Origin of the sequence: Pantoea eucrina, from assembly GCF_020079945.1 — a bacterium.
Taxonomy (GTDB): Bacteria; Pseudomonadota; Gammaproteobacteria; order Enterobacterales; family Enterobacteriaceae; genus Pantoea; species Pantoea eucrina.
Genome location: NZ_CP083448.1, coordinates 1,890,510 through 2,813,255, shown reverse-complemented (window position 1 = coordinate 2,813,255; position 922,746 = coordinate 1,890,510). Strand labels below are relative to the sequence as shown.

The window sequence follows — 922,746 nt, the reverse complement described above, 5'->3', positions numbered from 1 at the left end:
CTGACCTGACGCGCAACGCACCGCTGATGACCACAGGCATCACGCTGCTGCTGTTCCATCTCGCGAATGCGGCCCTGCTGCCGATGCTCAGTATGCGCGTAGCCGCCTCGCCCGGCGGCATGAATCCCGGCGTTTATGCTGCTGCAACCGTTATTATCTCGCAGGCGGTGATGATCCCGGTAGCGCTCTGGACGGCGGCGCGCGCCGAAACGCTGGGGTATCAGCGTCTGATTATGCTGGCGCTGCTGCTGCTGCCGCTGCGCGCCGTACTCGCCGCCAGCTTTACCAACCCCTGGATGATGATCCCGGTTCAGGTGCTGGACGGCATCGCGGCCGGTACGCTGGGCGTCGCCGTGCCTGGTTACATTGTTCAGCTGTTGCGCGGCAGCGGACACGTTAATGCCGGACAGAGTGCGGTGATGCTGATGCAGGGAGCGGGTGCCGCCTTTAGTCCGGCGCTGACCGGCATGATTGTCAGGCACTACTCTTATAGCGTGGCGTTCAGCACGCTAAGCGTGATTGCGCTGACAGCGCTGCTGATCTGGTGGCAGGCGAGGCGGTTCGCGCCGGTAAGTGAGGCATAAAAAAGGCCAGCACAGAAGCAACCTCACTATGCTGGCTGACCAGCTGGCCGATAAATAATATGCAATGTCAAAGTCCGGGGAAGAAAATCAAAGCGCAGCCAGCGCTATTTCTTTGCTTCTACGCCTGGTGTACTGGAGCGGATAAGGAACTGCTTTGTAACGTCGCCCAGATGATTGGCTGTCCAGTCGGCCATCGCCTGTTCCTGCTCGCGAATGCGGGTGAAAATTGACACGCTCTCGCTGTCGTTAAGCTGTTCCGCCGCGGCAATGAGCGCAGTGTAATTCGCGATCTCAAAGTTCTCAAAAACGTTGCCGCTGATGGCGCCTTTCACCACCTCATCTTCGGTCATCATTCCGCCAACTGCCTGGCCAAACGCCGACAGTTTTCCTGCGGCATCTTTGATCACCGAACGGGACGTGTCGTAACGGTCAATGACGCTCTGCACCAGCTGCTGCTGTTCACGTGTTTCATCAATGTGCTGCTCAATACGCGCTTTGAGATCGGGATAGTGTTCGAGCCGGGCTGCCATTTTTTCCAGCATGCTCTCCGCCTGCTTCTCCATAGCGTGTGCATCTCTGACCCAGTCAATAAAATGTTCTTCGTAAGTCATTAGATTCTCCCGTTAATGTTAAGCCTGTGCACCCTGTGCAGCATCTTTATCTGTGCCACGACGACTCTTTTTACCCCCTTTACGGCCCGCTTCAATTGCGCGCTCAGGGTTATTGCGAAAGTTACCGCCGCTGACCTGACCGCCTTTTTTCCCCGCTTCGCGGGCACGTTCAGGATTCAGGGCAAAATTACCGGCACCGCCACGTGGATTGCTCATCATTTACTCCTCAGAGGGTAAAGCATATTAAAGTATTTAGTTTGCAACTTAAGGTTAGCGTTATTTTCCGGATTAACAAGGGCGCCAGCCAGGAATAATCTTAATTGGGGTTTTTATATTTTTTATTTCTTTAAGAGCTAATTTATAAAATCACGATTCGTTTTGTGTACAGAGAAATACTATTTGTACAATAAATTTTATCTCGGTATTTATAGATATTTATCCTTAATTTTTAGTGCTTTAATTCAATTAAAGGTGGTTTTTATAAGTTGTACGATTTTACTGTGTGTTGTACAGATTTATATTGCAAGGTAACAGAGTGTCGTATGAAGTGAATTAAGCGCAGCGGTGGAAAGTATTTCTTAAATTTAACATGTAATTTTTTGTCAGTTGATTTTTTTGACTGAGATCATTTCAGCCAGGGCAATAATATATTCTGGAGTGGTCATTACCTAAATTGAGACTTTCAGGTTATGCAGTGACTTAACGGGGCTCTGCACCTTATGATGGCGGCATCACTTATGCTCAGCCCGGTGAGCAAGCATGCAGGAATCACCCCGTAATGAATTTACTCAACGATCTCGATCTGCGTCAGCTGGAAGCGTTCGCAGCGGTTATTGCAGCGGGCAGCGTGACCGCCGCAGCGAAAGCGCTGAATCGCTCACAGCCTGTGGTTTCACGCCAGCTGCAGGAGCTGGAGCTCTCTCTGGGCTATCCGCTCTTTATCCGCAACGGACCGCGTATTCACCCCTCCGAAGAGGCGCTGCAGCTGCATCAGTATGTGCAGAAAGCGCTGCTCTCTTTACAGCAGATCCGGCTGCGTGCGCAGGAGATCGCGCAGCAGCAGCAGCGGCCACTCAGCATTGCGGCCACGCCGGCGCTGGCTGCAGGGCTGCTGCCACAGGCGCTGGCGGCGATTGGCCTGCACAATAAAGTGCAGATTATCAGTGAGTCTGCTGCGCAAACGGCGCACGCGGTGATCACCGCCGAGGCGGACATCGGCCTTTGCAGCCTGCCGCTGGAGCATGATGCAGTGGTATTGCACTGGATCGGCCACGCGCGCTGCGTGGTGGCGCTGCCGGATAGCGACCCGCTCGCGGCGCAGCCGCAGATATCGCTCAGCCAGCTGGCGGGACGGCGACTTATCGCCCCCTGGAACCCGCAGCGCCTGCGCGGGCGCTATGAAAAAGCGCTGAAGCGTGTCAATACGCCGTTGCCGGAAACCATTGAAACCAACTCTTCGGCAAATATTCTTGGCTGCGTCCGCGCCGGGCTGGGCGTGGCTATTCTGGAGCCGGTATCCGGCTGGGGAATGCCGCTGGCTGGCGTCACTATCTGTACGCTGGAAGAGGATATCCCCTACTACTTTGGCGTGGTCACGCCGCAGGGCCGGCAGATCACCGCGGCAGCACAGGCGCTGGTAGAGGCACTTGCCGCCGCAGCTGCCGCGCTGTTACCTGATTTTCAGCGGCTGGCCTCAAGCGAACACACCCGCGTTATGCGGCTTATCAATCAGCTTTAAGGCGTCTGCAGGGCGCGGCGACCGGCTTATACCCATTCCGGCATAAGATATAAGAAATCCATTGGTTAAATGCTGAGCGCTATTATTGACTCCATCCAGCCGCAGGAGGAGTATGCAAAGCCTTAGCTTTTACTATGCGTATTAACAATCATTAGCCGGTAACTATGCGTTATCAGGATAATAAGGCCGGCGATTGTGGGTATGCGTTTGACAGCGTTTTTTGCGCTGACATCAGGGGATACTTATATGACTTCAGCTGCCGACGGTCTGGCCGCGCTGGAAGCTCAGCTACAGCAGGACCTGGAATACCTTGAACTGCCCGCAAAACCCTGGGTGCCTGCGCACACGGTTGATAATCAGCCGGTGCGCGATGTTGTCGTGATCGGTGCCGGGATGTGCGGCCTGGCGGCGACGGCCCGGCTGCAGCTGGCGGGTATCACCAATAGTATTACTTACGATACCGCACCGGTGGGGCAGGAGGGGCCGTGGGTCACCTTTGCCCGCATGGAGACGCTGCGTTCACCCAAATCACTGCAGGGACCGGCACTCGGTCTGGCCTCGCTGACCTTTCGCGCATGGTATACCGCGCAGTGGGGAAAAGCGGCCTGGCAGGCGCTGGACAAAATCCCGAAAGAGATATGGATGAACTATCTGGTCTGGTACCGGCAGGTGCTGAATCTGCCGGTACAGAACGGCGTCCGCGTTACCGCCATTGAACCTGCCGGGTCGCTGATTGCGCTGACGCTGGAAGGCGCAGCGCCGGCACGCGTCTATACCCGCCGGCTGGTGCTGGCAACCGGCCGTTCCGGCCTGGGCGGCGTTGCCGTTCCCCCCTTTTTGCAGGGCGTCGATCGCCGCTTCTGGGCACACTCCGCCGACAACATCGACTTCCGTGCGCTGCAGGGTAAGCGGGTTGCGGTGATCGGTGCCGGTGCCTCGTCAATGGATAATGCCGCAACCGCGCTGGAGCAGGGCGCTGCCAGGGTGGATCTGCTGATCCGCCGTAAAGCGATGCCGCGCATCAATAAAATGACCGGTATCGGCAGTCAGGGCGTGGTACACGGTATGCACCAGCTGCCGGATATGTGGAAATGGAAGTTTGTTGATTATACCGCTGCCACCCAGACGCCGCCGCCGCGCGCCTCCACCCTGCGTGTTTCGCGTCATGAAAATGCCCGTTTTTTGCTGAACTGCGCTATCAATGCCGTCAGGCCCGAAGGGGATGAGCTGGTCATTGAGACGACGCAGGGGCCGCTGCGCTATGACTACCTGATTGCGGCTACCGGTTTCAGCAACGATTTCAGCGGCCGATCCGAATTCGCCGCCATCGCCCCGCACATCCGCCGCTGGGCAGACGGTCGCTATCAGCCTGCCATGGGGCCGGCGCGCCAGAATATGCTGGAGGCGCCTGACCTGGGACCCGGGTTTGAGTTTCGCGAGCGCTCCCCCGGCGCCTGCCCGATGCTTTCACATATTCACTGTTTCAATGATGCCGCGATGCTGACGCACGGCAAAGTCTCCGGTGATATCCCTGCGGTAAGCGCCGGTGCCGATCGGCTGGTGCGGGCGATTGCGGCCTCGCTGTTTGCCGAGGATGTGGAGCAGCACTATGCCAGCCTGCAGGCGTATGACACGCCTGAATTACAGGGCGATGAATGGGTGGACGCCACCCCCTTACTGAATCAGGAGAACGCGTTATGAGTGACGCTATCGATCGCGCCGCCGGGCTGACCCCTAACGCGGCGCTCTACCAGACGCGGCGCCTGCGGCCGGAGTTTGTTGATGGCGCCGAGGCGTGCCGTCGATCCGTGCTGACACCGGAAGATGACCAGGGCCTCTCTGCAGCCCTGCGGCTGGCGCTGGCACAGCGTATGGCACGGCTGAATCAGGATAGCGCGCTGGAGCAGGCGTATCAGCATGAACTGGCGCAGCTGCAGCCGGCAGATGAGCTGCTGGCGCTGGCAGAAGGTGCGCTGCCGGCAGGTGAACCGCTGGCGACTATTGTGCGTCATACCGATCTGATTACGTGCCAGCCGGTGCAGGCCACAGAACAGCATATCCGGCTGCTGGAGCAGGCGGGACTGAATAATCCGCAGATTGTGGCGCTTTCTGAGCTCATTGCCTTTATTAACTTCCAGACGCGCGTTGCGGCTGGCCTGCGCCTGCTGAGGTCAGCATGATCCCTTCTGTTTCCCTGAAGCCGCTGCACTGGCACCCCTATATTGCGCCGGTAAGCGTAGACGACGCCACGCCTGCCCAGCGCGATGCGATGAAAATCACACCGTCTAACAAGAAGGTGTCGGAGTATGTCCGCACGCTGGTACACGATCCGGAAAGCTACACCGCACGCACCGGGCTGTTCAACGCCATCATGTATGTTGAAGGCGGCCTGAATCGCGCCGATCGTGAGCTGGGTGCGCTGGGCGCGTCAATCGTGAACGGCTGCCGCTACTGCGCGGTGGTGCATGCGCGCCGGCACGTGCAGCTGGCTGATAACGACGCGGTGGTCAGTGCAATCTATTTTGACCGCGCCGATGCGCTGGGCGAGCGCGACGCCGCGATCTATCACTTTGCCCGCCGCCTGTCGGTCACGCCAGCCGAAGCGACGGCAGAAGATATTGCGCCGCTGCGTGCGGCCGGAATGGACGATCGGGAGATTATCGACCTGATCCATGCTATCGCCATCTTTGGCTGGGCCAACCGTCTGATGCATGTGCTGGGCCATGCTGACCTGAATAAATAGGGCAATGCCATGTTAGAACTTAATAATATTACGCTCGCGGTAATGACTCCAACTTACTGATAGTGTTTTATGTTCAGATAATGCCCGATGACCTTGTCATGCAGCTCCACCGATTTTGAGAACGACAGTGACTTCCGTCCCAGCCTTGCCAGATGTTGTCTCAGATTCAGGTTATGCCGCTCAATTCGCTGAGTGTAACGCTTGCTGATTACGTGCAGCTTTCCCTTCAGGCGGGATTCATACAGCGGCCAGCCATCCGTCATCCATACCACGACCTCAAAGGCCGACAGCAGGCTCAGAAGACGCTCCAGTGTGGCCAGAGTGCGTTCACCGAAGACGTGCGCCACAACCGTCCTCCGTATCCTGTCATACGCGTAAAACAGCCAGCGCTGACGTGATTTAGCACCGACGTAGCCCCACTGTTCGTCCATTTCAGCGCAGACAATCACATCACTGCCCGGCTGTATGCGCGAGGTTACCGACTGCGGCCTGAGTTTTTTAAGTGACGTAAAATCGTGTTGAGGCCAACGCCCATAATGCGGGCGGTTGCCCGGCATCCAACACCATTCATGGCCATATCAATGATTTTCTGGTGCGTACCGGGTTGAGAAGCGGTGTAAGTGAACTGCAGTTGCCATGTTTTACGGCAGTGAGAGCAGAGATAGCGCTGATGTCCGGCAGTGCTTTTGCCGTTACGCACCACCCCGTCAGTAGCTGAACAGGAGGGACAGCTGATAGAAACAGAAGCCACGGGAGCACCTCAAAAACACCATCATACACTAAATCAGTAAGTTGGCAGCATCACCTACGCTCGCCTATGGTAACAACCCGATTCTGAAAGGGGTCGATCTGACGGTAAAGCGGGGCGATGTGGTGTCGATTATCGGGCCAAGCGGCACCGGTAAAACCACGCTGCTGCGCTGCATTAATTATCTGGCAAAGCCCACAGCCGGAACGATCGCGCTCGATCAGATCCGCATGGATTATCGCAAACCCGATAAAGCGGCGATCCAGGCGATCCGCCTGCGTACCGCGATGGTATTTCAGCAGTTCAACGTCTTTAAGAACATGACGGTGCTGGAGAATGTGATGGATCCGCTGATCGTGATCCAGCGCAAAAGCCGCCAGGAGGCGCGGACCATCGCGCTTGAGGAGCTGGAGCGGGTCGGACTCGGCGCGAAAGCCGATCACTATCCTTCCCAGCTATCTGGCGGACAGCTGCAGCGCACCGGCATTGCCCGCGCACTGGCGGTGCGGCCGGAGGTCATTCTGTTTGATGAACCGACCTCTTCGCTGGATCCGGAGCTGGTGGGTGAGGTGCTGAAGGTAATCAAAGATGTCACCTCCTCAGGCATCACCTCGCTGCTGGTCACGCATGAGATGCAGTTTGCGAAAAGCGTCTCTAACCGCATTGTGTTTATGGATCAGGGGGTGGTCGCCGCGCAGGGTACGCCGGCAGAGATGTTTGAAAACCCGACCCTGCCGCGCCTTGCCCAGTTTCTCAGCTCAGAACGCATATTCTAATAATCAGAGGAATCAAGATCATGCCTGCACTTAAAACAACATTACGTCGCCTGGCCGCGCCTGGCATCATCGCACTGGCGCTGGTCAGCGGCAGCAGCTTTGCCGATGCGGTTCGCACCATCAAAATCGCTACCGCTGCAGAGTCCAAGCCGCTCTCCTGGGGCGCGATTGGTCATGAGCCGCAGGGCTATGAGCCCGACGTGCTGAAAGCGATTAATGCCAGACTGCCGCAGTACAAATTTGTGATGGAAGGCGCCGCGGATATCGCTCAGGAGACCGGGCTGGCGACCGGCAAATATGATATGGCAACCGGCGGCTACTATAAGGCCCCGGCGCGTAGCAAGCAGTTCCTGATCCCGGATGCACCGATGGGTGCCAGCCTGATGAAGATCTACAGCCGCAGCGACAGCACCATTCAGGGCATGAAAGATCTGGTGGGCAAAAAGGTTGTCCCGGTGACCGCTGGCGGTGGCGTCTACAAATTTGTGACGCAGTGGCAGCAGGATAATCCGAACGACAAGATCGCCATTAAAGCCTCCAGTGCTGGCGTGCCCTATCCGGATCGCCTGAAAGAGGTGCAGAACGGCAAGTATGACGCGCTGATCCTGCCATCAAACCTCGGCGAGCAGACGGTCATTGATAACCAGAAACTGGCTATCAAAGCGAGCGAACCGGTGGCGATCAACAACACCTATGTGCTGCTGCATCGTTCGGCAGAGAATCAGGCGCTGAGTCAGGACATTACAAAGGCGCTGCAGGATCTTAAGGCGGACGGTACGCTGGATAAGCTGGCGCAGAAGTGGTTTGGTGAAGACGTCACGAAATATATGCAGTAACGGATTCACAAGCAGATACCGCGCCGGCTCTCTGGCAGGCGCGGCTCTATAGTAAGCAGGAGTGTTTCACCGTGAATCTATCCGCCATGATCCCCGAGCTGCTGTCAGCGCTGCCGCTGACGCTCGGTATTATGTTTGTTGCGATGCTGGCTGGCTTTGTTCTGGCGCTCATCACGACGCTTTTCCGCATCCGTCGTATTCCGCTGGTCAGCCAGCTGGCCGATCTGTACGTCTCTTATGCGCGCAGCGTGCCGGTGGTTCTGCAGCTGTTTGTCGCTTTCTACGGCCTGCCGCTGATTACGCAGCAGCTCGGCTTTACGGATTTTGTTTCACCTAATCTGGCCGCCATGATTGGCCTGAGCTTCTATCACGGCGGCTATCTCTCCGAAGTGATGCGCCCGGCGTTTCTGGCGGTAGAGCGCGGTCAGCACGATGCGGCGGACAGCCTGGGTTACGGCTTTCGTCACAAGATGCTGCGCGTGGTAGGACCGCAGGCGGTGCACTTTGCGCTGCCGGGCTATGGTAACGCGATAATTTACCTGATCCATAACGTTGCGCTGGTGATGTATATCGGTGCCGCTGATGTCATGGCGACGGCGCATCTGATTATGGAGCGCGATTATAACCAGTATCAGTTTGGTACCTATCTGGTGCTTGCGGTGATCTATTCGCTGCTCTGTCTGGTCGCCTGGCTGATTATTCGTTTCTTTGAACAGCGTCATGCGAAGTACAGCGCCAAAACGGCGCGCGTCAAGCTGACCGCCAGCGTCTGAGCAGGAGAGCGCGCATGTTTGATACTGAAGTACTACTGCCCGATTTCTGGAGCATTCTGGATGCGGTGCCGGTTACGCTGCTGATGGCGGTAACGGTGTTTATCTGTTCCACGCTGCTGGGCGGGCTGTTTGCATATATTGAGCATCAGCGTATTCCGCTACTGCGTCAGCTGGTGATGGTTTACAAAATTGCCTTTAAAGGCGTGCCGATGGTGGTGGTGATTTTTCTCGCCTACTACGGTCTGCCATCCGCGCTGCATTTCTTCGCTACGCTGTTTAACGTTGAGGTGAATGCTCACTCGCTGCCTAACTGGGTGATTATCATCGTCGCGCTGAGCGCATGCGTAGCGGCGTTTCAGGCAGAAGTGTGGAAAGGGGCGCTGAACTCGTTTGACAGCGGCCAGTCCGATGCCGCGCTGTCGCTGGGTTACAGCGGTGGCCAGCTGTTCCGGCGCGTGATGTTCCCGCAAATCATCGTGGCGGCGATCCCGGATCTGGCCAACGCCTTTATGGTGATTATGAAAGCGCTGTCGCTCGCCTTTGCTATCGAAGTAGTGGATATCTTTGCGCAGGCGCAGCTGACGGCGGCGCTGAACTTCTACTATCTCGAAGCGTTCCTGATTGCCGTGGTATTTTATATGGTGATTGCGTGGGTGGTGACCAAGGTCGCCGATATGATTGAAGCGCGGTTGCGCGTCAGGACCTGAGAGAGAGGAGGCTGGCGCCGGTTCTGTTCGCCACGGGGGCGTGGGGCACGGGACTGGTTCCGTTCGCCACAGGGGCACGGGGCCGGTTCCGTTCGCCGTCAGCCGTGGCAGCAGCCTTTGCCCCGGTACGGCGACCGGGCAGAGGGCGCCTGGCCGCGCCCTCTGCACTCCCCGGCCCTGCGCCAGCCCCGTCCGCCGCTGCGCGGTTCCCTCGCTCACGCCCGCTTCCCGGGGACCGGCCGCCATTCGCTCCTGCTCACCGCGCCCTTTCACCGACGTCCTGTCGGCTCATCCCGGAACCGTGCCCTCCCTCGGCGGACCCGAATGGCGCTTCCCCCGCCTTCTGATTTTTTCTCTTTCCTGGGCTTTTTTGATGGCGGTGGGTTCTGGTGGTTTGCGCTTTTTTCCTTTCACATGTGTTTTATGGCTGACGGTCCTGTCGGAAAGCTTCAGCGCACACCAGACCAAATTTAAAAAAAACAAAATGAAGAATTTGCAGGCGGGGAGGGGGGCGCCATCCGCAGCGCCGGGCGCAGAGTGACGGCCAGGGCGAGCCGGCAGGACGCCGGCGAGAGCGCGGGCTGAGCAGGAGCGAATCCGCGCGGTCCGTTAAGGCCGGAGGGATAAGTCCGGGAATTCGCGAGGACGGCGCGGGGCGCGGATTGCTAAGGGGCGCGCCCACCCGCCCCTTAGCCCGTCCGCGTGCGGGAGCGCCGCTGAAACTGCCAGAAGCCTGGCGGGCGGAACCCCCCCGGTGCCGCGCGCTGCTTAGCGCACAGCCGCGTGCTGCTGCCCCGGGGCCGGTTCCGTTCGCCGTCAGCCGTGGCAGCAGCCTTTGCCCCGGCACGGCGACCGGGCAGAGGGCGCCTGGCCACGCCCTCTGCACTCCCCGGCCCTGCGCCAGCCCCGCCCGCCGCTGCGCGGTTCCCTCGCTCACGCCCGCTTCCCTGGGACCGGGCGCTATTCGCTCCTGCTCACCGCGCCCTTTCGCCGACGTCCTGTCGGCTCATCCCGGAACCGTGCCCTCCCTCGGCGGACCCGGATGGCGCTTCCCCCGGCTTCCACTTTTTTCTCTTTCCTGGTTTTTTTTATGGCTGTGGATTTTGTTCGCAGGTTCAGACCCTGCAACCTTTTAAGAATGAAAAAATGAATGTGCAGGCGGGAAGGGGGCGCTATCCGCAGCGCCGGGCGCAGAGTGACGGCCAGGGCGAGCCGGCAGGATGCCGGCGAGAGCGCGGGCTGAGCAGGAGCGAATCCGCGCGGTCCGTTAAGGCCGGAGGGATAAGTCCGGGAATTCGCGAGGACGGCGCGGGGCGCGGATTGCTAAGGGGCGCGCCCACCCGCCCCTTAGCCCGTCCGCGTGCGCAAGCGCCGCTGAAACTGCCAGAAGCCTGGCGGGCGGAACCTCTCAGTGCCGCGCGCTGCCGCACCCAGCCTCGCGCTGCCGCACCCAGCCTCGCGCTGCTCAGCGCAAAGCTCCGCGCTATTTTCTCAGCCCCGCGCTGCTTCGCGCCCAGCCCCAACAGACAAAGCAAACTGAAAACTGGCCGATAATGCGCCATTACTTCTGCGGTTGGGACAATTTTCCGAAACTCGTCGGCTTTTCACCTCGTCTGTTTACAGAAAATTCAGGGCAGGCAAAATAGCGTTTATTTTCTCACCGTAATTGACTATGTCTGAAGAAGCCCTGCGTCAGCAGATCCAGAACCTGAAAAAACACAACGCGCGCCTGAAGCGCATTGCGCATGATGCGCGCAATAAACTCAGCGCTGCGCTGGATGGCACCGGACTCTGCCTGTGGCAGCTGGACATTCCCAGCGGCAAACTGGTGATATTCAACCGGCGCTGGGGGGCGATGCTCGGCTTTCAGCCGAAAGAGACCAAAGCGCGGTTTGATGCCTGGCGGGAGTGCCTGCATCCGGAAGATGCTGATGAGGTGCTGCGGGCGTTTTACGACCATATCGAAGGGCGGGCACCGTGGTATGAGGCGCTGCACCGCATGATTGGCAAAAATGGCAAAATTACCTGGGTGCTGGACCGCGGTCGCGTCAGCGAGTGGGATGCGGCGGGTAATCCGCTGCGTGTGACCGGTACGCATATCGATATGACCAAAGAGAAAAATTATGAGGCTCAGCTTGCGCTGCTGGCGCATCACGATCCGCTGACGGGTCTCGCCAATCGCCATGCGCTCTCCGTTCAGTTTGCGCAGATGCAGGCCGGAGGGCCGCTCTGTGTGGCGTTTATCGATCTGGACAACTTCAAACACGTCAATGATACGCTCGGTCATCGCAGCGGTGATGAAGTGCTGATCCAGCTCAGCCAGCGGATGCTGGACGCTCTGCCGCCTGTGGTGCTGGCAGGCAGACTCGGCGGTGATGAGTTTGTGCTGCTGATGCCATTCCTGATCGACTACCCTAAAGTGCGGATTCTGGCGCAGGCGGTGCTGGAGGCGGCGCTGCAGCCGTTTGATGTCGACAACGGTCTCGCACAGATTGGCGCTTCAATCGGGGTGGCTCAGGTACGGGCAAAAGAGAGCTTTGATGATGCGCTGAAACGGGCGGACGAGGCGATGTATCAGGTGAAGCGTAACGGAAAACAGGGGATAAGGCTTGCTGCCTCCGGGCAGGAGAGACGCGACATTTAATTATTAAACGCATCCGCTGTCACCCCTGTTCGCGTAATGCGCCTAAACTTGTCTGTGATTATTGCTGCAGCGATCTCTGCCGGCAATAAAACTGCCTGTTATCGGCCACACACGGAGAATGAGATGAGCACCTTTCAGACTAAAGATGGCGTTACGCTCTGGTTTAAAGACTGGGGCAGCGGCCAGCCAGTGCTGTTCAGCCACGGCTGGCCGCTGGATGCGGATATGTGGGACAGCCAGCTGACTTTCCTCGCGGAGCGGGGCTATCGGGTTATCGCGTTTGACCGTCGCGGTTTTGGCCGCTCAGAGCAGCCGTGGAAAGGGTATAACTACGATACCTTCGCTGATGATATCCATGACCTGATCGAACATCTCCAGCTGGAAGAGATTACGCTGGTAGGGTTTTCAATGGGCGGAGGCGATGTCACGCGCTACATTGGCCGCTACGGCAGCGCAAAAGTAAAATCGCTGGTGCTGCTGGGTGCCGTGACGCCGGTGTTTGGCCGGAAAGCGGATCATCCGGAAGGCCCGGAACAGGCGGTCTTTGATGATATCAGGGCGGGATTACGTCAGGACCGTGCGCAGTTCATCAGCGATTTTGCCACGCCGTTTTATGGTCTGAATGCCGGACAGCAGGTTTCAGACGGGGTGCTGACCCAGACGCTCAATATCGCGTTGCTCGCTTCGCTGAAAGCGACTATCGACTGCGTTACGGCGTTTGCAGAGACGGACTTCCGGGATGATATCGCTAAAGTCGATGTGCCCACGCTGGTGATCCACGGCAGTAACGATCAGGTCGTACCCTTTGAGGCGACCGGCAAGCTGGCGCATGAGATGATTAAACATTCACAGCTGAAAGTGTATGACAATGCACCGCACGGCTTTGCTGTTACTCATCAGGATCGACTCAACGCCGACCTGCTCGCCTTTTTGCAGCAGCAGAAATAAAAAAAGGTCGCCTGCGGGCGACCTCCTCTGAACTGCAGGGCAGAGTTAATCTGCCAGCAGATGACCATACATCGTCAGCAGACGACGCGTCACGCCGTTGGTCCAGCCAAAACCGTCCTGCAGCGGATATTCGCCGCCGCCGCCCGGACGCGCGCGATCGCCGCTGATATCATATTTCTCAACCAGCTTGTGATGCAGCGAGTAGAAGTTTTTCACCGTCGTCAGCCAGTTCACCGCAATCTCAGTGGCCAGCGTCTCTTCACCGTAATGATTCAGTCCCACTACGGCCATCCACTGCAGCGGTGCCCAGGCGTTAGGCGCGTCCCACTGCTCGCCGCTCTCGACCATCGAGGTCAGCAGTCCGCCCTGCGTCAGCAGCAGCTGGCGCAGCGCAATCGCCTGCAGATGCGCCTGCTCAGGCGAAGCGAGGCCGAGGAACAGCGGTACAACCGCAGCGGCAGTAAAGGCGCCAAACCGCTCGTTGCGCCAGTCGTAGTCACGATAAACGCCTGCGGTGGTATCCCAGAGGTAACGGTTAATCGCCTGCTTGCGCGCATCCGCTTTTTTCTGCCACGCCAGCGCCGTCAGCTCTTCGCCCCGGGCGTGCGATAGCGTGGAGATCATCAGCTCCAGCTTGTAGAGAAACGCATTGAGATCGACCGGGATAAACTGCGTAGTACGGATACTCGCCAGTCGCTGCGGATCGCGTAGCCAGCGTGAAGAGTAATCCCAGCCGGATGCAGCACCGGCGCGCAGATCGCGGTAAACCTCACTGGCCGGACGGCTCGACTTGCTGGCCGTCTCCACATCTTCCACCCAGGATTCATCACGCGGTGTGTCGCGATCGTCCCAGTAGCGGTTGAGCAGAGAGCCGTCGGGCATGCGCACAACGTGACGATAAGCCTGATGCGGCATCAGCTCACCTGCGCCATCCATCCAGAACTGATACTCTTTCATCAGCTGGTCAAGGTAGCGTTTGGCACCGCGAATGCCATCCTCTTCAAACAGCTCCACCATCAGGGCAAATACCGGTGGCTGCGAGCGGCTGAGATAGTAAGTACGGTTTCCGTTAGGAATATGACCGTAGTTATCGATCAGCCAGGCAAAATTGTCCGCCATATGACGCAGCAGATCGTCACGTCCGGCATCAGCCAGCCCCAGCATGCTGAAATAGGAGTCCCAGTAATAGGTTTCGCCAAAGCGGCCGCCGGGTACCACGTAAGGTTTTGGCAGCGGCAGCAGCGAGGAGTGTGGCATATGCTGCTGAGGCATTTTTGTCAGCACCGGCCACAGATCATCGATGTGCTCTTTCAGCGTTTTATCCGGATTTGAGACATAAAAGCTCTCATTTACCTGCGGCAGGTAAAAGTGCTCATGAATAAACTTTTCCAGATCGAGATCGCCCGCCCGTTTGCGGCGACGATAGCGGATAAGAATATCCAGCGGATCGAATTTAGGCGCGCAGTCGGGAAATGTTTTGCTGTCAACAAAAATATGAGAGGTCTGAACGTGTTCAAACATCTCCAGATAGCGATCGGCAGGCGTCAGCGCATCCGGTGCTGGCAGTCCCTGAATCAGCTCAGGTTCTGGCTCCGAATCCTCTGCGCCTTCACGCACGAACTCATGAGGATCGTATTGATACTCCAGATCAGCATGGGCTTCGTGTTCCCCGAACACATGGCGTGGCTGGTGGTTAGTATTAATAACGGCCTCCTGAAATTCCTGGTTGCTCAAAAGACAAATTATAGAGGGTTCGCGGTTGCAGACAACAATGCGAAATATCTATGAACGTAATAAATATTGTCGATGGATCGCCGTTTTTGCCTTTTTTGCAATATTAACAACGGCCTGTATTTAAAGATATTTAAGGTGTTTCTTAAATATACCTTCAGAAAGCGCACCGGATTAATCTGCAAATAAGAAAATCGCCAATTTCAGGCGCCGCTCTCCCTTTTTTCTTGATCAATTTATGCGGTTGTTTTCTGCACCCGGTGCGCGACTTACGCGTTACAGCCATCCGGGTGTCTGTACATCCGGAATCTGCACAGGACCTCGCCGCGGTAAATTTTTTGCCAGATGAGCAGGCGCTAAGCGAAAACGTTATTAATTACCTTTCGCTATAAACAGGTTTTTTTTAATTTTAATTTAACTAAAAAACGGCCGTGCAATAATTTTTACACTGCGCTGGCGCAAACATCAGGCTGCCGTTTTGGTTGTTACCGTAATTAACAATCAAATGAACTGCTTAAAGAAGTAATCTCTTTTACAGCCGCTAAGCTTAATAACAACATTGTCACAATAGAGCAGGATAATTAACCTTAACTCAGTGATTTTAAACAGATAGTTTCTGGCAAAAACAATGATCTTAATCAAGATTTACTGGTATAGTTTTATTCACTCCTACTTTTCCGTTTGTTCCTGCCGGTTTCTCACATTTGGCGGGAATTGATGACGGCGTAGCAGAAATTATTCTGTGCGCCATCTTTGTTAATAATAAGTAAAAATTCCGCGTAATTTTGTGGCAATGAGGTAAGCAATGTTTGGATTAGATGCTTTTCATCTGGCCAGGATACAGTTCGCGTTTACTGTCTCCTTCCATATTATCTTCCCGGCCATCACTATCGGGCTTGCCAGCTTTCTGGCAGTGCTTGAGGGGATGTGGCTGAAAACCCGTAACGAAACCTATCGCGATCTCTATCACTTCTGGTCGAAAGTGTTTGCGGTGAACTTCGGTATGGGGGTGGTCTCAGGTCTGGTTATGGCCTATCAGTTCGGGACCAACTGGAGCGGGTTTTCGCAGTTTGCCGGGAGTATTACCGGTCCGCTGCTGACCTATGAGGTGCTGACTGCCTTCTTCCTTGAGGCGGGCTTCCTCGGCGTCATGCTGTTTGGCTGGAACCGCGTCGGACCAGGCCTGCACTTCTTCGCCACCTGTATGGTCGCGTTAGGTACGCTGATCTCCACGTTCTGGATCCTCGCATCAAACAGCTGGATGCACACGCCGCAGGGCTACATCATCCAGAATGGTATTGTGGTGCCGGAAGACTGGTTCAAAATTGTGTTTAACCCCTCATTCCCTTATCGGCTGTTCCATATGTCGGTGGCGGCATTCCTTGCCAGCGCCTTCTTTGTGGGCGCGTCCGGGGCATGGCATCTGCTGCGCGGCAATGACAACCCGGCGATCCGCAAGATGTTCTCAATGGCGCTGTGGATGGCGCTGATTGTTGCTCCGATTCAGGCGATGATTGGCGATGCGCACGGCCTGAACACGCTGGAGCATCAGCCGGCAAAAATTGCTGCCATTGAAGGACACTGGGAAAACCCGCCGGGTGAAGCCACGCCGCTGATCCTGTTTGGTATTCCGGATATGGAAGAGGAGCGTACGAAGTATGCGCTGGAAATTCCTTATCTCGGCAGCCTGATCCTGACGCACAGTCTTGATAAACAGGTTCCGGCACTGAAAACCTTCCCGAAAGAGGATCGGCCTAATTCGCTGGTGATCTTCTGGTCGTTCCGCGTCATGGTGGCGATGGGGCTGCTGATGATCACGCTCGGCGTGTTCAGCCTGTGGCTGCGTTATAAACAGCGTCTTTACAGCTCACGACCGTTCCTGTGGTTTGCGCTGCTGATGGGACCATCGGGCCTGATCGCTATCCTTGCTGGCTGGTTCACCACTGAAATCGGACGTCAGCCGTGGGTGGTTTACGGCGTGCAGCGCACAATTGATGCGGTTTCAGCGCATGGCGACCTGCATATGAGTATCAGCCTGCTGGCCTTTATCCTGGTCTACTCATCGGTGTTTGGCGTGGGCTATGTCTATATGATGCGCCTGATCAAAAAAGGTCCGCACACCGGTGAAGGGAAAGATGTCCGTCACGGTGGTCCGGGTCAGGATAAGACGCCAGCGCGCCCGCTCTCTGCTGCACATGAGAGCCTGGATGCTTCGCAGGAGGGTAAATAAATGATCGATTTTTCCGTTATCTGGTTCGCCATCATCGTCTTTGCCACGCTGATGTATATCGTGATGGATGGCTTTGACCTGGGCATCGGTATTCTGTTTCCGTTTAACAAAGATGCCGTTGAGCGCGACATGATGGTTAACACCGTGGCGCCGGTCTGGGATGGTAATGAAACCTGGCTGGTCCTGGGCGGAGCAGGGCTGTATGGTGCCTTTCCGCTCGCCTATGCGGTGATCGCTGATGCACTGGCGATCCCGCTGACGGCTATGCTGATCGGCCTGATTTTCCGCGGTGTGGCGTTTGAATTTCGCTTCAAGGCGACCGAAGAGCATCGTGCATTCTGGGATAAATCGTTTATTGCCGGCTCGCTGCTGGCGACCTTCAGCCAGGGCGTGGCGGTCGGTGCGATGATCAACGGTTTCCCGGTTAAAGGACGTGAGTTTGCCGGTTCAGCTCTGGACTGGCTGGCCCCGTTCCCGCTGTTCTGCGGCGTGGGTCTGGTCGTGGCCTATGCGCTACTGGGCTGCACCTGGCTTATCATGAAAACCGAAAACGAACTGCACCGTAAAATGTCTGCGCTGGCTACGCCGCTGGTGATTGCGCTGCTGGTGATAGTCGGCATTATCAGCCTGTGGACGCCGTTTGCTCACGAAGCGATTTCGCAGCGCTGGTTTACCCGGCCAAACCTGTTCTGGTTCCTGCCGGTGCCGGTACTGGTTCTGCTCTGCTCGTGGGGGATCATGCGCGCCATCAAACGTGAGGCGCACTATTCGCCGTTCCTGCTGACGCTGGCGCTGATTTTCCTCGGCTTCTCCGGGCTTGGCATCAGCGTCTGGCCAAACATTATTCCGCCATCCGTAACTATCTGGGAAGCGGCATCGCCGCCGCAGAGCCAGGCCTTTATGCTGGTGGGCAGCCTGCTGATTATCCCGATGATTCTGGGCTATACCTTCTGGAGCTACTATGTGTTCCGCGGAAAAATCAAAGCTGACGCAGGATACCATTGAGATGCAAACGGAGGTCAGCAACATGAAACAGCACACTGAACACAAAGCGCCGCTCTGGAAGCGGGTGATGTGGCTGGTGATCATCTATGGTGCAAGCGTGCTGGCACTCGGCGTGGTGGCATCCCTGTTTCGTATGATGATGACCGCGGCAGGTATGCGTTCGCATTAATATCTGTCTGCAGCAGAGCGGCACAGCACAGCGTGCCGCTCGCCTTGCGTTAAAAAAAGTTAGTAACCTAAGCAATTAGTGCGCCGCCCTGAGCGGATCCTTTACTCTTCCTTACGTTGGTTAGGCGATTTTGTTATATTTATGTGACAAATAACGCATTAACGCGCGCTTTCCTGACTCATTCAATTAGAACCATGCTTAGCCTGAACCTGAAAAAGCAGTATATCTCTGACCTGGTTGACTGGATTGAAGCCAACCTGACCGATGAGCTTAATATCGATCTTATCACCCTGAAATCAGGCTATTCCAAATGGCATATGCAGCGCATGTTCAAGGAGATGACCGGCCAGACGCTGGCCTCCTACACGCGCAAACGCCGCCTGACTTTATCCGCTATGGCGCTTCGCTTAACCAGCATGCCGCTGATCGACATCGCCGTACGTTTTGGCTTCGACAATCAGCAAAATTTTACCCGCGTGTTCAAAAGCCATTTCTCGCTGACGCCTGGCGCCTATCGTCGTATTCCGGAAATGCGCATGAAAGCTTTTCACAGCCGCATCTCTGCGCCGCGCCCGTGGGTTAAAACACGGCTCGCCGAGAAGCCGGAAATTCGTCTGAGTGGAGAGGTGGTGGAGTGGGAGTGCCGCTTTGGCGAATATATTGACCATCACAATCATATTGTGGCGCAGCATACACGCGACTTTATCGCCTTTGCCGGACAGCACGCCACGCGCGGCTGGCTCGGTTTTCAGTTCAGTCCCGGCGTGAGCTCGCTCGATCAGCAGCATATCAGCCTGTTTCAGGCGCTGGAGAGTGAGCACGCTGACGTTCTGCCGCAGCATGTGCAGAACTGGACCGGCGAGAGCGGGCTGTATGCAGAGATCGACTGGCATGGCGCGCCGGAAGAGATCAACGCCTTCACCGCCGAGATTTACTACAACCATCTGCCCGCGCTCGGCGTGGCACGCCGGCCCGGTAAAGATCTGCTCAGGCTCGATTTGAAATACAGTACGCCGCAGCTGCTGCAGGGCACCTTTCATATTCCGGTAGCACTGGAATAATCAGCAAATTGTGCGGCTAAATGTGACAAACCGCACAATTTTATAAACCCTGCGCCGGTAGCGGCGTAAAATTCTGCTCCGAAGCCTGACCTGCCGCGCCATGTGCTGGCAGCGCAGCATCAGGCTGGATGGCTCTCTGCATTCCCGATCCGCTCCGGATCTTTAAATGAAACCCTAAATTATCATGCGACTTTTACCGTTGTTCTTGTCCGCGGCGCTTGCCGTTTTTTCATCGCTGGCCGGTGCGCAAATGGCTGAGCCATTTTCACCCCCCGGTGGCCTGCATCCGCACCAGCAGCGCTGTGCTCAGCAGGAAATTGTGGGTGATAACGCACTGCCTCAGTATGAAAACAGTGAGAACGTTTCTCTCTGCTGCAGCGATCTGCACGCCTGACACTTGCCGCCGCTCTCCGCTAATGCGGCAACCGCATTTTTCGACATTGTTTCCCGGCGCGGTCACCGCTATCGTTTCGCCACGTAATGAGAATTATTTACATTAATTTAGCGTGGCGGCACAGGCGGAGTGCGCTGCTGCCGCTGCCGGGAGAAGTGAATTGTCACAGAAAAAGAGTCGTGCACCGCAGCGAGTGCGTAATGAGCTGCGCTTTCGTCATCTGACGGTAGCCAGCAAAACCCGTGTTGCCGGCGTCTTCTGGCGCATTGTATTTACCGGGGCCGATCTGGCAGGCTTTCATTCCCCCTCGTTTGACGATCACATCAAAGTCTTTTTTCCCTCCGGGCCGGGCTGCGATGTTGCGCTGCCGCAGCTGAGTGAAGAGGGCATCGTCTGGCCTGAGGGCGTGCGTCCCGCCGCGCGTGACTACACGCCGCTGGCGTTTAACGGCGTCGACTCTCTGACGCTCGATTTCTATATGCATGATGACGGAGTGGCGAGCGGCTGGGCAGCTGCGGCTAAGCCTGGCGACCGGATCGCGATGGGCGGGCCGCGCGGCTCCTGCATTATGCCGGTGGATTACGCCTGCCAGGTGTATGTCTGCGATGAAACCGGGCTGCCTGCTTTTAAGCGGCGCTATGCGGAGCTGCAGGCGCAGCACGTTCACCTGCTGGCGTTTACGGATGCCGCTATCGGACACGACTATCTGGAAGAGATGGAGGGCGTTACCGTCCACTGGCTGGGCAGCAACCGTATGGCGACCACTACGCCAGCGCAGCTGACGGCAGAACTGGCTGCCATCGATTTTACCGGCGATGACTATTTTGTCTGGCTGACCGGAGAAGGCAATGCGGTGAAGCAGCTCAGCGACTATTTTACGCAGCAGCGCGGCGCGGATACGGACTTTGTCCGCGCCGTCGCCTACTGGCATCAAAAGTCACCTGAAAAGTAAGCAGCGGCAGATATCCCGCTGCCGGCGAGCGGCGCTAGCGCCGTTTGTCGGCATGACCCAGCGAACGATCCGGCCAGCAGTAGTCGCGCACGCGCTGTTTCAGCGTGACCGCATCCGGAAAACCGCCGTCGCGTTTGCGCTCCCAGATAACCTGACCATCCACGCTGATCTCAAAGACGCCGCCGGTACCAGGCTGCAGCGTGACCGCGCTGAGATCGTCGCTGAACGTCTGCAGCAGCTCCTGAGCCATCCACGCTGAACGCAGCATCCAGTTGCACTGGGTGCAGTAGTGCAGGGTAATCGCGGGCTTAGACATCGTTAACTCCCTGACGGCAATCCACTATCAGCCGGCCGCGCACGTTGCCCGCCAGCAGCTGTTTGGCACCTTCCTGCGCTTCGCTGAGCGGGATGATGCGGGTTATCTGTTGCAGCAGCGCGCTGTCGGCCTGTTCTGCCAGCCGCTGCCACACCTGCTGGCGCAGCGGCTGCGGACACATGACGCTATCGATACCGGTCAGCGTGACGCCGCGCAGAATAAAGGGGGCCACGCTGCCCGGCAGATCCAGTCCCTGCGCCATTCCGCACGCGGCCACCACGCCGTCGCGCCGCATCCCTGCCAGCACGTTGGCCAGCGTATGGCTGCCCACGGTATCAATGGCGGCAGCCCAGCGCTCTTTTGCCAGCGGTTTACCCGGTTCGCTGAGTTCAGCACGATCGATTACCGCTGTGGCGCCCAGCGTATTGCACAGGTAGTCGCGCTCAGCTGTGCGTCCGCTGGCGGCGACCACCTCATATCCCAGGCGAGCCAGCAGTCTCACCGCAAAACTGCCTACGCCGCCGCTGGCTCCCGTTACCAGCACCGGGCCGTGCTGCGGGGTGATGCCCTGTTTTTCCAGCGCCATCACGCAGAGCATCGCGGTAAAGCCGGCGGTGCCTATCGCCATCGTCTGCTGCGGACTGAGCGCATCCGGCACGCTGACCAGCCAGTCGCCGGAGACGCTGGCTTTCTGCGCCAGTCCTCCCCAGTGCTTTTCACCCACGCCCCAGCCGGTCAGCAGCGCCAGATCGTTTTGCTGCCACGCCGGATGGCGGCTGTGGGTCACGCGGCCCACAAAGTCGATGCCTGGCACCATGGGAAACTGGCGTACGATCGGCCCTTTGTTGCAGATGGCGAGCGCATCTTTGTAATTCAGCGTGGAGTAGCTGATATCGAGGATAACATCCCGATCGGGAAGCTGTTGCTCGGAGAGATCCTGCAGGGAGGTGCGATACCCCTGCGCATCATTTTCAATGACTAATGCTTTGAACATGCCGCCTCCGGCGATGGGAAGTGTGCAGCCAATAGTACCCCTGATTGTGAGCGGCAGCAAAAAATGCCATTATCGCGACCGGCGGGTGTCCTGCACCGGTCACGCCGTTCCTTTCTGTGCCACTGGCACCCACTCATCCTGTTATGCCGGGGATTTGAGTTATGAACCCATTGAAAATAGCTGCCAGCGTGGCAATTGCGCCGGGCCTGAGCCTGAATACCACCCGCGATGTCGTGACGCTCGACACGACTGACTTTACCGACGTTGCCGCGGTGGTGCTCTCGCTGGCGGATACGCGCAGCGGCGTACTGATGCTGCTGCGCCAGACCGGATTTAACCTGCCGGTATTTGTGGCTAACGCGTTTGATACCGCAGTGCTGGATCTGCCTGGCGTGACCGGAGAAATCAACGGCGCAGCTGAAGAGTGGCAGGCGCTGGAGCAGGCTGCGCAGCAGTATGAGGCCGCACTGCTGCCGCCTTTCTTTGATACCCTGACGCGCTACGTCGATATGCAGAACAGCACCTTCGCCTGCCCGGGCCATCAGGGCGGGGCGTTTTTCCGCCGCCATCCCGCCGGGCGGCAGTTTTATGAATTTTATGGTGAAAACCTGTTCCGCTCTGATATGTGTAATGCAGATGTCCGGCTGGGCGATCTGCTAATCCATGAAGGCTCGGCGAAAGATGCGCAAAAGTTTGCAGCCCGCGTTTTTAACGCCGACAAAACCTATTTTGTGCTGAACGGAACATCAAGCGCTAATAAAGTCGTCACCAATGCGCTGCTGACGCGCGGCGACCTGGTTCTGTTCGATCGCAATAATCATAAATCCAACCATCACGGCGCGCTGCTGCAGGCGGGCGCCACGCCAGTCTACCTGGAGGCGGCACGTAATCCGTTTGGCCTGATTGGCGGCATCGACGCGCACTGTTTCGATGAAAGCTATCTGCGGGCAGAGATCGCAAAGGTTAATCCTGAACGCGCCAGGCAGGCGCGGCCATTCCGGCTGGCGATTATCCAGCTTGGCACCTATGACGGCACCGTTTACAACGCGCGTCAGGTGGTGGACCGCATCGGTCATCTGTGCGACTACATTCTGTTTGACTCCGCGTGGCTCGGCTATGAACAGTTTATTCCGCTGATGGCGGCGGGTTCACCGCTGACGCTTACCCTGACGGAAGACGATCCGGGGATCTTTGTCACCCAGTCAGTACACAAACAGCTGGCGGGCTTTTCGCAGACCTCACAGATCCATAAAAAGGATAATCATATCCGTGGTCAGCAGCGCTTTTGCCCGCATAAGCGGCTGAACAACGCCTTTATGCTGCACGCCTCAACCAGCCCGTTTTATCCGCTGTTTGCCGCGCTGGATATCAACGCGCGTATGCACCAGGGCGAGGCAGGACGCAGCCTGTGGCACGACTGCGTCATACAGGGCATTGATGCGCGTAAAGCGATCCTGCAGCGCTGCACCATGATTAAACCGTTTCTGCCTGCTCAGGTACACGGCGCGCCGTGGCAGCAGGCAGACAGCGCCGCTATCGCCCGCGATCCGGCTTACTTTAGCTTTGAGCCCGACGCAGAGTGGCACGGCTTCAGCGGCTATGCGCCGGGCCAGTATCAGATTGACCCCTGCAAGCTGCTGCTTACCACGCCGGGCATCGACGCACGCAGCGGCGCGTACAGCGACTTTGGCATTCCGGCCACCATACTGGCGAACTATCTGCGTGAGAACGGCATCGTGCCGGAGAAGTGCGATCTCAACTCCATTCTGTTCCTGCTGACGCCGGCAGAAAGCGCGGAGAAGATGGCGCATCTGGTGGCGATGCTGGAGCAGTTTGAACAGCAGGTGCGCGAAGATGCGCCGCTGGCGGAAGTGCTGCCGAGCCTGTATCGCAAGCATGCGGAGCGCTATCGCGGCTATACGCTGCGCCGCCTCTGTCAGGAGATGCACGATCTCTACGTCAGTTTTGCCGTTAAAGATCTGCAGAAAGCGATGTTCCGCGCTGACTGTTTCCCGCCGGTAGCGGTCAATCCGCAGGATGCGCATCAGGCTTATATCCGCGGTGAAGTGGAGCTGGTGCCGGTCGCAGAAGCGGAAGGGCGCATCGCGGCGGAAGGGGCACTACCTTATCCACCGGGCGTGCTGTGCGTCGTGCCCGGCGAGGTGTGGGGCGGGGCGGTACAGCGCTACTTCCTCGCGCTGGAAGCGGGCATCAACCAGCTGCCGGGCTTTTCACCGGAGCTGCAGGGTGTTTATATCGCGGAACAGAGCAGCGGCTATAAGCAGCTGGTGGCGAATATGCTGACCTGAGCGTATCGCGCCCTGACCCGATCGGGCAGGGCGCGACAATCCGGCGCATTTAATAGCGGTGATAGCTGCGCTGCGCCTGGTTAACTTTATAGAGATAACGACGCGACTCGGCAGAAGGATGGCGGCTGGTCAGCGTCTGGTAGACATCGGCTGGCGACATATCGTTGATCAGCGAAAATGCGCGATCTTTATCGCTGGAGAAGACGCGCAGTACGCTGCCGGCACCGCCGTTATACGCGGTGATCACCGCATAGCGACGCGAAGTGGGATCCTGAATGCCGCCCAGATAGCTTTTCTGCAGCAGCGACAGATAAGCCGTACCGGCATCGATGTTGTTTTCCGGGTCCAGCAGATAACTGCGGCTCGGCTTGCCCCATTTACCTTTCATGCGGAAGACGTCAACGCCGGCAGTATGCTGCACCACCTGCATCAGCCCCAGCGCATCAGCGTGGCTGACCGCATAGGGGTTAAAGCTCGATTCGGTCTGCATAATCGCCAGAATCAGTGAGGCATCGACACCATACTGCTCAGCAGATTTGCGCACCATCGGCAGATACTTATGTGCACGCTTGTCGAGATGGTTCGGCACCATCGGAATGGTTACCGACCAGATCACATGCAGCCCGGCGGTGCGTTTTTGCAGTTTGTTCTGGATCAGGTAGTCCGCAAAGCTGGCGGCGCGCCCCTGCCAGCGGATCGGCTGCCCGGTATTATCCAGCACCTGGCCATACAGCAGCGGCTCTTTACTAATCTTAATATCGTTGGCGTCAGAGTAGAGATCGACATTGCCCGGATCGTCGCCGATCAGCAGGGTGGTGACGATCGCCTGGCGCAGGCTGGCCATGGGATCGGTACCGGAGATGGTCTCAATGGTGATACTACCCTTGTCGAAGTTGATGTGACTGCGGGTGTAGTAGCTGTCACTGTACTTCACATAATCTTTCGGCCCGGCGATAAGGACTTCATTAATGCCCCAGATATTTTCAATATTGGCGGCAAACTGTCCCATCAGAATGTCAAAGCCGTTGGTATCTTTAACCCACTCTTCGTGATACTGCGATTTTTTTTGTCCGGAGCAGGAGATTAATAGCGGCGCGATCGCCAGCAGGGCTATCAGTTTTTTATTCATCGTGAATCTGTGCCTGACTCAAAAAAGCGGGCCTCAAAGGAAGGCCCGGAACGGTTATTTTTCTGGCGGGGTAAAACCTTCGATATGCACATCTTTGCCTTCAAACAGGAAATTGACCATCTCCTTTTCCAGCACTTTGCGATCTTCCGGATTCATCATGTTGAGCTTTTTCTCGTTGATCAACATGGTCTGTTTCGACATCCACTGCTGCCAGGCTTCTTTAGAAATCTCATTATAGATGCGCTTGCCCAGCTCGCCGGGATAGAGCTGAAAGTCCTGGCCTTCAGCGTCACGTTGCAGATAGGTACAAAAAATGGTGCGGCTCATTACTCTTCCTCTTCGATCGCGCGCGATGACAGTGACAGCTGCTGCGGATGGCGTAATTCATGCAGTAAACGCTCTACCGGGGCAGCAAGGCCCACTGACGGTGGTTGCGCTAAGTTATACCAGAGACCGCCCGCTTCATCCATCAGCGACCCGGCGGATGGCTCTGCCAGCCACATCGGCACAATATCCAGATGGAAATGGCTAAAGGTGTGGCGAAATGCCGTCAGCTGCTGCAGATTGCCGCTAATACCGTGCTGTGTCAGCCACTCCCGCAGTGCATCCTCGCTGCTAAACTGCGGAAAGCAGTAAAGGCCGCCCCACAGTCCCGTGGGCGGGCGCTGCGCCAGCCAGACATTATCGCCATTCTGCATCAGTAAAAACCAGCCGCTGCGCACCGGCAGAGTGACTTTGGGCTTTTTGCCCGGATAGTCAGCCCAGCTCTGGCTGGCATACGCCTCGCAGCCGCTATTGAGCGGGCAGATTTCGCACTTTGGCCGTGAACGGGTGCAGACCAGCGCGCCGAGATCCATCATCGCCTGATTAAACTGGCTGACACCCTGCGCTGGCGTCACTGCTTCGCTGATCTGCCACAGCTGCTTTTCAACCTCTTTTTTGCCAGGCCAGCCGCCTATGGCGTAGCAGCGCGCCAGCACGCGTTTGACGTTGCCATCCAGAATCGGAAAATGCAGGCCAAGCGACAGTGAAAGGATCGCCCCGGCGGTCGAGCGACCCACGCCCGGCAGAGCAGCAATTGCCGTGAAGTCCGGCGGGAACTCACCGCCGTGCTGATCCACGACCTGTTTAGCCGCTTTATGCAGGTTGCGCGCCCGCGCATAGTAGCCGAGGCCGGTCCAGAGATGCAGCACTTCATCCAGCGGCGCGGCAGCAAGATCGCGCACGGTGGGGAAGCGCGCCATAAAACGTTCAAAATAGGGAATAACCGTGGCAACCTGCGTCTGCTGCAGCATGACCTCTGAAAGCCACACTTTGTAGGGCGTCTTTTCCAGCTGCCACGGCAGCGTTTTACGGCCAAAGCGGTCATACCACTTCAGCACCTGTTGCGCGAATTGCGACGCCTGCATCATATGAAGGAAATTTTCCGTGTTTACTCTACAATCAGGCAGGAATTGCAGCACAGAGCGTCAGGGGTGTAAACCGGAAGATTGCAAAGGCTTGCTTCTGACCTTTAACTTTGCATAATGCCCGTTTCCCCGAACAGGCTAACCAGCAGGCTTCAACATGATAAATGACGTCATCACTCCGGAATTTGATGAAAACGGGCGGCCGCTGCGCCGTATCCGCAGCTTCGTACGCCGCCAGGGGCGGTTAACGAAAGGCCAACAGCTCGCGCTGGATCAATACTGGCCGGTGATGGGCGTTGAGTATCAGCCCGCGCCGCTGGACATGACCGCGCTGTTCGGGCGCGACGCACCGCTGGTGCTGGAGATCGGTTTTGGTATGGGCGCCTCGCTGGTCACCATGGCGCAAAATAATCCGCAGCAGAACTTCCTGGGCATTGAAGTGCATGCGCCGGGCGTAGGTGCCTGCCTGGCATCTGCGAAGGAAGCGGGCGTAGAGAATCTGCGGGTCATGTGCCATGACGCGGTAGAAGTGCTGGAGCATATGATCCCGGATAACTCTCTGCGCATGGTGCAGCTTTTCTTCCCGGATCCGTGGCACAAAGCGCGTCACAATAAACGCCGTATCGTGCAGGCGCCGTTTGCTGAACTGGTGCATCGTAAGCTGAAGCTTGGCGGCGTGTTTCATATGGCCACCGACTGGGAAGATTACGCGACCCATATGCTGGAGGTGATGAACAGCGTAGCGGGTTACGTTAATCAGTCAGCCACCCAGGATTACGTGCCGCGTCCCGAGACGCGTCCATTGACTAAATTTGAGCAGCGTGGGCAGCGACTGGGCCATGGCGTGTGGGATCTGATGTTTGAGAGGGTAAAATAATGGCCGTACAGCGTAGTCGTCGTTTACGTAAGAAACTGCATATCGATGAGTTTCAGGAGCTGGGTTTTTCCGTAGCATGGCGTTTTGCCGAGGGAACCACTGAAGAGCAGATTGATGCCACGCTGGATCAGTTTATCACTGAGGTGATCGATCCAAACGGTCTGGCTTATGACGGCAGTGGTTATCTGGTATGGGAAGGCCTGGTCTGCATGCAGCAGACCGGAAAGTGCACCGATGAGCATCGTGAACTGGTGTGCAAGTGGCTGGAAGGGCGTGAATTGTCTGATATCCAGATAACGGAACTCTTCGACGTCTGGTGGGACTAAGTTGTAGTGCGACATGCGGGTGCGCATTTCTGCGCGCCCTGTACTGCACTGCGCCCCCTACAATGTAATTTGCCGCAGGGGCGCCATTCATGGCGCCCGCGCCATTGGCCGCACAATACCCACCCCGCACAGCACATTCAGGAGATCTCATGATTCGTAAGGCTCTGTTCGCCGCGCTACTGCTGACGGCAGCGCAGGCACACGCTGACTACCAGTGCAGCGTTAATCCGCAGGATGATGTGGTGATCACCCCACAAAGCGTTCAGGTTGTCGGCAGCAACGGCAATCTCACGATGACCCCACAGGGTGATGTCACCTTTAACGGCAAAACGGTTACCGTTGATAACGCGGCACGTCAGCAGGCGATTGATTACCAGAGCGCGCTGCGTCGCGATTTGCCGTGGGTCAGCAACGGCGCAAAAACGCGCCTTGAACGCGGGCGCGCCGCACTGGATAAAGTGATCGTTGAGAAACTGGGCAGCGACAGCAATGTGCGCAACCGCCTGACCACGCTGGATGGCCAGCTGAAGCAGCAGATGAATCGCATCATTGAGCAGCGCCAGGATGGCCTGACGTTCCACCACCAGGCAATAAACCAGGTGCGCGCTGACGGACAGAAGCTGGTACAGAGCACGCTGGGCGGCGTACTGCAGGATAGCCTGAATGAGATGGGCACGCGGCAGGCGACCAGCGGCAGTAATCCGCTGCAGGCGCTGATGGGCAATCTGGGTGGTCTGCAGCAGTCGATTCAGACTGAATGGAACAACCAGGAGCGCGATTTCCAGAACTTTGGCCATGAGGTCTGCAACCGGGTCATCGCGCTGGAAAACCAGCGTAAAACGCTGGTGAAGAGTATTAACTAGCAAAAAAAGAGCGGCCACCGGGCCGCTCTGATTACATAAACAGTTCCAGCAACGAATTCAGGAACAGTTTGCCTTTCTCGGTGATCTGCCACTCGCTGGCGCTCTCAGTGACATAGCCTGCGGTGATAGCCTGCTCCATCTGCGGGCGGATCGTCTGTTCATCCAGCCCGGTATAACGCTGAAACTCCGCGCGCGGCGCCGCTTCCAGCAGGCGGAACCGGTTCATAAAGAACTCAAACGGCTTATCTTCGTCCGCCACTTCATGTTGCTTATCAAGATAGTTGCCCTTCATAAAGCCGCGCGGATGACGGGTTTTGACCGTCCGCACAATGCGGCCATCCGCCTGCGTCAGCTTACCGTGCGCCCCGCAGCCGATACCGAGATAATCACCGAAGCGCCAGTAGTTGAGATTGTGCTCACAGCGATAGCCCGGCTTCGCGTAGGCTGAGGTTTCATACTGCTGATAGCCGGCAGCCGTCAGCAGCTGGTGCCCCTGCTCGTAGATATCCCACAGCGCATCATCATCCGGCAGCTGCGGTGGTCGTGAGCCAAACAGCGTGTTCGGCTCAATGGTTAGCTGATACCAGGAGAGATGCGGCGGGTTAAGCGCAATTGCCTGACGGAGATCGTCCAGCGCCTCTTCCAGCGACTGGTCAGGCAGGCCATGCATCAGATCCAGATTAAAACTGCGCAGCCCGAGCGCGGCGGCCAGTTCGGCGGCGCGTTTCGCCTCCTGCGGTCCATGAATACGCCCCAGCCGCTCCAGCTTCTGCGGACTGAAACTCTGCACGCCGATGGAAATGCGATTGATCCCCGCAGCCTGGTAGCCGCTGAAGCGATCGGCTTCCACCGTGCCGGGATTTGCTTCCATGGTGATCTCTGCATCAGCCGCCAGCGGCAGGCGCACCCGTACGCCATCCATCAGCGTCTGCATCGCGTGGCTGCTCAGCAGGCTCGGCGTGCCGCCGCCAATAAAGATGGTGCGTACCTCGCGTCCGGCGGTCAGAGGCAGATCCTGCTCAAGATCCTGCAGCAGGTGCTGCACATACTCCAGATGCGGGACTTCCCCTTTCAGCGCGTGTGAGTTGAAGTCGCAGTAGGGGCACTTCTGTACGCACCACGGAATATGGATGTAGAGGCTCAGCGGCGGTAACTCAGCCATTGCGCATCGCGTCCAGCAGCAGCGTTAACGCTTTACCCCGGTGGGAGAGGGCACGCTTATCCTCTTTGCTCAGTTCAGCGGCGGTTTTACCCGCTTCCGGTACAAAGAAGATGGGATCGTAGCCAAAGCCGCCTTCACCGGCCGCCGTACGGGTAATTTCGCCCGCCCAGCTGCCGTGAAACACCAGCGGTACCGGGTCAGCGGCGTGCCGCACATAGACCAGCACACAGTGAAACTGCGCCTGACGCGCGCCATCCGGCACATTTTCCAGCGCCAGCAGCAGCTTATCCAGATTTTGCTGGTCGCTGGCTTCTGCGCCAGCATAGCGCGCGGAGTAGATGCCGGGCGCGCCGCCCAGCGCATCTACCGCCAGACCGGAATCATCTGCGATAGCCGGCAGGCCGGTTATCTGCGCCGCGTGACGCGCTTTAAGCAGCGCATTTTCAATGAAGGTCAGACCGGTCTCTTCGGCTGACTCTACGCCAAGCTCCGTTTGCGCCACGATATCCAGCCCGAAATCAGCGAGCAGATCGGCCAGTTCGCGAACTTTGCCCGGATTACCGGTTGCGAGAACAACTTTTTGCATAACAGTTCCAGATTAACAAATTACAGCAGATACCAGAGACCCGGGAACAGGTCCATGCCAAGGAAATTCAGCGCATAGAGCACCAGAATGACAATCATGGCGGAGAAGTCGATACCGCCCATAGCGGGCAGCATACGGCGAATAGGTGCCATCAGCGGTTCGGTAAGCTGTATCAGCACGTGATCCAGCGGCCCGCGTCCCTGACTGATCCAGCTCATCAGCGAGCGGATAATAATGACCCAGAACACCAGATTACCGGCTGACTTCAGCAGCGACAGCAGTCCTACCAGCAGATTGGTGGGATCAACCGAGAAAGCGCCGACCTGAATCAGCAGCAGAATCGGATACTTCAGCGTGGTCAGCACAAACGCCAGCAGCAGCGAGGCGGTATCGATGGGGCCGATAGCGGGCAGCACGCGACGCAGCGGTTTGATCACCGGCTGCGTAATCTTCACCACAAACTGCGCCAGCGGATTGTAGAAGTCGCAGCGTGACCACTGCATCCAGATACGCAGCAGCAGTACCATGACGTAGAGATCGATCAGCGTTTTGACTAAAAACGTCAGTGTTAACATGGAGTTCCTCAGTTATTGTTGTGAAGGTCGCGCATAATCCCGCGCGCCAAACAGGGCGGTGCCAATTCTTACCATAGTGCTGCCGGCCGCGATTGCCGCTTCCATATCGTCGCTCATGCCCAGTGAAAGCGTATCAATGGCGGGATAGTCGCGCTGCAGCGCATGAAACGCACTGGCCATCTGCTGGCAGACGGCCAGCTGGCGTGCATAATCCTGCTCGGGAGCCGGAATCGCCATCAGGCCGCGCAGGCTCAGGCGGGGCAGGGCGGCGATAGCCGCGGCCAGCGCCGGAACAGCCTCCAGCATGATGCCAGATTTACTGTTTTCGTCACTGATATTTACCTGAATTAACACGTTCAGCGGCGGCAGGTGCGCCGGACGCTGGTCGTTAAGCCGCTGCGCAATACGCAGGCGATCAACGGTATGACACCAGGCAAAATGTTCTGCGACCAGACGGCTTTTATTGGATTGCAGCGGACCGATAAAGTGCCACTGCAGATCGCCTTCCGTCATCAGCGCCGCGATCTTTTCCACCCCTTCCTGCACGTAGTTTTCGCCAAACGCGCGCTGCCCGGCGGCAACCGCTTCTGCGACAGCGCTCGCAGGTTTGGTTTTGCTTACTGCAAGCAACGTAATCTCTTCTGGCGCCCGGCCGCAACGCACGGCAGCGGCAGCGATACGCTCGCGTACCTGATGTAAGTTGTGCTCAATGGAAGTCATAGTCAGGAGAAATAAATGGATTTAGATGAAATTGTGGCCCTTAGTGTAAAGCATAACGCCGCCGATCTGCACCTGTGCAGCGGACATTTACCGCACTGGCGGCGGCAGGGCGTGCTGGAGCCGGTGCCGCAGCAGCTGCCGCTGCCATCTGCATGGCTGGAGAGGTTTACTACGCGGTTTCTCAGCGCTGCGCAGCAGTCGGAGCTTGACGTCACCGGACAGGCGGACTTTGCCCTGACGCTCAGCAGCGGCGTACGGCTGCGTGCCAATCTTTTCACCCAGCGGCACGGATTATCACTGGCGCTGCGGCTGATTGCGCAGACGATCCCGCCGCTGGCGCAGCTGCGCCTGCCGCCTGCCGTGCAGCAGCTCCTGCAGCTGCAGGAGGGGCTGGTTCTGATTAGCGGTGCAACCGGCAGCGGCAAGTCGACGACGCTGGCTGCACTGGTACAGGCGCTGAACCAGCAGCAGGCGCGGCATATCATCACTCTGGAGGATCCGATCGAGTTTGTGCACCGGAGTCAGCGTTCGCTGATTCAGCAGCGTGAAGTGGGGACGCACTGCCTCTCTTTTCAGCACGGGCTGAAAGCGGCGCTGCGTGAAGATCCCGACGTTATTCTGCTGGGTGAACTGCGCGACAGTGAGACGATCCGTTTAGCCCTGACCGCCGCTGAGACCGGGCATCTGGTGCTCGCTACGCTGCATACCCGCAGCGCGGCGCAGGCGGTTGATCGTCTGGTTGATGTCTTTCCGGCCGAAGAGAAAAACCTGGTGCGCACGCAGCTGGCGGGCAGCCTGAAAGCGGTAGTGGCGCAGCGGCTGGTGGCGGCGAAAGCGGGCGGACGTGTTGCGCTGTATGAGGTGCTGATCGCCACGCCTGCGGTAGCCAGCCTGATCCGTGAAGGCAAAGGACATCAGCTGCCGGGCGTGCTGCAGACCGGTGCGCAGCATGGCATGCAGACCTTTGCGCAAAGTGAACAGGCACGCCGCGCGGAGGGCATTATTGACCAGGCAAGCGGATAGCGGAGCTGAAGCAGCACTGATGCTGCAGCTGTGCGCCCGGTCAGCTCCCGGCATCGGCTACACCTGCTGACCGGAGTGCGCTTTATCGCGTTTACGCTGCTTGCAGCGTCAGTGGGTTTCGAACCAGTCCTGCAAAATAATCACGGCCGACTGTGAGTCTACCTGTCCTTTCTGCAGTGCACGAAAGCCGCCGCGCTTAAAGAGATCGGCGCGCGCCTCAACGGTACTCAGGCGCTCATCCTGCAGCTCAACGCGTACGCCAAAACGGCCGTGCAGGCGATTGGCAAATTTGCGTGCGCGGGCAGTCAGCGGCTGTTCGGTGCCGTCCATATTCAGCGGCAGGCCGACCACCACGTAGTCAGGCTGCCACTCCTTCAGCAGTTTCTCAATCAGGTTCCAGTCTGGCGTGCCTTCCTGAGCTTTCAGCGCTGTCAGCGGACGTGCGGTGCCGGTGAGCTGCTGACCCACGGCAACACCGATGCTTTTGGTGCCAAAATCAAAGCCGAGCAGCGTTGCATTCTGCATCAGGCGTGTCCCGCATCGCTGGTCATGTTATGAATATCGACACCCATGCTGCGGGCGGCTTCGCGCCAGCGTCCGGCAATCGGCGTCTGGAACAAAATTTGCGTGTCGGCCGGGGTCGTAAGCCAGGCGTTCTCCAGCAGCTCGTTCTCCAGCTGATCTTTTTCCCAGGCGCAGTAGCCGAGTGCGACCAGCACATTCTCCGGCTGCTGAGCAGTGCCGATCGCTTCCAGCACATCGCGCGAGGTAGTAATCACGGTGTTGTCTGAGATGCGAATACTGGAGGCATAAGTATGCTGCGCAGAGTGCAGAATAAAACCGCGATCTTCCGCCAGCGGACCGCCGGCAAACACCGGTTTATCGAGCTTAATCGCCGGATCGCGCTCTGACGGAGTGATTTTTAGCTTCTTCAGAATACCCTCTACCGTCAGGTTCTCCATCGGTTTATTAATAATCAAACCCATCGCACCCTCTTCATTATGCTCGCAGATATAGACAACAGAGCGTTTGAACAGAGGATCCTGCAGAGAGGGCATCGCTATCAAAAAATGATGCTGTAAATTCATTGTCACTCATTTACCGAAGAGAACCGGCGCCAGTGCGGCAGCGCCGGTATCAAAGGGGTTAGGGAGTTTGCACTCCGGCTGCGTCCTCAGCCCAGACGTTTTTCGATCGCGTCCATCAGCATTCCGGTAACTGAAATCGGGAACGCCGCTTCAATTTCCCGTACGCAGGTTGGGCTGGTGACATTCACTTCAGTAAGTTTATCACCGATGATATCCAGGCCAACAAAAATCAGCCCCTTCGCTTTCAGCGTGGGACCGACACGTCGTGCAATTTCCCAGTCGCTGTCAGAAAGCGGGCGCGCTTCGCCGCGACCACCGGCTGCAAGGTTGCCGCGCGTTTCGCCGCCCTGTGGAATACGCGCCAGGCAGTAAGGTACCGGCTCGCCATCGACGACCAGGACGCGCTTATCGCCCTCTTTAATCGCCGGCAGATAATTTTGCGCCATGCAGAAGAACTGGCCGTGATTGGTCAGGGTTTCTGTGATCACGCCAAAGTTTGCGTCATCCTGCTTAACGCGGAAAATGGATGCGCCACCCATACCGTCAAGCGGCTTCAGAATGACATCACCATGTTCCTGCCAGAAAGCGCGCAGCTGCTCTTTATTACGCGTGACCAGCGTATCCGGCGTCAGATCTGCAAACCATGCAGTATAGAGCTTTTCGTTACAATCGCGCAGGCTCTGCGGTTTGTTCACAATCAGCGTACCCTGCTCCTCAGCCCGCTCCAGCAGATAGGTCGCGTAAATAAACTCGGTGTCAAAAGGTGGATCTTTACGCATCAGCACAACGTTGAGATCGGCCAGCGGGATAGTCTGCTCGCTGCCAAACTCATACCACTGCGAAGCATTCTGCTCCACGCTCAGCAGACGCGTACGGGCGTAGGTCACGCCGCCGCGCAGAGAGAGGTCGCCCATCTCCATGTAATGAATTTCGTAGCCACGACGCTGTGCCTCCAGCAACATGGCGAAGCTGGTGTCTTTTTTAATATTGATAGACGAAATCGGGTCCATCACAATGCCAAGCTTAATCATTATTCTCTCCTCAGAGGGGATATCAGCGACGTCCTTCCATGCGAAAGCGTCGTGCTGTGTAGTAGTCTGCGTCTCTTTTACGGCCCGAATTATCCCTTAACCGAGATCGCCAAACCTCACCTGAAGTGCCGTTATAGCGGTGAGGGCAGTGGTTTCCGTGCGCAGCACGCGCGGCCCCAGTAATATATCCGTAAAGCCCTGCTGCGCCGTCATGGCGATCTCCTCAGCAGATAATCCCCCTTCAGGGCCAATCAGCAGCCGCACCCGCTCAACCGGTTGCGGCAGGGTGTTGATGCTGTGGCTGGCGCGTGGATGAAGATTCAGCCTGATGCCCTCATCAGCTTCGGCACACCAGGCTTCCAGCGTCATCGCGTCACGAATCAGCGGTACGCGGTTGCGGCCACACTGCTCGCAGGCGGCGATAGCAATCTTCTGCCACTGCTGGATCTTCTTTGCCAGCCTTTCTGCATCCAGCTTCACGCCGCAGCGCTCAGAAAACAAGGGCGTAATCACGTTTACGCCCAGCTCTATCGATTTCTGGATGGTGAATTCCATTTTTTCACCACGCGACATCACCTGACCCAGATGTAAATGCAAGGGGGATTCCCGGTCATCAGGCTGACCGCTAAGAACCCTTACTTTTACACGCTTTTTATCCGCCTGGGTGATTTCGGCGTTAAAAGTCAGATTAGTGCCATCAAACAGTTCAAGCATCTGCCCGGCGCCCATGCGCAGCACGCGGCCAACGTGGTTAGCCGCGTCATCTTCAAGAAAGATTTCACTGTCAACAGAGAGCGGTTCGGGGTGATAAATGCGGGGTATACGCATGCGGTTCCTGCCAGCGTTATTGCCGCATCCCGTGATGCGGCGCAAAAATAATAAGCTAGTTTAGGGTAGCGCTTTTAGCGCTGGCAAGCGCGCTGTACATACGGGTTGTGATTTCCCTGCACCTGAGCAATACGGCTGTCGCGCTCGCACTCCCAGACGCTGACCGGATAGAGCTTATCCCAGGCGCTGAACAGCTGAGTCTGCTGGCGGGAGAGGCGCAGCTGATAGCGATCGCGCATGTAAAAGTAGGTGCGTGCAATGGCGCCGCGCGCGCGGGCCGGCGGTTCAGCCAGCTTCTGTTTGAAGTCCACTTTCATCGCGCACTGCCCGTAAGGCTGCTCGCCGCCGTTCCACTGGCTGTACTGGAAATTGTTTCGATCGCCGTTAACCTCGCCGATAGCGGGCTGAAGATTATGCAGATCGCTCTCTATACGGCGATAGACCGGATCTTTGGCGCAGTTTTTTCGCCCTCCCTCCTGCCAGCACTGGCGCTGATGGCCAAATTCCCACGCCGGAACCACATGTTCCCATTCAATGCGCCCGGCGCGGTTGGCATTTTTTCGTACGCTATAGCCGCAGCTTTTAAGATCGGGCACGCCTTTTTTTCCCTGCCAGCTGATCGTGCAGCCGCAGTAGAAATCGGGCGCATCCGCGTTGATTTGCGATGCAACCACTTTTGCCTGGCGAAAATTATTCTGATGAAACGAAGAGAAGCTGAGGCTGTACGCGCTAAGCGGTGCCAGCAGCAGAGGAAGAAGTAACAGCGTTTTGCGAGACATATTCCAGAAATTTACCCGATACCCAAAAAAGGGCGGCAGGGTAGCAGAATGACCGGAGCGGGGAAATGGGATTAGCGCGCTATATGCTGCTGAATTCGCCGGGCTGCAGCAGTGAACCACAGCGAACGCAGCGATATTCACTTTCTCCGCGCAGCACGCGATTATGCCGGCGCACGGTCAGCTGATGCTGCTGACAGCTGCAGCGATAGGTGAAGGTGTTGATGCGCACCGAGTTCAGGGCAAACTGATGAGTACGGCGTGCCGGCACGCCGAGCACCGTCTCCATCATCCACTTCCACTCTTTGCCGTGCGGCGCAACGCGCCCGAAGCGCTTCCACACCAGCAGGTGCGCCAGTTCATGCGGCACCACTTCGTCGGTGAACGCCTGCAGATTCTCCTGCAGCAGCACCGGATTCAGCCGGATCTCCCACTTCTCCAGCCAGGCGGTACCTGCGGCAGTGCCGCGCTGCTGGTAGAGCAGTGCGGGTTCATCAAAGGTGCATTCAAGGCGCTGTGCGGCGAGCTGCAAAAAGTGCCGCAGCGATCGCATGACCGCCTGCTGACAGGCGACAGGTACGCGGGTCGTTTTCATGGCGGGCAGCATACCATACGCTGCGCTGGCGCGGCAGCGGGCAGTCGCGCCCATAAAAAAGGGCCGCCCGCAGGCAGCCCTTGTCACTCAGTAAAACATTACTGCTGACCGATGTCGCGCAGTTTTTTACCTGCCATCAGGTTACGCTCAATGTGCTCCAGCGAGACGTTTTTGGTCTCCGGGATCAGCACCAGCGTCAGCACAATGAAGAACAGGTTCAGGCCGGCATAGACCCAGAAGGTCGGCGCGTTGCCCAGCATGTTCAGCATGGTCAGGAAGGTAGCGCCCACGATCATGTTGGCGATCCAGTTCGTGGTGGTCGAGACGGTAATCCCGAAATCGCGCCCTTTCAGCGGCTGAATTTCAGAGCAAAGCACCCAAATCAGCGGGCCGGCTGACATGGCAAAGCCGATGATAAACATCAGCAGCATCGCCACGGCGAAGTACTGTGCGCCCTGAGAGTGGATGCCCAGGTGCAGCATAGTGCCGAGAACGCCCATACCGGCCGCCATAACCATAAAGCCCAGCACCAGCGTCGGTTTACGGCCCCAGCGATCGACCAGACCGATAGCGATAAAGGTCGCCAGAACGTTGACCAGACCAACAATCACCGTACCCCACATCTGCTGCGTGGTGTTGGCGAAGCCGGCAATTTCAAAAATTTTCGGCGCGTAATACATAATGACGTTCATGCCGGTGAACTGCTGCATCACCTGCAGCAGCACGCCGAGGAACACCGCACGACGGAAGTTGCTGTTGCCCTGGAACAGCTGCCAGCCAGACTGTTTTACTTTCAGGCTCTCACGGATCTCATCCAGCTCACGTTTTGCCTGTTCGCTGGTGTCGCGCAGGCGATCCAGCACGCGCTGCGCATCGCGGAAGTTACCTTTCGCAGCCAGCCAGCGCGGGCTGTTTGGCAGGAAGAAGACGCCAACCAGCAGCAGAATCGCAGGGATAGTGATCACGCCCAGCATCCAGCGCCACTCTCCGGATGCGCTGAACGCGGTATCAGAGAGGTAGGCGCCCAGAATACCGATGGTGATCATCAGCTGATAGAGCGAAATCATACTGCCGCGGATTTTCTCTGGTGCAATTTCAGAGAGATAGAGCGGGGCAGTATAAGAAGCCACGCCAACTGCCAGGCCCAGTACTACGCGGGTAGCAATCAGCATCTCCGGGTTTGGCGCCATAGCTGACCACAGCGAACCGATAACAAACAGCACAGAGCCGGCCATCAGGCTCTTTTTACGACCCAGGTGTGATGACATCCAGCCGCTGCCGATTGCACCGACCGCCGCGCCAAACATCATCGAGCTGACAATCCACTCCTGCTGGTGAGCAGTAACGTTGAAATCTTTAGCGATAAAGGGCAGGGCACCTGCGATGACACCGATATCCAGCCCGAACAGCAGGCCGGCTAACGCCGCCAGAAAGCAGACAAACAGGGTCATCGCCTTGTTTGAGGTTCTGCTTTTGTGAGTATTACCAGGCATAAAGCCTCCGAAAGTTATTTGTCTTGTTTTTTATTAATGCTAAGAGACCTGTACACGATAAAAAGTGAGCGCGATCACACGAATGTAACCGCTTACACACGCCGAAACCCTGTAATCCAGCATTTTTTGCCCGGAACAGTCTCTTCGCCAGTAAGGTATAGCACCCTTCAAGTTTCTGACATCGCTTTAAATATTGCCTATCAGACGACGCTGAAAATAACGCATTTTCAGAGTGATGACTACGCTGAAAAATCTCTAAATTACAGATTAAAAAAGAGTTTTAGAATGTAATCGTTAACACTTTGTTATCACAGCGGTGATAAGAGTGTAGCCAGTGAAAAATTTTATGCCCGGGAAAGCCTGAAGCCAGCTATGCCGCAGGATTTCACCCGGCAGGAAGCACGCAGGGCGATTAACGGCACGGCACCCAGGGGGCGCATTAATGCGCCCCTGGTTCAGATGATGTACGCAGCCAGGGCGGCATAAATGCCGCCCCTGTGGTTACACATGACCCACCCCTGGTCCGGATGAGTTACGAAATCAGAGCGGTGGGGTACGTTCAGGCATAAAAAAGCCCGCACAGAGCGGGCTATTAAACAGAATACTCTGCGCTTACAGGCCAGCGGCTTCGCGCAGCAGGGCGGCTTTATCCGTCTGCTCCCACGGGAAGTGTTCGCGGCCAAAGTGACCGTAGGCGGCGGTCTCTTTATAGATAGGTTTCAGCAGATCCATCATCTGAATCAGACCGTAAGGGCGCAGGTCAAAGAATTCACGAACCAGCAGCGTCAGCTGTTCGGTCGGTACTTTCTCAGTGCCAAAGGTTTCTACCATGATCGACGTTGGCTCTGCCACGCCGATAGCGTAGGAAACCTGAATCTCGCAGCGATCGGCCAGGCCGGCAGCAACAATGTTTTTTGCCACATAGCGCGCGGCGTAGGCTGCAGAGCGGTCAACTTTTGATGGATCTTTACCGGAGAAAGCACCGCCACCGTGACGAGCCATGCCGCCGTAGGTATCAACGATGATTTTACGGCCGGTCAGGCCACAGTCACCCATCGGGCCGCCAATAACAAAGCGACCGGTCGGATTGATATGGTATTTAGTGCTGGCGTTGATCCACTCAGCAGGCAGCACCGGCTTAATGATCTCTTCCATCACCGCTTCACGCAGATCGGTCTGAGAAACCTCTTCTGAATGCTGGGTTGAGAGCACGACAGCGTCGATACCAACAATCTTGCCACCATCATACTGGAAGGTGATCTGGCTTTTGGCGTCCGGGCGCAGCCAGGACAGCGTGCCATTTTTACGCACTTCAGCCTGACGCTGCACCAGACGGTGCGCATAGGTAACCGGCGCAGGCATAAGCACATCTGTTTCGTTAGTTGCGTAACCAAACATCAGACCCTGATCGCCCGCACCCTGCTCCAGCGGGTCGGTACGATCTACGCCCTGATTAATATCAGGTGACTGCTTGCCAATGGCGCTCAGTACGGCGCAGGAGTTGGCATCAAAGCCCATATCAGAATGAACATAGCCGATCTCACGTACGGTATTGCGGGTGATCTCTTCAATATCGACCCAGGCGCTGGTGGTGATTTCACCGCCTACCAGTACCATACCGGTTTTGACGTAAGTTTCGCAGGCCACGCGCGCTTTCGGATCCTGTTCGAGGATGGCATCCAGCACGGCATCGGAAATTTGGTCAGCGATCTTATCAGGATGTCCTTCTGATACGGACTCAGATGTAAAAAGGTGTTTAGCCATTCTGTTCTTTACCTTAGAAATGGGTTGAATTCGACTGCATAGCGCCAGTGAAAAACCTGCTTAGCGCCCCTTCAGGCAAAGCCACGAGCAGCAGGGAGTGTCAGCACGCCAGGCTCACACCGCCTGGAACTTATTCAGTTTAGATGGAAAACCATCTGGACGGCTATTTTAGGTTACCCGATGTGCATTTTACCAGAGCTTTTTCTGATTCGGTTTGTTTCAAAAAGCGGCTTACTGGAAGCTTTTGCTGACAGCGCGCGCAGGGCGGGGACAAAGATTTTGCAATTTTACCCGGCTGGCGGTATAAAACGCCGCTATTGATGCCAGGACGCCGTCAGGCGTTGCACGATCAGATACCGTGTCTGATTTTTTTCCGCTCCGTTTCCGCATGCTGCCCGCAGGCGCTGGAGGTGAGTAAAGTAATGAACCGTTCCCATCTGCTCTCTGGTTCACAGCGCATATTTTGCGCGCTGGCCTCTCTTTCTGCTGTTCACTCTTCCTGTTCTTTCTGTCGATGTTTGCCGCCGCGCAATCATGACGACATGCATAGCCATTAAACTGCGGCTGAAATCAGACACCAGCACACGCGCGTGATTTATACCCGCAGCCGTGCCAAATCCGATTGGATTTCCACTGACTGCAGCACGATGTTTTACACTTACTGGCAGTAACACCCGGGGTAACCTGATGAGGCGGGACACGCAGCATGAATAAGTTTTTAGCCGCAAACGCACCAGCAGTACCTGATAACTCTCTACTATTTCAACAGAAAACTGAGGTTCGCGATGTCTGACGACATGAAGAATATCAAGGGTTCGTCAGCTGGCGAACAGGGTGTCCTCCGCTCAATGCAGGAGGTGGCGATAAGCGATCAGGAAGCGAGCCGTATGCTGCGCACCTATAACATCGCCTGGTGGGGCAATAACTATTACGACGTAAACGAGCTGGGCCATATCAGCGTATGTCCGGATCCCGATCGGCCTGAGGTGCGGGTTGACCTGGCGAAGCTGGTCAAAGAGCGCGAGGCTGACGGTCAGCGTCTGCCGGCGCTGTTCTGTTTTCCGCAGATCCTGCAGCATCGCCTGCGCTCCATCAACGCGGCGTTCAAGCGCGCACGCGAATCCTATGGTTATAAAGGCGACTACTTCCTGGTTTATCCGATCAAGGTTAATCAGCACAAGCGCGTCATTGAATCGCTGGTTAACTCGGGTGAACCGCTGGGCCTTGAAGCGGGCTCAAAAGCAGAGCTGATGGCGGTACTGGCGCACGCGGGCAAAACGCGCACCGTTATCGTCTGTAATGGCTATAAAGATCGTGAATATATCCGGCTGGCGCTGATCGGTGAAAAGCTCGGCCATAAAGTCTACCTGGTGCTGGAAAAAATGACCGAGGTCCGTCTGGTACTGGAAGAGGCGGAGCGTCTGAATGTGGTACCGCGTCTCGGCATCCGCGCGCGCCTGGCCTCGCAGGGCTCGGGTAAGTGGCAGTCGAGCGGTGGTGAGAAATCGAAGTTTGGCCTGGCGGCATCTCAGGTGCTGCAGCTGGTGGATATCATGCGCAAAGCTGGCCGGCTTGACAGCCTGCAGCTGCTGCACTTCCATCTCGGCTCGCAGATGGCGAATATCCGCGATATCGCGACTGGCGTACGCGAATCTGCCCGCTTCTATGTTGAGCTGGCAAAGCTTGGCGTAAATATCAAATGCTTTGACGTCGGCGGCGGCCTGGGGGTGGACTATGAAGGCACCCGCTCCCAGTCTGACTGCTCGGTAAACTATGGCCTGAATGAGTATGCCAATAACGTTATCTGGGCGATTGGCGACGCCTGCGAAGAGCATGGTCTTGAACATCCGACGGTGATCACTGAGTCAGGCCGCGCCGTAACAGCACACCATACCGTGCTGGTCTCTAACATCATCGGCGTAGAGCGTAACGAATTCAGCACGCCGGTCGCACCTGATACGGATGCACCGCGCCCGATTCAGAGCCTGTGGGATACCTGGCAGGAGATGCATGAGCCCAATGTGCGCCGTTCGCTGCGTGAATGGCTGCATGACAGCCAGATGGATCTGTTTGATATCCACACCGGTTACTCATCCGGCACCTACGATCTGGGACAGCGCGCGTGGGCGGAACAGCTCTATCTGAGCATTTGTCACTATATCCAGCAGCATCTGGATCCGAGCAATCGTGCACACCGCCCGATTATCGATGAGCTGCAGGAGCGTATGGCAGATAAAATCTACGTTAACTTCTCTCTGTTTCAGTCGATGCCGGATGCCTGGGGTATCGATCAGCTCTTCCCGGTTATGCCGCTGGAAGGTCTGAACAAGATGCCGCAGCGTCGCGCTGTGCTGCTGGATATTACCTGTGACTCCGACGGGACAATCGACCATTACGTTGACGGTGACGGGATCGCAACCACTATGCCGATGCCTGAATATGATGTGGATAATCCGCCAATGCTGGGCTTCTTTATGGTGGGTGCTTATCAGGAGATCCTCGGCAACATGCATAATCTATTTGGTGACACCGAAGCAGTAGATGTGTTTGCTTTCCAGGATGGCAGCGTGGAAGTGCAGTTATCAGATGAAGGGGATACCGTCGCTGACATGCTGGAATATGTACAGCTGAATCCGGACGATCTGATGACGCTATTCCGCGATCAGGTGAAACAACAGCAGGATATAGATGAAGAGCTGCGATCGCAGTTCCTTGCCGAGTTTGAAAGCGGCCTTTATGGTTATACCTATCTTGAAGATGAATAATCAGTAATAACGTATCGGGCCCTGCGGGGCCCTTTTTTTTTGCTGTAAAATTTTTTCTGGTTTGTGACGTAATTCACTATTTCATACGAGCGCCACTTCCTCGTTTTCTTCTGCCGCTGCTGTCCGATCAATTTGGCTTAAAAATCAATATCCTCTACCGATATCGCTCGCTCTGGCTCTGCATTTTCTTATGTATTGATAAATTTTTTTATGTTTCGCTTATCTTTAAATCATAATTTATTTATGTTTTTAATAAATACGAGATGTTTTTAGCCGTGATGCATCTGGCGCATTTACTGGCGCCAGACTTCCTGAAAAATAGCCGGTTATTGCTAAAGTGAAACGCTAATAACGCTGCGCCTTAACATTAATTTAACTTAAAATCAGCAATATAACGCTAATTGAGGCGCTGATGCTCGTGCAGTGCAAGAGAACAGGCTTATTTACAGGTGCCAGTTATAGAATATTACCGGAACGGTTGTCAGAAAATGATTGGTTTTAGCTATCATTTCAGGGCCATTTTTAGCTGAAAACTATTTTTCAAAATGTAAATTGCAGGCTAATCTCCTGTTGCTATAGTAATTTTTGTCGATGTTTCGATTTCAGATAACATGAATAAATCTGATCTTTAGAGTCTTATCAGCAGCGTCTTCAGGAAGGGTGCCATGACCGAGCGTTTTAATCCGGTTTTCTTGCTGGAACCCGTTCATAGTCTGACCGGAGAGGTGACTTCATGGGAGCTGCTGACACGTTTTAAAGAAAAAAAAGCGACAACTACACAACGCAATCCCGACAGAGAAGAGCATTTTTTCTCTCTGCTTTCTGCCGATGAGAAATGGCAGCTATTCCTTCACCAGGTCGAAAATATTATTCAGCTTAGTCAGCAGGGGTTTAACCAGGTTATCAGCGTAAACGTAGACATAGATATTGTTGCCGGCATATTTGCAGACGAAGTCATTCAGGAAAAACTGGCGTCTGTTGCATTATTGCGGCTGGAAATCTCTGCATTTTTCACCTCGCGTTTTAATAGTGAGGATCTGCTGACCCTTAAAGGGGTAATGACTCCAACTTACTGATAGTGTTTTATGTTCAGATAATGCCCGATGACCTTGTCATGCAGCTCCACCGATTTTGAGAACGACAGTGACTTCCGTCCCAGCCTTGCCAGATGTTGTCTCAGATTCAGGTTATGCCGCTCAATTCGCTGAGTGTAACGCTTGCTGATTACGTGCAGCTTTCCCTTCAGGCGGGATTCATACAGCGGCCAGCCATCCGTCATCCATACCACGACCTCAAAGGCCGACAGCAGGCTCAGAAGACGCTCCAGTGTGGCCAGAGTGCGTTCACCGAAGACGTGCGCCACAACCGTCCTCCGTATCCTGTCATACGCGTAAAACAGCCAGCGCTGACGTGATTTAGCACCGACGTAGCCCCACTGTTCGTCCATTTCAGCGCAGACAATCACATCACTGCCCGGCTGTATGCGCGAGGTTACCGACTGCGGCCTGAGTTTTTTAAGTGACGTAAAATCGTGTTGAGGCCAACGCCCATAATGCGGGCGGTTGCCCGGCATCCAACACCATTCATGGCCATATCAATGATTTTCTGGTGCGTACCGGGTTGAGAAGCGGTGTAAGTGAACTGCAGTTGCCATGTTTTACGGCAGTGAGAGCAGAGATAGCGCTGATGTCCGGCAGTGCTTTTGCCGTTACGCACCACCCCGTCAGTAGCTGAACAGGAGGGACAGCTGATAGAAACAGAAGCCACGGGAGCACCTCAAAAACACCATCATACACTAAATCAGTAAGTTGGCAGCATCACCCTTAAAGGCGTAGCGAAAATTACGCCGGCTCCTCTCTGGCTAGACAATTTTGGTCCGGGTTATTCAAGCCTGACCATGCTTGACAGCGGAATATTTGAGATCGTCAAGATTGATAAAGCGTTTTTCTGGCAATTCAGCGAAGACCGCACCTTTGACATTCTGCTTAATCACCTTAATCAATTATGCCGCGGCGTCATTGTTGAGGGGGTTGAAAATCAGCACTATGTGGATCTGCTTGCGCATAAGCCCGTTTATGGCATGCAGGGTTACCACTGGCAGAGTGTTTATCTTGATGATTTATTTGCGTAATTCAGCACACAGCTTTGCGATTATGGTCTGCGCAGAAAGTCATTTCAGCTGAAAAGGTAAGCGTGCCTGCTGCGCTTATATTCACTTCTGAATCACGCTTCTGTATTCCGCATAACGCCTGATGTCCTTTCTGAATCCGCAATTAAACCTGTTCAGCGCTGTTCTTACTCTTTTACCGGAATAAGAACGGCCGATGAAGGATGTAAGTAATTCACTGAATTACTTGCGATAGCAAGCGGTATCTGATGATACCGGGCGTGCCAGTAACGCTCATAAACTTATATCTGCGCGGGATCCCGATAACATGAACAATATTTCTATCACGCCCAAAGGTGGGACGATTGCTAACGAAGTGAGCGGTACTCAGGTTACGCTGAACGCACCCAGTGTGGTTAAACTTAACCTGAATCAGGCTGACATTAAGGCTTTCACACGCAATGGTAATGATTTAGTCGTAACCACTAAATCAGGTGAAACACTTGTTATTCATGATTTTTACAGCGCCAATGGCGACAGCGATCTGGTCCTGCAGGACGATCGCGGTGCGCTCTGGTGGGTTGAAGATCCCGGCACAGAGGGCTTTCAGTATGTGTCGATCGACAGCACTGAAGGTCTGCTGGCAGAAAACGTAACGGATAACGGCACGATTGCCGCATTCGGTATTGGCGGCGCGGCTCTGGCCGGTATCGGGGCGCTGTTTGCGACCGGCGGCGGTGGCGGCGGTGGCGGTGGCGGTGGCGATGACGATACGGGTAATTCCGGCGGCGGCACTAATCCCGGTAACGGAGGCAACAATCCTGGCGGCGGCGATCCCGGCAACGGTGGCGGCAATCCTGGTAACGGCGACACCACCGCACCCGATCCGGCCGGAAATATCGTGGTCAGCGACAATGTCGGCAGCAGCCAGGGGCCGTTACTCAACGGGCAAACCACCGATGACAATACGCCAACGCTGACCGGTACGGCGGAAGCGGGAGCCGTGGTTAAAGTGTATGACGGTTCCGTTCTGCTTGGCAGCGTCACGGCGGGAGCAGACGGGCGCTGGAGCTTTACCACACCGGCACTGAATAACGGCAGCCACACGCTAAGCGTGACGGTCACCGATGCGGCAGGCAATGTTAGTCCCGCCACCAGCGGATTCGTGATCAATGTCGCCGCCGGCATCGCACCTACCAGCAGCACGCTGGAAATCACCGATGACAGCAGCCCTGCGCTGCGTACGCTGCCGGACGGGTCCAGCACGCGTGACACCACCCCAACCCTGAGCGGGCTGGCGGGCGCCAATGAGCTGGTTACGCTCTATAACGGCACTACCGTACTTGGCAGCACGCTTGCCGACGCAAGCGGGCAGTGGAGTTTTACGCCTGCAGCGCTGCCGGATGGCAGCTACGCCTTCCGCGCGGTAGCCACCGATGCCGCCGGAAATAGCACATCATCCGTTACGCTGACCATTACTATTGATACGGTGCCGCCAGCCGTCGCCAGCGATCTGCTGCTCAGCAGCGACAGCAGCGGCCCGCTCGCGCCAATTGCCACGAATGGCGTGACCCGTGATACCACGCCGGTGTTAAGCGGCAGCGCTGAACCAGGCAGCGTCATCACCGTACGTGACGGCACGACGGTACTGGGCAGCGCTATCGCAGACAGCGACGGGCGCTGGAGTTTTACCACCCCGGTGCTGAGTGAAGGCAGCCATACTCTTACTACTACCGTGACGGATGCGGCAGGCAATACCGGCCCCGCTTCCGCTCCGCTGCAGCTGACGGTTGATACCACGGCTCCGGAGGCGATAACCGATCTGCGGGTCTTTGACGACGCGGGCGACAGCCAGGTTGAGCTGGCGCAAAACGCCACTACTGATGACAATACGCCCGTGCTGAGCGGCAGCGGGGAGCCGGGCGCCTCGGTCAGCATCTACGATGGTGACGTACTGCTTGGTGTGGCCCTGGTTGACGTTAACGGCAGCTGGCAGTTTACCACCCCTGCGCTCAGCAACGGCGCGCACAGCTTCACCGTTATCAGCACTGACGCGGCCGGTAACATTGGTCCGGCCAGCACACCTTTCACGCTTAACGTCCAGGCGGATCTGCCGCCAGCGACCACGCCGCTGGAAGCGGTAAGCACCGGTGATAATACGCTGCAGCCGCTGACCGACGGCGCGACCACGCGCAGCGAGGAGTTAACGCTAAGCGGCGTCAGCACGCCGGGCAACCTGATTACACTCTTTGACGGAAACACTGAAATCGGCAGCGTTGTCGCCGATAGCAACGGCCAGTGGTCGTTTGCCCTGCGCGGTCTGTTCCAGGGGCTGCACAGTTTCTACCTGCGTACTACCGATGGCGCAGGCAACGTCACGCAAAGCGCGCCGCTGAATATCACCGTCGACAGCGTGGCACCGGCAGCGGCTGATGCGCTGACGCTAACCGGCAGTGACGGCAGCACCGTAGTCAATATCGCGCCGGAGAGCACCGTTAACGATGCCCGGCCGGTGCTGAGCGGCACGGCGGAACCGGGTGCGCTGGTGACGATTCGTGATGGCGACACCGTGCTGGGCAGCGTGACCACCAACAGCGACGGCAGCTGGCGCTTTACCACGCCGCAGCTGGGTGAGGGCAGCCACAGCCTGACCACCACCGTGACCGATCTGGCTGGCAACAGCAGCCCCGTCTCTGCGCCGCTGAATTTTACCGTAGATACAGTCGCACCAGCGGCGGTCAGCAATCTGCAGGTCACTGATAACGCAGGCGCTAGTACCGGCCCGCTGACTTCAGGCCAGCTCACCGATGACAACACGCCGACGCTGAGCGGCACGGCCGAAGCGGGCAGCGTGGTGCGCATTTATGACGGCGACGTGCTGCTGGGCAGCGTCGTTGTGGATAGCAACGGCAGCTGGAGCCTGACGCTGCCGGCGCTGAGCAACGGTCAGCATAACATTACCACCACCGTGACCGACGCTGCAGGGAACGTCAGCCCGGCGTCACCGGCGTTTACGCTGGCGATTGATGCCGGCAGCGTGCCGGCAACCAGCTCACTGGAGGTAACAGATGACAGCGGCAGCACGCTGGTTACGCTGGCAGATAATGACAGCACCGGCGATAACACCCCGGTGCTGAGCGGCGTCGCCACCGCTGGCGACGTGGTCAGACTCTATAGCGGTACTACGCTACTGGGCAGCGTCGTCGCAGACGGTGACGGCCAGTGGCGCTTTACGCCTGCCGCGTTAGCCGACGGCCCCTATGCGTTCCGGGCGGTTGCCACCAGCGCAGCGGGGGCGGAGACCTCCTCATCGGTTATCAATATCACCATCGATACCAGCGTGCCCGCCGCGCCGTCCGGCGTTCAGCTCAGCAATGAAAATGGCGATCCGGTTACGCCAGGCAGCAGCACCAATCTCACTACGCCGACGCTGAGCGGCACCGCGGAGCCTGGCTCCACGGTGACCGTCCGCGACGGTGATACGGTGCTTGGCACCGCCACCACGGATGCTCAGGGCAACTGGAGCTATACCACGCCGCCGCTCAGCGATGGCGAACACGCGCTGACCAGCACGGTCACCGATGCGGCCGGCAATACCGGCCCCGCTTCTGCACCGGTGGCGGTAACGGTAGACACGCAGCCACCGGCCGCCGCCAGCGGTCTGCAGCTGAACAACCAGGAGGGTAACGCGCTGCCGGCGGGCGGTGCCACGAATGAAACCACGCCGACCCTCAGCGGCAGCGCCGAGCCGGGCAGCATCATCACCGTTTCTGATAATGGCGACGTTCTGGGCAGTACCGTGGCGGGCGGCGACGGCAGCTGGAGCTTTACGCCGCCGCAGCCGCTGGATGAAGGCGCGCACGCGCTTACCACCACCGTAACCGATACGGCGGGCAACACCGGGCCGGCCAGTGCCCCGGTCAGCGTGGTGATCGACACTACTGCACCCGCGATCGCCAGCGATCTGCTGCTGAGCAACGGGCAAAACGGTAACGAAATCACCGGCATCACTAACAGCACTAAGCCGGTACTCAGCGGAAGCGCTGAGCCAGGCAGTACCGTCACCGTTTCTGATAACGGTAACGTGCTGGGCAGCACCACCGCCGGTAGCGACGGCAGCTGGAGCTTTACCTCACCGGTACTGCAGCCGGGTGAACATAGCCTGACCACGGTTGTCACCGATCCGGCTGGCAACAGCGGGGCAGCGTCCACGGCAGTGGTGTTTACCATCGATACGACTGCGCCAGCGGCACCCGCTGCTCTGCAGGCGGCTAACGATGAAGGTACTGCGCCGGTTCCGGTTAACAACGGTCTGACGAATGACGCCACGCCGCTGCTGAGCGGCAGCGGCGTGGCCGCAGGCAGCGTGGTGACAATTTCAGATGGGGATGAGGTACTGGGCTCCGTTACCGTGGGAGAGGGGGGAAGCTGGAGTTTTGCCCCAGACGAACCGCTGGCAGACGGTGAGCACAGCCTGACGGCCGTCACCACCTCACCGGCAGGGAACAGCAGTGCGCCTTCTGCACCGCTGGTGCTGACCATTGATACTACACCGCCCGTTGCGGCAGGCGGCCTGCAGCTGAGTAACGATCAAAACGGTAACGCCATCAACGCCGGCGGCGTAACTAACGACACCTCGCCGGCGCTGAGCGGCAGCGCTGAGCCAGGCAGCACGGTCAGCGTCTATGATAACGGCACGCTGCTGGGCAGCGTCAGCGCTGACGGCACCGGAGCGTGGCGCTTTACGCCGGAAACGCCGCTGGCAGCCGGACCGCACAGCCTGACCACTACGGTTACGGATGCGGCGGGTAACCGCGGCGATGAGTCTGAACCGCTTAACTTTACGATTGACACCACGCCGCCGCCTGTGGCGGATGACCTGGTGCTGAGCAATGACAGCAGCGGCACGCTGGTGACGGTCACCAACGGGACTACCAGTGATACCACCCCGGTGCTGAGCGGCACGGCGGCTGCGGGCAGCACGGTAACGGTACTTGACGGCACCACGGTGCTGGGCAGCGTGGTCGTGGATGACGGCGGCACGTGGCGCTTTACGCCAGAGTCGCCGCTCAGCGAAGGTCAGCACAGCCTGACGGCTACGGTAACCAGCCCGGCGGGTAACGTCAGCGAGCCTTCTGCTGCGCTGGTGTTTACCGTTGATACTATTCCGCCAGCGGCGGCAGGCGAGCTGCAGCTCAGTAACAACGACGGCGAAACGCCATTGCCGGTTGATAACGGCGTGACCAACACGACGTCGCCGGTGCTGAGCGGCAGCGCCGAACCGGGTGCGCTGATCACCGTTTCTGATGGCGACACGGTACTGGGCAGCGTAACCGCCGGTACAGACGGCAACTGGAGCTTCACGCCAGAGGCACCGCTGCCTGAGGGCGATTACAGCCTGACCACTACCGTTACCGATCCGGCGGGTAACGTCAGCGCGCCATCGGCACCGCTGAATTTCACCATTGATACGACGGCACCCGAAGCTGCAGAGGCTTTGCAGGTCAGCAATGAGGCGGGCGGCGTGGCGCGCCCTGTCGATGAGGCCGGTGCGACTAATACCACCTTGCCGGTGGTAAGCGGCACGGCGGAAGCGGGCAGCATCGTGACCGTGTATAACAACGGCGAAGTACTGGGCAGCGTTACTGCAGGCAGTGACGGCGGCTGGCGCTTTACGCCGGATGCGCCGCTGGCTGAGGGCGATTACAGCCTGACCACGCGAGTGACTGACGCCGCCGGTAACACCGGCGCGGCCTCCTCTGCATATAACTTCACCATCGATACCACAGCCCCTGGCGCCGTAGTCGACCTGACCGCGAGGGATGACAATAACGCACCGATCACCGGCGTCACCAACGACGCCACACCGGTGCTGAGCGGCAGCGCTGAGGCGGGTAGCCTGGTAACGCTCTATGACGGAACAGCCGCTATCGGCTCTGTCCGGGCAGACGCAGACGGGGCCTGGCGCTTTAGCGACACGGTCCTGACCGATGGCGCACATACCTTACGGGCCACCGCGACCGACGCCGCAGGCAACGTCAGCGCTACAGGCAACTCTGTGACCCTGACGGTGGATACCAGCGTGCCGGCTGCACCTGCTTTCTCCGTCACTTCCGGCGAAGGCGTGCCGGTTGCCAGTAACGGCTACACCAGCGACAGTACGCCGCAGCTCAGCGGTACGGCCGCCGCCGGCAGTCTCATCACTATTTATAATGACGGCACGGCTATCGGCAGCGTGGTAGCCGGTGGCGATGGCGGCTGGCAGTATACGCCCGCAGCCCTGGATGATGGCAGCTATGCGCTGAGCATTACGGAGACGACGCCAGCGGGCAACGTCAGTCCGGCCTCGGCCGTAACCACGATTAACGTGGATACGCAGGCACCGGAAGCAGCGCAGAACGTGCTGGTTAACAACAATGAAGGCAGTACGCTGGTGCCGATCAACAGCGGTGACGTGACCAACGACGCGACGCCGCAGCTGATCGGTTCAGCCGAGCCGGGCAGCGTGGTGCTGATCTATGACGGCGCTACGCAAATCGGTTCGGTTACCGTGAACAGCAGCGGCAGCTGGCAGTTCACGACCGGCGCGCTTACGCAGGGCGAGCATAACCTGAGCACCGTTGTCAGCGACGCAGCCGGGAACACCAGCCCCGCTTCGCCCACAATCACCTTTACCGTGGATACGGTCGCACCGGCTGCGGCCACTGAGATCGCGCTGGTGAACAACAATGGCACTACGCCGCAGGCGATTACATCCGGCTCCACCACCGGTGACAACACGCCTGAGTTCTCCGGTCGCGCAGAGCCTGGCAGCACCATCGTCGTGTCTGATGGCAATCTGATCCTCGGTACCACCACGACCGATGCACAGGGTAACTGGAGCTTCTCGCCGATCCTCAGCGACGGCCCGCACAGCCTGAGCGTGACGGTCACCGATGCTGCCGGTAACAGCAGCGCGCCGGGTGCGCCGATCGCCTTTACCGTGGACACCACGGCGCCTTCCGCCGTTACGCAGCTGACGCTGAGTAATGATAACGGCACTGCGCCGGTAGCCGTTCCCAACGGGGGCCTCACTAATGATGGCACGCCGCTGTTCAGCGGTCGCGGGGATGCGGGCAGCATTATTACCCTTACCGATCAGAGCGGTACGCTGCTGGGTTCCACCACGGTAAACGGACAGGGAAGCTGGAGCTTTACGCCTGCCACCGCGCTGGCGGACGGCAGCTACACCTTTACCGCCACGGCATCCGATACGCTTGGTAACGTCAGCGCACCGGTGACTTTCAGTGCGATCGTTGATACCACGCCGCCGGCGGTGGCAGCGAACATCGCGCTGACGAACAACGACGGCACCACGCCGGTGGCTATCGCCAGCGGCAGCATCACCACGGATAATACGCCGTTCCTCAGCGGCACCGCAGAGCCGGGCAGCGTGGTAACGATTCTGGACGGAACCGCAATACTGGCCAGCGTGACCACCGGCAGTAACGGACAGTGGAGCTATCAGCTGCCGCAGCTGGACGATGGCAGCTACAGCCTCACCACCACGGTGACCGATACGGCCGGTAACACCGGTCCGGCTTCTGCTCCTGTCGCCTTTACCGTGGACGCCACGCTGCCGGATGCCACATCGCTGGTGGTCAGTAACGACAACGGTACGACACCGCAGCCTCTGACAAACGGCGCGCTGACCACGGACAATACGCCACTGCTGAGCGGCACCGCGGAACCCGACAGCCTGATTACGCTGTATGACGGCGGAGTGGTGATTGGCTCGGTGACGGCGGACGGCGACGGCAGCTGGAGCTTCAGCTCACCGGTACTGACCGACGGCCAGCACACGCTGAGCGCCACGGTCACCGATGAAGTGGGCAACGTCAGCGCACCGTCCGGTGCGCTGACCATCAATATTGATGCCACTGCGCCGCAGCCGGCAGGCGATCTGCTGCTGCAGAATGATATACAAGCGACGCCGGTAACCATCAATAGCAACAGCGTAACTCCTGATGCGACGCCGCTCATCAGCGGTACCGCAGAGGCAGGAGCGACCATTATTGTGTATGACGGTGCGCAGGAGGTTGGCAGAACCACCGCCGATCCTCAGGGGGCCTGGAGCCTCAACACCAGCGCGCTGGCTGAGGGGGCGCACACCCTGACGGTGACCGCCACCGATGTAGCGGGCAACGTCAGCGAGGTGGCGTCGACGGTCAGCTTTACGGTCGATACCAGTACGCCAGCCGCGGTGCTGAGCTTTGATATCTACAACAACGCCAGCACCACGCCGGTGCTGGTCGCGAACAACGGCTTCGCCAGTGACAGCACGCCGGTGCTGCGCGGAACCGGCGTCGCCGGCACGGTAGTGAATATCATTCAGGATGGAGCCATCGTTGGCACCACAACCGTGGGTGAGAATGGCGTCTGGCGTTATGAATCCGCAGCGCTGGACGATGCAACCTATGCCTTCAGCGTCTCGGTCAGCAACGCGGCGGGCACCGCCGGCCCGGTTACCGGCCCGATTACCATCACTATCGACACGGTGGCACCGGAGGCAATTGACGATCTGCTTGTTACCGACAGCGTCGGCGGCGCTGAAGGTCCGCTGACGTCAGGCGCGATCACTGATGATAATCTCCCGGCCTTCAGCGGCACGGCGGAGGCGGGCAGCACGATAACGGTCTATGACGACAACGTGCTGCTGGGAACGGCCACCGCTGACGAAAACGGCAGCTGGAGCTTTACGCCAGACGCTGCGCTGTCAAACCGCGAGCATAGCTTTACGTTTACCGTGACCGATGCGGCGGGTAACGTCAGCCCGGCTACCGACGCCTTTACGCTGACGATTGAAGCCGATCTGCCACCGGTCGACAGCACGCTGCAGATCACCGATAACAGCGGCAGCACGCTGGTAACGGTAACAGACGGGGCCGCTATCCGTGACAACACGCCGGTCCTGCAGGGAACGGGCCCGGCAAATGGCACTGTAACCATTTCTGATAACGGTACAGTGCTGGCTACTCTGCCGATAGACGCGAACGGACAGTGGAGCTATACGCCAGATCCGGTACTGGATGAGGGCGCACACGCGATTTCTGTAGTCAGCACGGATGAAACCGGCAATCCTGGCGATCCGTCAGCGGTGATTAATTTCATTGTCGATACCGTCGTGCCCGACGTCGTCACCGATCTTGCGGCGGCCAATAACAACGGTGCCACGCCGGTGCCGGTAACGGATAACGGCGTGACTAACGACAGTACGCCACAGCTCAGCGGCACAGCGGAAGCGGGCGGGCTGGTGACCATCTACGATGGCAATACGGTAATCGCTTCGGTCACTGCTGACGGCGACGGCGCATGGAGCACCACGCTGCCGCTGCTGAGCCAGGGCGCGCACGCGCTCAGCGTGACGGTGACCGATGCGGCGGGCAACGTCAGCGCTCGCTCCGGCGCGCTGAACATTACGGTCGATACGGTAGCCCCTGTGGCCGGCACGGTGAACGTCACCGCGGGTGATTCAGCTACGCCGCTCACCAGCGGGGAAACCATTAACGACAGTACGCCAGCGCTGAGCGGCACCACGGAGGCAAACGCCACGGTCAGCGTGTATGACGGCACCACGCTGCTCGGTACCGCTATCGCCAGCGGCGCGGGCGCCTGGAGCTTTACCCCTGCCGCGCTGGGCGAGGGCAGTCACGCCCTGAGCGTGCGCGTCACCGATGTGGCCGGTAATACCGGTATCGCCTCTGCCGTCACCACGGTGGTGGTGGATACCGTGGCGCCAGCGGCCATCTCCGGCCTGACGGCGGTCAATAACAACGGCAGCACGCCGCTGACTATCGCGGCTGGCAGCACCACCAGCGACAACACGCCGCAGCTGAGCGGCACCGCTGAGGCGGGCAGCATCGTTACCGTGCGTGACGGCACCACCGTGCTCGGCTCGGTCACCGCCGGCACCAACGGCGCATGGAGCTTTACCACCGCCGCGCTGGCGGATGGTCCGCATACGCTGAGCGTGAGCGCCGCCGATGCGGCGGGCAACGTCAGCCCGGCGAGCGATATTAGCTTTACGGTGCTGACCGCAGCGGTTGCCCCGGTCACGGCACTGACGGTAACGGATAACGCCGGCGCGATTCAGGGGCCGCTGACCAGCGGTACGCCGACTGACGATACCACGCCAACGCTCTCCGGCAGCGCCGCGGCAAACAGCGTGGTGGTGATCAGTGAAGGCACTACGGTGCTGGGATCGGTGGTGGCAAACGGCGACGGAGCCTGGAGCTTCACCCCTGCCGCGCTGAGCGAAGGTACGCATCCGCTCAGCGTCACGGTACGCGATGCGGCGGGCAGCAGCAGCGATCCGGTGAGCTTTACCGTAGTAGTGGATACCACTGCGCCAGCCACCTCAACGCTGGTGGTGACCAACGATGTGACCAGCGCAACCATCCCGGCGGGTGGCTACAGCAGCGATGCGACGCCGACCTTAAGCGGCGTGGCGGAAGCGAACGCCATTGTCACGGTACGCGACGGTAACGCGGTGCTGGGCTCGGTGACCGCTGATGCGGAAGGACGCTGGAGCTATGTCAGCACTACGCTGAACCAGGGACTGCATACCCTGAGCGTCACCGCCACCGATGTGGCGGGCAACGTCAGCGGCGCGACCAGCACCACGCTGATTGTGGATAGCGTGGCGCCGGTCGCCGTGAGCGGCCTGAACGCGGCTAACAACAACGGCAGCGCGCTGGTGGCAATTGCCGCCGGCGGCACCACCAGCGATGCCACTCCGCTGCTCAGGGGCACGGCAGAGGCGGGCAGCGTGGTGACGATCCGCGACGGCGACACCGTTCTCGGATCGGTAACGGCGGGCAGCGGCGGCGCGTGGAGTTTTGTCACGCCGGCGCTGGCAGAGGGGGCACACACCTTTAACGTTACCGCCAGCGATGCGGCCGGTAACGTCAGCCCGAATGCGACGCTGACGCTGACGGTCGATACCACTCCGCCAGCCGCAGTAAGCAATCTGGTGGTCACCGATGACGCCGCGCCGAACACCGGTCCTCTGACTAACGGCGCCGTGACCAACGACACCACGCCGGTGCTGAGCGGTACGGCAGAGGCAGGGGGCGTGGTCACCGTCTATGACGGCACTGCAGTACTGGGTTCCGCTGTGGCCGACGGCAGCGGCGCGTGGAGCTTTACGTCGCCCGCGCTGAATAATGGTCCGCATGCGCTGAGCGTCACGGTGCGTGATGCGGCAGGCAACGTCAGCGCGGCGTCGCCCACAGTCGCAATCACCGTGGACACCGTAGCGCCGGCTGCGCCAACGCTGGTCGTGACTAACGACGTGGCGAACACCACGGTGGCGAACGGCGCAGCAAGCGGCGACAGCACGCCAACCCTGAGCGGCAGCGCCGAGGCCAATAGCCTGGTGATTATCCGCGACGGCACCACGCTACTCGGTTCAGTCACCGCCAGCGGTACCGGCAGCTGGAGCTTTACCCCTGCTACAGCGCTCGCTGAGGGATCGCATACCTTCAGCATCACCGCCACCGATGCGGCAGGCAACGTCAGCAGCAGCGTTAGCTCAACGGCGATCATTGATACCGTTGCGCCAGGTGCGGTTACCGGTCTGGCTGCCGCCAACAACAACGGCAGTACGGCGATCGCGATTCCCAATAATAGCGTGACCAGTGACAGCACGCCGCTGCTGACCGGATCCGGTGAGGCGGGCGCACGCGTAACTATCCTTGACGGCAATGTTGCGCTGGGCACGGCGATTGTCAGCAGTAACGGCAGCTGGAGCTTTGTCAGCCCGGTGCTGAGTGAAGGCAGCCACACCCTGAACGTGACCCAGACCGACGCCGCCGGAAACGTCAGTCCGCCAGCCAGCATCACGCTGACGGTGGATACGGTGGCGCCGGCAGCGGTCAGTAACCTGACGATCACGGACGATGTGGCGCCGGTGACCGGACCGCTGGCAAATGGCGCGGTCACCAATGACGCGACGCCAACGCTGAGCGGGACGGCGGAGGCGAGCGCGGTCGTCACGGTGTATGACGGCAGCACGGTGCTGGGATCGGTGGTGGCAGGCAGCGACGGCGCATGGAGCTTTACGCCAGCTGCGCTGAGCAACGGCGTGCATTCGCTGAGCACGACGGTACGTGACGCCGCGGGCAACGTCAGCCCGGCGACGCCGGCGGTGTCGATTACCGTTGATACCGTGGCCCCCGCTGCGCCAACGCTGGTGGTCACCAACGACATTAACAACACCACGGTGGTAAATGGCGGCGCGACGCGCGACAGCACGCCAACCCTGAGCGGCACGGCCGAGGCAAACAGTCTGGTGATTGTGCGCGACGGCACCACTGTCCTGGGGTCGGTGACCGCCAGCAGCAGCGGCAGCTGGAGCTTCACGCCGGGAACAGCCCTCTCCGAGGGATCGCACACCTTCAGCATCACCGCCACTGATGCCGCGGGTAACGTCAGCAGCAGCATCAGTTCGACGGCGATTATCGACACCACGGTGCCGGTTGCCGTAACCGGCCTGACCCTGGCTAATAACAATGGCAGTACGGCGATCGCTATCCCCAACAACGGCGTGACCAATGACAGCACGCCGCTGCTGAGCGGATCGGGCGAGGCGGGTGCACGCGTCAGCGTTTACGACGGCACTACGCTACTGGGAACTGCGACCGTCGGCGGCAGCGGCAGCTGGAGCTTCATCACGCCAGCGCTGGGTAATGGCCCCCATACGCTCAACGTGACGCAGACCGACGCGGCGGGTAACGTCAGCCCGCAGGCTTCGGTCACGCTGCGGGTTGACACCGTAGCGCCGGTGGCCAGCACGCTCACCATTACGGATGATGCGGGCAGCGCGCCGGTAACGCTGACCAGCGGTGCCTTTACGCGCGATACCACGCCGACGCTGAGCGGTACGGCAGAAGCGGGCGCGCTGGTGACCATTTTTGACGGCACGACCGCACTGGGTTCCGTCACGGTGGGTACGGGCGGCAGCTGGAGCTTTACCACCGCGGCGCTGAGCAACGGGGCGCATACCCTGAGCACCACGGTGACTGATCCGGCAGGTAACGTCAGCAGCACCAACGTAGCGACCACCATCACCGTTGACACGGTTCCACCGGCGGCGGTATCCGGATTGCTGATCAACAGCGCTGGCACCAGCGTCACCGGCAGCGGCGAGGTCGGCGCAACGGTGACGGTCCGCGACGCCAGCGGCGTCACGCTCGGCACCACCACGGTGGGCAGCGGCGGCAGCTGGTCAGTGGCGCTGAGCACTGCGCAGACTACCGGTGCCACGCTCTCGGTGACGCAGAGCGACAGAGCGGGCAACGTTTCGCCATCGGCGTCGCTGCTGGGAGCCATCCGCGTTGTGGCGACCAACGATGTTAGCGAGGTTGATTACGGCACCACGCAGGCCACCATCAATAACGGCACCGTGAACTCTTCGCACACGGCGCTGCTTACCCTGGGGGTCGGCTCGCTACTGGGCGCCAGCGTGCTCAATAACGGTAACGCCTATATCTTCAATGTGGGTCAGGACGATTTCCGCACGGTAACGCTCTACGGCTCAGTAAACAGTATCGGCGTGGCGGCTAACTACTCGCTAAACCTCTACACGCAGCTGAGTAACGGCTCCTGGCAGCTGGTGAGTTCGCAGAGCAACTACATCAGCTCTCTGCTCTCAATCGGAACGATTCGCGGCGGTAACGTCACCTACAGCAATCTGAGTACCGGTAACTACGCGGTAGTGGTCGGCGCGAATACCAACCTCAGCGTACTGCCCACCACTACCGTGAGCACGGTGTCAGACTACACCACGCTGGCGGTGACCACGGCGGCCACCGTCACCGGTAATCTGCTGGCGAACGACACCAGTTCGATAGCCGGTACGGTACCGGCCGGTGTGGCGGTTACAACGGCGGGCGGCGCAACGGTTGCTGGCACGGGTAATACGGTGATCAACAGCAGCTACGGTACGCTGACCCTGGATGCGCGAGGCAACTATACCTATGCGCTGAAAGCGGGACTGAATATCGACACGCTGCCGGCGACGGATACCTTTACCTATTCAGTGCGGGACGCCAGCGGCACGGTAACCTCCGCCACGCTGACGGTAACGCTGCATAACGGCCCGGCGGCCACGCTGTTTGCCGCCACCAGTCTGCTGGCGGAAAGCAGCAGCGCTGAGCATGACGCGAGCGGCAGCATCTGGGCTGACAGCGCCGGCACGCACAGCGGAACCTTAACTATCACTAATGCTCTGGGGGCAGAAACCACGGTGGGAGCGGCCGGTATGACGCAGGTAGCCGGTGAGTTCGGCGTGCTGCAGGTCAGCGCCAGCGGAAGCTACACCTACTCACTCAATGCGGATGTTAACGTCCAGAACATTACGCATAAGGAAGTATTCAGTTACACCCTGGCGGGCCGGGACGGCACCCTGACCAGCCACAGCTTCACCATTGAGCTGCACCCGACCATTAACGGAACCGGCGGTAACGATACGCTGACCAGCAGCGCCTACGATGACACCATCACCGCTGGCGCCGGCGCAGATACGCTGGTTTACCATCTGCTGGATCGCGCTGACGCCACCGGCGGCAACGGCCACGACACCTGGACCGACTTTAACGTCGCCCAGGGAGACAAGATTGATATCAGTGAACTGCTGATCGGCTGGAATGATTCCACAAGTAATATTAATGATTTCGTGAAAGTGGACCATACTTCTGATGGCAGCACCGTGCTTTCAATCGATCGTGACGGTAGCGGGACGGGCTACAGCACTACGCAGCTGATCACGCTGGAAGGCGTTAACGTGTCACTGGAGGAGCTGCTGCAGCAACCGCACCAAAACCACACGGCATAGTGGTGTGTGACGCAGGGAAGCATCACGGGCACAGGAGGTGCCCTTTCTCTATTCTGACTGGTGGATAATCGATGGATCTGATGCAATCCGGCGCACCTTTTCGCCGTTCCTCTCTGCCCGCCGCAGTAAGCGCGGGCTTTCTGTTGTTTTACAGTGCGCATCTTAGTGCCGCCAGTGAGACGCTGATACGCGCTGGATCTATTACGCAAAGCGAGCTGGTTCAGCAGCAGGAGCTGCCGTCGCTCGCGGGCGAAGTCGCCGAACCGGCGCTGGGCAGCGTGCCGGACACCCTGACAATTGAGCAGGCGGTGCAGCGTGCGGTGCAGTGGCATCCTGATATCGCGCAGGCGATTGGCACCATGCTGGAGCAGGCGAATCAGGTCGATGTGGCAAAAGCAAAATATTATCCGCAAATCAGTGCGGGCATGAACAATGGCTATAGCAACAGTTACAGCGGCAGCGGCTTCAGCCCCTCATTTGTGCTGTCGGTGTCGCAGATGCTTTATGACTTTGGCAAAGTCAGCAGCTCGGTGCGCTCTGCCGAGGCGGGCGTGGCGCAGGAGCAGGCAAACGTGCTGGTGAGTATCGATAGCGTGGCGCACGATACCGCAGCGGCACTGGTTCAGGTGCAGGGCTATCAGCAGCTGGTAAAGATTGCCCGCGATCAGCTCAGCGCCCTGAGCCGGATTGGCGTACTGGCGCGGCAGCGTAATGAGGAGGGCGCGGCCTCGCTCTCCGACGCGACCCAGACCGATGCGCGTATTGAAGGCGCGCGCACCACCCTGACGCAGTATCAGGCGAGCCTTAACCGCTGGCGCGCAACCTTAGCCACCTATCTGGGCTGGCCGCTGGTAAAGCAGGTCAGCGACCAGTTTCCCGCAACGCTGACCCGCGGCTGCGCCAGTGGCAAAGCGGATGACAAAACCAATCCGGCGGTGCTGGCCGCGTGGGCGCAGGCTAATCAGGCGCAGGCCAAACTTGATAACGCCAGCGCGCAGAACCTGCCGACTATCTCGCTGGAACCGCAGGTTACCCACTATCTCAACGATCGCTACGCCGGTAGTCAGTCGCTGGACCGCACGCAGTACTCTGCCTTTGTCAAAGTCGAGATGCCGCTTTATCAGGGCGGCGGGATCACCGCCGCGCGTGACGCCGCCGCCAGCGCGCTACAGGCGGCGAACGCAGCGGTAAATTCGGCACGGCTGAAAGCGCGTCAGCAGCTGAGCGAGTCGCAGAATGAAGCGCTCAGCCTGTCGCAGAGTCTGGCGATCATGGGGCGCCAGCAGGCGCTGGGCGAGAAAACCCGCCAGCTCTATCAGGATCAGTATCTGCAGCTTGGTACGCGCCCGCTGCTGGACGTACTGAATGCCGAACAGGAGGTGTGGCAGACCCGCTTTACGCTACAGCAGACCGTAAGCCAGCTGCGATCGCTGCAGCTCGACTGCCTCTACAGCACCGGACAGATCCGTTCAGCCTTTACGCTTAATAACCAGCGCATCCAGACCGTGGAGATTCAGCCATGACCCAATTACCGATTCCGGACGCACCTGAGGGCCAGTCCGCCAGCGGCGGCGAGCTGCCGCTTAACGGCTGGGCCACGGCCATTATTCAGATCGCCACCCACTACCGGCTGCCCTGTTCGCCGGGCATGATCATGGCGGCAGCGGAGTGGCAGGGCAAACAGACGCGCGATAAAGCGCTGCGCCATCTGGCACGTCAGGCGGGGCTGTCGCTGCAGCTGTTTGCAGAGGAGAGCCGGGAGATCACGCGCTGGCGCCTGCCGCTGGCGGTAGAGCTGGATGATGGCCAGGTCGGCGTGGTGACGGCGTTTGATGGTGATGACCGCGTTCGGGTGCACTTTTCCGGCGATGAACAGCCGACGCCGGTGATGCTCACCGATCTGCTGCCCGCCCTCCGCGTGGTGGCCGCGCTGCGACCGGTGGCGGCGGCGAAAGATAGCCGGGTCGATCGCTATCTCGCCACCGTTCGCCCCGACTGGCTGCGGCGGCTGGTGCTGCACGATCTGCGTCCCTACGGCTATGTGATGCTGGCGTCCTTCTTGATCAATCTGCTGGCGCTGGTAGGGATTGTGTTTTCGATGCAGGTCTATGACCGGGTGATCCCGGCGCAATCTTATCCCACGCTCTATGTCCTCTATGCTGGCGTGATCATTTCGGTGGTATTTACCTATATTCTGCGCGTGGGCCGCGATCACGTCACCGATCTGCTGGGCAAGCGCGCCGATATGCGCGTCTCCGATCGGGTGTTTGGTCATGCGCTGCGGCTGCGCAACAGCGTGGTGCCGCGCTCTACCGGCACTTTTATCTCCCAGCTGCGTGAACTGGAGGCGATCCGGGAAATGGTGACCTCAACCACCGTGACGGCGATTGTCGATATGCCATTTTTCCTGCTGTTTCTGCTGGTTATGGCGATTATCGCGCCACAGCTGGCGTGGATCGCCCCGGTGGCGGTGCTGCTGATGGTGTTGCCGGGCCTGCTCAGCCAGAAAAAACTGGCGAAGCTGGCGCAGCAGGCGCTGAAAGAGTCCACGCTGCGTAACGCAGTGCTGGTGGAGAGCGTACAGGGGCTGGAGGATATCAAGCTGATGCAGGCGGAAGATCGCTTTCTGCAGCAGTGGAACAGCTATATCCGTATCACCGCGCAGTCGGGCGTGGCGATGCGTAAGGTGATGCACTCGCTCATTAGCTGGGGCGTAACGGTGCAGGGGCTGGTTTACGCCAGCGTCATTGTGGTGGGCGCGCCGATGGTGATCAACGGCGATATCACCACCGGGGCGATTGTCGCGGCGTCGCTGCTCTCCTCGCGCATGATTGCGCCGATGGCAACGCTGTGCGGCGTACTGGCGCGCTGGCAGCAGGTCAGGGCGGCGAAAACCAGTCTCGACGGCCTGATGAATCTGCCGGTAGAGAACAGCAGCGATGAGACGCGTATTCACTGTCCGGTGCTGTTTGGCCACTATCAGTTCACCGACGCTATGTTTCGCTACTACAGCGACTCGCTGACCATGGCGCTGCGCATTAAATCCCTGACCATTCAGCCTGGGGAGCGTATTGCGGTGCTGGGCCGCAACGGCTCCGGTAAATCCACGCTGCTGCAGGCGATGGCGGGCGGCATGGATCTGGTGAGCGGTGAGCTGCGGCTTGATAACCTCAGCCTGCCGCACATTGACGTGGCCGACGTGCGGCGCAACGTCGGGCTGCTGACGCAAAACGCGCGCCTGTTTCACGGTACGCTGCGTGAAAACCTGACGCTCGGCGCGGCGCACGCTACCGACGACGCCATCTTCTCTGCGCTGACGGTGAGCGGCGGAGCGGAATTTATTCGCCGCCTGCCGCTGGGGCTGGATCACCCGATCATGGAGGGGGGCACCGGCCTCTCCGGCGGGCAGCGGCAGTCGCTGCTGCTGGCGCGCATGCTGCTGCGCGATCCTAATATCGTGCTGCTGGATGAACCCACCGCCGCGCTCGACGACCATACGGAGAAAGAGTTTATTGAGCGCCTCGGCGCATGGCTGAACGGCCGCACGCTGATCGTGGCGACGCATCGCGCCGCGATTCTGTCGCTGGTGGATCGGATACTGGTGCTGAAAGAGGGGCAGCTGGTTATGGACAGTCCGAAAGAGAAAGCGCTGCCGCCAGCGCGCAGCGGCGGAAATCTGCCGGAGGTGAACGCATGAAGCAGCTGCCGGCAAAACTGCGGCTGGTCACGGCTGCTGAAAAAGACGCGTCAGACGATCTGCTGGGCGAACTGAAATCGGAAACGCACTACAGCGGGGCGGTGCGGCTGATTGTTATCAGCGCCGCGCTGATGCTGGTCGCGCTGATCTGGGCGTGGTTTGGCGTGCTGGATGAAGTCTCAACCGGGACCGGCAAGGTGATCCCCAGCTCGCGCGAGCAGGTGCTGCAGTCGCTGGAGGGCGGTATTCTGACGGAGCTGTACGTGCATGAGGGCGATCAGGTGCTGGCGGGTGAGGTGGTGGCGCGTCTCGATCCGACCCGTTCCCAGTCAAGCGTGGGTGAGAGCGCGGCACGCTATCGCGCCGCGCTGGCGGCGGCGTCACGCCTGCGGGCAGAGGTTAACGACACCCGGCTGACCTTTCCGGATGAGCTCAGCGGCTGGCCCGATCTGATCGCGGCAGAAACCCGTCTCTATAATACTAAACGGGCACAGCTCAACGACGCGACGAAGCAGTTTAACGCGTCGCTGGCGCTGGCTAACCGCGAGCTGGCGATTACGCAGCGGCTGGCAAAGAGCGGGGCTGCCAGCAATGTGGAGGTGCTGCGCCTGCAGCGTGAAAAATCCGATCTGGAGCTGAAGCTGACCGATATGCGTTCGCAATATTATGTCCAGGCGCGTGAAGAGCTGGCCAAAGCGAGCGCGGAAGCGGACAGCCTCGCTGAAGTGATTAAAGGACGCGAAGATACGGTGACGCGACTGACGATCCGCGCCCCGATGCGCGGCATCGTTAAAAATATTAAAGTCTCCACGGTCGGTGGCGTGGTGCCGCCTAACGGCGAGCTGATGAACATTGTCCCGCTCAACGACCGGCTGCTGGTGGAGGCGCGCCTGTCGCCGCGCGATATCGCCTTTATCCATCCGGGGCAGCGCGCGGTGGTGAAGATCTCCGCCTACGATTACGCCATCTATGGCGGCCTCAACGGCGTAGTGGAGAGCATCTCGCCGGATACCATCCAGGATGAGGTGAAACCAGAGATCTACTACTATCGGGTGTTTATCCGCACCGATAACGACTATGTGCAGAACAAAGCGGGCCGGCGCTTTTCTATCACGCCCGGCATGGTCTCCACGGTGGATATCAAAACCGGAGAGAAAACCGTGATGGATTATCTGGTCAAGCCGTTTAATAAAGCTGAAGAGGCGATGCGCGAGCGCTAAGCGGATGAGGATTGCAGGGGAGTATATTCCCGGCGATAATCACGCCATCAATCCCTTCCTCGTCGGGCTTAACGACGCGGAAGGGATTTTTTTATACCTGACCCGTAATCAGGCCGGTGCTGCCTGACGTAAAGAGGATGAATTATGTACAACACCCTGGGCAATCAGTATGACAACTCCCTGGTTTCCAACGCCTTTGGCTTCATGCGTTTTCCGCTCAACTTCCAGCCGTATGACAGCGATGCTGAGTGGGTGATCACCGGTGTGCCGTTTGACGCCGCTACGTCGGGCCGTCCGGGCAGCCGTCTGGGGCCGGGCGCGATTCGTCAGATCTCCACTAACCTGGCGTGGGAAGGGTGCCGCTGGCCGTGGGAGTTTGATCTGCGTCAGCGCCTGAATGTCGTGGACTGCGGTGACCTGGTGTACGCATTTGGCGACTCGCAGGATCTCTCAGACAAACTGCAGGCGCATGCGGAAAAACTGCTGGCCAGCGGCAAGCGCATGCTGACCTTTGGCGGTGACCACTACATTACGCTGCCGCTGCTGCGCGCTCACGCGAAGCATTTCGGCAAAATGGCGCTGGTGCATTTTGATGCGCATACCGACACCTACTCTAACGGCCCGACGTTTGACCACGGCACCATGTTTTTCACTGCGCCAAAAGAGGGGCTGATCGATCCGCAGCACTCGGTGCAGATCGGTATTCGTACTGAATTTGATAAGAGTCTGGGCTTTAACGTGCTGGACGCGGCGCAGGTTAACGATCGCAGCGTGGATGATATTCTGGCCGAGGTGAAGCGCACCGTGGGCGACCTGCCGGTCTACCTGACGTTTGATATCGACTGCCTCGATCCGGCGCACGCGCCAGGCACCGGCACGCCGGTGATTGGCGGCCTGAGCAGCGACAAAGCGACCAAACTGGTGCGCGGCCTGCAGGGAATGAATATTGTCGGCATGGATCTGGTTGAGGTGGCACCGGGCTACGATCACGCCGATCTGACCGCGCTGGCAGCGGCTACGCTGGCGCTGGATATGCTGCACGTGCAGGCAGCGAACAAAGGCTGATAGCGGCAGCCCTTCTCCCGCCGGGAGAAGGGCTGCATCAGGCGCTTATTTGCCGTCTGCGGCGATACGATCGCGGATATGCTGCGCGCGCGCTTCTGAATCAGGATGGGAGTCAAACATCGAACTCTGATGCCCCTGATCCATCTTCGCCAGCTTCTCAAAGCTGGTGGCTAAACCGAGCGGGTTAATGCCGCGCTTTTTCAGCAGATCATATGAGTAGTCATCTGCCTGCGACTCCTGAGTCTGCGAGAACTGCGCGTTAACCAGCTTCTCGCCGATATCGCCCAGCTGCGACTGCGACAGCGAACCAATAATACCGCCGACCGAGGCGGCAGCCCCGCGTGCGGCTTCGGTGGCAAAGGCAACCTGCATCGCTTTACGCGTGTGGCCCAGCGCGACGTGACCCATCTCATGGCCCAGCACGCCTTCCACTTCATTATCGGTCATCATATCCATCAGGCCGCTGTAAACGCGGATGCAGCCGTTAGCCATCGCCCAGGCGTTGACATCTTTGGTGACGTACACCTTGTAGTTCGCCGGCGTGCCGTTGATATTGTCGCCCAGCGCGGCAGCGATCTTATTCAGACGCTGCTGATAGCTGCTGTTTGCCGCCGCGACCTGATTCTCTTTATCCATTTGTGCACAGGACTGGTCACTCAGCTGTTTTACCTGCGCATCGCTGAGCGAATAGGCCTGATAGGCCTGCGCGCCCGACTGCAGCAGCGCGTTATTATCAAACCCCTGACAGCCGCTCAGTAGCGCTGCCACTCCGATTGCCGTAACCGTAGCCCGGATTTTCATATCATCATCCTTTAAGTAACTCGTCGTAAAAACAGACACCTGAAAGCAGGCCAGATGTATAAACCCGATGTTTATAGCGCGCCCGTTTCGCGGTTGCTAGCAGACGCGGCTTAAAATGCAATCGCAGCCATGATAATTAGCACGCGGATGCATGTACTTTTGTGGCGATTTTCATGTACATTGATGGGCGACTTCTTTCACGCTTCGCCTTATAACTGATTAATTACAATACGTTAAGCGCGGCGGAGCCTTAATCCGATCTGGAGTAGAACATGCCCTCTCGTAAAGAGCTTGCCAACGCCATTCGTGCGTTAAGTATGGACGCAGTACAGAAAGCTAAATCGGGACACCCGGGTGCCCCGATGGGCATGGCGGATATCGCTGAAGTGCTGTGGCGCGACTTCCTGAACCACAACCCGGTTAACCCGCAGTGGGCTGACCGCGACCGCTTCGTGCTCTCGAACGGGCATGGCTCTATGCTGATCTACAGCCTGCTGCACCTTGCCGGCTACGATCTGCCAATGAGCGAGCTGCAGAACTTCCGCCAGCTGCACTCTAAAACCCCAGGTCACCCGGAATATGGCTACACGCCAGGCGTGGAAACCACAACCGGCCCGCTGGGTCAGGGCATCGCCAACGCCGTGGGCTTTGCGATCGCCGAGCGCACGCTGGCTGCACAGTTCAACCGTCCGGGTCATGATATCGTAGACCACCATACCTATGTTTTCATGGGCGACGGCTGCATGATGGAAGGGATTTCTCACGAAGTCTGCTCTATTGCCGGTACGCTGAAGCTGGGCAAGCTGGTCGCGTTCTATGACGACAACGGTATCTCCATTGATGGTCACGTTGATGGCTGGTTCTCCGACGACACCGCAGCACGTTTTGAAGCCTACGGCTGGCATGTTGTGCGCGGCGTGGATGGTCACGACGCAGAAGCGATCAAACAGGCGGTGGAAGAGGCGAAGCGCGTCTCTGACAAGCCGTCACTGCTGATGTGTAAAACCGTTATCGGTTTCGGTTCACCTAACAAAGCGGGCACGCACGATTCACACGGCGCGCCGCTGGGCGACGATGAAATTGCGCTGACGCGCAAGCAGCTGGGCTGGAGCCACGCGCCGTTTGAGATCCCGGCCGATATCTATGCGCAGTGGGATGCCAGAGAGGCGGGCCAGGCGAAAGAGTCAGCGTGGAATGAGAAATTTGCAGCTTATAAGGCGGCTTTCCCGGCGCTGGCTGAAGAGTTTACACGTCGCGTTAACAATGAGCTGCCGGCTAACTGGCAGGCGGAGTCGCAGCAGTTTATTGAGCAGCTGCAGGCGAACCCGGCTAAAATCGCCAGCCGTAAAGCCTCGCAGAATGCGATTGAAGCTTTTGGCAAGCTGCTGCCGGAGTTCCTCGGTGGTTCTGCCGATCTGGCACCCAGCAATCTGACTATGTGGTCCGGTTCTAAACCGATCAATGAAGACGCAGCGGGTAACTATATCCATTACGGCGTGCGTGAGTTTGGTATGACCGCGATTGCCAACGGCCTTGCGCTGCACGGCGGTTTCCTGCCTTATACCGCGACCTTCCTGATGTTTGTTGAGTATGCCCGCAACGCAGCGCGTATGGCGGCGCTGATGAAGATCCGTCAGATCATGGTTTATACCCACGACTCTATCGGTCTGGGTGAAGATGGCCCGACGCACCAGCCGGTTGAGCAGATGGCCAGCCTGCGTACGACGCCAAACATGAGCCTGTGGCGTCCCTGTGACCAGGTTGAGTCTGCTGTCGCGTGGAAATATGCCATTGAGCGCGTCGATGGCCCGTCAGCGCTGATCTTCTCCCGCCAGAACCTGGCGCAGCAGGATCGTACCGCTGAGCAGCTGGCAAATGTGGTACGCGGTGGCTATGTGCTGAAAGATTGCAACGGCACGCCGGAACTGATCCTGATCGCTACCGGCTCTGAAGTTGAGCTGGCGGTAGCTGCCGCTGACAAACTCAGCAGCGAAGGCCGCAATGTGCGCGTGGTCTCCATGCCATCAACGGATGCGTTTGATAAGCAGGATGCCGCCTACCGTGAAGCGGTGCTGCCGAAAGCGGTTGGCGCACGCGTTGCCATTGAAGCGGGTATTGCCGATTACTGGTTTAAATATACCGGCCTGCACGGTGCGGTCGTGGGTATGACCTCATTTGGTGAATCTGCACCGGCAGAGCTGCTGTTTAAAGAGTTCGGCTTTACCGTTGAGAATGTGGTTAATACCGCAAAATCTATTCTGTAATCCGGAGTCGCCTTAAAGGGCGGGTTACCAGATCAGATATTGTGAACCACAGGGTGCGCATTGATGCGCGCCCTGTTTTATTTTCTTCGCCTTCTCCACCTGAAACGTTTCAATTATTCCTGCAGTAATCGATTAATCGCTGCATTTTTGTGACGCAGATCCAATAATCATCACCATCCTTGATCGCAATCATTCCGGTTATTCCTCGCATGCTTTATTCTGGCTGAACCGTTTCAGTTAGCAGGATATCTCTCAGCAATGCTCCAGGCGCTGCGTAAGAATTCCCTGTACAAAATGGCATGAAACGCTCAAGGTATCTGGCACATTTCAGAGGTGCAGTTGCAGGAAAAGCGATGACCATTCGTATTGCTATCAATGGCTTTGGTCGTATCGGGCGCAATGTGTTGCGTGCGCTCTATGAAACGGGACGCCGGGCGGAAATTACGGTTGTGGCGATTAACGAGCTGGCAGACGCCGCCGGTATGGCGCATCTGCTGAAGTATGATACCAGCCACGGTCGCTTCGCCTTCGACGTGCGGCAGGAGCGCGATCTGCTGTGGGTAGGGGAAGACACCATCCGCATCCTGCATCAGGCTGAGATCGGCACGCTGCCGTGGCAGCAGCTGGACGTTGATGTGGTGCTGGATTGCACCGGCGTTTACGGCAGCCGCGCCGACGGCGAGGCGCATCTGCAGGCGGGCGCCAGAAAAGTCCTGTTTTCGCATCCGGGCGGCAACGATCTGGATGCAACCGTGGTGTTCGGCGTAAACGAACAGGCTCTTAAACAAACTGACCGCATTGTGTCTAACGCATCCTGTACCACCAACTGCATTATTCCGGTGATCAAGCTGCTGGATGATGCCTTCGGAATCGAGTCCGGCACCGTGACTACGATCCACTCAGCGATGCACGATCAGCAGGTGATCGACGCCTATCACAGCGATCTGCGCCGCACCCGTGCAGCGAGCCAGTCGATCATTCCGGTCGATACGCGGCTGGCTGCCGGCATCACCCGCATTTTTCCGAAATTCAACGATCGCTTCGAAGCGATAGCGGTGCGCGTACCCACTATCAACGTGACGGCGATTGATCTGAGCGTCTCGGTACGGGCGGCGGTAAAGGCGTGTGAGGTCAATGCGCTGCTGCAAAACGCATCAGCAGGGGCATTTCGTGGTATAGTTGACTATACGGAATTACCGTTAGTCTCAGTAGATTTTAACCACGATCCGCACAGTGCCATCGTTGATGGTACGCAGACGCGGGTCAGCAGTCATCACCTGATCAAGACGCTGGTCTGGTGTGACAACGAATGGGGCTTTGCTAACCGGATGATCGATACTACGTTAGCAATGGCCGCAAGCGGTTTCAGGTAAGACGCGGATGGCGTCTGGCAAAACTTACGAGAATCAACGAGAGGATTCACCATGTCTGTAATTAAGATGACCGATCTGGACCTTGCTGGTAAGCGTGTTCTGATCCGTGCCGATCTGAACGTGCCAGTGAAAGAAGGAAAAGTGACATCTGACGCACGTATCCGAGCTTCCCTGCCAACCATCGAAGCGGCACTGAAACAGGGCGCGAAAGTGATGGTTACCTCTCACCTTGGTCGTCCGACCGAAGGTGAATATAACGAAGAGTTCTCGCTGCTGCCGGTTGTTAACTATCTGAAAGAAAAACTGAACGGTACCCAGGTTACGCTGGCGAAAGAGTATCTTGACGGCGTGGAAGTCGGCGCGGGCGAGCTGGTCGTGCTGGAAAACGTGCGCTTCAACAAAGGCGAAAAGAAAGATGACGAGACGCTGGCGAAGAAGTATGCCGCGCTGTGTGACATCTTTGTAATGGATGCGTTTGGTACCGCGCACCGCGCGCAGGCTTCGACTCACGGCGTGGGCAAGTTTGCGCCAGTCGCCTGCGCAGGCCCGCTGCTCTCTGCTGAGCTGGAAGCGCTGGGTAAAGTCATGAGCAACCCGGAGCGTCCGCTGGTTGCCGTAGTCGGCGGTTCAAAAGTATCGACTAAATTTGATGTGCTGCAGTCGCTGGTAAAAATTGCGGATACCGTGATTGTGGGCGGCGGCATCGCTAACACCTTTGTGGCTATCGACAACAAGGTCGGTAAATCACTCTATGAGCCGGACTTCGTTGAAGCGGCTAAAACACTGCGTGACCAGTATGGTATTCCGGTGCCGACCGATTCCCGCGTAGGCACGGAATTCTCTGAAACTGCACCTTCTACCGTGAAAAAGGTTTCAGAAGTGCAGGATAACGAAGAGATTATGGACTTCGGTGATGAAACCGCACAGAACATGGCGAAGATCCTGAAAGAGGCTAAAACCATTCTGTGGAACGGCCCGGTAGGCGTCTTTGAGTTCCCTAACTTCCGTAAAGGCACCGAAATTGTGGCCAATGCAATTGCCGAAAGCGACGCGTTCTCTGTAGCAGGCGGCGGCGACACGCTGGCGGCTATCGATCTGTTCGGTATCGAAGAGAAGATCTCTTACATCTCAACCGGTGGCGGTGCATTCCTGGAGTTCGTGGAAGGCAAAAAGCTGCCTGCGGTGGCGATGCTGGAAGAGCGCGCTAAGCAGTAATTCTGGGGGCAGCGCTCCGGCGCTGCCTTAAAACTGGCCCCGAGCGGGGCAAATAAATCCCATTCCCTTCGGGAATGAACGGTAACGAAACGGGACACAACCATGTCTAAAATTTTTGATTTCGTAAAACCCGGCGTTGTCACTGGTGATGACGTTCAGAAAGTCTTCAAGGTAGCGAAGGAGCACAAATTCGCTCTGCCTGCAGTTAACTGCGTCGGCACGGACTCCATCAACGCGGTACTGGAAGCTGCTGCCAAAGTTAAAGCGCCGGTCATCGTTCAGTTCTCTAACGGCGGTGCTGCATTTATCGCCGGTAAAGGTTTCAAAACCGACAAACCACAGGGCGCGGCAATTTTCGGCGCTATCGCCGGTGCGCACCATGTGCATCTGATGGCTGAGCAGTATGGTGTGCCGGTCATTCTGCACACTGACCACTGTGCGAAAAAACTGCTGCCGTGGATCGACGGTCTGCTGGATGCCGGTGAAGAGCACTTCAAAAAAACCGGTAAGCCGCTGTTCTCTTCACACATGATCGACCTCTCTGAAGAGTCGCTGGAAGAGAATATCGAAATCTCCAGCAAATATCTGGCGCGTATGGCGAAAATCGACATGACGCTGGAAATTGAACTCGGCTGCACCGGCGGTGAAGAAGATGGCGTGGACAACAGTCATATGGACGCTTCAGCCCTCTACACCCAGCCTGAAGATGTGGATTACGCCTACACCGAGCTGAGCAAAATCAGCCCGCGTTTCACTATCGCGGCCTCTTTCGGCAACGTGCACGGCGTGTACAAGCCAGGCAACGTGAAGCTGACCCCAACCATCCTGCGCGACTCACAGAAATATGTGTGTGAGAAGCATGGTCTGGAACATAACGCGCTGGACTTCGTGTTCCACGGCGGTTCCGGCTCTTCCGCAGCAGAGATTGAAGAGTCAATCAGCTACGGTGTGATCAAAATGAACATCGATACCGATACCCAGTGGGCAACCTGGGACGGTATTCTGCAGTACTACAAATCTAACGAAGCGTACCTGCAGTCGCAGCTGGGCAACCCGAACGGCCCGGATAGCCCGAACAAGAAATACTACGATCCACGCGTCTGGCTGCGTGCAGCACAATCTTCAATGGTTGTGCGCTTAGAGCAGGCGTTCAAAGAGCTGAACGCAGTCGACGTACTGTAAGTCCGCTGCAGTAAAAAGGCCCCATTGGGGCCTTTTTTATGTGCTTTTCACGATGCGGCACCGTACTCTCTTCCCGACAAAACCACACGCCAGCCCGCCATACTTTGCCGCATACGTACCAGCAACCTGCAGGTCTGTGCTGCGCTAATCTGCATCAATTCCGGTACGTTTTTCCCTCAATACAATGTTAAATCAGCTTAATTTTGGCGCTTCATGCTGTTTTTGTTTAACCTTGAAGCCTGGAGTGCCGGAGTCAATCTGGCCGTTTTTGTAATTTCCTGCGGGAAACTCAACAACAGGGCTGACAAATGGAAGATTTAAATGTCGTAAATGGCATTAACAGTGCAGGTGGATGGCTGGTGCGTAACCAGGCGCTGATCCTGAGCTATGCGGTCAATATCGTGGCAGCAATCGCGATTATTATCGTGGGTATGATTATCGCGCGTATTGTTTCAAACGGCGTGAATCGTCTGCTGGTGGCACGCCACATCGATGCGACCGTGGCAGATTTTCTCTCAGCCTTAGTCCGCTATGGCGTTATCGCATTTACTATCATCGCAGCACTGGGGCGGGTGGGTGTACAGACCGCATCAGTTATCGCCGTGCTGGGTGCGGCGGGTCTGGCCGTAGGTCTGGCACTGCAGGGCTCGCTCTCTAACCTTGCCGCAGGGGTACTGCTGGTAACGTTCCGTCCATTCCGCACCGGCGAATTTGTTGACCTCGGTGGCGTGATGGGGACCGTGCAGAATGTGCAGATCTTCTCAACCACGCTGAAAAGCGCGGACGGTAAAATGGTGGTGGTACCTAACGGTAAAATCATCGCCAGTAATATCGTTAACTTCTCCCGTGAGCCGATCCGCCGCAACGAATTTATTATCGGCGTGGCGTACGATGCGGATGTCGATCAGGTAATCGATCTGCTGCGTGAGGTGGTGGAAGCGGATGAGCGCGTGCTGAAAGATATGGGTATTCAGATTGGCCTGAACGAGCTGGCGGCTTCATCACTGAACTTTGTCGTGCGCTGCTGGAGCAAAAGCGGCGACCTGCAGAACGTTTACTGGGATCTGATGAAAAACTTTAAGCGTACTCTGGATGCGCACGGCATCGGCATCCCTTATCCGCAGATGGATGTGCATCTGCACCAGGTTAAGGGCGAGGCGCAGGAGCAGCCGGTTAACCTGACAAAATAACCTTAGCGTAAGGCACCTGCGGGTGCCTTTCTTATTAACAGCGCTAATGACCGATTAAATATTTCAATTTCCGCTAATAACTTCCGGCCGATATACTGCGCCCATCCTCTTCTCTTTTCAGGTTATTCAACGTGTTATCAATTTATCTGCAGGGGCTGGCGCTGGGCGCTGCACTGATTTTGCCGCTGGGCCCGCAAAACGCCTTTGTTATGCATCAGGGCATCAGGCGCCACTATCATCTGATGACCGCCACGCTCTGTACCCTGAGCGACATTGCGCTGATCTGCGGCGGCATATTTGGCGGCAGCGCGCTGCTGCATCAGTCACCGCTGCTGCTGACGCTGATCACCTGGGCAGGCGTTGCGTTTCTGCTCTGGTATGGCTGGGGAGCGTTACACAGCGCATGGCGCGGCGGTATTGCGCCGGAGCAGGACAGCGCGCTGAAACAGGGGCGCTGGCGCATCATCGCCACAATGCTGGCGGTGACCTGGCTCAATCCGCATGTCTATCTGGATACGTTTGTGGTGCTGGGCAGCCTCGGCAGTCAGCTGCCCTCCGCCGATGCCCGCCGCTGGTTCGCGCTGGGCACCGTCAGCGCCTCTGTACTCTGGTTTTATGGTCTGGCGCTTCTGGCAGCCTGGCTGTCGCCCCGGCTGCGCACCGCGCGCGCGCAGCGCATCATCAACCTGCTGGTCGGCAGCGTCATGTGGCTTATCGCTTTCCAGCTGGCGCATCAGGCGCTGACGGATTAAAAAGTAAAACGCGCAGGGGGCATTATTGACGCGACGAGGCTGCTAAGATTGAGTTTTTAGCGCCAGGAGGTGACCGATGTCTTCTCAACCTAACCAGAGCCTGATTGACGGTATCCGCTGCCTGCAATATCTGGTCTCCAGCGACAGAGCCATTGGCGGGCGTGAGCTGGCGCGTCAGATGGGTATGAACAGCACGCGCGTTAACCGCCTGCTGATGACGATGGCGTCGATCGGCCTCACCGTCCAGGATGAGCAGCGTCGCTATCTGCCAGGGCCGGGGGTTCACGCGCTGGCGGCGCAGGCGATTCGGGGCTCTTCGCTCTTTGCGCAGGCGCTGCCGCAGCTGGAGCTCTATGCACCGCACGATATCGTGGTGGCGCTGGGCGTGCTGTGGGAAGATCAGGTCATCTATATCTGGCACTCAGAACCCGGTGAACGCACCCGTACCAGTCAGGCGCTGGCGGGATTTCGCATGCTGCCGGCGTGGCAGTCGGTGATTGGCATGGCGCTGCTGGCCGCAGAGCCCGATGTGCAGCTGCAGCCACGTTTTGCTGCGGCGCAGTGGACACAGATGGCGCCTCTGCTGGCGCGCAAACGACAGAGCGATCATCTGATCTGGCAGCGAGATGATGGTGAGATTGGTATGGCGCTGCCGATCAATCATAATCGCGCGGCGCTGGCGTTCGCTAAAATCTGGCAGACGGATGACGAGCATCTGGCGCAGCGGGTGGCGCAGCTGAAAGCGCTGGCGCAGAAGATCACCGGCGAGCAGTAATTTCATCGGGGCGGCCAACGATAAACAGATAGCTGCCGATCCCCACCAGCGCCAGGGCGGCGATAAACATCAGCGCCGGAGCAAAATCACTGCCGTCGATCAGCGCGCCAATCGCAATCGGCACCACAATCGCGGAGAGCGCACCGGTAAAGTTAAACATGCCGCCTGCCAGCCCGACCAGATGACGCGGCGCCAGCGTGGTGACAAAAACCCAGGTAATGGTTGCCAGCCCGTTGCCGAAAAAAGCCAGCGACATAAATAGCACGATCAGCGTGGTGTTATCCGTGTAGCTGGCGCCGAGAATAAACAGCGTCATCGTCAGCCCGAGCAGTACCGGCAGCTTGCGCGCTACGCTCGCTGAAACGCCGCGCCGCATCAGATAATCGGAGATAAACCCCGCCAGCAGCACGCCACAAAACGCCGCCAGATAAGGCAGTGAGGCGACATAGCCGCTTTTGATGAAATCCATATGCCGGTACCGGACCAGATAGGTCGGAAACCACGTCAGAAAGAACCAGAAGGTAGCGGAAATAGAAAACTGGCCCAGACAGATGCCAAGCAGTCTGCGGTTACACAGCATCTGCTGCACGTCGCTCAGGCGTAGCGGTGTGCGTCCCGCCGATGTGCTATCGGGCAGCGCGCCATTCTCCAGCAGCCAGGCGCGCTCTGCGGCTGATACGCGTTTATGTTCGCCAGGCTCGCGATAGAGCGCAAACCAGACGCCCGCCCACAGAATGCCGGTCAGGCCGGTGATAGCGAACAGCCCGCGCCAGCCAAATGCGGCTTCAATATGAAACAGCAGCGGCGTAACGCAGGCGAGACCAGCAAACTGCGCCGAGGAGTAAATGCCAATGGCGCTGGCGCGCTCATGCAGGGGAAACCAGCCGGAAATAATACGGTTGTTCGCCGGCATCACCGGCGCTTCAAGCGCGCCGACGCCAAGCCGCAGCCCGACCAGCGCCGCCACGCTGCTGGCGCAGACGTGCAGCAGGGTGATAAGCGACCAGCCGATCATCGCCACGCCATACACCATACGCGCACCGAGTCGATCAATCAGCCAGCCGCCCGGGATTTGCAGTGCGGCGTAGATCCAGCCAAACGCAGAAAAAATCAGCCCCATCTGCAGCGGCGTGAGCTGTAACTCAGCGCTCAGCGCTGGCGCTGCCACAGCCAGATTAGCGCGATCCATATAGTTGATAATGATGTTCACAAACACCAGTGCCAGCATCAGAAAACGCGTGCGCCCGACGCGCACGCCAGCAGCAGGCGCGCCAGAGCTTAAGGGATCGTGCGCCATGGGCAGGGTTCCTGGAAACAGAGAGTATCCATCTAGCGAAACGCACAATGCTGTTTTTAGCAACCCTGTAGTGATAAGTTTGCAGCCGGCAGCAGGTTAAAACGCAGCGCGAACGAACTTTTCTCTCTGCGCAAACTCAGAGCATCACGCATAGTAAAGCAGTAGCGGTTTCGCCATAGTGGCAGCCGGTAACCCGATTTCCAAGGAGGAGTTTGTGAAACTGAAAGCACTGGCGCTGGTCGCCGCAATGAGCACTGGCGCACTGTCGGGCATGGTACAGGCCGGAGAAGTGCCTGAGGGACCGCACGTGGTCACTTCCGGCCAGGCAAGCGTTGATGCGCGTCCGGATATGGCGACGCTCTCAATTATGGTCAGCGTCGCCTCCAAAGAAGCCGCCGATGCTAAAAAACAGGCTGACGCGCGCGTGGCGCAATATTTTGATTTTCTGCAAAAGAGCGGTATCGAAAAGAAAGATATCGATGCAGCTAACCTGAGCACCCAGCCAGAATATGACTACACCAAAGAGGGTAAGTCGGTACTGAAAGGCTACCGCGCGGTACGCCAGGTGGAAGTGACGCTGCGTCAGCTGGATAAGCTGAACGATCTGCTCGATGGCGCGCTGAAGTCGGGCCTGAACGAAATCCGCACCGTTGAGCTGGGTGTGGCAGACGCAGAAAGCTATAAAGAGCAGGCGCGTAAGGCCGCCATTGCTAACGCGACGCAGCAGGCCAGCGCGCTGGCAGAAGGCTTTAACGCGAAGCTGGGCCCGGTCTACAGCGTTCGCTATCACGTAGCCAACTATCAGCCGATGCCGATGGCGCGCATGTATAAAGCTGCCGCCGCGCCGGCCGATACCACCGCGCAGCAGACGTATGAACAGCAGAGTATTCACTTTGACGATCAGGTCGATGTGGTGTTTGAAATTAAACCGAACGCCGCGACGCCCTGATAGCTGACAGCCGCAGCGGCATCTGCCGCTGCGCTATGCTCAGGCCGTGACCTCATCCTGACGCAGTACCCGATGCCCGTGAGCAATCAGCGCGTCGGTGACGCTGCGCATCAGGCGACTCTCTGGCGCAAAGCGGTGCCAGTAGAGCATCCGGCGCTGATAGAGTCCCGGTGTCAGATCCACCAGTTCTCCCTGCGCCAGTTCGCGCTCAATTTGCAGATGCGGGATCATACAGCAGACCGATCCCTGCCGCGCCAGCTGCACAAACGCCTCTGATGAGTTAACGATATGGCAGGGTACGCTGCCCGGTGACAGATCAAAATTCTGCTGCAAAAACGCCTGATGCATGTCATCCAGATGGTCAAACGCTACCGCCGGCGCCTTCAGCAAAGCAGATCGCGTCACGCCGTTGGGGAAATAGCGGGCGGCAAAATCGGGTGAGGCGCAAAACAGATAGTCGAGCGCTCCCAGCTGATCGACCAGGCAGCTCGGCAGCGGCTGCGGCTGGATACTCACGGCGCCCACCACTTCACCGCGGCGCAGACGTTCCTGCGTACGCGTTTCATCTTCTACCTGCAGATTCAGCCGCACCGGGGAGTCCGCCAGTACATCTTTCAGCGCCGGCAGCAGCCAGGTAGCAAGGCTGTCGGCGTTGACCGCCAGCGAGAGCAGCAGCGGCGTGGTCCCGCTCTGATCGTCACCCAGCCACTCCTCCTCCAGCAGCTCTACCTGATGCAGCAGCGCCAGCAGCTTCTGCCCCTGCTCAGTCGGGCGGGGCGGAACGGTGCGCACCAGCAGCGGCTGACCAAACAGGTTTTCCAGCTGTTTGATACGCTGCGATACGGCTGACTGGGTAATACAAAGCTTCTGTGCGGCGCGTTCAAAGCCGCGCTCGCGAATCACTGCATCCAGCGCCTGAAGCGTACGGTAATCCGGGCGTTTCATTATTGTTCTCTCTCGTTCAGGGTGGAAAGTACTATGCCACAAAATGGCCGCGCTGTGCGGCGGGTGCATTTTTGCGGACTGGCTTCCAAAGGTAAAAATCGGTGGTGCGTGAGTCGCGCACTTTTACAGCGCGTTGTTTTATACTATGCGCACTTTGATGTCGCACAGGTTTTAAACATACCATGACCCAGGATGAACTGAAAAAAGCGGTAGGGTGGGCGGCGCTGCAGTATGTGCAGCCAGGCACCATTGTTGGCGTAGGCACCGGCTCAACGGCCGCGCATTTTATCGACGCGCTGGCCACCATGAAGCACCAGATTGAGGGGGCGGTCTCCAGCTCTGAAGCCTCCACCCTGAAGCTGAAATCGCTGGGCATACCGGTTTTCGATCTTAACGACGTGGATGATATCGCGGTCTATGTCGATGGTGCCGATGAGATCAACCCGCATATGCAGATGATCAAGGGCGGCGGCGCGGCGCTGACGCGCGAGAAGATTGTGGCGGCGGTCGCACGGAAGTTTATCTGTATCGCGGATGCGTCCAAAGAAGTTGATATCCTTGGCCGTTTCCCGCTTCCGGTTGAGGTGATCCCGATGGCGCGTGCCTATGTCGCGCGCGAGCTGGTTAAGCTTGGTGGCCAGCCGGAGTATCGGCAGCAGGTGGTGACCGATAATGGCAATATCATCCTCGACGTGCACAATCTGCAGATCCTCGATCCTGTCGCGATGGAAAAAAACATCAACGCGCTGGCGGGCGTGGTCACGGTCGGCCTGTTTGCCACGCGCGGCGCTGATGTCGCGCTGATTGGCACGCCGGATGGCGTCAAAACCATTCTCAAATGATCTCTCCGGCGCGCCTGACGCGCCGTTTTTCCCCCGGCTAATTCTGCTTTTCTTTATCAGCCTGAATTTGGTGACTTATGTCACAAACAGAGCATGGAGAGCCGATTCCTGCTCTCTGCTCCCGGCATCCTGCGATTTTGTATGGATTTGTGCTGCCTGAAAGCCGGGGCGTGCTGCCGTGGTCGCAATCGTTTGTATTGCCGCATTGCCAGAATTTGTTATTTTGGCAGAAGGTAATCTTATGGCACTCCACGTTGAATTCTGAATAGGGTCGGGAAATGGCAAAGGTATCACTGGATAAAGACAAAATTAAATTTCTGCTGGTGGAGGGCGTGCATCAGAGCGCGCTGGAGAATCTGCGCGCGGCAGGCTATACCAACATTGAGTTTCACAAAGGGGCGCTGGATGCGGAGTCGCTGAAAGCCTCTGTCCGTGATGCGCACTTTATCGGTATCCGCTCCCGCACCCAGCTCACGGAAGAGATCTTCGCCGCAGCGGAAAAACTGGTCGCGGTCGGCTGCTTCTGTATCGGCACCAATCAGGTCGATCTCAACGCCGCCGCCCGGCGCGGTATTCCGGTCTTTAACGCGCCTTTCTCCAACACCCGCTCCGTGGCTGAACTGGTGATTGGCGAGATGCTGCTGATGCTGCGCGGCATTCCGGAAGCGAACGCCAAAGCGCATCGCGGTATCTGGAACAAAGTGGCAACCGGCTCCTATGAAGCGCGCGGCAAAAAGCTGGGTATCATTGGTTATGGTCATATCGGCATGCAGCTCGGCGTGCTGGCTGAAGGCCTGGGGATGCACGTTTTCTTTTACGATATTGAAAACAAGCTGCCGCTGGGGAACGCCACGCAGGTACGTCACCTGTCGGATCTGCTCAATATGAGTGATGTGGTCAGCCTGCATGTGCCGGAGACCGCTTCAACCCAGAACATGATTGGCGCGGAAGAGCTGGCGCTGATGAAGCCGGGCGCGCTGCTGATCAACGCCGCACGCGGCACCGTTATCGATATTCCGGCGCTGTGCCATGCGCTCTCCAGCAAACATCTGGCGGGTGCGGCTATTGACGTCTTCCCGACCGAACCGGCAACCAACAGCGATCCGTTTAATTCACCGCTGTGCGAGTTTGATAACGTTATTCTGACGCCGCACATTGGCGGTTCAACGCAGGAAGCGCAGGAGAATATCGGCCTGGAAGTCTCGGGTAAGCTGGCAAAATACTCCGACAACGGCTCGACGCTCTCTGCGGTTAATTTTCCGGAGGTATCACTGCCGATGCACGGTGCCAGCGCCAGCCGTCTGCTGCACATTCACGAAAACCGTCCGGGCATTCTTACCGCCATCAACCAGATTTTCGCTGAGCAGAATATCAATATCGCGGCGCAGTTCCTGCAGACCTCGCCACAGCTTGGTTACGTGGTGATTGATATCGATGCGGAAAAAGATGTGGCGGATAAAGCGCTGCAGCTCATGCGCGCTATTCCGGGCACTATGCGCGCGCGCCTGCTTTACTGATTGGTGACGGGCATATGCCCGTCAGAACGAAGCATCCCACTGCCACAGCTTTGCCGGCGTCAGCACGGCGGGTAGCGGGATGTCCCATGCGGCTGTCGGCAGCGCCTCAACGCGCTGGCAGTCGTGGGCAATGCCAATCGGCAGACAGCCGTGGCGCTGCCAGTTCTGCAGCGTGCGATCGTAAAAGCCGCCGCCCATCCCCAGCCGTTGTCCACTCTCATCAAACGCCACCAGCGGAACCAGCATGACATCCAGTCGATCCAGCGTCGTCATCTGCGTAATATCCAGTGGCGGCTCCGGAATGCGCAGCTTATTCATGACCAGCTGCGTCTCAGGGGTATAACGCAAAAACAGCAAGTTGCCTGGCGCAAACGGATGCAGTACCGGCAGATAAACCGCTTTTTTTTGCTGCCAGAGACGGGCAATCAGCGGGCGGGTATTGATTTCACCGTCGGTAGAGAGAAACAGCGCAATGCTTTGTGCCGCTGAGACAGGTGCCAGGTTAATCGCGTGCTCAGCCAGCTGTTCGGCCGCTTCACTCTGCTGTTCAGGCGTCAGATGCCGGCGCAGATGGCGGATATGCTGACGCAGCAGCTGGCGTTCGGAATAATCGATAGCGGACACAGGATCCCCCTAAAGAGTGGGTTAGCTTGCGCTGACTATAACATGCAAAAGAAGGGGGAGGGGGACTGGCTTCAGGTAGCAGCCGCAGTCTCGGCTGACGCTACTACCTGAAATGATGCCGGATAAAACAGAAAAGAGATCTCCGAGATGCCGCCGCAGGCTGTAACCCTTGAACCCTTGGTTCAAGGTGAGTATGCCGTCGCAACCATCAGGCTTCTCGGACGAACCGAGCATGCTCACAGGCTACAGAGCGTCACACTCTGTTGGTATGAAATATCGGCTCAGGGGACTGGCCCGCTTGCAAACATCTCAGAGAAACAGGACTTCATCGTTGCTCTGGCATGAGAACCATGAAGTATTATTCGAATTTAGGGCCCTGGCGGTCGGTAATGCGACCCTGCTCAACTAAAGCCTGTTCAATCGTCTGCTGCAGCATGCGGATACGTTGTTCCATGTTTGCTGCGTAGTCTCGCGTTTTACCTTTCTCTTGCGCCAGCTCGTGGCAGATATTTAACGCGGCGATGAACACCAGTTGCTCTGTATTTGTGACTCTAGTGCGAACTTTTAAATCTTGCAACCGTTGATTGAGGTCCTCTGCGGCAAGATTTAGTGCATCCTGCTGTTCAGGCGGACAATTTACTCTCAAAGAACGACCAAAAATTTGTATATCTACCGGTTGTGCAGACATGCCACCATCCTGACTGATTACTTCGTTCGCTCCACCCGGCTCGCCACTGGCCCGGAAGGTGCGCAACTATATAGACGCGGGTAAGAAGATACAACCCCTTTTCTGGAAACCCTGAGGCACCTGGTGGTAGCATATCACGAACTTATTCTGCCAACGACGACCAAAGCTTATGTCTTTACAGAACGCAACACCCACTTACAACGCGCTGGCCGCAGCCCTCTCTCAGCAGGGTGTGGGCATGACGCCTGCCGAAATGCATGGACTGCTGTGTGGCATCCTGTGTGGCGGTAATCAGGACGCCAGCTGGAAGACGCTGGTGCACGATCTGGCTAATGAAGGCATGGCCTTCTCGCAGAGCCTGGCGCAGCCGCTGCAGGCGCTGCATGACAGCCTGACTACGACCCTGGAAGAGGATGGCTTTCTGTTTCAGCTGATGCTGCCGGATGAAGATGATATTACCGTGTTTGACCGGGCTGATGCGCTGGCGGGCTGGGTTAATCACTTCCTGCTTGGCCTGGGCGTTACGCAGCCTAAACTGGATAAAGTCACCGGTGAAACCGGCGAGGCGATTGACGATCTGCGTACCATTGCTCAGCTTGGCTATGAAGAAGATGAAGATCAGGAAGAGCTGGAGCAGTCGCTGGAAGAGGTGATTGAGTATGTGCGCGTCGCGGCGCTGCTGTGTCACGACACCTTCACACGCCCGCATACGCCAACCGCACCGGAAGTGCAGAAACCTACGCTACACTAAGCGCGTCATTGCGGGCAGCGCTGCTGCCCGTTATCAACAGGGAGTGCAACTATGATCACACTGGAACAGTTCCGGCAGCGTCGTCAGGCGCTGATTACGCAGATGGCCCCCGGCAGCGCGGCGCTGATTTTTGCAGCACCTGAAGTCACGCGCAGCAACGACACCGAATATAGCTACCGCCAAAACAGCGACTTCTGGTATTTCACCGGGTTTAACGAGCCGCAGGCGCTGCTGGTGCTGATCAAAAGCGATGAACATCACAATCACAGCGTGCTGTTTAACCGCATACGCGATCTGACTGCCGAGGTGTGGTCTGGCCGTCGCCTCGGGCAGGAGGCTGCGCCGGCGAAGCTGGGTGTTGATCGCGCACTGCCGTGGGATGATATTGGCGAACAGCTGCACTTGCTGCTGAACGGGCTTGACGTGGTGTATCACGCGCAGGGCGAATATGGTTACGCTGACCAGCTGCTGTTTAGCGCACTGGAAAAATTACGTCGCGGTTTCCGGCAGAATCTTAGCGCACCAGCCAGCGTGACCGACTGGCGTCCCTGGGTGCATGAGATGCGGCTGTTTAAAAGCGCAGAAGAGATTGAGATACTGCGTCAGGCGGGAAAAATCAGCGCGCTGGCGCATACCCGCGCCATGCAGCAGTGCCGCCCCGGCATGTATGAGTATCAGCTTGAAGGGGAGATCCACCATGAATTCTCCCGCCACGGCGCGCGCTTTCCTTCCTACAACACCATTGTCGGAAGTGGCGAAAACGGCTGCATTTTGCACTACACCGAAAATGAAAGCGCAATGCGCGACGGCGATCTGGTGCTAATCGACGCCGGCTGTGAGTTTCACGGTTATGCGGGTGATATTACCCGTACCTTTCCGGTAAACGGCAGGTTTACACCGCCGCAGCGGGAAATCTACGACATTGTGCTGGCTTCGCTGCATAAAGCGCTGTCGATGTTCCGGCCCGGCGTCAGCATTCATGAAGTGAATGATGAAGTTGTGCACATCATGATCACCGGCCTCGTTGATCTCGGTATTCTTGACGGCAATATCGACGAACTATTTGAAGCGCAGGCGCATCGCCCTTTCTTCATGCACGGCCTCGGCCACTGGCTGGGCCTGGATGTGCATGACGTCGGCGATTACGGTACGCCGAGCCGCGACCGCGTGCTGGAGCCGGGCATGGTGCTTACGGTAGAGCCGGGCCTCTATATTGCACCTGATGCCAGCGTGCCGCCGCAGTACCGCGGCATAGGCGTGCGCATTGAGGATGATATTGTGATTACGGCGACAGGCCATGAGAATCTTACTGATAGCGTGGTGAAAGATCCGGATGCGATTGAAGCCCTGATGGCAGCGGCGCGCGGCGTATGACCATTCTGATTGCAGGCGGGGGCATGACCGGCGCCACGCTGGCGCTGGCGATATCGCATCTGACGCAGGGCAGGTTACCGGTCACGCTCATTGAGCGCAGCGAGCCGGCCAGCCGTGCGCACCCCGGTTTTGATGGCCGGGCGATTGCGCTGGCCGCCGGCACCTGCCAGCAGCTGGCAGCAATCGACCTCTGGTGTTCGCTGGCGGACTGCGCCACGCCGATCACCCGTATTCACGTCTCCGATCGCGGTCACAGCGGCTTTGTGCAGCTCAGCGCAGAGGCGTATCAGCTGGCTGCGCTGGGGCAGGTGGTGGAGCTATTCGATGTCGGACAGCGCCTGTTTGAGCGTCTCCGGCAGGCGCCCGGCGTAACATTGCGCTGCCCCGATTACGTCACGCAGGTCACGCGTGATAAAGCGCATGCGCAGGTGACGCTTAACAGCGGCGAAACGCTGGAGGGTACGCTGCTGGTGGCTGCAGATGGGTCGCGCTCATCGCTGGCGGCATCATGCGGTATTCAGTGGCAGCGCGAGGATTATCAGCAGCTGGCGGTGATTGCCAACGTGTCCACTCAGCTGCCGCATCAGGGGCAGGCGTTTGAGCGTTTTACGCCGCACGGGCCGCTGGCGCTGCTGCCGATGTCCGGCAATCGTATGTCGCTGGTGTGGTGCCATCCGGCAGCCGCAGAATCCCGGGTGCGGGCGTGGGATGAAGAGACATTCCGGCGCGTACTGCAGCGCGCATTTGGCTGGCGGCTGGGTCGCTTTACCCATGCCGGTCAGCGTGAAATTTACCCGCTGGCGCTGCAAACCGCCGATCGTCAGGTGACGCACCGGCTGGCGCTGGTCGGCAATGCTGCCCAGACGCTGCATCCGATCGCCGGACAGGGCTTTAACCTTGGCCTGCGCGATGTCATGTCGCTGGCGGAAACGCTGGCCGGCGCCTGGCGCCAGCAGCAGGATCCTGGCAGTTATGCGGTGCTGCAGCATTTTGCCGCCCGGCGTCAGGCTGACCGCGCGGCGACAATCGGCGTGACTGACGGCCTGGTGCGCCTGTTCGCTAACCGTTATGCACCGCTGGTTGCAGGACGAAATCTCGGGCTGGTGGCTATGGATCACCTCCCCTGGCTGCAACATCCGCTGGCCGCGCGTACGCTCGGCTGGGTAAAGCGTTAATAAAGAGGCAGCAATGCAAACATTTGATGTGGTGATTGCCGGTGGCGGCATGGTCGGTCTGGCAGTGGCCTGCGGTTTGCAGGGAAGTGGTCTGCGCGTTGCAGTACTGGAGAAAGCGGCGGAACCGCAGTTCGATCCGGCAGCCGCCGCGTCGATTCGGGTATCCGCAATTAATGCAGCCAGTGAACGTCTGCTACAGAAACTCGACGTCTGGTCATCTATTCTCGCCCTGCGCGCCAGCGCGTATCACGGTATGGAAGTGTGGGATCAGGACAGCTTTGGATCTGTCAGCTTTGATGATGAGCAGCAGGGGCTGTCGCATCTTGGTTATATTGTTGAAAATGAAGTGATTCACAGTGCGCTGTGGCAGCGTGCCAGCCAGTGTAAAGATGTTACGCTGTTTGCACCGGCCCGCCTGCAGCAGGTCGCGTTTGGTGATAATGAAGCCTTTATCACGCTGGAAGATGGCACCATGATGAGCGCCCGGCTGATGATAGCCGCCGACGGCGCCGGCTCCTGGCTGCGCGAAAAAGCGGATATCCCGCTGACGTTCTGGGATTATGAGCATCATGCGCTGGTCGCGAACGTGCGTACTGATATGCCGCATGATGCTATCGCGCGTCAGGTATTTCACGGCGAAGGTATTCTCGCTTTTCTGCCGATGCAGGATCCGCACCTGTGCTCAATCGTCTGGTCGCTGGCTCCACAGGAAGCAGCGCGCATGCAGTCGATGCCGGCAGCGCTGTTTAATCAGCAACTCTCTGTAGCCTTTGATATGCGGCTGGGATTATGCAGCGTTGAGAGCGAACGTAAAACGTTCCCGCTAACGGCACGCTATGCGCGCAATTTTGCAGCTCATCGTCTGGCGCTGGTCGGCGATGCGGCGCACACCATTCATCCGCTGGCCGGGCAGGGCGTGAATTTAGGCTTTATGGATGCGGCTGAGCTGATTGGTGAGATCCGCCGCCTGCATCAGGCGGGTCGTGATATCGGTGAGCATCTCTCACTGCGTCGCTACGAACGCAGCCGCAAGCACAGCGCAGCGCTGATGCTGGCCGGCATGCAGGGATTCCGCGAGCTGTTCGCCGGCACGCATCCGGCGAAAAAGCTGCTGCGTGACGTCGGGCTAAAGCTGGCCGATACGCTGCCAGGCGTGAAGCCGCGTCTGCTGAAGCAGGCGATGGGGCTGAACGACCTGCCAGAGTGGATCCGCTAGCTAACCAGGACGTTGTCGTTTCGTACCCGCATCAACCCGGGCGCCATAAATGGCGCCCCTACGGTGGCTCAATACCGGACGTCATCGTTTCGCATCGCCCTGGCGTAGGGGGCGCATTAATGCGCCCCGGCAACCCCATCCCCCGGACGTTACATTTCGCACCCGCCCTATGGTAGGGGGCGCATTTATGCGCCCCGGCAAAAACCTCCTCCTGACTCCCTGTTCGCACTAAAACAGAGCGCTCTGCGCCATAATGATGCCTCGTTTGATTTATTCTAATTTTACCGCCAGATTCGCATTAGTTATTTTCATGCAGGATTAATCGCACAGCCGTGCCATTTAGCTCCTCACCCGCGGTGGCGTGTTTTATTTACTGAGATATCGCCCCGGAGTTGCATAATCTGCGCGTTTAATCACACAAAGGCAGCGGATTATGCTGCATGCTATGGGATGCACTGCAAAGATGAGGCCCGGCTTCGACTTCGTTTTGCTTATGGTTAAATCTGTTTTTCAGTGGTAACGTCAGCTGAAAGAGAACGTTTGCGTCGGCGTTTATTACCGCGCAGGCGAGCCCCGCTTATTGGTTTTCACAGGATGGTTATGACTCAGCAAACGCCTCTGTTTAAGCAGCACCAGCAGGACGGTGCACGCATGGTGGACTTCCACGGCTGGATGATGCCGCTGCACTACGGCTCGCAAATCGATGAGCACCACGCAGTGCGCAGCGACGCCGGCATGTTTGATGTATCGCACATGACTATCGTTGATCTGCACGGCGCACGGACCCGCGAGTTTCTGCGTTATCTGCTGGCAAATGATGTCGCAAAACTGACTCAACCCGGCAAAGCGCTCTACAGCGGCATGCTTAACGCATCGGGCGGCGTGATAGACGATCTGATCGTCTACTTCATGCAGGAGGATTTTTTCCGCCTGGTGGTCAACTCCGCCACGCGAGAGAAAGATCTCGCGTGGATAACGCAGCACGCCGCACCGTTTGGCGTGACGCTGACCGAGCGTCATGACCTGGCGCTGATTGCCGTGCAGGGTCCGAATGCGCAGCAGAAAGCACAGACGCTGTTTGATGAGAGCCAGCGTGCCGCCGTTGCCGGCATGAAGCCTTTTTATGGCGTGCAGTCAGGCGACCTGTTCATTGCCACCACCGGCTACACCGGCGAGGCAGGCTATGAAATTGCGCTGCCCGCTGACCAGGCGGAAATGTTCTGGCAGCAGCTACTGGCCGCGGGCGTAAAACCCGCCGGCTTAGGCGCGCGCGACACGCTGCGTCTGGAAGCCGGTATGAATCTCTATGGCCAGGAGATGGATGAAGGCGTTTCGCCGCTGGCCGCGAATATGGGCTGGACCATCAGCCGGGAACCGGCCGATCGTGATTTTATCGGACGTGAAGCGCTGGAAGCGCAGCGCGAGCAGGGCACTGAAAAACTGGTGGGGCTGGTCATGACGGAAAAAGGCGTACTGCGCGGTGGTCAGACGGTGCGCTTTACCGATGAGCAGGGCGTACCGCAGCAGGGTATGATTACCAGTGGTTCCTTCTCGCCGACGCTGGGCTGCAGCATCGCCCTGGCGCGCGTACCTGCCGGTATTGGCGGGCAGGCCATTGTGGAGATCCGCAATCGCGAAATGCCGGTAAAAGTGACTAAACCCGTTTTTGTACGCGCCGGTAAGCCGGTCGCTCAGTAAATTTTTCAGGAGAAATGGCGATGAGCAATGTGCCAAATACGTTGAAATACCGTGACAGCCACGAGTGGGTGCGTAAAGAAGAAGATGGCTCTTACACCGTGGGGATCACCGAGCATGCGCAGGAGCTGCTCGGTGATATGGTGTTTGTCGATCTGCCAGACGTTGGCGCTACGTTTAGCGCGGGCGACGACTGCGCCGTCGCGGAGTCGGTTAAAGCTGCTTCCGACATCTATGCACCGCTGAGCGGTGAAATTGTAGCGGTGAATGAGGCGCTGACCGACTCACCCGAGCTGGTGAACAGCGCGCCTTATGGCGATGGCTGGTTGTTCCGCCTGCAAGCCAGCGATGAAGCTGAACTCGACAGCATGCTTGATGCTGACGCCTATAAAGCCAGTATCGATGAGTAACCGGTAGCCTCTGAAGGTGTCGCAGTGCGGCACCTCTTCTTTATCTGCCTGTTGTAAGTCCTCTGTGTAACCCAGCCCGATGCAGGATCGACTGTAATGACCCAGACTCTCAGCCAGCTTGAACATAACGGTGCATTTATCGAGCGCCATATTGGTCCCACCGACGCCCAGCAGGCCAGCATGCTGGAAGCGATTGGTGCCGGTTCGCTAAACGAACTCATCAGCACCATCGTACCGGCGGATATTCAGCTGCCCGGGCCGCCGGCCACGGGTGACGCCGCGACCGAGCAGCAGGCGCTGGCAGAGCTGAAAGCGATGGCCAGTCAGAATCAGCGCTACAAATCCTGGATCGGCATGGGCTACAGTGCAGTAATCACTCCGCCGGTGATCCTGCGTAATATGCTGGAAAACCCTGGCTGGTATACCGCCTATACGCCGTATCAGCCTGAGGTGTCACAGGGGCGTCTGGAGGCGCTACTGAATTTCCAGACGCTGACGCTGGATCTGACCGGTATGGATATCGCCTCTGCGTCGCTGCTGGATGAAGCCACCGCGGCGGCTGAAGCGATGGCGATGGCGAAACGCGTCAGCAAGCTGAAGAGCGCCACCCGCTTCTTTATCGCCGATGATATTCATCCGCAGACGCTGGATGTCGTACGCACCCGCGCCGAAACATTTGGCTTTGATCTGATTATCGATCGGGCAGAGAAAGCACGCGATCATGAGGATCTGTTTGGTGTTCTTCTGCAGCAGGTGGGCACCAGTGGGGAAGTACATGACTATCACGATCTGATAGCAGAGCTGAAGAGCCGCAAAGTTGTCGTGAGCGTGGCCGCTGATTTCATGGCGCTGCTGCTGCTGGAGGCGCCCGGCAAACAGGGTGCTGACATTGTGTTTGGTTCCGCTCAGCGCTTTGGCGTGCCAATGGGCTATGGCGGACCGCACGCGGCCTTTTTTGCCAGCCGCGATGAGCACAAACGCTCAATGCCGGGCCGGATTATCGGCGTCTCACGCGATGCGGCGGGCAACACCGCGCTGCGCATGGCGATGCAGACGCGCGAGCAGCATATCCGTCGTGAAAAGGCGAACTCCAATATCTGTACCTCACAGGTTCTGCTGGCCAATATCGCCGGCCTCTATGCGGTCTGGCACGGTCCGCAGGGTTTGCAACGTATCGCCTCGCGCATTCATCGCCTGACCAGCATTCTGGCAACCGGCCTGCAGAAAGGCGGATTGACGCTGCGCCACGGCAGCTGGTTTGACACGCTGACCGTTGAGGTTGCTGACAAGGCCGGCGTGCTGAATCGCGCGCTGAGTTTTGGCGTAAACCTGCGCAGCGATATGCCTGACGCCGTAGGTATCACGCTGGATGAAACCACCAGCCGTGAAGATGTACAGGCGCTGTTTGCCATTTTTCTGGGCGACACGCACGGGCTGGATATCGATAAGCTTGATGCCGCCGTATCGGCGGAGAGTGCGGCTATTCCGGCAGGCCAGCAGCGCCGCAGTGAATATCTGACGCATCCGGTATTTAACCGCTACCACAGCGAAACAGAAATGATGCGCTACATGCACAGCCTGGAGAAAAAAGATCTGGCGCTGAATCAGGCAATGATCCCGCTTGGCTCCTGCACCATGAAGCTGAATGCCGCCGCAGAGATGATCCCGATCACCTGGCCGGAGTTCTCTGAACTGCATCCATTCTGCCCCGCTGAACAGGCTACCGGCTATCTGCAGATGATTGGGCAGCTGTCGCAGTGGCTGGTACAGCTCACCGGCTATGACGCGCTCTGCATGCAGCCTAACTCCGGGGCGCAGGGAGAGTATGCCGGCCTGCTGGCGATCCGCCGCTATCACGAAAGCCGCAATGAAGGCCGGCGCAACATCTGCCTGATCCCCGGGTCGGCACACGGCACCAACCCAGCCTCGGCGCAGATGGCGGGCATGTCGGTGGTTGTGGTTGCCTGCGATAAACAGGGCAATATCGATCTCGGCGATCTGCGTGAGAAAGCGGCTCAGGCGGGCGATGCGCTCTCCTGCATCATGGTGACCTATCCTTCTACCCACGGCGTTTATGAAGAAACCATCCGCGAAGTGTGCCAGATTGTGCATCAGTATGGCGGTCAGGTATATCTGGATGGCGCCAACATGAACGCCCAGGTGGGCATTACTACGCCTGGCTATATCGGTGCTGACGTCTCGCATCTTAACCTGCATAAAACCTTCTGCATTCCGCACGGCGGCGGCGGACCGGGCATGGGACCGATTGGCGTAAAAGCGCATCTGGCTCCGTTTGTGCCGGGGCACAGCGTGGTGCAGATTGATGGCGTACTGACGCAGCAGGGCGCCGTGTCGGCTGCACCGTTTGGCAGCGCCTCGATTTTGCCTATCAGCTGGATGTATATCCGTATGATGGGTGCAGAAGGGCTGAAACAGGCGAGCTCAGTGGCAATCCTTAATGCCAACTACATTGCGCGTCGTCTGCAATCGGCCTATCCGATCCTCTATACCGGACGCGATGGTCGCGTGGCGCACGAATGTATTCTCGATATTCGTCCGCTGAAAGAGCAGACCGGTATCAGCGAGCTGGATATTGCCAAACGCCTGATCGATTACGGTTTTCACGCTCCGACCATGTCCTTCCCGGTAGCGGGCACACTGATGGTGGAGCCGACTGAATCAGAGGGCAAAGCAGAGCTGGATCGCTTTATCGACGCGATGCTGGCGATCCGCATGGAGATTGACCGCGTTACCGCCGGTGAGTGGCCTGCTGATGACAATCCGCTGGTCAACGCACCGCATACGCAAATGGAAATTGTGGGCGAGTGGCAGCATCCCTATACGCGAGAGCTGGCGGTATTCCCGGCTGGCAGTGCGAATAAGTACTGGCCAACGGTAAAACGTCTTGATGACGTCTTCGGCGATCGCAACGTTTTCTGCGCCTGCGTGCCGATGAGCGAATATCAGTAAGCGCGATGAACTGACCCTTTAAGGACCGGCTGCCGGTCCTTTTTCTTTTGGAGGCACATATGGATCTGGCACTGGTTACCGGCGGCAGCCGGGGCATCGGACGCGCTACCTCGCTGCTGCTGGCGCAGGCGGGTTACCGCGTGGTAATCAACTACCGTCAGCGGGCTGCGGACGCAGAGCAGCTGGTCGGGGAGATTATTCGCCGGGGCGGCAGCGCCTGCGCGCTGCAGGCGGATATTGCTGATGAGGCGCAGGTCGTGAGGCTGTTTGCGCAGCTGGATGAGCAGCCGGGCGCACTACGGATAGTGGTGAACAACGCCGGAATTCTGTTTACGCAGTGCCGGGTAGAGGCGCTGAGCGCTGAGCGGATTCAGCGGGTGCTGGCGACGAACGTCACCGGGACTTTTATCTGCTGCCGGGAAGCGGTGAAACGCATGAGCAGGGCGCACGGCGGAGAGGGCGGTGTGATTGTGAATGTTTCATCAGGTGCCGTACACAGCGGCGCGCCGGACGAATATGTGGATTATGCAGCATCAAAAGCGGCGGTGGACACGCTGACCCGCGGGCTGGCGCGCGAAGTGGCCGCCCAGGGGATCCGGGTAACCGGTGTGCGTCCCGGCTCCACGTATACCGACATGCATGCGGATGGCGGCGAGCCGGAGCGGGTTGATCGGGTGGCGCAGCGTATTCCGCTGGGACGCGGCGCGCAGCCGGAAGAGATCGCCCGCGCGATCCTCTGGCTGAGCAGCGATGCCGCCGCGTATGTCACCGGCAGCATGCTGGACGTGACGGGCGGACTCTGACATCCGCCCGCATCGCCGGTCAGAGCGTGGCGCCGTTGCTGGCGATCACCTGCTGATACCAGCTGAAGCTCTTTTTCTTTGAACGCGCAAAGGTGCCGCTGCCGTCGTCGTTTTTGTCGACGTGGATAAAGCCATAGCGCTTGCTGTACTGACCGGTGGTGAACGAGACGCAGTCGATGCAGCCCCACGGCGTGTAGCCCAGCAGCTCGACACCATCCAGCGCCACCGCTTTTTTCATCTCTTCGATATGCGCCCGCAGGTAGTCAATGCGGTAGTCGTCGGCGATAAAGCTCTCCGCATCAGGTTTATCGATCGCGCCGAAGCCATTTTCCACAATAAACAGCGGCTTCTGATAGCGCTCATAGAGTGAATTCAGCACATAGCGCAGGCCCACCGGATCGATCTGCCAGCCCCAGTCTGACGCCTTAACGTGCGGATTGGGTACCACGCCGTCAAAGCCGGTGATCGGATCATCCACGCCGCTGGCGCGGGTATCGACCGCGTTGCTCATGTAATAGCTGAAACCGATGTAGTCGCAGCAGCCCTGCTGCAGGGTTTCGGCATCATCTGCTGCCATCTCGATGTGGTAGCCTTTGCGCGCCCACTCTTTCAGCGTGTAAGCGGGGTAAGCGCCGCGCATCTGCACGTCGCTGAAAACGTAACGCTGATGCATCGCCTCCTGCGCCCGCATGACATCATCCGGATGACAGGAGAAGGGATAGACCGGCACCATGGCGATCATGCAGCCGATCTGAAAACCGGGATTGATCTCATGACCGCGTTTCACCACCTTTGCACTGGCGACAAACTGGTGATGCATAACCTGATACATCGTCTGCTCTGGCTTCTCATGCTCAGTAAACACCACGCCGGAACAGCAGTAGCCAAACAGCGGATATTGCCAGTTGCGCTGGTTGTTGATCTCGTTAAAAGTCATCCAGTACTTCACTTTGTGCTGATAGCGCGTCATCACCACATCGCTGAAGCGCACAAAGAAATCGACCACCCGGCGGTCAGCCCAGCCGCCATACTCTTTTACCAGATGATAAGGCATCTCAAAGTGAGAGAGAGTGATCACCGGTTCGATACCATATTTCAGCAGCTCATCGAACAGGTCATCATAAAACTGCAGGCCCGCCTCGTTGGGCTGCGCTTCATCACCGTTGGGGAAGATGCGCGTCCAGGCAATCGAGGTGCGGAAGCACTTAAAGCCCATCTCAGCAAACAGCGCCACGTCCTGTTTGTAGTGTGAGTAAAACTCTACCGCCTGGTGATTAGGATAGTGTTTGCCCGGCTGTACGCCGTCGGTGATCACGCGGTCAACGCCGTGTGCACCACCGGTCAGCACGTCAGCGATACTGACGCCTTTGCCGTCCTGATCCCAGCCGCCTTCAACCTGATGCGCGGCTACTGCACCGCCCCAGAGAAACCCATGTGGTAACTGCAAATCATCACGCATTGTTCAGCCTCATCATACGTCGGGTGAAAACAGAATTTCCCGCAGTGTAACAAGCAGCCGGTGAATGTCACGCTATAACACCGCGTGCAGAATGTAACCTGTCACAGCTAAAAAACAGGGTGTTTTCAGGGGGATAGCATATGCGCCAGCGTGCGTCCCAGCGTTTCGATAATGTACATTACCGGCACCTGCGTGGTGATGTCGTGCTGCCCGGCCAGCGTGATCTGCGGCACGTGATAGGAGAGGGTAAAATCCGCCATTTTTGCCAGCGAGCTGGTGTCGTGATTGGTGATGGCGATGATTTTGCAGCGGTTAAGGCTGAACTGACTGGCGAAGCGCAGGATCTCTTCGGTCTCGCCGGAAACGGAGAGAATAATCGCCAGCGCGCCTTCACTGACTCCGGGCATAACCGGATAGTAAGGGTCGTCAATATGGTGGCTGAATTTGCCGACGTTGGAAAAGAAGCGTGCGCCATATTTACCGAGGCTGCCCGACGTGCCGGCACCAATAAAGAAAATATGCCCGGCCTGCAGGATCATCTGCGCGGCCTGCGCAATCTGCTGCTCAAACTCGGCATTGTGAATACTTTTGAAAAAACTCAGCATTTCGCCAGCGCCCGATGAGGGGATTGCAGGCGGGGTCTGCTCCTGAGCCAGGCGAAAGCGGATACGAAACTCTGACCAGCCGTCACAGTGCAGCTTGCGGCAAAAGCGCAGTACGGTGGTGGTAGAGACGCCCGCCTGCGCCGCCAGATCGCGAATGGTCATATAGCTGACGCTTTGCGGATGTTTGATGATGAAATGGTAAACCTGCATCTCAAGATCGTTCAGGCTGGAGAGATCGCGGTGTGCAAACATGCGGAACATCGCTCAGGCAGCAAAAGGAGCCTGCAGTGTACCAGATTGCACCGCAGGCCGGGTGACACACCCCGACACAGAAATAATTGAGCGTACATGTGTACACTGAAAATATTTCTGGTTAGGCTGAAGGGGTTAAAAAACACGCTCCTTTATCTTCAGGGATCCCGCATCATGGTAAAACCCGTACTCATTACGCCCGGTTATTCGCTGGCCGAAGAGATAGCCAACAGCGTCAGCCATGGCGTTGGCTGCCTGTTTGGTATTATCGGTCTGGTGCTGCTGCTGACGCAGGCAGTGGAAACGCAGGCGAGCATCACTGCTATCACCAGCTACAGCCTCTATGGCGGCAGCATGATTCTGCTCTATCTCGCCTCTACGCTCTATCACGCCATTACGCATCAGCGCGCCCGGCCATGGCTGAAGAAATTTGATCACTGCGCTATCTATCTGCTGATCGCCGGCACCTATACGCCGTTTTTGCTGGTCGGGCTGAAATCGCCGCTGGCACACGGACTGATGGTGGTGATCTGGAGTCTGGCGCTGGCGGGCATCATTTTTAAGCTGACAATTGCGCACCGTTTTAAGGTGCTGTCGCTGGTGACCTATCTCAGCATGGGGTGGCTGTCGCTGGTGGTGATCTATCAGCTGGCGATGCGGCTTTCCGCCGGAGGCGTCTGGCTGCTGGCGGCGGGAGGCGTGGTCTACTCCCTGGGCGTGATTTTTTACGTGTCGCGCCGGATACCCTTTAACCATGCGATCTGGCACGGCTTTGTACTCGGCGGCAGCGTGCTGCACTTCTGCGCCATCTACTTTTATGTGAAATAAACGGGCTTTATGCGCATTGCAGCGGGACGCCGGACGGCCTCCCGCTCTGTGCCTCTTACGCGTCCAGCGCGTAAGGCAGTGGCTGAATGGTGAGTTCACCACCTTCATCGCCTTCAGCACGCAGGATCGCATCTGGTTCCGGATCGTTATTCATCACCATCTGCACCCAGACGCTGCCATCCTCAAGCTGTACCGCACACAGTACCGTGCCGGTACGCCGCCAGCGATCGCCCATCTGCAGCTCCATTGAACTCCCCGCTTCCGGTACTTTACCGGCGCTACCCGCCAGCCAGAACAGGGCACGCTTGTTGGCACCGCGGAACTTCGCCCGCGCGACCATCTCCTGACCGGTATAGCAACCTTTCTTAAAGCTGATTGCATCCAGCGCCTGCAGGTTGGTGGCCTGCGGGATCAGCTGGGCGCTGGTAGCGCTATCGATAACCGGAATACCCGCTTCGATATCCAGCGCCAGCCACTGCCTGCTGTCGTTGAACTGCGCCTCACCCTCCAGTGCCGCTTTAATCGCTTCCGCTTTGGCGGGGGTAGTAATCACGACAAAACGTTCCGCAGGCTGATCCAGCCACAGCAGCGTGCTCTCATCCTGCTGCACTACCGCATGCGCGGCATCCGGCAGCGTGGCAAACAGATTCGTCAGTGCCGCACGCGCCTGAAAGCCGGCAACGCCCAGTACGACAGCTTCATCGTCAGCTTCGATGGTCACTTTGGCAAACACCGCATATTTTTTCAGTTCAGCAATCTGCTGGTCACGCAGGCTGCGGCGCACCAGATAAGCGTATCCCTCGCCGCGATGAAACAGACGCAGGTTGCTCCACATTTTGCCTTTGGCGTCGCAGTGGGCAGCCTGACGATGCTGCTCACTGGTCAGCGTTGCGACATCCAGCGTCAGCTGTCCCTGCAGATAGCTGGTGCTGTCTTTGCCCTGTACCGCCACCAGCGCCCACTCATCAAGCGACATCAGCGTCAGGGGCAGGCGTGCCGCAGCGACAGGCTGGCGGGGAGGGAGGGTAAAAATCGGCATGTGTCCATCCTGATTAATCAAGTTTGTCCGGAGTTGTTTGTTCAATGTTAAAAGAGCAGCGGGGCAATGCAAACTGTTTACGGAACCGGGCGCACAAATCGCGTGATGATGCGGCAACACAGCCTGCCGCTTTGCGTAATCCTGCGCAGGAAACAGCACTCAGCCTGCAGCAGGTAAAAAAAGCAGGTACACTGACCCCACTGTTTACAGCCGTGGAACACGACACATGGATATTCATGATAAATCACGCGTTAAGTGGGCCTGCCGTCGGGGCATGCTTGAGCTTGATGTCTCCATTATGCCTTTTTTTCACTATGAGTATGATTCGCTGAGTGATGAAGATAAGCGGGTGTTTGTTGCTTTACTGAAGAGTGACGATCCGGATCTGTTTAACTGGATGATGGACCACGGCGAGCCCGCGGATCCCGAGTTTAAGCGCATGGTAAAACTGATCCAGCAGCGCAACCGTGAACGCGGTCCGGTGGCAATGTAGCCTGCGTCCTTCACGCAGCGCCCGGCTGGCAAATCTGGCGGCGGGTTTCAGCTGCGTGACGCTGCTGCTGTTCGTCTGGCCTGCGGAGTGGCATGTGCTGCAGGCGCTGCTTTCCGTCGCGGTGCTGGCGGAAAGCTGGCGCACTGAGCGACGCTTACGGCAACGCTGCGGCGAGCTGACGCGGGATGTTCAGGGAAGCTGGGGCTGGCAGGGAACCCGCTGGTATACCGCCCGGACGGCGCAATGGCAGCCGTGGGGCGTGCTGCTGACCCTGCAGAATGCGCAGGGCCAGCGCTGGCGTTTCTGGCTGATGCAGGACGCCATGACGATGCGCAGCTGGCGGCAGCTGCGCGCGCAGGACGCGCTCAGTGGCGCGGCAGACCAGCGTTAAAGCCGGTCAGCTGTTTCCGTGAGAATCTGCTCGCACCACTGCTCAATACGCTCGTCGCTCTGCTCAAACTGGTTAACATCATCCAGCGCCAGACCTACAAACTGTGTGCCGTCAGCGGTCAGCGGCTTGCGGCTGGTAAAGGTATACCCCTCCAGCGGCCAGTAGCCGACAAACTGTACGCCCATCGGCAGCAGCAGTTCGTGCAGCATGCCCAGCGCATCAAGAAACCACTCGCTGTACTCAATCTGGTCGCCCATACCGTACAGCGCCACAATTTTCCCCTGCAGGTTAAGTCCCGGCAGCTGCGGCCATACCGCTTCCCAGTCCTCCTGCAGCTCGCCAAAATCCCAGGTTGGAATACCGAGGATCAGCAGGTCATACTGCTCCATCAGCGAGGGGTCATCATCTTTGAGGTTGTGCAGCGTCACCAGCTCTTCACCAATAAAGTCGCGGATTTTTTCCGCTGCCATCTCGGTGTAACAGGTACTTGAACCGTAAAAAAGTCCGATATTCATGCGGTTAATGTTCTGTATGAAACTCACTCTGGCGCAATTGTACCAGAACCCCTCTGCTTTAAGGCATAATGAGCACGATTTCACACTGGCGAGAGGATAACGTGCAGGATAGCGATCTGATTGAACAGTTTCTTGATGCGCTCTGGCTGGAGCGTAATCTGGCGCAAAATACGCTGGCCTCTTATCGTCAGGATCTGCAAACCCTCACCGCATGGCTGCAGCATCACAATCTGACGCTGCTGACGCTGCAGGCGCTGGATCTGCAGCAGTTTCTTGCCGAGCGTATTGAAGGTGGCTATAAGGCCACCAGTTCAGCCCGCACGCTGAGCGCCATGCGCCGGCTGTTTCAGTATCTCTACCGTGAAAAGCTGCGCAGTGACGATCCCAGCGCGCTGCTCTCCGCCCCTAAGCTGCCACAGCGGCTGCCGAAAGATCTCAGCGAGAGTCAGGTAGACCGGCTGCTGCAGGCGCCGGCCACAGATATTCCGCTGGAGCTGCGCGATAAAGCGATGCTGGAGGTGCTGTATGCCACCGGTTTGCGCGTCTCAGAGCTGGTCGGGCTGACCATCAGCGATGTCAGCCTGCGGCAGGGAGTGGTGCGCGTTATCGGTAAAGGTAATAAAGAGCGGCTGGTGCCATTAGGTGAAGAAGCGATCCACTGGTTAGAGCACTATATGGAATATGGCCGGCCGTGGCTGCTAAACGGACAGACGCTGGACGTTCTGTTTCCCAGCCAGCGCGCGCAGCAGATGACGCGTCAGACCTTCTGGCACCGCATCAAGCACTACGCGACGCTGGCGGGTATCGACAGCGATAAACTGTCACCGCACGTGCTGCGGCATGCATTTGCCACACATTTACTGAACCACGGCGCTGATTTGCGCGTCGTACAGATGCTACTGGGCCACAGTGACCTGTCGACCACCCAGATTTATACGCATGTTGCCACCGAGCGGCTGCGTCAGTTACATCAACAGCACCATCCGCGCGCCTGAGCAGCGGCAACAAGGATTTATGATGAAAAAACAGTTTACCGTTCTGGCGCTGCTGGTCAGCGCCTTTTCCGCTCTGGCACAGGCTGATGACAGCGCTATTCAGCAGACGCTGAAAAAAGTGGGTCTGCAGCAGGCTGAGATCCAGCCCTCGCCGCTGCCGGGCATGAAAACCGTGCTGACGGAAAGCGGCGTGATTTACATTACTGAAGATGGCAAACATATGATTCAGGGCCCGCTGTATGACGTCAGCGGCGCACAGCCGTTTAATGTCACCAACCAGCTGCTGGACAAAAAAGTCGCCGCGCTGGCGCCGGAAATGATTGTCTATAAAGCGCCGAAAGAGCAGCACGTCATTACGGTGTTTACCGATATCACCTGCGGCTACTGCCGTAAGCTGCATGAGCAGATGGCGGACTACAACGCGCTGGGTATCACGGTGCGCTATCTCGCCTTCCCGCGCGAAGGGCTGAACGGTCAGGTTGAGAAAGCGATGAAGGCGATCTGGTGCAGTGCCGATCGCAACAAAGCGTTCGATCAGGCGATGAAAGGCGATACGCCGCAGATGGATGCGCCAGCGACCTGCAGCCTCAATCTCGATAAGCACTACAAACTCGGCATTTTGTTCGGCATTCAGGGTACGCCCGCCATTCTTACCGACAGCGGTATGATGATCCCGGGCTATCAGGGTCCGCAGGAGCTGAAACAGGTGCTTGATGGTCAGAAGCGGGGCGGTTAATTCACAGTGATGCACACTACAGAACTGCGTCGGCGCACGCTGCCGGCTGATGCCAGCCTGCCTGACGACCTGCCGCCTCTGCTGCGCCGTCTCTATCTGCATCGCGGCGTTAAAACCGCAGCAGAGCTGGAGCGCGGGGCAAAATATCTGCTGCCGTGGCAGAGCCTCGGCGGTATAGAGGCTGCGGTTGCGCTGCTGCACCGGATGCTTACGGGCGGCCAGCGCATTATGGTCGTCGGCGATTTTGACGCCGACGGCGCGACCAGCACCGCACTGACCGTGCTGGCGCTGCGCAGCATGGGCGGCAACGTGGACTACCTGGTGCCTAACCGCTTTGACGATGGCTATGGCCTGAGTCCGGAAGTGGTGGAGCAGGCGCGTGCGCGCGGCGCGGAGATGATCCTCACCGTGGATAACGGCATCTCCTCGCACGCGGGCGTCGAAACGGCGTCAGCGCACGGCATCCCGGTCCTGATCACCGATCACCATCTGCCGGGCGAAACGCTGCCGGCCGCCGACGCTATTGTTAATCCTAACCTCAGCGACAGCGCTTTTCCGTCGCGCGCGCTGGCAGGCGTCGGCGTGGCGTTCTACCTGATGCTGGCGCTGCGCGCGCATCTGCGCGAGCAGGGCTGGTTTACCCCCCAGCGCAGCGAACCCAATCTGGCCGCGTGGCTCGATCTGGTCGCGCTCGGCACCGTAGCGGACGTGGTGCCGCTGGATGCGAACAATCGCATTCTGGTGTGGCAGGGGCTGAGCCGCATTCGCGCCGGTAAATGCCGCGCCGGTATTCGGGCGCTGCTGGAGATCGCAAACCGCGATGCGCGTCAGCTGGCAGCCAGCGATCTCGGCTTTGCCGTTGGCCCGCGTCTTAACGCGGCGGGGCGGCTTGACGATATGTCGGTTGGCGTGGCGCTCTTGCTGACCGAGGATATTGCGCAGGCGCGCATGCTGGCCAGCGAGCTGGATGCGCTGAACCAGACGCGCAAAGAAATTGAACAGGGCATGAAAAGCGAAGCGCTGGCGCTGTGCGATGCGCTGGAGCGTCAGCATAGCGACCTGCCGCTGGGCCTGGCATTTTATCACCCCGAATGGCACCAGGGGGTGGTCGGGATCCTCGCATCGCGCCTGAAAGAGCGTTTTCACCGGCCGGTCATTGCGTTTGCGCCCGCGGGCGATGGCACGCTAAAAGGATCGGGTCGCTCAATCGCCGGACTGCACCTGCGTGACGCGCTGGAGCGGCTGGATACGCTCTATCCGGGGCTGATTATCAAGTTCGGCGGCCATGCGATGGCGGCGGGACTCTCGCTGGAAACGGATAAGTATGACGCGTTTCGCGAGCGCTTTGCCGCGCTGATTGATGAGTGGCTCGATGGAGAAGCGCTGCAGGGCGTGGTCTGGTCTGACGGTGAGCTGCACGCGCAGGAGTTCAGCCTGCATACCGCTGAAATGCTGCGTGAGGCGGGGCCGTGGGGACAGGCATTCCCGGAACCGGTGTTTGACGGCAAATTTAAACTGCTGCAGCAGCGGCTGGTGGGCGAGCGTCACCTGAAGGTGATGGTGGAACCGGTCGGCGGCGGACCGTTGCTGGACGGTATCGCGTTTAATGTTGATACCCGCCTCTGGCCGGACACCAGCGTGCGGCAGGTTGAGCTGGCCTATAAGCTGGATATCAACGAGTATCGCGGTAACCGTTCCGTGCAGCTGATAATCGATCATATCTGGCCGCTCTGACCGCGCGCGCCGCTACAAACCGCGCGCGCTTTCGGGTAAACTCATGCGTTACTTTATCTTTTCTCACCGTATCGCCAAAAAAGACTGAAAAGCCATGTTTGAAATTAATCCGGTCAAAAATCGTATCCAGGACCTTAGCGAGCGCAGCGGCGTTCTTAGGGGGTATCTTTGACTACGATGCCAAGAAAGAACGTCTTGAAGAAGTAAACGCCGAGCTGGAGCAGCCGGACGTCTGGAATGAACCTGAACGCGCGCAGGCGCTCGGCAAAGAGCGCGCGTCGCTCGAAGCCGTCGTTGAAACCCTCGATCAGATGCACCAGGGCCTGGAAGATGTGCAGGGACTGCTGGAGCTGGCGGTTGAAGCGGACGATGAAGAAACCTTCAACGAAGCCGTGGTTGAGCTCGACGCGCTGGAAGTAAAGCTGGGTGAGCTGGAATTTCGCCGCATGTTCTCAGGCGAGTATGACAGCGCCGACTGCTACATGGATATTCAGGCAGGCTCCGGCGGTACGGAAGCGCAGGACTGGGCCAGCATGCTGCTGCGCATGTATCTGCGCTGGGCAGAGGCCAAAGGGTTTAAAACCGAGATCATTGAAGAGTCGGAAGGCGAAGTTGCGGGCACCAAATCCGCCACCATCAAGGTGATTGGTGACTACGCCTACGGCTGGCTGCGTACGGAAACCGGCGTCCATCGCCTGGTGCGCAAGAGTCCGTTTGACTCCGGCGGCCGTCGTCACACCTCGTTCAGTTCGGTGTTTATCTATCCGGAAGTGGATGACAATATCGATATCGATATCAACCCGGCCGATCTGCGCATTGACGTCTACCGCGCATCAGGTGCGGGCGGTCAGCACGTTAACAAAACGGAGTCTGCGGTGCGTATTACCCACCTGCCGACCAACATTGTGGTGCAGTGTCAGAACGACCGTTCACAGCACAAGAACAAAGACCAGGCCTTCAAACAGCTGCGCGCCAAGCTCTATGAATATGAGATGCAGAAGAAAAATGCTGACAAGCAGGCCGCAGAAGAGAACAAATCGGATATCGGCTGGGGCAGCCAGATTCGTTCTTACGTGCTGGATGACTCCCGCATCAAAGATCTGCGCACCAGCGTAGAGACCCGCAATACTCAGGCGGTGCTGGATGGCGATCTGGATCGTTTTATTGAAGCAAGTTTAAAAGCAGGGCTATAAGGAACCGACATGTCTGAACAACAACCGCAGAACGCTGACGCCGCACTTGAGTTAAATAATGAACTGAAAGCGCGTCGCGAAAAACTCAGCGCGCTGCGTGAAAAGGGCGTGGCGTTTCCCAACGATTTCCGTCGTGACACCACCTCCGATCGGCTGCACGCCAGCTATGACGACAAGAGCAACGAAGAGCTGGAAGCGCTGGGCGTGGAAGTGAGCGTTGCCGGTCGTATGATGACGCGCCGCATCATGGGTAAAGCGTCGTTTGCCACGCTGCAGGATGTTGGCGGTCAGATCCAGATCTACGTTTCACGTGACGATCTGCCGGAAGGCGTCTATAACGAGCAGTTCAAGAAGTGGGATCTGGGCGATATTCTGGGTGCACGCGGTAAGCTGTTCAAAACCAAAACCGGCGAGCTTTCAATCCATATCTCAGAACTGCGCCTGCTGACCAAAGCGCTGCGTCCGCTGCCGGACAAGTTTCACGGCCTGGCTGACCAGGAGACGCGCTATCGTCAGCGCTATCTTGATCTCATTTCCAACGATGAATCGCGCCACACCTTCCAGGTACGCTCGAAAATCATGGCGGGTATTCGCCAGTTCATGGTAAACCGCGACTTTATGGAAGTGGAAACGCCAATGATGCAGGTGATCCCGGGCGGCGCTTCTGCGCGTCCTTTCATCACCCATCACAATGCGCTGGATATCGATATGTATCTGCGTATTGCGCCGGAGCTTTATCTGAAGCGTCTGGTTGTAGGCGGCTTCGATCGCGTGTTTGAGATCAACCGTAACTTCCGTAACGAAGGCATCTCGCCGCGCCATAATCCTGAGTTCACCATGATGGAACTCTATATGGCGTATGCAGATTACAAAGATCTGATTGAGCTGACCGAAAGCCTGTTCCGCACGCTGGCGCAGGACGTACTGGGCACCACTGAAGTGGCCTATGGCGAACATACCTTTGACTTCGGTAAGCCTTTTGAGAAGCTCACGATGCGTGAAGCGATCAAAAAATATCGTCCGGAAACGGACCTGGCTGACCTGGAAGACTTTGATAAAGCGGTAGCGATCGCCAGTGCGCTGCATATCAAAGTGGAAAAAAGCTGGGGTCTGGGCCGCGTGGTAACGGAGATCTTTGAAGAGACGGCGGAAGCCCATCTGATTCAGCCAACCTTCATCACCGAATACCCGGCAGAGGTTTCACCGCTGGCGCGCCGTAATGATGAGAACCCGGAAATCACCGATCGCTTTGAGTTCTTTATTGGTGGTCGCGAGATCGGTAACGGCTTCTCAGAGCTGAACGACGCTGAAGATCAGGCAGAGCGTTTCCTGCAGCAGGTGAATGCAAAAGATGCCGGCGATGATGAAGCGATGTTCTACGATGAAGATTACGTAACCGCGCTGGAGCACGGACTGCCGCCAACGGCTGGCCTCGGTATCGGTATCGACCGTATGGTGATGCTGTTTACCAACAGCCACACCATTCGCGATGTGATCCTGTTCCCGGCGCTGCGCCCGACGGCGAAGTAACGGCAGGCGCTGCCCGTCTCTCTCCCGCTGGCGAGAGTCGGGCAGCAGTTATCACGGCGCGATCGCCTCTGCCAGCCACGTCTGAAAGCGCGCATAGGGTATGTAGAGTGCCACATCGCTATACAGCCTTTTTCCGCTTTGGTTATCATCGATCCGCCGGCTGTATCCTGTGATCACCCCAGCCAGCGTGTCATCACTGGCGTTATAGACTGCGCCGCCTGACATACCTTTCACTACGCCAGCACTGGCCGCCACCACCACACAGTTTGCTTTGTTCCAGCTGTTTACCAGCGTGGTATTCACCAGGTTCTCTCCGCTGGAGGCGACCGGCAGGGCAGAGATAAAGCTATAGCCATAAAGATTTACGCGATCGCCAATGTGGCCGTTACGGAACGCCGGCGGCAGGTTGCCCGCCCGGTTTTTATGGTAAACCACGGCGAGATCGCAGTCGGGGTGCCAGGCTTTTACCCGGTAGAGTGAGTATTTCGCCACGTGTGCCGCCGTCAGGCTGTAGTCGGCGGTGAGCGGGATAGTCGTGCCCAGCGTGCCGACCCCAAGAATGGTGGGAATACCGGTAACGGTCATATCCACCCGGCGCGCAGCTTCTTTACTGTATTCATAGTGTCCAACCGAGCAGCCGCTGAGGCAGCACGCCGCCAGCGCAATTATCCAGCGCATCTCTTTTTTCTCCTGTGGGGCGCTCACCTGCGCGCTGCGTTCTGACCGTTACCCGCTTCCGCCGGCTGAAAACCGGGCAACGCTATCACTATCCGCCACCGCGCCACAAGCCGGACCGGCGCTGATTATTGCCGCGCCGGCAACATAGCCTTGCGGCGCACAGGGTGGTTGCGCTGCCAGGGCTGTGTTTTAATGCAGCGTGACGCAGTTCAAATATTAATAAGCGTTCTGTTTTACCGTGCTGTGTTCGCAGTACGGCCCGCCTGCAAAATTATCTTGGGAGAGTGTGTTATGCCTGTTGCATTACTGGCGCTGGCGCTGAGTGCGTTCGCCATTGGCACCACGGAGTTTGTCATCATGGGGTTGCTGCCGGAAGTGGCAGGCGATCTGCAGGTGTCGATTCCTTCAGCCGGCTGGCTGATCAGCGGTTACGCGCTCGGCGTGGCGATTGGCGCGCCGATTATGGCGCTGCTGACCGCCAGCCTGCCGCGCAAACGCACGCTGAGTCTGCTGATGGTGATCTTTATTATCGGTAACGTGCTCTGCGCGCTGGCCTATAGCTATAACCTGCTGATGCTGGCGCGTGTGGTCACCGCACTCTGCCACGGCGCGTTTTTTGGCATTGGATCGGTAGTGGCCGCAAGCCTGGTGGCGCCCGGCCGTCAGGCGTCAGCGGTGGCGCTGATGTTTACCGGGCTGACGCTGGCAAACGTGCTTGGCGTGCCGCTTGGCACCTGGTTTGGTCAGCTGTTTGGCTGGCGTGCCACCTTCTGGGGCGTGGCGATTATCGGCATTCTGGCGTTTATCGCCCTGATTGTCAGCCTGCCGGCAAATAAAGAAGAGAAGCCGGTTCATCTGGCCAGTGAGATTAGTGCGCTGGCCAACGGACGACTCTGGCTGTCGCTGCTGATGACGGTCTGCTTTGCCGCGGCGATGTTTGCGCTGTTCAGCTATATTGCGCCGCTGCTGCTTCAGGTCACCGGCATCAGCGACCGCGGCGTGAGCTGGACGCTGTTCCTGATTGGCGCCGGCCTGACGGCAGGTAATATCATTGGCGGCAAGCTGGCGGACTGGAAAGTCTCTTTCAGCCTGATCCTCAGCTTCTCACTGATTGCGCTGTTCTCACTGCTCTTCAGCTGGACCAGCCATGCGCTCTGGCTGGCTGAAATTACGCTGTTCCTGTGGGCCATGGCGACGTTTGCCACTGTACCCGGCCTGCAGATCAACGTGGTGCGCCACGGCAAAGAGGCACCGAACCTGGTTTCCACGCTCAACATCGCTGCTTTTAACGTGGGTAACGCGCTGGGTTCCTGGGTAGGCGGCGCCGTTATTGCGCGCGGCTACGGCCTGACGGCAGTGCCGGTTGCGGCTGCCGCCATCGCCGCTGTCGGCCTGGTGGTGTGTGTCATCACCTTCCGCAACGCTAACGGTCAGGGCGATACGGTCCGCGTCTGATCAAGCTGCGCGGCGATAAGCCCCGGAAATGCTGCCACCTGCTGCTGCAGGTGGTGGCAGAAGCGGTCAACCAGCGCAGAGGCGGGCCGGTGCTGAGGGCGGATCAGGCTCACGGTAAACGGCACGCTGATACTGAAACGCCGCATCACCACGCCGCTCGCCGCGTAATCCAGCGCGGTGAGCGGATTTACAATCGATAAGCCAACCCCGGCGCGCACCATCGCGCATACCGACGCGGCGCTGTGCGTCTCCAGCACCAGCCGTCGCTCAACCTTCTGTTCCAGAAACAGCGCATCCAGCAGCTGACGATAGCTGTCATGCCGCGACAGGCTGACAAAATTCTGCTGATGGAAATCGGCAGGTGTCAGCACATCACGCTGATAGAGCGGATGCTGCGGCGGCAAAACGCACACTTCATCGCAGGTCAGCAGCGGGAGGCGTTCCGTGCCGGATGGCGCATGCTGTGTCTCAGTCAGGCCAAGATCGTAGCGCTGCGCCGACAGCCACTCCTCCAGCAGCGGCGACTCCTGCGGAATGATGTTCAGATTCACCTGCGGATAGCGCTGCATAAAGGGCTGCAGCAGAGGCGGCAGCAGCGACTGGGAAAATACCGGCAGGCAGGCCACCGACAGCTCGCCATGCCGGAACTGCCGTAATCCTTCCGCCGCATCGAGAATCCGGTCCAGTCCGTACCAGGAGCGCTGCACCTCTTCAAACAGACTCAGCGCCTGCATCGTGGGCTGCAGACGACCGCGCACCCGCTCAAACAGCGTCAGTCCCAGCTGCTGCTCCAGACGCGCCAGCTCACGGCTGACGGTGGGCTGCGAAGTGTGCAGCAGCGCGGCGGCCTGCGTCAGATTGCCACTGGTCATCACCGCATGGAAAATCTCAATATGCCGCCAGTTGATGTTCGCCATCGCTCCTCCATTAAAGGCATATCATATTTGCATAGCTGCCGCTAAAACAGATATTTCTGTGAATTGATGTGGTGTGGCTAAATGAGGGCAACAGTACAGGAGAATTGTTATGCCACGTCCGTTAGACACCACCGAATCTGCGCTTAACGCTACCCATCTGCTGCCGCTGGCGCAGCGCTACAGCGGTCCGTTCTGGGCCTATGACGCCGCCATTATTCAGCAGCGTATTGCGCAGCTCAGCCAGTTTGATGTGGTGCGCTTTGCGCAGAAAGCCTGCTCAAACATTCATATTCTGCGCCTGATGCGTCAGGCCGGGGTAAAAGTCGATTCCGTCTCGCTGGGTGAAATTGAACGCGCGCTGGCGGCGGGATTTGAACCGGGCGGTGAGGACATTGTGTTTACGGCGGACCTGCTGGATCTGCCGACGCTTCAGCGCGTGGCTGAGCTGCAGGTACCGGTAAACGCCGGTTCGGTAGATATGCTGCACCAGCTGGGCGCGCGTTCGCCGGGCCATAAAGTGTGGCTGCGTATCAATCCTGGTTTTGGTCACGGTCATAGCCAGAAAACCAATACCGGCGGCGAAAACAGCAAGCACGGCATCTGGTATGGCGATCTGCCGCTGGCGCTGGCTGCGATTCAGCAGCACGGTCTGCAGCTGGTGGGGCTGCACATGCATATCGGCTCCGGCGTGGATTATGCGCATCTGCAGCAGGTGTGTGACGCCATGGTCGATCAGGTGATTGCGTTTGGTCAGGATCTCAGCGCCATCTCAGCCGGCGGCGGTCTCTCTGTTCCCTATCATTTTGGTGAAGAAGCGATCGATACCGATCACTACTTTGGCCTCTGGAGCCGCGCGCGCGATCGCATTGCCGACCACCTCGGGCATCCGGTAAAGCTGGAAATTGAGCCGGGACGCTTCCTGGTGGCTGAATCGGGCGTACTGGTTTCACAGGTACGGGCGGTTAAAGCGATGGGCAGTCGCCACTTTGTGCTGGTTGATGCAGGCTTCAGCGATCTGATGCGTCCGGCTATGTATGGCAGCTATCACCATATTTCGGTGCTGCCAGCCGATGGCAGCACGCCGGAGGCAGTCACGCAGGAGAGCGTGGTGGCCGGGCCGCTGTGTGAATCAGGCGATGTGTTTACCCAGCAGGAGGGCGGCAAGGTAGAGACCCGCGCGCTGCCTGCGGTGCAGCCTGGCGACTATCTGGTGTTTCACGACACTGGTGCTTACGGCGCGTCCATGTCCTCTAACTACAATAGCCGCCCGCTGATCCCGGAAGTGCTATTTGAAAACGGCAGCGTGCGTGAGATCCGCCGCGCGCAGACGATTCAGGAGCTGCTGGCGCTGGAGCTGAACTGATGCGTATTTTGCCGCTCAGCAGCGTGCCGCATCACGCCAGTCAGATAACTGACTGGCTGTGGCAGGCGTTTGGCGATGGCACAACGCGTGAGTTTTATCACAGTGTCGTGCGCAGCAGCCTGAACGGTGCCGATCTGCCGGTGACGTTTGTCGCACTGGACGCGCACGATATTCCGCTGGGCACTATCGGTTTCTGGCGCTGCGATCTGATCAGCCGCCAGGATCTCTGGCCGTGGGCGGCAGCGCTCTATGTCGATCCCGCCTCACGCGGTCAGGGCGTGAGCGAGGCGCTGCAGCAGCACGTGATCGATTTCGCCCGCGATCGCGGCCACGCGCGTATCTGGCTCTGGTCAACGTTTTCCGGCTACTACGAGCGGCACGGCTGGGAGTATGTCTGCGAAGCGCTGGAGTTTCCCGCCGAGCGGGTGAGGGTGTATAAGCAGGATCTGTGACGGGAGCTGGTTCCGTTCGCCACGGGCGCGAGCGCCGGTTCCGTTCGCTGCGGGGCCCGGGGGCTGGTTCCGTTCGCTACGGGGCCCCGAGGCTGGTTCCGTTCGCCGTCAGCGGCGGCAGCAGCCTGTGCTCCGGCACGGCGACCGGGCAGAGGACGCCTGGCCGCGCCCTCTGCACTCCCCGGCCCTGCGCCAGCCCCGTCCGCCGCTGCGCGGTTCCCTCGCTCACGCCCGCTTCCCTGAGACCGGGCGCCATTCGCTCCTGCTCACCGCGCCCTTTCGCCGACGTCCTGTCGGCTCATCCCGGAACCGTGCCCTCCCTCGGCGGACCCGGCTGGCGCTTCCCGCCGCTGCTGATTTTTTTCTTTCTCTTAGATTTTTTATAGCTGTGAGTCTTGCAGGAGAGCTTCACACCACATCACACCAAATTTAAAAAAGAGAAATGAAGAATTTACAGGCGGGGAGGGGGGCGCTATCCGCAGCGCCGGGCGCGGATTGCTAAGGGGCGCGCCCACCCGCCCCTTAGCCCGTCCGCGTGCGGGAATGCCGCTGAAACTGCCAGAAGCCAGGCGGGCGGAACCCCTCCGGTGCCGCGCGCTGCTTAGCGCAAAGCTCCCGGCGCATCACTTATCCAGGCCCACCCACCGAGTGACGCCGCACCAGCGTCGGACTGAACATATTGGTGACTTCAGGCAGCTCGCTGCCGTGTGCCAGCGCCAGCGCCAGCTGTGCCGCCTGCTGCGCCATAGTGACAATAGGGTAGCGCACGGTAGTAAGGCGCGGACGCACGTAACGTGACACCAGCACATCATCAAACCCGATCAGTGACATCTCCTCTGGTACGCGGATGCCGTTATCACTTAGCACCGCCAGCGCGCCAGCAGCCATCGAGTCGTTATAGCAGGCGACGGCCGTCAGAGACTTGCCGCGGCCCAGCAGCTCCGTCATCGCCTGCTCACCGCCTGTTTCATCAGGCTCACCCCAGGCCACCAGGCGGTCGTTACAGGGCAGGCCGTGTTCCCGCAGCGCATCGTAATAGCCCTGCAGGCGATCCTCTGCATCAGAAATGGTGTGCGTGGAGCAGATAAAAGCGATGTGCGTATGGCCCTGCTGAATAAGATGCCGGGTGGCGAGCCAGGCGCCATAGCGATCGTCAAGCGCAATACAGCGTGACTCAAAGCCCGGGATCAGCCGGTTCAGCAGCACCATACCCGGCACCTGACGCATCAGCATCTCCAGATCGTCTGCCGGGATTTTCTTGGCATGCACCACCAGCGCCGCGCAGCGATGGCGCATCAGCTGCTCAATCGCCTGCCGCTCTTTTTGTTCATTATGGTAACCGTTACCAATCAGCAGAAAGTTGCCGGTCTCGCCTGCCACTTCATCCACCGCTTTTACCATCGCGCCAAAAAAAGGGTCGGATACATCACCCACCACCAGCCCCAGCGTTTCAGTAGATTGCTGTGCCAGCGCGCGCGCATTGGCGTTAGGGTGATACTGCAGCTGCTCCATCGCCTGGGTTACCGCGAGGCGTGAACCTTCGCTGGCTTTGGGAGAGTTATTGATAACACGGGAAACGGTCGCAACCGACACCCCGGCCATACGGGCAACATCCTTTATGGTAGCCATGCAATTATCGACATCCAGGGAAAACGTTTACACATCGCATCAGTGTTACGGAAAAGCCCCTGGGCCGCAAGCGATCAGAATGCCAGCGTTGTCGCAAAAGCGCGGAAAATCAGCCGCTCACAGGCAGGCTTCTGGCGGACTGCAGCCTCATGCTATGCTGCCGCGCATTCTCTGTTTATCTGCCGGACACTCTCATGAAAACACGCGTGCCGCACCTGGCGCACTGGGGCGCTTTTACCGCCGTGACGGAAGATGGTCGCCTGACAGGCTGCGAACCTTTCTTTGCCGATACCGATCCTTCACCTATGATCCACACCATCCCCGAGCTGGTTTACTCCGACAGGCGTATCCGCCAGCCAATGGTGCGCCGCTCGTGGCTGAAATCGCGCGAGAACAGCGATCGCACCCTGCGCGGGCGTGAAGACTTTGTGCCGGTCAGCTGGGATACCGCGCTCGATCTGGTCGCAGAAGAGAACCGCCGCGTACGCGAGCGCTACGGGGCAGCCGGCATCTTTACCGGCTCTTACGGCTGGTCCTCGGCCGGACGGGTGAACCATGCGCGGACGCTGGTGCGGCGTTTCTATTTTCAGGGCGGCGGCGGGGTCGATCAGCAGGGCAACTACAGCTGGGGCGCCGCCCAGTTCTTCCTGCCCTATGTGATTGGCACTTACATGCCGCTGACCGGGCGCGTAACCGACTGGCCGCAGGTGGTGGAGCATGCCGAGATTTTTGTCGCCTTTGGTGGCCTGGCGCTGAAAAATGCGCAGGTCGCGTCCGGCGGAGCGGGGCAGCACAGCCTGAAGCCGGCGCTGGAGCAGCTGCGCGCCAGGGGGACCCCGGTAATCAACATCAGCCCGCAGCGCGATGACTGTCCGGCGTGGCTGAACGCCGAATGGATCCCGATTCGCCCCAATACCGATGTCGCGCTGATGCTGGCGCTGGGCTATGAGATCCTGCGCAACGGCGCCACTGACGATACCTTCCTCGCCACGCACTGCACCGGCTGGCCGCAGCTGCGCGCTTACCTGCTGGGCGAAAGCGACGGCGTGGCAAAAACCGCAGCCTGGGCGAGCGCCATTACCGCTATTCCGGCCGCACGTATCGCACAGCTGGCACAGCAGCTGGCGGGCAGGCGCAGCTTTATGACCAGCGCTTACTCCGTGCAGCGCGCCCACCGCGGTGAGCAGCCCTACTGGATGATGATTGCGCTCTCCTGCATGCTGGGTCAGCCGGGCCTGCCGGGCGCAGGCTTCTCATTCGGGCATGGCTCAATGAACAGCGTAGGCAATCCGCGTCAGGAGGGACCGGCGCCGATGATGAGCACCGGGCCTAATCCGGCCAATCTGGCGATTCCGGTAGCGCGCATCAGCGACATGCTGCTGCAGCCAGGCGAACCTTACGACTTCTGCGGTGAGACGCTGCACTATCCTGATATCCATCTGGTGCACTGGGCGGGCGGTAATCCGTTTCATCATCACCAGCAGCTTAACCGGCTGGTCGCCGGCTGGCAGCGACCCGATACGGTGATTGTGCAGGATATTGTCTGGACGCCTGCGGCGCAGATGGCGGACATTGTGCTGCCGGTGACAACCACGCTGGAGCGCAACGATATTGGCGGATCGTCGCGCGATCGCTTTGTGCTGGCGATGCACCAGGCAGTCAGGCCACAGCATCAGGCACGCAACGACTTCGATATTTTTGCTGACATCGCCGATCGCCTCGGTTATCGCGACCGCTTCACGGAAGGGCGCAACGAGATGCAGTGGATTGAGCATCTTTATCAGCAGTGCGCACAGGCACATGCGCGGCGCGGTATCGCTTTCCCGGCCTTCAGTGAGTTCTGGGAGCGCGGGTTTGTGGAGATCCCCGAGGGCGGGAAACCCTATATCTTTATGGAGGAGTTTCGCGCCGATCCGCAGGCGCATCCCATCGCCACCGCCAGCGGCAAAATTGAGCTCTTTTGCCAGACCATTGCGGACTATCAGCTGGATGACTTCGCGGGTCATCCCACCTGGTGTGAGCCGCAGGAGTGGCTGGGTGCGCCGCTGAGCAGCGACTATCCGCTGCATATGATCTCAGTGCAGCCTGCCGACCGGCTGCACAGCCAGCTGGATGCAACCCCTGCCGTTCAGGCCAATAAAACTGCCGGGCATGAGACGCTGTCGATGCATCCGCAGGATGCCGCGCAGCGCGGCATTGCCGACGGGGAGGTGGTTGAGGTAAGCAATGCGCGCGGCCGTATGCTGGCCGGCGTGCGCCTGACCGACGGCGTCGCGCCGGGCGTACTGATTATCGCGACCGGTGCATGGTTCGATCCCGGCTTTGGCGGCACGTGGCAGCCGTGGGATCGCGCCGGCAACCCGAACGTACTGACGCTGGATATCGGGACCTCTTCCCTGACGCAGGGACCGAACGCCATGAGCTGCCTGGTCGAAGTCAGAAAACATCACGGTTGCACAAACCACTAACAATCTCACCGCTGGTTACATTTTGCGGGCAACTGTTGCGTTTAAGCAGGTGCAGGGCTGTCAGCTGGCTTGCTACAGTCAGGGTCCCAGAGGTATTGATGGGTGAACATCAAAACGTTTTCTTGATTACACCAACCTGCGCAGATGCGCAGGTTTTTTTTGTCCGTCATCTCTGCAAATAACTGAAACACAGTTTTCCTGTCAACTTGCCAGGCCTTTCTTTATAACAGCCGATAACCAGTCTGGATAACGACTCTCACCGCAGCGGAATGCTATGCCTCCGATTAAAAAATTTCTGGGTAAAGACCAGATTAAAGCCCCGTTTAACCCGTTTCGTTTTCGTCTGATCTGTCTGGGCGTGCTGACCTGTATGGGACTGCTGCTCGCCCGCGTCGGCGATCTGCAGCTGATCAACCATCCGATGCTGGAGCATGAAGCGGATCAGCGCTCGCTGCGCACCGTTACGCTGCCCACGAATCGCGGCACGCTGCTGGATCGCGATGGCCAGGCGCTGGCGCTGAGCGTACCGTCGCGCGACATCATCGCCGATCCTAAACGCGTGCTGGAGGCGAATCCCGACTTCAGCAGCGCAAAGTGGGGCTATCTGGCGGCGGCGCTCAGCATGCGCCCGGAAGATCTGCAGGCGCAGATTACGGCTAACCCGAAAAAGCGGTTTCTCTATCTGGGACGCAAAATTGAGCTGGGGATCGCCAAAGATATCGCCGAACTGCACCTGAAAGGGATCAGCTCGGTCTATAACGACAGCCGGTTTTATCCGATGAGTGAAGCGGCTGCGCCGCTGATTGGCATTGTGGGAGCTGACAGCAACGGGCTTAACGGGCTGGAGAAAGGGTTTGATCGGGTGCTGCAGGGCGAGCCAGGCAAAGAGGTCTATCGCCAGGATGGCGAGGGCAATATCATTTCGATGATCGATTATGAGCCGCCGAAGCAGCCGCCCACGGTGCAGCTCAGCATCGACAAGTTTGATCAGTTTACCCTCTACAGCAGGCTGCGCGACGGCGTGCTGCTGAACAAAGCGGACTCCGGCGCCGCGGTGCTGGTGAAGATCGATACCGGTGAAATTCTGGCAATGGCATCGTATCCCTCATTCAACCCGAATAATTTCGACAAGGCGACACCCGCGCAGATGCGTAACGTCGCCATCAATGACAGCTTTGAACCCGGCTCAACGGTCAAACCGCTGGTAGTGATGGAGGGTCTGGAGCGCCATCTGGTGAGGCCTGACTCGGTGATTGATACCACCCCCTACAGCGTCAATGGCCATCTTATCCGCGACGTCGGCCACTGGCCGCGTCTCACCATGACCGGCATTTTGCAAAAATCGAGTGATATCGGCGTATCGCATATTGCGCTGGCGATGCCGGCGGAAGCGCTGGTCAACACCTATCAGGCATTTGGTCTCGGCAAGCCTACCGGACTGGGATTAACCGGTGAGAGCGTGGGCTACTTTCCGCTGCATCGCGAGCGCTGGGCGGACATTGAACGTGCAACCTTCTCCTTTGGTTACGGCCTGCGCGTGACGCCGCTGCAGATTGCGCGCGAATATGCCACGCTGGGCTCGTTTGGCGTTTATCGTCCGCTGTCGATAACCAAAGTCACGCCACCGGTGCTGGGCAAACAGGTAGCCAATCCGCAGATTGTACAGACCGTGGTGCATATGCTGGAGAGTGACGTGCTGCCGGGCGGCACCGGTATCAAGGCTGCGGTACCAGGTTATCGCCTGGCGACCAAAACCGGTACCGCAGAGAAGATGGGCAGCAGCGGCAAATATGATGGCGGTTACGTGAACTATACCGCCGGGATCGCGCCAGCCAGCCATCCGGAGGTGGCGCTGGTAGTGATGATCAACCATCCGACCGCGGGCGATCACTTCGGCGGCTCGGTGGCCGCGCCCATCTTCGGCAATATTATGGGACCGGTGCTGAAGCACATGAACATTGCGCCGGATGCGCTTTACAGCAAGCCACCGTCAGATAAATCCTAGCTAAATCAAAATGTAACCAGCAGGATGTGCTGTTCATACCTGGTTGCATTTCGCTGAATACGGTTGCGTTTAGCCGCTGTTATTTCGCAGGCTGCTGCGCGACGATAGCGATCCCAGAGGTATGATTGGTGTGAAGATCGGCTGCTGCGGCAGCGATACCTGCACTGCAGGTATAACCCTGTTCGGTTGCACCGACCCACGCAGACGCGTGGGTTTTTTTTATCTTTTTTTTGCGGCCCCGCATCGCTGTTTGTCAGGGACTCCGCTTTAATTCTGCTCTGTACTTGTCGCCGCCCGGCAAATCCTGCAAGGTAATTACCATTTTTGACCTTGCTAAGGAGCTGGCATGCTATTTACCCTTTTGCGCACTCTCTGTCGCCTGCTATGGCGCGTGGAGCTGCGCGGCGATCTTACGGCGCTGCATAAAGAGAAAGTGCTGATCGCGCCTAATCATATGTCCTTTCTGGATGGCGTGCTGGTTGCGCTGTTTTTACCGATCAGGCCGGTATTTGCGGTCTATTCTGCTATCAGCACCCGCTGGTATATGCGCCTGCTGAAACCGATTATCGACTTTGTGCCGCTCGATCCCACTAAGCCGATGTCGATCAAACATCTGGTTCGCATGATTAACACCGGCCGCCCGGTGGTGATTTTTCCGGAAGGTCGTATCACCGTGACCGGGTCGCTGATGAAGATCTACAGCGGTGCCGGCTTTGTGGCGGCGAAATCGGGCGCGACGGTGGTGCCGATGCGCATTGAGGGAGCGGAGTATACGCCGTTTGGCCGTCTTGGCGGGGTGTTTAAGCGCCGCCTGTTTCCCCGGATTACGCTGAGCGTGCTGCCAGCGACCCATATTCCGATGCCGGAGGCGAAACGCGCCCGCGACCGGCGCGTGCTGGCAGGTGAACACCTGCACCATATTATGATGGAAGCGCGCATGGCGGTGCGCCCGCGCGAAACGCTCTACGAAGCTTTTCTCAGCGCGCGTACCCGCTACGGACTGACCAAAGCCTGTATTGAAGATGTAAATTTTCAGCCGGACAGCTACACCGGCCTGCTGAAAAAGGCGCTTGGGGTGGGACGTATTCTTGAGCGCTACAGCCGGCAGGGAGAATATATTGGTCTGCTGCTGCCTAATGCTACCGTGACCGCTGCAGCGATCCTCGGTGCATCCATGCGCGGGCGCGTTCCGGCCATGCTCAACTATACGGCTGGCGTCAGCGGCATGCGTGCCGCGCTGACCGCCTCGCAGGTAAAAACCGTGTTTACCTCACGCCAGTTTCTGGAAAAAGGCAACCTGTGGCATCTGCCGCAGGGGCTGACTGAAGTCGAATGGATTTACCTCGAAGATCTTAAAGAGACGGTAACGCTGCAGGATAAGCTGTGGATCCTCGGCCATCTGCTGCTGCCGCGCCGGGCACAGCTGGCGCAGCAGCCGGAAGAGGCGGCGATGGTGCTGTTTACTTCTGGTTCGGAAGGCCATCCTAAAGGGGTGGTGCATTCTCATAAGAGCCTGCTGGCTAACGTCGAGCAGATCCGCACCGTGGCCGACTTTACGCCGCGCGATCGCTTTATGTCAGCGCTGCCGCTGTTTCACGCCTTCGGCCTGACGGTGGGGCTCTTCACGCCGCTGCTCACCGGGGCGCAGGTTTTCCTCTATCCCAGTCCGCTGCACTATCGCATCGTGCCGGAGCTGGTTTATGACCGCAACTGCACCGTTCTGTTCGGTACGTCAACGTTTCTGGGTAACTACGCGCGCTTCGCCAGCCCCTATGATTTTGCCCGTTTGCGCTACGTGGTAGCCGGTGCGGAGAAGCTGCAGGAAGGCACGCGCCAGCTCTATATGGAGAAATACGGTATTCGTATTCTTGAGGGCTATGGCGTCACCGAGTGCGCGCCGGTTGTGGCGATCAACGTGCCGATGGCTGCCCGCACGCATACCGTTGGCCGTCTGCTGCCCGGCATGGATTCCCGTCTGATTTCAGTGCCGGGCATTGAGCAGGGTGGCCGGCTGCAGCTGCGCGGCCCGAATATCATGAATGGCTATCTGCGTGTTGACGCGCCCGGCGTGCTGGAACCGCCCGTGGCGGACAACGGCGAAGGTGTGATGGAGGCGGGCTGGTATGATACCGGTGATATTGTCAGTTTCGATGAAGGCGGTTTTTGTCAGATTCAGGGCCGGGCGAAGCGCTTTGCCAAGATAGCCGGTGAGATGGTGTCGCTGGAGAGCGTTGAACAGATTGCGCTGAAAGCCTCCGGTGAAAAACAGCATGCCGCCTCGCTGCGTCCGGACGGTAATCGCGGCGAAGCGCTGGTGCTGTTTACCACCGACAGCGAGCTAACGCGCGAGCAGCTGCTGCAGGCGGCGCGTGAAACCGGTGCGCCAGAGCTGGCGGTGCCGCGCGATATCCGCGTCATGAAACAGCTGCCGATGCTCGGCAGCGGTAAGCCAGACTACGTCAGCCTGAAGCAGCTGGCGGAAGAGGAGAGAGCATGAGCCAGCATGGGGAGGCCCGCGCTCCGCTGCTGTCGCGCGGTATGATTGCCGTGATCGTGGCGCAGTTTTTTTCCGCTTTTGGTGATAACGCGCTGCTGTTTGCCACGCTGGCAGTGCTGAAAAATCAGTTCTACCCCGACTGGAGCCAGCCGGTCCTGCAGATGCTGTTTGTCGCCACCTATATTCTGCTGGCGCCGTTTGTCGGGCAGATGGCCGACAGCTTCGCCAAAGGACGGGTGATGATGCTGGCGAATAGTCTGAAGCTGCTGGGTGCGCTGACCATCTGTTTCGGCTTTAATCCGTTTCTCGGCTATACGCTGGTGGGCATCGGCGCGGCCGCTTACTCGCCGGCGAAGTATGGCATTCTGACGGAAATCACCAGCGGTGAACGTCTGGTGAAAGCCAACGGGCTGATGGAGGCATCGACCATCGCGGCCATTCTGCTCGGTTCGGTAGCGGGCGGGATACTGGCGGACTGGCATCTGCTGATGGCGCTGGCCGCCTGTGCGCTGACCTACGCGCTGGCGGTCGTCGCCAATCTCTTCATTCCCCGCCTCAGCGCGGCGCGTCCCGGTCAGAGCTGGCATGCGCTCAGGATGCTGCGCAGCTTCAGCGGTGCAGCACGCCAGCTGTGGCATAACGGCGAGACGCGTTTTTCCCTGCTGGGTACCAGTCTGTTCTGGGGAGCAGGGGTCACACTGCGTTTCCTGCTGGTGCTCTGGGTGCCGGTGGCCTTAGGCATTACCGATAACAAAACGCCCACCACCCTCAACGCCATGGTAGCGATAGGAATTGTACTGGGCGCGGCGGCGGCGGCTAAGCTGGTGACGCTGCAGACGGGGCGGCGCTGTATGCCGGCAGGGGTGCTGATAGGAGTGATGGTGGTGCTGTTTTCGCTGCAAACCACGCTGCTGAACGCTTATCTCCTGCTGATGGCGATCGGCGCCCTGGGCGGTTTTTTTGTGGTGCCGCTCAACGCACTGCTGCAGGAGCGCGGTAAGGCGAGCGTGGGTTCAGGTAATGCAATTGCCGTGCAGAACCTCGGCGAGAATAGCGCCATGCTGCTGATGCTGGGTCTCTATACCCTGGCGATTAAGCTCGGTGCCCCGGCGATTGCCACCGGCACAGGCTTTGGCATAGTATTTGCCGCCGCAATCGCGCTGCTGTGGTGGAAAGCGCGTCCCGTATCCCCGTAGGGGCCGCATTTATGCGGCCCTGGTGCATTCAAAGGGCGTCATTAATGACGCCCCTACGAATTCCCATCGCATGATTCAACATTCCCGTAGGGGTCGCATTTATGCGACCCTGGCGTATGTATCGATGCACCTGCGTTTATACGATTTCACCGCAATCAAAAAGGGCGTCATTAATGACGCCCTTGCGTTAATCTCCGCCGTATTCATATAACCCTGAAAAATTACGGTGCGGGATAGGTATACTGCCGGTGGATGGTTTCCAGCGCTTCCAGCACATCGGCGTTCAGCGTCAGATTAAAACTCTCCACATTCATTTTCAGCTGCTCCAGCGTGGTCGCGCCCAGCAGGGTACTGGCAACGAACGGCTGCTGGCGCACATAGGCGAGGGCCATTTGCGATGGATCCAGATTATGCTGCTTTGCCAGGTCGACATAGGCGGCGATCGCCTGTTGCGACTGCTCACTGCTGTAACGGGTAAAGCGGCTGAACAGCGTGTTGCGGGCGCCAGCGGGCTTCGCGCCATTCAGGTACTTGCCGCTCAGAGTACCAAATGCGAGGCTTGAGTAAGCCAGCAGCTCCACGCCTTCATGCTGACTAATCTCGGCCAGCCCAACCTCAAAGCTGCGGTTCAGCAGACTGTAAGGGTTCTGAATCGTCACAATCCGCGGCAGCTCATGTTTTTCAGCCAGCTGCAGATAGCGCATTACGCCCCAGGCGGTCTCATTCGAAACGCCAATGTAGCGGATCTTACCGGCGCGCACCTGTTCGGTCAGCGCTTCCAGCGTCTCCAGCAGGGTCACGGTCGCGGTACTTTCGCTGTACTCGTAGCCGAGCTTGCCAAAGTAGTTAGTCTGGCGCTGCGGCCAGTGCAGCTGATAAAGATCGAGGTAGTCGGTATTCAGACGCTTCAGGCTGGCATCCAGCGCTTCGCGAATGTTTTTGCGATCGAGCGCCTGATGCGGGCGGATCAGCGCGTCGCTGCCGCGAACCGGCCCGGCGACTTTGCTGGCGAGGATCACTTTATCGCGGCTGCCGCGCTTTTTCAGCCAGCTGCCAATGTATTGTTCAGTTAATCCCTGGGTTTCAGGACGCGGCGGAACCGGGTACATCTCTGCGGTATCGATCAGATTGATGCCCTGGCTCACAGCGTAATCGAGTTGTTCGTGGGCGTCGGCTTCGCTGTTTTGCTCACCAAACGTCATCGTGCCTAGCCCCAGTTGACTGACTTCCAGCGTACTATGGGGGATACGGTGATAATGCATTGCCGGCTTCCTTTTTTCATTATGAAACGGAATGTTCTGTCCTTTCGGACTATAGCCTGTCTGACACAGAGGAAGGAAGAGGGGAAACTCCGGGAAATCGCCTGCACGGAGGAAAACGCCGTGCAGGCCGGGTAATCTGGCACTTAACGTTCAATGATGGTGGAAACTTCATCACCGTTGATCTGCATAACGTGACCCTGCCGATCGGTGTACTCAACCAGGCCGGTCTCTTTATCGATCGAGGGCTTGCCCTCGGTCATAATCATCTGGCCATCTTTTGTTGCCATCACATAGTCACTACTGCAACCGCTCAGCACTGACGCTGCCAGCAGTAAACCCGCTACACCCGCTAACCCTTTCATTATCCGCTCCCTGAGCTGCTCCAACTGCAAAAGTGTAGTAATAAATGCTTTTACCTGACGAAGTAATCGCATGATTCTTAAAAAAGCGAGAGATAGCGTGCATTAGCTTGACAAGCAGGCACGTTTCCTGCTGGTTGCTCAGCACCTGAAGAGTGTAACGTTAGCTGGCGGACGCTGGCAAAACCAGACGTCGGAAAATGTGCGGTATAAGAGAGCGTGTAGTGAATTACAGTAAAAAATGGCGCGCCAGCAGCGCAGCCGTAAAGTGCTTTTTAAGATAGAAGCCGCGCGGCAGCGTCATAATGCGTTCACCATGCTCACCTACGGCTTCCGTCAGCGCCCGGTTGTTGGCTGCTTTGGGACGGATTTGCAGCCAGGCGCCGTGGCGGGCGGTAATACGCTCGACCTGCCCCAGCACAATCATATCCATCAGCTCCTCCCAGTCGGCGCGCAGCTGCTGCTCCTCTTCTGCGTCTGGCTGCCAGAGCAGGGGCGTACCCACCCGACGCTCAGCCAGTGGGATCGTGCGCTCGCCCTCAACCGGGATCCACAATACCCGCGCCAGCTTATGGCGCACATGGCTTGACGCCCAGGTCACGCCGCTGTTACCCGTCAGCGGCGCCACACAGACAAAGGTGGTCTCCAGTGGCCTGCCCTGAGCATCAACCGGAATGGTTTTAAGCTCGATACCCAAATGCGCAAAATCCTGCTCTGCTTTACTGCCGGCGCTGGCACCCAGGTGCAGCTCCAGCAGCATGCCGACCCAGCCTTTATCGCGTTTAAGATTATCAGGTACCGGCAGGTTAAGCCGGGCTGCCAGGGTTTCCAGCCGCTCTCCGGCCAGCTGATGCGCACGCTGCAGCAACTCTTCTTCACTTATCGGGGAACCGGGCAAAGGATCGTGAAATGTCATGATCAATATCTGATTTGGTTAAAAAATAATCAGTTTGCGGGCGGGCAGGTTGTCCACATCGCCTCTTTCTGAACGGGCGTCATAATAGCATGATTCACACTGCTTTTTTGAATGACTGCAGCAGCAGGTACGGTTCAGAGAGACAGTTTATCCCGATTTGTCCGCCACAATAAACAGGATATCAGTGTAAGTTATCCACAGATAAATGGGATAAGCCCGTCCTGAGCCGATCCCTGTTTCTATTTACAGGGCCTGCTGAACCGCAATGCGCGATTTTTTTGCATCATCTGACCAGGTTTAGGGCATTCCTTGTGGATAAAAACAACGGCGGTTGTTTTTTAATCACACGTCTCTCTTTGTCTGACCCGCGCTAAAAAAAGCCTTTCGGACTGACACCATTTTTTTAATTAAGCTATTAATTATAATCATATATTTATCAGGATAAGAATCCTCTGTTTTGCGCTGGCGTTAAACTGTCTGCAGTTAATTACCGCGTTCTGCACAAAGCTATCCACAGAAAAAGTGCATAAGATCGCACAACAGGCAGGGTAACTGTTTATAAGTTAAGTCATCTCTGTGGGTTAACTCTTTTTTATTCTGCGGAGGTCCGGCTTATCCAGTGGTTTACCGCCTGTAAGGAGTGTGAAACAATCAGACCATTCAAATTAAGCTTTGAGGTAGTCCAGTGATCGATGATGATGGCTACCGCCCGAATGTTGGTATCGTAATCTGCAACAGGCAGGGGCAAGTGTTATGGGCCAGGCGCTTTGGACAGCACTCCTGGCAGTTTCCTCAGGGAGGCATCAATCCGGGTGAAACCGCAGAGCAGGCGATGTATCGCGAACTGTTCGAAGAAGTGGGTTTACACCGCAAAGATGTTCGAATACTTGCTTCAACCCGTAACTGGTTACGTTACAAGTTGCCTAAACGTTTGGTGCGTTGGGATACAAAGCCGGTCTGTATCGGCCAGAAACAGAAGTGGTTTCTTCTGCAGTTGATGTGTAATGACGCGGATATCAATGTGCAACACAGCAGCACACCCGAGTTTGATGGCTGGCGCTGGGTGAGCTTCTGGTATCCGGTACGTCAGGTGGTCTCCTTCAAGCGCGATGTTTACCGGCGCGTCATGAAAGAGTTTGCTGGCGTGGTAATGTCGATGCAGGAGAGTGTGGGGCAGCGCAATAACCCTGTTGCCCACCGTCGTAAAAGAGGATAGGCCACGCCCCTTATGCTCACTCAGTTGCGCGAAATAGTAGAAAAAGTGGCGGGTGCACCGCGTCTGAATGAAGCACTCGACATTCTGGTTAACGAAATCTGCCTGGCGATGGAGACCGAGGTCTGCTCGGTTTACCTCGCCGATCACGATCGACACTGCTACTACCTGATGGCGACCCGCGGTCTGAAAAAACCGCGCGGCCGTACGATCGCACTGGCGTTTGATGAAGGCATTGTCGGCCTGGTTGGCCGGCTTGCTGAACCCATTAACCTGGCCGATGCGCAGAGTCACCCCAGCTTTAAATATATTCCTGCCGTAAAAGAAGAGCGTTATCGCTCTTTCCTTGGTGTACCTATTATCAGTCGTCGCCAGCTACTGGGCGTGCTGGTGGTGCAGCAGCGCGAACACCGTCAGTTTGATGAGAGTGAAGAGTCATTTCTGGTGACGCTCGCCACGCAAATGGCGGGGCTGCTCTCACAGTCACAGCTCGGCCAGCTATTTGGCCAGTTCCGGCAAACCCGTGTTAAAGCGATTGCCGCCTCTCCGGGCGTGGCGGTGGCGATCGGCTGGGTGGATGAAACACAGCCGCTGCTGGATCAGGTTTCTGCCGCATCAACCCTTGATCCCCAGCGCGAGCGCGAGCGGCTGGTGGTGGCGATGGGGGAAGCGGGCAATGAATTCCGCCGTTTCAGTAAACGCTTTGCGGCCGGCGTGCAGAAAGAGAGCGCGGCAATCTTCGATCTCTACTCGCATCTGCTGACCGATGCGCGGCTGAAAAAAGATCTGTTTGCGGAGATCGAGCGCGGATCGGTGGCTGAGTGGGCGGTGAAAACCGTGATCGAAAAGTTTGCGGCGCAGTTTGCCAGCCTGCAGGATCACTATCTGCGCGAACGGGCCGGCGATCTGCGGGTGCTGGGGCAGCGGCTGCTGTTTCATCTTGATGATACGCTGGTGGGAACCAACGCCTGGCCGGAGCGCTTTGTGCTGGTGGCCGATGAGCTGACGGCCACGACGCTGGCCGAGCTGCCGCATGAGCGGCTGGCAGGCGTGGTCGTGCGCGACGGCGCCGCTAACTCACATGCGGCGATCCTGACGCGGGCGATGGGGATCCCGACCGTGATGGGTGCCGATATCCTGCCGGTGCAGCTCAACAAGCGGCAGCTGATCGTTGATGGCTATCGCGGGGAAGTCCTGATCGATCCTGAGCCGGTGCTGGTACAGGAGTATCAGCGTTTGATCAGCGAAGAGAACGCGCTGAGCAAAATGGCGGAAGGCGTGGTGGATCAGCCCGGTGAGTTGAAAAGCGGGGAGCGGGTGCAGGTCATGCTCAATGCCGGTCTTAGCCCGGAGCATGAGCAGGCGCTGGACAGCTGGGTCGATGGCATCGGCCTTTATCGTACTGAGATCCCGTTTATGCTGCAAAGCGGCTTCCCGTCAGAAGAGGAGCAGGTGGCGCAGTACCAGGGCATGCTGCAGCTGTTTTACGATAAGCCGGTCACGCTGCGCACGCTGGACGTCGGCGCGGACAAACAGCTGCCCTATATGCCAATCAGCGAAGAGAATCCGTGTCTTGGCTGGCGCGGTATTCGCCTGACGCTCGATCAGCCGGAGATCTTCCTGGTCCAGGTGCGGGCCATGCTGCGCGCTAACGTCGCCTCCGGAAACCTCAATATTCTGCTGCCGATGATCAGCCATATTGATGAGATCGATGACGCGCGCCGGCTGATCGATCGCGCCGGACGTGAAGTGGAGGAGGTACTGGGCTATCCCATTCCCCGGCCGCGTATCGGCGTTATGATCGAAGTGCCCTCAATGCTGTTTATGATCCCGCATCTGGCCAGCCGCGTTGATTTTATCTCGGTCGGCACCAACGATCTGACGCAGTATCTGCTGGCGGTGGATCGCAACAACACCCGGGTCGCAAACCTCTACGATCCGCTGCATCCCGCCATGCTGCGCGCGCTGCATACCATTGCGCGTGAAGCCCGGGAAGCCAAACTTGAGCTCTGCCTGTGTGGTGAAATGGCGGGCGATCCTATGTGTGTCGCGCTGCTGGTCGGGCTTGGCTATCATCATCTCAGCATGAACGGCAAAAATATTCCGCGGGTGAAGTACCTGTTGCGACATCTGGATCGGGAGGAAGTACAGAAGCTAAGCCAGCAGGGCATTGCAGCGCATACCGCTTCGGAAGTGCGTCATCTGGTTGCGGCATTTATGGAGCGTCGCGGTCTGGGTGGACTGATTCGCGGCGGTCGTTAACGGTTTACATTTCTGCGGAAACTGTGAAAAGCGGCTGTGCTATGATGCGCAGCCTTTTATTGTCTGGCCCTTTAGCCACGCCCACGTTGGGCAGAAAAATCGATGGTGAATAATGAATAACGGCTACATTTCATTTCCCCAATTCGATCCGGTGATCTTCTCAATCGGACCGATTTCGCTTCACTGGTACGGCCTGATGTATCTGGTGGGCTTTGTTTTTGCCATGTGGCTTGCGGTGCGCCGCGCCAACAAGCCCGGTAGCGGCTGGACGAAAGACGAAGTGGAAAACCTGCTTTATGCCGGATTCCTCGGCGTCTTTCTCGGTGGTCGTATCGGCTATGTGCTGTTTTACAATCTGCCGCTGTTTCTGGAAAACCCGCTCTACCTGTTCAAGGTCTGGGATGGCGGCATGTCCTTCCACGGTGGCCTTATCGGCGTGATTGTGGTCATGCTGATTTTTGCCCGTCGCACGAAACGTACCTTCTTCCAGGTGTCTGACTTCATTGCGCCGCTGATCCCGTTTGGTCTTGGCGCGGGTCGCCTCGGTAACTTTATCAATGGCGAACTGTGGGGCCGCGTGGCGCCCGATTTTAAATTCGCGATGCTCTTTCCGGGATCGCGCAGTGAAGATCTCGCGCTGGCGGTGAATAACCCGCAGTATCAGCAGCTGCTGAATACCTATGGCGTACTGCCCCGTCACGCCTCCCAGCTCTATGAGCTGTGTCTGGAAGGCGTGGTGCTGTTTCTTATTCTCAACCTGTTTATTCGCAAACCGCGTCCAATGGGCAGTGTCTCCGGACTGTTCCTGATTGGTTACGGCGCGTTTCGCATTATTGTCGAGTTTTTCCGTCAGCCGGATGCGCAGCTGGGGCTGTTTGAAGGCGGTATCAGCATGGGGCAGATCCTCTCTGTGCCGATGATTCTGGCGGGCATTATCATGATGGTCTGGGCGTATCGTCGTCGTCCGCAGCAACAAACCCGAGAGGTAAAATGAAACAGTATCTGGAACTGATGCAGCATGTGCTGAATGAAGGCGCAGAAAAGGCCGACCGTACCGGTACCGGCACGCTTTCCATTTTTGGCCACCAGATGCGTTTCAATCTGCAGGAAGGCTTCCCGCTGGTCACCACCAAAAAAGTGCACCTGCGCTCTATCATTCACGAGCTGCTGTGGTTCCTGAAAGGGGAAACCAACATTCAGTATCTGAAAGAGAACAAGGTCACCATCTGGGATGAGTGGGCGGATGAAAACGGAGATTTAGGTCCGGTCTACGGCAAGCAGTGGCGCAGCTGGGGCAGCGCCTCTGGCGCAGAGATCGATCAGATAAGCAGAGTCATTGAGCAGCTGAAACGCGATCCGGACTCACGCCGCATTATTGTCTCAGCCTGGAACGTGGGCGAGCTGGATCAGATGGCGCTGGCTCCGTGCCACGCCTTTTTCCAGTTCTACGTCGCGAACGGCAAACTCTCCTGCCAGCTCTATCAGCGTTCGTGCGATATCTTCCTCGGCCTGCCGTTTAATATCGCCAGCTATGCGCTGCTGGTGCATATGGTCGCGCAGCAGTGCGATCTGGAAGTGGGTGATTTTGTCTGGACCGGTGGCGATACCCACCTTTACAGCAACCATCTGGAGCAGGCTTGCCTGCAGCTGACGCGCGAACCACGTCCGCTGCCGAAGCTGGTGATTAAGCGTAAGCCAGCCTCAATTTTCGACTATCAGTTCGAGGATTTTGAGGTAGAAGGCTACGATCCCCATCCTGCCATCAAGGCCCCTGTGGCAGTCTGATCTGCTCCCGATCGCACCTGAGCCCTGCCGCTGTGCAGGGCTTTTTTTTTGCCTGTCAGGCCACGTTTTTCTGACGCTGCCGCACAAAAAAATGGTTCTCTCTGTAGCGGCTGAAGCACGTCTGTGATCCACTCCTGACCGCACAACTGTCACGCTTGTAGCGCTGCTGCGCTGACGGCAGAGTGACGTCATGAACAGAGATAATCATCACGGATTTACCCTGCCGGAACTGCTAATCGTCATGCTCATCGCAGGCGTACTGGGCGGCGGGGCGATACAGGGGTGGCAGCGGTGGCAGCAGCAGCAGCAGCTGCGCGAAAGTGTGCTGCAGCTGCAGGCGTTTTTGCTGCAGCTGCGTGCGCATGCGGGCTGGCATAATCGCGAGCTAAAGCTCTGGCTGCAGCCGGGTCAGGGTGGCTGTCTCGGTACCGGCCCCGTACCGCCTGCAGGCTGCACGACGCCCTCGCGCTGGTGGTTCACGCCACCGTATGCAGGCATACACCTCAGCGCACTGACGGGCGAACCCGGTTTTTACGGGCGCAGAGACGTAGCGCGCGCCGGTAGCGTGGAAATAACGAGCGCTGCCGGGCGCTGGCGCGCAATCATCTCTGCCCGCGCGCGTGTTCGTCTCTGCCAGCCGGAAGCAGCGACGTGCGGGTAGCTCAGGCCGGGTTCAGCCTGCTGGAAACGCTGATTGCGCTGGCGATAAGCGCCATGCTGATGCTTAGCCTGGGGCGTTTTCTGCCGCTGCTGCTGGAACAGAATCTGCGGCTGCAGCAGCGGGTACAGCTGCAGCAGGAGCTGGAGCAGATAGCCGGCATGCTGGAAAAAGCGCTGCGCCGGGCGGGCTACTGCCGGGGAACCTGCAGCGGTGCGCCACTGACGCTGGCAAACAGCGGCAGCTGTGTGCTGCTGCGCTGGGATGAGAACAGCAACGGTCGCTGGGAGGGAGCGGGGCATAGCGACAGTGATTACTACGGCTATCGTCTGCGTAGCGGGCAGCTGGAGATGCAGCGCGGCGTTGAGGCGTGTCACGGTAGCGGCTGGGAGCGCATCACCGATCCCGCATTTATGCTGCTGGAACGTTTTCAGGTCAGCCGCCAGCAGCGCTACCTGCGGCTGGAGCTGGCGGCACGTGCAGGTCAGCAGCAGGTCACGCTGGTACGCGTTATCGAAGGCATCAATCTGTGAACCAGCGGGGCAACAGTACGCTCGGCATGATCATGATGCTGCTGCTGCTGGGAGGCGTAACGCTGCATGCGACCCGCCAGCAGCTGAGCCGCAGCATGGTGCTGGTTGCCGATACGCAGCACTACTTTCAGCATCACAGCCAGGCGCAGGCGGCGCTGCGCTGGGGAGTGCAGCAGCAGTGGTCGCCGGCTGAAGGCTGGCAGTGTCAGCAGTGGACAACCGCGCAGTGGCAGAGCTGTCTGCTGCGCAGGGAGGAAGGGCATGGCTTGTTATCCGCGCGCCAGGCAGGCAGCGCACTCTGGCTCTACCGCTGGGTTGAACTTCGTGGAACGCGCGTGCTGGCCTTGCCGCACGGCTGGATTGACTTCTGCCCGCTGGCCGCGCCGGAGGCGTGTCCGGGAGAGGCAGTTACAGCGGGGATTTAGCCTCGCCGAGGCGCTGGTGGGCATGCTGCTGCTGGCGCTGAGCATCTCGACGCTGCTGCACTATCAGCGTGCGCTGACGCTGGGGTTCAGCCAGCAGTGGCAGCAGCGACAGGCGTGGCAGGTTGCGCAGCAGGCGTTGCTGGGTCATGACACAGCGGGCTGGCACACGCAGCGCCAGCAGCAGATTCTGCCAGGTAGCTGCACGCTGGAGCGGGTGACCGTGACCGGCCCGCATCAGCGCACAGCGATGCTGGCACGGCTGAAATGTCACGAAGATGACCAGATTAATAGGCATCTCCGCCGTTTAAGGGTAGAGTGACCAGGCTGTAGGGTACTGCTTTGTTAAAGGAGAATTATGTTCCGGGTTTACCACTCCAATCAGCTCGATCTGTTGAAAAATCTGGCAGGCATCCTGATTGAAAACCAGCCTCTCGCCGATCCTTTTGCGGCTGAACAGGTGCTGGTACAGAGCCCGGGAATGGCGCAGTGGCTGCAGATGGAGCTGGCAAACAGCTTTGGCATTGCCGCAAATATCGATTTCCCACTGCCTGCCACCTTTATCTGGAGCATGTTTGTGAAGGTGCTGCCGGGGATCCCGGAAGAGAGCGCCTTTACTAAAGCCAACATGAGCTGGAAGCTGATGCAGCGCCTGCCGGTGCTGCTGGAGCAGGAGACGTTTCAGTCGCTGCGGCTCTATCTGCAGGATGACGACGACAAGCGTAAGCTCTACCAGCTCAGCACCCGCGTCGCCGACCTCTTTGACCAGTATCTGGTCTATCGTGCTGACTGGCTCAACAGCTGGGAGCATGGTGCACTGATTGAGGGACTGGGTGACGCTCAGCAGTGGCAGGCGGCGCTCTGGCGCGATCTGGTCAGCTTTACGGAAAGCCTCGGTCAGCCGATGTGGCACCGTGCCAATCTGTACGCCCGCTTTATTGAAACGCTGGAACGGGCTGAAAGCACGCCGCCTGGCCTGCCGCCGCGCGTATTTATCTGCGGTATCTCCGCGCTGCCGCCAGTCTACCTGCAGGCGCTTGAAGCGCTGGGCCGCCATATCGATATTCATCTGCTGTTTACTAATCCCTGCCGCCACTACTGGGGGGATATTCAGGATTACGCGTTTCTGGCAAAGCTGCAGAGCCGTCAGCGCCGCCGTCTGCATTCAGAGGAGACGCTGCCGCTGTTTCGCGAACCTGAAGCCGCCTCCACGCTGTTTAACAGCAGCGGTGAACAGCAGCTGACAAACCCGCTGCTCGCCTCCTGGGGAAAGCTGGGACGCGATAACCTGTTTCTGCTCAGCCAGATGGAGTCAGCCGCCAACGATATCGATGCATTTGTCGATCTGCCTGATGACACGCTGCTGCACAACCTGCAGGCTGACCTGCTGAATCTTGACGATCGCGCGGTGATTGGTCTGAGTGCCGGAGAGCTGATGAACAGCGCAGAGAAGCGCCCTCTCGATCCGGCCGATCGCTCCATCACGCTGCAGATCTGTCACAGCGCACAGCGTGAAGTGGAGGTGCTGCAGGATCACCTGCTGGCGATGATGGAGGCCGATCCTGAGCTTAAGCCGCGCGATATCATCGTTATGGTGGCAGACATCGATAGCTATGCGCCCTTTATTCAGGCGGCATTTGCCAGCGCACCGCCGGATCGCTATCTGCCATTTGCCATTTCTGACCGTCGTGCCAGTCAGGCTCATCCGGCCATTCTGGCGCTGCTGAGCCTGCTGACGCTGCCGGAGAGTCGCTTCGCCTCAGAGGAGATCCTTGCGCTGCTGGAGGTGCCGGCGCTGGCGCAGCGTTTTTCCGTGGATGAGAGCGGGTTGCGTCTGCTGCGCCGCTGGGTCATGGAGTCCGGTATTCGCTGGGGGCTGGACGATGCCAGCATTGAAGCGCTGTCGCTGCCGGTTACCGGCCAGCACACCTGGCGTTTTGGCCTGCAGCGTATGCTGCTGGGCTATGCGCTTGAGAGCCGCAACGGTGACTGGCAGGGGATCCTGCCTTACGATGAGTCAAGCGGTCTGATCGCAGAGCTGGCGGGACATCTGGCCGAGCTGCTGATGCGGCTTGATACCTGGCGCAGCCGGCTGGCCGGTGAGCGCACGCTGGCGGAGTGGCTGCCGCTGTGCCGTGAGCTGATTGACAGCTTTTTCAGCGGGGATGCCGAAAGCGAGGCGGCGCTGCTGCTGGTAGAGACGCAGTGGAAAGAGATCATTGAACAGGGTATGGGATCTGCTTATCAGCAGCCGGTGCCGGTGACGCTGCTGCGCGATGAGCTGCGCTCACGCCTCGATCAGCAGCGCATCAGCCAGCGTTTTCTGGCAGGTCCGGTAAACTTCTGTACGCTGATGCCGATGCGCTCAATTCCCTTCAAAATCGTCTGCCTGCTGGGTATGAATGATGGCGTCTACCCGCGCACGCTGGCACCGGTAGGGTTTGACCTGATGCAGCAGCAGACGCGCAAAGGCGACCGCAGCCGGCGCGATGACGATCGCTATCTGTTCCTTGAGGCCCTGATTTCAGCCCAGCAGCAGCTCTATATCAGCTATATCGGCCGGGCGATTCAGGATAACACCGAGCGCTATCCCTCAGTGCTGGTCACGGAACTGCTTGATTATCTGGGGCAGAGTTTCTGCCTGCCGGGCGATGAGCAGTGCGAGCCGGACATCAGTGAACAGCATGTACGTGAGCACTTACAAACGTTGCACAGCCGCATGCCATTTGCCGCAGAGAATTTTGCGCCTGACACTCACCGGCAGAGCTTTGCTGCCGAATGGCTGCCGGCGGCTACCGGCCGCGGCGTGGCACAGCCCGACTTCGTGCAGCCGCTGGCGGTGAAAACGCAGGAGATTGTGACGCTGGAACAGCTGCTGCGCTTCTGGCGTCATCCGGTTCGCGCCTGGTTTCAGCAGCGTCTTGGCGTCTCATTCTGGACAGAAGAGAGTGAGTTGCCCGATAGCGAGCCCTTTGCACCTGATAGCCTTGAGCGCTATCAGTTAAACGCGCAGCTGCTCAATGCGCTGGTGAACGGCGAGGATCCGCAGCAGCTCTATGCGCATCATCGCGCAGCAGGTAACCTGCCTTATGGCGCCTTTGGTGAACTTTTCTGGCAGAGCCAGACCGAAGAGATGCAGGAGGTTGCGGCGGAAGTCGCCGGAGAGCGCCTGCCGGCAGAGAGTCAGGAGGTAAATCTGCAGCTCGGTACCGTGCGGCTGACCGGCTGGCTGACGCAGGTGCAGGCTGATGGTCTGCTGCGCTGGCGGCCTGGCGTGCTGAACATGAATGACGGACTGCAGCTGTGGCTGGAGCATCTGGTCTACTGTGCGCTGGGCGGCAGCGGCGTAAGCCGGATGTATGGCCGTAAACAGAGTTGCTGGCGCTTTCATGCCGTAGCCGCCGACCGGGCGCAGTCGCTGCTGGCAGAGTATGCCGCCGCCTGCGAGCAGGGGCTGGCGCAGCCGCTGCTGCTGTTAAACAAAAGCGGCGGCGCCTGGCTGGAGGCGAGCTTCGATCGCAAAAGCGGCCAGCTGCTGGAAGATGACGCCACGCAGAAAAAGGCGCTGAATAAGCTGCTGCAGGCGTGGCAGGGCGGCTATCAGGTGCAGGGGGAGGGCAGCGATCCTTATCTCCAGCGCCTGAATCGCACGCTGAATGAGGAGATGCTGCAGGCGATTATCGCTGCAGCACGGCAGTGGTATCTGCCGGTACGTCTCGCCCATCAGGATGATAAATAGCTGCTAAGCGTCGCGCTTACGCCAGAATAATATGTTGATAAACCTGCGCGGAAAACCAGCCGCAGGGCAGAGTAAGATTAAGGGGTTTACATGCGGATTTACGCACGCTGTATCGGCGCGCTGCTGTCAGGCGCGCTGGCGCTGAATGTTTTTGCCGATACCGGACAGGGCTGGCAGCCGGTTAATGACATTATCCGCAAAAGCGATCGCGATCCGCGCAGCTATCAGGCGATTACCCTGAACAACGGTATGACGGTGCTGCTGGTTTCAGACGCTGAGGCCCCGAAGTCGCTGGCGGCGCTGACGCTGCCGATTGGCTCGCTGGACGATCCCGACCAGCAGCCCGGGCTGGCGCACTATCTGGAGCATATGGTGCTGATGGGCTCAAAACGTTACCCCCAGCCCGATAATCTTGCGGAATTTCTCAAAATGCACGGCGGCAGTCACAACGCCAGCACCGCCTCTTACCGCACCGCATTCTATCTGGAAGTGGAGAACGATGCGCTGCAGCCTGCGGCAGATCGCCTGGCGGATGCGATTGCGGAGCCGCTGCTCGATCCGGTTAACGCCGATCGCGAACGTCACGCCGTCAACGCAGAGCTGACGATGGCGCGCTCGCGGGACGGGCTGCGCATGGCGCAGGTCAGTGCTGAGACGCTGAATCCGCAGCATCCGGGTTCGCGTTTCTCCGGAGGCAACCTGGAGACGCTGAGTGATAAACCGGGCAGCAAACTGCAGCAGGCGCTGCGCGACTTCTACCGTACCCACTATTCTGCCAGCCTGATGAAAGCAGTGATTTACAGCAATAAACCGCTCTCTGAGATGGCGCAGATGGCCGCCGCCACCTTTGGGCGCGTCGCGGCACATCCGGCTAGCGTGCCGGAGATAGATGTACCGGTGGTCACCGGGGCGCAGAAAGGCATCATTATTCACTACGTGCCGGCTCAGCCGCGTAAACAGCTGAAGATTGAGTTTCGGATCGCGAACAACAGCGCCGATTTCCGCAGCAAAACAGATACGCTGATTGGCTATCTGCTGGGTAACCGCAGCGCCAATACGCTGAATGACTGGCTGCAGAAGCAGGGACTGGCCGATGGCGTGACCGCAGGGGCCGATCCGGTCACCGAGCGCAGCAGCGGCGTCTTTGCTATTTCTGTGTCGCTGACGGATAAAGGGCTGACGCAACGCGATGAAGTCGTGGCCGCCATTTTCAGCTACCTCGATATGCTGCGCCGCAACGGCATTGATAAGCGCTATTTTGACGAGGTATCGCATGTGCTGGCGCTTGATTACCGCTATCCGTCAATTACCCGTGATATGGACTACATTCAGTGGCTGGCCGACACCATGCTGCGTGTGCCGGTCGCGCACACGCTGGATGCGCCTTACCTTGCCGATCGCTTCGATCCTGCAGCGGTAGCGGCACGCCTTGGTGAGATGACGCCGCAAAATGCCCGCATCTGGTATATCAGCCCGCAGGAGCCGCACAATCAGCAGGCCTACTTTGTTAATGCGCCGTATCAGGTTGATAAAATCAGCGCCGCGCAGTACAGCGACTGGCAGCAGCGTGCAGCGCATATCACGCTCTCTTTGCCCGCGCTCAATCCCTATATTCCCACTGACTTTTCACTGATTGCACGCGACGGGAAAAACTACACGCATCCGATTGTGCTCAGTAATGACGCGGCAATGCGTATTTTATGGATGCCGAGCCGGTTCTATCCTGACGAGCCAAAAGCGGCGATTACCCTGGCGCTACGCAATAAGGCAACGATCGGCGACGCGCGTCAGCAGGTGCTGTTTGGTCTGAATGATTATCTCTCCAGCCAGGCGCTGGATGAGCTCAACTCGCAGGCGTCGGTGGGTGGCATCAGTTTCTCCGTGGGAGAAGATGATGGCCTGGTGTTTAACGCCAGCGGATTTACCCAGCGTTTGCCGCAGCTGCTGCAGGAGCTGGTCGCCGGTTACAGCAGCTTCCGTCCGGATGAAGCGCAGCTCGCTCAGGCTAAATCCTGGTATCGCGACCGTCTGGATGCGGCTGAAAAAGGCAAAGCGTTTGAACAGGCGATCCAGCCGATGCAGATGCTGTCGCAGCTGCCCTATACCCAGCGCGACGAACGCCGCCGGTTGCTGCCGGAGATCACGCTGCAGGAGGTGATCGCCTGGCGTGACGCGCTGCTGCATCAGTCGACACCAGAGATGCTGGCGGTGGGTAATCTCTCAGCAAAAGAGACGGAAGCGCTTGGCGTGGCCCTGAAAGCGCAGCTGCAGAGCAGCGGAGAGGCACCGTGGCGCAGTGACTATGTTGTGGTGGATAAACCGATCAAGGCGAACCTGCAGCAGGCGGGAAGCAGCAGCGATTCCGCGCTGGCGGCGCTCTATGTGCCTGTCGGGTATGATGAATATCAGAGCATGGCCGCCAGTACGCTGCTGAGTCAGATTATCCAGCCGTGGTTTTATAACCAGCTGCGCACGGAAGAGCAGCTGGGCTATGCCGTCTTTACCTATCAGATGCCGATAGGCCGCCAGTGGGGCATCGGTTTTCTGCTGCAGAGCAACAGCCGGCAGCCTGCGTTCCTGCTGCAGCGCTTCCAGGCATTCTATCCGCAGGCAGAACAGCGGCTGCGCAGCATGAAGCCCGAGACCTTTGCGCAGTACCAGCAGGCGATGATCAATGAGCTGAAACAGCGTCCTCAGACGCTGGAGGAGGAAGCCAATCGCTACAGTCGTGACTTCAGCCGTCAGAACTATGCGTTCGATACGCGAGAGAAAGTGATTGCGCAGGTGCAGCAGCTGACGCCGGCGCAGCTGGCCACTTTCTTCCGGCAGGCGATCCGGCAGCAGGGAATGGCGATGATTTCCCAGATCAGCGGTACGCAGGAGAGCGCACCGCAGGCAGATTACGCAGCGCTACCTGGCTTTACCACCTGGGCGGCGCTGGCGCAGCTGCAGCAGTCGCTGCCGGTTAAGAGTGATACGCCATGAGTCAGCGTGCTGAATCCCTCAATCCGCTGACGCTGCCGCTGCGCGGCGAGCGCCTGATTGAGGCCTCTGCCGGTACGGGTAAAACCTTTACCATCGGCCTGCTTTATCTGCGTCTGCTGCTGGGGCTGGGCGAAGAGAACGCTTATAGTCGCCCGCTCTCGGTAGAAGAGATTCTGGTGGTGACGTTCACCGAAGCGGCGACGGCAGAGCTGCGCGGTCGTATCCGCGCGAATATCCACGCGCTGCGGCTCGCCTGTATTCGCGGCGTCAGCAGCGATGCGATGCTGACCGCACTGCTGCAGGCGATCCCGCAGCGGGAAGAGGCCGCCTCGCTGCTGCTGGCGGCGGAAAGACAGATGGATGAAGCCGCTATTTTCACCATCCACGGCTTCTGCCAGCGTATGCTCAATCTTAACGCGTTTGAGTCCGGCATGCTGTTTGAACAGCAGCTGATTGAAGATGAGCATCCGCTCCTGCGTCAGGCAACGGCTGATTTCTGGCGGCGTCACTGCTATCCGCTGACGCTGGATATCGCGCGCGTGATTGTCACCGAATGGCTGGGGCCGGAACAGCTGCTGGCTACCCTGCGCCCGTGGCTGCAGGGAGAGTCGCCCTCGCTGCGGCTGCCGCCGGATGACCAGGAGACGCTTGCGTCGCGGCATGCACGTAATATGGCGCGCATCGCGGAGATCAAAGCGCAGTGGCGAACGCTGGGTGATGACGTGCAGACGCTGGTTGAGCAGTCGGGCGTGGATAAGCGCAGCTACAGCAGCAAACATCTGCCCGCCTGGGTCAGTAAAGTGAGCCAGTGGGCCCATAGCGACAGCAGTGATTACCAGGTTCCGCCCGAGCTGGCACGCTTCGGGCAGCGGATACTGGATGAGAAAACCAAAAAAGGCGACGCCCCGCGGCACGCGCTGTTCAGCGCAATTGACGCGTTTCTGGCTGAACCGCTGTCGCTGCGTGATGTGGTCATTGCTCGGGCGCTGACCGAAGTGCGTGAGGCGGTGCATAAACAGAAGCGGCTGCAGGCGCTGCTGGGCTTTGACGATCTGCTGAGCCGGCTTGATGATGCGCTGCAGCAGGCGGGCGGCGCGCAGCTGGCGCAGCTGATCCGGCAGCGCTACCCGGTGGCGCTGATCGATGAATTTCAGGATACCGATCCGCAGCAGTACCGGATTTTCCGTACGCTCTATATGCATCAGCCTGAACATGCGCTACTGCTAATAGGCGATCCCAAACAGGCGATCTACGCTTTCCGCGGGGCGGATATTTTTACCTATATCCGGGCGCGTAATGAAATTGCGGCGCACTATACGCTGGACACTAACTGGCGCTCGTCACCCGCGATGGTAGAGAGCGTAAACCAGCTTTTCTCGCGCTTGCCGGCTCCCTTTCTGTTTGCTGAAATTCCGTTTTTGCCGGTGCAGTTTGCGCCGCCTAACCAGGCGCTGTCGCTAAAGGCAGAGGGCAGAGAGCAGCCCGCGCTGCGCTTCTGGCTGCAGCCCGGCAGCGGTGCCAGCGTCAGCGAATATCAGCAGCAAATGGCAAAGCAGTGCGCAATGGATATCAGCCGCTGGCTGCAGGCGGGGCAGCAGGGCGAGGCGATGCTGGGAAAAGGGCCGGCGCTGCGGCCCGTACAGGCATCGGATATCACGGTGCTGGTGCGCAGCCGCAACGAAGCGAATCAGATCCGCGAAGCGCTGGCGCAGCTCGCGATCCCCTCAGTCTATCTCTCTAACCGCGACAGCGTTTACACGACACCGGAAGCGCGCGAGCTGCTCTGGCTGCTGCGCGCTATTCTGGCTCCGGAACAGGAGCGGATGCTGCGTACGGCGCTGGCGACTTCGCTATTTGCGCTGGATGCGGCTCAGCTGGATGCGCTCGATCGCGATGCGCGCGGCTGGGACACGCTGGTAGATACCTTTGCGCGCTGGCAGCGCCTCTGGCATCAGCGCGGTGTGTTGCCAATGCTGCGGGAAATTATGCTGGAGCGCCAGCTGGCCGAAAATATGCTGGCGTCGGAAAATGGCGAGCGCCGCCTGACCGATCTGCTGCATCTGGGGGAGCTGCTGCAGGAAGCGGCATCGCAGCTTGACAGCCCGCATGCGCTGGTACGTTATCTGGCACAGCAGATAGCGCGGCCCGACAGTCAGTCGGCCAGCCAGCAGCTGCGACTGGAGAGCGACCGCCATCTGGTGCAGATCGTCACCATCCATAAATCCAAAGGGCTGCAGTATCCGCTGGTCTGGCTGCCGTTTGCAGCCGGGTTCCGTGAAGCAGATATTGCGCTTTACCACGACCGCGATAATTTCAGCGCGGTGCTGGATTTGCAGGGCGATGAGCAGAGCCTGGCGCTGGCGGAACAGGAGCGACTGGCAGAAGATCTTCGCCTGCTTTATGTTGCGCTGACGCGCTCTGTGTATCACTGCAGCATCGGCGTGGCGCCGCTGTTTCGCGGCGCGCGCAAAAAAGAAGGCGAGAGCGACCTGCATAAAAGTGCGCTGGGCTATCTGCTGCAGCGCGGCGAAGCGGCGACGGCAGAGCAGCTCGGCGCGCTGCTGGAAGCGCTGAACGGCGAAGGGTGCGAGGTGGTGATGGCCGATCGTGCTGAAGCCGCACGCTGGCAGGTGCAGGCTGGCGTACGCGACGATCTGCATGCACGCGCGATATCGCGCCAGCTGGCTGAATCGTGGCGCGTGACCAGCTATTCAGGTCTGCAGCAGCACAGCGCGCATCGCCTGCTGGAGGTGGTGCCCCACTTCGACCTGGAAGCGGCGGGTGAAGAGCAGCAGGCGGCGACCGAAGAGGTTGTGCTGACGCCACATCATTTTCCGCGCGGTGCCGCACCGGGTACGTTTCTGCATGAGCTGTTTGAGTCGATCGACTTTACCCAGCCGCCAGGGACGGAGCTGCTGGAGCAGCATCTGCAGCAGAACGGCTACCCGCTGCACTGGCAGCCGGTGCTGAGCAGCTGGATTGAGCGGGTTGTGACTACGCCGCTTAATGCGCAGCAGATCCGGCTGGCTGACGTGGCCGCACGCGACCGCCTGATTGAGATGGAGTTTTATCTGCCTATCAGCGCTCTGCTTACCGCTCCCGCGCTGGACCGGCTGATGCGCCAGCATGACCCGCTCTCTGCGCAGGCGCCCGCACTTAACTTCAGTCAGGTGCAGGGCATGCTCAAAGGCTTTATCGACCTGGTGTTTCGCCGGGACGGAAAATATTACCTGCTGGATTATAAATCCAACTGGCTGGGGGAGAGTCATGAAGCCTATACCCCGGATGCCATGGCACAGGCGATGATTGACCATCGCTACGATTTGCAGTATCAGCTCTATACGCTGGCGCTGCACCGGTTTCTGCAGCACCGGCTGCCCGATTACGACTATGAGCAGCATATGGGCGGCGTGTTTTATCTGTTTTTGCGCGGTATGGATGGCAGTTCGCCTGATAATGGCGTCTTTTTCACCCGTCCTGCCGCTGAATTTGTCACACAACTTGATAGCCTGTTTCGCGGGCAGGGAGAGGATGCATGAGCGATATCACTACGCTATTAAAGCAGGCAACAGAGCTGCGGCTGCTGCGCCCGCTGGACGTGCAGTTTGCTCAGCTGATAGCCACCAGCGATGAACCCGCCCGCTTACTGGCTGCTGCCTGTCTCAGCGCTGAAGCCGGAGAAGGGCATGTCTGCCTGCCGCTGGCCCAGCTTAACCGCGAGCAGCTGTTTCGCGGCCGTCATCCCGAACTGGCGCAGGCGATCTGGCAGGCAGCAGGCGATCCGCACGACTGGCACAGCCTGCTGGCGGGCTGGGATGCGCTCAGCTCCCGCGATCGCGCGGCCCCTGTTGTACTGAGCGACGACCGGCTCTATCTGCATCGCTTATGGCATCATGAAGGTGACGTGGCGCGCTTTTTCCATCCTCAGGCTGCGCCGCAGCCGTTTGCCCCGGAGCAGGTACGCAGCGTGCTGGATGCGCTGTTTGGCACCGCGCCGGATGACTGGCAGAAGATTGCCGCTGCTGTCGCATTAACGCAGAAGACCGCGGTGATTTCCGGCGGGCCGGGCACCGGCAAAACCACCACCGTGGCAAAACTGCTGGCGGCGCTGATCCGCCTGAGCGACGGCGCGCTGCGCATTCAGCTGGCGGCCCCAACCGGCAAAGCGGCGGCGCGCCTGACGGAGTCACTGGGAAAAGCGCTGCAGCAGCTGGCGGTCAGCGAGCAGGAGCGCCAGCGCTTTCCGGAGGAGGCCACCACGCTGCATCGCCTACTGGGCGCACAGCCTGAAACGCAGCGTTTGCGTTACCATGCCGGTAATCCGCTGCATCTCGATGTGCTGGTGGTGGATGAAGCTTCCATGGTGGATCTCGGCATGATGGCCAGCCTGATTGCCGCGCTGCCATCGCAGGCGCGGGTAATTTTTCTCGGCGACCGCGACCAGCTTGCCTCCGTAGAGGCGGGAGCGGTACTGGGCGATATCTGTCGCTGTGCGGAGGCGGGCTACAGTCCGGTGCGCGCCACGCAGCTGACGCTGATGACCGGCTGTGAGATCGGCGGCAGTAATGAAACCGCAGCACCCGCGGTGCGCGATGCGATCTGCCTGCTGCGTAAAAGCTACCGTTTTGATGCCAGCTCCGGCATCGGCCAGCTGGCAGCAGCCGTTAACGCCGGTGATGCGCAGGCGGTGGAGCGCGCCTTTCAGAGCAATTTCAGTGATATTGCGCGTGCGCCGCTAAACAGCGGTGAAGCGTATCAGCGAATGCTGAATGAGATTGGTGCTGGTTATCGGGACTTTCTGCAGCAGGTAGCTGAGGATGCCGCGCCGGCTGATATCCTCGCCTCTTTCGGCCGCTATCAGCTGCTGTGCGCGCTGCGCGAAGGGCCGTTTGGCGTGGAAGGACTCAATCAGCGTATTGAGCAGAAGCTGATACAGCTGCAGCTGATCCGTCGCCCCGCAGGCGGCAGCCGCTGGTATCCGGGACGGCCGGTAATGGTCACGCGCAATGACAGCGCGCTGGGCCTGTTTAACGGCGATATCGGTATCACGCTGACAGACGAGGAGGGCGTGCTGAAGGTCTTCTTCCCGCTGCCGGACGGGACCATCAAAGCGGTCCAGCCGAGCCGACTGCCGGCACACGATACCGCCTGGGCCATGACGGTGCACAAGTCGCAGGGTTCGGAGTTTGAGCACACCGCGCTGGTGATGCCGGCCCAGTTTTTACCGGTGCTGACGCGGGAGTTAATTTATACCGCGATTACGCGTGCCCGCAGGCAGCTGACGCTCTACAGTGATGAAAACATTTTCCGTCGCGCAGTCCAGCTGCGCACGCAGCGCCGCAGCGGCCTGCTGTCACGGCTTGGCGCGACGTCTGACGCGTAAAGCTTCGTACAGGATAATGTGGCCAGGGCAGGGCGCCATAAATGGCGCCCCTACGAAAAATATCACCGGTCTGTAGGGGCCGCATTAATGCGGCCCTGGGGGAAAATAACGCGGCCCGGAATTTCCCGTGTGGCCAGGGCGCCATAAATGGCGCCCCTACAGGATCACGCAGGGGCCGCATTTATGCGGCCCTGGAATACGTGGCTTATTTTAAATCTGCCATCAGCACCTTTGAACGACGCTGATAGTTATACATCTGCTGCTTGCTCTCTGGCAGCGACTCAATATCTACTGGCGTAAAGCCCCGCTCCTGAAACCAGTGAATGCTGCGGGTGGTGAGCACAAACAGCTTTTTTAACCCCATCTGCCGCGCCTGTAGCGCCACGCGATCCAGCAGCAGCTCGCCGCGTGATGAGCTGCGATAGTCGGGATGTACTGCCACACACGCCATTTCGCCAATCTGCTCATCCGGGAACGGGTAGAGCGCGGCACAGGCGATGGTCATATTATCGCGCTGGATGATGGTAAACTTATCGATCTCCATCTCCAGCTGTTCACGCGAGCGCCGTACCAGAATACCCTGCTGCTCCAGCGGACGGATCAGTTCCAGGATGCCGCCAATATCGTTGATGTTGGCGCGCCGGATCTGCTCAGCAGATTCCATAACAATCTGTGTACCGATACCGTCGCGTGAGAAGAGCTCCTGCAGCAGTGCGCCATCCTCCTGATAGCTGATCAGATGGCTGCGGCGCACGCCGCTGCGACACGCTTTCACCGCGCCGCGCAGAAAGCGCACCGTACCGGACAGAAAATCGCCGTCGCTCTCCATCTCATCAATGCGCGCCTGCGCATCACCGGGAAACAGCTCTGAAATAATTGTGCCAGCGCGATCGGTCACGCCCTGCTCGGAGCAGAAGCCAATCATCTTCTCTGCCTTGAGCTTGATGGCGAGCTGCGTGGCAACCTCTTCTGAGGTGAGATTAAAGCTTTCGCCGGTTACAGAGACGGCGACCGGGCCGAGCAGTACAATCGCGTTATTATCCAGCTGGCGGTGAATCGCCTCTTCATCAATACGGCGAATGCGTCCGCTGTGACAGTAGTCAACGCCATCATCCACGCCCAGCGGCTGGGCAATGATAAAGTTACCGCTGACGACATTAATATGCGCGCCCTGCAGCGGCGTGTTGTTAAGGCTCATCGACAAACGCGCCGTAATATCAAGCTGCAGACGGCCCGCCGCCTGCTTTACCAGCTCCAGCGATTGCGCATCGGTCACGCGGGTGTGTTTGTGATAGAGAGGCTCCAGCTGCTGCTGCGCCATGCTGGCATCAATCTGCGGACGTGCGCCATAGACCACCACCAGACGGATGCCCAGGCTATGCAGCAGGCCAATATCGTTAACGATACTGGAGAAGTTTTCATGCTCAATGGCTTCGCCGCCCAGCATGATGACAAACGTCTTGTTGCGATGGGCATTAATATAGGGAACGGTATGGCGAAAACCCTGAACCAGCTCGGTACTGCGTTCCTTCACGGTGCACCCTCTGTGAATGGTTATTCGTAATTAGTGTATTTTTATTCTGTTTTTCGCCGTATTGCAAGCGTTGCGCCTGACGTTACTTTACGATTTTTCAGATGCATCCGTTGATAACAGCCTGCATTATCTGGCTTTTCCGACGAGACAAGCGTTGCCAGATTGGATAAAGTTTTCGCTTTCTGAGCGTCGGCTGACGCAGATTTATACATAACACAGTAGTTGGAGTGGCATGTCCCAGGCTTTTTCCCGAAGACGGTTATTACAAGGTGCCGGTGCGCTATGGCTACTTAGCGTAACGCGTACCGGGCTGGCAGCGAGTCAGCACATTGTTGCGGTACGCATCTGGCCTTCATCAACGTACTCCCGCGTCACGCTGGAGTCGAATATCCCGCTGCACTACAAGCAGTTTGCGTTGAGCAACCCTGAACGCCTGGTCATTGATATCAAAAATCTGCATATCAATCCGGCGCTGAAAGGCATCAATAAGCTGGTGCGCACAGACGATCCCTTTATCAAAACGGCCCGGGTCGGGCAGTTTGATCCGCACACGGTACGGATTGTGCTGGAGCTGAAGCGTAACGTCGCACCAAAAACCTTTACCCTGGCGCCCGTGGCCGGTATCAAAAACCGGCTGGTGGTGGATCTGTATCCCAGTCAGGCATCGCACGCCGACGATCCGCTGCTGGCGCTGCTCAACGATTACAACAAAGGCGATCTGGAGCGCGATCAGCCTGCGCAGGCACCGTTGCCGGGTAAGGCGGGGCGCGATCGTCCGATCATTATCATGATCGATCCCGGACACGGCGGCGAAGATCCCGGTGCGCACGGCAAATACAAAACGCGTGAAAAGGATATTGTGCTGAAGATTGGTCGCTACCTGCGGGCATTGATCGATAAAGAGCACAATATGAAAGCCTACATGACGCGTAACGAAGATGTGTTTATTCCACTGCGCGTGCGGGTGGCAAAAGCGCGCAAGCAGCGTGCCGATCTGTTTGTTTCGATTCATGCCGATGCGTTTACCAGCCGGGCAGCGCGTGGCTCTTCGGTATTCGCGCTCTCCACGCGCGGCGCGACCTCTGCCGCAGCCCGTTTCCTGGCACAGACGCAGAACGAAGCCGATCTGATTGGCGGCGTCAGCATGAGCGGCGATCGCTATCTCGACCACACGATGTTCGATATGGTGCAGCGTCAGACCATCAGTGACAGCCTGAAATTTGGCAAAGAGGTACTGGCGCGCATGGGGCACATCAATCATCTGCATAAGCGTACGGTTGATCAGGCGGGTTTTGCCGTGCTGAAAGCGCCCGATATCCCGTCAATTCTGGTTGAGACGGCGTTTATCAGTAACGTGGAGGAGGAGCGCAAGCTGCGAACCGCACGCTATCAGCATCAGGTGGCCGAAGCGATTTTTCACGGTATCAAAGCCTATTTTGATAAAGGCGGCGTGCTGGCACGGCGGTAAGGGCAGGGCGGCAGCAATGCCGCTTTTTTCCGGCGGCAGAAACAAAAAAACACCCGTTAAGGTGTTTTATGTTTCTTCATCAGAAGAATTGGTTGCGGGGGCCGGATTCGAACCGACGACCTTCGGGTTATGAGCCCGACGAGCTACCAGGCTGCTCCACCCCGCGTCCGTCTGTCGCACTGAGCGACGTTTCACATTGTATTCTTCTTAAGACAATTGGTTGCGGAGGCCGGATTTGAACCGACGACCTTCGGGTTATGAGCCCGACGAGCTACCAGGCTGCTCCACCCCGCGTCCGTCTGTCGCCTGAGCGACACTTCATATTGTCTCTTCATTAAGAAGAATTGGTTGCGGGGGCCGGATTTGAACCGACGACCTTCGGGTTATGAGCCCGACGAGCTACCAGGCTGCTCCACCCCGCGTCCGTGGATGCGCACTATACACCTGGCGCGTGACGATGCAACCCCTTTTTGCGCTTAACGGGTGAAATCCATAAGCAGTTGCTGAATAATGTCGCATCCGGATGAAAAAACGTACAGATGTGAAGGCGATGGCGGGTGGCAGATTTCATTATGACCAGGGCTTTGCTATCGTCGCCGGGCGAACAACCGACAACAAGAGAGAGTCATGAACGGACACCAGGTAAAGTATGCACTCACTGGCGCATTTCTGGCGCTATTAGCGGGTTGTAGCTCAAAGCCGACCGATCGCGGTCAGCAATATATTGATGGCAAGCTGGAGCAACCGCTCGGGCTGGTTAATGAGCCTAATGCCAAAGGGCGTCCGGTTAACGGGCAGGATTTCGGCCTGCAGGTGCAGCAGATTCAGTCCGCTTCCTCGCGTCTGTTCAGCCGTAATAATGACACCTACAGCGCTATCCAGAACTGGCTGCTTTCGGGTGCAGATACGCGTCAGCTGCGTCAGTTCGGCCTGAATGCGTTTCAGATGGAAGGCACCGACAATTATGGCAACGTGCAGTTTACCGGTTACTACACGCCGGTAGTGGAAGCGCGTTATACCCGGCAGGGCGAGTTTCAGTATCCTATTTACCGCATGCCGCCGCGCCCGCGCGGGGCGAAGCTGCCGAGCCGCGCCGGCATTTATAGCGGCGCGCTCGATGAGCGCTACGTTATCGCCTGGAGCAACTCACTGATCGACAACTTTATGATGGATGTGCAGGGCAGCGGCTACGTCGATTTTGGGGACGGACGTCCGCTGCGCTTCTTTGGCTACGGCGGTAAAAATGGCTGGGCTTATCACAGCATCGGTAAAGAGCTGATCGATCGCGGTGAAGTCAAACGCGAAGATATGTCGATGCAGGCCATCCGGCAGTGGGCTGAGGAGCATTCACCGCAGGAAGTGCGTGATGTGCTGGAGACCAACCAGTCCTTTGTCTTCTTTAAACCTGAAGAGTACGTGCCGGTGCGGGGTGCCAGCGCAGTTCCGCTGATTGCCAAAGCGTCGGTTGCCTCTGACCGCTCTCTGATCCCGGCGGGCACGGCACTGCTGGCGGAAGTGCCGCAGCTGAATGCAAAAGGTAAGTTCAACGGTAAGTATGAAATGCGTCTGATGGTGGCGCTGGACGTCGGTGGCGCAATCAAAGGCCAGCACTTTGATATCTATCAGGGCGTAGGCCCGGACGCCGCACATCTGGCCGGCTTCTATAACCACTACGGCCGCGTCTGGGTACTGAAGACGGCTCCCGGTGCCGGGCAGCCGCTGTTCAGCACTGCGCAAAACGGCAATAACGGTTCACTGCTGACCGGTGCAAATTGATACACTGACAGCCAGCTCTCTGCAGGAGAGTACATTATCGGGTGCGCCACGCGGCGCACCGCATTCCGGAGTAAAGGTCAGATATGAAAGTGGTAAGCGACGCCTGGCGACAGCGCTTTGGCGGAACGGCGCGTCTTTATGGACAGGAGGCGCTGCAGCAGTTTGCAGAGGCGCATTTCTGCGTAATTGGTATTGGCGGCGTAGGCTCCTGGGCCGCTGAAGCGCTGGCGCGTACCGGCATCGGACACATTACGCTGATCGATATGGATGATGTCTGTATTACCAATACAAACCGGCAGATCCATGCGCAGCAGGGCAATGTCGGTCAGGCAAAAACGGAAGTCATGGCCGCCCGTATCCGCGCCATCAATCCGGAGTGCATTGTCACCTGCATTGACGACTTTATCACGCCGCAAAACACCGCCGAATTGCTCTCTGCCGGGTTTGACTATGTGATTGATGCCATCGACAGCGTGCGGCCGAAAGCGGCGCTGATTGCCTGGTGCCGGCGTAATAAAGTCCCGCTTATTACCACCGGCGGGGCAGGCGGACAGATCGATCCCACGCAGATTCAGGTCAGCGATTTGGCGAAAACCATCCAGGATCCGCTGGCGGCTAAACTGCGCGAGCGCCTGAAAAGTGATTTTGGCGTGGTAAAAAACAGTAAGGGCAAACTGGGCATCGACTGCGTGTTTTCCACTGAAGCGCTGGTCTATCCGCAGCCCGACGGCAGCGTATGCGCCTCGCGCAGCACGGCAGAAGGCCCGAAGCGGATGGATTGCGCTGCAGGCTTCGGGGCGGCAACCATGGTGACCGCCACGTTTGGATTTATCGCCGTATCGCACGCGCTGAAGAAGTTTCAGGCGCGCAGGGCGCGTCAGGCTGCCTGACGCGCCGCGCGCATTACCGCCTCTGCCAGCGCCTGCAGGCCGCTGCTGCGTGACGCGCTCAGCTGCGCGCGCAGTCCCAGCGTATCAAACAGCGCCAGCGGATCCTGCGCCAGCAGCTGTGCCGGGGTTTTTCCTTCGGTGGCGGTCAGCAGCACGGCCAGCAGGCCACGCACAATCCGCCCCTCACTGTCGCCATAAAAATGCAGCGTGCCGTCAGGCAGCTGCTGGCTGCTGAGCCAGACGCGGTTTTCGCAGCCGCTCAGCTCGATCTCCGCACACTTCAGTTCTTCCGGCAGCGCCGGCAGCTGACGGCTGAGCTGAATCAGCTGCCGGTAGCGATCCTCCCACTGCTGAAAGCGGGCAAACGTATCGGTCAGCCCCTGGGCGGTGATCGTATGGCCAAAGGGGTGGGGAGCGAGCAGGGTTGTCATGAGATTATTCACCTAAAAGGTTCACGGCGCAGTGCATGGCGCGCACCAGCGCATCCACATCCTGCAGGTTATTATAAGGCGCGAACGAGACGCGCAGCGTACCGCTGACGCCCAGAGCTGCCATCAGCGGCTGCGCGCAGTGCTGCCCGGCACGCAGCGCAATGCCCTGTTCAGCCAGCAGCGTGACGATATCGCTGTGATGGATCCCCGCAATATCAAAGGCAAGCAGGCTGGAAGAGCCGCAGCGGAAGCTGCGAAAGCCGGGCAGCGCGCTTAGCTGCTCTTCGGCCAGGCAGGCGAGCTGCTGACTCCACATCTCCGCTTTTTCCTGATGATGGTGCGACAGCCAGTTCAGCGCCGCGCTGAGGCCCACCACACCTGCCACGTTGGGCGTTCCGGCCTCAAAGCGCCACGGTACCGGCTGCGGCGTAAATCCGCTGAAGTCAACCTGCGTCAGCATTTTGCCGCCGCCCTGCCACGGCTGCATCGACTCCAGCAACCCTGCTTTGCCATACAGCACGCCAATGCCCATCGGACCATAAAGTTTGTGGCCGGAAAACGCATAGAAGTCGATATCCAGCGCCTGCACGTCAGGCGGGCAGTGCACCACGCCCTGCGCGCCATCCACCATGACCTTTGCACCCGCCTCATGCGCCAGCGCGATAGCCTGCGCCAGATCCGGACAGCCGCCGGTGACGTTTGACATCTGGCTCACGGCCAGCAGGCGGGTGCGCGTGTTGATCAGCTCCGGCAGCAGGGCAATGTCGGGTCGGCGATCGGCTCCCAGCGGCCATTTCACTACCGTGGCGCCGCTTGCCTGAGCCACCATCAGCCACGGCACCAGGTTAGCGTGATGCTCCGCCTCGCTGACGATGATTTCATCACCCGGCTGCAGGCACGGTGCCAGCCAGCTGTACGCCACCAGATTGATCGCCTCAGTGGTGCCGCGCGTCCAGACAATCTGCCGATCGTCAGCGGCATTCAGCCACTGTGCGACCACGCCGCGCGCCTGTTCATACTGTGCCGTCAGCGCACGCGCCGCAGCAAACTGGCTGCGGTGCACGGTGCCGGCACTGAGCGAATAGAACTGTGCGGTGGCATCAATGACCGCCTGCGGCTTGAGCGCCGTGGCGGCGCTGTCAAGATAGACGCCGGCATCGTTTAGCGCAGGAAACTGCTGACGAAAAGCGCCAGGAGAGAAGATGGTCATATCGGGCCCACTCCGGTGATTTAGGGCCAGCCGTAACAGCAGGCTGCAGGCTGGCAAAGCTGTAAAAGCGCGTTATGCTCATTATGGCAAGGTTTGAACCGAAACCCGCATAACCCGTTCGCCATTTTCAGCCGTGCTTTCAGGCTGATGGCGCAATGTCGTGGCTGCGGGCGGTTTAATGCAATCAATCTGCAAGGAGATAGAAGATGAACAAACTTACCGCAGTGCTGGCTGTCTGCACCATGGCATTTACCCTGGCGGCCTGTTCCAGCAACTATGTTATGCACACGAACGATGGCCGCACGATTGTCGCTGACGGCAAGCCAAAAGTTGATGATGATACCGGTATGATCAGCTATAAAGATGCCAATGGCAATGAGCAGCAGATTAACCGCTCTGATGTGAAAGAGATGGTTGAGATGGGGCAGTAAAATTACGCAAAAAAAAGCACCGCAATTTGCGGTGCTACATAAAATCACTTTGGACAGACAGGGTAAATCTCAGGAATTAAAAGTTTGATCTGCAAGATTCAGATCAAAAAATGCAAACACAACATCACGACCACAAGCCAAAAGCTCTCCAAAAGTCTGCGATCTCTCGCACGTTTTCAGAAAACTTTTCGTTCCGGCTCTGGAAGTGCGGCAACTATAGGTATTTGCTGGAGCTTCCTCAACGGACAAATTATAATGTCTCGGATTAAAAAATCTAATAGCTGACGACGTTGTATAAGTTGCAGTTTTACACTATGAATCCATCTGTGGAAAACCATGTCTAAACGCCTTCCGCCGCTCAATGCTTTACGTGTTTTTGATGCGGCTGCCCGCTATCTGAGCTTTACCAAAGCCGCTGAAGAGCTGTTTGTGACCCAGGCGGCGGTGAGCCATCAGATCAAGTCGCTTGAGGATTTTCTCGGGCTCAAGCTGTTCCGCCGCCGCAACCGCTCGCTGCTGCTGACGGAAGAGGGGCAGAGTTACTATCTCGATATCAAAGAGATTTTTTCAGCGCTTAACGATGCGACCCGCAAGCTGCAGGCGCGCAGCGCTAAAGGGGCGCTCACGGTCAGCCTGCTGCCGAGCTTTGCGATTCAGTGGCTGGTTCCGCGTCTCTCCAGCTTTAATATGGCTTATCCGGGAATCGACGTGCGTATTCAGGCGGTAGACCGTGAAGAGGAGAAGCTGGCAGACGATGTTGACGTCGCTATCTTCTATGGCCGGGGCAACTGGCCAGGCCTGCGGGTGGATAAGCTCTACGCTGAATATCTGCTGCCGGTCTGCTCACCGCTGCTGCTCTCCGGCGATAATCCGCTGAAATCGCCCGCCGATCTGGCGCACTTTACGCTGCTGCATGATGCGTCGCGTCGTGACTGGCAGGCCTACACCCGCCAGCTGGGACTGCAGCATATCAATGTGCAACAGGGGCCTATTTTCAGCCACAGTGCCATGGTACTGCAGGCAGCGATCCACGGGCAGGGTGTGGCGCTGGCGAACAACGTGATGGCAGAGAGTGAGATCGAAGCAGGGCGCCTGGTCTGCCCGTTCAATGATGTGCTGGTAAGTAAAAACGCTTTTTATCTGGTTTGTCATGACAGTCAGGCAGAACTGGGTAAAATAGCCGCCTTTCGTCAGTGGATTCTGGAAAAAGCCGCTACCGAACAGGAAAAATTCCGTTTTCGCTACGATCACTAAGTTACCGTTCGCTGCACAGTGATGTGCGGCGGGACCATGAGGATAGATCGATGTCCAGTCGTGCCATGTTTATATTTGCAGCCATCAGCGGCTTCGTGCTGGTGGCGTTTGGTGCGTTTGGCGCGCACGTATTAAGTAAATCGCTGGGGCCATCTGAAATGGCGTGGATCCATACCGGCCTGGAGTATCAGGCTTACCACACGCTGGCGGTAATGGGACTGGGTGCCGCGATGCTGCGACGCGCTAATATCTGGTTTTACTGGAGCAGCGCAGCGATGGCGCTGGGTACCGTTCTTTTCAGCGGCAGTCTCTATTGCCTGGCGCTGTCGCACCTGCAGTTCTGGGTGTTTGTTACGCCGGCGGGAGGATTTTGCTTCCTGATCGGCTGGTTTTTGATGTTGATTGGCGCGCTGCGTCTGAAAACAAAGGCAGAACGCCATGAATAAAGTATTACTCTATTGTCGTCCCGGGTTTGAAAAAGAGTGCGCGGCAGAAATCAGCGCTAAAGCAGCAGAGCGGGAAATTTACGGCTTTCCGCGGGTAAAAGAAGAAGCGGGCTACGTGCTGTTTGAGTGCTATCAGCCAGAAGATGCAGAGAAGCTACTGCGCTCGCTACCGTTTGCTGAACTGATTTTTGCCCGGCAGATGCTGGTGGTTGGCGAGCTGCTGCGCGATTTACCTCCCGAAGATCGCATTACTCCCATTACCGGCATGCTGACCGGAGTGGTGGAGAAAGGGGGAGAGCTGCGGGTTGAGGTTCCGGATACCAACGAAGCTAAAGAGCTGACTAAATTTTGCCGCAAGCTGACGGTGCCGCTGCGTGCCAGCCTGCGCGCCAGCAATATCCTGCTCAATTATGAGAGTCCTAAGCGGCCGGTGGTGCACGTGTTTTTTATCGCTCCGGGCACCTGCTATGTAGGTTATTCGCTGCCGGAAAATAATTCGCCATTCTATATGGGGATCCCGCGACTGAAGTTTCCTTCTGACGCCCCCAGCCGCTCAACGCTGAAACTGGAAGAGGCGTTTCATGTGTTTGTGCCGGCCGATGAGTGGGACGAACGCCTGGGAAGCGGCATGTATGCGGTCGATCTGGGCGCCTGCCCGGGCGGCTGGACCTATCAGCTGGTGAAGCGCAGCATGTGGGTCTACGCGGTTGATAACGGCCCGATGGCACCGAGCCTGATGGATACCGGACAGGTTACCCACTGTCGTGAGGATGGTTTTAAGTTTCGCCCGCCGCGCAGCAATATCAGCTGGCTGGTATGCGATATGGTAGAAAAACCGGTGCGCGTGGCCACGTTAATGACTGAGTGGCTGGTAAACGGCTGGTGTCGTGAAGCGATTTTCAACCTCAAGCTGCCGATGAAAAAGCGCTATGAAGAGGTCACGCAGAATCTGGCGATGATGGATGAAGCGTTAAAAGCGCAGGGTATCAACGCCCAGATTCAGGCGCGTCAGTTGTATCACGATCGTGAAGAGGTAACGGTACACGTCCGGCGTATCTGGGCTGCTGCAGGCGGTCGCCGCGACGAACGCTGATCTGTCAGCAAGGGGCGCCATTAATGGCGCCCCTACGATGATTGTAGGGGACGCATTTATGCGTCCCTGACGTATTTATGCGTCCCTGGCGTACCGCGATTTATCCTGCCTGATAGCGCAGCGTATTAAGGTTGCCCTGCAGCACTAAATCGCGTTTCAGCGTGGCAACCTGGCGGCAGATCGTGGCTGTTTCATGCTGGGCGTGTAATTTACTCTGCCACTTTGCCGGCACCTGATCCCACTGCTGATAAATCGCCTCCAGTGAACCAAACTGCGCCAGCAGCTCGCGTGCGCTTTTCGGGCCGATACCGGAGACGCCCGGAATTTTACTGCTGCTGATGCCGCATAAACCCCAGTAATCCGGCAGCTGTTCCGGGGCAACGCCAAATTCCTGTGCGATAAACGGCACATCAAGCCAGCGCTTCTGAAAATAGTCGCGAATGCGGATAGCGGGCGCCAGCAGCTGACAATATCCCTTATCGGTGGAAACGATGGTGGCCTGATGCCCGGCATCCGCCATTTTCACTGCCAGAGTAGCGGCCAGATCGTCTGCTTCATCGTCCCCGGCGATCCAGCAACTGACGCCTGCGGTGCGAAAAGCTTCCTGCAGCAGCGGCAGCTCCTGTTGCAGATCCTCTGGCATTGGCGGTCGCCCCGCTTTGTAATCCGGCAGCAGCGCATGACGCCAGCCGGGCTGGCGCTCCGGACTGTCAAATACCGCCACCGCGTGGGTCGGGCGTGTATGACCAAGCAGCTGATGCAGCGCCGCAACACAGGCGTCACGGCAGGGAGAGCCCTGAACGGCATGCAGGCGCCGGATGAGATTCAGCGCATCAATAATTAATAAATGTAGTGCCATAAAAGCGATAAGCGGCAGCCCGCAGGCTGCCTTCCTGAAGGGTTATTTGATGATTTCGTAGCAGGGGATATAGGCACTGCCCGGTAGTTTCATACGCTGCTGCGCCACAAAGCCCTGCAGCAGCTCATCCATCCGATGCATCAGATCGGCGTCGCCGCGCAGCTGATAAGGGCCGCGTTCACGGATCTCCCGGATACCGATTTCTTTTACGTTTCCGGCCACGATCCCGGAGAAGGCGCGGCGCAAATCAGCCGCCAGTTTTTCCGCCGGCTGATTCGGAAACAGGTTGAGATTTGCCATGTTTTCGTGGGTCGGCAGGAAAGGCACCTGCAGATCCGGCGCAATACGGATAGACCAGTTAAAGCTGTAAGCGTCACCGGTTTCGCGACGATGCTCTTTTACCTGCGGCATCGCTTTTTTCATCTGGCGCGCCACTTCAGCGGCATCATCAATAATGATTGTATAGTGTTTGCGCGCCTGCTCGCCCAGCGTATTGACGATGAAATCATCGAGCACGCGGAAATAGTCAGCGCTCTCTTTAGGGCCGGTGAGGATCAGCGGCAGCACCTGCTCGCTGTTTTGCGGATTCATCAGAATACCAAGCAGGTAAAGGAACTCTTCAGCGGTGCCGACACCACCCGGGAAGATCACGATGCCATGCGCGATGCGGACAAAGGCCTCAAGGCGTTTTTCGATATCGGGCATAATGATGAGTTCGTTAACCAGCGGGTTAGGCGGTTCAGCGGCGATAATGGAAGGCTCAGTCAGGCCGATAAAGCGGCTGTCATGATAGCGCTGCTGCGCATGACCTACCGCCGCGCCTTTCATTGGCGCTTCCATTACGCCAGGGCCACAGCCGGTGCAGATATTCAGCTCGCGCAGCCCCATCTGGGTGCCAACATTACGGCAATACTGGTACTCCACCGCGTTGATAGAGTGTCCGCCCCAGCAAACCACGGTATTAGGATACTCCCCGACGTGCAGCGCGCGCGCGTTACGCAGTATCGAGAAAACCTGATTGGTGATATGCGCAGAGTCGTCAGCCTGACCCGCGAGGCGCTCTGGCAGAGCAAGCTGGCCGTTAACAAACAGAATATCGCGCAGCACGGCAAACAGGTTGGCCTGCAGTGAGCGGATGATACGCCCATCTACAAAGGCCTCTTCCGGCGGATTGATCAGCTCCAGCTTAACGCCGCGCTCGCGGCGCAGGACGTTAATAGCGAAATTTTCAAAACGCGAGAGCAGCTCATGACTGCTGTCTGTCTGGCTGCCGGAGTTAAGCACTGCAAGGGAACAGTTACGAAAAAGCTGGTAGAGATCGCTGCTGGCGGTCTGCTTCAGCATGTCGACTTCCAGCTGTGAGAGCAGATCCATTGAGCCAAGCGGGCTGATATGTGTAATCAAAAGAACTCCTTTACACGCCATAGCGTGACTGATGACACTGCGCTTAACCTGCTGAGCGCAGTGACGAAAATCCCTGGTCGCATACGCTTTACGCTTAACGCCGCAGACAGATTAACGCTCCCGGTTGTGATTGCTCAAGAGGAACCGCGCATCCCTGCTACGGCCTGCGAGGTGCCTCGCACTCTGTTACTGGCGTGCCAGACGCGAAAAGCCGGGCGTGAAGGGAACATTGCTGCGCCACGGGTTGATATCCAGACCGCCGCGGCGAGTGTAGCGCGCATAAACGGTTAACGCCTCTGGCTGGCAGAAACGCTGCACGTCGTTGAAAATGCGCTCCACGCACTGCTCATGAAACTCATTGTGCTGGCGGAAAGAGATCAGATAGCGCAGCAGCGCCTCGCGGTCGATACGCGGGCCTTTATAACGAATCATCACCGATCCCCAGTCGGGCTGATTGGTGATCAGACAGTTGGACTTCAGCAGGTGGCTTACCAGCGTCTCATCTACGATTTCATTGCCCGCGGCGTGCGCAAGGTGTCCGGCATCAAAACCGTAATCGCTGATGCTGATATCCTGTTCATCGATAACGCTGCCGCTGAACTGTCCGATAGGCTGGCTTTCCAGCTCGCTCAGGCGAAACAGCGCCACGCTGACGTTGCCGCTGGCGCAGGCGCGCAGATCGCGTTCCAGCGTCTGACGCACGTCGCCCCAGTCTGCGAAACGGGTCTGATTAAAGCTGTTCAGGTAGAGCTTAAAGCTTTTCGACTCAATCAGATTTACGCTGTCAGCATCCAGCACCACTTCGCCAATCGCGACCTGCGGGACACCTTTGCTGTTTAGCCATGAAAGCTCATACAGGGTCCAGATATCTGCGCCGTGAAACGGCAGATTATCCGGAAAAAGATTGAGCGGTTCCCGGTTCAGACTGCGCGGCACAGATTGCAGCAGCGTGTTATCGTACTCATCTACATAGGCGACAGATTTGCCCAGGGTCAGGCCGCTTAAGGCCGGGTTTGGGTGTTCAGAAGACATAATGGTTACCACAAGGTGAATCAAAGTGGCTAAGTGTAACCGATCACCAGCGAGAAGATGAATGATGCAGCCCACCGCCAGCGCACTGTGTGCGTTTACCACCCGTTATATCAATCTCTGGCAGCAGCAACAGGGACACTATCCTGCCAGTAGCGATCTGGCAGGGATCCCTTCGCCCTGTATCATCAACACCGTTGATGACCGCGTTCTCTGGCAGCCGCAGCCTTTTTCGCCATCGTCAGGGCTGGATGCGGTGGAGCGGGCGCTGGATATTCAGCTCCAGCCTGATATCACTGCGTTTTACACTACCCAGTTTGCCGGCGATATGCATGCCCGCCTGCAGCAGCGCAGGTTAACGCTGCTGCAGGTATGGAGCGAAGAGGACTTTATCCGGCTGCAGGAGAATCTGATTGGTCATCTGATTATGAAACGGCGTCTGAAACAGAGTCCGACGCTGTTTATTGCTACTACTGATTCAGAGCAGGAGATGGTGGCGGTGTGTAATCTTACCGGTGAAGTCATTCTGGAGGAGCCTGGACGTAACAAACGTGAAATTCTTTCACCTTCTGTCCGGACATTTCTCGATGATATACAACCTGTTATCGGTCCGATGGAGTGATAACCGAAGCGCTATGTAAGAGATCTCTTACAAAATCTGTGCGAGATCGACATTTTGTGGGTGAACCTTTCAGAAAAGCTAAATGTAAAGATATTGTGAATCATAGAGTTATGGTATCAGTCTGAAAATTGAGACAATACTTGATCGATTAATGACTCATGCTTACTTGTTATTGTGGCGATTTTTGAGAGAATACCCACCGTTAGCAGGACGCTATGGACAGAGCGACGTTCAGGAGAATGTCAGCCAGGAGGCGGGAACGTAACGGAGTTTACGTCACAGGGAAGGCTTCAGGACGGAGCAGGACACTCAGGAATGAGTAAGGGACACCTCCAGGATGGAGAATGTGAGCCGTGCGGAGCAGGGCGAGCCAGGATGCTAAGGATGCTGTCATGAAGACAGGCAATGGAAAGCGCAGGAAGAGTTGTCACGGATGAGCAGGGAGCACTGCGGTGGCGGGAATGCTGCACAACGAACCGGGAGCACTGTTATTAACAGTGCTCCCTTTTTTTATGCGCTTTTTACGCCACCGGTGACGAGTGATATGCTTGCCGCCCATTATTTCACGGAGGCAACCTATGTCGACGCACACTATTACGCAGCGACTGCAGCAGGTCGAAGCAGTCATGCGCGAACACGATTACTGGCAGCAGAGCGCTCCTGACGCGGCCGCGTTTAACAGCGACCAGCCTTTCTGCCTTGATACTATGGCTCCGCTGGAGTGGCTGCAGTGGGTATTGATCCCGCGTATGTCAGCCCTGATCGCCTCCGGCGCGCCAATGCCTGCCGGTTTCGCCGTCGCGCCCTATTACGAAGTTGCTCTGACTCCGGTCACTCCCGGCTATACCGCTCTGCTAATCGCGCTGCGTGAGCTTGACGCGCTGTTTGCGGAGCCAGCACGCTGATGCTGGAGATTATCTATCAGGATGAGTGGCTGGTAGCAGTAAACAAGCCTGCCGGCTGGCTGGTGCACCGCAGCTGGCTCGATCGCAAAGAGAAAGTGGTGGTGATGCAGACGGTGCGCGATCAGATTGGTCAGCACGTCTTTACCGCGCACCGGCTCGATCGCCCGACCTCTGGCGTACTGCTGATGGGCTTATCGAGCGAGGCGGGCCGTTTACTGGCGCAGCAGTTTGAGCAGCATCAGATACAAAAAACCTATCACGCCGTACTGCGCGGCTGGCTGGATGGCGCGGCTACGCTCGACTATCCGCTGCTGGAAGAGCTGGATAAAATTGCGGATAAATTTTCTGCTGAACCGCGTGCACCGCAGCCTGCGGTCACGGATTATCAGGCGCTGGCGCAGACAGAAATGCCGGTGGCAATCGGTAAATACAGCAGCGCCCGCTACACCCTGGTGGAGATGTCGCCGCGCACCGGGCGTAAGCATCAGCTGCGCCGCCATATGGCGCACCTGCGCCACCCGATTATTGGCGACAGCGCCCACGGCGATCTGCGCCAGAATCGTGGCGCAGCGGCGCATTTCGGGCTCGATCGTTTAATGCTGCACGCCAGCGCACTCTCGCTGACGCATCCCTTTACCGGAGAGCCGCTGGTGATCCGCGCCGGACTGGATCCGATATGGCAGCAGATGCTGCAGCAGTTCGGCTGGCAGGATCGGTTACCGGACGTTCCCAGGGTTGAGTTTGACGCTGAGGCAGTTCAGGATAAGCCAACAGCGTAAAGGAGCAGCAAGATGGCAAAAATTGGCATTTTTACAGGCACGGTTTACGGCAATGCACTGCTGGTGGCCGAAGAGGTGCAGCCGGTGCTGCAGGCGCAGGGACATGAAGTAGAGGTCTTTGAGGATCCGACGCTGGCGGAGTGGCAGGCGTACAGCAGCGACGTCGTGCTGATTGTAACCTCAACCACCGGGCAGGGCGATCTGCCGGATAATATTGCCCGTCTCCATGCGCAAATCCATGATGAGCTCGGCTATCAGCCAGCGCTGCGCTATGGTGTGATTGCGCTGGGTGACAGCAGCTATCAGCACTTCTGCGGCGCAGGAAAAACTTTTGATGCCACGCTCCAGGCGCAGCAGGCGCAGCGTATTGGTGATGTGCTGATGGTGGATGCCGTTGAGCATCCGGAGCCTGAAAGCGTGACGACGCCGTGGGTGGAGAGCTGGGGTAAGCAGCTGTAGTGACCCGGGCCGCCCTGTATGGCGGCCCGGTATTAACGGTGCAGCCCGGTATCAGGTTACCGGTGCCGGATTAAATACCGCCAGCTGGTTGCGGATCCCCCAGCGATCGGACCAGGTCTGCTGACGACCGCTGGCGATCTCCAGAATCAGCTCAAACAGACGCCAGCCTACCTGCTCAATACTCTCTTCACCGGTGGCGATAGTGCCGGCGTTGATATCCATCAGATCATGCCAGCGCCGGGCCAGCGCGCTGCGCGTCGCCATCTTAATCACCGGAATAGCCGCGAGGCCATAGGGCGTGCCGCGCCCGGTGGTAAACACCTGCAGCGTAATGCCGGAAGCCATCTGCTGCGTACCGCAGACAAAGTCACTGGCAGGGGTAGCGGCGTAAATCAGTCCGCGCTGCGTAGGGCGCTGTCCCGGCGACAGCACTTCAGCAATCGGGCTGCGCCCCGATTTTGCAATCGATCCCAGCGCTTTCTCCACCACGTTTGCCAGTCCGCCTTTTTTATTGCCGGGTGAGGGGTTAGCGCTGCGATCGGTCTGTCCCTGATGCAGATAGTCGTCATACCACGCCATCTCTTCCAGCAGCCGTTTACCCACCGCTTCATTAACCACGCGCGGCGTCAGCAGATGAATAGCGTCGCGCACCTCCGTCACTTCAGAAAACATGACTGTGGCGCCGCAGCGCACCAGCAGATCGGAGGCGAAGCCCACCGCCGGGTTAGCCGTTACGCCGGAAAAGGCGTCACTGCCGCCGCACTGGGTGCCTACTACCAGTTCAGACGCCGGGCAGGGTTCCCGGCGGCGCAGATTAAGCTTTTTCAGATGACGTTCAGCGACCTGCAGGATCTCATCCACCATGGCGCCAAAGCCGACGTGACGCTCATCCTGCAGACGCACAATATCGTTATCATCCAGCGAGATCGCCTGTACATCAGGCGTACCGGTCAGCAGCCGCTCCGGCTGGAGCTTTTCACAGCCGAGGCTGACAATCATTACCTCGCCACCAAAATTGGGATTCAGCGCAAGATTATGAATGGTGCGGATCGGCACGACGGCAGCCGGGGCGTTGATCGCCACGCCGCAGCCATACAGATGATTCAGCGCGACCACGCCATCCACGTTGGGATAGCGCGGCAGCAGATCGCGTTCAATAAGCTGCACAACATAGTCCACGACGCCCGCCACACAGTGGACGCTGGTGGTAATGCCAAGCAGGTTGCGGGTTCCCACGCTGCCGTCTGCATTGCGATAACCATCAAAGGTATAGCCTTCCAGCGGCGGCAGTTCAGGCGGTACGTTGGTTGCCAGCGGCAGGCTGCTGAGCGGCGGCGCCTCGGGCAGGGCTACCAGCGACTCATCTATCCAGCTGCCGCGCGCAATAGAGCGCAGCGCCGTGCCGATCACTTCGCCATAGCGCAGAATCGGTGCATCCTGAGCGATATCCTCCAGCGCAACTTTGTGCCCCTGGGGCACATGCTCCGTCAGCTGCAGCCCGTCGGCAAAGCGTGTACCCGCGGGCAGGCCCTGGTCGTTGACGACAATCGCAACGTTATCCGCTTCATGAACTTTTATATAGAGTGGTTTTTCTGTAACGGGTCGGTTCATTGCTCACCTTCCGGGTAGCCGCACTGTGCATAGCAGTGCGATAAATAGTGGTTCTGGTCACGTCATCAAAGTCAGCCAGCTCCAGTATAAGCAGCACGCGCCCGCCAGCGCATTGTGCAACTGTCCGGCTTTTAGCCCCTTTCTCTCCGCACTTTGGTGGTTTTAACCAAAAGCAAGTGAAGGTGCTCACAAAGCGCTCTTTGGCTGTCTGTTTTTTGTACAATTATGGCGCTGCGATCGGCGTTTCGTGAGCCATCACGCAGCAGGATGTGCATATGCCACAAATTCTTTTTTGTTTTGACTGAATTGTCGGGCTTTCTTCCAGTGTTTCAGCCGCGGGCTGTTTTTATACTGATTTCCGTTCTTAGAGGTTTGGTTACCTGTCACGACGCATCAACGTTCGCCATAACAACAATCGCCGTGTTTAACCCGACATCATTCTGATACCCAACGCGATGTGTATGCAGTCAGAGTGAATGTAGCGTTCGCTATATTTCAGGAGTGCATCATGAATAGTTACAGCCAGACGGCAGAGGCGGTGCAGAAACGTACCAATGCCCGCTACTGGATCGTGGTGATGTTATTTATCGTCACCTCATTCAACTACGGCGACCGCGCCACCATTTCCATTGCCGGATCGGCGATGTCCAAAGATATCGGTCTCGATTCTGTCGGGCTGGGCTATATCTTTTCCGCCTTCTCATGGGCCTATGTGATCGGACAGATCCCGGGTGGATGGCTGCTGGATCGCTTTGGATCCAAGCGTGTCTACTTCTGGAGTATTTTCCTCTGGTCGCTGTTTACTCTGCTGCAGGGCTTTGTTGATCTCTTCAGCGGCTTTGGCATTGTGATTTCACTGTTCCTGCTGCGCTTTTTGGTCGGTCTGGCTGAAGCGCCTTCCTTCCCTGGTAACAGCCGTATTGTCGCGGCCTGGTTCCCGGCACAGGAGCGCGGAACGGCGGTCGCCATCTTTAACTCTGCACAATACTTCGCCACGGTGATCTTCGCGCCCATCATGGGCTGGCTGGTCTCTGAAGTTGGCTGGGCGCACGTGTTCTGGTTTATGGGCGGGCTGGGCATCATCCTGAGCTTTATCTGGCTCAAAGTGATGCACGATCCCAACAACCACCCCGGCGTGAATAAGGCGGAGCTGGAGTACATGGAGCAGGGCGGCGCGCTGATCAATATGGATGCGAAAAAAGCCGATCGCAAAGTCAGCCGCGGTGAAAAGTGGGATCAGATCAAACAGCTGCTCTCTACCCGCATGATGTGGGGCATCTATCTTGGCCAGTATTGCGTCAACGCGCTGACCTACTTCTTTATTACCTGGTTTCCGGTCTATCTGGTACAGGCACGCGGCATGTCGATTCTGAAAGCGGGCTTTATCGCCTCCGTTCCAGCGATTTGCGGCTTCCTCGGCGGCGTGCTGGGCGGCGTGATCTCCGACTATTTGATGCGCAAAACCGGCTCACTCAATATTGCCCGTAAAACGCCAATCGTTATCGGCATGCTGCTCTCCATCAGCATGGTGATGTGTAACTACACCGAAACCGAATGGGTTGTGGTGCTGTTCATGGCGCTGGCGTTCTTCGGAAAAGGCATTGGTGCGCTGGGCTGGGCGGTGATGGCCGACACGGCACCGAAAGAGATCAGTGGCCTGAGCGGTGGTCTGTTCAATATGTTCGGCAACTTCTCCGGTATCGTTACGCCTATCGCGATTGGTTACATCATCGCCACCAGCGGATCGTTTGAGGGCGCGCTGGTATATGTCGGGATCCACGCTTTTGTCGCCGCCTTTAGTTTTCTGTTTATTACCGGTGACATTAAACGCGTTGAGCTGAAACCGTATAAGGAGCCGAAATGAGTACGCAAAGTACGCCTGTCATCACTGACATGCAGGTGATCCCGGTTGCCGGTTACGACAGTATGCTGCTTAACATTGGCGGCGCGCATAACGCCTGCTTCACGCGCAATATTGTGGTGCTGACCGACAGCGCCGGCCATACCGGACTGGGTGAGGCGCCGGGCGGCGATACAATTTATCAGACGCTGCTGGCGGCAGTACCCCAGGTCAAAGGGCAGCAGATTGCGCGTATGAACCGGCTGGTGCAGCAGGTGCATAAGGGCAATCAGTCAGCGGATTTTGACACTTTTGGCAATGGCGCCTGGACCTTCGAACTGCGCGTAAACGCAGTAGCCGCGCTGGAGGCGGCGCTGCTGGATCTGCTGGGGCAGCATCTGGGCGTACCGGTGGCAGAGCTGCTCGGACCGGGCCAGCAGCGCGATGAGGTCACCGTGCTCGGCTATCTGTTTTATATCGGCGATCGTCATAAAACCGATCTGCCGTATCGCAGCGGTGATGCCGCCAGCCACGACTGGTACCGGCTGCGGCATGAGGAGGCGCTGACGCCGGAGGCGGTGGTGCGTCTGGCAGAGGCGGCGCAGGATAAATATGGTTTCAAAGATTTCAAACTCAAAGGCGGCGTGCTGCCGGGTGAAGAGGAGATCGCCTCGGCGGTGGCGCTGAAGCAGCGCTTCCCGGAGGCGCGCATTACCGTCGACCCTAATGGCGCCTGGCATCTGGATGAGGCGATCGGACTCTGTAAAGGCCTGCAGGATGTGCTGAGCTATGCAGAAGATCCCTGCGGCGCGGAACAGGGTTACTCCGGCCGTGAAGTGATGGCGGAGTTTCGCCGCGCCACCGGGCTGCCGGTTGCCACCAATATGATCGCAACCAACTGGCGTGAAATGAACCACGCCGTGATGCTCAACGCGGTCGATATTCCGCTGGCCGATCCTCACTTCTGGACCCTGAGCGGCGCAGTGCGCGTGGCGCAGCTCTGCGACGAATGGGGACTCACATGGGGCTGCCACTCCAATAACCATTTCGATATCTCGCTGGCGATGTTCACCCACGTGGGCGCTGCCGCCCCGGGCAAGCCAACCGCGATTGACACGCACTGGATCTGGCAGGAGGGCGATCAGCGCCTGACGCGCGAGCCGCTGCAGATCCGCAACGGCAAAATTGCCGTGCCGGATAAACCGGGGCTGGGTATTGAGCTGGATCGGGACCGCCTGCAGCAGGCGCACGAACTCTATAAGTCACTGCCGGCCGGCGCGCGCAACGACGCCACCGCGATGCAGTATCTGGTACCCGGCTGGTCATTTGATCGCAAGCGTCCGGCATTTGGGCGCCGTCCTACATAAGGAGCAGGAAATGAGTCAGACCCCTAAAATCGTCGCTATGCAGGTTATTCCGGTTGCCGGACACGACAGCATGCTGCTCAACCTGAGCGGGGCGCACGCGCCATTTTTTACCCGCAATATTGTGATCATTAAAGATAACGCCGGGCATACCGGCGTGGGCGAGATACCGGGCGGAGAAAAGATCCGTCAGACGCTGGAGGATGCCGCCGCGCTGGTGATCGAAAAAACCGTCGGCGAATATAAAAATATTCTCAACCTGGTGCGGAGCACCTTTGCTGACCGCGATGCTGGCGGGCGCGGCAGCCAGACGTTTGACCTGCGCACGACTATCCATGTGGTAACCGGTATCGAAGCGGCGCTGCTCGATTTACTCGGGCAGCATCTGGGCGTAAACGTCGCGTCGCTGCTGGGCGATGGCCAGCAGCGCGACCGCGTGGAGATGCTTGGCTACCTCTTCTATATTGGCGATCGCCGCAAGACCTCGCTCGCCTACCAGAGCCAGGAGCGCGATCCGTGCGACTGGTATCGCCTGCGCCATGAAGAGGCGCTTACGCCAGATGCGGTCGTGCGACTGGCAGAGGCCGCGTATGAGAAATATGGCTTCAACGATTTCAAACTCAAAGGCGGCGTGCTGCGCGGCGGCGAAGAGGCTGAGGCGGTTACCGCACTCGCCAGACGCTTTCCGGAGGCGCGCATCACGCTCGATCCAAATGGCGCCTGGTCGCTGAATGAGGCCATCCTGCTGGGCAAACAGCTGAAGGGCGTGCTCGCCTATGCAGAAGATCCCTGTGGCGCGGAGCAGGGCTACTCCGGCCGCGAGGTAATGGCGGAGTTCCGCCGCGCCACCGGGCTGCCGACCGCAACCAATATGATCGCCACCGACTGGCGGCAGATGGGCCACACGCTATCGCTGCAGTCGGTGGATATTCCGCTGGCCGATCCGCACTTCTGGACCATGCAGGGTTCCGTGCGCGTGGCGCAGATGTGCCACGACTTTGGCCTCACCTGGGGTTCGCACTCCAATAACCATTTTGATATTTCGCTGGCGATGTTTACCCACGTTGCCGCCGCCGCGCCGGGCGCGATTACCGCTATCGACACCCACTGGATCTGGCAGGAGGGTAATCAGCGCCTGACCAAAGAGCCGTTTGTCATTAAAGGCGGCATGGTGCAGGTACCGCAGAAGCCGGGGCTTGGCGTGGAGCTGGATATGGACCAGGTGATGCAGGCAAACGCGCTGTATCAGAAACATGGGCTGGGCGCGCGTGACGACGCTCAGGCGATGCAGTTCCTGGTACCGGACTGGACTTTTGATAATAAGCGTCCCTGCCTGGTGCGCTAACGCTTCAGGCTCCCTGAAAGGGGGCCTGCCGTCATATACAGGAGTAAACAGAATGAGTAATGCCTGGCCAAATACATTTCGCCGCCGCCTGCTGGCAGGAGAGACCCTGATAGGCAGCTGGTGCGCCCTTGCCAGTCCGCTGACTACTGAAGTGCTGGGGCTGGCAGGCTTCGACTGGCTGGTGCTGGACGGCGAACATGCGCCCAACGACATCACCACGTTTGTACCGCAGCTGATGGCGCTGAAAGGCAGCAGCAGCGCTGCGGTCGTGCGTCCGCCGTGCAATGAGCCGGTGATCATTAAACGCCTGCTCGATATCGGCTTCTATAACTTCCTGATCCCCTTTGTGGAGACGGAAGAGGAGGCGCGCCGCGCCGTTGCCTCAACCCGCTACCCGCCAGCGGGCATCCGCGGCGTGTCAGTTTCGCACCGCAGCAATATGTACGGCACGCTGCCGGACTATAACGCCACGATTAACGACAACATCACGCTGATGGTGCAGATCGAAACGCAGCAGGCGGTAGATAACATCGATGCGATCGCCGCCGTTGACGGCGTGGACGGGATTTTTGTCGGTCCGGGCGATCTCTCAGCCGCGCTGGGCTACCTGGGCCAGCCTGCGCATCCTGAGGTGCTGAAAGTTATTCAGTACCTGTTTGAACGCGCCAAAGCCGCAGGCAAGCCGTGCGGCATTCTGGCACCGGTAGAAGCGGACGCGCGGCGCTATCTGGAATGGGGCGCCACCTTTGTTGCCGTCGGCAGCGATCTCGGGGTTTTCCGCAACGCCACGCAGGCGCTGTGCAACAAATTTAAACTGTAACGCAGAAAGGGGAAGGCAATGAAAATTGGATTTATCGGCCTCGGTATTATGGGCAAACCGATGAGTAAAAACCTGGTCAGAGCGGGTTACACGCTGGTGGTGCGCGATCACAACGCAGGCAATGAGGCAGAACTGGCCGAACTGGGCGCGACGATAGCAAAAACGCCCAAAGAGGTAGCAGAACAGGTGGATGTGGTGATCACCATGGTACCTAACTCGCCGCAGGTGCAGGAAGTCTGCCTGGGCGCGGGCGGCATCATTGAAGGTGCAAAACCTGGCCTGATTGTGATTGATATGAGTTCTATTGCCCCGCTGGCCAGTCGTGAGATCCACGACGCGCTGGCAGAAAAAGGGATCCGTATGCTTGATGCGCCGGTCAGCGGCGGTGAGCCAAAAGCGATCGAGGGCACACTGTCGGTGATGGTGGGTGGCGATAAAGCGATCTTCGACCAATGCTTTGAGATTATGAAAGCGATGGCAGGCTCGGTGGTGCATACCGGTGATATCGGCGCCGGTAACGTGACCAAGCTGGCAAATCAGGTGATTGTGGCGCTGAACATCGCAGCGATGTCTGAAGCGCTTTCGCTGGCAACCAAGGCGGGCGTGAATCCGGAGCTGGTTTATCAGGCGATCCGCGGCGGCCTGGCGGGCAGCACCGTGCTTGATGCCAAAGCACCCATGGTGCTGGATCGCAACTTCAAACCCGGTTTCCGTATCGACCTGCATATCAAGGATTTAGCCAATGCGCTGGATACGTCACACGGCATTGGCGCGCATCTGCCGCTGACGGCCGCGGTGATGGAGATGATGCAGGCGCTGAAAACCAGCGGTCAGGGCTCCGCCGACCACAGCGCGCTGGCTTGCTATTATGAGAAGTTAGCGCAGGTTGAGATCGCCCGGTAAAGCCGCTCTCCGGCGTCTGCGGAGGCCGGAGAACAGGCTGCGTGAGCAAAGCAGCATACCGTTACGTTACCCATCGCGCCTGGATTGCCTATGAAAATTGTCATCGCACCCGATTCATATAAAGAGAGTCTGTCTGCCCTGAATGTGGCTGCCGCAATTGAAGCGGGTTTCCGCGAGGTTTTCCCGGCCGCCGAGTATGTCAAAATCCCGGTTGCCGACGGCGGTGAGGGCACCGTTGAGGCCATGGTGGCCGCCACCAGCGGTACGCTTGTCCGGCTAACCGCAACCGGCCCGCTGGGCGAGCCCGTGGCGGCGTTTTATGGCCTGTCGGGGGATGAGCGCACCGCGTTTATTGAGATGGCTGCCGCCAGCGGCCTGGAACTTGTGCCGGTGGCGCAGCGCAATGCGCTGATCACCACGTCGTGGGGCACCGGTGAGCTGATCAAAAACGCGCTCGATCGCGGCGTAGAGCACATCATCATTGGCATAGGCGGCAGCGCCACCAACGATGGCGGTGCCGGAATGATACAGGCGCTGGGCGCCCGGCTGCTGGACAGCGCCGGCCGCGATCTGGCGCCTGGCGGCGCGGCGCTGGCGCAGCTGGCGCAGATCGATATCAGCGGAGTGGATGCGCGAATCAAAGCGTGCCGCTTTGAGGTCGCCTGCGATGTCACCAATCCGCTGACCGGGGAAAAAGGCGCTTCGGCGGTGTTTGGCCCGCAGAAGGGCGCCACTCCGGCACAAATCGCGCAGCTGGATCGGGCGCTGGCCCACTACGCTTCGCTTATTCAGCGCGATCTGGATATCGACGTGCTGCATATTGCGGGCGGCGGCGCGGCGGGCGGTATGGGTGCAGCGCTGCACGCATTCTGTCAGGCTGAGCTGCGCAGCGGCATTGAGATTGTGACGGAGGCGCTCGGGCTGGCGGAGCAGGTCAAAGATGCCGATCTGGTGATCACGGGGGAAGGGCGCATCGACAGTCAGTCTGTGAATGGCAAGGTGCCAATCGGCGTGGCGCGGGTTGCCAAACAGTTTAATAAGCCGGTGATTGGTATTGCCGGTAGCCTGACCTCTGACGTGGGGGTTGTACACGCTCACGGCCTTGATGCGGTCTACAGCGTACTGTTCAGTATCTGTTCTCTGGAAGAGGCGCTGGCCAGTGCGGAACAGAATGTGCGCCTGACAGCGCGTAACGTTGCGGCAGCCATCAGGATAGGCAAAGGGCTGTAGGCCGGACCGCGATGCGCGGCGGCCCGGCGGCTAAGGCCGGTATGGGCGTCGCCATAAAGATCGTTCTGACACGCCATTTTACGCCAGCGCCAGCCGCTTACGCGCCTCGCGCGCAACGTTGGCCATCTCATCACTCAGCTCCAGCAGTTCCGGCTCCAGCGCGGCAATATCACTCGCCTGGTGCAGGCTGCCTTCCAGCTGCTGGCAGAGCTGTTTCAGGCGCGGGACACCGCTGTAACTGGCGCTGCCGTGCAGCTTGTGAATAATTTCACGCAGCCCGTTTACGTCACCTTCAGCCATACAGTGCGCCACGCGCGCCTCCACCTCAGGCAGGAAATCGAGCAGCATCTGTAGCAGGTCGCGCGCCAGGGCCGGTTTGCCGGCCGCCTGACGCAGCGCCAGTGACCAGTCAAGCGAGACGGCAACCCCCACCGCGGGCGGCTGAGAGGCGGGCGCAACCGGCAGATAGCGCTGCAGCAGCTGAGCCAGGCGGGTTTCATCAATCGGTTTTGCCAGATAGTCATTCATGCCGGCGGCAATCAGCTGCTCGCGCTCGCCATCCAGTGCGTGCGCCGTTACCGCAACGATTGGCGTGCTGGCGTGCAGCGGCAGGCGCCGGATAATCTCGCTGGCCTGAATACCGTCGATATCGGGCATCTGTATATCCATCAGGATCACATCCAGCCGCTGCTGCTGTGCGGCGTGTATGGCCTGCTCTGCGTTGTCACACAGAATGATATTTTCAACCTGCTCCTCCAGCAGCGCGCCGATAAGCCGGAGGTTAGCCGGGTTGTCATCCACCGCCATCACGGTCAGCGGCTGGCGCGGCAGTGGGGAGATCAGGCGGTGCTGACGGCTGCCGATATCCAGCAGCAGCGGGATAAAGCGCGTCAGCGAAACCGGTTTTGCGATACAGCCGGCAATGCCCCGCGCACGCAGATCGTCGGCAAACAGCATCATCTCGCTCGGCAGCGCCAGCAGTACGGCATCCGCGCGATCGCACAGCTGCTGGATCTCCGTATCGGTCAGCGTTGCCGGGTGCGGCTTAGCGACCGGCATTCCCAGCAGCAGCAGGGGATAGTGGCGTTCCGGCAGCGCAGCCAGGCTGGGATAATATTCTACCCTGAGCGGGGTGATACTCAGCATCTCCTGCACGACGCGCGCTACCGCCGGATGGGGCTCGACATAGGCCAGCGTTGTGGCGTGCAGGTCATCCAGCACGCGCGGAATGGTAGGGGCATTCGGGTTAAGATTGAGCCGGACGCGCACCCGGAAAACCGACCCCCGATCGGGCTGGCTGTGAAAAGCGATTTCGCCGCCCATCTCCTGTACCAGCTTCTGGGTGATCACCAGCCCAAGACCCGTGCCGCCGTGCCGGCGGGTAATACTGGCATCCGCCTGGCGAAACGCCTGAAACAGCTGCGGCTGCTGCATTTCCGGAATGCCGATACCGGTGTCATGCACCTGAATCTCCAGTTCCGCCTGCGTGGCGCTGAGATGCTGCAGCTCAACGCGCAGGTCGATATGCCCCTGCTCGGTAAACTTGATGGCGTTACCAATCAGATTGATCAGGATCTGCTGCAGCCGCAGCGGATCGCCGATAACGTTGTCAGGTACGCTGTTTTGCAGGCAGACGGTGATCTCCAGTCCTTTTTCATGCGCGGAGGGCGCCAGCAGCACCAGCGTCTCATCCAGCGTGGCGCGCAGCGGAAAAGGAATAGATTCCAGCACCAGTTTGCCCGATTCCAGACGCGAGAAATCCAGCACATCGTTGATGATGCTCAGCAGATTATTGGCGGAGCGCTCAATCGTACTCATATAGTCGCGCTGGCTGGTGCTCAGGCTGGTTTTCAGCATCTGGCGGCTGAAGCCGATCACGCCGTTGAGCGGCGTACGCAGCTCGTGAGACATGTTTGCCAGAAACTCAGATTTAATGCGGGCCGCCTCCTGAGCGCGTTTCTTCGCCAGATCCAGCTCGACGTTCTGAATCTCCAGCTGCTCCAGCGTTTCGCGCAGATCCCAGGTGGCCTGGTCAATATTTTGCTGCATCTCTTCATGGTAGGCGGTCAGCGACATCGCCATCGCGTTGATACCGTTTTTAAGCATGCTGAGCTCGCCCAGCATATAGCCTTCCACCCGGCTGTCGAGCTGGCCGCGCCGGATGCGATCCACGGTGGCTACCATATTGCGTATCGGGCCGGTCACATCGCGCATCAGACGATAGGCGAACAGCATGGCGAGGCAGAGGCAGAACAGCAGCAGCAGCGTTGCGACAAATACCTCTTTATACTGCGCCAGCCGTACCGACTGCAGATCCAGCTCAATGGCGACATAGCCCAGGGGATTACCGTCGGGTTTGGTCTGTTCATCCGGCTGCTCATCAGCGGAGTAGCGTTCAGATATAATCGGCGTGCGCAGCACCAACAGGTTACCCTGGCGTTCATGCGTTACGCCCTCGCGCAGCTGCGTCATATCCTCTTTTTGCAGCAGCGCCAGGTTCTGCTTACTGTTGGATGTGGCGTAAACGCGATTCTGGTTGTCGAAAACCGTAATGGCACGGACAATATCGGAATGGCGCCGGTGCAGCAGGCTGACCAGCTCGTGGATCGCAGCGCGATCGTGCCAGCTCATCCCATACTCACTGGATACCGCCAGAGGTTCGATAATATTTGCGCCGGCGTCAAAAACCTGGCGCTGCAGTTCGTTATAGCGGTGGACGACAAAAAAGGTGCTGAGCAGCAGACCAATCAGCAGCGTTGGCGCCAGTATTAAAATCATCATCCGCGCCCGCAGGCTGTATTTGGTCATCACGATGCCTTGGCGATTGCCGTGTTCCTGTGCACGCGTCGTGGCGGGCGGCACAACCTGATTAAAAGAGAATACGATTACTATGGCGCAATTTTACGCCGCAAAACAGCGGCCGACGACAAAGCAGCGGATCGCCGTCACGGTCGATGAGCTCGATCCGTTCGGCCAGGGCGTGGCACGCTATCAGGGGAAAACCCTGTTTATCAGCGGTGCGCTGCCGGGCGAACAGGCAGAGGTTACGCTGCTGGAAGATAAACGGCAGTTTGCCCGCGGTAAAGCGATAAAGATCGCACAGCCCAGTCCGCAGCGGGAAATACCGCGCTGCCGCCATTTTGGCGTCTGCGGTGGCTGCCAGCAGCAGCACGCTGCCGTTGCACTGCAGGAGAGCAGCAAGGCGCACGCGCTGAGCCGTCTGCTGAGCCGCGACGCCGCTTCTCCGGTGGCCGTTGAGGAGATTATCCGCGGCAATAGCTGGGGCTATCGCCGGCGCGCCCGGCTCGGACTGCAGTGGCAGCCGAAGCAGCAGCGGCTGGTGATGGGATTTCGCCAGGCGGCCAGTCATGCGCTGGTGCCCCTGCAGCAGTGCCCTGTTTTGGTGCCCGAACTTGAAGCGTTGCTGCAGCCGCTGCACCACTGCCTGAGCGCGCTGCAGGGGGTAAGGCGGCTGGGGCATGCAGAGCTGGTGCTGGCAGACAACGGCCCGCTGATGGTGCTGCGTCATCTCGACGCGCTTTCTGCGCGCGATCGCGCAGACCTGGAACGCTTTTCGCATCAGCACTCGCTGATGCTGTATCTGGCTGACGGCAGCGATGAGCTGCAGGCGATTAACAGCAGCATGCCTTACTACCGCTCGCAGGATTTAACGCTAACCTTTAGTCCACAGGACTTTATTCAGGTTAACGATCGCGTTAATCAGCAGATGGTGGCAACAGCGCTGGCGTGGCTCGATCTGCAACCCGATGACAGCCTGCTGGATCTTTTCTGCGGCATGGGGAATTTCACCCTGCCGGCAGGGAAATCTGTACAAAATGTTGTAGGTGTGGAGGGGGTTGCAGCATTAGTTAAGCAGGCAGAGTATAATGCCGCGCTTAACAATCTAAGCAATGTGCGCTTTTTCCAGCATAATCTGGAAGAGGATGTTTCGCGTCAGCCGTGGGCGGCGCAGGGATTTAATAAGGTGTTACTGGATCCGGCGCGAGCCGGGGCGGCGGGCGTGATGTCGCATATTGTTAAACTTGCGCCAGAACGCGTGGTCTATGTTTCCTGTAACCCGGTGACACTTGCGCGCGACAGTCAGGTACTGCTGTCCGCGGGCTACCATCTGGAAAGGGTCGCGATGCTGGATATGTTCCCACATACCAGTCATCTCGAATCCATGGTGTTGTTCAGCAAAACATAAGCGACAGTTATGTCGCTGTGGCAGGAGAGGATATGGTTGCGGTCAGAAGTGCGCATTTAAATACGGCAGGGGAGTTTGCCCTCGATCAGTGGATTGCCAGCCTGACGATTAGCAATCCCCAATCCTGTGAGCGACTGGCAGAGACCTGGCGCTACTGTGAAGCCGAAACGCGCGAGCACCCCGATCAGACTCTGCTGCTGTGGCGCGGTATTGAGATGGTGGAAATCCTCACTATGCTCAGTATGGATTGCGATAGCCTGTGCGCAGCGCTGCTGTTTCCGCTGGCCAACGCAGAGGTGGTCAGTGAGGAGAAGCTGGAGCAGGCGTTTGGCAAAGAGATTGTCTCCCTGGTGCACGGCGTACGCGACATGGATGCCATTCGCCAGCTGAAAGCGATTCATAATGACTCTATGGCTTCAGCCCAGGTGGACAATGTCCGCCGTATGCTGCTCGCGATGGTGGAAGATTTCCGCTGCGTGGTCATCAAGCTGGCCGAGCGGATTGCGCATCTGCGTGAGATGAAAGATGCGCCAGAAGATGAACGCGTGCTGGCGGCAAAAGAGAGCACGAACATCTATGCGCCGCTGGCTAACCGGCTCGGTATCGGCCAGCTGAAGTGGGAGCTCGAAGATTACTGCTTCCGCTATCTGCATCCGGATGAATATAAACGCATCGCGAAGCTGCTGCATGAGCGGCGCATCGATCGTGAACAATATATCGATAACTTTGTGACCAATCTGCGTCAGGAGATGCAGAAAGAGGGCGTGCGGGCAGAAGTCTACGGGCGGCCGAAACATATCTACAGCATCTGGCGCAAGATGCAGAAAAAGTCGCTGGCGTTTGATGAACTGTTCGACGTGCGCGCGGTACGCATCGTGGCAGAGCGTTTGCAGGACTGTTATGGCGCACTCGGTACGGTGCACACCCTCTACCGGCATCTGCCGAGCGAATTTGACGATTATGTCGCAAACCCTAAGCCCAATGGCTATCAGTCCATTCATACCGTGGTGCTGGGGCCGCAGGGCAAAACCGTTGAGATTCAGATCCGTACCCGTCAGATGCATGAAGATGCCGAACTTGGCGTGGCGGCGCACTGGAAATATAAAGAGGGCCCGGGCGTCAGCAACTCGCGCGGGGCTGCCGGACACGAAGAGCGTATCGCCTGGCTGCGCAAGCTGATTACCTGGCAGGAAGAGATGGCGGATTCCGGTGAAATGCTGGAGGAGGTTCGCAGTCAGGTCTTCGACGATCGCGTTTACGTCTTTACGCCAAAAGGCGATGTGGTGGATCTGCCCGCCGGCTCCACGCCGCTCGACTTTGCCTATCACATTCACAGCGATATTGGCCATCGCTGTATCGGGGCGAAGATCAGCGGCCGCATTGTGCCTTTTACCTATCAGCTGCAGATGGGCGATCAGATCGAGATCATCACCCAGAAGCAGCCCAATCCAAGCCGCGACTGGCTCAACCCGAATCTGGGCTACATCACGACCAGCCGCGGGCGCTCCAAGGTACACGCCTGGTTCCGTAAGCAGGATCGCGATAAAAATATCGTGGCGGGCCGCCAGATCCTCGATAACGAGCTGAGCCAGCTCGATATCAGCATGCGCGAGGCGGAGAAGATTTTGCTGCCGCGCTACAACGTTGGCTCGCAGGATGAGCTGCTGGCGATGATTGGCGGCGGCGATATTCGTCTCAATCAGATGATCAACTTCCTGCAGGCAAAGCTCAATAAGCCGAGCGCTGAAGAGGAAGATCGTGAAGCGCTGCGTCAGCTGACGCAGAAGTCGCATCACGCCTCAAACGCCCGTAAAGAGAGCGGTCGCGTGGTGGTGGAGGGGGTGGGAAACCTGATGCATCACATTGCCCGCTGCTGCCAGCCTATTCCCGGCGACGATATCACCGGCTTTATTACTCAGGGACGCGGCATCTCGATTCACCGCGCCGACTGCGATCAGCTCAGTGAACTGATCTCTCATGCGCCAGAGCGTATCGTTGATGCCGTCTGGGGGGAGAGCTACTCCAGCGGCTATTCGCTGGTGGTGCGCGTTACCGCCAACGACCGCAGCGGCCTGCTGCGTGATATCACGACCATACTGGCGAATGAAAAGGTCAATGTACTGGGCGTCTCCAGCCGCAGCGATACCAGAAAACAGCTGGCGACCATTGATATGGATATTGAGATCTACAACCAGCAGGTGCTGGGGCGCGTGCTGGCGCGGCTTAATCAGGTGCCAGATATTATCGACGCGCGTCGTTTGAATTAACGCGCAGCCGGCACTGGCCCGCTGCTCTTCAGGGTCGCCTTTTACGGCGGCCCTTTTTATACCGTTGTTTGAGGATTTTTCATGACTGCCCTGAACCGTCTGCTTAGCCTGATGCAAACCCTGCGCGATCCGGCGCGCGGCTGCCCGTGGGATCGCCAGCAGACCTTTGCCACTATTGCTCCCTATACGCTGGAAGAGACATACGAAGTGCTTGACGCTATTCAGCGGGAAGACTTTACCGATCTGCGCGATGAGCTGGGCGATCTGCTGTTTCAGATTGTGTTTTATGCCCGTATGGCAGAGGAGGAGGGGCGTTTTAACTTCGACGATATCTGCAACGCAATAAGCGACAAGCTCGAACGCCGTCATCCGCATATCTTTGGCAGCGCCGAGGCTGAGAGCGCCGCAGAGGTGTTGCAGAACTGGGAAGCGATCAAACAGGATGAACGCGCGGCGAAAGCGCAGCACTCGGCGCTGGATGATATTCCGCGCGCGCTGCCGGCACTGATGCGGGCGCATAAAATCCAGAAGCGCTGCAGCAGCGTGGGCTTTGACTGGGACAGCCTCGGACCGGTGCTGGATAAGGTGCATGAGGAGATTGACGAAGTCATGCATGAAGCGCAGCAGGCCACTGTCGACAGCGACAAGCTGGAGGAGGAGATTGGCGATCTGCTGTTTGCGACGGTAAATCTGTCACGCCACCTCGGCAGCAAAGCGGAAATTGCGCTGCAGAAAGCCAACGACAAATTTGAACGCCGCTTTCGCCACGTAGAGCAGATTATTACCGCGCAGGGATTGAGTATGCCTGCGGCGACGCTGGAGCAGATGGAAGCGGCGTGGCAGCAGGTAAAACTGAGTGAGAACAATCACTAACCTGTTAAGCGTCATACTGCTGTTTATTCCAGCAGTGTGCATAATTCAGCCGCTTGCGCTTACTCGATTCAGCCATCCAGCAACTTTGTGACATGCGTCAACATTTTCTGGCTGGCTATCCGCTATGTTAGCCGCTGCACGGCGCGGGAGGATGGTGTGATTCATCAATTGTGGCTGGGGACGACTTCGGGTATACTGCTTTCCCGTCCTGGTTATTCCATCGTCTTTAAACCTAAACTCTCAGGTTCAGCATGACAACGAATTATATTTTTGTGACCGGCGGGGTCGTTTCCTCTCTGGGCAAAGGCATTGCCGCAGCCTCCCTCGCAGCTATCCTCGAAGCACGTGGTCTGAATGTGACCATCATGAAACTCGATCCGTATATCAACGTTGATCCGGGTACCATGAGCCCGACACAGCATGGTGAAGTGTTTGTCACCGATGACGGGGCCGAAACCGATCTGGATTTAGGTCACTACGAGCGCTTCATTCGTACCAAGATGTCGCGTCGTAACAACTTTACGACCGGTCGTATCTACTCAGAAGTGCTGCGCAAAGAGCGTCGCGGCGACTATCTGGGCGCCACGATCCAGGTGATCCCCCACATTACCAATGCCATCAAAGAGCGCATCATCGAAGGTGGCGAAGGTCATGATGTCGTGCTGGTTGAGATTGGTGGCACCGTAGGCGATATTGAATCCCTGCCGTTCCTGGAAGCGATTCGCCAGATGGCGGTAGACGTGGGCCGTGAACACACCATGTATATGCATCTGACGCTGGTGCCATATATGGCGGCAGCGGGTGAAGTGAAAACCAAGCCTACTCAGCACTCGGTTAAAGAGCTGCTGTCGATTGGTATTCAGCCAGATGTGCTGATCTGCCGCTCCGATCGCGCGGTACCTGCTAACGAGCGGGCGAAAATCGCGCTGTTCTGCAACGTGCCGGAAAAAGCGGTTATCTCGCTGAAAGATGTCGATTCCATCTATAAAATCCCGGGCCTGCTGAAGTCGCAGGGTCTGGATGACTATATCTGTAAGCGTTTCAGTCTGAACGCGCCGGAAGCTAACCTTGCCGAGTGGGAGCAGGTTATCTATGAAGAAGCGAATCCGGGCGGGGAAGTGACTATCGGTATGGTCGGCAAGTATGTTGAGCTGCCCGACGCCTACAAGTCAGTGATTGAAGCCCTTAAGCACGGTGGTCTGAAAAACCGCGTAACCGTCAACATCAAGCTGATCGATTCGCAGGATGTCGAGACGCGCGGCGTGGAGATCCTCAAAGATCTCGATGCAATTCTTATCCCCGGCGGTTTCGGCTACCGCGGCGTGGAAGGCAAGCTGATGACGGCGCAGTACGCGCGTGAAAATAACATCCCGTACCTTGGCATCTGCCTCGGCATGCAGATTGCGCTGATGGAGTTCGCGCGCAATGTGGCCGGGATGGAAAGCGCCAACTCCACCGAATTTGTGCCAGACTGTAAATACCCGGTTGTCGCGCTGATCACTGAATGGCGTGATGAGCATGGCAACGTTGAGCAGCGTACTGAGCAGAGCGATCTGGGCGGCACCATGCGTCTGGGTAGCCAGCAGTGTCAGCTGACGCCGGAAAGTAAAGTGCGCCAGCTCTACGGTTCTGATGTGATTACCGAGCGCCACCGTCACCGTTATGAAGTCAACAATCTGCTGCTGAAGCCGATTGAAGCGGCGGGTCTGCATATTGCGGGCCGTTCCGGCGACGATCAACTGGTTGAGATTATTGAAATCCCGAACCATCCGTGGTTTGTGGCCTGCCAGTTCCATCCGGAGTTCACATCGACACCGCGTGATGGTCATCCGCTGTTTGCCGGCTTTGTGAAAGCCGCGCAGGAGCACCAGAAGCGTTTAGCGAAGTAAGAGTTTACGAACAACGCGCGAACTTTTCGCGCGTTGTTTGTCTTAGGATTGACTAACTTGTACTGAGGAAAATCGAATGTCCAAAATCGTTAAAGTCATTGGTCGCGAAATCATCGACTCCCGTGGCAACCCGACTGTAGAAGCAGAAGTGCATCTGGAAGGCGGTTTCGTTGGTCTGGCGGCGGCTCCATCAGGCGCTTCTACCGGTTCACGTGAAGCACTGGAGCTGCGCGACGGTGATAAGTCTCGCTTCCTGGGCAAAGGCGTAACCAAAGCGGTTGCTGCGGTTAACGGCCCAATCGCTGACGCGGTAAAAGGCAAAGATGCCAAAGACCAGGCGAACATCGATAAGATCATGATCGAGCTGGACGGTACTGATAACAAATCCAACTTCGGTGCAAACGCCATTCTGGCTGTTTCTCTGGCCGCAGCGAAAGCTGCTGCAGCATCAAAAGGCCTGCCGCTCTACGCACACATTGCTGAGCTGAACGGCACCCCAGGCAAATACTCTATGCCACTGCCAATGATGAACATCATCAACGGCGGTGAGCACGCGGATAACAACGTAGATATCCAGGAGTTCATGATCCAGCCTGTGGGCGCGAAAAATATCAAAGAAGCCATCCGTATGGGTTCTGAAGTATTCCACAACCTGGCTAAAGTTCTGAAAGCCAAAGGCATGAGCACTGCAGTCGGTGATGAAGGTGGCTATGCGCCAAACCTCGGCTCTAACGCTGAAGCGCTGGCAGTTATCGCTGAAGCGGTAAAAGCAGCGGGCTATGAGCTGGGTAAAGATATCACCCTGGCGATGGACTGTGCCGCATCTGAATTCTATAAAGATGGCAAATATGTTCTGGCTGGCGAAGGCAACAAAGTGTTCTCTTCCGAAGAGTTCACTCACTTCCTGGAAGATCTGACCAAACAGTACCCAATCGTCTCTATTGAAGATGGTCTGGATGAGTCTGACTGGAACGGCTTTGCTTACCAGACCAAAGTGCTGGGCGACAAAATCCAGCTGGTGGGCGACGATCTGTTTGTCACCAATACCAAAATCCTGAAGGAAGGTATTGATAAAGGCATCGCGAACTCTATCCTGATCAAATTCAACCAGATCGGCTCTCTGACCGAAACGCTGGCTGCAATCAAGATGGCGAAAGATGCGGGCTACACGGCCGTTATTTCTCACCGTTCAGGCGAGACAGAAGATGCAACTATCGCTGACCTGGCGGTAGGTACTGCAGCTGGCCAGATCAAAACCGGTTCTATGAGCCGTTCTGACCGCGTAGCTAAATACAACCAGCTGATCCGTATCGAAGAAGCGCTGGGTGAGAAAGCGCCGTTCAACGGTCTGAAAGAAGTGAAAGGCCAGGCGTAATCGCCCGCCGGTGCTGCTCTGTGCAGCACGGTTTGCCTGAAGCCCCGCCCAGTGCGGGGCTTTTTGTTTTTCAGGGCACAAAGCGGCTGTGAAGCCGCAGTAAAAATCTGCCATAATCTGCGCCCCGAATGAGAGACGTGAGTGAAAAATGTTCTACCCGATTAACGAAATGTTCCAGACGCTGCAGGGCGAAGGGTTTTATACCGGCGTGCCGGCCATCTTTATCCGCTTACAGGGATGTCCGGTGGGATGCAGCTGGTGTGATACCAAACATACCTGGGAGAAGCGCGCGGATCGGGAGACCTCACTGGGTGATATTCTGGTAAAAACCGTGGAGAGCGATGCCTGGGGAAGTGCAGACGCCGCCACGCTGATTGAGACCATCGCCCGGCAGGGCTGGAGCGCGCGCCACGTAGTGATCACCGGCGGCGAACCGGCAATTTTTGACCTGCGTCCGCTAACAGAGGGTTTGGAAGCGCACGGGTTCCAGTGTCAGATCGAGACCAGCGGCACTCATGAGGTGCACTGCTCTGCGGCAACCTGGGTTACAGTCTCACCTAAGGTGAATATGCGCGGAGGCTACGATGTGCTGCTGCAGGCGCTGACGCGCGCGGATGAGATCAAGCATCCGGTGGCGCGCGAGCGTGACGTTGAGGCGCTCGATGAGCTGCTGGCGGAGCTGCATGACGATAAACCGCGTATTGTGGCGCTGCAGCCGATCAGCCGCGGCGATGCCGCAACCCGGCTCTGTATTGAAACCTGCATCGCCCGTAACTGGCGGCTCTCTATGCAGACGCACAAGTATCTGAATATCGCCTGATTCACAGCAGGGGCGCATCAATGCGCCCCCTACGCACATATCCACAGGGGCGCCATTTATGGCGCCCGGATAGAAATCGCACATCGGCCAGGGACGCATTAATGCGTCCACTACGCACATACCGGTAGGGGCGCGCCCGGGTCAGCTACTGCTTCGCTTTATATGCGTCGAATGCCTGCTTAATCTCTGCTCTGGCCTTAGCGGCATCTTCAAAACCGTTGAGCTCGACCTTCTTACGGCCATCCGGTAACTGTTTATACACCCGGAAAAAGGCTTCCAGCCGCTGCTGCTCGATTCGCGGCAGATCGCTTATCTCTTTAATATCATCATAGGTTGGATCAATTTTGCTGGCGGGCACGGCGACAATCTTGTCATCCACCTCACCGCCATCAATCATCTTTAGCACGCCAATCGCGCGCAGCTTAATCAGGGTGCCGGGCTGTAACGGCGCCCGGGCGTAAAAAATCACATCCAGCGGATCGTTATCGCCACTCAGTGACTGAGTCAGCGAACCGTAGTTGGCGGGATAGGCGACCGGCATAGACTGAAAACGGTCAGCCACGATAAACCCGGTTTTAGCATCGGTTTCATATTTGATCGTCCCGCCTGCCGGAATTTCTGTCACCGCATAAAACTCCGCCGGCATACTCTCCGGCTGGGGAAAATCAAGTACGTTTTGCGCCTGAACGGCAGCAGAGGCAGAGATAAAAACAGCAAGCAGAGAAAGGTGTTTCACAAGGTTCATTGTTGATTCTCTTGATCTTTGACAGAGGAGACAACAACGTAGAGGGGGATCGTTACAAAGAGATGAATCAGCAGTAATCGGCTGTTCGAAGATTAATACAGGTATCACAGCGGTTCAGAGACCGGCACCTGTGGTTCCACGTTGCAGGAAGGCGGCAACCGCGTTCATCCTCAGGCGCTTACATGAGTAAGCAACCGGGGGTGGAGAAGGGCAGCCAGCGCACCTGCAGCGTGGAAGAGGCCGCTCTGGTCAGCCGCGGTAAACGCAGCCTGCCGTACAGGTCTCTTTGATCATGACCGCGCTCAGCACCGGCAGCACCGGCTTAAGCTCATCCCAGATCCACTTCGCCAGCACTTCACTGGTGGGATTCTCCAGACCCGGAATATCGTTCAGGTAGTGATGATCCAGTCGCTCATAAAGCGGACTGAAAATCGCTTTCAGTTCAGCAAAATCCATAACCCAGCCGGTATACGCATCCACTTCACCGGTTATTTCCAGTCGCACCAGAAAGGAGTGGCCGTGCAGACGACCGCATTTGTGCCCTTCAGGCACGTGAGGTAAGCGGTGAGCCGCTTCAAACTGGAACTCTTTAAACAGCGTGGTAGACATAATCACTCTCAAACGAAAAAACCGCTGAAGTCTACCTCAAAAGCAGATTTTTCGCACCCGTGGGGGTGTAAAAGCGCATTTAACGCGATCCTGTACCGCGTCTGAAGATAAAAACCATATTTTACAAAGGGATAATTTACCACTTTTGGCGGTTAGCGATACCCGAAAAACCGCTTAGTCGTTTTGGTTATTTATTATGTCGAACCCTTATTTAATCGTTAATATACAGCTCGGTAACCTACCTCCTCTTCCACCGCTTCTCGGTCCGGACTTCTGACACTGGAATTTTTAACGCGATGACGACTCAGGCACCCCCAGGCTCCATGCTGCCGCTCTCTCCGGAGCAACTTGCGCGCTTACAGGCGGCGACCACGGAATTTAATACGACTCAGCTTGCCTGGCTTTCGGGCTACTTCTGGGGCATGGTCAACCAGACTCCTGGCGCGGTGGCGACACCTGCAGCTCCGCCAGCGGAAACCCCGGGCGTCACGCTGATTTCAGCCTCGCAAACCGGCAACGCGCGTCGCCTGGCAGAACAGCTGCGTGATGATCTGCTGGCAGCGAAACTGAACGTGAATCTGGTTAATGCCGGCGACTATAAGTTCAAGCAGATCGGCCAGGAAAAGCTGCTGGTTATCGTCACCTCGACCCAGGGCGAAGGCGAACCACCGGAAGAGGCGGTGGCGCTGCATAAATTCCTGCTGTCGAAGAAGGCACCGAAAATGGATGGCGCGGCGTTTGCCGTGTTTGGTCTTGGCGACACCTCTTACGAATTTTTCAGCCAGGCGGGCAAAGATTTCGATAGCCGTCTGGCCGAGCTGGGCGCAGAGCGCCTGCTGGATCGTGTCGATGCGGACGTTGAATATAGCGAGCTGGCCAGCGCCTGGCGCCTGCAGCTGACCGATCTGCTGAAGGCGCGCGTGCCGGTCGCCCCTGCGGCGCAGATTGCGGCCAGCAGCGCCGGCAGCGTCAACCTGGTTGACAGCAGTCCTTATACGAAAGAGCTGCCGCTTACCGCCAGCTTTGCGCTGAATCAGAAAATCACCGGCCGCCTCTCTGATAAAGATGTGCGCCATATTGAGATCGATCTCAGTGATTCCGGCCTGCGTTACCAGCCGGGTGACGCGCTGGGCGTCTGGTATGAGAATGATGCAGAGCTGGTAGAGGAGCTGCTGCAGCTGGTGTGGCTGAAAGGCGATGAGCAGGTGACGGTGCAGGGCAAAACGCTGCCGCTGGCTGAAGCGCTGCAGACGCAGTTTGAACTCACGGTCAACACGCCGCAGATAGTGGAGCGCTACGCCGCGCTGTCGCGCAATGAGGCGCTGCTGGCGCTGGCAGAAGATAAGCAGAAGCTGCAGAGCTATGCCCAGAGCTTCCCGATTGTGGATATGGTGCGCCAGGCGCCCACTGAACTGAATGCCGAGCAGCTGACGGGCTTACTGCGCCCGCTGACGCCGCGTCTTTACTCTATCGCCTCCTCCCAGGCGGAGAGCGAAAACGAGGTGCATATTACGGTGGGTGCGGTGCGCTATGAAATCGATGGCCGTCAGCGCGGCGGTGGTGCCTCCACCTGGCTTGCCGACCGTCTGGAAGAAGAGGGCGCCATTCGCGTCTTTATCGAGCACAATGATAACTTCCGCCTGCCGGCCAATCCGGATGCACCGGTAATTATGATTGGTCCGGGCACCGGTATTGCGCCGTTCCGCGCGTTTATGCAGCAGCGTGATAATGACGGTGCCGGCGGTAAAAACTGGCTGTTTTTCGGCAACCCGCACTTCACCGAAGATTTTCTCTATCAGGTAGAGTGGCAGAAGTATGTTAAGCAGGGGCTGCTGACGAATATCGATCTCGCCTGGTCACGCGATCAGGCTGAGAAAGTCTATGTACAGGATAAAATCCGGGCGAAAGGCGCAGAGGTCTGGCGCTGGATCGAAGAGGGCGCTCACCTTTACGTTTGTGGCGATGCGAATCGCATGGCGAAAGATGTGGAGCAGGCATTACTGGATGTGGTGGTCGAACACGGCGGCATGGATCGTGAAACGGCTGATGAATTTTTGAGTGAGCTGCGCATTGAGCGCCGTTATCAGCGAGACGTTTACTAATGAGCGAAAAACACCCTGGACCGCTGGTGGTTGAAGGTAAACTTTCTGACGCCGAGCGTCTGAAAAAAGAGAGCAACTATCTGCGTGGCACCATCTTAGACGATCTCGACGATGGCCTGACCGGTGGGTTCACCGGCGATAACTTCCTGCTGATCCGCTTTCACGGCATGTATCAGCAGGACGATCGCGATATTCGCGCCGAGCGAGCTGAGCAGAAGCTGGAGCCGCGTCACGCCATGATGCTGCGCTGCCGTCTGCCGGGCGGCATCATTACCCCGACGCAGTGGCTGGCCATTGATAAGTTTGCGGCTGAAAAAACGCTCTATGGCAGCATCCGCCTGACGAACCGGCAGACGTTTCAGTTTCACGGTATTCTGAAAAAGAATGTGAAACCCACGCATCAGATGCTGCATGAAGTGGGACTCGATGCGCTGGCGACCGCCAATGACGTTAACCGCAACGTACTCTGCACCTCAAATCCGGTTGAGTCTGAGCTGCATCAGGAAGCTTATGAGTGGGCGAAAAAGCTCTCTGAGCACCTGCTGCCGCAGACCCGCGCTTATGCGGAGATCTGGTGGGATAAGGAAAAAGTTGCGACCACAGATAAAGAGCCGATTCTTGGCGAAACCTATCTGCCGCGTAAGTTTAAAACCACCGTGGTGGTGCCGCCGCACAATGATGTCGATCTGCATGCTAACGATCTCAACTTCATTGCGATTGCAGAGCACGGCAAGCTGATAGGTTTCAATGTGCTGGTAGGGGGAGGCCTCTCTATTGAGCATGGCAATAAAGCGACCTACGCCCGTACCGCCAGTGAGTTCGGTTTCCTGCCGGTGGAGAAGATCCTCGATGTGGCCGCCGCGGTAGTGACCACGCAGCGCGACTGGGGTAATCGCACCGATCGCAAAAACGCTAAAACTAAATATACCCTTGAGCGCGTGGGCGTTGAGACGTTTAAAGCGGAAGTGGAAAAGCGTGCCGGTCTGACTTTCGCGCCGGCGCGTCCGTACGAATTCACCACCCGCGGCGATCGTATCGGCTGGGTTAAAGGCATCGACAACAAGTGGCATCTGACGCTGTTTATCGAAAATGGTCGCCTGCTTGATTACCCGGGCCGTCCGCTGAAAAGCGGCATCGCTGAAATCGCCAGAGTACACCAGGGTGATTTCCGCCTCACCGCCAACCAGAACCTGATTGTGGCTGGCGTGCCGGAGGCGCAGAAAGCGCAGATTGAAGCGATCGCCCGCGAGCACGGCCTGATGGAAAGCGTAACGCCGCAGCGTGAAAACTCGATGGCCTGCGTAGCGTTTCCGACCTGTCCGCTGGCGATGGCAGAAGCGGAGCGTTTCCTGCCATCATTTGTTACCAAAGTCGAAGAGATCATGCATCGTCACGGCGTGGGCGAAGAGCATATCGTTCTGCGCGTAACCGGCTGCCCGAACGGCTGCGGTCGTGCGCTGCTGGCGGAGCTGGGGCTGGTTGGCAAAGCGCCGGGTCGCTACAACCTGCATCTCGGCGGGAACCGCGTGGGTACGCGCATTCCGCGTATGTACCGCGAAAATATCACTGAGAGCGAAATTCTGGCCACGATTGATGAACTGGTGGCGCGCTGGGCAAACGAGCGCGAGGCCGGTGAAGGTTTTGGTGACTTCACGATCCGCACCGGTATCGTTAAAGCGGTGACGGATCCGGCTCGTGACTTCTGGGACGCGGAGGCTGTATGACCCTGCCCGATCTCGCCGTACTCAACAGCGGCAGCAAAGTTGACCGAATTATGGCGCTGGCTGAAAGCAACGTGCAGCTGGAGAAACTCTCTGCTGAAGCGCGCGTCAGCTGGGCGCTGGAACAGCTGCCGGGGGCCTTTGTGCTCTCATCCAGTTTTGGGATCCAGGCGGCGGTGCTGCTGCATATGGTGACGCAGCAGCGGCCGGATATTCCGGTGATCCTCACCGACACCGGTTACCTGTTCCCGGAAACCTATCGCTTTATCGATGAGTTAACGGCAAAGCTTAACCTTAACCTGCAGATTTTCCGTGCGGAAACCTCGCCCGCATGGCAGGAAGCGCGCTACGGCAAACTATGGGAGCAGGGCGTGGACGGCATTGAGCAGTATAACCAGCTCAATAAAGTGGAACCGATGAACCGGGCGCTGAGCACGCTGGGCGCACAGACCTGGTTTGCCGGACTGCGGCGCGATCAGTCAGGCAGCCGTGCCAGCCTGCCGGTGCTGGCGGTACAGCGCGGTGTCTTTAAGATCCTGCCCATTATCGACTGGGATAACCGGCAGGTGCATCAGTACCTGAAACAGCACGGCCTGAGCTACCACCCGCTGTGGGATGAGGGCTACCTTTCGGTGGGTGATACCCATACCACGCGAAAATGGGAACCGGGCATGGCAGAAGAAGAGACGCGCTTCTTCGGCCTCAAGCGCGAGTGCGGTTTGCACGAAGGCTAACCACCATCCACAGGGCGAATTTTCGCCCTGTTTTTTGTTTCCCTCTCACGCACCTCTGTTAATTCCTAAAGTCATGCCCGGCTGGCCGCAGCCGAAATCGTGCTGCCTGAAAAAAGCGTTATAAAATCAATTCTTAAGCAGAAAAACGCATCAGCTTTGCCAGCGCTATATTCCATTTGGTAACTACTCATGCGAAATCGTAATTTCATCTGGCGGAATAGCGCGACGTATAGTCGCGATAACTTATTGTAAAACTAGCAAGGTTATCGTGGATTATCTGCCCCTCTTTGCCGATCTCAGACAGCGTCCGGTGCTGGTTGTCGGCGGTGGTGAAATCGCTGCCCGTAAAATTGAACTGCTGCGCCGGGCTGGCGCGCGCATCCTGGTGGCCGCCCGCGAGCTGGGGCATGAACTGCAGGCGCTGGAGGCAGAACAGGCCGTAGAGTGGATAGCCCGCAGTTTTGAGCCGGCTCAGCTCGACGGCGTATTTCTGGTTATTGCTGCCACCAACGATAACGCACTTAATTCACAGGTGTTTGACGCCGCCAACGCGCGGCACAAGCTGGTTAACGTGGTGGATGACCAGCCTAAATGCAGCTTTATCTTCCCTTCTATTGTTGACCGCTCACCGCTGGTGGTGGCGATCTCATCCAGCGGCACCGCGCCGGTACTGGCGCGGCTGCTGCGGGAGAAAATCGAAGCGCTGCTGCCGGCAAACCTGGGTCAGATGGCCGCGCTGGCAGGAGAGTGGCGCGACAAAGTCAAACAGCGCTATCGCAAAATGTCCGATCGCCGCCGCTTCTGGGAGCGCGCCTTTAATGGCCTGTTTGCCAGCCAGATGGCGGCCGGTAACGTCAGCGCCGCGCGCCAGACGCTCGATCGCGAACTGGAACATATCAGCGATAACCAGGGCGAAATTGCGCTGGTCGGCGCGGGTCCTGGCGACAGCGGTCTGCTGACGCTGCGCGGTCTGCAGGTGATGCAGCTGGCTGATGTGGTGCTGTATGACCATCTGGTCAGCGATGAGGTGCTGGATCTGGTGCGGCGCGATGCCGATCGCATCTGCGTCGGAAAACGCGCCGGCGCCCATTCGGTGCCGCAGGAAGAGACGAACCAGCTGCTGGTATCACTGGCGCTGCAGGGCAAGCGCGTCGTGCGTCTGAAAGGCGGCGATCCCTTTATCTTTGGCCGCGGCGGCGAAGAGCTGCAGGCGGCGAAAGCGGCAGGCATTCCGTTCCAGGTGGTGCCGGGTATTACTGCCGCCGCAGGCGCGACCGCCTATGCCGGTATTCCGCTGACGCACCGCGATTATGCGCAGAGCGTGATGTTTATTACCGGCCACTGCCGCGCTGACGGCGATGGCATCGACTGGCCATCCCTCGCGCGTGCGCGCCAGACGCTGGCTATCTATATGGGCACCGTAAAAGCAGCGGAAATTGCCGCCGGTCTGATTGACCACGGCCGCGATCCGCTGACGCCCGTGGCGGTGATTGGCCGCGGCACGCGTCAGGATCAGCAGGTGCTGACCGGAACCCTGAATCAACTTGAGGTGCTGGCAGCCGCCGCGCCGACGCCTGCGCTGTTAGTGATTGGCGAAGTGGTGAACTTGCACGGGCAATTAGCCTGGTTTCAACATTCTGCACAGCAGGGGGCTCGCGAGTCCGCCGTTGTCAATTTGGCTTGAGGAAAAACTATGGACCAAAATCGTCTTACTCATCTGCGTCAGCTGGAAGCAGAGAGTATCCATATCATCCGCGAGGTGGCGGCCGAGTTCAGCAATCCGGTGATGATGTACTCCATCGGCAAAGACTCCTCGGTAATGCTTCATCTGGCGCGTAAAGCATTCTTCCCGGGAACCCTGCCGTTTCCTCTGCTGCACGTGGATACCGGCTGGAAATTCCGCGAAATGTATGAGTTTCGCGACCGTACGGTGAAAAACATGGGTGCCGAGCTGCTGGTGCACCGTAATCCGGAAGGCGTGGCAATGGGGATCAACCCGTTTGTTCACGGCAGCGCCAAACATACCGATATTATGAAGACGGAAGGGCTGAAGCAGGCGCTCAACAAATACGGTTTTGATGCCGCCTTTGGTGGCGCGCGCCGTGATGAAGAGAAATCGCGCGCGAAAGAGCGCATCTACTCTTTCCGCGATCGCTTTCATCGCTGGGATCCCAAAAATCAGCGTCCTGAGCTGTGGCATAACTACAACGGCCAGATCAACAAGGGCGAAAGCATTCGCGTATTTCCGCTCTCTAACTGGACCGAACTCGATATCTGGCAATACATCTTCCTGGAAAACATCGAAATCGTACCGCTCTACCTGGCCGCGCCGCGCCCGGTACTGGAGCGCGACGGCATGCTGATGATGATCGATGACGATCGTATCAACCTGCAGCCAGGTGAAGAGATCACCGAGCGCATGGTGCGTTTCCGTACGCTGGGCTGCTGGCCGCTGACCGGCGCCGTAGAGTCTGAAGCGCAGACGCTGCCGGAGATTATCGAAGAGATGCTGGTCTCCACCACCAGCGAACGCCAGGGACGCATGATTGACCGCGACCAGGCGGGATCGATGGAACTGAAAAAACGCCAGGGTTATTTCTAAGGAGACGCAGATGAATACCGTTATTGCACAACAGATTGCCGAGCAGGGTGGCGTAGAAGCCTGGCTGACGGCGCAACAACATAAGAGCCTGCTGCGTTTCCTGACCTGCGGCAGCGTAGATGACGGCAAGAGCACCCTGATTGGCCGCCTGCTGCACGATACGCGACAGATTTATGAAGATCAGCTCTCCTCTCTGCATAACGACAGCAAACGTCATGGTACCCAGGGTGAAAAACTCGATCTGGCGCTGCTGGTGGATGGCCTGCAGGCGGAGCGCGAGCAGGGCATCACTATCGATGTCGCCTATCGCTACTTCTCGACGGAAAAACGCAAGTTTATTATCGCGGATACCCCGGGGCACGAGCAGTACACCCGCAATATGGCCACCGGCGCCTCAACCTGCGATCTGGCTATTCTGCTGATCGACGCGCGCAAAGGCGTGCTGGATCAGACCCGGCGCCACAGCTTTATCTCAACGCTGCTGGGCATCAAACATCTGGTAGTGGCGATCAACAAAATGGATCTGGTGGAGTATCGCCAGGAGACATTTGAGCAGATCAAACAGGATTACCTCGACTTCGCGGCCCAGCTGCCGGGCGATCTGGATATTCGTTTTGTACCGATGTCCGCGCTGGAAGGGGACAATGTCGCTACCCCGAGCACGACTATGCCGTGGTACAGCGGTCCGACGTTGCTGGACGTACTGGAAACGGTTGAGCTGAAGCGCGTTGTCGATCACCAGCCCATGCGTTTCCCGGTGCAGTATGTTAACCGTCCTAATCTCGATTTCCGCGGCTATGCCGGAACGCTGGCGTCAGGCACCGTACGGCCGGGAGATCGGGTAAAAGTCCTGCCTTCTGGCGTGGAGTCGACTATCGCACGTATCGTGACCTTTGATGGTGATCTGCCGGAAGCTGCGGCGGGTGAAGCGATTACGCTGGTGCTGAACGATGAGATCGATATCAGCCGCGGCGACCTGCTGGTTGCTGCCGATGCTGAACTGCAGGCGGTACAGTGCGCTACGGTTGACGTGGTCTGGATGGCGGAGCAGCCGCTGAAGCCGGGTCAAAGCTATGAAATCAAAATTGCGGGCAAAAAAGCGCGCGGCCGGGTGGAAAAAATCCTGCATCAGGTGGAGATCAATACCCTGGCAACGCACACCGTTGACAGCCTGCCGCTGAACGGTATCGGACTGGTAGAAATCACCTTTGATGAGCCGATGGTGCTGGATCCTTACCAGCAAAACCCGGTAACTGGCGGCATGATCTTCATTGACCGGCTGAGCAACGTCACCGTGGGCGCCGGTATGATTAACCAGCCGCAGAGCGCAGCACCTGCTACAGCGGGTAACTTTAGCGCCTTTGAGCTGGAGCTGAATGCGCTGGTGCGTCGTCACTTCCCGCACTGGAACGCGCGCGATCTGCTGGGCGGTGCGTAATGGCGCAGCATGATGAAAACGTGGTGTGGCACGACCATCCGGTCACCCGGGCGGCGCGTGAGCAGCAGCATGGTCATCAGGGTGTAGTGCTGTGGTTTACCGGGCTCTCCGGCTCGGGTAAATCCACCGTGGCAGGTGCGCTGGAGCAGGCGCTGCATCAGCTTGGCGTCAGCACTTACCTGCTGGACGGTGACAACGTGCGCCACGGTCTGTGCCGCGATCTCGGCTTCAGCGATGACGATCGCCGGGAGAATATCCGGCGCGTGGGTGAGGTGGCCCGGCTGATGGTCGATGCCGGACTGGTGGTGCTCACCGCCTTCATCTCGCCGCACCGGGCTGAGCGGCAGATGGTGCGCGATCTGCTGGGCGAAGGTGAGTTTATTGAGGTCTTTGTCGATACACCGCTGGCGGTGTGTGAAGCGCGCGATCCGAAAGGGTTATATAAAAAAGCGCGCGCCGGTGAACTGCGTAATTTCACCGGTATTGACAGCGCGTATGAGGCGCCCGAAGCCGCTGATATCACGCTGGATGGCGAACAATTGGTTACAAAACTCGCGGCCCAATTGTTAGACCTGCTGCGCCGCCGCGATATCATCAGATCCTGAACCGACGCGGCAAACGCCTTCTCCGGGTTTGCCGCATTTTAGCGTCAACAGGATCTCTATGCAGAACGTCACTCCCATGCTCGCACGCAAAGACGACAGCTTGCCCGAAGAGCCGCGCTCCTCATTACCCGGCGGCGTTATTGGCTTTTTTGCCTACTGGTGCGCGCTGGCCATTCCCTTTCTGCTCTACGGCTCCAATACGCTATTCTTTTTTCTCTATACCTGGCCTTTTTTCCTTGCGCTGCTGCCGGTATCGGTGCTGGCCGGCATCGTGCTGAGCCTGATGATGCGTGGGCACCTCTTCTGGTGCGCCCTGGCGACCGGTCTGCTGGTCATCTGCCTCTTCTGGCTGGTGTTCTCCTATCTGTCCGGCTGGTAAGCGCAGAGATGTGCAAACGCATCCGCTGGTTACAAAAGTTTGCCTGCTGTTTTTCGTGACCGCCTGCTATAAATAATCCGGATAAATCTGCTTACGCGCCATTTTCGCTGCCGCAGTGGAGTCCGGGCTCAAGTTATGGGATGATTGGGCCGTTTTTCAGGGGGCGGGGATGGGAAAACTGACGTTACTGCTGCTCGCGCTACTGGGATGGTTGCAATATTCCCTGTGGCTGGGCAAGAACGGTATCCATGATTACACACGCGTCAGCGAAGACGTGGTGTCACAACAGGCGAATAACGCCAAACTCAAAGCACGAAACGATCAGCTGTTTGCCGAAATTGACGATCTCAATGGCGGTTCAGAGGCGATTGAGGAGCGCGCACGCAGCGAGCTAGGCATGATTAAACCCGGCGAGACTTTCTATCGCCTGGTGGCAGACCAGAACAAACGAAATGCGCAGCAGTCTGCGCAAAATCAGCAACGATAACAACATGACTCACCACTCTCACGCTGCGGATGTGATTGCCGTCGTGCCGGCTGCCGGTGTCGGCAGTCGCATGCAGGCAGCGTTTCCCAAGCAATATCTCACTATTGGTACCATGACGCTGCTGGAACACAGCGTGGCGCGCCTGCTGGCTAACGCCGCAGTGCAGCAGGTGATTGTCGCCGTCAGCGCTGACGACGGCTGGTTCGATTCGCTGCCGCTGGCGCACGATCCGCGCGTGGTGCGGGTCACCGGCGGCGCAACCCGGGCCGAGTCAGTGCTGGCAGGGTTACAGCACATCAGAGAGAGCGCATGGGTGCTGGTGCATGACGCCGCGCGCCCGTGCCTTCATGCTGACGACCTGGCACGGCTGCTGGCCGTGCGGGAGTACAGCAGAACCGGCGCCATTCTGGCAGCACCGGTACGCGATACCATGAAGCGCGCTGAGCCGGGCAAAACGGCGGTGGCACATACGGTGGAGCGTGACGATCTCTGGCACGCGCTGACGCCACAGTTTTTCCCGCATAGGCTGCTGACTGCCTGCCTGAGCCGGGCGCTCAGCGAAGGCGCTACGATCACGGATGAGGCGTCAGCGCTGGAGTATTGCGGCTATCATCCGCAGCTGATTAGCGGGCGCAGCGACAACATCAAGGTCACGCGGCCGGAAGATCTGGCGCTGGCGGCCTTTTACCTTACTCAGATTCAACGACAGGAGAACGCATAATGCGTATCGGTCACGGCTTCGACGTTCACGCTTTTGGCGGTGAAGGTCCACTGGTGATTGGCGGGGTGCGTATCCCGTTTGAGCACGGTTTTATTGCCCACTCCGACGGCGACGTTGCGCTGCATGCGCTGACCGATGCCCTGCTGGGCGCGGTGGCGATGGGCGATATTGGCAAGCTTTTTCCGGATACGGATCCGGCGTTTAAAGGAGCTGACAGCCGCGGCTTGCTGCGCGAAGCGTGGCGTCGTATTCAGGCGAAAGGCTACGCCATTGGCAACGTTGACGTCACGATTATCGCGCAGGCGCCTAAAATGCTGCCGCACGTGCCGCAGATGCGCGTCAATATCGCCGAAGATCTGGGCTGCCACATGGATGCGGTTAACGTGAAGGCCACCACCACCGAAAAGCTCGGCTTTACCGGACGCGGTGAAGGTATTGCCTGCGAGGCAGTGGCTCTGCTGGTAAAGGCTGACGCATGAGTGAGCTGCACTATCTGCACGGCGTGCCTGCTGCCACTGGCATAATTAAAGCGCGTCCGGATGATTTTGTGGTGATCGAAGATCTCGGTTATCCCTATGACGGCGACGGCGAGCAGCTGCTGGTACGCATCCGCAAAACGGGCTGCAACACGCGTTTTGTTGCTGAAGCCCTGGCAAAATATCTGGGCGTGCCGGCGCGCGACCTGAGCTATGCCGGCATGAAAGATCGCCACGCCGTGACTGAACAGACGCTCTGTTTCCGCCTGCCGGGTAACGCAATGCCGGTAATGAGCGGCTTTCAGCTTGAAGGGGTTGAGATCCTGCAGGTGATCCGGCACAGGCGTAAGCTGCGTACCGGCGCGCTGGCGGGAAATGCCTTTCGGCTGGTGATCCGCGACGTGTCTGATCGCGCCGACGTTGACGCGCGCCTGCAGCAGATTCAGGCTCAGGGCGTTCCCAACTATTTTGGCGAGCAGCGCTTTGGCCGCGGCGGGAATAACCTGCAGCAGGCGCAGCGCTGGGCAGAAGAGCAGTTTCATCCGCGCGATCGGAATATGAAAGGCCTGCTGCTGTCAGCCGCGCGTAGCTACCTGTTTAATCAGGTGACCAGCGCGCGTCTGCAGCGCAACGGCTCACTGCAGCTGGCGCAGGCAGGCGATGCGCTGCAGCTCGCCGGACGCGGCAGCTGGTTTGTCGCCGCTGCCGATGAGCTGCCAGCGCTGCAGCAGCGCGTGGCCGCGCATGAGCTGCGCATCACGGCACCGCTGGCGGGACGCGGTGAGGTGGGCACGCAGGGAGAAGTTGCCGCATTCGAGCAGCAGCAGCTGGCGCAGTCGCCGGCACTGCTGACGCTGCTGACGCGTGAACGGGTTGATACCGCCCGCCGCGCGATGCTGGTGGTGCCGGATAATCTGCAGTGGCAGTGGCAGGATGACGCCACGCTGGCCCTGCAGTTCTGGCTGCCCGCCGGCAGCTTCGCCACCAGCCTGGTGCGCGAGCTGCTGAGCAACGGCGCTGCGGCACCGCTCGGCGACGAGTAGCGCTGACGCCCGGCGCGTTAATCCACCCGGCCGCTGGCCGGGTTCTGACCACTGCAGAGACAAACCCTGCCTCTGTCACGATTTACGTCTACCACTTCCCGCGCCTCATCGCTAGAATGCATCTATCCCTGTCTCACCGGCCGCTGGCGTAACTACGCCCGATTTTTCGCACAGCCGGCACCGGCTGGCGGGGACCGGTGAATGAACAAAGGTCAGAAACAGATGCGGATATTGCTGAGTAACGACGATGGAATCCATGCGCCCGGCATTCAGACGCTGGCGCACGCGCTGCGGGAATTTGCTGAGGTACAGGTGGTGGCACCCGACCGCAACCGCAGCGGTGCCTCAAATTCACTGACGCTGGAAACGCCGCTGCGTACCTTCACGCATGCCAGCGGCGATATCGCTGTACAGATGGGGACACCCACCGACTGCGTTTTTCTCGGCGTGAATAAGCTGATGCAACCGCGTCCTGACATTGTGGTCTCAGGCATCAATGCCGGTCCCAATCTGGGCGATGATGTGATCTATTCCGGTACCGTTGCAGCTGCGATGGAGGGGCGCCATCTCGGCCTGCCGGCGCTGGCGGTGTCGCTGAATGGTCATACGCACTATGACAGTGCGGCAGCCGTAACCTGCGTGCTGCTGCGTGCGCTCTCCCGGGCACCGCTGCGTACCGGACGTATCCTCAATATTAATGTGCCCGATTTGCCACTGGCGCAGATTAAAGGTTTTCGCGTCACGCGCTGCGGCAGCCGCCATCCGGCAGATCAGGTGATTTGCACTGAAGATCCACGCGGCCAGCCGCTCTACTGGATAGGCCCGCCAGGCAAACAGCTTGATGCCGGCCCTGATACCGATTTTGCCGCCGTAGACGCCGGCTATGTTTCGCTGACGGCGCTGCATGTCGATCTCACCGCACACGCCGCGCAGAGCGTGCTGCATGACTGGCTGCTGCAGGCAGAGGTCTCACTGGCATGATAAACCGGCGCATCGACACGCTGTTAGCCCAGCTGCGGGCGCAGGGCATTACAGATGAGCGTCTGCTGCAGGCGATTGCGGATGTACCACGTGAGCGCTTTGTAGATGAAGCGTTTGAGCACAAGGCGTGGGACAACATGGCACTCCCTATCGGCAGCGGACAGACCATTTCCCAGCCCTATATGGTGGCGCGTATGACCGCGCTGCTGGAGCTGAACCCGCACTCCCGCGTACTGGAAATCGGCACCGGCTCCGGCTATCAGACCGCTATTCTGGCGCATCTGGTCAATCACGTCTGTTCCGTTGAGCGCATCAAAGGGTTGCAGTGGCAGGCTAAACGCCGTCTGAAGCAGCTCGACCTGCATAATATCTCTACCCGGCACGGTGATGGCTGGCTCGGCTGGCCCGCGCGCGGGCCGTTTGATGCCATCATTGTTACCGCAGCGCCCCCCGAAATTCCGACTGCGCTGATAGCACAGCTGGGTGAGGGTGGCAGAATGGTGCTGCCGGTGGGGGAGGACCATCAGGTGCTTAAGCGTCTGCGCCGCCACAAGGGCGAGCTGACGGAAGAGATTATCGAGCCGGTACGCTTTGTTCCGCTGGTGCAGGGTGACCTGGCGTAAGGGCGATCTTACGTATTTCTTCACAATCACAGCGTGGCATGGCGCAGGTGATATTGTTACTATCCTCTTTTTCGATACCGATGCGCGTTTGAGCCTATTCGCGTAGAGATTTATGCGGTTCAGGCCGCGAGAGAGTTCTGACCAGTATTGCCATCACGGGGGAGCAATGAGCACAGGAAGCACCGCATTTCAATTACGCCGTCTGGCGGCAGTCTCACTGGTAGGTTTCTGGCTGGCTGGCTGTAGCTCTGGCGATAATACGCAGGCGCCTATCAGTCAGGTTGGCAGTAATAATGGCGGCGGTATGCTGACCCCTCAGGGCGGCGGTATGGTCGCTCCACAAGGGGGTGGTATGGTTTCCGGGCAGAGTTCGCCGGTGCCCGCTATGCCACAGGGCGGAATGTTAAGCAGTAATACATCTTCTGCTGCTCCTGCGGGTGGAATGATTAGTGCCAGTAATAATGTAGCGACTGAAAACGGACGCATTGTTTACAACCGCAATTACGGGAATATTCCGAAAGGCAGCTACGGCGGTGAAACCTATACCGTCAAACATGGCGATACCCTGTTTTATATTGCCTGGATCACCGGCAATGACTTCCGCGATCTGGCTCAGCGCAACAATATTCCCGCGCCATACGGCCTGAGCGCAGGGCAAACCCTGCAGGTAGGCAACGGTAACGGTCAGACAATTACCGGTGGAAATGCGATTACAGCAGCCGATGCCAGCCAGAGCGGAGCCACCGGAACAACGGCGCAAACGCAAATAAAATCCCCTGCTGTTGCACAGCAACCTGTTATTACGTATTCTGATGATTCAGGTTCGACAGGTGGGAAAATGCTACCGTCGAAAGGAGCAACTAATGTGGCAACGACCACAGCTCCGGTTACCGCACCGCCTACAGTCAGCAGCACCTCAAATAGCTCAACCCCGGTGGGGAGCTGGCGCTGGCCGACTGATGGCAAGATCATCGATAACTTCTCTGCTGCGGAAGGCGGAAACAAAGGTATCGATATCGCCGGGTCTCGCGGACAATCTGTTGTCGCTACCGCATCGGGAAGGGTGGTGTACGCAGGTAACGCGTTACGCGGGTACGGTAATTTGATCATCATTAAGCATAATGATGATTATCTGAGTGCCTACGCCCACAACGATACAATGCTGGTCCGGGAACAACAGGAAGTTAAGGCGGGGCAAAAGATAGCTACCATGGGTAGCACCGGTACCAGTTCAGTTAGATTGCACTTTGAAATTCGTTACAAGGGGAAATCCGTAAATCCGTTGCGTTATTTACCGCAGCGATAATCCGGCAGAACCTTTGGTGTTCTGCCCTTGGATCACGGGTAGGAGCCGCTTATGAACCAGAATACGCTGAAAGTTAATGAGTTACATGAAGATGCGGAATTCGAGGAGAACGGAGCTGAAGTTTTCGATGAGAAAGCTCTTGTTGAGAACGAACCTGGTGATAGCGAAGTAGCAGAAGAAGAGCTGTTGTCACAGGGTGCGACGCAACGAGTATTGGATGCGACGCAGCTCTACCTCGGAGAGATCGGTTATTCCCCGTTGCTGACGGCAGAAGAAGAAGTCTTCTTTGCGCGTCGTGCTTTACGAGGCGATATTCCTTCTCGCCGCCGCATGATCGAAAGTAACTTACGCCTGGTAGTGAAGATTGCCCGTCGTTACAGCAATCGTGGTCTGGCCCTGCTGGACCTGATTGAAGAGGGTAACCTCGGCCTGATTCGTGCCGTAGAGAAATTTGACCCGGAGCGCGGGTTCCGTTTCTCAACGTACGCTACCTGGTGGATTCGTCAGACTATTGAACGGGCTATCATGAACCAAACCCGTACAATTCGCCTGCCGATTCATATTGTCAAAGAGCTGAACGTTTACCTGCGTACCGCGCGTGAACTTTCACACAAGCTCGATCACGAGCCGAGTGCGGAAGAGATTGCCGAGCAGCTGGACAAGCCGGTTGATGACGTGAGCCGTATGCTGCGTCTCAATGAACGTATTACCTCGGTTGACACCCCGCTGGGTGGTGATTCCGAAAAAGCGCTGCTGGATATCCTGGCCGATGAGAAAGACAACGGCCCGGAAGACACCACGCAGGACGATGACATGAAACAGAGCATCGTTAAGTGGTTGTTTGAACTTAATGCCAAGCAGCGTGAAGTGCTGGCGCGTCGTTTCGGCCTGTTAGGCTATGAAGCGGCAACCCTGGAAGATGTGGGTCGCGAAATCGGGTTAACCCGCGAGCGCGTTCGTCAGATTCAGGTGGAAGGGCTGCGTCGCCTGCGGGAAATCCTGCAGACACAGGGCCTCAATATCGAAGCACTGTTTCGTGAATAAGCCATAATCAGCAGCAAAAACGGTGACCTGTCAGGTCACCGTTTTTTTTTGCCTGCGATCAGACCAGGCTTTTCAGCCGGTAGATCCACTCCAGCGCCTGCTTTGGCGTCAGGCTGTCAGGATCCAGCGCTTCCAGCGCGTCCACCGCCGGCGAGGTCTCTGCCACCAGCAGAGGCAGCTGCGCACCGCCGGCTGCCGAGGCGTTCTGACTGCCGGAAAGCGCCTCCAGCTCTTTCAGCTTCTGCCGCGCGCGCTTGATTACCTCTTTTGGCACGCCCGCCAGCGCCGCAACCGCCAGGCCATAACTCTTGCTGGCGGCACCCTCCTGCACGCTGTGCATGAAAGCGATGGTATCGCCATGTTCAACCGCATCCAGATGCACATTCACAACACCCTCCAGTTTTTCCGGCAGCGTGGTCAGCTCGAAATAGTGGGTGGCAAACAGCGTCATCGCTTTGATGCGACTGGCAAGGCTTTCGGCACAAGCCCAGGCGAGTGACAGGCCATCATAGGTTGAAGTGCCGCGACCTATCTCATCCATCAGTACCAGGCTATTTTCCGTCGCATTGTGCAGAATATTGGCGGTTTCTGTCATCTCAACCATAAACGTTGAGCGGCCGGAGGCAAGGTCGTCTGCCGCACCGACGCGGGTAAAGATGCGATCGACAGGACCAATCACGACCTCTTCAGCCGGTACGAAACTGCCTATCCACGCCATCAGCGCAATCAGCGCGGTCTGACGCATATAGGTGCTTTTACCGCCCATGTTTGGTCCGGTGATGATCAGCATGCGCCGCTGCATCGACAGCGAGAGCGGGTTGGCAATAAAGGGCTCTTTCAGCACCTGTTCCACCACCGGATGCCGGCCTGCGGTAATGCGGATACCCGCTTTCTCCTGCAGCACCGGCCGGCAGTAGTTCAGCGTCCAGGCGCGCTCTGCCAAGCTGGCGAGTACATCCAGCTCGGCCAGCGCGGCCGCGCTCAGCTGCAGCGCTTCAAGATGCGGCAGCAGGCGATCGAACAGCTCCTCATAGAGGCCTTTTTCCAGCGCCAGCGCCTTGCCTTTGGAGGTCAGAACTTTATCTTCATACTCTTTCAGCTCAGGAATGATATAGCGCTCGGCGTTTTTCAGCGTCTGGCGACGCACATAGTGGATGGGCACCAGGTGACTCTGACCGCGGCTGACCTGAATGTAGTAACCATGTACCGCGTTAAAGCCGACTTTCAGCGTATCCAGCCCCAGTTTTTCCCGCTCGCGGATCTCCAGCCGGTCAAGGTAGTCACTGGCACCGTCAGCCAGCGCCCGCCACTCATCGAGTTCAGCGTTATAGCCCGGCGCGATGACGCCGCCGTCACGCACCAGTACCGGCGGTGATTCAATGATTGCCTGCTCCAGCAGCGTATGCAGCTCAGCAAACTCGCCCGTCTGCGTGCGCAGGCTCACCAGCCGTTCCGTCTTTGCTCCGGCCAGCAGCTGATTGATTTCCGGCAGCTGCTGAAACGCATGCCGCATGCGCGCCAGATCGCGCGGGCGCGCGGTGCGCAGCGCCAGGCGTGCCAGTATGCGCTCCAGATCGCCTACCTGACGCAGGACCGGCTGCAGCGCGTCGCTCAGCGACTGCAATTCTGCAATCGCATCCTGACGCCGGACAATTGTCGTAAGGTCACGCAGCGGCATATGCAGCCAGCGCTTCAGCATACGGCTGCCCATCGGCGTGACGGTTTTATCCAGGACCGCTGCCAGCGTGTTATCGATCCCGCCGGCCAGATTCTGGGTGATTTCAAGATTACGGCGCGTGGCCGCATCCATGATCACGCTATCCTGCTGGCGCTCCATGCTCAGGGAACGAATGTGCGGCAGTGTGGTACGCTGAGTATCTTTGGCATACTGCAGCAGACAGCCCGCAGCGCGCAGTCCCAGATGCGCCTGCTCCACGCCAAATCCGCGCAGGTCGCGCGTGCCGAACTGCAGATTCAGCTGCTGGCGCGCGGTGTCGATCTCAAATTCCCACAGCGGACGCCGCCGCAGCCCGCGGCGCTGGTCAATAAGCGACATCGCCTGCAGGTCTTCAGGGTAGAGCAGCTCCGCAGGATTCGTGCGCTGGAGTTCTGCTGCCATCGCTTCAGCGTCGCCCGGTTCGCTCAGGCGGAAACGCCCGGAGCTGATATCCAGCGTGGCGTAGCCAAAGCCGCGCTGGCTCTGGAAGATAGCGGCCAGCAGGTTATCCTGGCGCTCCTGCAGCAGCGCTTCATCGCTGATAGTGCCGGGGGTGACAATCCGCACCACCTTGCGCTCAACCGGGCCTTTGCTCAGCGCCGGATCGCCAATCTGTTCGCAAATCGCTACTGACTCGCCCAGCTGAACCAGCTTTGCCAGATAGCCCTCTACGGCGTGATAGGGCACACCGGCCATCGGAATGGGCTCACCGGCTGAAGCACCCCGTTTGGTCAGCGAGATCTCCAGCAGCTGCGAGGCGCGCTTTGCATCATCAAAGAACAGCTCGTAGAAATCGCCCATGCGGTAGAACAGCAGGATGTCAGGGTGATCGGCTTTCAGGCGCAGATACTGCTGCATCATTGGCGTGTGAGCGCTGATATTCTCTAATGTACTCATAGTATTAGGGTGTCCATGTTTAAACATAAGCAGCGCGATACATGATTCTGATTCTCTTTTATCTGCCCCTCTTAAGGCTCAGCGTGGTTGCCAGAGGCTGGCTGAAGGGCGGGCAGTAACCTGAATGTGTTCACGAGTACGTGCTGATTATGATAACGGAGTCTGTATGGCAGGAAAACCGGCGCGCAGGGCTGTTTCTTCGGGAAGGCTTCAGAATTGCAGAATGAGCCGGTACTGTTTCTGCGCTGAGGGCGCAAAATGTCATCGTCAACATTTCACGAAAGCTGCTACCATCGCGTTACTCCTGCTGACACTGCCGATAGCGAATGTTATGACCCGAAAAAGTACCAAAGCGGCCACCATTAAAGATATTGCGCAGATTGCCGGCGTAACCAATATTACCGTTTCACGCGTGTTTACTGCCCCTGATAAGGTTAAACCCGAAACGCGCGAGCGGATCCTGGCCGCAGCACGCACGCTTAACTATGTGCCTAACGCGTTTGCCCGCAATATCAAAGCCAGCCAGAGCCCTATTATCGGCGTGGTTACCGACGATACCTTTAATATTGTTTATTCCCATATCATCAAAGAGGTGTGCCGCCTGTCAGATGCCAAAGGCTATTCGGTCATGTTCTTTACCACGAACGGCAACCGGCAGATTGAGGCGCGCGCGCTGCAGACGCTGGTCAGCTATAAAGCGGCCGGGATTATTTTGTCGGTAGTGGAGGATTCTGACCGCTACGATAAAAGCCATATCGACGTGGTGCGCCACTCCTCAAGCCAGCTTATCCAGCTGGATCGTCAGTTTGATACGTTGCTGCCGGCGGTCTATATCAACAACAGCCGTGCCGGTGAGCTGGTTGCAGAAGCGATAATGAAAAAAGCGTTTCGCAATGTGCTGGTCATTGGCGGCAGCGAACACTCTCACATTACCCGGCAGCGTATTGACGGGATCCGAAGCGGGATTGACGAGCGCGTTACTCTGCACACGCTTTATACCGACTACCGCTACGAACATGCTAAGGCGATGATTCAGTCATGGTTCTCTACCACCCATGAACGCTACGATGCAATTGTCGGATTAAACGGCATGATTACACTGGCGGCTATTAATCTGGCCAACAAGTGGGGAATGCACGACACCGGCTTTATCTCTGTTGATGAAGTACCCTGCGCCGAAGATTTTAATCAGGTTATTCCTTATGTCGCTCATGATACCGGCCAGTGGGCGCGGGTGGTGTCAGAAAATATCATCTCCGCTATTGAGGGCCGTCCCTACGAAACCCGCGTGATGCTTAATGGCTTCCTGAAAAACCTTTAGTTTCAGACGCCTGCCGGGTTTTTTCTGTAACAACACTGAAAGCGATGTTAATAAGATGTGACATGCCGCAAGGATCTTAAACTTGTCCATCTGAGAATGTTGACGTTGTCATTTCAGGTGTTTAAATTTTGATCTCATGTCTGTGGCGATGAATTTAACAATCCTCAGATAGCGTATTCCTGGCATACAGGACGTTTTTATCTTTATGTTAACGTCAACATTTCAGGTGTGGTTGCGCAGTGTTCCTGTACCGGCTTTATTTCGTAACGACGATAAGCAGTTAACTGAAAAGACCCGGAGAAAATTATGAAAGGCAAACTGAACACCCTGCTGGCGCTCTGTGTAACGACCCCTTTAATGCTGGCATCTGCACTGGCGATAGCAAAGCCGCTGACTATCGGCATGTCCTTCCAGGAGATGAATAACCCCTATTTTGTCACCATGCAGGAAGCGCTCAAGGCTGCAGCCGGCAGCATGGGGGCTACGGTGATTGAGGCAGATGCCCGTCACGATGTCTCAAAGCAGATCAACGACATTGAAGATATGCTGCAGAAAAAAGTCGACATCCTGCTGATTAATCCGGCGGACACCAACGGGGTGGAAAACGCGGTAAACGAGGCAAAAAAAGCGGGCGTAGTGGTAGTGGCGATTGACGCTCAGGCTAAAGGCCCAATCGACTCTTTTGTTGGCTCCAAAAATTATGATGCCGGCCTGCAGGCCGGAGAGTTTCTGGCGAAAGCGCTGGGCGGTAAAGGTAAGGTCGCCATTCTTGATGGTATTCCGGTGGTGCCGATCATCGAACGCGTTAAAGGGTTTGAAGATGCAATGAAGAAATATCCCGGCATCAAAATCGTTAACCGTCAGAACGGCAAACAGGAGCGTGATACTGCGCTAAGCGTTACCGAAAATATGCTGCAGGCAGCGCCGGATCTGGCCGGCATTTTTAGCGTCAACGATACCGGTGCGCTCGGGGCTCTGGCGGCGATTCAGGCGAACGGCGCAGATGTGAAACTGGTCAGCGTCGATGGTCAGCCGGAAGCGGTGAAAGAGATTGAGAAAGCGGGATCGCCGTTTATTGCAACTTCTGCGCAGTTCCCGCGTGACATGGTACGGCTGGGGCTGGGCGTGGCGATGGCGAAGCACTGGGGAAGTCAGGTGCCGGCTGCAGTACCGCTTGACGTAAAACTGATCACGAAAGAGAACGCCAGCGGCTTTAGCTGGTAATCACTCCGGGGAGGCGCTGCCATGCCGTTACTGCAACTCAGCGGAATCAGTAAATCATTTCCGGGCGTACGCGCGTTAAACAACATCAACCTGACGCTGCACGCCGGTGAAATCCATGCGCTGCTCGGTGAAAACGGGGCGGGTAAATCCACGCTGATGAAGATCCTGAGCGGTATTTATCAGCCTGACAGCGGCGAAATCGCTATCGACGACCGGCCGCAGCAGTTTGCTGGCTATCGTCAGGCGATAACAGCTGGCGTGGGAATTGTCTTTCAGGAGTTCTCGCTGATACCGGGACTTAATGCCGTCGAGAATATTTTTCTGAATCGCGAACAGCGTACCCGCTGGGGATGGCTGGATCGCCAGACGATGCGCAGCCGTACGCTGGCGCTGCTGGCGCGGCTGGGGGTTGAACTCGATCCGGACATTGCGGTAACGCACCTCAGCGTGGCGCAGCAGCAGTTTGTTGAAATTGCCAAAGCGCTGGCGCTGGATGCGCGGATCCTGATCCTTGATGAACCTACGGCAACGCTGACGCCGGGTGAAGCTGAGCATCTGTTCCGGGTGATGCGCGACCTGCGACAGCAGGGGGTGGGCATGCTGTTCATCTCGCATCATCTGGAGGAGATCTTTGCGGTATGCGACACCATCACGGTACTGCGCGACGGAGGCTATGTTGGCACCCTCCCGGTGAGCGACTGCAGCAGCGAGCAGCTGGTAAAAATGATGGTGGGCCGTCAGGTGGCACAGCATTTCCCCGATAAGCTGCCGCTGCCGGCGGCAACGCTACCGCTGCTGGAGGTCAATCTGCAGCGCCAGCGCCAGGGACCCGCAGACGCTTTTCAGCTCTGGCCCGGAGAAATTCTCGGCTTTGCCGGGCTGGTGGGATCGGGCCGCACCGAAACCGCCTGCGCGATGCTGGGTGCACAGGCGTGCTGGCAAAAGGAGGTGCGCCTGAATGGCGAGCCGCTGCGGCTGCGTACGCCCGCCGATGCCTTAGAGCAGGGGATCGGACTGCTGCCGGAAAACCGCAAAACCGAAGGGCTGGTACTGCCGTTTAGCGTGGCGCATAACATCACGCTGAACCGGCAGATCACCCACGGCGGATTTCTGCACCATGTGCGCGAGCGTGAAGTGGTCAGCGATCTTATCCGCAGGGTTGGCGTGAAAACGCCGTCAGCGGAGCAGGAGGTGAATACGCTTAGCGGCGGCAATCAGCAAAAGGTGGTCATTGCGCGCTGGCTGAATAATGACTGCAAGGTGCTGATCTTTGACGAACCCACACGCGGTATCGATGTGGGGGCAAAAATGGAAATTTATCAGTTGATGCAGCAGCTGACCCGTAAGGGCATCGCCATCATCGTCATCTCTTCTGAGCTGCCGGAGATTATTGGCCTCTGCCACCGGGTGCTGGTGTTTCGCAACGGACATATTGCGCAGGAGCTTTACGATACGGCAATCAACGCTGAAACCATCATGCTACACGCTACGGGGAACGCATCATGAGTATTCTCTCTAATTCCATGCTGTCACAAACGTCGCGCAGGCGCGGCCGGCTTGACCGCTGTCTGCACCATCCCGCCTTCCTGCCGTTTGTCGGTTTTGTGCTGCTGTTTATTGTGATGATTTTTCTCAACGATAGCTTTCTGACCGCGAACAACCTCAGCAACGTGGCGCGTCAGGTCTCTATCAACGCCATTATTGCCGTGGGAATGACCTGTGCCATCTTAACTGGCGGGATCGACCTGTCAGTGGGATCGGTGATGGCGCTCTCCGGCACCGTGGCCGCCGGTCTGATGGTAGCGGGTATTCCGATGCCGCTGGCGGTGCTGGCCGGATTGCTGATCGGTATGGGCTTTGGTGCCCTGAACGGCGGCTGTATCGCCTGGCTGCGGATGCCGCCCATCATCGTTACGCTCGCCAGCATGGGGATCGCACGGGGACTGGCGCTGATGTATACCGGGGGATATCCCATCTCCGGCCTGCCGGAAAGCTTCATGATGTTTGGCCGTGCCAGCCTGCTGGGTATTCAGGTGCCCATTTTAATCATGCTGGTGGTCTATTTGCTGGCGTGGATCCTGCTGCACCAGAAGCCCTTTGGTCGTCACGTCTACGCTCTGGGCGGCAATGAAGAGGCCGCGCGCCTGAGCGGTATCCGTGTTTCACGCACCAAGCTCTGGGTATATATCATTAGCGGACTCACAGCGGCGGTGGCCGGTATTGTGCTCAGTTCGCGTCTGATGAGCGGACAGCCCAACGCCGGTAACGGATTTGAGCTGGATGCGATCGCTGCTGTCGTGCTGGGCGGGGCGGCAATAGCTGGCGGTAAAGGTGCCATTCTTGGGACGCTGGTGGGCGCGATGATGCTCGGCATTCTCAATAATGGCCTGAATCTGATGGGGGTTTCACCCTATGTGCAGATTGTGATTAAAGGCGGGATCATTCTGGGCGCGATCTGGCTGAGTTCCGTTAAGCGTAAAGCACACCGTTAAGATAGCCTGCGGGCTATCTCTCTGTCATTCAATGTTGACGTTAACATTTATCGAAAAGGATACGCTATGAATATTCTGCCGCAACAGATCAAAAGCCTGGTGAACTATGGCCCGCGCGATTATCGCCTGGAAACCTTACCGCTGCCTGAGCCAAAAGCACGCGAGCTGCTGGTAAAAGTGGGAGCATGTGGTATCTGCGCGTCTGACGTCCACTGCTGGCACGGGGCGCCAATGTACTGGGGAGATGGTAATCCGGAAAAAGCCTGGGTTAAAACGCCAGTAGTGGTGGGGCATGAGTTTTATGGCACGGTCGTCGGATATGGCGAGGGCGCGCTGGAGCATTTTGGCGTGTCGCCTGGCGACCGCGTCATCGCTGAACAGATTATTCCCTGTAATCAGTGCCGCTTCTGCAAAGATGGCAAATACTGGATGTGCGAAAAGCACGACATCTACGGCTTTCAGACGCAGGACTCTGATGGCGGTATGACCGAATATATGCTGTTCAAAGCCAACAGCCGGGTGCATAAAATTCCTGATACGCTGACGCACGAAGAGTGCGCGCTGATTGAGCCCTTCGCCTGTGCGGTCCACGCGGTGAACCGCGCGGCGATTGAATTCAATGATGTGGTGGTGCTGGCAGGGGCTGGCCCGCTCGGCACCGGCATGATTCAGGCTATCCGCCTCAAAAACCCCAAGCTGTTTATTGTACTGGATACCATTCCGGAACGTCTGGCGCTGGCGAAAAAGCTGGGGGCCGATCTGGTTTTCAACCCGCTGGAGCAGGATGTGGATGCGGAGGTGCGCAAACTCACTGACGGCTACGGCTGCGACATCTATATAGAGGCGACCGGCAACCCACTGGCAGTTAATCAGGGACTGCAGATGATCCGGCGCATGGGCCGCTATGTCGAGTTCAGCGTGTTTGGTAAGCCTGCAACGGTAGACTGGTCGATCATTGGCGACCGCAAAGAGCTGGATGTGCGCGGCTCACATCTTGGCCCGCACTGCTATGAAACGGTCATAAGCTTTTTTGAGAAAAAATGGTTCACCGCAGAAGGCATTGTTACGCACAGTTTTCCGCTGGCGGAGTGGGAGCAGGGGTTTGCGATGGCATCAGGTCGCGAATCGATCAAAGTGCTGCTGGTACCCTGAACCGTTACGTGCGCCACCTCGTCCTGAGGGGCGCACACACCGCGTAAAGTTACGACATTACTCTGTCCGTTAATGCGCTGAACGACTACCATATGCGTTCAGGTTTTTTGCTCGCTTATGGATATCTAATGCGTATTAAGGTTGCCCTCATTCCGTTGTTTTTCCTGCTTGCTGCCTGCAGCAGCAAGCCTGCGCCTCATCAGCAAGGCGATGTTGTGCCGGCACCTAAAGGCGGCTTCCTGCTGGATTCGTCGCATGCGGTTCAGCCGATGTTTGGTGACTTTGCCGGCAACCCGGCAGCAGAACAATTTATCGATCGGATGGTAGCGAAACATGGTTTTGATCGCGATCAGCTGCATGCGGTTATCGGCCAGGCAAAGAGGCTTGATTACGTACTGCGCCTGATGGATCAGCAGGCACCGAGCTATACGCCGCCAGCGGGGCCAAACGGCGCCTGGCTGCGCTACCGGAAAAAATTTATCACGCCCGATAACGTACAGAATGGCGTAGCGTTCTGGAATCAGTATGAAGATGCTCTGCAGCGGGCGCAGCAGGTTTATGGCGTACCGCCGGAAATTATCGTCGGCATTATCGGCGTTGAGACGCGCTGGGGCCGGGTGATGGGCAAAACCCGTCTGCTGGATGCGCTGGCGACGCTCTCGTTTAACTATCCGCGCCGCGCCGCCTATTTCAGCAGCGAGCTGGAAACGTTTCTGCTGATGGCGCGCACCGAACAGGACGATCCGCTGGATCTGCGCGGATCCTTTGCCGGGGCAATGGGCTATGGCCAGTTTATGCCCTCATCCTATAAAGAGTACGCGGTGGATTTTAACGGAGATGGTCATACCAATCTCTGGGATCCGGTTGATGCGATTGGCAGCGTCGCAAACTATTTCAAAGCGCACGGCTGGCGCAGCGGTGAGACAGTCGCCGTACCGGCGAGCGGACAGGCACCCGCGCTGGAGAATGGCTTCAAAACGCGTTATCCGATTGCCACGCTGGCGGCGAGCGGTCTGACCCCGCAGGGCTCACTGAATGGCAACAGCGAAGCCAGCCTGCTGCGACTCGATCTGGGCACCAGCTATCAGTACTGGTACGGCCTGCCTAACTTCTATGTGATTACGCGTTATAACCACAGCACCCATTACGCGATGGCCGTATGGCAGCTGGGAGAGGAGGTCGCCAAAGCGCGGCAGGGCAATCTGCTTTAATGCTGTCCTTATAAAGTGTGAGGATATAATATGGCACCCTCTTTGCGGTGCCATTTCACCGCATGCAGATTATCAGGAGCACTTATGGAGCATTTACCCGCCTGTCCGCTGTGTCAGGCTGATTATACCTGGCAGGATGGCGACAACCTTAACTGCCCGTCGTGCGGCCATATCTGGTCTGCCAGCGCGGCAGAAGCGAGCGATACGCTGCTGGTACGCGATGCCAATGGCAATACGCTGGCAGATGGCGACAGCGTCACCGTGGTCAAAGATTTAAAGGTAAAGGGCAGCTCTTCGGTGCTGAAAATTGGTACCAGGGTCAAAAGTATTCGTCTGGTTGAAGGCGATCACAATATTGACTGCAAAATCGAGGGCTTTGGCCCGATGAAACTCAAATCTGAGTTTGTGAAAAAGAGCTGATGGCCGGACGGCGCAGGCCGTCCTGTTTTTTACCCTGAAGGTATTTACGCCTCCCGCTTTCGGTTCCTGCTGCGCCACCCTCTGTACTGAACACCTCCGGTCTCACTCACTGCTGAACGTCAGCGCCTGCCTGGCACAGATCGCGACTATGCTTGATTAAGCGGTACTGACTCCGGCCGATCCGGCACGCGGCAACGGCACGCTGCTGTGCGCTTCCCCGCATCCGGTCAGGATGGCATGAAACCGGACCGGAGGCAGCGGAAGCAGGGGCGCAAATTTCACTGCTGCTGGTTGAAAAGCGCCGTCTGCCGCTCCATTTACTGCTAACGTTGCGCCGCAAAAGGAGAAAGCGATGAATGACGAACAGCTGCAGCAGTTAAGCCGTCAGATTGGCGAAAAGCTCATAGCGCGCCACGCCAGCGTGACGACGGCTGAATCCTGTACCGGCGGCTGGATTGCCAAAGTTTTCACAGATATCAGCGGCAGCTCTGCCTGGTTTGAGCGCGGATTTGTCACCTATAGTAATAGTGCCAAGCAGCAGATGGCAGGCGTGCAGGCGAGCACGCTTGCGCGCTATGGCGCAGTGAGTGAAGAGACAGTACGTGAGATGGTGGCAGGCGCGTGTCAGGCGGCGCAGGCACCTTATGGGATCGCTGTAAGCGGCATTGCAGGACCGGGCGGCGGCAGCGCAGATAAACCCGTGGGCACCGTCTGGTTTGCCCTTGCCGGACCGGAAGGTATCTTTGCGCAACGCTGTGTTTTTGCAGGCGATCGCGAGGCGGTGCGGCGTCAGTCGGTGGCCTGGGCGCTGCAGACGCTGCTTGATCAATTTCTGATAAATTAGGCTTGATACTGTATGATTATACAGTATAATTATTGGCAACAGAACGAGCGGACACAGCCAGTGTTTGCTCACCCGGCATGATTAGGAGTGTAAATGGCGATCGACGAGAACAAACAGAAGGCTTTAGCTGCCGCACTGGGCCAGATTGAAAAACAATTTGGTAAAGGCTCCATCATGCGTCTGGGTGAAGACCGCTCGATGGATGTAGAAACTATTTCTACCGGCTCCCTGTCGCTGGACATCGCACTGGGTGCGGGTGGTCTGCCGATGGGCCGTATCGTAGAGATCTACGGACCGGAAGCTTCTGGTAAAACCACGCTGACGCTGCAGGTTATTGCGGCTGCACAGCGTAAAGGTAAAACCTGCGCCTTTATCGATGCTGAGCATGCGCTGGATCCGGTCTATGCGAAAAAGCTGGGCGTGGATATCGATAATCTGCTCTGTTCACAGCCGGATACCGGTGAGCAGGCGCTGGAAATCTGCGACGCGCTGGCACGTTCAGGTGCCGTTGATGTCATCATCGTTGATTCCGTTGCGGCGCTGACGCCTAAAGCGGAAATCGAAGGTGAGATCGGTGACTCGCATATGGGTCTGGCGGCACGAATGATGAGCCAGGCGATGCGTAAGCTGGCAGGTAACCTGAAACAGTCCAATACGCTGCTGATCTTCATCAACCAGATCCGTATGAAAATTGGTGTGATGTTCGGTAACCCGGAAACCACCACCGGTGGTAACGCGCTGAAGTTCTACGCCTCCGTTCGTCTTGATATCCGCCGTATCGGTGCGATCAAAGAGGGCGACGAAGTGGTAGGTAGCGAAACGCGCGTGAAAGTGGTGAAGAACAAAATCGCTGCACCGTTTAAGCAGGCAGAATTCCAGATCATGTATGGCGAAGGGATCAACACCTTTGGTGAGCTGGTAGACCTGGGCGTGAAACACAAGCTGGTGGAAAAAGCCGGTGCGTGGTACAGCTACAACGGCGATAAGATTGGTCAGGGTAAAGCAAACGCGACCAACTTCCTGAAAGAGAACCCGGCAATTGCGAACGAGATTGACAGCAAACTGCGTGAGGCGCTGCTGACAGGTGCGACAGCAGAGGCAAATACTAAAGAGCCTTCTGACGCTGAGCTTGAAAAAGCAGGCGAAACTAACGAAGACTTTTAATATCAGCGGGAGCAGCAATGCTCCCGTTTTCTTTTTTACTCCTCTGCACGCCTTCCGCTCTCTGCCCCCCATGCTTTACCCTGTTCGTTACCAACAGTAAGGCTAATGTGTATGTCATCAACATCATCACAGGCACCGGTGCCTGACTTCTCCCGTTTACTTGACCGCGCTATGCGCCTGCTTTCACAGCGTGATCACAGCCGCAGCGAGCTGAAGCGCAAACTGCAGCTCTCCGGCCAGCGTGCGGCCTATCTGCAGCAGCAGGAAAATATCCCGATTCCGGATGAGCTGCTGGAAAAAGTGCTCGACTGGTGTCAGGAAAATGGCTGGCTGAACGATAATCGATTTACTGAGCGTTTTATCCAGAGCCGGGCGCGCAAAGGATATGGTCCGCAGCGCGTCAGGATGGAGCTGCAGCAAAAAGGCATCGGACGCGACGAGATCAATCAGGCGCTGGCAGAAAGTGACGTAGACTGGACAGCGTGTGCTGCAGAGCTTGCCAGACGTAAGTTTGGCGAGCCGCTGCCGCAAACCTGGGCAGAAAAAAGCAAAGTACAGCGTTTTCTGATGACAAAAGGCTTTATGATGGAAGATATTCAGGCGGTTTTCAGAAATAGTGACGACTGAAAGGCAATGTGATTTTACTTCCTATTGCAGAAATTTTATCTTATTCCCACTTTTTGTTCCTCAGTCAGCGACGGACCGGATAGACAGGGTTTGTCAGCGAAAGGGAACGTTCGTTAGCGTGATTCCAGGAATTTTATGAGCAAGAGCACTGCTGAGATCCGTCAAGCGTTTCTCGACTTTTTTCATAGCAAGGGACATCAGGTTGTAGCCAGCAGCTCCCTCGTACCGAATAACGATCCAACGCTGCTGTTTACCAATGCCGGCATGGTGCAGTTCAAAGACGTTTTCCTTGGCCAGGACAAGCGTGATTACACGCGTGCGACTACCTCGCAGCGCTGCGTGCGTGCAGGCGGCAAGCATAACGATCTGGAAAATGTGGGTTATACCGCACGCCATCACACCTTCTTTGAAATGCTGGGCAACTTCAGTTTCGGCGACTATTTCAAGCAGGAGGCGATTGCTTATGCCTGGGAACTGCTGACGGGTGAGCAGTGGTTCAGCCTGCCAAAAGAGCGTTTATGGGTAACCGTTTACGAAACCGATGATGAAGCCTTTGATATCTGGGCTGACCAGATCGGTGTGCCGCGCGAACGCATTATTCGTATTGGCGACAACAAGGGCAGCGCATACGCATCTGATAACTTCTGGCAGATGGGCGACACCGGTCCGTGCGGTCCCTGTACTGAAATTTTCTACGATCATGGCGACCATATCTGGGGAGGCCCGCCGGGCAGCCCGGAAGAGGATGGCGATCGCTATATTGAGATCTGGAATATCGTGTTTATGCAGTTCAACCGTCAGGCTGACGGCACCATGCAACCGCTGCCTAAGCCGTCGGTGGATACCGGCATGGGGCTGGAGCGTATCGCGGCAGTCCTGCAGCATGTGAACTCCAACTATGAGATCGATCTCTTTGCGCAGCTGATCAAATCTGTTGCTCAGGTCACTGGCGCAAGCGACCTCAATAACAAATCGCTGCGCGTTATCGCAGATCATATCCGCTCCTGCGCCTTCCTGATTGCCGATGGCGTCATGCCATCGAATGAGAACCGTGGCTATGTGCTGCGTCGCATCATTCGTCGTGCGGTCCGCCACGGCAACATGCTGGGCGCGAAAGAAGCATTCTTCTATAAGCTGGTGGCACCGCTGATTGAGGTCATGGGCGCTGCGGGTGAAGATCTGAAGCGTCAGCAGAAACTGGTAGAAAATGCGCTGAAAGCGGAAGAGGAGCAGTTTGCTAAAACGCTGGAGCGTGGTCTGGCGCTGCTGGATGATGAGCTGGCAAAAGTGAGCGGCGACACGCTGGATGGTGAAACCGTCTTTCGTCTTTATGACACCTTTGGCTTCCCGGCGGATTTAACCGCTGACGTCTGTCGCGAGCGTAATCTGAAGATTGATGAGGCGGGATTTGAAGCCGCCATGGAGCAGCAGCGCCAGCGCGCGCGCGAAGCCAGCGGCTTTGGCGCGGACTACAATAGCGTTATTCGCGTTGATGCCGTAACCGAATTTAAAGGTTATGAAGAGCTGACGCTGAACGCCACGATTGAAGCGCTGTTTGTTGATGGTCAGTCAGTAGAACAGATCACCGCGGGACAGGATGCTGTCGTGATCCTGAACGCTACGCCGTTCTACGGTGAATCAGGCGGGCAGGTGGGGGATACTGGCGTACTGACAGGGCAGAATGCTGAATTTAGCGTGCAGGATACGCAAAAGTATGGCAAAGCACTGGGACATATCGGTAAGCTCACTCATGGTCAGCTGCGTATCGGTGATGCGCTGCAGGCGCAGGTAAACGAAGCACGTCGGGCACGTATTCGCCTGAATCACTCGGCAACGCACCTGATGCATGAAGCACTGCGTGAAGTGCTGGGCGATCACGTCGGGCAGAAAGGCTCGCTGAATAACGATAAATATCTGCGTTTTGACTTCTCGCATTCTGAAGCGATGAAGCCGCAGCAGATCCGTGAAGTTGAAGATATCGTCAATGCACAGATCCGCCGCAACCTGCTGATTCAGACCGATATCATGGATCTGGAAGAGGCTAAAGCGCGTGGGGCGATGGCGCTGTTTGGCGAGAAGTACGATCAGCGGGTGCGCGTGGTCAGCATGGGCGAATATTCAGTGGAGCTGTGTGGCGGTACGCACGCTGCGCGCACGGGTGATATCGGCTTGTTCCGCATTCAGTCTGAGTCGGGCACGGCTGCCGGTATTCGTCGTATCGAAGCGCTGACCGGTGAAGCGGCAATTGCTCAGCTGCATGCACAGAGCGATCAGCTGGCTGACATTGCTCAGGTGGTGAAGGCCAACAGTAGCAACCTCAGTGAGAAGGTGCGCGGTCTGGTGGATAACGTACGCGCGCTGGAGAAAGAGCTGCAGCAGCTACGCGATCAGCAGGCAGCCCAGGAGAGCGCATCGCTGAGCAGCAGCGCCATTGAAATCAGGGGCGCTAAACTGCTGGTAAGTGAGCTGAGTAACACTGAACCGAAAATGCTGCGTACGATTATGGATGACCTTAAAAACCAGCTTGGGTCTGCCGTGATCGTACTGGCAACGGTAGCAGAAGGTAAGGTTTCGCTGATTGCAGGCGTAACTAAAGATCTGACCGACCGCGTGAAAGCAGGTGAGCTGATTAGCGCGCTGGCCGTTCAGGTGGGCGGAAAAGGCGGTGGACGTCCTGACATGGCGCAGGCGGGCGGTACCAATCCGCAGGCGCTGGCAGGCGCGCTGGCAGGCGTACAGGAGTGGGTAAGCAGCCGGCTGTAACAATTAAAATTAAGCGTTGTATAGCGCCAGGAACGTCTGTTCCGGCGCTTTTTAGTGCAATGGACACCAGGTAATGACAAAGTCCGGTCGATGTAGTGTATTTCGGCTAAACTGATTATCAGCAGAATGTATTGGTGTGACAAATCACAATGGTGTATTTGTCATAGGTATTGTTCAGCGGTATATGATGGATATGGCCGGGAGCCCGAACAGGCCCGACTCTTTTAATCTTTCAAGGAGCAAAGAATGCTTATTCTAACTCGTCGAGTTGGTGAAACCCTCATGATTGGCGATGAGGTGACTGTAACGGTGCTGGGCGTTAAAGGTAACCAGGTCCGCATTGGCGTTAATGCGCCAAAAGAAGTATCGGTACATCGTGAAGAGATTTATCAGCGTATTCAGGCTGAAAAAACACAAACCACGGGTTACTAACGTTTTCAGCGTCTCGCTCATGGGCGAGACGCTACCTTTCTGCTCCCTCCATCCGTTTATTTCTGTTTTAGCTTCCTCGCTTTTTTCATTACTGCTCTGGCTTTTGCTGTTGATAAATCACCCTTTTCGCCGTTAAATCAGCCGAATTGTGCGTCATTTGTGCAATCGAACGCGTGAGTGAAAAAAGTCGGGAGAAATTGTTTGACTTATAAGTCCGGGAAAGTAATATGTGCGCCACGCAGTGCCGATGAGCAGAAACAAGTTCAGAAGCACGGTTCGGAAGAACGCGTAAGGTGAGGTGGCCGAGAGGCTGAAGGCGCTCCCCTGCTAAGGGAGTATGCGGTCAAAAGCTGCATCCGGGGTTCGAATCCCCGCCTCACCGCCATTTCCGATGCATCCATAGCTCAGCTGGATAGAGTACTCGGCTACGAACCGAGCGGTCGGAGGTTCGAATCCTCCTGGATGCACCATCTTTTAGATGGTAGCGGATAAAGTTAAAGAGTGAACGAGTAGTTCCTTTCATGGTGAGTTGTTAGCACCCTGCGTAATACAAGAATTACCTCAATGCATCCATAGCTCAGCTGGATAGAGTACTCGGCTACGAACCGAGCGGTCGGAGGTTCGAATCCTCCTGGATGCACCATTCTTTGTATCATTTCAGGCTTGTTGCAGTTAGTCCATCGTAAGAAATACCTCAATGCATCCATAGCTCAGCTGGATAGAGTACTCGGCTACGAACCGAGCGGTCGGAGGTTCGAATCCTCCTGGATGCACCATTCTTCACCCCCTTTCAGTGTTATCAACGTCGCTTCTTTGCAGGCTACGCTTCAGTGCATCCATAGCTCAGCTGGATAGAGTACTCGGCTACGAACCGAGCGGTCGGAGGTTCGAATCCTCCTGGATGCACCATTCTCTGCTTTTTCCCCATATGCTTCAGTTAAACCCGTTACCGACAGCTTCAGCACCCGGGCTGTGCTCTCCAAATCTCCCCGGCAGTACCAGCCGCTTTCGCAATTAACCCGTCTCTGTTCAGCGATTTTAGCGCCGCCAGAGTTCACTGGCGTTAATAGGAATGCTGACTCTCTTTTGTACTCTGTTTTGAAAAATGCTGCATTTACCGCCATTTATGCCCGGTTTTGTTCCCTGACCTTTTTCTGAAAACGAAAATTCCTAATGCTTTCAAAGCATTTGCGGTTAAGCCTGCCTGGCGACAACCTGAGCGCATTAAGCTAAAGTAATGGCTCATTTTGTCGTACGTGCGATATGCCATTACCGTGAATGATTTCCTGATTTATGGCTCGCTGCTGGGCAGCAGCTTTCTGAGCGCCACGCTGCTTCCGGGCAGTTCAGAAGCTGTACTGATAGCGCTGCTGGTTGCTCAGAAAGGATCGGTATATGGCCTGTTGCTGGCTGCATCAGTGGGAAACACGCTGGGTGGCCTGACCAACATTTTTCTTGGTCGCCTTATGCCGCAGAACGGGCAGGGGCGATGGCATGACACAGCATTGACGTGGTTACACCGATGGGGCCCTGCGGCATTGATCTTTAGCTGGCTGCCGGTTGCTGGCGATCTGCTTTGCGTTCTCGCAGGCTGGTTGCGCTTCAGCTGGCTGCCTTGCATGCTGTTTCTCGCTCTCGGCAAAACGCTGCGTTATATCTTTATCGCGATCGCCACAATACAGGGTATGGAGTGGTGGCATTGATTCGCACAGATTCGAGGCTACGGTTAACATTATGCTGAACAAAAATAAATTATTCTCACAGCGGGAGGTTAATGTGATCCCGGACGTATCAAAAGCGCTCTCCTGGCTGGAAGCGCATCCCGACGCGTTAAAGGGTATCGGCCGTGGCATCGAACGCGAAACGTTACGCGTCGGGCCCGATGGTCATCTGGCTACTACCGGCCATCCGGCATCGCTTGGCTCGGCGCTGAAGCATGACTGGATCACCACGGATTTTGCGGAAACGCTGCTGGAGTTCATTACGCCGGTCGATAAAAATATCGATCGCTCGCTGACCTTCCTGCGCGACATCCATCGCCATGTGGCAAAACAGCTGGGTGAAGAGCGCATGTGGCCCTTCAGTATGCCCGGTCACGTTGACGATACCGATAAAATTGAGCTGGCGCAGTATGGCAGTTCAAACGTGGGCCAGATGAAGACCCTCTACCGGCAGGGGCTGAAAAACCGCTACAGCGCGCTGATGCAGATTATCTCTGGCGTGCATTACAACTTCTCGCTGCCGCTCTCTTTCTGGCAGGAGTGGGCGGATGTAAAAGATGCTGAGAGCGGTAAAGAGACCATCTCTGCGGGCTATCTGCGCCTGATCCGCAACTATTATCGTTTCGGCTGGGTGATCCCTTATCTGTTTGGTGCCTCGCCGGCGATCAGCTCCTCATTTCTTCAGGGGCGTGAGAGCCAGCTGCCGTTTGAAACGGATGGTAAAGATACGCTATGGCTGCCGTATGCGACCTCTCTGCGCCTGAGTGACCTGGGTTATACCAATAAGTCACAAAGTAATCTCGGTATTACCTTCAACTCGCTGGAAGGGTATGTGAGCGCGCTGAAGGCCGCAATCAAAACCCCTTCTGAAGAGTACGCAGCCATGGGCGTCAAAGATGCTGAAGGCAACTGGCTGCAGCTTAATACTAATGTACTGCAGATTGAGAACGAGCTGTATGCGCCTATCCGTCCGAAGCGCGTTACCCGTTCGGGAGAAGCCCCTTCTGATGCGCTGCTGCGTGGCGGCATTGAGTATATTGAAGTGCGCTCGCTTGATATCAATCCGTTTTCACCGGTAGGTGTGGATGCCGATCAGGCGCGCTTCCTCGATCTGTTCCTGATTTGGTGTACGCTGGCCGATGCCCCTGAACTGAGCGCCAGCGAGCTGCTCTGCAGTCGCAAAAACTGGAACCGCGTGGTGATGGAAGGACGTAAGCCAGGGCTGGTTATTGGCGTTGGCTGCAGCGACACTGAACATTCGCTGGTTGAAGTAGGCAAAGCGCTCTTTGCCGATCTGCGTCGCGTCGCGGAAGTGCTGGATAGCAACGAGGGCAGCACGCAATATCAGCAGGTATGCGATCAACTGGTAGCTTCTTTTGACGATCCTGAGCTAACCTACTCGGCGCGCATTCTTCACGCTATTAAAGAGAACGGCCTGACCGGAGCAGGTGTTGCACTGGCGGAGCAGTACCGGCAGATGCTCTGCGCGGAGCCACTGGAAATTCTGACCGAAGCGGATTTCACTCAGCAGGCGCAGGAGTCTGTTGCTGCACAGCAGGCGCTGGAAGCGAGTGATAGCATAAGCTTTGAGGATTATCTGGCAGGTCGGGAAGGCTGAAAAAGAAAATGGCCACATCACTGTGGCCAAAATTAACATCTCTGTTGTCAGGGATGATGATAACAAATGCGCGTCTTTCATATATTCAGACGCAGAACGACGAGAAAAGTTTCATCGTTCAGAAAAAATTTTTCAAACAGGAGGTGACGTATGCCACTACTGGACAGTTTTACCGTTGATCACACCATCATGGCCGCGCCGGCAGTACGCGTGGCAAAGACCATGACAACTCCGCATGGCGATACCATCACCGTTTTCGATCTGCGTTTCTGCCGGCCAAACATCGACATTCTGACCGAGCGCGGGATCCATACGCTGGAGCATCTGTTTGCCGGCTTTATGCGCGATCACCTCAACGGTGAGGGCGTGGAGATCGTAGACATCTCTCCAATGGGGTGCCGTACCGGTTTCTACATGAGCCTGATCGGCACGCCAGACGAGCAGCGCGTGGCGCAGGCGTGGAAAGGGGCGATGGAAGATGTTCTGAAAGTCAAAGATCAGAATCAGATCCCGGAGCTTAATGAGTATCAGTGTGGCAGCTACAAGCTGCACTCCCTGGACGAAGCGCAGCAGATTGCGCGTAATGTTCTGTCACACGAGATCGGTATTAATCGCAACGAAGATCTGAAGCTGCCAGCAGAGAAGCTGAAAGAGTTGCATATCTGATTAGCCCTTTCTGTAAAAACGCCGCATATTCTGCGGCGTTTTTTTGTATCACGATCCCACTGAGCTTTTCAGCGGCTGCTGCGGTGTAACCCGTACCTGCTTCACCATGTTGTCCTGCACGTCGAGAATATCGATGTCATAGCTGCCAACCTGTACCCGCGTTTCGGTCTGCGGGATCTCTTCCAGCGCCTCAAGCAGCATGCCGTTAATGGTGCGCGCTTCCTCTTCCGGCAGCGTCCAGTTGAACGCCTTATTGATTTCGCGCACGTTAGCGCTGCCTTCAATCAGCACCGAGCCATCATTCTGCGGCATCACCTCTTCTGCGAGAGAAGGGGACATGGAGGTAGTAAAGTCGCCAACGATCTCTTCCAGAATATCTTCGATGGTGATGAGCCCCTTAATATCGCCATACTCATCCACTACCAGACCCGCTTTTTTCTTATTGCGCTGGAACTTAACCAGCTGCACATTCAGCGGCGTGCCTTCCGGCACATAGTAGATCTCATCAGCCGCGCGCAGCAGACGATCCTTATTGAACTCCTTTTTTTCCGTCATCATGCGCCAGGCTTCGCGCACGCGCAGCATGCCCACGGTATCGTCCAGCGAATCGCGAAACAGCACAATACGCCCATGCGGTGAGTTACTCAGCTGACGCTCAATCGATTTCCAGTCGTCATTGATATTGATACCAACAATTTCATTGCGCGGCACCATGATGTCATCCACGCTGACTTTTTCCAGATCGAGCACGGAGAGAAGCATATCCTGATTACGGCGAGACATCAGCGAGCGCGACTCGTAGACAATGGTGCGCAGCTCCTCTTTGCTCAGCGCGGAGTTTACGGAGCCCTCTGTTTTAATCCCCACCATACGCATCAGCATGCGCGTAATGGTATTAAGCAGCCAGACCAGTGGCAGCATCACATACTGCAGCGGCGCCAGTAAAACGCTGCTGGGGTAGGCCACTTTTTCAGGGTAGAGCGCTGCGATGGTTTTAGGCAGGACTTCAGCAAAAACCAGAACAACAAAGGTCAGCACGCCGGTGGCGATAGCAACCCCGGCATCACCATACAGACGCATCCCTACGATAGTCCCCAGCGCGGAGGCGAGGATATTGACCAGGTTGTTGCCGATTAAGACCAGACTAATCAGGCGATCGGGCCGGCGCAGCAGTTTCTCAACGCGCCGCGCTGCACGATTACCGCTTTTCGCTTTGTGCCGCAGCTTATAGCGGTTGAGCGTCATCATGCCGGTCTCAGAGCCGGAGAAGTACGCTGAGACCAGCACCATGATGACAAGAATGATAATCATCGTGGTGGTTGAAACATGTTCCAACGAAAAATTCCTTAGTGGGAAGTGAGAAGATGCTGCAGTACGCGACTGCCGAAGTAAGCCATGGTCAGCAGCAGCGCACCGCCGCAGTTAAACCAGACCACGCGCCGTCCGCGCCACCCTTCACGGTAGTGCCCCCAGAGCAGCACGATATAGACGAACCACGCAAGAATAGAGAGCACCGCTTTATCGATATTCTCTGCGCTGAACAGGTTGTCCATGAAGAAAAGCCCGGTGCAAAGCACCAGCGTCAGCAGCACCACGCCAATCTGCGTGATATGAAACATTTTGCGCTCAATGCTTAGCAGCGGCGGCATATCCTGCGTAAAGGCGAGCTTTTTGTTTTTCAGCTGATAGTCGATCCACGCCAGCTGCAGCGCATAGAGCGCGGCAATAATCAGCGTGGCATAAGCAAACAGCGACAGACCGATATGCACCATCATGCCCGGCGTGGTCTCGAGGTGCGTAATAAAGGCATTCGGGACAAAGGTGGCAAACGCCAGATTAATTAACGCAAAGCTATAAACCACCGGCAGCAGCAGCCAGCCACGGTTACGTGAAGCCACAATAGTCATAATGGCGCAAATCAGCAGGCTCACCAGCGATCCGATATTAAGTAAGCTGAGATTTTGCCCGCTGTCGATAGCAAATATCCGCTGCTGCAGCGCGACAGCATGCGCAATCAGCGCAACGCAGGCGGACAGGACAGCAAATCGCCGCCAGCCGCTGTTACGTTTCAGTAAGCTGGGGATGATAAGTGCAAGACTGAGGGAGTAGGCGAAGAGCGCCACGATCGCGAAAACGAACATAGATCCTTTCTGAGAGTGATGAGATAAGGAAAAAAGCAGTATAGCGTCAGCGGCAGTATGCTCCAAACGATCTCACGGTCAATTGCAGAGATCGCTCAGGCTTCGTGTTATAATCCGGCGCATTGTGTCGCTCAGGCGGCCTCGCTACGGTATTAAGTGAGAGAGCATGTTTGATAATTTAACCGATCGTTTGTCGCAAACCCTGCGCAACATCAGCGGCCGCGGACGGCTGACCGAAGAGAACATCAAAGATACCCTGCGCGAAGTGCGCATGGCGCTGCTGGAGGCGGACGTTGCGCTGCCGGTAGTACGTGAATTTATTAACCGCGTAAAAGAAGCCGCGGTCGGACACGACGTCAATAAAAGCCTGACGCCGGGTCAGGAGTTTATCAAGATTGTCCGCAACGAGCTGATTGCGGCAATGGGGGCTGAAAATAATACCCTGAACCTGAATGCGCAGCCGCCGGCCGTGGTGCTGATGGCGGGCCTGCAGGGTGCCGGTAAAACCACCAGTGTGGGTAAGCTCGGTAAGTTTCTGCGTGAAAAGCACAAGAAAAAAGTGCTGGTGGTCTCAGCTGACGTTTATCGCCCGGCGGCGATTAAACAGCTGGAGACGCTGGCGCAGCAGGTGGGGGTGGATTTCTGTCCCTCCGATCTCAGCCAGAAGCCGGTTGACATCGTTAAGCATGCGCTGAAAGAGGCGAAGCTGAAGTTCTACGACGTGCTGCTGGTGGATACCGCCGGTCGTTTGCACGTAGACGAAGCGATGATGGACGAAATCAAACAGGTCCACGCCGCCATTAATCCGGTGGAAACGCTGTTTGTTGTCGATGCCATGACCGGTCAGGATGCCGCGAACACGGCTAAAGCATTTAATGAAGCGCTGCCGCTGACCGGGGTGATCCTGACCAAGGTTGATGGTGACGCACGCGGCGGTGCCGCGCTTTCGATTCGTCACATCACCGGTAAACCGATCAAGTTTATGGGGATGGGTGAGAAAACCGAGGCGCTGGAAGCGTTTTATCCCGACCGTATCGCCTCGCGCATTCTGGGCATGGGCGATGTACTGTCGCTGATTGAAGATATTGAAAGCAAGGTTGACCGCGATCAGGCGGAAAAGCTGGCGAAAAAGCTGAAAACCGGTGACGGTTTCGATCTCAATGACTTCCTTGAGCAGCTTAAGCAGATGCGCAATATGGGCGGTATGGCCAGCCTGATGGGCAAACTGCCGGGTATGGGGCAGCTGCCGGACAACGTTAAATCGCAGATGGATGACAAGGTGCTGGTGCGCATGGAGGCCATCATTAACTCCATGACGCGTAAAGAGCGTGAGAAGCCTGAAATCATCAAGGGTTCACGCAAGCGTCGCATCGCGACCGGCGCCGGCATGCAGGTGCAGGATGTCAATCGGCTGCTGAAGCAGTTCGATGATATGCAGCGCATGATGAAAAAGATGAAGAAAGGCGGCATGGCAAAAATGATGCGCGGCATGAAGGGTATGATGCCGCCAGGTTTCCCGGGCCGTTAAGATATCGCTACACAGCCAGAAAAGTATGCTACTGCGGTTGCTTTTTGCGCCAAAATGAGTAAAATTTTCGGGCTTTTTATATTGCACCCGGGCCCCGTTCCTCGATGGGGCCCGGTTGTTTTATTAACTAAAGAGGATGTTATGGTAACAATTCGTTTGGCACGTCACGGCGCAAAAAAGCGTCCGTTCTACCAGGTCGTCGTCACTGACAGCCGCAATGCACGCAACGGCCGCTTCATTGAGCGCGTTGGTTTCTTCAACCCGATCGCATCTGGTCAGGCTGAAGGTCTGCGTCTGGACCTGGACCGTATTGAGCACTGGGTTGGCCAGGGCGCAACGCTTTCCGATCGCGTTAACGCGCTGATCAAAGAAGCAAAAAAAGCAGCTTAATCTGTCACGGTGGTGAGCATGACCAGTAAACCTGCCGCACAGCCTCCTGTTAACCCCATCGTTTTGGGCAAAATGGGTGCCGCTTACGGAATTCGGGGCTGGCTCAAAGTGTTTTCCTCCACTGAAGACGCTGAAAGCATCTTCGACTACCAACCCTGGTTTATCCAGCGCGCCGGTAAATGGCAGCAGGTAGAACTGGAAGGTTGGAAGCACCACAATCAGGACCTGATTATCAAAGTCAACGGCATTGACGATCGGGACGCGGCGGCGCAGTTAACCAATTGTGAAATCACGGTTGACTCCACGCAGCTGCCTGCGCTGGGAGAGGGTGATTACTACTGGAAAGACCTTATGGGTTGTAAAGTAGTTAACCTCGACGGCTATGAGATGGGCAAAGTCATTGATTTGATGGAAACCGGCTCAAACGACGTACTCGTCGTTAAGGCGAACCTGAAAGATGCATTCGGTGTACAGGAGCGGTTAATACCGTTTCTCGATGAACAGGTTATCAAGAAAGTCGATCTCGCTACTGGCACTATTGAAGTAGACTGGGATCCTGGTTTTTGATCTCCGGACAATCCGGTAACGTAACGGCGAACGCGATGTGGATTGGTGTTATCAGCCTGTTTCCAGAGATGTTTCGCGCTATTACCGAGTACGGGGTAACTGGCCGGGCAGTTAAAAATGGCCTGCTCAACATTGAGAGCTGGAGTCCTCGTGACTTCACGCACGACCGGCACCGTACCGTGGACGATCGTCCTTACGGCGGCGGACCGGGAATGTTGATGATGGTGCAACCCTTACGGGATGCGATCCACGCAGCGAAAGCAGCGGCGGGAGAAGGTGCTAAGGTGATTTATCTGTCACCTCAGGGGCGCAAACTTGACCAGCAGGGCGTTTGCGAACTGGCGACTAACCAGAAACTGATTCTGGTCTGTGGTCGCTACGAAGGTATTGATGAGCGCGTTATCCATACAGAGATTGACGAAGAGTGGTCAATCGGTGATTACGTTCTCAGTGGTGGTGAGCTGCCAGCCATGACGCTGATTGACTCCGTCGCCCGGTTTATTCCCGGCGTACTGGGCAAGCAGGCGTCCGCCGATGAAGACTCATTCTCGGATGGTTTGCTGGATTGCCCGCACTATACCCGGCCTGAAGTGTTAGAAGGGATGGAAGTACCGTCAGTTCTGCTGTCGGGCAACCATGCCGATATTCGCCGCTGGCGCCTGAAACAGTCGTTAGGCCGTACCTGGCTAAGAAGACCTGAACTTCTGGAAAACCTGGCTCTGACTGAAGAGCAAGCAAGGTTGCTGAATGAGTTCCAGCGGGAACAGCAGCAGCAACAAAACGATGAAGCGGAAGAGTAATTTTCCCTGACTATCAGTTTACCCAGGATATGAGATTTAATTATGAGCAACATTATCAAGCAAATTGAACAAGAACAGCTGAAACAGGATGTACCTTCATTCCGTCCGGGTGATTCCGTGGAAGTGAAAGTATGGGTCGTTGAAGGTTCTAAAAAACGTCTGCAGGCATTCGAGGGCGTGGTTATCGCTATTCGTAACCGCGGTCTGCACTCTGCATTCACTGTTCGTAAGATTTCCAACGGCGAAGGCGTTGAGCGTGTCTTCCAGACTCACTCTCCGGTAATTGACAGCATTACTGTCAAACGTCGTGGTGCTGTGCGTAAAGCCAAACTGTACTACCTGCGTGAGCGCACCGGTAAGTCAGCTCGTATCAAAGAGCGTCTTGGCGCGTAAGCGACATCTCAAAGTTAATAGCAAACAAGGGGTTGGCATAATGCCAGCCCCTTTTTTTATGGATGCTTTAAGCGATAACCCGCGGCCTCAACCGGCCCGTCCGGCTGCACAATCAGCCCGTGCTGGCAGCCTGTAAGCGTATACCCGCTGCGCATTTCGTTGCTGTGTAAAGTTAGGTTTACATAAACGAAGCATGCTTTTTAGTGCTATTTAAATTTAAGTATATAATAAATATGAATATTTATTATAAATACTGCAATGATAAACATGGGTGGTAAAAATAGTGTACAAGCATGGATTGCTTACAATACAGCCTGTGATAGAGTAAGCATCATCCTCACTGAGGATCTAAACCGCACAGACGAGTAAAAAGGATCGCCACCATGCAGAAAGACGCGCTGAATAACGTACATATCGCTGACGAACAGATTTTAATTACGCCGCAGGAGCTGAAAGCACGCTTTCCACTGACGGCAGAGCAGGAAGCACAGATTGCTGCTTCGCGTAAGACTATTGCGGACATTATTGCCGGGCGCGATCCGCGTCTGCTGGTAGTCTGCGGTCCCTGCTCAATTCACGATCCGGAAGCAGCGTTAGCGTACGCCCGTCAGTTAAAAGATCTCTCTGTGCAGCTGAAGGATCAGCTGTATATCGTCATGCGCGTCTATTTTGAAAAACCCCGCACCACCGTAGGCTGGAAAGGTCTGATCAACGATCCTTACATGAACAACTCATTTGATATGGAAGCCGGACTGCACATTGCGCGTCAGCTGCTGGTAAACCTGGTTGAAATGGGTCTGCCCCTGGCGACAGAAGCGCTGGATCCTAATAGCCCGCAATACCTCGGCGATCTGTTTAGCTGGTCAGCCATTGGTGCGCGCACCACGGAATCACAAACGCACCGTGAAATGGCGTCTGGTCTTTCTATGCCGGTAGGTTTTAAAAACGGCACCGATGGCAGTCTCGGCACGGCGATCAACGCTATGCGTGCGGCAGCGATGCCTCACCGTTTTGTCGGCATTAACCAGGCAGGGCAGGTCTGCCTGCTGCAGACGCAGGGCAACCCGGACGGACACGTGATTCTGCGCGGCGGCAAAGCGCCTAACTACGGCCCGGACGATGTTGCACAGTGTGAAAAAGAGATGCTGAAAGCAGGACTGCACCCGGCCTTAATGATAGATTGCAGCCATGGCAATTCTAACAAAGACTATCGTCGTCAGCCTGGCGTAGCCGAGTCGGCTATTGCGCAGATCAAAGATGGAAACCGCTCTATTATTGGCCTGATGCTCGAAAGCAATATTCACGAAGGCAATCAGCCTTCAGAGCAGCCGCGCAGCGAAATGAAGTATGGTGTCTCGGTGACCGATGCCTGCATTGACTGGAACACCACCGAAACGCTGTTGCGCACTATCCATCAGGATCTGCAGGGATTGCTGTCGGCGCGTCTGTCACACGAGGTATAAAGAGTCATGGTGGCTGAACTGACCGCATTGCGCGATCAAATTGATGAAGTCGATCAGGCGCTGCTTGGGCTGCTGGCAAAACGACTGGAGCTGGTGGCACAGGTTGGCGAAGTAAAAAGCCGTTACGGCCTGCCGATTTATGTACCCGAGCGCGAAGCAAGCATGCTGTCGTCACGCCGGCAGGAAGCAGAAGCGCTCGGCGTATCACCCGATCTGATTGAAGATGTATTGCGTCGTCTGATGCGGGAATCCTATACCCATGAGAATGACAAAGGTTTCAAAACCCTTTGTCCTTCACTGCGTCCGGTGGTGATCGTCGGCGGCAGCGGCAAGATGGGGCGCCTGTTTGAAAAGATGCTGACACTGTCCGGTTATCAGGTGCGCATTCTGGATAAAGAGGACTGGGATCGCGCCGATCGGCTGCTGCAGGATGCAGGCATGGTGATCATCAGCGTCCCGATCCATCTCACCGAGAAGATCATCGCCAGTCTGCCTGCGCTACCGGACGACTGCATCCTGGTCGATCTTGCATCGGTAAAAAACAGGCCGCTGCAGGCCATGCTTACCGCGCACGCCGGGCCGGTACTGGGTCTGCACCCGATGTTTGGGCCCGACAGCGGCAGTCTGGCAAAACAGGTTGTGGTCTGGTGCGACGGTCGTCAGCCGGAAGCGTATCAGTGGTTCCTGGAACAGATTCAGGTCTGGGGAGCACGGCTGCACTGCATCAGCGCCGCAGAGCACGATCAGAACATGGCCTTTATTCAGGCGCTGCGTCACTTTACGACTTTTGCTTACGGCCTTCACCTGGCTGAAGAAAATGTGAATCTGGATCAGCTGCTGGCGCTCTCTTCGCCTATTTACCGGCTGGAGCTGGCCATGGTAGGGCGGCTGTTTGCGCAGGATCCACAGCTCTATGCCGATATCATTATGGCTTCAGAGAGTAATCTGGCACTGATAAAACGTTATCATCAGCGCTTTGGTGAAGCTATTGCACTGCTGGAACAGGGCAATAAGCAGGCGTTTATCGACAGTTTTGAGCGCGTAGAGCAGTGGTTTGGCGATCACGCCCAGCGTTTTCTGGTTGAAAGCCGCAGTCTGTTACGCTCGGCTAACGATAGCCGGCAATAAAAAAAGGCACCCTCAGCGGTGCCTTTTCTGCTTATATACGGGGTTCAACCGGCACCACATTTTCACCGGGATAGCAGCCCAGCACTTTCAGTGAGCGCGTCAGCTGGCGTAATTCTGCCAGCGCCAGCTGCATATTTTCCGACTGCAGATTGCCCTGCACATCAATATAAAACATCTCTTCCCACGGGTTACCGTTAATCGGGCGATTCTCCAGCCGGCTCATAATCAGGTTATGGTTGCGCAGTACCAGCAGAGCCTCTACCAGCGCGCCCGCCTGCTGCCCGGTAGCCATAATCAGGGTGGTTTTGGCCGGGACCTGCACCGAAACGTCAACCGGCTTGCGCGCCAGTACGATAAAACGCGTGTGGTTCTGCTGCTGATTTGCCAGATTACGCTCCAGCACCTGCAGCCCATAGAGTTCACCGCCTGCTTCGCTGCCCAGGGCGGCAACGTCAGGGGAATTAAGCGCGGCGACTTTCTCCATGGCTGCGGCAGTGCTTTCGGTGTACTCAATTTTCCACTGCGGAAAACGGTTAATAAACTGACTGCACTGCTGAAAAGGCTGGGGATGACTGTAGACGGTTTTGATCTGTTTAAGCGTGGAGGTCTCTTTTACCAGTACACAGTGCTCGATAGGGATAATCAGTTCGCCAATGATTGAGAGCGACGTCTGCTGCAGCAGATCGTAAACATCATTGATAGAGCCGGAGCTGGTGTTTTCAATTGGCATAACCGCATAGTCAGCCTGGCCAGCCTCAACCTGCTGGATAATATCCTGAAATTTCAGACAGCCGTTTTCAACATACGAAGCAAAATGGCGTGACGCATATTTACGGGCAGCCAGATGCGAATAGGAGCCCTTAGGACCCAGAAAGGCAATGCGGGGCGCCAGCGCATGCGGATGGTTCAGGTTCTTCTGCAGCAGTGCCTGCTGCGTCAGCACCGAATCTTCAATAATCAGCTGAAACAGACGGGTAATGTAGTGAGCATCGAGCTGCTGCTGCTTACCAAGGGAAATCAGATTTTCCAGCAGGGCACGCTCCCGCTCAATATCGCGTATGGGCCGCAGCGTGGTCAGTTTCGCCTCGGCAACTTCGATTGCCAGCGACCGTCGCTCGGCCAGCAGCGTAAGTAGTTTGCTGTCTACCGCGCTGATTTTATCGCGCAGCGCCAGCAGTGGATTATCGATACTCATTAAGCTCACCTGTAAATACAGTTAAAAAAAAAGCCTCCCGGTGGGGGAGGCTTTGTCATTCGTCTTCGCATTCATTTTCGCATGACGACGCGCCTCCCGTTCAGGGGAAGGTAAAAAAGAATGCGAAGAAAAATGGCTGAGGTTTCATGGTTTATTCCGGCAGGTAAGTGCCCTGAGAGTAATCGTACTGCTTAAAAGCTGTCAATAAAAAACGCGCCGGCTGGCGCGTTTTTTGTAACTGCAGAATTTATCCTGCCGGAATGAAATCTTTAACACTGCTGGCAGCGCGGCGTGCTTCAGGCTTGTGCTGAGCTTTATTTAGCTGGCGCTCCAGCTTCGCGATCAAATCGTTGATGGCGGTATACATATCATCATGTTTAGCACTGGCGACCAGAGTACCGTTGGGCGTGTTAATGGTGGCATCTGCTACGAACTCTTTAGGCTCTTTTGACAACACGATGTGTGGATTGATGAGGTGGGCTTGCCACTTTTCCAGTTTAGCGAGACGGTCTTCGACATGGCTGCGAATGGCTGCAGTGATTTCCATTTGTTTGCTGGTAATGTTCAGAATCATAGTTAAACCTCTCTGTCATTTCCGTCTGGGTAAAGCCAGCATACCGCGCCACACAGGAATTTATGTGATCTGGATCACATACGAGCGTCACATTTTGTCAACGCAGGAGATTTGCGAGAAAGACCGGAGATTATGCAAAAAATGCTTGAAGCGAGCACTACAGCAGGGCAGGATTGACAGGTTAACCGCAACGCAGAGAGCCTTTGCGGACATAAAAAAAGCAGCCCGGAGGCTGCTTTTAGAGGAACGATTAACTCATTTCTGGCTGTTGTTGGCTGCGATAATTTTCGCAACTTTGTCAGCTTCTGCCGTTAACTGCAGCTGGCGATAAGCATTCTCCATCAGCGGCAGCGCATCGCGTGTTGCCTGCGTATCCTGATAATCACGCATCATGCCTTCCACACGATTAACAACAGCGACATAGGCCCCGCGCTTGGTATAGAATTGCGCCACCGAGAGTTCATATTTCGCCAGACGATCTTTCAGATAGGTCAGGCGTTTCTGGGCATCCGCAGCGTACTGGCTATTTGGATAGCTCCGCAGCAGCTGGGAGAAGTCACGGAAGGCATCGCGCGCGTGGGTAGGGTCGCGATCGGAGCGATCGATACCAAAGAAGCCCTGCAGCGCTGAATCATCCAGAGCCATATCCGTCAGGCCTTTCATATAGATGACGTAATCGATATTTGGATGGGTAGGGTTGAGTCGCATAAAGCGCGAAATAGCAGCCTGCGCCAGCGGAAGATCGGCATTTTTGTAATACGCGTAGATTAAATCCAGCTGCACCTGCTGCGAGTAAGGACCAAATGGATAACGATTATCCAGCGCTTCCAGTTGCTTAATTGCCGCTTTGAAGTTACCGTCCTGCAGCTTTTGCTGAGCTGTGGCATAGATTTCAGACGGCGGGCTGTCCGGAACCGGATCAGATGAGCCAGAGCAGCCTACCAGGGCCAGGCTCAATGTGGCGGCAGCCACCAGATGTTTCATACGCGTCATGACGAAATGATTATCCTCAAAATGTTATGGCGGAAGCTGTCCGTATAGCTCCCGGTAATGACCAGTACGATAGCACATTATATTAAACGGCATCGCCGTAAAACCCAACGTTAACGAAGAAGCTGTATATGGCACAACAAGTTCAACTCACCGCAACGGTGTCCGAAGCACAGCTTGGACAACGTTTAGATCAGACTTTGGCGGAATTGTTCCCTGATTATTCACGCTCCCGCATAAAAGAGTGGATCCTCGATCGCCGCGTCAGCGTCAACGGCACTATCATCGACAAACCGAAAGAGAAAGTTCTGGGCGGTGAGCAGGTGGCTATTGATGCTGAGATTGAAGAGGAACAGCGCTGGGAGGCGCAGAACATTCCTCTTAATATCGTTTATGAAGATGACCATATTCTGGTTATCAACAAGCCCCGCGATCTGGTGGTGCACCCCGGAGCAGGTAACCCTGACGGCACCATTCTGAATGCACTGCTCTACCACTTTCCGCCAATCGCTGATGTACCGCGCGCCGGTATCGTACATCGCCTGGATAAAGACACCACAGGATTGATGGTTGTGGCAAAAACGGTTCCGGCACAGACGCACCTGGTAGAAACGCTGCAGCTGCGTGAAATCACACGTGAATATGAAGCGGTTGCTATCGGTACGATGACGGCTGGCGGCACCGTTGATGAACCCATGGCGCGACACTCCACCAAGCGTACCCACATGGCCGTTCATCCAATGGGGAAACCGGCAACCACGCACTATCGCATCATGGAGCATTTCCGGGCACATACGCGTCTGCGCCTGCGCCTGGAGACGGGCCGTACGCATCAGATCCGTGTTCATATGGCGCATATCAACCATCCGCTGGTAGGCGATCCGCTCTACGGTGGCCGGCCGCGTCCGCCAAAAGGGGCGTCAGAGGCGTTCATTAGTACGCTGCGCGGATTTGATCGTCAGGCGCTGCACGCGACGATGCTGCGTCTCTATCATCCGATAACCGGTATTGAAATGGAGTGGCATGCTCCGCTGCCGCAGGACATGATTGATCTGATTGACGCCTTAAAAGCCGATACGGAAGAGTTCCGCGATCGCATGGACTGGCTATGAGCGAATGGATCACCCCGGACTGGCCTGCTCCGCAGCGCGTTCGGGCCTGCTCCACTACCCGGCAGGGCGGTCATAGCCTGGCACCCTGGGATTCGCTTAACCCGGCAGCACACGTTGGTGACACGCCCGCTCACGTGATGCGTAATCGCCAGCACATCGCAGAAACATTAGCGCTTTCTGCGATGCCGCAGTGGCTGGATCAGGTACATGGCAATGCAGTAGTGCGCCTGCCTGCAGCCTGTGCGCTGCCACAGGCTGACGCGGCCATTACCCGGGAGCCGGGCGTGGTGTGCGCCATTATGACGGCTGACTGCCTGCCGGTGGTGTTTTGCAGTAAAGATGGCATTGAAGTCGCAGCAGCCCATGCAGGCTGGCGCGGCCTCTGTAACGGCGTGCTGGAACAGACGCTGGCCCGCTTTCACTGTCCGGCCAGCGAGGTATATGCCTGGCTGGGCCCGGCTATCGGACCCGGTGCGTTTGAAGTAGGAGCGGAAGTACGTCAGGCATTTATGGCCCACGATGCTCGCGCAGAGGCGGCCTTTCGTCCGGCAGGCGCAAAATATTTTGCGGATATCTGGCTACTGGCTGAACAGCGTCTGCTTAGCGCAGGCGTAATCTCTGTCAGCGGTTCACGACGCTGCACGTTCACAGAAGAGCAGGATTTTTTCTCCTTTCGCCGCGACGGCGTTACCGGGCGTATGGCTACATTAATCTGGCTGCAATAACCTTACGCCCTGAGACGATCCGGGGAGCCTGTTTTTTACTCACAATATCAGGTCAGAAACCTTGAAAATTTGAGGCCTGACCTCATCTTAATCTCCAGTAGCATTTTGACCTGTAACGGGAGGAATTATGCGTCTGGATCGTCTTACCAACAAATTCCAGCTAGCCCTTGCTGATGCCCAGTCCCTGGCTCTGGGACAGGATAACCAGTTTATTGAACCGCTTCATGTGATGAGCGCACTGCTCAATCAGGAAGGGGGATCGGTGCGTCCGCTGCTTAGCGCAGCAGGAGCCGATGTCGCTACTCTGCGTAGCAGTATTGAACAGGCAATCAATCGTCTGCCCCAGGTCGAAGGCACCGAGGGGGATGTACAGCCCTCAGCCGATCTGGTGCGGGTGCTGAACCTGTGTGACAAGCTGGCGCAAAAGCGCGGCGATAACTTTATCTCATCTGAATTATTTGTTCTGGCGGCTCTGGATTCACGCGGTTCACTGGCGGATCTGCTTAAAGCTGCCGGCGTGACGTCTGACAAACTCGCGAACGCTATCGAACAATTGCGCGGAGGCGAAAACGTGAACGACCAGGGAGCTGAAGATCAGCGCCAGGCACTGAAGAAATATACCATCGATCTCACCGAGCGCGCCGAACGTGGCAAGCTGGACCCGGTAATCGGACGCGATGAAGAGATCCGCCGTACCATCCAGGTGCTGCAGCGCCGTACCAAGAATAACCCGGTATTGATTGGTGAACCCGGTGTGGGTAAAACCGCCATTGTTGAAGGGCTGGCTCAGCGCATTATCAATGGTGAAGTGCCTGAAGGCCTGAAAGGTCGTCGTGTGCTGGCGCTGGATATGGGGGCGCTGGTGGCGGGAGCCAAATACCGTGGTGAGTTTGAGGAGCGCCTGAAAGGCGTGTTGAACGATCTCGCGAAGCAGGAAGGCAACGTCATTCTGTTTATCGATGAGCTGCACACTATGGTAGGCGCAGGCAAAGCTGATGGCGCGATGGACGCAGGAAACATGCTGAAGCCGGCTCTGGCGCGTGGTGAACTGCACTGCGTTGGCGCAACCACGCTCGATGAGTATCGGCAGTATATAGAAAAGGATGCTGCCCTGGAGCGCCGTTTTCAGAAAGTATTTGTAGCAGAGCCCAGCGTCGAAGATACCATCGCTATTCTGCGCGGTCTGAAAGAGCGTTATGAGCTGCATCACCATGTGCAGATCACCGACCCGGCTATTGTGGCAGCTGCAACGTTGTCACATCGCTATATTGCCGACCGGCAGCTGCCAGATAAAGCGATCGACCTGATTGATGAAGCTGCATCCAGTATTCGTCTGCAGATCGATTCTAAACCTGAGCCGCTCGATCGTCTGGAGCGCCGTATCATCCAGTTGAAACTGGAGCAGCAGGCGCTGAAGAAAGAGTCTGACGATGCCAGCGTCAAACGGCTGGAGATGCTGGAGACGGAGCTGAATCAGAAAGAGCGCGAATATGCAGAACTGGAAGAGGAGTGGAAAGCTGAAAAGGCGTCACTCACCGGTACGCAAAATATTAAAGCGGAGCTGGAGCAGGCAAGACTAACGCTGGAACAGGCGCGGCGCACAGGCGATCTGGCGCAAATGTCAGAGCTGCAGTATGGCAAAATTCCGGCGCTGGAAAAGCAGCTGGCGAGTGCCACTCAGGCTGAAGGCAAAATCATGAAGCTGTTACGCAACCGCGTAACGGAGGTTGAGATTGCCGACGTACTGGCGCGCTGGACCGGTATTCCGGTAGCACGCATGATGGAAGGTGAGCGCGACAAACTGCTGCGTATGGAGCAGGAATTACATGCGCGGGTTATCGGCCAGAACGAAGCGGTAGAGGCGGTTTCAAATGCCATCCGTCGCAGCCGGGCGGGCCTGTCCGATCCTAATCGCCCGATTGGTTCATTCCTGTTCCTCGGTCCAACCGGGGTAGGTAAAACTGAGCTATGTAAAGCGCTGGCAAATTTCCTGTTTGACAGCGACGATGCGATGGTGCGAATTGACATGTCTGAGTTTATGGAAAAACATTCGGTTTCGCGGCTGGTGGGTGCACCTCCGGGATATGTCGGCTATGAAGAGGGCGGTTATCTTACTGAAGCGGTACGCCGCCGGCCTTACTCCGTAATCTTACTGGATGAAGTTGAGAAAGCGCATCCGGATGTATTTAACATCCTGCTGCAGGTCCTGGATGATGGACGGCTGACGGATGGTCAGGGGCGTACCGTAGATTTCCGCAACTCAGTGGTGATCATGACGTCGAACCTGGGATCGGATCTAATTCAGGAGCGCTTCGGTGCGCTTGATTACCCGGCTATGAAAGAAACGGTCATGACGGTAGTCGGACACCACTTCCGTCCTGAGTTCATCAACCGTATCGATGAAGTGGTGGTTTTTCATCCGCTGGGAGAGCAGCACATTGCCTCTATTGCGCAGATACAGCTGCAGCGGCTTTATCAGCGTCTGGAAGATCGCGGCTATCAGCTGCACATCTCTGAAGCAGCACTGAAACTGCTTGGTGAGAATGGCTACGATCCGGTTTACGGTGCGCGTCCGCTCAAACGGGCTATCCAGCAGCATATTGAGAACCCGCTGGCGCAGAAGATACTCTCCGGTGCGTTTGTGCCAGGAAAAACCATCGAGATGGATGTGAGCGAAGGCGAAATTGTCGCTCATCAGTAATTGTTGTGCATAAAAACGGGCCTGCGGGCCCGTTTTTTGTTGCTTTAGTATACATCTAAGCTGCTTTTTACAACATATTGCCTGGAAAGTGAGCGCCTGAGTAAAAAAGTTGAAATTAGCACTTGTCACCCGGCGAGAACTCCCTATAATGCGCCACCACTGAGACGGCAAAGCGGCAACGCAGACGGACTCAGCAGGGCGTGAAGCGATTCACCCCGCCGGAGAAAACGCTGAAAAAAGTGGTTGACTCCGGAGGAGGAAAGCGTAATATACGCCACCTCGCAGCAGACGCCTGAGGCGCTGGCTGCACCGCTCTTTAACAATTTATCAGACAATCTGTGTGGGCACTCGCAGGATTGATATCACAAGCCTACGGGCTTTAAAAAATATCAAGTCTTTGCTGAGTGAACACGTAATTCATTACGAAGTTTAATTCACAGAGCACCGCTTAACTTGTTTAAGCAAATCAAACTTAAATTGAAGAGTTTGATCATGGCTCAGATTGAACGCTGGCGGCAGGCCTAACACATGCAAGTCGGACGGTAGCACAGGGGAGCTTGCTCCCCGGGTGACGAGTGGCGGACGGGTGAGTAATGTCTGGGAAACTGCCCGGTGGAGGGGGATAACTACTGGAAACGGTAGCTAATACCGCATAACGTCTTCGGACCAAAGTGGGGGATCTTCGGACCTCACGCCACCGGATGTGCCCAGATGGGATTAGCTAGTAGGTGGGGTAACGGCTCACCTAGGCGACGATCCCTAGCTGGTCTGAGAGGATGACCAGCCACACTGGAACTGAGACACGGTCCAGACTCCTACGGGAGGCAGCAGTGGGGAATATTGCACAATGGGCGCAAGCCTGATGCAGCCATGCCGCGTGTATGAAGAAGGCCTTCGGGTTGTAAAGTACTTTCAGCGGGGAGGAAGGCGGTGAGGTTAATAACCTCGCCGATTGACGTTACCCGCAGAAGAAGCACCGGCTAACTCCGTGCCAGCAGCCGCGGTAATACGGAGGGTGCAAGCGTTAATCGGAATTACTGGGCGTAAAGCGCACGCAGGCGGTCTGTTAAGTCAGATGTGAAATCCCCGGGCTTAACCTGGGAACTGCATTTGAAACTGGCAGGCTTGAGTCTCGTAGAGGGGGGTAGAATTCCAGGTGTAGCGGTGAAATGCGTAGAGATCTGGAGGAATACCGGTGGCGAAGGCGGCCCCCTGGACGAAGACTGACGCTCAGGTGCGAAAGCGTGGGGAGCAAACAGGATTAGATACCCTGGTAGTCCACGCCGTAAACGATGTCGACTTGGAGGCTGTTCCCCTGAGGAGTGGCTTCCGGAGCTAACGCGTTAAGTCGACCGCCTGGGGAGTACGGCCGCAAGGTTAAAACTCAAATGAATTGACGGGGGCCCGCACAAGCGGTGGAGCATGTGGTTTAATTCGATGCAACGCGAAGAACCTTACCTGGCCTTGACATCCAGAGAACTTAGCAGAGATGCTTCGGTGCCTTCGGGAACTCTGAGACAGGTGCTGCATGGCTGTCGTCAGCTCGTGTTGTGAAATGTTGGGTTAAGTCCCGCAACGAGCGCAACCCTTATCCTTTGTTGCCAGCGGGTGATGCCGGGAACTCAAAGGAGACTGCCGGTGATAAACCGGAGGAAGGTGGGGATGACGTCAAGTCATCATGGCCCTTACGGCCAGGGCTACACACGTGCTACAATGGCGCATACAAAGAGAAGCGACCTCGCGAGAGCAAGCGGACCTCATAAAGTGCGTCGTAGTCCGGATCGGAGTCTGCAACTCGACTCCGTGAAGTCGGAATCGCTAGTAATCGTAGATCAGAATGCTACGGTGAATACGTTCCCGGGCCTTGTACACACCGCCCGTCACACCATGGGAGTGGGTTGCAAAAGAAGTAGGTAGCTTAACCTCCGGGAGGGCGCTTACCACTTTGTGATTCATGACTGGGGTGAAGTCGTAACAAGGTAACCGTAGGGGAACCTGCGGTTGGATCACCTCCTTACCTGAAGATACCTTCCCGCGAAGTGCTCACACAGATTGTCTGATAGAAAGTAATGAGCAAGACGGCTGCGAAGTCGCGACACGATGTGTCCCCTTCGTCTAGCGGTTAGGACTCCGCCCTTTCACGGCGGCAACAGGGGTTCGAATCCCCTAGGGGACGCCACTTGCTTGGTGACAGGTGAAAGGTGTCTCCACAGTATCTCAAAACCGGCTTGCGAGTCGCGTTTGAGATATTTGCTCTTTAACAATCCGGAACAAGCTGAAAATTTGAAACGACCGCGTCGTATTCGTTCTCCGTAATAAGAACGATGCGCGATGCGGCCGGGTCTCAAGATTATCGCGATTCACAGCGTTCAAAACGCCTGTGGGTTGTGAGGTTAAGCGACCAAGCGTACACGGTGGATGCCCTGGCAGTCAGAGGCGATGAAGGACGTGCTAATCTGCGAAAAGCGCCGGCAAGGTGATATGAACCGCTACAGCCGGCGATGTCCGAATGGGGAAACCCGGTGCACCCAGTGCATCATCGCAGCATGAATACATAGTGCTGCGAGGCGAACCGGGGGAACTGAAACATCTAAGTACCCCGAGGAAAAGAAATCAACCGAGATTCCCCCAGTAGCGGCGAGCGAACGGGGAGCAGCCCAGAGCCTGAATCAGCTTGTGCGTTAGTGGAAGCGTCTGGAAAGGCGCGCGATACCGGGTGACAGCCCCGTACACGAAAACGCACTTGCTGTGAGCTCGAAGAGTAGGGCGGGACACGTGGTATCCTGTCTGAATATGGGGGGACCATCCTCCAAGGCTAAATACTCCTGACTGACCGATAGTGAACCAGTACCGTGAGGGAAAGGCGAAAAGAACCCCGGCGAGGGGAGTGAAACAGAACCTGAAACCGTGTACGTACAAGCAGTGGGAGCCTTCTTTATGGGGGTGACTGCGTACCTTTTGTATAATGGGTCAGCGACTTATATTCTGTAGCAAGGTTAACCGCATAGGGGAGCCGTAGGGAAACCGAGTCTTAACCGGGCGCTAAGTTGCAGGGTATAGACCCGAAACCCGGTGATCTAGCCATGGGCAGGTTGAAGGTTGGGTAACACTAACTGGAGGACCGAACCGACTAATGTTGAAAAATTAGCGGATGACCTGTGGCTGGGGGTGAAAGGCCAATCAAACCGGGAGATAGCTGGTTCTCCCCGAAAGCTATTTAGGTAGCGCCTCGTGAACTCATCTCCGGGGGTAGAGCACTGTTTCGGCTAGGGGGCCATCCCGGCTTACCAACCCGATGCAAACTGCGAATACCGGAGAATGTTATCACGGGAGACACACGGCGGGTGCTAACGTCCGTCGTGAAGAGGGAAACAACCCAGACCGCCAGCTAAGGTCCCAAAGTCATGGTTAAGTGGGAAACGATGTGGGAAGGCACAGACAGCCAGGATGTTGGCTTAGAAGCAGCCATCATTTAAAGAAAGCGTAATAGCTCACTGGTCGAGTCGGCCTGCGCGGAAGATGTAACGGGGCTAAACCATGCACCGAAGCTGCGGCAGCGACGCTTGCGTCGCTGGGTAGGGGAGCGTTCTGTAAGCCGCAGAAGGTGGCCTGTGAGGGCTGCTGGAGGTATCAGAAGTGCGAATGCTGACATAAGTAACGATAAAGCGGGTGAAAAGCCCGCTCGCCGGAAGACCAAGGGTTCCTGTCCAACGTTAATCGGGGCAGGGTGAGTCGACCCCTAAGGCGAGGCCGAAAGGCGTAGTCGATGGGAAGCAGGTTAATATTCCTGCACTTGGTGTTGCTGCGAAGGGGGGACGGAGAAGGCTAGGTTATCCGGGCGACGGTTGTCCCGGTTTAAGCGTGCAGGTGTGAAGACCAGGCAAATCCGGTCTTCTTTAACACTGAGGCGTGACGACGAGGCTCTACGGAGCCGAAGTAACTGATGCCCTGCTTCCAGGAAAAGCCTCTAAGCTCCAGGCAACACGAAATCGTACCCCAAACCGACACAGGTGGTCAGGTAGAGAATACCAAGGCGCTTGAGAGAACTCGGGTGAAGGAACTAGGCAAAATGGTGCCGTAACTTCGGGAGAAGGCACGCTGGCGCGTAGGTGGAGGGACTTGCTCCCCGAGCCGAGGCCAGTCGAAGATACCAGCTGGCTGCAACTGTTTATTAAAAACACAGCACTGTGCAAACACGAAAGTGGACGTATACGGTGTGACGCCTGCCCGGTGCCGGAAGGTTAATTGATGGGGTTATCCGCAAGGAGAAGCTCTTGATCGAAGCCCCGGTAAACGGCGGCCGTAACTATAACGGTCCTAAGGTAGCGAAATTCCTTGTCGGGTAAGTTCCGACCTGCACGAATGGCGTAATGATGGCCAGGCTGTCTCCACCCGAGACTCAGTGAAATTGAAATCGCTGTGAAGATGCAGTGTACCCGCGGCAAGACGGAAAGACCCCGTGAACCTTTACTACAGCTTGACACTGAACATTGAGCCTTGATGTGTAGGATAGGTGGGAGGCTTTGAAGCGCGGACGCCAGTCCGCGTGGAGCCATCCTTGAAATACCACCCTTTAACGTTTGATGTTCTAACGTGGGCCCGTTATCCGGGCTGCGGACAGTGTCTGGTGGGTAGTTTGACTGGGGCGGTCTCCTCCCAAAGCGTAACGGAGGAGCACGAAGGTTGGCTAATCCTGGTCGGACATCAGGAGGTTAGTGCAATGGCATAAGCCAGCTTGACTGCGAGAGTGACGGCTCGAGCAGGTGCGAAAGCAGGTCATAGTGATCCGGTGGTTCTGAATGGAAGGGCCATCGCTCAACGGATAAAAGGTACTCCGGGGATAACAGGCTGATACCGCCCAAGAGTTCATATCGACGGCGGTGTTTGGCACCTCGATGTCGGCTCATCACATCCTGGGGCTGAAGTAGGTCCCAAGGGTACGGCTGTTCGCCGTTTAAAGTGGTACGCGAGCTGGGTTTAGAACGTCGTGAGACAGTTCGGTCCCTATCTGCCGTGGGCGCTGGAGAATTGAGGGGGGTTGCTCCTAGTACGAGAGGACCGGAGTGAACGCACCGCTGGTGTTCGGGTTGTCACGCCAGTGGCACTGCCCGGTAGCTAAGTGCGGAAAAGATAAGTGCTGAAAGCATCTAAGCACGAAACTTGCCCCGAGATGAGTTCTCCCTGGCTCCCTGAGAGCCCTGAAGGGACGTTGAAGACGACGACGTTGATAGGCCGGGTGTGTAAGCGCAGCGATGCGTTGAGCTAACCGGTACTAATGACCCGTGAGGCTTAACCTTACAACGCCAGAGGCGTTTTGAGAGACCCGATTTTCAGCTTGTTTTGCCGGATAACAGAATTTGCCTGGCGGCCACAGCGCGGCGGTCCCACCTGACCCCATGCCGAACTCAGAAGTGAAACGCCGTAGCGCCGATGGTAGTGTGGGGCCTCCCCATGCGAGAGTAGGGAACTGCCAGGCATCCATCAAGTAAGAGAGCCCTGAACACGCGTTCAGGGCTTTTTTACGTCCGCAGAAAGCTCAGGAATGCGTAAAAGTTAACCTTTTTTCAGCCAGCTGACGATAAAGTCTGCGACGTGATCAGGCTGATTGATATCCAGTAGCGACAGCTGCTCCCTTCATCCTTTACTACCGCTTCTCATTCCAGAGCAGAGCCAATTCCCTTATCGGGCAAACTAATGTTTTACTACCCGCTTCGCGTTTTTTCTTCGCAAGGAAATGAGGTAAAGCATGACCCATCAGGAACATCAAAACAGCAGACCGCCTGTATCAGCAGCAGAGACGCGGCAACGGATCCGGGCAATTGTCGGGGCGTCGTCCGGTAACCTGGTCGAGTGGTTTGACTTTTACGTTTACTCTTTTTTCTCCCTCTATTTTGCTCATGTCTTTTTTCCGGCAGGTGATACCACCACACAGCTTCTGCAAACTGCCGGGGTATTCGCTGCAGGTTTTCTGATGCGGCCGATCGGCGGCTGGCTGTTTGGCTATATTGCCGATAAGCACGGACGTAAAACGTCTATGCTGATCTCGGTCTGCATGATGTGTCTGGGCTCTTTAGTCATTGCGTGTCTGCCAGACTATGGCGAAATTGGCATAGCCGCGCCGGTTATTCTGCTGCTGGCGCGTATGTTTCAGGGGCTGTCAGTGGGTGGCGAGTATGGCACCAGTGCAACCTATATGAGTGAAGTCGCGCTGGAAGGCCGCAAAGGGTTTTATGCTTCTTTTCAGTATGTGACGCTGATTGGCGGCCAGCTGATGGCGGTGTTAACCGTCGTGGTACTGCAGCAGCTACTGGATGATGAGGCGCTGCGCAGCTGGGGCTGGCGCATCCCGTTTTTCATCGGTGCCGGGCTGGCTATCGTCGCACTCTGGCTGCGACGCTCTCTGAATGAAACCTCTGAAAAGTCACATCGCGCGCATCGTGATGCGGGCAGCGTTATCGGGCTGTTGCGCAATCACTCACGCGCATTCTTTATGGTGCTGGGTTTTACCGCCGGCGGCTCGCTGAGTTTCTACACCTTTACCACCTATATGCAGAAGTATCTGGTCAATAGTGCCGGAATGGACGCGCGCAGTGCCAGCGGTCTGATGACGGGGGCGTTACTGGTTTTTATGGTGATCCAGCCTGTTATCGGTGCGCTATCAGATAAAATCGGACGGCGTGCTTCCATGATGATATTTGGCGCGGGTGCCGCAACCTGTACCGTACCTGTTCTGCTGCTGCTGCAGCATACTGAGAGCCACTGGGTCGCATTCCTGCTGGTTATGCTGGCGCTGATTATCACCAGTTTCTACACCGCCATCAGCGGGATCCTTAAAGCCGAGATGTTTCCGCCGGAGGTGCGTGCGCTGGGCGTAGGACTCTCTTATGCGGTAGCCAACGCGATTTTTGGCGGCTCGGCTGAATATGTCGCCCTGCTGATGAAAAGAGAAGGTATCGAAACCAGCTTCTTCTGGTATGTCTCAGCCATGGGCGCGCTCTCTTTCCTGGTCTCACTTATGCTGCATCGTAAGGGAAAAGGAATTGCGCTGTAGTCAGTGACGGATATTCCAGAGCATGATGCCGCTGGCAGCGCCGGCGGCATCCCATGCCAGGTCTTTCCAGCTCCAGCCGCTTCCTGCTGCACGGCTGTCATAGAGCTCTTTTGCCGCGCCAAAACTGAGTGAAAACATCAGGCCAAAAGCCATATTTTGGGCATTATCCTGCTGCTGATGACGGGAGATTTCGCTGCCGGCGGCGGCAAGCAGCGCTGAGGCAACATAGTGCTGCACTTTATCTTTACCGGTCCAGCGATCCTGCGCCTGATGCGCACATCCGCTACACAGCAATGCTATACAGAGGATGTACGCCCGCATGACTTTACAGCAGCCGGCTGATCAACCGATCGATGCGGATGCGCCGCAGTCGACGGATAAGCTTGCGCACTTTGGCAGGGTAGTCAGAGATACTTTCCAGCTCGCGAAAGTGAGTGACCACCGTCGTATGCTCGCGGATTAGCGTCAGCTCTTTCTCGCGCTGTTCCGCCAGCTGATTAAGCGGGTCGTGAATCAATACCGCGTTTTCCAGATCCAGACGCCACGCGCGCGGGTTGAGATTGTTGCCGGTGATCATCATCCACTCATCATCAACCCAGATGCCTTTCAGGTGATAGCTGTTTTCACCATCTTTCCACAGGCGTACCGTCAGCTGACCGTTATCAACATAGTACTGCAGGCGGCTGAGGAAGCGACGCAGGTTGATCTCATAAAGATAGGGCAGGGCGCCGATCACTTTGAAGGGTTCAGACGGCGGAATATAGAAATCGTTCGCCGTCTTATCACCGACAATAATCTCAACATCCTTGCCCTGACGCAGCAGATGGATCAGGTTACGCACCAGAATGGCAGGCAGATTAAAGTAGGGTGTGCAGAGCGTCAGCTTTTGCTCGGCGCAGGGCATCAGATGGAAAATAGTTTTGTTAAGTAAGCTGCGTTTGCCCAGACCCACCAGCGGCGTCACCGCCAGCGTATCGTTGCCGGCATCACCGGTAAAATGATAATGAAAATTGCGCAGCTCGCTGCGAAACTGACGCGTCTCGTTTTTGATTTCCGGGCTGGAAGGGCGCTCAGCCTGATCGAGGCGGTTGACCGCGTCAGACTGTTTCAGGTTTTCATCGATCCACTCATACATCGCATTCGTTAACTGTGGATTACGAATCAGCTGATAGCGATCGTAGCGGTACCGTTCATGCTGATGCAGATAGACATCATTCAGGCTGGCTCCGCTGTAAAGCAGCGTATCGTCGATGATAAAACCTTTGAGATGCAGGACGCCCAGCGCTTCCCGCGTATTAACCGGAATACCATAAACCGGAATAGCAATATCCGGATGCCGGGTAGCCATCTCGCAGTACCAGTCAGCATTGGTCAGGCCACGCGCTGCACCGATACGTCCACGCTGCGCACGATGCCAGTCTACCAGAATGGCGATATCCAGTTCCGGACGAGCCTGACGCGCCGCATACAGCGCCTCCATAATACTGCGGCCGCCATCATCATTTTCCAGATAGAGCGCAGCAATACAGATGCGTTTTTCTGCCGCTGCAATTTTTGCCAGCAGCGTTTCGCGAAACTCAGCGGGCGAAAAAAGCGTGGTCACATCCGACACAGATTGTGACAGTTTAGGCAGCTGTGCGAGGTGTTGTTGGTGTTTATTGCGTTTAAATTTAGACAACATCACAGTGCACTTCTTCTCTGTTCATTTGTATGGCCTTTTGCCATCAAATCATGATCCTAACGTCAAATAATAACATCAACTCACCTGTTGAGGAGGATTTTTACCGTTCTCTACAGGCGGCGTTACGACGTCAATCAACGGTAAATTAAGCGTGACAATGCCATCATCAAGCTGAATATTCACGCGAAAGTTAAGTTTGCGCGCCAGCGTAATCATGCCGCTATTGTGCGGCATGGTTATACCGTTCAATTGTTGCAGACCGTGATCGCGGGTATAGCGAATCATCTTCTCCAGCAGCCGTCGCCCCATACCCAGCCCTTTGAGATCGGAACGAACCAGCACTGAAAACTCCGCATCGACATTATCAGCGTCAGATATCGCGCGGGTAACGCCGATAATCTCCTCTTCAGCGCCTTCCCGCTGGCGTACCGCCACAATCGCCATTTCGCGGTCGTAATCTATCTGCGTCATATTGGCTAAATCATCGTGGGTGAATTCGCTGATTTCACTGAAATAGCGGTAGTAGAGATCCTCTTTAGTCACCTGCGCAATAAAAGCGCGCAGCTGCGGCTCATCCTCAGGCAGGATTGGGCGAAACAGGCAGTGCTGGCCATCTTTCAACTCAACCTGCTCCTCCAGATGCTGTGGGTAAGGGCGGATAACCAGCCGCGCCTCGCTGTCGCCGCTAAAAGGGGCCAGCTGCAGCGTGACGTCAATAAGGGTAAAGGTTTCTGCCGATGCCAGCAGCGGATGAATATCAAGCCGCTGGATCTCCGGACAATCCACCACCAGGTTTGATACCTGTACCAGCAGCTGGCTCAGCCCGGCGATATCGAGCGGATGCAGCGCGCTGCGGCTGCGGATCTTGCCGCTTTTTATCGCCTGAATCACCAGATAGCGCGCCAGCGTCATATTCAGCGGCGGCAGCGCTACGGCGGCCTGCTTATCAGGCTGCCATTCAGCCCCCCCTTCGCCGAGCAGGATAATCGGGCCAAACAGCGGATCCTGGTCTACCACTACGCGCAGCTCCTGAGCGCCAGCCCGGCTGGCCATACTCTGTACCAGCAGGCCATCGACGCGCGCCTGTGGATGCGTGCTGCGCACGCGCTCAAAAATAGCCTGTGCGGCCTGTTTCACCTCGGCAGCGCTGCGCAGATAGAGCATCACACCCTGTACCTCAGATTTATGGGCGATATCGGGCGAGCGCAGTTTGAGGGCGACCGGATAGCCCGTCTGCTCAGCAATAGTGACCGCTTCCTGACTGTCGCTTGCGATCCAGCCGGGCAGCGTTGTCAGACCATAAGCCTGCATAACAGGCTGCACCTCATGGGTATCCAGCGTGGTCACACCGCGGTCAAGTGCCTGCTGCAGCAGCTGATGCGCTTTAGCGCTGTTTTGCTGCAGCCCCGGTGGCAGCGCCGGCGTTTCCCGCAGCTGCTTCTGGTTACGGCGATACTCGACCTGATGCATAAACGCGGTCACGGTGCCTTCCGGGGTGCGCCAGGTCGGAATGCCGGCCTGGGTAAAGGCGCGCCGCGCCGCCTGGGATGAGGATTCACCGCACCAGTTAGTCAGCAGCGTGATCTGCCTGCCGCGCGGATGATGCGCGAGTGCAGCAATAATCTGCTCCGCCGTCTCGGTCGCTGGCGCAACCGCGCTGGGGGAGTGAATAATCATCAGGGCGTCAAAATCATGACTGTCGAGCAGCAGTTCAATGCAGGCAACGTAGCGGGCAGGTGTGGCGTCATCTTTTAAATCCAGCGGGTTTCCCCGGCCAGCGCCCTCCGGCAGTAGTGAGGCTACTCTCTGTCGCATCGCCTCATCCAGCGAAGCCAGCTTACCGCTGCGCGCATAGAGCGCATCCAGCGCCAGAGCAGCCGGCGCAGCGCCGTTGCTGACGATCATCAGGCGCTCGCCGCGCAGCGGACGCATGTGGCTGAGTGATTCAACCGCAGAGAAAAGTTCATGCGTATCCTGCACGCGCAGCAGGCCGGCGCGTTGTATTGCGGCATCCCAGGCGGCATCCAGGCCGCTCAGGGTGCCAATCATCGCCTGCGCCTCCCGGCTGCGTCCGCTTTTGATGACCAGAATAGGCTTATTGCGTGAGGCGCTGCGCGAGGCGGAGACAAAACGCCGGGCATCGCTCAGGTGTTCCAGGTAGAGCAGGATAGCGCTGGTTTTCGGGTCGCGTGCCAGAAAATCGAGCACGTCATCGACATCGATATCGAGGCTGTCGCCCAGCGCGATAAACCAGGAGAAGCCGAGATTCCGCTGCTGCGCCCAGTCGAGGATGGTATTTGAGACCGCGGCAGACTGTGAAACAAAAGCAATACGCCCTTTAGCGATGGGCACCGGCGAGAAGCTGGCATTCAGCCCCTGCCACGGGGCCAGCAGCCCAAGACTGTTAGGGCCGAGCAGGCGAATCTGCCACTGGCTGGCGCAGGTTTTCAGCGTCTCAAGCTGGCTGGCGGGTGAGGAGAGAATAATGCAGGCTCTGCAGCCTTTTTCGCCCAGCTGCTGCAGCAGCTCTGGATTGCGCTTTGCATGGGTGCAGATAATGGCCAGATCGGGAGCAAAAGGCAGACTGGCGATATCGGGCCATGCCAGCACGCCCTGTACCGCCTTATATTTTGGCGTAACCGGCAGCACCGGGCCGCTGAAGCCGCCCGCCAGCAGGTTGCGCATCAGAAAATAGCCGGCACGCCCCGGCGTTACCGAGGCGCCAATTACCGCAATCGATTTAGGTCTTAACAGCGCTTCCAGTCCACGTTGACTCATCATCCACTCCTGCTGTCGGGATTGGCATGATTGTAAACGCTTTTACGGCGAAAACCGATTTGCTGCTGTCAGGCTGCGAGCCAGCTTCAGTTTTCGCTGCTGTTTAACGCCTGCTGCGTATGAACCGGATGATGCGGTTTGCCTGCAAGGTAGGCGTGACGGAACCGTTCAAAGTGCTGCTGCAGGGCGCTGGCGGCCACGCTGTCACCCGCCTGAGCAAGCAGGGCCGCAGCGACCTCTGCCGTGCAGTGCTGTCCTTCGCCGTGCGCCTCCCGCAGGGTGTAGCGCGACGGGGTGTTCACGCTCAGCGACATCACCGGAAAATGGTCCAGCCACGGACTTTTACGAAACATTTTGCGCGCCTCAGACCAGGTGCCATCCAGCATAATAAACAGTGGCGGTTTACCGCTGACCGGCGGCGCAGTCAGCACCTCACGTCTGGGATCGGCATAAGAGGCGGGGAACACCACCACCGGCTGATAGTCGCTGCTCTGCACTGCTGCCAGCAGCGCCGGGTCAGGCTCTGTTCGCGACCAGCCGAAGGCGAGGGTATCCGGCAGCACATCGGCAATCAGGCGTCCGGTATTGCTGGGCTTCATGGGTTCAGTATCGAACATCACCAGGCAGAAGCGGCTGCGCGACTGCTGCGGCTGCAGCGTGGCACACAGGCAGTGCCTGTGCGGCAACAGACAGCGCTGACAGCGCACAACGCGATTACCGCGCGCGAGAAAGGGCCGCGTAGCGCGGGCCAGACGTTGCGCCCGTAAGCGCAGAACAGCATTTTCAGACATAGACAGGCAGGGCAGGAAAAACGTCAGTGTAATAGAAGGGGGAAAGCAAGGCCAGCAATCTGCTGGCCTTCAGTGACTACAGGGTTTCGTCGAGCCACTCATTAAACGGCGTTTTCGGCATCGCGCCATTCAGCATATCGACCATTTCGCCCCGTTTAAAAATCATGATGGTCGGGATCGTGCGGATACGAAAACGCGTGCTGAGCGCCTGCTCAGCTTCCGTATTGACTTTAATAAAACGCACTTTGCCGCTGCGTTCGGCCGCAACTTCTTTAAATACGGGCGCAAAGTTCACGCAGGGGCCGCACCACGGCGCCCAGAAGTCGATCACGACCGGCAGGTCATCCTGCAGATATTTATCCAGCGTAGCGGCCGTGGCATTAACTACCTCGCCGTTGAAAAGCGCTTCGCCGCAGCGACCGCACTTTGCACCGTCGGCCAGACGCGCTTCGGGAACGCGGTTAACTGCCTGACAGCCGGCGCATACAGTATTCATTGTCATCTCAAACCGGTCCTGTAAATCTGATGATAGAGTCGTATTATGAAAAGGCTGGATGCTATGCTCAATCTGGATTACCCAATAGGTTCAATAGTTGATAGCTAAGCGCTGGCACATCAGGTAATCTTCGCGCTCTCAATGCTGGAGGAACAGATGAACGACGAATTTAAAGGCAAAAGCGGCAAGGTAAAAGTGATGTATGTACGTGAAGAGGAGGGCGGCAGTAAGCCAAATCCGCGTACCGGCAAAGGCGGCCGTCCTGCTGCGCGCCAGGAAGATAATCGTCGCTCTGCTCCCCGCAGCAATCGCAACAATGACGAAAGCGATCGCGCGCGCGCGCCACGCAGCGGTGACGATTCCGGTCGCTCACGCAGCCGTGACGACGCTGGCCGCTCACGCGCGCCGCGCAGCAGCGATGATGCCGGACGCGGCCGCCGCACGGATCGTAATGACCGTAGCGAGCGCAGCAGCCGCCCTGAGCGTAACGACCGCGACGATCGCGGCTTCAGTGATTCGCCGTGGCGCACCGTATCCCGCCCGCCGGTTGCTGCTGCTGGCAGCCCGGCGGATGACGCCGCTGACGCGAAGCCGGTAATCGATTCCGAGCAGATCCGCCGTCAGCGTCAGGAAGAGACGCGCGTCTATGGCGAAAACGCCTGTCAGGCGCTCTTCCTGAGCCGTCCGGAGAGCATCGTGCGCGCCTGGTTTGTCCAGAGCGTTACGCCGCGCTTCCGCGAAACACTGCGCTGGCTGGCCGCAAACCGCAAAGCGTATCACGTGGTTGAGGAGGCTGAGCTGGCGAAAGCGTCCGGTACTGAACATCACGGCGGCGTCTGCTTTATTATCAAAAAGCGCAGCGGCATGGCGGTATCAGAGTGGCTGAAAAAGGCAGAGCACAAAGATTGCGTGCTGGCGCTGGAAGATGTGAGCAACCCACATAACCTGGGCGGCATTATGCGCAGCTGCGCGCATTTTGGTGTGAAGGGGCTGCTGGTGAACGACGCGTCGCAGCTGGAGTCGGGTGCCGCCGTACGTACTGCTGAAGGCGGCGCTGAGCACGTACAGGCGATCAACGGCGAAGATTTCGCTGCAAGCCTTGATGCGTTCCGCAAGGCGGGCTACACCATCGTGACCACGTCGAGCCATGAGGGCACGCCGCTGGCGCGCGCCGAACTGCCGGCGAAAATGGTACTGGTGCTGGGTCAGGAGCGGGAAGGGCTTTCAGACAGCACCTTCCGGCAGGGCGAACTCAACCTGTCGATTGGCGGAACCGGCAACGTCGAGAGCCTGAACGTCTCGGTAGCAACCGGTATTCTGCTGGCCGAATGGTGGCGTCAGAACGCATAAAAAAAACGGGCCATAGCGGCCCGTTTTGCATGGTGGCGGCTAGTGTGCGCCACCCCCTCCGCCGCCTGCACCAAATGGCGGACGGGCAAACCATACCAGCACCAGCAGAATCACAAACACCCCCGCAGACGCCCAGAAAATCTCATTGGCTGAAATAATCAGGCCCTGATTAGTGATCTCCCGCGCAATCCACGCAGACGCCTGCTGGTGGCTCATGCCCATGCCTTCCAGCTGCGCATACATCTCCTGCGAATTCTGGTTGTAAGGATTGACGGATTCGCTCAGATAGCTGTGATGCATCGACTCGCGGTTGGTCCACAGGGTCGTGGTAATAGAGGTTCCGATCGATCCTGCCAGCGTACGCACAAAGTTAGAGAGGCTGGAGGCTGCGGCGAGGCGCTCCGGCGGCAGTCCCGACAGCGTAATGGTGGTCAGCGGCATAAAGAAACAGGCCACGGCAAAGCCCTGAATAAACTGCGGCCAGGCGGATGCGCCGAAGTCCATGCCGGGTTCAAAGGTGTAAGCGCGCCAGTAAAAACAGACGGCGTACATAATAAAGCTAAAGGTCACCAGCCGGCGCATATCGAGCTTGTGGGCGAACCGGCCAATAATGGGTGAGAGGATCACCGGAATAATCCCGACCGGGGCAGATGCCAGTCCGGCCCAGGTAGCGGTATAGCCGTAGACCTCCTGCAGCAGCTGCGGCAACAGCACAATGGAGCCGAAGTAGAGCATGTAGGCCAGGCTTATCGACAGACAGCCAATGGTGAAGTTGCGCATTTTAAACAGCGACAGGTCAACGATCGGATGATCGTCCGTCAGCTCCCACACCAGCAGCACCGCCAGCGCCACCACGGCGACCACCGCCAGCACGATAATCTCTGTCGAGCTGAACCAGTCGAGCTCCTTACCGCGATCCAGCATCACCTGCAGCGCGCCGATGCCCACCACCAGCAGCACCAGACCGACAATATCGATCGGGCGGATCTCGGTTTTGGTTTCACGACCGCGCAGCGTCTGCAGCGTCAGCATCACCACCACGATGCCAATCGGCACGTTGATAAAGAAGATCCAGCCCCAGTGATAGTTATCGCTGATCCAGCCGCCCAGGATCGGGCCGCAGATTGGCGCAACGATCACCGTCATCGCCCACAGCGACAGGGCAATACTGCGTTTAGCCGGGGGATAGTTACTCAGCAGCAGGCTTTGCGATAGCGGGATCAGCGGACCGGCCACAATTCCCTGCAGAATACGGAAAAAGATCAGCATCTCCAGGCTTTCTGACATGCCACACGCCCAGGAGGCGAGCGCAAACAGAATGGTTGCCCAGGTGAAAAGCTTCACTTCACCGATGCGCTTTGCCAGCCAGCCGGTAATTGGGATCGAGATGGCGTTAGCCACCCCGAACGAGGTGATAACCCAGGTGCCCTGTGAATTTGACGCGCCCAGATTACCGGCAATGGTCGGGATCGCCACGTTGGCGATAGTTGAGTCGAGCACCTGCATGAATGTCGCCAGCGACAGGGCGATAGTCATCAGAACAAGTGGCGCGCCCTCAAGCGGTTTTTGTGCCATAACAGTCTCCGGCGGATCAGCCCGCGTTGGCACGAACGATAGCGGTAATCATCTGGTTGACCGGCGCAAGATCAATCGCCAGCGCGTTGCTCTCATAGGCGGCCTGCGGACGAACGGCGCCTGCCAGCACTGCACCCTCTTTGTTCTGCGTATCAACCTTCACCAGAGTCGAGAGTCCGATGCGCAGCGGATGCGCCGCCACTTCATCCGGGTTCAGTTCAATACGCACCGGCAGGCGCTGTACGACTTTGATCCAGTTGCCGGTAGCGTTTTGTGCGGGCAGCAGCGAGAAGGCGCTGCCGGTTCCCATATCGAGCCCCGCGACCTTGCCGTGATAGACCACATCATCACCATAGATATCGCTGACTACAGTTGCAGACTGGCCGATGCGAACGCCGGCAAGCTGCGTCTCTTTAAAATTGGCATCTACCCACAGGTTAGTGGCGGGCACTACGGCCAGCAGCGGGGTGGTGGTGGAGATTTGCGAGCCGACCTGCACGCTGCGGCGTGAAACATAGCCATCAATCGGGCTGCGTATATCGGTACGCTGCAGATTAAGCCAGGCGTCGCGCAGGGCAGCGGCGCTCTGCTGCACCGCAGGCTGATTTTCCAGACCGGTATTCAGGATCATCGCCTGGTTGGCATTATATTGCTGCACAGCCACGTCAAGCTGCGCTTTGGCGGTCGCAACGGCGTCGCGCGCGTGCTGCAGCTCTTCGCGGCCAATCAGATTGGAGGCACCCAGCGGTTCGCGGCGCTTCAGGTCGGCTTCTGCCTGCTCCAGTGCCGTCTGCTGCAGCTTGATCGTGGCCTGATACTGCCTGCCGTTGATCATCAGCTGGTGCGTCTGGCGGACGCTGGTGGCCAGCGCAGTTTGCGCTTTTTCAAAAGCCTGCTGCGCATCGGTTTTGTCCAGTGAGACCAGCACGTCACCTTTTTTGACGCGATCGGTATCATCAAACCATACTTTGTTAACGCTGCCGGAAACCTGCGCCATCACCTGCACCTGATTGCCTGCTACATAGGCATCATCAGTCTCCTGAAAATGACGCAGTACCAGATACCAGTAAGTCAGATAGCCAATACCGGCCACAATAAACACGACAGCCAGCAGGATCAGCGCAATTTTACGCTTCTTCTTCTTGTTTGCAGGCTGTTGCGGGCTTTGAGCTTCCGCTGTCGCACTCATGTCGTTCTCCACGTTTGCCATAAGTCGGGGTGTGCTGATCCATCAACACGGTAACCCGAATCGAAAAAGCCAGCGCAAAAGGCGCTGGCCAGATAAAGGAAAATTAAAATAGCGATTTCGGCAGGGGGTTGTGTCGCACTTCTTGCTATTAGCGAGAGAGTGAGGCGATAACCTGATCTTCGTCCATTTTGTCCAGACGGTTAAGCAGCTTGCGCGTGATGGCTTCCAGCTGCTCCTGCTCGGTGGCGCTCAGTGACGACCAGAGATACTGCAGGCTCTGGTGCTGGGGCGGCAGCAGCTGACGCAGAAACTCGTTGCCTTTTTCCGTCAGATGCAGATGCAGGCAGCGGCGATCGTTGTCGCTTTCACGGCGTTCGATCCAGCCGCGCTTTTCCAGTTCATCCGCGATGCGCGTGGCGTTGGTGCGTGAAGAGCCCAGTGCCGCACTCAGTTCTGATGGCTGAATGCTCTGGTTTTCCTGCGCATCCAGCGTGATCAGCGCCATAAATAAGGTTTCGTTAATTCCCTGTGCCTTGAGCATCTTGTTGCGATTATCCAGCAGCTTGCCCTGCATATGCATACACAGGCGGGTCAGGATAATTTCCTGCAGCGGAAAATCTTTATGACGATTTGCCCGGACGTTCAGCATCTGCTCAATGGGAGTAAACGAACTTTCCATCTAAAAAAACCTCTTGATTGCAACGTAGAATTATCACATTCAGCGCGCTAACCGCTTCGCTGTGGAATAATTTCGAGAGTAAAAATAACTACAGTGAATAAGTACACTGCTAACGATATCAAACTCACCTGTTAATGGACAGCGCCGCTTACCGATTTACGCTGTTTTTCTTGCTCAGGCAGGCTCTGCGCTGGCGTTACGCCACCAGATTATCAGATTAAGCAGCGTCGCCAGGGCACCCGCCGCACAGACGCCATACCAGCCAAACAGATGAAAGGCGTTGGCCGAGATCACCGAGCCGAGCGCCCCACCGGTAAAATAGCTGGTCATATAGCCGGATGTCAGGCGATTACGCGCTTCAGGCATAGTGCGATAGATAACGCTTTGGTTGGTGATATGTACGCCCTGAACCGCCAGATCCAGCAGCACAATGCCGGCAATCAGCGCCAGCAGGCTGCTGCTGCCGAGTGCGGTAACGCCCCAGGAGATCAGCATGATCACCAGTCCGGCGCTGGTGGTGAGTTTTGCTTTGCCCCGGTCTGCCAGTCCGCCCGCCTGACGCGCCGCAAGCGCGCCTGCAGCTCCTGCCAGACCCAGCAGGCCGATCTCGCCCTCGCTGAAATTCCACGGCGGTGCAGCGAGTAGAAAGGCCATTGAAGTCCAGAGCATGCTGAAGTTTGCAAAACTCAGGCAGCCGGTCAGCGCCCGGGTACGTAACACCCGATCGGCGCTGAACAGGGAGAAAATTGAGCGCAGCAGCTGCAGGTAGTTAAGCGGCACGCGCTGCTGGTAGCGCGGCAGATAGCGCCACAGCGCCAGCGCCATCAGGATCATCAGCACGCTGGCGCACCAGTAAACGCTGCGCCATCCGGCAACCTGAGCCAGCGCGCCGGCAACGGTACGCGCCAGTAAAATGCCCAGCAGCAGGCCACTCATGACCGTACCTACCACTTTGCCACGCTTTTCCGGAGCAGCCAGCGTGGCCGCCAGCGGCACCAGAAGCTGTGCCACCACTGAGAAGAGACCGGTCACCACCGTACCCAGCAGCATCAGCGACAGCGAAGAGGAGAGGGCGGTCAGCATCATGCCGCCCGCCGCCAGCAGGCTCATTGAAACAATCAGAGCACGGCGTTCCAGCATATCGCCCAGCGGCACCAGCAGCAGCAATCCGCAGGCGTAGCCAAGCTGCGCAGTGGTGACGATAAAGCCCGCTACGCTGACAGAGAGACCAAACTGATGCGCAATCGTATCGAGCAGCGGCTGCACGTAATAGTTACTGGCCACCGCCAGCCCTGTCGCGACTGACATCAGCGCGACTAATGGGGCACTGAGGCGTGCCGGGGATGAACTCATGAGCGGATACACAGTGAAATAAACATATGTGAATAATAGTAACCGAAAAAATTATTTCACAGTTGTGATAATTAACAGGACGTACCAGTACGTTATAGCGCACGCTGCGCTGACTTTTGCCGTGCGGGAAGAAGATAGCACCACAGAGGCTCTCTTGTGGTGCGTAAAACAGACTGTGCGCCGCTAGAAATCCCAGTCCTCATCTTCCGTTTCCACGGCCTTGCCCATGACATAGGAGGAGCCGGAGCCGGAGAAGAAGTCGTGGTTTTCATCTGCGTTCGGCGACAATGCCGCCAGTATTGCCGGGTTGACTGCTGCTATCTCCGCCGGAAACAGCGCTTCATAGCCCAGATTCATCAGCGCTTTATTAGCGTTGTAGTGCAGAAAGGCTTTTACCTCTTCCGCCCAGCCCGATTCCCCATACAGCGCATCGGTATAAGCCAGTTCGTTTTCATACAGCTCCAGCAGCAGATCGATAGCGAACTGCTGCAGCGCCTCACGCCGCGCGGCATCGGCGTGCTGCAGCGCCTGCTGATATTTATAGCCAATATAGTAACCATGAACCGCCTCATCGCGGATGATCAGGCGGATCAGATCGGCGGTGTTAGTCAGCTTGCCCCGGCTGGACCAGTACATCGGCAACCAGAAGCCGGAATAAAACAGAAACGACTCCAGGAAAACGCTGGCGATCTTTTTCTTCAGCGGATCGTCCGCCTGATAGTGCGCCAGAATGATCTGCGCCTTTTTCTGCAGCGCGGCGTTCTCTTCGCTCCAGCGGTAGGCAGCGTCAACGTCTGCCGTGTTGCATAGCGTGGAGAAAACCGAGCTGTAGGAGCGGGCGTGTACCGCCTCCATAAAGCTGATATTTGACAGCACCGCTTCTTCGTGCGGCGTGGCGGCGTCCGGCATCAGGCCCGGTGCGCCCACGACATTCTGAATCGTATCGAGCAGCGTCAGGCCGGTAAATACGCGGATAGTCAGCTGCTGCTGCGCCGGTGCCAGCGCCTGCCACGCAGGCAGATCGTTGGAAAGCGGCACTTTTTCCGGCAGCCAGAAATTACTGGTGAGACGGTTCCAGACCTCAAGATCTTTATCATCCTGCAGGCGATTCCAGTTAATCGCCTGAATAGCATTAAGTTTCATCATAACTTTACAGGGCGCAGGAGACGCAGCCCTCAACCTCCGTGCCTTGTAGCGCCATCTGACGCAGGCGAATGTAATAGAGCGTTTTAATGCCCTTTTTCCAGGCGTAAATCTGCGCTTTGTTGATATCGCGCGTGGTAACGTCGTCGCGGAAAAACAGCGTCAGCGACAATCCCTGATCGACATGCCGGGTTGCTTCCGCATAGGTATCGATAATCGCCTCAGGGCCAATCTGGTAGGCATCCTGATAAAATGCCTGGTTTTCATTGGTCATAAACGGCGCCGGATAATAGACGCGTCCGGTTTTACCCTCTTTACGGATCTCAATGCGCGATACAATCGGATGAATACTTGAGGTGGCGTGGTTGATGTAGGAGATAGAACCGGTTGGCGGGATCGCCTGCAGGTTCTGGTTAAACAGCCCGTGCTGCATCACCGCCGACCGCAGCGCCTGCCAGTCAGCCTGCGTCGGCAGGACAAGACCGGCATCGTCAAATAGCTGCGCAATGCGCGCGGTGCGCGGCTGCCAGCTGCACGTAATATATTTATCGAAGTACTCTCCGCTGGCGTAGTGCGACTGCTCAAACCCGTCAAAGCTGCGCTGACGCTCCCGGGCCAGCTGGTTTGAGGTACGCAGTGCGTGAAACGTGACGCAGTAAAAGTAGAGGTTGGTGAAATCCAACGCCTCTTCTGAACCGTAGGCGATACCTTCCCGCGCCAGATAGCCGTGCAGATTCATCTGCCCGAGGCCAATGGCGTGTGAACGGCGATTGCCTTCGGCGACGGACGGCACCGAAGCGATCTCGCTCATCTCTGACACGGCGGTAAGCGCCCGCACGGCCACCGCCACGGTGCGGGGGAGATCGCGGGAATCCATCGCGTGCGCGATATTCAGCGAGCCGAGGTTACAGGAGATATCTTTGCCCGTGCGCCGGTAGCTGAGATCCTCATTCAGTTCGCTGGCGCTGTTGACCTGCAAAATCTCTGAGCAGAGGTTGCTCATATTAATGCGCCCGGCAATCGGATTACTGCGGTTAACGCTATCCTCATACATGATATAGGGGTAGCCCGACTCAAACTGGATCTCTGCCAGCGTCTGGAAAAAGTCGCGCGGGTTGATATAGGTTTTGCGGATGCGTTCGTCCGCCAGCATCGCGTCATAGTGCTCGCTGATGCTGATATCGCCGAACGCTTTGCCATAGATGCGCTCAACGTCATACGGCGAAAACAGCGCCATATCCCGGTTCTCTTTTGCCAGCTGAAAAGTGATATCCGGGATCGTTACGCCCAGCGAGAGCGTTTTAATGCGGATTTTTTCATCCGCGTTTTCACGTTTGGTATCGAGGAAGCGCAGAATATCGGGATGATGGGCGTTCAGCCAGACCGCACCGGCCCCCTGACGCGCGCCCAGCTGATTAGCGTAAGAGAACGCATCCTCCAGCATCTTCATGACCGGGATCACGCCCGATGACTGGTTTTCGATACGCTTGATCGGCGCTCCCGCTTCGCGCAGGTTAGAAAGCAGAAACGCCACGCCGCCGCCGCGTTTAGAGAGCTGCAGAGCAGAGTTCACCGCGCGGCCAATCGACTCCATATTATCTTCAATACGCAGCAGGAAGCAGGAGACCAGCTCACCGCGCTGCTGCTTGCCGCAGTTCAGAAACGTAGGTGTGGCGGGCTGGAAACGGCCGCTCAGGATCTCTGTCAGCAGCGCTCGCGCCTGCTGCTCATCGCCACGCGCCAGCGTCAGCGCCACCATGCAGGCGCGCTGGGTGAAGGTCTCCAGGTAACGTTTGCCATCAAAGGTTTTCAGCGTATAGCTGGTGTAAAACTTCCAGGCACCGAGGAAGGTGTGAAAGCGGTGATCCTGCACATCCGCTTCATCATGCAGGGCGCAGAGAAAGCGAAAGTCATACTGATTCAGGACGCTGGCTTCGTAGTAGCCTTCCTCAACCAGATAGCGCAGCCGCTCAGCAGCGGAGCTGAAGGTCAGCGTATTGGGCTGAACGTGCTGCAGGAAAAACTGCCGCGCCGCTTCGCGATCTTTTTCAAACTGAATATGACCCGCTGTGTCATACAGATTCAGCATCGCGTTCAGCGCGTGGTAATCGAGCTGCGTGCTGTTCAGGGTGTCTGCTGTTGCCAAAATTGGGTTACTCCTGCTTTAACCTGCGCAATGTCTTCCGGCGTGCCCATCATTTCAAAGCGATAAAGGCAGGGCACCTGACATTTACGCGCAATGATGTCGCCTGCCAGGCAGAAACCGCTGCCGAAATTGCGGTTGCCGGCGGCAATGACGCCGCGGATGCCGCGACGATTTGCGCTGTCGTTAAGAAACTGAATCACCTGGCGCGGGACGGCACCCTGCACACCGCCGCCGCCATAGCTCGGCACCACCAGAATATAGGGGTGGTCAACCTGCAGCCGCTGGTTAGCCTCTGCAGGAATGCGGTGCGCCGGCAGCGCCAGGCGGGTAATAAACCTGTGGGTGTTTTCTGACCGGCTGGAAAAATAGACCAGCGGATACATGGCGCTATTCACTTACCGCAGCGGAGTGCCGCAGCGCAGCAATTTTATCCGGACGGAAACCGCTCCAGCTGTCGTCCGGCGTCATGACAACCGGCACCTGGCGGTATCCCAGCGCTTTAAGTTCTCCGAGCGCTTCCGGCTCAGTATCAAGGTTGATGAGCTGGTACGTCATACCGCAGCGGTCCAGCGCATTTTTAGTGGTATCACACTGGACACAGTTACTCTTGGTGTAAATAATAATGCTCATGATTCGCATTTCCTTTTCGTGACAGGAAGATAGCTGCTGCTGCCAGGCGCAACCGGGCATAAATCAATATGTAGCGTCTTTTTGATAATTAGATACTAGATGTGGTGCTTATGGCGGTCAACCCGATAACTGAAGGGGTATTGCTCTGGCAGTGAGACAACTCAGGCAGGCTGCGCTTTTGGCAATAGAAAAAATTTTTCTGGTCGCTGAAAGGCAAAAAAAAGCCCTGCATCAGCAGGGCTTTTTCAGAATCATGTGCCGGTTAGCGGCGGGACACCAGCAGTGCACCCAGAACCAGGCCTACGGCGGCACCCAGTCCTACGCCATGCCACGGCTTATCGCGTACGTAGGCGTCAACCTGATAGCCTGCATCGCGCGCCGCCTGGGAAACTGAACTATTGCCGTTCATTTTCGCGCGGGTCTGCTTCAGCAATTTTTGCGCCTTGTCGCGCGCGCTGTCGACTTCATCTTTGGCGTCGCTGCCGTAAGACTTAAGCAACGCTTCCAGCGAATCAGCCAGATCGTTTACATCCTGATTGATATCAATGTCATCGTTTTTAGTGGTTCGATTAAACATTTTTCGCTCCCTTTGATTTAAAACGTAATACTAAGTGTAGACGATACGTGATTAAACGCAGCGCTATGCCAGGCTTTAGGGAAAATCCGAATGTCTGTACCCCAGGTCTGTTGTAAGGTTGCGGGGCTGTGAGAAGAGAGGAGCAAGCATGTATTTACGTCCGGATGAGGTTGCGCGCGTACTGGAAAAAGCAGGATTCGAAATGGATGTTCTGACGCCAAAAACCTATGGTTACCGTCGTGGTGAAAACTACGTCTATGTTAACCGTGAGGCGCGTCTGGGACGCACGGCGCTGGTGATCCATCCTACGCTGAAAGAGAAAAGCCAGCACTTTGCTGAGCCCGCCTCAGAGATGAAAACCTGCGATCACTACACGCAATTCCCTCTCTACCTGATGGGTGATTCACAGGAGCATTACGGTATTCCCCACGGTTTCAGTTCCCGTGTTGCGCTGGAGCGCTATCTGCAGGGCGTGTTTGGCGCCTGATTTTTTGCCCCGTTAACGCGGGGCTCTCCTGGCCTGCACCATCCCCGGTTTCTGCCACGTTGCAAAACGCAGCGCGGATGCGTATAACTCTGTATCCATATAGAAGTTTAGACGTCCATATGGATTATCAGTATGCAAAGCGCGAATACCCCTCCGCAGGAAAGTTTTAAACGCACGATGAAAGTGCGGCACCTGGTGATGCTGTCGCTGGGTGGCGTCATCGGCACCGGCCTGTTTTTCAATACCGGCTATATCATCTCAACCACCGGTGCAGCGGGCACGCTGCTGGCCTATCTGATTGGCGCGCTGGTGGTCTGGCTGGTGATGGCCTGCCTGGGCGAGCTGGCGGTAGCGATGCCGGAAACCGGCGCGTTTCACGTCTATGCCGCACGTTATCTGAGCCCGGCCACGGGCTATACCGTCGCCTGGCTCTACTGGCTCACCTGGACCGTGGCGCTGGGGTCGAGCCTGACCGCGGCCGGTTTCTGTATGCAGTACTGGTTCCCGACGGTGCCGGTCTGGCTCTGGTGCCTGGTGTTCTGCCTGGCTATCTATCTGCTGAATATCATCTCGACGCGCTTTTTTGCCGAAGGTGAGTTCTGGTTCTCAGTCATTAAAGTGGTCACCATCATCGCCTTTATTGTGCTGGGCGGCGCCGCGATGTTTGGCTTTATCCCGCTGAAAGATGGCTCTGCCGCGCCTGGCCTGCATAACCTGACGGCGTCAGGCTGGCTACCGCACGGCACGCTGCCGATTCTGATGACCATGGTGGCGGTAAACTTTGCGTTTTCCGGTACTGAACTGATTGGGATTGCAGCAGGGGAGACCGAGGATCCGCAGAAAGCGCTGCCGCTGGCTATCCGTACTACCGTCGCGCGCCTGATTATCTTTTTTGTCGGCACGGTGTTTGTGCTGGCGGCACTTATCCCGATGGACCAGGCGGGCATCGTCAAAAGCCCGTTTGTTCTGGTGTTTGAAAAAATCGGTATTCCCTGGTCGGCTGACATCTTCAATTTTGTGATTCTCACGGCGATCCTCTCCGCCGCTAACTCCGGCCTCTATGCCTCCGGACGCATGCTCTGGTCGCTGGCGAATGAAAATACGCTGCCGCGCTGTTTTGCGCGCGTGAACCGGCGCGGTATTCCGGTGCTGGCGATCACCATCAGCATGCTGGGGGGCCTGCTGGCGCTCTTCTCCAGCGTGATCGCGCCGGATACGGTATTTGTGGCGCTGTCGGCGATCTCCGGTTTTGCCGTGGTGGCCGTCTGGCTCAGCATCTGCGCCTCGCACTACGTTTTCCGCCGGCGCTACGTGCGTGCAGGCAAAGATATCAGACAGCTCGCCTGGCGCGCGCCATTCTATCCGGTGGTGCCGGTGCTGGGGTTTGTGCTCTGCCTGCTGGCGTGCGTGGGCCTGGCCTTCGATCCGTCGCAGCGCATTGCGCTCTGGTGCGGTATTCCGTTTGTACTGCTCTGTTATGCTGCTTACTATGTTACCCGGCGACGTAAACCCCTTAAGACGCAGGAGAGCAACCATGCCGCGTAACCCGATTGCTGAAGCACTCACCCAGACCCGTCCGCTGATCCTTGATGGCGCACTGGCCACCGAGCTGGAGGCGCGCGGCTGCGATCTGGCAGATTCCCTCTGGTCAGCAAAGGTGCTGATGGAGCAGCCGGAACTGATTTATGCCGTGCACCGCGACTACTTTGCTGCCGGCGCGCAGGTAGCGATCACCGCCAGCTATCAGGCAACGCCGCGCGGTTTTGCCGCGCGCGGTCTGGAAAGCGGCAAGGCGGGCGAGCTGATTCGCCTGAGCGTGACGCTGGCGCAGCGTGCACGCGATGATTATCGCGCCGCTTCCGGCACCACGGCGCCGCTGCTGGTTGCCGGTTCAGTGGGGCCGTGGGGCGCCTATCTGGCAAACGGGGCCGAATATCGCGGCGATTACGCGCTGCCGCCGGAAGAGATGAAAGATTTCCACCGGCCGCGCGTGGCGGCGCTGCTGGAAGCGGGTGTCGACCTGCTGGCGTGTGAAACGCTGCCGTCGTTTGGTGAAGCGCAGGCGCTGATCGCGCTGCTGGCTGAATTTCCGCAAAGCAGCGCGTGGTTTTCGTTTACGCTGCGTGATGCAGAGCATATCAGCGACGGCACGCCGCTTGAGAGCGTGATGAAGGTGATTAACGCGGCACCGCAGGTGGTGGCGGTGGGGATCAACTGTATCGCGCTGGAGAGCGTCACGCCGGCGCTGCGGACGCTGCAGGCGCTGACGCAGAAGCCGCTGCTGGTCTACCCTAACTCGGGCGAGCAGTATGATGCAGAGAGTAAAAGCTGGCACTCGGCACCCTCTGGCTGCACGCTGCAGGAGAAGTTCAGCGAATGGCAGCAGGCGGGTGCGCAGCTGATTGGCGGCTGCTGCCGGACGTCGCCTGAGGATATCCGGGCAATTGCTGCCTGTTGTCAACGCTGAATAAGCACAAAAAAAGCACACTGATAGCGCGATTGTCGTCAGTGAAAAGCCAGAGAGCACGGTTTACACTGTGCTCTCTGACTCTGATGCGGATCTGCTATGAACCTGCGACACACTCTTCCCGCCTGCGCGCTGCTGCTAAGCGGCTGCGCCACTATTGTCGGTACAGACATGCAGCCGGTAAAAATTGACTCCATTCCGCAAGGCGCCCGCTTTACGGTACAGGATGAGACCGGGCGCGCGGTGGCGCAGGGCTACACGCCCCAGACCGTAGACCTGGCAAAATCAAACGGCAGTTACTTCGGCAAAAAACATTATCAGGTCATGCTGGAAAGCCCGGGCTATGTCCCGCTGACGCTGCCCATTGAGGCGAGTGCCAATCTCTGGTACGTGCTGGGAAATATTCCGCTGCTCGGCTTCCCGGGCTGGCTGTTAGTCGATCCGTTCTATGGCGGGATGTATACCCTGAAGCCGGATCATCCGCAGCCGGTACTGAACGTAACAGGCGCGCGCGGCCGCTAGCCCCCGCGGGTTCGTGGGGGGCGCATTCATGCGCTCCTGGCAGATTCCCGGCAACGTCGGCCAGGGCGCCATTAATGGCGTCCCTACGAAGGGTTCAGGTGCCGTAGGGGGCGCATTAATGCGCCCCTGCAAACCTGTAACATTCGCTGCTTACTGGGCGGTGGGCTTGACCATGGCGTTGCCGGGTTTATGCTGGGCGAGATACTGCTGCTGAAAAATACACATGCGGATGGTGTTACGGTATTCACCGTTGATAAAAAATTCATGCTTCAGCACGCCTTCGACTTCGAAGCCCAGCTTACTGTAGATATGAATCGCTTTCTCATTCTCCTGATCAACAATCAGATAGAGCTTGTAGAGATTCAGCACGGAAAAACCGTAATCCATTGCCAGCCGCGCCGCCTTGCTGGCTAAGCCTTTCCCCTGATGCCCCGGCGCGATGATGATCTGAAACTCCGCGCGGCGGTGCACATGGTTAATCTCCACCAGCTCGACCAGTCCCGCTTTTTCCTCTTCATACTCGACCACAAAGCGTCGTTCGGTCTGATCGTGAATATGCTTGTCATAGAGGTCGGAGAGCTCAACAAACGCCTCATAAGGCTCTTCAAACCAGTAGCGCATTACGCTGGCATTATTATCCAGCTGATGAACAAAATGCAGATCTTCCCGTTCCAGAGGACGTAATTTCACCGTCATAACAGTTCCTGAATTTTTAGTGGAGTGCGCCTGAATACGAGGTGCGCATAAATGCGCACCCTGCAGATGTGATGCAGGCATATGCGACCCGGGACCCGTGCGCCGTTAGCCCACGATCCGTCCCTGCGCCATATGCGCCGCGCGGTCGCACATATGATCGATAACGTCCGGATCGTGGCTGACCAGCACCATGGTCAGCCCGTCGTTCTGTTTGAGATCGTTCAGCAGGTTGAGGATCTCCGCCTGGACTGACATATCCAGCGCCGATGTCGGTTCATCCAGCAGCAGGATTTTAGGTTCCAGCAGCAGCGCGCGCACAATCGCCACGCGCTGGCGCTGTCCGCCCGAGAGCTGATGCGGATAGCGGTTCGCCAGCGCCGGATCGAGACCGACGTGACGAAAGCCTGCGTCGATGCGGTCATCGATATTATCGCGCTTTAACAATTTCAGCGGCTCCGCCAGCGTGCGGCGCAGGCGATGGCGCGGATGCAGCGAGGCATACGGATCCTGAAACACCATCTGCACATCGCGTCGCAGCTGGCCGGTAAAGGCTTTGCCCGGCTGGACTGCCGTCTGCGCCAGCGTCATCTCGCCCTGCCAGTGCGGATTCAGACCGGCCAGCACCCACAGCAGCGACGATTTGCCGCAGCCTGAGGGGCCAACCAGACCAAAACACTCACCGGCAGCGACCTGCAGGGAGACGTCGTGCACCACGGTACGCAGCTCATAGCCGTGCTTATGGGCAACGCTCAGGTTTGATAACTCAATCATTCTCTCTCTCCAGCGCGGCGCGATCCAGCACCGGCAGACGTTCGCCGTGCGTCGCCTTACCGGGACGACAGGCCCACAGCGTGCGGGTATAGGGGTGGGTAGCATGAGAGAGCTGTGCGGCAGGCAGCGTATCAAGCAGCCGGCCCTTATACATCACCATCACCCGTTCGCAGTGCTCTGAGACCTGCTGCAGATCGTGACTGATCAGCAGCAGCCCCATATTACGCTGCTCAACCAGCCGGCGGATCAGCGCCAGCACCTGATCGCGCATGGCGTGATCGAGCGCGGAGGTTGGCTCGTCGGCAATCAGCAGTTCCGGATCGGTAATCAGCGCAATCGCCAGCATCACGCGCTGACCCATGCCGCCGGAGAGCTGGTGCGGATAGCGTTTCATCAGCTGACGCGGTTCAGGCAGGCCAACGGCAGCCAGCATCTCACACACTTTCTCGCGTCGTTCAGCGCGGCTCAGCTTGCGATGTAAAATCAGCGGCTCTTCCACCTGCCAGCCGATGGTGCGCGTCGGGTTGAGCGCATATTTCGGGTCCTGCATCACCATCGCTACTTTTCCGCCGCGCAGCGTGATCCAGTCACGCTCCTGCAGACGCTGAGCATCAGCACCGGCAATCTGCAGACGTTCAGCCTGCAGCTGCAGGGAAGGGGAGAGCAGGCCCATCAGCGAGCGTGCGGTAAGCGATTTGCCGGAGCCGGACTCACCGACCAGCGCCACGCGTTCGCGGCCAATCTGAAAGCTGATGTTATCCACCAGCAGCGCGTCGCCGCTGCGGATGCTCAGCCCGCGGGCATCAATCAATAACTCATTTGGCATGGCGGGTATCCAGTCGATCGCGCAGGCCGTCGCCTGTCAGGTTAAACGCCAGGCTGGCGAACAGAATCGCAGCGCCGGGCGCAGCCGCCACCCACCACTGATCGAAAATCACTTTACTCCCTTCGGCAACCATCGAGCCCCACTCGGCAGTAGGGGGCTGTACGCCCATACCGAGGAAGCCGAGACCGGCAGCGGAGAGAATAATACCGCCGAGGCTGAGCGCAGCACGCACGACGGCAGTCGGCAGGCAGAGCGGCAGAATATGGCCGAACATCAGCCGCAGGCCGGTGATACCCTGCATGCGCGCGGCGGCAAGATAGTCGCTGCGGCGCAGCGCCAGCGTCTCTGCACGCGCCTGGCGGGCAAACGGCGGCCAGCTGGTCAGCGCCAGCGCCAGCGCGCCGTTCATCAGGCCCGGACCGAGCATGGCGACCAGCGCCAGCGCAATCACCAGGTTCGGCAGCGACAGGAAAATATCGGTAATGCGCATCAGCACGCGCTCGGTCCAGCCGCCCACGTAACCGGCGGTAATACCAATCAGTAATCCCACCGGGATCGTCAGCACCAGGATCAGCGACACCAGCAGCAGCGTCGGGCGCGCGCCGTAAATCACGCGCGACAGCAGATCGCGGCCAAAGCCGTCGGTGCCAAACCAGTGCAGCGCGGAGGGCGGCAGCAGGCGCTGGTTGATGGTCTGCACATTCGGATCAAACGGAGCCAGCCAGGGTGCCAGCAGCGCCATCACAATCAGAATGACCACCAGCGTCAGGCCGATGGAGAGGGAAGTCACGCGCGCCCGACGACGACGCGGACGCACGCTTTCCAGTTCGTGAAGTTGTTGAGTCATCGGGTTCTCGGATCGGTTAACCAGGTCAGGGCGTCAGCCACGGCGTTAAGCAGAATAAAGCAGCCGCCAATCAGCAGCGTGGCGCCAAGGATAGCCGGCACATCCGCTGAGAACAGGGCGTTGGTCATATAGCGGCCCACGCCCGGCCACGCGAATACGGTCTCTGTCAGCACCGAGCCTTCCAGCAGCGTGGCATAGGAGAGCGCAATGACGGTGATCAGCGTACCGGTGACGTTGGGCAGAATATGACGCAGCAGGATGCGCGTGCGGCCTGCGCCTTTTGCACGTGCCAGCACCACATACTCTTTGCTGCTCTCTTCAAGCAGTGCCGCACGCAGCAGACGGGTAATGCCCGCCATCGCCAGCAGACCGAGGATCACGACCGGCAGCCAGAGGTGCGCAATCGCGTTACGGAACATCTCCGGATCGCCGGAGAGCCAGCTGTCGATCAGCACAAAGCCGGTTTTGGGCTCCAGCGTATAGACCCAGATATCATCCAGCTGACCCGGTCCGGCGGACCAGTGCAGCACCGCGTAGAACAGCAGCAGACCCAGCAGCCCAAGCCAGAACACCGGCACCGAATAGCCCAGCAGCGAAATAAAGCGCGCCACGTTGTCGATAACACTGCCTGGCTTCCACGCGGCCAGCAGCGCCAGCGCCACGCCAGACACGGCGGCAAAGATCATCGCGCAGGTGGCCAGCTCAATCGTAGCCGGAAAGGTACGCAGCAGATCGGCGCTAACCGGCTGATTCGTCAGATGAGAGAGACCCAAATCGCCGCGCGCGAGGTGGCTGATATAGCGCCAGAACTGCACCAGCACCGGCTGGTCAAGTCCGAGATCGTGCCGCACCTGCGCGTAGGTCGCTTCGCTGGCGTGATCGCCGGCAATCTGCTGCACCGGATCGACCGGTGAGAGGTGCGACAGCATAAAGGTAAACGCCAGCAGCCCGAGCAGCGTCACCAGCAGCGAGAGCAGGCTGGTGACAAGGCGGCTGCCGCGCTGCCAGAGTGACCGGGCGAACCCGGTCTGTGAAGCAGATACGGACATTATTTAGAGACCTGCGCGTAATAGACCATATCGGGGTTAATACCCTGCACATAGCCTTTCAGATTGTCGCGCAGCGCAACCAGATTACGCGCCTGCAGGCCAATCACGTACGGAGAGTTTTTCAGCACTTCGCGCTGCATCGCCTGGTACAGCTCTGCGCGTTTGTTGCTGTCCGCTTCCGCTGTGGCAGCCAGCGTCTGCTTGCTCAGCTCCGGAATGTGCCAGTCAGAGCGGTAGGCGATGGTTTTGCTGCCATCTTCCGGGTTATAGGCAAATGAGGCGGCGTTGGTGTTGGGATCGAAATAATCGGCACCCCAGGCGTTCAGCGTCGCCTCAAACTGATGCGCTTTAACACGCGTTGAGACTTCAGAGCTGAGGCCCGGCTGAACCTCAACTTTCACCCCGCCCTTCGCAAAGCTGCCCTGCAGCGCCTGAGCGATATCAAGATAAGGCGGCTGGTTGCTGGTGGAGAGCGTAAAGCTCACATTGGTCAGGCCCGCTTTCTTCAGAATCGCTCTGGCTTTTTCCGGATCGTAGCTGTATGGCGTTTCATTCAGCGCGCCTGAGAAGCCTTTTGGCAGGAAGGTCTGATGCACTTCAAACTGCCCTTTCAGCAGGTTATCGGCAATGCCTTTATAATCAAACAGGTAGCGTGCCGCTTCCCACAGCGCCGGGTTTTTCAGCACCGGATCTTTGCCGACGTTAAACTGAATGTAATAGAGCGAAGCCATCGGAATCGCGTCAGTTTTGACGCCCGCCTTGCCTTTTAGCGCGGCAATCTGGTCAGCGCCCAGGTTACGTGCGATATCCACATCACCCTGTTCCAGCAGCAAGCGGCGCGCCGCAGGCTCCGGTACGTTTTTGATCAGAATGTTCTTCAGCTTCGGCGCGCCGGCGGGAGAAGAGGGGTTTGCCGTCAGCAGAACCGCTTCATGCAGCACGACTTTGCGGATCTGATACGGGCCGCTGCCGGCAGAGTGAGTGCCCAGCCACGCATGACCGAAATCACCGTTTTTCGCATTAGCCTGCGCCGTTTTTTCATCGATGATAGAAGAGACCGGTGCCGAGAGCAGGCTCAGCACATAGGCCGGGCTGACGTTAGCGTTCCAGCTGATCTGTACGTGCTGGTCATCCACCTTTTTCAGGAAGCTATCAACGTTATCTTTATTCCAGCCGAGCTGCGTCAGAATAAAAGAGGGATCAAGATTGAGTTTAACCACGCGACCCAGTGAAAAGATCACATCTTCCGGGCGCAGCGGGTTGCCGCTGGCAAAGGTCGCATCTTTACGCAGCTCAAACGTCAGGCTGCGGTTATCGCTGCCCGGCTGCCATGAGGTCGCCAGCGTCGGTTTCAGGTCGGTCGGGTTTTGCGGATCGGACTGAACCAGGCGCTGATAGATGTTGGTGAATGACTGTACCGTGGTGAGTTCAAAGCCCTGCGCCGGATCGAAGCTGTCAGCATCATCGGTAGACTGTGCAATCACCAGCGTATCTTTGGGTGTGACAGCGTGCGCAGAGAAGGCGGCCACCAGCGACAGCGCCAGCAGTGAGGGAATAATTGTTTTCATGTTGTTTCCTTGCCTTAAAAAAGTAACGCGAGTTTACGAGAGCGTACCAGTGAAGAATAGTCTATTTATGGCTATGCATATGCTTTTAGGTTCTAAGCCCGGCGGTTCTGTTATAAGGGTTATGGCCGCTAATAACCAGCATAGTACGCATCAGATACGCTTTTTCAGAAATGTTTCAGCCCCGGCTTTTCTCCCGATGAATGAAACGACTGTCACAGATTGTGAATAGCTTGCTCAACCAAACGGCAACAACATTTAGATAAAACGCTCATACGCTATATTCATCTTTACTTCATTTAGCGAGTAAATATAATAACGGCAATTAATTATCTGGAGGATCCTGTTGAACAGTCAACCTTATCGATGGCGATATAAGGCAAGCTGACGCACGGATTTTTTCCCTGCTGCTTGCCACTCTGGCGGCGGCACCTTCTGCATTTCTGCAGAATGCTCCCGTACACGCAATGCTGATAAAAAATACAGGCTCACGGGAGTCATTATGTCTATGATATACAACGCGCTATTTCCACCGCCCCGATGCGCACGCTGATCCTCAGCGTGCACCTGTCTGCTGCGCGTTAAACCTGACTTCGCATTTTCAGTCAGACATTACGCCATACAAATTCACTGGCTCACTTTTATCTGGTGCGGGATCGTCACGCTTTTTATTAATTAAAAGCGCGTCATCTTTTTGCCCGATAATTGCGGGTTCAGCGTGCTGATTAATTATCAGGCTCTCTGTTTATTATGCGTCTGGCGCAGGATAGCGCTTGCCTGAATAACACCATCGGGGTGTCACATGAACAATATGAAATATAATCTGCAGCGGAATAACCGGAAAAAGGATCTGCAGTCGCCGCGTTACCGTATTGAACAGGAAGCAGGCTTTACTGCGGATGAAACGCTGGTACGGCTGTGCAGTCAGGCTACCGGCCTGACCGAAGAAGAAGCTGCGGCACGCCTGCGCCGCTATGGCCCTAACGATGCCCGGCATATTGACGCGCCACCGGCGCTGCTGCAGCTGCTGCAGGCGTTCAGCAATCCATTTATCTATGTGCTGATGGCGCTGGCCGCGGTGAGTTTTTTTACTGACTACTGGATCCCGCGGCGGCGGGGTGAAGAGAGCGATCTGACCGGTATCGCAATCATCCTCACCATGGTCACGCTGAGCGGACTGCTGCGCTTCTGGCAGGAGTTTCGCACCAATAAAGCGGCGCAGGCGCTGAAATCGATGGTGCGCACCACCGCAACGGTGGTACGACGCTCCTCGCTGCAGGCGTCGCCGGTACGCAGGGAAGTGGATATCGCGGATCTGGTGCCGGGGGACATCATCTGCCTTTCCGCGGGCGATCTGGTGCCGGCCGATCTCCGCCTGCTGGAGTCGCGCGATCTGTTTATCAGTCAGGCGATCCTGACCGGCGAGTCGCTGCCGGTAGAAAAATATGACGTCACCGGCCATGTCACCAGTAAAGCGGCGGGCGGATGCGAACAGAGCGCGTCGCTGCTTGAGTCAGGCAGCATCTGCCTGATGGGCACCAGCGTGGCCAGCGGCTGCGCAAAAGGGGTGGTGGTCGCCACCGGCAGCGATACCTATTTCGGCACGCTGGCAACATCGCTTACCGGTAAACGCAGCCAGACGGCGTTCGATCGCGGGGTAAACAGCGTCAGCTGGCTGCTGATCCGCTTTATGCTGGTGATGGTGCCGGTGGTATTGCTGCTTAACGGCTTCACTAAAGGCGACTGGCTGGAAGCCTCTCTGTTTGCGCTGGCGGTCGCGGTGGGTCTGACGCCGGAGATGCTGCCGATGATCGTCAGCGCTAATCTGGCAAAAGGGGCTATCGCCATGTCGCGGCGTAAGGTGATTGTGAAACGCCTGAAAGCGATTCAGAACCTGGGCGCGATGGATGTGCTGTGTACGGACAAAACCGGCACGCTGACGCAGGACAACATTACGCTGGCTCAGCACGTCGACTGCGCCGGTGTGGAGAACAGCCGCGTGCTGATGCTGAGCTGGCTGAACAGCCTTTACCAGAGCAGCACCGCTAACCCGATGGATCGCGCCATTCTGCACTATGGCGGCGCGCGCATGGGCAGCGCTGTGCATGACGCGTGGAGCAAAATTGATGAGCTGCCGTTTGATTTTGTCCGGCGGCGCGTATCGGTCGTGGTACACAATCGCCGGCTTAACCAGCAGCTGCTGATCTGCAAAGGGGCCGTCGAAGAGATGCTCAGCGTTGCAGTCGCAGAGCGCGAAGGCAGGCTGATCCAGCCGCTGGATGAGGTCCGGCGTGCGGAACTGCTGGCGCTGGCGCATGAATATAATCAGCAGGGGTTTCGTGTGCTGCTGGTGGCAAGCCGCGAACTGAAAGAGCCGGGTCTGCAGCAGGCGCTGAACGTCGCGGATGAGCAGAACCTTATTATAGAAGGGCTGCTGACGTTTCTCGATCCGCCCAAAGCCAGCGCCGCCCCGGCGGTCAGCGCGCTGCGCGATAACGGCGTCGCGGTAAAAGTCCTGACCGGAGATAACCCGGTGGTGACCGCACGTATCTGTGCAGAGGTGGGCATTGGCAGCGGAGCAATCGTAACCGGTGAACAGCTGGCGCAGATGAGCGACGGGCAGCTGGCCTATACCGTCCGGGAGAGTGCGGTGTTTGCCAGACTCACGCCGCTGCAAAAGTCGCGCATTGTCACGGCGCTGCAGCAGCAGGGGCATACCGTGGGCTTTCTGGGTGACGGCATTAATGATGCTCCGGCGCTGCGCGCGGCCGATGTCGGGATTTCCGTAGACAGCGCAGCGGATATCGCCAAAGAGTCCTCCGATATTATCCTGCTGGAGAAAGATCTGCTGGTGCTGGAGGAGGGGATCATCAAAGGACGCGAAACCTTCGGCAACATCATCAAGTACCTGAACATGACCGCCAGCTCTAACTTTGGCAATGTGTTTTCGGTGCTGGTGGCCAGCGCGTTTATTCCGTTTCTGCCGATGCTGGCGATCCACCTGCTGATTCAGAATCTGATGTATGACATCTCACAGCTGGCGATGCCGTGGGACAAACTGGACAAAGAGTTTCTGCAGAAGCCGCGTAAGTGGGACGCGCGCAATATTAAGCGGTTTATGCTGTGGATCGGGCCGACCTCCTCCCTGTTCGACATCACCACTTTTGCGCTGATGTGGTATGTGTTTGCCGCGAATACGCCAGAGGTGCAGTCGCTGTTTCAGTCGGGCTGGTTCGTTGAGGGACTGCTGTCGCAGACGCTGGTAGTGCATATGCTGCGCACCCGCAAAATTCCGTTTATTCAGAGCCGCGCTGCACTGCCGGTCATGCTGGCCTCCGCCGGCGTCATGATCGCCGGGATGCTGCTGCCGTTCTCGTCGCTGGGGGCCAGCGTCGGACTGTCGCCGCTGCCGTGGTCCTACTTTCCGTGGCTGGTGGCAACCCTGGCCGGCTACTGCCTGGTAGCGCAGGGCATGAAAACCCTCTACATCAGACGTTTTGGTCAGTGGTTCTGACCTGCAGGAGGAGCGATGAAAAAGCCGGAACTGACAAAGGTGGTCTGCCACCTGGTGTTAATGATGACGGTGATTGCCGTGCTAACGTTAGTGTTACGTTAGTTCATCGCGGGCAGCGCACGCTGCCCGTTTCGCTATCTGTCCGGGAGAAAGGTATGAGCCAGTCACAACGCGCGTTGGTTATCGGGGCTTCAAAAGGGATCGGGCTTGCGGTGGTGCAGCAGTTTTTACAGGCGGGCTGGGACGTAACCGCCACCTTCCGCCGTACGGCGGTATCATATCAGCACGATCGGCTGCGCTGGCTGGCGCTGGATATCACCGACGGCGCGGCGCGTGTGGCGCTGCTGCAGCAGTTACAGGGTGAGCAGTTTGATGCGGTGCTGATCAACGCCGGCATTTTTGGCCCGGATGCGCAGCAGCTGCAGCAGGCAGAAGATGCGGAGCTGAGCGAGCTGTTTATCACTAATGCGGTAGCCCCGGTGCGGCTGGCGGAGAGCCTGCTGCCGCTGCTGCGTGATAAGCAGAGCGTGGTAGGGATCACCACGTCACAGCTGGCGAGCCTGAATGAAAACCGCGTCGCCGCGATGCCGCTCTACTCGGCCAGCAAAGCGGCACTCAATATGCTGAGCCGCGCGCTGGCAAAAGAGATGCGGCCGCAGGGGGCGACGCTGCTGTCGCTGCATCCGGGCTGGGTAAAAACCGATATGGGGGGCGAGAACGCCGATATCACGGCGGAAGAGAGCGCCGCAGGGCTGGTTGCACAGCTGCAGCGCTATCGCGGCGAAGGCGGACATCACTACCTTGATTACAAAGGTGATGCGCTCGCCTGGTAATGTTTCGGGCCGGTTTACGCGTCGTCAGGCGCGTAATACTGCACCCCGATCTCAATGCGTTCGCGGCCGCCGGCCACGCGATGACGGTTAGTATCGCGCAGTGAATAGATGCAGCCGCAGTACTCCTGCTGATAGAAGCGCTCGCGCTTGCTAATCTCTATCATGCGCGATGAGCCGCCGCCTTTACGCCAGTTAAACTCCCAGTAGAGCAATATCCGGATAGTGCGCCGCAGCCCGCACGCCGCAGTCGTTAATCTGCTTCATATCTTTCCAGCGTGAAATCCCGAGCGAACTGGTGATCACCGGAAAGCCGTGCTCGTGCGCGTAGAGCGCCGTGCGTTCAAAGCGCATATCAAAACACATGGTGCAGCGTACGCCGCGTTCCGGCTCCCACTCCATGCCGCGCGCGCGCTCAAACCAGTTATCTTTATCGTAGTCAGCATCCACAAACGGCACGCCGAACTGCTCAGCAAAGCGGATATTCTCCTCTTTGCGCAGCTCATACTCTTTCAGCGGATGAATATTCGGGTTGTAAAAGAAAATGGTGTAGTCGATGCCGGACGCCAGCATCGCTTCCATCACTTCGCCGGAGCAGGGCGCACAGCAGGAGTGCAGCAGCACTTTATTGTGTCCGCCGGGCAGCGGCAGCGGCTGACGTGTGAAGGTTTCAGACATAAGTAACCATTAAGCTTGCAGAGAATAGGCGTAGTGTAGGGAGTTACGGCAGCAGATGCAAAATGCGGCCGCGGAAAAACAAAAAGGCCGCGGGGCGGCCTTTTTATCACAGCAGTGCAGCTTACTCGCTGACTTTCTGTTTCAGATCGCTGGCACCTTCTTTGGTTTTGTTCCAGCCTTTCTGTGCGCCTTCTTTGGTCGCATCCCAGCCTTTCTCAGTGCCTTCTTTGGTCTTATTCCAGGTCTTCTGGGTGCCTTCACTGGCTTTGCTGGTCATGCTGTCGCGCTCGCCCTGTGCCGCGTGCTTCGCTTTAAGACGCTGCTCTTCGCCCTGATGCTGCGCCTGATGCAGTTTCTCTTTCGCGGTATTAGCGCCAGCCTGAGCGTTAGCGACCGTATCGTCAGTTGCGTGTGTGGTAGCCGCAAACGCGGAAGAAGCCAGCAGGAAAGCAGATACAGCAATAATGGTCTTTTTCATCATAGTCCCTCATTTAACGTATTTGGTGATATGAGCGTAGTTAAGAGTGGCATACTGAGCAACGTTGCGCTCTAGGATAAAACTGTAAGTGAATGAAAACTCCCTGAGAGGGAAATGTCAGCTGTAAAACAGCGGCAGGGCTTCGCTGAGCAGGAGCCGGTTGGGAGATGTCGAATGCGGGTTTTGGCTTATCTGGTGTTTGAATGGGTGAACTGTATATATGGAGGGAAGTGAGTTAGGAAAGAAGGTGAATGAGCTGTACGGTAAGCCGGTAATGACTCCAACTTACTGATAGTGTTTTATGTTCAGATAATGCCCGATGACCTTGTCATGCAGCTCCACCGATTTTGAGAACGACAGTGACTTCCGTCCCAGCCTTGCCAGATGTTGTCTCAGATTCAGGTTATGCCGCTCAATTCGCTGAGTGTAACGCTTGCTGATTACGTGCAGCTTTCCCTTCAGGCGGGATTCATACAGCGGCCAGCCATCCGTCATCCATACCACGACCTCAAAGGCCGACAGCAGGCTCAGAAGACGCTCCAGTGTGGCCAGAGTGCGTTCACCGAAGACGTGCGCCACAACCGTCCTCCGTATCCTGTCATACGCGTAAAACAGCCAGCGCTGACGTGATTTAGCACCGACGTAGCCCCACTGTTCGTCCATTTCAGCGCAGACAATCACATCACTGCCCGGCTGTATGCGCGAGGTTACCGACTGCGGCCTGAGTTTTTTAAGTGACGTAAAATCGTGTTGAGGCCAACGCCCATAATGCGGGCGGTTGCCCGGCATCCAACACCATTCATGGCCATATCAATGATTTTCTGGTGCGTACCGGGTTGAGAAGCGGTGTAAGTGAACTGCAGTTGCCATGTTTTACGGCAGTGAGAGCAGAGATAGCGCTGATGTCCGGCAGTGCTTTTGCCGTTACGCACCACCCCGTCAGTAGCTGAACAGGAGGGACAGCTGATAGAAACAGAAGCCACGGGAGCACCTCAAAAACACCATCATACACTAAATCAGTAAGTTGGCAGCATCACCCATTAAATCTATTCTTTGAACCAGATAAGTCGAACGATTGTAGGCTTTACGAACTTCGTTTTTATCGCAGTGAGCTAATGCTGCTTCTATAACATCCGAACTTAAACCAGCCTCATTCATCGCTGTGCTGGCAATTGAACGTAATCCATGAGCTACTAATTTTCCTCCAAAGCCAATTCTTTTTAATGCTGCATTAGCCGTTTGGCTATTCATAGATTGTCTTGGATCATTTCTACTGGGGAATACATGCTCACGATGAGCGCTTATAGGCTTCATCACCTCAAGAATGTCTAACGCCTGAGGAGATAGAGGAACGACGTGCTCACGCTTTGCTTTCATGCGTTCCGCTGGAATTGTCCAAAGTTTGGCATCTAGATCGATTTCTTCCCACCGGCTACCAGACGCCTCTGAAGGGCGAACGAGCGTCAGAAGTTGCCATTCAATTAGGCAGCGAGTCGAAACAGAGAGATTTGACATTATTAATGAACGAATTAGCTTTGGCAATTCCTCTGGCCTAAGTGTTGGCATGTGTTGCTTTTTAGGTTTTTCGAAAGCCATACCAACACCAGAAGCTGGGTTTGCATCGATCAAACCGGTATTAACAGCGTAAATCATTATCTCGTTAATGCGTTGCACTAACCGGCGAACTGTTTCAAGTGCCCCGCGAGCTTTTATAGGCTCCAGTGCTTCAACAATCGTTCTGGCTTTGAGTGCCTGAACAGGTATTTCACCAATAGCGGGAAAGACATCCTTTTCTAACGATCGCCAAATATCCTTCGCGTAATCCTCGGTGACGCTTTTGCTTTTGAGCTGGAACCACCTTCCGGCCACAACTGAAAAAATACTATCCAGCTCGATCTGGCGCTGTTCCGATACTTCTTCTTGCTGCTTCTGCGGGTCAATCCCCTGCGCAAGCAGCGAAAGATATTGGTCACGTATTTGGCGTGCGACAGCGAGCGTCAGGGCAGGGTAAGAGCCCAAGCTGAGATTCGTACGGCTACTACTTGCTGGCCGTTGGTAGCGAAAACGCCATAGCTTTTTACCAGACGTTTTGATGAGCAGAAAAAGCCCGTCGCCATCGTGCAGCGTGAAGTCTTTCTCCTGAGACTTGGCCTTAAGGATTTCGTTATTGGTGAGGGGGCGTGTCATCCGCGCCATGACTGGTTTCCGTCCATAATTGGTACACGTTTTTGGTACACATTATAACGTGTACCAATTCGTGTACCAATTATCTCTGGATTCAGGCGGATCGTCCCGGACTGTTACAGACACAAAAAAGCCCGCAGGGCTTGTGCCGTCCGGGCTTTCAGGACTTCTACGGATGGCTCTGGAACCATCTTTGAAGAATTTTGGTGGAGCTGGCGGGAGTTGAACCCGCGTCCGAAATTACTACACCGTCGGTACTACATGCTTAGTCAGTCTTTACATTCGCCTGGCAGCTGCGGACAGACACGCCACTGACAGACTAGCCTGATTAGTTTTAACGCTTCAACCCCAGGCAGGGCATCCACGCGATCTCTTTTGGGTTTGACCTCTCTTGATCCCCGTCCTAAGAGCGGAGGCTAGGGAGAGAGGGCTCTAAGCAGGTTATTAAGCTGCTAGTGCGTAGTTTTCGTCGTTTGCGACTATTTTTTTGCGGCTTTTTACGAGGCAAACCGCCCCTCGGCATGCACCTTGGGTTTCGCGAATCCCGTCGAATCCAGAATCAGCCCCAAGTTTTAAAACTGTAGCGCAAATCTATAAAAAAATCCAGTGCTTAACGGCTGGCGCTCTTCATAATTCGTGCTTTGTCCATCTTCCACTCGCGATCTTTAATGTCAGAACGCTTGTCGTGCTCTTTCTTACCGCGTGCGACGCCGATTTTGAGCTTGGCCCAGGCGTTCTTCCAGTAGAGCGAAAGCGGTATGATGGTGTAACCGTCGCGGTTAACGCTGCCAAACAGTGAAGAGAGCTCACGCTCTTTCAGCAGCAGCTTACGGGTGCGTGTCGGATCGCATACCACATGCGTTGAGGCACCGATCAGCGGCTGGAACGTCGCGCCAAACAGAAACGCCTCGCCGTCGCGCAGCATGATGTAGCTTTCGCTGATATTGGCTTTACCGGCGCGCAGTGCTTTAACTTCCCATCCCTGTAACGACAGACCCGCTTCGAACTCCTCCTCGACGAAGTATTCGTGGCGCGCGCGTTTGTTGAGGGCAATGGTGGCTGAACCGGGTTTGTGAGCTTTTTTCTTTGTCATAGTGCGGCGTAGTCTACATTACTCAGTTTGTGGGCGCATCCCCATGTCCTGCGGGGCGGTAAAAAACATCCTATTTTAGCACAGCTGGCAAAAGCATGAATTTTTGTTTAATGGCCTAAAATGGTATAATTCAACGGTTTTGTGACCAACAGGAACCCTTATGGCTCAGATTAGCCGCTCAGCGCTGGTCCCCTATAGCGCTGCACAGATGTACCAGCTTGTGAATGACGTGGATGCTTATCCTGAATTTCTTCCCGGCTGCACCGGCAGTCGCGTACTGGATAATAGCGGTCATCAGATGACCGCCGCGGTCGATGTCTCTAAAGCGGGCATCAGTAAAACCTTTACCACGCGCAATACGCTGACTGACAACCAGAGCATTCATATGCAGCTGGTTGATGGCCCGTTCCGTAAGCTGACCGGCGGCTGGAAATTTATCTCGCTGGGTGATGACGCCTGCAAGGTTGAGCTGAGCCTCGATTTTGAGTTCACCAATATGCTGGTTGAGATGGCATTCGGGCGCGTGTTTAAAGAGCTGGCAAACAGCATGGTGCAGGCGTTTACCCAGCGTGCCAAAGAGGTCTATCGTGACTAAGATCCGGGTGGAAGTGGTCTATGCGCTGCCGGATAAGCAGTATCTGCGCGAGGTTACGCTGGAGCAGGGCGCCACGGTAGAGCAGGCGATAGAGGCATCAGGTCTGCTGCAGCTGCGCCGGGATATCGATCTGGCGCAGAATAAAACCGGGATCTTCAGCCGGCCGGTTAAGCTTGGTGATACGGTTGAAGAGGGCGATCGGGTTGAGATTTATCGGCCGCTGATTGCCGATCCGAAAGAGCTGCGCCGCCAGCGTGCTGAGCGTGCTGCCACAAAAAAGTAGCTGACGTTAAGCATTAAAAAAGGCGCCCCGGGCGCCTTTTTTACTGTCATCAGCTTAACTGTCTTTCTGGCCAGCGAGCCGTGGCTTGTTATCAATGTTCGTCAGGACACCGCTGCGATCAAACGTCAGCGTCAGCGTCTGCTGCTTCACGCGCTCGTGACCAGGTTCCTGACGGAAAATGTAATACCAGACGTTGCTGCCAAAGGGATCGTGCATCATCGGGGTGCCCAGCGTATAGGCTACCTGCTGCTGCGTCATGCCGGTGTGGATCTTGGCGACATCGTTAGCGGCCAGGTAATTCCCCTGATTAATATCCGGACGATAAACAACGCGCTCCAGCGTGGAACATCCGGCGGTTGTTATCAACATTACCACTGCCGCAGCAGTCAGCGTCTTAAAGCGCATCTGTACATTCCTTTTTTCGGGCCAAACGCCTTTCACCAGGCAGTTTTGTTGCCATTACATTCTGAACTCTGCACGCGGCAGGCTTTTATTATGGCGATATCACTGCCGATGATAATAGACCTTTTCCCGGTTGGGAACCTCTACAGAGCATGCATATGACCATCAGGCCGGAAAAAAGTGCGGTCTCAGGCTGCTAAAAGTTCTTTGGCGTTCGCCAGCGTGTTACGCGTGACTTCGCTGCCGCCCAGCAGACGGGCCAGCTCCTGCAGGCGTGCCCGCTTATCCAGCGGCTGCATATGCGTTTCCGTCATCGCGCCGTCGGTCTCTTTGCTGACAAAGAAGTGCTGATGACCACAGCCTGCAACCTGCGGCAGGTGCGTCACACACATAACCTGTGTAGATTCACCGAGCTGGCGCAGCATTTTGCCTACGACAGCTGCAGTAGGCCCGCTGATACCGACATCCACTTCGTCGAAAATCATGGCCGGGGTTTCCATCTTCTGCGCGGTGATCACCTGAATAGCGAGCGCGATACGCGACAGCTCACCGCCTGAGGCGACTTTACCCAGCGGCTGCAGCGGCTGGCCCGGGTTGGTGGTCACCCGGAAATCGATGCGGCTGGCACCTTCGGCCGTCAGCTGATCGGGGTTAAACTCCAGCACAATCGCAAACTGCCCGTGCGGCATCGCCAGAGTGCGCATGCTTTGCGTAATGAGATCGCACAGCTCCTGAGCAGATTTTTCACGCTGATGATGCAGCGTTTCAGCGCAGGTGATAGCAGCTTTGTGATGCATCACCACGTCGTGCTGCAGGCTCTCCTGATCGCTCTCCTGCTGCGACAGCAGCTCCGCCTCTTCCAGCAGCTGCTGATGCAGGGCCGGCAGCGCTTCAGGCGCAACATGATGTTTGCGCGCCAGCGCAATCTGCCGCGACAGCCGCTGCTCCAGCTCGTAAAGGCGATTGGGGTCAAGATCGAGGCGTTCGCAGTAGTGACGCAGTTCGTCGCTGGCTTCGCTCAGCTGAATGGCCGCTTCTTCCAGCAGGTTAAATACGCCGCTGACTTTATCATCCAGCGAGACCAGCTCGCTGAGCATGTTGCGGGCGCTGTAGAGCAGGCTCTGCAGGTTGGTATCTTCACCGTCGGCAAGGATATGCAGCGCCTGCTGGCTGGTAGAGAGCAGCTGTCCGCTGTTAGCGAGACGCTTATACTCTTCATCAATCTGCTCATACTCTCCCGCCTGCGGCGCAAACTCGTTCAGCTCTTTCAGCTGATACTGCAGCAGCTCGCGACGCGCTTCACGCTCCTGCGACTGCTGCTGATGCTGCGCCAGCACACGGCAGCTGTGATGCCAGCGCTGGTAGTGCTGACGCATCTCTGTCAGCAGCCCGTCATGCGCCGCATAAGCATCGAGCAGATGCTTCTGGTGATCGGTTTTCAGCAGCAGCTGATGCGCGTGCTGACCGTGGATCTGAATCAGCAGCTGGCCCAGCTCGCGCAGCTGAGAGAGCGGTACGGCCGTGCCGTTGATAAAGCCGCGCGAGCGCCCATCCGCGCTGATAACACGGCGCAGCAGGCACTCATTACCGTCATCCAGCTGATTATCAACCAGCCAGCGCTGCGCTGACGGCGATAATTTCAGCTGAAAGCGGGCACAGATATCAGCCCGGCTTGCGCCCTGACGCACCATATCCGCTTCCGCCCGTCCGCCAAGGCAGAGGCCCAGCGCATCAATGGCAATAGATTTACCTGCGCCGGTCTCACCGGTGATCGCTGTCATACCGCGATGAAAGTCGATCTCAAGCTCACGAACGATTGCGAAGTTACTGATGGTCAGTTGTGCCAGCATACAATCACCTGTATAGAAAAACAGATATGGTTTTTCGTACAGTATAAACTGGTTTTTTAACCAGTAAAGTAGCCAGCTCTGATTTCTAGAACAATTTTTTCGACCAGCCGAGTTTTGAGCTTAATGTATTGAAGTAGTTGTAGTTTTTGGGATGAATAAGATTGAGGTGGCTGCTGCTGCGCCGGATCAGCACATCTTCACCCTCCTGAATCGGCAGGGCAATCTGGCTGTCACAGCTAATCTCCAGATCGCTGCGCAGCGAGGAGAAACGCAGGCGAATCGTACTGTTGCTGTTTATGACCAGCGGGCGCGACGACAGCGTGTGCGGGAACATCGGCACCAGCACAATGGCATCAAGTGAAGGGGTAAGGATAGGACCACCCGCGGAGAGCGAGTAGGCGGTGGAGCCGGTAGGGGTAGAGATAATCAGGCCATCGGAACGCTGAGAAAAAGCGAACACTTCGTCGATATAGACCTCAAACTCAATCATATGCGCCACTTTCCCCGGATGGAGCACCACTTCATTAATGGCGCTGCCAATGCGCGGTGAGCAGGTATCGCGGCAGACCTGCGCCTCAAGCAGAAAGCGGCTCTCGACAAAATAGTCGCCCTGCAGGACATCATCCAGCTGCTGCTGCGCATTATCCGGGTCGAGATCGGTCAGAAAGCCCAGATTACCACGGTTAATGCCAATGACTTTAATATCGTAGCGGGCCAGCACTCTGGCTGCGCCCAGCATATTGCCATCACCGCCGACCACCACGGCCAGATCGGCCTGCTGTCCTATTTCCGCCAGCGTGCCGGTTTTGACATCGGTTAAACTCAGCTCGCGCGCAATCTGCTGTTCGACAATCACCTCGTATCCCTTATCGGTCAGCCAGCGCCAGAGCATCTCATGGGTGGTCAACGCGGTTGGATGGCGCGGATGACCCACGATCCCGATGCAGCTAAAGTGTTTGTTCATGTGGCGGGTATTCCTCATAAGCCAAAACGGCCTGGCAATGTGATGGGTTCACTTGAAACCGTCAAACTGATCCCCATAATAAGCCAACCAGCGAAATGAATGTGCAAAACGCGGAGAAATTCATGAGTAGTAAAGAACAGAACCCCCCAAACGAGCAAGTCTCAGACGAAATTCAACAGGATCAACAGCCGGCGGACGCGGAGACAGCAACTGAGGTGGATCCGCGTGATGAGCGCATTGCGCAACTGGAAGCGGAGCTGACCCAGGCGCAGGGTGGCGTACGTGAAGCGCAGCTGCGTGCGCAGGCGGAAATTGAAAACATCCGTCGCCGTGCAGAAATGGACGTCGAAAAAGCGCATAAATTTGCGCTGGAAAAATTTGCCAACGAGCTGCTGCCAGTGATTGATAGCCTGGAGCGCGCGCTGGAAGTGGCTGACAAAGAGAATACCGAATTCGCCTCAATGATTGAAGGTATCGAGCTGACGCTGAAATCCCTGCTTGGCGCCGTACGCAAGTTTGGCGTTGAAGTCGTTGGCGAAACGCGCGTGCCGTTCAACCCGGATCTGCATCAGGCGATGTCGATGATGGAATCGGATGAGGTTGAGCCGAACCATGTACTGATGGTCATGCAGCGTGGCTATACCCTGAATGGTCGCCTGCTGCGTCCGGCGATGGTGGCGGTCTCTAAAGCCAAAGCCTGAGCAGAATAGTACATCACAGCGGCCGCCCTGACGCGGCCGTTGTTGTTTCAGGGCAGTACCGGCGTCCAGTCGATCGGCGTTTCTCCCGCCTTGCTGAGCAGCGCGTTAGTCTGCGAAAAGTGCCGGCAGCCTAAAAAGCCGCGGTGTGCAGAGAGCGGAGAGGGGTGGGGCGCTTTCAGCACATGGTGACGCTGCGCATCAATGATGCTGCCTTTCTTCTGCGCATGCGATCCCCACAGCAGAAAAATCATGCCCTCACGGTGCGTATTGATTGCATCAATCACCCTGTCAGTAAACGTCTCCCAGCCAAGCCGCGCGTGCGAGTGTGCTTTGCCCGCCTCAACGGTCAGTACCGTATTCAGCAGCATCACCCCCTGCGTGGCCCAGCTCTCCAGAAAACCGTGCTGCGGGCGCTGAAAGCCGTCGATATCCTGTTCAAGCTCTTTGTACATATTAAGCAGAGAGGGCGGGATGGCCACGCCGGGCAGCACCGAAAAAGCCAGGCCGTGCGCCTGATTCGGTCCGTGATAGGGATCCTGACCCAAAATCACCACCTTGATATCGCCCAGTTTTGTCAGTTTAAACGCGTTAAACACATCTTTCTGTGGCGGATAAACGGTCACGCCCGCTGCGCGCTGCTGCGCAACCGCCTGCAGCGTCTCTTTAAAATAGGGTTTCTCTTTTTCATCTGCCAGCACATCGTGCCAGGTCAGCTTGTCACTCATGGTTAACTCCTGACGATAGTTTTCCTTAGCTTAGCTGCTTCAGCGCGGGAGCAGAAGGATTAACCCTGCCGTTTCAGCTTGATGCAGGTCAAGGCGCTGGCGACGTCCCGGTGATATACCAGCCTGTCTATCTGTCAACGGCGTTCAGATCAGAACGCCCCTTTCTGGAGATCGCTATGATTACCGGCATTCAAATTACCCAAACCCATAACCCGCTGCTGCTGAACTCATTCTGGCTGCTGGATGAAGAGGCGGGGCAGGCGCGCTGTCTGTGCGCCAGAGGCCTTTATGAGGAGGATCAGGTGGTTGCCCTGAGCGAGCTGGGCGAGATGGCGTACCGTGAAGTTCCCCTGGAGCAGAAACCGCAGGTGCGCGTTGAGGGCGGACAGCACCTTAACGTCAATGTACTGCAGCGGGAAACGCTGGAAGATGCGGTTAAGCATCCCGAAAAGTATCCACAGCTGACTATCCGCGTATCCGGCTATGCCGTGCGGTTTAACGCCCTGACGCCCGAGCAGCAGCGCGATGTCATCACCCGTACTTTTACAGAGAGCCTGTAACTGAAGCAGCGATGAAAAGTTGCTCATGCTGCAGGTCAGAGCGGAAGCGGCCCGGAACGCATGCGTTGATTAAAATGCGACATTTACCGGCGTTCGCGCTGACCCGCCTGTCAGTGGCCCTTAAGGCCAGCTGAACGTAAAAAAAAAGCGCCGGTTCAGGCGCTTTTTTTACTGCAGTGACGTTTTATTCCGCACCTGACTCCGGCGTGGTTGATCCGCTTGGCTTGCGGCGTTTACCCACGTTTTTGGTGTCACGATGGCGTTTTTTCACGCGCGGCTTTTCGTCTTCTTTCTCTTTCTTCTCTTTGCGTTTGGCAAGCGCCTTTTTCGACGGCTTTCCGGTGACTTTAGCACTCGGCGCACGCGACTCAGGACGCAGCTCATCAATCACGCGTGATTTCAGCGGCTCATTAACGTAGCGGCTGATTTTACCCAGCAGAACGTGATCGTGCGCCTCAACCAGCGAGATAGCGATCCCTTTGCGTCCGGCGCGGCCGGTACGGCCAATGCGGTGCAGATAGGTATCTGCCGTACGCGGCAGGTCAAAGTTGATCACGTGAGTCACGTCATCAATATCGATACCGCGCGCCGCAACGTCAGTGGCAACCAGCACATTGACGCGACCATCGTTGATGCGTTTAATCGCTTCATTACGGTTCGCCTGTACCATCTCACCTTCGAGGTAGCTGCTGCGCAGGCCCGCTTCATGCATCCAGGTCACCAGCTCGTGCAGACGTTCACGCTTGCGCACAAACACAATCGCACGCTTCACTTCCGGCTGCTTTAACAGGTGCACCAGCAGTTTGGTCTTGTGCTCAAGGTTATCAGCACGGTAGTACCACTGCTGAATGCGTTTGCGTTCGCTTTTGCTCGGGTCGGCTTCAATCGCGACCGGATCGTTGAGCAGGCGTTCAGCAAAATCTTTGATGTGCTCGCCTTCCAGCGTGGCGGAGAAGAGCAGCGTCTGTTTGCGCCAGCGCGTCTCACCGGCGATGGTCTCGATATCCTGGGCAAAGCCCATATCGACCATGCGGTCCGCCTCATCGAGAATCAGTGTTTCTACCGCGCGGCAGTCAAAGTTCTCTTCTTTGATGTACTGCAGCAGACGGCCGGTGGTCGCCACCACAATATCCTGATTTTCGCTGAAGACTTCAGCGTGGTTCATATAGGCAACGCCGCCGGTGATGGTGGCGATATCCAGATGGGTATGCTTCGCCAGCTCACGCGCCTGATCGGCCACCTGCATCGCCAGTTCGCGGGTAGGGGTGAGGATCAGGATACGCGGCGGACCCGACTTCTTACGCGGGAAGTCCAGCAGATGCTGTAATGCGGGCAGCAGATAGGCGGCGGTTTTCCCCGTTCCGGTGGGTGCCGAACCTAACACGTCACGGCCTTCCAGCGCGGCAGGAATGGCTTCAGCCTGAATGGCCGTCGGGCGCGTGAAGCCTTTTTCCTGCAGGGCATCCAGCAGGCTTTCGTCGAGTTCGAGTTCGGAGAATGTGGTTACTGTCATGTTCTACCTCAGTTTGGGGCGCTGATTATAGACAGATCGGCCGCAATCTTCATCTGTTTGTGTTCATCAGGCGCAGATGAATTCATTGTGCGACCACGTTACACTCTCGCCAGATAACAATTCAATGGCCGAAAGCATGTCTCAGTACCAGCCGCCAGCACGGGCGACATTAAGAAAAGATGGGTTTACGTTTAAACAATTTTTTGTCGCACACGATCGCTGTGCAATGAAGGTTGGCACGGATGGCGTGCTGCTGGGGGCGTGGGCGCCGGTGGCCGGGGCACGGCGTATTCTGGATATTGGCTGCGGCAGCGGGCTTATCGCCCTGATGCTGGCGCAGCGCACGCCGCAACAGGTTACGCTGGATGCGGTCGAGCTTGATAGCGAAGCCGCCGCGCAGGCGCAGGAGAATGTGCAGGCCTCGCCGTGGGGCGCCCGTATCACCGTGCACCAGGCGGATATCCTTAACTGGAGCAGCCGGTGTGAAAAACGCTATTCGCTGATCGTCAGCAATCCACCTTTCTTTGTGCCCGGTATGGCCTCATCCAGCGTCGCGCGAGACACGGCGCGCAGCACCGCCACGCTCGATCACGCCGCGCTGCTGCAGTGCGCGGCACAGCTTATCGAAGAAGAGGGGCTGTTTTGCGTGGTGCTGCCGGTGGAGAGCGGCGAGGCGCTGGTGCAGCTTGCCCGCGCCGATGGCTGGCATCTGCGGCTGCGCTACGACGTTGCGCCTTATGCACAGCGGCCACCCAACCGGCTGGTGCTGGGCTTTTCACCTGCGGCAGGCGAGCTGATACAGGAGCGGCTGGCGATCCGCAATGAAGATAAAAGCTACTCCGCTGACTGGCTGAGCCTGGTGACAGACTTCTATCTTTTCCGCTGAGTATTGGCTGTCACCATACTGCAGCAGCGGTCGCGATCTGTCGTTACGTTCGCAGGATCCCTGCTGCATCGTGTTGCAAAGTGGCGAATTTTGCGCGCTGCCGTCAGCTATGCTGAAAAGAAGAGTAATAAAGATGAAAAAGAGATCGCCTTACGCTACTCTGCCAGCACCGATCGGCACTGCATAAGCTATTGAAAGCGGGTCAGCCGCTACGTCATAACGGGTTGCAATGCCGCGACGAAAAAACAGGTCGTAGTGAACTTCAGGCCAGAACAGAACTCAAAGCGCATGCTTGCTCACGGGTATGAGATGTGCTGGCAGTCCACTTACGCATAAAAGAGTTTTGGGGAGACATTACCTCGGATGAGCGAGCAGTTAACGGATCAGGTTCTCGTTGAGCGGGTTCAGAAAGGAGATCAAAAGTCCTTTAACTTACTGGTAGTCCGATACCAGCATAAAGTGGCGAGCCTGGTTTCACGCTATGTCCCTTCGGGTGACGTGCCCGATGTGGTACAGGAATCATTTATCAAAGCCTATCGCGCGCTGGAGTCGTTCCGCGGGGATAGCGCTTTTTACACGTGGCTTTACCGCATCGCGGTAAACACGGCAAAAAATTATCTGGTGGCTCAGGGCCGTCGTCCGCCTTCCAGCGACGTAGATGCAATTGATGCAGAAAACTTCGAAAGTGCGGGCGCGTTAAAAGAAATATCGAACCCTGAGAACTTAATGTTGTCTGACGAACTGAAACAAATTGTTTTTCGGACAATTGAGTCACTTCCTGAAGATCTCCGTATGGCTATCACGCTCCGGGAGCTGGATGGTCTGAGTTATGAAGAGATCGCTGCCATTATGGATTGCCCGGTTGGTACTGTCCGATCGCGCATATTTCGTGCCCGGGAAGCCATTGATAACAAAGTTCAACCGCTTATCCAACGTTAGTGATAACGGCTACTGAAAGGGTACCAAGGCATGCAGAAAGAAAAACTTTCCGCTTTAATGGATGGTGAAACGTTAGACAGCGAGCTGTTGTCCTCGTTGTCAAAGGATGTCGAACTTCAAAAAAGCTGGGAGAGCTACCATCTTATTCGCGACACCCTTCGCGGGGATGTAGGCGAAGTGCTGCATTTTGATATCTCCGCCCGCGTGGCCGCAGCCATTGAAAATGAACCGCTGCGCCCTGCGGCAACACCGCTGATCCCTGAAGCGCAGCCGGAACCGGCACGCTGGCAAAAAATGCCGTTCTGGCGTCGCGGTGGCAGCTGGGTGGCATCAGTCACGCAAATTGGCGTAGCCGCCTGCGTATCACTGGCGGTCATTGTCGGCGTGCAGCATTACAACGGCTCTTCTGCCGGTGGGGCAGCAGAATCCTCAGATGCTCCGGCGTTCAATACGCTGCCGATGATGGGTAAAGCATCACCGGTAAGCCTGGGCGTACCGTCTGATGCCTTTGAAACCAACAGTTCAAATCAGCAGGTTCAGGATCAGCGGCGTCGCGTTAACGCCATGCTGCAGGATTATGAACTGCAGCGCCGTCTGCATGCCGATCAGGTACAGTTTGAAAACAGCGTACCGCAGCAGGCGCAGGCCACCGTTCCCGGAACGCAGTCGTTAGGAACTCAACAGCAGTAATGAAGCAGCTCTGGTGCGCCGTTAGCCTTATGGCCGGCAGCCTGCTCTGGACATCAACCGCCCCGGCACAGACGTCGTCTTCCGGGGCGTTGTTACAGCAGATGGAGCAGGCGACTCAAAATCTCAATTATGAATTTGCGTATATTAATGTCTCACGACTGGGCATTGAGTCTCTGCGCTATCGTCACGCCATGGTGGATAAGCGCGTCTTTGCGCAGCTGCTGCAGATGGATGGTCCGCGCCGTGAAGTGATCCAGCGCGGTAACGAAATCAGCTATTTTGAACCCGGGCTGGATCCGTTCTCACTGCCGGGCAACCATATTATCGACGCGCTGCCTTCACTGATGTTTGCTGATTTCTCCCGGCTGGGTCAGGCGTATGACTTTGTGCCGGTAGGGCGATCGCGTATGGCTGACCAGATGTGCGAAGTTGTGCGTATTGTCTCCCGTGACGGTACGCGCTACAGCTATGTGGTCTGGCTGGACGTGGATACCAAACTGCCGCTGCGCATCGATTTGCTGGATCGCGATGGTGAAACGCTGGAGCAGTTCCGCGTTATCAGCTTTGCAGTGGATGAGGGCGTGCGCAATCTGATGCAGGGGCTTGAGAAGGCAAATCTGCCGCCGTCGCTCTCCCTGCCGGCGGGAGACAAAGTGGAGCTTAACTGGCAGCCTGGCTGGATACCGGCAGGCATGAAGCTGATTTCGCAGAGTCGTCGCGCAATACCCGCTATGAATAAAACCGTTGAATCGCGTCTCTACAGCGACGGGCTGTTCAGTTTTGCCATTAACATTGCGCCTGCCGATAAAAATAGCGTGCCTCAGCAATTGCGCACGGGACGTCGTACGGTGCAGACCGTTGTGCGCGATAATCAGGAGATCACCGTGGTGGGCGAATTACCGCCCGCAACCGCGAAACGTATCGCCAGCGCTATTGATGCAGGGGCAAAGAAATGATGAGAGAGTGGGCCACCGTGGTGGCATGGCAGGATGGCATTGCCACGCTGCATTCCGAAGCGAAAACTTCCTGCAACAGCTGTTCAGCGCGTAAAGGCTGTGGCAGCCATGCGCTCAACAAGCTGGGGCCGAAGAACGCCCATGTCATGACCATTCCCAGCGCTGAGCCGCTACAGCCGGGTCAGCGCATTGAGTTAGGCATTCGCGAAAGCAGCCTGCTCGGCTCAGCGCTGCTGGTCTATATGACGCCGCTGTTTGGCCTGTTTGCTGTGGCTGGCCTGTTTCAGATGCTGTTTCACAGCGACCTCGCGGCCGCCTGCGGGGCGCTGCTTGGCGGCGTGGGAGGATTTATCATTGCCAAAGGCGTTTCATCGCGCTATGCCGGACGCGAAGCCTTTCAGCCGGTGATCCTCAGCGTGGCGCTTCCGCCTGATGCGCTGCGGGTTGAAGATGTCAGCTGATGCCGCCCGGGCCGCCTGCTGTGCGGCCTTTTCATTTCCGCTTACCCGCTGAATTCTGTTGCAAATCCCACAGGTTCCATTCTTTAACGCGCGGCGTTAACAGTGTAATATGCGACGTCATTAATGAGGCCGACAGGGTTCCGGGTAAAGATCGCTTGCCTGAATGTGTCTGTGCTCACGTTTTCAACTGATTCTCTACGTGAAGATATTCATATAAATGAAGCACATACGAAATTTCTCTATTATTGCTCACATTGACCACGGCAAATCAACGCTCTCCGATCGTCTGATTCAGATTTGTGGTGGCCTGAGCGATCGTGAGATGGCGGCGCAGGTTCTTGATTCCATGGATCTGGAGCGCGAGCGCGGCATTACGATTAAAGCGCAGAGCGTCACGCTCGATTACACAGCGCCAGACGGTGAAACTTACCAGCTCAATTTTATCGACACCCCGGGCCACGTAGACTTCTCGTATGAAGTTTCCCGCTCGCTGGCGGCCTGTGAAGGGGCGCTGCTGGTGGTCGATGCAGGACAGGGCGTTGAAGCACAGACGCTGGCGAACTGCTATACCGCCATGGAAATGGATCTGGAAGTGGTACCGGTACTGAATAAGATCGACCTGCCCGCTGCCGATCCTGAGCGCGTAGCCGAAGAGATTGAAGATATCGTGGGTATCGATGCCGTAGATGCCGTGCGCTGCTCGGCTAAAACCGGCATCGGCGTGCCGGATGTGCTGGAGCGCCTGGTGCGCGATATTCCGGCACCGGAAGGCGATCCGGATGGCCCGCTGCAGGCGCTGATCATCGACTCCTGGTTCGATAACTACCTTGGCGTTGTTTCCCTGATCCGTATTAAAAACGGTACGCTGCGCAAGGGCGAGAAGGTCAAAGTCATGAGTACCGGTCAGGTTTATAACGCTGACCGCCTGGGTATCTTCACACCCAAACAGGTTGACCGCACCGAACTGAAGTGCGGGGAAGTGGGCTGGCTGGTGTGCGCCATCAAAGACATTCTGGGTGCGCCGGTGGGCGATACGCTGACGCTGCAGCGCAACCCGGCAGATAAAGCGCTGCCTGGCTTCAAAAAGGTCAAACCGCAGGTTTATGCCGGTCTTTTCCCGGTGAGTTCAGATGACTATGAGTCATTCCGCGACGCGCTCGGCAAGCTGAGCCTGAACGACGCCTCTCTATTCTATGAGCCAGAGAGTTCAACCGCGCTGGGCTTTGGTTTCCGCTGCGGCTTCCTGGGTCTGCTGCATATGGAGATCATTCAGGAGCGCCTGGAGCGCGAGTACGATCTCGATCTGATCACCACTGCGCCAACGGTTGTGTATGAAGTGCAAACCACCGATGGCGAAGTGGTATATGTTGACAGCCCGGCCAAGCTGCCGCCGCTCAACAATATTGAAGAGCTGCGTGAGCCGATTGCAGAGTGTCACATGTTGCTGCCACAGGAGTATCTGGGTAACGTGATTACCCTGTGCGTGGAGAAGCGCGGCGTGCAGACCAATATGGTTTACCACGGCAACCAGGTCGCGCTCACCTACGATATCCCGATGGCTGAAGTGGTACTCGACTTCTTCGACCGTCTGAAATCGACATCGCGCGGCTATGCGTCGCTGGACTACAACTTCAAGCGTTTCCAGGCGTCAGACATGGTGCGCGTGGACGTATTAATTAACGCAGAGCGCGTTGATGCCCTGGCGCTGATCACCCACCGCGATAACTCGCAGTACCGCGGTCGCGAGCTGGTGGAGAAGATGAAAGATCTGATCCCGCGCCAGCAGTTTGATATCGCGATTCAGGCGGCGATTGGCAACCACATCATTGCGCGTTCCACCGTGAAGCAGCTGCGTAAAAACGTCCTGGCAAAATGCTACGGCGGTGACGTCAGCCGTAAGAAAAAACTGTTGCAGAAACAGAAAGATGGTAAGAAACGCATGAAGCAGGTCGGCAACGTTGAGCTGCCGCAGGAAGCTTTCCTCGCCATTCTGCATGTCGGTAAAGACAGCAAATAAGGAACCACAATGGCTAACATGTTCGCCCTGATTCTGGTTATCGCTACGCTGCTGACCGGCATCATCTGGTGTATCGATCGCGTGAAGTGGGCACCTGAGCGTCGGGCAAAACAGGCCGCTGCACAGGCGCAGGCGGGTAACTCGCTCGACAGCAAAACGCTGGCGAAAGTGGCTGCGCAGCCAGGCTGGATTGAAACGGCGGCATCGGTATTTCCGGTGCTGGCGGTGGTACTGATTGTACGTTCATTTATTTTTGAACCCTTTCAGATCCCCTCCGGCTCAATGATGCCCACGCTGCTGATTGGCGACTTTATTCTGGTGGAGAAGTTTGCCTACGGTATTAAAGATCCCATTACGCAGACCACGCTGATCCCGACCGGACATCCAAAGCGCGGCGATGTCGCCGTGTTTAAATATCCGAAAGATCCCAGCGTTGACTACATCAAGCGCGTGATTGGTCTGCCGGGCGATAAAGTGATGTTTGATCCGTTCAGTAAAACGCTGACCATCAATCCCGGCTGCGGTAACGGCAAATGTGATACGGCGCTGCCGGTCACCTATACCAATATTGAGCCAAGCGACTTTATCCAGACGTTCAGCGGCTTTGACGGCAACGAGACCGGCAACGGCTTCTTCCGGAAACCGCAGGGTGAAACGCTGCGCGGTGGCCTGCGTCTCGGGACGCGCAAAGAGACGCTGGGCGATGTGACGCACAATATTCTGCTGGTGAATGAGGCGCAGAGTCAGGCGAACATGTACTATCAGCAGCCGGGCCAGCCGCAGGCGACCTGGGTGGTACCGAAGGGTCAATATTTCATGATGGGCGACAACCGTGACAACAGTGCCGACAGCCGCTACTGGGGCTTTGTGCCTGAGAAGAATCTGGTCGGTAAAGCGGTCGCTATCTGGATGAGCTTTGAAAAACAGGAAGGTGAGTGGCCGACAGGCGTACGCCTGAGCCGTATCGGCGGCATTCACTAAATACGGGTGGCTTCCTGTCTGACAGGAAGCCACTGCACACGAAACAGAACGCGCTGCTATCAGCCCTGTTTCGTATGCAGAGTTACAGACGCACAGAACAACTGGAATCGCATGAACCCCATTCTCATTACTAAGCTGCAGCGCAAACTGGGCTACACTTTTACTCATCCGGAACTTTTGCAGCAGGCCCTGACACACCGCAGCGCCAGCAGCAAGCATAACGAACGGCTTGAATTTTTAGGCGATTCAATTCTCAGCTATGTGATTGCCAACGCGCTTTATCACCGCTTCCCGCGCGTGGACGAAGGCGATATGAGCCGCATGCGCGCCACGCTGGTGCGCGGCAATACGCTGGCTGAGATGGCGCGTGAGTTTGAACTGGGCGAGTGCCTGCGTCTTGGACCAGGCGAACTGAAAAGCGGCGGCTTCCGTCGCGAGTCGATCCTTGCGGATACGGTAGAGGCGCTGATTGGCGGCATCTTCCTCGACAGTAATATCCAGACCGTTGAGAAGCTGATTCTCGACTGGTATCTGAACCGTCTGGAGCAGATAAGCCCGGGCGATAAACAGAAAGATCCCAAAACGCGCCTGCAGGAGTATCTGCAGGGTCGCCATCTGCCGCTGCCTTCCTATCTGGTGGTGCAGGTGCGGGGCGAAGCGCACGACCAGGAGTTCACCATTCACTGTCAGGTGAGTGGCATGGCCGATCCGGTCGTGGGCGTAGGCTCCAGCCGCCGCAAAGCGGAACAGGCTGCCGCCGAACAGGCTTTAATTAAGCTTGGACTCGAATAAATTGTTTTACGACAGCGCCATCCCGGCGCTGACTAAGTCAGGACCCGAATGAGCGAACACGAAACTTATTGCGGCTTTGTCGCGATTGTAGGCCGGCCCAACGTCGGTAAATCAACCTTACTGAACCAGCTGCTGGGGCAGAAGGTCTCGATCACCTCACGCAAACCGCAAACCACGCGCCACCGTATTATGGGCATCCACACCGAGGGCGCTTATCAGGCGATCTACGTGGATACACCCGGGCTGCATATGGAAGAGAAGCGGGCGATCAACCGCCTGATGAACCGTGCTGCCAGCAGCTCAATTGGCGACGTGGAGCTGGTAATTTTCGTCGTGGAAGGCACGCGCTGGACGCCGGATGATGAGATGGTGCTCAACAAGCTGCGCGACGGCAAAGTCCCGGTGGTGCTGGCGGTGAACAAGGTGGATAACATTCAGGATAAAAGTATCCTGCTGCCGCACCTGCAGTTCCTGAGCCAGCAGATGAATTTCCTCGATATCGTGCCTATCTCTGCTGAGAATGGCAAAAACGTCGATACCATCGCAGCGATTGCCCGTAAGCGTCTGCCGCTGGCGGAGCACCACTTCCCGGAAGATTACATCACCGACCGCTCACAGCGCTTTATGGCTTCGGAGATCATCCGCGAAAAGCTGATGCGTTTCCTCGGTGCCGAACTGCCTTACTCTGTGACCGTTGAGATCGAACAGTTTGTGGCCAATGAGCGCGGCGGCTACGACATCAATGGCCTGATTCTGGTAGAGCGTGAAGGCCAGAAGAAAATGGTAATTGGCAATAAAGGCTCGAAAATCAAAACCATCGGCATTGAAGCGCGGCGTGACATGGAAGAGATGTTTGAAGCCAAAGTGCACCTTGAGCTCTGGGTGAAAGTTAAATCGGGCTGGGCAGACGACGAACGTGCGCTGCGCAGCCTGGGCTACACAGACGATCTGTAACTGATGGAAGGCTGGCAACGCGCGTTTGTGCTGCATAGTCGCCCCTACAGCGAAACCAGCCTGCTGCTCGATCTCTTTACGGAAAGTCAGGGCCGCGTTCGCGTCCTGGCTAAAGGCGCGCGCTCGCGTCGCTCTCAGCTGAAAGGCACCCTGCAGCCTTTTACGCCGCTGCTGGTCCGCTGGGGCGGACGCGGTGAAGTCAAAACGCTGCGTAATGCCGAAGCGGTTTCGCTGGCGCTGCCGCTCAGCGGCATCACGCTCTACTGCGGTCTCTATGTCAATGAACTGCTGTCGCGCGTGCTGGAGCAGGAGATCCCCTTTTCTGAACTCTTCTTCGATTACCTGAACTGTATTCAGGAGCTGGCCGCCGGCACCGCCTCGCCGGAACCGGCGCTGCGCCGTTTTGAGCTGGCGCTGCTCGGGCATCTCGGCTACGGCGTCGATTTTCTGCACTGCGCCGGCAGCGGCGAGGCGATCGATGACGCCATGACCTACAGCTACCGCGAAGAGAAGGGCTTTATCGCCAGCCTGGTGCTGAATCAGCGCAGCTTTACCGGTCACCAGCTGCGCGCCATTGAAGCGCGCAGTTTCCCCGATGCCGATAGCCTGCGGGCCGCCAAGCGCTTTACGCGCATTGCGCTAAAGCCCTATCTCGGCGGCAAACCGCTGAAGAGTCAGGAGCTGTTTCGCCAGTTTATTCCAAAGAAGAAACCCGATGCGCCGCAGGCGTAGCGGCGGTCAGACCACCTGAACGTATCGTCGCGATACACTGCACTGACATTAAATAAAGAGAAGCGTAGTTATGGCTGAGTTGCTGTTAGGCGTCAATATTGATCATATCGCTACCGTACGTAACGCGCGTGGCACCCACTATCCCGATCCGGTACAGGCCGCTTTCGTGGCCGAGCAGGCGGGCGCTGATGGTATTACCGTGCATCTGCGTGAAGACCGCCGGCATATCACCGACCGCGATGTGCGTATTCTGCGCGATACCATTCAGACGCGGATGAACCTGGAGATGGCGGTCACGGATGAGATGATCGCCATCGCCTGTGACATCCGGCCGCACTTTGTCTGCCTGGTGCCGGAGAAGCGTCAGGAGGTCACCACGGAGGGCGGCCTGGACGTGGCGGGCCAGCAGGCGAGCGTCAGCGCAGCGGTACAGCAGCTGTCAGAGGCGGGCATACTGGTGTCACTGTTTATCGATGCCGACCGCCGGCAGATTGACGCAGCGGTTGCCAGCGGCGCGCCTTATATCGAAATTCATACCGGCGCATACGCCGAAGCGCCGGAAGGGCAGGCGCGTGACGCCGAGCTAATGCGTATTCGCGAAGCAGCGCACTACGCTGCCTCTCTCGGGCTGAAGGTCAATGCCGGCCACGGACTGACTTATCACAATGTGCAGCCCATTGCGGCGCTGCCGGAGATGCATGAGCTGAATATCGGCCATGCCCTCATCGGCCGCGCGCTCTTCAGCGGGCTGGCAGATGCGGTAAGCGAAATGAAGCAGCTGATGCGGGAAGCGCGGCGCTGATGGCGATTCTCGGCCTCGGCAGCGATATCGTGGAAATTGAGCGCATCGCCGGCGTTATCGAACGATCCGGCGATCGCCTGGCGCGCCGCGTACTGAGTGACGCGGAGTGGCAGCAGTATCAGGCGCATCAGCAGCCGGTGCGTTTCCTTGCCAAGCGCTTCGCCGTGAAAGAGGCGGCGGCCAAAGCCTTTGGCACCGGGATCCGCGGCGGACTGGCGTTTAATCAGTTTGAGGTGTTCAACGATGCGCTGGGAAAACCGGGTCTGCGCTTTTTTGAGCAGGCGAGCATCATTGCTGAACGGCTGGGCGTGCAGCGCGTGCACGTGACGCTGGCTGATGAGCGCCACTACGCCTGTGCCACGGTGATCATCGAGGACTGAGCGTTACGCGCTCAGTGCGGCCAGAGCTGTACGAATTTCTCCCACAGCGCGTCGCGGCTTTCGGCGCGCTGTGGGTCGCTGACAATCGTATTGTCGATAGGACAGACGCTCTGGCAGGTTGGCGTTTCATAATGTCCCACGCACTCGGTGCAGCGTGCCGGATCGATTTCATATATCGCCTTACCCAGCGCGATAGCCTGATTGGGACACTCCGGCTCACACATGTCGCAGTTAATACATTTCGCCGTAATCAGTAACGCCATTCTTCACGTCCGTTAATCCTCATTAAAAACGCGGTCATTATAAGCTGGTTTAACGCTTATATCAGCTTTTTCACCAGCGCTTCGCTGTGGCGAATGTGGCTCGATGCCCGCTCCGGATCGTGCTGCACCAGCGCCATAAACAGCAAATCTGTCAGGGCCAGCTGGGCGCTGGTTGAGGAGATTGCCGCGCTGCGCGTGCTCTGCTCCTCTGCAACGGTATAGAGGCAGATTGACGCGCACTGCTGCAGCGCATTTGGCGTAAAACCGGTAAAGGCCACCACATCCGCACCGATAGCGGCTGCTTCCTGTGCTGCCAGATTGATTTCGCGTCGTTCGCCGGTGTAGGAGATGGCCAGCAGGACATCGCCCGGCGCCATCGCCTGAACGCTGGCGAGCAGGGCGTGCATATCCTGCTCTGCCACCGCGTTAATACCGATTTTCATCAGTTTCCAGGAGAAATCTTTCGCCACCAGACCGGATGCCCCGATACCCACCAGCAGAATGCGGTTGGCATTCTTCAGCAGATGCAGCGTCTCCATCAGCTTCTCTTCGCTGTTGATATCCAGCGTGGCACGGATTGCGGAGATCTTCTCAGTCAGCAACTTCTCTCCCACGGTCTTCAGCGGATCGTCACTGAGGATATGGTTATGCACGGTGATCGCATCGCGATCCGCCAGCGATTCGCTCAGCGCCAGCTTCAGTGCCGGAAAGCCTTTATAACCCAGCTTCTGCGCAAATTTCACCACGCTCGACTGGCTGACGCCCGCCTCTTCAGCCAGCTTCTGCGAGCTGAGATGGCGCGCCCGATCGGGCTGTGACAGTAAAAAGTCGGCCAGCCGGCGCTCATTCAGCGCCAGCCGGGGATAGAGCTGACGGATTCGCAGCAGTGAACTCATGGTCGATCCTTACTCCCGGTTTTATAGCATGGCGCGGCTAACCTCTCCGCAGCATGCGCAGCAATAGTCAATATTCCATGACACCAAGAATAAACTATTCAGTGGGCTTTGTAGCTAGCGGAATTAAAAATCACAGCTTCGCTAAGCGCGGTTGCTGGCTACACTGTAGAGCAGCAACTGATTTAAAAAAGGAGAGGGGTTTGACACAGGACTCGCAACGTCGCGTCGTATTTTTCGACCTGGACGGCACGCTGCATCAGCAGGATATGTTTGGCACCTTTATGCGCTTTTTACTGCGCCGGCAGCCGCTGAATCTGCTGCTGGTGGTTCCGCTGCTGCCGGTTATTGGCCTCGGGCTGCTGATTAAGGGCCGGGCAGCGCGCTGGCCAATGAGTCTGCTGCTCTGGGCAATCACGTTCGGGCACAGCGAAACGTGCCTGCGTGCGCGTGAAGCGGAGTTTGCGCAGTGGTTCCGCGAGCGGGTAGTAGCGTTTCCGGTGGTGCAGCAGCGCCTGACCGATTACCTGCAGAGCAACGATGCCGATGTGTGGCTGATTACCGGATCACCGCAGTCGCTGGTGGAGCAGGTCTATTTTGACTCCGCTTTTCTGCCGCGTGTGAAACTGATTGCCAGCCAGATGCGGCCAGGACGCGGCGGACGCGTGCTGGCGATGCGCTGCCTGGGCCACGAAAAGGTTGCGCAGCTGGAAGAGCAGATTGGCACGCCGCTGCAGCTCTACAGCGGCTATAGCGACAGCAAGCAGGATAACCCGCTGCTGTTTTTCTGCCAGCATCGCTGGCGCGTAACGCCGCGCGGTGAACTGCAGCAGCTGGAGTGAATCGCGCGGCGTTTTTGTCTATAATGCGCCGCCTTTTGATTCTGCAGGAGTTACCCGGTGAAGCCACAAACTGATGAATACTGGATGCGTTATGCGCTGCAGCTGGCGCAGCGTGCCCGGGAGCAGGGTGAGGTGCCGGTCGGAGCCGTGCTGGTGCAGGGAGATAAAGTCATAGGCGAGGGCTGGAACCGGCCGATTGGCCAGTGCGATCCCACCGCACACGCGGAGATCATGGCGCTGCGCCAGGGCGGCAAAGTGCTGGATAACTATCGCCTGCTGGATACCACGCTCTATGTCACGCTGGAGCCGTGCGTCATGTGCGCCGGCGCCATGGTTCACAGCCGCATTACCCGCCTGGTCTACGGCGCGAAAGATATTAAAACCGGCGCGGCCGGTTCGCTGCTGGATGTGCTGGGGCACCCGGGGATGAATCATCAGATTGAGATCGCCTGCGGCGTGCTGGCGGAGGAGTGCGCCGGCATGCTGAGCGACTTTTTTCGTATGCGACGCGAGCAGAAGCGCGCGCTGCGTCAGGCACAGCGCGCAGATTAGTTCATGGCAATTTTAGGCTCAACCGCCGGATAGCCGGCGCCCAGCTCCGCCTCCAGCGCTGAACGCTGCGCCAGGCGGCGCTCCTGCTCCTGCAGATAGCCCACCAGGCTTAGCTGATATTTGCGGATATTCTCCACGTAGTTATACGCTTCATGCCCGCGCGCATAGCCGTAGGCGGTTTGCGCATAGTAGCGCTTCTGGCTGAGCATCGGCAGACGCAGTTTTACATCCGCCCAGCTGTCAGGGTTACCGCCCTGTTTTGCCGTCAGCCGGCGCACGTCGAGCATGTGCGCATATCCCATATTGTAAGCTGCCAGCGCAAACCAGATGCGCTCGTCATCAGGCACGCTCGCCGGCACTTTATCCATCATGCGCTGCAGATACTCACTGCCGCCGCGAATGCTCTGCTCCGGATCGAGCCGGTCATCAACGTTAAGACTATCCGCCGTGTTGCGCGTCAGCATCATCATGCCGCGCACGCCGGTGGGCGAGGTCGCCTGCGGATTCCAGTGCGACTCCTGATAGGAGATCGCCGCCAGCAGGCGCCAGTCCATGCTCGCCGCATATTTCTCAAACAGCGGTTTGATATCCGGCAGCGTATTGTCAATTGCGCGCAGGAAGGTGCGGGTATCAACATAATCAAACGTGCCAACGTGACCGAGATACTTCTCCTCCAGCCGCGCCATGGTGCCTTCTTCACCCATCTGGCTGTAGAAATCGAGCATGGCCGCGTTGAGGCTGCTGTCAGCATTGCGCGGCAGATACCAGGTCACTGGCTCTTCATCGGTAATATCAAAGGCTACCGCCAGCTGCGGATGAATACGCTGCAGCAGGCCCACGGTCACCGAGTCGCCTACCGTGTAGTCAAGCTTGCCGTCAGCCACCGCCTCCAGCAGCGCTTTCTGTCCCTGATCGGTGGCGATAGCCCAGTCGAGATCGGGATAGCTGTTGGCTTTTTCTGCCCGCAGCGTGGAGAGATAGGCTGAGCCGGACTGCACCACCAGACGGCCTTTCAGGTCGCCCAGCGTGCGCGGACGCGGCTTATCGATACGGTAAACCAGCTGCTGCGACACCGAATAGTAGCTGGGACCGGCCTGATAGTGCGCCAGACGCTCACTGTTATAGATAAGCCCGGCGGCGAGCAGATCGGCTTTTCCGTCATCGAGATCGTCAAACAGATCGCCCAGGCTGGGTCGCACAGTGACTTCCAGCCTGACGCCGAGGTAGTCTGCAAAGCGCTTTGCCAGCTCGTAATCCATGCCAGCCGGTGCCTGATTGACGGTGTAATAGGTCAGTGGCGAATTGACGGTGCTGATGCGCAACACACCGCGTGATTTGATCGCTGTCAGCGCGTCCCGATCGCCCCCGTACCAGGGGATTGCCGGCCACAGCGCCAGCGCCAGCAGCACGGTGATCAGACCGATAAACAGATAATTTAATTTTAGGCGTTTCAAATGGTTGTCTCTTAATGGCTCACAGGCCTCTGTCCTTTAAAGGCAGTATTGGTATTGTTTTTTACTCCCAGAGCGAGGGGCATTTTGCGCAACAAAGCGAAACAGGGCAACTCATATAGCAAGTTTTGCGCAAAATTCAGGCAAATCCCGTATGGCAGTTTTTCTGCGCAAACGGTTTCGTTACCCGCGCGCTTTCTCTATAATACCGCCCGTTTTCCCTGTTGCGCCCAAGGAAGCGTCGCCCGGCGCTTCGAAGACGAGAGATCTTTAATGATGGAAATTCTGCGTGGTTCGCCCGCTCTGTCAGCATTTCGTGTAAACAAACTGCTGACCCGCTTTCAGAACGCTCATCTGCCGGTGAGTGATATTTACGCCGAGTATGTCCATTTTGCTGATGTTGCCGCACCGCTCAGCGCGGATGAACACGCCCGCCTGCAGCGTCTGCTGAAATATGGCCCTTCTCTCGCTGAACATGCGCCTCAAGGGCGTCTGCTGCTGGTCACGCCGCGCCCCGGCACTATCTCTCCCTGGTCATCGAAAGCCACGGACATTGCTCACAACTGCGATCTGCCGCAGGTTAAGCGCCTGGAGCGCGGCCTGGCGTTCTATGTTCAGGCGCCGCAGCTGACAGAAGCGCAGTGGCAGCAGCTGGCTGGCCTGCTGCACGATCGCATGATGGAGTGCGTATTCAGCGATCTGCAGGCGGCAGAGCAGCTGTTTGCTCATCATGCGCCGCAGCCGCTGCAGAGCGTTGACGTGCTGGGAACCGGACGTCAGGCGCTGGAGCAGGCGAATAGCACGCTGGGCCTGGCGCTGGCGGATGACGAAATAGATTACCTGCTGGATGCCTTCACCCATCTGGGTCGCAACCCCAACGACATTGAACTCTATATGTTTGCGCAGGCGAACTCAGAGCACTGTCGCCACAAAATTTTCAACGCTGACTGGATCATCGATGGCGAAAAACAGCCCAAATCGCTGTTTAAGATGATCAAAAATACGTTTGAGCAGCATCCCGATCACGTGCTGTCAGCTTATAAAGATAACGCTGCCGTGATGGAAGGTTCGGAAGTTGGCCGCTTCTACGCTGATGCGCAGCAGGGCGAGTACGCTTTTCATCAGGAAGCCGCGCATATCCTGATGAAGGTAGAGACGCATAACCATCCAACCGCTATCTCTCCCTGGCCGGGTGCCGCTACCGGTTCAGGTGGCGAAATCCGCGATGAAGGCGCAACCGGGCGTGGCGCCAAACCGAAAGCGGGTCTCACCGGCTTTTCCGTTTCCAATCTGCGTATTCCGGGCTTTGAGCAGCCTTGGGAAGAGGATTTCGGCAAGCCGGATCGTATTGTTACCGCACTGGATATCATGACCGAAGGCCCGCTGGGCGGCGCGGCGTTTAACAATGAATTTGGCCGTCCGGCGCTGAACGGTTACTTCCGCACCTATGAAGAGCAGGTTAACAGCCACAACGGCGTTGAACTGCGCGGCTACCATAAGCCGATCATGCTGGCAGGCGGGATTGGCAATATTCATGCCGATCACGTGCAGAAAGGCGAGATCGTCGTGGGCGCCAAACTGATTGTGCTGGGCGGACCGGCGATGAACATCGGCCTCGGCGGCGGTGCTGCGTCATCCATGGCCTCCGGTCAGTCCGATGCCGACCTCGATTTTGCCTCAGTGCAGCGCGACAACCCGGAAATGGAGCGCCGCTGTCAGGAAGTAATTGACCGCTGCTGGCAGCTGGGCGAAGCCAACCCGATTCTGTTTATCCACGACGTCGGCGCGGGCGGTCTCTCTAACGCCATGCCTGAGCTGGTCAGCGATGGCGGACGCGGCGGTAACTTCAACCTGCGCGACATTCTCAGCGATGAGCCGGGCATGAGTCCGCTGGAAGTGTGGTGTAACGAGTCGCAGGAGCGCTATGTGCTGGCCGTTGCGCCAGAGAAGCTGGCGCTGTTTGATGAGCTGTGCCAGCGCGAGCGCGCCCCTTACGCGGTGATTGGCGAGGCGACTGAAGAGCAGCACCTCTCGCTGAGCGACAGCCATTTCGACAACAAGCCTATCGACATGCCGCTGGATGTTCTGCTGGGCAAAACGCCAAAAATGACGCGCGACGTCACGCGGCAGCAGGCAAAAGGCGACGCGCTGCAGCGTAACGGCATCACGGTTGCGGATGCGGTTAACCGCGTGCTGCATCTGCCTGCGGTGGCTGAGAAAACGTTTCTTATCTCCATCGGCGACCGTTCCGTGACCGGCATGGTGGCGCGCGATCAGATGGTGGGACCGTGGCAGATCCCGGTGGCAAACTGCGCCGTGACCACGGCCAGCCTCGACAGCTATCACGGCGAAGCTTTCGCCCTGGGCGAACGCGCGCCGGTCGCGCTGCTTGATTTTGCCGCCTCCGGGCGTCTGGCGGTAGGCGAAGCGCTCACTAACCTGGCCGCTACCGCGATTGGTTCACTGAAGCGCGTGAAGCTTTCTGCGAACTGGATGGCAGCAGCCGGACATCCGGGTGAGGATGCCGGCCTCTACGAAGCGGTAAAAGCCGTTGGCGAAGAGCTCTGCCCGGCGCTGGGGATCACTATCCCGGTCGGCAAAGACTCAATGTCGATGAAAACCCGCTGGCAGCAGGGCAATGAAGAGCGTGAAATGACGTCGCCGCTCTCGCTGGTGATCACCGCGTTTGCGCGCGTGGAAGATGTCCGGCGTACCGTAACGCCGCAGCTGCAGGCGGAGCAGGATAACCTGCTGCTGCTGGTGGACCTCGGCAACGGTGCCAATACGCTGGGCGCAACCGCGCTGTCGCAGGTCTATCGCCAGCTGGGCGATAAGCCGGCTGACGTGCGCGACGCCGCGCAGCTGGCAGGCTTCTTCAACGCTATCCAGACGCTGGTCAGCGAACAGAAGCTGCTGGCTTACCACGACCGTTCCGACGGCGGGCTGCTGGTGACGCTGGCGGAGATGGCCTTTACCGGCCACTGCGGTATTGAGGCGGATATCGCCGCGCTGGGCAGCGATGCGCTGGCGGCGCTGTTCACCGAAGAGCTGGGCGCGGTGCTGCAGATCAACGCGGCCGATCTGGCAGCGGTAGAGAAGGTATTTGCTGACCACGGTCTGCGCAGCGCGCTGCATGTGATTGGCAAGGCGCTGCCGGGCGACCGCTTTGTGATCCGCGCCGGCGAGCATCCGGTCTACAGCGAAAGCCGCACGACGCTGCGTACCTGGTGGGCCGAAACCACCTGGCAGATGCAGCGCCTGCGTGATAATCCGGCCTGTGCCGATCAGGAGCATGAGGCGAAGCAAAACGACAGCGATCCGGGTCTGAACGCTCAGCTGACCTTCCGGCCGGAAGAAGATGTGGCTGCGCCGATGATCGCCACCGGCGTGCGCCCGCGCATCGCCGTGCTGCGTGAGCAGGGCGTTAACTCACACGTTGAGATGGCAGCAGCGTTCCATCGCGCCGGCTTTACCGCCGTGGATGTACACATGAGCGATCTGCTGGCGGGACGTCGCGGCCTGGAGGAGTTCCATGCGCTGGTGGCGTGCGGCGGTTTCTCTTACGGCGACGTACTGGGTGCCGGCGAAGGCTGGGCAAAATCGATTCTGTTTAACGATCGCGTGCGCGACGAGTTTGAAAACTTCTTCCATCGTCCGCAGACGCTGGCGCTGGGTGTCTGCAACGGCTGCCAGATGATGTCAAACCTGCGCGAAGTGATCCCCGGCAGCGAGCTGTGGCCGCGTTTTGTCCGCAATCAGTCTGAGCGCTTTGAAGCGCGTTTCAGCCTGGTGGAAGTGGCGGCCAGTCCGTCGCTGCTGCTGGAGGGGATGGCAGGTTCACGCATGCCGATTGCGGTATCACACGGTGAAGGCTTTGTTGAAGTGCGCGACGGCGCCCATCTGGCGGCGCTGGAAGCAAAAGGCCTGGTGGCACTGCGCTTCACGGATAACTTCGGTAAAGTGACCGAAAGCTATCCGGCTAACCCGAACGGCTCGCCAAACGGTATCACGGCGGTCACCAACGAAAGCGGTCGCGTTACGATCATGATGCCGCATCCGGAGCGCGTCTTCCGTACCGTCAGCAACTCCTGGCATCCGGCAGAGTGGGGCGAAGACAGCCCGTGGATGCGCATTTTCCGTAATGCGCGTAAGCAGCTGGGCTGATCTGCGTTTTACAGCAGGTGCCTGTAAGCAGTAAAAAAAAGCCGCCGCAGTAAAGGGCGGTTTTTTTATCTGACGCAGACGACTGTCGCTCAATTCCGACAAATCGCCTGCCGCACTGTCTCTTTATGGAGACACTTAACTCTTTGATTTATATTAATCAGAAAAATCCGGGCTAAATGCGTCGCTAAGCAGAGACACTTTTATGCGGTCAGCAGCTCAGAGCCACCTGCCGGAGGCAGCGGTACTATGGCGCCACTCTGATAAATAAAGAGTTTTAAAAAGTGGCACGATAGTTGCTATAATCAGACCGTGGCTCATTCGCCTGTCTGTGATTGCCCCGTAATTTACGGCAGAGCTCACAGAACCCTGAATGACGCACCAAACGGAGCCTGCCGTCCACCTGACCGATAATCGTCTGCATTGCAGCGTTATCAAGCACCGGACGTAACGTTGAGTTAGGCTCCACCTTTTCTGAGCGGCAGACCTTCGGGTCTGCCGTTTGCATTTCCGGCTTTCTAAGCGCGCCAGAGTTAGCTAGCATGCCTGCAGCACACTTTTTACGAGAGCGCGGCAGTATGAGATGGCGTCCGTTTCCCCGATCCCTGCGACAACTGGTTCTGATGGCCTTTTTACTGGTGCTGCTGCCGCTGCTGGTGCTGGCGTGGCAGGCGTGGGAAAGCCTCTCTGCGCTCAGTAATCAGGCGGCAGATACCAACCGCAATACCTTTACCGACGTGCGGCGCAGCGAGGCGATGGCCCGCACCGCCCTGGAGCTTGAGCGCAGCTATCGTCAATATTGCGTACTCGGTGATGCTGCGCTGGTCAGACTCTATACCACCCAGTGGACCCGCTACGGGCAGATGCTGAACAGCCATGCGGCCAGCCTGCCGGAACTGCCCACGTTTACCCTGCTGCGCAGCACGCTGCCGCAGCTCGCCACGGCCGCCTGCGAAAACGGTAATCCTTCAGCGTCCGGTGCCGCTGCGCTGGAGCGCTTTTCTGATGCTAACGCGCGTATGGTGCAGGCGACGCGCGACGTGGTGTTTTCCCGCGGGCTGCAGCTGCAGCGCGATATCGCCGAGCGCGGTCAGTTCTTTGGCTGGCAGGCGCTGATCCTGTTCCTGGTTACGCTGATGCTGGTGCTGCTGTTTACCGGCATGATTATCGGGCCGGTAAAGCGCGTGGAGCGGATGATCAACCGGCTGGGGGAAGGGCAGTCGCTGGAAAATAACGTCAGCTTTCGCGGACCGCGTGAGCTGCGCTCGCTGGGACAGCGTATTGCCTGGCTTAGCGAACGGCTAAGCTGGCTGGAGGCACAGCGACATGAATTTTTACGTCATCTTTCACACGAGCTGAAAACGCCGCTCGCCAGCCTGCGCGAAGGCACAGAGCTGCTGGCCGATGGCGTTGCCGGACCGCTTAATGCAGAGCAGCAGGAGATCGTCGCTATTCTCGACAGCAGCAGTCGCCATCTGCAGCGCCTGATTGAGCAGCTGCTGGATTACAACCGCAAGCTGAACGAGATGCCGCTTACTCCGGAGCCGGTCGCGCTGGATGCAATCGTGGCGGCTGTCACCCGCGTGCATTCACTGCCTGCCAGCGCCCGGCGAATAAAAACGCACGTTGATCTGCAGGCCACCCGCTGTCTGGCGGAAGCGACGCTGCTGGAGCGCGTTATCGATAACCTCTACTCGAACGCCGTGAACTATGGTCGTGAATCCGGTAACATCTGGCTGCACAGCCGGCAAAAAGGCGACCGGGTGTGGATTGATGTGGCGAATAGCGGTACTGCGATTCCGCCAGAGGAGCAGGCGATGATCTTCGAACCTTTCTACCAGGGCAGCCAGCAGCGGCAGGGGCCCGTAAAAGGCAGCGGCCTGGGCCTGAGCATTGCAAAAGATTGTCTGCGGCGCATGCAGGGAGACCTGCAGCTGGTCAGTCACAAAGAGGCAGATGTCTGTTTCCGCATTATTTTACCCGCCGGTGCCAGGAAGCCTGAACCATGAAACGCCTTATCAGACAAGCTCTTCTGAGCGTACTTATTTTAAGCGGCGTGAGCGCCTGCCAGCCGCATGCGGTGCCGGTGCCCCAGCGTGAGCATATAAGCGTCACTGAACCCGATACCCGGCTGCCGGACTACCTTACTACCGCCTGTCAGAACGTATGGCCTGCTGAAACCGCAGCGGCGGTAAACAATCCGCTTTACTGGCAGCGAGCGATTGACTGCAGCGAACGGTTTTCGGCGGCTGAAGCCCGCGCAGAGGCCCGCCGCTGGCCGGTGCAGAGCTGGGCGCGCGCCTTCAAGCAGGGCATTCTGCTGGCGAACGGTAACGTCACGCCGGTTGAGCGCCGTCAGTATATCGCCACGCTCGACAGCTACAGCGCAGACTTTCCCGCAACGGTGCGTCCGCTGATCCAGCTGTGGCGCAGTAACCAGGCTGCGCAGCTGGAGCTGAGCGAGGCGCGCAGCCGCTACAGCGCGCTGCAGCAGAGTCACGATAGCGAACTGGATGCCCTGCGCCACCAGCAGGCCCGGCTGCATCAGGCGCTGAACGAAACCCAGCGTAAACTGGAGCGGCTGACTGACATAGAGCGCCAGCTTTCATCGCGTAAAGCGCCGGACAGCAGCGACAGCCCGCACGCCGGGGATGAAATCCGGGAGGAGCAGCCATGAGTGCACGTGCCCGTTTACTGCTGGTGGATGATGACCCGGGCCTGCTCAGGCTGCTCGGTATGCGTCTCAGCAGTGAGGGTTTTCAGGTCGCTACCGCCGCCAGCGGGGCTGAGGCGCTGCGTCAGCTGCAGAAAGAGCCAGCAGATGTGGTCATCAGCGATCTGCGTATGGATGAGATGGACGGGCTGGCGCTGTTTGGCGAAATTCAGCGGCGTCACGCCGGGCTGCCGGTCATTATCCTGACCGCGCACGGCTCCATACCCGATGCGGTTTCTGCCACGCAGCAGGGGGTATTCAGCTTTCTCACCAAACCCGTTGATCGCGATGCGCTGTATAAAGCGATCGATGAGGCGCTGGCGCTGCGTGCACCGATCAGTGACGACCGGTGGCGTGAAGCGATTGTCACCCGGAATCCGCTGATGCAGCGGCTGCTGGAGCAGGCGCACATGGTGGCGCAGTCGGACGTCTCCATACTGATTAACGGTCAGAGCGGCACCGGGAAAGAGGTGCTGGCGCAGGCAATTCATGCTGCCAGTCCGCGCGCGGCGAAACCCTTTATCGCCATTAACTGCGGCGCACTGCCGGAGCAGCTGCTGGAGTCAGAGCTGTTTGGCCACGCGCGGGGCGCATTTACCGGCGCGGTCAGCGCGCGCGAAGGATTATTTCAGGCAGCAGAGGGCGGCACGCTGTTTCTGGATGAGATTGGCGATATGCCTCCGGCGCTGCAGATCAAACTGCTGCGCGTGCTGCAGGAGCGCAAAGTGCGTCCGCTTGGCAGTAACCGGGATGTGGAGATCAACGTACGTATCCTTTCTGCCACCCATCGCGACCTGCCAAAAGCGATGGAGAAAAAGAGTTTTCGGGAAGATCTCTACTACCGGCTCAATGTCGTGAATCTTAAACTTCCGGCGCTGCACGAGCGTGCTGAAGATATTCCGCTGCTGGCTAACCATTTACTGCGTCAGGCCGCCGGGCGCCACAAGCCATTTGTCCGCAGCTTCTCTGCCGGTGCAATGAAGCGGCTGGTCAGCGCCAGCTGGCCGGGTAATGTCCGTCAGCTGGTTAACGTTATTGAGCAGTGCGTTGCGCTGACCGTTGCACCCGTGATTGGTGAAGCGCTGGTGGAGCAGGCGCTGTCGGGCGAGAACACCGCGCTGCCCACCTTTGCGGAGGCGCGCAACCAGTTTGAGCTGAACTATCTGCGCAAGCTGCTGCAGATGACCAAAGGCAACGTTACTCACGCCGCGCGTCTTGCTGGACGTAACCGTACCGAGTTCTATAAGCTGCTGTCTCGTCATGAGCTGGACGCCAGCGACTTTAAAGAGTAGTTAGCCGCGCCACCGGCGCCGTTAGCGATATATACTTTCTGTTATCCGTCCGTCATGGAGGGAGCGAAAAAGGGATCTGCGATGAAAAAGATCGATGCAATTATTAAACCATTCAAACTTGATGACGTGCGTGAAGCGCTGGCGGAAGTCGGCATCACCGGGATGACGGTGAGCGAGGTCAAAGGGTTTGGACGTCAGAAAGGCCACACCGAACTCTATCGTGGTGCCGAATATATGGTCGATTTCCTGCCCAAGGTAAAAATCGAGATGGTGGTCGGGGATGACATTGTCGATACCTGCGTGGAAACCATCATGAAAACGGCGCAGACCGGCAAAATCGGCGACGGTAAAATTTTCGTATTTGACGTGGCGCGCGTGGTGCGTATCCGCACCGGCGAAGAGGATGAAGAGGCAATCTGATCCTCTGTCCGGCGTCACAGTAAAAGCCTGCCTGCCGCAGGCTTTTTTATTGTTGCAATTACAGCACCTTGTGCGGGCCGAAAACCTCATAGTGAATGCGTGCGGTATCGACGCCTGCATCCAGCAGCTGGCGAGCGACAAACTGCATAAACGGCAGCGGCCCGCACAGCCAGAACGTGCGGTCCGGCTGGTTCAGCTCCGCTGACACGCAGGCCAGATCCATTACGCCCTCTGCATCATACCGGCCGGCATCGTCGCTGGCAGGCTGGCGATACCAGACGTGGCTGCGAAAGTGCGGCAGGGTGGCGCCCAGCGCGGCAACTTCCCGCGCAAAGGCGTGCTGCGCGCCATTTTCAGCCGCGTGCAGCCAGGTCACGGCTGCCGGATGCTGCTGCTGCGCCAGCACGGCGAGCATCGCTAACATCGGCGTCTGACCGACGCCCGCTGAGATCAGCGTCGCCGGCGTCGCGGGTGCGATCTGCAGCACGACGTCACCCGCCGGCGCGCTGCACTGCACAATATTTCCTACCCGGGCGCAGTCGTGCAGCCAGCCCGATACGGTGCCGTGCGCTTCACGTTTGACAGCAATACGGTAGGCTTTGCCGTCAGGCGCGTGCGTCAGCGAGTACTGGCGATGCTGCATAAACCCGTTTTCTGTCGGACGCAGGCTGAGCGTCAGATATTGCCCCGGCAGGAAACCGGCCACCGGCTGCCCGTCATTGGGAACCAGCTCCAGACTGGTAATCACGCTGCTTTCCGGCGTGATGCGGCGGATACGGAAGTCACGCAGGCCGCGCCAGCCACCGCTCTTCTGCTCAGATGCCTGATAGATAGCTTCTTCACGCTGAATAAAAACCTGCGCCAGCAGCGCATACGCTTTACCCCAGGCCGCAAGTACCTCATCGCCCGGATTGAGCTGCTCTTCAAGGGTGGCCAGCAGCGTGGCGCCTACCAGATCGTACTGTTCAGGCCGGATATTCAGGCTGGCGTGCTTCTGCGCAATTTTCTCGACCGCCGGCAGCAGCGCTGGCAAATCCTCCAGATGGGTGGCGTAAGCGCAAATCGCATTAAACAGAGCTTCACGCTGATCGCCGCTGCGCTGATTGTTCATGTTAAACACGTTTTTCAGTTCAGGATGATCGTTCAGCAGTTTGTGGTAAAAACAGCCGGTAAGAGCGGGTCCCATTTTGGCTATAGCGGGCACGGAAGATTTAATGGTCGCGATAGTCTGAGCGTCAAGCATGGTGTGTTCCTCAGCGGATAACTTAAAAGATGTATTTTAAATGCATCTTATGCCGTGCACGTCCGGCTGTAAACCGGCAGCAGCAGCTTTTAGCGCGAGCCGGGTACGCATTCCGGGCGGTTTACGCTGATCTTCCGTCAATCCATGCCCTTTTTTTGCGTGCAGCTAAAGCGTAAAAAAGGCGTTCCAGCGGCATGCCAATCGTTTGCGTAAAAAGAGCGCCCTGGCGCTATCGTCCCCTGGCAAAACCGTTTACACTGTTGGCCTTCGCCCCTAAGCGGGGGCTTAAATTGCCGTTAAAGTTGCTGAGTCAGGAGATGCGGATGTTAAAGCGTGATATGAACATTGCCGATTATGATGCCGATTTGTGGCAGGCTATGGAGCAGGAGAAAGTGCGTCAGGAAGAGCACATTGAACTGATCGCTTCAGAAAACTACACCAGCCCGCGCGTTATGCAGGCGCAAGGTTCACAGCTCACCAATAAATACGCGGAAGGCTATCCGGGCAAGCGCTACTACGGCGGTTGTGAATATGTTGATATCGTTGAGCAGCTGGCGATCGACCGCGCAAAAGCCCTGTTTGGTGCAGATTTTGCCAACGTTCAGCCTCACTCTGGTTCGCAGGCAAACTTCGCTGTTTACACCGCGCTGCTGCAGCCGGGTGATACCATTCTTGGTATGAATCTGGCGCACGGTGGTCACCTGACCCACGGTTCACCGGTCAATCTTTCCGGAAAACTCTACAACGTTATCCCGTACGGCATCGATGAAACCGGCAAAATCAACTATGACGAACTGGCCGAGCTGGCGCAGACGCATAAGCCAAAAATGATCATCGGCGGCTTTTCTGCCTACTCCGGCGTCTGCGACTGGGCAAAAATGCGTGAAATCGCTGACAGCATCGGCGCCTGGCTGTTTGTGGATATGGCTCACGTGGCAGGTCTGGTGGCAGCTGATGTCTATCCTAACCCGGTTCCGCATGCGCATATCGTGACCACGACTACGCATAAAACGCTGGCGGGTCCGCGTGGCGGTCTGATTCTGGCGCAGGGCGGAGATGAGGATCTGTATAAGAAGCTTAACTCTGCTGTCTTCCCTGGCGGACAGGGCGGCCCACTGATGCACGTCATCGCCGGTAAAGCCGTGGCTTTCAAAGAGGCGATGGAGCCGGAGTTCAAAACCTATCAGCAGCAGGTGGCTAAAAACGCTAAAGCGATGGTTGAAGTTCTGCTGGAGCGCGGTTACAACATCGTTTCCGGCGGTACGTATAACCATCTGTTCCTGATCGATCTGGTGAGCAAAGGCCTGACCGGTAAAGAAGCGGATGCCGCTCTGGGACGTGCAAATATCACCGTGAATAAAAACAGCGTGCCAAACGATCCGAAAAGCCCGTTTGTGACCTCTGGCGTGCGTATCGGTACACCAGCGGTAACCCGTCGCGGCTTTAAAGAAGCAGACGTGCGTGAACTGGCTGGCTGGATAGCTGACGTGCTGGATAACGTGAATGACGAAGCCACCATCGAGCGCACCAAACAGAAAGTGCTCGATATCTGTGCCCGTCTGCCCGTTTATGCCTGACAGGTTTAACGGATGAAAAAAGGATGGCTCCGGCCATCCTTTTTTATTGGTGTACTTTCCGCTGCTTAGCGCACGATTGATCCGCTCTGCGGGTTTCTTTTTGGCCGGTGCTTTGCCAAAGTAGCGCCCAAACCGCAGGCAGTGGCGCGCGCCACAGGAGAGAACATGACCATCGCATCAGCCAGATGGCTGGGACTGAGCTATTTCACCTACTTTTTTTGCTACGGCATCTATTTACCCTTCTGGAGTGTCTGGCTGCAGGGCAGCGGACTCGATGCGGAAAAAATTGGCCTGCTGCTCGGTTGTGGCATGATCGCGCGCTTCGCCGGCAGCCTGCTTATCGCTTCACAGGTTAAAAATCCGGCTCAGCTGATTGTCGCGCTGCGGCTGCTGGCGCTTCTGACCGCACTGTTCGCTCTCGGCTTCTGGTTCGGCGGTCAGTGGCTCTGGCTGCTGCTGGTCATGGTGGGGTTCAATCTCTTTTTCTCTCCGCTGGTGCCGCTGAGCGACGCGCTGGCGGCAACCTGGACGCGCCAGATTGGGCTGGCCTACGGTCCGGTGCGGCTGTGGGGATCGCTGGCGTTTGTCATCAGCTCGGCGCTCACCGGCATGCTGGTCAGCGCCTGGTCGTATCAGGCGGTTTTGCTGCTACTGAGTCTGGGCGTAGTGGCCATGCTGAGCGGGATGCTGCTGCCACCGCAGACGCGTCCGCAGGGTGAGGCGCGACAGGGTGCCAGCGGCGGCTGGGCGGCGTGGCGCGATCTGCTGCGGGAAAAGCGCGTCTGGCGTTTTATGATCTGCGTTACGCTGCTGCAGGGCGCGCATGCCGCCTACTACAGCTTCAGTGCCATCTGGTGGCAGCAGGCGGGCTACTCTGCTTCCGTGGTAGGGTATCTGTGGTCGCTCGGCGTGGTGGCGGAGATTGTCGTCTTTGCCCTCAGTAACCGGCTGTTCAGACGCTGGAGCGCGCGCGATCTGCTGCTGCTTTCCGGCATCTGCGCGCTGCTACGCTGGACGCTGCTCGGCGCCACGACCGCGCTGCCGCTGCTGGTTGTCGCACAGATTTTGCACTGCGGCAGTTTTACCATCTGTCACCTGGCGGCGATGCGCTTTATCGCTGCCCGCAAAGGCACCGAGGTGATTCGCCTGCAGTCGCTCTACTCGGCGCTGGCGATGGGGGGCGGGATTGCGGTGATGACCATGATCTGCGGCGTCCTGTTTGCCCATCTGCAGGGGCATCTCTTCTGGGTCATGGCGCTGGTGGCGTTGCCGGCGCTGTTCCTGCGCCCTGCGGCTCAGGTGTCCAGCAGCTGAAGAATACGCTGCTGCTGATGATCGCTTAACGGCAGTTCTGCGTGGATCAGCGGCGGCGAAAAGAGCGGCAGCGAAATAGCATAGGGCGTGACCACCAGGGCCACATCGCGCGGTGCGCCCTCGCGCTGGAAGTGCAGCATATCCTGATAGGTTATATTGATCGGCAGCAGCGTCATGTCGCGCAGCTGCTGCTCCAGCAGCTGCTCCAGCGCGGCGTCGACGCCGGTCAGCAGCAGTACCTGCTTCTCCTGCAGCGCGCTCTCCTGCATCATCCAGGCACCAAACAGCACCGCCACCAGGCTGGTCTCTTCCGCGCTGAACTGCGTGCCAAAGTCGCTGCTGAAGTGGTACAGCGCGCGCTCGGTAGTGCGCATCAGCCGCGGATAGAGCCGCGCCACATCCAGCGCTACGCTATTATCGATGCCAATGGAGAAATGGCTGCGGTCCAGCGCCTGCGCCAGATGGGTATAGAGCTGGAGCTTCAGCTCATGCTGGTTGCGGATACGGGTTTTTGCCAGCTGTTCAAAACGCGCAATCAGCGCTTCTGTGGCACTCATCAACCGGTGCGCCTGTGGCGCACTCAGCTGGGTGGCATCAGGCGCATGAATCAGGCTGAAGAGCAGCGTCCAGAAATCGGTTTCGCTGGCATCGGGCATCAGATGACAGCGTTTCTGCCAGTGGTGAATGACATCGTCTGCTGCGGCACGCTCCGCTTTCTCTGCCAGCCAGCTGCGCTGCCGCTCGCTGAACAGCGCCGCCTGGCGCTGACACAGGGCATACTTCATAAAAATAAGCAGAAAAAGCTGGTCGCGGGGAGAGAAATTGCGCATCAGCCGCAGGCTGCAGTGCTGGATCAGCGCCTGCAGGTTGATCTCATCCCACAGCGCTTTTTCAATCTGCAGAACTTTGAGCCGCTGACGCAGTGCGGGAACAAAATGGTCGCAGACAAACGCCTGCGACAGGCGCAGCGCGCGTCGCAGCCAGTGGATCAGGCAGAGTCTTCTGTCCAGTTCCGTGCCGTGAATGCGAAAGCTGCCATCCACCATCTGATGCAGTTCCAGCTGATGAAAGCGCTGTATCTCATCGCCCACATCCGCGATATCCTGACGGGCAACCGCAGGATCAACGCCGTTCAGCTGGCACAGTTTATCAAGCGTCAGGGCGGGGGCGGGCAGAAATAACAGCAGTAACAGATGGCAACGTCGCTGAGAACGGCTGAAGAGCGGTGCTGTAGCAGGCGCAAAACTCATCACGTATTTTATCCGCAGCTCATTTTTCAGCTAAGAATAGCCAATATCGTGCTGAAATTACGCTACCGGTGCAGACTTTTACTCAGAGCTTCAGGGCGGGTCACAGTTTTTTCGGGCCACGCAAACCTTTACCTTATAAATTGTTACTTTATAACATATGAAAATTGCGCTTTTACTGGTTACGCTGTTTTTCTCCGCTGCGGCTGCATGCCATCCGCACAGTTTTATTGCGATGAAAGCTGAGCTGAAAAGCCAGAACGATCGGCTGACCGGCATAAAAATGGTCTGGACGATGGACGAAATCACCTCCGCCGACCTGCTTTATGATGCCGGGCAGGCCAGGCCGGGTGATGTGGTATGGAAAAAGCTGGCGGCTCAGGTGATGGCTAACGTACTGGGTCAGCACTATTTTACCGAGCTGTGGCAGGAGAAAACGCGGATAAAATTTCTTAATTTGCCGCAGGAGTACAATTTGTCGCGTAGCGGACATAAGGCCGTGCTTGAATTTATTGTGCCGCTGGGCGAGCCGCAGCCGCTGGCCGGGAAGCGTTACCGTATGCTGACGTTTGATCCCAGCTATTTTGTTGATATGCAGTATGAGACGTCACAGGATATTGCCATGGATGAGAACTTAAAGGCGCACTGCCAGCTGAAGCTTACGACCCCGCAGCCGGACGCGTCGCTGCAGCAGTATGCGCTGTCGCTGGATAAAGCTGACGCGCCGCCGGAAGATATGGATTTGGGCCGCCAGTTTGCCCAGACGGTGACGCTGATATGTCGCTGAATATCCTGCCCCCCACGCGGCGTCGCTGGCCGCTGCCCGCCGCCGGACTGCTGCTGCTGACCGCAATGCTGCTCTGGCACGCCTGGCCGCACATTCTGTTACAGAGCGTGCTGTGGCAAAAAGCGCTTAACCATTCCCTGACACAGCTGCTGCAGCAGGTCGCAGCACAGCCGCGCCAGGCGGGGATAACGCTGCTGTTACTGAGCCTGGCGTATGGCGTCCTGCACGCGCTGGGACCAGGGCATGGCAAAGTGGTGATCGCCACTTTTTTAGCGACGCATCCTGCGCAGTTGCGTACCAGCATTCGTCTGACTCTGCTGGCTGCGCTGCTGCAGGGCGGGGTAGCCGTTGCCCTGGTCACGCTGATGCTGGTGGTACTGCAGACCTCATCGCGCCAGCTCCATCTCAGCAGCTACTGGCTGGAAAAGGGAAGCTATCTGCTGGTTATTGCGCTGGGCTGCTGGCTGGGCTGGCGCGCCGTGAAATCGCTGCGGGCAGCCCTGCGTCCGGCGGCGGGCTGGCAGATCCGGGCAATACCTGCGCAGCATCAGCATGACGCATCCTGCGCATGTGGCCATACGCATGTACCGGATGCGCATCAGCTGGCGCACGCGGTGAGCTTCAGGACTCAGCTGCTGCTGGTACTCTCCATGGGTCTGCGCCCCTGTTCAGGGGCGCTGATGATGCTGCTGTTCGCTAAAGTGATTGATGTTTATCTGTGGGGCGTGGCTGCCGCGCTGGCGATGGCGCTGGGAACGGCACTGACGGTGTCGCTGCTGGGCCTCGTGGTTCAGCGTTCGCGCGTGCTGGCAGCGAGATTGAGCCGTTCAGCAGCCGATCAAAAACGGACCGCGGTAGTTATGGCGCTGCTCATGCTGCTGGGGGCGGTTGTGCTGATACTGGCCGGAGCGCTTCTGTGGCAGAGTGCACTCCCCGCTGCCAACGGCCTGCGCCCCTTTTAACCGGGCCCCGGGATAAACATCCGGCCGCGCGTAATCTGCCGGATGTTTAATTTTTCGCCATCAGATAAAATATCCTGCTGTGTACCTCTGGTGTAAATAGCATTCTCTGTCTACGCTAAATGACATCAGCTGAGAATTAACTTTTTTAAAATAAACTTTTATCAGTCGTCGTTTTTTGCGAGGAGAATACCATGCCTGAAATCCGGACTCATAATGGCATCACGGAGACCGTGACCGATACACATGCGGGACTACCGTTAAAACGCATTTCATGGAGCGCAATATTTGCAGGTGTTATTGCTGCGCTGATTGTTCATATATTACTGGGAGTATTGGGTACGGCAATTGGTGCTACAACCATTGATCCACAGCAGGAGCAAAATCCTCTGGAGCATCTTGGTACTGGCGCGCTGATCTGGACCGGTGCCAGCATGCTGATTGCGATGGCGGTAGGTAGCTATATCGCCGGCCGTCTGGCACAGCGCGAAGGTGCACTGCACGGTTTACTGATGTTTGGTGTCAGTACGCTTATTACTCTGTGGCTGGCTTTCTCCCTGGCAAGCGGTATTATTGGCGGCGCCTTCAATATTCTGGGTTCAGGTGTAAACGCGCTGGGTAATGGTATTTCTTCTGTTGCGCCTTCGCTGACCAATATGGCGAAAGAGAAACTGCAGGAAAATAATATTAACCTCGACGATCTGCAGAACGAGCTGGAGACCACGCTGCGCCAGACCGGCAAGCCGGAATTGCAGCCAGAAAATCTGCAGCAGGATGCAAATAACGAAGCAAACAACGCTGAGAATCAGGCAAAAAATACGGCACAGAATCCGCAGAACGCGGATGCCGATCTGAGCAACTGGTTTAAAGGCGTGCTGAGCCGTCATTCTGATACGCTGCAGGCTGCTGACCGCGATGCGCTGAAAAATATTATCAAAGCGCGTACCGGTAAGAGCGATCAGGAAGCGGAACAGATTGTTAATCAGGCAGAGCAGAGCTATCAGCAGGCGATGCAGAAGTATCAGCAGCTGAAGCAGGAAGCGGAGCAGAAAGCACGTGAAGCTGCAGAACAGGCTGCCGCTGCTACGGCGAAAGCGAGCTGGTTCACCTTCATCATGCTGATTATCGAAGCCGTACTGGCAGCGATTCTGGGTGGTGTCGGTCGCCGCACTCAGCCGCGTCAGGTGTTAACGCACGAACGTCGTTAATCAGTACTATCAAAAAAGGCGGCCCGCGGGCCGCCTTTTTTTTGCTTAGCGCTTCAGCGCTTCGCTCAGCTCTTCGCGCATGTTAGCCAGCATGGCTTTCACGACGCGCGGGTTGCCGGCTACGATGTTACCTGAGTGCAGATAACCGTGGTTGCCGGTGAAGTCAGTGACCAGACCGCCAGCCTCACGTACCAGCAGCTCACCCGCTGCAAAATCCCACGGCTTCAGGCCAATCTCAAAATAGCCATCCACGCGGCCGGCTGCGACATAAGCCAGATCCAGCGCGGCTGAACCGCTGCGACGGAAGTCGGCGCACTGGGTAAACAGTTTGCCAACAATATTGATATATGGCGTAGCGTGCTGCTTAACCTTGAACGGGAAGCCGGTCGCCAGGATGGTGCCATCCAGATCGCGGGCGTTGCTGCCGCGCAGACGATAGCCATTCAGCTGTGCGCCCTGACCGCGTACGGCGGTGAAGAGTTCATTACGCATTGGATCGTAAACCACAGCAACTTCAGTGCGGCCTTTAATGCGCACGGCAATAGAGACGGAGAAGTGTGGCAGACGTTTGATGAAGTTGGTGGTGCCATCCAGCGGATCGATTACCCATTGAATATCCTGATCTTCACCCGCCAGCTCACCGCTCTCTTCGGTGATGATGGTATGTTGTGGGTAAGATTTACGAATGACTTCGATAATCAGGCTTTCTGCGTCACGGTCAACATTGGTCACGAAGTCGTTGCTGCCTTTCTGGCTGGCTTCGACAGCGTCCGGGGTTTCGTAATTTTTGGCAATTAAATTTCCGGCCTTGCGCGCTGCGCGCACGGCGATGTTGAGCATCGGATGCATCGGTATCTCTCGCTGGATGTTAAAGAACGGGGAAAACGGCGCGGAGTATAGCAGCGTGTTCAGCAAATGTCCTGCATTTATGTTAGGATACGCGCCATCATTTTCTCACCCGCTCATAATTATGCTGCAAAATATCCGAATTGTACTGGTTGAAACGTCCCACACCGGCAACATGGGTTCTGTTGCCCGCGCCATGAAAACCATGGGGTTAAGCAACCTTTATCTGGTGAATCCGCTGGTTAAACCTGACTCGCAGGCGATCTCTCTCGCGGCGGGTGCCAGCGACGTTATCGGCAACGCCCGCATTGTTGATACGCTGGATGAGGCGATTGCCGGCTGCAGCCTGGTGGTCGGCACCAGCGCCCGTTCACGGTCGCTGCCATGGCCGATGCTGAATTCACGCGAGTGCGGCATCAAGAGCGTGGAAGAGGGGCAGCAGGCACCGGTCGCGCTGGTGTTTGGTCGTGAGCGCGTCGGACTGACCAATGACGAGCTGCAGAAGTGCCATTATCACGTAGCCATTCAGGCTAACCCGGAGTACAGCTCGCTGAATCTGGCGATGGCGGTGCAGATCATCGCTTATGAAGTGCGTATGGCGTGGCTGGACGCGCAGGAAAAAGCGGCTCCGCAGCCGGAATATGAAGCCTCACCTTATCCGCTGGTGGACGATCTGGAGCGCTTTTATCAGCATATCGAACAGATGATGCTGGAGAGCGGCTTTATCCGTACCGGCACGCCAAGCCAGGTGATGAGCAAACTGCGCCGCCTTTATACGCGTGCCCGTCCGGAACGCGATGAGCTGAATATTCTGCGCGGCATGCTCTCCTCCTTTGAAAAACCCAAAGGCGACAAGGGTAATAGTTGAGTAAAACGCCAGGTTAAATAGTTGAGTAAATTACTCGGTTAAATAGTTGACCAAAATACTCGGGAATGGCAGACTGCGCTGACTGACATTCCACCGATAACCCGCCTGAGTAAGGGCGGATGCCGACGAGGTTTTACGCTATGAGACTGACATCCAAAGGACGCTATGCCGTTACCGCTATGCTGGACGTAGCCCTGCATTCGCATGAGGGGCCGGTACCGCTGGCGGATATTTCCGAGCGTCAGGGGATTTCACTCTCCTATCTGGAACAGCTGTTCTCGCGTCTGCGTAAGCACGGCCTGGTTGCCAGCGTGCGCGGGCCGGGTGGCGGTTATCTGCTGGGCAAAGATGCCAATGCTATCGCAGTGGGGGCGGTGATCACTGCGGTAGATGAGTCGGTGGATGCGACCAAATGTCAGGGTAAAGAGGGCTGTCAGGGTGGCGAACGCTGCCTGACTCACGTTCTGTGGCGCGATCTCAGCGAGCGCATCAGCGATTTCCTGAACAATATTACGCTGGCTGAGCTGGTAAATAATCAGGAAATCCTGGATGTTGCCGATCGTCAGAACAGCGTGGATAACCGCCGTTTTCAGCAGCACCGCGTGCAGGAAACCATCAACGTTAATCTGCGTGCCTGATCGCAATCGTATTGCCTGACTGAAGACTGACTTTTACAAAGCCCCGGGCGCTTAGCGATTAAGCCCCCGGGGCTTTGTGCTGTTAGCGCTCCCGTCACCGGCCGCATGACCGGTTTACTCTCTGCAGGCTGAATCATGCTATAAAGACCTGTGTTTTATTTTACGGAGTTACAGCGCCATGAAATTACCGATCTATCTGGATTACGCAGCGACCACGCCTGTGGATCCACGGGTCGCCAGCAGAATGATGCAGTGTCTGACGCTGGATGGCACCTTCGGTAATCCCGCATCCCGTTCCCACCGCTTTGGCTGGCAGGCTGAAGAGGCGGTGGATGTTGCCCGCAATCAGATTGCGGCGCTGGTTAACGCCGATCCGCGCGAAATAGTCTTTACTTCCGGCGCGACCGAAGCGGATAACCTCGCCATTAAAGGGGCAGCGCACGCCCGTCAGGCGCGTGGACGCCATATTATTACCAGCCAGACGGAACATAAAGCGGTACTCGACAGCTGCCTGCAGCTGGCGCGCGAAGGTTTTGATGTGACCTGGCTGACGCCCGGCAGCGACGGTATTGTCACACCGGATATGCTGGCGGCCGCGCTGCGCGACGATACCGTGCTGGTGTCGCTGATGCACGTGAACAACGAAACGGGTGTCGTTCAGGATATTGCGGCGCTGGGCGCGCTCTGTCACGCGCGTGACATTGTGTTCCACGTGGACGCCACGCAGAGCGTGGGCAAGCTGCCGCTCGACGTCAGCACGCTGCCGGTGGATCTGATGTCGTTTTCGGCGCATAAGCTCTATGGACCGAAAGGCATTGGTGCGCTCTGGGTACGCCGCAGGCCGCAGGTGAAAATTGACGCACAGATGCACGGCGGCGGGCACGAGCGCGGTATGCGTTCCGGAACGCTACCGGTGCATCAGATTGTCGGTATGGGTGAAGCCTATGCGCTGGCAGGCGAGGTGATGGCAGAAGAGATGACGCGACTCGCCACGCTGCGTCAGCGGCTCTGGCAGGGTATCAGCCAGCTGAGCGGCGTACAGCTCAACGGCTCGCTGACGCACAGCGCGCCAAATATCCTCAACATCAGCTTTGCGCAGGTTGAGGGTGAATCACTGATTATGGCGCTGAAAGATCTGGCGCTTTCATCCGGCTCAGCCTGTACCTCGGCGAGCCTGGAACCCTCCTATGTGCTGCGCGCAATGGGCGTTGAGCCGGAGCTGGCCTACAGTTCGCTGCGCTTTTCGCTGGGGCGTTTCACCACGCAGGAGGAGATTGACTACGCAATTGCGCTGGTCAATAAAGCCGTCAGCCGGATGCGGGCCGTTGCCCCGGCAGCCGCCCGCTGATCCATGCCACTCCGCGCCGGTCTGGCGTGGAATGAGACCAAACGTAAACGGAGCGACGCGATGACAACACAACCGATGAATATTACGCTCAGCACGCAGCCTGCTGATGCGCGCTGGGGCGAAAAAGCCCTGCTGAGCAGCAGCGAGAGTGGTATGACGCTGCACCTTACGGGCAGTGATGCGCTGCTGACGATTCAGCGCGCGGCGCGCAAGCTCGACAGCCAGGGGATCCGTCACGTTGCGCTGTGCGGTGACGACTGGGATCTGGAAAAGTGCTGGGCATTCTGGCAGGGCTATCGCAGCCCGAAAGGCGCGCGCCAGGTGGAATGGCCGGCGCTCAGCGACAGCGATCGCGCTGAATTCGATCGTCGTCTGCAGATTATTGACTGGGTGCGCGATACCATTAACCTGCCCGCGGAAGACCTGAGCCCGGAACAGCTGGCGCACAGCGCTATCGATCTGATCAGAGACGCGGGTGGCGATGCCGTCAGCTATCGCATCACTAAAGGCGAAGATCTGCGCGAGCAGGGGTATAGCGGTATCCATACCGTTGGGCGTGGTTCGTCGCGCGTGCCGGTACTGCTGGCGCTTGACTTCAACCCGACCGGTGACGCAGATGCGCCGGTTTACGCCTGTCTGGTCGGTAAAGGGATCACCTTTGATACCGGCGGCTACAGCCTGAAGCAGAGCGCATTTATGGACTCTATGAAGTCCGATATGGGCGGAGCGGCGACCGTCACCGGCGCGCTGGCGCTGGCGATTGCCCGCGGGCTGACGAAGCGCGTAAAACTCTATCTCTGCTGTGCCGATAACATGGTCAGCGGCAACGCATTCCGTCTTGGCGATATCATCCGCTACCGCAACGGTAAAACCGTTGAGGTGATGAACACCGATGCGGAAGGGCGTCTGGTGCTGGCGGATGGCCTGATTGACGCCAGCGAGCAGAAGCCGGAGCTGCTGATTGATGCTGCCACGCTGACCGGCGCAGCCAAAACGGCGCTCGGCAACGACTATCATGCGCTGTTTACCTTCGACGATGTGCTGGCTGAGTCGCTGCTGGGCAGCGCCACCGGCGAAAATGAAGCGTTCTGGCGTCTGCCGCTGGCGGAGTTCCACCGCAGCCATCTGCCGTCAAATTTTGCCGATCTCAACAACATCGCCAGCCCGGCTCACGCCGCCGGCGCCAGCAGCGCGGCCGCATTCCTCTCGTGGTTTGTTGAAAAATATCAGCAGGGCTGGCTGCATATCGACTGCTCCGCCACCTATCGCAAAAGCGCGGTGGATCAGTGGTCAGCAGGCGCAACCGGACTCGGCGTGCGTACCCTTGCCAACCTGTTACTGAAATAATCCCGCTTCGGGCAGGCTGGCTCCTGCCCGCTTTTTTGGAATGAAACACGCATGAGTAATCGTCTTGAAGAGGTGCTGAAGCTGGCGGCCACCGAGCCGGCGCATCGCCCGGAGTTTTTTCAGCTGTTGCTGGCCGCAGATGTCTGGGTGCCAGGCGAAAGCCCGGCTGAACAGTTTAACGCGACCTCGCCCGTCGAGTTACAGCACTGGGAGAAAGAGGGAGGCGGTAGCGTGATCCCGTTCTTCAGCTCTGAGGCGGCTATGCGCGAAGCGATAACGGATGAACAGCCGTGGCTGCGCCTGCCGGCGCGTACGCTGTTTGAGATGACGCTGGGGGAAGCGCTGTTTCTGAACCCGAAATTACCAGCGGGTAAAGAGTTTACGCCGGGTGAAATCGCGCATCTGCTGGGTGAGGAGGGAAGTGCGCTGAGCCAGCAGACAGTGCTGGAGGGCGGCCACGCGCTGCTGCTGTCGGAGGTAGCTGAGCCGCCGGCACAGATGATCGACTCCCTGACCCAGCTGTTTGCTAAATATAAACAGGTGCGCCGCGCCTACATTGCCAGCCTGCGTGAAAGCGTGAACGAAGCGCCTAATCTGCTGATTGGTATAGAAGCTGACAGTGATATCGATGAAATTATTCAGGCCGCAGGCAGCGTGGCGACCGATACGCTGACCGATGATGCTCCTGTTGATATCTGCGAAGTGGATGCCGGACAGCATGGCGTCAGCCATTTTTTTACCGCGCATATCACGCCATTTTATGAGCGGCGCTGGGGCAGTTTCCTGCGCGATTTTAAAGGCAGCCAGCGCATCATTTAACCATCGTATGTTGATGCGTATGGCCCTGGCACGCGCATAACGCGGGAATTCCCTGTAGGGGCGCCATTCATGGCGCCCTGGTTTCAGGCAGGTGACTATTTTTCAATCGGTAAATCGTCGCGGCTGCCCCATTCGCCCCAGGAGCCGTCATAGAGCGTTGCGTCGCGGACGCCCAGCGCCGTCAGCGCCAGAATCAGCACCACCGCCGTTACGCCCGAGCCGCAGCTGGCAACGATGGGCTTATCCAGCGCCACGCCTGCCTGCGCAAACTGCTGACGCAGCTCGGCGGCGGGTTTCAGCGCGCCATTCTCCACCAGACTGTTCCACGGCAGATTCAGGCTGTACGGAATATGTCCGCGCAGCAGGCCGGGACGCGGCTCATCCACCTCAGCGTTAAAGCGGTTTGCTGCGCGCGCGTCCACAATCTGCGCGCCTCCTTCATGGCTGAGCAGCAGTACATCGTTCAGTCGCTTCACCTGACTGCTGTCGAAGTGTGCCGCGAAGTCACCTTCCGGCAGCGCCACCGGGCCGTCTGCGGTAGTCAAACCTGCGGCTTTCCAGCCCTGCAGACCGCCGGCCAGAATGGAGATGCGCTGACAGCCAAAGGTGCGCAGCATCCACCAGGCGCGCGGGGCAGAGAAGAGATTACCCTCGTCATACACAATCAGATGCTTATCCTGCACCACCCCCAGCTCACGCATTGCGACAGCAAAACTCTCCGGGCGGGGCATCATATGCGGGTAAGGGCTGGTGTGATCGGAAAGCGCTTCAATATTAAAGAAAGCTGCCTGCGGCAGGTGACTGGCCAGATACTCTGCGGTGACATCGCGCACTGCATCCTGACCCGGCGGAACCATGCGCGCATCCAGCACCTGTACTTCTTCATCACCGTAGTGCTCATGCAGCCACTCAGCAGATACAAACAGGGGAACCGTCATTGCCATCTTCTCTCTTCTTGCGGAAAAGGTCAGTCTCCGGGAATGTGCAGGCTATCTCAAGCCCGCAATGGCTAAAGTGAGCGCCGCGGGATGAAAATGCAGCATCTGTTCTGCTGAAGATATCCGGCCTGCAGCACAGGGCGTAAACCCGTGGCGGGTGCGTCACGGTGCAGCCTGCACCGCAAAAAGTAATTATTTTCAATAATTCCACCAATCACTCATAGGCAACACGCGTCGATCTCCCTATAATCGGCGCGTTTTTCTTACCGGGAGAGGGTTCCCGGTTTATTCAGGATGCTAATTCAGAGGTAATCATGGCAATCGAACGTACTTTCTCCATCATTAAACCAAACGCCGTTGCTAAGAACGTTATCGGTGCTATCTACAACCGTTTTGAGAGCGCGGGCTTCAAAATCGTTGGCGCAAAAATGCTGCACCTGACCAAAGAGCAGGCTGAAGGCTTCTACGCTGAGCACAAAGGCCGTCCATTCTTTGATGGTCTGGTTGAGTTCATGACCTCTGGCCCGGTAGTGGTTTCTGTTCTGGAAGGCGAAAATGCCGTTCAGCGTCACCGTGACCTGATGGGTGCTACCAACCCGGACAACGCACTGGCAGGCACCCTGCGTGCAGATTACGCGGACAGCTTCACCGAAAACGCGACCCACGGCTCTGACTCTGCAGAGTCTGCTGCCCGTGAAATCGCTTACTTCTTCGCTGAAAACGAAGTCTGCGCGCGCACCCGCTAAGTGCATTGCGGCTGAAGCGGACAGGGGAGTTTACACCTTTTACGCTGGCGTAAAACGGTTACCCTGGCATCGTGCCGCAGTTATAGTACAATAATGCGCCCCTGTTGAGCCTGGCTCAGCCGGGGCGCTGTTTTTTCTTCTTCCTAACCAGAGCCGTAACGTGTAACAACGAGGCCAGAGATTATTATGTCTGAACAGATTGTGACGCCAGCTGACGCGTCCCCCGCCGTGGTTTCTCCTAAAAACGAAAAAATTAACCTGCTCGATCTCAATCGTCAGCAGATGCGTGAATTTTTTATCGAAATGGGCGAGAAGCCGTTCCGTGCCGATCAGGTCATGAAGTGGATTTACCACTACTGCTGCGACGATTTCGAGCAGATGACGGATATCAACAAAGTGCTGCGCGGCAAGCTGATGCAGCGCGCAGAGATCCGCGCGCCGGAAGTAGCGGAGGAGATGCGCTCCAGCGACGGCACCATCAAATGGGCGATTCGCGTAGGCGATCAGCTGGTGGAGACGGTCTATATTCCGGAGGCGGAGCGCGCCACGCTGTGCGTCTCTTCTCAGGTAGGCTGCGCGCTGGAGTGCAAATTCTGCTCTACGGCGCAGCAGGGTTTTAACCGCAACCTGCGCGTTTCCGAAATTATTGGTCAGGTATGGCGCGCGGCCAAAATTATTGGCGCCGCGAAAGTCACCGGCCAGCGTCCTATTACCAACGTGGTGATGATGGGCATGGGTGAGCCGCTGCTCAACCTGAACAACGTCGTGCCGGCGATGGATATTATGCTGGATGATTTTGGCTTTGGCCTCTCCAAGCGCCGCGTCACGCTCTCCACCTCAGGCGTTGTGCCCGCGCTGGATAAGCTTGGCGATATGATTGACGTAGCGCTGGCGATCTCGCTGCACGCGCCGAACGATACCATTCGCGATGAAATTGTCCCGATCAACAAAAAATATAATATCGAAACCTTCCTGGCGGCGGTGAAGCGCTATATCGGCAAATCCAATGCCAATCAGGGCCGCGTGACCATTGAGTATGTGATGCTGGACCATATCAACGACAGCACCGACAATGCGCATGAGCTGGCAGCGCTGCTGAAGGATACGCCCTGCAAGATCAACCTGATCCCATGGAACCCCTTCCCGGGAGCCCCTTATGGCCGCAGCTCCAACAGCCGTATCGATCGCTTCTCTAAAGTGCTGATGGACTATGGCTTTACCACTATCGTGCGTAAAACCCGCGGCGATGATATCGATGCGGCCTGCGGCCAGCTGGCGGGCGATGTGATCGACCGTACCAAGCGTACGCTGCGTAAAAAGATGGCGGGTGACGCTATCTCTGTGAAGGCGATCTGAAACCGCACGCCCACCGATTCGCTGCGGGCGTAAAGCGTGGCACTCTCCCGGTTTATTCGCAGGGAGAGCGCTATGCTAAAAGGATTAGGTATTGCCGTTGCGGCAGGCTTTGTTGTAACCGGGTGTGTCACCGGCCCGTCATCACATCGTGCGGCGGATATTCGTCTGCAGCTGGGACTGCACTATTTAGCCGCAAATAATTTAGCGGCTGCTGAATGCAATCTGCTGCAGGCGCAGCGCGTGGCTCCTGAAGATTACCGCGTGCCCCTGGCGCTGGCGCGGGTCGCTCAGGCGCAGCAGAATAGTACAGAGACGCGCCGGTACTACCAGCGGGCACAACAGTTAGCGCCCGCTAATGGTTATGTCGCTAACAATTACGGTGCGTTTCTCTGCAGATTAGGGCAGTATGGCGAAGCGCATCAACAGTTTAAGCTGGCAAGTGTGGCGCCGGAGAGCGATGCCCGTCAGGATCGCCTTCTGATTTCAGGCTATTGTTATCTGCAGGCGGGCGACGAGGCCGCCGGGCGCAAACGGCTGCTGCAGGCGCTGGAAGCCGCACCTGAGCAGGGAAACTGGCTGCTGGAGGAGGGTGAACGGCAGCTGATGCAGCCGGCAGGAAAAATGCTTCCCGTGCTTTTAGAACTCTACCATCAGCGTCTGCCCGCAACGGCAGAGAGCCTGTGGTTACAGATACGTTTCGCCGCGCAACAGGGAAACGCTGCTGACGTTACACGTTATGGCGACCGGTTGGCGCGAAGTTTTCCACAATCGATACAGTACCAGCGTTATTTAGCTAATGAATACTGAAGCCACTCAAGAAAAATCTGCAGTACACTCCACAGGTGAACGCCTGCGTCTGGCCCGTGAGCAGATGGGGCTGACACAGCAAAACGTCGCTGAGCGCCTGTGCCTGAAACTTTCCACCGTGCGTGACATTGAAGAGGATAAGTCGCCGGCCGATCTCGCATCGACCTTTCTGCGCGGTTATATTCGCTCCTATGCCCGCCTGGTTCATGTACCGGAAGACGATCTGCTGCCGATGATGGCAAAGCAGGCGCCGGTACGCGCGGCCAAAATTGCGCCGATGCAGAGCTTCTCGCTGGGCAAGCGCCGCAAAAAGCGCGATGGCTGGCTGATGATCTTTACCTGGCTGGTGGCGTTTGTTGTTATCGGCCTGACCGGCGCCTGGTGGTGGCAGAATCATAAGGCTTCGCAGGACGATCTGGTCTCGATGGCCGATCAGAACGGCAGCAGCGACAGCGGTCAGTCTATTCCGCTGGGCGATACCAGTACCGACAGCACCAGTGACAGCGACACCAATGCCGCCGGCACGCCGGTTGATAACGGTGCCGGCGCGGTGACCTCACAGAGCAGCACCGCAGGAAGTGCGGATAACAGCGCCCGCGCGCCGGTGGCCTCTTCGGCCACCTCGGGTGATAACGCGGTCGTTTCTCCTTCGCAGGCGCCGGTTGATAACGCGCCGCCAGCGGCCACCTCGCCGGCACCGGCCAACAGCGTCGCGGCCGGCAGCATGCCAACCGCAAGCGCGGCTGTCAGCCAGCCCGCAGGCGATCCCAACGCTGTGGTCATGAACTTCAAGGCCGACTGCTGGCTGGAAGTCAGTGATGCAACCGGCAAAAAACTGTTCAGCGGGATACAGCGCAGCGGCGGCAAGCTCAGCCTCTCCGGCACGCCTCCGTATCGTCTGAAAATTGGCGCACCGCGTGCGGTTGACGTGCAATATCAGAATCAGCCCGTTGATTTAAGTCGTTTTATCCGTAATAACCAGGTTGCCCGTCTGACGCTGGGTGCGCAATAACGCGCAGCGCGCTTTCCGGGGAATTGTGGAGAGAAAATATGCATAACGAAGCACCCATTATCCGTCGCAAATCAACGCGTATTTACGTCGGCAAGGTGCCAGTCGGCGATGGTGCTCCCATCGCCGTTCAGTCCATGACCAATACCCGCACCACCGACGTGGAAGCCACGGTTAACCAGATCCGCGCGCTGGAGCGTGTGGGTGTGGATATCGTGCGCGTCTCGGTACCGACCATGGACGCGGCGGAAGCCTTTAAACTGATTAAGCAACAGGTCAACGTGCCGCTGGTAGCGGATATTCACTTTGACTACCGTATCGCTCTCAAAGTGGCGGAGTATGGCGTTGACTGCCTGCGTATCAATCCGGGCAACATCGGCAACAACGAACGTATTCGTCAGGTTGTGGACTGCGCCCGCCATTACAACATTCCGATTCGTATCGGGGTGAACGCCGGTTCACTGGAGAAAGATCTGCAGGAGAAGTATGGCGAACCCACGCCGCAGGCGCTGCTGGAATCCGCTATGCGCCATGTCGATCATCTCGATCGTCTGAACTTCGATCAGTTCAAAGTCAGCGTTAAAGCCTCTGATGTGTTTCTTGCCGTAGAGTCTTACCGCCTGCTGGCAAAAGCGATCGATCAGCCGCTGCATCTCGGGATCACCGAAGCGGGCGGCGCGCGCGCGGGTGCGGTGAAGTCGGCAATCGGCCTTGGTCTGCTGCTGGCAGAGGGCATCGGCGATACGCTGCGTATTTCGCTCGCAGCCGATCCGGTAGAAGAGGTAAAAGTTGGCTATGACATCCTGAAATCACTGCGCATCCGTTCGCGCGGGATCAACTTTATCGCCTGTCCGACCTGCTCACGTCAGGAGTTTGATGTGATCGGTACCGTGAATGCGCTGGAAGAACGGCTGGAAGATATTATTACGCCGATGGATGTCTCCATTATCGGCTGCGTAGTCAACGGTCCGGGCGAGGCTACCGTTTCGACGCTCGGCGTTACCGGCGGCAGCAAGAAAAGCGGTTTCTACGAGGATGGCGTTCGTCAACGCGATCGTCTCGACAACGATGACATGATCGATCAGCTGGAAGCGCGCATTCGTGCCAAGGCATCCATGCTGGATGAGAGTCGTCGAATCAGCGTGCAGCAGCTGGAAAAATAACCAGGCGGTGCGCGCCCGGCGCGTACCAGTTTATGAATGAACCTGTGCGGTTTCATCCTCATAAGGTATGATGCCGGACAGGTTTTTTTGTATTAAGAGATTTTAACGTGGCGAAGAATATTCAAGCGATTCGCGGGATGAACGACTTCCTGCCAGCCGACACCGCAATCTGGCAGCGTATCGAGGGCACCCTGAAGCAGGTGCTGGCCAGCTATGGCTACAGTGAAATCCGTCTGCCAATCGTCGAGCATACCCCACTGTTCAGCCGTGCCATTGGTGAAGTGACCGATGTGGTTGAAAAAGAGATGTACACCTTTGAAGATCGTAACGGCGAGAGCCTGACGCTGCGCCCGGAAGGCACGGCGGGCTGCGTACGTGCCGGTATTGAACATGGTCTGCTCTATAACCAGGAGCAGCGCCTCTGGTATGTCGGTCCGATGTTTCGCTACGAGCGTCCGCAGAAAGGGCGCTATCGTCAGTTTCATCAGATGGGCGTCGAAGTGTTTGGCCTGCAGGGGCCGGATGTTGATGCTGAGCTGATTATGATGACCGCGCGCTGGTGGAAAGCGCTGGGCATCGCTGATCACGTTGAACTGGAGCTGAACTCCATCGGCTCTCTGGCGGCGCGCGCGGACTACCGCAGTGCGCTGGTGGCGTTTCTGGAGCAGCATCAGGATGTGCTGGATGAAGATTGCAAACGCCGCATGTACACCAATCCGCTGCGCGTGCTGGACAGCAAAAATCCGGAAATTCAGGCGCTGCTGAATGATGCGCCAACGCTGGGCGAATTCCTGGATGAAGAGTCGCGCGCCCACTTCACCGGACTCTGCGCGCTGCTGGATGATGCCGGTATTCGTTATCGCGTCAACCAGCGTCTGGTGCGCGGCCTCGACTACTACAACCGCACCGTCTTTGAGTGGGTCACCAGCAGCCTCGGCTCGCAGGGCACCGTATGCGGCGGCGGGCGTTACGATGGCCTGGTTGAGCAGCTGGGCGGACGAGCCACGCCAGCGGTAGGATTTGCCATGGGTCTGGAGCGGCTGGTGCTGCTGGTGCAGGCGGTGAATCCTGAATTTGAACCGACGCGGGTTGTTGATGTCTATGTTATCGCTTCAGGGCAGGGCGTTCAGTCTGCGGCTATGCAGCTGGCGGAAACGCTGCGTGATGCCAACCCGGCGCTGAAGCTGATGACCAACTTCGGCGGCGGCAACTTTAAAAAGCAGTTTGCCCGTGCAGATAAATGGGGCGCACGCATTGCGCTGGTGCTCGGCGAAGATGAAGTGAAAGCGGGCCAGGTGGTGATTAAAGATCTGCGCACCGGCGACCAGCAGACGCTGGCTCAGCAGGACGCCGCTGCGACGTTGCAGACGCTGCTGCAGTAAGCAGCACGCGGCAACAGCCATTTTAAGGAGAGGGATTGCGTGGAAGTTTACAGCAACGAGAATGAACAGGTTGATGCGCTGCGCCGCTTTTTCGCCGATAACGGCAAAGCACTGGCGATTGGCGTGGTAGTAGGGATCGCGGCGCTGGGCGGCTGGCGCTACTGGAGTTCGCATCAGGAAAATTCAGGCAAAGCGGCATCTGCGGAGTATCAGCAGCTCACCAGCGCGATGCAGGCGGATAAACCGGAAAGCCTGGAGGCCGTTGCCAGCTTCGCCAGCGAAAACAGCAATACCTACGGTGCACTGGCCGCGCTGGACCTGGCGAAGCAGTACGTTGAGACCAGCCAGCTTGATAAAGCCATTGCGCTGCTGCAGAAAGGACTAAACGACACCAAAGATGCCAATCTGCAGGCGGTTATCAACCTGCGTCTGGCGCGTATTCAGCTGCAGCAGAAGCAGGCTGATGCCGCGCTGGCTACCCTGGATAACGTTAAGGGTGACGGCTGGAGCGCGATTGTGGCAGATATTCGCGGTGAAGCATTGCTGAGCAAAGGCGACAAGCAGGGCGCGCGCGATGCCTGGAGTAAAGGCGCGGGTTCGCAGGCTTCTCCGGCACTGAAGCAGATGCTGCAGATGAAAATAGATAACTTAAGTTAAGCCAGACAAGAGAGCGCACATGGAATTACGTAAATACCTGCTGCCAGGGCTGATTTCCGTCACTCTGCTCAGCGGTTGCTCGCTATTCAGCGGCGAAGAAGATGTAGTGAAGATGGCTCCGCTGCCGAAAGTGGAAAATCAGTTCACGCCGGAAACTGTCTGGAGCACGTCAGTAGGCGACGGCATTGGCGATTTCTACTCCAACCTGCATCCGGAATGGCTGGACGGCACCGTTTACGCTGCCGACCGTTTTGGCGTGGTAAAGGCGCTGGATGCCAGCAACGGTAAAGAGAAGTGGAAAGTCGATCTCTCTGAGAAGACTGGTTTCTTCTCGAAAAACATCTCTGCGCTGCTCTCCGGCGGCGTCACCGCCAGCGGCGATCGGATCTATATTGGCAGCGAGCGCGGGCAGGTATTTGCACTCAACAGCAGCGACGGCTCGCTGACGTGGCAGACCAAAGTCGCCGGTGAAGCGCTCTCCCGTCCGGTGGTCAGCGATGGCCTGGTACTGGTTCACACCAGTAACGGTATGCTGCAGGGACTGGATCAGAGCAGCGGTGCGGTAAAATGGACCGTGAATCTCGATATGCCGGCGCTTTCGCTGCGCGGTGAGTCTGCGCCTGCGGTCGCCTTTGGCGGCGCTATCGTTGGCGGTGATAACGGTCGCGTCAGCGCGGTGATCCTGAACCAGGGTCAGTTGATCTGGCAGCAGCGCATTTCACAGCCGAGCGGCGCGACGGAGATCGATCGTCTGAGTGACGTCGATACCACGCCGGTTATCGTTAATGGCGTGGTCTATGCGCTGGCGTACAACGGTAACCTGACCGCACTCGACCTGCGTTCCGGTCAGATTATGTGGAAGCGTGAAATCGGCGGCGTTAAAGATTTGATTGTCGACGCCGGACGCATCTATCTGGTGGATCAGGACGACCGCGTGATAGCGCTTAACGCCGATGGCGGCGTAGCGCTGTGGCGTCAGAGCGATCTGCTGCACCGTAATCTGACGGCACCGGTGCTGTTTAACGGTTATCTGGTTGTGGCAGACAGCGAAGGTTACGTGCACTGGATCAACACGCTGGATGGCCGCTTTGTGGCGCAGCAGAAACTGGACAGCGACGGCTTCCAGACCGAGCCGGTTGTGGCCGGTGACAGACTGCTGATTCAGGCGAAAGGCGGCGAGGTTTACGCCATCAGCCGTTAAGTCCTGAGCGCGCGGGAATGGATTTCCGTCAGTAATTACGGCTCCTGATTCGTCAGGAGCCGTTCTGTTTTTTGTCAGGCGTGATATTCTAGGCGCCTTAAGCCTGAAGCGGGCGGCAAATGTCGTTATACTCACGCCATTCGGGCGATTCATTTTTAAACTGAGGCAAGTGTTATGGTACCTGTGGTCGCGCTGGTTGGGCGTCCCAATGTGGGGAAATCCACGCTGTTTAACCGCTTAACGCGCACCCGTGATGCGTTAGTGGCCGATTTCCCTGGACTGACTCGCGATCGCAAATATGGTCGCGCCGAAGTGGAAGGGCGCGAATTTATTGTTATCGATACCGGCGGTATTGATGGCACCGAAGAGGGCGTAGAGAACCGCATGGCGGAGCAGTCGCTGCTGGCGATTGAAGAAGCGGATGTGGTGCTGTTCATGGTTGATGCCCGCGCAGGCGTTATGCCGGCGGATCAGCAGATCGCTAACCATCTGCGCTCCCGTGAAAAAGCGACGTTCCTCGTAGCGAACAAAACGGATGGCCTGGACGCCGATGCCGCCGTGCTGGACTTTTACGCGCTAGGTCTGGGTGATATTCATCCGATTGCCGCCTCGCACGGTCGCGGCGTTACCTCGCTGCTGGAAACCGCGCTGCTGCCGTGGATGGACGTGGCAGACCCGCAGGAAGTCAGCGAAGAGGATGAAAACGAAGCCTACTGGGCCGCATTAGCCGCAGAAGAGAGTGGCGAAGAGGCGGAAGAGGAAGAGGAGTTTGATCCGACCGGCCTGCCGATTAAGCTGGCTATCGTGGGTCGTCCTAACGTAGGTAAGTCAACGCTCACTAACCGTATTCTTGGTGAAGATCGCGTGGTAGTCTATGACATGCCAGGCACGACGCGTGACAGCATCTATATCCCGATGGAGCGTGACGAGCGCGAATATGTCCTGATCGACACCGCCGGGGTGCGCAAGCGTGGCAAGATCACCGATACCGTTGAGAAATTTTCGGTGATCAAAACCCTGCAGGCGATCGAAGATGCTAACGTCGTGATGCTGGTGATTGACGCGCGTGCCGGTATCTCCGACCAGGATCTCTCCCTGCTGGGCTTTATCCTCAACAGCGGACGTTCGCTGGTGATTGTGGTCAACAAATGGGATGGCCTGTCGCAGGAAGTAAAAGATGAAGTGAAAGAGACGCTGGATTATCGTCTCGGCTTTATCGATTTTGCCCGCGTACACTTTATTTCGGCGCTGCACGGCAGCGGCGTAGGTAACCTGTTTGAATCCGTAACGGAAGCGTACGACTGCTCAACCAAACGCGTAAACACCTCCATGCTGACGCGGATTATGAATATGGCAGCAGAAGATCATCAGCCGCCGCTGGTGCGGGGCCGTCGCGTTAAGCTGAAATATGCGCACGCCGGTGGATACAACCCGCCTATCGTGGTCATCCATGGTAATCAGGTAAAAGATCTGCCCGATTCCTACAAGCGTTATCTGATGAACTACTTCCGTCGCTCGCTGAACGTTATGGGTACGCCAATCCGTATCCAGTTCAAAGAGGGTGATAACCCGTATGCCGGCAAACGCAATCTGCTGACGCCGACGCAGCAGCGCAAGCGCAAGCGTCTGCTGGCGCACCTGAAAAAGAATAAGCGTTAAGTAAAAAAGAGCCCGCCGGGCTCTTTTTTTTGCCTGTGATTTAACAGCGGCTTAGCCCGGCAGATGTAGCAAAAATGCTATTGGCCGGTAAACCCTGCGTTATGATCGTTCACTTTCAATTGTACCATCTGGTACAATCCTGCCGCCTTATAGTGAGCTCGCCCTGATATGCCGCGTTCTCATGCATGAGTGCGCGGTTGCGGACTGCTTTGCGGTTCGTCATTAAACAGGGTGCTGCTGTGTCCCGCGACGAAGCCGGACAGGCGGCATGCACTATTTTTCAGGAGAGTTTGTGTGAAGGCAGAACATTCCACTCGCCCCGGCAGGGGACTCAGCGTCTGGTCCGTGCTGTTCGGGCTGGTGCTGCTGGCGATCGGCCTGTTTTTCGCTATTGGCGGCGGTAAACTGGCGGCGCTGGATGGCAGTAAATACTTTCTGATTGCCGGTATCGTTATGATAGCGTCGGCGGTCCAGTTTATGCGGCGTAAAGCGTCAGCGGTGACGCTGCTGGTCCTGGCGTTTATCGGAACCCTGATCTGGGCGGTAATGGATGCCGGCTGGCACTTCTGGCCGCTGGTTTCCCGGCTGATGGTGCCGGCGGGGCTGATGCTGTTCGCATTTCTGACCTGGCCTGCGCTGCGCAAAAGCGAAGGCAAAGCGCCGCTGGCAACGCTCTCTTACGCACTGTCAGCGCTGATTGCGGTTGGCATGATCGCCACCGTGGTGCAGATGTTTCAGCCGCATCCTACCGTGGCCTTTACCGGTTCGCAGCTGCCGCTGATCCCGGTGGATAAAAGCAAACCGCAGCAGGACTGGAGCAGCTACGGCCGCACGCCGGAAGGGGATCGTTTTGCGGCGATTGATCAGATCACGCGTGACAACGTTAATGAACTGCAGGTTGCCTGGACCTTCCGTACCGGCGACACACCGCTTAGCCCGACCGGCAATGGCGCTGAAGATCAGCAGACGCCGCTGCAGGTTGGCAACACGCTCTATCTCTGCACGCCGCACAACAATGTGATTGCGGTAGAAGCGGACAGCGGTAAGCAGATCTGGAAGCGTGAAATCAATGCGCAGGCGGAAGTGTGGAACCGCTGCCGCGGTCTGGCCTATTTTGACGCCACCAAACCGGTGACGCAGCCCACGCAGCCAGGCTCCACGCCGGTGCCGGCACCGGTTCTGGCCGCAGGCGACAGCTGCCAGCGCCGTATCCTGATGAACACGATCGATGCGCGTCTTATCGCGATTAACGCCGACAACGGTGAGTTCTGCGCCAGCTTTGGCAACAACGGCGTGGTTGACCTGAAGCAGGGGCTGGGCAAGGCGCCCGATCCGCTCTATCAGCTGACCTCCGCACCGCAGGTTGCCGGTACCACCGTGGTAGTCGGCGGTCGCGTGGCGGACAATGTGCAGACCGATATGCCAGGCGGCGTACTGCGCGGCTTTGATGTGATCAGCGGTAAAATGCGCTGGGCGTTCGATCCGGGCAACGACGATCCGAATGCGGTACTGATGCCGGGTCAGGATTATACCCGCAGCACGCCGAACTCCTGGGCGCCGCTCTCCTACGATCCGGCGATGAACACCGTGTTCCTGCCGATGGGCAGCTCGTCAGTGGATCTGTGGGGCGCGAATCGCACAAAGCTCGATCACACCTACGGTGCATCTATCCTCGCGCTGGATGCCACCACCGGCAAACAGAAGTGGGTCTATCAGACAGTTCATAACGACCTGTGGGACTTTGACCTGCCGATGCAGCCAAGCCTGGTCGACTTCCCGATGAAGGATGGCACCACCAAACCGGCGGTGGTCATCGGGGCAAAAACCGGCATGATCTGGGTGCTGGACCGCCTGACCGGCAAGCCGCTGACCAAAGTGGAAGAGCGGCCGATGCCGCAGGGTCACATCCCGAACGAGCAGTACACCAAAACCCAGCCGCACTCGGTTGAGATGCCCAATATCGGCAACCAGACGCTGACGGAATCCGATATGTGGGGCGCGACGCCGTTTGACCAGCTGGCGTGCCGTATCGCGTTTAAAGGCATGCGCTATGACGGTCTGTTCACCGTACCGGACACGGACAAATCGCTCAGCTTCCCGGGGTCTCTGGGTGGTCTGAACTGGGGCAGTATCTCGTTTGATCCCAACAATCAGTATATGTTCGTCAACGATATGCGCCTTGGCCTGTGGGTACAGATGATCCCGCAGGACACCAGCAAAGTGGCTCGCGGCAGCAACGGCGGTGAATCGGTTAACACCGGCATGGGCGCCGTACCGCTTAAGGGCACGCCATATGCGGTGAACAAAAACCGCTTTATGTCGCCGCTCGGCATTCCGTGCCAGGCCCCGCCGTTTGGTACGCTTTCAGCCATCGACATGAAAACGCGTCAGATTGTCTGGCAGGTGCCGGTGGGTACCGTGCAGGATACCGGCCCGTTTGGTATCAAAATGCACGCGCAGATGCCGGTAGGTATGCCAACGCTGGGCGGTACGCTGGCGACGCAGGGCGGACTGGTGTTTATTGCCGGTACTCAGGACTACTACCTGCGCGCCTTTGACAGCTCAACCGGTAAAGAGGTGTGGAAAGCGCGCCTGCCGGTCGGCAGCCAGGGTGGCCCAATCAGCTATGTCTCACCCAAAAATGGCAAGCAGTACATCCTGATCTCTGCCGGTGGCGCACGCCAGTCGCCGGATCGCGGGGATTATGTGATTGCTTACGCGCTGCCAGACAGCAAGTAAGAGTAGCAGGGCCGGCAGAGGATGCCGGCCTTTTTTTTGCCTACTCTCCGTTCTGCCACAGCGCCTGTAGCGCTGGCGGCGCATCTTTTTCCGCTACGTAAATCACGATAGCACCCGCCTCATGGTGGGTGGCGTAGGTGATCTGGATGCGGAAATAGTGCTGATCGCCACTGCCTGCGGAGGTAGCCTGTTCCGCCTGCTCGCCGAGCGGCAGCGCCTGCTCCAGCACCTGACAGACCCGCTGTTTCTGCGGTTCCGGCAGCTGGGCCAGCGCAAAACGCCGCTCTTTACGCAGTTTGGGAATAAAGGCGAAGCCGCCCTCCCGCGCCAGCTCTACGATCGCGTCATCCGTCAGTTCTATGTTCACTTCACACCCACCTCTTGCCAGGCGGCCTGGATCTGCTCCGCGACCTGCCGATCAAAGCGTTTTGCCGCATGCTCAACGGTAAAGCGGGCAAAGGTGCTGAAATCAGCATCCTGCGGCAGGGTTTTGTCACACAGCGTGTCATACCACGCCTGACCGGCGCGTTCCCATGCAAAACCGCCCAGCGCGGTGGCCGCAAGATAAAACGCGCGGTTAGGAATACCGGAGTTGAGATGCACGCCGCCGTTGTCATCACGCGTTTCGATATAGTGCGCCATATCCGCCGGCTGCGGATCTTTACCCAGCAGCGGGTCATCATAGGCGGTGCCGGGGGCTGACATGGAGCGCAGACCGCTGCCGTTAATGCCTTTAGCCAGCAATCCTTCGCCGATGATCCAGTCCGCTTCCTCCGCGCGCTGCTGCCGCTGATACTGTTTTACCAGTGAGCCAAAGACATCAGACATCGACTCATTCAGCGCGCCCGCCTGCTGAAAGTAGATCAGTCCCGCTTCGCTTTCCGTGACGCCGTGCGTCAGTTCATGGGCGACCACGTCAATCGCGATGGTGAAGCGATTAAAAATCTCGCCGTCACCGTCGCCAAAGACCATCTGCTGGCCGTTCCAGAAAGCGTTCTGATAATTCTGGCCGTAGTGCACGGTACCGTCCAGCTTCAGCCCTTTGTTGTCGAGCGAGTTTCGCTGATAAACGTTCCAGAAAAAATCATAAGTAACGCCCAGATAGTCCCAGGCTTCATCCGCAGCCACGTCGCCGTTGCCAGGCTGACCTTCCTGACGTATCAGCGTGCCGGGCAGCGTCTGACTCTCTCTGGCATCAAAAATGGCGCGCAGCACCTGACCTGGCCGGGCGATATCCGCCGGTGCGATGACGCGGTGCGGCTCCGCCATTAGCTGCTGAACGTGAGTAAGCGTGCGGCGCGCCGACTCCTGTTGCGGCCCTGCACAGTTGTCGATGATGTTACGCAGGATATAGGGGGGAATTACGCTGTATGACATGCCGGACTCCCTGAGTGATGGGTATGCAAAGAGTATAGACCGGGGTCAGGCAGAGCAGGAAACGTGCAGGCAGGGAGGGGATCTCCCTGCGTGCTGGTCAGGATTGGCGGGGTTTACGGCGGCGTTTCAGCGGCGTGAGGGCGGTGACTTCGCTCTCCACCCAGCCATCTTCCAGCCGGGTGCGCAGCCTGTCGCCTGGCTGCAGCGGCGCGATCTGTTTTACAACTTCGCCCTGCGCATCGGTGGTAACGCTGAAGCCGCGCGCCAGCGTCGCCAGCGGACTGACCCCTTCCAGCTGCGCCATCAGCGTACCAAAGCGCTGGCGATCCTGCCCCAGCTGCTGCTGCATGCTCTGCTGCAGACGGTAGTGCCAGTGCGCAAGCTGCTGCTGCGCGCGCAGGATGCGCCCCTGTGGCTGCTGCGCACTGAGCCGCTGCAGCAGCCGATCCTGCTGGCGCTGCGCGCTGCGCAGCTGCCGATCGGCGGCCGCGCCTAAGCGACGCTGCAGCTGAAACAGGGCGGTCTGCTGCCGTGCCAGGCGCAGCTGCGGATGCTGCTGCTGCAGGCGATGCTGAAGCTGCGTGAGGTAACGCTGCTGCCCGGCGAGATAGTAGTCCATCGCCATCTCCATGCGCTGCTGCTGCGACTGCAGCTGCCGCAGCAGCTCGACCTGATTGCGGCTGACAATCTCAGCGGCGGCAGAGGGCGTGGGCGCGCGCAGGTCGGCGACAAAATCGGCGATGGTGACATCCGTTTCATGCCCTACGGCGCTGACCACCGGCAGGCGGCTGGCAAAAATCGCCCGCGCCACGCGCTCATCGTTGAAGCACCAGAGATCTTCCAGCGAACCGCCGCCGCGGCCGACAATCAGCACGTCACATTCATTGCGCTGGTTGGCCAGCCCGATAGCGCGCACGATGGCAGCGGGCGCATCGGCTCCCTGCACCACGGTAGGGTAGATAACCACCGGGAGTGAGGGATCGCGGCGGTGCAGCACGCGCAGCACATCATGCAGCGCGGCGCCGGTTGCGGAGGTGATCACCCCGACCTGACGGGCCGGATCGGGCAGCGGCTGTTTGAACTGCTGATCGAACAACCCTTCTGCGCTGAGCTGCGCTTTCAGCTGCTCAAACTGCTGCTGCAGCAGGCCTTCACCCGCCGGATGCATGCTTTCAATGATTAACTGATAGTCGCCGCGCGGCTCATACAGCGTGACGCTGGCCCGCACCAGCACCTGCTGCCCGTGCTGCGGCCGGAACGTCACGCGCCGGTTGCTGTTGCGGAACATCGCACAGCGCACCTGGGCACCATCATCTTTCAGCGTGAAGTACCAGTGGCCGGACGCGGGCTGCGTGAAATTGGAGATCTCAGCGCTGAGCCACACCAGGCCCATCTCATTTTCCAGCAGCGTGCGCACCGTGGTGTTGAGGCGGCTGACGGTAAAAATATTGGCGGTTGCAGGTAGCGACATGTGATGAAGATCAAATTTTAAATCAGAGGGTTAATTCATCGATACTACAGGGCTGCTGCGCAGGATCAAGACTTTTTCTGAAAAAGCAGTAGAGGCAATCGGTTTCGTCCTGTATAATGCCGCGGCAATATTTTATCTGTTTTCAACGCCCCCAGGTGGAGATATTGCAATGCTAAGAATCGCGAAAGAAGCCCTCACATTTGACGACGTCCTGCTCGTTCCCGCTCACTCCACTGTATTGCCCAACACCGCTGACCTCAGCACTCAACTGACCAAAAACATCCGTCTGAACATTCCTATGCTCTCTGCTGCGATGGATACCGTGACCGAAGCGGGCCTGGCGATCGCGCTGGCACAGGAAGGCGGCCTCGGCTTTATCCATAAAAATATGTCGATTGAGCGTCAGGCTGATGAAGTGCGTAAGGTGAAAAAGCATGAAAGCGGCGTGGTAACAGAGCCGCAGACCGTGCTGCCAACCACAACGCTTGCGGAAGTGAAAGCGCTTACCGATCGCAACGGCTTCGCCGGCTATCCGGTCGTCAACGCCGGTAACGAGCTGGTAGGCATCATCACCGGTCGCGATGTGCGCTTTGTCACCGATTTGACGCTGCCGGTTACCGCAGTCATGACGCCGAAAGAGCGTCTGGTTACGGTAAAAGAGGGTGAGGCGCGCGAAGTGGTGCTGCAGAAGATGCATGAAAAGCGCGTTGAAAAAGCGCTGGTGGTGGATGAGAGCTTCCACCTGCTGGGCATGATTACCGTAAAAGATTTCCAGAAAGCTGAACGTAAACCCAACGCCTGTAAAGATGCGCAGGGTCGTCTGCGCGTGGGCGCGGCGGTAGGTGCCGGTGCCGGTAACGAAGAGCGCGTGGATGCGCTGGTTGCCGCCGGCGTTGACGTGCTGCTGATTGACTCTTCGCACGGCCATTCTGAAGGCGTACTGCAGCGCATTCGTGAAACCCGCGCCAAATACCCCGACCTTGAAATTATTGGCGGCAACGTTGCCACCGGCGCCGGTGCCCTGGCACTGGCGGAAGCGGGCGTCAGCGCGGTGAAAGTGGGCATCGGTCCTGGCTCTATCTGCACCACCCGTATCGTCACCGGCGTGGGCGTACCGCAGATCACCGCTGTTTCTGACGCCGTTGCGGCGCTGGAAGGCACCGGTATTCCGGTCGTGGCAGATGGCGGTATCCGCTTCTCCGGCGATATCGCTAAAGCGATCGCCGCAGGCGCAGCCGCAGTGATGGTGGGCTCTATGCTGGCCGGCACCGAAGAGTCTCCGGGCGAGATCGAACTCTATCAGGGGCGCGCATTCAAATCGTACCGCGGCATGGGCTCGCTCGGCGCTATGTCCAAAGGCTCTTCTGACCGTTACTTCCAGACCGATAACGCCGCAGATAAGCTGGTGCCGGAAGGCATCGAAGGCCGCGTTGCCTATAAAGGCCGCCTGAAAGAGATCGTCCATCAGCAGATGGGTGGCCTGCGCTCCTGCATGGGCCTGACCGGCTGCCCGACCATTGATGACCTGCGCACCAAAGCGGAGTTTGTTCGCATCAGCGGCGCCGGCATCAATGAGAGTCACGTGCACGATGTGACCATCACCAAAGAGTCACCGAACTACCGCATGGGTTCCTGATCCCTGAAGATTTCCCGCCCGGCTCTGGCCGGGCGCTTTTATTGTTAAGTCCATCCCACTGGAAATGCCTCAATGACGACTGAAAATATTCATAAACATCGTATCCTGATCCTCGATTTTGGTTCGCAGTATACGCAGCTGGTTGCGCGCCGCGTGCGTGAGCTGGGCGTCTACTGCGAACTCTGGGCGTGGGATGTCACCGAAGAGCAAATCCGTGCGTTCAACCCGAACGGAATTATCCTGTCAGGTGGCCCTGAGAGCACCACCGAGCTGGACAGCCCGCGCGCGCCTGAGTACGTCTTTAACGCTGGCGTGCCGGTGCTGGGCGTCTGCTACGGGATGCAGACCATGGCGATGCAGCTGGGCGGCAAGGTTGAAGGCTCAAATGAGCGCGAGTTTGGCTATGCGCAGGTGGAAGTCACCACGCAGAGCGCGCTGGTGCGTGATATCGAAGATGCCATCAGCGCCGCCGGCAAGCCGCTGCTGGATGTCTGGATGAGCCACGGCGATAAAGTCACCGCGATCCCGGCTGACTTCGTCACCGTCGCCAGCACTGAAACCTGTCCGTTTGCCATCATGGCGAATGAAGAGAAGAAATTCTACGGCGTGCAGTTCCATCCGGAAGTGACGCACACCCGGCAGGGACTGCGCATGCTGGAGCGCTTTATCCGCGATATCTGCGGCTGTGAAGCGCTCTGGACGCCCGCGAAAATCATTGAAGACGCCGTTGAGCGTATCCGCCAGCAGGTCGGCAGCGACCGCGTGATCCTTGGCCTCTCCGGCGGCGTTGACTCCTCGGTGACCGCCATGCTGCTGCACCGCGCCATCGGCGATCGCCTGACCTGCGTATTTGTTGATAACGGTCTGCTGCGCCTGAATGAAGCGGAGCAGGTGATGGATATGTTTGGCGATCATTTCGGTCTGAACATTGTCCACGTGCCGGCGGAAGCGCGCTTCCTCGATGCGCTGGCGGGTGAAAACGATCCGGAAGCCAAGCGTAAAATCATTGGCCGCGTGTTTGTTGAGGTGTTCGACGAAGAAGCGCTGAGGCTGACCGAAGTGAAGTGGCTGGCGCAGGGCACCATCTATCCGGATGTGATTGAGTCCGCTGCCTCAGCCACCGGTAAAGCGCACGTGATCAAATCGCACCATAACGTGGGCGGTCTGCCGAAAGAGATGAAGATGGGCCTGGTTGAGCCGCTGAAAGAGCTGTTCAAAGATGAAGTGCGCAAGATCGGTCTTGAGCTGGGCCTGCCGTATGACATGCTCTACCGTCACCCGTTCCCGGGACCGGGTCTCGGCGTGCGCGTGCTGGGCGAAGTGAAGAAAGAGTACTGCGATCTGCTGCGTCGCGCCGACGCCATCTTTATTGAGGAGCTGCGCAAAGCGGAGCTCTACAATAAAGTGAGCCAGGCGTTTACCGTGTTCCTGCCGGTGCGTTCCGTCGGCGTAATGGGTGACGGCCGTAAGTATGACTGGGTCGTCTCACTGCGCGCGGTGGAAACCATCGACTTTATGACCGCACACTGGGCGCATCTGCCATACGATTTCCTTGGCCGCGTCTCCAACCGCATCATCAATGAAGTCAGCGGCATCTCCCGCGTGGTGTATGACATCTCCGGTAAGCCACCGGCGACGATTGAGTGGGAATGATTTAAATCATTCTGTATATTTTAATATCACTCAAATGAATCAATAATTTATCGCAATTTTAAGTGTATCCCGCCTTCTACGGCGGGATTTTCAGAGTGTTTCAAGTGAAATTCCACTCTGTAACATACGTCAACATGGCATGCCCACCGTAAAGAACATTTGCAATGAGATGACTTGACTCATCACTCTGTGCGGCTGTTAAAGGTGTCACCTTTAGCTTGATAAAAATATATACAATGATTACATATTTATATCTTCTTTGATTTCAACAGGACAATAAAGGAGCATAAGCCGGTATGCCAGAGTTCATTTCTTTTTAATTAAATGTCAGGTTGTCGAGGTTGAGGTATCCATGACGATTGTTTTTGACAAATTCCTCAAACGTTTTTTCTAAAAACGATTTAGCTGATAAAGGAATATTTGAGGCATGTATAGTGCCATTTTCAATACGAACAAGATATTTATGATTATCAAAAAGGTTACTATCTATTTTTACCTCTGCGATAAACATTTGTCCTTTTTCACACGCCAGTAATTTATCCAATTCCACGTTGAAAATATTAATATAATGCTTTTTTTTGTCATTATGTTCAAGTATTTCTGCAGCCAAGAAAAGCAGAAGCAAGCCATGATAAGTTTTCGTGAAATATAGCGGTTCTATCAGCCGCAATCTAAAACAACTTACATTTAAATCGTTAATTTTTTCAGAAAAAACAATAAAACGGTTGTTCGCTACTGCAGGGAAAGTTACACCATTATCCAAAGCTGTGACTTCTTCCAGGATGACCTCAGAAGGTAAAAACACTCCAAGAGTTTCACCACTTTTTTCAATATCGATGATAAATTTCATTGCCAGGCAGAGACTGCGACGCCAGCTTGTATCAGGTGCGATATCGCGGCTATTATTGTAAATGTGCTCTACATCACCTGCAAGCCACTCATAGCTAACACCAAACTGAGAAGCAAGGTAATCAATTAATTTTGGTTTTATTAGTTCGTTTAACTCATCCATCGCAGAGTAAATTTTCCGAGTTAATCCGAAAGGCGACAGAGCAGTTACTGCGCTTGTCATAGTCACATCATGGATCTCAAATAGGTTACGCAAGTTTTGAGCAGGTTTATTATAATTAACAAGGTATGGTCTGATTTTATTTCCTAACTCCTCTTCAATGCAAATAATAAAATCATGCATTTTTTTTGTGTCGCCTTTATCAACTATAATTCGATAAAGATCGTTTAGATCATAAATGTCTTCTTCTGGATTAAATTTGAAAGCACCATTTTTTTGAGTAATGTTCTGACTAGTATACTCTTTTTGCTTATTGCCTAAAATAATAAATCGAAGTTCTTGATATTTATTTTCAAGGCCGTTGTTTAAATAAGTTTCGATAGTTTTTTCAATTTTTTCCGATTTCCCGTTAATCGTTACTTGGATAGCGTGGCGTTTGGCATTGGACCCAAGGTCGATGGCTGGATAATTTTTAGTGCTTAAATTTAGGTTAATCAGGTCATCATAATCAAACACTATCCCTGCAACTTTACAAGCAAATGACTCCCCAAAAATAGCTACGTCGAAGAGTCGTACTTTGCTCTTAGTCTCAATGTAGTATTTATAAGCAGTTAGGTAAATACTTAGGCGATCGGCTAACATTGCTTTTGAGTCCATTAATGCCCCTTTTGTACTGTTTTGATACGGTTAGTGTAGTTTACGCTAATTATTATTATCTTGCATAACCTTTGTAAAGACAAAAAGTTATATTTGCTTCACAATTTTAATTAATTTACAGAGGGTTTTACAAATGCATTTGCAGTTTATGCTGTATTCATGACAATTGTAGCAATTTTTGATAAATATTTTACAGTTTTAATATTTTAGAGCCTGATTTAATTGAGGGGGAATTAAAATTGCTAACTTCTTAACTGAGAGATACGTTATAATAACTGGTTTATTTAAATTAAAATTAAATATATAATGGATGCAATTTAAGATAAGTTGGTTGCTCATGCATGGCTGCAATTTCAAAATTTAATATCAAATACTTGTTTAAATAATAATATGATTCTGTGTTATATAATGATTTTGTTAACAGTATGATGTCAGGATTGTTAATGAGCAAAAAATATCTGGAAAAGCATCTTTAAATACTTAAACCTGATATTGGCGAGATTCTTTGCGCTTCTGTAAACCACACAATTATCGTTTTCACTAATAATTATTTTATTATGTGCAGAAATATTATAACTCTACCAGCAGCTGCATAAAGCAAGCCTTCACCAGGCTTTTTCCCTGACGCAGCGTTTGAGTTGCAATGATCATCATGACAAGACGTGTCCCGGCGCATAGTTGGTGAAAAAACAGACGCCGTTTCGCTGTACAATAACCCACTCTTTCTCTGCCCGGACATCCTGAATGCTGCCTGTGAAACTTATCCTGCTGACTTTTCTTTGCGCCGTGATCCTGTCGCTGGCGGCGAGCCTGGCACAGGCGACGCGCAGCGGCGACCTGCAGACCGGGCAGGGCGGCTGGGCCACCGCGCGGCGCGACTCCGCCGGACTGGCGCCCGATCCGCAGCGCTACGCCAGCGAAGCGGTGGTGCAGGTCTATGCGGCTCCCACTTACGGCTGGAAAGGCGCGGTGGCGGTGCATCCGTGGATCATCTTTAAGCGCGCCGGCGAGACGCAATATAATCGCTATGAGGTGATCAGCTGGGGCAGCGGTGACAAGGTGCGGCGTAACCGTAACCTGCCGGATGGCTACTGGTATGGCGCCCGTCCGCGTCTGCTGGTGGATCACCGCGGGGCCGCAGCGCAGGCGATGATCCCGCAGATTGAGGCGGCAATCCGCTCTTACCCGTGGCCCGCCACCTATCGCGCCTGGCCGGGGCCAAACAGCAATACCTTTCTGGCGCACATTGGTCGCGAAGTGCCGGCGCTGAAGCTCGACCTGCCGGCAAACGCGGTTGGCAAGGATTACCGCTCGCTGCTGCACCCGATAGGGCTGCCGCCCTCGGGGCGCGGTCTGCAGCTGTCGCTGCTGGGCGTACTGGGCGTGACGGTCGGTGCGGAAGAGGGGGTAGAGATGAACCTGCTGGGGCTTAATCTGGGCGTCGATTTCACGCCGCTGCGGCTGCGGCTGCCGTTTATTGGCGGTATCGGCCGGGATAACGTGCAGAAGGATAATCCCTGACGGGGGCGCCGCGGATTGCGGCGCGCCGGGCACTCAGCAGACGCCGAAGTCGCCCTCTTCATGATAGAGATTGACGCTGTCTGCTTTAATCTCTATCTCTTTTTTCAGCGGGTCGTCGATACGGGCGCACCAGAGCATATCGCCCTCTGCACGCAGCACCTGCATTTTAGGACCACCGGTTTTCGACTGCACAAAATCGCCTGCGTTAAACATGCTGTATCTCCATCGGATAAGGGTATGAGTGAGTGTAGCTGCGCCAGCATAAAGGCGCAGCTGTCGTGACTCAGTGCGGCAGTAAAAACAGCGTGGCCAGACCGAGAAAGATAAAGAAACCGCCGGTGTCGGTGAGCGCGGTGATCAGCACGCTGGACCCCACCGCCGGATCGCGCTTCATTTTGGTCATGATCAGCGGAATAAGCACGCCCATCAGCGCCGCCAGCAGCAGGTTCAGCACCATCGCCAGCATCATCACGCCGCCAAGCTGAATATTGTCATACATCAGCCAGGTGATGCCGCCCATAATGCCGCCCCAGAACAGGCCGTTGATCAGCGCCACGCCCAGCTCGCGACCGATCAGGAAGGAGAAGTTACCAGGCTCCACCTGATGCAGCGCCAGCGCGCGCACAATCATGGTAATGGTCTGGTTGCCGGTATTGCCGCCAATGCCCGCCACAATCGGCATCAGGGTCGCGAGCGCCACCAGCTGTGAAATTGTGGCTTCAAACAGGCCGATGACGCGCGAGGCGATAAATGCGGTGCAGAGGTTAATGGCCAGCCACGTCCAGCGCTTGCTCACCGCTTTACGCACCGGCGCAAACACATCCTCCTCCTGGCTGATCCCGCCCATTTTACGGATGTTGCTCTCATTCTCCTGGTTAACCAGATCGATCACATCCTCAACGGTAATACGGCCAATCAGTTTGCCTTTGGCGTCGGTAACGGCAGCAGAGATCAGGTTGTAGCGCTCAAAGGCGCTGGCGGCATCCTCGGCGTTGTCATTGAGCTGAAACGTAGTGGGGCGGGGATTCATCACATCTGCGACCAGCGTTTTGGGCTTATTGAGCAGAATATCGGTCAGCGGCAGCTCGCCGAGCAGCTGGTTTTGCGCATTGGTGATAAAGATTTTATCGGTGCCGTTGGGCATACTGCTGCGCTTGCGCAGAAAGCGCTGCACCGTGGCAAGGGTGACGTCGGCGCGCACGGTGAGAATATTGAAATCCATGATGCGGCCTACGCGGTCGCGATCGAGCTCAATCACATCGAGCAGGCGCGCGCGCAGCTGCGGCTCCAGCGTGGTCAGCAGGCGGCCGGTGAGATCGCGCGACAGATAGCGCGCCAGATAGACCTGATCGTCGATATCCAGCGGTTCAATCGCGCGCAGGATCTCGCGGTCGCTCATGCCTTCGGTGAGGCTCTCCCAGACGGTCTCTGAGGCTTCAACCAGCACGCGGCCACGCTGTTCGGAGGGGACCAGCTGCCAGAGCGCCCGGCGCTCCTCTTCCGGCAGCGCTTCCAAAATATCAGCGAGGTCGGCGGCGTGCAGCGGCGCCAGCTCCTGCTCCAGCTGCTGGCGCCAGGCGGCCACTTCACGCAGCTCTGCGGCGTTGAGATCGACGGATTTATCCAGCAGGACATCCACTAAGTCCTGTTTGCTCAGCAGCAGTGAAAGAATGCGCTGGCGGGATTCGGTTAGTTGTTGTGCGTGCGAGGCAGACATAACGCGTCCTTTGTGTCTGTAAAGTCAGCACAAAGTGTAGCGTGTTACCGCCAGAACGGGCAGAACAAAGGCGCCAGTCGCAGCGTCAGCGTGTCTCGCTGCTGCTCAGCGTTGCCGGTTCCGGCAGGGTCTTTTTCTGCTGATGATGCTCAATGGCACCGGGAATGATAAAGATCAGGCGACCAGCCAGAATAAAAAAGCTGATCAGCAAAACGATGCGGGTCATGGTGCCGGTTTTGGGACGTCTTCGTGGTGATAGGGCGCTGTTCACGCGGGTGTTCCTGTTGATACCCCTCAGGGCGATAACAATATTTAGTCACAGTTACCGGATGGGGTCAATCGCTGTATGAAAAATAAGCATTGAATGCGTGCGACAGGGGCCGCAGACCGCGGCCCTGCTTCAGTAACTCGCCTTTTGTGCCAGCAGGGTGGCAAACTGACATTTAATACGGTTGCCGTCAGCGTCACGACGGTGCAGCTCGCCGACATCCTCGTTATATTTTACGATGTGCCAGTTGCGGTAGTAGTGGCTCAGCTCGCCCGATTTAAAGGTAAACGGGAACGCCTGCGTATTGGGGTAATCAGCGGTGCTCATCGCCGCCACAATCAGGTTGTAGCCATACTTCTGCGTACTGGCCTGCATATCGGCAATCAGCTGCGGGATCGTCTGCGGCTGCAGAAACATCATCACCACCGTTGAGAGCACAAACTGATAGCTGCCGTTGAAGCGCAGCTGGTTGAGATCGCACAGCGCTGTCTGAATGTTCAGCAGCTGTTCGGTGGCAATAATGGTATTCAGGTAGTCAAGGCTTGCCGGATTAGCGTCCCAGGCGGTGACGTTAAAGCCGTGCTGGCTGAGATAAAGGCTGTTGCGGCCTTTACCGCAGCCGAGATCCAGCGCGTTGCCCGGCGTCAGCTTCGGCAGCGCCGCGCGCACTTCAGAGTGCGGCGGCGATAAATCATACTTTTCTGTAAACCAGTTATCAGGGCGTATCGTCATTGTCAGACAGCGGGCGGACGGCCCGCGTTACTCCTCTTCCAGCAGCAGTTTCCAGCCGGTCACATCGCTCCAGTACGCCTGCTCGCGCTCCAGATCGAGCTGCACCAGCGTATTCTGGCTGAGAAAACCGGCCGGGAAAGTGAGCGTCCAGTGACCATCGTCCGTTGAGAGCTTCAGTGCATCGGGGCGCGTGGTCGCCTGACGCTGGTTATTCAGCAGCGTGCCGAGGCGCAGCAGAAAAATCATCGGCAGCACCTGCTTTTTCTTAAACAGGGTAAAGCGCGGGATCTCATCCTGCTTCACCGCTTTACGATGGAAGCGTACCAGCGTGGCCAGTAGCATCTGTTGATCCTGATTAAAGCCAGGCATATTGGAGTGCTGCAGAATATAGGCGGAGTGCCGCTGCATACCGCTGTGATTAATGGTCAGCCCGACCTCATGCAGCAGCGCCGCCCATTTCAGCAGAGCGGTCAGCTGCGGGTTCGCCTGTTTCGGATTCTGCTCCTGCCACTGCAGATAGAGCTGCTCTGTCGTCTCCAGCACGCGGCGCGCCTGATCGCTGTCGATCACATAGTGGTTCGCCAGACTCTGTGCGGTGCGGCTGCGGATATCCTGATGGCGGAAACGGCCCTCCATCTCATAGAGCACCCCTTCGCGCAGCGCGCCGTCAGAGAGACGCAGTTCACGGATCGCCAGTGCGTCAAAGACGCCGCACAGAATCGCAAGGCCAGGCACAAACACCGCTTTGCGCTCTTCAGATAAGCCCGGCAGGCTCAGCGCATCAAAGGATTTATGCTTCAGCACTTCACCGACCAGCATATCGAGACTGTCAGGCGTTACGCGCTTCTCTTTCTCGCCCATTGCCAGCAGCACTTCACAGGCGGCTTTAATACTGCCGGAGGCGCCCAGTGCATATTGCCAGCCGTGCAGGCGATACTGCCACGCCAGCGTCTCCAGCTTGTGCGTAGCGGCGAGGCGGGCGCGACGGAAATTATCCTGGCTGATTTCGCCTTTCGGGAAATAGAGATTAGCGAAGCTGACGCAGCCCATGCGGCGGCTCTCAACCAGCTGCGGCTCAAAATCCTCACCGATTACCAGCTCGGTTGACCCGCCGCCGATATCGATAACCAGCTTGCGCCCTTTTTCTGGCTGAGTGTGCTCAACGCCCATGAAGATCAGGCGCGCCTCTTCGTTACCGGAGATGACCTCAATCGGATAGGGGATCACTTCCGCGGCGCGCTGCAAAAACTCTTCGGCATTGGTCGCAATGCGCAGCGTGTGCGTGCCGACAATGGTCACGTTGGCGGCGCTAAAGCCCTGCAGTCGCTCAGCGAACAGGGCCAGGCAGCTCAGGCCGCGCACTATCGCCTCTTCGCTCAGCCGGTTTTGCGCGTCAAGCCCGTCAGCCAGATGCACCCGCTGCTTGAGGCGTCCCAGAACCTGCATGGCGCCATCCACCACGCGGGCGATCACCATATGAAAACTGTTTGAGCCGAGATCGATGGCCGCAAATTCCTGCGGCTTCGGCGTACTCTTCGGAGTAATTGGCATAGGCGTTATTCGGGTTGTTCCAGTCTCTTGATGTAATCGTAAATCGCCAGCTGCGAGCGCACTTTCCTGCGATTGCCGCGCGGAACATAACGGTTACTCAGCTCTTTGTCTACGATACGTGCTTTAACCGTATCACTTAACAGAATGGCGATAATATCCAGAATCCGCTGTTTAAGACGCGGATCGAGCACCGCCACGGCGACCTCAATGCGGTAATCGATGTTGCGCGTCATCCAGTCAGCCGAAGAGAGAAACACCTTTTTCTCACCGCCATTTTCAAAAATATACACCCGGTCGTGCTCAAGATAACGATCAACAATGCTGGTGATGCGAATATTTTCGCTGATGCCAGGCAGGTCCGGGATCAGCGAGCACATACCGCGCACCAGCAGATTGATTTTTACCCCGGCTGACGAGGCTGCATAGAGCCTGTCGACCAGGCCATTATCCACCAGGTTATTGATTTTAAGCGTAATTCCGCACGGCTTACTCTGCTGCGCATTGGCAATCTCCGTGTCAATCAACTGATAAAGCACGGCCCGCGAATTTTGCGGTGACACCATCAGATGTTCAAAGGTAACCGGGCGATAGGGGTTCTCAATGAAGTTAAATACGCGGCGGACTTCGTTCGTGATGCGTGCGTCAGCGGTCAGCAGAGAGTAGTCGGTATACAGGCGCGCAGTCTTCTCATTAAAGTTGCCGGTGCCGATATGCGCATAGCGCACCACCTCTTCACCTTCGCGACGGGAAATCAGAAACAGTTTGGCGTGAATTTTCAGACCAGGCGCAGAGAAGATGACGTGCACGCCCGCCTCAGTCAGCCGCTTGGCCCAGTGGATATTCGCCTCTTCATCAAAGCGCGCCTGCAGCTCAACCACCACCGTCACTTTCTTGCCGTTGTGCGCCGCGTGGATCATCGCATCCATAATGCGGGAGTGTTTGGCTACGCGATAGATATTGATTTTGATCGCCAGCACGCTGGGATCGAACGACGCCTGACGCAGCAGCTCCAGCACATGTTCAAAGGTGTGATAGGGGTAGTAGAGCAGCACGTCGCGATCGCGGATAGCGTCAAAGCCATTTCGGAAGCCATCAAAGCCGATATGGCGGATCTGCGGCAGCGGCCGGTTGACCAGGTTACTTTTGCCGACGTTGGGAAAGCCGATAAAATCTTTAAAGTTATGGTAGCGGCCACCCGGCACAATGGAGTCATAGTTAGAGATAGAGAGCTTGTGGCGCAGCATCTCCACCATGGCATCGGGCATATCGCGCTGATAGACAAAGCGCACCGGTTCGGCAGTAAGGCGCTGCTTCAGGCTGGAGGACATCAGCTCCAGCAGGCTCGACTCCATCTCTGTAACCAGATCATATTCGGCATCGCGCGTCATTTTCATGGAGTAGGCGTTCAGCGCATCGTAGTCAAAGAAGCCTTTAAAAATCTCATCCAGGCAGTAGCGCAGAATGTTATCCAGCAGGATCATCGGCTTGCGGCGGCGTGGCGACTCGGCCGGCAGGTTGATAAAGCGCGGCACTTTGTCTGACGGGATCTCCAGCAGCGCATAGCGGATATCCTCGCCGCGAATGATCTCCACCGCCAGATAGGTGTAGTCATCCTTGAGAAACTCAATCAGATCGGTGTCATGGTTGATCAGAATCGGCGTAACGTGCTGACGCAGCTGGTGTTTGAAATAGTGGCGCAGCCACTCCTGCTGATTGGGTGAGAGCTGGCGTTCGTTGATCAGGAAGATCTGGTTACGCGCCATCTCCAGCAGCAGCTCATTGTAGAGCGCGTCAAACTCCTGATCGGACTTCAGTACCCGCTGCTGGATCTTCTTCAGCAGATGCCGCAGGGGAGTGGGTTTACCCTGCTCTTCGCTGATCAGAATGCGCCGCTTCAGATCGGCAAAGCGCACCTTGTAGAACTCTTCAAGGTTGTTGGAATAGATCCCTAAAAACCGCATGCGCTCAATCAGCGGGTTACTTTTATCCGCCGCTTCCTGCAGCACACGTTCATTAAAGGATAACCAGCTTATTTCTTTTTCTATATACAGCTTTTCCTGACCCATTCTGACTCCGTGATGCTGTGGCGGGACGATATGTCCGGCGCAAGGCGCGCAGTGGTGCGGCTCCGCTCAGTCTCCTTCACCATTATTGCTAGAGTATGGCAGGCTTGTCCAACCGCAACAGTTGTCTTATCAATCCGCTACGGGCAACATAGCGACTCTCTAATCTGAATCCCTGACCGGCATGAGCATAAACCATATTCCTGTTGAATCTAATGACCGTCGCCGGCGCGCCATCGATCGCTTTGTGCGGCGCATGGTAACGGCGTGCGGCGCAGGAATATTGCTGCTGATGCTGCTGCTGTTCTTCTGGCTTATCTGGGTGGTCCTGCCCCTGTTCAGCGCGCCACAGCTTCAGCCTGCGCTCAGCCAGCAGCTGTGGGATAAAACGCCGGCGCTGGCGCTGGGCAGCAGCGACACGCTGGGCTGGCGCATCAGTCGTCATGAAGCGCGTTTTATTCCGCTTAACGGCGACCCCGCCGGACCGGCGCTGGCACTTTCGGATGCGCCGCAGGCCGCCGTGACCAGCAGCGCGGCTGATGCCGTGTTACTCAACGTGCAGGGCGCACTGCTATTGATGCAGCCGCGAATAGAGCACGATCGCGGCGAGTGGTATTTTCCGCTGGGCGATCGGCCGCTGCGCCTGCCGCAGGGTGCCGTCAGCCAGATGGCGCTGGCGCACATCGACGACGGGCAGTGGCGTATTGCTGCACAGACGCCGTCGGGGATCAGCGTGCTGACGCTGGCCAGTCAGCAGCCTGTCAGTCAGGTTATGCTGCCGCAGCAGCATGCCGACCAGCTGCTGCTGTCGCCTGACGGCACGCAGCTCTTTACCAGCCGTGAGCGCCAGCTGCAGGTGTGGCAGATTAGCGCTGAGGGCGCACAGCTGCGCGAAACGCAGGCGCTGACGCAGCCGGTTGCGAGCCTGCATATGCTGGCGGGTGGCCGAACGCTGCTGATCAGAGACGATCGCGGTGTCAGCCAGTGGTTTGCCATTACCGGCGAGCACGGTCCGCGCCTGCAAAAAATTAAAACCTGGCACGGCTCGCAGGGGGCGCAGGGCGTGGCAACCGAGTCACAGCGCCGGGTATTTGCCAGCTGGGATGCGCAGGGCGTACTCAGCCTGTTTGCCAGCAAACAGTCAGGCCCGATCCTCACGCGTCAGCTGGCGCTGGGCATTCAGGCGGTCGCCTTTTCGCCGCGCGGTGACGGCGTGATCGTCGAACACGCCGGGCGCTGGCAGCAGCTCCGGATTGATAACCCGTGGCCTGATGTTACCTGGCGTAGCCTGTGGCAGAAAATCTGGTATGAAAATTATCCGCACGCCGACTGGGTGTGGCAATCCACCGCGGCCGGTGACAGCTATCAGGCGAAGTTCAGCCTGGTTCCGCTGGTTATCGGTACCCTCAAGGCCGCCGCGCTGGCGCTGCTGTTTGCCACGCCGCTGGCGCTGGCTGCCGCTATCTATACCGCCTGGTTTATGTCGCCGGGACTGCGGCGCTGGGTTAAACCCGGCATTGAGATGATGGGCGCGCTGCCGAGCGTGGTGATCGGCCTGATTGCCGGTATCTGGATGGCGCCGCATATCAGCCATGTGCTGGCGGGCGTGCTGCTGCTGCCGGTGATACTGGCCGCTACGCTGCTGCTGTGCGGCGTGCTGAGCCCGCGTCTGCCGGCGCGCTGGCGTCGTCCGGGCGTCGAGGTGCTATTACTTCTGCCGCTGCTGCTGCTGGTCACGCTGCTGACGCTATGGCTGGCAGCCCGGCTCTGGCCGGACGCCGGTGAACAGCTTATTCACTACGAACAGCGTAATCTGCTGGTTGCCGCCGTAGCAATGGGATTTGCGCTGGTGCCGCTGATATTTACCCTGGCGGAAGATGCGCTGTTCAGCGTGCCGGGGGCGCTCGGACAGGGATCGCTGGCGCTGGGTGCTACGCCGTGGCAGACCCTGACGCGGGTCGTACTGCCCGGCGCTTCTGCCGGGATTTTTGCCGCACTGATGATCGGTTTTGGCCGGGCGGTGGGCGAGACGATGATTGTGCTGATGGCCACCGGCAACACGCCGGTGAGCGAAGGCGGGCTGTTTGCCGGGCTGCGCGCGCTATCAGCGAATATTGCGATAGAGATGCCGGAGGCGGCAGCGGGCAGCGCGCACTACCGCATCCTGTTTCTCAGCGCGCTGCTGCTGCTGCTGTTTACGCTGGTTATCAACACGGTCGCAGAAGTGATCCGCCAGCGGCTGCGCCGGCGTTATGGCCAGCATGAGGGACAGGGATGAAAAACGCACATCGTCAGAACGATCGCTGGCGCTGGCTGACGGCGGGTGCGGTGGCCGTCTGTTTACTGGCGTTTACGCTGCTGATCGGCCTGCTTGGCTGGCAGGGCGTGCGCGCCTTCTGGCCGCAGCCGGTGGATCGCTATCAGTTTCAGGCTCCCGGCGCGTCGCCGGTTACGCTGCTGGGCGAGACGCTGCAGGCAGAGCGGCAGAGTACCGGATGGCGCTACCTGGTAAAAACCGGCAACCGCGATTTTGCCGCCCCCGATTTCCGCGTCATTTACAGCGCCGGGCCCGCGCGCGCGGAACAGCCGCGTGACGTGCTGGTGCTGCAACGGCGCAACGGCGGTAACGCTTACGGCTGGCTGGTGGCGCTGCGGGAAGACAATGAGACGCTCACCGCACACAACCGTGATGCGCTGCTGCAGCAGCGTCTGCAGCAGGTACAGGAGCAGCTGCGTCAGGCAGAGGATATCCGCCGTATCGATATGGCGCGGCTCAATGCGCAGCTGGAAAATCTGCAGCAGCAGGCGGATGAGCAGCAGCGCGAACAGCGTTTTGGCCTGCAGCAGCAGTCAGAGTTCGACGCCAACAGCGCGGCGCTGCATCGTCGCTTCAGCGCGCTGGCTGAGCAGCTGACGCATCTGCAGCAGGCGAGCCAGCGCGATACGCTGATCCTGCGCGACGCGCAGGGCGCAGAACATACTATCCCGCTGGCGCAGATTGTTGCGGCCTGGTACCCCAATAACATGAGCGTGTCGCAAAAAGCGCAGCACTTTTTGCGGCAGGTGTGGCAGTTTGTCAGCGACTCACCGGCGGCAGGCGGCAGCGAGAGCGGCGCGTTTCCGGCTATCTTTGGCACGGTGCTGATGGTGGTGCTGATGTCGGTCATCGTTATGCCGCTCGGCGTGGTGGCTGCCGTCTGGCTGCATGAGTATGCCGTACGTCACGCCCTGACGCGGCTGGTGCGTATCGCCGTGGTGAATCTCGCCGGCGTCCCCTCTATCGTTTATGGCGTATTTGGTCTCGGTTTTTTTGTCTGGCTGATTGGCGGCACGCTCGATCAGCTCTTCTTTTCCCGTGCGCTGCCGAACCCAACCTTTGGTACGCCAGGCCTGCTGTGGGCGTCGCTAACGCTGGCACTGCTGACGCTGCCGGTGGTGATTGTGGCGACAGAAGAGGGGTTGTCACGGATACCCGATACGCTGCGTCAGGGATCGCTGGCGCTGGGGGCAACGCAGGCAGAAACCCTGTGGCGGGTGGTACTGCCGCTGGCGGTGCCGGCGATGCTCACCGGACTGATTCTGGCAGTGGCGCGAGCGGCGGGAGAGACGGCGCCGCTGATGCTGGTCGGCGTGGTTAAGATGGTACCGGAGCTGCCGGTAGACGCCGTGTTTCCTTATCTGCATCTTGACCGCAAATTTATGCACCTCGGCTTTCAGATTTACGATCTGGCCTTTCAGAGCCCGAACATCGACGCCGACAGGCCGCTGGTTTATGCCACTGCGCTGCTGCTGGTCATGATTATTCTGTCGCTGAATCTGCTGGCGATGGTGCTGCGCCACCGGCTGCGCGAACGCTACCGGCTGATGACGCACTAACAAGGTTGAAATATGACGTCCACTGAGAACATTGCGCTAAGCGTAAACAAGCTATCGCTCTGGTACGGCGAGCGCCAGGCGCTGAACGCTATCGATCTGCAGATCCCGAAAAACCGCATTACGGCGCTGATTGGACCATCCGGCTGCGGAAAGTCCACGCTGCTGCGCTGTTTTAACCGTATGAACGATATGATTAGCGGCTGCCGAACCGAAGGCGAAATCCTGCTTGATCGGCTGCCGGTAATGCAGGCAGGGCAGGATCTGCCTGCCCTGCGGCGGCGCATCGGCATGGTGTTTCAGCGCCCTAATCCGTTTCCCAAATCGATTTATGAGAACGTGGTGTATGGCCTGCGTCTGCAGGGAGTGCGCGACCGCCGGGTTTTAAATGAAGCGTGCGAACGCGCACTGCGCGCGGCGGCGCTCTGGGGGGAGGTGAAAGATCATCTGGCGCAGAACGCGCTGACGCTCTCCAGCGGCCAGCAGCAGCGGCTGGTGATCGCCCGGGCAATTGCCATTGAGCCAGAAGTGCTGCTGCTGGATGAGCCCACCTCCGCGCTCGACCCTATCTCTACGCTGGTGATTGAGGAGCTGATGACCACGCTGAAGGCGCATTTCACGCTGGTACTGGTGACGCATAATATGCAGCAGGCGGCCCGCGTGTCTGATTACACCGCGTTTATGCATCAGGGACAGCTGATTGAGTTCGGCGACACCGATCGGATTTTCACCGCACCCGGCGTGCGCCGCACCGAAGAGTACATCACCGGCCGGTTTGGTTAACGCCGGTTACCGGGGCGTTATTGCGTTCTAACCCAGGGGCGCATAAATGCGCCCCCTACGGGGGCTAGGAGATGGGCGCATTCATGCGCCCCTGACATACCTACGGGGCGTACCCTTCTGCGGGCAGAGGCTGACCATCCAGCCATGCTTTGCCTTTGCGCATCACCAGCCGGCCATCCATAAACCAGCTAATGGCCAGCGGATAGATGGCATGCTCCTGATGCTGCACGCGTGCCGTTATTTCTGCTTCATCATCACCGGGAAAAATCGGTACCCGCGCCTGCAGAACGACCGGGCCACCATCCAGCTCATCGGTGACAAAATGCACCGACGTGCCGTGCTCTTTATCACCGTTCTCCAGCGCCTGGCGATGGGTATGCAGGCCAGGATACTTTGGCAGCAGGGAAGGGTGGATATTCAGCAGGCGATCGTGATAGTGCGCAACAAAGGCGCTGCTGAGGATGCGCATATACCCTGCCAGCACCACCAGATCGGGCTCAAAGGCGTCTATCTCCTGCATCAGCTGGCGATCAAAAGCTTCGCGATCGGGGAAGTCGCCGGGCGACAACGCCAGGCCCGGCACGCTCGCCTGCTGCGCACGCGTCAGGCCGTAAGCGCTCTCTTTATTACTGAAAACGGCAGCAACGCTGCCGTTGATCCGCCCGCTGGCGCAGGCGTCAAGGATGGACTGAAGATTGCTGCCGTTGCCGGAGATCAGTACAACCAGTTTTTTCATGAATTGATAACCACACGCTCTGCGGAATCAGACGCCTTAATAACGCCGATTTTCCACGCCTGCTCACCGGCATCCTGCATCAGCTGTACCGCTTTGTCTGCTTCATCCGGGCTGAGGGCAATCACCATGCCGACGCCGCAGTTAAAGGTGCGATACATCTCATGGCGGCTGACATTCCCCGCCTGCTGCAGCCAGCTGAACACCGCCGGCCACTGCCAGCTCTGCTCATCCAGTACCGCCTGCGTATTGTCAGGCAGCACGCGTGGGATGTTTTCCCAGAAGCCGCCGCCGGTAAGGTGGGCAATGGCGTGCACATCAACCTGCTCAATCAGGCTCAGGATATTTTTTACATAGATGCGGGTCGGGGCCAGCAGGTGATCGGCCAGCGATTTACCTTCCAGCTGCTCGCGTTCCGGATCGGTGGCGCTGACTTCCAGAATCTTGCGTACCAGCGAATAGCCGTTGGAGTGCGGGCCGCTTGCCCCCAGGGCAATCAGAACGTCACCATCCTGAACTTTACTGCCGTCGATGATCTCCGATTTCTCCACCACGCCGACACAGAAGCCAGCGACATCATAATCTTCGCCGTGATACATGCCCGGCATTTCCGCCGTCTCTCCGCCTACCAGCGCACAGCCTGACTGCAGGCAGCCTTCGGCAATACCGGTGATCACCGCAGAGGCGGTATCAACGTCCAGTTTGCCGGTAGCGTAGTAGTCGAGGAAGAACAGCGGCTCGGCGCCCTGTACCACCAGATCGTTCACACACATCGCAACCAGATCGATGCCGATACTGTCGTGACGCTTAAGATCCATCGCCAGGCGCAGTTTAGTACCGACGCCATCCGTTCCCGAAACCAGCACCGGCTCGCGATATTTCTGCGGCAGCGCACACAGCGCGCCAAAGCCGCCCAGTCCACCCATCACTTCCGGGCGGCGGGTTTTCTTTACTACGCCTTTAATACGGTCAACCAGATCGTTACCAGCATCAATATCAACACCGGCGTCTTTGTAGCTGAGAGAGGTTTTGTCGGTCACTGCGGAATCCCCACGCGATTGCGATTGGTGGCAAAAATTAAGCGCGGCAATTCTAACAGCGCAGGCAAACGTTTGCGAGTCTGATCTCACGCCCGATATTCGTTATGTCAGATTTTCGCGATTCCGCTATTCTCAGGACAGGCAGCCATCCCCCTGCGCAATCCGCTGTGGCGCAAAAGCAAAAAGGCGGTATAATCCGGCGATTTTTTTTTAGCTCAACTCAATTCCGGGAGAATAATCATGAAAATCGTGGAAGTCAGACACCCGCTGGTTAAACACAAACTGGGCCTGATGCGTGAGCATGATATCAGCACCAAACGCTTTCGCGAGCTGGCCTCGGAAGTGGGCAGCCTGCTGACCTATGAAGCCACCGCCGATCTTGAAACCGAACGCGTAACGATTGAAGGCTGGAACGGCCCGGTTGATGTTGATCAAATCAAAGGTAAAAAAATTACCGTCGTTCCTATTCTGCGTGCCGGTCTTGGCATGATGGAAGGGGTACTGGAGCACGTGCCGAGCGCGCGTATCAGCGTGGTGGGTGTCTACCGCGATGAAGAGACGCTGGAGCCGGTGCCCTATTTCCAGAAGCTGGTCTCTAACATCGAAGAGCGCATGGCGCTGGTCGTCGATCCGATGCTGGCGACCGGTGGCTCAATGATTGCCACCATCGACCTGCTGAAAAAAGCGGGCTGCAGCAGCATCAAGGTGCTGGTACTGGTAGCGGCCCCGGAAGGTATTGCCGCGCTGGAGAAAGCGCATCCGGACGTTGAGCTGTACACCGCGTCAGTCGATCAGGGGCTGAATGAGAAAGGCTATATCATTCCTGGTCTCGGCGATGCCGGCGATAAGATCTTCGGAACGAAGTAATGTTTACTCCGGGCTGTTTTGCTGGTCGCGTTGCCTTCGGGCAGTGCCCGAAACCGCTGCCTGCGCCGGTACGTTCCGCGCTGGCCGTGAGCCCAATGCCGCCGGCAACGCCCGGCCTGCAGCTGCAGGCAGAATATGCATTAGCATTTTTAAGAAATAGTATTTGAGCAGCCGACCAGAGAGTCGGCTTTTTTTTAACAAAAAAACAGTAATTAACCGCCTGTCATACAGGAAGGGAAGGGGATAAGATGACGAGACGTGCCATTGGGGTGAGCGAACGCCCGCCGCTGCTGCAAACCATTCCACTCAGCCTGCAGCATCTGTTTGCGATGTTTGGTGCCACGGTGCTGGTGCCGATCCTGTTTCATATTAACCCGGCGACCGTGCTGCTGTTCAACGGCGCTGGTACGCTGCTCTATCTGTTTATCTGCAAAGGTAAAATTCCTGCCTATCTCGGCTCCAGCTTCGCCTTTATTTCACCGGTACTGCTGCTGCTGCCGCTGGGTTACGAAGTGGCGCTGGGCGGCTTTATCCTCTGCGGTCTGCTGTTCTGCATTGTGGCGCTGATTGTGAAAAAAGCGGGCACCGGCTGGCTGGACGTGATGTTTCCACCCGCCGCGATGGGCGCTATTGTCGCCGTGATCGGGCTGGAGCTGGCAGGCGTGGCGGCCAATATGGCGGGCCTGCTACCGGCGGAAGGTACGGCACCGAACAGCACCACCGTACTGATCTCCATGGTGACGCTGGCGGTTACGGTGTTTGGCTCCGTGCTGTTTCGCGGTTTTCTTGCCATCATCCCGATTCTGATTGGTGTGCTGGTGGGCTATGCGCTCTCCTCAATGCTGGGCATTGTTGACTGGCGCAGCGTGGAAAACGCGCCCTGGTTTGCGCTGCCAACCTTCTACACGCCGCGCTTTGAGTGGGCGGCTATGCTGACCATTCTGCCTGCCGCGCTGGTGGTGATTGCCGAACACGTCGGGCATCTGGTCGTGACGGCAAATATTGTGAAAAAAGATCTGATCCGCGATCCGGGGCTGCACCGCTCTATGTTCGCCAACGGCCTCTCGACCATGTTCTCCGGCTTTTTTGGATCAACGCCCAATACCACCTATGGCGAAAACATCGGCGTCATGGCGATCACCCGCGTTTACAGCACCTGGGTTATTGGCGGGGCGGCGATTTTTGCCATTCTGCTCTCCTGCGTGGGCAAGCTGGCGGCAGCGATTCAGGCGATCCCGGTGCCGGTGATGGGCGGCGTATCGCTGCTGCTGTATGGCGTGATCGGCGCCTCCGGTATTCGCGTGCTGATTGAATCAAAAGTGGACTACAACAAAGCGCAGAACCTGATCCTGACCTCGGTGATCCTGATCATCGGCGTGAGCGGTGCCAAAGTCCATATCGGTGCGGCAGAGCTGAAAGGCATGGCGCTGGCCACGCTGGTCGGCGTTGCGCTGGCGCTGATTTTCCGCGTTATCAATATTTTACGTCCGGAAGAGGTGGTGCTGGAGGCGCAGGAGCATCAGGATCGCTAAGCGCAGCCGCCGGGCAGGGACGCCTGGTTCATCTCTGCAGAGGATCGTGATAAACTTGCGCCGTTTTCTGCCCGCTCACTTGCTGAGGTACTTCTGAACACGCCGGCACAGCTCTCACTGCCACTCTACTTACCTGATGATGAAACCTTTGCCAGCTTCTGGCCAGGGGACAATCCGTCGCTGCTTGCCGCACTGCGCGGCGCACTGGCGCAGCAACACGGCAGCTATCTCTACTTCTGGTCGCGCGAAGGCGGTGGACGCAGTCACCTGCTGCACGCGGCGTGCGCTGAAATGTCTGCCCGCGATGAAGCGGTAGGCTATGTGCCGCTGGATAAGCGGACCTGGTTTGTGCCGGAGGTGCTGGAAGGCATGGAGAATCTGGCGCTGGTCTGCATCGACAATATTGAGTGTATTGCCGGGGAAGCGGAGTGGGAAATGGCGATATTTGACCTTTATAACCGCATTCTTGAAACCGGTAAAACCCGCCTGCTGATCACCGGCGATCGGCCGCCGCGCCAGCTCAGTCTTGGCCTGCCCGATCTGGCCTCCCGTCTCGACTGGGGACAAATCTATCGTCTGCAGCCGCTCTCAGATGAGGATAAATTACAGGCGCTGCAGCTGCGTGCCGGGCTGCGCGGTTTTGAACTGCCGGAAGATGTCGGGCGTTTTCTGCTGAAGCGTCTCGATCGTGAAATGCGCACGCTGTTTGAAACGCTGGATCGTCTCGATCGCGCCTCTATCAGTGCCCAGCGCAAACTGACGATCCCGTTTGTTAAAGAGACGCTCGGACTCTGACGTTATCCTTTCTGATACTGCCGGAAACGCCGCTGCAGCTCACGCAGTTGATCGATACGCGCGTCATAACGCGCCTGCTTCAGGCTGCCAAGCGGCACCTGTGCGCTGGCGCTGCCCAGCGCGGTAATGGCCTGATCGAGCTGGCCGCTGAGCGCCAGGCTCTCCGCCCGCGCTGACAGCTCTTCATCGCGTAATCCCTGCGCCGCCGACGCCTGCGCCAGCAGATCCCAGGCGTTAAGATCGTCCGGATGGGCAAAGGTATAGCGGTTAAGAATGCGGCTGGCGCTGGCGGGCTGTTTCGCTTCCACATAAGCGTTAGCCAGGTTGAGCTGCAGCACCGGATTAGTGCCGCCGCCGCGGGCGCTGCTCAGCATGGCGATCGCCTGCTGCGGCTGGTTGAGCCCCAAATCGATATCGGTCATCAAATCAAGAAACCAGACGTTGTCCGGCTGTTTCGCCAGCAGCGGCGCCAGCGTACGTTTAGCATTCGCAAAATCTTTGGCCTGCAGAAACTGCACCGCTTTGCCATACTGCGCGGCCTGCTGTTCACGCAGATTGCCTTTCGCATACTCATTCAGCAGATCGTCGGTGAGCTGATTGCGGCCGGTAGGATACATGCCAAGCACACGCACCTTCGCCATATAGAAATCCTGCGACGACTGTACCACCACCGGACGCATCTGGTTTGCGCGGTTGCGCGCGTCAGAGAGACGGCTGTCAGGCAGCGGGTGCGTCAGCAAAATTTCCGGCGGGCGGGAGGAGAAGCGCGTCTGGTCGGCAAGCTTTTCCAGGAAAGCGGGCATCGCCTGCGGATCAAAACCGGCACGCTGCAGCACCTGAATACCGATGCGATCCGCCTCCTGCTCATTACCCTGCGTAAAGCTGATAATGCCCTGCCGGGTGCCCGCCAGCGTACCGGTCAGCGCCGCCATTCCCGCCTGCGGATTTGCCATCGCCAGCAGAATAGAACCCAGCGCGCCAACCCAGGTCAGCGGCGCGCTGCGTTTCTGCTCCTCCATGGCGCGCGCCAGATGGCGCTGCGTCACGTGTGAAATCTCATGCGCCATCACCGAGGCGAGCTGGCTCTCATTATCGGTATAGCGGAACAGTGAAGCGTGCAGCACCACGTTGCCGCCAAAAAAGGCAAAGGCGTTGAGCTCGTCATTCTGGATCAGGAAAAAGTGAAACGGCGTGCGCACTGAACCGGCGTGCGCGACCAGACGCTGCCCCAGCTCATTAATGTACTGGTTCAGCAGCGGATCCTGAATCAGTGGCGCGCTGGCCCGCAGCTGGCGCACGTAAAAATCGCCCATCTGCAGTTCCTGATTAATCGATAGCGTGGAACCCGCCGTCGTGCCGATGTCGGGCAGATTATCACTGAGGTCGGCGCGTGCGCTGAAGGCGGGCGTCAGCAGCAGCGCAGGAATGAGGGTAGCCAGTACGGAGATACGCAGTCGGTTTAACATGCCTCGATCCTGATGATGCTCATCTGTCGCCGGACAGAAGAGAGGGTAAATGTTCGATGTGAATCGGGTTTTCTGCTCTGTCGTTATCTTAACCGCAGGGCGCCGGGTTGCAAAGAGAGCGGTCGCAGAAGCGCAAAACAGAGCGTGGAGAGCGATGAGTCGCTGATTTGCCGCAAAAAACTGAACAGTAATGCAGCGACAGGCATAAGGTTATGCTGCGATAAATTCAAAGTTACGTAAAGTTGCTCAAAAATATTGAATCTGGCATGGATTTTTCCAGGTATTCTCTGAAAAACAGAGCTGGCCCGGCCTTAACTATCACTCTGTTCCATCAGCTTTTTTTATCATCAGCGTTGAATAAAAACGGACCTTAACAGAAATCGATGGTCAGGATTGAGCCGTTCGTCAACCCGGCCAGTAAGCATAAGTAAACCGATTTCCCGGCCATCTTATTCTGCAGCGCTGGCGCGCTGACCATCGAATTCCCTGTTTAATCAGCACCGCTAATTATGCTGCGCGCAACTAAAGCGTGGTTACACCGCGCCGCTCAGCCACGCCGTTCCGCATACGCTGTGGTATAGATAAGGCACTTTTTTCCCTATGGACTGTTAATACACGTGCCGTGTATGCCGGAGAGTATGTATGCGTTCAGCAGTAAGCTATGCCCTGATTGCTGTTCTGGGAGGCGTGGTCGGAGCAGGAATAATTAAAGGAGACGACCTTTACCAGCGTGTAGCGAAACATTTTACCGCTGAGCCTGCCGATCCCGAAGGATTCTGGAGCACGCCCGCCATTGAAGGCTATGGCAAAATTCATTACGAAGCGGATGCCGCATTTAAGCCGGTGGCCGGCCTGAGCAATAAGGTGGTTTTCCAGCTCACCAAAAATGAGGGTGACATCAAACGTCCTAACCTCGGGCTGGAGCGGGTTGCGCGCGTGGTTAACCTCTACGTTGCCTCCGGCGTTCCTGTTGATCAGCTGGAATTTGTTGTCTCCATGACCGGCGATGCGACGCCTGCCACGCTGGATGACAGCCACTTCAGACAGTTTTATGGTGTCGATAACCCTAATCTGCCGCTGATCAATGCGCTGAATAAGCTGGGCGTAAAAGTGTCCGTATGCGATCAGTCTGTTGCCTTTCACCACTATCCCAGTGCCTGGATCGATCGTTCAGTGATCCATGCGCTCTCCAGCCCGACTACGGTCTCCACGCTGGAAAATCAGGGCTATGCCCTTTTGCAGATGTAATCGTTTCGGTTAAGGAGAAACAGAATGCGTGTAGCGTCTTATATTGTTATCGCCGCGCTGGCAGGCTTTGTCGGCGGCAATGTGTTACAGCTTCCTGAGCTGGTGGATAAGGTCAGCGGTAAATTCGCCGATAAAAAAGCGGAGCCTGCTGACTTCTGGAGCACGCCGGCAATCGCCGGCTATGGCAAAATTCACTTCGTGAACACGCCTGACTACAACCCGGCAATGACGCCGGGGCTGAGCAATAAAATTGTGTTTCAGATCAACCGCAGCGAAGGCGATATCCACCAGGCTAACCTGGGCCTTGAGCGCGTGGCGCGCGTGACCAACCTCTATTATGCTGCGGGCGTGCCGCTTAATCAGTTAAACTTTGTGGTCTCTATCAACAGCGATGCCGTACCGGCTGCGCTGAACAACGAGCAGTTTCATAAGGCGTACGGTTTTGATAACCCGAACCTGAAACTGATCGATGAGCTGAAAAAAGCGGGCGTTAAAGTCACTATCTGCGACCAGTCCGTGGCGTTTCACCAGCTGCAGCGTGACTGGATCGATACCCGCGTGACCCATACGCTCTCCAGCGGCACGACGGTCGCCACGCTGCAGAATGAAGGATACGCCTTTTTGATGCTGTAACATGCGCTGACAGCGGTGCAGGCCGCTGTCACTTCTCTGCCTCCCTCCGCAAACCGATCCAGCGTAAAACAGAGTTCTGTTGCCAGAGCAGCAGGATGATCCGTGCTGAAACGACCTGAGCGGTGTACACTTGTCTCTCTTTCATAACAACAAGTGACCCCCTCAATCACCACAGCGTCAGGCACGTAAATCTATGAAGCAACCTATCCGCGCGGCGGCGTTATGCTGACGCGAATCCGGCCCAAAACTGACCTGCGAACGCTGATCGCGCTGCTGGCAATAATCAGTATTGTCATCACGCTGGCGAACACGCTTTATGCGACCTGGCGCGTGCAGCGTATGGTGCTGATTGAAACCACGCTGGAGGCCAACCGCGCCTATGCGACCAAGCTGGCGACCACCACGGAACTTTTCTTTCAGCAGGCACAGTCGCAGCTGCACTTCAGCGCTAATTTGCTGGGCCAGGCGTTTGATGATGAAGCACTTGCGCAGCAGGAAGTGAATCGCCTGCGTGAGCAGACCAGCAGTTTTAACTCCGTCGCGGTGGTGGACAGTAACGGCATCGTTAAAGCGATCTCACCGGAATCCCTGACGCTGAAAGGCATGCAGCTCACCAGTCAGGCGTCACGGGAAGCGCTGTCGCAGCGGCAGCCGCTGGTCAGCCGGGCAGTGATTTCGGCCGCAAACAACCTGATCGTGTTTGTTTCATGGCCGATCTGGAATAGCGAAGGACGCTATCTGGGTTACGTGGGCGGCACGCTCTATCTGAAGAAAAAAAGCATCCTGAATGCGCTGCTGGGCGAGCAATATTATCGCGACGGGACGCAGGTCTTTGTTCTGGACCGCAACAATCAGGTGCTGTATCACCAGAACAGCCAGCTGGTGGGTAAAAGCGTGCCGGCGATTATCAGCGAACGCGAGCGGGCGGAGCGCAGCAGCGGCACCGCGCAGATCACAGAGAACAGCAGCAATAAGCTGATTGGCTACGCTGTGGTGCCCGGTACCGGCTGGATGGTCGTGGCACTTAAGCCTGCGGCGCTCACGCTGGCACCGCTTGCCGGTCTGCTGCTGAACGTGCTGAAAAACTCAGTGCCGTTTGCGCTGCTGACGCTGCTGGTAGCGATCGTGCTGGCGCGGCTGATCGCGCTGCCGCTCTGGCAGCTGTCGCGGAAAGCCAGCCAGATGGATACGCAGGGGGTGTCGGCAGAAATCGGCGGCATCCGTGCGTGGTACTTTGAGGCGGCGCAGGTAAAGCGGGCGCTGCTGACCGGTATCGGACTGGTACAGGATAAAATCGGCCGGCTTAACTCAGAAGTACAAAGCGATCCTCTGACGCAGCTGCTCAACCGGCGAGGATTGCACGCCGTGCTCGACTATTTTGAGGCGATGCAGCAGCCATTTGCCGTGCTGGCGCTGGATATCGACCACTTTAAACGGGTAAATGATAATTTTGGCCACGGCGCGGGTGATAACGTCATTAAGCAGGTCGCGCAGACGCTGCGCAGCAACGCCCGTCAGACGGATGTAGTCTGCCGTAACGGCGGCGAAGAGTTTCTGATGCTGCTGCCGGCTACCACGGTCGAAGAGGCGCGGGTTATCGCCGAGCGGGTGCGCGTCAGCATTGCGGAGAGCTGGATCGATCCGCCCGGCCATATCACGCTCTCGGTGGGCATCGCCTGCTGGCAGCCGCAGCAGGGCACGCAGGAGGAGAGTCTCCGGCAGGCGGATGCGGCGCTCTATCAGGCCAAGCACGCCGGACGAAACTGTGTGATGATTGCCGGCCATAACGCACTGGTCAGCAGCATTATACGCTGATATGCGGATCGATAAGCGGGCGGCAGCGTGCCGTGCCGGGGCAGTAAAAGGATAAGGTTGATGTTGTCTCTGTTGTTTCATTGGTACAAGCGTCGCTTCAGCGATCCGCAGGCGATTGGCCTGCTGGCGATCCTGCTGGCGGCGTTCTGCATTCTGTTTTTCTTTAGCGGGCTGCTGGCGCCGCTGCTGGTGGCGCTGGTGCTGGCTTATCTGCTGGAGTGGCCCGTAGTGCGGCTGCAGCGTATCGGCTGCAGCCGCAGCTGGGCAACCAGCATCGTGTTAATACTCTTCGCCGGCATTCTGCTGGTTATGGTACTGATAGTGGCGCCGGTTGCCTGGCAGCAGGGCATTAACCTGACGCGCGACCTGCCCAACATGCTCAATAAACTCTATATCTCAGCGGCTGCGCTGCCACAGCGTTTTCCGGCGCTGGTGGATGCAGGCATTATCGATATCATCGTAGAAAATCTGCGCAGCCGCCTGACCGGCCTGGGTGAATCCCTGGTGCGCTATTCGCTGGCCTCGCTGGTCGGTCTGATGACGCTGATGATCTATCTGGTGCTGGTCCCGCTGATGGTGTTTTTCCTGCTGAAAGATAAAGAGCAGATGCTGAATGCGGTGCGGCGCGTGCTGCCGCGTAATCGCGGGCTGGCGGGCACGGTATGGAAAGAGATGAATCAGCAAATCACCAACTATATTCGCGGCAAAGTGCTGGAGATGGTGGTGACAGGCGTCGTCAGCTGGATCGCCTTTTTAGTGCTGGGGCTCAATTACGCGCTGCTGCTGGCGGTGCTGGTGGGCGTTTCGGTGCTGATCCCTTACGTGGGCGCGCTGGCCGTTACGCTGCCAGTCATTGGCGTCGGGCTGTTTCAGTGGGGGCTTAGCAGCGATTTCTGGACGCTGATGGTGGTGTATCTGGTGATCCAGGCGCTGGATGGCAACGTACTGGTGCCGGTGCTGTTTTCAGAAGCGGTAAATCTGCATCCGCTGGTGATTATTCTCTCCGTGGTCATTTTTGGCGGACTGTGGGGCTTTTGGGGCGTATTTTTTGCTATTCCGCTGGCCACGCTGGTAAAAGCGGTTGTACGCGCCTGGCCGGAAACCACGCCGGAACGGCAGATCGCAGAGTAAGAAATAGCGGGAAGCGGTGCGTAGCAAAGGCGCACCGCTTTTGATCAGGCAGACTTCACGTAATCAAGCACGATATCGTGATGGTCTGCGGTTTTAAAGCTGTCGAACACCTTTTCCACTTTACCATCCTGACCAATCAGGAAACTGATGCGGTGGATGCCGTCGTAGCTTTTGCCCATAAATGACTTCTCACCCCAGACGCCAAACTGCTCGCACACCCGGTGATCTTCATCAGAAAGCAGCGTGAAATTCAGCAGCTCTTTCTCAACAAAACGGGACAGTTTTTCCGGCTTGTCGGTGCTGATACCCAGTACCTCTACGCCCGCTTTTTTCAGCTCGTCCATGTTGTCACGCAGGCCGCAGGCCTGAGTAGTACAGCCTGGCGTCATCGCTTTCGGGTAGAAATAGACCAGAACACGCTGTCCCTGGAAGTCGGCCAAATTTACTTGTTCGCCATCCTGATCGGGCAAGCTAAATTTCGGTGCGGTATCACCGGCTTTCAGTGGATTCATCACAACTCTCCGTTTTTTGTTCATGCTGCGGGTATGACACCCGGCAGTGCCTGCTGGCTGGCCGGACGTTTACCTCAGGGTTATTTCACAACACGTTATGCTGCTGCAACAGAGTGTGTGGCGAAATAACCCGGAGCCTGATTACAGGACATTGCTGCTGTCGTCGGTGACACTATAGAGGCGAATTGAGCCTTGTGCATGCAGTTCTTCACACAGCTGATTAAACGCCTGCTCTATCGGTGCGCTTACCCGGTTTGCCGGACTGTGTGCTGTCATCTGAATATAGAGTACCGGCTGTTCATTGTCCTGAGCCGGGTTAATACGCGACACCAGCTCAGCGATATTCAGCTGATGTTTATCGAGCAGATCGGTAAAGCGCTCAATGATGCGTGGCGAATCCGGCACTTCTACCTGAATCCGGACCGTCACCGGCATCGGTGGCGTCGCGCGCGCGTTCGTGCGCTTCATTACGATCAGCAGCTCCAGCTCAGCGCCTTTCATGGGCAGCGTGGATTCAATCAGCGTAATGGCGTTCCAGCTGCCGGAAAGCAGCATAATAAAGGTGAACTCATCGCCGAGCATCGCCAGACGGCTATCTTCTATATTGCAGCCGCAACTGCTGACGTGGCGGGTAATGGCGTTAACGATACCCGGACGATCGACGCCAAGAGCAGTGATGACCAGATGATGCGGCTGTGGCTGCGACAAAATGAGTTTTCCTGTACGTTCGCTAATAACTATAAGGTAAACATAAAAAAAACTGCTGACAAGCGCGGGAATGGGCTGGCTCGCTTGCTTTTCTTTGAAGGTAAAACGTAACATGAGGCACTTGTTTGTCGAGGGGATAGCCCATGTTCACCGGAAGTATTGTTGCACTCATTACGCCTATGAATGACCAGGGCCAGGTTTGCCGCCCGAGTCTGAAAAAACTGATTGATTATCATGTCGCCAGCGGAACCGCAGCGATCGTTTCTGTTGGCACCACCGGCGAATCTGCAACGCTCAGCCATGAAGAGCATGGTGACGTGGTGATGCAAACCCTGGAGCTGGCCGATGGCCGTATTCCGGTTATCGCCGGAACGGGCGCTAACGCCACTGCCGAAGGGATCTCTCTGACAAAACGCTTTACCGGCACCGGCGTGGTCGGCTGCCTGACCGTGACGCCTTATTACAATCGTCCGACTCAGGAAGGGCTTTACCAGCACTTCAAAGCGATTGCGGAAAGCACCGATCTGCCGCAGATGCTCTATAACGTTCCGTCGCGTACCGGCTGCGATATGCTGCCGGAGACCGTGGCGCGCCTGGCTGAAATTAAAAATATTACCGGTATTAAAGAAGCGACCGGGAACTTATCGCGGGTTTCACAGATCCAACAGCTGGTTGGTGACGAGTTCATTATTGTCAGCGGCGATGATGCCACTGCGCTGGATTCTATGCAGCTGGGCGGCAAAGGCGTCATTTCTGTCACCGCTAACATTGCGGCGCGTGAAATGGCTGAACTCTGTGCGCTGGCGCAGGAAGGCAAATTTGCCGAAGCGCGTCACCTGAATCAGCGTCTGATGCATCTGCACCAGACGCTTTTCTGTGAGCCCAATCCTATTCCGGTAAAATGGGCCGCAAAACAGCTGGGATTGATCGCGGATGACACGCTGCGCCTGCCAATGACGCCGCTGACCAGCGCGGGCCAGGAAAAAACGGCGCAGGCACTTATCAAAGCGGGTCTGCGTTAATTTAGGGAGAATCAATGAGTTTTTCAGTTAAGCGCTCGACGCTGGTAACGGTAGCAGGTCTCTCCACTCTGATGCTGCTGACAGCCTGTTCCAGCGATCAGCGTTACAAGCGCCAGGTAAGCGGCGATGAGTCCTATCTTCAGACGCCTGAACTGCGCGATCTGAACGCGCCGGCAGGGGCAATACTGCCGATACAGAACGGCGACTATGAGGTTCCGCATCGCGTAGCTAATGGCGCGCTGGGTAAAGCACTCGATATTCGTCCGCCGGCGCAGCCGCTGGCGCTGATGAACGGTACGCGCGCGCAGTTCACCGGTAATACCGGCGTACTGGCGCTGGAAAGCAGTCGCGGTTCTATCTGGTCACAGGTGGTCAACGTGGTGCAATCCTACAAGTTCCCGATTGCCCAGCGTAACGATGCCGGGCAGCAGCTCACCACCGACTGGGTGCAGTGGAACCGCGCAGATGAAGATAATCAGTATCGCGGCCGCTATCAGATCAGCGTGCAGAATCAGGGGTATCAGCAGGTCCTGACGGTGCGTCTGCTTGAGCTGCAGCAGCAGGGTGAGACGGTGACGTCACCGGCACAGGTTCAGCGCTATACCGGCCAGATGCTCAACGATCTCAGTACCGGTCTGGATAAGATCGATACTGCCAGTCAGGATGCTGCCGCCGGACGTGCGACCGGACAGATCGACGTCCAGAGCGGTGCAGATGAAACCGGCCTGCCGCTGCTGATCCTGCGCTCGCCGTTTAACGTCACCTGGCAGCGACTGCCGGCGGCGCTGCAGCGTGCTGGCATGGAAGTGACGGATGACAACCGTTCGCAGGGCAGTCTGAAAGTGACCTATAAGCAGCCGGGCAGCAGCGCGTTTGACGCGATTGGCGCCAAAGATCCGGAGCTGCCGAACGGTGACTATAAGCTGCAGGTAGGCGACCTTGATAACCGCAGTAGTCTGCAGTTTATCGATCCTAAGGGTCACGTGCTGACCCAGGCGCAGAACGATGCGCTGGTGGCCGTCATGCAGGGCGCACTGAATAAATAATTGTGTAAAGGCCGGAGATTCTCCGGCCTTTTTGTTTTGATTTTGGCATAATGGCGCCCGGCGAGGTAAACGATTGCGTCACGCAGTCGTCGCGCGGTGGAACACCGCTGAACACGGGTTATTTCATGTCTGGAGTTAACAAGATGCAAAAGCGAGCTGAGTTGTATCGCGGTAAAGCGAAAACCGTATACAGTACCGACAATCCGGATTTGCTGGTACTTGAGTTCCGCAACGATACATCAGCAGGAGACGGGGCACGAATCGAACAGTTTGATCGTAAAGGCATGGTAAACAACAAGTTTAACCACTTTATTATGACCAGACTGCAGGAAGCGGGCATTCCTACTCAGATGGAAGCGCTGCTGTCTGATAACGAAGCGCTGGTGAAAAAGCTGGAGATGGTGCCGGTAGAGTGCGTGATCCGCAACCGCGCGGCCGGATCGCTGGTCAAACGCCTTGGGGTGGAAGAGGGCATGCTGCTCAGTCCGCCGCTGTTTGATCTCTTCCTGAAAGATGACGCCAAACATGATCCCATGGTCAACGAGTCTTACTGCGAAACCTTTGGCTGGGTCAGTAAAGCGAACCTGGCGCGTATGCAGGAGCTGACGTATAAAGCCAACGAGGTGCTGAGCAAACTGTTTGATGATGCCGGTCTTATCCTGGTCGATTTCAAGCTGGAGTTTGGTCTGTTTAACGGCGAAGTCACGCTGGGCGACGAGTTCTCACCCGATGGCGCGCGTTTGTGGGACAAAGAGACCATGGACAAAATGGATAAAGACCGTTTCCGTCAGAGCCTCGGCGGCGTCGTGGAAGCGTATGAAGCTGTAGCACACCGCCTCGGGGTCAAACTCGACTAAACCGCATTACGCGGCAGGTGCTATCGGGTCGTCTCTGCAGACGGCCCTTTTTTATATCCGTCATCTGCCTGCCTGCAACGCTGGTGATTATGCCTGGCGCCATCTAAAATCATGCCTATCTGAAGATAAATAAACAGGAGCAGGCCATGCGCTGGCAAGGGCGTCGTGAAAGCGACAATGTGGAAGATCGTCGCGGCGAATCATCAGGTTTTGGCGGTGGCGGGCGACAGATCCGGCTGCCGCGCGGGAAAGGCGGCATTATCCTGCTGGTCGTTGTGGCGGTGGCCGGATATTACGGCTATGACCTTACCGGACTGCTGGGCGGCGGTGGCAGCGCACCGGTGCAGCAGCGCCAGGTGGACTCCGCGCAGGATAACGAGGCGGCGAAATTTACCTCGGTGATCCTCGCGACAACCGAAGATACCTGGGACAAGCTGTTTAAGCAGATGAACAAACAGTATGTGCCACCAAAACTGGTGATGTATCGCGGCGTGACGCGCACCCACTGCGGAACCGGCCAGGCGGCGATGGGGCCGTTTTACTGTCCGGCTGACCAGAGCGTCTATATCGACCTCTCTTTCTATGATGAGATGAAAACCAAACTGGGCGCAGGCGGCGACTTTGCGCAGGGCTACGTCATTGCGCATGAGGTAGGTCACCATGTGCAGAAGTTGCTGGGTATTGAGCCGAAAGTACGTGAAATGCAGCAGGGCGCCAGTGAGAAACAGGTGAATCAGCTGTCGGTGAAAATGGAGCTGCAGGCGGACTGCTTTGCCGGCGTCTGGGGCCACTATATGCAGCAGCAGAACATTCTGGAAGTGGGCGATCTGCAGGAAGCGCTTAACGCGGCCGAAGCGATTGGTGACGACCGCCTGCAGCAGCAGAGCCAGGGGCGCGTAGTGCCGGACAGCTTTACGCACGGCACATCTGAACAGCGCTATACCTGGTTTAAACGTGGTTATGACGGCGGCGATCCGGGCCAGTGCAACACCTTCGCCACTAACTGATGTCCTGTGCGGTTATCACGGCGGCGATGCAGCAGGCAGGCATCCGCTGCTTAGCGGTTATAGCAGGTGATGCAGAGTGGGCGCGCGAGCAGGCCGGTCTATGGCAGCAGGCGCTGCCGGGTGACTGGATCACGCTCAGCAGCGCCTGCGACCTGACGCCGCACGTTGCCCCGACAGCGCTGCGAACGCTGCTGGGACGTGAATTTACCCATGCGCTGTTCGATGCGCGGCACGGCTTTCACGCTGAGGCTTTTGCCGCGCTGGCCGGTACGCTGCGCGCCGGCAGCTGGCTGCTGCTGCTGACGCCGCCGTGGGAGAGCTGGGCGACAGCTGCCGATGCGGACAGCCTGCGCTGGGCCGATGTCGCAGAGCCCATCGCCACGCCCCGTTTTATACATCGCCTGCAGCAGCTGATGCTGAAAGATGACGAGGTGCTGCTGCAGCGCCAGCATCTGCCGGTACGTCAGCCGGCCGCAGGTGTCTGGCCGCGCTGGCAATGCCAGGCGCCACAGCAGCAGGCGGCTATTCTTGCTCAGCTGCAGGCGATCGCTTCCGGGGTGGCGGTGGTTACCGCACCGCGCGGGCGCGGCAAGTCGGCGCTGGCCGGCATGCTGGCACGTAATACAACGCACGCGCTGGTCACCGCTCCGGCGAAGGTGTCAACAGAGGTGCTGGCGCAGTTTGCCGGCGAGCAGTTTTCCTTTATGGCCCCTGATGCGATCCTGCAGCAGCCGATCGATCCGCTGCCTGCATGGCTGATCGTTGATGAGGCAGCCGCGATCCCGGCGCCGCTGCTGCAGCAGCTGGTTGCACGCTTTCCGCGTGTGCTGCTGACCACAACCGTGCAGGGGTACGAGGGCACCGGACGCGGTTTTTTGCTGCGCTTCTGCGCCACCCTGCCTGGCGTTCACTATTTCACGCTGGATGAGCCCCTGCGCTGGTGCGCACAGGATCCACTGGAGCAGTGGCTCAACCGCGCGCTGCTGTTTGAAGAAGCGGACCGCGCCGCGCCGGCATCAGAAATCACGTTATACCGAGCGATGCCGGATGCGCACCCCGCCGCGCTGGAGGCGGGCTATCGTCTGCTGGCAAGCGCGCACTATCGCACTTCGCCGCTCGACCTGCGCCGCCTGCTGGACGCGCCGGGGATGCAGCTCTGGCTGGCTGGCGCAGCAGAGAGCGTGGCCGGTGCCCTGTGGCTGGTTGAAGAGGGCGGACTGGATGCAGAACTGGCGCAGGCTGTCTGGGCCGGCACGCGTCGCCCGCGCGGTAATCTGGTCGCGCAGTCACTGGCGGCACACGCCGGTTTCAGCGCGGCGGCTACGCTGCGCTCTCTGCGTATCAGCCGCATTGCGGTGACGGCCGCCCGCCGTCAGCAGGGCATTGGCCGGGCGCTGGTTTCACAGGCGCGTCACCAGGCCGCCGGCTGTGATTTTCTCTCGGTGAGCTTTGGTTACACGGCTGCGCTGTGGCGCTTCTGGCACGCCTGCGGCTTTACGCTGGTGCGGGTCGGATCGCAGCGTGAAGCGAGCAGCGGCTGCTACGCCGCAATGGCCATCTGCGCACTGACGCCGGCCGGGAAACTGCTGCAGACGCAGGCGGCGCAGCGTCTGGCGCGCGATGCCGTCTGGCTGAACGATCTCATCGATTTGCCACTGCCAGAGGAAGCGGGGCTGTCGCAGGATATTAATGAAGAGGATGTGGTGCTGCTGGCAGGTTTTGCCTGGGCACAGCGCCCGTTCGAGGCGAGCTATGCGGTGCTGCAGCGGCTGGTACGCATACAGCCACAGCCGTTAATGCAGGCCATACTGCTTCAGAAACAGACGCTGAGCGAGGCGGGCAGCAGCGCCGGTCTCAGCGGCCGCAGGGCGGTGGTACAGCGGCTGCGTCAGGAGACGGCTGAGGCGCTTGAACGGCTCGATCCGCAGGCAGCGCAGGCCTGGCAACAGCGGCTGACGTTGTTGCAATAAATCAGCGCTCTTGTTCAAATTTTCCCGGTATCACTCTGCTGGCTGCGGCGTATAGTGAATACAGGAGGTCAGTATGGCTTTACGATATGTTGTTGTTCAGCAGCCGGTGCAGGCTGCTCAGCTTTTTTTGCTTTACCACGGCGCTGATGATAACCCTGATGCGATGGCACAAATTGGCACCTGGTTTGCTGAGGCGTTTCCGGACGCGCAGGTGGTGTCAGTAGGTGCGCCTTATACCGGTAGTGTGCCGCAGGGCCGCCAGTGGTTTATGGACTATCCCGCTCAGGATCGCTCGCCGCAGCAGTGTGTCGATGCGGTCATGCCGCTATTTATCGAGTCTGTCCGGCACTGGCAGCGTACTGCTGGCGTCCGGCCCGAAGCGACGGCGCTGGTCGGATTCTCGCAGGGCAGCACCATGGTTCTGGAGGGCGTCAAAGCGCAGCCGGAGCTGGCGGGACGGGTGGTGGCGTTTAGCGGGCGCTATACCACGCTGCCGGAACGCGCCAGCAGGCGTAATACCATTCATCTTATTCACGGCGACGATGACGAACAGGTACCGCTACAGCATGCTGAAGCGGCGAACCAGCGTCTGACCGAGCTGGGTGGCGATGTGACGCTGGATGTGGTGAACGATCTGCCGCATGCGATAGATGAACGCAGCATGGCGCGGGCGCTGCATCATCTGCGCTATACCATACCGCGCCGCTATTTTGATGAAGCATTGAGCGGCGCCAAACCAAACGACGACGATGTTGTGATGTTTCTGTAGGGGCGGGCGGCATAAATGCCGCCCCTGCAACCAATCCGCCCCCTACAATAACCCGTAGGGGGCGCATTTATGCGCCCCTGATGTTTTTACGCGCCCCTGGCCTATTTTTTCTTTGGCCAGTCATCTTCATCATCCCACTTATCGTTGAAATCACGATGCGGAGGTAAATCCGGCCGGTTATCCATATATTTCTTATGATCGATGCGCTTGAGATCTTTATAGACGTTCATCAGTACGCCCACCATCAGCACAATCACCAGGATCCACCAGTACTCTTTTAACCACTCCATGCCCCGTCTCCTTGTTTATGCGGTCAGGCAATCAGCTGCTCCATAATGCGCTGATACATGCGGCTCAGCAGCTGCAGATCTGACGCTTTGACGCACTCATTGATTTTATGAATTGTGGCGTTAACCGGGCCAAGCTCCACCACCTGCGCTCCCATACGGGCAATAAAGCGTCCGTCGGAAGTGCCGCCCGTGGTCAACAGCTGCGGCTTAATTTCATTATAGTGCGTTACGGCGTTTACCACGGCGTCAACCAGCCTGCCGCGTGACGTCAGGAAAGGCTGTCCGGAAACGGTCCACTCCAGCGTATAGCGCAGCTGATGGCGGTCCAGCAGTTCCGTCACGCGATCTTTAATCATCTGATCGGTCAGCTCGGTGCTGAAGCGAAAGTTAAACTGCACAAAAAATTCGCCGGGAATAACGTTATTGCTGCCGGTACCCGCCTGCACATTCGCAATCTGCATGCTGGTTGGCGGAAAGAATGCGTTGCCCTGATCCCACTCGGTGGCCACCAGCTCATTCAGCGCCGGCATGGCACGGTGTACCGGATTATCCGCCAGGTGCGGGTAGGCGACATGTCCCTGCACGCCGTGCAGCGTCAGGTTTGCGGTCATTGAACCGCGCCGGCCGTTTTTCACCACATCCCCGACGATCTCTGTACTGGAGGGCTCACCCACCAGGCAGTAATCCAGCCGTTCATGACGCGCCATCAGGCGCTCCACCACTTTGACCGTGCCGTTGACCGCGCTGGCCTCTTCATCGGAGGTGATCAGAAACGCCAGGCGGCCCTTGTGCTGCGGATGCGCAGCGACAAAACGTTCAGCGGCGACCACCATCGCTGCCAGCGAGCCCTTCATATCGGCGGCACCGCGCCCAAACAGCATGCCGTCGCGGATAGTGGGCTCAAACGGCGGGTTGATCCAGCGGTTTGCATCACCGGGCGGTACGACATCAGTGTGTCCGGCAAACGCTAAGGTTTCACCGTGACCGCGCGTGGCCCAGACGTTCAGCGTGTCATTAATATGCATCTGCTCAATCTGAAAACCGATCGCCTCCAGGCGGGCGATCAGCAAGGCCTGACAGCCCGCATCATCCGGACTTAGCGAAGGGCGACGGATGAGCTGCTGAGCCAGCTCAATAACCGGACAGAACATGTTATGACTTCTCCTGAATAAAAGCGTGGTAAAGATCGGCGCTGTAGCCCGGCAGCAGGCTGCCATCGGGGGCGGCAAGCAGCGGACGTTTAATGATGGCAGGCTGTGCCAGCATCACGGCGCTGGCGGCATCCTTAATCGCGGCACGTTCTGCTTCCGGCAGCCTGCGCCAGGTGGTACCGCGCGTATTCAGCAGGGCTTCATAGCCAAGCCGATCGATAAAGTGCTGCAGCAGCGCGGCATCCAGTCCATCCGCGCGATAATCGTGAAACCGGTAGTCGATGCCGGACGCGGTTAGTGCATTGCGCGCTTTTTTTACGGTGTCGCAATTTTTGATTCCGTACATCACCCACTGCGCTGTCATAGCTGTTTCCCGTTCTGCAAAAAAATCTGCGCGCGAGTTTACCACAGCGGGGTGCGCGCGGTGAGCGTCAGTGGATATTGCCTGCATTTTTCATCATCTGCGGGCTTTAATCGAAAACGCTAATCAGGGCCAGTAAACGCTTTCATTCAGGTCGTGAAATGCGCTCTGTCTGATTATCTGACCAGTAAGGATTATCTTAATCGCAGAATTGTGCTACCAGGGAAATAAAAAATTATTTTCCAGTACGGACAGCAGCTTGCAGAAATGTGCGTCACGGCACAAAAAAGAAAAATTACAGCTTTTCCCTGCGTTTGCCGATAGTGATAAGAGGTGAAAACGTATTCACCTGCAGAAAAAAAGCGGCGTACAATTGCCATCACAATAAGAGAGGTGGTTATGGTTGAATATGAACTGGGGAACTGGAAAGAATTTATCGAAGCGATGTTACGTAAGTAACGCGTGACGAGGAAAGCAGGGCGTTTCCCCCCTTGCTGCGATTCTGACCACACACATCAATAGAGCCGCCGGGAGTTTCTCCCGGCGGCTTTTTTCATGGCGGCTAATCGTGCGGTTTCTCACGCAGCGGAAAGCGACGCCGGACCAGCACAAAGAACAAGGGTACAAAGAAAATAGCCAGCAGCGTGGCGGTCAGCATACCGCCCAGAACGCCGGTTCCTACCGCGTGCTGACTGCCTGAACCCGCGCCGCTGCTGATCGCCATCGGCAGGACGCCAAACATAAAGGCAAGCGAAGTCATGAGTATCGGACGCAGGCGCTGACGCGCGGCTTCCAGGGTGGCCTCCTGTAACTCACGGCCTTTGCTGTTGATCTCATTCGCAAACTCCACGATCAGAATCGCGTTTTTCGCCGAGAGCCCGATCACCGTCAGCAGCCCGACCTGAAAATAGACATCGTTTTCCAGACCGCGCAGCCATGTTGCCAGCAGAGCACCGACAACACCCAGCGGCACAACCAGCATCACCGAAAAGGGAATAGACCAGCTCTCATAGAGCGCAGCGAGACACAAAAACACCACCAGCAGCGAAACAGCATAGAGCGCCGGGGCCTGCGCACCGGATAATCGTTCCTGATAAGATGCGCCGGTCCACTGGAAGCCTACCCCGAGCGGCAGCTGCGCCACCAGCTTCTCCATCTCATCCATAGCGGTTCCGCTGCTGACGCCGCTGGCCGCTTCGCCAACAATTTCCAGCGAGGCGTAGCCGTTGTAGCGTTCCAGGCGCGGTGAGCCGGTCTCCCAGCGGCTGGTGGCAAACGCAGAGAAGGGCACCATGCCGCCGCTGCTGTTGCGTACGTACCATTTATTGATATCGCCGGGCAGCATACGAAACTCCGGCGCCGACTGCACATAGACCTTTTTAACCCGGCCGCGATCGAGAAAATCATTCACATAGGTCGATCCCCAGGCGGTAGAGAGGGTCTGGTTGATGATGTCCAGCGAGACGCCGAGCGCCTGCGCTTTGCGCTGGTCGATATCGATCTGCAGCTGCGGCGTATCGTCCAGGCCATTATGCCGCACGCGCGACAGCGCCGGATCGGCTGACGCCAGCGCCAGCAGCTTATCGCGCATCTCCATCATCTGTGTGTGCCCGATACCGCTGTGATCCTGCAGCTGCAGGTCAAAGCCCGATGAGCTGCCCATACCGCTGATGGCCGGGGGACTGCTGGCGACCACGCGCGCTTCAGCAATCGCGGTAAACGCGCGGGTGGCGCGCTCAATAATGGCAAAAGAGGTGCGGTCGTCACCGGGGCGTTGATCCCAGGGGGTAAGGCGGACAAACAGCCGCGCCACGTTCTGACCATTGCCGCCAGGCCCGGATCCAATGGTGGCAAACACGGACGTGACGTTCTCTTTTTCCGCCGTAAGGTAGTAACGTTCAACTTTCTCAACCACGCGGGAGGTCTGCTGCAGCGTTGAACCCGGCGGCAGCTGAATCTGCGTCATAAATACGCCGCGATCTTCCAGCGGCAGAAAAGAGGTCGGCAGACGTAAAAACAGAAAAGCCATCAGGCCGATCAGCGCGGCATAGAGCAGTATCCAGCGGCCACTCTGGCGCAGCAGTCGCGCAACGCCCCGTTCGTAGCGCTGAGTGCTGGCGTTAAACACGCGGTTAAACCAGCCGAAAAATCCGCGCTGACCGTGATGTTCACCCTGTTTCAGCGGCTTAAGCAGCGTGGCGCAGAGTGCGGGCGTCAGGATCATGGCCACCAGTACCGACAGCACCATAGCGGAGACAATCGTAATGGAGAACTGGCGATAAATGGCGCCCACCGTGCCACCAAAAAAGGCCATCGGGACAAACACCGCGGAGAGAACCAGCGCAATGCCCACCAGCGCGCCCTGTATCTGGCCCATCGATTTGCGCGTGGCGGCCCGTGGCGATAATCCCTCCTCGCTCATGATGCGCTCAACGTTTTCCACGACCACGATCGCATCATCAACCAGCAGACCAATGGCCAGCACAACGGCAAACATGGTCAGGGTATTAATACTGAAGCCGCAGATATAGAGCACGGTAAACGTGCCCAGCAGCACCACCGGCACCGCGATAGTGGGGATCAGCGTGGCACGAAAATTCTGCAGAAAGAGATACATCACCAGAAACACCAGCAGGATCGCTTCCAGCAGCGTTTTGACGACATCTTTTATTGAGGCCTTAACAAAAGGCGTGGTTTCAAATGCGATTTTAGCTTCAAGGCCGGGGGGAAAATAGTGCGCCAGCTCCGCGACGCGGGCGCGGACCAGCCGGTCAGTATTCATCTCATTCGCGCCGGAAGCCAGCTTAACCCCCAGGCCTGATGCGGGCTGACCGTTATAGCGACTCAGGTAATCATATTTCTCCGCGCCCATGGCGATACTGGCAACATCACCCAGCGTGACAACTGCACCGCTGCCGCTGCTTTTTAAGGTAATGGCGCGAAACTGCTCCGGCGTCTGCAGCATGGATTGCGCGTTGACCGTGGCATTCAGCGCCTGCTTCTCTACCGACGGCAATCCGCCGACCTGGCCTACGGCGACCTGGGTATTTTGTGACTCAATCGCCTGTATGATGTCGGCGGTGGTGAGCGCATAGCGCGTCAGTTTGACGGGATCGAGCCAGATGCGCATAGCGTACTGTGACCCATAGGCATCCACCTGACCGACGCCATCGATGCGGCTGAGCGGATCCTGGATGTTACTGGCAACGTAATCAGCAATATCCTGCTTATCCATGCTGCCATCGGTGGAGACAAACGCAATCATCAGAATGTTGCTGTCGCCGGTTTTATTAACGTTAACCCCTTGCGCCTGAACGGCGGCCGGAAGTTTGCGCAGCGCGCTCTGCAGCTGGTTCTGCACCTGCTGACGCGCCTCATCGGGATCGGTACCGGCGAGAAAGGTCAGGGTAATCTGCACCTGGCCGGTATTGCTGCTGTTAGAGGACATATACATCAGGTTATCGATGCCGGTCATATTCTGTTCGATAACCTGCGTGACGGTATTCTCCAGCGTCCGGGCAGAGGCGCCGGGATAATTGGCCGTGATGCGGACATTGGGCGGAGCGAGATCCGGATACTGCTCAACCGGAAGCGAGGTGATAGCCAGCGTGCCGCACAGACAGAGTAAAATCGCCAGAACCCAGGCAAATACCGGGCGGTCGATAAAAAAGTCCGACATAACTCTGTTACTCCTCAGCGGCAGCTTGTCGTTATTATATGAGCAGCGCACGGCTGGCGCGCTGGCAGGCGAGGCGGGCACACTCTGCAGACGCCTGCCCGCTTTACTTTACGCGGTGTAAATCAGAGAAACGTGGAGTAATTATGGAAGAAATGTAAATGTTGCGCGGCCGAACGGCGGAACCGGTGCCGTACTGCTTTACCTTTCCCGGCAATACAGACATTAATCAGGCTAAACATTAAACAGATTTACCGACAGCCAGGCCTGGTTTGCACAGGCTTGCCAATACTTCTCCTGTCACCCGCTATTTTCTGCCACTCAGGAGATCCTTATGAAACGAGCTATTACCCTCTTTGGTGCGGCCCTGCTTGCCACCGCAAGTTTTTCCACGCTGGCTGCTACGCCGCTGAGCGAGGCGGATGCCCAAAACCTGCAGCCTGCAGGCACCGTATCGGTCAGCGGCGTGCGCGGCACGCTGGATGACGCCACCCGCCAGCTGTCGCAAAAAGCTGAAGAGAGGGGCGCCACACACTTTCGCGTTATTGGCGCACAGAATCCTGGCGACTCCAGCCTCTGGAACGGCAGCGCTGAAATCTATCGCTGATGCGTTACCCGGAGGCTGCACAACCGCGCATCTTCCGGCCCGAATTCCTGCTTTTCTGACGCCATCCTGACCGGTCACGCTGCTGACCGGTTTTTTTTGTGCGTCACGACCGATTCTTACAAATCAGATCGTGCGTCCAGCCAGTATATTTTGCTTCGTTCATGCAGAACGGGTAGGATTCATCGCCGTAATTTCCCGGGTCGCCACGCGCATCGTTCCACTGCTCGGGCACCGGTTTTTTACTCCATTTCGCACCGCGGGCGCAAACGATTGGTCAGCCGGTGATTGATGGTCAGGACAAACAGGAAAGCTATGAAACATACTAAAAAAACGCCCGACGAACAGCGTGCTGCGAGAAGGCGCTGGCTGAACTCTCACGATACCGGTTACCACAAAGCGATGGGTAACCGACAGGTACAAATGATCGCCATTGGCGGTGCTATCGGCACCGGTCTGTTCCTCGGCGCAGGCGCACGTCTGCAGCTGGCAGGTCCGGCGCTGGCACTGGTCTATCTGGTGTGCGGCATCTTCTCTTTCTTTATTCTCCGTGCGCTGGGCGAACTGGTACTGCATCGCCCCTCAAGCGGCAGCTTTGTCTCCTATGCGCGTGAATTCCTCGGGGAAAAAGCGTCTTATGTAGCGGGCTGGATGTATTTCGTTAACTGGGCGATGACCGGGATTGTCGATATCACCGCCGTGGCGCTTTATATGCATTACTGGGGCGCGTTTGGCGACGTACCGCAGTGGGTATTTGCACTCGGCGCGCTGGCCATTGTCGGCACTATGAACATGATTGGCGTTAAGTGGTTCGCCGAAATGGAGTTCTGGTTTGCGCTGGTCAAAGTACTGGCAATTGTGATCTTCCTGATTGTTGGCGTGGTGTTTCTCGGCACCGGCAAACCGCTCGACGGCAACGCGACCGGCTTCCATCTGATCACTGATAACGGCGGTCTCTTCCCGCATGGCCTGATGGCCGCGCTGGTGCTGGTGCAGGGGGTGGTGTTTGCCTTTGCCTCGATTGAGCTGGTGGGAACCGCGGCCGGCGAGTGCAAAGATCCTAAAACCATGCTGCCGAAAGCGATCAACAGCGTGATCTGGCGTATTGGCCTGTTCTACGTGGGGTCCGTGGTGCTGCTGGTGCTGCTGCTGCCGTGGAATGCCTATCAGGCGGGACAGAGTCCGTTTGTGACTTTCTTCTCAAAGCTGGGCGTTCCCTATGTCGGCAGTATTATGAACATTGTGGTACTGAGCGCGGCGCTCTCCAGCCTTAATTCCGGTCTCTATTCAACCGGCCGTATTCTGCGATCCATGTCGATGGGCGGCTCAGCGCCGCAGTTTATGTCGAAAATGAGCAAGCAGCAGGTGCCGTATGCCGGTATCCTGGTCACGGTTGCGGTTTACATCGTTGGCGTGGTGCTGAACTACTACGTGCCGTCGCAGGTGTTTGAGATTGTCCTGAACGTTGCCTCGCTGGGGATCATCTCTTCCTGGGGCTTTATCGTGGTCTGCCAGATGCGTCTGCGCAAAGCGATCAAAGAGGGCAAGGCTGAGGACGTCAGCTTTAAGCTGCCGTGGGCGCCGTTTACCTCCTGGCTGACGCTGCTGTTCCTGCTCAGCGTGCTGGTGCTGATGGCGTTCGACTACCCTAACGGTACCTATACCATCGCTTCCATTCCTCTGATCGCCGTGCTGCTGGTGCTTGGCTGGTTTGGCGTGCGCAAGCGCGTCCAGGCAGAAGCGATGAAAGAGCATGAGGTACACGCGGATGAAAGCAGCGATGCGTCACCGCAGCTGGCGGACGAAAGCGGACGCTAAACCTTTCTCTGTAGCGTAACGGGAGCCTGGCTCCCGTTTTTTTTACCCGCCGCTGCGCAGGTAATTCAGATAGTTTTCCCCGCCGCTGCCGCCTATCATTTCAGCCTCTCTCAGCAAAGCAGCGGAGCGCTCATGGCATTCACTATCAACGTCATTAAAAATAAGATCCTGTCTGAAAACTGGTTTGTGCTGCGCAATTACACCTACGAGCTGACGCGCAGCAATGGCGAGGTGGTGCGGCACAAACGTGAAGTCTACGATCGCGGTAACGGCGCAACCATCCTGCTCTACAATCGTGAAAAAAACAGCGTGGTGCTGACCCGGCAGTTTCGCATCGCCACTTACGTTAACGGCAACGAAAGCGGTGAGCTGATTGAAGCCTGCGCCGGGCTGCTGGACGACGACACGCCCGAAGATTGCATCCGTAAAGAGGCGATTGAGGAGACGGGCTATCAGGTAGGGAAGGTTGAGAAACTCTTTGCTGCCTACATGTCACCCGGCGGCGTTACGGAACTGATCCACTTCTTTGCTGCAGAATATAGTGAAGCGATGCGTGCCAGCAGCGGCGGTGGCGTTGAAGATGAAGCGATAACCGTGCTGGAGCTGTCGTTCCCGCAGGCGCTGGCGAGGGTAAAAGATGGGCGCATCTGTGACGGTAAAACTATTATGCTGCTGCAGCATGCGCAGCTTGCCGGATGGCTGAAGCCGTAATCAGGGCGCAGTGATGCGCCCCCGCGGCGGGCCTGCATGGCTGAATAGCTCTGCCTGAATCTCAGTTACGCCACCGCGTTCTCTATCTCCCCGACCACGCACTCCGGATGCGCCTGCAGTCGTGCCAGCGCCTCGGCATAGGAGGGCATTGAGTCGGCTGCGCCAGCGCGCTCAACGCAGAGCGAGGCAAACGCTGCGGCAAACCGCGCCGCCTGCGGCAGATCGTCGCCTGAGGCGAGACGCGCGGCAAGCGCACCGTTAAATGCGTCACCCGCGCCGGTGGTATCGCGCGGCTGCGCCGGAAAGAGCGGAATACGCTGCTGCCGGTCAGGCGTGGAGAGCAGGGCTCCCGCCATGCCCAGCGTAATAATGACCTGGCGCGCGCCTTTGCGGTGCAGCACGTCGGCGGCACGGCGCGCGCTGGCGAAATCGGTTACCGTTACGCCGCTGAGCTGGGTCGCTTCGGTGCTGTTCGGCGTCAGCAGATCGACCTTTGCCAGCAGCGCATCGCCAATCTTCTGCCACGGTGCCGGGTTAAGGATGACAAAGGTGCCGCTGGCGCGGGCGTTGTCGATCATACGCTGGATAGCGCTGAGATTATTCTCCAGCTGCACCAGCAGAATGTCGGCTGCGGCGACCGTAGGCTGGCAGCGCGTCACCTCGGCTGCGGTCACGGTGGTATTAGCGCCCGGATAGACTGAAATCATATTCTCCGCGTCGTCGCCCGCGACGTAAATCAGCGCATTGCCGGTTGGCTTCTCTTTACAGGTAAACAGCGTAATGGCATCGAACCCGGTTTTTTCCAGATGACGGCGGGCAAACAGGCCAAAATCGTCATTGCCTACTTTGCCAATGTAGTGCACCCGCGCACCTGCGCGCAGCGCCGCCGTGGCCTGATTAGCCCCTTTGCCGCCTGCGCCCATCATACTGTGGTGCGCCGTCAGCGACTCACCCGGCAGCGGAAAGCGGCGCATTACCGCCACGATGTCGAGATTAAAGGAACCAAAAACACACACCTTTCCTTTCATCATGCGCTCCTGAACAGGCGTTCGGCGGCCAGACAGGCACCGCGGCAGCCCGTGTAGTCGGTTGAGTGGCTGAAGATAATCTTCAGGTTTTCACGGGTTACCGGTGGCCGCAGATGCTGCTGGATCTGGCTGCGCAGCTGCGCCAGCGGAAAATCAGCCATCGCCAGTACGCCACCCCCGAGGATCAGGTACTCCGGATCGAGAATATTCATTTCGGTCGCGATCAGCTCAGCCAGCCGCCGGACAAACGCCTGCAGTTCCGGCTGTTCGCCGTGGCGGGTAAACAGCGCCGGCATCGGCGTATCGGCGGCGTTCTGTGCGGCCCAGCGGCTCAGCCAGTGGCCCGACGTCAGCGTTTCTGCACAGCCGTGGTTGCCGCACGGGCAGGGCAGGGCGTTGCCCGCCACCGGAATATGCCCCAGCTCGCCGGCACCGCCATGTTCACCGTGATAAAAGCCACCGTTCAGCCACAGGCTGTTGCCCATGCCGGTGCCGGGATAGAGGCCCACGGCGTTGTCCGGCAGCTGCTCCAGCTGCAGCAGATCCCACAGCATCAGATGGTTCACATCTTTGTCCATCGCCACCGGCACGCCAAGCAGCGCGGTGAGGCGCGACGCGACCGGCTGGCCATCCAGCGCCTGAATAAAGGGCAGCGAAATCACCTGCTGCCGGTCGCGGCTGAGAATACCCGGCAGACCCAGCATAATGCCGCTTACCGGCTGCTGCTCCAGCGTGTCGCGGATGAGCTGAGCAAGCGCCAGCAGCGCGTCGGGCTGCTGTGCCCAGCTGGCGGTGGCGACTTTGCGAAAGCTGCTCCAGACGCCACCCTCTTCCATCAGCTGCAGCCGCGTACCGGTGCCGCCGATATCGATACCGAGCCAGCGTGGTTTCATGCGGACACCTGCGTCAGCCCCTGGGCTTCATCAATGCTGTCGCGCATCATCTCCCACGCGGTCGCCAAATCATCATGAATGTTAAACAGGCCGGATGTGCCGACAATCAGCACTTCTGCACCGGCCCCAATCAGCTGGTTATAGGTGCGGGTGTTGCAGGAGCCGTCGATCTCAACCAGATAATGATAACCGTGCTGCTGTTTAAGCGTTTTCAGCTCGCGCACTTTCTCCACCATCTCCGGAATAAAGGGCTGACCGGCGTAGCCGGGATCCACCGTCATCACGGTGATTTTATCCAGCAGGTGAATATAGTGCTGTATAAAGGAGACCGGCGTGGCGGGATTCAGCACAACACCCACTTTTTTACCAAAGCTGCGGATCAGATTGATCACGCGGAAGGCGTCGCGGTTAATGGTTTCTGCATGCGGGCAGATGTAATCAGCGCCCGCTCTGGCGACCGCCTCGATAAAGTCAGTCGGCTCTTCCACCATCAGATGTACATCAATGGTCACGCGGGTATAGGGCCGGATCTGTTCAATAAAGAAAGGGGAGAGCGTGATGTTTTTAACGTAGTGACCATCCATGATATCCACGTGAAGAAAGTCAGCGCGCGAATCGAGAACCTGCAGCTGGTGCTTGATCTCCATCAGGTTCATACACATCAGTGACGGGGAGATTTGAATACGCATCATACTTCCTTCTTTTCAGTCAGAGGATTAAGCACCGCGGCCAGCTTGCTGAGCTTTACCGCACGGTGTTCGTTGAGTCGGGTTTTGAGCTGTTTAAAGGCGAGTACCACAATCAGCACCGCGCCCCACATCGCCAGACTGACGTGCTGGCTGATATTCATCAGGTTGAAGCCGGTTGAGAGCACCTGCAGCGCAATCAGCGCCAGCACGACACCGGTGACGCGACCAAAGCCGCCGTTGGGATCGGTGCCGCCGAGGATAATCGCCAGTACCGTCAGCAGCAGGTAGGCGTCGCCGTAGCCCATGCGCGCGGAGTTAAAGCGCGCCATCATAATCAGGCCCGCCAGCACGCAGAGCAGGCTGGAGATCACGTAAACCAGCATCACCATGCGGTGGGTGTTAATGCCGCTAAACCAGGTTGCGTTGATGTTGCTGCCGCCCATATAGATACATTTGCCGGCCCGGGTTTTACCGAGAAACAGCGCCAGCAGCGCGGCGGCGATGAGGAACACCCAGAGCGGCAGCGGCATCCCCAGCAGCGTATCAGCGCCCAGCGCCTGCACTACCGGCGGCATGCCGCTGACGGCTGCGCCTTTGGTCAGCCAGATACCGATCCCGTTCAGCGTCATCATCGTAGCCAGCGTCACCAGAATCGGATGCGCGCCGATGCGCGTAACCATCAGGCCGGTGATGACGCCGATGGCGGCGGCAATCAGCATGGCGCCGATAATGGCGATAACCAGCCACAGCAGCTGCAGCGCCATCCCGGCACCGGCGGGCAGGGCGCTCATCAGCGTCCAGGCGATAAACAGCGCGGTCAGGTTGGCGGTGGCAATAATGGCGAGATTCAGGCCGCCGCTGAGAATGGCGATAAACATCGCCAGAGTCAGTAATCCCAGTTCCGGCAGCTGAAACGCCATGCTCATAAAGGTGGAGTCGGTCAGGAAGCGACCCGGCAGCATCAGCGTAAAGGTCGCCAGCGCCAGCGCGATCAGCAGCATCAGACCAAGGTTGGTGCCGTCAGGGCGCAGTGCAGTCAGTGATTTCATCATCAATGCCCTCAGTCACACGAAACTGACATCAGTTTCTTTGCGTTTTTTGTAGTGCGTTACGGCGATCGCAATCATGATGACGCCGCCTACCACGATGTTCATGAAGTAGTTCGACACGCCCACCAGGTTAAGACCGTTCTTCAGGATGGCGATCAGAAAGACCCCCATCAGCGTGCCGCTGACCGTGCCTTTACCACCCATCAGACTGGCGCCGCCCAGTACCGTTGCCGCCAGCACATCAAGCTCGCCGCCGACCAGCGCATTAGGCACCACTTCGCCCATGCGATAGACCTGTACCAGGCCGCCAACCGCCGCCATGGCGCCCAGCCAGCCGTAGGCAAAAACGTGGATCAGGCCGACGCGGATGCCGATACGTCGCGCAGACTCTGCGTCGCCACCCACCGCATAAAGCTGGCGCCCGAGGTTGGTTTTATTCAGCAGCAGTGCCGTCGCCGCGGCAATGATCAGCATGGTGGCCAGCGGCAAGCCGACCTGAAAGCTCTCGCCCTGCCAGCTGAATGGCAGTACGTTACGCAGGGTGATCCACCACTCCGGCAGCGAATAGAGGCTGCGGCCGCCGGTCACCCACATCAGCAGGCCGAACAGCAGCGACTGCATGCTGATAGTGATGATGATGGAGACCACCCGCAGCGTGGTGATCAGCAGCGCATTGATCACGCCAAACAGCGTGCCGCACACGATCGCCAGCACAATGCTGAGCAGCGCGTTATCAAACTGAAACTGCACAAACAGGGACGCAAGCAGGTACTGCACCACTGAGGCAACGGCGGCAAAAGAGATATCGATCCCGCCGGTCACCAGCACTACAAACAGGCCCAGCGCAAAGATGCCGGTGACCGCGTAGCTCTCCGCCAGATCCAGCAGGTTCTGTACGGTAAGAAACTGATCGCTGGTCACAGAGAAAAACAGAATGAACGCCAGCAGCACCCAGGCGAGCCAGCCCTGGCTGGAGTGCGGACGTAAACGGGAAAAATCAGGCATTGATCACCTCCGCCAGCTGCTGCTGCTCGACGCTATCGGGTTGATATTCGGCATGAATGGTGCCATCGCGGAAGTGCAGGATACGGTCGCAGTTGTACCAGACCTCCGGCACCTCATCAGAGATCAGGATGATCGACAGGCCCTCTTTCGCCAGCTCATGGATCAGCTGATAGATGCTGGCTTTGGCACCGACGTCTACGCCAACGGTAGGCGAGTCGAGGATCAGAATACGCGGCTGCGTCAGAACCCACTTTGCCAGCACAATTTTTTGCTGATTGCCGCCGGAGAGGGTAGAGATGGCAAGATTCGGGTCGGCAACGCGCACGCCGAGCTGCTGGATCCACTGCAGGATCAGTTTATTTTTACGGTACTCATCGATCAGGTGAAAGCGGTTCTGCAATTTGTCGAGGATCGGCAGCACCATGTTGTCGGCCACCGACTGCTGCTGCACCAGCCCCAGCGTCAGGCGATCTTCTGACACATAGCCAATGCCGGCTTTGATCGCATCTTCATGACCGCGAAAGCGGACCGGTTTGCTGTCGAGCCAGATTTTGCCGCTGTCGGGACGCGTCATGCCAAACAGCGACAGCGCCAGCTCGGTACGTCCGGAGCCAAGCAGACCGCACAGCCCCAGTACTTCGCCCTCATAAAGTTTAAAGCTGACGTCACGGTACTGACCGGCACGGGTAAGATTATCTATCTCCAGGATCACGCGCTCGCTATTACGCGTCGGTGCTTTCAGCTGGTAGTCGAGCTTCAGGCCGGTCATCAGCTCGGTCAGATGATGCGGCGTCATCTCCCGGGCGGGCCAGCAGCCCATTTTGCGGCCGTCGCGGATCACCGTGACGCGGTCGGAGATCTCCAGCACCTCATCAAGCCGGTGGCTGACAAAGACCACGCAGATATTTTTATCTTTCAGATAGCGCACGGTGCGCAGCAGCTGATTGACCTCGGTACGGGTCAGCGAGGCGGTTGGCTCATCCATGATCACCAGGCGCGCATCGGCGACCAGCGCGCGGCAGATCGCGACCTGCTGGCGCTGGGCAATCGAAAGCGCCGCGACTTTCGCATCCAGATCGAGGTCAAATTTCAGCTCGGTTATAATGCTGCGGGCGCTTTCACGCAGGCGCGCGCTGCGGTGCCAGCGCAACAGGCCATTGAGGTTATGCTCAAACGCGATGTTCTCCGCCACGCTCAGGTTGGGGAACAGCGAGAGGTCCTGATAGATGACCTGAATACCGAAATCACGCGCCTGTTGCGTGGTCAGGCGCGGCAGTGCCGGGCCATCGCCCAGCGTAATATGGCTGCCGCTGTCCGGGGCGTGCACCCCGGAAATTACTTTGATCAGGGTGCTCTTGCCACAGCCGTTGGTGCCAGCGAGACAGTGCACTTCGCCTGCCAGTAAGGTCAGGGAGATATCGCTCAGCGCGCGGTTGCCACCAAATGTTTTCGACAGATTCTCGAGCGCAATTAGCGTCTGTGGAATGACCTCTTGCATATCAGAGCCCCATTTTTACCAGTTTTGGCAGGTTGTCTTTATCCAGACTCTCTGTGTTGTTGCCGAGAATGGTATGCGTCGCTTCATCCACTTTGACTTTGCCCAGTCCTTCAATCGTCATACCGTCGGTGATCGGCTCTTTCTTCTGCATCATGTCGGCGATACGCACAAAGACTTCACCTGCGGTTTCCGGATTCCAGATGTAGCCGCCTTTGATGGCGTTACGCTGCACCAGCGAGGCGCCCTGACCCGGACTGAAGGAGCCAATGACGCAAACCTGGTCAATTTTTTTGCGGTTCATGACGGCGCGCCCGGCACCAATCGGCCCCTGTGAACCAAACGCCATAATGCCTTTCAGATCGGGATATTTAGACATCAGCTCGTTGGTGGTACGGATGGAGTCATCCAGCGATTCGCCGACGCCAAATTTGTCGGTGACCAGCTGCATGTTGGGATAGTGCTCTTTCTGATAATTGAGCGCGGCATCGGTCCACTGCTGATGCAGCGGTACGGTGAGGCTGCCCACGTACATGGCGTATTTGCCCTCGTCGTGCATGCACTTCGCCAGCGCTTTCATGTGATTGATTCCGTGGGTTGCGGCGTCAACCAGCTCAAAATCCCAGTTGGCACCCTGCTGGCCGGGTGACTCATGCGTAATCACTTCGATACCGGCGTCCCGCGCCCGTTTCAGTACCGGCTCCAGCACTTTCGGATCGTTGGGTACCACGCCGATGATGTCGACTTTCTGCGCAATCAAATCTTCAATGGCGCGCACCTGCAGCGCCGGATCGGCTGCGGTAGGGCCGACCATCCATGCATCAATGCCGCGCTTCGCCGCCTCGCTTTTAATGCCCGCTTCCATGGCGTTAAACCAGGGAATACCCCCGATTTTAACGACGATACCCATGCGTAATTTATCAGCGGCCTGCGCGCCGGTGGCGGCAAACAGGGCAAGCAGAGAACAGGCGATAAGATGTTTTTTCATACAGACTCCTGGTTAATTTTTAATTAGCTGCATGGACTGATGACGCTGAGAACAGACAATGACGTTAACGCCATTCCACGCCAGTTCCTGCTCCAGCTCTTTATCTTTTAATTGTTCAGTTATCAGAAAATCGACATCACGGTAGTGACAAACACGGGCAAAAGAGGGGCGCATAAATTTACTGCCATCCAGTAACAGATGTTTTCTTTCAGCGGCCAGTAACATTTGTTGTTTTAAATGCGCGTTATTCTCATTGCCTTCACGTAAATATCCGTCATTACCTAGGTAATGACTCCAACTTACTGATAGTGTTTTATGTTCAGATAATGCCCGATGACCTTGTCATGCAGCTCCACCGATTTTGAGAACGACAGTGACTTCCGTCCCAGCCTTGCCAGATGTTGTCTCAGATTCAGGTTATGCCGCTCAATTCGCTGAGTGTAACGCTTGCTGATTACGTGCAGCTTTCCCTTCAGGCGGGATTCATACAGCGGCCAGCCATCCGTCATCCATACCACGACCTCAAAGGCCGACAGCAGGCTCAGAAGACGCTCCAGTGTGGCCAGAGTGCGTTCACCGAAGACGTGCGCCACAACCGTCCTCCGTATCCTGTCATACGCGTAAAACAGCCAGCGCTGACGTGATTTAGCACCGACGTAGCCCCACTGTTCGTCCATTTCAGCGCAGACAATCACATCACTGCCCGGCTGTATGCGCGAGGTTACCGACTGCGGCCTGAGTTTTTTAAGTGACGTAAAATCGTGTTGAGGCCAACGCCCATAATGCGGGCGGTTGCCCGGCATCCAACACCATTCATGGCCATATCAATGATTTTCTGGTGCGTACCGGGTTGAGAAGCGGTGTAAGTGAACTGCAGTTGCCATGTTTTACGGCAGTGAGAGCAGAGATAGCGCTGATGTCCGGCAGTGCTTTTGCCGTTACGCACCACCCCGTCAGTAGCTGAACAGGAGGGACAGCTGATAGAAACAGAAGCCACGGGAGCACCTCAAAAACACCATCATACACTAAATCAGTAAGTTGGCAGCATCACCCAGCAGGTGGTACTGCTATCGAGCAAAATACAGTCACCCGGCGTGATAAAATCGAGCGCGCGCTTGGCAATGCTCATTTTTGCATCGACATGCTCATTAATACGCTGCCGAAAAGATAATTCGTTTTCTCTGACAGCTCTGTTATTTCCCTGAATGCCGGCGTTCTGTTTTTTTACCGGAACAGCACCACCATGACTGCGCTGTAATAATCCTCTTTTTTCCAGCTGGCTTAAATCACGCCGTATGGTTTCCTGCGAAACCTGACATAGCGTGACCAGCTCTGAGACAATTACGCGGCCATTTATATTAAGTTCGTTAATAATTCTTTGCTGTCTCTCAATCGGCAACATACTTATCCTCCGATGGCTATAAATTACTGGAAGCGGGCGCGGGAAAATGTGGACTGGGCAGGAGTCCACGGTGGTAAAAAAAGAGGCCCGTTATTGAGTGATATAAGTTCAGTTATTAATGTAATGCTTAACGCTTATTTGCACGTAATGTTGATGTGGCTCACATAATTAACCCCTGAAGCGTCACAGTTAAAACAGATCCGATCGCCAGCTTATTAATCCATAGCTACCATAGCATGACTGTTTATGACCGTTTATGCGGGATTGACCGTTTCAGACTGCGCCCTGATAGTCAGGGGAATCTGATTGAGCCGCCGTCAGGCGCAGTGGATGATGGGACCGCAGCGTACAACCTGTCCGTACGATGATGAATCGCTGATTTAATAAGCAGTTAATTCTGCTTTTCAGGCCGCTTCACACTTCCAGCCTGCTGATAACGCACGCAGTGCGCTATGATTTTCTTTCCAGAAATTCGGGGACCGGGTTGTTAATGTCGTATTGGATAAAGTCACTGCTCTTGAGCTCTCTGGCAGCCAGCGCCAGCGTGCAGGCTGAACCTCTGCAGAAGTCTTTTTCTGACTGGCAGCTCACCTGTAACAATGCGGCTTTTTGCGTGGCGCGCAGCTTTCCCGGCGACAATGGTCTGGTGATGACGCTGTCGCGCCACGCCGGCGTCGACGATCGTCCGCTGCTGCGTATCGACTACGGCAGCGCCTATACCGGCGCGCTGCCGGGTGGCCCGCTGAAAGATAATCTGCTGCTTGATCAGCGTCGCCTGAAGCCCGACCTTAAACACTGGACGGTTGAGCCGCACCATCTTGCTACCAGCAACGCTATTGCGATTGATGAGTTTCTGGGACAGACGCTGGACGCGAGCACGCTGCAGCTGACGTACCAGGCCAAAGCGGTGGTTCCGCTGCGTGGCCTGAAAGCTGCGCTGCTGCTGATGGATGATGTGCAGGGGCGCGTAAACGGGACCAGCGCATGGGTCAGGCGTGGGGCGCAGTGGGATCTCCCGCCACCGCCGTCGCTGCCATCGCTGCCGTCATCAGCACCGCCGCCCGCGCCGCTGACGCAGGAGGAGACCAGCGGATTGATCGACTATGGAACCTGGCGCATCACCACCGATAGCTGCTCACTGGATCCGCTGCGGCGCGAGGTGAGCGTCGCGCCGCTGACCGACAGCAAAGCGCTGCTGCTGGTCAGCTGTGAAACCGGTGCCTACAACGTTATCGATCTGGCGTTTGAAGTGACGCGCAGCCAGCCCTACGTATCACGCGGGCTGACGCTGAATCTGCCTTTTGTTCCTCCGGCGCGCAGCGACACGCAGCTGGAGCTGGTGAACGCAGAGTTTGATGCCAGTAATGGCCTGCTCTATACCTTCAGTAAAAATCGCGGGCTGGGTGATTGCGGTACGGCAACACGCTGGCAGTTTGATGGCAGCGCGTTTGTTCTGGCGGAATATGCGGAAGAGCAGATCTGCGACGCCTGGCACAGCAGCGACGACTGGCCCACGCTGTGGGTAAGCCAGCCGGCGCGCTGAGCGACTTTCCGGGTGTCAGGGGATCGCGCCGATCATCATCGGCGAACCCGTCTTATTGCCCGCCAGCTCTGTCAGCAGATTATTCACGCCGTCGCTCATGGGCGTAAAGCGGCTGAGCGGTGAGCGGGTGACGACCACAAACACGCCAAGGTTATGCTGCGGAATCATCGCCATATAAGTAATGAAGCCGCCGGCACCGCCGGTTTTCTGAATGATACCGGGCCGGCCCGCTTTGGGGGCCATATAGACCCAGCCCATACCCAGCGCATCGGCACGTCCGGGTACATCCATCCCTTCAACTTTGGTCAGCTGATCGCGCCGGTAGATCAGCGTCTGCAGGCGATCGATCTGCGGCGTGCGGTGGCTTACCGCTGAGTCGAGGAACTGCTGCATCCAGCGCGCCATATCATCAGGGGTAGAGTAGACGCCGCCGCTGCCGATCGCCGCCAGAGTATTATTACAGGGGCTGGCCCCTTTTTCCGGCACCATCAGGCGCTGGCACTGGTCCGGTGAGGGTGTAAAGGTGGTGTCCTTCATCCCCAGCGGGCGCGTGACTAACCGCTGCAGCAGCGCCGGATAGGGCGTGCCGCCCGCTTTCGCCAGCGCGTCAGCCAGCAGGTCAAACCCGAGGTTGGAGTAGGCCGCCTGAGTGCCGGGCGCGGCTTTCAGCGTGGCGTTGCCCAGCCACTGCCAGCGATCGCTTTTAGTTGGCCAGACAAACACCGGACGGTGCGGTTTACCGCCGGGCTGTTCGCGCGGCAGCGAGCCGGTGTGGGTGGCGAGGTTGATCAGGCGAATCGTCTGGCCGTTATAGGCCGGAACGCGCGCCCCCGGCGGGGCGTAGCGGCTGAGCGGGTCATCCAGGCGGATCTGCCCGCGCTCGGCCATTTTCACCATCACTTCGCTGGTCATCAGCTTGCTGAGTGACGCGATGCGGATAACGGAGTCCTGCTGCGGCCGGACATTATTACCGGGGCGGGTTTCACCAAAGCTGGTAAAGACGCGCTGATTGCCGTCGATGGCGACCAGCGCCATGCCGGTTGCACCGCTGGCGTAAAAAATATGTTCGGCATAGCGATCAACAATCTGCGATGCCAGCAGAGGATTAGGTGAGACCTGTGCCATACCGCTGACAGGCAGCACGGAGACCATCAGGGCCAGTAAAAATGAAGTCGGTTTTTTCAACGGGAGTGCGTCCGCTATCAGAATCGGAAGAAAACCTATAGTAATCAGTTTGCGCAGAGCGGGAAGGGGAAAACGCGATTTTTTTTGTATAGAAAGTGCTAAAAAAAACGGCCCTCACCGTTATCGGGTGAGGGCCGCGGGGCTTATGCCGGTTTCAGCAGCGATTCCGCCTGGCTTACCACGTTTTCAACGGTAAAGCCGAAGGCCGGGAACAGCTTGCCGGCCGGCGCGGATTCACCAAAGGTGGTCATGCCGACGATTTTGCCGTCGATGCCGACATATTTGTACCAGTAGTCTGCAATACCTGCCTCAACCGCGACGCGGGCGCGTACGGTAGTGGGCAGCACGGATTCACGGTAGGCGCTATCCTGCTTATCGAACACATCGGTGCTGGGCAGTGACACGACCCGGACCTTGTGGCCATCCGCGCTGAGTTTCGCTTCCGCTCCCAGCGTGATCTCCACTTCTGAACCGGTGGCGATCAGAATCACATCCGGCGTGCCGTCGCAATCCTTCAGGATATAGCCGCCGCGCGCAATGTTTTCGACCTGCGCCTGGCTGCGCTCGGGCTGCAGCAGGTTCTGACGGGAGAGGATCAGCGCGGTCGGGCCGTGATGACGCTCAACGGCTGCTTTCCATGCCACCGCGGTTTCGACCTGATCGCACGGACGCCAGGTGCTGAAGTTAGGCGTCAGACGCAGGCTCGCCAGCTGCTCGACCGGCTGATGCGTCGGACCATCTTCGCCCAGGCCGATAGAGTCATGGGTGTAGACCATGATCTGGCGCGCTTTCATCAGCGCAGCCATACGGGCGGCGTTACGCGCGTACTCAACAAACATCAGGAAGGTTGCGGTGTAAGGAACAAAGCCGCCATGATGCGCGATGCCGTTTGCAATCGCGGTCATACCGAACTCACGCACGCCGTAGTGGATATAGTTCCCGGCCGCATCCTCTTTGATCGATTTTGAACCTGACCAGATGGTGAGGTTACTCGGTGCCAGGTCAGCCGATCCGCCCAGGAATTCCGGCAGCAGTTTGCCAAAGGCTTCCAGTGTATTCTGTGACGCCTTGCGGCTGGCGATCTTCTGCGGATTCGCCTGCAGGTCGCGGATAAAGTCAGCGGTTTGGCTTTCCCACTCCGCCGGCATTTCGCCGTTAAGACGACGGCTAAACTCCTGCGCCAGCTGCGGATGCGCCTGCTGGTAAGCCGCAAATTTCTCATCCCAGGCTTTTTCGTGCGCCGAACCCGCTTCTTTTGCATCCCACTGCTGGTAGATATCCTGCGGGATTTCAAACGGCGCGTAGTTCCAGCCGAGCTGCTTACGCGTCAGCGCAATCTCTTCGTCGCCCAGCGCCGCACCGTGTGACTCCTCTTTGCCCGCCTTGTTTGGCGAACCAAAGCCGATGGTAGTGCGGCAGATAATCAGTGACGGCTTATCGGTGACGCTCTGCGCCTCTTTAATCGCGGCGGCCACGGCGTCGGCGTCGTGACCATCAATGCCTTCAGCGCTGCCGATCACGTGCCAGTTATAGGACTCAAAGCGTTTATGCGTATCATCGGTAAACCAGCCTTCGGTTTCACCATCGATAGAAATGCCGTTGTGATCGTAAAAGCCGATCAGCTTGCCGAGGCCCAGCGTACCCGCCAGCGAACAGACCTCGTGTGAGATGCCTTCCATCAGGCAGCCGTCACCCATGAACACATAGGTGAAGTGGTCGACAATATCGTGTCCTGGCTGGTTGAACTGCGCGGCCAGCGTACGCTCAGCAATTGCCAGACCCACCGCATTCGCCAGACCCTGGCCGAGCGGGCCGGTGGTGGTTTCGACGCCTGGCGTATAGCCAATTTCCGGATGTCCCGGCGTTTTTGAATGCAGCTGACGGAAGTTTTTCAGCTCTTCCATCGGCAGATCGTAACCGCTGAGATGCAGCAGGCTATAGAGCAGCATTGAGCCGTGGCCGTTAGAAAGGATAAAGCGGTCACGATCGGCCCATGCCGGGTTAGTGGGGTTATGTTTCAGGAAGTCGCGCCATAACACTTCCGCGATATCGGCCATGCCCATCGGCATACCTGGGTGACCGGAATTTGCTTTCTGTACCGCATCCATACTCAACGCGCGAATCGCGTTAGCCAACTCTCTGCGTGAAGACATAGGGTTCTCCCTTGTAGTAAAGCATCAGCGGGTTCGCCTCGGCTCGCCCGCACTCAACGGTGGTGCAATCAGAGGCGTGCTGACAGCACATCTTCCAGTTTCTGCTGGTCAACGGCGAACTGGCGGATACCTTCAGAGAGTTTTTCAACCGCCATCGGATCCTGGTTGTGCTCCCAGCGGAACTCCGCTTCTGACAGCGAGGAAGGCTGATGGAAACCTTCGGTAGAAGGTTCCAGCTTGCGCTCAACCGGCGCATCGCTGTTCGCCAGCTCTTCCAGCAGGTTAGGGGAGAGAGTCAGACGATCGCAGCCCGCCAGAGCCAGAATCTGCTCAACTTTGCGGAAGCTGGCGCCCATGATTACCGTGCTGTAGCGATGCTTTTTGTAGTAGTCATAGATGCGACGCACAGATTTCACGCCCGGATCTTCATCCACAACATAGGGGTCCATTGGCTTACGCGTGTTGTACCAGTCATAAATGCGGCCCACAAAAGGTGAGATCAGATAGACGCCCGCTTCTGCACAGGCGCGCGCCTGCGCAAAGGAGAACAGCAGCGTCAGGTTGCACTTAATGCCGTTTTTCTCCAGCTCTTCAGCCGCTTTGATCCCTTCCCAGGTTGAGGCGAGCTTGATAAGAATACGTGAGCGGTCGATACCGTGCTCTTCATACAGGCGTACCAGCTTTTCTGCTTTGGTTACGCACATACCGCGATCGAAAGAGAGGCGGGCGTCAACTTCAGTTGAAACGCGGCCCGGCACGCTTTTCAGGATTTCCATGCCGAGATTGACAGCCACTTTGTCGCTGGCGTTGATAATCTGCGTCTCTTTACTGCCACCCTGCTTTTTCGCATAGTCGATGGCGTCATCAATCAGGTGTTTATAAGCGTCAAGACCGGCAGCTTTCAGGATCAGAGAAGGGTTGGTAGTGGCATCTTCCGGATTGTAATGGCGAATGGATTCGATATCGCCACTGTCCGCCACCACGGTGGTGAACTGTTTTAGTGCGTCTAGCTGGTTCATCGCTTAACTCCTTGATTAGCAATATTGTGGGCAAAAGAATGCCGGGCAACCGTCGCCTTGTCTGCGCCCTTTGCTGGGGATAGTGGTTCCACACAGTGCTACAGACGCCCGCTGATTAAAATGCGTTTTCTCTGATTATGGCGTGGCGGAGAGAGAGGCGGCGTAATCGGTTCAGCCATGTTTTGCCATCTTCAAGCATAGCAGCTTGCGCCGGAGATGCAGGCGAGGCGGTAAGTTCGCCGTCAGCTGCGGCGGTGGCCTGTGCTCCGGCACGGCGATCGGGCAGAGGACGCCTGGCCGCGTCCTCTGTACTCCCCGATTTAGCGCCAGCTGCGTGCTGCTGCGCCGGGGCGCATGTTAAGCGCTGGTTCCGTTCGCCGTCAGCTGCGGCGGCAGCTTTTGCTCCGGCGCGGCGACCGGGCAGAAAACGCCTGGCCGCGCCCTCTGCACTCCCGGGCCCTGCGCCAGCCCCGTCCGCCGCTGCGCGGTTCCCTCGCTCACGCCCGCTTCCCTGGGACCGGCCGCCATTCGCTCCTGCTCACCGCGCCCTTTCGCCGACGTCCTGTCGGCTCATCCCGGAACCGTGCCCTCCCTCGGCGGACCCGGATGGCGCTTCCCGCCGCTGCTGGTTTTTTCTCTTTTCTTACGTTTTTTATGGCTGAAGGTTTCGTGAAGAAGCTTCAGACCACACCGCAACACTTTTAAAAAAAACAAAATGAAAAATTTACAGGCGGGGAGGAGGGGCGCTATCCGCAGCGCCGGGCGCAGAGTGACGGCCAGGGCGAGCCGGCAGGACGCCGGCGAGAGCGCGGGTTGAGCAGGAGCGAATCCGCGCGGTCCGTTAAGGCCGGAGGGATAAGTCCGGGAATTCGCGAGGACGGCGCGGGGCGCGGATTGCTAAGGGGCGCGCCCACCCGCCCCTTAGCCCGTCCGCGTGCGGAAATGCCGCTGAAACTGCCAGAAGCCTGGCGGGCGGAACCCCTCCGGTGCCGCGCGCTGCTTAGCGCCCAGCCCCGCGCTGCTCAGCGCCCAGCCCCCGCGCTGCTCAGCGCACAACTCCCGCGCTGCCCAGCGCACAACTCCCGCGCTGCTAAGCGCCACTCCCGCTAAGCCACTCCCGCACGGGGAGAAAATCCGTATAAAGCTGCGCTTCCGGTGAGCCGGGCTCGGGCTGATAGTCATATTCCCAGCGCACCAGCGGCGGCATCGACATCAGAATTGACTCGGTTCTGCCGCCAGTCTGCAGACCAAACAGCGTGCCGCGGTCCCATACCAGGTTGAACTCAACGTAACGCCCGCGGCGGTAGAGCTGGAACTGGCGCTCGCGATCGCCCCACGGCAGTGCTTTACGGCGTGCAACAATCGGCAGATAGGCCTGCAGATAGCCGCGGCCGACCGCCTGCATAAAGTCAAAGCAGCGGTCAAAGTCTGGCGTGTTCAGATCGTCATAAAACAGACCGCCGATACCGCGCTGCTCATTGCGATGCTTCAGGTGGAAATAGTCATCACACCATTTTTTATAGCGCGGATAGACATCCTCGCCAAACGGCTCGCAAAGATTGGCTGCGGTCTGATGCCAGTGCATGGCATCCTCGGTAAAACCGTAGTAGGGCGTCAGATCAAACCCGCCGCCGAACCACCAGACCGGATCGGCACCGGGTTTTTCAGCGATGAAAAAGCGCACGTTAGCGTGGCTGGTCGGCACATAGGGGTTTTCCGGATGGACTACCAGTGAAACGCCCATCGCCTCAAAACTGCGTCCGGCAAGCTCCGGACGATGCGCGGTGGCTGAAGCGGGCATCTGGTCGCCATGCACATGGGAAAAGTTGACCCCGGCCTGCTCAAATACCGTGCCGTTACGCAGAACCCGGCTGCGTCCGCCACCGCCACCGGGACGCTGCCAGCTATCTTCGGCAAACGTTGCGCCGCCATCCGCTGCGGCCAGTTGATTGCAGATCTCATCCTGCAGCGTCAGCAAAAACGCCTTAACGCGTGAAATATCGGGATTGCTCATGCGTCACTCTCTCTGTAAATGTGCCGTAAGCTTACCACAGCCCGGGATCACGCCTGGCGACGATCGTATGCGGCAAAATAGTTAACAATTCCGCTGGCAATGGCGGTGGCGATCTTATGGCGAAAGGCGGTAGTGCCCAGCAGCTGCTCTTCATGCGGATTGGTAATAAACGAGGTTTCAACCAGCACGGAGGGAATAGAGGGCGACTTCAGCACGGCAAAGGCGGCCTGCTCGGTATGCTGACTGTGCAGATGATGCACCGGGCGGATCTGATCCAGGACGTGCTTGCCCAGCGTCAGGCTGTTGCGAATCGTATCGGTCTGCACCAGATCAAACAGAATCTCATTCAGATAGTGATCTTTCTGCTGTACGGCGGCGCCGCCTGCTTTATCTGCATCGTTTTCACGCTGCGACAGATAGCGTGCCATTGCGCTGCTGGCGCCGCGATTGGAGAGGGCAAATACCGAAGCGCCGTTTGCATCCGGGCTGGTAAAGCCGTCAGCGTGAACCGACATAAACAGGCTCGCGCCGTGCTGATGTGCAATCTCCACCCGCTGATAGAGAGGGATAAAGTGGTCACTGTCGCGCGTCAGTCGCACCTCAATATGCGGATGTGAATGCAGCAGCGTGCGCACGGTATTGGCAATCTCCAGAACAATATGCTTCTCCTCCGCGCCTTCCTGTCCCACCGCGCCGGAGTCGATACCGCCATGACCGGGATCGATCATCACAATTCGCTTACCGCTGGCAGCAGGTTTCGGTGCGGCATGACGCGGCGCCGCTGTGATCTCTGCCCGCGTCTCCTTCGCCTGAATTGCGCGCGGCGAAAGCACTGCCAGCGCCAGTCCCGAAAGGATCAGCTGGCGGCGGTTAGTCAGGCGTGAAAGCAGTGAAATCTTTTTCATTTACAGGTCCCTGGCGGAGAAATAAGCCCAGTGTTATAACGTAACCGCCGCAGCACGGCGACCCCGCAACCATTTCAGCGTATTACTTTGTATTGCACGGTGCTAACCGGGATTTAGCCGCTTTTTTCTGCCATTGCGGAACAGGAGGGTTGCGCCACGCAAAGAATGCGTGATAATCAGCGAATTATGCCGATCAGCAGGATACGTCGATGGAAATTCGCTCTTTCCGCCAGGAAGATTTTGATGAAGTAATCACGCTCTGGGAGCGTTGCGATCTGTTACGCCCGTGGAACGACCCGGAGCTGGATATCGAACGCAAAATGAATCATGACCCGGAACTGTTTCTGGTCGCTGAAGTGGGCGGCGAAGTGGTCGGCACGCTGATGGGCGGCTACGACGGTCATCGCGGCTCAGCCTACTATCTGGCTGTGCATCCGGACTATCAGGGGCGCGGCTTTGCCAATGCGCTGATGAACCGGCTGGAGAAAAAGCTGATTGCCCGCGGCTGCCCGAAAATTCATCTCATGGTGCGGGAAGAGAACGATCAGGTCGTGGCATTTTATGAAAAGCTCGACTATGAACCCGTGGAGGCGCTGCTGCTGGGCAAGCGGCTGATTGAAGATCGCGAATATTGATTGATCCGGCCGGCTAAACTTTTTGCCATCGCGTGACTCCAAGAGGCACGCAATAAAGTTGAAACCATGGAGTTAGCATGAAAGCTGTACGTTTTGCGGCGCTGGCGGCGGCGCTGGCCGTGTCAGGCTGCGCCACTACCGGCCAGGCACCGGCAGAGCATGAGAGCCACTGGTATAATCCACTGACTTACCACTGGGCCGCGCTCAACCCGCTAAGCTGGTTTGGCGGTTCTCTGCAGGTAACTGAGCAGGGTGTGGCGGGTCTCAATGGCAGCACCCTGATGAGTGAATCGGCTATTTCGCAGGCGCTGAATAATGATTACCAGCTGCGGCAGGGTATGCGCAGCGAACAGGGCGAGGTGGCTGAGTTCTGGCAGGCGCTGCAGGATGGCAAGGTGAAGCTGATCATCAGCGGTAAACCCACCGTTGAACGGATCGAGGTGCTGGATGCGACAGCGGAGAGCAGCAGCGGCAGTAAAATCGGTGACCGCTTCAGCGATACGTTCACTAAAGCCTTCAACAACTGCAAAATGGTCGCAGGCCTCGATGCGCACGACGTTGAGTGCCAGGCGCCGGGCAGTCAGCATATCTTCTATGTCTACAGCGGCAAATGGCACGGCCCGGCGGGTCTGATGCCTTCAGATGACACGCTGAAAAGCTGGACGATCAGTAAAATTGTCTGGCAGCGCTAACCCTGCCGGGGGCCGCTTTCAGGCGGCCCACACCCGCCTGCGTATATTTCTGAAAACCTGCTTTTCTCTGCCGATCGCTTATGCCTTTTTCGACTTTTAAATCCCCAAAAGATATATAAAACCGTTACTGCTTTCCGGGAAGTTATAAATACACTGACAGCATCTACTGGCCCAGGCTGGATTTCTATTTATCAGGGTGCTGCATGACACTTCCGGTTTTGAAAACATGGCTCAGCGGCGTGGCGCTGTCACTGTCGCTGGCAGCGGCGGCGCAGGCAACGGAGCTGCTGAACAGCTCGTATGATGTGTCACGCGAACTTTTTGTGGCACTCAACGCACCCTTTGAACAGCAGTGGGATGCGGCACACCCTGGCGATAAACTCACGATTAAGCAGTCTCACGCCGGCTCGTCCAAACAGGCGCTGGCTATCCTGCAGGGGCTGCGGGCAGATGTCGTTACCTACAACCAGGTCACTGATGTGCAGGTGCTGCATGATAAAGGCAACCTGATTGCCGCTGACTGGCAAAGTCGTCTGCCAAATAACAGCTCGCCGTTCTACTCCACCATGGCGTTTCTGGTGCGCAAAGGTAATCCAAAGCAGATCCATGACTGGGCCGATCTGGCGCGCGACAACGTAAAGCTGATTTTCCCGAATCCGAAAACCTCCGGCAACGGCCGCTATACCTATCTTGCCGCCTGGGGCGCAGCGGAAAAAGCTGACGGTCAGGATCGCGCAAAAACTGAAGCCTATATGCAGAAGTTTTTGAAGAACGTTGAGGTGTTTGATACCGGCGGGCGCGGCGCGACCACCACGTTTGCTGAACGCGGTCTGGGTGACGTCCTGATTAGCTTTGAGTCAGAAGTAAACAATATCCGCAATCAGTATGGCAAAGATGATTACGAAGTGATTGTGCCGCGCAACAACATCCTGGCGGAGTTCCCGGTTGCCTGGGTAGATAAGAATGTGGCGCATAACAACACCGCTGACGCAGCTAAAGCGTATCTGAACTATCTCTACACCCCAGCGGCTCAGGCGATTATCACCCGTTACTACTACCGCGTGAATAATCCACAGCTGATGGCAGAGCAGAAGGATCGCTTCCCGCAGACCACACTGTTTAACGTCAATGAGGCGTTTGGCGGCTGGGAGCAGGTAATGAAAACGCATTTCGTCAGCGGCGGTGAGCTGGATAAATTACTGGCAGCGGGGCGCGGCTGATGTTTGCTACAGCACAAAAACGCGTCCTGCCAGGTTTCGGCCTGAGCCTCGGCACCAGCCTGCTGTTTACCTGCCTGATTCTGCTGCTGCCTATCAGCGCGCTGCTGATGCAGCTGTCGCAGATGACGCTGGCGCAGTACTGGGCGGTGATCTCCAGTCCGCAGCTGGTAGCGGCTTATAAAGTAACGCTGCTGTCAGCCGGCGTCGCGTCGCTGTTCAACGCGGTGTTTGGCATGCTGATGGCGTGGATCCTAACCCGTTATCGTTTTCCGGGGCGTACGCTGCTGGATGGCCTGATGGATCTGCCGTTTGCCCTGCCCACAGCGGTAGCGGGGCTAACGCTGGCCGGACTCTTTTCCGTTAACGGCTGGTATGGTCAGTGGCTGGCGCATTTTGATATCAAAGTCTCTTATACCTGGATTGGTATCGCAGTAGCGATGGCCTTTACCAGCATTCCGTTTGTGGTGCGTACCGTTCAGCCGGTACTGGAAGAGCTGGGCCCGGAATATGAGGAAGCGGCGGAAACGCTGGGTGCCACGCCGTGGCAAAGCTTCCGGCGCGTGGTGCTGCCTGAGGTGGCTCCGGCGCTGCTGGCCGGAACGGCGCTCTCGTTTACCCGCAGCCTCGGGGAGTTTGGTGCGGTGATCTTTATCGCCGGCAACATCGCCTGGAAAACGGAAGTGACGTCACTGATGATTTTTGTTCGTCTGCAGGAGTTTGATTATCCGGCCGCCAGCGCTATCGCCTCGGTGATCCTTGCCGCCTCGCTGCTGCTGCTGTTTGCCATTAATACGCTGCAGAGCCGCTTTGGCCGTCGCCTGGGAGGTCACTAATGGCGGAGATTTCACACCTCAATCGCGCTGAGCGTGAGCCTTTTAACTGGGGCAAATGGCTGCTGATTGGCACCGGCGCACTGATATCGATACTGCTGCTGGTAGTGCCAATGATCTCTATCTTCTGGGAGGCGCTGGCGCAGGGCGTAGGCCAGGCGTTCAGCAACCTGCAGGATGGCGACATGCTGCACGCGATCTGGCTGACGGTGCTGGTTGCGCTCATTACCGTTCCGGTAAACCTGGTGTTTGGCACGCTGCTGGCGTGGCTGGTCACCCGCTTTACCTTTCCGGGACGGCAGCTGCTGCTGACGCTGTTTGATATTCCGTTTGCGGTATCACCGGTGGTGGCGGGCCTGATGTATCTGCTGTTCTGGGGCGTTAACGGCCCGGCGGGCGGCTGGCTCGATGCCCACAATATTCAGATTATGTTTGCCTGGCCCGGCATGGTGCTGGCGACCGTATTTGTCACCTGTCCGTTTGTGGTGCGTGAGCTGGTACCGGTAATGCTGAGTCAGGGGAGTAACGAAGATGAAGCTGCGGTGCTGCTTGGCGCATCGGGCTGGCAGATGTTTCGCCGCGTAACGCTGCCCAATATTCGCTGGGCGCTGCTCTACGGCGTGGTATTGACCAACGCGCGGGCCATCGGTGAGTTTGGTGCGGTGTCGGTGGTGTCAGGATCGATTCGCGGTGAGACCTATACGTTACCGCTTCAGGTTGAATTACTGCATCAGGATTACAACACCGTGGGCGCATTCACTGCCGCCGCGCTGCTGACCCTGATGGCAATTGTAACGCTGTTTCTGAAAAGCGTGGTGCAGTGGCGATTAGAGCATCAGCAGAAGCGCCAACAGGAGGAAAATCATGAGCATTGAGATCAAACAAATTAATAAAGCCTTTGGCCGCACCCCGGTGCTGAATGATATCTCTCTGGATATTCCTTCCGGCGAAATGGTGGCGCTGCTGGGCCCTTCCGGCTCGGGCAAAACCACGCTGCTGCGTATTATCGCCGGGCTGGAGCATCAGAACAGCGGACAGATCTACTTTCATGGCAAAGATGTCAGCCGCATTCACGCCCGCGATCGCCAGGTGGGATTTGTTTTCCAGCACTATGCGCTGTTCCGCCATATGACGGTGTTTGACAATATCGCCTTTGGCCTGACGGTGCTGCCGCGCCGCGAGCGCCCTTCAGCCGCTGAGATCAAACAGCGCGTCACGCGCCTGCTGGAGATGGTACAGCTGGCGCACCTGGCAAACCGCTTTCCGGCCCAGCTCTCTGGCGGACAGAAGCAGCGCGTGGCGCTGGCGCGTGCGCTGGCGGTAGAGCCACAGATCCTGCTGCTGGATGAGCCGTTCGGCGCACTCGATGCGCAGGTGCGTAAAGAGCTGCGCCGCTGGCTGCGTCAGCTGCATGAAGAGCTGAAATTTACCAGCGTGTTTGTTACGCACGACCAGGAAGAGGCGATGGAAGTCGCGGACAGCGTGGTCGTAATGAGCCAGGGGAACATTGAACAGACAGGTTCCCCGGATGAAGTATGGCGCGAACCCGCTACCCGCTTTGTGCTGGAGTTCCTGGGCGAGGTCAATCGCTTTGAGGGCGAAGTGCACGGATCGCAATTCCACGTTGCCGCCCATCACTGGCCGCTGGGCTATACGCCAGCGCATCAGGGTCGCGTTGAACTCTTCCTGCGCCCGTGGGAAGTGGATGTCTCACGGCAGAGCAGCCTGGAGACGCCGCTGCCGGTACAGGTGCTGGAAGTGAGTCCGCGCGGACACTTCTGGCAGCTGGTGGTACAGGCCTCAGGCTGGCATGAAGAGCCGTTTACCCTGGTCTTCGAAGGTGAGCAGGCGGCTCCGGTACGCGGTGAGCGTCTGTTTGTGGGGCTGCAGCAGGCCCGTCTCTATCAGGGGAATACCCCGCTGCGCCCGGTTGCCTTTGCCGAGAGCGCCTGATATCTTGACATCTCTTTCGGGCGGGACTTTCCCGCCCGTTTTTATTGCCTCTCTTGCGCCTGGAAAACGATCGTGACCACTCTGGAAAATACCATCGGCAATACGCCGCTGATCAGGCTGCAACGCCTGTCGCCCGATAATGGCAGCGAAGTCTGGCTGAAGCTGGAGGGGAATAACCCGGCCGGCTCAGTGAAAGATCGCGCGGCCTGGTCGATGATTCATCAGGCGGAGCTGCGCGGTGAAATCAGGCCCGGCGACCAGCTGATTGAAGCCACGAGCGGTAACACCGGTATTGCGCTGGCGATGATCGCCGCGCTCAAAGGGTATAAGCTGCGGCTGCTGATGCCGGAGAACATGAGCCAGGAGCGGCAGGATGCGATGCGCGCTTACGGGGCCGAACTGGTGCTGGTTACGCGTGAGCAGGGCATGGAAGGCGCACGCGATCTGGCGCAGGCGATGGCCGATCGCGGCGAAGGCCGGGTGCTGGATCAGTTTAACAATCCCGATAATCCGCTGGGCCACTATCTCACCACTGCACCGGAAATCTGGCAGCAGAGCGGCGGGCGCCTGACGCATTTTGTCTCCAGCATGGGCACCACCGGTACCATCAGCGGCGTGGGCCGCTTTCTGAAAGAGCACGCGCCGGCGGTTAAAGTGATTGGCCTGCAGCCGCAGGAAGGCAGCGCAATACCCGGTATCCGCCGCTGGCCTGAAGCCTATCTGCCCGGCATTTATCGCCCTGAGCTGGTAGACGAGGTGATGGATATGGGGCAGCGGGAAGCGGAAGAGACGATGCGCGCGCTGGCGCAGCGTGAAGGGCTGTTCTGCGGCGTAAGCTCCGGTGGCGCCGTAGCGGGAGCGCTGCGCATCGCCCGGGCGCAACCCGGCAGCGTCATCGTGGCGATCGTCTGCGATCGCGGCGATCGTTATCTCTCCACCGGTGTTTTTCACTGACAGCATCTGCCCGGTCAGCCTGCTGCGCTGACCGGCTTGCCGCTTCTGTATCCGCGCATCTGACTGTAAGGATCGCGTAAATCCTGCTGCGTTTCTCCCGCAATCGGCACAAAATAGCACCACTTTAGCTGAGAGAAACCGATGAAAATCCTGCTTGTTGATGATGACGCTGAGCTGGGCACCATGCTCAGCCAGTACCTGCTTGCTGAAGGCTTTGAAACGCAGCTTGCCCTGACCGGCAGCGCCGGGATTGAGGGGGCACTGTCAGGCAGCTACAGCGCCATGATCCTGGATATCATGCTGCCTGACATGAGCGGCACCGACGTGCTGCGTCAGGTGCGCCAGAACAGCCGCCTGCCGGTGATCATGCTGACGGCAAAAGGCGACAATATTGATCGCGTGATCGGGCTGGAGATGGGCGCGGATGATTATGTCCCGAAACCCTGCTATCCGCGCGAGCTGGTGGCGCGCCTGCGTGCAGTTTTGCGCCGCGTGGAGGAGTTGCCGGCGGTGGCGGATAAAAAGGAGCCGCTCTGCCTGGGTGACCTGACGCTCAACCCGGCGACCCGCGTTACCGCATGGCAGGGCAGGGCGCTGGAGCTGACCGCGTCAGAATTTAACCTGCTGCAGCTGCTGCTGCGGGCGCCTGAGCGGGTGGTAACCAAAGATGAACTCTCTGAGCAGGGGCTGGGACGGTCGCGGGAAGCTTACGATCGCAGCGTTGATGTCCATATCAGCAATATCCGGCAGAAACTGGCGGCGCTGACAGCTGAGAGCGTGACGATTGAAACCGTGCGCAGTATTGGCTATCGCATCCGATGAAGCGCAGCTATCGCGGGCGCATGTTCTGGAAAATTCTGCTGGGTTTCTGGCTGGTATTCCTGATTATCAGCCAGCTGCTCTGGCTCGGCTTTGCGCTGTCGGGTAGCCGGCATGAGCCGCCCGACATTGCCGCGGTACGGCGCATTGTGAATCTGCAGATGGCCTCCGCTGTCTCCGTTCTTGAGCGCGGCGGTCCGGCTGCGCTTGACGACATGATGGCTGATTGGTCTGCAGAAGATCGTCAGTTTTTCTCGGTGCTGCCCCAGCGTGCGACGGCGCCGCGCGCCGCCGGCAGGACGCAGGCAGCGTTTGGCGCGCCGTTTCACGGCCCCATTCCTGACGTGATAGTGCGCCAGGTAACAGACGCAGACGGCAACGGCTGGGAGCTGCGTTATGACGTCAGGGCGTTGCGGCGCGACAGCACCATAGGCGAGCGCCCGCGCCGCATTCTGAATATTCCGCAACCGATGTTTATCTTCGCCGGTGCGCTGGGGCTGCTCTTCAGCCTGCTGCTCGCCTGGAATCTTACGCGCCCGATGCGCCAGCTGCGCGAAGGATTCGCCCGCGTAGCCAGTGGCGATCTCTCGGTGCGGCTCTGGCCGCTGATGCGCCGTCGTCACGATGAACTCTCCAGCGTGGCGCACGATTTTGATGCCATGGTAGAACGGCTCGATACGCTGATTAACGCCCGCGAGGCGCTGCTGCACGATATCTCTCACGAGCTGCGTTCACCGCTGGCACGCCTGCAGCTGGCAACCGGGCTGGCGCGTCAGACGCCGGCAACGGTCGCGGTATCGCTTAACCGCATTGATGAGGAAGCGCGTCGCCTCGACAAGATGATTGGCGAGCTGCTGACGCTGTCACGCGTCAGTCACGAAAGCCTGCCGGGAGAAGATTACTTTGATCTTCTCGGGCTGCTGGAGGTGGTTATAACCGATCTGCGCTATGAAGCGCAGCTGACTGGCGTGCTGGTGGAGTTTACCGCCGATGAGACGGCTGACTATACGGTGCGCGGTAACGCCGAGCTGATCCGGCGTGGCGCAGAGAATGTATTGCGAAATTCGCTGCGTTTTTCGCAGCAGGGGCAGGTGATCCGGGTAGATCTGCACGCGGAAGCAGCCTGGCTGACGATCTGCATTCGCGATAGCGGACCCGGCGTCGATCACAGCAAACTCTCCAGTATCTTCGATCCCTTTGTGCGGGTAAACACGCCGCTGGCCGGAAAAGGTTACGGCCTCGGGCTATCTATCGTCCGTAAGGTGATGCTGGCTCATCATGGCGAAGTTCAGGCGCAGAATATGCCAGAAGATGGTCTTGAGGTGATTCTCAGGCTCCCGCACTGGCGCAAAGCGTAGCGAAAACAAAAACGGCACCCATCGGGTGCCGTTTTCAGAGAGTGCTAACGTCCGTTATTTTTTGATACGAATAACCGGCGTTTCGCCAACAGTTACCTGACCGGAAAGCTTGGTCAGATCTTTGATCTCATCCATATTCGAGATCACAACCGGTGTCAGCGTGGATTTCGCTTTCTCTTCCAGCAGCGGCAGATCGAACTCGATCACAACGTCGCCTTTTTTCACTTTCTGACCTTCTTCGGCGATACGTTTGAAGCCTTCACCTTTCAGCTCTACCGTATCGATACCGAAGTGGACAAACAGCTCAATGCCGTTGTCTGATTCAATGGAAAACGCGTGGTTAGTTTCGAAAATCTTGCCGATAGTACCATCAACCGGTGCAACCATTTTGTTGCCAGTCGGTTTGATTGCGATACCATCGCCCACGATTTTCTCAGCAAACACGACATCAGGTACGTCTTCAATATTGACAATTTCGCCTGACAGAGGCGCAACGATATCGATAGTCCCTGACGCGCTCTCTGATTTTTCGCCAAAAAGTTTAGAAAACAAACCCATGATCTTCTCCTAAGCAGTATTTTGGGGCCAGCATCACGTGGATCAGCAGAGCGTTTTTTCTTTAATGAACTTGTTGACCAGATTCATCAAATCTTCCGCTGTGGGTTGAGCCAGAGCCTGCTCTGCCAGAGCCTTAGCATCTTCGTAATTGGTATTACGAATGATTTTCTTGATGCTCGGGATCGAAATGGCACTCATGCTGAATTCGTCCAGCCCCATTCCCAGTAACAGTAGTGTAGCACGTTCATCACCCGCCAGCTCACCACACATGCCGGTCCATTTCCCTTCGGCATGTGATGCGTCGATCACTTGCTTAATGAGGCCAAGTACAGATGGCGTCATTGGGTTATAGAGGTGTGAAATCAAATCATTACCACGATCGACCGCCAGAGTATACTGCGTCAGGTCATTTGTCCCAATACTAAAGAAGTCGACTTCTTTCGCCAGATGACGGGCGATAACGGCTGAAGCCGGGGTTTCCACCATGATGCCCACTTCAATGGACTCATCAAAGGCTTTGCCCTCTTCACGCAGCTGCGCTTTCAGGGTCTCCAGCTCCGCTTTCAGGAAGCGTACTTCTTCCACCGAAATAATCATCGGGAACATGATACGCAGTTTGCCAAAAGAGGAGGCGCGCAGAATGGCGCGCAGCTGGGCATGCAGGATCTCTTTACGATCCATTGCGATACGAATTGCACGCCAGCCGAGGAACGGGTTCTCTTCTTTCGGCAGGTTCATGTAAGGCAGATCTTTATCGCCGCCGATATCCATCGTGCGCACGATAACCGCCTGAGAACCTACGGCCTCTGCGACGGCTTTATAGGCCTGGAACTGCTCCTCTTCTGAAGGCAGCGAATCACGGTCCATAAACAGGAATTCGGTACGATAGAGGCCCACGCCTTCTGCACCATTACGCTCTGCACCGGCCACGTCGCGAACGGTACCGATGTTGGCGCAGACTTCAACCTGATGACCATCCAGCGTAATGGCAGGCAGATCTTTCAGCTTGGCCAGCTCATGTTTCTCAGAAAGGTACTGAGTCTGAATCGCTTTCAGCTCTTCCTGTTCCGCTTCAGTTGGATTGACATAAATTTTATTGTTTACGCCATCCAGAATCAGAAAATCACCGTTTTTAACGGTGGTAGTCACGCTACCGGTGCCGACAATCGCAGGCAGTTCCAGCGAGCGCGCCATGATTGAGGTGTGCGAGGTGCGTCCACCCAGATCGGTGATAAAGCCCAGCACCTTTTTCAGGTTAAGCTGCGCAGTCTCTGATGGAGTCAGATCTTTTGCGACTAGAATCGCTTCTTCAGCAATAGAGCCGAGATCGACCATATGCAGGCCAAGAATGTTCTGCAGCAGGCGCTTACCGATATCACGTACGTCAGCTGCGCGCTCTTTCAGATACTCATCATCGAGCTCTTCCAGCGCTTTAGCCTGGCCTTCAACCACAGAGTGAGCCGCAGCGTCAGCGGTGACATGATCTTTTTTAATCAGGTCAATGATTTCCTGCTCAAGCTCTTCGTCTTCCAGCAGCATGATGTGACCTTCAAAGATCGCCGCTTTCTCTTCACCGAAGGTTTCACCGGCTTTGACGCAGATCGCCTGAAGCTGTTCTGCTGCTTTGCTACGTCCATCAAGGAAGCGCTGAACTTCCTGATCAACCTGGTCGTCTGTAATCTTTTTACGGTTGATGACGATCTCATCTTCTTTCAGCAGCAGTGCTTTGCCGAAAGCGATACCCGGTGATGCTAAAATGCCTGAAATCATAACCCTACCTTTTTATCACGATGGCTCGTTGACCCGATGCATTGCCATTGTCGTGGAGCAGTACTCTAGTGAAGCGATATCGCGGACAGGTTGTCCGCGATCAAGATAGTTGCACTCAATGGGGCAAAGGAGTCGATTTGGTGGTGACCGCGCGAAGTTACTCGAGCTCGGCCATCAGCTTAACCAGATGTTCAACTGCCTGCTGCTCATCTTCACCTTCAGCAGAGAGCGTGACTACGGTTCCCTGGGTCAGACCCAGCGTCTGCAGCTTAAACAGGCTTTTTGCGCTGGCAGATTTGCCGTTGGAAGTCACAGTGATTTCTGACTGGAACGCCTTAGCTTCTTTGACGAACTGTGCAGCAGGACGCGTGTGCAGACCGTTTGGTGCGGTAATGGTAACTTCTTGCTGGAACATGCTATTTCCCCAACTTTTTCAGGTTTGGTGTTATGGATCTAAAGTCTAGCCTGGAGCCGTAACTTTAGCCTGTGTAGGTACGCTGGTATGGCATCATGCTGACCAGAAAAGGACGCTCTGATGAATAAGCCATTTTTGCAATGACGGATCAACAACTGCGTTTGTTCGTCACCGGGTTAATTATGCCGTGATTCGCCATTTCGCCAAATCAGTAAATCGATTCAGCTTGATCCACTTCAAGGGCAGATTAATTTCAGGCACCGAAATAATTGGCAGCTTAAATACCAGAGCGGCATCACTGAAATCAATCTGCCCGGTGATGAAAGTGAGATCTGCGCCACAAAAAAGCACCCGAAGGGGTGCTTTTTTCGACACTTTAAGACTTTGACGATTACTGCTGCAGCTCTTTTTCCGTGAACAGATCGGCAAAGAGTGCGGTGCTGAGATAGCGTTCGCCGGAAGAGGGCAGGATCACCACAATATTCTTGTTTGCGAAGGCTTCATCTTCCTGCAGCTTCAGCGCAGCAGCCACCGCCGCACCCGATGAGATGCCGGCAAGAATACCTTCTTCTTCCATCAGCTGACGCGCCGTGCTGATCGCTTCATCGTTGGTGATGGCAATAACCCGATCGACCAGCTGCAGATCAAGGTTACCGGGAATGAAGCCTGCGCCGATGCCCTGAATTTTATGCGGACCCGGTTTGATCTCTTCACCCGCCATCGCCTGTGCGATAACCGGCGAGTCGGTAGGTTCTACCGCCACGGTAATTAGCTCTTTTTTGCCTTTGGTATTCTTGATATAGCGACTTACGCCGGTCAGGGTGCCGCCGGTTCCTACACCGGCAATAAAGACATCAACTTCGCCATCGGTGTCTTCCCAGATTTCCGGCCCGGTGGTTTTTTCATGAATCTCCGGGTTAGCCGGGTTGCTGAACTGCTGCAGCAGAACATACTTATCCGGATCGCTGGCAACAATCTCTTCCGCTTTGGCGATGGCGCCTTTCATGCCTTTTGGCCCTTCGGTCAGCACCAGATTGGCACCCAGCGCTTTCAGCAGCTTACGACGCTCAATTGACATCGTCTCTGGCATGGTCAGCGTTAGCTTGTAGCCGCGTGCAGCGGCGACGTATGCCAGGGCGATACCCGTGTTACCGCTGGTCGGCTCAACCAGTTCTACGCCAGGCTTCAGAATTCCGCGTTTTTCTGCATCCCAAATCATATTGGCACCGATACGGCACTTGATGCTGAAGCTCGGGTTACGCGACTCGACCTTCGCCAGAATACGTCCGTTACCGATGCGGTTCAGTCGAACCAGCGGCGTATGACCAATTGTCAGCGAGTTGTCTTCGTAGATCTTACTCATTGCCCGTCCTTAACTGTATGAAATATTGGGAACCCTTTGAGGATACCTGTTCTGTCTCCGCGCGGAAGGAAAGAAATAGTATATCTATATAGCCCCTGACCATAAGCCGTGCGGAAAAATGCATAAGCCTGGATCGCTGCGGTTAATGACGAGCTAAATCAGCACGATAGCGATCGACCCACATCGCGGTCGCCCCGCATACGGCCACCGGCATAATCACCAGATTCAGAATGGGTATCATGGTAAACAGGCTGACCATCGCGCCAAACTGCATATTGGCGACTTTATGCCGCCGCAGGGCAGTGCGCATATGCGGAAAGCTGACCTTATGGTTGTCAAACGGATAGTCGCAGTACTGGACAGAAAGCATCCATGCGCTGAACAGAAACCACAATACCGGCGCCACTATCTGACCAAAGCCAGGGATAAAATAGAGCAGCAGCAGGCCCAGCGCACGCGGCAGGTAGTAACCCAGCTTCTGCAGTTCACGTTTCATAATGCGCGGCAGATCTTTAAGCAGGCCCATCCAGCCACTGTCAGGCAGCGGCCTGCCGGTGAGTTGTCCCTCCAGCTGTTCAGCCAGCAGGCCGCAAAAGGGAGCGGCAATCAGGTTGGCGAGCGTGGAAAAAAAATAGCCAAACACTAGCACGATTGAAATCACTGAGAGCGGCCAGATGAGATAGCTCAGCCACTGCAGCCAGTCGGGCACGTGTGAAAGCAGCTGAGGGATCCACTCTCCCAGCCGCCGGAACAGCCAGTAAAACGCGCCGCCGAGCAGCAGCACATTCACCAGCAGCGGCACAATGACATAGCGGCGGATCCCCCGCATATGCACCAGGTTCCAGCCGCGGGCAAAGTAGTGAAGACCATTAAATGATGAGACTGAATTCTCTGCGGGCATAACAAGCCTTTCTCCTGTAAGTAGCGGCATCAACATCATACCCTGGCTTTTCCCGGTGAGCTGGCCTGCTTTGTGCGAAAAAACAGCGAAAAAGCGTCGGCTGGCTATCTTATTTGTCAGAAAATAGTGCGCAGACTTGCACTTGTGTAGCAGGGCAAATACAGTTAGAGGATAAAGTTTGCCGTGGTGGCAAGGTATTGGAACAACAGAGAATACAATGATGCAGGATTTGCGTCTGATATTAATCGTTGTTGGCGCGATCGCCATAATAGCGCTGCTTCTTCACGGACTGTGGACCAGTCGTAAAGAGCGTTCGTCCGTATTTCGCGATCGCCCGCACAAACGTCTCAAACAGCGCGATGACGCGGATGACGATCTGCTGAGTGATGAAGAGGATGGCGTCGGTGAAGTGCGCGTCCATCGTCAGCATGACGACAGTGATGAACCTGTGTTCACCGCGCCGCCAGCCAAACCGGCCGCGCCGCGAGCGCCGGAGCCGGCACGCCAGCCTTTCACACAGCATGAAACCCCGCTGACGGGCGATCCGCTGCTGGACAGCAAGCCTGCGCCTGCGCACTCCGCGCCGCAGCAGCCTGTTTCTCCGCCGCCTGTGCAGCAGCCTGCTGCGCCGCAGCCGGTTGCGAAACCGCAGCCTGCGCCGGTACAGTCCGATCCGCTGCTGGATAACGAACCTCTTCCAGCGGCACAGCCCGCTCTGGAATTCAGCGCTGCACCTGAGCCTGAAGCCGTACCTGAGCGTGAAGCGACGCCAGCCCCGCAGGAACCGCAGCCTGCAGCGCCTGGCAGTAAAAAAGAGACGGTACTGGTTCTGCACGTTGCCGCTCATGCAGGCGGTGCGCTCAACGGTGAAGCGCTGCTGCAGGGCGTGTTACAGGCGGGTTTCCAGTTTGGCGAGATGAACATTTTTCACCGCCATCTGAGTCCGGCCGGCAGCGGCCCTGTTCTGTTCAGTCTTGCTAACATGGTGAAGCCGGGTTCCTTCAACCCTGACACCATGGGCGACTTCACGACACCTGGCGTCTCGATGTTTATGATGGTGCCATCCTACGGCGACGCGCATCAGAACTTTAAGCTGATGCTGCAGTCAGCCCAGCGTATTGCCGATGACGTCGGCGGCGTGGTGCTGGATGACGAGCGTCGCATGATGACGCCGCAGAAGCTTGAGACTTACAAAGCCCGCATTCGCGAGGTGGTTGGCGGCTAACCGCTACGGCAGTATTACATGTTTACGCCCGCCATTTGCAGCGTGAAACAGAGTCACTCTCAACCCCCGCCAGCCGGGGGTTTTTTATCGGATAAACACTATGAAATCAGTTCAGGAGCAGATCGCAGCGCTCAGTACCACGCTGCGTCATCATGAGTATCTCTACCACGTGATGGATGCGCCGGAAGTCCCGGATGCTGAATATGACCGGCTGATGAATCAGCTGCGCGAGCTGGAGCGTGCGCATCCCGATCTGATTACCCCCGACTCACCTACGCAGCGGGTCGGCGCGGCGCCGCTGACCGCTTTTGAGCAGGTGCGGCATGAAGTGCCGATGCTGTCGCTGGATAACACCTTTGATGAGGCAGGGTTCCGCGCCTTTAACAAACGCGTACAGGATCGGCTTAAGAGCAGCGATGAGCTGACCTACTGCTGTGAACTCAAACTTGATGGTCTGGCGGTCAGCCTGCTGTATGAAAACGGCTTACTGGTGCGGGCCGCTACCCGCGGCGACGGCACAACCGGCGAAAATATCACCGCTAACGTGCGCACCGTCCGGGCGATCCCGCTGCGGCTGCGGGGCGATAATATCCCGGCGCGGCTGGAAGTGCGCGGTGAAGTGTTTATGACTGAAAGCGGGTTTGAAAAGCTCAATGAGGAAGCGCGGCGTACCGGTGGCAAAGTCTTTGCGAATCCGCGCAATGCGGCAGCCGGCTCACTGCGTCAGCTCGATCCCCGCATCACCGCCAGACGCCCGCTAACCTTCTTCTGCTACGGCTTTGGCCTGCTGGAGGGCGGCGAGATCCCGGCCAGCCACTGGGAACGCCTGCAGCAGTTTAAAGCCTGGGGTTTACCGGTCAGTGAGCGGATCAAACGGGTTCATACCGCTGATGAAGCGCTGGCGTTTTATCATCATATTGAGCAGGAGCGGCCTAAACTCGGGTTTGATATCGACGGCGTGGTAATCAAAGTCGATTCACAGGCGCTGCAGGAGCGGCTCGGTTTTGTGGCGCGCGCGCCGCGCTGGGCGATCGCCTTCAAATTCCCGGCACAGGAGCAGCTGACCGTGGTGCGCGACGTTGAGTTTCAGGTCGGACGCACCGGGGCCATTACGCCAGTAGCGCGTCTCGAACCCGTGCAGGTCGCAGGGGTCATGGTAAGTAATGCCACTCTGCATAACGCCGATGAGATCGCCCGTCTCGGCCTGCGCATCGGCGACCGGGTAGCGATTCGCCGCGCTGGTGACGTGATCCCGCAGGTGGTCAGCGTGGTAGAGTCTGACCGGCCGGCTGACGCGCGTGAAATTGTGTTTCCGCAGCACTGCCCGGTGTGTGGCTCTGACGTGGAGCGGGTAGAGGGTGAAGCGGTAACGCGCTGTACCGGAGGGCTGATCTGCGGTGCCCAGCGTAAAGAGGCGCTTAAGCATTTTGTCTCGCGTCGCGCCATGGATGTGGATGGCATGGGAGATAAAATCATCGATCAGCTGGTTGAGAAAGAGTATGTGAAAACGCCAGCCGATCTGTTTCGCCTGACGGCCGGTAAACTGACCGGACTGGATCGCATGGGGCCGAAATCGGCACAAAACGTGGTGGCCGCACTCGAAAAAGCTAAACTGACGACGCTGCCGCGGTTCCTGTATGCGCTGGGGATCCGCGAGGTGGGTGAAGCCACGGCAGCTAACCTCGCCCGTCACTTTGGCGAGCTGGAGCGGGTGATGAATGCCGATCTCGATGCGCTGATTGCCGTGCCGGATGTGGGTAAGGTTGTTGCCGCTCACGTCCGCAATTTTATGGAAGAAGAGAGCAACCGTGAGGTGATCCGCGAGCTGACAGAAGAGATCGGCATTCACTGGCCTGCCGTCGCGGTGATCAAAGCAGAAGAGATCGATAGTCCCTTTGCCGGTAAAACGGTGGTGCTTACCGGCTCTCTGTCGCAGATGAATCGCGATGATGCGAAAGCGCGTCTTGCCGCGCTGGGCGCCAAAGTCAGCGGCAGCGTATCAAAGAAAACCGATCTGCTGATCGCCGGCGAAGCGGCGGGCTCCAAGCTGGCGAAGGCCCAGGAGCTGGGTATTCCGGTTATTGACGAAGCGGAGATGATCCGCCTGCTGGACGCATAATATGGAGAAACAGCAGCTGCTGGCTATCGCCAGCACGGTGATGCCGTTTGGTAAATATCAGGGCCGGCTGCTGATCGATCTGCCGGAAGAGTACCTGCTCTGGTTTGCGCGCAAAAATGCGTTTCCGGCGGGTACACTGGGCGCGTTGATGCAGCTGACGCTGGCGATTAAAATAGAGGGGCTGCAGGGGCTGATCGCACCGCTCAGGCGCCCCCCGCAATAAAAAAGCCCGCTTGCGCGGGCCGGTTTTTATGACTTCTGCACCTCTGGCTGCTGCGCCAGCCGCTTTTCATTACCTGCTTTATAGCGCTGAGCAATGAACGAGCAGATCATCAGCTGTACCTGATGAAAGATCATCAGCGGCAGCACAATAATGCCCACCGCACTGGCCGGGAAAAGAATATTAGCCATCGGCACGCCGTTCGCCAGGCTCTTTTTCGAACCGCAGAACAGCACCACAATCTCATCAGCCCGGCTGAAACCAAACAGCCGTGAGGCACCGATATTGATTGCCAGCGCAATCAGCAGCAGCAGCAGGCTGCCTGCCAGAATCCACAGCAGGGTATCGACGCCCACGCGATGCCAGATGCCATTTACCACCGCTTCACTAAAGGCTGAATAGACAACCAGCAGAATCGAGGTTTGATCGGTTTTGCCAATCAGGCTGCGATGCTTTTCCACCCAGCCGCCGATCCAGCGGCGGGAGAGATGACCGACAACAAACGGCACCAGCAGCTGCATCACAATCTTACCAATCTGCTCCAGGCCGTTACCCGGCGCCGCACTGTGCACGTTCATTACCAGATTGACCAGCAGAGGGGAAATAAACACGCCCAGCAGGCTGGAGGCGGACGCAGCGCAGACCGCCGCCGCAACATTCCCGCCTGCCATAGAGGTAAAGGCGATAGAGGATTGTACGGTGGCAGGCAGAATGCAGAGGTAGAGGAAGCCGGTATAGATTTCAGGCCCGACGTTAACCGGGTGCCACCAGACCAGCAGCAGCCCGAGCGCCGGAAAAATCACAAACGTGCTGCACATAATCCACAGATGCAGACGCCAGTGGCTGCTGCCGGCAATAATCTTCTCGCGCGACAGTTTGGCACCGTGCATAAAGAAGAGCAGGGCGATAGCGGCAGTGGTGAGGTATTCAAAAAAGTCGACAAAACCGCCGCGTGCCGGCAGAAAGCTGGCCAGCAGTACGGTAATGATGAGTTTGATCATCATTGGATCGAGTCGTAAAAAGCCCATTGTTAACGTCCGGTTAAAAGAAAAAGTCTGGCAGAGATTGTGCGCTAAGCGCGTTTAGAAATAAAATTGATTTATTGCATTAATCTATGAGCAGAATCGATGAATTATACGTTACGCCAGCTGCGTACTTTTGTTGCTGTTGCCCGACAGGGAAGCTTTAGCCAGGCGGGGCAGCTGATAGGGTTAAGCCAGTCGGCGGTAAGCCATAGCGTGAAAGAGCTGGAGGCGGAAATAGGCGTGCGCCTGCTGGACCGCACGACGCGTGAAGTATTACTCACCGGGGCAGGGCAGCAGCTGGCAACCCGGCTGACGCGCCTGCTGGAAGAGCTGAATACCACGCTGCTGGATGTGCGCAGTTACGGCGAGCAGCGCAGCGGGACCGTACGGGTTGCGGCCAGTCAGACGCCCTCTGCGCATCTGATGCCGCAATGTCTGGCCAGCACGCAGCAGCACTATCCCGATATCCGCGTGATCCTGCACGACAGGGTGCAGCAGGCAGTGTTGCACAGCGTGCGTAATGCGGAAGTTGATTTCGGGATTGTGATTGGCCCGCTGGGTGACGCAGAGTTTGACGCCGAAGAGATCCTGCAGGAGCCTTTCCTGTTACTGTGTCATCAGAATGATGCGCTGGCGCAAACCGAGAGCGTTACCTGGGCGATGCTGACAGATCGCAATATGGTACTGCAGGACTACGCCTCAGGCAGCCGGATGCTGGTGGACGCGATACTGCAGCAGCTCGCTGTCAGGGTGAATGTGGTACAGGAGATTGGTCATCCGGCGACCCTCTATCCGATGGTGGAAGCGGGCATCGGCATCAGCATTTTACCGGCGCTGGCGCTGCCGCTGCCTTCGGGACGTAAGCTGGTGGTACGCCGGCTTTATCCGGAGATGAACCGCAGTCTGATGCTGATCAAACGTAAAAACCGTTCGCTTACGCCCGCTGCGGAGGCGGTCTGGCAGAAAGTGCGTCAGCAGGCTGAGCTGCTGACGCAGACTCGCTCACTCTATCCGGCGTTTTAGATATAGACGTCGAGCTGGTTGTCTGGCGTTGGCCGGTTAATGCCATCCGCCCGGGCGCTCACCGGCTGTTCAGTCTGCTGCTGCTGTTCTGCCTTTTCCGCTTCGCGCTGCTGAATCTGAGCAATCTGTGCATAGAGCATCTGGATCTGGCTCTCCAGCATCTGCTGCTGTTCTGATTTTTGCTCCTGCGTCAGCGTATGATTGTCCGCCAGAGATTTGAGCTGGCTGGTAATAGCGGCGATCTGTTTATTAATAGCGGCAATCTCAGAGGCTGCCCCGCCTCCGCTGCTGCCCCCGGCCCCGATAGTGCTAATACCTGATATTGTCGTCATCATTTTCTCCTTGCCATAAACTCTGAAGGTTATCGGCAGCAGAAGTAAAGGCTTCAGGCGTGCAACCTGGAATGTTGAGGGCCGCGCTGATTTCAGGGCCGCATAAATGCGGCCCCTGCAGATATGTCTGAGGCTATGTAAGTCGTGGGGCGCCATTAATGCCGCCCGAAAGAAACAAAAAAAGCGCCCATAGGGCGCTTTTTTCTGAATTTGGTGGGTCGTGCAGGATTCGAACCTGCGACCAATTGATTAAAAGTCAACTGCTCTACCAACTGAGCTAACGACCCGAAGTGGTGGGTGATGACGGGTTCGAACCGCCGACCCCCTCCTTGTAAGGGAGATGCTCTACCAACTGAGCTAATCACCCACTTCGGTACTTCTTTAACAGGCTGTCTGGCTAAGATATGGTGGGTGATGACGGGTTCGAACCGCCGACCCCCTCCTTGTAAGGGAGATGCTCTACCAACTGAGCTAATCACCCATATCTTATCTCTTACTACCTGTTCACTGCGGGCCACCTGAAGAGTGGTGGGTGATGACGGGTTCGAACCGCCGACCCCCTCCTTGTAAGGGAGATGCTCTACCAACTGAGCTAATCACCCCCGCTGTGTGGAGTCGCATTATAGGGATCCTTCGAAGTGAGTCAACGCTTTTTAAAATTAAAATGTTTGTTCGCTTTAAAAATAGTCACCCTGAAGGGGTTTTAGCCAATGTGCTGGTTTTATTAGCAGAAAAAGCCGTTTGCGCTGCGGCTGCGGCGGTGAGAGTGATTGAGGAATCATCTCCACCTGCTAGAATGTGCGCACTGTTTTTTCGCGTTAACCCGTTTTTTTGTCATCCAGACAAGAAAACCTGCGCATCTAAGGCAATGCTGAATGAAAATTAAAACCCGCTTCGCCCCGAGCCCGACCGGCTATCTGCACGTTGGAGGCGCCCGCACCGCGCTTTACTCCTGGCTTTTTGCACGTCATTACGAAGGCGAGTTTGTCCTGCGTATTGAGGACACTGACCTGGAGCGCTCCACGCCGGAAGCGATCGAAGCCATTATGGATGGTATGAACTGGCTGAGCCTTGACTGGGATGAAGGTCCTTACTATCAGACCAAACGTTTTGACCGCTACAACGACGTCATTGATGAGATGCTGGAAGCGGGCACCGCCTACAGGTGCTACTGCTCCCGCGAGCGTCTTGATGCACTGCGTGAAGAGCAGATGGCTAACGGTGAAAAGCCACGCTATGACGGTCGCTGCCGCGACAGCCATGAACATCACGCCGCTGATGAGCCTTGCGTAGTCCGTTTCCGTAATCCGCAGGATGGCTCTGTCATCTTTGACGATCAGATCCGCGGCCCGATTGAATTCAGCAATCAGGAGCTGGACGACCTGATCATTCGTCGTACCGATGGTTCACCGACCTACAACTTCTGCGTGGTGGTGGATGACTGGGACATGGGGATCACGCACGTTATCCGTGGTGAAGATCACATCAATAATACACCGCGTCAGATCAACATCCTGAAAGCGATTGGCGCGCAGGTTCCTGTCTATGCGCACGTCTCAATGATCCTCGGTGATGATGGCAAAAAACTCTCCAAGCGTCACGGCGCGGTAGGCGTGATGCAGTATCGTGACGATGGCTATCTGCCGGAGGCGCTGCTTAATTATCTGGTTCGTCTGGGCTGGTCTCATGGCGATCAGGAGATCTTCAGCATTCCTGAGATGAAATCGCTGTTTACGCTGGATGCGGTCAGCAAATCAGCCAGCGCATTCAACACTGAAAAACTTCAGTGGCTGAATCACCACTATATTACTACGCTGCCGCCAGAGTATGTAGCGACGCATCTGCAGTGGCACATTGAACAGCAGCAGATCGATACCCGCACCGGGCCTGAACTGGCAAAACTGGTGACGCTGCTGGGCGACCGCTGCAAAACGCTGGTGGAGATCGCCGCTTCCTGCCGCTACTTCTATGAAGAGTTTGACGCTTTTGATGCGGACGCCGCGAAGAAGCATCTGCGTCCGGTTGCGCGTCAGCCGCTGGAGTTGGTGCGTGACAAGCTGGCTGCACTGAGCGACAGCGACTGGAATGCAGAGCAGATTCACCATGCGATTCAGAGCGCGGCGGATGAACTTGAGCTGGGTATGGGAAAAGTCGGCATGCCGCTGCGTGTTGCCGTTACCGGAGCAGGACAGTCGCCAGCGCTGGATGTGACCGTGGAAGCGATTGGCCGCAGCCGTAGCGTCGCGCGGATTGAGAAAGCGCTGGCATTTATTGCCGAGCGCGAAGCTAACGCCTGATAGCTTATCGCTCTCGCTCGCTGCGGGAGCGTTATCAGGTACAACAAAAAAGCCGGAAGCAATTGCCTCCGGCTTTTTTATGCATCCTGAATACCCAGCCTTTCCAGAACACCGCGGATCCCTTCACGCAGTAACAGGGCGGCGAGCTGGTCCTGTTCTGTCTGCGTCATTTGCTGGACAGAATTTATTAATAACGCAGGTAACGTATTCTGCTGAGCGGCGTAATTCGCTGCCGGTTCACTCGCGTGGCGGGTGGACTGAATAAAGCTTTTCACCCGCTCATCGATATGGATCAAACGCGCTTTGCCGCCCTGTACGCCGGGCTTAGGCGTGGTGGTCCAGTTTTCGCGTTTGATCCATTTGTTCACCGTCTGCCGACTGTAGCCCGTTTCAAGCGCGAGCTCTTCGGGGGTTAGCCATTCCTTTTTCACGATGCTGTCCCTGTTGAATACATTAGCTCTACATATTACAACAAAACGTTACTGGGAAAAGTAATCCGGACAGAAAATGCTTTTTACGACCAATAAAAGACATTAATAGGTTATGAGGCTTCGCGCGTAACTGCCTGTTCCGGGCGGAACGCCAGGAAATAGGTCAGACCGACGAAGATAGCGCCCCCTACGGCGTTGCCAAGGAACACGGCAATAACGTTAGGCGCAAACTCGGCCCAGCTCATCTGACCCGCAAAGATAGCCGCCGGCACAATAAACATGTTCGCCACGACGTGCTGGAAACCAATGGCAACGAACGCCATCACCGGGAACCACATTCCCATGATCTTGCCCACCATATCTTTACTGGCAAACGCCAGCCACACCGCCAGGCAGACCAGCCAGTTACAGCCCACGCCAGAGATAAAGGCATGCAGGAAATCGGCGCTGACTTTAGCGTGCGCAATCGCAACGGTTTTTTTCAGGTAGTCACCTTCCGTCATGCCCAGCATATGCCCAAAGAACCAGGCGACGGCGACGCTACCAATAAAGTTCGCAACCGTAACCCAGAACCAGTTACGCAGGACGCTCAGGGCGCTGATCCGGCGGGCAAACCACGCCACCGGCAGCGTCATCATATTGCCCGTCAGCAGCTCACCGCCGGCCAGTACGGTCAGAATCAGGCCCACCGGGAATACGGCAGCGCCCAGAAAGCTGGAGAATGAGCCCCATTCGGCAGGCAGCTGGTTTATGACGTGCAGATCGAGCAGGAAGCCGGTCGCGATAAAGGCACCGGCCATAAAGCCAAGAATTAATAAGGTTGAAACAGGCAGGCGGCTTTTAGCCACGCCAGCCTGAATCGCCAGCTGGGCGATCTCTTTGGGAGTATGTAGCGACATAATTCTCTTTTTCTTTTGTTAAACAATGGGATGATTTTACCGGTTATTAAGGAGCTAACCCTGGCAGGTCAACCGGTTAATTAGCGTGCGAAGTTTTACACGGACCATTAACGAAAACAAGCCTGGCGCTAACATCTTTAACCTGAATTTAACCCGCTGGCGCGCTGCTTTTTGGCCGCCATCAGCGGGCAGGAGAGCATAAGTGGCGAAAAAAAAAGGTCACTGCAACACGGGTTTGCCGTCTTTTTCAGCGATTGCACACAGAACGAGAATTTGCCGTTGACACACTCTGAGCGGTTTCATATTATGCCGTCCGTCGGGTCTGCCCGGCAGTTTTTTCGGTACGGGGCTATAGCTCAGCTGGGAGAGCGCTTGCATGGCATGCAAGAGGTCAGCGGTTCGATCCCGCTTAGCTCCACCAAACCGCTCCCAACGGTTTGCACCGAAAAAATGATTCCAGATGTGGGGGTATAGCTCAGCTGGGAGAGCGCTTGCATGGCATGCAAGAGGTCAGCGGTTCGATCCCGCTTATCTCCACCAAATCTTCGTTGTTGTTCTGAATAACTTCCCGTTACTGCGATAAATCTCTCCCTGAATGACCTTTTCTGTCAGTTCTGCTCTCTGCAACGCACGCTTTATAGCGGCAGCTATTCCGTTGGTGAAAATCAGTGATGCGCAGAAAGCGCAGAGGGAAGCGTGGTGCTGAAGGCGTAGCGGCTGAGCAGGAGAGCAGGGCGAGCCGAAGCCCGCCCTGATAATCAGAAAGCGAGTACCAGACCGGCAATGGCAGCTGAAAGCACGCTGACCAGCGTTGAACCGTAGAGCAGTTTCAGGCCAAAGCGTGATACCACATTGCCCTGTTCTTCATGCAGTCCTTTAATCGCGCCAGCCACAATCCCGATGGATGAAAAGTTAGCGAACGATACCAGGAACACCGAAAGAATGCCCTCTGCGTTAGGTGACAGCTGGCCGGCAACTTTCTGCAGATCCATCATCGCCACAAATTCGTTAGAGACCAGTTTGGTGGCCATAATACTGCCTACCTGCAGCGCTTCATGAGCCGGAACACCCATCACCCAGGCAAACGGATAGAATACATAGCCCAGCACGCCCTGGAAGCTGATACCAAAAATCAGGTCAAACAGCGCATTCAGACCGGAGATCAGGGCAATAAAGCCAATCAGCATAGCCGCAACGATAATCGCCACTTTAAATCCGGCAAGAATATATTCACCCAGCATCTCAAAGAAGCTCTGACCTTTATGCAGATCCTGCAGCTGCAGATCTTCTTCGTTCTCTACGCGGTAAGGGTTGATCAGCGACAGAACGATAAAGGTACTGAACATATTCAGCACCAGTGCGGCAACCACATACTTTGGCTGCAGCATGGTCATGTAGGCGCCAACAATGGACATCGATACGGTCGACATAGCGGTGGCCGCCATGGTGTACATACGACGCTGCGACATTTTGCCGAGAATATCTTTATATGCGATGAAGTTTTCTGACTGTCCCAGAATCAGAGAACTGACGGCGTTAAAAGACTCCAGCTTGCCCATGCCGTTCACTTTTGACAGCACGGTTCCGATACCGCGGATGATCCACGGCAGAATGCGGAAATGCTGCAAAATACCGATCAGCGCAGAAATAAAGACGATAGGGCATAAAACATTAAGGAAGAAGAAGGCGAGTCCCTTTTCGTTCATGCCGCCAAACACAAAATTGGTGCCTTCACCTGCATATTTCAGCAGGTAATCAAACATGCTGGCAAAGCCCTTAACAAAGCCCAGTCCCGCCTCAGAGGTCAGGAAAAACCACGCCAGCAGGAGTTCAATCACTAAAAGCTGTGCGATATAGCGAAAGCGAATACTTTTACGGTCGTGACTGACCAGCAGGGCCAGCACGCCGACGACCACCAGTGCTAAAAGGAAATGCAAAATATGGGACATATCGGCTCCAAATTTGAGGAGGGTTGTATTTTGCTGCGTATTCTATGTAACACGTTACTTAAAAACGAGATCAAACCCGCATTATAAGTATTCAGTATCGCAATTTTTTGCGGATAACTCTGCCTGCTCACATCACCGTAACAAACCGCTCACACAATTTATCCACACAGAGATTGTTTATAATTTGTTCCGGGCGTAGAGTAAATCCGTTCTATGCTTTGTCAGAGGCCGATCTTTGCGTTGATGTATAGCATTGGCTATACTTTATAGCACTATCTATTACTGCGATAAATATAACCAGATTTCACTTGCCTGTAAGGCCCCTTAAACTCAGCGGGTCTACACGCGTCAGGACAGGATCACACTATGTCAGAAAGCCGCACCGCAGAGCGCGCCGCCCGCGGAGCCAGAAAACTTAAGCTCGCCCTGCTGGGGCCTGCGTTTATCGCCGCTATCGGTTATATCGATCCGGGTAACTTTGCCACCAACATTCAGGCAGGAGCCGCCTATGGCTATAAGCTGCTGTGGGTGGTGGTCTGGGCAAACGTCATGGCGATGCTGATCCAGCTGATGTCAGCCAAGCTGGGGATCGCAACCGGTAAAAACCTGGCGGAGCACATACGCGACCGTTTCCCGCGTCCCGCCGTCTGGTTTTACTGGGTGCAGGCCGAAATCATCGCGATGGCGACCGACCTGGCAGAGTTTATCGGTGCCGCGCTGGGCTTTAAGCTGCTGCTTGGCATCTCACTGCTGCAGGGCGCCGTACTGACCGGCATTGCGACCTTTTTGATCCTGATGCTGCAAAGCCGCGGACAGAAACCGCTGGAGCGGGTGATTGGTGGCCTGCTGCTGTTTGTTGCCGCGGCCTATATCGTTGAGCTCTTTTTCTCCCAGCCCAGCGTCAGCCAGCTCGTTACCGGGATGGCCCTGCCTTCGTTACCGGGGTCTGACGCGGTATTTCTGGCAGCCGGTGTACTGGGTGCCACCATTATGCCGCACGTTATCTATCTGCATTCAGCGCTGACCCAGCACGGTAATAAAGGCACCAAAGCCGAACGCTACTCCTCCACCAAACTGGATGTGGCGATTGCGATGACCATTGCCGGCTTCGTGAACCTGGCAATGATGGCCACGGCGGCGGCGGCGTTTCACTTCAGCGGACACACCTCCATTGTCGATCTTGACCAGGCGTATCTGACGCTGGAGCCGCTGCTCGGGCAGGCCGCAGCGATTGTATTTGGATTGAGCCTGGTGGCGGCCGGACTCTCCTCCACGGTGGTCGGCACCCTGGCAGGGCAGGTGGTGATGCAGGGCTTTATCCGGTTTCATATTCCGCTGTGGGTCCGGCGGGTAATTACTATGCTGCCCTCATTTATTGTTATCTGGGCTGGCTGGGACCCGACGCGCATTCTGGTGATGAGTCAGGTGCTGCTGAGTTTTGGTATTGCGCTGGCGCTGATCCCGCTGCTGGCGTTTACCGGGAATCGTGAGCTGATGGGGGATGAACTGGTCAACTCCCGACTGATGCAGAACACCGGCCGCCTGATTGTGATGCTGGTCGTGGCACTGAACATCTATTTACTGGTGGGAGAAGCGCTCGGCTGGTAGCGTAAAAACCGGCGCGAAGGCGCCGGGAGAAGGTTTAGTGATGGTGGTCATGAGGATGCGGCGGGCCACCGTGTCGCCAGTGCGCGCGACGTTCCCGTTCATGATGACGATCCTGTTCACGCCAGCGCTCCCGCTCATGCCGGCGTCGTTCATGTTCGCGGTCGCGCTCCCACGCTTTATGACGCTTCCACTCTTCATGGCGCCACCAGCGATGTTCATTATACTGGTAGCGGTCGTTCCACCAGCGCGGTTCGCGCCAGTTCCCGCCATCCCAGTAATAGCCGCGACGGTCACGTTCTCCCAGCTGTAAACTGACGCCGGGGGCAAGATCGATGGTAGCGCTGGTAGCATGGGCTGTGTGTGGCACCAGCGGCGATAATGTTGCCAGCAAAACGGCAACGAAAAGTGCAGATTTCATGTTATCTCCTTGCGACAGCTTATCACTGCTATCGTCAGACCAGTGTGCCACATCGGACCAGCTTAGCCTTGAGAGTTAGTCTGAAAAAGTACGACGGCAGCAGAATATGCGGTTAGTTAACCGCCCCTGCTGCCGTAAAAGAGAGCGGTTACATCAGGATCCGATCGATCGCCTGCAGCTCTTCAGGAGTCAGCGCCGGCTGGCTCAGCATCGCTACTGCGTCGTCGATCTGCGCAATTTTGCTGGCGCCAATCAGCACTGAAGTGATGCGCGGATCGCGTAACACCCAGCTCAGCGCCATCTGCGCCAGCTTCTGCCCGCGCTGCTGCGCCAGCACCTGCAGCTGCCGGACTTTTTCCATTTTCTCTGCGGTAAGCTGGTCCTCATTCAGGAATTTACTGCCGCTGGCAGCACGCGAATCCTGCGGGATGCCCGCTAAATAGCGATCGGTCAGTATGCCGCCCGCCAGCGGTGAAAAGGCGATGCAGCCGGTTCCCTGTTCGCCCAGCATATCCAGTAGGCCCTGTTCCGGGCCGCGTTCAAACAGCGAATAGCGCGGCTGATGAATCAGACAGGGCGTACCGAGCTCACGCAGCAGCGCTATAGCGCGTGCGGCCTGCTCAGCCGGATAGTTAGAGAGCGCAACATAGAGCGCTTTGCCCTGACGGACGCAGTGATCGAGCGCGCGCATCGTCTCTTCCAGCGGCGTATGCGGGTCGGGACGATGGTGATAAAAAATATCCACATACTCCAGCCCCATGCGTTTCAGGCTCTGATCGAGGCTGGCGATCAGGTATTTACGCGACCCCCAGTCACCATAAGGGCCGTCCCACATGGTGTATCCCGCTTTGGTAGAGATCACCAGCTCATCGCGCAGGCCGGAGAAATCTTCCCGCAAAATACGACCGAAGTTTCTCTCTGCAGAACCGGGCGGAGGACCATAGTTATTGGCCAGATCGAAATGAGTAATGCCGCAGTTAAAGGCGTGGCGCAGCAGTTCGCGACTGGTATCGACGCGCGTCGCGTCGCCAAAGTTGTGCCAGAGCCCCAGTGAAATAGCGGGCAGTTTCAGCCCGCTCTGGCCACTGCGGCGATAGTGCATCTGCTGATAACGATCGGGATGAGGAAAAAGAGGCATGGCTTAGAGTTATCCTGCAATAGAAATGAGTATTCCGGCCAGTTAGTGTATGCGTTTACACTGCGCTAAAAAGCGTGAAAGATCCCATTCTGCAGAGAGATATCACGCCGTAACGAATGCTTGCCATTCAGCCCGGCGCAATCGCGGTTAAAAAGTCGCTTCCTTTCAAAGCCATCGCTGATACTCCAGAACATTCCCCCTGGAAGGAGCATCTGATGAAGAGATTCACCGTAAGCGACTATCTATTACAGAGGCTGGATGAGGCGGGCATCCGTCACCTGTTTGGCGTGCCGGGCGACTACAATCTGCAGTTTCTCGATAGCGTGATCGCGCATCCGGCGATCGCCTGGGTCGGCTGTGCCAACGAGCTTAACGCCGCCTATGCCGCTGACGGCTATGGCCGCTGTCAGGGCGCGGCAGCGCTGCTGACCACCTTTGGCGTGGGTGAGCTGAGCGCGATTAACGGCATCGCCGGCAGCTATGCCGAGTATGTGCCGGTGATCCAGATTGTCGGTGCGCCGGCGCTGACGGTGCAGCAGCAGGGGGAGTGCGTGCACCATTCGCTGGGCGACGGTGATTTTCACCATTTTCTGCGCATGGCGCAGGAGGTCAACGCCGCGACAGCGGTGCTTACCGCAGAGAACGCCGCGGCAGAAATCGATCGCGTGGTAAGCACCGCACTGCATGAGCACCGGCCGGGCTATCTGCTGCTGGCGGTGGATGTGGCCGCGGCAGCGATAACCCCGCCGTCAGCCCGCGCTGAGCCGCACAGCGAAAACGCAGATGCCGCTGCAGCCTTTGCGGCGGCGGCTGAGCGTCTGCTGGCACCGGCACAGCGCGTGGCGCTGCTGGCTGATTTTCTCGCCGCACGCTGGGGGGCTGCCGCACAGCTGGCCGGACTGCGTGAGCTGCGAGCGATCCCGTCAGCGACGCTGCTGATGGGCAAAGGCGTGCTGAATGAACAGCAGTCTGGTTTTGTCGGCACTTACGCGGCGGCGGGCAGCAGCATGGCTATCCGCAGGGCGATTGAGGAGACGGATGTGACGCTGTGCGCAGGGGTGCGCTTTACCGACACGCTGACCGCGGGCTTTACCCAGCAGCTCTCCCCTGAACGCGTTATCGATATCCAGCCGTTTCACAGCTGTGTGGCGGGCGAGCGCTTTGCGCTGCCAATGAAGGCGGCGCTGGCGGCGCTGCAGCCGGTTTATCAGCGTCACTGCCAGCGCTGGCCGACCGGAGAGAGCATGCAGTGCGAGGAAAATCATCAGATTGCTGCAGGGATAATCACTCAGCAGGCATTCTGGCAGGCAATGCAGCACTTCCTGCTGCCGGGTGATATTATCCTTGCCGATCAGGGTACGGCGGCATTTGGCGCAGCGGACCTGCAGCTGCCGGAGGGGGCGCAGCTGCTGGTACAGCCGCTGTGGGGATCGATTGGCTATACGCTGCCGGCGGCGTTTGGTGCGCAGACGGCGCGGCCCGACAGCCGGGTGATCCTGATCATTGGCGATGGCTCAGCACAGCTGACTATTCAGGAGCTGAGCTCCATGCAGCGTGATGGCCAGCGCCCGGTGATTTTCCTGCTCAATAACGACGGCTATACCGTAGAGCGCGCCATTCACGGTCCGGAACAGCGTTATAATGACATTGCGCGCTGGAACTGGACCGCACTGCCGCAGGCGATGAGCCTGGAAGGGGCGGCGCAGAGCTGGCGGGTCAGCGAAACCGCGCAGCTGGAGGCGGCGATGGCGGTGGTCAGCAAAACCGCGCGTTTGTCGCTGATTGAAGTGGTAATGGAAAAACAGGATCTGCCGCCGCTGCTGCGCAAAGTTACCGCCGCCCTGCATCAGCGTAATAGTGGTGCAGTTTAAGAAAGTTGCCTCTATACAGATGGCCTGACAATCGCCAGGCTGTGCATCACACTGGATTAACAGCGTCCGCCTCACCGGCGGGCGTTGTTGTTTTATTGGCAGGCTTCTATAGTGTTTGCCACTATTTATGACCCAAGCGGAGCAGCAGAAGAATGACAAAATACGCCCTGGTCGGCGATGTGGGCGGTACTAACGCTCGTCTCGCGCTGTGTGAGGTAGAGACCGGCGCCATCTCACACGCCAAAACATTCTCCACATCAGACTACGACAATCTTGAAGCCGTTATCCGTTTCTATCTGGCGGAACAGCAGCAGGCAGTGACTGATGGCTGTATCGCTATCGCCTGTCCGATCACCGAAGACTGGGTCGAGATGACCAACCACGACTGGGCATTCTCAACGCGCCAGATGAAACAGAATCTGGGCTTCAGCACGCTGGAAATTATCAACGACTTCACCGCCGTCTCTATGGCGATCCCGATGCTGACGGAAAACGAAGTGATCCAGTTTGGCGGCAAAGCGCCGGTTAAAGATAAGCCGATCGCTATCTACGGTGCGGGCACCGGACTGGGCGTCAGTCATCTGGTACACGTCAATCAGCGCTGGGTCAGTCTGCCGGGTGAGGGCGGCCACGTCGATTTCGCGCCGAACAGCGAAGAGGAAGATCAGATCCTCGAAGTGCTGCGTGCAGAGATGGGCCACGTTTCTGCCGAGCGCGTGCTGTCAGGAGCCGGACTGGTCAACCTTTACCGCGCGATTGTGAAATCTGACGCGCGCGAGCCGCAAAACCTCAAGCCCAAAGATGTGACCGAGCGGGCACTGCAGGACACCTGTATCGACTGCCGTCGCGCGCTGACGCTGTTCTGCGTGATCATGGGACGCTTTGGCGGCAACCTGGCGCTGAACCTCGGCACCTTTGGTGGCGTTTATATTGCGGGCGGCATCGTGCCGCGCTTCCTCGACTTTTTCAAAGCCTCCGGTTTTCGCGCGGCGTTTGAAGATAAGGGACGTTTCCGCGACTATCTGGTCGATATTCCGGTGTATATGATCACGCACGATCAGCCCGGCCTGCTGGGTGCCGGCGCGCATCTGCGTCAGGCGCTGGGCCGCGTGCTCTGACACAGCGGCGGACGGCGCGGGTCGTCCGCCTTACAGCCGCATCAGCTGCCGGAACGGTCTGGCTTTGCTGCGGCTTACCGGCACCTGCGCTTCCAGATCGCGCAGCTTCACCAGATAGGTATTATTAAACCACGGCTCTATCTCGCGAATTTTACTCAGGTTCACACAGTAAGAGCGATGACAGCGAAAAAACAGCGCCTCCGGCAGCCGGCTGCAGAACTCACTGATGGCCACTGACATCACGTAAGCTTCCCGCCGCGTATACACAAACGTCAGCTTCTCATGCGCTTCCACATAGTAAATATCGTTGATATCGGTAACGATGATGCGCTCATCTTTCTGCAGATTCACCGTCTGCGGCGCAACAGCCGGGCTGTTCTGCGGCGGCGGCGGCTGCGTGGTGGCCTCCAGCTTATTCAGCATGGTGATGATGCGCGCCTCATGATAGGGCTTGAGGATGTAGTCAAACGCGTCGAGTTCAAACGCCTCCACCGCATAATCTTTCCAGGCAGTGATAAAAACAATCAGGGGCTTGTGGGTAAACTGATGAATATTCTGCGCCAGCAGCATGCCATCGAGCGACGGAATATTAATATCGAGGAAAATCACGTCGACCCGGTGCGTCTGCAGATATTTCAGCACATCCAGCCCGTCATCAAAGCTTGCTTCAACCGTGATCTGACTATGCTGCTGAATCATCCAGCTGAGCTCCTGGCGCGCCAGAAATTCATCTTCCACTATTATGGCTTTCATACTGTTATTTCCGGTTGAACGCTGAGCGCGGCAGGAAGAGGCTGGCTGTTTTTCGGCAGGCTAAAGGCGATTTCCGTTCCCGGCTGGTGACGCATGATAATCAGCCCCTGGCCGGTCAGCAGTCTGACACGATGGTGAACGTTCAGCAGGCCAATTTTATTGCCCGGCATCTCATTGCGCGCAACGCGACGGATCACCTCGTCGCTGATCCCCGGTCCGGTGTCGCGTACGGCGATACGCACCCGATCGCCCAGATCTTTCACGCTGAGCGTCACCACGCCTTTGCCCCGGCATGGCTGAATGCCGTGCACAATAGCATTTTCCACCAGCGGCTGAATCAGCAGGCTGGGCAGAGTAAAGTGCAGATCGTCGTCGATATCGTAGATCATTGACAGCTTATCGCCGAAGCGCGCCTGCTCAATGGCAATATAATCTTTTACCTGCCACAGCTCTTTCTTGATATCGATCAGCTCATCCTCATTGAGTTCAAGGTTGTAGCGCAGGTAGCGCGACAGGTTGATAACCAGCTGACGGGCAGTATCGGGATTCATCCGGATTGAGGCAGAGATAGCGTTCAGGGCATTAAACAAAAAGTGAGGGTTAATTTTGCTCTGCAGGGCACGGAGTTCCGCCTTATTGGCCATTTCACGCAGCTGCTCAGCGCGCGATACCTCCAGCTGGGTCGAGATAATCTGCGACAGCCCGATAGCCATCTCTTTCAGCGAGCCGGTAATGCGATGCGCCCGGCGATAGTAAATTTTCAGCGTGCCGGTCACCTGACCCTGCTCCCAGAGCGGGATCACCAGCATCGAGTGAATATCGCGCGTGCGATGCGCTTCGTCGTTGTTTTTGATGATGATTTTTCCGCTGGCAATCGCCTGTGCGGTAGTGGGGCTGATGCCATCATCGCCATTATGGTAGTTCTGTTCACCATAGCCGACATACGCCTGAATCTGCTGCGTATTGGTAATGGCAACCGCATCAGCGTGGATGTCGCGCCGGATAATATCGCACACTTCGCGCAGCGCATCGCTGTTTACCTGCCGAAACAGCGGCAGCGTTTTATTCGCTATCTCCAGCGCAAGTTTGGCCTGCCGGGCGGCAATCGCCTCTTTTTCTCCCTCCACGCTCTGCACCAGCAGCACAATCAATCCGATACTGGAGGCACCCAGAATCATCGGCAGGGCGATTTCCGAGACAATCGTCAGGCCGAGCGCTGCAGGCTTTGCCCATAACAGGATCAGCAGCATAGTCAGCGCCTCGCACAGCATGCCGCCCACTATGCCGGCCCCCCAGCGCTGCTCTTTGCTGACCCGGCGATTAATTACGCCAGAGGCGATACCGGCCACAATGCTGGTGATCAGGCAGGGTACTGACGTGACGCCATCTATGTCGATCAGGAAGCGGTGCAGCCCGGCAATGACGCCGGTCGTCACGCCCACCCAGGGGCCAAACAGAATGCCGCCCGCCATCACCGCAATGACGCGGACATTCAGCAGCGAGCCATCCACCGCCACGCCGGACCAGGTGCTGAACAGCGCAAACAGCGAGAAAATCAGGGTGACGATCGCTTTCTCGCTCAGCGTGTGTTCATCTTTCTGCAGCAGCTGGCGCAATACCCGGGTGCGGGTGAGAAAAAAGAGGCAGATGAGCATCAGCGCTGCGCGATCGAATACCGCCAGCAGCATGTCAAAATGGAAGGGCACAGGCATTTCCGGGACAGAATATCGGTGGCGTCATAATAAAAAATGCGCGCGCAATGCGCCAGCATAGCGCTCCGGGTTTAACGGGCCGCATAAATGCGGCCCGTGCGGAGGCGCGTAGAGGCGCCATTAATGGCGCCCTGGCTGTCGCTGCGGCAGTTTGCTATGTTGCACTATTCCCCGTAGCGGAGCGCCGCCATGCAACTTCAGACCCCGCGATTAACCCTGAGCCGGTTGCAGCCGGAGGACTGGCAGATCTTCAAAGCGGTACATGAAGACGCTGCCACCATGACCTGGGTAAGCGAAATTCCCGATGAAAACGACATTCGTCAGCGTTTCAATGAACGCCTGGCGCCGTGGCAGCCCGCCAGCTTTCATATGCTGTGCCTGGTGGCGCGCCTGCAAACAAATCAGGAACCGATAGGCCTGTTTGGCTGCAGCGCCGAGTGGCACCCTTATCGCCAGGCGGAAGTTGGCTATATGCTGCGCCATAGCCACATCGGGCAGGGCTACGGTAGCGAAGCGCTGGCGGCGCTGGTTCACTTTCTGTTCAGCGCAGAATTTCATAAGCTGAAAGCGCTGGTGATTGAGGGTAACTGGCCATCCCGACGTATTCTGGAAAAGAATAATTTTATGCTGGAGGGGACTCTGCGGGATAATTATCTGCTAAACGGAGAGTGGGTAAACGATTGGGTGTTTGGCTGCCTGAATCCCGAAAAATAAAAAAATTTTCTGCTGCTCTCGACAGCGCAGGTCACAGCGCGTTATGTTCGGGGTGAGGTCACAGCAAGTGATCCGCGTCGCTCGGACGGTCCGGGCGCTCACGTAATCCTGAGGACATCATGGCTGATAACAGCATACCCCGTCGTTTCTCGCGTATAGAACGCCTTCCCCCATACGTATTCAACATCACCGCTGAACTGAAGATGGCTGCGCGTCGGCGCGGCGAAGATATTATCGACTTTTCAATGGGGAATCCGGATGGCGCTACGCCGCCGCATATTGTGGAAAAGCTCTGTCAGGTGGCGCAGCGTGAAGATACGCACGGCTACTCCACCTCAAAAGGTATTCCGCGCCTGCGCCGGGCGATTTCGCGCTGGTACGCTGAGCGCTATCAGGTGGATATCGATCCGGAGTCAGAAGCGATTGTGACTATCGGCTCCAAAGAGGGACTGGCGCACCTGATGCTCGCCACGCTCGATCATGGTGACACCGTGCTGGTGCCCAACCCCAGCTATCCTATCCATATTTATGGCGCGGTGATCGCCGGGGCGCAGGTTCGCTCCGTGCCGCTGGTCGCGGGCGTGGATTTCTTTACTGAGCTGGAGCGTGCAATTCGCGAAAGCTATCCAAAGCCGAAAATGATGATCCTCGGCTTCCCTTCTAATCCCACCGCTCAGTGCGTCGAACTCGACTTTTTTGAACGGGTTATTGCGCTGGCAAAACAGTATAACGTGCTGGTGATCCACGATCTCGCCTACGCTGACATCACCTACGACGGCTGGAAAGCGCCCTCAATCATGCAGGTGCCGGGTGCGCGCGACGTGGCGGTAGAGTTCTTTACGCTCTCCAAAAGCTACAATATGGCGGGATGGCGTATCGGTTTCATGACAGGAAACAAAGAGCTGGTAGCGGCGCTGGCGCGCATCAAAAGCTATCACGATTACGGGACATTCACGCCGCTACAGGTGGCAGCCATTGCCGCGCTGGAGGGCGATCAGCAGTGCGTGCGCGATATCGCTGAGCAGTATAAGCGCCGGCGTGATGTGCTGGTAAAAGGGCTGCATGAAGCGGGCTGGATGGTGGATCTGCCTAAGGCATCGATGTACGTCTGGGCAAAAATCCCGGAACGCTACGCGCATCTTGGCTCGCTGGAGTTTGCCAAACTGCTGCTGCAGGAGGCCAAAGTCTGCGTGTCGCCGGGCATCGGTTTTGGTGAATATGGTGATACACACGTGCGCTTTGCGCTGATTGAAAACAGCGATCGCATTCGTCAGGCGGTGCGGGGAATTAAGGCGATGTTCCGCGCCGACGGTATCTTACCGGGAGCGGTAAAAGAAGCAGAAGAGACGCGTTAAGCGTGCGTCGGGGCGACTGGTATGGTCGCCCCGTCCGGTACTCAGAGCATCAGCACAAAGGTGCCGACCCAAAGCAACACGAAAAAAGAGATGCCCATCAAAGCGTATTTCACAACATAACTCCTCTGTGCGGTTACCGTGATGGCGATCCCAGACCAGCGTAACCCGAACAGAATAAGAGAAAGGTGGAGTTCATTAACGCTACACGCTTTCTACTCAGGTGGTCCCGGCCAGACCGGAACAGGATCGGGCGCTAATTTACGCGGAATCGATCCAGAAATAAATAGGCCGGTTCTGAGATATTGCTCACAATTTATTGGGTCTGAATGTGCGGGATCGCCGACATGCCGACGCGCAGCTGCGCCAGATCGGGCTGACCCGCATCAAGCACAATCTTTACCGGCAGACGCTGAACCACTTTAGTGTAGTTACCCGTTGCATTATCAGGTGAAATTGCCGAGAAGGTTGCCCCTGTTGCCGGCGCAATGCTGTCGATACGCCCGGTAAAGGTTTTATCCGGTAGCGCATCAACAGTAACGCTGACCTTTTGCCCTGGCCGCACGTCGGTCAGCTGGGTTTCCAGATAGTTAGCCGTAATGTAGAGCTGCTGCAGCGGCACCACTGCCAGCAGGCGGCTGCCGGCACTGACATAGGCGCCCGGACGTACGGTACGCTGGCCGACCGTGCCCTCTACCGGCGCAACAATACGGGTATAAGAGAGATTAAGCTGCGCCTGGTCGACATTCGCCTGCGCGACTGCGACATCCGCCTCCGCCTGACGCACGGCCGCCTGCAGGACATTAACCTGCTTAAGCGCCGCGTCCAGCGCCGCCTCACTCTGTCGTACCGTCGCCGAAGCGGAACGCTGGTTAGTATCCGCTTTTTGCTGATCGTCAGCCGCAATGGTGCCACTTTTATAAAGCTGATTATAACGTGCGGCGTTCTGGCCGGCGTAGCGGGCCGCTGCCTCACTGGCCGCCAGCGTCGCTTTTGCCTGATTAATCGTCGCCTGCTGCTGCGCCAGCTGCGCCTGGGTGCTTAGCCGCTTAGCCTCGCTGACCTGCAGCGAAGCGCGCGCGGTTTCCAGCGCCACGCGAAAATCGCGATCGTCAAGCGTTGCCAGCAGATCGCCCGCCCGGACGTGCTGGTTATCCTGCACGCTGACCCGGGCGATATAGCCTGAAACTTTGGGGGCGACCAGCGTGTAATCCGCATTAACCCAGGCATCATCGGTGCGATAATCGTTGGTGGTCATGGCACGCCAGAGGAGAAAGGCGAGCGCGAGCAGCAGCACTAACAGGGCGCTTAGCAGCGCCGTTCTTTTTACAGCAGAGAGTTGCATATCAGTTTTCCCGACGTGGCGTAACAGGTTGAATCAATGTTTGAGGCGGCCAGACGCGGTGCGCCAGACAGAGCGTCAGCAGCAGCAGCAGGGCGCCAAAGGTGGTCAGCATCAGCCAGGCGTCGCTCAGGCTGAGTACCAGCGCCTGATGTTTCAGCAGGGCGGCAAATCCGCTCAGGTTCTGCACGCTACTGGCGCTGCCGTCCGGCAGCAGGGGAGTGCTGCTGCCTGCCTGCGCGCTGCTGGTCGCGGTCATCAGCCAGCTACGGCTGGCCGCCTGATCTACCAGTACATGCGAATGGAACTGTTCGCGATGGCTGATAAACCACTCCACCAGCGTGCTGGCCGCAATGCTGGAAAAACCGCGTACGGTGTTGAACATGGCAGAGGCAAAAGGGCCCTCCGGCGGCGCCACAACGCTGGTGGCACTCATCAGCACCGGCAGGATCACCATCGGCTGTCCGAACGCCTGCAGGATCTGCATCAGCCAGAAATTCTGCCGCGCCCAGTCAGTGGTAATCTGCGTTCCCAGCAGGCAGGCGGTGACCAGCAGCAGCACGCCGCAGCACAACACCCAGCGGCAATCGACCCGGCGAATGTTCAGCAAAGCGGCGATCAGCGGGGCAATCAGCAGCTGCGGCAGGCCCACGGTCAGCGCCAGCGGCGCAAACTGCAGCGTGCGAAATCCCTCTACCTGACCAAAATAGAGCGAAGGCAGCGCTGAACCGGAGAGTGCCAGAATCAGCACCGCCATCAGCGCCAGCAGGCCGTGCGCCAGGTTGGAACGGCGCAGCATCTGCAGCCTGAACAGCGGCAGCGGATGAAACCACTCGTTAATCAGAAACACCGTCAGCAGCGCCAGCGCACCCAGCAGCATGGCGGTAAACAGCGGTGAGCTGAGCCAGTCCAGCCGTTCCCCCTGAGTCAGGGCCAGAATCAGCAGCGCCATGCCGGCGCAGCCGGTAAGCATGCCAAACAGGTCGATCTGCCGAAAGCGCTCCAGGCGCAGCGGATCCTGCGGCAGTCCCCAGGCAATCAGCGTCATTGCCAGCAGCATGGCCGGGACTACCTGCCAGAACACAAACGTCCAGCCCACTTCATCGGTCCAGAACGCCGCCAGCGAGGCCGCCATATTGGGGCCAAAGGTGGCGGTGAGCGCATAGGCGCCCAGGCCATAGAGTTTGATCGGCGGCGGCAGAAAGCGCAGCGCCACTGTCATCAGCAAGGGCGGCAGCGCGCCGCCAAAGATACCCTGCAGCACGCGCAGCGCAATAAACAGCGTCGCATCCTGCGTCAGCGGCAGCACCAGGCCGCACAGCATAAAGCCGGCAGAAACCACCAGGGCAAAGCGGCGCAGAGAAAAGGTGACGGCGAACCAGGGCGCGATCATCATTGCGGCGACTTCAGCCGCCTGATAGCCGGAGACAATCCAGCTGCCGCGATCGTGACTGATACCGATAGCGGCGCGGATATCTGCCAGCGCAATATCCGTGACCCGATCGTTGAATCCTGACGTCAGCGCCGCGATCAGCACGCCCGCCAGCCCGAGAGCCAGGCGCAGTGTAAACGGGTGCGGAGCTGGCGGAGCAGCGGGCGAAGCGGTCATAGCAGAACTCTCATGAAATTATGATGCAGTGTATTACGATGTGATACAGGCCGCGCATCTTACATGCCGGTATGATGTATTGCAATGTGATACGCAGGTACAAAAGTGCGATCATTCGCGCTACAGTAAAGCAGGCTCATAAGGAACGCATTATGGTGGGATCTGCCTCAGGCCGTGAGGATGAAAAAGCGGGTGGCATTCAGGTCATTGCGCGTGCGGCAAAAATTTTACATGCGCTGGGTGAACATCCCGGCGGCATGAGTCTGGGCGAAATTGCGCAGGTGGTGAACCTGCCACGCTCCACGGTACAGCGCATCGTGGCGGCGCTCGACAGCGCTCAACTGGTGCGCAGTAGCGGGGCAGGGGGCCTCAGGCTGGGGCCAGCTCTGCTGAAACTGATCTCCAGCGTCCATACAGATGTGGTGGAGCTGGCGCGTCCGCTGCTGGAACAGCTCTCAGCAACGGTTAATGAAACCGTCTCGCTGGCGCGCGCCAGCGGGACGCAGCTGGCGATCGTTCATTATGTCGTGGCGCCGCGCGAGCTGCGGGTCGTACCGCGGATGGGGCTTAATCTGCCGCTCTACAGTACCTCCGGCGGCCGGGCGCTGCTGGCGCTGGAGAGCGATGAAGATGTACAGCTGCTGGTGGGCGATGCCTGGCAGGAACTCACGGATAAAACGGTAAAAACGCTGCCGCAGCTGATGGCGCTGATTGCTGAAGTACGCAGCAGTGGCCTGGCGATCGATCGCGGTGAAACGCTTGAAGGGATCACCACCCTGGCGGTCGCCATTGACACACTGTTCGGACGTTTCTCTATCTCGCTGCTGGTTCCCGGCGCGCGCTTTGCGCAACATGAAGCGCGCTATCGCAAAGAGATCATCACCTGTAAAGAGGCGCTGCTGCGCGAAATTGGCAAAATAACCGCTGTGGAGAAGAGGTAACGACTCATGAAAATGTTGTTAATGGCTATCGATAACTCACCGGTCGCGGAGAAAGTGATTGCGCTGACCCTTGAACAGGCGCTGGCGCTCAACGCCCCGGTCACGGTGCTGTGCTGTATCGATCCCGCCTATTCAGCCTGCAGCCAGCCTATCGAAATTGACGCCGGTGAAGATCCGGATGATTTTGTCGCGGCAAAAGATGAGCAGAACACCGCCGAGATGGTGGTGCGTCATGCGCTGGCTCCGCTGCTGCGGGCGGGTGTGAATGCCAGAGGCGTCATCCTGGCGGGTGAAGCCGCTGAAACCATTGTGGCGCAGGCTGCGGCACTGCGCGCCAGTATGATTATCATGGGACGCCGGCACCTCTCGCCGCTTAACCGGCTGCTGAAAGGCTCGGTCAGCGCGGCAGTGATCGAACGCGCGACCTGTCCGGTTCTGCTGGACGTGCGTAAGGATTAACGCCGTATTATGACGCTGCTTTTTATTTCGGTGCTGGCCGCTTTTGCACTGCTGGCGCTGGTGATTGTGATGCTGGTACGCACCACGGCGCTGCGAGCCTGGCAGGGGGTGCTGCTGTTTATCCTGCCGCTTGTGGCAGCTAATCTGATCTGGTTTAGCTGGCTGCATCCGCGTCAGGCAGAGAAGATACAGATGGAGGCGGTTGCGCAGCGGCTCAGCGCGGCGCCAGGCTATCACCTGCTTAGGGTTCAGGAGCCGGAGCTGTGGCAATTACTGAATCGTGAACTGCGGCATAAGCTGCAGCAGGGCGTTTCCGCCGAACAGGCGCTGGGCGACCTGCGGGGCTGGCTGACTGATATCGTCAATAAACGTATGACCCGCGCCAGCGATGATGCAGTGATCGCCTATGTTCAGGTGTCGGTGGAAGAGATGCAGGCGCTGCAGCAGCAGAGTCCGCAGCGCTGTTTTCAGTTCCTCTATCCGCAGGTCAGCGGCGGCATCAATCTGCAGGAGGTGCTCACTCCGGCACTCTATCAGCGCGACGGTCATGCGCTTGAAGCCCTGCTGCTGAGCAGCCAGGGGGCAGAGCAGCAGACCGACCAGACGCTGGCCCGCCGCGATCTGCGTGAGATAGTTGACAGGCTTTATGGAAAATGGGGCAATAAACTTCAGCAGCTTAATCAGCCGGCTGATACCGCCGTCGATCGCAGCGCGCTGTGTGCTATGTCTATCGATCTCTACAGCGCCATTCTCGCATTGCCTGCTAAGCGCGCCGCCGGCCTTTTACGTAATATGGTGCACAGCAACGGCTAACCGGTGAAAAAAAGCCCGCTCAGCGCGGGCACAAAGGTCACTTTGTTACATCTTCTTATTATTGATATTACCTGGTGTGGAGCAGACATCGTGTGGTCTGACTGCACTATCGCAGTTGTCATATGATAAGAAAAGCCGTTTGGTTTTATTGATTCAATTGGCAAAAACACTGGTCTTAACACTGTTTCGCGCGTTTTCCTATAGGCGCGCGGTGGCATCGTTGTTTACACTTCGACGCCTGAAGAGGACACCTGAATGAAAAATATCGTTACCGGCGCGTTAGCGCTCATTATGCTGGCGAGCTGCAGCGTTAATCAGCCTGGCGGATTTGAACGTGTAGATGAAGATAATACGTCCAACACCGTTCAATATCGTTACGACCCGCATAGCCTTAATCGGGATGCCATGAATGTTGACCTGGCAAATTACTGCAGCGAGCGGGGTTTTGATAAAGTGGATTCGCTGCCTGCTCAGGACAGTCATCTGCCAGGATTAAAGAAAGCCTGGTATCAGTGTAATTACGCGATTAAAAGCTAAAAAAAGGGCGGGATATATTCCCGCCCTGCTTATTTATTTTTTTATTAGTGCTGTGTGCGCTTTGCCCGATTATCCGTGACGATGCCCGTGGTGGCCATGATGCCAGCCGCGGTCATGACCCCAGCCAGCGCCGCGGCCACGGTCGTGCTCAATAATACATCCGCTGAGCAAACTGACCATAACCGCTATCGACGTTAACGAAATAAGCTTTTTCATGGAAAGACCTCCTCTTTTCCAGTGAGGTCAGATTACGCCGGAATAGTGGAGTGAAGATGCAGCAAATGTAGAGTTATTTAGATAAATATTGCCAGATGTGTCTAAATAAAAGATCGGGAAAGCGGGTTTTTCTATTTGAATCAGAATAAGCTGAATAGCAGGCTATATTAGCGCGATAATTCTGAAAGACAATAATTCGCGCCTGCGGATGAAAAATAAAAATGCGAGCGCTCAGGATAACAGCGCTCGCCTGTAAGTTAATTATGCAGTGCAGGCCTGTTAATTGCCTGACGGCGCGGCTGACGAACGCTCAGTGAAAGCAGCAGCGAAATAACCAGCAGCGTCATGATCAGACTAAAGGTAACGGTAAAGCCACCGAACAGGGAGGCGACCAGCGAGCCGAGCACGCTGCCAATACCAAACCCGAGGTAGATCAGCCCGTAATTTTTTGTCAGGTTGTTCAGGCCAAAGAAGTCGCTGATCAGCGCCGGGAAAACGGTGATTGTGCCACCGAAGCTGAAGGCTACGCAGGCCAGCGAGACAAAAAAAGTGGTTTCGTTCATACGGGTAAACAGCAAAATACTCATGCCCGCGAGCGCAATACATTGCGCCAGTGAGATCACCCGGATACGGGCCATTTTGTCTGACAGTACCCCCAGCGTTAACCGGCCGCTAAGGTTGGCAATGGCGATAACCGTTACGGCACTGGCGGCTATCTGCGGCGTAAGGTGCACCATTCCTTCGCCGATATCTTTCGCTACGCCGATCACATACAGGCCGCTCATACAGGCGGTGAGGAACATCAGCGCCAGCATCCAGTATTGCGGCAGGCGAACCGCCTGTGCCAGCGTAAAGTCGCGTCCGGCATGCTGTGGATTGTTGCTGGCAGCGCGCACCGGCGCATCGCGCATCAGCAGCGCGCCGCAGAACATCATGCTCATCGCCAGCACGCCCCAGATCATGAAGGTGTTCTCCAGGCCAACAGCATCCAGCAGGGTGCCGCAGATAAATTTGAAGCCGAGACTCCCCAGACCGTAGGCGCCGATTGAACAGGCGGAGATAAGGCCTTTGCGCTCAGGAAACCACTTTACACAATTGGATAGCGTCATCAGGTAGCCCGCACCATCTGCCAGGCCCACCAGAATACCGGCGCTCAGATAAAGCATCATCAGGTTATCAGCCTGCGCGGTCAGCCAGAATCCGGCTGCCATCAGGATGCCGGCTCCGATAGTCACATTACGCACGCCAAAACGCTCCTGCAGCTTGCCTGCCAGCGAGGAGGCGATAGCCAGCCCCAGGCTGAGCAACCCAAAGGAGAAAGCAACCTGACTGACTGATTCGTGCAGTTTATGCGCCAGCGCGCCGTTAAAGAGGCTCCAGGTATACACTGACCCCAGCGCAAGCTGGGTAATGACAGTGCCGATCAGAGTCAGTATGCGGGTGCGCTGGTAGTGCGCCGTTGAGGCTGTGGTCATGGTGATTCTCCCGTCCGGGAATATGGAGTCTGCTGGCAGCTTAGCGCGCACGCGCATAGCCGCGGCCGGATCCCGCTTCAGCGGTCAGAGAAACAGAATGAAATGCCGTTTTTCCGGTATGAATGGCAGCAGCGTGACAATTCACGTCCCGGTATGTCCTGCGATAAGCATATGTAACCAGGTATGTTAAGCGAGGCGATTTTGCTGCAGAGTCCGGGATGTTTGCCAGGCTTATATTTCAACCAACGGGAGGAAATATGAAAGACCGAGCATATGAATCCGTATCCAGTGGAGATGAAGTCTGCTGTCTTATCGGTCAGGCGGTGATCGAATTGAGCGATGAACATCAGCCTGTCAACAAAGCCACGCTGTCGTTAAAGCTGCTGGCTATGGCCGATCGTGACAGGGATGATGAGCGGGTAATGCTTTACTGGATCGCCAGAAAAGCCCTTAATCAGCCGCAGCAGCTTCAGTCCGGCGCAGGTGGCTGGCGTTAGAGGATGAGCAGAGCGGGCTGCACGCCCGCTTCTGCTGTCAGGCCAGCCGCAGTGCGCGGCGCACCGGCCAGCGCATAAACATCACCAGGTTGCCCAGCAAAATCAGCGTCAGTCCCGCCACGGCATTAGCGTGCCACTGATAGCCTTCATAAATTGTCGAGAGCGTCAGCGCAACCAGCGGAAAAAGTAGCGTACTGTAGGCCGCCTGACTGGCACCGATGCGACCCACCAGCGTGAAGTAAGCGCCAAATCCAATCACAGAACCAAACAGCGCCAGATAACTCATCGCGCCCAGCCACTGCAGATTGCGCGGCAGCTGCAGCGCATCGCCATTAAGCCATGCCATTACCGCCATGATCAGCGCGCCGTAGAGCATGGCGTAACTGTTAGTGGTGAGAATATCGCGCTGGCGGCGCTGATGCCGGGCTGAAATCATATTACCCAGCGAAAAGCCAAAGGTGCCCAGCGCACTCAGGCCCGCGCCCCATAACAGCTGCGGCGAGGGGTGCGCCGCGCGAATATCGCTCCAGAAGAGCGCGACGATACCGCCCATACCGAGCAGCGCGGCAGGCACCAGGCGCAGCGGCGGACGCTGGCCAAAAAAGAGCCAGCCGTTGAGCGCGTTAAAGATCACCGCCATGGAAAAAATCACCGACTCCAGACCGGTGCTGATCCAGGCTGCTGCATAATAAAAGCAGACAAAGTTGAAGCCAAAAACACAGCCTCCCTGCAGCAGACAAAACAGATGATCGCGCCTGTCCAGCGATCGCAGACGGCGGCACAGCGTCAGCAGCGCCAGCATCAGCAGCGAGGCGAAGAGAAAGCGCCAGAAAACAGCCACATAGACCGGCGTGGTGGCTGCGTCCTGCTGCAGAAAGATCGCCAGCCAGGTGGTGCCCCAGATCAGCACCACGCTCAGATACAGCACTACATTCATCGTTAATACTCCGGCAGAGACAGGACGGCAGTATCCGCGCAGGCGCGGGCGGGCGCTTGCACCCGATTGCGCAGCACTTGCAAAAACTTGCGCTTTTTTCATTCTCACACCGACTGCCGCGCTGTTTTCCATCGTCCGGACGGGTAAACTGCTGGTTAACCGCTGCCGATGTGATGTGCGCAATGTCCGATTACCAGACCTTTACTATGCTAAAAAACCGAAAGGCTCAGCTGCGTGATAGCGTACCGCTTTCAGGCGGGATCCGGCTGGCAGCCTGGTTTAATAGCGGCGACCGCGTAACCAACCACAGCGATCACCATACCCTGAGCCTCTATATCGAAGAGGGGTATGATACCTGGCATAAAACCGCGCACGGGTGGCGCAACGGTGGCGCCCCGGATCGTTTCTGCCTGATGCCGTCCGGTATGGAGTCCACCTGGGATCTGCGGGCCGACCTCGCATTCGTGCACCTCTACTGCACCGATACCCATTTACGCCAGCTTGGCGAACAGATCTGGGATCGCACGCCAGCCAGTCTGAATCTGCAGGAGAAGATTTTTGCTGATGACGATCGCATTACGCAGCTCTATCGCCATTTTTTGCTCAGCGTCAGCTGGCAGCAGCCCGCCAATCAGCTGATGCTGAGCAGCGCATCGACGCTGCTGCTGACGCATCTGCTGCATCGCTACAGCGATGTGCAGTGGCAGCTGCCCGCCGTGCGGGGCGGCCTGGCACCCGCCGTGCTGCGCCGGATCATTGCCCTGATTGATGCGCAGCTCGATCAGCCGCTGACGCTGGCGCGGCTGGCCGCAGAAGCTGCGCTCAGCGAATATCATTTTGCGCGTATGTTTCGCAGCAGCACCGGCAGCGCGCCGCACCAATATGTGATGCAGCGCCGTATGGCGGTGGCGAAAGAGCTACTGATGCACAGCACCCTGCCGCTAACGGAGATTGCACTGCGCTGCGGTTTTCACTCCGCCAGCCATTTCAGTAACCGGTTCCGCCAGCTGCACGGCGTGGCGCCCTCCGCGTGGCGGCAGGACTTTAGCCGGTAAAAAGCGCGTCGTCAGGGAAGCACTTCACCCCGCACGATAACTTTGCCCGGCTTGCTGTCGCTTTCGTTAATACGCCGGAGCGCCAGATTCAGCGCCTGCCAGGCGATGCTCTGCAGATCGTGCGCGATGCAGGGAAAGTGAAAGCCATAAATATCCGCCTGCGTGACCTCATCAATGCTGAACAGCTTTACCTGCTGCTGCAGACTGAGTTTGTGTTCGATACAGGCTTTGATAATGCCGAGTGAGATCTGATTGTTACACCCCACGAAGTAATCAGGGGCGGGGTGCTGTTTCAGCCAGCGCCGGGTCTCCTGCCAGGCCGCATCCATAAAAAAGTCGGCATAGAGCACCTCAAGCGAGGCAGCTTTTCCCTGCAGCGCGGCCTGCAGGCCGAGCACGCGCTCACGCGCAACGTTCGACTTTTCCGGGCCGGAGACCACGACAATACGCTGCGCCCCCTGTTCCGCCAGCCAGCGACCGGTCTGCAGGCCGCAGTCGAGGTTATCAATATAGACGCCGCTGCAGTGGGAAACCTGCAGCTCGCGGTCGACCAGCACCACCGGTATATTCAGCGTCTCCAGCCGTCTCATATAGGCCGGGTGATAGTGGAGATCGTTGGAGATCACCGACAGAATAATGGCATCAACGTTATACCCAATCAGCTTATCGATAATACGGTTCTCATTCTCCTGCGACTCACAGGAGTCAAAAACCAGCGTATCGTAGCCCAGCTTGTTCGCCTCCAGCGTCATCAGACGCGTCAGGCCGCCAAAGAAGGGGTTTGCCATATCGGGGTTGACGATCCCGATGGTTTTACTGCTTTTCGCCCGCAGGCTGCGCGCAGCCGTATTCATCACATAGCCCAACTGCTCTGCGGTAGCGTGAATGCGCTGCAGCGTCTCCGGATGCACTTTCTCCGGCTGTGAAAAAGCGCGCGAGGCGGTAATTTTGCTTACGTTTGCCTGGGCAGCAACGCTTGCCAGCGTTGCCTTGCGTCCCCGTCCTGCTGCCAAGTCTGGCTCCTTAATCAACCCTGTCATTTTGTATCATGAGTCAATCATGGCAGATCGTACCGCGTTAAGCGATCTCGCTGCGCTAGGCGAGTCGCCTGACGCGCGGGTCGGTGAAAATATCCAGATCGTCGCGACTTTCTGACGAAAATTCAGAGATAACGGCCCCGTGTTCGCCCGCCTGAAACCAGTGCCGCGTATCGGGTTTAATGGTGTACTGTTCGCCCGGACGCAGCAGGATATAGCGGCTGCAGGTATAGGCGGTTTCACTGCCGGCAGGCACCTGACAGCGCGGAGTGCCGGTCGCATCGTTTGGCGTAAGCTGTTCATCATCGACAAACAGATAGACCTTGCCCCAGCGGCAGCGAAAGGTTTCCTGCTTGCCTGGCGTGCCGTTAAACGGCGGATGCCGATGTTCAGGACAGGTCTGGCGGGGAAACAGCACCAGTTCTTTAGCGCAATAGCGCGGTTCGTTGATATAGGTTAACAGCTGCAAACCTGAGGCGGGGTAATCGTCCAGGCCGAAAGTAGCAATCTCAATCTTCTTCTGCTCTGCAGGGGTGAGAACAATATTCGCCTGCTCTAAAAAGGTCAGGGTGCGCTGAATCGCCTGCGGATAATCGGTCATACGGTTTCTCCTGTAATGATATCGATACCATTAAAGCGTGTTCCGCTTGTGATCTTCTGTGATCCCGATCCGCAATTCGCTGCAACAGGGCTAAATTGCGCTACTGCAGATCGATATTATTCAGCTTGCATCACAGTTTTCACGTTTTTTTTAGGTCAGTATCGCCGCATTTAAATGATATCGATACCATTAAAATGAATCCGGGGGCGTAAATGAAAGCGTTAGTTCTGACTCAGGCAGGCCACATTGCGATTGAAGATCGGGAATTTGATGAAGTGCTGGGTGATAACGATGTCAAAATTAAAATTCACTCGGTAGGGATTTGCGGCAGCGATGTTCACTACTACAAACATGGCCGGATTGGTCCGTTTGTGGTGGAGGCACCGATGGTGCTGGGTCATGAAGCCGCTGGCATTGTGCTGGAGATCGGTAAAAACGTGACGCACCTGAAGGCGGGCGATCGCGTCTGTATGGAGCCAGGGATCCCGGATATGCACTCCGATCAGTCGCGCGCCGGTCTCTACAATCTCGATCCCGCCGTGCGCTTCTGGGCAACGCCGCCGGTACATGGCTGCCTGCGTGAAACGGTCATTCATCCTGCGGCGTTCACGTTTAAGCTGCCGGAAAATGTCAGCTTCCGCGAAGGGGCCATGGTGGAGCCGCTGGCGGTGGCGATGCAGGCCGCGACCAAAGCCGGCATCAAACCCGGCGATATCGGCCTGGTGCTGGGGGCCGGTCCGATCGGCGTGGTCACGGCGCTGGCGGCGCTGGCAGGCGGCTGTTCCGATGTCATCATCTGCGACATGTTTGATGAAAAGCTTGCCGTGGCGGCAGCGTATGAAGGGCTGCACGCCGTTAACATCAAAACCGGCGATCTGGCCGGTAAAGTTTCTGAACTGACCAGCGGTAACGGCGCAGATGTGGTGTTTGAGTGCAGCGGGGCCAAACCGGCTATTGCCACGCTGGCGGAACACGCGGCGCCGGGTGCGACCGTCATTCTGGTGGGCATGCCGGTGGACGCCGCGCCGATGGATATTGTTGCGGCACAGGCTAAAGAGCTGACCTTCAAAACGATTTTTCGCTACGCCAATATGTATCCCCGCACGCTGCGCCTGTTAAGCAGCGGCAAGCTGCGGGTAGAGCCGCTGATCAGCCACACCTATAAATTCGCCGACAGCGTTGAAGCGTTTGACCGCGCAGCCGCCGGCCATGCGGCGGATATCAAAATCATGCTGGAGATGGAGTGACGCATGGCGCTCTATGCAGGCATTGATTGCGGCACGCAGGGAACGCGTGTGGTTATCGTGGACAGCGAGCGGGGGACGATCGTTGGCGAAGGCAGCGCGCCGCACCGGCTGCAGAGCGGGGCGGATGGAGCCCGTGAACAGCATGCCAGCGACTGGATCGACGCGCTGGTCACGGCATTCCATCAGGCAGCCTCAGACGCCGCTATTGATACACAGCAGATTACTGCGCTCAGCGTCTCCGGCCAGCAGCACGGCTTTGTGGCGCTGGATGAAGCCGGAGCGGTGCTGCATCCGGTAAAGCTGTGGTGCGATACCGCCACCGATGCGCAGAACAGCTGGCTGCTGCAGCAGCTGGGAGGGGTTAGCGGTGCACTGGCACAGCCCGGGATTGTTCCGGCTACCGGCTACACCGCGTCAAAAATTCTCTGGCTGAAGCAGCAGCATCCGGCGCTGTGGGCGCGTTTACATACCGTGCTGTTGCCGCACGATTATCTTAACTTCTGGCTGACCGGCGAACGGGTTATGGAGTATGGCGACGCCTCCGGCACCGGCCTGCTGGATATCCGCAGCCGCAGCTGGGATCGGCATACGGTGGAGCTTATCGATCCCGACGGCCGGCTGTGGCAGGCGCTGCCGCCGCTGGCTGCCGCGCAAAAGTGTATTGGCACCCTGCAGCCGGAAGCGGCGCAGCGCCTGGGACTGCGCCGCACGGTGCGGGTAGCGACAGGCGGCGGCGATAATATGATGGCCGCCATCGGGTCCGGCAATATTGCGCCAGGCACGGTGACGCTCAGCCTGGGAACATCCGGCACGCTGTTTGCCTGTAGCGAGACGCCGGTGACTGACGAAAACGGCCTGATTGCCAGCTTCTGCTCCAGCACCAATCGCTGGCTGCCGCTGATTTGCACCATGAATGTCACCTCGGCGACCACGCTGATCCAGACGCTGCTGGCAGAGGATCTTACCGGCTTTAATCAGCTGCTGAACCAGGCAGAGCCGGGGGCTGAGGGCGTTGAGATGCTGCCGTTTTTTAATGGCGAGCGCACGCCGGCGCTGCCCCACGCGCAGGCGAGTCTGCACAACCTGAACGCCGTGAATTTTACCCGCGCTAACCTCTGCCGCGCCGCCGTGGAGAGTGCCACATACGGATTACGTTACGGACTTGATCTGTTCCGGCAGCAGGGCATCAGCGCGCAGGAGATCCGCCTTACCGGCGGCGGCGCGCGCAGCGCTGTCTGGCGACAAATTGTGGCTGACGTCATGAACTGCCCGGTGGTCTCTTTGCGTATTCCGGAAACCGCCGCGCTGGGTGCGGCAATTCAGGCGATGTGGGCCAGCGCGCTGCTGGATAACCCGGCACAGCAGCCGGATGCGTTACTGCAGTCGCTGTGCCAGCGCTTTGTCACGCCGGATGAAAGTACCCGCGCCGTGCCCGATGCCGCGCGCCATCAGACCTATGAAACGCACTATCAGCGCTATCTGAAGCGTCTCAACACGACTTATCCGGAGGTGGCATTGTGACCAGAAATAACCAGGAGATGCTGCTGGAAGTCACGGGGATCCGCAAAGCGTTTGGTCCGGTTGTGGCGCTGAAAAACGCCGAATTTGCGCTGCGCCCCGGCTCCATTCACGCGCTGTGCGGCGGCAACGGTGCCGGAAAGTCGACCTTTCTCAGCATCTTAATGGGGTTTATCCAGCCCGACGCCGGAGAGATATTTATTCGCGGCAGGCGCTGCAGCTTTGCCCATCCGCGGGACGCGCTGGCCGCCGGTATCGCGATTGTTCAGCAGGAGCTGAGCGCAATTCCGGACCTGACGGTGGCTGAAAATATCTGGCTGGGACGCGAACCGCGCCGCTTTGGTTTTGTTGACTTTGCCACGCTCAATCAGCGTACCCGCGTGCTGCTGGCAGAGCTCGATTTTGACATCTCTGCTACTGAAAAGATGCGTAACCTCAGCGTTGCCGGGCAGCAGCTGGTGGAGATCGCCAAAGCGCTCTCGCACGCGAATGCTGACATCATCATCATGGATGAGCCAACCTCAGCGATTGGCGAGGAGGATGCGCAAAAAATCTTTCAGACCCTGACCCGGCTGGCGCAAAAGGGCAAAGGCATTATTTATGTCTCCCATCGCCTCTCCGAGATTTTCCAGATTGCCGACAGCTATACCATCTTTCGCGATGGCGCCTGGGTGCAGGAGGGCATGCTGGCCGATATCACGCGCGAGCAGCTGATTGAGCAGATTATTGGCGGAGAATATGAGAGTGAATTTGCCAAGTTTAATCAGCCGGGTAATGAGGTGATGATGGAGGTAAAAAACCTGCGCTGGCGCAATAAAATCAACGATATCAGCCTGCACCTGAAGCGGGGCGAAATCCTCGGCATTTACGGGCTGGTTGGCTCCGGGCGCAGCGAGTTTCTCGATTTACTGTTTGGGATTGAACACGCAGACAGCGGAACCATTCGCCTCGGCGAGGTGGTGCTGGGCCGCCACTCACCGAAAGAGTCGATCCGGCACGGCATCGCTTATGTCACAGAAGATCGCAAAGCAACCGGGCTGGTGCTCTGCCGTTCGATTCGCGAAAACATCAACATCGCCTCATTTGGCGCTATCTCCCGCGCCGGTTTTATCAGTGAGAAGCAGGAGCAGCAGCGCAGCCTGGAGATGATCAAACGCTTTAACGTCAGAACGCCGGATGCCGAACAGCTGGTGGCCAACCTCAGCGGCGGTAATCAGCAGAAAGTCGTGCTGGGACGCTGGGCGTTACTGGACCCGGAAGTACTGCTGCTGGATGAGCCTACCCGCGGTATTGATGTCGGCGCGAAAAAAGAGATTTACCGCTTTATGTCTGAGTTTGCGTTGAAAAACAAGGGGATCGTGATGGTCTCCTCAGAGCTGTCAGAGATCATCGGCATGAGCGATCGCATTCTGGTTTTTCGCGACGGACAGCTGGCGGGAGAGCTGAGTGCGGCTCAGGCAACGCAGAGTGAACTGATGAAGCTGGCGGTTTAACAGAGAGATCACGTTATGAACACCACACATTCCATGCCTTCCGGCATCTCATTTTTTACGCGCAACAAAAGACGTATGCACAAATACGGCATCATCATCGCGTTCTTTGTGCTTTGCCTGATTGTGGCTGCCGTCGGCGAGCTGCAGGTCGCTAATGGCGCCTGGAGCAGTAACTATTTTCTCAGTAATGAAAATATGCTGATTGTGCTGCGCCAGGTCTCTATCAACGGCATTTTAGCGATCGGCATGACCTTTGTGATTATCACTGCCGGCGTCGATCTGTCGGTAGGATCGGTGCTGGCGCTGAGCGGCATTGTTGCTGCACGTTTCGCCACGAACAACAGCGGTATGGCAATTGGGGATACGGCACATGCGGTGATGGTGCCAATGATTATCGCGCTGGGAATTGGCATTGTCTGCGGCCTGATCAACGGTACCGTGCTGGCGCGTTACCGGCTGCAGCCGTTTATCGTCACTATGGGCATGCTCTCCGCTGCGCGCGGACTCACGATGCTGACCACCGGCGGCAACCCGGTTTCGCAGCTTAACAGCGATTTTCGCTGGCTCGGCAACGGCTACATAGCCGGCATACCCGTACCGGTCATTATCTTTGTCGTACTGTTTGGTCTCGCGTGGCTGCTGCTCAATAAAACTTTGCTCGGGCGCTACGTCTATGCCGTTGGCGGCAACCCGAAAAGTGCCCGCACGTCAGGGATCAGCGTCGTCGGAATAAAAGTCATGGTCTACACCCTGTGCGCCGCGCTGGCCGGAATCGCCGGGCTGATCCTCACCGCACGCACCGGATCGGCACAGACCAACGCGGGCGCAGGCTATGAACTTGATGCGATTGCTGCGGTAGTGATTGGCGGCACCAGTATGGCTGGCGGTGTCGGTACGCTTGTCGGCACCTTTTTTGGCGTGCTGATCATCGGCGTAATGAATAACGGCCTGGATTTACTGGGGGTGCAGTCTTACTACCAGCAGATCATCAAAGGCGCTCTGATTGTAGTGGCTGTACTGCTCGACCCGTCGCGTAAACAACAGCGCGATTAACCTCTGAATAGATAAACCCTGCCAGGAGAGAACAATGAAAATAAGATCTATCGCTCTGTTAACCTCAGCCCTGACGCTGGGCGCGATTAGCATAGCGCAGGCTGCCCCCGTAAAAATCGCTGTGCTGATGTATGGCAATAAGGCGGAGTTCGTTCAGCTGATGGAGCGCTACGGTAAAGCGCATCCGGCAGTAAAAAGTGGCGAAGCCGTGCTCACCTTTTATGATGGTCGTTATGACGCGTCGGTGCAGAATGACCAGGCGGCGACCGCTATCCAGACGCGTGCCGACGCGATTATCGTGAACCCGATGGATTATGAAGCCAACATCGATATTGTGACCAATGCTAAAGAGGCTAAAATTCCGGTGGTGGTCACCAACGCCCGCCTGAATACGGAAGAGATGACGTCCGAAGTGGTCTCTAATGATGAGCTGGGCGGCTATCTGGAAGCCAAAGCGGTACTGGATAAGCTGCAGTGCAAAACCAAAAAGGTCAATGTCGTCATTATTGAAGGGCCGAAGGGCGGCAGCGGTGAGATCCAGCGCGGCAAAGGCAATGATAAAGCGATAGCGGAGTGTGGTCCGGGCCAGGTTACCGTACTGGAGAGAAAAACGGCCAACTGGTCACGCGCTGAAGCACAGCCGCTGATGGAGAACTGGCTGCAGAAGCATCGCGGCAAAATCAACGGGGTGATTGGGCAAAACGATGAGATGGCGCTGGGAGCCATTGAAGCGATTAAGGGCGCCGGGCTGAACGTGAACGACTTCGCCATTGCGGGTGTGGATGGGGTGTCTGATGCGATTCATGCCGTTCAGGCGGGTGAAATGGTCTCTATTCTGCAGGATGCGAAAGGCCAGATGCAGGGCGCTATTGATGTCGCGCTGCGTGCGGTAAAAGGCGCAGGCTATCAGCCGCAGTCTGACATCTGGCAGCAGTATGCCAAAGATCTCGCCTGGGATGGCGGCACGAAAAAACACTATTACATTCCGTGGACCACGGTTACTGCGGATAATGCGCAGCAGCTGCTGGACGCGCGTAAGTAATCAACGCGACGGCGGGCAGGCTGTCTGCCAGCAGACAGCCTGCCAAAGCCGTTTACTCGTTGCCCCACTCATTCAGAAAGTTCGCCACATCATCAATGCGCGCGTCAGCAATTCCCGCCTCGCGCGCCATCTCATGCTGCGCTTCTTCACTGATCTCCTGATGGTTATTCAGGCGGGTGATCAGCAGCTGGAAGTAGTGCGCCAGCGGGTCGCGCTCGGCTTCGCTCACCGGTTTTTCACACTCTTCAGCGTAGGCGTCAGCGATATCGTAATACTTCAGATCAATCTCATGTTTCATAGTGCGCTCCGGAAACGGGAAGGGGTCAGATGCCAGCGGCATCATTTAACGTAAATCATACCACTCCTGCCAGCTTTTTCCCGCCTGCCGGAAAAGGCAGAGACATCGCGCTATTATTGTCATCATGAACCTGGTACCGGGCCGGTATTATCAGCATGCCGGCAACATAATAAACAGACACAGGGCTAAGTGGCATAACATCGTGTTCTAAAGTTTTAATAGCAATGTTATCGTGGTGTTGCGCTGATGTACTTTATATACGTGGATACTGTTTTATGGCGAAATTAATGACCTCCCTGACGCTCTGTTCAGGGCGAATGACGCACGGGGAACGACGCGTCGCCCAGCGGCTTGAATCGCATCTCGGCGATGATTGTCTTATCTGGTATGACATTCCGGTCGGGCGCCAGTACAGGCATCCCGATTTTGTTATTATCGATCCTGCCAACGGGCTTATTTTCCTTGAGGTCAAAGACTGGAAGCTAAGTACATTTCAGCATGCGGACCCGCAGACGGTAACGCTGAGACATGCTCAGGGCGAAACGCAGGCGCAAAATCCGCTGCTGCAGGTCAGGGAGTATGCCTGTGCGACCGTTGACCTGTTATCTCAGGATCCGAAACTGCAGCAAAAAACAGGCCTGTATAAAGGAAAGCTGAATATCGCCTGGGCTTATGGTGTGGTGTTTACTAATATTACCCGTCAGCAGCTGACATCACTCTCAGCCGATGGCGTGGTTGAATCTATATTTCCACAGGCGCTGACGATTTGTCAGGATGAAATGACCGAGTCTGTCTCTGTTTCTGCGTTTCGCGCTAAAGTTTCCGGACTCTTTACCACCCGTTTCAGGCCTGCAATAACGCCGGCTGTGCGGGATATTCTGCGCCGGCATCTTTTTCCGGAGATCGCCATTACGGTAAAAAATAAGCGCAGTAATATTTACCGGGTAATGGATCTGCAGCAGGAGGTGCTGGCACGCAATCTCGGCGAAGGGCATCGTGTTATTCATGGCGTAGCCGGTTCCGGTAAAACGCTGATTTTACTCTACCGCTGTTTATACCTTTCCGAGACCACCACACGCCCTGTGCTGGTGCTCTGTTTTAATATCATTCTGGCTAACTATATCCGTGAATGCATCGCGGCCAGAGGACTATCGCATAAAGTACACGTCTATCATTTTCATGACTGGTGCGCGACGGCAGCCCGGACCTTTAAGCTGAAGATGAGCGGGGAAGGGCGCTATTATGATAACTGCTTTGCGGCGCTGGAAAATGCGGTTGATAGCGGCACTGTCGGGGATGCGGGGTATGATGCGGTGCTGGTGGATGAAGGACATGACTTCGACCGGCGCTGGCTTTCACTGATAGCCCGGCTGTTTGATAACACCCGCCGCTCGCTGCTGCTGATGTACGACGACGCCCAGTCTCTGTACCGGCGCGAGAAAGCGCTGAACTTTTCGCTGGCGAGCGTGGGTATTCAGGCTCAGGGGCGCACCTCTATTCTTCGGGTGAATTATCGCAATCCGCGGCGCATTCTCAATTTTGCCTACGCTTTTTCACGCGACTACTTTGACCGGCACCATAATCAGGAGCTTCCGCTGGTGCTGCCGGAAGCCTGCGGCGAAGAGAACAGCGACATTCCCGATATCGAACAGTGTCAGTCTGCAACAGATGAAGCGCGTCGCGTTGTGGCGTGGCTGCGAGAGAAGTATGCGGCGGCAGGCCGCTGGGGCGATATGGCTGTGCTCTGTCCTACGCATTTTTCAGCAGACAAACTCATCGACCTGCTGCAGCAGCATGCGATCCCCGCCGCCGTCAGCTTCACCACGGAAGATAAAAAACGCTATTCGCATCGGGAGGATGTGGTTCATCTGCTGACCTTTCAGAGCAGCAAAGGGCTTGAATTCCCTTACGTTGCCGTGATCAATGCATCATTTGTTCATAAAGGGGCTGAAGATGAGTCTGAAGCTATCCCGGCGCTGTATGTGGCGTTTACGCGCGCAACCCAGGCGTTACTGGTCACCTGCTACAAAGAAAATAGCATCAGTCAGCAGCTGTCGAAATTTGCCGGTATGGATCTGCAGGATGAGGGAGAGATGTCTGTGGCGTCCCCTGCAGACGTCTAACGCGTCATTCAAGTTGTTGCACCATATAGCTTTTATGAGATTGGGTTAAATTTTTACCCAGCAATTTACCCATTGCAGCCGGAAATCAGCTTGTTTTTGAATTCGAGGTGGTCACGATATTTCCAGCGGGAACGTCCACTGATTTTGATGGGCTGGCAGAGGGTGCCGTCTTTAATGCGGTCGTAGATGTAGGTCTTGCCGAAACCAGTATCGGCCATGATGAACTTCAGGTCAACGAGCGTATCCTCGCGAATTTCCATGGTTGCCTCCGGGCGATGGTTTACCTGTGACATGACGCTGTCACTTCACAGGTAACTGAAGATAGTTTTGATTACGATGATTGCTGCGATGGTGATGATGAGGCCGAGTGGGGTGATCATGCGGTATCTGCCGACAGTCTATGCCGCCCTCCGGTTCTTCTCTGCCCAGATAACCTTTTCATGATCCTCTCTGCACTCACAGCTGCAGTAACTGCATCCATCGCGAGAAGGTTCCCCGCAATCGCCATTACGGCAGATTGGTGAACGTGGCTCCGGTCGAGGCCGGTTAGCCAAGGCGATTTCTGTATTGAGCATCTCCAGCTCTGCAGCTGCGTCAATTTCGTCACACATTTACGCTCTCCTTAAATGCCTCTTCACACTGCAAAGCCACTCGGCTGATATGCTGCTCCATTGCCTGCAGCGACTGAACATCTGACAGCTGCACATCCAGATGAATCAAGCCGGTAATCGCCTGGCTAAGCTTGGGGTAATAGCCAACGAGAGAAAGATATTCACTGCCGGCGTTCTTTCCCTCTTTGACGGTCTTCTTCTCCTGAACGATGTACTGATACTGGTCAGCGGTCAGGACGTATTTTTCGCCAATGTCGATTTGCATGTTATTTCTCCAGATTTTGGGCAATAAAAAAGGCCGCCTCAGCGACCTTTATCTTGGTAGTGGTATTCATAGCTACTATGCCTACCTCTAAATTTGACTTCCTCTAGTAGATAATGAGCAATTTCTAAATCAGGGCTTGTTTGATTTTGTTCGTCGGAAGACAGTTTTTGTTTCGCGTTTAATCGGTATTGATAGATAAGTGGCGGCCTGCCATCCTCCTGAAATGATACAAATATTTTCTGTCCATCTAATGGGCCACCAAAGAAAGCTACTTTTTTCATGTATTCCTCATTTCAAATGGATTATCAGTTTCCTTATATTCTTTTTTACCTTCTAACTTTAGCGCACTCAAGCACAATGAGCGGCCTGCGCTCATGCAGGCGGGCTTTCACCTGCTCACATGACTGAACATCGGGATATATCCGGTCTGACACCGGAGCGGGAAGGGCAGAGACTATTACGATGACGAAGCCGATAAGCATGGCGCCTCCGGCCAACTTGTCAGTACGGATAGAGTAATGCGCTCTGTTAGAGCCTGCATCAGTGTGCGCTCCACCTCATGCAGTTTCTCACGCTTTCCCGGCTTCATTTTGAGGTATCGCAACACCTGTGCCTGTAGTTCCGGAGAGATGGCCGGCATCTCATATTGCATAAGCCACCCCCGCCCAGAAGATTCCGCACGCTACCCACATAACAGCCCACATCTTGCCGCGAGTGCTCATTGGTCACCTTCCAGTGCTGGGCGGGCGTAGTAAGCTGGGACTGCTTCACCACTGACTACGAACATCTGAGCTGGTTTATTAAGCTCAGCAACATGCACGACAGGGGTTTCTCTACCGCTGACTATGCTGTACTCAGCACTATAACTGTCTTCCTCCTCAGCCCACTCTTGGGCTGCGGATTCGGCATTAATGGCTTTAATTTCACACGCATCTTCACGTTCCGAACCCATCTCAGGGCACCACACCAGAAACGTTTTCATTTGCCACCTGCCAGTGATTCATATTGGGAAGAGGTGGTGTCAGTTTCGGCGCGGAGATGGGCGGCGAAATCCTCAACGCGCTCTCTGAGTTCATCATGAACAATGACTGCTGCTTCTGAAGCGTCCTGGTATGCACCAATCTCTCCCAGCACATGACCGACATCCGCAAGGGAATCATTCCAAAAATCGCGTATTGCCTCCGCCCGGACATCGTTCAGGATGGCGTCAGTGGCTGGGGTTTTGAGCTGATTTATAGCTTCATCAACCATTACTCTTATCGGGTTGGGGTAGATGTTTCGATTTCCCGTGCTTTGCATTAACCCGTCATGAAGTGCGGTATTCCGATAACCGGCGCAATAAACTTCTTTGCAGGTTTCAAGAGCATTCTTGGCTAGAACTTCTCTGCTTTCTTTCAGCACCACATTCTCAGCCAGCACCGCATCCAGCTTTTGCTGCAGGGCTGCTATCTGCATATCACGCCAGCCAAGCTCTGCAGCAATATCTGATTTGCTGTGCAGGCTCTCACGCGTCATGTGATCGACGTGCCGACAGTAGTGGTTACCTGAGATATCCATCGCCATCAAATCGCGGTCACCGTAAATTTTCTCGCTCATATCTTTCCCCTTATGCAATGCCAGCCGGGCACAGGCCAGCATCACTCCATCAGTGTTGCGCCATACCGGCCGCGTCGGGTGTCTCTGAAGTCGCCCCAGCGCTCTACAACAGGCCGGGTGACGATGATTTGTGGCAGAGGAGGGCGCTTAGCCATCTCCTCATGCTCTCTGCGTTTCAGCTCAGCCAGGTAAGCATCCTCTCTGCGCTGAGGTGTCAGCAGCTGCGGATGGTCATGGCCTGCTTCCTGTGCTGCTAAGGCCGCCAGAACGCCATTCAGCACTTCCTGTTTGCGACGCTTAATCTCTTCGTCAGCTCCGCTCAGGCGTGACGAATGCGCCGGATATACCGGTGATGGGTTCATGGTGCGGCCTTATTGGTGGGTTAAATCAGAATGGGGGTTCTTCGTCGAAGTCCATTGGCGGTTCATTACTCACCTGTGGGCTGGAGTTCCCAGTGCGCTGCTGATTTTGCTGCGTACGGTTCCCCTGTCCACTTTCCTGCTTTCCGCCCAACATCTGCAGCGTTCCGCCAACGTTGACGACTATCTCAGTGGTGTACTTTTCTGAGCCGTCCTGCGCCTGCCACTTCCGTGTGCGCAGCTGACCTTCGATGTAAACCTGCGATCCTTTTCGCAGATATTCGCCAGCCACTTCTGCGAGCTTTCCGAAGATGACCACGCGATGCCACTCGGTTGCCTCTTTGTTCTCTCCGGTTGACTTGTCGCGCCACTGCTCTGAAGTGGCTACTGTCAGATTTGCAACTGCTCCACCTGAGGGCTGATAGCGAACCTCCGGATCCTTCCCGAGATTGCCCAATAAAATCATTTTGTTCACACCACGACTTGCCATTATGCTGCCTCGCTTTTCTGCTCAAGTTCCGCTTTGCGGATGTCATAAACCTCTTTGGCCTTAGCCTGATACTCAGTGCCGCGCAGAGTGCGCCATGCCTCTTCGAAAAGCGACTTGAGGCCCTCGAGATTCTTTACACCTGCCGCTGACTCCGTGAATACCTTCAATGACTCTTCCGCAGGGTTTACCGCGCCCGACTCAAGCCAATTCAGGAGCTGCTTGCCGGTCTGCTCACTGAGAACTACCGGATCGGCATTGCTGAACAGCTTCGTCCTGTCCTTGCTGGCGATCGCATGATGTGTTTCGTGCCCGATATCGAGCACGGTAGTGAACTCATATTCGACTCCGTCACGCTGCTCTGACTTCATGCCAAGTTTCGCAACCTTCTTGCGCCCGTTCTCTTCAACCTGCGCCGTTTCAGTCTTGCTGCGCATAGTGGCAATGATGTGCATTGATGAGCGCAGAATCGCATCCAGGAATGAGCGGTGACGCGGGTTAATCTCGCTCCATGCTGACCATGAATTACCGCGGTACTTCGTTTTGGCAATGGTGTCTACCAACTCCAGACAACCGCCAACGCCTCCCCATTCATGGGTGATGCTGTCAATGATGAGACTGTCGTAACCGGCCTGTTCAGCAGCGCTGATAGCCTCAATGAAACGCTCCGGCGTGAATGGCGGATCGAGCTCCAGAACGTCGAACTCTGCGACGTCAGAGTAGAGTGACGCGCTGCCTTTTTCCGTGTCGATGACAGCGATACGTCCGCCGATACCTTTCGCTACCAGCAGGGCGCTGTAAGTCTTTCCTGAACCACTTGGCCCGGTAAGTGCCAGCCGCAGCTTGGCTTTCTTCCTCATGGCTTTTTCAAATTTCATCTCACACCTCAGTGTCAGTTATGGGCGCACCAGTTGATGCGATCCTGTTGTTGCTCCGTGCGGAAATCAGCAATCGCTTCCTGCGCTGCCTGCTCATACGTCATCGGGTCTGCCAGTTCGCCCAGCATGCCCTGCATAAAGTCGCCCCAAACGTCATCGTCATGCTGCATTTGCTTTCACCTTTGCGCTCCAGTCATTGTCCTGGCAGTCGTGCCAACCCAGAGAAATTGTGCTCGCCCACTCATAGGCCGACTTCATGCCGTCTTTGGTGTCAGGGAATGACTCTTCGTACAGCTTGTTAAGCCGCAGGCAGCCCTGCTGTACCAGCAAGGTTCCGTTTACCGGGATAATCGTCATTGTTTGTGTCCTCTTTGGCTCATGGCGTTTAACAGGCTGCGGGCTGCAGCACGCATGCGGCGGGTGATACGTTCTAGCTGTGATTCTGTGATAAAGGGGCAGCCCGATGCCGCCCCAGCAATTGCGAGTTGCATAGGGATACCTTGTTGAAATTGGTTGGTGTTAAAAAAAAGCCCAGCATTGCGCCGGGCATAGGGGTGAAACGTTCTGGTTATGGAAGCCCTCTAAGGCGGTGGTGCGTAGCACCTCAAAGCCGTCTACACAGGCGGCTTTACGGTGTCACTCAGCTCTCAATCCGTTCGACTAGCTGCGTATCGTCTGGAACCAGCATGGTCAGTAGCGTGCTATAGCCATGCTCATAAATTGAATATTTGCAGGGCCATTCAGGCACTGGCACGCCCTCACCAACTGGCGACAGCCCTATGCTCCACAATCCGCTATCAAGATATTGAGCAATGACGAATACCTCTCCATTGGTTGATTTGAGGTGATACTTGCCGACTTCATTAAAACAGCCTATCTCTTCACGAATGGCGCCTTCGCATTCAAACAAATCATCGCTGGCACCATAAAAACGCAGTTCTTTCATCTCTCTCTCCTGTAGTGGTTACTGGCCACGATTGGCTATGCGGACTAACTTTTCGATCAAGTCCTGCACACTAAGCCCGCGTTCTTCACAACTTTCGGCCAGGTATTCAATACCGGTATCGTCGATAAACTGCACGAGCACTTCGGCCTCTTCTGGCTTAATTTTTAAATCTTCACTCATCTCAACCTCCTGCTATAAACCCCAGCACCATCAGCACGATAAACACTAACCAACCGCAGTAGTAATCAGCGTTGCTTATCATGGTGCCTCCAGATATGAAAAAGGCCGCCTAAGCGACCTCATGGTTAACCAATGCCTGCTTTTAACCACATCAGGCGAGGTGGTTCCTCAGCTTTCCACAGTCAAAGGAAGCGGTTAGACTGCAATTTCCACAGTCAAAACAAGGAATTTATATGGCAGCTAATATTTTCAAAGGTGACAGGAAGAAGGAATCAGTCGCTTATGATTTGGCACTTGCACTAGCAGCAAAAGATCCCGCAGCAAATACGCCTGGTGCATTGATTGATCGCATCGCCGAGCTACTACCAGAATGCCGGGAAGTTGTAGACAAAAAATACAGCGATGAAATACCACCTCCTGCCGGCATTTTATTATGATGGGCTGTCTATAACTGATGCTAAGGCGGCCTCTAGTGCCGCCTTTATCAGCTTCTGTCGAATCCAGGAATCTACAGTGACATCATGTAGCTGCTTACTTGCTGCGGCAAGAGCAGCATCAGCGGCCATGATTACAGCGCTACCGCTTTTAAATTCTTTCGTACCTTCTTCCTGCGACCAACTTTGCTCAATGTGAATTGCCATAACTACCTCACTTAATGATGTGTGTTGCGTCCTTCCGGACTTTGCGGTGACCAGCCTGAAATAAGGCTACCTGTGGTAAGCACATCGCTGTGCTCTTATGCTTCTCACGCAGGCTGGGCGCTGATGTGGCGCGGGCTACGTTTAAGCTGCATCCGGCGCTCGCTACGGCAATCTTTCTCGCCAGGCGGGTGTCGGCTTGCTGTTGTTCCTGCTGCGCGGCACGGCGTGCTCTGCGGCGATTTCTGGCGTTATCAGAGGCCAGAATTGTGATGACTACTGTCATGGTGTACCTCCGGTAATTGGCTTAGGTGTTGTGCCAGATTGGTTCAATGCTCCCACTTCCTCGCGGTAAGCTTTTGGGCCATCTACCCGGCACAACCCAAAGCCAACTTCTCTTTGGTTCCCCGCATCTCTGCGGAGACAAACCCCATCAGTGTTAAAGAGCGCCGGCTTCCTGCCGTTTGTTGCTGTGCTTCGTGCTGATGGAGTAAGAATACTTACAGTATTTAAATAAGTAAATACTCTCGGTATTTATTTTAATGGGGGAATATGTAGGATATTGATTCGATGGGTTATTTATTTTTCTAGGCGCATTAAAAAGCCCGCTTGAAGCGGGCCAGAGAAGTCAGGGCTAACTTTCAGTCAGGTACGACGTTTATGAGCTGGCCTGCAGAAACATGATTGTTCTCGGTTACTTCTAAGTAACTGATATTCAAGTATGATTCTTGAGCGACGGCATCGGTGAATACTTTCAATTCATCAGTTGATGTAATATCCGAAGTCGTTTTAATGATGAAGCTTTCACCGTTAGACTCCCTTGTGACAACAATGCTGATGTCCTGATTTGTTGGCCCTGTGCGGCTGACCCCTTTTATCTGAAAGGTGTCTTTTTTTGTTTCTTTTTTCCTATCTACAGGCTGCCTTTGAGTGTAAACATTCAACTGATCTCGTGAAATTACTTCATCACCCATTTTTACCGTTGTCACTTTTGGATCCTGAGCTATGTTCCTTAAGAACTTGTTACGCCCATCTTCACCATGGGCCATAACTTCCCGACTGACATGAGTCTGTCCAGTTTTCAGCACCTCTAAGACGTTCTTTTGTGATTCATTTAATGCCTTGGCCGTTTCCTGAACAAGTGAAATCTGGTCAGTTGAGGACTGTCTTTGCGTCTCCCAATACTCATCAGCCACTTTCCAAGAAACAGTGCCAGTGACTAAAACAATGGCAACGACAGCGCAAAGAGCCTGCCGGCCTGTCATTTTACCAATTGCCTCTTTAAGCACGCTTACTGCTCCGTTTACGATAGCATCTGACTCACCATCCGCCTGACTTGAGCCTTCACTAATGCGGTAAACAATATCTAAAAGATTTTTGTCTGCATTAGTCAGCCTTTGCCTGTTGTGGGTGTCATGCCTGATGACAGTAAAGGCTTTTTGTATCTCATTGGTCAGCTCGGCCATTCCGAACAGCATTGATGCTGTTACAGAGGAATTGTAGCGATTTTTATCGCCTTTTACATTAATGCTGATTGTAGGCCAGCCCTTGAACTCAATCTCTGGAAATGAGAATTCGTCAGAGTCAAGATCTTCTCTCTTAAGCATTTTTGAGATAAATGCGTTGAAATCTTTTTCACTGCTAATTATGAGTGTATCAGCTGTAGTCATGATTGTTCCTTATCGTCCCTGGGAAACGTAAAGCGGCACTGTCTTTTGCAGTTTTCGCGATTTAAATATTTATTAATGAATAAATTCAATGGCTTAATAAAAATTAAGTGACTAAATAAGACTTAGACAAGGCGCATCTTCGTCTCGATCGCCACACCCAGCACCTTACAGTTACCGTTCACTGGAACCATGGGCCACTGTGGGTTTAGCCCTTTCAAATACTTTTGGCTGCCATCAATGATGAGTTTTTTAAAGGTAGCTTCGTTGTCTTCTGTAAGTTTTGCCACAACTAAACTCCCATTCACAGCTTCACGTCCCGTATCGAACAGCACGAATGTTCCTGCTGGTATACTGAGCCCAATAGGGGCTGTCATTGAATCGCCTTCAACCTGCAGCCAGAAAGCTTCTCCTTGCGTATGTGCGTCAGACTCAAGCCACATATCGACATCCTTAATCGTATAGGGTTCACAGGCTTCATCCCATGCTCCAGCCTGAACCTTGCTTAAAACGGGGTAGCGAGCAGTCGGCTTGTGGTCTCTTGGGTTGGAGACATTAGCGTCAACTGTGCTTACGTAGCGGGAAACATCCTTAGCCAAGGTTGGGCTGATTTCAGAAACAGTTACATGCAGCAGCCGTGCTAACTCGGTCACTACTGGTACATTCAGAGCTATGCGTCCATTCATGTAATGGCCGACCGCGCCCTGTGAAATTCCCAGAGAGTCAGCGATCGTGTACTGAGTGATTTTTAATTCTTTTTTCTTCGACTCATACAAAGCCTTCAGGCGCGCAGCGTCTGCAAGCTGTTCTGTCGTCAGTGACTTTTTGTTTTCCATCAACTCATTCTATTACTGCAAGTAATCCCATTCAAAATACCCATGATATTTACTTATATGAATACCTGTAGTATTCTTTACTGTGTATCTTCAAGGAGAGAGCCTATGAACCGAATGACACTTGAGGATTACGCAAAAATTCATGGGCAGGCGAAAGCCGCTAAAGATTTTGGCGTTATCCAATGTGCAATCAGCAAGGCCATTCGGACGGGGCGACAGATTTTTGTAACCGTTCAGTCCGATGGAACTGTTAAGGGTGAGGAGTTAAAGCCTTTCCCCAGCATCAAAAAGTAAGCAACACCGCTCTTTAAAACTTTGACTCCGCTCCCGCCGCAATGCCGGAGCAAAAACCAAGTGACTAGCTCGCTGCAAAGTCACGCAAGTTTTTCAACGAAAGGAATATTACATGATTGAAATTACAAGCTATCGCAAGAAAGCGAGAGAAATTGAAGGCCAGCTTCTGAACAAACTGGCTGAGCTAGGGCAGGGCCCACTGGCAAAAGTCATGGGTCTGGATGAGGCAGCAGTAAGCCGAATGAAACGCCCGTCAGGAAAGCAGCGTCACAGCTTCTTCCAGATGATGAGTCTGGCAATGGCCTATCTGGATGTGGTGTCGCCGGAGTCTGAAGTGGCGAAAAGGCTGCTGAGGATTGAGGAGTTACTGACAAAAGAAAACGCCCCAAAGAACTGCGAATTCTTTGAGGCGTAACATCGAAATGTAAGCAATTTCAACGGAGTAATTATACATGAAAAAGCAGTCTTATCGCCATACTGGCGTGCACAAAAACCTTCTTCGCCTCGACTTCCTGACCAAATGCAACCCGGCCATTGCGCCGAAGCTGCGGGAGATTCTGGAAACGCATAAATCGAAGGAGAAGGGAAATGAGTAATCTCGCAGAAGTTCATGATCTACAGCCTCATATTGAGGCAAGAGAGCGTCGCGTGGCAGAAATTGAAGATGGGTTTACGCGCATCGCCAATGAGCTACTGGAGGCTGTCCTGCTTGCAGGACTAACCCAGCACCAGCTTCTGGTATTCATGGCCGTCATGCGCAAAACATACGGCTTCAACAAGAAGGTTGACTGGATCAGCAATGAGCAGCTGTCAAAGCTGACAGGGATGTTGCCGCATAAATGCTCAGCAGCAAAAAGCGCTCTCGTTAAGCGCAAAATTCTCAGTCAGAACGGTCGTCTTACAGGCATCAACAAGGCGATTGGAGACTGGGAAAAAGCAGGTAACCCGAATCAGGTAAATTTACCCGAATCAGGTAAGGAATGTTTACCCGAATCAGGTAATCGCTCTTACCCGAATCAGGTAACCACAAAAGACAATATTACAAAAGACAAGAAAGACAATAAAAACACTTTGTCCGAACAGGTTCAGACGAAGTGTGAAAAGTCCTCTCAGCCTGCAAATAAAAACCAGGAAACAGACCAAGCCTTCGAGTCAATTTTCTGGTGTGCAGGAATGCGCAAGGGCGGCAAGAAAAGCGCTGCATCAGCTTTCCGGACTCAGTTCAAAGAGTGGCGGTCAGTGACAAAGGGAACCGCAGAGCAATTTGCAGTCATGCTGGCAGAAGACATCGCAGCCCGCATAGCCGGTTGTCAGTTCGGTTTTGATCGCCTGCTTCCGGCTACGTACCTGAACGGTCAGCGCTGGCAGGATGACAAGCCATCAGCAGCACAGCCAGTGTCGGGTGCACACCGTTCACCGGTAACGGCATCCAAATCCGGCTACGTGTTTATCGACAGGTGACTGCATGAAACCACGAATTAAAACGCTGCTGATTGCCGGATATAACCACGGTCTGCTGAGCGATGGTTTTGTGCGGTACTGGTTTGAAACACTGCATCTGAGGGAATCATGACACCATCTGAACTGAGCGACATGCTCTGGAACCATGTTGACAGGGTAGCGAAATACCTGTTGCCGAACGGCAAAAAAGAATCGCACGAGTGGGTAGCCGGATCCCTGCATGGTGAGTCAGGTAAGTCTCTGAAAATAAACCTCGCAGGTAAAAAAGTCTGGTCAGATTTTGCAGAGGGGATCGGGGGTGATTTGCTGGATTTATGGGTCGGCGTGAAGGACTGCAGCCTGCATCAGGCAATGACCGAAGCGAAAGAGTTTCTCGGAATCAAAGATAACGACCATCACTTTGCATCGAAGCAGCAGAAAAAATTTTCCCGCCCCGACCGGAAAAAAGTCAGTAAGTACCTCACCAAAACTGAAAAGCACATAGAGTACCTCGCTACCCGAGGCATCACCGCTGAGACAGCAAAGACATTCGAGGTTGCTGCTGCAAAGGTCTGGAACGGTGAGCGCGAGCTTGACGCGCTGGCGTTCCCTTACAAGCGTGATGGTGAGCTGTTGCAGGTGAAGCGCATCAGTACCGAACGGCCAGGCGGAAAAAAGGCAATTATGGCTGAGGGAGACTGTGAGCCGTGCTTGTTCGGCTGGCAGGCAATGCCAAAAAACATCCGGATTGTTGTGCTTTGCGAAGGTGAGATCGACTGCATGACCTATCACCAGTACGGACTGCCGGCGCTGTCCGTCCCGTTTGGCGGTGGCAAAGGTGCCAAGCAGCAGTGGATAGAGTTTGAGTATCACAACCTTGACCGCTTCGACGAAATCTGGATTTCCATGGACTCAGACGAAGTAGGCCAGGCTGCCGCAAAAGAAATCGCATCCCGGCTTGGGGAGCACCGCTGCCGGCTGGTTAACCTACCTCACAAGGATATCAACGAGTGCCTGCAGGCAGGCATGACCAGCGACCAGGTGATTGATGTTCTTGAACGTGCTGCTTACTTCGATCCGGAGGAGCTTTACAGTGCCCGCGAGTTTTACCAGGACACCATCAACGCTTTCTACGGCAAAGAGCAATGTATGTTTCGCAGCCCGTGGGAAATGCTGAACCACAACTTTGCTTTCAGAGACGCAGAGCTGACCATAGTGAATGGGGTGAACGGGCACGGTAAAACCGAAGTGGTTGGTCACATGGTTCTTGAGGCTATGAGGCAGGGAGTCCGGGCGTGTGTGGCATCTCTGGAGCTTAAACCCGGCGGCTTACTGAAGCGGCTCACCCGGCAGGCAACCTGCCTGAAGCTGCCGCCAGCACTGGAAATAGAAGCAGCTTTCAATTTCTACGACGACCGGCTCTGGCTTTTCGGTCTGACGGGTACGGCGAAAGCAGACAGGCTTCTGGAGATATTTGAGTATGCAAATCGCCGGTACGGTATCCAGCTGTTCATCATCGACAGTTTGATGAAATGCGGCATTGGCGAGGACGATTACAACAGCCAGAAAGCATTTGTTGACGCAATCTGCGACTTCAAAAACCGCACCAACAGCCACGTCATCATGGTTACTCACAGCCGCAAGGCAGAAAGCGAAGAGAAGCCTACCGGAAAGATGGACGTCAAGGGTACCAGTGCCATCACCGACCTGACCGATAACCTGTTCATCATCTGGCGCAATAAGGTCAGGGAGAGGGCCCTGCAGAAGCAGCACGCAGGAGAGCATCTCAGTGACAAAGAGCAGGCCGCGCTGTCATCGCCAGCGTCTGTGCTAATGCTTGAGAAGCAGCGAAACGGAGAGGGCTGGGAAGGTGGGATCCCGCTTTACCTGCACGAACAGTCGCACCAGTTCCTGATGATGGAGGGCGCCACACCTTACAACTACATCGCCAACATGCCCTCAGACGAATATGACCAGGCATGGGCGAGTGAAAACGTTACGGAGTATGCATGAACAAAAAGCAACTGGATATCCTTGAGCGTGCGTGGGGAGCAGAGATAGACCATGCACTGAGAGAGACGCCTTACCCAATAATCCAGACCAGCTCGAAGGTGGCACAGAAACTGGCTGATGATGGCTATCTGGAATACATCGAATTCACAGACAGAGGCATCGCTTTCAAGGGTTATGTCATTACGCACTTCGGCATCATGGCTTACTGCGAAAGCCTGCCACCAGAAGCAAAAGGAGCCACCAAATGAACAAGCTAACCGCTGAAGTAGCACGCCGTGATATCGGTCATCTGCGCGAGCACCAGGCATCGCCAAAAATTGGCCTGAGCCTGCGTGAAGAGCTTTATCTGCAGGCATTAGAGATTGCACTGCCCATGCTGGAAAAGCAGGAGAAGGGCAATGATGGCTGGATTGAGTGGGGTGGGGGAAGGCCGCCAGTGAAACCTGACGTTATGGTATGCGTTCGTTATCGCAAAGGAAAAGAAAAAGAGCCAGATACTGCTGGGCACTATTACTGGAATCACACCAATTCCCCGGTGGACATCATCGCCTATCAGGTGATTGAGAATGATGGGAGGGAAGGATGAGCGTAAAAGGCGACTCATATTACATTTCAGCAGTGCAGGGAGCAGCTGACGAAATCAGTTTTAAGGGAAGCTTCGACTGCCAGATTAGCTCAATGAATGGCAGGTTCGGCATCACGCTCTTTGATGAGCATTACGATGCAGGTGAAGGTGATATATCCGACGCAGCAAATCTCGCCCTTGCCACCCTGCATGAGATTGCCAGTGTGAACGGAAAGCACCTGGCAATGTACCGAATGCAGGCAGACGTGAGCACTATCGACCTTAGCGGCGTTATGTCGATAAGAATGGTCGAGGAGAAGCCATGAACAACGTAATCCCCCTCAGACCAAAGCATCAGCCTGTTAAAGACTCCCGCTCAGCCATCCTAACCGCACTGAAGATGATCCGCGAGGGCGGCCACAACACTCAATCAATCGATCTGCTTCTCAGTGCAGCAGCAGACAACCTCTATGACTACGTGGAGACACTTGAAGGGAGGTAGCAGTGGAAACGCAACGTTATCTACTGAGAGACAACAGCATCAGACAGAACTGCATTACCGCCATCCAGCAACTCCCCACTGATAATAACAAACCAGTCGAAATAGTCATCCAGGAGCGCAAGCGCAGTGCGGACCAAAACCGCCGTATGTGGCCGCTTTTGCACGACCTGTCCCGGCAGGTTGAATGGTACGGGCAGAAGTACAGCCCTGACGACTGGAAAGACCTTATCACCGCACTCGTTGCGAAATCCAAAAACGAACAGCAGCGCACCGCGCCCGGTATCGGCGGCGGCGTCGTCATGTTCGGTTCCCGGACAAGCAAGATGCGGGTAAGCGAAATGGTCGAGGTCATAGAGGCGATTTACTGGTTTGGCACAGAGCAGAACGTGAAATTCAGCGACGAAGCCCGGCGTGAAATCGAATGGGCCCAAATGTACGGGAGTCAATCATGAAACATGGCAGACACTTTTCTCACGCACAGGAATTCTGTAACCGCATCGCCTATCTCCGCAGTCAGGGGCTGGCATGGTCCATTATCAGCAAAAGAACCGGGCTATCTTCCGGAACGTGCCAAAACCTTGCGAAGAGGGCGCGATGAAAACTACCTGGTTTACTCACCCGGAGCCTATGGACTCCATCACGGCAGACAGCCTGCTGTCGCAATATGCCGCCCGGCAGGTTCAGGCCAAAAAGACGCTGGCATTCGACCCGAAGTTCTGGACGGTATCGGCGCTGCTTCCTGAAAGCCGGTACGAACCGAAGCCCAGCCGCCAATATGAGCAACCAATCTGGAGCAGATGATGAATTACAGCGAAATGACCGACTTTGAAATTAACAAGGCGGTAGCAATAGCAGAGGGTCACTCGTGTTATTACGGTGACGGAAGCTTTACCAATGGACTGATGGGAAGAAAAGTAACCGTTAAAGGTAATGGTGTTATCGGTTGCATGGACTTCTGCAACTCATGGGCTGATGCCGGGCCGATTATTGAAGCAAATAAAATCGCAATGATTCCTGAAAGTGACGGCACATGGTTTGCTTTGGGTAACCCTCAAATAAAAAGCAATTGGCGTGTCCAATCGACGGGGGCCTTTCATAACGACACGACACCACTCCGCGCCGCGATGATTGTATTCCTGATGATGCAGGAGGCCAGCAATGTGTGACAACTGCGGCGAACCACTCAAGCCTGATGAGGTGTACTGCTGCGCCATCTGCCTCGATGAGTTCTTCATAGAGTCCGATCCTAACGGAGCAATGGAGGATAGCGATGGCTAACTTACGCAAAGAGGCGCGGGGCAGGGAATGCCAGGTCAGACTGCCGGGCATATGTAACGGCAATCCTGAAACAGTCGTACTCGCGCATTACCGGATGGTAGGGATATGCGGCACAGGAATGAAGCCAGATGACCTTTTTGGCGCATGGGCCTGCTCAGGGTGCCATGACGAGATAGACAGGCGCACAAGACGCTGTGATGTGACTGAAGCGCGTATAGCGCACCTGGAGGGCGTCATTCGCACACAGGATGCTTTGCTCAGAGAGGGGAAGGTGAAACGGTGAATGAATATCGAATAACGCTACCCTGGCCGCCGGGGAACAATCACCTCTTCTCAGTGTTCCGCGGCAGAAAGATAAAAAGCAAAAAAGGAAGAGAATATACCTCAGCAGTAACTCAGCAAATCACCGAAGCAAATCAGCAATACCAACTGGCCGGCAGGCTCAAAGTAAAAATCTTCGCATATCCACCTACACGCGCCCGGCGTGACCTCGACAACCTGTTCAAAGCACCCCTCGACTCACTCACCCATGCAGGCGTCATAGCTGACGACAGCCTGATAGATGACGTGCGCATGGTTCGCTGCGAAGTGGTTAAAGGCGGCAGGCTGGAAGTGGTTATCACAGAGCTGGAGCAACAGCATGACTGAATACCTCAAACAGAAATGGTTACACCTGCGTATGTACCGCACACGCAATACCTTCCCGGTCGATTATCGGATCATCAAGCACACAGCCAAAATCATGGGGGTTAAGCATGCCAGTAGCAGCGTTATCGCCAGTCAATAAAACAGCGGCGTTGGTCGTATCCAAAGGCGTTCACTATGAAATGAACTGCAAAATCCAGACGCCTGAGTTTATTGGGCCGCCGAAGATGATACCCCGGCACCTTTTGCCCAATGCTCCCAGCTTTATCGACCTGACTGGCTGGCAAAAAGGAAGGTTGAAAGTTATAGGCCTCATGGCAGAAGAAAAGGGTAAATGGGTTGTTCGCTGCGTGTGCGGCACATACACCGTCAGGAGCTCCAAAGCCATCAAGAGCATCGAAACGAACCCTAATGCCATGTTTGATGCCTGCAGGGAGTGTATGCACTTTGCACAAATGAAGCGGCATGAAGTTTATCGCCGTACAGGGAAAGATCTGGATATCTCGGAGGTTTGGTAATGAGCTTAGAAGCCACAGTAAAATTTCATTTTCCGAAAGGACAGAACTTCAGCGGCACCGCGCCGCAGACGTCGCCTGACACGCTTACCGGCACTGACTATATCGCTGCTATGGGAATGACGCAGAGTCGTGCTCCACTGGGTTACAGCGCTTTCATGGGAAAGGTGGGAGTAAGTGAGAACGACGCCGCACGCGCCGTATCCCTGTTAACTGAATATGCACTTCAAACCTGCGACAGGGTTCCAGCCTTTCGCAAACTCGACGCTGATATTAAACCAGCCGTTATGCAAACACTCGCAACTTATGCCTACATGGATTACTGCCGCAGCGCCGCCAGCGTGAAGGCCTGCGATTGCTGCGGTGCGAAAGGGTTTATCGAAGCCGAGGTGTTCTCCATGAAATCGCCACTGTCCGGCGGCGAGGTTAGGAACGTCAAAGAGACCGTACGCGTGCTTTGCAAGTCGTGCAAAGGGAAGGGGGTGCTTACATCATCCTGCCGCGACTGCAACGGGCGCTGTAAGGCGATAGACCGCAAGCAGACCGAACTGCAGGGCGTACCAGTATACCGGGACTGTCGGCAATGTAACGGGCGCGGATATGAAAGAATTCCCGCTGCGGAAGCTTTTCGTGCAATCAGTGAGGTCACTGAATCCATCAGTCTTGCTACCTGGGATCGAAGTGGAAAGCCATTCTACGATCAGCTGATTGTGAAAATTGAAGCGGAAGAGTCATGGGCGAATGCATCACTCAATAAAGTGACCGGATAAATGTTCAATCTAATAGCTCATTATTTTATCGTGAGCTATTTACTTTTCAGGAATACAGGGTTATGATTCCCAACAGTTGAAGTTGCGCGCTGTTGTTAAGTGCGATGAAAAATACAAGTTCCATCACTCTGTGATAATTAGAAAGCCCTCCGGACTCACCATCTGCGAGGGCTTTTTGCATTTCTGCACCCAATTAAAAAGCTCAGCCGCAGAGCTGGGTTTTCTCGTTTTCGCCTCTGCCAATCAAAGCGACCTCATGGATTTCCCTATGTGGCAGCAGGCGACTTTTCACAGCAAACGGCCGGATACCTCCGGGCAATGCCGGAGACGGCTATGAACAGCACATCAAAAAGCGCCCGTGAGGTTAAGCATGGGTGAAAACAGCATCATCACTGGCGTTCTCGGCCTCATATTTGGCGGCGGGGCAGTCGCAGTTCTCTGGAAGCCATTAGCAGCAAGCCTCCTTTCGCTGGGCATCAGCAACAGGGCGGGCGGTGAGATCATCTCCAATTACAAGGAGCAGGTTCAGCTGCTGAAGGAGAGCAATAACCTGCTTCGTGAAGAGAACGACGAGCTTCGGGAGAGGCACGATAAGAATCTTCGCCGGATATCCACACTGGAGACGGACCTCAAGCTGATTAAAAACGCACTGGGAATCCTGTTGGCTATGTCAGAGGCCAGTAACGCTGTGGGCAATGAGCGATTCAGAACCGAAGTAAACAGGCTGATCGCCAATCTGGAGACCGACAGCGATGGCACCAACTAAACCGAATCACAAACGAAGCCTGATTATCGGCGGCGTTCTTACCGTACTGACGCTTATCTGCATCGCCATGACCTGCATGTTCGTTTACGTCAGCAACGACGCTAACCAGAAGATTGATGTCATCCGCGATGACTACCGCAGGATTGCCGATCGCCGTGATGCAAAAGTTGTTCGCCTGGCTGAACAGGTCGGCGAGCTGCAGAAGAAAGTGGACAACATACCGGACCGCACAGCAAACAAAACGGCCGATAAGGTTAAGCAGGTCGTGAAAGAGGATGAGAGCAAATGACCGACAGTAAAATCATCCCGATCCTGAATGTAGAGGAGGGGTACAAAGAGACTCCCTACCTCGATACGCGCGGTTATCCGACCGTTGCCGGCGGCATCCGCATCGGGCCAAAGGGCGCCAGCCTGAGCAATTATACCTTTCGCGTACCGCGTACAGTGGGCGATGTATGGAAGCAGGTTATCGTTGACCAGAAGGTTAACGAGATGAACCAGCGCCCGGCCATTGCAGCGGCTCTGGCAGCCTGTAATCCACCGCGCCGCGACATTCTGATTAGCATGGCCTACCAGATGGGTACTGACGGTCTGTCAGGTTTCAAGAACACGCTGAAGCTGATTGCAGACGGTAACTTCAGTGCTGCAGCTGACGGCATGCTCAATAGCCTGTGGGCGAAGCAAACCAGAAATCGAGCACTGCGTCATGCGGACGTCATGAAAACTGGAACGTATGACGTCTATAAGGGGTTGATATGAAGAAGGCTATCGACTTATCAGTTATTGAAGCGGCTCGAAAAAGATTTCACTACGATCAAGAGACTGGGAAGTTCTACCGCCTTCGAGGGCGCACTACAAAGCGTAGGGTTGCAGAAGAGGTGACGTTATCTAACCACGGGTACATCAATTTAAGTTTTCTATCTACAAAGTATATGGCTCACAGAATTGCATGGGCGTTAGTTAATGGACCACTCAGTCCGGATGTTTACATAGACCATATCGACGGCGACAAAATCAACAACCGTGCATCAAACCTCCGTATAGCCACAAAGCAGCAAAACTCATGGAACGTCGGACTGAATAAGCAAAATAAATCGGGCGTTAAAGGTGTTCATTTCGACAGTTATACCAATATGTGGAGAGCATCTTGCCAGGAGAAGAAAATTGGCAGGTTTAAGACGATTGAGGAAGCTGCTGAAGCTGTCAGGAGTTATCGGGAAAAGGCACACGGTGAATTTGCCAACCACGGCGAGGCGAGGTCATGAGCATCCTGATATTCCTGTGCATTGTGGCCGCGGTCATTGTGTTAGCGCTAATCATCCGCAAATACACATCGATTGAGTTCGTCAGCCATGCCCGCCTGCTATTCCGCGCGTGGTCTGTCTGGCTTGGCGGTGCTGGAGCAGCCCTAGGCGTTTATCTAATGTCGGCGCCAGATGCAATTGTCACCGCATGGAACATGCTTCCGGCTGACCTTAAATCGATGCTGCCGGTGAATATAGCGCAGTACTTCAGTTATCTCCTCGTTGTGCTGGGTGTCGTTGCTCAGTTTATCCGACAGAAACGGCTGAATGAGCAGAGGCAGCAGCTGGAGAACAAGCCATGACGACCATCGAAATGATATTCACTGTAATCGGTGTGCTAATCGCTGCAGTGGCTGGCGCATTCGGCATTGGTCACTCTAAAGGTAAGGCCAAAGCAGAGCAGGCAGCGAGCGAGCGGGAAACCAAAGCCGCTATCGATTCACAGCAGGCGGCATCACAGCGCCAGACAGAAACCTCTAAAGGGGCCGCCGATGTTCAGCAAAACGTTTCCCGTATGCCTGGCAGCGCTGTTGACAACGAGCTGCGCTCAGACTGGCTTAACAAAAATTGAAGTCGTGGACACTGCCTGTAACTGGGTAAAGCCTATCCTGGTGACTGAGGCTGACATCATGACAATGGATGAGCGCACCAAGCGGGCCATCCTCACGCACAACAAGACATGGAAAGCTAACTGCCAGCAGGAAGCGAAATGAGCGCCTATCAGATTTACAACATCTTCTCAGGTATCTGCATCGGCGCCCTCATCGCAACGTGGGTCGGATTCTGGATTCACCAGCGGCAGGAGCGCCGGCACCGCGGTGAATTAACCAGGCTGCAAGAGCGAATCGTGGCCGAAGTTAAGCAGAGCATCAGGAAGTAACAGAGCCTCGCAATAGCGGGGCTTTTTTGTACCTGCAGTAATTCCCGCGCCATGCCCGGCGCACTACACACAGAGCCTTTCAGGAATCAGCTTCGGAGATAACCGTTATAAGCGGCGGCTTCTCTGTGGGCGGTTATCTGGGCAACGAGGCTTATTCGCTAAAAGGTAGAACGCAATGAATAATCCGTCAGTTATTCCAGCTTTTGACTTCCGCAATATGGTTCAGGCCGTAGACAACAGAGTAATAACCACTTCGGTAAAGGTGGCGGAGTACTTTGGTAAAAGGCACAAAGACGTACTTCGCGCTATCAGAAACCTGCAGTGCTCAGATGATTTCGCCCGGCGCAATTTTGCGCCCTCTGATTTCATTGACAAAAATGGCGATGTGCAGCCGATGTATAGCATCACCCGTGATGGATGCATGATGCTTGTCATGGGCTTTACTGGTAAAACCGCGATGGCCGTCAAAGAGTGCTATATCAATGCCTTTAACTGGATGGCAGAGCAACTCAACCGGCGGAATGCGATTGGAGAGGAAGCTCAGCATCGATTGGCTCTGAAGGAAACGCGATCAAAGCTGAAAGGTACGATCGGCAGTCGCCTTATGAATGAGCGAAAGAAAGAAAAGCGGGTATTGGCTGTTGAGGAGGAGCACATCAAAGAGATGGTTAATCCGGACATGTTGGTGATTATGCAGGGGGGGTGACAAATGAAAGCATTCACAGCAACACTTATTTCGTTATCCCTGATGGCGGCTCTGGCTGCAGGCACCATGCTGCAAATTGATGGACTGGTTGCCGTATCCGTAGCGGTGACGTGGGTTCTGTGCCTTATCGGCCTCGTGGTTGCCATTATCATGATGGCGTCTGCATCCTCCTACAGCATGGTAGACGGAAAAGCTAAAGAGAAAGTAGGTGCGCTGCTGACTGATGCTGCCAAAACTAAAAGCCTCGCAAGAAAGCTTTTCGGCTGGGCCACCTTCACACTGACCATTGGCCTGCTCGCCTGGTCAGGTTGGGTTGTAACCGCGGTGGTTTACGGCCTTTCCTCTCTGATTGTGCGGTTCGCCAGATCCATGGCGCGCGATGAGGCAGTAAAGCAAGGACTGGCGTAGTCATCACAAGGCGCTTTCTAACCAGAGCGCCTGATGATGAATCTCTCCGACAAGGGATAACGGTTAGCCACGCTGTGAAGCGTCGCGATACCACCCCATCTGATTAAAAGGTTACTGCAAATGGCTATCGGAACACTGACCTATAAGATGACTCTGCGCCCCTTAATGAAACCAGTACTCATTGTTTCGGCATTGCTGAATTGGAATTGGATGATCGATGCTTGCTTCAAAAAGGAAGTGGTGCGTGAAGGGCAAGAGGTTGATCTCAATGGCTGACACATACCGCATCACGGTGACCACCAAATCCGGTGAGACGCATGAAGGGCTGATGAACCGATCTCAGCCTGAAATCGTTAACGGCTTTATCGGCATTGCCCGGGAAGATGGTGGCTGGGTCTATCTGGCGCCTGATGACGTGCTCAAGATGGAGTACGTGCCAGAGAAAGACGCTGAAAAGAAATAACCAAGTCTGGAGACGCATATGGCAAGCGAGAAATTAGACAGCCGGCCATATCCACCTGCTGATTTTGTCGAAGAGTTCGCCCCGTACATAAAGTTAATGCCGGCAGCAGGCATCAGGGAATGGGTAACAGCGAACATTCTCAGTGGCGATGGTCATTTGCACAACCCTGATCACGGACACCTCATGGAGGCTGATATTGCTTTCATGTGGGCTGCAAGCGCATTCACCAAAAAGGGACGCACTGTTCTTGGTCAGGCTGAAGAGGTCATGATGCGCGCGGGTGGGTGGCAGAAGGCAAGGATGGAGCAGCAGCTCTATGAATGGTTCGGTCACAAGCCAGATTTCATCATCACGCTTGCGGCTGACTTCTGCTCGCAATGCACTGATTTGGAGTTCTGCGCTTTGGTAGAGCATGAGCTTTATCATATAGCGCAAGACACAGATGAGTTTGGTGCTCCCAAATTCTATCGCGACAGTGGATTGCCAAAGCTCTGCATGCGCGGTCATGACGTAGAGGAGTTTGTTGGGGTTGTACGCCGCTACGGAGCCAGCTCAGATGTGCAGGACATGATCGACGCTGCGAGCCAACCGGCTGAGGTGGCGAAAATCAACATAGCCAGAGCATGTGGTACGTGTCTCATGAAGCTGGCTTAAATTTTGACTGATTATGACAGGCAGGTAACCAATGGCGGCACTTAATGGTGAGGTCAAAGCCTTCATCGTCCAGTCGCTTGCCTGCTTTGATACTCCATCAACGGTTGTTGAGTCCGTCAAGAAAGAATATGGGCTTACCATCACGCGCCAGCAGGTCGAATCACACGACCCTACAAAGGCGAATGGCAAGGGGCTGGCTGATAAATGGAAAGAGCTATTCAAGGAAACGCGCGCTCGCTTCCAGACCGAAATCACTGACATCCCGATCGCCAACAAGGCTTATCGCCTGCGCACGCTCGACCGGATGATGACGAAGGCTGAGAGCATGCGAAACATGGCGCTGGCGGCCACGTTAATCGAGCAAGCTGCCAAAGAATGCGGTGATGCTTATACCAACCGGCAAAAGGTTGAGCACACCGGGAAGGATGGCGGGCCAATTGAGTCGGCGACCCTGACTAAAGACGAGTACAAAGCTGCGCGGCGGGAGATGCTGGAGGATGACGACTGCTGAGCAGAAGAACTATGCGCGCCGCTTAGAGTGTGAAGAGGATGGCCTGTACTACGCCCGGTACTTCTTCAAGCAGCGTACTGGCGGCAAGATGATTGTCGCACCTCACCACAGGGTTATACAGCAAACGCTTGATCGCGTTATCGCGGGTGAAATCAACCGGCTCATTATCAACGTGCCGCCTGGCTACACCAAAACCGAACTGGCAACCATCAACATGATGGGCCGGGGGCTGGCATTGAATAGCCGCGCCCGCTTCATGCATCTGTCTTACTCGCATAACCTTGCACTGCTGAACTCGTCTACCGCTCGCGGAATGATTAAGTCGAAAGCTTATCAGGGCATGTGGCCTATGGAGCTGCGCGACGATGCTGACAGCAAGGCGATGTGGTGGAACGAGTTTGGCGGTGGTGTTTATGCATCATCTGCTGCCGGTCAGGTAACCGGCTTTCGTGCCGGCCACATGGAGCCAGGCTGGCAGGGCGCTCTGATTATTGATGACCCGGTCAAGCCGGATGATGCCTACAGTGACACCGTGCGCGGCGGCGTAAATAACCGCTTTAACGAAACCATAAAATCGCGTCTGGCTGTCGAAACGACACCGATGATTGTGATTATGCAGCGCATCCACTATCACGACCTGAGCGGCTATCTGCTTCGGGGTGGTAGCGGTGAAGAGTGGCATCACCTGAATCTGCCAGTGCTGATTGATAACAGCCAGAGTTACTCGGAGCAGTATCCGGACAACACTCACGCTATCCCGATTGACCATGGCTTACCTGATGGCTGGCTGTGGCCGTTCAAGCACAACGAGACGCATCGGGTATCGCTTTTCTCGCACCGGCGAACAGCTGAAGCGCAGTACATGCAAAACCCACGCAGGTTTAACGCTGAGGGTGCGCTATGGACCGAAGATATGATTGCCGCTGCGCGGTCACTCAATATCAGCGAAACGCTTTCAAGAACGGTTATTGCAATCGACCCGCAGGCCACTAACAGCGCAGAAAGCGATGAAACCGGCATTGTAGCTGCTAGCGCCTATGGTATGGGCGACCGCAAGCAATACTCAGCTGATGGCGATTACAGTGGCAAATACTCACCCAATGGCTGGGCAACTCGCGCCATGGACGCTTATCAGCAGCATGATGCGGACGCTATCGTAATAGAGACCAACCAGGGCGGAGACATGGCTGAAGAAACGTTGCGTAATGCAGGCTTTCGTGACCGCATTATTCGCGTTCATGCCAGCAAGGGTAAGTTTGCCCGCGCCGAACCAATCTCAGCCCTCTACGCCCAAGGGCGCGTTGCGCATCGTGGAAATCTCTATCAGCTGGAAAATCAGCAGATGGAATATGTGCCAACCACTGCTAAAAAATCGCCTGACCGCCTTGATGCACTTGTCTGGGCAATGACCGAATTAAGCGGGCAGTCGCCTGGCGCAATCTTCTTCTAAGGAGCTCATCAGTGAGTGAACAAAGCAACGAGGTCACATTCCTCGTCAATGCCCTTGCTGATGCTATGGGCCGTCAGCGCATGTTGTACGGCGGTCATCAGGGCAACACCAAGAGAACAAAGCTCTATGAAGAGTTTGGTTACCCTGACGATCTGGATTTTGACCGCTACTACCGTGCCTATGAGCGCAACCCGGTGGCTTACGCCGCCGTGCATAAGCTGCTGGACTCCTGCTGGGTGGACCGTCCTGTCATTATCGACGGTGACGAGAAAAAAGAGTCAACCAGTACAACGGCATGGGAGGCTGCGGCAACAAAGCTGCTCGCGCGGCACTGGCCGAAGATTAAGGACGCTGACCGTCGTAACCTGATTGGCAAATATTCCGCGCTGCTGATTCAGTTCCGTGATGGGCGCGAGTGGAAAGAGCCCGTAGACAGCACTGTTATTAAGCGGCTGGGTGACCGGGCGGTTGTTAAGCTGATCCCGGCTTGGGAGTCGCAAATTAAGCCTGGTAACTTCGACACCGACACTATGTCGGAAACCTACGGTGAACCAGTTAACTATCAGTTCAACGAGCAGCCTGTTGGTGACGATGGCACATACGGGCCCGTTCGCAGCGTTACAGTGCATCCCGATCGGGTCATCATCCTGTGTGAAGGCTCTGAGGATGAAAACATGCTGTCTGGCGTGCCTTATCTGCGCGCCGGCTACAACAAGCTGCTCGACCTTGAGAAGATTTCCGGCGGAAGCGCTGAAGGGTTCCTGAAAAACGCCAGTCGCCAGCTGGGGATCGCTTTCGATGCAAAGACTGAGATGTCATCTCTTGTTTCTCAGGCTAAAGAGGCGGGTTACGCCAATATCGGTGAGGCGATGAACGATAAAATCGCCCGGATGAACCGTGGTACAGATGCGGCACTGGTCATGCAGGCTGGTACGCCTTCTGTGCTGTCTGTAGCGGCAGCCGACCCCTCGCCATCATGGACGGTAACCGCTAATGAATTCTCATCGTCGATCCAGTGTCCTTTCACCATTCTGTTCGGTCAGCAAACCGGCCGCCTGGCATCTGACGAAGATAAAGCAGACTGGGCGAAGCGTTGTAACGGCCGGCGGTGGGGATTCATGACAGCAGCAATTAAATCCGTTCTGGAGCGCTTCTGGACGCTGGGGGTCATCGATGCTCCCCAGTCGGGCGAGGTCACACTGGCATGGTCTGACCTGCTCGCACCAAGCGAGAAGGAAAAAATAGCCAACATGCAGGCTATGGCCTCTGTAGCCAAAGACACGCAGCAGGCATTCGGAACATCAGCTGTTGATGAGAACGAAGTGCGCACTGTGGGAGAGCTCGAACCACGCAAGGCTCCATCCATTCCGGACCCGAACAAAAAGCTAAACGATAAGGACCCGCTGAATGACGACGATGCCAGCGAGAACCCGGATCGGGACGCCAATAATACCCCGCAACAAAGCTGACCCGACGCAATCGGCCCGGCAGGTGGGCCGGATGTATCGCGATATTGATGACCGCTACTACCGGATAAAGCTGGCGCTGAAGCAATTGCTTGATGAGCGGCTAACCGGCACTGAGCACATTGGTAACGCCTCGCATGCTGTATACGGCGATGTGATTTACCAGGTGAATGCCGGCACCTATATCTACGACATGACAGCCGCACAGCTGGCGGACCTGCTGCAACGCGTGCAGTTGATTCTCGACGACCATCTGCTTGACGGTGGCAGCCAGAACCTGTGGGCACTGACCTATGTTGCTGCAGAGTATGAGCGAGGCACCCGGCAGGCATTCACCAATCTGTCAGTGCAATCGGCCGTTTACGAGCAGCAGACCACGCTGGCGCAGCTGCTCAGCAGTCCGGCATATCAGAATCAGATTGCCGCGGCATACGTTTCCACTTACAGCGACTGGAAGGGCATCAGTGATGCAGCCCGTGCTGACCTGGCTAACGTCATATCCGATTCAATAGGTCGAGGCGTTAACCAGCGTGAAACGGCTCGCATCATCAGCAAGCGGCTTGATGTGTCGATGGCACAGGCAAAGAACATAGCTCAGACCGAGCAGGTTGGTGCTTTGCGGAAAGCCCAGTGGCTGGAAACCGACTGGGCACGTGAAAGGCTTGGGCTCAATACGGCCGTGATGTGGCTGTCAGCGCTTAAGCCTACAACCAGAGCATGGCACGCGGCGCGCCATGGCCGGGTTTACACCACTGAAGAGGTTGAGGCTTTCTATTCGGTGAGCGGCAACCGGTACCACTGCTACTGTAGTCAAATCCCCGTGATTCTTGATGAAAAAGGCCAGATCGTTAATCCCGGACTCGCAGAGAGATTAGCCGCAGAGCGCAGAGAGTGGCAGCAGGCCGCTTAACTATCCATCCCATGAGGACACAGCATGAAGCGCAATCGCGTTAACGTGCTGACCGTCGTCAACTCCGCTTCAAACATCACGACTGAAACCATCGACGGAAAGCCACATATCGTGGTTCGCGGCATCACGCCCGTTGTCGACGATATCGTGATGAACCGGAAGTTGTACCCGGCAGCAGAAATTGGCAAGGCGTATAACACGCTGGAGCGTAATCCGATGCCGCTGGGCCACCCGAAGGTGGACGGCAAGCACGTATCGGCGCGCGATGTTAGGGCAGTCAACAACTACCACGTCGGAGCTTGGCTGCAGAACGTGAGTCACGCCGACGGCAAGGTAACAGGCGACATGTATGTTGACCGCCGCTATGCCGAATCCAGCGAAAAGGGTAAGCGCCTGATTAACCGCCTGGATGAAATGGCCGCCGGCACCAATGCCGAGCCGATCCACATTTCAACCGGCCTGTTGTATTCCGGCATCGCTGCCAACGGCGAGTCGAAAGGGAAAAAGTACAACGAGATCGCCACCAACATGATGTTTGACCATGTGGCGGTTCTTCTGGATGAGCCGGGCGCCGGAACACCAGATGAAGGCGTAGGAATCTTTGTTAACTCTGATGGTGAAGACCAGCAAATTGAAGTAGCCAGCCTCTCTGATGCATCTAACTGCACCAAAGAAGGTCTCGTTAACAAAACGAAGTTCTTCTTCACCAACGCCTCCAATTTCAGCTTTGACGACATTCAACGCGCTATCAGCGATCGGCTGCGTGAAGGTCGTGATGGCGATAACTGGCCTTGGCCAGAAACCGTCTGGCCTGACAGTTTTATTTACCGAGATGACACCCGCTATCTCAGACAGAAGTACCTCATCGACGATGACGGCACCGCTCAATTCGTCGGCGAACCTGTAGAAGTCGTGCGCAAACCCACTGAGTACGAAATTAAAACCAACGGAGAAACAGATCCGATGAAAGACCTGATCGTAAATGCGCTGAAAGCAGCTGGTAAGCCGACCGAAGGCAAAACCGACGCAGAGCTGATGGATGCATACAACCAGATGGCTGCTGAAAAAGCAGCTGCTAAGCAAGAGACGCCTGAAGAGAAGGCCGCCCGTGAGAAGAAAGAGGCGGACGACAAGAAGGCCAAAGAGACCGCAACCAATAGTGAAGACATGCCAGCCTGGGCGAAATTGCTTGCTGATGACCTGGCTGCCGTTAAGTCAGGCTTGGCTGTTAACGCTGACAAAGAAAAGTCAGATAAACGCGCGGCCGTTAAAGCCAAGTTTCAGCTCGACGATCTGGCAGTTAACGAACTGGACGGCGCGGCGCTGGATGGCTTGTATGCGCAATGCCAGACATCTGTAGGCCTGAATGGCGGTATGCGTCATCAGGTGAACACTCAATCCCTCAGCGAAATGCCGGAGTAAAGAAATGGCTAAAGATGGAAAGCATGTAATTCACGCGGGCGGCGTATTCCCCAATCCACTGCTTAACCGTGAAGGTGGTGCAGCTGCCGCTACCGCGCCGGGCACTGTGGGCTTTTTCAGCACCGCAGATAAGTTCACTTCTTCGGCAGATGGTGCTGAGAGCGCGATTCTGTATGTCGCCAACAAAGACTATCTCCGCTGCCTGAGTGTTGATGACGCGATTCCAGTGAACGAGCTGGTTATCGGTATTCAGCCGCTGCCTGGCATGTTCCTGAACGTGCGCGCTGCTGCCGGTACGTATTCAAAAGGCCAACCAGTAGCGGTTGCTGGTGGCCGCATCACCGCAGTTGCAGATGACGCCGCTGTATTCGCTTATGTCGAAGAAGATAAACCTGTCACTGCGGTGGCGGGCGATCTGATTCGCGTTGTGTTCAAGTAAGGAGCACTGAATGTTTGTATTCTCTCGTGCTGTCGGTGAGCGAACCGGCAACTTAGAAGTAAACCAGTCTCAGTTCGCTGAGCTTCAGGCCGCTCGTCAGGAAGGTGCTCAGGCAGCAGCTGATTTCATTGGTCGCGCCCGTGGCATCCGTGAAGATGGCGCTCGCCTTGACGCAGTGAACGCTGTAGACGACATTCGCCGCCTGTATCGTGCATTTGATACCACAGTACTTGCACAGTTTGAGCCAACAACTCAGTTCACCCTGCTGAATGATCTGATGCCGCTGTCCCGCTCAGTGCGCATTGAACAGTCACGTTACGATTATGCGCGTACCGGTGGTCGTGGCTGGGCGCACACTTCAATGTCAGGCCAGATTGGCGCGGCACTGGATGCGAAGGGTTACACCTTCGACGGTACGATGGTTCCTATCCATGACTCGGGCTTCAAATTCGAGTGGCGTGACCCGATCTTCAACAGCCCTTCGGCTCTTCAGTCCCAGGCTGATGCTCAGCGCGGATCGGTAGAGGACGTGCAGCGCCAGTACGTTGATTACATGTTCAACGGCTTCCGCGACAAATCCGGAAACTTCGCTCAGTTTGATGGGCTGACCTGGAAGGGCCTGAAGGAAGATGAGCGTGTTGCTCAGGTAACACTGACCATCAACTTCGCGACCAGTACCGATCCGGTTGCACTGCGCACAAACGCCATTGCGCTGCGCGATACGGTCCGCATTACCAACAACCAGTACGCTCCGCAGACCTGGTATGTTTCTGCTGAAATCATGTCGAACCTTGAGCGTTACTTCGATGTGAATGCAACCCGCACCGTGATGGAAGAGTTGCTGAAGCTGTCTGGTATTGCAGCCATCAAAGAGGATGCGCAGCTTTCAGGTAACGAAATCCTGATTGTTCCGCTGACTGCCGGCGTTATCGCTCCGATTGTAGGTCAGGCCATCGGCACAGTTGCCGACCCGCGCCAGTTCTACAACAGCGATTACATCTGGCGCACCTGGGGTGCAATGGGTCTGATGGTCAAGCAGGACATCAACGGAAAATTCTCGGTAGTTCACGCCTCTTAAGGAGCAATCATGGCACTTGTAAAGATCCTGGCTAATAACCTCTTTGCCGGTGCCGGTTTCCAGAAGCTGGAGGCTGGCAAGGCATACAACGTTGATGATGCGGTCGCTGAAAAGTGGATCAAATCAGGTAAGGCTGAGAGCACCAAAGAGAAAGGGGAAGCTCTTCAGTTTGAAGTGTCGACACCTTCCGCGCCCGTCAGCACTGACACGTCGGTTTTGCAGTCGAAACTCGATGATGCGCTGGAGAAGCTGAAAGCCTCGCAGGATGCGGCTGAAGCGAAAGACAAAGAGCACGCTGATGCGCTGGCGGCGGCTAACAAGCGCGCGGATGATGCAGAGGCAGCACTGTCGGCAGCAACTAAAAAGGATAAGTAACCATGGCAGCCCAAATCACGCTGGATGACGTAAAGCCGCTGATGGCTGAGCTGGGCTTCACGGTTCCTGACGCCGTTCTGCAGCTGTTGATTGAACAGGTCAGCGCTGCTTCAGCCTGTATGGACGGGGCGGGCTACTCCGAAAGCCTGCAAAAGCTGTTGCTCATCTATGCAGCCGCGAGATTAGCCGCCCTGTCCGGCGCCCGTAAAATATCATCACAGTCTGCTCCTTCTGGCGCGTCCCGCTCGTTCACCTATGACAGTGCAGGCACAGATCATCTGTATAAGCAGATTCTGGCGTGGGATACCAATGGCTGTCTTGGCGGCCTGCCGATCTCTGGTCTGGCTGTCGGCTTCTTTGACGTCGTGGGAGGCTGCTGATGAACTGGCAATCACCTGAAACCAAGCCAAAAGCATTTGAGCGCGTCTGGCTGAAAACGTCAGATGGCCGGCAGACAACCGGATACGTGAACAGCAGCGGTGAATGGGTATTTAACTGCAAGCGCATAGCGGCTGAGAAGCCTGCTGTAATCGGCTGGAGGGCATAACTATGAAGGTTCCTGATTGCAGTCTAAACAACGTCTCAGGAGTTTATAGGCTAGTAAATATCCTGACCGGCGAGTGTTATGTCGGCTCATCTACCAATCTCGGTAACAGGCTGGCAGTACATCGATATCAGATGACCAATGGCACACACGGCAATCGGAATGTTCAGGCAGCCTTCGATGAGCACGGTATTAGTGCGTTCTCGTTTGAAGTGCTGAAGATTGTTGCTGATAAAAGCCAGTTGATCGCTCATGAGCAGCACTTCATCGACATTCTGAAGCCAAAATATAACCTTGCTCCAATGGCGGGCACGTGCCTTGGCGTGAAGTACTCACCTGAAAGCAGGGCGAGGATCAGTGCGCGGGTGTCTGGAGAGGGTAATTACTGGTTTGGTAAGGTACCGCCATGTGCAACTATGCCAAGAAGTGCTGAGATGCGGAGAAAGTTATCAGAAAGGCATACCGGTAGTGGCAATCCGATGTTTGGAGTAACTCCGACACACGCAAAATTCACTGATGAGCAGGTTAGAGAAATCAGAGTTTCAATCTCCAAAGGTGATTCACTCAATACCATCGCTAAGCGGTATGGGGTATCTAAAGGAACGATTGCTCATATCAGGCAGGGACGTTCTTATCAGGGGGTCGTCTAATGTCGAGCTTAAGCGCGTGGTCATACACCGCGCAGGCGACGGTCTGGAGGCGCTCAGGAGCCAGTAATGATTACGGTGACCCGGTGTTTGATGCGCCTGTCGTTATCGCCTGTGATTATCAGGGCGGGCTGGCAAAACGGCTGGGTGACATTGGTACGGAGCGGGTGGTCAAAAACACGATCTGGACCGAGTATGCGCTGGCGGATGCAGGAGATTACATTCTGATAGGCGTCTCTGCTGAGACTGACCCCATTGGCGCAGGTGCGGATGAGGTGATGCAGGCCATCCGCTACGCAGACACCTTTGAGCGGCTTGCTGACGACTTTGCCATCATAACCGGAGCATAACCATGGGCGTGAAAGTGAAGGGCGTGAGCAAGGTGAGCAGGAGCGTTAATCGGGCTATCGACAGCATTCAGGATCGGCGCGTCATTCGTGCGCTGACAGGGGCGATGATTCATGGGTTAGAAAGCGCTGCTGGCTACACTCCAATCGATACGAGCGTTCTCCTCAATAGTCAGTTTCGAGAGATTATTGTCAACGGAGTCCGGGTAACGGGCAGGGCTGGCTATTCGGCTAACTATGCGGCTTACGTTCATGACCCATCCATTCCTCAGCGCTTCCGTCTTCCAAATGCCCGGAAGGAATTCCTGACCAAGGGATTCGAGGATGCCAGAGACCTTATCGACAAGGCCATCACGGAGGAGATGTCGCTATGAATCCTCCAATGCATACGCGGGTTCGCGATCTTCTTGCTTCGGCAGGCCTCACTGATGGTTTTGTCACCCAGCTACTGGCCTGGAAGGATACGGGAAAGCTGGCAGATAAATTCCTCGTTTTCCGGCCAAATGGCGGGTCTGCCATCCGTAACGACCTGGGCTCTGAGTATTACGTGCTGGTGGACGTGATCGGCGCAAAGGACGGAAACGGGGCGGCCGATGCGGCTGCGCAGGCGATTACTGACTATGTGCAGCAGAACCCGATGCCGAATGACTGTATCGGCCATATCGAAAACGTAGGCGGCATGCCTGCACCCGTTCTCACCACTGAAGGAAGGCTGGTTTACCGGCTGCTATTCGCTTGCCTCTATGGAGAGTAAGCAACACCCACTCAAACAAGGTCGCCCGGTGCGGCCTTTTTTATTATCTGAAATGAGGTAAGCAATTATGCAAGGTTGCCCAACCGAGAACGGCAAGCTGTTTGGCCGTAACGTTGTGCTGGAAGTAGCGCTCGGCTGCCCGGATACGGTGCCAGCCGAGTCGGAATGGAAAGCGCTGGCTGCAGGAACTTCTAAGACGCTGGATTTCTCTCCTAATACCACCAACTCTGATGCCGATGACACCGGCGGCTGGGTAGAAAACCTGACCACCAACGCAGATGGTACCGTGAGCTTTGAGGGTGAGGTGCGTAAACGCGATCGCCTTGACCAGTTTGGTTTCGGTAACTTCGTGAACTATTTCACCACTGGAATCGGCGCTGGCCGTCAGCCAACCATCTGGGTGCGCGTAGAGATTGGCCCGGTTGAGTTTCAGGGCTACATGGTTATCACCGCGCTCAGCACTGACGGTGGTACCAATGACATCGTAACGTTCAGCACTGAGTTCAAGGTTGCCGACGGTACCACTGTTAAGGTGACCAAAGTTGAAGATGAAGATACTGTGGCAGTAACCGGCGTGACCGTTTCTCCGCAGACCACATCCGTTGTCGCTGGCGCAACGCGTCAGCTAAATGCGACTGTCAGCCCGTCAGACGCTACTGATAAATCCGGCGTGTGGGCATCTTCTGATCCGACAAAGTTCACTATCAACAGCAGCGGCCTGATTACCGGCGTAGCCGCCGGGACCGGCACGGCTACGTTCACCACAAACGATGGTGCAAAAACGGCACAAACCGCTGTCACTGTTACCGCTTCCTGATCCATTACAAAGGGCGGTCACCGCTGCCCTTGATAATGAACCAGGAGGATTTATGGCGCCGGCAAAAGAAATAGGCGAATGCCTGATTACAGTGGGCGATGAGGATTTCTTCTTCAGACCCTCATTCGCGAACATGATGAAGATTGGCGAGCCACAGGAAATCGTTCAGGCGTTTTACGACCTGCACCATGATGAAATCACACCACTGCTGCAGCGTGCGCTGGATGCCTACGGAGTAATCCCTGCCTGGCTGAGTGAGCATATTGGCAAAACCAGTTACGGCCGGCGCGCATATCAGGCCGCCATGACGGTGCTGTCTGCCTGCTGCGATAGTGATGCGTCAAGGCTGACGGGCGAGTATGTTCCAGGCAGAAGTGGGCGGCGCGCGATCATGCTCAGGCCCGGTATTATGGATGCTTTCGCACTGCTGGCTGTTGGACAATCGCTAATCACGCACGGCATCATTGGCAAAGCCAAAATCAGGCAGTTGCAGCGCTATGAAACCGGGCAGGCAGTATCTGAATTCCGCGCCTTTGACTACATCAACGCGGCGCGCAATCACTTCAGCATTTCACGCGCTGAAGCAGAATCACTGACCATGACTGAGTTTCAGTTACTTCTGGCAGCCAAATATCCAGACCAGAAAGGCTTCACGCGTGAAGAGTACGATGCGGCCACCGATAAATATCTTGCCCGTCAGGCGAAAAGGCGCGCAAAAGCCGCGTAATTTTGCGAGTAGTTGCGTTTTTCTCTTGCTAGGATTTATCCTATGCTTTTGCATTCATAGGCAGGGAAATCCATGAAATATCTTTTTGCTGTGCTCCTGGCTGCATCATTTTCCACAATGGCTAATGATGAGCTTCAGAATGAGGGTAATTGGTTCTTTAAATCGCAAGTCAATAAAATGACTGATGCAACTGATGTAGTTGCCATTAACGGCTCCAAAGATGTTTATACAAAAAGGGGGCTTGAAAGAAATACATCCCTTGTGCTGAGGTGTAATGAAAACCAAACAGATGCCTATTTGTCTGTTTATGACTATCTTGGCTCCGGCTCGCCACGAATAACAATTCGTTACGATGGTGGGAAGCCTAAAAAATCAATATGGCAAGGCGGAGAGAGAGGAAACTCCGCCTTTGCTCCAAATGCTGTGTCATTTATTAAAGAGTTAATGAAGCACAAGACAGCAGTAATAGGCTTTGAGCCCTATGGCTCTACAATGCAGGCCGTAGAGTTTGATTTGTCAGGTGTTGATGTTATGGCAAAGAAGATAGCTGAAGCCTGTAACTGGAAGCTCTAACCTCACTTGAATTATAAACCTCGCTCAGGCGGGGTTTTTTTATGTCCGGAGATTAGCAATGGCAGGCACCCTTAACGCTGGCAGCATCGTTTATGAAGTAGACATGGACACAGCTAAGCTTCTTGCTGCGCGCCGTGAGGTAGATGCGGCGCTCAATGGCCTGTCAGGCAATATGGGTCGCCTTGAAGCCAGCGTGACACGCACGGAGCGGTCTGTCAGTGCCATGCAGGGCAGCCTTTCCAGCCTGTCGAATATTGCCAAAGGACTGGCTGCTGCGCTTTCTGTACAGCAGGTTGCAGCATGGGGTAATGAGTGGGTTACGGTTAACAACAAACTCGCCAACTCTGTGCGGGCAACTGAACAACTGGCGGACGTCACTCAGCGCGTATTCGATATTTCGCAGAGCACCATGAGTGGCCTGCAGGCAACGGCGACATTATATGGCCGACTGGAGCGCGCCACCCGCAGCGCCGGCACCAGCACAGAAGACCTGATAAAGCTGACGTCCACCATTAATAAAGGCCTGGCGGTTTCCGGCGCGACAACTGAAGAAGCCAGCTCGACTATGGTTCAGCTGTCGCAGGCCCTCGCATCTGGCGTTCTGCGCGGCGAGGAGTTTAACTCTATCTCTGAAAACGGCAGCCGTCTGGCTGTCGCACTGGCTGACTCGCTGGGGGTGACTATCGGTCAGCTGCGAGGGATGGCGGCACAGGGCGCGCTGACTACTGAAGTGGTGGTAAACGGCCTGCTGAAGCAGGGCGACGCAATCGCAAAAGAGTTTGCGAATACCACTATGACAATGGGGCAGGCGTTTACTGTTGCCACCAACAACATTACGAAGTTTGTAGGTGAGTCCTCTTCTGTTCAGTCAACTATCAACGTTTTCAATACCGGCATCGTTTCGCTCAGCCAAAATCTTGATGCTATAGGCGGCGTGCTGGCAACCGTCGCCACGATAATGGGAAGCCGTTTTGTTGGCGCCCTTACTATGGCAACCACTGAGAAAGTCAGAAAGGTCATAGCGACTCGCGAAGAAATTGTTGCTGAAAATCAGGCCGCACAGGCTGCAGCCAACAAGGCTACCGCCGATTTGCGGGCATCAGCAGTTGCTAAAGAAAGAGCCCTTGATGAAGTTCGTATCGCCCAGGTCATGAGAAATTCGTCGATTACAGCTGCGAATCTGGCGGCGGCAGAGGTCAGGTTGTCAGCTGCAAGGACTGAGGCTGCCACCCTGACTGACAATTACAACCGGGCGCTGGTGGCAAATGCAGCAGCACAGGATGCAGCCGCTGCTGCGGCAGCGCGGGCAAGTCTGGGCGTACGGAATCTGGCTCTCAGGGCGCTCGGGCTGATTGGCGGTCCAGCCGGAGCGGCCATGCTTGCCGGTGCTGCAATTTATTATTTTTATCAGAAAGCGCAGCAGGCCAAGCAGGAAGCAGTCGACTTTACGGACAAGCTGACCGGGCTTGTGAGCAAGATGAAAGACATGTCTCAGACGCAGATAGCAGCTGAGATTGCCAAATCAGCTCAGGCAATGCGCATACAGTCAGAGATGATTGATGATCAGCGGCAGAAGGTTGATGGCCTGATTGGTGCTGTCGAAAGCTACAAGCGGTCTCAGCGCATATATGGCGAGTCTACCCGCCAGATGGAGAATATGCGTGATGCACAGGAAAGGCTGGCAATTGAGCAGGGCAAGCTTGAGGAGATGGAAAGTCGGTACAGTAAGACCAAGAATCTCACCAGCATACTCCAGGCGCAATACAACGGCGTTCTGGAGCAGGGTATCGACCTGTTGAAGCGTGATGGGCATGAGGCCGGGGTAGCATCAGGACTGATGAACCAGCTGGGAAATTCAATAAATTTCGCTGCAAAAGCAAAAGAGAAGTTCAACGCTTCAAGCCTGCAGGTACAGCGTCCGGCAAAGGTGCAGGACTACCTAGATAAGCTGCTCGAACAGGTTGAGATTGAAGGTGAGATCGATGCGCGCAAGCGCTCCCAGCTGAAAGCCGAAAAAGAGATTCGGGCTCTGGGTGGCGATGATGCTGCAGTCAATCTGGCACGCCAGCGTGCTGGCGCCGAATATGACGCACAGCAGGCGCAGCGTGATCTGAAAAAGGAAACCAGCGCTGCTGCCAGTGAGCAGAAAAAAGCAGCCAGTCAGGCGGAGAGCATTGCGCAGAAGCTGGCGAATCTGAAGCAGCAGTCAGAGCTTGCCGGAGAAAGTACAAAAGAGCTGAGCCGGGAACAGGCCATCCTGACGGCCCAGCAGTCTCTGGGCAAGGGCGCTACGGAGGCGCAGATCGCTCAGGCAGGCGAATACGCGGCCCGCAAGTGGGATGTGGCTAATGCAATCAAGGCGCAGGCTGCGGCTGAAAAGCTGTTGCCTGAATCGCGTGAGAATGCGAGCAACAAGCAGGACCAGGCAGATTTGAATGCAGCCTTGAGCGCCAAAAAAATCACACAGGAGCAGTACAACGCTACGGCTGAAAAGCTGGAGCAGGATCACCAGGCGAAAATGGCGCAAATACGCGCTGACCAGGCCGTCACCCCGCAACAGCAGTCAGCCGGAACGGTAGACCCGGTACAGGCGCTGGCAAACGAGCATGCGCGCAAGCTAGCCCTGATACAGCAGTTCGAGCAGCAAAAGACGCTGACGGAGCAGCAGGGTCTGGCACTGCGCAATGCGGCCAATACTGAGTACGAGCAGAAGCGAGTAGCGGCTCAGTGGGAAATCTGGCGAAACCAGAGCGCGGGCAATGAGGCGCTGGCGGCCTCTTTCGATGCCCTAGCCGGCAATGCATCTAATGCGCTTACCGGTATCATCACCGGAAGCATGTCTGCTGAAGATGCTATGCGCTCAATAGGCAGTACCGTCCTGAATAGTCTGGTCAACACATTTGTGCAGATGGGCGTTGAATGGGTCAAATCCGCAATCATGGGACAGGCGGCGCAGACAGCGGCAATCGGTACGGTAACTGCAGTGCAGACGGCAGCAACTGCTACCCAAACTGCTACCAGTGTGGCCGCAGCGGCAACTACTACTGCAGCATGGACACCTGCCGCGCTGCTTGCGTCAATTGCTTCGATGGGTACCGCGGCCGCAATCGGCCTTGGTGCCGTCGCCGGCATTGTTGGTATGAGCCTGCTCGGGAAACGGAAGAATGGCGGGCCGGTCACCGCCGGCGGTATGTACCAGGTGGGAGAAAGCGGCCTGCCTGAGATATACCAGGCCAGCACCGGGAAGCAGTACATGATACCGGGCGATAACGGCAAGGTGATCAGCAATAAGGATATGCAGGGTGGTGGCGGGTTACAGGTCATATTTAATGTCCAAAACATGAGCAGCGCCACATTTGATGCCAGGGTCACTGATAATGGTAATGGTACAATCACCGTTGATGCCATTGTTGCCGATCTAAATAATGGCGGTCCGATATCACAGGCTATTACCGGAAACACAACAGCCAAGCGCACACCTCGTGGCCAGATATAAGGGAAAATATGGCAATTATTGAGCCAGGCGGAAATCACAAAATCTCCGTAGAGCAAGGCGTTCCACAAACCTTAACGTTCAACCGCGCAGTTGAGTTTGTTTTCACGTTGACTGATGGATCGATTATTAAGGGTATCGTACCGGCAGGTGAGGATTTAAAATTCACCAACCAAGGTGAAATTGCCGATGTGACAATTAATATTTATGAAACACATTCCGGGCCTCGGCCTGTTGAATAAGCAAACCCGCTTCGGCGGGTTTTTTATTGCCTGGAGTTCAGATGCCGATCATTGATTACCCCGACTGGTTGCCGCTGGCGCAGAAAGCCAGCAAGAATATGACGCTGGATACCGGATTTCAGTCGGATCAACCGGCGGTCGGTCCGGCCATTTTTCAGCAGATGACGGACGACCTCAAAGTTACCTGGTCACTGACGTGGATATTCACGCTGACAGAGGAAAGAGCTTTTCAGCAGTGGCTGCGCAGCCCCAACTACCTCAATCGCGGCCTGAACTGGTTCCGCATGCGGGTGGATATCGGCGGTAGCGGTCCTCAGCTGCAGGAGCTTCACTTCACGCAGATGCCGGTACAGACCAGCATTGATGGCAGCGTGGTCAGATGGACTGGGACGGTAATCGCCAACCGCCTTAACAATCCTGATGACGACTTTGACGACATCATTGTTGAGCTGCCGCCGCCGTGGGATTCATGGCTGGATATTGTTGTGACCGGTTATCCTGATAATCGCGATCCGGAGTCATTACCGAGGGTTCCCTGATGCCATCATTTCGTGAATACCGGCAGCAACGGCCATCGCGGGCGCTGTATGACACACTGACCTTTTATCATCCGTCTTTTGGCTACGTCAGGCTGGTTGATAAACAGTTCTACGATAAGACGCTGGCCGGGGTGACATACCGACCGGCGCGCTTTGAAATAGAGGAAAGTCAGCAGAGCGGAATCCCGGTGATTGACGCAACCGTAAAGCTTGGCCGTGTCTCCACGGACGTGAAAACGCAGATGAAGAAGTGGCGCGGCGCCACCCGCCTGACGCCTATTGTGGCAACGCGGCAGGTATTTGACAGTGGAGACACCTCAGCGCCGATTAAATCGTGGACGCTGTACGTCAAAACGGTGGATATCGATGCGGAAAGTGCCTCCGTTACGTTGTCCGTTACCAACCCACTCAATAACAATGTTGGCCGCCTCTATGACCCGCGAGAATACACCGGACTGCAGTACCTCTGATTTTATTGCGCGCATGATCGGCGTGCCATGGGCGAACCGTGCCTGCACGTCTGATGCCGTGGACTGCTGGGGGCTGGTGGTTCTCTATTACCGGCATGTGCTGGGGGCTGAACTGCACCAGACGCCTGACTACGAATCCGGCGCAGACTTCTTTACCTGCTATCAGGGTGACGTGGTTTTCTGGCAGCAGGTGCCGCATCCTGCAGAGGGCGGGATATTCGTTGGCTACACCGGTGCGCAGCCGGCGCACGTCGGGCTTATCCTTGGACGTCAGGCGCTGCACTCTCGCGGCGAGAACGGCAGCGTCAGACAGGATTCTCTGATGTTGATTCAGCGGGCATTCACCAAAGTGGAGTATTTCGAATACGATCCAGACTGTGGTAAAATTAATCAGTCCGGCTAGGGTCGCTCCCGAAAACGCAGAACACAGACTGCGCGCCGGACACCATCATCTGTGAAACCTACTGTGAGGTTAAAATGAAAGAGTTAAGTCTAACATCCGAATTTCTTAACCAGTGCCTTATCTATTGCCCAGAAACCGGAATATTTAGGTGGAAAAAAAGGCCAGAAAATCATTTCAAAAACCTGCGTTCTGCCAATGCCTGGAACGCTCGTTATGCGGATAAAGTAGCTGGAGCCATTACCCATAGCGGATACATTGCTATAAGTCTGAACAACAAGCTCTTCTTTGCGCATCGCTTGGCTTGGTTCATGCATTATGGCGTTTGGCCTCAGCAACAAATCGACCATAAAAATAGAAATAAACAAGACAATTCGATTTTTAATCTAAGAGATATTTCTTCTTCTCACAATCTCTTTAATCGTGGGTTTCTTTCGAACAATAAGAGCGGTTGTAACGGTGTAAGTTACTGCAACAACACCAAAACATGGTGTTCTTACTTCGGCAAAAAAAGACTGGGAAGGTTTAAAACTGTCGAAGAAGCTATTCAGTCAAGAATCGATTACGAGAACAATACAAGGGTTGATGACTATGGCGCTGGTTGAGCTGCAGCGATTTCCCGGAACGCCGAAAGAGCGTTACAGGGTGCCTAATGGCACCTTTTTTTATGCCTGGCTGACAGATAATGACAGCGCACTGCATCGTGATCTGCTGATCGTCCGCAACGGCGTGAAGCTGGAGGAGGATGATGAGCTTGATTTTGAACTGACTGAACTCGATCACGTCCAGATATTCGACCAGCCTAAAGGCGTCGTAGGCGACATCCTCAGCCCGATATTCAAGGTGGTGGGGCAGGTATTTTCATTTCTGATGCCAAAGCCGTCCATTACCAATACCGGCGGCAATTCGGTTGATTCGCCGAACAACTCCCTCACTGGCCAGACCAACACTGCACGCGTTTATAAGGCCAAGCCGGACATCTACGGGCAGGTACGATCGTTCCCTGACCTGATTCAGGAGTCGGTGTTTGAGTATGTCACGCAGAATGTAAAAAGTGGCGGCCTGAAGTATGTCACCGAGTGGATGTGTATCGGCATCGGGAGCTATGACTACGACTCTGTGCGCTATTCAGAATCCAGTCTCGGATCGCTTGCCGGCGCGGAGTATCAGATTTACCAGCCGGGGCAGGTTATACCTGAGATTGTGGAGGGCTACGGCTTTGATGATGTGGACGGTCAGGAAGTTCCTGGTCAGAATGAGGCCAGTGACTTCCCGATCCAGTCAGCCACCGCAAAGACCATGGTCAGCGGCAGCTATTCCGGCGGCCAGATGGCGATTAAAATCGTCAAACAGGCGGAGTTCGACTACTTCAAAAATCTGGTTCTGCCGCATGCAGTGACATTTACCATCAACGTGACGTACAGCACCGCATCAGGAAACGTCACTACAGACGCGACCTACTCCGGAACGCTGATATCTGCAGTTGAAACAACAGACGGCGCTACAACGAATCCGGTTCGCTGGTACACGTTTACCTTCAGCCAGCTGGAAGGTCCACAGGACATTCCGGCCAGCGCCACAATCAACACGTCTAAATTCGTGCTCAATGACAATGAAGCACTGGTGGTGGGGCCGTTCTTCTCTCCGGTTGCATCAAGCCAGCTGTGGCTGCACACGCAGTCGAGCCTGGGCGGAAAGAAAGAGACCAACTGGAAGGTGGTGATCTGGAAGATTAATGATGACTACTCGCAGGTGCCTGGAACAACCCAGACTTTCACGTACAGGCAGCCCACACCTCACCAGTCAACCAGCGAGGTGTTTTACCGCACAGACAAGCTGACTCCAGCGGCAGGATTTGGAAAGTATGCCGTAAGCCTCCAGCGTACGGACAACTCCAGCGACGCTTCTATCCTGAAGGTGGAAGAGATTCATAGCATCAATGTGCGGCGTAACGTAGTGCATCCTGACGATACGCTGGTGCGGGTTAAAGTCAGGGCTACAGAAAATGCGCTGGGGAGCCGGGAGAGAAAATATAACCTGCTGGCCACGCGCAAAACCATCAGCTACAACCTCGACACACGGTCAGTTGATTACACGCTGCGCGCCTCCCGATCATTTGCTGACGCCGTCGCGCATCAGTGGCTAATTATCGGCGGACAGCCGGTCAGCAGCATTGACCTTTACGGGCTGTATGCCATCTCAGAGGTGTTACCGGATGCGCGCCTGGGATATTTCGATTACACGTTTGACGATGAAAATGACTCGCTTGGGGACCGCGTTCAGGCCATCTGTAATGCCGCAAGTGTCATCGCATTCATGGATGACAACGTACTGACGTTCACACGCGATCAGCGCGTGGCGAACCCGGCAGCCGTATTTAACCGTGCCAACATGAAAACGGATGAGTACAAAATAACGTATGAGGCCACGCTTCCCGGCGGCTATGACGGCGTGCAGGTCTCCTACGTACATCCGACCACGAACAATAAGACGTACATCAACTACCGCATACTGAACGGCGCCATCACTCAGCAAGAGGCAGAAAACCCGAACAAGATGGAAATTGTCGGGTTTCGCAATGAGTTTCAGGCCAGAGAGCGGGCGCTGCGTGAGACAAAGCGCCTGATGTACTCCCGCGCGCGGATGAACGCCAAAGTGTTTGAGGACGGTATTATTCAGGTGGGCAGTGTTATCCAGATGCCTGATATCTACGACAGCAACGAGCAGCAGGGGTATATAACCGGCCGCAGCGGCAATGCGTTCGACACCAGCGAGCCAGTAAATTTTACCGGGGATATGTTTGTGCTGATAACGGACAGTCTGGGGAACCCGACAAGACGCCATGCGGCCACTCCTCGCAGCGATACCCGCTATGGTTTTGTAGCCGCAATACCTGACATTCAGCTCAACATCTGGAACGGCGATACCGTCCAGTTACCGTCGCGATATCTGATAGCTACTGTAGCTGAAATGGACGCACAGCTCTGGACGGTTAATAGCATCAAACCTAATTCCGACAGCACTATATCCCTGACGTTAGCTGAATATAGCGAATCAGTCTACTCCTGACAGCCTCAGCCACCATTACGGCCAGCCTAAGCGCTGGCCTTTTTTCATGGAAAAAATATGACTACACAGCCAACAAAAAACCCAGTGCCAAGCGAGTTGCCTCGCGACCTGAAATATAATGCAGGCAAGATCGACGAATTCACAAACTCTTTGGCAATGCAGTATATCGATAGGTTCGGTCAGGCTCATTATACCATTGAGGGATTAAAGAGCCTTGTTTTGCAACAGATATATGATCTGGGCTGGGTTCCCGTTGGGACGTTCCAGGCTGGTGCTAAAATATTGGCGGCAGGCTCTGTTATTCAGGACTCTTCAACCGGAATCTGGTATAGGTGGGATGATCTGGCAACAATACCAAAAACCGTGCCACCATCATCGACACCGGAATCAACAGGTGGGGTAGGTGAAGGAAAATGGATAGCAGTTGATATAAGTGAAGTATTAAGGAAACAACTGTCAGAAAAAACAGGCGCAAACCTGGTTGGATTTTCACAGCTGGCATCATACCAGGCTGGCACGGTAGGTAATGAATTAAAATCAATCCGTGTCACCTCCAGTTCACTTGGACTTTCAACATCGAATTCGGATGCGGCAAGTAATGCAATTGTTTTGAATAATAAGCTACAACAACTATACACCGCAGGAGTTCGTGAGATATACATGGATGTAAGTTATCCGGTTGATCCCGGATATGACTATGATAATTACATCTATTCCAGAAGAGTTCTCCATCTTCCTGACTTTCGATTTTATGGCCCAGGTAAATTTAGCGGATTGCCAAGCGGCCTATACAATGTATCCGTAGAGGATAAGTTGTGCAGTGAGCCGGTACTGGTGAATGGCTCTAATATCCAGATAAGGAAGCAGCCGAAAACAAATATCAAAGTGGTATTTTTTGGTGACTCTATATCGCTTGATTGGGCAGACTCACTAACTTTAGGCATATGCCAGTCATCTGTTATAAAGGCAGAGCTTCAGGCTCAGAATCCCGGATATACATTTACCTTTGTAAACAGAGCTATTGGTGGCCAGACTTGGATCAATGCTAATACAAAGCCATCAGCTTTCCCGTCTTGGTATGCTGACACCAGCAAAAATTGGGTTGACTATATTAACGATGAATCTCCTGACATCATAGTAATGGCATTCGGCATGAATGATCATATGGGATTCAACATGGGGACTATGGCTTCAACAGTTAATAAGCTGAGAGCAGGATCGCCGTATGCACATTTTGTAATGTGTACCTGCATGGTTCCCTCCAGATCAAGCGCTTACAATAATGGAGTGTCGTTTGATGGCCTGGGGTTTCAGGAAGGAAGAAACTTCGCGGCAGGCGCAGAAAGAACATATGCTCAATTTACTAATATGTCAGTCTGGGACTTCAACCGATACTATGTGCAGTGTCGGGATGGTAAAGACCAGGTTGCGTGCGAGCTGCAAGAGATTTCCGCAACGCCAACCAACGGTGCTTACTCTGCGCCTCAGTGCGTAGACTTCGCATTTGAAGCACTTATATCAGGGTGGAACAAGACAACGCCAATTTATGTTAACTGTGGCGGTGATACTTCGGAGGATTTTATTTATGTCGGGTCTGACGGGTCTGGAAACTTCCAGGTATCAGCAAGAACTGAGTATATTGATACTTACTTCAGCTTAAATACGGGAATTGCCATACCAAATGGAAACTTCTGGCTTGTTATAACAGTGCTGAATAACGAATGCCATGTTTATATCGGCACTAACGCTTCAGCGCCTGTCAGAGACGGCACTCCAAACACATTACTTTCATCATTCAGGATGATAAGACATGGCGGGATTACCAACCCAAAAATAGGTACCGGCGGAACTCTATCTGGGAACGTGTCTCAGATTCGGGTAATGCTTGGATTGCCCACCCAGCGCAAAAAAACTATTACTGACAGAGAGATGTGGGGTGAAGGAGATAGCACACCTAACAGAAAGGCTCCCTATGGTGGTAATGGAATTAACCACCCAAGCGCTCAAGGTTTGGCACGCATTATTACACCGGTAATGCAGGCTCAGAATCTCAAGATAAATTTTTCAGACCTTTCCCTTAACGTACTAATGAAAGCAAATGTTTCTACCTACCTTACAGTGCCGTCAGCGAAATTGGTCAATGGCATTCTCTTCCTGAAAGGCGGAGTTATGGGATCTGGCGTTACCCAGGGGGCAACTATAGCCACGATAGACCGATGGAGTGGTTTCGGGCAAGCAGATTATCTGGTCGGTACGCTTGGGGTTGACTCAGGTTCAGCGTGGGGTGCGAGAGTTCTTAGGATTAAATCGAATGGCGACATAGTTTGCGAGGTAGGAGGAGGCGTGGCAGGCATTCTCTTTAACAATATATCTGTTGTTCTGGCTTAATCTGAACAGGGATGCCTGTTGCGCAAAAAAGCCCCGGCGACGGGGCAACCCTGTACCGCGCCGATCTGAGCGGGCAGCAGGGTGGGAGCCCAAACATTAACCATTCTCGCCGGCCGCACCAAATAAATACCTGTACTAGCCAGCAGGTTCGCAAAAGATATGCCTGAAGCGTCTTGATCAGATCCACCGATCAATACTACTGTATCTATATACAGTTATTATCAGAGGAGGATTTGACCATGCCACGCGAGTACCAGATCAAAGAAGCATTCATCAGCTCTATCAAGCGCACGCCATCAGGCCGCAGCACCGTTACAACCGCCGACTTTGTAGAGGAGCTGGAGCGCGTTAACTGGCACTTCACGCTCAAGCAAGCTAACGACTGGATACGGAGCCACACAACCACGTTCCGCGACGCCTCAACGCAGGAGGGCGAGAATATGACGTGGTTTCGGTTCAACCCTAACGGTGGCCTCTGATGGGATTCCCTTCACCGGCGCAGGACTACATAGAGCCGCGGCTCAGTCTCAACTCAGTATTCATCCCCAACCCGGCCACAACGTTTCGTGTCGATATCCCGGACGGCTTCCTGCTGGTTGATTCAGCTGCGAAGGTAAAGCCCGGCAACAGGATTGCGTATCAGTGGAACGGTTACTCCGGGCTGGGGAAGATGTACCGCAACAGCCTGGTCACGGAAGAGGGCGAGGTGATCGAAGGTGAGCCGCTGAACGATGTCATCGTGCTGGGGAAGGTGACGTGCGAGGTTCGGCACGTTTACGATAATAACTTCGGTTAAGTTAAAGCTAACCCTTAATGAGGTGATCCCAATGCGCATGGAGAACCCATTAAGGTAAAAAAGCACAAAAAACCCGGCTCTCGCCGGGCTTTTTCTTACGCTGCTTTCTGTTCGGTTAGTGCAGAGCGCTCAAGTAAGTTATTGATCAGCTTACGAAGCTGGATGGAATCAGCATGCATTTTAGCAAGATTAGACATGATATTGCTCCTGTTAGTGTGTGATACGAGCACGGGAACCACCCATGCCCCGAAATAAATTGCGCAAAATTCTACCACTGAGTTGGCGGAAGGTCATGATCTTTAATTCTGTTATGCGCCTCTAAGCACATGTCATGATCCAATTTTTCAACCGCAATCAGAAGAGATTCTGCAAAAACCAAACCTTGCTTGATGTTCATCACATTGATGCTTGCGTTAGCTGCATCCATATCTCGAGCGGTAGTAACCATATGCTCAAAATCTTTAGCAATCAGATCAATACCATCTTTCATTTTAGCAAAAATGTCTTTCAGGCCATCAAGGTCCGGGTTAGCTAATGTATACATGCCGTGCATGCCATGAGCTTCGAACAGCTGCTCTAACGATTTGAGAGCAAAACTTACTGATTCGATAATCTGGTCATACTGTTTTTTTTGAATGTCATTCATGTACGTTAGTCCATTGTGTGCAGAATTGTTTAACAAACTATATATCCACAAAATCGGCAAACAATGAACAATCTTTACTAAAAATTTTTCAAACCATCACAAAAGCAGGCATACCCGAGAATTTTTTGTCTACAAAACCATTATAGACGCTTTGATGGAAAATCAATCTACGCTTTTTTCTGATTTCATCAATATGCAAAACGTGCAAAATGTGAAAAAAGGCGGTTACACATACTTTGAGGTTTAAAGAAAAAATTTCAAGGATCACAGAGAAATTCAGTTCCTATAAAAGGAAAGAAACATCTATCAAAAGCCATAAAAAACATAAGCTTATGTTTAAACCTTACCTGTTAGTTTAGTGTTTCTTGCAATCAACATAGTCAGCCCACCACTGCATCATTTCCCGGCGCTTGTCGAGGTACTGGGCGTGGTTGTAGATGCCACGGATGTTGTTCCGGTCAACGTGCGCCAGCTGTCGCTCGATGGCATCATGCGGCCAGCCATGCTCATTAAGCACCGTACTGAACTGGTGGCGGAATCCGTGGCCGCTCGCCAGCCCTTCATAGCCTATCTGGCGGATCACAAGCAGAACAGCCGCGTCGCTGATCGACTTTGATTTATCGTTGCGCCCGGGGAAAACGAAGGAAGACATTGAGGTGATAGGCTTCAGGAACATTAGCAGCTCTTTCACCTGGCGGGACATCGGCACGATGTGGATTTTGCGGTTCTTCATTACCTCAGCCGCGATGGTGATCATGTCGTTTTCAAAATCGATGTCTGCCCATTGCATGCTACGCATTTCCTTTGTACGCATGGCGGTATACTGCAGAACCTGAGTGGCCACACGGGAAATAACACTGCCCGAATACGTGGCAAGCGCCGCGTTGAAAGCCGGTATCTGCTCGGCCGGCAGGAAAGGATAGTTCTGCTTTCTGTATCCCTTCATTGCATCAGCCAGGTCTGGCGCCGGGTTATATTTGGCGCGGCCGGTTACCACGGCGTACCTGAATACCTCACCGCAGCGGCGGCGCGCCTTGTTGGCTCGCTCCATAGCTCCACGCTCTTCAAACCTGCGCAGCACCTTGAGCAGCGTCATCGGCTCAACCTCATCCATCTGCAGCTTTCCCAGATAGGGGAGGATGTCAGCCTCAAACATGCGCTTGAGTTCCGTGGCGTAGCTTTCCGACCATACCTGACGCTTGTGCTTGTACCACTCCTCAAAAATTGTGGCGAACGAGTCCGGCTCTTTCTCTTTATGCTTCTTCTTAATTGCCGGGTTCACTCCGATCGCCAGATCGCGCTTTAGCTCAAACGCCATGTTTCGGGCATCAGCCGGACCAATTTCCGGATACTTGCCGATGGTGTGCACTTTCTCTTTGCCATCGAACTGATAGCGGACCTGCCAGACCTTTTTCCCGGATGCAGGCACATAAAGGAAGAGCCCGTTACCGTCAGCCACGCGATAGGGCTTTTCTTTGGGTTTAGCAGCGTCAATCTGCTTGATGGTGAGCATTGGGTAAAATCCGGATGGGTAAAATTGATTTACCCAGAATTTACCCAGGCAATTAACTGGCTGTCAACGAACTATGGCGAACGACAGCGAACGCATGATTAAGCGGATGCCTGAATATAAGGGAGTTTTGCGAACGGGTAAGGAGGGTGGCGAACTGCTATATGGCGTCCCCTGCAGGAATCGAACCTGCAACTAGCCCTTAGGAGGGGCTCGTTATATCCATTTAACTAAGGAGACATCCGGAAACGCAGTATACCCGTATGTCTCCCGGATGTTAACCGGGCGCGGCGTGATTGCTCATTCTGTCAGCAGCGCCGCGCCCGGAAGAGCGGTTACTCCGTCTGCTCTCCGGCAGCGTTCTTCGCTTCTGCTTTCTCACGGCGTTTGTGATCTGCCCGCGCCTTCGCTTTGGCCTCTTCGCTCATGTCGTTGCGGATCTGCGCATGGCTGATCAGGGCAAAAATCAGCGTGCCGCCGGTGATGTTACCGAGCAGCGTGGGCAGCGCAAACGGCCAGAAAAACTCCTGCCACGGCACCGTTCCCGCAAAGACCAGATAGAGTACTTCGACCGAGCCGACCACGATATGCGCCAGATCGCCCAGCGCCACCAGCCACGTCATCATAATGATGATCAGCAGTTTGGCATTCTCCGCATGCGGGATCATCCAGACCATAGTGGCGATGATCCAGCCGGAGATCACGGCATTAGCGAACATCTCGCCCGGCGAATTTTCCATCACCTTTTCACTGATGGCCGTAAACGCCTGGCGCGTCGCCTCATCAAAAATGGGCATGTAGTTAAAGGCCAGCGCCGCCAGCCCGGTACCAATCAGATTGCCCAGCAGCACCAGCCCCCACAGGCGCAGCAGCAGCATAAAATTGCTGCCGGTGGGCTTATGCATGACCGGCAGGACCGCCGTCACGGTGTTCTCGGTAAACAGCTGCTGCCGCGCGAGGATCACAATCACAAAGCCAAAGGTGTAGCCGAGGTTCTCCAGCAGAAAGGCGCCGGGGACCCCTTCAAGGTGAACCTGAAAAATCCCTTTCGCCATCAGCGAAGCGCCCATTGAGAGGCCTGCGGCGATGGCTGACCACAGCAGCGCCATGCCGTCACGCTCTAGCTCTTTCTCCCCGTCCTGCCGTATCTCTTCATGAATCGCCGCTGCCCGCGAGGGCAGGGCCTCTTCATCAACTTCAATCTCAGTGCCTTGCTCTTTTTCTTCGCTGTCTACGTCATTGTCGTGTTCAGCATTTGATGGCGATGGCTTCATGTTTGCTCCTGGTGATAGTGCCAATGCGTAATAAGCGTAGACGGTTTTAGCAAGCCTGAAATGTTACGAAGAATTTCTTTAAGCGTAACAAAATTTTAACCGCGCGGCTTTTTTATACAGTTTTCGGATCTGAAGGCGTGAAACAGCGGTGCGCAGCGAAATGAGAGCACGGTCACACTCTTCGGCGCACTGCAACAGTGTGGTATTATCGCCGCCTCATTTTTTGCGGTGATGCGCCCCTCTATGTTCGAAGTCATTAATCTCTCATGCGTTCGCGATGAGCGAATGCTGTTCCATGGGCTGAGCTTCCATGTCCGGCCGGGTGACCTCGTGCAGATAGAAGGGCCGAACGGCGCCGGTAAAACTTCACTGCTGCGTCTGCTGGCCGGGCTTAGCCGGGCAGAAGAGGGCGAAGTGCGCTGGCAGGGCGAAACGCTGCAGCGTCAGCGTGAAATATGGCAACAAAACCTGCTTTATCTTGGCCATCAGCCTGGCGTAAAAGCGGTACTCTCTCCGCTGGAAAATCTGCGTTTCTGGCACGGCGACAGCAGCCAGACGGCGCTGTATGCGGCGCTGGAGCAGGTCAGCCTGACCGGCTATGAAGAGGTACCGGTGGCGCAGCTCTCTGCGGGTCAGCAGCGGCGCGTCGCGCTGGCGCGCCTCTGGCTCAGCTCAGCCCGACTGTGGATCCTGGATGAACCGCTGACCGCCATTGATAAAGCCGGTGTGGAAGCACTCATGGCGCGTTTTAACCAGCACGCCAGCCAGGGCGGGGCGGTGATCCTCACCACGCATCAGGAACTGCCCGCCGCCGCGCTGCGTAAAATACGCCTGAGCGGGGAGTGGCAATAATGCTGCTGCGTATTCTCCGGCGTGAACTGAAAATTGCGTTTCGCAGCGGGGCTGAAGTGATCAACCCGCTGTGGTTCTTTCTGATTGTCATTACGCTGTTTCCGCTCGGCATCGGTCCGGAGCCGCAGCAGCTGGCGCGCATTGCGCCCGGCGTGGTCTGGGTCGCCGCTCTGCTGGCTTCGCTGCTGGCGCTGGAGCGCCTGTTCCGTGACGATTTCCTTGATGGATCGCTGGAGCAGCTGCTGCTGTTGCCGGCGCCGCTGCCGGTCACGGTGCTGGGTAAAGTGATTGCTCACTGGCTGGTCACCGGCCTGCCGCTGATCCTGCTGTCGCCGCTGGCGGCACTGCTGCTGTCGCTGGATATGGCCGGCTGGCGCGCGCTGGCGCTGACGCTGCTGCTGGGTACGCCGACGCTGAGCTTTCTTGGTGCTATCGGCACCGGCCTGACAACGGGATTGCGGCGTGGCGGCGTGCTGCTCAGCCTGCTGGTGCTGCCGCTGACCATTCCGGTTCTGATTTTTGCCAGTGCGGCTATCGACGCCGCCGGGCAGGGGCTGCCAGTTGGCGGCTATCTGGCGGTTCTGGGCGCGATGCTGGCGGTAAGTGCGACGCTGTCGCCGTTTGCCACCGCTGCAGCGCTGCGGATCAGCCTGCAGTAGCGCGCTTCCTCAGAGAAGCCGTTCCCTCTTTATTATTAGTGTGAGCAATGCAAATGTGGAAATGGATACATCAGTGGGCAAGGCCGGAACGCCTTTACCAGCTATGCGGGCGACTTATTCCCGGCATGGCGATTGCCGCAGCCGGCGCGCTGCTGCTTGGCTGGGGATGGGGATTTGGCTTCGCCCCGGCTGATTACCAGCAGGGCAATAGCTTCCGGATTATGTACCTGCACGTGCCCGCTGCCATGTGGTCAATGGGGATCTACGCCGCCATGGCGATTGCCGCCTTTACCGGTCTGGTGTGGCAGCTGAAGATGGCTGACCTGGCCGCCGCCGCGATGGCGCCGGTGGGAGCCGCCTTTACCTTTATTGCGCTGATTACCGGCTCCGCATGGGGCAAACCGATGTGGGGAACCTGGTGGATCTGGGATGCGCGCCTCACCTCAGAGCTGGTGCTGCTGTTCCTTTATATGGGCGCGATGGCGCTCTGGCTCGCCTTTGACGATCGCCGCACGGCGGGACGCGCCGCCGGTATCCTGATCCTCGTCGGCGTGGTGAACCTGCCGATTATTCATTTTTCTGTGCAGTGGTGGAACACGCTGCATCAGGGCTCATCCGGTCTGCTGCAGCAGGCAATCGATCCCTCTATGCGCACGCCGCTGCGCTGGTCGATTCTCGGCTATCTGCTGCTGTTTATCACGCTGACGCTGATGCGGCTGCGTAACCTGATTTTACTGACCGAACGGCATCGTCCGTGGGCTATCGCGCTGGCACAGCAGGGAGCAAAAGCATGAGTCCGGCCTTCACCTCATGGAGTGAATTCTTTGCTATGGGCGGCTACGCCTTTTTTGTCTGGCTGTCGGTTGCCTGCACCCTGATCCCGCTACTGGGCCTGGTGCTGCATACGCTGCTGCAGCGGCGGCGTCTGCTGGCGGAGATCCGTCAGCGTCAGGCGCGGGAGCAGCGTGTGCGTGCGGCACAGACTAAACAGCGCGCGCGCGCTGCCGGGGAGGCAGGATGAATCTCCGTCGTCGCAACCGTCTTTTGGTGGTGCTGGCTATTCTTACCGGCCTTGGCCTGGCGACCGCGCTGGTGATGTATGCTCTGCGCTCAAACATCGATCTGTTCTATACGCCGGGCGAGATTATCAACGGCAAAGGCGACGCGCAGCTGAAGCCGGAAGCGGGGCAGCGTCTGCGCGTGGGTGGCATGGTGATGCCAGGCAGCGTGAGGCGCGATCCGCAGTCGCTGGCGGTAACCTTCAGCCTGTATGACGCCAGAGGCGTGGTCAGCGTCAGCTATAACGGCATCCTGCCCGATCTCTTCCGCGAAGGGCAGGGGGTAGTGGCGCAGGGCGTACTGCAGGCGGGTAATGTTATCAGCGCCCGGGAAGTGCTGGCTAAGCACGACGAAAAATACACGCCGCCGGAAATTCAGGATGCAATGAATACCAATCATACCCGCGCCGCAGTGCGCTATCAGCCGGCGGGTAATCAGCCATGATGCCGGAAATCGGAACTTTTCTGCTCTGTCTGGCGCTGGGCCTGGCGCTGCTGCTGAGTATTTACCCGCTATGGGGCGCCGCGCGTCAGGATGCGCGGCTAATGACGCTCGCGCGACCGCTGACCTGGGGCATGTTTTTAGCCATTGCCGCCGCCTTTATGGTGCTGGTGCACGCATTTGTGGTGAACGATTTCACCGTTGCATACGTTGCGACAAATTCAAATACGCTGCTGCCGGTCTATTACCGCGTTGCCGCGACCTGGGGTGCGCATGAAGGATCGCTGCTGCTGTGGGTACTGCTGCTCAGCAGCTGGTCGCTGGCGGTGGCAATTTTCAGCCGCGAGATGCCGCGCGATGCGCTGGCGCGCGTGCTGGCGGTAATGGGGATGATCAACGCCGGCTTTCTGCTGTTTATCCTGCTGACCTCCAACCCGTTTGCCCGCACGCTGCCTGATTTCCCCATCGACGGCGGCGATCTTAACCCGATGCTGCAGGATATCGGCCTGATCTTCCATCCGCCGCTGCTCTATATGGGCTATGTCGGTTTTTCGGTCGCCTTTGCCTTTGCCATCGCCTCGCTGATGACCGGACGGCTGGATACCGCCTGGGCGCGCTGGTCGCGCCCCTGGACCACCGCCGCATGGGTGTTTCTGACCATCGGTATCGTGCTGGGATCGGCGTGGGCCTATTATGAGCTGGGCTGGGGCGGCTGGTGGTTCTGGGACCCGGTGGAAAACGCCTCGTTTATGCCGTGGCTGGCCGGAACCGCGCTGATGCACTCGCTGGCGGTAACGGAAAAGCGCGGCAGCTTCAAAGCCTGGACCGTGCTGCTGGCGATCGCGACGTTTTCGCTCAGCCTGCTCGGCACCTTTCTGGTGCGCTCCGGCGTGCTGGTCTCGGTGCACGCCTTTGCCTCCGATCCGGCGCGCGGGATGTTTATTCTCGCTTTTCTGATCATCGTGATTGGCAGCTCGCTGCTGCTCTATGCGCTGCGCGGCGGGCAGGTACGCAGCCGCGTGCAGAGTGAAATCTGGTCGCGGGAATCGTTTCTGCTGGGCAATAACGTGCTGCTGATTGCGGCAATGCTGGTGGTCCTGCTCGGTACGCTGCTGCCGCTGGTGCACAAGCAGCTGGGGCTGGGCAGTATCTCAGTGGGAGAACCTTTCTTTAATACGCTGTTCAGCTGGCTGATGGCGCCGTTTGCGCTGCTGCTCGGTATTGGTCCGCTGGTGCGCTGGCGGCGTGATGAGCCGCAAAAGCTGTGGAAGCGGCTGAGTGCCGGGCTGGTGGTTACCCTGCTGCTCTCTGTTCTGCTGCCGTGGCTGCTGGAAGATCGCATTGAAGCGATGACGGTAACCGGGCTGCTGATGGCGATCTGGGTCACGCTGCTGACGCTGATGGAGCTGCATGAGCGCGCGACTCACCGGCATAGCCTGCTGAAAGGGCTGTGGCATCTGTCGCGCAGCCACTGGGGCATGGTGCTGGGGCATCTGGGCGTAGCGGTAACGGTAGTAGGCATCGCGTTCAGCACCCAGTACAGCGTTGAGCGCGATGTGCGCATGAAGGCGGGCGACAGCATCGATATTCATCGCTATCACTTTGTGTTCCGCGACGTGCATAACCTGCAGGGGCCTAACTACAGCGGCGGCGTGGCGATCATCGATGTCACCCGCGATGGCAAACCGGAAGCGGTACTGCGGGCGGAAAAACGCTTTTATACCGCTGCCCGCACCATGATGACCGAAGCGGCGATCAGCGGCGGATTTACCCGCGATCTCTATGCCGCACTCGGCGAGGAGCTGGATAACGGCGCCTGGGCCGTACGCCTCTACTACAAACCCTTTGTCCGCTGGATCTGGTTTGGCGGCCTGTTTATGGCGGCAGGCGGCCTGCTCTGCCTGCTGGATCCGCGTTATCGCGCGCGGAAAAAAGTTGCGCGTGAGGAGCGGGCATGAGCAAAAAAATTCTCTTTATTCCCCTGGCGCTGTTTCTGCTGCTGGCGGCAGCGCTGCTGTGGCAGCTGTCGCGTAATGCACAGGGTGACGATCCCTCCCGGCTTGAGTCAGCCCTGACGGGCAAACCGGTGCCACAGTTCAGACTGGAAGCGCTGGATCAGCCAGGCAAAATCTACAGCCAGCAGATCCTTACCGATGGTCAGCCGCTGCTGCTCAACGTCTGGGCAACCTGGTGTCCGACCTGCCGCGCTGAGCATCACTATCTGAACCGGCTGGCGGAGCAGGGCGTGCGTGTGGTTGGCCTCAACTATAAAGATGACCGTACGAAAGCGATAAACTGGCTTAATACGCTGGGCAACCCTTACGCGCTGAGCCTCTACGACGGCAGCGGCATGCTGGGGCTTGACCTCGGTGTCTACGGTGCGCCGGAAACCTTTCTCATTGATGGCCACGGCATCATTCGTTATCGCCACGCCGGTGATATGAACGAGCGCGTCTGGAATGAAGAAGTTAAACCGCTGTGGGAAAAATATAGCCGGGAGGCGGGGGCATGAGCAGGCTGCTTATTGCGCTGACGGCGCTGCTGCTTACGCTCAGCGTCCGGGCCACCACCACAGATAGCCTGCAGTTTACCTCGCTGCAGCAGGAGGATCAGTACCGGGCGATCACCGCCTCACTGCGCTGCCCGAAATGCCAGAACAACAGCATTGCAGATTCAAACGCCATGATTGCCGCTGACATGCGCCTGAAAGTCTATGAGCTGATGCAGCAGGGCAAGAGCCGGCAGCAGATAGTGGATTACATGGTGGCGCGCTACGGTCACTTTGTCACTTACGATCCGCCGCTGACGCCCGCGACGCTGATTTTATGGGCCGGTCCGGCGCTGTTTGTGCTGCTGGGCGGCGGGGTGATCCTGCTGCGTAACCGCCGCGCGCGTGAAACGACTGAACTGAATGACGATGAACAACAGCGCCTGGCGGCGATTCTGGAACGTAACGGGAAGCCGTAATGATTGTATTTTGCATGACTCTGATCGTTTTACTGGCGGCTGCGGTAGCGCTGTTTCTGGCTGCGGGATGGCACCAGCGTGAATACCATGCTGACGAACGCGACCGTCTTAACACCGCCTTTTACCAGCAGCGCCTGCGCGAGCTGCAGCGTGATGAAACGGAAGGCGTGGTAGCCAACCGGGCGGAGATGGAGCGCGATCTGCAGCAGATGCTGCTGACTGACGTCACTGACGGGCAGCACGTCCCGGGGCGGCAGAGCAGCCGCTGGGTACTGCTGCCGGGGGTCGTGCTGCTGCTGCTGGTATCGACCGGGGTCTATCTGCAAACCGGCGGCTACGCTCAGCTGGCCGGCTGGATCGCCGTTCAGCGTGACTATCCGGCGCTGCGCGCCCGCGTAATGGATCCGGATGCGCAGCCGCTGACGATGGAGGAGCTGGCGCGCCTGCAGCTGGGACTGCGCACGGCGCTGCAGCAGACACCCGGCAGCGCCGATGAGTGGGCGATGCTGGGGCGGCTTGGTATGGTGCTGAACAATGCTACCGCTGCCGGACAGGCGTTTGAGCGCGCGCTGCAGCGTGCGCCTGACAGCCTGGAGCTGCAGCAGGATTACGCCGAAGTCCTGACGCGTTCCGGCGATCCACAGGATAACCGGCAGGCGAGCGTGCTGCTGCATGCGCTGCTCAAGCGCGACAGCGCGAATCTGCGTACGCTTAGCCTGCTGGCGTTCAACGCATCCGGACAGCAGAACTATACTGAAGCGCTCGACGCGTGGCGCGCCATGCTGGCGTTGCTGCCTGCCGGCGATCCGCGCATAACGCTGATTCAGCGCAGCATTGAGCAGGCGAAAACCGCTGCCGGGCAGCAGGCGGTTGCGCTGAGCCTGACGGTCAAGCTGTCGCCGCCGGCAGAAAAAATGTTGCCGCCGGACGGAGTGTTGTATATTTCTGTATCTGACGGTGTTTCACCGGTGCCCGTGGCCGTTAAGCGCCTGCCGCTTAGCCACTTTCCGCTATCGCTTACGCTGGATGACAGCGACGCTATGATGCCCGATCGCCTGCTTTCGGCGCAGCATCAGGTTCAGGTCAGAGTGCGTATTGCCCGCGACGGCAGCGCAAATCCTCAGGCCGGGGACTGGTTCGGGCTCAGTGCTATTACCTCGTGGGAGGGTCACCAGCCGCTGACTGTTGAGATCAATCAGCAGCAGCCCTGAAGCGCTACATTTATCATCCGCACAGGGAGAAGAACATGAATAACCGCCTGACCAGTCTGGCACTGGCCAGTTTACTTCTGGTGGGATGCGCCAGCTCAAAACCGGCGGATGACGCCGCCCCGGCGCAGCGCAGCGATCCGCTGGAAGGTTTTAACCGTACGATGTTCAATTTTAATTACAACGTACTTGATCCTTATGTGGTGCGCCCGGTGGCGGTAGCCTGGCGCGACTATGTGCCGGTACCGGCGCGTACCGGCATGAGTAATTTTCTCGGCAACCTGAATGAACCCGCCAGCATGGTTAACTCCATTCTGGTAGGCGAGCCGCGTCAGGCCGGGATCCACTTCACGCGTTTCTTCCTGAATACCGTACTGGGTCTGGGCGGCTTTATCGACGTCGCAGGCAAAGCGAACCCGGCGCTGGCGCGCGAGGTGCCGCATCGCTTTGGCAGTACGCTGGGGCGTTATGGTGTCGGCTACGGTCCGTATGTGGTGCTGCCCGGCTACGGCAGTTTCACCGTGCGGCAGGATGGCGGTGACTATGTGGATACGCTCTATCCGGTACTCAGCTGGCTGACCTGGCCGATGTCGATCGGTAAGTGGGCGCTGGAGGGAGTAGAGACGCGTGCTCAGCTGCTGGACTCTGACGGGCTGCTGAAACAGCAGCAGGATCCTTACTCTTTTATCCGCAATGCCTATTTCCAGCGTAACGATTTTCTGGCTAACGGCGGCAAGCTGAAGCCGGAAGAGAATCCAAACGCCAGCGCGATACAAAACGATTTGCAGGATATCGACGCGCCGTAAAAAAAGGGCAACCCACCGGGTTGCCCTTATTACTTGTGCGGCAGGCGCGATCAGAACTTATAGTTAAAGCTTGCGCCGTAAAGCCAGGCTTTGCCTTCTGAGTTGAAGGTATAAGGGGCTTCATTAACGGTAACGTGCTGACCATGCATATAAGATACGCCGACATCCACTGACGCTTCAGGCGTAAAGGCGTAAGACGCACCGGCGCTCAGCCACAGACGATCCTGATCCGGAATAGAGATAGAGCGTTTATCGGCCGGAACCGGGCTGTCATCGAAGGCGATACCGGTACGGAAGGTCCAGCGATCGTCATAGAAGTAGGTGGTACCCAGCGCAATGCGATAGGCATCTTTAAAGCTCTCATCTTTCTGGAACAGCGTCTGGCCGCGGCTGCCAGTCGCTTTCAGCTCCTGGAACTGGCTCCAGCTGGTATAGGCAAGGCTGTAGTGCACTGCCCACTGCGGCGCAACTTTATGCCAGCCGGACACTTCCCACATTTCCGGCAGGTTCAGGGTCAGGTAGCCGGGCACCGTTGAGCCGCCGGTACCGCCAAACGCCGCCGGGATATCGTTTTTATAATTGCCGTCAAAGTCGACTTTTACTTCAGAGCGGTAGGTAAAGCCGAAACGGTTATTTTTATCCACTTCATACAGCACGCCGGCGTTCCAGCCATAGCCCCACTCATTGCCTTTAAGGTGTGCGACCTGCAGATCGGACGGGAAGCCCACTGCCGGGCCAGCTTCACCGGCATAACGCTCAATTTTGGCGCGGGCATAAACCGCATCAAAGCCAACGCCAACGCTCAGGTGCTCGTTCAGACGATAGGCGGTGCTGAGATTAAGGTTAGCGGTCATCAGATCGGTTTTACCGCCATAGCCCCCTGCGGCATAACCATTATTGAATTCAGTGGCCAGGCCATAGTTTGAGGTTGCGGATGCGCCCACCCACCACCGATCGGTAAGCGGCTGAACATAGTGAATATTTGGTACCCACTGATTAGGCGCAATGTTATTCGCGTTCAGGCTATTGCCGGTGAGCGGACTGCGTCCGCTGATATCCACTTCAGGATCGATATAGACTGCGCCGATCGAGAACATCGGGCTATCCATCAGTGCCATGGTGGCGGGGTTACGACTGGCCGATGCTGCTGTGTCACCCATCGCGCCTTCGCCTGAATAAGCGCGACCTAATCCAATTGCTGAGAATTCGTTAAGTTGAAAGCCTGCGGCGTAAACCTGGGAGGAGACGAGCGCCACTGCAGCTGCCACAGCTGACTTTGCAAACAGGTTCTTATGGTTCATGACCACAACCTCATCAAAATTATTATTAAACGTTGTCACGTCGCGTAACAAAGGACGGCGGATTGTAGGGACTGAGACTAAACAGACATATCAGACCAGTGCGACGAGTATAGGTCTGACCTGTGTGTAAGTTGCAATAATGTTTTTCAAATATTACAGACTTGATCGATAAAATCAGATCTGCTTAACAATTTCTTTATACTGCGCCGTCAGCATACCGGCTCAGGTTTGTTTTGGATCAAATTTTATTGTGATATTCGTCACTTAGCGACGCAATGATAGAGGAAAATGGCCCGCAGGCGTACACTTTATGACAGAACATCCCCTTAGATCGCCCGCTTTTTCAGCCGGAGAAACCTCATGAGTCAGACCATTAATAAATGCAGTGCCCGCGAGACCGCTGCCTGCTGCTGTGTGGATACGGGCATTGTGATTGATAACAGCGACTGCAGTGCCCGCTGGTCAGCGCTGTTTCCCGATCGCGCAGCTGCCGAAGCGATGCTGTTAACGCTGACGGAGAAAGCGCAGCAAACTGCCTCTGAACCCTGTGAGATTACGTCGCAATTTACCTCAGAGCCGGAAGGTATACGCCTGAACGCTGAATTTACCTTTGCCTGTCAGGCTGAAGCGCTGATTTTTCAGCTCGCCCTGCGTTAATTCTGCATCGCCGTCAATCCGCGACGGCGAATCGCTATTTTCGTGTTTTTCCTCGCACTTTTTTCTCTTTGCTATTGGCGAGCCGTCGCCGGATGGTTAACACTGACGATCAGGTCAGACCTCTCTGGCAATGGTGTCAGATCGTCGGTTACAGGGGGAAAAGCATGAGCAGAGCGCAGCCGTTGCTGACGCGTCAGGGCGAACGTATCGCTATTACTCACGGGCTGCGTACGCCTTTTGTCCGGCAGGCGAGCGATTTCCACGGCATTCCGGCGCTGGAGCTGGGGCGTATGGTGGTCAGCGAACTGCTGGTGCGCAGCGAACTGCCGGTTGAGGTAATCGATCAGTTGGTGTTTGGTCAGGTGATACAGATGCCGGAAGCGCCAAATATTGCGCGCGAAATTGTGCTGAGCAGCGGGCTGAGCGTGCACACGGACGCCTACAGCGTCAGTCGCGCCTGTGCAACCAGCTTTCAGGCCGTCGCTAACGTAGCGGAGAGCCTGATGGCGGGCACCATCGATGCCGGAATTGCCGGCGGCGCAGACTCCTCCTCCGTGTTACCGATTGGCGTCAGCAAAACGCTGGCGCGTGCGCTGGTCGATCTTAACCGTGCGCGGACAGTGGGCAAAAAGCTGCAGATCCTGCGGCGTCTGCGCCCGCGCGATCTGCTGCCGGTGCCGCCTGCCGTGGCGGAGTATTCAACCGGACTGCGCATGGGAGATACGGCTGAGCAGATGGCTAAAACCTGGGGTATTACGCGTGAGCAGCAGGATGCGCTTGCCCTGCGCTCACATCAGCGTGCCGCACAGGCCTGGCAGAGCGGCGTACTGCAGCAGGAGGTCATGCCCGCCTTTGTGCCGCCGTGGAAAGCGCCGGTTGAGCAGGACAACACCATCCGCTTTAACGCCAGCGCGGCCGATTATGCCCGACTGCGGCCTGCGTTTGACCGGCGTCACGGCTCGGTAACCGCAGCAAACAGTACGCCGCTGACGGACGGCGCGGCAGCCCTCATCCTGATGCGTGAAGGGCGCGCCCGCGAACTGGGAATAGCGCCGCTGGGCTACCTGCGCAGCTACGCGTTTACCGCCATCGATGTGCAGACCGACATGCTGCTGGGCCCGGCTTACGCCTCGCCGCTGGCGCTGGATCGCGCTGGCGTCACGCTGGGTGATTTAACGCTGATTGACATGCATGAAGCCTTTGCCGCCCAGACGTTAGCCAACCTGAAGCTGTTCAGCGATGCGCGCTTTGCGCGTGAGGTGCTCAACCGGCCGCAGGCGCTGGGCGAGGTTGATGATGACCGCTTTAATGTGCTGGGCGGCTCCATCGCCTACGGGCATCCGTTTGCCGCCACCGGTGCCCGCATGATCGCCCAGACGCTGCATGAACTGCGGCGGCGCGGTGGCGGACTGGGACTGGTAACCGCCTGCGCGGCGGGCGGTTTGGGCACTGCAATGGTTCTGGAGGCTGAATAATGCAGCATACCGCGTTTGAGTTAACCCTGCGCCCGGATCATGTTGGTGTGATCACCATTGATGTGCCGGGTGAAAAAATGAATACGCTGCGCGCTGAGTTTGCCGCGCAGATCCGCGCGGTGATCGCCGCAGCCCGTCAGCATCCGCAGCTGGCGGGTCTGGTACTGATTTCCGGCAAAGCGGACAATTTTATTGCGGGTGCTGATATCAGCATGATCGACCGCTGCCACTCATCAGCTGAAGCGCAGGCGCTGGCGAAGCAGGGGCAGGAGGTGATGGCGGAGATTGCAGCGCTGCCGTTTCCGGTTGTGGCGGCGATACACGGCGCCTGTCTGGGGGGCGGTCTGGAGCTGGCGCTGGCGTGCGACGCCCGCATCTGTTCGCTGGATGAGAAGACCCGGCTTGGTCTGCCTGAAGTTCAGCTGGGCCTGCTGCCCGGTTCCGGCGGCACACAGCGGTTGCCGCAATTGATTGGCGCAGAGCAGGCGCTGTCGCTGATACTCAGCGGTAAAGCCCTGCGCGCCCGGCAGGCGCTTAAGCTGGGCCTGGTCGATGATGCGGTGCCGCCGGCCATTTTACTGGCAACGGCGGTGGCGCGCGTTCATAAAGGAAAGGGCGCGGCGCGGACGTTGCCACAGCGGGCGCGCCTGATGCAGAGCTTTGCGGGGCGCCCGTTACTGTTTGCGCTGGCAAAGCGTCAGACGGATAAAAAAACTCAGGGTAACTATCCGGCGACCGGGCGCATTCTGCAGGTGGTGCGCATCGGGCTGGAGCAGGGTAGCCAGGCGGGACATGAGGCTGAAGCGCAGGCGTTTGGCGAGCTGGCGCTAACGCCGGAATCGGCAGCGCTGCGCAGCCTGTTTTTCGCGTCCACCGCGCTGAAAAAAGCCGCCGCCGCAGAGGGCGAAGTGCGCACGCTGCAGCAGGTGGGCGTACTGGGTGGTGGGCTGATGGGCGGAGGGATTGCCAGCGTGACGGCGCTGAAAGCGGAACTGCCGGTGCGTATCAAAGATATCCAGCTCAGCGGAATCAATCACGCGCTGCGCTACAGCTGGGATCTGCTGACAAAAAAAGTCAGGCGGCGTCAGCTGAAACCCGCAGAGCGTCAGCAGCAGATGGCGCGCATCAGCGGCGGTACCGACTATCAGGGCTTCAGCCGGCGCGATGTGGTCATTGAAGCGGTATTTGAAGATCTGGCACTGAAGCAGCAGATGGTGGCGGAAATGGAGCAGCACTGTCAGCCCGACACCATTTTCGCCTCGAATACATCCTCGCTCGCTATCAGCGCTATCGCCGCGCAGGCGCAGCGGCCGCAAAATATCATCGGGCTGCACTACTTCAGTCCGGTAGATAAAATGCCGCTGGTTGAGGTGATCCCGCATGCGGCAACGTCAGCGGAAACGCTGGCTACCACGCTGCGGCTGGCGCAAAAGCAAGGTAAAACTGCAGTAGTGGTAGCGGATCGCCCAGGCTTCTACGTTAACCGTATTCTCGCCCCCTATATCAACGAAGCGCTGCGCTGTCTGCTGGAGGGGGAACCGGTCGAACATATTGACCAGGCTCTGGTAAAAGCGGGTTTTCCGGTAGGGCCGTTGCAGCTGCTTGATGAAGTCGGTATCGACACTGGCAGTAAAATCAGCCCGCTGCTTGAGCAGGCTTATGGCGCGCGCTTTGCCGCACCGCAGGCCGCGGTTGATGCTATTCTCGCTGACGACCGCAAAGGACGAAAAAACCGGAAAGGGTTTTATCACTATGAGAAGAGACGCTGGCCCGGCGCGCGTAAAGCGGATCGCAGCCTCTATACGCTGCTCGCTCTGAAACCTGAGGCGCGTCAGAGTGAGCAGCAGATTGCTGAACGCTGCATGCTGATGCTGTTAAATGAGGCCGCGCGCTGTCTGGATGAGTCGGTGATCCGTTCGGCACGCGATGGCGACGTTGCTGCGGTATTCGGCATCGGCTTTCCACCTTTTCTTGGCGGACCGTTCCGTTATATGGATCGATACGGCAGCGCTGCGCTTGTGGAGAGACTTACGGCCCTCGCCCAGCAGCATGGCGATCGCTTTGCCCCGTGCGAGGCGCTGCTGAAGCGGGCAGAAAGCGGCGCGCATTTTTACATTTAATCACATTCAGCAAGAGCGGTGCATATTCAGCCGCTTAGCAGAGAAGATGCAGTACAGGTCAGCCGGTACCGATTTAGCGGGCGCTTATTTAATAAGCAACCGGTTGACTATACTGAAGCCATTGGGGTAAAACACAGCCTTCATTCGCAGAATGAAGCGTCTGGTGCCGTGGTACCGGACGATATCGACCAACAACAGCGGTGCTTTATGCAAGTTTTTATCATGCGTCATGGCGATGCAGCTCTGGAAGCCGCGAGCGATTCTGCTCGCCCCCTTACGCTGTGCGGCTGTAACGAATCACGTCAGATGGCGAGCTGGCTCAACAGCCAGACGCCGGATATCGGAAGGGTGCTGGTCAGCCCCTATCTGCGCGCCGGGCAGACGCTCGCCACCGTGCGCGAGGCACTGGATTTGCCGCAAAACCAGGACGTTCTTTCTGAACTGACGCCGGGCGGCGATCCGGGACAGGTCGCATTGCATTTGCAGGCGCTGGCGGTGCAGGGCGTGAAAGCCGTGCTGGTGATTTCGCATCTGCCGCTGGTAGGATACCTGGTTTCTGAGCTGTGCCCGCAGGAAGCGCCGCCCATGTTCGCCACGTCGGCTATCGCCTGTATCGATTTTAATGCCGACGAGTGCGAAGGTAAGCTTTTGTGGCAGGTGAGTCCGGCCAGGCTTGCTAAAGCTATCTGATTCCCCTTCATAATTCAGGCTGCAGCTGCACTGGCTGCGCGCCTTCACCCCGGTCACTTACTGATGTAAGCTCCCGGGGATTCATTTGCTTGCCGCCTTGCTGCAACCTGAATTATTTCGGGGAATACGCGCGTACAGGCTGCAGCTGCGTTGGCTGCGCGCCTTCACCCCGGTCACTTACTGATGTAAGCTCCCGGGGATTCATTTGCTTGCCGCCTTGCTGCAACCTGAATTATTTCGGGGAATACGCGCGTACAGGCTGCAGCCGCACTGGCTGCGCGCCTTCACCCCGGTCACTTACTGATGTAAGCTCCCGGGGATTCATTTACTTGCCGCCTTGCTGCAACCTGCCACCTCATCTGCTAAGGCAGTTCGGGCGGTTGCCACTCTTCTACCTCAATCAGCACCAGCAGTGCGGCGTCGCCGCCGAACATTTTAGGTGCCTGGTGAAACGCCATCACATGCGGGTGCTGCGCCAGCCATAGCGGCGTCTGCTGTTTAAGAATATGTTTTCCGTGGCCGGTCATGACGCTGGCGCAAAAAATATGTTCGCGGCGGCAGGCGGCGATGAGCGCGCCCAGCTCCTGCTTCGCTTGCATCTGCGTCAGCCCGTGCAGGTCGAGAAAAATTTCCGGCGTGTAGTCACCGCGACGCAGCTTCTTCAGTTCATAGTGGCTGACGTCAGCACGGACATAGCGCACCGGCCCGTCGCTGGAGAGCAGCGGCTGAAACTCATCGGAAAAATAGTGGCTGTTGTCAGCCTGTTCGGAAAGCAGACGTTTCAGCGGGACTTCCCGGGTTTTAACCGCAGGTTTATGTACGATAGTGTCCTGTTTCAGCTTACGCGTCCCGATCATTAACTGACGAAACAGCGCCTGATCGTCGTCGTTCAGCGGCGTCTTTTTACTCATGGCGGGAAAATTCTTTCAACGTTGCAGTTTACCGGGCTGTTACCTTACCGCTAAGCGCTGACAAATGTCAGCTTTTTCGCCTCGCTGCGCTGAATTCTGGCCCGCTTCATGGCAAACTATCGGCCGATTGATTTTATGGCCTGCGGAGGGCTACGTGGACAAGATTTTCGTCGATGAGGCAGTAAACGAACTGCACACTATTCAGGATATGTTGCGCTGGGCCGTCAGCCGTTTTTCAGCGGCTGGCATCTGGTACGGTCACGGCACGGATAATCCCTGGGACGAAGCGGTCCAGCTGGTTCTGCCCACTCTGTGGCTGCCGCTCGATATTCCTGAAGATATGCGCAATGCGCGCCTGACCGCCAGTGAACGGCACCGTATCGTTGAGCGGGTGATCCGCCGCGTGAATGAACGTATTCCGGTCGCTTACCTGACCAACAAAGCCTGGTTCTGCGGACATGAGTTCTACGTAGACGAACGGGTGCTGGTTCCGCGCTCACCCATTGGCGAGCTGATTGAAAACCGCTTTGCGGGTCTGATCCCCGGCCAGCCACAGCATATTCTGGATATGTGTACCGGCAGCGGCTGCATCGCTATCGCCTGCGCCTATGCCTTTCCTGAAGCGGAAGTGGATGCGGTCGATATCTCCCACGACGCGCTGGCGGTGGCGGAACAAAACATTGAAGAGCATGGCCTGCTGCATCACGTCACGCCGATTCGCGCCGATCTGTTCCGCAACCTGCCACCGGTAAAATATGACCTGATCGTCACCAACCCGCCGTACGTGGATGCGGAAGATATGGGCGATCTGCCTGGCGAATATCATCATGAACCGGAACTTGGCCTGGCGGCTGGCAGCGATGGCCTGAAGCTGGTACGCCGCATTCTCGCCTGTGCGCCTGACTATCTCAGCGAGCAGGGCGTGCTGATTTGCGAAGTCGGCAACAGCATGGTGCATATGATTGAGCAATATCCTGACGTGCCTTTCACCTGGCTGGAGTTTGATAACGGCGGCGACGGCGTCTTTATGCTGACGCGCGATCAGATCGTGGCGGCGCAGCACCATTTCTCCTTTTTTAAAGATTAATTTGCGGCGCGCCTGAGCGCCCGCACTATGGCAACAAGGAGCCATCATGGCCGGAAACAGCATTGGACAACTTTTTCGCGTTACTACGTTTGGCGAGTCGCACGGTCTTGCGCTGGGCTGCATCGTTGACGGCGTGCCGCCCGGTATTCCGCTGACTGAAGCCGATATCCAGCACGATCTCGATCGCCGCCGTCCCGGCACCTCGCGCTATACCACCCAGCGTCGCGAGCCGGATCAGGTGAAAATTTTGTCTGGTGTGTTTGAAGGGGTCACTACCGGCACCTCTATCGGCCTGTTAATCGAGAACACCGATCAGCGTTCGCAGGATTACGGCGCGATTAAAGATCTGTTCCGGCCCGGCCACGCAGATTACACCTATGAGCAGAAGTATGGTTTGCGCGATTATCGCGGAGGCGGACGCTCCTCAGCACGCGAAACCGCTATGCGCGTGGCCGCCGGTGCCATCGCCAAAAAATATCTGCAGCAGCAGCACGGTATCGTAGTGCGTGGCTATCTGGCGCAGATTGGCGACGTCGCCTGTGAGCTGAAAGACTGGAGCATCGTTGAAGAGAATCCGTTTTTCTGTCCGGACGCCAGCAAGCTGGAGGCGCTGGATACGCTGATGCGCGCCCTGAAGAAAGAGGGCGATTCTATCGGCGCGAAAGTGACCGTGATGGCGGAAAACGTGCCACCGGGCCTCGGTGAGCCGGTGTTCGATCGCCTCGATGCCGATCTGGCGCATGCGCTGATGAGCATCAACGCCGTTAAAGGCGTAGAGATTGGCGATGGCTTTGCCGTCGTTAACCAGCGCGGCAGCGAGCATCGCGACGAAATCCGCGCCAGCGGCTTTCAGAGCAATCACGCCGGCGGCATCCTCGGCGGCATCAGCAGCGGGCAGACCATCAGCGCCAACCTGGCGATGAAACCGACCTCCAGCATTACCGTACCGGGTAACACCATTACCCGCACGGGGGAGGAGGTGGAGATGATCACCAAAGGGCGTCACGATCCCTGCGTCGGCATTCGCGCCGTGCCCATTGCCGAAGCGATGATGGCGATTGTGCTGATGGATCACCTGTTACGCCAGCGCGGGCAAAACGCTGACGTTAACAGCAGCGTACCGCGCTGGTGAGCCTGATGATGCGCCGCGCTCTGCTCACTTTCGCCGCGCTGCTGGGTAGCGCGGCCGCCGTTGCCGCCACGCCGTGGCAGCAGATCCAGCACCCGGTTTCCGGGGCGCCGCAGTCGATTGGCGGCTTCGCCAATGGCTGTATCATTGGCGCACAGGCGCTGCCGCTTGATGCACCGGCCTATCAGGTCATGCGTCAGGACCAGCGCCGCTACTATGGTCATCCCGATCTGATCGCCTTTATTGAGCGCCTCAGCACCCGCACCCGTCAGCTTCATCTGGGGCAGGTGCTGATTGGCGATATGGGAATGGCGGCGGGTGGACGTTTCAGCAGCGGCCACGCCAGTCATCAGACCGGACTGGATGTGGATATCTGGCTACAGCTGCCAAAAACCCGCTGGAGCGCACAGCAGTTGCTGAAGCCGCAGCCGCTGGATCTGGTGGCGCCGGATGATAAACAGGTGATCGCCCGTCACTGGCAGCCGCAGATTGATAGCCTGATCAAGCTGGCCGCGAAAGACAGCGACGTCACGCGAATTTTTGTGAATCCGGCGATCAAAAAACAGCTTTGCGCCGATGCCGGCAGCGATCGCGAGTGGCTGCATAAAGTTCGCCCGTGGTTTGCGCATCGGGCGCATATGCATGTGCGCCTGCGCTGTCCGGCCGGCAGCCTGGAGTGTGAAGATCAGGCGCCACCGCCGCCGGGCGACGGCTGCGGTGCAGAGCTTGAGAGCTGGTTCCTGCCGAAAAAGCCCGGCAGCACGCCACCGGTAAAAAAAGCCCCGCCGCCGCTGCCGCCATCCTGCCAGGCGCTGCTGGATAACCACCGGCTCTGAGTACCTCTCCCGGCGCGCAACGGCTATTGCCCCGCGCCGGGCTTGTCTGCTACCTGCTGCGAGAAGTGAAATGGACCTTTTTATCGTCAGCCCGCTTATCCTTGGCGTACTGTTTTTTGTTGCCATACTGGCCGCTTTTATCGACTCCATTGCCGGCGGCGGTGGACTGCTGACCGTTCCTTCGCTGCTGGCGGCCGGGCTGTCACCGGCACAGGCGCTGGCGACCAACAAGCTGCAGTCGGTTGGCGGCTCTTTCTCCGCCAGCCTCTATTTTGTCCGCCGTGGCGCCGTAAACCTGCGTGACCAGCGGCTGAACATCGCGATGACGTTTCTCGGCGCGGTCGGCGGCACGCTGCTGATCCAGCATATTCAGGCGGATATTCTGCGTCAGATCCTGCCGCTGCTGCTTATCGCCATCGGACTCTGGTTCCTGCTGATGCCGCGTCTGGGAGAGGTGGATCGCGAGCATCGTCTGCAGGGCGTGGCGTTTGCGCTGGTGGGCGGCGGCTGTGTGGGCTTCTATGATGGATTCTTCGGTCCGGGAGCCGGCTCCTTCTATGCGCTCGCCTTTGTCACGCTTTGCGGTTTCAATCTCGCCAAAGCGACGGCGCATGCCAAGGTGCTGAATTTCACCTCCAACTTCGCCAGCCTGCTGTTCTTTATGTTTGGCGGCAAACTGGTGTGGGGAACCGGCGTAGTGATGCTGCTCGGCGCATTTATCGGGGCGCGGCTGGGTGCGCGGCTGGTGCTGAGCCGTGGCCAGCGGCTGATCCGCCCGATGGTTGTGACCGTTTCTGCGGTCATGAGCGCCAAACTGCTGTGGGACAGCCACGGGGCTGAGCTACTGGCCTGGTTTGCCGCAGGATAAACCGACTCGTCAAATCGTGCCGCCGGTGCGACAATGGCGCCAGATGATTAACTGACAGATGACTATGCCGACAGAACACCACTATCAGCAGCTGATCGACATCTTCGACGGCTGCTTTGCTGAGACTTTTAAGACACGTCTAATTAAAGGCGATGATGAACCGATTTATCTTCCGGCAGATGCGGAATCACCCTGGCACCGCGTAGTTTTTGCCCATGGATTTTACGCCAGCGCGCTGCATGAAATTTCGCACTGGTGTATTGCGGGCGACGCGCGTCGGCAGCAGGTTGATTTTGGCTACTGGTACTGCCCCGACGGGCGTGATGCGCAGACGCAGAGCCAGTTTGAAGCGGTTGAAGTAAAACCGCAGGCGCTGGAGTGGCTATTCTGCGTTGCGGCGGACTTCCCCTTTAATGTCAGCTGTGACAATCTCGAAGGCGATTGTGAACCCGATCGCATTGCGTTTCAGCGCCGGGTCCATGCCCAGGTGATGCACTATCTGGAGCAGGGGATCCCGGCTCGCCCGGCACAGTTTATTGCGGCGCTGAACCGCTATTATGGTACGCCAGCGCTCACTGCAGCGCAGTTTCCGTGGCCGGAAACGCTTTAATTCGCCTGCTTAAAATGAAAGGAATGAGAGATGATCGTAGAATTTGAGTCCCGCATTCTGGCGCTGATTGACGATATGGTCGATCACGCCAGTGATGATGAGCTGTTTGCCAGCGGTTATCTGCGCGGCCATCTGACGCTGGCGGTTGCGGAAATTGAGCAGAGCGGCGAACACACGCCGGAAGCGCTGCAGATTGTCGTCTCCCGGAGCCTGCAGAATGCTATCGCCGCCGGTGAACTCTCGCCACGCGATCAGGCGCTGGTGGTCGGCATGTGGGATAACCTGTTTAGTCAGGCACGTCAGACCGCCTGATGCGCGGGGCGACTTTTCGCCCCGGCTCTCAGCGCCCCGCCTTTTTTCCCTTCAGCAATTTACGCACCCAGTAGCGGTTCGGATTCAGCGCCGCCAGCGTTGCGGCATCGAGCGGCTGCGGCTCACCGCTCATTTGTGCCGCCAGCACTTCAGCTGCCAGCGGCGCGCTGCAGAGCCCGCGCGATCCCAGCGCCCCCAGCACGAACAGCCCGTGATAGTGCGGGGCTTCAGCAATCTTCTCCCCGCGGGCGCGCTGTCCCGGCAGGTCAGCATACTGCGCCAGCGTGGCAGCGTAGTCTGGCAGGCCGCCGCTCATGGGCAGATGATCGCGCGTGGCGCAGCGCACGCCAGTCCGCGCCTCGTTATCACTGAGATCAACCTGCTGCGGCCAGGCGGCCTGCGGCAGGCACGCCATCAGACGCTGACGGTTGCTCTGCTGATCATCGGCACGAAAAGCGGTCGCGGTGTCACCGCGATGATAGCTGGCGCCGATGCAGTGGGTGCCAAACGTCGGGCTGACGGGTGTCAGATAACCATCGTAACAGAGCACGCTCTGCAGGTTTGCCAGCGCGGCTGATGAGGGCGCATGGCTTACCTGGCCTGCGACCGGGTAGACCGGCAGATCCTGGCTCTGTTCCAGCGTCCGCAGCGCATGCCCGTTGGCCAGTACGACATTCTGATGCTGCATATCAGCCCGGTCGGAAAAGTGCAGCGTCCAGCCGTTTTCATGCGGCGTCAGCTGCGTAACCCGGTGCAGCCAGTGCTGGTGCAGACCCTGCGTCTGCGCCTGATCCAGCAGGTTGCTGGTAAGCTGGGAAGGGGAGATCCATCCGCCACGCGGATAGCAGATGCCGCCCATACCCAGCGCAACGCCCGCCAGCTGCTCCGCCTCGGCCGGTGAGACGCCGTAAGCGATCTCCGCCGGCAGCGCCAGGGCCAGCATCTGCGCAATCTTATCGGCGCTTTTTTCATCCCACGCCAGCTGCAGCACTCCACACCAGCTCTGTTCAGCACGCTCCGGCAGGCTATCGTAAAGACGACGCGCGAAGCTGAAAGCGGCGGGGAAAAACTGCGCCAGCGCGGGATCGTGCTGGTTCAGTAAGGGGTAGAGCGCTGCCTGACGGTTGCCGGATGCACCCAGTGCCGGGGCCTCATCGGCGCAGTAGAGCGTCACGCGCCAGCCGCGGCGCAGTAATGCCAGCGCCAGCAGCGCACTGGCGACGCCGCCGCCAATGATGGCGACATCCTGGCCCGCTGCTGCAGGCCGCGCATACCACGGCTGCACGGCTGGCAGCGGCACCGCATGCGCCAGCGTGCCGGTCAGCATTTCGCGCTTATGCGCAAAGCCTTTACGTTTACTGATGGTAAATCCCGCTTCCTGCAGGCCACGCCTGACAAAACCCGCAGCGGTAAAGGTCGCCAGCGTTCCTCCGGCACGTGCCAGCCGTGCCAGAGCGCTGAACAGCGCCGGGGTCCACATATCCGGATTTTTAGACGGCGCAAAGCCGTCCAGGAACCAGGCGTCAACCTGACCCTGCAGGCTCTCATCAAACTCTGATATCAGCGTATTAATGTCACCAAACCAGAGATCAAGCGTAACCCGTCCACCGTCAAACAGCAGCCGCTGACAGCCGGGCAGCGCCGATGGCCACTGCTGCTGCAGCTGCGTTGCCCACGGCGCCAGCTCCGGCCAGCGCGCCTGCGCGGCAGCGAGATCGGCCTGCGTTAGCGGATACTTTTCACAGCTGATAAAGTGCAGCCGCTGCAGCGCCGCAGCAGGCTGCTGCGCGCGAAACTGATCGAACGCCTGCCATAACGTGAGAAAGTTCAGACCGGTGCCAAAGCCGCTCTCCGCCACAATAAACAGATCGCGCGTATGCGTGCTGAAACGCTGCGGCAGCTGATTACCGCCGAGAAACACATAGCGGGTCTCTTCCAGTCCATTATCGTTAGAGAAGTAGACATCATCGAACGCTCGGGAAACAGGTGTACCCTGATCGTTCCAGGTTAATTGCGCGTGTTCAACCGGGGATAATTTCACGGGAAAGGCTCATTTTTCAGGCAGTGGCGCGATTTTAGCGAGTGGCGTCACATGACGCAAATTTACAAAAGGAAATGGCTGATCGGACTTGTTCGGCGTACAACTGTACGCTAGAGTGCACGTCAATCCAAAAAGATGTGGAATGAGGACTATTGAATGAAACGTGCAGTGATTACTGGCCTGGGTATCGTTTCCAGCATTGGTAATAACCAGCAGGAAGTGCTGGCTTCTCTGCGTGAAGGCCGTTCCGGTATCACTTTCTCTGAAGAGATGAAAGAAGCCGGTATGCGCAGCCACGTGTGGGGCAACGTCAAACTGGATACCAACGGGCTCATCGATCGCAAAATCGTGCGTTTCATGAGTGATGCCTCTATTTACGCCTATCTTTCTATGGCGGAAGCGGTCAAAGATTCAGGCCTGACTGACGAGCAGTATCAGAACAATCCGCGCGTGGGTCTGATCGCCGGTTCCGGCGGTGGTTCACCGCGCTATCAGGTGTTCGGTGCTGACGCTATGCGCGGTCCGCGCGGCCTGAAAGGCGTGGGTCCTTATGTAGTGACCAAAGCCATGGCCTCAGGTGTATCTGCCTGCCTCGCGACCCCGTTTAAAATTCATGGCGTGAACTACTCCATCAGCTCCGCCTGTGCCACCTCAGCACACTGCATCGGCAACGCCGTTGAGCAGATTCAGCTGGGCAAACAGGATGTGGTCTTTGCCGGTGGCGGTGAAGAGCTGACCTGGGAAATGTCCTGCGAGTTTGACGCGATGGGCGCACTTTCGACCAAATATAACGATGCGCCTGAGAAAGCCTCGCGTACCTATGATGCTAACCGTGACGGTTTTGTTATCGCCGGCGGCGGTGGCATGGTTGTGGTTGAAGAGCTGGAGCATGCGCTGGCACGTGGTGCGCATATCTATGCTGAGATTGTTGGCTATGGCGCAACGTCTGATGGCGCTGACATGGTTGCACCGTCAGGTGAAGGCGCGGTGCGCTGCATGAAGATGGCGATGCAAAGCCTCGATGCACCGATCGACTATCTGAACACGCATGGCACCTCCACGCCGGTTGGCGATGTGAAAGAGCTGGGCGCAATCCGTGAAGTGTTTGGTGACAACACCCCGTACATTTCAGCGACCAAAGCCATGACCGGTCACTCCCTGGGTGCAGCGGGCGTGCAGGAAGCGATCTACACCCTGCTGATGCTGGAGCACAGCTTTATCGCGCCGAGCATCAACATCGACGATCTGGACGAGGCCGCAGCAGGGATGAACATCGTGACGCAGCCAACGGAAAAAGCGCTGACCACGGTCATGTCCAACAGCTTCGGCTTTGGCGGCACCAACGCCACGCTGACCATGCGTAAATATCAGGGCTAAATCTGCCCGCGTCCCGTCGCCCCCTGACGGGATATCACAGGCTGTCGCTATGGCAGCCTTGCTTTCTCTGCTCAGCCTGAGCCGTTTTGACAACCCCGCTTTGACCTGCATACACTCCTGTTTTACCTTCCCGTAATTTCCCTGCGCTATCGTCGCTGACAAGGAGTGCGCAAACATGACCGCTCACGCTAACGCGTCCGTATTGCCGCTCGCCTGTACCTCGTTTGCCGTGTTTCTCAGCTATCTGACCGCCGGACTGGCACTGCCGGTGATCCCGCTGTATGTGCATCAGGAACTGGGCATGAGTAACCTGATGGTGGGCATTGCAACCGGCAGTCAGTTTATTGCCACCCTGCTGACGCGCGGTTTTGCCGGCCGGCGTGCGGATCAGCAGGGAGCACGCGCTACCACCCGCTACGGTATGCTGACGATTGCGCTGACAGGGGCTGCCTATGCCGCCGCCGTGCTGCTGCCGGTCGCACCCGGCGTGCGCTTTATGCTGCTGATAGTGGCGCGTCTGCTGCTGGGGGTAGGGGAAAGCCTGCTGCTGACCGGTAACCTGACCTGGGGGCTGGGGCTGGCGGGGGCCAGGCGCTCTGGTCTGGTCATGTCCTGGAACGGAATGGCGATTTATGGCGCGCTGGCGGCAGGCGCTCCGCTGGGAGTGCTGATGTATCAGCATGGCGGGCTGCTGGCTATCAGCGGTGCGGCGCTGCTGCTGCCGCTGCTGGCTCTGCTGGTTAACGGCTGGATCCGTGCGGTGCCGGTTGCCGGCGGTACGCGGCCGTCGCTGTGGAGCGTTATCAGCGCCATTTTTTCACCGGGGCTGGTGCTGGCGCTGCAGGGCGCCGGTTTCGCCGTAATCGGCACCTTTACCTCGCTCTATTTTGCTGCTCAGGCGTGGGGACACGCCGGCTTTGCGCTCACCGCCTTTGGCTGCGCTTTTACCGGGGTGCGGATCCTCTTTGGTCATCTGCCGGATCGCTATGGCGGGAGCCGGGTCGCGCTGGTGTCACTGCTGGTGGAAGCGCTGGGTCTGCTGCTGCTTGCCGTTGCCACCTCAGGCTGGCTGGCGCTGGCGGGGGCGGCCCTCACCGGCTGTGGCTGCTCGCTGATCTTTCCGGCGCTGGGGGTTGAAGTGGTGCGTCGCGTCGCGCCGCAGATACGCGGTACTGCCCTGGGCGCTTTCTCTGCCTTTCAGGATATCGCCTATGGGATCAGCGGCCCGCTAACCGGACTGCTGGCGACGGCGTCTGGCTATGGCGCCGTCTATCTGGCGGGCGCGCTCTGTGCCGTGGCCGGTTCCGTTATCACCTGGTGCTGCGTGCTTCGCGCGCCAGCAGCATAACCAGCTTATCGCAGGCGCTGGCGATCTCAGCCGGCGTCAGCGCTGCAAAGCCGAGCAGCCAGCCGGGCTGCGGTGCAGCTGTATGGCAGAGCGGTGAGAGAGGCGGTAGCAGCAGACCCGCTGCCGCTGCCCGCTGTGTCAGCGCTTCCTCATTGCCCTGCAGCAGCGAGACGGCCAGTTGCAGACCACCGTTTGCCGGAAGCGGGCGCAGCCACGGCTGCATACGGCTATGAATCTCTTCCAGAAGCCGGTCGCGCCGGTAGTGATAGAGCTGCCGCATCAGCCGCAAATGGCTGGCAAAATGGCCCTGCTGCAGAAATTCAGCGGTGATAGCCTGCGGCAGCAGCGCGCTATGCCCATCCAGCACGCTGCGCGCCCGGCCCAGCGGCTCAGTCAGCTGCGGCGGTACCACCATCCACGCCAGGCGCAGGGAGGGAAACAGGGTTTTGGAAAAGGTCCCCAGCGAGATGACCCTGCTGTCGTGCGTTATGCCCTGCAGCGCCGGAGCAGGCCGATCACCGTAATGAAATTCGCTGTCGTAATCGTCCTCAATCAGCCAGCTGTTATGCTGCTGCGCCCACGCCAGCCACTGCAGCCGCCGTGCCAGACTCATCGCTATACCGGTTGGATAGTGATGCCCGGGCGTCAGGTAAACCAGCCGGGCGCGACCGGAGAGCGGGACCGCGCCGTGCTCATCCAGCGGCATCGCCCGGCAGTGCGCGCCTGCGGCAAGAAAGGCGTTACGCGCCCCCGGATAGCCAGGATCTTCCAGCCACACCTCATCATCCGGATCCAGCAGCAGCAGCGCCAGCAGCTGCAGCGCCTGCTGCGAACTGGTCAGGATGATGACCTGTTCCGGACGACAGCGCATACCGCGCGACAGGCTCAGATACTCTGAGACCGCCTCGCGCAGCGGCAGGTAGCCGAGCGGATCGCCGTAGCCCATCACGCGGCTGCCGAGCCGGCGCTGCACGTTGCTGCTGATGCGCCGCCACTGCGTATGCGGGAAAGCCCGTAAATCGGGCGATCCGGCGGCAAACGCGGCGGGGAAGGGCGGATCCTGACAGCCGCCGGTCGCCAGCAGCTGCAGGCCACGCTGCGAGAAGTGCGGTGCCCGGCGGGTTGACGGCGTATCTGGCGGCGGAGCCAGCGTAATCGCGACAAAAGTACCGCGCCCGGTGTGGCGCTGCAGATAACCTTCGCTTTCCAGCTGCGCGTAGGCCGCTTCCGCGGTTACGCGCGCGACTGACAGCTCTGCGGCCAGCTGACGGCTGGAGGGAAGCTTCTCACCGTGGCGCAGCTGACCGCTGACGATCGCCTGCCGCAGGGTGCGGCAGAGGCGCTCGCGTCGTCCACCCTGCGCCTGCTGCTGAAAAAGCGTGGCCAGTTCCTGATACATAATGGTCTTATTACTCTGACGGAAAGGGTCTCATTGCGGAGACCAATTTGCCGTAAAGTGGGTGCACATCGCAACAGGAGAAGAGTATGTCCGCTGTCTTACACTATCCCGCCGCCCGTGCGGAAGAGAGTTACGCCTATCTGCAGCAGAAGCTGAGTTATTACACCGATGCCTGGGATCTGGCAGAGGATCTGGCACGCGGCGAGGCTGCCATTGTTGTTTTTGATGCCCGCAGCCCTGAACACTATGCTGCAGGACATATCTGCGGCGCGCATTCGTTTCCTCACCGTACCATCAGCGCACACAGCACGGCGGCGCTCGATCGCAGCAAGGTCTATATCACCTACTGTGACGGCATTGGCTGCAATGGCTCAACCAAAGCGGCACTAAAACTGGCAGCGCTGGGATTTCAGGTTAAGGAGCTTATTGGCGGGCTGGATTTCTGGAAGCGCGACGGGCATCCGCTGACGTGGGGAACCGACGCGGGAGAGTGGCCACAGCACGGTGCTGCGGCCGGGTGCGGCTGCTGACTCAGGCCAGCAGCCAGAGCAGAAACAGCACCACCGCTACTGCGATTATCAGCGACAGCGCCGGGCGCTGCGCCAGCGGGCGCGGCAGGATCTCTGTAAACGGTGCCCAGATAGGTTGTGGCTGGCGCACGCTGTCCGTCAGCGGCAGCGTTTCACCGCGCTCAGCCCGGCGGCTGAAAAGCTGATTCAGCAGATCCTGACACTGCGCGGCGGTCAGCACGGTTTGCGGCGTCGCCTGAAAACGCTGCTGGCTGTAATCCTGCAGCAGCAGCTGTTCATCACGATTCAGCGGCTGTTTCAGCGAGCTTTCCAGCAGCTGCAGCGTGGGTGCGCTGTGCTGCCCCAGCGTCTGGCGTACCTGCAGATACTGCGTCAGCAGCGGAAAGTGCCGCGACGGCACCGGATCGCCGCTTTTAAGATTCACCAGCTTCAGCGCGTCGGTCAGCAGTTTTACCGGCGACTCGCCGGTCGTGGCCGCCAGCCGCGTCACCTGCTGGTTCAGCGCCTGCTGCTCCGCCGGCAGCAGCGTGCGATCGGTACTGCGGCTCTGCTGCGGCTGCGGGATCGCCATCTGGCCGTTCTGCAGCATGGTCAGCACCTGACGCAGCTGATCCTGGCTCAGCGCACTCAGCACCGTCTGGTTAAACTGCTGGCGGATAAAGTCGCTTACCGCCTGACGGTTGTTGCCCTGCGGCAGCTTATCCTGCAGCTGCTGGAGCAGCTGGCGCGTGGCGTGACTGTCCTGCACCTGACTCAGGCGACGATTAAGGTGCTGTTCAGCAGCCGGAAAATGGCGCGACTGAAAGTCAGCATCGCTCTTCACGCCCACTTCATGGCGTACGCCCGCCCACAGCTCAGGCGCTTTCAGGGTGCTGAGAGACATAATGCGTACAATGAGCCGTTCCAGCGTGGTGCGCTGCGCCGGAGAGAGAGGCTGTTCGCCAGCCGGACCGCCGGGGCGGGCCGGGCCGGAAACACCGGTAAGCGCAGAACGATCGCCCGCGGGCACACCGGGACCGCTGAGAGGTTGCATGGCGGAATCCTTGAAAAACGAGTCAGATCCGGGTGCGCCGGAAAAAGAGGGGCATATGATAGCAAAAGCCCCCGGGAAATCCACGGGGGCTGGTATCAGAAAAGCGAGAAGATGCGGATTTATTCCGCCTCTGCCGCTCTGAAGCGGCTGCGACGCCAGCGTTTCCAGACGAATGGCACCACCAGGACTGCGACCGCCAGCACCAGCAGCACTTTGCAGATGAGACTCTCCCACAGAATAGGCAGGTTGCCGTTACTGATTGAGAGCGCACGGCGCAGGTTCTGCTCCAGCATTTCCCCCAGCACAAAGCCGAGGATCAGCGGCGACATCGGGAAATCCATCTTGCGCAGGATATAGCCAAAGATGCCTAATCCCACCATCAGCAGCAGGTCGAAGGTTGTGCTGTGCACCGCATACACGCCGACGGCGGAAATGGCGGCGATCGCAGGTACCAGGAACCAGAGCGGGATGGTCAGCATACGGGCAAAGATATTGATCATCGGGATATTCATGATCAGCAGCATCACGTTGCCGATCAGCAGTGCGGCAATCAGGCCCCAGACAATGTCAGGCTGTTCGATAAACATCGCCGGACCCGGCGTAATGTTATAAAGCGTCAGCGCGCCTACCATCACCGCCGTGGTACCGGAACCCGGAATGCCCAGCGTCAGCATCGGAATAAATGAGCCACACGCCGAGGCATTATTTGCTGCTTCCGGTGCTGCCACGCCGCGAATATCCCCCTTGCCGAACTGGTTACTGCCGCTAATCTTCTTCTCCGTCATATAGGCGATAGCGCTGGCGATAGTGGCACCCGCACCCGGCAGCACGCCAACGAAAAAGCCCAGAAAGGAGGAGCGCAGCGTGGCGCCGGTTGCCTGGGCCGCTTCTTTCATATTGAACATCATGCGGCCGCTGGCGCGTGCGACTTTCTTGCCCCCGCTGGTGGACTCCAGCATCAGCAAAATTTCGCTGACCGAGAACAGGCCAATCACCACCACCACAAACTGAATGCCGTCGGAAAGGTGAATGCTGTCGAAGGTAAAACGATAAACACCGGTATTCGCATCGACGCCCACGGTAGCCATGCTCAGACCGATCAGGGCGGCCAGGAACGATTTCAGCGGGTTGTGGCTCATCATGCTGCCGAGGCAGGCGATGGCAAACACCATCAGGGCAAAATATTCCGCCGGACCAAATGCCAGCGACCAGTTCGCCAGAATCGGGGCAAACAGAATGATGCCGATGATGGCGATGGTGGAGCCAACAAACGAGCTAACGGCGGAGATAGAGAGCGCTACGCCCGCTTTACCCTGCTGCGCCATCGGATAGCCATCCAGTGCGGTCATGATAGCACCTGCGTCACCCGGCACATTCAGCAGAATTGAAGAGATACGTCCGCCATATTCACAGCCGATATAGACAGTAGCCAGCAGGATCAGCGCTGATTCAGCTGGCAGGTGCAGAGCAAACGCCAGCGGCATCAGGATCGCCACGCCGTTAATCGGGCCCAGCCCCGGCAGTAAGCCGACAATGGTGCCGATAAAGCAGCCGATCAGGGCGATCATCAGGTTCTCCGGCGTCATAGCGACGGCGAAGCCCTGCATCAGAAAAGACCAGGTATCCATTATTGACTCCTGTTAACTCAGCCAGCTGCCCATCGGCAGCGTTACGTCAAGCAGCCGGTCGAAGGCGTAAAACAGCGCCACGCCCATCACCACGCCAGAGATCGCCGCCGCCCACCAGCGCGCACCAAACAGCAGGCCGATACCAAAGGTCAGCAGGGTCGTGCAGAGCGGAAAGCCCAGATGTTCGAACTGCCAGCCATACGCCATCAGCAGAATGCACAGGACAATCAGTTTTTTAAACGTGGTGGCTGAGGGCCACTGTATGACATCAGGCTTGCGCAGCAGCATCATGACGGCGCAGATCGCCATCAGCCCGAGCAGCAGCAGCGGGAAAGGGCGCGGACCGACCGGCTCATAGCTATATTCACTCTGGATCTGCCAGCCGATAAACAGGCCGGCAATACAGAGCGCCAGCCAGATGGCGGCAAAAATACGATCGCTCATTATCGCCTCCGCTATTTCGCCAGCCCGAACGATTTCGCTTTTTCACGATAGTCAGCGACCTGTTTTTTCACGTAAGCATCCAGCTCGCTGCCAAACATGTTGAATTCAAACAGGCCGCGCGCGTCGCGCTGCTGCTGAAACTCTTTGGTGGCAACCAGTTTTTTAAACGAATCTTCCCACCACTGGTACTCCGCATCGCTGACTTTAGGACCCAGGTAATAACCCCGGATCACCGGCCATTCAACGTTAAAGCCCTGCTCTTTAGCGGTGGGGATATCGGCCAGATTTCCCGGCAGACGTTTGTCGCTCATCACCGCCAGCACGCGCATTTTGCCGCCCTGCAGGTGTGGCACCATTTCACTCATATCACCGGATACCACCTGAATATGGTTGCCAAGCAGCGCGGTCACCGGCTCGCCGCCACCTTCAAAGGCGACATAGCGCATTTTGCGCGGATCGATACCGGCTTCACGCGCCAGCAGCGCGGTTTTCATCCAGTCCTGACTGCCGATGGAGGCGCCGGCGCCTACGACGACTTTATTAGGATCGTTTTTCATCGCCTCCATCAGCTCGCCCAGCGTTTTCCACGGCGCGTCGGCGCGTACCGCCACCATGCCGTAGTCAGTGCCGACGGCGGCCAGCCACTTCACGTCGTCCACGGAATAGCGGCCAAATTTGCCCTGTGACAGATTAAGCAGCGACCCGCCGGAGAAGGCTACCAGCGTACCCGCTTCGGCCGGGCGCTGCGCAATGATGGCGTTATAGGCCACTGCGCCGACGCCGCCTGGCATGTAGGTTACGCGCATGGGCGAGGTGAGCTGGCCGGTCTCCTGCATGGAGACCTGGATCAGCTTACAGGTCAGGTCAAAACCGCCGCCGGGTTTGGCCGGGGCGATACACTCGGTGCGCTGTGGTACCTCTGCCAGCGCAGAGGTTACTGAAAAAGCCAGCAGGGATGAGGCGAGGACGAGAAGGCCTGTTTTTTTCATGGTTCGCTCCAGTCATTCTTCCAGATTGTGATTGCTACCGAACATTTTCGGTTGCTGAATTGTTAAAGGAGCAACCTTTCATTTACCTTTCAGCTATCAGCAAAAATGACAGGATGTGATATGCGTCTCTTACTGGTGGAAGACACCACTGAACTGGCCTCATGGCTGCAAAAGGCGCTCACGCAAAAAGGATTTGCCGTCGACTGGGTCGCCGACGGGCTGGCCGCCGATCATATATTGCAGAGTGAGGACTACGCGCTGGTGGTGCTTGATGTATCGCTGCCGCGGCTGGATGGCCTGACGGTACTGGCGCGGCTGCGCAAACGCGGACAGAACGTGCCGGTGCTGCTGCTGACGGCGCAAAGTACCCTGGCGCAGCGGGTGCAGGGCTTAAACGGCGGCGCCGATGACTATCTGACCAAGCCGTTTGAGCTGGATGAGCTGGATGCGCGACTGCGCGCGCTGCTGCGCCGCAGCCACGGCCAGACGGCGCAGACCCAGCGGCTCGGACAGCTGGAGCGCGACAGCGAAGGCTATTTCCTGCTGAATCATAAGCCGCTGTCGCTGACGCCGCGCGAATCGAGCGTGCTCTCCACGCTGATGCAGCGGCCGGGACGACCGGTATCGCGCCAGCATCTTTATGAGCAGACGTTTACGCTGGCCGACGACGCCAGTCCGGAGAGCATTGAGCTCTATGTGCATCGGGTGCGTAAAAAGCTCTCCGGCAGCGATGTGGCGATTGTGACGCTGCGCGGGCTCGGCTACAGCCTGGAGCAGCAGCCGTGCGGCTGATGCACTCGCTGCGTGGTGAGCTGCTGCTGTGGCTGGGCGCACCGCTGCTGCTGCTGTGGGCGCTGTCGGTTTATACCCATTATCAGAGCGCGCTGCAGGCAGCGAATCAGGCTTATGACCGCTCACTGCTGGCGTCAGCGCGCACCGTGGCGGAAAGGCTGGTGGTACGCCAGCGCCATCTGGAAGTGGATGTGCCCTGGGTAGTGCTGGACAGTTTTGAGCGTAATATGAACGACCAGCTCTTCTATCAGGTTATTTCCCCGCAGGGAAATACGCTCTCCGGCTATCCCGATCTGCCGCTGCTGCCGCGTAACGCGCCGCTCTCTGAGGCTTACCCGGCGCTGGTGCACTTTTATGACGCGCACTACCGCAGGCAGCCGATTCGCGTGGCGGCGCTATGGCAGCCGGTGAATGAAGAGGGGGTAGAAGGCATGGCGCTGGTGCTGGTGGCGGAAACGCTGAACTCCCGGCACGCCTTTGCCGACAGCCTGCTGCGTACGGCGCTGATCAGCCAGAGTTTCCTGGTGCTGATCACGCTGCTGCTGGCGGGGATGCTGCTGCGCCGGGTGCTGCGGCCGCTGCGCCGGCTGTCGCGGATTATGCTGCGCCGTGCGCCAGGAGAGCTGACGCCCTTGCCGTCGCTGGTACCCTGGTCAGAACTGCAGCCGCTGATTGTGGCATTTAACCGGCATCTGGAGCGGCTGCGCGGGCTGCTGGCGCGGCAGGAGCGCTTCAGCGCCGATGTGTCGCACCAGCTGCGTACGCCGCTGACCATTTTGAAAACCCAGGTCAGCGTGGCGCTCAGCAGTGACGATCCGCAGCAGTGGCGTGAGAGCCTGCAGGGCATGCGCCACACGCTGAACGATACCGTAGAGCTGACTGACCGGCTGCTGCAGCTGGCGCAGATCAAGGCGCGCCACGGCGAAGATAAACCCTTTACCCGCGTTGATCTCAGTCAGATTGTGCAGCAGGCGTGCCTGAGCGGCTATACCGCCGCGCGGCACAAGCAGATTGATTTAGGTTTCGAGGGCGAAGAGGCGTGTCGCGTACAGGGAGACGCGCTGCTGCTGGCTGAACTGTGCGCCAACCTGCTGGATAATGCGATTAAATATACGCCGGCGCAGGGAACGGTAACGGCACGGCTGCAGGGGCATCAGCTGGAGATTGAAGACAGCGGCCCCGGTATAGACGCTGCGCAGCAGCAGCAGGCGCTCCAGCCGTTTGCACGTCTCGATCCCAGCGGGCAGCCTGGTGCGGGTATCGGGCTGGCGCTGGTGAAAGATATCTGCGCCTGGCACGGCGCGCGGCTGCGTCTCGATCGCAGCCCGCAGCTGGGCGGACTGCGGGTCACCGTCAGCTTTCCCTGATGGCCGGCTGGCGCAGCGGCGTCTTCAGCCGCTGCGCCAGGATCACGCCGGTAAGCGTAATACCGCCGCCAATCCAGTGATAGCTGTGCAGCTGCTCATGCAGAAACAGCACCGCAATAAGCGCTGTAAATACCGGCACCACGTTCATAAAGATACTGGTGGTGCTGGCACCCAGCCGCTGCACGCCAAGGATCCACAAAAAGGGCGCCACGATCGAGGCAAACAGCCCGGCAAACAGCACCAGCGGCAGGTTCTGCTGCGTCAGCGCGACCTCCGGCGCGAGCAGAAAGCCCGGCAGCAGCAGCACAACACCGAAGAAAATCTGCACATAGAGGCTCTGCCAGGTGGGGAGCGGGATCGCCCAGCGTTTGGTCAGCACGCCATAGAGCGCATAAGAGGTGGAGGCCGCCAGCATCATCACTTCGCCATTGCCGGGACGCTGCGCCAGCAGCTGAGCCGGGTTGCCGCCGCTGACCAGCCAGACCAGACCGATAAACGAGAGAATACCGCCCAGCAGAATACCGCGCGTGGGAGCCAGACGCAGCACCAGCAGGCTGAGCAGAATCGTCAGCAGCGGAATGGTGGCGCCCAGTATGCCCATCATCACCGCCGACACGCTATGCGCCGCATAGTAGGCAAGGCTCTGATAGAGCACCATGCCAAGCAGCCCCAGCAGCAGCAGCTGGCCGAGGTGGCCTTTTATGGTGCGCCGGTGCCGCCATACGCCGGGCAGGCAGAACGGTGTCAGCACCAGCAGCGCCAGCAGCCAGCGATAAAATGAGATAGCGGCGGGATCGATAGCGTCAGCCGAAAGTTTGCTGACGATGGTGTTGACTGACCAGATCAGCACCGCAATGAGCGGGAACAGCAGATTCATAACAGGCTCCGTAAAAAAGTGCCGCCAGCATACGTTTGACCGGTTTAAAACAGATAGTTAAAATCGGACAATATTTGTTAATGACCGGACAGAATGACTATTCAGGTTGCCTATTGCCCGCCCGCTGACGCGCCGCGCATTTTTATGCGTTACGAACAGACGCATGCGCGCACCGAATATCTGCCGCATCAGCATGCGTGGGGCCAGGCGATTTTTGTTACCCGCCACGTGCTGGAGCTGGACATTGAAGGCGAGCGCCTGCTGGCCCCGGCTGAGATGCCGGTATGGATCCCTCCCGGCCAGCGACACAGCAGCTATAACCACTGTCAGGCACAGTTTCGTACCCTGAATCTGGCAGCCGAACTGTGTCACGGCCTGCCGGCGCGCGCCTGCCTGCTGACGGCGGATGCGATAACGCATGCGATTATGAATGAGTTCGCGCAGCGCGCGCTGGCGCAGCCGCAGAGCGAGGCGGAGTGGCGCCTGTGTGATGTGCTGCTGGATCGCCTGCGCCAGGCACCCGCGCATACCAGCTATCTGCCCGCCTCAGATGATAAGTTTCTTGCGCCGGTGCTGCGTGCGCTGGAGGCCAATCCCGGCGATAACACCACGCTGGCGCAGTGGGCGCAGCGCGTGTTTACTACAGAACGTACGCTGGCGCGGCGCTGCCAGCAGCAGCTGAAAATGTCCTTTAGCGAGTGGCGGCAGCGGCTGCGTTTTCTGCGCACGCTTGCGCTGCTGGAGCAGGGCAAGAGCGTGCAGGCTATCGCTCATGAACTCGGCTATAGCTCCGCCTCGGCGCTGATTGTTATGTTTCAGCAGCAGGCGGGCACCTCCCCGGAACGCTATCGCAGCCGGTTAGGCTAACAGCCGCCTTTGTGGCACACTAGCCGGCGTTCATTTCCCGCAGACAGGACCACCGCCGTGAAAATTCTCGTTGATGAAAACATGCCCTATGCCCGTGAACTCTTCAGCCGCACCGGTGAGGTGGTTGCCGTACCGGGCCGTCCGCTGCCTGAAGCGGAGCTGCGCGATGCCAGCGCGCTGATGGTGCGCTCGGTCACCCCGGTCAATGCGGCGCTGCTGGCGGACACGCCGGTAAAATTTGTCGGCACTGCCACCGCGGGCACCGATCACGTGGATCAGGCCTCGCTACAGGCAGCCGGCATCGGCTTCTCTGCCGCACCAGGCTGCAACGCTATCGCCGTGGTGGAATATGTCTTCTCTGCGCTGCTGCTGCTGGCTGAACGTGACGGCTTTGCGCTGCGCGATCGCACCGTGGGCATCGTGGGTGTGGGTAACGTCGGCAGCCGTCTGCAGGCGCGACTGGAAGCCTGGGGCGTTAAAACGCTGCTGTGCGATCCGCCCCGTGCCGATCGTGGCGATACCGGACCGTTTCATACGCTGGAAACGCTGGTGGCACAGGCGGATATCCTGACTTTTCATACGCCGCTCAACAAAGAGGGGCGCTATAAAAGCTGGCACCTGGCGGATGCGGCGCTGCTGATGGCGCTGCGGCCCGATACCATTCTGATTAACGCCTGCCGCGGTCCGGTGGTTGACAACGCTGCGCTGCTGGAAGTGCTGAAAATGCGTGGCGATCTGCGCGTGGTACTGGATGTATGGGAGCCGGAACCCGATCTCAGTCTCGATTTGCTGGCGCGCGTGGATATCGCTACCGCCCATATCGCAGGCTACACGCTGGAGGGTAAAGCGCGTGGCACGACGCAGGTCTTTGAAGCCTGGAGCGCGTTTATCGGCCAGCCGCAGCAGGTGGCGCTGGAGAGTCTGCTGCCGCCGCCGGAGTTCAGCAGCATCACGCTGCACGGTGAACTCGATCAGGCAACGCTGAAACGACTGGCACACCTGGTGTATGATGTGCGCCGCGACGACGCGCCGCTGCGTAAAGCAGCAGACCAGCCGGGCGAGTTTGACCGGCTGCGCCGGCAGTACGAAGAGCGCCGTGAGTGGTCTTCGCTGCAGGTGATCTGCGACAACGCTGCCAGCGCCAGCATGCTGAAGCAGCTGGGCTTTCGCGTCAGCCTGCAGGGGCAGCCATCCTCTCTCCCGGAATGATGCGCCACGGCGCACAGCGGGAACGAATCTGAATTATGAGGCGGTATCATTACCGCCTTCTGTTTTTATGTCATTGTCTGGAGTAAACCAACATGTCTGACGGCTGGAATATTGCGCTACTGGGCGCAACAGGCGCCACAGGAAACGCTGTACTGGAACTGCTGGCGGAACGCCAGTTCCCGGTTGGTGAGATCCATCTGCTGGCAAGCGAAAACAGCACGGGTGAAACACTGCGTTTTGCCGGCCGTTCGGTGCGCGTACAGAATGCGGCTGAGTTCGACTGGACCCAGGCGCAGCTGGCGTTTTTCACTGCCGGTCGCGAGGCGTCAGCCCGCTACGCAGAAGAGGCGGCGAGCCAGGGATGCCTGGTGATCGACAGCAGCGATCTGTTCGCGCTGGAGCCGGATGTGCCGCTGGTGGTACCGGATGTGAACCCGCAGGTACTGGCGGACTACCGTAACCGTAATATCATCAGCGTGGCAGATGCGCTGGTAAGCCAGCTGTTATGCGCCATCAAGCCACTGGTTGAAACCGCCGGGCTGAGCCGCATTCAGGTAACAAACCTGCTGTCAGTATCCAGCCAGGGCAAAGCTGCCGTGGATGGACTGGCAGGCGAGAGTGCGCGCCTGCTGAATGGCATTCCGCCTGACGAACACTATTTTGGCCGTCAGCTGGCATTTAACCTGCTGCCGCAGCAGGCAGACAGCAGCGGCAGCGTGGCAAGTGAACGTCGCGTCGTGGAGCAGGTGCGTAAAGTGCTGCAGGATGAGGGACTGCCGATTGCCGTCAGCAGCGTGCAGGCGCCGGTGTTTTACGGTAATGCGCAAATCGTTTATCTGGAAAATCTGCGTCCGCTCTCTGCCGAAGAGGCACGTGATGAACTGGCGCGTGCGGAAGATATCAGCCTGAGCGAAGAGGGGGATTACCCGACGCAGGTTGGTGATGCCTCCGGTAATGAAGTGCTGAGCATTGGCAGCCTGCGCAACGACTACGGCATTCCGGAGCTGCTGCAGTTCTGGTCGGTGGCGGATAACGTACGCTTTGGCGGCGCGCTGATGGCAGTGAAAACGGCGGAGAAGCTGGTGCAGGAGTATTTCTACTGATGCAGGCGGAGGCGACAACCCTGAAGCTGGCGCTGGGCATTGAGTATGACGGCAGCCGCTACTATGGCTGGCAGCGGCAAAATGAAGTACGCAGCGTGCAGGAGAAGCTGGAGAAAGCGCTGGCGAAAGTAGCGAACCATGACGTCAGCGTGTTTTGCGCCGGGCGGACAGACGCAGGCGTACACGGCACCGGTCAGGTAGTGCATTTTGAAACCACTTCCCGGCGCGCTGACAGCGCCTGGACGCTGGGGGTCAATGCCAATCTGCCGGATGATATCGCCGTACGCTGGGTAAAAGCGGTGCCGGAGAGCTTTCACGCGCGCTTCAGCGCGACCGCGCGACGCTACCGCTATGTGATTTATAATCAGCGGCTGCGCCCGGCTATTCTCGGCAACGGGCTGACGCACTACTACCATCCGCTGGACGCAGAGAAAATGCAGCGTGCCGGTCAGCATCTGCTGGGTGAAAATGACTTCACCTCGTTTCGTGCCGTTCAGTGCCAGTCGCGTACGCCATGGCGTAACGTGATCCATCTGAACGTCATACGGCAGGGGGCATTTGTCATTGTCGATATCAAAGCGAACGCCTTCGTGCACCATATGGTGCGTAACATCGTCGGCAGCCTGATAGAGGTTGGCAATGGCAATCAGCCGGAGAGCTGGATAGCGGATCTGCTGGCGGCAAAAGATCGCACGCTGGCAGCGGCAACCGCGAAAGCGGAAGGGTTATACCTGGTGGCGGTGGATTACCCGTCCCATTTTGCGTTACCACAGCCTGCGCCGGGACCACTGTTCCTCGCAGATTAATTTTTAACCGTAGGGTGTCAGGGAGTTAGCTGGTATGGAGTTTATCCATTTTGTTGTCGATTTTATTCTGCACATTGATGTGCACCTGGCCGAACTGGTGGCGCAGTATGGCATCTGGATCTACGCCATCCTGTTCCTGATCCTGTTTTGCGAGACCGGTCTGGTGGTGACGCCATTCCTGCCGGGTGATTCGCTGCTGTTTGTGGCAGGCGCGCTTGCTGCCTTACCGGGCAACGACTTAAACGTGCACCTGATGGTCACGCTGCTGGTTATCGCTGCTATTCTCGGCGATGCGGTGAACTACACCATTGGCCGCCTGTTTGGTGAGAAGCTATTCAGTAATCCGCAGTCTAAAATCTTCCGCCGCAGCTATCTCGATAAAACCCATGCGTTCTACGATCGCCACGGCGGTAAAACCATTATACTTGCGCGCTTTGTGCCAATCGTGCGAACCTTTGCCCCCTTCGTGGCGGGTATGGGACATATGTCCTATCGCCACTTTGCGCTCTTCAACGTTACGGGCGCGCTGTTGTGGGTACTGCTGTTCTCCTATGCCGGCTATCTGTTTGGCGATCTGCCGGTGGTGCAGGAGAACCTCAAGCTGCTGATTGTCGGCATTATCGTGGTATCGATACTGCCGGGCGTGATTGAAGTATGGCGTCATCGCCGTCAGGCGCGTCAGCAGAAATCGCAGTAAGCCCGTCACCAGATTTTTATCCACAGCGTGAACAGGTTGTGGTTTAATGAGCGACATTTACGGCCTGCTGAAGGTGATTTCAGCAGTAACGAAAAGACTGGACCAGGTCAGCATTAAACAGAAAGGTCATCAATGAGCTGGATTGAACGCATACTGAATAAAAGCACCACGACGCCTACGCGCAAAGCCAGCATCCCGGAAGGGGTGTGGACCAAGTGCGACAGCTGTGGTCAGGTGCTCTACCGCGCCGAGCTGGAGCGCAACCTTGAGGTCTGCCCGAAGTGCGACCACCACATGCGTATGCACGCGCGCGAGCGTCTGCATAGCCTGATGGATGAAGGGTCGATGGTTGAGCTGGGAAGCGAGCTGGAGCCAAAAGATCTGCTCAAGTTCCGCGACTCCAAAAAGTATAAGGATCGTCTGGTAGCGGCCCAGAAAGACACCGGCGAAAAAGATGCGCTGATCGTCATGAAAGGCCAGCTGCACGGCATGCCGGTTGTGGCGGCGGCGTTTGAGTTTGCCTTTATGGGCGGCTCGATGGGCTCAGTCGTGGGCGCGCGCTTTGTGCGTGCCGTAGAGCAGGCGCTGGAAGATAACTGCCCGCTGATCTGCTTCTCGGCCAGCGGCGGTGCACGTATGCAGGAAGCGCTGCAGTCGCTGATGCAGATGGCAAAAACCAGTGCGGCCCTGGCGAAAATGCAGGAGCGCGGTCTGCCTTATATCTCCGTGCTGACTGACCCGACCATGGGTGGCGTTTCTGCCAGCTTTGCGATGCTGGGCGATCTCAACGTGGCGGAGCCAAAAGCGCTGATCGGTTTTGCCGGTCCACGCGTGATTGAGCAGACGGTACGTGAAAAGCTGCCGCCGGGCTTCCAGCGCAGTGAGTTCCTGATTGAAAAAGGCGCGATCGACATGATCATCCGTCGTCCGGAAATGCGCTTTAAGCTGGCCAGCCTGCTGGCAAAAATGATGAACCTGCCGGCTCCGCAGCTGGATGGCGAGCCACCGGTGGTGGTGGAACCAGAAAGCAACGACGCCTGACAGGCAACCGAAAGGCGCAGCGATGCGCCTTTTTACTTTCATTCCGTACATCCCATTATTCAGTGAGCAGCCGTGCCGGTTCCTGCCTGTTGATAGCCATCAGCCGCGCGCAGGCCTCTCTTTCCGCCGCTGCGCTGAACGATGAGCTGTACTACGCAACAGACGGGACTCATGAACACGCATCAGCCTCCTCAGGGCACGTCGCCGCTGGCCACGTGGCTTCACTATCTTGAGCATCTTCACTCACAGGCGATTGAACTGGGTCTGGATCGTATTCAGCGCGTTGCCGCGCAGCTTGACCTGCTGAAACCCGCTCCCTTTATCTTTACCGTCGCCGGCACCAACGGCAAAGGCACCACCTGCCGCACGCTGGAAACGCTACTGATGGCAGCAGGCTACCGTACGGGCGTCTACAGTTCGCCGCATCTGGTGCGCTACACCGAGCGCGTACGCGTGCAGGGTGCGGAGCTGCCGGAGGCGCAGCACAGCGCCAGCTTTGCTGAAATCGAGGCGGGGCGTGGTGATACCTCGCTCACCTATTTTGAATTTGGCACGCTCTCTGCGCTTAATCTGTTCCGCCAGGCGAATCTTGACGTGGTGATCCTCGAAGTCGGACTGGGTGGCCGTCTTGATGCCACCAATATTGTTGCCAGTGATGTGGCGGTGATCACCAGTATCGCACTCGATCACACGGACTGGCTTGGCCCCGACCGCGAGAGTATCGGGCGGGAAAAAGCGGGTATTTTCCGCGCCGGTAAACCTGCCGTAGTGGGCGAAGCGGAGATGCCGGCAAGCATCGCTGCGGTGGCAGCAGAGACCGGTGCCGTGCTGCATCAGGTCAATCGCGACTGGCAGTGGCAGGGCGGTAGTGATAGCTGGATGCTGCAGGATGCGCAGGGTGAGCTGCGCGATCTGCCGCTGCCGCAGGTGCCGCTGCCTAATGCGGCCACGGCGCTGGCTGCGTTACGCGCGTCGGGTCTGCAGGTGCCTGACGCCATTATCCGCGCGCATCTGCCGCAGGCGGTACTGGCAGGGCGTTTCCAGACCATAAGCCATGCGCCGCAGGTGATTCTGGACGTCGCGCACAACCCGCACGCGGCTGCCTGGCTGGCGTCGCGTCTGGCAGCGCTGCCCGCGGGCGGAACGGTTCATGCGGTAGCGGGTATGCTGCACGACAAAGATATTGCCGGTACGCTCGCTGCGCTGGCGCCGCAGGTGACGCACTGGTACTGCGCGCCGCTGGCGGGTCCGCGTGGCGCATCGGCAGAGGAGCTGCTTGCGCATCTGGAGAGCGGTACGGCGTATACCAGCGTTGATGCGGCGTGGCGGGCGGCGCGTGCGCAGGCCAGCCGGCAGGATGTGATTCTGGTGTGTGGGTCATTTCACACCGTAGCACAGGTTATGGAATCGATGGCAGCGGAGAACGGCAGTGGCGAGTAAGTTTCAAAATCGGTTAGTGGGCACGGTGATCCTGGTGGCGATTGGTGTCATTGTGCTGCCGGGCCTGCTGGACGGTAAGAAAAAGCATTATAAGGAAGAGTTTGCAGCGATTCCGCTGGTGCCAAAACCTGACGATCAGCAGGATAGCGAAATGGTGCCGCCGGTCACGCAGCCGCTGCCGTCGCAGCCGCCGGAAGGTGCCGGTGCTGCGCAGCAGTCAGCGACCACTCAGGCCACGCAAAATCCGGCCGTCAGCGGCAGCGCGCAGCCGGTGCAGAACAGCCAGCCGAGCGTAGTCACGCCACCGGCGGTGCATCAGCAGACGCAGCCCAGAACCCAGCAGAAACCGGCTGAGCAGACGAAACCTAAAACCACCGAGCAGAGCAGGCCGAAGCCGGCAGAGCAACCGAAGCCGAAGCCGGTGGAGACGCCAAAACCCGCAGAGCAGCCAAAAGCAGCGGAGCAGAGCAAGCCGGCAGAAACGCAGAAGCCAGCCAGCGCCCCGGCCGGGCAGGCGTATGTGGTACAGCTTGGCGCACTGAAGAACGCTGCGAAAGTGGACGAGATTGTGGCGAAGCTGCGGCTCTCTGGCTACCGCGCCTTTACTGTGCCGTCATCGCCGGTGCAGGGGCAAATCACCCGTATCTACGTCGGACCTGACGCCTCTAAAGCGAAGCTGCAAAGTTCGCTGAGCGAGCTGCAGAGCGTTTCCGGACTGGGCGGCGTGGTGAAACCCTATAGCGTGCGCTGACAGGCTGATAAGCCACGCCGATAGCAGTAACAGGCGTGGCTTATAGCGCGTAAATGCCGGGTTAAAGCAGGTAATTAATTTTAAAATCAGCTAGTTAAATATTGCTGATAGTAACGGGCGAAGGAATTATTTTTCCTCGCCCTTTTTCATCACCGCGAACGGGAAAAGGCTACGCAAACGTTTTCTTTTTCTGTTAGAATGCGCCCCGAACTGGATGCAGGGGTGCGAAGCACTGTACTGGAAGCGTTCATGATCTGGATTGATTACGTCATTATTGCGGTAGTTGGTTTTTCGGCTCTGGTCAGCCTGATTCGCGGGTTTGTCCGGGAAGCCTTATCTCTTGTTACCTGGGGATGCGCGTTTTTTGTCGCCAGTCATTACTACGCCTACCTGGCAGTCTGGTTTACAGGTTTTAACGACGAACTGGTTCGCAACGGCATCGCAATTGCGGTGTTATTCGTTGCCACCCTGATTGTGGGTGCCATCGTGAACTATGTGATCGGCTCGCTGGTTGAGAAAACCGGCTTGTCGGGAACCGACAGGGTGTTGGGGGTCTGTTTCGGGGCGTTGCGTGGCGTGCTGATTGTTTCCGCCATTCTTTTCTTCCTTGATACATTCACCGGCTTTTCAAAAAGCCCGGACTGGCAACAGTCTCAGCTCATTCCCCAGTTCAGTTATATCATCAGGTGGTTTTTTGATTACCTGAAAAGCACGTCAAGTTTTTTACCCCGGTGACACCATCGGGAGTGCGGCTAATGAGGAAATGACAATATGTGCGGTATTGTTGGTATCACCGGTTTTATGCCAGTAAACCAGTCGATCTATGACGCGTTAACGGTGCTGCAGCACCGCGGACAGGATGCCGCCGGCATTTGTACTATTGATGCGCTGAACTGCTTCCGTCTGCGCAAAGCAAATGGTCTGGTCAGCGACGTGTTTGAAGCGCGCCACATGCAGCGTTTGCAGGGCAATATCGGTATCGGCCACGTGCGTTACCCTACCGCCGGCAGCTCCAGCGCCTCTGAAGCGCAGCCATTTTACGTTAACTCTCCTTACGGTATTACGCTGGCGCATAACGGCAATCTCACCAATGCGCATGAGCTGCGCAAACAGCTGTTTGAGACCGGTCGCCGTCACGTTAATACCACCTCCGATTCAGAGATCCTGCTCAACATTTTTGCGCAGGAGCTGGATCGCTTTCAGCACTATCCGCTCGATGCGGAAACCATTTTTGCCGCGGTAGCGGCAGTGCATCAGCAGGTGCGTGGCGCTTATGCCGTGGTGGCGATGATTATCGGACACGGTATGGTGGCGTTTCGCGATCCGAACGGGATTCGTCCACTGGTGCTCGGCAAGCGCGACATGCAGGATGGCCGCACAGAGTATATGGTTGCCTCGGAGAGCGTGGCGCTGGATACGCTGGGATTTGAGTTCATTCGTGACGTTGCGCCGGGTGAAGCGGTCTATATCACTGAACAGGGCCAGCTTTCGACCCGCCAGTGTGCAGAGGACCCGAAAAGTAATCCCTGCCTGTTTGAATATGTCTATTTTGCCCGCCCGGACTCTTTCCTGGATAAGATTTCCGTCTATAGCGCGCGCGTGCGCATGGGCACCAAGCTCGGGGAAAAAATTGCCCGGGAGTGGGAAGATCTCGATATCGACGTGGTGATTCCGATTCCGGAAACCTCGACCGATACCGCGCTGGAGATTGCGCGCATCCTGAACAAGCCCTACCGTCAGGGATTTGTGAAAAACCGCTATGTGGGCCGCACCTTTATCATGCCGGGCCAGCATCTGCGCCGCAGCGCCGTTCGCCGTAAGCTCAACGCCAACCGTGCAGAGTTCCGCGATAAAAATGTGCTGCTGGTGGATGACTCTATCGTGCGCGGTACGACCTCTGAACAGATTATCGAGATGGCGCGCGAGGCGGGTGCTAAACGGGTTTATCTCGCGTCGGCTGCACCGGAGATCCGCTTTCCAAACGTCTATGGCATCGACATGCCAAGTGCTACCGAGCTGATTGCCCATGGCCGTGAGGTGGAGGAGATCCGCAAGCTGATTAAGGCGGATGCGCTGATCTTCCAGGATCTGAACGATCTGATCGAAGCGGTACGCGAAGAGAATCCGGACATTGAGCAGTTTGAGTGCTCCGTCTTCAACGGCGTTTACGTCACTAAGGATGTGGATCAGCAATACCTCGAGTATCTGCAGTCGCTGCGTAACGACGACGCCAAAGCGCTGCAGCGTCAGAACGAAGTGGAAGGGCTGGAGATCCATAACGAAGGCTGATTGAGCTTTTATCCGGCACTCCCGCGGGGCAGGCGAAAGTCTGCCCCGTCTGTTTTGCGCTTTTTCACCGGGCGCCAGCGCATTTTTGCCTGTGGCAGGCTATCATTGCCGATTCTGAACAGAGTAAGGCAGAGTTATGAAACGTCTCATCGTGGGTCTTTCCGGCGCCAGCGGCGCAATTTACGGCGTGCGGCTGCTGCAGGTGCTGCAATCGGTGCCGGAAGTGGAAACCCATCTGGTGATGAGCCCGGCAGCGCGCCAGACGCTGGCGCTGGAAACTGACTACAGCGTGCGGGATGTGCAGGCGCTTGCCAGCGTGGTGCATGACGTGCGGGATATCGGGGCAAGCATCTCTTCCGGCTCATTTAAAACGCTGGGTATGGTGATCCTGCCGTGCTCAATGAAAACGCTCTCCGGCATTGTACACAGCTACAGCGACAGCCTGCTGACGCGCGCCGCTGACGTCGTGCTGAAAGAGCAGCGCCGCCTGGTGCTCTGCGTACGCGAAACCCCGCTGCACGTCGGTCATCTGCGTATGATGACCACGGCGGCTGAACTGGGCGCGATGATCATGCCGCCGGTGCCGGCTTTCTATCACCGGCCGCAGCGTATTGAGGATTTGGTCGACCAGACGGTTAATCGCGTGGTGGATCAGTTTGATATCACGCTACCGGAAGATCTGTTCATGCGCTGGAATGGCGCATAAACGTTGCGCGCTGCACAATGGATGTGCAAATTCGCGGTGTCGATCACTCTTCGTGCATAATCTGCACTAAAAGTTAGCAAACTCGCTTTTTCTTCTGCATCCCGCTGTTATATTCCCTTCATAACGAACTCTCTGCGTCCCGTTACGACGCTCTCGTTAGCGCGCCTGCATGCTGCATCGCCAGCTCTGAGACCTGGCATGAAAACTGCAATCCATTCAGCGCAAAACACACATCACACCACATAACAATAAGCACGTCACTTGAGGGTAAACTATGAAAAAGCGAGTTCTGGCTCTCTCCCTGCTGCTGGCAATGACCGGCACCGCCAGCGTTTTTGCCGCAGTACCGCAGTCGCTGCGTATCGGGACCGATCCAACTTACCCGCCGTTTGAGTCAAAAAATGCCCAGGGCCAGCTGGTGGGGTTTGATATCGACCTTGCCAATGAGATTTGCAAACGCATTCAGGCCAAATGTACCTATGTGGAAAGTGATTTCGATGCGCTTATTCCGTCGCTGAAAGCGAAAAAAATTGATGCCATTATTTCGTCGCTCTCTATCACCGAAAAGCGTCAGGAGGAGATTGGCTTCTCGGAAAAACTCTATGCGGCTAACGCCCGTCTGGTGGCGGCAAAAGGCTCTCCGCTGCAGCCAACGATTGAATCGCTGAAGGGCAAAAATATCGGTCTGCTGCAGGGTACCACGCAGGAAACCTATGCGAATCAATACTGGCGGCCGAAGGGCGTTACCGTGACGCCTTATGCAAATCAGGATCTGGTCTATCAGGACCTGAACGCCGGACGCATTGATGCCGCTTTCCAGGATGAAGTGCAGGCGAGCGAAGGCTTTCTGAAGCAGCCGGTAGGCAAAAACTATGCGTTTGCTGGCCCGGCGGTGAAAGATGACAAAATCTTTGGTGTAGGCACCGGCATGGGCCTGCGCAAAGATGACAGCGATCTTAAAGCCGCCATCGATAAGGCGTTTAATGAGATGCGCAAAGATGGCACCTACGACAAGATTGCGAAAAAATATTTCGATTTCAACGTCTACGGTGACTGATCGACCTGTTTCCTGATACTGCGGGTTGAGTGACAGGAACCGGGGCCATAACTATTCACTCCGGGCGCTTACTTATGTAAACTCCCGGGGTTCATACGCTTGCCGCTATCCTTCCGTGATTCATATCCCTGGTCAGGACTGTCCGCTATTTCCCGGGCAGCGTGTGTTATTTTCCTCTCACGACAGGATCGAAATCATGTTGTACGGCTATTCTGAAGTCATTCTCAAAGGCACGCTGGTGACGCTGGAGCTGGCGCTGAGCGCCGTGCTGCTGGCGGTTATCCTCGGCCTGCTCGGGGCGGGTGCCAAACTGTCGCGCAGCCGGCCGCTGGCCATCATTGCGGAGGGGTACACCACCCTGATCCGCGGCGTGCCCGATCTGGTGCTGATGCTGCTGATCTTTTACGGGCTGCAGATTGCGCTCAACGCGGTAACTGACGCGCTGGGCCTGGCGCAGTTTGATATCGACCCGATGGTGGCCGGTATCATTACCCTCGGGTTTATCTACGGCGCCTATTTTACTGAAACCTTTCGCGGCGCGTTTCTGGCGGTGCCGAAGGGACAGATTGAAGCCGCTACCGCCTTTGGTTTTACCGGCTCGCAGACGTTCCGGCGCATTCTGTTTCCGGCCATGATGCGTTTTGCGCTGCCCGGCATCGGAAACAACTGGCAGGTGATCCTCAAGGCTACCGCACTGGTGTCGCTGCTGGGGCTGGAGGATGTGGTCAAAGCGACGCAGCTGGCGGGCAAGAGTACCTGGCAGCCGTTCTACTTTGCCATTGTGGCAGGGGTGATCTATCTGGTGTTTACCACGCTTTCTAATGGCGTGCTGTGGTGGCTTGAGCGCCGCTACTCGGTCGGGGTAAAAAGGGCAGAATTATGATTGAGATTATTCAGGAGTACTGGAAACAACTGCTCTGGACCGATGGCTATCGCTTCACCGGCGTGGCGATCACGCTGTGGCTGCTTATTCTTTCTGTTGTGCTCGGCGGCTGTCTGGCTGTGATCCTGGCCATCGCCCGCGTATCACCCAACCGGTTTATCTCAACCCCGGTCTGGCTGTTTACCTATGTGTTTCGCGGCACGCCGCTCTACGTCCAGCTGCTGGTGTTCTACTCCGGCATGTATACGCTGGAAGTGGTGAAAGGATCTGAGCTGCTGAACGCCTTTTTTCGCAGCGGTCTGAACTGTACGCTGCTGGCATTTACGCTGAATACCTGCGCCTACACCACTGAAATCTTTGCGGGCGCCATCCGCGCCGTGCCACATGGCGAAATTGAAGCGGCGCGCGCCTACGGTTTTTCAACCGTAAAGCTTTACCGCTGCATCATTTTGCCCTCCGCGCTGCGTACCGCGCTGCCCGCATACAGCAATGAAGTGATCCTGATGCTGCACTCCACCGCGCTGGCGTTTACTGCGACCGTGCCGGATCTGCTGAAAATCGCGCGTGATATTAACTCGGCCACCTATCAGCCGTTTACCGCGTTTGGGCTCGCTGCCGTGCTCTATCTGATTATCTCTTATGTGCTGATTAGCCTGTTCCGCCTTGCGGAGCGCCGCTTTCTGGCACATGTGAAACCCTCTTCGTCGCACTGAGTATCACTATGGCTGAAAATAAATTACAGGTTGCCGAACTGCACAAACGTTACGGTGAACATGAAGTTCTGAAAGGCGTCTCACTGCGCGCCAATGCCGGCGATGTGATTAGCATCATTGGCTCTTCCGGCTCCGGGAAAAGTACGTTTTTACGCTGCATTAACTTCCTCGAAAAGCCGAGCGAAGGGGCTATCGCCGTTAATAACGAACAGATTGCGCTGGTGCGCGATACCGACGGCCAGCTGAAAGTGGCGAACAAGGAGCAGCTGCGCTCGCTGCGCACGCGCCTCACCATGGTGTTTCAGCACTTCAACCTCTGGAGTCATATGACGGTGCTGGATAACGTGACGGAAGCACCCATTCAGGTGCTCGGTCTGAGCAAGGCGGAAGCGCGCGAACGGGCGATCAAATATCTGGATAAAGTCGGGATTGATGCGCGCGCGCGGGCAAAATATCCGGTACATCTCTCTGGCGGCCAGCAGCAGCGCGTCTCCATTGCCCGTGCGCTGGCAATGGAACCGGAAGTGCTGCTGTTTGATGAACCGACCTCAGCGCTCGATCCCGAGCTGGTAGGCGAAGTCCTGCGTATTATGCAGAAGCTGGCGGAAGAGGGAAAAACCATGGTCGTGGTCACGCACGAGATGGAATTTGCCCGCCACGTCTCAAACCATGTGATTTTCCTGCATCAGGGAAAAATTGAGGAAGAGGGGACGCCCGATGAGCTGTTTGGCAATCCAAAGAGTCCGCGCCTGCAGCAGTTCCTGAAAGGCTCGTTAAAATAGGCTGCTGAGCCGTAGCGGCGCAATTCATGGCGCGCTTGTTTGCCATTTTGCGATTAACCCGGCGCGATAAATCGCGCCGCTACGTATTGCAGAAGCGTTTTAATCACTCGCCAAGCAACTTCAGCGCCGTGTCTTCGTCGGTCACTAGCCCGGAGATCCACCCACCCAATAGCGCGGCGCGAATGGCCGGATATTTCCGTGCGCTGCCGGCAAAGCCGATAATCTTCCGCTGCGTCTGGCTCTCCAGCAGCACGCTGGTGAGCAGCGCATCGGTTTCGCCCCACACCCGCTCGCCCTGCTGATTAAAGAAATGGCCAAGCATCTCACCCACCACGCCACGCGTGTTAAGCTCTCTGACCTGCACATCGGTAATAAAGCCTTCGGCATTTAGCGGACAGCCCGGCTGCACTTCACCAATGCCAACAAACGCAACGTCTGCCTGCAGGGCGCGCTGCGTCACGCGCTGATAGACCTGATGCTGCACCCACATGGTTTTGTCTTCTGGCGTGTCGGCATAGAGCGGCGCGGGGATAAAAAAATATTTGCCCTGCATTTTCTCAGCCATCTTTAGCGGCACGTCGTAACGCGTACCGGAATCATCGCGCGCAATCGCACCAATCATCGACACGCACTGATGCTGTGGTCGTTCAATCCACGGCAGCGCGTCGATCATCGAACGCAGCGTTTTGCCGGATCCAATGCCGAACACCTGCGGCTGCTCCTCGCTGATAAACTGGCTCATCACTGAGGCCCCTTCAACGGCCAGCATCTGCTGAATAGCGTCATCCTCCAGACGGGCAGAAGGCACCACCCGACACAGCTCAAGACCAAATTTCGTCTGCACCTCGTGCGCCAGTTGCAGACAGTGGGTAACCGGATGATCGATTTTGACGCTGACCATGCCCATTTCCCGTGCGCTGGACACCAGCCGCTGCGCCACCTGACGCGATAAGCCGAGCGCGCGCGCAATCTCCTGCTGTGTTACGCCAGCGACGTAATACATCCATGCCGCTCGCGCCGCCAGCTCCTGTTTTTTCTCTTCTCTGCTCATCACGCGCTTCCGTCGAAAACTGAAGCGTCAGTTTATCGCGGAATCAGACGCAAGCGCTAATCGGGCAAAAGCCCTAAATGAGAGCAAATGTATTAATTGTGATGCATCTCGCAGAACCAAATGTTAGCCGCCGACTATGCTACGTCGCATCGGGCAAATGCCCTTCGCAGTGGCAAAAGTTTACTTTGAGGCGATTATGACAACGAATTTGGTATGGATGCACATCGGTGCAGGCTCCTTCCACCGTGCCCATCAGGCGTGGTATCTGCACAAGCTACGTGAGCAGGGTGATGAGAGCTGGAGCATTGCGCTGGGCAACATCCGCAATGATGCAGCAGCACTGCTTAATCAGCTGCAGGCGCAGAACGGTGAATATGTGCTGGAGACCGTCACGCCAGAGGGCGAACGCGCGTATGAAACCATCACCTCGCTGCGCAAAATCCTGCCGTGGGACAGTGACATCAGTGCGCTGGTCGCCCAGGGCGCAGAGGCGCATACCCGCGTGATCAGCTTCACCGTGACCGAAGCCGGTTACTACCTGACGCCAGAGCATGAGCTAGACCTGGCGCAGCCGGACGTACAGGCCGATATTCACGGTGAAATCCGCACGCTGTACGGCGCGCTAACGCGGATTCTGCAGCAGCGTATGGCCAGCGGCGGCGCGGCGGTTACGCTGCTGAGCTGCGATAACCTGCGCCACAACGGAGAGCGTTTCCGCCACGGCTTTCTCTCGTTCCTGGCGGCGAAAGGCGATATGGCGCTGGCGGCCTGGGTGCGTGATAACACCACGTCGCCTGACACCATGGTAGACCGCATCACACCGCGCCCGACATCCGATGTGGCGGAACGCGTCAGGGCCGCTACCGGTAAGGAGGATGGCGCGGCCGTGATGGCTGAATCCTTCATTCAATGGGTAATCGAAGACAATTTCATCGCCGGTCGCCCGGCGCTGGAGAGAGTGGGCGTTGAGCTGGTGGACACGGTGTTACCGTGGGAAGAGGCGAAAATACGCATTCTCAACGCCACGCACGCGGCGATTGCCTGGGCGGGCACGCTTACCGGACTGAACTACATTGACGACAGCACGCGCCAGCCGGCGATTTATCAGCTGGCGCACGACTACATCACTCAGGATGTTATTCCGTCGCTCACGCCGAGCCCGCTCGATCTCGCCGATTACCGCGATGTGGTACTGGCGCGCTTCAGTAATCCGTACATTAAAGACACCAACCAGCGCGTCGGCGCGGATGGCCTGTCAAAAATCCCTGGCATGGTAACGCCGACGCTGCGTGAGACCTGGCAGCGCGGCGTGGAGCCCGCCGCCACGGCGGTATTGCCGGCGCTGTTCTTCCTGTTTCTGCAGCGCTGGGCCGCTGACGATCTGCCTTATACCTATCAGGATGGCGCGTTGCAGGCAGAGGCATTGCATCAGCAATTTGCGGCCGCCGATGCGCTGGACGTGTTTATCCGCGACAAAGCGCTGTTTGCTGAACTGGCGGATGATGCGGCATTTCACACGCTAATGCACCGTACGGTGGCGGATCTGCAGCGCTGGCTGAAACAGCCTGAACAGATGCTGGCAGCGGTATAAGGAGCGTGTGATGTATCTCGGCATTGATATTGGCACCTCCGAACTCAAAGCGCTGATCGTCAACGCGCAGGGCGACATTGTGGCTTCCAGCCATGCCACTCTTAGCGTGCAGCGTCCACATTCGCACTGGGCTGAGCAGGATCCGGAAAGCTGGTGGCAGGCGTGCGAACAGGTGCTGGCCGCACTGCGACAACAGGTGCCGGATGCCTGGCACGCCATCCGCGCCATTGGTCTCTCCGGCCAGATGCACGGCGCAGTGCTGCTGGATGCCGACGGCCAGGTATTGCGCCCGTGCATACTGTGGAACGACACGCGCAGCGCCGCCGAGTGCGAGACGCTGCGCACCCGACATCCGCAGATGATGCACATCAGCGGCAACATGATCATGCCGGGCTTTACCGCCCCCAAACTGCACTGGGTGGCTGAGCATGAACCCGCGATCTTCCGGCGCATCGCGAAAGTGCTGCTGCCGAAAGATTATCTGCGCTGGCGGCTCACCGGAGCATTCGTCAGCGAGCCGTCCGATGCGGCGGGCACGCTGTGGCTGGATGTGGCACAGCGCGACTGGTCAGATGAACTGCTGGCGATAAGCGGACTGACGCGCGCGCAACTGCCCACGCTGGTGGAGGGAAGTGCAGTCAGCGGCACGCTGCGTGAAGATGTTGCCCGCGCCTGGGGCTTGTCCGCCACGGTGAGCGTGGCAGGCGGCGGCGGTGATAACGCGGCCTCTGCGGTAGGCGTTGGCGCGGTTAATCCCGGCGATGCGTTTATCTCACTCGGCACATCCGGCGTGATCTTCGTGGTTAACGACCGTCTGCAGGCCGATCCACAATCTGGCGTGCACGCTTTTTGCCACGCGCTGCCGGGGCGCTGGCATCAGATGAGCGTGATGCTAAGTGCTGCCAGCTGTCTGCGCTGGCTGTGCCAGCTGTTATCGGTGAGCGAGAACCAGCTAATGGCAGAGATGGCAGAACTGAGCGCGGAGCAGTGCCGCCGCGCACCGCTGTTTTTGCCCTATCTCTCGGGTGAACGTACACCGCACAACGATCCTGATGCCTCAGGCGCCTTCTTCAATCTGCGCCACGAAACGCCGCGTGCGCTGCTGGGCTATGCGGTGATTGAAGGCGTAGCGTTTGGCCTGGCGGACGGACTGGCGGTGCTGAGCGATGCGCAGCGACAAATTACCCAGTGCAGCCTGACCGGCGGCGGCGCGCGCAGCACGCTGTGGGCACAGCTGATTGCGGATGTGCTGCAGCTGCCGATCGTCACTCATCCAGCCAGCGCCTCGGGCGCTCTTGGGGCCGCGCGTCTGGCCTGGCTCAGTGCCGGCGGCAACGAGCAGCAGGTATGCCTGAAACCGCCGGTTCAGGCGCGTTACCAGCCCGATGCGGCGCGCGGTGCGGTGCTGCAGCAGCGCCTGCGCCTGTTCCGCGAACTCTACGCTCAACAACAGCAGGCACGCGCGCTGCTGCCTGCCTGACGGCTTACTGAACAGAGGAAGATGGTGATGCAAGCGAACGATTACTGGTTTGGCTTACCGAAAAAAATGTTCCGGGGCTTCCTCGCGATTGCCATCTTTATGGCGGGCGACGGCTTCGAAATGGCGTTTCTCTCCCGCCATATTACTGACATGGGCTTCACGCCGGGCCAGTCGGCGCTGGTGTTTACCTTTTACGGACTGGCGGCGGCGCTGGCGGCCTGGGCTTCCGGCGTGGTTGCGGAGTTGATTACCCCGCAACGTGCAATGCTGATTGGCTTTGTGCTGTGGATAGTGATGCACACGCTGTTTATGTCGCTCGGTCTTGGCCTGCGCAATTATCCGCTGATGGTGCTGTTTTACGGCATTCGCGGGCTGGCTTATCCGCTGTTCATCTACTCCTTCATGATGATGCTGGTGCAGGTACTGCCGCGCGAGAAACTGGCTGCCGCCACCGGATGGTTCTGGGCGATGTATTCGGTCGGCATTGGCGTGGTTGGCAGCTATCTGCCCAGCCTGACTATCCCGATGCTGGGTGAAACCGGCACGCTGTGGCTGGCGATTGGCTGGGTAGCGGCGGGCGGCGTACTGGCCTTTTTCAGCCTGCGCAATGTGCCGGTGGACCGTTCGCGCGTGAATCTGCCGCTGCGTGACAAAATGACCGAAATGTCACGCGCAGTGACCATTCTGTTCACCAACCAGCACGTGTTTTACGCCTGTCTGATTCGCATCATCAATACGCTATCGTTGTTTGGTTTTGCGATTATCATGCCGCTGCTGTTTGTTGATCGTCTCGGCTTTACCATCTCTGAATGGTTGCAGATTTGGGCAGTGTTCTTTTTTGTCACCATTTTCACCAACATTTTCTGGGGCATCATCGGCGAGAAAATTGGCTGGATCCGCCAGGTGCGCTGGTATGGCTGCCTCGGTATGGCGATCTCCAGCCTGGCGTTTTACTACCTGCCGCTGTATGCCGGCCACAATTTCTGGGTCGCGCTGATTCCGGCGGTGATGCTGGGGATTTTTGTCGCGGCATTTGTGCCAATGACCGCCGTGTTCCCGACGCTTGAACCGCATCATAAAGGCGCAGCCGTTTCGATTTACAATCTGTCGGCAGGCCTCAGCAACTTTGTGGCACCGGCGATTGCTTCAGTTATGTTGCCGTTCTTCGATATCGTCGGCGTGGTATGGGCGTATACCGGGCTGTATGTGTTTGCCGGCGTGCTGACGTTTATTATTCGCGTGCCGCAACCGGGACACACCCGGGAAGCATCCGCAGTGAAATCGCGTATCGCGCAGCAGCGCAGTTGAGCCTGTACGAAAAAGTGCACTATTTGAATATCCGCAGGTTATTGCCTCAGCTAAGCGGCACGTTAAATCTGCAGGCTTCGCTTGAATTCAGCGTACTGGCTGTCAGGCTTAGCCGTGTCAACCGCGAAATAACCCGGAGGAAAGATGTCGCGCTTTGCAGAGTAAGTGGTGGTGATCACCGGAGCCGGCATGGGTGCCGCAGCGGCAATATGGGCGCGTCGATATGCTGGTTAACAACGCCGTTTGCCCTGGCTTTGCTCTCACCGATCTTACCGAAGAGATAAAAAGAGATGAGGCGCTGCATTAACGCTTCTATGATCGCATTCTGCAGCGCCGCGCCGGTGAGCCGTAAGATACCGCTAGCGCAACTGCTTTTATCGCCAGCGATGACGCGCGTTATATCACCGGCGTTAACCTGCCGGTCGACGGAGGTCTGACGGCGTCGAATAGCCAGCCGAAGCAGGCCTGAGCCGCTTCGATGGTTATGGACGGGGCGGTGATCCCGCCACATCCTGCAGCGCCTGCTGTAAATCGTACCAGCGAAAGGTAAAGCCGGACGCCTCCAGCCGTTTGGGCAGCACATGCTGACCGCCCAGCACCAGCACTGCTGATTCACCCATCATCAGTTTGATGGCGGCCGCCGGCGTGCGCATAAAAGCGGGCCGGTGCATGACCTGTCCCAGCGTCGCGGCAAACTGTTCGTTACGCACCGGATAGGGGGCAACCATGTTGAACGGACCGCGCAGCGACGGGTGATCCATCAGCCAGATGATGGCATCGATCATGTCATCAATATGGATCCATGGCAGATACTGTTTGCCGCTGCCAATCGGCCCGCCCACGCCAAGACGAAAAGGCAGTTTCATCTTTTCCAGCGCACCGCCCTCACGCGCCAGCACAACGCCGGTACGCAGCAGGCAGACCCGGGTTTGCTCGCTCTCGGCCTTGAGCGCCAGCTGTTCCCAGCGCGCGCACAGCGTATGGGTAAATTCATCCTGACCGGGATCCTCTTCGGTCACAATGACCTCGCCGCTGTCGCCATAGAAGCCAGTGGCTGAACCGGAGATTAGAAACGCGGGAGGAGTACTGCTGGCGTGGATCAGTGAAACCAGCTGTTCAGTGATTTGCCAGCGGCTTTCGCACAGCTGCTGCTTCTGGCTGGCGCTCCAGCGCTTATCAGCGATAGGTTCGCCAGCCAGATTTATAATGCCCTCTATGCCATTAAGGTCGGACTGCTGATCGAGTCCGGACCAGAGCCTGACGCGCTCATCGAGTTTTTCCCGCGCGGCTGCCACGTCACGCGTCACTACATTCACCTGATGCCCGAGCTGCAGCAGTCGCGGGATCAGGTGGCGGCCAATCAACCCGGTGCCGCCGGTAATCAGTAATTGCATCGTGAGCCTCCCTGTAAATTATTATCTGCTCAGCATTGAGCATAGAAGAGAAGCGGAGAGTGAGTGTGACAGCGCCTGCAGCGTGAGGGAAAAAGCGGCCCTGAGGCTGCCGGAGAGGCAAAGATCCGACCAGCAGATTATTGCCTTAGGTGAAAAAAGCCGGTAAAGATGTGGCACCCCGGCTGCTTATGCTGAGGCTGGCGGGATCGGGCAAAGCACGCTAAGCGCTTGCGACAGTGATAAGAACGCTTTACCTTACGCGCATTCTGATAAAGCAATAAAAAAACCGACGCGTGCCGCGCACGCTGAAACGTCAAAAGGGTTACGGATGGTGGATCAAACGGCAGATGACGCTATTGAGTGGGTGGATATCGTCAGCGAAGAGAACGAAGTGATTGCGCAGGCCAGCCGGGCACAGATGCGGGCACAGTGTCTGCGCCATCGCGCCACCTATATCGTGGTTCATGATGGTATGGGCAAGATCCTGGTACAGCGTCGCACAGAAACCAAAGATTTCATGCCCGGTATGCTGGATGCCACCGCGGGTGGCGTGGTGCAGAGCGGTGAAGAGATGCTCGAATCTGCACGGCGCGAAGCGGAAGAGGAGCTGGGGATCGCGGCAGTACCCTTCGCTGAACACGGCAAATTCTACTTTGAAGATCAGCACTGCCGCGTCTGGGGCGGGCTGTTCAGCTGTGTTTCTCACGGTCCGTTTGCGATGCAGGAGAGTGAAGTTGATGAGATTTTCTGGATGACGCCAGAAGAGATCACGGCGCGCTGCGATGAGTTTACCGACGATTCACTGAAAGCGCTCTCGCTGTGGCTGAGCCGTAATAGCGATGCAGCACGCAGCAAGCAGAACAGCGAAAGCTGACCGCTGCATCTGCACGACGCGAAAAAAAAGCATGCGCCTGGCGCATGCTTTTTTTATACCTGAGCAGGGGAGGAGAGCTTATCCTTCCGCCTGCTGCGACTGAATGGCCGTCAGGGCGATGGTGTAGACGATATCATCGACCAGCGCGCCGCGTGACAGGTCATTGACCGGTTTACGCATGCCCTGCAGCATCGGGCCGATAGAGATCAGATCGGCAGAGCGCTGCACCGCTTTGTACGTAGTGTTACCGGTATTGAGATCCGGGAAGATAAAGACCGTGGCGCGTCCGGCAACCGCCGAATCAGGCGCTTTGGACCTGGCAACATCTTCCATAATGGCCGCGTCATATTGCAGCGGACCATCAATAACCAGATCGGGGCGCTTCTCCTGCGCAATGCGGGTGGCTTCGCGCACTTTCTCAACGTCGCTGCCCGCACCGGAGTTGCCGGTTGAGTAAGAGATCATCGCTACGCGCGGATCGATACCAAAGGCGCTGGCGGAATCTGCAGACTGAATCGCGATTTCAGCCAGCTGCTCCGGGTTAGGATCGGGGTTGATGGCGCAGTCGCCGTAAACCAGTACCTGTTCCGGCAGCAGCATAAAGAACACGGATGAAACCAGCGAGCTGCCGGGCGCAGTTTTGATCAGCTGCAGCGGCGGACGAATGGTATTGGCAGTGGTGTGCACCGCGCCAGAGACCAGGCCATCCACTTCTCCGCTCTCCAGCATCATGGTACCCAGCACCACATTGTCTTCCAGCTGCTCCTCCGCCACGACTTCCGTCATGCCTTTGCTTTTGCGCAGCTCAACCAGGCGCGGCACATAGTTTCCGCGCACAACTTTCGGATCGACAATCTCAATGCCGGTGCCCAGCTCCACGCCCTGAGCCGCCGCCACGCGCTGGATCTCATCCGGATCCCCCAGCAGGACGCAGGTGGCAATGCCGCGTTCGGCGCAGATTGCCGCCGCTTTAACCGTGCGCGGTTCGTCGCCTTCCGGCAGGACAATGCGTTTGCCCGCTTTACGTGCAAGTTCGGTCAACTGATAGCGGAAAGCAGGAGGCGACAGGCGACGACTGCGTTCGGAAGTGGCGGTCAGCGACTCAACCCAGTCGGCGTTGATAAAGCCGGCAACATACTCCTGCACTTTTTCAATACGCTGCGTATCGTCAGCCGGTACTTCCAGGTTGAAGCTCTGCAGGCTCAGCGACGTCTGCCAGGTGTTGGTTTTCACCATAAACACCGGCAGGCCGGTCTGGAAAGCGCGCTCGCACAGACGGGCAATAGGCGCTTCGATCTGATAGCCGCCGGTCAGCAGAATGGCACCAATTTCAATACCGTTCATCGCTGCCAGACAGGCAGCAACCAGTACGTCAGGGCGATCGGCCGAGGTCACCAGCAGTGAGCCGGGACGGAAATGCTCCAGCATGTGCGGGATGCTGCGTGCGCAGAAGGTCACAGATTTAACGCGGCGCGTCTCGATTTCACCTTCGTTGATGATTTCCGCGTTGAGGTGGCGGCACATATCGATAGCGCGCGTGGCGATCAGGTCAAAGCTCCATGGCACACAGCCCAGCACCGGCAACGGGCTGTTAGCAAACAGCTGTTTCGGATCGATGTTGGCTACGCTGGCTTTAGAGGAGTCATCAAAAATCTCTGACAGATCGGGACGGGTACGACCCTGCTCATCAACCGGGGCATTCAGCTTGTTGATGATAACGCCTGTGATGTTTTTGTTTTTACTGCCGCCAAAGCTGCTCTGGCTTAGCTCAATACGCTCTTTTAACTGAGCCGGCGAGTCATTGCCCAGCGCCATCACAAAAACAATCTCTGCGTTCAGCGTTTTGGCGATCTCGTAGTTGAGCGCCGAAGCGAACTGATGCTTACGTGTCGGCACCAGACCTTCGACCAGCACCACCTCTGCTTCTCTGGCCGTGGCGTGGTAGTTGGCAATGATCTCTTCCATCAGTACATCCTGCTGGTTTGAACCCAGCAGTGACTCAACGCGTGACATCTGCAGCGGTTCAGCGGCAGGAATAGCGGAGTTCTTACGAATAATGGTGGTCGTCTGGTCCGGTCGGTCACCACCGGCGCGCGGCTGAGCAATGGGCTTGAAAACACTCAGGCGCACGCCTTTGCGTTCCATTGCGCGGATCACGCCAAGGCTGACGCTGGTCAGGCCGACGCTGGTGCCGGTGGGGATAAGCATAATTGTACGTGACACGTTAAAAACCTCGCGGTGTTACAGGGTGTCAAAATCGCTCCGTCAGCCTGAGCTGACGGAGAAGAAAGGGATCAGGCCGTCAGACGCGCGGCATCCTGCGCAATCACCAGCTCTTCATTGGTCGGGATGACGAGTGCAGGGCGGGTACCCTCTTTATTGATAAAACCGGATTTGCCAAAGCGGGCAGCCAGATTGCGCTCGTGATCAAGGTCAAAGCCCAGCAGACCCAGTTTGCCCAGGGCCAGTTCGCGTACCAGAGCCGCATTTTCGCCAATACCGCCGGTAAAGATGACTGCATCCAGGCGACCATCCATCAGCGCCGTATAGCTGCCGATATATTTGGCCAGGCGATGGCAGAAAACATCCATCGCACGCTTTGCATCATCTTTAGTCGCATAGTTATCTTCAACGTAGCGGCAGTCGCTGGTTACTTCCGTCAGGCCCAGCAGCCCTGACTCTTTGGTCAGCAGCTTGTTGATCGCATCAACGCTCATACCCAGTGCATCGTGCAGGAAGAAAACAATGGCCGGATCGATGTCACCGCTGCGGGTGCCCATGACTAAACCTTCAAGTGGCGTCAGGCCCATTGAGGTATCAACGCACTGGCCGTTACGAATAGCAGACACGGAGCCGCCGTTACCAAGGTGACAGGTGATAATGTTCAGCTCGCTGACTGGCTTGTTCAGCATTTTTGCCGCTTCCTGCGTCACATAATAGTGGCTGGTGCCGTGAGCGCCGTAGCGGCGTACGCCATGCTCGCGATAGAGATGATAAGGCAGGGCGTAGAGATACGATTCTTCAGGCATTGTTTGATGGAAAGCCGTATCAAAAACCGCCACATTCTTATCAGAGAGATGCGGGAAATTTTTCATCGCCTCATCAATGCCGATTAAATGCGCCGGATTGTGCAGCGGTGCAAAAGAAGAGGCATCTTTAATGCCCTGAATGACCGCCTCATCAATGATGACGGACTGGGTCAGTCGCTCACCGCCATGTACGATACGGTGGCCGATTGCAGCGATTTGTGCCGAAAGCTCTGGTTTTTGTGCCAGAATAGATTTAACGATGAAGTTCAGCGCTTCGCTGTGGGCTGCGCCTGCACCCAATGGTGCTTCCTGCTTGCTGCCTTCCAGCTTCCATTTAATCCGCGCTTCCGGCAGGTGGAAACATTCAGCCAGTCCCGACAGGTACTCATCGCCGGTAGCTGGATTGAGGATAGCAAATTTAAGAGAAGAACTGCCGCAGTTCAGAACCAGTACTAACTTCGTCGACATGGAAGTACCTATTTGTTAAATAGTGGCTAAAAATAACGCAATCAGACTAACAGCGTAGCCCATGAGAGCGGGGCGATTTATGATTAACATCATGCGCCAGCTAAAAAGAAAACGACACGCAAAAAAATTCGGTAATTTTACGCAAATTTTTGAAAGCGCTGTAGCAATACCTGGCTCTGGCTGTGCTTTAATCAGGCGGCAGCTTCCGGTAATGTTACTGAAAACGGCGTCAGAATACGCACTGTCACCTGCAAAAACAAAATGTTTTGAAGGATGTCACGTAAAGTTGTGTAGTTACAAATTTATTTTAAACAATGCAGTATTAGTTGAGGTGCATAATGGCGAATGACGCAGGTAATCCGGGCTGGTTTGGCTTATTCCAGCGCGGACAACACTACATGAAAACCTGGCCTGCGGATAAACGTCTGGCGCCAGTGTTTCCGGAAAACCGGGTCGTTACGGCGACCCGCTTTGCCATCCGTTTTATGCCGCCGCTGGCCGTATTTACCCTGACGTGGCAGATAGCGCTGGGCGGGCAGCTGGGGCCAGCCATCGCCACCGCGCTGTTTGCCTGCAGCCTGCCGATGCAGGGATTGTGGTGGCTGGGTAAACGAGCCGGTACGCCGCTGCCGCCTGCGCTGCTGCAGTGGTTCAACGAAGTCCGCAGCAAACTGGAAGAGGCGGGGCAGGCGATTGCACCGGTAGAGGGAAAGCCCACCTATCAGGCGCTGGCTGATGTACTTAAACGGGCGTTCAGACAGCTGGATCGCACCTTTCTGGACGATCTTTAATTCTGCACAATCGGATAAGGAGCAGCAGGTGAATTTTAAAGGATTTCTGTTTGACCTGGATGGCACGCTGGTGGATTCACTGCCGGCAGTAAACCGCTGCTGGACGCAGTGGGGCGAGCGTCATGCGCTCAGCGCTGAGGTGGTACTCGATTATATTCACGGCAAACCCGCTATCGATTCACTGCGCCATTTCATGCGCGGCGAGAGTGAGGCCGCCATCCAGGCGGAATTTCACTGGCTGGAGCAGCGGGAAGCCCGGGATACGCAGGGCATACGGGAGATAGCCGGCGCGCGCGCGCTGCTGACGCAGCTTAATGAGCAGAACATCCCCTGGGCGATTGTCACCTCCGGTTCGGTGCCGGTAGCCCACGCCCGGCATCGCGCAGCTGAGCTCCCTTTGCCAGCGGTGTTTATTACGGCTAACGATATCCGGCGCGGCAAGCCCGATCCGGAACCCTATTTACTGGGTGCTGAGCGTCTGGGCCTGCATCCGTCTGAATGTGTGGTGGTAGAAGATGCGCCCGCAGGTATTGCGGCAGGCCTTGCGGCCGGCAGCGCAGTGATCGCCATCGATCCAGCGGCAGATACGCCTGGTCTGAACCAGGTTCTGTTTAATCTGCCCGATCTGAGCACGCTGAAAATTACGCAGAACGACACCGGCGCCTTTTCGCTGAGCCTGCGCGCCTGAATGATACCCGCTCGCTCAGAGCGGGGTCTCCTGTGAAATCTCATCAAGCGACAGAGTAAAGCTCGGGACGAACACCTCCATAAAATAATCCATTTCAGGTGAACGCCGCTCGGTCAGGGTCTTCTCCAGCCGTGTTTTAGCCAGTGAAAATTCATGGTTGCCGGCAGAGAGCTCCTCAAGGCATTTCAGATAGGCGCAGAGAGCGTCAGCCTGTTTCACCACAGCCTGTTCGGCCGCGCTATAGTGGTGTTCATCAATCAGCGGCCGATACGCTTCCTGCAATTCGGGCGGCAGCATTTCAATCAGCTTTTGCTGGGCAATTTTCTCAATCTTTTTGTATTCATGCGCAATTTGCGCGTTGTAATACTTAACCGGCGTTGGCAGATCGCCGGTCAGCACTTCACTGGCATCATGATAGAGCGCCAGCATTGCAATACGATCGGGATTGAGTTCACCTGCAAATTTCAGATTTTTGATCACTGCCAGCGCATGCGCCACCATCGCGACCTGCAGGCTGTGTTCAGAGACATTTTCTGTACGCACATTGCGCATCAGCGGCCAGCGATTGATGAGTTTCAGGCGGGAGAGGTGAGCGAAAAAGTGGCTTTGAGTCATTACAGCATCCTGTCAGCACAGCGGGGAGGAAACCCCTCCCCGGAATGCATACAGTATATACCTGACTGCAGCCAGATACATGACAGGTTAAGCGCCTGGCTGGCTGCAGCAGAAGGTGACTTACTGCCGGTAACCCTGCAGAAAACGTCCAAACTTGCCGATCGCCATCTCCAGATCGTCTACCCGCGGCAGAGTAACAATGCGCACGTGATCCGGATGTGGCCAGTTAAAGGCGGAGCCCTGTACCAGCAGCACTTTTTCCTGCAGCAGGAAGTCGAGCACCATCTTCTGATCGTCATAAATATTAAATTTTTTCGGATCGATACGCGGGAACATGTAAAGCGCGCCCTGCGGTTTAACGCAGCTTACGCCGGGAATATCGTTAATCAGCTCCCAGGCGCGCTGGCGCTGCTCGTAGAGCCGTCCGCCAGGGGCGATAAACTCGCTGATGCTCTGGTAGCCTCCCAGCGCGGTCTGAATCGCATGCTGAGCGGGCACGTTGGCACACAGGCGCATAGAGGCGAGCATTTCCAGGCCTTCAATATAGCCTTTGGCGTGCTTTTTCGGCCCGTTTAGCACCATCCAGCCCTGACGAAAACCGGCCACGCGATAGGTTTTAGACAAACCGTTAAAGGTCACCGTCAGAAGATCGGGTGCCAGCGCCGCAATGGAGTGATGCTGCGCATCGTCGTAGAGGATTTTGTCATAGATTTCATCAGCAAAGATGATCAGGTTATGCTGACGCGCTATTTCTACCACCTCCAGCAGCAGCTCTTTACTGTAAACCGCGCCGGTCGGGTTATTGGGGTTGATAATCACAATTCCACGCGTGCGCGGTGTGATTTTGCTACGGATATCATCCAGATCCGGAAACCAGCCGGCTGACTCATCGCATCGGTAATGGACAGCTTTGCCGCTGGAGAGTGAAACGGCTGCCGTCCACAGTGGGTAATCCGGTGCCGGCACCAGCATCTCATCGCCGCTATTGAGCAGCGCCTGCATCGCCTGCACGATCAGCTCTGATACCCCATTGCCGATATAGATATCTTCAACGGTAACGTCGCGCATATCACGCGCCTGATAGTGCTGCATAATGGCTTTACGAGCAGAGTAGAGCCCCTTGGAGTCGCAGTATCCCTGCGCACCAGGCAGATTACGTATAACGTCGACCAGAATTTCATCAGGTGCTTCAAAACCAAACGGCGCTGGGTTGCCAATATTGAGCTTGAGAACCTTGTTGCCTTCTTCTTCAAGTCGCTTTGCTTCTTTTAGTACCGGTCCGCGAATGTCGTAACAGACATTTTCCAGCTTACCGGATTTATCAATTTGGAAATTCATCGTTGCCGCCTTTTCGGGCAGAGTCCTTTAACCCGCCACCCAGTTAAAACCTGCCCAATTTACTCCTCTCCCGATAACAAAAGAAGGGTGGCAGCGGCTTTTGGCGTGATTGAGACAGATTCCCGGTGTGGGTAGCGTAATTATGGTGATATGCCGGTTAAATTGGTTTTTATGACTGCCTGTGGTTAATTTACAAGACTATTATTTTGGTAAATAGCGATGCGATTTGCCTGTAACGGCTACGCCAGCTGCCCCTCTGTCATAAGAAAACCGGGTTATGCTTTCCATACTAATGATTAGCTGCGCAATGAAATAGTTAAGCGTACCTTGCTAAATGATGCTGTTTTATTCAACTGACGTTAACTCATGCATGGCGCAGCGGCAATATCTGCATTCTTATGCGCAGTCTCAGCATAGAAATTGCGCGAATAGCAACGGGTACGATCGCAATACTGGCGGGCAATGAGCGTTTTTCTGTAACTTTATTGCTCCAAATAAGTTTACAAACCAAGTGGTCAAAATTTAACCCTGGCGTTGCCGGAGGGGCTAAACGGGCTTATTAAGCAAAAAATTTGATGTTTTGCACGAAAACATTTCCCTTTAAAGCGTAAAAATGATTAAGTATAATTTATTATTTGAAGCACTTTATGGCTTCGTTTCGACATAACAACGTGTTATCTCTTTTTTTGCTCTGCAACCTTTTATGCAGGCAACCAGGCAACTACACAGCTTCCAGCACCGGTACGACTCTTGTCTTTGGCCCTGAAGTTGTTCTGTCTCTAATGACGCCGCCTCTCTGCTGCCAGAGAACGTACGCTCGTCATTACCCGCCTGAACTCGGTTTTAAGACGATCTCCTCTGGAGATTGTCAGTAAGCACCATTGCCACTTATCTCTTTGATTTTGTGGCAATACACCAGGGTAGTAGTTCTAAAAATCTTATAAAGTGAAGAAAAAAATCATGACTAATGCAAATCGTCCGATACTGAATCTCGACCTCGATCTGCTGCGTACATTTGTTGCTGTTGCAGACCTGAATACGTTTGCAGCGGCGGCGGCGGCCGTGTGCAGAACCCAGTCAGCGGTAAGCCAGCAGATGCAACGTCTGGAGCAACTGGTAGGTAAAGAGCTGTTTGCCCGACATGGACGTAACAAACTTCTGACGGAGCACGGTATCCAGCTGCTTGGCTATGCCAGGAAAATCCTGCGTTTTAACGACGAAGCCTGCACCTCACTCATGTACAGCAATATTCAGGGCGTTCTGACTATCGGAGCCTCTGATGACACGTCAGATACCATTCTGCCTTTCCTGCTGAACCGGGTGACGTCAGTCTATCCAAAGCTCGCCATCGATGTACGTGTAAAACGTAACCCGTTTATGATGGAGATGCTGAACCAGGGAGAAGTCGATCTGGTTGTGACCACGTCCAGCCCGGGTAACTTCACGCATCAGGTACTGCGTACTTCACCAACGCTCTGGTACTGTGCCGCTGACTATATTTTCCAGCGCGGCGAAGCGATTCCTCTGGTACTGCTGGATGAACCAAGCCCGTATCGCGATATGGCGATAGACCATCTGAACGAAGCGGGTATTCCATGGCGTATCTCTTACGTGGCATCAACGCTGGCAGCAGTGCGCGCGGCCGTTAAAGCCGGTCTGGGCGTAACGGCACGTCCGGTTGAAATGATGAGTCCTGAGTTGCGCGTAATGGGCGCAGCCGAAGGTTTGCCAGTGTTACCGGATACGCAATACCTGCTGTGCCGTAACGCTGACAGCGATAATGAACTGGCGCTGGCCATTTTCAACGCCATGCAATCGACGAACGATCCTTACAATCTCAGTGCAAATTCGGATAGCTCACTGCTGCTGGATGATGAAGAGTAAGCCGTAGCGACACTGCAGTAATACGCGCGTTACGCGCTGTATAATTGCTATAAAAAAGCCTTAGTCGGTGTAACTGCGACTAAGGCTTTTTTTTTGCCTGTTATCCGGGGCCAGATACGCATTTTTATGGCCGATAATTATCAGGCTTTCCGAAAAACGAGCAGTTGTTTCAATTCCCGTCATTTTAGAAATTTTTTATCAAAAAATGCCTTCTTTGCACTAACCGATCCTGCCATATGCGCTGCTTTTTAGAGTTAAAAGCGCAGAAGTGTGTTCTGGATCAAAAAAATAACCCTGTCAGGGAGAGGGAAATCTGCGGAAGACCTGTCAAAATGTGAGTGTTAAACGCACGATCCATGCATGTAAAACCCCGCTACACTGAAATTAACCGCACAAACTGAAGCGATTTAGCTGGCGCTGATGAGGGTATATGTTAATAATATGATGCGGGTGTAAAATAATGTTTGGATACTTTTGTCAAAGTTGACAAAAGGTTATAGAAAGGAGTAAAAAACCCCATAAAATTGCTGCCTAATCAGGAAAGACAGCAACGTTTATAAGGTTTTTATCCTTCCCTTGAATCGATGTGGTGTGTTTGCTGCAACAGTGCAGGATGCCATCGCCACTTTTGATGAGTAAGCAAAGCGTATGTCAACAACCACCGAAGTCATCGCTCATCACTGGGCGTTTATTGTATTTATTGTGATCGCATTTGGCCTTTGTGCCTTTATGTTAACCGGCGGCTGGCTGCTTGGTGGACGTGCTAAAGCGCGTTACAAAAACACCCCGTTTGAGTCTGGTATTGAATCGGTTGGCGATACCCACATCCGCCTCTCTGCAAAATTCTATCTGGTTGCCATGTTTTTCGTTATTTTCGACGTGGAAGCCCTCTATTTATACGCCTGGTCGACCTCCATTCGCGAAAGCGGCTGGGTCGGCTTTGTCGAAGCCGCAATTTTCATTTTGGTGCTCCTGGCAGGCCTGGTTTATCTGGTTCGCATCGGCGCGCTGGATTGGGCTCCTGCGCGTCGTCGCGTAGTGGTCAAATCAAGCCCGGTCAGCCACAGTCACACCAACCCTCATAAGCAGTAAAAGCGAGGCAATAAGATGGACTACACGCTGACACGCGTAGACCCGAACGGCGGGGATGGCGATCGCTATCCTCTGCAGAAACAGGAGATTGTTACCGATCCTCTGGAACAGCACGTTCACCGTAGCGTTTATATGGGCAAGCTGGAACACGCTCTGCATGACATGGTGAACTGGGGTCGTAAGAACTCTCTCTGGCCCTATAACTTTGGCCTCTCCTGCTGCTACGTAGAAATGACCACGTCATTTACTGCGGTGCATGACGTGGCACGCTTTGGCGCTGAAGTTATGCGCGCCTCGCCGCGCCAGGCTGACTTTATGGTTATTGCCGGTACGCCTTTTACCAAAATGGCACCCGTTATTCAGCGTTTGTACGATCAGATGCTGGAACCTAAATGGGTGATCTCTATGGGTGCCTGCGCTAACTCAGGCGGGATGTATGACATCTATTCTGTCGTACAGGGTGTGGATAAATTTCTGCCGGTGGATGTTTACATTCCGGGCTGCCCGCCGCGTCCGGAAGCCTATATGCAGGCGCTGCTGCTGCTGCGTGAGTCGATCGGTAAAGAGCGCCGTCCACTCTCATGGGTAGTCGGTGACCAGGGTGTATATCGCGCCAACATGCAGTCTGAACGTGAAAGGAAACGTGGCGAGCGCATTGCCGTCACTAACCTGAGAACCCCGGACGAAGTGTAAGTATCCCGTACACGGATGGAGTAACGGCCACAGCAGAAAATTACAACGTAGTGTGTGCCGCCATCCTGACGCCTTCTTTTGAGTGCCTGATAACAGGCCGGAATGGTGAGTAACGTATGACAGATTTGACCACGCAAGATCTCGCTCAGCCAGCATGGCAAACCCGTGAGCACCTGGATGACCCGGTGATCGGCGAGCTGCGTAATCGTTTTGGGCCGGACGCCTTTACTGTTCAGGCAACCCGCACCGGCATTCCTGTAGTCTGGGTAAAGCGCGAACAGCTGCTGGAAATTGTAACGTTTCTGCGCAAGCTGCCTAAGCCCTATGTCATGCTGTATGACCTGCATGGCTTTGATGAGCGTTTACGTACCCACCGCGCAGGCCTGCCTGCTGCGGATTTTTCCGTTTTCTATCATCTGCTTTCTATTGAACGTAACCGCGACATTATGCTCAAGGTGGCGTTATCTGAAAACGATCTGAATGTGCCAACCATCACCACTATCTTCGCCAACGCCAACTGGTATGAGCGCGAGACCTGGGAGATGTTTGGCATTACGTTCCAGGGGCATCCTCATCTGACGCGCATTATGATGCCGCAGACCTGGGAAGGGCACCCGCTGCGTAAAGATTATCCGGCGCGCGCGACTGAGTTCGATCCCTTTACGCTGACTAAGCAGAAAGAAGATCTGGAAATGGAGTCGCTGACGTTCAAACCAGAAGAGTGGGGCATGAAACGCAGCACGGCCAATGAGGACTTTATGTTCCTTAACCTTGGCCCGAACCACCCCTCTGCGCACGGTGCTTTCCGTATCATCCTGCAGCTCGACGGTGAAGAGATTGTCGACTGCGTACCTGACGTTGGCTATCACCATCGCGGTGCCGAGAAGATGGGCGAGCGGCAGTCCTGGCACAGCTATATCCCCTATACCGATCGTATCGAGTATCTGGGCGGCTGTGTTAATGAAATGCCTTACGTACTCGCCGTAGAGAAACTGGCCGGGATCACGGTACCAGACCGCGTTAACGTCATTCGCGTGATGCTCTCTGAGCTGTTCCGTATCAACAGCCACCTGCTCTACATCTCAACCTTTATTCAGGACGTTGGCGCAATGACACCGGTGTTCTTTGCGTTTACCGATCGTCAGAAAATTTATGATGTCGTGGAAGCGATTACCGGTTTCCGCATGCATCCCGCCTGGTTCCGTATCGGTGGTGTGGCGCACGATCTGCCGAAAGGCTGGGAGCGTCTGCTGCGTGAGTTCCTCGACTGGATGCCAAAACGCCTGAAAGAGTATGACAAAGCGGCACTGCGCAACACCGTGCTGATGGGACGCTCACAGGGCGTAGCCGCTTACAATATGGATGAAGCGCTGGCGTGGGGCACAACCGGTGCGGGTCTGCGTGCAACCGGTCTCGACTTTGACGTGCGTAAGTGGCGTCCTTATTCAGGCTACGAAAACTTCGATTTTGAAATTCCGGTTGGCGCAGGCATCAGCGATGCTTACACCCGCGTACAGCTGAAAATGGAAGAGATGTGGCAGTCGCTGCGTATTCTGGAGCAGTGCCTGAACAACATGCCGGAAGGGCCGTTCAAAGCGGACCATCCGCTGACCACGCCGCCGCCGAAAGAGCGTACGCTGCAGCACATTGAAACCCTGATCACCCACTTCCTGCAGGTCTCCTGGGGACCGGTGATGCCCGCCAATGAATCGTTCCAGATGATTGAGGCGACGAAAGGGATCAACAGCTACTACCTGACCAGCGACGGCAGCACCATGAGCTACCGCACCCGCGTGCGCACGCCAAGCTTCCCGCACCTGCAGCAGATCCCGTCAGTGATCCGCGGCAGCCTGGTATCCGATCTCATCGTCTACCTCGGTAGTATCGATTTTGTTATGTCAGACGTGGACCGCTAATTATGCACGATCAAAAAATTGCCATTCAAACCATCGACCCGAATGAGGTCTTTGTGCTGAGCGAGGCCGAGCACCACGCTATTGAGCATGAAAAACATCACTACGAGGATGCGCGCGCAGCCTCAATTGAAGCGCTGAAGATCGTGCAAAAACAGCGGGGCTGGGTGCCGGATGGCGCTATTCACGCAATTGCTAATGTGCTGGGTATTCCGGCCAGCGATGTCGAAGGCGTGGCAACGTTCTACAGCCAGATTTACCGTACGCCGGTTGGCCGTCACGTGATCCGCTACTGCGACAGCGTGGTGTGCCACATTACCGGTTATCAGGGCATTCAGGCAGCACTGGAACAGAATCTTCATATTAAACCCGGCCAGACAACGGCAGACGGCCGCTTTACGCTGCTGCCTACCTGCTGCCTCGGCAACTGCGATAAGGGGCCGACCATGATGGTGAATGACGATACGCACGTTCACCTGACGCCGGAAGGTATCGCCTCGCTACTGGAGCAGTATCAATGATGAAACCCATTATTCGTGCTGCGGAAACGCATCCGCTGACCTGGCGTCTGCGCGACGACAAACAGCCGGTCTGGCTGGAAGAGTACCGCAGCAAAAATGGCTACGCTGGCGCCGAAAAAGCGCTGAACGGCATGAGCCAGGATGAAATCGTTACGGCGGTCAAAGACTCTGGCCTGAAAGGGCGCGGCGGTGCGGGCTTCAGCACCGGCCTGAAGTGGAGTCTGATGCCAAAAGATGAGTCCATGAATATCCGTTATCTGCTGTGTAACGCGGATGAGATGGAGCCAGGCACCTATAAAGACCGCCTGCTGATGGAGCAGCTGCCACATCAGCTGGTGGAAGGCATGCTGATCAGTGCTTTCGCGCTAAAAGCTTATCGCGGCTACATCTTCCTGCGCGGTGAATATGTTGAAGCAGCAGAGAACCTGCGTCGCGCCATCGCCGAAGCTACAGAAGCGGGCTATCTCGGTAAAAATATTCTCGGCACCGGTTTTGATTTTGAACTGTTTGTTCACACCGGCGCGGGCCGCTATATCTGCGGTGAAGAGACGGCGCTGATCAACTCGCTGGAAGGGCGTCGTGCTAACCCGCGCTCAAAGCCACCGTTCCCGGCCAGCGCCGGCGTCTGGGGCAAGCCAACCTGCGTTAACAACGTTGAGACCCTCTCCAACGTGCCAGCTATCTTCCTGAACGGCGTGGAGTGGTACAAAGGGCTGTCTAAAAGTGAAGATGCCGGCACCAAAATGATGGGCTTCTCCGGCCGCGTTAAAAACCCTGGCGTCTGGGAACTGCCGTTTGGCATCACCGCCCGCGAGATTCTGGAAGATTATGCCGGCGGTATGCGCGATGGCCTGAAGTTTAAGGCGTGGCAGCCAGGCGGTGCCGGAACCGATTTTCTGACCGACCAGCATCTCGATCTGCCAATGGAGTTTGCCAGCATCGGTAAAGCGGGCAGCCGTCTGGGTACGGCGCTGGCGATGGCGGTAGATCACGAGATCAATATGGTGTCGCTGGTGCGTAACCTGGAAGAGTTTTTTGCCCGTGAGTCGTGCGGATGGTGTACGCCGTGCCGCGACGGCCTGCCGTGGAGCGTCAAGATCCTGCGCGCGCTGGAGCAGAAGCAGGGGCAGCCGGGTGATATCGAAACGCTGCTGCAGCTTTGCCGTCAGCTGGGCCCGGGTAAAACCTTCTGTGCGCATGCACCAGGCGCGGTTGAGCCTCTGCAGAGCGCAATTAAATATTTCCGTGAAGAGTTTGAAGCCGGCATTGCGCCGCAGGTGTTTGGCAATACCCGTTCTATCGGCGGTATTCAGCCTAACCTGCTGAAAACGCGCTGGTAAGCAGACCACCGTAGACGGAAGGCGCCAGACGCCAGTCCGGCTGAAAAGCGGGATAACAGAATTTGATGTTTAACGCTCGTCCCCGGACGAGCCTTACGGAAGCATGTTCACTATGGCTACAATCCATGTAGACGGTAAAGAATATGATGTGAACGGAGCGGACAACCTGCTACAGGCGTGTCTCTCTCTGGGCCTTGATATTCCCTATTTTTGCTGGCATCCGGCGCTCGGCAGCGTAGGCGCCTGCCGCCAGTGTGCGGTGAAGCAATTCCAGAATGCCGAAGATACCCGCGGCCGCCTCGTTATGTCCTGCATGACACCGGCATCGGATGGCACTTTTATCTCTATTGATGATGGCGAAGCGAAAGAGTTTCGTGAAAGCGTCGTAGAGTGGCTGATGACGAACCATCCGCACGACTGCCCGGTCTGCGAAGAGGGCGGTAACTGTCATCTGCAGGATATGACGGTAATGACGGGCCACAGCTTCCGTCGTTATCGCTTTACCAAGCGCACGCACCAGAATCAGGATCTTGGTCCGTTTATCTCCCATGAGATGAACCGCTGTATCGCCTGCTATCGCTGCGTTCGCTATTACAAAGATTATGCTGACGGCAAAGATCTGGGCGTCTATGGCGCACACGATAACGTCTACTTTGGTCGTCCGGAAGATGGCACGCTGGAGAGCGAATTTTCAGGTAACCTGGTTGAGATCTGCCCGACTGGCGTGTTTACCGATAAAACGCACTCTGAGCGCTATAACCGTAAATGGGATATGCAGTTTGCGCCCAGCATCTGCCAGCAGTGCAGCGTCGGCTGTAACACCAGTCCCGGCGAGCGCTATGGCGAGCTGCGTCGTATTGAAAACCGTTATAACGGTACGGTAAACCACTACTTCCTCTGCGATCGCGGTCGTTTTGGCTATGGCTATGTCAACCGCAAAGATCGCCCGCGTCACCCGCATCAACTGCGCGGCAGCGATACGATTACGCTGAACGCAGAGCAGGCGGTTAACGCTGCGGCTGACATGCTGCGCCAGGCGAAACGCGTGATCGGTATCGGCTCACCCCGCGCCAGCATCGAGAGCAACTTTGCCCTGCGTGAGCTGGTGGGTGCCGGCAACTTCTCAACCGGCATGCCAGCAGGAGAGCAGGCGCGCGTTGAACTGATGCTGAACGTGCTGCAGAACAGCGGTATCTATACGCCTTCACTGCGCGAAATGGAAAGTTACGATGCCGTGCTGGTGCTGGGCGAAGATCTGACGCAGGTGGGCGCGCGCGTCGCGCTGTCAGTGCGCCAGGCCGTAAAAGGCAAAGCACGCGAGATGGCAGCCGCGCAGAAAGTTGCAGACTGGCAGATCGCCGCCATCCTGAATATCGGTCAGCATGCGAAACATCCGCTGTTTGTCACTAACGTCGATGAAACCCGTCTGGATGATATCGCGGCGTGGAGCTATCGCGCCCCGGTAGAAGATCAGGCGCGCCTCGGGTTTGCCATCGCCAGCGCGCTGGATGAGAGCGCACCCGCGGTGAGTGATATCGACAAGTCACTCAGCAGCAAAATTGATGTGGTAGTGCAGGCGCTGGCAGGGGCGAAAAAGCCGCTGATTATCTCCGGCACCCACTCCGGCACGACCGCGATGATTGAGGCGGCTGCAAACGTGGCGAAAGCGCTGAAAGCCCGCGGTGCCGACGTAGGGATCACCCTGCTGGCCGGCGCGGCTAATAGCATGGGCCTGGGCATGATGGGCGGTCACTCGCTGGATGCGGCGCTGGATCAGCTGACAAACGGCGAAGCGGATGCGCTGGTAGTGCTGGAGAACGATCTTTATCGCCACGCGCCGAAAGCCCGCGTCGACGCTGCGCTACAGAAGGCGTCAGGCGTGATTGTGGTTGACCACCAGCGGACCGCCACGCTGGAGAAAGCCGGTATGGTGCTCTCCGCGGCCAGCTTCGCTGAAAGTGATGGCACCTCAATCAACCATGAAGGTCGCGCGCAGCGCTTCTTCCAGGTTTACGATCCCGCTTACTATGACAACAGCATTGTGATGCTGGAAAGCTGGCGCTGGCTGCATTCGCTGCACAGCGCGCTGGAGAGCCGTCATATCGACTGGACGCAGCTGGATCACGTGATTGATGCGGCGATTATTGCGCTGCCACAGCTGAAAGGCATCAAAGATGCGGCACCGGATGCCAGCTTCCGCATTCGCGGTCAGAAGCTGGCGCGTTCACCGCATCGCGCCAGCGGTCGTACTGCCGCCCGCGCCAATATCAGCGTACATGAGCCACGTCAGCCGCAGGATAAAGACACTATGTTTGCCTTCTCAATGGAAGGGAACAACCAGCCTGAAGCACCGCGCTCGCAGATCCCCTTTGCCTGGGCGCCGGGCTGGAACTCACCGCAGGCGTGGAACAAATTCCAGGATGAAGTTGGCGGCAAACTGCGGAATGGCGATCCGGGTGTCCGGCTGTTTGAAGCGGGCGAAGGCTCACTGCCGTGGTTTAGCAACGTGCCGGAGCGGTTTGCCAGCGGCAGCCATTTCCGCGTTGCGCCTTACTACCGGCTGTTTGGCAGTGAAGAGATGACGCAGCGCTCTCCGACGTTCCAGAAGCGTATGGTGCCGGCTGAGCTGGTGATTAACCCAACGGATGCAGAGAAGCTTGGCGTCAATCACGGCGCTGCCGCAGAGCTGGTTTGCGCCGGCGAAACACTGCGCCTGCCGGTACGCTTCTCCGCTTTCCTGCAGCCGGGTCAGATTGGTCTGCCGCTCGGCATGCCGGGTGTGCCGCCGTTCCTTGCGCATGCGCAAATTGATCAACTGCAGGAGGCTGCGCAATGAGCTGGCTGACATCGGACGTTATCGACATCATTCTGCAGGTGGTTAAGGCGATTGTAATTTTGCTGGTCGTGGTAGCCTGCGGGGCGTTCATGAGCTTTGCCGAGCGTCGTTTGCTCGGCTTATGGCAGAACCGCTACGGACCTAACCGTGTCGGCTGGGGCGGTTCACTCCAGCTGGCGGCGGATATGATCAAAATGTTCTTTAAAGAGGACTGGGTACCGCCGTTTACCGACCGCTTCATCTTTACTCTGGCACCGGTTATTGCTTTTGTATCGCTGCTGCTGGCCTTTGCGATTGTACCCGTTTCACCCACCTGGATGGTCACGGATCTGAACATCGGTCTGCTGTTCTTCCTGATGATGGCGGGTCTGGCCGTCTACGCCGTGCTGTTTGCCGGCTGGTCGAGTAACAACAAATACTCGCTGCTGGGTGCGATGCGTGCCTCTGCGCAGACGCTGAGCTATGAGGTGTTTCTTGGCCTGTCGCTGATGGGCGTAGTGGCGCAGGCGGGATCGTTTAACCTGAATGCGATTGTTGAAAACCAGACGCACCTCTGGAACATCATTCCGCAGTTCTTTGGCTTTGTGACCTTCTGTATTGCCGGGGTAGCAGTGTGTCACCGTCATCCGTTTGACCAGCCGGAAGCGGAACAGGAGCTGGCTGACGGTTACCATATTGAATATGCCGGTATGAAGTTCGGTCTGTTCTTTGTGGGTGAATATGTCGCCATTACCACGGTTTCCGCGCTGATTGTCACGCTGTTCTTTGGCGGCTGGCATGGACCTTTCCTGCCGCCATTCATCTGGTTCGCCCTGAAAACGGCGTTCTTCATGGTGATGTTTATCCTGATCCGTGCTGCGCTGCCGCGTCCACGCTATGACCAGGTGCTGTCGTTCGGCTGGAAAGTTTGTCTGCCGTTGACGCTGTTGAACCTGCTGGCGACCGCCGCAGTGATTCTGTACAACGCGCAGTAAGGGGTATTGAGATGACATTAAAAGATATTGTCGTTGGCTTCGGCACGACAGTGCGCAGTATCTGGATGATCGGCATGCACGCCTTTGCCAAACGCGAAACGCAGATGTATCCGGAAGAGCCGGTCTATCTGCCGCCGCGCTATCGTGGTCGCATTGTGCTGACGCGCGATCCTGACGGTGAAGAGCGCTGCGTTGCCTGTAACCTCTGCGCAGTAGCCTGCCCGGTCGGCTGTATCTCGCTGCAGAAAGCAGAGACGCAGGATGGCCGCTGGTATCCGGAATTCTTTCGCATCAACTTTTCACGCTGCATTTTTTGTGGCCTGTGTGAAGAAGCCTGTCCGACCACTGCGATTCAGCTGACCCCTGATTTTGAGCTGGGTGAGTTTAAGCGTCAGGACCTGGTGTATGAGAAGCAGGATCTGCTGATCTCGGGACCCGGCAAATACCCGGAATACAACTTCTATCGTATGGCGGGTATGGCGATCGACGGAAAAGAGAAGGGCGACGCGGAAAACGAAGCCAAACCGATCGACGTCAAAGGGTTACTACCTTAAGGAGCCAGGTATGGAATTTGCGTTTTATCTTTGCGGACTGGTGGCGGTGCTGACGACGCTGCGCGTTATCACGCATACGAACCCGGTACACGCGCTGCTGTACCTGATTGTTTCGCTGCTGTCGATTGCCGGCGCGTTTTTTGCCATGGGTGCCTACTTTGCAGGCGCGCTGGAAATTATCGTATACGCCGGTGCCATTATGGTGCTGTTTGTGTTTGTGGTGATGATGCTTAATCTCGGCAAGCAGCAGCAGGAGCAGGAACGCGAGTGGCTTAAGCCCTCGCTCTGGGTGGGACCCGGCATCGTTTCAGCGCTGCTGCTGGTGGTGATGGTTTACGCTATTCTCACCGCCACCGATCAGGGTATTGATGGCACGGTTATCGATGCAAAAGCGGTCGGTATCAGCCTGTTTGGCCCGTATGTTCTGGCAGTTGAGCTGGCTTCAATGCTGCTGCTGGCAGGCCTGGTGGTGGCCTTCCATATCGGTCGCGACGATCGTCACGCTGAAGTGATGAGCCATCGCGTCACGGATGCGGCATCCAATAAGGAGGGACAGGCATGATCCCATTACAACATGGCCTGATTCTGGCTGCGGTGCTCTTTGTTCTCGGCCTGACCTCGCTGGTGCTGCGCCGTAATCTGCTCTTTATGCTGATTGGTCTGGAGATCATGATCAATGCCGCAGCGCTGGCGCTGGTGGTAGCGGGCAGCTATTGGGGACAGGCAGATGGTCAGGTGATGTATATCCTGGCAATCAGCCTTGCGGCAGCGGAAGCGAGTATTGGCCTGGCTCTGCTGCTGCAGCTCTATCGTCGTCGTCAGACGCTGAACATTGACACAGTGAGCGAGATGCGCGGATGAATCTTCTCTATTTAACTGTACTGTTTCCGCTAATTGGCTTTTTGCTGTTAGCGTTTTCCCGGGGCCGCTGGTCGGAGAACCTGTCAGCCGCTGTCGGAATGGGGTCGGTCGGTCTTTCAGCCCTGACCACGCTCTATGCGGGCGTGGAGTTTTTCAGTCAGGGGCAACAGCCGTTTACGCAGGCATTGTGGACCTGGATGCAGGTTGGCAACTTTGACATTAAAGTGAACCTGGTGCTGGATGGCCTGTCGCTGACCATGCTCTCTGTCGTCACCGGCGTCGGCTTCTTTATCCATATGTTCGCCTCCTGGTATATGCGTGGTGAAGAGGGCTATTCGCGCTTCTTCGCCTATACCAACCTGTTTATCGCCAGCATGGTAGTACTGGTTCTGGCTGATAACCTGATGCTGATGTACCTCGGCTGGGAAGGGGTAGGGCTCTGCTCCTATCTGCTGATCGGCTTCTACTACAGCAATCCGGACAACGGCAAAGCGGCCATGAAAGCCTTTATCATCACCCGCGTGGGCGATGTGTTCCTGGCCTTTGCGCTGTTTATTCTCTACAACGAACTCGGCACGCTGAACTTCCGCGAGCTGATGGCGCTGGCACCGGCACACTTTGCCGCCGACAACAGCATGCTGCAGTGGGCGACCCTGATGCTGCTGGGTGGCGCGGTAGGTAAATCGGCTCAGCTGCCGCTGCAGACCTGGCTGGCGGATGCGATGGCGGGTCCGACGCCGGTTTCAGCGCTGATCCATGCGGCAACCATGGTAACGGCGGGCGTCTATCTGATCGCCCGTACCCACGGCCTGTTCCTGCTGACGCCTGACGTTCTGCACCTGGTGGGCATTGTCGGGGCTATCACGCTGGTACTGGCGGGCTTTGCTGCGCTGGTTCAGACCGATATCAAGCGCGTCCTGGCTTACTCAACCATGAGTCAGATTGGCTACATGTTTCTGGCGCTGGGCGTGCAGGCGTGGGATGCGGCGATTTTCCATCTGATGACGCACGCATTCTTTAAAGCGCTGCTGTTCCTCTCGTCTGGCTCCGTTATTCTGGCGTGCCATCATGAGCAGAACATCTTCAAAATGGGTGGCCTGCGCAAGAGCATTCCGCTGGTTTATGCCTGCTTCCTGGTGGGCGGTGCCGCGCTGGCTGCGCTGCCGCTTATTACCGCAGGCTTCTACAGTAAAGATGAGATCCTGTTTGGTGCGCTGGCTAATGGTCACATCAATCTGATGGTTGCCGGTCTGGTCGGGGCATTCCTTACCTCTATCTATACCTTCCGCATGATCTTTATCGTGTTCCACGGCGAAGAGAAGATCCACGCGCATGCCGGTAAAGGCATTACCCATCATCTGCCGCTGATTGTGCTGCTGATTCTCTCTACCTTCATTGGCGCGCTGATAACGCCTCCGCTGGCAGGCGTACTGCCGGAAAATGAATTTGGTGAAAACGGCAAAATGGCACTGGAGATCGCCTCAGGCTTGGTCGCTGTCAGCGGTATTCTGATTGCTGCTGCACTCTGGCTGGGCAAGCGTCAGCTGGTGACCCGCGTAGCCAACAGCGCACCGGGCCGCTTCTTCGGCACCTGGTGGTTTGCCGCGTGGGGCTTTGACTGGCTGTATGACAAAGTCTTTGTCAAACCCTATCTCGGTATCGCCTGGCTGCTGCAGCGCGATCCGCTGAACTCACTGATGAACCTGCCTGCGCTGCTGTCGCGTATTGGTAATAAAGGTCTGGTTGTCAGCGAGAACGGGTATCTGCGCTGGTATGTTGCCTCCATGAGTGTGGGTGCCGTTGTGGTGCTTGCCCTGATGCTGGTGATGTAAAGATTGATGGGCTTGGAAGAGAAGATGACAGAAACTGCTTCTCTTCCTGATAGCGAATGTGAAAATTGCCTGAATGACGAAGCGTAATCGGCGCAGCCCGTTTCGTTATCGCCAGCGCACAGCAACCGGAGCGTACTGATGTACGTAAGGATTGCAGGCACTGCCGGAAACGAAACGGGCAAGCAGGATAGCTCGAAACCAGGTTAAAAAAAGGGAAGTATGCCGTGCTATTACCTTGGCTAATAATAATACCTTTCGTCGGGGGCCTGCTCTGCTGGCTGGCTGAACGGCTTGGCGCAAAAGTACCACGCTGGATCGCCCTGATCACCATGGGGCTCACGCTGGCGCTTGGCCTGCAGCTGTGGCTGCAGGGGGGCTATTCGCTGACGCAGGCCAGCGGTCTGCCGCAGTGGCAATCAAGCTTTGATGTTGCGTGGATCCCGCGCTTTGGTATTCGCTTCCACCTGGCAATTGATGGTTTGTCACTGCTGATGGTGGTACTGACCGGTCTGCTGGGCCTGATGGCAGTCCTCTGCTCATGGAACGAGATTGAGAAGTATCAGGGCTTTTTCCACCTCAACCTGATGTGGATCCTGGGCGGCGTTATCGGCGTATTCCTTGCCATCGACATGTTCCTGTTCTTCTTCTTCTGGGAGATGATGCTGGTGCCGATGTATTTCCTCATCGCGCTCTGGGGACATAAAGCGTCGGATGGTAAAACCCGTATCACGGCGGCGACCAAGTTCTTTATTTACACCCAGGCGTCTGGTCTGGTGATGCTGATTGCGATTCTGGCGCTGGTGTTTGTGCACTACAATGCGACCGGCGTCTGGACCTTCAGCTATGAAGAACTGCTGAAAACGCCGATGTCACGCAATGTCGAATGGCTGCTGATGCTGGGCTTCTTCATCGCCTTTGCGGTGAAAATGCCGGTGGTGCCGCTTCATGGCTGGCTGCCCGATGCACACAGTCAGGCGCCGACTGCCGGCTCCGTCGATCTGGCCGGTATTCTGCTGAAAACAGCAGCCTATGGTCTGCTGCGCTTTAGCCTGCCGCTGTTTCCGAACGCTTCAGCTGAATTTGCACCGATTGCGATGTGGCTTGGCATTATCGGCATCTTCTATGGTGCCTGGATGGCGTTCTCGCAGACCGATATTAAACGTCTGATCGCCTATACCTCGATTTCGCACATGGGCTTTGTGCTGATCGCGATCTATACCGGCAGCCAGCTGGCCTTCCAGGGCGCGGTTATCCAGATGATTGCTCACGGTCTTTCAGCCGCGGCACTGTTTATTCTGTGCGGCCAGCTGTATGAACGTCTGCATACCCGCGATATGCGTCAGATGGGCGGTCTGTGGTCGCGAATCAAATGGATCCCGGGTCTGTCACTCTTTTTTGCGGTAGCGAATCTCGGCATGCCGGGGACCGGCAACTTTGTGGGCGAATTCATGATCCTGACCGGCAGCTTCCAGGTCGTGCCTGTGATTATCGTGATTGCCACCTTTGGGCTGGTGTTCGCCTCGGTCTACTCGCTGATCATGATGCAGCGTGCTTACTATGGCGAAGCGAAATCGAAAGAGCCGCTGCCGGGCATGTCAGTACGCGAATTTGCCACCATCGGCGTGCTGGTCGTGCTGCTGGTGCTGCTGGGTGTCTACCCGCAGCCGATTCTCGATACGTCCCATGCTGCGATGAGTAATATTCAGCAGTGGTTTACCGCTTCAATTTCAACTACAAGGCCGTAATTCGCCATGACAATAACTCCTCAACAATTGATCGCGCTACTGCCGCTGTTGATCGTCGGACTGACGGTGGTGGTGGTGATGCTGTCCATTGCGTGGCGACGCAACCACTTCGTTAATGCCACGCTGACCGTTATTGGCCTGAACCTTGCGCTGGTGTCGCTGTGGTTTGTTGGTCAGGCGGGCGCAATGGATGTCACGCCGCTGCTGCGCGTTGACGGCTACTCCATGTTTTATACCGCGCTGGTGATGCTGGCGAGTCTGGCGACCTGTACGTTCGCCTATCCCTGGCTGGCGGGCTTCCCGGATAACAAGGATGAGTTTTACCTGCTGGTGCTGATTGCCGCGCTGGGTGGCGTGGTGCTGGCAAGTGCCAACCATCTCGCCGCGCTGTTTATCGGTATTGAGCTGCTCTCCCTGCCGCTGTTTGGCCTGATTGGCTACGCCTTCCGGCAGAAACGTTCACTGGAAGCGGCGCTGAAATACACCATTCTTTCTGCGGCCGCCTCGTCGTTTCTGCTGTTTGGTATTGCGCTGGTCTACGCCGATTCCGGCAGCCTGAGCTTTGTTCAGCTGGGTAACAGCCTGACCGACAGCATGATCCAGCAGCCGCTGCTGCTGGTGGGACTGGGAATGATGATTATCGGCCTGGGCTTTAAGCTGTCGCTGGTGCCGTTTCACCTCTGGACGCCGGACGTTTACCAGGGCGCGCCTGCACCGGTATCGACCTTCCTGGCAACCGCCAGCAAGATCGCTATCTTTGGTGTCATTATGCGCCTGTTTATGTACGCGCCGCTGACCGACAGCGAAGCGGTACGCACCGTGCTGGGGATTATCGCCTTTGTCTCTATCCTGGTGGGTAACCTGATGGCGATTTCGCAGAGCAACATTAAGCGTCTGCTCGGCTACTCCTCTATCGCTCATCTCGGCTATCTGCTGGTCGCGCTGATTGCGGTGAAAACGCATCAGCTGTCGCTGGAAACGGCTGGCGTCTACCTGGCGGGTTATCTGTTCAGCAGCCTGGGTGCGTTTGGCGTGGTCAGCCTGATGTCCAGCCCGTATCGCGGTCCGGATGCTGACTCGCTCTATTCCTATCGCGGCCTGTTCTGGCATCGTCCGGTACTCTCAGCGGTCATGACGGTGATGATGCTGTCGCTGGCGGGTATTCCGATGACGCTGGGCTTTATCGGTAAGTTTTACGTTATCGCATCCGGTGTGAATGCGCATCTCTGGTGGCTGACTGCTGCAGTCGTTGCCGGCAGCGCCATCGGCCTGTACTACTATCTGCGCGTAACGGTGAGCCTCTATCTCACCCCGCCAGAGCTGCATACGCGTGATACGCCTGCTAACTGGGCGTTTACCGCGGGTGGTGTGGTTGTCCTGATCTCCGCCATTCTGGTGCTGCTGCTGGGTGTTTATCCGCAGCCGCTCATCAGGCTGGTGCAGATGGCGCAACCGCTGATGTAACGATGCATTCTGCTGACGAAAATCAGGCCTCCGGGCCTGATTTTTTTTATCTGTATCGATGGCCGCTACCATCATGGTGTTACTTCGGCCGGCGGAGTAGTCTCAGAATATTGTCATTTGAAGAGGAGGATATCTGTGGAAATAGCATGGCTTGATTGCCACCACCAGGAACTGACGGCACAGCAACTCTATACGCTGCTGGCGCTGCGTAACCGGGTTTTTATTGTGGAGCAGCAGTGCCCCTATCAGGATCTGGATGGCCAGGATCTGGCTGCAGAAAACCGTCATATCCTCGGTTTTCTTGAAGGGAAGCTGCTGGCCTGCGCGCGCATACTGACACCCGCGCAGCCGGATAAGGCAGTCGTTGTGGGGCGGGTGATTGTCTCTGAAGAGGCGCGCGGGCTGAAGCTGGGCTACCGGCTGATGGAACAGGTGCTGAACAGCTGTGAAACGCACTGGCCCGGGCAGGCAATTTATCTGTCGGCGCAGGCGCACCTTGAGGGGTTTTATGGCCGGCTCGGTTTTCAGGCGGTCACTGCTGTTTACCTTGAAGATGAGATTCCGCATATCGGCATGCAGAAAATATAACGGCGAGGGAAGCCTCGCCGTTATCGTTATCAGCCCGGCGTCATCTGCCGGTCATCGGTATATTTACGCTGATCGGGCGGTGGCGGAAAATACTGGTAGAGCCAGGTTTCGCTCAGCGTCTCATCTTTGGTGCGCAGGAACAGGCGCATCTCCACAGGCGTGGTCGCATCGCTGTTCGGATACCAGTCAAACAGAATGCGATAACCGTTAATCGGTTCAACGTAGAGGATCTCTACCTGTTTGAACGTGCCTGATGAAACGGTAATGACCGGCTCAATGCCCCTGGCAGCGGCTGCTTTCAGGTCGCCATCAATGAAATCTACGGCAAAGCGGCGGCACCAGGTCTCCGGGAAATGTTCACCCGGCGCCCAGCCTTCGGGAAAACCGCCAATGCCGGTACGGGTCGCATCCACGCGCGCCAGATCGCTGCGCACCGGCGGCAGCTGGCTCCAGTAGAGCTTATAGCCAAAGTTCAGCTCGCTGCCCGCCTGAATCGGCTCCTCTGGCTGCCAGAAGCAGACCACGTTATCCAGCGTTTCCCCGGTGGTAGGGATCTCCATCAGATTAATCGCGCCTTTACCCCATTTGCCGGTTGGCTCGACCCACAGGCTCGGGCGTTTGTCGTACCAGCCAATCACATCCTGATAATTTTTAAAGTCGTGATCCAGCTGCAGCAGACCAAAGCCGCGCGGGTTTTCATCTTTATAGGCGTTGAACTGCAGGCGCTGCGGGTTATTAAGCGGACGGGCGATCCATTCACCGCTGCCGCTCCACATCGCCAGGCGATCGGAGTCATGGATCTGCGGATGGTAGGTGTTGCACATGCGGCGTTCGTTGGTACCGCAGCTGAACATACTGGTCATCGGCGCAATGCCGAGCTGACGAATCGCTTTACGTGTATAGAGGTGGTTTTCCACTTCCATCACCACGCGTTTCTCTTCACAGTGAATGGTGAATTTGTAGGCACCGGTCAGGCTGGCACCATCCAGCAGGGCATACACGACAAAGGTAGTGTCGTCTGCTTTTGGCGTTTCAAACCAGAACGCGGTGAAATCAGGAAACTCCTCCTGACCGTTGCTGAACGTGTTAACAGCAACGCCGCGGGCGGAGAGGCCATACTGATAGGTTTCATCCACGGCGCGGAAGTAGCTGGCCCCGAGGAAAGAGACGATATCACGCCGCGCCAGCTCCGGCTTTTTAAACGCGCGGAAACCGGCAAAGCCGAGATCGTTTTTACCCGCCAGCTGCTGCGTGTCGACGCCGGCGTCATGATACTTAAACAGCTCCGGGCGAAAGTGGATTTCCCGTGCTTCGCGGCTGGCCGCATCAACAGAGAACATGCGGATACGCCGTTTAAATCCCATGCCGACGTGGAAAAACTGCACGTCCAGCTCGCGATCGGCGACGTTGTTCCACAGCGAGTGCTGAGCGTCATACTGAATTTCGTTGTACGCTTGCGGCGTAAGGGTCGCCAGCGTGTCAGGCAGCGCACCGGGCGCACCGCCCCAGGGCTTTTTCGCCAGCGCGGCGGCCTTCTGTTTCAATACATCAAAATCGAAGCGCACGGCTTTGCCGTCGGCGATGCCGTCATCGGCCCATGCAGATTGCGCAAACAGCGAGGAGAGCCCGGTCATGCCACTCAGGGCTGACAGAGCGACGGACGCTTTCACAAATTTTCTACGATTCATGCCGGAATTCTAATCCTTAGCTGCTCGGGTGTATTGTGTCTGTTTCCAGACGGTTAGCGTCGGGCTACAGGGGGTTACGACAGTGGCGCAATCAAAAAATTCACTCGCCGGAAAATTTATCAGATTAATCAAATAAACGAAGCAGATTCTCTGTCGCTCAGGGGGATCCGGCCTGTTTTTACAAAGCCGTCACGTTTTTACGGAGCGCACAGACGCAATTTCGGCCAGCAAAGTTATGATTTATGGCTATAGTTAATCGACACGTTATGAACACGGAGGAACCGCATAATGTCATCTTCAGACCAATTTGATAACCGTTATGAATCAGGTATTGACGACGATCTGGCGCTGTTAACTGAAACGCTTGAAGAAGTGCTGCGCGCGTCCGGCGATCCGGCCGATCAGAAGTATATTGAACTCAAACAAAAAGCTGAGCAGGCGCTGGAAGATGTGAAGAGCCGCGTCAGTCAGGCTTCGGACAGCTACTACTATCGTGCCAAACAGGCGGCCTATCGTGCCGATGATTACGTGCATGAAAAACCGTGGCAGGGCGTGGGTATTGGCGCCGCTGCAGGCCTGTTTGTAGGTTTACTGCTGGCCCGTCGTTAATACGCTGCCGGGCGCGCGCAACGCTGCGCCCGGCTTCGCCTGCCATACTTTCTTCGCTATTTACGATCTCTTTCCCGATTTCCCTTCCTGATGATTGTGTTTACCTCGCCTGCTTTCTACAGTAAAGCGTAACCAGGACAAGGAGAATGCAACGTGATACGTGTTGAGATGCTCGCCACGGGCGATGAAGTGCTGCATGGACAAATTGTGGATACCAACGCCGCCTGGCTGGCGGACGTGCTGTTTCAGCATGGCCTGCCGATGACCAGCCGCATGACCGTGGGTGATGCGCTGCCGTCGCTGATTGATGCATTACAGAGCCGTAGCCAGGTGGCAGATGTGCTGATTGTTAACGGGGGACTGGGGCCGACCTCTGATGATTTGAGCGCGCAGGCCGCCGCGGCCGCCAGCGGTTGCGAGCTGGTGCTGCAGACAGAATGGCTGGCAAAAATGGAAGCCTGGTTTGCCAGTCGCGGTCGCGTGATGGCCGCCAGCAATCGCAAACAGGCTGAAATCCCGGCTAACGCCACGCTTATCGATAACCCTGTGGGTACCGCCTGTGGTTTCGCACTCCAGCTCAACCGCTGCTTAATTTTCTTTACGCCGGGCGTGCCGTCAGAATTCAAAGTGATGGTGGAGCAAGAGATTATTCCGCGCCTGAAAGCACGTTTTACCCTGCCTGAACCCCCGCTCTGCCTGCGCCTGACGACCTTTGGTCGCGGCGAGAGTGATATTGCGGCTGAGCTGGAGCCGCTGGCGCTGCCCGAAGGGGTCGTAATGGGTTACCGCTCTTCAATGCCGATTATCGAAATCAAGCTTACCGGGCCTGCCAGTGCGCGCGTGGCGATGGAGCAGGTCTGGCAGCAGGTAAAGCTGCTGCTGGCCGAATGTACGATTTTCGAAGGCACCGAAGGGCTGCCCGCGCTGCTGGCGCGTGAGCTGCAGCAGCGTAAGTTTTACCTCGCCACCAGTGAGCAGTATACCGCGGGCTTTCTGCACTGGCAGCTGGCCGCTGCGGACGTGCCGCTAAGCGCTGGCGAGATCCTGGCGCCGCAGGCAGAAACACTTGAAGCACAGGTTGAGCGGACACGCATGCTGGCGGCAGAGCAGGGCAGCGCTCTGGCGCTCTCTGTCAGTGAACTGGCCGAAGGAGAAATTGCGATTGCGCTGCAGACGCCTGAAGCGGGCTGGGGCCAGCGGGTGAAGTTTTCACACGGCCGCCATAATCAGGAAACCCGGCAGAAAGTGGTGGCGATGATGGCAATGAACATGCTGCGTCGCTGGCTGCACGGCAGCGAAGTTTCAACCGGACACGGCTGGATCGACATCCTGGAAACGGTAAAGCACTGATTGCGTCTGTGGGCATACCGGATACGTCAGTGCGTAACCGGTATCGCTTGCAAAGGGAGCCTGGTTGCGGAAGTGACGGTGACTTGCCGCACCGGCATAAACCCCTCCCTGGGGCCTGACGCCGCGCCATCCATGGCGCGGAGGCTGCTGCAAATCACCGTCGCTTCCGCGCCCTGTGACTTCTGCATAGCTGTCAGATAACTCGCTCTTACAGCCGCACAGAAGCACAGGGGAAGAGGGGGCGTTGAATTGAGCCGGACGTCACGCGGCAGGGACGCCGCGTGCCGAGGCCCGCAGGGAGCGGGTGTTGCCGTTCCGGGCGTGTTCAGCGCCCCCTCTGACCAGAGTGGCTTTCTTGTCGCATGAACGATGTGAAAGAAAACAGACGGGGGTGGTTACAGCTCAATCTCAATCTCGCCGCGCGCTTTACAGCAGCAGGGCAGGATTTCACCCTGCTGAATAAAAGCCAGCGGGGTTTCAGCGTAATCGACTTCGCCCCGTACCAGGCGCATACGGCAGGAGCCGCAGTAGCCTTCACGGCACTGAAACTCCACGCAGAGATTATGTGCCTCAAGCGTGGTCAGCAGATTAGGATGTTCATCTGCGCACTCCAGGCGGGAGCCTGAACTGCGCAGGATAACAACAGCGCGGCTCATGCTCAGAGCTGGAAATCGTTGAAGTCGTCTTCGCCTACTTCGGAGTCGATCTGACCCACCAGATAGGAGCTAACTTCTACTTCCTGCGGTGCTACCTGCACGTTATCAGACACCAGCCAGGAGTTGATCCATGGAATCGGGTTGGAGCGGGTCTGGAAGGGCAGATCGAGACCCACCGCCTGCATACGGATATTAGTGATGTACTCAATGTACTGGCACAGAATATCTTTGTTCAGACCAATCATTGAGCCGCCGCTGAACAGATACTCTGCCCACTCTTTCTCCTGCAGTGCCGCCTTCTTAAACAGCTCGAAGCACTCTTCACGGCACTCGGCAGCAATCTCTTTCATCTCCGGATCGTCTTCACCGCTGCGCAGCAGGTTCAGCATATGCTGGGTGCCGGTCAGGTGCAGCGCTTCATCGCGCGCGATCAGCTTGATGATTTTGGCGTTGCCTTCCATCAGTTCACGTTCGGCAAAAGCGAATGAGCAGGCGAAGCTGACGTAAAAGCGAATCGCTTCCAGCGCGTTAACGCTCATCAGACAGATATAGAGCTGCTTTTTCAGCGCACGCAGGCTGACGGTGACTGATTTACCGGCAACCTGATGCGTGCCTTCGCCCAGCAGATGCCAGTAGTTGGTCATCTCAATCAGATCGTCGTAGTACTTTGAGATATCCTGCGCGCGCGCCAGAATCTGCTCGTTGGTGACGATATCATCAAACACCAGCGACGGATCGTTGACGATGTTGCGGATAATATGGGTGTAAGAGCGTGAGTGAATGGTCTCAGAAAACGCCCAGGTTTCAATCCAGGTTTCCAGCTCCGGGATAGAGATCAGCGGCAGCAGCGCGACGTTCGGGCTGCGGCCCTGGATAGAGTCGAGCAGCGTCTGATACTTCAGGTTGCTGATGAAGATATGCTTTTCGTGATCCGGCAGCGCCTGGTAGTCGATACGATCGCGTGAGACGTCGACCTCTTCCGGACGCCAGAAGAAAGAGAGCTGCTTCTCAATCAGCTTTTCAAAAATGTCATATTTCTGCTGATCGAAACGCGCCACGTTCACGGACTGGCCGAAGAACATCGGCTCTTTCAGCTGATCGTTTTTATTCTGTGAAAAAGTAGTATAAGCCATGACTAAGTCCAAAAAGTGAAGCGGGCTGGCAGCGCCAGCCCTGACATAAGTACGCGTCGCCGGTCAGATTTTGCAGGCGCCGCTTTCGCAGCCATCGTCCTGAATTGACGGGGCCAGATCGTCCTGTGCATCTTCTGCGCCATCGCGGGTGTTTTGATAGTAGAGCGTCTTCACACCAAACTTATAGGCGGTAAGCAGATCTTTCAGCAGCTGTTTCATCGGTACTTTACCGTTGGCAAAGCGGCCCGGATCGTAGTTCGTGTTTGAGGAGATCGCCTGATCGATAAACTTCTGCATCACGCCGACCAGCTGCAGATAACCATCATTAGAAGGCATTTCCCACAGCAGCTCATACTGATCTTTCAGACGCTCATACTCCGGTACCACCTGACGCAGGATGCCATCTTTAGACGCTTTAATACTGATGTGGCCGCGCGGCGGTTCAATACCGTTAGTGGCGTTAGAGATCTGCGAAGAGGTCTCTGACGGCATCAGGGCAGAGAGCGTGGAGTTACGCAGGCCGTGCGTGGTGATCGATTCACGCAGCGCTTCCCAGTCGAGATGCAGCGGCTCATTGCAGACGGCGTCCAGATCCTTTTTATAGGTATCAATCGGCAGAATACCCTGTGAATAGGTCGTCTCTTTAAACCACGGGCAGGCGCCTTGCTCTTTTGCCAGCTCATTTGATGCTTTCAGCAGATAGTACTGAATAGCCTCAAAGGTTTTGTGCGTCAGATTGTTGGCGCTGCCGTCAGAGTAGCGTACGCCGTGCTTCGCCAGGTAGTAAGCGTAGTTAATGACGCCAATACCCAGCGTACGGCGACCCATGGCACCACGCTGTGCTGCCGGAATCGGATAGTCCTGATAATCAAGCAGCGCATCGAGCGCGCGAACCGCCAGCACCGCCAGCTCTTCGAGGTCGTCGAGGCTGTTGATGGCACCGAGGTTGAAGGCGGAAAGCGTACAGAGCGCAATTTCGCCGTTCTCATCATTCACATCCTCAAGCGGCTTGGTTGGCAGCGCAATCTCAAGGCAGAGGTTAGACTGACGCACTGGCGCAATCGCCGGGTCAAACGGGCTGTGGGTATTGCAGTGATCGACGTTCTGGATGTAGATACGACCGGTTGAGGCGCGCTCCTGCATCATCAGCGAGAAGAGATCGACCGCTTTTACGCGCTGCTTACGGATGCTCTCATCTTTCTCATATTTGGTGTAGAGACGTTCAAACTCCTCCTGATCGGCGAAGAACGCATCATACAGACCCGGGACATCTGACGGGCTGAACAGGGTGATATCTTCGCCTTTCAGCAGGCGGGTATACATCAGCTTGTTGATCTGAACGCCGTAGTCCATGTGGCGCACGCGGTTACCTTCCACGCCACGGTTGTTTTTCAGCACCAGCAGGCTTTCCACTTCCAGATGCCACATCGGGTAGAACAGCGTCGCTGCACCGCCGCGCACGCCGCCCTGAGAGCACGATTTCACCGCCGTCTGGAAATGCTTATAGAACGGGATACAGCCGGTATGAAACGCTTCGCCGCCGCGGATCGGGCTGCCCAGCGCACGAATACGGCCTGCGTTAATACCGATGCCGGCGCGCTGTGACACATATTTCACGATAGCGCTGGAGGTGGCGTTGATAGAGTCCAGGCTGTCGCCGCACTCAATCAGGACGCAGGAGCTGAACTGACGGGTCGGGGTGCGCACGCCAGACATGATTGGCGTTGGCAGCGAGATCTTGAAGGTGGAGATCGCGTCATAAAAGCGCTTGATGTAGCTCATGCGCGTATCGCGTGGATAGTTTGAGAACAGGCAGGCTGCGACCAGGATATACAGGAACTGCGCGCTCTCATAGATCTCACCGCTGACGCGGTTCTGCACCAGATATTTTCCTTCCAGCTGCTTAACCGCAGCGTAAGAGAAGTTCATATCGCGCCAGTGATCGATGTAGCTGTCCATCAGCTCAAACTCTTCGGTGCTGTAATCTTCCAGCAGGTGGCGGTCATATTTGCCCAGCTCCACCATTTTCACGACCTGATCGTAAAGCTTCGGTGGCTCAAACTGGCCATAGGCTTTTTTACGCAGATGGAAGATAGCCAGACGTGCTGCCAGATACTGGTAATCTGGCGCATCGCGCGAAATCAGATCGGCTGCGGCTTTGATGATGGTTTCATGGATATCAGAGGTTCTGATGCCATCATAAAACTGAATGTGGGAGCGCAGTTCAACCTGAGAAACTGAAACATTGTTCAGTCCTTCAGCCGCCCAGTCGAGTACACGGTGAATTTTATCGAGATCAATGCGTTCCTGACGGCCATCGCGTTTGGTGACGAGCAGACTTTGGTTCATGTCGCGTGTTTACCTGTCCATGAAATAGGAAATTATCCCCTAACTATTCACAAGGTCTATGCACAAGCCGCTCGCTGTGAGTAAGCCTGTGGATAAACACTATATATAGGGGGTTCGGGAAGTTTTACTAACTATATGGTGAGTATTTTAGTCAGCATTCTTTGCTTAACAAGAGTTGATTTTTGGCAAAGAATCAGTCCTGGTAGCCGGGAAAAATCCTGGATCCGCGTGGCATAAGGCCTGGGCTAGCTGTCAACGGCTTCATACTTTTTTTTAATAGTATGACTGAGCGCGTAAATCTCAATCAAAGGCGCGGAACCCGTCATTAAGGCAGAGACGAAACGGAGAAGATCGGCTAGCGGGGATGAAGAAGAGAGGCGCGCTCCGCAGAGCGGGCCTCTGTTATCAGCGTGTTTCGCCTGCGGCATCAGCCTGAGCGTGGGTATGAATCATATAGTTCACGTCCACACCCGGTCCGAGACGGAACTTGTTGGTCAGCGGATTATAGTGCAGGCCAATCATGTGGCGTTCGCGCAGTGTGGTTTCGTCTACCCAGTCCAGTAATTCAGCCGGGCGGATAAACTTTTTGGCGTCATGCGTACCGCGCGGCAGCATGCGCAGCACATATTCGGCGCCGAAGATTGCCAGCAGCCAGGCTTTAGGATTGCGGTTTATCGTGGAGAAAAAGACCTCACCACCTGGTTTTACCAGACGGGCGCAGGCCATAACAACCGAGCGCGGATCGGGTACGTGCTCCAGCATCTCCATGCAGGTCACTACGTCATACTGGCCAGCATGGCTGTTCGCATGATCCTCTACCGTCTGCTGAATATAATCGACGCTGACGCCGTTCTCTTCAGCATGCAGACGCGCGACTGCCAGCGGTTCCGCGCCCATATCCAGCCCGGTTACGTCTGCGCCTTCACGCGCCATGCTCTCTGCCAGAATGCCGCCGCCGCAGCCGACATCGAGCACTTTTTTACCAAACAGGCCGTTGCTGTGCTGCGCAATCCAGCCCAGACGCAGCGGGTTAATACGGTGCAGCGGCTTAAATTCACCCTCCAGATCCCACCAGCGCGAAGCGACCGCTTCAAACTTGGCAATCTCGCTGTGATCGACGTTCTGACGGCTTTCCTGCGGTTGTTCACTCATTGAATAACGACTCCTGGCAAAATATCTTCTGAGTATAAACGCTTAAACGTCAGGTGGCATCTCTCAGCGTGAACGAAAAGCGCCAGAAAACCCCGCTTTACGTTCACCGTACGTAAGCAATGTGATATACTTTCGCACCTTTAAAATCCGGGATTAAGTAGAGGGATAGCGGCTCCATGAGCGACCTTGCGAGAGAAATTACACCGGTCAATATCGAAGAAGAGCTGAAAAACTCCTACCTCGATTACGCCATGTCGGTCATTGTTGGCCGAGCCTTACCCGATGTCCGTGATGGCCTGAAGCCGGTGCATCGCCGCGTGCTTTACGCCATGAGCGAACTGGGTAACGACTGGAATAAAGCCTATAAGAAATCTGCCCGTGTGGTAGGTGACGTTATCGGTAAGTATCACCCGCACGGTGACTCTGCTGTATACGAAAGTATTGTCCGTATGGCCCAGCCGTTCTCCCTGCGCTATATGTTGGTTGACGGTCAGGGTAACTTCGGTTCCGTTGATGGCGACTCCGCCGCAGCGATGCGTTATACCGAAGTCCGTATGGCGAAGATCTCCTCTGAGCTTCTGGCCGATCTGGAAAAAGAGACGGTCGACTTTGTGCCAAACTACGACGGCACCGAGCAGATCCCGGAAGTGCTGCCAACCAAAATTCCTAACCTGCTGGTAAACGGCTCCTCCGGTATCGCCGTGGGAATGGCAACTAACATTCCGCCGCATAACCTGACTGAAGTGATCAACGGCTGCCTCGCCTTTATCGATGATGAAAACATCAGCGTAGAAGGGCTGATGGAGCACATCACCGGTCCGGACTTCCCGACCGCAGCCTTTATCAATGGCCGTCGTGGTATTGAAGAGGCCTATCGTACCGGGCGCGGTAAAATCTACATTCGCGCGCGTGGCGAAATCGAAACCGATGCCAAAACCGGTCGCGAAACCATTATTGTCAATGAGATCCCGTATCAGGTTAACAAAGCGCGCCTGATTGAAAAAATTGCCGAGCTGGTTAAAGAGAAGCGCGTTGAAGGGATCAGCGGGCTGCGCGATGAGTCTGATAAAGACGGTATGCGCATTGTCATTGAAGTCAAACGCGACGCCGTGGGTGAAGTGGTTCTGAACAACCTCTATTCGCTGACGCAGCTGCAGGTCTCTTTCGGCATCAACATGGTGGCTCTGCATCAGGGTCAGCCGAAGATCATGCCGCTGAAAGATATCATCGAAGCCTTTGTGCGCCACCGTCGCGAAGTGGTGACGCGTCGCACCATCTTCGAACTGCGCAAAGCGCGCGATCGTGCCCATATCCTTGAAGGTCTGGCGATTGCGCTGGCGAATATCGATCCGATTATCGAGCAGATCCGTCGCGCGCCGACGCCAGCAGAAGCGAAGGGCGCTCTGCTGGCACAGGCGTGGGATCTCGGCAATGTTGCCGCCATGCTTGAGCGTGCCGGCGATGACGCTGCGCGGCCGGAGTGGCTGGAGCCTGAATTTGGTATTCGCGATGGCCGCTACTATCTTACCGAGCAGCAGGCTCAGGCGATTCTGGATCTGCGTCTGCAGAAACTGACCGGCCTTGAGCATGAGAAACTGCTTGATGAGTACAAAGAGCTGCTGGAGCAGATTGCCGGGCTGATTCACATTCTGCAGAGTGCTGACCGCCTGATGGAAGTGATCCGCGAAGAGCTGGAAGCGATGCGCGATCAGTTTGGCGATGCGCGCCGTACTGAGATCACCGCCAACAGCGCGGATATCAATATCGAAGATCTGATCAACCAGGAAGATGTGGTCGTCACCCTGTCGCATCAGGGCTACGTTAAGTATCAGCCGCTGTCAGATTATGAAGCGCAGCGCCGCGGCGGCAAGGGTAAATCAGCCGCACGTATCAAAGAAGAGGACTTCATTGATCGCCTGCTGGTGGCTAATACCCACGACACGATTCTCTGCTTCTCCAGCCGGGGTCGTCTCTACTGGATGAAGGTTTATCAGCTGCCGGAAGCGAGCCGTGGCGCACGCGGGCGTCCTATCGTCAACCTGCTGCCGCTGGAAGCTAACGAGCGCATTACCGCTATTCTGCCGGTGCGTGAGTATACCGAAGGCTTCAATATTTTTATGGCGACGGCCAGCGGCACGGTGAAGAAAACCGCGCTGCAGGAGTTCAGTCGTCCGCGCAGCGCCGGCATTATCGCCATCAACCTGCGTGAAGATGATGAGCTGATTGGCGTAGCGCTGACCAACGGCAATGATGAAGCGATGCTCTTCTCCGCTGGCGGTAAAGTCGTGCGCTTTGCTGAGAGTGCAGTGCGTGCCATGGGGCGTTCAGCCTCAGGCGTGCGCGGTATCAGGCTGGCAGAGAACGATAAAGTGGTGTCGCTGATTGTGCCGCGCGAAGAGGGCGCGATCCTCACCGTTACGCAGAATGGTTACGGTAAGCGTACGGCTAACAGCGAGTATCCGACGAAATCACGTGCCACTCAGGGCGTTATCTCGATCAAAGTTACCGAGCGTAACGGACCGGTTATCGGTGCGGTACAGGTGGTAGATGGCGATCAGATTATGATGATCACCGATGCCGGCACGCTGGTACGCACCCGCGTATCGGAAGTCAGCGTGGTCGGCCGTAACACGCAGGGCGTGATCCTGATCCGCACCGCGGAAGATGAGAACGTGGTTGGCCTGCAGCGCGTGGCGGAGCCGGTTGAAGAAGAGGAGCTGGATGCCATCGACGGCAGCGTGGCGGAAGGCGAAGAGGATATCGCGCCGGAAGTCGACAGCGATGACGAGGCACCGGACGCAGAAGACGACGCATAATCGTCTGATGCACCTTATCAGCGGCAGGTCAGGGCAACCGACCTGCCGTTTTATTATCTGAGTTTTCGCCCCGCACCTCTGCACCAACTGGCTTTTTCGCAGCGATAAAGCTAGTGTATGTGCACCTTTTTGGGTCCTGTTAACCGTTACCGCCAGTGAGCCTCTCTTGAAATATCTCGTCTCCTTTCGCACCACGCTTCGTATCTCGCGCTATCTTTTCCGGGCGCTGGCGCTGCTGCTCTGGTCGCTGGGTGCATTGCTGACCACCTTCTACATCATCAATGTGCTGCATGAAAAAGAGAACGGAATACGCCAGGAGTTTGCGACGAACTATGGTAAAGCAGAGTGGTACGTCCGGCACTCGGCTGACGTCATGCGGGAACTGAAGTACATCACGGAAAATCGTCTTAGCAGCAGCGCCAACGGGCTGGACATGCTCAACGGCCTGCCCGCCGGTAAAAGCACGCTGCCGCAGTTTACGCCGCTCTTTTCCGACGGTGACTGCACCTCAATGAGCAACACCTGGCGCAACTCGCTCGACTCGCTCAGCTACTATATCAACTACTGGAAAAGCAATTTTGCTGCGGCCTATGAGCTGAATCGCGTGTTTTTTATCGGCGGTGAGAGTCAGTGCCTGGCTGATTTCACCATCGGCAGCAGCAATCCGTTAGACCGGGAACGCAGCATGAAGGCGCTGCGCGAACATGTGCTGCACTATCGCAACAGCAATGAGGAAGATCGGCGCAATCCGATGTACTGGATCACCGACAGCACGCAGCCCGGAAGCGGCAACTTCTATATGGTCGTCCCGGTTTACGTCGCCAACAAACTTCAGGCGCTGCTGGGCGTTGAGCAGAATATCCGGCTGGATGAATTTGTTCAGCCCGGCGGACTGCCGCTGGTGGCGACCATTACCGATGAAAATTACCGCCCGCTGCTGAGCAGCCGCCGCAGCGGACCCGGTTACGCGCTGGACGATCTGCCCGATGAAAGCACCTGGTTTGGCTACCTCGACAACTACCGCCAGCTGGTGCTGAAAAAGCCGCTGCCGCCGTCAGATCTGAATATCATCTGGTCTCTGCCCACGTCGGTAATGGTGGATCAGCTGCGGCTGCTGCTGCTTAACGCGCTGCTGCTTAACATCTTCAGTGCGATTGTGCTTTTTACTCTGGCGTGGATATTTGAGCGCCGCATGTTCCTGCCGGCGGAAGATAACGCGCACCGGCTGGAGGAGCATGAGCAGTTCAACCGGAAAATTGTCGCGTCGGCACCGGTAGGGATTTGCATTCTGCGCACCAGCGATGGCACCAATATTCTGAGCAACGAACTGGCGCACAACTATCTTACGCTGCTGACGCAGGAGGATCGCCAGCGGCTTAATGAAATTATCAGCGGCCAGCAGGTGAATTTTGTTGATGTGCTGACCGGCAGCAATACCAACCTGCAGATCAGCTTTGTGCATTCGCGCTACCGCAATGAAAATGTGGCCATCTGCGTGCTGGTTGATGTCTCATCCCGCGTACGTATGGAGCAGTCGCTGCAGGAGATGGCGCACGCCGCTGAACAGGCGAGCCAGTCGAAATCGATGTTCCTCGCAACCGTCAGTCATGAACTGCGCACGCCACTTTACGGCATCATCGGTAACCTCGATCTGCTGCAGACCAAAAGCCTGCCCAAAGGGGTGGAATCGCTGGTTACCGCCATGAACAACTCCTCCAGCCTGCTGCTGAAAATTATCAGCGATATTCTCGACTTCTCGAAGATAGAGTCAGAGCAGCTGAAAATTGAGCCGCGTCCTTTCTCACCGCGCGAAGTGATTAACCATATCACCAGCAACTATTTATCGCTGGTGGTGCGCAAGCGTCTTACGCTCTATGTCTTTATGGAAAACAACGTGCCGCTGGCGCTGGATGGCGATCCGCTGCGGCTGCAGCAGGTGATCTCCAACCTGCTTAATAACGCCATCAAATTTACCCATACCGGCTGCATTATTCTGCACGCCTACGTTAAAGAGGGCTATCTTGCCTTCCGCGTGCGCGATACCGGGGTCGGCATTCCTGCCAGAGAGGTGACGCGGCTGTTCGATCCTTTCTTCCAGGTTGGCTCCGGCGTGCAGCGCAACTTTCAGGGCACCGGGCTGGGACTCGCAATCTGCGAAAAACTGATCAACATGATGGATGGCGATATTGAGGTTGATTCTGAACCGGGAATGGGCAGCCAGTTTATCGTGCGTATTCCGATCTACGCCGGGCAGCAGCCGGCGCCGCCGCTGCTGGATGGCCTGCAGGAGAAAGCGATCTGGCTTGACCTGCGCAACGACTATCTCGCTGCGTTTCTGCTGCGCCTGCTGCAGCAGCAGGGACTGAAAGCGGCAGCCTGGCAGGGACAGGCAGAAAGCGATGATGTGGTGATAAGCGATCACGACGATTCACTGGCGCAGGCGGTGCGCGCGCGCATTCTGATCTGCGGTGAGCATATCGATATGCCGCAGGAGCGCTCGCCGGGCGTCTGGGTGCAGAGCAGCGCAACGCTGCACGACCTGCCGCTGCTGCTGGGTCGTATCTATCGCATCACGATTGACAGTGATACCACCACGCCGCTGCCGCCGCCTGCAGCAGAGAATGCGAGCAGCAATGAAGATATTATGATTCTGATTGTGGATGATCATCCCATCAACCGTATGCTGCTGTCGGAGCAGCTCGGTACGCTGGGCTATCAGACCAAAACGGCGCAGGATGGCGTTGATGCGCTTAACGTGCTGAGTCGCAATCATATCGACATCGTACTGAGCGACGTAAACATGCCGAATATGGATGGTTATCGCCTGACGCAGCGGCTGCGCCAGCTGGGGCACGTGTTCCCGGTGATTGGCGTAACGGCGAACGCGCTGGCGGAAGAGAAGCAGCGCTGTATGGATGCCGGTATGGATAACTGCCTGTCGAAACCGGTGACGCTGGATGAGCTGAAAGTCACTCTGGCGCGCTACGCTGCCCGCGTGCGTACCGGTCGTCAGGCGTAGGGCAGGGGATTAAACGAACGGGCGGCCTGCGGGCCGCCTGCAAAGATTAATCTTTGTCGATCTGCGTGGCGCTGACCGAGGAGAGGTAGTTCAGCAGTGCGATATCGTTATCCACACCCAGCTTCATCATGGCTGATTTCTTCTGGCTGCTGATGGTTTTGATACTGCGGTTCAGCTTCTTGGCAATCTCAGTGACGAGGAAACCTTCAGCAAAGAGACGCAGTACTTCACTCTCTTTCGGCGACAGACGCTTGTCACCGTAACCACCTGCGCTGATCTTCTCCAGCAGTTTGGCAACGCTTTCCGGCGTATATTTTTTGCCTTTCTGCAGTGCGGCCAGCGCTTTTGGCAGATCGGTCGGAGCGCCCTGTTTCAGCACAATCCCTTCAATATCGAGATCCAGAACGGCACTCAGGATCGCCGGATTGTTATTCATGGTCAGAACAATGATCGAAAGATCGGGATAGTGACGCTTGATGTATTTGATCAGGGTAATGCCGTCGCCATACTTCTCGCCAGGCATTGAGAGATCGGTGATCAGAACATTCGCGTCCAGCTTGGAGAGGCTGTTGATCAGTGCTGTGGAGTCTTCAAACTCACCTACTACGTTAACCCATTCAATCTGTTCCAGAGACTTACGGATACCAAACAGAACAATGGGATGGTCGTCGGCAATAATTACGTTCAGGTTATTCATCTTATTGGTTACCTTGCTGCAGCAGTTGATTGACATAGGCGTCAATTTCACTGGTGGTATTTTTAATGGTTAAATCGTCGCACATTTTAATGTGCTGTTCTAACGCTTCACAAAGCTGTTTACCCGGCAGCAAATTGAGCATGGCAAAAACGCCTTTCAGGCGATGCGCTGTCTGAGCAAGAGAAGGATAGTCGCTATCCGACGCTTCAGTATACAGTCTCCTGACATCAGGCGGTACTGTCTCGGTAAACAGCTGGAAATAGCCGCCGCTTAACAGCGGTGTGCCAGCCTCATTTTCTTCACTCTCCTCCATCAAATCACTGGCCAGCTGCTTTTCAATCAGGGCCAGCAGTGCGTCAAGCAGGGCGTTGCTGAGGTTATAATTCACGCGATACTGTCTGTCGTTCAGGGCGTGATGCCCCAGCTCATCGCCCGCCAGCAGTAATGCCCAGCCGCTGAGACGTTCAGGGTCGTCCGTGATCAGGACGTCATGCTCCTGACCCGAGAGCCGTTCATCTGAGGTCAGGCACTTAGCGCCCCAGTTCTCCAGATGACGACAGACGATTTTCTGTACATCCTCCACTGCTATATCGACCAGAGCGGTCACGCCCTCCAGTAATTTTTCTTCCTGCTCCTCCAGCAGCAGCTGCAGCGTCAGCGGCAGCTGGATGTTATAGCGCGTGCCGATATCGGGTTTAGCGATAATGTCTAACTGGCCGCCCATCTGCTTGCAGAGCTGTTTACAGAGGAAAAAGGCCATTCCGGAGGCCTGACCAAAACGATCCTGCGACGTCTCACCAAGATAGGGGAAATCGGCGTTGGTCAGTTCATCCGCCGTTAGCCCGGAACCGGTATCGACCAGCTGCAGCTGCAGCACATCAGGCTTGTTCGCTGGCGTTTTCACTTCCAGCGTGATTTTTCCCCATTGCGTGGTGGTGAGCGCATAATGCATCAGGGTGGTCAGCACCTTACGCAGCGCGCGGCGATCGCCGCTGCGCATTTCATCATTCGCCAGCTGGTTGTTTACCACCAGCGTCAGGCCCTTGCGTCGCAGCAGCGGCAGGCTCTCCAGCGCAATCTCATCCAGCAGATCCTGCAGATTAAACGGGCTGGTTTCCGGCGACCAGTCATGCGCTTCCAGCCGGTTCAGCAGCACGATATCATCGACCAGGCGGGCCAGCCGCTGGCTCTCATCCAGCAGATCCAGCACGCTCTCATCGTCACTGCGCTGGCTGAGCTGCACCAGCCGCGTCACCATATCCTGCAGCGGGCGGTTCAGCGCATGGCCAAGCTGCTGCATCAGCTGCTGGCGCATCTGGTGATTGCGGTCCAGTACCTGCTGTGCTTTCTGCAGCTTCTTATTAACCAGCAGTTCGCGATCCTGATCGCGCATCATAAACAGCTGCGTGTGCGGCGACAGCACGCTGCGTGCGTGACGGATCTCATAGACTTCGTTATTGATAGTCGCCTGCAGCACGCCCTGATGCTGATCGGACATATTGATAATCTTCTGCAGGTTCAGGTGCGGCAGCAGGTGATCGGCAATCTTATTACTTAGCAGGGTGCGGTTAGTGGCGAAGTCATACACCAGCAGCCCGACCGGCAGGCTGGCGACGATCTCTTCGTTCAGCATACGCAGCGAATCGAGCTCTGCGCTCTGATTCTCATTCGGGCGCAGCGCCTGCTGACGCAGCAGGGTCACGCCGGCAATCGACAGCAGGAAGAGCAACAGGTTGATAAGCAGCGGCCACATCAGGTTATGCAGCATATCAAGCGCAAGGCTAACCAGCGGTACGCGATAAACCAGCTGCAGCGGCGTGCTGGGCAGCGAGGCAGCGATCTCCAGATCCGGGTTAACCAGCGTAACGCTGGTCGTGCCGTCGCTGTCGTCATCAGTGCTGCTGCCCGGGGTCGCATCCTGACGCAGCTGGAAATTCTCCAGCGGCAGGTTCTGCGGCACCAGATCGTTAACCGGCAGATCGAAAGCCACCACCGTTGCCAGATGACCCGGCTGGTTAAAGGTGGTGCGCAGCGTAAAGTAGTGATCGTTCTGCCAGGTAAAATGACGCAGTGGAGAGAAGCTCTCGCGCTCATCCAGGGCGTTAGCCTGCTGCAGCATCTCAGCCCGGCGGCTGTCGACCAGCGTATTTAGCGCGCTCTCTTTGTAGCGCGTTGCCATATCTTTCAGCGGCAGGGTAGAGATCATGATCAGGCTATTATCCTGACCGTTCAGAAAATACATCGACCACGCCGGGTTTTCCGCACCCCATAAAGTATCGAGATAGCCGGACATACGCATAGTCATATCCAGCGTGCTGCCGTCGTGCGAACCGAAAATCAGCGCTTCCGTTTTGCGGCGCGTTTTTTCCAGATAGTAAACATCCGGGCGCAGCCGGGTCTCCTGCAGCGTGCTGTTTGGCGCAGAGCCGGCCGCACTGGTGGCGAGATTTTCGTAAATCTGCCAGGTGGCGAAGCGGTAAGCGTCGATGCGTTTTTGCATATCACGCGCCAGGTCAGCCATGGCATAACGCTTTTCGGCAATCCAGGCGCTGACGCTATTGTGCACCACGGCGCCCAGCGCCAGCAGCAGCACCAGGTTAAACACGACAACAAAACGCGTAACGTTACCGGAAGTCAGTGGAAATTTATAAAGCATAGTGAGTCTCAGGATCCTGCAATCAACGCGTAACCCGGCGTGCGCTGGCGGCGACAGCCAGCAGCATCAGAGCAATCAGCAGGAATGCACCGCTTAGTGTGAGCCACTGGGAAATAAAGCCGATTAACGCCGGGCCTGAGAGAATACCCGCATAGCCTAACGTTGTCATGGCCGATATCGCCAGGTTGACAGGCATGGCCTGCTGGTTACCGGCGGCATTAAACAGCATCGGCACTGTATTCGCCAGCCCGAATCCGACCAGCAGAAACGCCAGCAGTGCGGTTTGCGGCCAGGGGACCAGCACGGCCAGCGTCATACCTGCACTGGCTGCCAGCGCGCCGGTAAGCATGACGTGATAGCGGCCAAAGCGCTGAATGATTTTGTCGCCGGTCAGCCGGCCAATCGTCATGGCAACCGAAAACACCGCATAGCCCAGTCCGGCATAGGCTACGCTGAGGCCCGGGCTCTGCAGCAGGAGCAGGGCGCTCCAGTCGAGCACGGCACCCTCGGCGAGGAACAGAATAAAGCAGAGGCAGCCGAGAAAAGCGACCCAGCCACGCGGGATCACCAGCCAGGGTTCATCAGCCTGACGCAGCCGCTCGCTCATCAGGGTTGGCAGACTGCAGCAGAGCAGCACGGCGATCAGCACCATCATAATCGCGATGGCCTGCAGCGGCGTCAGCCCGGCACCCAGCAGCAGACTCACCGCACCGGCGCCGATAATGCCGCCGAGGCTGAAGAAGCCGTGAAAGCCTGACATCATCGGCTTGCCCGCCGCTTTTTCCACGTGAACCGCCTGCACGTTCATCGCCACATCCAGCATGCCGAGTCCGGCGCCGAATAGCATCAGCGTAAACGCCATCGCCCAGAGATGATCCAGCGTGGCAAGCAGCGGCAACACCGCCAGAATCAGCAGCGCAGAGCAGGTCATAATCCGGCGGCAGCCAAAACGACCAATCAGCGCCCCCGTCACCGGCATAGCGGCCAGCGAACCGATGCCCAGACATAGTAAAAGCCCGCCGAGGGAGGCTCCGCTCAGCTGCAGACGCTGGCTGGCGTAAGGCACAAGCGGCGCCCAGGCAGACATACTCAACCCGGCGATAAGGAAAACAGTGCGCGTGCCGAAATTAACACGCTGATGCAGTTTGGCTGGCTGTGCGGCGTCCAGTGCAGTCATAGTCGTTATTTTGATCCGCTGTTAAAGCGTCGAAGTTTAGCATCAAAGCAGGCGGTGCAGCGGAATTAACGCGCAATTTGCGTTGCCTGCTGCTGCACAGGAATCGGACATCTTACCGATATTTGCCCGGGCCAGAATTTTTTCCAGATATTTCCTGGTACTGCCTGACAGATATTAAGTGACATAACGCAAATTAAGTCAGGTGATTGATGACATATACTGATGCAATAAGCGAGAGATCACTGGCTGACTATGGTTTTCGCTGGTTGCGCGTTTTACAGCCATTTTCCGGATTTTTGCCACCAGACAGCAGCCGGTAAAGCGCGCTAAGATAAAGCAGGCCACCGCTGAAGGGGCCGCTTATAGCAAGATCGCCACGCACGCCAGCCCGGCCGGGAGCGCGCATTTAACGTCATACCTTTAACCTTGTTACCTGCGGGTAACCCGTTTTCATCAGGTGAAACGGGCCATGCTGTTATGGCCTGTATGGCGCACCGATCTGCCTGAAACATTAATACAGGTAATCACTGGTGCAATGCATACTCCGTAACGAGGTTACCTATGTTTTCAGGCCAATCCACTTCATCGTTTGCGTCGTTATTTACCTCTGGCGCTGAACGTGTCAGCCCGATTATGACCAGCCGGCAGCACCGCGATACCACGCCACCGGCCGCGCTACATCCCTATGAACCGCTGGCGCAGGATGGCGTGATCGCCGCCTGGGAGAGCAATCGCGCCATTCACCTGCGCGGACGCGCGGAGCAGGAGCCAGGCGCAACGGTCACGCTCAGCTTTAATGGCGAAAGCTGGCACAGCACGGTCAACCACTGGGGCTACTGGCATGCAACCATGCCGCCTTCGATATTACAGGGTCTTGCGGATGGCAACTACAGCCTGACGCTGACCATCAGCGATAAAGCGGGTAACAGCACCGCCACCGAAGTCGGGTTTGGCGTCTATGTGGATAAAACGCTCCGTCCGGAGATCAGCGTGGCGCCCGTGAGTGGTGATAACGCGATTAGCGTAGCGGAGGGCATTTACGGCGTGGAGGTGAGCGGACTGGTGACGCATATGCCGCTTAACAGCCATGTCACGCTGACGCTGGGAAACAGAAGCACCACTGCTCTCGTTGATGAGCACGGCGCATGGCAGGCAACGTTTACGCCGGAGGATCTGCACGCGCTGCCGGATGGCGTTTATCAGATGCAGGTCAGCGCCCGCGATCCGAATGGCAAAACCAGCACGGTACAGCATGAGCTGACGCTGGTAACCCATCCGGAGAGCCTGCCGCATATCAGCTTTGACAGCGTTACCGCTGACAACGTCATTAACTTTGCTGAGAGCCAGCAGGATCTGATGCTGAGCGGTACGCTCTCGGCGCTGACTCCGGGCCAGAAGCTGGAGCTCTGCGTCGGGGATAACGTTTATCACGCCGCGATTGATGCACAGGGTCACTGGCAGGCGATCGTTCCTGCCGGCGAGGTCAGCAGCTTTATTTCGCTCGGTGAAGTCCGCGTTTACGCGCTCGACGCCGCCGGCAACAGCACCGACACCACGCTGGAGCTGAATGTCGTGACGACGTTGCCGGACATCTACTGTGAAATGAATATTGGCGGCGATACCTTCCTTAACGCACAGGAAGCGCAGCAGCCGCTGAGCTTTTATCTTGAGGGTGTCAACCAGCTTACGCTCAACGGTAAGGCCTATACGCCAGTCAATGGCATGGTAACGCTCAGCGTGGCCGACCTGCAGGCGCTGCCGGATGGACCGGTCAGCGCTATGGCCGAACGCTGGGACAGCTACGGTAATCACGACAGCCAGACGCTCAGCGATCTGTTCACCGTGGCGGTTCACCAGCTGCCATCGCTGACCCTGCAGCAGCCGTTTGGCGATGGCGTCATCGCGCCCGGCGACATGGATCACTGGCACCTTATTCAGGGTAGCTCTGACCATCTGACGCAGGGAAGCCTGGTCACCGTCACGCTGGGCGATCGGCACTACAGCGCCGCAGTGGATGAGAGCGGAGAGTGGTCGCTGACCATTCTGGCGGGTCAGCTGGCGACGCTGGAGCCGGGCAGCTATCAGATGAGCGTCAGCGCGCAGGATAAAGCGGGCAATCTGGCCAGCGCTGTCCGGACGGTAACGGTAGAGGACGCCGGCAGCACAGATTTCAGCGCGACCACTATCGATTCTCTGCTGGCGCACTACGGTGCCGGAGAGGCCATACCGGATGCCGCAGCGGCGGGGAGTGAGCCTGACCACCACTACGGCAGCAGCGATGCTGCCTGGACGCTGGCCGATCATCTGCAGCAGCAGCCGGTAGCGGCACTGATATAAATTATCTGCGCCACACGCAGGACATCACTCTTTTCTAAAAGGCGACCCAGGGATGCGTTCACCCTTGCATACGCGCGACGAAGCGATTGCCGCGCTAAACCGGGCTGCGGCCGCGCTGGGGATCGCCACCGATCGCCGTCGCCTGCAGCTTCAGTGGCTGGCCGCGGCGTCACCGCAGGCGCAGCTGACAGATCTGGCGCAGCATATGGGGCTGACGCTGCAGTTTGTCAGCGCCCGCAGGCTGCGCTGGCGGCAGGCCGTAATGCCGCTGCTGCTGCGCCTTAACGACGGCACGCTGGCGCTTGCAGAAGCGGCAGATGATGAGGGGAGGGTGCATTACTGGCTGAGCGCAGGCGGTGACGGCCTGCGCTCAGCTCCGCTGAGTGACCTGCTGGCACAGGCGCAGCCGGAAGTCGGCGTGATTACGCTGGCGACCCGCGCACGGGATGCGCGCATGGATGAGTTTGTTCGTCCCTGGCAGCCACACTGGTTATGGCAGCATTTTCGGCCAATGAAGCGACGCCTGGTGGAAATCAGTCTCGCCTCGCTGGTCAGCAATATGCTGGCGCTGGCGGGGATCCTGTTCTCAATGCAGGTGTACGATCGGGTGATACCAGCCCGGTCACAACCCACGCTATGGGTGCTGTTTGGCGGAGTGATGCTGGCGGCGCTGATGGAATATCTGATCCGGCTGGCGCGTACCCGGGTTGCTGACGGCATGGGAAAGCGGATCGATCTGGCTCTCTCTGCGCAACTCTTTGCCCGCGCACTGCGCATCCGCAATGAGGCGCGGCCGCGCTCCACCGGGGCTTTTATTGCTCAGCTGCGTGAGGTTGAGCAGGTACGTGAATTACTGACCTCTACGACGGTAAGTGCCGCAGCGGATATCCCTTTTGTGGTGCTGTTTCTGGTGATTTTATCCGCGATTGGCGGCTGGCTGGTGCTGGTGCCGCTTCTGGCGATCCCGCTGATCGTGATCCCGGGGCTGCTGGTACAGATCCCGATGGCGCGGCTGGCTAAAGAGGGCCAGCGCGAAAGTGCTCTGCGGCAGGCGCTGCTGGTGGAGACGCTGGAAGGGGTAGAGGATATCAAGGCGCTGCAGGCTGAGGCCGGGTTTCAGCGGCAGTGGGAACAGACCCACGAAGTCAGCGCCACGCTCGCCAGCCAGCAGCGGCTGTGGGGCGCGCGTCTTACCGGCTGGGCGGGCAGCGTGCAGCAGCTGACCTACGCGGGGATGCTGGTCGCCGGGGTCTATCTGATCCTGAACAATCAGATCACTACCGGTACGCTGGTGGCCAGCAGCCTGCTCTCCGCGCGTACGCTCGCTCCCCTGATGCAGCTGACGCTGGTATTTTCGCGCTGGCAGCATGCGCGCAGCGCCATGACCGGACTTAATGAACTGCTTAAAAAGCCGGTTGATCAGCCGCAGAGCGGCGTGCCGGCTTATGCGGCGGTGCTCCGCGGACACTATGAGCTGCAGCAGGTGCGCTATCACTATGATGAAAGCAGCCTGCGTGCGGTTGCTATCGGGAGCCTGACAATCCGTCCCGGTGAGCGCATCGCGATTGTCGGCGGAGCGGGAGCCGGTAAATCGACCCTGCTGAAAATCCTGGCCGGGCAGGCACTGCCCGACAGCGGGCGCATCATAATCGATGGCGTCAGCATGCAGCAGCTCGATCCGGCAGATTTGCGGCGGCAGCTCGGCTGGCTGTCGCAGGATTCGCGCCTGTTTTTCGGTACGCTGCGGCAGAACCTGCTGCTGGGCAATCCGCACGCCACTGAACAGGAGATGCTGCAGGCGCTGCGCATAAGCGGTGCGTTATCGCTGCTGCAGCAGGATGCTGCCGCGCTTGACCGCCTCATTCATGAAGGAGGGCGCGGGCTGTCTGGCGGCCAGCGACAGATGATTCTGCTCAGCAGAATGGTGCTGCGTCAGCCACAGATCGTGCTGCTGGATGAGCCGACGGCGGCGCTTGATGAACCGCTGGAGGCGCAGGTGATCCGTCAGCTGGCGCAGTGGCTGCCGGGGCGTACCCTGGTGCTGGTCACGCATCGTCCGGCGCTGCTGGGGCTGGTCGATCGCATCATTGTGATGAAGAACGGCGAGATTGTGGCTGATGGCCCGCGCGATGACATTCTGCAGCGCAGCGCTTCACGGACGGAGGTAGCAGATGAATAGAGATAACGAGGCGGCGTCGTCGCGCATTATCTGGCTCTGCGCGCTCACGCTATTGCTGCTGCTGATCTGGGCGCACGTTGCCGTGCTGGATGAGGTGACAACAGGCAGCGGCAAGGTCACGCCCTCCAGCCGGGCGCAGATTATCGATAATCTGGATGGCGGGATCCTCAAACAGCTCAGCGTGCGCGAAGGCGATATTGTCCGTAAGGGGGAGCTGCTGGCCACGCTCGATCCCGCCCGCTACCAGTCCAGCTACGGGGAAGCGAGCGCCAGGGTGCGGACACTGCGGGCGACAGCAGAGCGGCTGGATGCTGAGCTCAGCGATCGTCCCCTGCAGTTCAGCGCGGATATTCGCCGTTACCCGCAGCTGGTCGCCCGTGAAACTCAGCTCTATGAGTCGCGCCGGCAAAACCTGACGACAACGCTGCAAAACCTTCAGCAGTCGCTAAAGCTCGTACAGGCGGAACTCAATCTGACTGAACCGCTGGTGGCGCGCGGTGCGGCAGGTAAAGTTGAAGCGCTGCGGCTGCGGCGCCAGGTCAGCGATCTGCAGGGAAAAATCGACGAGGTGCATAATGACTACACTGTGCGAACGCATGAGGAGCAGGTCAAAAACAGCGCAGAGCTGGATGCGCAGCTGCAGGTTGCGGCAGGCAGAGAAGATCAGCTGACGCGCACCGCGCTGCTGTCACCGGTGTATGGCATCGTCAAAGCTATCGCTATTACCACGCCGGGCGGTGTGGTAGAGCCGGGCGGTAAACTGATGGAGATTGTCCCGCTAGAGGATCGGCTGCTGATCGAGACACGCGTTGCGCCACGCGATATCGCCTGGATCCGGGCCGGGTTGCCCGCAACGGTCAAAATTACCGCGTACGATACCGCGATTTATGGCGATCTGCCTGGCATCGTCGAGAGCGTTTCTCCGGATACGCTGCAGGATAGCGACCTGCGCGAGCCACCCTATTTTCGGGTCTATGTGCGGACACAGACGGCAACGCTTACCAGCCGGCGCGGTCAGCGCTTTCCTGTGCTGCCGGGTATGCTGGCAGATGTGGAGATAAAAACCGGACAAAAATCGGTGCTGGATTATCTGCTCAAGCCGCTGAATAAAGCGGCCGAAGCGCTGCGCGAGCGCTGAATGCATTATTATATTGGCGGGGAAATAGCGCAGATAAAAAAATGCCGGACAAATATGTCCGGCGGGAATCAGGGTAAAACACTCATTCGGGATGAATGAAGATAATAATAAAATAAATGATGATAGCGTGGATAATTGTAGAGGCTGGCAGCAACAAAGTTTTATCATTCAGTGCGGCATAAAATTAATGTAGCTATTTGAATGCCAAGGAATTTAATCCGGTTTGTTTATTCGTGCTTTATTTTTTATCAATATGTGCTGATTATTAGTTCCACGATATTTACATCTGGCAATAAATTTGTAATCAAATGAAACACTTTCGGAAATTTAGTATCATTTTCGTGATAGATTATTGCCTGCTATAAAACAACAATGAATTGCCGGCTGAATTTTTAACATTCAGTTTGCAGTGGCATAACTATAAAGGCACATAACCGAGGGTAAATAAATGAATCGTCGCGTTCTCTCCCTGATGATCCCGGCGCTGCTGGTGGCGGGTTCAGCAAGCGCAGCCGAAATCTATAATAAAGATGGCAACAAACTCGACCTCTACGGCAAAGTAGATGGTCTGCACTACTTCTCTGACAACGATGGCTCAGACGGTGACCAGTCTTACCTGCGCTTTGGTTTTAAAGGTGAAACTCAGGTGACCGATCAGCTGACGGGTTACGGTCAGTGGGAATACCAGGCCGCGCTGAACACGGCTGAAAGCGAAGGCACTAAAGACAGCTATACCCGCGTCGGCTTTGCCGGTCTGCGTTTTGGTGACGCTGGCTCTTTCGATTACGGTCGCAACTACGGCATTGCGTATGATATTGGCGCATGGACTGACGTTCTGCCGGAGTTTGGTGGCGATACCTATGGCGCGGACAACTTTATGTTCCAGCGCGGTAACGGTATGGCAACCTACCGCAATAATAATTTCTTTGGTCTGGTGGATGGCTGGAACGTGGCCGTTCAGTACCAGGGCAAAAATGATAACCCGACTGAATCCACCTCTGGCCGTGATGTGCTGGGCGAAAACGGCGACGGCTGGGGTCTGAGCACCACCTATGATCTGGGTAATGGTCTGGCACTGGGCGGTGCTATGTTCCAGTCCGATCGCACCAATAACCAGAATGCCGCAGGCGTACTGGGCCAGGGCGATAAAGCGGAAGCCTATACCGGCGGCCTGAAATATGACGCAAACAATATCTATCTGGCTGCGATGTATACCCGCTCTTACAACGCGACGCGTTTTGGCTCAGTTGATTCTGACGCTTTCGGTTATGCGAACAAAGCGGACAACTGGGAAGTGGTTGCGCAGTATCAGTTTGACTTCGGTCTGCGTCCGTCGCTGGCTTACGTCAATTCACGCGGTAAAGATATTGAAGGTTATGGCAGCCAGAACCTGAAAAAATATATCGACGTGGGCGCGACCTATTACTTCAATAAAAACATGTCGACCTATGTGGATTACCAGATCAATCTGCTGGATGACAACAACTTTACCAACAATGCCGGTATCAACACCGATGACATTGTGGCGCTGGGCCTGGTTTACCAGTTCTGAGCCTCTGGCGCGCGGCCCGGCGGGCTGCGCGCCACCTTTCCTGCCCGCTTCTTATCTGCAGCACCCGCCTCAGGCAGGCACAGCATCTGAACTACTGCACACTGCGCCAGCGCCGGGCTTTTGCCGCCGGACGCGGTTCAGCCTGCACTGCCGCAGCCGGCTGGCTGCCCTCCAGCGCAATACCTGCCAGGGTGAAAGCAGAAAAGCTCAGCCACCGCTGCCACTTTTCACTCTGCGTTTTTGACATCGCCATGCTGCACCTCGCTGAGAATAAACCTGCTCTCAACAATGCAGCATTTATGCCATGCTGCCGCTCTCAGCGTCACATGCTTCAGGCGGGGTTTGTTACACTGCGTCAGCCCTGAAGCAGTGCAGAGTGGGTAATAATGGTGCAGTACTTAACGTCGACGTGCGCTATAGCTCTCCAGTGAACGCTGACGCGCGTGCTGCCAGCTGCGATAACTGCCGTACAGGAACAGCGCGGCGGAGAGGGCGGCGATTAATACATACATCATCTGTGCTCCTTAAAGGTGGTATGCCTGGGGGTAAAGCCTGCAGCATGACCGGCGTTAATTCAATGAGATTTAGCGTAAATTACCCGCAGTTTATGCTTTGTAATACGCTGTATTTCCGTGTAACAGATGAGGAACCGATGCATTTCCGGAATATTTTGTTGACTGCTCTGATCGTGACCGGGCTGACGGCCTGCGACCGCGCACCGCAACGTGAACCCCTGGTCCTGCAGGGAAAAACCATGGGCACCGTATGGCGGGTTACGCTCGCCGGCGTTGATCCGCAGCGTAAAGAGGCGCTGCAGCAGGCGATTCAGCAGCAGCTCGATCGCGACGACGGTGAAATCTCTACCTGGAAAACCACCTCAGTGCTGTCGCGCTTCAACCAGTATCAGGGGACAGAGCCGCAGCCCGTTAGCGCGGATATGGCGGATATTGTGACTCTCTCACTGCGCATTGGTGCCAAAACCGCAGGTGCCATGGATATCACGGCAGGCAGACTGGTGAACTTATGGGGGTTCGGACCCGTCGGGCAGCCGGCGCATCAGCCTGATGTGGCAGCGATCGCGGCGGCCAGAGCTGAAACCGGCCTCTCGCATCTGCGGGTGATCCAGAACGTAAGCGGGCAGTGGCTGCAGAAAGATCTGCCGGGGCTGTATGTGGATCTCTCAACCGTGGGCGAGGGCTACGCCACCGATCATCTGGCGCGGCTGATGGAGCAGCAGGGAATAACCAACTATCTGGTGTCGGTCGGCGGAGCCGTGCTCAGCCGCGGTCGTAATGCCAGCCAGCAGCCGTGGCGGGTGGCGGTTCAGAAACCCACCGATCGAGAAAACGCGGTCGAGGCGCGCGTTGACCTGCAGGGGCACGGCATCAGCACCTCCGGCAGCTATCGCAACTATTATGAACTGGACGGGAAACGCATTTCACACGTCATCGATCCCGCAACCGGACGGCCCGTTCAGCATAAACTGGTTTCTGCCACGGTGATCGCCACTACGGCGCTGGAAGCGGATGGCTGGGATACCGGCCTGATGGTGCTGGGCACCGCGCGCGCAAAAGCGCTGGCGCTGAAAGAGCATCTGGCCGTTTATCTGATCACCAAAGAGGGCGACGGCTTCAGCCACTGGATGTCGCCCGGCTTTAAAACATTTCTTATCGATAAATCGTAACCGGAGGCCGTGATGCTGGATCTGTTTAGCGATGAAGCGCCGTGGCAGGAGCCACTGGCAGAAGGCGCGGTCATTCTGCGCCGCCGCGCCCGCGATGATGCACCTGCGCTGCTGGCAGCGATTGAAACCGTTGCGGCGCAGCATCCTTTTACGCACCGCATCACGCCGGGAGGCTATCGTATGTCCGTGGCGATGACCAACTGCGGCGATGTTGGCTGGTTCAGCGACGCGCGCGGCTATCGCTACAGCGAACAGGATGTCAGCAATGGCCAGCGCTGGCCCGCAATGCCGCCGCTGTTTCGTCAGCTGGCGCAGCAGTGCGCGCAGGAAGCGGGGTTTAGTCACTTTACGCCAGACGCCTGCCTGATCAACCGCTATACGCCCGGGGCAAAAATGTCGCTGCATCAGGACAAAGATGAGCGCGATCTGCGTCAGCCGATCGTCTCCGTCTCGCTGGGGCTGCCGGCGATATTTCAGTTTGGCGGTTTTGCGCGCGGCGACGCCACCCGGCGCGTGCTGCTGGAGCATGGTGATATCGTGGTGTGGGGCGGGCCGTCGCGGCTGCGCTATCACGGTATTCTGCCGCTTAAACCAGGCGTGCATCCCGCGGCGGGGGCCGTCCGCTATAATCTCACCTTCCGCCGGGCAAACTAACGTAACAGGGAATGAGAATTATTCTTGCTATCATCTGACGGGCCATTAAACTGCAGGCAGCATTTTTTGACCTTTGGAACAGATTGATGGCATTGCTTCAGGTGGTTTTTCGTCAGTATTGCTGGCCGTTTACCGGCGTTCTTTTTCTTACCCTGCTGAGTGCCGCACTCGGTATCGGCCTGATCGCTTATATCAATAATGAGCTGATTGTGGCGATCAATAGCGATGTAACGGTGCTGCCGATGTTTCTCGGTCAGCTGTTTCTGCTGATGGCGGTCACGCTCGCTTCGCAGCTGGCGCTGACGCAGCTGGGGCACCATTTTGTCTGGCGGCTGCGGGGCGAATTCATTAAGCGTATCCTCGATACTAACGTTGAGCGTATCGAACAGCTGGGCAGCGCTCAGCTGCTGGCCGGGCTGACCAGCGATGTGCGGGCCATTACCATCGCTTTTGTCCGGCTGCCGGAGCTGATCCAGGGCATTATTATCACGCTGGGATCGGCGATTTACCTTGCCTGGCTCTCGCCGGAAATGCTGCTGGTCACTATGCTGTGGCTGGCGATCACGCTGGTGGGCGGCTGGCTGCTGGTTTCGCGCGTCTATCAGCATCTGGCAAAGCTGCGCGATATCGAAGATGACCTCTATCGCGATTTCCAGACCATTATTGAGGGGCGCAAAGAGCTGCAGCTTAACCGCGATCGGGCGCGTCTGATCTACGATACGGTTTATCAGACGAATGCGGGTCGCTATCGCCATCATATTGTGCGCGCCGACACCTTCCATCTCAGCGCCGTTAACTGGTCTAACATCATGATGCTGGGCGGCATCGGTATCGTGTTCTTTATGGCAAACGGTCTCGGCTGGGCCAACACGGCCGTAGCGGCCACCTATTCGCTGACGCTGCTGTTCCTGCGCACGCCGCTGATCTCAGCCGTCGGCGCGCTGCCCACGCTGCTCAGCGCGCAGGTCGCGTTTCGCAAACTCAACCGCTTCGATCTGGCGCCTTATGAGCCTGCCTTCAGCGCCCCGGCACCGGCCAGCGCATGGCAGACGCTGGAGCTGCGCGACGTCTGCTTTCACTATGGCGAACAGGGCTTTGCGGTGGGGCCGATCAATCTGACGCTGCGACGCGGCGAACTGCTGTTCCTTATTGGCGGCAACGGCAGCGGGAAATCCACGCTGGCGATGCTGCTGACCGGCCTCTATCAGCCGCACGCCGGCAGCCTGCTGCTGGATGGTAAAGAGATAAGCAGTCAGCAATCCGATCTGTGGCGGCAGCACTTTTCAGCGGTATTTACCGACGTGCACCTGTTTGACCGCCTGATTGGCCGCGGCGGCGAACCGGCCGATCCGGCACTGGTTCAGCGCTGGCTGGAGCGGCTGAAAATGAGCGAGAAACTGCAGCTGGATGGCAACCGGGTGCTGAATCTGCAGCTGTCGAAAGGGCAGAGCAAGCGCCTGGCGCTGCTGCTGGCGGCCGCGGAAGAGCGGGATATTTTGCTGCTGGATGAATGGGCCGCCGACCAGGACCCTCATTTCCGCCGGATTTTCTACCGCGAGCTGCTGCCCTGGCTGCAGGCGTCAGGCAAAACGGTGTTTGCTATCAGCCATGACGATCACTACTTTACCCATGCCGACAGGCTGCTGGAGATGCGCAACGGACAGCTGGTGGAACTCAGCGGCCGCGAGCGCGATCTGGCCACGCTCAATGCGGTGGAGCGAACGGATACCGGTCGTTAACGTCAGCGGGTAACACTCATCATAACCGGCCATCAGGCCGGTCATGGCACACAGGCGGCATGCGGCAGCGTCAGTGATTGGGCGGGATGGCAAAGCTTTTCAGCTGAACAACAAAGTGCTGATGGCCGCGGGTGATGCGGGCGCCACGATCGCACCAGTGAGTCGCCAGACGAAAGAAGTCGTCGCTGCCGATATCATAGGCCAGCTCTACTTTGCTGATGCCTGAATGCAGAAGCTCCTCTGCATCCTGCAGGCTTTTTGCTTTGATGACCATAATCGATTTCCGGTAATGACTCCAACTTACTGATAGTGTTTTATGTTCAGATAATGCCCGATGACCTTGTCATGCAGCTCCACCGATTTTGAGAACGACAGTGACTTCCGTCCCAGCCTTGCCAGATGTTGTCTCAGATTCAGGTTATGCCGCTCAATTCGCTGAGTGTAACGCTTGCTGATTACGTGCAGCTTTCCCTTCAGGCGGGATTCATACAGCGGCCAGCCATCCGTCATCCATACCACGACCTCAAAGGCCGACAGCAGGCTCAGAAGACGCTCCAGTGTGGCCAGAGTGCGTTCACCGAAGACGTGCGCCACAACCGTCCTCCGTATCCTGTCATACGCGTAAAACAGCCAGCGCTGACGTGATTTAGCACCGACGTAGCCCCACTGTTCGTCCATTTCAGCGCAGACAATCACATCACTGCCCGGCTGTATGCGCGAGGTTACCGACTGCGGCCTGAGTTTTTTAAGTGACGTAAAATCGTGTTGAGGCCAACGCCCATAATGCGGGCGGTTGCCCGGCATCCAACACCATTCATGGCCATATCAATGATTTTCTGGTGCGTACCGGGTTGAGAAGCGGTGTAAGTGAACTGCAGTTGCCATGTTTTACGGCAGTGAGAGCAGAGATAGCGCTGATGTCCGGCAGTGCTTTTGCCGTTACGCACCACCCCGTCAGTAGCTGAACAGGAGGGACAGCTGATAGAAACAGAAGCCACGGGAGCACCTCAAAAACACCATCATACACTAAATCAGTAAGTTGGCAGCATCACCCGATTTCCCATCAAATAAATGAGAGCATCAGAGTAGAGGATCTTCATGACACTTTTGTTGCGCTTTGATGAAAGCCTGTTCCTGAAGAGGCAAAGTGTGATCTCGATCGGGTGCAGCAGCAACGCGCTGAAAGCCTGAGAATTTCCGGAATAACGGTATCGGCCGGTACTGCGAGATAAACAGGCATGCCAGCTCTGACAGGCATAAAAAAAGCAGCCATAAAGGCTGCTTTTTTCGGGATTATTTGGTCGGCACGAGAGGATTTGAACCTCCGACCCCTGACACCCCATGACAGTGCGCTACCAGGCTGCGCTACGTGCCGAACGTGGAAAACCATACTACTGATTCCCCAGCCGATTGCAAGATGCGTCAGCGTTAACTGCCTCATATTTAATCAGTTTGCCGTGAAGCGCTTCTCTTCCGTCAGCACCTGCAGCAGCAGCGCCAGCTGCGGCTTATGATCCTTCAGCTCGCGACCGCTGGCGTCCCACGCGGTATAACTGCCGCTGTTATTCAGCATCAGCGTCACCGATGGCGTGGTGATCACCAGTTTGCCATCTTCACTGCTGGCTACCCAGTTATGGCTGCGCTGGGCGGCGAACAGATCTTCACCCTGCGAATAGCTTACCGGGCTGGTGCGCACGTGCAGCAGACGCTGCATGAGCGTTGTCATCACATCCTGTTGATCGGTCAGGCGATCGATAGTCTGTGCTGGCGTATTGGGCCAGTGCACCACCAGCGGGATCTGCAGCATCGCACGGTTGCCCGGATTATCGCTGTTATTAAAGGTCACCGCACGCTGGGCAGTGATCACCACCACCGTATTTTTCAGCAGGTCGCGCTGCTGCAGCGTAGTCAGTACCGCAGCAATCTGCTCATCCACGCTGCCCGCCTGGCGCAGATAGCTGCGCTGACGCGCCTTCGTGCTGTCGCCGCTGGCGCTTATTCCGTTTAGCGCGACCCAGGAGAACCATGGAGAGCGGCTGCTTTTCTGACCATTGAGCCAGTTCTGCCACTGCGTGACGGTCTGGCTGTTAGGCTGCGAGGTCGCTTCCGGCAGCGTATAGTCCGCCAGCAGCGCCTGCCGGTAGAGCGGCTGATTAAACCCATCAGAGGAGAACAGGCCAAACTGGTAGCCCTGCGCGTTCAGCGCGTTCAGCAGCGCCGACGGCGTACGCGATGCCAGCACGCCATCCATATAGCTGGAAGAGATGCCGTAAAACAGGCCAAACACCCCTTTTTCAGGCTGCACCCCGGCGCTGTAGTGCCGGGTAAAGCGCACGTTCTCAGCGGCAAACTGCTTCAGCGACGGCAGTGCGCTGTCCAGCGTTGCGTTATTTACGCCATCGACCGTCAGCACCAGCAGGTTATGACCTGCTCCGCCGTCACGGAAGGTGATATCGCTTAACGGATACTGAACCGATAGCGCCTCAGGATTACCCTGCTGTACCAGACGGCGCTGATACTCCTGCGCATCCAGCAGCCCGTGACGCTCCAGGAAGCGGCGCGCGGTCATCGGATAGGAGAGCGGCAGATTGGCGCGCTGCATGGTGACAGGACGATAGAAATTGGCATCGGCCCAGATATAGAGCAGATGACTGGCAAAAAAGGCGCTGATAAACAGCGCGGCGAGCGGCTTGCCAAATGAGCGTCGGTTAAGACTGCGCAGCTTCTGCCAGCTCCAGGTGGCAAACAGCATCTCCACCAGAAAAATGCCCGGCACGCTGATAAACATCAGCTGCCAGTCACGCGCCATCTCGCTTTGATCGGGGTTAACCACCAGCTCCCAGACCACCGGATTAAGGTGCAGGTGGAAGCGGTTAAACACGGCGCCATCCACCATAATGAGCGTCAGCCCGGCGGTGGCAACAATCGCGGAGAGTACCCGCAGCAGACGCTGCGACATCACCACAAAGGTAAGCGGGAAAATAATCAGCAGATAGGCGGCAAAAACGATAAAGCTGAAATGGCCAATCCAGCTGGTAAAGGCGTAAATCCGGCCCGCCAGTGAGGAGGGCCAGTCAGCGACCAACAGGTAGCGGCTGCCGAGAGCCAGCGCAAACAGAATATTAAACAGCGCGAACCAGTGCCCCCAGCTAATCATCTGGGAGACTTTTTCACGGTAGCGCTGCCGGTTGGTTACCATATATAGGAGTCAGATCTGCAAATTAATGAGCGTTATCATCGCGCACGGAAGACTGCAACGCTTCCGCGAATGACCGGGCCAGGCTACGGCGCTGGGCTGGTGCGATGTCTGTGTTAATCAAATTGGTGACCATGTTTCCCAGAACCATCAGGGAAAGATCGAGAGGCGCTTTATCTTTTTCAAGAATCTGCGCCAGCTGTGCGAGAAGCTGCTCAACGCGCTCGTCGCTATAACGGGATGATTGTGGCATATCGTCGACTAATCAAGTGTGAAAAGGCGGTATAGTACCGTAACCATGCGATTTTTTCCGCACTTTTATCGCAAGCAAAGCGATCGGTTTGCGTACGCAGTTGAAAGCGACGGCGGGCAGTGATTGAATACGCGCCTGAGTTTAAAGGAGAGTCTATCATGAGTCTGGATATTGACCAGATTGCCCTGCATCAGTTAATCAAACGCGACGAGAATCAGCTGGAGCTGGTACTGCGGGATACGCTGCTGCCGGTAACGCAGGCGGTAAGCAGTATGGCCGAAGAGCTGCATCGCGTGTACAGCGCCAAAAGCAAAGCCTATGGCCTGTTCAATGAAGATAGCGAGCTGGCCGACGCGCTGCGCAACTGTCGTCGCGGGCAGGATGACTTCCTGGCGTTCAGCCGGGCTGCCACCGGACGCCTGCGCGATGAGCTGAGCAAATATCCGTTTGCTGACGGTGGCGTGGTGCTGTTTATGCACTACCGCTATCTGGCGGTAGAGTATCTGCTGGTTGCGGTGCTGAACAGCCAGTCGAGCATGCGCGTTAACGAACAGCTGGATATCAGCAGTACGCACTATCTCGATATCAATCACGCTGATATCGTCGCGCGTATCGATCTAACCGAGTGGGAAACCAGCCCGGAGTCAACGCGCTATCTGACTTTTCTGCGGGGTCGCGTCGGACGTAAAGTAGCTGACTTTTTCATGGATTTCCTCGGGGCCAGCGTCGGTCTCGACACCAAAGCGCAGAACCGCGGCCTGCTGCAGGCGGTCGATGATTACTGTGCTGAGTCAAATCTGGATAAGAACGAGCGGCAGAACTACCGTCAGCAGGTCTACAGCTACTGTAACGAACAGCTGCAGGCGGGAGAGGAGATTGCGCTGGACGATCTTTCGCAGGAGCTGCCACCGCTGGGTGAGAAAAGCTTTCAGGCGTTTACGCAGGAGCAGGGCTATGAGCTGGAGGAGCACTTTCCGGCCGACCGCAGCACGCTGCGCCAGCTGACAAAATTCTCCGGCAGCGGTGGCGGATTAACGCTTAATTTTGACGCACTGCTGCTTGGCGAGCGTATCTTCTGGGATCCGGCAACCGATACCCTGACCATCAAAGGCACGCCGCCTAACCTGCGCGATCAGCTACAGCGCCGCACCGGCGGGAAGTAAATTGCAGGCATAAAAAAACGCCGCAGAGGCGGCGTTTTTTCCGATTTCGTCTGCGATTACGCGCGAACGAAGTCGATGTGGTGCAGTTTTGGCTTGAACGGGTGACGCTGAACAGCCTGAACTTTAACTTTCGTTTCTTTACCGTCAACAACCAGCGTCAGCACATCGGTGTAGAACTCAGGCTTAACCTGCATGTTCATCACGGCGTCGTGATCCAGTTCGATAGAAACTGCAGCTTCATTTCCGCCATAGATGATAGCCGGGAACTTGTTAGCTGTGCGCAGGCGGCGGCTCGCACCCTTACCCTGCTCTTTACGTACTTCTGCGTTGATAGTGAACATCATTATTTCTCTTCAATAATTCCTGCTACAGGCGACCCAGCAACAGGACGGTTATTCAAACGCTTGTGCGGATGCAAAAGCGGGCGGGATTATAGCCGGATCGGGGCAGGGGGGCAAATGATTCTGCCATCTAGCGCAGCTCATTGGCGCGGCGGAAGCGCCCCTGGTAATCAAACACTTTCTCCCGCACCTGCCAGAACTGTCCCCGGGCACGCGCCACCACAAAGTCAGGATGCCGCAGCAGCGGCTGCAGCGCGACCACGTCGGCCGCCTGCTGCCAGCCCAGCTCTACGCCAGGCGCGCGCTGGTGCGGGCGCATAAACAGCTGCTCAAATGCTTTTCGCTGCGCGGGCGTCTGCAGCCGGAAGCGTTCGCTGACGTCGCTGCCATCCTCGTCGTAATAGGTCGCTTTCAGCCATTCGCCCTTGTCATCACGGCCATGCGCCAGCGTCATGCCGCTGCAGCGCAGCACCCGCGCATCTTTTAGCTTCAGCGCCGCTTTCAGCATATCATCGGGGTCGACCAAAATTTTGTCGCACTGCTGGCAGCGTCGTGCGGCGATATCATTTTCAGCGCCGCAGTCAGGGCAGCTTTTGAAGCGAAAGCGGAAATCGCACTGCTCACGACCGCCCTCATCATCCTCCAGAATACCCTGACAGCGGCGACCAAAGTGCTCAATCACATGCCCGTCTTCGGTGGCTTTTCCCCAGAAGGTATTCGCAAAGCCGCAGGCAGGGCAGAACACCTGTACCGGCTGGTTGTCACTGGCGCCTTTTGGCGTACCCACTTCCGGCGTAAAGAGATCGTGCGGATTACCGGCGTAGTCGAGGATCAGGCAGTCGCGTTTATCCGGAGCCAGGCGCAGTCCGCGTCCGACTATCTGCTGATAGAGGCTGACGGATTCAGTCGGGCGCAGAATCGCGATTAAATCCACGTGCGGTGCGTCGAAGCCGGTGGTCAGTACCGCCACGTTAACCAGAAACTTCAGCTGCTGCGCTTTGAACTGCTGAATTAGCCGGTCACGCTCTTTCACCGCGGTTTCTGCCGATACCAGCGCGCTGTTCTCCGGCAGCAGCGACAGAATTTCGCGCGCATGTTCAACCGTGGCGGCGAAGATCATTACGCCGCGCCGATCGTCGGCAAACTCAACGATCTGGCGGATAATCTGTGGCGTGACGCGCTGCTGCTGTTTCAGCTCACGGTTAAGATCCGCTTCCCTGAAGAGGCCGCTGTTCTGCGGCACCAGCCGGCTGAAGTCATACTGCACCACCGGCATATCAAGACGTTCCGGCGGCACCAGAAAACCGTGTTTGATCATGTAGCGTAGCGGCAGCTCGTAGATGCAGTCGCGAAACAGCGCTTTTTCATCGCCGCGTACCATGCCGTGATAGTGGAATTGATAGATCCAGCCTTTGCCCAGCCGGAACGGCGTGGCGGTCAGTCCCAGCAGGCGCAGCTGTGGATTATGCTGGCGCAGGTGGCTGAAGAGCTGCTGATACTGGCTCTCCTCATTGTCGCTGATGCGATGACACTCATCGACAATTACCAGTGAAAAGGCGCTGTCGAAGCGGTCAAGGTTGCGCGCCACGGACTGTACGCTGCCAAATACCACTTTGCCTTCGCTCTGCCTGCGCTGCAGCCCGGCCGCAAAAATATCCGCTTCCAGCCCGTAAGCCTGATACTTGCTGTGGTTCTGCTCGACCAGCTCTTTGACGTGCGCCAGCACCAGCACCCGGCCACGCGCCAGCCGCGCCAGTTCAGCAATGACCAGGCTCTTACCGGCACCGGTGGGCAGCACAATCATCGCCGGCGTGGTATGGCGCCGGAAGTGGGCAACGGTTGCATCAACCGCTTCCTGTTGATAGGGACGAAGTGTAAAGGCCATCAGCATAAACTTTTTTCTGGATCAGAGGCGTATTATGCCATGTAAGCGGATGAAACGCAGGATCGGCACTATTAGCAGGCAAAGCTTCAGGCTATACTGCCCGCACTTTTTTAACGGTTATCCTGGCGGACGTATTCTGCGCACTGGCACCGTTTCAGTTTTTCCCCCGCAGTAACAGGCAAAAGCGAATTCATGCGACTCGACAAATTCATATCTCAGCAACTGGAAGTTAGCCGTGCTATCGCTGGCCGCGAAATTCGCGCCAGAAAGATCACCATCAATGGCGAAATTGTGCGCGATACCGCGTACAAAGTGATGCCGGAAGATGATATTGCCTACGATGGCAACCCGCTGGTGGTACAGCAGGGGCCACGCTACTTTATGCTGAACAAGCCGCAGGGCTATGTCTGCTCCACAGACGATCCCGATCATCCCACTATCCTCTATTTTATTGAGGAGCCGTCAGCCTATAAGCTGCACGCCGCCGGCCGACTCGATATCGATACTACCGGTCTGGTGCTGCTGACGGATGATGGCCAGTGGTCGCATCGCATCACTTCACCACGTCACCATTTAGAAAAAACCTATCTGGTTGAGGTGGAAGCGCCGCTCGATCCGGCACTGGTGGAGACGTTTGCTGCCGGTATCCAGCTGCACAATGAGAAGACGCTGACCAGGCCAGCCCGACTGGAGATCCTCGATGAAAAAGCGGCGCGACTGACAATCGGCGAAGGGCGCTATCATCAGGTTAAGCGCATGTTTGCCGCGATGGGGAACCATGTGGTTGCGCTCCATCGTGAAAGTATTGGCTCGATTGTGCTGGATGAGGCGCTGGAAGAGGGGGAATATCGCGAACTGACCCCCGAAGAGGTTGACAGCATCGGTCTGCCAGACGAACTGAAACAGCACAAATAACGGAGTACAAGGTGCGCAAGGAGAAAAACTCCCCGGCAGGATTAGTGGTGATTCTGGGATTGCTGGCGATGCTGATGCCGCTCTCCATTGATATGTATCTGCCCGCCATGCCGCAGATTGCCCGCGAATTTGCCGTCTCCGCAGGCAGCGTGCAGATGACGCTGAACCTCTACATCCTGGGCTTCGCTATCGGGCAGCTGGTGTATGGTCCGCTGGCGGACAGCTATGGCCGCAAGCCGGTCATCGTGCTGGGTACGCTGATTTTCGCCTGTGCCGCCGCCGCCTGCGCACTCTCCGGCTCTATCGATCAGCTGATCCTGATGCGCTTTTTGCACGGTCTCTCTGCCGCTGCCGCCAGCGTGGTGATCAACGCCCTGATGCGCGACAGTTATTCAAAAGAGGACTTCTCGCGCATGATGTCCTTTGTGCTACTGATCACCACAATCGCGCCGCTGGTGGCCCCGGTGCTGGGCGGCTGGCTGCTGCTTATCTGGAGCTGGCACGCTATTTTCTGGGCGCTGGCGATTGCGGCACTGATCACGACCGTGCTGGTGGTGACACAGGTGCGTGAGACCCTGAAGCCGGAGCAGCGTCAGCGCTTTCATCTGCGTACGATGCTGGGCAATTTTGTGGCGCTGGTACGGCATAAGCGGGTGTTCGGCTATATGCTGGCCAGCGGCTTCTCGTTTGCCGGCTTATTTGCGTTTCTCAACGCTGGTCCCTTTGTTTATATCGAGGTCAACCACGTATCGCCGCAGGATTTTGGCTACTACTTCGGCCTGAATATCATCTTTCTTTTTGTGATGACGCTGATTAACAGCCGCGCGGTGCGCCGTTTTGGTCCGCTGAAGATGTTTCGCCTGGGGCTGACCATTCAGTTTGCTATGGGCATCTGGCTGCTGATTGTCAGCGCGCTGCAGCTCGGCTTTCTGCCGCTGGTGCTGGGCGTGGCGATGTTTATCGGCTGCGTTTCTATTGTCTCCTCTAACGCCATGGCAATTGTACTCGATGAGTTTCCGCACATGGCGGGGACCGCCTCGTCGCTGGCAGGCACGCTGCGCTTTGGCGTCGGCGGTCTGGTGGGCGCGCTGCTGTCGCTGGTCAGTATGAACAGCGCATGGCCAATGGTGGCAACAATCGCGCTGTGCGCCACCCTTTCCATTATCCTGTTCAGCTACGCTGCCCGCCCGCGTAAAACCACCTGATTCCCCCAGGGGCCGCAAAAATGCGGCCCTCTGCGTATATGCGGTGCTCAATTTCCCCAGGGCCGCATAAATGCGGCCCCTACGAACATGCGGTGCTTCATTCTCCGTAGGGGCCGCATTCATGCGGTCCCTGGATATATGTGGTGCCCTATCCCCCGTAGGGGCCGCATTTATGCGGCCCTGGCATATTTCCCCCCTCAGGCAAAAAAAGAGAACCATGCTCGCTAAACGCCAGCTATTCGTTATGCTTAATGTTTCCGTGATGTGAAAATTTTTAGACAAAAAAGTAACGCTAATGCGTATAAACTGGTTGTCTGCATCTGGCGATCGCGGTACACATAGGCTTAACTGCGAGAATGATCGCAAATAACGTATTTTTTCTATGATTTTGTATTTAAAACGCGAAGGTCATCACTGACATCCGTTTTTTGATTTGAGGTGGGATTTTCGGCTGCGGGCACAGGGTTCAGGCCGGAAACAGGATCAATATCTTTGGGGAACACCATGCTGCAGCTCTCTGTTGTGCATCGTCTGCCACAGCTCTATCGCTGGTCTGCAGATCAGTTAGGCGAGATTGAACTGCTGGAAACCACCAGCGGCATTAACGATGAAGATTTGGTGGCGTTGAGATTACTGAGCCATGAAGGCGCGCTGGCGCTGGATATTCTGCAGCAGCTGCGTGAAACGCTGGCGCAGATTCAGGTGGAGTGCAAAATCGCCCGTTGTGAAGGGCATCCCTGCCTGCTGATCCAGCGAATTAACGAAAGTGCTGCAAGCTGCTGCCTGAAAAATCAGGGCGTGGCCATTGCAGAAGATTTTAACGGACGCTGATCCCCGCCCCTTATTTGCTCATTTGCGCCGAGGCGAGCAGCTGGCGTGTATAAGCTGTCGCTGGCGCAGTGAACAGCACCGCACTTTCTCCCTGTTCAACGACCTCTCCCTGCTGCAGTACCAACAGCAGTTGCATAGCCCGGAGCAAATTAGCACAGTTATAGCCGCTGCCCCTCGAGTGCTACGGCGTATAGATTTCACTGAAGAGAGCAGGCGGTAGCTGCGCTTTCCACGGCGGCGCCAGCGCCATGCTGCTGCCTTTCGGGGCTGCGGCATCAGCACGCAGCAGAGCAGCAGAGCAGCAGAATTATCAGACGCAGCATAAGTGAAATACTCTCCCGAATAGTCTGTGCTTGAGATCGGCCGATAAGCGTGTTAAGCCACCTTACCCGAAACGCGGAAAGTTTTGATAGTAGCTGATCAACTTTTCCGGTCCCAGCGGCCGGCTGAACAGGTAGCCCTGCAAATGCGTCACGCCGCGGCTGATCAGCCAGCTGGCCTGTTCGCGCGTCTCTACGCCCTCAGCCACCGTTTTGAGATTGAGCTTTCTGGCCAGCAGCAGCACGGCGTCCAGAACCGGCGAGGTCAGCGTCTCGGTGCCGATGCTCTGAACAAATCCCCGATCTATCTTCAGATAATCAAACGGATACTTTTCCAGATAGATCAGCGCGCTGTGTCCGGTGCCGAAATCATCAATGGCAATGCTGAACTGGTTAGCGCGCAGCCAGGCAAACACCTCTCCGGCGTTGGCTTCTTTCACCATGGTACGCTCGGTGATCTCAAACACATAGCTGAAGTGGTCAGCAGGCATTGCGGCAATCCACGTCTGGACGTCGTGACGAAAGCTGTCGGCGGCAAGATGCAGCGGGGAGAGGTTCAGGCTCAGACGCGTACCGCGCGGCAGCTGCTGGCTCAGGCTAGGCGCATCGCGCGCGACCAGGCAAAACAGATGCCGGGTAAGCGGAATAATCAGATTCTGCGCTTCGGCATAGCTGATGAACACATCGGGCGGGATCGTACCCTCTATGGGATGCGCCCAGCGCAGCAGCGCTTCCACGCCGTAGGGTTGACCGTTATGTGCCATGATTAACGGCTGATATTCAACATAGAACTGCCCGCGCCGGATTGCCAGCATGATCTCGCGCGCCGGGCGCTGGTGGCGGTTAAGCAGCACGCCGGTCAGACAGCCGATCATCAGCGCAAACAGGACGCCGGTCAGCAGCGTCATTTGATAGTCGCGCGTTGCCAGCGTGCTGCCATAGAGAACAAAGCGGATATCACTTTGCGGCAGCGTAAGGGCGGTCAGTCCGGCTGGCAGGTCGCGGCGCGGAATAGCGTGGCTGACGTCACTCTTCAGCGCATTGTTGCCAATAACCAGCGCCATGCCGGTGATTTCAGGGTGATAAGAGGCGAGCAGCTGATAGGGCGCAAGAGAGAGATTAACCGTTGTCAGGATGCCGCTCTCTGCGCCGCCGGGATATTTGAGCCACAGCGCCAGCGCCGGACGCGACGGCAGCAGCGGGGTGCCCGGCAGCAGCCGTATATCGCGATCGCTCTCCAGTTCGGTGGCGGGTGAAATCTCACTGACAGGCAGCCTGAAGGCGCCGGTGGCCGATGAGCACCAGGCGAGGCCGTCCCGCACCAGCAGAATCGCGCGGATATTATCTGCAAAGGCGGCACGTGAGGTGAGCTCACGGCTGACGCTGTTGCAATCCAGCAGCGTATACTGCTGCAGCGGACGCAGCGTGTCGGTCAGCGTCGCGAGCATCTGCTGCAGGTCGTCCGCGCTGTGCTGCAGCAGCAGTTCATGCTGCTGCTGGCGTTTATGCCAGGTCAGCGTAAGCAGTATGGTGATAAAAAGAGTAAACGAAACCATGCCTGCCAGCGCACTCTTCCGGAACAGACGGCGCATGTGCGTAGCGTGCGGTTTCAGCGTCCGCGACAGTGGCATGGTGTCAATGTTCCTGATATTGCCATGTGAGTAAACCGTCTGAGGCTGCACCGGAGAGGCAGTGAGAATATAACGAGGATGCCAGAAAAGTCTTGTTATATTTCTGATTACCAACTGGATTTTAACGGAATATATATCCGCAATAAAAAAACGCTGCCGGGGCAGCGTTTCTGTTTTCTCTGGCTGAGAGAATCGTCGGAGAAAGGGATCAGCTTGGATTTTTCGCCAGAACCCGTCGTGCTTCGCGGTAGCGCGTCTTCCAGTAGCTGTCGTTGAGATTTGAAATCATGACGCCGCTGCTGGTAGAAGCGTGGACAAAATTATCATTGCCCAGATAGATGCCGACGTGTCGCCCGGTTGAGCCGACGCGGAACAGCACTAAATCACCCGCACGCAGTTTACCGCGTGAAATGCCTTTGCCCGTATCCTGCTGCTCATAGGTTGAGCGGGGCAGTTCCAGACCAAACTGGTCGCGAAAGGTGCGCTGAACAAAAGCAGAACAGTCAATGCCACGTTTGGTGTCACCGCCTAAGCGATAGCGAACACCTTTCCAGTCGCTGTACTGTTCCATGATGCGGGACTTGATGTCCACATTCTGCACCATTTGTTCAAATTCGTCCTGAGACGCCTGAAGTAAAAAACCATTGTGGTTGTTAACTTCATGATTCTCGTTTTTCGCATTCTGGCCGTTATGGCTGCTGCTACATGCTGATAAAAGTGTGGCTAATGCTACCGCGGGAATGATCCGCCTGAGGTATCTCAGAATTGGTTGAGACTTGACCATTATACGTGTGTTCCTTCGATGTCCTTACGACAGAATGTCGCCAGCCAGATGACAAAACGGGTTGAGATTAATAAGTACAGCGGTGTAAGACAAATCCTTAATTACTAAAATGTGTTAATGCACACATTTTTCGCTCAGTTTGCCACCACATTTTATGCTGCACCAGGGTAATCGAGCTTGAGGTTAACTGATTACAGACCCCGTTGCGAGTGGTTTTATATAAATTTCTATAGGTTTTTTTGATGTAAATTAAAACATTCACTGAACGGCTACTTTATCACCAGCCGGGCGTAATTAATGCGCAAATAAGCGGCGGCTTAAGCAGGTAATTCCGGCGTTAGCGCTGATTTTCAGCGCGTTCTGACTGGACAGGGGATAACAAGAGAAAATGTTAAGGCTTGTTTGCCATCATGTTTTCTTTTGATGGCAAACTGTTAGGTTGCTAATAGTTTTTTTAAACATTTTATAAGCGCAGGCGGGTCACTTTTTGCTCTCCGGTTACCTGCGCTAAACAATTACCCGCGTGGCTTATATTTGCCGGGCAGCGTGCGATATAGCCACGCTACCAGTTTGTCGCTGGCCGGCGTTAATAACCACCAGCTCAGTCCGACGAATATTACCGACAGCGAACCCACGGCAATATCGGTAAACCAGTGGGCGCCGGCCATTATGCGCGGCAGGGCAAACAGCACCGCAATCAGCACGCCGGTTAAAAATGCCCGGAAGCCGAAATAGCGCCACATAAAGCAGGCAAAAATAATCAGCATCATGCCATGGTCGCCAGGAAAACTGTCACGCGAGGCATCCTTCGCCGGAATACCGGTGAGTTCACTGACGCGATGGACGTTATCAAAAAACAGCGTCGGGCTGGCGTGTTTCACCGGCAGCAGATGTCCCAGCTGGTTAAGTAAAACCGCCGTCAGCAGCATAGTTATCCCGATAGCCAGCATACGACGACGGCCTTCGGGTGTTTCGCGTCGCCAGAAGGCGAGATAGAGCAGCCCCATTGTCAGCAGTGAAATCGCATCAAAACCGCGATAGTTGGTTATCGCGACCAGGACGGCAAACGCGTGGTGATCAACCATCAGATCGTTGAAGCTGAAAAAGATCCCCTTATCGATAGTGAACCAGAAACCGTGATTGGCCGGCAGATACCACGAGAGAAATAGCATTACACCCAGCGCGTTAAGCAGCAGGATGGTGACAAGACGTGTTGCGCGCATAAAAAGTAACACCCAAAAAGTGAAATAACGGGCAAACCTATCGCAATTAATTTAAACGAACCTTCAACAGCGAGGTCTGCAGAGCATTCCAGTCGGCTGGCTGATGATGGATCAGTTCAATACGGCTGTCGGGCGGCGCGACCGGACGGGTTTCAATAAACAGATCGTCCCCCTGTCGATTAACGTTCACCAGGCCATCTGGCGTACGCAGCACGCCTTTTACCCGATCGACCGGCGCACATCGCGCCCATTCCAGCAGCGGAATGGTATCAAACTGCGTCTCTTCATCGAAAATCCAGCCACACGAAGCATAGCCCTGACCTTCATTTAACGCACGCCGCCAGCGCGCCTGACCCTCCAGTTTCAGCGCCGCCAGTCCCTGCGGGCGAGTGCTGTGAGCGTGGTGGAGTGCGTCCGGAACCGGGCGATCGTCTCGTGCAGGGTGTGTCAGCAGCGCCGGGTCTATTTTCCCCCAGGCTGTCTCTGTCAGCAGGCGATCGCCCAGATTGTCCCGCTGCCAGTCCGCCAGACGCTGGCGATCTTCCGGCTGCCAGCGATCGCTTTTGCTGGCGACGATAATGTCAGCGGCAGTGAGCTGATCGCGAAAATTTTCGTTTGCGGCCACGCGCACATCGTCAAGCTGACGCGGATCGAGCAGGGTCAGCGTCGCATCCACCGTGATCCACGGCTGATAGACGGCGGCGCGCAGCATATTAAGTAACTGTTTGGGATGGCCAAGGCCGGTAGGTTCGATAATCAGACGATCGGGTCTGGCCTGTTTCAGCAGCATATTAAGTCCGACCTGCAGCGGCAGACCGTTAACGCAGCACATGCAGCCGCCGGGGATCTCTTTTAGCTCAGCGCCACGATTGGCCAGCAGGGCGCCGTCTATACCGACTTCGCCAAACTCATTGACCAGAATGGCCCATTTTTCATCGGCCGGTTTATGCGCAAGCAGATGCAGCAGCGTGGTGGTTTTACCGCTGCCGAGAAAGCCGGTAATGAGGTTGACGCGCGTCATAGTTTCTCCCTGTGGCCTGCTGCTGTCTGGCAGGCAGTGAAGTGAGCGCGCGGCCGGTAACGCAGGCCGCGCCCGATGTTGTTATAGTATAACAACCTGCCGGGCGCGAACAACGCAGCGATCAGTCGGCGCGGCTCATATAACGCCGTTCAGCTACGTGGATGCGAATACGGTCGCCGTTGCTGAGGTATTCAGGCACCTGCACCGAGAGGCCGGTACTCATCACCGCGGGTTTGGTGCGCGCGCTGGCAGATGCGCCTTTGATGCCGGGCGTGGTATCAGCAATCACCATATCTACCGTCTGCGGCAGCTCCAGCGCCAGTACCAGGCCCTCCATTGTCAGCACCTGCATACCGGGAATACCGCCTTCCGGGATAAACAGCAGCTCTTCGGCAATCTGCTCCTGTTTAAAGTTATAGGGTGTGTAATCTTCATCATCCATAAAGACATACTCGTCGCCGTCGATATAAGAGAAGGTTACCGGGCGACGGCTCAGCTGAATGGCATCGATAATATCGTCGCCTTTAAACCGCTCTTCGACCTTGAGGCCGGTACGCACATCGGTAAACCGCATTTTATAGAGCGTGGCTGCCCCGCGTGCGCTGGGACTCTGCACATCAATATCCTTCACCAGCAACAGCTTGCCGTTCCAGGTAACGGCCATTCCTTTTTTGATTTCGTTTGCCTTAGGCATGATGTTATCTACTCAGAAAAGAGAGGTGCGCGTCACGTTACGCGCGCGACCGGAAACAGGCAAGTAAGGCCCTGTAAAATTGTTATCTGCGCATAGCTTTCAGGGGGCGGGGCTGCTATTGTCGCCGCGAAATCTCTGCCGGAGCCCCTCATGTTATGCCGCGACCAGTGCGGTGCCTGCTGCACCGCGCCCTCAATTTCTTCGCCTATTCCGGGTATGCCTCATGGTAAGCCTGCCAATACGCCCTGCGTTCAGCTGGATGCGCAGCAGCGCTGCCAGCTATTTGGTTCGCCACTGCGTCCGGCTGTCTGTACGGGCCTGCAGCCTGAAGCGGAAATGTGTGGCCGCAGCCGGGACGACGCGATGATCTATCTGCTGCATCTTGAGGCAGAGACGGCGCCCTGAAAAGCTGTAAGCCTGCTGAAAATCTGCCCGGCCCGCCGCCTTCACTTTCAGCAAACTCATCAGCTGCGGCGTGCGAAAAATCTTAATTTCCCGGTGAAGTGTGCGTAGCGTCAAAGATCTGTTCTTTGGTTTACGCATTTTCTTGCCTCAGAGAGCCGCCTGTACCATATTCCCTGAAACGTTTCAGCGTTGTAGTTGCGGCTAAGTGGCTGTGATGCAGCGTGTTTTTTCGCCATTAAGCTGAAACGATTCAATTCAGCAAGCGAGGAGAGATATGTTCCAGCTCGAAGTTCAGGCCATCCATACCGGCGCCACGGCACAGACAAAAGAAGACGCTATTCGTCAGGTTGCCGCCGCGCTGACCGCAGCAGGCAACGTTGCTGAAGGCTATGTCAGCGGCATGCTGGCTCGCGAACAGCAGACCAGTACCTTTCTCGGCAACGGCATTGCTATTCCACACGGCACCACTGACACCCGTGACCTGGTGCTGAAAACCGGCGTACAGGTTTTTCAGTTTCCCCAGGGCGTAGAGTGGGGCGAAGGGCAGATTGCCTATGTGACTATCGGCATCGCCGCTAAATCAGATGAGCATCTGGCGCTGCTGCGTCAGTTGACGCATGTATTAAGCGATGACAGCGTGGCAGAGCAGCTGAAAACGGCCTCTGCTGAGGATCTGCGTGCGCTGCTGATGGGTGAGAAGCAGGGAGCTGAATTTACCTTTGATACCTCGCTGATTGCGGTGGATGTGGCGGCGAGCGATCTGATTACGCTACAGGCGCTGAATGCCGGTCGTCTGCAGGCGGCGGGCGCGGTTGACGCCGCATTTATCACCGACGTTATCTCCCGCACGCCGCTGAGTCTGGGGCAGGGGGTCTGGCTGAACGACAGCGCGCAGGGCAACCTGGGCAGCGCAGTCGCGGTAAGCCGCCCGGCGGTGCCGTTTGACCGGCAGGGCGAGCGCGTGGCGCTGCTGCTGACGGTTGCCGCAGTGGATGAGCGTCCGCTGGAGGTGCTGGGCTACCTGAGCAATCTGCTGCAGAACAATAAAGCTGAACGTCTGCTGAAAGCGGATGCCGCCGGCGTCCTGGCGCTGCTCACCAGCGAAGTGGATGAAGCCGCTGAAGTGCTGACCGCAGAATTTACTATTCGCAATGAGCATGGTTTGCATGCGCGTCCGGGAACGGCGCTGGTCAGCGTTATCAAGCAGTTTAACAGTGATGTCACGGTTACCAACCTCGACGGCAGCGGTAAGCCCGCTAACGGCCGCAGCCTGATGAAAGTGGTGGCGCTGGGCGTGAAGAAAGGCCACCGCCTGCGCTTTACCGCCAGCGGTGATGATGCGCCGCAGGCTATGCAGGCTATCGAAGAGGCCATTAATTCCGGTCTGGGCGAGGGGGCAGCATGAGCCGTCGCGTCGCCACCATTACGCTGAACCCGGCGTATGACCTGGTTGGCTTTACGCCGGAGATTGAGCGCGGTGAAGTCAATCTGGTCAAAACCACTGGCCTGCATGCGGCAGGCAAAGGGATCAACGTTGCCAAAGTGCTCAAAGATCTCGGCATCGACGTCACCGTCGGCGGCTTTCTCGGCCGGGAAAATCAGGATGGCTTCCAGCAGCTGTTCAGCGAGCTGGGAATAGCTAACCGCTTTCAGGTCGTACAGGGGCGTACCCGCATCAACGTAAAGCTTACGGAGAAAGATGGCGAGGTGACCGACCTCAACTTCTCCGGCTTTGAGGTAACAGCACAGGACTGGGAACGCTTTACCGCAGATTCACTCACCTGGCTTGGCCAGTTCGATATGGTCTGCGTCAGCGGCAGCCTGCCGGGCGGCGTGACGCCAGAGGCGTTTACCCGCTGGATGAGCGATCTGCGTACCCTCTGTCCGTGCATCATTTTTGACAGTAGCCGTGATGCGCTGGTTGCGGGTCTGAAAGCCGCCCCGTGGCTGGTTAAACCAAACCGGCGCGAGCTGGAGATCTGGGCTAACCGCAAGCTGCCTGAGCTGCAGGATGTGATCAACGCGGCGCATGAGCTGCGCGAGCAGGGCATTGCTCACGTGGTGATCTCGCTCGGCGCAGAAGGTGCACTCTGGGTCAACGCATCTGGCGAATGGCTGGCAAAACCGCCGGTCTGTGAGGTTGTCAGCACCGTCGGTGCCGGTGACTCCATGGTCGGCGGCCTGATTTATGGCCTGCTGATGCGTGAATCCAGCGAACACACGCTGCGACTGGCTACCGCCGTGGCGGCAATGGCTGTCAGCCAGAGCAACGTCGGCGTAGCCGATCGTACCCGGTTGGCCGCGATGATGGCGCGCGTCGACTTACAACCCGTTAACTAACAGCAGGAGAGCGATGATAATGAAAACGCTGCTGATAAAAGATTCTTCACTGGGACTGGCCTCCGCACATCTGGCTATCGAACGTCTGCGTGCTGCAGCAGCACAGGCCGGACTGGAGCTGGTCAGCACTGCCGCTGAAGCCGAACTGATCCTGGTTGCCGGCGATAATATTCCGGAAGATACGCAGCTGACGGGCAAATCCGTGGCGCGCGTTGATGTGCAGCAGGCGCTGCGCGATCCGCAGGCGGCGATAACACAGGCGCAGGCAAACGCGCAGCGCTGGCAGCCCGCAACCGCACCGGCAGCTGGCGCTGCGGCAGCACCGGTTACGGCTGGCGCGCAAAAGCGCATTGTCGCCGTGACCGCCTGTCCGACCGGCGTCGCACACACCTTTATGGCGGCAGAAGCGATTGACGCGGAAGCGAAAAAACGCGGCTGGTGGGTAAAAGTAGAAACCCGTGGTTCCGTCGGGGCGGGAAATCCGATTACTCCGGAAGAGGTGGCCGCCGCCGATCTGGTGATCGTGGCAGCGGATATCGATGTGGATCTGGCGAAATTTGCCGGCAAGCCAATGTACCGCACCTCCACCGGCCTGGCGCTGAAGAAAACGGCGCAGGAGCTGGATAAAGCACAGGCGGAAGCGAAAGTTTATCAGCCCTCCGGCAGTCAGAGCGCCAGCGCACAGGGCGACAGCAAAGAGAAAGCGGGCGCCTATCGTCACCTGCTGACCGGTGTCTCCTACATGCTGCCGATGGTGGTTGCAGGCGGCCTGAGCATTGCGCTGTCGTTTGCGTTCGGGATCACCGCATTTAAAGAGCCGGGCACGCTGGCTGCAGCGCTGATGCAGATCGGCGGCGGCAGCGCATTTGCGCTGATGGTGCCGGTACTGGCAGGCTTTATTGCGTTCTCTATCGCCGATCGTCCCGGCCTGACGCCTGGCCTGATTGGCGGCATGATTGCCACCAGCATTAATGCCGGTTTCCTGGGCGGTATTATCGCCGGCTTTATCGCCGGTTATGCGGCGAAGTTCCTGAGCAGCAAAGTGAAGCTTCCACAGAGTATGGAAGCCCTGAAGCCCATTCTCATAATTCCGCTGGTCGCAAGCCTGATCACCGGCCTGCTGATGATCTACGTTGTGGGTAAACCGGTTGCCGGTATCATGAGCGGCCTGACCAGCTGGCTGGCAAACATGGGCACCGCGAACGCCGTGCTGCTGGGCGCCATTCTTGGCGGTATGATGTGTACCGATATGGGCGGTCCGGTCAACAAAGTGGCCTACGCGTTTGGCGTCGGGCTGCTGAGTTCGCAAACCTATGCGCCAATGGCCGCAATTATGGCGGCGGGCATGGTGCCACCGCTGGCGATGGGTCTGGCGACGCTGGTTGCACGCCGCAAGTTCAATAAAGGGCAGCAGGAAGGCGGCAAAGCGGCGCTGGTGCTGGGTCTCTGCTTTATCTCTGAAGGGGCCATTCCGTTTGCGGCGCGCGATCCGATGCGCGTGCTGCCGTGCTGCATCATTGGCGGAGCCGTGACCGGCGCCATCTCAATGGCGATTGGCGCCAAGCTGATGGCACCTCACGGCGGTCTGTTTGTGCTGCTGATCCCGGGTGCGATTACGCCGGTGCTGGGCTATCTGCTGGCAATTATCATCGGTACCGCGATTGCCGGTCTCGGTTACGCTGTACTGAAGCGTCCGGAAGAGGAGCTGGCGAAAGCCGCGTAACGGGCTGCAGATAAAAAAAGGGAGCTGCGGCTCCCTTTTTTATTGTCTGCTATCCGGCGTGCTGCTCGGATTTAAGCCAGGCGATCTCATCTTTCCAGATATCGGGATTGATGGTTTCCAGGATCAGCGGAATGTTATCGAAGCGTGCATCTTTCATCAGCCAGCTGAACACGGTTTTGCCGATGTTACCTTCACCCAGACTGTGATGGCGATCGACGCGGCTGCCAAGTGCACTTTTGGCATCGTTCAGATGCATACCGCGCAGATAGTTAAAGCCCACCACGCGCTCAAATTCGGCAAAGGTTGCGACGCAGTCGGCTTCGGTGCGCAGATCGTATCCGCCGGCGAAGGTGTGACAGGTATCGATACAGACCCCTACGCGCGATTTATCCTCGACGTGCGCAATAATGGTCGCAAGATGCTCAAAGCGATAGCCGAGGTTACTGCCCTGGCCGGCGGTATTTTCAATCACCGCGACGACATTTTGCGTTTTATCCAGCGTGATGTTAATCGATTCGGCGATGCGCTTCAGACACGTCTCTTCATCAAGCTGCTGCAGATGGCTGCCGGGGTGGAAGTTCAGCAGCGTCAGGCCAAGCTGGTCAGCACGCTGCATCTCATCCAGAAAAGCGGCGCGTGATTTCTCCAGCGCTTCGGCCTCCGGGTGGCCCAGGTTGATCAGAAAGCTGTCGTGCGGCAGGATTTGCGCGGAAGAGTAGTTATACCGCGCGCAGGCGCTTTTGAACGCGTCAATGGTCTGCGCAGAGAGCGGTGCGGCTTTCCACTGACGCTGATTTTTTGTAAAGAGCGCAAAGGCGGTGGCCTCCAGCTCATGGGCGCGGATCACTGCCTGATCCACGCCGCCGGATGCGCTAACGTGTGCACCGATATATTTCATGCCGCTCTCCTGTATGGGCGTTAACTAAAGCAAGGCGCACATGATAGCGGAAGCGGCTATGCCATGAAATGTTGCACCAGCAAATTCAGCGCGCCGCCGCCGACGATGAGCCAGCAGAACATCATCAGCCCCAGCAGCAGCGGTTTCGCGCCCGCCTGTTTCAGCGCGGAGAAGCGCGTGGTCAGACCCAGCGCTGCCATCGCCATCGCCAGCAGCAGGTTGGCCAGCTGGTTCAGCGCGCTAACCACTCCGGCTGGCAGCAGCTGCAGTGAATTGACCAGCGCGACCGCGATAAACAGCAGTGCAAACCACGGAAAGCTGCGTGCAGACGTTGTCGTGCGCGGGCCGCGCTGCCGCAGCCAGCTGCCCAGCAGTAGCAGGAAAGGGGCCAGCATCATGACGCGCAGCATCTTGGTGATCACCGCCATATTCTCTGCTTCAGCGCCTATGGCGTGCCCGGCGGCTACTACCTGCGCCACCTCATGCAGCGTGGAGCCGGTAAAGATGCCAAACTGCGCGGCGCTGACAGCGGGCAGCAGTGCAAACAGCGCGGGATAAAGCAGGATCCCGGCGGTACCAAACAGCACCACGGTTGCCACCGCCACCGCTACTTTCGAGGCGTCAGCTTTGACCACGGGTTCCGTCGCCAGCACCGCTGCCGCCCCGCAGATGCTGCTGCCGGCACCAATCAGCCATACTGTCTCGCGATCCATCTTCAGCAGCCGGATGCCAGCCAGGCAGGTAAGCAGGAACGTTGTGCCGATAATCAGCGTATCGATAATCACGCCGCACAGGCCGACGCCGGCTATCTGCTGAACGGTGATGCGAAAACCAAAAAGAATAATGCCGAGGCGCAGCAGGCGCTGTTTTGCCAGCAGTACACCGCTGTCGCAGTGGCTGGCGATATGCGGGTAAAAAGTATTGCCTGCAATCATGCCGCCAACGATCGCCAGCGTCAGCGCGCCCAGACCGAGGTGAGACAGCCACGGCAGCGTGGTAAGCCAGGCGGCGCAGCCTGCCAGCGCCGCCGTGAGTGCCAGACCCGCTACCACCCGGCAGGGCGGGAGCACCGGTTTTATTATGCTAAATTCAGCCATTAACCACCTCCTGAGTATGGCAATAGCCTGCGCCTCTCTGATATAAAAGTGAAATTGATAATATCTTTATAATCGACCGGAATAAGTGATAAGGAGAAAGGCTATGTTTGTGCGTCTGCGCCGCTGGGCAAAGCTGATTAAGCGGGATGTCCTGACGCTGTGGTTTGCCTGTCGCGACCCGCGTACGGCATGGTGGTTCAAACTGATGGCGTTTGGGCTGGTAGCCTATGCGCTCAGCCCGATCGACCTTATTCCGGACTTCATCCCGATTATTGGTCTGCTGGATGACGCCATCATTGTACCGCTTGGCGTGATTATTTTGCTGCGCCTGCTGCCGCGCGATATTCGTATCAGCAGCGCTGAACGCGCGGAAGTACAGCGCGCGCGCGGAGTAAAAATTGTCAGTCGCGCCGGATTTGGCCTGATCCTGCTGATCTGGATCGGCATTATCGTCTGGCTGATACAGCGCTATATGGCCTGAGGAGCAAGCATGCATATTACGCTACGCCAGATTGAAGTGTTTACTGAGGTGCTGAAGAGCGGTTCCACCACCCAGGCCTCGCAGGTGCTGTCACTGTCGCAGTCGGCGGTGAGCTCGGCGCTGGCGGATCTCGAAAACCAGCTGGGAGTACAGCTGTTCGATCGCGTAGGCAAGCGGCTGGTGCTGAATGAGCATGGGCGGCTGCTCTATCCGCGCGCCGTCGGGCTACTGGAGCAGGCGGGTGAAATTGAGCAGCTCTTCCGGGAAGATAGCGGGGCGATCCGGCTGTTTGCCAGCAGTACCATCGGTAACTATTTGCTGCCGGGCATGATTGCCGCCTACCGGCGCGATTTTCCCGCACTTCCGCTGGAGCTGAGCGTCGGCAACAGCCAGGATGCGATTCAGGCCGTTGCAGATTTTCGCGTGGATATCGGCCTGATCGAGGGACCGTGTCACGAGCCGGATATCATCAGCACGCCGTGGCTGGAAGATGAGCTGGTGGTGTTTGCAGCACCCGACTCGGCGCTGCTGCAGCAGCCGGTGACGCTGGTAAGCCTGGCGGCGGCACCGTGGATCCTGCGTGAACGCGGCTCCGGTACGCGTGAAATTGTTGATTACCAGCTGCTGTCGCATCTGCCGCAGTTTCAGCTGGGTATGGAACTGGGTAACTCCGAAGCGATCAAACATGCGGTACGGCACGGCATGGGCATCAGCTGCCTGTCGCGCCGGGTCATTGCCGACCTGCTGGAAGCGGGCACGCTGGCAGAAGTGGCGGTTCCGCTGCCGCGCCTGACGCGCACGCTCTACCGCATTCACCACCGGCAAAAACATCTCTCAAACGCGCTCAACCGCTTTCTTGCCTACTGCTGTGAATAGCCGGCGGCGGCGGGTGCTGCTAATAATCGCCCGCCGATCATGAAGGTAACTAATAACCCGAGGTGAATGCTATACAGCGCAGGGTTAGCTGCTACAATCGCGCCTTATTTTTATCCGGCATAGCGTTTACACATGCATAATGACTCAAAAACAACACAACAACCTGGGCTGCGCCGTGAATTAAAAGCGCGCCACCTCACTATGATCGCCATCGGCGGCTCCATTGGTACCGGCCTGTTTGTCGCTTCCGGCGCCACCATTTCACAGGCCGGACCCGGCGGCGCGCTGCTCTCCTATGCCCTGATTGGGCTGATGGTCTACTTTCTGATGACCAGCCTCGGCGAACTGGCTGCCTTTATGCCGGTTTCCGGCTCCTTTGCCACCTATGGCGCAAAATATGTTGAAGAGGGCTTTGGCTTCGCGCTGGGCTGGAACTACTGGTACAACTGGGCGGTGACCATTGCTGTTGATCTGGTCGCCTCGCAGCTGGTGATGAACTACTGGTTCCCCGATACGCCAGGCTGGATCTGGAGCGCCACTTTTCTCTGCCTGATGTTCCTGATTAACTTTATCTCGGTTAAAGGTTTTGGCGAAACAGAGTACTGGTTCTCGCTGATTAAAGTCGCCACCGTCATTATTTTTATTGTGATAGGTATTCTGATGATCACCGGCATTATGCGCGGTGCAGAACATGCAGGCTGGCACAACTGGACCGTGGGCGATGCGCCTTTTGCCGGCGGGTTTTCTGCAATGATCGGCGTGGCGATGATTGTCGGTTTCTCCTTTCAGGGCACCGAGCTTATCGGCATCGCCGCCGGTGAATCTGAAGATCCGGCCAAAAATATTCCGCGCGCGGTGCGGCAGGTTTTCTGGCGTATTCTGCTGTTTTATGTGTTTGCGATTCTGATCATCAGCCTGATCCTGCCCTATACCGATCCGCAGTTGCTGCATAATGACGTGACCGATATCAGCGTCAGCCCGTTTACGCTGGTGTTCCAGAATGCCGGTCTGCTCTCAGCGGCGGCGATCATGAACGCAGTCATCCTGACGTCGGTGCTTTCAGCGGGTAACTCCGGTATGTACGCCTCAACGCGCATGCTGTTTAATCTCGCCCGTGAGGGCAAAGCGCCGCGCATCTTTGCAAAACTCTCCAGAGGCGGCGTGCCGCGCAATGCGCTGATTGCGACGACCGTAGTAGCTGGTCTCTGCTTCCTGACGTCAAAGTTTGGTAATCAGGAAGTTTACCTGTGGCTGCTTAATACCTCAGGTATGACCGGTTTTATCGCCTGGCTGGGCATTGCCATCAGCCACTATCGTTTCCGTCGCGGCTATGAAGCGCAGGGGCGCGATCTGGCCGATTTACCTTACCGCTCCGGCTTTTTCCCACTGGGTCCTGTCTTCGCCTTTGTGCTCTGCCTGATTATTACGCTGGGGCAGAACTATCAGGCGTTCCTCGCCGACACCATCGACTGGTACGGCGTGGCGGCAACTTATATCGGTATCCCGCTATTTCTGATTATCTGGATGGGCTACCGGCTGACACGCGGCAGCCGCGTAGTGAAATATAGCGAGATGGAGTTCCCGGTTTTTAAACAGTAAAACCTGGCGTGGCGGCATTCCAATCCAGACGTAGGGGGCGCATTTTTGCGCCCCTGGTTTCAGGCGATTCACCCAACCCAGGGCGGCATTAATGCCGCCCCTGTGATTGCACGATACGCAGGGGACGCATTCATGCGTCCCGGATTTCAAACGATACACCCGGACCAGGGCGGCATCAATGCCGCCCCTACGCATTTATGCGTCCCTGGCATATTGATGCATCCCTGCCGGTTTGAGCTTTGTTACAGAGATATAATTGATAATTATTATCACCTGCTCTATTGTGTCAGCCGTTATGATTACGGCTATACAGGTAGACTCATGCGTACGACGGATTCCGTGCTGATAGCGGAACACCCCCCTGAAGCTGACACCCTGACACGTTATCGTCAGGTGCTGCGTCAGCGACTGCTGCTGACTGGCGTACTGGTTGTTGCTATTCTCGCCTCGGTTATTCTCGATTTCACCCTTGGCCCGGCCGGGCTTACGCTGGAAACGCTCGGGCAGACCTTGCTGCATCCGGCCGCGATGGATGCCGGTACCCGCGTCATCGTCTGGGATATCCGTCTGCCCTATGCGCTGATGGCCGTGGTTGTCGGGCTGGCGCTGGGACTGGCGGGTGCCGAGATGCAAACCATTCTGAACAACCCGCTGGCGAGTCCCTTTACGCTGGGCGTCTCTTCCGCTGCAGCCTTTGGTGCCGCGCTGGCAATTATCCTCGGCGTCGGTTTTCCCGGCCTCTCCGATCAGTGGTTTATCTCCGCTAACGCCTTTGTGTTTGCGCTGTTTGCCGCGCTGATGCTGGATGGCATTACGCGCTGGAGCAAAGTCTCGACCTCCGGCGTGGTGCTGTTTGGTATTGCGCTGGTATTTACCTTCAACGCCCTGGTTTCCATGATGCAGTTTATCGCCAGCGAAGATACGCTGCAGGGACTGGTGTTCTGGACCATGGGTAGCCTGGCGCGCGCATCGTGGGAGAAGCTGGGCGTGCTGAGCGCTGCGTTTGCGCTGCTGGTACCGTTTTCCATGCTCAGCAGCTGGAAGCTGACCGCACTGCGGCTGGGGGAAGATCGCGCCATTAGTTTTGGTATCGACGTGCGCCGTCTGCGACTGGCAACGCTGTTACGCATCAGCATTCTCTCGGCGCTGGCAGTAGCCTTTGTCGGCCCGATTGGCTTTATCGGCCTCGTCGCCCCGCATATCGCCCGCATGATGTTTGGCGAAGATCATCGTTACTATCTGCCCGCCAGCGCGCTGGTGGGCGCATTGGTGCTGTCGCTGGCCTCGGTTGCGTCGAAAAACCTGATCCCGGGCGTGATTATTCCGGTGGGGATCGTGACCTCGCTGGTCGGCGTTCCCTTCTTTCTGAGTATTATTCTGCGTCACCGGGGGAGCGTGTAATGGATTCAGGCTTACGTATTGAGCAGTTCAGCGCCGGTTACCCTAAGCGTCAGGTGATCGACAATCTGGACGTTGCCACGCTGCCGCGCGGCAAAATCACCGTGCTGCTTGGCCCGAACGGCTGCGGTAAATCCACGCTGCTGCGCGCGCTGGCGGGCCTGGGTAAAGGCGAGGGCGCACTCTGGCTGAACGGCGTTGATTTAATGGCGCAGCCCTTCACGCAGCGAGCAAAGCGGGTGGTCTACCTGCCGCAGACGCTGCCGGCCGGGGTTCATCTGCACGTACTGGAATCGATTATCGTGGCGCAGCGCGCCTCGGGCGGCCTCCATAGTGCGGACAGTGAAGCAGAAATTATGGCGCTGCTTGAGCAGCTGGGTATCGCTCATCTGGCGATGCGCTACCTCGATCAGCTCTCAGGCGGGCAGAAACAGCTGGTAGGTCTGGCGCAGTCGCTGATCCGCCGGCCGGAGCTGCTGCTGCTGGATGAACCGCTGAGCGCGCTGGATCTCAACTATCAGTTTCACGTGATGGATCTGGTACGACGCGAAACCCGGCTGCGCAATATGGTCACGGTGGTGGTGGTGCACGATATCAATATTGCGCTGCGGCATGCTGACCACGCGCTAATGCTGAAGCAGGGCCGGCGTCTGGCGGATGGCATACCCGCAGAGGTGATTACGCCGCAGACGCTGGCGCAGGTGTATGGCGTGCGCGGCCGGATTGAGCACTGCTCGCATGGCATGCCGCAGGTAATGATTGACGGGCTGGTGGCAGAGTCGCTGATGTAGCTATATCTGCAATGCCAAATCTATAGTGTGATGGCTTGCCTGCCCACTGCTCGATCGGCCAGCCTGTCTCCTTCACCGGTATCAACACCTGTCAGGCCCCTTCGCCCTTTTAGCCCTGCAGTTAAGCGACAGGTGCACCATGAATGGCTATGAGGCCATGCAGGGGGCATGACCTCTTAAGGCCAGAGATATGCCAGCATGGCGTGAGAGGGACTTAACCTGCACGATTTTTTCATTTCAAAATATCGATGAGAGCTTATCAATATTAAGCTTTTTAAGCGCTGAATGTCGCTGAGAATAAAACGTTTTAATGCTGCAGCTCCAGTCAAGCTTCCTGGTTTTCGTTAGCAGCGTTGTCTTTAATGCTTCAAATTCCCTTGGCGTAATGATTTTTTTATTGCTGCTGCATTTATACAAATTGCCCATAGCGGCAGAGTAAATATTACCATTGTCAAATATAATGATTTTGCTGGAGCGGTAAGCCAGGCTGATAGCTAAAGGCATCATATCTCTGGACACCAGCAGTAAGATGATTTCATCAGCCCGCTCATTCTCTTCGCAAAAGCAGATGAAATCTTTTAGTGATGCTTTGTTAAGCAGGAAAACCGATGCTTTACTAAAATGAAAAAGAAAGCGCTCTTGCAGATAAAGTTCGCTAAATCCCCTCTCCAGAAAGTAGTTTTCTTTTTGAATTAAATTAACATCCATATTACATCCCGTTAACAGTATGGTTGATTTTATTTCCATTCTTTTGCTTTTAGCCGTAGCATATAATTCCCAAGGCCATAGGATCGGGAATTCTTATGAAAACAGGTGTAAAAGCAACTACAGTCAGAGATATCGAAAATTGCTATAGCAAAATAATGCAAAGCGAGAATTTTCATGCGGCTTTGATGACGCATGCAAATATGATCTGTAAAGAGTTCGCATCCAATAAGATGTTCTATAAATACATTTTCAAAAATAACAGGTTTCTTGCATCCGTGATTATCACATGTGTCTTCTTTAAAAAAGAGAAGCCTTGTCTGAATGATATAAAGTATCAGTGCATCAGAACCAATATGATCAGTCCTAATACTGTCTCTTCTCTGCTATTACTGTTAAAAACGGGTAGCTATATATCCACCAGAAAAGACACTATTGATAAGAGAAAAACGCATTTTTCAATTACTGACCGGGGATTAAAGTCAGCGATGTCGTTAACAAAGACGGTGGCTATTCCATTAGATGAAATGGGTATAACGGATTTCAAAGTCAATAACTTCTCAGTAGAGAATATGCAAAGCTTCTTTAAAAGATACTATGACATATTTCATCACGATATCCATCTTATTAATATTGCTGACAAAGCTGATATTTTTATCAACAAAGACTCCGGTCATATGATTATGACTCATCTATATCTTCACGGAACTACCGCACAAGACTGCGGTGAGGCATTAACCATCATCAGCCTGGCGAAGCGCTGCGGCGTATCACGCTCGCATCTTCGTAACATCATATTAGAAGCGAAAGAAAATTCCCTGGTGGACTACGATCCGAAATCAGGCCGCATACACATTCTGGAGTCTTATAATGCGATGTATCATAAATACATGGCGTATTATTTTTCTTTTGTCCTTTATGCCGCTGAGAATTTCAAAGATTAGTTGCTCTTCCTTTCTGCATTGCGGTAACACTGGTAATGCAGAAAGAGTAAGTAATCCTCCTGGCTTTGTAAATGTTAATGATTAGACCCAAAAAAAACACCTGATCTGGACAGGTGACTTCCCCTGAACGCAAAGAGCTGAATGAAAGATCGCATTTAGCAAGCATTCTTTCTTAGCAAGCAAGGCACGATACTAAAAGCGTTGCATTTCGGCGATAATGCCGAACTATGATTATAACTAATTGTTTTTGATCAATAATATGCAATGATAGTTGTCATGATAGACCCATCTGCTTTTGTGATTCAAATTTTTAATTCATAATAGCTAATGTAAATGATCAACGGTGATTATTATTACACAGGTAAACCGATCATTGTTTCTTAACTGAATCATTAAAGAAAACGTATTTTGCTATCCTGGTTAGCTGTTTATTCGAAATGCGAGTTAGGATTTTTCTCAATACCGGTCAGTATGCCTGGATACATATAGGAATATAATAAAATAGGATGATTTAAATAATCTTATTACCTGGTTTTTAATTTTACATAAACGTGCTCTGAACGGGCTGAAGCAGATATAAATTCTGTCTCTGCCGTTATGTCATTTTTTTATTTCAATTTATTCCGCTGCTTTTTTTTCAGGTTTACCGGGTTAGCTCGTAACTCTACTCTCTGGCTTCCCTGGTCAGGGATTGATAGTTAGGGCGATAGCTGTTTTTCGGCAGCATTCGGTTATCTTGAGACGAGGTATAATTATGAAAAAAACGACACTTATTGCTGTGCTGGCGGCTGCCGGCATGTGCCCGGCCGTATTTGCTGCCGATGGCACAATAAATTTCACCGGGAGTATCCGCGATACAGCCTGCACCGTTAATACCAGCTCTGCTACGCAGACCGTCAATCTGGGCACTGTAGCCGCCAGCTCTTTTGGCGCGGCCGGTACGCAGGCCTCGGCAACGCGTTTTACCATTAACCTTACCAGCTGTCCGACAGCGGTGACGTCAGCCAGCATCCGCTTTGACGGTCCGCTGGCGAGCGGCAACTCCAGCCTGCTCGGCCTGACGTCCGGAACCGGCGTGGCTACCGGCGTTGGTATCGGTATCTATGAACAGAACAGCACCACGCTGATTCCTGTCGGGCAGGCATCTGCGCCTGTCACGCTCTCTTCTACCGGCACCAATGCCCTTAATTTCATCGCCAAATATGTGTCAACTGCTGCCACCGTTGGCGCAGGTACGGCGAATGCGGCTGCCACGTTTACCGTTGCCTATAACTGATAATGCGAGCCGCTTGCGGCTCCTTCTCTTCAGGGAAGACTTCATGATTCGTTTTTGTATTCTATTGATAGTGCTGATCAATCCACTGATGAGCCTGGCAGGGGTTGAGATAGGGGGTTCACGGCTCATTTATGAGGGGAATGCGCGGCAGGCTGCGCTGAGCATCAGTAATCCGGATGATTATCCCTACCTGATTCAGGCATGGGTAGATAAAGATCCTACACAACGTCACAGTGACAACACGTTTATTGCCACGCCGCCCCTGTTCCGGCTGGAGCCGCATACGCAAAATTCTGTCCGCATTGTCTATACCGGCGCGGCGCTGCCTGCCGATCGGGAATCTCTGTACTGGCTGAGCATTAAGTCCGTGCCGGGCACGCCGAAAGAGGAGACCAATCGCCTGTTAATCACCGTAAAAAGCGTCTTCAAACTCTTTTACCGGCCGGCAGGGTTACCAGGCGATGCGGCGACAGCGTTTGAAAAAATCACTTTTCGTCGTCAGGGCGACCGTATTTACGCTTCTAATCCCACGCCGTTTTATATCTCCTTTTATGAACTGAAAATGGGCAACGCTAAGCTGAAATCGCTGCCTGTGCTCAGTCCATTATCAGAGCAGGCTATCGATTTTCCGCCGGGAACCGCAGGCACGCTATCCTGGCGGGCGATTAATGATTACGGCGGTATTACCGACGTCAGAACTGCAAAAATCTGATTAAGGCCTGACCATCAATGCGGACGACGCTTTTTACCCGCCAGTCAGGCCGGTCGGCGTCAGCGATGACAGGCTTCATGCTGGCAGCGCTGATGAGCCCTCCCGGATCTGCAACAGATTATTTTGATCCTGCCGCGCTCGAGCTGCGCGGGCAGGTGAGTGCTATCGACCTCTCGGCACTGGAACAGCCCGGCGGTCAGATCCCCGGACGATATCGGACGGAAATCTATCTGAACAGCCGCTATATGGCTGAAAGAATACTAAATTTCACGCTGGGTGAGCGTGGACTTATCCCGGAGATCACTAAAGAAGATCTGCTTTCCTGGGGCGTGCGCAGCCAGGCGACACCGGCATTTTCAGCGATGAGCAAGGGATCACTCCGCCAGCCGATCGATCGCGTCCTGCCCGACGGCCAGCTTAGCTATGACTTTGCTCAGCGGCGTCTGGATATCAGCATTCCTCAGGCGTTTATGCAGCAGAGTGTGCAGGGAGCGGTCTCCCCTGAAGAGTGGGATGACGGGCTGCCTGCTGCCTTTGTGAATTACGCCTACAGCGGTGCCAGCAGCCGCAGCGACGCTCGTCAGGGAACGGTTCAGAATAATTATCTGAATCTGCGCAGTGGCGTAAACCTGGGAGCATGGCGTCTCAGAAACTATTCATCCTGGTCTGATAACGGGCGCTCGCGCCAGTGGAACAGCATCAATACTTACCTGCAGCATGACGTTAAATCACTTAACGCGCAGTTTGTGGCGGGCGACAGCTATAGCCCGGCAGGCGTGTTCGATAGCGTCGCTTTTCGCGGCGTGCAGCTCTACTCTGATGACAATATGCTGCCGGAAAGCCGGCGTGGATTTGCCCCGGTCATTCGCGGCATCGCGCAGAGTAATGCGCGCGTTACCATTCGCCAGGATGGAAACATCATCTATCAGGCTTATGTTCCACCAGGACCTTTTGCAATTACCGATCTCTATCCTGTCTCCTCAGGCGGCGATCTCAGCGTCTCAATTCGCGAAGCAGATGGCACAGTGCGTCAGTTTGTTCAGGCATTCTCAGCAGTGCCGCTGATGCTGCGTGAAGGTCAGGCTAAATATGCACTGACGGCGGGTAAGTATCGGGTGGTTGCCGCTGATAATGCCGCCCGGTACGAACCACTCTTTTTGCAGACAACCGGGAGCTATGGTCTGACGAATGCCAGCACGCTCTACGGCGGAATAATTCTGTCCGGCGATTATATGAGCAGTAGTCTGGGATCGGCTAAAGGGCTGGGTTATCTGGGTTCGGTCTCGATAGACGGAACCTGGGCGCATGCGCAGTCAGGTGAGATCGAAAAACAGGGGGCATCGTTCCGTTTTCAGTATGCCAAAGATTTTACCGCCAGCGGAACCACGTTTAATCTGGCCGGCTATCGCTACTCAACATCCGGCTATATGGATTTTAATGAGGCAAATGGCTATTACAATACGCCCCCGCTTAATGCCAGCAATGATGAGCTGATTGGTTCAAAGCAGGCGCAACGCGTCTGGACGGAGTGGCGCAATCGCCACAATAAACGCAGCCGGGCCGAGCTAAACATCAATCAGAGGCTGGGCGATTTTGGCAGTCTCTATCTGTCTGCTTATCAGCAACAATACTGGGGCATAAGCGGCCGGGAAAATACGTTTAATCTCGGCTACAGCATCAGCCACAATGCGGTGAGCTATACGCTTAACTACATGCGTTCGTCCTCGCCCTGGCTAAGCCAGCAGAATAACGTATTTTCGCTGGCCGTTCAGATTCCGTTTGAACGCTTCATGCCGAAAAGCTGGCTTAACGTCTCAGCCAGCCAGACAAACAGTAGTGGATTGATGGCATCAGCCGGTATTGCGGGCGTGGCGCTGGCGGATAACACGCTTAGCTATAACATTCAGCAGGGTTATGCCAGCCGGGGAACCGGAGGGTCGGGCAGCGCAACCCTCGACTATAAAGGTTCTTCCGGTGAATATCTGGCGGGCTATAACGTAACCCGCCAGACGCGACAGCTTAATTATGGCGTCATGGGGGGGATCCTGGTTCACCCCTGGGGCCTTACTCTATCGCAGCCCTTAGGCGATACGATGGCGTTGGTAAGGGCAGACAAAGCGGCAAATGTGAAGGTAGAAAATAGCACTGGTGTTTATACCGATAGCCGGGGTTATGCCGTGGTGCCCTATCTCTCTCCCTACCAGCGAAACATCATCAAACTAGATTCCGGCACGCTGGCCGACGACATCGATCTTACTGCAGATACCCGTCGTGTTGTGCCAGGACAGGGCGCGCTGGTTCTGGCAGATTTCCCGACAGCGGCGGGGCAGAAAATAATGCTGACGCTGAATTCAGAAAAAACTATTCCTTATGGCGCGTCGGCCACGGTAACCAGCGGCAGCCAGACATCATCAGGTATCGTAGACGATCGTCATCAGGTTTATCTGAGCGGCGTGCCGTCGCGCGGCACGGTAAAGGTGGTCTGGCAGCACGACGGATGTCAGGCCGATTACGTCCTTCCCGGCGACAAGCCGGTTATACAACTTATTAGCCTGCAATGCCGGTAAAGGATTAACCATGCGAAAAATTCTGCTGCTTATTATTCTGGCTCTGCCCGGTGCCTTTACGGTGCAAACGGCTTACGCCTGGAACTGTTCCGTTGCGACAGCGACAAGCGTTATCACGCCGCCAACGCTGGTGGTACAGAGAGATCTACCGGTTGGCGCCATGATCGGAAGCGTGCTGACCTCAGATATGGCAGGAAGATTTAGCTGTTCAGATACGCCTGCGCCGGCGCTGACCTATCAGGAGTTTGGCATCAAGAGTCATGGCAAAAATGTCACGATTATTGACGGACGCAATATCTACAGTACCGGTATTGCAGGCATTGGCTACGCATTCGGCGGGCTGTCCGGGAATAACTGTGCCGGCACGTCAGGGTGGGTGGATAGTGTCTGGGGACCGAATGTTCAGCAGCTCTGCAAAAGCAGTGGCCTGCTGGCCAGTCAGCCGATGACGGGGCAGGCGCTGGTGCAGTTCTATAAGACGGCGCAAACCACCGGCAGCGGTAGCGTCGGCGCGCAGCTGATTGGCTCATTTATCCTGCGCAACAATCAGTCAGCCTGGATGTGGCCGGAGGCATATATCAACCTCGGTGCATTGACGGTAACGACGGTGGCCTGTTCGGTAACCAATAGCGCGCTTTCGGTCACAATGGGTACGGTGCAGAAGCGGGCCTTCAGGGGCGCGGGCACCGGACCGGGCGACAGTTTTACCCGCACGCTGACCATTCCGCTGAACTGCAATGCAGGTACGCGGGTAAACGTGCAGATCGATGGCAGCGTTCAGGATGCGGCAAATGGCGTACTCAATCTGACCGGCGGAACTGGCAGTGCAACAGGAGTGGGCATTCAGCTGCTCTACAACAATGTACCGTTAACGCTGCAAAAGCCAATTAACACCGGCAGTGCGGACACAGCCGGAACGTTCAGTATCCCGCTGCAGGCGCGCTATTATCAGACCGGAAGTGATATTACGCCCGGTACAGCAAATGCCACCGCCACCTTTACAATTACCTATCAGTAATGGTGCGACGCCTGCCGGGAAGGTCTAATCGCAGTGAACCGGTCAGAGATAAGCGGAAGGGGCAGCTGATAGCCAGCGCGGGCTGAGAAGCCCGCGGCTGGCAAAGGACTATACCAGCAGATGTTTCGCGTGAAAGCGCAGGTGATCTTCCACAAAAGTGGCGATAAAGAAGTAGCTGTGGTCGTAACCCGGCTGAATGCGCAGCTCCAGCGGGAATCCCTGTTCGCGCGCAATCGCCTCAAGGCGCTCCGGACGCAGCTGGTCCGCGAGAAACTGATCGCCGTCGCCCTGATCGATCAGCAGCGGCAGACGCTGCTCCGCCTCCTGCATCAGCAGGCAACTGTCCCATTCCCGCCACGCCTGGCGGTCGTCGCCGAGATAGGCAGTAAACGCCTTTTGCCCCCAGGGGACGTCGCAGGGATTCACAATCGGTGCAAAGGCTGAAGCGGAAGCAAAGCGTCCGCCGAGGCGCAGTGCCAGTACCAGCGCACCGTGTCCTCCCATTGAGTGGCCCATAATCGACTGCCGATCGCTCAGCTTGAAGTTATCCGCCAGCAGCGCCGGCAGCTCCTCGCTGAGGTAGTCAAACATACGATAGTGCGCCGCCCACGGCTGCTGCGTTGCGTTGAGATAGAAGCCGGCGCCCTGGCCGAGATCGTAACTCTCATCGTTAGCCACCGCGTCCCCGCGCGGGCTGGTGTCCGGCATAATCAGCACCAGACCCAGCTCTGTGGCCACGCGCTGCGCGCCCGCTTTGGTGGTGAAATTTTCGTCGCTGCAGGTCAGTCCGGCGAGAAACCAGACCGCAGGCGGCGGCGTATCAGCTTTGGGCGGCGGTAAAAAAATGCTGAACGTCATCGGGCAGTTCAGCACCGATGACTGATGTCGCCAGCGTTGTTGCCAGCCGCCAAAGATGCGGTGTTCTTCCAGCAGTTCCAGCGTGGATGCCATAACGCCTCCGGTTATTTGTTGAAGTGCACCACAGAGCGAATCGATTTCCCTTCGTGCATCAGATCAAAGGCGTCGTTGATCTCATCCAGCGCCATGGTATGGGTGATGAAATCGTTCAGCGCAAACTTGCCATCCAGATAATCCTGCACGATACCCGGCAGCTGGCTGCGGCCTTTCACGCCGCCAAACGCGGAACCCCGCCAGACGCGGCCCGTGACCAGCTGGAACGGGCGGGTGGAGATCTCTTCACCGGCACCGGCCACGCCGATGATGACCGACTCACCCCAGCCTTTATGACAGCACTCCAGCGCCGAACGCATGACGTTGACGTTACCGATACACTCAAATGAGAAATCGACGCCGCCATCGGTCAGCTCAACGATGACATCCTGAATAGGCTTATCGTAATCTTTCGGGTTGATCAGGTCGGTGGCACCCAGCTTGCGGGCCAAATCAAATTTGCTGGTATTGATATCGATAGCGATAATGCGGCCCGCTTTTGCCATCTGCGCACCGATGATCGCCGAGAGGCCAATACCGCCGAGACCAAAAATTGCCACGGTGTCGCCCGCTTTAACTTTAGCGGTATTCATCACCGCGCCCATGCCGGTGGTCACGCCGCAGCCCAGCAGGCACACCTCTTCCAGCGGAGCTTCTTTACTGATTTTCGCCAGCGAGATTTCCGGTACAACGGTGTACTCGGAAAAAGTAGAGGTGCCCATATAGTGGAAAATAGGCTGGCCATCTTTAAAGAAGCGCGTAGTGCCATCCGGCATCAGTCCCTTGCCCTGGGTGGCGCGGATCGCCTGGCAGAGGTTGGTTTTGCCGGAGAGACAGAACTTACATTTGCCGCACTCCGGAGTGTAGAGCGGGATAACGTGATCGCCCACGGCGACGCTGGTAACGCCTTCGCCCACCGCTTCCACCACGCCGCCACCTTCATGACCGAGAATGGCCGGGAAAACGCCTTCCGGATCTTTGCCGGAGAGCGTATAGGCGTCGGTATGGCAAACGCCGGTAGCAACGATGCGTACTAACACTTCGCCTTTCTGCGGCGGCATCAAATCCACTTCTTCGATTTTCAGCGGCTCGCCAGGTGCCCAGGCAACGGCGGCACGGGTTTTAATCATGTTCATGCAATCCCTCTTGCGGTAGATGCGGGCCAGTGGCCCTGGTGGTCATTACTTATTTCAGCAGCGTCTGCTCGCTGTCCGGCAGCGGATGCAGCAGGCCGTCGTGCTGTGGCCGGTCATCAAACATATCAATAATCAGGTATTTCAGCGCCTCGACGTTTGGCGTAAACGCATCGCGTCGCCACATCAGCCAGGTAGCGGTATCGCGATAGAGCGGCGGCAGCGCGTGCTCCTGTACCCGCTCGCGCGCCGGCATCTGCGCCAGCACGGAGGCGGGCAGCATTGCCACGCCGCCGCCGCCCGCCACGCAGGCAACCATCGCGTGATAGGACTGGATCTCCATGACGTTGCGCGGTGCGCTCTGGCTGTCGCGGTACCAGCTCTCCAGCCGGGTGCGGTAGGAGCAGCTGTTGCCAAAGGCAAACAGCGTATCCTGCTGGGTATCGCGTGCGCTGAGGATCGGCGGATGTTCAGGGCTGGAGATCAGCACCATCTCTTCGCTGAAGGCGATACAGCCGTTCAGGTCATCATAGGGAGCCGGACCATCAACCAGCGCCGCCGCCAGCGTGCCGGCGCGCACTTTGTCGATGATATCGCCCGATGTGCCGGTCACCAGGGAGAGCGCCACCGCCGGGTAGCGCTGATGATAGGCGGCCAGCAGCGCCGGCAGGCGGGTAGCTGCCGTGCTCTCCATTGAACCAAAAGCAAAATTGCCGCCTGGCTCACCGGCGCGGGCGATATTCAGCGCTTCATCGCTCAGCGCCAGAATACGGCGGGCGTAGTTGAGAAAATTATGCCCCATCGGTGACAGACGCATGCGCTGCTTCTCGCGGATAAACAGGTCAACCCCGATCTCCTCTTCCAGCTGGCGCAGGCGCGTAGTGAGATTAGAGGGCACGCGATGCAGCTGTTCAGCGGCACGCGCCAGAGAACCGGTATCGGCTACACAACAGAACATTCGCAGCTGAACTAAATCCATCTTCTCATCCCGTAAACAACAAGTGCAATGTTATTCATATTTTGTGAGTCTAAACTGCCCGCCGGCGGCTGGCAAGTGCGTTATTGCCGCTTTTGCAGTTTAGCCAGGCGCGCTGCTGATAAGTGTAGTGATAGCGACAGCAACAGCCGCTTTTTTGCGCCTTTTGGTGCCGCGCACGCGCACGTGCTGATTGCCAATCAGATTGATTACTGGATTAAGCCTGCGTTGTGTTTCACAATACGCGCTCAGAATTTCCCCCGCGGGCTATGTTCCGCGGGCGCATCACCTGCCGGAGAATGAGAACGATGAGCACCTTAAGTCAGGAAGCCGCCCTGGTTCATGAAGCGCTGCTGGCGCGCGGTCTGGAAACGCCGTTACGCGCCCCGGTGCGCGAAATGGATAGCGAAACGCGCAAGCGTGAAATTGCCGGTCACATGACGCAAATCATGCAGCTGCTGAATCTGGACCTGGAAGATGACAGCCTGATGGAGACGCCGCATCGCATCGCAAAAATGTATGTGGATGAGATTTTCTCAGGTCTCGATTACGCCAACTTCCCGAAAATCACCGTTATCGAAAACAAAATGAAAGTGGACGAGATGGTGACGGTGCGTGACATCACGCTGACCAGCACCTGCGAACACCATTTTGTGATCATCGATGGCAAGGCGACGGTGGCCTACATTCCCAAAGACAAAGTGATTGGCCTGTCGAAAATCAACCGCATCGTGCAGTTTTTCGCCCAGCGCCCGCAGGTGCAGGAGCGGCTGACGCAGCAGGTGCTGGTCGCGCTGCAGACGCTGCTTGGGACGACTAACGTGGCGGTGTCGATTGATGCAGTTCATTACTGCGTAAAAGCGCGCGGCGTGAAAGATGCGACCAGCGCAACCACGACCACGTCGCTGGGCGGGCTGTTTAAATCGAGCCAGAATACGCGTCAGGAGTTCCTGCGCGCGGTACGTCATATCTGATCCCCAGGCGGCCCCGGTGCCGCCTTTTTTGATGGCTGAGGGCCGCAATGCAACGCTACCAGGCGCTGGATTTTATTCGCGGATGCGCGGTTCTGGGCATTTTGCTGCTCAATATTACCGGCTTTGGCCTGCCGTCAGCCGCCTATCTTAATCCCGCCTGGCAGGGCAGCGTTACGCCGCAGGATGCCTGGACCTGGGCGATACTGGACGGGCTGGCGCAGCTGAAATTCCTCACGCTGTTTGCACTGCTGTTTGGCGCCGGACTGGCGCTGCAGATCCCCCGCGGTAAGCGCTGGATCAGCACGCGCCTGACGCTGCTGGTGCTGCTCGGGTTTATCCACGGCGTCTTCTTCTGGGAAGGGGATATTCTCCTCGACTATGGGCTTATCGGCCTGATTATCTGGCGTCTGCTGCGTGAAGTGCCCTCTGAGCGTGCGCTGTTTCAGACCGGCGTGCTGCTCTATCTGGTCGGCTGTGCGGTGCTGCTTATCTTCGGAGCGATCTCCGGCAATCAGAGCAGCAGCGGCTGGCAGCCGGGTGCCGCTGTGCTGGAGTATGAAAGTTACTGGAAGCTGGTGGGCGGCTGGGAAGCGGTACGCAACCGGCTCGATCTGCTCGCATCGGGCCTGATGGCGCTGGCATCCCAGTATGGCTGGCAGCTGGCGGGGCTGATGCTGATGGGTGCCGCGCTGCTGCGCTGCGGCTGGCTGACCGGTGAGTTCAGCCTGCAGCACTACCGGCGCGCCGCACTGCTGCTGCTGACGACCGGCTGGCTAATCGCGGTGCCGGGTATCGTTGCGCAGTGGCAGCTGCAGTGGGCGCAGCGCTGGACCAGCTTTTATCTGCAGGTGCCGCGCGATCTCGCCTCGCCTTTTATCAGCCTCGGCTATGCGGCGCTCTGTCTCGGCTTCTGGCCTGCGCTCGCGCGTAACCGGCTATGCAACCTGATTCAGGGAGTGGGGCGCATGGCGCTGAGCAACTATCTGTTACAGACGCTAATCTGTACCACGCTTTTCTACCGGTTTGATCTCTTCCTGCACTTTAACCGGTTACAGCTGCTGGCGCTGGTGCCCGTTATCTGGGTAGTCAATCTTCTCTTCTCAGCGCTCTGGCTGCGCTATTTTCGTCAGGGGCCGCTGGAGTGGCTGTGGCGCTGGCTGACGCAGCGTCTCTCTGCAACCGGCACCGCAGTGCCGCCTGTCAGATAATGACCTGCATCACAAAGATCGCATAAAGCAATGTAACCGTTTTCATTGATGTGAGCTGTTTCACGTAGCTGAAGTCTGCGGCCTGACACTATAGCGCTATTACGCGCCCGTCGCGTCTTTCAGCCTTTGTGGAACCGCTGCATGATAACGATTCGTGATGTCGCCCGACTGGCGGGAGTTTCTGTTGCCACCGTGTCGCGCGTGCTCAATAACAGCAGTGCCGTCACCTCTGATACCCGCGACGCCGTGCTGCAGGCGGTGGAATCGCTGGGCTATCGTCCGAACGCCAACGCACAGGCGCTCGCCACCCAGGTCAGCGACACGATTGGTGTCGTTGTCATGGATGTCTCCGATCCCTTTTTTGGCGCGCTGGTGAAAGCGGTGGATACCGTGGCGCAGCGGGTGCATAAGCATGTTCTCATCAGTAATTCCTGGCATCAGGAAGATAAAGAGCGGCACGCCATTGAGGTGCTGATCCGTCAGCGCTGCAATGCGCTGGTGGTACATGCGAAAACGCTTTCAGACGCTGAACTCACGCAGTTTATGGATCAGGTGCCGGGCATGGTGCTGGTTAACCGGGTGATCCGCGGCTACGAGCATCGCTGCGTCTGTCTCGACAATGTAACCGGTGCGCAGGTTGCCACCCGCATGCTGCTGCAGCAGGGGCATCAGCGTATCGGCTATCTCAGCTCCAGCCACCCGATTGAAGATGTGGCTCAGCGCCGCGATGGCTGGCTGCAGGCGCTGTCAGAGCAGGGTATCCAGCCGGCAGAGGCGTGGATCGCCCATGCTGAACCCGATATGCAGGGCGGTGAAGCCGCGATGGTGGAGCTGCTCGGGCGCAATTTGCATCTGACCGCCGTGTTTTCCTATAACGATGGCATGGCGGCTGGCGCCCTGACGGCGCTGAAAGATAACGGCATTCAGGTGCCGCAGCATTTTTCTGTCATCGGTTTTGATGACATTCCTATTTCCCGTTACACCGATCCCCAGCTGACAACCGTACGCTATCCCATTGTTTCTATGGCAAAACTGGCAACAGAGCTGGCGCTGAAAGGCGCAGCCGGTGAGCTGGATCCTCAGGCATCGCACTGCTTCATGCCTACGCTGGTGCGGCGTCACTCAGTGGCCCAGCGACAAATTGTGGAGTCGATCACTAATCCAGGCGATAGCGCCATGTAACCGTTTCCAATATGTGATTACATTCACAGTTAATTACCAGACCGCTCACTATGATGGCAGCGTCTTACCGGACTGAAACATCATGAAACGCCGGGTCACGCCTCTCCGGACAGGTTTCAGTAGCCGATTGAAATGGTTCACAACACTCTTCAGGAAGCGGTTACGTACAGGGAAGTCAGGATAGGGAGAGCGGTCCGGCCAATGCCTGCGCCTGCTCCAGAATGATAGCGTTTCAACCGACTGCGTTCGCTGCCCGCAGGCAGCAGGGCGCAATGAAATACCCTGCATAATTAAAACCGGAGATACCATGAATAAGAAGGTTTTCACGCTCACAGCACTGGTTGCCAGCATGATGTTTGGTGCAACTGCACACGCCGCCGATACCCGCATTGGCGTGACCATTTACAAATATGATGACAACTTCATGTCAATGGTGCGTAAGGATATCGAGAAAGAGGCGAAAACGCTGGGCGGCATTCAGCTGCTGATGAATGACTCGCAGAATGACCAGTCCAAACAGAACGATCAGATTGACGTGCTGATGGCCAAGGGCGTGAAAGCGCTGGCAATTAACCTGGTAGATCCGGCAGCGGCAGCGGTAGTCATCGACAAAGCAAAAGCCAATGACGTACCAATTGTGTTCTTCAACAAAGAGCCGAACGCCAAAGTGCTGGCCAGCTATCCGAAAGCCTATTATGTCGGTACAGACTCAAAAGAGTCAGGTATCAAACAGGGCGAGCTGATTGAGAAGCACTGGAAATCGACGCCAGCCTGGGATCTGAACAAAGATGGACAGATTCAGTTTGTCCTGCTGAAAGGCGAGCCAGGCCACCCGGATGCTGAAGCGCGTACCAAATATGTTATCGACACCCTGAACAAAGATGGCATCAAGACGCAGCAGCTGGCGATGGATACCGCAATGTGGGATACCGCTCAGGCGAAAGATAAAGTCGATGCGTGGCTCTCCGGTCCGAACGCTAACAAAATTGAAGTGATCATTGCCAACAATGATGCAATGGCAATGGGCGCGGTTGAAGCGCTGAAAGCACACAACAAATCAAGCATTCCGGTGTTTGGTGTTGATGCGCTGCCAGAAGCGCTGGCGCTGGTGAAATCGGGTGCGATGGCGGGTACCGTGCTGAACGATGCGGAAAACCAGGCGAAAGCCACGCTGGATATCGCGAAGAACCTGGCAGATGGCAAAGAGCCAACCGCGGGCACTAACTTCAAGATGGAAGATAAAGTGGTTCGCGTGCCTTATGTCGCCGTAGATAAAGAGAACCTCTCTCAGTTTGCGAAGTAATCTATTCCGGGCGCGGCAACTTGCCGCGCCTTATTGCATCTGCATACGCTTTTTTTAGCCAGGTAAATTATGGCCAGTGAGAATCCGACCACACAGCGTGAATATCTGCTGGAGATGACGAATGTCTCGAAATCATTTCCAGGGGTGAAAGCCTTAGATAATGTGAATTTGAAAGTGCGGCCGCACTCCGTCCATGCCTTAATGGGTGAAAACGGCGCCGGAAAATCGACATTGTTAAAGTGCTTATTTGGCATCTATAAAAAAGATACGGGGAGTATTCTTTTTCAGGGCCAGGAGATTGACTATAAAAGCTCTAAAGAAGCGCTGGAAAATGGCGTCTCAATGGTGCATCAGGAATTAAACCTCGTGCTGCAGCGCAGCGTGATGGATAATATGTGGCTGGGTCGCTACCCGCGTAAAGGGCCATTTGTCGATCAGGACAAAATGTATCGCGATACCAAAGCGATCTTTGATGAACTCGATATTGATATCGATCCGCGCGATAAAGTGGCAAATCTTTCTGTATCGCAGATGCAGATGATTGAAATTGCCAAAGCGTTCTCCTATGATGCCAAAATTGTCATTATGGATGAACCGACCTCTTCGCTGACGGAAAAAGAAGTTAACCACCTGTTTACTATTATTCGTAAACTAAAAGATCGCGGCTGCGGGTGATGCTGCCAACTTACTGATTTAGTGTATGATGGTGTTTTTGAGGTGCTCCCGTGGCTTCTGTTTCTATCAGCTGTCCCTCCTGTTCAGCTACTGACGGGGTGGTGCGTAACGGCAAAAGCACTGCCGGACATCAGCGCTATCTCTGCTCTCACTGCCGTAAAACATGGCAACTGCAGTTCACTTACACCGCTTCTCAACCCGGTACGCACCAGAAAATCATTGATATGGCCATGAATGGTGTTGGATGCCGGGCAACCGCCCGCATTATGGGCGTTGGCCTCAACACGATTTTACGTCACTTAAAAAACTCAGGCCGCAGTCGGTAACCTCGCGCATACAGCCGGGCAGTGATGTGATTGTCTGCGCTGAAATGGACGAACAGTGGGGCTACGTCGGTGCTAAATCACGTCAGCGCTGGCTGTTTTACGCGTATGACAGGATACGGAGGACGGTTGTGGCGCACGTCTTCGGTGAACGCACTCTGGCCACACTGGAGCGTCTTCTGAGCCTGCTGTCGGCCTTTGAGGTCGTGGTATGGATGACGGATGGCTGGCCGCTGTATGAATCCCGCCTGAAGGGAAAGCTGCACGTAATCAGCAAGCGTTACACTCAGCGAATTGAGCGGCATAACCTGAATCTGAGACAACATCTGGCAAGGCTGGGACGGAAGTCACTGTCGTTCTCAAAATCGGTGGAGCTGCATGACAAGGTCATCGGGCATTATCTGAACATAAAACACTATCAGTAAGTTGGAGTCATTACCCGGCTGCGGTATTGTCTATATCTCGCATAAGATGGAAGAGATCTTTCAGCTGTGCGACGAGATCACCATTCTGCGCGACGGACAGTGGATCGCCACTCAGTCGCTGGAAGGGCTGGATATGGATAAGATCATCGCCATGATGGTGGGTCGTTCGCTTAATCAGCGCTTCCCGGATAAGAGCAACGTGCCGGGCGAGGTGATTCTGGAAATCCGCAACCTCACTTCACTGCGTCAGCCCTCGATTCGTGATATCTCATTTGACCTGCATAAAGGAGAGATCCTCGGTATCGCCGGACTGGTGGGTGCCAAGCGTACCGATATCGTTGAGACGCTGTTTGGCATTCGTGAGAAGTCGGGCGGAACTATCCGGCTGCACGGCAAAGCGATCAACAACCACAGTGCAAACGAGGCGATCAACCACGGTTTTGCGCTGGTGACAGAAGAGCGTCGCTCCACCGGGATCTACGCCTATCTCGATATCGGCTTTAACTCGCTTATCTCCAATATTAAAAAATATAAATCCAGTATCGGCCTGCTTGATAATAAGCGTATGAAGAGCGATACCCAGTGGGTTATTGACTCGATGCGGGTAAAAACGCCAGGTCACCATACGCAGATTGGCTCGCTTTCAGGCGGTAACCAGCAGAAGGTCATTATTGGCCGCTGGCTGCTGACCCAGCCGGAAATATTAATGCTTGATGAACCTACGCGCGGTATTGACGTAGGGGCTAAATTTGAAATTTATCAGCTGATTTCAGAACTGGCCAAAAAAGAGAAGGGCATTATTATTATCTCCTCAGAAATGCCAGAGCTGCTGGGTATAACCGATCGTATTCTGGTAATGAGTAACGGTCAGGTAGCCGGTATTGTCGATACAAAAACGACCTCGCAGAATGAAATCCTGCGTTTAGCGTCATTACACCTTTAATGAAGCAAGGGCTTTAAAATGAAAGCGACTACTAAAAAGAATGCGCTAACCTGGTTAAAAGAGGGCGGTATTTACGTCGTCCTGTTTGTTCTGCTGGCGATTATTATTTTCCAGGATCCGACGTTTTTAAGTTTAATGAACCTGAGTAACATCCTGACGCAATCGTCGGTGCGTATTATTATCGCGCTGGGCGTGGCCGGGCTGATTGTGACTCAGGGTACTGACCTCTCCGCCGGGCGGCAGGTTGGCCTGGCGGCGGTAGTGGCGGCGACGCTGCTGCAGTCGATGGATAACGCGAACAAGGTTTTCCCGCATCTGGAAACCATGCCGATTCCGCTGGTTATTCTGGTAGTGTGCATTATCGGCGGCGTGATTGGCCTGGTAAACGGCGTGATCATCGCATACCTCAAGGTAACGCCGTTTATTACCACGCTGGGTACGATGATCATCGTGTATGGTATTAACTCCCTCTACTACGATTTTGTCGGTGCCTCGCCGATCGCCGGCTTTGACGCGGGCTTCTCCACCTTTACCCAGGGTTTCCTGCGCTTTGGTGACTTCAAGCTCTCGTTTATCACCTTTTACGCCATTATCGCTATCGTGTTTGTCTGGATCCTGTGGAATAAAACCCGCTTCGGTAAAAACATTTTTGCGATTGGCGGTAACCCGGAAGCGGCAAAAGTTTCAGGCGTTAACGTGCCGTTCAACCTGATTCTGGTCTATGCCCTGTCAGGTGTGTTCTATGCGTTTGGCGGTCTGCTGGAAGCGGGCCGTATTGGTAGCGCCACCAACAACCTCGGCTTTATGTATGAGCTGGATGCGATTGCCGCCTGCGTGGTGGGCGGCGTCTCCTTCGCCGGCGGTGTGGGTACGGTCGCAGGCGTCGTGACCGGGGTAATTATCTTTACCGTAATCAACTACGGCCTGACTTACATCGGCGTGAACCCTTACTGGCAATACATCATCAAGGGCGGCATCATTATCTTCGCCGTGGCGCTGGATTCACTGAAATACTCGCGCAAGAAATAAGCGTGAAGTAACGGAAAAAGGCTGCGCTGGCGCAGCCTTTTTTTATGGCTGCCGGCCGCAGCAAAGGCTACTTACGCAGCTTCTCTTCCAGCTCCAGCAGCTGTTCAGGCGTGACCGCCGGATAGCTCTGCGCATCTTCCGGCACCGTATGCACTGCCGGAATCGGCACCAGCGGTCCGAGAAAACGCGGCTCGCGCTTCATCAGATAGAGATCGGCCATCGCGCCCAGCCGGGCACCGACTTCGCGCGCGCGCACCGACAGCATATTTTTCGGCGAGGGTACGGCATAGCACTGTGCCTGAATGCCAAGGTGCAGCGCAATGTAGAGCGCCCGCTCGCAGTGAAAGCGCTGGGTGATAATAATGAAGTCGTTGGTGTCAAACACCTTGCGCGTGCGCACAATGGAGTCGAGCGTGCGAAAACCGGCATAATCCAGCACGATATCGGCTGGATCGATGCCAGCTTTAATCAGATCGCGTCGCATGGTGGCGGGCTCGTTATAGCTCTGCTGGGCGTTGTCGCCGCTCAACAGCAGGTAGTTAACTTTGCCGCTGTTATAAGCGTTGAGCGCGCCCTGCATGCGATAGAGGTAATACTGATTAATGACGCCGGCACGATAATATTTCGCGGTGCCCAGTACCACGCCAACCTGACGATGCGGCAGCGAGGCGACATCTTCATAGATAAACGGCGCGGTTTTCCAGCTGATCCAGCGATCAAGGCCGAGCGCGGTCGCCACCATCGCTAAGATGATGATGATCAGAGCAAAGAAAACGCGTTTCAGCATGCGCGCGGCAACTCAACAGGCAGGATTCAGGGTGCTTCAAGGCTACTTGAGCCGGGGCGGCTAAGCAAGCTCACCCCGGCTGGCTGATGTTTTTTTTGGCAGTGCCGGATCGAAATCCGGCGCTGAGGCGATCAGATAGAGGTACGGCGGTAGTGGCGATACTGCGGCAGCCAGAAGTTGTTGTGAACCGCTTTAGAGAGCACATCCTCCGACGTTACCACGGCAACGCCAGCCAGCTGTGCCGCTTTGCCCACTTCCATCGCAATCAGTTTAGAGACGCCCTGAATATCTTTGATCTCCGGCAGGACCGGACCTTCACCGTCGTTAACCAGCGGCGAGCAGTCAGCCAGCGCGCGGCTGGCGGTCATCAGCATGGAATCGGTCACGCGCGTTGCGCCCGCGGCAATCACGCCGAGTCCGATGCCCGGGAAGATATAGGAGTTGTTGCACTGGGCAATCGGATAGGTTTTGCCTTTCCAGGTCACCGGTGAGAACGGGCTGCCGGTGGCAACCAGCGCGGCACCGTCGGTCCAGGCGATGATATCCGCCGGCGTCGCTTCCACGCGTGACGTCGGGTTAGAGAGCGGCATCACGATAGGGCGTTTGCAGTGCTTATGCATCTCGCGAATGATCTCTTCGGTAAACAGGCCTGGCTGGCCCGATACGCCGATCAGAATATCGGGCTGCGCGTTGCGCACCACATCCAGCAGCGAAATCGTGTCGCTGGTGACGTCCCAGGCTTTCAGATTGTCACTTTTCTGCACCAGCCTGCTCTGGAAGTCGAGCAGGTTTGGCAGCTTGTCGGTGAGCAGACCAAAGCGGTCAACCATCATGACGCGCGAACGCGCTTCATCATCGCTCAGTCCTTCAGATTTCATCTGCGCAACGATCTGTTCAGCGATACCACAGCCTGCAGAACCGGCGCCGAGGAAGACCACTTTCTGCTCGCACAGGCGGCTGCCTGCGGCGCGGCTGGCGGCAATCAGGGTACCAACGGTAACGGCTGCGGTGCCCTGAATATCGTCGTTGAAGCAGCAGATTTCATCGCGATAGCGCTGCAGCAGCGGCATAGCGTTTTTCTGTGCAAAATCTTCGAACTGCAGCAGGACGTTTGGCCAGCGACGTTTCACCGCCTGAATAAATTCATTCACAAACGACTCATACTCTTCGCCGCTAATGCGCGGATGACGCCAGCCCATATAGAGCGGGTCGTTGAGCAGCTGCGGGTTATTGGTTCCGACATCCAGCACCACCGGCAGGGTATAAGCCGGACTAATGCCGCCGCAGGCGGTATAGAGCGACAGTTTACCAATCGGAATACCCATGCCGCCGATGCCGAGGTCGCCCAGGCCCAGAATGCGCTCGCCATCCGTGACCACAATAACCTTCACATTCTGCTTGGTGGCGTTCTGCAGCATGTCTTCGATGCGATCGCGATTGTTGTAGGAGATAAATACGCCGCGCGCGCGACGGTAAATTTCGGAGAAGTGCTCGCATGCCGCGCCCACGGTCGGGGTGTAGATAATCGGCATCATCTCTTCCAGATGATTATCCAGCAGGCGGTAGAACAGGGTTTCGTTGGTATCCTGGATATTGCGCAGATAGACGTGCTTGTCGTTGTTGTTTTTGAAATCCAGGAACTGACGCCAGGCGCGTTCCGCCTGCTCTTCAATAGTCTCAACCGCATCCGGCAGCAGGCCATTAAGATTAAATTCGTTTCGCTCTTCCAGAGAGAAGGCGCTGCCTTTATTCAGCAGCGGAAATTCCAGCAGAATCGGACCCGCATAGGGGATATAGAGCGGGCGTTTACTTTCGTACTCGAGTTCCATGCAATGTTTGCTCCGGTTGCAGTGTTTGCTGACGTATCGCTACGAAAAGGTCACGCCAGATCTGATTATTGTGAAGGTCTGGCGCCCGATCCTATGAAAATTCCGGCAGATGTACAGCTTTTGTTAACAGCAGGTCACAAAAGCGGTAAAAGGATCACTAAACGGATGTTTTTGAAACTAAAGTAATCGTCAGCTCACGGCAGCCGAGCGCGGCCAGCGTCGCCCGCGTGGCGTCCGCCTGCGTCAGCGTACCCTCTGCAGACTCGGCCAGCGCCGCGCGGCGAATAGTTTCCAGCGGTTCATGATGCATATTCATCAGGATCAGCGCGGCCTGCAGCGGCGGCAGGCTCGGGTTGAAGGCGGCATTCTCCGCATAGCGGCCGCTGTAAATGGCGCCGCTGTGGCTCTCCAGTGCCACGCCGCTGTAGCTGAAGCTATAAGGCGCGTGGCTCTGGCTGGCAGCCCGGATTGCCGCCTGCTGCAGCGCATCGCCGGCAGGAGCAAAGGCATGGTCAACCGGCGTCATCAGCCGTTCGGTAATATTGAGGTCGGCAGGACCAAATGCATCGGGCAGGTAGTGGGCCAGCGTGTTCACGTCACGGCCCGGCAGACTGATACGGATCGCCGTACCGCTGTTCAGCTCATTCATAAACTGACGGCAGTGGCCACACGGCGTGTAGTTTACGGTGATGGCCGCCAGCGCCGTTTCACCGCGCAGCCAGGCGTGGGTAATCGCGCTCTGCTCAGCGTGTACCGTCTGCTGCATCGTGGCGCCGCGAAACTCCATGTTTGCCCCAAAATACCAGTGGCCGCTGACGCCACGCGCGATAGCGCCAACGTTAAAGCGCGAGAGCGGCGCAACCGCACAGCAGGCGGCGAGCGGCAGGAGCGCCAGCGCCAGCGCATCCTCTTCCAGTCCGGTGACCTGCTGCAGCTGTATCAACTCGTCAGGGCGGAGCACGCCGTGAAAATCGGGCGCGTCCAGCAGCGGCTGCAGCGCCTGCTGCAGGGCAGCCGGCAGGTCGGAGAAAGCGGAAGAGAATCGTGGGTGCATGGTGTCAGGCCTCATTAACTCATCAGCGGCGGGGCGCCGCCTGCTGAGTTATATGTGATCCATGTCGCTATGACAATGCAAGCTCATTGAGTTGTTTCAACTTTGCGAGATCTCTCGCAAACTTTCAGCCAAACCACGCCAGCAGCAGCGGAAAGATAAACGGTGCCAGTAAAGAGGTAATGATGCCGCAGATCACCAGCGCCAGTGAACTGAACGCCCCTTCCTGATAGTCGATTTCCGCCGCGCGCGCCGTGCCCAGCGCATGTGACGCGTTGCCAATCGCCAGGCCGCGCGATGCTTTGCTGCGAATGCGCAGCAGGTTCAGCAGCATGTGCCCGAATACGGCACCAAATACGCCCGCGATCAGCACGCAGATAGCGCTGATGGCCGGAATACCGTGCAGCGAGGCAGAGACCGCCATCGCAATCGGGGTGGTGACTGACTTGGGCAGGAGCGTCGCGGCGATCTCCGGTGTGGCGCCCAGCCACAGCGCCATCGCCGTGCCGGATACCATGGCGGTCAGGCTGCCAATAAAGCAGACGCTGATGATGGTTTTCCAGCGTGCGCGGATCTGATGCATCTGCTCATAGAGCGGCAGCGCTAAGGCCACGACTGCCGGTTGCAGCAGCTGATTCAGCAGTGCGCTGCCGGCAAAATAGCGCGTATAGGGGGTATGCGTGAGCAGCAGCAGCGGGATAATGATGGCCATAGCCACCAGCAGCGGATTAATCAGCGAGATTTTGAGCTTTGCCGCCAGCCGGCGCGCCACAAAATAAGCAGCCAGCGTCAGCGGCAGAGACCACCAGGCGTCACTCATGCGGCTGCTCCTGTTTCGGGCGCTGCAGGCGTTCAGCGCTAAAACCCACCACCACCAGCACCATCAGCGTACTGGTGAGGCAGGAGACCACAATCGGCCCAAACTGCGCGGAAAGTACATCGGTATAGCTGATGACGCCGACGCTTATCGGTACAAACAGCAGCGCCATATAGCGGATCAGCAGATGGCAGCCGGGCTTTACCCAGCGGACCGGCAGAATTTGCAGCCCCAGTAGTAAAAACAGCAGCAGCATACCGATAATACTGCCGGGAATAGTAAAGGGAAGCAGGGCGGCGAGCGCGATACCGGCATAGAGCGCGGCATAGATAATCATAAAGGCGCGCAGATAGCGCCAGCAGGCAGTTAACACGTCAGACATCTCCGGCTTCGGTCATCTGTTTTACATCATACGCATTACGCGCTTAGCGTGCCAGAGTCCGGCCTGGCTGCGCTGCAGAACTGGCGCAGAGGGGCGTTCAGGAAAGGGACGGGAGCGGGAAAGCAGCCCTCTCCGGCACGGAGAGGGCTGTAAACAAAGAAAAGCGATTACTTAACCGGCATGCCTGGCTGTGCGCCGCTGTCCACCGAGAGCACGAACAGATCGCTGCCGCCAGAGCCGGCTGAGAGCACCATCCCTTCCGATACGCCAAAGCGCATCTTACGCGGTGCCAGGTTGGCCACGATAATGGTCATCTTGCCCACCAGTACCGAAGGATCGGGGTAGGCAGCACGAATGCCGGAGAAGATCTGACGCTTCTCACCGCCGAGATCGAGCTGCAGGCGCAGCAGCTTGTCTGAACCCTCAACCAGTTCCGCCTGCTCAATCAGCGCCACGCGCATATCGACTTTGGCGAAATCATCAATGGTGATGGTGTCGCCAATCGGCGCGTCAGCGAGCGGGCCGCTTACGGCAGGCTGACTGGCTGCCGCCGCATCCTCTTTCGATGCCTCAATCAGCGCCTCCACTTTTGCCATCTCAATGCGGCCATAGAGCGCTTTGAACGGTGCCACGCTGTGATTCAGCAGCGGCTGCGCGATGCCATCCCAGCTCAGTTCGCTCTGCAGAAACGCCTCAGCACGCTCGCTCAGCGACGGCAGTACCGGCTTCAGCCAGGTCATCAGCACGCGGAACAGGTTGATGCCCATTGAGCAGATCGCCTGCAGATCAGCGTCGCGGCCTTCCTGTTTCGCCACCACCCACGGTGCCTGCTCATCAACATAGCGGTTCGCCAGATCGGCCAGCGTCATGATCTCACGGATAGCGCGGTTATATTCACGGTTCGCCCACGCCTCGCCAATCTTCTCTGATGCGGCCACAAAGGTCTGATACAGCGCCGGATCGGCGAGTTCAGCGGCCAGCTCGCCGTTAAAGCGTTTGGTGATAAAACCAGCGTTGCGCGAAGCCAGGTTAACGACTTTGTTCACTACGTCAGCGTTAACGCGCTGCACGAAATCTTCCAGATTCAGGTCGATATCATCAATGCGCGAAGAGAGCTTGGCCGCGTAGTAGTAGCGCAGGCTGTCGGCATCAAGATGCTTCAGCCAGGTGCTGGCTTTGATAAAGGTGCCGCGCGATTTTGACATCTTCGCGCCGTTTACCGTGACATAGCCATGCACAAACAGGTTGGTCGGCTTGCGGAAACCGCTGCCTTCCAGCATTGCCGGCCAGAACAGGCTGTGGAAATAGACGATATCTTTACCGATAAAGTGATAAAGCTCGGTCGCGGAATCTTTCTGCCAGAATTCGCTGAAGTCGATATCGCCGCGCTTGTCGCACAGGTTCTTGAACGAGCCCATGTAGCCGATTGGCGCATCCAGCCAGACGTAGAAATATTTGCCCGGCGCGTCCGGGATCTCAAAGCCAAAGTAGGGCGCATCGCGGGAGATATCCCACTGCTGCAGTCCCGACTCAAACCACTCCTGCATCTTATTGGCGACCTGCTCCTGCAGCGCGCCGGAACGCGTCCACGCCTGCAGCATCTCGCTGAACGCCGGCAGATCAAAGAAGAAGTGCTCGGAGTCACGCAGTACCGGCGTAGCACCGGATACCACCGACTTTGGCTCAATCAGCTCGGTCGGGCTGTAGGTGGCGCTGCACACTTCGCAGTTATCGCCATACTGATCGGCCGCTTTACATTTCGGGCAGGTGCCTTTCACAAAGCGATCGGGCAGGAACATCCCTTTTTCCGGATCGTAGAGCTGCGAAATGGTGCGCTTCTTAATAAAGCCATTTTCATTCAGGCGCGTGTAGATCACCTCAGCCAGCTGACGATTCTCATCGGCATGCGTTGAGTGATAGTTGTCATAGCTGATATTAAAGCCGGCGAAGTCAGTTTCATGCTCCTGCTTCATATCGGCGATCATCTGCTCCGGCGTAACGCCCAGCTGCTGTGCTTTCAGCATAATCGGCGTGCCGTGCGCATCGTCTGCGCAGATGAAGTAAACCTGGTTGCCACGCATTCGCTGGTAACGGACCCATACATCAGCCTGGATGTGTTCCAGCATGTGACCAAGATGGATAGAGCCGTTTGCGTACGGCAGGGCGCACGTTACCAGTAATTTTTTAGCGACTTGAGTCATGATTTGCGTAGCTTTCCGTTAATGAAAAATCGGGGTTAGATGTTAACCGAAGCACCCTCCGGCGTAAACACAGGAGGCGCGTCGCGCTCTTTTTCGCGCTGCTCTGATATGATTGACCTTATACCGCTACATTCTGGCGTCATGATGAAATAAGGAGAGGGGATGAGCACACAATCCCGGGATTATCATTCACCTGAAGCGTTGCGTGCCGTGGTCAGCGGCGTGCTGAGCGCATTTACGCACCCCACGCTGCAGCAGAATCTCACTACGCTGAAAGCGCTGCGGCACGTGGCGCTGCTGGATGAAAAACTGCATATCGAGCTGGTTATGCCGTTTATCTGGCGCAGCGCGTTTGAGGATCTCAAAGCGCAGGTCAGCGCGGAGCTGCTGCGGCTGACGCAGGCGCGCGCCATCGACTGGCGTCTGCGTCACGATATCGCCACCCTGAAGCGGGTAAAAAATCAGCCGGGCGTGAACGGCGTGAAAAATATCATTGCGGTCAGCTCCGGCAAAGGCGGCGTCGGCAAGTCGAGTACGGCGGTTAACATGGCGCTGGCGCTGGCCGCCGAAGGGGCGCGCGTGGGGCTGCTGGATGCGGATATTTACGGTCCCTCCATTCCGAATATGCTGGGAACGGAAGCGGAGCGTCCGACATCGCCTGACGGCACGCACATGGCACCGATTATGGCGCACGGGCTCGCGACCAACTCAATTGGCTATCTGGTTACGGACGATAATGCGATGGTGTGGCGCGGACCGATGGCGAGCAAGGCGCTGCTGCAGCTGCTCAACGAGACGCTGTGGCCCGACCTCGACTATCTGGTTCTCGATATGCCGCCCGGCACCGGCGATATCCAGCTGACGCTGGCGCAGAGCGTACCCGTCACCGGCGCCGTGGTGGTGACCACCCCGCAGGATATCGCGCTGCTGGACGCGCGCAAAGGCATCGTGATGTTTGAAAAAGTAGCGGTGCCGGTGCTGGGAGTGGTGGAGAACATGAGCATGCATATCTGCAGTGAGTGTGGCCATCATGAGCCTGTTTTCGGCACCGGCGGGGCTGAGCGGCTGGTGCAGGATTACCACACCCGCCTGCTGGCACAGCTGCCGCTGCATATTCACCTGCGGGAGGATCTGGATGACGGGACGCCTACGGTGATCCGCCGGCCAGAGAGCGACTTTACCGCCCTCTATCGCCAGCTGGCGGGGCGCGTAGCCGCTCAGCTTTACTGGCAGGGTGAGGTGATCCCGGGCGATATCGCCTTCCGGGCGGTGTAGCTCACGCCGTTTCGCTGGCGCGCCCCGCCAGCGGATAGTGCATCAGCACATAGGTACCCTGTTCGCCTTCGCCGCTGGCGACGCGCTGCCAGCCGTGATGCTGGTAGAACGCCAGCGCGGCCCGGTTCGCAGCCAGACATTTCAGCGCGCCGGTTGAGGTAAAGCGTGCCGTAACCTGCTGCAGCAGCGCGCTGCCCACACCCTGACCCTGATACGCCGGGTCAACATAGAGGCTGTGCAGAAAATTGTCGTTATCGAGAATGCCGGCAAAACCCGCGCGTTCGCCGCCGATCTCCGCTACCAGCACCGTTTCACCCAGGATCACCGCATCAAAATCCTCCAGCTGCCACGCATCACCGTTAAGCCACGTCCAGCTGTGCCGGCGCGCGGCGAGAAACAGCGTGCGCAGAAACGGGCGATCGCTCTCCTGAAAAGGTCGGATATTCACGTGCGGGGTCTCCTGAATCGCAAGCATCGCTTATGGCACGCGGTCATGCGTGCCAGCCTGTAAAAAAAATAGCAGTTTAGCCGCATTCTGAGAAAGCCTGTTATCGCCGCCGCTTTTCTGTGTAGAATGCCGCGGCAAGCCGCACCGGATCTGGTCTCGCTGCATTGATAGCTTTTGTTTATCTGATTGATAACGTCTGCGTATTAGCACCTGGCCTGAAAAAACTGTAGCCTGCATCACATCTTTTTAACGGAGGTCACTATGTCAATCATTAACACCAAAATTAAACCGTTCAAAAACGCAGCGTTCAAAAACGGCGAATTCATCGACGTAACCGAGAAAGACGTTGAAGGTAAATGGAGTGTTTTCTTCTTCTACCCGGCTGACTTCACCTTCGTATGCCCGACCGAACTGGGTGACGTTGCAGACCACTACGAAGAGTTCCAGAAACTGGGCGTAGATATCTACTCCGTTTCTACTGACACGCACTTTACCCACAAAGCCTGGCACGGTTCTTCCGAGACCATCGGTAAGATTCAGTATGCCATGATCGGCGATCCAACCGGCGCGCTGACCCGCAACTTTGAAATTATGCGTGAGGCAGAAGGTCTGGCCGATCGCGGTACGTTCATCGTTGACCCGGAAGGCATCATCCAGGCGATCGAAATCACTGCTGAAGGTATTGGCCGCGATGCCTCTGACCTGCTGCGCAAAGTGAAAGCTGCACAGTACGTGGCTTCTCACCCAGGCGAAGTTTGCCCGGCTAAATGGAAAGAGGGCGACGCCACGCTGGCTCCGTCACTGGACCTGGTCGGTAAAATCTAAGTTACCTGACGCCATTCGGTCTCTTTTTTATCGGGTGCTGCGGCACCCGATTTTCTTCACAGGAACTCACTATGCTCGACACCAATTTAAAAACCCAGCTTAAGGCTTACCTTGAGAAACTAACGAAACCGGTTGAGTTGATTGCTACCCTGGATGAGGGCACCAAATCTGCTGAGATCCGTACGCTGTTAGCAGATATTGCCGCGCTCTCTGACAAAGTCAGCTTCCGTGAAGAGAACGATCGTCCGGTACGCAAACCGTCGTTTCTGATCACCAACCCAGGCAGCCAGAGCGGTCCGCGCTTTGCCGGCTCGCCGATGGGTCATGAATTTACGTCACTGGTGCTGGCGCTACTCCAGACCGGTGGACACCCCTCTAAAGAGGCGCAGAGTCTGCTGGATCAGGTGATGTCACTTGATACCGATCTGCACTTTGAAACCTACTACTCGCTCTCCTGCCATAACTGCCCGGATGTGGTGCAGGCGCTGAACCTGATGGCGGTACTGAATCCGCGTATCAGCCACACCGCCATTGATGGTGGCGTGTTCCAGAATGAAATTACCGAGCGCAACGTCATGGGCGTGCCGGCCGTCTATCTGAACGGCAAAGAGTTTGGACAGGGCCGCATGAGCCTGGCCGAAATCGTCGGAAAAGTTGATACCAACGCTGACAAGCGTGCGGCAGAAGAGCTGAATAAGCGTGATGCTTATGAAGTCCTGATTATCGGCAGCGGTCCGGCAGGCGCCGCAGCGGCTATCTACTCCGCGCGTAAAGGTATTCGCACCGGCCTGATGGGCGAGCGTTTTGGTGGTCAGGTACTGGATACGGTAGATATTGAAAACTACATCTCTGTATCAAAAACAGAAGGGGCGAAGCTGGCGGGTTCACTGCGCGCGCACGTCGATGATTACGCGGTAGATGTGATTGACACACAGAGCGCGATTAAACTGATTCCCGCCGCGCAGGAAGGGGGATTGCACGCCATTGAAACCGCTTCCGGCGCGGTGCTGAAATCACGCAGCATCATCATCGCCACCGGCGCGCGCTGGCGCAACATGGGCGTACCGGGCGAAGATCAGTATCGCACCAAAGGCGTGACCTATTGCCCGCACTGCGACGGCCCGCTGTTTAAAGGCAAGCGTACCGCGGTTATCGGCGGCGGTAACTCCGGCGTGGAAGCGGCCATCGATCTGGCCGGTATTGTTGAGCACGTTACGCTGCTGGAGTTTGCCGGCGAAATGCGCGCTGACAAAGTGCTGCAGGATAAACTGCGCAGCCTGAAAAACGTCGACGTGATCCTTAACGCCCAGACCACCGAAGTTAAAGGCGACGGCAGCAAAGTCACCGGGCTGGCGTATCTGGATCGCACCACCCAGACCACGCACGAGCTGGCGCTGAGCGGCATCTTTGTTCAGATTGGTCTGCTGCCTAATACCGGCTTCCTTGAAGGCGCAGTAGAGCGCAACCGCATGGGTGAAGTGATTATCGATGCGAAGTGCGAAACCAGCCTGAAAGGCGTATTTGCCGCCGGCGACTGCACCACGGTGCCGTATAAGCAGATTATCATCGCCAGCGGCGAGGGCGCTAAAGCGTCACTCAGCGCCTTTGATTATCTGATCCGCACCCAGCCAGCACAGTAAATCTCGCTGTCCGGCCCGCGCCCCGCACCTTGCTGCGGGGCTTTTTTTGCGCTAAATCAGCCGAGCCAGCGGCGCGCTTCGCTATCGCTGAGGTCGCGGTAGTAGAGCTTATGCAGCTGCACACCACAGCTGCGACAGCGCGCGGTGATAAAGGTAGCCTGACAGTAACGTCCGGCAGGATTCAAGACGCCGTGGCGGCTGATGGTAATCTGATGCCAGCGGTGAGCGTGCGGAATAAGATGGCGCAGCAGGTTAAGCATGGTGATATCCGGCAGGGTGATCCGGCAGCAGATTAAGCATGCTGCCGCGTTGTCGCGGCTTGCGCTGTATCAATAAACCGGTCACTCCAGCGGTCTGTCTGCTTCTGCTACCGCGCAGATCAAGCTTTCTGCTCTCTGCGGCTTGCTTCGTGCGATCGCTTCCCCTAAGCTGCCGGTGTGTCGTAACAGACACCATGACTCGGGGTGCCCTTCTTTGTGAAGGCTGAGAAATACCCGTATTACCTGATCTGGATAATGCCAGCGTAGGGAAGTCAGATGCCTGCGCGCATTCGCCTTCCTGTACGCCTGACAGGAGCGCTATGATGACCCACCCTTCCTCTGTTTTACCGCGCGGCTTGCCCCGTATAAATGCCCTGACCATTGCCGGCACCGATCCCAGCGGCGGCGCGGGCATTCAGGCCGATCTCAAAACCTTTTCTGCGCTCAGCGCCTACGGCACCAGCGTTATTACCGCGCTGGTGGCGCAAAACACCTGTGGCGTACAGTCGGTCTGTTACATTTCACCGGCGTTTGTCGCCGCCCAGCTGGATTCGGTGCTGAGCGATATCCGTATCGATACGGCAAAAATCGGCATGCTGGCAGAGAGCGCTATTGTGGCGGTGGTGGCAGAGAAACTGGCGCGTGCGCGGCTGCCGTTTGTGGTGCTGGATACGGTAATGATTGCCAAAAGCGGCGATGCGCTGCTGGCGCCAGAGGCGGTGGCGGCGATGCGTGAGCGGCTGCTGCCGCAGGTTTCGCTGATCACGCCTAATCTGCCGGAAGCCGCGGCGCTGCTGGAAACAACACCTGCCCGCGATGAGCGCACCATGCAGCAGCAGGGGGAGGGGCTGCTCGATCTCGGCTGTGCCGCGGTGCTGATGAAAGGGGGACATCTGGAGGATGCGGAAAGCCCGGACTGGCTGATTACCCGCAGCGGACGTTTCCGCTTTACGGCCCCGCGCGTAGCGACGCGCCATACTCACGGCACCGGCTGTACCCTCTCGGCGGCGCTGGCAGCGCTGCGGCCGCGTCATGAGAGCTGGGCTGATACGGTGACGGCGGCAAAAGGCTGGCTGCAGCAGGCGCTACTGCAGGCCGATTCGCTGGAGGCAGGAAAGGGCATCGGGCCGGTGCACCACTTTCATCACTGGTGGTAGGGCGGATAACACGCAGGCATAAAAAAAGCAGCCTTACAGGCTGCTTTTTTTAAGAATCTGGCTCCTCTGACTGGACTCGAACCAGTGACATACGGATTAACAGTCCGCCGTTCTACCGACTGAACTACAGAGGAATTGTGTGGAACGGGGCGCATAATATCGGGCAGCCTGCTGCGTGTCAAAGCCCTTTTGCAAAATTTTTACTGACTGCTGAATAAACCGCCACTGCCTGACTTAATGTGAGGAATATCACCAAAGTACTGCAAAATTACAGCGGGATTTGTTGATTTTGTCGTGTGCTCCACATCAATGATCACAGATATTTCATTTCGCCATTGTGGCGCTAAAAAATGAAACATATATTCCGCGAAACCTCCTCCACTTTTCACGGGTGCAGCATGAACAGAGTCAGAATCGGAATGATCGGCAGCGGATATATCGGGCGGTGTCACGCTATCGCCTATGCGCAGGCGCCCACGGTGTTTGCCCTGAAAGGTGAGATCGTGCGGGAGATGCTGGCTGAAGTCGATCCGGCACTGGCGGCAAAGCAGGCGGCCACGTTTGGCTTCGCCCGCTCCACCGGCGACTGGCGCGAGCTGGTCAGCGATCCGCAGATCGACGTTGTCGATATCTGCGCGCCCAACTTCCTGCATAAAGAGATGGCGCTGGAGGCGATCCGCCACGGCAAACATGTCTACTCGGAAAAGCCGCTGTCGCTGAGCGTGGCGGATGCAGAGGAGATGGTGCAGGCGGCAGAGCGGGCGGGTGTAAAAACGCTGGTGGGTTTTAATTACATGAAAAATCCGACCAGCCAGCTGGCGCGGGAGATCATCGCGCGCGGCGAGATTGGTGAAGTGGTGCACTTTTACGGCACGCATAATGAAGATTACCTCGCCAGCCCGCAGACGCCGCTGGACTGGCACTGTCAGAAAAAACTGGCAGGGCTGGGCGCACTCGGCGATCTGGCCGCGCACATCGTCAATATGGCGCACTATCTGGTGGGCGACATTGAGGAGGTCAGTGGCGACATGATGACGGTAATCGCGCAGCGCCCCGACCCTAAAAATCCTGCGCGTCTGCTGCCGGTAGAGAATGAGGATCAGGCCAGCGCGCTGCTGCGCTTCAGCAATGGCGCGCACGGCGTGATTGAGACTTCACGTATTGCCTGTGGCAGCAAGATGGGGCTGACCTATGTGGTCACCGGCACCCGGGGTACGCTGCGCTATACCCAGGAGCGTATGGCCGAGCTGGCGCTCTATATCCACGACGAACCAGCCGGACGGCAGGGCTTTAAAACACTGCTCACCGGACCGGCGCATCCCGACTACGCCAGCTTCTGCGTCTCCGCCGGGCACGGTATCGGGTTTAACGATCAGAAAACCGTGGAGATCCGCGATCTGATCAACGGCATTGCGGCAGGCGATCGCATGTGGCCAGACTTTGCCGAAGGGTTACAGGTACAGAAAGTGCTGGAAGCCATCGCAGTTTCGGCGGCTGAGCGGCGCTGGATGAAGGTGTAACGCGGGAGGTTAAGCCGTTTGCCGGGCAAACCACCGGGTGCGTATCAAAGCGCACCCGGCGATGCCTGCGCCGTCAGGCCAGCAGCGCGCACTGGGGCGGCAGGCGACAGCTGAGCGCGCTTGGCAGCACGTCGATAGTAAACTCGCTGCCGCTCAGCGGCTCACCGTCCAGATTAAACGTCATCTCATGCGGCGAACGAATAGTCAGCGAGTTGAGCTGAGCTGACACAATATTGGGGTTCTCATCATCGCGCGTCAGCGAATGCAGCAGCGTTGGCAGTAGCTCCTGCGCGGTAACGATGCTGAGGTTAAGCTGACCATCGTTGATCAGCGCATCGGGGCAGAGGCGCTGTCCGCCACCCGCCTGGCGACCGTTACCGATACCGATTACCAGCGCATCACCCTGCCAGCTGAAGCCAGGCCCGCTGATTTCACAGCTGTCAGGTTTGAGCGCATCCACGCGCATCAGGCCGTGAATAAAGTAGGAGACGCCACCCAGCGCGGATTTCAGTTTCTCCGGCGTTTCGGTGGTAATACGCGTACCAAAGCCGCCGGTCGCCATATTGATAAAATAGCGGTCGCCATTCACCCGCGCCAGATCGATAGCGGTGGCTTTGCCCACCACGGCAAGGCGCAGCGCCGGCTCCATCTCCGCCGGAATGCCCACGCTGGTGGCAAAATCGTTGGCGGTGCCGAGCGGCAGAATGCCGAGTACCGGACGTGAGGCCTCGGGTATAGCGGCCAGCGCGGTGGCAATCTCATTTATGGTGCCGTCGCCGCCGCCTGCAACAACGGTTTCCGCCTGCAGAGCAACCGCTTCCTGTACATAGCGATCGCCATCACCTTTTTCCCAGGTGACGCGCACGGCCAGATTAAAGCCCTCTTCGCGCAGCCTATTAACGGCCGCGCGCAGATCTTCATTGCCGGCGCCTTTTCCATTCAGGATCAGCAGCGTGAGCGGTGTAGTGTGCATCTTCAGTTCCTTGAAACGTGAGACAGGGATGTGGTTATAGCATAGCTGCGGCGGGAACTTTATCGGCAGGCGCTGAAAAAAGAAAACCCGCGCGGGGGAGCCGGGCGGGTAAATGAGGTGGTTCCTGGTCGTGCACGCTGGATATTGTTACTCATTAGCAGCAGGCGGGATTCTAAAGCGCGGCGCTGTAACCGTCTGTGATCCTGTTCTAACTTCGCCGCCTTTTTTTCATTTTGTGCGATTTTTGCCGTGCGGATCGCTGGTAGTATTGCCTTCAGTGAGGTTGCGCAGCAGCAGCGCAAAGCGGAGATCCACCTCTGCCGGCACCGGGATCCAGACCCGATGACCGTCGCCAGGAGCGACGGTGACCGCCTCGCCGCGATCGTTTTCCATCGCCTCCAGCGTGCAGGTCAGGTTGCCCTGCGGCGTCATGATCTCTGCCACATCGCCCTGCAGGAATTTGTTTTTCACCGCAATCTGCGCCCGGTCGCCGCGCCGCTCGCCAGTAAATTCGCCCACAAACTGCTGACGTTCAGAAACGGAAAAGCCCTGCTCATAGTTCTGGTAGCTGTCGTGGGTGTGACGCCGCAGGAAACCCTCGGTATAGCCACGATGCGCCAGACCTTCCAGCGTGGCGAGCAGTGAGGTATCAAAAGGTTTACCCGCTGCGGCGTCGTCAATCGCGCGGCGATAGACCTGTGCGGTGCGCGCGCAGTAGTAGAACGATTTGGTACGCCCTTCAATTTTCAGCGAATGAATGCCCATTGCGCTCAGCCGTTCCACATGCGCCACCGCACGCAAATCTTTTGAGTTCATGATGTAGGTACCGTGCTCATCTTCAAACGCGCTCATCACCTCGCCCGGTTTCATCTTCTCTTCCAGCAGAAACAACCGGTCGGTTGGCGCGTTGTGGCCGGGCACGGGAGCCTGCTGCTCTGCCGGTTCATGGATACCGGTAATATTGCCGACCTCATCCTGCTGGCCTTCTGAGACCTTATACGACCAGCGGCAGGCGTTGGTACAGGTGCCCTGGTTTGGATCGCGCTTGTTGAGATAGCCGGAGAGCAGGCAGCGACCAGAGTAGGCCATGCAGAGCGCGCCGTGGACAAAAATCTCCAGCTCCATCTCCGGCACCTGCGTGCGGATCTCCGCAATCTCCTCCAGCGACAGCTCGCGTGACAGAATGACGCGCGTCAGCCCCATCTGCTGCCAGAATTTCACCGTGGCCCAGTTGACGGCGTTGGCCTGCACGGAAAGGTGGATCGGCATCGCCGGAAACGCCTCGCGCACCAGCATAATCAGTCCCGGATCGGACATGATCAGCGCGTCGGGCTGCATCGCCACCACCGGTGTAAGGTCGCGAATAAAGGTTTTCAGTTTGGCGTTATGCGGCGCGATATTGACCACCACATAGAACTTTTTACCCAGCGCGTGCGCTTCGGCGATCCCCTGTGCCAGATTGTCATGCGTAAATTCATTATTGCGGACGCGCAGACTATAGCGCGGCTGGCCGGCATAAACGGCGTCAGCGCCGTAGGCAAAGGCGTAGCGCATATTTTTCAGCGTTCCCGCCGGGGAGAGCAGTTCAGGTTTAAACATGGAAGACTCACTGATGTCAGGTCAGCTGACCATCGCGGATGGCCATAGCAGAAGCCGCGGCGTGCGGCTCTGCAAAAGAGGCGGAAATTGTAGGCAGGGTGCGGAGTGAAGTAAATTGATCGGGATCAATAACAGGCTATGCCAGCCGGCACATATCCGCTTCCCAGCGATAGCCAATGCCATATACCGCACGAATAAACGGCTGATCGGCATCCAGCGCCTCAAGCTTGCGGCGCAGATTCTTGATATGGCTGTCTATGGTACGGTCAGTTACCACGCGGTAATCATCATAAAGCTGATTGAGCAGCTGCTCGCGGGAAAAGACTTTGCCTGGCTCCAGCGACAATGTTTTCAGCAGGCGGAACTCCGCCGGCGTCAGCTCCAGCGGCGCAGTACGCCAGCTGGCCTGAAAGCGGCCCTCATCAATCAGCAGCAGCGACGCCTGCTGCGTCTCTTCCGGCGATTTACGCGCGCGGCGCAGAATGGTTTTCACCCGCGCCACCACTTCGCGCGGGCTGAATGGCTTACAGATATAGTCATCCGCGCCGGTTTCCAGCCCCAGCAGGCGATCAATCTCTTCGGTACGGGCGGTGACCATAATAATCGGCAGATCGGAGTGGCGGCGTATCTCGCGGCACAGCGTCATGCCGTCGCAGCCTGGCAGCATCAGATCGAGCAGCATCAGCGCTGGCGTAGTGTGCTGCAGCCAGGCCTGTACCTCGCCGCCATTGGCAATATGGTGCGTGCGGTAGTTTGACGCCTGCAGATAATCGATCATCAGCTGCGCCAGTTTGGGTTCATCTTCAACAACAAGAATTAGTGGATCGCTATTTTCCGGGCTCATACGGGCTTTCTACTGGGGAACATAGGGCAAGTTTAGCCTGATTTGCACGCCACCTAAATCAGAGTGCTCCGCAGAAATCGTGCCGCCGTGCGCCTCGACGATATTTTTACAGATAGCCAGTCCCAGGCCGGACCCTCCGCTGGCACGATTGCGGGAGTTTTCCGCACGGAAAAAACGCTCAAACAGCTGCGCCCGCTGCGCCGCCGCTACGCCGGGCGCGCTGTCATCAATACAGAGCAGCCACTGATTCTCCTGCTGCCGCATGGTGATGCGGACTTCGCCGCCGGGATGGGTATAGCGCAGGCTGTTTTCCAGCAGATTCGTAAACAGCTGCATCAGGCGGTCAGGATCGCCAAAGCTGCTGGCTTCAGCAGGCAGCTGCAGCTGCAGCGTCAGCTGGTGCGTGCGATAGCGTCCGGCAAAGCTGCCAGCGATCACCTCCAGCAGGTTAACCAGATCCAGCGGCTGTTTGCGGTAGGCGAGGGCGCCCGCATCGGAGAGCGAAAGCTGATGCAGGTCATCCACCAGCTTGGTCAGTACCACCACTTCACTCTGCAGCGAACTTATCGCCTCGGGCGTGACCTGCCGGACGCCATCCTGAATCGCTTCCAGCTCACCACGCAGGATCGCCAGCGGCGTGCGCAGCTCATGGGAGATATCCGCCATGAACGCGCGGCGATTACTCTCATTTTTCTCCAGCGACTGCGCCAGCTGATTAAAGTCGCGCGCCAGCTGACCGATTTCATCACCGCTATCCACCTCAACCCGGGTAGCAAATTTTCCCGCAGCCAGCTGATGGGTGCCCTCTACCAGCCGTTTAACCGGCGCCAGCAGGCCGCGTGCCAGCAGCCAGGTGACCAGCGCCGCCAGCAGAGTGGAGAGTGTGACGATCATCCAGTTGGTCTGGCGCTGCTGCCGGTCAAAATTGATGTCGGTGCTGCGCGTCAGGTTTTCCGCCGGAGAGGCAATTACCCAGCCGACAATTTTACCGCTGCTGGTGGTGATGTTACGCCGCGGTCCTTTTGGCGGAATCGGCGCGCGCGGGCCTGACAGCACCTTATATTGCTGATCGATGATCCAGAACTGCGTGCGCCAGCCGTGCGGCGGCAGCGGATTGTGGCTGCCTGGGTTCTGCTCCAGCGAGCGCAGAATGGTGAAGATCAGCCGATCGTTCTGGCGCAGAAAATCCCAGCTGCCGTGCTGCTCATACTGATCTGCCAGCGCATCACTCAGCAGTGTCAGCCGCTGTTCGTTGCCTTTTTTGATGTAGTCAACAAAGCCATGCTCAAAGCTGAGCCGTACGCCCCAGTGCATCGTGATGATGACCAGCATGCAGGTACCAAAAATCGCCATAAAGAGTTTGGCGCCAATGCCGGGCCGGAAACGCGCCATCACTTTTTACTCCTGGTTCTGAGATCAACATTTTTACTGAGTGCTTCCGGTACCCGCCAGAACACCAGCGCCGGCAGGGCGATGACGACCACCATACAGAGCCAGGTCCAGGCAAACGTCTGCTGCGCCATGTCGCTGCCCGCGGCAGCCTGCTGGCCAAAAGCGCCGAGCAGCAGACCCGCCAGCGTGACGCCGATACTCATCGACAATTGCATAATCATCGACAGTAAGCTGTTGCCGCCGGAGGCGAGATCGTCCGGCAGATCTTTCAGCGTCAGGGTATTCATAGCGGAAAAGCGCAGGGCATTGACCATGCCGAGCAGCAGTAATACCAGCGGCAGGAGCCAGATCCAGCCAGCCAGCGCGACCACGGCAAACAGCGCCACCACCAGCGCCAGCGCGAGCGTGCTTCCCACCAGTACGCGGCGATAGCCAAACAGGTTAACAATGCGCACCACCACCCGCTTGATGCCCATATTTCCCAGCACCATCGGGATCATCATTAACCCGGCGTGAAACGGCGTAAAACCCAGACCTACCTGCAGAAATACCGGCGTCATAAACGGCAGCATGCCGCTGCCGATGCGCCCGGTAAAGCTGCCCAGCAGACCAATCGAATAGAGGCGGTTATCAAACAGTCGCAGGCTGAACAGCGCGTTGTCATTGTGGCGGCCGTGCATCAGATAAAACAGCAGCGACAGCACGCCCGCCAGAATCAGGAAGCCGGGCAGCAGCGCGCCATTGCCGCCGCCATCCAGCGCCAGCGTCAGCGCCGCCATGCCGGCCGCCAGCAGCAGAAAACCGGCAAAATCAAACCGGCGCGTCTGCATGGTGTAGTTCGGCATCAGCATCAGCGTGGCGACAGCGCCAATAATGCCGACCGGAATATTGATAAGGAAAATCCAGTGCCAGCTGGCGTACTCAACCAGCACGCCGCCGAGGGCCGGACCGAGCAGCGGGCCAATCTGGCCCGGCAGGGTAACAAAGGTCATGGCGGACATATATTGCTCACGCGGCACAATTTTCATGACCGTTAAGCGGCCCACCGGCACCATCATTGCACCACCGATACCCTGAACCACGCGCGCCACAACCAGCTGATTAAGCGTGGCAGCCAGCGCGCAGAACAGCGATCCGACGCTGAACAGCACAATCGCGCTGAAAAAGATGTTACGCACGCCAAAACGGTCAGCCAGCCAGCCGCTCAGCGGCAGCATCACCGCAACCGTCAGAACGTAAGAGACGATAACGGAATGCATATGCAGCGGGCTGACGCCAAGATCGCGCGCCATGGAAGGCAGCGCGGTATTGACAATGGTGGTATCCAGCGTTTGCATAAAAAAGCCAAACGCCACAATCCACAGCTGCCAGCGTACCGTGGTGGCAGGTTTGTTCATCTTCTCTCCTCCAGCATAAGGCGCGTTTGTTTACCCCGGGGTGCATTAATGCAGCAATCGTCCCCGCAGGGGCGCCATTAATGGTGCCCTGGTTTCGTACGTGTTGATTGCCCGGGGCGCATTAATGCGCCCCCTGTGAAACCGCATGGCGCCCGGGTTTCGTACGCGTTGTTTGCCAGGGGCGCATAAATGCGCCCCCTACGAAACCGGGTGGCATGTTCCCCTGTAGGGGCACCATTAATGGCGCCCGGGTTTCGTGTGCGTTGTTTTCCCGGGGCGCATTAATGCGCCCCCTACGAAATTCGGGTGGTTGCTGGCTCTGTGACGGCTTTGCGGCGGCGTAATTTATCCATCAGCAGATAGACCACCGGCGTGGTGTAGAGCGTCAGCAGCTGGCTTACCACCAGGCCGCCGGCGATGGTGATGCCCAGCGGCTGCCGCAGTTCAGCACCGTCGCCGCTGGTCAGCACCAGTGGCAGGGCGCCAAACAGCGCGGCCAGCGTGGTCATCAGAATCGGGCGAAAACGCAGCTGACACGCCTGGAAAATCGCCTCGCGCGGGCTCAGCTGCTGCTGTCGTTCCGCCTCCAGCGCAAAGTCGACCATCATGATGGCGTTCTTTTTCACAATCCCTATCAGCAGCAAAATGCCAATCAGCGCAATCAGGCTGAACGGCGTATCAAACAATTTAAGCGCCAGCAGCGCGCCGGTTCCGGCCGACGGCAGCGTCGACAGAATCGTGAGCGGATGCACATAGCTCTCATACAGAATGCCCAGCACGATATAGACCGCTGCGATGGCTGCCAGCATCAGCCAGAGCTGGCTGGACTGCGACTGCTGAAACACCTGCGCGGTACCGGCAAAGCTGCCGCGCACGCTGGAGGGCACCCCCAGCACCGTCATGGCGCGATCGATCGCCGCGGAGGCCTGCGACAGAGAGACGCCTTCCGGCAAATTAAACGAAATGGTTGTCGCTGCAGAAAGCCCCTCATGGTTGACGGAGAGCGGTGCGTTAGCGGGCTGCCAGTGGGCAAAACCGCTCAGCGGAATCGCTTTGCCGTCGCTGCTGACCACAAACATCTGGTCGAGCGCGCTGATATCCTGGGTATAGCGCGGATCCACCTCCATCACCACTTTGTACTGATTCAGCGGCTGATAAATGGTTGAGATCTGGCGCTGGCCAAAGGCGTTATTCAGCAGATCGTTGGCGGCTGAAACGTCTATGCCGAGGCGCGCCATGCTTTCACGATCGTAGGTGATGGCCATTTCGCTGCCTTTATCCTGCTGGTCGGAGTTAACGTCAGTGAGCTGCGGCAGGGCAGAGAAGGCCTTACGGATTTTGGGTTCCCACTCACGCAAATCGGCAAGGTTATCCGACAGCAGGCTGTACTGATAGCTGGCGTTCGACTCCCGTCCGCCGACGCGAATATCCTGTACGGCGTTGAGATAGAGGCTGGCCCCCGGCTCCTTAGCCAGTTTGGTGCGCAGGCGGGCGATCACCTGCTGGGCGCTTTCGCTGCGCTCAGAGAGAGGCTTCAGCGCCACAAACATCAGGCCGCTGTTGGTGCCGAGGCCGCCGGTAAAGCCGGTGACATTATCCACCGCCGGATCCATTTTGATGATATTCATAAAATCTTCCAGCTTGCCGCGCATCGCCTGAAACGAGATGCTCTGATCGGCAGACAGAAAACCGCTCAGGCGACCGGTATCCTGTTCCGGCATAAAGGTTTTGGGTATCGTAATAAACAGCCAGACGGTCATCGCTACCGTGCCGCCCAGCAGCAGCAGTACCCAGATGGCGTGGCGTAACACCCAGCGCAGCGAGCGGGCATAGCCATCCTGCGTCCGCTGCAGCAGCCGGCTGAACAGCCCGGGCGCGGCAGGCTGTGCCGGTTGCGGCTTCAGCAGATACGCGCACATCATCGGCGTCAGCGTGACGGAGATAAACAGCGAGATCAGAATCGCCACCGACAGCGTAATGGCAAATTCCGAAAAGAAGCGTCCGATAATGCCGCCAATCATCAGCAGCGGCAGAAACACCGCAATCAGCGACAGGCTCATCGACAGCACGGTAAAGCCCACTTCGCGGACGCCGGTCAGCGCCGCCTGCAGCGGCTTCATGCCAGCCTCAACGTGGCGGGCGATATTCTCCAGCACCACAATCGCATCATCCACCACAAACCCGGTGGCGATGGTTAGCGCCATCAGCGACAGGTTGTTAAGACTGAAGCCGCACAGATACATGGCAGCAAAGGTGCCAATCAGTGAGACCGGCACCGCCGCAGCAGGAATGAGCGTGGCCCGGCCGTCGCGCAGGAACAGAAACACCACCAGAATCACCAGCACCACGGCAATCACCAGCGACTGCTCGACTTCATGCAGCGAAGCGCGGATAGTCGGTGAGCGATCCTGGGCAATCTGCAGATCGATCGCCGCCGGAATGAAATCGTGCAGCACCGGCAGCTCAGCGCGAATGCGATCCACGGTATCGATAATATTGGCGTCCGGCGACTTACGGATCACCAGCAGCACCGCCGGCTTGCCGTTGGTCATCCCGGCGTTACGCACATCCTGCACCGAATCCTGCACGCTGGCGACATCGCTCAGGCGAACCGCCGCACCGTTGTTATAGTGCACCACCAGCGGCTGATAGGCGCTGGCGCTCTGCAGTTCATCATTGGTACGCAGCTGCCAGCGCTGCTGGCGATCGTCGATTGCGCCCTGCGGTCGCCGCTGGTTAGCGTTGCTGATGGCGCTGCGTACCGCATCCAGCGACACGCCCTGATTAAACAGCGCCTGCGGATTGAGATCGACGCGCACGGCGGGCAGCGAACTGCCGCCTACCGTGACGTCGCCGACGCCCTCAATCTGCGACAGTTTTTGCGCCAGCTGCGTCGAAGCGTAATCATAGAGCTGACCCGGATTATAGTCGTCCGAGGTCACCGTAAGGATCATAATCGGCGCATCCGAGGGGTTCGCTTTTCGATAAGAAGGCCGGCTCGGCATGCCCGACGGCAGCAGGCTCTGCGCCGCATTAATCGCGGCCTGCACATCGCGCGCGGCACCGTTAATATCGCGGTCAAAATCAAACACCAGAATGATGCGCGTGCTGCCCAGTGAGTTCGTCGAGGTCATTTCACTGACGCCGGCAATGCGCCCCAGCGAGCGCTCCAGCGGCGTGGCCACCGAGGCGGCCATGGTTTCCGGTGAGGCACCCGGCAGCGAGGCCGAAATCATAATCACCGGAAAGTCGAGCTGCGGTAGCGGGGCGACCGGCAGCAGACGAAAACCAAGCATCCCCGCCAGCGCAATCGCCAGCGTCAGCAGGATGGTGGCGACCGGGCGGTGAATGAAGAGGGCAAAAAACTTCACGACTGCGCCTCCGGACGACCGAAGCGCCTGCGGGTAGCGTGCGCCAGGCGATCAAACAGCAGATAGATGACCGGCGTGGTAAACAGCGTCAGGATCTGGCTGAGGATCAGGCCGCCCACCATGGCGATGCCGAGCGGATGGCGCAGCTCAGCGCCGACGCCGGTGCTGAGCATCAGCGGCAGCGCGCCCAGCAGCGCCGCCAGCGTGGTCATCAGGATCGGGCGAAAGCGCAGCAGGCAGGCCTGATAGATAGCGTCACGCGGCGCCATGCCCTGTTCACGCTCCGCCGCCAGCGCAAAGTCAATCATCATAATGGCGTTTTTCTTTACAATACCGATCAGCAGAATGATGCCGATAATGGCGATGATATCGAGTTCGTTACCGCTCAGCATCAGCGCCAGCAGCGCGCCGACGCCCGCGGTGGGCAGGGTAGAGAGAATGGTAATCGGATGAATAAAACTCTCATACAGCACGCCAAGAACGATATACATTGCGACCACGGCCGCCACAATCAGCCAGACGGTGCTGCTCAGCGCGGCTTCAAACGCCAGCGTACTGCCCTGGAACTGCGTGACGATATCCGCCGGCATACCCAGCGCCCCTTCTGCGGCGGTAATGGCCTGCAGCGCTTCCTCAAGTGAATAGCCATCGGCCACGTCAAAAGAGAAGGTTGCGGACGGGAACTGATCGAGATGATTAATACTGAGAGCGGTATGCCGCTCCTCTGTGCTGGCGATAGCGCTGAGCGGTACGCTGCCGCCGTCGCTGCTTTTAAGCCGGATCCCCTCCAGGCTCGCCAGTCCCGGCGTCTGCGCATTATGCTGCTCCAGCACCACGCGATACTGGTTTGCCTGCGTGTAAATCGTTGAGATCAGCCGCTGACCAAACGCGTTATACAGCGCATTATCGACGTCAGCCATGGTGATCCCGAGCCGGCTGGCGCTGTCGCGGTCGACGCGCACATACGCTTCCAGCCCCTGATCCTGCCAGTCGCTGCTGACGTTGCGCAGCTGCGGTGCCTTTTCCAGCTGGCCGATCAGCGCCGGGACCCAGCTGCTCAGGGCGTCAAGCGAGCCAGACTGCAGCGTAAACTGATAGGGGGTACGGCTGCTCTGCGTCTCAATGGTGAGATCCTGCACCGGCTGCAGCCAGAGCGAGACGCCCGGGATCTGCGCCACCGCCTGCTGCAGCCGCGCCTGCACCACCGGAATGCGGTCGTCGCGCTCATCCAGCGGCTTGAGGTTGATCTGCAGCCGGGCGCTGTTAAGCGCAGGATTGGTGCCATCCACCCCGACAAAAGAGGTCAGACTTTCAACCGCCGGATCCTTCATCACCGCTGAGGCAACATCGCGCGTGCGCTGCGCCATGCTGGCGTAAGAGACCGACTGCGGCGCCTGCAGGGTGCCCTGAATAATGCCGTTATCCTGCTGCGGGAAGAAGCCTTTCGGGATCGCCACCCACAGCAGCACCGTCATCAGCAGCGTGCCGAGCGCCACGCTGAGCGTCAGCCACGGATGCTGCAGCACGCGCGTCAGTCCACGTCCGTAACCGGCAATGACCCGCTCAAACAGCGCCTCGCTGGCGCGTGAGAAGCGGTTCTGCCGGCGCAGCGACTCCGCGCTCAGCATGCGCGCGCACATCATCGGCGTCAGCGTCAGCGACACCACGGCTGAGATCAGAATGGCGATAGCCAGCGTGACGGCGAACTCGCGAAACAGCCGGCCAATCACATCGCCCATAAACAGCAGCGGGATCAGCACCGCAATCAGCGAAAAGGTGAGCGAGATAATGGTAAAACCGATCTCTCCCGCCCCTTTCAGCGCGGCGGTGAGCGGCTTCTCGCCTTTCTCGATATAGCGTGAAATATTCTCGATCACCACAATGGCGTCATCCACCACAAAGCCGGTGGCGATAGTCAGCGCCATCAGCGTGAGGTTGTTGATCGAGAAGCCCATAAAATAGATGGCCGCAAACGTACCAATCAGCGAAAGCGGTACCGCCACGGCAGGAATGATCGTAGCCGGTACGTTGCGCAGAAACAGGTAGATGATCATGACCACGAGCGCCATGGCCAGCATCAGCTCATGCTGCGTATCAGATACCGAGGCGCGAATATTGGTCGTGCGATCGGTCAGCAGTTTCATGTCGACCGATTTGGGCAGCGTGGCGGTAAGCGATGGCAGCAGCGCCCGGATATTATCAGCGGTGTTGATAATATTGGCGCCGGGCTGACGCTGGACGTTCAGCACAATCGCCTGCTGGCGGTTAGCCCAGGCGCCCAGCCAGCTGTTCTCTGCGCCCGATTCAATGGTCGCAACGTCGCCCAGTCGCACCGGCGCGCCGTTGCTGTAGCTGATAATCAGGCGACGGTAATCCTCAGCCGATGTCATCTGATCGTTTGCTGACAGCGTGATAGATCGCGCCGGACCATCAAGGCTGCCTTTCGCTGAGTTGACGTTGGCGTTGCTGATAGCCGTGCGCACATCTTCGCTGGTCAGTCCTAACGCTGCCAGCGCCTGCGCATTCATTTTGACCCGCACCGCCGGACGCTGTCCGCCGGAAAGGGTAACCAGGCCTACGCCGGAGACCTGCGCAATCTTCTGCGCCACGCGCGTTTCCACCATATCCTGCACCTGCGTCAGCGGCAGGCTGGTCGTGGTGACCGCCAGCGTCATGATAGGCGGATCGGCCGGGTTGACTTTGCTGTAGGCGGGCGGATTAGGCAGATCGCCAGGCAGCAGGTTAGTGGCGGAGTTTATCGCCGCCTGAACCTCCTGCTCCGCCACATCCAGCGCCAGCGACAGCTGAAACTGCAGCGTGATCACCGAGGCGCCGCCGGAACTTTGCGATGCCATCTGTTTCAGCCCGGACATCTGGCCAAACTGGCGTTCCAGCGGTGCGGTAATCGACGAGGTGACCACATCCGGACTGGCTCCGGGATAGAGCGTGACAACCTGAATAGTGGGGTAGTCCACTTCCGGCAGGGCGGAGACCGGCAGAAAGCGGTAGCCAAGCAGGCCAGCCAGCAGAATCGCAATCATCAGCAGCGTGGTGGCGACCGGGCGTAAAATGAACTGACGTGACGGACCGCCGCCAGCGTCAGGAGGCAGCACCTGCATTATTGACGCTCTCCCCGGGCTGGCTGCGCGGCACGCGTGGTCTCTGTTGCCGTACTCTGCGGCGCCACGACGTCAACCGTTGCGCCGTCAGTGAGGCGATCGATGCCGTCGGTAATGACCCGCTCGCCCGCCTCCAGTCCGGCACTGATCACCACTTTCTGGCTATCCTGCAGGCCGGCGGTGACGCGTTTCTTGCTGACCTTATTCTCGCTGTTAACCACCCAGACAAAGTGGCCCTCATTGCTCATCTGCAGCGCGGCGGCCGGAATAGTCACGGCGTTCTGCAGCGTATCTGCTTTCAGACGTGCGTTAACAAACTGGTTGGGAAACAGGGTGTCATCTTCATTGCTGAAGCGTGCTTTCAGCTTAATGGTGCCGGTAGTGGTGTCGATCTGGTTGTCCAGGCTCAGCAGCGTGCCCTGCGTCAGCAGCGTGGTGTTGCTGCGATCCCAGGCCTCCACCACCAGCGGCTGACCGCTTTTCTGCGCTTTCAGGATCTGGCTGATATAGCTCTCAGCCACGCTGAATACCACATCAATCGGATGCGTCTGGGTGATCACGACCAGGCCATCGGTGTCGCCGGTGGTAATGTAGTTGCCGATGTCGACCTTGCGTAACCCGATACGTCCGGCAATCGGCGCGGTGATGCGGCTGTAGGTCAGATTCAGCTGCGCGCTCGCGACGTTGCCCTCATCCGCTTTAATGGTGCCCAGCGTTTCGCTCACCAGCGCGCGCTGGGTGTCGAGATCCTGCTGCGATACCAGGGACGTTTTCGACAGCTTCTCATAGCGGCTGAGATCGCGGCGGGCATTCGCCAGCGTGGCCTGATCCCGGGCCAGCTGGCCCTGCGCCTGCGTGAGAGCAACCTGATACGGGCGCGGATCGATCTCAGCCAGCAGCGTGCCGGCAGCCACCTGCTCGCCTTCTGTAAAGTGCAGCGCCATCAGCTGCCCCTCAACACGGCTGCGCACCGTAACCGTATTTGCAGCGGTGACGGTGCCGAGGCCGTTCAGATAGTAGGGCACGCTTTGCAGTTCAGCCGTTGCCGCCTGTACCGGCGCGGCTGGCCGGTTTGCTCCACCGCGCTTCTCTTTAGCCTGCGCCGGCTGTGCTGGCGTGGCGCGCGAGTGCCAGGCGTAATAACCGCCAGCCGCTACCGCCAGCGCGATAAGAATTAACAGACCTGTTTTGGTTCGACTCTTCATTACTCTGCGTGCTCTCCAGCCATGTCGCTTTCCTGATACGCTTGCCCGACATCCGGACAGCGCAAACGAAAATAAGTGTAGCCGCCTGCGCCAGGCGAAAATTGAAGGAATTAAGAATATCTGCTCAGCGCGGCGTAAAGGATTTCCCGGTTCTGACACTATTCTGGCATGAATAGACCCCGGTGCGACTTTTTCATTTGCTACGCTTAAAGACAAACCTATCTCGTTTAACCAGGGAGAGCGCAATGAAACAACCTGCAACCCGTCAGCTGGGCGACAGCGGTATTACCGTTCCGCGCCTGACTTTTGGTGGTAACGTTTTTGGCTGGACAGTCGATGAGAAGACCTCCTTTTCACTGCTGGATGCGCTGGTCGAAAATGGCCTGTTTTTTATCGATACCGCGGATGTCTATTCCCGCTGGGTGCCGGGCAATCAGGGAGGTGAATCGGAAGCGATCATCGGCAAATGGTTAAAGCAGAGCGGCAAACGCGATCGCATCGTGCTGGCGACTAAAGTCGGCATGGAGCTGTCGCCGGAAAAAACCGGGCTGAAGCCTGCGTATATCCGCCAGGCGATAGAGGATTCCCTGCGCCGGCTGCAGACGGATGTGATCGATCTCTATCAGGCGCATCGCGATGATGAGCAGACGCCGCTGGCAGATACCCTGAAAGCGTTTGATTCCCTGATCAAAGAGGGCAAGGTACGCGCTATCGGCGCCTCAAATTACTCCGCAGCGCGTCTGCAGGAGGCGCTGGATGTCAGCAGCAAAGAGGGGCTGGCGCGCTATGAAACGCTGCAGCCGGAATATAACCTTTACGATCGCGAAGGGTATGAGAACGGCCTGGAGCAGGTGGCGGTGAAAAACGGTCTTGGCGTGATCAACTACTACTCGCTGGCGAGCGGCTTTCTCAGCGGCAAATATAAAAAGCCGCAGGATGCGGGTAAAAGCCCGCGCGGTCAGGCGATAGTGGAAAAATATCTCAATGAGCGCGGCAGCCGCATTATTGAGGCGCTGGAGGATATCGCTGCCTCACACGATGCGTCAGCCACGCAGGTGGCGCTGGCGTGGCAGATTGCGCGTCCCAGCATTACCGCGCCGATTGTCAGCGCAACATCGCTGGCGCAGCTGGATGAGCTGGTAAAAGCCACCCAGCTGGAGCTGAGCAAACAGGAAATTGAGGAGCTGGCGCGCGCCAGTCACCTCTGATCCCGCCCGGGGTGCTGCGGCACCCCGTATATTGATACAGAGCAATCAATAGTCACTGTCACACTTTGAATGTTTAAATCTTAGATATTCATCACAAATGCGCTAATCCACTGACTGAGCAGGCGTAAATCCACACGAAATTGCAAAACCCTGCTGCTGCCCGGCACTATCCTCTGCGCGGTTTTCCTTATAACTTTGCAGAAGATAACAACGATGAAAAAAATTTTTGCTTTGCACCCGCTGCCGCAACTGGCTGCGGGCATGCTGATGCTGGCTATGTTCAGTTCTGCCGCCGTCGCGGCAGATGCATTCAGCTACGATTCGCCCTGGATGCTGGGTGACTGGAACGGCAGCCGCACGCAGCTGGAGAGTGCCGGCGTGAAGTTTGACGTAAATTACACCATGGAGAGCGCCGCTAATCTCGGCGGCGGAGCAGACAGCCACACCTCAATGCGCTATAGCGATCAGTGGGCGTTTGGTGCGAATTTCGATCTGCAAAAGCTGCTCGACTGGCAGGATGCGCAGTTCCAGGTCACCGTCACTAATCGCGACGGGCGCAACATCTCCGATCAGGTAGCCGATCGCCGCACCGGCATGCTCTCCTCCGTGCAGGAGGTCTATGGCCGCGGCCAGACGTGGCGTCTGACACAGTTCTGGCTGAGCAAGGGGCTGTTTGACAACCGGGTTAATCTCAAGGCCGGACGGGTCACCGTGGGTGAAGATTTTGACAGCCTCGACAGCAGGTTTCAGAACCTTGCCTTTGGCAGCGGTCAGGCAGGCAACTGGCGCGGCGACCGCTGGTTTAACTGGCCGGTTTCACAGTGGGGCGGACGCCTGAAAGCGAATATCACGCCCGAACTCTTCTTCCAGGTCGGCTTTTACAACCAGAATCGCGCCAACTACGATCGCGGCGACGGTTTCCGCCTGGATACCCGTCATTCAGAAGGCAATCTGGTGCCGGTCGAGCTGGGCTGGAAACCGACCCTGGGCGCAGCGGGGCTGCCGGGCAACTATCGACTCGGCTATTACTACTCATCCGTAAACGGGGATAATTACGGCAGCTGGCGGGATGGGGGCTATCAGCGTCAGGATCACGCTTATGGCGGCTACCTGCTGCTGCAGCAGCAGCTGACCGCGCAGGGCGGAGACGCCAGCCGCGGACTGGGGGTAACGGTGCAGGCGGTCATGAACGATCGTAAGACGTCGAAAACCGATAATTATCAGTCCATCAGTTTTACCTGGAAGGGGCCGCTTGATGCGCGTCCGCAGGATGAAATCGGTATTGGTGCCGCGCGTATTCACGTTAACAGCGCCTACAGCCGCGCCCTGCGCCAGCAGAACGCAGCCAGTGGTGAAACGCGCTTTGACAGCCCGGCTTATCTGCCGCTGCAGGCGGGATCGGAATACAACTATGAGATTTACTACAATGCGCAGCTGGCGAAGTGGCTGCAGCTGCGGCCTAACCTGCAGTATGTCGTGGCGCCGGGCGCGGTCGGAGAGGTGAAAGATGCCTTTGTCGGCGGCATCTCAGCCAATATCAACTTCTGACGGGCAGGGAGGAGGCGCAGGCTGCGCCTCCTGTTACGATCCGCTAGCGGAACATCACCTCTGCCCAGCGCGCCAGTCCGGCGGTCACCGAACCAAAGTCGTCGCCGCCGGCAATCGGGGTATCGGGCAGCGCCTGCTGCAGCGCCGCACGCAGCAGCGGCGAGCGTGCGCTGCCGCCAGTAAGATAGATCACGTCCGGTCGGGTCTCGCTGGTGGTCAGCGCCAGCTGTACCTGCTCCAGCATCCGCTCCAGCGGCTGGCTGATCGCCTCTTCCAGCTGCGCCGCGCTGATCTTCGCCTGCAGCGACTGCGCAATAAACGCCAGCGACGCATCCGTTTCCGCCTGCGCTGAGAGCGCAATTTTGCTCTCTTCAGCCGCGCGCACCAGCCGGTAGCTTAGCTTCTGCTGCCATACTTTGAGCAGATGTGCCACGCGGTTTCCCTCTTCTGCATCGCGCACCAGATCCTGCAGCAGCTTGCCGCAGGCGGCGGAGTAGAACTCGCTCTGTGCCGGAACGTCGTTAATTGCGACGGCGTTCCACCACGGCAGGGCGGGGAGCGCCGTGCCCTTGCGGGTGCTGCCGCCCAGACCCAGCAGCGGCATCAGCGTTTTAAACGCCAGCATGATATCGAGATCGTTACCGCCGACGCGGCAGCCGCTGTGCCCCAGCAGGCTGGCGTGGCGGTCAGCTTTCTGGCGCCACTCCGGCCCCATCAGCAGCATGGAGCAGTCGGTGGTGCCGCCGCCGATATCGACCACCAGCACGCGCGTCTCTTTGTCCAGCGTGGCTTCAAAGTCCAGCCCGGCGGCCACCGGCTCAAACTGAAACTCAACGTCACGAAAGCCGGCGCGCTGTGCCGCACGCAGCAGGATCCCCTGCGCCTGCTGGTTGGCATCGTCACCGCCCAGCCCCTGAAAGTTGACCGGGCGACCGATAACCGCCTGGTTGATCTGCTGCCCGAGCTGCGCTTCACCCTGCTGTCGGATATGCAGCATCATGGCGCACACCAGATCTTCAAAAAATGCGATCTGCTGCGGCTTCAGGCCAGAGGCGCCCAAAAAGGATTTCGGTGATTTGACGAACCAGACATCTTCCGGCTCTGTCATATATTGCTGCAGCGCGGTCAGGCCAAACTGCACGCTGCCAGGGGTTATCTCGATATCTTCTTCGCGGTTGTAGCGCAGCGCGCGCTGCAGCAGGGCGGTGTTTTCGCTCGCGGGCGTGGGCACCTGATGGTGGCGATGCAGCCATTCGCTGATCGCCTCGCGCGCCGGGGCGCAGATCATCGAGGGCAGCAGCGGCTGGTCATTTTCCAGCGCCAGCATCCGCGGCGTGCCGTTATCGCTTACTGCAATAGCGCAGTTCGCTGTGCCGTAGTCAAAACCGATATACATCTTATGCCCCATGCCAGAAAAAAAGGGGGCGACTTTAGCGCAGGCTGGTCATGCTGGCAATATGCAGTGCTTTATCTCTCTGCATCCTGATAAACCTGATACTGACCGCGCCCGGCATGTTTGGCGCTGTAGCAGGCGACATCGGCCTGCGACATCACCACATTGCTGAGGCAGTTGCGCGCATCAATCTGCGTGATGCCGGCGCTGGCACCCACCTGGTAAGGATGCGTTTTCCAGTAAAATGTATAGTTATTGACGACATTCACGATGCCCTGCACCAGATCGCGGATCTGATCGACCTCGCAGTGCGGCAGCAGGATGCCAAACTCATCGCCGCCGAGGCGCGCCAGCATATCGCTGCTGCGCAGCTGCTGCTGCATCAGCACCGCCAGCTCGCGCAGCAGCGCGTCCCCCGCCGCATGGCCGGCGGTATCGTTGACCGCTTTAAATTTATCCAGGTCGATAAACACCAACACATGCGGCGTGCCGGTGACGGCCGCATCATTCACCAGCCGTTTCAGCCGATCTTCAAAGCTGGGCCGGTTAGGCAGCTGCGTCAGCATGTCGTGTGACGCGCTATAGCTCAGACGCTTCATGATCTGGCGCGACTCGCTGACATCCTGAATGACCATCACCACCCCAATGGTGCTGCCGGTCAGGGTTTTCAGCGGCGTAATACTGTAGTGGATCTCTATCTGCGCGCCTGCCAGCGTATGCAGCACCAGCCCCTCATCCAGTGCCGGAGAGATTTTTTCATCCGGCAGCGTGCAGAGCAGCAGATTGTCGATGCGCGGGCCGTCAGCGCCGCGCGTGATGTTCAGCAGCTCACCAAGCGGCGTACCGGCCGCCTGTTCCTGCGGCCAGCCGCTCAGGCTTTCAGCAACCGGGTTCATAAAGGTCACGCACATCTCATCGTCGGTGCTGATCACCGCTTCACCAATCGAATCCAGGGTGATCGCCATACGCTCTTTTTCCTGGAACAGCGCGTCATTAAGGGTACGCAGTGAGGTGATATCCTGGCAGATCCCGAGCATACGTTCGATCTGTCCATCCTGGCTCAGGATACGATTCGCTTCTGAGCGAATGAACTGTACGCCGTGCGGCAGGTTGAGACGATACTCAAGATGAAAGGCCGAACGGCGCTCAATCGCCTGCTGCACAATCAGCGCCAGGCTTTCGCGCTCGGCAGGATCGACCAGATGCAGCCAGAGGTCATACGTGGGTTTCTGCTGCGGATCCAGTGCAAACAGCTCATACATGCGCTTGTCCCAGAGCATCTCCCCGGTTTTCAGGTTCCACTCCCAGACGCCGATGCCGCCCGCTTCATTGGCCAGCGTAATGCGCTCCATCAGCTGGCGGTTGCGCTGCTCGCTCTGCCGCAGCTCGGAGATATCGACAATCTGCGCGATAAAATAGAGCGGCTGCTGCTGCGCGTCGCGCACCATAGAGACGGTCAGACGCGACCAGACTATCTCGCCATCTTTGCGGAAATAGCGCTTTTCAAAGGTATAGGACATCAGGTCGCCCGCCAGCAGACGCTCCATCAGCTGCAGATCGCTGTGCAGATCGTCCGGATGGGTGATCTCCTGAAAGGTCAGCTGCGTCAGTTCATAGGCGCGATAACCCAGCGTACGGCAAAGTGACTGGTTCACCTGCTGCCACTTTCCGTTGGTGCCGACCAGCGCCATACCGATAGCAGAGTACTCCATCGCATTGCGGAAGCGCGCTTCGCTCTCGGTGATATGGTTTTTCTCGCGCCGGAAGGCGTCCATGATCAGCGCCATGACATGGCTGGGCAGCAGCACCAGCAGAAAGGGCAGCCAGGCAGAGACCAGACCGGGCGGAGCGCCACTCTGTACCGGGTTGACCCAGTCCAGCGCCAGCAGCAGCGAAATGAAACTGGCATTAATAAAGCAGAGCAGGAACGCTTCAAATTTTGGCAGCCGGACCGCACACCAGAACAGGATCACCACAATAAAGGTAAACGGCCACGGCAGAAAGCGCAGGGAGAGATAGCTGGCGAGCAGGGTAACCATCAGCGTCAGCAGGGTTTCCAGCTGACGGCCCGGCGCGATCAGTTCACGCAGCGGTTTAGCGGGCCACAGCAGTACCACCGGACCAAAAGCCAGTACGCCGATCACTTCCGAAATCACCCAGGTTGAGAAGAAGGGCAGCAGCGCCTGCTTATCCACCTGCAGCAGCCAGAGCGCAATCAGCCCGCCCAGCAGGGGAGCCAGCAGGCCGGCGCAGAGCGCAAAGCGGATCCAGTCAGGCAGGGCGTTAAGTGGCGCGCGGCGGTTCAGCAGCAGACGCAGCATGCCGCCTGCCAGCAGCGCCTGTATCAGATTCAGAATGGCAAATTTAGCATTGCTGAGTGCGGGACCAATAACCAGCAGATTCGCCAGCGCGGTGCCCGCGACGCAGCCCGCCAGCAGCAGCGGAATATGTTTTAGCGGCGCACGGAAAACGACGCCGGTCATCAGCGCCGTTGAGTACCACAGCGGCGAAATACGACCGCTGACCACAATCAGCTCCAGACAAAACAGCGTAAGCAGAAAAGCCAGTATGCTCAGCGTAACGGCAGTCAGCCAGCGGCCTGGCGATTTATCCTGCGCGGTGACTATCTCAACAATCATGTACCAGTCCAGCAGCGCGCAACCCGGTATGGGGAAAATACGCCAGTCAGTTTCTGCCCTGCATGCTAGCACATTCAGACAGGATCTTTACGCTGAATTGGCTTAAGTCATGGTGCTGTCAGCGAAAAAGGTCGGCACGCTTAAACGGTTTTTCCAGGCCGGCGAGCTTGACCGACAGACGCTCCAGAAACTGCTGCGTGGTGGCGACGCGCCCGTGGCCCATCAGCAGCAGCGGCACCAGGAAGGCGACGCCAACCTGCAGGGCGCTAAAGCCCTTCAATACCGTGCGGCGCTGGCTGATGAGAAACGCGCTGCTCAGGGTAAAGCCGAGCAGCAGGCCCGCCAGCACTTCACTGACGGAGTGCGCATGAATAACCAGGCGGGAGAAACCCACCATCAGCGGGATCGCGTACCCGATGGCAATCGTCACGGCGCGCCAGAAAGTGGACCAGCGCCCGGAGATAAGCCACATCATCACTGGCCAGAGCGTGGAGGACATCGCGCTGTGGCCGCTGAAGCCGGTAAAGTTAAAGCGTGCGCTGCCGATGCCAAAGCCAAGAAACATAATTTTAGACAGGCTGACCAGCAGACCGGCGAGACCAAACGCCAGCAGCCAGTACCAGACGGTACGCTGGCTGCTGCTTTTCCACGGCAGCACCAGGGCGATGATCACCGCGGTGGGGATCAGCAGCATGCTGTCGCCAAAATAGGTCAGTGTTCTCCAGCTCATATTTTTCCTTGCAGGGCTAACGGGCGACCCGCACAAACCGGGCGCGGGCAGCCCGACAGTCTATCGGTTCAGCGGCTGCCTGCCAAAAGGAGATTTTCTGAAAAAGGGCGCCGCCGCATTTACTCTGGCGTCAAACCGGCGAAATACCTATAATTGCCGCCACCAAACCCTCTCATTTGGCCCGTTGCTGCTTCGGCAGAGGCGTGCTCCCAGTTATCAGGTCTTAAAAAAGTATGACTGACAAGTCCCATCAGTGCGTGATCGTTGGCATCGCAGGTGCATCTGCATCCGGAAAAAGCCTTATTGCCAGCACGCTCTTTCGTGAAATCCGTGACCAGGTCGGTGACGAGCATATCGGTGTGATCCCCGAAGATGCCTACTATAAAGATCAAAGCCACCTCACCATGGAAGAGAGGGTAAAAACCAACTATGACCATCCGAGCGCGATGGATCACGATCTGCTGCTGCAGCATCTGCGTGCGATCAAGTCAGGACAGGATATCGATCTGCCGGTTTACAGCTACGTTGAACACACCCGTACCAGCGAAAGTATTCATCTGAAGCCAAAAAAAGTGATTATCCTTGAGGGCATTCTGCTGCTCACTGACGCGCGCCTGCGTCAGGAGATGAACTTCTCTATTTTTGTCGACACCCCGCTGGATATCTGTCTGATGCGCCGCATGAAGCGCGACGTGAATGAACGCGGTCGCTCTATGGATTCCGTCATGAATCAGTATCAGAAAACGGTCCGTCCGATGTTCCTGCAGTTTATCGAGCCTTCCAAACAGTACGCCGACATTATTGTGCCGCGCGGCGGTAAGAACCGTATCGCTATCGATATTCTCAAAGCGAAAATTAATCAGTATCTTTAATACGCTGTTTCGGCATGGATCGAATGCGTCAGGGCTGTCACCGTGCTGGCGGCCTTTCGCTACACTTTAATTAGGGAGTTACTGCGATGAGATTATGCGATCGCGATATTGAAGCCTGGCTTGACAGCGGCAAGCTGGCCATTGAGCCGCGTCCGCCGGTGGAACGCATTAACGGCGCCACGGTAGATGTGCGGCTGGGTAACGGGTTTCGTACCTTCAGCGGCCATACTGCCGCCTTTATCGATCTGAGCGGACCCAAGCAGGCGGTAAGCGCCGCGCTGGATCGGGTGATGAGTGACGAGATTGTATTACCGGATGGCGAAGCGTTTTTCCTGCATCCGGGTGAGCTGGCGCTGGCGGTGACGCTGGAGTCGGTGACCATTCCGGACGATCTGGTTGGCTGGCTGGATGGACGTTCTTCCCTGGCACGACTAGGGTTAATGGTTCACGTTACGGCACACCGCATCGATCCGGGCTGGCAGGGGCGTATCGTGCTGGAGTTTTACAACTCCGGCAAGCTGCCGCTGGCGCTGCGTCCCGGTATGCTGATTGGAGCGCTGAGCTTTGAACCGCTGTCGGGCCCGGCCGCACGTCCCTATAACCGGCGTGAAGATGCAAAATATCGCGGTCAGCAGGGTGCTGACGCCAGCCGTATCGATAAAGATTAATCGCTGTACCCGCGCCCGGGCAGGGCTGACGAGGCGCGGATCATCACATTGAGGATGCAATGAGAAGATTGATAACCACGCTGGCCATCCTGTTAGTGGTAGTGGTGGCAGGGATGGCCGCACTGGTACTACTGGTTAACCCCAATGACTTTCGCGCCTACATGGTAAAACAGGTAGAGCAGCGCAGTGGTTATCAGCTGGTCACGGGCAGCGATTTGCGCTGGCACGTCTGGCCTCAGCTCAGCATTCTTTCCGGACGTATGAGCCTCACCGCACCCGGTGCCAGCCAGCCGCTGGTGACCGCCGAAAATATGCGGCTGGACGTCGACCTCTGGCCGCTGCTCACGCATCAGCTCAGCGTCAGTCAGGTAATGCTGAAAAACGCGATTATCCGCGCCACGCCGGAGAGCGCGCCGCAGAAGCCTGGCGGCGCCCCCATCGGCCCTGGCGACAGCGAGCCGGCATTAGCCGCCTCACAGAGCTGGAGCCTGGCAATTGCGAAACTGCGCGTGGCTGACAGCCTGCTTATCTGGCAGCAGCCGGGCGGGGAAGAGTACAACTTCCGCAATCTTAATCTGAGCCTGGATCAGGACAGCCGCAAACAGAACCACATTGAGCTGAGCACGCGCCTGTCGCGTAACCAGCGCAATCTCAGCGTTAATCTGCAGGGCGAGATGGATGTCTCACGCTATCCGCATCAGGTCAGCGGCGAGCTGGCGCAGCTTGATTATGCGCTGGATGGCGCGAACCTGCCGGTACAGGGCATTAAAGGCGCGCTGAGCGGAAAAGCGATATGGAACGCCGATAAACAGCAGTTCTCGCTGGCCGATTTGCAGCTTACCGCCAATGACAGTACGCTGCAGGGCAGCGCGGAAGGACGCATTGCGATGCCGCAGCAGCTGCGCCTGGCGCTGCATGCAACCTCGCTGAACATCGATAACCTCGCCGTCAGTACCCCGGTCAGCAGCGGCAGCGGGACCGTGCAGGCCGCGCCGGTGCAGCCGCCGGTCATTGCGGAACCGGTACTGCGCAATAACGCCGATTCACCGCTCAATACGCTCAATCTGCAGCTTGCCCTGAAGGCGGACCAGAGCCAGTGGCGCGGGCTGACGCTCAGTAACCTGCAGATCGACGCCAGCAATCAGCAGGGTCTGATGACGCTTAGCCGGTTACAGGGCCGGCTGGGTGACGGTCATTTCTCGCTGCCGGGTCAGATTGATATCCGGCAGCCGGTTACCCGGGCTGCGTTTCAGCCTGAACTGGAGAATATTGCGATTGCCCCTCTGCTGAAAGCGCTGGCGCTGCCCGCTGCGCTTGAGGGGACGCTATCGCTGCAGGGTAAGGTGAGTGGAGCCGGGCTGAGTGTAGAAGAGGCGAAGCAGAACTGGCAGGGCAGTGCCGATCTGGAGGCCACCAATCTGCAGCTTACGCAGCTTAATCTGCAACAGATGGTACGCCGCGCCGTCGCGCGCGCCAGTAGTGAGGTCACCAACGATCAGCCTGATAGCCAGGGCATACAGCAGCTGGCGGGCCATATCAGCCTGCAGCAGGGAAAAGTAGCGTTTACCGATCTGCAGGGCGGCAGCAGCCAGCTGGCACTTCAGACGCGCGGAACCGTTGACGTTGTGCAACAGCAGCTGGATGTCACCATCAATATGATGCTGCGCGGCTGGAAAGGGGACGAGCGTCTGGCAAAAGTCCTGAATCAGCAGCCCATTCCGCTCCGTATGTATGGTCGCTGGGACAAACTGCAATATTCGCTGCCGATAGATGATGTTGTGCGCCAGCAGCTGCAGAGCGAAGCGAAATCGCGTCTTAATCAGTGGCTCGATCGCCACCCGTCAGGGGCGCATTAATACGGCAGGTGCGCGTTAACCACCAGGGGCGCATCAACACGGCTGGGTCGCATAAACACGCCAGGGGCGCCTTAATGCGCCCCCTACGTTTACAGGGACGCTGCTACGGCGCTTCTGATAAAGGATGCGGCATAATTTCCACTTTCTGTACCCGATGATTCTCCACCTGCAGCGCGCGCAGCAGGTAATCTCCTATCCGCAGCTCTTCACCCTCTTCGGGGACATGCTGCAGCGTGTCCATCAGCAGGCCGGCCAGCGTGTGATAATCGCGTTTATCATTTACCGGCAGCGCGACATAGAGCGCCAGATCGTCCAATGGCATATGCCCGTTTGCGATCCAGCCTCCCTGCGGGCCGGGTTCAATATCGTAGCGCGCATCCAGCTCCTCTCCTTCATTAGGCAGATTACCGGCGATAGTCTCCATCACGTCGCTCAGCGTCACCACGCCTTCGACGGAGCCAAACTCATCGACAATAAAGGCAAAATGCGTGCGCGCCTGGCGAAACTGCTCCAGCGCCTGCAGCAGCGTTACCCGTTCCGGAAACACCAGCGGCTGACGGATCAGCGCGCGCAGATCAAGGGAATCACTGTGCAGCGACTGATGCAGCAGATCGATAACGTGCACCACCCCCAGCGGATCGCGGCCATTTTCCGTCACCAGAATACGCGTGTGCTGATTGCGATCGAGCTTCGCCATAATCTCTTCAGGCGCTTCACTTAAATCAACCGATTCCACATCGTGCCGGGAGGTCATAATGGTGTTGATCTGCCGCTGCGCCAGCCCCAGCACCCGGGCGATCATCAGCCGCTCCTGACGATTAAACAGAGCGCCTTCATCGCTATGGCTCAGCAGCGAGGCCGTATCCGCATCCAGTTCAGCACGCTGCGCCTCTCCGCGCAGAATGCGCAGGACCGCTTCGGCCGTGCGCTGGCGTAGCGGACGGCCGGCTGACAAAAAGCGGCGGCGATTAAAGCTCGCCAGCTGATTGAGCATTTCAATCAGAATAGAGAAACCGATAGCGGCGTAGAGATACCCTTTGGGAATAACAAAGCCAAACCCCTCTGCAACCAGGCTGAAGCCAATCATCAGCAGAAAGCTCAGGCAGAGGATCACAATCGTGGGATGACTATTCACAAAACGCGTCAGCGGCTTGCTGGCGAGCAGCATAAGCAGAATAGCGATGGTGACCGCGGCCATCATTACCGGCAGCTCATTGACCATGCCCACTGCTGTGATGACAGCGTCGAGGGAGAAAATAGCATCCAGCACCACGATCTGCGCCACCACCGGCCAGAATTTAGCGCCGTTCTTATTTTGACCACCCTCATCGTCACCCCCTTCGAGTCGCGCATTTAGCTCAGTGGTCGCTTTATAGAGCAGGAAAATACCGCCCAGCAGCAGCAGCAGATCGCGTGCGCTGAAGCTATGCTGCCAGAGGGTGAGCAGAGGCTGTGTCAGCGTGACCAGCCATGAAAGCGAGGCCAGCAGCCCGAGGCGGGTCAGCAGCGCCAGCATCAGGCCAATCACGCGCGCCCGGTCGCGCAGCAGCGGCGGCAGCTTTTCGACCAGAATGGCAATAAACACCAGGTTATCAATGCCCAGCACCAGCTCCAGAATGATTAGCGTTACTAATCCCGCCCAGAGCGACGGATCAACGATCCACTCCCACATACTCATGTCACCGTAATGTCTCAAAATGGGTTTAATCTGATGATAGTGAATGGCCGGAAACAGGGCAAAACCCTGCCGACCCTGCTGGTATAAGGTTATACGCGCTGGTCAGGGAAATGTTCAAAGCGCAGCGGGCAAAATAAGCAAAATGTATGGATTAAGAATGCAGGAGAAGGAGAGCGGCGCACAATTAATTGTTATGCGAGATGGTGAGGTTTGCCGCGTACATTTTACCAATCGTATATCCGAATAATTCTGAATTTTCACTGCTGATTGCACGGCAGATGTGGCGTCATTACTAATGGCTGGTAGTCTTTTTCCTAAAATAGCACAGGGGGCACGGGCCCTACTTGTAAACAAGCCAGTAATAACTAGTATAGCAACGTGTCAGTAAATGTCTGCGCCAATCTGGTTAATAGCGCAGGGTAATGCATTTTAAAGTTGTGAATTGTGAACCTGCACGATCCTGCCAGGAGTTATCCTGGAAAAATGGTTAAAAAAGCGCAAAACAGGATGAGCAGGCGGTATTGGCAGCGACAGCCAGGGGCGGTAGCGTGCCTGAACCGGCTTAAACAGGAAATGAACTGTCTGGTGTAGCGGCAATGGAACTCAGACTAATCCGTTGGTATTTATCACAATTTTCTGGCGAAAAGCAATAGAGAATTGACCTAAATACCGGGGAGTTCGCCGCAGTTTGCTCAACAGGCTCCGACTGAGTATCGCTCATTTATTACACAGGCCTGTAGCGTTAGGGATTAGGGAAATAAAATAAAAGAGTTAAATATGCGCGATAACGAATTTACATATAAAAGTCTTCTGACCAAATTTTTACTGGCGTGCTCAGATTTAATTTGTTTTAACGCGGCGTTGTTTATTGCACTCGCCCTGATTAATTCATTATCTGACTCGCCACTGGCTGATATCTCTGAAAAAGATCTCAATTTAAAAATTGCTACTCACATCTGTCTGTCAATTATCTGTACGGGCTGGTTCTGGGTTCGTCTGCGCCATTACACTTACCGCAAACCTTTCTGGTTTGAGCTGAAAGAGATATTTCGTACCGTGTTTATTTTCTCGGTTATCGATTTGTCTATTTCTGCATTATCGCAGTGGCAGATGTCGCGTTTTGTCTGGGTACTCACCTGGATTCTGGCGCTGATCCTGATCCCGGTGGCGCGTGCCGTTTCCAAACGGGTACTGAACCATTTTGGTATGTGGAAAAAGCAGACCATCATCATTGGCAGCAGCCGTAACGCACAGGAAGCCTGGCAGGCGCTGCAGAGTGAAGAGGTGATGGGCTTTGACGTTATCGCCTTCTTTGATGTCGACGGCAGCTGTCCGCAGGCCAGCATTTCCGGCGTACCTGTGCTGCATAACGAAGCTGAGCTCTGGCAGTTAACCAACAGCGAAACGCAGTTTATCGTTGCGGTTGAGTCTGAGCAGAGTCAGCATCGCGATCTGTGGCTGAAAAACCTGGCTATGCACAATTGCCGTTCAGTCTCCGTTATTCCGACGCTGCGTGGTGTACCGCTCTATGGTACGGATATGGCCTATATCTTCAGCCACGAAGTGATGATTCTGCGTGTAAACAATAACCTGGCGAAGCGTACCTCGCGCTTCCTCAAGCGCGCGTTCGATATCGTTGGTGCGCTCGGTATTATCGTGGCGCTGTCGCCGGCGCTGCTGGTCCTCGGCTTTATGGTTGGCCGCGATGGCGGACCGCCGATTTACGGTCACGAACGCGTCGGTATGAACGGACGTAAGTTTAAATGCCTGAAGTTCCGCTCAATGGTGATTAACTCCAAAGAAGTGCTGGAGGAGGTGCTGCGCACCGATCCGGTTGCGCGAGCGGAGTGGGATAAAGATTTCAAACTGAAAAACGACCCGCGTATTACCAAAGTCGGCCATTTCATCCGTAAAACCAGTCTGGATGAGCTGCCGCAGCTGTGGAACGTGGTGCGTGGTGACATGAGCCTTGTCGGGCCGCGTCCGGTGATTGAAGATGAACTCTGCCGTTATGCCGGGGATGTAGATTACTACCTGATGGCGAAGCCAGGCATGACGGGATTGTGGCAGGTCAGCGGTCGTAACGACGTTGACTACGAAACACGCGTCTATTTCGACTCGTGGTATGTCAAAAACTGGTCGCTGTGGAATGACATCGCGATTCTGTTTAAGACAGTCGGCGTAGTGCTTAAGCGCGACGGCGCATATTGATAGACAGCGAAGGCGGGGGAGGGTATCTCTCTCGCTGAATAACTGCCGGTGCTGGGAGTCTTGTTATCTGAACACTGCCATTATCGAGCCTGATTAAAGCGGAGAGGTTGTTGAGCTGCACTATTCCGCTTTAATTGATGTCGTCCGGGGGCACGGTGACAACATAAAAACCAAGGGAGCAATGATAATGACCCACAGTTTCAGTGTTTAACCCGTTAAATTAAATTTTTGTAAGACGCTTACACAGCGGCGTTTTCGCCTCTATCAATCATTAACTGATAGCGAATAACCAGATGATAATGAAAACTAAATTGATACCTTTACTGGTATCCGCAACTTTTCTCTCCGGGTGCACCATTGAACCAGGTTCGCACCTTACGACCAGCGGAAAAGATGTCATTGAGCAACAGGATAGCAACTTTGACATCGATAAATACGTAAACGTCTTCCCGATGACTCCTCGTCTGGTTGAACAGATGCGTCCTAAGCCACTGGTTGCACAGGCTAACCCACAGCTGCAGAACGAGATTCAGAGCTACGAATACCGCATCGGCGTGGGCGACGTGCTGAATGTCACCGTCTGGGATCACCCGGAGCTGACGACCCCGGCCGGCCAGTATCGCAGCGCCAGCGACACCGGCAACTGGGTACAGGCTGACGGCACGATTTTCTATCCGTACATCGGCAAGGTACGCGTTGCGGGTCGCACCGTAACGGAAGTGCGTGCGGAGATTGCGCGTCGTCTGGCGCAGTACATTGAAAGCCCGCAGGTAGATGTCAACCTGGCGGCTTTCCGCTCGCAGAAAGCGTATATCACCGGGTCGGTGACCACATCTGGTCAGCAGCCGATTACCAACGTGCCGCTTACCGTTCTGGATGCGGTCAACGCCGCGGGCGGCCTGGCCGCTGATGCTGACTGGCGCAACGTCGTGCTGACGCACAACGGCCGCGAGCAGCGTATTTCGCTGCAGGCGCTGATGCAAAATGGCGACCTCAGCCAGAACCATCTGCTCTATCCGGGCGACATTCTTTACGTTCCGCGTAATGACGACCTGAAAGTCTTTGTGATGGGTGAAGTGCGTCAGCAGGCTACGCTGAAGATGGATCGCAGCGGCATGACGCTGGCAGAAGCACTGGGCAACGCGCAGGGTATGGATCAGACCACCTCTGATGCAACCGGCGTGTTCGTTATCCGTCCGATTCGCGGCGCGAACCGCACCAAAATCGCCAACATCTATCAGTTGAATACCAAGGATGCGGCGTCAATGGTGATGGGTACGGAGTTCCAGCTGGAACCGTATGACATCGTCTACGTCACCGCGACACCGATTACCCGCTGGAACCGCGTTATCTCCGGACTGCTGCCGACCATCGTAGGTATCGACGATGCAAGCTCGTCAGCGCTGCGCTTCCGCAACTGGTCGAACTAAGGTTTTACCATGATTAAGTCAGTGTTAGTGGTCTGTGTGGGTAACATCTGCCGTTCGCCAACCGCCGAGCGGCTGCTGAAGCGTGCACTGCCGCAAACGCGCGTGGCCTCGGCGGGCCTGGGTGCCCTGGAAGGGTACCCGGCCGATAAGATGGCCAGTGAGGTTGCCGCTGAACATGGCCTCTCGCTCGACGGACATCAGGCGCAGCAGTTAACGGCAGAGATGTGCCGTGACTTCGACCTGATTCTGGTGATGGAGAAGCGCCACATTGAGCAGGTCAACCGCATCGATCCCGCCGCGCGCGGAAAAACGATGCTGCTGGGGCACTGGCTTAATCAACAGGAAATTGCGGACCCGTACCGAAAGAGCCGTGAGGCCTTCGACGCTGTGTACGGGTTACTGGACAACGCAACCCAGAAATGGGTCAACGTATTAAGCCGATAGTTGGGATTATCCATGAATATTAAAAACAAGGTCATGACCGCGCCAAAAGAAGATTCGAATGGATGGGATCTGGCGCATCTTGTGGGACAGCTGGTTGATCACCGCTGGATCATTGTTGCCGTTACCGCCTTCTTTATGCTGGTGGCAACGCTCTACACACTGTTTGCGACGCCAATCTATAGCGCAGACGCCATGGTTCAGGTTGAGCAGAAGAACACCGCTTCGGTGCTGAACGACCTGACCGACGTTCTGCCAGCCATGCCGGCATCCGATACCGAGATTCAGATCCTTGAATCCCGTATGGTTATCGGTAAAACCGTTCAGGACCTGGGCCTGGACAGCGTGGTGCAGCAGCACTACTTCCCGGTTATCGGTAAAGGCCTGTCGCGCCTGATGGGTAACAAGCCGGGTCAGATCGCTATCTCACGCCTGGAAATCCCGCGCAGCATCGATAAGCGTACCGTTGAGCTGGAAGTAACCGGTGCAGATACCTATACCGTAAGCAGCGACGGCGACGAGCTGTTCAAGGGCCGCGTGGGTCAGCTGGAGCAGCATGGCGAAGTCACTATGCTGGTCAGCGGTATTCAGGCGGATGAAGGCACAACCTTCAGCGTCACGAAACTGACCGACCTGCAGGCGATTAAAACCGTTCTGGGCGCGCTGACCGTAGCCGATAAAGGCAAAAGCACCGGCGTACTGGGCCTTGAGTATCGTGATGAAGATCCGGAGCAGGCGAGTCGTGTCCTGAACCAGATCGTCAACAACTACCTGCTGCAGAACGTTGAGCGTAAATCTGAACAGGCGGAAAAGAGCCTGCAGTTCCTGCGCAATCAGCTGCCTCAGGTGCGCGCCAAGCTGGATGATGCGGAAGATAAGCTGAACACCTTCCGTCGTCAGAACGCGTCAGTGGATATGTCGCTGGAAGCCAAATCCGCTCTGGATACCTCTGTCAGCGTGCAGAGCCAGCTGAACGAGCTGACCTTCCGTGAAGCGGAAGTATCGCAGCTGTTCACCAAAGATCACCCGACCTACCGCGCGCTGCTGGATAAACGCAAAACGCTGGAAGCGGAGCAGGCTCAGCTGAACAAGCGCATCTCCTCGATGCCGCAGACGCAGCAGGAGATCCTGCGACTGACGCGTGACGTACAGTCCGGTCAGGAGATCTACATGCAGCTGCTGAACCGTCAGCAGGAGCTGGGGATCAGCAAGGCGAGCACCGTAGGTGATGTGCGTATCATCGATAACGCTGAAACGGCCGGTAGCCCGGTTGCACCGAAGAAAACGCTGATTGTACTGGCTGGTCTGATTCTCGGTCTGGTGCTCTCGGTTGGTCTGGTGCTGCTGAAAGCGCTGTTCCATCACGGTATCGACAATCCTGAGCAGCTGGAAGAGCTGGGCATGAACGTCTACGCCAGCGTCCCGCTCTCTGAGTGGCAGCGCAAGAAAGATACCGAAGCCCTGGCGCGTCGTGGTCACAAAGAGAAGAGCGATCCGCACAATACGCTGCTGGCGCTGGGTAACCCGACTGACCTCTCCATCGAAGCGATTCGCAGCCTGCGTACCAGCCTGCACTTTGCGATGATGGAAGCGAAGAACAACATCCTGATGATCACCGGCGCCAGCCCGGGCATTGGTAAAACCTTTGTCTGTGCCAACCTGGCAACCCTGGTTGCCAAAGCGGGTCAGCGCGTACTGTTTATCGATGGTGATATGCGTCGCGGCTATACCCATGAGCTGCTGGGTGCGGATAACAAGCAGGGCCTCTCTAACGTCCTTTCCGGCAAGACTGAGTTCTCTCCGGCGATGATTCAGCGCGGCGTCTACGGCTTTGATTTCCTGCCACGCGGTCAGGTGCCACCTAACCCGTCTGAACTGCTGATGCATCGTCGTATGGGTGAGCTGCTGGAGTGGGCGAGCAAGAACTATGATCTGGTGCTGATCGATACCCCACCAATTCTGGCGGTTACCGATGCATCCATCATTGGTAAGCTGGCTGGAACGTCGCTGATGGTTGCGCGCTTTGAGACTAACACCACCAAAGAACTGGATGTCAGCTACAAGCGCTTTGCGCAGAACGGCATCGAGATCAAGGGTGTGATCCTCAACGCCGTGGTACGTAAAGCGTCAAACGCCTACGGTTATGGCTACGACTACTACAACTACGAGTACGGCAAAGAAGCCAAAAGCTAAATAACACCTTCACGGGGCGGTTTATCCGCCCCGTTTTTATGGTGAAGAATAGCGGCTTACCGCAGGGCAGGGGCTTTTCAGCCTCACCCTCTTTTTGGTGCGTTTTGCACCGCAAAACAGACACACAGCACAATCTTTGGTATTTCCGTAATGGTACGCGGCATCCTCAGAAGAAAGAGTAATAACGGTTTGATTTTTCGGAATAAAACCGATTTCTTTCCATGGCCTGCTCGCGCTACCGTTGGATCTGGAACAGCTGTTTAAGAGGTGCTGGCAATGCAGGACATTCGCTTCTCAATCGTTATTCCGGCGTATAACGCGTCGAAATCGATTATCACCACGCTCGACTGCGTTAAAGCGCAAAGCTATCGTAATTTTGAAGTCATCATTGTGGATGACAAATCAGCTGATGCGGCCGAGCTGGCGCAGGTGGTGCAGGGTGAGCGCTATCAGGAGCTGACAATTAAGCTGGAGCTCTCTGAGGTCAAACTCAACGGCGCCGGCGCCCGTAACAAAGGTATTGAACTGGCTGAAGGCGACTTTATCAGCTTCCTCGATGCGGATGATGAGTGGCACCCGAATAAACTTGCAGAGGTACGCGACACCATTGCGCGTCTGGAAGCGCAGGGGCGGTCACGCTACGTCATTTTCAGCCAGGTCAATATCCACCAGGATGGCCACTTTCTGAAAGTGATGCCGATGCAGGCGCCGGGCAAAAATGAGACCGTCGCTGAATATCTGTTTGGCTGCTACGGCTTTATCCAGACCAGTACCATCGTGCTGAAGCGCGAGGATGCGCTGAAAATCCAGTTCGATACGCGCTACATCCGCCATCAGGATTACGATTTCTGTATCCGCGCCGATCGCATGGGCTATGAGTTTGTGATGATTGCCAGACCGCTGGCGACCTATCACCTGGTGACCAAATTTGGCTCCAAGCATAAAGGGGAGTCGGTGAAATACTCCTACTTCTGGCTGGATAGCATGAAGCCTCATCTGACCACGCGAGACGTCCATACCTATAAGGCATTTAAACTGCCGCTGCGCTACAAGATGGACGGTAAATCGCTGCAGGCGAGCCTGAGTTTTGCCCGCTACTTTTTTCTGACCAACCGCGACAACCGCGCCTACTTTATGAATCGCCTGAAGGATAAGGTGAAATCGCGGTTTGGCGGCAGAAAAGCGGTCTCCTGACACACATTCACTTGCTCCCTGCGCGGGAGCAATTTTTTTGGTTCCTGACACTCCGGGCAATAAAAATGACAAATCATGTTGGCACCATCGGTATTGTGATGCCGATGTATAACGCACGTAAAACGGTATTGCGCGCGGTCGAGTCGATTGTTAAACAGACCTACAGCGACTGGCATCTCTATCTGGTTAACGACACCTCCACGGATGACTCTCTGGCCCTGGTGCGTGAGCACTGCCAGGATCCGCGCATTACTATCCTCAGCAATGAGGTTAATCAGGGCGCTGCAGAAACGCGCAACGTCGGACTGCGTGCTGCCAGCGAAGAGATCATCGCGTTTCTCGACAGCGATGATGAGTGGCACGCTGAGAAGCTGGCTGAGCAGGTTGCCGCCATTGCCGCCGGCGATGACTTCGTTATCACCCACTATCACTATAAAACGCAGAGCGCCGAACACGATATCACCTGGGGCAAGCCATATCTGCAGCAGGATAATTTCGTGAAGAAGCAGTATCGCGTCTGCTTTTCATCCGTCTGCTTCCGTCGTCCGCCCCAGGGGATCTTCTTCCAGCGTAAAGGGCATGAAGACTTTCTTTTCCTGTATGAGCTCTTCTCCCGCTACAAACAGGCGCGGGTGATCCGCAAAACGCTGGTGAACTATTACGAGCTGGGAGATTCGCTGTCGCGCAACAAAAACAAGGCGGCGAAATGGCATCTGGAATTATTAAGAATTATCTACAAAAACAACCCATTAAAAGTCTATTACTATTACACCTGGTATATGGTGAATGGCGTCCTTTTCGCCCTGAAGCATCGCTGAAATCCGCATGTTTGCGTGCAGTCATGCAGCCAGTAGGGGTTTTACGTTCACTATTTTTGAGGTGGAAAGCGTTAAATGAAAAAAGTCGTTTTGGTGATCAAAGATGCCTACTCCTATGCGGGCACCGAGAACATCTGTAACTTCATGTCAGAGTGCCTGGGTGAAGAGCACGCCGTCACTGTTTACTCCCTTGAGGGCCATGGCGAAACCTTTTACCCCTTTACGCATGTAAAAGAGATCGTCAGTTTTGAAGGCCACAGCAACCCGATCAAAAGTGCCGTAGCACGTATCCATCAGGAAGGTTTCGACAGCGTTTTCCTCATCAGTATGGGCCGTCTGAGCGTTATGTTTGCGTTCTGGAACCTGATGATGCTGAACAAAAAAACCTTTAAGGCCTACGCCTGCGAGCATATCGCTATCAACTCCTTCAGTAAGCCGATCAAACTCATGAAGTGGCTGCTGCTGCGCTACTACGATCGCGTGATTGTCCTGACGGATAAAGATCAGCAGGTCTTCAGCCGCTGGCATATCCGCAGCCAGCAGATCCCCAATCCGGTGGTGTACAAAGGCTTTGAACGGCGTCAGCGCAGTCGCCAGGCGCTGGCGGTCGGGCGGCTTGATCACCAGAAAGGGTTCGATCTGCTGCTGGATATCTGGGCAGATTTCAGCAAAAAGCATCCGGAGTGGACGCTGGCGATTGCCGGCGATGGCGAGCTGCGCCAGCAGCTGCATGAGCAGGCGGCCGCACTCGGCATTACCAACAGCGTGAACTTTGTCGGTAAGGTCAGCAACATCAATGACTACTACCGCGACAGCGATATGGCGCTGATGACGTCCCGCTATGAAGGGCTGCCGCTGGTGCTGCTGGAGGCGAAATCCTGGTCCCTGCCGGTGGTGGCCTATGACTGCCCGACCGGCCCGCAGGAGATCATCAACCACGGCGCAGATGGTTTCCTGGTGCTGATGAACGATAAAGCCGCTTTTCTGGCGCGGATGGAGCAGCTTGCCAGCGATGACGCCCTGTTCTTTGCCATGAGCGATAAGACAAAAGAGACCGCACTCAAGTTTGACGGTAATCAGATCAAACAGAGCTGGCTGGCGCTGGTATAAGCGTCACGCCTTTTTATGCCTGCCGGGACACACTGACTTTGACCACGGGATTATCAGCATGAAAAGAAGAGAAGTGTTGCAGGCAGCCGCCTCCTCCATTGTCACCGCGCTTTCCGTAAGCGCGTTTTCCAGCTATGCGGCGAAAAGCGGCCAGCCCGCGCTGAAGCCGGTCGATCCGGCCAGCGTGCCGCAGGGCGATGTGCCCATCCTTACGCCGGAAAATGTCTACACCATGCCGCCGCAGTTCTGGCAGAACTTTGAAGGCAGGCTGTGGATCGGTAAAGCGGGCAGCGACGCCAGCCAGAAAGGCAATCAGATACCGGTGTACCTGCGCGACGCCAGCGGTAAAGTCGCGCAAATCACTCAGCCAATCGCGCTGAACAAAGGCAATTTTGCGCAGTTTATTCATGATAACGCTGCGCTGATTGCCAGTCCGGCGCACTCCATGGCGGTGGAAGACAGCGAAGGAAACACGCTCTTCTCCATCACCGATGTCTCACGCCCCGGCCAGAATAATTTCAGCCAGCGTCTGGCCCAGCCAAACGGCTATCAGCTGATTGGCGAGATCCCCTCCGTTGAGGAGCTGCGTAAAACCCGCCCGCTGTTTGCCGGCGCCAAGATCAAGCTCAAGAGCTGGCATGAAGGGCTGGAAGTGGGTGGCGGTGAATTTGTCGGGACGTACGGCGACGCGCGCGATGATGATGGCGTCATCTTCAGCGGCAGCGGTTTTTACTGGCGGCGTGTGGTGGAAGATTTTAACCGCCTGACGCTGTTTGAATTCGGCGCTATCGCCGACGGCAAAACGGATGCGGCGCCGGCCATCAAAGCGATGTATCAGTGGTCGCTCGATAACAGTCAGCCAATCTGCGTGCAGTTTCCGGCCGGTAAGTTCTTTGTCACCGGCTGTGACTTCGGCGAGGAGGAGCAACGCTTTTTCCGCATCTCCGGCGCGATGGTTAACTTCGGCTATTTTCCGGCGACCACGCTGGTCTCTGATGGACGCTCCGACTTTGTGTTTAAAGTCAAAGCGCGCTGGACTGAGATCTCCAACCTCAACTTCAACGGCCAGAATGACAAGCGGCCCAACCGGCAGGGACTGTTCAGCAATACCTGTCCGGGCGGCCAGTTCTTTCGCGGCGCCTGCCTGCGCTTCAACCGCGTGGGAGGCACCTCAATCAGCCTGCTCGATACGCTCGACTGCAAAATTGACCAGTGGTATGCCGATACCTGTACCGGTGATGTTATCAAAGCGGGCTGGTCAGGTCAGAAAGCGGGCGCCTGGGATCACAGCACGGCGATAGAGCTCTCTAACTTCAACGCCCAGCGCTGTACCGGCGGGATGGTGCTGAACCTGCCGCGCTGCAGTCAGTCGATTATTCATAACGGCTGGATTGAGCACAGCGAGCATCCTGGCGATATCTCTAACGGACAGTGGATCATCGACGCGCTGAGCCTGGAAGATTGCAAAAACCCGCTTAATGCGCGCAACTCACGTCTCAATATGCGCCAGACGAATCTGCAGTCAGGCAGCTGGATCGACAACTCGCTGCAGGGTGAGCGCTGGCTGAGCATCTGGGAGATGGGCTCTACCCGCGTGGAGTCTTATGGCGTCGCCATCGACGGCAGCCTTAAATATAACTACATCACCTCGCGCTTCCGCCTGAGTAATAACACCAACCAGGCGACGTGGTTTGAGCTGGGCAACTTCTACTCGCCGGACGTGGGCGATAGCTGGGAGATTGAGCTGTTTGGCCAGTCACAGTTCAGCCCCGGCACCGATAATGCGCCGATGATGGAGGTGACCGGCGGCAAGCAGACCGGCGGACGGGCGGTGATCCAGCTGCAGCGCAAAACGCAGAAAGCGGAGGCGAGCTGGTCAGCCGAAGGCAGCTCCCCGGTGCTGGAGGTGCGGCTGGTGGCACGCTCTGACACCGATACCAAAGTCTGGGTCAGGCTGGCAGGCTGGACGCCGGCCACCGTGGTGCTGATAAAAAGCACCGCCAAAGATCGCTTTATGACCGGACGCTGCGCGCGCGTTGACGCCACGATGGTTAAAGGTACGCCAGGCAACGGCAGCCAGCAGGCGCCGCAGCGCTTTAGTCTGCATAACGGTAAAGCGGGCATCGGCGGCAATGAGCAGGGCGATCTGCTGATGGCGTCACGCGAGCTGAAACCGGAGCAGGTGGATACGCGTCAGCCAAAAGGGTTTGTGTCGGTAGTGATTAACGGCGAGCAGGTTGCGATGCCCTATTTTGCCCTTAAGGGATAAATAAACGCCGCCGGGGGCGCATTAATGCGCCCCTGAAATCACGTAAAAAGCTTTAGGTTAGATAACAGGCAGTTGGCATCACTTTTCGGGCGTTGTCCCATTGCAGTTTTTTTTGCCAGAGTTCACTTTGCTGCTCAGGACAGGAGCAGCGGCTTGTAAGAATTACAAAAAATACATCTGGAGTGTGTATGAGGATTTTATTGGCGGGTAATTATACCTGCGGGAACGGCGGTGATGGCGCAATTTTGCACGGGATGACTGACTCACTGCAGGCAACCCAGGCTGACGACGGCACTGTAAAACTGAACGTAAATATCGCGGTCGCGCAGGCGCGTGAAACAGGCAACCGCATCACCGAAGAACTTCTGACTGTACTGGGGTAAGTGATGAAGTTAACCTTTTTCACCATGCGTTTTCCGGTTGCCTCTGAGACGTTTGTCCTCAACCAGGTAACTCACTTTATTGATGCCGGCTATGACGTTGAAATCATCTCGGTGTTTCCGGGTGACATGATCAACCGTCACGCCGCGTTCGACGACTATAACCTGGCGGCAAAAACACACTATCTGCTGCCGGAAGAGAAGGTATCGAACCTCGACAAGCTCACGCAGCGTATCGGCCTGATGCTGCCGAAGATTGCCAAACCGGCGCTGATCAAATCGCTCAACGTGGGCCGCTACGGTGCACAGGCGAAGAAGCTGCTGCTGCCGGCGATTGTCGCTAATGCGAAACAGACCTTCACCGCCGATGTCTTTCTGGTGCATTTTGGCTACGCCGGCGCGCTGGCTAACAAGCTGCGCGAACTGGGCGTGCTGAAAGGCAAGCAGGCGACCGTATTCCACGGTGCAGATATCTCACGTCGCCATATTCTGGAAGAGCACAAGCAGGATTACGTCAATCTGTTTAAGCAGAGCGAGCTGATGCTGCCTATCAGTCACCTGTGGGAGAACAAGCTGATTGAGATGGGCTGTCCGCGCGAAAAAGTGCACGTGACGCGAATGGGCATCGAACCGGAGAAATTTAACTTCCGGCCGCGCGAAGCGTTTCACCAGCCGCTGCGCATCGTCTCTGTGGCGCGCCTGACCGAGAAAAAAGGGCTGGACGTTGCCGTCAAAGCCAGTGAAATTCTGCGCGACAAAGGCGGCCAGTTTGAATTCACCATTATCGGCAATGGCGAGCAGGAAGGGATGATGCGCGAACATATCGCCCGTGCCGGCCTGAAAGAGATGGTCAGCATGCCGGGCTTTAAGCCGCAGGAGGAGATTCGCCAGGCGCTCAACGACGCTGACATTTTTCTCCTGCCCTCAAAAACGGCCGCCGACGGTGATATGGAAGGGATCCCTGTTGCGCTGATGGAAGCCATGGCGGTAGGGCTGCCGGTGGTATCCACCTACCACAGCGGCATTCCGGAGCTGATCCAGAACAACGTCAGCGGCTGGCTGGTCTCTGAGAACGATGCTGATGAGCTGGCTGCCACGCTGCTGCGTCTGTCGCGCGGGGACATAGATGTGGCACCGGTCGTCGCTGCCGCGCGTCATAAAGTGGAAACAGAGTTTAACCAGCACATTGCCTACGGGGAACTGGCGAAAATTCTGGAGCAGATGGTGTAAGCAGAATGAACGTCCGGGCAGGCTATCGGCAGGGTCATTTGCGTGACAATGCCGGGCACCTGCGCGCTGGCTCAGAATCTAACCGGCAGGGGCGCTCTTCATGACGCCCCTGTTTATTGTCTGACCACCCTATGCGCGTCGTATCATTCTGAAAAACGCCGGTCTCAACCCCATGCCCGAATGTTTTTTACGTCACGCTTTTGACCGGCTTTAGCGCTTGAATTTGCCCGAAAAATTACCGCTGCTCACCGCCTGAAATAACTAATTTTTGATGCTGTGACAGAGAGTTAGTGTCGGCTTTTCAGATAAAGATTATACTTGCCCGAGCGGCCATTCCTGCATAATCGATGCATGTCTACACTTCATAAAATGGAACAAATATGACCAAGCTTAAAGCAGTAATCCCGGTTGCGGGCCTCGGTATGCATATGCTCCCTGCGACTAAAGCCATTCCAAAAGAGATGCTGCCTATCGTCGACAAACCAATGATCCAGTATATCGTTGACGAGTGCGTGGCGGCAGGCATCAAGGAGATTGTGCTGGTCACCCATGCTTCCAAAAATGCGGTGGAAAACCACTTCGATACAACCTACGAACTGGAAGCCCTGCTGGAAGCGCGCGTTAAGCGTCAGCTGCTGAGCGAAGTGCAGTCCATCTGCCCGCCGGGCGTCACCATCATGAACGTCCGTCAGGCCGATCCGCTGGGTCTGGGTCACTCCGTACTCTGCGCGCGTCCGATGATTGGCGACAACCCGTTTGTAGTTGTGCTGCCAGACGTACTGCTGGATGACTCAACTGCCGATCACCTGCGCTATAACCTGGCCGCCATGGTCGCGCGTTTTGAAGAGACCGGCCGCAGCCAGGTTCTGGCAAAACATATGCCGAATGAAGATCTCTCTGAGTATGGCGTGCTGACCACCGAGCAGCCTGTCGACAACCCGGGCGATATCAGTACGATCACCAGCATCGTTGAAAAGCCGGAGCATGCTGCTGAGCTGAACTCTGACCTGACGGCAGTGGGTCGCTATGTTCTTTCTGCGGACATCTGGGCTGAGCTTGAGAAAACCGAGCCAGGCGCATGGGGCCGTATTCAGCTGACTGACGCCATCGCGTCGCTGAGCAAGAGCAAACCGGTTGATGCGCAGCTGCTGACCGGTACCAGCTTCGACTGCGGCCGTAAACTCGGCTACATGCAGGCGTTTGTCTCTTACGGTCTGCGCAACAACGCTCAGGGCCGCGACTTCCGCGAAGCGATTCACAAGATTCTGGATAAGTAAGCATTTCCATACCGCGCAGCCTGCGCGGTTTCCAAGGAGTAGACATGGCTATTTTGGTAACGGGCGGGGCAGGGTATATCGGATCCCATACGGTACTGGCGCTGCTGGAGCGCGGTGACGATGTGGTGGTTCTGGATAACCTTTGCAATGCATCACGCGAAGCGATTAACCGCGTTGAAAAACTGGCCGGTAAAAAAGCAGTGTTCGTCGAAGGCGATATTCGCGACCGCGCCTGCCTGCGCGATCTGTTTGCCAGCCACAGCATCTCTGCGGTGATCCACTTCGCTGCGCTGAAAGCCGTCGGGGAATCCACGCGCAAGCCGCTGGAATACTACGAAAACAACGTAGCCGGCACCGTGGTTCTGCTGGAAGAGATGCGTGACGCGGGCGTCTGGAACTTTATCTTCAGTTCATCAGCCACCGTATATGGCGCTGACGCCCCGGTTCCTTATGTGGAAACCACGCCGATTGGCGGCACCACCAGTCCTTATGGCACTTCCAAGCTGATGACCGAATTCGTGATGCGCGATTTCGCTAAAGCGGAACCCAAATTTAAAGCCATCGCGCTGCGCTACTTTAATCCGGTAGGCGCGCATGAGTCTGGCGAGATTGGCGAAGACCCGACCGGCATCCCGAACAACCTGCTGCCCTACATTGCGCAGGTGGCGATTGGCCGCCTCGACAAGCTCGGCGTGTTTGGTAACGACTACGAAACGCCAGACGGTACTGCGCAGCGCGACTATATTCATGTTGTCGATCTGGCAGAAGGGCACCTGAAAGCGCTGGATCACCTCAGCAAGGTTGAAGGCTATAAAGCCTATAACCTCGGCGGCGGCGTCGGCTTCTCCGTGCTGGAGATGATTAAAGCGTTTGAAGCGGCTTCCGGCAAAGCGATCCCGTTTGAGTTCAAACCGCGCCGCGACGGCGACCTGCCCGCCTTCTGGGCCGACGCAACGCTTGCGAACAATGAACTCGACTGGCGCGTCACGCGCGGCATTGACGCGATGATGCGCGATACGTGGAACTGGCAGTCGAAGAATCCGAATGGATTCAGATAACTCTATAAGCCGATAAGGCATATACAGTTAACAGGGATTTATGAATGGGGTAACTGCGGGTTCAGACTAACTCAGCCGTTATCCCATTTTGCGTTTCAGAGATGTTCAAAGCCTGAACCTGGAATCGGTACATAGTTTTATTCACATGCAGTAAAAAAGCTGTTTAATAAATGGTCTGTTAACGCGTTCTGGCTCAGTTTTTATTCAGCCATCTGTCAAACTAACTCTTTAGCGCTTGTAACTCGTGTATCAACATACGAAAATCGGATCGCTATTTTTGAGCTGCACCTTAACAATCGATATTTGTTGAATATCTTCTGTGTCTTTTGCCAGCTATGTCGAAAGCAAAAGCGTATGAGTATTCTGGTAGCTGTAAGCCAGGGGCGGTAGCGTGGTTTTTTTCAGGATCGGCCAGGAGAGACGACAAGCGTGAAAATATTAGTTACAGGCGGTGCAGGCTTTATTGGTTCTGCCGTAGTGCGTCACATCATTGATGCTACGCAGGATTCTGTCGTCAACGTCGACAAGCTGACCTATGCCGGCAATCTGGAGTCGCTGGTCACCGTGGCAGATTCAGCGCGTTACGCTTTTGAGCAGGCCGATATCTGTGATGCACAGGCAATGGCAGCTATCTTTGCAAAACATCAGCCAGATGCGGTCATGCACCTCGCGGCTGAAAGTCATGTTGACCGCTCAATTACTGGTCCAGCAGCGTTTATCGAAACCAACGTCGTCGGAACTTACACGCTGCTTGAAGCTGCGCGTCAGTACTGGAACGCGCTGAGCGCAGAACGCAAAGCGGCTTTCCGCTTTCACCATATTTCGACTGACGAAGTCTACGGGGACCTGCCGCATCCGGACGAATGGCAACAGGATGCACCGCTGCCGCTGTTTACTGAAACCACTCCGTATACGCCAAGCAGTCCTTACTCTGCGTCTAAAGCCTCCAGTGATCATCTGGTCCGCGCCTGGCAGCGCACCTATGGCCTGCCAGTACTGGTAACCAACTGCTCAAACAATTACGGCCCTTATCACTTCCCGGAAAAGCTTATTCCGCTGGTTATTCTCAATGCGCTGGAAGGTAAAACGCTCCCGGTTTACGGCAAAGGTGACCAGATCCGCGACTGGCTCTATGTAGAAGATCATGCGCGCGCGCTTTACACCGTAGTGACGGCGGGTAAAGTGGGTGAAACCTATAACATCGGTGGTTATAACGAAAAGAAAAATATCGATGTGGTATTAACCATCTGCCAGCTGCTGGATGAGCTGATGCCCAAAAAAGGCTCGTACAGAGACCAGATTAGCTACGTCACCGATCGTCCGGGTCATGACAGGCGCTATGCAATCGATGCCAGTAAGATCACCCGTGAACTCAACTGGAAACCGGCAGAGACGTTTGAGAGTGGCATCAGGAAAACGGTGGCGTGGTATCTGGCGAACAGCGAGTGGGTTGATAATGTTAAAAGCGGGAACCATCGCGAATGGTTGTCAGAGAACTATAAGGATCGCAACTAATGCACATCCTGCTTTTTGGTAAAACCGGACAGGTAGGCTGGGAGCTGCAACGTGCACTTGCGCCACTGGGAAAAATCACAGCATTAAGTACCCGTTCAACAGAGTGGTGCGGTGACTTGACGCAACCGGAAGAAATCCGCAAAAGCATACAAAACCTGCGTCCCGATATCATTGTCAATGCTGCTGCTTATACCGCAGTTGATAAAGCTGAATCTGAACCCGATCTAGCTGAACTCATTAACAGCACCAGTGTTAAAGTCATGGCTGAAGAAGCGAAAAAGCTTAATGCTATTCTGATTCATTACTCTACTGATTATGTCTATTCAGGAGAAGGACACAACCGGTGGCGAGAGAGTGATAAACCAGAACCACGTAATGTGTATGGTAAAACAAAACTATCCGGTGAGCAGGCTATAACCGCAGCAGATATACAATACCTGATTTTTCGCACCAGCTGGGTATATGCGTCACGAAGCAATAACTTTATTAAAACGATGTTGCGACTGGGCAGTGAAAAAGAAGCGCTTAGTATCATCAACGACCAGATTGGTGCGCCTACTGGCGCTGCGCTTATAGCTGACATTACGGCTCATGCATTACGCAAGGTTCAGGCTAATCCGGACCTGAGGGGAATATACAACCTCGCTGCAGCCGGTGAAACGTCCTGGTTTGATTATGCATCATTAATTTTTGCAGAGTCAGAAAAGTATAGCGCCGGGCTGAAAATAAAAAAATTAAGCCCTGTCAAAACTGCTGAATATATGACTCCGGCGAAAAGGCCGCTCAACTCTCGCTTAAACTTAACGAAGATTGAGAGAAGCTTTAATTTGACTTTGCCACATTGGCAAAGTGGCGTTCGCTACGTTATTGAAGAGATTCTTACGTAAGATACGTAATTATTAAATAGATCACATTGATACTCTGAGAAAAAATATGGCTCGTAAAGGTATTATCCTCGCTGGCGGCTCCGGCACGCGTCTGTATCCCGTAACAATGGCCGTGAGTAAACAGCTGTTGCCTATCTATGACAAGCCTATGATTTACTATCCGCTTACCACACTGATGCTGGCCGATATCAGAGAGATATTGATTATCAGCACCCCGCAGGATACACCACGCTTTGAACAGCTACTTGGCGATGGCAGTCAATGGGGATTGAATCTTCAATATAAGGTGCAGGAGAGCCCGGATGGTCTTGCACAGGCATTTATCATCGGTGAAGAGTTCATTGGCGATGACAGTTGTGCGCTGGTCCTGGGCGATAACATATTTTACGGACACGACCTTCCAAAAGAGCTGATGAAAGCAGTTGATCAAACTTCAGGAGCAACCGTATTTGCTTACCATGTCAACGACCCGGAACGTTATGGGGTTGTTGAGTTTGATGAAAACGGCAAAGCCATGTCTCTTGAAGAGAAACCCAAAGCACCAAAAAGCAATTATGCAGTAACAGGTCTCTATTTTTACGACAACGATGTTGTCAGGCTGGCTAAGAGTCTTAAGCCATCATCTCGCGGTGAACTGGAAATTACAGATATCAATAATCTTTACATGCAACAAGGTAAACTTTCAGTTGCGATGATGGGGCGGGGCTTTGCATGGCTGGATACGGGTACGCATCACAGCCTGATAGAAGCGAGTAATTTTATTCAGACGATTGAACAGCGTCAGGGTTTGAAAGTCTCCTGTCCAGAAGAAATTGCCTATCGTAAAGGTTTTATTGATGCGGAACAAGTCAGGAAACTGGCTACTCCTTTATCGAAGAATGAGTATGGGCAGTATCTGCTCAAGATGGTGAAAGGATACTGATATCATGAAAGCAATTAAAACTGATATCCCTGATGTACTGATTTTCGAACCCAAAGTTTTTGGTGATGAGCGCGGCTTTTTCTTTGAAAGCTTTAGTCAAAAAGTGTTTGAAGAAGCGATAGGGCGCAAAGTTGTTTTTGTCCAGGATAACCATTCCAAATCTGCCAAAGGTGTCTTGCGCGGATTACATTATCAGCAGGCTCCTCATGCACAGGGTAAATTAGTTCGCTGCATTGCTGGCGAAGTGTTTGATGTAGCAGTTGACCTTCGTAAGGATTCTACGATGTATGGCAAGTGGGTTGGTGTAAATCTGTCAGCTGAAAACAAACGTCAATTATGGATTCCTGAAGGTTTTGCACATGGATTTCTGGTGTTGAGCGAAAATGCAGAGTTTGTTTATAAGACTACTCATTTTTATGAACCAAAGAGTGAAAGGTCAATCCGATGGAATGACGAATACTTAGCAATTGAATGGCCAATTAAAGATCTAAACTTAACACTTTCTTCAAAAGATCTCGCGGCTCAAAATTTTTTAGATAGTCTTCTTACTGCAGATTAACGTTAAGGATAGCATGACTTAGCTATGTTAGATAAAAAGTTATTTAAAAACATTTTTTCGATGTTTAGTATTCAAGGCTTAAATTATCTAATTCCTCTAGTAACTATACCTTATTTAGTGAGAGTTTTAGGAATTAGTGAATTTGGCACTTATAGTTTGATTCTTGCAGTTATACAGTATTTTGTTATTTTTGCGGATTATGGGTTTAATTTATCTGCAAGCAGGCAAATATCAATAAATATAAAAAACATTCGCGAAGTATCCAAGGTTTTTTTCTCTGTAATTTTTTGCAAGATAGCAATTGCATCATTAGGTTTTATAATTCTTCTTATAAGTTCAATATTTTACGAAGTTGTACATGAGCATATCTTTTTATTTGTCATGGGATATACCATTGTTATTGGCACTACGTTTTATCCAGTATGGCTTTTCCAGGGCTATGAAATGATGCAGTGGATTGCTATAAGTAATTTTATAGCTAAAATAATAGGTGTAATCCTTGTTTTTACTTTGGTGGGATCTAAACAAGATATTTGGATAGCTCTTTTGAGTCAAGGAATTGTCGGAATATTTGCTTCAGTAATTGCTTTGTTTAAAGCTTATCAGGAAAATTTGCTTGTCCGTATTTTCCCTAGTTATATTGATATCAAAGAGCAATTAAGGCTCGGATGGAATATTTTCATTTCTTCCTTTTTTGTTAGCTTGTACACTACAAGTGTGCCAATAATATTAGGGTTTACCTCCGGAGCAGAAAGTGTAGGTATTTATACTGCAGCAGACAAATTAAAACAAGGTTTACAGGGATTAATAGGTCCTGTATCACAAGCAGTATATCCGAGAAGCAATAGGATTATGATCGAGTCACGAGAAAGAGCATTGAGGTTTGTTAAAAATCTTGGCTTTATTCTTGTTACCCCAATTATAATTTTAAGCTTTATTGCGACCATGATGTCTAATAATATTATTGATTTTGCTTTCGGATCTGGGCATTCGAGCTCATCAATCGTTTTCGCAATAATAATATGGATTCCGCCAGTTGTAGCTATTGCTAATTTACTAGGTGTTCAACTACTGTTACCTATGGGATTAAGTAAGAAGTTTAGTTACTGTTATATAATAGTTGGTTTAGTGGGGCTTCCCTGCTTACTAATCTTTTCTAAATTATATTCATATGTCGGAGTGGCATATGTGGCCTTATGTGTCGAAATTGCCATAGCCATTTTATTTGCGATTATTCTCATATTTGAATGTAAGAGATTTAACAAAGGACGATCTGATGACACTGTTATCAATATGCATACCAACAAGAAATAGGATTAACTATCTAAAAGAAACTATTGGGTCCATTATTGATGATGGTGTTGAGCCGAGTCTTTATGAGATTATTATATCTGACAACTCGGATAATGATGAAGTCGAAGAATACGTTAAAAGGCTTAGCATCAAAAAAATAAACATCCGTTACTACAAGAATGAAGTGAAAGGATTTTATAATTCTATTAATTCTTTATCATATGGCAATGGTGATTTTCTAAAGCTGCATAACGATTATAGTAAATTTAAGAAAGGTTCCTTAAAATATCTTGTTAATCTTATTGAAGAAAATAAAAATTCTAAGCCTATGATGTTTTTTTCAAACGGTGAGCTTAAAGCGGAAAAGGTAATAACAACAGCAAGTTCATTCAATGATTTCATAGCATGCACAAGTTATTTAAATACTTGGAGTTCTGCCTTTTCTATTTGGAAAACCGACTTTATTAACACTAAACATGATGTTCAATCAGTAGACTCTATGTTCCCTCATACCTCGTTAATATTCAACTGCGCTAAAAATAACTATCTTATTTGCAATGAAGTAATCATGGAAAATATTTCAGTGGAAAAAAAAGGTGGATATAACATATTTTATAACTTTTGCGTTGTCTATATTGAAATGCTGCAGGAGCAAGTAGATATGAATAATTTATCAACCAAGGTATTTAAAAAACTTAAGGCTGATATGCTTTCAAATTTCATTGCGCCATGGTATTTCAAAACTATAACAACTGACAAGGGATATACATTTGACAATAAAAATGCTGATTTAAATATAAAGAAAAAATATGGAATGTTGGGGGTGGTTAAAGTAAAGGTTTTGGCATACCTCAGGTTATTTAAAGAAAAGCTCCGTGTTTTTTTTTGATAAGCAAATAGATAATGCAGGTATTTATTTTAAAGATGGAAATAATTCCATAACCCTAAATAATCGAGGTTACTTTGAGTAAAAGCTTCTCATTGAGCAATATTGCACGATATGGCGGGATATGGCTGGCTCTAGCAATTGTTTTTGGCGGTGCTTATAAAAGCCCGTTAGGAAATATTAGTACAGCACATATTATTGTAGTATGGGCTATACTATTGCTTGTTTGTTTTTTAATGTCGCCATCTCGACAGTGGGCGAGACTTTATATTTTAAATACAAAAAAATATAGGTTGTATTACCTTATTATGTCGTTAATGTTCATCGTATCTGCATTCAATTATTTAATAATGAACGTAGGGGATGAGTTTTTTTTTAGCATGCAAATCAAACGTCTTCTTTTAGCTTTTATTTCATTTCTTTTATTTCCGCTGATTCTAAATGCATTGATATATAGCTTAACACCAAAGCAAATTTTTTTTAGTGTTTTTACTTTCATGTTTATTTTGGCCATTTTTAGCCTTTTCCAGCTAGGTAATAGCGAATTTAGATTATGGTTTTTAGATAGGACTGCAATTGATGGATATTGGCTTGAATGGGCAAAGCAAAGTAATCGAGCTATAGGTTTAAAAGCAATGTCAATATGGGACACATCTGTCGCATATTCAATTTTCATTTTCATCTGCTTTGGTGTTATTAGATCAAAAAAAGATAATGTTTCTAATTTTTCCCTATACATATTTATCGCGACAATTTTTGTTTTAGTTGCTTTAAGTGGTAGGACTGGTTTGCTGTTCCTCTTTTCCTTTTTATTTCTTTTGTGTATTTTATATGAAAAGAAAAAATTAATTTTATTTTTTTCTTCATCATTGGTTGTAATCATATTGATGATTATAACTTTATCTGAAAATGAAGTGATCGTCAGGGTGATTAATTTTGCGCTTGAACTTTTTGTTAATGCTTTAAGTGGCAATTTCCATACCAATTCTACTGACGACCTTATCAATAATCACTTATTTATACCGGATATGAAAAACATTGTATTTGGTGATAATACCTTTATTGGCGATGGAGAAGAAGTTCAGTCTGAGCTTTCTCGTTCCTCAGACTCATCCTTTGTAATTAATTATGTAGCCTATGGTGTATTTGGCGTTATTTGCACTACGTTGTTAATGCTAATAAATACAACATTGTTTTTCGATTTTTTTATGCTCACCAAAAAAAACATGTTTTACTATATTGTTTTATTGTTCTGTTTTTTATTATGTTTTGGTCTTTATATCAAAGCGTTAGTTTACATAAGCGCTACTCTTTTAAAAGCAATGATGTTCGTTTCAGTTGTTATCAATCGAGTTAAAAGCTTTGATGATGATAATATAAGGTTGTTTCTAGATGAAAAAAATTAAAAGAGAAAGAATGGGAATGATTTGGTTAAGGGTTATTCCATTTTTTTATAATTTGTTGCGGAACCGTATTTATAGCATTATTTTTAGTTCAAAAAACATAAAGGTAGGTAATGGGCTGTCAATATCAGGAAGTAAAAACATATTTATAGGTAATAATGTTTATTTAGGTAACAATTCGTGGATTGACTCTATTGGTGATGGAGTAATATATATAGGTGATGATGTATCTTTTAGTCAAAACGTTCACATTGCTGCACAGTCAAAAGTAAAAATTGGTAATGGTGCGTTGATAGGTAGTGATGTGCTAATTACTGACCATGACCATAAGTTTGGTGAGATATTTAATGACATTTTACCGAAAAATAGAGGGCTCACTGTAAAAGGTAACACTATAATTGGTGATAATGTCTGGCTTGGCGATAACGTCAAGATCTTATCAGGTGTGACTTTAGGTGCGAATGTAGTCGTAGCTGCAAATTCTGTAGTGACTAAAAGTTTTTCTGCAGGCTTAGTGGTAGGTGGTATTCCAGCCCGCATTTTAGAAAAAAAATCTGATCATTTTACGGTTTAATATGAATATTGATGTAATAATAGCTACATATAATGGTAAAAATTATATTGAAGAGCAAATAAACTCTATCCTCAATCAGACCTATAAAGATATAACCGTTTATATTCGAGATGATGGTTCCACTGATGGTACTACAGCTTTACTAAAAAAAATAGCGCTAAAAGATTCTCGCATAAAAATTGTGGAGGATAATATTCCGGCTAAAGGAGTAGGGGAAAATTTCAAACAGTTATTAAAAAATTGTAACTCCGATTTTGTTTTTATTGCAGATCAAGATGATTATTGGCAAAAAGATAAAATTGAAAAGTTGTTATCCTTTATTAAGAGTTGCGATGAAGATCAACCTCTTATTGCATATGCGCCCGGTATAGTTGTGGATTCAACACTGAAGCCAACAGGAAAGTTGACTGATTATAAATTAAAAGTTGAAAAAGTTCAGGATATGTATCTTATGAATGGAGGTGTTCAGGGGTGCGCAATGGTGATCAATAAGCATCTTTATAATTTAGCCTTAAAAACAGACTTTCATTGGCATATGCATGATCAGGTTTTGAGTATTTATGCAGTCTGTTTTGGAAAGATCTATTTTTTTGAATCACCACTTTTCTTGTATAGACAGCATGGAAGTAATGTTCTTGGTTTTAATAGCTCTACGGTTAAAGACAAGTTAAATCGTTATATTAACTATAACAAAAATAGCTTTTTGATTGATAAATCTTCTTGCTTAATGTTTGCTGAATTCAGTAATCTTCTTGGAAATAATTTGAATAGTGAAATAAAAACTAACATCGAGTTTTTTTTGGCTGCAATAAAAAAAGGTAAAATCAGTACTTTTATATTTATTGTAAAAAATAAATTGAAACTGCAGCATAGTCTAATTAAAGCATGTATAAAATCACTGATTGTTAGAAATACAATCGAGCGATAATTGGCTTGATCTTATAAATAAAAAATAATTAGGTGGGTTTAATGAAGATTGCTTATATTATCTCAGGGCTTGGTATGGGAGGCGCAGAAAATCAAGTTTGTAATATGGCAGATATAATGCATGATTATGGCCATGTGGTTGAGGTAATATGTCTGTCTGGCGACATGGTTGTTTCGCCAGCTGCCAAAGACATTAAAATCCATAACCTTGGCATAAAAAAAAATATTTTTGGTTTTATTAAAGCGCTTATAAAAACAAAAATTATTTTGTTTAAAATGAAACCTGATGTCGTGCATAGTCATATGTTCCATGCTAATATTTTCTCAAGAATAATTAGATTTTTTCCTCCATTTAATAACACCGTCTTGATATCCACTGTACATAATAGCTATGAAGGTGGGAAAATGAGGATGTTATGCTATAGGTTTACAGACTTTCTGACAGATATAACTACAAATGTAAGTGAAGAAGCAGTCAATTCGTATTTGGAAAAAAAAGCTGTAAAGCATGGGAAAATTATTCCTTTCAAAAATGCAATCAATACGGATCGATATATTTTCAGTGAGATAGATAGAAAGAATTTAAGATCAAGCTTAAATATCAATAATGAAACTAAAGTAATTCTTTCAATCGGCAGGCTCACTAAACAAAAAGACTATCCAAATTTATTTCATGCCATTGGTGGTATAAATAATGACAAAATAGTAGTAGTCATCATTGGTGACGGAGAACTTTTTGCAGATCTGCAGGCCTTGGCCAAAAATCTGAATATTGATCATAAATTAAGGTGGATAGGAATTCAGCATAATGTTCAAAAATGGCTTAGCACTGCAGATGTATTCGTACTTTCGTCCGAATGGGAAGGATTTGGCTTGGTCGTTGCCGAAGCAATGTCATGCCAACGAGTTGTGGTAGCAACTGATTCAGGAGGTGTAGCTGAAGTGTTAGGCGATTGCGGGTATCTTGTACCTGTAAAAAATCACCATGAGCTAGGTTCAGCTATTGAAAGTTCATTAGCACTTTCAACGGAAGAAGCACACGAGTTGGGAGCTAGGGCTAGAAATCGTGTTAGAAAGCTATTTTCTATTGAAAAAAGAATGCTTGAATGGCTTGAATTATATAAATCTTTGAAGTCAAAAAAATGGAAACCATAGAAAGGATTTCATAATGAAAATTGTCATTTCAGCTAACACTTCTTGGTATATTTATAATTTTAGACGTAACACGATATCGAGTCTTTTAGAAAATGGATATCAAGTTATAGTTGTTGCCCCTAAAGATGAATATTCAGATAAGATAATTGATCTTGGTGCTTGCTTTAAAGATATAAATATTCAACGCGACGGTACAAATCCTATTAAGGACTTATTCACCTGCATTAATTTTTATTTTTTATATAAAGAGATATCACCGAATTTAGTTCTGAATTTCACGCCAAAAAATAACATATATAGTACTATTTCTGCAAAGTTGCTTCGTATCAAAGTTATTAACAATATTGCAGGTCTGGGGACAGTATTTGTAAATGAGACCATTGTTTCTAAGGTTACCAGACTCCTTTACAAAATAAGCCAGCCTCATGCTGATATGATTTTTTTCCAAAATGACGATGATAGAAATATTTTCCTCGAAAATAGAATAACTAGTAAAGATAAAAGTGAACGCCTACGAGGGTCGGGGGTTGATCTGACTAGATTTAAAATTCAAGAAGCCAAAAACGATGGGGTAACTCGTTTTCTGCTTGTGGCTCGAATGCTTTATGAGAAAGGCATCACTTACTACGCAGATGCTGCTAAAATTTTGAAAAAAGAGCATGGAGATTCTGTAGAGTTTTTTCTGCTTGGTTTTATAGACGATCATAATCCAAAAGGTATTTCATCCAAGGTAATCGACGAATGGGTAAAAGGTGGATGGATAATATATCAAGGTATTTCTGATGCTGTAGAAAAAGAAATGGCTTTAGTTGATTGTGTTGTTTTACCTTCATTTTATCGCGAAGGTGTGCCTAAGTCACTTCTTGAAGCTGGTGCAATGGGAAAACCTATCATTACGACAGACAATGTGGGATGCCGTGAAACTGTAGATGATTATGTTAATGGTTTTGTATGCCAACCACGTTCTCTGGAAAGCCTTCTTAAAGCCATGAAACTTATTATTGGTATGACACACGATGAACGTCTTGCTATGGGTGCTAAGAGTCGACAAAAAATGGAAGAAAATTTTGATGAGAAAGTGGTGATCTCGAGATACATGTTAGCTATTGACAAACTGACTTCCTAGATTTCTATGCTTTTTAACTTCGTTTTAAATGTTACCCAAAAGTCCTTTTTCTTTCAGTCTTAGGTTTGTATAATTAGCGATGTATTATTTTATTATCCAAATACAAATACTATAGCACCAATCACTACCATCCCCGCTTAAACCTGAGTTAATATGTTCAGAACATTGGCCGCAGTCATATAACTGCTGGTTTTCTCACCTAGACAGGAGTAGGTATGTCCAAGCAACAGATCGGCGTTGTAGGTATGGCAGTAATGGGCCGTAATCTGGCTCTCAACATCGAAAGCCGTGGTTACACTGTTTCTATCTTCAACCGCTCACGCGAAAAGACCGATGAAGTCATTGCTGAGAATCCGGGTAAGAAACTTGCTCCGTTTTACACCGTAGAAGAGTTTGTTGAGTCACTGGAAAAACCGCGCCGTATTCTGCTGATGGTGCAGGCGGGTGAAGCGACAGATAAAACCATTGCATCGCTGACGCCGCATCTGGATAAAGGCGACATTCTGATTGATGGCGGTAACACCTTCTATAAAGACACAATCCGTCGTAATCAGGAGCTCAGCGAGCAGGGCTTTAACTTCATCGGTACCGGCGTCTCCGGCGGTGAAGAGGGCGCGCTGAAAGGTCCTTCTATCATGCCTGGCGGTCAGAAAGAAGCGTATGAGCTGGTTGCCCCTATCTTCGATAAGATTGCTGCCCGTGCAGAAGATGGCGACGCCTGCGTGGCGTACATCGGCCCGAATGGCGCGGGTCACTATGTGAAGATGGTGCATAACGGTATCGAATATGGCGATATGCAGCTGATTGCTGAAGCTTATGCACTGCTGAAAGGTGCGCTGGGTCTGAGCAATGAAGAGCTGGCTGAAACCTTCACCGACTGGAACAACGGCGAGCTGAGCAGCTACCTGATCGACATCACCAAAGATATCTTCACTAAAAAAGATGAAGAGGGTAACTACCTGGTTGATGTGATCCTGGATGAAGCGGCAAACAAAGGCACCGGTAAGTGGACCAGCCAGAGCTCGCTGGATCTGGGTGAGCCGCTGTCGCTGATCACTGAATCCGTCTTTGCCCGCTACCTCTCTTCACTGAAAACGCAGCGCGTTGCTGCCTCTAAAGTCCTGAGCGGTCCGCAGGCGCAGGCAGTCAGCGGCGATAAAGCGGAGTTCGTCGAGAAAGTGCGTCGCGCGCTCTATCTGGGCAAAATTGTCTCCTATGCGCAGGGCTTCTCACAGCTGCGTGCGGCATCAGAGCAGTACAGCTGGGATCTGCAGTATGGTGAGATCGCGAAGATCTTCCGTGCGGGCTGCATCATTCGTGCCCAGTTCCTGCAGAAAATCACCGACGCCTATGCGGCCGATGCCAATATCGCCAACCTGCTGTTAGCGCCATACTTCAAAGATATCGCTGACCAGTATCAGCAGGCGCTGCGCGATGTGGTGGCTTATGCAGTCCAGAACGGCATCCCGACTCCGACCTTCTCTGCTGCTATCGCGTACTATGACAGCTACCGTTCAGCGGTGCTGCCTGCCAACCTGATCCAGGCGCAGCGTGACTACTTTGGTGCGCATACTTACAAGCGTACCGATAAAGAAGGCGTATTCCACACCGAGTGGTTAGAGTAACTGTTCTTAACACCTCCCGTCCGGGAGGTGTTTTTCTATGCTGACAATGATTGGCGAGTACTGAATTTATGAATGCAAACAATAAGCCCGGACTGAATAACGATCCGGGCGTTCTGGCTTCAAACAATAATGATGAAATAGATTTGCTCGACATAATTGTCCAGCTGTGGAAAGGCAAGTGGATAATTATTGCGACGATGGTAGTGACAATGTTGTTAAGCATTGTCTATTTAAGCGTGGCGAAGGAAAAATGGACGTCTGAGGCCATTGTGACGCAGCCTTCAGCGGGACAGGTTGCCAGCTATAACGCCACGCTGAGCGTGCTGTATGCGCAAAACATTCAGGAAAAGCCGTCAGTTACCGATCTGCAAAACCAGCTGTTTGGCCGCTTTAGCGCCTCAATGAATGCGCTCGCTAGCGCTCTGGCAAATCAGGAAGAGCCTGAAACATTAAAAATCAGCCAGGTAAATAAAGGCAGTAATGATGCGCTGACTATCTCTTTTGTCGCGCAGAGTGCCAAAGAGGCGCAGGCGCAGCTGAAAAAGTATCTTACGACTGTCAATAATGAAGTTGTCAGCGATTATGGTCAGGATATAAAACATAGCCTGGGCGTGAAAGCCAAAGAGCTGAAAGAAATTCTGGATGCGCACAAGCAGATCGCCATTAACAAAAAACAGCATCGTCTTGATGTGATTAATCAGGCGCTGAAGGTGGCGGAAGCGGCCGGCCTCGCAAAATCGCAGCTGAGTCAGGCAGAGTATCTTTCTGATGACACGCTCTATCTGCTGGGCAGTGAACCGTTACGCGCGATGGTGACCAATGAAGCGACCAAGCCGCTCGATTTTGATGATGACTATTACAGTGCTGAGCGCGCGCTGCTCTCTATTACGCACGTCACCATCCAGGCAGACAACCTGCAGTCGTTCCGCTACATCGCTGAAGCTGACCTGCCGATTCGTCGTGACAGTCCGAAAAAGACCCTTACCATATTGTTAGCCCTGATCCTGGGCGGCGTGCTGGGTTCGGCTATCGTGATTGGCCGCAGCATCGTCAGCAACTACCGCAGTCGTCACTAAAATAAAAAAAACCGGCCTCTGAGCCGGTTTTTTTATGCCGTCACATCACCAGCAGCTCACCGCTGCGTCCTGCACTTTCCCCCGCCAGCCGCACCGCCAGCATCCCGGACGTGACAAACTTGGTCAGGTTTCTGGCGTAGAGCACGCCGCCATACTCAGCCACCAGTGGCGTAATGTGGTCGCTGACCGGATCGATCACTTCTGCCACCACTTCCCCCGGTTTAATCCACTCACCCAGCTTACGCCGGTTCAGCAGCAGGCCGGAGTAGGGCGCATGAATATATTCACAGCCCGCCAGCGGCGTGGGCGGATGGCGCAGGGCAGGAGAGACGCCCGGATCGCCGCTGATATAGCCGCTTTCGGTGAGCGCATTAATGATTGCATCGGCATCTTTTTCCGCCTGTTCCGCAGAGACATCGGCGACGCCGCGCAGCTCCAGCGTCACCGGCAGCAGACCGCGCGGCATCGGGTAGTCATCGCCAAAGCGTTTTGCCAGCGTCAGCCAGGGTTCGCAGCACGCTTCGTCGAACGGCTCACCGCCGGAAATCTGCGCCAGCAGCTGCACCTCACTGCCGAGCCAGCGCGCCAGCGGTTCCACTTCAGACCAGGCGTGAGGCGTTGTATAGAGATGCGGCAGCGCATCCCAGTCGCAGTGCAGGTCGATCATCAGATCGGCCTGACTTGCCATACGCATCAGGGTATAGCGCTGCGACTCCAGCTCGGTTCTGGCTATCTGATCGCGGTAGTAAAGGTCGATGGCATCGCGGATCAGGCGTCTGTTTTCATATTCACTCTGCGTCAAAGACCCCGCCAGTTCAGCGGCCAGCTTCTCACCCAGCGCCGGAAAGCGCCGGTTAAAATCCTGGCCAGAGAGAGTATGAAAACGCCCCAGATGCGTGCCGTGCCAGTGCTGACCCAGCGCCAGCGGATTGGCTACCGGGACCAGCGTGATTTTCGCTTTCAGCTTGCCGGCGGACTCCAGCGCCAGCAGCTTCTGTTTAAGATACCAGGCAACCGCCATACCCGGCAGCTCATCGCCATGCAGGGCGGCCTGAATATAGACGCGCTTTTGCGAGTCGGTACCGAAATGAAAGCTGACTATCTCTCGCTGGGTGCCCAGCGAGGCGCTCAGTAATGGATGATGTTGTTGTTGCATAGGGCGGCCGGTGTCCTGTTTCTGAGGCTGCAGTAGCGCGCATGCCTGTTAAGGTGACTGAACAGAGTATAGTTCCGTTAAAAAAGCGGCGGCAAACGCGCCGCCGGAGATTCACGGCTGGACAGAGATATCTGTCGCGAAGTAGCGCTTCTGGATAGTGTCAAATGTGCCGTTTTTCTTCAGCTCATCAAACGCGCCGTTGAGCGCCGCTTTGAGTTCAGTGTCGCCTTTACGCAGGCCGATAGCGGTGCCAGGGCCAATCAGCGGGTCCTGCACAATCGGGCCGGCCAGCGCAAAATCTTTCCCCTGTGGATGTTTCAGAAAACCGATAGCCGCCTGCGCAGCGTCGGTAAACACCGCGTCCAGACGGCCGGAGATGAGGTCGCTTTCTACCTGTGCCTGGTCGCCATACGGCACCACATTGACGCCGTGCGGCTGCCATTTAGCGCGCGCATAACGCTCCTGCACCGTACCCTGTTCCACGCCCACGCTTTTGCCCTTCAGCGACTCTGCGGTCGGCAGCAGGCCGGAGCCTTTACGCGCTATCAGCTGCACGTGCGTGTCATACATCGGTTCGGTAAAGTCGATCTGCTTCAGGCGCTCTTCGGTCACGCCCATATCGGAGAGGATAGCGTCAAACTTGCGCGCCTTCAGCGCCGGGATCATGCCGTCAAACTGGCTTTCCACCCAGACGCATTTGGCCTGCATCTGCGCGCACAGCGCGTTGCCCAGATCGATATCAAACCCCACCAGCTTGCCCTGCGGGGTTTTGGACTCAAACGGCGGATAGGTCGGATCAACCGCGAAACGCACCTGATCAATCTTTGCCTGCGCGCCAAAAGCGCAGCCAGCCAGCAGCGCCAGCGCTGCGGTATTGCGCAGACGCGCGGTAAAACGGGAGTGTGCCATAAACGGGTTCTTCTGTTGTAAAAGCGGGTATTCCGAGAGTACCCCCCGCGGTGGCGGATGGCAATTAGAGGATTATTTTCATCACGTTACCATTATGCAGCCGCTGGTAATCGTTAATATTCAGCACTACGGATCTCTCCAGCACTCCGGCATTAAACGCGATTTCGCCATAGCGTTCAAACAACAGCGGATCGACTACCAGCCGTAAATCTTCATGAAAGCTAAACGGTGGAATCGCCCCAAATACACAGGCGGTCAGGGCATCCACTTCTGCCGGGGAGGCCAGCGAGGCACGACGTCCACCCACCGCAGCCGCCACTTTACTCAGGTCCGCCTGCCGATCGGCTGGCAGCACCGCCAGTACATATTGCTTGATACCGTTACCTTTGACATGGCACACCAGCGCTTTCGCACCCTGGCCCACCTCTGTACCTCGCAAAGCCGCCACTGCTTCACACTTCCCGTTCGCTGCATGCTCCAGCAGGCGATATTGAGCGCCGTGCTGGTCGAGCAGGGCGATAAGTTTTTCATGGGTGGTCATGGGATGCGCCCTGTTGAGCCAGCAGCGCAATCAGCGTTTGCCGCATGTGAGATTGTTGTGGCAACAAACCCATTTCCAGCCCCAGCGGCCTGAAAGCGCGATTCAGCACATTCAGGGTTACGCTCTCTTTATCCTGTTCGATATCTGACAGGGTACGCCGGCTGATGCCAGCCAGCGCCGCATAGCGATCCTGTGAAAATCCCAGCACCTGTTTGCGGAGTTGCATAAGTAACTTGCCGTGGCTGGCTTTTTCTTCAATCGACTGACGTAATAACGCCAGGAATAACGCTTCACGTTCAAACGGCGTCATGGTTTTCATCATAATTTCCACCCTGCGATGCGCTCATCCAGAAAATTGAAGCCAACGCCGGGCATTTCGAGAATTGACGCAGGCACACCGCGTTGCGCCAGGCGCACCTTAAGACCAGTCAGCTTTTTCGCTAGTATACGTAGCGCCTCCAGTAACCTTTTCTCAGAGACCAGATAGTTCAGACGTTGTGCAATCAGATGCCAGTTGTAATGACCGCCTTCTTCATACGGTGAGCCCCATTGTGTAGTACGAACCACACCTTCAGGATCGGCTTTCATGGGCGCAAAGTCGTAAACGGGGGCAAGCCACATACCGCTGGGTTTTTTCAAAATAGCACTGTTACGGCCATGATTATCGGAGTTGCCAAAGGCAATGTTCAGCATGTCGCGTTTAACCCATTCAATAACCAGTAATTCGCGTTCTGCCTCTGCCAAATTCAACTTTTCTATCAGACAGTGAATGATGTCGAAATGGTTGAGATAGCTTCCCGGCGCTTTTTGCATCAGTGAGTAGACGGATTCCAGTCCATACAGGACTTTTCTGTTTTCAACGAACGCTATATCAAATCGTGGTAGCCATAGCGATGGGTAACGTGTGCCTTCGCACAACAGCATTTGCCTGGTATCAATAGTGTCTATGCCCAGTGCCTGAAGTTCATGATAGAAGTGATACTCGGCGCGCAGAATATCGCAATCAATCGGGCTGCGAGCACCACGCGGATATTTAACGAGATAAGAGGTATCCTGATTCAAAGGATCGTCTTGCCAGGTATCTATCCACACTTCCTGTTGTGCATTCCGGCGTAACAATAATTTTGGCGCTTCCCCGCCTGCACCCGTTGCACCGCCGCTGGCCGCGCCCATCTGCTGTGCGTATTCAAGAAAATCACTGTCGCGCTCAATAGCCCATTCTGCGGAAAAACGCCGGGTTGGCAGAGTGCTATTCACAGGAAGCTGTGGCAGAGACTCTTTAATACGCAGATTACCCACGGGGGCGATGGTACCCGCTTTCAGTAGTGCGTAATCCTGCTCACCTGCGGATTTGCCCTGCAGTCCCAGTTGGCTGATCCAATAACGACGGCTGGCACCGGCCGGAATAATATCATCCAGAAACCCAAACCAGGGCTGCGCAAAATGGCTACCGATTAGCATGACAGGATAATTCAGGCTACAACTGGCAATATCATTGCGCTCCAGGTGTTCTGCTGCATAGGTAAAGTCATAAGCCAGTAATGCTTCGCTGCCACGACCAAGCTGGGGGGCTTTAACATTGAGCATGGCAGCATCATGCCAGACTCCGTCAAGGCAAAGTTGTAAGGTCAGCATAACCAGCCCTCTTTGAGCAATATATTGCTCAATATTAGCTGGAGTTGCTTTTTTTGAGAAGAATGCTGCTCAAAATAATTCCTGGTTACTAATTTTGAGCAGCATGTTGCACAATTGGTTACTTATGACGGATGCGCAAATTGTTAACGATCGCGCTTAAATCCAGATCCTGGTCCTGCAACAGTACCATCAGGTGATAGAGCAGGTCGGAGGCTTCGTTGGTCAGTTCATGACGATCGTTCACCGTGGCCGCCAGCGCGGTCTCCACGCCCTCTTCGCCAACCTTCTGCGCAATACGCTTGGTGCCGCTGGCGTAGAGGCTGGCGGTATAGGAGCTGGCGGGATCGGCATCTTTCCGCGACGCCAGCAGCTGCTCCAGTTGATAGAGGAACGTCCACTCCGGGGCGGCAGGCGAGAAGCAGCTGGAGGTGCCAAGATGGCACGTCGGTCCGATGGGGTTCGCCAGCACCAGCAGCGTATCGTTATCACAGTCTGGCGTAATGCTCACCACTTGCAGAAAGTGGCCGGAGGATTCGCCTTTGGTCCAGAGCCGCTCTTTGGTGCGCGAGAAAAAGGTGACGTTGCCTTCCGCCAGCGTTTTTTCCAGCGCCGCCTCATTCATATAACCGTGCATCAGCACTTCGCCGGAGACGTTGTGCTGCACGATAACGGGCATCATGCCCGCGGTTTTGACCCAGTCCAGGCGGGCCAGTTGGTCTGCTGTTAACACGCGCGAATCTCCACACCGTTGTCGATCAGAAAGTTTTTCAGCTCACTGATATTAATAATCTGCTTATGGAACACCGACGCCGCCAGGGCACCATCAACGTTTGCCTGCGTAAAGGCGTCAAGGAAGTGCGGCATGGTGCCGGCACCGCCGGACGCGATTAGCGGCACGCTGCACACTTCGCGGACCTTCTGCAGCTGAACCAGATCGTAGCCGTTACGTACGCCATCCTGATTCATCATATTCAGCACGATCTCGCCCGCGCCGAGCTTCTGCACTTCCCGCACCCAGTCAAGGGTTTCCCACTGCGTTACCCGGGTACGCGCTTCATCACCGGTATACTGGTTAACGTGATATTTACCGCTCGCCTCATCAAACCAAGTATCGATACCCACTACTATGCACTGCACGCCAAAACGGTCGGCGAGACGGGTGATCAGCGTCGGATCGGCCAGCGCCGGGGAGTTGACAGATATTTTGTCAGCGCCAAACTGCAGAATGCGCGCGGCATCCTCCTCGCTTCTGATGCCGCCCGCGACGCAGAACGGAATGTCGATCACTTCCGCTACGCGGGAGACCCAGCTTTTGTCGACCACGCGGCCATCCGATGAGGCGGTGATGTCATAAAACACCAGCTCGTCGGCCCCTTCCTGCGCGTAGCGCTGCGCCAGCGGCACAATGTCGCCGATGATTTCGTGATTGCGGAACTGCACGCCTTTTACAACCTGTCCGTCACGCACGTCCAGACAGGGGATTATCCGTTTTGCCAGCATGAAATCGCCTCCGCTACCGTAAATTTATCTTCCAGCAGGGCACGACCGACGATCACACCCTGCGCACCGCTGCCGCGCAGCGCGGCGATATCCGCCAGCGAGCCGATGCCGCCGGAACTCTGAAAGGCGATGTCCGGAAAAGCAGCAGACACCTCTTTATAGAGCGCTACGTTAGAGCCGCTCAGCGTGCCGTCGCGTGAAATGTCAGTGCAGAGCACATGCTTCAGGCCCACCGGCTGATACCAGCTAATCACCTCTTCCAGCGTAACGCCCGCCGCTTCCTGCCAGCCGCTGATCGCCACTTCTTTACGGTTAGCCGCGTCGATGCGCACATCCAGCGCCAGCACGATGGCGTCGGCACCGAATTCGCTGAACCAGCTTTTCACTTCTTCTGGCTGTTTGACTGCCGTTGAGCCGACCACCACGCGCGTGGCCCCGGCGGCAAGCAGGGCGGCCACATCATCACGCTGGCGAATGCCGCCGCCAACCTGCACCGGTACGCTGACGCCGCGCAGCAGCGTGGTCAGCAGCGGGATCTGGCGCTTAGCCGGATCTTTTGCACCGGTCAAATCCACCAGGTGCAGCACACCGGCGCCCTGGCGTTCATACTCCTGCAGGCGCGGCAGCGGATCGCTGCCGTAGTCGCGCTGCTGACCGTAGTCACCCTGATGCAGGCGCACCACCTTGCCATCAATCAAATCTAACGCGGGGATAATCATTACATCTCCAGAAAGTTTTTCAGCAGCTGCGCGCCCGCTTTGCCGGAGCGCTCGGGGTGAAACTGCACGCCAAAGAAGTTATCTTTCTGCAGTGCGGCGGTAAAAGGCAGGCCGTAGTCACACTGCGCAATCGTGGCGGCGTTAACCGGCATCGCGTAGCTGTGCACAAAGTAGAAGTAGCTGCCATCCGGAATATCGCGGAACAGATGGTGTCCCGCTTTGGCGGTGATCTGATTCCAGCCCATGTGCGGCAGCGGCAGGCCCTGCGTATCCATCAGCGCCACCGGCTCATCAACGATACCCAGCGTGCTGATGCCGCCATTCTCATCGCTGCCGCGTCCCAGCAACTGCATACCGAGGCAGATCCCCAGCACCGGCTGCGTACAGGCTTTGATCAGATCAATCAGCTCGCGTTCTGCCAGCTGGTTCATCGCCGCCTGTGCGGTGCCGACGCCCGGCAGCAGCAGTTTATCGGCGCGCAGTACCACATCGGCATCGCGGCTCACTTCAGGCGTATAGCCGAGGCGCTCAATCGCCCATCTGACCGACGAGAGGTTGGCGCAGCCGGTGTCGAGAATGACCACGTTCATCACAGCACTCCTTTTGAGCTCGGCAGGGTATTCCCCTCGACGCGGATCGCCTGGCGCAGCGTGCGGCCAAAGGCTTTGAACAAACTCTCCACGCGGTGGTGATCGTTACGGCCTTTGGTTTTCAGATGCAGCGTGCTCATCATGGCGTAGGAGAGCGAGCGGAAGAAGTGCTCGACCATCTCAGTGCTGAGATCGCCTACGCGCTGGTAGCTGAACTCCGCTTTGTATTCAAGATGCGGCCGGCCGGAGATATCGAGCGCGCAGCGCGCCAGACACTCATCCATCGGCAGCACAAAGCCGAAACGGCCAATGCCGCGCTTGTCGCCCAGCGCCCTGAGCAGCGCTTCGCCCAGCGCCAGGCCGGTATCCTCCACCGTGTGGTGATCGTCAATATAGAGGTCGCCTTTGACGTCGATATTCATGCGAAAGCCGCCGTGTACCGCGATCTGGTCCAGCATGTGGTCAAAAAAGCCGACGCCGGTGTTGATTTTGCTGCCGCCTTCACGGTCGAGCCACACTTCCACTTTGATCTGCGTCTCTTTGGTGTTGCGGTTGACCAGCGCATAGCGGTCGCGTTTGGTGAGCTGCGCCTGAATGGAGGCCCAGCTCTCGCCTTCGGCGCCGTAGCGCAGGCCCTGAATGCCCATGTTTTCCGCCAGCTGCAGATCGGTCTGACGGTCGCCAATCACATAGCTGCTGGTTTTATCCAGCGCGCCCTCTGCCAGCCACGCCTCAACCAGCCGGGTTTTGGGTTTACGGCAGTCGCAGTTATCGGCGGGCAGGTGAGGGCAGATCAGCACATCGCTGAAGTTGATTCCCTGCGAGGTAAAGATCTGCATCATCAGCGTATGCGGCGCATCGAAATCGGCCTGCGGGAAGCTTTCGGTACCCAGACCATCCTGATTGGTGATCATCACCAGCTGGTAGCCCGCTTCCTGCAGCGCCAGCAGCGCGGGGATCACATCTTTCTCCAGCGCCAGCTTATCCAGGCGATCTACCTGAAAGTCAGACGGCGGCTCGGCAATCAGCGTGCCGTCACGGTCAATAAAAAGGATCTTCTGGCTCATGCTTGCTCCACGGAAAAGGCTTGCAGCGCGGCGATCAGGCGCTCGCACTCGGTTCGGGTACCAATTGAGATGCGCAGGCATCCGGCAAGACCGGGATTTTTGTTCTGGTCACGCAGAATAATGCCCCGATCCCACAGCGATTTAAACACGGCTGGCGAGTCGGTGAAGCGCGCGAGAATGTAGTTGGTCTCGCTCGGAAACACCTGCTCCACCACGGGCAGCTGCGGAAGCTGTTCATACAGCCATGCGCGGTTCGCGTTGAGTTCAGCGACATGCTGACGCATCAGCGCAATGCCCGCCTCGCTCAGCGCCTGCGCCGCAACGTCAGCGACCGGCGTGGCAAGCGGATAAGGTGCGATCACCTTCATCAGCAGATCGATAACCGGCTTGTTAGCCAGGGTGAAACCGCAGCGCAGACCCGCCAGCGCGAACGCCTTTGAGAGCGTGCGCAGGATCACCAGATGCGGATACGCCTGCAGCCACGCCGCAAGCGTTGCGGCCGGGCAGAACTCAATATACGCCTCGTCTGCTACCACCAGCGCTTTACCGGCGGTCATGTCCAGCAGCGCCCGGATATCATCCTGATTGATCAGGTTACCGGTCGGATTGTTCGGGCTGCAGAGGTAAACCACTTTTACGCCATCGAGCTTACCGGCAATGGCCGGCAGGTTAAGCTGCCAGTTGTCCAGCGCCGGCACGGTACGGTACTCAATACCGATGGTTTCGGCGCTGACGCTGTACATACCATATGTCGGCGGACAGAACAGAATGGCATCTTTGCCCGGCTCGCAGAACGCGCGCATCAGCAACTCGATGCCCTCATCAGCGCCGCGGCTGACCAGAACCTGCTCCGGGGTTAAACCGGCGTAGGCGGCATAGCGCTCAATCACCAGCCGCGGCTGGCACTCCGGATAGCGATTCAGCGTCTGCTGTGACAGCTCAAACGGCACCGGCAGCGGAAATTCGTTAGCGTTCAGCCAGACATCCCCGTTGCCACCCAGGCGACGCGCTGACTGGTAGGGCGTCAGGGCGCGGACGTTAGCACGCGCTAACGCTTCAATTTCAGTGCTCATGCTTGCTCCTTCAGGGCGGCAACGCGCAGGGTAACGGCGTTTTTGTGCGCATCAAGCTGCTCGGCGGCGGCCAGGGTTTCAATGGTGGCGGCCAGGTTCATAAAGCCCTGCGGTGTCAGTTCCTGCACCGTCATCCGCTTCTGGAAATCTGCCAGTCCGAGGCTGGAACTGGTGGCGGTATAGCCATAGGTTGGCAGGACGTGGTTAGTGCCCGAGGCGTAGTCACCGGCAGATTCCGGTGACCAGTCGCCGAGAAATACCGAACCGGCACTGGTGATAGCATCGACCAGATCGCGCGGCTGGCGCGTCTGAATGATCAGGTGCTCCGGACCATACTGGTTTGAAATCGCCACGCACTGCGCCAGATCCTGCGCCACGATCAGGCGGCTGCTCGCCAGCGCCTGACGCGCGGTGGCGGCGCGCGGCAGTGCGGCCAGCTGCGCCTCAACGGCCTGTGCCACCTCTTCGGCCAGCCTCTGCGACGGCGTCAGCAGGATCACCTGAGAGTCAGGACCGTGTTCCGCCTGCGACAGCAGGTCAGAGGCGACAAACGCGGGCGTCGCCCCTTCATCTGCGATCACCAGCACTTCAGAGGGGCCGGCAGGCATATCGATAGCCGCGCCGTCGAGCCGCTGGCTGACCTGACGCTTCGCCTCCGTCACCCAGGCGTTGCCCGGGCCAAAGATTTTGTCCACTTTCGGCACCGATTCGGTGCCGAAAGCCAGTGCAGCAATCGCCTGCGCGCCGCCGACCTGAAACACCTCCTGCACGCCGCACAGCTGTGCGGCATAGAGAATTTCATCGGCAACCGGTGGCGGCGAGCAGAGCACTACGCGGCCGCAGCAAGCGATGCGCGCCGGCGTTGCCAGCATCAGCACGGTGGAAAAGAGAGGCGCAGAGCCGCCCGGAATATAGAGGCCTACCGACTGCACCGGCCGCGTAATCTGCTGACAGCGCACGCCGGGCTGCGTTTCGACATCCACCGCGGCCAGAATCTGGGCGTTGTGGAAGGTCTCAATATTGCGCACGGCAACCGCCATCGCCTGTTTAAGCTCGTCGCTCAGGCGTGCGCTGGCGGCCTGCATCTCTGCCGCAGAGACGCGCAGCTGGCTGACCTGCGCCTTATCAAACTGCGCGCTGAAGTCGCGCAGTGCCGCGTCGCCGCGCGATTTCACTTCCGCCAGCACGTTCTGCACGGTGGCGCTGACGGTGGCAGAAGCGGCAATGGCCGGACGCTGCAGCAGCGCCTGCTGCTGTGCGGCGTCGCACTGCTGCCAGCTGATTGGGGTCATCAGGGTGCTCATCGGTTACTCCAGCATTTTTTCAATCGGCAGCACCAGGATCGAGCTGGCGCCCAGCGCTTTCAGTTTTTCCATGGTTTCCCAGAACAGCGTCTCGCTGCTGACCATGTGCATCGCCACGCGGCTCACTTCGCCCGCCAGCGGCAGCACGGTCGGGCGCTCGGCGCCAGGCAGCAGGGCGATAACCTCTTCCAGCCGCTCGCTCGGCGCGTGCAGCATGATATATTTTGATTCGCGCGCTTTGATCACGCCCTGGATGCGCGTCATCATGGTGTCGACCAGCGCCTGCTTGGCAGCCGGCAGCTCGCCGTCGCGCTGGATCAGTACCGCTTTGGAGCGGTAGATCACCTCGACCTCACGCAGGCCGTTGGCCTCCAGCGTGGCGCCGGTAGAGACCAGATCGCAGATCGCATCAGCCAGGCCTGCGCGCGGCGCGACTTCTACTGAACCATTCAGCAGGCAGGATTTAAACGGGATACCCTGTTTGTCGAGATACTGTTTCAGCAGATGTGGATAGGAGGTGGCGATACGGGCGTTGTTCAGGCACTGCGGACCGGTATAGTCGGCATCTACCGGCATCGCCAGCGACAGGCGGCAGCCGCCGAAATCCAGACGACGCAGCGTAAAGTAGCGCGGATCCTCACCCTGCGAGCGGCGGGTCAGCAGCTCCTCTTCCAGCACGTTCTCACCGACAATGCCGAGATCGACCACGCCATCCATCACCAGACCGGGAATATCGTCATCGCGCACGCGCAGGATATCGATAGGCATGTTCTCCGCAAACGCAATCAGACGCTGCTGCTGAAGGTTGATTTTGATGCCGCAGCGCGCCAGCAATTCGCGTGATTCATCACTTAAACGGCCAGATTTCTGCATAGCTATGCGTAAACGGGTGTTATCTAACATGGTTCCTGTCCTCTTATTTGATCCTGTCTGAACGTGTTGCGTTTGCGTTCGCCCATAAAAAAACCCCCGGAAGATGATCTTCCGGGGGCTCTCTTTGCGCTCGCACCACTGGAAGATCCTGAACGTCTCCCAGCACACATCGCCTGAAAGACTAGTCAGGGTGATGGTGGTGATGATGGTTGAACTGAACGCGTGTCATAATAAATTCCGTTGCTGAATGAGTATTCATTTGCGTGCTGATTAACCTAGCGAAGATGGCGCGGCTTGGCAACCCTTTTTTAACGTCAGTTTACGGAACCTTCCGCAACACTTTGCGCTGGTTTGCCGGGCGGCGCCGCTCTAAGATGAGATAACGATGGCGCGCAACAGCAGGAGCAGAGATGAAACGAGTCGCGATTACGGGTCTGGGCTGGCTGGGGATGCCGCTGGCAATGGCGCTGACGGCGCGGGGCTGGGAAGTGACCGGCACAAAAACCACGCCGGATGGCGTTGAAGCCGCGCGGCGCTGCGGCATTGAGGCGTATCAGCTGAAACTGACGCCGGAAATTGAGTGTGATGCTGACGAACTTGAGGCGCTGATGCAGGTGGATGCGCTGGTGGTTACGCTGCCGGCCAGCCGCACCGTGCAGGGGGCTGACGCCTATATGCAGGCGGTACAAAACGTGGTGGACACGGCGCTGGCAAGCCGGGTGCCGCGCATTATTTTCACCAGCTCCACCTCGGTCTACGGCGCAGGTGAGGGGATCATGAAAGAGCAGAGCGCGCTCCAGCCGGAGACAGTCGCCGGCAAAACACTGGTCGAGCTGGAGCACTGGCTGCACGGCCTGCCGGGCACCAGCGTGGATATTCTGCGGCTCGCCGGTCTGGTGGGGCCGGATCGCCATCCTGGTCGCTTTCTGGCCGGGAAAACCGGGCTGGAACAGGGCAGTCACGGCGTGAACCTGGTGCATCTGGATGATGTGGTAGAGGCGATTATGCTGCTGCTGCAGCGGCCAAAAGGCGGGCACACCTACAACCTCTGCGCGCCGCATCATCCGTCGCGGGATACGTTTTACCCTGACGTGACAAAGAAGCTGGGCCTGGTGCCGCCCACGTTCAGTGCGCAGTCCGGCCGCCCGACCGGCAAACTGATTGATGGCACAAAAATCTGCGATGAGCTCGGCTTTGAGTATCGCTACCCCGATCCGGCACGCATGCCGCTGGCATAAACCCGGCGGGAGATCTGCGTCTCCCGCTGCGGCTCAGACGCCCAGCCGATCGCGCAGCGCATACCATACGGCGCCCATTGCCGTCAGAGGAACTTTAAACCGGCGTCCGCCAGGGAATGGCAGATGCGGCAGCCGGGCAAAGGCATCAAACCGCTCCGCCTGACCGCGCAGCACCTCGGCAATCAGCCTGCCGGCGAGATGCGTGCAGGTTACGCCATGGCCGCTGTCGCCCTGCATAAAATAGGCGTTCCGCTCCAGCTGACCAAACTGCGGCATCCGCGACAGCGTCAGCAGAAAATTACCGCTCCAGCGGTGGCTGATTTTGATATTGCGCAGCTGCGGAAATGTGCGCTGCAGCTTGGGCAGGATCAGAGCGTCAATGTCAGCTGGTTCGCGCGCGCCATATACCACGCCTCCGCCATACAGCAGACGGTTATCCGCGGTAAGACGAAAGTAATCGAGCAGATAGTTACAATCTTCCACGCAGTAGTTGTTAGGCAGCAGCCCGAGCGCCTGGTCGCGGCTCAGCGGTTCAGTGGTCACAATCTGCGAGCCGCACGGCATGCTTTTGCGGCTCAGGCGCGGCTCCAGCTGCGCCGGCAGATAGGCGTTGCCGGCAAAGATCACAAAGGTAGCATGCACCTCCCCGTGCGCGGTGGTAATGCGGTGCGGTGCGCCGTAGTGCACGGCGAGGGCGGCGGAGTGTTCATAAATACGCCCGCCGTGGCGGCGGATCGCCTCCGCTTCTCCCAGCGCCAGGTTCAGCGGATGCAGATGCGCACCGCGCTTATCCAGCAGACCGCCGACATAGCGATCGGTAGCGATTTCCCGCCGGATGCCGCGCTCATCCAGCAGCTCCAGGCTCTGATTGCCGTAGCGCGCCCAGCTCGCCTGCTGACGATGCAGGTGGCCCATCTGCCGCGGGTTGAGGGCAGCGAAAATACCGCCCGGCCGGTAGTCGCAGCTGATGGCGTAGCGATCGATACGGTCGCGGATAATATCGGCACCCTCAAACATCATGCTGCCGAGCATCGCGGCGGTTTCTTTACCGTAGCGCTGCTCGATCACATCCACGTCGCGGCTATAGGAATTAACCACCTGACCGCCGTTACGTCCGCTGGCACCAAAGCCGATGGTGGCCGCCTCCAGCACGACCACGTCGTAGCCCGCTTCGGTCAGAAACAGCGCCGAGGAGAGACCGGTAAAGCCGCCGCCGATAATACAGACGTCGCACTGAATACTCTCCTGCAGCGCAGGCCAGGGGGCGTGCGGATTAGCGCTGGCTGCGTAATAGCTCTCCACATGGTGCATCACATTCTCCTCAGGGTCGTGCCCGGTGATAATCGCTGGCGGCCTGAATAAAAGCAGCAAACAGCTGGCGTGAAACCGGGTTCTGCTCAGACTGCCACTCCGGATGCCACTGTACCGCCAGCGCAAAAGGGTGATGACGCAGGCTCACCGCCTCAATCACGCCATCTGCGGCGCGTGCTTCTATGCGCAGCTGCGGACCCGGCGTGCGTACGCCCTGCGCATGCAGTGAGTTAACGGCGAAGGGGGCCTGGCAGTCAGGCAGCTGACTCAGCAGCCCGCCCGGTTCCGGCGTGACCAGATGCGCCGCAGCGTACTGTTGCGACAGCGGCCGGGCGGGGTCTTCACGGTGATCCTGAAACCCGTCAACCTGATGCAGCTGACGATAGAGCGCGCCGCCATTGGCGACCACCAGCTCCTGCAGGCCACGACAGATACCCAGCAGCGGCATCTGCCGGCTGGTGGCCCAGGTAATGGCCGCAAAGGCCAGGCGATCGCGCCCCGGATCGCTGTGCGCTTCACTGCCCGCTTCGCCATAGTGCCAGGGTTCAATATTGCTGGGGCTGCCGGGCAGCAGCAGGCCGTCCAGCAGCGCCATGCTTTGCGCCAGCAGCTTTGGTGCCTGCAGCAGCTGATGCGGCAGCGGCAGCGGTATGCCACCGGCCGCGACCACCGCATCCGGATATTTATTGTGCAGCGTCTGAGCGGGGTGGGGACCGGCCATGTTCTGGCACATCACTATTCCGATCAGCGGTTTTACAGCATCTGTCATCATCGGGTTACCACGCTGAGAGTGCTGACGCTCTGCCGGCAAATTCAGGCAGGCGTTTAAGCGAGCCTGTTATTCTCAATCTAATCTGCCCGCGCCGAACTGCAAACCAGATTGTTACATTTGCACACTATTTGTGTTGGCGCTATGTTAGAGCTGTAGTTCGGAATTAAAGCATCGCGCAAACCTCATTAACGGTAACTGGCGGGTGGTATATGACGAATATCGTGGAAGTAGAAGATTTCACGCGGCACAGTGAAGAGAAGCGAACAAGCGCGTTCCAGCTGGAGGTGAAAACCTGGCTGGAACGCCATCCCGAAACGCAGTATGTTGATATCCTGTTAAATGATTTAAATGGTGTTTTTCGCGGTAAGCGCATTCCGGTTGCCGCGCTGCCAAAGCTGGAAAAAGGGTGTTACTTTCCCGCCTCTGTTTTTGCCATGGATATTCTCGGCAACACCGTTGAGGAAGCCGGTCTCGGACAGGCACTTGGCGAACCCGACAACCTCTGTATTCCTGTTCCTGGCACGCTTATCCCTTCTGCTTCCGATCCGCAACGCATTGCCCAGCTGCTGCTGACGATGTGCAACCAAGATGGCACTCCCTTTGACGTTGAACCCCGAAACGTGCTGAACCGGCTGTGGCAGCAGCTGCGCAATCGCGGGCTGTTTCCGGTGGTAGCGGTAGAGCTGGAGTTCTATCTGGTTGATAAGCAGCGCGATGCCGGCGGCTTTATTCAGCCACCGTGTTCGCCGGGCAGCGCAGAGCGCAACATGCACTGTCAGGTTTACTCCGTGGACAATCTCGACCATTTTGCTGACGTGCTGCGCGATATCGACGCGCTGGCGCAGCGGCAGGGTATCCCGGCAGATGGCGCCTTGGCAGAAGCCTCACCGGGCCAGTTTGAGATCAACCTGCATCACACGCAGGACATCCTTAAAGCGTGCGACGACGCGGTGCTGCTGAAGCGACTGGTGCGGCAGGTAGCGGAAAATCACGGTATGACCGCCACGTTTATGGCGAAGCCCTATGAAGAGTATGCCGGCAGCGGTATGCACGTACATATCAGCATGCTCGACGCGGCGGATCATAACGCTTTCTCTCTCGATGATGGCAGCAACTCGCCGCTGCTGAAGCGCGCGCTGGCGGGCATGATTGACCTGATGCCGGCGTCAATGGCGCTGCTGGCGCCCAACGTCAATGCTTACCGGCGCTTCTCGCCAGAGTCGTTTGTGCCGCTGCAGGCGTCGTGGGGACATAACAATCGCACCGTGGCGCTGCGCATTCCGTGCGGCGACAAAGAGAACCATCGCGTGGAGTATCGCGTAGCGGGTGCGGATGCAAATCCCTATCTGGTCGTGTCAACAATTCTTGCCGGTATTTTGCACGGTCTGGATAATCAGCTACCTTTACCTCATGCGGTGACCGGAAACGGACATGCGGCGGAAGGGCTGGCACTGCCGATTCGCCAGAGCGACGCACTCTATGAGTTTGAGAGCAGCTACCCGCTGCAGAAGCTGCTGGGAGAGCGTTTCAGCCGCGTGTGGCATAGCTGCAAGCAGTGTGAGCTGCGCGAGTTTGAGCGATTGATCACCGCTACAGAGATTGACTGGATGCTAAAGAACGCCTGACGCACAGAAGAATTGCGTTAACGTCTTGTGTCGATGGTATAAGTTGGGGCAAAATATGCCCCCTGCAAAAGACAGAACATAGCCGACGCATTGAGCGTCGGTTATTTTTTTGCATAATGTTTTTAATACATACATAACCGAGGCCGGACACGTATCCGGATAGATAGACACCGAAACACGCTTCTGCGTGAGATTTGAGGAACAAAGATGGGACTGTTTACAATTGCACCAGCACTGGCTGGTTCTCGCTTTCGTGATGATTACGGCGCGGCGACAATCGCAAACACTAATATCACTTCTCACTGCAGCACGTTGCGCAGTATCCCTGTGGTACAACTGACATCAGTTGCTGCTGTAGGGGGTCTGAACAATGGCGCTTAATACCTCTGCCGCACCTCAGCGTGCACATCTGAAAAAAACTCTGACCCTGCTTCCGGTCGTCATGATGGGCCTGGCGTATATGCAGCCAATGACCCTGTTTGATACCTTCGGCATTGTGTCAGGTTTAACCGACGGCCACGTCGCCACCGCCTATGCTTTCGCCCTGATTGCGATTCTGTTTACGGCTGTGAGTTACGGTAAGCTGGTACGCCGCTTCCCATCTGCGGGCTCCGCTTATACCTATGCTCAGAAAGCCATCAGTCCGCACGTCGGCTTTATGGTGGGCTGGTCATCGCTGCTGGACTATCTGTTCATGCCGATGATCAACATCCTACTGGCAAAAAGCTACTTTGAGTCGCTGGTGCCGGGCATTCCGTCGTGGATTTTCGTTGTGCTGCTGGTGGCCTTTATGACCATCTCCAACCTGCGTGGTATCAAAACCGTGGCCAACTTTAACAGCGTCATCGTGGTGCTGCAGGTTGTAGTCATGGCCGTGATCACCGGTATGGTGGTTTACGGTGTGGCGCACGGTATTGGCTCCGGTACGCTGGTGAGCACGAAGCCGTTCTGGTCTGAGCATGCTCAGGTGGTGCCGATGATCACCGGTGCGACGATTCTCTGCTTCTCGTTCCTCGGCTTTGACGGCATCAGCTCGCTGTCGGAAGAGACCAAAGATGCTGAACGCACCATTCCGCGCGCCATTTTCCTGACGGCGCTGATTGGTGGTGTGATCTTTATCGCGGTCTCCTACTTCCTGCAGCTCTACTTCCCGGATATCTCGCGTTTCCAGAATCCGGACTCGTCACAGCCTGAAATCATGCTATTTGTGGCCGGTAAAGCGCTGCAGATCGGGATCCTGATCTTCTCCGTAGTGACCGTGCTGGCGTCAGGCATGGCAGCACACGCAGGCGTTTCACGTCTGATGTACGTGATGGGCCGCGATGGCGTCTTCCCGCAGCGTATCTTTGGCTTCGTGCATCCAAAATATCGCACGCCGTCACTGAACGTACTGCTGGTCGGTGCGGTGGCACTGCTGGCTATCAACTTTGATCTGGTGACCGCTACGGCGCTGATCAACTTTGGTGCGCTGGTCGCGTTTACCTTTGTTAACCTCTCTGTGATCGCGCAGTTCTGGATCCGTGAGAAGCGTAACAAGACGCTGAAAGACCATCTCAACTATCTGGTGCTGCCTGTGATGGGCGCGCTGACGGTGGGTGCACTCTGGATCAATCTCGAAGAGACTTCCATGGTGCTGGGTCTGGTATGGGGCGCAATTGGTATCATCTACCTGGCGTTCGTGACCCGTACTTTCCGTAATCCGGTCCCGCAGTTCAGCGAAGAAGTGTGATGTTCGTGACCGGGTGCGCAGCGATGCGCACCCGGTCTGCTCTCTGCAGTACCTGCCTCCTGATATCCGTTACCTGCGCCTGCCGTTTCCTCTCTGTGCTTCCAACTCTTTGTTCATCATTACTCGTCCCTCAGCAGCAGCATAATGACGCCACTATCCCGGCGGGCCGGGCGATGGTGAAACCTAACGCTCACTGCTACATCATCGATAACACGCCACACAGCTTTATTAAGCCACTGAGCCGCGTAATGAAGTCTGCTAACACCTTTTCGCGAATAAATAACAGTTTTTTATTTTATTCACAACTTAATGAAATAAAAAATATCAATAAGAATATCTGCCCGCGTGCTTCTGCTAATTCATAAACTGACTTATGTAAAGTTGCTTTATTTTTTGACTAAATTGATTGTGCTTTATTTAGCAGGATTGAATAATTATCAATATTACTCTCTGGGTAATGACTCCAACTTACTGATAGTGTTTTATGTTCAGATAATGCCCGATGACCTTGTCATGCAGCTCCACCGATTTTGAGAACGACAGTGACTTCCGTCCCAGCCTTGCCAGATGTTGTCTCAGATTCAGGTTATGCCGCTCAATTCGCTGAGTGTAACGCTTGCTGATTACGTGCAGCTTTCCCTTCAGGCGGGATTCATACAGCGGCCAGCCATCCGTCATCCATACCACGACCTCAAAGGCCGACAGCAGGCTCAGAAGACGCTCCAGTGTGGCCAGAGTGCGTTCACCGAAGACGTGCGCCACAACCGTCCTCCGTATCCTGTCATACGCGTAAAACAGCCAGCGCTGACGTGATTTAGCACCGACGTAGCCCCACTGTTCGTCCATTTCAGCGCAGACAATCACATCACTGCCCGGCTGTATGCGCGAGGTTACCGACTGCGGCCTGAGTTTTTTAAGTGACGTAAAATCGTGTTGAGGCCAACGCCCATAATGCGGGCGGTTGCCCGGCATCCAACACCATTCATGGCCATATCAATGATTTTCTGGTGCGTACCGGGTTGAGAAGCGGTGTAAGTGAACTGCAGTTGCCATGTTTTACGGCAGTGAGAGCAGAGATAGCGCTGATGTCCGGCAGTGCTTTTGCCGTTACGCACCACCCCGTCAGTAGCTGAACAGGAGGGACAGCTGATAGAAACAGAAGCCACGGGAGCACCTCAAAAACACCATCATACACTAAATCAGTAAGTTGGCAGCATCACCTACTCTCTGTGTCCTTTTAAAAGGAATATTAAATGGCGCTTCTCAGGCTCGTTACAGCGAGCAGCTGTCAATTCATCCTCGGGGCTGCTCTCTGCAGCGTGCCTGTCTCCCGGGCTCAGGTTTCTAACTCAGGCGATTCATCTCTCACCTGTCAGCCATCGGGAGGCTGTTCAGGCAATATTGGTATTTCAGCCACGGGAACGGCAACCCTCTCTGATGGATCGTTTTCCAGCCTTTCAGACATTATCAGAGTAGGCCGGTTTGGCACGTTTTTGCTGACTGGCGCGACTACTCATCTCACTTCTTTTGACATGAGCCTCGGTGACAGCAGCGCGCCGGGCGCAGGTTCAGTGCTGGTGAGCAATGGCGGCCGTCTCTATCTACAGCGAAGTGAGATCTATGGCACCGTGACGGCCAGAGGCAGCGGTTCACACTTTAACTTGTATAATTTCGATAATAATTATTCATTAGATAAGGGATCGGTGCTCAATATACTGGATGGTGCAACAGGCAATGTTGCGCAAATAAACGGTTTAATCAGTGACGGCAGCACAATTAACGTTTCTGGTAAAGGTTCATACCTGAGGATGCATTCAAGCATACTCGTGGATGACCAGCGGTTAACAAACAGTACTATTAATATAGACAATGGCGGCCTGCTCGATATACGGGAGGGAACCAGTAGTAATGCCCCTCCAAAAAATATAATAGCGAACGGGAGTTTAATAAGCGTCAACGGCGCGAACTCAACTCTGCAGGTGGCTGACCTGATTGCCACTGGAACCAACCTGCAGGTTCTGAACGGTGGATTAGCCGATCTGACGGGCAATATGGTTCAGACCGGGGGGCGCCTGCTGCTTGCCGGAGGCGGCACTCTGACGGCAAATACCTTCAGCTTAACCGGAGGCTCAGGCTCAGCCCCGGCAACCCTCCAGATTGGTGATGCCACAAATGGAATAAATGGGCCAGGCGTGATCAATACCCGTTTAACCCGTTCAATTGCCCTGGCTTCAACGTCATCATCGCGTGCAGGCGTGGTATTTGATCACACCGGTTCAGATTATGTTTTTACCCATGCTCTCACAGGCAACGGGGATGTCGCCGTGTTATCCGGCACCACTACTTTGGCTAATCAGAACAGCTATTCAGGCACCACCTCTGTAACCGGCGGAGTGCTGCGCGCGGGAGCGGCCAACGCCTTAAGCAGAAACTCCCGCTATCGCCTGTCAGGCACAGGTACGCTGGACCTGAATGGCCTAAGCCAGGATCTGGGGCAGGTAACCAACGACGGCACCGTCATCGTAAGCGGTTCAGCATCACCAACCGTTGTGAATATGAATGCAGGATATACAGGCAGCGGACGGCTGTCAGTGGCTGGCGAGAATACAACGCTTAATATTACCGGACCGTTTACAAATGTGGGCGCTGTTGAGGCGGCATCCGGCGCAAAAATCACTGCAGCTGCGCTGACTAATAATGGCCGGGTCATGCTCAGAGATACCGGGACCACGCTCACGCTCGCAGACGGGCTGACCAGCAATGCTGACTTCAGCGTCACTGGCGGCGCAGCAATTACCACCCGGCGCGTGACGAACGGCGGCACTATGCTGCTGAGTGGCGCAGGCAGCAGCATGCGTCTCTCCGGCCAGTATGACAACGCCGGCATCCTGCAGCTTGAAGAGGGTGCTGGCTTTACGTCAGGCACTTTCGTTAACGACGGCACCGTGCTGATTACCGGCAGCGGTACGCAGCTTCACACTGACACCCTGACAAACAACAGCACCGGTCTTATTGACCTTAACGGCTTTAGCCGGACGCTGGGCGACATCATCAACGCCGGTACCATCAACCTTGCCGGGAGCAGCGCCGGTGCGGTGCTGACCGTAAACGGCAACTACACCGGCTATAACGGCCTGCTGCTGTTTGGTACTGAACTGGGCGACGACAGCGCCACTTCAGATCGGCTGGTCGTGACCGGTGATGTAACCGGCACTACCCGGGTCCGGGTGAATAATCTGGGCGGTAGCGGCGCAGAGACGCTGAACGGTATTACGTTGATTGAGGTAGAGGGCAGCGCGGACAGCAGCGCCTTTACGCAAGAGGGCCGCATCGTGGCGGGCGCCTACGACTACCGTCTGGTGCGCGGGAGCCGGGACTGGTATCTCACCAACCGTACGGATCTTGAAACCGGGCTTCCCATTATTCCGGATGAAGAAGAGGGCAACGGCAGCGGTGGCGATAATGGTGGCGGTGATGGTGATAGCGGCAGCGGTGATAACAGCGGTGGTGATAACGGCAGTGGCAGCGGGGGCAGCAGCGGTAGCGACGGCAGCGGCAAAGGCGTCATGGTGCTGCGTCCGGAGGGGGCGCCTATGCGGCAAACCTGGCCACGGCTTCGACGCTGTTCGACACACGCATGAACGACCGCCAGGGCACCTGGTACCTTGATCCGGTCACGGGGGAAGAGAAGCATACTTCGCTGTGGCTGCGCACATCGGGCGATCATAACCGCCTGAACGCGGGCGGCGGACAGCTTTCAACCCGCGCTAACAGCAGCGTGACGATGCTGGGCGGTGATGTGGCGGCGACGGAAACGGCGCGTTTTGGTCTGATGGCGGGCTACGGCAACAGCAAAAGCAACACCGCATCAACCATCACCGGCTACCGGGCCCGGGGGCAGGTTAACGGGTACACTACCGGCCTTTACGGGACCTGGTTCGCGCAGGGCACGGACGAAAAGGGCCTGTGGGCAGACAGCACGCTGCAGTACAGCTGGTTTAACAATAGCGTGGATGGTGAGGACGAGGCGGGCGAGTCCTACAGATCAAAAGGGCTGAGCGCATCACTCTCCACCGGCTATGTGATCCCGCTGGGCGCAAATGCGCGCACGGCATTCTTTCTGCAGCCGCAGGCGCGGGTGGGCTGGTCAGGAATTAAGGCGAATGATCACACCGAACGTAACGGTACGCTGGTGCAGGGCTCGGGCCAGGACAACGTGAGCAGCGGCTTGGGGGTAAAGGCGTTCATGAAAGGCCATTCGCAGCTGGATGAGAATACCGGCCGGCAGTTTGGCATGTTTACCGAACTGAACTGGATCCATAACACGCGCGAGTACGTGGTGCGGATGGATGGCGTCAGCGTTTCGCAGAACGGCAGCCGCAACATCGCGGAGGCGCGCGTCGGAATCGATGGGGCGCTGGGCGGCGGCTTGGGCGTAAAAGGCACCATCGGACAGCAGGTGGGTGATAAAGGCTGGTCAGATACGGCGGCGGCGATAAGCATCAGTTACCGGTTCTGAGCCTGTGCGGCCTGATACGGGCCTGCGGCGGCAGGCAACACCCTGCCGCCGCAGCGCCTCTCCTCAGGAGACCAGCGCCTGAGCGTAGTGATAGAGCGCTTTCAGCTGCGCCATCTTATCCGCATCCTCTTCGTGCAGGCTGGCGAGCGACTCCAGCTCCAGCAGAAACGCCTGTACCCGCTCTGGATTTAACGCTTCGCGGCGATGCTGCAGCCAGCGCTGCTGCTCGCGATCGTCGAGGGTGCCGGGGAAATTACGCGCCCGGTAGCGGAACAGCAGCGGATTGACGCGCGCGTCGTTAAACGTAAGATCCAGCGCGGGCAGGTTCTGCGGCGCCGTCTGACGCAGAATATTCATGCCGGCGCGATCGGCATCGCTGAAGAAGCCGTCATAGAGCTGCGCATCAACATCCTCCGACGGCGTAAACGGCTCCGCTTCAGCAAACAGCGTCACCACTTTTTCGCGTACGGCGACGTGCTGGCGCAGCAGGGCGAGGTTCGCCAGACAGTGCTGGCGATCGATCCCGAGCCGCTCCGCATCCTCCGGGCGCAGCGTACTGGCCGGGGCCAGCACCGGGCATTTATTGATGTGCACCAGCTTGATCGGCACCGGAGCCGCATCGCCCAGTTCGCTCTGCCGCGTATAGAGGCGCTCGCGCAGCGCATCCGGCTCCAGCTCCAGCAGCGGCGTCATATCGCCCGCCAGGTCCGCCACAATCAGCGCATTTTTATTATCAGGATGCCACGCCAGCGGCACGATCCAGCTGGTATTGCCCCGCGCGGCGCCAAACATACCGGAGACGTGAACCAGCGGCTTCATCTGCGGAATATCAATCAGGGTCATCAGCTTCTGCTTATTACGATGCGCAAACAGAAACGCATACAGCTTTGGCTGCTTCTCTTTGACCAGTTTTGCCATCGCCAGCGTCGCCCATACATCCGACATCGCATCGTGCGCCTGTTCGTGCGCCACGCCGTTGGCTTGCGTGAGATGCTCCAGCTTAAAGCTGGGAAAGCCCTCATCATTTTCCGGCCAGACAATCCCTTCCGGGCGCAGCGCATAGCAGGCGCGCATCACATCCAGCAGATCCCAGCGCGAATTGCCGTTCTGCCAGCTCCAGCCGTAGGGATCAAAAAAGTTGCGGTAGAAGATGTTGCGCGTGACTTCGTCGTCAAAGCGCACGTTGTTATAGCCGATCACGCAGGTATTGGGCTGGGTAAACAGCGCGTGGATACGTGCAGCAAACTCCGCTTCCGTAACGCCGCGCGCGCGCGCAACCTGCGGCGTAATGCCAGTGATCATCACCGCTTCCGGCTGCGGCAGATAGTCATCTGCAGGCTGACAGTAGAACACTTGCGGTTCACCCACCGGGTTAAAGTCGGCATCGGTGCGCAGGCCGGCAAACTGGGCCGGACGATCCAGCGACGGGCTCTTCCCGAAGGTTTCATAATCATGGAACAGAAAGGTGAACTCAGAGGCGGGCACGGCGTTATCCTGGATTGAAAAATCAACCCACAGAATAGTCGGGCGTTTTAGTCAGTACAACCCTCATCCGCTGTACTGCGGGCGGACCTGAGTTTTTTCTGTACGGGACATACTTTTTTTCAATTTATTCAGATATCAAAGCGCTATTTGCCGTACAACGTGCGGCGGTAAATTCATTTTTAAACTGAGGACGATGTGTTGAAAAGGCGTGTGTGGGTAACTCTTTCTGGATTAGTGTTTGTGGCATCAATAGCGCAGGCGGATGACAGCCTGGCGTTTCCCGTGACGGCGCCGGGTATTGATGCCGCATCATGGGTATTAATGGACGCTACCACCGGGCAGATCCTCACTGCCGGCAATCCGGATGCGGAGCGTAATCCCGCCAGCCTGACTAAACTGATGACCGGCTATGTGGTTGATCGCGCCGTCGATCAGGGAAAAATTACCCGGGATGATGTTGTGACCGTAGGCAAAGATGCCTGGGCGGCCGGAAACCCGGTGTTTAAAGGCTCTTCGCTGATGTTCCTCAAGCCAGGCGATAAAGTCACGGTACGCGATCTGATGCGCGGGGTCATTATCGACTCCGGCAACGACGCCTGCGTGGCGCTGGCAGACTATGTCGCCGGCAGCCAGGAAAGTTTCGTCACCATGATGAACCACTATGTACAGAAGCTCGGTCTGACGCATACCCATTTTGAAACCGTGCACGGCCTCGATGCGCCGGGTCAGCACACCACGGCGCGCGATCTGGCGGTGCTGTCGCGCGCCATTATTAATGGCGAGCGGGACTTTTACGCCATGTACAGCGAAAAGACCCTGAGCTACAACGGCATTACGCAGAACAACCGTAACGGCCTGCTGTGGGATCAGCATCTGCATGTCGACGGCATGAAAACCGGGCATACCGAGAGCGCCGGGTTCAATATCGTCGCCTCCAGTGTTGAAGGGCGTCACCGGCTGATTGCGGTGATCATGGGCGGCAAAAGTTCCAAAGGACGCGAAGAGCAGGCGCGCAAGCTGCTGACGTGGGGGCAGAGCAACTTCGATACCGTGCAGCTGTTCCATGCCGGTAAGAAGATCGGCAACGAAAACGTCTGGTACGGCAATCCGCATAAAGTCGAGGTAGGCACCACGCAGGATATCTATCTGTCTCTGCCGCGCAGCGAAGTGGCTAACGTGATGGCGAAATATGTTATCGATCGCAAAGATCTTACCGCGCCGCTGAAAGCGGGCGAGCAGATTGGTGAGATTCAGGTACTGGATAAAGACAAACAGCTGGCGAGCTATCCGCTCTATGCGCTGCAGACGGTTGAAGAGGCGGGCATTCTTACCCGTATCAGCGACTACGTGAAGCGTAAACTCTGACAGGTTTAACCGTGGCGTTATCGCTGCGTTTCTTTATTGAAAGCAGAATGTAACGCCACGGTTACCTGATACGTACGGATAGAAAAAAAGCGGGAAAAAGCGGCGGCAGGGGCTGAAGCCAGCTGCCATGCCAGGGTAACATAGCGCGCAAATTTTTCCCGTTTCCGGATCACCATGTTACGCGCTGACAAGCCTGTCTCGTCGATTGAATTCTGGTTCTACCGCCACTACCGCGCCGTACACGGCGTGCGTATCGCAATCGCCTTTGTGCTCTGCTTTCTGTTTGTCAGGCTGACAAATATTCCCGAAGGTACCTGGCCACTGATTACGCTGGTGGTGGTAATGGGACCTATCTCAACCTGGGGAAACGTGCTGCCACGCGTGATTCAGCGCATCAGCGGAACCTTTGCCGGGCTGATTTCCGGACTGATTGCGCTGAAGCTGGAGCTGATCTCGCTGCCGCTGATGCTGGTCTGGTGCTTTGCGGTAATGATTGTCTGTGGCTATCTGACGCTGGGCAAACATCCCTACATGGCGCTGCTGATTGGCATCACGCTCGGCGTGGTAGTAGGGGCGCCAGCCGGTGATTTCACCGTGGCGCTGTGGCGCGGCGGCGATGTGATTTTAGGCTCGCTGATGGCGCTGCTGTTCAGTGCCATCTGGGCGCAGCGCGCCTATATCCACTGGCGTATACAGCTTTCAGATGCGTTTGTCAGCATGGCAAAGATCCATCACGCCGGCTTTTCCCCTAATCTGGTCGAGAAGCCGCGTCTCAATACGCGCTTTCAGAAGCTGCTCAGCAGCGTGATCAGAATGCGCGCGCTGCTTGAGCCCGCCAGTAAAGAGACGCGTATTCCAAAATCGGTGTTTGAAGCGATCCAGACCATCAACCGTAACATGGTCAATACCATGCAGATGCAGATTGAAGCCTGGTGGGCCTCACGCGAGAGTCATCTGCTGCTGCTCAGTGCACCTGCGCTGCGGCGTACCCAGCAGATGACTGAAGAGACGCTGAACGCGCTGGCGCTGCTGCTGCAAAAAGGCGAGACGGAACAGGTTATCGCAAACAGCCACGCCCTGGAGGAGATAGTGCAGGAGCTGGAGGCGCTGATCGCCAGCGGCAGCGCGCAGCTTGAAACCACGGCGATTTACGGCTACGTCTGGCTGAGCCTGGAGCAGGCGCGGCAGCTGGAGCGCATGACCGATCTGGTCCGGCTGGCGCTGCGTAAATAGTTTTCTCCGGCAACCACTTAGTGCGAATCGCCCTTTCTTTGCGCTAAGATAAGAGCCAGTCTGAAATTTGCTGTGAGAATTGCTAACCCGGCTCAACAGCCGCTAAGCTACAACTCTTGACGTTATATGACTATTCCGCCTGCTGCTGCAGGCCTTAAGAAAGGTGCCAACATGGAAAATGCCAAGCAATCATTTCAGGACGTGCTGGAGTTTGTGCGTATGTTTCGTCGTAAAAACAAACTGCAGCGCGAAATTCACGATAACGAAAAGAAAATCCGTGATAACCAGAAACGTGTGTTGCTGCTGGATAACCTGAGTGAATATATCAAACCCGGCATGAGCGTGGAGGCGATCCAGGAGATTATCGCCTCTATGCGCGTGGACTATGAAGATCGCGTGGATGAGTACATCATTAAAAACGCCGATCTGTCGAAAGAGCGTCGCGACCTGTCGAAAAAACTGAAAAGCATGGGTGAGCCGAAAGGACACTAAGTGCGGCAGTAAGGTTTCACTGTGACGAGGTCGCCATTATGGCGACCTTTTTAATGCCTGCGCCAGGACCTGCAGCTGGCGGGCAATTTCGCTGTTATCCAGGCCATCCTGCTGCGGAGCGGCCGTGGTTTCGCGCAGAATCAGCCCGGTCTCGAGCAACGGCGCAGGCAGCGTCTCTCCGGCCAGCTGCGCCAGGATCCGGTCCACGCTGATACGCCCAAGCTGCTGCAGATCCTGCCGGATAGTGGTCAGCGGTGGCTGATACCAGGCGCTCTCTGCGGTGTCATCGTAACCAATCAGCGAGATATCCGCCGGGATCGCCACGCCGTGTTGGTGTAGCGCGCGCATCGCACCCAGCGCCATCTGATCGTTAGCCACCAACAGCGCCTGCGGCAGCCGATCCGGCAGCAGGGTGAGCAGTGCCTGATAGCCGGACGCCGCGCTCCAGTCACCCTCCAGAACACAATAAGGCTGCAGCTGATGCTGTGCCAGCGCCCGCTGCCAGTCCGCAAAACGTGCGCGGGCAGAGGCTGAGCGCGCCGGACCGTTCAGCACGCCAATTTCACGATGCCCCAGCGCCACCAGATGATCCACAGCCTGCCGCGCCCCGCAGCTACTCTGATACTGACACTGCGGCACCGGCGCGCAGGTTTCGACATCAAGAAACAGGGCGGGTTTACTGCCGCACTGCTGCTGAATCTGCGCCGCCTGTGCGGCATCCAGCGGCAGGTTAATCAGCAGGGCATCAACGCGCTGCGCCAGCAGCTCATTGACCGTATCGGATGCGGCGCTCTGCGCGTTAGCCATGGCGATCACCAGGTGATACCCCGCCGCCGCGGCCCGCTGCTGAATCGCAGAGGCGATCTGCGCCGGCGCCATCAGCGCCAGATCGCTGGTGGCCAGTCCCAGCGTGCGCGTTGCCTTTCCCGCCAGCTGCTGCGCCACCCGGTTGGGTACGTAGCTGAGTTCTGCCATCGCCGCCTCTACCCGGGCGCGCGTGCGTGCCGAGACCTGCGACGAATGGTTCAGTACCCGGGAAACCGTTTGATAAGAGACGCCGGCCAGGCGGGCGACATCATCCAGCGTTACAGAGCGCGCGGTCATTACATTCTCCTGAATTGACTGCGGCGAGTGTAACAAATTTTCCCGTTAGTCACCTGTTCCCGCGTTGTTCAGAGCCGGGTAACGCCCATGGCTGCCGCCTGCTGCTCCCACGCGAGCACCTCATCATAGTAGCTGCGGCGGGGCACGGAGAAACCGGCCAGCAGGTTAGCCTGCATCAGCGGTTTAAAATCCTCAACGTTGGCCAGTTCAAATAAGGCGCTGCGCAGTTTTTCCAGCAGCAGGCTATCGGTGCGGGAAGAGGTAATAAGCGGCAGGGCCGGGCAGAGCGGCGTCTCGCCAATAATTGTCACATCGGCCAGCGCCTGCGGCTGATACTTCTGCAGCAGCGCCCAGGTAATGCAGTCAATGGCGGCGATATCCGCTTCATTGCGGCGCAGCGCCGCCAGCGACTGCTGATGGCTGCCGCTGAAGTGCGTTTCGGCAAAAAATTTACCGTTCTCTGCAAGCGGTGCGATCGCATAGCGCAGGGCGTTGTAACCGGAGTGTGAGTCAGCGCTGTTGCATACGGCACGGCGTCCGCGAAAATCTTCCAGCATGCGGGCGTTCTCCGCCTGGCGCACCACCAGCCAGCTGCGATAACGCAGATCCTGGCAGCCCGCTGCGCACGACTGCATCGTACCAACCAGCTGTACCTCCGGCAGCTGACTGACCAGCGCATAGCCGCAGGTCTGGCTCAGCAGCAGATTGTCGTCGCGCCAGTGGGTAAGCAGATCGTCCGGGGCGACCACCTCTGCTGTCACATCGCGTTTTGCCAGCAGTTTCAGCAGCGCGCTGGTTGTCGCCGCCGTCGTCGCGCTGTCGATGTCATACATAGGTAAAGAGATAAGGTGCATAGGGCATCCCTGAGTGCATCAGCCTGTTCGGCAAATCAGTGTTTAAGGATAGCTGAGATTGATAAGCGAGAGGGTGGCTGCGGTTGTACAAAAAAGTTGAAGATGCGCACGAAAACTATTGGATATCACTGCCTGCCGCGCTGGCGTACCCTCTGTTTATCGATTTATGCACACGTAACGCCAGGCGGTCCTGTCGCCGGCGGGGAGCACTGAAACATGAAAAAAATTGGCTTTCTCTCATTTGGTCACTGGACGCCGTCACCCCATTCTGCCACCCGTTCGGCGCAGGATGTGCTGCTGCAGTCTATCGACCTTGCGGTGGCGGCAGAAGAGCTGGGGGCCGACGGCGCCTACTTCCGCGTCCACCATTTTGCCCGTCAGCTGAGTTCGCCGTTTCCGCTGCTGGCGGCGGTGGGGGCGAAAACCCGCCGCATTGAAATCGGGACTGGCGTTATCGATATGCGTTATGAAAATCCGCTCTATATGGCAGAAGATGCGGGCGCAGCCGATCTGATCTCTAACGGCCGTCTGCAGCTCGGACTGAGCCGCGGTTCACCGGAGCAGGTGATTGAGGGTTATCGCTACTTTGGCTTTGATCCCCGCGCCGGCGAGAGCGATGCAGATATGGGACGCCGGCATACCGAGGCGCTGCTGGACGTGCTGCGCGGTGAGGGGTTTGCAAAGCCAAATCCGCAGCCGATGTTCCCGAACCCGCCAGGGCTGCTGCGCCTGGAGCCGTTCTCTGAAGGGCTGCGCGAGCGTATCTGGTGGGGCTCCGGCTCAAACGCCACTGCCGTCTGGGCCGCAGAGCAGGGGATGAACCTGCAGAGTTCTACCCTGAAAGATGATGAAACCGGCGAACCCTTCCATGTGCAGCAGGCGCAGCAGATCCGTGCCTACCGTGCAGCCTGGGCTGCCGCAGGCCATCAGCGCACGCCGCGCGTGTCGGTGAGCCGCAGTATTTTTGCGCTGATGAATGATACCGATCGCGCCTATTTTGGCCGCGGTGGTCAGGATCAGGATTCAGTAGGTTTTCTGGATGAGAAGACGCGCGCCATCTTCGGCCGCAGCTATGCAGCCGAGCCGGATCGCCTGATAAAGATGCTGGCAGAAGATGAAGGCATCGCAGAGGCAGATACGCTGCTGCTGACAATTCCAAATCAGCTCGGCGTTGATTACTGCGCGCACGTTATCGACAGCATCCTCACCCACGTCGCCCCGGCGCTCGGCTGGCGTTAACCGGCCGTTTGAAACCAGGGCCGCATAAATGCGGCCCCTACGTTGCATTATCATTCATGGCGCCCTGGCCGCCGATGAAAACCGGCGCCGCTATGCGGTACCGCGCTCCCACCACAGCTTGTCCAGCGCATAATAGCGGTCGCGCTCTTCTTCTGGCTGATTGAGATCGCGCTTCCACGGCTTGGCGAGGATATAGTGCAGGTTTTTAACTTTATCCTGCTGCCACATAGCGCTGTGCTGAAATGGCAGCGTCTTCAGCGCGTTATAGATATAAGAGAGCGGCAGCCAGCGTCCGGCAAACACCTCATTCAGCAGATCCTGCTCGGAGAAGGGATAGCGCTTAAGATCGTCAATCTCCTGCACTTTCTGCTGCAGCCAGCTGAACACAGCGTTATCCGGTTTCAGCACCAGGAAACCGCCATTGAGATAAGCATCAAGCGTGGCGGGCGCCGTTTCACCCCGGTCATGCCAGGTATAGTGACAGTTTTCCGGATGCCAGCTGGCCGGATAGCTCGCAATCTGGTTTGGATTACAGCGGCAGGCGTGGCAGGCGGCCAGCGCATACTTACCCATATCCAGCGTAAACAGCTCATCCATATTCTGCAGGACCAGCATATCGGCATCCAGAAAGACCACGCGCTCATAGTCGGTCAGCTCCCACGCGCGTAGTTTACTCCACACCTCGCCAAACTGTGCCGAGGCGTAGTGCTGCTCCAGCGCGCTGTCAGGCATCAGCGGTGCGACCGGATGGATCACGCAGCCCGCAGCCTGCAGCGCAGCGCGCGTGTCAGCATCGATTGCATCCGTTACCATCACAACCAGCGGCCAGCGGGTTTCACTGCGCTGAAGCGAACGGTGCAGCGCTTTCACGCCAATAACATAATCGGGCTGCGTCAGCAGCGTTACCCAGGCGAACATACTCTCTCCCTGTACAAACATCAGTCAAAAAGCGCGGTGGTATAGTCGTTACTGAAACGACGGGCAGGATCCAGCGTCTCACGCACCGCGCGGAACGCATCCCACTGTGGATAGATATCGCGCCACTGATAGCGCTGCGGATCGTAATATTTCCCCCAGTGCGGACGTCCGCCTTCGGCAGCCAGCAGCTTCTCCACCTCCGTCAGAAAATGCAGGCCCTCCTGCGACAGCGAGCCATCATCCGCGTAGTAGACCACAAAGCCAAAGAAGCAGGAGGGCTGCTGATGTGACGGGCTCAGCCAGCCCTCCGAGGCGCCGGTGCAGCGCAGGATAATCGGGTAGTGCATATGCGGCTGATGCTCAGCGTACCAGGCTTTGATTTTGCTGATAACCTGCGGCGTTCTATCGAGCGGCACGGCAATTTCTACGTTGATCTGCGGCACCGCAATACCGCGACAAAAAAGCTGATAAATATCGCCGCTGACATCGGTGAAATCGCGGAACCGGGTGACGGTGCGGAACTGTTTACCGCCTTTACCGTGGATTTGCGTATCGCGGTGCATTTGCGCCAGCGTCTGATCGATCGTATGGTTCAGGCTGCTGTCGGCGTTATCGCCATGCTCAATCACCTGACGTCCGTTGGCGTGCCAGGCCTGCGTATCCTCATCGCTCGCCTGTTCAGCGTTCCAGACGTGCATCAGGTTGTCATCGACAAACCACCAGGCTTTGCTCAGCTCATAGTCGCTATTCCACTTCAGCAGATCCTGCTCCAGTCCATCGGCACTGACGGCAAACTTGTAGCAGGTAAATAAGCGAAACGGCTGGGTGCGCAGCGTAACCGCCGTCACGACGCCAAGCGAACCCAGTGCAACCTGCGCTGCCGGAAACTCGGGCTCACCGCGCGTAAACTCGCGTATGCTGCCATCAGCCAGCACCATACGGATGCGCAGCGCTTCATCGGCCAGTGAACTCTGCTGTAACCCCTGACCGTGGGTGCCGGTGGCCAGCGCGCCTGCCAGCGTCTGAACGGCAATCACACCCGGCGAAGAGGCGAGCATACGATCGCGTGCGGTTAAGGTGTCATAAACTTCCTGCAGCAACGTACCGGCCGCGAAAGTAATGGAATTGTCATCTTCAGCCACGACGCCGGTAAAGGCGCTCAGGTCGAGCAGCAGGTCGTCGGGCTGCACGCAGAGCATCCGGCCTGGCGACAGCCGGCTGCCCACCAGACGCACTTTGCCGCGCGTATCGCGCAGCAGCTGCTGCAGCTCAGCTTCCGTTTGCGGCTGGTGCAGCTGCTGACGCTGGCCTACGACAGAGTTCTGCGCCCAGTTCCACAGGGCCGTATCATGTTCAGTATCCTGGGTGTTGCGTAACGGATAGAGAAGGGCATCTTTGTTCACTTCAGTGTTCCTTAGTCTCAGGTCTGTGACGGTCCCGTTGATGAGATCAAGCGTAGACCATCATAGCGAACCCGCAGACGACGGGGCCTGGCGAATGTAACGCAGCGTTGCCGCCACGGCCAGCTGACGGTTGCGGCGGATGGTTTCCGCTTCGCTGTCGTCAGGCGTGAACAGCGTATGGAAGGTGTAGCGGTTCGACACATGGTGCACGCAGATACTGCTGATCAAGCGGTGCACATCCACGCTATTAAGGTCGCGGTAAAACAGCCCCTGCTGCTGGCCACGCGTCAGTATCGCTTCAAGCAGATCGAGCGCGCTGCGGTTAAGCGTTTTGATCCGCTCAGACTGCATGATATAGCGCCCGCGCAGCAGGTTTTCGCTGCAGACCAGCCGCATAAAGTCCGGGTGCGCCACATGGTAATCAAAGCTCGCCTCAACCAGTTTGATCATCGCCTGCTCCGGTTCGAGCGTGGCAAGCTGCAGGCTGGTTTCATGCTCGCGCATGGCGCGATACACCTGCTCCAGCACGTCAATGTAGAGCGCTTCTTTGCTGGTGAAGTGATAAACCACCATGCGTTTCGTGGTTTGCGCCAGCGCTGCAATCTGCTCCATGCGGGCGCCCGGCAGGCCATATTCAGCGAAAACAGAGAGCGCAGCCGCAATGATTCGGCGTTTTAATCCTTCCGGATCGTTTTTGCGTTTTGCGGTGGTTTCAGACATAGCGTGACAATCAATCCCATTAAAACGGCAGGGTAACATAGCCCGTCAGACAGCAAAAAGCCCGCTCAGGTTTCCCTGAGCGGGCTTTTCTAATTCTGGCTCCTCTGACTGGACTCGAACCAGTGACATACGGATTAACAGTCCGCCGTTCTACCGACTGAACTACAGAGGAATCGTGTGAACGAGGCGAATAGTAGCGAGCCCGATCCCGCTTGTCAAAGCCGTACTGCACACTTTTGGTTTAAGTGCGCGCAAAAGCACCATTCTGCTGCTTTTCTGCCTGATATGGTGGCAAAGCAAACTGCCAACAGGATCTCACTTCAGAGGCATTTCCGCTGAGATGTTAGAGGCGTGTCAAATTTTTGCGGTTTGCTGATTTTAAAACAACTGTTTCAGTGCTTTTATGATGAAAATTTCATATGAAGCAAGTATGAAACAAATGAACTGCTTATCATCACGCCGGAAACTATTTTTTACCCGGCGGCGGTGACAGCAAAATTAACCTGTTGATAAGGAGCGCGTTCTTCAGAACAACATCAGCTGGCTTCAGCGCGAAAAGTGCAACTATCCAAAATCTGTACCCATAAATAACGCCAGCCGCGGTGCGCAAAGGCAAAAAATTTTTTTCATTTACCTGATGCATCATGCTGTGCGTGCGTTAACCAACAATAAGAAGGTAGAAGGTGCCCTATGAAATTTAAAAAAGCGTTAGTCACTTCCCTGTTGGCCTGCATGTTGCCCGCTGCGGTTATGGCGAAAGATCTGCAGGTTGGCGTCTCAATGGCGCTGTTTGACGACAATTTCCTGACCATTCTGCGCACGGCCATGCAGAAAGAGATGCAGAAAGATAACGTAAAAGGCCAGCTGGAAGATGCCAAAGGGGATGTGTCACAGCAGCTGCAGCAGGTACAGAACTTTATCGGACAGGGCGTGGACGCCATCATCGTCAACCCGGTGGATACCAACGCCGTGAAACCGATTATGGACGCGGCGAAAAAAGCCAACATTCCGCTGATCTTCGTTAACCGTAAACCTGCCGGTGAACTCACGGACAAGATGGCGTATGTCGGCTCAGACTCCGAGCTGGCGGGTCGCCTGCAGATGGAAGCGCTGGCTAAAGCGATGAACGGCAAAGGCAATGTGGCGATCCTGATGGGCGATTTAGCGAACGAATCAACGCGCGACCGCACCAAAGGGGTGGAAGCGGTGGTCGCGAAATATCCCGATATCAAAGTGGTGCAGAAACAGACCGCAAAATTCACCCGTAACGACGCGGTGGATGTGGTCAGCAACTGGATGACCGCCGGCGATGACATCCAGGCTATCGCCTCTAACAACGATGAAATGGCGATTGGCGCACTGCAGGCGCTGGGTAAAAACCCGAACCATATCCTGATCGCCGGCGTGGATGGCACCCCGGATGCGCTGCAGATGCTGAAAAACGGCAAAATGGTCGCCACGGTTTTCCAGGATGCCAGCGGGCAGGGTGCAGGCGCAGTGCGGGCTGCGGTGAGCCTCGCAAAAGGGGAGAAAGTTGAGAAAGTGATCAACATCCCTTACCAGCTGATCACCAAAGAGAACATGGCGCAGTTTGAGAATCGTAACCAGAAATAACCGCTCTCCCCTTAAGCCGTATGGAGGTGATGTATGACCGCTTTTGCGCTTGAAGCCGAAGGCATCAGCAAGTTCTTCCCCGGAGTGAAGGCGCTCGATAACGTCTCACTGCGAATCAGGCCGGGGTCGGTACATGCCCTGATGGGCGAGAATGGCGCAGGCAAATCCACGCTGATGAAATGCCTTATCGGGATTTACCGTCCCGATAAGGGCACTATTCGCATCAAAGGGGAACCCGTGCAGTTTCAGGACACCATGGACGCGCTGCGTTCCGGCATCTCGATGATCCATCAGGAGCTGAACCTGGTGCCGCATATGACCGTGGCGGAGAACATCTGGCTCGGGCGTGAACCGATGAAGTTTGGCTTCGTCGATCACGCCCTGCTAAACCGCCAGACGCAGGAGTTGCTCAACAAACTCAATATTCGCCTCAAAGCGGATCGCATGGTGGGCGAGCTGAGCATTGCGGCGCAGCAGATGGTGGAGATTGCCAAAGCGGTATCGTGGAACTCTGACGTGGTGATCATGGATGAACCCACCTCCGCGCTGACCGAAACTGAAGTGGCGCACCTGTTCACTATCATTCGCGACCTGCGGGCGCAGGGCAAGGCGATTATCTATATCAGCCATAAGATGGATGAGATTTTTACCATTACCGATGAGATCAGCATCTTCCGCGACGGCACCTGGGTCGGCAGCAACGATACCAGCGCGTTTACGCGGCAGTCGCTGATCACCCAGATGGTAGGGCGTGAGCTGACCCAGCTGTTCCCTAAATTCAACGGCACCATCGGCGACGATGTGCTGACGGTGCGCGGCCTGAGCAGCAAAGAGCGCTTTAGCGATATCAGCTTCAGCGTGCGCAGGGGAGAAATTCTGGGCGTGGCCGGGCTGGTGGGCGCAGGGCGCAGTGAGGTGATGGAGAGCCTGTTTGGCATGGAGAGCTACGACAGCGGTGAAGTGCTGATTGACGGCGTGCCGGTCAGCATCGATTCGCCCTCCACGGCCATCGAGAAAGGCATGGCGTTTCTGACTGAGGATCGCAAGAAGTCAGGGCTGTTTCTGGTTCTCTCAGTAATGGAGAACATGAGCATCGTTAACATGCCCGGTTACACCGGCAAAAGCGGCTTTGTCAGCCATGTGAAAATGGCGCAGGACTGTATGGAGCAGATCCGCAAGCTCAATATCAAAACCCCGACCATGGATCAGATCATCAATAACCTCAGCGGCGGTAACCAGCAGAAAGTGCTGATTGCGCGCTGGCTGCTGGCACAGCCGAAGATCCTGATTCTGGACGAACCGACCCGCGGCATCGATGTGGGAGCCAAAGCAGAGATCTACCGCCTGATCAGCGAACTCGCTAATCGCGGCGTCGCTATCATCATGGTCTCCTCTGAGCTGCCGGAAATTCTCGGCATGAGTGACCGCATCATGGTGATGCACGGCGGGCGCATAACCGGCATCCTCAGTAAAGAAGAGGCCGATCAGGAAACCATTTTGTCGCTGGCATCTGAGTGAGGCTTGAGATCCCTATGAATAATGTAAAAGCTACGGCCCCGCAGGCCACTGAACAAAGCTCCTTCTTCAGTAATCTGCGCCACAAGCTGCCGAAAGATACCGGCATTTTTGTGGTGATGTTAGGCATTGCGCTGATCTTTGAAATTGCCGGCTGGTACGTACGCGACCAGTCTTTTCTGCTCAACACCAACCGTTTAGTTCTGATTGTGCTGCAGGTCGCCATCATCGGTATTATCGCGGTCGGCGTTACGCAGGTCATTATCACCACCGGTATCGATCTCTCCTCCGGCTCCGTTATCGCCCTGACGGCGGTGGTGGCGGCAAGCCTGGCGCAAACCTCAGAAAGCCTGTCGCCGATGTTTCCCTCGCTGGTTAACCTGCCTGCGGCTATCCCTATCGGCGCCGGTATTGGCGTCGGGCTGCTGTGCGGCGTCATCAACGGCGTGCTGATCACCCGCACCGGTATTCCGCCCTTTATCGCCACGCTGGGGATGATGGTGTCCGCGCGCGGTCTGGCGCAGTACTATACGCAGGGTAATCCGATCAGCTTTCTGTCAGACGGCTTTACCTCGATTGGTCAGGGCGCCATGCCGGTTATCATCTTCCTGGTGGTGGCGTTCCTGTTCCACATCGCGCTGAAACATACCCGCTACGGCAAATATGTCTATGCGATTGGCGGCAACATGACGTCAGCTAAAGTGTCCGGCATCAACGTTAACAAGTATCTGATCATTGTCTACACCATCGCCGGCGCGCTCTCGGGCCTGGCAGGCGTCGTACTGGCAGCACGCGTCAGCAGCGGCCAGTCAAGCATGGGGATGGCGTATGAGCTGGATGCTATCGCCGCAGCGGTTATCGGCGGCAGCAGCCTGATGGGTGGCGTGGGGCGTATCACCGGCACGCTGATCGGCGCCGTGATCCTGGGACTTATCAAAAGCGGCTTTACCTTCGTGGGCGTGGACGCCTATGTACAGGACATCATCAAAGGCATGATCATTGTGGCTGCGGTTTCCATTGATATGCATCGCAACCGCAAAAAACGCTGAGTCACCTCGCTCTGCGACACGGCTGACCCCGGCATAAACGGGGTCAGGCCGGAGGCGGCACGGGACGCTACCACCTCTCCGTCATCACTTTTTTGCACGTCTGCCTTGCAGGTTTTGCACCAGCAGAGTGCATGCCATCCTCCGCTTTACCCGCCCGCTGCGGCATCAGCACGCTCTGTTTCCTTTCAGGTAATCACAAAAGCTTATTTTCCAGTCTCTTAATTACCACTGCCCGCCGTTTTTTTCCGCGATGAAATAACTGGCCTGCTTATTGCAAAACTCTGTTTATCGGCCAGCAGGCTACGCGCCCTTCAGGGGTTAACCGGATTGACGGAGGCAACATGAACTTAAGACGGCTGAAATATTTTGTGAACATCGTCGATATCGGCAGCCTGACCCGCGCCGCCGAAGTGCTGCACATTGCGCAACCGGCGCTCAGTCAGCAGGTGGCGACGCTGGAGAGCGAGCTGGATCAGCAGCTGCTGATCCGCACCAAGCGCGGCGTAACGCCCACCGACGCGGGTAAAATCCTCTATGCGCACGCCCGCACTATATTGCGCCAGTGTGAACAGGCTCAGGCCGCCGTCAGCAAAGCGGGCCAGACGCTGAGCGGACAGGTTTCTATTGGTCTCGCACCCGGCACGGCCGCCTCTTCTCTGACCATGCCGCTGCTGCAGACCGTGCGCGAGCAATATCCGGACGTGCTGGTGTATCTGCATGAAAACAGCGGCAGTTCGCTAAATGATAAAGTGCTGAACGGTCAGCTCGATATGGCCGTGCTCTACGATCGCTCGCCGGCGGCGGGTGTAACCAGTCTGCCGCTGCTGAAAGAGGAGCTCTATCTGGTCGGCGCCACCGCCTGTCCGGGATCGGCTGTGGATCTGGCCGATGTGGCGCAGATGAACCTGTTCCTGCCGCGCGACTACAGCGCGGTGCGCAAGCGGGTAGACGAAGCGTTTTCGCTGCGCCGCCTGAGCGCGCGCATCATCGGCGAAATTGAATCGATCGCCACCCTGACCGCCGCGGTCTCCAGCGGGCTGGGCGTGACCGTGCTGCCTGAATCCGCGGCCCGGGCGCTGGTCAGCTCAACGCACGCCTGGATGGCGCGCATTACCTCACCGTCGCTGACGCTGCCGCTGTCGCTGAATATGTCTGCGCAGCTGCCGCTCTCACCTGCGGCGCAGGCGGTCAAAACCATCCTGCTGTCGCTGCTGAATAAGCCAGCGGTTACCGATCGCGAGCTGATGCTGGTGGGCTGAAAACCACGGGATCTCAGCAACGCTCCTTATTACTAAACCGCATAACAGGCGGTTTTTTATTATTTGTTGTATTGGCGCCTGCTCCCTACCATGGCGAAAACCGTGCCAGAAGGGAGAGAGGGTGTGAATTTCCAGCAGCTTAAAATTATACGGGAAGCCGCCCGCTGCGACTTCAATCTGACTGAAGTCGCCAACACGCTGTTTACCTCGCAGTCCGGGGTCAGCCGGCATATCCGCGATCTGGAAGATGAGCTGGGCGTGGAGATATTTATCCGGCGCGGAAAACGTCTGCTGGGCATGACGGAGCCGGGTAAAGCGCTGCTGACCATAGCCGAACGCATTCTCGATGAGGCGGGCAAGGTGCGGCGTCTGGCCGATGTGTTTACCAACGAGACCAGCGGCGTGCTGACAATTGCCACCACCCATACGCAGGCGCGTTACAGCCTGCCACGCGTCATCAAAGCGTTCCGTCAGCTCTATCCCAACGTGCGGCTGGAGCTGAATCAGGGCTCGCCGCAGGAGATTGTCGCCATGCTGCTGGCCGGGGAAGCGGATGTCGGTATCGCCTCCGAACAGCTGGTTAACCATGCCAGCCTGGTGGCTTTCCCCTGGTTCAGCTGGCATCACTCGCTGCTGGTGCCGCCCGGGCATGAACTGCTGCTGCAGCAGCCGGTGTCGCTTGAAAACCTGAGCGCCTGGCCGTTAATCACCTACCGACAGGGGATCACCGGTCGTTCACGCGTGGATCGGGCGTTTCAGGCGGCCAGCCTGCGGCCCGATATTGTGCTGAGCGCGCAGGATTCTGATGTGGTGAAAACCTATGTTGAGCTGGGGCTGGGTGTTGGCGTACTCGCCGATCAGGCGTGTGATATCTATCAGGGCGAAAACCTGGTCAAGATTGATGCCCGTCACCTGTTTGAAGCTAACACCGTCTGGCTTGGTCTGAAGCGCGGACAGCTGCAGCGCAACTATGTCTGGCAGTTTCTGGAGCTCTGCAACGCTAATTTGTCGCTGGAGGAGATCAAGCGACAGGCGCTCTCCTATGAGAGTGAAGAAGAGCCGGCGCTCGATTTTCAGATCTGAGGCTGTCAGGCTCGGCAGCGGTGTGGCACTCTTCTTCTGCATTCACTAAGGGAGAACCGCATGAGCATGACGTTGCGTGATATTACGGCGGCCGACGCCGCAGCGGGCCATGCCCTGACGCAGCAGGCGGGCTGGCCACACCGTCCTGAGGACTGGCAGCAGCTGATTGCGCTGGGTGAAGGCGTGGTGATGGAGGAGGCGGGACGACTCTCCGGCTGCGCGCTTGGCTGGCGCTGGGGAAGCAGCGCAGCCACCATCGGCCTGGTGGTGGTGGATCAGCAGGCGCGCGGACGCGGTATCGGCCGCAAGTTAATGCAGGCGCTGATTACGCGCTTCGCCGGCTGCACGCTGCGCCTGCATGCAACGGAAATGGGTAAAGGGCTTTATGCACAGCTGGGATTCAGGGAGTGCGGTCAGGTATGGCAGTACCAGACGGCGGCATTAGCCGCGCCTCCCGCTATAGCGCTGCCGCCAGCGGTAAGCCTGGAGCCGGCATGCAGCGCAGCCTGTGCGGAACTCTGCACGCCCGACTGGCAGGCGACCGGCCTGCAGCGTGCGCGTCTGCTGCAGCAGTTGCTGCCCGGCAGCGTGCTGGCACGCGATGCGCAGGGAGTACAGGGCTTTGCCAGCCTGCGTCGCTTTGGCCGCGGCTGGACCATCGGCCCGGTTAACGCCCGTGACGGCACCGTGGCGCAGGCGCTCGTTGCCGCGCTGCTGCAGACGCTGACCGGTCAGTTTGTCCGGCTGGACACGCCAGACGCCGGGCTGGCAGAGTGGCTGGCAACGCTGGGTCTGCAGCAGGTCGATGCGCCGCACATTATGGTGCACGGCACCCCCTGGCGCCCGACAGAGGAGATGCACTGTTTTGCGCTGGTCTCCCCGGCGCTGGGTTAGGCAGCCAGCGGGCGCAGTCAGGCCATAATCCGGCAGATCCTCTGCACGCCCGTTTCTGTCAGCTACCCTTAAAAGCTGACAACAGCCTTTAAGGGAGCAGCGGGATGAGTAAAAAAACCAGCGATTTTTTTGTCGAGCGCCTGCAGGCGTGGGGCGTCACGCGCATTTATGGCTATCCGGGCGATGGCATCAACGGCGTGCTGGGCGCTATCCAGCGCGCCAATAAAGCGGGTGCCGGCATTGAGTTTATCCAGGTGCGGCATGAAGAGATGGCAGCATTTATGGCTGCCGGCCACGCCAAATTTACCGGTGAGCTTGGCGTCTGCCTCTCCACCGGCGGGCCGGGCGCTACCCACCTGCTGACTGGTCTTTACGATGCGAAAATGGATCATGCACCGGTGCTGGCGATCGCCGGACAGGCTGAAGTGACCGCGCGCGGCGCCAGCTATCAGCAGGAGATGAACCTCGATCGTGTGTTTGCTGATGTCGCTAATTTTGTTCAGGAAGCGGCCGCACCGGCGCAGATCCAGCATCTGGTCGATCGCGGCGTGCGCATTGCGAAAGCGCAGAACGGCGTAGCGGTGCTGATCCTGCCGAAAGATATTCAGGATGAAACCTGGCAGCCACCGCAGCACGCGCACGGTTTTACCCACTCCGGTCCTGGCTATCAGCGTCCGAAAATCGTGCCGTATGAAGCAGATCTGCAGCGTGCGGCAGAGGTTCTCAATGCCGGCAGCAAGGTGGCGATCCTGATCGGTGCAGGTGCGCGCGGCGCGGCAGTGGAAGTGGTGCAGGTTGCGAATCTGCTCGGCGCGGGCGTCGCCAAAGCGCTGCTGGGTAAAGATGTGCTGCCGGACGATGCGCCGTTTGTCACCGGATCAATCGGCCTGCTCGGCACTAAACCGTCGTGGGATCTGATGCAGGAGTGCGACACGCTGCTGATGATCGGCACCGGCTTCCCGTGGACCGAGTTTTTACCTGCCGAGGGCAAAGTGCGGGCGGTACAGATTGATATCGATCCGGCGATGCTGGGCCTGCGCTACCCCTGTGAAGTCAACCTGCACGGGGATAGCGCCGAAACGCTGCGGGCGCTGATCCCGCTGCTGCAGCACAAAAGCGATCGCCACTGGCAGGAGCAGATTGCGCTGCAGGTGCGCGACTGGTGGCAGCTGATGGAGGAGCGGGCGCTGGCGCCGGCTAATCCGGTTAATCCACAGCGGGTAGTGTGGGAGATGTCGCCGCAGCTGCCGGATAACGCTATTGTCACCTCAGATTCCGGCTCCTGTGCCAACTGGTTTGCGCGCGACTATCGCGTGAAGCAGGGGCAGCGCGCCACGCTCTCCGGCGGTCTTGCCTGTATGGGTGCCGCCGTACCGTTCGCTATCGCCGCTAAATTTGCTTATCCCGATAAACCGGTTGTGGCGCTGGTCGGAGACGGGGCGATGCAGATGAATAATATGGCTGAGCTGATCACTATTCAGAAATACTGGCAGCAGTGGGACGATCCACGGCTGATCGTCTGCGTGTTTAACAATCAGGATCTTAATCAGGTGACCTGGGAGCAGCGCGTGATGGAAGGCAATCCGCGCTTCGAGGCGTCACAGCAGCTGCCCGATGTGCCCTACGCGCGTTTTGCCGAGAGTCTTGGCCTGCAGGGGATCGTGGTGGATAATCCGGATGAGTTAGCCGCCGCCTGGCAGCAGGCGCTGAGCGCAAACCGCCCGGTGGTGCTGGAGGTGAAAACCGATCCGGAAGTCGCACCGCTGCCGCCGCATATCACCTTTAAGCAGGCGAAATCCTTTATGGCCTCCATGGTTAAAGGCGATCGCGGCGTGGCACAGATTATCGGTGACACCGCCAGTCAGCTTATCCGCCCCAAACGCTGATTCCGTCGTAGGGGACGCATTCATGCGTCCCTGGCGTCATTTATGCGTCCCTGACGTCGTTAATGTACCGTGTCCAATTGTTGCCAGGGCGCCATAAATGGCGCCCCTACGGGGTTTTATCCTGTCGTTTCCTATACCATTTTTTCAATCTCGGTCAGCGGGACGGCGTGGCTGAACAGATAGCCCTGCAGCTGGTTACAGCCGGCGTTGGCGAGGGCGTGCATCTGTCCTTCGGTTTCTACGCCTTCGGCGGTGACGGTCAGGCCCATGGCGTGCCCCAGCCGAACGACGGATTCAATAATCGCGGTTGAGTTATCTGCCACGCCGAGCGACTGGGTAAAAGAACGGTCGATTTTTATCTTATCGACCGGGAAACTGCTCAGATAGTTAAGGCTGGAGTAGCCGGTGCCAAAATCATCCAGCGCGATACGGAAGCCCGCTTCACGCAGCGCAATGATAGAGCTGCGGGCCGCATGCTCATCCTCAATCAGCACGCCTTCGGTGATCTCCAGCTCCAGGCGCTGCGGATCGGCGCCTTCGCTCGCAACAATCTCCAGCAGCCGGGAGACAAAGCCGCTGCTGCGAAACTGCACCGGTGAAACGTTCACCGCCACCACCACCTGCGGCAGCTTCAGCGACGTCTTACACGCTTCGCGCAGCACCCACTCGCCCAGCGGCAGGATCAGCCCGGTCTCTTCGGCGATAGCGATAAAGTCAGCCGGTGAGATATCGCCACGGGTCGGATGGTGCCAGCGCAGCAGCGCCTCAACGCCGACAACGCGCTCACCGTTAATCTCCATCAGCGGCTGATACCAGACGGCCAGCCCGGTAAAATTAACCAGCGCCTGACGCAGCTCTGCCGCCAGCTCCTGCCGGGTACGCAGCGACTCATCCATCGCTTTCTCAAACTGGCGAAACTGACCGCGCCCGTGATTTTTGGCGTCATACAGCGCGATATCCGCCTTACGCATCAGCTCCAGCCGGTCCACGCCATCTTTCGGTGCCAGCGCCAGGCCGATACTGACGCCAACCCACAGCTCATTGCCCAGCAGATGATAAGGAGCGCTGAGCGCGCTGATAATGCGCTGCGCCAGCGTATGCACCTGGCCGATAGTCTCCGTATCCGGCATCACGATAATAAACTCATCGCCGCCGATGCGTCCCACGGTATCGCTGGTGCGCACAATCTCGCTCAGGCGCCGCGCCACTTCGCGGATCAGTTCATCGCCGGCGTGATGGCCCCAGGTGTCATTGATATTTTTAAACCGATCAAGATCGAGCAGCAGCAGCGCCACGCGGCGATCGTGCCGCAGCGCCGCGGCCAGCGCCTGGGTCAGGCGATCTTCCACCAGCGCGCGGTTGGGCAGGCCGGTCAGCACGTCATGAAACGCAAGGTGCTGCGCCTGCGCCTCGCTGGCACCCAGCCGGACCAGCGACTGCGACAGGCTGAGCGAGGAGGTCCAGATGCGCCGTACCATAAACAGGCAGAGCAGGGTGATAATCAGCACCGACAGCAGCGTTGAGGGCACGATCGTGCGCAGCATCTGCGCGCCGGGCTTATCGGGTTGCCAGCTCAGATAGCCTACCCGCTGGCCGCTCTGCGATGAGAGGGGCCAGAAAGCCATCTCCTTATCAGTGGGTGGCGCGTTGCTAAAGTGCAGCTGCGCCAGCTGGCTGCGATCGGAAAGGTGACGCAGATAGCCGTCGTCAAGAAACGCGACGCTCACCAGGCTAAACCGGTTTGTCGTGTCAGGCGTGCTAATTTCACCCACGGCCAGCGCGGCAGCGCGACCGGCGATGCGCACAAAATCGGCCCGATCTTCTGCGCCCGCCGCGCTGGCTACCAGCGGCGTGGCGAGCAGATCGCGCAGCCACGGACCGACTGCCTGCAGGCTGACCGGCTCACCATTGCGCCAGGCGGCAACCGGCTGCTGCCTGCTGTCCAGCAGCAGAATCAGCTGATGGGCAAACATCTCATAAAGCCAGCTGCCGACGTTCTGATCCAGCCACGCCCGGTCGGCGTCACGCAGCGTCAGGTGGCTGGCGAGCGGCGACCAGCGCGTCAGGCTGCGCAGCTGGCGCAAATGCTCGCTGAGGCTCTGGTCGAATGAGGCGGCAATCATCCGCTGCTGCTGCTCACGCGCTTCACTGTTGGTCACGGATGTCCCCCAGTAAAGTCCGCTACCGGCCCCGGCAAACGACAGCACCAGAATTGCGATCAGCGGCGCGACCACCTGACGCAAAAAACTGTGCCGGAATTGACGGGATGTTCTGATTGAATTCATTATTTTTCTTCATATAAACAGGCGGCCGTATTGAATAAGTTAGCAGAAAGACGGGTTTGTGCCTGGCGGAGAGCGGCGCGGCGCGAGATGCACTTATTAATCATCCTGATGCGTTAGCTGCTCATTGGCCGCGGCTGATTCATCGCGCCGTCACGCCATCGTCACCGCACTGTCATCTGCTGCGCGCATCCTGAGCGTTCATTAAAACGGGCGGGGCAGCCGGACACGGCGCTGAAAGCGCCCGGCTATTTATTGTTTATTCCGGTATCCGGAGAGGACCCATGACTTTACTGGCCAGTTTTCATTATTCCGTCGCGGATGCTCAGCAGGCGTCCCGTCGCGTACACAAAGCTATAAGCGAGCCAGGCGTTATCGTGTCGCTGCCGCTGATGCCAGGCCAGCGCGAACTCTCCTCTGCTGCCAGCGCGCTGCTGCTGACGCGGGAAGAGGGGGCAGATACGCTGTGGCTCGATCCGCAGATTGACAGTGCGGCGCTGCGCAGCACGCTGCATTTTTGTACCGGCATGCCGCTTGTCTCCGCCTGCAACGCCTCGCTGGCCCTGAGTCACGCCCGTGCGAATCCTGATCCCGCTACTTTGATGGCCCGGCAGGCTGCCGCCGGGCATAACCGCACGCTGATTATTGAGCTGCCAGGTCTGAACGGCGGCCTGACGCTGCGTCTCAGCGGCGACGGGCTGCGTGAAACGCGCGCGGTTGCACCGCAGCTGCCGCCGGCGGTGCTCGCTTATCTGCGTGAGCATCCGCATCCCGGCCGGCAGCGGTCAGATCTCATTTTTACCTGCGGTGAAACGCTCATGGCGCTGCCGCATACTGTCCGGGTGGCGGTGTGCTGAGCGCAGGCTATCAGCGGGAAAGCGGTGTGGCAGCAGCCTGCCGCGTGCGGTTAAGCCGTGCGCTGCGCTGCCAGGCCCGCTCCAGCGCCTGAACCAGCTGCGCCTGCTGCCACGGCTTCGCCAGCCGTTCACACAGCGGTAACGTCACCTGCGACCGGCGCAGATCCTGCCCGCTGACCAGCAGCGTGGCGAGCTGCGGCCACTGCTGCTGCGCCTGGCGTATCACATCGGCGCCGTTGAGCGCACCGGGCAGCATCAGATCGCTGATCAGCAGATCGATATCGGGTGTCTGCTGCAGCAGCGCCAGCGCGCTGGCACCGTCGGCGCACTCCAGCGTCAGATAGCCAAGCTGATGCAGATGGTCACACAGCGTCTGCCGTACGGCGGGTTCATCATCCAGCACCAGCACCAGCCGATCGCGGCTCGCACCGGGCTGCGCGGGTGGAGGAGCCGCCACCGGCTGTACCGCCTCCGCCGCGCGCGGCAGCAGCAGGCGTACCGTGGTACCCTGGCCCGGTGCGGTCTCCAGCGCAATTTCACCGCCCGACTGCCGCACAAAGCCATACACCATCGATAGCCCCAGACCGCTGCCGCTGCCGGTGGGCTTGGTGGTGAAGAAGGGTTCAAACACCTGCTGACGCACCTCCGCTGACATGCCGCAGCCGCGATCGATCACCTCCACCACGACCCACTCGCGTTTACCCGCCGCGGACGCTTTGCGCTGGTTCCAGACGCGCAGCACTATCTCACCGGGCTGCTGCTGCAGCGCGTCGCGCGCGTTAACCACCAGGTTCATCAGCGCATTTTCAAGCTGACCGGCATCGATCCATGCCGGCCAGCCCGGGCGTGCTGCTTCTGTTACCAGCTGCTGACCGGGCAGCAGGGCGTGCTGCAGCAGCGAATGCAGATCCTCTACCAGATCCACGACCGCGACCGCCCGTGGATAGAGCGCCTGTTTACGGGAAAACGCGAGCAGTCGCTGGGTGAGCTGCGCGGCGCGGTCCGCCGCCTGGCGGGCGCGTTCGATACGGGTTGCCAGCGTGCCAGCCGGCAGCTGATCGGCGGTGAGCGCCAGGCTGCCGATGATCACCGCCAGCAGATTATTAAAATCGTGCGCCAGTCCGCCGGTCAGCTGGCCCACCGCTTTCATTTTCTGGCTGTGCAGCAGCGCCTCCTCCAGCGCTTTTCGCGAGGTGCGCTCCAGCACGGTGTTGACCATGCCGCGACGCGGCACCGGACTGAAGCGCAGCTCCAGCGTCCGCCCGTCCGGCAGCCGCACTTCCTGCGCATCCTGCAGGCTGAGCAGCTGCAGATCCAGCCGTGCCAGCAGCTGCTGATAGTGCAGGCCACGCTGCAGCTCATGCGGCGCAATACCGAGCAGCTGCGCATACTGCGCGTTCCAGACCACCAGCTGACCGCTGTTATCAAACAGCGCAAAGCCGTCGCGCATGGCGAGAAAGGTTGACTCCAGCTGGGTGCTTTTCTCTTTCAGCAGTGAAGAGGTGTGCGCCAGTGAAGCGGTGTTGCGGGCAAAAACGTTAAACGCCCGCGCCAGATCGCCCAGTTCGTCGCGCCGCGTCTGGCCGGGTACGCTGACGCCTTTCTCCCCCTGCGCCAGCTGCGTCATCGCGCGGGCGATAGCGGTAAGGCCGGAGCCAAGATTGCGGTAGATGTAGTAGCCGGCGTAACCGGTGATCAGCAGCGCCAGCAGCATAAACAGCGCGATAAAACCGATGACCGAGTTGAGTTCACGGTGGGTGCTGGCGCTGCGCGCATCGCTCTGCTGCGCCACCTGCTGTACATAGCGGGTGATATCCTCATTGAGCATCGCCACCAGCGCCTTGATACGGTAGGTCGCCCAGGCGATGCCGGTATCGCTCTCCTCAAGCCCGGCGGCGACCGGCTCCAGCGCACGGAGGGCATGGACAAAGCGCGCCCGCTGCAGCGCCAGCACGCCTTCCAGCGGCAGGGCTGACCAGACCGGAAGAATGGATGAGAGCTGCTGCACCGCAGCCTGCGGCGCGGCAGAGCGGATCGCTACCGCCAGCAGGCTCTCGCTCTGCTGGCGCAGCGGCAGAAAAGCGGCGTCGCTCGCAAGCGTTGAGATCCGGTTCAGCAGCAGCTGCGCCTGCCACAGCCCGCTTAGCATGGTGTTGCGCTGCAGGTGGCGCTGATGCCCCCGCTGCAGCAGCAGCGTGATGCTCTGCTCCAGCATCTGGCTGCGCTCACGAATACGGCTGAGCAGGGCGGGCTGCTGCCTGGCCACGGGGGCCGCCGCCAGCTGCGTCAGCGCCTGCTGCAGCGCCTGCTGCGTCTGCTGCAGGCGGGCCGACTCACTCTGATACTCCAGCGCACCCACCACCTGCGACAGGCGTACCGCCGCCGTCGCCACGTTGGCCGTATCACGCGCCAGCGCCAGGCTGCCATTCATATCGGCCAGCGTCTGCGCCTGCGCCTGTTCCTGAATCGTGCCGGCGTGGCGGAATCCGGTAATCGCCACCAGGCTGACCGCCAGCGTCACGCCGACCACCAGCAGATTAAACAGCAGCAGGCGTCCACGGGCACCGGCATACCACGGCAGAGTCTGACTCATGCGCCACCCCTCGCAATGCGGAACGTCAGCCGAGTATAAAAGTGGCGCGCAGAGGCAATATGACAAATATGAACGGGCGCTGACATTTTCCATTTATGTTGCGCGGCGACACTGCTCAGCACTATCCGGCAGCAGGAGCGCGGCAATGACAGCACCGATACTGGAGATGCGCGGTATTACCCGGCGCTTCGGCAGCTTTTACGCCCTGAAGGGCGTGGATCTCACTATCTGGCCGGGCGAAGTACACGCGCTGATGGGCGAAAACGGGGCCGGTAAGAGCACCCTGATGAAAATCCTGGCCGGTGCCTACAGCGCCAGCAGCGGGGAGATCCTGATTGAGGGCAAGCCGTACGCCATCCGCGGCCCTAAAGAGGCGCTGGCGGCGGGCATTACGCTGATCTATCAGGAGATCAATCTGGCACCCAACCTCACGGTGGCAGAGAACATTTTTCTCGGCAGTGAGATTGCGCGCGGCGGGCTGGTGAAACGCCGGCAGATGGCGGAAGAGGCGCAGCAGGTGATTGCGCGGCTTGGCGCGCGCTTCAGCGCCACCGATCTGGTCGGCCGTCTGAGCATCGCCGAACAGCAGCAGGTGGAGATCGCCCGCGCGCTGCACCGCAACAGCCGCATTCTGGTGATGGATGAACCTACCGCCGCGCTCTCCAGCCGGGAAACAGAGCAGCTGTTTGCGCTGATCAAGCGGCTGCGCAGCGAAGGCATGGCGATTATCTACATCAGTCACCGCATGGCTGAAGTGTATGAGCTGTCAGATCGCGTCAGCGTGCTGCGCGACGGTGAGTATGTCGGCAGCCTGACGCGTGAGCAGCTCAACGCCAGCGAACTGGTGCGCATGATGGTCGGGCGTCCGCTCAGCGATCTGTTTAACAAAGCGCGCGACATTCCGTTTGGCGCTATCCGCCTGGCGGTCAATCACCTGACTGACCGCAACAAGGTTCACCCCAGCAGCCTGGCGGGCGCCGGACGCAGCGAGCTGGCGCAGCTGATATTTGGCGTGCAGCAGCCCGCCGGCGGCGAAATCTGGATTGACGGAGAAAAAGTGCACATCCGCTCCCCGCGCGAGGCGATCGCGCGCGGCATCGGCTTTCTCACTGAAAACCGCAAAGAGCAGGGGCTGTTTCTGGAACTGGCCGCCCGGGAAAACATTGTGATGGCGACGCTGGAGCGCGACGCCAGCTACGGCCTGCTGAACCGGCGTAAGGGGCAGAAGATCGCCACTGACGCTATCGCCTCGCTCAATATTCGCGTGCCGCATGCGCAGGTTCGCGCGGGCGGGCTATCGGGCGGCAACCAGCAGAAGCTGCTGATCTCCCGCTGGGTATCTATTGCGCCGCGCATTCTGATTCTGGACGAACCGACGCGCGGTGTGGACGTCGGTGCGAAGAGTGAAATTTACCGCATGATGAATCAGCTGGCGCAGCAGGGCGTGGCGATTCTGATGATCTCCAGCGAACTGCCGGAGGTGGTGGGCATGAGCGATCGCGTCTACGTCATGCGTGAAGGCACCATTGCCGGCGAGCTGAGCGGTGACGCCATCAGCCAGGAAAATATCATGACACTGGCCACCGGCGCTCAGCCGGTTACAGCCTGAGGAGAAAGGAATGACCAGCGAAACCGCACGCGTAACCAGCCCGACGCTGAAACGGGCGTTAATGAGCGATCTGCTGCAGACGATCGGGATCCTGCCGATTCTGATCCTGATTGTGGCGGTGTTTGGCTTTATCGCACCTAACTTCTTCACCGAGGCGAACCTGCTGAACATTACCCGGCAGGCCTCTATCAATATCGTGCTGGCGGCGGGGATGACGTTTGTCATTCTGACCGGCGGTATCGATCTGTCTGTGGGCTCCATGCTCGGCACCACGGCAGTGGTCGCGATGGTGGTGTCGCTCGATCCCGCCTTTGCCGACCTGACGATCCCTGCTGCACTGGGTGCCGGGCTGATCATGGGACTGTTCAACGGCATCCTGGTCGCCTGGGCCGGGCTGCCACCGTTTATCGTCACGCTTGGCACCTATACCGCCCTGCGCGGGGCCGCCTATCTGCTGGCTGACGGCACAACGGTCATTAACTCCAGCATCAATTTTGAGTGGATAGGCAACGGCTATCTCGGGCCGGTGCCGTGGCTGATCATCATCGCCTTTGCGGTTATCGCGCTCTGCTGGTTCATTCTGCGCCGTACCACTTTAGGCATCCATATCTATGCGGTGGGCGGCAATATGCAGGCGGCCCGTCTGACCGGGATCAAAGTCGGCGCGGTGCTGATTTTTGTCTACGCCATGAGCGGCCTGCTCTCCGGGCTGGGGGGGCTGATGAGCGCCTCACGACTCTACAGCGCCAACGGCAACCTTGGCGTGGGCTATGAGCTGGATGCGATTGCTGCGGTGATCCTCGGCGGCACCAGCTTTGTCGGCGGTATCGGCACCATCACCGGCACGCTGATTGGCGCACTGATTATCGCCACGCTCAACAACGGCATGACGCTGATGGGCGTCTCCTACTTCTGGCAACTGGTGATCAAAGGCGGCGTGATCATCGTCGCCGTGTTAATCGATAAATACCGTACCCGTCATCACGTCAGCTGAAGGCCGGCAGAACATTTCCAGGTGGCGATCCCGCGGACCGCTGACAATAAAAAAAGCAGGAGAACATCAACTATGCGTTTTAATCCGATTGTAACCGGACTGCTGGCCGCCACGCTGCTGAGCGCGCCGCTGGTACAGGCAAAAGAGCTGAAATCGATAGGGGTGACCGTAGGCGATCTGGCCAACCCGTTCTTTGTGCAGATCACCAAAGGTGCCGAGCTGAAAGCCCGCGAGCTGGCAGGTGACAAGGTCAACGTGACGCTGGTCTCCAGCGGCTACGATCTCGGTCAGCAGGTGGGACAGATCGATAACTTTATCGCCGCCAAAGTCGATATGATCATTCTCAACGCCGCCGACTCCAAAGGCATTGCGCCAGCGGTGAAGCGGGCGCGCGACGCCGGCATCGTCGTGGTGGCGGTGGACGTGGCCGCAGATGGCGCTAACGCCACCATTACCTCGGATAACACCCAGGCAGGCGCGATGGCGTGTAAATATATCTCTGACCGGCTGAAGGCGAAGGGCAACGTGGTGATCATCAACGGACCGCCGGTTTCGGCGGTGCAGAACCGTGTCGAAGGCTGCATGAGCGAGCTGAAGACGCACCCCGATATTAAGCTGCTCTCTTACAACCAGAACGCTAAAGGCAGCCGCGAAGGCGGGCTGGAGGTGATGACCGGTCTGCTCTCCGCTAATCCGAAAATCGACGCCGTGTTTGCTATCAACGATCCGACCGCAATCGGCGCCGACCTGGCGGCCAAACAGGCGCAGCGCAGCGAATTCTTTATTGTAGGGGTCGATGGTTCACCGGACGGGGAAGAGGCGCTGAAGCGTAAAGGCTCGCTGTTTGTGGCGACCCCGGCGCAGGACCCGCAGGTGATGGCGGAGAAAGCGGTGGAAATTGGTTACAACATACTGCAAGGCAAGTCTGCTCCCGACAAACCGGTGCTGATTCCGGTGACGATGATCGATCGCGACAACGTGAGCAGTTACAAAGGCTGGACAGTGAAATAACGCGGCAGATTTTCCGGTCGTCATCCCTTTCCTGCCTGCAGGAGAGGGCTGCGGCGGCAGGTATGTTGCCTGGCCGCCGCAGCCTCCATTACCCCTCACGTGACGGGAGCACTTCATGGCACTGATATCTCTGGCGCAGGGGCTGGCCCATGCGCAGCAGCACGGCTACGCGCTGGGCGCATTTAACGTCCTCGATACCCACTTTCTGCGCGCGCTGTTTCAGGCAGCGGAGCAGCAGCGTTCACCCTTTATCATCAACCTTGCAGAGGTGCACTTTAAGTATGTCAGCCTCGATCACCTGGTCGCGGCGATTCGCTGCGAGGCGGCGCGGCACGCGATTCCGGTGGTGCTCAATCTCGATCATGGTCTGCATTTCGAGGCGGTGGTGCAGGCGGTGCGCCTGGGCTTTACCTCGGTGATGTTTGACGGCTCCGGGCTGAGCTATGACGAGAATGTGCGTCAGACGCAGGAGGTCGTAAAACTCTGTCATGCGGTGGGCGTCTCGGTCGAAGCGGAGCTAGGCGCGGTGGGAGGCGACGAGGGCGGGGCGCTGACCGGTGAAGCGGACAGCGCAAAATTTACCGATCCGGCGCTGGCGGCTGACTTTGTGCAGAGTACCGGCATCGACTGCCTGGCGGTGGCGATCGGTAACGCACACGGTAAATATAAAGGCGAACCGCGCCTCGATTTTGACCGGCTGGCAGCGATCCGCAGCGCGGCAGATATTCCGCTGGTGCTGCACGGCGGCTCAGGGATTAGCGACGCCGATTTCCGCCGCGCCATTACGCTCGGCATTCATAAAATCAACTTCTACACCGGCATGTCCCAGGCGGCGCTGGACGCAATAGAAACGCAGATGGATCAGCGCGACGCCCGCTATGACAGCTTTGCTGAGCTGCTTATGGCGGTGGAGCGCAATATCAGCCGCGTGGTCGCGCAGCAGATGCAGATTTTCGGCAGCAGCGGACGCGCCTGAGATGACGGCACGCAGCGGCATTCTGGCCGCCGGTACTCTGCTGGTCGATCATGTCCAGCGCATTACGCACTGGCCGGATCAGGGCTGGCTGACCGAAATCGTGGCGCGCGAGCGCTGCAGCGGCGGCGCGGTGCCGAATGTGCTCCTGACGCTGGCGCGCATGCAGTCAGGTTTACCGCTGGCGGCTGCCGGTATCACGGGCGAGGATGCGGACGGTGACTATCTGCTGCAGCGACTGCGCGAGGAGGGGGTGGATTGCCGCGGCGTAACGCGCACCCGCGCGGCGGCCACTGCCATGACGCAGGTAATGACCGCGCCGGATGGTCAGCGCACCTTTTTTCACGCGCGCGGCGCCAGCGCGCTGCTTGATGTGGCGCATTTCCGCGACCTTACTACTCCGCACCGCATTTTTCACCTCGGCTATCTGCTGCTGCTCGACCAGCTTGACCGGCCCGACGCGCAGTTCGGCACGCGCAGCGCGCGGCTGCTGGCGCAGATGCAGCAGCGCGGCTATCTGACCTCGCTCGATCTGGTCTCGCGCGCCGGCGATCACCGCAGCCTGGTGCTGCCGGCGCTGCGCTGGCTCGACTATTTAATCATTAATGAGCTGGAGGCGGCGGCGCTGACCGGTATCCCGCTGCGGCACGGCGCCGGGCTGGCATCGCCGGAGACGTTTGCTGCCGCGGGCGCGTGGCTGCTGCAGCAGGGGGTGCGTCAGCGCGTGGTGATCCACGCGCCGGAAGGGGCGTGGGGGACAGAAAGGGGCGGTGAGGCGTGCTGGCAGCCGGCGTGGCGGCTGAATGCCAGCGACATTGTCGGCAGCGTGGGAGCGGGTGACGCTTTCTGCGCCGGCGTGCTGTACGCCAGCCACGAGGGCTTTACGCTGTCAGCCACGCTGCAGCTGGCGCACACCTGCGCCTGCTTTAACCTGCGCGCGGCGAACGCGCTGGATGGGATCCGGCCGCTGCCGGAGATGCAGCGCTGGATGGATCATGCGATCTGCGATACGCGCGCTGCCGGACGCACCACGTCAGCTGAAAATACATAGCCGAGGCCGCGAATGGTGCGGATAAGGTTTGGCTGATGCGGGTTAGCTTCGATTTTGCGCCGCAGCCGCATGATCAGCACGTCGATAGTACGGTCAAAGACATCCAGCGTTTCGCTGTGCGTCAGCTCCAGCAGCTGGTCGCGGGTTAACACTTTGCGGGCGTGTGCGACCAGCGCGCGCAGCAGCGTATATTCCCCCTGCGTCAGCGGTACGCTTTCACGCTGCGGATTCAGCAGCTGGCAGCGCACCTCATCCAGCTGCCAGCCGTTGAACTGCCAGCCCGCAGGGATAACAGCGTCTGGTTCATCCTGCCTGCCGCTGCGGCGCAGTGCGGCGCGCGCGCGCGCCACGACCACGCGCGGATTAAAGGGTTTAGCGATATAGTCATCGGCACCCATTTCCAGGCCCACCACCATCTCCGCTTCCGAGCCCATTCCGGTCAGCATGATCACCAGCACATCCGGCCGCTCACGCTGGATCTGCTGCAGAACCAGCAGCCCGTTCGTATCCGGCAGCATCATATCGAGCATCACCAGCGAAATATCCGGATGCTGCGTCAGCAGCGCCTGAACATCGCGCCCGAGGTGGCAGCGATACACGGCGGAAACGTGCTCACTTAAGACATCGTGCAGCAGTTCGCAGATGGCACGATCATCGTCAACGATCAGTATCGCGGGCTTCATGGCGCGGCCTCGTTATCATGCAGAGAGTAAAGGCACTATAACCTGCTGTTTTTAGCCTGCTGAATCGTGCAGCAGAAACGTGAGCGATATCGCCAGGCAGAACGCGAAAGCGTGCGGCACCGCAAAATTATCGCGCTTTATAGGGCAGCAAGGAAAACGATTGCGCAGCAGCGGGGCAATGCACCATAATCGCGCCTCTTTCTGGTTCAGACTTTTCTTAACCGGATGCGCAACGGAAAACGTAAACGATTGCGCAGGAGATGGCACAGCAATTGCTATCAGGACAGGGGAAAGCGGAGGGGGCACCTCACGTCCGGCAGGCTCGCTTTCAGCAACAACGATCAGCTGTTAACCACTTTGGCCAGTGAGAACGCGCAGCCGCTGCGTCTCCGCTCATGAGAGAAAATGATGTTAGAGAAACTGTTTAAGCTTAAAGCGCACAACACCACCGTGCGCACGGAGATCGTGGCGGGGATCACCACTTTCCTCGCCATGGCCTATATCCTGTTTGTTAACCCCTCTATTCTGGGCGCGACCGGCATGGATAAAGGGGCGGTGTTTGTGGCGACCTGCCTGGCGGCGGCGATCGGCTCAATTCTGATGGGACTGATTGCTAACTATCCGATTGCGCTGGCACCCGGCATGGGGCTGAACGCGTTCTTTACCTACACCGTGGTGCTGCATATGGGCTACACCTGGCAGATTGCGCTGGGCGCGGTGTTTCTGTCGGCGGTGATCTTCTTTGCGCTCTCGATCTTTAAAATCCGCGAGTGGATTATTGCCAGCATCCCGCTGCCGCTGCGCGCCGGCATCGCCGCCGGTATCGGCCTGTTCCTGGCGCTGATTGCGCTGGAAGGGGCCGGCATTGTGGTGGATAACCCGGCGACGCTGGTCGGGCTGGGCGATCTGACCAAACCAGGGCCGCTGCTGGCGCTGCTCGGCTTTTTTATCATCGTGGTACTGGAAGCGCGCCGCGTGACCGGCGCGGTGCTGATTGGCATTCTGGTGGTGACCTTTATCTCTATGGGCATCGGCCTGACGCCGTTTGGCGGCGTCTTCTCCGCGCCGCCTTCAATCGCGCCTACCTTTATGCAGCTCGATATTGCCGGCGCCTTTAATGTGGGGCTGGTAAGCGTTATTTTTGCCTTTCTGTTTGTTGATGTGTTTGATAATACCGGCACCCTGCTGGGCGTAACCAAACGCGCAGGTCTGGCGGATGAGCAGGGCAACGTGCCAAAAATGGGGCGCGCACTGATTGCTGACAGCGCGGCTGCGCTGTTTGGCTCACTGCTCGGTACCTCAACCACCACCAGCTATGTGGAATCTGCGGCTGGCGTCAGCGCCGGCGGACGCACCGGCCTGACGGCCATTGTGGTGGCCGTGCTGTTTCTGCTGAGCCTGTTCTTCTCGCCGCTGGCGGGTAGCGTACCGGTCTGGGCCACCGCCCCGGCGCTGCTGTTCGTCGCCGTGCTGATGGCATCGGGCCTGGCGGAAATCGACTGGAAAGATGTGACGACGGCGGCACCGGTAACGGTAACGGCGCTGACCATGCCGCTGACCTACTCAATTGCGAACGGCATCGCCTTTGGTTTCATTACCTGGACCGTTGTTAAGCTGCTGAGCGGCCGCGCCCGTGAAGTGAATAGCGCACTGGTGATCCTCTCGCTGCTGTTTGTCATCAAGCTGGGCTGGCTCAGCGCCTGATGAAAAAAGGGAAGCCCGGACGGGCTTCCCTGCTGATAATGGCTGGCCGGTGCGTTAGCGGAACGGCGGCTCATTAAAGGTGCGCAGCTTGCGGGAGTGCAGCTTATCGCCCTCGGCGCGCAGCAGCTCTACCGCACAGATGCCAATCTGCAGATGCTCAGAGATGGCCCCTTCATAAAAGCGATTCGCCTGACCCGGCAGCTTGATCTCACCGTGCAGCGGTTTATCCGATACGCACAGCAGCGTGCCGTAAGGCACGCGGAAGCGGTAGCCCTGCGCCGCGATGGTCGCGCTCTCCATATCCACCGCCACGGCGCGGCTCAGGTTGAAACGCAGCGCGGAAGCGGCGTAGCGCAGCTCCCAGTTACGATCGTCTGTGGTCACCACCGTACCGGTACGCAGCCGCTGTTTAACCTCTTCACCCGGCATGCCGCTCACTGACTTGGTTGCGTCATAGAGCGCACGCTGCACTTCGGCGATGCTGGGTACCGGAATATCCGGCGGCAGCACGCTGTCGAGCACATGGTCATCACGCAGGTAGGCGTGCGCCAGCACATAGTCGCCAATGTTCTGACTTTCGCGCAGGCCGCCGCAGTGGCCAATCATCAGCCAGGCGTGCGGACGCGTTACCGCCAGGTGATCGCAGATCGTTTTGGCATTCGAAGGGCCCACACCAATATTGACCAGCGTAATCCCGCGCCGGTTAGGCGAGGTAAGATGCCAGGCGGGCATCTGGTGCTTTTTCCACGCCAGATCGGACATCATCGCCGCAGGATCGGCCGTTTCCGCCGTGATCACCACATCACCGGCGCAGGCGAGGCTGTCATACGGCGTGGCGGGATCCTGCACCTGTTCTATCGCCCAGCGCACAAACTCATCGACGTACCGGGTGTAGTTGGTAAACAGCACGAAAGGCTGGAAGTGTTCCACTGCCGTACCGGTGTAGTGGCGCAGACGCGCCAGCGAGAAGTCGGTGCGCAGCGCGTCAAAGTGGGAGAGCGGGAAGCGGGCATCGGCGTTGAACAGGCCATCAGCGGTTTCATCGCCAATCTGCGACAGCTCGGTAGTCGGAAAGTGGCGGGCAATACTGGCGCTCATTGAGCGGTCCAGCGACAGATCCGAGCCGTCAATCACGTAAGGGTAGGGGATCTCCTGCTGCGACGGCCCCACTTCAATCAGCACCTCATACTCTTTCTCAATCATCTGCAGCTGCTCGCTGAGATAGTGGCGCAGCAGCGCAGGACGGGTGATGGTGGTGCTGTAGCGGCCGGTATGGGTAAAGCGGCCCCAGGCGCGGGTGCGGTTCTGCTGCGGACCCTCTCCCTGCCAGGTCAGGCGCAGCTCCGGATAGACAAACAGCCCCTGCTGCCGCTGCTCTGCGTCGGGCAGCGTACCCTGTTCAGTGAAGTCGCGGATAGCGTTGCGCAGCGCCTCAACCGCCGCATCGTAGCAGCGCTCCAGTTCATCCAGTGCCTGATGGGCAGTCAATCCGTTCCGTTGTGTTTGCATAGATTCTCCTTCAGGAAAATGGATCAGGTTGAGCAGAGCATAGCGGATAAACCGGCTGATATAATTAAGAATCTGTGACGCTATGCCAGCGTAATTATTGCGTACAGAAATTAACGTGGCTGCGCAAAGCGGGCAGAAATAAAAAGTTTGTAATAATGATTAAATGGCCGCTGCAAAGACTTTGCATAATCGCTGGGCGCCTATCATCATTACCTCTCCTCTCTTATCCAAAGTGATTTGGTACTCTCTTGCAAAATCCCGGTGTGGCAGTAATGCGGGCGGTGCGTAATACGGCGTGGTATCCGCGGCGCCGGATGTACCGCACGCTGTTGTGGCGTGAGATCGCGCCGCTGGCGATCCCTATCTTTATTGAAAACCTCTGCGTAATGCTGATGGGCGTGCTGAGCACGTTTCTGGTCAGCTGGCTGGGCAAAGAGGCGATGGCGGGTGTCGGGCTGGCAGACAGCTTCAACATGGTGATCATCTCCTTTTTTGCCGCTATCGATCTCGGCACCACGGTGGTGGTGGCGTTTAGCCTGGCGCGCCGTAACGGTAAACGCGCCCGCGCCGCCACCCGGCAGTCGCTGGGGCTGATGACCGTGCTGGCGCTGGTACTGGCGCTGGCGATAGAGTTCTGGGGACACCTGATTATCGACGTTATCGCCGGCAGCGCCGATCCGCAGGTCAAACAGCTGGCGCTGAGCTACCTGCAGACCTCCGCCTGGAGCTACCCGGCGGCGGCGATTGCGCTGATCGGCAGCGGCGCCCTGCGCGGGGCGGGCAACACCAAAATCCCGATGCTGATCAACGGCGGCATGAATATCCTGAACATCATGATCAGTAGCGTGCTGATTTATGGCGCGCTGGGCTGGGAAGGGATGGGCTTCGTCGGGGCGGGCCTCGGGCTGACGATTTCGCGCTATATCGGGGCGCTGGCGGTGCTCTATGCGCTCTGGCGCGGTATCAGCCCGGCGCTAAAGCTTACGCTCAGCAGCTACTTCCGCCGCTGGGATCGCGCCATTCTGATGGAGGTGCTGGGCATCGGGGTGCCGGCGAGTATTGAGTCCGTGCTGTTTAACGGCGGTAAGCTGCTGACGCAGATCTTTGTCGCCGGTATGGGCACCAATGAAATCGCCGGCAACTTTATCGCCTTTTCTATCGCCACGCTGATTAACCTGCCGGGCAACGCGCTGGGTTCGGCCTCTACCATTATTACCGGCAAGCGTCTGGGCCGGAATCAGGTGATGCAGGCGGAGCGGCAGATCAGGCATGTGTTCTGGCTGGCGATGATCGGGCTTTGTACGCTGGCGCTGATCACCGTGCCGCTGGCGGGTACGCTGGCGCGCTTCTATACCCGCGACCCGGAAGTGATTGAAGTCACGAAACATCTGATCTGGCTCAACGCCGCGTTTATGCCGATCTGGACCGCCTCCTGGGTGCTGCCTGCCGGACTGAAAGGCGCCCGCGATGCGCGCTATACCATGTTTGTGTCGATGTTCAGCATGTGGGGCGCTCGCGTGGTGGCAGGCTACCTGCTGGGCATCGAACTGGGCATGGGGGTGATCGGCGTGTGGCTTGGCATGTTCCTGGACTGGACGGTGCGCGGTCTCTGCTTCTGGTGGCGGCTTAATAGCGGCAAGTGGCTGCATAACTACCGGCGTATGGTGGCAAAAGCGGCTGGCTCAGCACCATAACTCACGCAAAGGCGTCTGCGGCGGAAAATGGTGGGCACACTGCGCCTGCAGCAGCTCGGCACAGCCCAGCGCATCCGTCAGCGCGTTATGGGCCGGGTAGTGCGGCAGATGATAGCGCGCCCGGCTCTCCGGCAGGCAGAGCGAGGGGCGTGACCTGCCGCGCCAGAGTCTCTTCAGCCGGCTGAGCGGCGCGTGCTGACAGAGCAGCCCCTCCAGCGCCAGCGTGTCGATACAGGGGAAAATAATGCCCTCTCCGATGCGCCGCTGCAGCGCCGCGTTCAGAAAATGCTGCTCAATGCCGCGATGGTGCACCACCATGACGCGACCCGCCATCATCGTCAGCAGCTTCAGCAGCCGCTCGCTCAGGTCGGGCGCCTGCGCGACCGTCGCGTGGGTGATGCCGTGGATCACCACTGATTCATGGCGCAAGTCGGCCCGCGGGTTGAGGATCCAGTGTGCGCTTTCACTCAGCCGGATACGCGTCAGGCTGAAAGGGATAAGGCCGATACTGACAATATCGTCGCGCCGGGTATTCAGCCCGGTGGTTTCAAAATCCATTGCCAGCAGCGGCACCTCGCCGATCGGCGTCGCCGCGTCCGGTACGCCCGCCCGGTAGTAGTGCTGCAGCGCCGGATGGCGTGCCGTCGCGGCCTGCTGCGCCAGCAGCGCGGGCCACGCGGGCGCGACTCCCGCATGCGGCGCGGGCGCGGGGGCGGAACGCAGCAGCTGTTTACTGATGTGCAGCATGTTTACCTCACACTTTCCGGCCTGGCTGATAGCGGTATTTGAGAAATTTTTGTGCGTTGCTCAGGATCTGAAACGCATCTTTGAGATTTTTGCGTTCGAACTCAGAAAGATTAAGCGGTTCAATGCGGTTATCCGGCTCCTGACCGCTCTCCACGTCCTGCGCCTGATGGCGGATACGCACCATTGAGATAAACTCCAGCGCATCGCGCAGATCCTGACCGCGTCCGTGCGGCAGCAGGTCGGTTTGCATAATATCCTGCAGCCGATCAAACGAGTTGCGAGCGGCCGAACCGGCCGCCAGCGCGTGCACGCGGATCAGATCCGCCAGCGGCGCGGTGCCGCGCCGTTTCATATCGATAGACTGCGTATGCTGACCGGAAGGCTCCATGACAAAATTTTTAAAGAACCCCAGCGGCGGTTTGCGCAGCAGCGCGTTGCGCGCCATGCAGGCGAGAAAGCGCGAGTTGTGCCGGACTTTATGCGTAATGCGTTTATTCAGCTGCTCGCCCCACGCCAGCTGGCCCCAGACGGCATCAAGATCGAAGAAGATTGCGCTGTCGAGCAATGTCTGCGGGGAAGGGGTGTCGATCCACTCATCAAAGTATCCTTCCCAGACGGCCAGTGGCTGCCGCCAGCGGCCGTTAGTGGCCATGATGTTGCCGCTGCAGTAGTGATAGCCGCACGCCGCCAGGCCGTCACAGACGCGGCGCGCCAGCGCCATAAAATAGGCTTCATGGCGGGATGCATCATACCGGTTGTCGAGGATCAGTGCGTTATCCTGGTCGGTGACCAGCAGCTGCTCCTGGCGCGCCATCGACCCCAGCGTGATAAAGCAGTAGGGCACCGGCGGCGGCCCCAGCTCCGCTTCAGCCAGCGCCAGCAGCCGCTGCGTAAAACTGCGTCCAATCACCGCCATGGCGCGGCCCGTCATCTGCGAATTGGCGTCTTCACGCACGATGCGGCTAAAGCAGGCGCGTACCTCATTTTTCAGCGTGCTCAGCTCACTGATGCTGTTGCAGTGAAAAATGCGGCTGACGAGAAACAGGCTGTTTTGTGACTCATAGCGGATAATATCTGACTGGGAAATCACTCCTACCGGCAGATCCTGCTTCAGCACCGGCAGATGATGTATGTTGTGCTGCATCATGATGAGCATCGCTTCAAACACCAGCTGGTGGTGACTGACGTGGGTCAGCTGCCCGGTCATAATTGTCGCGACTGGCGTATCGAAGCTCAGGCCGCGGGCAATTACCCGGTCGCGCAGATCTTTATCCGTGACGATCCCAGCCAGCGTTTGGGAACGCTCCCCATCCGCCTCCGGGGTCACAATCAGCAGGGATGAGACGCCCTCTTTACTCATTTTCTGTGCGGCTTCACACACCGTGGCGCGGCTGTCGATGGTCACCGGTGGCCGGCTGATTAGCGCCTCGATGCGCGACGTCATCAGGCCGCTCGCCTCTTCGGTACGCGCCACGGTCTGCCGCAGCCGGGTGCGATCTTCCACCTCTACCAGGTCGGCAAACTCTTCATATTTGCTGAACAGCTCATTAAAAATCGGGGCGGGAATCAGATAGGTCAGCGTATCTTCCAGGGCGGTAACCGGAAAGCGCACGCTGTTCTCGCGCAATAAGCCGAACTCACCAAAATAGCCGCCGGCGCTGAGGCGATTATAGAGGTCGCCGTTGCGGCGATAGATCTCCACTGCGCCGCTGCGGATGAGATACCAGGCGTCAACCTGCTGACCAAAGGTGAGGATCGGCGTGCCGGCTTTGTAATAGCTCACCTCAAGGGTGGCTGCGATCCGCGCCAGCGCCGTCAGCGGCAGGGTGTTAAACGGCGGGTAGCGCTGAATAAAATCGATGATTTCCTGATGTCCGGCCTGCATAGCGATCTCCCTTCCTGCACCTGCAGCGGCGGATAGCCTGGCCGGCTATCCGCCTGCGTGCGTGCTATTGATTGCGCACAGCGGGAGCCGGGCGCGTCGGGCGTGGCTCAGAGAGCAATCCCTTTACAACGGCGACCGATGCGACCAGCAGCACCAGTGCAAAAGGCAATCCGGTGGAGACCACCATTGCCTGCAGGGCATCCAGCCCGCCGCCGAGGATCAGTACGATGGCGACCAGCGCTTCAAACACGCACCAGAATACGCGTTGCGCAGTCGGGGATTCAATTTTACCGCCGGAGGCGATGATATCGATCACCAGCGTGCCGGAGTCAGCTGAGGTGACAAAGAACACCACCACCAGAATGATGGCGACCACGCAGGTGATTTTTGCCAGCGGCAGCGTGTCGAGCATGGTAAAGAGCTGCAGCGGCAGAATGGCATCAGCAATACTCTGATATCCCTCAGTAAAATATTGATGGATAGTGGTGCCGCCCAGTACCGTCATCCACAGTACACACGCCAGTGACGGGACCAGCAGCACGGAGATGATAAACTCCCGTACCGTGCGACCACGTGAAATACGCGCGATAAACATGCCGACAAACGGTGACCAGGAGATCCACCACGCCCAGTAGAAGGAGGTCCAGCCGGCGGCAAAATTGCTGTCTGGACGGGAGACCGGATTGGAGAGCGCGGGCAGGAACTCAATATAGGAGACGAGGTTAGAGAAAAAGCCGCTAAACAGCAGCATGGTCGGGCCGACCACGATAATAAACAGCAGCAGCAGACCGGCGAGGATCATGTTCGCTTCTGATAAGCGCCGCACCCCGGCGTCCAGCCCGGCGACCACAGAAAAGGTGGCAATAGCGGTAATCGCGATCACCAGTACAATCTGCGTGGTTTGTCCCAGCGGTACATCAAACAGGAAATTCAGTCCGGACGCCGCCTGCGAGGCACCCAGCCCGAGCGAGGTAGCGAGGCCAAACAGCGTGGCCAGCACGGCAAGGATATCGATCAGATGACCGGGCCAGCCCCATACGGCGTCACCCAGCAGCGGATAAAAGAGCGAGCGGATAGTCAGCGGCAGGCCTTTGTTAAAGGTGAAGAGGGCCAGTCCCAGGGCAAGAACCGCATAGATCGCCCACGGATGGAGCGCCCAGTGGAAAATCGTAGCCGCCATGGCCAGCCGCGTAGCCTCTTCTGCTGATCCACTCGCACCGCCCAGCGGCGCCCAGTCGGTACGCACGCCATTTTCAGTGGCCGTGCCGCCTATCGCGCTGGAGAAATGCGACAGCGGCTCAGAGACGCCGTAAAACATCAGGCCGATACCCATGCCGGCGGCAAACAGCATCGAGAACCAGGTGACGTAGTTGTAATCGGGACGGGCGAGGGTGCCGCCGAGCCGAACCTTGCCCAGCGGTGAGAAAACCAGTCCCAGACAGATGATGACAAAAATATTGCCTGCGCCAATGAAAAACCAGTCGAGTTTAGTGGTAAGCCAGCTCAGCATGCCTTTGAACAGCGGGGCAACATCACTCTGAAACGCCAGAGTTAATATAACGAATAGAATTACGGCGATGCCGGATATCGCAAATACCCGGTTGTGAATATCCAGACCAAAGGGTCCGACATTCACGATAATATTATCCTGGCCTACCTGATAGTCAGTATCATAGGGCGATACTTCGCCATCAGGCGTCATCGGATCTCTGGAATCCGCCATAGTGATTTCCTCGCGACTTACGTGTTGTTGTTAAAAACCGGCGCTGCTATCAGGCCAGGTTCTGTTTTATTTAACGCTGAAGGTCGTGATCAATCCCTGATTACCCTGTTTTCCGCAAAAAGATAAAAGCGTGCAGCCTGCGGGTGCATTGGCTGCACATTTATATTCAACACTGCACCGGCTAACTAAATACCACCGTGCGCTTGCCGCTTAAAAATACGCGTTTCTCGACGTGATAACGCACCGCGTTAAATAGCGTGACGCGTTCAATATCCTGGCCGCGGCTGATAAGATCGTCGGGATAGAGCGCGTGATCCACGCTCTGAATACCCTGCGTAATAATGGGTCCCTCATCCAGATCATTATTAACGTAGTGCGCCGTGGCACCGACCATTTTGACCCCTTTCTCCCACGCCTGATGGTAGGGGCGTGCGCCTTTAAATCCCGGCAGCAGAGAGTGATGAATATTAATGGCTTTACCGTCGAGCTTTTCACACATCCGCGGTGAAAGAACTTGCATGTAACGTGCCAGAACCACCAGGTCGATATTATATTGTTCCAGCAGAGCGAGAATCTGCGCTTCCTGTTCTGCGCGATTCGCATTATTTACCGGCAGGTGGTACCAGGGGATGCCGTGCCATTCCGCCAGGGAGCAGAGATCGGGATGGTTGGAAATAATCAGCGGCACATCAATAGATAATTGTCCGGTGCGATGCCGGAATAACAGATCGTTCAGGCAGTGATCAAATTTAGAGACCAGAATAGCCACGCGTTCACGATGCTGCGGCGGGGTAAGCTGCCACTGCATCTCAAACGGAGTGACGCGCGGCGTAAAATTATCGCGAAATATATCGGTACTGAAGTGCGCGGCTGGTGAGAAAGCGACGCGGATAAAAAAGTGGTGGCTGACGCGGTCGTCGAACGAATGGATCTCATTAATATAGTGACCCGATTCCGCCATAAACCGGGTCACGACATCCACCGTGCCTAATTTACTCGGGCAGCTGGCGGTAAAAATCCATGAATCGGGCAGCACGCTCATGGGCGACTCCTGATAATAAGGGAAAGGCGTGCCGGTGGAGAGAGAGCCGGCACGGCCGGATATTACGCGGTGATCTTCAGCCCATATTCGCGGCTGGCATCCCGCAGCCAGAGCCAGATGTACTCTGCAAAGCTGCGGCGGATCACCAGCTCCCAGCTTTCCGGACCGGTGCGGCGGATCAGCGCGCTGCTCTTCGCAAACACCGATCCGGCAACTTTGCCGACGGGAAACTGTGACGGATGCAGGTCAAGCACCGTGCTCTTTTTCAGTACATCGACCGCGTGTTTACCGGAGAGCGCCAGAATGGTCTGTCCGCCGCTGACGTTCACCACCGAAAAGTGACCAGTAATTTCAGCGCGCAGCGCTTTCTCCACCGGGAACAGCTGATCCATCGGCAGTACCACCAGCCACTCATCGGGGCTCAGCCAGCGCACGGAGATATCGCCATCTTCGGCGGAGGTCAGCGGCGCGGTGGGCAGCGGCAGGCCTAATACCGTCAGGCAGCCCTGCATAAAGCTCGCGCTGTTTTGCGAACCGCGCAGCACCAGATGCCCGCGCAGCGCCAGCTCACGCAGTTCAACGCCCGCCTGCTGCGACTGGCTGGCAGTGACGTTACCGCGATCGGCATGGTGCAGCGGCGATTCAGCGCGTACCTGCGGCGCACTCTGGTTCATTACCGCGACCTGTCTGACGGCCTCTGCGGGTTTGGTTTCAGGTAAGAGGGTTTCAGACATGTTGACGTTCTCCTTTCGGATCGATAAAGACCGGGCTGCAGATTTCCGCTTCCACCACGCGGCCATCTGCCAGCGGATAAAACACGGTTTCGCCCATACGCTGCAGTCCGCCTTTGATAAAGCCCATTGCGATACTGCGGTTCAGGTTGGCGCTCCAGTAGCTGGAGCTGACGTGGCCCAGCAGATCCATCGGCACCGGCTGCTGCGGATTAGCGACCGCCTGCGCGCCTTCCGGCAGGACCACCAGCGGATCGCGCGTTTTCAGGCCGACCAGCTGTTTACGCTGCTCGCGCACGCAGTCTGCCCGCGCCATACCGCGCTTGCCGATATAGCTGAACGGCTTTGAATCGGCGACGCACCAGCCCATATTGAGATCGTGCGGCGTCACCGAGCCATCCGTATCCTGACCTGCAATAATAAAACCTTTCTCCGCCCGCAGAATGTGCATGGTCTCCGTGCCGTACGGCGTCAGATCATATTTCGCGCCGTGCTCAAACAGCTTCTCCCAGACCGCAAGGCCGTAGTTTGCCTGCACGTTGATCTCAAACGAGAGCTCACCGGTAAACGAGATGCGGAAGATACGCGCCGGTACGCCAGCGACCGTGCCTTCCTGCCAGTCCATGAACTTAAAGGTCTCTTTATCCAGCGACACATCGCTGCAGAGTTCCGCCAGCAGGTTGCGGCTCTCCGGACCGGAAATGGTCATGGTCGCCCAGTGATCGGTTACGCTGGTGAAGAACACCTCCAGCTCCGGCCACTCGGTCTGGTGGTAGAGTTCCAGCCATTCCATAACGTGCGCCGCGCCGCCGGTGGTGGTGGTCATCAGAAAGTGGTTCTCTGCGAGACAGGAGGTTACGCCGTCATCAAACACCATGCCGCTTTCACCGCACATCAGGCCGTAGCGGCACTTGCCGACGCCGAGTTTAGCCCAGGCGTTGGTATAGACGCGGCTGATGAATTCGCGCGCATCTTTGCCCTGAATATCAATTTTGCCGAGGGTAGAGGCATCGAGGATGCCGACGCCGCTGCGCACCGCGCGGCATTCGCGATCCAGCGACTGCTGCATGGTTTCACCCGGACGCGGGTAGTACCACGGACGCTTCCACTGGCCAACATCTTCAAATTTCGCCCCCTGCTGCACGTGCCACTTATGCATCGCGGTAAAGCGTTTGGGATCGAACAGCTCGCCGCAGTTACGCCCCGCGATAGCGCCAAAAGCGATCGGGGTATAGTTCGGACGGAACACCGTGGTCCCGGTCTCGGGAATGGTTTTGCCCGTTACTTTGGCGGCAATCGCCATACCGTTGATGTTGCCGAGCTTTCCCTGATCGGTACCAAACCCCATCGCCGTATAGCGCTTGATATGCTCAATCGCCTCAAATCCTTCGCGCGTTGCCAGCGCAATGCCGGCCGCTGTGACATCATTCTGATAGTCAACAAACTGCTTTGGCGCGCGGCTGATCGGTTTGGTGTGCGGAATATGAAACAGCGCGGCGGGCGGATGCTCAATCCACTTTTTCACTTCGGGCAGGGCGACCTCAACCGGCGTCAGGCCGAGTTGCAGTACGGCATCCTGACCCGCTTTGATCCCTTCCTGCAGCACATTGTCGAGCGCGTAGCGGCCGTTGATGCCGCCCGCCGTCAGCTGCTGCTGCGCGGTCGGGCCGGGCAGAAAGCCAATCACTTCATTGTTCCAGACCGGACGGCTGCCGGTATGTCCGGCGAGGTGGATCACCGGGCTCCAGCCACCGGAGCTGGCGACGGTATCGCAGGAGAGGGTAAAGGGCTTACCGGTGAGGGCGTCGCCTTTTTTATCGATGGCGGCAATAGTGACGCCGCTGACGCGCTTTTTACCCTGCACGTCGATCACCGCGCTGCCGCTAATTACCCGAATGCCGCGGCGGCGCACGGCGGCGGCCAGCTCGCCTTTGGTGGCGGCGCGGGTATCCACTACGGCCACCACTTCGCGCCCGGCATCGGCCCAGTCCAGCGCGGTCTGATAGGCGCTGTCGTTCGTGGTCATCAGCACCAGCTGATTGCCGGGCACCACGCCGTAGCGGTTGATATAGACGGAGATGGCGGAGGGGATCATGCAGCCGGGCACATCGTTATGGCTGAAGACCAGCGGGCGCTCCTGCGCGCCGGTGGCAAGCACCACCCAGTGCGCCCGCACGCGGTGCATGCGCTGGCGTACCTGTCCGGCTGCCGCGCGGTCGCCGTGGTAATCGGTGCGGTTCTCATTAATGGTGAGGAAATTATGGTCGTGATAGCCGTTTACCGTCGCGCGCATCAGCAGCGTCACTTCCGGCATAGTGGCCAGTTCAGCCACCACCTCAGCCACCCAGTCAGCGGCAGGCTTGCCCTCAATCAGTTCGCGGCTGGCGAGCAGATGCCCGCCCGGTTCGCTCTGCTCATCCGCGAGGATCACGCGTGCGCCGCTGCGGCCGGCGGTCAGCGCCGCCATCAGGCCCGCCGGACCGGCGCCGACAATCATCACATCGCAGTGCTGATTCATGGCGTCGTAGATGTCAGGGTCTTTCTCGCGCGGCGCGCGGCCCAGCCCGGCGGCCTTGCGGATAAATTTCTCGTAGGTGGGCCACATTGACTGCGGATACATAAAGGTCTTGTAGTAAAAGCCGGGCGGCATCACTTTACCGCCGAGATTTCCCACCAGCCCCATCAGATCGGATTCCACGCTGGGCCAGCCGTTGGTGGCGGAGCAGACCAGGCCCTCATAGAGCGTCTGCTGCGTGGCGCGCACGTTGGGCACCTGCGTCGCCTCTGAGGCCCCAAGCTGCAGCACCGCATTAGGCTCTTCCGCGCCCGCGGCAACGATGCCGCGCGGGCGGCTGTATTTAAAACTGCGTCCGACTATATCGATACCGTTGGCGAGCAGGGCAGAGGCGACGGTATCGCCTTCGTAGCCCTGATACTGACGGCCGTTCCAGGTAAAGTTCAGCGTGGTGGAACGGTTGATTCTGCCGCCGGACGGCAGGCGATTTTTCTGGCTCATGCTCTGCGCTCCTTACCCTTGCTCGCCGGCTTCAGGCTGTTCATTGAGTGTATAAACACGTTTGATTTCATACGTCTGTGTGTCGCGCGTCAGGTTGAAAAACTTGCGGCAACCGGCGCTGTGCACCCAGAGTTCGTTATGCATGCCGCGCGGGTTTTTACGAAAGTAGAGAAAGGTTCCCCACTCCTCGTCGCTGCAGGCATCCGGACTGGCGGGCCGGGCGATATGCGCCTGACCGCGCGGATGAAACTCTTCTTCTTCGCGATACTCACCGCAGTGAGGACAGTAAATGTGCAGCATGCTAAAAGTCCTTAGTGGGCCACGCCCGCAGCGCCATGTTCGTCAACCAGAGCCCCGGTATAAAAGCGGGAGAGGGCAAAAGGTTCAGCTATCGGATGCGGCGTGCCGTGCGCCAGCTGGTGGGCAAACAGGTTGCCGGAGCCGGGGGTGCCTTTGAAGCCGCCGGTGCCCCAGCCGCAGTTGAAAAACAGGTTGCGTACCGGGGTCGCGGAAAGGATAGGGCTGGCGTCAGGGCAGGTATCAACAATGCCGCCCCACTGGCGGTTCATGCGTACGCGGCTGGTGCAGGGGAAAAGCTCAACAATCGCCTGGATCGTGTGCTCAATCACGCTGTAGGATCCGCGCTGACCATAACCGACCCAGCCGTCAATGCCGGCACCAATCACCAGGTCGCCTTTATCAGACTGGCTCATATAGCCGTGTACATGGTTGGACATCACAACCGTATCCAGGAAAGGTTTAATCGGCTCTGAAACCAGCGCCTGCAGCGGATGCGACTCCACCGGCAGTTCAAAGCCCGCCATTTTCGCCATCACGCCGGAGTTGCCGGCGGTCACGCAGCCCACGCGGTCGGCTTTGATTACGCCATGGTTGCGGGTTTTCACGCCGGTGATCTTGCCATCGCTGATCTCCATATCGATCACTTCACAGTTCTGGATCAGATCCACACCCAGACTGTCGGCTGCGCGGGCATACCCCCAGGCCACCGCATCATGACGGGCGTTGCCGCCGCGCCGCTGCACCGAGGCGCCCAGCACCGGATAACGCGCATCTTTACTGCAGTCGAGCGCCGGGATCTCACGCTGCAGCTGGTCGCCATAGACCATTTCGTTGTCGACGCCCTGCAGGCGGTTGGCGTTAGCCAGCCGCTCATTGGTGCGCAGATCCTGCAGCGTATGGCAGGTGTGATAGACACCACGCTGCGAAAACATCTGGTTGTAGTTCAGCTCCTGCGACAGGCCTTCCCACAGCTTCATGGAGTGCTCATAGAGCGCGGCGGACTCATCCCACAGGTAGTTGGAGCGGACGATGGTGGTGTTGCGGCAGATATTGCCGCCGCCGAGATGGCCCTTTTCCAGCACCGCCACATTGGTGATGCCGTGCTCCTTCGCCAGATAGTAAGCGGTAGCCAGACCGTGACCGCCGCCGCCGATGATAATCACGTCATAGCGTTTCTGCGGTGTCGGGTTGCGCCAGACCTTCTGCCAGTTCTCATGAAAGCTCAGACTGTGTCTGAGCAGGCCAAATCCTGAATAGCGTTGCATGTTTATCTACTCCCGTAACGATACCGCGTGTGCGAATGGACAGAGGGTAAGACGGCGCCCCGCGGCAGGCCGGGGGCGTTCTGGCTTAGCGGTAAACCGGGAAATCTGCACACAGCGACAGCACCTGCTGCTTCACCTGCGCAATTTTCACTTCCAGCTGCTCCTCGTTGTGCATGACGTCGAGGATGTCTGCGATCCAGCCTGCCAGCGTGCGGCAGTTCTCCTCACTGAAGCCGCGCGTGGTGATCACCGGTGCACCGATGCGCAGGCCGGAGGTCACAAACGGCGACTGCGGATCGCCCGGTACAGCATTTTTATTGACGGTGATATTGGCGCGCCCCAGCGCGGCGTCCGCCGCTTTGCCGGTCAGGCCCTGTTTGATCAGGCTCAGCAGAAACAGGTGGTTATCGGTACCGCCCGAGACCACATCGTACTGACGCGCAATAAAGACCTCCGCCATCGCCTGCGCATTTTTCACTACCTGGCGCTGATAGTTTGCGTAGTCAGGCTGCATCGCCTCTTTAAAGGCTACCGCTTTGGCGGCGATAACATGCATCAGCGGACCGCCCTGGCCGCCGGGGAATACGGCGGCATTCAGTTTCTTCTCCAGCTCCGGATTGGCTTTCGCCAGGATCAGACCGCCGCGCGGACCGCGCAGGGTTTTATGCGTGGTGGTGGTGACCACGTCAGCGAACGGCAGCGGATTAGGATAGATACCGGCGGCGACGAGGCCTGCGACGTGTGCCATATCAACAAACAGCCATGCGCCCGTTTTATCGGCGATAGCGCGAAAGCGCGCCCAGTCAACCACGCGTGAATAGGCGGAGAAGCCAGCCACAATCATTTTCGGCTTATGCTCCAGCGCCAGCGCTTCCACCTGGTCGTAGTCGATCTCGCCCGTTGCTTCGTTCAGGCCATACTGCACGGCGTGATAGATCTTGCCGGAGAAGTTGACGTGTGCGCCGTGCGTCAGATGGCCGCCGTGCGCCAGACTCATGCCCAGCACAGTGTCACCCGGCTGGCACAGTGCCATATAGACCGCCGCGTTAGCCTGCGAGCCGGAGTGCGGCTGCACGTTGGCGTAATCGGCCCCGAACAGCGTACAGGCGCGTTCAATGGCCAGTTTCTCCACGATGTCGACATATTCACAGCCGCCGTAGTAGCGTTTGGCCGGATAGCCCTCCGCATATTTATTGGTCAGTACCGTGCCCTGCGCCTGCATAACGCGCGGGCTGGTGTAGTTCTCTGAAGCGATAAGCTCAATGTGCTCTTCCTGACGCACTGCTTCCTGCTCTATCGCCTGCCACAGTTCACTGTCAAAGCTCTGAATGGTGTCGCTTTTCGCAAACATGCTCTCTCCTTGCCCGGATAATCGCGCGGCGCCTGCTCCGGAACTGAGCCATTCAGGGCAGCGATGAATTGAGTGTGAGTTGATAATACCCAGCGCCACTGCGGCCAGGATGTTTGGTAACGCCGGGGCTATGTCAATTTGCGACATAGGGCGCTGCCCGCCACCGTGCGGCAGGGTAAGGCGGCTACGCCGGGCGGAAAATGGCGAGTTCACGGTGAAATGCGTCGTTCTCCGGCATCCATCGATTTTTTACGCCATCGATAATGCGGCAGGTAAACACTACATGGCCGTGAGCCCGGGAGAGCAGAATGAGTATTAGCGTCTTCGATTTATTTAAGGTCGGAATTGGCCCCTCCAGTTCGCACACCGTCGGGCCCATGCGCGCGGCGCAGCGCTTTGTTGAGCAGCTGAGCCAGAGTGCCAGGCGGCAGGCGCTCTGCCGCATTAAAATTGAACTGTTTGGCTCGCTGAGCGCAACCGGACGCGGCCACAGCACCGACAAAGCGGTGCTGCTCGGGCTGATGGGCGCTTCACCGGATACCATCGATCCGCACATCATTGACGCCACGGTGCAGGCGATCTGCGAAACCGGTTCGGTGACGCTGCCGTGGGGGGAAAACATTGAATTTGACTGGCATCAGGATCTGCTGTTTGTGGATGACGTGCTCGCTTATCACCCGAACGCCATGCGGCTGAACGCCTATTTCCGCACCGGCGACAGCCTCTCGGTGGTCTATTACTCCATCGGCGGCGGCTTTGTGCTGGATGAAGAGGAGGCCACGGCCACTGCACATCTGGTGCCGCAGTGCACGCTGCCCTATGACTTTAACAGCGGAGCGGAGCTGCTGGCCCACTGCCGCGAAAAGGGGCTGCGTATCAGCGCGCTGATGCTGGAAAATGAAAAGGTATGGCGTGACGAAGCGGCGATCCGCAGCGGGCTGGCGCAGATCTGGCAGGTGATGCAGCAGTGCATCGCTAACGGGCTGGCCCAGGAGGGCATCCTGCCGGGTGGCCTGCAGGTGCGCCGCCGTGCGCCAGCGCTCTATCAGTCTCTGCGCCGCGCCTCAGCGGAGAATGTCATCAGCTCGACGCTCTCCGCCATGGACTGGATCAATCTCTATGCGCTGGCGGTCAACGAAGAGAACGCCGCGGGCGGGCGGATGGTGACGGCACCGACCAACGGCGCCGCCGGCATTGTCCCGGCCGTGCTGATGTACTACATGCAGTTTGAACCCCGCGCGCGCGAAGAGGATGTGGTGGACTTTCTGCTGGCGGCGGCCGCGGTCGGGGCGCTGTGCAAAAAGAATGCGTCTATATCCGGCGCTGAGGTGGGCTGTCAGGGCGAGGTCGGCTCCGCCTGTGCCATGGCGGCGGCTGGCCTCACAGACGTGCTGGGCGGCACGCCGGAACAGGTTGAGAACGCGGCGGAAATTGCGCTGGAACACAATCTTGGCCTGACCTGCGATCCGGTGGGCGGGCTGGTGCAGGTGCCCTGTATTGAACGCAACGCGATTGCGGCAATGAAAGCGATTAATGCCGCGCAGATGGCGCTGCGCGGCGATGGTCAGCACTTTATTTCGCTGGATAAAGTGATCCGTACCATGCGCGATACCGGCCGCGATATGCAGGATAAATATAAAGAGACGTCGAAAGGGGGTCTGGCAGTCAACGCGATTGAATGTTAATTCTGTGTAACTAATTGGTTACGATAGCTTATGCGGATCGCCATACGGGCAGGCAGCGGACAGTGATGTAAAAGAGTGCAAAATGCGCTGACTTAACCAAAACGGGTCAGCGTCTGCACTGTTTTGAGGCTAAAGGGAGCAGTTCGTGCAGCAATGATCAAATCTGTGAAGCTGAACAAACATTTGTTTCGCTTATGTTAACTGTGTGTCATTTTCCGCAGGGCCATCCTGGTGACGAATGGCATGTCTGTTGCTTACTCTATAGGTGATGGAAAGCGATTGGGGGAGATGCCCCCGGGTAATGTTTCTGTTTAGCCTAATAGAGGTCAGCGCACATGTTCGACACAGACGCAATTTTGAAAAGTCCCTCTACTGATATTAAAAAGCGCAGCGTAGGCTTTTTACTGGTCAATAATTTCACCATGATGGCTCTGGCAACCGCAGTTGAACCTTTACGCATGGCGAACCAGCTAAGCGGCAAGGAACTGTATAGCTGGTGTACCGTCAGTGAAGAGGGTGCGCCCGTTGTGGCAAGTGATGGTATTTCAATTACGCCCGATCATTCGATGGCTAACGTGGCAGCACTGGATGTGCTGATCGTGGTCGGGGGTGTCAACATTACCCGCAGTTATACCAGCCGTCAGGTGAGCTGGCTGCAGAGCATGGCGCGCCGCAAAATCCTGATTGGCGGCATCTGTACCGGACCCTATCTGCTGGCGGAAGCCGGGCTGCTGGATGGGTATCACTGCAGCGCGCACTGGGAGTGCATTGCGTCCATGCAGGAGGCGTACCCCAAAGTCATCTGTACCAACCAGCTGTTTGTGATTGAGCACGATCGCATGACCAGCAGCGGCGGCACCGTGCCGATGGATATGATGCTGACCATGATCCAGCGCCACTTTGGCCACCAGCTCACCGCCGGCATTTCAGAGATGTTTATCTGCGACCGCGTACGCAATGAATCAGACTATCAGCGTATCCCGCTGCGTCACGTGCTCGGCACGGCGCAGCCAAGCCTGGTGGAGGCAGTATCGCTGATGGAGGCCAACATTGAGGAGGCGATCGATCTGGATGAGCTGGCAGGTTACGTCGGCCTGTCGCGCCGTCAGCTGGAGCGGCTGTTTCAGAAATACCTGCGCTGCTCGCCCTCACGTTACTATCTGAAACTGCGGCTGTTCCGCGCCCGCCAGCTGCTGAAGCAGACCTCCATGTCGATTATTGAAATCGCCCTGGCGTGCGGCTTTGTCTCTACGCCGCACTTCAGCAAATGCTATCGCGAACATCTTGGCGTGCCGCCGCGCGAAGAGCGGCGGGGCGTACACAGTCAGGGAGGCGGCAAGACGCTGACGCAGTTCTTTATGGCGGAAATGCCCGGCCTGACAAACTGGCAGCAGGAGAGCACGGTATCCGCCTCTCTGCGCATCCTGAATGAGGCGCGCTTTGAGCCAACCTTTGGCTCAGTGGCACTGTCAACGGATCTCTGACGCCACCCGCCACCTGTAATGCGTGCCGGCTGAAAACGCTGCCTTCAGGGCAGCTTTTTTATGTCCGCTCATCGGTTTAAACCATCCGTTCACTTTCCGGGGCTGCGCCAGCTGTCAGGCAAGTGACGTTTTCAGAACAATTCATCCGCAGCGTAAACCCTATTCTGTTTTCATTCGGCCGCACCCGGTTATGAATCAAACCAGAGAGGAAGATATGAACGCTACTGAATTGCACGATTCTGCGATTGTCATCGATGGGCTGGTAATTGCGAAATGGGACAGAGAGCTGTTTGAGGATATGCGCCGCGGCGGGCTGACGGCTGCCAACTGCACGGTCTCCGTCTGGGAAGGGTTTCAGGGCACGGTTAATAATATCGTGGAAATGAATAACCTGATTGCGCAGAACGCCGATCTGGTCACCAAAGTAACCAACACCCGCGATATCCGGCGCGCCAAAGATGAAGGCAAAACCGGCATCCTGATGGGCTTCCAGAACGCGCACGCGTTTGAAGATCAGCTGGGCTACATTCAGGTGTTCAAAGAGCTGGGCGTGGGCGTGGTGCAGATGGCCTATAACACGCAGAATCTGGTCGGCACCGGCTGCTATGAGCGTGATGGCGGCCTCTCCGGTTATGGTCATGAAGTCGTGGCGGAGATGAACCGCGTCGGCATGCTGTGCGACCTTTCGCACGTGGGCGCGCAGACCTCAAAAGAGGTGATCCTCGCGTCGAAAAAACCGGTCTGTTACTCCCACTGCCTTCCCTCTGGCCTGAAAGATCACCCGCGTAATAAATCTGATGAAGAGCTGAAATTTATTGCGGACCACGGCGGATTTGTGGGCGTCACCATGTTTACCCCGTTCCTGAAAAATGGCATTCACTCCACGATTGAAGATTACGTGGAAGCGATCGACTACATCTTCAACCTGGTGGGTGAAGATCAGATCGGCATCGGCACCGACTTCACGCAGGGCCACGGTCAGGCATTTTTCGAGTGGCTGACGCACGACAAGGGCTACGCCCGCCAGCTCACCGACTTCGGCAAAATCATCAACCCGGAAGGCATTCGCACGCTGGGTGAATTCCCGAACTTAACGGCTGCGCTGCTGCGCCACGGCTTTACCGAGAAGCAGGTGCGCAAATTTATGGGCGAGAACTGGCTCAACCTGCTGGCAAATGTCTGGCATGAGTGATCGTCTGGCCTGTTCACACCACTAAGCGAGGTAAACCATGGCACATGCGCCTGAAATGCCAATCAGCGTCGATGATGAAACCGGCGTCTGGACCACCGATGCGTTACCGATGTTGTACGTGCCCCGGCACTTCTTCGTGAACAACCATATGGGCATTGAAGAGGAGATTGGCGCTGAACGCTACGCCGCCATCCTCTACAAAGCGGGCTATAAATCGGCCTGGCACTGGTGCGAAAAAGAGGCTGCGCTGCACGGCCTCTCCGGTGACGCCGTATTTGAGCACTACATGAAACGTCTTTCTCAGCGCGGCTGGGGCTTCTTTTCCACCGAAGCGCTCGATCTGAAACAGGGCACGGCGCGGATCCGACTCGATCACTCTGCGTTTGTCTATCAGTACGGCAAGGTCAACCGCAAGGTGGACTACATGTTTACCGGCTGGTTTGCCGGCGCGATGGATCAGATTGCGCAGAGCCTCGGCTACAGCGTGAAAACCCGGGCGGTGCAGACGCAGAGCGCGGCCGAAGAGGGATGTGAGTACGGCATTTTTACCGTTTCGCCAGTATAAAACCGGGTACGCAGCGCCGGCTGCGTACCCTGCACAACAACTGAACCGCAGGCTGGCGGGCCGGATATCAGAACGGAATTAAGGTGAAGCTATGTCACAGTTTGATCTGCTGTTTGAGCCATTAAAGATAAATAAACTGACTATCCGCAACCGTATTGTCAGCACCGCCCACGCCGAGGTGTATGCCACTGACGGCGGGATGACCACCGATCGCTATGTGCGCTATTACGAAGAGAAAGCCAAAGGCGGCTGCGGGCTCTGTATCTGTGGCGGCTCAAGCGTGGTCTCGATCGACAGTCCCCAGAGCTGGTGGAGTTCGGTTAACCTGAGTACCGACCGGATTATTCCCCACTTTCAGAATCTCGCCGATGCCGTGCACCAGCACGGCGGCAAAATCATGATCCAGATCTCCCACATGGGGCGGCGCTCGCGCTGGGATGGCGAGAACTGGCCTAACCTGATGTCACCCTCCGGCATCCGTGAGCCGGTGCACCGCGCCACCTGCAAAACCATTGAGGAAGAGGAGATCTGGCGCGTTATCGGCGACTTCGCTAAAGCGGCGCAGCGCGCCAAAGCGGGTGGCCTCGATGGCGTGGAGCTCTCCGCCGTGCATCAGCATATGATCGACCAGTTCTGGTCACCACGCGTCAATAAGCGTACCGATGAGTGGGGCGGCAGTTTTGAAAAACGGATGCGCTTTGGCATTGAAGTACTGAAAGCGGTGCGTGACGCGGTCGGCCCCGATTTTGTCGTCGGCATGCGCATTACCGGTGATGAGTTTCATCCCGACGGGCTCAGCCATGAAGATATGCGGCAGATCGCCGCCTACTACGATAAAACCGGCATGGTCGATTATTTTGGCGTGGTCGGCTCCGGCTGCGACACCCATAACACGCTGGCGAACGTTATTCCGAATATGAGCTATCCGCCCGAGCCGTTTCTGCATCTGGCGGCGGGTATCAAAGAGGTGGTCACGGTGCCGGTGATCCACGCGCAGAATATTAAAGATCCCAATCAGGCGCAGCGTATCCTCGAAGCGGGCTACGTTGACTTTGTCGGGATGACGCGTGCGCATATCGCCGATCCGCACCTCATCGCCAAGATCAAAATGAATCAGGTCGATCAGATCCGCCAGTGCGTCGGCGCCAACTACTGCATAGACCGGCAATATATGGGGCTGGATGTGCTGTGCATTCAGAACGCGGCCACCTCGCGCGAATATATGGGGCTGCCGCATATCATCACCAAAACCGAAGGGCCGGTGCGCAACGTCGTAGTGATTGGCGGCGGACCGGGCGGGCTGGAGGCAGCGCGCGTGGCGGCAGAGCGCGGGCATAAGGTCACGCTGATTGAGCGCGCCAGCGAGCTGGGCGGGCAGGTTACGATTGCGGCAAAAGCGCCGCAGCGCGATCAGATGGCCGGTATCACGCGCTGGCTGGCGATGGAAACTGAGCGTCTCGGCGTCAAGGTAATGACCGACACCACAGCGGATATGACGATGATCCGCGATCTCACCCCCGACGTCTGCATCCTTGCTACCGGCGGAGAGCCCTTCCTGGAGCAGAACCCGGAGTGGGGAGCGGCGGAAGGGCTGGTGGTCTCCAGCTGGGATGTGCTGAACGGCATGGTGGAGCCCGGCAAAAACGTACTGGTGTATGACGCTATCTGTGAATTTTCCGGGATGTCCGTCTCCGATTTCCTCGCCGCGCGCGGTGCGCTGGTGGAGCTGGTAACCGGCGATATCAAACCCGGCGTGGGCATTGGCGGCACCACCTTCCCGACCTACTATCGCAGCCTGTATGAAAAAGCGGTGGTGATGACCTCCGATCTGGCGCTGGAGAAGGTCTATCGCGAAGGCGAGAAGCTGGTGGCGGTGCTGGAAAATGAATACACCGGGCAGAAAGAGGAGCGGGTGGTGGATCAGATTGTGGTGGAAAACGGCACCCGTCCTAATGAGGAACTCTACTACGCGCTGAAAGCGGAATCGCGCAACAAGGGGCAGATTGACGTGGAAGCGCTGTTTGATGTCCGTCCGCAGCCGGTGCTGGCGCAGGCGGGCAGCGGCATGATCCTGTGGCGGCTCGGCGACTGCGTCTCGCAGCGTAACGTTCACGCCGCGATCTACGACGCGCTGCGTCTCTGCAAGGATCTGTAGCTTCGCCGTCGCTGACGTAAAGCGTGCGGTATCCGGAAGCGGTACCGCACGCCGCATCTAACAGAAATTGTCTGGAAAGGGCACATCATGGTACTTGATCGGATACTCCCCTGGTTACTTCTTGGCGCGGTGATTCTGGCCATCGTGGGTATGGTCAGGCGCGTCCTGCTCTGGCGGCGCGGACAACCGGAACAGGTTGCGCTGCTGAGCGGCCTGATGGCGATGCCTCGCCGCTATCTGGTTGACCTGCATCACGTGGTGGCGCGTGATAAATATATGTCGCGCAGCCATGTGGCCACCGCCGGCGGCTTTGTGCTGTCGATGCTGCTGATCCTCGTGGTTCATCTGGCGGGCGTCAGCGGCACGCTGGTGGATGGCGTGCTGGCGGGCGCGCTGCTGGTGATGTTCAGCGGCGCGCTGTTTATCTGGTATCGCCGTCGCAATCCGCCAGCCCGTCTTTCACGCGGGCCGTGGATGCGGTTGCCAAAGAGCCTGCTGGTGTTTGCGGCAACGTTCTTTATCACCACGCTGCCGGTCTCCGATCTGTTTGGCGAGGCGGGGCGCTGGGTGATGGCGGTCCTGCTGCTGGCAGGGATCTGCTGGGGTCTGGGCGAGATGGTGTTTGGCATGGCGTGGGGCGGGCCGATGAAACACGCATTCGCCGGTGCGCTGCATCTTGCCTTTCATCGTCGTCCCGCCCGCTTTGGCGGCGGCCGATCCGTGGGCCTGAAGCCGGTGGATCTGGCTGCCCCAACGCTCGGCGTTGAAAAACCGGCCGATTTCAAATGGAACCAGCTGCTGGGCTTTGACGCCTGCGTGCAGTGCGGCAAGTGTGAAGCGATGTGCCCGGCGTTTGCGGCGGGTCAGCCGCTCAATCCCAAAAAGCTGATTCAGGATATGGTTATCGGGATGGCGGGCGGCAGCGACGCGCGCTTTGCCGGCAGCCCCTATCCGGGCGTGCCGGTGGGCGAAGCGTGCGGAGCGCCGCATCAGCCGATTGTCGGAGGGCTGATCAAAGAAGAGACGCTCTGGTCCTGCACCACCTGCCGCGCCTGCGTGGAGGAGTGTCCGATGATGATTGAGCATGTCGATGCCATTGTGGACATGCGCCGCTTTATGACGCTGGAGAAGGGGCAAACGCCCGGCAAAGGCGCGGAGGTGCTGGATAACCTCAGCCAGACAGATAATCCTGGCGGCTTTAACCCGCGCAGCCGCACGCACTGGTCAGCCGATCAGAACCTGCCGCTGATGCGGGATGTCGGGCAGGCCGACGTGCTGTTCTGGGTCTCCGACGGGGCGTTTGATATGCGCAGCCAGCGTATTCTGCGCGCGTTTGTCAAAGTGCTCAGGGCCGCCGGCGTAAACTTTGCGGTGCTGGGCGATGAGGAGCTCGATAGCGGAGACGTGGCGCGACGCCTGGGTGATGACGCCACGTTTCAGCGGCTGGCGCGCAGCAATATCGCCACGCTGCAAAAATATCGTTTTAACCGCATCGTGACCACCGATCCGCACGCCTTTCACTGCCTGAAAAATGAGTATCCCGATTTCTACCCGGCAGACACGCAGCCTGACTATGAGGTGCTGCATCACACCACCTTTATTAATGAGCTGGTTAAGGCGCAGCTGCTGGATCTGAAAGATTACAAAGGCGGCAGCGTGACCTGGCACGATCCCTGCTACCTCGGCCGCTACAACGGTGAATATGCATCACCGCGTGAACTGCTGGCGGAGCTGGGGATCAAACTCAGCGAAATGGACCGCTCCGGTTTCCGCTCACGCTGCTGCGGCGGCGGTGGCGGTGCGCCGATTACGGATATTCCGGGGGAGCGGCGCATCGCTGACATGCGGATGGAGGATGCAAAACAGACCGGCGCAGAGCTGATTGCCGTTGGCTGCCAGCAGTGTACCGCGATGCTGGAAGGTGTCGTCGGGCCGCGTCCGGAGGTCAAAGATATCGCTGAACTGGTGGCGGAAGCCCTCAGCGAACCGAAAAAACCGCTGCCGGCGAAGCTGCGCGAGCGCCAAATTGCTGTGGAGGTGATCTGATGGAAACCACTGTACGCCGCGATCCGCGTCTTGAGTGGATTGCCCGCAACCGGCTGCATCCGCAGCATGCAGAGCTGATGCAGCCGGTGCAGGAGAGCCGCGGCCCGTCCGGGCTGCTGCGTAAAAATCCGCACGCCGTCGGCTTTACCGGACCCAACGGACTGAAGCGCATCGATCGCGAGAACGTTAACGCGTTTTCCCAGCTCTCCGGCCGGCGCAGCGCCGGCACGCCGCACGTCGCTGAGCTGCCGCTGCACCGCGTGGCGCAGCCGGATTACTGCGTGGCGGCGGTGCTGGATATGACCGGCGGCCGCCTGACCAGCCACGATCGCGACGTGCTGGGGCAGGCGCATCAGCTGGTGCGTGATGCTGGCGGTGCTGGCGTGGTCGTGGCCGTGGTATTTGGTGAGCATCGTGAAGAGAACTTTGCCACCGCGGGCGCTGACCGGCTGCTCCACTTCAGCGGCGAACGCTATGAGGGTTACAGCCCGGAGCAGCGCATCCATGCGCTGATGGCGGCAGAAAACGAACTGGCACCGCGCTTCTGGCTGTTTCCGGACAGTGTTGCCGGAGGCTTTGAGCTGGGCTGTCGCTTTGCCGCACGCTGCGGGGAGCGACCCGCCACGCAGGTGTGGCGCATAGAGGGCGACAGCTGTATCAGCCGGGCGGCGGGCGGCAGCGCCGATATTACGCGTCCGGTTGCGCGCGTCATGCTGCTGACCGCAGAGTGCGCCGATCCGGTGGATGAGACCCGCCATGAAGCGCTGCCGGTGAGCGTCGGGCTGCGAAGCATTGGCGCTGCGCGCATTACCGACTGCGGACTGATGCCGGTCGATCCGGCAGCGGTGCCGCTGGGCGAGGCGGAGTTTATTTTGTCTGCCGGTAACGGCGTCAGCGACTGGGCGCAGTTTCACGCTACCGCAGAGAGTCTGGGAGCGACCGAAGGCGCCAGCCGCGTGGCCGTGGATAATGGCCATATGCCGCGTTTCCGGCAGGTGGGTGCTACCGGCACCTGGGTGACGGCGCGGGTCTATCTGGCGGTGGGCATCTCCGGCGCGGTGCAGCATCTGCAGGGGATTGCGCAGTGCGACCGGGTGATCGCCATTAATACCGATCCCGGCTGCGATATGGTCAGCCGCGCGTCGCTGAGCGTGATTGGCGACAGCGATGCGATCCTGGCTGAACTGGCGCGTCTGGCGCGCGCCTGGCGTAATAAGGAGCTTAACCATGCAGCATAAAGCACACCACAGCGGCTGCCGCATTACGGCGCTGATATCCGTCGGACTCCATCCCGAGTCGGGCAGGGCACGCCGCGCCGGGCAGGATGCGCGTGCGGTAGAGATGGGGCTGGCGCTGGCTTCCGGCGATCTGGAGCTTCTTCACGCCGGCGATCCGCACAACGCGGCGCTGCGCAGCTATGCGGGCATGGGCGTTGAGACGCTGCGCGTGCTGCCGATGACGGAGCAGGGCGATGCGGTGGCGGTGCTGAGTCACTATCTTAAGCAGGATCACCCGGATGTGATCCTCACCGGCGGCCGGGCGGAGCGCGGCGAGTCATCCGGTATGCTGCCTTTTCTGCTGGCAGAAGCGCTGGAGATCCCGGTTGTGGTCGGCGTGGCGGAGATTGTCAGCCTGAACGGCACCGATGCTGAAGTGCTGCAGGCGCTGCCGCGCGGTCAGCGGCGTCTGCTGCGTGTGGCGCTGCCGTTTATCGCCAGCGTGGACATGGCCGCCGCCGCGCCGCGCCAGAGCGCGTTTGGCCCGGCAAACCGGGCAGAGATCACCACCGCTGCGGGCGTGGACGTGCCGGATACAGCGATGGCAGCCTGGGAGATAGCGCCGGCGCGTAAGCGGCCGAAGCGCCTGAAAAAAGTAAAAGCGAAAACGGCGGCGGATCGCTTTAAAGCGGCCACGGCGAAGTCACAGAATGAAGGTGGCAAAGTGGTGCAGAATAAACCGGTGAATGAGATGGCGCAGGCGGTCTTTGATCTGCTGCTGGAGGAGGGCGTGATCCGCTAGCTGCGTGCCTGAACGATAAAAAACCCGGCTGGCGGTTAACGACGCCAGCCGGGTTTTCTGTTATCAGGTCAGCCTTTTACGTTTTTAAGCACGGTTTCACTGTACCAGTCGATAAAATTAATCACGCCAAACTCATAGGTTTCTGAATAGGGGCCTGGCTGATAGCCAATGGAGTTGATGCCGCGCTGATTCTCTTCGCCCAGAACGCGATCCTGCTCGTTGGTGGCGTCCCAGACGGTGCGCAGACGCTCCGGATCGTAATCGATACCGGCCACCGCGTCTTTATGCACAAACCATTTTGTCGTTACCATCGTCTCCTGCGCGGAGATTGGCAGCACGCGGAACACGATAAAGTGATCGCTTTGCATATGGTTCCACGAGTTGGGCAGGTGCAGAATACGCATCGATCCCTGATAGTGGCTGGTAAAACGGCCCAGCAGCCGGGTGCAGCCCTCACGACCATCAATGGTCATGACTTTGGTGCCCTCTTTCAGCGGCATACGCACAATCCGGTTGCGCAGACCAAAGCTCTGATGGCGATGCGGAATACCCTGCTCATCCCACAGCGCCGCCTGCTTGTTGTAGTAGTCATGGAAACTCTGCGGCGCGCGCGGATCGTTGGTGTCGTCCCACTCCAGCAGGCTGTTCAGCAGTTCCGGATGGCTGCCGGCGCAGTGGTAGCACTCGCGGTTATTCTCCAGCACCAGTTTCCAGTTGGCTTTTTCATACATATGGGACTCTGCCGCCAGCTTGGTGTTGTCCACATCATAGGGTTCCATATACTCCGCCAGCGTGGCCAGAAACTCATCGAAGTCAGACTGCGGCGGCGTCTCTGCGAGGCAGATAAAGATAAACCCGCCGGCGGTTTTACAGTGCGCTTTTTTCAGGCCGTGCTGCTTCATGTCAAATGACTGATTCATCTCTGAACCGGCGAAGAGCAGGTTGCCCTTTAAATCGTACGTCCACTGGTGGTAGGGACAGACCAGATTGGCCACCTTGCCGCGCTCCTTTGAGCAGAGGCGCGAGCCGCGATGGCGACAGGTGTTATGAAACGCGTTGATGTTGCCCTCTGCATCGCGCAGAACCAGCACCGGGTTCTGTCCGACCTCAAGCGTGAAGTAGTCACCCTTTTTCGGGATTTCGCTGCTCATGCCGGCAAACAGCCACTCTTTCTGAAACACCTCCTCCATATCAATGCGAAACAGAGTCGGGTCGTTATAGAGCGCCTGCGGCAGCGAATAGTTGGGCTGGCGTTTTTCGAGCAGATCCTGCATGCGGTCGCTCGCATCGACAAGGCTTGTACAGGTGATATTCAGCAGATCGTTGTGGCTCATAATGTTGCTCTTCTCGCGCGGTTGAAAAGGGAGTGGTTCGCGCCCGACAGGCGCAGCCGGATATCAACAAAACCGGACTTCCGCGTTACCGGAAGCCTATAAGATCGCTACGGATTACGGATATGCTGCACCGGTCCGGCGCCCGTCAATGTTCTGCCAGCGACATAAATCCCCTCTATTAAAGACGCGCGTGCAGAATTTCCTGCGGATGTGGTTTTTTCAGGCATTTCCGTGTCGCGCATAACTAAATGCTGTGGCGGGGTTACACGGAGAATCGCAGTTTCTGGCTCAAAAGCCTGTGGTTATCCATGCGTCGATACAGGCAATTGATCACTCCAATCCTGACGGGAATGAAATGTATGACAGAGAGAAATATCACGGTACTGAATACCAATGCTTTTGAGCCTGTCACCACGCAGACCTGGACCAATGGCCGTCATGCGGTGCGGTGCGTTAAGGTCATACAGGAAACCTGGGACGTGAAAACCTTCTGCTTTATGGCGGAGCAGCCGGTGATGTTCTTCTTTAAGCCGGGGCAGTTTGTCACGCTGGAGCTGATGATTGAGGAGCAGACCGTGTTTCGCTCCTACACCATCTCCAGCTCTCCCTCGGTGCCGTATAGCTTTTCGATCACGGTAAAACAGGTGCCGGGCGGCGTGGTATCTAACTGGCTGCACGCGAATATGCGCGAAGGCATGGATCTGGCGGTGCACGGCCCGGTAGGGCAGTTTAACTGCATCGATTATCCCGGCGATAAGGCGCTGTTTCTCTCCGGCGGCGTTGGCATTACGCCGATGATGTCGATGGCGCGCTGGTATTTTGACACTAACGCTGATGTAGACATGGTGTTTGTGCACAGCGCCCGCACGCCGGAAGATATTATTTTCCGCCGCGATCTGGAGAATATGACGGCGCGTATTCCTAACTTCAAACTGAGCATCATCTGCGAACGCTATGAATCAGGACAATACTGGGCAGGCTTTCGCGGCTTTCTGAACCACGCCATGCTGCAGATGATCGCGCCTGATTTTATGGAGCGGGAGATCTTCTGCTGCGGACCGACGCCCTATATGCGCGCGGTGAAAGCGATTCTGGAAAACGTCGGCTACGATATGGCGCACTACCATGAAGAGTCGTTTGGTGCCACGCCGGAGGTGGTACAGGAGCAGGTGGTGCAGGAGGCGGAAGAGGCGGCCGAACTGGCCGACGCACTCTGCAGTTCCGAGCTGCTGACCGTGGCGTTTACGCAGAGTGATAAGAGCGTGAAAATTGCGCCGGGTGAAACCGTTCACGCCGCCGCTGCCAAGCTGGGCCTGCATATCCCGAAAGCGTGCGGCATGGGGATCTGCGGCACCTGCAAGGTGAAGTGCCTGGAAGGTGAGGTTGAGATGAACCACAACGGCGGCATTACCGACGAGGATGCCGAAGAGGGCTATATCCTCTCCTGCTGCAGCGTGCCGAAAGGCAATGTGGTCGTGGAATTCTGACCCGCCGCGCACCGCCGGAAAGCAAAAAGCCAGATGTCAGCTGACATCTGGCTTTTTTAATCTGGCTCCTCTGACTGGACTCGAACCAGTGACATACGGATTAACAGTCCGCCGTTCTACCGACTGAACTACAGAGGAATTGTGTTTCGGCGCGCATAATAATCAACTCTCCTGCGGCTGTCAAAACGTGATTTAGCGCCCGCCGGTTGTTTGCTGCTTCCTGCAGCAACCTGCTGATTTTGTCAGCATCTGCCGCTGCCTGATACCCTGCGAAAAGGCCGTTTTTTGCAGAAATAGGCTTATCTCTCAAGCCGTTACGCTTATCACTCCGCCTTGCATTCTGGTTATGGCTGCTACACTTGATGCTGTTCACCTGAGCCAGATTACCCTTCGCTGAAAAAGGAACGTGTTATGACCGATCGTCCAGAAAATCCGCAACAGGCGCAGCAGCAGCAGTGGCCCGGCAGCTTTCGCGAGATGCAGCCGGTGCCCGATCACGGCGAAACCAGCTATCAGGGCAGCGGCCGGCTGAAAGGCAAAACCGCGATTATCACCGGCGGCGACTCCGGTATTGGCCGCGCAGTGGCCATCGCTTACGCCCGTGAAGGCGCCGACGTGGTCATCTCCTACCTGGATGAACACGAAGATGCAAAAGATACCGCGCAGCTGGTGGAAGCTGCCGGGCAGCAGGCGCTGCTGATCGCGGGTGATATTATGCAGGCGGAACACTGCCGCAGCATCGTGGCGCAGACGGCGGACCGTTTTGGCAAAATTGATATTGTGGTCAACAACGCCGCTTTCCAGATGACGCGCGACTCGCTGGATGAGATTGATGATGATGAGTTTGACCGCACGATGAAAACCAATCTCTATGCGATGTTCTACATCTGTAAAGCCGCGGTACCGCATATGCCAGCCGGCAGCTCCATTATTAACACCGCGTCAGTCAACGCCGATCAGCCAAAACCAAAACTGATTGCCTACTCGGCCACCAAAGCCGCCATCATTAACTTTTCCGGCAGCCTTGCCGCGCTGCTGGCGGATAAGGGCATTCGTGCCAACGCGGTCGCACCGGGACCTATCTGGACGCCGCTGATCCCGGCCACTATGCCGCCGCAGCAGATCGAAAGTTTTGGCAGCCAGGTGCCGCTGCAGCGTATGGGGCAGCCCGCTGAGCTGGCCTCTTCTTATGTCATGCTGGCCAGCGACGAAGCCAGCTATATCTCAGGGGCAACCATTGCCGTAACCGGCGGGGTAGCGGTGATTTAACGCCGGCGCAGACAGCAAAAAGCCCGCTCAGGTTTCCCTGAGCGGGCTTTTCTAATTCTGGCTCCTCTGACTGGACTCGAACCAGTGACATACGGATTAACAGTCCGCCGTTCTACCGACTGAACTACAGAGGAATCGTGTGAACGAGGCGAATAGTAGTGGCCCCGGACGAGCCTGTCAACAGCTTAAAACACAATTGCATTCAACTGGCTAGCAAAGATACAGCCCGCGCAGGGATCAGGCAGATTCCGCCGCCAGCGTCGCAAGCCGGGCAGCAGGATCCTGACGGTAAAACAGCTGCAGGTGTCGATACATCGCCGGAAAGCGCTGAAGGAGCAGGTCGGGCGCAGTGAAGAAATATTCTGACAGCACAGCAAAACATTCGGCCGGATCGCTGGCTGCGTAGGGATCAAAGGTCGCGGCCTCTTCACCCGCGAGTGCCACTTCATCGTCAATTTCCTGCATCACCTGCAGCAAATCTTTCTCCCAGCCAGCGACCTCGCGCAGCGGAATAGCGGGGATGCCGCTGGTGTAGCCGCTGCCGCGCGCGTCCAGCTTATGCGCCACTTCATGGATCACCAGGTTATAGCCTGAGAGATCGAACGCGTCGGAAATATCCAGCGCGTTGAGCACCACCGGCCCCTGCGTCCAGCTCTGCCCGGCGTGTACAGCGGGCGCCTGATGCACCAGCCCGCTCTCATCTTCCCAGCGATCATCAACCGCAAAGGGTTCAGGATAGATAAGCACGTCGTGAAAGCCATCCAGCCACTCCACGCCCAGCTTCAGCACCGGCAGGCAAAACAGCAGCGCCAGACGGGCGCTGTGCAGCGCATCCAGTTCAGTGCCCTGCAGCAGGACAAATTTTTTCTGCTGCAGAAAGCGCTGCGCCATGCCGATCAGAACGGCGTGCTCGTCATGATTAAGCAGAGAAAACACTGGCTGCCGCAGCGCCTGCGTCCAGGGCAGTTCAGCGACAGCATCGGATTTATGCGCGTTCCGGGACCATTTAAACATCGCAGCGCCTGTAGAAGGAGAGAAGGAGTGCCGACGGGACAGAATGTGCCAGACGTCAAACCCGTTATTCAACCTGTTAGCCGGGACGGTGTCTGTGATTGCGCTTGCAAAGTGAAAAGCAAAAATAAGCGGGGTGGGGCGTAAGCGCCTCTTCCGGTGGGCAGAAGAGGCGCAGGGCGCTCGCTCAGAGCGATCGGCTTTCGCGCAGAACGCGCTCAAATTCAATGACCCAGACCCAGGGGTTAACCTCCCAGCTGGTCGCGCCATACTGTTTTTGCCACGCTTTGCGATACGCCTCTTTGGGCGACTCTGAATTCATATTCATGGTAAAGAAGTTGTTCAGGAAGTGCGAGTCCGTCTGAACGCCCTCTGCCATGATGTCATCCTCGCTGATATCCTGGATTTTTTCAGCCCGGATCGCGGTGATGGTCAGATCGATGCGGCTTGCCCAGCGCGGCATGTGAATGGCCGTCTGCCAGCCAAACTGCTCCGCGTCCTGCAGATCGTCCTCCAGCTGACCAAACTCGTTGCTGTCAGCACGATACTGGCAGAAGTCGGGATGGCGAAATAGCTGGGGATCGCGATCGTACTCTGCCAGCTGCGCTTCCGGCACAATCGGGCCGCGCCAGGTTTCGCGCACCCACAGGCGATCGCCAACCTGCCCGAAGGGACAGTGCGCGCTGATATCGGACATCGACATCAGTTTGTAGCCGTGAAGATGATTCGCACTGACATCAAACGCATGAACGCCTTCATGGTGGTCCTGTCCTGGACCAAATGCCTGCGTTTTCATAATGCGTCGGGTCTGTGTTTGCTGACCAACCAGCAGGGCGCGAACCCGCTGTTCGGAAAAAAGAATCGGCCGTTCTTTCATTTTTTACCTCTTGTTATATCACGAACCCGGAAAGCGTTGACGTTACATCCTGTACAGGACGAGACCCTTAGCATAAAGGTTTCAAACAAATTTGCTTAATAATTTGTCACCTGATAATCAGGCGTTCCCTTCCTGTTCCGGTATTAAAAAAACATCCAGGCAAAAAGTGGGGTGCAGATCGCTTAACGTACCGGCGAAATGCGGAAATTTCCCCTATACAGTACGTTATAACGGCCAAAATAGAAATATTTTCAGACTATTTCACCTTTTTCTCCGCTAATAACTGGCTATCTGTCAGCGAGGAGTGACCGCTTAAATTCCCCGCGCACTGGCATCGCGGTTAAGCGCGACACATAAACTATGTTAACTAAATCTGACGATAGTGAAACGTCATAAGGAAAAGCTGAAAACAAAAAGGCTACTGGGCAAGCGGGCTTAACAACGCTATAACATGATCAGGATCGCAGATTTTTCCCTCTCACCCCAAAAATGCTGTAAGAAAAGTGTCATGACCTGCCCGCTAAGATAGGGCTGAGTCTGAAGAGCTCCCGCCGCGCACCACATGTCATAACAGGAGAAGCATCATGTCCATTACACACTGGCAACAACGTTATGAACACTGGCTGCGGCTGAACTGGCAGCATGACGATAAGGCGCACGACACAGGGCATCTGCGTCGGGTCTGGATGAGCGCGGCGCGTATCATGCAGGAGACGCCTGCCGATGCCATGGTGGTACTGACCGCCAGCTACTTTCACGACGTGGTGAATCTGCCGAAGAACCATCCGCAGCGTCATCTTGCCTCTACGTTTGCCGCTGAAGAGACGCGCCGTATTCTGCAGCAGGATTTTCCCGATTTTCCCGCTGAACTTATAGATAGCGTGGCGCACGCGGTGCAGGCGCACAGTTTTAGTGCTGCCATTACGCCGCTGACCGCAGAAGCAAAAATTGTGCAGGATGCCGATCGTCTGGAGTCGCTGGGGGCTATCGGACTGGCACGCGTATTCTACACGGCTGGCGCACTGGGCCGGCCGCTGTTTGACAGTGACGATCCGCTGGGGCGCGATCGCGAGCTCGACGATGTGAAGTGGACACTGGATCACTTTCAGAAAAAGCTGCTGCGCCTGCCTGAAACCATGCAAACGGCAGCGGGACGTCGTCTGGCTGAATATAACGCCGATTTTCTGGTGCACTATATGGCCAAACTCTGTGCGGAGCTGCAGGGGAACCTGGCGGGGGTTGATGAATCCGTGCTGCGCGACTTCTGCTGCACGTTACAGGAATATTAAATTTTTATGACAGACTGTTAACTGGCCTCATCTTCCGCTACGTTTGTGAAAAAAATAGCAGGGAGTGTGGAAATGACTGAAACCGTGAACATTACGATTAAAATTGATCCGGCACTGAAAGAGGAGATTAAGCAGCTGGCTGCTGACAATCAGCTTTCAATGAGTCAGGAGATTGTTAACCGGCTGCAGGCGAGCCTGCAGAGTGCCCTGCAGCAGGAGACGGCGGTAGATAATCTGCACTCCGATGAGACGCCGGACGACCGGTTAAGCGCTACGGAACTGCGCCAGATCCGTGCGCTACTGAAAAAGAGCAAGAAGAAGAAGTAATCTCTGCCACCCGCCGCCCGGCGGGTGAGCTATTTCTTATGCGCGATCAGCTATTAGCCTGCTCTGGCGCGTTCAGCCTGTAGTATTCAATCAGCGGCAGCAGTAATTTCGCTACCGCAGCAAATACCGGCACCACCACGGAATTGCCAAACTGACGATAGGCCTGGGTATCGGAGACCGGGATGCGGAACCGCGCTTCACCCGGCGCTTCAAACCCCATCAGGCGCGCGCACTCGCGCGGGCTCAGCCGGCGCGGTCGCCGCGCCATGTTCTCAGCAGCGGTAAAGTTCTGTTCACCCAGCGCGCGATCCCAGCCGCGATCGATCAGGATCTCCGAGCCATCTTTGTAGTAGCGCGCTGAAAGCGTGCGCACGCAGCAGTGCGGATTCTGCGGATCGTTCAGGCCAAAGCCAAAGCCGTTGCCCTTCGCCTTGTGCTTTTGCGCATAGCGATAGAGGTAGTGCCAGAGCGTTGGCGACAGGGTATATTTTTCACCCGGATCTGCGTCCAGCAAACTCTGCAGTGGCGGCACCTGCGGCGGATAGAGCGCCGGCAACGCGCGCAGTGAAAAGGGCTGCTTAACGCCGCTATCGCGCCGGATGCCCACCAGCACAATGCGCTCACGGTGCTGCGGCAGAAAATAGCGCGCGTCGATCACTTTGGCGTCCGGTGTGCCTTTATCATCCGCATCCGCCACGTCATAACCCAGCTCATCCAGCGTTGCCATAATAATGGCGAAGGTGCGGCCCTTATCGTGGCTCTTCAGATTCTTGACATTTTCCAGCACAAAAAACGCGGGCTTTTTAGCCGCGAGAATGCGCGCCACGTCAAAAAACAGCGTGCCCTGCGCCTCACACTCAAAGCCGTGCGCCCGGCCGAGCGCGTTCTTTTTACTGACGCCCGCCAGTGAAAAAGGCTGACAGGGAAAGCCGGCCAGCAGCACCTGGTGATCGGGGATAGCGCGATCGATATGCTGATAGATAGCCGCCTCCTCAGTGAGGCCGGCTGGCTGCGTGACGAGACGAATATCGGTATTGAACCGGTGGCGCAGCGGATCGCAGTAGTGGTTCGCTTTATAGGTGCGGACCGCCTCTTTATTCCATTCGCTGGTAAAAACGCACTCGCCGCCGGCCTGCTCAAAGCCGCGCCGGATGCCGCCGATACCGGCAAAGAGATCGATAAACTGAAAGGCGGGCCTATCATAGTGGGCCGGTCGCGATGGCAGCAGGGCACGCAGGCTGGCGATCTCAGACGGCAGAAGCATTGCCGACGCGGCTTTGCCACTGCGCAGACGGTTCAGCTTCGCCACGCTCCAGTGGCCTGTGCCGGCGGCGTTGAGGGTCTGCATCACATCGCGCGCCGCGTAGATATCCAGTACCTGCAGTAACAGCGCTAAATCATCCTGCGCAGCGGTTAATGAAGAGGGGGTAGCCGGTGCGGCGGGATCGGGAGCGAGCATGCGTTTTTCCTTAACAGTTGAGCGGCTATGCTACCACTCATCTGTCAGGGTTGAAATTAGCGCGTCGTGTGGCGCTGCGCGCCGTGCCGCACTCTTTTACGCCGCCGCTTTCGCTTTTGCCGTAAAACGCTAAAGTTGAATAGGCCCGCAGGAAAAGGAAACGGCATGGCTGACGTTCACTCACAAGAGATCCGCAGTAAAAATATGCGCGCGATCCGCAATCAGGATACGGCGATTGAACAGCGCGTGGCCGCGATATTGAAAGATCGCGGCTTCAGCTTTCGCGTGCAGGATAAAGCGCTGCCGGGGCGGCCCGATTTCGTGCTGCCTGAGCAGCAGGCCATTATCTTTGTGCACGGCTGTTTCTGGCATCGTCATCACTGCTATCTGTTTAAAATGCCCGCCACGCGCACCAGTTTCTGGAACGGCAAAATCAACAGTAACGTTGAGCGTGACCGGCGCTATGTGCAGCAGCTGCAGGAGACCGGCTGGAAGGTTCTGATTGTCTGGGAGTGCGCGCTGCGCGGTAAGCTGCGGCTGAATGACAATCAGCTGATTGAGCGCCTTGAGGAGTGGCTGCTGGCCGCCGGGCAGAGCGCGGAGCTGGATCATCAGGGATTGCATCATTACCATCCGCTCTAGCCGGCGATGATTGCTTTTCGCGGCAATAATCGTTTAGATCACGTTTTTCTCTGGGACGCGGAGCACTACCATGAGCAGTATTAAACTGACGGTCAGACGGCTCTATCAGCTGCGTGACGAGCGGCTGGTGGCGACACAGGCCACGGCACGCATCTGGCTCGACGATCGGCTGATTGCCACAGAGGAGATCAGCGGCATGACCGAAAGTCCGGTGAGTAAATATCTGCACGCAGCGGATACGCAGGGAAAAACGTTACGCGTTGAATGGGACTGTGAGGGCATCGCCGACATGTCGGTGACGTGGGTTGAGCGCTGCCCCTGTTGTCAGGAACACTAACCGGAATAAGGATTACCATTTTGGCAGGAACCAGTTTACTTACGCTTCTGGATGATATTGCAACGCTGCTGGATGACATTTCAGTCATGGGCAAGGTTGCGGCAAAAAAAACCGCTGGCGTGCTGGGCGACGATTTGTCGCTTAATGCGCAGCAGGTCACGGGCGTCAAAGCCAATCGCGAATTGCCGGTGGTCTGGGGCGTTGCGAAAGGCTCATTTCTGAATAAGCTGATCCTGGTGCCGCTGGCGCTGGTGATTTCAGCGTTTGCTCCCTGGCTTATCACGCCGTTGCTGATGCTGGGAGGCGCCTACCTCTGCTATGAAGGGGTGGAAAAGGTGTTACACAGCCTGCAGCACGATAAAGAGGAAAAGAGCCCGGAAGCGCGTCAGCAGCGGCTCGACAGCCTGGCACAGCAGGATCCGCGCGCGTATGAAAAGAGCAAGGTCAAAGGTGCGGTACGCACTGACTTTATTCTTTCGGCGGAGATCGTGGCGATTACGCTGGGCATCGTTTCAGAGGCGCCGCTGCTTAACCAGGTGCTGATCCTCGCCGGTATCGCCATTCTGGTGACCATCGGTGTTTATGGCATTGTGGCGATGATTGTAAAGATCGATGACCTCGGCTACTGGCTGCGGGAAAAGTCCTCTTCACTGGCGCAGGCGGTGGGCGGTTTTCTGCTGGCGATGGCGCCGTGGCTGATGAAAATTCTTACCGTCGTCGGCACGCTGGCGATGTTTCTGGTGGGCGGTGGCATTATTGTGCATGGTATCACGCCGCTGCATCACGCTATCAGCGAGTACAGCAGCGGCTTTAACGGTCTGGTTTCCGGCCTGCTGAGCAACGGGGCCAATCTGGTGCTTGGGTTTATCGTCGGCGCGATTGTGCTGCTGGTGGTTAACCTGATCGCCAAAGTTCGCGGTAAGTCGGCATAACAGGCCAGCGCGGTAAGCGGCGCACAAGCCGCTTACCGCTTATCTCTGGCAATGCGATATAACGCGCGGCACACTAATTTTCAGGAGAGTGATGATGAACGACGATATGTTTGAATTTGATATCGATGCCCAGCTGGAACAGGCTGAAGCGAAAGCGGCGGAAAAAGCCAGCGAAGTGCCGGCTGAACTCAGTGATGATGCTGAGTGCGAAGGCTGCAAAATCTGACGGTCGCAGCTAAAAATTTCAAAGCCGGTAATAAACATTACCGGCTTTGTTTATGAACCAGATTTTGCACTGCTTATTCCTCTTTTATCACACTAATAACATTATCCTATAGGCAAATTGTCTGTCCGGCTGCTATACCTTTAAGCGTTCAATCAACGGTAAAAGGGAGGGCGCGGTATGACCTTTGCAGTGAGTGATGAAGTTCAGCACAAACAGGGCGGACCCACGATGGTGGTAACCGGCTATGCCAGCGGAATGGTTGAGTGTCGTTGGTATGATGGCTATAGCGTGCGCCGCGAGGCATTCCATAGTGATGAACTGAGTCACATGACTACGGAATCCCGGCTCGCCAGCTGAATCTGATCGGGACGGTTTCGCCGTCCCGTATCCCGTTACACTTTTCCCTCGTTATCTTCTTCCACCGCCTGATAAATCCGCTGCAGAATATCCGGAAACGCCGACTGAACGCGACTCCAGCTCGGAATAAAGGGCTTATCGTTGGGGCGTTCAATAAACGACTGACCGGCGTCGAGAATGGCCTGGGTAAACATCTCCACCGCCGCTTCCTCTTTGTGCTGATCGAACGACAGGCCGTTCATGGTTGCTTCATGCCGGTAGATCTCCATCATATCCAGCGCGTTACGGTAATAAGTCGCCTTCAGCACGCGAAACGAATCGCTGGTCAGCGGCACGCCCATGGTCGCCAGCTTGCGCAGCAGCGACTGGACAATATCGCTGCTCATGCGCTTCAGCCCCCCGGTACCATCCTCTTCGGCCAGCGGCTGATGCTTGTGGTCATAGTGATCGGCGATCTCGACCTGACAGCTCTGTCGGGTCGTATAGTTGCGATAGATCTCAGACAGCACGCCGATCTCCAGCCCCCAGTCGCCAGGGATCTTAATGCCGTTAAGCACATGGGTGCGCATGGCAAACTCGCCGGAGAGGGGATAGCGAAAGCTGCTGAGGTAGTCGAGATACTCGGAGTGGCCATACACCTGCTGCAGCGAACGCAGCATCGGTCCGACCAGCAGACGGCCGACGCGGCCATTGAGCTTGCCATCCGCGACGCGCGCATAAAACCCTTTGCAAAACTCATACTGAAACGCCGGGTTGGCCAGCGGATAGAGCAGACGCGCCAGCATGCCGCGCTCATAGGTCACAATGTCGCAGTCGTGCAGCGCCACGCACTGGGTGCGATCGGACGCCAGGGTGTAACCGGTACAGAACCAGACGTTGCGTCCTTTGCCCGGCTGGCTGGGTGAGAGACCCTCTTTATCCAGCTCTGCATCAATCGCTTTCAGGCGCGGCCCGTCATTCCACAGAATGCGGTGCCGCTGGGGCAGGCGTGAGAAGAAGTCGCGGGCAAACAGAAACTGATCGCGATCGGCTCGATCGAGACCAATCACAATCTCTTCCAGATAGGGCACCTGCGCCAGTTCATTAACAATATTATCCAGCGCCGGGCCCTCCAGTTCGGAGAACAGCGAGGGCAGGATCAGGCCCATCTTGCGCCGGCGGGCAAACTGCACCATCTCTTTTTCCAGCGACTCCACGCGGCGATGGGTGAGGTTATGGAAATTCGTAATCACGCCATTCTGATAAAAATCACTCATCGTCTCATCCTCTGATTACGGCTTATGGGGGGCCAGAAAGTGTTCTATGCCTTCGCTCCAGCCTTCCGGTCCGGTTTGCGCTGTGCGATAGATATGGTCGCTATCGGTACGGCTGAGTGTAACCGGCGACTTGCTGAAACCTTTGATAATGACCGCGTAGTCCGCCTGCTCCAGCATCGGGATATCATTGGGGCCGTCACCCAGACCCAGCGTTATCCGGCTTACGCCATCCTGCTGCATCAGCTGCTGCTGCAGCTGCGTCAGCGCGATACCTTTGCCGCAGTTTTCCGGCATCACGTGCCAGAAGCGGCCGCCCTGCGTCAGCGCAAGCTGATGCCGGGCCAGCGCGGCGCGAAATGCCTCCAGCTTATCGCTCTCGTCGCGCCACAAAATCACCTCCGAGGCGTCCCGCAGGCGGCTTAGCCGGGCGTCACTCAGCGCCAGACCGGTAAAGCTCGCCACGTCGCTGTCACTGAGATCGTGAAAACCGGTAAAGCGAAATTCCGTTTTCAGCGCGGCCAGCATGTCGCACAGCGCCAGATAGTCAGCGCCTGGCTCATCATTAACCGTAACGTCGTCGCCAAAGCTGATGCGGGCACCATTTTCAGCGATAAACGGCGCTCCGCCTAAACCCAGGCGCTTCTGCAGCGGGATAATCTCTGCAGCGGTTTTACTGGAGCAGAGCACTACCGGGATCTGGCGTGCGGCAAAATAGTCCAGCCACGGGCGGGCAGCTTCCCAGTTGTAATCGTGGTGATCCAGCAGCGAGCCGTCCAGGTCGGTTACCACCAGCAGGGGGGAATCGGGATCAATCATCGTCATACTCCTTACACCACAGAGGTGAGTAAAGCAGAGAGTAATCAGTATAATAGCGTTATGACGATTGCACGTTTTTCCGGCGTACCGAACGCGACAACCAGGAATAATCTTAAAAGGCAGCGCGACGCCGGCTACCGGTGCATGAAGTGTGCAGGGTGAAGCGCAGACGGCGCGGCTCTCTGGCCGGTTTAACGCCAGAAGATATGCATATTTCTGCACTTTATATGCACAAATGCCGGTTGCCTTCATACACAGTGAGCGTAATCTGAAACGGCATTACCGTTTCCTGGTGTAACGAATCCATTGATAAATTTAACCCGGCCTGAGCCGGGTTTTTTTTAAATCACTCTCAGCGATTCGCTTCGCAAAAGCTGCAATCGTGAATATCCACTTCGCACTGTTCAGAAAGGCAGCGCGCCTGATCCACGGTTTTACCCGATGAATCAAACCACTCCGGGTCGCGCTCTTTTTCCTGTTCCGGATTGCCTGCCGGAAGGGAGCGAGGGCGGGTTTCTTCTGCACGCATACGGGGACTCCGTAAAGCCAGGGTGAGTCTTGAGTATAGTGCGGCACGCGCATACGCGCATACGCGCGCAGCGCGACAGGCAAAAAAAAAGCCCGCGCTGCGCGGGCAAAAATCCTTGTTACTTTTAGGTTGGCTGCTTCTTTGGGGTTGATGCAGCGAAATGATGATAGGCGTTTTCTCCGTCAGGGTTCTCGCTGCAAAACGTTAAGAGAGTGAAAAAGCGGCTTTTGACAGTTCTTTACCTGACGTCGCTCCTGTTTTTACCAGAAGCAGCTATGCTTAACGCTGTTTGATTATTATTGATAACAAGGAGTTAGTATGGATTTGCTGCGCATTATTATCGCTATTTTGCTGCCACCGCTGGGCGTATTCATGCAGGTAGGTTTTGGCGGAGCGTTCTGGCTGAACATTCTGCTGACGCTGTGTGGCTATATTCCCGGCATCGTCCACGCTGTCTGGGTTATCGCCCGTCGCTGATCGCGATCACTATTTCGCCGCCTGTTTACGGTACACTGGCGCAAAACAGTCGCTGAGAGGTCGCAATGCAGGCAGGTGAACGCGTAACGGTGAAAACAGACGGCGGCCCGCGCCGCGCAGGTAAACTGCTGGCGGTGGAGCCGTTTAACGAAGGGACCATGTATCTGGTGGCGCTGGAGGATTATCCGCTGGGCATCTGGTTTTTTAACGAAAGCGACCACGCCGAAGGCGTATTTGTTGAGCCTGAAAGCACCGGCTGAGCAAACCAAACCGCGCGCCCCGTCTGACGCTTCAGCGGGGCGCGTGCTGTCAGAAGGTCTCCCAGTTATCGCTGCCTGATACCGCCAGTGCCGGACGCACCGTGCGCTGAGCCGCTGGCGCCGCGTGGACCGGCGCCGCAACTTTCGTTGTGGCGTAAGCGCTGTCGCTGAGGCGGAATGCCGCCACCGCCTGCGTCAGTTTACCCGCCTGATCTTCCAGCGAGGCCGCTGCAGAAGAGGCTTCTTCAACCAGCGAGGCGTTTTGCTGCGTCACGTTATCCATTTCCGTCACCGCCAGGCTGACCTGCTGGATACCGCGGCTCTGCTCATCTGAGGCTGCGGCGATCTCTGCCATAATATCGGTAACGCGCCGTACGGCTTCAACGATGTCACTCATGGTGGTTCCCGCTTCGCCCACCTGATGCGATCCGTCACCAATCAGCGCGACCGACTCGGCAATCAGCGTTTCGATCTCTTTCGCCGCCTGAGCGCTGCGCTGTGCCAGGCTGCGTACTTCGCTGGCGACAACGGCGAAACCGCGGCCCTGTTCTCCCGCCCGGGCAGCTTCTACCGCAGCGTTCAGCGCCAGAATATTTGTCTGAAAAGCGATGCTGTTAATCACGTTGGTGATTTCAGCAATTTTTTTCGAGCTGCCGGAGATGTTGTTCATGGTTTTCACTACGCCGCTGACCAGATCGCCACCGTTGCGCGCTTTGTCAGAGGCGTCAGCCGCCAGCTGACTGGCGTGATGGGCATTTTCCGCATTCTGCTTCACCGTTGCGGTGAGCTGTTCCATACTGGCCGCGGTCTGTTCCAGTGCTGATGCCTGCTGCTCGGTGCGGGAAGAGAGGTCGGTGTTCCCGGCGGAGATTTCGCTGGTTCCCTGATAAATAGCCTCCGCCCCTTCGCGCACGCTGCCCACGGTGCGTACCAGCGCGGCCTGCATCAGCTGCAGATTATGCAACAGCATGCCGATTTCGTTACGCCCGCACGGCACATCGGCGGCGGTCAAATCACCCCGGGCAATTCGCTCAATGCGGACCACCGACTGGCGCAGAGGATTAATAATGATCCGCCGCAGAAAAATAAAGGTCAGCCCGACCAGCACTAATGCAGCCGCAAACGCCGCTGCCATGGCGATAAAGCCGAGGCGCGCCTGGTGAGCTGCCCCGGCGTTAATCGCCTCGGCCCGCTCGGTACGGATTTTAATGGCCTTCAGCAGCAGCGCGTTATAGGCGTCATCCAGTTTACGGGTGACATCGGTCTCCTGTGCCACAATGCCTTCGAAGCTACCCTGACGCGCTGACTCAATCATCGGCTTCACGCCTTTATCGATATATTGATTGAAGCTGGCGGTCAGCGGCGCATCCAGGGCCAGATCGGCGGGCGTTTTAACATCGCGCGCCATATAAAGCGTAAATCCTTCACGCGCCTGTTTAATGCGCGTTTCTGTCCGCGCCAGATCGGCGCGATAGCTATCCATCTCGCCAATACGCGTTGCCGCGCCCGCCTGCAGTATATTAAGGCGGGCAGTGCGCAGATGGTTAGAGCTGTTGGAAATGCCCATGCGCACCTGAATCTCTTCGGTGGCATCGTTCAGCGAATTATTACTCTGAATGAGAAAATAGCTGGCGAGACCAATACACAGGGCAAAAAGCAGCAGAATGCCGCCGAATATCACGCTGAATAGCGGCATCAGGCGCAGGTTTTGCCAGAGGCTGAGCTTATTATCTACATCGATCGATGCTGTTTTCATTTCCTTGCTCTCATAGTGGTAAGGGTTCTGAAAGCAAACATCGGCAGGGCAGGGGAAAGGCTTAGGTGAGAATATGGGATCGCGATCGCAAAAGCGTTAAAAAACAACAGGGCTGGTCATCAGACCAGCCCTGTGGCAGCATAAATTATGTAGCAGACAGCTTATCGCACGTTAACATAAATGCCGGAGGTTACATTATCTGTCAGACGTACTACATGATAGATAACCTGTTTATTATGCGTTTTGATTTTACGCTTAATATTGCCTTTATGTGACGAAACGGTTTTAGCCTTAATCTGCATTTTGTCTGAAATCTGAATGGTGTCATGGCCTGACATCCACATTTTCAGCATATTTGATTCGGTCTGGCTCAGCGTCAGTGGATGAATGTCCATCCCGGCGGAAATACGCGGTGACGCATTGAGTTTCTTTTGCAGGTAAGTACCCAGCAGTGAATCCAGAGTCGATGTCTTGATCGATTTTGATGTAATAATCAGGTTCTTACGAACGTAGAGATATTCCTCAAAATGGATATTTGAGATCGCCATAAAGATAAAGAAAAGAGTATCCGGGTGCTGTGTGATAATAGCACGAATGCGATCGCTGGAATCGGCTTCGTGAATAAAGCAATCTTCGTTAATAAATACTACGCCAGGTTTTAATTGCTCGCATTTTTGTTGTAGCTGTTCGATATCCGTGGCTGCAGTAATGTTTTTCTTTTTAACTCCTTTTGCCGACATATAGTCCGACAGTCCCAGGCGTGTGTAGTTACATGAATCCATAATAATCGTTGGCATTATAGCGACCCTCACCAATTTGTTATCCGTTTAAATCAACGATGAATACGCGTTTGCGGTACGAGAGAAATTTTCAAAGACACTTTTTTATTCTGCTTTGCAGTCTGGCAAATTATATCCCTGCGCCATCATGACTCTTCCCTGACCCGTTCTGCGAAGTTTTTTGTGTTCCATCCACGTCATTCTTTCCCCGGCGATAGCGGGAATCACCAGGAATTTGCTTTAAGTATACCTTCCGCCCTGTTTTTGAGAGCTGTGTCACTATCGCGCATGTTACAGGCAATTCTGATAGGACAAATCTTAAAAACATTTGTTTCGCGAAAGTGTGACGCTTCAGCGAGTGTTGACAATGCCGGAAAAAGGGAAATTAGACAAGAAAAATCGCTTTTAAATTTTTTTTGTTTAAAAACATACCTTTGAGCATTTTGCCAACCGATTCGTCAGGGAAACCACCTTAAGAATCGTCTGACTAAAATACTCCACGGACCGTTTAATAAGAATGTTTTTCACGATAAATATCGATTTATCAGATTTTCCTCAGTTGATTTCTGAAAAAAATGGTTTGAAAAGTATACGGAATGATTTTGACTGCTTAACTATCACTTCAGAATGGTAACAGTATCGTTAACTAACGTGCAGGGGAAAGTTCTGAGGCAAATCGGGCGAGTAAATCAAAGACTTCGCTGAACAGATGTTCGCAGAATGGGGCAAGAAGCGGCATCAGCATACCCATAGAGAGGATACCGACCGTTAAGGTCACAGGAAAGCCGATAGCGAAAACCGACAGTTGAGGTGAAACACGGTTTAACAAACCCAGTGCCAGGTTTAGCGTGAGGAGCAAAATGATTAAGGGCAGCGCTAACATCATGCCATTAAGGAAAATTAGCCCGGCACCTTTGACCAGTCCTATAAAGGCATCAGCACTCAGCGGCTCTGCACTGACGGGCAAGGTCTGAAAACTGTCTGCCAGCAGTGAGATCAGCCACAGATGTCCGTTAAAGGTCAGAAACAGCAGCATCGCCAGCATATCGAGAAAACGCGCCAGCAGCGGCATGTTAACCCGCGTGTTCGGGTCCAGCAGCGTAGCGAAAGATAATCCCATCTGTAAACCAATGATTTCACCCGCCAGCTTTACGGCTGAAAACGCCAGTTGCATGGTCAGACCGATACCGGCACCAATCAGCAGCTGCTGGATCAGCATCCAGAAACCGGCAGGTGAGAACAGGGTAACGTCGACCGGTGGCAACAGCGGCAGCAAAATCCAGGTGATCACAAACGCAAGCGCCACCTTTACCCGCTTGGGTATATTGCGCTCGTTCAGCACCGGCGCGCTGGCAAACAGCGCCAGCAGGCGCGCCATCGGCCAGAAAAACTGCGCCACCCAGTGGATAAGCTGACTGCTGTCGAGGGTAACCATCAGCCAATGATATAAGGCAGGTTGCTGAACAGAGTGCGAATGTAATCCAGCATCAGATTCAGCATCCACGGTCCTGCGATTACGCCGGTAGCCGCCACCGCCAGAATCTTGGGAATAAAAGAGAGCGTCTGTTCGTTAATCTGCGTTGCCGCCTGCAGAATACTGATGATAAGCCCGCTTACCATCGCGACCAGCAGTAGCGGAGCCGCCATCATCAGCGCGACGCGCATCGCCTCCTGGCCCATTACCATTACCGATTCCGGGGTCATACTGTGCTCCTGTCAGGGAAAGATTAATGAAGGGTCAGGAATAAAAGCTTTGGGCCAGCGACCCCACCAGCAGCTGCCAGCCGTCGACCAGCACAAACAGCATCAGCTTAAACGGCAGCGCAATCGTCGCCGGCGGTACCATCATCATACCTAATGCCATCAGTACACTGGCGACCACCAGGTCGATAATCAGAAAAGGGATAAAGACCGTAAAGCCAATCTGGAATGCGGTTTTCAGCTCGCTGGTCACGTACGCCGGCAGCAGAATACGCATCGGTACCGCTTCCGGGCCGTCGATAGGCGCGGTATTGGCCAGGCGGGCAAACAGGGCCAGATCGGCTTCGCGCGTCTGGCGCAGCATAAACTCACGCAGCGGCTGGGCACCTTTATCCAGCGCCACTTCCATACTGATTTTGTCCTGACTGAAGGGCAGGTAGGCATCCGCGTAGATTTTATCGAACGTGGGCGCCATGATGAAAAAGGTCAGGAACAGCGCCAGGCCGAGCATCACCTGATTAGGCGGGGCCGAAGGGGTACCCAGCGCGTTACGCAGCAGGCCAAATACAATAATGATGCGTGTAAAGCTGGTCATCATCAGCAGTACGGCCGGGATAAAGGTCAGCGAGGTGATAAACACCAGCGTCTGTACCGGCAGCGACCAGCTCTGCCCGCCATTAGCCAGCGGCTGGCTGACCAGACCAGGCAACTGCGCGTGCGCAGCCGGTGCCAGCAGCATCAGCAGCGGCAGCAGAGAGAGTAATCGACGCATCATTAAGGTTTTCCGGGACGTTTAACCAGGTTGTGGAGGATCTGACGAAAATCCTGCGGTACAGGCTGAGCCTGCGGGTGTTCTTCAGGCGGCAGCGGCGGCAGCGAGTGCAGATGGGTGATCTGCTGCGCTGTTACCCCCAGCACCAGGCGCGCATCGGCGGTTTCAACGATCACCACCCGCTCCTGACGCCCGACCTGTACGCTGGCGCTGACTTTCAGCGCCTGTGCATTAACCGTTTTTGGCGCAAAGCCCATGCGCTTCGCCAGCCAGCCGCAGGCCAGAATCAGCAGAACAATCACCGCCAGCATAGTGCCGACCTGACTCACTACGGAGCCGGTGGAGACCACCGGCTGCGCGTGCGCTGGCTGCAGGGTTTGTGCGCTGTTTTGCATGATCAGCGGCTCAGACGACGCATGCGTTCAGAAGGCGTAATGATATCGGTGATACGCACGCCATATTTATCATTCACGACCACGACTTCACCCTGCGCAATCAGATAGCCGTTGATCAGAATATCCAGCGGTTCACCGGCGAGACCATCCAGCGACACCACAGAACCCTGCGTCAGACGCAGCAGCTCTTTGATCGTCATTTTGGTACGGCCCAGTTCAACGGTGAGTTTGACCGGGATATCCATGATCAGATCGATATCCTGCATGGCACCGCTGGCGCCAGCACTCTCAAACGCTTTAAACACGTTTTCACTGGCGGCCGGTGCGCTGCCGCTGCTGGTCTGCTCGTTCATTGCTTCAGCCCACAGATCGTCCGCGGAGATATCGTCGGACGGGTTTTTGCTGTCACTCATTGGGCTGTTCCTCATTCAGCGAATTCAAAATCGGGTTAATCAGATGTTCAACGCGCAGCGCATACTGGCCATTCAGCATGCCGTACTGGCTGGTCAGCACCGGAACGCCATCCACATGGGCAATGATGCGATCCGGCTTTTCAATTGGCAGTACATCGCCGGGTTTAAGCTGCAAAATGCGCGACAGGCGCATTGAGGTTTCGGCAAAATGTGCAATCAGCTCCAGCTCAGAGTGCTGCACCTGCTTCACCAGATTATCGCGCCAGTGCGTATCCTCCTGGCGGGAGTTCTCCAGCGGTGGATTGACCAGCAGCTCGCGCAGCGGCTCAATCATGGAAAACGGAATACAGATGTTAAACTCACCGACCAGGTTGCCAATCTCCACCTGAAAAGGGGTGTTAACGACAATATCGTTAGGTGAGGTGGTGATGTTGGTAAACTTCACCTGCATCTCTGAACGGACATACTCCACTTCCAGCGGGTAGATCGCTTTCCACGCGTCGCTGTAGCCATCCAGCGCCAGCTTCAGCATGCGGCGGATCACGCGCTGTTCAGTATGGGTAAACTCGCGCCCCTCAACTTTGGTCGGAAAGCGCCCGTCGCCACCAAACAGGTTATCCACGGCGATAAACACCAGGCTTGGCGAGAACACGACCAGCGCCGTGCCGCGCAGCGGCTGCAGATGGATCAGGTTCAGGTTGGTTGGCACCGGCAGATTGCGGGCAAACTCGTGGTAGGGCTGAATTTTTATCGCCCCTACGCTGATATCCGGGCTGCGGCGCAGCAGGTTAAACAGCGCCATACGAAAATGGCGCGCAAAACGTTCATTGATGATCTCCAGCGCCTGCAGCCGCTCACGTACCACACGACGCTGGGTATTGGGGTCGTAAGGGCGAATGTCGCCATCGCTCCCGGTGGAAATTTTCTCTACTTCCGCGCTGTCACTGTCGCCGTTAAGCAGCGCGTCAATTTCAGCCTGGGAGAGAATGCTATCGCCCATTAAATCACCTCAAAATGAAGGCGGTAAACAGCACATCACTGACCACCTGTGCAGGTTGTCCGGTTACCAGCGGCGGCGCCATCACCTGTTTAATCTGTCCGACCAGGGCCTGTTTGCCCTGTTCGGTTGCCAGCTGCGCCGCGTTCTGACGCGACAGCAGCAGCAGCAGACGGCTGCGCACTTCCGGCAGGTAATCGTTCAACCGGCGACGGGTATCCTCATCCGGCAGACGCAGGGTAAAGCCTACGTACAGCACGCGATCGGGATCGTTGTCAGGATTGACCAGGTTAACCGTAAACGTATCCATTGCAAAAAAGACGGGGGCGGGCGGTGGCTCAACTTTCGCGGCTTCCGGTTTGTCACCCTCGTGTTTATTCATCATTCGCCAGACTGCATAGCCTGCTACGCTGCAAGCGGCCAGCGTTACAATCAGTAACACCGGAATCAGTAATGAACGTTTGCGGCCTTTTGCTTTCGCGTTATCAGACATGTTTGCAGTACTTCCTGTGAATTATGGGCAAGCCTCTCGGCTTGCCTGAACAGATTATCCCGCGTCTTAAGTCAAACAATGGGAAGAAAAGACGCGGGTTTTACGCTTACCTTCAGCGTTTAGCTGCTGTCAGGCAAAAATATCGACGCCACCGCTGCCGGCGGCGCGCGCCTGCAGGGCCGCCGGAACGGCCACAGGCGTTATCTCACTGTCACTCTCCAGCGCCTGAGTAAAGCGGCCATACTGACCATCGCGCTGATTCTCCTGCTGTCCGGCGTGCTGCTGCTGGCTCTGGGCAAATGCGTCGCTGCTCACCTGGCTCTGGCCCAGGTTGATGCCGCTCTCCGCCAGGGCACTGCGCAGCTGCGGCAGGGCAGCTTCCAGCGCCGCCCTGACATGGCTGTGGCCTGAGACCAGCGTCAGCTGCGCCTGGTCCTTATCCATGGTGAGGCTGATCTGCAGCGCGCCTAAATCCTCCGGATGCAGCCGCAGTTCAGCATTCTGCTGCCCGTTGCGGCTGAACATTACAATCTGCTGCCCCAGCGCCTGCTGCCACTCCTGACTGCCAAGCTGCGCATTCAGCATCGGCGTTGACGGGGTGCCCTGCAGGCTGGCGCTGGCGGTATTAACCGGCGCGCTGCTGCTGAACATAGCGCTGAGATGGGCTGCTGGCTGTTCCTGCCCGACTGACAGCGCCTGCCGCTCATCGCTTTTACTGAGTCCCCCCAGCATCTGCCGGAAACTCTCATCCAGCGTCAGTGCAGCGCTGCTGGCGGGCGCCGTGCTGCCGTGGCTGCCGGCGGCCAGGCCATCAGCGCGCGCGGTAAGCGCTGACGTATCCTGACTGCGGGTGTGTGGTGTCGCCGCCTCTGCCTGCTCAGTTGCCGGTGCGCTGCCCGTCAGCAGCGCACCGCTCAGCGCTGCGTTCAGCGGCGTGCCTGCGGCTGCATCAGTTGCTGCCTGTGGCGGCGTGCCCGAAGCCAGCGGCGGCCGGTTTTCCACCATCGCCGGCAGCATGGCAAACAGCGCCTGCACATTCTGTAAGTCGCTGGCGCTTAACGGCGTTACGGCATGTTCATCACTATCATCGGCGGATTTAAGCCCGGCTTTAGATCCCGCCGGCTGGAAAAGTGCATTTAAAGCGTCTGGTTTGTCCAGTGCCTGCAGCAGGTTACTCAGTGACGCTTTATCGTCATTACCGGCAACGTCGCCTGCGTCACGGGTTTCACCCGGCTGCAGTTTTCCCTGCTGTTTAGCCAGCGCCAGCAGCTGATTTCCCAGCTCGGTGATAAAGTGGGACGGCAGGCCGTCACCCATTGCCTGGCTCTCTGGCGCTGCATCAGTTGCGGCAGCTGTTTTAGCGACTTTTGCAGTATGCGTAAGCAGGGCTTGCAGCGTAGTCATTCGCTTTTCCTCAGTGCGGCCCGTTGGGCAAATTCATCCATTCGTTTCTGATCGAGACGGTTTTCCTGACGCAATGCACTCTCCTCAGCGCGGGTAATCAGCATCTGATAGGCATTGAGTTTCTTGTGCTTTTCCCGCCAGCTGCCCAGCGCCTGTTCAGTACGCTGATCCCACTGGCTCAGCTGCTGGCGATGCTGGTCAATCGCTTTTTCCAGCGTCTGGATAAACTGGTGATAGTTACTCCAGCGCATGCTGGTAATACCGCCGGACATATCCTGATTGAGCTTGTTGCGATACTCATCCAGATAGTCCAGCAGCATGCTGAGCTGCTCATTGGCCTGCTGCTGGCCGCGCCGCATGTTGCCCAGATGGAGCACAGCGTCATCCAGATCCTGTTCTGCCAGGTCGCGCAGGGTGTCAATTGCACTGGCGGTTTTCATCGGCTAGCCTCGTCTGATAACCACGTTAACCAAACAGCGTCTGCAGGTGCAGGCAGGCGTCATCGTATTCACTGCGTTCAAAAATTCCCTGATGCAGAAACGCTTCCATCTGCGGATAGAGCGTAATGGCCCGATCCAGCATCGGATCGCTGCCGGCGGCATAGGCGCCGACGCTCACCAGATCGCGGTTACGCTGATAGCTTGACAGCAGCTGCTTAAACTGCCGCACCCGGGCGTAATGCGTTTCATCAATCAGCGACGTCATTACGCGACTGATTGACGCTTCGATATCGATTGCCGGGTAGTGGCCCGCTTCCGCCAGCCGGCGCGACAGAACGATGTGGCCGTCCAGAATGGCGCGCGCGGAGTCAGCGATCGGATCCTGCTGGTCGTCACCCTCGGTCAGTACGGTGTAAAACGCCGTGATTGAACCGCCGCCGTCGATGCCATTACCCGCCCGTTCCACCAGCGCCGGCAGCTTGGCGAATACGGAAGGGGGATAACCTTTGGTTGCCGGTGGCTCACCAATGGCCAGCGCAATTTCACGCTGCGCCATCGCATAGCGCGTCAGCGAGTCCATGATCAGCAGCACGTGCTGACCGCGATCGCGGAAATCTTCCGCAATGCGCGTGGCGTAGGCGGCACCCTGCATGCGCAGCAGCGGAGAGACATCGGCCGGCGCGGCGATCACCACCGAGCGGGCGCGGCCTTCGGCACCCAGAATGTTTTCGATAAACTCTTTAACTTCGCGGCCGCGCTCGCCAATCAGGCCAACCACAATGACATCGGCTTTGGTATAGCGCGCCATCATGCCGAGCAGCACCGATTTGCCCACGCCGGAACCGGCAAACAGGCCCATACGCTGACCGCGTCCCACCGTCAGCAGGGCGTTAATGGCACGCACCCCGGTGTCGAGCACGTCATGAATAGGCGTGCGCTGCAGCGGGTTAAAGTGCGGGGTGATCAGCGGTGCGCGATAGCCGGTTTCCGGTGCGGGCAGTCCATCCAGCGGCTTGCCGCTGCCGTCCAGCACGCGACCCAGCAGCTCCGGTCCCAGCAGCAGCTGTTTGCCGCTGTGATCGCCGTTCATTCGCGCATAGACGCGAGCGCCGGGTAAAATGCCGTCAACTTCTTCCAGCGGCATCAGAAACAGCTTTTGTCCGTTAAAACCCACCACTTCACTCTCTACTTCAGTGATATGGCCATTATCATGGCGTTCGATAATGCAGGTTGCGCCCAGCGGCAGCTGCAGCCCGGTCGCTTCCAGCACCAGGCCGGTGGCCCGCGTCAGGCGCCCATAGCGCCGTACGGACTGCACCTGGCTGATACGCTGTTCAAAAGAGTCGAGTGCGCCAAGCCAGCGCGACAGGCGAGACGTCATCAGAGTGCTCCCGGTGCCGCCAGGCGGCACAGCTCCTGCCAGCGGGTGGCCACGCTGGCGTCGAGATCGCCATCCTCAGCGCTGAGCTTGCAGCCGCCGGGGTGCAGCGTGCTGTCAGCCAGCAGCCGCCAGCCATGCAGATCCAGCGTGGGGCCGAGCGTCTGCTCCACGCGCTGCAGATCGTCCGGATGCACGCGCAGCTGCGGTTTGCCGCTGAACATCGGCTCCTGCTGGATCAGCTGCTGGATTTGCCGCAGCAGGGCGCTGCCATCCACCTGCGTCGCCTGACCGATAACGGTACGGGCGGCCTCGAGCGCCAGCTGCATCAGCCGTGAGGCGATGACGCTATCCAGCGCTTCCAGCGTATGGTGGAACTCCGTCACCAGCTGCTGCATGCGCGCCTGCAGCGGCGCCTGCTGCTGCTGTGCGTCAGCCAGACCCTGCTGAAAGCCGGCGTCGTAGCCATTCTGCTGCGCTTCCGCAAATCCTTTCTGATAGCCTTCGCTGTAGCCCTGCGTCTGCGCATCTTTGCGCATCTGCTGCTGCATCCGCTCCAGCTGCTGCCGCTGCTCATCCTCTTCGCTGAACGCCACGGCGTCAGCGTCATGTTCAGCAGGCGGCAGGTCGGGCACGCTGCTCAGCGGCGCAGCCAGATCGTCAGGCAGCCAGCGCTGCCACGGGCGGGCAGAAAATGCATCAGACATAGGTTTCCTCGCCGGCACCGATGACCATTTCGCCCGCTTCTGCCAGACGGCGCACTACCAGCAGAATCGCTTTCTGTTCGTTCTCTACCGCAGACATACGTACCGGACCGCGGTTGGCCAGGTCGTCGCGCAGAATATCGGCTGCACGCGCAGACATGTTCTTGAGGAACTTCTCGCGCAGCGGCTGCTCGGAACCTTTCAGCGCAATCAGCAGCTGCTCGGACTCCACTTCCTGCAGCAGACGCTGGATGCTGCGGTCGTCCACTTCCACCAGGTTCTCGAACAGGAACATCTCGTCGATGATTTTCTGCGCCAGCTCGCCGTCGAAGTCGCGTACGGCTTCGATGACCGCCTCTTCCTGCTGCGTTTTCATCAGGTTGATAATCTCGGCCGCGGTTCTCACGCCGCCCATCTTCGCGCGCTTGAGGTTGGTGCCATCCAGCAGGCTGTTCAGCACTTCGGTCAGCTCCGCCAGCGCCGCTGGCTGAACGCCGCCAAAGGTGGCGATGCGCAGCATCACATCGTGACGCAGGCGTTCATCAAACAGCGCCAGAATATCGGCCGCCTGACCACGCTTCAGGTGCACCAGGATAGTGGCGATAATCTGCGGATGTTCGTCGCGGATAAGATCGGCGGCCGCCTGCGGCTCCATAAAGTTGAGCGTTTCCATGCCGCTGGTGGTTTCGCGCGTTTCCAGAATATCTTCCAGCAGGCTGGAGGCACGCTCCTCGCCCAGCGCCTTGACCAGTACCGAACGCAGGTAATCGTTGGAGTTCAGGCTCAGCGCCGCAAACTGCTCAGCGTCGGCCTCGAATTCGCGCAGGACTTCCGTCAGCTGCTTGTGCGATATCTGCTTCATATTGGCCATCGCCGCGCTGAGGTGCTGCACTTCGCGCTGGTTCAGGTGTTTGAACACTTCAGCTGCGCGCTCTTCACCGATAGTCATCATCAGGATGGCGCTTTTTTCTGTACCGGTCAGACTCATAGTTCGTTACTCATCCATTCACGGATAACCAGCGCCACGACGCGCGGATCGTTTTCAGACATATCGCGGATGCGCTGACTCATCACTTCGGCACTCATGCGGTTAGAAGACTTCCGCTCCTGATCCAGCTCATCTTTATTAATCTGCACGCTGTAAGCGGCTTGCTCTTCCTGCGCAGCGGCGCGGGCGGCAACGGCTTCTGCAGCGGCCTGTTCCACTTCGCGTTTGCGCAGCAGCTGCGGACGCACCAGCTTGCGGTAGAGGATGAATGCGACCAGCGCCACCAGCAGCCAGCGACCGGCACTCATTAGCTGATCGAAGAACGACTGCTGCTGCCAGAACGGCAGATCGCCACCCGCAGGCTCGGTGGTATTGAAGACCGAGTTCACCACATTGATGCTGTCGCCGCGCGTCTGTGAATAGCCCATCGCTTCGCGGGTTAAATCTTCAATCTGTTTGATCTGCTGATCGTTCAGCGCGACCGCTTTGCCTTTACCGTCATCGCGGTAGTTCACGACCACGGCGACCGACAGACGCTGCACGTCGCCAACGTTGAGTTTGGTGTGGCGGATTGAGCGATCGAGCTCATAGTTCACCGTATCATTACGGCTGGAGCTGCTCGGGCCACTGCTCTGGCCAGCGCTGCTGGTAGTGGTACCGGCATTCTGCGCCGCATTGTTCTGGGCATTAGCCGCATTCTGCTGCGGTGGATTCGTCACCGGTGCGTTGTTAGCGGGCGCCGGCTGATTAGAGAGCGCACCAGGCACGCCACCCGGATAGGCGCTGCCGTTCTGATCGCTGGTGCTGGTCTGACGCGAGCGCACCGCCGAGTTGTTCGGATTGGCGTTTGGCTGATACTTCTCATCCGTCTGTTCGCTGCGGTCGAAGTTAATCTGCGCGGTAACCTGTGCATGGACGTTACCCTGGCCGACAATCGGATTCAGGATCGCTTCAATACGCTGCTGATAACGCGCTTCAACCTCAGCGGCATATTTCAGCTGGGCGTCGTTGAGATCGCGTCCTTCGCTGTCGGAGCGGGTCAGCAGACGACCGGTCTGATCGACCACGGTGACGTTGCCTGGCGGCAGGCCCGCGACGCTGCTGGAGACCATATGCTGAATCGCCTGGATCTGACCTTCATCCAGTGCCCGGCCTGGCTGCAGCGTCAGCGTCACTGAAGCCGACGGCGCTTTCTGTTCGCGGACGAAGAGGGTAGGTTTCGGCATCGCCAGATGCACGCGCACGCCCTTGACCGGACCCAGTGTTTCGATAGTGCGTGCCAGCTCACCTTCCAGCGCACGCTGGTAGTTGATCTGCTCGCTGAACTGGCTGATACCGAACTTCTCTTTATCCATCAGCTCAAAACCTACCGATCCACCTTTTGGCAGACCCTGCTGCGCGAGGCGCAGGCGCAGTTCATGCACTTTATCGGCCGGCACCATCAGGGCACCGCCGTTTTCGGCGAACTGGTAGGGGATGTTCATCTGCGTCAGCTGGGTGACAATGGCGCCACCATCTTCATCAGAGAGGTTGTTATAGAGCACGCGGTAGTCGGGCGCTTTGGCCCAGAGCACCAGCGCCAGCACAACCGCAATGGCTGCGGCCGCGGCGATGATTAAGGGAATTCGCGGATTAGCGCGCAGGCGGGCGAAAAGGTCTGACATGCCTTTCTTTGCTGATTCCTGTGTAGCGGCTGCACTCGCATTCATGACCGATTCCTGCCTGACATAATTGACCGGGTAAGTTGTGGTAACAAAACAGACTCCCTGATACGTCTACCCGGTATTTGCGCTGCTGGCCTGCAGAGTGCCGGCGGTAGCTGACGGAGTGAGCTCCCCGCACGGGCGTTCCCCTTCGGACCGCGGCGCAAAAACTTTAGGGTAAAAATGAAATTCCAATCTTATGGCAGGCATTATTGATGAATCGCATCACTTCGATGGCTGAATAAGCCGGGGTTTTAGGGGCTATTTAGCGCCTTTGTCCTATTGACACTGTGCTAACTTTGCAGGCGTAAAAAATTCACTCCCTTTTTCTGCGAGGTATAAAGATGTCAATTCAGGCAATAGATGGCGTACTGCAGCAGCTGCAGATGACCTCACTGCAGGCGGCCGGCAAGGATACTCACTCTTCCAGCCAGCTCGATTTTGGTGCCACCATGAAAGCGGCGCTCGATAAGATCAGTGAAACCCAGACTACCGCCCGCGCGCAGGCGCAGGATTTTGAGCTCGGTAAACCTGGCGTGCAGCTCAACGACGTCATGGTTGATCTGCAGAAGTCCTCTATCTCTATGCAGATGGGCATCCAGGTACGCAACAAGCTGGTGAGTGCGTACAGCGATATTATGAATATGCAGGTTTAGTCAGGTTAACTATATAATTTAAATGTGGTTATTTGTTGCATGGTTCTAAGGTAGGACAAGGATGGGACATACCCGGGCTTCAGCTTTCTACCGAGTTGCAGCTTATGCTCCTGAATATATCAGGCGTGATTAAAAATTGAATAGGATAGCAAATTACGTCAGATCTACAGGGGGCAATAAAGAGCGGCGCAGTGAAGCGAGAAAATGTTATTCACACTGTCAGTCTGGGACAGAAAGATGACGAGGATGATTATATTAACGTTTTAATGTCCTGCACGGCACGCGGTTAAGAGCAGATAACTGATTCAGTTTTACCGAAGATGCCAAATACAAAAAAGCCCGGTTAAATATCTGCAATATTTGCCGGCTAAAAGCTCTTTCATCAAAAATGAACGAATCTACATTAGAGAATCACTTATAAAGGGTAGCGCACAGAATACCGGCCATCAGTCAGCAAAGGCCGCTGCTGACTAACTTGTCTGATAGCGTGAGAGTTGCTGAATAATGTTGTTGTGGTGAGGCGCGCCCAAAACCCGCCGGTAAGCGGGTTTTCAGGCTTTGCGATTACGCGGCCATCTGACGGCACAGCTCTGCACAGTGATGACACGCTTTTGCGCATGCCTGGCAGTGATCGTGCTGATGCTGGCCGCACTCATCGCCGCATTTCTGGCAGATCTCTGCACAAAGCTGGCAGAGCGCGGGTGCAAATTCGCTCTTCAGCGTCATAAATTGTGCCGCGAGACGACAGATATTCGCGCACTGCATATCCATGCGGATGCACTCGCGCATCATCTCCAGATTTTCCTCTTCAAGGCATGAAGCGGCACAGTTATCGCAGGCGGCTGCACACAGGTAGCAGGCTTCAATGCACTGTTTGTATTGATCCGGCATATCTTCTCCTTAGTCATCAGGGTTACCTGTTAAGCCTGGAAAAAATATCCGATTATGCAAATTGTGAATACGTTAATAATTTTTTCAGCACTGCGCTTATTTTATGATTCTGCCTGCGCGCCAGATAGCCAGCTGCGTGAACATTCATCGATTAACGCCTGTAATTCACTCAATTTGTCTTATCCGCTCAGGCTTTACAAAAACATCAGGCGTATTTGCTTGATCGTTTACGGGATCTGCTATTACTGTATTTATATACAGTAATCATTTTGAGACCATGGATATGGAGCTTTTACACCCGGCGGACATCCGCGCCATCCTTGAATTACCGCTTTACGTCAGCCGCGTTCCGTGCGGTTTTCCTTCACCGGCTCAGGATTACGTTGAGCAGCGAATCGACCTGAACCGGCTGCTGGTGCAGCATCCCAGCGCGACATATTTCATTAAGGTCAGCGGTGACTCAATGATTGAAGGGGGCATCAACGACGGCGATATGCTGGTGGTAGACAGCTCAATCAAAGCCGGACACGGTGATGTGGTAGTCGCTTCGGTCTGTGGCGAATTTACGGTTAAGCAGCTTATGCTGCGCCCGTTCCTGCATCTCAGACCCATGAATGCGGCGCACGCGATTATTGCAATTGAGGACGCCGATCAGTTTGAGATTTTTGGTGTGGTCAGACACGCTATCAAGACGATAGGCACATAGATGTTTGCGTTGGTGGACGTTAACGCGTTCTATGCGTCGTGTGAAAAGATATTCCGGCCAGATTTGAAAGGCGAGCCGGTTGTGGTGCTGAGTAACAACGATGGTTGCGTGATCGCCCGGTCGGCTGAGGCCAGAAAGCTTGGCATCAAAATGGGCGCGCCCTATTTTAAAATGAAAGATGAACTGACGCGGCACAATGTGCGGGTGTTCAGCTCGAACTATGCGCTCTAGTAAGTTAAATGGAATGCAACATCTTCGGTATAAACTTTAATCAGTTGTTATGAACTGAAAGGGGAAGGCCGTGAACACTTCCATGCATTCCGCATCTGCTCTTCTGCTGACTGAGCAGTGGCTTACAATTCTTTCGAATTTAGGAAGAGCCAGCGCAACTATTAAAGCCTATCGAAGTGCCCTGACGCATTTTTTTGCCTTCTGTGAAATACACGACATTGCTCCTGAAAGAGCTTCCTTTGAAGACATTGCAGGATATATCCGACCTCAGCTCCCTGATATGCCGTCGTCCGTTGCAAGCGCCACGCTCCAGTTGCGCCTTTCAGCTCTTCGTCTCTGGTATGACTTTCTGGTTTATCAGGATATTTGCAGTCTCAACCCGTTACCCCGTTCGGGTTTGCCTGGTGCCATTTATACCGGACGCGGCCTGATCCCACGTATCAACCGACTCCCCGTTATTCCCGATGACGGGGAGTGGCTCAGGTTCCTGAAACACGTTTCTGCAGCGCCTCTGCGTGACCGACTGATGCTTGCTCTGGCTTATTATGGGGCGCTCCGACGTACTGAAGTGACGGCTCTGAGGCTTGAGGACATTGACCTGGCTCATCGCCTGATACGCATCCGGGCAGAAACGACGAAAAACAGACGGGAAAGAATGGTCTGCTATAGCGCCGACGTTGCGCCGGTACTGGCAAACCATTTCCAACAGCTACGGCTGGAAGGCTGGTCAGGCGGTGCTTTGTTCCGTTCCGTCTCTGACCGTAATTACGGCGCTCCTCTCTCTTTCTGGAGCTGGAGTAAAACCGTACGGAAATGGGCGGCAGAGACTGATCAGCCAGACATCACCACGCATACTTTTCGTCACCTCCGGCTGACGCATCTGGCACGGGCCGGATGGAAACTGCATGAACTGGCTACTTATGCAGGGCACAGGGACCCACGTACAACACAAATTTATATTCATCTGTCGGGAACGGATATGGCTGCCCGCATGGCTGCTGCCGTCGCTGAAACCGACCGTAAGATTGCAGGGCTTATCTTTCAGGCGGGAGCCGTGTGATGAAAGCAGAAACAGGAATTCATAAAATTTATGTCCCCTTCAGGCGTTCAGATTATCAGCTGAATAATGTGTTAAGCATTGAAGAGCTTGAGGCATTAAGCACAGGGCACAAACGTATCTCTGCTTTGAGCAAGCAAGGTCCGCTGTCATCTTTACTGCGGCCACTTCAGGATATTGCCGCCCGCAGCGGTACGAGTGACAGACTCGTCAGGATTATCATTCCTGTCGTGCTGGCGGAAATACACCGGACAAGGAAACCCTGCTGGCTGTGGGATTCGGAAAAGTGGCTGACGTTGTGCCTGCAGCACCGTTCCGGCAGGCCCCTTATTGCGGCATTTGCCTTCCATCTTGGCCCGTTTCCCTCACCGTTCGACCTGCCGCATCATGGTGCTCCGTCGTTGTACGCCTGTGCCATCTATGGCCGGGACATTTTCATTCAGGAACTCAACCGGCTGACTGATACGCTTGTCTCGCTGGGATACAAACGACAGAACCAGAAAAACGCCCTGTCAGCCCTGCTGGGCATACTGATGATGATGAACAATAATCCTGAGCTTGAAAGCTTCACAACTGAACTCCTGTGGCGCGCGCAGAATTATCACGATCGGGGAATCGCACGAACAGTAGGCAGAGTTTCACATGCGCTGGCCGCAATGGGCATCCTCAAAAGTGCCGTACGTATGCGCAATTACCGTGAGTGGCACGAAAAACCCACAGAAAATATTGCCACAGAGTGGGTAACGTGGTGCCGGCGCTGGAGAGAAACGTCGGTGCTTCGGCCCCGGTCCAGAGAGAGCCAGTACAGCTTTATCCTCCGCTGCGGTCTGTGGCTCGCCCGCGAGCATCCGGAAATTCGCTCGCCGTCCGACTGGACAATGGAGATCTGCGCCAGCTTCATTGCTGCAATCGGAAGAATGAAGGTTGATGAACTTTCACTGGGTACAGAACGTGGGGTGCGCCGCTCTCCACGTTCCGGAGAGCCCATGCTGCCAAATTCCCGTGCCGGTTTCGTGTATGCCGTTCGTCGTTTTATGTTTGACTACGAACTCTGGGGATGGGGACGTCTGAAATTCAGTCCGGCCCGCCATCTCTCCACACCTGATACACCGCTCTTTCGTCAGGGCGTCAATCCGCGTGTTATTGATGATCCTGTATGGCTGAAACTGGTCTGGGCAAGCCTGAATCTGCGTCAGGAAGATTTGCTCAGTGAAATTCACTACCCCCTCTCTATGCTGCAGGCTATGGCAGTCATCTGGACGCATGCAGGGCTGCGTCAGAATGAGCTGATGCGCCTGACCGCTGGCTGCATCATTCCACAATCGGAAGATATTAACCGGGACGACGGCAGTACCATTCCTGCCGGGACTCTTTGCTATCTGAACGTGCCGGCCGGCAAGACATCTAAAGCCTTTGTTAAGCCGGTTTCTGCAGTGGTGAAAAAGTATGTCGATATCTGGCTGGCAGAACGACCAGAAGAACAGGCAGCTCTGACGGATGAACGCACCGGTGAAAAAGTCCGTTTTCTGTTTCAGTACCGGGGCAAACCGGTGGGAAGAGACATAATAAACCGCACCGTTATTCCGGTTCTCTGTGCCCGGGCAGGAGTGCCTGAGGAAGACAGCCGGGGCCCCATTACCAGCCACAGGGGACGCGCATCGGCCGTAACTGCCCTGGCCAGTGTTCCTCAGGGCATGTCTTTATACGAGCTGATGCAGTGGTCAGGACACTCTTCGCCGCAATCCACCATGCATTATATTCGAATACGCCCGACGCAGCTTGCTGCCTCTTTTGTTAAAGCTGACCGGGTAGCGCACATGATAAGCGTGCTGATTGATCATGACCCCGCAGCAACCAGCCTCACGGGACCTGCGACATATTATGATCTGGGCGACTCTTTCTGTACTAATCCCTTCTGGAGCAGTTGCCCGCACCGTATGGCATGCATCGGATGTGATTTTAATCTGCCAAAGAGAAGTGCAAGAGGACTGTTACTGGAAAGTAAGGCATCGGTAAAACATTATCTTGAAGAAGTGCCACTGACGCCCGATGAGAAAGAAGTAATAGAAGGTGATGTGGAAAAACTGAACGCCGCTCTTATGAAAACAGATATCCCACGTATTCTGTAGCAGGCCCTGACCGGAATTCACTTTATGTGTGTGAAGGACGGCGTAGTAAGGAGCTGCTACGCCGTAACGAAAGTAATAAAAAAGAGCTTATTTACTGAGCCATACTTCCATCTGCCGTATTTCTTCTTTCTAGGCGCTGATAATGCTTTCAGCCATCTTCCGCATTGCCGGTGATTTACCATAACGGAGTTCCGTTTCGGCCATGGCAATGGCTCCTTTGTGATGTTCAATCATGCTCCTGGCAAATGCCCTGTCTGCATCCGGGTCCTGTACGGCCTTTATCATTCCTTCGTGCATATTATTCATGCCGTCCATATAGGCCTCAGAAGACGGTGACATTCCGGCATGGTTTCCGTGTACTGCCTGCGCAGCCGTTGCCGGAAACACGACTGCGAGCATCAGCAATAAAATCATGTTACGCGGTTTCATACTCTCTTCCTTTATCGGAGTGCAGATTAGCGGCTATTTTCAGGTGCCTGTCTTTACCGGAAGAGCAGCCAGACAGGTTACTTACGCAACAGGCGCAGACCGTTTGCCACGACAAGCAGGCTTGCCCCCACATCCGCGAATACGGCCATCCACATGGTCCCCATACCTGCAATGGTCAGGGCCAGGAACACTGCCTTGATCCCAATAGCCATAACGATATTCTGAACCAGAATGTTATACGTCTGCCGGGAGAGTCGGACAAAAGCCGGAATTTTACGCAAATCATCATCCATGAGGGCCACATCGGCAGTCTCGATGGCGGTATCCGTGCCCATTGCACCCATGGCAAAGCCGATATCGGCGCGGGCCAGCGCCGGTGCATCATTGATGCCGTCGCCCACCATGCCGGTCGTGCCCTGCGCCGTAAATGTTTCTACAGCACGCAGTTTATCTTCCGGCAGTTGATCCCCCCGCGCCTCATCGATACCAACCTGACCGGCAATGGCCTGCGCAGTGTGCGCATTGTCTCCGGTCAGCATGAGCGTTTTAACACCCAGACTATGCAACTGACTTATCGCCTCGCGGCTGCTTTCCTTCACCGTATCAGCCACCGCAAACAGCCCTAGCACCTGATGAGTGTCACAGAGGATGATGACCGTTTTACCCCCGGTCTCCAGTTCCGTTAGTGCAGCCCTGACCGCTTCCGGACAGCGCACCGTTTCTTCAGCCAGCCTCAGATTGCCCAGACTGTAGGTTTGACCGTTGATGACGCCGCGCACGCCGCGGCCTGGCAGAGCCTCAAAGTTTTCCACTTCATAACGCTGAATGCCATCTGATGCCGCCGATACAGCCTGCGAAACCGGATGATCGGAGTAACCTGCCAGGCTCACAGCCAGACTGCGCCCCTCATCTTCTGCCACCCCGGTATAGATAATCGCATCCGTCTGTACCGGCTTACCGTGCGTCAGGGTGCCGGTCTTGTCGAGCGCCAGCCACTTCAGCTTTCGGCCTTCTTCAAGATAAACGCCGCCCTTGATCAATATCCCCCGGCGGGCTGCTGCCGTCAGGCCACTGACAATGGTCACTGGCGTGGAAATGACCAGCGCACAGGGGCAGGCGATAACCAGCATCACCAGCGCCTTGTAAATCCACTCCTGCCAGCTTTCACCTGCAATCAGCGGTGGGAGAACGGCAACTGCGACGGCAATAGCAAACACCACAGGGGTATAAATTTGTGCAAAGCGATCAACAAAGCGCTGCGTAGGGGCTTTTGCCCCCTGCGCTTCCTCCACGGCATGAATGATACGCGCCAGCGTGGTATTTCCGGCAGCGGCCGTTACACGGTACTCAAAGCCACCGGAGCCGTTGACCGTCCCGGCGAAGACCGGGTCACCTTCCCCTTTATCCACCGGCAGACTTTCGCCGGTAATAGGTGCCTGATTAATGGCGGTCCTGCCCCGGACCACCGTGCCGTCGAGAGCGATACGCTCGCCCGGTTTTACCCTGACCACGCTGTTAAGGGATACAGACCTGGCCTCAGTTTCTTTCCAGGAGCCGTCCGGTTGCTGAACCGTGGCCGTTTCAGGCGTCAGCTTCATCAGAGAGCCGATGGCATTGCGGGCGCGATCAAGAGATTTCGCTTCAATCAGTTCCGCAATCGTGAACAGCACCATTACCATGGCGGCTTCAGGCCACTGTCCGAGCGCCAGCGCCCCGGTGACGGCAATACTCATCAGGGCGTTGATATTCAGGTTGCCGTTGCGAAGAGCAATCCAGCCTTTTTTGTACGTGGACAGGCCACAGGCCGCAACGGCAGCCAGAGCAAGAGCCGCTTCCAGCCATTCCGGCATGCCCGCCCAGTGCATGGCTTCGGCGGCGATTGCCGCCACACCGGCAAGCGCGAGCGGCCACCAGTGTTTTTTCTTTTCCTCAGTGACCGCGTGCCGGCCATTACTGTCAGGAAGTTCAGGTTCAAAGCCCAGAGAACGAATGGCGGCCAGAACCGGCTCCAGCGTATCCGGTGCGTGAACCACCGTCAGTACACGCTGCATAAGATTGAAATCCAGTTCCTTGACGGCTGACATGCCGTCCAGCTTTTTACGGATCATGCCCTCTTCAACCGGGCAGTCCATCTGCATGATCCTGATACTGGTACGCACCCCGTCAGCGGTCACCTGCTGCGTCTGCAGCTCACCGAATGTGACAGGGGCAGGCGAGCAGCAGGAACCGCCGGTATTTTCCGCCTCACGGCCTGAGCAGCAGCTGCCTTCAGGCTGCATTGCTTTATCAATCGGTTCCGGGTCAAAACCCAGCGAGCGCACCGCCTGCAGAACCGGTTCCAGCGCCTGCGGTGTATGGGTCACGGTAAGCACCCTCTGTATCAGATTGAATTCAAGATTGCTGACGGCAGGTAATTTTGCCAGTTTTTTTCGGAGGAGCGTCTCCTCCGTCGGGCAGTCCATCTGCATGATGCGCAGACGCGTCTGAACGTCATCGTTGCGGGGAAGCTCTGCAACCGGTTCGGACATCTGGCTCAGGCCGTCCGTTGAGCAGCAGCTCCCGGTGCTGCAACAGGCCGGTGTGGTCTGAGTCGTTTTTGGTGGCATTTTCCCTGAAGCCTCAGTCGGGGCAGTGGCGGTATTTTTAACAGACGCCTCCTCTCCGGTTGCGGCTGATCCACATTTTTTATTACTGCAGCAGTCACTCATTTTTTTATCCCGTTCATAACGTATACTGGCATTAAAGACCCTGATGTAACTACAGGGTCAAGCTCAGAAGAGGTGTGATATGAAAATTGGTGAACTGGCCCGCCAGGCGGGATGTCCTGTAGAGACGGTACGTTATTATGAGCGAGAGGGGCTTCTGCAGGCCGCATTGCGGGACCAGACTAATAACTACCGCCATTACGATAGCGCACATCTCGAAAGGCTTATGTTTATCCGGCGCTGCCGGGCGCTCGATATGACCCATGAAGAAATCCGGGTGTTGCTGCAGGCGCGCAGCCAGCCAGACGCAGACTGCGGTACGGTTAATGCCCTGATAAATGAACATCTGAACCACGTTCAGGCCCGTATTCGTGAACTAAATATGCTGGAAAAACAACTATTTGAGCTCCACAGCCACTGCAATGCCAACCGGGCAACACGGGACTGCGGTATTCTGCGCGAACTGGAGCAGGCAGAAGAGCCTGAGGATATCGTGCCGGTTATCACTGCAGGTCATCTGGCCGGAAGCCACTCTTACTGATGCTGCTTTCTGCCATAAGTAGAACGGTTCACTAAAGAAACAGGCTTTTTTTGTGATGTTACTTCGTCATGCCCGACCATTAAGGCAGCTGAAAGTGTGCTGCCGTTAAAATCTGTGTGATATCGTTTAACCGCTATTCCCTCATTAAGCTGTACTGAAAAGCCTGTAAGCACGTCAAAACATATATGAATTTATAAATATAAAGTTGACCTTTCGTCTGCAGCAGACGAGACTTGTTGCTGTCCGCCACGAAGGAGAAATTATGCCGTCACTTCTGCCCCTGCAACTTTTTAAGAATCTTTCTGACGAAACCCGGCTCAGCCTGGTGCTGTTGTTGCGCGAAAAAGGGGAGCTTTGCGTCTGCGAGCTTGTATCTATCCTGAAAGAAACACAGCCAAAAATATCGCGGCACCTGGCCCTGCTCAGAGAGAGTGGACTGCTTATCGACAGGCGCGACGGCAAGTGGATCCATTACCGGTTATCGCCACACATGCCTGCGTGGGCAGCAGCGGTCATTGAGCAGGCATATCTGTGTCAGCGGGATGAAATTCTTCATCTCAGTCAGCAGGCTGAGCGTGATAACGCAACCACCAACGGCAAAGCTGTCTGCATGTAAAAATTTTATCTAAACACATTCGATTAAACGCATATATTTACAGGGTACAGTTAGCAGCCCGCTTCAACGGGCAGTTATAATTAAGAAGGAGAGGGTATGTTTCTGGCGGGTGCGATTTTTATTCTGACGCTGGTACTGGTTATCTGGCAGCCGAAAGGACTCAGTATTGGCTGGAGTGCCGTTATCGGCGCCGCGCTGGCGCTGCTGACCGGCGTAGTACAAATCGGGGATATTCCGGTGGTCTGGCAGATTGTCTGGAACGCCACGGCCACGTTTATTGCGGTCATCATTATCAGCCTGCTGCTCGATGAGTCCGGCTTTTTTGAATGGGCCGCGCTGCACGTTTCCCGCTGGGGAGGCGGCAGGGGCCGGCTGCTGTTCACGTATATCGTTCTGCTGGGTGCGGCAGTGGCGGCGCTGTTTGCCAATGACGGAGCCGCGCTAATTCTGACGCCGATCGTTATCGCCATGCTGCTGGCGCTGGGCTTCAGCCCCGGGGCCACGCTGGCGTTTGTGATGGCGGCCGGGTTTATCGCCGATACCTCCAGCCTGCCGCTCATCGTGTCAAACCTGGTCAACATCGTCACGGCAGACTTCTTTAAACTGGGTTTCAGCGAGTATGCCTCGGTGATGGTGCCGGTGAATATCGCGTCCGTGGCCGCCACGCTGGTGATGCTGCACCTGTTTTTCCGCAGGGACATCCCGGACACTTACGACCTGGCGAAGCTGAAGGCGCCGCGTGAGGCCATTCGCGATGCGCGTACCTTTAAAACCGGCTGGATTGTTCTCATCCTGCTGCTGATCGGCTTCTTTGCCCTCGAACCACTCGGCGTGCCGGTCAGCCTTGTGGCCGCGGTGGCGGCGTTTATTCTCTGGCTGGTAGCCCGGAAAGGCAATGTGATTGATACCGGAAAGGTACTGAAAGGTGCGCCCTGGCAGATCGTTATCTTCTCGCTGGGCATGTACCTGGTGGTATACGGACTACGCAATGCCGGGCTAACTGATTACCTTTCTGCCGCCCTGAACCGGTTTGCCGAGCATGGCGTCTGGGGCGCAACGCTCGGCACCGGCTTTCTGACGGCGGCGCTTTCATCAGTCATGAACAACATGCCTACCGTGCTGGTTGGCGCGCTCTCCATTGACGGCAGCACCGCTCAGGGCGTGGTGAAGGAGGCGATGATTTACGCCAACATCATCGGCTGCGACCTCGGTCCGAAAATCACCCCTATCGGTAGCCTCGCTACCCTGCTGTGGCTGCACGTCCTGGCACAGAAAAACATAACCGTCAGCTGGGGCTACTACTTCCGCGTGGGCATCGTGATGACCCTGCCGGTACTGTTTGTGACGCTGGCTGCGCTGGCCCTGCGCCTGTCTGTTTAACCTTAACCCCGGAGCTGTGCCTGTGCAGCGCCTTTATGGAGTAACGCTCATGACTGACATTACCATTTATCACAATCCGGCCTGCGGGACGTCCCGCAATACCCTGGCGCTTATCCGCAACAGCGGCACCGAGCCCACGGTGATTCTGTATCTGGAAACACCGCCGTCGCGCGACGAGCTGAAAAAGCTGATTACGGACATGGACATTAGCGTGCGTGCCCTGCTGCGTAAAAATACCGATCCCTACGAGCAGCTCGGCCTGGCTGAAGACCGGTTCAGCGATGAAGAACTGCTCGATGCGATGCTGGCTCATCCGATCCTCATTAATCGTCCGGTGGTGGTGACGCCGCTGGGAACGAAGCTCTGCCGCCCCTCCGAAGTGGTTCTGGGCATACTGCCGGACCCGCAGAAGGGAGCGTTTACCAAAGAGGACGGCGAAGCAGTCATTGATGAGCAAGGGAATCGCGTCAGCCACTGATGTTTCCCTTGGCTGTGACAGGGAAAATGTGAAAAAGCCGGCAGATGCCGGCTTTTTTATATGCTGCGCTGGTTTACCCGCTCAGAGAGCTGCGCAGCACTCTCCTTCCTTTCGCTGTAGCGGTCGGTGAGATAACCACTACGACCGCGCGTCAGCAGGGTGAACTTCATCAGTTCCTCCATGACGTCCACTATGCGGTCATAATACGGAGAAGGCTTCATGCGGCCGTCCTCATCAAACTCGGCCCAGGCTTTTGCAACGGATGACTGGTTCGGGATAGTGATCATCCGCATCCAGCGCCCAAGAATACGCATCTGGTTTACGGCGTTGAAAGACTGTGAGCCTCCGCTGACCTGCATGACAGCAAGGGTTTTCCCCTGCGAGGGCCGGACCGCCCCGGACGTCAGCGGTATCCAGTCAATCTGCGTCTTCATGATGCCGGTCATGGCACCGTGACGCTCAGGAGAGCACCAGACCATCCCTTCAGACCAGAGCACTAGCTGGCGCAGCTCTGCGACCTTCGGATGCGTCTCAGGTACATCATCCGGCAGCGGCAGGCCGGACGGATTGAATAACTTCACCTCCGCGCCCATGGCCGTCAGCAGCCGTGCGGCCTCTTCCGTGGTGAGTCGGCTGTAAGAGCGCTCCCGAAGCGAACCGTAGAGCATCAGTATGCGGGGCGGATGCGCCACCTCTTCGGCCTTTAATTTCTCTTCCGAAAGGGGCGTATCCAGGAGTGTCAGATCGATATTGTTCAGGGCATCATTCACGTTATTCACAATGGAGTCTCTTTATGGGAAATCTCGGTAGACAGGCTGCAGCTACTGCCACCGGCGCAGCACTCTTCAGTGAGAAAAGCCATCAGCTGCTCAAGCTGCGCATAGCAAGGTCTGCAGAACAAGGTACGACTCTGCCGTTCCTGGCTTATGAGTCCAGCGGACATCAGCGCTGAAAGATGATGGCTGAGCGTGGAGGCAGGAATCTCAAGGTGCTTCTGCAGTTCGCCAACCGGCAGGCCTTCATGACCAGCCCTGACCAGCTCCCGGTATATGCGGAGACGTGTCGGGTGGCCCAGTTCTCGAAGTGCGTTTGCTGCGGTGTGTAAATCCATGCGGCCTCCTTTAACTATATTTCCAGAATAATAGAAATATGGAAGCCGTCAAACATTTTTTTCGTGAAGGGTAGATGCTCCATGGTCCCGGTTCTGCACAACAGAGCCAGAATGACGCTGCCAGAGGACCACAGAAATCGCCGTAATGATCAGGGTCAGGATGAAGGAAAAAAGCAGCGTGCCGGGTATACCGTAGCGCTCCAGCAGTATGGCATACGCAGACGGAGCCAGTGCCGCGAGAAAAAATGCCGGCGACAACAGTATTCCTGTTTTGCGGGCGTACTGCTGCGGATCAAACAGCACAAGAGGAAGTACGGCCTTCACGATCGTATTCAGTCCGTTTACGGCCCCATAGCCCAGAACGAAAAAGGCTGTAGCCACAGGAGTAATGCTGCCTGCAAGGCCGGTCAGAAAACAGAGGGGAAGCAGGATACCGGTTATAAGGTTCAGGCGTATCGCGGAGATTCGTGCACCTGAAACTACACCCAGCAGACGGGCACCTAACTGCCCCACTCCCCACAGCATGCCAGCCAGAGCAGGCACGCCATAAGAGGCCAGTATCCGGGGAAAATGTGTGGACACGCCGGTGGAGACAAAGCTTATCAACGCTATCAGAGTGGCATACCACAGGCCGCTGATGAGTGCTTTTGTGTCCTCTGATGTTGCTGTTGCGTCAGCCGAATGGCCGGATCGCCCTGTTACGGGAAGTTTTACCCGACTGCCTGCCGGAACGGCAGTTAAAAAAAACAGGCTCAGCAGGCCCGCACAGCCATAAATGATGACGGCATGCCGCCAGTCGGTGACGTGAAGAAGCGCTGCGCCAGCAGGCCAGAAAGCGGCCGACGCGAGACCGCCCAGCAGGGTGACCAGAGAGATTGCCTTGCGAGCCTCTGCGCCTGCGGTTTCCACAAGCATGGCAAAAGCGGCGTCATACAGAGCAAGCCGCATGCCCGCGCCTGTCAGGATCCAGACGGCATCCCACGCTAATGTTGAATAGGTAAACGCCATCAGAAAACACCCGATGGTTATAGCCAAAGTTCCCGCCATCATCAGGGTGCGTCCACCGGTACGGGCCATTACGGGACCGATAAGCGGTGAAACCAGCCCCATAACGAGCATGGCAACGCTCAGGCCGGAGAATGTCTCACCGGAAGACCAGCCTGTTTCCGCCATGATGGCGGCTCCGAAGACACCCGGCATGTAGAACGTAATACCCCAGTTGATAAGCTGCGTCATGCCGATGCAGAAAATGGTGCGGCCTGTCAGATATCCTTGTGTCATTCTGTACTTTCCGGAAGCGTAGCGTCGCCATGCCCGAGCGTACGCTGCAGGATAACCGTATCGAGCCAGCGCCCATGCTTGAATCCTACAGACCTGAGGGTGCCAGTGATGCTGAAGCCTGCAGCGCGGTGAAGAGCAAGGGAGGCAGTATTTTCACTGTTCCCCACCACCGCTACAAGTTGCCGAAAACCACGGGCTTCTGCCCATCCTACTGCACGGGATAGCAGCATTTTTCCAATGCCCCGCCCCTGATACGTGGCATCAACATATACAGAGTCTTCCAGAGTAAAGCGATAGGCGCACCGTTCCCGGTATAGAGACAAATAGCAGTATCCTCGAACAATTCCTCCGTCAACCGCCACCAACCAGGGCAGTCCGGTGATGCTGCCAACTTACTGATTTAGTGTATGATGGTGTTTTTGAGGTGCTCCCGTGGCTTCTGTTTCTATCAGCTGTCCCTCCTGTTCAGCTACTGACGGGGTGGTGCGTAACGGCAAAAGCACTGCCGGACATCAGCGCTATCTCTGCTCTCACTGCCGTAAAACATGGCAACTGCAGTTCACTTACACCGCTTCTCAACCCGGTACGCACCAGAAAATCATTGATATGGCCATGAATGGTGTTGGATGCCGGGCAACCGCCCGCATTATGGGCGTTGGCCTCAACACGATTTTACGTCACTTAAAAAACTCAGGCCGCAGTCGGTAACCTCGCGCATACAGCCGGGCAGTGATGTGATTGTCTGCGCTGAAATGGACGAACAGTGGGGCTACGTCGGTGCTAAATCACGTCAGCGCTGGCTGTTTTACGCGTATGACAGGATACGGAGGACGGTTGTGGCGCACGTCTTCGGTGAACGCACTCTGGCCACACTGGAGCGTCTTCTGAGCCTGCTGTCGGCCTTTGAGGTCGTGGTATGGATGACGGATGGCTGGCCGCTGTATGAATCCCGCCTGAAGGGAAAGCTGCACGTAATCAGCAAGCGTTACACTCAGCGAATTGAGCGGCATAACCTGAATCTGAGACAACATCTGGCAAGGCTGGGACGGAAGTCACTGTCGTTCTCAAAATCGGTGGAGCTGCATGACAAGGTCATCGGGCATTATCTGAACATAAAACACTATCAGTAAGTTGGAGTCATTACCGAAACCGCCATTATCAGGGCCATTTAATGGTTCACTGTCAGCAGAATTTACATTTCTTAACAATTTGCGCAGGCCGATAATTTCATAAATCACCGTTTGGTCTATGCTTTATAACTATTACGGTAAGTTATCGGTAAACAACCAGATAACTCAGGCAAACTCTGACACGGCGCTATATTTGGAGGAGCATTAATGGAAAAGAAAATCGCGCCGCAACAGCAACAGGCGGAACAGCATGAAGCCATTCCGTTGGCAGAAGAGCAGGCGGAGGTAAGCACCACACGGGTTGTTGACCGCCGTATCCGTATTAATCGCTCTACGACGACATCAGAAAAGCTGCTGGAAACAGAGCTTTGGCATGAAGAAGTAGAGATAACACACGTTGAAAAGAATGAGCCGATTGAGGAAGGATATTTCCCCCAGGTTCGTCAGGAAGGCGATGTGTTAATTGTGCCGGTAATTGAAGAGCAGGTAGAAATTATTCGGCGCCATGTATTAAAGGAAGAGCTACATATTCATAAGCTGAAGAAATCCGAACAGTTTCAGCAGAAAGTAACATTGCGTAGCCAGGAGATAGAGATCAACAAGGAAGATACTTAACCGTAAACCTAAGCACGAGGATACTATTATATGGCACATGAAAAAATCGTTACTGCTTTTAATCAGCTACAGCAGGCGGAAGCGGCTAAAGAGAAACTGATTGCCGAAGGTATCGCGGAAAATCATATTGATATTATTTCAGGTGAAAGATTACGCGTAGAAGGTAAAGAAATCCGTCATCCGAGTTTCTGGCAGCGCCTGTTTGGCGATGACGTTGATGATGATTACGCGACAGAATATAACAAAGCGATTCAGGGCGGCGGCGTATTGCTGACGGTTCGCGCGCCGAAAGACGATGCAGACCGCATCGAAGCGCTGCTGGATCAATATTCATCTGATTATTCCGCTTCTTATAATCGTGCTGGCACCGGCGCAGCCGTGACCGGCAGCGACAACCGCGAAGCGCTGAAGCTGGCGGAAGAAGAAGTAGCGATCGGTAAACGTCAGGTCAGCGATGGCGTGGTTCGCCTGCGTCGTTATACCGTTGAAGATGAAGTGGCTGAAGATGTCTCGCTGTTTGAACAGCACGCAGATGTGTTCCGCACCGCCGTTGACGAGCCAGCTTACCTGAGCGACGTTGACTGGTCTGAAAAAACCATTGAAGTAGAAGAGTCTCATGAAGTGCCGACGGTGAGTAAAACTGCCCGCATCAAAGAAGAGGTTGGCGTACGTAACGAAACCTCAGAGCGTGTGGAAACGGTGAAAGATACCGTGCGTCGTCAGGAAGTGGAAGTGGAGCAAACTGGCGCCACCGGCCTTGAGAAAGATGGCCTGACCGGTACAACCGATCTTGAAAAAGATCGCCTGTCCGGCCTGAAGAAGTAATCCCCTCCGCCCGCGCTGCGCTATTGCCACAGCGCGGGCAGCTGCGTTATCAACCACAGCAGCAGTCCAATACAACCACCCACCAGCGTTCCGTTAATGCGAATAAACTGCAAATCCTTGCCGATATTCAGCTCAATTTGTTGTGACATTTCACGGGTGATGCTGCCAACTTACTGATTTAGTGTATGATGGTGTTTTTGAGGTGCTCCCGTGGCTTCTGTTTCTATCAGCTGTCCCTCCTGTTCAGCTACTGACGGGGTGGTGCGTAACGGCAAAAGCACTGCCGGACATCAGCGCTATCTCTGCTCTCACTGCCGTAAAACATGGCAACTGCAGTTCACTTACACCGCTTCTCAACCCGGTACGCACCAGAAAATCATTGATATGGCCATGAATGGTGTTGGATGCCGGGCAACCGCCCGCATTATGGGCGTTGGCCTCAACACGATTTTACGTCACTTAAAAAACTCAGGCCGCAGTCGGTAACCTCGCGCATACAGCCGGGCAGTGATGTGATTGTCTGCGCTGAAATGGACGAACAGTGGGGCTACGTCGGTGCTAAATCACGTCAGCGCTGGCTGTTTTACGCGTATGACAGGATACGGAGGACGGTTGTGGCGCACGTCTTCGGTGAACGCACTCTGGCCACACTGGAGCGTCTTCTGAGCCTGCTGTCGGCCTTTGAGGTCGTGGTATGGATGACGGATGGCTGGCCGCTGTATGAATCCCGCCTGAAGGGAAAGCTGCACGTAATCAGCAAGCGTTACACTCAGCGAATTGAGCGGCATAACCTGAATCTGAGACAACATCTGGCAAGGCTGGGACGGAAGTCACTGTCGTTCTCAAAATCGGTGGAGCTGCATGACAAGGTCATCGGGCATTATCTGAACATAAAACACTATCAGTAAGTTGGAGTCATTACCCCCGTGACCTTAGGTAATACCTCAACAGAAGAAATTTAATATTGAATCGCGTCGATAAGGTTTTAGTTAATTTTAATCACACTGATTTATGCGGAATATCCTTGACAAGCAAACAGTAACAGCACGAAATCTTGTGTAATTGAGCTGGATGTATAAAATCAGAAAAAATCAGCAAAATTCAATTTTCTTGGCTGTCATATTTTTTGAAGTAATACTGGAATTATTTCAAAGCCTCGTCAGTTTCTGTGATTCCTGTAAAATGTATAAGCTTGGGTTCAACGCAACTTAGGAAATCAACACACCTGACATACGAGCCCCGGCAAGGGTGCCGGGGCCTGCGGTTTCATCAGAAAGTATGTTCCTGATTAATCAGACTTCTGTCCGCCGCCGTGGCTGTTTTGGCCACCTTTTTTACCAGCTTCAGAAGCTTTTTCGCGGTCATTAGCGAAATTACCGCCGCTGTTCTGCCCGCCTTTTTTACCTGCTTCTGATGCTTTTTCAGGGTTTTCTGCAAAATTACCTGAACCACCACGATGTTCGGCCATAATATCCTCCTGGATATATATTGCTATGAATTAATGGCAACCGGCACAAATCAGTTATGCCAGCCGTTTTCGTGTTGCGATATTTATTCTAGAAGAGGTTTTAATGTTTGCAAGTAACCCAAACCAATGCTTACGATAAAATTTAAAAAGCGAGGCGAATTGCCAGCGCTATTAAGCCAGGCGACAGTGACGCAAATTCAAAAAGAAACATGCTGTTAAGCCGCCGGCGCAAGGAGCATATCTCTCAGGGGGCGTTAATAAAATTTTACGATTCGTTAAACTTTCCAGGAAATATAACGCTGATATACCTGTTAAGGGCGGGCGTTCAATATCAGATGTCAAGCAAATGGTATGGTTTTTAGTTGCGTCAGGTCATAGCAGGCAGCCCTTAACGCACACAGATAGGCCGCCTCTCCTGATGTAACTAAAAGCAGGTGCGCCCTGAGCATCGGGCATTTTTGTATGCTCAAATCCGGAAAGCAACATGCCTGAAAACAACTTCTTCAGAAGCCCTGACGCAAAAAGAAGTGAAAAACCGCGTCCTGACTCACACGCAGACGTATGCAGGAGCCAGCCACTGCCTGACCCGTAGAGATATAGATATACCTCTGGCACCGTAGCGCAGCATTAGCCGCTGCTGTCTGGACAGCGCGTGCATACTGAACATACCACTATCAGGCGCGGTAGTCAGTCAATGCACCGCGCCGGAGGACGGTGATTCGGCTGCCCGGCATCCAAATCCATCTGAATGGCAACCCGCTGCCTGAGCCCTGGCCCCCTCCATAGCCAGCGGCCAGAACTGCTGCCGATTTACAAGACGTGCCATCACTGACAGCAGAGTTTCATAGCTCATCAGTTGAACGACTGCAGTTGTACATTTTTTATCATCAGCTAACAGTTCAATATAACAACATGCGGAGCGCTTTTAGTTCATGGCGGACTCTGGTCTTCAAAGCTGCCCACTTTCTCAACAGTGTGAGTTGTCCCCCCTGAATTTCAAGGACTGCTTGCCTGTGACACTTCCGGAATCAGATATTCGGCACCAGGCACAACCGTCTAATCCCTGCGTTTGTACCGCCGTACAGGCGTCTTTTCACGGATTTTACAGGTCACGGACCCGTTTCATTTCCCGGCGGGTCTGATAATGCGCGACACATCTGCTGACAGGGGATGCCCGAAATCAGACAAGCGCCCTTTATCATGAGCGCCTGATTTCTTTACCGATGCGGCGAGAGAATTCGCTGAATTTTTCAGAGGGCTGCCATCCTTAACACATCAGGAGCTTATCAGCTGCAGGTTCTGCAGCATTGGCGGCTGGGAGGATTAAAAGCATGCAATGAGGAGTTACACGGAAATAGCATGCAGAAAGCATCGATACTTTTACCCGTAAAATACATCCACAACGGAAAAATCAAAGGCCGCATGAACTACAGCGGCCTGATTCAGAAGACACGAGTTTATTTTATTCAGTCGAAGCCGTCGTCAGGCGGTCTGCCTGAGCTCTGGTGCGGTAAGCTTCCTGCTAAGCAGTTTATAGCCAGCCGCTTCAAACTGAGGCATGGTGAGAGGAACCGAATCCATAGGCCCGTAAAAACCGAAATCCTGATACCAGAACCAAACCTGGGGCCTTGTTGTGGCACTTCCCACCCAGTAGAAACCAGTTTCCATAATGGGCGTCCGGTTGTGAGTGAAATTTAAACATAGCACTCACAAGCGGCATAACCCAAAAAGATTGACAGCTACAAGACACCTTATCTGAGTTATAAAACTGCGAAATAAATCAGCATGGTTCAAAGCTGATTGGTCCGCAGACAACGCTATGACCTAACCGGATAAATTCGCTGTGTGTCACAGGTTTGCCCACAGTAGGTTCAAACCATCCTTCAGGCGTTGCTTTGTTATAAAACCATACTTCCTTGATACCGCGATAATCCCGGACCCAGTAATATCCTTCTTCCATAGGTGCTACCTCTGCTTTAAGAATAAGCGCAGCCGTGGAATGTAGCTATCCCGGAGAAGATAAAATCAGGCTATTTTTGGTAACCCCTTAAACAAACACTCAGGCAAGCAAATTTTGCTTTAAATTTCATTATCTTAACCAATGCTTTTTACGGTATTTTCAACAAGCTCGCATAATTCTTCAGCATTTTCCGGACATATATGTCGGTATTTGCCACCTTCGCCCGTTTCACGACGTACATCGCTAACCAGACCATTCAGGTTCAGCCCTGCATCTCTGTTAAGGGACAGGATCACAATCAGTGTTTGTTTAAGCAAATCCTGTTGGGCACTTTCCACATTTCACCTCACTGGAAACAGACGAAACTTTAAATGTAGCCTGATTTTTTTGCATTGTTGAAAACGTACTGCTGCAGGCATTTAACCGGGACGGGGTTCTGCGAATTACGGATCTTTTATCGGGAACCTTTACTCAGGCACCTGCTTAGGGGTCGGTAGTCATGGCCCTGCGCACGCCACCGGCGGTAGCGAATTGCAAATTATTCTCAAATGCAATTTGCACCCGTTGATCATTAACCTGATTAGCGTAAAGCCCGTCGATATCGTCCCGGGCACCTGCTGATTCCTTTGTGCGCCTGTCATTGAGCATGGTGAAAACGGGTTATGAGGCCTGCATATGACTGCTGCCCTCAGGCACCCTTAAAATCCAGGCTATGGAATTGCGCCGTTTGCGGTCTTTCCTGAATGACGGTCCGCATATCGCTCACATAAGACATCAGGCAAGCTGTTAAGGCTAATCTGGCCGTTGTCATCAACCGCCAGGCAACAGGCCTAAAACCCGGAGGGATTCGGCGGAGCTTACCGGGCACCCCAGGGCCTGACAACCCGGCCATGCCGGGAAGCCGGAAGAGGCCATAAGCTTTCATAATTAATATCCGCCATGTGGCAGATGCGGATACAGGCGTACCGGGTAACTACAAAGGCGCACCGCAAGTCAGTCATGAGAAATTTTGAAGCGGTTATCAGTTAATACCAGAGTTGCATAATCTGCTACCTCTTCCATGCTTAATACATAACCACAGCTGAGGAGAGACCATGTCAGACGAATACAAAAAATGTATTGAAGCCTGTTATCTGTGCGCAGCTGCATGCGATAACTGTGCCGCTTCGTGCTTTGAAGAAGAGAACCTGGATGTGATGCGCGCGTGCATAAAACTGGATATGCAGTGTGCAAATATGTGCCGGCTTGCAGCTTAATTCATGACGCTTAACAGCGAGTCCGCCCGGGAGCTCTGCCAACTTTGCGCTGATGTTTGTCAGAAGTGTGGCGATGAGTGTGGAAAGCATGAGCATGACCATTGCCAGGATTGATCCAGAGCTTGTCATGACTGCGCCGAACAATGCAGAAAGATGATCGCCTGAGGAAAAACCTGATTGATTAAGCCCGTTTCTGCGGATTTTTACCCGGTTGTAAGCCGCAGGGGGAAAAAGGATGAGCTTAAGGATACGGCGGGAAAAGGATCTATCCGGGAGTACCAGCTTTAATGGCAAGTTCTGCAACAGATTATTTTGATGGCCGGATATTCATGTTCGCTCTAAGCGGCCCTTGTGCACAGGTCAGGCCGCTTAGGCCATGAGCAGAATCTGCCATGGGTTATTTCAGGTCAAGCTGCCGGCAACTTCTGCAATGTCAGGGGCTGACAGAGGGCGGAGAGGGCGGGGGAGACAGTCTGCCTCTGCCAGCCCAGGCACGCCTGCAGCCACCATCACGCGGATGCTGCCGCCGTATCGGCGAAACAGCGTCCAGAACGGGCTCAGGCGCTCGCCCAGCTGCATCACGCGTTCGCGCTCGCCGCGGGCTGAAGCGTCAGTAATCTTTTTCGCCACGTGCGGAAACAGGCTGCCGCAGACTGAATACCATACCTGACAGCCCGCATTGAGACCGATGGCCGCGCTGGCATCGCCGCTGATGCTAACGTTCACTCTGGCGGGAAACTTCGCTTTTATGCTGTATCAGTTTGTAAAACACGGGTTGCCCGCTATGAACGCCTCCTGCTTTTTTACCCTTCATTGCTATGCATCTATGCTTTTCATTTAACCCTGAAGGGACAGTAAGATGACGACGACCTCCGATCCGCAAATGTTGCTTTTGCTCTACTTCGTTTTGCCTGTCTGGCTTATTGCTGGCTTCGCTGACTGGCTTTGCCACAGAGCCAGTGATATAGAAACAACCACAGGCCTGAAAGAAACCTATATTCATATTCTGATGTTTCTGGAGATGGGGCTGCCCTTACTCGCCGCCCTCTTTTTAGAGGTAAACGCGTTAGTTATTGCGTTTATGATTGTGCTGTTTTTCTGTCATGAGGCTACAGCTTTATGGGATGTAAGTTATGCGGTGACCGCAAGGCGGGTATCGCCAGTTGAGCAGCACGTACACAGCTTTCTGGAAATGGTCCCCTTAATGGCACTTCTGCTGGTAATTTCACGTCACTGGCCGCAATTTCTGGCACTGTTTGGTTTCGGAGAGGAATCTGCCCGTTTTGAGCTCAAACTACGCGCAGACCCGTTACCCGGTAACTATATCGTGGCTGTGCTGACAGGCATCTTTGTGCTTGAACTGCTGCCTTACCTGGAAGAGTACTGGCGTGGCAAAAAAGCTAAAAAGCGCGCACGGGACAACTAACCGGCTTCCTGTCACTGGATATATCACTGGCAAAATACACGCTGATCCCGGGCTGCCAGGTCATGTATCCTTGAAACAGCACTCACTCTTGTAATGTACAGGCTGCCTCTCAGGCAATACTGAACAATACGGGCACTGGCCATGAGTATTGCCGCCAGTCAACAAAGGAAACGGGTACGTGATGCCGCGCTTAAGGCAAATATTTATTTCATTTATGCCTGGTATGGCCTGCTTTTCGAAGCAGTTTTGCTGCGTCCTGCGTAATCGCTTTGACGGCGAGTTCATCAGATGTTTCTTTCATACGTTCCAGTTCATAGAGAATGTTATCCCGGTTCAACGGAACATTTTTAGTCAGCAGCTCAACGACCGCCGTGCCAATCGCACAGCCAGTCAGGCCGGTTCGTTCTATTTCAGGCTTTTTCATATAAGTGCATCCTGAAAGTGGAATAATAAAAAAAAGCTTAGAACAAAACGAAAAAATAGCCTGTTGCCAGACTCACTGGTATGCAGGCCATCTCGTTCCAGGTAAGTACCGAATTTCCGCTTTTCGCTCATAGCAGCCATTCCAATGCAAACTAATCCTGTAGATTTTCCATTCCACATAAATCACAGCCTCAGCCAGAGAGTAATGACCGCGCTTGAAGAGATAACGCCACGCGTCGAGCAGTACAGCATTGATGAGATGTTTCTGGATCTCACCGGTATTGACGGCTGTGAGAACTTCGAAACTTTTGGCCGTCGCCTGCGTGCGCATGTCTTTACCACAACGGGTCTCACCGTCGGTATCGGCATGGGGCCGACCAAAACACTGGCAAAATCGGCCCAGTGGGCGGGCAAGGAGTGGAAGCAGTTTCGCGGCGTACTGGCGCTTACGCCAGGTAATCCGAAACGTACTGAAACCCTGCTGGCTAACCAGCCCGTTGAGGAAATATGGGGCGTGGGACGGCGTATCGGTAAACGACTCAACCTTATGGGCATCGAAACTGCTCTGCAGCTATCACGCGCGCGTCCGAAGTTCATTCGCGATAACTTTTCCGTGGTGCTGGAGCGCACCGTACGCGAGCTGAACGGTGAATCATGTATTCCGCTCGAAGAGCTGCCACCGGCAAAACAGCAGATTGTCTGTAGCCGCAGCTTCGGCGAGCGAATTACCTCAAAAGTCGCTATGCAGCAGGCGCTGTGTCAGTACGCTGCGCGCGCAGCGGAAAAACTGCGCGGGGAACGTCAGTACTGTCGCAACATCGGTGTGTTTATCCGGACGTCGCCACACGCAAACGGTGAGGTTTTTTACGGGAACAGCGCTGGTGAGAAACTGACGCTGCCAACACAGGACACGCGTGACATTATTGAATCTGCGATGCGATCACTTGACCGTATCTGGCTTGAGGGTCGAAGGTACATGAAAGCAGGTATCATGCTTGATAACTTCACTCCAAACGGTGTAAGCCAGCTCAATCTGTTTGAAGATAACCAGCCGCGGGCCAATAGCGCACAGCTGATGAAGGTACTGGATGATATCAACCAGTCCGGAATGGGAAATGTATGGTTTGCGGGCCAGGGCATTAATACCGAATGGAAAATGAAACGTGAAATGCTAAGCCCTGCTTGGACCACGCGCTGGTCTGACATACCTAAAGCGCGCGTGCTTTGAGTCGGTTACTAATTAAGCTGTTGAAATTGTATTCCACATAAATGCCGATATGAGTGACCGGGTCATGACCACGCTTGAGGAGATGGCAACCGCTGTTGAAATCTACTCAATTGATGAAGCGTTCATGGACCTGACCGGTTTTGGACGTTATAAGCCGCTGGAAGCGTATGGCAGAGAGATCCAGCAGCGGATATACCGGGAAATGCATCTGCTGACCGGGGTGGGTATTGCCCAGACTAAAACGCTGGCAAAACTGGCTAACTATGCGGCCAAAAAGTGGACCAAAACCGGCGGGGTGGTGGATCTTTCAGATGCAGAGCGACAGCGCAAGCTTATGGCGCTGGTGCCGGTAGAGGAGGTGTGGGGCGTAGGCGGCCGGCTCAGTAAAAAGCTGAACGCCATGGGCGTGATGACGGCTAAAGATCTGGCTGACCAGAGTCCCTGGGTTATCCGCAGGCACTTCAGCGTGGTGCTGGAGCGAACGGTCAGGGAGCTGCGCGGTGAATCTTGTCTGGAGCTGGAAGCGTTAGCGCCTGGCAAACAGCAAATAGTGTGCTCGCGCTCTTTCGGCTCACGCATCACTGATTATCGCGATATGCGCGAGGCTGTCTGCAACTTTGCGGTGCGGGCCGCAGAGAAGCTGAGAACAGAGCGCCAGTACTGCCGGCAGATAGCGGTGTTTATCCGTACCAGTCCGCACGCCAGCGATGAGATATTTTACGGCAATCAGGCGCTCGGCAGGCTGGCGATCCCGACCAGCGACAGCCGGGATATTATCCGTGTCGCGACAGACGCCCTGGATCGTATCTGGCTGGATGGCCGGAGATATATGAAAGCGGGCGTGATGCTGGGCGATTTTTTCAGTCAGGGCGTGGCGCAGCTCAACCTGTTTGATGAGTTTCAGCCGCGTGCAAATAGCGCAGCCCTGATGCAGGTGATGGATAAGGTAAACCAGGAAGGCAGGGGGCAACTGTGGTTTGCAGGGCAGGGGATCGCGAAACCCTGGGCGATGAAGCGGGAAATGCTGTCTCCGTTTTACACGACGCGCTATGGCGATCTGCCGGTCGCGAAATAACGTCCCTGTTCATCTATCCTGCGCTGGCTTTCAGTTGCCCATATCTTCGGGCGTACGCTGGATCACAATCTCCAGCGCGTTGCGGTAGATATCCTGCTTCACAACATCCTGTTCCGCCTCAAGCCGCATGATCAGTGCCAGAATGATATCTTTGTTAGTCACGCGGATTTTGCGCGTGGTCAGCTCAAGTCGGATTTCAGAGATGATGACGCGTTCACTCAGATACTGTTCACCGGTAGTTTTAAAATAGTCGCTGAGCTGAGACTCCGGGGTAGCAAGCTGTTTCATATTAAGCCTCACAAAAAAGGGGAAATCGCCTGTGTTATTGTCTGACAGTGGCAGCCATGCATGACCGCCGCGTTGCAATAAAGTTATACAAGATTTCTGTAGTTGTACAACTATCTCGCCGCTCTTTTGTGTGGTCGTACGTGTAGATGATATGCATCAAAACAGTTGCGCTATTTTTTAGAACGATCATTTCCTTTATAAGCAGCAGGTTAGCCGGGGGCGAAGCAAAACGCGCAGCCTTCACGCGAGCCGGGCTGAAAGAAAAATTTTACGAGCTGGTCACCAGGCAGGAGCAGGCAACGATTATGCGCCCATTTTATTTTGCTAAACGCAGCGCGAAATCTGCAAGTCAGGCTACTTTTAATGCTCAGACCAATAATCAACAGAGGTGCGCATGCACTCACAACAGGTCAGTATCAACGTGTACGCTTTGGCAATCCGTAAACTTGCTGCCGCTCACCAGACAGGGGAAGATCTTAGCGACGTAAAACATCAGGTCGATGCAGTTATTCAGGCGATGAAAGAGGAGATGGCCGTTGATAAAATGGTGCAAATCGAAATGTGGGGTGAGCTGCTGACGATCCTCGATAGCTGCAGCCGCAATACGGCTCATCCTTCGTGGATCACGGTTATCAACCACGCGCGTTACCGGGTCAAGAGCAGAAAAAACACCGCAGTACAGTATTACCGGCAAATCAGCGCCTGATAAAACACTGCCGATCGCGACGATCGGCAGTTATTTTTCAGCCTGGTATCAGGGTTCATCAATGCGGGCGACTTTCAGGTGCGCGCTCTCGCCTTTGCCATAAACTTTACCGCTGACGCGGATTTTGTCCGTGGCGTCATAGGTTTTACCTTTGAAGGTTTCAGCAGGAGCATCGATACGTACGGTGCCTGAGCTGTCGCGGAACTGATAGCTGTGATCGCCCACTTTTTTGATAATGTAACCTTCAAGCGTTACATACCCGCCCTGACGGAAATCGCGGATCAGCGACACGCGCGTCTGACCGGTATCTTCCGATCCTTTATAGCCTGCATCTTCTTTATGCTGCGGCGGTGGCGTTTCACCCGCTTCAAATCCCCCTTTTTCAGCGTAAGCGCCAAAGCTCAGACACAGCATTACAGCAGCCCATGTAGTTTTGTTCATGTCACTCTCCTTGAAGTCAATCGACCCGTTAAGCCTGGCACAGGTTTCGCCAGGGAGCAGGGGCGCAGTGAAATTAATAGAGCAGCAGAACAAAAGGTATACAGCAGAGGGGGAAGCGTTATAGGGCTGCTTTTGCGCGGCCATAAAAAAGCCAGACCGGGTGCTGGCTTTTTTATGGCGCTGAGCAGCCGTCTGGTTATGCTCAGAGCGTTCAGGTCAGCGAGAGCCGGTTACTGATAACCCGATAACCTGAACTGGTAAATGCATCAGCATCGAGCGGCTCATTTTTGCCTGGCCCAAACCATTGCCGTTTATGCTCTCCCGCGTAATACCACACTTCCGGTTCCGTTGTGGCTGACTCCACCCAGTAATAGCCTTCCTGCATCGTCTTATCCTCCTGCGAGGAATATAGTCCAGCTGCGCTGCGCTTAACAGCATTGCGCGCCGTTCTGCACAGAAAAATGTGCCGTCAGCGCTCTTCAGGAGGCGTCAGTTTCTCGCTGAGAAGAACAAAGCCCGCGGATTTAAAGCGCGCCAGAGAGAGAGGTATCGGCTCCATCGGCCGGTAAAAGCCGCGCCCCGCATCCCAGAACCATACTTCTGGCTCAGTTGTTCTGCTACCCACCCAGTAAAAACCCGTTTCCATTAGTGCTCTCCAGAAATGAATGAAGGCACGCCTTCTTAAATTTCCGCAAAATGATGTATCAGGTAAAGTCGATAATCAATCTTGTTTACCGCTTCGCTTATTTTACAACTTACCTTTTGAGGCGCCGAATATCCTCTGCCTCTGCGCAACATACGTATCTGCATTAATCGAAACCGGGCTCCTGTTCATTATGAATCTGAATTTCATTTATCAGGCACGGCACAGCAGAAACCTGTCATCCGGCTTTTATGGCCACTTGCATAGGCTGCCCGATTAACGGCAACGCAGCACCAGAACAGCGCGAACGTTATCTGGCAGACCTGAATTTAGCGGCCGAAATCGATTTCACACTTTACACAAAGTCAGGCTAAGTTGTACAGTTTTTCAAAGTTGTACAAGTTTGCACTGGCTGTATAGAAGCGTCTGGCATCCTGCTTCTCTCAGCAAAAATGTATTGCCTTTCGTCTTATTTTTATACAAAAGAGAATGCTCTGCGCAGAGTAAGCTCATGACGGGCAGAACAAATTCGGGCTTTTTGAAAACAGATGAGTTTAAAATAAAAATACAGGGTCTCATCCGACCACATGAAATGTCAAAATATAACTTATACAGATAGAAGATGACTGTATAAGTTAGAGGGTCAGGCGTGACGCTATCTCAGACGCCTTGTTATCGTGCGGGCTCAGCCTGAGCAGGGCGCTGAACCAGTAAATAAGCGATGAAGATAAATAATTAACAGCGTAATAATTTACGAAGAACTGCAGGAATAAAACGTTGCAGGGTTGAAGGTAATTTATAACAGCCTATTACCGCAGTAGATTATCCTCTGCGCTTTAAAATTAAATCTATTTTGCAGATAGCTGGCAGGACGACGAGCAGAGTATCAATATATCCCGTCCGGAGTGACAGCTGCTACACTTAACGATGTCGCGAACGGCGGCAGTGAATGTCAGTTCTGCAACAGAGGCGATCAGGCTTATGAAAGATGGATATTACTGGGTGAAAGATGGCGAGCGCTATCCGGAGGTATGGTTCTATCAGCGGCAGTTTGGCTGGTTTCGTCCCTGCAGCGCGGTGCCGATGACGCAGCGCACCTTTGAAATGATGAAATATGTCATTCTGAGCGAGCCGCTTGATGCGCCTGCAAAGCAGCTGCAGGCGCAGTGAATTGTTGCCAGAGATGCACTTCAGACTGAGGCTATCTGATTTCAGGCCACGCAATTGACGGGAATCCATTCAGCGCCGGTCGCGCAAACAGGTAGCCCTGGAACTGATTAATACCGGCTGCCTCAAGCCACATCCACTCTTCCGCTTTTTCCACGCCCTCGGCAACCACGGCAATTTCCAGTGAGGCGCAGCATTTAATAATCGCGTGGACGATTGCCTGTTTTGGTCCGCTTTTATGGACGTCGCAGATAATTTCACGATCGATTTTTATTTTATCAGGCTGAAACTTTGCCAGCAGGGAGAGGCCGGCAAAGCCGGCACCGAAATCATCCAGCGCCAGACTGATACCGGCAGCTTTTAACTTCCGCACTTCTGCCGTGAACGCATCAGCGCGCGAAATAATTTCATTCTCCGTGACTTCAACCACGATCTGTTCAGGAATAAGGCCGCTGGCGTGGATCTCTGCGAGCAGAAAATCCACGGCATCAGGCACGGTGACCAGCGACATCGGCAGCAGATTGATGGTGAGCGTATGCTGCCCCAGGCCGAGCTTGCTGGCGAGATTGAAGGCCAGGCTTTTTGACTGAATATCTGCCCGGTAAATAGCATCACCGCCGAAAGCAGCAAAATACTCTTCTGGCGCACCGCCGGTAGGCGTGCGGATCAGCGCTTCATAGGCAGCAATACGGCGTGAAAAGGGATCAACAATAGGCTGGAAAGCAAAGCGGCAATCCTGAATCGAGTGCTGAAAATCGTTCAGCTCACACAGCGTCGACTCATCCGCGACAAACTCCCACGTGTTCGCCGGCGGGATTTCAAAATAGTTCTCTTTTTCACGCGCCTCTACAAAGGTGCGTAAAAACCGCAGCGCACGATCGTCGTAAGTCAGCTGGTGACGCGAGGTGCCTTTATCGAGTACGGCCTGCAGCACGCGGCTTCTCTCATGCTGACGCAGATCAAACAGCTCCATACCGGTATTACCAAAGCGGCGCGCCGGCGCGAAATCATGCATCAGCTCGACCAGATTATGATGACGGGCATCCTGGCGAATACGATCATAGATATGCCTGACAGTGCGATCGGGTCCTTCCAGAAGCTGAAAGAAATGCCGGCCGTCGAATAACAGAATGCCGGTAATGTCCGACAGCGCATTTTTGGTGTTTGCGCGGGCCACGATATCTTCAAGAACTCTGACGGGAACGTGTTCATCGAGATGGCTGCGGTAAAGAATAGTGGTCAGCATGCAATTGTCCTGCCGGAACGTTATTTAAGCTCTTACATTAACCGTCGAACGGGCCGGGATGTCCAGCGCACAGAGGCTAAATCAGCATAATATTTACCGATTTATCTGATAAACGTAGCGGCAAAACAGGGGTCAATTCAATTTATCAATCGGTCGAAATGAATCTGCATCAACGATAAATATTTTCGATTGAATGGATTAATAAAAAGCGTATCTTAAGCCACTTTAGCCGGAGGAATAAAATGTTACGTGATTACCTGAAACTGGAATCAGAAGATCGTCTTGTTGAGCAGGATAAACAGACAGCCCGGAACGATCGGGAAGCCATTACCCGCTGGCAGATCACAGACAGCCAGGGCAGGGCAAAAGGGAGCGTCGTGCTGAGCGACAAATTCAACACCCGCCGCTCATGGAACGTGAACTACCGTATTACCCAGATGGATGCATCCGGCCGCATCGTTATCGATCGCCTGACCGATACGCTGTAGCGGGCCGGTGTGGGGTTTTACTGGCCGCCAGCGTGATAGTGCCGGCGCATTTCAGCCAGTACACCGATAATCTGCACCTCATGTTTGTCCGTACTGAGTACGGGATAATCTTCATTCACCGGGCGCAATAAAAAATGCTCTTCATTTTGTGAAGGGGAACGCACGCGCAGCGTTCTGACCAGCGCCTGCCCGGCATACAGCGCCAGCACCACCTCACCGGGCGCTGCAGAGCGTTGTGGTTCGAATATCAGCAGATCGCCGGGCAGAAAAGCTGGCTGCATGGAACGATCGTCCAGCTGAACGGCGACGGCGACGGCGCTGTCGCTTACCGCACTGTCACAGTAGAGAAAGCGATCGGCTTCCCGCTGCAGCTGCAGGCGGGTTTCATCCAGCCAGCCGGTAACCTGCTGCAGTGTCAGCAGCGGCACAGCCCGCACGCTGCTGTGGCTGCTGACAACCGCAAAGGGTTCCCCCTCACCATCAAACAGCCATGCCGCCGGGCACTGCAGCAGCTCTGCCAGCCGGAGCAGATGCTCGCCACGCGGCAGCGTCTCATTTTTTTCCCATTGTGAAATAGCCACGTGCGAGACGCCGACGTCTGCCGCCAGCTGCTGCTGGGTCAGTTTCAGCATTTTACGGCGTTCGCGAATGCGCTGGCCTGGCGTTTCCTGATTTTTCATCTTGACAACTCCTGAAAGGTTTACTTAAGTATACTTAAATTAAATGATTAAAGTAAACTTAAAATACACTGATCGTATGACTGGCAAGGGGAGGCCAGTGTATTCCGGGCGGAGCCCTTGCCAGTACTGAGAGGTAAGGCATGGAGAGTAGTCTCATCACCAGCGTTGGCGCACTGCTTCTCGGCGGTGGTGCAGCAGCGGTGTTCTGGAAACCATTACTGGCCGGGATTGCAACCATCGTAACCAGCAATCGTGCAGGCGGGGAGATTATCACCAGTTACAAAGAGCAGGTGATGTTACTGAAAGAGAGTCATGCGCTGATGCGGCAGGAGAATGATGAGTTGCGCATTCGCCACGATCGCAATTTGCGTCGCATCTCTTCGCTGGAGACCGATCTGCGCCTGATAAAAAATGCGCTGGGCATTTTGCTGGCAACGACTGAGACCGATCACAGCGATAAATTTCGCAGTCAGATCAATCAACTGATTACCACGCTTGAGGAGAACCGTGATGGTGCAGATAAACAGTGAATTCACGATCAGAAATCACCGGCGTCAGCTGCTGCTGGGGGGAATGATGCTGCTGTTATCGCTGATATGCATTGCCATGACCGCGATGTTTATCTACGTCAGCAATGAAGCCAACCAGCGCGTCGAAAATATCCGGGAAGAGTACCGGCAAATCTCTGACCGCCGCGAAGCGCGGGTGGCCGAACTGACAGAACAGCTGGCAGACCTGCAGCTAAAAATTGACGGAATAGTGGTGCGTGAAAAGGCCAGACCGGCTAAACGCAGCAGCTAGCGGCAGGGAAGCAGTGATGAATATTACCCGTCAGATCGCGGTATGGCTACGGCAGCGGCGGTCGTTAACCCGAAAGAAGGAGAGTACCATGAGCGAACAACAGAGCGTTAACCCGGCAGCAGCAGCGGATCCACACGATGTTTCTCCGCTGGAGAACTTTGCTAACGAGACGGCACCGGCCAGCCCGGCGGTAACGGAAGAGGTGGCGACGAGCGCAGAGGCGGCCGCGACACCAGAGGAGAGCGTACCGGCTGATGCAACACCACAACCTGTGGCAGGCGATCCCCTGACGACGGCCTCTGCCCGCGCGGATGCTGCGCCGGCAGAGGTGGCAGCACCTTCTCAGACAGAGGGAGCGTCACCCGCCGCAGCGGCGCTGGATGCCGGGGTGAAAGATTTTGTCCAGGCGTTTACGTTTGTTGAACATGGCGTGAGCCAGCTGGGAGAGGCTGCCAAAGCGGAACTGATGACGCTGGCGCGCAAATATCTCTGATGCGTAGCTATCTGTACTGACAGGGATGTCAGCCCCGGCCTGAAACCCACTTCCGACTATTCTTAATGCGGCTTCGCTATTATCGACTATCTTTAATCACTCAGACGTTATTTTAACGGGCAAAACAAGCAAAAAGGAAAATAGCATGAGCGATTCAGAAGCGATTAAAACCAAACCTGAGTACCTGCGTGATGTTACCTCACAGCTTAAAGAGATGCGTCACTACGCGCAGACCAACACTGAAACGCTCTCTGCACACTGGCTGGCCTTTGATGCCGGCGAGTACAAAGATAAAGAGTATGCGGGGCGATTTGAGCAGCTGATCAATGAGCAGAGTAAACTGCTGGAGAATATTGACCAGACTATTCAGGATTTAGAGATTGCGGTTAACCATATTGAGCAGGAGAGCTAACCGCACACGGCAGGGTGGCCTAGTCGGCCACCAGCCACATATCCGCCTCATCAAACATCTCTTCGACAATGCGCGCAACGGTCGCTTTATCGTTTTTGCTTAAATCGGTATCGATTCCGTTGCGCTCCATCGGTTTTACCCGCACTTCAGCCTCCGGAAACACGCGCTGTACCCGCTTTTCGAGCTCAGCCTGAATCATCTCGCGCGCGCCGGGCAGGCCAGCGACGTTACGCTTGTCATAAATCAGCTCTACAAACATCAGAACCATCCATCAAATAAGGTCAGGGCATCATATTACTGTAAATAAAAACAGTAGCAAGGGGTGCGGACGGCACAGGCGGAAAAAAGTGTACGCATCAACGGAGTGAGGAAAAGCGCCGGAAAAAGCCGGGGAAAAAATGAACCTCTGGAAGTGGAAAACCAGCACCACTTCCAGAGGTGGCGCAAACGCACCATTCGTTAAGGGACAATCCCTGACGGTTGTCATGCTGCGTAACTTATACAAAAACATGTCTTTGTACAACTATATTTTTCGTCTTGTACAACTTTACCGGCTATAACTCAGCGTTACAGCTCATTCTTTATACAAAACTCTTCCCACGTCATACCCAGCGCCTCAGCGTGCGTCTTCAGATAGGCTTCAATCGCTTCTGCGGCCACTGCCTTATCCGGCTCGGCGAGCTGAATAGAGAACAGGATGCCATCCAGCTTTTTCTGCCGGATAAAGGCCGCGTAGATCCGTTCGGCATGCCAGTCGCGCAGTTCACGCAGTGACATATTCGCCGCGCGGGCATCGCTTTCGCTCAGCTCATCCAGCGCGGCCTGAAAGGTGGGGTGGGCGGTGAAAAACAGGCTGCGCGCCAGGCTATAGTACTCTTCAGGGGTTTTCATGCTCGGTTCCGGGTCATTAACTCGGCGCATAGTGTAACTGCAACCTGCCGCGTTGTCAGGCGCGCCGGGTTTTGCTGCAGATCGCTTGCCTTACGCCTGAGAAAAATTATACCGTAGCCGCCATTAACGCGAGGACAGGGAATCAAAATGAAAAAGTGGATCGTGCTGGCCGCCGTCGCACTCAGCGGGTGCGCGCAGATTAACAGCTACAGTGATGCGGTAAAAACCCCGGCGCCGGCCGCGCTGCAGGGTAACTGGCAGACCGTGGGGCCGCAGAGCAAGCTGATCAGCGGCCAGGCGCTGGGCAGTCTGATTATCACTGCCGACGGCGACACGCTGGATTGCCGCCAGTGGCAGCGCGTCATTGCCAAACCGGGCAAGCTGACCCGCCTGAGCGACCGCTGGGTTAACGTCAACCGTCAGTCGCGCGTGATGCCGCTGGTGCTGGAAAACGGTGGGCTGCAGTATGATGGTCTGCGCCTGCGCAAAGTGGAACAGCCGACCGTAGAGTGTCAGCAGGCGCTGGCGGAAGTGGCGCAGCGGCCCGATGAGGCGGTGATTCAGGATATTGAGCCAGAGCTGATGAAACCGGTTGCGGCGCATACCGCGCAGTAATGCAGTAAGAGACCCTCTCCCGGCGGGAGAGGGCTGGCATTCAGCCCTGCGGCAGCCAGACGTCACCCTGCTGACCGTAAGCGCGCATCACCGACTTCTGTACGGAGGACTGGCTGACCAGCCGCGTCAGCTCATCCATCCGCGCCTGCAGCAGGCGTTTGACTTCGCTCTCATTATCCAGAATATGACGCAACACCGGACGCAGCTGCTCCTGTAGCTGGCCTGACGGCGGCGCGGTTTCCGTACTCTGCGCCAGACGCTCCACCGCACTGACGTAATCCATTTCGTGAGTAATTAAATCGTCCCACTCGCCGCGGCTGGCGTGGCGCAGCATGCCGTGGCTGAGGGTGAGGATCTGCTGATAAGCCAGCATCAGGTGCGGGGCAGTATTCATAACATAGCGTCCTAAGAATTAAGATTAAGCGACTTCTTTCCAGGCATCAGCGATATTGCGCAGCAGGGTTTCCACCTCTTCCAGCGCTGCCACGTCGTTGCGGATGTTTGCCTCCACCAGACGGCGCACCATATAGGAGTAGAGGCCGATAAGGTTCAGCGTCAGCGCATCGCCCGACGCTTCATCCAGGCCCTGTTTTAGGCCGGCCTCGATAATATTGATCGCTTTCGAAATGGCGCTGCCTTTGCCCGCGATGTTGCCATCCTGCATAAACAGACGCGCGCGCACCACGGCGCTGACGGCGCCATCAAACAGCAGCGTCAGCAGCTGCGGCTGAGTGGCGCTCATTACGGCGCTCTCAACGCCAATTTTTGCATAGGCCTGCGTGCCATTTGCCCCGTACATGGTCACTCCTTATTTGTTCGAGCTGCTGGTCATGTTGTCAAACTGCTGCGTCAGGTAGTCGCTGGTGCTGTTGAGCTTGCTGACGGCGAGATCCAGCTGGGTAAACTGGGTTTTGTAGCGTGCTACTAAATCGTCAATACGTGTGTTCATGTCGTTATATTTCTGCGTCAGCTCATTCAGCGTTTTGCTGACGCCATCTTTGGCGCTCTGGATTGGCCCTTTACTTGAGAGCCAGGTCGTAAGATTACCGGCCAGGCGCGTGGTGATGCCGGTTTTTTTCCCGTCGCCAACGATCATCTCTTTGATACCGTCCGGATCTTTCGCCAGCTCGGTTTTCAGCTTGCTGTCATCCAGCGTGAGCTTGCCGGAGGTGGGATCGGAGGTAATACCAATCTGCGCCAGCGTTTTATAGGCGGAAGCGCTGGCGGAGTTGGTCAGCAGCCCCTTGATCTGCGTCTGAATGCTGCGCAGGGTGCTGTCGCCGACCAGCGCGCCGTTGCTGCTATCCTGCGCGTCGGCGCCTTTTTCCACCGCGGTATATTTGGTCAGCGTGCTGAACTGATCGAGCAGCGTGTTGTAGGCGTTAACAAAGTTGGTCACCGCAGTGGTGGCTTTTGACGTGTCCTGCGCCACGGTCAGCGTCTGGCTGCCGCTGGTGGTCGCGGTCAGATTCAGTGAGATCCCCTCCAGCGCGTCGCTGATGCTGTTGCTGCTATTAGTGATCGGAATATTGTTTACGGTGAGCTCTGCGTTCTGCGCCGCGACGCTGACGCTGAGCTTGTTGTTCGCTGCGATATCGTTCTCATCAAAGCCGACCACTGCCTGCAGCGTGTCGTCGCCGCTGACGCTGACCGCCGAGACGGCATTTGCCTCACCGGTTTTGGTCGCGGTCAGCGACAGGCGGTATTCGCCCTCGTTGCTCTTAATAATGCTGGCAGAGACGCCGGCGTTCGCTTTATTGATCGCATCGCGCATGCCGGTGAGCGAGGTCTGGTCGCTGGTGAGTGCAATATCTTTGCTGCTGCCGTCGGCAAGCTTAAGGGTCAGGGTGCGGCTGGCGGCGCTGTCGCCGAGCACGCTGCTGTTACTGCTCTGCGACGCAGAAGTCAGCGTCTGCGCCTGCGCCAGCTGCGTCACGTTAATCGTGTATTTACCTGCCACTACGCTGCCGGAGGTGGTGGCGCTGAACGCCGTACTGCTGCTGGTTGCGGTGGTGGCGCTGAAGACGTCGGCGCTGTTGAGCGCGCTGTTAGCGGTCTGAAACGCGGTCAGCGCGCTGGAGAGCGTGCCGTAGGCGCTGAGCTTTGCGGTATAGGCGCTCTGCTGGGTGCTAATCGGCTTTAAGCTCGCTTTTTCGGCGGTGGTTAAGCTATCGAGAATATCGCTAAGCTTCAGGCCTGAGCCGACGCCGAGGGAAGAGATGCTGGCCATATAGTGTCCTTTTCCTGTCGCTGCAAAGAGTGAATAGCGCAATTATCGGCGTCAACGCGGCAAAGTTTAGAATTAATCACCGCTGAGTGATAAACGGAATAGAGGGGCGTAACCGAGGTAATTCCGGCGCTAAAAAAAAGGTTAAGCGGGGCTAAAGAAGTGCAGGCGGGTGGCGATAACCAGAAGCATGGCAGGTGAAGCGAAAAAAATTCACCCGGTCCTAAAAAAAATCTAAAGGTTGTTCAGGGGCAGACGATAACAACTTTGACGGCGATGAAGCCGACGGGTTGAAGCCCACACCTTAACCGAAAGACTTGATTAAACAGGAAACTTTATCATGGCCCAGGTCATTAACACTAACAGCCTCTCGCTGATCACTCAGAACAACATCAACAAAAACCAGTCTGCTCTCTCTTCTTCTATGGAGCGTCTGTCATCGGGTCTGCGTATCAACAGCGCGAAAGATGACGCAGCAGGCCAGGCTATCGCTAACCGTTTTCAGTCCAACATCAAAGGTCTGACGCAGGCAGCCCGTAACGCCAACGACGGTATCTCAGCCGCGCAGACTACTGAAGGCGCGCTGTCTGAAATCAACAACAACCTGCAGCGTATCCGTGAGCTGACCGTGCAGGCGCAGAACGGCACCAACTCCGATTCTGATAAATCCTCTATCCAGGACGAAATCAAATCGCGTCTGGATGAAATTGACCGCGTATCGCAGCAGACCCAGTTCAACGGCGTAAACGTGCTGGCGAAAGATGGCAACATGAAAATTCAGGTGGGTGCTAACGATGGCCAGACCATCTCAATTGACCTGAAAAAAATTGATTCAAACACGCTGAAATTAGACAACTTCAACGTGACCAACATGGCAACTACCGTTAAGAATGGCTCCACCGGAAATGTACAGATCGCGGTTACAAGCGCCGTATCTGACGATGATAATGCTGCTCCAGAAACTGTAACCAGTTTGGCAAAAAATTCTAACGGTGATTATTTCGCAACTACCAGTTCAGGTACTTACGCAGCAACCGTAGATAATAAAACCGGTACTATCAGCTTCGATTCAAGTGGTACCAGCTTAAGTCCAACTGGCACTACTGCAGTTACCACCATCGGCAAAGATGTAACTTTAGATACTACTGCTGTTGATGCTGCCAATAAATCATTGGTTACTTATAAAGATGAAGCAGGTAATGATAATTATCTGGTCCAGACCACTGATGCTAACGGAGATTCAACGTACGAAGCAGCAACAATTAATGCAACTACAGGCGCAGTAACTGCTGGTGCATCTGTTGCTACACCTGCTAATTTTAATGCTAACCCACTGGCTAAACTGGACTCTGCCATTGCTGATATCGACAAGTTCCGCTCTTCACTGGGTGCGGTACAGAACCGTCTGAACTCAGCGGTAACGAATCTGAGCAACACCACCACTAACCTGACGGCTGCTCAGTCCCGTATCCAGGATGCGGACTACGCCACTGAAGTGTCAAACATGTCTAAAGCGCAGATCGTTCAGCAGGCGGGTAACTCCGTGCTGGCGAAAGCGAACCAGGTTCCACAGCAGGTTCTCTCTCTGCTGCAGGGCTAATCGCTCACTGCGTAAGTATCAAAACCCCGCTCCGGCGGGGTTTTTTTTACCTATAAAACCGCAGCTGTCCGCTACAGCCTGCCGCCGCGCAGCCGATAATCTGTTACAGAACCATTCCGCTATAGGTCACGTTTTCCACTCAGGGAGGGGCGATGCGCTTCAACTACGATCTGTTACCGGGTGAGCTGCTCACGTTTGATGAGATCGCGCTGCGTTATGCGCAGCAGCATCCCGGCGAGAAGGCGCTCACCGCACGCGGCCTGCTGAGCCCCCCGGTGAGCTATCGCCATCTGACGATCCGCGCGCTGTTTGCGCAGCAGGCGCTGAACAGTCCGCTCGACGAGCTGCTGTTTATCAGCGATGACAACGAGCACAAAAATTATCTGCGCCGCTTTGAGCGCTATCTGAAAACGCAGCAGGCGTTTCTCTATTTTCGCCGCAGCGACGATGCCAGCCAGGCGGGGCGCTGGAAAGTGATGGGCGAGAGCCGGGTCTATGCGATGCTCGATCCGCATTCGGCGGCGGCGCAGAACCTGCTCACCAGCCGGGGCTACCGGCTGGTGCTGATGCGTCAGCAGGAAGAGGAAGCGTACTGGCAGCTGTTTGACGCGCAGGCGCACCCCTGTTTTCCGCTGTCGCGCGCGGTGCAGTTTATCGTGGTGCTGAGCACGCCGCAGCAGCCGGCACCCGCCGCCGTCATGCCTGGCACCGAAGTCGGGCGGCGGGTGAAAACCCGCGTGCTGCAGCACGCCAGCCAGGCGGCGTTTCTGGCGGCGGTAAAAGCGCGCTACGGCGCCTGCGTCATCACCGGCTCGCCGCTCACTGAACCACACGGCTGGCCGTGGGTGGAGGCGTGCCATATCAACACCGACGAGAGCGAGGCGGGGCTGCTGGCGGATAACAGCGTCGATAACGGCCTGTTTTTACGCAGCGATCTGCAGCGCCTGTTCCGCAATAAACTGATTAGCATTGATGGTGAAACCGGACAGGTGATGCTCAGCACGGCGCTGGAGAGTGAAGCGGCGGACGGCTTCGCTTATCAGCTGCTGGCGGGCAAAATCTGCGCGCTGTGGCCCGCGGTGCCGCCTGCCACAAGGCAGCGGCTGCAGCAGCGCAACGGGTAGCGTCCGTAACGGCGGTGTTCGCCACCGCCATCCATCACTAATTTGAAATAACCTCGCTTTTGCCCGCCTATTCTGCCAATCGAAACCGCTACAGAATTGGATAATCATGCCGATAACTTAATTAACGCAGGGTAGTCAACGTGAACGATCTCTATACCGCCGGCGGCGTGATGGATAAACATTCGCTCTGGCAGCGCTACGTTCCCCTCGTGCGGCATGAAGCGCTGCGTCTGCAGGTGCGCCTGCCGGCCAGCGTGGAGCTTGACGATCTGCTGCAGGCTGGGGGCATCGGACTGCTGAATGCCGTGGAGCGCTACGACGCGCTGCAGGGCACCGCCTTTACCACCTACGCCGTGCAGCGTATTCGCGGCGCCATGCTGGACGAACTGCGCAGCCGCGACTGGGCACCGCGCAGCGTGCGGCGCAACGCGCGCGAGGTAGCCGGTGCCATGCACCAGGTGGAGCAGGCGCTCGGCCGCTCAGCCTCGGAGCAGGAGGTGGCGCAGCAGCTGAACGTGTCGCTGGAGGAGTACCGGCAGATCCTGCTGGATACCAACAATAGCCAGCTCTTCTCCTATGACGAGTATCGGGAAGAGCACGGTGACAGCGCAGAGCTGGTGACAGAGGGCCATGAAGAGGCGAATCCGCTGCATCAGCTGATGGAAGGGAATCTGCGTGAACGCGTGATTGACGCAATCGAGGCGCTGCCCGAACGCGAAAAGCTCGTGCTCACACTGTACTACCAGGAAGAACTGAACCTGAAAGAGATTGGCGCGGTGCTGGAGGTGGGAGAATCCCGCGTCAGTCAGCTGCACAGTCAGGCGATTAAACGCCTGCGTGCCCGGTTAGCGGGAGCGCGCTGACAGACTCAGTCCTGGGGAAACAAAAATAAAAAAACCGGGGACTCAGCGATGGGAGCCAAAATTAAAGTCAGGCCATTAAGTCGTTATCTTAAAGACTATAAACATAGCCAAAGCAACTGTTCACACTGTGGCAAAGTATTAGATCGTATGGCGCTGGTGTTTCGTGGCCAGATCATCAATAAAGAGGCGATAGCCCGCATGGACCAGATGATTGACGATCAGGTCTGGACGAAGCTGCAGCCCGAACTGACAGCGCTATGCCGTTTCTGCAGCGATATTTTTTGTAATACCCATCCGAACTACTTCGACATCATGGCGTTTAAACAGTATCTGTTTGAACAGACCGAGATGAACCACAGTACGATTCGAGAGTATGTGGTGCGCCTGCGTCGACTTGATGACATGCTGAAAGCGAGAAATTTCCCGGCAGAAAATCTATCCGGCAACAGCTGGCATGAGTGTCTGCAGCACGATCTGCCCGATGCCGGTAATAACAACTACCGTATTGCGCTGCGTAAATACGATCAGTTCCTCGGCTGGCAGCGCGGCTGATCAATGATTAATGTCCGCTGCGGCGATCTGTGCCGCAGCGGGCTGCTGCTACCCCGCAATTCCGGATGCGCCTCAGCGCATCTTCTGCAACACTACAGGGATATCTTCACACTGCCCTGGAGGCCTGCATTGTCCCTACATCTTCTGCACCAGTTTCCGCGTCTTGAGCTGCTTGGCGCACCTACGCCGCTGGAGCATCTGCCGCGTCTGTCCGATTACCTTGGCCGCGATATTTTTATTAAACGCGATGACGTTACGCCGGTCGCGCTGGGCGGCAACAAGCTGCGCAAGCTGGAGTTTCTGGCCGCGGACGCGCTCCGCCAGGGCGCGGATGTGCTGCTGACCGCCGGTGCGATCCAGTCCAATCATGTACGCCAGACGGCCGCAGTGGCGGCGCGGCTTGGCCTGAAGTGCGTGGCGCTGCTGGAAAACCCGATTGGCACCACGGCAGAAAATTATCTCTCCAACGGCAACCGCCTGCTGCTTGATCTGATGGAGGTGGAGACGGAGATGGTGGCGGCGCTGGATAATCCGCCGCAGCAGCTCAGCGACTACGCAGAGCGTCTCGAAGCGCAGGGGTATCGCCCCTATATCGTGCCGGTCGGCGGCTCGAATGCGCTGGGCGCGCTGGGATACGTAGAGTGCGCCCAGGAGATCGCCCATCAGAGCGAGGGCGTAGTGGATTTCGCGGCGGTGGTGGTGGCATCCGGCAGCGCCGGTACCCATGCCGGTCTGGCGGTAGGGCTGGAGCAGCTGCTGCCGGAAAGCGAGCTGGTTGGCGTGACAGTGTCACGTAGCGTGGCCGCGCAGCTGCCGGTGGTAGAGCGGCTGCGCAGCGCGCTGGCAGAGCAGCTTGAGCTGAAGCCGCAGGCGACGATCACGCTCTGGGATGAGTACTACGCGCCGCGCTATGGCGAACCCAGCGAAGAGGGCATGGAGGCAGTGCGCCTGCTGGCACGGCTGGAAGGTATCATGCTGGATCCGGTCTATACCGGCAAAGCGATGGCCGGTCTGATTGACGGTATCAGCCAGAAGCGCTTCCGGCGCGAAGGGCCGCTGCTGTTTGTACATACCGGCGGCGCACCGGCGTTATTTGCTTATCATCCTTCGGTATGAGACAGGCTGACGAAACGCTCTATAATCGCTGCCACAGACAGGCGTAACGTCACCACGGAGATGCAATTTCTGTGGCGTTCATAATAAGACTACGCTATCTGTTACAGGGTGCGTCACGCGACGCACCTGCACTGACACACACAACAGATAATAACGGGGTAAACATGGCTTTCTCTCTGATTCGTCGCCCGCTGGCGATGGGAATGATGGCGGTGGCGCTGCTCGCAGGCATCAACGCAAAAACCTTTGCCGCTGAAGATTTGCTGGCACAGATTAAAAATAAAGGCGAGCTGCGCGTGGGCCTTGAAGGCACCTATCCGCCGTTTAGTTTCCAGGATGAGCGCGGCAAACTGACCGGCTTTGAGGTGGAGTTTGCGCAGGAGCTGGCACAGCATCTCGGCGTAAAAGCGGCGCTGAAGCCGACCAAATGGGACGGTATGCTGGCGTCTCTGGATTCAAAACGTATTGATGTGGTGATAAATCAGGTCACTATCTCCGATGAGCGTAAAAAGAAGTATGACTTCTCCACGCCGTACACCATCTCGGGCGTGCAGGCGCTGACGCTGAAGAAAAACGCCGGCACCATCACCAAACCTGAGGACCTGGCAGGGAAAAAAGTGGGCGTGGGCCTCGGCTCCAACTATGAGCAGTGGCTGCGTGATAACGTCAAAGGCGTCGATATCCGCACCTATGATGATGACCCGACAAAATATCAGGATCTGCGCTCCGGCCGCCTGAACGCCATTCTGGTCGATCGCCTGGCCGCGCTCGATCTGGTGAAGAAAACCGGTGACACCATGGCCGTAGCGGGCCCGGCGTTCTCGCGCCTGGAGGCTGGCGTGGCGGTGCGTAAGGGTAACGACGATCTGCTGAAAGCGATCGATCAGGCGATGGCAGAGATGCAGAAAGATGGCTCGCTGAAAAAACTCTCTGATAAATGGTTTGGCACGGACGTGACGAAATAATGCTGGAGAGCGTACATCTGGTGCTGGATTCAGCACCTTTTTTACTTAAAGGGGCACTGTTTACGCTGCAGCTAAGCATCGGCGGGATGTTCTTTGGCCTGCTGCTGGGCTTTATTCTTGCCCTGATGCGTCTGTCCCGCTTCTGGCCGGTGAACTGGCTGGCGCGCATCTATGTCTCGATTTTCCGCGGCACACCGCTGATCGCCCAGCTGTTTATGATCTACTACGGTCTGCCACAGTTTGGCATCGAACTCGATCCCATTCCCTCCGCGATGATTGGCCTGTCGCTGAACACGGCAGCCTATGCGTCAGAGTCGCTGCGCGGCGCCATCGCCTCTATCGAGCGCGGGCAGTGGGAAGCGGCAGCCAGCATCGGCATGACTCCATGGCAGACGCTGCGCCGGGTGATCCTGCCGCAGGCGGCGCGTACTGCGCTGCCGCCGCTCGGCAACAGCTTTATCAGCCTGGTCAAGGATACCTCACTGGCAGCCACTATCCAGGTGCCGGAGCTGTTTCGTCAGGCGCAGTTAATCACCTCACGCACGCTTGAGGTGTTTACCATGTATCTGGCCGCCTCGCTGATCTACTGGATCATGGCGACCGTGCTCTCCGCGCTGCAGAACCGCCTTGAGGCGCACGTTAATCGTCAGGATCGGGAGGAGAAATGAGTGCAATTGAAGTCCGCCAGCTGGTGAAAAAATTTCACGGGCAAACGGTGCTGCACGGCATCGATCTCGACGTGGCTGCCGGAGAGGTGGTGGCGATTATCGGCCCCAGCGGCTCGGGAAAAACCACGCTGCTGCGCAGTATCAATCTGCTGGAGGTGCCGGATCAGGGCACTGTGACGGTAGGCGGCATCACCATTGACGCCAGCCTGAGTCTTAACAAACAGAAAGAGAAGGTGCGTCAGCTGCGCCAGCAGGTCGGGTTTGTGTTCCAGAACTTCAATCTGTTCCCGCATCGTTCAGTGCTGGAAAATATTATTGAAGGGCCGGTGATCGTTAAAGGTGAGCCGAAAGCAGAATCGCAGGCGCGGGCACGTCAGCTGCTGGAGAAGGTCGGGCTGACGGGTAAAGAGGCGAGCTTTCCGCGCCGGCTTTCCGGCGGGCAGCAGCAGCGGGTAGCGATTGCCCGCGCGCTGGCGATGCGCCCGGAGGTGATTCTGTTTGATGAGCCGACATCCGCGCTCGACCCGGAGCTGGTCGGCGAGGTGCTGAATACCATTCGCGCCCTGGCGCAGGAGAAACGGACGATGGTGATCGTCACGCATGAGATGAGTTTTGCGCGCGACGTGGCTGACCGCGCTATTTTCATGGACCAGGGGCGCATTGTGGAGCAGGGGGAGGCCAGAACCCTGTTCAGCAATCCGCAGCAGGCACGTACCCGACAATTCCTGGATAAATTTCTTAATCAGTAATATTCAGGGCCGGTTCGCTGGCCCTTATTTATTACGCTGCTATCATATCCCTTCGCGTTTCTCTTATCCTTTTGGTGCATAGTCATATAATTGTCTTATTGCTAAATTATTAACTGGCTTCTCTGTTTGCAGATTGCTCTTAATTAAACAGCAGCTTTTCTTACTGATTATTTTTCCTGAATCACGGTTTATAACTCTCTGCGCTGCCTCAGACAGATGTAAATGCATTTTGATTAACGTAAAGTCTTGTTACATCAGGGCCAGTAAAGACAATTTAGGACTTTCGCCAGATACACTCCCCGCAGTGCTGTTGAATAATCGTTTAATAACCATAACTCGCGAACTGATTATTAATGCGTTTATCTCTTACAGACCTACACAGCTTTAGGAGTCAAACTGATGAAAGATAACGGGAAAAATGATATAGGCTGGATAAATACACTAAAAGGTGCCTGTATTTTGCTGGTGGTTCTCTACCACACCGTATTACCGGGATTTGAAACAACGATAAAATATTTGAGTGCCGGCTGGTTTCCGGCAGAAATATGGGTGCAGTTTAACACGGTACTGTCGCCATTACGTATGCCGGCATTCTTTTTTGTTTCCGGCCTGCTGGCGACCAACGGCATTTTAAATCGTTCATGGAAACAGGTATTTACCAGCCGTATTACCAATCTGTTTTATCTCTATATTTTGTGGGGCTTTATTCAGTGGTGGTCAATTGTCGGGATTTCCACAGAAATCACCGGGCAACGCATTTCGCAAAATCTTAATGCGGCCTATGCCGGTTCACTGCTGGAGTTTCTCAAGCTGACGTTTATGGCGATGAGTACCTCCTGGTATTTGTATGGTCTGGCGATCTACTTCCTGTGTGCGAAAATTTTCCATCAGCAGAAAATCGCGCTGCTGGTTGTGGCGGTGGTACTGAATTATCTGGCGGTGGAAAAAATCATTCCTTACTGGGGGCCGCAGAGCGTCGCACAATATTTCCTGTTCTTCCTGCTGGGTGCATTCTGGAGCCCAATGATGCTGCGCCTGAGCGAGCTGCGCCGTGAAAACCTGCTGCCGTGGGCGGCACTGGCCGCGCTGACGGGACTGCATGTCATTATGGGCCTCGATAAGAGCCTGTTTATGTGTGTCATCGCCGTGCTGGTGAGCGTGGCGGCCTGCCGCTGGCTCAATCAGCATTTCAGCATGCGTTTTTTCAACTGGGTAGGACGCAATACGCTGCAAATCTACGTTATTCACCGCATCTTTATTGAGTTTTTTGGGATGTCGGCAATTCTGTTTGCCCAGCGCCATCACCTGTTTGAGCAGGCGTGGTTCTCTGTGCTGTGGGCCTGTTTCTATCCGCTGGCCATCGTCGGGATCTGTTCGCTCTGTTCAGTAGCCGTCTGGTCACTGACCAACCGCGGCCTGGGCCAGTCGCTGTTCCTGTTCCCGACGCTGATCGGCATGAAGCGTCGCAAAGCAGCGTAGGTAAATCCAGAGGCAACAATGCCAACCCCTGGGGACGCATTTATGCGTCCCTGATGCGTTTATGCTTCCCTGGCGTCCCTGGCAAACCCGCAATAAAAAAGGGCCCGCAGGGGGCCCTTTACTGTGATGAACCGGGGGTTTAACCGATGGTCATCAGACTGGCGTTGCCGCCTGCTGCTGCGGTGTTGACGCTCAGCGAGCGTTCAATCAGCAACCGCTCCAGCAGCAGATTGGTTTCTCCGCGGGCAAAGCCCTGGACGGAAACAATGGCGCCCTCGCGTGCAGCAATATCGGCACACAGCGTACGCAGCTGATCGGCATCACCGTGATAGATCACCGCATCAAACTCACCGGACAGGGCATCTTTGGCCAGCCGGATGCGCTGCTGTACTGCCGGCGGCAGCGCTTTCAGCAGGGCACGATGCAGCTCATCATCCTGCCATAGCGCCTGACTGCCGACGCTGGTTACCGCGGCCAGCTGGATCAGTGCATCCTGCTCATTATCGGCCAGGCAGAGCACGCGTTCGCGCGGCAGCAGGCTGAAGGTGTTGCGCTCGCCCGTCGGGCCCGGCAGCAGACGCACCGTGCCCGCCTGCGACAGCTCATCGTAACGCTGACACAGCGCCTGCAATGCTGGCTTATCCTGCGCCCAGTTCTGCAGCGCCTGGTGCGCGCCCATCAGCGTTGTACGCACGCTGCTGTCGACCGGCTGCTCAGCATCCTGACGATCGAAGGTCAGGCGCAGCGCGCCATCCGGACGATGTGCCAGCAGGCGATAGAGATAGAGCGGGCCACCCGCTTTCGGGCCGGTACCGGAGAGGCCTTCGCCGCCAAACGGCTGCACGCCTACTACGGCACCGACCATATTACGGTTTACATACAGGTTGCCAACGTGCGCATTCGCAGTAACCTGAGCGATGGTTTCATCAATACGCGTATGGACGCCAAGCGTCAGGCCATAGCCGGTGGCGTTGATCTGCTCAATCAGCTGCGGCAGGCTGCTGCGTGAGAAGCGCACCACGTGCAGCACCGGTCCGAAGATCTCTTTATCGAGATCGCTGACCTGATCCAGCTCAATCAGCGTAGGTTTGATAAAGGTGCCGCTCTCCCACTCTTTACGGTCCTGCGCATTCTCCTGCACCGCCTGATAAACGGTAAAGCCTTTGTTGCGCATTGCCTGAATGTGACGCTCAATGCCCGCTTTCGCTTCCTGGTCGATAACCGGACCGATATCAGTTGAAAGGCGTTCCGGATTGCCCATGCGGCACTCCGCCATCGCGCCGCGCAGCATTTTAATGGTGTGATCGGCGGCATCTTCCTGAATACAGAGCAGACGCAGTGCCGAACAGCGCTGGCCGGCGCTGTCAAACGCTGAGGCAACGATATCCACCACCACCTGTTCGGTGAGGGCAGAGGAGTCAACGATCATGGCGTTCATGCCGCCGGTTTCTGCGATCAGCGGCGTCGGACGCCCCTGCGGATCGAGACGGCCGGCAAGATTACGCTGCAGCAGCGTCGCCACGGCGGTTGAGCCGGTGAACATGACGCCGCGCACGCGCTCATCGCCGGTGAGCTGTGCGCCCACGGTTTCACCCTGGCCGGGCAGCAGCTGCAGCACGCCGGCGGGAACGCCTGCATCCAGCAGGATCTGCACCGCCTGCGCCGCGATAAGTGGCGTCTGCTCAGCCGGTTTTGCCAGCACGCTGTTACCGGCAGCAAGCGCGGCGGCAATCTGGCCGGTAAAGATCGCCAGCGGGAAGTTCCACGGGCTGATACAGACTACCGGACCCAGCGGACGATGCGTTTCGTTGTCGAAATCATCGCGTACCATACCGGCGTAGTAGTAGAGGAAATCGACCGCTTCGCGCACTTCGGCGATGGCATTGTTGTACGTTTTGCCCGCTTCGCGCACCAGCAGACCAATCAGCTGCTGCATCTGCGCTTCCATCGCCTGACCGGCACGCTCAAGGATCGCCGCGCGCTCGGCTGGCGGGGTCGCAAACCAGATCGGTCCGGCGCTGACCGCGGCATCCAGCGCGGCAGAGACTTCGGTTTCGGTGGCTTCACGCACGCTGCCGACCACGTCAGCCGGCGCCGCCGGGTTCAGTACTGGCTGGCTGACACCCGTTTCCAGGGTGCCCTCGATCATCGGCTGGGCCACCCATGGCTGGCTCGCGCTGTTCAGCAGGGCGCTGGAGAGTGAGGCGAGGCGATGTTCATTTGCGAGGTCGAGACCCGCTGAGTTCGGACGCTTGTCGCCATAGAGATCGCGCGGCAGCGGGATCTTCGGATGTGGCAGACCCACGGCGCCTTCGGCTGCACCCATTTTTTCCACCGCTACCACCGGGTCGGCAACCAGCTCATCTATCGGCAGGCTCTTATCGGCAATCCGGTTGACAAAGGAGGTGTTGGCACCGTTTTCCAGCAGACGACGTACCAGGTAAGCCAGCAGCGTTTCATGCGTGCCCACCGGCGCGTAGATACGGCAGGGGCGGCTGAGTTTGCCATCGGCCACTTTGCCTACCACCTGTTCATAGAGCGGCTCGCCCATGCCGTGCAGGCACTGGAACTCATACTGACCCGGATAGTAGTTATTACCCGCCAGATTATAGATAGCGGCCAGCGTGTGGGCGTTGTGCGTGGCAAACTGCGGGTAGATCTGGCTCGGTACCGCCAGCAGTTTGCGGGCGCAGGCGAGATAAGAGATATCGGTATATACCTTGCGGGTATAAACCGGATAGCCTTCAAGGCCTTCCATCTGCGCGCGCTTGATTTCGCTGTCCCAGTAGGCGCCTTTCACCAGACGGATCATCAGGCGGCGACGGCTGCGCTGTGCCAGATCGACCAGCGAGTCGATCAGCATCGGGCAGCGTTTCTGGTAAGCCTGAATCACGAAGCCAATCCCGTTCCAGCCTTCCAGTTCAGGCTCAAAGCAGAGTTTTTCCAGCAGATCCAGCGACAGCTCAAGGCGATCGGCTTCTTCGGCATCGATATTGATGCCGATGTCATAGGAACGCGCCAGCAGCGTCAGCGATTTCAGGATCGGATAGAGCTCTTCCATAACGCGATCGTACTGGGCGCGACTGTAGCGTGGATGCAGTGCAGAGAGTTTGATCGAGATCCCCGGGCCTTCATAGATGCCGCGGCCGTTGGAGGCTTTACCAATCGCATGGATCGCCTGCTGATAAGAGAGCAGATAGGCTTTCGCATCGGCGGCGGTCAGGGCCGCTTCACCGAGCATATCGTAGGAGTAGCGGAAGCCTTTCTCTTCCAGCTTGCGGGCGTTGGCCAGCGCCTCAGCGATGGTCTCGCCGGTAACGAACTGCTCGCCCATCAGGCGCATCGCCATATCCACGCCTTTGCGCACCAGCGGCTCGCCGCTTTTACCGATAATACGGTTCAGCGAGCGGGACATGCTCGCTTCGTTATGGGTTGAGACCAGGCGTCCGGTAAACAGCAGGCCCCAGGTCGCGGCGTTCACAAACATGGATGAGCTGCGGCCCAGGTGCGACTGCCAGTTGCCGTTGCTGATTTTGTCGCGGATCAGCGCGTCACGGGTAGGTTTATCCGGAATACGCAGCAGCGCTTCTGCCAGGCACATCAGCGCCACGCCCTCCTGCGAGGAGAGGGAGAACTCCTGTAGCAGGCTTTGCACCATTCCGGCGCGTCCGGTTGCACCTTTCTGGTGACGCAGTTTGTCGGCAAGGCTATAAGCCAGCTGATGGGTTTTCTCTGCCAGCGGAGCGGGCAGGCGTGCCTGCTCCAATAGCATCGGCACCGCTTCCGTCTCGGGCCGGCGCCATGCAGCGGTGATCGCGGAGCGGGTAACCGACTGCGGCAGAATGTGTTCAGCAAAGTCGAGGAACGGCTGCAGACTCTCTTCGGGCAGGCTCTCTTCCGCCGTGGTTTCGCTGGCCTGCAGGGGAATTTCCGGCAGGGTTTCGCCCGCTTCAAGCTGGGTTAAGTAATTGAAAATAGCCTGCTTAATCAGCCAGTGAGATGTGCGATCGACCTTCTGTGCTGCCAGCTTAATGCGCTCGCGGGTGGCTTCATCCAGCTTCACCCCCATGGTAGTTGTTCCCATGAATTCCTCGTCTTGAAAAATAAATCAACATCAGCGTGGGCTGCACTATCACTCATGTTGCAACTTTGTGCAACCGTGTTAAATGTGACCCAGGTTGCATGCCTGAAAGCCGTTTGTTTGTTAACTGTAAAGAAACGGCACGTTTCTTGCTGCAAGAATCTCGCCAGAGTTGCAACCGGGTTCACTAAACCGCAAAAAGCCGCGTTTCTGGTGCAACCAAAAGTTTGAACGGGCGCAACCTTTGAGCAAAGAAATGAGAAAGAGAGGTGAAACCCAGGTAACAGCTGTGTTAAATCCATTGTGCGCATCGCACCTTTGCGGCAGGATACCGCGCCTTAAGAGAAATTCGCTTCTCTGGCGGCGGTAACGCGCAGTGGCCACCCCGTTCCGGTGCTGCCGCGCTGATTCGACTGCCGTGACAAAGAGGGTAAGTGATACGTCGCGCCAGGGAGACGCCCGGCTAATGCTGCTGAGGCAGGGCGGGCAAAGAATTTCTCTTAAGCAATTACATAATAAGTGGAGAGAGTATGAGTATAAGTACACCAATGCTGGTGACCTTTATTATCTATATCCTTGGGATGGTGTTGATAGGGTTTATCGCTTACCGGTCAACAAAAAACTTTGATGATTATATTCTGGGCGGCCGCAGCCTGGGCAGTTTTGTTACGGCGCTCTCAGCCGGTGCCTCCGATATGAGTGGCTGGCTGCTGATGGGCCTGCCTGGTGCCATCTTTCTGTCCGGCATCTCTGAAAGCTGGATCGCTATCGGCCTGACAATTGGCGCCTGGCTGAACTGGAAAATTGTGGCGGGTCGTCTGCGCGTGCAGACCGAGCATCACGATAATGCGCTGACGCTGCCTGACTTCTTTACCAGCCGCTTCGAAGACAAAAGCAAGCTGCTGCGCGTGATCTCCGCGGTGGTTATCCTGATTTTCTTCACCATTTACTGCGCTTCAGGCGTGGTGGCCGGTGCGCGCCTGTTTGAAAGCACCTTTGGTATGGATTACCAGACCGCTATCTGGGCGGGCGCAGCGGCCACCATACTCTATACGCTGGTGGGCGGCTTCCTGGCCGTGAGCTGGACCGATACGGTGCAGGCGACGCTGATGATTTTTGCGCTGATCCTGACGCCGGTGATTGTCATTATCGCCGTAGGCGGCTTTGATGATTCACTGACGGTGATCCGCGAGAAGAGCATCGAGAACCTCGATATGCTCAAGGGGCTCAATTTTGTCGCGGTCATCTCGCTGCTGGGCTGGGGGCTGGGCTACTTCGGGCAGCCGCATATCCTGGCACGCTTTATGGCGGCAGACTCTCATCGCTCCATCCGTACTGCGCGTCGCATCGGCATGGCATGGATGATCTTCTGCCTGGCGGGCGCGGTTGCCGTAGGCTTCTTTGGTATCGCCTACTTCCAGAATAACCCGGCGCAGGCCGCAGGCGTCACGCAGAATGGAGAACGTATCTTTATTGAGCTGACGCGTATTCTGTTTAACCCGTGGATCGCCGGTATTCTGCTTTCGGCCATTCTTGCTGCGGTCATGTCCACTCTGAGCTGCCAGCTGCTGGTCTGTTCAAGTGCGCTGACGGAAGATCTCTATAAGGGCTTCCTGCGTAAAAATGCCAGCCAGCAGGAGCTGGTATGGGTCGGACGTGCCATGGTGCTGCTGATTGCACTGATTGCTATTGCCCTGGCATCCAATCCGGATAACCGGGTGCTGGGCCTGGTGAGCTATGCATGGGCTGGCTTTGGCGCGGCGTTTGGTCCGGTGGTGCTGTTTGGTGTCTGCTGGAAGCGCATGACGCGTAACGGCGCGCTGGCGGGAATGGTAATTGGTGCCGCGACGGTGCTGCTGTGGAAACAGTACGGTTACGCTGAGCTGTATGAAATCATTCCAGGCTTCATCTTTGCCAGCATCGCGATTGTGGTCTTCAGCCTGACGGGCAAAGCACCTTCCGCCGCCGCGCAGCAGCGTTTTGCCGCTGCGGAAGCGGAATACCAGGCAGATTAAGGTATTCGCGCGGTGCGTTGCGGCACCGCCATCAAAAAGGAGGCACAGTAATGTGCCTCCTTTTTACGTTGAGGCGTCAGGCAACGTGATCCTGCCGACCTTTCTGAACAGTCATCCCCTGACTTCTCCCCCCTGTGCAGCAAAATAATTTCCCGCAGTGACTTGTTTTTTCTGCAGCGATAATGATAATCGATATCGTTCGCGCTTTACGTTTTTTTACGACAGATTTACCCTGCTAAACACTTAAGAGGCAAACGATGTTTGTTCCGTTTCTCATTATGCTCCGTGAAGGTCTGGAAGCGGCGCTGATTGTCAGCCTGATCGCCAGCTATCTGAAGCGCACCGGACGCACCCGGTGGTTCCCGGCGATGTGGGGCGGGGTGATAGCGGCCATTGTGCTCTGCGCGGGACTGGGTATCGCCATCAATGCCACTACCGGTGAGTTTCCGCAGAAGCAGCAGGAGCTGTTTGAAGGCGTGGTAGCGCTGATTGCGGTCGTGATGCTGACCACCATGGTGTTCTGGATGCGCAAAGTTGCGCGCAGCATGCGCCTGACGCTGGAGAAGTCAGTGGATCAGGCGCTGGCAAAGCGGGGCGGCAGCGGCCTGCCGCTGGTGATTATGGTGTTTCTCGCCGTAGCGCGCGAAGGGCTGGAGTCGGTGTTCTTTCTGCTGGCGGCCTTTACGCAGGATGTGGGCTATGCCCCACCTGCGGGCGCGCTGCTTGGCCTGCTGACCGCAGCGCTGCTCGGTACGCTGATCTACTACGGCGGCGTCCGGCTTAATCTGGCCCATTTTTTCCGCTGGAGCAGCCTGTTCATTCTGTTTGTAGCCGCCGGGCTTGCGGCCGGCGCAATCCGCGCTTTCCATGAGGCGGGATTGTGGAACCACTTCCAGGCAACGGCGTTTGATATAAGCAGCGTGCTCTCTGTGCACTCTCTGGCCGGTACGCTGCTTGAAGGCCTGCTCGGCTATCAGGAAGCGCCCAGCGTCAGTGAGGTTGCAGCCTGGCTGCTCTATCTGGTGCCGGCGCTGCTGCTGTTTTTTTTCCCGGCGCCTTCTGCTCCGGCTGCCGCACGCAGCCTGCGCTAATCCCGATTGTTTTAACCTGACTCTTTAACACGGATACCATCATGAATACCACGTTACGCGCTACCGCCTCTGTCGTCGCGCTGCTGCTTTCCGGGGCTGCAGTCGCTGCAGAGATCCCGCAGTTCACCGTCACCGTTACGGATAAACAGTGTGAGCCCATGACGCTGAACGTGCCGGCGGGTAAAAGCCAGTTCATTATCAAAAACCATAGCCAGAAAGCGCTGGAGTGGGAGATCCTGAAAGGGGTCATGGTGGTCGAGGAGCGGGAAAATATCGCGCCGGGCTTTACGCAAAAGCTGACGGCAAATCTGGAAGCGGGTGAGTATGAGATGACCTGCGGCCTGCTGAGCAATCCAAAAGGCAAACTGACGGTGGCCGGATCGGGACAGTCATCAACGCCAGAGCAGAAAGCGCTGCTGCAGCTGGCTCAGCCTATCGCCGACTACAAAGCGTATGTCCTGAATGAAGTTAACGCGCTGGTAAGCAGCACCAAAGCGTTTACGGCAGCCATTAATGCAGGCGACGGTGACAAGGCGAGAGCGCTCTATGCACCAACCCGCGCCCACTACGAGCGTATTGAGCCTGTTGCTGAACTCTTCTCCGATCTGGATGGCAGTATCGACGCACGCGAAGATGATTTTGAGCAGAAAGCGGCAGATCCTAAATTCACCGGTTTTCACCGGCTGGAGAAACTGCTGTTTGCCGATCGCACCACGACCGGTGCCACGCCTTTCGCCAGTCAGCTTAATGATGATGTTAAAGCGCTGCAGGCGCGCATCAGCGCACTGGCATTTGCGCCGGTTAAAGTCGTGGGTGGCGCAGCGGGTCTGATCGAAGAGGTGGCTGCGAGCAAAATCTCCGGAGAGGAGGATCGTTACAGCCGCACTGACCTGTCTGATTTCCGGGCAAACGTCGACGGCGCGCAGAAAATTGTGTCGCTGCTGCGCCCGCTATTGCAGCAGCGGAATCCGCAGCTTCTGACAAAAATCGATACCAACTTCAGCAAAGTTGACGCAATTCTGGATAAATACCGTACGGCTGAGGGCTACGCATCCTATGAGAAGCTGACCGCGGCCGATCGCAATGCGTTGAAAGCACCGATCACCGTACTGGCTGAAGATCTCTCTCTGCTGCGCGGTACGCTGGGCCTCGATTAACGATGAGTAAACAGCATGATGCTATGCAGCCGGCACGTCGTCGGTTACTGCAGGGATTGGGTGTACTGGGCGGTGCAGCCGCGCTCGGGGGTAGCTGTCCGTTCCACGCAGACGCAGCAGCAGAGCATTTTTCTCCGGGCACGGTTGCACCTGATGCGCGTCAGCAGGTGCAACCATTTTACGGCGCGCACCAGGCGGGCATCCTGACGCCGCAGCAGGCCGCCATGATGCTGGTGGCCTTTGACGTGCTGGCCGACGGGAAAGCGGAGCTGAGGCGTCTGTTGCGGCTGCTGACGGAGAGGTTCGCATTTCTGACGCAGGGTGGACCCGCACCTGCAGTGAAAAATGCGCAGCTGCCGCCGGCTGACTCCGGTATTCTCGGTGCCACTATTGCACCGGATAACCTGACGCTGACGCTGTCCGTGGGCAGTTCGCTGTTTGACGAACGCTTTGGGCTGGGCGCGCACAAGCCTGCACAGCTGCAGGCAATGACGCGCTTCCCCAATGATTCGCTTGACGCCAGTCAGTGCCACGGGGATTTATTGATTCAGATCTGCGCCAATAGTCAGGACACCGTGATCCATGCGCTGCGCGATATCATCAAACACGCTCCCGATCTGCTGGCGGTCCGCTGGCGGCGCGAAGGGTTTATTCCTGAGCACGCAGCGCGCAGTAACGGGCAGGAAACCCCGATTAATCTGCTGGGTTTTAAAGATGGCACGGCGAATCCGGATGCGCAAAACGGCGCGCTGATGAATAAAATGCTGTGGGTCACGGCCGATCAGCAGGAGCCTGCCTGGACATATGGCGGCAGCTATCAGGCGGTGCGGATTATTCGTTTCCGCGTTGAGCAGTGGGATCGCACGCCACTGGGTGAGCAGCAGACTATTTTTGGCCGGGAAAAGCTCAGCGGAGCGCCGCTTGGCGGGCATCATGAGCATGATGAGCCGGATTATGCCAGCGATCCGGACGGGGATGTGATAGCGCTGGATGCCCATATCCGGCTCGCTAACCCGCGTACGCCTGAGACGGCAGACAGCCTGATACTGCGGCGTGGCTACAGCTACTCAGCCGGGATCACCGGAGCAGGGCAGCTGGATATGGGGCTGCTGTTTATCTGCTATCAGCACGATCTCAGTAAAGGCTTTATCACCGTGCAGCAGCGGCTTAACGGTGAAGCGCTGGAAGAGTATGTCCGGCCCACCGGCGGCGGCTACTTTTTTGCGCTGCCGGGCGTCGCCGATGCCACGCACTATCTTGGCCAATCGCTGATTGAAGCCTGAACCCTGCTCCCGGCAAGGCTTATTGCGCCTGATAAGCGTTCTGCATCATAAAAGGATCCGCAAAGGATCCTTTTTATATTTTATATAGCTATTGTTTTACTTGCATTTTTTACGGACTACGCCTGATGCGATCGCCACCATAAATCTTAATTTGCATCGGAAAGTAAAAATAGTGTTGCAAATTTTCGGCGCTATGTTTCACTTTACTCATAAGCGTTGTCAGTTTTGTGGCATCAGCCACTGGAGTTCGCGCATGAGGCGTTCCATCCCGGAACCAGCAGGTGTAACACAGCAAGCGCAGTTCTCTGCGGGAGCGAGCCTCCTGTCAGCGTTTTACTCTTCTTTCATCCACTATCTTCATCATCCCGTTTGTTTTTATCCGGTACGCTGCGGCGTTTCGGCGCTGTTGTACACCCCGTTTTGTGTATCAGTACGGCTAAAAGGAAGCCAACGTAACCTCTAAAGCGTTCAAGTCATCGCCGCGGGTGATCCGTCGCGATTCATGAAACCAACTGTAAGGTGCCACTATGGGAAGACAGAAAGCAGTGATCAAAGCGCGTCGTGAAGCTCGTCGTGTGCTTCGTAGTGACTCCCGGAGTCATCGTCAGCGCGAAGAAGAATCGGTCACTTCGCTGGTGCAGATGGGCGGGTTAGATGCTATTGGCATGGCGCGCGACGTGCGCGACCGGGCACCAATTGCAGCCCGGAATGAAGCTCAGGCGCACTATCTTAACGCCATAGAAACGAAACAGCTGATATTCGCAACCGGTGAAGCTGGCTGCGGTAAAACCTGGATTAGCGCTGCAAAAGCAGCTGAGGCCCTGATCAATAAGGATATCGAAAGGATAATCGTGACGCGCCCGGTACTGCAGGCGGATGAAGATCTCGGTTTCCTGCCCGGAGACATTTCCGAGAAATTCGCCCCCTATTTTCGTCCGGTTTATGACGTTCTGGTTAAACGTCTCGGCGCTTCCTTTATGCAGTACTGCCTGCGGCCTGAAATCGCCAAGGTAGAGATTGCGCCCTTCGCCTATATGCGTGGACGTACTTTTGAGAACGCAGTGGTTATCCTCGACGAGGCACAAAACGTCACCGCTGCACAGATGAAGATGTTTCTGACCCGCCTGGGGGAAAATGTCACGGTTATCGTTAACGGTGATATTACCCAGTGCGATCTGCCCGCCAGCGTCCAGTCCGGTCTTGCCGATGCGCTGGCACGCTTTGAAGAGGATGAGATGGTGGGCGTGGTGCGCTTTGCGAAAGAGGACTGCGTTCGCTCAGCACTCTGCCAGCGCACGCTGCACGCCTACGGCTGATAGCATCCTGTTACGTTGACAAACCCGGCCCCGGCCGGGTTTTTTCTGTCCGTAATCTCACCTGCAGAGCCTGACGACCTTTCAGAGTGATAGGGTTGCAGCGGTTCGCTAACGCGGTAAGATTGATCTTTTTTCAGGGAGCACAACCAGTGAAAAACGTCGTCCTGAGTATGCTGGCAAAAATATCGCACATTGATGCGGACATGAAACAGCTGACCGCCCGGGTTGAAGCACAGTCGCTGCTGATTAGCGCGCTGGTACTGGCTGTCAGCAGGCAGGGTGGAGTGACGGAGATGATCGATGCGGCAAATAAAGCGATCAATACGGTTATCGACTCCGCTGAAAACGATGAGGTGCTGAGGTCCGATGCCGCTATTCTGCTCAGCGAACTGCAGAATCTGCTGACTATCTCTCAGGCCGTGGATAAAGCCGATGGTGAAATTAACCATGCAGGTCTGAGCGAACTGACCGGCGTTGCGGCTGCTGAACCCGCGCTACCCGCCAAAAATTAAGGTAGTCAGACACAGCAGATAATCAAGCCTGAACGCGCGTTCAGGCTTTTTTCAGGCATAAATTCATGCCGCGGCTGGCTTATTCGCCGTTAATACGCTGTTTCATTTCACGCTGGTGCTTGTGATAGTCCTCTCCGCACTCTGCAGAGCAAAATGCAGTATCGGCGACAACGCGTTCATCTCTGCACCAGATACAGTTGCCCGTTGCGCTCACCAGACGTGGTTTACGCGCAAACAGGGCGCTCTCCAGATGAGCGGCTTCTCGTTCCTGTGCCAGATCTACATCATCCATAACTTTTTCCTTAATAAAACATATGTTTCTTCAGGCCCCACGGCCCTGACCACGTTGATGACAATCCACAAGGTGTCTGCAACATGGCGTCTCCTTCAGCAGGTTTGAGCGAAAGAGGTAGCTGATACCCGCATCCGGTTTATGCCTGCTGAATGTTGCTGCCGGGTCAGTTTAGCAGAGGTGGAGCAGAGCTGCGGTCTGAGTTTGCTGATGATGGCGCATTGCGGTCAGGAGTGGGCACCTGAATCCGATAATATGCATTGCACAAATTGGCAGGGGACGCAACCTTACAGGGGCGCCATTTATGGCGCCCTGGCATTATGCGTAAAACGCATAGCATGGCACAAAACAGCTTGAGGTAAACCAAACCAGGCTAATGTTTTCACATTAGATTTTATGAAAATAATGCGGCAGGTACAAAAAAGCCCGCATAACGCGAGCCTGGTTGAAAAGAGGGCGGTTATCCGTGACGTCGGAACTGCTGGGACTGACTGAGCATTACCCTGCCAGCAACATGGAGCATAGAGAGTTCTTCTTCTGAGATAGACCATTCACGATAACGGGGATTGTCAGAGATAACGATAATTTCGCGCTTAACTTTTTGCAGGCGCTTAACAAACATATCGCCGTTGAAGTCAAAGACGTAAATTCCATCCCCATCAAACGTGCTGACAGCTACGTCTACAAAGATGAGATCACCGGGCTCAATGGTTCCCTCCATGCTGTCACCGCGGACGTTGATCAGCTTAACAGAGGTTTCCGGCCGGTTGCCGAATATCACGCGCGCCTGATCCGGAACATATTCAATAGACCTTATGACTTCAACTACATCTTTAGACGGCGACCCGTCTCCGGCACTTGCAGAAACGTCAAGAACATCAATCCTGTACACATCTTTTCTCCCCTTTTTTATAATGGAACTTACACTGTATGAATCTACAGTATCATTAGCCTCATTAGAAGAGAATAGCTCAGAAACAGGAACTGACAGGGCTGCTGCAATTTTGTGTAGCAGACCATCACTGTATCCCTGTATGCCGCGTTCCAGGCGTGACAGATTGCCCACATCGCTATCTGTACGCAGGGCAAGTTCACTCAGGGTCATCTTATTCGCTTTGCGAATCTGTCTGATTTTATCGCCTATTTTCATAGCGGATAGTTAACCTTTTTTATGCGTTACACGCAAAGCGCCTTGCGCATATTTGATTATACTCATAATATGCGTGATACGCATTATTTAAATGCATTGCCACAATGCCATCGCGGAAAGTGCGTGTATAGAAAAAAGTGAAAATTTATGACGCTAATCAGGCCCGGACTGCGGGCCGTGGAGACAAGTATGGCAGATACCGAAGAGGGATTTACACGTCTGGCAAACGCGCTGTATGAGGAGCTGATAGGGGCCAGCCTGACGCGAAATCAGGCCAAAGTCGCACACGCCGTTTGCCGGAAAACCTGCGGCTTTAATAAAAGCATGGACCGTATTGCTGACAGCCAGATAAGCCAGTTAACCGGGCTGCCAAGACAGAAGGTTAACAAGGCAAAAAATGAGCTGATTCAGATGGGTGTGCTTATCCGGGAAGGGACGATGATCGGCCCAAATAAACACCTTTCACAGTGGCAAATACCGGGGTGTCACCGGGAGGGTATCACTGTCACCAAATCCGCGACAGCGCTGTCACCAAAACAGAGGCATACAAAAGACACTGTGACAAAAGACAATAATTCTGCGTCAGAGAATCCTGGTGAATCCCCTGACACATCCTCTGCAACGCTTTCTGCATCGCGTCCTGAAGCCGCGGTCCGGACTCCCAGGGGGGACAAGTGGGGAACCGAAGAGGATCTCAAAACAGCCAGGTGGATGTTCAGCAGGGTGCAGATTGTCGCTCCGCATGCCCGGCAGCCCGCCTGGCCCGCCTGGTCAAACGACATCAGACTGCTGCGCTCGGCCCTGCAGGTTACGCACCGCGATATCTGTGAGGTATTTCTCTGGGCCAGCCGCGATCGCTTCTGGCAGTCAAACGTGCTCAGCCCTGCGAAGCTGCGGGAAAAGTGGGACACACTGAAAATTCAGATGAACCAGCCAGACCGTAACCGGGCGGCACCAGCGGGGCAGCAGCCTGCCGTCCACTGGAACAGCCAGGAAGCATGGGAGAACTTCATATGAGAGATCTCGTCACGGCAGTTAATCATCGTGACAGCAGCGCGCTGGCGCGCATGGCCGGTGACGTCCCGCAGCCGGCGGATCGACGCCTGCATCAGGCGATCGAAAAAGTGATAGATGAGTTCTTCAGCGGGCTGAAGCAGGTTTTCCCCGCCTCAGTCAGCACGGTCTGGCGGGATCCGGCAGACGAAGCCGCCGCTAAACGTCAGTGGATAGCCGCCTTAGCGGAGAACGGCGTGACCAGCAAACAGCAGCTTTCAGCCGGCATGCGCCAGGCGCGCGCCAGCGGCTCGCCATTTCTTCCATCACCGGGCCAGTTCATCAGCTGGTGTAAACAGGACGCTTTCGCCGCTGCGGGCCTGCCGGATGAAGAGACGCTCTATAGCAGGGTGATGACCTACTGCGCGCAGCGTGGCGACTATGCCTCTCCGGAGCACTATCCGTGGAAGAGCAACGCCGATTACTGGATGGTTACCAGCCTCTGCAGCCTGATGCGCGCTAACAACCTGAGCGAGTCTGAGCTGCGCATTAAATGCCGCTCAGAGCTGCGCAAAATGTCTGCGCGGATCGAGGCCGGTGAAACAATTCCTGAGCCGCGCAGGCAGCTGCTGAAGGCTGCAATGCCCTCCACCCCGGAAAAGGCGAGGGAGGGCGTGGCCCTGCTGCGCGCTACGCTGAAAGCAAAACGCACTACAGCATGATGCAAAGGATTCAGCACGACATCGATATCCCGCTGTGGCGGCAGATGTACTGCCGGGATAAAACAGGCGAACTGATTAAGCAAAGAGAGGCAGTATGAGCTTAGAAGCAACGGTTAAGTATCATTTTCCGAAGGGGCAGAACTTCAGCGGAACAGCACCGCAGACGTCGCCTGATACGCTTACCGGCATCGACTATATCGCCGCCATAGGTATGACGCAGAGCCGCGTTCAGCTCGGTTACAGCGCTTTCATGGGGAAGATGGGCGTCAGTGAAATCGACGCAGCACGGGCCGTCTCCCTGCTAACTGATTTTGCACTGGAGAGCTGCGATAAGGTTGCCGCCTTTCGCAAGCTTGATGCCGGTGTCAGAACGGCAGTTATGCAAACGCTCGCCGCTTATGCCTGGCTCGATTACTGCCGCAGCGCCGCCAGCGTGAAGCCGTGCGAATGCTGTCAGGCCACCGGATTCATCGAGGCAGAGGTGTTTTCAATGAAATCGCCTCTGCACGGCGGCCTCACCAGAAACGTCAAAGAGGCCGTACGCGTGCTCTGCAGGGCGTGCAAAGGCAAGGGCGTCGTATCAACTGCATGCCGCGACTGTAACGGACGCGGACAGGCAGTGCTAAAAGCGGCAACGGAAAAGCAGGGGGTGCCGGTGAAGGGTGAGTGCAGGCGCTGCTACGAGCGCATACCCTCAACCGGGGCGTATAAGGCAATTTCAGAATTCACCGGCGCTATCAGCCTGGACACATGGAAGAAGAGCGGTAAGCCATTTTACGATCGGCTTATTACTAAGCTGGAAGCTGAGGAAACCCGCGCAGATGCCGCGCTGAAAAGCGCCACTGCATAGCGACCTAAAAAATAGTGTATTAAATTATCGCAGGCTATTTACTTTTCCCGAACCCGGGGGTATACTTTTCAACAGTTGAAGTTGCGTGATGATGTTCAGCCCGCAAACTAAATCAGCTTTCATCACTCTGTGATAATAAAAGAGCCCTGCAGATTCACACGCTGCGAGGGCTTTTTTTATGGGCATCTGAAATATATGATGCCGGTTTCAGGGAGAAATAATGAGAATTCTGTGCGCCCTTTTAATCGTGCTGTGTGCGCCATCTTTTGCTGTGATATCGGATGCGCAACGCGCAGCTAACGATCTGTGCGAAATGGAATGGCGTATAACTGACCGATCAATGTCGACCCATCTCAGCACCAGGCAAATAGTGTCAGAAGAAGTTCAGGCGTTTGAAGCGGATGGGCACGCTCTTTCCGACTACGCTATTGAAAAAGATGACTTCATAAGCGTCTCTGTAAAAGGCGCAGAAACCTACAGAAAGATGGCTAAGGGTGTCAGCTATCCCTATGCAGATACAAGAGATTTTTTGAGGGGAAGAATGATGCCGCTGTGTATCAAAAACGTTCTGGAAACGCTTAAAAAATAATCCTGAATAGTTTATTTCCTTTTCTAAAGGCACTGCTTCGGCGGTGCCTTTTTCGTTTCCGCCCCCGCCACTCAATGCGACATCAATGCTATCCGTTGTGGCGGAGGGCCTCTTTTCTTCTGTTGATCAACAGCACCTGTCCGATCGGACGGCGTCTGCGAGCACTCAAACTATGAGCAAACTTGTTACTGGTGTTGCCCTGGGCACGTCCGGGGGCACCATTCTTAACGGTGTACTCACCAGCCTGAGTCCTGATGAGTGGTCTGCCATCGGCGTACTGGCAGGTATTGCCGGCATCATCATTACAGGGCTCATCAACTGGTACTTCAAACGCAAGGTCGCCAACGCTCAGGTAAAAGCACTTGAGAAATATGGTCCGGCCGTAAAAGTGGAGGAGGATTGATATGACTATGTCCGGCAGCGTGCGCAGAAAACTGATCGCCGCCGCAGGTGGCGGCTCCATGCTGATTGCCACCCTGTTTCTTGGCGGAAAGGAGGGAGCGGAAGGGCGTACTTATAAAGCTTATCAGGATGTGGCCGGCGTCCGGACCGTCTGTGACGGGCATACCGGCAGCGATATCATCAGCGGCAGGCAGTATAGCGATAGCGACTGCGATCGGCTGCTGCAAAACGATCTCCGGTCCGTTAAAAAGGTGGTCGATGGCGTAGTAAAGGTTCCCCTGAGTGAATATCAGCGCGCATCGCTATACAGCTTTGCCTATAACATCGGCCCGTCTGCTTTCACCCGCTCCACTCTGCTCAAAAAACTCAACGCTGGCGATCGGGCTCAGGCCTGCGAAGAGCTGCGCCGCTGGGTCTATGCCGGTGGCATAAAATGGCGCGGGCTGATGCATCGTCGCGACATGGAACGCGCTTTGTGCCTGGCGGAGAGTAGTGATGATTTGGCTGATAAATAACGGGCATCTGGTACTCAGGCTCTTCCTTATGGCGACGGTTGTGATATCTGCCGCCGTTGCCAGTCACTATCACTCGCGAATGTTGCAGGCGCAGGAGGAGATCTCCCGGGCAGTCCAGGCCCGGAAAAAGGCGGAGTCAGTAACCAGCAACCTCATTACCGCAGTAATGCTCTTTAACGATATCGCAAAGGCTGCTCATCATGATCGATATCAAAACGACGCTGAAAGCGAGAGGCGCGTTGTCTACATCAGGCAGGCGGTTAAAGAGGATGCGTGTTCCGCTCACTCTGTTCCTGCTGATGTGGCTGACAGCCTGCGCAGACACAGAGAAAGAATACGTTCAGCTTCCGGCAATGCCCGTTCCGGCAGAGCTGCTGGCTGACTGCGAAATCCCTCCCGTACCCGATCCTATGACCTGGGGCGACAGCCTCGAACTTAACGAAAGGCTTATGACGTCGGTTGAAAACTGCAACCGGGATAAGCGCGCCATAAGAAAAATTGAATCGCTCCGGTAACTCATCAGGCGATTTTCTCACTATCTGCATTTTGCAGGTTATTTACCTTAACCGAAAAATAAAGCTTCTCCACGAGCAAACAGGCTCAATAAACCCTAAAAGGAAATATCATGATCGAAGTAAATTCATTTGCTGAACTCCGCACCACCAAACCTTCTGCATCAGGTGAAATTGCATTTCTTAAGCGCTATTACGACAGGGACTCAACCTTTAATGGTGGTGGCCGCTTTGTAGGCTTTGTCGACACAAAGGGTAAAGCCCCTGCGGATGACAGTGGCACCGTTGCGGTCTCTTCTGCCGGCGATTATTACTGGCAGCGTATTATTGATGATGTATCCGCTATTAATATTTTCCATTTTGGCGGCAAGCGCTTACGCGGCTCGGTTTCATTTGATGCCGATAACGGCGCAGTTAACCACGATGCCTGTATCAACATGTACCGCTGGGCCAGAGGCTTTGTATCACCGGTTGATGATCCGAACAAAAACCCTATCCGCGATATCGGAATACGTTTTCCTGCCGGTAAGTTTATTATTAATCCTGTCGATTTAACCGGTGAAGGCGAGCTGCCATTCTTCAATCTCTATGGCGACGACTGCGAATATGGTGTTGCACCCAGAACGATTATTACCTCGGATAAGTCAGCTAACACCGTTTTCAAAATTAAAGCGCGCCGGACGGCTATTCGCGGTATTTTCTGGGATGGTCAGGCGACCGCCGATACCACGGCAAACACCGGCGCGATTACCACTGCAATGGTAAGTAACCAGCAGCCATTTTTTGAAAATATTACCATTGAAGGCCAGTACATCAACGTCACCTGTTTTCGTGTGGAAAACAATGGTAACTCGGTGTTCAGGTTTATCGATACGCTTGATACGCGACTGGATCAGATTTACTCCAGCAATACCTATGGTCGGGTATTTGACATTACCTGGTCCGATTCACCCCAGGGTAACTGGGACCACTCAACGGCCGTGGAGCTAACCAACTCCAATTTCCAGCACGGTTATGGTGATGCCACGCTGTTTATGCCGCGCGTGGGGCAGGGCCTGATCCGTAATGTATGGATTGAACATACGCGCTTCCCTGGCGATCTGAGTAATGGTCAGTGGATCATTGATGCGCTGAGCATCGAATCCTCCATTAACCCGCTGAAGCTTAACTACTCACGTGTTCTGATGCGCCAGCTAAGCCTGCAGTCCGGTTCCAGCATTGATACCGAGCGCACCGGCTTTGCGCTGCTTTCAAACTATGAACAGGGCTGGCGCCGTGATGAGAACTTTGGCACCCAGATGACGGGTTCGATGAAGGCGGGCTGGTACTCGGGATATCGCGTCTCCAATACCAGCACGGAAGATAAGTGGTTCCGCCTTGGCAAGTTCTTTTTCCCTCGTGCTAATCAGCACTGGAACATCGACATGTTGGGCAAAGCGCTGCGTGATACTCAGACACAGCCAGCTACCGCACCACTGCTTACCAACGTCTGCGGTAAAACATTGCTCAATATTTATCGCGGAGAAAGTTCGGTCGGCGGCAATCTGCATTATGAAGGTGATTCCGGTGTCATCGACTGCATTGTTCGCACCACTGATGATAAAGGAAAATATGCTGAAGTCTGGATCAAGCTTAAAGCACAGTGTGGTGATGTAGTCATCAACCTTACTACTGATGGCCCGTCGCGGTTCGATGGCGGTGAATGTTCACTGTTTAATCCTGATTTGTCTGAAGTGACCAATCTGAATACGGATAACCGCGTTAACCTGTCAACGGTGATGAACTATCACAACGGCACCGCCGGCGTGGGTTATGACGGCAAAGTGGTTACGCTGACGTCCGATCCGGCATCGGCACCGGCCGCATCAGCCACGGCGGCGGGTTACATTACCGTCAGGATTAACGGCGTTAACCGCAAGCTCGCCTATTTTTAACTGCCTGAGAGAGTATTGCGGCAGGTAAAAAAGAGCCTGAACGAGAGTTCAGGCTCTTTTCACTCTCTGTTTTGATCTCAGGTCTCGACAGGTGCCCATCGTATCAGCTTGGGCAGCACGGCGGCGTTCTTGTGCGTTTATAGTTATTCTCCTGTCAGTTAGCTTTGATTGAGCGTTGCCGCGCACCAAAGCTTACTGCTTTGTATGTTTGCACTTTTTCAGCGCCTGATGTTAAGGAGCGGCGGGACTCAGTTCCGTGCCCCTGCGTTGCTTCAGCGTGCTGCTGATGAGATTAAATGCATCTGATATGTGATTTTATTTTTTTTCAGACGTAAAAAAACCCGCGTTACACGGGCGTAAATTCGTTCAATAAGGGCAAATCATTTGTCAGCGTTAGCTGACGACAGTAAGGATATGCGTTCAGTGTTACTTAAGGAAACAACCATTCGACAAATTACTCTGCGTGGCACGCATTGCATAAAAAAGCCCGCTTAGCGCCGGCTTTAAGAGGAAGCATAGTAGCTCAATAGAAGAAAAAGCCCGATAAACCGACATCCCGACCCCGCAAGTGTTAATGTGGTTAGCAGTTACAGATGGGGGATTATGGAAAATGACAATGACAGAGTGGAATTGATAGCTAATGCCATTTTGAAAGCAGCACTCGAACTCGCTGACACCGGGGCTGAAACCACAATCGAAGAGTTGCTGGGCAGGCTTGAGGCCTACCGGCGAGCAACCAATGATGTCTTCATGGCAGATGTATACCGCGATGCCATAGTGATCATTAAGAAAGGCAAGTTATAAGCATAAAAAGTCCGCTCAGTGGCAGGCTTATGGGTGAGGGAGCATGAAAAACCAGGATGCGATCCGGATATTTTTTACAGTTCAGGCTTCATTTTCCCAAATACTTTCTCAATATCAGCTTCATATTCTTCTTTGTTATCACTCATGGCCGCCACGCCCGGGAGCTTAACGATGTGCTGCCTGAAAGATTTGACGCCGATTTCGGAAAGAAACAAGTGTAAATTATTGATCGCTAAGCTGTATCGATGTAAATGCCTTAGCGTGTGCAATGCCGCATTTCTGCGGCCTTATCTTATCTAAACGCTCTTTCCGGCTACTAACCCGTAGTAAACGCTATCACGACATTCACAAAGCCAGCAGCTAACAGAACAAAGCCCGGAACGAGGTAATTTTTGTCCCGCTTATTGCGCGCCAAATAGAACATTGCGAACGCAATGCAAAACATCGGAATTGATATCTTCGCAAAAACTGACATGCCATCTCCTTAGCTAAAATTTTCTTCCTGCTATCAAACAGTAAACCAGACGCATTTTCGTACCGATCGCCAGGCCCGGCACCTTACATTTTAGTTACCGTTAACCGGCACCACAGCTTATTGGTTATCTTGGCGGTACAGTGCCCACTCCTCGATACGCTCCCCACCCGGAAGGGTGCAGTAACCTGAATCACCATCAGGACCTTTAACTATGTCCGGTTTACCCCCCATTTTTTCACAATAAACTGAGGCAGGGTTAGACATGCCTGTTTGCTGAGGCTTGTCTGTCATTCATCAGCTTCATCATGCGCGAGCCATCAGGCCGCAGCACCGTTGCCACTTCTGACTTCGTAGAGGAGCTGGAGCGCGTTAACTGGCACTTTACGCTCAAGGCAGCCAATGACTGGATCCGGAGCCATACAACCACCTTCCGCGACGCTTCAACGCAGGAGGGCGAGAACATGACGTGGTTCCGGTTCAACCTTAACGGTGGCCTCTGAGGGGTTCCCTTCACCGGCGCAGGACTACACAGAGCCGCGGCTTAACTTTGCCAGGCTATCGATAACCGCGAGGCTATAACCTTCCGTTAACGCGCTGGTTATCTCTCAGAACATCAATAGCGGTCTGCATTGCTATTTTATTATCGCGTAACTTCTGTTTGTTTTGCTGTATCTGGAGGTATTCAAGAAGTGTGCGTGTATTGACTGGCCGTCCGGTTCTGCCGACTTCGATCACAGCATCACCGAGTATGGTTTTTACAGGAGGAAGCTGGGCAGGGTACCAGTCCAGCGTGTCTTCAGATTTCATATCAAATTTCTCAGGGACGGGCAGTATATCACATGACAGGGGATATAGCGCCCGACTATAAAAACAACCATTCCTGTTATGGTTCCTTCTCATCATTATTGTTAGAAACCTGTGAGGCAATCTTAACCAGCGCGACACTACCTGCGCCGGCGAATGCAATCATTAGAATGATAGCGATCCAGCATGGAAAATTCATTTTGTACTGTCGCTTATGGCCTCCTGTATGAAGGCGCCATTAAGCCTGACATTGCCTGAGCAAATAGTAATCACATCAATTAGCCGTACCATGTGTTAGCGCAGGCAGTCACGAAGCATGAAGATATAGGGAAAATGATCACGGAAGGGCTGAGTTGGTCGCTTGCGCCATCTCAAAAGCTGTATGTGAGCTCATGTCTGAAGGTCATGATGTCACTGTCGAACCCGGTCGGAGGTTCTCATACCCCTCTCACTGTGCAATATGCAAAAAAAAAGCCTGAACGTGAGTTCAGGCTCTTCTTCAAATTTGTGGCGGTGAGAGGGGGATTCGAACCCCCGATACGTTGCCGTATACACACTTTCCAGGCGTGCTCCTTCAGCCACTCGGACACCTCACCACATATTTTTTTTGCTAACCGCACTGGGTCAACGGGGCGCTACTATAGGGAGTTAGCTGAAAAGGGTCAAGCGCTATTTTCTCCTTTTTTTCTATCTGCTTAAGCTCTGCGCAGATTGTATTAACCCTGTTCGCTTCGCGGCGATTGTCATAGAAACGTTGCGCGTCTGACACAAAAATGTCATCCCGCTGACGCAGACTTGGCAGCGAAAATAACCGGGTGGTCTCACTGATAAGGATGCTGAAGAATGAAACACTTACCTCTGCTGACGGTTTCACTGCTGGCTTCGCTGATTGCCACCTCCGCGGTGGCAGATGTTACAACATACAATAGAGCAGCAACTGGCGATTTGACGCAGCATGGTGGCGCGCGTCGGCTGAGCAGCGATCAGACTGAGGCGCTGAAAGCCTCGCTGAGTAATCAGACGGCGAAAAATGTCATTTTACTGATCGGCGACGGCATGGGTGACTCTGAGATCACCGCGGCACGTAACCTTGCAGTGGGAGCGGGCGGCTTTTTTGCCGGTATTGATGCGCTTCCGCTTACCGGGCAGTACACGCACTATTCGCTGGATAAAAAAACGCATAAACCCTCTTACGTCACTGACTCTGCCGCGTCCGCCACCGCGTGGGCTACAGGCACCAAATCCTATAACGGGGCGATTGGCGTCGACGTCAATGGCAAGGATCAAATCACGCTGCTTGAGCTGGCTAAAGCGGCCGGCAAAGCAACGGGTAATGTCTCTACTGCCGAACTGCAGGATGCTACGCCAGCGGCACTGATGGCGCATGTTACCTCACGCAAATGCTACGGCCCGGAGAAAACCAGCGAACTCTGCCCGGGCAACGCCTTAGAGCAGGGCGGCCGCGGCTCAATTACCGAGCAAATGCTGCTGACCCGGCCGGATGTGGTCCTGGGCGGCGGTGCAAAGAGCTTTAACGAGGTGGCTAAAGCAGGCGACTATAAAGGCAAAACGCTGTATGAGCAGGCGCAGGCGCGCGGCTATCAGCTGGTAGAAAACCTGGACGCAATGAACGCGGTACAGCAGGCCACCCAGCAGCAGCCTCTGCTGGGGCTGTTTGCGCCGGGCAATATGCCGGTGCGCTGGCAGGGTCCCAAAGCCAGTTATCATGGCAACATCGATAAACCGGTGGTGACCTGTAAGGTTAATCAGGATCGTCCGGCATCGGTGCCGACGCTGGCGCAGATGACAACAAAAGCGATCGACCTGCTGAGCAAAAATGAGAAAGGGTTCTTCCTGCAGGTCGAGGGCGCTTCAATCGATAAACAGGATCACGCGGCTAATCCGTGCGGCCAGATTGGCGAAACGGTCGATCTCGACGAAGCGGTCCAGGTGGCGCTGGCCTATGCCCGCGAACATGGCGATACGCTGGTGGTGGTCACCGCCGACCACGCGCACAGCAGTCAGATTGTTGAGAACGGCACCAAAGCCCCGGGCCTGACCCAGGCGCTGAACACGAAAGATGGTGCGGTAATGACCATCAGCTACGGCAACTCGGAAGAGGATTCGCAGGAGCATACCGGTGCTCAGCTGCGCATTGCTGCTTACGGACCGCACGCGGCAAACGTGGTGGGGCTGACCGATCAGACCGATCTGTTCTTCACACTAAAAAATGCGCTGGCGCTTAAATAAGCGGATAGCAGACAGAAAAAATCCACGCTGCGGCGTGGATTTTTGTTATTACCGGAGCAGTATCACCCCAGCACTTTGCTGAGAAACGCCTGAGTACGCGGATTTTGCGGCCGGGTGAACAGCACATCCGGCGTGTCCAGCTCCTGAATGATCCCCTGATCCATAAACATCACGCGATCTGCCACTTCGCGCGCAAACCCCATTTCATGCGTGACAATCACCATGGTCATGCCTTCCTGCGCCAGCATTTTCATGACGCTCAGCACCTCGCCGACCAGCTCAGGGTCGAGCGCGGAGGTCGGCTCATCGAACAGCATGATCTCCGGCTCCATCGCCAGCGCCCGTGCAATAGCAACGCGCTGCTGCTGGCCGCCGGATAAGCTGTTTGGCCAGGCGTGCATCTTATCGGTTAAGCCCACCTTCTCCAGCAGCGCTTTAGCCTGCTCTGTGGCCTGCTGGCGCGACAGTTTGCGCACATCCATCGGCGCCATAGTCAGGTTTTCCAGCACGGTCATGTGCGGGAACAGATTGAAGCGCTGAAACACCATACCCACGTGTTGACGCAGCGTATTGATGCGGATTTTGGGATCCTGTACCTCAAATCCGTTCACCACCACGCGACCGCCGTCAATGCTTTCAAGCCCGTTCAGGCAGCGCAGGAAGGTGCTTTTACCGGAGCCGGACGGACCGATAACGCACAATACTTCCTGCGCCGGAATGTCACAGCTGATGCCGTTCAGCACCTGGTTTTCACCAAAGTTTTTCTGCAAGTTTTCAACGTGGATCACTTTTGCCAAACCTCTTTTCCATGTAACGAACCAGCAGCGACAGCAGGAAGGTGAATACCCAGTACACCAGCGAAATCACCAGATAGGGCTCCCAGTAAGTCGCATAGGCGCCTGAAACCGTACGGGCAGCATACGCCAGATCGGCGAGGCCGATCGCTGACGCCAGCGATGAATCCTTAACAATAGCGATCGCGTTGTTGCCGAGCGGCGGCAGCATGCGGCGAAACGCCTGCGGCAGGATCACTCTGCGCATAGTGCGACCATATGGCATGCCGAGCGATCGCGACGCTTCCATCTGGCCGCGATCGATCGACTGGATCCCGGCGCGAAAAATCTCTGATACGTAAGCGCCTGCATTAAGAGTGATGGCCACAACGCAGGAAAGAAAAGCGCCATAGTTGGCGCGCAGCTCGCGGGCAAACTCTGCCGGCATAATGCCGTTCGCCACCAGCACGCCGTCGCGCGGATTGATAAATAGCGGGATCAGCGCAAAGTGCACGACCATAATCTGCACGAACAGCGGCGTGCCGCGAAAAGCACTGATATAGATGCGCACCGGCCACTGAATGCCGTAATGCAGTATATATTTCCACGGGCCGTGCGGCGCCGACGCCAGGCGGCCTAAGCCGAGCGTCAGGCCCCACAGGGTGCCCGTGATCACACAGATAAGCGTGCATTTGAGGGTCATCATCGCGCCGTCGATAAACAGCGGCATATATTCCCCGATGATTTCCCAGCGGAAGCCAGTCATAAAAACGTCCTTATTGTGCCGCGCGAGCGCGCGGCGACGGGAAAATTACTGCGCGGGAAGAGCAGGAACGTTGCTGTCGAACCAGGTCGCGTAAATTTTCGCATAGGTGCCGTCGGCAATGATTTTCTGCAGGCCGGCGTTGATTTTGCTGCGTAATTCATTGTTGCCTTTCGCTACCGCGATGCCAAAATACTGGCGCTCAAACTTGTTATCAGAAACCAGTTTAAACTGCTTTTCCGGATGCGTTTTTATGTAGTATTTCACCACGCCAACATCCCCCACGGCGGCGCCAATACCATCTTCATACAGCTCCTGCAGCATCAGCGGCGTATTATCAAAACGTTTAATCGCCGTGCTGTTTTTGCCCAGCACATCGGAGACAACGATGTCGCCGGTACTGGAGTTCACCACGCCTACGTTCAGGTTCTTCAGTGAAGCCAGTGACGATACGCTGGCGGTTTCCGGTACCACAATAGCCTGTTCAGCCGGGAAGTAGGGCGCGGAGAAATCCACCATCTGTTTGCGCTTATCGGTGATGGTAATGCCGGAGATAATGATGTCGCGATCGCCTGAATTGAGTGTGGCAAAGATGCCTTCCCACGGGGTATTGACCAGCTTAATATCAAAATTTTCCGCTTTGGCAACGGCCTTGATAATGTCGATATCAAACCCTTCCAGCTGCTTCTGCGCGTTTTCAAATTCGAATGGACGGTAAGTACCGCCAGAGCCGACAACATAGGTAACGGCCTGCGCCGCCGTGGCTGACAGTGCCAGCACTAAGCCCAGCAGGGCTGAACGGGTAAACATAGTGATTCTCCTGGAGAAGGGACAAGATGCGTAATTTATGCAAATTTAATGCATAAAAATACACATTGCTGCATGCTCTGGCAAGCGGAATAGTCAGCGCTGAGGACAATATTCATCAAAGCGTGAAGGGGGTCGTGCGCCAGTTGTGGCGCAGTGTGGAACGCAGAAGAGCAGCACGCCTGGCCGCAGGTCACGCTTTGCGCAATGGCGCACAGATAATGCGCATGGCAATCGCGCTGGCAAGAGGAAACAGCGCCAGCACTAGCCACGGCAGCCGTGCCGCCTCTGAGGGGGCACGCGCCTGTTCCAGCACGCCTCCCAGCAGGATGTTACCCAGCAGCACCGCCACGCCACCGGCAGTGGCCAGGGCGCCATAGTGCGCGCCGAGCGATGACGGCTCCGCAAACCACGGCACCAGGTCTTTTGCAGCGGGCACCAGCAGCATCTGTCCCAGCGTCAGCAGCGTGACAAACGCTGCTGCGGGCAGCAGACGCATCCAGCCCGCAGCGGGAGCGGCATCAGCACACAGCGCCACGCTGAGAAATGCCACGGCAATCAGCGCAAAGCCCCACGGCACAACCCGCGCCGCGCCGGTGTGGCGGGCGAGACGCGCCAGCGGCAGCTGCAGCGTAATGATCAGCAGCGAGGCCAGCATAAACAGCGGCGCCAGATCGCTCTCCTGACCGCCGGCGCGCTGGATCTCCACCGGCAAGGCCAGATAGAGCTGGTTATAGCTCAGCAGCCAGCTGCTGTAAGCGATAATAAATGCCACAAAGCGCGGCTGGTGAAAGGTGCGCCACCACGGCACGATCTGCAGCGAAGCGCGGCGCACTGGCGCGGCGGGCAGGGTAAAAAACAGCACAATCATCGCCAGAACAAATACCGCCGCGCCGGCAAAGGCGATCTGGCGAAAACCGTAGCCGGTCAGCAGCGCGCCAGCCGCCGGACCGATAACGGCACCCAGTTCACCGCAGACGGCAAACAGGGCAAACCACTCCGCCCGGCTGCGTTTACCTTCAGCTTCACTCTGCGTACCCGCCTTCGCCAGCAGCGCTTCAATAGAGGGCGAAAACAGCGCGCCGCCAATACCGGTCAGGCAGGCACCCATGATAACCGGCGTTAAAGATTCACCGCCTGCCAGCAGCAGATAGCCGCTGATACGCACCATGCAGCCTGCCAGCACCACGCGCCGGGCGCCAAAGCGATCGGAGAGCGCGCCGCCGAGCAGAAACATACCCTGCTGACAGAAGGTGCGCAGTCCCAGTATCAGCCCGACAAGCGTGCCGGAGAGCGCCAGATCGTCGCGCAAAAAAATGGCCAGGAAAGGCACCACGGCGTAAAAGCCAAGGTTGAAAATAAACTGGCAGCCCGGCAGCAGAGGCAGCCAGAGCCGCGTGGCGGGCCGGGGCACAGACATGAATGTTTCCGTCAGGCGATATAGTGAATGTGTTTACCGCTGTGGTAAGGGGAGTTTTCAATTTTTGCCCGCACGCGGAATACATCCCACAGCAGATCCTCATTCAGAATCGCCTGCGGCGTGCCGGTGGCAACAATCTCTCCCTGCTGCATCACAATCAGCGTATCGCAAAACATCGAGGCGTGATTGAGATCGTGTATTGCCACGATGCTGGTCACCGGCAGTTCGCTGATCAGTTTCATTAACTGCATCTGGTGATGAATATCGAGGTGGTTGGTCGGCTCGTCCAGCAGAATTTCGCTCGGCATCTGCGCCAGCGCCCGCGCAATATGCACCCGCTGCCGTTCACCCCCGGAGAGGCTCTGCCAGCCCTGTTCACTTTTCTCTACCATATCCACGCGCTGCAGCGCCGCCAGCACCGCGGCGTCATCCTGCGCACTCCAGCTGGAGAAAGGGGAGTGATGTGGAATACGTCCCAGTTTCACCACGTCGCGCACGCGCATATTGGCCTCCGTCATCCCGTGCTGCTCAACAAAGGCCACCCGGCGCGCCAGCGCTTTTTTGGCGATAAAGCGGATATCGTTGCCATCCAGCGTGACCTGTCCTGCATGCGGACGCCGCAGGCCCGCCAGCACGCGCAGCAGCGACGATTTACCGGAGCCGTTTGGCCCCAGCAGGCCCACGGTCTCTCCGCGCGCTACGTTCAGCGAGACATCATTAACAATGACTTTCCTGCCCACTTTCCACGTAATATTTTCAGCGCAAATACTCATAGTTTATTTCCTGAGCGGTAAATGATGATGGCGAAGAAAGGAACGCCGACCAGCGCAGTAACCACGCCTACCGGCAGGCTTTGCGGCGCAATCAGCAGGCGCGAGGCGATATCCGCCAGCACCATCAGAATCGCTCCCGCCAGCGCGCACGCGAGCAGCAGGGTGCGATGCAGCGGGCCGAAGAAAAAGCGCATCACGTGCGGCACAACCAGGCCGACAAAGCCGATCGAGCCGGCCATGCTGACAATGGTGGCGGTGATCAGTGCGGTAGTGGTAAACAGGATCAGGCGCACCCGCGGTACGGCGATACCCAGCGACGCGGCGGCATCATCACCAAAGGTAAACGCATCCAGTGCGCGCGCGTACCAGAGACAGATCGCCAGCCCCAGCAGCACCACAATCAGCACCAGCTGAAATTCCGGCCAGCGCACGCCGCTAAAACTGCCCAGTAACCAGAACATCACGTCACGCGCCTGCTGGGCGCTGGCTGACGTGCTGATGGTGTAGGCGGTCACGGCATTAAACAGCTGAGAGGCCGCGACGCCGGCGAGGATGGTGCGTTCATTGCCGCTGCGCGCGCCCTTAGTGAGAAAAGCGACAAACGCAAACGCGGCAAAGGCGCCGGCAAACGCCCCCGCCGAGAGCGAAACAGCGCCGGTGCCGAGACCCAGAATAACAATGGCCACCGCGCCGGTAGAGGCGCCCGCCGATACGCCCAGCACGTAAGGCTCCGCCAGCGCGTTTTTCAGCAGGCTCTGCAGCACTGCGCCGCAGATGGCGAGACCCGCGCCGCAGCAGGCGGCAACCAGCGCCCGGCTAAGCCGGAAGTCCCAGATCACGCTCTCATAAATTCGATTGAGCGGCTCTGCCGTCAGGCCCAGACGGTTGCTGAACGCGTAAAACACGCTTCTGAGCGGCACCGGGAGTTCGCCCACGCTGATCCCCAGCGCAATGACCAGGGTCAGAAGCAGCAGCGCCGCTGCTGTGGTCACGCTGAGCATCAGCGTCTGCCGCACGGCGGTAACAGCGGAGGGCATTAATTCAGCCCCAGCTTACGCAGCTGCTCTGCCACCTGCTCCGCGCCGTAGATGGTGCGGATAGTCGGGTTCATCGCCTGGCCATCCATGACCACGATATGCCCTTTTTTCACCGCATCCAGCTGGCTTACCGCCGGGTCGCTCTTAAGGAATTTAATCTTCTCTTCGGCGCTGTCCAGCGTCCAGCGGTTACGATCGAGGCTGGAGACAACAATCACATCCGGGTTGGCAGCAATAATGCTCTCCCAGCCCACGGTAGGCCACTCGGTCTCGGTAGTAATGGCGTTATGCCCGCCCAGCACGCTGGCAATGAAACCGGAAGCGCTGTTTTTGCCGCCCACATAGGCGTCTGCCGCAGGGGAGGAGCTGGAGAACCAGAAGACAAAAGAGAGGTTACGCTTGTTTTTACTGAAGGTTTCACGCAGTGCGGCTTCACGCTGTCTGAAATCCGCAATCAGCGCCTGACCGCGATCTTCCACATTGAAGATACGTGAGAAATCGTCAATCTCTTGATACAGATAAGTCATGTCCCACAATTTCTGACGACTGCCGTACATATCACCCGCGCCTTTTTTGGTGGCGCACATGCCGGGCGACATATAGCTGTTCAGCCCCAGCGTGGCAAAATCTTCACGCTTTGCGACCTTGCTTTCCGGACCGAGCAGCAGCGGCGCCTGCGCCGGTACAAAGTCCGGGTTCTGCGCCAGAATCGATTCCAGCGTCGGGATCTCCACGGTCAGCGTTTTGATTCCGGCGTTCTGCTTCGCCAGCTGCGGCAGCACTTTTGTCGGCCAGAAAGCGCTGGCAACAATCTTATCCTGAAGCCCGAGCAGCAGCAGGATCTCCGTGGTGTTCTGTCCCAGCGCAACCACGCGCTCCGGCGCCTTGGTAAACGTCTCTTTATAGCCACAGTTTTCGATGGTCAGCGGGTAGGGGGCAGCAGCGACTTGACTGGCGGCAGTAAACAGTAAAGCAAATGCACAAATGACGTTTTTCATCTAACCCTTTCTCGTTTAAAAACGCTGATCCGTAAAGTTTATGCCCGCGATAATAATGATAATGAATTACATTATCAATGGTTGGCTATCGCCGGTGACTGCCTGACGGTAATGGCATAAGCCGCCATAAAAAAATCCACGCCGGAGCGTGGATTTGAAAGCAGTTGCTTAGCTTCGCGAGATTAACGGTGATCCCGCGAACCAGCCGGGGTCATCAGACGTTGAACAGGAAGTTCATCACATCGCCATCTTTAACGATGTACTCTTTGCCTTCGGAACGCATTTTGCCCGCTTCTTTGGCACCCTGTTCACCTTTATAAGTGATGAAGTCATCAAAGGCGATGGTCTGCGCGCGGATAAAACCTTTTTCAAAATCGGTGTGAATTTTACCGGCGGCCTGCGGTGCCGTTGCGCCCACCGGGATGGTCCATGCACGCACTTCTTTAACGCCAGCGGTGAAGTAAGTCTGCAGGTTCAGCAGCGCGTAACCGGCGCGGATCACGCGGTTCAGACCTGGCTCTTCCAGACCCAGCTCAGCCATAAACTCATCGCGCTCTTCATCATCCAGCTCAGCGATGTCAGATTCAACGGCAGCACACACCGGCACCACTACCGAGCCTTCTGCTTCAGCAATAGCGCGTACCTGGTCAAGGTACGGGTTGTTCTCAAAGCCATCTTCATTGACGTTGGCGATGTACATGGTGGGCTTCAGCGTCAGGAAGCTCAGGTAGCGAATAGCGGCTTTTTCATCAGCGTCCAGCTTCAGGGCACGCAGCATACCGGCGTTTTCCAGGTGTGGCAGGCACTTCTCCAGCGCAGCCAGCTCCGCTTTCGCGTCTTTATCACCGCCTTTGGCTTTTTTCTGGCAGCGCTGGATGGCGCGCTCACAGGTATCAAGGTCAGAAAGCGCCAGCTCAGTATTGATGATATCAATATCCTCCGCCGGGTTAACTTTGCCTGAGACGTGAATAATGTTCTCATTCTCAAAGCAGCGCACTACGTGACCAATCGCTTCAGTTTCACGGATGTTGGTCAGGAACTGGTTGCCGAGGCCTTCGCCTTTCGATGCGCCTTTTACCAGTCCGGCAATATCCACGAACTCCATGGTGGTAGGCACCACGCGCTGGGGTTTAACAATCTCGCTCAGCTGATCGAGGCGCAGATCGGGCATCGGTACTACGCCAGTGTTTGGCTCGATGGTGCAGAACGGAAAGTTCGCTGCTTCGATACCCGCTTTGGTCAGCGCGTTAAACAGGGTAGATTTACCAACGTTTGGCAGGCCCACGATACCGCATTTAAATCCCATGATCTGATTACCTTTCTCACTGAGGGTGGCACACCGCCGGGCGGTACGCCTGATTCAAAAAATTTCGCGCATTATACACAGAATTGCCCGGCGCGGCGCGGGAATTGCCTTAGCCCGCTTTGAAAGCGTGCAGACGATTCATCGCTTTAATCTTATCCTCTTTCAGCCATAGCTCCGTGCAGCGCACCGCTTCATCAACCGCGTCATCAATCAGCTTCTGCTCGCTGGCCGGCGGTTTCCCCAGCACAAATCCGGTCACCTTGTTGCGATCGCCAGGATGACCGATACCTACGCGTAAACGGTGAAAATTATTGTTGTTACCCAGCTTGCTGATAATGTCTTTCAGGCCGTTATGCCCGCCGTGCCCGCCGCCCTGTTTAAATTTGGCAACGCCCGGCGGCAGATCCATCTCATCATGCGCCACCAGAATCTCTTCAGGCGTAATGCGGTAAAACGTGGCCATTGCCGCCACCGCTTTACCACTGAGATTCATATAGGTGGTCGGCACCAGCAGCCGCACATCATTCCCGGCCAGAGCCAGGCGCGCCGTATAGCCAAAGAATTTAGGCTCCTCTTTTAGCGCCTGATTATGGCGGCTGGCCAGCAGATCCAGATACCACGCGCCGGCGTTATGACGCGTCGCCGCATATTCGGCACCGGGATTTGCCAGTCCCACAATCAGTTTAATGCTGCTCACAATAGTTATCCTGTTCTCCTGCAGAAAGGTGGCTAGTTTACTGTCTGCTGAGAGGGATGACAAAGATTGTCAGGCAAAAGTAGTGTCAGAGTGTGATTAGTCAATTTCTATATAAAACAAGGTGCTGCAGGTAAATTTTTGTCATTTGCACATTGTGTTGTGTGATCCTGGGCGCAAAATGTCCCGCTATCATTGCCTAAACTTATGACAGGTTAACGTTATGTGCGGTTTTTTACTTTGCTCATAAGGATGGAGGTGATTCATGAAACGTCATCAATGCCGCGTTATAGGCAATAGCCTGATGTGTCTGGGACTGCTGACCATGGTTGCAGGCGTCGCCTCATCCGTGATCAATCAGCTGCCGTCAGTGAATATGCCGCCTCTGCTGGCCAGTGGAGCCATGTTTGGCATCTTTATCGGGGCGCTGTTGTGGCTGGCGGGCGCCCGCGTCAGTGGCCGGGAGAAGATTGAAGATCGCTATTACTGGCATCGTCACCATGGTGACGTCCGCTGTCGCCGTAACCATATGCCACATTAAATCGCCACTTCAGTAACCGGCTGTGGCCGGGCAATGTAGCACTCTGTCCGGTTGCGGCCGTGGGCTTTGGCGCGATAGAGCGCTTCATCAGCCAGCGCCAGCAGTGCCGGAAACTGGCTGACAGCCGGATCGGCCGGGGCATAGCCAATGCTGACGGTATAACCAATGCCGGCCGGCTGCGACCGCTGCGTTGCCACGCGAATAGCTTCGCACACGCGCTGCACCTGTGCACTGTCGCCTGTCACCAGCGCGGCAAACTCCTCGCCGCCAAGTCGGGCGAAATAGCTCTCTGCCGGCATTTGCGCCTCAGCTATCTGACAAAAGTCGATTAACACCCGGTCACCCTGCAGGTGGCCGTAGCGGTCGTTAATACTCTTAAAATGGTCAAGATCGAACAGCACCGCGCTAAACCCGGCGGCAGAGGAGATTCTGACCCGCCGCCGCAGCACATTATCCGCCTGCTCAAACAGCGCGCGCCGGTTCCATGTGCCGGTCAGCGGATCGCGCAGTGACGCCAGCCTGTGCGCCACCTGCGACCGTTCATTAACCATGGCCAGCAGGGTAAAGGTCAGGCCAATCACAAACAGAATCGACTCAAGGATCACGTAAATCGAGAAACCCGAGCCGCCAATGGCGCCCGGCAGGCGGCTGGCCACGGCGTCATCGAGAAAAATTCGCGCAAGATGAAAGCCGAGATGGATCCACAGCAGCGTCTGCGCAGGCCAGAACGTCACTTTCAGCATGCTGCGCGCGCGCCACAGCAGAGTGATAAACGCTGCGGTGTAGAGTATGCAGAGCAGGCAGAGCACCAGCACCCGCAGTGGCTGACTGTGATAGAAATCGGGCAGCAGGCAAAGCAGCGCCCAGAGCAGCGCGCCACCGGGCCACAGCAGGCCAGCGGGTCGTTTACAGAAAGTACGAAATGCGCACAGCAGCGTACCATAAGCCAGCATAACTATGACATTGCCCAGCGCAACCGGAAGAAACTGCAGGCCGGCACTGCGCAGGCTGCTGAGAAACACCGCGCACAGCGTCAGGATCAGGGTCAGCGTGGTAAAGCCCAGCACGCGATCGTACTGAGCGCCGACCCAGGCAAATATCATAATGATGCTCAGAAACCCCAGCACATAAAGCTCGCAAACAAACAGCGTATAAATATCGAGCATCATGGCAGTGGGCGTTCCCGGAAAAAAGTGGCGCTGAAAATAGCACTATTTCCGGGGCTGCTGAAGTGCCGGACAGCGCGAAAGTGAAAAAGAGCAGAAGGCAGGGGAAATAGTGCACAGACTAAAAATTTATAGGGCGAAGCGCGCGGGAAAAAGCAGCTTCAGCAAGGCAGGAGGAAGCGGATAAGCATAAAAAACCGGGCGCGAGGCCCGGTTAAGCGTGAACAATTAATGTTCAAACATAGCAGAGATAGATTCTTCGTTACTGATACGACGAATAGCTTCAGCCAGCATGCCGGAAAGCGTCAGCGTGCGCACGTTTGGCAGCGCTTTCATCTCTTCCGAGAGCGGGATGGTATCGCAAACAATTACTTCATCAATCACGGACTTGCGCAGATTTTCAACCGCGTTGCCTGAGAAGATAGGGTGGGTGGCATACGCGAATACGCGCTTGGCACCACGCTCTTTCAGTGCTTCAGCCGCTTTGCACAGCGTACCGCCGGTGTCGATCATATCGTCGACCAGCACGCAGTCACGGCCTGCGACATCACCAATAATATGCATAACCTGAGAAACATTCGCGCGCGGGCGACGTTTGTCGATGATAGCCATATCCGTGTCATTAAGCAGTTTGGCAATTGCGCGGGCGCGCACCACACCACCAATATCCGGGGAAACCACGATAGGGTTTTCCAGGCCAAGCTGCAGCATATCTTCCAGCAGAATCGGGCTGCCGAAGACGTTGTCTACCGGCACATCAAAGAAGCCCTGGATCTGTTCGGCATGCAGATCAACGGTCAGCACGCGATCCACGCCGACGCTGGAGAGGAAGTCAGCCACCACTTTAGCGGTGATCGGTACACGCGCTGAGCGCACGCGGCGATCCTGACGGGCATAACCGAAATAGGGGATAACAGCGGTAATTCGACCAGCAGAAGCCCGACGCAGCGCGTCGACCATCACAACCAGCTCCATCAGATTATCGTTGGTGGGGGCACAGGTGGACTGGATGATGAAAATATCGCCACCGCGTACATTTTCGTTAATCTGTACACTTACTTCGCCGTCGCTGAAACGACCGACAGCGGCGTCTCCGAGGCTGGTGTAAAGGCGGTTGGCAATACGTTGTGCTAGTTCCGGGGTGGCGTTACCAGCAAATAGCTTCATATCAGGCACGAGAAGAACCTCAGGCTTGGACGTCCAGAGAATGAACCGCTCAAACATAACCGGCGAATATGTTTGAGCCTGTTCATACGGTGTGTTAATGCGCAACGTGCCATATCTGGAACGGGTAATACGGTCACGTAAACGCTTAAAGCCCGGAAAGGATTTGCTGCAACGGCGAGAGGTTAAGCCCGCGCGCCACAAATCCGCGAATCCATTTCGGGGCAAGCTCCAGCACCTGACGAGCGTCGGACTCGGTGTCAAATTCAGCAAACACGCAAGCGCCGGTCCCGGTCAGGCGCGACGGCGCGTATTCTAGCAGCCAGGAAAGCAGCGCATCAACCTCACGAAAACGTTTTCTTGCCACAGCTTCACAATCATTGTGAAAAGGCAGGCTTAACAGTTCATCTAATGTGCGTATCGGTGAATTGCGCGTCAGATCGGGATCGCGGAAGATATCGGGCGTAGCGATACTTACGCCCGGATGCGCCACCAGATACCACTTTTCTGGCGGCGAGGCGGGCTGCAGCAGCTCCCCGACGCCTTCGGCAAACGCAGCGTGGCCGCGCACAAACACCGGCACATCGGCACCCAGCGTGACGCCAAGCGCAGCCAGTTCATCTGTGCTCAGCCTGCACTGCCACAGGTGGTTCAGCGCCACCAGCACCGTGGCGGCATCCGAGGAGCCGCCGCCCAGCCCGCCGCCCATCGGCAGTTTTTTTTCCAGCGCAATCTGCGCGCCCGCGCGATCGTCAAGCGTGCCTTTTGCCACCGCCGCCTGCTTCAGCGCCAGCGCCGCGCGTACAATCAGATTGTCAGCGTCCGCCACGCCGGCCAGCGGCGTCAGCAGGCTGATGCGCCCGCTGCGGTCCGGCGTCATCTCCAGCGTATCGCCGGCATCAAGAAACTGAAACAGCGTTTGCAGATTGTGGTAGCCGTCAGCGCGCTGGCCGGTAATGTAGAGAAACAGATTAAGTTTTGCCGGAGCGGGCCAGGTG

Annotated in this window: 848 protein-coding genes, 22 tRNA genes, 3 rRNA genes, 2 other RNA genes, 14 pseudogenes, 1 riboswitch and 2 other annotated features (2 of these 892 running past the window's edge); of the genes and pseudogenes, 545 read left to right on the top strand and 344 right to left on the bottom strand. The window is 56.6% G+C overall.

Annotated features, from left to right (window positions below):
* Positions 1-584, top strand: partial view of an MFS transporter gene (locus LAC65_RS13330; RefSeq protein ID WP_039380128.1) — the final stretch only. 610 nt of this gene lie to the left of the window's left edge; the window shows 584 of its 1,194 coding nt (coding positions 611-1,194); its start codon lies off the left edge, out of view; it ends in the stop codon at positions 582-584.
* Between the two features lie 104 nt (positions 585-688).
* On the opposite strand, the gene LAC65_RS13325 is transcribed toward LAC65_RS13330, so the two are convergent.
* Together LAC65_RS13325 and LAC65_RS13320 are read right to left on the bottom strand one after the other, a co-directional pair.
* Complete coding sequence (locus tag LAC65_RS13325; protein ID WP_039380127.1) at positions 689-1,195, bottom strand: ferritin-like domain-containing protein; 507 nt, start codon at positions 1,193-1,195, stop codon at positions 689-691.
* A gap of 18 nt (positions 1,196-1,213) precedes the next feature.
* Complete coding sequence (locus LAC65_RS13320; protein ID WP_039380126.1) at positions 1,214-1,411, bottom strand: con-10 family general stress protein; 198 nt, start codon at positions 1,409-1,411, stop codon at positions 1,214-1,216.
* A gap of 562 nt (positions 1,412-1,973) precedes the next feature.
* Here LAC65_RS13320 and LAC65_RS13315 point away from each other — a divergent pair.
* The 4 genes from LAC65_RS13315 to LAC65_RS13300 all read left to right on the top strand — a co-directional run bounded on the left by LAC65_RS13315 (position 1,974) and on the right by LAC65_RS13300 (position 5,676).
* Complete coding sequence (locus LAC65_RS13315; protein ID WP_052246444.1) at positions 1,974-2,933, top strand: LysR family transcriptional regulator; 960 nt, start codon at positions 1,974-1,976, stop codon at positions 2,931-2,933.
* A 246-nt stretch (positions 2,934-3,179) separates the two neighbouring features.
* Entirely contained in the window at positions 3,180-4,634 is a 1,455-nt protein-coding gene (locus LAC65_RS13310; protein WP_039385635.1) for an NAD(P)-binding domain-containing protein, read from the top strand.
* A complete protein-coding gene (locus LAC65_RS13305) occupies positions 4,631-5,113 on the top strand; it encodes a CMD domain-containing protein (protein WP_039380124.1) in 483 nt (160 codons plus the stop codon). Before LAC65_RS13310 ends, LAC65_RS13305 begins: the two co-directional genes overlap by 4 nt.
* Positions 5,110-5,676: a peroxidase-related enzyme gene (locus LAC65_RS13300; RefSeq protein ID WP_039380123.1), complete on the top strand. Its 567-nt coding sequence runs from the start codon at positions 5,110-5,112 to the stop codon at positions 5,674-5,676. The genes LAC65_RS13305 and LAC65_RS13300 overlap by 4 nt, the downstream gene beginning before the upstream one ends.
* Positions 5,677-5,729: 53 nt before the next feature.
* On the opposite strand, the gene LAC65_RS13295 is transcribed toward LAC65_RS13300, so the two are convergent.
* Positions 5,730-6,427, bottom strand: a protein-coding gene (locus LAC65_RS13295) for an IS1 family transposase (RefSeq protein ID WP_223429336.1) whose coding sequence is annotated in 2 segments (ribosomal slippage) — positions 5,730-6,178 and positions 6,178-6,427 — 699 coding nt in all. Because the reading frame shifts where the segments join, the coding sequence is not laid out codon by codon here.
* Between the two features lie 41 nt (positions 6,428-6,468).
* On the opposite strand from LAC65_RS13295, the gene LAC65_RS13290 reads away from it, so the two are divergent.
* The 6 genes from LAC65_RS13290 to LAC65_RS13265 all read left to right on the top strand — a co-directional run bounded on the left by LAC65_RS13290 (position 6,469) and on the right by LAC65_RS13265 (position 13,108).
* A complete protein-coding gene (locus LAC65_RS13290) occupies positions 6,469-7,200 on the top strand; it encodes an amino acid ABC transporter ATP-binding protein (RefSeq protein ID WP_224144788.1) in 732 nt (243 codons plus the stop codon).
* 20 nt (positions 7,201-7,220) lie between these two features.
* The gene (locus LAC65_RS13285; RefSeq protein WP_039380121.1) at positions 7,221-8,036 is read left to right on the top strand and encodes a transporter substrate-binding domain-containing protein; all 816 of its coding nucleotides are present in this window, start codon (positions 7,221-7,223) and stop codon (positions 8,034-8,036) included.
* Between the two features lie 86 nt (positions 8,037-8,122).
* Entirely contained in the window at positions 8,123-8,809 is a 687-nt protein-coding gene (locus LAC65_RS13280) for an amino acid ABC transporter permease (protein ID WP_200889504.1), read from the top strand.
* A gap of 14 nt (positions 8,810-8,823) precedes the next feature.
* Complete coding sequence (locus LAC65_RS13275; protein WP_039380119.1) at positions 8,824-9,516, top strand: amino acid ABC transporter permease; 693 nt, start codon at positions 8,824-8,826, stop codon at positions 9,514-9,516.
* A 1,672-nt stretch (positions 9,517-11,188) separates the two neighbouring features.
* On the top strand, positions 11,189-12,160 hold the full coding sequence (locus LAC65_RS13270) for a sensor domain-containing diguanylate cyclase (RefSeq protein ID WP_039380118.1): 972 nt from the start codon (positions 11,189-11,191) through the stop codon (positions 12,158-12,160).
* Positions 12,161-12,283: 123 nt separating this feature from the next.
* Complete coding sequence (locus LAC65_RS13265) at positions 12,284-13,108, top strand: alpha/beta fold hydrolase (protein ID WP_039380117.1); 825 nt, start codon at positions 12,284-12,286, stop codon at positions 13,106-13,108.
* A 45-nt stretch (positions 13,109-13,153) separates the two neighbouring features.
* Here the strand turns inward: LAC65_RS13265 and treF are convergent, their stop codons facing one another.
* Positions 13,154-14,812 carry an alpha,alpha-trehalase TreF gene (gene treF / locus LAC65_RS13260; protein WP_052246511.1) on the bottom strand — a complete coding sequence of 553 codons (1,659 nt, stop codon included), beginning with the start codon at positions 14,810-14,812 and terminating at the stop codon, positions 13,154-13,156.
* 832 nt (positions 14,813-15,644) lie between these two features.
* On the opposite strand from treF, the gene LAC65_RS13255 reads away from it, so the two are divergent.
* The 6 genes from LAC65_RS13255 (at position 15,645) to LAC65_RS13230 (ending at position 20,650) form a co-directional block, all read left to right on the top strand.
* Positions 15,645-17,069 (top strand): cytochrome ubiquinol oxidase subunit I, encoded by a 1,425-nt coding sequence (locus tag LAC65_RS13255; RefSeq protein ID WP_039380115.1) that lies wholly within the window; start codon positions 15,645-15,647, stop codon positions 17,067-17,069.
* Complete coding sequence (gene cydB, locus LAC65_RS13250; protein WP_039380114.1) at positions 17,070-18,074, top strand: cytochrome d ubiquinol oxidase subunit II; 1,005 nt, start codon at positions 17,070-17,072, stop codon at positions 18,072-18,074.
* Between the two features lie 22 nt (positions 18,075-18,096).
* Positions 18,097-18,243, top strand: coding sequence for a DUF2474 domain-containing protein (locus LAC65_RS13245; RefSeq protein WP_369826793.1), 147 nt, complete (start codon positions 18,097-18,099; stop codon positions 18,241-18,243).
* A 194-nt stretch (positions 18,244-18,437) separates the two neighbouring features.
* The gene (locus LAC65_RS13240; protein ID WP_039380113.1) at positions 18,438-19,304 is read left to right on the top strand and encodes a helix-turn-helix domain-containing protein; all 867 of its coding nucleotides are present in this window, start codon (positions 18,438-18,440) and stop codon (positions 19,302-19,304) included.
* A gap of 250 nt (positions 19,305-19,554) precedes the next feature.
* On the top strand, positions 19,555-19,698 hold the full coding sequence (locus tag LAC65_RS13235) for a cytochrome P450 (RefSeq protein ID WP_223811773.1): 144 nt from the start codon (positions 19,555-19,557) through the stop codon (positions 19,696-19,698).
* A gap of 160 nt (positions 19,699-19,858) precedes the next feature.
* Positions 19,859-20,650 (top strand): siderophore-interacting protein, encoded by a 792-nt coding sequence (locus LAC65_RS13230; protein WP_039380111.1) that lies wholly within the window; start codon positions 19,859-19,861, stop codon positions 20,648-20,650.
* A 34-nt stretch (positions 20,651-20,684) separates the two neighbouring features.
* On the opposite strand, the gene LAC65_RS13225 is transcribed toward LAC65_RS13230, so the two are convergent.
* On the bottom strand, positions 20,685-20,966 hold the full coding sequence (locus tag LAC65_RS13225; protein ID WP_039380110.1) for an Rdx family protein: 282 nt from the start codon (positions 20,964-20,966) through the stop codon (positions 20,685-20,687).
* Positions 20,959-21,960, bottom strand: coding sequence for an acrylyl-CoA reductase (NADPH) (gene acuI / locus LAC65_RS13220; RefSeq protein WP_039380109.1), 1,002 nt, complete (start codon positions 21,958-21,960; stop codon positions 20,959-20,961). Before acuI ends, LAC65_RS13225 begins: the two co-directional genes overlap by 8 nt.
* A gap of 161 nt (positions 21,961-22,121) precedes the next feature.
* Between acuI and LAC65_RS13215 the strand changes: the two genes are divergently transcribed.
* Complete coding sequence (locus LAC65_RS13215; RefSeq protein WP_039380108.1) at positions 22,122-24,269, top strand: ornithine decarboxylase; 2,148 nt, start codon at positions 22,122-22,124, stop codon at positions 24,267-24,269.
* A gap of 49 nt (positions 24,270-24,318) precedes the next feature.
* Here the strand turns inward: LAC65_RS13215 and mltC are convergent, their stop codons facing one another.
* From mltC to mutY, 3 genes are read right to left on the bottom strand one after another with little or no spacing between them, the layout of a single operon-like run.
* A complete protein-coding gene (mltC, locus tag LAC65_RS13210; RefSeq protein WP_039380107.1) occupies positions 24,319-25,398 on the bottom strand; it encodes a membrane-bound lytic murein transglycosylase MltC in 1,080 nt (359 codons plus the stop codon).
* Positions 25,399-25,452: 54 nt separating this feature from the next.
* Positions 25,453-25,725 carry an oxidative damage protection protein gene (locus LAC65_RS13205; protein WP_039380106.1) on the bottom strand — a complete coding sequence of 91 codons (273 nt, stop codon included), beginning with the start codon at positions 25,723-25,725 and terminating at the stop codon, positions 25,453-25,455.
* A complete protein-coding gene (mutY, locus tag LAC65_RS13200) occupies positions 25,725-26,810 on the bottom strand; it encodes an A/G-specific adenine glycosylase (protein WP_039380105.1) in 1,086 nt (361 codons plus the stop codon). The genes LAC65_RS13205 and mutY overlap by 1 nt, the downstream gene beginning before the upstream one ends.
* 154 nt (positions 26,811-26,964) lie before the next feature.
* Between mutY and trmB the strand changes: the two genes are divergently transcribed.
* From trmB to LAC65_RS13185, 3 genes are all read left to right on the top strand, one after another.
* Entirely contained in the window at positions 26,965-27,684 is a 720-nt protein-coding gene (trmB, locus tag LAC65_RS13195) for a tRNA (guanosine(46)-N7)-methyltransferase TrmB (protein ID WP_039380104.1), read from the top strand.
* Positions 27,684-28,010, top strand: coding sequence for a YggL family protein (locus LAC65_RS13190; RefSeq protein ID WP_039380103.1), 327 nt, complete (start codon positions 27,684-27,686; stop codon positions 28,008-28,010). Before trmB ends, LAC65_RS13190 begins: the two co-directional genes overlap by 1 nt.
* A 149-nt stretch (positions 28,011-28,159) precedes the next feature.
* Positions 28,160-28,873: a YggN family protein gene (locus LAC65_RS13185; protein WP_039380102.1), complete on the top strand. Its 714-nt coding sequence runs from the start codon at positions 28,160-28,162 to the stop codon at positions 28,871-28,873.
* 31 nt (positions 28,874-28,904) lie between these two features.
* On the opposite strand, the gene hemW is transcribed toward LAC65_RS13185, so the two are convergent.
* Genes hemW through LAC65_RS13165 form a run of 4 tightly spaced genes read right to left on the bottom strand, consistent with a single transcriptional unit; the run spans position 28,905 to position 31,916 of the window.
* Complete coding sequence (gene hemW / locus LAC65_RS13180; RefSeq protein WP_039380101.1) at positions 28,905-30,035, bottom strand: radical SAM family heme chaperone HemW; 1,131 nt, start codon at positions 30,033-30,035, stop codon at positions 28,905-28,907.
* Positions 30,028-30,621 carry an RdgB/HAM1 family non-canonical purine NTP pyrophosphatase gene (gene rdgB / locus LAC65_RS13175; RefSeq protein WP_039380098.1) on the bottom strand — a complete coding sequence of 198 codons (594 nt, stop codon included), beginning with the start codon at positions 30,619-30,621 and terminating at the stop codon, positions 30,028-30,030. Before rdgB ends, hemW begins: the two co-directional genes overlap by 8 nt.
* A gap of 20 nt (positions 30,622-30,641) precedes the next feature.
* Complete coding sequence (locus LAC65_RS13170) at positions 30,642-31,196, bottom strand: YggT family protein (protein ID WP_039380096.1); 555 nt, start codon at positions 31,194-31,196, stop codon at positions 30,642-30,644.
* Positions 31,197-31,208: 12 nt separating this feature from the next.
* The gene (locus LAC65_RS13165) at positions 31,209-31,916 is read right to left on the bottom strand and encodes a YggS family pyridoxal phosphate-dependent enzyme (RefSeq protein WP_039380094.1); all 708 of its coding nucleotides are present in this window, start codon (positions 31,914-31,916) and stop codon (positions 31,209-31,211) included.
* A 15-nt stretch (positions 31,917-31,931) separates the two neighbouring features.
* On the opposite strand from LAC65_RS13165, the gene LAC65_RS13160 reads away from it, so the two are divergent.
* Positions 31,932-32,939 (top strand): type IV pilus twitching motility protein PilT, encoded by a 1,008-nt coding sequence (locus LAC65_RS13160; RefSeq protein ID WP_039380091.1) that lies wholly within the window; start codon positions 31,932-31,934, stop codon positions 32,937-32,939.
* Positions 32,940-33,047: 108 nt separating this feature from the next.
* Here the strand turns inward: LAC65_RS13160 and ruvX are convergent, their stop codons facing one another.
* The 8 genes from ruvX to metK all read right to left on the bottom strand — a co-directional run bounded on the left by ruvX (position 33,048) and on the right by metK (position 40,514).
* Positions 33,048-33,464, bottom strand: a complete 417-nt coding sequence (gene ruvX, locus LAC65_RS13155) for a Holliday junction resolvase RuvX (RefSeq protein ID WP_039380089.1) — start codon at positions 33,462-33,464, stop codon at positions 33,048-33,050.
* Complete coding sequence (locus LAC65_RS13150; protein ID WP_039380087.1) at positions 33,464-34,027, bottom strand: YqgE/AlgH family protein; 564 nt, start codon at positions 34,025-34,027, stop codon at positions 33,464-33,466. Before LAC65_RS13150 ends, ruvX begins: the two co-directional genes overlap by 1 nt.
* An 86-nt stretch (positions 34,028-34,113) precedes the next feature.
* Complete coding sequence (gshB, locus tag LAC65_RS13145) at positions 34,114-35,058, bottom strand: glutathione synthase (RefSeq protein WP_039380084.1); 945 nt, start codon at positions 35,056-35,058, stop codon at positions 34,114-34,116.
* 96 nt (positions 35,059-35,154) lie between these two features.
* Positions 35,155-35,886: a 16S rRNA (uracil(1498)-N(3))-methyltransferase gene (gene rsmE, locus LAC65_RS13140; protein ID WP_039380081.1), complete on the bottom strand. Its 732-nt coding sequence runs from the start codon at positions 35,884-35,886 to the stop codon at positions 35,155-35,157.
* A gap of 74 nt (positions 35,887-35,960) precedes the next feature.
* Entirely contained in the window at positions 35,961-36,665 is a 705-nt protein-coding gene (gene endA, locus LAC65_RS13135; RefSeq protein ID WP_039380079.1) for a deoxyribonuclease I, read from the bottom strand.
* Between the two features lie 79 nt (positions 36,666-36,744).
* Positions 36,745-37,257, bottom strand: coding sequence for a SprT family zinc-dependent metalloprotease (locus LAC65_RS13130; RefSeq protein ID WP_144380317.1), 513 nt, complete (start codon positions 37,255-37,257; stop codon positions 36,745-36,747).
* A 98-nt stretch (positions 37,258-37,355) separates the two neighbouring features.
* Entirely contained in the window at positions 37,356-38,750 is a 1,395-nt protein-coding gene (locus LAC65_RS13125) for a sugar porter family MFS transporter (RefSeq protein ID WP_039380077.1), read from the bottom strand.
* Positions 38,751-39,362: 612 nt separating this feature from the next.
* The gene (gene metK, locus LAC65_RS13120; RefSeq protein WP_039380075.1) at positions 39,363-40,514 is read right to left on the bottom strand and encodes a methionine adenosyltransferase; all 1,152 of its coding nucleotides are present in this window, start codon (positions 40,512-40,514) and stop codon (positions 39,363-39,365) included.
* A 785-nt stretch (positions 40,515-41,299) separates the two neighbouring features.
* Between metK and speA the strand changes: the two genes are divergently transcribed.
* Both speA and LAC65_RS13110 read left to right on the top strand, forming a co-directional pair.
* On the top strand, positions 41,300-43,279 hold the full coding sequence (gene speA, locus LAC65_RS13115; protein ID WP_039380074.1) for a biosynthetic arginine decarboxylase: 1,980 nt from the start codon (positions 41,300-41,302) through the stop codon (positions 43,277-43,279).
* Between the two features lie 665 nt (positions 43,280-43,944).
* Positions 43,945-44,355: a hypothetical protein gene (locus LAC65_RS13110; protein WP_052246442.1), complete on the top strand. Its 411-nt coding sequence runs from the start codon at positions 43,945-43,947 to the stop codon at positions 44,353-44,355.
* Here the strand turns inward: LAC65_RS13110 and LAC65_RS13105 are convergent.
* A protein-coding gene (locus LAC65_RS13105) for an IS1 family transposase (RefSeq protein WP_223429336.1) occupies positions 44,349-45,046 on the bottom strand; the annotation gives its coding sequence in 2 pieces (ribosomal slippage) (positions 44,349-44,797 and positions 44,797-45,046; 699 coding nt in all). The genes LAC65_RS13110 and LAC65_RS13105 overlap by 7 nt on opposite strands.
* A gap of 130 nt (positions 45,047-45,176) precedes the next feature.
* On the opposite strand from LAC65_RS13105, the gene LAC65_RS13100 reads away from it, so the two are divergent.
* The 6 genes from LAC65_RS13100 (at position 45,177) to speB (ending at position 66,243) form a co-directional block, all read left to right on the top strand.
* On the top strand, positions 45,177-45,410 hold the full coding sequence (locus LAC65_RS13100) for a hypothetical protein (RefSeq protein WP_263433189.1): 234 nt from the start codon (positions 45,177-45,179) through the stop codon (positions 45,408-45,410).
* A 304-nt stretch (positions 45,411-45,714) separates the two neighbouring features.
* The gene (locus LAC65_RS13095) at positions 45,715-60,261 is read left to right on the top strand and encodes an Ig-like domain-containing protein (protein WP_224144787.1); all 14,547 of its coding nucleotides are present in this window, start codon (positions 45,715-45,717) and stop codon (positions 60,259-60,261) included.
* A gap of 71 nt (positions 60,262-60,332) precedes the next feature.
* Positions 60,333-61,784, top strand: a complete 1,452-nt coding sequence (locus tag LAC65_RS13090; RefSeq protein WP_071668581.1) for a TolC family outer membrane protein — start codon at positions 60,333-60,335, stop codon at positions 61,782-61,784.
* The gene (locus tag LAC65_RS13085) at positions 61,781-63,958 is read left to right on the top strand and encodes a type I secretion system permease/ATPase (protein ID WP_039380067.1); all 2,178 of its coding nucleotides are present in this window, start codon (positions 61,781-61,783) and stop codon (positions 63,956-63,958) included. Before LAC65_RS13090 ends, LAC65_RS13085 begins: the two co-directional genes overlap by 4 nt.
* Positions 63,959-63,981: 23 nt before the next feature.
* Positions 63,982-65,178, top strand: a complete 1,197-nt coding sequence (locus tag LAC65_RS13080; protein ID WP_039385632.1) for an HlyD family type I secretion periplasmic adaptor subunit — start codon at positions 63,982-63,984, stop codon at positions 65,176-65,178.
* A gap of 144 nt (positions 65,179-65,322) precedes the next feature.
* Positions 65,323-66,243: an agmatinase gene (gene speB / locus LAC65_RS13075; protein ID WP_039380065.1), complete on the top strand. Its 921-nt coding sequence runs from the start codon at positions 65,323-65,325 to the stop codon at positions 66,241-66,243.
* A 45-nt stretch (positions 66,244-66,288) separates the two neighbouring features.
* Here speB and loiP read toward each other — a convergent pair whose 3' ends face one another.
* A complete protein-coding gene (gene loiP, locus LAC65_RS13070; RefSeq protein WP_039380063.1) occupies positions 66,289-67,044 on the bottom strand; it encodes a metalloprotease LoiP in 756 nt (251 codons plus the stop codon).
* Between the two features lie 272 nt (positions 67,045-67,316).
* On the opposite strand from loiP, the gene tkt (LAC65_RS13065) reads away from it, so the two are divergent.
* The 7 genes from tkt (LAC65_RS13065) to LAC65_RS13035 all read left to right on the top strand — a co-directional run bounded on the left by tkt (LAC65_RS13065) (position 67,317) and on the right by LAC65_RS13035 (position 75,795).
* Positions 67,317-69,308, top strand: a complete 1,992-nt coding sequence (gene tkt, locus LAC65_RS13065) for a transketolase (RefSeq protein ID WP_039380061.1) — start codon at positions 67,317-67,319, stop codon at positions 69,306-69,308.
* 353 nt (positions 69,309-69,661) lie between these two features.
* On the top strand, positions 69,662-70,681 hold the full coding sequence (gene epd, locus LAC65_RS13060; RefSeq protein WP_224144786.1) for an erythrose-4-phosphate dehydrogenase: 1,020 nt from the start codon (positions 69,662-69,664) through the stop codon (positions 70,679-70,681).
* Between the two features lie 51 nt (positions 70,682-70,732).
* Positions 70,733-71,896 carry a phosphoglycerate kinase gene (gene pgk, locus LAC65_RS13055; RefSeq protein ID WP_039380057.1) on the top strand — a complete coding sequence of 388 codons (1,164 nt, stop codon included), beginning with the start codon at positions 70,733-70,735 and terminating at the stop codon, positions 71,894-71,896.
* A 102-nt stretch (positions 71,897-71,998) separates the two neighbouring features.
* A complete protein-coding gene (gene fbaA, locus LAC65_RS13050; protein WP_039380055.1) occupies positions 71,999-73,078 on the top strand; it encodes a class II fructose-bisphosphate aldolase in 1,080 nt (359 codons plus the stop codon).
* Positions 73,079-73,386: 308 nt separating this feature from the next.
* Entirely contained in the window at positions 73,387-74,268 is an 882-nt protein-coding gene (gene mscS, locus LAC65_RS13045; RefSeq protein ID WP_039380053.1) for a small-conductance mechanosensitive channel MscS, read from the top strand.
* 131 nt (positions 74,269-74,399) lie between these two features.
* Positions 74,400-75,020 carry an arginine exporter ArgO gene (gene argO, locus LAC65_RS13040; RefSeq protein WP_039380051.1) on the top strand — a complete coding sequence of 207 codons (621 nt, stop codon included), beginning with the start codon at positions 74,400-74,402 and terminating at the stop codon, positions 75,018-75,020.
* A 76-nt stretch (positions 75,021-75,096) separates the two neighbouring features.
* The gene (locus tag LAC65_RS13035; protein WP_039380049.1) at positions 75,097-75,795 is read left to right on the top strand and encodes an IclR family transcriptional regulator domain-containing protein; all 699 of its coding nucleotides are present in this window, start codon (positions 75,097-75,099) and stop codon (positions 75,793-75,795) included.
* Here LAC65_RS13035 and LAC65_RS13030 read toward each other — a convergent pair.
* Positions 75,779-77,092, bottom strand: a complete 1,314-nt coding sequence (locus tag LAC65_RS13030) for an MFS transporter (protein WP_039380047.1) — start codon at positions 77,090-77,092, stop codon at positions 75,779-75,781. The genes LAC65_RS13035 and LAC65_RS13030 overlap by 17 nt on opposite strands.
* 214 nt (positions 77,093-77,306) lie before the next feature.
* Between LAC65_RS13030 and LAC65_RS13025 the strand changes: the two genes are divergently transcribed.
* Positions 77,307-78,041 carry an oxidative stress defense protein gene (locus LAC65_RS13025; RefSeq protein ID WP_039380044.1) on the top strand — a complete coding sequence of 245 codons (735 nt, stop codon included), beginning with the start codon at positions 77,307-77,309 and terminating at the stop codon, positions 78,039-78,041.
* A gap of 39 nt (positions 78,042-78,080) precedes the next feature.
* On the opposite strand, the gene LAC65_RS13020 is transcribed toward LAC65_RS13025, so the two are convergent.
* Positions 78,081-78,986, bottom strand: a complete 906-nt coding sequence (locus LAC65_RS13020; protein ID WP_039380043.1) for a LysR family transcriptional regulator ArgP — start codon at positions 78,984-78,986, stop codon at positions 78,081-78,083.
* A 182-nt stretch (positions 78,987-79,168) separates the two neighbouring features.
* On the opposite strand from LAC65_RS13020, the gene rpiA reads away from it, so the two are divergent.
* Positions 79,169-79,828, top strand: a complete 660-nt coding sequence (gene rpiA, locus LAC65_RS13015; RefSeq protein ID WP_039380041.1) for a ribose-5-phosphate isomerase RpiA — start codon at positions 79,169-79,171, stop codon at positions 79,826-79,828.
* A 278-nt stretch (positions 79,829-80,106) separates the two neighbouring features.
* A complete protein-coding gene (serA, locus tag LAC65_RS13010) occupies positions 80,107-81,345 on the top strand; it encodes a phosphoglycerate dehydrogenase (protein WP_039380039.1) in 1,239 nt (412 codons plus the stop codon).
* Between the two features lie 21 nt (positions 81,346-81,366).
* Here serA and LAC65_RS13005 read toward each other — a convergent pair whose 3' ends face one another.
* From LAC65_RS13005 to zapA, 3 genes are all read right to left on the bottom strand, one after another.
* Positions 81,367-81,969, bottom strand: a complete 603-nt coding sequence (locus LAC65_RS13005) for a 5-formyltetrahydrofolate cyclo-ligase (protein WP_039380037.1) — start codon at positions 81,967-81,969, stop codon at positions 81,367-81,369.
* Positions 81,970-82,104: 135 nt separating this feature from the next.
* Positions 82,105-82,288, bottom strand: a non-coding RNA gene (gene ssrS / locus LAC65_RS13000) — 6S RNA.
* Between the two features lie 39 nt (positions 82,289-82,327).
* On the bottom strand, positions 82,328-82,657 hold the full coding sequence (gene zapA, locus LAC65_RS12995; protein WP_034823204.1) for a cell division protein ZapA: 330 nt from the start codon (positions 82,655-82,657) through the stop codon (positions 82,328-82,330).
* A gap of 169 nt (positions 82,658-82,826) precedes the next feature.
* Between zapA and LAC65_RS12990 the strand changes: the two genes are divergently transcribed.
* From LAC65_RS12990 to LAC65_RS12955, 8 genes are all read left to right on the top strand, one after another.
* The gene (locus tag LAC65_RS12990; protein ID WP_039380033.1) at positions 82,827-83,408 is read left to right on the top strand and encodes a YecA/YgfB family protein; all 582 of its coding nucleotides are present in this window, start codon (positions 82,827-82,829) and stop codon (positions 83,406-83,408) included.
* A gap of 51 nt (positions 83,409-83,459) precedes the next feature.
* The gene (gene pepP, locus LAC65_RS12985; RefSeq protein WP_082032641.1) at positions 83,460-84,782 is read left to right on the top strand and encodes a Xaa-Pro aminopeptidase; all 1,323 of its coding nucleotides are present in this window, start codon (positions 83,460-83,462) and stop codon (positions 84,780-84,782) included.
* Positions 84,779-85,957 carry a 2-octaprenyl-6-methoxyphenyl hydroxylase gene (ubiH, locus tag LAC65_RS12980; RefSeq protein ID WP_039380031.1) on the top strand — a complete coding sequence of 393 codons (1,179 nt, stop codon included), beginning with the start codon at positions 84,779-84,781 and terminating at the stop codon, positions 85,955-85,957. Before pepP ends, ubiH begins: the two co-directional genes overlap by 4 nt.
* A gap of 13 nt (positions 85,958-85,970) precedes the next feature.
* Positions 85,971-87,173: an FAD-dependent 2-octaprenylphenol hydroxylase gene (ubiI, locus tag LAC65_RS12975; RefSeq protein WP_039380028.1), complete on the top strand. Its 1,203-nt coding sequence runs from the start codon at positions 85,971-85,973 to the stop codon at positions 87,171-87,173.
* Between the two features lie 600 nt (positions 87,174-87,773).
* The gene (gcvT, locus tag LAC65_RS12970) at positions 87,774-88,871 is read left to right on the top strand and encodes a glycine cleavage system aminomethyltransferase GcvT (RefSeq protein ID WP_039380026.1); all 1,098 of its coding nucleotides are present in this window, start codon (positions 87,774-87,776) and stop codon (positions 88,869-88,871) included.
* A gap of 20 nt (positions 88,872-88,891) precedes the next feature.
* Positions 88,892-89,278, top strand: coding sequence for a glycine cleavage system protein GcvH (gene gcvH / locus LAC65_RS12965; protein ID WP_039380024.1), 387 nt, complete (start codon positions 88,892-88,894; stop codon positions 89,276-89,278).
* A gap of 96 nt (positions 89,279-89,374) precedes the next feature.
* The gene (gene gcvP, locus LAC65_RS12960; protein WP_039380022.1) at positions 89,375-92,248 is read left to right on the top strand and encodes an aminomethyl-transferring glycine dehydrogenase; all 2,874 of its coding nucleotides are present in this window, start codon (positions 89,375-89,377) and stop codon (positions 92,246-92,248) included.
* Between the two features lie 59 nt (positions 92,249-92,307).
* Positions 92,308-93,051: an SDR family oxidoreductase gene (locus LAC65_RS12955; protein WP_039380020.1), complete on the top strand. Its 744-nt coding sequence runs from the start codon at positions 92,308-92,310 to the stop codon at positions 93,049-93,051.
* A gap of 19 nt (positions 93,052-93,070) precedes the next feature.
* Here the strand turns inward: LAC65_RS12955 and LAC65_RS12950 are convergent, their stop codons facing one another.
* Positions 93,071-94,510, bottom strand: a complete 1,440-nt coding sequence (locus LAC65_RS12950) for a 6-phospho-beta-glucosidase (RefSeq protein ID WP_039380018.1) — start codon at positions 94,508-94,510, stop codon at positions 93,071-93,073.
* A 125-nt stretch (positions 94,511-94,635) separates the two neighbouring features.
* A complete protein-coding gene (locus LAC65_RS12945; protein WP_039385630.1) occupies positions 94,636-95,367 on the bottom strand; it encodes a MurR/RpiR family transcriptional regulator in 732 nt (243 codons plus the stop codon).
* A gap of 174 nt (positions 95,368-95,541) precedes the next feature.
* Between LAC65_RS12945 and trhA the strand changes: the two genes are divergently transcribed.
* Positions 95,542-96,195, top strand: coding sequence for a PAQR family membrane homeostasis protein TrhA (gene trhA, locus LAC65_RS12940; protein WP_039380016.1), 654 nt, complete (start codon positions 95,542-95,544; stop codon positions 96,193-96,195).
* A gap of 55 nt (positions 96,196-96,250) precedes the next feature.
* Here the strand turns inward: trhA and ygfZ are convergent, their stop codons facing one another.
* Positions 96,251-97,234 (bottom strand): tRNA-modifying protein YgfZ, encoded by a 984-nt coding sequence (ygfZ, locus tag LAC65_RS12935; protein WP_039380012.1) that lies wholly within the window; start codon positions 97,232-97,234, stop codon positions 96,251-96,253.
* Between the two features lie 226 nt (positions 97,235-97,460).
* On the opposite strand from ygfZ, the gene sdhE reads away from it, so the two are divergent.
* Positions 97,461-97,727, top strand: coding sequence for an FAD assembly factor SdhE (gene sdhE, locus LAC65_RS12930; RefSeq protein ID WP_039380010.1), 267 nt, complete (start codon positions 97,461-97,463; stop codon positions 97,725-97,727).
* Positions 97,702-98,118 carry a protein YgfX gene (locus LAC65_RS12925; protein ID WP_039380008.1) on the top strand — a complete coding sequence of 139 codons (417 nt, stop codon included), beginning with the start codon at positions 97,702-97,704 and terminating at the stop codon, positions 98,116-98,118. The genes sdhE and LAC65_RS12925 overlap by 26 nt, the downstream gene beginning before the upstream one ends.
* Here LAC65_RS12925 and fldB read toward each other — a convergent pair.
* Positions 98,115-98,633 carry a flavodoxin FldB gene (gene fldB, locus LAC65_RS12920; protein ID WP_071668567.1) on the bottom strand — a complete coding sequence of 173 codons (519 nt, stop codon included), beginning with the start codon at positions 98,631-98,633 and terminating at the stop codon, positions 98,115-98,117. The genes LAC65_RS12925 and fldB overlap by 4 nt on opposite strands.
* 68 nt (positions 98,634-98,701) lie before the next feature.
* On the opposite strand from fldB, the gene xerD reads away from it, so the two are divergent.
* The 5 genes from xerD to lysS all read left to right on the top strand — a co-directional run bounded on the left by xerD (position 98,702) and on the right by lysS (position 104,821).
* Positions 98,702-99,628 (top strand): site-specific tyrosine recombinase XerD, encoded by a 927-nt coding sequence (xerD, locus tag LAC65_RS12915; protein WP_104085473.1) that lies wholly within the window; start codon positions 98,702-98,704, stop codon positions 99,626-99,628.
* Between the two features lie 22 nt (positions 99,629-99,650).
* Entirely contained in the window at positions 99,651-100,364 is a 714-nt protein-coding gene (gene dsbC / locus LAC65_RS12910; protein WP_039380004.1) for a bifunctional protein-disulfide isomerase/oxidoreductase DsbC, read from the top strand.
* Positions 100,365-100,373: 9 nt separating this feature from the next.
* Positions 100,374-102,098, top strand: a complete 1,725-nt coding sequence (gene recJ / locus LAC65_RS12905; protein WP_039380002.1) for a single-stranded-DNA-specific exonuclease RecJ — start codon at positions 100,374-100,376, stop codon at positions 102,096-102,098.
* A gap of 94 nt (positions 102,099-102,192) precedes the next feature.
* Positions 102,193-103,291 (top strand): peptide chain release factor 2 gene (gene prfB, locus LAC65_RS12900; RefSeq protein WP_104085475.1). Its coding sequence is split into 2 segments (ribosomal slippage): positions 102,193-102,267 and positions 102,269-103,291, totalling 1,098 coding nucleotides; the frame shifts between segments, so codons are not numbered across the junction.
* Between the two features lie 9 nt (positions 103,292-103,300).
* Positions 103,301-104,821 carry a lysine--tRNA ligase gene (gene lysS / locus LAC65_RS12895; RefSeq protein WP_039380000.1) on the top strand — a complete coding sequence of 507 codons (1,521 nt, stop codon included), beginning with the start codon at positions 103,301-103,303 and terminating at the stop codon, positions 104,819-104,821.
* 51 nt (positions 104,822-104,872) lie between these two features.
* Here the strand turns inward: lysS and LAC65_RS12890 are convergent, their stop codons facing one another.
* Positions 104,873-105,499, bottom strand: a complete 627-nt coding sequence (locus tag LAC65_RS12890; protein WP_039379998.1) for a hypothetical protein — start codon at positions 105,497-105,499, stop codon at positions 104,873-104,875.
* Positions 105,500-105,790: 291 nt separating this feature from the next.
* Here LAC65_RS12890 and LAC65_RS12885 point away from each other — a divergent pair, with 291 nt between their 5' ends.
* Entirely contained in the window at positions 105,791-106,954 is a 1,164-nt protein-coding gene (locus LAC65_RS12885; RefSeq protein ID WP_203025482.1) for an MFS transporter, read from the top strand.
* Here the strand turns inward: LAC65_RS12885 and LAC65_RS12880 are convergent.
* The gene (locus LAC65_RS12880) at positions 106,930-107,871 is read right to left on the bottom strand and encodes a LysR family transcriptional regulator (RefSeq protein ID WP_039379993.1); all 942 of its coding nucleotides are present in this window, start codon (positions 107,869-107,871) and stop codon (positions 106,930-106,932) included. The two genes, LAC65_RS12885 and LAC65_RS12880, sit on opposite strands and share 25 nt — an antisense overlap.
* A 109-nt stretch (positions 107,872-107,980) precedes the next feature.
* On the opposite strand from LAC65_RS12880, the gene lysA reads away from it, so the two are divergent.
* Both lysA and LAC65_RS12870 read left to right on the top strand, forming a co-directional pair.
* The gene (gene lysA / locus LAC65_RS12875) at positions 107,981-109,234 is read left to right on the top strand and encodes a diaminopimelate decarboxylase (RefSeq protein ID WP_039379991.1); all 1,254 of its coding nucleotides are present in this window, start codon (positions 107,981-107,983) and stop codon (positions 109,232-109,234) included.
* Positions 109,234-109,686, top strand: coding sequence for a GNAT family N-acetyltransferase (locus tag LAC65_RS12870; RefSeq protein WP_175540455.1), 453 nt, complete (start codon positions 109,234-109,236; stop codon positions 109,684-109,686). The genes lysA and LAC65_RS12870 overlap by 1 nt, the downstream gene beginning before the upstream one ends.
* Positions 109,687-110,313: 627 nt before the next feature.
* Here the strand turns inward: LAC65_RS12870 and galR are convergent.
* Complete coding sequence (gene galR, locus LAC65_RS12865; protein WP_039379986.1) at positions 110,314-111,315, bottom strand: HTH-type transcriptional regulator GalR; 1,002 nt, start codon at positions 111,313-111,315, stop codon at positions 110,314-110,316.
* A gap of 194 nt (positions 111,316-111,509) precedes the next feature.
* Here galR and LAC65_RS12860 point away from each other — a divergent pair, with 194 nt between their 5' ends.
* The 4 genes from LAC65_RS12860 (at position 111,510) to lplT (ending at position 119,481) form a co-directional block, all read left to right on the top strand.
* Positions 111,510-113,783: a molybdopterin guanine dinucleotide-containing S/N-oxide reductase gene (locus LAC65_RS12860; protein WP_039379984.1), complete on the top strand. Its 2,274-nt coding sequence runs from the start codon at positions 111,510-111,512 to the stop codon at positions 113,781-113,783.
* A gap of 274 nt (positions 113,784-114,057) precedes the next feature.
* Positions 114,058-115,788, top strand: coding sequence for a penicillin-binding transpeptidase domain-containing protein (locus LAC65_RS12855; RefSeq protein ID WP_039379981.1), 1,731 nt, complete (start codon positions 114,058-114,060; stop codon positions 115,786-115,788).
* Between the two features lie 346 nt (positions 115,789-116,134).
* On the top strand, positions 116,135-118,285 hold the full coding sequence (gene aas / locus LAC65_RS12850; RefSeq protein ID WP_039379979.1) for a bifunctional acyl-ACP--phospholipid O-acyltransferase/long-chain-fatty-acid--ACP ligase: 2,151 nt from the start codon (positions 116,135-116,137) through the stop codon (positions 118,283-118,285).
* Positions 118,282-119,481, top strand: a complete 1,200-nt coding sequence (lplT, locus tag LAC65_RS12845; protein WP_039379977.1) for a lysophospholipid transporter LplT — start codon at positions 118,282-118,284, stop codon at positions 119,479-119,481. Before aas ends, lplT begins: the two co-directional genes overlap by 4 nt.
* A 221-nt stretch (positions 119,482-119,702) precedes the next feature.
* Here the strand turns inward: lplT and LAC65_RS12840 are convergent, their stop codons facing one another.
* The 3 genes from LAC65_RS12840 to mutH all read right to left on the bottom strand — a co-directional run bounded on the left by LAC65_RS12840 (position 119,703) and on the right by mutH (position 122,018).
* Entirely contained in the window at positions 119,703-120,743 is a 1,041-nt protein-coding gene (locus LAC65_RS12840) for an NADP(H)-dependent aldo-keto reductase (RefSeq protein ID WP_224144785.1), read from the bottom strand.
* A gap of 143 nt (positions 120,744-120,886) precedes the next feature.
* On the bottom strand, positions 120,887-121,105 hold the full coding sequence (locus LAC65_RS12835) for a YgdI/YgdR family lipoprotein (protein ID WP_039379973.1): 219 nt from the start codon (positions 121,103-121,105) through the stop codon (positions 120,887-120,889).
* 226 nt (positions 121,106-121,331) lie between these two features.
* On the bottom strand, positions 121,332-122,018 hold the full coding sequence (gene mutH, locus LAC65_RS12830; protein ID WP_039379971.1) for a DNA mismatch repair endonuclease MutH: 687 nt from the start codon (positions 122,016-122,018) through the stop codon (positions 121,332-121,334).
* Positions 122,019-122,703: 685 nt separating this feature from the next.
* On the opposite strand from mutH, the gene rppH reads away from it, so the two are divergent.
* From rppH to recD, 12 genes are all read left to right on the top strand, one after another.
* A complete protein-coding gene (gene rppH / locus LAC65_RS12825) occupies positions 122,704-123,234 on the top strand; it encodes an RNA pyrophosphohydrolase (protein WP_039379969.1) in 531 nt (176 codons plus the stop codon).
* A 12-nt stretch (positions 123,235-123,246) separates the two neighbouring features.
* Positions 123,247-125,493: a phosphoenolpyruvate--protein phosphotransferase gene (gene ptsP / locus LAC65_RS12820; protein ID WP_039379967.1), complete on the top strand. Its 2,247-nt coding sequence runs from the start codon at positions 123,247-123,249 to the stop codon at positions 125,491-125,493.
* Between the two features lie 112 nt (positions 125,494-125,605).
* Positions 125,606-126,487, top strand: a complete 882-nt coding sequence (lgt, locus tag LAC65_RS12815; RefSeq protein ID WP_039379964.1) for a prolipoprotein diacylglyceryl transferase — start codon at positions 125,606-125,608, stop codon at positions 126,485-126,487.
* Positions 126,484-127,278 carry a thymidylate synthase gene (thyA, locus tag LAC65_RS12810; RefSeq protein WP_039379962.1) on the top strand — a complete coding sequence of 265 codons (795 nt, stop codon included), beginning with the start codon at positions 126,484-126,486 and terminating at the stop codon, positions 127,276-127,278. The genes lgt and thyA overlap by 4 nt, the downstream gene beginning before the upstream one ends.
* A 190-nt stretch (positions 127,279-127,468) precedes the next feature.
* On the top strand, positions 127,469-127,939 hold the full coding sequence (locus LAC65_RS12805) for a prepilin-type N-terminal cleavage/methylation domain-containing protein (RefSeq protein WP_039379959.1): 471 nt from the start codon (positions 127,469-127,471) through the stop codon (positions 127,937-127,939).
* Positions 127,930-128,469 carry a prepilin peptidase-dependent protein gene (locus tag LAC65_RS12800; RefSeq protein WP_039379955.1) on the top strand — a complete coding sequence of 180 codons (540 nt, stop codon included), beginning with the start codon at positions 127,930-127,932 and terminating at the stop codon, positions 128,467-128,469. Before LAC65_RS12805 ends, LAC65_RS12800 begins: the two co-directional genes overlap by 10 nt.
* Entirely contained in the window at positions 128,466-128,894 is a 429-nt protein-coding gene (locus LAC65_RS12795) for a DUF2509 family protein (protein ID WP_083429503.1), read from the top strand. The genes LAC65_RS12800 and LAC65_RS12795 overlap by 4 nt, the downstream gene beginning before the upstream one ends.
* Positions 128,895-128,916: 22 nt before the next feature.
* Positions 128,917-129,213, top strand: coding sequence for a prepilin-type N-terminal cleavage/methylation domain-containing protein (locus tag LAC65_RS12790; RefSeq protein WP_113655886.1), 297 nt, complete (start codon positions 128,917-128,919; stop codon positions 129,211-129,213).
* A 36-nt stretch (positions 129,214-129,249) separates the two neighbouring features.
* Positions 129,250-132,630, top strand: a complete 3,381-nt coding sequence (gene recC, locus LAC65_RS12785; RefSeq protein ID WP_039379950.1) for an exodeoxyribonuclease V subunit gamma — start codon at positions 129,250-129,252, stop codon at positions 132,628-132,630.
* Positions 132,631-132,720: 90 nt separating this feature from the next.
* On the top strand, positions 132,721-135,615 hold the full coding sequence (gene ptrA, locus LAC65_RS12780; protein ID WP_039379947.1) for a pitrilysin: 2,895 nt from the start codon (positions 132,721-132,723) through the stop codon (positions 135,613-135,615).
* The gene (gene recB, locus LAC65_RS12775; RefSeq protein ID WP_039379945.1) at positions 135,612-139,154 is read left to right on the top strand and encodes an exodeoxyribonuclease V subunit beta; all 3,543 of its coding nucleotides are present in this window, start codon (positions 135,612-135,614) and stop codon (positions 139,152-139,154) included. Before ptrA ends, recB begins: the two co-directional genes overlap by 4 nt.
* Positions 139,151-140,998, top strand: a complete 1,848-nt coding sequence (gene recD / locus LAC65_RS12770) for an exodeoxyribonuclease V subunit alpha (protein ID WP_039379943.1) — start codon at positions 139,151-139,153, stop codon at positions 140,996-140,998. The genes recB and recD overlap by 4 nt, the downstream gene beginning before the upstream one ends.
* A gap of 205 nt (positions 140,999-141,203) precedes the next feature.
* Here the strand turns inward: recD and argA are convergent, their stop codons facing one another.
* Complete coding sequence (argA, locus tag LAC65_RS12765; RefSeq protein WP_039379941.1) at positions 141,204-142,532, bottom strand: amino-acid N-acetyltransferase; 1,329 nt, start codon at positions 142,530-142,532, stop codon at positions 141,204-141,206.
* Between the two features lie 232 nt (positions 142,533-142,764).
* Between argA and amiC the strand changes: the two genes are divergently transcribed.
* Positions 142,765-144,000, top strand: coding sequence for an N-acetylmuramoyl-L-alanine amidase AmiC (gene amiC, locus LAC65_RS12760; protein ID WP_039379939.1), 1,236 nt, complete (start codon positions 142,765-142,767; stop codon positions 143,998-144,000).
* Between the two features lie 89 nt (positions 144,001-144,089).
* On the opposite strand, the gene LAC65_RS12755 is transcribed toward amiC, so the two are convergent.
* The 3 genes from LAC65_RS12755 to LAC65_RS12745 form a co-directional block, all read right to left on the bottom strand.
* Positions 144,090-144,166: transfer RNA gene (locus tag LAC65_RS12755), tRNA-Met, on the bottom strand.
* Between the two features lie 51 nt (positions 144,167-144,217).
* Positions 144,218-144,294, bottom strand: a tRNA-Met gene (locus LAC65_RS12750).
* A 51-nt stretch (positions 144,295-144,345) separates the two neighbouring features.
* Positions 144,346-144,422: transfer RNA gene (locus tag LAC65_RS12745), tRNA-Met, on the bottom strand.
* Positions 144,423-144,627: 205 nt separating this feature from the next.
* On the opposite strand from LAC65_RS12745, the gene mltA reads away from it, so the two are divergent.
* Positions 144,628-145,776, top strand: a complete 1,149-nt coding sequence (mltA, locus tag LAC65_RS12740; protein WP_039379937.1) for a murein transglycosylase A — start codon at positions 144,628-144,630, stop codon at positions 145,774-145,776.
* Positions 145,777-145,859: 83 nt separating this feature from the next.
* A complete protein-coding gene (gene tcdA, locus LAC65_RS12735; protein ID WP_039379935.1) occupies positions 145,860-146,666 on the top strand; it encodes a tRNA cyclic N6-threonylcarbamoyladenosine(37) synthase TcdA in 807 nt (268 codons plus the stop codon).
* Here the strand turns inward: tcdA and csdE are convergent.
* Positions 146,654-147,097, bottom strand: coding sequence for a cysteine desulfurase sulfur acceptor subunit CsdE (gene csdE, locus LAC65_RS12730; protein ID WP_039379933.1), 444 nt, complete (start codon positions 147,095-147,097; stop codon positions 146,654-146,656). The two genes, tcdA and csdE, sit on opposite strands and share 13 nt — an antisense overlap.
* A gap of 4 nt (positions 147,098-147,101) precedes the next feature.
* Positions 147,102-148,307, bottom strand: a complete 1,206-nt coding sequence (gene csdA / locus LAC65_RS12725; RefSeq protein WP_039379930.1) for a cysteine desulfurase CsdA — start codon at positions 148,305-148,307, stop codon at positions 147,102-147,104.
* 206 nt (positions 148,308-148,513) lie between these two features.
* On the opposite strand from csdA, the gene LAC65_RS12720 reads away from it, so the two are divergent.
* From LAC65_RS12720 to rlmM, 4 genes are all read left to right on the top strand, one after another.
* Complete coding sequence (locus LAC65_RS12720; protein WP_039379928.1) at positions 148,514-148,738, top strand: YgdI/YgdR family lipoprotein; 225 nt, start codon at positions 148,514-148,516, stop codon at positions 148,736-148,738.
* Positions 148,739-149,074: 336 nt separating this feature from the next.
* Positions 149,075-149,992 (top strand): transcriptional regulator GcvA, encoded by a 918-nt coding sequence (locus LAC65_RS12715; RefSeq protein ID WP_039379926.1) that lies wholly within the window; start codon positions 149,075-149,077, stop codon positions 149,990-149,992.
* 50 nt (positions 149,993-150,042) lie between these two features.
* On the top strand, positions 150,043-150,438 hold the full coding sequence (locus LAC65_RS12710) for a DUF423 domain-containing protein (protein ID WP_039379923.1): 396 nt from the start codon (positions 150,043-150,045) through the stop codon (positions 150,436-150,438).
* Positions 150,431-151,531, top strand: coding sequence for a 23S rRNA (cytidine(2498)-2'-O)-methyltransferase RlmM (gene rlmM, locus LAC65_RS12705; RefSeq protein WP_039379921.1), 1,101 nt, complete (start codon positions 150,431-150,433; stop codon positions 151,529-151,531). The genes LAC65_RS12710 and rlmM overlap by 8 nt, the downstream gene beginning before the upstream one ends.
* A 100-nt stretch (positions 151,532-151,631) precedes the next feature.
* Here rlmM and xni read toward each other — a convergent pair whose 3' ends face one another.
* The 3 genes from xni to queF form a co-directional block, all read right to left on the bottom strand.
* Complete coding sequence (gene xni / locus LAC65_RS12700) at positions 151,632-152,390, bottom strand: flap endonuclease Xni (protein ID WP_039379919.1); 759 nt, start codon at positions 152,388-152,390, stop codon at positions 151,632-151,634.
* Positions 152,391-152,432: 42 nt separating this feature from the next.
* Positions 152,433-153,794 carry a nucleotide 5'-monophosphate nucleosidase PpnN gene (gene ppnN / locus LAC65_RS12695; protein ID WP_039379917.1) on the bottom strand — a complete coding sequence of 454 codons (1,362 nt, stop codon included), beginning with the start codon at positions 153,792-153,794 and terminating at the stop codon, positions 152,433-152,435.
* A gap of 186 nt (positions 153,795-153,980) precedes the next feature.
* Entirely contained in the window at positions 153,981-154,826 is an 846-nt protein-coding gene (gene queF, locus LAC65_RS12690; protein WP_039379915.1) for an NADPH-dependent 7-cyano-7-deazaguanine reductase QueF, read from the bottom strand.
* A 61-nt stretch (positions 154,827-154,887) separates the two neighbouring features.
* Here queF and syd point away from each other — a divergent pair, with 61 nt between their 5' ends.
* The 4 genes from syd (at position 154,888) to LAC65_RS12670 (ending at position 157,588) form a co-directional block, all read left to right on the top strand.
* Positions 154,888-155,445: a SecY-interacting protein gene (gene syd, locus LAC65_RS12685; RefSeq protein WP_039379913.1), complete on the top strand. Its 558-nt coding sequence runs from the start codon at positions 154,888-154,890 to the stop codon at positions 155,443-155,445.
* 578 nt (positions 155,446-156,023) lie between these two features.
* Positions 156,024-156,350, top strand: coding sequence for a YqcC family protein (locus LAC65_RS12680; protein WP_039379911.1), 327 nt, complete (start codon positions 156,024-156,026; stop codon positions 156,348-156,350).
* Entirely contained in the window at positions 156,350-157,129 is a 780-nt protein-coding gene (gene truC, locus LAC65_RS12675; protein ID WP_039379909.1) for a tRNA pseudouridine(65) synthase TruC, read from the top strand. The genes LAC65_RS12680 and truC overlap by 1 nt, the downstream gene beginning before the upstream one ends.
* A gap of 12 nt (positions 157,130-157,141) precedes the next feature.
* Positions 157,142-157,588, top strand: a complete 447-nt coding sequence (locus LAC65_RS12670; protein ID WP_039379907.1) for a flavodoxin — start codon at positions 157,142-157,144, stop codon at positions 157,586-157,588.
* A gap of 51 nt (positions 157,589-157,639) precedes the next feature.
* Here LAC65_RS12670 and garD read toward each other — a convergent pair whose 3' ends face one another.
* Positions 157,640-159,199, bottom strand: a complete 1,560-nt coding sequence (gene garD / locus LAC65_RS12665; RefSeq protein WP_039379905.1) for a galactarate dehydratase — start codon at positions 159,197-159,199, stop codon at positions 157,640-157,642.
* Positions 159,200-159,707: 508 nt separating this feature from the next.
* On the opposite strand from garD, the gene LAC65_RS12660 reads away from it, so the two are divergent.
* From LAC65_RS12660 to LAC65_RS12635, 6 genes are all read left to right on the top strand, one after another.
* Positions 159,708-161,063, top strand: coding sequence for an MFS transporter (locus LAC65_RS12660; RefSeq protein WP_039379902.1), 1,356 nt, complete (start codon positions 159,708-159,710; stop codon positions 161,061-161,063).
* Complete coding sequence (locus tag LAC65_RS12655) at positions 161,060-162,406, top strand: enolase C-terminal domain-like protein (RefSeq protein ID WP_039379900.1); 1,347 nt, start codon at positions 161,060-161,062, stop codon at positions 162,404-162,406. The genes LAC65_RS12660 and LAC65_RS12655 overlap by 4 nt, the downstream gene beginning before the upstream one ends.
* 10 nt (positions 162,407-162,416) lie before the next feature.
* A complete protein-coding gene (gene gudD / locus LAC65_RS12650; RefSeq protein ID WP_039379898.1) occupies positions 162,417-163,748 on the top strand; it encodes a glucarate dehydratase in 1,332 nt (443 codons plus the stop codon).
* 52 nt (positions 163,749-163,800) lie between these two features.
* Positions 163,801-164,568, top strand: coding sequence for a 2-dehydro-3-deoxyglucarate aldolase (garL, locus tag LAC65_RS12645; RefSeq protein ID WP_039379896.1), 768 nt, complete (start codon positions 163,801-163,803; stop codon positions 164,566-164,568).
* 18 nt (positions 164,569-164,586) lie between these two features.
* The gene (gene garR, locus LAC65_RS12640; RefSeq protein ID WP_039379894.1) at positions 164,587-165,471 is read left to right on the top strand and encodes a 2-hydroxy-3-oxopropionate reductase; all 885 of its coding nucleotides are present in this window, start codon (positions 164,587-164,589) and stop codon (positions 165,469-165,471) included.
* A 90-nt stretch (positions 165,472-165,561) separates the two neighbouring features.
* The gene (locus tag LAC65_RS12635) at positions 165,562-166,701 is read left to right on the top strand and encodes a glycerate kinase (RefSeq protein WP_039379892.1); all 1,140 of its coding nucleotides are present in this window, start codon (positions 165,562-165,564) and stop codon (positions 166,699-166,701) included.
* 78 nt (positions 166,702-166,779) lie between these two features.
* Here the strand turns inward: LAC65_RS12635 and barA are convergent, their stop codons facing one another.
* Positions 166,780-169,509, bottom strand: coding sequence for a two-component sensor histidine kinase BarA (gene barA / locus LAC65_RS12630; protein WP_039379889.1), 2,730 nt, complete (start codon positions 169,507-169,509; stop codon positions 166,780-166,782).
* An 82-nt stretch (positions 169,510-169,591) separates the two neighbouring features.
* Between barA and rlmD the strand changes: the two genes are divergently transcribed.
* The 6 genes from rlmD to queE all read left to right on the top strand — a co-directional run bounded on the left by rlmD (position 169,592) and on the right by queE (position 178,132).
* On the top strand, positions 169,592-170,908 hold the full coding sequence (gene rlmD / locus LAC65_RS12625; protein ID WP_039379887.1) for a 23S rRNA (uracil(1939)-C(5))-methyltransferase RlmD: 1,317 nt from the start codon (positions 169,592-169,594) through the stop codon (positions 170,906-170,908).
* A 32-nt stretch (positions 170,909-170,940) separates the two neighbouring features.
* Complete coding sequence (gene relA / locus LAC65_RS12620) at positions 170,941-173,175, top strand: GTP diphosphokinase (protein WP_224144784.1); 2,235 nt, start codon at positions 170,941-170,943, stop codon at positions 173,173-173,175.
* A gap of 81 nt (positions 173,176-173,256) precedes the next feature.
* Complete coding sequence (gene mazG, locus LAC65_RS12615) at positions 173,257-174,048, top strand: nucleoside triphosphate pyrophosphohydrolase (RefSeq protein WP_039379882.1); 792 nt, start codon at positions 173,257-173,259, stop codon at positions 174,046-174,048.
* Positions 174,049-174,299: 251 nt separating this feature from the next.
* Entirely contained in the window at positions 174,300-175,937 is a 1,638-nt protein-coding gene (gene pyrG / locus LAC65_RS12610) for a glutamine hydrolyzing CTP synthase (protein ID WP_039379880.1), read from the top strand.
* Positions 175,938-176,013: 76 nt separating this feature from the next.
* Positions 176,014-177,312, top strand: coding sequence for a phosphopyruvate hydratase (eno, locus tag LAC65_RS12605; protein WP_039379878.1), 1,299 nt, complete (start codon positions 176,014-176,016; stop codon positions 177,310-177,312).
* Positions 177,313-177,460: 148 nt separating this feature from the next.
* A complete protein-coding gene (gene queE, locus LAC65_RS12600; RefSeq protein ID WP_039379876.1) occupies positions 177,461-178,132 on the top strand; it encodes a 7-carboxy-7-deazaguanine synthase QueE in 672 nt (223 codons plus the stop codon).
* Positions 178,133-178,277: 145 nt separating this feature from the next.
* Here queE and LAC65_RS12595 read toward each other — a convergent pair whose 3' ends face one another.
* A complete protein-coding gene (locus LAC65_RS12595; RefSeq protein ID WP_039379874.1) occupies positions 178,278-178,877 on the bottom strand; it encodes an inorganic diphosphatase in 600 nt (199 codons plus the stop codon).
* A 249-nt stretch (positions 178,878-179,126) separates the two neighbouring features.
* Positions 179,127-179,489 carry a 6-carboxytetrahydropterin synthase QueD gene (queD, locus tag LAC65_RS12590; protein ID WP_104085513.1) on the bottom strand — a complete coding sequence of 121 codons (363 nt, stop codon included), beginning with the start codon at positions 179,487-179,489 and terminating at the stop codon, positions 179,127-179,129.
* 293 nt (positions 179,490-179,782) lie between these two features.
* Here queD and cysJ point away from each other — a divergent pair, with 293 nt between their 5' ends.
* The 16 genes from cysJ (at position 179,783) to rpoS (ending at position 195,748) form a co-directional block, all read left to right on the top strand.
* Positions 179,783-181,588 carry an NADPH-dependent assimilatory sulfite reductase flavoprotein subunit gene (gene cysJ / locus LAC65_RS12585; protein ID WP_203025479.1) on the top strand — a complete coding sequence of 602 codons (1,806 nt, stop codon included), beginning with the start codon at positions 179,783-179,785 and terminating at the stop codon, positions 181,586-181,588.
* Positions 181,588-183,312 (top strand): assimilatory sulfite reductase (NADPH) hemoprotein subunit, encoded by a 1,725-nt coding sequence (cysI, locus tag LAC65_RS12580; protein WP_039379868.1) that lies wholly within the window; start codon positions 181,588-181,590, stop codon positions 183,310-183,312. The genes cysJ and cysI overlap by 1 nt, the downstream gene beginning before the upstream one ends.
* Entirely contained in the window at positions 183,309-184,043 is a 735-nt protein-coding gene (locus tag LAC65_RS12575) for a phosphoadenylyl-sulfate reductase (RefSeq protein ID WP_039379866.1), read from the top strand. Before cysI ends, LAC65_RS12575 begins: the two co-directional genes overlap by 4 nt.
* 268 nt (positions 184,044-184,311) lie before the next feature.
* Positions 184,312-185,727, top strand: coding sequence for a siroheme synthase CysG (gene cysG, locus LAC65_RS12570; protein ID WP_039379865.1), 1,416 nt, complete (start codon positions 184,312-184,314; stop codon positions 185,725-185,727).
* Between the two features lie 9 nt (positions 185,728-185,736).
* Positions 185,737-186,645 (top strand): sulfate adenylyltransferase subunit CysD, encoded by a 909-nt coding sequence (gene cysD, locus LAC65_RS12565; RefSeq protein ID WP_039379862.1) that lies wholly within the window; start codon positions 185,737-185,739, stop codon positions 186,643-186,645.
* Between the two features lie 10 nt (positions 186,646-186,655).
* Entirely contained in the window at positions 186,656-188,083 is a 1,428-nt protein-coding gene (cysN, locus tag LAC65_RS12560; RefSeq protein WP_039379860.1) for a sulfate adenylyltransferase subunit CysN, read from the top strand.
* Positions 188,083-188,688: an adenylyl-sulfate kinase gene (gene cysC / locus LAC65_RS12555; protein ID WP_039379858.1), complete on the top strand. Its 606-nt coding sequence runs from the start codon at positions 188,083-188,085 to the stop codon at positions 188,686-188,688. Before cysN ends, cysC begins: the two co-directional genes overlap by 1 nt.
* A 58-nt stretch (positions 188,689-188,746) precedes the next feature.
* Positions 188,747-189,067, top strand: a complete 321-nt coding sequence (locus tag LAC65_RS12550; RefSeq protein ID WP_039379856.1) for a DUF3561 family protein — start codon at positions 188,747-188,749, stop codon at positions 189,065-189,067.
* A gap of 169 nt (positions 189,068-189,236) precedes the next feature.
* Positions 189,237-189,554 carry a cell division protein FtsB gene (gene ftsB, locus LAC65_RS12545; protein ID WP_039379853.1) on the top strand — a complete coding sequence of 106 codons (318 nt, stop codon included), beginning with the start codon at positions 189,237-189,239 and terminating at the stop codon, positions 189,552-189,554.
* Between the two features lie 4 nt (positions 189,555-189,558).
* Positions 189,559-190,275 (top strand): 2-C-methyl-D-erythritol 4-phosphate cytidylyltransferase, encoded by a 717-nt coding sequence (gene ispD, locus LAC65_RS12540; RefSeq protein WP_039385626.1) that lies wholly within the window; start codon positions 189,559-189,561, stop codon positions 190,273-190,275.
* The gene (ispF, locus tag LAC65_RS12535; RefSeq protein ID WP_039379851.1) at positions 190,275-190,754 is read left to right on the top strand and encodes a 2-C-methyl-D-erythritol 2,4-cyclodiphosphate synthase; all 480 of its coding nucleotides are present in this window, start codon (positions 190,275-190,277) and stop codon (positions 190,752-190,754) included. Before ispD ends, ispF begins: the two co-directional genes overlap by 1 nt.
* The gene (truD, locus tag LAC65_RS12530) at positions 190,751-191,794 is read left to right on the top strand and encodes a tRNA pseudouridine(13) synthase TruD (protein WP_039379849.1); all 1,044 of its coding nucleotides are present in this window, start codon (positions 190,751-190,753) and stop codon (positions 191,792-191,794) included. The genes ispF and truD overlap by 4 nt, the downstream gene beginning before the upstream one ends.
* Before the next feature lie 222 nt (positions 191,795-192,016).
* Complete coding sequence (gene surE, locus LAC65_RS12525) at positions 192,017-192,775, top strand: 5'/3'-nucleotidase SurE (protein WP_039385625.1); 759 nt, start codon at positions 192,017-192,019, stop codon at positions 192,773-192,775.
* Positions 192,772-193,398, top strand: coding sequence for a protein-L-isoaspartate(D-aspartate) O-methyltransferase (locus LAC65_RS12520; RefSeq protein WP_039379847.1), 627 nt, complete (start codon positions 192,772-192,774; stop codon positions 193,396-193,398). Before surE ends, LAC65_RS12520 begins: the two co-directional genes overlap by 4 nt.
* Before the next feature lie 166 nt (positions 193,399-193,564).
* Positions 193,565-194,704 carry a murein hydrolase activator NlpD gene (nlpD, locus tag LAC65_RS12515; RefSeq protein WP_039379844.1) on the top strand — a complete coding sequence of 380 codons (1,140 nt, stop codon included), beginning with the start codon at positions 193,565-193,567 and terminating at the stop codon, positions 194,702-194,704.
* A 51-nt stretch (positions 194,705-194,755) separates the two neighbouring features.
* Positions 194,756-195,748: an RNA polymerase sigma factor RpoS gene (gene rpoS / locus LAC65_RS12510; RefSeq protein WP_039330767.1), complete on the top strand. Its 993-nt coding sequence runs from the start codon at positions 194,756-194,758 to the stop codon at positions 195,746-195,748.
* Positions 195,749-195,806: 58 nt separating this feature from the next.
* Here rpoS and mutS read toward each other — a convergent pair whose 3' ends face one another.
* Positions 195,807-198,362 carry a DNA mismatch repair protein MutS gene (mutS, locus tag LAC65_RS12505; RefSeq protein ID WP_039379842.1) on the bottom strand — a complete coding sequence of 852 codons (2,556 nt, stop codon included), beginning with the start codon at positions 198,360-198,362 and terminating at the stop codon, positions 195,807-195,809.
* Between the two features lie 331 nt (positions 198,363-198,693).
* On the opposite strand from mutS, the gene LAC65_RS12500 reads away from it, so the two are divergent.
* The 20 genes from LAC65_RS12500 (at position 198,694) to luxS (ending at position 216,017) form a co-directional block, all read left to right on the top strand.
* Complete coding sequence (locus tag LAC65_RS12500; protein ID WP_039385624.1) at positions 198,694-199,683, top strand: LacI family DNA-binding transcriptional regulator; 990 nt, start codon at positions 198,694-198,696, stop codon at positions 199,681-199,683.
* Positions 199,684-200,040: 357 nt separating this feature from the next.
* Complete coding sequence (locus LAC65_RS12495) at positions 200,041-200,907, top strand: ABC transporter substrate-binding protein (protein ID WP_369826801.1); 867 nt, start codon at positions 200,041-200,043, stop codon at positions 200,905-200,907.
* A gap of 21 nt (positions 200,908-200,928) precedes the next feature.
* A complete protein-coding gene (locus LAC65_RS12490; protein ID WP_039379840.1) occupies positions 200,929-202,413 on the top strand; it encodes a sugar ABC transporter ATP-binding protein in 1,485 nt (494 codons plus the stop codon).
* Entirely contained in the window at positions 202,410-203,399 is a 990-nt protein-coding gene (locus LAC65_RS12485; protein ID WP_052246438.1) for an ABC transporter permease, read from the top strand. The genes LAC65_RS12490 and LAC65_RS12485 overlap by 4 nt, the downstream gene beginning before the upstream one ends.
* Before the next feature lie 66 nt (positions 203,400-203,465).
* Positions 203,466-204,551: an alcohol dehydrogenase catalytic domain-containing protein gene (locus LAC65_RS12480; RefSeq protein WP_039379838.1), complete on the top strand. Its 1,086-nt coding sequence runs from the start codon at positions 203,466-203,468 to the stop codon at positions 204,549-204,551.
* A gap of 128 nt (positions 204,552-204,679) precedes the next feature.
* Complete coding sequence (gene mltB, locus LAC65_RS12475) at positions 204,680-205,762, top strand: lytic murein transglycosylase B (RefSeq protein ID WP_039379836.1); 1,083 nt, start codon at positions 204,680-204,682, stop codon at positions 205,760-205,762.
* Positions 205,763-205,846: 84 nt separating this feature from the next.
* Entirely contained in the window at positions 205,847-206,182 is a 336-nt protein-coding gene (locus LAC65_RS12470; protein ID WP_039379834.1) for a zinc ribbon domain-containing protein YjdM, read from the top strand.
* A gap of 352 nt (positions 206,183-206,534) precedes the next feature.
* On the top strand, positions 206,535-207,026 hold the full coding sequence (gene pncC, locus LAC65_RS12465; protein ID WP_039379832.1) for a nicotinamide-nucleotide amidase: 492 nt from the start codon (positions 206,535-206,537) through the stop codon (positions 207,024-207,026).
* A gap of 93 nt (positions 207,027-207,119) precedes the next feature.
* The gene (gene recA / locus LAC65_RS12460) at positions 207,120-208,190 is read left to right on the top strand and encodes a recombinase RecA (RefSeq protein WP_039379830.1); all 1,071 of its coding nucleotides are present in this window, start codon (positions 207,120-207,122) and stop codon (positions 208,188-208,190) included.
* Positions 208,191-208,301: 111 nt separating this feature from the next.
* A complete protein-coding gene (locus tag LAC65_RS12455; protein WP_223811772.1) occupies positions 208,302-208,817 on the top strand; it encodes a regulatory protein RecX in 516 nt (171 codons plus the stop codon).
* Between the two features lie 135 nt (positions 208,818-208,952).
* A complete protein-coding gene (gene alaS / locus LAC65_RS12450; RefSeq protein ID WP_039379828.1) occupies positions 208,953-211,580 on the top strand; it encodes an alanine--tRNA ligase in 2,628 nt (875 codons plus the stop codon).
* 246 nt (positions 211,581-211,826) lie between these two features.
* Positions 211,827-212,012: a carbon storage regulator CsrA gene (gene csrA / locus LAC65_RS12445; RefSeq protein WP_039379826.1), complete on the top strand. Its 186-nt coding sequence runs from the start codon at positions 211,827-211,829 to the stop codon at positions 212,010-212,012.
* A 292-nt stretch (positions 212,013-212,304) separates the two neighbouring features.
* A tRNA-Ser gene (locus LAC65_RS12440) sits at positions 212,305-212,397 on the top strand.
* An 8-nt stretch (positions 212,398-212,405) separates the two neighbouring features.
* Positions 212,406-212,482 (top strand) — tRNA-Arg (locus LAC65_RS12435).
* Between the two features lie 96 nt (positions 212,483-212,578).
* Positions 212,579-212,655 (top strand) — tRNA-Arg (locus tag LAC65_RS12430).
* 56 nt (positions 212,656-212,711) lie between these two features.
* Positions 212,712-212,788: transfer RNA gene (locus LAC65_RS12425), tRNA-Arg, on the top strand.
* 56 nt (positions 212,789-212,844) lie between these two features.
* Positions 212,845-212,921, top strand: a tRNA-Arg gene (locus LAC65_RS12420).
* A 365-nt stretch (positions 212,922-213,286) separates the two neighbouring features.
* Positions 213,287-213,715: a YqaA family protein gene (locus tag LAC65_RS12415; RefSeq protein ID WP_039379824.1), complete on the top strand. Its 429-nt coding sequence runs from the start codon at positions 213,287-213,289 to the stop codon at positions 213,713-213,715.
* A 31-nt stretch (positions 213,716-213,746) separates the two neighbouring features.
* Positions 213,747-215,351 carry a glutamate--cysteine ligase gene (gshA, locus tag LAC65_RS12410; RefSeq protein WP_039379822.1) on the top strand — a complete coding sequence of 535 codons (1,605 nt, stop codon included), beginning with the start codon at positions 213,747-213,749 and terminating at the stop codon, positions 215,349-215,351.
* A 150-nt stretch (positions 215,352-215,501) separates the two neighbouring features.
* Entirely contained in the window at positions 215,502-216,017 is a 516-nt protein-coding gene (luxS, locus tag LAC65_RS12405; RefSeq protein WP_039379820.1) for an S-ribosylhomocysteine lyase, read from the top strand.
* A gap of 48 nt (positions 216,018-216,065) precedes the next feature.
* Here luxS and LAC65_RS12400 read toward each other — a convergent pair whose 3' ends face one another.
* Both LAC65_RS12400 and LAC65_RS12395 read right to left on the bottom strand, forming a co-directional pair.
* Positions 216,066-217,352 carry an HlyC/CorC family transporter gene (locus tag LAC65_RS12400; protein ID WP_039379818.1) on the bottom strand — a complete coding sequence of 429 codons (1,287 nt, stop codon included), beginning with the start codon at positions 217,350-217,352 and terminating at the stop codon, positions 216,066-216,068.
* Positions 217,353-217,363: 11 nt separating this feature from the next.
* Positions 217,364-218,158 (bottom strand): cytochrome C assembly family protein, encoded by a 795-nt coding sequence (locus tag LAC65_RS12395; protein ID WP_039379815.1) that lies wholly within the window; start codon positions 218,156-218,158, stop codon positions 217,364-217,366.
* A gap of 166 nt (positions 218,159-218,324) precedes the next feature.
* On the opposite strand from LAC65_RS12395, the gene ffh reads away from it, so the two are divergent.
* From ffh to tyrA, 7 genes are all read left to right on the top strand, one after another.
* Positions 218,325-219,686, top strand: a complete 1,362-nt coding sequence (ffh, locus tag LAC65_RS12390) for a signal recognition particle protein (protein ID WP_039379813.1) — start codon at positions 218,325-218,327, stop codon at positions 219,684-219,686.
* Between the two features lie 141 nt (positions 219,687-219,827).
* On the top strand, positions 219,828-220,076 hold the full coding sequence (gene rpsP / locus LAC65_RS12385) for a 30S ribosomal protein S16 (protein WP_007893313.1): 249 nt from the start codon (positions 219,828-219,830) through the stop codon (positions 220,074-220,076).
* Positions 220,077-220,094: 18 nt separating this feature from the next.
* On the top strand, positions 220,095-220,643 hold the full coding sequence (gene rimM, locus LAC65_RS12380; protein WP_039379809.1) for a ribosome maturation factor RimM: 549 nt from the start codon (positions 220,095-220,097) through the stop codon (positions 220,641-220,643).
* 35 nt (positions 220,644-220,678) lie between these two features.
* Positions 220,679-221,443 carry a tRNA (guanosine(37)-N1)-methyltransferase TrmD gene (gene trmD, locus LAC65_RS12375; RefSeq protein WP_052246437.1) on the top strand — a complete coding sequence of 255 codons (765 nt, stop codon included), beginning with the start codon at positions 220,679-220,681 and terminating at the stop codon, positions 221,441-221,443.
* Between the two features lie 42 nt (positions 221,444-221,485).
* Entirely contained in the window at positions 221,486-221,836 is a 351-nt protein-coding gene (gene rplS, locus LAC65_RS12370; protein WP_039379805.1) for a 50S ribosomal protein L19, read from the top strand.
* 383 nt (positions 221,837-222,219) lie between these two features.
* Positions 222,220-223,299 (top strand): 3-deoxy-7-phosphoheptulonate synthase, encoded by a 1,080-nt coding sequence (locus LAC65_RS12365; protein ID WP_039379803.1) that lies wholly within the window; start codon positions 222,220-222,222, stop codon positions 223,297-223,299.
* Positions 223,300-223,305: 6 nt separating this feature from the next.
* Complete coding sequence (gene tyrA / locus LAC65_RS12360; RefSeq protein ID WP_039379801.1) at positions 223,306-224,427, top strand: bifunctional chorismate mutase/prephenate dehydrogenase; 1,122 nt, start codon at positions 223,306-223,308, stop codon at positions 224,425-224,427.
* Positions 224,428-224,458: 31 nt separating this feature from the next.
* Here tyrA and pheA read toward each other — a convergent pair whose 3' ends face one another.
* The 4 genes from pheA to bamD all read right to left on the bottom strand — a co-directional run bounded on the left by pheA (position 224,459) and on the right by bamD (position 227,189).
* Positions 224,459-225,622: a bifunctional chorismate mutase/prephenate dehydratase gene (pheA, locus tag LAC65_RS12355; RefSeq protein ID WP_039379799.1), complete on the bottom strand. Its 1,164-nt coding sequence runs from the start codon at positions 225,620-225,622 to the stop codon at positions 224,459-224,461.
* A 23-nt stretch (positions 225,623-225,645) separates the two neighbouring features.
* Positions 225,646-225,771: a sequence feature (Phe leader region), on the bottom strand.
* Entirely contained in the window at positions 225,723-225,770 is a 48-nt protein-coding gene (pheL, locus tag LAC65_RS12350) for a pheA operon leader peptide PheL (protein ID WP_144380315.1), read from the bottom strand. (Overlaps the previous feature by 48 nt.)
* A gap of 98 nt (positions 225,772-225,869) precedes the next feature.
* Positions 225,870-226,196 carry a ribosome-associated translation inhibitor RaiA gene (gene raiA, locus LAC65_RS12345; protein ID WP_039379797.1) on the bottom strand — a complete coding sequence of 109 codons (327 nt, stop codon included), beginning with the start codon at positions 226,194-226,196 and terminating at the stop codon, positions 225,870-225,872.
* A gap of 255 nt (positions 226,197-226,451) precedes the next feature.
* Entirely contained in the window at positions 226,452-227,189 is a 738-nt protein-coding gene (bamD, locus tag LAC65_RS12340; protein WP_039379794.1) for an outer membrane protein assembly factor BamD, read from the bottom strand.
* A gap of 128 nt (positions 227,190-227,317) precedes the next feature.
* Between bamD and rluD the strand changes: the two genes are divergently transcribed.
* The 8 genes from rluD (at position 227,318) to LAC65_RS12300 (ending at position 238,775) form a co-directional block, all read left to right on the top strand.
* The gene (rluD, locus tag LAC65_RS12335) at positions 227,318-228,298 is read left to right on the top strand and encodes a 23S rRNA pseudouridine(1911/1915/1917) synthase RluD (protein WP_039379792.1); all 981 of its coding nucleotides are present in this window, start codon (positions 227,318-227,320) and stop codon (positions 228,296-228,298) included.
* Positions 228,295-229,023, top strand: a complete 729-nt coding sequence (gene pgeF / locus LAC65_RS12330; protein WP_039379790.1) for a peptidoglycan editing factor PgeF — start codon at positions 228,295-228,297, stop codon at positions 229,021-229,023. The genes rluD and pgeF overlap by 4 nt, the downstream gene beginning before the upstream one ends.
* A gap of 127 nt (positions 229,024-229,150) precedes the next feature.
* Complete coding sequence (clpB, locus tag LAC65_RS12325) at positions 229,151-231,724, top strand: ATP-dependent chaperone ClpB (protein WP_039379788.1); 2,574 nt, start codon at positions 229,151-229,153, stop codon at positions 231,722-231,724.
* Between the two features lie 474 nt (positions 231,725-232,198).
* Positions 232,199-233,741 (top strand): 16S ribosomal RNA (locus LAC65_RS12320).
* An 87-nt stretch (positions 233,742-233,828) separates the two neighbouring features.
* Positions 233,829-233,903 (top strand) — tRNA-Glu (locus tag LAC65_RS12315).
* 212 nt (positions 233,904-234,115) lie between these two features.
* Positions 234,116-237,021, top strand: a 23S ribosomal RNA gene (locus LAC65_RS12310).
* A gap of 63 nt (positions 237,022-237,084) precedes the next feature.
* A 5S ribosomal RNA gene (gene rrf / locus LAC65_RS12305) occupies positions 237,085-237,200 on the top strand.
* The 16S, 23S and 5S rRNA genes sit together here with 1 tRNA gene alongside, the layout of an rRNA operon.
* A gap of 270 nt (positions 237,201-237,470) precedes the next feature.
* Positions 237,471-238,775 carry an MFS family transporter gene (locus tag LAC65_RS12300; protein WP_039379786.1) on the top strand — a complete coding sequence of 435 codons (1,305 nt, stop codon included), beginning with the start codon at positions 237,471-237,473 and terminating at the stop codon, positions 238,773-238,775.
* Here LAC65_RS12300 and LAC65_RS12295 read toward each other — a convergent pair whose 3' ends face one another.
* From LAC65_RS12295 to trxC, 5 genes are all read right to left on the bottom strand, one after another.
* Positions 238,776-239,096: a YfiM family lipoprotein gene (locus LAC65_RS12295; RefSeq protein ID WP_039379784.1), complete on the bottom strand. Its 321-nt coding sequence runs from the start codon at positions 239,094-239,096 to the stop codon at positions 238,776-238,778.
* 4 nt (positions 239,097-239,100) lie between these two features.
* On the bottom strand, positions 239,101-240,456 hold the full coding sequence (gene pssA / locus LAC65_RS12290) for a CDP-diacylglycerol--serine O-phosphatidyltransferase (RefSeq protein ID WP_039379782.1): 1,356 nt from the start codon (positions 240,454-240,456) through the stop codon (positions 239,101-239,103).
* Positions 240,457-240,531: 75 nt separating this feature from the next.
* Positions 240,532-243,234 (bottom strand): bifunctional acetate--CoA ligase family protein/GNAT family N-acetyltransferase, encoded by a 2,703-nt coding sequence (locus LAC65_RS12280; protein WP_224144867.1) that lies wholly within the window; start codon positions 243,232-243,234, stop codon positions 240,532-240,534.
* A gap of 86 nt (positions 243,235-243,320) precedes the next feature.
* Entirely contained in the window at positions 243,321-244,025 is a 705-nt protein-coding gene (locus LAC65_RS12275) for a tRNA-uridine aminocarboxypropyltransferase (RefSeq protein WP_039379778.1), read from the bottom strand.
* A 76-nt stretch (positions 244,026-244,101) separates the two neighbouring features.
* Positions 244,102-244,521 (bottom strand): thioredoxin TrxC, encoded by a 420-nt coding sequence (gene trxC, locus LAC65_RS12270; protein ID WP_039385620.1) that lies wholly within the window; start codon positions 244,519-244,521, stop codon positions 244,102-244,104.
* Between the two features lie 156 nt (positions 244,522-244,677).
* Between trxC and LAC65_RS12265 the strand changes: the two genes are divergently transcribed.
* Positions 244,678-245,871 carry a tRNA/rRNA methyltransferase gene (locus LAC65_RS12265; RefSeq protein WP_039385619.1) on the top strand — a complete coding sequence of 398 codons (1,194 nt, stop codon included), beginning with the start codon at positions 244,678-244,680 and terminating at the stop codon, positions 245,869-245,871.
* Between the two features lie 39 nt (positions 245,872-245,910).
* Here the strand turns inward: LAC65_RS12265 and emrB are convergent, their stop codons facing one another.
* The 9 genes from emrB to LAC65_RS12220 all read right to left on the bottom strand — a co-directional run bounded on the left by emrB (position 245,911) and on the right by LAC65_RS12220 (position 255,163).
* Complete coding sequence (gene emrB, locus LAC65_RS12260) at positions 245,911-247,446, bottom strand: multidrug efflux MFS transporter permease subunit EmrB (protein ID WP_039379775.1); 1,536 nt, start codon at positions 247,444-247,446, stop codon at positions 245,911-245,913.
* Between the two features lie 16 nt (positions 247,447-247,462).
* On the bottom strand, positions 247,463-248,635 hold the full coding sequence (gene emrA / locus LAC65_RS12255; RefSeq protein ID WP_039379773.1) for a multidrug efflux MFS transporter periplasmic adaptor subunit EmrA: 1,173 nt from the start codon (positions 248,633-248,635) through the stop codon (positions 247,463-247,465).
* Between the two features lie 148 nt (positions 248,636-248,783).
* Positions 248,784-249,314 carry a transcriptional repressor MprA gene (mprA, locus tag LAC65_RS12250; RefSeq protein ID WP_039379772.1) on the bottom strand — a complete coding sequence of 177 codons (531 nt, stop codon included), beginning with the start codon at positions 249,312-249,314 and terminating at the stop codon, positions 248,784-248,786.
* A gap of 174 nt (positions 249,315-249,488) precedes the next feature.
* Positions 249,489-250,667, bottom strand: a complete 1,179-nt coding sequence (locus LAC65_RS12245; protein ID WP_039379770.1) for an MFS transporter — start codon at positions 250,665-250,667, stop codon at positions 249,489-249,491.
* Between the two features lie 183 nt (positions 250,668-250,850).
* Positions 250,851-251,810, bottom strand: a complete 960-nt coding sequence (gene nrdF, locus LAC65_RS12240; RefSeq protein WP_039385618.1) for a class 1b ribonucleoside-diphosphate reductase subunit beta — start codon at positions 251,808-251,810, stop codon at positions 250,851-250,853.
* A 7-nt stretch (positions 251,811-251,817) separates the two neighbouring features.
* A complete protein-coding gene (gene nrdE, locus LAC65_RS12235; RefSeq protein WP_039385617.1) occupies positions 251,818-253,899 on the bottom strand; it encodes a class 1b ribonucleoside-diphosphate reductase subunit alpha in 2,082 nt (693 codons plus the stop codon).
* Positions 253,900-253,934: 35 nt separating this feature from the next.
* Positions 253,935-254,339 (bottom strand): class Ib ribonucleoside-diphosphate reductase assembly flavoprotein NrdI, encoded by a 405-nt coding sequence (gene nrdI, locus LAC65_RS12230; protein ID WP_039379768.1) that lies wholly within the window; start codon positions 254,337-254,339, stop codon positions 253,935-253,937.
* Positions 254,340-254,343: 4 nt separating this feature from the next.
* On the bottom strand, positions 254,344-254,586 hold the full coding sequence (nrdH, locus tag LAC65_RS12225) for a glutaredoxin-like protein NrdH (protein ID WP_039379766.1): 243 nt from the start codon (positions 254,584-254,586) through the stop codon (positions 254,344-254,346).
* 262 nt (positions 254,587-254,848) lie between these two features.
* Positions 254,849-255,163, bottom strand: coding sequence for a DUF883 family protein (locus LAC65_RS12220; RefSeq protein ID WP_039379764.1), 315 nt, complete (start codon positions 255,161-255,163; stop codon positions 254,849-254,851).
* 148 nt (positions 255,164-255,311) lie between these two features.
* Here LAC65_RS12220 and LAC65_RS12215 point away from each other — a divergent pair, with 148 nt between their 5' ends.
* From LAC65_RS12215 to LAC65_RS12200, 4 genes are all read left to right on the top strand, one after another.
* Positions 255,312-255,650: a DUF2002 family protein gene (locus LAC65_RS12215; RefSeq protein ID WP_039379762.1), complete on the top strand. Its 339-nt coding sequence runs from the start codon at positions 255,312-255,314 to the stop codon at positions 255,648-255,650.
* A gap of 132 nt (positions 255,651-255,782) precedes the next feature.
* Positions 255,783-257,195 (top strand): S-methylmethionine permease, encoded by a 1,413-nt coding sequence (gene mmuP, locus LAC65_RS12210; protein WP_039379760.1) that lies wholly within the window; start codon positions 255,783-255,785, stop codon positions 257,193-257,195.
* Positions 257,185-258,117 (top strand): homocysteine S-methyltransferase, encoded by a 933-nt coding sequence (gene mmuM, locus LAC65_RS12205; RefSeq protein ID WP_039379758.1) that lies wholly within the window; start codon positions 257,185-257,187, stop codon positions 258,115-258,117. The genes mmuP and mmuM overlap by 11 nt, the downstream gene beginning before the upstream one ends.
* A 99-nt stretch (positions 258,118-258,216) precedes the next feature.
* Complete coding sequence (locus LAC65_RS12200) at positions 258,217-258,639, top strand: hypothetical protein (protein ID WP_039379756.1); 423 nt, start codon at positions 258,217-258,219, stop codon at positions 258,637-258,639.
* 150 nt (positions 258,640-258,789) lie between these two features.
* Here LAC65_RS12200 and speG read toward each other — a convergent pair whose 3' ends face one another.
* From speG to LAC65_RS12170, 6 genes are all read right to left on the bottom strand, one after another.
* A complete protein-coding gene (gene speG, locus LAC65_RS12195) occupies positions 258,790-259,335 on the bottom strand; it encodes a spermidine N1-acetyltransferase (protein WP_039379754.1) in 546 nt (181 codons plus the stop codon).
* A 105-nt stretch (positions 259,336-259,440) separates the two neighbouring features.
* Positions 259,441-260,106, bottom strand: coding sequence for an ABC transporter ATP-binding protein (locus tag LAC65_RS12190; RefSeq protein ID WP_039379752.1), 666 nt, complete (start codon positions 260,104-260,106; stop codon positions 259,441-259,443).
* Positions 260,099-260,932: an ABC transporter ATP-binding protein gene (locus LAC65_RS12185; RefSeq protein ID WP_039379750.1), complete on the bottom strand. Its 834-nt coding sequence runs from the start codon at positions 260,930-260,932 to the stop codon at positions 260,099-260,101. Before LAC65_RS12185 ends, LAC65_RS12190 begins: the two co-directional genes overlap by 8 nt.
* Complete coding sequence (locus tag LAC65_RS12180; RefSeq protein ID WP_039379748.1) at positions 260,922-261,779, bottom strand: ABC transporter permease; 858 nt, start codon at positions 261,777-261,779, stop codon at positions 260,922-260,924. Before LAC65_RS12180 ends, LAC65_RS12185 begins: the two co-directional genes overlap by 11 nt.
* Positions 261,776-262,828, bottom strand: a complete 1,053-nt coding sequence (locus tag LAC65_RS12175) for an ABC transporter permease (protein WP_203025764.1) — start codon at positions 262,826-262,828, stop codon at positions 261,776-261,778. Before LAC65_RS12175 ends, LAC65_RS12180 begins: the two co-directional genes overlap by 4 nt.
* Positions 262,828-264,396, bottom strand: a complete 1,569-nt coding sequence (locus tag LAC65_RS12170; protein WP_039379745.1) for an ABC transporter substrate-binding protein — start codon at positions 264,394-264,396, stop codon at positions 262,828-262,830. The genes LAC65_RS12175 and LAC65_RS12170 overlap by 1 nt, the downstream gene beginning before the upstream one ends.
* 799 nt (positions 264,397-265,195) lie before the next feature.
* Here LAC65_RS12170 and mgtA point away from each other — a divergent pair.
* The gene (mgtA, locus tag LAC65_RS12165; protein ID WP_039379743.1) at positions 265,196-267,907 is read left to right on the top strand and encodes a magnesium-translocating P-type ATPase; all 2,712 of its coding nucleotides are present in this window, start codon (positions 265,196-265,198) and stop codon (positions 267,905-267,907) included.
* A 155-nt stretch (positions 267,908-268,062) separates the two neighbouring features.
* A complete protein-coding gene (locus LAC65_RS12160) occupies positions 268,063-268,740 on the top strand; it encodes an SDR family oxidoreductase (protein ID WP_039379741.1) in 678 nt (225 codons plus the stop codon).
* Positions 268,741-268,754: 14 nt separating this feature from the next.
* Here the strand turns inward: LAC65_RS12160 and LAC65_RS12155 are convergent.
* The 6 genes and pseudogenes from LAC65_RS12155 to smpB all read right to left on the bottom strand — a co-directional run bounded on the left by LAC65_RS12155 (position 268,755) and on the right by smpB (position 273,170).
* Positions 268,755-269,415: pseudogene (locus LAC65_RS12155) on the bottom strand (epoxyqueuosine reductase QueH).
* A 121-nt stretch (positions 269,416-269,536) separates the two neighbouring features.
* A complete protein-coding gene (locus LAC65_RS12150) occupies positions 269,537-269,893 on the bottom strand; it encodes a hypothetical protein (RefSeq protein WP_039379739.1) in 357 nt (118 codons plus the stop codon).
* 285 nt (positions 269,894-270,178) lie between these two features.
* A protein-coding gene (locus LAC65_RS12145) for an IS1 family transposase (protein WP_223429336.1) occupies positions 270,179-270,876 on the bottom strand; the annotation gives its coding sequence in 2 pieces (ribosomal slippage) (positions 270,179-270,627 and positions 270,627-270,876; 699 coding nt in all).
* A gap of 28 nt (positions 270,877-270,904) precedes the next feature.
* On the bottom strand, positions 270,905-272,089 hold the full coding sequence (locus LAC65_RS12140) for an integrase domain-containing protein (RefSeq protein ID WP_039379737.1): 1,185 nt from the start codon (positions 272,087-272,089) through the stop codon (positions 270,905-270,907).
* Between the two features lie 192 nt (positions 272,090-272,281).
* Positions 272,282-272,644: a transfer-messenger RNA gene (ssrA, locus tag LAC65_RS12135) on the bottom strand.
* Positions 272,645-272,687: 43 nt separating this feature from the next.
* A complete protein-coding gene (smpB, locus tag LAC65_RS12130; protein ID WP_039379735.1) occupies positions 272,688-273,170 on the bottom strand; it encodes an SsrA-binding protein SmpB in 483 nt (160 codons plus the stop codon).
* A gap of 160 nt (positions 273,171-273,330) precedes the next feature.
* Here smpB and LAC65_RS12125 point away from each other — a divergent pair, with 160 nt between their 5' ends.
* On the top strand, positions 273,331-273,765 hold the full coding sequence (locus LAC65_RS12125) for a type II toxin-antitoxin system RatA family toxin (RefSeq protein WP_039379733.1): 435 nt from the start codon (positions 273,331-273,333) through the stop codon (positions 273,763-273,765).
* Positions 273,758-274,048 carry an RnfH family protein gene (locus tag LAC65_RS12120; protein WP_039379730.1) on the top strand — a complete coding sequence of 97 codons (291 nt, stop codon included), beginning with the start codon at positions 273,758-273,760 and terminating at the stop codon, positions 274,046-274,048. The genes LAC65_RS12125 and LAC65_RS12120 overlap by 8 nt, the downstream gene beginning before the upstream one ends.
* Positions 274,049-274,102: 54 nt before the next feature.
* Here LAC65_RS12120 and bamE read toward each other — a convergent pair whose 3' ends face one another.
* From bamE to nadK, 3 genes are all read right to left on the bottom strand, one after another.
* Positions 274,103-274,453: an outer membrane protein assembly factor BamE gene (gene bamE, locus LAC65_RS12115; RefSeq protein ID WP_039379728.1), complete on the bottom strand. Its 351-nt coding sequence runs from the start codon at positions 274,451-274,453 to the stop codon at positions 274,103-274,105.
* Between the two features lie 185 nt (positions 274,454-274,638).
* Complete coding sequence (gene recN / locus LAC65_RS12110) at positions 274,639-276,300, bottom strand: DNA repair protein RecN (RefSeq protein WP_039379726.1); 1,662 nt, start codon at positions 276,298-276,300, stop codon at positions 274,639-274,641.
* A gap of 85 nt (positions 276,301-276,385) precedes the next feature.
* Positions 276,386-277,264: an NAD(+) kinase gene (gene nadK, locus LAC65_RS12105; RefSeq protein WP_039379723.1), complete on the bottom strand. Its 879-nt coding sequence runs from the start codon at positions 277,262-277,264 to the stop codon at positions 276,386-276,388.
* Between the two features lie 122 nt (positions 277,265-277,386).
* Here nadK and grpE point away from each other — a divergent pair, with 122 nt between their 5' ends.
* A complete protein-coding gene (gene grpE / locus LAC65_RS12100; protein WP_039385616.1) occupies positions 277,387-277,965 on the top strand; it encodes a nucleotide exchange factor GrpE in 579 nt (192 codons plus the stop codon).
* A gap of 47 nt (positions 277,966-278,012) precedes the next feature.
* Here the strand turns inward: grpE and ung are convergent, their stop codons facing one another.
* On the bottom strand, positions 278,013-278,690 hold the full coding sequence (gene ung, locus LAC65_RS12095) for a uracil-DNA glycosylase (protein WP_039379721.1): 678 nt from the start codon (positions 278,688-278,690) through the stop codon (positions 278,013-278,015).
* 176 nt (positions 278,691-278,866) lie between these two features.
* Here ung and grcA point away from each other — a divergent pair, with 176 nt between their 5' ends.
* Positions 278,867-279,250, top strand: a complete 384-nt coding sequence (gene grcA, locus LAC65_RS12090) for an autonomous glycyl radical cofactor GrcA (RefSeq protein WP_039379718.1) — start codon at positions 278,867-278,869, stop codon at positions 279,248-279,250.
* Between the two features lie 184 nt (positions 279,251-279,434).
* On the opposite strand, the gene srmB is transcribed toward grcA, so the two are convergent.
* A complete protein-coding gene (gene srmB, locus LAC65_RS12085) occupies positions 279,435-280,763 on the bottom strand; it encodes an ATP-dependent RNA helicase SrmB (protein WP_039379716.1) in 1,329 nt (442 codons plus the stop codon).
* 136 nt (positions 280,764-280,899) lie between these two features.
* Between srmB and trmN the strand changes: the two genes are divergently transcribed.
* The 12 genes from trmN (at position 280,900) to acpS (ending at position 291,353) form a co-directional block, all read left to right on the top strand.
* Complete coding sequence (gene trmN, locus LAC65_RS12080) at positions 280,900-281,649, top strand: tRNA(1)(Val) (adenine(37)-N(6))-methyltransferase TrmN (RefSeq protein WP_039385615.1); 750 nt, start codon at positions 280,900-280,902, stop codon at positions 281,647-281,649.
* Between the two features lie 363 nt (positions 281,650-282,012).
* The gene (rpoE, locus tag LAC65_RS12075; protein ID WP_039379714.1) at positions 282,013-282,588 is read left to right on the top strand and encodes an RNA polymerase sigma factor RpoE; all 576 of its coding nucleotides are present in this window, start codon (positions 282,013-282,015) and stop codon (positions 282,586-282,588) included.
* Between the two features lie 30 nt (positions 282,589-282,618).
* A complete protein-coding gene (rseA, locus tag LAC65_RS12070) occupies positions 282,619-283,278 on the top strand; it encodes an anti-sigma-E factor RseA (RefSeq protein WP_039379711.1) in 660 nt (219 codons plus the stop codon).
* On the top strand, positions 283,278-284,234 hold the full coding sequence (gene rseB / locus LAC65_RS12065; protein WP_039379708.1) for a sigma-E factor regulatory protein RseB: 957 nt from the start codon (positions 283,278-283,280) through the stop codon (positions 284,232-284,234). Before rseA ends, rseB begins: the two co-directional genes overlap by 1 nt.
* The gene (gene rseC / locus LAC65_RS12060) at positions 284,231-284,695 is read left to right on the top strand and encodes a SoxR-reducing system protein RseC (protein ID WP_039379706.1); all 465 of its coding nucleotides are present in this window, start codon (positions 284,231-284,233) and stop codon (positions 284,693-284,695) included. The genes rseB and rseC overlap by 4 nt, the downstream gene beginning before the upstream one ends.
* A gap of 217 nt (positions 284,696-284,912) precedes the next feature.
* Complete coding sequence (gene lepA / locus LAC65_RS12055) at positions 284,913-286,712, top strand: translation elongation factor 4 (protein WP_039379703.1); 1,800 nt, start codon at positions 284,913-284,915, stop codon at positions 286,710-286,712.
* 9 nt (positions 286,713-286,721) lie between these two features.
* Positions 286,722-287,693: a signal peptidase I gene (gene lepB / locus LAC65_RS12050; RefSeq protein WP_039379701.1), complete on the top strand. Its 972-nt coding sequence runs from the start codon at positions 286,722-286,724 to the stop codon at positions 287,691-287,693.
* 111 nt (positions 287,694-287,804) lie between these two features.
* Positions 287,805-288,485 carry a ribonuclease III gene (gene rnc / locus LAC65_RS12045; RefSeq protein ID WP_039379698.1) on the top strand — a complete coding sequence of 227 codons (681 nt, stop codon included), beginning with the start codon at positions 287,805-287,807 and terminating at the stop codon, positions 288,483-288,485.
* Positions 288,486-288,533: 48 nt separating this feature from the next.
* Positions 288,534-289,439, top strand: a complete 906-nt coding sequence (era, locus tag LAC65_RS12040) for a GTPase Era (protein ID WP_039379695.1) — start codon at positions 288,534-288,536, stop codon at positions 289,437-289,439.
* 3 nt (positions 289,440-289,442) lie between these two features.
* A complete protein-coding gene (recO, locus tag LAC65_RS12035; RefSeq protein ID WP_039379693.1) occupies positions 289,443-290,171 on the top strand; it encodes a DNA repair protein RecO in 729 nt (242 codons plus the stop codon).
* Between the two features lie 70 nt (positions 290,172-290,241).
* Positions 290,242-290,973: a pyridoxine 5'-phosphate synthase gene (pdxJ, locus tag LAC65_RS12030; protein WP_039379691.1), complete on the top strand. Its 732-nt coding sequence runs from the start codon at positions 290,242-290,244 to the stop codon at positions 290,971-290,973.
* Positions 290,973-291,353, top strand: a complete 381-nt coding sequence (gene acpS, locus LAC65_RS12025) for a holo-ACP synthase (RefSeq protein ID WP_039379688.1) — start codon at positions 290,973-290,975, stop codon at positions 291,351-291,353. The genes pdxJ and acpS overlap by 1 nt, the downstream gene beginning before the upstream one ends.
* A gap of 11 nt (positions 291,354-291,364) precedes the next feature.
* On the opposite strand, the gene LAC65_RS12020 is transcribed toward acpS, so the two are convergent.
* A complete protein-coding gene (locus LAC65_RS12020) occupies positions 291,365-291,616 on the bottom strand; it encodes a YfhL family 4Fe-4S dicluster ferredoxin (protein WP_039379685.1) in 252 nt (83 codons plus the stop codon).
* Positions 291,617-291,672: 56 nt separating this feature from the next.
* Positions 291,673-292,512 carry a MurR/RpiR family transcriptional regulator gene (locus LAC65_RS12015; protein ID WP_039379683.1) on the bottom strand — a complete coding sequence of 280 codons (840 nt, stop codon included), beginning with the start codon at positions 292,510-292,512 and terminating at the stop codon, positions 291,673-291,675.
* A gap of 200 nt (positions 292,513-292,712) precedes the next feature.
* On the opposite strand from LAC65_RS12015, the gene yfhb reads away from it, so the two are divergent.
* Together yfhb and tadA are read left to right on the top strand one after the other, a co-directional pair.
* A complete protein-coding gene (yfhb, locus tag LAC65_RS12010) occupies positions 292,713-293,351 on the top strand; it encodes a phosphatidylglycerophosphatase C (RefSeq protein ID WP_039379681.1) in 639 nt (212 codons plus the stop codon).
* A gap of 84 nt (positions 293,352-293,435) precedes the next feature.
* Positions 293,436-293,903, top strand: coding sequence for a tRNA adenosine(34) deaminase TadA (gene tadA, locus LAC65_RS12005; RefSeq protein WP_039379677.1), 468 nt, complete (start codon positions 293,436-293,438; stop codon positions 293,901-293,903).
* On the opposite strand, the gene mltF is transcribed toward tadA, so the two are convergent.
* Entirely contained in the window at positions 293,900-295,357 is a 1,458-nt protein-coding gene (mltF, locus tag LAC65_RS12000; RefSeq protein ID WP_039379675.1) for a membrane-bound lytic murein transglycosylase MltF, read from the bottom strand. The two genes, tadA and mltF, sit on opposite strands and share 4 nt — an antisense overlap.
* A 270-nt stretch (positions 295,358-295,627) precedes the next feature.
* Here mltF and purL point away from each other — a divergent pair, with 270 nt between their 5' ends.
* From purL to glnB, 5 genes are all read left to right on the top strand, one after another.
* Complete coding sequence (gene purL, locus LAC65_RS11995; RefSeq protein ID WP_039379672.1) at positions 295,628-299,518, top strand: phosphoribosylformylglycinamidine synthase; 3,891 nt, start codon at positions 295,628-295,630, stop codon at positions 299,516-299,518.
* Between the two features lie 575 nt (positions 299,519-300,093).
* Complete coding sequence (locus LAC65_RS11990) at positions 300,094-301,524, top strand: sensor histidine kinase (protein WP_039379669.1); 1,431 nt, start codon at positions 300,094-300,096, stop codon at positions 301,522-301,524.
* On the top strand, positions 301,521-302,192 hold the full coding sequence (gene qseG / locus LAC65_RS11985; protein WP_039379666.1) for a two-component system QseEF-associated lipoprotein QseG: 672 nt from the start codon (positions 301,521-301,523) through the stop codon (positions 302,190-302,192). The genes LAC65_RS11990 and qseG overlap by 4 nt, the downstream gene beginning before the upstream one ends.
* Positions 302,189-303,520, top strand: a complete 1,332-nt coding sequence (gene glrR, locus LAC65_RS11980; protein WP_039379663.1) for a two-component system response regulator GlrR — start codon at positions 302,189-302,191, stop codon at positions 303,518-303,520. Before qseG ends, glrR begins: the two co-directional genes overlap by 4 nt.
* Before the next feature lie 81 nt (positions 303,521-303,601).
* The gene (gene glnB / locus LAC65_RS11975; protein ID WP_007886217.1) at positions 303,602-303,940 is read left to right on the top strand and encodes a nitrogen regulatory protein P-II; all 339 of its coding nucleotides are present in this window, start codon (positions 303,602-303,604) and stop codon (positions 303,938-303,940) included.
* 58 nt (positions 303,941-303,998) lie between these two features.
* Here the strand turns inward: glnB and hmpA are convergent, their stop codons facing one another.
* Positions 303,999-305,183: an NO-inducible flavohemoprotein gene (gene hmpA / locus LAC65_RS11970; protein ID WP_039379657.1), complete on the bottom strand. Its 1,185-nt coding sequence runs from the start codon at positions 305,181-305,183 to the stop codon at positions 303,999-304,001.
* 323 nt (positions 305,184-305,506) lie between these two features.
* On the opposite strand from hmpA, the gene glyA (LAC65_RS11965) reads away from it, so the two are divergent.
* Both glyA (LAC65_RS11965) and LAC65_RS11960 read left to right on the top strand, forming a co-directional pair.
* Positions 305,507-306,760 carry a serine hydroxymethyltransferase gene (gene glyA / locus LAC65_RS11965; protein ID WP_039379655.1) on the top strand — a complete coding sequence of 418 codons (1,254 nt, stop codon included), beginning with the start codon at positions 305,507-305,509 and terminating at the stop codon, positions 306,758-306,760.
* Between the two features lie 165 nt (positions 306,761-306,925).
* Positions 306,926-308,074 (top strand): 3-phenylpropionate MFS transporter, encoded by a 1,149-nt coding sequence (locus LAC65_RS11960; protein WP_039379652.1) that lies wholly within the window; start codon positions 306,926-306,928, stop codon positions 308,072-308,074.
* On the opposite strand, the gene csiE is transcribed toward LAC65_RS11960, so the two are convergent.
* Positions 308,056-309,324, bottom strand: a complete 1,269-nt coding sequence (csiE, locus tag LAC65_RS11955) for a stationary phase inducible protein CsiE (RefSeq protein WP_039379650.1) — start codon at positions 309,322-309,324, stop codon at positions 308,056-308,058. The genes LAC65_RS11960 and csiE overlap by 19 nt on opposite strands.
* Positions 309,325-309,481: 157 nt before the next feature.
* Here csiE and LAC65_RS11950 point away from each other — a divergent pair, with 157 nt between their 5' ends.
* From LAC65_RS11950 to LAC65_RS11940, 3 genes are all read left to right on the top strand, one after another.
* Positions 309,482-310,108, top strand: a complete 627-nt coding sequence (locus tag LAC65_RS11950; protein ID WP_039379648.1) for a DUF1007 family protein — start codon at positions 309,482-309,484, stop codon at positions 310,106-310,108.
* Entirely contained in the window at positions 310,099-311,070 is a 972-nt protein-coding gene (locus tag LAC65_RS11945) for a nickel/cobalt transporter (protein WP_203025680.1), read from the top strand. Before LAC65_RS11950 ends, LAC65_RS11945 begins: the two co-directional genes overlap by 10 nt.
* A 191-nt stretch (positions 311,071-311,261) precedes the next feature.
* Positions 311,262-312,275 carry a TIGR04086 family membrane protein gene (locus tag LAC65_RS11940; RefSeq protein ID WP_039379643.1) on the top strand — a complete coding sequence of 338 codons (1,014 nt, stop codon included), beginning with the start codon at positions 311,262-311,264 and terminating at the stop codon, positions 312,273-312,275.
* A 45-nt stretch (positions 312,276-312,320) separates the two neighbouring features.
* Here the strand turns inward: LAC65_RS11940 and suhB are convergent, their stop codons facing one another.
* Positions 312,321-313,124, bottom strand: a complete 804-nt coding sequence (gene suhB / locus LAC65_RS11935) for an inositol-1-monophosphatase (protein WP_039379640.1) — start codon at positions 313,122-313,124, stop codon at positions 312,321-312,323.
* 121 nt (positions 313,125-313,245) lie between these two features.
* Between suhB and trmJ the strand changes: the two genes are divergently transcribed.
* The 5 genes from trmJ to sseB all read left to right on the top strand — a co-directional run bounded on the left by trmJ (position 313,246) and on the right by sseB (position 318,141).
* On the top strand, positions 313,246-313,989 hold the full coding sequence (gene trmJ, locus LAC65_RS11930) for a tRNA (cytosine(32)/uridine(32)-2'-O)-methyltransferase TrmJ (RefSeq protein ID WP_039385614.1): 744 nt from the start codon (positions 313,246-313,248) through the stop codon (positions 313,987-313,989).
* 140 nt (positions 313,990-314,129) lie between these two features.
* Positions 314,130-314,627, top strand: a complete 498-nt coding sequence (gene iscR, locus LAC65_RS11925) for a Fe-S cluster assembly transcriptional regulator IscR (RefSeq protein ID WP_039379638.1) — start codon at positions 314,130-314,132, stop codon at positions 314,625-314,627.
* 178 nt (positions 314,628-314,805) lie between these two features.
* Entirely contained in the window at positions 314,806-315,975 is a 1,170-nt protein-coding gene (locus LAC65_RS11920) for an IscS subfamily cysteine desulfurase (protein ID WP_039379636.1), read from the top strand.
* A 60-nt stretch (positions 315,976-316,035) separates the two neighbouring features.
* Positions 316,036-317,322 (top strand): aminopeptidase PepB, encoded by a 1,287-nt coding sequence (gene pepB / locus LAC65_RS11915; protein WP_039385612.1) that lies wholly within the window; start codon positions 316,036-316,038, stop codon positions 317,320-317,322.
* Between the two features lie 51 nt (positions 317,323-317,373).
* Entirely contained in the window at positions 317,374-318,141 is a 768-nt protein-coding gene (gene sseB / locus LAC65_RS11910) for an enhanced serine sensitivity protein SseB (protein WP_039379633.1), read from the top strand.
* 95 nt (positions 318,142-318,236) lie between these two features.
* Here the strand turns inward: sseB and sseA are convergent, their stop codons facing one another.
* Positions 318,237-319,079, bottom strand: a complete 843-nt coding sequence (gene sseA, locus LAC65_RS11905; RefSeq protein WP_039385610.1) for a 3-mercaptopyruvate sulfurtransferase — start codon at positions 319,077-319,079, stop codon at positions 318,237-318,239.
* 314 nt (positions 319,080-319,393) lie between these two features.
* Between sseA and ndk the strand changes: the two genes are divergently transcribed.
* From ndk to LAC65_RS11855, 10 genes are all read left to right on the top strand, one after another.
* A complete protein-coding gene (ndk, locus tag LAC65_RS11900) occupies positions 319,394-319,825 on the top strand; it encodes a nucleoside-diphosphate kinase (RefSeq protein WP_039379630.1) in 432 nt (143 codons plus the stop codon).
* A gap of 186 nt (positions 319,826-320,011) precedes the next feature.
* Entirely contained in the window at positions 320,012-321,181 is a 1,170-nt protein-coding gene (gene rlmN / locus LAC65_RS11895) for a dual-specificity RNA methyltransferase RlmN (protein ID WP_039379627.1), read from the top strand.
* A gap of 72 nt (positions 321,182-321,253) precedes the next feature.
* Positions 321,254-321,988 carry a type IV pilus biogenesis/stability protein PilW gene (gene pilW / locus LAC65_RS11890; protein ID WP_039379624.1) on the top strand — a complete coding sequence of 245 codons (735 nt, stop codon included), beginning with the start codon at positions 321,254-321,256 and terminating at the stop codon, positions 321,986-321,988.
* Positions 321,978-323,000, top strand: coding sequence for a cytoskeleton protein RodZ (gene rodZ, locus LAC65_RS11885; RefSeq protein ID WP_039379621.1), 1,023 nt, complete (start codon positions 321,978-321,980; stop codon positions 322,998-323,000). The genes pilW and rodZ overlap by 11 nt, the downstream gene beginning before the upstream one ends.
* Positions 323,001-323,038: 38 nt before the next feature.
* On the top strand, positions 323,039-324,160 hold the full coding sequence (gene ispG / locus LAC65_RS11880; protein ID WP_039379618.1) for a flavodoxin-dependent (E)-4-hydroxy-3-methylbut-2-enyl-diphosphate synthase: 1,122 nt from the start codon (positions 323,039-323,041) through the stop codon (positions 324,158-324,160).
* Positions 324,161-324,267: 107 nt separating this feature from the next.
* A complete protein-coding gene (gene hisS / locus LAC65_RS11875; protein WP_039379615.1) occupies positions 324,268-325,542 on the top strand; it encodes a histidine--tRNA ligase in 1,275 nt (424 codons plus the stop codon).
* Positions 325,543-325,581: 39 nt separating this feature from the next.
* Positions 325,582-326,199: a YfgM family protein gene (locus tag LAC65_RS11870; RefSeq protein ID WP_039379613.1), complete on the top strand. Its 618-nt coding sequence runs from the start codon at positions 325,582-325,584 to the stop codon at positions 326,197-326,199.
* Between the two features lie 19 nt (positions 326,200-326,218).
* On the top strand, positions 326,219-327,400 hold the full coding sequence (gene bamB, locus LAC65_RS11865) for an outer membrane protein assembly factor BamB (protein ID WP_039379610.1): 1,182 nt from the start codon (positions 326,219-326,221) through the stop codon (positions 327,398-327,400).
* A gap of 174 nt (positions 327,401-327,574) precedes the next feature.
* Positions 327,575-329,059 (top strand): ribosome biogenesis GTPase Der, encoded by a 1,485-nt coding sequence (gene der, locus LAC65_RS11860; protein ID WP_039379608.1) that lies wholly within the window; start codon positions 327,575-327,577, stop codon positions 329,057-329,059.
* A gap of 294 nt (positions 329,060-329,353) precedes the next feature.
* The gene (locus LAC65_RS11855) at positions 329,354-331,798 is read left to right on the top strand and encodes a glucose/quinate/shikimate family membrane-bound PQQ-dependent dehydrogenase (RefSeq protein ID WP_039379605.1); all 2,445 of its coding nucleotides are present in this window, start codon (positions 329,354-329,356) and stop codon (positions 331,796-331,798) included.
* A 40-nt stretch (positions 331,799-331,838) separates the two neighbouring features.
* Here LAC65_RS11855 and LAC65_RS11850 read toward each other — a convergent pair whose 3' ends face one another.
* The 3 genes from LAC65_RS11850 to xseA all read right to left on the bottom strand — a co-directional run bounded on the left by LAC65_RS11850 (position 331,839) and on the right by xseA (position 334,646).
* On the bottom strand, positions 331,839-332,165 hold the full coding sequence (locus LAC65_RS11850) for a protealysin inhibitor emfourin (RefSeq protein WP_039379602.1): 327 nt from the start codon (positions 332,163-332,165) through the stop codon (positions 331,839-331,841).
* Positions 332,162-333,175, bottom strand: coding sequence for a M4 family metallopeptidase (locus LAC65_RS11845; RefSeq protein ID WP_039379600.1), 1,014 nt, complete (start codon positions 333,173-333,175; stop codon positions 332,162-332,164). The genes LAC65_RS11850 and LAC65_RS11845 overlap by 4 nt, the downstream gene beginning before the upstream one ends.
* A gap of 97 nt (positions 333,176-333,272) precedes the next feature.
* Positions 333,273-334,646, bottom strand: a complete 1,374-nt coding sequence (gene xseA, locus LAC65_RS11840; RefSeq protein ID WP_039379597.1) for an exodeoxyribonuclease VII large subunit — start codon at positions 334,644-334,646, stop codon at positions 333,273-333,275.
* 169 nt (positions 334,647-334,815) lie between these two features.
* On the opposite strand from xseA, the gene guaB reads away from it, so the two are divergent.
* A complete protein-coding gene (gene guaB, locus LAC65_RS11835) occupies positions 334,816-336,282 on the top strand; it encodes an IMP dehydrogenase (RefSeq protein WP_203025682.1) in 1,467 nt (488 codons plus the stop codon).
* 72 nt (positions 336,283-336,354) lie between these two features.
* Positions 336,355-337,935 (top strand): glutamine-hydrolyzing GMP synthase, encoded by a 1,581-nt coding sequence (gene guaA, locus LAC65_RS11830; RefSeq protein WP_039379592.1) that lies wholly within the window; start codon positions 336,355-336,357, stop codon positions 337,933-337,935.
* Positions 337,936-338,251: 316 nt separating this feature from the next.
* Here guaA and LAC65_RS11825 read toward each other — a convergent pair whose 3' ends face one another.
* Positions 338,252-339,601 carry an SMEK domain-containing protein gene (locus tag LAC65_RS11825; protein WP_203025684.1) on the bottom strand — a complete coding sequence of 450 codons (1,350 nt, stop codon included), beginning with the start codon at positions 339,599-339,601 and terminating at the stop codon, positions 338,252-338,254.
* 744 nt (positions 339,602-340,345) lie between these two features.
* Between LAC65_RS11825 and LAC65_RS11820 the strand changes: the two genes are divergently transcribed.
* Entirely contained in the window at positions 340,346-341,122 is a 777-nt protein-coding gene (locus tag LAC65_RS11820) for a DUF3750 domain-containing protein (RefSeq protein ID WP_039379583.1), read from the top strand.
* Positions 341,123-341,155: 33 nt separating this feature from the next.
* Here the strand turns inward: LAC65_RS11820 and LAC65_RS11815 are convergent, their stop codons facing one another.
* The 6 genes from LAC65_RS11815 to ppk1 form a co-directional block, all read right to left on the bottom strand.
* Positions 341,156-341,335: a YodC family protein gene (locus LAC65_RS11815; RefSeq protein WP_039379580.1), complete on the bottom strand. Its 180-nt coding sequence runs from the start codon at positions 341,333-341,335 to the stop codon at positions 341,156-341,158.
* 70 nt (positions 341,336-341,405) lie between these two features.
* Positions 341,406-342,839, bottom strand: a complete 1,434-nt coding sequence (mgtE, locus tag LAC65_RS11810; protein WP_039379576.1) for a magnesium transporter — start codon at positions 342,837-342,839, stop codon at positions 341,406-341,408.
* Positions 342,840-342,924: 85 nt separating this feature from the next.
* Entirely contained in the window at positions 342,925-343,110 is a 186-nt protein-coding gene (locus LAC65_RS11805; RefSeq protein WP_039379573.1) for a YfgG family protein, read from the bottom strand.
* A 129-nt stretch (positions 343,111-343,239) separates the two neighbouring features.
* Entirely contained in the window at positions 343,240-343,839 is a 600-nt protein-coding gene (tehB, locus tag LAC65_RS11800) for a tellurite resistance methyltransferase TehB (protein WP_039379571.1), read from the bottom strand.
* Between the two features lie 27 nt (positions 343,840-343,866).
* Entirely contained in the window at positions 343,867-345,390 is a 1,524-nt protein-coding gene (gene ppx / locus LAC65_RS11795) for an exopolyphosphatase (protein WP_039379568.1), read from the bottom strand.
* 5 nt (positions 345,391-345,395) lie between these two features.
* Positions 345,396-347,456 carry a polyphosphate kinase 1 gene (gene ppk1 / locus LAC65_RS11790; protein WP_039379564.1) on the bottom strand — a complete coding sequence of 687 codons (2,061 nt, stop codon included), beginning with the start codon at positions 347,454-347,456 and terminating at the stop codon, positions 345,396-345,398.
* Between the two features lie 181 nt (positions 347,457-347,637).
* Here ppk1 and LAC65_RS11785 point away from each other — a divergent pair, with 181 nt between their 5' ends.
* From LAC65_RS11785 to pstB, 3 genes are read left to right on the top strand one after another with little or no spacing between them, the layout of a single operon-like run.
* A complete protein-coding gene (locus LAC65_RS11785) occupies positions 347,638-349,731 on the top strand; it encodes an ABC transporter permease subunit (protein WP_039379562.1) in 2,094 nt (697 codons plus the stop codon).
* The gene (gene pstA / locus LAC65_RS11780) at positions 349,728-351,329 is read left to right on the top strand and encodes a phosphate ABC transporter permease PstA (RefSeq protein WP_039379560.1); all 1,602 of its coding nucleotides are present in this window, start codon (positions 349,728-349,730) and stop codon (positions 351,327-351,329) included. The genes LAC65_RS11785 and pstA overlap by 4 nt, the downstream gene beginning before the upstream one ends.
* Before the next feature lie 12 nt (positions 351,330-351,341).
* Positions 351,342-352,109: a phosphate ABC transporter ATP-binding protein PstB gene (gene pstB / locus LAC65_RS11775; protein ID WP_039379558.1), complete on the top strand. Its 768-nt coding sequence runs from the start codon at positions 351,342-351,344 to the stop codon at positions 352,107-352,109.
* Positions 352,110-352,209: 100 nt separating this feature from the next.
* Here pstB and purN read toward each other — a convergent pair whose 3' ends face one another.
* Entirely contained in the window at positions 352,210-352,845 is a 636-nt protein-coding gene (gene purN, locus LAC65_RS11770; protein ID WP_039379556.1) for a phosphoribosylglycinamide formyltransferase, read from the bottom strand.
* On the bottom strand, positions 352,842-353,882 hold the full coding sequence (gene purM / locus LAC65_RS11765) for a phosphoribosylformylglycinamidine cyclo-ligase (protein ID WP_039379553.1): 1,041 nt from the start codon (positions 353,880-353,882) through the stop codon (positions 352,842-352,844). Before purM ends, purN begins: the two co-directional genes overlap by 4 nt.
* Before the next feature lie 240 nt (positions 353,883-354,122).
* Here purM and upp point away from each other — a divergent pair, with 240 nt between their 5' ends.
* The 3 genes from upp to hda all read left to right on the top strand — a co-directional run bounded on the left by upp (position 354,123) and on the right by hda (position 357,076).
* Positions 354,123-354,749, top strand: coding sequence for a uracil phosphoribosyltransferase (gene upp / locus LAC65_RS11760; RefSeq protein ID WP_039379551.1), 627 nt, complete (start codon positions 354,123-354,125; stop codon positions 354,747-354,749).
* A gap of 248 nt (positions 354,750-354,997) precedes the next feature.
* A complete protein-coding gene (uraA, locus tag LAC65_RS11755; protein ID WP_039379548.1) occupies positions 354,998-356,281 on the top strand; it encodes a uracil permease in 1,284 nt (427 codons plus the stop codon).
* 93 nt (positions 356,282-356,374) lie between these two features.
* Positions 356,375-357,076: a DnaA inactivator Hda gene (hda, locus tag LAC65_RS11750; RefSeq protein WP_211049497.1), complete on the top strand. Its 702-nt coding sequence runs from the start codon at positions 356,375-356,377 to the stop codon at positions 357,074-357,076.
* Positions 357,077-357,078: 2 nt separating this feature from the next.
* Here hda and bepA read toward each other — a convergent pair whose 3' ends face one another.
* A complete protein-coding gene (gene bepA, locus LAC65_RS11745) occupies positions 357,079-358,542 on the bottom strand; it encodes a beta-barrel assembly-enhancing protease (protein ID WP_039379543.1) in 1,464 nt (487 codons plus the stop codon).
* Positions 358,543-359,184: 642 nt separating this feature from the next.
* Between bepA and LAC65_RS11740 the strand changes: the two genes are divergently transcribed.
* The 4 genes from LAC65_RS11740 (at position 359,185) to LAC65_RS11725 (ending at position 363,369) form a co-directional block, all read left to right on the top strand.
* On the top strand, positions 359,185-359,790 hold the full coding sequence (locus LAC65_RS11740; protein ID WP_039379540.1) for a DsrE family protein: 606 nt from the start codon (positions 359,185-359,187) through the stop codon (positions 359,788-359,790).
* 24 nt (positions 359,791-359,814) lie between these two features.
* A complete protein-coding gene (locus LAC65_RS11735) occupies positions 359,815-360,423 on the top strand; it encodes a DsrE family protein (RefSeq protein WP_039379537.1) in 609 nt (202 codons plus the stop codon).
* Between the two features lie 222 nt (positions 360,424-360,645).
* The gene (locus LAC65_RS11730) at positions 360,646-362,238 is read left to right on the top strand and encodes a sensor domain-containing diguanylate cyclase (protein WP_039379534.1); all 1,593 of its coding nucleotides are present in this window, start codon (positions 360,646-360,648) and stop codon (positions 362,236-362,238) included.
* 60 nt (positions 362,239-362,298) lie between these two features.
* Positions 362,299-363,369 (top strand): AI-2E family transporter, encoded by a 1,071-nt coding sequence (locus tag LAC65_RS11725; RefSeq protein ID WP_039379532.1) that lies wholly within the window; start codon positions 362,299-362,301, stop codon positions 363,367-363,369.
* Positions 363,370-363,413: 44 nt separating this feature from the next.
* On the opposite strand, the gene bcp is transcribed toward LAC65_RS11725, so the two are convergent.
* Together bcp and LAC65_RS11715 are read right to left on the bottom strand one after the other, a co-directional pair.
* Positions 363,414-363,881 carry a thioredoxin-dependent thiol peroxidase gene (bcp, locus tag LAC65_RS11720; RefSeq protein WP_039379530.1) on the bottom strand — a complete coding sequence of 156 codons (468 nt, stop codon included), beginning with the start codon at positions 363,879-363,881 and terminating at the stop codon, positions 363,414-363,416.
* A 141-nt stretch (positions 363,882-364,022) separates the two neighbouring features.
* A complete protein-coding gene (locus LAC65_RS11715) occupies positions 364,023-364,589 on the bottom strand; it encodes a glycine cleavage system transcriptional repressor (RefSeq protein WP_039379528.1) in 567 nt (188 codons plus the stop codon).
* Positions 364,590-364,732: 143 nt separating this feature from the next.
* On the opposite strand from LAC65_RS11715, the gene dapA reads away from it, so the two are divergent.
* From dapA to ypfH, 6 genes are all read left to right on the top strand, one after another.
* Positions 364,733-365,611, top strand: coding sequence for a 4-hydroxy-tetrahydrodipicolinate synthase (gene dapA / locus LAC65_RS11710; protein WP_039379526.1), 879 nt, complete (start codon positions 364,733-364,735; stop codon positions 365,609-365,611).
* Between the two features lie 14 nt (positions 365,612-365,625).
* Positions 365,626-366,657, top strand: coding sequence for an outer membrane protein assembly factor BamC (gene bamC / locus LAC65_RS11705; RefSeq protein WP_071667912.1), 1,032 nt, complete (start codon positions 365,626-365,628; stop codon positions 366,655-366,657).
* A gap of 143 nt (positions 366,658-366,800) precedes the next feature.
* Complete coding sequence (gene purC / locus LAC65_RS11700) at positions 366,801-367,514, top strand: phosphoribosylaminoimidazolesuccinocarboxamide synthase (RefSeq protein ID WP_039385608.1); 714 nt, start codon at positions 366,801-366,803, stop codon at positions 367,512-367,514.
* Positions 367,515-367,660: 146 nt separating this feature from the next.
* Positions 367,661-368,521, top strand: a complete 861-nt coding sequence (gene ypfJ, locus LAC65_RS11695) for a KPN_02809 family neutral zinc metallopeptidase (RefSeq protein WP_039379523.1) — start codon at positions 367,661-367,663, stop codon at positions 368,519-368,521.
* Entirely contained in the window at positions 368,521-370,491 is a 1,971-nt protein-coding gene (locus tag LAC65_RS11690) for a tRNA(Met) cytidine acetyltransferase TmcA (protein ID WP_039379521.1), read from the top strand. Before ypfJ ends, LAC65_RS11690 begins: the two co-directional genes overlap by 1 nt.
* A 73-nt stretch (positions 370,492-370,564) precedes the next feature.
* On the top strand, positions 370,565-371,260 hold the full coding sequence (gene ypfH, locus LAC65_RS11685) for an esterase (RefSeq protein WP_039379519.1): 696 nt from the start codon (positions 370,565-370,567) through the stop codon (positions 371,258-371,260).
* Positions 371,261-371,361: 101 nt separating this feature from the next.
* Here ypfH and LAC65_RS11680 read toward each other — a convergent pair whose 3' ends face one another.
* From LAC65_RS11680 to LAC65_RS11670, 3 genes are read right to left on the bottom strand one after another with little or no spacing between them, the layout of a single operon-like run.
* Entirely contained in the window at positions 371,362-371,550 is a 189-nt protein-coding gene (locus tag LAC65_RS11680) for a YpfN family protein (RefSeq protein WP_039379517.1), read from the bottom strand.
* A 23-nt stretch (positions 371,551-371,573) separates the two neighbouring features.
* The gene (dapE, locus tag LAC65_RS11675) at positions 371,574-372,701 is read right to left on the bottom strand and encodes a succinyl-diaminopimelate desuccinylase (protein ID WP_039379515.1); all 1,128 of its coding nucleotides are present in this window, start codon (positions 372,699-372,701) and stop codon (positions 371,574-371,576) included.
* Position 372,702: 1 nt separating this feature from the next.
* Positions 372,703-373,065 (bottom strand): ArsC family reductase, encoded by a 363-nt coding sequence (locus LAC65_RS11670; protein ID WP_039385605.1) that lies wholly within the window; start codon positions 373,063-373,065, stop codon positions 372,703-372,705.
* A gap of 396 nt (positions 373,066-373,461) precedes the next feature.
* Here LAC65_RS11670 and ypfM point away from each other — a divergent pair, with 396 nt between their 5' ends.
* Complete coding sequence (ypfM, locus tag LAC65_RS18300; protein WP_113655867.1) at positions 373,462-373,521, top strand: protein YpfM; 60 nt, start codon at positions 373,462-373,464, stop codon at positions 373,519-373,521.
* Positions 373,522-373,624: 103 nt separating this feature from the next.
* Here ypfM and acrD read toward each other — a convergent pair whose 3' ends face one another.
* Positions 373,625-376,741 (bottom strand): multidrug efflux RND transporter permease AcrD, encoded by a 3,117-nt coding sequence (acrD, locus tag LAC65_RS11660; RefSeq protein ID WP_039379513.1) that lies wholly within the window; start codon positions 376,739-376,741, stop codon positions 373,625-373,627.
* Between the two features lie 331 nt (positions 376,742-377,072).
* On the opposite strand from acrD, the gene LAC65_RS11655 reads away from it, so the two are divergent.
* From LAC65_RS11655 to nudK, 3 genes are all read left to right on the top strand, one after another.
* Positions 377,073-377,345 carry a YdgH/BhsA/McbA family protein gene (locus LAC65_RS11655; RefSeq protein ID WP_039379511.1) on the top strand — a complete coding sequence of 91 codons (273 nt, stop codon included), beginning with the start codon at positions 377,073-377,075 and terminating at the stop codon, positions 377,343-377,345.
* 312 nt (positions 377,346-377,657) lie between these two features.
* A complete protein-coding gene (gene ansP / locus LAC65_RS11650) occupies positions 377,658-379,160 on the top strand; it encodes an L-asparagine permease (RefSeq protein ID WP_039379509.1) in 1,503 nt (500 codons plus the stop codon).
* 132 nt (positions 379,161-379,292) lie between these two features.
* The gene (gene nudK, locus LAC65_RS11645; protein ID WP_039379507.1) at positions 379,293-379,871 is read left to right on the top strand and encodes a GDP-mannose pyrophosphatase NudK; all 579 of its coding nucleotides are present in this window, start codon (positions 379,293-379,295) and stop codon (positions 379,869-379,871) included.
* Between the two features lie 65 nt (positions 379,872-379,936).
* On the opposite strand, the gene LAC65_RS11640 is transcribed toward nudK, so the two are convergent.
* The 10 genes and pseudogenes from LAC65_RS11640 to LAC65_RS11595 all read right to left on the bottom strand — a co-directional run.
* Entirely contained in the window at positions 379,937-380,899 is a 963-nt protein-coding gene (locus LAC65_RS11640) for a ribokinase (protein WP_039379505.1), read from the bottom strand.
* Positions 380,899-381,792 (bottom strand): allose kinase, encoded by an 894-nt coding sequence (alsK, locus tag LAC65_RS11635; RefSeq protein WP_039379503.1) that lies wholly within the window; start codon positions 381,790-381,792, stop codon positions 380,899-380,901. Before alsK ends, LAC65_RS11640 begins: the two co-directional genes overlap by 1 nt.
* A complete protein-coding gene (gene alsE, locus LAC65_RS11630) occupies positions 381,789-382,481 on the bottom strand; it encodes a D-allulose 6-phosphate 3-epimerase (RefSeq protein ID WP_039379501.1) in 693 nt (230 codons plus the stop codon). The genes alsK and alsE overlap by 4 nt, the downstream gene beginning before the upstream one ends.
* Complete coding sequence (locus tag LAC65_RS11625; protein ID WP_039385603.1) at positions 382,481-383,530, bottom strand: ABC transporter permease; 1,050 nt, start codon at positions 383,528-383,530, stop codon at positions 382,481-382,483. The genes alsE and LAC65_RS11625 overlap by 1 nt, the downstream gene beginning before the upstream one ends.
* Positions 383,531-383,545: 15 nt before the next feature.
* Positions 383,546-384,535, bottom strand: coding sequence for an ABC transporter permease (locus tag LAC65_RS11620; protein WP_039379498.1), 990 nt, complete (start codon positions 384,533-384,535; stop codon positions 383,546-383,548).
* Positions 384,528-386,033 carry a sugar ABC transporter ATP-binding protein gene (locus LAC65_RS11615; protein WP_039379496.1) on the bottom strand — a complete coding sequence of 502 codons (1,506 nt, stop codon included), beginning with the start codon at positions 386,031-386,033 and terminating at the stop codon, positions 384,528-384,530. Before LAC65_RS11615 ends, LAC65_RS11620 begins: the two co-directional genes overlap by 8 nt.
* Position 386,034: 1 nt before the next feature.
* Positions 386,035-387,018 (bottom strand): substrate-binding domain-containing protein, encoded by a 984-nt coding sequence (locus tag LAC65_RS11610; RefSeq protein ID WP_039379493.1) that lies wholly within the window; start codon positions 387,016-387,018, stop codon positions 386,035-386,037.
* 12 nt (positions 387,019-387,030) lie between these two features.
* Positions 387,031-387,303, bottom strand: a pseudogene (locus LAC65_RS11605) (DeoR/GlpR family DNA-binding transcription regulator); the annotation flags it as partial.
* Between the two features lie 14 nt (positions 387,304-387,317).
* Positions 387,318-388,015 (bottom strand): IS1 family transposase gene (locus LAC65_RS11600; protein WP_223429336.1). Its coding sequence is split into 2 segments (ribosomal slippage): positions 387,318-387,766 and positions 387,766-388,015, totalling 699 coding nucleotides; the frame shifts between segments, so codons are not numbered across the junction.
* Between the two features lie 48 nt (positions 388,016-388,063).
* Positions 388,064-388,420, bottom strand: a pseudogene (locus LAC65_RS11595) (DeoR/GlpR family DNA-binding transcription regulator); the annotation flags it as partial.
* A 490-nt stretch (positions 388,421-388,910) separates the two neighbouring features.
* On the opposite strand from LAC65_RS11595, the gene LAC65_RS11590 reads away from it, so the two are divergent.
* Positions 388,911-389,963 carry a DUF1176 domain-containing protein gene (locus LAC65_RS11590; protein WP_039379487.1) on the top strand — a complete coding sequence of 351 codons (1,053 nt, stop codon included), beginning with the start codon at positions 388,911-388,913 and terminating at the stop codon, positions 389,961-389,963.
* Positions 389,964-389,978: 15 nt separating this feature from the next.
* Here the strand turns inward: LAC65_RS11590 and ampH are convergent, their stop codons facing one another.
* The 5 genes from ampH to amiA all read right to left on the bottom strand — a co-directional run bounded on the left by ampH (position 389,979) and on the right by amiA (position 397,239).
* Entirely contained in the window at positions 389,979-391,088 is a 1,110-nt protein-coding gene (gene ampH / locus LAC65_RS11585) for a D-alanyl-D-alanine-carboxypeptidase/endopeptidase AmpH (RefSeq protein ID WP_420852413.1), read from the bottom strand.
* Between the two features lie 203 nt (positions 391,089-391,291).
* Complete coding sequence (gene tkt / locus LAC65_RS11580; RefSeq protein WP_039379483.1) at positions 391,292-393,301, bottom strand: transketolase; 2,010 nt, start codon at positions 393,299-393,301, stop codon at positions 391,292-391,294.
* Between the two features lie 68 nt (positions 393,302-393,369).
* The gene (gene tal, locus LAC65_RS11575) at positions 393,370-394,320 is read right to left on the bottom strand and encodes a transaldolase (protein ID WP_039379481.1); all 951 of its coding nucleotides are present in this window, start codon (positions 394,318-394,320) and stop codon (positions 393,370-393,372) included.
* 1,090 nt (positions 394,321-395,410) lie between these two features.
* Positions 395,411-396,334 carry an oxygen-dependent coproporphyrinogen oxidase gene (gene hemF, locus LAC65_RS11570; protein ID WP_039379477.1) on the bottom strand — a complete coding sequence of 308 codons (924 nt, stop codon included), beginning with the start codon at positions 396,332-396,334 and terminating at the stop codon, positions 395,411-395,413.
* A 47-nt stretch (positions 396,335-396,381) separates the two neighbouring features.
* A complete protein-coding gene (amiA, locus tag LAC65_RS11565) occupies positions 396,382-397,239 on the bottom strand; it encodes an N-acetylmuramoyl-L-alanine amidase AmiA (RefSeq protein ID WP_039379474.1) in 858 nt (285 codons plus the stop codon).
* Between the two features lie 209 nt (positions 397,240-397,448).
* Here amiA and LAC65_RS11560 point away from each other — a divergent pair, with 209 nt between their 5' ends.
* The 9 genes from LAC65_RS11560 to LAC65_RS11520 all read left to right on the top strand — a co-directional run bounded on the left by LAC65_RS11560 (position 397,449) and on the right by LAC65_RS11520 (position 405,700).
* Positions 397,449-397,874: a GNAT family acetyltransferase gene (locus LAC65_RS11560; protein ID WP_039379472.1), complete on the top strand. Its 426-nt coding sequence runs from the start codon at positions 397,449-397,451 to the stop codon at positions 397,872-397,874.
* A gap of 77 nt (positions 397,875-397,951) precedes the next feature.
* Positions 397,952-398,566 (top strand): RpoE-regulated lipoprotein, encoded by a 615-nt coding sequence (locus LAC65_RS11555; protein WP_039379470.1) that lies wholly within the window; start codon positions 397,952-397,954, stop codon positions 398,564-398,566.
* Positions 398,567-398,769: 203 nt separating this feature from the next.
* Entirely contained in the window at positions 398,770-399,786 is a 1,017-nt protein-coding gene (locus LAC65_RS11550) for a sulfate ABC transporter substrate-binding protein (RefSeq protein ID WP_039379467.1), read from the top strand.
* A complete protein-coding gene (gene cysT / locus LAC65_RS11545; RefSeq protein ID WP_039379465.1) occupies positions 399,786-400,619 on the top strand; it encodes a sulfate/thiosulfate ABC transporter permease CysT in 834 nt (277 codons plus the stop codon). Before LAC65_RS11550 ends, cysT begins: the two co-directional genes overlap by 1 nt.
* Positions 400,619-401,491 carry a sulfate/thiosulfate ABC transporter permease CysW gene (cysW, locus tag LAC65_RS11540; RefSeq protein WP_039379463.1) on the top strand — a complete coding sequence of 291 codons (873 nt, stop codon included), beginning with the start codon at positions 400,619-400,621 and terminating at the stop codon, positions 401,489-401,491. The genes cysT and cysW overlap by 1 nt, the downstream gene beginning before the upstream one ends.
* Entirely contained in the window at positions 401,481-402,569 is a 1,089-nt protein-coding gene (cysA, locus tag LAC65_RS11535) for a sulfate/thiosulfate ABC transporter ATP-binding protein CysA (protein ID WP_039379461.1), read from the top strand. The genes cysW and cysA overlap by 11 nt, the downstream gene beginning before the upstream one ends.
* A gap of 72 nt (positions 402,570-402,641) precedes the next feature.
* Positions 402,642-403,523, top strand: coding sequence for a cysteine synthase CysM (gene cysM / locus LAC65_RS11530; RefSeq protein WP_039379459.1), 882 nt, complete (start codon positions 402,642-402,644; stop codon positions 403,521-403,523).
* 141 nt (positions 403,524-403,664) lie between these two features.
* The gene (locus tag LAC65_RS11525) at positions 403,665-404,345 is read left to right on the top strand and encodes a response regulator transcription factor (RefSeq protein ID WP_039379457.1); all 681 of its coding nucleotides are present in this window, start codon (positions 403,665-403,667) and stop codon (positions 404,343-404,345) included.
* The gene (locus LAC65_RS11520) at positions 404,342-405,700 is read left to right on the top strand and encodes an ATP-binding protein (RefSeq protein WP_203025583.1); all 1,359 of its coding nucleotides are present in this window, start codon (positions 404,342-404,344) and stop codon (positions 405,698-405,700) included. The genes LAC65_RS11525 and LAC65_RS11520 overlap by 4 nt, the downstream gene beginning before the upstream one ends.
* Positions 405,701-405,754: 54 nt before the next feature.
* On the opposite strand, the gene crr is transcribed toward LAC65_RS11520, so the two are convergent.
* The 6 genes from crr to cysZ all read right to left on the bottom strand — a co-directional run bounded on the left by crr (position 405,755) and on the right by cysZ (position 410,707).
* The gene (gene crr, locus LAC65_RS11515; protein WP_039379452.1) at positions 405,755-406,258 is read right to left on the bottom strand and encodes a PTS glucose transporter subunit IIA; all 504 of its coding nucleotides are present in this window, start codon (positions 406,256-406,258) and stop codon (positions 405,755-405,757) included.
* A 42-nt stretch (positions 406,259-406,300) separates the two neighbouring features.
* A complete protein-coding gene (ptsI, locus tag LAC65_RS11510) occupies positions 406,301-408,028 on the bottom strand; it encodes a phosphoenolpyruvate-protein phosphotransferase PtsI (RefSeq protein WP_039379450.1) in 1,728 nt (575 codons plus the stop codon).
* A 157-nt stretch (positions 408,029-408,185) separates the two neighbouring features.
* Positions 408,186-408,443 (bottom strand): phosphocarrier protein Hpr, encoded by a 258-nt coding sequence (ptsH, locus tag LAC65_RS11505; protein ID WP_007889063.1) that lies wholly within the window; start codon positions 408,441-408,443, stop codon positions 408,186-408,188.
* 180 nt (positions 408,444-408,623) lie between these two features.
* On the bottom strand, positions 408,624-408,818 hold the full coding sequence (locus LAC65_RS11500; protein WP_039379447.1) for a hypothetical protein: 195 nt from the start codon (positions 408,816-408,818) through the stop codon (positions 408,624-408,626).
* Between the two features lie 16 nt (positions 408,819-408,834).
* A complete protein-coding gene (gene cysK / locus LAC65_RS11495; RefSeq protein ID WP_039379445.1) occupies positions 408,835-409,806 on the bottom strand; it encodes a cysteine synthase A in 972 nt (323 codons plus the stop codon).
* A 142-nt stretch (positions 409,807-409,948) separates the two neighbouring features.
* Entirely contained in the window at positions 409,949-410,707 is a 759-nt protein-coding gene (gene cysZ / locus LAC65_RS11490) for a sulfate transporter CysZ (RefSeq protein WP_039379442.1), read from the bottom strand.
* 217 nt (positions 410,708-410,924) lie between these two features.
* On the opposite strand from cysZ, the gene zipA reads away from it, so the two are divergent.
* The 3 genes from zipA (at position 410,925) to LAC65_RS11475 (ending at position 414,274) form a co-directional block, all read left to right on the top strand.
* Entirely contained in the window at positions 410,925-411,932 is a 1,008-nt protein-coding gene (zipA, locus tag LAC65_RS11485; RefSeq protein WP_224144783.1) for a cell division protein ZipA, read from the top strand.
* 100 nt (positions 411,933-412,032) lie between these two features.
* Entirely contained in the window at positions 412,033-414,051 is a 2,019-nt protein-coding gene (ligA, locus tag LAC65_RS11480; protein WP_039379437.1) for an NAD-dependent DNA ligase LigA, read from the top strand.
* A 1-nt stretch (position 414,052) separates the two neighbouring features.
* A complete protein-coding gene (locus tag LAC65_RS11475; protein ID WP_039379435.1) occupies positions 414,053-414,274 on the top strand; it encodes a DUF3820 family protein in 222 nt (73 codons plus the stop codon).
* A gap of 26 nt (positions 414,275-414,300) precedes the next feature.
* Here the strand turns inward: LAC65_RS11475 and LAC65_RS11470 are convergent, their stop codons facing one another.
* Positions 414,301-415,299 (bottom strand): bile acid:sodium symporter family protein, encoded by a 999-nt coding sequence (locus LAC65_RS11470; protein ID WP_039379433.1) that lies wholly within the window; start codon positions 415,297-415,299, stop codon positions 414,301-414,303.
* A 99-nt stretch (positions 415,300-415,398) separates the two neighbouring features.
* Between LAC65_RS11470 and LAC65_RS11465 the strand changes: the two genes are divergently transcribed.
* Positions 415,399-416,319, top strand: coding sequence for a LysR family transcriptional regulator (locus tag LAC65_RS11465; RefSeq protein ID WP_039379430.1), 921 nt, complete (start codon positions 415,399-415,401; stop codon positions 416,317-416,319).
* On the opposite strand, the gene LAC65_RS11460 is transcribed toward LAC65_RS11465, so the two are convergent.
* From LAC65_RS11460 to LAC65_RS11440, 5 genes are all read right to left on the bottom strand, one after another.
* The gene (locus LAC65_RS11460) at positions 416,316-416,654 is read right to left on the bottom strand and encodes a FlxA-like family protein (protein ID WP_333715965.1); all 339 of its coding nucleotides are present in this window, start codon (positions 416,652-416,654) and stop codon (positions 416,316-416,318) included. The genes LAC65_RS11465 and LAC65_RS11460 overlap by 4 nt on opposite strands.
* A gap of 208 nt (positions 416,655-416,862) precedes the next feature.
* Positions 416,863-416,938: transfer RNA gene (locus LAC65_RS11455), tRNA-Lys, on the bottom strand.
* A 4-nt stretch (positions 416,939-416,942) separates the two neighbouring features.
* Positions 416,943-417,018 (bottom strand) — tRNA-Val (locus tag LAC65_RS11450).
* Positions 417,019-417,056: 38 nt separating this feature from the next.
* Positions 417,057-417,132, bottom strand: a tRNA-Val gene (locus LAC65_RS11445).
* 45 nt (positions 417,133-417,177) lie between these two features.
* Positions 417,178-417,253: transfer RNA gene (locus tag LAC65_RS11440), tRNA-Val, on the bottom strand.
* Between the two features lie 62 nt (positions 417,254-417,315).
* On the opposite strand from LAC65_RS11440, the gene LAC65_RS11435 reads away from it, so the two are divergent.
* Both LAC65_RS11435 and gltX read left to right on the top strand, forming a co-directional pair.
* A complete protein-coding gene (locus LAC65_RS11435; protein WP_144380229.1) occupies positions 417,316-417,537 on the top strand; it encodes a hypothetical protein in 222 nt (73 codons plus the stop codon).
* Positions 417,527-418,948, top strand: a complete 1,422-nt coding sequence (gene gltX / locus LAC65_RS11430) for a glutamate--tRNA ligase (RefSeq protein WP_039379426.1) — start codon at positions 417,527-417,529, stop codon at positions 418,946-418,948. The genes LAC65_RS11435 and gltX overlap by 11 nt, the downstream gene beginning before the upstream one ends.
* Positions 418,949-419,025: 77 nt before the next feature.
* Here the strand turns inward: gltX and LAC65_RS11425 are convergent, their stop codons facing one another.
* Both LAC65_RS11425 and LAC65_RS11420 read right to left on the bottom strand, forming a co-directional pair.
* Positions 419,026-419,379, bottom strand: coding sequence for a YfeC-like transcriptional regulator (locus LAC65_RS11425; RefSeq protein WP_039379424.1), 354 nt, complete (start codon positions 419,377-419,379; stop codon positions 419,026-419,028).
* A 110-nt stretch (positions 419,380-419,489) separates the two neighbouring features.
* Positions 419,490-420,278 carry a formate/nitrite transporter family protein gene (locus tag LAC65_RS11420; protein ID WP_039379422.1) on the bottom strand — a complete coding sequence of 263 codons (789 nt, stop codon included), beginning with the start codon at positions 420,276-420,278 and terminating at the stop codon, positions 419,490-419,492.
* 345 nt (positions 420,279-420,623) lie between these two features.
* Between LAC65_RS11420 and LAC65_RS11415 the strand changes: the two genes are divergently transcribed.
* Positions 420,624-420,699 (top strand) — tRNA-Ala (locus LAC65_RS11415).
* Positions 420,700-420,742: 43 nt separating this feature from the next.
* Positions 420,743-420,818: transfer RNA gene (locus LAC65_RS11410), tRNA-Ala, on the top strand.
* Positions 420,819-421,036: 218 nt separating this feature from the next.
* Here LAC65_RS11410 and LAC65_RS11405 read toward each other — a convergent pair.
* Positions 421,037-422,227: a NupC/NupG family nucleoside CNT transporter gene (locus LAC65_RS11405; RefSeq protein WP_039379419.1), complete on the bottom strand. Its 1,191-nt coding sequence runs from the start codon at positions 422,225-422,227 to the stop codon at positions 421,037-421,039.
* 366 nt (positions 422,228-422,593) lie between these two features.
* Between LAC65_RS11405 and LAC65_RS11400 the strand changes: the two genes are divergently transcribed.
* Positions 422,594-423,835 carry an Nramp family divalent metal transporter gene (locus LAC65_RS11400; RefSeq protein WP_039379417.1) on the top strand — a complete coding sequence of 414 codons (1,242 nt, stop codon included), beginning with the start codon at positions 422,594-422,596 and terminating at the stop codon, positions 423,833-423,835.
* 34 nt (positions 423,836-423,869) lie between these two features.
* Here the strand turns inward: LAC65_RS11400 and LAC65_RS11395 are convergent, their stop codons facing one another.
* Positions 423,870-424,253, bottom strand: a complete 384-nt coding sequence (locus tag LAC65_RS11395) for a DUF2502 domain-containing protein (protein ID WP_052246436.1) — start codon at positions 424,251-424,253, stop codon at positions 423,870-423,872.
* Between the two features lie 148 nt (positions 424,254-424,401).
* Positions 424,402-425,391, bottom strand: coding sequence for an L-glyceraldehyde 3-phosphate reductase (gene mgrA / locus LAC65_RS11390; protein WP_039379414.1), 990 nt, complete (start codon positions 425,389-425,391; stop codon positions 424,402-424,404).
* A gap of 215 nt (positions 425,392-425,606) precedes the next feature.
* On the opposite strand from mgrA, the gene LAC65_RS11385 reads away from it, so the two are divergent.
* Positions 425,607-427,262, top strand: a complete 1,656-nt coding sequence (locus tag LAC65_RS11385) for an alpha-keto acid decarboxylase family protein (RefSeq protein WP_039379412.1) — start codon at positions 425,607-425,609, stop codon at positions 427,260-427,262.
* 152 nt (positions 427,263-427,414) lie between these two features.
* Complete coding sequence (gene glk, locus LAC65_RS11380) at positions 427,415-428,380, top strand: glucokinase (protein WP_039379409.1); 966 nt, start codon at positions 427,415-427,417, stop codon at positions 428,378-428,380.
* A 30-nt stretch (positions 428,381-428,410) separates the two neighbouring features.
* On the opposite strand, the gene LAC65_RS11375 is transcribed toward glk, so the two are convergent.
* Together LAC65_RS11375 and LAC65_RS11370 are read right to left on the bottom strand one after the other, a co-directional pair.
* Complete coding sequence (locus LAC65_RS11375) at positions 428,411-429,133, bottom strand: LytR/AlgR family response regulator transcription factor (protein ID WP_039379407.1); 723 nt, start codon at positions 429,131-429,133, stop codon at positions 428,411-428,413.
* Positions 429,130-430,821: a sensor histidine kinase gene (locus LAC65_RS11370; protein ID WP_039379405.1), complete on the bottom strand. Its 1,692-nt coding sequence runs from the start codon at positions 430,819-430,821 to the stop codon at positions 429,130-429,132. The genes LAC65_RS11375 and LAC65_RS11370 overlap by 4 nt, the downstream gene beginning before the upstream one ends.
* Positions 430,822-431,034: 213 nt before the next feature.
* Between LAC65_RS11370 and LAC65_RS11365 the strand changes: the two genes are divergently transcribed.
* Complete coding sequence (locus LAC65_RS11365; protein WP_039379402.1) at positions 431,035-431,559, top strand: GNAT family N-acetyltransferase; 525 nt, start codon at positions 431,035-431,037, stop codon at positions 431,557-431,559.
* A gap of 119 nt (positions 431,560-431,678) precedes the next feature.
* Positions 431,679-432,914 carry an alanine transaminase gene (gene alaC / locus LAC65_RS11360; RefSeq protein ID WP_039379399.1) on the top strand — a complete coding sequence of 412 codons (1,236 nt, stop codon included), beginning with the start codon at positions 431,679-431,681 and terminating at the stop codon, positions 432,912-432,914.
* Positions 432,915-432,955: 41 nt separating this feature from the next.
* Here alaC and ypdK read toward each other — a convergent pair whose 3' ends face one another.
* The 3 genes from ypdK to LAC65_RS11345 all read right to left on the bottom strand — a co-directional run bounded on the left by ypdK (position 432,956) and on the right by LAC65_RS11345 (position 435,862).
* The gene (gene ypdK / locus LAC65_RS11355; RefSeq protein WP_006120362.1) at positions 432,956-433,027 is read right to left on the bottom strand and encodes a membrane protein YpdK; all 72 of its coding nucleotides are present in this window, start codon (positions 433,025-433,027) and stop codon (positions 432,956-432,958) included.
* Positions 433,028-433,227: 200 nt separating this feature from the next.
* Positions 433,228-434,256 (bottom strand): HlyD family secretion protein, encoded by a 1,029-nt coding sequence (locus tag LAC65_RS11350; RefSeq protein ID WP_039379396.1) that lies wholly within the window; start codon positions 434,254-434,256, stop codon positions 433,228-433,230.
* A gap of 1 nt (position 434,257) precedes the next feature.
* On the bottom strand, positions 434,258-435,862 hold the full coding sequence (locus LAC65_RS11345) for an MFS transporter (RefSeq protein ID WP_039379394.1): 1,605 nt from the start codon (positions 435,860-435,862) through the stop codon (positions 434,258-434,260).
* Positions 435,863-436,014: 152 nt separating this feature from the next.
* On the opposite strand from LAC65_RS11345, the gene LAC65_RS11340 reads away from it, so the two are divergent.
* From LAC65_RS11340 to LAC65_RS11325, 4 genes are all read left to right on the top strand, one after another.
* Positions 436,015-436,803, top strand: coding sequence for an IclR family transcriptional regulator (locus LAC65_RS11340; protein ID WP_039379392.1), 789 nt, complete (start codon positions 436,015-436,017; stop codon positions 436,801-436,803).
* Between the two features lie 6 nt (positions 436,804-436,809).
* On the top strand, positions 436,810-437,262 hold the full coding sequence (locus LAC65_RS11335) for a universal stress protein (RefSeq protein ID WP_039379390.1): 453 nt from the start codon (positions 436,810-436,812) through the stop codon (positions 437,260-437,262).
* A 9-nt stretch (positions 437,263-437,271) separates the two neighbouring features.
* Positions 437,272-438,075, top strand: a complete 804-nt coding sequence (locus tag LAC65_RS11330) for a hypothetical protein (protein WP_224144781.1) — start codon at positions 437,272-437,274, stop codon at positions 438,073-438,075.
* Positions 438,076-438,330: 255 nt separating this feature from the next.
* Positions 438,331-438,612, top strand: a complete 282-nt coding sequence (locus LAC65_RS11325) for a hypothetical protein (protein ID WP_224144780.1) — start codon at positions 438,331-438,333, stop codon at positions 438,610-438,612.
* Between the two features lie 69 nt (positions 438,613-438,681).
* On the opposite strand, the gene LAC65_RS11320 is transcribed toward LAC65_RS11325, so the two are convergent.
* Entirely contained in the window at positions 438,682-438,828 is a 147-nt protein-coding gene (locus tag LAC65_RS11320; RefSeq protein WP_166714036.1) for a hypothetical protein, read from the bottom strand.
* Positions 438,829-439,085: 257 nt separating this feature from the next.
* The gene (locus LAC65_RS11315; protein WP_039379382.1) at positions 439,086-440,303 is read right to left on the bottom strand and encodes an L-lactate MFS transporter; all 1,218 of its coding nucleotides are present in this window, start codon (positions 440,301-440,303) and stop codon (positions 439,086-439,088) included.
* A 257-nt stretch (positions 440,304-440,560) separates the two neighbouring features.
* Between LAC65_RS11315 and LAC65_RS11310 the strand changes: the two genes are divergently transcribed.
* Positions 440,561-440,800, top strand: coding sequence for a hypothetical protein (locus LAC65_RS11310; RefSeq protein ID WP_039379380.1), 240 nt, complete (start codon positions 440,561-440,563; stop codon positions 440,798-440,800).
* Positions 440,801-440,837: 37 nt separating this feature from the next.
* Here the strand turns inward: LAC65_RS11310 and LAC65_RS11305 are convergent, their stop codons facing one another.
* Positions 440,838-441,737 carry a DMT family transporter gene (locus LAC65_RS11305; RefSeq protein WP_039379378.1) on the bottom strand — a complete coding sequence of 300 codons (900 nt, stop codon included), beginning with the start codon at positions 441,735-441,737 and terminating at the stop codon, positions 440,838-440,840.
* A gap of 182 nt (positions 441,738-441,919) precedes the next feature.
* Between LAC65_RS11305 and LAC65_RS11300 the strand changes: the two genes are divergently transcribed.
* Positions 441,920-442,792 carry a helix-turn-helix domain-containing protein gene (locus LAC65_RS11300; RefSeq protein ID WP_039385598.1) on the top strand — a complete coding sequence of 291 codons (873 nt, stop codon included), beginning with the start codon at positions 441,920-441,922 and terminating at the stop codon, positions 442,790-442,792.
* 11 nt (positions 442,793-442,803) lie between these two features.
* On the opposite strand, the gene LAC65_RS11295 is transcribed toward LAC65_RS11300, so the two are convergent.
* Both LAC65_RS11295 and LAC65_RS11290 read right to left on the bottom strand, forming a co-directional pair.
* On the bottom strand, positions 442,804-443,805 hold the full coding sequence (locus LAC65_RS11295) for a LacI family DNA-binding transcriptional regulator (RefSeq protein ID WP_039379376.1): 1,002 nt from the start codon (positions 443,803-443,805) through the stop codon (positions 442,804-442,806).
* An 82-nt stretch (positions 443,806-443,887) separates the two neighbouring features.
* The gene (locus LAC65_RS11290) at positions 443,888-444,430 is read right to left on the bottom strand and encodes a D-lyxose/D-mannose family sugar isomerase (protein ID WP_039379372.1); all 543 of its coding nucleotides are present in this window, start codon (positions 444,428-444,430) and stop codon (positions 443,888-443,890) included.
* Between the two features lie 212 nt (positions 444,431-444,642).
* On the opposite strand from LAC65_RS11290, the gene LAC65_RS11285 reads away from it, so the two are divergent.
* From LAC65_RS11285 to LAC65_RS11265, 5 genes are read left to right on the top strand one after another with little or no spacing between them, the layout of a single operon-like run.
* Positions 444,643-445,677, top strand: a complete 1,035-nt coding sequence (locus LAC65_RS11285; RefSeq protein WP_039379369.1) for an NAD(P)-dependent alcohol dehydrogenase — start codon at positions 444,643-444,645, stop codon at positions 445,675-445,677.
* Between the two features lie 3 nt (positions 445,678-445,680).
* A complete protein-coding gene (xylB, locus tag LAC65_RS11280) occupies positions 445,681-447,198 on the top strand; it encodes a xylulokinase (protein ID WP_039379366.1) in 1,518 nt (505 codons plus the stop codon).
* A 17-nt stretch (positions 447,199-447,215) separates the two neighbouring features.
* Positions 447,216-448,688, top strand: a complete 1,473-nt coding sequence (locus LAC65_RS11275; RefSeq protein ID WP_039385597.1) for a sugar ABC transporter ATP-binding protein — start codon at positions 447,216-447,218, stop codon at positions 448,686-448,688.
* 33 nt (positions 448,689-448,721) lie between these two features.
* Positions 448,722-449,741 carry an ABC transporter permease gene (locus LAC65_RS11270; RefSeq protein WP_369826788.1) on the top strand — a complete coding sequence of 340 codons (1,020 nt, stop codon included), beginning with the start codon at positions 448,722-448,724 and terminating at the stop codon, positions 449,739-449,741.
* A gap of 34 nt (positions 449,742-449,775) precedes the next feature.
* The gene (locus LAC65_RS11265) at positions 449,776-450,783 is read left to right on the top strand and encodes a substrate-binding domain-containing protein (RefSeq protein ID WP_039379361.1); all 1,008 of its coding nucleotides are present in this window, start codon (positions 449,776-449,778) and stop codon (positions 450,781-450,783) included.
* 52 nt (positions 450,784-450,835) lie between these two features.
* Here LAC65_RS11265 and LAC65_RS11260 read toward each other — a convergent pair whose 3' ends face one another.
* Positions 450,836-451,081: a DUF2543 family protein gene (locus LAC65_RS11260; RefSeq protein ID WP_039385596.1), complete on the bottom strand. Its 246-nt coding sequence runs from the start codon at positions 451,079-451,081 to the stop codon at positions 450,836-450,838.
* A 275-nt stretch (positions 451,082-451,356) separates the two neighbouring features.
* Between LAC65_RS11260 and LAC65_RS11255 the strand changes: the two genes are divergently transcribed.
* Positions 451,357-453,204 (top strand): 3'-5' exonuclease, encoded by a 1,848-nt coding sequence (locus LAC65_RS11255; protein ID WP_420852408.1) that lies wholly within the window; start codon positions 451,357-451,359, stop codon positions 453,202-453,204.
* Between the two features lie 65 nt (positions 453,205-453,269).
* Here LAC65_RS11255 and LAC65_RS11250 read toward each other — a convergent pair whose 3' ends face one another.
* The 13 genes from LAC65_RS11250 to LAC65_RS11190 all read right to left on the bottom strand — a co-directional run bounded on the left by LAC65_RS11250 (position 453,270) and on the right by LAC65_RS11190 (position 458,526).
* Positions 453,270-453,464, bottom strand: a complete 195-nt coding sequence (locus LAC65_RS11250; protein ID WP_039379359.1) for a helix-turn-helix transcriptional regulator — start codon at positions 453,462-453,464, stop codon at positions 453,270-453,272.
* A 343-nt stretch (positions 453,465-453,807) separates the two neighbouring features.
* Positions 453,808-454,080 carry a DUF5405 family protein gene (locus LAC65_RS11245; protein WP_224144779.1) on the bottom strand — a complete coding sequence of 91 codons (273 nt, stop codon included), beginning with the start codon at positions 454,078-454,080 and terminating at the stop codon, positions 453,808-453,810.
* Between the two features lie 38 nt (positions 454,081-454,118).
* Positions 454,119-454,361, bottom strand: coding sequence for a hypothetical protein (locus LAC65_RS11240; protein ID WP_224144778.1), 243 nt, complete (start codon positions 454,359-454,361; stop codon positions 454,119-454,121).
* Positions 454,362-454,798: 437 nt separating this feature from the next.
* Positions 454,799-455,062, bottom strand: coding sequence for a hypothetical protein (locus LAC65_RS11235; protein WP_224144777.1), 264 nt, complete (start codon positions 455,060-455,062; stop codon positions 454,799-454,801).
* Complete coding sequence (locus LAC65_RS11230) at positions 455,059-455,676, bottom strand: hypothetical protein (RefSeq protein ID WP_224144776.1); 618 nt, start codon at positions 455,674-455,676, stop codon at positions 455,059-455,061. The genes LAC65_RS11235 and LAC65_RS11230 overlap by 4 nt, the downstream gene beginning before the upstream one ends.
* A 41-nt stretch (positions 455,677-455,717) precedes the next feature.
* On the bottom strand, positions 455,718-456,038 hold the full coding sequence (locus LAC65_RS11225) for a hypothetical protein (RefSeq protein ID WP_224144775.1): 321 nt from the start codon (positions 456,036-456,038) through the stop codon (positions 455,718-455,720).
* A gap of 25 nt (positions 456,039-456,063) precedes the next feature.
* Entirely contained in the window at positions 456,064-456,525 is a 462-nt protein-coding gene (gene ssb / locus LAC65_RS11220) for a single-stranded DNA-binding protein (protein WP_224144774.1), read from the bottom strand.
* Entirely contained in the window at positions 456,525-457,400 is an 876-nt protein-coding gene (locus tag LAC65_RS11215; RefSeq protein ID WP_224144773.1) for an ATP-binding protein, read from the bottom strand. The genes ssb and LAC65_RS11215 overlap by 1 nt, the downstream gene beginning before the upstream one ends.
* Positions 457,401-457,414: 14 nt before the next feature.
* Complete coding sequence (locus LAC65_RS11210) at positions 457,415-457,570, bottom strand: hypothetical protein (RefSeq protein ID WP_224144772.1); 156 nt, start codon at positions 457,568-457,570, stop codon at positions 457,415-457,417.
* The gene (locus LAC65_RS11205; protein WP_224144771.1) at positions 457,560-457,757 is read right to left on the bottom strand and encodes a DUF5444 family protein; all 198 of its coding nucleotides are present in this window, start codon (positions 457,755-457,757) and stop codon (positions 457,560-457,562) included. The genes LAC65_RS11210 and LAC65_RS11205 overlap by 11 nt, the downstream gene beginning before the upstream one ends.
* Positions 457,754-457,891: a protease FtsH-inhibitory lysogeny factor CIII gene (locus tag LAC65_RS18295; RefSeq protein WP_224144770.1), complete on the bottom strand. Its 138-nt coding sequence runs from the start codon at positions 457,889-457,891 to the stop codon at positions 457,754-457,756. The genes LAC65_RS11205 and LAC65_RS18295 overlap by 4 nt, the downstream gene beginning before the upstream one ends.
* Before the next feature lie 149 nt (positions 457,892-458,040).
* On the bottom strand, positions 458,041-458,346 hold the full coding sequence (locus LAC65_RS11195) for a hypothetical protein (RefSeq protein WP_224144769.1): 306 nt from the start codon (positions 458,344-458,346) through the stop codon (positions 458,041-458,043).
* Positions 458,347-458,364: 18 nt separating this feature from the next.
* Positions 458,365-458,526 (bottom strand): hypothetical protein, encoded by a 162-nt coding sequence (locus LAC65_RS11190; RefSeq protein ID WP_224144768.1) that lies wholly within the window; start codon positions 458,524-458,526, stop codon positions 458,365-458,367.
* Between the two features lie 233 nt (positions 458,527-458,759).
* Here LAC65_RS11190 and LAC65_RS11185 point away from each other — a divergent pair, with 233 nt between their 5' ends.
* A complete protein-coding gene (locus LAC65_RS11185) occupies positions 458,760-458,963 on the top strand; it encodes a hypothetical protein (RefSeq protein ID WP_224144767.1) in 204 nt (67 codons plus the stop codon).
* Here the strand turns inward: LAC65_RS11185 and LAC65_RS11180 are convergent.
* The 4 genes from LAC65_RS11180 to LAC65_RS11165 all read right to left on the bottom strand — a co-directional run bounded on the left by LAC65_RS11180 (position 458,958) and on the right by LAC65_RS11165 (position 461,667).
* Positions 458,958-459,167: a hypothetical protein gene (locus LAC65_RS11180; RefSeq protein ID WP_224144766.1), complete on the bottom strand. Its 210-nt coding sequence runs from the start codon at positions 459,165-459,167 to the stop codon at positions 458,958-458,960. The two genes, LAC65_RS11185 and LAC65_RS11180, sit on opposite strands and share 6 nt — an antisense overlap.
* Positions 459,168-459,174: 7 nt before the next feature.
* The gene (locus LAC65_RS11175) at positions 459,175-459,450 is read right to left on the bottom strand and encodes a transcriptional antitermination N peptide (RefSeq protein ID WP_224144765.1); all 276 of its coding nucleotides are present in this window, start codon (positions 459,448-459,450) and stop codon (positions 459,175-459,177) included.
* Positions 459,451-459,805: 355 nt separating this feature from the next.
* Positions 459,806-460,834: a hypothetical protein gene (locus LAC65_RS11170; protein ID WP_224144764.1), complete on the bottom strand. Its 1,029-nt coding sequence runs from the start codon at positions 460,832-460,834 to the stop codon at positions 459,806-459,808.
* Between the two features lie 122 nt (positions 460,835-460,956).
* Positions 460,957-461,667: a LexA family protein gene (locus LAC65_RS11165; protein ID WP_224144763.1), complete on the bottom strand. Its 711-nt coding sequence runs from the start codon at positions 461,665-461,667 to the stop codon at positions 460,957-460,959.
* Positions 461,668-461,772: 105 nt separating this feature from the next.
* On the opposite strand from LAC65_RS11165, the gene LAC65_RS11160 reads away from it, so the two are divergent.
* The 56 genes from LAC65_RS11160 (at position 461,773) to LAC65_RS10885 (ending at position 498,327) form a co-directional block, all read left to right on the top strand.
* Positions 461,773-461,961, top strand: a complete 189-nt coding sequence (locus LAC65_RS11160) for a Cro/CI family transcriptional regulator (RefSeq protein ID WP_078805206.1) — start codon at positions 461,773-461,775, stop codon at positions 461,959-461,961.
* Between the two features lie 112 nt (positions 461,962-462,073).
* The gene (locus tag LAC65_RS11155) at positions 462,074-462,376 is read left to right on the top strand and encodes a CII family transcriptional regulator (protein WP_224144762.1); all 303 of its coding nucleotides are present in this window, start codon (positions 462,074-462,076) and stop codon (positions 462,374-462,376) included.
* A gap of 37 nt (positions 462,377-462,413) precedes the next feature.
* Complete coding sequence (locus LAC65_RS11150; protein WP_200889498.1) at positions 462,414-462,557, top strand: hypothetical protein; 144 nt, start codon at positions 462,414-462,416, stop codon at positions 462,555-462,557.
* On the top strand, positions 462,550-463,422 hold the full coding sequence (locus LAC65_RS11145) for a replication protein (RefSeq protein ID WP_224144761.1): 873 nt from the start codon (positions 462,550-462,552) through the stop codon (positions 463,420-463,422). The genes LAC65_RS11150 and LAC65_RS11145 overlap by 8 nt, the downstream gene beginning before the upstream one ends.
* Positions 463,423-463,530: 108 nt before the next feature.
* Positions 463,531-465,414, top strand: a complete 1,884-nt coding sequence (locus LAC65_RS11140) for a toprim domain-containing protein (RefSeq protein ID WP_224144760.1) — start codon at positions 463,531-463,533, stop codon at positions 465,412-465,414.
* On the top strand, positions 465,411-465,662 hold the full coding sequence (locus LAC65_RS11135) for a hypothetical protein (RefSeq protein ID WP_224144759.1): 252 nt from the start codon (positions 465,411-465,413) through the stop codon (positions 465,660-465,662). Before LAC65_RS11140 ends, LAC65_RS11135 begins: the two co-directional genes overlap by 4 nt.
* The gene (locus LAC65_RS11130) at positions 465,659-466,000 is read left to right on the top strand and encodes a hypothetical protein (RefSeq protein ID WP_224144758.1); all 342 of its coding nucleotides are present in this window, start codon (positions 465,659-465,661) and stop codon (positions 465,998-466,000) included. Before LAC65_RS11135 ends, LAC65_RS11130 begins: the two co-directional genes overlap by 4 nt.
* A complete protein-coding gene (locus LAC65_RS11125; RefSeq protein WP_224144757.1) occupies positions 465,997-466,305 on the top strand; it encodes a hypothetical protein in 309 nt (102 codons plus the stop codon). The genes LAC65_RS11130 and LAC65_RS11125 overlap by 4 nt, the downstream gene beginning before the upstream one ends.
* A complete protein-coding gene (locus tag LAC65_RS11120; RefSeq protein ID WP_224144756.1) occupies positions 466,302-466,481 on the top strand; it encodes a hypothetical protein in 180 nt (59 codons plus the stop codon). The genes LAC65_RS11125 and LAC65_RS11120 overlap by 4 nt, the downstream gene beginning before the upstream one ends.
* Positions 466,482-466,483: 2 nt before the next feature.
* A complete protein-coding gene (locus tag LAC65_RS11115) occupies positions 466,484-466,933 on the top strand; it encodes a recombination protein NinB (RefSeq protein WP_224144755.1) in 450 nt (149 codons plus the stop codon).
* Positions 466,934-467,006: 73 nt separating this feature from the next.
* Entirely contained in the window at positions 467,007-467,282 is a 276-nt protein-coding gene (locus LAC65_RS11110) for a hypothetical protein (RefSeq protein ID WP_224144754.1), read from the top strand.
* On the top strand, positions 467,282-467,647 hold the full coding sequence (locus tag LAC65_RS11105) for a phage protein NinX family protein (RefSeq protein ID WP_224144753.1): 366 nt from the start codon (positions 467,282-467,284) through the stop codon (positions 467,645-467,647). The genes LAC65_RS11110 and LAC65_RS11105 overlap by 1 nt, the downstream gene beginning before the upstream one ends.
* Positions 467,640-467,759 carry a protein NinF gene (locus LAC65_RS11100; RefSeq protein ID WP_224144752.1) on the top strand — a complete coding sequence of 40 codons (120 nt, stop codon included), beginning with the start codon at positions 467,640-467,642 and terminating at the stop codon, positions 467,757-467,759. Before LAC65_RS11105 ends, LAC65_RS11100 begins: the two co-directional genes overlap by 8 nt.
* Complete coding sequence (locus LAC65_RS11095) at positions 467,752-468,042, top strand: DUF1364 domain-containing protein (RefSeq protein ID WP_039379280.1); 291 nt, start codon at positions 467,752-467,754, stop codon at positions 468,040-468,042. The genes LAC65_RS11100 and LAC65_RS11095 overlap by 8 nt, the downstream gene beginning before the upstream one ends.
* The gene (locus tag LAC65_RS11090; RefSeq protein ID WP_224144751.1) at positions 468,039-468,407 is read left to right on the top strand and encodes a RusA family crossover junction endodeoxyribonuclease; all 369 of its coding nucleotides are present in this window, start codon (positions 468,039-468,041) and stop codon (positions 468,405-468,407) included. The genes LAC65_RS11095 and LAC65_RS11090 overlap by 4 nt, the downstream gene beginning before the upstream one ends.
* Positions 468,322-468,546: a YlcG family protein gene (locus LAC65_RS18290; protein WP_224144750.1), complete on the top strand. Its 225-nt coding sequence runs from the start codon at positions 468,322-468,324 to the stop codon at positions 468,544-468,546. The genes LAC65_RS11090 and LAC65_RS18290 overlap by 86 nt, the downstream gene beginning before the upstream one ends.
* Positions 468,515-468,922: a hypothetical protein gene (locus LAC65_RS11080; RefSeq protein ID WP_224144749.1), complete on the top strand. Its 408-nt coding sequence runs from the start codon at positions 468,515-468,517 to the stop codon at positions 468,920-468,922. The genes LAC65_RS18290 and LAC65_RS11080 overlap by 32 nt, the downstream gene beginning before the upstream one ends.
* Positions 468,922-469,689, top strand: coding sequence for an antitermination protein (locus LAC65_RS11075; RefSeq protein WP_224144748.1), 768 nt, complete (start codon positions 468,922-468,924; stop codon positions 469,687-469,689). The genes LAC65_RS11080 and LAC65_RS11075 overlap by 1 nt, the downstream gene beginning before the upstream one ends.
* A gap of 370 nt (positions 469,690-470,059) precedes the next feature.
* On the top strand, positions 470,060-470,455 hold the full coding sequence (locus LAC65_RS11070) for a hypothetical protein (RefSeq protein ID WP_039379268.1): 396 nt from the start codon (positions 470,060-470,062) through the stop codon (positions 470,453-470,455).
* On the top strand, positions 470,442-470,744 hold the full coding sequence (locus tag LAC65_RS11065) for a hypothetical protein (protein ID WP_039379266.1): 303 nt from the start codon (positions 470,442-470,444) through the stop codon (positions 470,742-470,744). Before LAC65_RS11070 ends, LAC65_RS11065 begins: the two co-directional genes overlap by 14 nt.
* Positions 470,741-471,214, top strand: coding sequence for a lysozyme family protein (locus LAC65_RS11060; protein ID WP_224144747.1), 474 nt, complete (start codon positions 470,741-470,743; stop codon positions 471,212-471,214). The genes LAC65_RS11065 and LAC65_RS11060 overlap by 4 nt, the downstream gene beginning before the upstream one ends.
* Positions 471,211-471,720, top strand: a complete 510-nt coding sequence (locus LAC65_RS11055; protein WP_224144746.1) for an HNH endonuclease — start codon at positions 471,211-471,213, stop codon at positions 471,718-471,720. The genes LAC65_RS11060 and LAC65_RS11055 overlap by 4 nt, the downstream gene beginning before the upstream one ends.
* Positions 471,717-472,061 carry a DUF7940 domain-containing protein gene (locus LAC65_RS11050; protein ID WP_224144745.1) on the top strand — a complete coding sequence of 115 codons (345 nt, stop codon included), beginning with the start codon at positions 471,717-471,719 and terminating at the stop codon, positions 472,059-472,061. Before LAC65_RS11055 ends, LAC65_RS11050 begins: the two co-directional genes overlap by 4 nt.
* Entirely contained in the window at positions 472,058-472,330 is a 273-nt protein-coding gene (locus tag LAC65_RS11045) for a hypothetical protein (RefSeq protein ID WP_224144744.1), read from the top strand. The genes LAC65_RS11050 and LAC65_RS11045 overlap by 4 nt, the downstream gene beginning before the upstream one ends.
* Before the next feature lie 138 nt (positions 472,331-472,468).
* Complete coding sequence (locus LAC65_RS11040) at positions 472,469-472,639, top strand: hypothetical protein (RefSeq protein WP_199560435.1); 171 nt, start codon at positions 472,469-472,471, stop codon at positions 472,637-472,639.
* A gap of 175 nt (positions 472,640-472,814) precedes the next feature.
* The gene (locus LAC65_RS11035; protein WP_224144743.1) at positions 472,815-473,345 is read left to right on the top strand and encodes a Rha family transcriptional regulator; all 531 of its coding nucleotides are present in this window, start codon (positions 472,815-472,817) and stop codon (positions 473,343-473,345) included.
* 3 nt (positions 473,346-473,348) lie between these two features.
* Positions 473,349-473,753 (top strand): hypothetical protein, encoded by a 405-nt coding sequence (locus LAC65_RS11030; RefSeq protein ID WP_224144742.1) that lies wholly within the window; start codon positions 473,349-473,351, stop codon positions 473,751-473,753.
* A gap of 120 nt (positions 473,754-473,873) precedes the next feature.
* Complete coding sequence (locus LAC65_RS11025; RefSeq protein WP_224144741.1) at positions 473,874-474,029, top strand: hypothetical protein; 156 nt, start codon at positions 473,874-473,876, stop codon at positions 474,027-474,029.
* Positions 474,022-474,216: a hypothetical protein gene (locus LAC65_RS11020; protein ID WP_224144740.1), complete on the top strand. Its 195-nt coding sequence runs from the start codon at positions 474,022-474,024 to the stop codon at positions 474,214-474,216. Before LAC65_RS11025 ends, LAC65_RS11020 begins: the two co-directional genes overlap by 8 nt.
* Before the next feature lie 18 nt (positions 474,217-474,234).
* Positions 474,235-474,870: a putative metallopeptidase gene (locus LAC65_RS11015; protein ID WP_224144739.1), complete on the top strand. Its 636-nt coding sequence runs from the start codon at positions 474,235-474,237 to the stop codon at positions 474,868-474,870.
* A gap of 31 nt (positions 474,871-474,901) precedes the next feature.
* Positions 474,902-475,381, top strand: a complete 480-nt coding sequence (locus LAC65_RS11010) for a DUF2280 domain-containing protein (RefSeq protein WP_224144738.1) — start codon at positions 474,902-474,904, stop codon at positions 475,379-475,381.
* The gene (locus LAC65_RS11005) at positions 475,368-476,831 is read left to right on the top strand and encodes a phage terminase large subunit family protein (RefSeq protein ID WP_224144737.1); all 1,464 of its coding nucleotides are present in this window, start codon (positions 475,368-475,370) and stop codon (positions 476,829-476,831) included. The genes LAC65_RS11010 and LAC65_RS11005 overlap by 14 nt, the downstream gene beginning before the upstream one ends.
* 11 nt (positions 476,832-476,842) lie before the next feature.
* Entirely contained in the window at positions 476,843-478,300 is a 1,458-nt protein-coding gene (locus LAC65_RS11000; RefSeq protein ID WP_224144736.1) for a DUF1073 domain-containing protein, read from the top strand.
* Positions 478,248-479,207, top strand: coding sequence for a phage minor head protein (locus LAC65_RS10995; RefSeq protein ID WP_224144865.1), 960 nt, complete (start codon positions 478,248-478,250; stop codon positions 479,205-479,207). The genes LAC65_RS11000 and LAC65_RS10995 overlap by 53 nt, the downstream gene beginning before the upstream one ends.
* A gap of 24 nt (positions 479,208-479,231) precedes the next feature.
* Entirely contained in the window at positions 479,232-480,629 is a 1,398-nt protein-coding gene (locus LAC65_RS10990; RefSeq protein ID WP_224144735.1) for a DUF2213 domain-containing protein, read from the top strand.
* A 4-nt stretch (positions 480,630-480,633) separates the two neighbouring features.
* Positions 480,634-481,068 (top strand): hypothetical protein, encoded by a 435-nt coding sequence (locus LAC65_RS10985; protein ID WP_224144734.1) that lies wholly within the window; start codon positions 480,634-480,636, stop codon positions 481,066-481,068.
* A gap of 10 nt (positions 481,069-481,078) precedes the next feature.
* Positions 481,079-482,146: a major capsid protein gene (locus LAC65_RS10980; protein WP_224144733.1), complete on the top strand. Its 1,068-nt coding sequence runs from the start codon at positions 481,079-481,081 to the stop codon at positions 482,144-482,146.
* A gap of 9 nt (positions 482,147-482,155) precedes the next feature.
* Positions 482,156-482,521 carry a hypothetical protein gene (locus LAC65_RS10975; RefSeq protein WP_224144732.1) on the top strand — a complete coding sequence of 122 codons (366 nt, stop codon included), beginning with the start codon at positions 482,156-482,158 and terminating at the stop codon, positions 482,519-482,521.
* Positions 482,522-482,523: 2 nt separating this feature from the next.
* The gene (locus LAC65_RS10970; protein ID WP_224144731.1) at positions 482,524-482,901 is read left to right on the top strand and encodes a DUF7370 family protein; all 378 of its coding nucleotides are present in this window, start codon (positions 482,524-482,526) and stop codon (positions 482,899-482,901) included.
* A gap of 169 nt (positions 482,902-483,070) precedes the next feature.
* Positions 483,071-483,715 (top strand): NUMOD3 domain-containing DNA-binding protein, encoded by a 645-nt coding sequence (locus tag LAC65_RS10965; RefSeq protein WP_224144730.1) that lies wholly within the window; start codon positions 483,071-483,073, stop codon positions 483,713-483,715.
* Positions 483,715-484,062 (top strand): hypothetical protein, encoded by a 348-nt coding sequence (locus LAC65_RS10960; protein WP_224144729.1) that lies wholly within the window; start codon positions 483,715-483,717, stop codon positions 484,060-484,062. The genes LAC65_RS10965 and LAC65_RS10960 overlap by 1 nt, the downstream gene beginning before the upstream one ends.
* Positions 484,063-484,064: 2 nt before the next feature.
* Positions 484,065-484,433: an HK97 gp10 family phage protein gene (locus LAC65_RS10955; RefSeq protein ID WP_224144728.1), complete on the top strand. Its 369-nt coding sequence runs from the start codon at positions 484,065-484,067 to the stop codon at positions 484,431-484,433.
* On the top strand, positions 484,430-484,813 hold the full coding sequence (locus LAC65_RS10950) for a phage tail termination protein (protein WP_224144727.1): 384 nt from the start codon (positions 484,430-484,432) through the stop codon (positions 484,811-484,813). The genes LAC65_RS10955 and LAC65_RS10950 overlap by 4 nt, the downstream gene beginning before the upstream one ends.
* A gap of 67 nt (positions 484,814-484,880) precedes the next feature.
* The gene (locus tag LAC65_RS10945; RefSeq protein ID WP_224144726.1) at positions 484,881-485,630 is read left to right on the top strand and encodes an Ig-like domain-containing protein; all 750 of its coding nucleotides are present in this window, start codon (positions 484,881-484,883) and stop codon (positions 485,628-485,630) included.
* A 52-nt stretch (positions 485,631-485,682) separates the two neighbouring features.
* Entirely contained in the window at positions 485,683-486,357 is a 675-nt protein-coding gene (locus tag LAC65_RS10940; protein ID WP_224144864.1) for a DUF6246 family protein, read from the top strand.
* A 72-nt stretch (positions 486,358-486,429) separates the two neighbouring features.
* Complete coding sequence (locus LAC65_RS10935) at positions 486,430-486,930, top strand: type VI secretion system-associated protein TagO (protein WP_082032636.1); 501 nt, start codon at positions 486,430-486,432, stop codon at positions 486,928-486,930.
* Positions 486,931-486,988: 58 nt separating this feature from the next.
* Positions 486,989-490,426: a tape measure protein gene (locus LAC65_RS10930; RefSeq protein WP_224144725.1), complete on the top strand. Its 3,438-nt coding sequence runs from the start codon at positions 486,989-486,991 to the stop codon at positions 490,424-490,426.
* A gap of 8 nt (positions 490,427-490,434) precedes the next feature.
* Positions 490,435-490,665 (top strand): hypothetical protein, encoded by a 231-nt coding sequence (locus tag LAC65_RS10925; protein ID WP_224144724.1) that lies wholly within the window; start codon positions 490,435-490,437, stop codon positions 490,663-490,665.
* A 41-nt stretch (positions 490,666-490,706) separates the two neighbouring features.
* Positions 490,707-491,204 (top strand): hypothetical protein, encoded by a 498-nt coding sequence (locus tag LAC65_RS10920; RefSeq protein WP_224144723.1) that lies wholly within the window; start codon positions 490,707-490,709, stop codon positions 491,202-491,204.
* The gene (locus tag LAC65_RS10915) at positions 491,204-491,674 is read left to right on the top strand and encodes a hypothetical protein (RefSeq protein WP_224144722.1); all 471 of its coding nucleotides are present in this window, start codon (positions 491,204-491,206) and stop codon (positions 491,672-491,674) included. The genes LAC65_RS10920 and LAC65_RS10915 overlap by 1 nt, the downstream gene beginning before the upstream one ends.
* A 13-nt stretch (positions 491,675-491,687) precedes the next feature.
* Positions 491,688-492,077 (top strand): NlpC/P60 family protein, encoded by a 390-nt coding sequence (locus LAC65_RS10910; RefSeq protein ID WP_224144863.1) that lies wholly within the window; start codon positions 491,688-491,690, stop codon positions 492,075-492,077.
* Positions 492,078-492,151: 74 nt separating this feature from the next.
* Positions 492,152-492,679, top strand: coding sequence for an HNH endonuclease signature motif containing protein (locus LAC65_RS10905; protein WP_224144721.1), 528 nt, complete (start codon positions 492,152-492,154; stop codon positions 492,677-492,679).
* The gene (locus tag LAC65_RS10900) at positions 492,666-495,143 is read left to right on the top strand and encodes a host specificity factor TipJ family phage tail protein (RefSeq protein ID WP_224144720.1); all 2,478 of its coding nucleotides are present in this window, start codon (positions 492,666-492,668) and stop codon (positions 495,141-495,143) included. Before LAC65_RS10905 ends, LAC65_RS10900 begins: the two co-directional genes overlap by 14 nt.
* A 57-nt stretch (positions 495,144-495,200) precedes the next feature.
* Positions 495,201-497,531 carry an SGNH/GDSL hydrolase family protein gene (locus LAC65_RS10895; RefSeq protein WP_224144719.1) on the top strand — a complete coding sequence of 777 codons (2,331 nt, stop codon included), beginning with the start codon at positions 495,201-495,203 and terminating at the stop codon, positions 497,529-497,531.
* Between the two features lie 239 nt (positions 497,532-497,770).
* A complete protein-coding gene (locus LAC65_RS10890) occupies positions 497,771-498,010 on the top strand; it encodes a DNA polymerase V (RefSeq protein ID WP_224144718.1) in 240 nt (79 codons plus the stop codon).
* Entirely contained in the window at positions 498,010-498,327 is a 318-nt protein-coding gene (locus tag LAC65_RS10885; protein WP_224144717.1) for a S24/S26 family peptidase, read from the top strand. The genes LAC65_RS10890 and LAC65_RS10885 overlap by 1 nt, the downstream gene beginning before the upstream one ends.
* Positions 498,328-498,595: 268 nt before the next feature.
* On the opposite strand, the gene LAC65_RS10880 is transcribed toward LAC65_RS10885, so the two are convergent.
* From LAC65_RS10880 to LAC65_RS10865, 4 genes are all read right to left on the bottom strand, one after another.
* Complete coding sequence (locus tag LAC65_RS10880) at positions 498,596-498,973, bottom strand: hypothetical protein (protein ID WP_224144716.1); 378 nt, start codon at positions 498,971-498,973, stop codon at positions 498,596-498,598.
* 355 nt (positions 498,974-499,328) lie between these two features.
* Complete coding sequence (locus LAC65_RS10875; protein ID WP_224144715.1) at positions 499,329-500,486, bottom strand: tyrosine-type recombinase/integrase; 1,158 nt, start codon at positions 500,484-500,486, stop codon at positions 499,329-499,331.
* A gap of 162 nt (positions 500,487-500,648) precedes the next feature.
* A tRNA-Arg gene (locus LAC65_RS10870) sits at positions 500,649-500,723 on the bottom strand.
* A 95-nt stretch (positions 500,724-500,818) separates the two neighbouring features.
* Complete coding sequence (locus LAC65_RS10865) at positions 500,819-501,757, bottom strand: formate/nitrite transporter family protein (protein WP_071668068.1); 939 nt, start codon at positions 501,755-501,757, stop codon at positions 500,819-500,821.
* Positions 501,758-502,000: 243 nt separating this feature from the next.
* On the opposite strand from LAC65_RS10865, the gene ccmA reads away from it, so the two are divergent.
* From ccmA to mlaA, 10 genes are read left to right on the top strand one after another with little or no spacing between them, the layout of a single operon-like run.
* Positions 502,001-502,609, top strand: a complete 609-nt coding sequence (gene ccmA / locus LAC65_RS10860; protein WP_039379169.1) for a cytochrome c biogenesis heme-transporting ATPase CcmA — start codon at positions 502,001-502,003, stop codon at positions 502,607-502,609.
* Positions 502,609-503,268 (top strand): heme exporter protein CcmB, encoded by a 660-nt coding sequence (gene ccmB, locus LAC65_RS10855; RefSeq protein ID WP_039379167.1) that lies wholly within the window; start codon positions 502,609-502,611, stop codon positions 503,266-503,268. The genes ccmA and ccmB overlap by 1 nt, the downstream gene beginning before the upstream one ends.
* A gap of 53 nt (positions 503,269-503,321) precedes the next feature.
* Positions 503,322-504,062: a heme ABC transporter permease gene (locus tag LAC65_RS10850; protein WP_039379166.1), complete on the top strand. Its 741-nt coding sequence runs from the start codon at positions 503,322-503,324 to the stop codon at positions 504,060-504,062.
* Positions 504,059-504,289 carry a heme exporter protein CcmD gene (ccmD, locus tag LAC65_RS10845; RefSeq protein ID WP_039379165.1) on the top strand — a complete coding sequence of 77 codons (231 nt, stop codon included), beginning with the start codon at positions 504,059-504,061 and terminating at the stop codon, positions 504,287-504,289. The genes LAC65_RS10850 and ccmD overlap by 4 nt, the downstream gene beginning before the upstream one ends.
* On the top strand, positions 504,286-504,771 hold the full coding sequence (ccmE, locus tag LAC65_RS10840; RefSeq protein ID WP_039379164.1) for a cytochrome c maturation protein CcmE: 486 nt from the start codon (positions 504,286-504,288) through the stop codon (positions 504,769-504,771). The genes ccmD and ccmE overlap by 4 nt, the downstream gene beginning before the upstream one ends.
* Entirely contained in the window at positions 504,768-506,726 is a 1,959-nt protein-coding gene (locus LAC65_RS10835; RefSeq protein WP_039379162.1) for a heme lyase CcmF/NrfE family subunit, read from the top strand. The genes ccmE and LAC65_RS10835 overlap by 4 nt, the downstream gene beginning before the upstream one ends.
* A complete protein-coding gene (locus LAC65_RS10830) occupies positions 506,723-507,280 on the top strand; it encodes a DsbE family thiol:disulfide interchange protein (RefSeq protein WP_039379161.1) in 558 nt (185 codons plus the stop codon). The genes LAC65_RS10835 and LAC65_RS10830 overlap by 4 nt, the downstream gene beginning before the upstream one ends.
* Entirely contained in the window at positions 507,277-507,735 is a 459-nt protein-coding gene (locus LAC65_RS10825; RefSeq protein ID WP_039379160.1) for a cytochrome c-type biogenesis protein, read from the top strand. The genes LAC65_RS10830 and LAC65_RS10825 overlap by 4 nt, the downstream gene beginning before the upstream one ends.
* The gene (gene ccmI / locus LAC65_RS10820; RefSeq protein WP_039379157.1) at positions 507,735-508,946 is read left to right on the top strand and encodes a c-type cytochrome biogenesis protein CcmI; all 1,212 of its coding nucleotides are present in this window, start codon (positions 507,735-507,737) and stop codon (positions 508,944-508,946) included. Before LAC65_RS10825 ends, ccmI begins: the two co-directional genes overlap by 1 nt.
* 35 nt (positions 508,947-508,981) lie before the next feature.
* Positions 508,982-509,749 carry a phospholipid-binding lipoprotein MlaA gene (gene mlaA, locus LAC65_RS10815; protein ID WP_039379156.1) on the top strand — a complete coding sequence of 256 codons (768 nt, stop codon included), beginning with the start codon at positions 508,982-508,984 and terminating at the stop codon, positions 509,747-509,749.
* Between the two features lie 50 nt (positions 509,750-509,799).
* Here the strand turns inward: mlaA and fadL are convergent, their stop codons facing one another.
* On the bottom strand, positions 509,800-511,050 hold the full coding sequence (gene fadL, locus LAC65_RS10810; RefSeq protein ID WP_039385584.1) for a long-chain fatty acid transporter FadL: 1,251 nt from the start codon (positions 511,048-511,050) through the stop codon (positions 509,800-509,802).
* A 360-nt stretch (positions 511,051-511,410) separates the two neighbouring features.
* On the opposite strand from fadL, the gene LAC65_RS10805 reads away from it, so the two are divergent.
* The 4 genes from LAC65_RS10805 to sixA all read left to right on the top strand — a co-directional run bounded on the left by LAC65_RS10805 (position 511,411) and on the right by sixA (position 515,992).
* Positions 511,411-511,707 carry a YfcZ/YiiS family protein gene (locus LAC65_RS10805; RefSeq protein ID WP_082032635.1) on the top strand — a complete coding sequence of 99 codons (297 nt, stop codon included), beginning with the start codon at positions 511,411-511,413 and terminating at the stop codon, positions 511,705-511,707.
* 164 nt (positions 511,708-511,871) lie between these two features.
* Positions 511,872-513,182: an acetyl-CoA C-acyltransferase FadI gene (gene fadI / locus LAC65_RS10800; RefSeq protein WP_039379155.1), complete on the top strand. Its 1,311-nt coding sequence runs from the start codon at positions 511,872-511,874 to the stop codon at positions 513,180-513,182.
* Entirely contained in the window at positions 513,182-515,302 is a 2,121-nt protein-coding gene (gene fadJ, locus LAC65_RS10795; protein ID WP_039379154.1) for a fatty acid oxidation complex subunit alpha FadJ, read from the top strand. Before fadI ends, fadJ begins: the two co-directional genes overlap by 1 nt.
* 207 nt (positions 515,303-515,509) lie before the next feature.
* Positions 515,510-515,992: a phosphohistidine phosphatase SixA gene (gene sixA / locus LAC65_RS10790; protein WP_039385580.1), complete on the top strand. Its 483-nt coding sequence runs from the start codon at positions 515,510-515,512 to the stop codon at positions 515,990-515,992.
* Positions 515,993-516,354: 362 nt separating this feature from the next.
* On the opposite strand, the gene smrB is transcribed toward sixA, so the two are convergent.
* Entirely contained in the window at positions 516,355-516,903 is a 549-nt protein-coding gene (gene smrB / locus LAC65_RS10785; RefSeq protein WP_039379153.1) for an endonuclease SmrB, read from the bottom strand.
* Positions 516,904-517,057: 154 nt separating this feature from the next.
* Between smrB and prmB the strand changes: the two genes are divergently transcribed.
* The 6 genes from prmB to LAC65_RS10755 all read left to right on the top strand — a co-directional run bounded on the left by prmB (position 517,058) and on the right by LAC65_RS10755 (position 521,745).
* Positions 517,058-517,990 (top strand): 50S ribosomal protein L3 N(5)-glutamine methyltransferase, encoded by a 933-nt coding sequence (prmB, locus tag LAC65_RS10780; RefSeq protein ID WP_039379152.1) that lies wholly within the window; start codon positions 517,058-517,060, stop codon positions 517,988-517,990.
* A 46-nt stretch (positions 517,991-518,036) separates the two neighbouring features.
* A complete protein-coding gene (gene aroC / locus LAC65_RS10775) occupies positions 518,037-519,122 on the top strand; it encodes a chorismate synthase (RefSeq protein WP_039379151.1) in 1,086 nt (361 codons plus the stop codon).
* 8 nt (positions 519,123-519,130) lie between these two features.
* Positions 519,131-519,955 (top strand): penicillin-insensitive murein endopeptidase, encoded by an 825-nt coding sequence (gene mepA / locus LAC65_RS10770; RefSeq protein ID WP_039385578.1) that lies wholly within the window; start codon positions 519,131-519,133, stop codon positions 519,953-519,955.
* A gap of 70 nt (positions 519,956-520,025) precedes the next feature.
* Positions 520,026-520,823 (top strand): sulfite exporter TauE/SafE family protein, encoded by a 798-nt coding sequence (locus LAC65_RS10765; RefSeq protein WP_039379149.1) that lies wholly within the window; start codon positions 520,026-520,028, stop codon positions 520,821-520,823.
* A 64-nt stretch (positions 520,824-520,887) separates the two neighbouring features.
* Positions 520,888-521,433, top strand: coding sequence for an elongation factor P hydroxylase (locus LAC65_RS10760; RefSeq protein WP_039379147.1), 546 nt, complete (start codon positions 520,888-520,890; stop codon positions 521,431-521,433).
* Positions 521,434-521,463: 30 nt separating this feature from the next.
* Positions 521,464-521,745 (top strand): YfcL family protein, encoded by a 282-nt coding sequence (locus LAC65_RS10755; RefSeq protein WP_039379145.1) that lies wholly within the window; start codon positions 521,464-521,466, stop codon positions 521,743-521,745.
* Positions 521,746-521,773: 28 nt separating this feature from the next.
* Here the strand turns inward: LAC65_RS10755 and mnmC are convergent, their stop codons facing one another.
* Positions 521,774-523,786, bottom strand: coding sequence for a bifunctional tRNA (5-methylaminomethyl-2-thiouridine)(34)-methyltransferase MnmC2/FAD-dependent 5-carboxymethylaminomethyl-2-thiouridine(34) oxidoreductase MnmC1 (gene mnmC, locus LAC65_RS10750; protein ID WP_039379144.1), 2,013 nt, complete (start codon positions 523,784-523,786; stop codon positions 521,774-521,776).
* Between the two features lie 156 nt (positions 523,787-523,942).
* Here mnmC and fabB point away from each other — a divergent pair, with 156 nt between their 5' ends.
* Both fabB and LAC65_RS10740 read left to right on the top strand, forming a co-directional pair.
* Entirely contained in the window at positions 523,943-525,163 is a 1,221-nt protein-coding gene (gene fabB / locus LAC65_RS10745; RefSeq protein WP_039379143.1) for a beta-ketoacyl-ACP synthase I, read from the top strand.
* A gap of 175 nt (positions 525,164-525,338) precedes the next feature.
* Positions 525,339-526,511 (top strand): arabinose transporter, encoded by a 1,173-nt coding sequence (locus tag LAC65_RS10740; protein ID WP_039379142.1) that lies wholly within the window; start codon positions 525,339-525,341, stop codon positions 526,509-526,511.
* Here the strand turns inward: LAC65_RS10740 and pdxR are convergent.
* Positions 526,474-527,910 carry a MocR-like pyridoxine biosynthesis transcription factor PdxR gene (gene pdxR / locus LAC65_RS10735; protein WP_224144714.1) on the bottom strand — a complete coding sequence of 479 codons (1,437 nt, stop codon included), beginning with the start codon at positions 527,908-527,910 and terminating at the stop codon, positions 526,474-526,476. The two genes, LAC65_RS10740 and pdxR, sit on opposite strands and share 38 nt — an antisense overlap.
* Before the next feature lie 86 nt (positions 527,911-527,996).
* Between pdxR and LAC65_RS10730 the strand changes: the two genes are divergently transcribed.
* Entirely contained in the window at positions 527,997-528,440 is a 444-nt protein-coding gene (locus tag LAC65_RS10730; protein WP_039379137.1) for a rhodanese-like domain-containing protein, read from the top strand.
* 1 nt (position 528,441) lies between these two features.
* Here LAC65_RS10730 and flk read toward each other — a convergent pair whose 3' ends face one another.
* From flk to LAC65_RS10710, 4 genes are all read right to left on the bottom strand, one after another.
* Positions 528,442-529,473 (bottom strand): flagella biosynthesis regulator Flk, encoded by a 1,032-nt coding sequence (gene flk, locus LAC65_RS10725; RefSeq protein ID WP_039379135.1) that lies wholly within the window; start codon positions 529,471-529,473, stop codon positions 528,442-528,444.
* Positions 529,474-529,592: 119 nt separating this feature from the next.
* A complete protein-coding gene (locus LAC65_RS10720; RefSeq protein WP_039379132.1) occupies positions 529,593-531,101 on the bottom strand; it encodes a tripartite tricarboxylate transporter permease in 1,509 nt (502 codons plus the stop codon).
* 12 nt (positions 531,102-531,113) lie between these two features.
* A complete protein-coding gene (locus LAC65_RS10715; RefSeq protein ID WP_039379131.1) occupies positions 531,114-531,545 on the bottom strand; it encodes a tripartite tricarboxylate transporter TctB family protein in 432 nt (143 codons plus the stop codon).
* Positions 531,546-531,556: 11 nt separating this feature from the next.
* Positions 531,557-532,534 carry a Bug family tripartite tricarboxylate transporter substrate binding protein gene (locus tag LAC65_RS10710; RefSeq protein ID WP_039379130.1) on the bottom strand — a complete coding sequence of 326 codons (978 nt, stop codon included), beginning with the start codon at positions 532,532-532,534 and terminating at the stop codon, positions 531,557-531,559.
* Between the two features lie 120 nt (positions 532,535-532,654).
* Between LAC65_RS10710 and tctD the strand changes: the two genes are divergently transcribed.
* Both tctD and LAC65_RS10700 read left to right on the top strand, forming a co-directional pair.
* Positions 532,655-533,326 (top strand): transcriptional regulator TctD, encoded by a 672-nt coding sequence (tctD, locus tag LAC65_RS10705; RefSeq protein WP_039379127.1) that lies wholly within the window; start codon positions 532,655-532,657, stop codon positions 533,324-533,326.
* Positions 533,317-534,693 (top strand): sensor histidine kinase, encoded by a 1,377-nt coding sequence (locus LAC65_RS10700; RefSeq protein ID WP_039379125.1) that lies wholly within the window; start codon positions 533,317-533,319, stop codon positions 534,691-534,693. The genes tctD and LAC65_RS10700 overlap by 10 nt, the downstream gene beginning before the upstream one ends.
* On the opposite strand, the gene LAC65_RS10695 is transcribed toward LAC65_RS10700, so the two are convergent.
* A complete protein-coding gene (locus LAC65_RS10695; protein ID WP_039379123.1) occupies positions 534,680-535,570 on the bottom strand; it encodes a DMT family transporter in 891 nt (296 codons plus the stop codon). The genes LAC65_RS10700 and LAC65_RS10695 overlap by 14 nt on opposite strands.
* 93 nt (positions 535,571-535,663) lie before the next feature.
* Here LAC65_RS10695 and LAC65_RS10690 point away from each other — a divergent pair, with 93 nt between their 5' ends.
* The 15 genes from LAC65_RS10690 to hisP all read left to right on the top strand — a co-directional run bounded on the left by LAC65_RS10690 (position 535,664) and on the right by hisP (position 549,914).
* The gene (locus tag LAC65_RS10690) at positions 535,664-536,437 is read left to right on the top strand and encodes an AraC family transcriptional regulator (protein ID WP_039379122.1); all 774 of its coding nucleotides are present in this window, start codon (positions 535,664-535,666) and stop codon (positions 536,435-536,437) included.
* 57 nt (positions 536,438-536,494) lie between these two features.
* Positions 536,495-537,646, top strand: coding sequence for a 4-phosphoerythronate dehydrogenase PdxB (gene pdxB / locus LAC65_RS10685; RefSeq protein ID WP_039379120.1), 1,152 nt, complete (start codon positions 536,495-536,497; stop codon positions 537,644-537,646).
* Between the two features lie 92 nt (positions 537,647-537,738).
* A complete protein-coding gene (locus LAC65_RS10680; RefSeq protein WP_039379119.1) occupies positions 537,739-538,749 on the top strand; it encodes an aspartate-semialdehyde dehydrogenase in 1,011 nt (336 codons plus the stop codon).
* On the top strand, positions 538,749-539,555 hold the full coding sequence (gene truA, locus LAC65_RS10675; RefSeq protein ID WP_039379116.1) for a tRNA pseudouridine(38-40) synthase TruA: 807 nt from the start codon (positions 538,749-538,751) through the stop codon (positions 539,553-539,555). Before LAC65_RS10680 ends, truA begins: the two co-directional genes overlap by 1 nt.
* Positions 539,556-539,589: 34 nt before the next feature.
* Positions 539,590-540,252: a DedA family protein gene (locus LAC65_RS10670; RefSeq protein ID WP_039379114.1), complete on the top strand. Its 663-nt coding sequence runs from the start codon at positions 539,590-539,592 to the stop codon at positions 540,250-540,252.
* 132 nt (positions 540,253-540,384) lie between these two features.
* Positions 540,385-541,293 (top strand): acetyl-CoA carboxylase, carboxyltransferase subunit beta, encoded by a 909-nt coding sequence (accD, locus tag LAC65_RS10665; protein ID WP_039379111.1) that lies wholly within the window; start codon positions 540,385-540,387, stop codon positions 541,291-541,293.
* Between the two features lie 171 nt (positions 541,294-541,464).
* Positions 541,465-542,733 carry a bifunctional tetrahydrofolate synthase/dihydrofolate synthase gene (folC, locus tag LAC65_RS10660; RefSeq protein WP_039379108.1) on the top strand — a complete coding sequence of 423 codons (1,269 nt, stop codon included), beginning with the start codon at positions 541,465-541,467 and terminating at the stop codon, positions 542,731-542,733.
* On the top strand, positions 542,723-543,484 hold the full coding sequence (gene dedD, locus LAC65_RS10655) for a cell division protein DedD (RefSeq protein ID WP_039379106.1): 762 nt from the start codon (positions 542,723-542,725) through the stop codon (positions 543,482-543,484). Before folC ends, dedD begins: the two co-directional genes overlap by 11 nt.
* A gap of 249 nt (positions 543,485-543,733) precedes the next feature.
* Complete coding sequence (cvpA, locus tag LAC65_RS10650) at positions 543,734-544,219, top strand: colicin V production protein (protein ID WP_039379104.1); 486 nt, start codon at positions 543,734-543,736, stop codon at positions 544,217-544,219.
* A 36-nt stretch (positions 544,220-544,255) separates the two neighbouring features.
* Positions 544,256-545,773, top strand: a complete 1,518-nt coding sequence (gene purF / locus LAC65_RS10645) for an amidophosphoribosyltransferase (protein ID WP_039379102.1) — start codon at positions 544,256-544,258, stop codon at positions 545,771-545,773.
* 136 nt (positions 545,774-545,909) lie between these two features.
* Positions 545,910-546,479: a UbiX family flavin prenyltransferase gene (locus tag LAC65_RS10640; RefSeq protein ID WP_039379099.1), complete on the top strand. Its 570-nt coding sequence runs from the start codon at positions 545,910-545,912 to the stop codon at positions 546,477-546,479.
* Positions 546,480-546,753: 274 nt separating this feature from the next.
* Positions 546,754-547,536: a lysine/arginine/ornithine ABC transporter substrate-binding protein ArgT gene (argT, locus tag LAC65_RS10635; protein WP_039379096.1), complete on the top strand. Its 783-nt coding sequence runs from the start codon at positions 546,754-546,756 to the stop codon at positions 547,534-547,536.
* Positions 547,537-547,732: 196 nt separating this feature from the next.
* Positions 547,733-548,419 carry a histidine ABC transporter permease HisQ gene (locus tag LAC65_RS10630; protein ID WP_039379095.1) on the top strand — a complete coding sequence of 229 codons (687 nt, stop codon included), beginning with the start codon at positions 547,733-547,735 and terminating at the stop codon, positions 548,417-548,419.
* Complete coding sequence (locus tag LAC65_RS10625) at positions 548,416-549,132, top strand: ABC transporter permease (protein WP_039379094.1); 717 nt, start codon at positions 548,416-548,418, stop codon at positions 549,130-549,132. Before LAC65_RS10630 ends, LAC65_RS10625 begins: the two co-directional genes overlap by 4 nt.
* 8 nt (positions 549,133-549,140) lie before the next feature.
* A complete protein-coding gene (hisP, locus tag LAC65_RS10620; RefSeq protein ID WP_039379092.1) occupies positions 549,141-549,914 on the top strand; it encodes a histidine ABC transporter ATP-binding protein HisP in 774 nt (257 codons plus the stop codon).
* A gap of 103 nt (positions 549,915-550,017) precedes the next feature.
* Here hisP and LAC65_RS10615 read toward each other — a convergent pair whose 3' ends face one another.
* A complete protein-coding gene (locus tag LAC65_RS10615) occupies positions 550,018-550,965 on the bottom strand; it encodes a sugar-binding transcriptional regulator (protein ID WP_039379090.1) in 948 nt (315 codons plus the stop codon).
* Between the two features lie 196 nt (positions 550,966-551,161).
* Here LAC65_RS10615 and dalD point away from each other — a divergent pair, with 196 nt between their 5' ends.
* The 4 genes and pseudogenes from dalD to LAC65_RS10595 all read left to right on the top strand — a co-directional run.
* Positions 551,162-552,556, top strand: a complete 1,395-nt coding sequence (gene dalD, locus LAC65_RS10610; RefSeq protein ID WP_039385574.1) for a D-arabinitol 4-dehydrogenase — start codon at positions 551,162-551,164, stop codon at positions 552,554-552,556.
* Positions 552,557-552,566: 10 nt separating this feature from the next.
* Positions 552,567-554,036, top strand: a complete 1,470-nt coding sequence (xylB, locus tag LAC65_RS10605) for a xylulokinase (RefSeq protein WP_039379087.1) — start codon at positions 552,567-552,569, stop codon at positions 554,034-554,036.
* 27 nt (positions 554,037-554,063) lie between these two features.
* Complete coding sequence (locus LAC65_RS10600; RefSeq protein WP_039379086.1) at positions 554,064-555,344, top strand: MFS transporter; 1,281 nt, start codon at positions 554,064-554,066, stop codon at positions 555,342-555,344.
* A 235-nt stretch (positions 555,345-555,579) separates the two neighbouring features.
* Positions 555,580-555,813: pseudogene (locus tag LAC65_RS10595) on the top strand (SDR family oxidoreductase); the annotation flags it as partial.
* A gap of 13 nt (positions 555,814-555,826) precedes the next feature.
* Here the strand turns inward: LAC65_RS10595 and LAC65_RS10590 are convergent.
* Positions 555,827-556,738, bottom strand: a complete 912-nt coding sequence (locus tag LAC65_RS10590) for a TIGR01777 family oxidoreductase (RefSeq protein WP_039379083.1) — start codon at positions 556,736-556,738, stop codon at positions 555,827-555,829.
* A 328-nt stretch (positions 556,739-557,066) separates the two neighbouring features.
* Here LAC65_RS10590 and yfcD point away from each other — a divergent pair, with 328 nt between their 5' ends.
* Complete coding sequence (gene yfcD / locus LAC65_RS10585; RefSeq protein ID WP_039379079.1) at positions 557,067-557,612, top strand: NUDIX hydrolase YfcD; 546 nt, start codon at positions 557,067-557,069, stop codon at positions 557,610-557,612.
* 78 nt (positions 557,613-557,690) lie between these two features.
* Here the strand turns inward: yfcD and pta are convergent, their stop codons facing one another.
* Together pta and ackA are read right to left on the bottom strand one after the other, a co-directional pair.
* Positions 557,691-559,835: a phosphate acetyltransferase gene (gene pta, locus LAC65_RS10580; protein WP_175540439.1), complete on the bottom strand. Its 2,145-nt coding sequence runs from the start codon at positions 559,833-559,835 to the stop codon at positions 557,691-557,693.
* A 71-nt stretch (positions 559,836-559,906) separates the two neighbouring features.
* Entirely contained in the window at positions 559,907-561,109 is a 1,203-nt protein-coding gene (gene ackA, locus LAC65_RS10575) for an acetate kinase (RefSeq protein WP_039379064.1), read from the bottom strand.
* A gap of 79 nt (positions 561,110-561,188) precedes the next feature.
* Here ackA and LAC65_RS10570 point away from each other — a divergent pair, with 79 nt between their 5' ends.
* Genes LAC65_RS10570 through LAC65_RS10560 form a run of 3 tightly spaced genes read left to right on the top strand, consistent with a single transcriptional unit; the run spans position 561,189 to position 562,588 of the window.
* Positions 561,189-561,458: a hypothetical protein gene (locus tag LAC65_RS10570; RefSeq protein WP_144380220.1), complete on the top strand. Its 270-nt coding sequence runs from the start codon at positions 561,189-561,191 to the stop codon at positions 561,456-561,458.
* Entirely contained in the window at positions 561,448-561,900 is a 453-nt protein-coding gene (gene yfbV / locus LAC65_RS10565; RefSeq protein ID WP_039379043.1) for a terminus macrodomain insulation protein YfbV, read from the top strand. Before LAC65_RS10570 ends, yfbV begins: the two co-directional genes overlap by 11 nt.
* Before the next feature lie 28 nt (positions 561,901-561,928).
* Positions 561,929-562,588 (top strand): sugar phosphatase, encoded by a 660-nt coding sequence (locus LAC65_RS10560; protein ID WP_039379041.1) that lies wholly within the window; start codon positions 561,929-561,931, stop codon positions 562,586-562,588.
* A gap of 15 nt (positions 562,589-562,603) precedes the next feature.
* On the opposite strand, the gene yfbR is transcribed toward LAC65_RS10560, so the two are convergent.
* Together yfbR and LAC65_RS10550 are read right to left on the bottom strand one after the other, a co-directional pair.
* A complete protein-coding gene (yfbR, locus tag LAC65_RS10555) occupies positions 562,604-563,203 on the bottom strand; it encodes a 5'-deoxynucleotidase (protein WP_039379039.1) in 600 nt (199 codons plus the stop codon).
* Positions 563,204-563,323: 120 nt separating this feature from the next.
* A complete protein-coding gene (locus tag LAC65_RS10550) occupies positions 563,324-564,541 on the bottom strand; it encodes a pyridoxal phosphate-dependent aminotransferase (RefSeq protein ID WP_039379037.1) in 1,218 nt (405 codons plus the stop codon).
* Between the two features lie 960 nt (positions 564,542-565,501).
* On the opposite strand from LAC65_RS10550, the gene lrhA reads away from it, so the two are divergent.
* The 15 genes from lrhA to LAC65_RS10475 all read left to right on the top strand — a co-directional run bounded on the left by lrhA (position 565,502) and on the right by LAC65_RS10475 (position 582,838).
* Entirely contained in the window at positions 565,502-566,425 is a 924-nt protein-coding gene (gene lrhA / locus LAC65_RS10545) for a transcriptional regulator LrhA (RefSeq protein WP_224144713.1), read from the top strand.
* A gap of 648 nt (positions 566,426-567,073) precedes the next feature.
* Positions 567,074-567,517, top strand: a complete 444-nt coding sequence (locus LAC65_RS10540) for an NADH-quinone oxidoreductase subunit A (RefSeq protein WP_039379033.1) — start codon at positions 567,074-567,076, stop codon at positions 567,515-567,517.
* Positions 567,518-567,532: 15 nt separating this feature from the next.
* Positions 567,533-568,210 carry a NuoB/complex I 20 kDa subunit family protein gene (locus LAC65_RS10535; RefSeq protein ID WP_039379030.1) on the top strand — a complete coding sequence of 226 codons (678 nt, stop codon included), beginning with the start codon at positions 567,533-567,535 and terminating at the stop codon, positions 568,208-568,210.
* Between the two features lie 116 nt (positions 568,211-568,326).
* Positions 568,327-570,126: an NADH-quinone oxidoreductase subunit C/D gene (nuoC, locus tag LAC65_RS10530; RefSeq protein ID WP_039379028.1), complete on the top strand. Its 1,800-nt coding sequence runs from the start codon at positions 568,327-568,329 to the stop codon at positions 570,124-570,126.
* Between the two features lie 2 nt (positions 570,127-570,128).
* Complete coding sequence (gene nuoE / locus LAC65_RS10525; protein WP_039379025.1) at positions 570,129-570,644, top strand: NADH-quinone oxidoreductase subunit NuoE; 516 nt, start codon at positions 570,129-570,131, stop codon at positions 570,642-570,644.
* Positions 570,644-571,984 (top strand): NADH-quinone oxidoreductase subunit NuoF, encoded by a 1,341-nt coding sequence (gene nuoF / locus LAC65_RS10520; protein WP_039385572.1) that lies wholly within the window; start codon positions 570,644-570,646, stop codon positions 571,982-571,984. The genes nuoE and nuoF overlap by 1 nt, the downstream gene beginning before the upstream one ends.
* Before the next feature lie 112 nt (positions 571,985-572,096).
* The gene (gene nuoG / locus LAC65_RS10515) at positions 572,097-574,820 is read left to right on the top strand and encodes an NADH-quinone oxidoreductase subunit NuoG (protein WP_071668056.1); all 2,724 of its coding nucleotides are present in this window, start codon (positions 572,097-572,099) and stop codon (positions 574,818-574,820) included.
* Complete coding sequence (nuoH, locus tag LAC65_RS10510; RefSeq protein ID WP_039385568.1) at positions 574,817-575,794, top strand: NADH-quinone oxidoreductase subunit NuoH; 978 nt, start codon at positions 574,817-574,819, stop codon at positions 575,792-575,794. The genes nuoG and nuoH overlap by 4 nt, the downstream gene beginning before the upstream one ends.
* Positions 575,795-575,805: 11 nt before the next feature.
* Positions 575,806-576,348 (top strand): NADH-quinone oxidoreductase subunit NuoI, encoded by a 543-nt coding sequence (gene nuoI, locus LAC65_RS10505; protein WP_039385566.1) that lies wholly within the window; start codon positions 575,806-575,808, stop codon positions 576,346-576,348.
* Positions 576,349-576,358: 10 nt separating this feature from the next.
* Complete coding sequence (gene nuoJ, locus LAC65_RS10500) at positions 576,359-576,910, top strand: NADH-quinone oxidoreductase subunit J (RefSeq protein WP_039385563.1); 552 nt, start codon at positions 576,359-576,361, stop codon at positions 576,908-576,910.
* Entirely contained in the window at positions 576,907-577,209 is a 303-nt protein-coding gene (gene nuoK, locus LAC65_RS10495; protein WP_013509877.1) for an NADH-quinone oxidoreductase subunit NuoK, read from the top strand. The genes nuoJ and nuoK overlap by 4 nt, the downstream gene beginning before the upstream one ends.
* Positions 577,206-579,041: an NADH-quinone oxidoreductase subunit L gene (gene nuoL / locus LAC65_RS10490; RefSeq protein ID WP_039385555.1), complete on the top strand. Its 1,836-nt coding sequence runs from the start codon at positions 577,206-577,208 to the stop codon at positions 579,039-579,041. The genes nuoK and nuoL overlap by 4 nt, the downstream gene beginning before the upstream one ends.
* A 224-nt stretch (positions 579,042-579,265) precedes the next feature.
* A complete protein-coding gene (nuoM, locus tag LAC65_RS10485; RefSeq protein ID WP_039385553.1) occupies positions 579,266-580,786 on the top strand; it encodes an NADH-quinone oxidoreductase subunit M in 1,521 nt (506 codons plus the stop codon).
* Positions 580,787-580,792: 6 nt separating this feature from the next.
* The gene (gene nuoN / locus LAC65_RS10480; RefSeq protein WP_039385550.1) at positions 580,793-582,250 is read left to right on the top strand and encodes an NADH-quinone oxidoreductase subunit NuoN; all 1,458 of its coding nucleotides are present in this window, start codon (positions 580,793-580,795) and stop codon (positions 582,248-582,250) included.
* 135 nt (positions 582,251-582,385) lie between these two features.
* Entirely contained in the window at positions 582,386-582,838 is a 453-nt protein-coding gene (locus tag LAC65_RS10475; RefSeq protein WP_039385547.1) for a GNAT family N-acetyltransferase, read from the top strand.
* Positions 582,839-582,867: 29 nt separating this feature from the next.
* On the opposite strand, the gene LAC65_RS10470 is transcribed toward LAC65_RS10475, so the two are convergent.
* On the bottom strand, positions 582,868-584,526 hold the full coding sequence (locus tag LAC65_RS10470) for a glucan biosynthesis protein D (protein WP_039385544.1): 1,659 nt from the start codon (positions 584,524-584,526) through the stop codon (positions 582,868-582,870).
* Between the two features lie 288 nt (positions 584,527-584,814).
* On the opposite strand from LAC65_RS10470, the gene elaB reads away from it, so the two are divergent.
* Together elaB and LAC65_RS10460 are read left to right on the top strand one after the other, a co-directional pair.
* On the top strand, positions 584,815-585,135 hold the full coding sequence (elaB, locus tag LAC65_RS10465; RefSeq protein WP_039385541.1) for a stress response protein ElaB: 321 nt from the start codon (positions 584,815-584,817) through the stop codon (positions 585,133-585,135).
* Between the two features lie 153 nt (positions 585,136-585,288).
* Positions 585,289-586,485 (top strand): nicotinamide mononucleotide deamidase-related protein YfaY, encoded by a 1,197-nt coding sequence (locus LAC65_RS10460; protein ID WP_039385538.1) that lies wholly within the window; start codon positions 585,289-585,291, stop codon positions 586,483-586,485.
* A gap of 395 nt (positions 586,486-586,880) precedes the next feature.
* Here LAC65_RS10460 and yfaE read toward each other — a convergent pair whose 3' ends face one another.
* From yfaE to ubiG, 4 genes are all read right to left on the bottom strand, one after another.
* Entirely contained in the window at positions 586,881-587,141 is a 261-nt protein-coding gene (gene yfaE / locus LAC65_RS10455; RefSeq protein ID WP_039385536.1) for a class I ribonucleotide reductase maintenance protein YfaE, read from the bottom strand.
* 2 nt (positions 587,142-587,143) lie between these two features.
* Complete coding sequence (gene nrdB, locus LAC65_RS10450; RefSeq protein ID WP_039385534.1) at positions 587,144-588,274, bottom strand: class Ia ribonucleoside-diphosphate reductase subunit beta; 1,131 nt, start codon at positions 588,272-588,274, stop codon at positions 587,144-587,146.
* A 63-nt stretch (positions 588,275-588,337) separates the two neighbouring features.
* A complete protein-coding gene (gene nrdA, locus LAC65_RS10445) occupies positions 588,338-590,623 on the bottom strand; it encodes a class 1a ribonucleoside-diphosphate reductase subunit alpha (protein WP_039385532.1) in 2,286 nt (761 codons plus the stop codon).
* Between the two features lie 405 nt (positions 590,624-591,028).
* Positions 591,029-591,775 (bottom strand): bifunctional 2-polyprenyl-6-hydroxyphenol methylase/3-demethylubiquinol 3-O-methyltransferase UbiG, encoded by a 747-nt coding sequence (ubiG, locus tag LAC65_RS10440; RefSeq protein ID WP_039385530.1) that lies wholly within the window; start codon positions 591,773-591,775, stop codon positions 591,029-591,031.
* 176 nt (positions 591,776-591,951) lie between these two features.
* On the opposite strand from ubiG, the gene gyrA reads away from it, so the two are divergent.
* Complete coding sequence (gyrA, locus tag LAC65_RS10435; RefSeq protein WP_039385529.1) at positions 591,952-594,591, top strand: DNA topoisomerase (ATP-hydrolyzing) subunit A; 2,640 nt, start codon at positions 591,952-591,954, stop codon at positions 594,589-594,591.
* A 166-nt stretch (positions 594,592-594,757) separates the two neighbouring features.
* Positions 594,758-597,610, top strand: a complete 2,853-nt coding sequence (gene rcsC, locus LAC65_RS10430) for a two-component system sensor histidine kinase RcsC (protein WP_039385527.1) — start codon at positions 594,758-594,760, stop codon at positions 597,608-597,610.
* Positions 597,611-597,656: 46 nt separating this feature from the next.
* Here rcsC and rcsB read toward each other — a convergent pair whose 3' ends face one another.
* The 3 genes from rcsB to LAC65_RS10415 are packed head-to-tail and all read right to left on the bottom strand — an operon-like array spanning position 597,657 to position 602,140.
* Complete coding sequence (rcsB, locus tag LAC65_RS10425; protein WP_033750421.1) at positions 597,657-598,307, bottom strand: response regulator transcription factor RcsB; 651 nt, start codon at positions 598,305-598,307, stop codon at positions 597,657-597,659.
* Between the two features lies 1 nt (position 598,308).
* The gene (gene rcsD / locus LAC65_RS10420) at positions 598,309-600,963 is read right to left on the bottom strand and encodes a phosphotransferase RcsD (protein ID WP_039385525.1); all 2,655 of its coding nucleotides are present in this window, start codon (positions 600,961-600,963) and stop codon (positions 598,309-598,311) included.
* Between the two features lie 22 nt (positions 600,964-600,985).
* A complete protein-coding gene (locus tag LAC65_RS10415; protein WP_039385523.1) occupies positions 600,986-602,140 on the bottom strand; it encodes an MFS transporter in 1,155 nt (384 codons plus the stop codon).
* A 561-nt stretch (positions 602,141-602,701) separates the two neighbouring features.
* On the opposite strand from LAC65_RS10415, the gene LAC65_RS10410 reads away from it, so the two are divergent.
* The 4 genes from LAC65_RS10410 (at position 602,702) to ompC (ending at position 609,346) form a co-directional block, all read left to right on the top strand.
* Positions 602,702-604,477 (top strand): Ig-like domain-containing protein, encoded by a 1,776-nt coding sequence (locus tag LAC65_RS10410; protein ID WP_039385520.1) that lies wholly within the window; start codon positions 602,702-602,704, stop codon positions 604,475-604,477.
* A 52-nt stretch (positions 604,478-604,529) separates the two neighbouring features.
* Positions 604,530-606,656: a type I secretion system permease/ATPase gene (locus tag LAC65_RS10405; RefSeq protein ID WP_203025577.1), complete on the top strand. Its 2,127-nt coding sequence runs from the start codon at positions 604,530-604,532 to the stop codon at positions 606,654-606,656.
* Complete coding sequence (locus tag LAC65_RS10400; protein ID WP_104085221.1) at positions 606,649-607,794, top strand: beta-barrel domain-containing protein; 1,146 nt, start codon at positions 606,649-606,651, stop codon at positions 607,792-607,794. The genes LAC65_RS10405 and LAC65_RS10400 overlap by 8 nt, the downstream gene beginning before the upstream one ends.
* A gap of 448 nt (positions 607,795-608,242) precedes the next feature.
* Positions 608,243-609,346 carry a porin OmpC gene (gene ompC, locus LAC65_RS10395; protein WP_039385507.1) on the top strand — a complete coding sequence of 368 codons (1,104 nt, stop codon included), beginning with the start codon at positions 608,243-608,245 and terminating at the stop codon, positions 609,344-609,346.
* A 91-nt stretch (positions 609,347-609,437) separates the two neighbouring features.
* On the opposite strand, the gene LAC65_RS10390 is transcribed toward ompC, so the two are convergent.
* Positions 609,438-609,599, bottom strand: a complete 162-nt coding sequence (locus LAC65_RS10390; RefSeq protein ID WP_166714014.1) for a hypothetical protein — start codon at positions 609,597-609,599, stop codon at positions 609,438-609,440.
* Positions 609,600-609,998: 399 nt separating this feature from the next.
* Here LAC65_RS10390 and apbE point away from each other — a divergent pair, with 399 nt between their 5' ends.
* From apbE to LAC65_RS10370, 3 genes are all read left to right on the top strand, one after another.
* On the top strand, positions 609,999-611,030 hold the full coding sequence (gene apbE / locus LAC65_RS10380) for an FAD:protein FMN transferase ApbE (protein WP_039386026.1): 1,032 nt from the start codon (positions 609,999-610,001) through the stop codon (positions 611,028-611,030).
* A gap of 12 nt (positions 611,031-611,042) precedes the next feature.
* Positions 611,043-611,684: a DNA oxidative demethylase AlkB gene (alkB, locus tag LAC65_RS10375; RefSeq protein WP_039385509.1), complete on the top strand. Its 642-nt coding sequence runs from the start codon at positions 611,043-611,045 to the stop codon at positions 611,682-611,684.
* 86 nt (positions 611,685-611,770) lie between these two features.
* Positions 611,771-613,423: a multidrug ABC transporter permease/ATP-binding protein gene (locus tag LAC65_RS10370; RefSeq protein ID WP_039385511.1), complete on the top strand. Its 1,653-nt coding sequence runs from the start codon at positions 611,771-611,773 to the stop codon at positions 613,421-613,423.
* A gap of 70 nt (positions 613,424-613,493) precedes the next feature.
* On the opposite strand, the gene LAC65_RS10365 is transcribed toward LAC65_RS10370, so the two are convergent.
* From LAC65_RS10365 to LAC65_RS10345, 5 genes are all read right to left on the bottom strand, one after another.
* A complete protein-coding gene (locus tag LAC65_RS10365) occupies positions 613,494-613,697 on the bottom strand; it encodes a hypothetical protein (RefSeq protein WP_039385513.1) in 204 nt (67 codons plus the stop codon).
* A 26-nt stretch (positions 613,698-613,723) separates the two neighbouring features.
* Positions 613,724-614,421 (bottom strand): IS1 family transposase gene (locus tag LAC65_RS10360; protein WP_223429336.1). Its coding sequence is split into 2 segments (ribosomal slippage): positions 613,724-614,172 and positions 614,172-614,421, totalling 699 coding nucleotides; the frame shifts between segments, so codons are not numbered across the junction.
* A 300-nt stretch (positions 614,422-614,721) separates the two neighbouring features.
* A tRNA-Pro gene (locus LAC65_RS10355) sits at positions 614,722-614,798 on the bottom strand.
* A 72-nt stretch (positions 614,799-614,870) separates the two neighbouring features.
* Positions 614,871-616,622, bottom strand: coding sequence for an LPS biosynthesis-modulating metalloenzyme YejM (gene yejM, locus LAC65_RS10350; RefSeq protein WP_039385505.1), 1,752 nt, complete (start codon positions 616,620-616,622; stop codon positions 614,871-614,873).
* Between the two features lie 22 nt (positions 616,623-616,644).
* Positions 616,645-616,872, bottom strand: coding sequence for a YejL family protein (locus LAC65_RS10345; RefSeq protein WP_039385503.1), 228 nt, complete (start codon positions 616,870-616,872; stop codon positions 616,645-616,647).
* A gap of 158 nt (positions 616,873-617,030) precedes the next feature.
* Here LAC65_RS10345 and yejK point away from each other — a divergent pair, with 158 nt between their 5' ends.
* Positions 617,031-618,035 carry a nucleoid-associated protein YejK gene (gene yejK / locus LAC65_RS10340; protein WP_039385500.1) on the top strand — a complete coding sequence of 335 codons (1,005 nt, stop codon included), beginning with the start codon at positions 617,031-617,033 and terminating at the stop codon, positions 618,033-618,035.
* 56 nt (positions 618,036-618,091) lie between these two features.
* On the opposite strand, the gene rplY is transcribed toward yejK, so the two are convergent.
* Together rplY and radD are read right to left on the bottom strand one after the other, a co-directional pair.
* A complete protein-coding gene (rplY, locus tag LAC65_RS10335; RefSeq protein WP_039386023.1) occupies positions 618,092-618,376 on the bottom strand; it encodes a 50S ribosomal protein L25 in 285 nt (94 codons plus the stop codon).
* A 130-nt stretch (positions 618,377-618,506) separates the two neighbouring features.
* Positions 618,507-620,261, bottom strand: a complete 1,755-nt coding sequence (radD, locus tag LAC65_RS10330) for a DNA repair helicase RadD (RefSeq protein WP_039386020.1) — start codon at positions 620,259-620,261, stop codon at positions 618,507-618,509.
* 192 nt (positions 620,262-620,453) lie between these two features.
* Here radD and rsuA point away from each other — a divergent pair, with 192 nt between their 5' ends.
* The 3 genes from rsuA to LAC65_RS10315 all read left to right on the top strand — a co-directional run bounded on the left by rsuA (position 620,454) and on the right by LAC65_RS10315 (position 623,212).
* A complete protein-coding gene (rsuA, locus tag LAC65_RS10325; RefSeq protein ID WP_039385498.1) occupies positions 620,454-621,176 on the top strand; it encodes a 16S rRNA pseudouridine(516) synthase RsuA in 723 nt (240 codons plus the stop codon).
* A gap of 11 nt (positions 621,177-621,187) precedes the next feature.
* Positions 621,188-622,381, top strand: coding sequence for a Bcr/CflA family multidrug efflux MFS transporter (locus tag LAC65_RS10320; RefSeq protein WP_039385496.1), 1,194 nt, complete (start codon positions 621,188-621,190; stop codon positions 622,379-622,381).
* A 504-nt stretch (positions 622,382-622,885) separates the two neighbouring features.
* Entirely contained in the window at positions 622,886-623,212 is a 327-nt protein-coding gene (locus tag LAC65_RS10315; RefSeq protein WP_039385494.1) for a YejG family protein, read from the top strand.
* A 385-nt stretch (positions 623,213-623,597) separates the two neighbouring features.
* Here LAC65_RS10315 and LAC65_RS10310 read toward each other — a convergent pair whose 3' ends face one another.
* The 5 genes from LAC65_RS10310 to yeiP form a co-directional block, all read right to left on the bottom strand.
* On the bottom strand, positions 623,598-625,163 hold the full coding sequence (locus tag LAC65_RS10310) for a cyclic di-GMP phosphodiesterase (protein WP_203025559.1): 1,566 nt from the start codon (positions 625,161-625,163) through the stop codon (positions 623,598-623,600).
* A gap of 208 nt (positions 625,164-625,371) precedes the next feature.
* Positions 625,372-625,947 (bottom strand): bifunctional murein DD-endopeptidase/murein LD-carboxypeptidase, encoded by a 576-nt coding sequence (gene mepS / locus LAC65_RS10305; RefSeq protein WP_071882916.1) that lies wholly within the window; start codon positions 625,945-625,947, stop codon positions 625,372-625,374.
* 515 nt (positions 625,948-626,462) lie between these two features.
* Positions 626,463-627,170: a phosphatase PAP2 family protein gene (locus tag LAC65_RS10300; protein WP_039385486.1), complete on the bottom strand. Its 708-nt coding sequence runs from the start codon at positions 627,168-627,170 to the stop codon at positions 626,463-626,465.
* Between the two features lie 46 nt (positions 627,171-627,216).
* Positions 627,217-628,191, bottom strand: a complete 975-nt coding sequence (locus LAC65_RS10295; RefSeq protein WP_039385484.1) for a CobW family GTP-binding protein — start codon at positions 628,189-628,191, stop codon at positions 627,217-627,219.
* Between the two features lie 121 nt (positions 628,192-628,312).
* Positions 628,313-628,885 (bottom strand): elongation factor P-like protein YeiP, encoded by a 573-nt coding sequence (gene yeiP, locus LAC65_RS10290; RefSeq protein WP_039385481.1) that lies wholly within the window; start codon positions 628,883-628,885, stop codon positions 628,313-628,315.
* A 150-nt stretch (positions 628,886-629,035) separates the two neighbouring features.
* Between yeiP and LAC65_RS10285 the strand changes: the two genes are divergently transcribed.
* The 4 genes from LAC65_RS10285 (at position 629,036) to fruA (ending at position 633,353) form a co-directional block, all read left to right on the top strand.
* Complete coding sequence (locus LAC65_RS10285; protein WP_039385478.1) at positions 629,036-629,290, top strand: zinc/iron-chelating domain-containing protein; 255 nt, start codon at positions 629,036-629,038, stop codon at positions 629,288-629,290.
* A gap of 274 nt (positions 629,291-629,564) precedes the next feature.
* A complete protein-coding gene (fruB, locus tag LAC65_RS10280; RefSeq protein WP_039385475.1) occupies positions 629,565-630,695 on the top strand; it encodes a fused PTS fructose transporter subunit IIA/HPr protein in 1,131 nt (376 codons plus the stop codon).
* The gene (fruK, locus tag LAC65_RS10275; RefSeq protein ID WP_039385473.1) at positions 630,692-631,630 is read left to right on the top strand and encodes a 1-phosphofructokinase; all 939 of its coding nucleotides are present in this window, start codon (positions 630,692-630,694) and stop codon (positions 631,628-631,630) included. Before fruB ends, fruK begins: the two co-directional genes overlap by 4 nt.
* Before the next feature lie 19 nt (positions 631,631-631,649).
* Entirely contained in the window at positions 631,650-633,353 is a 1,704-nt protein-coding gene (fruA, locus tag LAC65_RS10270; RefSeq protein ID WP_039385470.1) for a PTS fructose transporter subunit IIBC, read from the top strand.
* A 49-nt stretch (positions 633,354-633,402) separates the two neighbouring features.
* On the opposite strand, the gene nfo is transcribed toward fruA, so the two are convergent.
* Entirely contained in the window at positions 633,403-634,251 is an 849-nt protein-coding gene (gene nfo / locus LAC65_RS10265) for a deoxyribonuclease IV (RefSeq protein WP_039385468.1), read from the bottom strand.
* A gap of 56 nt (positions 634,252-634,307) precedes the next feature.
* Positions 634,308-635,348, bottom strand: a complete 1,041-nt coding sequence (locus tag LAC65_RS10260) for a YeiH family putative sulfate export transporter (RefSeq protein ID WP_039385466.1) — start codon at positions 635,346-635,348, stop codon at positions 634,308-634,310.
* 103 nt (positions 635,349-635,451) lie between these two features.
* Here LAC65_RS10260 and LAC65_RS10255 point away from each other — a divergent pair, with 103 nt between their 5' ends.
* The 5 genes from LAC65_RS10255 (at position 635,452) to LAC65_RS10235 (ending at position 640,493) form a co-directional block, all read left to right on the top strand.
* On the top strand, positions 635,452-635,829 hold the full coding sequence (locus tag LAC65_RS10255; protein ID WP_039385465.1) for a YkvA family protein: 378 nt from the start codon (positions 635,452-635,454) through the stop codon (positions 635,827-635,829).
* 9 nt (positions 635,830-635,838) lie between these two features.
* The gene (gene yieE / locus LAC65_RS10250) at positions 635,839-636,705 is read left to right on the top strand and encodes a DNA-binding transcriptional regulator YeiE (RefSeq protein WP_039385463.1); all 867 of its coding nucleotides are present in this window, start codon (positions 635,839-635,841) and stop codon (positions 636,703-636,705) included.
* Between the two features lie 132 nt (positions 636,706-636,837).
* Entirely contained in the window at positions 636,838-638,304 is a 1,467-nt protein-coding gene (locus tag LAC65_RS10245; protein WP_039385461.1) for an amino acid permease, read from the top strand.
* A gap of 321 nt (positions 638,305-638,625) precedes the next feature.
* Positions 638,626-639,705, top strand: coding sequence for a FecCD family ABC transporter permease (locus LAC65_RS10240; protein ID WP_039385458.1), 1,080 nt, complete (start codon positions 638,626-638,628; stop codon positions 639,703-639,705).
* Positions 639,705-640,493: an ABC transporter ATP-binding protein gene (locus LAC65_RS10235; RefSeq protein WP_039385456.1), complete on the top strand. Its 789-nt coding sequence runs from the start codon at positions 639,705-639,707 to the stop codon at positions 640,491-640,493. The genes LAC65_RS10240 and LAC65_RS10235 overlap by 1 nt, the downstream gene beginning before the upstream one ends.
* Positions 640,494-640,730: 237 nt before the next feature.
* On the opposite strand, the gene LAC65_RS10230 is transcribed toward LAC65_RS10235, so the two are convergent.
* The gene (locus tag LAC65_RS10230; RefSeq protein WP_039385454.1) at positions 640,731-641,201 is read right to left on the bottom strand and encodes a hypothetical protein; all 471 of its coding nucleotides are present in this window, start codon (positions 641,199-641,201) and stop codon (positions 640,731-640,733) included.
* Positions 641,202-641,296: 95 nt separating this feature from the next.
* Between LAC65_RS10230 and LAC65_RS10225 the strand changes: the two genes are divergently transcribed.
* The 5 genes from LAC65_RS10225 to LAC65_RS10205 all read left to right on the top strand — a co-directional run bounded on the left by LAC65_RS10225 (position 641,297) and on the right by LAC65_RS10205 (position 647,715).
* Positions 641,297-642,142, top strand: coding sequence for a helix-turn-helix domain-containing protein (locus LAC65_RS10225; RefSeq protein WP_039385452.1), 846 nt, complete (start codon positions 641,297-641,299; stop codon positions 642,140-642,142).
* A 754-nt stretch (positions 642,143-642,896) separates the two neighbouring features.
* The gene (locus tag LAC65_RS10220; RefSeq protein ID WP_039385450.1) at positions 642,897-643,418 is read left to right on the top strand and encodes a fimbrial protein; all 522 of its coding nucleotides are present in this window, start codon (positions 642,897-642,899) and stop codon (positions 643,416-643,418) included.
* Between the two features lie 43 nt (positions 643,419-643,461).
* Positions 643,462-644,130 (top strand): fimbrial biogenesis chaperone, encoded by a 669-nt coding sequence (locus LAC65_RS10215; protein WP_039385448.1) that lies wholly within the window; start codon positions 643,462-643,464, stop codon positions 644,128-644,130.
* Positions 644,131-644,222: 92 nt separating this feature from the next.
* Positions 644,223-646,697 carry a fimbria/pilus outer membrane usher protein gene (locus tag LAC65_RS10210; protein WP_224144712.1) on the top strand — a complete coding sequence of 825 codons (2,475 nt, stop codon included), beginning with the start codon at positions 644,223-644,225 and terminating at the stop codon, positions 646,695-646,697.
* Positions 646,698-646,707: 10 nt separating this feature from the next.
* Positions 646,708-647,715, top strand: a complete 1,008-nt coding sequence (locus LAC65_RS10205) for a fimbrial protein (RefSeq protein ID WP_039385445.1) — start codon at positions 646,708-646,710, stop codon at positions 647,713-647,715.
* A 108-nt stretch (positions 647,716-647,823) separates the two neighbouring features.
* On the opposite strand, the gene fghA is transcribed toward LAC65_RS10205, so the two are convergent.
* Genes fghA through ptrR form a run of 3 tightly spaced genes read right to left on the bottom strand, consistent with a single transcriptional unit; the run spans position 647,824 to position 650,778 of the window.
* On the bottom strand, positions 647,824-648,666 hold the full coding sequence (gene fghA, locus LAC65_RS10200) for an S-formylglutathione hydrolase (protein ID WP_039385443.1): 843 nt from the start codon (positions 648,664-648,666) through the stop codon (positions 647,824-647,826).
* A gap of 11 nt (positions 648,667-648,677) precedes the next feature.
* On the bottom strand, positions 648,678-649,802 hold the full coding sequence (locus tag LAC65_RS10195; protein WP_039385441.1) for an S-(hydroxymethyl)glutathione dehydrogenase/class III alcohol dehydrogenase: 1,125 nt from the start codon (positions 649,800-649,802) through the stop codon (positions 648,678-648,680).
* 49 nt (positions 649,803-649,851) lie between these two features.
* Positions 649,852-650,778, bottom strand: coding sequence for a putrescine utilization regulator PtrR (gene ptrR / locus LAC65_RS10190; RefSeq protein ID WP_039385440.1), 927 nt, complete (start codon positions 650,776-650,778; stop codon positions 649,852-649,854).
* A gap of 305 nt (positions 650,779-651,083) precedes the next feature.
* On the opposite strand from ptrR, the gene folE reads away from it, so the two are divergent.
* From folE to mglC, 8 genes and pseudogenes are all read left to right on the top strand, one after another.
* Positions 651,084-651,749 (top strand): GTP cyclohydrolase I FolE, encoded by a 666-nt coding sequence (gene folE / locus LAC65_RS10185; protein WP_039385439.1) that lies wholly within the window; start codon positions 651,084-651,086, stop codon positions 651,747-651,749.
* A gap of 47 nt (positions 651,750-651,796) precedes the next feature.
* Positions 651,797-652,957: a DUF418 domain-containing protein YeiB gene (gene yeiB, locus LAC65_RS10180; protein ID WP_071668026.1), complete on the top strand. Its 1,161-nt coding sequence runs from the start codon at positions 651,797-651,799 to the stop codon at positions 652,955-652,957.
* Between the two features lie 141 nt (positions 652,958-653,098).
* Positions 653,099-654,139 (top strand): HTH-type transcriptional regulator GalS, encoded by a 1,041-nt coding sequence (gene galS, locus LAC65_RS10175; RefSeq protein WP_039385437.1) that lies wholly within the window; start codon positions 653,099-653,101, stop codon positions 654,137-654,139.
* 307 nt (positions 654,140-654,446) lie between these two features.
* Complete coding sequence (gene mglB, locus LAC65_RS10170; protein WP_071668025.1) at positions 654,447-655,442, top strand: galactose/glucose ABC transporter substrate-binding protein MglB; 996 nt, start codon at positions 654,447-654,449, stop codon at positions 655,440-655,442.
* 69 nt (positions 655,443-655,511) lie between these two features.
* Positions 655,512-656,114, top strand: a pseudogene (locus LAC65_RS10165) (ATP-binding cassette domain-containing protein); the annotation flags it as partial.
* A gap of 53 nt (positions 656,115-656,167) precedes the next feature.
* A protein-coding gene (locus tag LAC65_RS10160; RefSeq protein ID WP_223429336.1) for an IS1 family transposase occupies positions 656,168-656,865 on the top strand; the annotation gives its coding sequence in 2 pieces (ribosomal slippage) (positions 656,168-656,417 and positions 656,417-656,865; 699 coding nt in all).
* 16 nt (positions 656,866-656,881) lie between these two features.
* Positions 656,882-657,808, top strand: a pseudogene (locus LAC65_RS10155) (ATP-binding cassette domain-containing protein); the annotation flags it as partial.
* 18 nt (positions 657,809-657,826) lie between these two features.
* The gene (gene mglC, locus LAC65_RS10150) at positions 657,827-658,837 is read left to right on the top strand and encodes a galactose/methyl galactoside ABC transporter permease MglC (protein ID WP_039385433.1); all 1,011 of its coding nucleotides are present in this window, start codon (positions 657,827-657,829) and stop codon (positions 658,835-658,837) included.
* A 67-nt stretch (positions 658,838-658,904) separates the two neighbouring features.
* Here mglC and sanA read toward each other — a convergent pair whose 3' ends face one another.
* The 6 genes from sanA to metG all read right to left on the bottom strand — a co-directional run bounded on the left by sanA (position 658,905) and on the right by metG (position 665,904).
* Positions 658,905-659,624, bottom strand: coding sequence for an outer membrane permeability protein SanA (gene sanA, locus LAC65_RS10145; protein WP_039385431.1), 720 nt, complete (start codon positions 659,622-659,624; stop codon positions 658,905-658,907).
* Between the two features lie 131 nt (positions 659,625-659,755).
* Complete coding sequence (locus tag LAC65_RS10140; protein WP_039385428.1) at positions 659,756-661,453, bottom strand: NAD-dependent malic enzyme; 1,698 nt, start codon at positions 661,451-661,453, stop codon at positions 659,756-659,758.
* A gap of 157 nt (positions 661,454-661,610) precedes the next feature.
* Positions 661,611-662,507, bottom strand: coding sequence for a cytidine deaminase (cdd, locus tag LAC65_RS10135; RefSeq protein WP_039386013.1), 897 nt, complete (start codon positions 662,505-662,507; stop codon positions 661,611-661,613).
* Positions 662,508-662,631: 124 nt separating this feature from the next.
* Positions 662,632-663,324: a CidB/LrgB family autolysis modulator gene (locus LAC65_RS10130; RefSeq protein ID WP_039385427.1), complete on the bottom strand. Its 693-nt coding sequence runs from the start codon at positions 663,322-663,324 to the stop codon at positions 662,632-662,634.
* On the bottom strand, positions 663,317-663,703 hold the full coding sequence (locus LAC65_RS10125) for a CidA/LrgA family protein (protein WP_039385425.1): 387 nt from the start codon (positions 663,701-663,703) through the stop codon (positions 663,317-663,319). Before LAC65_RS10125 ends, LAC65_RS10130 begins: the two co-directional genes overlap by 8 nt.
* Before the next feature lie 167 nt (positions 663,704-663,870).
* Positions 663,871-665,904, bottom strand: coding sequence for a methionine--tRNA ligase (metG, locus tag LAC65_RS10120; protein ID WP_039385424.1), 2,034 nt, complete (start codon positions 665,902-665,904; stop codon positions 663,871-663,873).
* A gap of 162 nt (positions 665,905-666,066) precedes the next feature.
* Here metG and apbC point away from each other — a divergent pair, with 162 nt between their 5' ends.
* Positions 666,067-667,179: an iron-sulfur cluster carrier protein ApbC gene (gene apbC, locus LAC65_RS10115; RefSeq protein WP_039385423.1), complete on the top strand. Its 1,113-nt coding sequence runs from the start codon at positions 666,067-666,069 to the stop codon at positions 667,177-667,179.
* 1 nt (position 667,180) lies between these two features.
* Here the strand turns inward: apbC and LAC65_RS10110 are convergent, their stop codons facing one another.
* On the bottom strand, positions 667,181-667,627 hold the full coding sequence (locus LAC65_RS10110) for a GNAT family N-acetyltransferase (RefSeq protein WP_039386010.1): 447 nt from the start codon (positions 667,625-667,627) through the stop codon (positions 667,181-667,183).
* 261 nt (positions 667,628-667,888) lie between these two features.
* Between LAC65_RS10110 and ahpC the strand changes: the two genes are divergently transcribed.
* Together ahpC and ahpF are read left to right on the top strand one after the other, a co-directional pair.
* On the top strand, positions 667,889-668,452 hold the full coding sequence (ahpC, locus tag LAC65_RS10105) for an alkyl hydroperoxide reductase subunit C (RefSeq protein WP_039385421.1): 564 nt from the start codon (positions 667,889-667,891) through the stop codon (positions 668,450-668,452).
* Positions 668,453-668,523: 71 nt separating this feature from the next.
* Positions 668,524-670,092, top strand: a complete 1,569-nt coding sequence (ahpF, locus tag LAC65_RS10100) for an alkyl hydroperoxide reductase subunit F (RefSeq protein WP_039385419.1) — start codon at positions 668,524-668,526, stop codon at positions 670,090-670,092.
* Positions 670,093-670,148: 56 nt separating this feature from the next.
* Here the strand turns inward: ahpF and LAC65_RS10095 are convergent, their stop codons facing one another.
* Entirely contained in the window at positions 670,149-670,352 is a 204-nt protein-coding gene (locus tag LAC65_RS10095; RefSeq protein ID WP_104085202.1) for a hypothetical protein, read from the bottom strand.
* 190 nt (positions 670,353-670,542) lie between these two features.
* Positions 670,543-670,639: riboswitch (TPP riboswitch) on the top strand.
* A gap of 69 nt (positions 670,640-670,708) precedes the next feature.
* Between LAC65_RS10095 and thiD the strand changes: the two genes are divergently transcribed.
* Positions 670,709-671,509 (top strand): bifunctional hydroxymethylpyrimidine kinase/phosphomethylpyrimidine kinase, encoded by an 801-nt coding sequence (gene thiD, locus LAC65_RS10090; protein WP_039386007.1) that lies wholly within the window; start codon positions 670,709-670,711, stop codon positions 671,507-671,509.
* Between the two features lie 58 nt (positions 671,510-671,567).
* Here thiD and LAC65_RS10085 read toward each other — a convergent pair.
* Positions 671,568-671,643 (bottom strand) — tRNA-Asn (locus LAC65_RS10085).
* Positions 671,644-671,907: 264 nt separating this feature from the next.
* Between LAC65_RS10085 and LAC65_RS10080 the strand changes: the two genes are divergently transcribed.
* The gene (locus LAC65_RS10080) at positions 671,908-673,029 is read left to right on the top strand and encodes a Gfo/Idh/MocA family protein (protein ID WP_039385417.1); all 1,122 of its coding nucleotides are present in this window, start codon (positions 671,908-671,910) and stop codon (positions 673,027-673,029) included.
* A 73-nt stretch (positions 673,030-673,102) separates the two neighbouring features.
* Here the strand turns inward: LAC65_RS10080 and yegS are convergent, their stop codons facing one another.
* The 8 genes from yegS to LAC65_RS10040 all read right to left on the bottom strand — a co-directional run bounded on the left by yegS (position 673,103) and on the right by LAC65_RS10040 (position 686,929).
* The gene (gene yegS / locus LAC65_RS10075) at positions 673,103-674,002 is read right to left on the bottom strand and encodes a lipid kinase YegS (RefSeq protein ID WP_224144711.1); all 900 of its coding nucleotides are present in this window, start codon (positions 674,000-674,002) and stop codon (positions 673,103-673,105) included.
* A 228-nt stretch (positions 674,003-674,230) separates the two neighbouring features.
* Positions 674,231-675,601, bottom strand: coding sequence for a prephenate-dependent tRNA uridine(34) hydroxylase TrhP (gene trhP, locus LAC65_RS10070; RefSeq protein WP_039385414.1), 1,371 nt, complete (start codon positions 675,599-675,601; stop codon positions 674,231-674,233).
* Between the two features lie 136 nt (positions 675,602-675,737).
* Positions 675,738-676,445: an envelope stress response regulator BaeR gene (gene baeR / locus LAC65_RS10065; protein WP_039385412.1), complete on the bottom strand. Its 708-nt coding sequence runs from the start codon at positions 676,443-676,445 to the stop codon at positions 675,738-675,740.
* A gap of 9 nt (positions 676,446-676,454) precedes the next feature.
* Positions 676,455-677,837, bottom strand: a complete 1,383-nt coding sequence (baeS, locus tag LAC65_RS10060) for an envelope stress sensor histidine kinase BaeS (protein WP_039385410.1) — start codon at positions 677,835-677,837, stop codon at positions 676,455-676,457.
* Complete coding sequence (gene mdtD, locus LAC65_RS10055) at positions 677,837-679,234, bottom strand: multidrug transporter subunit MdtD (protein ID WP_039385408.1); 1,398 nt, start codon at positions 679,232-679,234, stop codon at positions 677,837-677,839. Before mdtD ends, baeS begins: the two co-directional genes overlap by 1 nt.
* A gap of 293 nt (positions 679,235-679,527) precedes the next feature.
* Entirely contained in the window at positions 679,528-682,605 is a 3,078-nt protein-coding gene (gene mdtC / locus LAC65_RS10050) for a multidrug efflux RND transporter permease subunit MdtC (RefSeq protein ID WP_039385407.1), read from the bottom strand.
* Positions 682,602-685,724 carry an MdtB/MuxB family multidrug efflux RND transporter permease subunit gene (locus tag LAC65_RS10045; RefSeq protein WP_039385406.1) on the bottom strand — a complete coding sequence of 1,041 codons (3,123 nt, stop codon included), beginning with the start codon at positions 685,722-685,724 and terminating at the stop codon, positions 682,602-682,604. The genes mdtC and LAC65_RS10045 overlap by 4 nt, the downstream gene beginning before the upstream one ends.
* Positions 685,724-686,929 carry an MdtA/MuxA family multidrug efflux RND transporter periplasmic adaptor subunit gene (locus tag LAC65_RS10040; RefSeq protein ID WP_094111744.1) on the bottom strand — a complete coding sequence of 402 codons (1,206 nt, stop codon included), beginning with the start codon at positions 686,927-686,929 and terminating at the stop codon, positions 685,724-685,726. The genes LAC65_RS10045 and LAC65_RS10040 overlap by 1 nt, the downstream gene beginning before the upstream one ends.
* 245 nt (positions 686,930-687,174) lie before the next feature.
* Between LAC65_RS10040 and LAC65_RS10035 the strand changes: the two genes are divergently transcribed.
* Both LAC65_RS10035 and LAC65_RS10030 read left to right on the top strand, forming a co-directional pair.
* A complete protein-coding gene (locus LAC65_RS10035; RefSeq protein WP_039385402.1) occupies positions 687,175-688,137 on the top strand; it encodes an aldo/keto reductase in 963 nt (320 codons plus the stop codon).
* Positions 688,138-688,350: 213 nt separating this feature from the next.
* Positions 688,351-689,685, top strand: coding sequence for a carbohydrate porin (locus tag LAC65_RS10030; RefSeq protein WP_039385401.1), 1,335 nt, complete (start codon positions 688,351-688,353; stop codon positions 689,683-689,685).
* A gap of 43 nt (positions 689,686-689,728) precedes the next feature.
* Here the strand turns inward: LAC65_RS10030 and yegD are convergent, their stop codons facing one another.
* The 3 genes from yegD to LAC65_RS10015 form a co-directional block, all read right to left on the bottom strand.
* A complete protein-coding gene (yegD, locus tag LAC65_RS10025) occupies positions 689,729-691,081 on the bottom strand; it encodes a molecular chaperone (RefSeq protein WP_039385400.1) in 1,353 nt (450 codons plus the stop codon).
* A 71-nt stretch (positions 691,082-691,152) separates the two neighbouring features.
* Positions 691,153-693,717, bottom strand: a complete 2,565-nt coding sequence (locus tag LAC65_RS10020; RefSeq protein WP_052246507.1) for a diguanylate cyclase — start codon at positions 693,715-693,717, stop codon at positions 691,153-691,155.
* A gap of 118 nt (positions 693,718-693,835) precedes the next feature.
* Positions 693,836-694,447, bottom strand: coding sequence for a phosphatase PAP2 family protein (locus LAC65_RS10015; protein ID WP_039385398.1), 612 nt, complete (start codon positions 694,445-694,447; stop codon positions 693,836-693,838).
* Between the two features lie 233 nt (positions 694,448-694,680).
* On the opposite strand from LAC65_RS10015, the gene udk reads away from it, so the two are divergent.
* The 3 genes from udk (at position 694,681) to asmA (ending at position 697,843) form a co-directional block, all read left to right on the top strand.
* Complete coding sequence (gene udk, locus LAC65_RS10010; RefSeq protein WP_039385396.1) at positions 694,681-695,319, top strand: uridine kinase; 639 nt, start codon at positions 694,681-694,683, stop codon at positions 695,317-695,319.
* Between the two features lie 86 nt (positions 695,320-695,405).
* Positions 695,406-695,987, top strand: a complete 582-nt coding sequence (gene dcd, locus LAC65_RS10005) for a dCTP deaminase (RefSeq protein ID WP_039385394.1) — start codon at positions 695,406-695,408, stop codon at positions 695,985-695,987.
* A gap of 59 nt (positions 695,988-696,046) precedes the next feature.
* Positions 696,047-697,843: an outer membrane assembly protein AsmA gene (gene asmA, locus LAC65_RS10000; protein WP_039385392.1), complete on the top strand. Its 1,797-nt coding sequence runs from the start codon at positions 696,047-696,049 to the stop codon at positions 697,841-697,843.
* A 103-nt stretch (positions 697,844-697,946) separates the two neighbouring features.
* Here asmA and LAC65_RS09995 read toward each other — a convergent pair whose 3' ends face one another.
* A complete protein-coding gene (locus tag LAC65_RS09995) occupies positions 697,947-699,515 on the bottom strand; it encodes a TerC family protein (protein WP_039385390.1) in 1,569 nt (522 codons plus the stop codon).
* Between the two features lie 783 nt (positions 699,516-700,298).
* On the opposite strand from LAC65_RS09995, the gene wbaP reads away from it, so the two are divergent.
* From wbaP to wzzB, 25 genes are all read left to right on the top strand, one after another.
* Positions 700,299-701,732 (top strand): undecaprenyl-phosphate galactose phosphotransferase WbaP, encoded by a 1,434-nt coding sequence (gene wbaP / locus LAC65_RS09990; protein ID WP_039385388.1) that lies wholly within the window; start codon positions 700,299-700,301, stop codon positions 701,730-701,732.
* A 299-nt stretch (positions 701,733-702,031) separates the two neighbouring features.
* On the top strand, positions 702,032-703,162 hold the full coding sequence (locus tag LAC65_RS09985; RefSeq protein ID WP_175540437.1) for a polysaccharide export protein: 1,131 nt from the start codon (positions 702,032-702,034) through the stop codon (positions 703,160-703,162).
* Between the two features lie 9 nt (positions 703,163-703,171).
* The gene (locus LAC65_RS09980) at positions 703,172-703,606 is read left to right on the top strand and encodes an arsenate reductase/protein-tyrosine-phosphatase family protein (RefSeq protein ID WP_039385385.1); all 435 of its coding nucleotides are present in this window, start codon (positions 703,172-703,174) and stop codon (positions 703,604-703,606) included.
* Positions 703,607-703,618: 12 nt separating this feature from the next.
* Entirely contained in the window at positions 703,619-705,796 is a 2,178-nt protein-coding gene (wzc, locus tag LAC65_RS09975) for a tyrosine-protein kinase Wzc (protein WP_039385383.1), read from the top strand.
* Between the two features lie 276 nt (positions 705,797-706,072).
* Positions 706,073-706,990: a glycosyltransferase family 2 protein gene (locus tag LAC65_RS09970; protein ID WP_039385381.1), complete on the top strand. Its 918-nt coding sequence runs from the start codon at positions 706,073-706,075 to the stop codon at positions 706,988-706,990.
* Between the two features lie 65 nt (positions 706,991-707,055).
* Positions 707,056-707,808 carry a glycosyltransferase family 2 protein gene (locus LAC65_RS09965; protein WP_039385379.1) on the top strand — a complete coding sequence of 251 codons (753 nt, stop codon included), beginning with the start codon at positions 707,056-707,058 and terminating at the stop codon, positions 707,806-707,808.
* A 75-nt stretch (positions 707,809-707,883) separates the two neighbouring features.
* Positions 707,884-708,918 carry a glycosyltransferase gene (locus LAC65_RS09960; protein WP_039385377.1) on the top strand — a complete coding sequence of 345 codons (1,035 nt, stop codon included), beginning with the start codon at positions 707,884-707,886 and terminating at the stop codon, positions 708,916-708,918.
* A gap of 58 nt (positions 708,919-708,976) precedes the next feature.
* Entirely contained in the window at positions 708,977-711,187 is a 2,211-nt protein-coding gene (locus tag LAC65_RS09955) for a phage tailspike protein (protein ID WP_039385376.1), read from the top strand.
* 188 nt (positions 711,188-711,375) lie between these two features.
* Positions 711,376-711,570, top strand: a complete 195-nt coding sequence (locus LAC65_RS09950) for a hypothetical protein (RefSeq protein ID WP_039385374.1) — start codon at positions 711,376-711,378, stop codon at positions 711,568-711,570.
* A 3-nt stretch (positions 711,571-711,573) separates the two neighbouring features.
* On the top strand, positions 711,574-712,797 hold the full coding sequence (locus LAC65_RS09945; protein ID WP_039385372.1) for a glycosyltransferase: 1,224 nt from the start codon (positions 711,574-711,576) through the stop codon (positions 712,795-712,797).
* A 380-nt stretch (positions 712,798-713,177) separates the two neighbouring features.
* Complete coding sequence (gene galF / locus LAC65_RS09940) at positions 713,178-714,074, top strand: UTP--glucose-1-phosphate uridylyltransferase GalF (RefSeq protein ID WP_039385370.1); 897 nt, start codon at positions 713,178-713,180, stop codon at positions 714,072-714,074.
* Positions 714,075-714,118: 44 nt separating this feature from the next.
* Positions 714,119-715,132: a UDP-glucose 4-epimerase GalE gene (gene galE, locus LAC65_RS09935; RefSeq protein ID WP_039385367.1), complete on the top strand. Its 1,014-nt coding sequence runs from the start codon at positions 714,119-714,121 to the stop codon at positions 715,130-715,132.
* 429 nt (positions 715,133-715,561) lie between these two features.
* Positions 715,562-716,647, top strand: a complete 1,086-nt coding sequence (rfbB, locus tag LAC65_RS09930; protein WP_039385365.1) for a dTDP-glucose 4,6-dehydratase — start codon at positions 715,562-715,564, stop codon at positions 716,645-716,647.
* Positions 716,647-717,534 carry a dTDP-4-dehydrorhamnose reductase gene (rfbD, locus tag LAC65_RS09925; protein ID WP_039385362.1) on the top strand — a complete coding sequence of 296 codons (888 nt, stop codon included), beginning with the start codon at positions 716,647-716,649 and terminating at the stop codon, positions 717,532-717,534. The genes rfbB and rfbD overlap by 1 nt, the downstream gene beginning before the upstream one ends.
* A gap of 46 nt (positions 717,535-717,580) precedes the next feature.
* Positions 717,581-718,456 (top strand): glucose-1-phosphate thymidylyltransferase RfbA, encoded by an 876-nt coding sequence (gene rfbA, locus LAC65_RS09920; RefSeq protein ID WP_039385360.1) that lies wholly within the window; start codon positions 717,581-717,583, stop codon positions 718,454-718,456.
* A gap of 4 nt (positions 718,457-718,460) precedes the next feature.
* Positions 718,461-719,015 (top strand): dTDP-4-dehydrorhamnose 3,5-epimerase, encoded by a 555-nt coding sequence (rfbC, locus tag LAC65_RS09915; protein ID WP_039385357.1) that lies wholly within the window; start codon positions 718,461-718,463, stop codon positions 719,013-719,015.
* 24 nt (positions 719,016-719,039) lie between these two features.
* The gene (locus tag LAC65_RS09910) at positions 719,040-720,329 is read left to right on the top strand and encodes a flippase (protein ID WP_052246506.1); all 1,290 of its coding nucleotides are present in this window, start codon (positions 719,040-719,042) and stop codon (positions 720,327-720,329) included.
* Complete coding sequence (locus LAC65_RS09905) at positions 720,292-721,197, top strand: glycosyltransferase (protein ID WP_039385355.1); 906 nt, start codon at positions 720,292-720,294, stop codon at positions 721,195-721,197. The genes LAC65_RS09910 and LAC65_RS09905 overlap by 38 nt, the downstream gene beginning before the upstream one ends.
* A gap of 92 nt (positions 721,198-721,289) precedes the next feature.
* Positions 721,290-722,600 (top strand): hypothetical protein, encoded by a 1,311-nt coding sequence (locus LAC65_RS09900; protein WP_224144710.1) that lies wholly within the window; start codon positions 721,290-721,292, stop codon positions 722,598-722,600.
* Positions 722,587-723,171 (top strand): DapH/DapD/GlmU-related protein, encoded by a 585-nt coding sequence (locus LAC65_RS09895; RefSeq protein ID WP_039385350.1) that lies wholly within the window; start codon positions 722,587-722,589, stop codon positions 723,169-723,171. Before LAC65_RS09900 ends, LAC65_RS09895 begins: the two co-directional genes overlap by 14 nt.
* A 1-nt stretch (position 723,172) precedes the next feature.
* On the top strand, positions 723,173-724,099 hold the full coding sequence (locus LAC65_RS09890) for a glycosyltransferase family 2 protein (protein WP_039385347.1): 927 nt from the start codon (positions 723,173-723,175) through the stop codon (positions 724,097-724,099).
* Positions 724,100-724,140: 41 nt separating this feature from the next.
* Positions 724,141-725,253, top strand: a complete 1,113-nt coding sequence (locus LAC65_RS09885) for a glycosyltransferase (protein WP_203025553.1) — start codon at positions 724,141-724,143, stop codon at positions 725,251-725,253.
* A 13-nt stretch (positions 725,254-725,266) separates the two neighbouring features.
* A complete protein-coding gene (locus LAC65_RS09880; protein ID WP_039385344.1) occupies positions 725,267-726,379 on the top strand; it encodes a glycosyltransferase family 4 protein in 1,113 nt (370 codons plus the stop codon).
* Between the two features lie 215 nt (positions 726,380-726,594).
* Entirely contained in the window at positions 726,595-728,004 is a 1,410-nt protein-coding gene (gene gndA, locus LAC65_RS09875) for an NADP-dependent phosphogluconate dehydrogenase (protein WP_039385340.1), read from the top strand.
* A 68-nt stretch (positions 728,005-728,072) separates the two neighbouring features.
* A complete protein-coding gene (gene wzzB, locus LAC65_RS09870; protein WP_052246505.1) occupies positions 728,073-729,080 on the top strand; it encodes an LPS O-antigen chain length determinant protein WzzB in 1,008 nt (335 codons plus the stop codon).
* 40 nt (positions 729,081-729,120) lie between these two features.
* On the opposite strand, the gene LAC65_RS09865 is transcribed toward wzzB, so the two are convergent.
* From LAC65_RS09865 to hisL, 14 genes are all read right to left on the bottom strand, one after another.
* Positions 729,121-730,236: a succinylglutamate desuccinylase/aspartoacylase family protein gene (locus tag LAC65_RS09865; RefSeq protein ID WP_039385336.1), complete on the bottom strand. Its 1,116-nt coding sequence runs from the start codon at positions 730,234-730,236 to the stop codon at positions 729,121-729,123.
* A 111-nt stretch (positions 730,237-730,347) separates the two neighbouring features.
* On the bottom strand, positions 730,348-731,145 hold the full coding sequence (locus LAC65_RS09860) for an ABC transporter substrate-binding protein (protein ID WP_039385333.1): 798 nt from the start codon (positions 731,143-731,145) through the stop codon (positions 730,348-730,350).
* Positions 731,146-731,209: 64 nt separating this feature from the next.
* Positions 731,210-731,686, bottom strand: coding sequence for a YbaK/prolyl-tRNA synthetase associated domain-containing protein (locus tag LAC65_RS09855; RefSeq protein ID WP_039385330.1), 477 nt, complete (start codon positions 731,684-731,686; stop codon positions 731,210-731,212).
* Positions 731,673-732,008, bottom strand: a complete 336-nt coding sequence (locus LAC65_RS09850) for a helix-turn-helix domain-containing protein (RefSeq protein WP_039385326.1) — start codon at positions 732,006-732,008, stop codon at positions 731,673-731,675. Before LAC65_RS09850 ends, LAC65_RS09855 begins: the two co-directional genes overlap by 14 nt.
* Positions 732,005-733,321, bottom strand: coding sequence for a type II toxin-antitoxin system HipA family toxin (locus LAC65_RS09845; protein ID WP_039385322.1), 1,317 nt, complete (start codon positions 733,319-733,321; stop codon positions 732,005-732,007). The genes LAC65_RS09850 and LAC65_RS09845 overlap by 4 nt, the downstream gene beginning before the upstream one ends.
* A gap of 118 nt (positions 733,322-733,439) precedes the next feature.
* Positions 733,440-734,051, bottom strand: a complete 612-nt coding sequence (gene hisIE, locus LAC65_RS09840) for a bifunctional phosphoribosyl-AMP cyclohydrolase/phosphoribosyl-ATP diphosphatase HisIE (RefSeq protein WP_039385319.1) — start codon at positions 734,049-734,051, stop codon at positions 733,440-733,442.
* Complete coding sequence (gene hisF / locus LAC65_RS09835; protein WP_039385316.1) at positions 734,045-734,821, bottom strand: imidazole glycerol phosphate synthase subunit HisF; 777 nt, start codon at positions 734,819-734,821, stop codon at positions 734,045-734,047. Before hisF ends, hisIE begins: the two co-directional genes overlap by 7 nt.
* Positions 734,803-735,540, bottom strand: coding sequence for a 1-(5-phosphoribosyl)-5-[(5-phosphoribosylamino)methylideneamino]imidazole-4-carboxamide isomerase (gene hisA / locus LAC65_RS09830; protein WP_039385314.1), 738 nt, complete (start codon positions 735,538-735,540; stop codon positions 734,803-734,805). The genes hisF and hisA overlap by 19 nt, the downstream gene beginning before the upstream one ends.
* The gene (hisH, locus tag LAC65_RS09825) at positions 735,540-736,130 is read right to left on the bottom strand and encodes an imidazole glycerol phosphate synthase subunit HisH (RefSeq protein WP_039385312.1); all 591 of its coding nucleotides are present in this window, start codon (positions 736,128-736,130) and stop codon (positions 735,540-735,542) included. Before hisH ends, hisA begins: the two co-directional genes overlap by 1 nt.
* Positions 736,130-737,197, bottom strand: coding sequence for a bifunctional histidinol-phosphatase/imidazoleglycerol-phosphate dehydratase HisB (gene hisB / locus LAC65_RS09820; protein ID WP_039385309.1), 1,068 nt, complete (start codon positions 737,195-737,197; stop codon positions 736,130-736,132). Before hisB ends, hisH begins: the two co-directional genes overlap by 1 nt.
* Positions 737,194-738,270 carry a histidinol-phosphate transaminase gene (gene hisC / locus LAC65_RS09815; RefSeq protein ID WP_039385308.1) on the bottom strand — a complete coding sequence of 359 codons (1,077 nt, stop codon included), beginning with the start codon at positions 738,268-738,270 and terminating at the stop codon, positions 737,194-737,196. The genes hisB and hisC overlap by 4 nt, the downstream gene beginning before the upstream one ends.
* Positions 738,267-739,574 carry a histidinol dehydrogenase gene (gene hisD, locus LAC65_RS09810; protein WP_039385307.1) on the bottom strand — a complete coding sequence of 436 codons (1,308 nt, stop codon included), beginning with the start codon at positions 739,572-739,574 and terminating at the stop codon, positions 738,267-738,269. Before hisD ends, hisC begins: the two co-directional genes overlap by 4 nt.
* A gap of 3 nt (positions 739,575-739,577) precedes the next feature.
* A complete protein-coding gene (hisG, locus tag LAC65_RS09805; RefSeq protein ID WP_039385304.1) occupies positions 739,578-740,477 on the bottom strand; it encodes an ATP phosphoribosyltransferase in 900 nt (299 codons plus the stop codon).
* A gap of 54 nt (positions 740,478-740,531) precedes the next feature.
* Positions 740,532-740,653 (bottom strand) — a sequence feature (His leader region).
* Positions 740,629-740,676, bottom strand: coding sequence for a his operon leader peptide (gene hisL, locus LAC65_RS09800; protein WP_100396937.1), 48 nt, complete (start codon positions 740,674-740,676; stop codon positions 740,629-740,631). Its footprint overlaps the feature before it by 25 nt.
* 181 nt (positions 740,677-740,857) lie before the next feature.
* Between hisL and LAC65_RS09795 the strand changes: the two genes are divergently transcribed.
* Positions 740,858-741,685 carry an SDR family oxidoreductase gene (locus tag LAC65_RS09795; RefSeq protein WP_039385302.1) on the top strand — a complete coding sequence of 276 codons (828 nt, stop codon included), beginning with the start codon at positions 740,858-740,860 and terminating at the stop codon, positions 741,683-741,685.
* 33 nt (positions 741,686-741,718) lie between these two features.
* Here LAC65_RS09795 and LAC65_RS09790 read toward each other — a convergent pair whose 3' ends face one another.
* Both LAC65_RS09790 and puuD read right to left on the bottom strand, forming a co-directional pair.
* Positions 741,719-742,996, bottom strand: coding sequence for an NAD(P)/FAD-dependent oxidoreductase (locus LAC65_RS09790; protein ID WP_039385296.1), 1,278 nt, complete (start codon positions 742,994-742,996; stop codon positions 741,719-741,721).
* 10 nt (positions 742,997-743,006) lie between these two features.
* Complete coding sequence (puuD, locus tag LAC65_RS09785; protein ID WP_039386000.1) at positions 743,007-743,768, bottom strand: gamma-glutamyl-gamma-aminobutyrate hydrolase; 762 nt, start codon at positions 743,766-743,768, stop codon at positions 743,007-743,009.
* Positions 743,769-743,977: 209 nt separating this feature from the next.
* Here puuD and LAC65_RS09780 point away from each other — a divergent pair, with 209 nt between their 5' ends.
* Positions 743,978-745,393: a glutamine synthetase family protein gene (locus LAC65_RS09780; protein ID WP_039385294.1), complete on the top strand. Its 1,416-nt coding sequence runs from the start codon at positions 743,978-743,980 to the stop codon at positions 745,391-745,393.
* 370 nt (positions 745,394-745,763) lie between these two features.
* Positions 745,764-747,122, top strand: a complete 1,359-nt coding sequence (locus LAC65_RS09775; protein WP_039385292.1) for an APC family permease — start codon at positions 745,764-745,766, stop codon at positions 747,120-747,122.
* A 468-nt stretch (positions 747,123-747,590) separates the two neighbouring features.
* On the opposite strand, the gene LAC65_RS09770 is transcribed toward LAC65_RS09775, so the two are convergent.
* Positions 747,591-748,288 (bottom strand): IS1 family transposase gene (locus LAC65_RS09770; protein ID WP_223429336.1). Its coding sequence is split into 2 segments (ribosomal slippage): positions 747,591-748,039 and positions 748,039-748,288, totalling 699 coding nucleotides; the frame shifts between segments, so codons are not numbered across the junction.
* 813 nt (positions 748,289-749,101) lie between these two features.
* Here LAC65_RS09770 and LAC65_RS09765 point away from each other — a divergent pair.
* Both LAC65_RS09765 and LAC65_RS09760 read left to right on the top strand, forming a co-directional pair.
* On the top strand, positions 749,102-750,763 hold the full coding sequence (locus LAC65_RS09765; RefSeq protein WP_158448522.1) for an autotransporter outer membrane beta-barrel domain-containing protein: 1,662 nt from the start codon (positions 749,102-749,104) through the stop codon (positions 750,761-750,763).
* Positions 750,727-751,641: an autotransporter outer membrane beta-barrel domain-containing protein gene (locus tag LAC65_RS09760; RefSeq protein WP_082032666.1), complete on the top strand. Its 915-nt coding sequence runs from the start codon at positions 750,727-750,729 to the stop codon at positions 751,639-751,641. Before LAC65_RS09765 ends, LAC65_RS09760 begins: the two co-directional genes overlap by 37 nt.
* A 63-nt stretch (positions 751,642-751,704) precedes the next feature.
* Here the strand turns inward: LAC65_RS09760 and sbcB are convergent, their stop codons facing one another.
* The gene (gene sbcB / locus LAC65_RS09755) at positions 751,705-753,126 is read right to left on the bottom strand and encodes an exodeoxyribonuclease I (RefSeq protein WP_039385286.1); all 1,422 of its coding nucleotides are present in this window, start codon (positions 753,124-753,126) and stop codon (positions 751,705-751,707) included.
* Between the two features lie 195 nt (positions 753,127-753,321).
* Here sbcB and dacD point away from each other — a divergent pair, with 195 nt between their 5' ends.
* The 3 genes from dacD to LAC65_RS09740 all read left to right on the top strand — a co-directional run bounded on the left by dacD (position 753,322) and on the right by LAC65_RS09740 (position 756,216).
* Positions 753,322-754,491, top strand: coding sequence for a serine-type D-Ala-D-Ala carboxypeptidase DacD (gene dacD / locus LAC65_RS09750; RefSeq protein WP_039385284.1), 1,170 nt, complete (start codon positions 753,322-753,324; stop codon positions 754,489-754,491).
* A gap of 174 nt (positions 754,492-754,665) precedes the next feature.
* Positions 754,666-755,724 (top strand): FUSC family protein, encoded by a 1,059-nt coding sequence (locus LAC65_RS09745; RefSeq protein WP_039385281.1) that lies wholly within the window; start codon positions 754,666-754,668, stop codon positions 755,722-755,724.
* Positions 755,725-755,895: 171 nt separating this feature from the next.
* On the top strand, positions 755,896-756,216 hold the full coding sequence (locus LAC65_RS09740; RefSeq protein WP_039385998.1) for a DUF496 family protein: 321 nt from the start codon (positions 755,896-755,898) through the stop codon (positions 756,214-756,216).
* A 36-nt stretch (positions 756,217-756,252) separates the two neighbouring features.
* Here the strand turns inward: LAC65_RS09740 and LAC65_RS09735 are convergent, their stop codons facing one another.
* A complete protein-coding gene (locus LAC65_RS09735; protein WP_039385279.1) occupies positions 756,253-757,320 on the bottom strand; it encodes a LacI family DNA-binding transcriptional regulator in 1,068 nt (355 codons plus the stop codon).
* Positions 757,321-757,388: 68 nt separating this feature from the next.
* Positions 757,389-758,174: a phosphate/phosphite/phosphonate ABC transporter substrate-binding protein gene (locus LAC65_RS09730; protein WP_039385276.1), complete on the bottom strand. Its 786-nt coding sequence runs from the start codon at positions 758,172-758,174 to the stop codon at positions 757,389-757,391.
* Positions 758,175-758,390: 216 nt separating this feature from the next.
* Here LAC65_RS09730 and LAC65_RS09725 point away from each other — a divergent pair, with 216 nt between their 5' ends.
* Positions 758,391-759,413 carry an LLM class flavin-dependent oxidoreductase gene (locus LAC65_RS09725; protein WP_039385272.1) on the top strand — a complete coding sequence of 341 codons (1,023 nt, stop codon included), beginning with the start codon at positions 758,391-758,393 and terminating at the stop codon, positions 759,411-759,413.
* A gap of 90 nt (positions 759,414-759,503) precedes the next feature.
* Here LAC65_RS09725 and LAC65_RS09720 read toward each other — a convergent pair whose 3' ends face one another.
* The 4 genes from LAC65_RS09720 to LAC65_RS09705 all read right to left on the bottom strand — a co-directional run bounded on the left by LAC65_RS09720 (position 759,504) and on the right by LAC65_RS09705 (position 762,626).
* The gene (locus LAC65_RS09720; protein WP_039385271.1) at positions 759,504-760,331 is read right to left on the bottom strand and encodes a glycosyltransferase family 8 protein; all 828 of its coding nucleotides are present in this window, start codon (positions 760,329-760,331) and stop codon (positions 759,504-759,506) included.
* Between the two features lie 20 nt (positions 760,332-760,351).
* Entirely contained in the window at positions 760,352-761,734 is a 1,383-nt protein-coding gene (locus tag LAC65_RS09715; RefSeq protein ID WP_071667975.1) for a D-arabinono-1,4-lactone oxidase, read from the bottom strand.
* Between the two features lie 60 nt (positions 761,735-761,794).
* The gene (locus LAC65_RS09710) at positions 761,795-762,454 is read right to left on the bottom strand and encodes a TetR/AcrR family transcriptional regulator (RefSeq protein WP_039385267.1); all 660 of its coding nucleotides are present in this window, start codon (positions 762,452-762,454) and stop codon (positions 761,795-761,797) included.
* A 96-nt stretch (positions 762,455-762,550) separates the two neighbouring features.
* Positions 762,551-762,626 (bottom strand) — tRNA-Asn (locus LAC65_RS09705).
* Positions 762,627-763,144: 518 nt separating this feature from the next.
* Between LAC65_RS09705 and LAC65_RS09700 the strand changes: the two genes are divergently transcribed.
* The 7 genes from LAC65_RS09700 to LAC65_RS09670 all read left to right on the top strand — a co-directional run bounded on the left by LAC65_RS09700 (position 763,145) and on the right by LAC65_RS09670 (position 771,754).
* Positions 763,145-764,068 (top strand): sugar ABC transporter substrate-binding protein, encoded by a 924-nt coding sequence (locus LAC65_RS09700; protein ID WP_039385265.1) that lies wholly within the window; start codon positions 763,145-763,147, stop codon positions 764,066-764,068.
* Between the two features lie 33 nt (positions 764,069-764,101).
* The gene (locus LAC65_RS09695) at positions 764,102-765,586 is read left to right on the top strand and encodes a sugar ABC transporter ATP-binding protein (RefSeq protein ID WP_039385263.1); all 1,485 of its coding nucleotides are present in this window, start codon (positions 764,102-764,104) and stop codon (positions 765,584-765,586) included.
* A 14-nt stretch (positions 765,587-765,600) separates the two neighbouring features.
* Complete coding sequence (locus tag LAC65_RS09690; RefSeq protein WP_039385261.1) at positions 765,601-766,632, top strand: ABC transporter permease; 1,032 nt, start codon at positions 765,601-765,603, stop codon at positions 766,630-766,632.
* A gap of 341 nt (positions 766,633-766,973) precedes the next feature.
* Positions 766,974-767,891 (top strand): nitrogen assimilation transcriptional regulator NAC, encoded by a 918-nt coding sequence (gene nac, locus LAC65_RS09685; protein WP_039385258.1) that lies wholly within the window; start codon positions 766,974-766,976, stop codon positions 767,889-767,891.
* A 123-nt stretch (positions 767,892-768,014) separates the two neighbouring features.
* A complete protein-coding gene (cbl, locus tag LAC65_RS09680; RefSeq protein WP_224144709.1) occupies positions 768,015-768,974 on the top strand; it encodes an HTH-type transcriptional regulator Cbl in 960 nt (319 codons plus the stop codon).
* A 60-nt stretch (positions 768,975-769,034) separates the two neighbouring features.
* Positions 769,035-769,868, top strand: a complete 834-nt coding sequence (locus LAC65_RS09675) for a GNAT family N-acetyltransferase (protein WP_039385252.1) — start codon at positions 769,035-769,037, stop codon at positions 769,866-769,868.
* A gap of 104 nt (positions 769,869-769,972) precedes the next feature.
* The gene (locus LAC65_RS09670) at positions 769,973-771,754 is read left to right on the top strand and encodes a thiamine pyrophosphate-requiring protein (RefSeq protein WP_039385251.1); all 1,782 of its coding nucleotides are present in this window, start codon (positions 769,973-769,975) and stop codon (positions 771,752-771,754) included.
* Positions 771,755-771,885: 131 nt separating this feature from the next.
* Here LAC65_RS09670 and LAC65_RS09665 read toward each other — a convergent pair whose 3' ends face one another.
* Complete coding sequence (locus LAC65_RS09665) at positions 771,886-774,039, bottom strand: putative bifunctional diguanylate cyclase/phosphodiesterase (RefSeq protein ID WP_420852407.1); 2,154 nt, start codon at positions 774,037-774,039, stop codon at positions 771,886-771,888.
* 281 nt (positions 774,040-774,320) lie between these two features.
* On the opposite strand from LAC65_RS09665, the gene LAC65_RS09660 reads away from it, so the two are divergent.
* Positions 774,321-774,893 (top strand): phosphonate C-P lyase system protein PhnH, encoded by a 573-nt coding sequence (locus LAC65_RS09660; RefSeq protein WP_039385249.1) that lies wholly within the window; start codon positions 774,321-774,323, stop codon positions 774,891-774,893.
* Positions 774,894-774,903: 10 nt separating this feature from the next.
* On the opposite strand, the gene LAC65_RS09655 is transcribed toward LAC65_RS09660, so the two are convergent.
* Positions 774,904-777,486: an ATP-binding protein gene (locus tag LAC65_RS09655; RefSeq protein ID WP_039385248.1), complete on the bottom strand. Its 2,583-nt coding sequence runs from the start codon at positions 777,484-777,486 to the stop codon at positions 774,904-774,906.
* Positions 777,487-777,631: 145 nt separating this feature from the next.
* On the opposite strand from LAC65_RS09655, the gene LAC65_RS09650 reads away from it, so the two are divergent.
* From LAC65_RS09650 to LAC65_RS09630, 5 genes are all read left to right on the top strand, one after another.
* The gene (locus tag LAC65_RS09650) at positions 777,632-779,095 is read left to right on the top strand and encodes a sugar ABC transporter ATP-binding protein (RefSeq protein ID WP_224144708.1); all 1,464 of its coding nucleotides are present in this window, start codon (positions 777,632-777,634) and stop codon (positions 779,093-779,095) included.
* 10 nt (positions 779,096-779,105) lie between these two features.
* Positions 779,106-780,089 carry an ABC transporter permease subunit gene (locus tag LAC65_RS09645; protein WP_039385246.1) on the top strand — a complete coding sequence of 328 codons (984 nt, stop codon included), beginning with the start codon at positions 779,106-779,108 and terminating at the stop codon, positions 780,087-780,089.
* 72 nt (positions 780,090-780,161) lie between these two features.
* Positions 780,162-781,100, top strand: coding sequence for an ABC transporter substrate-binding protein (locus tag LAC65_RS09640; RefSeq protein ID WP_039385245.1), 939 nt, complete (start codon positions 780,162-780,164; stop codon positions 781,098-781,100).
* A 115-nt stretch (positions 781,101-781,215) separates the two neighbouring features.
* A complete protein-coding gene (locus LAC65_RS09635; RefSeq protein WP_039385243.1) occupies positions 781,216-782,076 on the top strand; it encodes a ketose 1,6-bisphosphate aldolase in 861 nt (286 codons plus the stop codon).
* A gap of 1 nt (position 782,077) precedes the next feature.
* Entirely contained in the window at positions 782,078-783,124 is a 1,047-nt protein-coding gene (locus tag LAC65_RS09630; RefSeq protein ID WP_039385242.1) for a carbohydrate kinase family protein, read from the top strand.
* On the opposite strand, the gene LAC65_RS09625 is transcribed toward LAC65_RS09630, so the two are convergent.
* Complete coding sequence (locus LAC65_RS09625; protein ID WP_039385241.1) at positions 783,067-783,807, bottom strand: winged helix-turn-helix domain-containing protein; 741 nt, start codon at positions 783,805-783,807, stop codon at positions 783,067-783,069. The genes LAC65_RS09630 and LAC65_RS09625 overlap by 58 nt on opposite strands.
* Positions 783,808-784,212: 405 nt before the next feature.
* On the opposite strand from LAC65_RS09625, the gene LAC65_RS09620 reads away from it, so the two are divergent.
* A complete protein-coding gene (locus LAC65_RS09620) occupies positions 784,213-785,511 on the top strand; it encodes an NCS2 family permease (RefSeq protein WP_224144707.1) in 1,299 nt (432 codons plus the stop codon).
* 54 nt (positions 785,512-785,565) lie between these two features.
* On the opposite strand, the gene LAC65_RS09615 is transcribed toward LAC65_RS09620, so the two are convergent.
* Positions 785,566-787,020, bottom strand: coding sequence for an AMP nucleosidase (locus LAC65_RS09615; RefSeq protein WP_039385239.1), 1,455 nt, complete (start codon positions 787,018-787,020; stop codon positions 785,566-785,568).
* Positions 787,021-787,292: 272 nt separating this feature from the next.
* Between LAC65_RS09615 and LAC65_RS09610 the strand changes: the two genes are divergently transcribed.
* Entirely contained in the window at positions 787,293-788,714 is a 1,422-nt protein-coding gene (locus LAC65_RS09610; protein WP_039385236.1) for an EmmdR/YeeO family multidrug/toxin efflux MATE transporter, read from the top strand.
* Here LAC65_RS09610 and LAC65_RS09605 read toward each other — a convergent pair.
* The 9 genes from LAC65_RS09605 to glyA (LAC65_RS09565) form a co-directional block, all read right to left on the bottom strand.
* Positions 788,703-789,461, bottom strand: coding sequence for a 3'-5' exonuclease (locus tag LAC65_RS09605; RefSeq protein ID WP_039385234.1), 759 nt, complete (start codon positions 789,459-789,461; stop codon positions 788,703-788,705). The two genes, LAC65_RS09610 and LAC65_RS09605, sit on opposite strands and share 12 nt — an antisense overlap.
* A gap of 7 nt (positions 789,462-789,468) precedes the next feature.
* The gene (locus LAC65_RS09600; protein WP_039385232.1) at positions 789,469-791,346 is read right to left on the bottom strand and encodes a DUF294 nucleotidyltransferase-like domain-containing protein; all 1,878 of its coding nucleotides are present in this window, start codon (positions 791,344-791,346) and stop codon (positions 789,469-789,471) included.
* Between the two features lie 64 nt (positions 791,347-791,410).
* Positions 791,411-793,069, bottom strand: coding sequence for a BCCT family transporter (locus LAC65_RS09595; protein ID WP_039385230.1), 1,659 nt, complete (start codon positions 793,067-793,069; stop codon positions 791,411-791,413).
* Between the two features lie 181 nt (positions 793,070-793,250).
* Positions 793,251-794,111 carry a formyltetrahydrofolate deformylase gene (gene purU / locus LAC65_RS09590; protein WP_039385228.1) on the bottom strand — a complete coding sequence of 287 codons (861 nt, stop codon included), beginning with the start codon at positions 794,109-794,111 and terminating at the stop codon, positions 793,251-793,253.
* 62 nt (positions 794,112-794,173) lie between these two features.
* Entirely contained in the window at positions 794,174-794,845 is a 672-nt protein-coding gene (locus tag LAC65_RS09585; protein WP_082032665.1) for a sarcosine oxidase subunit gamma, read from the bottom strand.
* Complete coding sequence (locus tag LAC65_RS09580) at positions 794,838-797,858, bottom strand: sarcosine oxidase subunit alpha (RefSeq protein ID WP_039385226.1); 3,021 nt, start codon at positions 797,856-797,858, stop codon at positions 794,838-794,840. Before LAC65_RS09580 ends, LAC65_RS09585 begins: the two co-directional genes overlap by 8 nt.
* Positions 797,859-797,870: 12 nt before the next feature.
* Positions 797,871-798,158, bottom strand: a complete 288-nt coding sequence (locus tag LAC65_RS09575; RefSeq protein WP_039385224.1) for a sarcosine oxidase subunit delta — start codon at positions 798,156-798,158, stop codon at positions 797,871-797,873.
* Between the two features lie 11 nt (positions 798,159-798,169).
* Entirely contained in the window at positions 798,170-799,423 is a 1,254-nt protein-coding gene (locus LAC65_RS09570; RefSeq protein ID WP_039385222.1) for a sarcosine oxidase subunit beta family protein, read from the bottom strand.
* 85 nt (positions 799,424-799,508) lie between these two features.
* The gene (glyA, locus tag LAC65_RS09565; RefSeq protein WP_039385219.1) at positions 799,509-800,774 is read right to left on the bottom strand and encodes a serine hydroxymethyltransferase; all 1,266 of its coding nucleotides are present in this window, start codon (positions 800,772-800,774) and stop codon (positions 799,509-799,511) included.
* 308 nt (positions 800,775-801,082) lie between these two features.
* On the opposite strand from glyA (LAC65_RS09565), the gene LAC65_RS09560 reads away from it, so the two are divergent.
* The 8 genes from LAC65_RS09560 to etfB all read left to right on the top strand — a co-directional run bounded on the left by LAC65_RS09560 (position 801,083) and on the right by etfB (position 811,920).
* Positions 801,083-802,459 carry an L-serine ammonia-lyase gene (locus tag LAC65_RS09560; protein WP_039385216.1) on the top strand — a complete coding sequence of 459 codons (1,377 nt, stop codon included), beginning with the start codon at positions 801,083-801,085 and terminating at the stop codon, positions 802,457-802,459.
* 335 nt (positions 802,460-802,794) lie between these two features.
* A complete protein-coding gene (gene gbdR, locus LAC65_RS09555) occupies positions 802,795-803,943 on the top strand; it encodes a choline metabolism transcriptional regulator GbdR (protein WP_039385214.1) in 1,149 nt (382 codons plus the stop codon).
* Positions 803,944-804,157: 214 nt separating this feature from the next.
* A complete protein-coding gene (locus tag LAC65_RS09550; RefSeq protein ID WP_039385212.1) occupies positions 804,158-805,135 on the top strand; it encodes a dipeptidase in 978 nt (325 codons plus the stop codon).
* A gap of 37 nt (positions 805,136-805,172) precedes the next feature.
* Positions 805,173-805,700, top strand: coding sequence for a DUF5943 domain-containing protein (locus tag LAC65_RS09545; protein WP_039385210.1), 528 nt, complete (start codon positions 805,173-805,175; stop codon positions 805,698-805,700).
* 91 nt (positions 805,701-805,791) lie between these two features.
* Positions 805,792-807,855 (top strand): dimethylglycine demethylation protein DgcA, encoded by a 2,064-nt coding sequence (gene dgcA, locus LAC65_RS09540; protein WP_039385208.1) that lies wholly within the window; start codon positions 805,792-805,794, stop codon positions 807,853-807,855.
* Positions 807,856-807,942: 87 nt separating this feature from the next.
* The gene (locus LAC65_RS09535) at positions 807,943-809,901 is read left to right on the top strand and encodes a (Fe-S)-binding protein (RefSeq protein ID WP_039385205.1); all 1,959 of its coding nucleotides are present in this window, start codon (positions 807,943-807,945) and stop codon (positions 809,899-809,901) included.
* Complete coding sequence (etfA, locus tag LAC65_RS09530) at positions 809,901-811,139, top strand: electron transfer flavoprotein subunit alpha (RefSeq protein ID WP_039385201.1); 1,239 nt, start codon at positions 809,901-809,903, stop codon at positions 811,137-811,139. Before LAC65_RS09535 ends, etfA begins: the two co-directional genes overlap by 1 nt.
* A complete protein-coding gene (gene etfB, locus LAC65_RS09525) occupies positions 811,129-811,920 on the top strand; it encodes an electron transfer flavoprotein subunit beta (RefSeq protein WP_039385198.1) in 792 nt (263 codons plus the stop codon). The genes etfA and etfB overlap by 11 nt, the downstream gene beginning before the upstream one ends.
* Before the next feature lie 68 nt (positions 811,921-811,988).
* Here etfB and LAC65_RS09520 read toward each other — a convergent pair whose 3' ends face one another.
* The gene (locus LAC65_RS09520; protein WP_039385196.1) at positions 811,989-813,254 is read right to left on the bottom strand and encodes an aromatic ring-hydroxylating oxygenase subunit alpha; all 1,266 of its coding nucleotides are present in this window, start codon (positions 813,252-813,254) and stop codon (positions 811,989-811,991) included.
* A gap of 359 nt (positions 813,255-813,613) precedes the next feature.
* Here LAC65_RS09520 and LAC65_RS09515 point away from each other — a divergent pair, with 359 nt between their 5' ends.
* The gene (locus LAC65_RS09515; RefSeq protein ID WP_276524728.1) at positions 813,614-814,741 is read left to right on the top strand and encodes an FAD-binding oxidoreductase; all 1,128 of its coding nucleotides are present in this window, start codon (positions 813,614-813,616) and stop codon (positions 814,739-814,741) included.
* 62 nt (positions 814,742-814,803) lie between these two features.
* Here LAC65_RS09515 and LAC65_RS09510 read toward each other — a convergent pair.
* A tRNA-Asn gene (locus LAC65_RS09510) sits at positions 814,804-814,879 on the bottom strand.
* A 273-nt stretch (positions 814,880-815,152) separates the two neighbouring features.
* Between LAC65_RS09510 and LAC65_RS09505 the strand changes: the two genes are divergently transcribed.
* Positions 815,153-816,010, top strand: coding sequence for a glucose 1-dehydrogenase (locus tag LAC65_RS09505; RefSeq protein WP_039385193.1), 858 nt, complete (start codon positions 815,153-815,155; stop codon positions 816,008-816,010).
* Between the two features lie 58 nt (positions 816,011-816,068).
* Here the strand turns inward: LAC65_RS09505 and LAC65_RS09500 are convergent.
* From LAC65_RS09500 to LAC65_RS09490, 3 genes are all read right to left on the bottom strand, one after another.
* A tRNA-Asn gene (locus tag LAC65_RS09500) sits at positions 816,069-816,144 on the bottom strand.
* A 103-nt stretch (positions 816,145-816,247) separates the two neighbouring features.
* Complete coding sequence (gene mtfA, locus LAC65_RS09495; RefSeq protein WP_039385190.1) at positions 816,248-817,024, bottom strand: DgsA anti-repressor MtfA; 777 nt, start codon at positions 817,022-817,024, stop codon at positions 816,248-816,250.
* Between the two features lie 184 nt (positions 817,025-817,208).
* The gene (locus tag LAC65_RS09490; RefSeq protein WP_039385187.1) at positions 817,209-817,898 is read right to left on the bottom strand and encodes an ASCH domain-containing protein; all 690 of its coding nucleotides are present in this window, start codon (positions 817,896-817,898) and stop codon (positions 817,209-817,211) included.
* Between the two features lie 584 nt (positions 817,899-818,482).
* On the opposite strand from LAC65_RS09490, the gene LAC65_RS09485 reads away from it, so the two are divergent.
* Entirely contained in the window at positions 818,483-819,187 is a 705-nt protein-coding gene (locus LAC65_RS09485) for a phosphohydrolase (RefSeq protein ID WP_039385186.1), read from the top strand.
* A gap of 72 nt (positions 819,188-819,259) precedes the next feature.
* Positions 819,260-819,514 (top strand): hypothetical protein, encoded by a 255-nt coding sequence (locus tag LAC65_RS09480; RefSeq protein WP_039385185.1) that lies wholly within the window; start codon positions 819,260-819,262, stop codon positions 819,512-819,514.
* 46 nt (positions 819,515-819,560) lie between these two features.
* On the opposite strand, the gene dcm is transcribed toward LAC65_RS09480, so the two are convergent.
* Entirely contained in the window at positions 819,561-820,973 is a 1,413-nt protein-coding gene (dcm, locus tag LAC65_RS09475) for a DNA (cytosine-5-)-methyltransferase (protein WP_039385183.1), read from the bottom strand.
* A 165-nt stretch (positions 820,974-821,138) separates the two neighbouring features.
* Here dcm and LAC65_RS09470 point away from each other — a divergent pair, with 165 nt between their 5' ends.
* From LAC65_RS09470 to LAC65_RS09455, 5 genes are all read left to right on the top strand, one after another.
* Positions 821,139-821,615, top strand: a complete 477-nt coding sequence (locus LAC65_RS09470; RefSeq protein WP_039385180.1) for a very short patch repair endonuclease — start codon at positions 821,139-821,141, stop codon at positions 821,613-821,615.
* A 70-nt stretch (positions 821,616-821,685) separates the two neighbouring features.
* Positions 821,686-821,952 carry a hypothetical protein gene (locus LAC65_RS09465; protein ID WP_039385177.1) on the top strand — a complete coding sequence of 89 codons (267 nt, stop codon included), beginning with the start codon at positions 821,686-821,688 and terminating at the stop codon, positions 821,950-821,952.
* Between the two features lie 20 nt (positions 821,953-821,972).
* Positions 821,973-822,884, top strand: coding sequence for a DUF808 domain-containing protein (locus LAC65_RS09460; RefSeq protein ID WP_039385175.1), 912 nt, complete (start codon positions 821,973-821,975; stop codon positions 822,882-822,884).
* Positions 822,885-822,975: 91 nt separating this feature from the next.
* The gene (locus tag LAC65_RS18215) at positions 822,976-823,110 is read left to right on the top strand and encodes a hypothetical protein (RefSeq protein WP_255402073.1); all 135 of its coding nucleotides are present in this window, start codon (positions 822,976-822,978) and stop codon (positions 823,108-823,110) included.
* A gap of 177 nt (positions 823,111-823,287) precedes the next feature.
* Complete coding sequence (locus LAC65_RS09455; protein WP_039385173.1) at positions 823,288-823,467, top strand: YodC family protein; 180 nt, start codon at positions 823,288-823,290, stop codon at positions 823,465-823,467.
* 35 nt (positions 823,468-823,502) lie between these two features.
* On the opposite strand, the gene LAC65_RS09450 is transcribed toward LAC65_RS09455, so the two are convergent.
* The 3 genes from LAC65_RS09450 to LAC65_RS09440 form a co-directional block, all read right to left on the bottom strand.
* Positions 823,503-824,723, bottom strand: a complete 1,221-nt coding sequence (locus LAC65_RS09450) for a glycosyltransferase family protein (protein ID WP_039385170.1) — start codon at positions 824,721-824,723, stop codon at positions 823,503-823,505.
* A gap of 15 nt (positions 824,724-824,738) precedes the next feature.
* Positions 824,739-825,539 carry a mannosyl-3-phosphoglycerate phosphatase-related protein gene (locus tag LAC65_RS09445; RefSeq protein ID WP_039385168.1) on the bottom strand — a complete coding sequence of 267 codons (801 nt, stop codon included), beginning with the start codon at positions 825,537-825,539 and terminating at the stop codon, positions 824,739-824,741.
* A 352-nt stretch (positions 825,540-825,891) separates the two neighbouring features.
* On the bottom strand, positions 825,892-826,068 hold the full coding sequence (locus LAC65_RS09440) for a hypothetical protein (protein ID WP_158086433.1): 177 nt from the start codon (positions 826,066-826,068) through the stop codon (positions 825,892-825,894).
* 318 nt (positions 826,069-826,386) lie between these two features.
* Here LAC65_RS09440 and LAC65_RS09435 point away from each other — a divergent pair, with 318 nt between their 5' ends.
* A complete protein-coding gene (locus tag LAC65_RS09435; protein WP_039385165.1) occupies positions 826,387-826,545 on the top strand; it encodes a YqaE/Pmp3 family membrane protein in 159 nt (52 codons plus the stop codon).
* Between the two features lie 65 nt (positions 826,546-826,610).
* Complete coding sequence (gene dsrB, locus LAC65_RS09430; RefSeq protein WP_039385162.1) at positions 826,611-826,805, top strand: protein DsrB; 195 nt, start codon at positions 826,611-826,613, stop codon at positions 826,803-826,805.
* A gap of 49 nt (positions 826,806-826,854) precedes the next feature.
* Here dsrB and LAC65_RS09425 read toward each other — a convergent pair whose 3' ends face one another.
* The 15 genes from LAC65_RS09425 to fliF form a co-directional block, all read right to left on the bottom strand.
* The gene (locus LAC65_RS09425) at positions 826,855-828,561 is read right to left on the bottom strand and encodes a methyl-accepting chemotaxis protein (RefSeq protein ID WP_039385160.1); all 1,707 of its coding nucleotides are present in this window, start codon (positions 828,559-828,561) and stop codon (positions 826,855-826,857) included.
* A gap of 161 nt (positions 828,562-828,722) precedes the next feature.
* Positions 828,723-829,358 carry a transcriptional regulator RcsA gene (gene rcsA, locus LAC65_RS09420; RefSeq protein WP_039385157.1) on the bottom strand — a complete coding sequence of 212 codons (636 nt, stop codon included), beginning with the start codon at positions 829,356-829,358 and terminating at the stop codon, positions 828,723-828,725.
* Between the two features lie 628 nt (positions 829,359-829,986).
* Positions 829,987-830,775, bottom strand: coding sequence for a flagellar biosynthetic protein FliR (gene fliR, locus LAC65_RS09415; protein WP_039385154.1), 789 nt, complete (start codon positions 830,773-830,775; stop codon positions 829,987-829,989).
* Positions 830,775-831,044: a flagellar biosynthesis protein FliQ gene (gene fliQ / locus LAC65_RS09410; protein ID WP_039385151.1), complete on the bottom strand. Its 270-nt coding sequence runs from the start codon at positions 831,042-831,044 to the stop codon at positions 830,775-830,777. Before fliQ ends, fliR begins: the two co-directional genes overlap by 1 nt.
* 34 nt (positions 831,045-831,078) lie before the next feature.
* Entirely contained in the window at positions 831,079-831,813 is a 735-nt protein-coding gene (gene fliP, locus LAC65_RS09405; protein WP_039385989.1) for a flagellar type III secretion system pore protein FliP, read from the bottom strand.
* Positions 831,814-831,815: 2 nt separating this feature from the next.
* Positions 831,816-832,208 (bottom strand): flagellar biosynthetic protein FliO, encoded by a 393-nt coding sequence (gene fliO / locus LAC65_RS09400; RefSeq protein ID WP_039385149.1) that lies wholly within the window; start codon positions 832,206-832,208, stop codon positions 831,816-831,818.
* A gap of 2 nt (positions 832,209-832,210) precedes the next feature.
* Entirely contained in the window at positions 832,211-832,621 is a 411-nt protein-coding gene (gene fliN, locus LAC65_RS09395) for a flagellar motor switch protein FliN (RefSeq protein ID WP_039385146.1), read from the bottom strand.
* Positions 832,614-833,621: a flagellar motor switch protein FliM gene (fliM, locus tag LAC65_RS09390; protein WP_039385143.1), complete on the bottom strand. Its 1,008-nt coding sequence runs from the start codon at positions 833,619-833,621 to the stop codon at positions 832,614-832,616. Before fliM ends, fliN begins: the two co-directional genes overlap by 8 nt.
* A 4-nt stretch (positions 833,622-833,625) precedes the next feature.
* Complete coding sequence (gene fliL / locus LAC65_RS09385; RefSeq protein WP_039385141.1) at positions 833,626-834,111, bottom strand: flagellar basal body-associated protein FliL; 486 nt, start codon at positions 834,109-834,111, stop codon at positions 833,626-833,628.
* A 129-nt stretch (positions 834,112-834,240) separates the two neighbouring features.
* A complete protein-coding gene (locus tag LAC65_RS09380) occupies positions 834,241-835,515 on the bottom strand; it encodes a flagellar hook-length control protein FliK (protein ID WP_039385138.1) in 1,275 nt (424 codons plus the stop codon).
* Entirely contained in the window at positions 835,512-835,955 is a 444-nt protein-coding gene (gene fliJ, locus LAC65_RS09375) for a flagellar export protein FliJ (RefSeq protein WP_039385135.1), read from the bottom strand. Before fliJ ends, LAC65_RS09380 begins: the two co-directional genes overlap by 4 nt.
* A 25-nt stretch (positions 835,956-835,980) precedes the next feature.
* Positions 835,981-837,336, bottom strand: a complete 1,356-nt coding sequence (fliI, locus tag LAC65_RS09370) for a flagellar protein export ATPase FliI (RefSeq protein WP_039385131.1) — start codon at positions 837,334-837,336, stop codon at positions 835,981-835,983.
* Positions 837,336-838,040, bottom strand: coding sequence for a flagellar assembly protein FliH (gene fliH, locus LAC65_RS09365; RefSeq protein WP_039385128.1), 705 nt, complete (start codon positions 838,038-838,040; stop codon positions 837,336-837,338). Before fliH ends, fliI begins: the two co-directional genes overlap by 1 nt.
* Entirely contained in the window at positions 838,033-839,025 is a 993-nt protein-coding gene (fliG, locus tag LAC65_RS09360) for a flagellar motor switch protein FliG (RefSeq protein WP_039385125.1), read from the bottom strand. Before fliG ends, fliH begins: the two co-directional genes overlap by 8 nt.
* Entirely contained in the window at positions 839,022-840,734 is a 1,713-nt protein-coding gene (fliF, locus tag LAC65_RS09355) for a flagellar basal-body MS-ring/collar protein FliF (protein WP_203025549.1), read from the bottom strand. Before fliF ends, fliG begins: the two co-directional genes overlap by 4 nt.
* 338 nt (positions 840,735-841,072) lie before the next feature.
* On the opposite strand from fliF, the gene fliE reads away from it, so the two are divergent.
* The gene (gene fliE, locus LAC65_RS09350) at positions 841,073-841,384 is read left to right on the top strand and encodes a flagellar hook-basal body complex protein FliE (RefSeq protein ID WP_039385118.1); all 312 of its coding nucleotides are present in this window, start codon (positions 841,073-841,075) and stop codon (positions 841,382-841,384) included.
* A 564-nt stretch (positions 841,385-841,948) separates the two neighbouring features.
* On the opposite strand, the gene LAC65_RS09345 is transcribed toward fliE, so the two are convergent.
* Positions 841,949-842,275, bottom strand: coding sequence for a four-helix bundle copper-binding protein (locus tag LAC65_RS09345; protein WP_039385116.1), 327 nt, complete (start codon positions 842,273-842,275; stop codon positions 841,949-841,951).
* Positions 842,276-842,558: 283 nt separating this feature from the next.
* Between LAC65_RS09345 and umuD the strand changes: the two genes are divergently transcribed.
* The 4 genes and pseudogenes from umuD to LAC65_RS09325 all read left to right on the top strand — a co-directional run bounded on the left by umuD (position 842,559) and on the right by LAC65_RS09325 (position 846,398).
* Positions 842,559-842,981: a translesion error-prone DNA polymerase V autoproteolytic subunit gene (gene umuD / locus LAC65_RS09340; RefSeq protein WP_039385114.1), complete on the top strand. Its 423-nt coding sequence runs from the start codon at positions 842,559-842,561 to the stop codon at positions 842,979-842,981.
* Positions 842,982-843,209 (top strand): annotated as a pseudogene (locus LAC65_RS09335) (Y-family DNA polymerase); the annotation flags it as partial.
* 85 nt (positions 843,210-843,294) lie between these two features.
* Complete coding sequence (locus tag LAC65_RS09330) at positions 843,295-844,272, top strand: tyrosine-type recombinase/integrase (protein ID WP_039385107.1); 978 nt, start codon at positions 843,295-843,297, stop codon at positions 844,270-844,272.
* Positions 844,272-846,398 carry a tyrosine-type recombinase/integrase gene (locus LAC65_RS09325; RefSeq protein WP_180552766.1) on the top strand — a complete coding sequence of 709 codons (2,127 nt, stop codon included), beginning with the start codon at positions 844,272-844,274 and terminating at the stop codon, positions 846,396-846,398. The genes LAC65_RS09330 and LAC65_RS09325 overlap by 1 nt, the downstream gene beginning before the upstream one ends.
* 129 nt (positions 846,399-846,527) lie before the next feature.
* On the opposite strand, the gene LAC65_RS09320 is transcribed toward LAC65_RS09325, so the two are convergent.
* Entirely contained in the window at positions 846,528-846,827 is a 300-nt protein-coding gene (locus tag LAC65_RS09320; RefSeq protein ID WP_006785988.1) for a DUF305 domain-containing protein, read from the bottom strand.
* A 77-nt stretch (positions 846,828-846,904) separates the two neighbouring features.
* The gene (locus LAC65_RS09315) at positions 846,905-849,355 is read right to left on the bottom strand and encodes a heavy metal translocating P-type ATPase (protein WP_039385104.1); all 2,451 of its coding nucleotides are present in this window, start codon (positions 849,353-849,355) and stop codon (positions 846,905-846,907) included.
* A gap of 259 nt (positions 849,356-849,614) precedes the next feature.
* Between LAC65_RS09315 and cadR the strand changes: the two genes are divergently transcribed.
* The 4 genes from cadR to arsC all read left to right on the top strand — a co-directional run bounded on the left by cadR (position 849,615) and on the right by arsC (position 852,547).
* On the top strand, positions 849,615-850,073 hold the full coding sequence (cadR, locus tag LAC65_RS09310) for a Cd(II)/Pb(II)-responsive transcriptional regulator (RefSeq protein ID WP_006785990.1): 459 nt from the start codon (positions 849,615-849,617) through the stop codon (positions 850,071-850,073).
* A 262-nt stretch (positions 850,074-850,335) separates the two neighbouring features.
* A complete protein-coding gene (locus LAC65_RS09305; protein WP_006785991.1) occupies positions 850,336-850,689 on the top strand; it encodes a metalloregulator ArsR/SmtB family transcription factor in 354 nt (117 codons plus the stop codon).
* A gap of 96 nt (positions 850,690-850,785) precedes the next feature.
* Positions 850,786-852,069, top strand: a complete 1,284-nt coding sequence (locus LAC65_RS09300) for an arsenic transporter (protein ID WP_006785992.1) — start codon at positions 850,786-850,788, stop codon at positions 852,067-852,069.
* 49 nt (positions 852,070-852,118) lie between these two features.
* Complete coding sequence (gene arsC / locus LAC65_RS09295) at positions 852,119-852,547, top strand: glutaredoxin-dependent arsenate reductase (RefSeq protein WP_006785993.1); 429 nt, start codon at positions 852,119-852,121, stop codon at positions 852,545-852,547.
* A 56-nt stretch (positions 852,548-852,603) separates the two neighbouring features.
* Here the strand turns inward: arsC and arsH are convergent, their stop codons facing one another.
* The 4 genes and pseudogenes from arsH to LAC65_RS09275 all read right to left on the bottom strand — a co-directional run.
* The gene (arsH, locus tag LAC65_RS09290; RefSeq protein ID WP_006785995.1) at positions 852,604-853,326 is read right to left on the bottom strand and encodes an arsenical resistance protein ArsH; all 723 of its coding nucleotides are present in this window, start codon (positions 853,324-853,326) and stop codon (positions 852,604-852,606) included.
* On the bottom strand, positions 853,323-853,658 hold the full coding sequence (locus tag LAC65_RS09285; protein ID WP_006785996.1) for an ArsR/SmtB family transcription factor: 336 nt from the start codon (positions 853,656-853,658) through the stop codon (positions 853,323-853,325). The genes arsH and LAC65_RS09285 overlap by 4 nt, the downstream gene beginning before the upstream one ends.
* 48 nt (positions 853,659-853,706) lie before the next feature.
* Positions 853,707-854,939: an MFS transporter gene (locus tag LAC65_RS09280; protein ID WP_006785998.1), complete on the bottom strand. Its 1,233-nt coding sequence runs from the start codon at positions 854,937-854,939 to the stop codon at positions 853,707-853,709.
* Positions 854,936-855,316, bottom strand: a pseudogene (locus tag LAC65_RS09275) (N-acetyltransferase family protein); the annotation flags it as partial. The gene LAC65_RS09280 and the pseudogene LAC65_RS09275, both read right to left, overlap by 4 nt.
* A 55-nt stretch (positions 855,317-855,371) precedes the next feature.
* Between LAC65_RS09275 and LAC65_RS09270 the strand changes: the two are divergent.
* From LAC65_RS09270 to LAC65_RS09260, 3 genes are all read left to right on the top strand, one after another.
* Positions 855,372-856,069 (top strand): IS1 family transposase gene (locus LAC65_RS09270; RefSeq protein WP_223429336.1). Its coding sequence is split into 2 segments (ribosomal slippage): positions 855,372-855,621 and positions 855,621-856,069, totalling 699 coding nucleotides; the frame shifts between segments, so codons are not numbered across the junction.
* Positions 856,070-856,276: 207 nt separating this feature from the next.
* Positions 856,277-856,684 (top strand): DUF2382 domain-containing protein, encoded by a 408-nt coding sequence (locus tag LAC65_RS09265; RefSeq protein ID WP_203025790.1) that lies wholly within the window; start codon positions 856,277-856,279, stop codon positions 856,682-856,684.
* Positions 856,685-856,714: 30 nt separating this feature from the next.
* Positions 856,715-857,509, top strand: coding sequence for a YsnF/AvaK domain-containing protein (locus tag LAC65_RS09260; protein ID WP_203025791.1), 795 nt, complete (start codon positions 856,715-856,717; stop codon positions 857,507-857,509).
* 20 nt (positions 857,510-857,529) lie between these two features.
* Here the strand turns inward: LAC65_RS09260 and LAC65_RS09255 are convergent.
* A pseudogene (locus LAC65_RS09255) lies at positions 857,530-857,664 on the bottom strand (DUF445 family protein); the annotation flags it as partial.
* A gap of 55 nt (positions 857,665-857,719) precedes the next feature.
* On the opposite strand from LAC65_RS09255, the gene LAC65_RS09250 reads away from it, so the two are divergent.
* A protein-coding gene (locus tag LAC65_RS09250; RefSeq protein ID WP_223429336.1) for an IS1 family transposase occupies positions 857,720-858,417 on the top strand; the annotation gives its coding sequence in 2 pieces (ribosomal slippage) (positions 857,720-857,969 and positions 857,969-858,417; 699 coding nt in all).
* A gap of 380 nt (positions 858,418-858,797) precedes the next feature.
* Here the strand turns inward: LAC65_RS09250 and LAC65_RS09245 are convergent.
* Positions 858,798-858,977: a con-10 family general stress protein gene (locus LAC65_RS09245; RefSeq protein WP_224144706.1), complete on the bottom strand. Its 180-nt coding sequence runs from the start codon at positions 858,975-858,977 to the stop codon at positions 858,798-858,800.
* A 2,094-nt stretch (positions 858,978-861,071) separates the two neighbouring features.
* Positions 861,072-861,275 carry a hypothetical protein gene (locus LAC65_RS09240; RefSeq protein WP_144380303.1) on the bottom strand — a complete coding sequence of 68 codons (204 nt, stop codon included), beginning with the start codon at positions 861,273-861,275 and terminating at the stop codon, positions 861,072-861,074.
* Positions 861,276-862,031: 756 nt separating this feature from the next.
* Here LAC65_RS09240 and LAC65_RS09235 point away from each other — a divergent pair.
* Positions 862,032-862,307: pseudogene (locus tag LAC65_RS09235) on the top strand (four-helix bundle copper-binding protein).
* A 288-nt stretch (positions 862,308-862,595) separates the two neighbouring features.
* Here LAC65_RS09235 and LAC65_RS09230 read toward each other — a convergent pair.
* Positions 862,596-862,919: pseudogene (locus LAC65_RS09230) on the bottom strand (dihydrodipicolinate synthase family protein); the annotation flags it as partial.
* Positions 862,920-863,052: 133 nt separating this feature from the next.
* On the opposite strand from LAC65_RS09230, the gene LAC65_RS09225 reads away from it, so the two are divergent.
* Positions 863,053-863,619, top strand: coding sequence for a hypothetical protein (locus LAC65_RS09225; protein WP_039385095.1), 567 nt, complete (start codon positions 863,053-863,055; stop codon positions 863,617-863,619).
* A gap of 208 nt (positions 863,620-863,827) precedes the next feature.
* Here LAC65_RS09225 and LAC65_RS09220 read toward each other — a convergent pair whose 3' ends face one another.
* A complete protein-coding gene (locus LAC65_RS09220; RefSeq protein WP_039385092.1) occupies positions 863,828-864,043 on the bottom strand; it encodes a hypothetical protein in 216 nt (71 codons plus the stop codon).
* Between the two features lie 183 nt (positions 864,044-864,226).
* On the opposite strand from LAC65_RS09220, the pseudogene umuC (LAC65_RS09215) reads away from it, so the two are divergent.
* Positions 864,227-865,270 (top strand): annotated as a pseudogene (gene umuC, locus LAC65_RS09215) (translesion error-prone DNA polymerase V subunit UmuC); the annotation flags it as partial.
* A 31-nt stretch (positions 865,271-865,301) separates the two neighbouring features.
* A pseudogene (gene umuC, locus LAC65_RS09210) lies at positions 865,302-866,345 on the top strand (translesion error-prone DNA polymerase V subunit UmuC); the annotation flags it as partial.
* Between the two features lie 30 nt (positions 866,346-866,375).
* Here umuC (LAC65_RS09210) and LAC65_RS09205 read toward each other — a convergent pair.
* The gene (locus LAC65_RS09205; RefSeq protein WP_039385089.1) at positions 866,376-866,633 is read right to left on the bottom strand and encodes a biofilm development regulator YmgB/AriR family protein; all 258 of its coding nucleotides are present in this window, start codon (positions 866,631-866,633) and stop codon (positions 866,376-866,378) included.
* A gap of 394 nt (positions 866,634-867,027) precedes the next feature.
* On the opposite strand from LAC65_RS09205, the gene LAC65_RS09200 reads away from it, so the two are divergent.
* A complete protein-coding gene (locus tag LAC65_RS09200; RefSeq protein WP_039385086.1) occupies positions 867,028-867,339 on the top strand; it encodes a hypothetical protein in 312 nt (103 codons plus the stop codon).
* 48 nt (positions 867,340-867,387) lie between these two features.
* Here the strand turns inward: LAC65_RS09200 and LAC65_RS09195 are convergent, their stop codons facing one another.
* The 3 genes from LAC65_RS09195 to LAC65_RS09185 all read right to left on the bottom strand — a co-directional run bounded on the left by LAC65_RS09195 (position 867,388) and on the right by LAC65_RS09185 (position 868,426).
* The gene (locus tag LAC65_RS09195) at positions 867,388-867,780 is read right to left on the bottom strand and encodes a YgiW/YdeI family stress tolerance OB fold protein (protein ID WP_039385083.1); all 393 of its coding nucleotides are present in this window, start codon (positions 867,778-867,780) and stop codon (positions 867,388-867,390) included.
* Positions 867,781-867,991: 211 nt separating this feature from the next.
* A complete protein-coding gene (locus LAC65_RS09190) occupies positions 867,992-868,165 on the bottom strand; it encodes a hypothetical protein (protein ID WP_158448521.1) in 174 nt (57 codons plus the stop codon).
* 84 nt (positions 868,166-868,249) lie between these two features.
* Complete coding sequence (locus tag LAC65_RS09185) at positions 868,250-868,426, bottom strand: hypothetical protein (protein WP_158086436.1); 177 nt, start codon at positions 868,424-868,426, stop codon at positions 868,250-868,252.
* 978 nt (positions 868,427-869,404) lie between these two features.
* On the opposite strand from LAC65_RS09185, the gene LAC65_RS09180 reads away from it, so the two are divergent.
* Positions 869,405-869,593: a hypothetical protein gene (locus LAC65_RS09180; RefSeq protein WP_039385080.1), complete on the top strand. Its 189-nt coding sequence runs from the start codon at positions 869,405-869,407 to the stop codon at positions 869,591-869,593.
* Between the two features lie 31 nt (positions 869,594-869,624).
* Here LAC65_RS09180 and LAC65_RS09175 read toward each other — a convergent pair whose 3' ends face one another.
* Positions 869,625-870,836 (bottom strand): diguanylate phosphodiesterase, encoded by a 1,212-nt coding sequence (locus LAC65_RS09175; protein WP_039385077.1) that lies wholly within the window; start codon positions 870,834-870,836, stop codon positions 869,625-869,627.
* 242 nt (positions 870,837-871,078) lie between these two features.
* Here LAC65_RS09175 and LAC65_RS09170 point away from each other — a divergent pair, with 242 nt between their 5' ends.
* Positions 871,079-871,324 carry a hypothetical protein gene (locus tag LAC65_RS09170; RefSeq protein WP_039385074.1) on the top strand — a complete coding sequence of 82 codons (246 nt, stop codon included), beginning with the start codon at positions 871,079-871,081 and terminating at the stop codon, positions 871,322-871,324.
* A 17-nt stretch (positions 871,325-871,341) separates the two neighbouring features.
* Here the strand turns inward: LAC65_RS09170 and LAC65_RS09165 are convergent, their stop codons facing one another.
* Complete coding sequence (locus tag LAC65_RS09165) at positions 871,342-872,004, bottom strand: helix-turn-helix domain-containing protein (RefSeq protein ID WP_039385070.1); 663 nt, start codon at positions 872,002-872,004, stop codon at positions 871,342-871,344.
* A gap of 140 nt (positions 872,005-872,144) precedes the next feature.
* Between LAC65_RS09165 and LAC65_RS09160 the strand changes: the two genes are divergently transcribed.
* The 4 genes from LAC65_RS09160 (at position 872,145) to LAC65_RS09145 (ending at position 873,710) form a co-directional block, all read left to right on the top strand.
* On the top strand, positions 872,145-872,534 hold the full coding sequence (locus LAC65_RS09160) for a hypothetical protein (RefSeq protein WP_039385067.1): 390 nt from the start codon (positions 872,145-872,147) through the stop codon (positions 872,532-872,534).
* A complete protein-coding gene (locus tag LAC65_RS09155) occupies positions 872,515-872,805 on the top strand; it encodes a hypothetical protein (protein ID WP_052246503.1) in 291 nt (96 codons plus the stop codon). The genes LAC65_RS09160 and LAC65_RS09155 overlap by 20 nt, the downstream gene beginning before the upstream one ends.
* Before the next feature lie 88 nt (positions 872,806-872,893).
* Entirely contained in the window at positions 872,894-873,298 is a 405-nt protein-coding gene (locus LAC65_RS09150; protein WP_052246502.1) for a hypothetical protein, read from the top strand.
* A 145-nt stretch (positions 873,299-873,443) separates the two neighbouring features.
* Entirely contained in the window at positions 873,444-873,710 is a 267-nt protein-coding gene (locus LAC65_RS09145; RefSeq protein WP_039385065.1) for a hypothetical protein, read from the top strand.
* Between the two features lie 19 nt (positions 873,711-873,729).
* Here the strand turns inward: LAC65_RS09145 and LAC65_RS09140 are convergent, their stop codons facing one another.
* Both LAC65_RS09140 and LAC65_RS09135 read right to left on the bottom strand, forming a co-directional pair.
* Positions 873,730-873,969: a DinI-like family protein gene (locus LAC65_RS09140; protein ID WP_039385064.1), complete on the bottom strand. Its 240-nt coding sequence runs from the start codon at positions 873,967-873,969 to the stop codon at positions 873,730-873,732.
* A gap of 308 nt (positions 873,970-874,277) precedes the next feature.
* Entirely contained in the window at positions 874,278-874,601 is a 324-nt protein-coding gene (locus LAC65_RS09135; RefSeq protein ID WP_039385062.1) for a DUF6388 family protein, read from the bottom strand.
* 147 nt (positions 874,602-874,748) lie between these two features.
* Here LAC65_RS09135 and yedD point away from each other — a divergent pair, with 147 nt between their 5' ends.
* The gene (gene yedD, locus LAC65_RS09130) at positions 874,749-875,216 is read left to right on the top strand and encodes a lipoprotein YedD (RefSeq protein ID WP_039385060.1); all 468 of its coding nucleotides are present in this window, start codon (positions 874,749-874,751) and stop codon (positions 875,214-875,216) included.
* Positions 875,217-875,256: 40 nt separating this feature from the next.
* On the opposite strand, the gene fliT is transcribed toward yedD, so the two are convergent.
* From fliT to fliD, 3 genes are read right to left on the bottom strand one after another with little or no spacing between them, the layout of a single operon-like run.
* On the bottom strand, positions 875,257-875,610 hold the full coding sequence (fliT, locus tag LAC65_RS09125; protein WP_039385059.1) for a flagella biosynthesis regulatory protein FliT: 354 nt from the start codon (positions 875,608-875,610) through the stop codon (positions 875,257-875,259).
* Positions 875,611-875,634: 24 nt separating this feature from the next.
* On the bottom strand, positions 875,635-876,015 hold the full coding sequence (gene fliS, locus LAC65_RS09120) for a flagellar export chaperone FliS (RefSeq protein WP_039385058.1): 381 nt from the start codon (positions 876,013-876,015) through the stop codon (positions 875,635-875,637).
* Positions 876,016-876,024: 9 nt separating this feature from the next.
* Positions 876,025-877,446, bottom strand: coding sequence for a flagellar filament capping protein FliD (gene fliD, locus LAC65_RS09115; RefSeq protein WP_039385055.1), 1,422 nt, complete (start codon positions 877,444-877,446; stop codon positions 876,025-876,027).
* 337 nt (positions 877,447-877,783) lie between these two features.
* On the opposite strand from fliD, the gene LAC65_RS09110 reads away from it, so the two are divergent.
* From LAC65_RS09110 to LAC65_RS09070, 9 genes are all read left to right on the top strand, one after another.
* Entirely contained in the window at positions 877,784-879,043 is a 1,260-nt protein-coding gene (locus tag LAC65_RS09110; protein WP_039385053.1) for a FliC/FljB family flagellin, read from the top strand.
* Between the two features lie 152 nt (positions 879,044-879,195).
* Positions 879,196-880,167 (top strand): HNH endonuclease signature motif containing protein, encoded by a 972-nt coding sequence (locus tag LAC65_RS09105; RefSeq protein ID WP_224144704.1) that lies wholly within the window; start codon positions 879,196-879,198, stop codon positions 880,165-880,167.
* Positions 880,168-880,307: 140 nt separating this feature from the next.
* Entirely contained in the window at positions 880,308-881,030 is a 723-nt protein-coding gene (locus LAC65_RS09100) for an RNA polymerase sigma factor FliA (RefSeq protein ID WP_039385048.1), read from the top strand.
* 48 nt (positions 881,031-881,078) lie between these two features.
* Entirely contained in the window at positions 881,079-881,582 is a 504-nt protein-coding gene (fliZ, locus tag LAC65_RS09095) for a flagella biosynthesis regulatory protein FliZ (RefSeq protein ID WP_039385047.1), read from the top strand.
* Between the two features lie 129 nt (positions 881,583-881,711).
* A complete protein-coding gene (locus LAC65_RS09090) occupies positions 881,712-882,698 on the top strand; it encodes a D-cysteine desulfhydrase (protein ID WP_039385045.1) in 987 nt (328 codons plus the stop codon).
* A gap of 164 nt (positions 882,699-882,862) precedes the next feature.
* Positions 882,863-883,663, top strand: a complete 801-nt coding sequence (tcyJ, locus tag LAC65_RS09085) for a cystine ABC transporter substrate-binding protein (protein WP_039385043.1) — start codon at positions 882,863-882,865, stop codon at positions 883,661-883,663.
* Positions 883,663-884,331, top strand: a complete 669-nt coding sequence (gene tcyL / locus LAC65_RS09080; RefSeq protein WP_039385042.1) for a cystine ABC transporter permease — start codon at positions 883,663-883,665, stop codon at positions 884,329-884,331. Before tcyJ ends, tcyL begins: the two co-directional genes overlap by 1 nt.
* A complete protein-coding gene (gene tcyN / locus LAC65_RS09075; RefSeq protein ID WP_039385040.1) occupies positions 884,328-885,080 on the top strand; it encodes an L-cystine ABC transporter ATP-binding protein TcyN in 753 nt (250 codons plus the stop codon). Before tcyL ends, tcyN begins: the two co-directional genes overlap by 4 nt.
* A 399-nt stretch (positions 885,081-885,479) precedes the next feature.
* Positions 885,480-886,559 (top strand): acyltransferase family protein, encoded by a 1,080-nt coding sequence (locus tag LAC65_RS09070; protein ID WP_039385038.1) that lies wholly within the window; start codon positions 885,480-885,482, stop codon positions 886,557-886,559.
* A 139-nt stretch (positions 886,560-886,698) separates the two neighbouring features.
* Here the strand turns inward: LAC65_RS09070 and putA are convergent, their stop codons facing one another.
* Positions 886,699-890,643, bottom strand: a complete 3,945-nt coding sequence (putA, locus tag LAC65_RS09065; RefSeq protein WP_039385036.1) for a trifunctional transcriptional regulator/proline dehydrogenase/L-glutamate gamma-semialdehyde dehydrogenase — start codon at positions 890,641-890,643, stop codon at positions 886,699-886,701.
* Between the two features lie 527 nt (positions 890,644-891,170).
* Here putA and putP point away from each other — a divergent pair.
* The 6 genes from putP (at position 891,171) to iraP (ending at position 898,014) form a co-directional block, all read left to right on the top strand.
* Positions 891,171-892,655: a sodium/proline symporter PutP gene (gene putP / locus LAC65_RS09060; protein ID WP_039385031.1), complete on the top strand. Its 1,485-nt coding sequence runs from the start codon at positions 891,171-891,173 to the stop codon at positions 892,653-892,655.
* A 257-nt stretch (positions 892,656-892,912) separates the two neighbouring features.
* Positions 892,913-893,746 (top strand): iron uptake transporter permease EfeU, encoded by an 834-nt coding sequence (efeU, locus tag LAC65_RS09055; protein ID WP_039385029.1) that lies wholly within the window; start codon positions 892,913-892,915, stop codon positions 893,744-893,746.
* A 41-nt stretch (positions 893,747-893,787) separates the two neighbouring features.
* A complete protein-coding gene (efeO, locus tag LAC65_RS09050; RefSeq protein ID WP_039385027.1) occupies positions 893,788-894,903 on the top strand; it encodes an iron uptake system protein EfeO in 1,116 nt (371 codons plus the stop codon).
* Between the two features lie 2 nt (positions 894,904-894,905).
* Positions 894,906-896,186 carry an iron uptake transporter deferrochelatase/peroxidase subunit gene (gene efeB / locus LAC65_RS09045; RefSeq protein WP_039385025.1) on the top strand — a complete coding sequence of 427 codons (1,281 nt, stop codon included), beginning with the start codon at positions 894,906-894,908 and terminating at the stop codon, positions 896,184-896,186.
* Positions 896,187-896,713: 527 nt separating this feature from the next.
* Positions 896,714-897,502: a phosphate starvation-inducible protein PhoH gene (gene phoH, locus LAC65_RS09040; protein WP_039385023.1), complete on the top strand. Its 789-nt coding sequence runs from the start codon at positions 896,714-896,716 to the stop codon at positions 897,500-897,502.
* Positions 897,503-897,651: 149 nt separating this feature from the next.
* The gene (iraP, locus tag LAC65_RS09035) at positions 897,652-898,014 is read left to right on the top strand and encodes an anti-adapter protein IraP (protein WP_039385021.1); all 363 of its coding nucleotides are present in this window, start codon (positions 897,652-897,654) and stop codon (positions 898,012-898,014) included.
* 79 nt (positions 898,015-898,093) lie between these two features.
* Here the strand turns inward: iraP and LAC65_RS09030 are convergent, their stop codons facing one another.
* Positions 898,094-898,306 (bottom strand): hypothetical protein, encoded by a 213-nt coding sequence (locus tag LAC65_RS09030; protein ID WP_039385019.1) that lies wholly within the window; start codon positions 898,304-898,306, stop codon positions 898,094-898,096.
* Positions 898,307-898,766: 460 nt separating this feature from the next.
* Entirely contained in the window at positions 898,767-899,456 is a 690-nt protein-coding gene (locus LAC65_RS09025) for an XRE family transcriptional regulator (RefSeq protein ID WP_039385017.1), read from the bottom strand.
* 147 nt (positions 899,457-899,603) lie between these two features.
* Here LAC65_RS09025 and LAC65_RS09020 point away from each other — a divergent pair.
* The 10 genes and pseudogenes from LAC65_RS09020 to LAC65_RS08975 form a co-directional block, all read left to right on the top strand.
* Positions 899,604-899,867, top strand: a pseudogene (locus LAC65_RS09020) (replication protein); the annotation flags it as partial.
* Positions 899,868-900,167: 300 nt separating this feature from the next.
* A complete protein-coding gene (locus tag LAC65_RS09015; protein WP_224144870.1) occupies positions 900,168-900,473 on the top strand; it encodes a hypothetical protein in 306 nt (101 codons plus the stop codon).
* A complete protein-coding gene (locus LAC65_RS09010; protein ID WP_039385013.1) occupies positions 900,470-901,171 on the top strand; it encodes a replication protein P in 702 nt (233 codons plus the stop codon). Before LAC65_RS09015 ends, LAC65_RS09010 begins: the two co-directional genes overlap by 4 nt.
* Before the next feature lie 94 nt (positions 901,172-901,265).
* Positions 901,266-902,021 (top strand): antitermination protein Q, encoded by a 756-nt coding sequence (locus LAC65_RS09005; RefSeq protein WP_039385011.1) that lies wholly within the window; start codon positions 901,266-901,268, stop codon positions 902,019-902,021.
* Positions 902,022-902,241: 220 nt separating this feature from the next.
* A complete protein-coding gene (locus LAC65_RS09000) occupies positions 902,242-902,610 on the top strand; it encodes a hypothetical protein (RefSeq protein ID WP_039385009.1) in 369 nt (122 codons plus the stop codon).
* A 172-nt stretch (positions 902,611-902,782) separates the two neighbouring features.
* Complete coding sequence (locus tag LAC65_RS08995) at positions 902,783-903,013, top strand: class II holin family protein (protein ID WP_039385006.1); 231 nt, start codon at positions 902,783-902,785, stop codon at positions 903,011-903,013.
* A gap of 1 nt (position 903,014) precedes the next feature.
* Positions 903,015-903,527, top strand: coding sequence for a lysozyme (locus LAC65_RS08990; protein WP_039385005.1), 513 nt, complete (start codon positions 903,015-903,017; stop codon positions 903,525-903,527).
* Positions 903,528-903,727: 200 nt separating this feature from the next.
* Entirely contained in the window at positions 903,728-904,042 is a 315-nt protein-coding gene (gene lysC, locus LAC65_RS08985; protein ID WP_071667929.1) for an Rz1-like lysis system protein LysC, read from the top strand.
* A gap of 110 nt (positions 904,043-904,152) precedes the next feature.
* A complete protein-coding gene (locus LAC65_RS08980) occupies positions 904,153-905,973 on the top strand; it encodes an amylovoran biosynthesis protein AmsF (protein WP_039385003.1) in 1,821 nt (606 codons plus the stop codon).
* Positions 905,974-906,576: 603 nt separating this feature from the next.
* Complete coding sequence (locus LAC65_RS08975; RefSeq protein WP_039385001.1) at positions 906,577-906,777, top strand: hypothetical protein; 201 nt, start codon at positions 906,577-906,579, stop codon at positions 906,775-906,777.
* A gap of 592 nt (positions 906,778-907,369) precedes the next feature.
* Here LAC65_RS08975 and LAC65_RS08970 read toward each other — a convergent pair.
* Positions 907,370-907,483, bottom strand: a complete 114-nt coding sequence (locus tag LAC65_RS08970) for a putative hemolysin (RefSeq protein ID WP_338045672.1) — start codon at positions 907,481-907,483, stop codon at positions 907,370-907,372.
* 74 nt (positions 907,484-907,557) lie between these two features.
* On the opposite strand from LAC65_RS08970, the gene LAC65_RS08965 reads away from it, so the two are divergent.
* Entirely contained in the window at positions 907,558-907,752 is a 195-nt protein-coding gene (locus LAC65_RS08965) for a hypothetical protein (RefSeq protein WP_052246500.1), read from the top strand.
* A gap of 73 nt (positions 907,753-907,825) precedes the next feature.
* Here the strand turns inward: LAC65_RS08965 and LAC65_RS08960 are convergent, their stop codons facing one another.
* Both LAC65_RS08960 and LAC65_RS08955 read right to left on the bottom strand, forming a co-directional pair.
* Positions 907,826-908,059: a hypothetical protein gene (locus LAC65_RS08960; RefSeq protein ID WP_039384996.1), complete on the bottom strand. Its 234-nt coding sequence runs from the start codon at positions 908,057-908,059 to the stop codon at positions 907,826-907,828.
* Positions 908,060-908,564: 505 nt separating this feature from the next.
* Positions 908,565-908,652 (bottom strand) — tRNA-Ser (locus LAC65_RS08955).
* A gap of 247 nt (positions 908,653-908,899) precedes the next feature.
* Here LAC65_RS08955 and phoA point away from each other — a divergent pair.
* On the top strand, positions 908,900-910,306 hold the full coding sequence (gene phoA, locus LAC65_RS08950; RefSeq protein WP_039384994.1) for an alkaline phosphatase: 1,407 nt from the start codon (positions 908,900-908,902) through the stop codon (positions 910,304-910,306).
* Between the two features lie 62 nt (positions 910,307-910,368).
* On the opposite strand, the gene LAC65_RS08945 is transcribed toward phoA, so the two are convergent.
* The 9 genes from LAC65_RS08945 to pth form a co-directional block, all read right to left on the bottom strand.
* A complete protein-coding gene (locus LAC65_RS08945; RefSeq protein ID WP_039385981.1) occupies positions 910,369-911,094 on the bottom strand; it encodes an amino acid ABC transporter ATP-binding protein in 726 nt (241 codons plus the stop codon).
* The gene (locus tag LAC65_RS08940) at positions 911,081-911,845 is read right to left on the bottom strand and encodes an amino acid ABC transporter permease (RefSeq protein ID WP_039384993.1); all 765 of its coding nucleotides are present in this window, start codon (positions 911,843-911,845) and stop codon (positions 911,081-911,083) included. Before LAC65_RS08940 ends, LAC65_RS08945 begins: the two co-directional genes overlap by 14 nt.
* Before the next feature lie 45 nt (positions 911,846-911,890).
* Complete coding sequence (locus LAC65_RS08935; RefSeq protein WP_039384988.1) at positions 911,891-912,652, bottom strand: basic amino acid ABC transporter substrate-binding protein; 762 nt, start codon at positions 912,650-912,652, stop codon at positions 911,891-911,893.
* A 190-nt stretch (positions 912,653-912,842) separates the two neighbouring features.
* Positions 912,843-914,069, bottom strand: coding sequence for an MDR family MFS transporter (locus LAC65_RS08930; RefSeq protein ID WP_039384985.1), 1,227 nt, complete (start codon positions 914,067-914,069; stop codon positions 912,843-912,845).
* 11 nt (positions 914,070-914,080) lie between these two features.
* Positions 914,081-914,842 (bottom strand): siderophore ABC transporter ATP-binding protein EitC, encoded by a 762-nt coding sequence (gene eitC / locus LAC65_RS08925; protein ID WP_039384982.1) that lies wholly within the window; start codon positions 914,840-914,842, stop codon positions 914,081-914,083.
* A complete protein-coding gene (locus LAC65_RS08920) occupies positions 914,839-915,843 on the bottom strand; it encodes a FecCD family ABC transporter permease (protein ID WP_411828823.1) in 1,005 nt (334 codons plus the stop codon). The genes eitC and LAC65_RS08920 overlap by 4 nt, the downstream gene beginning before the upstream one ends.
* 35 nt (positions 915,844-915,878) lie before the next feature.
* Positions 915,879-916,877 carry a siderophore ABC transporter substrate-binding protein EitA gene (gene eitA / locus LAC65_RS08915; protein ID WP_039384973.1) on the bottom strand — a complete coding sequence of 333 codons (999 nt, stop codon included), beginning with the start codon at positions 916,875-916,877 and terminating at the stop codon, positions 915,879-915,881.
* Between the two features lie 214 nt (positions 916,878-917,091).
* A complete protein-coding gene (gene ychF / locus LAC65_RS08910) occupies positions 917,092-918,183 on the bottom strand; it encodes a redox-regulated ATPase YchF (protein WP_039384969.1) in 1,092 nt (363 codons plus the stop codon).
* A gap of 109 nt (positions 918,184-918,292) precedes the next feature.
* Complete coding sequence (gene pth, locus LAC65_RS08905) at positions 918,293-918,880, bottom strand: aminoacyl-tRNA hydrolase (RefSeq protein WP_039384967.1); 588 nt, start codon at positions 918,878-918,880, stop codon at positions 918,293-918,295.
* 262 nt (positions 918,881-919,142) lie between these two features.
* Between pth and ychH the strand changes: the two genes are divergently transcribed.
* Positions 919,143-919,418, top strand: a complete 276-nt coding sequence (gene ychH / locus LAC65_RS08900) for a stress-induced protein YchH (RefSeq protein ID WP_039384962.1) — start codon at positions 919,143-919,145, stop codon at positions 919,416-919,418.
* On the opposite strand, the gene LAC65_RS08895 is transcribed toward ychH, so the two are convergent.
* The 3 genes from LAC65_RS08895 to ispE form a co-directional block, all read right to left on the bottom strand.
* Complete coding sequence (locus tag LAC65_RS08895; protein WP_071668906.1) at positions 919,415-920,587, bottom strand: GGDEF domain-containing protein; 1,173 nt, start codon at positions 920,585-920,587, stop codon at positions 919,415-919,417. The two genes, ychH and LAC65_RS08895, sit on opposite strands and share 4 nt — an antisense overlap.
* A gap of 225 nt (positions 920,588-920,812) precedes the next feature.
* Positions 920,813-921,760 (bottom strand): ribose-phosphate diphosphokinase, encoded by a 948-nt coding sequence (prs, locus tag LAC65_RS08890; protein WP_104085358.1) that lies wholly within the window; start codon positions 921,758-921,760, stop codon positions 920,813-920,815.
* A gap of 136 nt (positions 921,761-921,896) precedes the next feature.
* Positions 921,897-922,746 carry the 3' portion of a 4-(cytidine 5'-diphospho)-2-C-methyl-D-erythritol kinase gene (ispE, locus tag LAC65_RS08885; protein WP_039384952.1) on the bottom strand. 8 nt of this gene lie beyond the right edge of the window, so the window shows 850 of its 858 coding nt (coding positions 9-858); its start codon lies beyond the right edge, outside the window; its stop codon occupies positions 921,897-921,899.

Bases quoted from the DNA above. Each gene is read 5' to 3' on its own strand.
- LAC65_RS13325 (WP_039380127.1), bottom strand. From the start codon at position 1,195: ATGACTTACGAAGAACATTTTATTGACTGGGTCAGAGATGCACACGCT.
- LAC65_RS13320 (WP_039380126.1), bottom strand. From the start codon at position 1,411: ATGAGCAATCCACGTGGCGGTGCCGGTAATTTTGCCCTGAATCCTGAA.
- LAC65_RS13315 (WP_052246444.1), top strand. From the start codon at position 1,974: ATGAATTTACTCAACGATCTCGATCTGCGTCAGCTGGAAGCGTTCGCA.
- LAC65_RS13310 (WP_039385635.1), top strand. From the start codon at position 3,180: ATGACTTCAGCTGCCGACGGTCTGGCCGCGCTGGAAGCTCAGCTACAG.
- LAC65_RS13305 (WP_039380124.1), top strand. From the start codon at position 4,631: ATGAGTGACGCTATCGATCGCGCCGCCGGGCTGACCCCTAACGCGGCG.
- LAC65_RS13300 (WP_039380123.1), top strand. From the start codon at position 5,110: ATGATCCCTTCTGTTTCCCTGAAGCCGCTGCACTGGCACCCCTATATT.
- LAC65_RS13285 (WP_039380121.1), top strand. From the start codon at position 7,221: ATGCCTGCACTTAAAACAACATTACGTCGCCTGGCCGCGCCTGGCATC.
- LAC65_RS13280 (WP_200889504.1), top strand. From the start codon at position 8,123: ATGATCCCCGAGCTGCTGTCAGCGCTGCCGCTGACGCTCGGTATTATG.
- LAC65_RS13275 (WP_039380119.1), top strand. From the start codon at position 8,824: ATGTTTGATACTGAAGTACTACTGCCCGATTTCTGGAGCATTCTGGAT.
- LAC65_RS13270 (WP_039380118.1), top strand. From the start codon at position 11,189: ATGTCTGAAGAAGCCCTGCGTCAGCAGATCCAGAACCTGAAAAAACAC.
- LAC65_RS13265 (WP_039380117.1), top strand. From the start codon at position 12,284: ATGAGCACCTTTCAGACTAAAGATGGCGTTACGCTCTGGTTTAAAGAC.
- LAC65_RS13255 (WP_039380115.1), top strand. From the start codon at position 15,645: ATGTTTGGATTAGATGCTTTTCATCTGGCCAGGATACAGTTCGCGTTT.
- cydB (WP_039380114.1), top strand. From the start codon at position 17,070: ATGATCGATTTTTCCGTTATCTGGTTCGCCATCATCGTCTTTGCCACG.
- LAC65_RS13245 (WP_369826793.1), top strand. From the start codon at position 18,097: ATGAAACAGCACACTGAACACAAAGCGCCGCTCTGGAAGCGGGTGATG.
- LAC65_RS13240 (WP_039380113.1), top strand. From the start codon at position 18,438: ATGCTTAGCCTGAACCTGAAAAAGCAGTATATCTCTGACCTGGTTGAC.
- LAC65_RS13235 (WP_223811773.1), top strand. From the start codon at position 19,555: ATGGCTGAGCCATTTTCACCCCCCGGTGGCCTGCATCCGCACCAGCAG.
- LAC65_RS13225 (WP_039380110.1), bottom strand. From the start codon at position 20,966: ATGTCTAAGCCCGCGATTACCCTGCACTACTGCACCCAGTGCAACTGG.
- acuI (WP_039380109.1), bottom strand. From the start codon at position 21,960: ATGTTCAAAGCATTAGTCATTGAAAATGATGCGCAGGGGTATCGCACC.
- LAC65_RS13215 (WP_039380108.1), top strand. From the start codon at position 22,122: ATGAACCCATTGAAAATAGCTGCCAGCGTGGCAATTGCGCCGGGCCTG.
- mltC (WP_039380107.1), bottom strand. From the start codon at position 25,398: ATGAATAAAAAACTGATAGCCCTGCTGGCGATCGCGCCGCTATTAATC.
- LAC65_RS13205 (WP_039380106.1), bottom strand. From the start codon at position 25,725: ATGAGCCGCACCATTTTTTGTACCTATCTGCAACGTGACGCTGAAGGC.
- mutY (WP_039380105.1), bottom strand. From the start codon at position 26,810: ATGATGCAGGCGTCGCAATTCGCGCAACAGGTGCTGAAGTGGTATGAC.
- trmB (WP_039380104.1), top strand. From the start codon at position 26,965: ATGATAAATGACGTCATCACTCCGGAATTTGATGAAAACGGGCGGCCG.
- LAC65_RS13190 (WP_039380103.1), top strand. From the start codon at position 27,684: ATGGCCGTACAGCGTAGTCGTCGTTTACGTAAGAAACTGCATATCGAT.
- LAC65_RS13185 (WP_039380102.1), top strand. From the start codon at position 28,160: ATGATTCGTAAGGCTCTGTTCGCCGCGCTACTGCTGACGGCAGCGCAG.
- hemW (WP_039380101.1), bottom strand. From the start codon at position 30,035: ATGGCTGAGTTACCGCCGCTGAGCCTCTACATCCATATTCCGTGGTGC.
- rdgB (WP_039380098.1), bottom strand. From the start codon at position 30,621: ATGCAAAAAGTTGTTCTCGCAACCGGTAATCCGGGCAAAGTTCGCGAA.
- LAC65_RS13170 (WP_039380096.1), bottom strand. From the start codon at position 31,196: ATGTTAACACTGACGTTTTTAGTCAAAACGCTGATCGATCTCTACGTC.
- LAC65_RS13165 (WP_039380094.1), bottom strand. From the start codon at position 31,916: ATGACTTCCATTGAGCACAACTTACATCAGGTACGCGAGCGTATCGCT.
- LAC65_RS13160 (WP_039380091.1), top strand. From the start codon at position 31,932: ATGGATTTAGATGAAATTGTGGCCCTTAGTGTAAAGCATAACGCCGCC.
- ruvX (WP_039380089.1), bottom strand. From the start codon at position 33,464: ATGCAGAATGCAACGCTGCTCGGCTTTGATTTTGGCACCAAAAGCATC.
- LAC65_RS13150 (WP_039380087.1), bottom strand. From the start codon at position 34,027: ATGAATTTACAGCATCATTTTTTGATAGCGATGCCCTCTCTGCAGGAT.
- gshB (WP_039380084.1), bottom strand. From the start codon at position 35,058: ATGATTAAGCTTGGCATTGTGATGGACCCGATTTCGTCTATCAATATT.
- rsmE (WP_039380081.1), bottom strand. From the start codon at position 35,886: ATGCGTATACCCCGCATTTATCACCCCGAACCGCTCTCTGTTGACAGT.
- endA (WP_039380079.1), bottom strand. From the start codon at position 36,665: ATGTCTCGCAAAACGCTGTTACTTCTTCCTCTGCTGCTGGCACCGCTT.
- LAC65_RS13130 (WP_144380317.1), bottom strand. From the start codon at position 37,257: ATGAAAACGACCCGCGTACCTGTCGCCTGTCAGCAGGCGGTCATGCGA.
- LAC65_RS13125 (WP_039380077.1), bottom strand. From the start codon at position 38,750: ATGCCTGGTAATACTCACAAAAGCAGAACCTCAAACAAGGCGATGACC.
- metK (WP_039380075.1), bottom strand. From the start codon at position 40,514: ATGGCTAAACACCTTTTTACATCTGAGTCCGTATCAGAAGGACATCCT.
- speA (WP_039380074.1), top strand. From the start codon at position 41,300: ATGTCTGACGACATGAAGAATATCAAGGGTTCGTCAGCTGGCGAACAG.
- LAC65_RS13110 (WP_052246442.1), top strand. From the start codon at position 43,945: ATGACCGAGCGTTTTAATCCGGTTTTCTTGCTGGAACCCGTTCATAGT.
- LAC65_RS13100 (WP_263433189.1), top strand. From the start codon at position 45,177: ATGCTTGACAGCGGAATATTTGAGATCGTCAAGATTGATAAAGCGTTT.
- LAC65_RS13095 (WP_224144787.1), top strand. From the start codon at position 45,715: ATGAACAATATTTCTATCACGCCCAAAGGTGGGACGATTGCTAACGAA.
- LAC65_RS13090 (WP_071668581.1), top strand. From the start codon at position 60,333: ATGGATCTGATGCAATCCGGCGCACCTTTTCGCCGTTCCTCTCTGCCC.
- LAC65_RS13085 (WP_039380067.1), top strand. From the start codon at position 61,781: ATGACCCAATTACCGATTCCGGACGCACCTGAGGGCCAGTCCGCCAGC.
- speB (WP_039380065.1), top strand. From the start codon at position 65,323: ATGTACAACACCCTGGGCAATCAGTATGACAACTCCCTGGTTTCCAAC.
- loiP (WP_039380063.1), bottom strand. From the start codon at position 67,044: ATGAAAATCCGGGCTACGGTTACGGCAATCGGAGTGGCAGCGCTACTG.
- tkt (WP_039380061.1), top strand. From the start codon at position 67,317: ATGCCCTCTCGTAAAGAGCTTGCCAACGCCATTCGTGCGTTAAGTATG.
- epd (WP_224144786.1), top strand. From the start codon at position 69,662: ATGACCATTCGTATTGCTATCAATGGCTTTGGTCGTATCGGGCGCAAT.
- pgk (WP_039380057.1), top strand. From the start codon at position 70,733: ATGTCTGTAATTAAGATGACCGATCTGGACCTTGCTGGTAAGCGTGTT.
- fbaA (WP_039380055.1), top strand. From the start codon at position 71,999: ATGTCTAAAATTTTTGATTTCGTAAAACCCGGCGTTGTCACTGGTGAT.
- mscS (WP_039380053.1), top strand. From the start codon at position 73,387: ATGGAAGATTTAAATGTCGTAAATGGCATTAACAGTGCAGGTGGATGG.
- LAC65_RS13035 (WP_039380049.1), top strand. From the start codon at position 75,097: ATGTCTTCTCAACCTAACCAGAGCCTGATTGACGGTATCCGCTGCCTG.
- LAC65_RS13030 (WP_039380047.1), bottom strand. From the start codon at position 77,092: ATGGCGCACGATCCCTTAAGCTCTGGCGCGCCTGCTGCTGGCGTGCGC.
- LAC65_RS13020 (WP_039380043.1), bottom strand. From the start codon at position 78,986: ATGAAACGCCCGGATTACCGTACGCTTCAGGCGCTGGATGCAGTGATT.
- rpiA (WP_039380041.1), top strand. From the start codon at position 79,169: ATGACCCAGGATGAACTGAAAAAAGCGGTAGGGTGGGCGGCGCTGCAG.
- serA (WP_039380039.1), top strand. From the start codon at position 80,107: ATGGCAAAGGTATCACTGGATAAAGACAAAATTAAATTTCTGCTGGTG.
- zapA (WP_034823204.1), bottom strand. From the start codon at position 82,657: ATGTCTGCACAACCGGTAGATATACAAATTTTTGGTCGTTCTTTGAGA.
- LAC65_RS12990 (WP_039380033.1), top strand. From the start codon at position 82,827: ATGTCTTTACAGAACGCAACACCCACTTACAACGCGCTGGCCGCAGCC.
- pepP (WP_082032641.1), top strand. From the start codon at position 83,460: ATGATCACACTGGAACAGTTCCGGCAGCGTCGTCAGGCGCTGATTACG.
- ubiH (WP_039380031.1), top strand. From the start codon at position 84,779: ATGACCATTCTGATTGCAGGCGGGGGCATGACCGGCGCCACGCTGGCG.
- ubiI (WP_039380028.1), top strand. From the start codon at position 85,971: ATGCAAACATTTGATGTGGTGATTGCCGGTGGCGGCATGGTCGGTCTG.
- gcvT (WP_039380026.1), top strand. From the start codon at position 87,774: ATGACTCAGCAAACGCCTCTGTTTAAGCAGCACCAGCAGGACGGTGCA.
- gcvH (WP_039380024.1), top strand. From the start codon at position 88,892: ATGAGCAATGTGCCAAATACGTTGAAATACCGTGACAGCCACGAGTGG.
- gcvP (WP_039380022.1), top strand. From the start codon at position 89,375: ATGACCCAGACTCTCAGCCAGCTTGAACATAACGGTGCATTTATCGAG.
- LAC65_RS12955 (WP_039380020.1), top strand. From the start codon at position 92,308: ATGGATCTGGCACTGGTTACCGGCGGCAGCCGGGGCATCGGACGCGCT.
- LAC65_RS12950 (WP_039380018.1), bottom strand. From the start codon at position 94,510: ATGCGTGATGATTTGCAGTTACCACATGGGTTTCTCTGGGGCGGTGCA.
- LAC65_RS12945 (WP_039385630.1), bottom strand. From the start codon at position 95,367: ATGTTTGCACACCGCGATCTCTCCAGCCTGAACGATCTTGAGATGCAG.
- trhA (WP_039380016.1), top strand. From the start codon at position 95,542: ATGGTAAAACCCGTACTCATTACGCCCGGTTATTCGCTGGCCGAAGAG.
- ygfZ (WP_039380012.1), bottom strand. From the start codon at position 97,234: ATGCCGATTTTTACCCTCCCTCCCCGCCAGCCTGTCGCTGCGGCACGC.
- sdhE (WP_039380010.1), top strand. From the start codon at position 97,461: ATGGATATTCATGATAAATCACGCGTTAAGTGGGCCTGCCGTCGGGGC.
- fldB (WP_071668567.1), bottom strand. From the start codon at position 98,633: ATGAATATCGGACTTTTTTACGGTTCAAGTACCTGTTACACCGAGATG.
- xerD (WP_104085473.1), top strand. From the start codon at position 98,702: ATGAGCACGATTTCACACTGGCGAGAGGATAACGTGCAGGATAGCGAT.
- dsbC (WP_039380004.1), top strand. From the start codon at position 99,651: ATGAAAAAACAGTTTACCGTTCTGGCGCTGCTGGTCAGCGCCTTTTCC.
- recJ (WP_039380002.1), top strand. From the start codon at position 100,374: ATGCACACTACAGAACTGCGTCGGCGCACGCTGCCGGCTGATGCCAGC.
- lysS (WP_039380000.1), top strand. From the start codon at position 103,301: ATGTCTGAACAACAACCGCAGAACGCTGACGCCGCACTTGAGTTAAAT.
- LAC65_RS12890 (WP_039379998.1), bottom strand. From the start codon at position 105,499: ATGCGCTGGATAATTGCGCTGGCGGCGTGCTGCCTCAGCGGCTGCTCG.
- LAC65_RS12885 (WP_203025482.1), top strand. From the start codon at position 105,791: ATGCCTGTTGCATTACTGGCGCTGGCGCTGAGTGCGTTCGCCATTGGC.
- LAC65_RS12880 (WP_039379993.1), bottom strand. From the start codon at position 107,871: ATGGCGAACATCAACTGGCGGCATATTGAGATTTTCCATGCGGTGATG.
- lysA (WP_039379991.1), top strand. From the start codon at position 107,981: ATGCCACGTCCGTTAGACACCACCGAATCTGCGCTTAACGCTACCCAT.
- LAC65_RS12870 (WP_175540455.1), top strand. From the start codon at position 109,234: ATGCGTATTTTGCCGCTCAGCAGCGTGCCGCATCACGCCAGTCAGATA.
- galR (WP_039379986.1), bottom strand. From the start codon at position 111,315: ATGGCTACCATAAAGGATGTTGCCCGTATGGCCGGGGTGTCGGTTGCG.
- LAC65_RS12860 (WP_039379984.1), top strand. From the start codon at position 111,510: ATGAAAACACGCGTGCCGCACCTGGCGCACTGGGGCGCTTTTACCGCC.
- LAC65_RS12855 (WP_039379981.1), top strand. From the start codon at position 114,058: ATGCCTCCGATTAAAAAATTTCTGGGTAAAGACCAGATTAAAGCCCCG.
- aas (WP_039379979.1), top strand. From the start codon at position 116,135: ATGCTATTTACCCTTTTGCGCACTCTCTGTCGCCTGCTATGGCGCGTG.
- lplT (WP_039379977.1), top strand. From the start codon at position 118,282: ATGAGCCAGCATGGGGAGGCCCGCGCTCCGCTGCTGTCGCGCGGTATG.
- LAC65_RS12840 (WP_224144785.1), bottom strand. From the start codon at position 120,743: ATGCATTATCACCGTATCCCCCATAGTACGCTGGAAGTCAGTCAACTG.
- LAC65_RS12835 (WP_039379973.1), bottom strand. From the start codon at position 121,105: ATGAAAGGGTTAGCGGGTGTAGCGGGTTTACTGCTGGCAGCGTCAGTG.
- mutH (WP_039379971.1), bottom strand. From the start codon at position 122,018: ATGACATTTCACGATCCTTTGCCCGGTTCCCCGATAAGTGAAGAAGAG.
- ptsP (WP_039379967.1), top strand. From the start codon at position 123,247: ATGCTCACTCAGTTGCGCGAAATAGTAGAAAAAGTGGCGGGTGCACCG.
- lgt (WP_039379964.1), top strand. From the start codon at position 125,606: ATGAATAACGGCTACATTTCATTTCCCCAATTCGATCCGGTGATCTTC.
- thyA (WP_039379962.1), top strand. From the start codon at position 126,484: ATGAAACAGTATCTGGAACTGATGCAGCATGTGCTGAATGAAGGCGCA.
- LAC65_RS12805 (WP_039379959.1), top strand. From the start codon at position 127,469: ATGAACAGAGATAATCATCACGGATTTACCCTGCCGGAACTGCTAATC.
- LAC65_RS12790 (WP_113655886.1), top strand. From the start codon at position 128,917: ATGCTGCTGCTGGCGCTGAGCATCTCGACGCTGCTGCACTATCAGCGT.
- recC (WP_039379950.1), top strand. From the start codon at position 129,250: ATGTTCCGGGTTTACCACTCCAATCAGCTCGATCTGTTGAAAAATCTG.
- ptrA (WP_039379947.1), top strand. From the start codon at position 132,721: ATGCGGATTTACGCACGCTGTATCGGCGCGCTGCTGTCAGGCGCGCTG.
- recB (WP_039379945.1), top strand. From the start codon at position 135,612: ATGAGTCAGCGTGCTGAATCCCTCAATCCGCTGACGCTGCCGCTGCGC.
- recD (WP_039379943.1), top strand. From the start codon at position 139,151: ATGAGCGATATCACTACGCTATTAAAGCAGGCAACAGAGCTGCGGCTG.
- amiC (WP_039379939.1), top strand. From the start codon at position 142,765: ATGTCCCAGGCTTTTTCCCGAAGACGGTTATTACAAGGTGCCGGTGCG.
- mltA (WP_039379937.1), top strand. From the start codon at position 144,628: ATGAACGGACACCAGGTAAAGTATGCACTCACTGGCGCATTTCTGGCG.
- tcdA (WP_039379935.1), top strand. From the start codon at position 145,860: ATGAAAGTGGTAAGCGACGCCTGGCGACAGCGCTTTGGCGGAACGGCG.
- csdE (WP_039379933.1), bottom strand. From the start codon at position 147,097: ATGACAACCCTGCTCGCTCCCCACCCCTTTGGCCATACGATCACCGCC.
- csdA (WP_039379930.1), bottom strand. From the start codon at position 148,307: ATGACCATCTTCTCTCCTGGCGCTTTTCGTCAGCAGTTTCCTGCGCTA.
- LAC65_RS12720 (WP_039379928.1), top strand. From the start codon at position 148,514: ATGAACAAACTTACCGCAGTGCTGGCTGTCTGCACCATGGCATTTACC.
- LAC65_RS12715 (WP_039379926.1), top strand. From the start codon at position 149,075: ATGTCTAAACGCCTTCCGCCGCTCAATGCTTTACGTGTTTTTGATGCG.
- LAC65_RS12710 (WP_039379923.1), top strand. From the start codon at position 150,043: ATGTCCAGTCGTGCCATGTTTATATTTGCAGCCATCAGCGGCTTCGTG.
- rlmM (WP_039379921.1), top strand. From the start codon at position 150,431: ATGAATAAAGTATTACTCTATTGTCGTCCCGGGTTTGAAAAAGAGTGC.
- xni (WP_039379919.1), bottom strand. From the start codon at position 152,390: ATGGCACTACATTTATTAATTATTGATGCGCTGAATCTCATCCGGCGC.
- queF (WP_039379915.1), bottom strand. From the start codon at position 154,826: ATGTCTTCTGAACACCCAAACCCGGCCTTAAGCGGCCTGACCCTGGGC.
- syd (WP_039379913.1), top strand. From the start codon at position 154,888: ATGATGCAGCCCACCGCCAGCGCACTGTGTGCGTTTACCACCCGTTAT.
- LAC65_RS12680 (WP_039379911.1), top strand. From the start codon at position 156,024: ATGTCGACGCACACTATTACGCAGCGACTGCAGCAGGTCGAAGCAGTC.
- truC (WP_039379909.1), top strand. From the start codon at position 156,350: ATGCTGGAGATTATCTATCAGGATGAGTGGCTGGTAGCAGTAAACAAG.
- LAC65_RS12670 (WP_039379907.1), top strand. From the start codon at position 157,142: ATGGCAAAAATTGGCATTTTTACAGGCACGGTTTACGGCAATGCACTG.
- garD (WP_039379905.1), bottom strand. From the start codon at position 159,199: ATGAACCGACCCGTTACAGAAAAACCACTCTATATAAAAGTTCATGAA.
- LAC65_RS12660 (WP_039379902.1), top strand. From the start codon at position 159,708: ATGAATAGTTACAGCCAGACGGCAGAGGCGGTGCAGAAACGTACCAAT.
- LAC65_RS12655 (WP_039379900.1), top strand. From the start codon at position 161,060: ATGAGTACGCAAAGTACGCCTGTCATCACTGACATGCAGGTGATCCCG.
- gudD (WP_039379898.1), top strand. From the start codon at position 162,417: ATGAGTCAGACCCCTAAAATCGTCGCTATGCAGGTTATTCCGGTTGCC.
- garL (WP_039379896.1), top strand. From the start codon at position 163,801: ATGAGTAATGCCTGGCCAAATACATTTCGCCGCCGCCTGCTGGCAGGA.
- garR (WP_039379894.1), top strand. From the start codon at position 164,587: ATGAAAATTGGATTTATCGGCCTCGGTATTATGGGCAAACCGATGAGT.
- LAC65_RS12635 (WP_039379892.1), top strand. From the start codon at position 165,562: ATGAAAATTGTCATCGCACCCGATTCATATAAAGAGAGTCTGTCTGCC.
- barA (WP_039379889.1), bottom strand. From the start codon at position 169,509: ATGACCAAATACAGCCTGCGGGCGCGGATGATGATTTTAATACTGGCG.
- rlmD (WP_039379887.1), top strand. From the start codon at position 169,592: ATGGCGCAATTTTACGCCGCAAAACAGCGGCCGACGACAAAGCAGCGG.
- relA (WP_224144784.1), top strand. From the start codon at position 170,941: ATGGTTGCGGTCAGAAGTGCGCATTTAAATACGGCAGGGGAGTTTGCC.
- mazG (WP_039379882.1), top strand. From the start codon at position 173,257: ATGACTGCCCTGAACCGTCTGCTTAGCCTGATGCAAACCCTGCGCGAT.
- pyrG (WP_039379880.1), top strand. From the start codon at position 174,300: ATGACAACGAATTATATTTTTGTGACCGGCGGGGTCGTTTCCTCTCTG.
- eno (WP_039379878.1), top strand. From the start codon at position 176,014: ATGTCCAAAATCGTTAAAGTCATTGGTCGCGAAATCATCGACTCCCGT.
- queE (WP_039379876.1), top strand. From the start codon at position 177,461: ATGTTCTACCCGATTAACGAAATGTTCCAGACGCTGCAGGGCGAAGGG.
- LAC65_RS12595 (WP_039379874.1), bottom strand. From the start codon at position 178,877: ATGAACCTTGTGAAACACCTTTCTCTGCTTGCTGTTTTTATCTCTGCC.
- cysJ (WP_203025479.1), top strand. From the start codon at position 179,783: ATGACGACTCAGGCACCCCCAGGCTCCATGCTGCCGCTCTCTCCGGAG.
- cysI (WP_039379868.1), top strand. From the start codon at position 181,588: ATGAGCGAAAAACACCCTGGACCGCTGGTGGTTGAAGGTAAACTTTCT.
- LAC65_RS12575 (WP_039379866.1), top strand. From the start codon at position 183,309: ATGACCCTGCCCGATCTCGCCGTACTCAACAGCGGCAGCAAAGTTGAC.
- cysD (WP_039379862.1), top strand. From the start codon at position 185,737: ATGGACCAAAATCGTCTTACTCATCTGCGTCAGCTGGAAGCAGAGAGT.
- cysN (WP_039379860.1), top strand. From the start codon at position 186,656: ATGAATACCGTTATTGCACAACAGATTGCCGAGCAGGGTGGCGTAGAA.
- cysC (WP_039379858.1), top strand. From the start codon at position 188,083: ATGGCGCAGCATGATGAAAACGTGGTGTGGCACGACCATCCGGTCACC.
- LAC65_RS12550 (WP_039379856.1), top strand. From the start codon at position 188,747: ATGCAGAACGTCACTCCCATGCTCGCACGCAAAGACGACAGCTTGCCC.
- ftsB (WP_039379853.1), top strand. From the start codon at position 189,237: ATGGGAAAACTGACGTTACTGCTGCTCGCGCTACTGGGATGGTTGCAA.
- ispD (WP_039385626.1), top strand. From the start codon at position 189,559: ATGACTCACCACTCTCACGCTGCGGATGTGATTGCCGTCGTGCCGGCT.
- ispF (WP_039379851.1), top strand. From the start codon at position 190,275: ATGCGTATCGGTCACGGCTTCGACGTTCACGCTTTTGGCGGTGAAGGT.
- truD (WP_039379849.1), top strand. From the start codon at position 190,751: ATGAGTGAGCTGCACTATCTGCACGGCGTGCCTGCTGCCACTGGCATA.
- surE (WP_039385625.1), top strand. From the start codon at position 192,017: ATGCGGATATTGCTGAGTAACGACGATGGAATCCATGCGCCCGGCATT.
- LAC65_RS12520 (WP_039379847.1), top strand. From the start codon at position 192,772: ATGATAAACCGGCGCATCGACACGCTGTTAGCCCAGCTGCGGGCGCAG.
- nlpD (WP_039379844.1), top strand. From the start codon at position 193,565: ATGAGCACAGGAAGCACCGCATTTCAATTACGCCGTCTGGCGGCAGTC.
- rpoS (WP_039330767.1), top strand. From the start codon at position 194,756: ATGAACCAGAATACGCTGAAAGTTAATGAGTTACATGAAGATGCGGAA.
- mutS (WP_039379842.1), bottom strand. From the start codon at position 198,362: ATGAGTACATTAGAGAATATCAGCGCTCACACGCCAATGATGCAGCAG.
- LAC65_RS12500 (WP_039385624.1), top strand. From the start codon at position 198,694: ATGACCCGAAAAAGTACCAAAGCGGCCACCATTAAAGATATTGCGCAG.
- LAC65_RS12495 (WP_369826801.1), top strand. From the start codon at position 200,041: ATGCTGGCATCTGCACTGGCGATAGCAAAGCCGCTGACTATCGGCATG.
- LAC65_RS12490 (WP_039379840.1), top strand. From the start codon at position 200,929: ATGCCGTTACTGCAACTCAGCGGAATCAGTAAATCATTTCCGGGCGTA.
- LAC65_RS12485 (WP_052246438.1), top strand. From the start codon at position 202,410: ATGAGTATTCTCTCTAATTCCATGCTGTCACAAACGTCGCGCAGGCGC.
- LAC65_RS12480 (WP_039379838.1), top strand. From the start codon at position 203,466: ATGAATATTCTGCCGCAACAGATCAAAAGCCTGGTGAACTATGGCCCG.
- mltB (WP_039379836.1), top strand. From the start codon at position 204,680: ATGCGTATTAAGGTTGCCCTCATTCCGTTGTTTTTCCTGCTTGCTGCC.
- LAC65_RS12470 (WP_039379834.1), top strand. From the start codon at position 205,847: ATGGAGCATTTACCCGCCTGTCCGCTGTGTCAGGCTGATTATACCTGG.
- pncC (WP_039379832.1), top strand. From the start codon at position 206,535: ATGAATGACGAACAGCTGCAGCAGTTAAGCCGTCAGATTGGCGAAAAG.
- recA (WP_039379830.1), top strand. From the start codon at position 207,120: ATGGCGATCGACGAGAACAAACAGAAGGCTTTAGCTGCCGCACTGGGC.
- LAC65_RS12455 (WP_223811772.1), top strand. From the start codon at position 208,302: ATGTCATCAACATCATCACAGGCACCGGTGCCTGACTTCTCCCGTTTA.
- alaS (WP_039379828.1), top strand. From the start codon at position 208,953: ATGAGCAAGAGCACTGCTGAGATCCGTCAAGCGTTTCTCGACTTTTTT.
- csrA (WP_039379826.1), top strand. From the start codon at position 211,827: ATGCTTATTCTAACTCGTCGAGTTGGTGAAACCCTCATGATTGGCGAT.
- gshA (WP_039379822.1), top strand. From the start codon at position 213,747: ATGCTGAACAAAAATAAATTATTCTCACAGCGGGAGGTTAATGTGATC.
- luxS (WP_039379820.1), top strand. From the start codon at position 215,502: ATGCCACTACTGGACAGTTTTACCGTTGATCACACCATCATGGCCGCG.
- LAC65_RS12395 (WP_039379815.1), bottom strand. From the start codon at position 218,158: ATGTTCGTTTTCGCGATCGTGGCGCTCTTCGCCTACTCCCTCAGTCTT.
- ffh (WP_039379813.1), top strand. From the start codon at position 218,325: ATGTTTGATAATTTAACCGATCGTTTGTCGCAAACCCTGCGCAACATC.
- rpsP (WP_007893313.1), top strand. From the start codon at position 219,828: ATGGTAACAATTCGTTTGGCACGTCACGGCGCAAAAAAGCGTCCGTTC.
- rimM (WP_039379809.1), top strand. From the start codon at position 220,095: ATGACCAGTAAACCTGCCGCACAGCCTCCTGTTAACCCCATCGTTTTG.
- trmD (WP_052246437.1), top strand. From the start codon at position 220,679: ATGTGGATTGGTGTTATCAGCCTGTTTCCAGAGATGTTTCGCGCTATT.
- rplS (WP_039379805.1), top strand. From the start codon at position 221,486: ATGAGCAACATTATCAAGCAAATTGAACAAGAACAGCTGAAACAGGAT.
- LAC65_RS12365 (WP_039379803.1), top strand. From the start codon at position 222,220: ATGCAGAAAGACGCGCTGAATAACGTACATATCGCTGACGAACAGATT.
- tyrA (WP_039379801.1), top strand. From the start codon at position 223,306: ATGGTGGCTGAACTGACCGCATTGCGCGATCAAATTGATGAAGTCGAT.
- pheA (WP_039379799.1), bottom strand. From the start codon at position 225,622: ATGAGTATCGATAATCCACTGCTGGCGCTGCGCGATAAAATCAGCGCG.
- raiA (WP_039379797.1), bottom strand. From the start codon at position 226,196: ATGATTCTGAACATTACCAGCAAACAAATGGAAATCACTGCAGCCATT.
- bamD (WP_039379794.1), bottom strand. From the start codon at position 227,189: ATGACGCGTATGAAACATCTGGTGGCTGCCGCCACATTGAGCCTGGCC.
- rluD (WP_039379792.1), top strand. From the start codon at position 227,318: ATGGCACAACAAGTTCAACTCACCGCAACGGTGTCCGAAGCACAGCTT.
- pgeF (WP_039379790.1), top strand. From the start codon at position 228,295: ATGAGCGAATGGATCACCCCGGACTGGCCTGCTCCGCAGCGCGTTCGG.
- clpB (WP_039379788.1), top strand. From the start codon at position 229,151: ATGCGTCTGGATCGTCTTACCAACAAATTCCAGCTAGCCCTTGCTGAT.
- LAC65_RS12300 (WP_039379786.1), top strand. From the start codon at position 237,471: ATGACCCATCAGGAACATCAAAACAGCAGACCGCCTGTATCAGCAGCA.
- LAC65_RS12295 (WP_039379784.1), bottom strand. From the start codon at position 239,096: ATGCGGGCGTACATCCTCTGTATAGCATTGCTGTGTAGCGGATGTGCG.
- pssA (WP_039379782.1), bottom strand. From the start codon at position 240,456: ATGTTGTCTAAATTTAAACGCAATAAACACCAACAACACCTCGCACAG.
- LAC65_RS12280 (WP_224144867.1), bottom strand. From the start codon at position 243,234: ATGAGTCAACGTGGACTGGAAGCGCTGTTAAGACCTAAATCGATTGCG.
- LAC65_RS12275 (WP_039379778.1), bottom strand. From the start codon at position 244,025: ATGTCTGAAAATGCTGTTCTGCGCTTACGGGCGCAACGTCTGGCCCGC.
- trxC (WP_039385620.1), bottom strand. From the start codon at position 244,521: ATGAATACTGTATGCGCCGGCTGTCAGGCAGTTAACCGCGTTCCCGAA.
- LAC65_RS12265 (WP_039385619.1), top strand. From the start codon at position 244,678: ATGAACGACGAATTTAAAGGCAAAAGCGGCAAGGTAAAAGTGATGTAT.
- emrB (WP_039379775.1), bottom strand. From the start codon at position 247,446: ATGGCACAAAAACCGCTTGAGGGCGCGCCACTTGTTCTGATGACTATC.
- emrA (WP_039379773.1), bottom strand. From the start codon at position 248,635: ATGAGTGCGACAGCGGAAGCTCAAAGCCCGCAACAGCCTGCAAACAAG.
- mprA (WP_039379772.1), bottom strand. From the start codon at position 249,314: ATGGAAAGTTCGTTTACTCCCATTGAGCAGATGCTGAACGTCCGGGCA.
- LAC65_RS12245 (WP_039379770.1), bottom strand. From the start codon at position 250,667: ATGAGTTCATCCCCGGCACGCCTCAGTGCCCCATTAGTCGCGCTGATG.
- nrdF (WP_039385618.1), bottom strand. From the start codon at position 251,810: ATGAAACTTAATGCTATTCAGGCGATTAACTGGAATCGCCTGCAGGAT.
- nrdE (WP_039385617.1), bottom strand. From the start codon at position 253,899: ATGCTGAATCTGTATGACACAGCGGGTCATATTCAGTTTGAAAAAGAT.
- nrdI (WP_039379768.1), bottom strand. From the start codon at position 254,339: ATGTATCCGCTGGTCTATTTTTCCAGCCGGTCAGAAAACACCCACAGG.
- nrdH (WP_039379766.1), bottom strand. From the start codon at position 254,586: ATGAGCATTATTATTTACACCAAGAGTAACTGTGTCCAGTGTGATACC.
- LAC65_RS12220 (WP_039379764.1), bottom strand. From the start codon at position 255,163: ATGTTTAATCGAACCACTAAAAACGATGACATTGATATCAATCAGGAT.
- LAC65_RS12215 (WP_039379762.1), top strand. From the start codon at position 255,312: ATGTATTTACGTCCGGATGAGGTTGCGCGCGTACTGGAAAAAGCAGGA.
- mmuP (WP_039379760.1), top strand. From the start codon at position 255,783: ATGCAAAGCGCGAATACCCCTCCGCAGGAAAGTTTTAAACGCACGATG.
- mmuM (WP_039379758.1), top strand. From the start codon at position 257,185: ATGCCGCGTAACCCGATTGCTGAAGCACTCACCCAGACCCGTCCGCTG.
- LAC65_RS12200 (WP_039379756.1), top strand. From the start codon at position 258,217: ATGAACCTGCGACACACTCTTCCCGCCTGCGCGCTGCTGCTAAGCGGC.
- speG (WP_039379754.1), bottom strand. From the start codon at position 259,335: ATGACGGTGAAATTACGTCCTCTGGAACGGGAAGATCTGCATTTTGTT.
- LAC65_RS12190 (WP_039379752.1), bottom strand. From the start codon at position 260,106: ATGATTGAGTTATCAAACCTGAGCGTTGCCCATAAGCACGGCTATGAG.
- LAC65_RS12185 (WP_039379750.1), bottom strand. From the start codon at position 260,932: ATGCCAAATGAGTTATTGATTGATGCCCGCGGGCTGAGCATCCGCAGC.
- LAC65_RS12180 (WP_039379748.1), bottom strand. From the start codon at position 261,779: ATGACTCAACAACTTCACGAACTGGAAAGCGTGCGTCCGCGTCGTCGT.
- LAC65_RS12175 (WP_203025764.1), bottom strand. From the start codon at position 262,828: ATGTCCGTATCTGCTTCACAGACCGGGTTCGCCCGGTCACTCTGGCAG.
- LAC65_RS12170 (WP_039379745.1), bottom strand. From the start codon at position 264,396: ATGAAAACAATTATTCCCTCACTGCTGGCGCTGTCGCTGGTGGCCGCC.
- mgtA (WP_039379743.1), top strand. From the start codon at position 265,196: ATGAACAATATGAAATATAATCTGCAGCGGAATAACCGGAAAAAGGAT.
- LAC65_RS12160 (WP_039379741.1), top strand. From the start codon at position 268,063: ATGAGCCAGTCACAACGCGCGTTGGTTATCGGGGCTTCAAAAGGGATC.
- LAC65_RS12150 (WP_039379739.1), bottom strand. From the start codon at position 269,893: ATGAAAAAGACCATTATTGCTGTATCTGCTTTCCTGCTGGCTTCTTCC.
- LAC65_RS12140 (WP_039379737.1), bottom strand. From the start codon at position 272,089: ATGGCGCGGATGACACGCCCCCTCACCAATAACGAAATCCTTAAGGCC.
- smpB (WP_039379735.1), bottom strand. From the start codon at position 273,170: ATGACAAAGAAAAAAGCTCACAAACCCGGTTCAGCCACCATTGCCCTC.
- LAC65_RS12125 (WP_039379733.1), top strand. From the start codon at position 273,331: ATGGCTCAGATTAGCCGCTCAGCGCTGGTCCCCTATAGCGCTGCACAG.
- bamE (WP_039379728.1), bottom strand. From the start codon at position 274,453: ATGCGCTTTAAGACGCTGACTGCTGCGGCAGTGGTAATGTTGATAACA.
- recN (WP_039379726.1), bottom strand. From the start codon at position 276,300: ATGCTGGCACAACTGACCATCAGTAACTTCGCAATCGTTCGTGAGCTT.
- nadK (WP_039379723.1), bottom strand. From the start codon at position 277,264: ATGAACAAACACTTTAGCTGCATCGGGATCGTGGGTCATCCGCGCCAT.
- grpE (WP_039385616.1), top strand. From the start codon at position 277,387: ATGAGTAGTAAAGAACAGAACCCCCCAAACGAGCAAGTCTCAGACGAA.
- ung (WP_039379721.1), bottom strand. From the start codon at position 278,690: ATGAGTGACAAGCTGACCTGGCACGATGTGCTGGCAGATGAAAAAGAG.
- grcA (WP_039379718.1), top strand. From the start codon at position 278,867: ATGATTACCGGCATTCAAATTACCCAAACCCATAACCCGCTGCTGCTG.
- srmB (WP_039379716.1), bottom strand. From the start codon at position 280,763: ATGACAGTAACCACATTCTCCGAACTCGAACTCGACGAAAGCCTGCTG.
- trmN (WP_039385615.1), top strand. From the start codon at position 280,900: ATGTCTCAGTACCAGCCGCCAGCACGGGCGACATTAAGAAAAGATGGG.
- rpoE (WP_039379714.1), top strand. From the start codon at position 282,013: ATGAGCGAGCAGTTAACGGATCAGGTTCTCGTTGAGCGGGTTCAGAAA.
- rseA (WP_039379711.1), top strand. From the start codon at position 282,619: ATGCAGAAAGAAAAACTTTCCGCTTTAATGGATGGTGAAACGTTAGAC.
- rseB (WP_039379708.1), top strand. From the start codon at position 283,278: ATGAAGCAGCTCTGGTGCGCCGTTAGCCTTATGGCCGGCAGCCTGCTC.
- rseC (WP_039379706.1), top strand. From the start codon at position 284,231: ATGATGAGAGAGTGGGCCACCGTGGTGGCATGGCAGGATGGCATTGCC.
- lepA (WP_039379703.1), top strand. From the start codon at position 284,913: ATGAAGCACATACGAAATTTCTCTATTATTGCTCACATTGACCACGGC.
- lepB (WP_039379701.1), top strand. From the start codon at position 286,722: ATGGCTAACATGTTCGCCCTGATTCTGGTTATCGCTACGCTGCTGACC.
- rnc (WP_039379698.1), top strand. From the start codon at position 287,805: ATGAACCCCATTCTCATTACTAAGCTGCAGCGCAAACTGGGCTACACT.
- era (WP_039379695.1), top strand. From the start codon at position 288,534: ATGAGCGAACACGAAACTTATTGCGGCTTTGTCGCGATTGTAGGCCGG.
- recO (WP_039379693.1), top strand. From the start codon at position 289,443: ATGGAAGGCTGGCAACGCGCGTTTGTGCTGCATAGTCGCCCCTACAGC.
- pdxJ (WP_039379691.1), top strand. From the start codon at position 290,242: ATGGCTGAGTTGCTGTTAGGCGTCAATATTGATCATATCGCTACCGTA.
- acpS (WP_039379688.1), top strand. From the start codon at position 290,973: ATGGCGATTCTCGGCCTCGGCAGCGATATCGTGGAAATTGAGCGCATC.
- LAC65_RS12020 (WP_039379685.1), bottom strand. From the start codon at position 291,616: ATGGCGTTACTGATTACGGCGAAATGTATTAACTGCGACATGTGTGAG.
- LAC65_RS12015 (WP_039379683.1), bottom strand. From the start codon at position 292,512: ATGAGTTCACTGCTGCGAATCCGTCAGCTCTATCCCCGGCTGGCGCTG.
- tadA (WP_039379677.1), top strand. From the start codon at position 293,436: ATGCGTTATGCGCTGCAGCTGGCGCAGCGTGCCCGGGAGCAGGGTGAG.
- purL (WP_039379672.1), top strand. From the start codon at position 295,628: ATGATGGAAATTCTGCGTGGTTCGCCCGCTCTGTCAGCATTTCGTGTA.
- LAC65_RS11990 (WP_039379669.1), top strand. From the start codon at position 300,094: ATGAGATGGCGTCCGTTTCCCCGATCCCTGCGACAACTGGTTCTGATG.
- qseG (WP_039379666.1), top strand. From the start codon at position 301,521: ATGAAACGCCTTATCAGACAAGCTCTTCTGAGCGTACTTATTTTAAGC.
- glrR (WP_039379663.1), top strand. From the start codon at position 302,189: ATGAGTGCACGTGCCCGTTTACTGCTGGTGGATGATGACCCGGGCCTG.
- glnB (WP_007886217.1), top strand. From the start codon at position 303,602: ATGAAAAAGATCGATGCAATTATTAAACCATTCAAACTTGATGACGTG.
- hmpA (WP_039379657.1), bottom strand. From the start codon at position 305,183: ATGCTTGACGCTCAGACTATCGCGACCATTAAATCTTCCGTGCCCGCT.
- glyA (WP_039379655.1), top strand. From the start codon at position 305,507: ATGTTAAAGCGTGATATGAACATTGCCGATTATGATGCCGATTTGTGG.
- LAC65_RS11960 (WP_039379652.1), top strand. From the start codon at position 306,926: ATGACCATCGCATCAGCCAGATGGCTGGGACTGAGCTATTTCACCTAC.
- csiE (WP_039379650.1), bottom strand. From the start codon at position 309,324: ATGAGTTTTGCGCCTGCTACAGCACCGCTCTTCAGCCGTTCTCAGCGA.
- LAC65_RS11950 (WP_039379648.1), top strand. From the start codon at position 309,482: ATGAAAATTGCGCTTTTACTGGTTACGCTGTTTTTCTCCGCTGCGGCT.
- LAC65_RS11945 (WP_203025680.1), top strand. From the start codon at position 310,099: ATGTCGCTGAATATCCTGCCCCCCACGCGGCGTCGCTGGCCGCTGCCC.
- LAC65_RS11940 (WP_039379643.1), top strand. From the start codon at position 311,262: ATGCCTGAAATCCGGACTCATAATGGCATCACGGAGACCGTGACCGAT.
- suhB (WP_039379640.1), bottom strand. From the start codon at position 313,124: ATGCATCCGATGCTCAACATCGCCGTGCGCGCAGCGCGCAAGGCCGGA.
- trmJ (WP_039385614.1), top strand. From the start codon at position 313,246: ATGCTGCAAAATATCCGAATTGTACTGGTTGAAACGTCCCACACCGGC.
- iscR (WP_039379638.1), top strand. From the start codon at position 314,130: ATGAGACTGACATCCAAAGGACGCTATGCCGTTACCGCTATGCTGGAC.
- LAC65_RS11920 (WP_039379636.1), top strand. From the start codon at position 314,806: ATGAAATTACCGATCTATCTGGATTACGCAGCGACCACGCCTGTGGAT.
- pepB (WP_039385612.1), top strand. From the start codon at position 316,036: ATGACAACACAACCGATGAATATTACGCTCAGCACGCAGCCTGCTGAT.
- sseB (WP_039379633.1), top strand. From the start codon at position 317,374: ATGAGTAATCGTCTTGAAGAGGTGCTGAAGCTGGCGGCCACCGAGCCG.
- sseA (WP_039385610.1), bottom strand. From the start codon at position 319,079: ATGACGGTTCCCCTGTTTGTATCTGCTGAGTGGCTGCATGAGCACTAC.
- ndk (WP_039379630.1), top strand. From the start codon at position 319,394: ATGGCAATCGAACGTACTTTCTCCATCATTAAACCAAACGCCGTTGCT.
- rlmN (WP_039379627.1), top strand. From the start codon at position 320,012: ATGTCTGAACAGATTGTGACGCCAGCTGACGCGTCCCCCGCCGTGGTT.
- pilW (WP_039379624.1), top strand. From the start codon at position 321,254: ATGCTAAAAGGATTAGGTATTGCCGTTGCGGCAGGCTTTGTTGTAACC.
- rodZ (WP_039379621.1), top strand. From the start codon at position 321,978: ATGAATACTGAAGCCACTCAAGAAAAATCTGCAGTACACTCCACAGGT.
- ispG (WP_039379618.1), top strand. From the start codon at position 323,039: ATGCATAACGAAGCACCCATTATCCGTCGCAAATCAACGCGTATTTAC.
- bamB (WP_039379610.1), top strand. From the start codon at position 326,219: ATGGAATTACGTAAATACCTGCTGCCAGGGCTGATTTCCGTCACTCTG.
- der (WP_039379608.1), top strand. From the start codon at position 327,575: ATGGTACCTGTGGTCGCGCTGGTTGGGCGTCCCAATGTGGGGAAATCC.
- LAC65_RS11845 (WP_039379600.1), bottom strand. From the start codon at position 333,175: ATGTCATACAGCGTAATTCCCCCCTATATCCTGCGTAACATCATCGAC.
- xseA (WP_039379597.1), bottom strand. From the start codon at position 334,646: ATGTCGCTACCTGCAACCGCCAATATTTTTACCGTCAGCCGCCTCAAC.
- guaB (WP_203025682.1), top strand. From the start codon at position 334,816: ATGCTAAGAATCGCGAAAGAAGCCCTCACATTTGACGACGTCCTGCTC.
- guaA (WP_039379592.1), top strand. From the start codon at position 336,355: ATGACGACTGAAAATATTCATAAACATCGTATCCTGATCCTCGATTTT.
- LAC65_RS11825 (WP_203025684.1), bottom strand. From the start codon at position 339,601: ATGGACTCAAAAGCAATGTTAGCCGATCGCCTAAGTATTTACCTAACT.
- LAC65_RS11820 (WP_039379583.1), top strand. From the start codon at position 340,346: ATGCTGCCTGTGAAACTTATCCTGCTGACTTTTCTTTGCGCCGTGATC.
- LAC65_RS11815 (WP_039379580.1), bottom strand. From the start codon at position 341,335: ATGTTTAACGCAGGCGATTTTGTGCAGTCGAAAACCGGTGGTCCTAAA.
- mgtE (WP_039379576.1), bottom strand. From the start codon at position 342,839: ATGTCTGCCTCGCACGCACAACAACTAACCGAATCCCGCCAGCGCATT.
- tehB (WP_039379571.1), bottom strand. From the start codon at position 343,839: ATGACGATACGCCCTGATAACTGGTTTACAGAAAAGTATGATTTATCG.
- ppx (WP_039379568.1), bottom strand. From the start codon at position 345,390: ATGCCAATTACTCCGAAGAGTACGCCGAAGCCGCAGGAATTTGCGGCC.
- ppk1 (WP_039379564.1), bottom strand. From the start codon at position 347,456: ATGGGTCAGGAAAAGCTGTATATAGAAAAAGAAATAAGCTGGTTATCC.
- LAC65_RS11785 (WP_039379562.1), top strand. From the start codon at position 347,638: ATGAGCATAAACCATATTCCTGTTGAATCTAATGACCGTCGCCGGCGC.
- pstA (WP_039379560.1), top strand. From the start codon at position 349,728: ATGAAAAACGCACATCGTCAGAACGATCGCTGGCGCTGGCTGACGGCG.
- pstB (WP_039379558.1), top strand. From the start codon at position 351,342: ATGACGTCCACTGAGAACATTGCGCTAAGCGTAAACAAGCTATCGCTC.
- purN (WP_039379556.1), bottom strand. From the start codon at position 352,845: ATGAAAAAACTGGTTGTACTGATCTCCGGCAACGGCAGCAATCTTCAG.
- upp (WP_039379551.1), top strand. From the start codon at position 354,123: ATGAAAATCGTGGAAGTCAGACACCCGCTGGTTAAACACAAACTGGGC.
- uraA (WP_039379548.1), top strand. From the start codon at position 354,998: ATGACGAGACGTGCCATTGGGGTGAGCGAACGCCCGCCGCTGCTGCAA.
- bepA (WP_039379543.1), bottom strand. From the start codon at position 358,542: ATGTTAAACCGACTGCGTATCTCCGTACTGGCTACCCTCATTCCTGCG.
- LAC65_RS11740 (WP_039379540.1), top strand. From the start codon at position 359,185: ATGCGTTCAGCAGTAAGCTATGCCCTGATTGCTGTTCTGGGAGGCGTG.
- LAC65_RS11735 (WP_039379537.1), top strand. From the start codon at position 359,815: ATGCGTGTAGCGTCTTATATTGTTATCGCCGCGCTGGCAGGCTTTGTC.
- LAC65_RS11730 (WP_039379534.1), top strand. From the start codon at position 360,646: ATGCTGACGCGAATCCGGCCCAAAACTGACCTGCGAACGCTGATCGCG.
- LAC65_RS11725 (WP_039379532.1), top strand. From the start codon at position 362,299: ATGTTGTCTCTGTTGTTTCATTGGTACAAGCGTCGCTTCAGCGATCCG.
- bcp (WP_039379530.1), bottom strand. From the start codon at position 363,881: ATGAATCCACTGAAAGCCGGTGATACCGCACCGAAATTTAGCTTGCCC.
- dapA (WP_039379526.1), top strand. From the start codon at position 364,733: ATGTTCACCGGAAGTATTGTTGCACTCATTACGCCTATGAATGACCAG.
- bamC (WP_071667912.1), top strand. From the start codon at position 365,626: ATGAGTTTTTCAGTTAAGCGCTCGACGCTGGTAACGGTAGCAGGTCTC.
- purC (WP_039385608.1), top strand. From the start codon at position 366,801: ATGCAAAAGCGAGCTGAGTTGTATCGCGGTAAAGCGAAAACCGTATAC.
- ypfJ (WP_039379523.1), top strand. From the start codon at position 367,661: ATGCGCTGGCAAGGGCGTCGTGAAAGCGACAATGTGGAAGATCGTCGC.
- LAC65_RS11690 (WP_039379521.1), top strand. From the start codon at position 368,521: ATGTCCTGTGCGGTTATCACGGCGGCGATGCAGCAGGCAGGCATCCGC.
- ypfH (WP_039379519.1), top strand. From the start codon at position 370,565: ATGGCTTTACGATATGTTGTTGTTCAGCAGCCGGTGCAGGCTGCTCAG.
- LAC65_RS11680 (WP_039379517.1), bottom strand. From the start codon at position 371,550: ATGGAGTGGTTAAAAGAGTACTGGTGGATCCTGGTGATTGTGCTGATG.
- dapE (WP_039379515.1), bottom strand. From the start codon at position 372,701: ATGTTCTGTCCGGTTATTGAGCTGGCTCAGCAGCTCATCCGTCGCCCT.
- LAC65_RS11670 (WP_039385605.1), bottom strand. From the start codon at position 373,065: ATGACAGCGCAGTGGGTGATGTACGGAATCAAAAATTGCGACACCGTA.
- acrD (WP_039379513.1), bottom strand. From the start codon at position 376,741: ATGTCGGACTTTTTTATCGACCGCCCGGTATTTGCCTGGGTTCTGGCG.
- LAC65_RS11655 (WP_039379511.1), top strand. From the start codon at position 377,073: ATGAAACGAGCTATTACCCTCTTTGGTGCGGCCCTGCTTGCCACCGCA.
- ansP (WP_039379509.1), top strand. From the start codon at position 377,658: ATGAAACATACTAAAAAAACGCCCGACGAACAGCGTGCTGCGAGAAGG.
- nudK (WP_039379507.1), top strand. From the start codon at position 379,293: ATGGCATTCACTATCAACGTCATTAAAAATAAGATCCTGTCTGAAAAC.
- LAC65_RS11640 (WP_039379505.1), bottom strand. From the start codon at position 380,899: ATGAAAGGAAAGGTGTGTGTTTTTGGTTCCTTTAATCTCGACATCGTG.
- alsK (WP_039379503.1), bottom strand. From the start codon at position 381,792: ATGAAACCACGCTGGCTCGGTATCGATATCGGCGGCACCGGTACGCGG.
- alsE (WP_039379501.1), bottom strand. From the start codon at position 382,481: ATGCGTATTCAAATCTCCCCGTCACTGATGTGTATGAACCTGATGGAG.
- LAC65_RS11625 (WP_039385603.1), bottom strand. From the start codon at position 383,530: ATGAAATCACTGACTGCACTGCGCCCTGACGGCACCAACCTTGGTCTG.
- LAC65_RS11620 (WP_039379498.1), bottom strand. From the start codon at position 384,535: ATGCCTGATTTTTCCCGTTTACGTCCGCACTCCAGCCAGGGCTGGCTC.
- LAC65_RS11615 (WP_039379496.1), bottom strand. From the start codon at position 386,033: ATGCAAGAGGTCATTCCACAGACGCTAATTGCGCTCGAGAATCTGTCG.
- LAC65_RS11610 (WP_039379493.1), bottom strand. From the start codon at position 387,018: ATGAAAAAACATCTTATCGCCTGTTCTCTGCTTGCCCTGTTTGCCGCC.
- LAC65_RS11590 (WP_039379487.1), top strand. From the start codon at position 388,911: ATGTCGTATTGGATAAAGTCACTGCTCTTGAGCTCTCTGGCAGCCAGC.
- ampH (WP_420852413.1), bottom strand. From the start codon at position 391,088: ATGGCACAGGTCTCACCTAATCCTCTGCTGGCATCGCAGATTGTTGAT.
- tkt (WP_039379483.1), bottom strand. From the start codon at position 393,301: ATGTCTTCACGCAGAGAGTTGGCTAACGCGATTCGCGCGTTGAGTATG.
- tal (WP_039379481.1), bottom strand. From the start codon at position 394,320: ATGAACCAGCTAGACGCACTAAAACAGTTCACCACCGTGGTGGCGGAC.
- hemF (WP_039379477.1), bottom strand. From the start codon at position 396,334: ATGAGCAATCCCGATATTTCACGCGTTAAGGCGTTTTTGCTGACGCTG.
- amiA (WP_039379474.1), bottom strand. From the start codon at position 397,239: ATGAAAAAGATTTCACTGCTTTCACGCCTGACTAACCGCCGCCAGCTG.
- LAC65_RS11560 (WP_039379472.1), top strand. From the start codon at position 397,449: ATGGAAATTCGCTCTTTCCGCCAGGAAGATTTTGATGAAGTAATCACG.
- LAC65_RS11555 (WP_039379470.1), top strand. From the start codon at position 397,952: ATGAAAGCTGTACGTTTTGCGGCGCTGGCGGCGGCGCTGGCCGTGTCA.
- LAC65_RS11550 (WP_039379467.1), top strand. From the start codon at position 398,770: ATGACACTTCCGGTTTTGAAAACATGGCTCAGCGGCGTGGCGCTGTCA.
- cysT (WP_039379465.1), top strand. From the start codon at position 399,786: ATGTTTGCTACAGCACAAAAACGCGTCCTGCCAGGTTTCGGCCTGAGC.
- cysW (WP_039379463.1), top strand. From the start codon at position 400,619: ATGGCGGAGATTTCACACCTCAATCGCGCTGAGCGTGAGCCTTTTAAC.
- cysA (WP_039379461.1), top strand. From the start codon at position 401,481: ATGAGCATTGAGATCAAACAAATTAATAAAGCCTTTGGCCGCACCCCG.
- LAC65_RS11525 (WP_039379457.1), top strand. From the start codon at position 403,665: ATGAAAATCCTGCTTGTTGATGATGACGCTGAGCTGGGCACCATGCTC.
- LAC65_RS11520 (WP_203025583.1), top strand. From the start codon at position 404,342: ATGAAGCGCAGCTATCGCGGGCGCATGTTCTGGAAAATTCTGCTGGGT.
- crr (WP_039379452.1), bottom strand. From the start codon at position 406,258: ATGGGTTTGTTTTCTAAACTTTTTGGCGAAAAATCAGAGAGCGCGTCA.
- ptsI (WP_039379450.1), bottom strand. From the start codon at position 408,028: ATGATTTCAGGCATTTTAGCATCACCGGGTATCGCTTTCGGCAAAGCA.
- ptsH (WP_007889063.1), bottom strand. From the start codon at position 408,443: ATGTTCCAGCAAGAAGTTACCATTACCGCACCAAACGGTCTGCACACG.
- cysK (WP_039379445.1), bottom strand. From the start codon at position 409,806: ATGAGTAAGATCTACGAAGACAACTCGCTGACAATTGGTCATACGCCG.
- cysZ (WP_039379442.1), bottom strand. From the start codon at position 410,707: ATGCCCGCAGAGAATTCAGTCTCATCATTTAATGGTCTTCACTACTTT.
- zipA (WP_224144783.1), top strand. From the start codon at position 410,925: ATGATGCAGGATTTGCGTCTGATATTAATCGTTGTTGGCGCGATCGCC.
- ligA (WP_039379437.1), top strand. From the start codon at position 412,033: ATGAAATCAGTTCAGGAGCAGATCGCAGCGCTCAGTACCACGCTGCGT.
- LAC65_RS11475 (WP_039379435.1), top strand. From the start codon at position 414,053: ATGGAGAAACAGCAGCTGCTGGCTATCGCCAGCACGGTGATGCCGTTT.
- LAC65_RS11470 (WP_039379433.1), bottom strand. From the start codon at position 415,299: ATGGGCTTTTTACGACTCGATCCAATGATGATCAAACTCATCATTACC.
- LAC65_RS11465 (WP_039379430.1), top strand. From the start codon at position 415,399: ATGAATTATACGTTACGCCAGCTGCGTACTTTTGTTGCTGTTGCCCGA.
- LAC65_RS11460 (WP_333715965.1), bottom strand. From the start codon at position 416,654: ATGATGACGACAATATCAGGTATTAGCACTATCGGGGCCGGGGGCAGC.
- LAC65_RS11435 (WP_144380229.1), top strand. From the start codon at position 417,316: ATGTTTGTTCGCTTTAAAAATAGTCACCCTGAAGGGGTTTTAGCCAAT.
- gltX (WP_039379426.1), top strand. From the start codon at position 417,527: ATGAAAATTAAAACCCGCTTCGCCCCGAGCCCGACCGGCTATCTGCAC.
- LAC65_RS11420 (WP_039379422.1), bottom strand. From the start codon at position 420,278: ATGTCGCTACATACTCCCAAAGAGATCGCCCAGCTGGCGATTCAGGCT.
- LAC65_RS11405 (WP_039379419.1), bottom strand. From the start codon at position 422,227: ATGTCCCATATTTTGCATTTCCTTTTAGCACTGGTGGTCGTCGGCGTG.
- LAC65_RS11400 (WP_039379417.1), top strand. From the start codon at position 422,594: ATGTCAGAAAGCCGCACCGCAGAGCGCGCCGCCCGCGGAGCCAGAAAA.
- LAC65_RS11395 (WP_052246436.1), bottom strand. From the start codon at position 424,253: ATGAAATCTGCACTTTTCGTTGCCGTTTTGCTGGCAACATTATCGCCG.
- mgrA (WP_039379414.1), bottom strand. From the start codon at position 425,391: ATGCCTCTTTTTCCTCATCCCGATCGTTATCAGCAGATGCACTATCGC.
- LAC65_RS11385 (WP_039379412.1), top strand. From the start codon at position 425,607: ATGAAGAGATTCACCGTAAGCGACTATCTATTACAGAGGCTGGATGAG.
- glk (WP_039379409.1), top strand. From the start codon at position 427,415: ATGACAAAATACGCCCTGGTCGGCGATGTGGGCGGTACTAACGCTCGT.
- LAC65_RS11375 (WP_039379407.1), bottom strand. From the start codon at position 429,133: ATGAAAGCCATAATAGTGGAAGATGAATTTCTGGCGCGCCAGGAGCTC.
- LAC65_RS11370 (WP_039379405.1), bottom strand. From the start codon at position 430,821: ATGCTGCTGGCGGTATTCGATCGCGCAGCGCTGATGCTCATCTGCCTC.
- LAC65_RS11365 (WP_039379402.1), top strand. From the start codon at position 431,035: ATGCAACTTCAGACCCCGCGATTAACCCTGAGCCGGTTGCAGCCGGAG.
- alaC (WP_039379399.1), top strand. From the start codon at position 431,679: ATGGCTGATAACAGCATACCCCGTCGTTTCTCGCGTATAGAACGCCTT.
- LAC65_RS11350 (WP_039379396.1), bottom strand. From the start codon at position 434,256: ATGCAACTCTCTGCTGTAAAAAGAACGGCGCTGCTAAGCGCCCTGTTA.
- LAC65_RS11345 (WP_039379394.1), bottom strand. From the start codon at position 435,862: ATGACCGCTTCGCCCGCTGCTCCGCCAGCTCCGCACCCGTTTACACTG.
- LAC65_RS11340 (WP_039379392.1), top strand. From the start codon at position 436,015: ATGGTGGGATCTGCCTCAGGCCGTGAGGATGAAAAAGCGGGTGGCATT.
- LAC65_RS11335 (WP_039379390.1), top strand. From the start codon at position 436,810: ATGAAAATGTTGTTAATGGCTATCGATAACTCACCGGTCGCGGAGAAA.
- LAC65_RS11330 (WP_224144781.1), top strand. From the start codon at position 437,272: ATGACGCTGCTTTTTATTTCGGTGCTGGCCGCTTTTGCACTGCTGGCG.
- LAC65_RS11325 (WP_224144780.1), top strand. From the start codon at position 438,331: ATGAAAAATATCGTTACCGGCGCGTTAGCGCTCATTATGCTGGCGAGC.
- LAC65_RS11320 (WP_166714036.1), bottom strand. From the start codon at position 438,828: ATGAAAAAGCTTATTTCGTTAACGTCGATAGCGGTTATGGTCAGTTTG.
- LAC65_RS11315 (WP_039379382.1), bottom strand. From the start codon at position 440,303: ATGACCACAGCCTCAACGGCGCACTACCAGCGCACCCGCATACTGACT.
- LAC65_RS11310 (WP_039379380.1), top strand. From the start codon at position 440,561: ATGAAAGACCGAGCATATGAATCCGTATCCAGTGGAGATGAAGTCTGC.
- LAC65_RS11305 (WP_039379378.1), bottom strand. From the start codon at position 441,737: ATGAATGTAGTGCTGTATCTGAGCGTGGTGCTGATCTGGGGCACCACC.
- LAC65_RS11300 (WP_039385598.1), top strand. From the start codon at position 441,920: ATGTCCGATTACCAGACCTTTACTATGCTAAAAAACCGAAAGGCTCAG.
- LAC65_RS11290 (WP_039379372.1), bottom strand. From the start codon at position 444,430: ATGACCGATTATCCGCAGGCGATTCAGCGCACCCTGACCTTTTTAGAG.
- LAC65_RS11285 (WP_039379369.1), top strand. From the start codon at position 444,643: ATGAAAGCGTTAGTTCTGACTCAGGCAGGCCACATTGCGATTGAAGAT.
- xylB (WP_039379366.1), top strand. From the start codon at position 445,681: ATGGCGCTCTATGCAGGCATTGATTGCGGCACGCAGGGAACGCGTGTG.
- LAC65_RS11275 (WP_039385597.1), top strand. From the start codon at position 447,216: ATGCTGCTGGAAGTCACGGGGATCCGCAAAGCGTTTGGTCCGGTTGTG.
- LAC65_RS11270 (WP_369826788.1), top strand. From the start codon at position 448,722: ATGCCTTCCGGCATCTCATTTTTTACGCGCAACAAAAGACGTATGCAC.
- LAC65_RS11265 (WP_039379361.1), top strand. From the start codon at position 449,776: ATGAAAATAAGATCTATCGCTCTGTTAACCTCAGCCCTGACGCTGGGC.
- LAC65_RS11260 (WP_039385596.1), bottom strand. From the start codon at position 451,081: ATGAAACATGAGATTGATCTGAAGTATTACGATATCGCTGACGCCTAC.
- LAC65_RS11255 (WP_420852408.1), top strand. From the start codon at position 451,357: ATGGCGAAATTAATGACCTCCCTGACGCTCTGTTCAGGGCGAATGACG.
- LAC65_RS11250 (WP_039379359.1), bottom strand. From the start codon at position 453,464: ATGGAAATTCGCGAGGATACGCTCGTTGACCTGAAGTTCATCATGGCC.
- LAC65_RS11245 (WP_224144779.1), bottom strand. From the start codon at position 454,080: ATGCAAATCGACATTGGCGAAAAATACGTCCTGACCGCTGACCAGTAT.
- LAC65_RS11240 (WP_224144778.1), bottom strand. From the start codon at position 454,361: ATGAAAAAAGTAGCTTTCTTTGGTGGCCCATTAGATGGACAGAAAATA.
- LAC65_RS11235 (WP_224144777.1), bottom strand. From the start codon at position 455,062: ATGAAAACGTTTCTGGTGTGGTGCCCTGAGATGGGTTCGGAACGTGAA.
- LAC65_RS11230 (WP_224144776.1), bottom strand. From the start codon at position 455,676: ATGAGCGAGAAAATTTACGGTGACCGCGATTTGATGGCGATGGATATC.
- LAC65_RS11225 (WP_224144775.1), bottom strand. From the start codon at position 456,038: ATGAACCCATCACCGGTATATCCGGCGCATTCGTCACGCCTGAGCGGA.
- ssb (WP_224144774.1), bottom strand. From the start codon at position 456,525: ATGGCAAGTCGTGGTGTGAACAAAATGATTTTATTGGGCAATCTCGGG.
- LAC65_RS11215 (WP_224144773.1), bottom strand. From the start codon at position 457,400: ATGAAATTTGAAAAAGCCATGAGGAAGAAAGCCAAGCTGCGGCTGGCA.
- LAC65_RS11210 (WP_224144772.1), bottom strand. From the start codon at position 457,570: ATGCAGCATGACGATGACGTTTGGGGCGACTTTATGCAGGGCATGCTG.
- LAC65_RS11205 (WP_224144771.1), bottom strand. From the start codon at position 457,757: ATGACGATTATCCCGGTAAACGGAACCTTGCTGGTACAGCAGGGCTGC.
- LAC65_RS18295 (WP_224144770.1), bottom strand. From the start codon at position 457,891: ATGCAACTCGCAATTGCTGGGGCGGCATCGGGCTGCCCCTTTATCACA.
- LAC65_RS11195 (WP_224144769.1), bottom strand. From the start codon at position 458,346: ATGAAAGAACTGCGTTTTTATGGTGCCAGCGATGATTTGTTTGAATGC.
- LAC65_RS11190 (WP_224144768.1), bottom strand. From the start codon at position 458,526: ATGAGTGAAGATTTAAAAATTAAGCCAGAAGAGGCCGAAGTGCTCGTG.
- LAC65_RS11185 (WP_224144767.1), top strand. From the start codon at position 458,760: ATGGCAGCTAATATTTTCAAAGGTGACAGGAAGAAGGAATCAGTCGCT.
- LAC65_RS11180 (WP_224144766.1), bottom strand. From the start codon at position 459,167: ATGGCAATTCACATTGAGCAAAGTTGGTCGCAGGAAGAAGGTACGAAA.
- LAC65_RS11175 (WP_224144765.1), bottom strand. From the start codon at position 459,450: ATGACAGTAGTCATCACAATTCTGGCCTCTGATAACGCCAGAAATCGC.
- LAC65_RS11170 (WP_224144764.1), bottom strand. From the start codon at position 460,834: ATGACTACAGCTGATACACTCATAATTAGCAGTGAAAAAGATTTCAAC.
- LAC65_RS11165 (WP_224144763.1), bottom strand. From the start codon at position 461,667: ATGGAAAACAAAAAGTCACTGACGACAGAACAGCTTGCAGACGCTGCG.
- LAC65_RS11160 (WP_078805206.1), top strand. From the start codon at position 461,773: ATGAACCGAATGACACTTGAGGATTACGCAAAAATTCATGGGCAGGCG.
- LAC65_RS11155 (WP_224144762.1), top strand. From the start codon at position 462,074: ATGATTGAAATTACAAGCTATCGCAAGAAAGCGAGAGAAATTGAAGGC.
- LAC65_RS11150 (WP_200889498.1), top strand. From the start codon at position 462,414: ATGAAAAAGCAGTCTTATCGCCATACTGGCGTGCACAAAAACCTTCTT.
- LAC65_RS11145 (WP_224144761.1), top strand. From the start codon at position 462,550: ATGAGTAATCTCGCAGAAGTTCATGATCTACAGCCTCATATTGAGGCA.
- LAC65_RS11140 (WP_224144760.1), top strand. From the start codon at position 463,531: ATGACACCATCTGAACTGAGCGACATGCTCTGGAACCATGTTGACAGG.
- LAC65_RS11135 (WP_224144759.1), top strand. From the start codon at position 465,411: ATGAACAAAAAGCAACTGGATATCCTTGAGCGTGCGTGGGGAGCAGAG.
- LAC65_RS11130 (WP_224144758.1), top strand. From the start codon at position 465,659: ATGAACAAGCTAACCGCTGAAGTAGCACGCCGTGATATCGGTCATCTG.
- LAC65_RS11125 (WP_224144757.1), top strand. From the start codon at position 465,997: ATGAGCGTAAAAGGCGACTCATATTACATTTCAGCAGTGCAGGGAGCA.
- LAC65_RS11120 (WP_224144756.1), top strand. From the start codon at position 466,302: ATGAACAACGTAATCCCCCTCAGACCAAAGCATCAGCCTGTTAAAGAC.
- LAC65_RS11110 (WP_224144754.1), top strand. From the start codon at position 467,007: ATGGTCCATTATCAGCAAAAGAACCGGGCTATCTTCCGGAACGTGCCA.
- LAC65_RS11105 (WP_224144753.1), top strand. From the start codon at position 467,282: ATGAATTACAGCGAAATGACCGACTTTGAAATTAACAAGGCGGTAGCA.
- LAC65_RS11100 (WP_224144752.1), top strand. From the start codon at position 467,640: ATGTGTGACAACTGCGGCGAACCACTCAAGCCTGATGAGGTGTACTGC.
- LAC65_RS11095 (WP_039379280.1), top strand. From the start codon at position 467,752: ATGGCTAACTTACGCAAAGAGGCGCGGGGCAGGGAATGCCAGGTCAGA.
- LAC65_RS18290 (WP_224144750.1), top strand. From the start codon at position 468,322: ATGACGTGCGCATGGTTCGCTGCGAAGTGGTTAAAGGCGGCAGGCTGG.
- LAC65_RS11080 (WP_224144749.1), top strand. From the start codon at position 468,515: ATGCCAGTAGCAGCGTTATCGCCAGTCAATAAAACAGCGGCGTTGGTC.
- LAC65_RS11075 (WP_224144748.1), top strand. From the start codon at position 468,922: ATGAGCTTAGAAGCCACAGTAAAATTTCATTTTCCGAAAGGACAGAAC.
- LAC65_RS11070 (WP_039379268.1), top strand. From the start codon at position 470,060: ATGGGTGAAAACAGCATCATCACTGGCGTTCTCGGCCTCATATTTGGC.
- LAC65_RS11065 (WP_039379266.1), top strand. From the start codon at position 470,442: ATGGCACCAACTAAACCGAATCACAAACGAAGCCTGATTATCGGCGGC.
- LAC65_RS11060 (WP_224144747.1), top strand. From the start codon at position 470,741: ATGACCGACAGTAAAATCATCCCGATCCTGAATGTAGAGGAGGGGTAC.
- LAC65_RS11055 (WP_224144746.1), top strand. From the start codon at position 471,211: ATGAAGAAGGCTATCGACTTATCAGTTATTGAAGCGGCTCGAAAAAGA.
- LAC65_RS11050 (WP_224144745.1), top strand. From the start codon at position 471,717: ATGAGCATCCTGATATTCCTGTGCATTGTGGCCGCGGTCATTGTGTTA.
- LAC65_RS11045 (WP_224144744.1), top strand. From the start codon at position 472,058: ATGACGACCATCGAAATGATATTCACTGTAATCGGTGTGCTAATCGCT.
- LAC65_RS11040 (WP_199560435.1), top strand. From the start codon at position 472,469: ATGAGCGCCTATCAGATTTACAACATCTTCTCAGGTATCTGCATCGGC.
- LAC65_RS11035 (WP_224144743.1), top strand. From the start codon at position 472,815: ATGAATAATCCGTCAGTTATTCCAGCTTTTGACTTCCGCAATATGGTT.
- LAC65_RS11030 (WP_224144742.1), top strand. From the start codon at position 473,349: ATGAAAGCATTCACAGCAACACTTATTTCGTTATCCCTGATGGCGGCT.
- LAC65_RS11025 (WP_224144741.1), top strand. From the start codon at position 473,874: ATGGCTATCGGAACACTGACCTATAAGATGACTCTGCGCCCCTTAATG.
- LAC65_RS11020 (WP_224144740.1), top strand. From the start codon at position 474,022: ATGGCTGACACATACCGCATCACGGTGACCACCAAATCCGGTGAGACG.
- LAC65_RS11015 (WP_224144739.1), top strand. From the start codon at position 474,235: ATGGCAAGCGAGAAATTAGACAGCCGGCCATATCCACCTGCTGATTTT.
- LAC65_RS11010 (WP_224144738.1), top strand. From the start codon at position 474,902: ATGGCGGCACTTAATGGTGAGGTCAAAGCCTTCATCGTCCAGTCGCTT.
- LAC65_RS11005 (WP_224144737.1), top strand. From the start codon at position 475,368: ATGACGACTGCTGAGCAGAAGAACTATGCGCGCCGCTTAGAGTGTGAA.
- LAC65_RS10995 (WP_224144865.1), top strand. From the start codon at position 478,248: ATGCCAGCGAGAACCCGGATCGGGACGCCAATAATACCCCGCAACAAA.
- LAC65_RS10990 (WP_224144735.1), top strand. From the start codon at position 479,232: ATGAAGCGCAATCGCGTTAACGTGCTGACCGTCGTCAACTCCGCTTCA.
- LAC65_RS10985 (WP_224144734.1), top strand. From the start codon at position 480,634: ATGGCTAAAGATGGAAAGCATGTAATTCACGCGGGCGGCGTATTCCCC.
- LAC65_RS10980 (WP_224144733.1), top strand. From the start codon at position 481,079: ATGTTTGTATTCTCTCGTGCTGTCGGTGAGCGAACCGGCAACTTAGAA.
- LAC65_RS10975 (WP_224144732.1), top strand. From the start codon at position 482,156: ATGGCACTTGTAAAGATCCTGGCTAATAACCTCTTTGCCGGTGCCGGT.
- LAC65_RS10970 (WP_224144731.1), top strand. From the start codon at position 482,524: ATGGCAGCCCAAATCACGCTGGATGACGTAAAGCCGCTGATGGCTGAG.
- LAC65_RS10965 (WP_224144730.1), top strand. From the start codon at position 483,071: ATGAAGGTTCCTGATTGCAGTCTAAACAACGTCTCAGGAGTTTATAGG.
- LAC65_RS10960 (WP_224144729.1), top strand. From the start codon at position 483,715: ATGTCGAGCTTAAGCGCGTGGTCATACACCGCGCAGGCGACGGTCTGG.
- LAC65_RS10955 (WP_224144728.1), top strand. From the start codon at position 484,065: ATGGGCGTGAAAGTGAAGGGCGTGAGCAAGGTGAGCAGGAGCGTTAAT.
- LAC65_RS10950 (WP_224144727.1), top strand. From the start codon at position 484,430: ATGAATCCTCCAATGCATACGCGGGTTCGCGATCTTCTTGCTTCGGCA.
- LAC65_RS10945 (WP_224144726.1), top strand. From the start codon at position 484,881: ATGCAAGGTTGCCCAACCGAGAACGGCAAGCTGTTTGGCCGTAACGTT.
- LAC65_RS10940 (WP_224144864.1), top strand. From the start codon at position 485,683: ATGGCGCCGGCAAAAGAAATAGGCGAATGCCTGATTACAGTGGGCGAT.
- LAC65_RS10935 (WP_082032636.1), top strand. From the start codon at position 486,430: ATGAAATATCTTTTTGCTGTGCTCCTGGCTGCATCATTTTCCACAATG.
- LAC65_RS10930 (WP_224144725.1), top strand. From the start codon at position 486,989: ATGGCAGGCACCCTTAACGCTGGCAGCATCGTTTATGAAGTAGACATG.
- LAC65_RS10925 (WP_224144724.1), top strand. From the start codon at position 490,435: ATGGCAATTATTGAGCCAGGCGGAAATCACAAAATCTCCGTAGAGCAA.
- LAC65_RS10920 (WP_224144723.1), top strand. From the start codon at position 490,707: ATGCCGATCATTGATTACCCCGACTGGTTGCCGCTGGCGCAGAAAGCC.
- LAC65_RS10915 (WP_224144722.1), top strand. From the start codon at position 491,204: ATGCCATCATTTCGTGAATACCGGCAGCAACGGCCATCGCGGGCGCTG.
- LAC65_RS10910 (WP_224144863.1), top strand. From the start codon at position 491,688: ATGATCGGCGTGCCATGGGCGAACCGTGCCTGCACGTCTGATGCCGTG.
- LAC65_RS10905 (WP_224144721.1), top strand. From the start codon at position 492,152: ATGAAAGAGTTAAGTCTAACATCCGAATTTCTTAACCAGTGCCTTATC.
- LAC65_RS10900 (WP_224144720.1), top strand. From the start codon at position 492,666: ATGGCGCTGGTTGAGCTGCAGCGATTTCCCGGAACGCCGAAAGAGCGT.
- LAC65_RS10895 (WP_224144719.1), top strand. From the start codon at position 495,201: ATGACTACACAGCCAACAAAAAACCCAGTGCCAAGCGAGTTGCCTCGC.
- LAC65_RS10890 (WP_224144718.1), top strand. From the start codon at position 497,771: ATGCCACGCGAGTACCAGATCAAAGAAGCATTCATCAGCTCTATCAAG.
- LAC65_RS10885 (WP_224144717.1), top strand. From the start codon at position 498,010: ATGGGATTCCCTTCACCGGCGCAGGACTACATAGAGCCGCGGCTCAGT.
- LAC65_RS10880 (WP_224144716.1), bottom strand. From the start codon at position 498,973: ATGAATGACATTCAAAAAAAACAGTATGACCAGATTATCGAATCAGTA.
- LAC65_RS10875 (WP_224144715.1), bottom strand. From the start codon at position 500,486: ATGCTCACCATCAAGCAGATTGACGCTGCTAAACCCAAAGAAAAGCCC.
- LAC65_RS10865 (WP_071668068.1), bottom strand. From the start codon at position 501,757: ATGAAGCCATCGCCATCAAATGCTGAACACGACAATGACGTAGACAGC.
- ccmA (WP_039379169.1), top strand. From the start codon at position 502,001: ATGTTCGAAGTCATTAATCTCTCATGCGTTCGCGATGAGCGAATGCTG.
- ccmB (WP_039379167.1), top strand. From the start codon at position 502,609: ATGCTGCTGCGTATTCTCCGGCGTGAACTGAAAATTGCGTTTCGCAGC.
- LAC65_RS10850 (WP_039379166.1), top strand. From the start codon at position 503,322: ATGTGGAAATGGATACATCAGTGGGCAAGGCCGGAACGCCTTTACCAG.
- ccmD (WP_039379165.1), top strand. From the start codon at position 504,059: ATGAGTCCGGCCTTCACCTCATGGAGTGAATTCTTTGCTATGGGCGGC.
- ccmE (WP_039379164.1), top strand. From the start codon at position 504,286: ATGAATCTCCGTCGTCGCAACCGTCTTTTGGTGGTGCTGGCTATTCTT.
- LAC65_RS10835 (WP_039379162.1), top strand. From the start codon at position 504,768: ATGATGCCGGAAATCGGAACTTTTCTGCTCTGTCTGGCGCTGGGCCTG.
- LAC65_RS10830 (WP_039379161.1), top strand. From the start codon at position 506,723: ATGAGCAAAAAAATTCTCTTTATTCCCCTGGCGCTGTTTCTGCTGCTG.
- LAC65_RS10825 (WP_039379160.1), top strand. From the start codon at position 507,277: ATGAGCAGGCTGCTTATTGCGCTGACGGCGCTGCTGCTTACGCTCAGC.
- ccmI (WP_039379157.1), top strand. From the start codon at position 507,735: ATGATTGTATTTTGCATGACTCTGATCGTTTTACTGGCGGCTGCGGTA.
- mlaA (WP_039379156.1), top strand. From the start codon at position 508,982: ATGAATAACCGCCTGACCAGTCTGGCACTGGCCAGTTTACTTCTGGTG.
- fadL (WP_039385584.1), bottom strand. From the start codon at position 511,050: ATGAACCATAAGAACCTGTTTGCAAAGTCAGCTGTGGCAGCTGCAGTG.
- LAC65_RS10805 (WP_082032635.1), top strand. From the start codon at position 511,411: ATGAGTCAGACCATTAATAAATGCAGTGCCCGCGAGACCGCTGCCTGC.
- fadI (WP_039379155.1), top strand. From the start codon at position 511,872: ATGAGCAGAGCGCAGCCGTTGCTGACGCGTCAGGGCGAACGTATCGCT.
- fadJ (WP_039379154.1), top strand. From the start codon at position 513,182: ATGCAGCATACCGCGTTTGAGTTAACCCTGCGCCCGGATCATGTTGGT.
- sixA (WP_039385580.1), top strand. From the start codon at position 515,510: ATGCAAGTTTTTATCATGCGTCATGGCGATGCAGCTCTGGAAGCCGCG.
- smrB (WP_039379153.1), bottom strand. From the start codon at position 516,903: ATGAGTAAAAAGACGCCGCTGAACGACGACGATCAGGCGCTGTTTCGT.
- aroC (WP_039379151.1), top strand. From the start codon at position 518,037: ATGGCCGGAAACAGCATTGGACAACTTTTTCGCGTTACTACGTTTGGC.
- mepA (WP_039385578.1), top strand. From the start codon at position 519,131: ATGCGCCGCGCTCTGCTCACTTTCGCCGCGCTGCTGGGTAGCGCGGCC.
- LAC65_RS10765 (WP_039379149.1), top strand. From the start codon at position 520,026: ATGGACCTTTTTATCGTCAGCCCGCTTATCCTTGGCGTACTGTTTTTT.
- LAC65_RS10760 (WP_039379147.1), top strand. From the start codon at position 520,888: ATGCCGACAGAACACCACTATCAGCAGCTGATCGACATCTTCGACGGC.
- LAC65_RS10755 (WP_039379145.1), top strand. From the start codon at position 521,464: ATGATCGTAGAATTTGAGTCCCGCATTCTGGCGCTGATTGACGATATG.
- fabB (WP_039379143.1), top strand. From the start codon at position 523,943: ATGAAACGTGCAGTGATTACTGGCCTGGGTATCGTTTCCAGCATTGGT.
- LAC65_RS10740 (WP_039379142.1), top strand. From the start codon at position 525,339: ATGACCGCTCACGCTAACGCGTCCGTATTGCCGCTCGCCTGTACCTCG.
- pdxR (WP_224144714.1), bottom strand. From the start codon at position 527,910: ATGTATCAGGAACTGGCCACGCTTTTTCAGCAGCAGGCGCAGGGTGGA.
- LAC65_RS10730 (WP_039379137.1), top strand. From the start codon at position 527,997: ATGTCCGCTGTCTTACACTATCCCGCCGCCCGTGCGGAAGAGAGTTAC.
- flk (WP_039379135.1), bottom strand. From the start codon at position 529,473: ATGCAACCTCTCAGCGGTCCCGGTGTGCCCGCGGGCGATCGTTCTGCG.
- LAC65_RS10720 (WP_039379132.1), bottom strand. From the start codon at position 531,101: ATGGATACCTGGTCTTTTCTGATGCAGGGCTTCGCCGTCGCTATGACG.
- LAC65_RS10715 (WP_039379131.1), bottom strand. From the start codon at position 531,545: ATGAGCGATCGTATTTTTGCCGCCATCTGGCTGGCGCTCTGTATTGCC.
- LAC65_RS10710 (WP_039379130.1), bottom strand. From the start codon at position 532,534: ATGAAAAAAACAGGCCTTCTCGTCCTCGCCTCATCCCTGCTGGCTTTT.
- tctD (WP_039379127.1), top strand. From the start codon at position 532,655: ATGCGTCTCTTACTGGTGGAAGACACCACTGAACTGGCCTCATGGCTG.
- LAC65_RS10695 (WP_039379123.1), bottom strand. From the start codon at position 535,570: ATGAATCTGCTGTTCCCGCTCATTGCGGTGCTGATCTGGTCAGTCAAC.
- LAC65_RS10690 (WP_039379122.1), top strand. From the start codon at position 535,664: ATGACTATTCAGGTTGCCTATTGCCCGCCCGCTGACGCGCCGCGCATT.
- LAC65_RS10680 (WP_039379119.1), top strand. From the start codon at position 537,739: ATGTCTGACGGCTGGAATATTGCGCTACTGGGCGCAACAGGCGCCACA.
- truA (WP_039379116.1), top strand. From the start codon at position 538,749: ATGCAGGCGGAGGCGACAACCCTGAAGCTGGCGCTGGGCATTGAGTAT.
- LAC65_RS10670 (WP_039379114.1), top strand. From the start codon at position 539,590: ATGGAGTTTATCCATTTTGTTGTCGATTTTATTCTGCACATTGATGTG.
- accD (WP_039379111.1), top strand. From the start codon at position 540,385: ATGAGCTGGATTGAACGCATACTGAATAAAAGCACCACGACGCCTACG.
- folC (WP_039379108.1), top strand. From the start codon at position 541,465: ATGAACACGCATCAGCCTCCTCAGGGCACGTCGCCGCTGGCCACGTGG.
- cvpA (WP_039379104.1), top strand. From the start codon at position 543,734: ATGATCTGGATTGATTACGTCATTATTGCGGTAGTTGGTTTTTCGGCT.
- purF (WP_039379102.1), top strand. From the start codon at position 544,256: ATGTGCGGTATTGTTGGTATCACCGGTTTTATGCCAGTAAACCAGTCG.
- LAC65_RS10640 (WP_039379099.1), top strand. From the start codon at position 545,910: ATGAAACGTCTCATCGTGGGTCTTTCCGGCGCCAGCGGCGCAATTTAC.
- argT (WP_039379096.1), top strand. From the start codon at position 546,754: ATGAAAAAGCGAGTTCTGGCTCTCTCCCTGCTGCTGGCAATGACCGGC.
- LAC65_RS10630 (WP_039379095.1), top strand. From the start codon at position 547,733: ATGTTGTACGGCTATTCTGAAGTCATTCTCAAAGGCACGCTGGTGACG.
- LAC65_RS10625 (WP_039379094.1), top strand. From the start codon at position 548,416: ATGATTGAGATTATTCAGGAGTACTGGAAACAACTGCTCTGGACCGAT.
- hisP (WP_039379092.1), top strand. From the start codon at position 549,141: ATGGCTGAAAATAAATTACAGGTTGCCGAACTGCACAAACGTTACGGT.
- LAC65_RS10615 (WP_039379090.1), bottom strand. From the start codon at position 550,965: ATGAGCAGAGAAGAGAAAAAACAGGAGCTGGCGGCGCGAGCGGCATGG.
- dalD (WP_039385574.1), top strand. From the start codon at position 551,162: ATGACAACGAATTTGGTATGGATGCACATCGGTGCAGGCTCCTTCCAC.
- xylB (WP_039379087.1), top strand. From the start codon at position 552,567: ATGTATCTCGGCATTGATATTGGCACCTCCGAACTCAAAGCGCTGATC.
- LAC65_RS10600 (WP_039379086.1), top strand. From the start codon at position 554,064: ATGCAAGCGAACGATTACTGGTTTGGCTTACCGAAAAAAATGTTCCGG.
- LAC65_RS10590 (WP_039379083.1), bottom strand. From the start codon at position 556,738: ATGCAATTACTGATTACCGGCGGCACCGGGTTGATTGGCCGCCACCTG.
- yfcD (WP_039379079.1), top strand. From the start codon at position 557,067: ATGGTGGATCAAACGGCAGATGACGCTATTGAGTGGGTGGATATCGTC.
- ackA (WP_039379064.1), bottom strand. From the start codon at position 561,109: ATGTCGACGAAGTTAGTACTGGTTCTGAACTGCGGCAGTTCTTCTCTT.
- LAC65_RS10570 (WP_144380220.1), top strand. From the start codon at position 561,189: ATGATTAACATCATGCGCCAGCTAAAAAGAAAACGACACGCAAAAAAA.
- yfbV (WP_039379043.1), top strand. From the start codon at position 561,448: ATGGCGAATGACGCAGGTAATCCGGGCTGGTTTGGCTTATTCCAGCGC.
- yfbR (WP_039379039.1), bottom strand. From the start codon at position 563,203: ATGACTCAAAGCCACTTTTTCGCTCACCTCTCCCGCCTGAAACTCATC.
- LAC65_RS10550 (WP_039379037.1), bottom strand. From the start codon at position 564,541: ATGAATTTCCAAATTGATAAATCCGGTAAGCTGGAAAATGTCTGTTAC.
- lrhA (WP_224144713.1), top strand. From the start codon at position 565,502: ATGACTAATGCAAATCGTCCGATACTGAATCTCGACCTCGATCTGCTG.
- LAC65_RS10540 (WP_039379033.1), top strand. From the start codon at position 567,074: ATGTCAACAACCACCGAAGTCATCGCTCATCACTGGGCGTTTATTGTA.
- LAC65_RS10535 (WP_039379030.1), top strand. From the start codon at position 567,533: ATGGACTACACGCTGACACGCGTAGACCCGAACGGCGGGGATGGCGAT.
- nuoC (WP_039379028.1), top strand. From the start codon at position 568,327: ATGACAGATTTGACCACGCAAGATCTCGCTCAGCCAGCATGGCAAACC.
- nuoE (WP_039379025.1), top strand. From the start codon at position 570,129: ATGCACGATCAAAAAATTGCCATTCAAACCATCGACCCGAATGAGGTC.
- nuoF (WP_039385572.1), top strand. From the start codon at position 570,644: ATGAAACCCATTATTCGTGCTGCGGAAACGCATCCGCTGACCTGGCGT.
- nuoG (WP_071668056.1), top strand. From the start codon at position 572,097: ATGGCTACAATCCATGTAGACGGTAAAGAATATGATGTGAACGGAGCG.
- nuoH (WP_039385568.1), top strand. From the start codon at position 574,817: ATGAGCTGGCTGACATCGGACGTTATCGACATCATTCTGCAGGTGGTT.
- nuoI (WP_039385566.1), top strand. From the start codon at position 575,806: ATGACATTAAAAGATATTGTCGTTGGCTTCGGCACGACAGTGCGCAGT.
- nuoJ (WP_039385563.1), top strand. From the start codon at position 576,359: ATGGAATTTGCGTTTTATCTTTGCGGACTGGTGGCGGTGCTGACGACG.
- nuoK (WP_013509877.1), top strand. From the start codon at position 576,907: ATGATCCCATTACAACATGGCCTGATTCTGGCTGCGGTGCTCTTTGTT.
- nuoL (WP_039385555.1), top strand. From the start codon at position 577,206: ATGAATCTTCTCTATTTAACTGTACTGTTTCCGCTAATTGGCTTTTTG.
- nuoN (WP_039385550.1), top strand. From the start codon at position 580,793: ATGACAATAACTCCTCAACAATTGATCGCGCTACTGCCGCTGTTGATC.
- LAC65_RS10470 (WP_039385544.1), bottom strand. From the start codon at position 584,526: ATGAATCGTAGAAAATTTGTGAAAGCGTCCGTCGCTCTGTCAGCCCTG.
- elaB (WP_039385541.1), top strand. From the start codon at position 584,815: ATGTCATCTTCAGACCAATTTGATAACCGTTATGAATCAGGTATTGAC.
- yfaE (WP_039385536.1), bottom strand. From the start codon at position 587,141: ATGAGCCGCGCTGTTGTTATCCTGCGCAGTTCAGGCTCCCGCCTGGAG.
- nrdB (WP_039385534.1), bottom strand. From the start codon at position 588,274: ATGGCTTATACTACTTTTTCACAGAATAAAAACGATCAGCTGAAAGAG.
- nrdA (WP_039385532.1), bottom strand. From the start codon at position 590,623: ATGAACCAAAGTCTGCTCGTCACCAAACGCGATGGCCGTCAGGAACGC.
- ubiG (WP_039385530.1), bottom strand. From the start codon at position 591,775: ATGAGTGAACAACCGCAGGAAAGCCGTCAGAACGTCGATCACAGCGAG.
- gyrA (WP_039385529.1), top strand. From the start codon at position 591,952: ATGAGCGACCTTGCGAGAGAAATTACACCGGTCAATATCGAAGAAGAG.
- rcsB (WP_033750421.1), bottom strand. From the start codon at position 598,307: ATGAATAACCTGAACGTAATTATTGCCGACGACCATCCCATTGTTCTG.
- rcsD (WP_039385525.1), bottom strand. From the start codon at position 600,963: ATGCTTTATAAATTTCCACTGACTTCCGGTAACGTTACGCGTTTTGTT.
- LAC65_RS10415 (WP_039385523.1), bottom strand. From the start codon at position 602,140: ATGACTGCACTGGACGCCGCACAGCCAGCCAAACTGCATCAGCGTGTT.
- LAC65_RS10410 (WP_039385520.1), top strand. From the start codon at position 602,702: ATGTTTTCAGGCCAATCCACTTCATCGTTTGCGTCGTTATTTACCTCT.
- LAC65_RS10405 (WP_203025577.1), top strand. From the start codon at position 604,530: ATGCGTTCACCCTTGCATACGCGCGACGAAGCGATTGCCGCGCTAAAC.
- LAC65_RS10400 (WP_104085221.1), top strand. From the start codon at position 606,649: ATGAATAGAGATAACGAGGCGGCGTCGTCGCGCATTATCTGGCTCTGC.
- ompC (WP_039385507.1), top strand. From the start codon at position 608,243: ATGAATCGTCGCGTTCTCTCCCTGATGATCCCGGCGCTGCTGGTGGCG.
- LAC65_RS10390 (WP_166714014.1), bottom strand. From the start codon at position 609,599: ATGGCGATGTCAAAAACGCAGAGTGAAAAGTGGCAGCGGTGGCTGAGC.
- apbE (WP_039386026.1), top strand. From the start codon at position 609,999: ATGCATTTCCGGAATATTTTGTTGACTGCTCTGATCGTGACCGGGCTG.
- alkB (WP_039385509.1), top strand. From the start codon at position 611,043: ATGCTGGATCTGTTTAGCGATGAAGCGCCGTGGCAGGAGCCACTGGCA.
- LAC65_RS10370 (WP_039385511.1), top strand. From the start codon at position 611,771: ATGGCATTGCTTCAGGTGGTTTTTCGTCAGTATTGCTGGCCGTTTACC.
- LAC65_RS10365 (WP_039385513.1), bottom strand. From the start codon at position 613,697: ATGGTCATCAAAGCAAAAAGCCTGCAGGATGCAGAGGAGCTTCTGCAT.
- yejM (WP_039385505.1), bottom strand. From the start codon at position 616,622: ATGGTAACCAACCGGCAGCGCTACCGTGAAAAAGTCTCCCAGATGATT.
- LAC65_RS10345 (WP_039385503.1), bottom strand. From the start codon at position 616,872: ATGCCACAATCATCCCGTTATAGCGACGAGCGCGTTGAGCAGCTTCTC.
- yejK (WP_039385500.1), top strand. From the start codon at position 617,031: ATGAGTCTGGATATTGACCAGATTGCCCTGCATCAGTTAATCAAACGC.
- rplY (WP_039386023.1), bottom strand. From the start codon at position 618,376: ATGTTCACTATCAACGCAGAAGTACGTAAAGAGCAGGGTAAGGGTGCG.
- radD (WP_039386020.1), bottom strand. From the start codon at position 620,261: ATGGCCTTTACACTTCGTCCCTATCAACAGGAAGCGGTTGATGCAACC.
- rsuA (WP_039385498.1), top strand. From the start codon at position 620,454: ATGCGACTCGACAAATTCATATCTCAGCAACTGGAAGTTAGCCGTGCT.
- LAC65_RS10315 (WP_039385494.1), top strand. From the start codon at position 622,886: ATGCTGCAGCTCTCTGTTGTGCATCGTCTGCCACAGCTCTATCGCTGG.
- LAC65_RS10310 (WP_203025559.1), bottom strand. From the start codon at position 625,163: ATGCCACTGTCGCGGACGCTGAAACCGCACGCTACGCACATGCGCCGT.
- mepS (WP_071882916.1), bottom strand. From the start codon at position 625,947: ATGGTCAAGTCTCAACCAATTCTGAGATACCTCAGGCGGATCATTCCC.
- LAC65_RS10300 (WP_039385486.1), bottom strand. From the start codon at position 627,170: ATGCGCGCAACACGTCTTGTCACCATCCTGCTGCTTAACGCGCTGGGT.
- LAC65_RS10295 (WP_039385484.1), bottom strand. From the start codon at position 628,191: ATGACGCGCGTCAACCTCATTACCGGCTTTCTCGGCAGCGGTAAAACC.
- yeiP (WP_039385481.1), bottom strand. From the start codon at position 628,885: ATGCCTAAGGCAAACGAAATCAAAAAAGGAATGGCCGTTACCTGGAAC.
- LAC65_RS10285 (WP_039385478.1), top strand. From the start codon at position 629,036: ATGTTATGCCGCGACCAGTGCGGTGCCTGCTGCACCGCGCCCTCAATT.
- fruB (WP_039385475.1), top strand. From the start codon at position 629,565: ATGTTCCAGCTCGAAGTTCAGGCCATCCATACCGGCGCCACGGCACAG.
- fruK (WP_039385473.1), top strand. From the start codon at position 630,692: ATGAGCCGTCGCGTCGCCACCATTACGCTGAACCCGGCGTATGACCTG.
- fruA (WP_039385470.1), top strand. From the start codon at position 631,650: ATGAAAACGCTGCTGATAAAAGATTCTTCACTGGGACTGGCCTCCGCA.
- nfo (WP_039385468.1), bottom strand. From the start codon at position 634,251: ATGAAATATATCGGTGCACACGTTAGCGCATCCGGCGGCGTGGATCAG.
- LAC65_RS10260 (WP_039385466.1), bottom strand. From the start codon at position 635,348: ATGGCTGAATTTAGCATAATAAAACCGGTGCTCCCGCCCTGCCGGGTG.
- LAC65_RS10255 (WP_039385465.1), top strand. From the start codon at position 635,452: ATGTTTGTGCGTCTGCGCCGCTGGGCAAAGCTGATTAAGCGGGATGTC.
- yieE (WP_039385463.1), top strand. From the start codon at position 635,839: ATGCATATTACGCTACGCCAGATTGAAGTGTTTACTGAGGTGCTGAAG.
- LAC65_RS10245 (WP_039385461.1), top strand. From the start codon at position 636,838: ATGCATAATGACTCAAAAACAACACAACAACCTGGGCTGCGCCGTGAA.
- LAC65_RS10240 (WP_039385458.1), top strand. From the start codon at position 638,626: ATGCGTACGACGGATTCCGTGCTGATAGCGGAACACCCCCCTGAAGCT.
- LAC65_RS10235 (WP_039385456.1), top strand. From the start codon at position 639,705: ATGGATTCAGGCTTACGTATTGAGCAGTTCAGCGCCGGTTACCCTAAG.
- LAC65_RS10230 (WP_039385454.1), bottom strand. From the start codon at position 641,201: ATGGATGTTAATTTAATTCAAAAAGAAAACTACTTTCTGGAGAGGGGA.
- LAC65_RS10225 (WP_039385452.1), top strand. From the start codon at position 641,297: ATGAAAACAGGTGTAAAAGCAACTACAGTCAGAGATATCGAAAATTGC.
- LAC65_RS10220 (WP_039385450.1), top strand. From the start codon at position 642,897: ATGAAAAAAACGACACTTATTGCTGTGCTGGCGGCTGCCGGCATGTGC.
- LAC65_RS10215 (WP_039385448.1), top strand. From the start codon at position 643,462: ATGATTCGTTTTTGTATTCTATTGATAGTGCTGATCAATCCACTGATG.
- LAC65_RS10210 (WP_224144712.1), top strand. From the start codon at position 644,223: ATGAGCCCTCCCGGATCTGCAACAGATTATTTTGATCCTGCCGCGCTC.
- LAC65_RS10205 (WP_039385445.1), top strand. From the start codon at position 646,708: ATGCGAAAAATTCTGCTGCTTATTATTCTGGCTCTGCCCGGTGCCTTT.
- fghA (WP_039385443.1), bottom strand. From the start codon at position 648,666: ATGGCATCCACGCTGGAACTGCTGGAAGAACACCGCATCTTTGGCGGC.
- LAC65_RS10195 (WP_039385441.1), bottom strand. From the start codon at position 649,802: ATGAACATGATTAAAACCCGTGCCGCCGTTGCCTGGGCACCTGGCGAG.
- ptrR (WP_039385440.1), bottom strand. From the start codon at position 650,778: ATGGATTTAGTTCAGCTGCGAATGTTCTGTTGTGTAGCCGATACCGGT.
- folE (WP_039385439.1), top strand. From the start codon at position 651,084: ATGAGCACCTTAAGTCAGGAAGCCGCCCTGGTTCATGAAGCGCTGCTG.
- yeiB (WP_071668026.1), top strand. From the start codon at position 651,797: ATGCAACGCTACCAGGCGCTGGATTTTATTCGCGGATGCGCGGTTCTG.
- galS (WP_039385437.1), top strand. From the start codon at position 653,099: ATGATAACGATTCGTGATGTCGCCCGACTGGCGGGAGTTTCTGTTGCC.
- mglB (WP_071668025.1), top strand. From the start codon at position 654,447: ATGAATAAGAAGGTTTTCACGCTCACAGCACTGGTTGCCAGCATGATG.
- mglC (WP_039385433.1), top strand. From the start codon at position 657,827: ATGAAAGCGACTACTAAAAAGAATGCGCTAACCTGGTTAAAAGAGGGC.
- sanA (WP_039385431.1), bottom strand. From the start codon at position 659,624: ATGCTGAAACGCGTTTTCTTTGCTCTGATCATCATCATCTTAGCGATG.
- LAC65_RS10140 (WP_039385428.1), bottom strand. From the start codon at position 661,453: ATGGAACTCGAGTACGAAAGTAAACGCCCGCTCTATATCCCCTATGCG.
- cdd (WP_039386013.1), bottom strand. From the start codon at position 662,507: ATGCACCCACGATTCTCTTCCGCTTTCTCCGACCTGCCGGCTGCCCTG.
- LAC65_RS10130 (WP_039385427.1), bottom strand. From the start codon at position 663,324: ATGAGTGACGCCTGGTGGTCTCTGCCGCTGACGCTGGCTGCTTATTTT.
- LAC65_RS10125 (WP_039385425.1), bottom strand. From the start codon at position 663,703: ATGTCTGACGTGTTAACTGCCTGCTGGCGCTATCTGCGCGCCTTTATG.
- metG (WP_039385424.1), bottom strand. From the start codon at position 665,904: ATGACTCAAGTCGCTAAAAAATTACTGGTAACGTGCGCCCTGCCGTAC.
- apbC (WP_039385423.1), top strand. From the start codon at position 666,067: ATGAGCACACAATCCCGGGATTATCATTCACCTGAAGCGTTGCGTGCC.
- ahpC (WP_039385421.1), top strand. From the start codon at position 667,889: ATGTCAATCATTAACACCAAAATTAAACCGTTCAAAAACGCAGCGTTC.
- ahpF (WP_039385419.1), top strand. From the start codon at position 668,524: ATGCTCGACACCAATTTAAAAACCCAGCTTAAGGCTTACCTTGAGAAA.
- LAC65_RS10095 (WP_104085202.1), bottom strand. From the start codon at position 670,352: ATGCTTAACCTGCTGCGCCATCTTATTCCGCACGCTCACCGCTGGCAT.
- LAC65_RS10080 (WP_039385417.1), top strand. From the start codon at position 671,908: ATGAACAGAGTCAGAATCGGAATGATCGGCAGCGGATATATCGGGCGG.
- yegS (WP_224144711.1), bottom strand. From the start codon at position 674,002: ATGCACACTACACCGCTCACGCTGCTGATCCTGAATGGAAAAGGCGCC.
- trhP (WP_039385414.1), bottom strand. From the start codon at position 675,601: ATGTTTAAACCTGAACTGCTCTCCCCGGCGGGAACGCTGAAAAATATG.
- baeR (WP_039385412.1), bottom strand. From the start codon at position 676,445: ATGAGCCCGGAAAATAGCGATCCACTAATTCTTGTTGTTGAAGATGAA.
- baeS (WP_039385410.1), bottom strand. From the start codon at position 677,837: ATGGCGCGTTTCCGGCCCGGCATTGGCGCCAAACTCTTTATGGCGATT.
- mdtD (WP_039385408.1), bottom strand. From the start codon at position 679,234: ATGAACAAACCTGCCACCACGGTACGCTGGCAGCTGTGGATTGTGGCG.
- LAC65_RS10045 (WP_039385406.1), bottom strand. From the start codon at position 685,724: ATGCAGGTGCTGCCTCCTGACGCTGGCGGCGGTCCGTCACGTCAGTTC.
- LAC65_RS10040 (WP_094111744.1), bottom strand. From the start codon at position 686,929: ATGAAGAGTCGAACCAAAACAGGTCTGTTAATTCTTATCGCGCTGGCG.
- LAC65_RS10035 (WP_039385402.1), top strand. From the start codon at position 687,175: ATGAAACAACCTGCAACCCGTCAGCTGGGCGACAGCGGTATTACCGTT.
- LAC65_RS10030 (WP_039385401.1), top strand. From the start codon at position 688,351: ATGAAAAAAATTTTTGCTTTGCACCCGCTGCCGCAACTGGCTGCGGGC.
- yegD (WP_039385400.1), bottom strand. From the start codon at position 691,081: ATGTATATCGGTTTTGACTACGGCACAGCGAACTGCGCTATTGCAGTA.
- LAC65_RS10020 (WP_052246507.1), bottom strand. From the start codon at position 693,717: ATGATTGTTGAGATAGTCACCGCGCAGGATAAATCGCCAGGCCGCTGG.
- LAC65_RS10015 (WP_039385398.1), bottom strand. From the start codon at position 694,447: ATGAGCTGGAGAACACTGACCTATTTTGGCGACAGCATGCTGCTGATC.
- udk (WP_039385396.1), top strand. From the start codon at position 694,681: ATGACTGACAAGTCCCATCAGTGCGTGATCGTTGGCATCGCAGGTGCA.
- dcd (WP_039385394.1), top strand. From the start codon at position 695,406: ATGAGATTATGCGATCGCGATATTGAAGCCTGGCTTGACAGCGGCAAG.
- asmA (WP_039385392.1), top strand. From the start codon at position 696,047: ATGAGAAGATTGATAACCACGCTGGCCATCCTGTTAGTGGTAGTGGTG.
- LAC65_RS09995 (WP_039385390.1), bottom strand. From the start codon at position 699,515: ATGTGGGAGTGGATCGTTGATCCGTCGCTCTGGGCGGGATTAGTAACG.
- wbaP (WP_039385388.1), top strand. From the start codon at position 700,299: ATGCGCGATAACGAATTTACATATAAAAGTCTTCTGACCAAATTTTTA.
- LAC65_RS09985 (WP_175540437.1), top strand. From the start codon at position 702,032: ATGAAAACTAAATTGATACCTTTACTGGTATCCGCAACTTTTCTCTCC.
- LAC65_RS09980 (WP_039385385.1), top strand. From the start codon at position 703,172: ATGATTAAGTCAGTGTTAGTGGTCTGTGTGGGTAACATCTGCCGTTCG.
- wzc (WP_039385383.1), top strand. From the start codon at position 703,619: ATGAATATTAAAAACAAGGTCATGACCGCGCCAAAAGAAGATTCGAAT.
- LAC65_RS09970 (WP_039385381.1), top strand. From the start codon at position 706,073: ATGCAGGACATTCGCTTCTCAATCGTTATTCCGGCGTATAACGCGTCG.
- LAC65_RS09965 (WP_039385379.1), top strand. From the start codon at position 707,056: ATGACAAATCATGTTGGCACCATCGGTATTGTGATGCCGATGTATAAC.
- LAC65_RS09960 (WP_039385377.1), top strand. From the start codon at position 707,884: ATGAAAAAAGTCGTTTTGGTGATCAAAGATGCCTACTCCTATGCGGGC.
- LAC65_RS09955 (WP_039385376.1), top strand. From the start codon at position 708,977: ATGAAAAGAAGAGAAGTGTTGCAGGCAGCCGCCTCCTCCATTGTCACC.
- LAC65_RS09950 (WP_039385374.1), top strand. From the start codon at position 711,376: ATGAGGATTTTATTGGCGGGTAATTATACCTGCGGGAACGGCGGTGAT.
- LAC65_RS09945 (WP_039385372.1), top strand. From the start codon at position 711,574: ATGAAGTTAACCTTTTTCACCATGCGTTTTCCGGTTGCCTCTGAGACG.
- galF (WP_039385370.1), top strand. From the start codon at position 713,178: ATGACCAAGCTTAAAGCAGTAATCCCGGTTGCGGGCCTCGGTATGCAT.
- galE (WP_039385367.1), top strand. From the start codon at position 714,119: ATGGCTATTTTGGTAACGGGCGGGGCAGGGTATATCGGATCCCATACG.
- rfbD (WP_039385362.1), top strand. From the start codon at position 716,647: ATGCACATCCTGCTTTTTGGTAAAACCGGACAGGTAGGCTGGGAGCTG.
- rfbA (WP_039385360.1), top strand. From the start codon at position 717,581: ATGGCTCGTAAAGGTATTATCCTCGCTGGCGGCTCCGGCACGCGTCTG.
- rfbC (WP_039385357.1), top strand. From the start codon at position 718,461: ATGAAAGCAATTAAAACTGATATCCCTGATGTACTGATTTTCGAACCC.
- LAC65_RS09910 (WP_052246506.1), top strand. From the start codon at position 719,040: ATGTTAGATAAAAAGTTATTTAAAAACATTTTTTCGATGTTTAGTATT.
- LAC65_RS09905 (WP_039385355.1), top strand. From the start codon at position 720,292: ATGACACTGTTATCAATATGCATACCAACAAGAAATAGGATTAACTAT.
- LAC65_RS09895 (WP_039385350.1), top strand. From the start codon at position 722,587: ATGAAAAAAATTAAAAGAGAAAGAATGGGAATGATTTGGTTAAGGGTT.
- LAC65_RS09890 (WP_039385347.1), top strand. From the start codon at position 723,173: ATGAATATTGATGTAATAATAGCTACATATAATGGTAAAAATTATATT.
- LAC65_RS09885 (WP_203025553.1), top strand. From the start codon at position 724,141: ATGAAGATTGCTTATATTATCTCAGGGCTTGGTATGGGAGGCGCAGAA.
- LAC65_RS09880 (WP_039385344.1), top strand. From the start codon at position 725,267: ATGAAAATTGTCATTTCAGCTAACACTTCTTGGTATATTTATAATTTT.
- gndA (WP_039385340.1), top strand. From the start codon at position 726,595: ATGTCCAAGCAACAGATCGGCGTTGTAGGTATGGCAGTAATGGGCCGT.
- wzzB (WP_052246505.1), top strand. From the start codon at position 728,073: ATGAATGCAAACAATAAGCCCGGACTGAATAACGATCCGGGCGTTCTG.
- LAC65_RS09865 (WP_039385336.1), bottom strand. From the start codon at position 730,236: ATGCAACAACAACATCATCCATTACTGAGCGCCTCGCTGGGCACCCAG.
- LAC65_RS09860 (WP_039385333.1), bottom strand. From the start codon at position 731,145: ATGGCACACTCCCGTTTTACCGCGCGTCTGCGCAATACCGCAGCGCTG.
- LAC65_RS09855 (WP_039385330.1), bottom strand. From the start codon at position 731,686: ATGACCACCCATGAAAAACTTATCGCCCTGCTCGACCAGCACGGCGCT.
- LAC65_RS09850 (WP_039385326.1), bottom strand. From the start codon at position 732,008: ATGATGAAAACCATGACGCCGTTTGAACGTGAAGCGTTATTCCTGGCG.
- LAC65_RS09845 (WP_039385322.1), bottom strand. From the start codon at position 733,321: ATGCTGACCTTACAACTTTGCCTTGACGGAGTCTGGCATGATGCTGCC.
- hisF (WP_039385316.1), bottom strand. From the start codon at position 734,821: ATGCTGGCAAAACGGATAATCCCCTGTCTGGACGTGCGTGACGGACAG.
- hisA (WP_039385314.1), bottom strand. From the start codon at position 735,540: ATGATTATCCCCGCGTTAGATTTGATTGATGGCAAGGTGGTGCGCCTG.
- hisH (WP_039385312.1), bottom strand. From the start codon at position 736,130: ATGAACGTGGTCATTCTCGACACCGGCTGCGCCAACCTCTCGTCGGTC.
- hisB (WP_039385309.1), bottom strand. From the start codon at position 737,197: ATGAGCCAGAAGATCCTTTTTATTGACCGTGACGGCACGCTGATTGCC.
- hisC (WP_039385308.1), bottom strand. From the start codon at position 738,270: ATGAGCACTGAAATTGAAGCGTTAGCGCGTGCTAACGTCCGCGCCCTG.
- hisD (WP_039385307.1), bottom strand. From the start codon at position 739,574: ATGAGCACCCTGATGACCCCAATCAGCTGGCAGCAGTGCGACGCCGCA.
- hisG (WP_039385304.1), bottom strand. From the start codon at position 740,477: ATGTTAGATAACACCCGTTTACGCATAGCTATGCAGAAATCTGGCCGT.
- LAC65_RS09795 (WP_039385302.1), top strand. From the start codon at position 740,858: ATGAAACGAGTCGCGATTACGGGTCTGGGCTGGCTGGGGATGCCGCTG.
- LAC65_RS09790 (WP_039385296.1), bottom strand. From the start codon at position 742,996: ATGCACCATGTGGAGAGCTATTACGCAGCCAGCGCTAATCCGCACGCC.
- puuD (WP_039386000.1), bottom strand. From the start codon at position 743,768: ATGATGACAGATGCTGTAAAACCGCTGATCGGAATAGTGATGTGCCAG.
- LAC65_RS09780 (WP_039385294.1), top strand. From the start codon at position 743,978: ATGACGAATATCGTGGAAGTAGAAGATTTCACGCGGCACAGTGAAGAG.
- LAC65_RS09775 (WP_039385292.1), top strand. From the start codon at position 745,764: ATGGCGCTTAATACCTCTGCCGCACCTCAGCGTGCACATCTGAAAAAA.
- LAC65_RS09745 (WP_039385281.1), top strand. From the start codon at position 754,666: ATGTTACGCGCTGACAAGCCTGTCTCGTCGATTGAATTCTGGTTCTAC.
- LAC65_RS09740 (WP_039385998.1), top strand. From the start codon at position 755,896: ATGGAAAATGCCAAGCAATCATTTCAGGACGTGCTGGAGTTTGTGCGT.
- LAC65_RS09735 (WP_039385279.1), bottom strand. From the start codon at position 757,320: ATGACCGCGCGCTCTGTAACGCTGGATGATGTCGCCCGCCTGGCCGGC.
- LAC65_RS09730 (WP_039385276.1), bottom strand. From the start codon at position 758,174: ATGCACCTTATCTCTTTACCTATGTATGACATCGACAGCGCGACGACG.
- LAC65_RS09725 (WP_039385272.1), top strand. From the start codon at position 758,391: ATGAAAAAAATTGGCTTTCTCTCATTTGGTCACTGGACGCCGTCACCC.
- LAC65_RS09720 (WP_039385271.1), bottom strand. From the start codon at position 760,331: ATGTTCGCCTGGGTAACGCTGCTGACGCAGCCCGATTATGTTATTGGC.
- LAC65_RS09710 (WP_039385267.1), bottom strand. From the start codon at position 762,454: ATGTCTGAAACCACCGCAAAACGCAAAAACGATCCGGAAGGATTAAAA.
- LAC65_RS09700 (WP_039385265.1), top strand. From the start codon at position 763,145: ATGAAATTTAAAAAAGCGTTAGTCACTTCCCTGTTGGCCTGCATGTTG.
- LAC65_RS09695 (WP_039385263.1), top strand. From the start codon at position 764,102: ATGACCGCTTTTGCGCTTGAAGCCGAAGGCATCAGCAAGTTCTTCCCC.
- LAC65_RS09690 (WP_039385261.1), top strand. From the start codon at position 765,601: ATGAATAATGTAAAAGCTACGGCCCCGCAGGCCACTGAACAAAGCTCC.
- nac (WP_039385258.1), top strand. From the start codon at position 766,974: ATGAACTTAAGACGGCTGAAATATTTTGTGAACATCGTCGATATCGGC.
- LAC65_RS09675 (WP_039385252.1), top strand. From the start codon at position 769,035: ATGAGCATGACGTTGCGTGATATTACGGCGGCCGACGCCGCAGCGGGC.
- LAC65_RS09670 (WP_039385251.1), top strand. From the start codon at position 769,973: ATGAGTAAAAAAACCAGCGATTTTTTTGTCGAGCGCCTGCAGGCGTGG.
- LAC65_RS09665 (WP_420852407.1), bottom strand. From the start codon at position 774,039: ATGAATTCAATCAGAACATCCCGTCAATTCCGGCACAGTTTTTTGCGT.
- LAC65_RS09660 (WP_039385249.1), top strand. From the start codon at position 774,321: ATGACTTTACTGGCCAGTTTTCATTATTCCGTCGCGGATGCTCAGCAG.
- LAC65_RS09655 (WP_039385248.1), bottom strand. From the start codon at position 777,486: ATGAGTCAGACTCTGCCGTGGTATGCCGGTGCCCGTGGACGCCTGCTG.
- LAC65_RS09650 (WP_224144708.1), top strand. From the start codon at position 777,632: ATGACAGCACCGATACTGGAGATGCGCGGTATTACCCGGCGCTTCGGC.
- LAC65_RS09645 (WP_039385246.1), top strand. From the start codon at position 779,106: ATGACCAGCGAAACCGCACGCGTAACCAGCCCGACGCTGAAACGGGCG.
- LAC65_RS09640 (WP_039385245.1), top strand. From the start codon at position 780,162: ATGCGTTTTAATCCGATTGTAACCGGACTGCTGGCCGCCACGCTGCTG.
- LAC65_RS09635 (WP_039385243.1), top strand. From the start codon at position 781,216: ATGGCACTGATATCTCTGGCGCAGGGGCTGGCCCATGCGCAGCAGCAC.
- LAC65_RS09630 (WP_039385242.1), top strand. From the start codon at position 782,078: ATGACGGCACGCAGCGGCATTCTGGCCGCCGGTACTCTGCTGGTCGAT.
- LAC65_RS09625 (WP_039385241.1), bottom strand. From the start codon at position 783,807: ATGAAGCCCGCGATACTGATCGTTGACGATGATCGTGCCATCTGCGAA.
- LAC65_RS09620 (WP_224144707.1), top strand. From the start codon at position 784,213: ATGATGTTAGAGAAACTGTTTAAGCTTAAAGCGCACAACACCACCGTG.
- LAC65_RS09615 (WP_039385239.1), bottom strand. From the start codon at position 787,020: ATGCAAACACAACGGAACGGATTGACTGCCCATCAGGCACTGGATGAA.
- LAC65_RS09610 (WP_039385236.1), top strand. From the start codon at position 787,293: ATGCGGGCGGTGCGTAATACGGCGTGGTATCCGCGGCGCCGGATGTAC.
- LAC65_RS09605 (WP_039385234.1), bottom strand. From the start codon at position 789,461: ATGCTGCACATCAGTAAACAGCTGCTGCGTTCCGCCCCCGCGCCCGCG.
- LAC65_RS09600 (WP_039385232.1), bottom strand. From the start codon at position 791,346: ATGCAGGCCGGACATCAGGAAATCATCGATTTTATTCAGCGCTACCCG.
- LAC65_RS09595 (WP_039385230.1), bottom strand. From the start codon at position 793,069: ATGGCGGATTCCAGAGATCCGATGACGCCTGATGGCGAAGTATCGCCC.
- purU (WP_039385228.1), bottom strand. From the start codon at position 794,111: ATGAGCGTGCTGCCCGATTCATGGATTTTTACCGCCAGCTGCCCGAGT.
- LAC65_RS09585 (WP_082032665.1), bottom strand. From the start codon at position 794,845: ATGTCTGAAACCCTCTTACCTGAAACCAAACCCGCAGAGGCCGTCAGA.
- LAC65_RS09580 (WP_039385226.1), bottom strand. From the start codon at position 797,858: ATGAGCCAGAAAAATCGCCTGCCGTCCGGCGGCAGAATCAACCGTTCC.
- LAC65_RS09575 (WP_039385224.1), bottom strand. From the start codon at position 798,158: ATGCTGCACATTTACTGTCCTCACTGCGGTGAGTATCGCGAAGAAGAA.
- LAC65_RS09570 (WP_039385222.1), bottom strand. From the start codon at position 799,423: ATGCAACGCTATTCAGGATTTGGCCTGCTCAGACACAGTCTGAGCTTT.
- glyA (WP_039385219.1), bottom strand. From the start codon at position 800,774: ATGTTTGCGAAAAGCGACACCATTCAGAGCTTTGACAGTGAACTGTGG.
- LAC65_RS09560 (WP_039385216.1), top strand. From the start codon at position 801,083: ATGAGTATTAGCGTCTTCGATTTATTTAAGGTCGGAATTGGCCCCTCC.
- gbdR (WP_039385214.1), top strand. From the start codon at position 802,795: ATGTTCGACACAGACGCAATTTTGAAAAGTCCCTCTACTGATATTAAA.
- LAC65_RS09550 (WP_039385212.1), top strand. From the start codon at position 804,158: ATGAACGCTACTGAATTGCACGATTCTGCGATTGTCATCGATGGGCTG.
- LAC65_RS09545 (WP_039385210.1), top strand. From the start codon at position 805,173: ATGGCACATGCGCCTGAAATGCCAATCAGCGTCGATGATGAAACCGGC.
- dgcA (WP_039385208.1), top strand. From the start codon at position 805,792: ATGTCACAGTTTGATCTGCTGTTTGAGCCATTAAAGATAAATAAACTG.
- LAC65_RS09535 (WP_039385205.1), top strand. From the start codon at position 807,943: ATGGTACTTGATCGGATACTCCCCTGGTTACTTCTTGGCGCGGTGATT.
- etfA (WP_039385201.1), top strand. From the start codon at position 809,901: ATGGAAACCACTGTACGCCGCGATCCGCGTCTTGAGTGGATTGCCCGC.
- etfB (WP_039385198.1), top strand. From the start codon at position 811,129: ATGCAGCATAAAGCACACCACAGCGGCTGCCGCATTACGGCGCTGATA.
- LAC65_RS09520 (WP_039385196.1), bottom strand. From the start codon at position 813,254: ATGAGCCACAACGATCTGCTGAATATCACCTGTACAAGCCTTGTCGAT.
- LAC65_RS09515 (WP_276524728.1), top strand. From the start codon at position 813,614: ATGACAGAGAGAAATATCACGGTACTGAATACCAATGCTTTTGAGCCT.
- LAC65_RS09505 (WP_039385193.1), top strand. From the start codon at position 815,153: ATGACCGATCGTCCAGAAAATCCGCAACAGGCGCAGCAGCAGCAGTGG.
- mtfA (WP_039385190.1), bottom strand. From the start codon at position 817,024: ATGTTTAAATGGTCCCGGAACGCGCATAAATCCGATGCTGTCGCTGAA.
- LAC65_RS09490 (WP_039385187.1), bottom strand. From the start codon at position 817,898: ATGAAAGAACGGCCGATTCTTTTTTCCGAACAGCGGGTTCGCGCCCTG.
- LAC65_RS09485 (WP_039385186.1), top strand. From the start codon at position 818,483: ATGTCCATTACACACTGGCAACAACGTTATGAACACTGGCTGCGGCTG.
- LAC65_RS09480 (WP_039385185.1), top strand. From the start codon at position 819,260: ATGACTGAAACCGTGAACATTACGATTAAAATTGATCCGGCACTGAAA.
- dcm (WP_039385183.1), bottom strand. From the start codon at position 820,973: ATGCTCGCTCCCGATCCCGCCGCACCGGCTACCCCCTCTTCATTAACC.
- LAC65_RS09470 (WP_039385180.1), top strand. From the start codon at position 821,139: ATGGCTGACGTTCACTCACAAGAGATCCGCAGTAAAAATATGCGCGCG.
- LAC65_RS09465 (WP_039385177.1), top strand. From the start codon at position 821,686: ATGAGCAGTATTAAACTGACGGTCAGACGGCTCTATCAGCTGCGTGAC.
- LAC65_RS18215 (WP_255402073.1), top strand. From the start codon at position 822,976: ATGATGAACGACGATATGTTTGAATTTGATATCGATGCCCAGCTGGAA.
- LAC65_RS09455 (WP_039385173.1), top strand. From the start codon at position 823,288: ATGACCTTTGCAGTGAGTGATGAAGTTCAGCACAAACAGGGCGGACCC.
- LAC65_RS09450 (WP_039385170.1), bottom strand. From the start codon at position 824,723: ATGAGTGATTTTTATCAGAATGGCGTGATTACGAATTTCCATAACCTC.
- LAC65_RS09445 (WP_039385168.1), bottom strand. From the start codon at position 825,539: ATGATTGATCCCGATTCCCCCCTGCTGGTGGTAACCGACCTGGACGGC.
- LAC65_RS09440 (WP_158086433.1), bottom strand. From the start codon at position 826,068: ATGCGTGCAGAAGAAACCCGCCCTCGCTCCCTTCCGGCAGGCAATCCG.
- LAC65_RS09435 (WP_039385165.1), top strand. From the start codon at position 826,387: ATGGATTTGCTGCGCATTATTATCGCTATTTTGCTGCCACCGCTGGGC.
- dsrB (WP_039385162.1), top strand. From the start codon at position 826,611: ATGCAGGCAGGTGAACGCGTAACGGTGAAAACAGACGGCGGCCCGCGC.
- LAC65_RS09425 (WP_039385160.1), bottom strand. From the start codon at position 828,561: ATGAAAACAGCATCGATCGATGTAGATAATAAGCTCAGCCTCTGGCAA.
- rcsA (WP_039385157.1), bottom strand. From the start codon at position 829,358: ATGCCAACGATTATTATGGATTCATGTAACTACACACGCCTGGGACTG.
- fliR (WP_039385154.1), bottom strand. From the start codon at position 830,775: ATGGTTACCCTCGACAGCAGTCAGCTTATCCACTGGGTGGCGCAGTTT.
- fliQ (WP_039385151.1), bottom strand. From the start codon at position 831,044: ATGACCCCGGAATCGGTAATGGTAATGGGCCAGGAGGCGATGCGCGTC.
- fliP (WP_039385989.1), bottom strand. From the start codon at position 831,813: ATGCGTCGATTACTCTCTCTGCTGCCGCTGCTGATGCTGCTGGCACCG.
- fliO (WP_039385149.1), bottom strand. From the start codon at position 832,208: ATGCAAAACAGCGCACAAACCCTGCAGCCAGCGCACGCGCAGCCGGTG.
- fliN (WP_039385146.1), bottom strand. From the start codon at position 832,621: ATGAGTGACAGCAAAAACCCGTCCGACGATATCTCCGCGGACGATCTG.
- fliM (WP_039385143.1), bottom strand. From the start codon at position 833,621: ATGGGCGATAGCATTCTCTCCCAGGCTGAAATTGACGCGCTGCTTAAC.
- fliL (WP_039385141.1), bottom strand. From the start codon at position 834,111: ATGTCTGATAACGCGAAAGCAAAAGGCCGCAAACGTTCATTACTGATT.
- LAC65_RS09380 (WP_039385138.1), bottom strand. From the start codon at position 835,515: ATGACTACGCTGCAAGCCCTGCTTACGCATACTGCAAAAGTCGCTAAA.
- fliJ (WP_039385135.1), bottom strand. From the start codon at position 835,955: ATGAAAACCGCCAGTGCAATTGACACCCTGCGCGACCTGGCAGAACAG.
- fliI (WP_039385131.1), bottom strand. From the start codon at position 837,336: ATGACGTCTCGCCTGTCGCGCTGGCTTGGCGCACTCGACTCTTTTGAA.
- fliH (WP_039385128.1), bottom strand. From the start codon at position 838,040: ATGTCTGATGCATTTTCTGCCCGCCCGTGGCAGCGCTGGCTGCCTGAC.
- fliG (WP_039385125.1), bottom strand. From the start codon at position 839,025: ATGAGTCTGACCGGTACAGAAAAAAGCGCCATCCTGATGATGACTATC.
- fliF (WP_203025549.1), bottom strand. From the start codon at position 840,734: ATGAATGCGAGTGCAGCCGCTACACAGGAATCAGCAAAGAAAGGCATG.
- fliE (WP_039385118.1), top strand. From the start codon at position 841,073: ATGTCAATTCAGGCAATAGATGGCGTACTGCAGCAGCTGCAGATGACC.
- LAC65_RS09345 (WP_039385116.1), bottom strand. From the start codon at position 842,275: ATGCCGGATCAATACAAACAGTGCATTGAAGCCTGCTACCTGTGTGCA.
- umuD (WP_039385114.1), top strand. From the start codon at position 842,559: ATGGAGCTTTTACACCCGGCGGACATCCGCGCCATCCTTGAATTACCG.
- LAC65_RS09330 (WP_039385107.1), top strand. From the start codon at position 843,295: ATGCATTCCGCATCTGCTCTTCTGCTGACTGAGCAGTGGCTTACAATT.
- LAC65_RS09325 (WP_180552766.1), top strand. From the start codon at position 844,272: ATGAAAGCAGAAACAGGAATTCATAAAATTTATGTCCCCTTCAGGCGT.
- LAC65_RS09320 (WP_006785988.1), bottom strand. From the start codon at position 846,827: ATGAAACCGCGTAACATGATTTTATTGCTGATGCTCGCAGTCGTGTTT.
- LAC65_RS09315 (WP_039385104.1), bottom strand. From the start codon at position 849,355: ATGTCCGAACCGGTTGCAGAGCTTCCCCGCAACGATGACGTTCAGACG.
- cadR (WP_006785990.1), top strand. From the start codon at position 849,615: ATGAAAATTGGTGAACTGGCCCGCCAGGCGGGATGTCCTGTAGAGACG.
- LAC65_RS09305 (WP_006785991.1), top strand. From the start codon at position 850,336: ATGCCGTCACTTCTGCCCCTGCAACTTTTTAAGAATCTTTCTGACGAA.
- LAC65_RS09300 (WP_006785992.1), top strand. From the start codon at position 850,786: ATGTTTCTGGCGGGTGCGATTTTTATTCTGACGCTGGTACTGGTTATC.
- arsC (WP_006785993.1), top strand. From the start codon at position 852,119: ATGACTGACATTACCATTTATCACAATCCGGCCTGCGGGACGTCCCGC.
- LAC65_RS09285 (WP_006785996.1), bottom strand. From the start codon at position 853,658: ATGGATTTACACACCGCAGCAAACGCACTTCGAGAACTGGGCCACCCG.
- LAC65_RS09280 (WP_006785998.1), bottom strand. From the start codon at position 854,939: ATGACACAAGGATATCTGACAGGCCGCACCATTTTCTGCATCGGCATG.
- LAC65_RS09265 (WP_203025790.1), top strand. From the start codon at position 856,277: ATGGAAAAGAAAATCGCGCCGCAACAGCAACAGGCGGAACAGCATGAA.
- LAC65_RS09260 (WP_203025791.1), top strand. From the start codon at position 856,715: ATGGCACATGAAAAAATCGTTACTGCTTTTAATCAGCTACAGCAGGCG.
- LAC65_RS09245 (WP_224144706.1), bottom strand. From the start codon at position 858,977: ATGGCCGAACATCGTGGTGGTTCAGGTAATTTTGCAGAAAACCCTGAA.
- LAC65_RS09225 (WP_039385095.1), top strand. From the start codon at position 863,053: ATGACGACGACCTCCGATCCGCAAATGTTGCTTTTGCTCTACTTCGTT.
- LAC65_RS09220 (WP_039385092.1), bottom strand. From the start codon at position 864,043: ATGAAAAAGCCTGAAATAGAACGAACCGGCCTGACTGGCTGTGCGATT.
- LAC65_RS09205 (WP_039385089.1), bottom strand. From the start codon at position 866,633: ATGAAACAGCTTGCTACCCCGGAGTCTCAGCTCAGCGACTATTTTAAA.
- LAC65_RS09200 (WP_039385086.1), top strand. From the start codon at position 867,028: ATGCACTCACAACAGGTCAGTATCAACGTGTACGCTTTGGCAATCCGT.
- LAC65_RS09195 (WP_039385083.1), bottom strand. From the start codon at position 867,780: ATGAACAAAACTACATGGGCTGCTGTAATGCTGTGTCTGAGCTTTGGC.
- LAC65_RS09190 (WP_158448521.1), bottom strand. From the start codon at position 868,165: ATGCAGGAAGGCTATTACTGGGTGGAGTCAGCCACAACGGAACCGGAA.
- LAC65_RS09185 (WP_158086436.1), bottom strand. From the start codon at position 868,426: ATGGAAACGGGTTTTTACTGGGTGGGTAGCAGAACAACTGAGCCAGAA.
- LAC65_RS09180 (WP_039385080.1), top strand. From the start codon at position 869,405: ATGAAAGATGGATATTACTGGGTGAAAGATGGCGAGCGCTATCCGGAG.
- LAC65_RS09175 (WP_039385077.1), bottom strand. From the start codon at position 870,836: ATGCTGACCACTATTCTTTACCGCAGCCATCTCGATGAACACGTTCCC.
- LAC65_RS09170 (WP_039385074.1), top strand. From the start codon at position 871,079: ATGTTACGTGATTACCTGAAACTGGAATCAGAAGATCGTCTTGTTGAG.
- LAC65_RS09165 (WP_039385070.1), bottom strand. From the start codon at position 872,004: ATGAAAAATCAGGAAACGCCAGGCCAGCGCATTCGCGAACGCCGTAAA.
- LAC65_RS09160 (WP_039385067.1), top strand. From the start codon at position 872,145: ATGGAGAGTAGTCTCATCACCAGCGTTGGCGCACTGCTTCTCGGCGGT.
- LAC65_RS09155 (WP_052246503.1), top strand. From the start codon at position 872,515: ATGGTGCAGATAAACAGTGAATTCACGATCAGAAATCACCGGCGTCAG.
- LAC65_RS09150 (WP_052246502.1), top strand. From the start codon at position 872,894: ATGAGCGAACAACAGAGCGTTAACCCGGCAGCAGCAGCGGATCCACAC.
- LAC65_RS09145 (WP_039385065.1), top strand. From the start codon at position 873,444: ATGAGCGATTCAGAAGCGATTAAAACCAAACCTGAGTACCTGCGTGAT.
- LAC65_RS09140 (WP_039385064.1), bottom strand. From the start codon at position 873,969: ATGTTTGTAGAGCTGATTTATGACAAGCGTAACGTCGCTGGCCTGCCC.
- LAC65_RS09135 (WP_039385062.1), bottom strand. From the start codon at position 874,601: ATGAAAACCCCTGAAGAGTACTATAGCCTGGCGCGCAGCCTGTTTTTC.
- yedD (WP_039385060.1), top strand. From the start codon at position 874,749: ATGAAAAAGTGGATCGTGCTGGCCGCCGTCGCACTCAGCGGGTGCGCG.
- fliT (WP_039385059.1), bottom strand. From the start codon at position 875,610: ATGAATACTGCCCCGCACCTGATGCTGGCTTATCAGCAGATCCTCACC.
- fliS (WP_039385058.1), bottom strand. From the start codon at position 876,015: ATGTACGGGGCAAATGGCACGCAGGCCTATGCAAAAATTGGCGTTGAG.
- fliD (WP_039385055.1), bottom strand. From the start codon at position 877,446: ATGGCCAGCATCTCTTCCCTCGGCGTCGGCTCAGGCCTGAAGCTTAGC.
- LAC65_RS09110 (WP_039385053.1), top strand. From the start codon at position 877,784: ATGGCCCAGGTCATTAACACTAACAGCCTCTCGCTGATCACTCAGAAC.
- LAC65_RS09105 (WP_224144704.1), top strand. From the start codon at position 879,196: ATGCGCTTCAACTACGATCTGTTACCGGGTGAGCTGCTCACGTTTGAT.
- fliZ (WP_039385047.1), top strand. From the start codon at position 881,079: ATGGGAGCCAAAATTAAAGTCAGGCCATTAAGTCGTTATCTTAAAGAC.
- tcyJ (WP_039385043.1), top strand. From the start codon at position 882,863: ATGGCTTTCTCTCTGATTCGTCGCCCGCTGGCGATGGGAATGATGGCG.
- tcyL (WP_039385042.1), top strand. From the start codon at position 883,663: ATGCTGGAGAGCGTACATCTGGTGCTGGATTCAGCACCTTTTTTACTT.
- tcyN (WP_039385040.1), top strand. From the start codon at position 884,328: ATGAGTGCAATTGAAGTCCGCCAGCTGGTGAAAAAATTTCACGGGCAA.
- LAC65_RS09070 (WP_039385038.1), top strand. From the start codon at position 885,480: ATGAAAGATAACGGGAAAAATGATATAGGCTGGATAAATACACTAAAA.
- putA (WP_039385036.1), bottom strand. From the start codon at position 890,643: ATGGGAACAACTACCATGGGGGTGAAGCTGGATGAAGCCACCCGCGAG.
- putP (WP_039385031.1), top strand. From the start codon at position 891,171: ATGAGTATAAGTACACCAATGCTGGTGACCTTTATTATCTATATCCTT.
- efeU (WP_039385029.1), top strand. From the start codon at position 892,913: ATGTTTGTTCCGTTTCTCATTATGCTCCGTGAAGGTCTGGAAGCGGCG.
- efeO (WP_039385027.1), top strand. From the start codon at position 893,788: ATGAATACCACGTTACGCGCTACCGCCTCTGTCGTCGCGCTGCTGCTT.
- efeB (WP_039385025.1), top strand. From the start codon at position 894,906: ATGAGTAAACAGCATGATGCTATGCAGCCGGCACGTCGTCGGTTACTG.
- phoH (WP_039385023.1), top strand. From the start codon at position 896,714: ATGGGAAGACAGAAAGCAGTGATCAAAGCGCGTCGTGAAGCTCGTCGT.
- LAC65_RS09030 (WP_039385019.1), bottom strand. From the start codon at position 898,306: ATGGATGATGTAGATCTGGCACAGGAACGAGAAGCCGCTCATCTGGAG.
- LAC65_RS09025 (WP_039385017.1), bottom strand. From the start codon at position 899,456: ATGAAAATAGGCGATAAAATCAGACAGATTCGCAAAGCGAATAAGATG.
- LAC65_RS09015 (WP_224144870.1), top strand. From the start codon at position 900,168: ATGTTCAGCAGGGTGCAGATTGTCGCTCCGCATGCCCGGCAGCCCGCC.
- LAC65_RS09010 (WP_039385013.1), top strand. From the start codon at position 900,470: ATGAGAGATCTCGTCACGGCAGTTAATCATCGTGACAGCAGCGCGCTG.
- LAC65_RS09005 (WP_039385011.1), top strand. From the start codon at position 901,266: ATGAGCTTAGAAGCAACGGTTAAGTATCATTTTCCGAAGGGGCAGAAC.
- LAC65_RS09000 (WP_039385009.1), top strand. From the start codon at position 902,242: ATGAGAATTCTGTGCGCCCTTTTAATCGTGCTGTGTGCGCCATCTTTT.
- LAC65_RS08995 (WP_039385006.1), top strand. From the start codon at position 902,783: ATGAGCAAACTTGTTACTGGTGTTGCCCTGGGCACGTCCGGGGGCACC.
- LAC65_RS08990 (WP_039385005.1), top strand. From the start codon at position 903,015: ATGACTATGTCCGGCAGCGTGCGCAGAAAACTGATCGCCGCCGCAGGT.
- lysC (WP_071667929.1), top strand. From the start codon at position 903,728: ATGATCGATATCAAAACGACGCTGAAAGCGAGAGGCGCGTTGTCTACA.
- LAC65_RS08980 (WP_039385003.1), top strand. From the start codon at position 904,153: ATGATCGAAGTAAATTCATTTGCTGAACTCCGCACCACCAAACCTTCT.
- LAC65_RS08975 (WP_039385001.1), top strand. From the start codon at position 906,577: ATGGAAAATGACAATGACAGAGTGGAATTGATAGCTAATGCCATTTTG.
- LAC65_RS08970 (WP_338045672.1), bottom strand. From the start codon at position 907,483: ATGGGGGGTAAACCGGACATAGTTAAAGGTCCTGATGGTGATTCAGGT.
- LAC65_RS08965 (WP_052246500.1), top strand. From the start codon at position 907,558: ATGCGCGAGCCATCAGGCCGCAGCACCGTTGCCACTTCTGACTTCGTA.
- LAC65_RS08960 (WP_039384996.1), bottom strand. From the start codon at position 908,059: ATGAAATCTGAAGACACGCTGGACTGGTACCCTGCCCAGCTTCCTCCT.
- phoA (WP_039384994.1), top strand. From the start codon at position 908,900: ATGAAACACTTACCTCTGCTGACGGTTTCACTGCTGGCTTCGCTGATT.
- LAC65_RS08940 (WP_039384993.1), bottom strand. From the start codon at position 911,845: ATGACTGGCTTCCGCTGGGAAATCATCGGGGAATATATGCCGCTGTTT.
- LAC65_RS08935 (WP_039384988.1), bottom strand. From the start codon at position 912,652: ATGTTTACCCGTTCAGCCCTGCTGGGCTTAGTGCTGGCACTGTCAGCC.
- LAC65_RS08930 (WP_039384985.1), bottom strand. From the start codon at position 914,069: ATGTCTGTGCCCCGGCCCGCCACGCGGCTCTGGCTGCCTCTGCTGCCG.
- eitC (WP_039384982.1), bottom strand. From the start codon at position 914,842: ATGAGTATTTGCGCTGAAAATATTACGTGGAAAGTGGGCAGGAAAGTC.
- LAC65_RS08920 (WP_411828823.1), bottom strand. From the start codon at position 915,843: ATGCTCAGCGTGACCACAGCAGCGGCGCTGCTGCTTCTGACCCTGGTC.
- eitA (WP_039384973.1), bottom strand. From the start codon at position 916,877: ATGAAAAACGTCATTTGTGCATTTGCTTTACTGTTTACTGCCGCCAGT.
- ychF (WP_039384969.1), bottom strand. From the start codon at position 918,183: ATGGGATTTAAATGCGGTATCGTGGGCCTGCCAAACGTTGGTAAATCT.
- ychH (WP_039384962.1), top strand. From the start codon at position 919,143: ATGAAACGTCATCAATGCCGCGTTATAGGCAATAGCCTGATGTGTCTG.
- LAC65_RS08895 (WP_071668906.1), bottom strand. From the start codon at position 920,587: ATGATGCTCGATATTTATACGCTGTTTGTTTGCGAGCTTTATGTGCTG.